Source organism: Pseudomonas sp. R4-15 (genome assembly GCF_055768815.1).
The window spans coordinates 2284439-3188745 of sequence record NZ_CM147293.1; the positions used below are offsets into that span (position 1 = coordinate 2284439).

Here is a 904307-nt window from a genome sequence, read left to right on the forward strand (position 1 = left end):
CTCATGGCGCGGAAGGCCGCCGGCAACTGCTCGATGATTTCGTGCTCGGCGATGCGCAGCTTGTGGTGGCGAGTGGCGTAGTGCTCGGCGATCAGGTCCGAATACTGGAATTCGTCGCCACGCTCGCCGCCGGCATCCTCGAAGCCGATGGAGAAGGTCAGCAGATTCTCGCCGACACCGGCTTCGCGCAGCAGGCCGACCAGCAGGCTGGAGTCGACACCACCGGAGAGCAGCACGCCGACGTCCACTGCCGCGCGCTGACGGATCGCCACGGCCTCGCGCAGGGTGTCCAGGGTGCGGGTCTTCCAGTCCTCGAAGCCGAGTGCGGCCTCTTCGGCGGTCTGCCCGTAGTCCAGCGTCCACCAGGTGCGCTGCTCGACGCGGCCGTCCGCCTCGACGCGCAGCCAGGTCGCCGGCGGCAGTTTCTCGATGCCCGCGACCAGCGTGCGCGGTGCCGGCACCACGGCGTGGAAGCTCATGTAGTGATTCAGCGCCACCGGATCGAGGATACGCTCGATGTCACCTCCGGCGAGCAAGGCCGGCAGGGTGGAGGCGAAGCGCAGGCGCTTGTCGGTGCGCGAGAGGTACAGCGGCTTGACGCCCAGACGGTCGCGGGCAAGGAACAGCCGGCCGCTGTCGCGCTCCCACACGGCGAAGGCGAACATGCCGTTGAGCTTGGGCAGCAGTTTTTCGCCCCAGGCGTGGTAGCCCTTGAGCAGCACCTCGGTGTCGCCATTGGAGAAGAAGGCATAGCCCAGCCCCTCCAGTTCGGCACGCAGCTCGGGGTAGTTATAGATGGCGCCGTTGAACACCATCGAAAGCCCCAGATTGGGGTCGACCATCGGTTGCCCGGAGGCCTCCTCCAGGTCCATGATCTTCAACCGCCGATGGCCGAAGCCCAGCGGGCCCTGGCTGTGGAAACCACAGGCGTCCGGCCCGCGTGGAGCCAGCTCGTGGGTCATACGCTCGACGGCGTTCAGCTCGCTCGGGCGTTGGTCAAATCGTAACTCTCCTGCTATTCCGCACATGTCCTTGCCGATCTCTCGTTGGGGTATGGGTGGATGAAATCTCTTTTTTACCTAAACAAATCGACAGTTTCATGTCAAAGTAGTTCTTCGGCATGAATTCAGAAAAATCTAGAAAAAACAGTTATGGCTGAAACTAAAGAAGCCCTCAGCAAGAGCTATTCACTTTCCATCTTTCAGGCCTTGCGGCGCCTGCAACAGGCGGCCGAAGTCCACGCCAAGCGTCTGTCCCGCTACGGAGGTCTGACACCACTTCAGCTGCTGGTGTTGCAGGTGCTGGCCGTGGAAAAGAGCATTACCGCAAGCCAACTGGCGCGTTTCGTCAGCCTTTCGCCGGCGTCACTGTCAGGGGTGCTGGACCGGCTGGAGAGCCGCGGCATGCTCTCGCGCCGGCGTGATGACCACGATCGCCGCAAGCAATGGCTGGTACTCGACGACGCCGGCCGCGCCGCCCTGGCGGAAGCGCCATCGCTGTTGCCGAGTCACGTGCTGCAACGCTTCGCCGCCCTGCCGGAGTGGGAACGCCACTCGTTGCTCGCCGCACTGCTGCGCGCCGCCGAGCTGTTCGACACGCCGGAGGAAGAGGAATAGCGGCAGTTTTCGAGCGGCGCTGCGTGGGTGGGGGTTCTCGCGCGGACCCCCTCTCTCCCCCCGGCCTTCTCCCGCGAGGGGCCTTTCGCGGGGTGTGGTTACCATGCCGCCGGTTTGGACACAGAGCCCTCCCTCTCCCCTCGTGGGAGAGGCCGGGGAGAGGGGGATCCCCACTTAGCCGCCGCGAATCAAACGACGTAAGGCGAAGCGGTTGGGGTGGCAGGCTTCGGCCACGCTACGCGGCAGCGGCAGCGGTTCGTGGTCCAGCCAGGCGGCCAGCAGTTCCGCGGCCAGGGGTGCGGTGAGCACGCCGCGCGAGCCGTGGGCGAGGTTGACGTAGAGTCCTTCCTGCCAGGGACAGGGCGTGGGCGGCACCTGGCGGGCATCCTTGCCGAGCACCGCGTAGGCTTCGGCGAATGCCTCGGGGGCGCTCAGCGGGCCGACGATGGGCAGGTAGTCCGGGCTGGTACAGCGGTGTGCCGAGCGGCCTTCCAACTGTGCCGGGTCCAGCTCGTTGGCGCGCAGGCGTGCGGCGAGATCGCTGGAAATCTCCTCGAGCAGCCGCAGGTTTTCCCGATGGTCGGCTGTACGCACCGTCGGCTCCAGGTCCTGGAAGTCGAAGGTCGCGCCGAGCGTGTGTTCGCCGCCATTGGCCGGTGCCACGTAGCCTTCGGCGCAAACCACCGTGCGCAGATCGGCAGAGGCGTCGGTGGCCGGCAGGCGGCTGATCTGTCCGCGGATGCGTTTGAACGGCAGCCCGCTGGCCTGGGCAAAGCGCGCCGCGTCGGCGGCGTTGGCCAATACCAGCACCGGCGCCCGGGCGATCTGTCCGGCGCTGCCCTCAGCCAGCCACTGCCCCTCGTCGCGACGCAGTTCCAGCACTTCGTGCGCGCACACCAGGCGAATGTTCGGATGCCGCGTCAGCGCCCGGCACAGTGCCGGCGGTCGCGCCCAGCCGGCCTCGGGGAAGAACAGGCCGCCGGCGGGCAGCGCCACGCCGGCCAGCGCTTCGGCCTGCTGCTGGGACAGCGCTTGCAGCAGGCTCGCGGGAAACGCCTCCGCCAATTGCGCCTGGCGCTTGGTCTCGCGTGCGTCGAAGGCCAGTTGCAGCACGCCGCAAGCGGACCAGTCGCGACCTTCCTCCAGGTGCTGGGGTAGCAGCCGGCGGGTGAAACCGAAGGCGCTGGTGACCAGCCGGGTGAGCGCCGTGGCGTGCGCCGAGAGCTTGAGATAAAGCACGCCCTGGGGATTGCCCGAGCCCTCCCGTGCGGGCTCGGGGTGGCGCTCGATCAGCGTCACCTGCCAGCCGCGCGCGGCCAGGCTGGCGGCACTGGCACAGCCGGCGAGACCCGCGCCGACGACGATGGCTTCGCGCGCAGCGGCGTGCTGAGGCGGCCGCGCGAACCAGGGCTTGGCCGCCGGCGCCGGTTCGCCCTGGTAATCGCCCACCAGCATCTCGCGCTTGTGCCCGTGGCCGGGCACCTTGCGCATGGCGAAGCCGGCGTCGATCAAACCACGGCGCACGAAGCCGGCGCTGGTGAAGGTCGCCAACGTGGCACCGGGTGCGGACAGCCGCGCCAGTTGCTCGAACAGTTCCGGTGACCACATCTGCGGATTCTTCGCCGGCGAGAAGCCGTCGAGAAACCAGGCGTCGATTCGTGCATCCAGCTCGTCGAGCATCGCCACGGCGTCGCCCACCAGCAGGTCGAGCACCACCCGCCCGCCGTCCAGCAGCAGGCGCTGGGGGCCGGGGACGATGGCGTGGTAGGTGTCCAGCAACTTCGCCGAGAGTTCGGTCAGTTCTGGCCAGAGCGCCAGCGCACGGATCAGGTCGTCGCGTTGCAGCGGGTACTTTTCCACGGTGACGAAGTGCAGCCGCGCCTCCGCCGGCGCCAGGCGCGTGAACGCCTGCCAGGCGCAGAGGAAGTTCAGCCCGGTGCCGAAGCCGGTCTCGCCGATCACCAGGCGTCCTCCGGCGGGCAGCGCGGCCAGGCGCCGCTCCAGGTCGTTGCCGGCGAGGAACACGTGGCGGGTTTCCTCCAGGCCGCTGGCACGGGAGAAGTACACGTCGCCGAACTGCGCGGAGAGCGGTTGGCCGTTGGCGTCCCAGTCGAGCTGGGCGTGGAGCGGATCGGACATCGGGGCAGGGGCCTGCGGGGGCGAAGCCGGCGATTCTAGCAGCCTCGGCCGTCGCCCCGGAGGCGCCCGAGCGTCGCGTCAGCCCGGCTGCGCGGTGAGGAACAGGGAGAACAGCTCGGACTGCGACTTCAGCCCCAGCTTGGCGTAGAGGTGCTTGCGATGCACCTTCACCGTTTCGCTGGAAATCGACAGCTTGCGGGCGATCTCCTTGCCCGAGCAGCCGCTGAGCATCAGCCGCGCCACTTCCATTTCGCGGCTGGTCAACTGGGCTTCGTGGAACCGCTCCTGGCCCGCCAGGCGCGCTTGCCAGTGAGGCTCGGCGAGCGTCTCGCCGGCCTGCTCGAAGTGCAGGCGCTGGCGCATCAGCGCGGCGATCCACGGGCGCAGCAGGTCGAGCAGGGCGACTTCCTCGCCACTGAAGCGCCGGTGCGCGCCCAGCGATAGACAGAGCACGCGCTCCGTATCGAGGGCGACATTCAGTTGAATCTCGTCGGCGACCACGTTGAGGCTGAAGTAGCGGCGGTAGTAATCGGTCTGCTCGAAGCATTCCGGGGCCACGTCGCTCAGGCGGAACAGGCCGTTGCGCGGCTGCTCGCGCGCGGCGAGGTAGAAGGGGTCGAGCAAATAGAGCCCGGCGAGGTAGTCGCGGAACAGCGAGTCCTCGCCGCCGTCGTCCGCCGGGCATTCGGCGTAGACCTGAGGACGACCGGGACCGAAGAGCAGCACCACCCAGCTGTCGAACGCCAGGTAGTGGCCGAGCAGGCGCACCAGGCGTTGCCAGAAGGCGCCGTCGTCGAGCGCTTCGATCAGTTGGCCGACCTCGCGATGCCAGGCCAGATCCTGAAGAGTGAGCTTCATCCTACCCCCGAGGGGTTACCCCATGGACGTGATTACCGGCGCGCCCTTGGGCGCCCATACTCGGGCAAAACGGGTTGCTGTCGTTCGCCGCCCGCCATGATGCAAGGAGATTGAATGAAGGTCGAACTCATCCAACTCGCCGGACGCGATGGCGACCGCGCATGGAACCTGCAGCGTACCCTGCGGGCCATCCGCGAGTGCGCCGCCGACAGCGAGCTGCTGGTGTTCCCCGAAACCCAGTTGTGCGGCTTCCCGACCGCGGCGAACGTCGCCACGCTGTCCGAGCCCCTCGACGGTCCGAGCGTGAGCGCCGTGCTGCAGGCGGTGCGCGAGCGCGGCGTGGCGGTGGTGCTCGGCACCGCCGAGGCCGACGCCGGGCGTTACTACAACACCACGCTGCTGATCACTCCCGAGGGCATCGCCCTGAAGTATCGCAAGACCCATCTGTGGGCCTCCGACCGGGGTGTCTTCGAGCCGGGCGATCGCTTCGCCACGGCGCTGTTCAAGGGCGTGCGCGTCGGTCTGCTGATCTGCTACGACATCGAGTTTCCGGAGAGCGCGCGCGCGTTGGCCCAGCTCGGCGCCGAGCTGCTGCTGGTGACCAACGGCAACATGGACCCCTACGGCCCGGTGCATCGCGCCGCGATCATAGCCCGCGCCCAGGAAAACCAGGCCTTCGCGGTGATGGTGAACCGCGTCGGCGAGGGGGACGGTGAGCTGACCTTCGCCGGTGGCAGCGCGGCGGTCGATCCCTTCGGCCGGGTGCTCTGCGAAGCCGGGCGCGACGAGCAGCGCCTGCACGTCGAGCTGGACCTCGCCCAACTGCAGGCCGCCCGCGCGGACTACCGCTATCTGGAGGAACGCCGCCTGCGCCTGGCCGGCGAGCTGCGCGAAGACGCCAGCGGCCTGCGCGAACTGCTGATTCCCTGAGACAACCCGGCGACCGGCCAAGCCGGCGCCCGACCCCGGACCACCGGGGCATACCGATAACGAAACGCTTGCCCATTTGCCGCCGACTTCGGCCCTGCCCAACAACCATAACCCGGGAGCAAACAGTCGCATGGCTACTCTGAAACGATCTCTTTCGCTGGGATCGGTAACCCTCTTCGGCATCGCCTACATGACGCCGATCATCGTCCTCGGCACCTTCGGCATCCTCTCCGAGATCAGCAACGGCCAGGTCCCCACGGCCTACCTGCTGGCCTCGCTGGCGATGCTCTTCACCGCCTTCAGCTACGCGCGCATGGCCGCCGCGTTCCCCCAGGCCGGCTCGGCCTACACCTACGTGCGCAAGAGCATCAGCCCCAAGCTGGGTTTCATCGCCGGCTGGGGCGTCCTGCTGGACTACCTGTTCCTGCCGATGGCCATCTGGCTGATCGGCGCCTCCTACCTCGCCGAAGCCTTCCCGGCGGTGCCGCAGCCGTTCTGGGTACTGGCGTTCATCGTGCTGACCACGGCGATCAACGTGGTCGGCCTACGCCTGGCCAAGGGCATCAACGGCCTGCTGATGCTGGTGCAACTGCTGGTGCTGGCGGCCTTCGTGGTGCTCTGCGTGCATTACGTGGTCGGCTCCGGCGGCCCGCTGTTCACCCTGCAGCCGTTCCATGGCGAAGGCGGCGTGTCGCTGGCGATGGCCGGTGCGGCGGTGGCCTGCTACTCGTTCCTCGGCTTCGATGCGGTCAGTACCCTGGCCGAGGAAACCCATGACCCGCGGCGCACCATTCCCCGCGCCATCGTGCTGATCACCCTGATCGGCGGACTGATCTTCGTCGCGGTGTCCTACTGCGTGCAGCTCGCGCACCCCTCCACCGAATTCGCCAGCGTGGACGCGGCGGCCTACGAGATCGCCCGCAACATCGGCGGTGACCTGTTCGTCTCGATCTTCCTCATCGGCCTGATCGTCGGCCAGTTCACCTCCGGCCTGTCGGCCCAGGCCAGCGCCTCGCGACTGATCTTCGCGATGGGCCGCGACGGCGTGCTGCCGGCGCGCCTGTTCGGCACCCTGGGACGCTTCGGCACGCCGGTCAGTGCGCTGCTGGCGTGCGCCGTGGTGGCGCTGCTGGCGCTGAAGCTGGACGTGACCACCTCGACCTCGTTCATCAACTTCGGCGCCTTCCTGGCCTTCACCCTGGTCAACCTGTCGGTGATCGCGCACTACTGGCTGGGCGCCGAGCGCGCCGCACGCAAGCCCCTACGCGATCTGCTCTGCCCGTTGCTCGGTGCGGCGGCGACCCTGTGGCTGATGGTCAATCTCGATCACCTGGCGATCATCCTTGGCCTGTCCTGGCTGGCAATCGGGGTGATCTACCTGGCCAAGCTCACCGGCGGCTTCCGTCGCCAGCCGCCGGAAATGGACTTCCGCGAAGCCTGAGCACTGTCCGCCGTCACGCCGATGGGGCGTGGCGGTGTTAGGCTCTAAGGCTCGCTGCCAGGAAAGCCTAAGCCCATGTTCGAATCCGCCGAGATCAGTCACAGCATCGACAAGCAGGAATACCAGGCCGCGCTGCCAGCGCTGCGCGAGGCCCTGCTGGATGCGCAGTACGCGCTCAAGGAGCAGGCGCGTTTTCCGGTGATCGTGTTGATCGACGGCATCGAGGGCGCGGGCAAGGGCGAGACGGTCAAGCTGCTCAACGAGTGGATGGACCCGCGGCTGATCGAGGTGCGCACCTTCGACCGCCCCAGCGACGAGGAGCTGGCGCGCCCGCCGGCCTGGCGCTACTGGCGCCACCTGCCGCCGAAAGGACGCACCGGCGTGCTGTTCGGCAACTGGTACAGCCAGATGCTCCAGGACCGCGTGCACAAGCGCATCGACAATGCCGGCCTGGAGCAGGCCATCCACCGCGCCGAGCGCCTGGAGCGCATGCTCTGCGACGAGGGCGCGCTGATCTTCAAGTTCTGGTTCCACCTCTCCCACGCCCAGCTCAAGGAGCGCCTCAAGACGCTCGCCCAGGACCCGCTGCACAGCTGGCGCCTGAGCCCGCTGGACTGGCAGCAGAGCAAGACCTACCGCCGCTTCGTGCGTCATGGCGAGCACGTCCTGCGGCGCACCAGCCGCGACTACGCGCCCTGGTACGTGGTTGCCGGCGCCGATCCCAACTACCGCAGCCTGACGGTCGGCAAGATCCTGCTCGAAGGGCTGCAGGCGGCGCTGGCCAACCCGCAGCGCCCGGTGCTCACGCCGCACGTCGCGCCCCTGGCAGCGAGCCTGGACCGGCGTGGCGTGCTCGACGCGCTGAACCTGTCGCAGCAATTGGAGAAGGACCTCTACACGCGCCTGCTCGCGGAGGAACAGGCGCGGCTGTCACGGCTGATGCGTCACAAGCGCATGCGCCGGCACGCCCTGGTGGCGGTCTTCGAAGGCAACGACGCCGCAGGCAAGGGCAGCGCCATCCGGCGTGCCGCGGGCGCCCTGGACCCGCGCCAGTACCGCATCGTGCCGATCGCCGCGCCCAGCGAGGACGAGCGTGCGCAGCCCTATCTGTGGCGCTTCTGGCGACAGTTGCCGGCGCGTGGGCAATTCACCATCTTCGACCGCTCCTGGTATGGCCGGGTGCTGGTCGAGCGCGTCGAGTCGCTGTGCCGCGAGGCCGACTGGTTGCGGGCCTACGAAGAGATCAACGATTTCGAGGAGCAGTTGAATGACGCCGGCACGGTGCTGGTGAAATTCTGGCTGGCGATCGATCAGGACACCCAGCTGGCGCGCTTCCACGAGCGCGAGCAGACGCCCTTCAAGCGTTTCAAGATCACCGATGAGGATTGGCGCAACCGCGAGAAGTGGCCGCTCTACAAGGACGCGGTGAACGACATGGTCGAGCGTACCAGCACCGAGATCGCGCCCTGGACGCTGGTCGAGGCCAACGACAAGCGCTTCGCTCGGGTCAAGGTGCTGAGGACCCTGGCGGATGCACTGGAGAGCGCTTTCGCCCGGGATTGAGCCTGTCGGCCAGTCGTGACGAGGCGTAGAATCGCGATCCCTCGGTCGCGCTTCTGCGGCCCTGTCGGTTCACGAGAGCGCCATGCACGTTTCCTCCGGCCGTTGGCTGTTCGGCCTCGGCCTCACGCTACTCACCGCATTTCTCTGGGGCATCCTGCCCATCAAGCTCAAGCAGGTCCTGCAGGTGATGGACCCGCTCACCGTCACCTGGTATCGCATGCTGGTCGCCGGCGTTCTGCTCGGCGGCTTCCTCGCCGCCCGAGGCGAGCTACCCCGGCTGGGCCGACTGGAGCGGCGCGAGCGCGGGCTGCTGGCCGTCTGCGTGCTCGCCCTGGGCGGCAACTACGTGCTGTTCCTCAACGGCCTGGACAGGGTCTCGCCAGGCACCGCGCAACTGGTCACGCAGACCGCGCCGATCATGCTGCTGCTGGCCAGCCTGCTGGTCTTCCGCGAGCGCTTCACACGGCTCCAGGGGCTGGGGTTGGCGGTACTGCTGCTGGGCTTCGGATTGTTCTTCAACCAGCGCCTCGGAGAGCTGTTCGGCTCGTTCGGGCGGTACACCCTGGGTGTGCTGTCGGTGTTCGCCGGCGCGGTGGTGTGGACCTTCTATGGCCTGGCGCAGAAGCAGATGCTGGCGACGCTGAGTTCGATGCAGGTGATGGTGGTGATCTACCTCAGCTGCGCGCTGCTGCTGACCCCCTGGGTCCACCCGCTGGAGGTGTTGCAGTTGAGTCCCCTGCAGGGCGGTTTGCTGCTCGCCTGCTGCCTCAACACGCTGGTCGCCTACGGCGCCTTCGCCGAGGCGCTGGCGCACTGGGAGGCCTCCAAGGTCAGCGCCAGTCTGGCGATGACGCCGCTGGTGACGCTTGCTTCGGTGGCGCTGGTTGAGCACCTCTGGCCCGGCAGCGTGGGGGCCGAGTCGCTCAACCTGCTGGCCTACGGCGGCGCCGCGCTGGTGGCCTTCGGTTCGGCCACCGTGGCGGTGGGGCCTGCGTTAATGCGCAACTGGCTGGCCCGCAGGGCGCCCACGCAGGGCTAAGGCGAACAGGCTCAGCCGAGCATGTCCTGCGGACGCACCCACTGGTCGAATTCCTCGCTGGTCAGGTAGCCCAGCGCCAGGGCGGCTTCGCGTAGCGTGGTGTTCTCCGCGTAGGCCTTCTTGGCGATCTGCGCGGCCTTGTCGTAGCCGATGTGCGGGTTGAGCGCGGTCACCAGCATCAGCCCGCGCTCCAGATGCTCGGCCATGCGCGCGGCGTCCGGCTCCAGGCCCTCCACGCAATGCCGGTTGAAGTTGCGGCAACCGTCTCCGAGCAGGCGGATCGACTGCAGCAGCGCATGCACGATCACCGGCTTGAACACGTTGAGCTGCAACTGTCCCTGGGCCGCCGCCATGCCCAGGGTGGCGTCGTTACCGAACACCTGGCAGGCGAGCATCGACAGCGCTTCGCACTGGGTCGGGTTCACCTTGCCGGGCATGATCGAGCTGCCCGGCTCGTTCGCCGGCAGGCGTACCTCGGCGAGTCCGGCGCGCGGGCCGGAGCCGAGCAGACGCAGGTCGTTGGCGAGTTTCATCAGCGTCGCCGCCAGGGTCTTCAGGCCACCGGAGAGCGCCACCAGCGGCTCGTGCCCGGCGAGCGCAGCGAACTTGTTCGGCGCGCTGGCGAAGGGCAGGCCGGAGAGGGCGGCAATCTCCGCGGCGATCGCTTCGGCGAAACCCGCCGGCGCGTTCAGTCCGGTGCCCACGGCGGTGCCGCCCTGGGCCAACTCATACACCGCCGGCAGCGCCGCACGGATACTCCGCTCGGCGATGTCGAGTTGCGCGACGAAGGCCGAAAGCTCCTGGCCGAAGGTGATCGGCGTGGCGTCCATCAGGTGGGTTCGCCCGGTCTTCACCAGGTTCTGATGGCGCGCCGCCTGCTCGGCCAGGCCGCCGGAGAGTTCGGCGATCGCGGGCAGCAACTGTTCGTGAACCGCCCGCGCCACGGCGATGTGCATCGCGGTGGGGAAGCAGTCATTGGAACTCTGCCCGCGGTTGACGTGGTCGTTGGGGTGCACCGGGCTCTTGCCGCCGCGCACGCCGCCGGCCAGCTCGTTGGCGCGCCCGGCGATCACCTCGTTGACGTTCATGTTGCTCTGGGTGCCGCTGCCGGTCTGCCAGACCACCAAAGGGAACTGCTCGTCGTGGTTACCGGCGAGGATTTCGTCGGCGGCCTGTTCGATCAGCCGGGCGATATCCGGCGGCAGCTCGCCGGTGCGCCCGTTGACGCGCGCGGCGGCCTTCTTCACCAAGGCCAGGGCACGCACCACGGCGAGCGGCATGCGCTCCTCGCCGATCGCGAAATTTTCTTTCGAGCGCTGGGTCTGCGCGCCCCAGTAGGCGTCTTCGGGGACCTCGACGGGGCCGAGGCTATCGGTTTCGGTGCGGCTCATAGCGGTTTTCTCCATGCCTGTGACCAGGGCCTGTTGACGTTTCGTTCGCGGCCGCGAACGAAACGTCAACAGGCGCCTCTTTAGGCGCGCTCTGGCGCGGTGGGTTCCGACCGCTGCGCCTTGAGCCCGGTCGACCATCAGCGCAGAATGTCGCACCCGGACCGCCTGGCGGTCGCGCCCAGCGGAGTGCTGCATGATCAAACGCTTTGTCCTCGTCGGCCTGATGCTCGCCTGCGGTAACGTGTTGGCCGATCAGGCCAGTCACGAGCGCCGCGCCGAGGAATTCCTGCGCCTGGCCCAGGCCGACAAGCTCACCGTGCCGATTTATGCCCAGGTGCGCCAGGCCTTCGCGCAGCGTTTTGCCGATGCCGGCAAGGCGGATCGCCAGGCACTGCTGGAAAGCTACCAGGCGCGCGCCAACGCCGAGCTCGACAAGGTCGTGGGCTGGGAGCACTTGCGCCCCGAACTCGTTGGCCTGTACACCCGCACTTTCAGCGAGGACGAGCTGACCCAACTGATCGCGTTCTACCGCTCGGATCTGGGGAAAAAGGTCCTGCGGACCTTGCCGGCGCTCAACGCGCAGTCGGCGCAACTGACCCAGGCGCGCCTGGATGGCGCGGTGCCCAAGGTCAATGGTCTGCTCGATCAGATGACTCAAGAACTGGAGAAACCCTGATGTCGATGCAAGCACAGATCGAACAGGCGCTGGCCGGCCTGCACCCCTGGCACCTCGAGGTGCAGAACGAGAGCCACATGCACAGCCGTGGCGAGGACTCGCACTTCAAGGCGGTGATCGTCAGCGAGAGCTTCGATGGTCTTTCCGCGGTGAAGCGCCACCAGACCGTCTACCGCACCCTGGGTGAATTGATGCAGCGCTTCCACGCGCTGGCACTGCACACCTACACCCCCGACGAATGGGCCGAACGCGGCGCCGCACCGGCCTCGCCGGCGTGCCGTGGCGGCAGCCAGCACGACCACTGATCCATCATCCACCCCGGTCCGCCCTTTGCGAGGGCGACCCCCGAGGACATGCCATGAGCGACAACGCCATCGTCGTCGCCGCGCTGTACAAGTTCGTCTCCCTGCCGGACTACGTGGCGCTGCGCGACCCCCTGCTGCAAACCCTGCTCGAACATGACGTGAAAGGCACCCTGCTGCTCGCCGAAGAGGGCATCAACGGTACCGTTTCCGCACGCCGCGAAGGCATCGACGCGCTGCTCGCCTGGCTGCGCCGCGACCCACGACTGGCGGACCTGGAACACAAGGAATCCTTCTGCGCCGAGCAGCCGTTCCTGCGTACCAAGGTCAAGCTGAAGCAGGAGATCGTCACCCTCGGCGTGACTGGCGTCAGCCCGCACCGCCAGGTTGGCCAGTACGTCGAACCCAAGGACTGGAACGCGCTGATCGACGATCCCGAGGTCCTGCTGATCGACACGCGCAACGACTACGAGGTGGCCATCGGCAGCTTCCGTGGCGCGCGGGACCCGCAGACCGCGAGCTTTCGCGATTTTCCCGCCTACGTGAAGGCGAATTTCGACCCGGCCCGGCACAAGAAGGTGGCGATGTTCTGCACCGGCGGCATTCGCTGCGAGAAGGCCTCCAGCTACATGCTCGGCGAGGGCTTCGAAGAGGTCTATCACCTCAAGGGCGGCATCCTGCGCTACCTCGAAGAAGTCCCCGAGGCCGAGACCCGCTGGCAGGGCGACTGCTTCGTCTTCGACAACCGCGTCACCGTGCGCCACGACCTGAGCCAGGGCGACTTCGTGCTCTGCCATGCCTGTCGCAACCCGGTCTCGGTCGAGCAACGCCAGTCGCCGCACTACGTCGCCGGCATCAGTTGCCCGCACTGCTGGGACTCGCTGCCGGAGAAGACCCGCGAAGGCGCCCGCGAACGACAGAAGCAGATCGAGCTGGCGCGCTCGCGCAACCAGCCCTCACCGCTGGGACGTGACCCGCGCGACGGCTGAGCGCCGTCGTCGCCGTCAGTGCGAATGCCTGGGCAGGCCACCCTCGCGGGCGATGACGTTCATGTACAGGGTGGCCGGCTCCAGGCAACCGCCGGTGGACAGTTGGCCCACCAGTTGCCGGTAGAGCTCCTGCCAGGGCGTTTGCGAGGGTGGGATGCTTGGCTGCCAGGCGGCGCGCCGGCGCTCGATTTCCTCCGCGTCCACCAGCAGATCGACGCGCCGCGCATTGAGGTCGACGCGTAGCCGGTCGCCGGTCTGCAGTAGCGCCAGGCCGCCGCCGACGGCGGCCTCCGGCGACATGTTGAGGATCGACGGGCTGGCCGACGTGCCGCTCTGACGACCGTCGCCCAGGCACGGCAGCGAGTCCACGCCGCGTTTGATCAGGGCCGCCGGAGGCGCCATGTTGACCACCTCGGCGCTGCCCGGATAACCGACGGTGCCCGCGCCGCGGATCACCAGGATGCAGCGTTCGTCGATCTCCAGGGCGGGATCGTCGATCCGCGCGTGATAGTCCTCCGGGCCCTCGAAGACGATGGCGCGGGCTTCGAAGGCATTTTCCTGGCCGGGTTCGCAGAGGTAGGTCTTGCGGAAGGCTTCGCCGACCACCGACATCTTCATGATCGCGCTTTCGAAGAAGTTGCCGCTGAGCACGATGAAGCCGGCACGCTGCTTGAGCGGCGTGGCGTAGGGCAGGATCACATCGGTATCGCTGCTCGCCGCGTCTTCCGCGATCTGCCCGATACGGCGTCCGCTGACGGTGGCGCAGTCGCCATGCAGGCGCCCGGCGCGTTGCAGTTCGTGGAGCACCGCCGGTACCCCGCCGGCGCGGTGGAAGCCTTCGCCGAGGTATTTGCCGGCGGGCATGCAGTTGACCAGCAGCGGCACGTCTTCGCCGATGCGTTGCCAATCCTCTAGCGAAAGCTCGATGCCCATGTGCCGGGCGATGGCGATCAGGTGTGGCGGGCAGTTGCTCGAGGCACCCAATGCGGAGGCGACGGCGATGGCGTTTTCGAAGGCCTCGCGGGTCATGATCGACGACGGACGGACGTCTTCGAGCACCAGCTCGCAGATGCGCCGGCCACTGGCGTAGGCCATCTGGCCGCGCTCGCGGTAGGGCGCAGGGATGCTCGCGCAACCGGGGAGCGACATGCCCAGCGCCTCGGCCAGGGCGTTCATCGACAGGGCGGTACCCATGGTGTTGCAATGGCCGACCGAGGGCGAGGCCGCGGCGGTCAGTTGCATGAAGCCTTCGTAGTCGATCTCGCCCGCCGCCAGCAGCTTGCGCGCATGCCAGATGATGGTGCCGGAACCGACCAGTTCGCCCTTGTGGTGGCCGTCGAGCATCGGCCCGCCGGAGAGCACGATGGCCGGCAGATCGGTGGTCGCCGCCGCCATCAGGCAGGCCGGGGTGGTCTTGTCGCAGCCGGTGGTCAGCACCACGCCATCGAGCGGATAGCCGTGGAGGATCTCCACCAGGCCCAGGTAGGCGAGGTTGCGATCCAGCGCCGCGGTGGGCCGTCGGCTCTGCTCGGCGATCGGGTGCACCGGGAATTCCATGGGAATCCCTCCCGCGTCGCGAATGCCGGCCTTGACCCGCTCGGCGAGCTCCAGGTGGTGACGGTTGCAGGGGGTGAGGTCGCTACCGGTCTGGGCAATGCCGATGATCGGTCGGCCGGACTGCAATTCGCCACGGGTCAGCCCGTAGTTCATGTAGCGCTCCACGTAGAGCGCAGTGAGGTCGGCATGGCTGGGATCGTCGAACCACTGCTGGCTGCGCAGACGGCGTTGCGAGGGCTGGCTCATGATGGGGCTGCTCTTGTCGTTGTTATGCGAGCCCACACGCTAGGCGCCTGGCGCGATGAACGCCAATGGCGTGTTCTCAAGCCTCGATAACCTGAGGTTATCGAGGCGTTGGCCTCAGCGGGGTAGCCATTCGGCGGGCGAACTGCCCAGCGCGGGCGGGGGAGAAAACCACTGGCTCGGCGTTTCCGACATCTTCAAGACCGGAGCCAATGTCTTCAGGTCGCCATAGCGGGTGTTTTCGATGACCCTCGAAAGACGCTCGAACTCCTCGTCTTCGAGACGGTTCGGGGCGTCCATGAAGTCTTCGAGCAGTCCCTGGCGCTGGAGGAACATCGCGGATTGGCACAGCGACACCTGGACACGGTAGCTGCCGCCCTCGCGGGCGCGTCGCGCCAGGGCCAGCATCGTCCCGAAACTGGCGAGAAACCCGGTCAGGAAGTCGCACATGAAGACCGGCGTGAGTTCTGGTCGGCCACGGCCCATCGCCTGACCTTGGGTATGGCAGATCCCGGTGACCGCCTGGGCGACCTGGTCCCAGCCCGCGCGTGATGCCAAGGGACCGCCGGAGCCGAAGCAGTTGACGCTCACGTGTATGAGGCCAGGACGCAACGCCGCCAGCCGCTCCGCGCCAAAGCCGTGTGCCGCCAGCCGTCCGGGGCGGTAGCCATCGATGAAGACGTCTGCCGAGCTGACCAATTGCTCCAGTTGGCGGGCCTGCTCGGGAACGTCCATGTCCAGGTAGCAACTGCGCTTGCCGTGGCTGGTGTCGCGCACGAAGGACTCCACCTGGGGCAGGCGTTCGGCCGTCACCATGAGCACGTCGGCGCCGTGTTCGGCCAAGCCCAGGCCGGCGGTCGGTCCGGCGAGTATGCGCGTGAGGTCCAGGACCCGGACGCCGGACAGGGGTTGGGCGCCGGGACCCAGCGGCTCGGCTGGGCTATCCGCGATCTTGCTGATTTCGACGACGGGGCGACTGGCCAGGTAGGCGCCGTGGGGATGCCGCAGCCAGGCTTCCGGCGTTCTGACCAGGCCCGCGCAGGCGTTGGCGCCGGCGATGGCGTCCTCCAGTTCGGCTGCCTTCCAGCGTGCGATGCCCGCGGCGATCGAGGCGACATCGCTCTGGCAGTCGATGACATCCAGCACGCGACGCTCCAGGTGCGCGAGATTGGTATGCGGCAACAGCCAGTTGCCGTCGCCCGCCTGCCAGGGCTGCGTCAGGGACACCATGTGCCTCATCGCGTCCGAGTAGGGAATGCCCTGGAACACGCCTTCGGCGTTGCGGCGTTGGGTCATGTCCCCGCCATACAGCGAGGTGGCCGCGGCGGCACGCACGTCGACCGCCAGCGTCTGCCGACGACCGTTGCGCAACTCCCACAGATCGTTGGCGGCGATGCCGCGGGCCGCCAGGGCGATGGCCGCGGTTTCGCCGATGCGAAAGGGCGAGGCGAAGAGCGGATCGCGGCCGGTGATGGCGACCTCGTCCACGCCGGGCGTGGGCAGGCCGCGAATCTTCATCAATTCCTCGAAGCCTGGCGTTGTCAGCAGCGGATGGGGCGCGCGAGCGCTCATCGTGCGGCCTCCCCGTTGACGTAGAGGCTTCCCGCCTGAGGCGCTTTGCTCTGGCTGAGCAGGGAGACGCCGATGCAGACGAGGAATGCCAGGGGCACGGTGACCAGCGCAGGTGGGTCGAGGGTGACGACCGGCGTGGCGAAGCCGAAGGTCTTCACCCAGACCGACGGGCCGAGAATGGTCAGCAGCAGTGACCCGAGCAGTCCGCAACTGCCGCCCCAGACGGCGCCGCGAGTGGTCAGGCGATCCCAGTAGATGGCCAGCAGCAGCACGGGAAAGGTGGACGAGCAGGAGACGGAAAACGCGAGGCTGATCAGGTAGGCGATGTTCTGGTTCTTGAAGGCCAGGCCCAGGATGATTGCCACGAGCCCCAGGGCGAGCACGGAGATGCGCATGACCCGCAGCTCTTTGCGCTCGTTCTGCGGCGTTCTTTCTATCAGGGCACCGTAGATGTCGTGGCTGACCGCGGAGGCACCGGAAATCGTCAGCCCCGCCACCACGGCAAGGATGGTGGCGAAGGCCACTGCCGAGAGAAAGCCGAAGAGCGGTTGCCCACCCAGGGCGAAGGCCAGGTGCAGCGCCGCCGTGTTGTTACCTCCGAGCAGCGCGCCGTTGCCGTCTGTGAACGAGGCATCCACCCGCAGCAGGTACAGCGCACCGAAACCCAGGATGAAAATCATCGCGTAGAAGGCGTTCATCACCAGGGTTGCCCAGAGCACCGAGCTGCACGCGGCTCTGGCGTCCGGCACGGTGAAGAAGCGCATCAGGATATGCGGCAGGCCGGCGGTACCCAGCATCAGCGCGATGCCCAGGGACAGGCCCGAGAGCGGGTCGCTCGGCAGGCGCGTGGGGCTCAGGATCGCGGCCCCGGCGGGGTGTACGCCGACTGCGGCATTCAGCAACTCGGTGAAGCTGAAATCGACCTCGTGCAATACCAGCAGGGTCATCGCCAGGCAGGCGGAGATCATCAGTACGGCCTTGATGATTTGCACCCAGGTCGTGGCCATCATGCCGCCGAAGGCGACGTAGAGGACCATCAGCACGCCGACCAGGATGATCGAGTAGACGTAGTCGATGCCGAACAGCAGTTGGATGAGCTGGCCCGCGCCGACCATCTGCGAGACCAGATAGAACAGCACGATGACCAGCGAGGCGAAGGCCGAGAACAGCCGAATGGAGCGACCTTCGAGGCGTGAGCAGACCACGTCGACGAAGGTGAACTTGCCCATGCGCCGCATCTTGCCGGCCATCAGGAAGACCACGATCGGCAATCCGGTCGTGTAGCCAATGGCATAGACCAGGCCATCGAATCCGCTGTTGAACACCAGCGCCGTCAAGCCGAGCAGGGCACCGGCGGACATGGCGTCCCCGGCAATCGCCAGGCCGTTCTGAAAGCCCGAGATATGCCCGCCGGCATTGTAGAAGTCACTGGCGTTACGGGTGCGCTGGGCGGCCCAATAGGTGATGCACAGGGTGATGGCGATGACGCCCAGGAACAGCGCGATGGAGGTGGCCGAGGTGCCCTGGCCGTTCATCGAACTGGCTAGCGCGGGTGCGCCGGGCAGCAGCGAGCAAAGAAACACGGCCAATTTACGCATCGCTCGGCTCCCTGCGGTTCGTCATGCAGACGTAGAGAACGGTCAGCAGCGTGCCGCAGACGATCACCAGCAGGCCGTAGACGAAGGGCGTCGTCGGCCGCTCGAGTGGGACTGCGGCAGGGGTGGAGCCATAGATGCAATACAGGATGAATGAAAAGAATACGGCAATCTGAATGCCGGCCAGGGTTAGCCCCAGTCCGAGGTTCTCGCCCTCTTCGGAGGTGCTGTTGAGTGTCTTCATGAACGTGCTCCGCGTAGGTGGCTACGGTGTTTTTCTCGCCCTGAACGTCTGCACCAGGCAGGCCATCTGGCGGAGCGTTCGCTGGTGCGAATATCAGTTATCTCAAGAGGTGATAGCGGACCCCGAGGGGCGGCAAAAACGGCTGCGAATCGACGTTTGGTCGCCTGCCGTGCGTGGCTGCGGCCTCATATGGGTGCACCAAGTACGCCCGCGCTGCGCTGTCTTGGAGCGCTTCTGTCGTTCGCCGTGGGGTATTCGCCACGCGTGGCGGGCTGCTGTCCTGGCGCGTCGCTTGCACGGATGCGGTAACTTCGATGAGGGCCAGGACGATGGACTCTGCCGATCTTCAGTTTTTCGCCACGGTTGCGCTGGCGGGCAGCATTTCCAAGGCTGCCGCGCATTTGGACACGGTGCAGTCCAACGTCACGCAACGCATTCGCCGCCTGGAAACCGAGCTGGGCGTGCCGCTGTTTCATCGCCATGGGCGAGGCGTGCGCCTGACCGCGGCGGGCACGCAACTGCTGCCCTACGCCAGGCAGATCGACCATATGCTCGATGAAGCCCGTCGCGTCATTCTCGACGAGGCCACGCCCAACGGAGCGCTACGCATCGGTTCGATGGAAACCACGGCTGCGTTGCGCTTGCCCGAGTTGTTGGTGGACTACAGCGGTGACTATCCCGCCGTGGACCTGTGCTTGCAGACGGGCACGACCCAGAGCCTGCTGGAGGACGTCATCGAGCGGCGCCTGGATGCGGCCTTCGTCGCCGGCCCGGTCGACCACGAGAGTCTCGTCAGCGAGAGGGTGTTTACCGAGGAACTGGTGATCGTGACCGCCCCCTGGCAGCGCCAGGTCGACGATCGCCCGGCCTGGTTGCCCAGTCACAAGCAGACGAAGATCGCGATCTTCCGCAACGGCTGTGCCTATCGCGAGCGCCTCGAGCTGCAGCTGATCCGCCACGGGGTGCAGGGAATCAAGCGCATGGAGCTGGGTACTTTGGACGGAATACTCGGTTGCGTGCAGGCTGGGCTCGCCATCACCTTGCTGCCCCGCGGCGTGGTCGAGCCGCTGGCGCTCGCGGGGAAGCTGTCCATGCATGCCCTGAGCGCCCGCGATGCGCTGGTCGAGACGGTCTTCGTGCGGCGTCGGGACGTCTTCGTCAGCAGCGCGCTGGCGTGCTTCCAGCGCAAGGCGCTGGAGCACATGAGCGTGAGCGCCGTCTCCGCGATGCACTGAGTCACAGGCAGGCGTCGAGCCGATGACGGCGATCACTCCCCGCACCCGCGCACGGGAGGGCACTCTCGCAGGTCCGCTGTGTCCCAATGGGCACGCTGGCCTGCTGCTCCGGGTCTGCCGGCAACTTTATGTCTGGAGGCTTGCGATGCCCCTTCGAACACTCTGCGTATCCCTCGCCGGGCTGCTGGCGATCGACGCGTGCGCCGGGCAGACGTTGCAGCCGCCGGGCAGCCGCTTCGATCTGTCGGACTGGAAACTGACCCTGCCGGATCGCCGCGCGAGCGAGGTGGCGGCGCCCGCGCTGGCGCGTTATGCGTCGGATTACTTCCACCTGGCCGAGGATGGTTCGATGGTATTCGTCGCGCCGGTCGGTGGCGGCACCACCGAGAACAGCCGTTTCCCGCGTAGCGAGTTGCGCGAGGTGCTCGACCCGCAGGATGACAAGCGTAACTGGAGCGGGAGCGGCCAGCATCGCTTGACGGCGACCTGCCAGGTCGTTCGCGCGCCGGCCGAGCAGAAAGTGATCGTCGGGCAGATCCACGGCTTCGACGCGCGCCCGCTGGTCAAGCTGCAGTGGGAAAAGGGCCGGGTGAAGGCGCTGATCAAGCGCGCGCCGGAAGGCGACAACGGCGACATCACCCATGTCTTCGCGGCGCGCGTCGACGACCGCCCGTTCAGTTATCGCATCGACGTCGACGATGGTCGTCTCGGCGTGGAGGTGGAGGGCGAGCGCATCGAGCACGACTTCTTCCAGGCATCGCCAGGCTGGCGCGACGTCGACTTCTACTACAAGGCTGGGGCCTACGTGCAGAGCCCGCAGAAGGCCAATGGTGAAAGCGCCGAGGTGCGCTTTACCCGCTTGCAGGTGACGCATGCGTCGGTCGCAGATGACTCCTGAGTAGCGTCACGGGTTTATCATCACCGGGCGTCATCATCTGCACAGGGACGGGAGGATTGGAATGGCCATGAAGCGTTTTCGCCGACTCTGTGGCTGTGTGATTGGCGTGTGGGTGACGTGCGCCGTTCAAGCCGAAACGCTGTTGAGCGGAGGGGCCAACTGGCCACCCTATACCTACGAAAATGCGCTGGGCGAGCCCAGCGGCATCTCCGTGGAAGTTTTCGAGCGGGCGATGGCTGAATTGGAACAGCCGGTAAAGTTGCTGTTCTACCCGGTCAATCGTTTGAACCGGCTGCTCGAACGGGGCGAACTGGACGTCAACTACGCAGACTCCCCGCAGTGGAATGCCCCTGAAGCCAGTCAGCAGTTCGTCTATAGCAATCCCTATCTGCATGTGCGTGAGTATCTCTACTTTCGGCCTGATTCCGCCATGCGCAACCTTCCGGTCGGAGCGCTGCGAGGCCTGCGTGTGGGCGCGGTGCGCGGGTATCGCTATCCGGCGCTGATCGATGCCTACCGGGACGGCACGCTCATCAAGGTGGAAACCTCGGAGGAAGATGCGCTGCTCGATTTGCTGCAATTGGGGCGGGTGGACGCCATCGCGATGTTCGAGGACGTCTATCGCAGCTTGACGGCGGCCCGGGGCTTACCGATTGACGCTTTCGCCCGGGGTGCGCAACTCAGCGATGCGCCGCTGGTGTTCAAGTTGCAACGGCGCTATGCGCAGGCGTTGCCCGAGCTCAACGCGATCCTCACGCAGATGGTGGAGAGCGGCGAAGTCGAACGGATTCGCAGCGACCACCTGCAACGCATGCCCAAGGCAGTGGGCACTCGCTGAGCAGAGCTTCCCGCGCGGGTAGCCTTACGTCCACCCGCGGCATGCGGGTGGGGAACAGCGGTTCAGGCCCTAGCTGCCTTCCGTAGGGTGACGCGATTCACTCCGCACGCCAGACCGGTAAATCAGCACCATTGCGCCAGCCGGGTAGCCGCTGAGGGCGTGTGCGCCGTTCGAGGGGATCAAGTGCCAGGCGTACTCTGCCAGCCGCCGCCGAGGGCGAGGAACAGGGCGATGCGTGCCATCGCCACCTGGGTTTGCGCGCCGGCCAGTTGCGCGCGGGCGTCGGTGTAGGTGCGGGTGGCCTGCAGGTCGGCGAGGAAGGATTCACGGCCGGCCTGGAAATAGCGGTGGGTCTGTTCGGCTGCACGCTGGGCGGAGGCTTCGGCTTCGACCAATGCATCGCGGCGCTCGATGGCCGCCTGGTACTGGGCCAGACGCGTCTGCGTCTCGCGCACCGCGTCGAGCACCACGCCGTCGAAGTGGGCCAGCGCGGCCTGGGCGCCGGCTTCGGCCTGGACGATGCGTTCGCGGGCGCCGTGTGCAGGCACCGTCCAGCTCAGCAGTGGGCCGAAGGCCCAGCGATTGGTGGACGGTTCGCCGAGGTCGTCGAGAATACCCACGCTACCGACGCTGGCGCCGATGGAAATGTCCGGGTAGAGCTCGCCGGTGGCTACGCCGACCCCGGCGGTGGCCGCGGCCAGGCGGCGTTCGGCCTGGCGCACGTCGGGGCGCCGGCGCAGCAGCGCGGCGCCATCGCCCACCGGCATCGGCTGGGCAATGTCCGGCAGCTGTGCGCAGTCGGCGGTGCCGCGGGGCAGGCTGGCCTGCGGCTTGGCCAGCAGCATCGCCAACTGCGCCAGGCCGGCCTCGCGCTCAGCGGTGTAGCGCGGCAGCTCGGCGCGCAGTGACTTGACCTGGGTCTGGCTGCGGGTGACCTGGGTTTCATCGCCGCGGCCGGCATCGCGCAGGCGCTGCACCAGTTCCATGCCCTGCTGTTGCAGGTCCAGCGAGCGCTGCGCGATTTGCCGTTCCTCGTTGGCGGCGCAGACCTGGGTATAGGCGCGGACGACCTCGGCGACCACGCTGATGCGCGCCAGGTCCGCCGCGGCGGCGCTCGCCTGGGCATTGGCCGCGGCGGCTTCGGCACCGCGTTGCAGCACGCCGAACAGATCGAACTGATAGGACGCTTTCAACGCCAGGCTGCCGATGTTGGCGACCGGGACCTTCTCGCTGAGCAGGAAGGCCTGGCCCGACTCCTGGACTCGTTCTGCCGCGATGTCCACGCCGCCGCCCCAGCCGCCGGCCGCTTCAGCCTCCTGCTGGCGCGCCGTCGCGCGGGCGAGGTTGGCGGCGGCCTCGCGCAGGTCGCTGTTGGCGCCCAGGGCGTCCTGCACCAGTTGGTCGAGGCGCGGGTCCTGGTACAGCCGCCACCAATCCGCGGGCAGCGGTTGCAGGGTCACGGGGGCATCGTCCTTGGCCAGTGGCCCCTGCAGGTCGCCGCGCGTGAGCGCTGCGGAGTCGGGCAGCCGGTAGTTCGGGCCGACACTCTGGCAGGCGGCGAGCAGCAGACCGAGGCCGAGGGGCAGCAGCGCCCGGGCGTTCATCGGCCGTCCTCGACGATCGAGACGGTAGCGGTGCGGCCGGCGATCATGTGCAGGTCCTCCGGCAGCCGGTCGAAGGCGATGCGCACCGGAATGCGCTGCGCCAGGCGCACCCAACTGAACGCCGGGTTGACGTTGGGCAGCAGGTTGGCGCTGCTGCTGCGGTCGCGGTCCTCGATGGCGGCGGCGAAGCTCTGCACGTGGCCGCGCAGGTGCTCGCTCTCGCCCATGATGCGGATATCCACCGGCTGGCCGACGCGAATGCCGGAGAGCTTGGTCTCCTCGAAGTAGCCGTCGACGTGGAAGGAGTTGCCGTCCACCACCGAGAGCACCGGCTGGCCGGCGCTGACGAACTCGTGCGCGCGGGGGGCGCGATCGTTGAGGTAGCCGTCGACCGGGCTGCGTACGGTGGCGCGCTGCAGGTCCAGGCGGGCGCGGTCCACGGCTACCTGGGCCTGGTCCAGCGCGGCCTGGGCGGAGGCTTCGCGGGCCTGGCTCTGCTCCAGTTGCTCGCGCGCGACGAGGTTGCCCAGGGTGCGGTTGCGCTGGGTCTCGCGGTGCGCCTGGTCGAAGGTCGCGCGGCGCTCGGCGAGGGTGGCCTGGGCTTGGCGCAGGGCCAGGCTGAAGCGCGCCGGGTCGATGACGAAGAGCACCTGCCCGCGACTGACCGCCTGGTTGTCCTTGACCTGCACCTGGTCGATCAGCCCGGAGACGTCCGGAGCGATCTGCAGCACGTCGGCACGCACGTGGCCGTCGCGGGTCCAGGGCGCGAACAGGTAGTAGAGCGTCATGCGCCAGACCACTACGGCGGCGAAGGCGACGACCAGCAGGGTGAGGACCACACGGCCCAGGGTGAGTATGGGTTTCTTCATGTCATCAGCGTTCGGTAGAGCGCGTCGACGGCCCCCAGCATGAGGGCGTACAGCGCGACGTTGAACAGCGCCCGGTGCCAGACCAGGCGATAGAAATGCACACGGGTGAGCAGGGCGTGTACCCCGAGGAAGAGCACGTAGGTGACCAACATCAATACCAGTAGCAGGGGCAGGAAGACGCCGCCGAGGTCCAGGTCTCCGATCACAGGGGGGCTCCGTCGATGCCGTGGGGAGGCTGCTCTTGTGCTTCACTCGCCTCGTGGGGGATTTCCACCCCCGGCAACAGGGCCAGGCGCAGGCCGGACAGCGCGTGCAGCAGGGCGGCCAGCGCCTGTGGCGCGCGGGCGGTCTCGCTGTGCAGCAGGGCGCGGCGGATGCGGTCCATGTCCATCAGCAGGCCGCGAGGCGGCGCCAGGCGTTCACCGGCTGCGAGGCAGGCGCGGTAGTGTGCGGCGACGTCCTCCACCAGCTTCTGCAGTTGTTGGCGCGGCGCGTCGTCCACCCGGGGTAGGTAGGCGAGCAGGTCCAGCAGGTTCAATGCCACGCGCAGCTCGCGCAGCACCATGCTGGAGTCCTGGCCGGTCTGCGCCAGGCGCGGCAGTTGCTGCATCAGGCGATCGAGCAGGCGCACCGCCATGCGCCGGTGTTCGTTGAGCGTACCCGGTTCGCCGAGCTCGGCGATGTCTTCCCAGCCGAAGCGGGTCAAGCGGCGCAACGCCAGCTCGCTGCCGAAGGGGCGCATCACCAGGGTCCAGAGGAAGGCGAACAGCAGGCCGATGGGGCCGGAGAAGTTGGCATTGAGGAAATTCTGGAAGTTGGCGTCGTAGGCGCTCTGGATGCTGATGAAGGACGCGGTGTTGACCAGCGTGAGCAGCGTGCCGAGGTAGAAACGCGGTTGCACGGTGAGCGTGCCGATGCAGATGAACGGAACGGCGAACGCCAGCACCAGCATTGGAAAGTCGTGCAGGTTGGGCAGCACCAGGAACAGGTAGAGGCTGGCGAACAGCACCGACAGGGTGGTCCAGAAGAAGAAGCGATAGATCTGCGGTGCCGGGTCGTCCATCGCGGCGAAGAAGCAGCAGGCCACCGTGGCGAGGATCACGCCACCACCGCCGTCGTCCCAGCCGAGCAGAATCCACAGCACGCTGGCGGTGGTGCTGGCGAGCATGGTCGAGAGCGCCGCGTAGGCCATCAGCCCGTGGTCATGGAAGGGCGACAGGCGCCCCAGGCGCCAATGACGGTAGACCGCGCGCCAGGAGAGCCGGCCATCTGCGCGCAGCACCTGCTGCAGGACGCGGCAGTCCTGCCAGAGGTCGAGCCATTCGGCGAGGCGATAGAGCGCGTGGGAGAACAGCAGTTGTTGGCGGTCGGCGAGTTGTTCGCCGTCCGGACGCAGGCGTTCGAGGGCGTTGCTGAGTTCGCGCCAGCGGGCTTCCGAGGCGTCCTGCGACGGTTCCTGCAGCCAGGCACAGGCGTCCTCGAGCAGCGGTTGCAGGCGTTCCATCAACGCCGGTGCGCGGCGTTGCAGTGCCCAGAGCGCGTCGTCCAGGGCGTCCACCACGGGGAGCAGATGGATCATGCGGCCACGCAGCTCCTTGGCGCTGCGCACCATCGCCGGGCGGGCGCCTTCGTGGGGGAGCTGGCCGATCATCGGCTCCAGGCCGTTGAACTGGGTGACCATCGCGGCGCGCAGCGAGGCCAGCTCTTCCGGCGTTGCATGGCGTCCGAGGTACAGCGCGCTGTAGCGCGCGGCGGCATCGAACCAACGGCCGCTGGCTTCGAGCATCACCGGCGCCAGGCGTCGGGGCCAGAACACCGCACCCACCACGGCGGCGCAGACGATGCCCAGGAGGATTTCTTCGCTGCGCGAGACCGCCACCTCGAAGACCCGCTCGGGCTGATCGAGGACCGGCAGCGCGATCAGCGGCATCGAATAGCTGGCCAGCATCAGTACGTAGTTATTGCTGGTGCGCAGGTGCATCGAGAGGAACAGCAGGGTGCCCGCCCACAGGCCGATCACTGCCGACAATAGCAGTGGCGCCTGCCCTAGCAGCGGCACGAAGAACACCGCTGCGGCGGCGCCCAGCAAGGTGCCGAGCACGCGGTAAAGGGCCTTGGAGCTGGTCGGTCCGACGAAGGGACTGGAGACGATGTACACCGTGGCCATCGCCCAGTAGGGCCGCGGCAACTGCATGAACAGCGCGAGGTACAGCGCCAGCATCGAGGCAGCGAAGGTGCGCACGCCGAAGAACCAGTCGCGCCAGGGAGGAACGCCCGAGAAGAAGCCTTCGAACATTACTTGCCCAGTCGACCGGGTGCGTCGGCGAATGCCTGCAGGACGCGTAGCGCGGCTTGCAGATCTTCTTGCGGAAGGTCCGCCAGCACCTGCCGGCGGAGCTCGCCGAGCTGTGCTTCGATGGAGGTCACCAGGGCGCGACCGCTCTCGGTGAGCCACAAGGTCTTGGCGCGCCGATCCGCGCTGTCCGCCTCGCGGCGCACGTAACCGAGGCTGCCGAGCTGGTCGAGCAGGCGTACCAGGGACGCGCATTCCACACCGACTTCATGGGCCAGGGTGACCTGCCGCGCACCGTCGCCCAGGCGCGCCAGGGCCAGCAGTGGCGCGGCGCAGGCTTCGCTGATGGCATGTCCGGCGAGGGCATCCTGGCAGGCCCGGCGCCAATGGCGCGAGGCCATGACCATACCGCTGCTCAGGCGTCGATGGAGAAGCTCGGAGTCCATGGGATTAAAGTTAGTAAACTTAAAAATAGGATGCTAACTATTAGGCTTGCGCGAACCCGGGAGGTCAACCCCGGCAACCGAATCGGCGACGAATACCCTGATGGGGGAGGGGGTGCCGGCTGACGCCTGGTCTGCGGCCACGCGCGATACGGTGTTCCAGCAGGAGCGGCATCCTTCGATGACCAAGAAGCCTCCAAAGCCCCATATTTCTTGAGGGGCAGCCATGGTTTTCTGCTTGAGATACTGGGTCGAGGCTCGCGTTGATCCAGTTCTACCCCGTCTCGCCGATGAACTGGCCGCTGCGCAGCAGCCAGCCGAGGATCAGCAGGTTCACCGCCATACTGGCCCAGAACAGCCTCTGAAAGCTGCGCTTCACGGTCTTGTGGCGAAACTGCCGCTGGGCCAGCAATCCACCCGGCCAGCCGCCGAGCAGATCGAAGAGATGCAGGGTGCTCTCCTTGACACGCCAGCCGCCGCGATTCGCCGCCGCCTTGTCCATGCCGTAGGCGAGGAAGGAGACCAGACTCAGGAACAGGTAGCCGCCGGCGACGGGCCGTGGCAACAGGCCGAGCGCGGCCAGCGCGACGATCCCGGCCAGCACCAGCAGAGCGAGGCCGCGCTGCGGCAGACGCGGCGCGGCTTCGCTCGGCCTGGCGGAGTCCCTGGTGTAGCGCACCTTCCGTGCCTGCGGACGCCCCTTGGCGTCCTGGCCTGGCTGGTAGCTGATCAGCGTGCCCCGGGCCGGCCGTTGCGCACCGCACGGGAAGGCGCTGACATGCACGAACAATCGTGGCCCGCCGCCCACCGGCACCACGTAGCCGAAGCCTCGCTCATCGTTCCATTGGCTGATTCGTCCTTCGACGCGCATCGCGCTTTCCTGTGCCGACTCCCTGAGGCGGGCAGCATAGAGAATCCCTGCGTAGGGGAAAACGCTGGCCTTGCAGGTCACGAATGAAAGCCGATGACCGATGCCACGCGCTGCAAGGCGCGCTTCAGCGTCGGCAGGTCGACGGAGCCCAGCGCCAGGCGGATTGCGTGAGGCACATGCGGGGAGGTGGAAAACGGTTCGGCCGTGGAGACGGAGATCTGCTCCTTCATCAACGCCATGGTGACCCGGTCGGCACGTGCGTCCTCGGCCAGCGGCAGCCACAGGAAATAGGACGAGGGGTGGCTCAGGTAGCGAAAGCCTTCGAGCAGCCGGGCGGCCAGTGCCTGCCGCGACTGCGCGTCCCGGCGCTTTTCCACTTCCAGCCTGGCCACCGTGCCGTCCTCCAGCCAGGCCGTGGTGATGGCCGTGAGGACACCCGGGGTATTCCAGGTGGTCGCGCGGATGGCGCGCTCCAGGTTTGCAATCAGCCGCGCCGGCGCTGCGACGAAGCCCACCCGCAAGCCTGTGGCGACGCTTTTCGAGAAACCGGATACGTACAGGGTGCGCTCCGGCGCCAACTGCGCGATCGGCGGCGGAGCCGCCTCGACCAGGTAGGCGTAGGCGGCATCCTCGATGATCGTCAGGTCGTGCTTTCGGGCGATGGATACCAGGCGTTCCCGCTCGCTCGTCGGCATGACCCAGCCGAGCGGGTTGTGCAGGGTCGGCATGCTGTAGATCGCGCGAACGGGGCGGCTCCTGCAGAGGCGTTCCAGGGCGCTGAGGTCGGGGCCATGTGCCGATGAGGGCAGGGCGACGACCTCGAGGTGCAGGGTTTCGGCGAGCACCTTGAAGCCTGGATAGGTCAAGGCATCGGCAGCAATGACGTCGCCGGGCTTCAACAGTCCCATCAGCGTTACCGCGAGGCCGTGCTGGGCGCCATTCACCAGCAACACGCAGGCGGGCTCGATGAATAGCCCGCGCTCCTGCAGGTGGGCCGCCACCGTCGCGCGCTCATGCAGGCGGCCGCCATGGGGTTGATAGCGCAGCAGGGATTCCAGATCGCCGGACAGCGCCAGTTGCCGGAGCGCCGTGCGCAGCAGTTCGGCCTGTCCGGGGAGGGCGGGGTAGTTGAAGTTGAGGTCGATCATGCCGGCGGCGACCTGTGGCTGGTCGATGCCATGACCCTGGGGCAGGAATGTCTCTCGGACGAAGGTCCCTCGCCCGGTTTCCCCGCTGACAAGGCCCATTTGCTCTAGCTCTGCGTAGATGCGGCTGGCGGTCACCAAGGCAACGCCTTCCCTTTTCGCCAGCTCGCGGTGGGTGGGCAGGCGAGTACCGGGGGACAGCGTGCCGGCGCGGATGTCCGCCGCCAGGGCGTCAACGAGGGTTTTGTAGCGCGAGCGAGGCATGGGAAATATATCCAGTACAATTTTTTGATTGTATTGATTCGTGGATCGTACGCTTCTGCCGTCTCCGTAGCGAGGTACGAACCATGAGTGACGCGCTCGACTTATCCGGCCAGGCCCATGACAGGCATCTCGGTGGCTGGATCAATGGGCTCCTCGGCGTGCTGATCTTCAGCGGCTCGCTGCCGGCCACCCGCGTTGCGGTGATGGCGTTCGAGCCGCTCTTCCTGACGGCCGCACGCGCAACCATCGCCGGGCTACTGGGCCTGACGCTGCTCCTGGCATTCAAGGCGAAGCGCCCGATACCCGGGCAGGTCGTCTCGCTGGCCATGGTCGCGCTGGGCGTGGTCATCGGCTTTCCGCTGCTGACGGCGATGGCCTTGCAATACGTAACCTCCGCCCACTCCATCGTCTTCCTGGGGCTGTTGCCTCTGGTCACCGCGAGCTTTGCGGTACTGCGTGGCGGGGAGCGTCCGCGCCCGGCCTTCTGGCTGTTTTCCGCCTTGGGCAGCGTGCTGGTCGTCGGCTTCGCCGTCTCTCAGGGGTTGACGGCCTCGCCCGAGGGGGATGTGCTGATGTTGCTTGCGATCCTGGCGTGTGGGTTGGGTTATGCCGAAGGCGCCCGGCTTTCGAAAGTGCTGGGCGGCTGGCAGGTGATCTCCTGGGCGCTGGTGCTTTCGTTGCCGGCAATGGCCGCGCTGGCGCTGTACGAGAGGCCGACGAGCTTCGCGAACGTCCCGGCAGCGGCCTGGCTCAGCCTGGCATACGTCTCCGTGTTCAGCATGCTGATCGGCTTCGTGTTCTGGTATCGCGGCCTGGCGCAGGGCGGCATTGCCGCGGTGGGGCAACTGCAGTTGCTACAGCCTTTCTTCGGGCTGCTGCTGGCCGCGACCTTGCTGCATGAACGTGTGAGCCTCGGCATGCTGGGGGTGACGGTCGCGGTGATTCTTTGTGTGGCTGGCGCGAAGCGCTTCTCGAACTAGCGCGCGTTGGCCTCGCGAAGATGATCGGGCAGGCGCTCCGCGTGGATAAGCGAAAGCCCCGCTGGCAGGTGTCTGCCAGCGGGGCTTTTTCAGGTGGAATCAGCGAGCGTCGGTTCAGCCGCGAATGTTGTAGATATCCTTCTCGTTGCTTTCCGCGTAGTCGTACAGACGCTGCAGGTAGACCTTCTGCTGGTCCCAGACCTTCTTCGCGGTCGGGTCGGCGTTGGCCGAGTTTTCGACCACTTCGGCAGCCACTTCCTTCAAGCGCACCAGCACGTCGTCGGGCAGACGGCGAACGTCCACGCCCTCGGCCTTGAGTTGCTCCATGGCCTCCATGTTCTTGGCGTTGTAGTCGTCGAGCATGTCGCTGTTGATGGCGCGGGCGGCGCCACGCACGATGGCCTGCAAGTCCGGTGGCAGGGTTTCCCAGGCCTTGAGGTTGATGTCGAGTTCGAACTGCACGTTCGGCTCCTGCCAACCCGGGGTGTAGTAGTACTTGGCGGCCTTGTGCAGGCCCAGTGCCAGGTCGTTGTACGGGCCGATCCACTCGGTGGCGTCGATGGCGCCGGTTTGCAGGGCGGTGAAGATCTCGCCCGCCGGCATGTTCACCACGGTGCCGCCCATCTTGGTCAGCACTTCGCCGCCCAGGCCGGGGGTGCGCATCTTCAGGCCCTTGAAGTCGTCGACCGAAGTGATTTCCTTGTTGAACCAGCCGGCGGTCTGTACGCCGGTGCTGCCGCAGGCCATCGGCAGCACGCCGAACGGCTTGTACACCTCTTCCCAGAGCTTCATGCCGCCACCGTAGTGCAGCCAGGCGTTCATCTCCTGGGCATTCGGGCCGAAGGGCAGGGCGCAGAAGAACTGGGCGGCCGGAACCTTGCCTTTCCAGTAGTAGGGCGCGCCATGGCCCATTTCGGCGGTGCCACGGGAGACCGCGTCGAAGACCTCCAGAGCGGGTACCAGCTCGCCGGCGGCGTAGATCTTGACCTTCAGCCGGCCGTTGCTCATCTCGTCGACCAGCTTGGCGAAGTTCTCCGCGCCGACACCGACGCCGGGGAAGTTCTTCGGCCAGGAGGTGACCATCTTCCAGGTGAAGGTCTGTGCCTGCTCGCTCTCCTTGGCGGAGGCGGCCTTGTCGGTCTCCTGCTTGCAACCGGCCAGTGCGGTGGCTGCAAGGCCGACCCCTGCTGCTGCGATGATGTCGCGACGTTTCATGTGACGCTCCTAATTGTTGTTATTGGGCTGACCGCGGGATCGCCGAGGGCAAACCGGGTGTACGTAACATAGGGGGAAGACGCTCTTGAGCCTAGCGCCTACGACTAAAGTTGCATGTGGATTGTCGCAACGGCAACCGGTTGCCTAGAATCCTCCTGTGCAAGCCATGCATTGCGCGGCTCTGCGACGCAGATCTTGCGATAGCTGCCTCGCGTTCATTTCTCATAACGATAAGAAAAACACCCACTATGTCCGATAAGCCCCCCCTTCCTCTCGTTATCTCATCGTTGATCGATAGCCTCAACGCCGGATTCGGCAAGGCCTGCGCCTGGCTGACCGTATTCCTGGTGTTGGGCACGGCGGTGGTCGTGGTCTTGCGCTATGGCTTCGGCATCGGCGCCACGGCGTTGCAGGAGGCCGTGCTCTACGCTCACGCCCTGGTGTTCATGGGCGCGGCGGCCTGGACGCTGCAGCGCAATGGCCACGTGCGCGTCGATATCTTCTTCCAGAATTTCAGCGGTCGCCGGCAGGCGCTGGTGGAGATACTCGGCAATATCCTCTTCCTGCTACCGGTGTGCCTGTTCCTGGGCTGGGCCAGCTGGGACTATGTCAGCAACTCCTGGGCGACGCTGGAGGCGTCCAGCGAGTCGGGAGGCCTGAAGTTCGTCTACCTGCAGAAGAGCATCATCCTGGTGCTGGTGGTCAGCCTGGTGCTGCAGGGGCTCTCCAACCTGATCAAGGCGCTCTACGTCATCACCGGCCGGCTGCCCGCCCCGGAGGTGAAGCATGGCTGAGTTCATGTCGATCCTGCTGTTCATCGGCGTCTGCGTGGCCTTGATGGCCGGCTATCCGGTGGCCTTCACGCTGGCCGGGGTTTCCCTGTTGTTCGCCGGCTTCGGTGTGCTCACCGACACCTTCGATGCGACCTACCTCAGCGCGCTGCCCAACCGCCTGTTCGGCATCATGAACAACCAGACCATGCTGGCCGTGCCGCTGTTCGTGTTCATGGGGGTGATGCTGGAGCGCTCGCGGGTGGCCGAGGACCTGCTCGAATCCATGGCGCGCCTGTTCGGCACGCTGCGTGGGGGCTTGGCCATCTCCGTGTGCGTGGTCGGTGCCTTGCTCGCTGCCTCTACCGGTATCGTCGGCGCCACCGTTGTGACCATGGGCCTGCTGGCGCTGCCGACCATGCTGCGGCGCGGCTACGACCCTGCCGTCTCGACGGGTACCCTGGCGGCTACCGGTACGCTGGGGCAGATCATCCCGCCATCGATCGTGCTGGTGTTGCTGGGCGACGTGATGTCCAGCGCCTATCAGCAAGCGCAGCTGCGCATGGGTATCTTCTCGCCGAAGACCGTGTCCGTTGGCGACCTGTTCGTCGGAGCCTTGCTGCCCGGTCTGCTGCTGGTAGGTCTGTACATCGGCTATCTGATCCTGGTCGCGATCTTCCAGCCGAAGAAGCTGCCGGCGCTGTCCAAGGAAGAGCTGGGGGATGTGGAGTGGGGCCGCCTGTTCAAAGCGCTGGTGCCTCCGATGATCCTCATCGGCGCGGTGCTTGGCTCGATTCTCGCCGGCTACGCCACGCCCACCGAGGCGGCAGCGCTCGGTGCGGTCGGCGCCATGCTGCTGGCGCTGAGCAAGGGCAAACTGAACCTCACGCAGCTCAGGGAAGTGGCCTACGGCACCACCGAGATCAGCGCCATGGTGTTCCTGATCCTGATCGGCGCCTCGCTGTTCTCCCTGGTCTTCCGCGGTTTCGGCGGCGAGGTACTGATCGAGGACGTCTTCGCCCAGCTCCCGGGCGGCGTGCTCGGCGCCTTCTTCGTGGTCATGCTGGTGATCTTCCTGCTCGGCTTCATCCTCGACTTCATCGAGATCACCTTCGTGGTGGTGCCGATCGTAGGGCCGGTGCTGCTGGCCATGGGGCTGGACCCGATCTGGCTCGGCGTGATGATCGCCCTGAACCTGCAGACTTCCTTCCTCACCCCGCCGTTTGGCTTCGCGCTGTTCTACCTGCGCGGCGTCACCCCGCCGAGCATCGCCACCAGCACCATCTACCGCGGCGTGGTGCCGTTCATCCTGATTCAGCTGATGCTGCTGGTGATCGCCTATGTCTTCCCCGGACTGATCACCTGGCTGCCGGAGCAGGTCTACGGTAACTGAGGCTGAGCGCATTACACCGAACGCCCGTCCCCGTGACGGGCGTTCGTGTTTTCGAAGGGATAACGAGTGGATGGCACTGCACCGATTGCCGGAGCATGCCCCGCACCCGCGTGAAACCTGACCCTCGCCGGTATGGCACAGGTCCGGGTCTGACCAGCGGTGGAACTGTCGCGGCGCCCTGTGACTCGCAGAGGAAAGGTCACAGGGAGCCCTCATGAGCCAGTTGAATCTCGCCCTCGCCATCATGGGCGCCGTTGCGGTCATCGCGGCGCTGCTGTCGGCTGCGCTCAAGCGCAACCCGATATCCGACGCGTCCATCGCCGTACTGATTGGCGTTGCGGTCGGGCCCTTCGGCATGGATTGGCTGGATCTTTCGCGCTGGGGCGAGCCGCTGGCAATCCTCGAGCAGGCGGCACGGTTGACGCTGGCCATCGGCCTGATGGGGGTCGCGCTGCGCTTGAAGCGCGAGGCACTTCGTCCCCTGCTGCGCCCGATCACCCTGTTACTGACACTCGGCATGCTCGGCATGTGGCTGGTGTCGTCATTACTGGCCGGCGGGCTATTGGGTCTGTCGTTGTGGGCGGCCTTGCTCCTAGGCGCCATCGTCACGCCAACCGACCCGGTGGTCTCCAGTTCCATCGTCACCGGGCAGTTCGCCAAACGACACCTGCCGTTGCGCGTGCGAGACACCCTGTCGGCCGAATCCGGCAGCAACGATGGCCTTGCCTACGTCTTTGTCATGCTACCGCTGCTGATGCTCGGTCATGCCAGCGAACCGGTTTTGCAACGCTGGCTGGTCGACGCGGTATTGATCGGCATTCTCGGCGCCACCGCCGTCGGCGCCTGCGTCGGTTTTGCCGCAGCCCGGCTACTCACCTTCGCCGAACGCCACCGGTGGGTCGCCGACGCCTCCCTGCTCGGTTACAGCGTCGCTTTTTCCCTGCTCACGCTAGGGCTGGCGAAGCTGGTGGGAACCGACGGTGTACTCGCAGTCTTCGTCGCAGGGCTGACGTTCAATCTGTGCAGTGAGCGTCGCGAGGAACGTGAGGAGGAAAACGTCCAGGAGGCCGTGGCCAAGCTGTTCACGCTGCCGATGTTCGTCATTTTCGGGATCGCGCTGCCCCTGGACCAATGGGCAGCGCTGGGCTGGCCGCTCGCCGGTTTCGTCCTGCTGACCCTGCTATTGCGCCGCCCTCTGGTGGTAGCGCTGCTAGCGCCCACCTGGCGTTCGAACCTTAACCGACGCGACAGCGCCTTTCTGGGCTGGTTTGGACCGGTGGGGATCGCCGCCATCTATTACGCCGCCTTCGCACATGGCCATCTGCACGATCCGCGCTACTGGCACGCCGCCAGCGCGGTGATCTTCGCCTCGATCATGCTCCACGGCATCACCGCCGCCCCGTTGACGCGGCGCTATGCCCGTCAACCGGGTCGGACGCCGGTCGCCACCGAACATCTGGCCGATGACGGCTGAGGCGATCACTGAAGCCGCTAGCGGAGTGAGTCTCCTGGGCGAGGCAGTGGGGCGCGGAGCGTCCTGGGAGCATGGGCAGCATCGAGGCCAGCGCTTAGAATGGTGCAACGCTGTCCCGTGAATCACGACGTTTATGATGCCTGTCTCCCCCGGTGCGGGCGTGATCGACACGATCCGCCGCACCGCCTCCCAGCGAGGCTATACGCTCGACACTTTCCAACTCACCGCGCTCGATCAATTGGCACGTATGGCCGATGGGCTGCTTGAGCCGCGCCGCCGCGAGATGCCTCGCAGTTTGTACCTCTGGGGGCCGGTGGGGCGCGGTAAGAGTTTCCTTCTCGATGGCTTCTTCGATGCCATCCCGTTGCCGCAGAAGCGTCGGGTGCATTTCCACGCGTTCTTCCGGGAGCTGCATCGGCAGGTGTTCACCCATGGCGATCGCGACAATGCGATGGACGCTGCGTTGAAGCAGATGCTGGGCGATTGCCGGCTGCTTTGCTTCGATGAGTTTCACCTGCATGACATTGGCGATGCCATGCTCATCAGTCGCCTGTTCAAAGCCCTCTTCGCGAGTGGCGTGGTGCTACTCAGCAGCTCGAATTACCCGCCCGCGAAACTGCTGCCCAATCCTCTTTATCACGAGCGTTTCCTGCCCACCATCGCGTTGATCGAAGAACACATGGACGTCCTGTCCCTCGCCGGGACGGTCGATTATCGAACACTGGAGAACACCGAGCCTGACCCGTTCCAGAGGGGCTGCTACCTGTTCCCCGGTAGCGATAGCCAGCGGCAGGCGCTAGGTTTACCATCGCGGCCCGCGGGCAGTCAGGAGCTTCGGGTTGGCCACCGCCTGCTGCGGGTGCTCCGTGAGGATGGGCCGATGCTGCAGGTTTCCTTCCAGCAGATTTGCGAAGGGCCAACCGCGACCATGGACTACCTGGACCTGGCGGCCGACCACGACCGTTGGATTCTTGAGGGGCTACCCCGGCTTTCCAACGCCTCGCCCGCCGCGCAGCAGCGTTTCGTCAACCTCGTCGACGTTCTCTACGATCAGCGTTGCCAACTCTTCGTGCTCAGTAGATTTTCCCTAGAGGATGCGTTGAGCGGGTCGGACATGGGGGATATTTCCCGTACTCGAAGCCGATTGTCACAGCTTCGACGGATTCAGTAGGCCGTCAGACGATGTTCCCCATGGATTTACCTTCGGTCTGAAGTGGGCGAATACACGCGTTGACGCTCGTCAGAAGAGTAGAAGGGTTCATGCTGGACGCGATGAGCGCTGAATGCCGCTCATGGCCTGGAGTTTTCAACAATAAGTCTGTCCCTTTTATACGAGCGCTGAGCATGGGCAGGGGTGATGTGGTTCTTCTCGTCGGTCGTGATAATTGGCAGAAGGATGAAGCTTTGAATCTGGCACTGCTGAGCCGGCTGAGACGCAGTGGTGTCGAGGTCATGTGGGAAGATCCCGCTGCCGAGGTCATTTACTGCTTGAGGCGTATCGAGAAAAGGCTCGGTTTTGTCTCGGGTGACCTGCGAAGGTTCAACCTCCGAGTAGTGCAGTTCTTCTATGGGTTATTGAATCCCTCTTACTTTTTTTATCTCCACAAAAGGAGAGAAAGAAAAGATAGTTCGGTATCGGCTCGATGCGAGTCATTGAAGAAGATCATTCTCAGACGCGGTGTCGCGGCGCGGACGATCATTCTTTCCAGGTCTTCAGGAGGCCGTGTCTCATCCTTGATTGCGGATCAGTTGGGGATCAAGCATGTGGTCTGCCTAGGCTATCCCTTTGAGCATCCGGAACATGGCGATGAACCTGAGCGTTATGCTCACTTGGCGACCCTGAAAACGCCAATGCTGATAATTCAAGGTACTCACGATGAATACGGCGGACTGGGAATAGAGCAAAAGTATGCGTTGGCTGAAAAGGTAGAGGTCTACTTCTTCGAGACTAACCATAATTTCGATATTTCAGAGACTATGGCCGGTGAACTCGTGGCGCTGATCGAGCGTGTGACTGGGTTGGCTAAGAAAGCACGCTAAAAGGGTGTGTGGGACGGCTGCCCAACCGCCCTAGTCGAGCTGCTCTGCGAGACCCGGTATTCCCAGTCCGCGCGTACTGTCGAGGCCCTCTAAGCCAGCGCCGCCTCCAACGCCTTAGCAAACCTCCCCCGGTACTCCGCGACCCCCGCCTGTGGCTCATACCGCTGGTACTGCTGTTGTGCGGGCAGTTCTCGGCCCAGGCTGTGGGCGGCGAGCTGGGCGAGGCCGAGGGAGGTGAGCTCGGGGTCGCTGGAGACTTTCACCGGGCGTTGCAGGACGCTGGCGAGGAATTGGCAGAAGTAGGGGTTGCGGGTCATGCCGCCGTCGATGGACAGCTCGCCGCGTAGCGGTTGCAAGGCGGCGATGGATTCCAGGGCTTCGGCGGCGCGCAGGGCGACGCCTTCGAGGATGGATTGCACCAGGTCGCCGGGGCCGTGTTCCAGTGACAGGCCGTGCCACACGCCGCGGGCGTCGCGGCGCCAATGGGGGCAGGCGAGGCCGGCGAGGGCAGGCACGAAGATCAGCCCGCGGGACAGCGCCGAGGGCGCGCTGAAGCTCTGGATATCGCGAAAGTCCTGGAACAGACCAAGGTTGCGCGCCCATTCCAGGGCGGCGCTGGCGCAGTAGACGCCGGCGTCCAGCGCGTGGCGGGTGGGTTGCCCGGCGAGGCGCCAGGCGACGCTGGGCAACGGGCCATTGGCCTGGGCGGTGGGCGCGGCGCCGGCGCAGAGGGTGAGGGCGAAGGCGCCGGTGCCGAAGGTGATCTTGCTGTCGCCGGCCTCGCGGCAGCCATGTCCGTAGAGCGCGGCCTGTTGGTCGACCAGGCTGGCGCGCAGCGGTACCGGGCCGTCGGCGCAGGTGACGCGGCCAAAGTCGCCGGTGGAGTCGACGATGCTCGGCAGGCACTCCATGGGTACGCCGTGCACGGCGCAGAGTTCGGCGTCCCAGGCACCGCTGGCGAGGTCGAGCAGGCCGGTGCGCGAGGCGGTGGTGATGTCGGTCACGAAGCGCCCACAGAGGCGGTCGAGAAACCAGGCATCGCTGGTACCCAGGCGCAGTTGTCCGCTGCCTTGCAGGGCGCGGGCCTCGGGGACCTGTTCGAGAATCCAGCCAAGCTTGGAGGCGGAGAAATACGGGTCCAGCGGCAGGCCGCAACGGCTCAGCGAGAGGGCTTCGTGGCCGGCGGCACGCAGGGCATCGCAGCGTTCACGGGTACGGTCGTCCTGCCAGACGATCAGCGGCGTCAGCGGGCGGCCGTCGCGAGCATCCCAGGCCAGGCAGCTTTCGCCCTGGTTGGCCAAGGCCACGGCGTCGATGTCCCGGGCGCGAGCCAGGCAGGTATGCAGGTCTTCCAGCAACTCCAGAGGGTCGTGTTCGACCCAGCCGGGCTGCGGGTGATGCTGGCGCTGTTCGTGAGCGTAGAGCAATTGCCGCGCGCCGCGGGCATCGAAGACGAAGCCGCGGGTGCTGGTGGTGCCCTGATCGATGGCGAGCACCCTCATCGGTGCGCGGACTCCTCATGCAGGCGCAGTTCGACGCGGGCCCCGGGGGGCAGCGCGGCGAGGACGTTGGAGGCCACGAGAATGCGCCGCTCGGGGCGTGTCTTCAAGCGTTGGCGGTGCAGCACCTGGCCGTCATGCAGGAGCTCCAGGTGGCCGTTAACCGGCCGCGATACGCGAAGTTGCAGCGCACCGAGGCCAACCTCGAGTTCCTTCGGATGGAGGCGTTGCGGCACCACGTAGCGCAGCGCAGGATCGGCGCACTCCAGTGAGAGTGGCGGCTCGACCAGCGGATCGGGCAGGCGCCCGGCGATTTCCGCGGCCAGCGATTCGGCGACGTGCCGTCCTTCCTGCCAGCTCCATCCTGCGGTCTCCACTGGGCGCAGCAGGTTGCCGGCAGCCAGGTAGTTGGGGTCCGAGCAGCGACCGAACTGGTCCACGCAGGGGCCGCCGCTGCCTGCATCGAGTGACAGGTGGCTGCCTTGCAGGAGGCTGGCTTCCGGCAGGAAGCGGCCGCTGAGAATGACGCCGTCGGTCTTGATGAAGCGCGGCCCATTGGGTGTTTCGAGGTTGACGCCGGTGACCCGCTCACGGCCCTGGATGGCCGCCAGCCGGGTCGATGGCAACCATTCGACGCCGAGCAGCCGGGGTAGCAGGCTGGCCGCGCGCCAGGCGGTGGGGTAAGGGTTTTCCTCGATCATCGCCAGCGGCTGGATGCCGGCGGCGCGGCAAGTGAGCAGGGCGGAGAACGCCACCAGCTCGCTACCGACGATCACCGGGCGCTCGAACGGTCGCTGGCCGCTGAGGTAGACCATGCCCTGGAGCGCGCCGGTGGGCAGCACGCCGCCGGGTTTGCTGCCGCCGATGAGGCGCGTGGCGCGGGAGGTTTCACGCACGCCGGTGGCGAGAATCACCCGCCGCGCGATCAGCGTACGCATGCCGTTGGGGGTGGAGAGTTGCAGTTGCGGTCCGGGTTGCAGCGCCATCACCGAAACCTGGGTGTGTATGTGTACGCCAACCGCCAGGGCGCGCGCCACCAGCCGGCGTGCCAGTTCCGGGCCCTTGAGCAGGCGTTTGAACTCGCGCATGCCGAAGGGATAGTGGCCGCAGTGCCGGGGAATGCCGCCGGCCTCGCTGTCGCGTTCGAGCAGGTGTACATCGGCCACGCCCAGTTCGCGCAGGCGGGTGGCGGCGGCGAGTCCCGCCGGGCCACCGCCGATGATGGCGACGGCGCAGTGTTCGGGCAGCTCACTCATGTCCATGGCCCTCGTCCAGGGGCTGGCCGAGCGGCGTGGCCAGGCGCCCCTGGGTGAGCTTGGCCAATTCCGCGCTGCAGTAGAAACCCTGGCAGCGTCCCATGGTGACGCGGGTACGGCGCTTGAGCCCGGCCAGGCTGTTGGCGGCCATCGGACCGCGCAAGGCTTGCTCTATTTCACGGCGGGTGACCCGCTCGCAATGGCAGACGATGCCGCCGTTGTCCGCCGCCTGCCAATCGCGCGGCGCGCATTCGGCGAGGTTCGGCTGGCGCGGCCAGGCCACATCGTCGAGCGCCTGGTGAGCGGCCTTCGCGTGTTCGCTATACAGGCCCCATACGTGCCGGGCCAGCCCCAGGGCGGCGGAAAGGCCGGTGGAGCGAATGCCGGAGACGGCGATGTAGCGATGCTCGGGCTGGCTGCGGACCTGGTACTCCTTGGCTTGGGTGGCCGGACGCAGGCCGGCGTAGAGCGCGCTGATGGAGTGCCCGGCGAGCGCCGGAAGAATCTGCTCGCCGCGTTGCTGCAGGGTGCGCAGGGTGGCCTCGTCGAGCACCGCTTCGTCGCGCGCGTCCTGTTCCTCGGCGGTGGGGCCGACCAGCAGGTTGCCGAACACCGTGCGGCAGACCACGATGCCCTTGGTGATCTTCGTCGGCACCGGTAGAAGGATGTGCCGCAGCAGTGGCGCGGCGCTCTTGTCGTAGACCACGAACTGCCCCTTGCGCGGACGGATCACGTACTCCGCGTGACCCAGCAGCAGCTCTTCCACCCGGTCGCCATAGAGGCCGGCACAATTGATCACGGTGCGTGCACTCACGCTGCCGCGGCTGGTCTCCAGGCGCCAGTGCTCCCCTTCGAACTGTGCGCCGATCAGTGCGCTGTCGAGCATCAGGCGCGCGCCGTTGAGCAGGGCCTGGGACAAATAGGCATGGGGCGCGGACCAAGGGTCGACGAGGCTCTCGCCGGGCACCCGGAAGCCGCCTTGGACGCCTTCGGCGAGGTGCGGCTCCAGGTCGAGCAGCGCGGGGCGCTCGAGCATCTCCACGTCATCCACGCCATTTTCCAGCGCCTGTTCGACCAGGCTGCCGAGCGCCGCGCGTTGTTCTTCGTCCCAGGCCAGCACCAGTGCGCCGCAGGGGTCCAGCGGCAGGTTCAACGACTCACGGATCTGCCGGTACTCGGCATAGCCCTGGCGGATGCACTCCAGTTCCAGCGAACCGGGCGGGGCATCGAAGCCGGTATGCAGGATGGCGCTGTTGCCCTTGGAGGCGCCGTCGAGCACATCGCGGGCCTTTTCCACCACCACCACGCGGGCACCCTCCAGGGTGAAGCGTCGAGCGATGGCGCAGCCGACGACGCCGGCACCGATCACTGCAATGTCGTACAGAGCCTGGCCCGGCAAGAGGGGGTTGATGCGCAAGGGCATGGCGGAGCGCTCCGCTGGAGGTTAGGCCTCGACAGTAAGTCGAAGTGACCAAATGGTCAACTACTCGGTCGATTTTTGCGGGTCGCTTTTGGCAGCGTCCCGTCGTATTTGCCTACAAAGATTGGACTTTATATTGCATGGATGCGGGTATTGATGGACATTCCGGCCGCTCCCGGCGGATGCGAAGGTGGATTGTCGGCACGTCGGCAGGCCACAGGAAATCGTGGATTCGGTAAAAAAATGCAGATTTTTGTTGAACAGATCGACGGAATGGACTTCGCTTTCGTGACGCACCACGACGATGCATTGGGCCAAGACGGTGCGCTAAGGCAGGTAACAAGGTGAAACCCAGGGAACGCCGCGTACGCATCCTCACGTTCATCGAGCAACGTGGGCAGGCGAGCGTGGATCAGTTGGTGGCGGAGTTCTCGGTGTCGGCCGAAACGGTACGTCGCGATCTCTTCCAGCTCGCCGAAGAAGGGTGCGTGCAGAAGGTTCACGGCGGTGCGCGCAAGTTGCGCAGCGAGCGTGAAGGCAGCTTCGCCCAGCGCATGGGGGAGGGCCGCGAGGTCAAGGTGCGCCTGGCAGAGCGCCTGGCGGAGGTCATTGCGCCGGGAGACACGCTGTTCGTCGACACCGGCTCCACGACCCTGGCGGCGGCCTCGGTATTGGCGCGTATCGGCGGACTGACGATCGTCACCAATTCGCTGCGCATCGCCAGCGAGGTGGGTGAGCGCGCGGATGTCTATCTGCTCGGCGGCCTGTTTCGCCAGGACAACCAGGAAACGGTGGGGCCGATGGCGATCGAGCAGATCGGCGCTTTTCGCGCCGATTACGCGCTGCTCACGGTCGGTGCGCTGGACGCGGCCGGCGCGGCGGATTTCAACATCGAGGAAGCGCAGGTGGCGCGGGCCATGATCAACCAGGCGCGGCAGCTCATCGTGCTGGCCGACGCGTCCAAGTGCGAGCGGCAGGCGCCGTTCAAAGTGTGCGATTTGCAACGGATCAACCTGCTGATTACCGATGCGGTGCCCAATGCCGAGCTGCGCAGCGCGCTGGGACGGGCCGGAGTCACGGTGTTGACCGCCTGAGGATTTCGAGAAAAGGGAGGCAGATGATGGGTAATGCGATGCGCTGGTACGTGCGGCAGATGGACCGGATTTCCACCTGGACGGGGATGCTGGCGATGTGTCTGATCTTCGTCCTGGTCGGCGTGCTGCTGCTCGATGCGGTGACCCGCAACGTGCTCAATATCCCGCTGCACTGGTGCATCGAGTTCGCCCAGTTCACCCTGGTCGCCTATTACTTCGTGGGCGCGCCCTATTCGCTCAAGGAAGACAGCCACGTGCGCATGGACCTGATCTATTCGCACCTGAGCGAGCGCAACAAGGGGCGCCTCGATCTGCTGACCGACTTCTGTCTGCTGTTCTTCCTGGTGGTGCTGCTGATCGGCTCGATCTCCAGCACGCTCTACGCGATCAAGACCAACCAGCACAATTTCTCCATGTGGAACCCGTCCATGGTGCCCATCAAGGTGCTCATGGTGGCGGCCATCGTGCTGATGATCCTGCAAACCTTCTCGACCATCCTCAAGGACCTGGCCCAGGCACGCGGGAGAGCCCTCTGATGAGCTACGAAATGATCGCCCTGCTGATGTTCGCCGGGATGATGCTGATGCTGCTCACCGGCCAGCGCGTGTTCGCCGCCATCGGCTTCGTCGCCGCCGCGGTGTCGCTGCTGCTGTATGGACAGGGTGCGGTGGAGATGCCGTTCAACGCGGCCTTCAAGCTGTTCAACTGGTTCCCGATGCTGACCCTGCCGTTGTTCATCTACATGGGCTACGTGTTGGCCGAGGCGGGGATCGCCGAGGACCTCTACCGGATGTTCCACGTCTGGTTCGGTCGGGTACGCGGTGGCCTGGCCATCGGTACGCTGCTGCTGATGGTGGTGGTTTCGGCGATGAACGGCCTGAGCGTGGCGGGCATGGCCATCGGCGCCACCATCGCGCTGCCGGAGATGCTCCGTCGCGGCTACGACAAGGTATTGATCTCCGGGGTAGTGCAGGGCGGCAGTTCGCTCGGCATCCTGGTGCCGCCGAGCGTGGTGATGGTGCTCTACGGCATGATCGCGCGGCAGCCGGTGAGCCAGTTGTGGCTGGCCGGCGTGCTGCCGGGCTTGTTGATGGCCGCGCTGTTCCTGATCTACGTGATCGTGCGTTGCCGGCTGCAGCCGCAACTGGCGCCAATCGTTTCGGACGATGAGCTGAACATGCCCTTCGCCGAGAAGCTCAAGCTGCTGCGCGCCGGGATCATTCCGTTCCTGATCTTCTTCGCCATGACCGGCCTGTTCATCATGGGCATCACCAGCCTGGTGGAAAGCTCGGCGGTCGGCGCCACTGCGGCGACCCTGGCGGCGGCCTACAAGCGCCGCCTGAGCCGGCGGGTGCTGTTCGACGTGTCGCGCAAGACGCTGCTGATCTCCTGCATGTTCCTCTGGATCATCCTCGCCGCGCTGGCCTTCGGCTCGGTGTTCGATGGCCTGGGCGCCTCGCGGGCGTTGCAGGGGCTGTTCATCAACGACTGGGGCCTGTCGCCCTGGCAGGTGATCATCCTGATGCAGCTGGCCTTCGTGATCCTCGGCATCTTCCTCGACGATACCGCCATGCTGGTGATCGTCGCGCCGCTGTTCATCCCGCTGGTGCGCGAGCTGGGCTTCGACCTGATCTGGTTCGGCGTGCTCTACACCATCACCTGCCAGATCGCCTACATCACGCCGCCCTTTGGCTACAACTTGTTCCTGATGCGTGCGCTCGCGCCCAAGGAAATCACCCTAATCGACATCTATAAGTCGATCACCCCGTTCGTGGCGATCATGTTGCTGACGCTGATCCTGCTGATGGTCTTCCCCGAACTGGTCCTGTGGCTGCCGCACTACGTGTCCGGCCGCTGATTCTGCCTTCGTCACAGCTCCATGGAATTCGAACACCCACTCGATAAAAGGAACGGCAACATGACTGAAGAAACCAACAAGCCCGCCATCGTCACGCCGGAGGCGACCCAGAGCGAGAAGCCTTCCAGCCGTCGCAGTTTCCTGCGTCAGGCGGCGGTCGGTAGCGCGGCGGTCGCGGCCAGCAGCATCGGCGCCCCCTACATCAATGCCCAGAGCGGTCCGATCCGCTGGCGCCTGCAGACCTACTCCGGCGCACCGCTGGGTGCGCACGTGATCAAGCCGCAGATCGAGGCCTTCAACAAGGCGGCCAATGGCGAGATGGTCATCGACCTGTACTACGCCGATCAGTTGGTGCCGACCTCCGAGCTGTTCCGCGCCCTGCAGAACGGCACCATCGATGCGGTGCAGTCGGACGACGCCTCCATGGCCTCGCCCGTGGACATCTCGGTCTTCGGTGGTTACTTCCCGTTCTCCACCCGCTACAGCCTGGACCTGCCGGTGCTGTTCCAGCAGTACGGTCTCAACGACATATGGGCCGAGGCCTATGGCGAAGTCGAAGGCGTGGAGTGGCTCAGCGCCGGCGCCTGGGACCCCCTGCACATCTTCACCAAGGAGCCGATCCGTTCCCTGGCGGACATGAAGGGCAAGCGGGTATTCGGCGTGCCCACCGCCGGCAAGTTCCTCTCGCGCTATGGCCTGATCCCGGTCACCGTGCCGTGGGACAACGTCGAAGTCGCCCTGCAGACCGGCGAGCTCGACGGCGTGGCCTGGTGCGGCTTCACCGAGGCCTACGAAGTGGGCTGGGCGGACATCTGCAAATACGCCCTGTCGAACAACGTCACCGGTGCCTGGTGCGGTTCCTACTTCGCCAACAGCGAAAGCTGGAAGAAAGTCCCGCCGCACCTGCAGGAGCTGTTCAAGATCACCATCGACCAGTCGCACTACTACCGCCAGGTCTGGTACTGGGGCGGTGAGGCCAAGCTGCGCGTGGAAGGCAAGAAGATGGAGCTGACCACCATTCCGCAGACCGAGTGGAACCAGGTGATCAAGGACGCCGAGGGCTTCTGGGACGAGATCGCCAGCACCAGCCCGCGCGCAGCCAGGGTCGTCGAGATCTTCAAGCAGTACAACGCGATCATGGAAAAGGCAGGCGTTCCCTACCGTTACTCCTGATGCAGCGCAGGCGGCCCGGGGAGGTTTCCCCAGGGTCGCCTTGGTTATTTCGTAACCTATTGGAATTTCAGCAAAAAAAATTCAAAAAAGGGCTTGCCAAGGTTTCGACTGCTCTCTAGAATGCGCACCACTTCGAGAGCGAAGGGTGGTTAGCTCAGCTGGGAGAGCATCTGCCTTACAAGCAGAGGGTCGGCGGTTCGATCCCGTCACCACCCACCAACTCGCTCGAGGGGTTACGCGCAGCGGTAGTTCAGTCGGTTAGAATACCGGCCTGTCACGCCGGGGGTCGCGGGTTCGAGTCCCGTCCGCTGCGCCACATTTGCTACCTGGGTCCACTGAACGCCCGGTAGCGCCGGAGACGAGTAATCGTCGCTAGACGGCAACGAAAGCCCCGAGCCAAGCTCGGGGCTTTTTTTATGGCTATGTCTGCGATAAATGTCGCACACCCTGCCGAACATCTGTGGCTCCCCCTCTCCCCGGCCCTCTCCCGCGAGTGGAGAGGGAGGGTTTGCGCGGGATTGATGATTAGCGGCGCGCTTTGAGGCTTTGGTCTGCGTGATAACGCGGTGCTGACGTGTCACTCATGCTGCTGGTTTGCACGAAATAGCCCCTTGCCCCTTTGCGAGGCGAGGGCGCGGCCGTGAATGAAACGGGAACAGGCCCTAGGCGCTGCGATAGCGCTGCCACGCCGCGACCGGCGCGTCCAGCGCCAGGAAGACCAGCAGGCTCACGCCCAGCACCGGCAGGCACCAGCCCAGTACGGCGGCGACGAGGGCCAGCAGCAGGCGGCTCCGCCAGCTCAGGCTGGCCAGGGTGCGCAGCGGCCCGATGTACGCCTGCTGCCGGGGCCGACGCTGCCACCACATGCGGTATCCCCACAGCGACATCACCACCAGGGCGACGGCGGCGGCGATCAGTGCCAGTTGGTTGATCAGGCCGAATAGCACGCCCATGTGCAGATCGATGCCCCAGCGGGTCAGTTTGGCGGCCAGCGGGTAGTCGGCGAAGCGCACCTGGTCGGTGACGTGTAGGTCGGAGGGATCGATGGCTACGGCATCGACCTGGGTCGGCCAGCGGCGGTCGATCTCGGTGACGGTCCAGGCGCGCCCGGCACTGCCCGGACGAATCTCCACCTTGGCCGCGTCGATGCCATGCGCGCGGGCGGCGGCCAGGCTGGCGTCGAACAGGCGGGTGTCGAACGTCGGCATCTCGGCCATCCCGGCATGCCCCATGTGTTCCGCGTGCTCGCCCATCGCCGGCATGGCGTGGCCGTGTAGCATGGGGTTCACGCTGGGCGTGGACCAGCCATAGCGGTGGCGCAACTCGCCGATGCGCCCGCCGGCGTATTGCGACCAGGTCAGTCCAGTTGCGGAAAAGAACAGCAAGCCCAGCAGCGCCCACAGGCCGAGTGTCGAATGCCAGCGGCGCAGGCCCCGCTGACGTACGCCACGGCGCCTGCGCAGGTACCACAACAGCAGTCCGCCGAGTGCCGCCAGCCACAGCCAGGAGGCGGCGAGCTCGGTGTACAGGCGTCCCCAGTCACCCAGGTTCAGGCCTCGGTGCAATTGGTCGAGCCAACCGCGCAACGGCAGCACGCCGCTGGTGCCGTAGACCACCAGGTCGCCGAGCACCCGGCTGCTGGCCGGGTCGATGAACACGGCGCGGCTTTCCGAGGGATTCAGTCCGGGCGCGGAAAACTGCACGCGGGTGCTGCCGCCGGGTTCGGCTGGGCGTACGGCGATGGGTTCGGCGCCATCGCCGAGATAATTGCGGGCCGCAGCGACCTGGCTCGCCAGCGGTTGCGCCGGCCCGCTGTCCTGGGCGAACAGCACGTCGCGATAGAGCAGGGTTTCCAACTGTGGGGTGAGCACATAGAAGATGCCGGTCAGTGCTGAGACCAGCAGGAACGGACCGACCAGTACGCCGATATAAAGGTGAAGGCGCTCGAGCAGCGTCTGCAGGGCCGCACGCTCGTTGCGTGCAACGGAAGACGGAGAGGATTTCATGATGACTCGCTGTCAGACCCGCACGCGCAGCGCGTGCGGGTGAAATTGAAGGCAAAGGTGAAGGGCGAGTCAGGCGTAAGGAGGCGCGCGCGGTTGCGCCGGGCTACGCACGGGGGACGGTGCCGGACGCTCGGGTGCCGCGACGAAAGCCATGAATGCGCAGGGCGTGGCGCAGGGCAGTGTCATGGGCACGCCGTGCAAGCCACCGAGCGCGGCTGCGCTGGCGCCGCACAGGCAGTGCTGGGCGCTGGCCGGCGTGCCGTGCGGATGATGTTCCCCGTGGCCCATCGGCTGCCTCTGCATGCCCGCGTGGCAGTAGCCACCCCAGCCGTGCAGGCGCTTCATCGCCACCGGTTCCGCCGCAGACAGCGGCAGCACCAGCAATTGCAGCAGCAGCGCCAGGCAGCCGAGCCACGCCGCTACCTGCCGGCGAGCGGCGGAGCGGAGTGAGTGGGGCCGGGGGAGGCGCGGCATGGTCGAATTCGCAGCCAGTCGAAAGGGGCGCCATGATAGCGATCTGCGCCGGGTAAACCCAGTCGAGCGGATAGAACGCGCGGCGTTGCGTTCCAACGCCGGAGGACACCGTCATGGAGAAGCGCATGAACACCCCCGATCCGGACTATGTCGCCTGGCTCGTCGAGCAGTCGATGCTGCACCAGGCCCGCCTGCGCGCCCGCCAGTACGGGGGGCAGTCACGCATGTGGCTGCATCCCTATGCGGAGGCGCGGCCGCGCTCGGCCTCGGAACTGGCCTCGGTGTGGTTCACCGCCTACCCCGGTGCAGTGATCACCGCGGAGGAACGCTCCGTGCTCGCCACCCTGGGCGAGGATGCGCTCTGGCAGGCGTTTTCCACGATCGGCATCCAGGCCATCCACATCGGCCCGACCAAGCTCTCCGGCGGCCTGCGTGGCCGTGAGCACACGCCGACCATCGATGGCAACTTCGACCGCATCGGCCTGGAGATCGACCCGCGCTTCGGCAGCCAGGAAGAATTCATCGACCTGGCGCGCATGGCCCTGGCGCACAACGCGGTGGTGATCGACGACATCGTGCCTTCGCACACCGGCAAGGGCGCGGACTTCCGCCTGGCCGAGATGGCCTACGGGGACTATCCCGGGCTTTACCACATGGTCGAGATCCGCAGCGAGGACTGGGGCCTTTTGCCGTTGGTGCCCAGCGGGCGCGATGCGGTGAACCTGGGCCCGGAGTGCGTCGATGCCTTACGCGAGAAGGGCTACATCGTCGGCCAGTTGCAACGGGTGATCTTCTTCGAACCGGGCGTCAAGGAGACCGACTGGAGCGCCACCGCACCGGTGATCGGCGTCGACGGTCGCGAGCGACGCTGGGTCTACCTGCATTACTTCAAGGAGGGCCAGCCGTCGCTGAACTGGCTGGACCCGAGCTTCGCCGCGCAGCAATTGATCATTGGCGATGCGCTGCACTCGCTGGACGTGCTCGGCGCCCGAGGCCTGCGCCTGGACGCCAACGGTTTCCTCGGTGTCGAGCGCCGCGCCCAGGGCCCGGCCTGGTCGGAGAGCCACCCGCTGTCGATCGTCGGCAACCAACTGATGGGCGGGATGATCCGCAAGGCCGGTGGCTTCAGCTTCCAGGAGTTGAACCTGACGGTGGACGACATCGCCTCGATGTCCGGCGGCGGCGCTGATCTCTCCTACGATTTCATCACCCGGCCGGCCTGCCAGCACGCCTTGCTCACCGGCGATACCGAGTTCCTGCGACTGATGCTGCGCACCGTGCACCAGTTCGGCATCGACCCGGCGTCGTTGATCCACGCCCTGCAGAACCATGACGAACTCACCCTGGAGCTGGTGCATTTCTGGACGCTGCACGCCAACACCCAGTTCAGCTTCCAGGGCCAGACCTGGCCCGGCAGTATCCTGCGCGAGCACATCCGCGAGGTAATGTACGAAAAACTCTCCGGCGAACACGCGCCCTACAACCTGCGCTTCGTCACCAACGGCGTGGCCTGCACCACGGCGAGCGTGGCCGCCGCGGCGCTGGGCATTCGCGACCTAGACAACCTGGACGACGAACAGTGCCGCTGCATCCAGCGGCTGCACCTGTTGCTGGCGATGTTCAATGCCCTGCAACCGGGCGTCTTCGCGCTGTCGGGTTGGGACCTGGTGGGTGCCTTGCCGCTGCGTCCGGAGGAATTGGGCGAGCGCATGGACGACGGCGATACCCGTTGGATCGCCCGCGGCGCCTACGACCTGGCGGACGTCGACCCGGCGGCGCAGCACTCGCGTGAGGGCCTGCCGCGGGCGCGCTGTCTGTACGGCAACCTGGAAGAGCAACTGCAGCAGCCGGACTCCTTCGTCAATCAGCTGAAGAAACTGCTCGCGGTGCGCCAGGCCTATGGATTGGCCAGCGCGCGGCAGGTGGCGATCCCCGAGGTCAGCTCGCCGGGGTTGCTGCTGATGGTCCACGAGCTACCGGCTGGACGTGGCATGCAGATCACCGCGCTGAACTTCTCCAATCAGCCGGTGCGTGAGTCGGTGCCGCTGCCGGAGGTCGGTCCGGGCACCGTTGTGGACATGATCAACGAGCGTGTGGAGGGCGACCTGTCCGCCGAGGGCGAGCTGCCGGTCGACCTGGAACCCTACGAAGGCTTGTGCCTGCGCATCGTCGGCGTGCCCGGGGCCACCAGCTACTGATCACCGTAGCCTGGGTCGAGCGCAGCGATACCCAGGATTGCGAGGTCCGACGCAGCAGCGGGGCCTGGGTACCGCTGCGCTCCACCCAGGCTACATCAGCCGACCTTGCGCAGGGCCTGCTGCAGTTCGCCGGAGAGGTCGTGCAGGCGTGCGCTGGCCGCTTCGGTGCGCTCCACATCCTCGCCGTTGCTGGTGGCGATAGCGGTGATGCCGGTGAGGTTGCGCGAGATGTCCTCGGCCACCGAGGTCTGCTCTTCGGCGGCGGTGGCGATCTGCCGGTTCATGTCGCGGATCGCCTCGATGGCGTTAGTGATCTGCCGCAGGCGTTCGCCCGCCTGCTGCACCTGGGTCACGCCGCTTTCCGCCCGCTGATGGCTGCTGCCGATGGCCTGCACTGCCTCGCTGGCGCCGGTTTGCACGGTGTCGATGATCTGGTGGATCTCGGCGGTGGAGCTGGCGGTGCGCTGCGCCAGCGTGCGCACTTCGTCGGCGACCACCGCGAAACCGCGTCCGGCATCGCCGGCGCGAGCCGCTTCGATGGCTGCGTTCAGCGCCAGCAGGTTGGTCTGGTCGGCGATGCCGCGAATCACTTCGAGCACCTTGCCGATGCGCTCGCTGTCGCCCTGTAGGCGTTGCAGGCGCTCCGCGGTGCGCACCACTTCCTCGCGCATCTCGGTGATGGTGACGATGGTCTGCTGCATCACGCTTTCACCCCGCTGCGCGCTGGTATCGGCTTCATCCGCCGCCTGGGCGGCCTGAGCCGCGTGGCGCGCGACCTCCTGGGCGGTGGCGGACATCTCGGCCATGGCCGTGGCGGCCTGGTCGGTACGATCGAACTGATCGCGGGTGCCCTGGGCCATCTGCGCCGCGATGCGCGAGAGTTCGTCGCTCGCCCGGTCCAGTTCTCCGGTGGTGCGTCGCAGTCGCTCGAAGGTCTCCGAGAGGGTATCGCGCAGGCGGTTGGCGGCGGTCGCCAGGTGCCCCAGCTCGTCCCGGCGATCGATCTCGATGCGCTGGCTGAAGTCGCCTTCGCTGAGGCGCGTGATGTGGGCGATCAGCCGCGCGATGGGGGAGACCAGACGACGATCGACCAGCCACAAGGCCAGTACGGTGGTGAGCAGGCCGAAGCCGAGCATACCCAGCGCAGCCAGCCAGAGTACGCGGGTGGAGCTGGCATCGATCTGCGCTGCGGAGGCGTCCGCGGATTGGCGCAGACGATCGACCAGCGCGTTCATGCGCTCGCTGGTGGCGCGGTCGATGCCTTGCACGGCGGTATCGCCTGCACGTGGGTCGGCGCCGGCGGCGAGGAAGGCGTCACGCCCTTCGCGATAGGCTTTGCCCAGGTTGACGTGCTCGCTGCGCAACGCCTGCAATTCGCTGGCGATATCCGCCGGTAGCTCCGGTCGCTCGGCGAGTTCGCCGAGGAGTTTCCGTACCTGCGCTTCCTCGTCTTCGAACTGGCTCCAGTAGCGTTGCAGCTTCTGCTCGTCGGCGCCGCGCAGCAGGACGTTCTTCCATTCCTGCACTTGTACCTTGAAGCGCAGGTTGGCTTCGTCGATGAGCTGGCTGTCGCGCAGCGGCCCGCGCATCAGATCGCGATAGGCATCGACGCCGGTGTGCAGGTATTGCAGGGCGAACTGTGCGATCAGCAGCAGGGCCAGCAAGCTGCCACCGAGCAGTACGAGTACCTGGGAGCGCAGTGATAAGGAACGGGACATGGGCGTTCTCCTGAGAGAGGGCGCGACACGTCCATGTGATGGCATTTTGATATTTGTGGCTATCTTATGTGACGTGAGCGTAGTCGTCCCAGCAGGATGCGTGTGCAATTGTTACCGTTCGTCGTGAACTCCGGCGTCCTTGCCCATGACCAAGTCTGGTATCCCCAGAGATTTTCGCATGCCCCTCCTTCGTTCATCGCTGTTGCTGGTTTCGATGCTGTTGCTCGTGGCTTGCGCGGGGCGCGAGCCCGCGCCAGTGCCGCGTCCGCCCCAGGAGATCCAGGCTGAATTGCTGCGCCTGTTGCCGGCGGACCTGGCCGATCGCCAGGGCTGGGCACGGGACATCCAGGTGGCCTTCACCAGCCAGGCGTTGGACGCCAACCGGCAGAACCTCTGCGCGGTACTCGCCGTCACCGAGCAGGAGTCGACCTTCCGCGCCGACCCTCGGGTGCCCGGGCTGGGTGGCATTGCTCGCCGCGAGATCGAGCGCCGCGCCGACGCCGCCCATGTGCCGGACCTTTTACTGCGTGGGGCGCTGGCGCTGAGCTCGCCAGACGGGCGCAGTTATTCCGAGCGCCTGGCCGCCGTGCGTAGCGAGCGCGAACTGAGCGAACTGTTCGACGACTTCGTCGGCATGGTGCCGTTGGGGCGCGAGCTGTTCGGGGGCTTGAATCCGGTCCGCACCGGCGGGCCGATGCAGGTCAGCGTGGCGTTCGCCGAGGCGCATGCCGAAGGCTATCCCTACAGCCATACGGGCAGCCTGCGCGACGAGGTCTTCAGCCGCCGTGGCGGTCTCTACTTCGGCACGGCGCATCTGCTGGGCTATCCGGCGGACTACCCGGAACCGCTGTATCGCTTCGCCGATTTCAACGCCGGTTGGTATGCCAGCCGCAATGCCGCGTTCCAGGCCGCCGTCGCGCGGCTGACCGGTATCGACCTGGCGCTGGATGGCGACTTGCTGATTCCCGGCAGCAGCCGCGCGGGGCAGACCGAGAAAGCCGTGCGCAGCCTGGGCGAGCGGCTGCGTCTGAGCGACGCGCAGATTCGCCGTGAGCTGGAGACCGGGGAGGGCGCCGAGTTCACCGACAGCCGCGTTTATCGCCGTGTCTTCGAGCTGGCCGATGCCCAGTTCGGGCGTGCGCTGCCGCGCGCGGTGCTGCCCGGCATTCGCCTGCACAGCCCGAAGATTACCCGCAACCTCACCACCGCCTGGTTCGCCAATCGCGTCAACGAGCGCTGGAAACGCTGCATGGCGCGCTGATTCGCGCCGCTTGATTGCAATCAAGGACGTGGAGGCTCGCCCGCGGCGATGCTGCGGGCCCGCAATCGACAGGACGAGGACAGCCTCATGCAGATCATCGATCGCCGTCGCGCGTTGGCCGTGGCGCCGCTCTGGCGGCTGGGTTTTCGTCCGTTCTTTCTCTTCGGCGCGGCCTTCGCGGCGCTCGCCGTGGCGCTCTGGTGGCTGGCGCTCGGCGGCCTGCTGGGTGACTGGCAGCCGACGGGCGGCTGGCTGGCCTGGCATCGCCATGAAATGCCCCTGGGTTTCGGTGTGGCCATCGTGGCGGGTTTTCTACTCACCGCCGTGCAGAACTGGACCGGTCTGCCCGGGCTGTCCGGGCGTGCCTTGCAGTGCCTGGTAGCGTTGTGGGTGGCGGCTCGCCTGGCCTGGCTGGCGGGGCTGGCAGCGCCCGGGTTGGCGCTGCTCGACGGGGTCTTTCTGCCACTGCTGGCGTTGCTGGTGGCGCGCGCGCTGTGGCGCCGGCGGCAGTGGGGTAACGCACCGCTGGTGGGGGTCCTGCTGGTCCTGTCGGCGGTCAACGGTGTGGCGCTGATAGGCCTCTATCAGGGCGACGAAGCCTGGCAACGCAATGGCGCCCTGGCGGCACTGTGGCTGCTGGCGGTGCTCATGGGGACCATTGGCGGACGTGTGCTGCCGTTCTTCACGGCGCGCGGCCTGGGGCGCGTGCAGGCGGTCGCTGGGCAACCCTGGCTGGACATCGGGCTGTTGCTTGGCGGCCTGCTCTGGGCCGTGCTGCAACTGACGCCGTGGCAGCCCTGGGCAGCATTGCCGCTGCTGCTGGCGGCGGGGCATGCCTGGCGCCTGTGGCGTTGGTACGATGCCGGGCTTTGGCGCGTGCCGTTACTCTGGTCGCTGCATGTGGCGATGGCCTGGCTGGCGCTGGCGTATCTTGGCGCCGGCTTGTCGCTGGCAGGACTGGCGCTGCCGCCGAGCAGCGCCGTGCATGCGCTCGGTGTGGGCGCCATGGGCGGGTTGATCCTGGCGATGATCGCGCGGGTTTCGCTGGGGCATACCGGTCGCTCGCTGCAGCCGCCGCGGGCCGTGGTGCTCGGCTTCGTGATGATCAACCTGGCCGCCCTGGCGAGGGTGTTCGTCTATCCCCTTTGGCCCCAGATTGGCCTGGCCCTCGCGGCGCTGGCCTTCATTGCTGCGTTCGCCGCCTTCCTGCTGGGTTATGCGCCGATGCTCTGCCGGGCGCGCGTCGATGGGCATCCGGGCTAGTCGCTCGCCTCCAGGCGCGCGCGGTCAAGCACCCGAATGTGTGCGCCGACCTGCTCGATGATGCCGTCGTCGAGCAGACGGCGGATGGCTCGGGAGAAGGTTTCTGGCTGGATCGACAACTGGGCGGCAATCAACTGGCGTGCCATGGGCAACTCGAAGTCGTCGCTTTCGCGCGTCTGCGCCAGCAGGTAGCGGGCTACGCGCAGGCTGGCGTTCTTCTGCGAGAGCAGGTCGATCTCTTCCAGGCGCTGGTGCAGGCGGATGCTCAGGCGTCCGGCCAGCACCAGGGGCAGGCGCGGGTCCGCGTGCAGCAGTCGCAGGTAGTCCGCGTTGGGAAAACGGTACAGGTCGCAGGCTTCCAGTGCTTGCGCGGAGGCGACGTAGGTCTCGCTGTCCATCAGCATCATCGCCTCGGCGAAGGTCTCGCCCGGGCGAATGACCTCGAAGACCTTCTCCTGGCCGTCGGCGCCCACCCGGTAGATCTTCACCCGGCCGCTGGCGACGAAGTAGAACGCATCGGCGCGGTCCCCCTGCAGGAAGACCTGCTGCCCGCGCGCCAGGTTCGAACGCCGGGCGCGTTGCAGAAGGCCCTGGCACGTCGGCGCATCGAGGCATTCGAAGAGGGGGTGGGCAAGCAGGGCCGGAGGAGCGAGGACAGGCGGCATGCAGTATTCCAGTGAAAGGGGGAGGCAATGCGAGGACACGGAACTCGCCGCCGCTGAATCGGTCATATTGCGCCATAGCCCCGCTTCGTGGCGACCTGTTAAGCTCGCCGCTCCATTGCCGGCCGACTTCCCGGCGTAGAAAAGGAAACAGCATGAGACAACATCGTTTGGCCGCGGCCATGGCCCTGGTGGGCCTGGTGCTCGCCGGTTGCGACAAGCAAGCCGCCGAAGTGAAGCTGGATAGCCCGGCCCAGAAAGCGTCCTACGGCATCGGCCTGAACATGGGACGCAGCCTGTCCCAGGAAGGGGTCGACGACCTGGATCCCAAGGCCGTCGCCCTGGGCATCGAAGACGCGGTCGGCAAGAAAGACTCGCGCCTGAAGGACGAGGAGCTGATGGAAGCCTTCGCTGCATTGCAGAAGCAGGCCGAAGAGCGCATGGCCAAGGTCAGCGAGGACAACCTCGCCGCCGGCAAGAAATTCCTCGAGGAAAATGGCAAGAAGGACAACGTGGTCACCACCGAGTCCGGTTTGCAGTACGAGATTCTCAAGGAGGCCGACGGCGCCCAGCCCAAGGCTGATGACGTGGTCACCGTGCACTACGAGGGCAAGTTGCTCGACGGCAGCGTGTTCGACAGCTCCATCAAGCGCGGTCAGCCCATCGACCTGCCGGTCGGTGGGGTGATCCCCGGTTGGGTCGAGGCGCTGCAACTGATGCACGTCGGCGAGAAGGTTCGTCTGTGGATCCCCAGCGACCTGGCCTATGGTGCGCAGAGCCCGAGCCCGGCGATTCCCGCCAACTCGGTGCTGGTGTTCGAGCTCGAACTGCTCGGCATCAAGGACCCGAACGCGGCTCCGGCGGCACCCGCCGCTTCCGCCGAGGGCGAAGCGCCTGCCGAGGCTCCGAAAGGCGACGCGCCGGCCGCCCAGTAAGCCGTCCTGCGTCATCCGAACACCCCGCCGCGACTTCAGGTCGCGGCGGGGTGTTTTCGTTTCAGCGCTGTGCGAGTGGGATGGTGAGGCAGGGAACATGGCCCGCCGCGCCAGGTCACAAAGGGTAACTTGGCGTTCTCTGGGCGTTACCCCCTTGCCCAAATCCTAGGCTCGAGTCGGTTGCCCACTCATGCCCCTTTGGGGCTTGTAATTTCCTTGGAAATCAAGGCCTTTTAGAGTTGGATAAAAAATGTCCGATCTGTGCGCAGCGGCCTTTGCACGGGCCTTTGCGTGTCATTCCCGGTACGCTTTGCACAGGGTTTTCCACAAGCATCGTGGATAAACGCCAGGACGCCCGGGCCAGGGCCTGTTGCCGTTTCATTCGCGAGCCGCGGATGGCCGCCCCGCGTTCTCGCCGGAAATGGACTGCGACTCGGCGTAGGCTGCAGCCAATGGTTACGCCCTTGGCACAGCCTGTAACGACGGCGCAGTCCATTTCTGGCATCACCTTGGCGGCCCCACCTTGGCGGCCCCATCCTTCGGGCCGGTGCCAGTTTTGGCGCGGCCGTGAATGAAACGGCAACAGGCCCCAATCCTCCCAGCTTCGAATCGGTGGGCACGTAGCATGAAAGCACCACGTCACTTCCCCCGTTACCTTGGCTTGGCCGCGCGTATCATCGCCAAGGGGCGCTTGCCCAGGCTCATTCTCTCGGTGGCGCGCAAGGGCGACCGTCAGCGCGGTCGGCTCGGCGCTGCCTTTGGTCAGGTACAACTGTTGATGGCGCTGTGCCTGGCGTGGTGGCGCGGTGAATACCGTGAGGTGAGTCGTTCCGCGGTGCTCGCCTCGGTAGCGGCGCTGGCCTATTTCCTCGCGCCGCTGGACATGGTTCCCGATTTCGTGTTCGGCTTTGGTCTGTTGGATGATCTCGCCGTGCTGGCCTGGGTCGCTCGCCGTTGGGGCGATGAGCTGGAGGCTTTCCGCCAGTGGCAGGCGCGACGGGCGCAGCCCCTGGCGTTGCCTTCCCCGGAGGAGCTGCGGCGTCCGGCGCCGGCCGAATCAGATGGGCATGGATGAACGAGGAGTGGCGGCATGAGCCTGCGTATTTCGCGACAGCATTGGCAGGGCCTGCTGGACGAGCTGGAGAGTGCGCGTCAGCAGCGCCAGGTGGTCACCTATCGCGCCTTGATCGAGCGCCTGCAACTGCCCAGTCCGGCGATGCAGGTGCTGGCGGCGGCGTTGGAGATGCTCGCCGCCCAGGACGCCCGTGATGGCCTGCCCTTGCGCAGCGCCCTGGTGGTGAGTCAGGGGGCGACGCGCCTACCGCGTGAAGGTTTCTTCATCTGCGCCCAGCGCCTGGGTCGCTTCTGCGCCGAGACCGGCTCGCCGGTCGCCTGGCATTCGGCGGAAGTGGCCCGGGTCTTCGAAAGCGAATACCCACCGCAGGCCGAAGCATGATTCCTTTGTCCTGGCGTGCCCGGCTCGGTTATCTGCTGGCACGACGTCTGTTGGCTTGGCGTTGGGCGGTGCAGCAACCGCGACTCTGGCAGTGGATGCAGGCGCAGTTCGCGCGCCAGGCCGCCGTGGGCGATCCTGCCGCTCAGGGCTTCTACGGACATCTCTTGCTGTTTCGCGGTCAGGGGCTTGGCGCCCGTGAGGAAGGCCTGCGCCTGTTGCGCCAGGCGGCTGCGGCAGGCGATGCCAAGGCCGCCTACCAGTTGGGTGTCAAGGCGCTGGAGGGCGGAATTTCTCAGGCCGGCGATGCGCAGGAAGCCGTGCGCTGGTGGACGCAGGCGGCAGAGGCCGGCCACCCACTGGCCTGCCACCGCCTGGCCGGGCTGTTCGCCGAGGGGGCGCCGGGACTGGCGGCGGACCCGCAGCAGGCGCAACGCTGGCGAGAGCAGGCCGCACAGCTGGGAATCTAGGCGAGACTAGGCCTCGACCTCGATCACTTCCAGGGAATAGCCGGGGATCGCCTTCGCCTGGCGCTTGGCCTGGGAGGCCAGGTCGGCCAGTTGCGTGGCGTCCAGGCGTGGACAGGCGGCCGGATGCAGGTGCACCACGCCGAGCGATAGCGACAGCAGCGGGAATTCCTGGCGCCGCCCCTGACGGTCGTGGGCGACGAAGCAGCCGGCCTCCAGGTGCTCGGCACGGTAGAAGCGTCGGCACTGGCCCTGGAAGTCCTCGAGCAGATGTCTCAGGCGATCGCGCCAGTCGGGCGAACCGAGTACCAGCATGAAGTCGTCGCCACCGATATGTCCGACGAAGTCGCAGTTGGCGTCTACCCGTTGGCTCAGGCACTGCGCCAGACAGAGCAGCACCTCGTCGCCACGGGCATAACCGTAGAGGTCGTTGAAAGGCTTGAAGCTGTCGATGTCGACGTAGCAGATGGCCGTTTCCCGAGGTTGCTGCAGCAGTCGTGTCAGGCACTGCTGGATCGGCACGTTGCCGGGCAGCATGGTCAGCGGGTTGGCGTGGCGGGCCTGCTGGATCTTCTGTTCGGTGATCAGCTTGAGTACGTCGATGACCCGCCCGAGGCCCGAATAGACACCGCCCTCGACGATCACGAAGTCTTCCTCGACGCGTTGCCGGGCGCGGCTGGTGAGCAGCCGGCTGACCTGCTGCAGGGATTGCCCGAGCTCGACGGCGAGGTAGTCGTCATGCATCAGCCGGGTGATCGGCTTGCGGCCCAGCAGGTCGCTGGCGAAGGGCTTTAGCAGGGCATCGGAGAGAGAGTGGCGATGCACGATGCCTATCGGCCGGCCAGCGTCGTCGACCACTGCCAGGCTGTTCTGGTTGGGCTGCAGGCGAAACGTCTCGAGCACTTCGGCGACGGTACGCCAATGCGGCATGGCCGCCTGCTCCAGCAGCAGGGGACGCAGATCGCCACTTTCCTCGCTGGCGCCGGTGCGATTACCCGGCTCCAGGGTCGGGAGTACGCCTTCCATGCTGCGCAGGGGGTATTCCTGCGGGCGGCCGAGCAAATAGCCTTGCAGCAGGTCCACCCCCATCTCGGCAAGCACGGCCAATTCCTCGCCCTGCTCGATGCCTTCGGCGATGACCTGGGCGCGGGAGGCGCGGGCCATCTTCAGGATCGACTCGACGAACTCGCGCTTGACCGCATCCTGGTGGATGCCGTCGATGAAATGGCGGTCGATCTTCACATAGTCCGGGCGTAGTTCCGACCACAGGCGCAGGCTGGAATAGCCGGCCCCCAGGTCGTCCAGGGCGATGGAGAATCCCATGGCGCGGTAGTGGTGCAGCGCGGTGTCGAGCAGCGAGAAGTCTTCGGTGGGCGCCTGTTCGGTCAGCTCGATCACTACTCGGCTCGGCGGAATGCCCAGTGAGTGCAGCAACTGCAGCGTGCGTCCGGCGCGGTGCCCGGATTCGAGCAGCGACTCGGGGGAGACGTTGAGGAACAACAGGCCATCGAGTTCCAGCTCATGGACGCGGCGGCAGGCGTTGCGTCGGCAGAGCAGGTCCAGCTCGCTTAGCCGGCCGCTGCTGCGCGCCACCGAGAACATCGCCTGAGGGGCGTGTAGCGGGCTGTTGGAGGGGCCTCGTGAGAGGGCTTCGTAACCGAGGATACGACGCTCCGAGAGCGAGATGATCGGCTGGAAGAGGGTGTGCAGGTCTTGCCGGGTGAGAATCTGCTCAAGGGCGGTGAGCTGCTCGGTGGCGGTCATGAAAGTCTCGTCGACAGGCGTGAGAACGACAGGCCGGTGTGCATTGCACAACCGGCCTGGCGCTCATTTCACGACGGATTCGTGACCGTTTGATGACAACTGTTACTGCTGGGCAACGCGGGGCATCAGGTTCACGTAGTCGACCAGGATGCGCCCGGTTTCGCTGAGGAAGGCGTCGTCTTCGGGCTTGGAGTCGTCCGGTGCCTCGACCGCGGCACTGGCTTGCTCGTCGTCGCGCTCCAGTTCCTTGAGCGGTTCCTCGCCCTTGGCCTTGCGGCGTTCGTTCTCCAGGGCCAACTGGCGGCTCTCGATGTCCTGCTGCTGCGCACGCCGTTTGTTCTCGTTGAGGCTCACGCTCTGGTCCTTCATCAGCTCCTGCAGCAGCGACAGGCGCTCGCGGGCGAAGATGAAGTCCGGATTGTGCTGGGTGCGCTCGTCGTGCAGGCGGGTGAGCTGCGGCAGAAGCGGCTTGAACGGATCGCTGGCCGGTCGGATGGCCGGGCGGATGCTGTCCCAGGGCATCGCTTCGGGTAGTGCGCTCTCGCCGATTTCCTTGGTGTCCACGGTGGCGGGGTAGGGGATATCCGGCAGTACGCCCTGGTGCTGGGTGCTCTGTCCGGAAACCCGGTAGAACTTCGCCAGCGTCAGTTTCAGCTCGCCATGGTTGAGCGGCTGGATGGTCTGCACCGTGCCTTTGCCGAAGGTCTGCCCACCGACGATCAGCGCGCGGTGGTAGTCCTGCATGGCGCCGGCAAAGATCTCCGAGGCCGAGGCCGACAGGCGATTGACCAGCACCGCCATCGGGCCGGTGTAGTAGGCACCGACGTTATCGTCGGAGAGCACGTCGACGCGACCGTCGGCGTTGCGGACCAGCACCGTCGGCCCGCCGTCGATGAACAGACCGGTCAGCTCGTTGGCTTCCTGCAGCGATCCGCCGCCGTTGTTGCGCAGGTCGATGACCACGCCGTCGACCTTCTCCTGCATCAGTTCGCCGAGCAGTTTCTTCACGTCGCGGGTGGTGCTCTTGTAGTCCGGATCGCCAGCGCGGTAGGCCTTGAAGTCGAGGTAGAAGGCCGGCAGTTCGATCACGCCGATCTTGTAGCTGCGACCGTTCTCATCAAGATTGAGGATGGACTTCTTCGCGGCCTGCTCCTCGAGCTTGACCGCCTCGCGGGTGATGCTGACGATCTTGCTGGTCTGGTCACTCGGGGCGTTGCTCGCCGGGATCACTTCCAGGCGCACCTGCGAGCCTTTCGGACCGCGGATGAGCTTGACCACTTCGTCCAGGCGCCAGCCGATGACGTCGACCATATCGTCGTTGCCCTGGGCGACGCCGATGATCTTGTCGGCCGGTGCCAGTTGCTTGCTCTTCTCGGCGGGGCCGGCCGGTACCAGGCGGACGATCTTCACGTAGTCGTTGTCGTTCTGCAGCACCGCGCCGATGCCTTCGAGCGACAGGCTCATGTTGATGTCGAAGTTCTCCGCGTTTTCCGGGGAGAGATAGTTGGTGTGCGGATCGTAGGTCTGCGCGAAGGCGTTGATGTACGCTTGGAAGATGTCTTCGCTACGGGTCTGCTGCAGGCGGGTGAGCTGATTGCGGTAGCGCTTGATCAGCAGCTTCTGGATCGCGTCGGGCTCCTTGTGCGCCAGCTTCAGGCGCAGCACCTCGTCCTTCACGCGCTTGCGCCAGAGGTCGTCCAGGGCCGCCTCGTCCTTGGGCCAGGGCGCGTTCTCGCGATCGACCTGCAACGATTCGTCGACGCTGAAGTCGATCTTATCGACGCCCTTCTCAAGCATGGCGAGGGCGAATTTCAGTCGGCCTTCGAGGCGCTCCAGGTGCCGCTTGTAGATGGCGAAGCCGGGTTCCAGGTTGCCACCCTTGAGGAAGTCGTCGAACTGGGTGCGCCACTTGTCGAACTCGGCGATGTCGCTGGCGGTGAAGTAGCTGCGCGACGGATCGAGCAACTTGAGGTAGCCCTCGTAGATCTTCACCGAGCGCTCGTCGTTGAGCGGCGGTTTGTTGTAGTGGTGGCGCCGCAGCAGTTCCACCACATTGAGGCTGGCGATGACCTGTTCGCGATCCGGCTCCAGCTTCTTCCAGGAGTCGGTGGCGGGCGTGGCGTCGGCCAGCGACAGCGCGCTGTGTCCGACGAGCAGGGCGAGGGTAAGGCTGGATAGTAGGCGCTTCATGCTCATTCGACGCGAGGAAGGGGGATGACGCATATTAGTTTGCGATTCCACCCGCCGGTTCGATCGAGCGCCGAGCGGGAAAATCAAAAGGTCCGCTGGTCGCGGTCCTCGAAGTCACTATGGAGGCAGCGTGAAGGCATTGCAAGGTATCGAAGGGCGTCTGGAATGGGGCGAGCGCGAACCAGCGCCGCTGAAAGAGGGGTGGGTGCGCCTGCAGGTGGCGGCTGCCGGTCTCAACCGTGCCGACTTGCTGCAGCGTGCCGGGCTGTATCCGCCGCCGCCGGGCGCCAGCGACATACTCGGCCTGGAATGTGCCGGCACCGTGATCGAAGCGGCGCCGGAAAGCGGCTGGCGGGTCGGCGACACGGTGTGCGCGCTGCTTGCGGGCGGCGGCATGGCCGAGCAGGTGGTGGTGGACGCCCGCCACCTGCTGCCGGTGCCCGAAGGGCTGGAGCTGGCCGAGGCGGCGGCGTTGCCGGAGGTGTATGCCACCGCCTGGGATAACCTGTTCCGCCAGGCGCGACTGGCGCCCGGTGAAAAAGTGTTGTTGCACGCCGGCGCCAGCGGCGTCGGGTCGGCGGCGTTGCAGTTGTGCCGGGAGTTCGGTAATCCGGCTTGGGTCAGCGTCGGTTCAGCCGAGCGCCTGGCCTACTGCGAGCAGCTCGGTGCCGCTGGCGGCGTACTGCGCGAGGGCGACGGGCTGGAAGGCTTGCGTGACTTCGCGCCCTTCGACGTGATCCTCGATCCGGTGGGCGCCAACTACGCCGCACTCGATCTCGACCTGCTCGACCGCGATGGGCGCTGGGTGGTCATCGGTCTGATGGGCGGACGCAAGGCCGAGCTGGACCTGGCCAAGGTCCTGGGCAAGCGCATCAGCCTGATCGGCTCGACCTTGCGCAACCGCAGCGACGACTACAAGGCGGCGCTGATCGCGGAGCTGCGCGAAAAGGTCTGGCCGCTGTTCGCCGAGGGGCGACTGTCGCCGCAGCTGGAGCGCCGCTTCGCCGCCAGCGACGCCGACCTGGCTTTCGAGACCCTGGCCGGCAACCGGGTCAACGGCAAGCTGGTGCTGGTGTTCGAGCCCGCTTGAGGTCGCTCATCCTGAATGGTCGGTGAGGCCGGCCAGGGTGTTGGCCTGTTCGCGGGTGCGTTGCGAGGTCTGCTCGGTCAGCTCCGAGGATTCCCGCAGCGAGGCGATCAGCGCTTTCAACGAGCCGACTTCGCCCGACTGCTGCTGGATATGCTCGGCGACGGCGCTGATCGCCTGGGACAGGCGATCCACGTCTGCGCCGATCTCCGCGGCGTTCTTGTGGGTGATCTGGGCGAGGTTGCGGACCTCGTCGGCGACCACCGCGAAACCGCGCCCCAGCTCGCCGGCGCGGGCCGCCTCGATGGCGGCGTTGAGCGCGAGCAGGTTGGTCTGCCCGGCGATCTTCTGGATCACCTGGACGATCGATTGGATGCGCAGGCTGGAGTCGGACAGCTCGTTGGCGCTGCTCACCACGGCCTCGCCCTGGGCACTCAAGGCGCTCACGGTGCTTTCGGCCTGTTCGGTGACATCGCCCTGACGGCGGATGGTGTCGGTCAGCGAGTCCATGCTGTGGTGCAGCTCGAAGGCATGTTGGCGCAACTGTTCGCCGATCTCGCGCTGGCGCGCTTCGGCTTCCTGCAGCACTTGACCCAGGTCGGCCAGGCCGCGGAACACCGGGCGAATGGATTCGTCGAGGCCGGCGTCGTCGATGTTGCTGACGTAGTCGTGACGCTTGAAGGCCTCGATCTGTCCGACCACCACCTGGCTCAGGCGGGCCAGCTTCTTGATCTGGCGGCGTAGGAAGAAGGCCTTGAACTCGCCGTAGTGGATGGCGAAGCGGTCGCTGTAGTCGTCGCTGAAGGTACTGCCTTCAGGGACGTGGAAGAAGAACACGGCGGTCAGCGTCTGGTTGAGGTTGAGGCCGAGTATTTCGCCGAAGGTCGAGAAGCCGACCACCGGCGTCTCACCGAATACGCCGCCCATGCGTGCGAGTTCGGCGCCATTGTTCAGGCGCCGCAGGATGCAATCGTTGAGCAGGCCGAACAAGGGCCGGCCTGACTTGCCCTGGAGAAACCGTGAGAAATCACGCTCGGTGCTCTCGCGCAGTGGCGTACGCCGCACCATGACCAGTTCCTCGCCGGGTGCCACGTCGCAGAACATGTGCACGATTTCGCGTTGCAGGTCGATACGTGCCACGGAGCGGACGAACAGCTCTTCGCCCACGCGAATGGCGAAGGAGTAGTCGGCGAGGCGTTGCTCGAGATCCCCGGGCGTACAGGAGAGGGTTTCGCAGAGGCCCGAGACCAGGCTGGTGACGTTGCCACGGGCGTCCACGACCTGACGGATGCAGCGTTCCTCCAGGGAGGCGGTGAGCACGCTGAAGGAAACGGTGGTTGGCTCGAAGTTCTGGCTCTTGAACACGCCGAAGCGAATCTGCGGTGCGCATTTGAGGAATACCACCAGCGCATGGTTCTCGTAGCGCTGCCGGCCATCGTGCAGATAGGTGTGCTGGAAGTCGCCCTTGCCGCCGGCGGAGCCACCGACGAACAGGCAGGGAAAGCGGCCCGATTCGTAGAGCGCTTCCATGAAGAAGGATTCGGAGGCCGAGAGACCATCGAAGAGCACGTAGGCGAGGGTGTCGCGGGCATCGATGGGGGTATTGACGCGCAGGTCGCGCAGACGGCGGGTGAGCTGCTCGATACGCTCGCGCAGCGAACGGCGGGGGCCGCCCTCACGGATGTCCTGGCTCTCCAGGGGCACGCAGGCGACTTCGGCGCTGGCGATCACGCTGGCGTCGAAGAATGCCAGGACGATGCCGTCCCAACTGCCATCGGCGGCGCAGTAGAGCCGCTGTGCATCCGAACAGAGTTCGCCGGCGCTACTGCTCAGGGCCAGCGGCACGTCGCTGAAACGTTGGCGGATCTGCCGTGCCACCTGGTCGATGTCCAGGTGGGGGGAGACGTAGCCGGTGACGAAGCTGGGCCTGAGGTGCAGCGCGCCGAGCTGAGCCGGCAATTCGTTGAAGCGGCAGTGGATGCGAGCGGTGGCCGTGGCCGGCTTGGCGCGAAGAAATTTCTTCATTGTCTGAACCTGCGTCAGTAACCCTGAGTGCAGGATACATCGCCGTCCGCGACTTGTTCCTTCGTCGAGTGCCAAGACGGCTCAGCAGAGGAAACCACCGTCCACATTGAGCGCCGTTCCGGTGGTGTAGCTCGATGCCTCGCTGGCGAGGTAGAGCACCGCGCCGGCCATCTCCTGGGGATCGGCCACGCGTTTGAGCGGAATGCGTGCCAGGGCCATGTTGAGGATGGCGTCGTTGCCGGTCAGTGCGGCGGCGAAGCGCGTGTCCGTCAGCCCGGGCAGCAAGGCGTTGCAGCGGATGCCGAAGGCGGCGCACTCCTTGGCGAAGACCTTGGTCATGGCGATCACCGCGGCCTTGGTCACCGAGTAGATGCCCTGGAATTCGCCGGGCGATACGCCGTTCACCGAGGCCACGTTGATGATGCTGCCACCGCCGTTGCCGCGCATCAGCCGGCCTGCCTCGATGGACATGAAGTAATAGCCGCGGATGTTCACGTCCACGGTCTTCTGAAAGGCGGCGAGGTCGGTGTCCAGCACGTTGCAGAACTGCGGGTTGGTGGCAGCGTTGTTGACCAGGATGTCCAGCCGGCCGAAGCGTTCGCGGATCTCGCCGAAGAGCTTGCCGATCTGCTCCATTTCGCCGATGTGGCAGGCGATCGCGGTGGCCTTGCCGCCGGCCTCGGTGATGGCGTCGGCAACCGCCTGGCAACCGTCCAGGCGACGGCTGGCGACGATCACTTCGGCGCCCTGGCGGGCCAGCAAATGGGCGATGGCTTCGCCGATGCCGCGGCTGGCGCCGGAGACGAGGGCGATCTTGCCGTCGAGGTCGAAGAGATGGGTCTTGTCCATGGGGCTTCCTCGTGCGGTTACAGCGCTGAGCGTTCGACGACCTGCAGCGCCATGCGTTCGAGCAGGGCATTCATCTGCACGAAGCTGGCGAAGCGGCTGTCACGTGTCTGGCCGTGGTGATAGCGGTAGTAGATCTGCTGGACGATCGCAGCGAGGCGAAACAGGCCGCAGGCGTAGTAGAAATCGAAGTTGTCGATGACGATGCCGGCGCGTTCGGCATAGTCGCGTACCAACTGCGCGCGGCTGGGCATGCCCGGCGCATTGCTCGGCTGGCGGCGCAACTGCTGCACCGGCGCAGGGTCGTCCGCCTCGATCCAGTAGGCGAGGCTGTTGCCCAGGTCCATCAACGGGTCGCCGAGGGTCGCCATTTCCCAGTCGAGCACGCCGATGATGCGCAGCGGCTCCTGCGGGTCGAGGATCAGGTTGTCGAAGCGGTAGTCGTTATGCACGATGCCGGGCTGCGGATGATCCGCCGGGCGCTTGTCGTGCAGCCAGCGGCGAACGTTCTCCCAGCGCGGTGCGTCGTCGGTCAGTGCTTTTTCATAGCGCGCATCCCACCCCTCCACCTGGCGCTGCACGTAGCCCTGCGGCTGGCCCAGCTCGCCCAGGCCGCAAGCCTGGTAGTCGACCTGATGCAGCTCCACCAGGCGCTCGACGAAGCTCAGGCTCAGGCGGCGCGTCGCCACGGCGTCCAGGCCCAGCTCGGGCGGCAGGTCGGCCCGCAGGATAACGCCGGGCATGCGCTGCATGACGTAGAACTCGCTACCGATCAGCGAATTGTCGGTGCAGTGCAGGTAAGCCCTCGGGCAGTAGGGGAAGGCGCTGGAGAGGCGTTGCAGGATATGGAACTCGCGGCCCATGTCATGCGCCGAGCGGGCCTTCTGGCCGAACGGGGGGCGCCGCAGCACCAGTTCGCGATCCGGGTAGTGCAGCAGGTAGGTGAGATTCGAGGCGCCACCGGGAAACTGGCTGATGCGCAGTGGACCTTGCAGCTCGGGTAGCTGCGCCTTGAGGTAGGCGTCGATGGTCTCGACGTCGAGTTCCTCGCCGCTACGCATGGCGATGGAGGGATCATTCATGGGCATGCCCGTTTCCTTGTCGTTATCGGGGCAATCGGATGTCTCGGCAACAGACCCTAACGCCTCGCGGCAGACGCTCACAAGCTGTCCCAGGGCGATATAGATCAGCCTTCTGATACTAGATCAGCGGGCCTGATCGCAGGTCTTGCGGGGCTTTCAGAAACGACGAACCGGAGCACAGGGCTCCGGTTCGGAAGGCTCGCGTGGGGGCGCGACACTTTGACCCGACGAGGGTCAGACGGGGAACAGTTCGCCCAGCTTCATGGCGAGCATCAGATCGCCCTCGGCACGCAGCTTGCCGGCCATGAAGGCCTGCATGCCGTCGGTCTCACCGCTGGTGATGCCGGCGAGGGTTGCGCTGTCCATGATGAGGGTGACGTTGGGGGCTTCGGCGTCGCCCTGAGTCAGGTCGCAGGTGCCGTCCTTGACCGTCAGGTAGTAGTTCTCGGCGTCTTCGATCTGGAACTGATAGACCAGGTCCAGGCCGGCAGCGGCGCTGGGGTTGAACTTGGACTGCATGTTTTTCACGATGTCTGCGACGTTGCTCATGGTGAGGTCCTTTTTATCGTTACGGGTCGTGGCGGCTCAGCGGTAAGTGATGAGCGCCGGATCTCGGGTCTGCTGCAGGTGCGCAAGGCTGTTGAAGCAGGCCAGGGTCGCTTCGCGGTTACGAAAGCGAAGTTGGGTCAGCGAGGTGTTGCCAATCTGCCAGTTGAGTTCGAAGGCCTTGGCCGCGCTCAGCCCGAGCAGGCGCTGCAGCACGGCGGTGATGGTGCCGCCAGATGTGAACACGGCGATGCGCTGGTGGTTCTCGGCAGTGGCCAGGATGCGCTGCAGTGCCGCGTCCACCCGCGCCACGAAGTCGCTCCAACTGATCAGACCGGAGCGCTGTGCCTCGCTGCTGGTCCAGCGCTCGATGACCCAGGCGAAGAGGCGTTGGAATTCGGCTCGGTGCTCATTGGCGTTGCGCAAAATGCTCAACGCCTCGGGCTCGTGCAGCAGCAGATCGGGCAGGTGTACGCGTAGCACTTCGTCGGCGGGGAATTCGTCGAAGTCGGCATCTTCCTCCAGCACGGGAGCGTTCGGCAGGCGTCCCAGCGTGGCCTCGGCGGTATCTCTCTGGCGCCGCAGACTGCCACTCAGCGCGCGGTCGAATTGCAGACCCTGGGCTTGCAGGCATTCGCCAAGCAGACGCGCCTGGCGCAGGCCATTCTCCGCGAGCTGGTCGTAGTCGCGGGCACCGAAGGAGGCCTGGCCGTGTCGTATCAGGTAGATGCTGCCCACGTCGCGTGCCCTGCGGCATTGTGTTGCAGCGCAGAGTAGGGGCAGTGGACGAAAGCTGTCAATCGGTAGTCATACGTTTGTTTGAAATGCCTGTTGGCATCGCTGCCGTTGGCTGCCCGGCAGCCGCGTCGGTATGCTGGGGCGCAGAGAATGCAACGCTCCCTGGAAGTCCGGGGGCATCTTTTCGAGGAGATACGAGTGGAGTTTCTTGCCGATTACGCCGGCTTCCTGGCGCGCGTCGTCACCATCGTCGTGGCCATCCTGGTGGTGCTTTTCTGCATCGCTGCCTTGCGTGGCCGTGGGCGTCAGCGCGGCGGCCAGTTGCAGGTACACAAGTTGAACGACTTCTACCGGCAATTGCGCGAACGGGTCGAGCAGGCCGTGCTGGACAAGGACCAGCTCAAGGCGCGGCGCAAGGCCGAGGCCAAGGCGAACAAGCAGGCGAAGAAGGCCGGCGAAGAGAAGCCGAGGGTCTTCGTGCTGGATTTCGACGGTGACATCAAGGCCTCGGCGGTGGCGCAGATGCGCCACGAGATCAGTGCGGTACTGAGCATGGCCACGCCGCGTGATGAGGTGGTGCTGCGGCTGGAAAGCGGCGGCGGCATGGTGCATGGCTACGGTCTGGCAGCCTCGCAGCTGGCACGCATCCGCCAGGCGGGGGTGCCGCTGACGGTGTGCGTCGACAAGGTGGCGGCCAGCGGCGGCTACATGATGGCCTGCCTGGGTGAGAAGGTCATTGCCGCGCCCTTCGCAGTGCTCGGTTCGATCGGTGTGGTCGCGCAGTTGCCCAACCTGCACCGTCTGCTGAAGAAGCACGAGGTGGACGTGGAGATCCACACCGCCGGTGAGTACAAGCGCACCCTGACGGTATTCGGCGAGAACACCGAAAAGGGGCGGGAGAAGTTCCGCGAGGAGTTGGAGACCACCCACGAGCTATTCAAGAACTTCGTAGCGCGTTACCGTCCCCAACTGGCCATCGACGAGGTCGCCACGGGAGAGGTCTGGCTCGGCCAGGCCGCCCTGGGCAAGCAGCTGGTCGATCAGTTGGCCACCAGCGACGAATATCTGGCCGAGCGGGCGCGCGAGGCGGAGCTGTTCCAGCTCGCCTATCACGAGAAGAAGAGCCTTCCCGAGCGCTTCGGGGTCGCCGCCAGCCTGGCGGCGGACCGTGTGTTGCTCAAGGCCTGGGAACGGTTGAATCAACGAATCTGGCACTAGTCCGGGCCCGCTCGGGCGGTAGGAGGCAAGTATGAGCACATTCAAGGCGCTGTGGGTCGAGCAGGGCGCTAATGGCTTCACCCAGCGTGTGGTCGAGCGCGACACCGAACAGCTGCCGGCCGGCGATGTGCTGGTGCGGGTGAAGTATTCCTCGCTGAACTTCAAGGACGCGTTGTCCGCCAGCGGCAATCGTGGGGTGACCCGTGAGTATCCACATACGCCGGGCATCGATGCCGCCGGGGTGGTGGAGCGTTCGGCGGTGGCCGAGTTCGTCCCCGGCGATGAGGTGATCGTCACCGGCTACGACCTCGGCATGAATACCGCTGGCGGCTTCGGCCAGTACATTCGCGTGCCTGCCGCCTGGTTGCTCAAGCGACCCCAGGGGCTGAGCCTGCGCGAGGCAATGATCCTCGGCACCGCCGGTCTCACCGCCGCGCTGTGCGTGGACAAGCTCGAGCGCGTGGGGCTCGATCCCAAGGCTGGACCGGTGCTGGTCACCGGTGCCAGCGGGGGAGTCGGCAGCGTCGCAGTCGCCTTGCTGTCGCGCCTTGGCCACGAGGTGGTGGCGGTCAGCGGCAAGGCCGAGCAGCATGAGTTCCTGCGCGGGCTGGGTGCTTCCCAGGTGGTCGGTCGCGAGGTGTTGCTAGAGGGCAGTGCCAAGCCCCTGCTCAAGGAGCAGTGGGTAGGCGCGGTGGATAGCGTCGGCGGCGATATGCTCTTCAACGTCGTCAAGTCGCTGCGCCGTGGGGCCAGCGTGGCCTGTTGCGGGCTCACCGCCGGCGTCGAGTTCCAGGCCAGCGTGCTGCCCTTCATCCTGCGTGGGGTGAACCTGCTGGGCGTCGATTCGGTGGAGATTCCGCTGGTCTACAAGGCCTTCATTTGGGACAAGCTGTCGCTGCAGTGGAAGCTCGATAACCTCGACACGCTGGCTCACGAGATTGGCCTGAACGAACTGCCCCAGGCCATTTCGCGGATGCTCGCCGGCGGCATGGCCGGGCGCGTGTTGGTGAGTCTGGACTGACGTTGGCGCGGGTCAATGTTCCGCCGTTCGCTGACAGGCAAAGTGACACCTCTCGTTTCCCTGGAGGTGTCACATGCAAAGATTCAAAATTGTCGTCATCGGCGCCGGTGAAACCGGCACGCCGCTGCTCAAGCAGTTGCTGGGCGCATCCTTCGTCGATCTGCTCGGCGTTGCCGATCTGGACCCGGCCAGCCCCGGCATCGCCCTGGCCGAGTCACGCGGCGTGCGTGTCACCAGCGATTTCAACGAATTGGTCGCGCTCGGTGAGCAGATCGACATCATCATCGATGCTACCGGTCAGCCCAGCGTGCGCGATGCGTTGCGCAACCAATTGCAGGCCAGCGGAAACCGTCACACGCTGATCATGCACGAGATGATCAGCCTGCTGTTGATGTCGCTGTCCGCCGGACGCTTGGTGGAAACCAAGCACGACGCGCTCCATTACTCCTGAGCCGCAGGCGGGGCTTTCCGCACAGGCCGTGGGACGTCGTCGGGTCAATCCATTCCCATGAAGCCGCCGGTCTGATGTCGCCACAGGCGCGCATACAGGCCGTCGCGCTCGATCAGTTCGGCGTGTCGGCCACTCTCGACGATGCGCCCGCCATCCAGTACCACCAGCCGATCCATGCGCGCGATGGTCGATAGACGGTGGGCGATGGCAATCACCGTCTTGCCCTGCATGAGCGTGTCGAGGCTGTCCTGGATCGCCGCTTCGATCTCCGAGTCGAGGGCCGAGGTGGCTTCGTCGAGCATCAGGATCGGTGCGTCCTTGAGCAGCACGCGGGCGATGGCGATGCGCTGGCGCTGGCCGCCGGAGAGCTTGACGCCACGCTCGCCGACCTGCGCGTCGAGTCCCGTGTTGCCGTGGGCGTCGTGCAACTGGCCGACGAAGTCGGCGGCACGCGCCTTGCGCAAGGCGTCCCAGAGTTCCTCGTCGCTGGCGCCGGGGCGTCCGTAGAGCAGGTTCTCGCGGATCGAACGGTGCAGCAGCGAGGTGTCCTGGGTCACCATGCCGATCTGCGCGCGCAGGCTGTCCTGGGTCACCTGGGTGATGTCCTGGCCGTCGATGCTGATGCATCCACCCTGCACGTCGTAGAGGCGCAGCAGCAGGCTGGTGAGGGTCGACTTGCCGGCGCCGGAGGGTCCGACCAGGCCGATTTTCTCGCCGGGCAGCACGTGCAGGTCGAGTGCCTGGAACACCGGCTTGGCGGGGTCGTAGGCAAACGCCACCGCGTCCAGGCGCACGTCGCCCTGGCTCACGCGCAGCGCCTGGGCGTCATCGCTGTCGGTGAGCGTCAGCGGTTGGGTCGTGGTGCGCATGCCGTCCTGCACGGTGCCGACGTTCTCGAAGATGCCGTTGACCGTCCACATGATCCATTCGGACATGTTGTTGATGCGAATCACCAGCCCGGTGGCCAGCGCGATGGCGCCGGTACTGATCTCGTCCTGGCTCCATAGCCAGAGCGCGAGGCCGGTGGTGGAGGCGATCAGCAGACCGTTCATGCAGGCGATGCTGATGTCCATGGCACTGATCAGCCGCGACTGCTCGCGGAAGCGTTCGACCAGCTCGCCCAGTGCGCCACGGGTGTAGTCCTCTTCCTCGCGGGTATGCGCGAACAGCTTGAGGGTAGCGATGTTGGTATAGCCATCGACGATCCGTCCCATGACCTGGGAGCGGCTCTGCGAGGCCGCCGCCGAGCGCTGGCGCACGCGTGGCACGAAGTAGCGCAGGGCGGTGAGGTAGCCGAGGATCCACACCAGCAGCGGCAGCATCAGCCGCGGGTCGGCCTCGGCGAACAGCCAGAGGGCGCTGCCGGCATAGATGAGCACGTGCCACAGCGCATCGACCACCTGCACCGCGGAGTCGCGCAGTGACGGGCCAATCTGCATGACCCGTTGCGCCAGGCGGCCGGAGAAGTCGCCCTGGAAGAACTGCAGGCTCTGGCGCAGCAGGTGGCGATGGTTCTGCCAGCGCACCAGGTTGGTCAGGTGTGGCGACAGCGCCTGGTGCACCAGCATGTCGTGCACGGCGTAGAGCAGCGGCCGAAGAAGCAGCGCAACGGCGGCCATCCACGCCAGTTCGCTGCCATGCTCGGCGAAGAAACGCGAGGGCGTGGTGGCCTGGGCCATGTCGATCAGCCGGCCGAGGAAACTGAACATCGCCGCTTCGACCAGGGCCGCGAAGAAGCCGACCACCAGCACCGCCACCAGCACCGGCCAGACCTGCCTGAGGTAGTACAGGTAGTAACCGAGGATGCGCGCCGGCGGAAGGCCGGCAGGGGCTGCGCGGAAGGGGTCGATGAGCCTTTCGAAGCGGCGGAACAGCATCGGGATTCCTGGTCAGGGTGCCTTACAGACGAGTTGCGGAGATCAGCAGCACCGGTTGACGCGGTACGTCGGACATCATCCCGGTGCGTCCGGTGGGGACGCGGGCAATTTGGTCGACCACGTCCATGCCGCGGACTACCTTGCCGAATACGGCATAGCCGAAGTCACGGGTGCCGTGGTCGAGGAAGGCGTTGTCGGCCTGGTTGATGAAGAACTGGCTGGTGGCCGAATTGATCGCCGAGGTACGCGCCATGGCGAGGGTACCGCGCACGTTGTGCAGGCCGTTGTCGGCCTCGTTCTTGATCGGCGCGTTGGTGTCCTTCTGGCGCATCTGCGGGTCGAAACCGCCACCCTGGATCATGAAGCCCGGGATCACCCGATGGAACAACGTGTTGGCGTAGAAACCGGCATCCAGGTAGCCGAGGAAGTTGGCCACGCTGACGGGGGCCTTGTCCTGCATCAGCTCGACTTCGATGTCACCCAGGCTGGTCTTGAGCAGTACGTGGGGATTGCCGGGCGCGGCCTGCAGCAGACCGCAGAAGAGCAGGGTGCAGAGGCCGAGGGTGAGTTTCTTGAGCATCGGGCAGGTCTCGTTCAGTGGGAGGGCGCGGACAGTGGCGCCGCGAAGGGCGCATCCAGCGGGGCGGTATCGAACGTCTGGATCAGCTCCAGGAGAATCTTCGAGGCCGGCCCCAGGGGCTTGTCCTTGTTGGTATAGAGGTAGAAGCGTGGATGATGCGTGCCGCCACGCTCCATCGGCAAGGGCAGCAACTCGCCATCGGACAACTCCCGTTCGATGAGGTGCCGCGGCAGCCAGGCGAAGCCCAGTCCGCTATGTACGAACTGCACCGCCGTGGCGAGGCTGGCGACGGTCCAGCGCTGCTCGGCGCCGAGCCAACCGACATCGCGGGGCTGGGCGCGGCCAGAGTCGCGGATGACCACCTGCATGTGCGCTTGCAGGTCGGCAAAGCTCAGGGTGCGCTTGAGTGCATGCAGCGGGTGTTGCGGGTGCGCGACGGCGACGAATTCGACGTTGGACAGTTCGCTGCCGAGGTGGCCGGTGATCGGCAGGCCGCTGATGGCGACATCGGCCAGGCCTTCGAGCAGGACCTCTTCGACCCCGGAAAGCACCTCTTCGCGCAGGCGGATGCGGCAGCCGCGGCTACGCGGCATGAACGCCCCGAGCGCACGCAGCAGCCGCGCATTGGGATAGGCCGCGTCCACCACCAAACGGACTTCGGCTTCCCAGCCCTGTTCTATCTGATGCGCCAGATCCTCCAGTTGTCCGGCCTGCTCGACCAATTGCCGTGAGCGGCGCAGCAATACTTCGCCAGCTTCCGTGAGCACGGCGCGGCGACCCTCCAGACGCAGCAAGGGAACGCCCAGTTGCTCCTGCATGCGCGCGACGGTGTAGCTCACCGAAGACTGCGAGCGGTGCAGTACCTCGGCGGCCTGGGCGAAGCCGCCTTCGTCGACCACGGCCTGCAGGGCTCGCCATTGATCCAGGGTGACGCGTGGTGCCTTGTTCATGCCTTCGCTCGGAACCGTTACGAGGGGTTAATTATTCAATTTATCGATTGTTTTCACCAGAATTTTTACCTTTTTTATCGGATTGCCTGGAAATAAGCTTTGCCCATCGTCAAGCCAGCCTCTTCCAGGAGTTACCCAATGTCCCGCGTTCTCGTCATCCAGAGCAGTGCCCGCCAGCAGGATTCCGCCTCCAATCAACTGATCGAGCGTTTCCTGGCGAGCTGGACCCGGCAGCATCCGCAGGATTAGGTACAGATTCGTGATGTCGCCGCCGAACCGCTGCCGCACCTCGACATGGACCTGCTGGCAGGCTGGATGACGCCCGCCGACGGGCAGAGCGACACCCAGCGCGCCGCCGCCCAGCGCTCCGACCTGCTGACCGAGGAATTGCTCGCTGCCGACCTGCTGGTGCTCGGTGCGCCGATGTACAACTTCGGCATTCCCAGTGCGCTCAAGGCCTGGTTCGACCACGTGCTGCGCGCGGGCGTGACCTTCAAGTACACCGAGACCGGCCCGGTTGGCCTGCTGAAGAACAAGCGGGCCGTCGTCATCAGCAGTCGTGGCGGTATCTACGCCGGCGGCGAACTGGATCGCCAGGAGCCCTACCTGCGCCAGGTGCTCGGTTTCATCGGTATCAATGACGTCGAGTTCGTCTTCGCGGAGGGGCTGAATCTAGGTCCAGAGGCCGCCGCCAAAGGCCTGGAGAAGGCCCATGCCCGTCTCGACGCATTGAGTTGATCCCTTCTTCTGCACTTGTCGCTCCTTGAGTGCTTGCCCGGCTGTGCCGGGCTTTTTCTTGCCTGCTGTTACGGTTCTTCGAACGAGCACTGCGCTAAGCTGCGCGCCCGCTTTGGAGAGCTCATGGCGACAGCACGACAAGAATTCATCCAGGGCATGCGCGATACCCTGCCGCTGGTAGTGGGCGCGATCCCCTTCGGCATCATCTTCGGCACGTTGGCTGGCGCCGCGGGTTTCTCCGCCTGGCAGGCGCTGGGAATGTCGCTGCTGGTGTACGCCGGCTCTGCGCAGTTCATCGCGGTCAGCCTGGTGGCCGGTGGGGGGGGTATGGCCGTGCTGTTGCTGACGACCTTCGTCGTCAATCTGCGGCACGCGTTGTATAGCGCCACCTTGCAGCCCTTCGTGCGTCACTTGCCGCTGCGCTGGCGGACCTCCCTGGCGTTCTGGCTCACCGACGAAACCTTCGCCGTCGTGCAGCAGCGTTATGCGCGCGCCGAGTCATCGCCTCATGCGCACTGGTATTTCCTGGGCTCCTGCCTGGCAATGTATGGCAACTGGCAGTTGTGTACCCTGGTGGGCGTGCTGTTCGGCCAGGCGGTGCCGAATCTGGCTTCCTGGGGCCTGGATTTCGCGATGATTGCCACCTTCGTCGGCATCGTCGTGCCGTTGCTGCGCAATCGTCCGCAGGTTGCCGCTGCGCTGGTGGCCTCGGCGGTGGCGCTGCTGGCTCATGGACTGCCCTATAAACTGGGGTTGCTGGCTGCTGCGGGGGCGGGGATTGTGGTCGGCATGCTGCTCGAAACGCGTGCCGCGGCACAGGAGGCGAGGGCATGAACCTCTGGCTCTTGATCGCGGGCATGGCCGTGATCACCTTCGTCATTCGCTATAGCCTGTTCGCCTTTCCGCACCTGCGTTTCCCGCCGCTGATGCGTCGCGGCCTGCATTACGTGCCCACTGCGGTGCTCTCTGCGATCATCGTGCCGGCGATGCTGCTTCCCGATGGCGAGCACCTGTGGTTGGCCTGGAACAACGCCTACCTGCTCGGGGGACTGGCGGCGATCGCCATCGCTATCTCCACCCGGCATCTGCTAGCGACCATTGGCGGCGGCCTGCTGGTCTTCTTTCTGCTGCGCTGGGCATTCGGTCAGTTGCCATCCTGAGCCGGCATGAGCATGACAAAGCGGGTAGCGCTCGTTAAGATGCCGTCCGCGACCGGCAACCGGCCGCCTGCGTCCCCTTAGTTCAACGGATAGAACAAGCCCCTCCTAAGGGCTAGATGCTGGTTCGATTCCAGCAGGGGACGCCATTCTCTTCTGCCTTCCTCTCTGCGCTGCTATGTGAACACGGTCTCGTTTCCGTCATGGAACCGGCGTCAGAAAAAAGCATGGCACAATGCCATTGACCATCTGGTCAGCCGAAGCTATTAATGCGTTGCCACTACCGTCGGTCATGTTGGTGGAACTCACAGCCCGTCTCGGCGGGCGTCTTGAAAAAAGCCGATGGATGGTGGCTTGTCGCTATCGAGCGACCCCTTTATAAAGCGCCGGAACGAGGGTTCCAGCTAAAAAACAACCAAAGGATTTACCTCCGATTCGGAGGGTTGAGGTACCAAGGAGCAGATCGAGAAGTACCCAGCGATAAAGTCTGACAAAGAGCAGATGCGCTGGGGCCAAGGCGGCTTCACACGCCTTGGCGATGCGGCAGGGTCGTCGGAGCGACCCGCGCTATTTTTCCTCTCCTCATGCGTCAATCAGCATGCTTGCGGGCATTTCTCGCCCGACGGTGTGCGCGTATCTGACAGCAATTCTTTTTGGCCGATTTATTTCGGCCCGGGCGCCCTTGCGCCCAACGATTTGCCAAGGATTGTTCGGTTCGCCTTCTGGGTGACCGTGCCCACGTGTGCTTCAACACCAGAGAATCGAAGAATGCCCGCCGTATTTCGACGTCCGCATTGCCTGCCCCGCAAGTCTTCCTCGCCACTTACTGATAGCAAGGTTCCCATGTCCTATTCCCACGTACCGGCGAAGGCGCTGCTGTGCGCCCTCGGTTTTGCCGTGATGACGGCCAACGCAGCAATGGCTGCCGAAAGCACCACCCAGGCGCCCCAGGCCCAGGCCTCCCAGGCACGGGTGATGGTCAAGGCCGTCGCGTTCAGTGGTAACCGCACCTTCAGTGATGAGCAACTGCAGGCCCAGGTCAGTGGGGAGCTCGGGCAGGCGATGACCCTGGCGGAGATGAAGGCGCTGGCCGCCAAGGTCGAGGCCTACTACCACGCCGCCGGCTACAAGCTGGTCAAGGTGGTGGTGCCCGCCCAGGACTTCGCCAACGAGCCGGCGCTCAAGCTGGTGGTGCTCGAAGGCTGGCTGGGGCACGTGCAGGTCACCGGCGCCAAGCGCTTCTCCAGCGAACAGGTGGTCGAGGCGTTGAATGCCGGTGGCGTGGTGGCGGGCAAACCCTTCACCCTCGAGGAAGTCGAGCGCGCGTTGACCCACCTCAACCGTCTTTCCGGCATCGAGGTCAGTTCGACCCTGCAGCCCGGCAGCGAGACCGGCTCCACCGACCTGGTGGTGGACGTCACCGAGGAAAACCGCATCCAGGGCGCCCTCGAAGTCAACAACTACGGCAGCAAGGACACCGGTGAGTACCGCGTGATGCCGACCCTCAAGTTCGCCAACCTGACCGGGCATGGCGACGAGGCCAACGTGCTGGCGCTCACCTCGCTGGGCGAGGGCGACCTCTGGTACGGCTACGTCGACTACAGCCTGCCGCTCAATGCCCGTGGTACCAAGGCGCGTGCCTACTACTCGCAGGGTAACGTCGACGTCGGCAACACCTTCCGCGTACTCGAGATCGAGGGTGACAACAAGGGCTGGGGTCTGGGCGTGTCCCAGGACTTCGTACGCTCGGCGCGCAGCATCATCACCGCCGAAGCCTGGCTGGAATCCCAGGACCTGGAGCAAAGCATCCTCGGCATCCGCACCGCCGAAGACAAGATCCGCAAGCTGCGCTTCGGCCTGAACCTCGACAACTCCGACCTCTACGGTCGCACCCTGGCCTCCGTCGGCCTGCACTACGGGTTGGGCGAAGCGCTCGGCGGCATGGACGACGACTCCACCATGTCCAGCCGCGCCGTGGCCGAGGCGGACAACCGCTTCACCAAGTTCACCTTCGACGTGGCCCGTCTGCAGCAGCTGACGCCGCGCTTCCTGGTCATCCCGCGCATCGCCGGGCAGTACTCCCTCGACTCACTGGTCTCCAGCGAACAGTGGGGCATCGGCGGCATGAACTCGGTGGTCGGTCACGCACCGTCGACCTACTCCGGCGACCACGGCATCACCGTCAGCCTCGAGGGTCGTTACCAGATCCTCAAGGATGACGACCGCTTCCAGTTCACCGCGCGCATCGACCATGGCCAGGTCTGGCTGAAGGAAACCTACGTCGATCAGGACGACCACCAGGACCTGACCGGCGCGGCCATCGGCGTGCTGGCACGTCCGATTCCGAGCGTGGACCTGCGTCTGGACGTAGGCATGCCGCTCAGCGAAACCACCGAAGACAGTTCCTACATCTACGCCCAGGCGCGCTACCGCTTCTGAGCCCGGAAACCACACCCATTTCGCACAGGTAAGCACTCATGTCCCGTAAGAAAAAAGGCACGCAGTCTGTCATCAAGGCGATCTCGGTTTCCGTGATCGGCGCTGGTAGTTCGGTTGCACTGGCCGGCCCCACCGGAGGCACTGTCGTCTCCGGCGGCATCACCATCGGCGCGATGAACAACAACCAGATGGTGATCACCCAGGCGCTGCAGAAGGGCATCATCAACTGGACCGACTTCAGCATCAACGCCGGTGAGCTGGTGCAGTTCGCCCAGAACGCGGGTAATGACTCGGTGACCCTGAACCGTGTCCTGGGCAGCCAGGTCTCGAACATCCAGGGCGCGCTGCAGGCCAACGGCAACATCTTCCTGATCAACCCCAACGGCATCGTCTTCGGCGCCGGCTCTTCAGTCGACGTGGCTGGCCTGTTGGCGACCACCTTCGATGTCGATGACCAGAGCTTCCTCAACGGTGGCGACCTCAACTTCACGCAGGTCGCTGGCAAGGACCTGGCAAGCGTCTCCAACCATGGGCAAATCACCGCGGACGACGGCGGCTTCGTCTACCTGGTCGCACCCAAGGTCGACAACTCCGGCTACGTGATCGCCAACGTCGGCCGCGTGACCATGGCTGCCGGTAACCGTTTCACGGTGAACCTGCAGGGCAGCAACCTGATCAACTTCAGCGTTTCCGCCGATGCACTCGGAGCGGCTACCGGCGGCGACCTCACGGGCGTCAGCAACAGCGGTAGCGTTTCGGCACAGACCGTACTGCTGCAGGGCAACTCCGCCAGCGGCCTGATGTCCTCGGTGGTCAACAACAGCGGCATCGTCGAGGCGACCGACCTGACCATGACCGGCGGCGACATCGTCCAGAACGGTACCATCAAGGGCGTTGGCGTTGGCGTTGCGGCGGCCACCACGGCCACCCTGGCGGCGACCCAGACGATCACCACCGGCAGCAACAGCTCCACCCGCGCGGGTACCCTGAATCTCTCCGTCACCGGTGAGGGTGCCTCCATCGGCACCGAGGAAGAAGCGCTCAAGGTCGACGCCGATGTGCTCAGCGCCACTGCCGAGAATGGCCACGTATTGGTTACCGACGTCAGCGGCGGCGTTGCACTGCTCGACGTTCGCGCAGGCACCGCACAAGCCGGTGGTAGCGTAGTCATCACCGCCAAGGGCGGGAGCATCACCTCCGCTAACCCGTCGCACATCAACGTCAGCGGTTACTCGGCCAACTTCATTGCCGACGGCTCCGTGGGTACCACCAACGATGCCGTTCAAACCCAGGTAGGCGTGCTTTCCGCCTCCACCCAGGACGGTGGCATCAACCTGAACAACGAAGGTTCGGTGATTCTCGGCGATATCGTCGCGCGCGAGCAGATCACCGTGGGCGGGCAGACCGTCAGCTCCACCGCCGTGGACAACGCCGGCAGCATCAAGCTGAGCAACGGCGATGCGGGCACCAAGAGCGTTTCGGTGCGTTCGACGGGCGACGTCATCCTGACCGGTACCGTATCGGCCACCGACGCGCTGAGCGTGCGCTCCAATACCGGAAGTGTCCTCGCTGCCCAGGCCGGCACCCAACTGGTGGGTCGTACCATCAATCTGCAGGCTGGCAAGGAAGTCGGTGACGTTTCGCAGGCGCTGAGCACCCAGAGCAATACCGTCAATGCCATCGCGCAGGATGGTGGCGTCTACCTGAACGAGAGCAACGGCCTGACCGTCGGTACCATCAGCGCCTCCGGTAACGACAATGACGTGGTGCTCAATGCCACCGCCGGCAACATCGCCGTCGGCAGCATCACCGCCGACGGCGGTAGCGTCTCGCTCACCGCGGCTGCCGGTGGTATCACCGACAACAACGGCGATGCCACCAACGTCACCGCCGCTGACCTCAGCCTGTCGAGCAAGAACGCCATCGGTACCTCAGGCAACGCCCTGGAGACCAATGTCGATACCCTGACCGCGACCACCAGCGCCGCACAGGCCGGGGTGTTCCTGTCCAACCTGAAAGCGCTGACCAAGCTCTCGGTGACCACCCCCAACGGGGACACCAACGTCGCCTTCAGCGGCGGTGCGCTGATCTACAACCGCAACCTGAGCACGCTCTCGCTGGCGCGCACCCTGGGCCTGGACGTGGCCTTCTCGAACACCGCCAGCGGCTACAAGCTCGGTGGCATCGACGCAGGCGCCGACCAGAGCGTGTCGCTGTACGCGGCGGGCGATATCACCCAGGGCAGCGGTCGTGTCGTCGCCAAGGATCTCTCCATCGAGGCATCCGGCAACATCGGTAGCGCCGATACCGCGCTGCGGACCGCGACCGACACCCTCAGCCTGAGCACGCGCAACGGCTTTGCCAACCTCGCCAACACCTCCGACGAGCTGGCACTGAGCGCAACGGCCAATGCCGCCAATGGCGCCGTCAAGTTGTCGCAGACTGGCGACCTGGTCGTTGATTCGGTCAATGCCACCACGGGCGTCGAGCTGAGCGCCGGCGGTGCCATCACCGCCGACGAGAACAGCGTTGGCACCAACATCTCCGCCGGCTCGCTCAAGCTCAGCGGCGCTTCGATCGGTACCGCCAACCAGGCGCTCACCAGCCAGGTAAACGGTGGTGCGGTGAACCTGACCGCCAACGCGGGCGACGTCAACTTCTCGAACATCGGCGCGATCAGCCTGCTGGACGTGCTGGCCTCGGGCAAGGTGAGCTTCCAGAACTCCGGCGATGCCGTGGTGGGCCAGGTCCAGGCTGGAGGCACCGTCAACTTCAAGGTGTCCGGCAATGTGACCGATGGCAACGGCGACGGCGCCAACTTCGTCACCAGTGGCCTCACTGCCGCCGTACGTTCCTTCGGCACCAGCGGCGACGCCCTGGAAATCCAGGTGGACAGCCTGGTGATCGACGCCGCCAACGGTGGCATCTACGCTCGCCAGAGCAACGGCAACCTGCTGTCGCTGGTGCAACTCACCAGTGGTGGCAGTGGCAGCGACATCCAGGTCTCGGCCGGTGGCGACATCGCCCTGGGCCATGTGGATGCCGGTGGCAACAACGTGAAGCTCAGCGCCGCCGGCAGCATCGAAGATGCCCGCAGCGACAAGAGCAAGGCCAACATCGTCGCCCGTTCGCTGGACATCAGCGCCCCGGGCGGCATTGGCCAGCAGGGCGGTCTGGACCTGGACGTCAGCTTCCTCTCGGCGGCCGGTGGTACCAACGGCGTGACCGCGACCAACGCTGGCGCGGTGGCTGTGGACAGCAGCTCCCTGGTCGGCAAGGGCGCCAGCGCGATCACCATCGTCGCGACCGCCATCACCGTGCTCGACAACAATGGCGGCACCATCACCATGGATGGCGGCACCTTGGCGTTGACCGCCACGGCCGGCAACATCGTCTTCCTCAACCAGAACGACACCATCTATCTGCCCGGTGGCGGCAGCATCACCCTGACTGCGCTGTCGAAGTCCGACTCCAGCGTGCCTGGCTACGACGGTGTGATCATCGCCGGTAACCTCAAGACCGACGGCGGCAACATCACTCTGCAGGCGCAGTCGAACATCACCATCGGCATGCTCGACGCGCTTGGCAATGCCAGCGTCGCGGGTGACGTCACCGTTGCCTCGGCAGGCGGCATCATCCTCGACGGCAACGGTAGCGCGCAGAACATCCGCGGCAACCACGTCAGCCTCACCGCGAGCACGCCGAGCGAGCACGACGCCGAGCTGACCCGCGACACCGCGATCGCCGAGTACTCGGCGCGCGATGCCGAGGCCGCGGCCAAGCTGCTGCAGCTGAACATCCTCATCCAGCAGCTCAAGGACTACGAAGCGCTGGTCACCTCGGCGACCTTGCAGAACAGCCTGGCCGAGCTCACCCAGCGCCTGGCTGAGATCGCCGCCAACCAGCAGTCGTCGAAAGTCGACACGATGTCGGGTATCGCCGATGGCCTGAACACCGCGCTCAATGCCGCAACCGTGGTGCGTAACGCCGCCGCGGTGATCGCGGGCGCCGCACAGGCCATCCCGTTCTCCGGTGACGCCGGTGCCGATGCGGCCTTCGCCGTCGTGGACCTGGTGATGTCGGCCGCCTCCCTGGCGCTCGATACCTACGAACGCTACAGCCTGGCGCCCGAGCAGGACAAACTGACCGAGCTGAACAACACCCTGGACGTCGCCAACGCGGCGATCTACACCGCCGCCACCAACCTGGCCACCACCACGGCGATCCGTGATACCACGGCGACCTCCAAGGCCGCTGCGGACCTGGCCGTGTTCAAGGCCAACACCGCCCGTGACGCCGCCTTGCAGGTGCGCAAGCAGGCCGTGGCCGCCTACGATCTCAACCAGATGATCGACAGCTCCGTGGACAAGCCGCTGGGCATCACCGCCAACCGACTGGATATCAATGGCGGCAATGCCATCGACTCCAGCCTCTACCTGAACTCCACCGGCAACCTCGGCCTGGGTGACATCACCGTCGCCAGCGGCGAGAAGATCGTGGCGGATGCGCTTAACAACATCGGTGTGGTCGGTAGCGTCAACAGCGATACCTCCATCAGCCTGAAAGCGGGCAACGCGATCCTCGGCCAGGGCGGTACGCTGATCACGCCGGACCTGCTGATGGTCGCCGGCAACGGCATCGGTGTTAACCAGGCCGTCAATACCCAGACCGACCGTGTGGCCGCCGATGCCGGTAACGCGGGTGTCGCGCTGGTCAACGCCAACGGCGGAGCCTTGCTGACCATCGGTACCCAGGGCGCCGTCAAGGGCATCCGCGGTGCCGGGGATATCAGTGTCACCACCGACGGTTCGCTGAAAGTCGACCAACTGGTCAATGACACCACCTCCAGCCACACCGTCAGCCTGACCGCCACCGATGGCTCGATCATCGACGGCAACAACGGCGACCGTAACGTCCAGGCCGGTACCCTGGTGGCCAAGGCCGCCGGCGATATCGAACTGGACACCAAGGTCGATACCCTCGATGTCCAGGTTACCGATGCCGGTGACATCACCCTGCGCGAAGCCAGCGACGTCACCGCCCGCAACCTGACCACCGCCGATGGCGACATCGACCTCAATGCCGCCGGCGCGGTGGTAGTGGGCAGCCTGGATGCCGGTGCCGGCACCGGTCGCATCGACCTCACCTCGGGCGGTGCGGTGGACGACGACCAGGACAACAGCACCCTGATCGTCGCCGATGCGCTGTCGATCAAGGCCGCCGGCAGCGTCGGCGCCACGGGCAGCAATGCCAATCGTCACCTCGACACCCAGGTGAACAGCGTCGACGTCACCGCCAGCGGTGAGGTCAACCTCGCCGAAGTCGATGACCTCACTATCGGCACGCTGGAAACGGATCATGGTGACGTCACCGTGACCACCGGCGGTTCGCTGAACCTGGGCACTCTGACCACCGACACCGTCGACAGCACCGTGACCCTGGTGTCTGGCGGTCAGATCACCAATGCCAAGGATGACGACAGCAGCAACATCGACGCCGCCAACCTGGCGCTGTCCGCGGCCAGCGGCATCGGTGCCGACAAGGCGCTCAATGTGCAGGTCGCCAAGCTCGAAGCGCATGCCGACACCGGTAGCATCAAGGTCGAGGATCTCGACGGCGATCTGGTCATCGGTGGCGTTACGCCGAACCTGGGCAACGCCGCCATCACCGGCGTCAACACCAGCGCTGGCGATATCCAGATCGGCACCGCGGGTGATCTGACGGTCAACGAAGACGTAAATACCGGCGAGGGAGACGTATCGCTGGTCGCTACGGACGGTGCGCTCACGCAGAACGTTCAAGTCTATACGGGGCAGGGCGACGTTAGCCTCACGGCCGGTACCGATTTGACGCAAAATGCCACGGTTCAGAGCGCTAAAGGCGACATTACCGTCAAGGCCGGTGGCGATTTGCTGATGCAGGGCTTCGCGCAGGCCTACATCAATGCCGGCGGCAACATCGACTACAGCGCAGGGGGCAACCTCAGCCTCCTCGATCTGTACACCTCGGCAGGCGATATCGACCTGACCGCCGTTGCCGGCAGCCTGACGCAGAACCACGCCGTACAGACGGGGGCGGGCAACATCACCGCCCGGGCCAAGGGCGACCTGACCACCCTGGCGGATACCACCGTCGCGGGCAGCGGCAACATCGACTATCGCAGCAGCGAAGGTGATGTGAGTCTGCAGCAGGTGACGACTGGCAGCGGCAACATTGCGCTGGAGGCCACCGAGGGCAACCTTACCCAGAATGCTCTGGTGCAGACGGGGACCGGTGACATCTCCTCGACCGCCGGTGATCTGCTCACCGTCTATGGCACGACCCAGGTGTCCGGCACCGGTAACATCGACCTTGCTGCGGGTGGATTCCTCTCGCAGTACGGTCTGGTGCAGACCAATACCGGTGACATCACTGCCAAAGCGGGCGGTAACCTGAACATGGGCGCGGTGCAAACGCGCGTGGTCAATGCCGGCAATATCGACTACACCGCTGGTGGGGCAGCCAGCATCAGCGACGTTTCGACAGGCAAGGGCGACATCACGCTGACTACCCAAGGCGGTAGCCTCTGGCAGAACGGCACAGTCGAAAGCGGTGAGGGCAACATCACCACCAGTGCGCACACCTTCCTGGTGCTCGACGGTGAAACCCGCACCGGTAAAGGCAATGTGGCGCTGAGCGCGGAAACGAGCGGTGTGACCCAGAACGCTCAGGTGTATTCCGGCGAAGGCGACATCTCGACCACCGCAGGAGGCGGCGATCTTCTTCTCAATGCCAGCACCCGGACCGTCAAGGGCAACGTCACGCTGACAGCCGCAAGCAACCTGACCCAGAACGCGCTGGTGTACTCCGGTGAAGGTGATATCACCAGCACCGCGGGTAACGACGTTGTGCTCAACGCCACCACCCAGACCTTCGAGGGCAACGTCACCCTGGATGCAGTACGCAACCTGACCCAGAACGCGCTGGTACTGTCTGGCGCAGGCGACATCAAGGCCAAGGCCGGTGCCGACCTGTTGATGACCAGCGGCCAGCAGACCACGGTCGTTGGCGCAGGCAATATCAGCTACACCGCCGGCAACGACGCGGATCTGGAAAACCTGTCCACGGGCAGCGGTGACATCACCCTGACCGCCGAAGCAGGCGATCTGACCCAGCAGGGGCTGGTGCAAACGGGCGAGGGCGATATCACCACCAGCGCGGGCGACAGCATCGTTCTGAACGGTGAAACCCGCACGGCCAAAGGCAACGTGGTGCTGACCGCCGAAGCGGGTGACCTGACGCAGAACGGCCTGGTCTACTCCGGTGAAGGTGACATCACCAGCACCGCGGGTAACGACGTTGTGCTCAATGCCACTACCCATAGCGTGAAGGGCAACATCGCTCTGAATGCCGCACGTGACCTGACGCAGAACGCCCTGGTGGTGTCCGACGAAGGCACGGTTACCGCCAAGGCCGGTCGTGACCTGCTGATGACCTCCGCGGGGCGCACCACCGCCACGCTGGGCGATGTCGACTACCGCGCGGTAGGCAACGCGACCCTCCAGGACATCAGCGTCGGTACCGGTGACGTGACCCTCGCGGCCGATGGCGATCTGCTGCAGAACGGCACCGTCTCCGTGATCGAAGGTCAGGTTGGCGCCGAAGCAGGTGGCGATCTGAGCATGGCCGTGGGTGCACTGACCGAGGTCACCGGTAAAGGCGACGTAGCTTACAGCGCTGGCAGCGATGTACTGATCGACCAGATCCGTACCGCCGACGGCAATGTGACGCTCACCGCCGAGTCCGGCGACATCCAGGTCCAGGGCACCGCCGCGCACAACGTCAGTGCCAAGCAGCTGACCGCCAACGCGGGCGGCAGTGTCGGCAGCAACGACGCACTGCGCAGCGACATCGATACCCTGGTGGCGAATGCCGGCGAAGGTTCGATCGCGATCGACGAGGCCGATGGCATCACCCTCAAGCAGGTGGCGGCGGCCGATGCCGTCGCGATCAGCGCCGGGGACATGGCGATCGATCAGTTGCAGGGCGACAGCATCTCTCTGGATTCCACCGGCAAGGTCGAAACCCTCGCCAATGGTCTGGTCCAGGGCGGTGTGTTGAACGTCTCCGCTGAAACCGGCGTGAATCTGCACACCGCGGTGGACAGTGCCACGGTCGCAGTCAACGACACGGGTGACCTGACCCTGGCCGAAGACGACGACATCACCCTGACTCGCCTGACCACGGCTGACGGAGACATCCGCGTCACCGCCGGTGGCGATATCGCGGTGAATACGGTCGATGCCGGCAGCCACAACGTCAGCCTGACCTCGAGCAATGGCGCTATCGTCACCGCTCAACAGCCGCTCCCGCTGTTCGCTCGCCTGTTCGCCCGCATCGCGTCGATCACCGGTATCAGTGGTGATCGCGTCGAGCTCAACGCCGCTACTGGCCTGGGCAGCGACGGAGCGGGTTCGCTGCAGCTCACTGCCAATACCATCGACGCCAGCACCACCAGCGGCAACGTCGACCTGTCCCAGTCCCAGTCGGTGAACCTGGAACACGTCAGCACCGGCAACGGCGACGTGCAGGTGGCGGTGAACGACGGCGATGCGGTGATCGGCGAAATCAGTGGTACCGGGGCGGTCAACCTGTCGGCCGACAACGGGCAACTGCTCGATGACGGCGACGACAGCACCGTGATCGAAGGTCAGGACCTGAGTCTGGCTGCCAGCAACGGCATCGGTGCGGGCGGCGCACTGCAGACGCGTGCCAAGACCCTCGACGCCACGGTCACCGACAGCGGCAATATCGCGGTCGACGAAGCGGACGGCCTGGACAGCCTGACGGTCAACAGCGCCGCTGGCGATGTGGCCATCACCAGTGCCAGCGGCGATGTGAGCGTCGGCGTCATCAACGCCCAAGGTCACAACGTCAGCCTGCAGGCAGGCGCCGGTGCCATCCTCGATGCTCAGAACGATGGTGTCGATGACATCAACGCCAATGGTGTCGAGTTGGTTGCAGCCCACGGTGTGGGCTCCAGCGGCAACTCCTTCGATGTCAACGTGCAGACCCTCGGGGCTGACGGCGGCACCGGTGGCATCCGTGTCAACAGCACCTCGACCGGCCCGCTGGTCCTGTCGTCGACGTCGGGCGATGCACTCAAGGCCAGCAAGGGCGACATCGTGCTGACCAGCGCAGGCGATCTGCAGGTGGATGGCAACGTCCAGCACAGCGGCAATGGCAACATCTCGCTGAGCGGTGCGAACGTCGCGCAGAACGCCGACATCACGACCCATGGCAGTGGCAACGTCACCGTCAATGGGCGTGGCACGGTAGACATGGCGGCGGGTACTACCACGTCCACCAGCAGCGGCACCGTTACCTACAAGGGTGGCCAGAGCGTCAGCGTGTCCTCGATCCAGACCTCGAACAAGGTCGGCGGCGGCAAGGTGATCTTCGAAGCGCCGAAGGTGATGGACAACCTGCCGGGCATGGCGAACGTCAAAGCCTGGGAAGTCACGGTCAATGCCAACAACGGCTCTGCCGGGCTGATCAGAGAGCTGGTGGGTAACATCAACGGTTCTGCGCACGTCAACCTGGACAACCGTGTGATCGGTGGCAGCCTGGCTGAAAGCCGACGCTTCATGGAAGCCCTGTTGCAGCCGGCAGTGCAGCAGCAGAGCAGCCCGGAGCAGATGTTCGCGATCGGTGTGATGAACGAGTCGCAGCTCGCCCCGAACCGCGGCTTCGTCGAAGGTGAGGATGGCGTGATGACCTACAACAAGTAAGTCACCACGTTGTGAAAAAGGCCGCCGGGTTCGCCCGGCGGCCTTTTTTATCGACCCGAGAAAAGTACCGGTACGATGTCGCGCTATTGGCCGGCGCGGGGCGCTCCGGCGTTGCCCTCAGTCAGCGTCCTGGTTGGGAAACAGCTTGGCGCCGCAACGTGAGCAGAATGCCGCCTGGGGCTCGTGCAAGGGTTTCTCGCAATTGGGACAGGGGCGGTGCAGCGTTTCTCCGCGCATGGCGTTGGCCAGCTCGGCGGTGAAGATCCCGGTCGGCACGGCGATGATCGAGTAACCGGTAATCATCACCAGCGTCGCCAGGCCCTGGCCGAGTGGGGTCTGCGGGGTGATGTCGCCGAAGCCCACGGTGGTGAGCGTGACCACCGCCCAGTAGATGCTCATGGGAATGCTGGTGAAGCCACGCTGCGGCCCTTCGACCACGTACATCAGGGTGCCGAAGACGACCACCAGGGTACTGACGCTGAGCAGGAAGACGATGATCTTCTGCTTGCTCGAGCGCAGCGCGACGATCAGGAAGTTGGCTTGACTCAGATAGGGCGTGAGCTTGAGTACACGGAAAATGCGCAGCATGCGTACTACGCGCACCACCAGCAGATACTGAGCGGATGGCAGCAGTAGGGCGATGAAGGCCGGTAGCACCGCGAACAGGTCGATCAGGCCGTAGAAGCTGCGTGCGTAGTCCAGCGGCTTGGGGCTGGTATAGAGGCGCAGCAGGTACTCGACCGCGAAGATCGTGGTGAAGCCCCATTCGAGGACCTTCAGCAGCTCGCCATACTGCGCGTGGATGCGGGCGACGCTGTCGAGCATCACCACGACCAGGCTGGCGAGGATAGCCCACAGCAGCGCGGTATCGAAGGCCTTACCCGCCGGCGTGTGGGTGAAGAAGATGATGATGTAGAGGCGCTCGCGCCAGCTCTTGGGAGTATTGCCCGGTTCCATGCAGGTATCGCTTGCCTTGGGTCAGTGGTGCCGCGCCTCAGGCACTCTGCAGGCGCTCGTGATGCAGGGCTTCGCGTTGGTCGATCTCGCAGCCGCCGAGCACCAACTGGCTGATGGTCTGTACCGCGGCTTCGTAATCGCGCTCTTCCAGGCGTTCCTTTCCGGTGACGCTGGATATCTGCCAGTCGAAGTCCGCATAGGTCTGGGTCGCGGCCCAGATGGCGAACAGCAGGTGCTGTGGATCGACCTCGGCCATCAGGCCCTGGGCGATCCAGCCGCTCAATACCTGGACATTGTGTGCGGCCTGGTCGTTCAGTCGCTGCACCTGTTCCGCGTCCAGGTGCGGGGCCCCATGCATGATCTCGCTGGCGAAGACCTTGGAAGCATGTGGCAGCTCACGGGAGATACGAATCTTCGAGCGGATGTACTCGCGCAGAACCTGGGCCGGGCGTCCTTCGGCATTGAATGGCGCGGAAGCCTGCAGCAGCGGCCCCACGATGCTATCGAGGACCTCGCGGTAGAGGTTTTCCTTGGAGCGGAAGTAATAGTAGACGTTAGGCTTGGGCAGCCCGGCGCGAGCGGCAATGTCCTGGGTCTTGGCGGCGGCGAACCCTTTCTCGGCGAATTCCCGGCTGGCGGCCTGGAGAATGAGCGCCCGGTTGCGCTCGCGAATGCTGCTCATGAATGTCCTTCACCGCTGCGTGGCAAATCCTGGGCGGCTGGTCGCGATGCCGAAACTGCGCTGACCCTGTCGCCACCCTTTGGCCAGCCACACTAGCACCGCCTCGGCGAACGCCTCAAGCCGACGCCGGTCCATTGTGCAGGAGCGGCGGGCGCAACACGCGTATACTTGCGGTAAGCTTTTTGAATCCATTCGCCGTTTGCCGGTTTTTCCGATGTTGTTCCAGCGTCGCTCGCATCGATCCCTGCTCATGCCGTACCGGGAGTATTAGATGGCAGACCAACTGGTCGATCCCTTCGGCCGCCGTATCAGCTACCTTCGCCTGTCGGTGACCGATCGCTGCGACTTTCGCTGCACCTACTGCATGGGCGAGGACATGGTGTTCGCCCCGCGGGCGCAGATCCTGTCCCTCGAAGAGCTGTACACCGTCGCGGATGCCTTCATCTCCCTCGGCGTGAAGCGCATTCGGGTGACTGGCGGCGAGCCGCTGGTGCGCAAGGGCCTGCCGGGCTTGCTGGCGCGTCTGGGGTCGCGCAGCGAGCTGGAGGACCTGGCCATCACCACCAATGGCTCGCAGCTGGCACAGCTGGCGCCGACCTTACGCGCCGCAGGGGTCAAGCGCATCAATGTCAGCCTCGATTCGCTGCGCCGCGAGCGTTTTGCCGAATTCACCCGGCGAGACGCGTTACCCCAAGTGCTGGAAGGTATCGCGGCGGCGCGTGCGCAAGGCTTCTCGCGGATCAAGCTCAACAGCGTCATCCAGAAGGGCCGTAACGACGACGAAGTCGCCGATCTGGTGGCCTTCGCCGTGGAGCAGGGTCTGGACATCAGCTTCATCGAGGAGATGCCGCTGGGCGCGGTGGCGGGCCATGACCGCGAGATTACCTTCTGCTCCAGTGAGGAAGTGCGTGACCGAGTCGAGGCGCGGTTCGAGCTGATGCGGTCGAGCGCAAGCACCGGTGGGCCTTCGCGCTACTGGCAAGTCCTGGGGAGCGATACCCGCGTCGGTTTCATCTCACCCCACAGTCACAACTTCTGTGGCGACTGCAACCGCGTGCGAGTGACCGCCGAGGGCAAGTTGGTACTGTGCCTGGGACATGAAGGGGCGCTGGATTTGAAAGCCTTGATTCGTCGCTATCCCGGTGACGCTCAGCGCCTGCGCGGGGCATTGCTCGAAGCGTTGCGACTCAAGCCGGAACGTCACCACTTCCGTACCGACGAGCAGGTACAGGTGGTGCGTTTCATGAGTGTGACGGGGGGCTGACGGCGGCGCTTGTGCGCGCCCGTCAGGCGACGAGGGCGCGGCGGGTGCGTTCGATGATGCCCTGGAGCTTTTCGCTGGCCAGATACTGTTCCGGATAGAGGCGCTCGCTGCGGCGGGCAACGCCGTGCTCGTCGACCAGGGTGAAGCTGAAGCCGCCCTTGGCGTTGATCGCCATGACATGGCAGCGCAGCGGTGCGAAGGCGTGGTTCAGGGTATGGATCGCCTGTTCGGCGTGCTGTTTGATAGACATAGTAGATTTGATTCCTGCGTGTAGGCGGCGTGGCCGCCATCAACTGTCCTGTTGGACGCCACTTGCGGGCGTCGGCGCGATATCCATCGGATTTTGCCGCTGACAGTTAGTTCCTTTGAGCTGTCAGCGGCGGCCTTATCGCCAGGCCTAAAATTAGAAGCCCGCCGAAGCGGGCTGGATGGGGCGCTGGTCCTTCAGCGAGCCTTTACGTTAAGGGCTGAACCGTGAAAATTTCGTGAAGGATTTTCGACAGTTGCGCGATATCGATCGGCAACCTGAGTGCGAAAGGCGCTAAACGACGAAGCCCGCCGTGTGGCGGGCTTCGAAGGGTTGAGAAACAACCCGGGAATATGGTCGGAGCGACTGGATTCGAACCAGCGACCTTCTCGTCCCGAACGAGACGCGCTACCAAGCTGCGCTACGCTCCGTAAGGATGGCGCGCATTCTACCGAAAAGTTTTTGTTGCACAAGGGGTTAGGGGAAGTTTTTTTCAGGGGCATCTGCCTGGGGTCGCCGGTGCTGTACGACGAGTGGTCGCCTGGGGCGGCTGCGAAGCAGCGCTGGCGCTGGGCTTCAGCGAGGTGCGGCGAGGCTATCCGGGTCGTTGAAGTTGTCCAGGCGCGGATCGTCCTCCGGGCAATCCAGAGCCAAAGAGGCGTGGTAGCGCAGGATGCGTTGCAGGCTGCGCTCCCCCTGTGCCCATGCCTGTTCGAGGGCGCCCCGCAGCGACTGTGGAATGACGCAGAACAGCGGTTCCCAGAAACCATTGCGACGCGCCATGACCGGGTGCTCTCCGGACAGGGCGAGCAGCGCCTGGAGCAAAGAGGCATCGACGCGTGGCGCGTCGCACGGCAGCACCAGAAGTTGCGGGTGACGCGCCACCGCCAGTCCGGCGCGAATGCCCGCCAGGGGGCCGGGAAAGTCCGCATCCGCATCCTCGACCCATTGGTCGGCGTAGGCCGCGTAGCGCTCGGCGTTGCGATTGCAGGAGATGATCAGCTGATCGCTGAAGGGCCGCGCGGCCTCGGCGACCCAGGCGATCAAGGGACGTCCGTGCCACTCCAGCAGGCCCTTGTCGTGACCGCCCATGCGTTGGCCACGGCCGCCAGCCAGTAGCAGGATGGAGCAGGGCGCGATGGCGGGCATGGACGGTCTCCAGGGCAGGGGGCTGTGATATAACACCCGGCTCGCAACCTCTCAACCCGGATACTCCCATGAGCCACAAGGCCGTCGCCGAATTCGTTCCGCTCAACATCGCCGTGCTCACCGTCAGCGATACCCGTACCTTCGACAACGACACCTCCGGCCAGCTGTTCGTCGATCGCCTGAGCGAGGCCGGTCATCGCCTGGCCGAGCGCGTCCTGCTCAAGGACGACCTGTACCGCATCCGCGCCCAGGTGGCGAGCTGGATCGCCGAGGACCCGGTGCAGGTGGTGCTGATTACCGGCGGCACGGGCTTCACCGGGCGCGACAGCACGCCTGAAGCCGTCGAGTGCCTGTTGGACAAGAAGGTGGATGGCTTCGGAGAGTTGTTCCGGCAGATCTCCGTGGCGGACATCGGCAGTTCCACGGTGCAGTCGCGGGCGCTCGCCGGGCTCGCCAACGGCACCTTGGTGTGCTGCCTGCCAGGCTCCACCAATGCCTGCCGCACCGCCTGGGACGGCATCCTCGCCGAGCAGCTCGACGCCCGCCATCGCCCCTGCAACTTCGTGGCCCACCTCAAGGCGGCAGAGCCTTGCGAGAGCCGCGGATGAGTCTGCTGTCCCTGGACGAGGCCCTGGCGCAACTGCTCGTCCAGGCAGCGAGCCAGCCGATCGGCGAGGTCGAGACCCTGGCGCTGGCGGATGCCGCCGGTCGCGTGCTGGCCGAGCCGCTGAGTGCGGCACTCGATCTGCCACCCTGGCCGAACAGCGCGATGGACGGTTATGCGTTGCGCCTGGCGGATTGGCAGGGCGATGCGTTGCCGGTCAGCCAGAAGATCTTCGCCGGGCACGCGCCACAGCCTCTGGCAGCCGGCAGTTGCGCGCGCATTTTCACCGGCGCGCCGCTGCCCGAGGGCGCCGATACCGTGGAAATGCAGGAGAACGTGGAGCTGCTCGAAGATGGCCGGGTACGCCTGCTGCAGCCGCTTCGCGTTGGACAGAACGTGCGTCCTCGGGGCCAGGAAGCGAAACGCGGTGACCGTCTGCTGGAGGCCGGTACGCGCCTGGGACCGATCGAGCTGGGCCTGGCGGCGAATCTCGGCGTGGCCCGGTTGAGCGTGCGGCGGCGGCCGCGGGTCGTGGTGTTCTCCACCGGCGACGAGCTGGTCGAGCCCGGCCAGCCCCTGGGCGCCGGTCAGATCTATAACAGCAACCGCACGCTGCTGGTCGCTTGGCTCGAACGCCTCGGCTGCGACGTCGCCGATGGCGGCATCCTCGCCGACGATCCCCAGGCCATTCGCGCCAGCCTGGCTGCCCAGGCCGGCGCCGACCTGCTGCTCAGCAGTGGTGGGGTCTCGGTCGGCGAGGCGGATTTCCTCGGGCAGATCCTCAAGGAGGAGGGTGAGCTGCAGTTGTGGAAGCTGGCGATCAAGCCCGGCAAGCCGCTGACCTGCGCGCGTTACGCCGGCACCCCGGTGATCGGGCTGCCGGGCAATCCGGTGTCGGCCCTGGTCACCCTGGCGCTGCTGGTGCGTCCTTATCTGCTGCGCCGCCTGGGCGTCGAGCGCGTCGAGCCTCTCAGTGTGGAGGTGCCCGCCGGCTTCACCTGGTCGCGCACCGGCACCCGTCGCGAGTTCCCGCGTGCGCGACTGGTCGAAGGGTGTGCGCAGTTGTACCCCAACCAGAGCTCCGGCGTGCTCGCCGGTGCCAGTTGGGCAGATGGTCTGGTGGAGATCCGCGAAGGATGCCAGTACGCCGAGGGGGACAGCGTGCGCTTTATCCCCTGGTCGGCGTTGATGGGCTAGTCCGTTTCGCGCATGCGTCGGTAGACGCTCGCCAGCAGCGGGCCCGAGAGGTTGTGCCAGACGCTGAACAGCGCGCTCGGTACGGCCGCCAGGGGCGAGAAATGCGCACTGGCCAGCGCAGCGCCAAGGCCGGAGTTCTGCATGCCGACCTCGATGGACAGCGTCTTGCGCTGTGCCAGCGGCAGTCCCATCAGGCGACCGGCGAGGTAGCCGAGGGCCAGTCCCAGGCCGTTGTGCAGGACCACCACGGCCATGATCAGGATGCCGGATTCGGCGATCTTCGCCTGGCTGGCGGCCACCACCGCCGCCACGATGGCGACGATGCTCACCACCGAGATCAGCGGCAGCACTTCCACCGCCGCCTGCACCCTGCGTCCGAGCAGGCGCTGGGCGACCAGGCCCAGGGTGATCGGCAGCAGTACCATCTGGACGATCGACCAGAACAGCGCCGCGAACTTCACCGGCAGCCAGGCCGAGGCCAGCAACCAGATCAGTGCCGGGGTCACCAGCGGGGCGAGCAGGGTGGTCACCGAGGTGATCGCCACCGAGAGTGCCACGTCGCCGCGGGCGAACCAGGTCATCACGTTGGAGGCGGTGCCGCCCGGGCAGCAGCCGACCAGGATCACGCCGACGGCGATTTCCGCCGGCAGTCCGAGCAGGCGGCAGAGCAGCCAGGCCAGCGCCGGCATGATGATGAACTGGGCGAGTACGCCAACCATCACCCGCAGCGGTTGACGCAGGACTTCACGGAAATCCTCGGTCTTCAGCGTCAGCCCCATGCCGAACATGATCAGCCCCAGCAGCGGCACGATCCACTTGGCGGCACCGATGAACAGGCTCGGTTCGAAGAACGCCCAGACAGCGAAGAGTAAAACCCAGAGGGCAAAGGTGTTGCCGGCGAAGCGGCTGAGGGCGATGAGTGCGCGTATGGCAGGGGGACTCTTGTTATCAGGGAGAAGGGCGGCTAACAGGCCCGTTGAAGAACTACCTCGGCTTTGGCTTCCTGCGTCGCTCTACCTCCTGCATCCATGCAGTCGTGCGTTGGCAATACGGCGTTAAAAGCGGCCTAAAATGCTGATTTACAACACGTAAACCGCGCTTTTCGGCCGTTTGCCTCGCTTACGTTTTTCAACGGCCTGCTATGCCGCCCCGTTGACTCAGATGCCCTGCGGCACTTCCTCGCCGCCGAGCGCCTCGAACAGCTGCGGCAGGAATTCCACGAAGGTCAGCATCATCAGCGTGAAGCTGGCGTCGAGCTGGCCGAGGGCGTCATCGCCGCCGTCCTGCTCGGCTTGCTCCTGCAGCAGGTCTTCGAAGCGCAGGCGCTTGATGGTCACCTTGTCGTCGATGACGAAGGACAGCTTGTCCTCCCAGGCCAGCGACAACTTGGTCACCAGCTTGCCGGCGGACAGGTGGTTCTGCACCTCGTCGCTGGCCAGGTCCTGGCGTTTGCAGCGCACGATGCCGCCGTCTTCCTGAACGTCGCGCAGTTCGCACTCATCCAGCAGGTGCAGGCCATGGCTGGCTTCGCAGCGCTTGACCCAGTCGGTGAAGGTCGCCGTCGGCGCCTGTTTCACGCCCAACGGGCGCACGGGCAGCGAGCCCAGCGCTTCGCGCAGGGTGGAGAGCAGGTCTTCGGCCTTCTTCGGACTGGACGCGTCGACCAGGATCAGGCCCTGGGCCGGCGCGATGGCCGCGAAAGTCGACGACTTGCGGATGAAGGCGCGCGGCAGGAAGGCCTGCACGATATCGTCCTTGAGCTGCTCGCGCTCCTTCTTGTAGACCTTGCGCATCTGCTCGGCTTCGATCTCGTCGATCTTCTCCTTGAGCGCGTCACGCACCACGCTGCCGGGCAGGATGCGCTCCTCCTTGCGTGCGGCGATCAGCAGGAATTCACCGCTGGCATGCACCAGCGGCGCATCGGCGCCCTTGCCCAATGGGGCGACGAAGCCATAGGTGGCCAGTTCCTGGCTGGCGCAGGCACGCGCCGGCTTGCTCGCCAGCGCCTTGTCCAGCGTGTCGACGTCGAGGGGAATGTCTTGGGTGAGGCGATAGACCAGCAGGTTGCGAAACCACATGTCGGGGTGAATCTCCGAGGCGCAAAGCGCGCATTATTCCTGCCTGCGCCGGGGAAACCAAGGGTGGCACCACGCAATCCGGACTTCTCGGCGATCGCTCGGCTGGGCGACAATACTCATTCCGATGCCCAGGACTGCCCCATGAGCACCCGACTGATCTACGTGATGGACCCGATGTGCTCCTGGTGCTGGGGCTTCGCTCCGGTGGTCGAGGCGCTCGCCGAGCAGGCGGCGGAAGCGGGCGTGCCGACGCATCTGGTGGTGGGCGGCCTACGCCGCGAGGCGCTGCCGCTGGACGCCGCCGGCCACGCGCGCATCGCCGGTTACTGGCGCGCCGTGCACGAGGCCAGCGGCCAGCCACTGCATGCCGACGGACCGCCGGAAGGGCTGGTCTACGACACCGAGCCGGCGTGCCGTGCGGTGGTCACCCTGCGCGAACTGGATGCGTCGCTGAGTCTGCCGATGGCGCTGGCGATCGGCCGTGCCTTCTACGTCGAGCGCCGCGACGTGACCCAGCCCGCGCAGCTCGCCGAGATCGCTGAAACCCTCGGGGTGACGCGTCAGGCCTTCGCTGAGCGCTTCGATGCGCCTCGCTTGCGCGAGGCAACCGAAGCCGATTTCGCCTGGGCCGGCAACCTGGGCATCGCCGGTTTTCCCACGCTGCTGGCCGAGCACGACGGGCGTTTTGCCTTGCTGACCAACGGCTATCAACCCGTGGAACGCTTGTCGCCGCTGCTGGCGCGCTGGCTGGAGCATGGTGCGCATGGCTGACCAGCTCGATTGGGCGCAGATCCGCCAGCTCGCCCTGCGTCATCGGCGCAAGCTGCTCTTCGCCAACTTCATCGCGGTGCTCGCGGTCGCCTGCGCCGTGCCGATTCCTCTCTTGCTGCCGCTGTTGGTCGACGAGGTGCTGCTGGGCAAGGGTGACACCGCATTGCGGGTGATGGACCGCCTGTTGCCCGCCGCGGCCGAACAGCCGTTGGGCTACATCGGCCTGATACTGGCGTTCACGCTATTGCTGCGTCTCGGCGCGCTGGCCTTCAACGTGCTGCAGGCGCGACAGTTCGCGACGCTGTCCAAGGACGTCGTCTACCGCCTGCGCTTGCGCCTGATCGAGCGCCTCAAGCGGATTTCCCTCGGGGAGTACGAGAGCCTCGGCGGCGGCACGGTGACGGCGCACCTGGTCACCGACCTGGATACCCTCGACAAATTCATCGGCGAGACGCTGAGCAAGTTCCTCGTCGCCTTGCTGACCCTCGCCGGCACGGCGGCGATCCTGGTCTGGATGCATTGGCAATTGGCGCTGTTGATCCTGCTGTTCAATCCGCTGGTGATCTTCGCCACCGTGCAGTTGGGCAAGCGCGTCAAGCATCTGAAGAAACAGGAGAACGACAGTACCGCGCGCTTCACCCAGGCGCTCACCGAAACCCTCGACGCGATTCAAGAGGTGCGAGCCGGCAATCGCCAGGGCTTCTTCCTCGGCCGCCTGGGCGCGCGGGCGCGGGAGGTGCGTGACCGCGCGGTGGCCTCGCAATGGAAGACCGATGCTTCCAACCGCGCCAGTGGCCTGCTGTTCCAGTTCGGCATCGACCTGTTCCGCGCGGCGGCGATGCTCACGGTGCTGTTTTCCGACCTGTCCATCGGGCAGATGCTCGCGGTATTCAGCTACCTTTGGTTCATGATCGGACCGGTGGAGCAGTTGCTCAGCCTGCAGTACGCGTACTACGCCGCCGGCGGGGCGCTCAAGCGCATCAACGAACTGCTCGAACGCGCCGACGAGCCGGACTACCCGGCCTTGCACGATCCCTTCGCCGGACAGGAAACCGCCGGTATCGAGATTCGTGACCTGCATTTCGCCTACCGCGAGGAAGCCGTGCTCGACGGGCTGACACTGGACATCGCGGCGGGTGAGAAGGTCGCCATCGTCGGCGCCTCCGGCGGCGGCAAGAGCACCCTGGTGCAACTGCTGCTGGGGCTGTACCAGGCGCAGCGTGGGCAGATCCGTTTCGGCGGCGTGGCATTGGAGGAGATCGGCCTGGAGACGCTGCGCGACAACCTAGCGGTGGTGCTGCAGCATCCCGCGCTGTTCGACGACACGGTGCGCGCCAACCTGTGCATGGGCCGGGAACGAAGCGACGAGGCCTGCTGGCAGGCGCTGGCCATTGCCCAACTGGCGGATACCGTGAAGGGCTTGCCGCAGGGCCTGGACAGCGTGGTCGGGCGCTCCGGCGTGCGTCTGTCCGGTGGCCAGCGGCAACGCCTGGCGATCGCCCGCATGGTCCTCGCGCAACCCAAGGTGGTGATCCTCGACGAAGCCACCTCGGCGCTGGATGCGGCCACCGAATATGCGCTGCACCAGGGGCTGGCGCGCTTCCTTGCCGGGCGTACCACGCTGATCATCGCCCACCGCCTGTCCGCGGTGAAACAGGCCGACCGGGTGCTGGTATTCGATGGCGGGCGCATCGCCGAACAGGGCGAGCATCAGGCGCTGATCGCCGAGGGCGGTCTTTACGCCAAGCTCTACGGCAACCTGCAGCAGGTCTAAACTGCTTCGACGTCCATCCGGAGATCACCATGAGCGATACCTTCGAACCCCTGAGTCCCGCCCAGGCGCGGGCGCTCGGTGCCCTGATCGAAAAACAGGCGACCACCCCGGAGAGCTATCCGCTGACGCTCAATGCGTTGCAGCTGGCGTGCAACCAGAAGACCAGCCGCGAGCCGGTGATGGAGTTGCAGGCGGGGGAGGTCGGCGTTGCCGTACGGGCACTGGAGGCCCAGGGCCTGGCGCGTTTGCAGATGGGCAGCCGCGCCGACCGTTGGGAGCAGCGCGCCGACAAGGCGTTGGAGCTGGCTCCGCCGCAATTGGCGCTACTCGGCCTGTTGCTGTTGCGTGCGGCGCAGACGCCGGCCGAACTGCTGGCGCGCAGTGCGCGTCTGTATGCCTTCGACGACCAGGAGCAGGTGCGCCACCATCTCGAACGCCTCGTCGCCCGGGGCCTGGTCGCCCAACTGCCGCGGCAGAGCGGTCAGCGTGAAGAGCGCTACATGCATCGGCTGCTGGGAGACGACGCGGTGCAGCAGGCCCTTCAGCAGCCGGTCGCTGCAGTACCGTCCGGCGGATTGACGGAGCGGGTCGCCGAGCTGGAAGCGCGGCTGGCCGCGCTGGAAAGCCGTCTGGCGGCGTTGGAGGCGTAATACCCCTTCAACTTTTTCGTCGAAGCGCCGAAGCAGGGATAAGTGAAGCGCGATAGCGTTCAAAGCAGAACAAGAACCAACGCCCCTTTTGCCAGGAATGCACCCATGTCCCGATCTGCCCTCGATGTTTACGCGGACCTGCCGGTTGGCCGCAAGCTGCTGATTGGCTCCGGCTTGGTGCTGATATTGGTGGGTGTGCTGGCGCTGGCCAGCTTCGTTGCGGTGAATACGCTGCTCGAGCGTCATCAGCGCACCAGTGTGATGGTCGATGTCACCGAGGGCGTACTGCTGGCGCGGCGCGCGGAGAAGAATCTCGCCAGTGGCGACCAGGGTGCCGCCGACGAAGTGCGCCGGCTGCTCGGCGAGGTCGATGGCCATCTGGATACGCTGGCGCAGGTGGATGGATATGCCGAGCGGGTGACCCAGCTGCGGGCATACGCCGATAGCTATCTGAAGCAGTTCGAGGCCTATGCAGCCGGTTTGCAGAAGGCCACGGCCGCCCGGCAAACGATGGACGAGGCCGCCGGAGAGGCCCGCGATGAGTTCGAAGGCATCGAACTGAGCATGTTCGACGCGGTGCGCGAGTTGCGCCTGGCCGGTGACCGCCTGCGGGGCAGCGATCCGCTGACCCTCGCCGAGACCGCCTCGGGCCTGAGCAAGCGCATGCTCGACCTGCGTAGCCAGGAGACACTCTTCATCATCGACGGCAAGGCCGACGCCGCGCAGGAGTGGTCGCAGATCTACGCCGATCAGTCCAGCATCGGCAAGAACCTGGGAATCTGGCTGGATGACGAGCAGAAAGCCACCCTGAGCGAGGCCCTGGCGGCGCTGGGTAAGTATCACGATGCCTTCGAGGCCTATCGCCAGGCGCGTGAGGCGGTGGATACGGCGCAGAAGGGTATGGTCGAGCAGGCACGGGCGATGATGGAGGAGGCCTCTCACCAGCAGGCCGACGAAGAACAGGCGATGGCGCTGGAAGGGCGCAATGTGCGCCTGTTGCTCGCCGGAGTGACGCTCCTCGCCGTGGTGCTCGGACTGTTCGCCGCTTGGTTCAACTCGCGGATGATCGTGACGCCGCTGCGCGAGGCAGTGGCATTGGCCAGGCGGGTGGCCGACGGTGATCTGCGCTCCGACGACACGCGGCGTACGCGCCGCGACGAGATTGGCGAGCTGACCGGGGCGCTGGATGGCATGGCGGCGGGATTGCGCGAGTTGATCGGCAATATCGGGGGCGTCGTCTCGCGAATCGCCTCGGCGGCTGCGCAGTTGTCTTCGGTCACCGCGCAGACCAGCGCCAACGTGCAGACCCAGCGAAGCGAGACGGAGCAGACCGCCACGGCGATGAACGAGATGGCGGCGACGGTGCAGGAAGTGGCGCAGAACGCCGAGCAGGCCTCCCACGCCGCCGAGCAGGCCGACCGCGAAGCGCAGCAAGGCAACCAGGTTGCCCAGCAGACCGTGCGGCAGATGGACGAGCTGGCCAGCGATGTCGAGTCCACCGCCCAGGCGATGACCGAGCTGGGTGAGGAAAGCGCGCGCATCGGCGGGGTGCTGGAGGTGATCCGTACCGTCGCCGAGCAGACCAACCTGCTGGCGCTCAACGCGGCCATCGAGGCCGCCCGTGCGGGCGAGCAGGGGCGTGGTTTCGCCGTGGTCGCCGACGAGGTCCGTGCGCTGGCGAAGCGCACCCACGAATCCACCGAGCAGATCGAGTCGCTCATCGCAGGCCTGCAGGCGCGTGCTCAGCAGGCCCAGCAGCGTATGCAAAGCAGCCTGGAACTGACCCGTGCGAGTGTCGGCCTGGCCGGCGATGCGGGAAGTGCACTGGGCGGCATCGCCATGGCGGTGTCCACCATCGAGCAGATGAACCAGCAGATCGCCGCCTCCGCCGAGGAGCAGAGTGTGGTCGCGGAGAGCATCAGCGAGAGTCTCACGCGGATTCGCGACATCGGCGAGCAAAGCGCTGAGGCCAGCCGCCAGATCGCCGAGGCCAGCGCCGAACTGGCACGACTCGGCGAGGAGTTGCAGCAGCGCGTCGGGCGCTTCCGCAGCTAGCCGGCGGCCGGCCTCGCCTGTTGAAGACTGCGCGCCCACTGCTGCAACGGCAGTGGGTAGGTGTCGTCGAGGATGCGCCGGGCGAGTTCCTGTAGTTCGTTGAAGTCTCCGCGGTTCATCGGTTCCCGCTCCACCTGCTCGATCCGTTGCCAGTCACCCTGTGCGTCGCGCCGGGCCATGGCGAAGCGGAATGGATGACGTCCGGTCATGCCCAGGCGCAGATCGGTGACCAGCAGGCGGTCGTCGATCTCGTCGTAGCGCAGCACGCCATCGGTGAACCAGGCCAGGCGACGGTGCTGCGGCGAATCCGCCAGCACGTGCGCCAGGTGGCTGTTGCGTGGTAATTCCAGCAGGGTCGGCGGTTGCTGATCGAACCAGCCGCTCAACGCTTCGTAGTAGCGCTCGCCATCGAGTACCGTGACTCGCCAGAGCAGCGCGTTGAACGGCGTCGGGCCGCTGAAGATCGCCTGGGGAGTGATACCCTGGCGCACCAGTTCGGCTTCCACTCGCCGTTCGGCGAGCTGCTTGCCGACCAGCGTGAAGCCGAGATAGGCGCTCGACAGCGCCAGCACCACGGGCAGCGCCCAGCCGTGCCGATCGCGCAGGCCGCGGAACAGTGCGATCAGCACACCGACGATCAACGGGAGGGTGTAGAGCGGGTCGATGATGAAGATGCTGGAAATCGCCAGCGGAGGTGGCGTCAACGGCCAGAACAGCTGCGTCCCGTAGCTGGTGAGGCTGTCCAGCAACGGGTGCGTCACCAGCACCAGCCAGAGCGTCAGCAACAGACGCCGGGCGGAGTAGCCCGCCTCGGGGAACAGTCGCCGCAGCAGCAGGGTCAGTGCCAGGGCCACGCCGCTGAGGACGAACAACGAATGGCTGAAGCCGCGGTGAAAGGTCATTTCCGCCACGGCGTCGCCATAGTCGATGACGACGTCGAGGTCGGGCAGGGTTGCCAGGGCGGCACCATACAGCAGTGCTTTGCGACCTTGCCAGCGGCCGAGCAGTGCGCCCTGGATACCGGCGCCGAGTACCGCCTGGGTGATCGAGTCCATGGAGTGTCCTGGGTGGTTAGGGCCTATTCCCGTTTCATTCGCGAGCCGCGTTGTCGCCAGAAATGGCCTGCGGCTAGGCGCCGGCGCGACCGTGAATGAAACGGAAATAGGCCAGCGAATCAAAATAGCCGAACGTGATTGGCGAATGCCAATCACCATTGAGACCGGAGGTTTCAAGCAATGCTGCAGGTCAGCAACAACGTCACCTTGCCCGATGAGGAGGTGGAGCTGACGCCCATCCGTGCCCAGGGTGCGGGTGGGCAGAACGTCAACAAGGTCTCCAGCGCCATGCATCTGCGCTTCGACAGCCAGGCCTCGTCGTTGCCTGACGCCTACAAGCAGCGCCTGTTGGCGCTGCGCGATTCGCGCATCACGCGGGAGGGCGTGGTGGTAATCAAGGCACAACGCTTCCGCACCCAGGAGCAGAATCGCCAGGATGCCCTGGAGCGGCTGCTGGAGTTGCTGCAGTTGGCCGGTCAGCAGCCGAAGGTGCGTCGAGCGAGCAAGCCAACCCTGGCCTCACGGCGCCGCCGCCTGGAGGAAAAATCTCGCCGAGGAGCGGTCAAGGCCGGGCGGGGGAAGCCGCCGAGTGACTGAGTGAATCTCGTCGGAAACTATCGATAATGACAGGTTTTGCTCGATTATTTCTATGCATGGCATTTTTGCTGGATATAATCTTGTCACAAGTGACAGCTTTGTGAGGCGTCCGTGTCCATCCCGATTATTTTCGACACCGATCCGGGCGTCGATGACGCGCAGGCGATCACCCTCGCGCTGTGCGACCCCGAGATCGAGCTGATCGGTCTGACCACGACCTTCGGCAACGTCCCGGTCACCACGGCCACGCGTAACGCCCTGCTGCTGGGCGAGTTGGCCGGTGCGGCGGTTCCGGTCGCACAGGGCGTCGCAGGGCCGTTGCTGAAGACCCCGGCTGCGTTTCCCGAGCACATCCACGGCGTCGACGGGCTGGGCAATCAAACCCTGGTCGAGCCACTAGGCCAGGCCGTGTCGCAGCCCGCCGCACAGTTCATCGTCGAGCAGACGCGCCGGCGTCCGGGTGAAATAACCCTGGTCGCGGTAGGCCCGCTGGGTAACCTGGCCCAGGCCCTTGCGCTGGATCCGCAGTTGGTTTCGCGGGTCAAGCGCGTGGTGGTGATGGGCGGCTCGATACAGGAGGGCGGCAACGTCTCGCCGGCGGCAGAGGCAAACATCTTTTCCGATCCCCACGCCGCCCAGCGCGTGCTGACGGCGGGCTGGCCCCTGACCCTGGTCGGCCTGGACGTCACCCATCGCACCGCCATCGATCAGTCGCGCATGGCCCGCCTGGCCGCCGCGCAGCCGGTACTGGGGCCATTGCTGGCTCAGGCCTTCGCGTTCTATTCGGCGTTCTATCGTCGGGAGCGGGGGATCGATGGCTGTTGTCCGCACGACAGCGTGGCGCTGGCCTGGCTGCGGCGTCCCGAGCTGTTCCGTACCGTGCGAGGGCATCTGCAGGTGGTTTGCGACGGACCCGCCGAAGGCATGACGCTGTTCGCCGAGGAGGGGCGTGGCTACATCGACGCTCGTTGGAGCGAAACGCCATTGGTCGATGTTTGCCTGGAGGTGGATGGCGTTGCCGTGGTGGATTGGATGGAAGCGGTGATCACCGCCAATCCGTTGCCGCGGACATAGCGCCCCGTCTGGCAGCGCGCCTTGTCCTGGCCGCCTCCCGTTGCGGGAGGCGGCCTGCTTTTACTGACTCGCGTTAGCTGGCCTTGACCGGCTCGGGCTGGGACGTGCCGGGGAGGAAATGCACGTTGCTGGCATCGCGCTCACCGTCGGGTTTCACGGCGGCGAGGTACTCCTCGCCCCAACGGCGGATGTCGTAGTACTCGACGATGCCGAACAGCTCGCGCAGGCGATTGCGCGCATCTTCCTTGGGCAGGTTCAGGCCCAGATAGCAGCTGTAGGCCAGATCGGCCGGATCGTGCGGGTTGGTCAGCAGGGCGCCTTTGAGCTCGGCGGCGGCACCTGCGAATTCCGAGAGCACCAGTACGCCGCTGCCGTCGATCAGTCCCTGGGTGGCAACGAACTCCTTGGCCACCAGATTCAGCCCGTCTCGCAGGGGCGTGATCCACATCACGTCGGCCATGGCGTACCACGCCACCACGCTGTCGAACGGCAGGGACTGGAAGTAGAACTGCAGTGGCGTCCAGCCAACCCTGGCGAAGCGTCCGTTGATGCGTCCGACGACTTGCTCGATCTGGGTCTGCAGTTCGTCGTAGATGGTCATCTCGCTGGCTGCCGGCACACAGATGCAGGCCAGGGTGACCTTGCCGTGCAGCTCGGGGTTGTCCTCGAGCATACGCTCATAGGCGAGTAGCTTCTCGAAGGTTCCCTTGGTGTAGTCCAGGCGTTCCACCGAAAGGATCAGCCGCACGCCGCGCAGCGCTTCGCGCAGGCCATCCATCAGTTCACGGGTTTTCTCTTGTGCCAGCGCATTGCGCACGCGATCCAGGTCCAGGCCCACCGGATGGGCGCCGAGCTTGACGATGCGCGTGCCGGTGTCGACCGCCGTGGTTACGCGCTCCAGACCCACTGCGCAGCCGTAGGTGATGAAGCGCGGTGCGCAATTCTGCCGGTCGACGGTCTTCAGCGGGGTCACGCCGCGCGCCACGTCGACGAAGTTCTCCACCTGCCGCGGGATGTGGAATCCCACGTAGTCGCACTGCAGCAGGCTACCGACGATCTGCCGGCGCCAGGGCAGCACGTTGAACACGTCCGCCGAGGGGAAGTAGGTGTGGTGGAAGAAGGCGATGATCAGGTCCGGACGCAGTTCGCGCAGGTAGGCAGGGACCATCCACAGATTGTAGTCATGCAGCCAGACGGTGGCACCGATGGCCGCCTCGCGGGCGGTTCGCTCTGCGAAGGCGCGGTTCACCTCGAGGAATACCAGCCAGTCCTCTTCGCGGAAGATCGCGCGCTCCCAGAAGGTGTGCAGCGTCGGCCAGAAGGCTTCCTTGGAGAAGCGCTTGTAGAAGATGTCCACCTGCTCCTTGGAGAGGGCCACGCGGGCTGCGGTCAGGCGCGGGTAGCGCTCGGCGTCCACCGTGGTGTGGGTCTCGAAATCCTCGCCTTCCTGTTCCACGGCCCAGGCGACCCAGGAGCCCTTGCGGCCATCGGCGAAGAAGCTCAGCAGGGTGGGGATGATGCCGTTGGGCGAGGTCGGTCGGCGACGTTGCAGGCGACCGTCCACGCGATGCTCCTCGTAGGGCAGGCGATGGTAGACGATGACCAGCTCGGACTGCCCGGGCTGTGCGGCCTGGCGGCGTTCGGCAGCGATACCGTGCTGGCCGAGGAAGCCGAAGTGGGCGAAGGCCTGGAGGATGCCGCCGCAGCCGGGGCGGCTGGCGTGCAGGATGCGCGTATCGGTGGCGGTGGCGGCCAGTAGCGCTTGTTCCGAGCGACCCACGCAGACGCCCTTGAGGCCGCAGCTGAGCATCGACAGGTCATTCAGCGTATCGCCTGCGACCAGCACTTGCTCTTGATCGATGCCCAGGTGCTCGGCCAGCTTCAACAGGCTGGAGCCCTTGTTCACGCCCTTGGGCAGGAAGTCCAGGTAGAGACCAGCGGAGTAGAGCAGGTCGCAACCCAGTTCCTCGGCGATTTCCTTCAGTCGCGGATCGGCCGCGCGCTCGGGTGTGCAGAAGAACGAGCAGCGGCGCGCCTGTGGCACATCCTGGCGCTCCAGACCGTCCAGTCCGTCCAGCGCCTGGAGCACCTGGTTCTCGCCGGCCCAACGTTGGTCGATGTCGTTCTGCAGCGGCTGGATGGGTTGCAGTGTGTCGCCGTGGTAGAGGCTGCCACCGACGTCGGCGACGATATAGTCCGGTTGCGGCAGGGTCGGGTCGGCGAGCAGTGGCAGGACCACTTCGAGGCTGCGCCCGGTCACGTAGGCCAGGCGGATTTCCGGATGGGCTGCGATGGTCTGGTACAGACTCAGGCGATCCTCCGGATCGCCGGCGAGAAAGGTTCCATCGAGATCGGTTGCAAGTAGCATGCGCTGTCTCCTTGTGCGGTTGACGCGCCGACCTGGGCCGACGTCTTCAAGTGGTGCCGCGACCACCTCGTGCGGTCACGGCGGAAAATGCTCAGGCGGCGCTGTTCTCCTCTCGGGCGTCCACGCTTTCTTCCTCGCTCGGCGGTGCGTCGGGCATCAGCTCCAATACCGTCGGGCTGGTGCGCAGCATGGGTACGAAGTGCCCCGGGTTCTCGTCGAGCAGTTCGCTGACGTGGCGGCGACGGTAGATGCCGTAGGCGCACAGGGCGCCGAGGGTCAGCGCGAAGTAGAGTGGCAACGCCATCGGGCCGAACTGCTGCATCAGCAGACCGGCGAGCAGGGGGGCGAAAGCCGAGCCGATGCCGTTGAGCACCAGCAGTCCGGACGAACCGGAGAGAATCTCCTCCGCGTGCAACTGGTCGATCAGCTGCGCCACGGCGATCGGGTAGATGGCGAAGGTCAGGCCTCCCCACAGGAACATTGCCCCCAGCAGCCAGGGCCCGGCGGGCAGCAGCCCCATCACCAGCGCCACCGCGGCTGCCAGGCCGACCACGCAGATCAGCACCAGGCGCCGGTCGTGGCCGTCGGAAAAACGGCCTATGGGCCATTGCAGCAGCGCGCCGCCGAGGATCGTCAGGCTCATCAGCAGACCGACATCGCCCTCGGCGAAGCCGACCTGATTGGCATACACCGGGGCCATGCCCCAGAAGGCGCCCAAGGCCAAGCCCGAGAGCAGCGAGGCCATCACCGGCAACGGTGCGATGCCGAACAACTGGCGCAGGTTGCTGCGCGGCGTCTCCGGTACCGAAGGCTGTGCCTGTCGAGTCAGCGTCAGTGGCATCAGGGCGCAGCAAATGAACAGCGCGGCGATGATGAACAGGCTGTAGCCCAATGGGCTGTCCAGGTGCAGCAGTTGCTGCGCCAGCGCCAGTGAGCCGAGGTTGACCCCCATGTAGATGGCGAACACCCGGCCGCGCTGTTCTGCGGCGGTCTGCGCGTTGAGCCAGCTCTCGATCACCGTGTACAGAGAGACCAGCGCGATACCGTAGAGCACGCGCAGGGCCAGCCAGACGCGAATATCGATGATCAGCAGGTGCAGCAGCGCACAACTGGCGGCGAGCGCCGCGCAGAAGGCGAAGGTACGGATGTGGCCGACGCGACGGATCAGTGGCGTGGCCACCCAACTGCCGAGGAAGAAGCCGACGAAATAGCCGGACATGGCCAGGCCGAGTGCGCCGGCCGAGTAGCCTTCGGCGCTGCCGCGCAGGGTCAGCAGCGTGTTCAGGAGGCCATTGCCGAGCAGCAGCAGTGCTACCCCGCTCAGCAAGGCGCTGATGGGCATGAGCAGTGTTGGCATAGCTAGGTACCCTAACAGTTTGAACTGTGATGGCAAGTCGAAATGCCCGGCAAAGTGCCGGGTTTTGGCAGTAGGTAATTGTTATATAAGGATTATTTTTATAATGAGATCGCCGGCCGGCGATTCAGGGGTGGAGCAGGTCGGTGGCTGCGGCCATTTGCCGGTCGCGCTCGCTGATGCCGCCGATGTCGTGGCTCCACCAGTCCACCCTGACCCGTCCCCATTCCACCCGCAGGGAGGGGTGATGGTTGTGATGCTCCGCCAGCTCGCCCACGGCATTGGCGAAAGCGAGCGCTTGGCGAAAGTCGGCGAAGCTGAAGCTGCGCCGCAGGCGTTCGACGCCCTCAATGCGGCAGGTGCTCCAGTGTTCCAGTTTCTCGCTCGACATGCGTACGTTCCAACCCTTTGCGTGACGTTTGGCCCTTGAAATGCGACCGCTCATCCCGGCGCGTGTTCCCGCAAACGCTCGATCAGCGCCCTGACGCTGCCGGGCAGCGCCTCCAGGTCACGTACCAGCAGGCTGCGCTCGCGTACGGCCCAGGGTTCGTCGAGCGCCACCGTCACCAGCTTCATCGTGCGGCTGTGCCGGCGCGCGGCGGACTCGGGAATGATGCCGATGCCCACGCCGGCCTCGATCATCCGACAGATCGCCTCGAAGCTGGAGACCTGGATGCGCAGCGACAGGGACAGACCCAGGCGTTCGACGTGTTCGCGCAGGAAGGTCAGCAGGGTGCTGCCGTCGTGCAGCCCAATGTGCCGGTACTCCAGGGTCTGGCGCAGGCTGACCTGGCGCAGCCCGGCCAGCGGGTGCGCCACCGGCAGCGCCAGCACCAGCCGGTCGGTGCTGAAGTGCAGGGCCTGCAAGCCGGGGGTCTCCAGTGGGCCGGCGACGATGCCGAGGTCGGCGGCGCCGTCGTGTACGCCACGCAGGATGTCGCGGGTCAGGCGTTCCTGCAGGTCGACGGTCACGCCGGGGCGCTCGGCAAGAAAGCCGGCGAGGATCTCCGGCAGAAATTCGGTGACCGCCGTGGTGTTGGCAAAGATGCGGATGTGCCCGGCGGCATCGGTGCCGTAGTCGGTGAACTCGCTCTTCAGGTAATCCACCTGGCGCAGGATCAGCCGCGCGTGCTGCAACAGGCGCCCGCCCGCCGGCGTCAGCTCGACGCCGCGGCTGTCGCGGTAGAGCAAACGCGAACCCAGTTGCGACTCCAGCGCCTTGACACGCGCGCTGGCGGCGGCCGGCGAGAGGTGCGCGCGGCGCGCACCCTGGGTCAGGCTGGGCGACTCGGCAATGTGTGCGAAGAGCTTCAGATCGGCGAGATCGAAGTGCATGACGCGTTCCCGTTGTGGTTTGGCGTTCAGCATAGCCGAATGCCGGGCTCGGAAAATGCGGATTCTCGGAATGCCTAGGGCCGGTGCATCCTTTGCGAAACACCACTAGCGGGGCACCTCTTCATGAGTGATTACAGCGCCTGGCTGGGGCGCACCGAGCAGGTCCACGACCAGCTCAGCCGCAACCTGCTGATGCGTATCGCCGCCACCTTCGACGAGGCCACGCCTGCCCATGGCGAGCCCCTGCCGCCACTCTGGCAATGGTGCTTTTTCCAGGAACCGTTGGCCGAGAGCGGCCTGGGCGCCGATGGCCATCCGGCTCGCGGCGGTTTCCTGCCGCCGACGGACGATCGCAACCGCATGTGGGCCGGCGGCCGGGTCGAGTTCCTTGAGCCGCTGCGTGCCGGGGGCGAGGCCCAGCGCCATACGCAGATCCTGCGGATCGAGGAAAAGCACGGCCGCACCGGTGCGCTGCTGTTCGTCACCCTGCGTCACGATTACCAGCAGGACGGCACGCTGTGCGTCCGCGAGGAACAGGACATCGTCTACCGCCAGCCCAGTCCGCCCAAGGCCAGCAGCGGCCAGGTGATGCCCGTGGGGCAGTGGCGCGAGGCGGTCGAGCCGACGCCAACCCTGCTGTTTCGCTATTCGGCGGTGACCTTCAACGGCCATCGCATCCATTACGACTGGCCCTACGTCACCGCTACCGAAGGCTATCCCGGCCTGGTGGTTCACGGTCCGATGATCGCCACGCTGAACCTGCGGGCGTTCTGCCGGGCGAACCCGGGGGCTCGCCTGCGGCGCTTTGCCTACCGTGGCCTACGTCCGCTGATCGCGCCGCAGCCGTTCGAGGTGGGCGGACGGCTGATCGCGCCCGGGCATGCCGAGTTGTGGGCCGGCGATGGCGCCGGCGTGGCGCAGAGCGCCGACGTGGAATTCGACTGAAAAGGCCCAGGCCGAGCGAGAAGAACAAAAATAGGAGTAGCGATGAAGACCTACGATCCCGACGAGATCAATGCCATCCGCGAAGGCGTGCGCGCGCTCTGCGCCGAGTTTCCCGCCGAATACTGGCGCAAGATCGATGAAGAGAAGGGCTTCCCGGAAACCTTCGTCAAGGCGCTCACCGAGGCGGGCTGGCTGTCGGCGATGATTCCCGAGGAATACGGCGGCTCCGGGCTGGGGCTGGCCGAGGCGTCGGTGATTCTCGAAGAGGTCAACCGCTGCGGCGGCAACTCCGGCACCGTACACGGGCAGATGTACAACATGTTCACGCTGCTGCGTAACGGCAGCGAGGAGCAGAAGCGCTATTACCTGCCCAAGCTCGCCAGCGGCGAACTGCGCCTGCAGTCGATGGGCGTCACCGAGCCCACCACCGGCACCGACACCACGAAGATCAAGACCACCGCGGTGAAGAAGGGCGACAAGTACGTGATCAACGGGCAGAAGGTGTGGATCTCGCGCATCCAGCACTCCGACCTGATGATCCTGCTGGCGCGCACCACACCGCTGACCGAAGTGAAGAAGAAGTCCGAGGGCATGTCGATCTTCCTGGTCGATCTGCGCGAGGCCATCGGCAACGGCCTGACCGTGCAGCCGATCGCCAACATGGTCAATCACGAGACCAACGAACTGTTCTTCGACAACCTGGAGATTCCCGCCAGCACCCTGATCGGCGAGGAAGGCCAGGGCTTCAAGTACATCCTTCATGGGCTCAACGCCGAACGCACGCTGATTGCCGCCGAGTGCATCGGCGACGGCCGCTGGTTCGTCGAGAAGGCCAGCGCCTACGCCCGCGACCGCGTGGTGTTCGGTCGCCCCATCGGGCAGAACCAGGGCGTGCAGTTCCCCATCGCCGAGGCGCACATCGAGATCGAGGCCGCCGACCTGATGCGCTGGCGCGCCTGCGCCGAATACGACAGCGGGCTGAACGCCGGCGCCGCGGCGAACATGGCCAAATACCTCGCCGCCAAGGCCAGTTGGGAGGCCGCCAATGCCTGCCTGCAAACCCACGGCGGCTTCGGCTTCGCCAACGAATACGACGTCGAGCGCAAGTTCCGTGAGACGCGCCTGTACCAGGTCGCGCCGATCTCGACCAACCTGATCCTCTCCTACGTGGCCGAGCACCTGCTCGAACTGCCGCGCAGCTTTTGAGGGCGTGGGTGATGGGTATCGCTGCGCTCAACCTACGCGGCCCGACCTACACGGCGATACCCATCAGCCCCCCGTAACCTGGGAAAAACGCGCCATGCACATCAGCCACCTGGACCATCTGGTCCTCACCGTCGCCGACATCGACGTCGCCGTGGACTTCTACACCCGAGTCCTCGGCATGCAGGCGCTGACGTTCGGCGAGGGCCGCCGGGCCCTGGCGTTCGGCGCGCAGAAGATCAACCTGCATCGCGCCGGCCACGAGTTCGAACCCAAGGCCGAACGCCCGGCGCCGGGCTCGGCGGACCTGTGCTTCATCGTCGCCACGCCGCTGGACCAGGTCATCGAGGAACTGGCGGAGCAGGGCGTGGCGATCCTCGAAGGGCCGGTGAAACGCACCGGTGCGCAGGGACCGATCCGCTCGGTGTACCTGCGCGATCCCGACGCCAACCTCATCGAATTGTCCAATCCCTGGGAGGAGCCGGCATGAGCCAGCACACCCGCGCACTCGCCGAGTTCCTCGCCGCGCTGCGCTACGAAGACATTCCCGACACGGTCCTCGCGCGCAGCGAAGAGCTGTTCCTCGACTGGCTGGGCTCGGCGCTGGCCAGCGCCGGCTCGCACCCGATCCCGCTGTTCGAGCGCTATGCGCAGAAGATGGGCCCGGCCGACGGCCCGGCGGCGATCCTGGTCAACGGCCGGCGCAGTTCGGCGTACTTCGCCGCCTTGGTGAATGGCGCCAGCTCGCACCTGGTGGAGCAGGACGACCTGCACAACAGCTCGGTGCTGCACCCGGCCACGGTGGTCTTCCCGCCGGCGCTGGCCGCCGCCCAGGACCTCGGCAAGTCCGGCCGCGAGCTGCTGCTGGCCTCGGTGGCCGGCTACGAGGCGGGCATCCGTATTGGCGAATTCTTGGGCCGCTCGCACTACCGCATCTTCCACACCACCGCGACCGTCGGCACCCTCGCCGCGGCGGTGACCGTGGGCAAGCTGCTGGACTTCGACACCCGGCAGTTCATCGACCTGCTCGGCAACGCCGGCACCCAGGCCGCCGGGCTCTGGGAGTTCCTCCGCGATGCGGCGGACTCCAAGCAGCTGCACACCGCCAAGGCCAGTGCCGACGGCCTGCTCGCCGCCTACCTCACGGCAGAAGGGCTGACCGGCGCGAAGAACATCCTCGAAGGCGAGCAGGGGCTGGCGGCGGGCATGTCCAGCGATGCCGATCCGGCGCGCCTGTCCGACTGCCTCGGCAGCCGTTGGGCGCTGGCGGAAACCTCCTTCAAGTTCCACGCCTCCTGTCGTCACACGCATCCGGCCGCCGACGCGCTGCTGGCGCTGATGCAGCGCGAAGGGCTGCGCCATGACGACATCGAGCAGCTCACCGCACGGGTGCACCAGGGCGCCATCGACGTGCTCGGCCGGGTGACCGTGCCGCAGACGGTGCATCAGGCGAAGTTCTCCATGGGCACCGTGCTGGGCCTGATCGCCGTGCATGGCAAGGCGCAGCTCGGCGAATTCCACACGCTGGCGCTGAGCGATGCGAATGTGGCGGCCTTCCGCGACAAGGTCTCGATGCAGCTCGATGCCGAGGTGGACGGCGCTTATCCGGCGCGCTGGCTGGGCCGCGTCGAGGTGCTGACCCGCGACAGCCGGCGCCTGTCGGCGGCCATCGACGAGCCCAAGGGTGATCCGGGCAATACCCTCAGCCGCGCGGAGCTGGAGGACAAGTTTCGTCGCCTGGTGGCTTTCTCTGGCGTGCGTACGCCGGAGCAGGCCGAGGCGCTGATCGGGCAGGTCTGGCGCTTGCGCGAACTGCCGAGCCTGCTGGAACTGAGCTGAAGGCGCCTATCGAGTGGATCGATGACGCGTACGCAACGTATTGAGAGGGGCGGCACCGGCCGCTGCAGGGTGACGAGATGAACGAGAACAACGCCAAGCTCCGTCCGCTGGACGGCATTACCGTGGTCAGCCTGGAGCACGCCATCGCCGCGCCGTTCTGTACGCGTCAGTTGGCCGATCTGGGCGCACGGGTGATCAAGGTCGAGCGCCCCGGCGCCGGCGACTTCGCCCGTGGCTACGACGAGCGCGTGCACGGTCTGGCCTCGCATTTCGTCTGGACCAATCGCTCCAAGGAAAGCCTGACCCTGGACCTCAAGCAGGACGCCGCCAGCGAAGTGCTCGACGCCTTGCTGGGCAAGGCCGACGTGCTGGTGCAGAACCTCGCCCCGGGCGCGGCGGCGCGCATGGGGTTGTCCTTCGAGGTGCTGCATGAGCGTTTCCCGCGACTGATCGTCTGCGACATCTCTGGCTACGGCGAGGGCGGTCCCTATGAAAAGAAGAAGGCCTACGACCTGCTGATCCAGAGCGAGGGCGGCTTTCTTTCGGTGACCGGCGGGCCGGGCGAGGAAGACATGGCCAAGGCCGGTTGCTCCATCGCCGACATCGCCGCCGGCATGTACGCCTACAGCGGCATCCTCTCGGCGCTGCTGTTGCGCGACAAGACCGGCGAGGGCAGCCGCATCGACGTGTCCATGCTGGAGAGCCTGGTGGAGTGGATGGGCTACCCCATGTACTACGCCTTCGACGGTGCCACGCCGCCGCCGCGCGCTGGCGCGGCGCATTCCACCATCTATCCCTACGGCCCGTTCCCCGCCGGCGATGGCGGCACGGTGATGCTCGGCCTGCAGAACGAGCGCGAGTGGGCGGCGTTCTGCGACAAGGTATTGGAACAGCCCGCGCTGGCTGGCGACGAGCGCTTCTCGGCGAATTTCAAGCGCTCGGCGAACCGTGGCGAGCTGCGCGCGATCATCCTCGACGCCTTCTCCCGGCTGAGCGCCGAGCAGGTCATCGAACGCCTGGAGCGGGCGCAGATCGCCAACGCCCACGTCAATGACATGGGCGGTGTCTGGAACCATCCGCAGCTTGCTGCGCGGCAGCGCTGGAGCCAGGTGGCCAGTCCGGCTGGCGAGCTGCCGGCGCTGCTGCCACCGGCGGCGAACAGCGCCTTCGCTCCGCGCATGGACCCGATCCCGGCGCTGGGCGAGCACAGTGCTGCGCTGCTCGCCGAGCTGGGCTACGCCGCGGGCGATATCGAGCGGCTGCGCCAGCAGGGGGCGGTATGAACGGGGTGCGTTCGGCGCTGTTCGTTCCGGGTAGTCGTGCGGAGCGGATTCCCAAGGCACTGGCGGCGGGAGCGGATGTCGTCATCGTCGACCTCGAGGATGCGGTGGCCGAGCCCCTCAAGGCCAAGGCGCTGGCTGACCTTGACGGCTTTCTCGATGCGCATCCCGGGGCGCGCCTGCATGTACGTGTGAACTCGCCAGGGCATGCCCAGCAGGCGGCGGACCTGGCGCTTTGCGCGCGGCATCCGGGGGTCGTCGGCGTGCTGCTGCCCAAGGCCGAGTCGGCGGCGCAGGTGGCATTGGCCGTCGCCTGCGGCAAGCCGGTCTGGCCCATCGTGGAGAGCGCCGCAGGCCTTGCCGCACTGGCCGAGATGGCTCGCGAAACGGGTGTCGAACGGCTGTCCTTCGGCGGCCTGGATCTGGCTCTGGACCTCGGCCTTGCCAGCGGCAGCGAGGGCTGCGAACGCCTGCTCGACCAGGCGCGCTATGCGCTGGTACTGAATAGCCGGCTGGCGCAACTGGCGCCGCCGGTGGACACCGTGTTTCCCGCCTTCGACGATGACGCCGGCTTGCGCGCTGCCGTCGGCAAGGCCCGCGACATGGGCTTTGGCGGGCTGCTGTGCATCCATCCGCGGCAGGTCGCGGTGGTCCACGAGACCTTCATGCCTGGGGCCGAGGAGCTGGCCTGGGCGCAACGCGTCATGACCGCGGCCGCCTCCGGAGAAGGGGTGTTCGTGGTCGATGGACAGATGGTCGATGCCCCGGTGCTCGGGCGCGCCCGCCGTCTGCTGGAGCGTGCCGGACAAAGCGTCCCCTGAGTCCGGCTCGCTTGCGTGCAACCCAACACAACAACAATAGAGGTAGTCGCAATGTTCAATTCCATTCCCTGCAAGGCGCTGTTCTGCGCGCTGTCACTGACGTTTGCCGGCCTGGCAAGCGCCGCCGATCCCATCGTCATCAAGTTCGCCCACGTGGTGGCGGACAACACGCCCAAGGGCCAGGGCGCGCTGCTGTTCAAGAAACTTGCCGAAGAACGCTTGCCCGGCAGGGTGAAGGTCGAGGTCTATCCCAATTCCTCGCTATTCGGCGACGGCAAGGAAATGGAGGCACTGCTGGTGGGCGACGTGCAGTTGCTGGCGCCGTCACTGGCCAAGTTCGAGCCCTACTCGAAGAAGCTGCAGTTGTTCGACCTGCCGTTCCTGTTCGACGACATGGCCGCGGTGGACCGCTTCCAGAGCAGTCCCCAGGGCAAGGAGTTGCTCAAGGCGATGGAGGGCAAGAACATCACCGGCCTGGCCTATTGGCACAACGGCATGAAGGTGCTCTCGGCGAACAAGCCGTTGCGCGAGCCGAGCGATGCGCGCGGCTTGAAGTTCCGCGTACAGGCTTCCAACGTGCTGGAGGAGCAGTTCAAGGCGGTGCGCGCCAACCCGCGCAAGATGAGCTTCGCCGAGGTCTACCAGGGCCTGCAGACCGGTGTGGTCAATGGTACCGAGAACACCTGGTCGAACTACTACAGCCAGAAGGTGTATGAGGTCCAGCCGTACTTCACCGCTTCCGATCATGGCCTGATCGACTACATGGTGATCACCAACACCCAATTCTGGAATGGCCTGCCGGCCGATGTGCGCAGCGAACTGGAGAAGGTGATGGCCGAAGTCAGCGTCGAGGTGAACCGCGAGGCCGACGAGCTCAACCGCCAGGCTCGCGAGGCAATCGCGGCGTCGGGCATGTCCGAGATCATCGAACTCACTCCGCAGCAGCGCAACGACTGGCGCGAAGCCATGCGCCCGGTGTGGGCCAAGTTCGAAGGCGACATAGGCAAGGACCTGATTCAGGCGGCCGAGGCGAGTAACCGGGCCCAGTGACTCGGTGACAAGGGCTTTTCAGGCAAGGGCGTTCGGCTCAGCGGAACGCCACCTTGCCGAAAAGCGAATTCACTTAATGCCTGCACTTCGGCAACCTGCCTGTCAGCGACTCAGCTTCAAACAAAAACAATAGCCTCGAGGCAAAGCTCATGTTCCAGCGCACCGCTCTACGGGCCGCCGTGCTCGCCGCATTGACTCTCTCGCCCCTGGCCAGCTTCGCTGTGGAGAAACCCTCAGAACTGAAGATTGGCATCACCACCTTCATGTCCGGCTCAGCCTCGGTATTCGGTACGCCGGCCAAGGCGGCGGCCGAGATGTATATCGATGAGCTCAATGCCAAGGGTGGCATCGATGGCGTCAAGGTCCGGCCGATCTTCATCGACGAAGGCGTGGGCGGTGACCGCCTGCTCTCGGAGTACCGCCGCGTGGTTCAGGAGGAAGGGGCGAAGACCATGCTTGCGTCCATCTCCAGTGGCAACTGCAACACCCTGGCGCCGGTGGCCGAGGACCTCAAGGTGGTCAACCTGATGTGGGACTGCGGTACCGAAAAGGCCATCGAAGGGCACGACTACAAATACGTGTTCCGTACCCAGGCCAACGCGGTAACCGAGATGGTCGCGGCGGTGGCCTACCTGCTCAAGGTGCATCCGGACTTCAAGACCATCGCGGTGGTCAACCAGGACTACGCCTGGGGGCGCGATTCCTGGGACATCTTCAAAACCGTGCTGACCCAGCTCAAGCCCGATGTGAAGGTCGTCGCCGAGCTGTTTCCCAAGTTCGGCGCTCCGGACTTTTCCGCGGAAGTGAGCCGCCTGCAGGTATTGCGTCCAGACGTGGTGCTGTCGACCTCCTGGGGCGGCGACCTGGATACCTTCGTGCGCCAGGCCAGTCAGCGTGGGCTGCTGCGTACCTCGCAGTTCTACCTGCCGCTGGCGGAGAGCTCGCTGGAGCGGCTGGGTAACACCCTGCCCGACGGCGTACTGATCGGCGCGCGCGGCGACCATTACTTCCTCGAACCGCGCTATGTCGACGATCCCCGCCACAAGGCTTTCGTCGAAGCCTTCAAGCGAAAGACGGGTAGCTACCCGATCTACTCCGTCTACCACATGATCCAGGCATTGGACGGCATGACCGCCGCCTATGAAAAAGCGATCAGAGACAATGGCGAATGGCCTAGCGAGGAGCAGCTCGCCGATGCCTTCCGTGGCCTGACCTTCCGTGGCCTGACCAGCGAGGTGACGATTCGTCCCGAGGATGGCCAGGGGCTGGAAGAGCAACTATTCGGCATGACGACCAGTAGCCCGGACTACGACTTCAAGATACTCAAGGACGTGATGATTGTCGCCCCAGGTCCAGTGACCACGCCGCCGGGGCAGCATACGCCAGACTGGTTGAAGACGGTGACGCCAGCGATCCTCGATGCCGTTAAGCCGGCGGAGGCGAATTAGCATGAGCCGCGACATCCTCATCCTGGCGCTGCTGGATGGGGTGTCCTACGCGGGACTGCTGTTCCTGGTCGCGCTCGGGCTCACCTTCATCTTTGGCGTGGTGCGCATCCTCAACGTCGCCCACGGTAGCCTCTACGCCTGCGGTGGCTACGCCGCGGCCACCTTCGGCCTGTGGCTGGGGCAGGGCGGCGATTCGCTGGCGGTTTCCATGGCGGCGTTGCTGGCTGGCTCGCTAGCGGTCGGTATCGTGCTGGGCACGGCGTTGATGCTGCTGCTCAAGGGTTTCCAGGACCGCGATCCGATTCTCCAACTGCTGGTGACGTTCGGTGCCTTCATGGTGTTCGAGGACTTGCAGCGGATGATCTGGGGAACCCAGCCGTATTTCGTCGCCGACGTGGTGAACCAGATGGGCACCGCCGAGCTGCTCGGTGTGGTGTACATGAACTACCAGTTGTTCTTCGTACCCGGTGCGGCGCTCGCGGTCTACTTGCTGTTGCAGTGGTTCCTCAAGCACACCCTGACCGGCAAGCAGATCGTCGCCGTTACCCATGATCGGGAAGTGGCCACGGCGCTGGGCATCAACGCCCGCCGCATCGCCTATCTGACCTTCGTCGTCGGTGCCGTGCTCGGCTCTCTGGGCGGCGCGCTGGCGTCGCCGACCACCTCGTTGGTGCCGGGGATCGGGGCGGACATGATCGTGCTGTCGTTCGCGGTGGTCGCCACCGCCGGGCTCGGACAGATCACCGGTGCACTGCTCACCGCTCTGATGATCGGCCTGTCTCGCTCGTTCTGCGTCTACCTGTACCCCGAACTGGAGGTGGTGATGCCCTACGTGATCATGGTGCTGGTGCTGCTGGCACGGCCACAGGGGCTCTTCACCGTGGCCCAATCCAGGAGGATCTGATGCGCAAGTCCTTTCTCTTCGCGATCGTCGCAGCCGCCGTGTTTCTCTCCATCGGTCTGGCTGCACCCTGGTTGAAGCTGCCGCTGACCCTGGCGTTTTGCTATGGCATGGCGGCGATGGGCATCGTGGTACTGCTGCGAGCCGGACAGATTTCCTTCGGACACGCCATGTACGCCTGTATTTCCGGTTATGCGGTGGCCTACTTGAGCGGGCGCTTCCCTGGTATCGATGGCCTGCTACTGGTGATTCTCGGCACCCTGGCCAGCGTGGTGGCCGGAATGCTCGTTGGCATCTTCGTGGTGCGCTACCGGGAAATCTTCTTCGGCATGCTCAACCTGGCGTTGTCGATGGTGCTGTTCACCGTGCTGGGCAAGTTCTACGCCTACACCGGAGGCACCGACGGCATGCGCGTGGAACGTCCGACGCTGATGGGGCTGGAACTGGGCCGCAGTGAATTCGAAACTGCACTGCTGGTGATGGCGCTGGTGGTTTCGCTGGTGGTGATCTTCTGTGTGCAGCGCTACTTCAATTCCAGTGCGGGGCAGGCGCTGAAGGCCATCAAGAGTAACGAGACACGCCTGGAATACCTCGGTGTTTCGGCGAAGAAGCTGCTCTGGCAGGGCTACGTGCTGTCCGCCGGGCTGTGCGGGTTGTCCGGCGCCTTGTTCGGCCTGTCCCAGGGGCTGGTCACGCCGGAAATGGGCTACTGGCTGCGCTCGGGCGAGTACGTGTTCATCGCCATTCTCGGGGGTTCGGGGCATGCCGTCGGCGCCTTCGTCGGAGCGCTGCTCTACGAGTTCCTCAAGATGTACGCCGCCGCACTGGTATCCGGTGCCTGGCAGTTGACCCTCGGGGTGACCCTGATCGCGATCATCTATTTCCTGCCCAAAGGGCTGGTGGGCATGCTCGAACGCCGTCCGGCACGCGGAGGTGAACTATGACCGCTTTGCTCAAGACCGAGAACCTGACCCTGGCCTTCGGAGGACTGGTGGTTGCCGATGGCATCGACTTCGAGCTGGCCCGCGGCGAGCGCCTGGCGGTGATTGGCCAGAACGGCGCCGGCAAGACCACCTTCATCAACATCTGCACCGGCCTGCTCAAGCCCAATGCCGGGCGCGTCAGCTTCGATGGCGACGACATTACCGGACGTTCGCCGCGCAACATCGTTCGGCGTGGCATGGCACGCTCGTTTCAATTGCCGCAACTGTTCCTCGAACACAGCGTGCGTCAGTGCCTCGAGTTGGCCGGTATGGCGCGTGCGCAGCGCCTGCCGTGGTGGCGTTCGCTGTCGGCGTCTGCCGATGCGCACGCCGTGAAACACACGCTGGAGCTGGTCGGGCTCACCCATCGCCAGCACGAACCGGTGGCCAACCTGCCGGAGGGCCAGCGCAAGCTGCTCGACGTGGCGATGTCGCTGATGCTCGAGCCGCGCCTGCTGATCATGGACGAGCCCACCAGCGGCGTTTCCACCGAGGAAAAGCACGGGGTAATGGAGATCGTCATGCGCGCGCTCGACGAGCGCCAGGTGACCGCCATCTTCGTTGAGCACGATGTCGACATCGTGCGTCGTTACGCCACTCGTGTGGCGGCCTGGATCAGCGGCGCCATTGCGGCCGATGGCCTGCCCGAGGTGGTCCTGGGCAACGCCCAGGTGCGCCGTGAAGTCCTCGGCGAGTAGGGGAGAGCCGCCATGCTGAAATTACACAACGTTACCGCCGACATCCTTCGCGCGCCGGTGCTGCGGGGTATCGATGCCGAGTTGCCGAGCGGCTCCATCGCCGCGGTGGTTGGCCGCAACGGCGCCGGCAAGACCACGCTGTTGCGCGCCATCATGGGCCTGGTCAAGTTGCGCGAGGGGCAGATCCTGCTCGACGACCGGGATCTGGCCAGCGTCCCGGCGCATGGCCGCGCGCGGCTGGGTATCGGCTATGCGCCGCAGGAGCGGGTGATGTTTCCGAGCCTGTCGGTGGAGGAGAACCTGCGCCTGCCGTGCCAGGTGGCCGGGCAATCGCGCCGCGAGGTCGATGAGCGCCTGGCGCTGACGCTGGAGGTCGTCCCGCAGCTAAAAGCGATGTTGGCGCGCTCGGGGGCCGCGCTCTCCGGCGGCCAAGGGAAGATGGCCGCACTGGGACGGGCGCTGATGATCGGCACCCGTCTGGTGTTGCTCGATGAGCCTTTTCAGGGGCTCGCCCCAGCCTTGGCCAACCAGTACAGCGATGCCCTGAAGCGCCTGCAGCAGCGGCTGCCGGAGCTGTGCATCGTGGTCACCGAATCCAACGGCGGCCTGCTCAAGGACGTGCCCGATCACCTGTTGCATATCGAGCGCGGTGCGCTGCTGCCAGACCCCGACGGTGCGTCCCCGACGGCACCCCCCGCATCCACTGCTTTCATGGAGGTCTACCCGTGAGCAAATTGTTCATCGACGGCGCCTGGTGTGCGCCGCTCTGCCAGGAAACCCTGCCGGTCTACTGTCCAGCCGATGGCCAGGTCTATGCCGAGATCGGCCGCGGCCAGGCTGAGGACATAGACCTGGCGGTCAAGGCGGCGCGTGCCGCGTTCAATGGCGAGTGGGGACGCTACAGCGCCACCGAGCGTGGGCGCCTGCTGATGCGCATTGGTGTGAAGGTGCTCGAGTCCATCGACGAGCTGGCGCAGATCGAGGCCCGCGATACCGGCAAGCCGCTTGCCCTGGCGCGCAAGGATATCGAGGCGTTGGCGCGTTACTTCGAGTTCTACGGCAGTGCGGCGGATAAGGTCCATGGACAGGTCATTCCCTATCTTGACGGCTATTCGGTGAACGTGGTGCGCGAGGCCTGCGGGGTGGTGGCGCACATCATTCCCTGGAACTACCCCGCACAGATGCTCGGGCGAACCATCGCGCCTGCCCTGGCGATGGGCAATGCCTCGGTGGTCAAGCCGGCGGAGGACGCCTGCATGACCTCACTTCGGGTCGCTGAACTGGCGGTCGAGGCGGGTCTGCCGAGGGGCGCGCTGAATATTGTTACTGGTCTGGGTCGCGAGGCCGGGGCGACGCTCTCCGAGCATCCGGATATCAACCTGATCACGTTCACCGGCTCGCCGCAGGTCGGTGTGCAGGTGCAGCAGGCGGCGGCGAAGAATTACGTCAAGTGCGTACTGGAGCTGGGCGGCAAGTCGCCCCAGGTGGTGTTCGCCGACGCTGACCTGGACAAGGCGGTGCCGGTGATCGTCGGAGCCATCGTGCAGAACGCCGGGCAGACCTGCTCGGCGGGTAGTCGCCTGCTGATCCAGCGCGAGGTGTTCGATCAGGTAATGGAACGGGTGGCCGAGCGCATGCGGCAGATGCGTGTGGGCGCACCGGATACATCGCCTGACTGCGGGCCGATCATCACCCGTGCGCAGTTCGAGCGGGTCAAGGCGTTCATCGCCGAGTGCGATGCCAGCGGCCTGCCGTTGGCCGCGGAGGGCTCGCGCGATGCGGACCTGCCCGCCGGTGGCTGGTACGTTGCGCCGCGGCTCTACGGCCCGGTGCCGCGCGAGCACAAGCTGGCCCGCGAGGAAGTCTTCGGCCCGGTTCTGGCGGCGTTGCCGTTCGACGACGAGGATGATGCGGTGGCGCTGGCCAATGGCACCGACTACGGACTGGTGGCGGCGATCTGGACCGAGAACGGCGCGCGTCAACAGCGCCTGGCACGGCGTCTGGTCGGCGGCCAGGTGTTCATCAACTGCTACGGCGCCGGTGGTGGCGTCGAGCTGCCCTTCGGCGGGGTGCGCAAGAGTGGTCATGGCCGCGAGAAGGGCTTCCTGGCGCTGGAGGAGTTCAGCGTCACCAAGACCGTGGTCAGCCACCACGGCTGAAGACAGCCCCAGGTGCAGGAGCGAAGCATGAAAATCCGTTCTGCCGTATTGCGAGGGCAGGGGGCGAGTCAGCCCTTCGCCCAGAGTCGACCCTTGCAGATCGATGAGCTCGACCTGACGCCACCGGGCCCCGGCGAGGTCCTTGTGAAAATGATAGCCGCCGGGCTGTGTCATTCCGATCTTTCGGTGATTACCGGGGTGCGCCCGCGTCCGCTACCCATGGCGCTGGGGCATGAGGCCAGTGCCCAGGTGGTGGAGCTCGGCAGTGGCGTCGACAACCTGCGCGTCGGCCAGCGGGTGGCGCTGGTCTTCGTGCCCAGCTGCGGGCACTGCATGCCGTGCATGGAGGGCCGTCCGGCGCTGTGCGAGCCCGGCGGACTGGCCAATGCCGTAGGCGAGATGCTGTCCGGCGGGCGCCGCCTGAGTGAAGCTGGCGTTACCGTGAACCACCACTGCGGCGTCTCGGCGTTTTCCGACCATGCGGTAGTCTCGGCGCGTTCGTGCGTCCCCATCGACGACGATATCGATCCCGTGGAGGCAGCCGTGTTCGGCTGTGCCGTACTGACCGGCGTGGGCGCGGTGGTGAACACCGGTCAACTGCGGCCGGGGGCGTCGGCACTGATCGTCGGCCTCGGTGGTGTCGGTTTGAGTGCCTTGCTTGGTGCGCTAGCCGGTGGGGCCAACCCGGTGGTGGCGGTGGATGTGCAACCGAGTAAGTTGGAACTGGCCCTGGAACTGGGTGCGAGTTTCTCGGTGAATGCAGGGGATCCCGATGCGCTGGCGAAGATTCGCGAACATACCGGCGGCGGTGCAGAGTTCGCCTTCGAATTCGCCGGCTCCGTGGCGGCCATGCAACTGGCCTACGCCGCCACCCGGCGGGGCGGCACCACGGTGACCGCGGGCTTGCCGCATCCCGACGACCAATGGCCTTTGCAGCAGCTGTCGCTTACCGCCGAGGAGCGCACCGTCAAGGGCAGTTATATCGGCTCGTGCATCCCGGCGCGGGATATCCCGCGCTATATCGGCCTATTCAAGGCGGGACGGCTGCCCGTCAACCGCCTGATTGGGCAGAAGCTGGCGCTGGACGACATCAATGCCGGTTTCGACCGCCTGGCTACCGGTAGTGGCCTGCGTGATCTGATCCTGTTCTGACCCTAAGGAGAACAACAAGAAATGGCTCGACTACAAGACAAGATCGCTATCGTCACCGGCGCCGCCAGTGGCTTTGGCGCCTGTATCGCTCGTCGCTACATCGAGGAAGGCGCTCGCGTGATACTCGCCGATATCAATGGTGAAGGGGCGCAAAGTCTGGCTGCTGAACTGGGAAGCAATGCGCGGGCCATCGCCTGCGACGTCACCCAGAGCGAGCAGGTGCAGGCCGCGGTACAGTGCTGCGTGGAGACGTTCGGCGTCCCCGACGTGGTGGTCAACAACGCCGGGACCACGCACCGCAACCAGCCGCTGATGGACGTCGATGAGAAGACCTTCGATCGGGTTTTCGCGGTCAACGTGAAATCCATCTTCCATATGACCCGCGCGGTGGTGCCGCTGATGCGTGAGCGCAAGCGGGGCTCGATCATCAACGTAGGCTCGGTCGCCGGCATTCGGCCACGTCCGGGATTGACCTGGTACAACGGTTCCAAGGGGGCGGTGAACCTGTTGTCCAAATCGCTCGCGGTGGAATTGGGGCCCGATGGGATTCGCGTCAACAATATCTGTCCGGTGATGGGCGAGACGGCACTGCTGGAGGATTTCATGGGCGTACCGGATACTCCGGAGAATCGGGCTCGCTTCATTGCGACTATTCCTCTGGGGCGCCTGTCGCAGCCGAGTGATGTGGCGGCGGTTGCCGTTTTTCTTGCCAGCGAAGAGGCTGCCTTCCTCAATGGCGTCGAACTGCCGGTGGACGGTGGTCGAGTGGTCTGACAACACAGAGAGGTCGCCGTGAACGTCGCGCAAGCCCTGCTACAGAGACGCAGCACCCGTGCCTTTCTCGATCGTCCGGTGGATCCGGCGTTGCTGCGCGAGCTGCTGCAGCGTGCGGCGCGTGCGCCATCGAGTGGCAATCTGCAGCCGTGGCGGGTCGAGGTGCTGCTCGGCGATGCGCTGGTGCGGTTTCGCCAGCGCATCGCCGAACGCCTGGAAAACCGCCCGGAGGCGGACGCGCTGGACTACCGAGTCTACCCGGAGCCGATCTTCGAGCCTTACCGCACGCATCGCTACCAGGTTGGCGAGGACATGTACGCGCAACTGGGCGTGGCTCGCGAGGACCGCGATGGGCGACGCGCCTGGTTTGCCCGTAACTACGCTTTCTTCGGGGCTCCGTGCGCGCTGTTCTTCTTCGTCGACCGACGGATGGACCCAGGGCAGTGGGCGGACCTGGGTATGTTCGAGCAGAGCCTGATGCTGCTCCTCGAGTCAGCCGGCTTGGCGAGCTGCCCGCAGGCCTGCTGGACGCGCTACCACAGCGAAGTAGAGGGCTTTCTGGACGTGCCCGCAGAGTGGCTGTTGCATGCTGGCATGGCGGTGGGCTACGCGGACTCGGCGGCGCCGGTCAACCAGTTGGTTTCGCGGCGCATGGGACTCGATGAGTTCTGTCGTATCCATGCCTAGCAGGGCCAAAACGGGGGCGGTAAGACCATGGTCGAATGGTTCCCCTACGGAACTCGGGGCTAAAACAGCGATAGACAACAACAACTAGATTGCTGAGGTGTGTCAATGAGCGTTTCCCTGTACCCCGTGCGGCCCGAGGTCGCGGAACGAACCCTGACCGACGAGGCCACCTACAAGGCCATGTACCAGCAGTCGGTGATCAATCCGGACGGCTTCTGGCGCGAACAGGCCAAGCGCATCGACTGGATCAAGCCGTTCAGCAAGGTCAAGCAGACCTCCTTCGACGATCACCACGTGGACATCAAGTGGTTCGCCGACGGCACCCTCAACGTTTCCTACAACTGCCTGGATCGCCACCTCGAGGAGCGTGGTGACCAGGTGGCGATCATCTGGGAGGGCGACGACCCTTCCGAGCACCGTGAAATCACCTACCGCGAGCTGCACGAGGAAGTCTGCAAGCTGGCCAACGCCCTGCGCGGCCAGGACATCCATCGTGGCGATGTGGTGACCATCTACATGCCGATGATCCCCCAGGCGGTGGTGGCGATGCTCGCCTGCGCGCGCATCGGTGCGATCCACTCGGTGGTCTTCGGTGGCTTTTCTCCCGAAGCGCTGGCCGGACGCATCATCGACTGCAAGTCCAAGGTGGTGATCACCGCCGACGAAGGGCTGCGTGGCGGCAAGCGTGTGCCGCTCAAAGCCAACGTGGACGAGGCGCTGACCAACCCGGGCACCAACAGCGTGCAGAAGATTATCGTGGTCAAGCGCACCGGCGGCGACATCCGCTGGCACCCGCATCGCGACATCTGGTACGAGGACCTGCTGAAAGTTGCCGGCAGCACCTGCGCGCCGAAGGAAATGGGCGCCGAGGAAGCGTTGTTCATCCTCTATACCTCCGGCTCGACCGGCAAGCCCAAGGGCGTGCTGCACACCACCGGCGGCTACCTGGTATACGCCTCGCTGACCCATGAGCGGGTCTTCGACTACCGCCCCGGCGAGGTGTTCTGGTGCACCGCGGACATCGGCTGGGTGACCGGTCATACCTACCTGGTCTACGGCCCGCTGGCCAACGGCGCCACGGTGGTGATGTTCGAGGGCGTGCCGAACTATCCGGACGTCTCGCGCGTTTCGCAGATCGTCGACAAGCATAAGGTCAACATCCTCTACACCGCGCCGACCGCCATTCGCGCCATGATGGCCGAGGGTGATAAAGCGATGGCCGGTGCCGATGGCTCCAGCCTGCGCCTGCTCGGCTCGGTGGGCGAGCCGATCAACCCCGAAGCCTGGCAGTGGTACTACGAAAACGTCGGCAAGAGCCGTTGCCCGATCGTCGACACCTGGTGGCAGACCGAAACCGGTGCCTGCCTGATGACGCCGTTGCCGGGCGCGCATGCGATGAAGCCGGGCTCAGCCGCGCGGCCGTTCTTCGGCGTGCAGCCGGCGCTGGTGGACAACCTGGGCAACATCATGGAGGGGGCCACCGAAGGCAACCTGGTGATCATCGACTCCTGGCCGGGGCAGGCGCGCACGTTGTTCGGCGATCACGATCGCTTCGTCGATACCTACTTCAAGACCTTCAAGGGCATGTACTTCACCGGCGACGGTGCCCGTCGCGATGAGGACGGCTACTGGTGGATTACCGGTCGTGTCGACGACGTGCTCAACGTCTCCGGCCACCGCATGGGGACCGCCGAGGTGGAGAGCGCCATGGTCGCGCATCCCAAGGTCGCAGAAGCCGCGGTGGTCGGTGTACCCCACGACATCAAGGGGCAGGGCATCTACGTCTACGTCACCCTAAACGCCGGAGAGGAAGCCAGCGAGCAACTGCGTCAGGAGCTCAAGGCCTGGGTCCGTCGGGAGATCGGGCCGATCGCCACGCCGGACGTCATCCAGTGGGCTCCCGGCCTGCCGAAGACGCGTTCGGGCAAGATCATGCGACGCATCCTGCGCAAGATCGCCACGGCCGAGTACGGCGCGCTGGGTGACATTTCGACGCTGGCCGACCCGAGTGTTGTGGAGCATCTGATCGAGACCCATCGTTCGATGCAGCAAAGCGTGGCCTGAGGCCGCTCGCTATGCAGGGCGCCCCGCTTCGGCGGGGCGTCGTTGTTTCGGCGAAAAGAGACGACGCTTGTCAAGGCAGGGTCGCCCGAAGCAGGGGCCTTCTGTAAGATCATGTCGCATTGTGGAAATCGACGGCGTGCTGGCGCCGCTAGAATGCCGCACACTTTTGCGCCCGGGGCACCCACAAGGTTGTCTCATCGGCTCAGAGCCCTCTCGACGTAGCCTTATGCAGGCCGAACGAGGCTACACTCGACCACCATGACAGCCCATCGAATCGGTTTCTTGATCTGGCCCGGCACCCGGGCGGCCACCCTTTCGCTGGCCGAGGAGGCCTTGCGTAGCGCCGCCCGTCACGGGGCAGAGTCGCGCTACGAACTACGTTTCCTGCATGCCGAATCGATGCCCGAACAGGGGGCCTGGCGTCTGCCGGGCGAACCTTGGGACGGACAACTGGACGATCTGCAGCGCCTGTTTCTGGTGGCCGACGAGCCTGTCACGCTGGCTCCGGTCCTGGCCGCGGCACTGCGCCAATTGGCGCGCGACGGATGCGTGCTGGGCGCGTTCTCGGCCGGGGTCTATCCGCTGGCTCAATCCGGTCTGCTCGATGGCTATCGCACGGCGGTGCATTGGCGCTGGCAGGACGACTTTTCCGAACGCTTCCCCAAGGTCATCGCCACCAGCCATCTGTTCGACTGGGACCGTGACCGCCTCAGCGCCTGTGGTGGACTGGCGGTGCTCGACCTGATGCTGGCGCTGCTCGCCCGCGACCAGGGCGCGGAGCTGGCCGGTGCGGTGAGCGAGGAGCTGGTGGTCGAGCGCATCCGTGAGGGTGACGAGCGCCAGCGCATCCCGCTACAGAATCGCCTGGGCTCCAGCCATCCGAAGCTGACCCAGGCGGTGCTGCTGATGGAGGCGAATATCGAGGAGCCGCTGACCACCGATGAGATCGCCCAGCATGTCTGTGTCTCCCGCCGGCAGCTGGAGCGCATCTTCAAGCAGTATCTGAACCGCGTGCCCAGCCAGTACTACCTGGAGTTGCGCCTGAACAAGGCGCGCAGCCTGCTGATGCAGACCAGCAAATCGATCATCCAGATCGGCCTGTCCTGTGGCTTCTCCTCGGGGCCGCATTTCTCCAGTGCTTACCGCAACTTCTTCGGCGCCACGCCGCGCGAGGATCGCAACCAGCGGCGTGGTTCCGGTCATTTTGAGCAGGTGCGTAGCGTCTAGGGGCGAAGGCTCGCATTATTGATCCGGGTCGGTTGTGTTCGTCCGTGGTGCTGCGATCATCGGGCATTTGCCAGCCCTCGGAGGGAATCGCCATGCCCGTGACCGAACAACAGATCGACGAACTGGTTCGTACCTTCTACGGTCGTGCGCGCCGTCATCCGGATCTCAGTCGGGTCTTCGCCGATGTGCATGACTGGGAGGCGCACTTCCAGGTGGTCGCCGACTTCTGGTCCCATGCCCTGTTGGGCACCAAGCGCTATGCGCGCTCGCCATTTCCCCTCCATATCAACCTGCCGATCGAGCGCCAGCATTTCGAGCAATGGCTGACGTTGTTCCGTCAGGCCGCCAGCGAGACGCTGCCAGCCGATGCCGCAGCGCAGGCGGTGGCGCGCGCGGAGCACATGAGCCAGAGCTTTCGCGCCGGTCTGTTTCCTTTCGATCGGCCGACGCACCCGGGAGGTTGCGGGGCCGGTCAGTGCGCCGGTCACGCGGCAAAGCCTGCCTGAGCACGAGCGCCGCCTGGCCTATTGGCTATAGCCCGGCTCGTGAGTGGGGCTTTCTGCGTTTCGCGGCGTGAGCCTCCCGCGCAAGTTTCTTTGCCTGCCCCCTGCCGGGCGGGGCCCTGCTGCGTTTACACTGCGCGCATGAAGCAACCGTGGCCGTTGGCTTAACAAGTTGTCGCCTGGCGACAAGGCTGCCGGTCGGTTCCTTTCTAGAATCCCTATCAATTCGCCAGTCATGGCAGGAGAACGCCTGATGTCCGCTCCGCACGCGCCCGTCGAACGCGCAGATTTCGACCAGCTGATGGTTCCCAGCTACGCCCCCGCCGCCTTCATTCCGGTGCGCGGCCAGGGTTCGCGCGTTTGGGATCAGCGAGGGCGAGAACTGGTGGACTTCTCCGGCGGGATCGCGGTCAACGCGTTGGGCCACTGCCACCCGGTGATCGTCGAGGCGCTGACCGCCCAGGCGAATACGCTCTGGCATGTCTCCAACATGTTCACCAACGAGCCGGCTCTGCGCCTGGCGCGGCGGCTGGTCGAGGCGACCTTCGCCGAGCGGGTGTTCTTCTGCAACTCCGGTGCCGAGGCCAACGAGGCCGCCTTCAAGCTCGCACGGCGTGTGGCGCATGACCGTTTTGGCGCCGACAAGTACGAGATCATAGCGGCCGAAAGCAGTTTCCATGGTCGTACCCTGTTCACCGTCAGCGTGGCTGGCCAGCCGAAGTACTCCGACGGTTTCGGGCCGCGTCCGGCGGGCATCCATCACGTACCGTTCAACGACCTGGCCGCCCTCGAGGCGCTGATCAGCGAGAAGACTTGCGCGGTGGTGCTCGAGCCGATGCAGGGCGAGGGCGGCGTGCGTCCGGCGGACAAGGCCTACCTCGAAGGCGTACGCAAGCTGTGCGACAAGTACGATGCACTGTTGGTCTTCGACGAAGTGCAATGTGGCATGGGCCGCAGTGGCGAGCTGTTCTCCTACATGCATTACGGCGTTGTGCCGGACATCCTCTCCAGCGCCAAGAGCCTGGGCGGTGGTTTCCCGATCGGCGCCATGCTGACCACCCACGCGCTGGCCAAGCACTTCTCCGTTGGCGTGCACGGCACGACCTACGGCGGCAATCCGCTGGCCTGTGCGGTCGCGGATGCGGCGGTCGGCTACATCAACACGCCCGAGGTGCTGGAGGGTGTGAAGCAGCGCTCGGCGTATTTCCACGAAGCGCTCAAGCGCCTGGGCCACGAGTACGGTGTGTTCTCCGAGGTGCGCGGGCTGGGTCTGCTGATCGGTGCGGTACTTGCCGAAGGCTGGAAAGGTCGTGCGGGCGAATTGATGGCCGCTGCCGAGCGCGAGGGACTGATGATCCTGCAGGCGGGGCCCGACGTGATGCGCCTGGCGCCGAGCCTGGTCATCGAGCAGGCCGACATCGATGAAGGGCTCGCACGCCTGGAACGGGCGATCGCGGGCATGCAGGTCGCCTGAGCGACTGTTCCAGGAGCCCCCGCCTCTGGCGGGGGACGGAGGAGTGAAACGATGTTGCTGATGCGTCCCGCGCGCGCGGAGGATCTGCCCGAGGTCAGGCGCCTGGCGGCTGCCAGTCCGATCGGGGTGACCTCGCTGGCGGACGATGATGAGCGCCTGCGTGAGAAGATCGCGACGTCCGAGGCCTCATTGGCTGCGGAGGTCGGCTTTGCGGGCGAGGAAAGCTACTTCTTCGTGCTCGAGGATGTCGGCAGTGGCCGTTTGCTCGGGTGTTCGGGGATCACCGCGTCGGCCGGTTATTCCGCGCCGTTCTACAGCTTTCGCAACGAGACCTTCGTACACGCCGCACGTGAGTTGAAGATCCACAACAAGATTCACGTGCTCTCGCTGTGCCATGACCTGACCGGCGAGACGCTGCTGACCAGCTTCCACATCGACGAGGGCGTTTCCGCCGAGGCTGCCGAGCTGATTTCCCGCGGGCGCCTGCTGTTCATCGCCGACCATCCACAGCGTTTTGCCGATGCGGTGGTGGTGGAGATCGTCGGGCTCTGCGATGAGCGGGGTGTGTCGCCCTTCTGGGAGGCCGTGGGGCGCAATTTCTTCGCCATGGACTACGCCGAGGCCGAGCGCATCTGCGGCCTGAAGAGCCGCACTTTCCTTGCCGAGCTGATGCCGCATTATCCGATCTACGTGCCGCTGCTGCCCGACGAGGCGCAGGACGCCATGGGTGAGGTCCACGCTCGCGCGCAGACCAGCTTCGATATCCTGATGCGTGAAGGTTTCGAGACCGATCGCTACATCGATATCTTCGATGGCGGCCCCACGCTGCACGCCAAGACCCACAACATTCGCACCATCTCCGCCAGTCGGCGCCTGACGGTGAGACTGGGCGGCGCGCCGGGGGAAGGGGAGCCGCATCTGGTCGCCAATGGTCGGCTGGACGACTACCGGGCCCTGTTGCTGGCGCTGCCGGTCCCTGATGAGGGCAGCGTGATGCTGGACGCCGATGCCGCTGCGCTGCTCGGTGTCGCCGAGGGTGACGAGCTGCGTGTGATTGCCCTATGAGTCGCGAAGGATTACTCCAATGATCGTACGCCCCGTCAGCGCCGCCGACCTGCCTGCGCTGCTCGACCTGGCGCAGTGCTCCGGTAGCGGGCTGACTACTCTGCCGGCGGACGAGCGGCGCCTGGCCGAGCGGGTGGCGCGCGCCGAGCAGAGCTTTCGCGGCGAGCTGGAACCTGCCGACGCCGACTACCTGTTCGTACTCGTCGACGATGAGGGCGAGCTCCTGGGCATCAGTGCCATCGCCGCGGCGGTCGGGCTGCGCGAGCCCTGGTACAACTACCGCCTCGGGCTGACCGTCAGCGCCTCTCGCGAGCTGGGAATCCATCGCGAAACGCCGACGCTGTTCCTCGTCAACGACCTCACCGGACATACCGAGCTCTGCTCGCTGTTCCTGCGTCCGCAGGTGCGGGGGCGCGGGTTGGGGCGGATGCTCGCCGCGGCACGCCTGCTATTCATTGCGGAGCACCGTGGATTGTTCGGCGACAAGCTGATCACCGAGCTGCGTGGCATTTCCGAGGACGGGCATTCGCCGTTCTGGGAATCGCTCGGCCGGCACTTCTTCAAGATGGAATTCTTTCAGGCGGACTACCTCACGGGGGTCGGTCACAAGGCCTTCGTCGCCGAGCTGATGCCCAAGTTTCCGCTGTATACCTGTTTTCTGTCCGCAGCGGCCCGCGAGGCCCTCGGCCGCGTCCATCCCGACGCTGCGCCAGCGCAGCACATGCTGCTGGGCGAAGGCTTCTCGCACCAGGGCTATGTCGACATCTTCGATGCCGGCCCCGCGCTGGAGTGTCCCACGGACAAGGCGCGCGCCGTGCGTGACAGCCAACTGCTGGTCCTCGCCGTGGGGACTCCGGGAGACGAGGCGTCGTCCTATCTGATTCACAACCGCCGTCGTGAGCAATGCTTGATCAGCGTGGCGCCGGCGCGTGTCGCCGCCGGTACCCTGGTGGTCGACCTGGCAACCGCACGCCGCCTCAAGCTCACCGCCGGTGCCCAGGTGCGTGCGGTGCGCCTGGCGCCCTGACGGCCCATCCTCGCCGCGCTCGGCGCGGCACATCTGCGGAGTATCCCATGGCCTTGCAATTGATTCTGGAAGACACCGACGGCACCCAGCTTGAGACCTCCTGCACCCGTTTCGCGGTGATGTGGCAAGGGCGCGAGGTCTGGGTCCAAGCGGTTGGCGATCAACTGCTGATCGGCGTCGACGTGGAGGAGAGCGACACCGAGTACGCCAACCTGCTGCTGCGTCCGCAGGCGACCAACCTGGTCAGCCTGCAGTTGGAAATGGAACGCATCGAGCAGGACGACCACGACCACGAGCATGGCCCGGACTGCGGCTGCGAGCACTGAACCGGCGTTTTTGCCCGGCGCCAGGGTAAAGGGAGTAGCATCGGATCCCCCTGTTTCGGAAAGGCCCTGAGATGCTCGTCGACCTGCGCAGCGATACCCTTACCCAACCCACGGCCGGCATGCGCCAGGCAATGGCTTCCGCCGTCGTTGGCGATGATGTCTATGGCGAGGACCCGAGTGTCGCGCGTCTCGAGGCGGAACTCGCCGAGCGACTGGGGTTGGAGGCCGGGTTGTTCGTGCCCAGCGGCACCATGAGCAACCTGCTGGGATTGATGGCGCATTGCGAGCGCGGAGACGAATACCTGGTCGGCCAGCAGGCGCACACCTACAAGTACGAGGGTGGCGGGGCCGCGGTGCTCGGCTCCATCCAGCCCCAGCCGGTGGAGATGGAGGCCGACGGCAGCCTGTCCATCGAGCGCTTGGAATCCTACGTCAAACCCGATGATCCGCACTTCGCGCGCACGCGCCTGCTGGCGCTGGAAAATACCATGCAGGGCAAGGTCCTGCCCCTGGAGTACCTGGCTAAGGCGCGAGCCTTCGCCGATCGCCATGGCCTGGGCCTGCATCTGGATGGCGCACGCCTGTTCAACGCCGCGGTAGCGCTGGACATCGACCCGTTGGTGATCAGCCGGCATTTCGACTCCGTTTCGGTGTGTCTGTCCAAGGGGCTCGGGGCTCCAGTGGGGTCGGTGCTGTGCGGCAGTACCCCGCTGATCGCGCGTGCCCGCCGTTGGCGCAAGATGCTCGGTGGCGGCATGCGCCAGGCCGGAGTGCTCGCGGCCGCGGGGCGTTATGCCCTGCGGCACCAGGTCGAGCGCCTGGCCGAGGATCATGCCAACGCGCGCCGGCTCGGGGCGGGGCTTGCCGAGCTGGGCTATCGGGTCGAGCCGGTGCAGACCAACATGGTCTACGTCGATATCGGCGCGGCCGCCGCTGACCTGCGGGATTTCGCCGCAGCCCGCGGCGTTCGCCTTTCCGCGGCCCCGCGACTGCGCATGGTGACGCACCTGGATGTCGATGCCGGTGGCATCGAGCGGGTGATCGAGACCTTTGCTGCCTTCAGTGCTGAACCTGGCCTGGTCGATCACGGATAAAAGCTATACAGCGCCCCCTGCGGGCTCGATATAATGCGGCCCTTTGCCCGGGCTACGCCCCGGGCTCGCCGCAAGCACGTTCTGGACGAATTCAATGAAAAGCGCAGAAATCCGTGAAGCCTTCCTGAGCTTCTTCGAATCGAAGGGGCACACCCGCGTCGCCTCGAGTTCGCTGATCCCGGCGAACGACCCGACGCTGCTGTTCACCAATGCCGGGATGAATCAGTTCAAGGACTGCTTCCTGGGCCTGGAGAAGCGCGCCTACAGCCGCGCCACCACCAGCCAGAAGTGCGTGCGCGCCGGCGGCAAGCACAACGACCTGGAAAACGTCGGCTATACCGCGCGTCACCACACCTTCTTCGAGATGCTCGGCAACTTCAGCTTCGGCGACTATTTCAAGCGCGACGCTATCACCTATGCCTGGGAATTCCTGACCTCCGAACAGTGGTTGAACCTGCCCAAGGAAAAGCTCTGGGTCACCGTCTACGCCAGTGACGACGAGGCCTACGACCTCTGGACCAAGGAAGTCGGCATTCCCACCGAGCGCATGATCCGCATCGGTGACAACAAGGGTGCGCCCTACGCGTCCGACAACTTCTGGGCGATGGGTGATACCGGTCCGTGCGGTCCCTGCACCGAGATCTTCTTCGACCATGGCGAGCACATCTGGGGCGGCCCGCCCGGCTCGCCGGAAGAGGACGGTGACCGCTACATCGAGATCTGGAACAACGTCTTCATGCAGTTCAACCGCACGGCTGACGGCGTCATGCACCCGCTGCCGGCTCCGAGCGTGGACACCGGCATGGGCCTGGAGCGCATCAGTGCGGTACTGCAGCACGTCAACTCGAACTACGAGATCGACCTGTTCCAGAACCTGCTCGACGCTGCCGCACAGACCATCGGTTGCGCCAACGAAGGCCAGGCCTCGCTCAAAGTCGTGGCCGACCACATTCGCTCGTGCAGCTTCCTGATCGCCGATGGCGTGCTGCCGTCGAACGAAGGTCGTGGCTACGTGCTGCGCCGCATCGTTCGCCGCGCCTGCCGCCACGGTAACAAGCTGGGCGCCAAGGGCACCTTCTTCCATCGCATCGTCGCCGCGCTGGTGGCGGAGATGGGCGATGCCTTCCCCGAGCTCAAGCAGCAGCAGGCGCACATCGAGCGCGTACTGCGTACCGAGGAAGAGCAGTTCGCCAAGACCCTGGAGCAGGGGCTGAAGATCCTCGAGCAGGATCTGGCGGAGCTGCAGGGCAGCGTGATTCCCGGTGAAGTGGTGTTCAAGCTTTATGACACCTATGGTTTTCCGGTCGACCTGACCAACGACATCGCCCGCGAGCGCGAGCTGACCCTCGACGAGGAAGGCTTCGAGCGCGAAATGGAAGCCCAGCGCCAGCGCGCGCGCGCCTCCAGCGCCTTCGGCGTGGACTACAACGCGATGCTCAAGGTCGAAGGGCAGACGCACTTCCTCGGCTACGAGGCGACCCAGGCCGCGGCCAAGGTCGTTGCGCTGCTGCGCGACGGCATGGCGGTGGACGCGCTCAAGGCGGGCGAGGAGGGTGTGGTCGTGCTCGACCAGACGCCGTTCTACGCAGAATCGGGCGGCCAGGTCGGCGATGGCGGTTACCTGGAAGCCGAGGGGCTGCGTTTCGATGTGCGCGACACCACCAAGGCCGGTGGCGCCTTCCTGCACCACGGCGTTGTCGCCAGTGGCTCGCTGGCGCTGGGTGCAACCGTCGAGGCGGTGGTGGATGCCTCGGTGCGCCAGGCGACTGCGCTTAACCACTCCGCCACCCACCTACTGCACGCGGCGCTGCGCCGTGTGCTCGGCGACCACGTGACGCAGAAGGGCTCGTTGGTCGATAGCCAGCGCCTGCGCTTCGACTTCAGCCATTTCGAGGCGATCAAGTCCGAAGAGCTGAAGGCGATCGAGGACATGGTCAACCTGGAAATTCGCCGCAACACCGCGGTTGGCACCGAAGAGACCGATATCGAGACCGCCAAGGCGAAAGGCGCGATGGCGCTGTTCGGCGAGAAGTACGGGGAGACCGTGCGTGTGCTGACCATGGGCGGCGACTTCTCCGTGGAGCTGTGTGGCGGTACCCACGTGTCGCGTACCGGCGACATCGGCCTGTTCAAGATCATCAGCGAAGGCGGTGTCGCTTCCGGCGTGCGGCGTATCGAGGCGGTCACCGGCGAGGCCGCTCTGGCTTGGCTCAATGGCGCCGAGGAAAAGCTCAAGGAAGCGGCAGGCCTGGTCAAAGGCAGTCGCGACAACCTGCTGGACAAGCTCTCGGCCCTGCTCGAGCGCAACCGTCAGTTGGAGAAGGAGCTGGAGCAGCTCAAGGCCAAGGCCGCGAGCAGCGCCGGCGACGATCTGGCCGGACAGGCCGTGGAGATCAAGGGCGTCAAGGTGCTGGCCTCGCGTCTCGATGGGCTGGACGGCAAGGCGCTGCTGGCACTGGTCGACCAGTTGAAGAACAAGCTGGGTAGCGCGGTGATCCTGCTGGGGGGGGAGCTCGATGGGAAGGTCGTGCTGGTCGCTGGCGTGACTGCCGATCTGACGGCCACGCTCAAGGCGGGTGAGCTGATGAAGCAGGCCGCAGCCGTGGTCGGCGGCAAGGGAGGCGGTCGCCCGGACATGGCCCAGGGCGGCGGCAGCGAGCCGGCGAAGCTGGAGCAGGCGCTGGCGCTGGCCACGGGCTTCGTCGAAGGCGGGCTCTGATTTCGGGCGGGGCTCCGTGCCCCGCGATAGAGGACTGGAGGGCCCGTGCGGGCCCCGGACGGCAAGACAGATGGCGTTGATCGTACAGAAATTCGGTGGAACCTCGGTAGGAAGTGTCGAGCGCATCGAGCAGGTGGCCGAGAAGGTCAAGAAATTCCGTGAGAACGGCGATCAGATCGTGGTCGTCGTCTCGGCCATGAGTGGTGAGACCAACCGCCTGATCGGTCTGGCCAAGCAGATCAGCGAGCAGCCGGTGGCGCGCGAGCTGGACGTGATGGTCTCGACGGGCGAACAGGTGACCATCGCCCTGCTGTCCATGGCGCTGATCAAGCGCGGCGTGCCGGCGGTTTCCTATACCGGCAGCCAGGTACGCATTCTCACCGACAGCGCGCACACCAAGGCCCGCATCCTGCAGATCGACGACGCCAACATCCGTGGTGACCTCAAGGCTGGCAAGGTCGTGGTCGTCGCTGGCTTCCAGGGCGTCGACGAGAACGGCAACATCACCACGCTCGGTCGTGGCGGCTCGGATACCACGGGCGTGGCCCTGGCCGCGGCGCTCAAGGCTGACGAATGCCAGATCTACACTGATGTCGATGGCGTCTATACCACCGACCCGCGGGTCGTCCCGCAGGCGCGGCGGATGGAGAAGATCACCTTCGAAGAGATGCTGGAAATGGCCAGCCTCGGTTCCAAGGTGCTGCAAATCCGCTCGGTGGAGTTCGCCGGCAAGTACAACGTACCGCTGCGTGTGCTGCACAGCTTCAAGGAGGGTCCGGGGACCCTCATTACCCTAGATGAAGAGGAATCCATGGAACAGCCGATCATCTCCGGCATTGCCTTCAACCGCGACGAGGCCAAGCTGACCATCCGCGGTGTGCCGGACACTCCCGGTGTCGCGTTCAAGATCCTCGGCCCGATCAGTGCGGCGAACATCGAAGTCGACATGATCGTGCAGAACGTCTCGAACGATAACACCACCGATTTCACCTTCACCGTCAATCGTAATGACTACGTGACGGCGACCGACATCCTCAAGAACACCGCGCAGAACATCGGGGCGCGCGAGGTCAGCGGCGACGTGAACATCGCCAAGGTGTCCATCGTCGGCGTCGGCATGCGCTCCCATGCGGGCGTTGCCAGCCGCATGTTCGAAGCGCTGGCCAAGGAGAGCATCAACATCCAGATGATCTCCACCTCGGAAATCAAGGTCTCCGTGGTCATCGAGGAGAAGTACCTGGAACTGGCCGTGCGCGCATTGCATACCGCCTTCGAGTTGGACGCCCCCTCCCGGCAAGACTGAGTCCGTCGGCGCCGGCTCTAACCGGCGCCTTCTGTCGATTGGCTCGGTGTGCCAGGAACTTTACAAGCCTGCTGACTGGTCAATACTGGGGCATGAGTGCTTCTGGACGAAGCCGGGCGAATTCGTGTCATTGCGTTGAAGTATTTTCGAATCTGAAGGAGAAAAAGGAATGCTGATTCTTACTCGCCGGGTAGGAGAGACCTTGATGGTCGGTGACGAAGTCACCGTTACCGTGCTGGGTGTGAAAGGCAATCAGGTACGTATTGGGGTCAATGCCCCCAAGGAAGTCGCTGTGCATCGTGAAGAGATCTACCAGCGCATCCAAAAAGAGAAAGATCAAGAGCCAAGCCACTAATTTTTCTCAAATTTTGGCTTTGCAAACGGGGTGAATGTGAGTATCATGCGCCCCGTTGCGGAGAGGTGGCCGAGTGGCCGAAGGCGCTCCCCTGCTAAGGGAGTACATCTCAAAAGGGTGTCGGGGGTTCGAATCCCCCCCTCTCCGCCATTTGCTACAAAGGGATCCTTGGCTGAGCTAAGTGATTGAATCGAAAAGATTTAATGCTTGCAAAGCAGCGAAAGTTCTCTATAATGCGCGTCCCACGCACTCATAGCTCAGCTGGATAGAGTACCCGGCTACGAACCGGGCGGTCGGAGGTTCGAATCCTCCTGAGTGCGCCATCTTACGAGTGGAGTCGAACGTGTTTCGATGAGGCTCGACCAGCGGTGATCTGGTCTATCAAGCGCCACACGCACTCATAGCTCAGCTGGATAGAGTACCCGGCTACGAACCGGGCGGTCGGAGGTTCGAATCCTCCTGAGTGCGCCATACCGAGAGGCCCGCAGCGATGCGGGCCTTTTTTTTGTGCGCATTTTCACTTGACGCAGCCGTGCTCGTCGAACGTGACCTGGCGCGTGCGTTCCTTGCGATGCTCGTAGTAGTAGCGCAGTTGGCCATTGCTGGCCCGGGTGCGCTGCGGTTGTCCGAAGGCGCTTTCGACATCGCTTCGACTCATCCCTTTGCGCACCTCGCCGCGAATGATTGCCTGGCGTTTTTCTCGGGCATCGAGCAGGTTGCCGCAGCCATCGTCTCGCTCTCCGACCACTACGGCCTCACGACGTTGGCCCTGCTGGGGCTTCGGCGCTTCCTGGGGGGTGGCCATCGGAACGACCTGATCGCCACCGGGCGGCGGGTTGTAAACCTCCACTTGCGTGGCAGTGCTGCCCGCGCAGCCATTGAAGCTGAACCCGACGCGGCCATTGGCGTCGATACAACGGCTGACATTGGCGGCTTCGCTGGTGGCCGTCATCGCGAAGATCAGGATGGCGAAGGGGTAGGGGCTGATGGGCATTGGACACTCCTTGTCTCGCGCAGCGGCCAGTCTAGGTCGATGGGCGATGCGCGTGGCTGCCAGTGCCTCCAGTTGTGCGCAAGATCGCACCCTTCACCTCGACTTTTTTCCAACAGTGCGCCGCAACTCCTTGTTATTCGCGGTTTTGTCTCTGGAAAGCCTGCGCCGGGGTGGTATCATTTCTCGGTCTACCCCATTCAGGCCTGCAGGGCCACACCTATGGACTTACCCAGTAGTCGCTTCGTAGCACGATTGACCGATCGCGTAACGACTGATTGACCCTCCGGCGCGCGCCGTGGGGATGGAGCGCGCCATGACCGAAGCAGAAGCCCGGAAACCGCAAGAAAGCCTGCAGGATCGCCTCGCCCAGGTGGTCGAACTGCTGCATCGTCATCGCCTCGTCGAGGAACTGACCCACCGCCAGGAGGGCCAGCACCATGACCGTGTCGAGCAACTGGTGCATCGACAAAACCTCGTCGAGCTGCAGCGCAAGCTCGACGACCTCCACCCCGCGGACGTAGCCCACATCCTCGAGGCGTTGCCGCTGGAAGACCGCCTGACGGTCTGGCAACTGGTGCGCTCGGAGCGTGACGGCGACATCCTCCTTGAGGTTTCCGACGCCGTTCGAGAATCCCTGATCGCCGACATGGACGATCACGAGATCCTCGCCGCCGCCAAGGACATGGATGCCGATGAGCTCGCGGACCTCGCGCCGGAGCTGCCGCGCGATGTCGTCCACGAGTTGATGGAAAGCCTGGATGCGCAGCAGCGCGAGCGGGTGCGCTCGGCCCTGTCCTATGAAGAGGATCAGGTCGGTGCGCTGATGGACTTCGAGATGGTGACCATCCGCGAGGATGTGACCCTCGAAGTCGTCCTGCGCTATTTGCGGCGGCTGAAGGAGCTGCCCGGGCATACCGACAAGCTCTTCGTCGTCGATTACGACGGCGTGCTCAAGGGCGTGTTACCGGTCAAGCGGCTGCTGGTCAACGATCCGGACAAGCAGGTTGCCGAATTGATGGCGGTCGATCCGGTGGCCTTCCATCCCGATGAGGATGCCTACGAGGCAGCCCAGGCGTTCGAGCGTTACGACCTCATCTCGACCCCGGTGGTCGACAAGCACGGCAAGTTGATCGGCCGCCTGACCATCGACGAGATCGTCGACCTGATTCGTGAGGAGAGCGAAAGCGAAGTCCTCAACATGGCGGGTCTGCGCGAGGAGGAAGACATCTTCGCCTCGGTCTGGAAGTCGGTGGGCAACCGCTGGGCCTGGCTGGCGATCAACCTGATCACGGCGTTCATCGCCTCGCGGGTGATCGGCCTGTTCGAGGGTGCCATCGAGACGCTGGTGGCGTTGGCCGCTTTGATGCCGATCGTTGCGGGAATCGGTGGCAACTCGGGTAACCAGACCATCACCATGATCGTTCGCGCCATGGCGCTCGATCAGGTCAGTACCGGCAATACCTCGCGTCTGCTGCGCAAGGAACTCGGTGTGGCGCTGATCAACGGGGTGCTCTGGGGGGGCGTGATCGGCTGCGTGGCCTGGTATCTCTACGGTAACTGGGCGCTGGGTGTGGTGATGACTGCCGCGATGACGCTTAACCTGCTGCTGGCCGCGCTGATGGGGGTGCTGATTCCCATGACGTTGGTCCGGCTCGGTCGTGATCCGGCTATGGGCGCCAGCGTGATGATCACCGCGATGACCGACAGCGGCGGCTTCTTCATCTTCCTCGGGCTCGCCTCGCTGTTCCTGATGTAAGTCAAGCGGCCGCCCCGTGCGGCCGCTCCCGCCATTGCCAGTCATGGCGATGCGGGCTAGTTTCCATGGGTCTGCCCCGGTTTCATTCGCGAGCCGCAGATGGCCGCGCCGCGTTGTCGCCAGAGATGACCTGTGGATAGGCGCAGGGCGCGGCGGTGAATGAAACGGGAACAGGCCCTAAGATCGGTTCGGCGAGGGTGTGCCGGGCGCTTATTCAGGAGGACGGATGAATTCATCGGAGTACCTGCTCGAAGGCCTCGAACTCATGCTCTATGGCATGGGTAGCGTGTTCGGCTTCCTTATCCTGCTGGTCATGGTCGTTGGAGTGATGTCGCGCGTGCTCGCGCGTTTTCCCGCTCCCGCCCCTGTGCCTGCCGCGCGCGTGCCTGCTGCGCGTGATGACGTCGATCCCATCCTGCTTGCCGCCATCCAGGCGGCCATTCATCAGCATCGCGCGCGGCGCGGTTGACCAGAAGGATCTGTAGATGACCGCCAGACGACCGCTCGGCATCACCGACGTGGTGCTTCGTGACGCCCACCAATCCATTCTCGCCACCCGTCTGCGCCTGGACGACATGCTGCCGATCGCGGCCAAGCTCGATCGCGTCGGATTCTGGTCCCTGGAGTCCTGGGGTGGTGCGACCTTCGATGCCTGTATCCGTTACCTCGGGGAGGACCCGTGGGAGCGTATTCGCGAGCTGAAGAAGGCCATGCCCAATACCCGTCAGCAGATGTTGCTGCGTGGCCAGAACCTGCTGGGTTATCGGCACTATGCGGATGATGTGGTCGATTGCTTCGTCGAACGTGCGGCGGCCAATGGCGTGGACGTGTTCCGTGTGTTCGATGCGATGAACGACCCGCGTAACCTGCAGCGCGCGCTGTCCGCGGTACGTCAGGTGGGGCGTCACGCCCAAGGGACGCTTTCCTATACCACCAGTCCGGTGCATAACCTGCAGACCTGGCTGGACCTTGGTCGGCAGATCGAAGACATGGGTGCGGACTCGCTGGCGATCAAGGACATGGCCGGTATTCTCACGCCCTACATGGCCTACGAGCTGGTCAGTCGGCTCAAGGCGAGCCTGGCGATCCCGATTCACATGCAGTGTCATGCCACTGCTGGCCTGTCGACTGCGTCGATTCTCAAGGCGGTAGAGGCGGGCATCGACAACGTGGACACGGCGATTTCTTCCATGTCGATGACCTACGGGCACTCGCCGACCGAGTCGGTGGTGGCGATTTTTCAGGGTACGGATTACGACACCGGGCTCGACCTGTCGCTGCTCGAGGAGATCGCCGCGTACTTCCGCGAGGTGCGCGCCAAGTACGCCCGCTTCGAAGGCAGTTTGCGTGGGGTGGATTCGCGAATCCTGGTTGCCCAGGTTCCTGGCGGCATGCTCACCAACATGCAGAGTCAGCTCAAGGAGCAGGGCGCGCTGGAGCGTTTCGACGAGGTTCTCGCGGAGATTCCGCGGGTTCGCGAGGATCTCGGGTTCATCCCGCTGGTAACGCCCACGTCGCAGATTGTCGGAACCCAGTCGGTGATCAACGTGCTCACCGGAGAGCGCTACAAGAGCATCACCAAGGAAACCGCCGGTGTGCTCAAGGGCGAATATGGCGCGGCTCCTGCGCCTTTCGATGCCCAACTGCAGGCGCGTGTGCTGGCGGGGGCGCAGGCGCTGACCTGTCGGCCGGCCGATTTGCTGCAGCCAGAAATGGCGCGTCTCACCGACGAGTTGCAGGCGATTGCCTCGGAGAAGGGCATCCGCCTGGCTGACGCGGCGGTGGATGACGTACTGACCTACGCCCTGTTTCCGCAGATCGGTCTGCGCTTTCTCGAGCGCCGTGGCGATCCTTCCGCGTTCGAGGCGCCGCCGGGGCAGGAGGTCGCAGCGCCCGGGCAGCCGGCGATATACACCGTGGAGGTCCAGGGGCAGCGTTTCGTCGTGCAGGTCGATGAGGGCGGTGATATCCAAGGATTGAAGTCGCTAGCCGTTGGGGCGCCCGCTGCGCCCATGGCGCAGGCTGCCAGCGAGCCGGTGGGCGGCGAGGCCCAGGCAGCTCCCCTGGCCGGAAATATCTTCAAGGTGCTGGTGCAACCCGGGGACACGGTCGCCGAGGGGGACGTGGTCATTATTCTCGAGGCGATGAAGATGGAGACCGAGATTCGAGCCTTCCGGGCAGGCCGGGTGACTGCCGTCGACGTCAAGGTCGGGGATGCGGTATCGCTCGGTGCCACCTTGCTGAGCATTGGCTGAGGAGATCGCATGGACAGGCTACTCAAGCTCTGGCAAGGCGCCGGGCTCTATCACCTGGAGTGGGGGCAGGCGGTCATGATTCTGGTCTGCCTGGGGCTGATCTACCTGGCGATACGCAAGGGCTTCGAGCCGTTGCTGCTGGTACCTATCGGCTTCGGCGGGTTGCTCGCCAACCTGCCAATGGCAGGCATGGCCGAAGGCGCAGGTGTGCTGCACCTGTTCTATGAGGTGGGGCTGCCGACCAGCGTGTTCCCGTTGCTGATCTTCATGGGCGTCGGGGCGATGACCGACTTCGGCCCCATGCTCGCCAACCCCAAGACCCTGTTGCTCGGGGCGGCGGCGCAGTTCGGCATCTTCGGCACCTTGCTCGGAGCACTGGCGCTTTCCGCCGCGGGTATTCCGGGATTGGAGTTCACACTGCGCGAGGCCGCCTCGATCGCCATCATCGGCGGTGCGGATGGACCCACTTCGATTTTCGTGACCTCGCGTCTGGCGCCCGATCTGCTGGGGCCCATTGCAGTGGCCGCCTATTCCTACATGGCGCTGGTGCCGCTGATCCAGCCACCCATCATGCGCGCCCTGACTACCCCCGAAGAGCGCGCGATCGTGATGCAGCAGTTGCGGCCGGTATCCCAGGCGGAAAAGATCGTCTTTCCCCTGGTGCTATGCCTGCTGGTTGGCCTGTTGCTGCCGGATGCGGCGCCCCTGGTCGGGATGTTCGCCTTCGGCAACCTGTTGCGTGAAAGCGGTGTGGTCGAGCGCCTGGCGGATACCGCGCGAAACGCGCTGATCAATATCATCACCCTGGCCCTGGGCCTGACGGTGGGCGCCAAGTTGTCCGCGGAGTCCTTCCTGCAGCTCAAAACCCTGGGCATTCTGGTGCTGGGCATGCTGGCGTTCTGCGCCGGCACAGCGGCTGGCGTGTTGATGGCGAGGCTGATGAATCGCTTCAGTCGCGTGAAGATCAATCCCCTGATCGGTTCCGCGGGCGTCTCCGCGGTGCCGATGGCGGCACGCGTCTCCAACAAGGTGGGGCTGGAGGCCAATGCGCAGAACTTCCTGCTGATGCATGCAATGGGCCCGAACGTTGCCGGGGTAATCGGTTCGGCCGTGGCGGCCGGGGTATTGCTCAGCTTCGTGGGGTAGAGCCCTGAATGAAAAGCCACCCTAAGGCGGCTTTTTCATACCCGATACGTCAGGGGCGTGATCAGGCTTCTTCCGCCTCGGCCAGCTCTGCATCATGTGCAATGAGCGAGACCAGTGCGTTTTGCTGGCGACGCGAGAGCTGGCGGAATCGCTGCAGAAGCTCACGCTCGTGCAGGCTCAGCTCGGGGCTGTCCAGGCGCATGTCGAGATCGTCGTCGAGAGAGCCTTCCTGGATCAGGCTTTGCTCCAGGCGCGCGATGATTTCCGAGTTCATGCTGCGATGATGATTGCGCGCAACGTCGGCAATCCTGTCGCGCATGCCGTCGGGCAGACGAACAACAAATTTATCGGCTGTGCGGCTGGAGTAGGAAACCTGTTTCATGGGTTGCATATTGTGACCAATGAGTTCGTGTAGAAGAAAAGCTGGCAACCGGTTGCACCAGCCCGTCAGACCTTCGAAACGTCCAAGAGTTCCATCTTTCAAATGGCATACAATTACTTGACGCCAAATATGCGACGAATTTTTTTTTATGTAAAGGCTTTGTGCCAGCAAAAATTGGCTGCTGCCGTGGCTTGTGACTAAGCTGCAATCGCATCAGCGCGCGCCACTGCTCGTGACCGCTCGGTCATGCATCGCAAACGACTTCGGCTATCGCCGCGCCCTGCTTGCGCGTATGATGCGCGCCCTCGTTGAACCATGACCCACCGGGAGGTGCCCAGATGAGTGAACACAACGAAGACGAAAAAGTACGTGGCGAGAAACTGCAGAAAGTCCTGGCTCGCATGGGGCTTGGCTCGCGACGTGATCTGGAAGTCTGGATCGGCGAAGGCCGCGTCAAAGTCAATGGCGAGGTGGCGAGCCTCGGTCAGCGTGTCGAACCCCGTGACGCCATCGCGCTCGATGGGCGCCTGCTCAAGCGTGACAGTGCCGCCGAAGTCGTGCGCCGCGTGTTGATCTACAACAAGCCCGATGGTGAGGTCTGCACGCGTAGCGATCCGGAGGGCCGGCCGACGGTATTCGATCGCCTGCCGCGCTTGCAGTCGGGGCGCTGGATCAATATCGGTCGCCTGGACATCAATACCACCGGCTTGCTGCTGTTCACCACCGACGGTGAATTGGCTAATCGCTTGATGCATCCCTCTTACGAGATGGACCGCGAGTACGCCGTGCGCGTGCGTGGCGAAGTGACCGAGGAAATGCTGCAGAGCCTCCTCGATGGCGTGATGCTCGAGGACGGCCCGGCGAAGTTCACCGATATTCAGGAAGCACCCGGTGGCGAAGGTTTCAACCACTGGTATCACTGCGTGGTGATGGAAGGGCGCAACCGAGAGGTGCGCCGGCTCTGGGAGTCCCAGGGGCTGGTGGTCAGCCGCCTCAAGCGCGTACGTTTCGGGCCGGTATTCCTCACCTCGGATCTGAGCATGGGTCGCTGGCGCGAGATGGTTCAGGGCGAGGTGGATATCCTGGCGGGCGAGGTCGGCCTTGAGCCGGTTGCGTTGCCGGAGCTCAAGGGCAAGGTGCGCGAGAAGATCGAGCGTCTGCAGAAGAAGTCGGCCAAGCCGTTGGCGCCCAGCGAGCGTCCCGGACGTGCGCGGCGCAACGGCGATAAACCCAGGGCGACTGGCAAATCCCGTGATGAGTCCCGCCCGCGCAAGAGCACCACCGAGGTGGCCGAGCGCCCGCAGGATATCACTCGCGAGAAGCGTGCGCCGCGTGGCGGCAAACCGCAGGCGGGTGAAGAGCGTCCGGCTCGCCAGCCTCAGGGCGCTCCGGCCAAGCGTCGCCCGCGTCCGGCGAGTGAAGGACAGCGCCCGGGGTTCGGTCGGCGCTGAGTGAGGTGGCCTGTCGTTTCGCGCGTAGCCGGGCGAAACGACAGGCGATTGCTAGTTCTTCATGACCAGCCGATTGCGGCCTTCGCGCTTGGCCTGGTAAAGGCCGTCATCGGCGCGACGCAGCAGGCTCGCCGGGGTGTCGTCGGGTTGGAGGCTGGCCCCGCCGATACTGACAGTAAGCGGCAGACGCTGTCCTGCCGACTGCAGATTGAGCTGCTCCACGGCCTGGCGCAGACGTTCGCCCACCACGCCGGCTGCCTCGCTGGCGGTATTCGAGAGCAGGATCAGGAATTCCTCGCCGCCGAAGCGGAAGACCATGTCGACCTTGCGCAGTTGGTTGGTGAGGCTCAGCACCACCGCTACTATGGCGCTGTCGCCCACTGAATGTCCGTAGTCATCGTTGAGGTGCTTGAAGTGGTCCAGGTCGATCATCAACAGCGTCAGCGGTTGGTCATGGCGATGGGCGATAGCGACCTCGCGCGGCAGCACTTGCTCCATGGCTGCCCTGTTCGAGGCCCCCGTCAAACTGTCGCGCAGGCTGTTCTGCACGGCCTGGCGATAAAGCAGGGTGTTGCGCAGGGGGTAGAAGAGGGCGCCCAGCAGGGACTCCAGTTGCGCCAGCTCACCATCCTCCAGGCGCGTGCTGCGGCGGAAGGCGATGTCGCCCAAGGCCTCACCCTCGTGGCTCAATGAATAGCTGACCGAGTGCTGCGCGCGTTCGCCCAGCTCACTGTACAGGCCGCTGGCGGGGTGGCGGTATTCCATGCCATCCAAGGGAATCAAGCGCTGGATTTCGGCGAAGAACAGGCTGAGCAGCCGCTCCGTCTCCAGTGTGGTCTGAAGCTTCAGGTTGAGCTGCTGATGCAGCTCTGGCAGCGTCGCCGGCTGCAGGGGCTGGGTCGAAGAGACATTGGCTCCGTTGCGGCGCAGGCGCGCCGCGTCGAAGTCGATGGTGTTCTTGGGCGAGCTGTGTTGAACCATGGCGACTGACCTTTGATGCCCACGCTGATGTGGGTAATGCAGGGTCGTAAGCCAGTTCCGTGCCAGTTAGCCAACTCATTGATTTAGAAGAATTTAATCTTCTTCTTTGACGGATGGCGGCAAATTGCCGGCGTTTGGCATGGCAATTTGATGCCGGTCGTCGGGGGTGAGACGAAAATCTGACACCTTTACCGACGGCCTTGAGGCTTCACTGGGCGTCGAAAGCCTGTCCATTGACGCCCTGGCTGTCCGGGCCGAGCAGGTACAAGTAGACGGGCATGATTTCTTCGGGCGATGGGTTGTTCATCGGGTTTTCTGCCGGATAGGCGTGGGCGCGCATTTCCGTGCGCGTAGCGCCGGGGTTGACGCTATTGGCGCGTACCTGGGCGACGCCATCGCATTCGTCGGCGAGCACCTGCATGAGGCCTTCGGTGGCGAATTTGGAGACGGCATAGGCGCCCCAGTAGGCACGCCCCTTGCGACCGACGCTGGACGAGGTGAAGACCACGGATGCGTCAGGGGAGAGTTTCAGCAGCGGCAGCAGGGTGCTGGTGAGCATGAACAGGGCGTTCACGTTGACCTGCATGACGCGCATGAAGTTGTCGCCCGAGAGCTGTTCCAGCGGCGTGCGCGGACCGAGGATGGAGGCGTTGTGGAGAATGCCGTCGATATGGCCGAACTCCTTTTCCAGCGTGGCTGCCAGTTCGTCGTACTGGTGGGGCAGGGCGATTTCCAGATTGAGTGGGATCACCGCGGCCTGAGGGTGGCCGGCGGCCTCGATTTCGTCATAGACCCGATTCAGGTTTTCCTCGTTGCGTCCCAGCAGCAGGACGGTAGCGCCATGTGCGGCGAAGCATTTCGCGGCTGCGGCGCCGATGCCCCGGCCGGCGCCGGTGACGAGGATGGTGCGGCCGGCGAGCAGGTCCGGGCGAGCGTTGTAGTCGAACATGGGGCTCCTTGACGCGACCTGCGGGGCAGGTGGGGGCGATGGGTGGGTCGGGGCACGCCGGCGCTTTTTCTTTTGATTTGCGCGGGGCCGTTCAGCAACCGCAGAGTGCGCGCTCGAGTACGGCGCGAAGTTCCAGTGGGTGATCGACCACGACGTCCGCGCCCCAGTGGCGGGGGTTGTCGTCGGGGTGGATGTAGCCATAGGTGACGGCCGCGGTCTTGCTGCCGGCGGCGCGTCCGGATTCGATGTCACGCAGGTCATCACCGACGAACAGCACGCTCGACGGATCCAGGTCGAGTTGCTGGCAGGCCAGCAGCATCGGCTCCGGGTCGGGTTTGCTGCGGCTGACATGATCGGGGCAGATCAGCAGCGCCGAGCGTTGCGCCAGTCCCAGGCCCTGCATGATCGGCTCGGCGAAGCGCAGCGGCTTGTTGGTCACCACGCCCCAGAGAAGACGTGCCCGCTCGATCTCCTCGAGCAATTCGCTGATGCCGTCGTACGCGTGGCTGTAGACCGCGCAGTGGTCCTGGTAGCGATCGAGGAACTCCAGGCGCAAGGCTTCGAACTCCGGCGACAGGGGATCCACCTCGAAGGTCTGCACGATCATCGCCCGGGCGCCGCCGGACACCACGTCGCGCACGGCCTGCTCGGCCACGGGTGGCAAGTGGCGGGCTGCGCGCATGGCCTGTATCACCGCGACGAAATCCGGCGCGGTATCGAGCAGGGTTCCATCCATGTCGAAGAGCACGGCACGCAAGCGCATGGGCATCAGGCCTCGTTCCGGGTCTGCAGCATGTAGTTGACGTCGACGTCCTGGCCGAGCTTGTAGCGCTTGGTCAGCGGGTTATAGGTGAGCCCAGTGACGTCTCCGATCTGCAGCCCGGCATCGCGGCACCAGCCGGCGAGTTCGGCCGGACGGATGAACTTGGCGTAGTCGTGGGTGCCGCGCGGCAGCATGCGTAGCAGGTACTCGGCGCCGATGATGGCCAAGGCCCAGGCTTTCGGATTGCGGTTGATGGTGGAGAGGAACACCTGGCCACCGGGCTTGACCAGCCGCTGGCAGGCGCGGATCACCGAGGCAGGGTCGGGGACGTGTTCGAGCATCTCCAGGCAGGTCACGACGTCGAACTGCCCGGGCAGCTCTTCGGCGAGTGCCTCGACCGTGCTCTGCCGGTAATCGACTTCTACCCCGGATTCGAGTTGGTGAAGGCGCGCGACGGCAAGCGGTGCCTCGCCCATGTCGATGCCGGTGACCAGGGCGCCGCGCTGGGCCATGGCCTCGCTGAGGATGCCGCCACCGCAGCCGACGTCGAGCACGCGCTTGCCGGCCAGGCCGACGCGTTCGTCGATCCAGTTGACGCGTAGCGGGTTGATGTCGTGGAGCGGTTTGAACTCGCTCTCGCGGTCCCACCAGCGGTGGGCCAGGGCCTCGAATTTGGCGATTTCGGCGTGGTCGACGTTGCTCATCTGGGGTCCGGAAGGGCTCGGCTCTGCGGGTGGTCCACCATGATGCCATGAACCGTCTGTGCTGGGGCGCTTGTGCGGGGGCGTGTGAGTGCGTAAAGCGACAACTTGACGCGCCTCAGGCGTCGTTCGCGGCCAGGCGCCGCTGCCAGTGTTCGACGTCATCGCGCAGTCGTGTCTCATCCAGGCGCTTGAGTTGGCGATCCTCGAGCAGGGCCTTGCCGGCTACCCACAGATGCCTGGCGCAGGCGCGATTGCCGCGCAGGATCAGTTGCGCGACGGGATCGCGGACCGGTTGCTGTTCTAGATCGCGCAAATCGAAGGCGACCAGATCGGCGAACTTGCCCAGTTGCAGGGAGCCGCAGCAGTCGTCCAGGCCCAGGGCGCGGGCGCCGTTGAGGGTGGCCATGCGTAGGGCGCGATGTGCGTCCAGCTCGCCCGATGCACCGCCCAGGGCCTTGCTCAGCAGTAGCGCGAGGCGCGCCTCGCCGAGCACGTCGAGGGGGTTGCCGGCGGCCGCGGAGCAACCTAGCGCGACGTTCACGCCGGCCTGCCAGAGATGCTCGGTCGGGCAGGCGCCGCTGGCCTGCTTAAGCTCCTGGGTCGGGCAGTGGATGACGCTGGCGTTGCTTTCGACCAACAGCTCCAGGTCCTCGTCGGTCACGAGCGTCATATGCACGGCCTGTAGGCGAGGGCCCAGCAGCCCCAGTCTGGACAGCCTTGCCAGGGGGCGCTCGGCGTCCGCCGCCGGTGGCTTTCGGGTCTCCGGGGTGACCAGGAGCTGGATATGGGCCTCGAGCTCCTCGGCGAGTACCAGCATCTGCGAAAGCTCGTTGTCATCGAGGTCCTGCGGGGCGAAGGCCATGCGGATGCGGGGGTGATGGCGCAGGTCGTCGAACAAGGCCAACCCGCGGCGCTGCGCCTCTGCGAGGTCCGCTGCGCCCGGCAGTGCCCCTTGGCGCAGTGGAACGCAGACCTGGGCGCGCAATCCGCAGGCGTGTACCACCTGAGTCACCACCTCCGGATGAGGAGAGCTGTCGGAGAAGCAGGTGATGCCGGAGCGGGTCATCTCCGCGGCAGCGAGCTCGCAGCCATGCCGCACGAAATCGTCGTCGACCCAGCGCTGCTCCAGGGGCGCCAGGCATTGGCTGTGCGCGGACGCCTCCTGCATGCCTCGCAGCAGGCTGCTGGCAGCGAGCCCGTGGGCATTCACCAGGCCTGGCGCCAGCAGCATGCCGGGCAGTTCGCGGATTTCCCGGGCGGCATGCTGCAGTCCCTGCTCGCGGGGCGCCAACAGGGCAATACGGCCCTCGCGCACGCCCAGTGCGTGGTTCGTCAATACCACGCCGGCCGGTTCCACGGGGACCAGCCAGGTCGGCAACAGCAACAGGTCCAGGGCGTCGTCGGGCATATGGGCCTCCATTGGCAGGGAAGATCAGTGTAGTGGCGGGTATGGATTCAGACCACGGGGCGTCCCAGGCGTGCTTGGTGGGCAAAGCCAAAGCCTGCGTATAATCCGCGCCCTTGTCCTGGTCGAAATGTCATGTGGGGTTGTCATGCGCGAGCGCTTGCTGGCGGCGGAACGGATCAGGCCGATCGAATGGGAGCAGGGGCGGTTGTGCCTGCTCGATCAGCGTCAGTTGCCGCAGCGTGAAACCTGGCTGCGTTTCGATGAGGTCGATGAACTGGTGGCGGCCCTGAGCGAGGGAGTCGTGCAGGGGGCTGCATTGCAGGCCATCGCGTCGGCCTATGGCGTGGTGCTGGCTGCCGCGGCGCATCTTGCGGACGGTGGCGACTGGCGCCAGGCATTGCTTCCCGATATCGCTCGCCTGGCTGCGCTCGACCCGTCCTCGGCGAGCCTGGGCTGGGCGTTGCAGCGCATGCGCGAGCGCGTTGCGCGCGTGGCGGCGGACGCGTCACTGGACGAATTGCTCGACGAAGCGCGCGCGATCCATCGCAGCGACCGTGAGGCGAATCTGACCATGGCGCAGTCCGGTGCCGAATTGATTCGTCGGCACGGCCAGGGCGCGCAGCGGCTGTTCGCCCAGGGCGAGTTTGGCGCGCTCTCCGGCGGCGGTTTCGGCACGGCTCTGGGCGTGGTGCGCGCGGCCCAGCAGGATGGCTTGCTGGAGCGTGTCTATCTGGGAGAAGGGCGGCCCCGTTCGACCAGCGCGCGTTTGGGTGCCTGGGAGTTGGCCGTCGAGGGTCTGCCCGTGAGCCTGTGTGCGGATGCCGCCGCTGGGCACTTGATGAAGAGTGAAAACCTCAGTTGGATCGTGGTGGGCGCCCAGCGCATCGCCGCCAACGGTGACCTGCTCGCGCCGCTGGGGACCTATGGACTGGCCGTGTTGGCGATGCATCATGGCGTGCGCTTCATGGTCGTGGCGCCCGCCTCGAGCATCGACCTGTCGCTGGAAACCGGCGAAGACGTGGTGGTCGAGCAATGTGCGGCGGAGGCGCGAGCGCTGCGTGCAGCCAGTGGCCTGCCGGAGTCCCCGTCGCTGGAAATGCATGCGCCGGCCTACGATGTCACGCCCGCCGATCTGATCGATGTGATCGTCACCGAGCGTGGCGTGGTCGAGCGTCCGGACGCCGCGCGCCTGAGTACCCTGGTCAGTCGCAAACGACTGCATTGATGCTGCCGTGCCACGGGCTCGCGCGGGTGCCTGTGTGTTATGATTCCGCGCTTCGCAGCACCCCGCTGAACTATAAGGAACCATGTCTCCATGGGTGAACTGGCCAAAGAAATCCTCCCGGTCAACATCGAAGACGAGCTGAGACAGTCCTATCTGGATTACGCCATGAGCGTAATCGTCGGTCGCGCCCTGCCCGATGCGCGCGACGGCCTCAAGCCGGTCCACCGCCGGGTTCTCTATGCCATGAGCGAGTTGGGCAACGACTGGAACAAGCCTTATCTGAAATCGGCCCGTGTGGTCGGTGACGTGATCGGTAAATACCACCCGCATGGCGACTCGGCGGTGTACGACACCATCGTGCGCATGGCGCAGCCGTTCTCGCTGCGCTACATGCTGGTCAACGGCCAGGGCAACTTCGGTTCCGTGGACGGCGACAACGCCGCGGCCATGCGATACACCGAAGTGCGCATGTTCAAGCTCACCCACGAACTGCTCGCCGACCTCGACAAGGAAACCGTCGACTGGGTCGACAACTACGACGGCTCGTTGAAGATCCCCGAGGTCCTGCCGACCAAGGTGCCGAACCTGCTGGTCAACGGTTCCTCCGGTATCGCCGTGGGCATGGCGACCAACATCCCGCCGCACAACCTGTCGGAAGTCATCGACGGTTGCCTGGCGCTGATGACCAATCCGGATCTCACCGTCGATGAGCTGATGGAGTTCATCCCCGGTCCCGACTTCCCCACCGCGGGCATCATCAACGGCCGTGCCGGGATCATCGAGGCCTACCGCACTGGCCGCGGACGCATCTACGTGCGTGCCCGCGCCGATGTCGAGGACATCGACAAGAGCGGTACCCGTCAGCAACTGGTGATCACCGAGCTGCCCTACCAGTTGAACAAGGCGCGGCTGATCGAGAAGATCGCCGAGCTGGTAAAAGAGAAGAAGATCGAAGGCATCACCGAGCTGCGTGACGAGTCCGACAAGGACGGCATGCGCGTGGTGATCGAGTTGCGTCGTGGCGAAGTGCCGGAGGTCGTGCTCAACAACCTCTACGCGCAGACCCAGCTGCAGAGCGTGTTCGGTATCAACGTGGTGGCGCTGGTCGACGGCCAGCCGCGCACCATGAACCTCAAGGACATGCTCGAAGTGTTCGTCCGCCACCGCCGTGAGGTGGTGACCCGGCGTACCGTGTACGAGCTGCGCAAGGCGCGCGAGCGCGGTCACATCCTCGAAGGCCAGGCAGTCGCGCTGTCGAACATCGACCCGGTGATCGAGCTGATCAAGAGCTCGCCCAGCCCCGCCGAGGCCAAGGACCGCCTGATCGCCACCGCCTGGGAATCGTCCGCGGTGGAGGCGATGGTCGAGCGTGCCGGCGCCGAGGCCTGCCGCCCCGAAGGGCTGGACGAGGTCTACGGACTGCGTGACGGCAAGTACTACCTGTCGCCGGAGCAGGCTCAGGCGATCCTCGATCTGCGTCTGCATCGCCTGACCGGCCTGGAGCACGAGAAGCTGCTGTCCGAGTATCAGGAGATTCTCAACCTGATCGGCGAACTGATCCGCATCCTGACCAGTCCCGAGCGCCTGATGGAAGTCATCCGCGAGGAACTGGAGAAGATCAAGGCCGAGTTCGGCGATGCCCGCCGCACCGAGATCCGGGCGAGCCGCGAAGACCTGACCATCGCCGACCTCATTCCCGAGGAAGAGCGCGTGGTGACCATCTCCTACAGCGGCTACGCGAAGAGCCAGCCGCTGGCCGCCTACCAGGCCCAGCGCCGTGGCGGACGCGGCAAGTCCGCCACCGGGATGAAGGACGAGGACTACATCGAGCACCTGCTGGTTGCCAACAGTCATGCCACGCTGCTGTTGTTCTCCAGCAAGGGCAAGGTCTACTGGCTGCGTACCTTCGAGATTCCCGAAGCGTCGCGCGCGGCGCGCGGCCGACCGCTGGTCAACCTGCTGCCGCTGGATGAGGGCGAACGCATCACCGCGATGCTGCAGATCGACCTGGAAGCGCTGCAGCAGCAGGACGGCGCCGAGGATGACATCGATGAAGCCGAGGGCGCGGTGCTTGAGGGCGAGGTGATCGAGGCGGCCGAGGTCGAGGAAGTCGAGGGTGATACCCCCGAACTGGTCGCCGAGCCTAGCGGTGCCTACATCTTCATGGCCACTGCCTTCGGCACCGTGAAGAAGACGCCGCTGGTGCAGTTCAGCCGTCCGCGCAGCAGCGGCCTGATCGCCTTGCGCCTGGAGGAGGGCGACACGCTGATCGCCGCCGCCATCACCGATGGCGCCAAGGAAGTCATGCTGTTCTCCAGCGCCGGCAAGGTGATCCGTTTCGCCGAGAGCGTGGTGCGTACCATGGGGCGTACCGCGCGCGGCGTACGCGGCATGCGCCTGGGCAAGGAACAGCAACTGATCTCTATGCTGATTCCCGAGTCCGGCGCGCAGATTCTCACCGCCTCCGAGCGGGGCTACGGCAAGCGCACGCCGCTGGGCAAATTCCCGCGTCGTGGACGTGGCGGCCAGGGTGTCATCGCGATGATCACCAATGAGCGCAATGGTGCGCTGATCGGTGCGATCCAGGTGCACGAGGGCGAGGAGATCATGTTGATTTCCGACCAGGGCACCCTGGTGCGCACGCGTGTCGATGAAGTGTCGCTGTCTTCGCGCAACACCCAGGGCGTGACCTTGATCAAGCTCGCCAAGGACGAAACCGTGGTGGGCCTGGAGCGTATCCAGGAGCCGTCGGTGGACGAGGATGAGGTGCCGGAAGACCTGGCCGCAGAGAGCGCCGAGCTCGAAGCGCCGGCCTCCGAGGCGAATCCGCCCGCGGAGGGCGACAGCGAGTGACGACAGGGGCCGGCCTCAGTGGCCGGCCTCGACGAATTTTCGTTCAAGGCCGGCCGCGCCGGTCGATTTTCGAGAGTATTCGATGATGAGCAAACGCGCCCACAACTTCTGCGCCGGCCCCGCCGCGCTCCCCACTGCCGTGCTGGAACGGGCCCAGGCGGAGATGCTCGACTGGGGTGGCAAGGGCCTGTCAGTGATGGAAATGAGCCATCGCAGCGACGATTACCAGGCCATCGCGCAGAAGGCCGAGCGCGACCTGCGCGAGCTGCTGAGCGTGCCGGACGACTACAAGGTGCTGTTCCTGCAGGGCGGCGCGAGCCAGCAGTTCGCGGAGATCCCGCTGAACCTGCTGCCTGAGACCGGCGTGGCCGACTATGTGGACACCGGGATCTGGTCGCGCAAGGCGATCGACGAGGCGCGTCGCTATGGCACGGTCAACATCGCCGCCAGCGCCAAGTCCTACGACTACTTCGCGATTCCCGGGCAGAACGAGTGGCAGCTCAGCGAGGGCGCGGCCTACCTGCACTACGCGTCCAACGAAACTATCGGTGGCCTGCAGTTCGACTGGGTGCCGCAGGTCGAGGCGCCGCTGGTGGTGGACATGTCCTCGGACATCCTTTCGCGGCCCATCGACGTTTCCCAGTACGGACTGATCTACGCCGGCGCGCAGAAGAACATTGGCCCGTCCGGGCTGGTCGTGGCGATCATCCACGAAAGCCTGCTCGGCCGTGCGCGCAGCGCCTGCCCGACCATGCTCGACTACAAGGTCTCCGCCGACAACGGCTCGATGTACAACACCCCGGCGACCTATTCCTGGTATCTCGCGGGGTTGGTCTTCGAGTGGCTCAAGGAGCAGGGCGGCGTCGAAGCGATGGCCGTGCGCAATCGTGACAAGAAGGACAGGCTGTACGCGTTCATCGACGATAGTGGGTTCTACAGCAATCCGGTGCAGCCGGCAGCGCGCTCCTGGATGAACGTGCCGTTCCGCCTGGCGGACGAGCGCCTGGACAAGGCTTTCCTGGCCGGCGCCGATGCCCGTGGCCTGCTCAACCTGAAGGGGCACCGTTCGGTCGGTGGCATGCGCGCATCGATCTACAACGCGCTGGGCCTGGACGCCATCGAGGCGCTGGTCGCCTACATGGCCGAGTTCGAGAAGGAGCACGGCTGATGAGCGACGCCGACCAGCTCAAGGCACTGCGCGTACGCATCGATAGTCTCGACGAGAAGATCCTCGAGCTGATCAGCGAGCGCGCCCGTTGTGCCCAGGAAGTCGCACGGGTGAAGACCGCCAGCCTGCCCGAGGGCGAGAAGCCGGTGTTCTATCGCCCCGAGCGCGAGGCGCAGGTGCTCAAGAGCGTCATGCAGCGTAACCGTGGCCCGCTGGACAACGAGGAAATGGCGCGGTTGTTCCGCGAGATCATGTCCTCCTGCCTGGCGCTGGAGGAACCGCTCAAGGTCGCCTACCTCGGCCCGGAGGGAACCTTCACTCAGGCTGCCGCGCTGAAGCATTTCGGACATGCGGTGGTTTCCCGCAACATGGCTGCCATCGACGAGGTGTTCCGCGAGGTCGCCGCCGGCGCGGTGAATTTCGGCGTGGTGCCGGTGGAGAACTCCACCGAGGGTGCGGTCAACCACACCCTCGACAGTTTCCTCGAGCATGACCTGGTGATCTGCGGCGAAGTGGAGCTGCGTATCCATCACCACCTGCTGGTCGGAGAGAGCACCAAGACCGACGCCATCAGCCGCATCTATTCCCATGCCCAGTCGCTGGCACAGTGCCGTAAATGGCTGGATGCGCACTATCCGAATGTCGAGCGCGTCGCGGTGGCGAGCAACGCCGACGCCGCCAAGCGGGTGAAGAGCGAGTGGAACAGCGCGGCGATCGCCGGTGACATGGCCGCCAGCCTCTATGGACTGGCCAAGCTGCACGAGAAGATCGAGGATCGTCCGGACAACTCCACGCGCTTCCTCATCATCGGCAATCAGGAAGTGCCGCCCACCGGCGACGACAAGACCTCGATCATCGTGTCCATGCGCAACAAGCCTGGCGCGTTGCACGAACTGCTGGTGCCGTTCCACACCAATGGCATCGACCTGACGCGCATCGAGACGCGGCCTTCGCGCAGTGGCAAGTGGACCTACGTGTTCTTCATCGACTTCCAGGGCCACCATCAGGATCCGCTGATCAAGGACGTGCTGGAGCGCATCAACGGCGAGGCAGTCGCACTCAAGGTGCTGGGCTCGTACCCGCGAGCGGTGCTCTGACGGCGGTCATGTCGGAGATCGCCGGGCGCGAGCAGCGCCACAGCCTGCTGGAGGATCTTCTGGCGTTGACCTGCGCGACCTTGATGATCGCCCTGGGCGTCAACCTCTATCGCAGTGCCGGACTGCTCACCGGTGGCACCGCCGGTATGGCCTTCCTGGCCCAGTACGGGCTGAAGGTCAGCTTCGGTGTGGCTTTTTTCGTCATCAACCTGCCGTTCTACTGGCTGGCGGTGCGGCGTATGGGCGGGTCGTTCACCCTGCGCACGCTGGTTGCCGTGAGTCTGCTATCGCTGTTCGCGGACCTGACGCCGGCGCTGATCCGCTTCGAGGCGCTGCAGCCGGTCTATGCCAGCGTCATTGGCGGGGTCCTGATGGGCGTGGGCATGCTCATGTTGTTCCGTCACCGGGCCAGTCTGGGGGGCGTGAACATCGCGGTGCTTTACCTGCAGGAACGTTTCGGCTGGCGTGCCGGCCACCTGCAGATGGGCTTGGACAGCCTGGTGGTGCTGGCGGCGCTGTTCGTCGTCGAGCCCCGCGCTATCGGGCTTTCAGTGCTTGGCGCGGTGGTACTCAATCTGGTCCTGGCGTTCAATCATCGCCCGGGCCGCTACAGCGGCATCAGCTGATGGCCGCCGATCCTGCGAGGTTGTTATGAGTTGCGATTTCCTCCGTCAGGCCCAGCCGGGTGTGCAGAGACTTTCGCCCTACGTGCCGGGCAAGCCGGTGGACGAGCTGGCCCGCGAGCTGGGGCTGCAGCCCTCGGCGATCATCAAGCTGGCGAGCAACGAGAATCCGCTGGGCCCTAGTCCCAGGGTGCTGGAGGCGATTCGCAGCGAGTGGGCCGAGTTGGCGCGTTACCCGGACGGCAACGGCTTCGAGCTCAAGCGCAAGCTCGCCGAGCGCTATGCGCTGTCGATGAATCAGGTGACCCTGGGCAACGGTTCCAACGACATTCTCGAATTGGTGGCGCGCGCCTACCTGGCGCCGGGGCTGAATGCCGTGTTCAGCGAGCACGCCTTCGCGGTCTACGCGCTGGCGACCTGCGTGGTGGGTGCCGAGGGGCGAGCGGTGCCGGCGCGCGACTGGGGTCATGATCTGCCCGCCCTGCGCGCGGCGATCGACGAAAACACCCGCGTCGTGTTCATCGCCAATCCGAACAATCCCACCGGGACCTGGTTCGAACAGCAGGCGCTGGCAGACTTCCTCAACAGCGTGTCGGATCACGTGCTGGTGGTGCTCGATGAGGCCTATATCGAGTATGCCGACGGCGATGCGTTGCCGGACGGCCTGACGTTCCTCGCCGCGCATCCGAACCTGCTGGTCTCGCGTACCTTCTCCAAGGCTTATGGGTTGGCGTCCTTGCGGGTGGGGTACGCGCTGTCGTCTTCGGTCATTGCGGACGTGCTCAATCGTGTCCGGCAGCCGTTCAACGTCAACAGCCTGGCGCTCGCGGCCGCCTGCGCTGCGCTGGATGATGGGGATTTCCTGGCCCGCAGCCGTGCCGCAAACCAGGCTGGAATGCGCCAGCTGGAGCACGGGCTGGCAGCGCTGGGCCTGAGCTGGATTCCTTCCAAGGGCAACTTCCTGGCCTTCGACCTGGGGCAGTCGGCCGCACCGATTTACCAGCGGCTGCTTGCCGAGGGCGTGATCGTGCGCCCGGTGGCCAGCTATGGCATGCCGCAGCATCTGCGCGTGACGGTAGGGTTGGAGGCGGAAAACGCACGTTTCCTGGCGGCCTTGGGCAAGGTGCTCGGTCGTGGCTGAGGTGAGTGAAGTGATGCAGGGCGGGCGGCTGGTGGTGGTCGGCCTCGGGCTGATCGGTGGTTCATTTGCCAAGGGGCTACGCGAACAGCGGCTGTTCGCGGAAGTGGTGGGCGTCGATCTGGACGCGGCCTCGCGCGAGCAGGCAGTGACCCTGGGCGTGGTGGATCGCAGTGAGACCTCGCTGGCGCAGGCCTGCGTCGGTGCCGACGTGATCATGCTGGCTGTGCCGATCCTTGCCATGGATCGCTTGCTCGAGCAGCTCGCTGGGTTGCCGCTGGGCGATGCGATCATCACCGATGTGGGCAGCGCCAAGGGCAGCGTGGTGCGGGCGGCCCGGCGCGTCTTCGATGTCTTCCCGGCGCGCTTCGTGCCGGGGCATCCGATTGCGGGCTCCGAGCGTAGTGGCGTCGAGGCGGCCGATGGCGGCCTGTTCCAGCACCATAAGGTGATCCTCACGCCGGTCTCCGAGACGGATGTCCGTGCCGTGCAGCGTATCGAGCGGCTGTGGCAGGCGCTGGGCGCGGATGTGGAGCTGATGGAGGTGGAGCATCACGATGAGGTGCTGGCGGCCACCAGTCACTTGCCGCACATGCTCGCCTTCAACCTGGTGGACTCTTTGGCGCAGCGTAGTGAAAATCTGGAAATTTTCCGCTACGCGGCGGGTGGCTTTCGCGATTTCACGCGCATCGCCGGCAGTGATCCGGTGATGTGGCATGACATCTGTCTGGCCAACCGCGATGCGCTCTTGCGCACCCTGGACACCTTCCGCGACGATCTCGCGGCGTTGCGCGAGGCGATCGATTCGGGCGATAGCCACCAGTTGCTCGGGGTTTTCACCCGGGCGCGGGTGGCCCGCGAACATTTCAATAAAATCCTGGCCCGCCGGGCCTATGTGGACAGCATGCATTCCGAACACGACCTGATCTTCCTGGCCCAGCCGGGTGGCAGCCTGCAAGGCGAGCTGCGCGTACCGGGCGACAAGTCCATTTCCCATCGTTCGATCATGCTCGGCTCGCTGGCCGAGGGCGTGACCGAGGTCGAAGGCTTCCTCGAGGGCGAGGACGCCCTGGCTACGCTGCAGGCCTTTCGCGACATGGGCGTGGTCATCGAGGGGCCGCAGCACGGCCGCGTGACCATCCATGGCGTCGGCCTGCACGGCCTGCAGGCGCCTCCCGGTCCGCTGTACCTGGGCAACTCGGGCACCTCCATGCGCCTGCTGTCCGGCCTGCTGGCGGCGCAGTCCTTCGATAGCGTGCTGAGTGGCGACGCATCGCTCTCCAAACGCCCGATGAACCGCGTGGCCAAGCCGTTGCGGGTCATGGGTGCGGTCATCGAGACCGGTCCGGAAGGGCGCCCCCCACTGACCATCCGTGGTGGCCAGAAACTCACCGGCATGCACTACGAAATGCCCATGGCCAGTGCCCAGGTGAAGTCCTGTCTGCTGCTCGCCGGGCTCTACGCCGCCGGCGAGACGGCGGTGACCGAGCCGGCGCCGACCCGTGACCACACCGAGCGCATGCTGCGCGGCTTCGGCTACCCGGTGAAGAGCGAAGGGGCGACCGCGACGGTTGCCAGCGGCGGACGTCTGGTCGCTACCCATATCGAGGTTCCGGCGGACATCTCCTCGGCGGCCTTCTTCCTCGTCGCGGCGAGCATCGCCGAGGGCTCCGATCTGCTGCTGCGTCACGTCGGTATCAACCCGACGCGCACCGGGGTCATCGACATCCTGCGCCTGATGGGCGCGGACATTACCCTGGAGAACGAGCGTGAGGTCGGCGGTGAGCCGGTTGCGGACCTGCGCGTTCGCAGCGCCGCGCTGAAGGGCATCGATATCCCCGAAGACCTGGTACCCCTGGCCATCGACGAATTCCCGGTGCTGTTCGTCGCCGCGGCCTGCGCCAGCGGGCGGACCGTGCTGCGCGGCGCCGAGGAACTGCGGGTTAAGGAATCCGACCGCATCCAGGTGATGGCCGACGGGCTGCAGGCACTGGGTGTGAGTGCCGAACCGACCGCCGATGGCATCGTCATCGAGGGGGGGGCTATCGGGGGTGGCGAAGTCTACGCCCACGGCGACCATCGCATCGCCATGGCTTTCAGCGTTGCTGCACTGCGCGCCAGTGCGACCATCCGCATCCACGACTGCGCCAACGTGGCGACCTCGTTTCCCAACTTCCTCGCGCTCGCCTGCGGAGCCGGTATGCGCATCGAGCAGGAGTCCGCTTCATGAAACTGGTCCCGGTAATTACGCTCGATGGCCCCGGTGGCTCGGGCAAGGGTACGCTGGCCGCGCTAGTCGCGCGCCAACTGGGCTGGAACCTCCTGGATTCCGGCGCCTTGTACCGCCTGCTGGCATTCGCCGCGATGAACCATGGCGTCGACCTCACCAACGAGGAGGCGCTCAAGCTGTTGGCTGCTCACCTGGACGTGCAGTTCAGTAGCGATGAGAAGCGGGGGCAGCAGATCATCCTCGAAGGCGAGGAGGTCACCCAGGCGATACGCAACGAGCGTATCGGTGCCGGCGCCTCCCAGGTCGCCGCGCTGCCGGCGGTGCGCGAGGCGTTGCTGCAGCGCCAGCGCGCCTTCCGCGAGGCTCCGGGTCTGGTTGCCGATGGCCGGGACATGGGCACCGTGGTGTTCCCCGATGCGCAACTGAAGATATTCCTGACCGCCACTGCCGAGGAGCGTGCCCGGCGCCGCTTCGAGCAGTTGAAGGCCTCGGGCGAGAGTGTTAATCTGGCGAGCCTTCTTGATGAGATCAAGGCTCGTGATGCCCGCGACACAGATCGCGCGATCGCACCGCTGAAGCCGGCTGTCGATGCGTTGGAACTCGATTCGACGCAGTTGTCCATCCAGGAAGTGTTGCAACGCATACTCGACGAAGCCGCCCTGCGCGACTTGGTCGGGTAAACCGGCCTGACCGGCGCCGCTCGAGGGTGCCGGCGAGCCACCAGGAGGCATGCGGGAGACCAGTCCGAGTCCTGCAGGCCTCTTTTTACATGAACGAACCCACGCCAGTCTGGGGTGTGGACTTGGAGTCCGGCCGTCCTTCGGGCAGTTCCGGTCTCTGTTATCTACAGGAATCAACATGAGCGAAAGCTTTGCAGAACTTTTTGAAGAAAGCCTGAAATCCCTCGACATGCAGCCCGGTGCCATCATCACCGGCATCGTCGTCGACATCGACGGTGACTGGGTCACCGTACATGCCGGCCTGAAGTCCGAGGGCGTCATCCCGGTCGAGCAGTTCTACAACGAACAGGGCGAGCTGACCATCAACGTGGGTGACGAAGTCCACGTCGCGCTGGACGCGGTGGAAGACGGCTTCGGTGAAACCAAGCTGTCCCGCGAAAAAGCCAAGCGCGCCGAGTCCTGGCTGGTTCTGGAAGCTGCGTTCAACGCCGATGAAGTCGTCACTGGCATCATCAACGGCAAGGTCAAGGGTGGCTTCACCGTCGACATCAGCGGCATCCGCGCGTTCCTGCCGGGTTCGCTGGTCGATGTGCGTCCGGTGCGCGACACCACTCACCTCGAAGGCAAAGAGCTCGAGTTCAAGGTCATCAAGCTCGACCAGAAGCGCAACAACGTTGTCGTTTCCCGTCGTGCCGTGCTGGAAGCCGAGAACAGCGCCGAGCGCGAAGCCCTGCTGGAATCCCTGCAGGAAGGCCAGGTCGTCAAGGGTATCGTCAAGAACCTCACCGACTACGGTGCGTTCGTCGACCTGGGCGGCGTCGATGGCCTGCTGCACATCACCGACATGGCCTGGAAGCGTATCAAGCATCCGTCGGAAATCGTCAACGTGGGTGACGAGATCGACGTCAAGGTCCTCAAGTTCGACCGCGAGCGCAACCGCGTTTCGCTGGGCCTGAAGCAACTGGGCGAAGACCCGTGGGTCGCCATCAAGAACCGTTACCCGGAAGGCACTCGCGTTCAGGCGCGCGTCACCAACCTCACCGACTACGGCTGCTTCGCCGAGCTGGAAGAGGGCGTGGAAGGCCTGGTGCACGTGTCCGAGATGGATTGGACCAACAAGAACATCCACCCGTCCAAGGTCGTTCAGGTCGGCGACGAAGTGGAAGTCATGGTCCTGGATATCGACGAAGAGCGTCGTCGTATCTCCCTGGGTATCAAGCAGTGCAAATCCAACCCGTGGGAAGACTTCTCCTCCAGCTTCAACAAGGGTGACCGCGTCACCGGTACCATCAAGTCGATCACCGACTTCGGTATCTTCATCGGTCTGGACGGCGGCATCGACGGTCTGGTTCACCTGTCCGATATCTCCTGGAACGAAACCGGCGAAGAAGCCGTGCGTCGCTTCAAGAAAGGCGACGAGCTGGACACCGTCATCCTGTCGGTCGATCCGGAGCGTGAGCGCATCTCCCTGGGTATCAAGCAGCTGGAAGACGATCCGTTCTCCAACTACGTTGCTCTCAACGAGAAAGGCACCATCGTTCGCGGTACCGTCAAGGAAGTCGACGCCAAGGGTGCCATCATCACTCTGGGCGAAGAGATCGAAGGCAGCCTGAAGGCGTCCGAAATCAGCCGTGATCGCGTTGAAGACGCGCGCAACGTGCTGAAGGAAGGCGACGAAGTCGAAGCCAAGATCATCGGTGTCGACCGTAAGAGCCGCGTGATCAGCCTGTCCGTCAAGTCCAAGGATGTCGAGGACGAGAAGGACGCGATCAACCACCTGCGCAAGCAGGAAGTGGAATCCAGTGGCCCGACCACCATCGGCGACCTGATCCGCGCACAGATGGAAAACCAGAACTAAGTTCTGCGTTATCCATTGAAAAGGGGCGACTTCGGTCGCCCCTTTTCGTATGTGCATGAAAAGCCTAATTCCCTCTTTTCATTACGGGCTGTTCAAAGTCTGCTCGACGTGCTAAAACCGAGACGGATCCGAATGATCTAGCCGCTTGAAAAAGAAGGGAAAACCATGACCAAGTCGGAGTTGATCGAGCGCATCGTCAGTCAGCAGGGGCAGTTGTCCTCGAAGGATGTGGAGCTGGCGATAAAGACCATGCTGGAACAGATGGCACAGGCCTTGGCGACCGGTGAGCGTATCGAAATTCGTGGGTTCGGCAGCTTTTCGCTGCACTATCGGGCGCCTCGTGTCGGTCGCAATCCGAAGACTGGCCAGTCGGTCACGCTCGATGGCAAGTTCGTGCCGCATTTCAAGCCCGGTAAGGAACTGCGCGACCGCGTTAATGACGAATGAGCAGGGGGTAGCGTCTCGCTGAGCGAGAGGTCTGTCCTCGCGGCGTGAGCTTGGCGCACGCTTCGGTGATCTTGGGCAGGTATCCCGGCTCGCCATTACCTATTCCTTCTGGCTATCAGGTTCGTCATGCAGACCTTCAAGCGCATTCTCATTCTCGTATTCGTTCTCTTCCTGGCTCTGGCTTCTCTGGTGTTCATCCTGGAAAACCAAGAGAGCGTCACGCTGACCCTCTTCGGATGGCAGTCGTCCCCAGCCCCGCTGGCTCTGCCGGTCATCCTGGCCTTTCTGGTTGGCCTGCTGTTGGGGCCGGTATTCGGTTGGCTTGCCTATGGTCGTCTCGTGCTTCGTGTGCGCTCGCAGCAGCGCGCCTTGGAGAAACAGCGGCGAGCCTCTGAGGGTGTGCGTGCCCCGGCGCCTGCTGAGACTGCAGTTCAGCACTGAGGAATTCCGCTCATTCCTCCGCCGTTAGCGGGGTGTTTCGTGCGCGGGATCATGCTTCTCGATGTCCTTGGTTGGTGGTGACTTTCCCTGTGTTTAAGGTTTTCGACGCAGTCAAGGAATGCCACTTTCTACAGAGGGAATATTGAGATGCAGAAGTTTTTAGTTGCTATGACCTTCGCTGTGCTTTCCAGTCTGGGCGGGTACGCGGCTGCGGCTGAAACCTCCGCGGCGCCAGCGGAGGTGACTGCCCCTGCGGTCACTTCGATCGACCTGAATAGCGCTGATGTCCAAATGCTGCAGGATGGCTTGTTGGGCGTGGGCGAGGTGAAGGCGCGGGCCATCGTCGACTATCGTTCGGAGCATGGTCCGTTCGCATCGGTTGACGAGTTGCTGGAAGTGAAGGGGATCGGTTCGTCGATTCTCGAGCGCAATCGCGAACGGCTGGTGGTTCGCTGAGGGCCTCGGTCAAGATCAGGCGGGCTGAAAAGCAAAAGCCCCGGCATAGCCGGGGCTTTTTTATTTGGCTCCGCGACCTGGACTCGAACCAGGGACCCAATGATTAACAGTCATTTGCTCTACCGACTGAGCTATCGCGGAACAACGTCGCGTATCTTACTGATTCGGAAGGGGAAGTCAAGCTCGATCAAGATCCTTTTCATGCCCCCGGAGCGCTCCACAGGCACTGCGGCAATAACCCAGCGCGAGAGTGGCCATTGCGCATTACGGCGCGAGACGTGATGATCCGCATGGGCATCCTGGGGAGGCGTCTCGTGCACAGTGCGCGACGTATAGCATGGAAATCCTGTTGGTCTCTGGCGCTGTGCGGAGTCGTGGCCCTGTTGCTATCTCCGGGCATCGAGGCTGCAAAACTCGTGCGGGTGGCCGCGGTCCCTTTTCCACCTTATGTGGAGTTCGCATCGAACCGTCCGCAAGGCTTGCTGGTGGAATTGATTGCCGCCCTTAACGCGACGCAGGACGAGTTCCGCTTCGAAGCCGTGCCCACTTCCGTGCGGCGACGGTTCGGTGACTTGAAGAGTGGCCGTGTGGATCTTTGCATCTTCGAGAATCCATCGTGGGAATGGCAGAGCATTCCGCATTCCACGGTCGACATGGGGCTCAAGGATGTGGAGCGCTTCGTCGCTGCGCGTGAGCCGGGGCGGGATCAGAGCTACTTCAGCGAACTGAAAGGCAAGCGGATGATGCTCTACAACGGTTTTCACTACCGTTTTGCCGATTTTCGTACTGATCCCCAGTACCTTGCACGCAATTTCAATGCGGGTCTTACACATTCACTGGAAGCCAACCTGCAAATGGTTCTCCGGGGCAGGGTCGACCTGACGCTCGCCTCGCAGTCTTATCTGAGCGCGACGTTCAAGGCGCGGCCGGAGATGGCCGAGCGATTGTTGATATCGGAACGCATCGATCAGGTCTATCTGCACCATGCGATTCTTCGGCCTGGCTCGCCCATCGACGTCGTGCAGTTGGCATCGCTATTCGTGCGTTTGCGGCAGGACGGAACCCTGCAAAATCTCTTCGAGCCCTTCGGGGTCGAGGTCCGCGAGCCTCAGGCGCTGCTCGGTAACTGATCCTGACCCCGGTCGTTTCATTGACGCTCCCGGGCTTCCTCGGCATCCAGTTCGGCATTGCGACGATGGATGCGCTCGAGTTGTTCCTTGCTCAAGGGGAGCCGCTTGGCCGAGTCGCGCAGCAGCAACAGGCCGCCGACGATCGAGCCAAGCGCCAGGGCGAGAATGAGCCAGGCATACCAGGGCATGGTGCGTCTCCTTTTTGACGGGGCTATACCATACGACGCCGCGAACGGCCTGTCAGTTCGCCGGCCTGTGGCTTGGGCCCTTGCGGCGTGGCAGGTACAATGCGCCACCTTCGATTGTTGAGACCATCATGCGTTGCCAGACTCCGATCATTGTCGCCCTCGATTTCCCCAGCTCCGCGGCCGCGTTGGAGTTGGCTGCACGCCTGGATCCCGCTCTGTGCCGGCTCAAGGTGGGCAAGGAGCTCTTTACCCGCAGCGGGCCCGCGGTCGTCGAGTCGCTGCAACGTCTGGGCTTCGAAGTATTCCTCGATCTCAAATTCCACGACATTCCGAACACCACGGCGATGGCGGTGAAGGCGGCCGCCGAACTGGGCGTCTGGATGGTCAATGTGCATTGCTCCGGGGGGCTGCGCATGATGGCCGCCTGCCGCGAGGTGCTCGAGGCGGCGCCGGTCGCGACGCGCCCACTGCTGATCGGCGTTACCGTGTTGACCAGCATGGAGCGCTCGGACCTGGCCGACCTGGGGCTGGATATCGATCCGGAAGCGCAAGTGCTGCGTCTGGCTGGGCTTGCCCTGCGTGCCGGCCTGGACGGCCTGGTCTGTTCCGCCCGCGAGGCGCGGGCGCTCAAGCAGCAGTACCCAGCGCTGCAATTGGTGACTCCGGGCATTCGCCCCGCCGGCAGTGTGCAGGACGATCAACGTCGCATCCTCACGCCGCAGCAGGCGATGCAGGCCGGGTCGGACTTCCTGGTCATCGGTCGTCCCATCGCCCAGGCCGATGACCCGGCCAAGGCGCTGGCCGAGATCGCCGCGCAGCTCTGAATCAGTCCGCTACGGGCAGCAGCAGGCTTGCCCGCAAGCCGCCTTCCGGGTGGTTTTCCAGGCGCAGGCTGCCGCCGTGGCGCTCCACCGAGCGGCGGGCAATCGCCAGTCCCAGTCCGTAGCCTGGTGCCTGCTGCCCAGGGGCTCGAAAGAAGGGCTCGCCCAGCCGTTGCAGATGCGCAGGATCGACGCCAGGACCATGGTCGCGAAGCTCGATACGCCAGGCATCGCCTTCGCGGTTGACGCTGATTTCGATCGGTTGCTCGCTAGGGTTGAAGCGCAGGGCGTTGCGCAGCAGGTTGTCCAGTGCGCGTTCGAGCATATACGGCCAGCCCTGAAGCTCGATGCCGGCGTCCATGTCGATTTCGATGCGTTGCTGCGGATGTGACAGGCGCGCGTCATCGCACAGTTTTTCCAGTAGTGACTTGAGCGCGACGTGCTGGCGGGCGCCGGGATCCGCATCGATGCGTGCAAGGGCGAGGATCTCGCCGATCAACTGTTCCAGTCGATCGCACTCCTGGGTCAGGCGGGGCCACAGGCGCGCCTGTTCCGTAGGGTCGGAACGTTCGGCCAGTGCCAGGGCGATGCGCAGGCGGGCCAGGGGTGAGCGCAGCTCGTGGGATACGTCGCGCAGCAGTTGCCGCTGGCTGCCGATCAGGTTCTGCAGTCGGGCGCCCATGCGATTGAAGTCGCGAGCCAGTACACCCAGCTCGTCCCGGCGTTTGGCGAGTTGCGCCAGGCTGTTCTGCTGGTAGGTGGTTTGCCCCAGGTCGTGCACCGCGCCGCGCAGGCGGCCCAGTGGTCGGGTGATCGACAGCGTCAGCAGAAGGCTGAAGAGGGTCAGGACCACCAGCGCAATGGCCAATGCGCTGAGGGGCCACATCAGGCTGTCGCGGTGCCAGGCTTCCAGTTCGGGATAGGGAATACGGTAGATGAACAGGAAGGTCTCGCCGCTGGCACTGGTGTAGTCGGTTGTCAGTCGTCGCCAGGGTAGTCTTCCTTCCTGGCGGCGCGCCTCGAAGATTGCGGCGCGCGGGGGAAAGGTACCCGCGACTGCCGGGCGGCCAGCTTCGCCGAGTACTTGTACGTCTACACGGGCGCGATTGTGCAGGCGCTCCAGGAAGCGTTGCGCGGCATCGGCTCCGTCCCGCTCATAGATCGCGGTCCAGCGCTCCGGCAAGTCCTTGAGAATGGGGTGTCGACTGAGAATCCAGGCGTCCTGGTTCAGGGCATGGCCGAGCAACAGGGACAGCACCGCGACCAAGGCGATAGCCAACCAGAATGTGGCGAGGATTCGCCAGAACAACGATCGCATGCAGGGCTCCTGGAAACGACGAAGCCTGCCACCGGTAGGTGGCAGGCTGGGTTTTCTGGCGTGCAGTTTACTGGGCTTTGTCGCGCTCGGCTTTCCAGGCCTTGAACTCGGCGCGCTCGGCGCGGCGCTCCTTCATCTTCTCGTGGATCTCGTCGTACTGTTTTTGTTGCTCGCTGGTCAGCTTCGCGCGGATGGCCTGATCGGCCTTGTCGCGGGAGGCCTGTATTTCGGCTTGCATGGATTTACGCTCGGCTTCGGGAAGCTTGTCGAGGTAGCGGCGGGTGATCTCGCGCTGGTTGCGCATTTCGTCGCCCATGAGCTTACCGATGTCCTGGCGTTGCTCCTTGCTCAGGTCCAGTTGGCGAAACATCATTTCCGGTCCGCCTTTGGGGCCGGGTCCGCGGTCCTGGGGCTGCACGTCATGGGATGGGGCGGCGAACGCCAGAGCGGGCAGGGCGGCGGCGAAGGCGAGGGCGGTGAGGGTCTTGCGCATGGTGTCTATCCTCTTGCGTGGCCGGTCGTTACCGGATGAGGACAGTCTACGGACGCTTACGTAAGGAGCAGTCAGCGCGGGGTAAAGGCTCTGTAAATGGGGGCGACGCGTCCGGGCAGGTGCTGACTGTGTACGATTGTGCCACTCAGGGCGCGTAGTAGTAGCCGCGCCCGCGCAGCGCGAGGATGCGTGCCCGCCCGTCCGGATGGGGGCCGAGCTTCTTGCGCAGGTTGCTGACATGCATGTCCAGACTGCGGTCGTAGAGGGTGAGCTTGCGTCCCAGTGCCAGTTGCGCAAGCTCCTGCTTGTCGAGGGGCTCGCCGGGTTGGCGTAGCAGGGCTTCGAGAATCTTGCCTTCGGAGAGTGTCAGGCCGATTTCGTGTTCGTCGATGCTGACGATACCGCGCGCGGGACTGTAGCTCAGATCGCCAAGTTGGACCTGCGCCGGTGTGCTGGTGGGATGGCTGCGGCGCAGCACGGCGCGTAAGCGCGCCGTCAATTCGCGTGGGTCGCAGGGCTTGGCCAGATAGTCGTCGGCACCCAGTTCCAGCCCGAGAATCCGGTCCAGAGGCTCGCCGCGCGCGGAGAGCATCAGCACCGGGAGATCGGGGTGCTCGCCGCGCAGTTGCTTGAGCAATTCGAGACCGCTGCCGTCCGGGAGCATGACATCAAGCACCACGGCTTCCGGCGTCTGCTCGGCGAGCGCTTTGCGTGCGTTCTGGCCATCGTGGGCTGCGCGAACGTTGAAGCCTTCGGGTGTGAGCCAGCTCTGCAAAAGGTCGCAGAGCTCGATGTCGTCGTCGATCAGCAGCAGTTCGCTCATGGCGTGCTCAGGGCAGGACGCGTTTGAACGGTTTCACCAGTACCTGGGCGTAGACGCCGGCGGCGCAGTAAGGGTCCGCGTCGGCCCAGCTCTGTGCCGCTTCCAGCGAGGCGAATTCGGCAACCACCAGGCTGCCGCTGAAACCGGCACTGCCCGGGTCCGCGCTGTCGATCGCCGGGTGCGGGCCGGCCAGTACCAGGCGGCCTTCGTCGCGCAGGCTCTCGAGGCGTGCCAGATGAGCAGGGCGGGCGCCCATGCGCTTTTCCAGCGAGTCTTCGATGTCGGTGGAGATGATCGCGTAGAGCATGTTCTTCAGTCCTCTTGTTCTTCGGGGTCTTGCAGATAACGCGCGATGAACAGCCCCTGGCCAAGCAGGAACAGCAGGGTCATGCCCAGGCTGCCGAACACCTTGAAGTCCACCCAGAAATCGGGGAAGTGAAAGGCTACGTAGAGTTGTGCGAAACCGCAGAACACGAAAAAGGCGACCCAGGCGAGGTTCAACCGCAGCCAGATCCGCCGCGGCAGCGTCAGGGCGTGGCCCATCATGCGCTGGATCAGCGGTTGTTCGCCGACAACCTGGCTAATGGCGAAACCCAGTGCGAACAGCCAGTTCAAGACCGGGGCCTTCCACTTGAGGAACGTCTCGCTGTGAAAGGCCAGCGTCATTCCGCCGAACACCAGGCAGGCCAGCAGGGTCAACCATTGACCCTTGTCGAGCCGGCGTTGATGCAGGAAGAGGGCGCCATAGACGATCAGCGACGAGACGATCAGAACGGCGGTGGCACTGAAGATGCCGCCGAACACCAGGTGATGCCCGGCCAGTTCGAGGTCGCGAGGGTCGAGCTTGAAGACGATGAAGAACAGCAGCAGCGGGATGAAGTCGATGAACTGTTTCACGGCGGGAGCCAAACGCGGGAAGTCGCCGCATAATAGCAGACCTGTTTACCGGTAGAAGCGCTGGAGTCCGGCTCATATGAATCTCGACCTGCATTGCCACAGTACGGCTTCCGATGGAGCCTTGCGCCCCGCCGAGGTGGTCGCGCGTGCGCATCGGCAGGGCGTACGATCGCTGGCGCTCACCGATCACGACACGCTCGAGGGGTTGCCGGAAGCGCGTCAGGCGGCGGCGGAGCTCTCGCTGAATCTGATCAATGGCATCGAGCTGTCCTGCACCTGGGGCGGGGCGACCGTTCATGTCCTGGGATACGCCTTCGATGCCGACGCAGCCCCCTTGCGTGATGCATTGGAAGCGTTGCACCGGGGACGTTGGCTGCGCGCCGAGGAGATCGGCGTTCGTCTGGCGAGCAAAGGCATGCCGGGCTGCTTCGAAGGGGCTCGCCAGGTGCAGGCTGCGCAAGGGCAGAGTGCCAATGCACCGGCGCGTCCGCACTTTGCCGAGCACATGGTGCGCGCCGGTCACGTTCGTGATCACGCGGAAGCCTTTCGCAAGTGGCTGGGTGCCGGCAAGCTCGGTGACGTCAAGCAACATTGGCCGAGTCTCGAACAGACGCTCGATGTGCTGCGTGAGGCAGGCGCCTGGATCAGTCTCGCGCACCCCTGGCAGTACCCGTTCACGCGCAGCAAGCGTCGTCGCCTGATCACCGCGTTCGTCGCCGGGGGAGGGCATGCCTTGGAGGTGGTCAATGGCTTGCAGCCCGCCGAGCAGGTGGGTGGCTTGGCTATCCTGGCCCGAGAATTCGGCCTGCTGGCGAGCGTCGGCAGTGATTTCCATGCGCCCGGGCAGTGGTCCGAACTGGGCATGTATCGACCGCTACCGGTCGATCTGCCGCCGCTCTGGGAGCGTTTGGGTGAAGCGGCGCCGCGTCACGACAATATCGTGCCCGCGGCGCAAGGCACGCCATAAGGGGCATCAAATGAGTCAGTTCTTTCAGGTTCATCCGCAGAATCCGCAGCCACGGCTGATTCGCCAGGCGGTGGAGATCATCCTCAGTGGTGGGGTGGTGGTGTATCCGACCGACTCCTCCTATGCCATCGGGTGTCGTATCGGCGAGAAAGGTGCGGTCGAGCGGATTCGCCGTCTGCGCCAATTGGATGACAAGCACAACTTCACCCTGGCATGCCGCGACCTTTCGCAGTTGGGGCTTTTCGCCAAGGTCGACACGGGTGCGTTTCGTCTGCTCAAAACGCATACGCCGGGACCTTATACCTTCATCCTTCCGGCGACGCGGGAAGTGCCGCGGATGCTGCTGCACCCCAAGCGCCGAACGATCGGATTGCGCGTGCCGGGGCATCCGATTGCCCAGGCGCTGCTGGAGCAGTTAGGGGAGCCGATGATGAGCGCCAGCCTGATTTTGCCGGGCGAAAGCTTGCCGCTGGCCGATCCTGGGGAAATTCGCAGTCGGCTGGAGAAACAGGTGGACCTGATCATCGACGGCGGACAGGGTGGGGTGGACGCTTCGACCGTCATCGCGTTGATGGATGACAAGGCCGAGGTTCTGCGGGTGGGCTGCGGAGATCCGCAGCCCTTCCAGGACATCTAGGCGGGCAGACTTTGCCTGCCCTGCGGGACTGTGAGGCGAACGGCGACAGGCGCTAGAGTTCGCCTTTCTCGAACCGGCGCGCTTCACGCTGAAGCTGATAAACGAAACGATCCACCGTGCGCTGCTCGGCGCCACTCAGCTGCTGGAAGCGTACGCCCACCAGGGTGTGGTCGAGGCTTTCCTGATAATGCAGGTGACGGATCTCGATGCTGACCCGGAGTCGCGGTGCGTCCGGCAGATCGATGTTCAATTGGTCATAGAGCGTGCTCGTGCGCAGCCTGCTGGCGAAGTTGCCCTTAAAGCGCAGGCGGCAACCGCTTGCCGAAAGATCGACCATCTGCCCGGGGAGGGCCTCGGCAAGCTGATCTCCCTCCAGCAGAACATCGACCTGCATACCCTTGACGGCGGCGCGGAAGGCATTGCGCCGCTGGTGATAGGTGATTTCCGTCGGAAGTGGCAGCCAATAACAGCGAGAGCCCTGAAGCTCATCCAGTGTCACGGGGGCTTGGCAGCGCCAAGTGATGCGCACACCGTCGATGGCGGTATCGACCAGAAACGGCATGCCGACACTCAGCAAGCGCTCACCGTGCTGGGGGAGAAGTTCATCGATCGCCAAGCGGCCCCGTTCTCTGTCGATTTCTACGACGAAGCTGCCGAAGCGTTGGCCGTTCTCACCGAAAATGAGCATCAGTGGGTAGCGGCCGTCTTGTAATTGCTTGAGATGGCCGAGTATTTCCAGTGGTGCAGTGAGGCGGCTAGCCTCCTGCGCCTTGTCGTCCGAAGGGGTCCGGTACACGAGTGAAGCGCTCTCCAGGCTAGGGCTAGGCAAGGATACGGGCAAACCGTTCGTGGCGAAACGGCAATCAGCCTAGGCCTGGCTCAAAGGGCGTTGGTAGCCGCCGCGCACCGAAGAACCGTGGGCGTTGTAGAGACCGGGCGTCTCGCCATCCCCACCGCGCAGGATTTGTAGCATCTTGCCGGTGCTCGCTTGATTTGAGTGGATCAGGCGACCGTTGCGACGGTTCAAGGCTTGGCAGTGTTCCAGTTTCTCGGCCAGGGCGCTGCCAGACTGCAGTAATTGCGTGCCAATGGCGCTGCGCTCGGCGAATCGCGTGAGACCCTCCTGGTCGGCCGTCAGGCCCGCCTGGATGAGTACGCGACTGCGCTCGGTACCGTGCTGGGCGAGGATTGCCAGAATGGGCTGCTTGCTTTGAAGGATATGTTCGAGGTCGGAGAGCGCACGGGTGCGTAGAGCCTCGTGCTCTGTCTCGAGTAGCTCCGCCAGTTGCTCAGCGCTGGAGAGGTCTTCGTTGAACAGTTGCAGCAGTCGTTCGTCGGACATGTCGGGCTCGGAGAAATCAGGGCGTCCAAAAATCCCTAAGCGCCGTCCCTGTGACCGACGTTAGGATTCCAGGTCAAGCAGTTTGCTGGCCACGCGCTGAGCGTCGACCTGATAGCTGCCATCGCTGATGCTCTGCTTGAGTCGAGCAACCTTGCTGCTGTCGACCTGGGGAAGGTCGCTCAGTTTGTTGCTGACGTTTTTCAGCTGCTGCGCTTCGTTGCTCAGATGCACAGCTTCACCGCTGGTCGTCGAGTTGGCCTGGGTGGCCGTCTGCTGGCTTTCGCTCGCCGTGCTGCGCGACTCGCTCTGGGTCGTGCGTGTGCGGGTGGAGCTCTCCGCGGACGTGCTGCCGTTGGGGCGATTGAATTCGATGACCATGATGAAACCTCGAACGGATGTCTGGACGCTTGTCCTGCTTTTCGACCGCTATGCGTAAATCTTTAGGGTCGACGTGGAAAAAAATCCTCGGCATCAAACCTGCGTACAAAAATACCCCGTCCGGGCCTACATCTCTACCTCTACCTCTCCGGGCCCGGTGACGCGGGCCTTGATGACGCGTTGAGAAGACTGATTGCGCACGCGGATCTGTTCGCCGGGAACTCCGCCCGAGAGGGCTTCCCCAGGCATCCTGACGTTGATGGTTCCACTGCGCGCGACTATGACTACCTGATCGCCACGGGCGACGACCTCGGCAATTTCGAGGTGGGCGGGCGTCAACAATTGGTCGGCAATGACCGGGCGTCGCAGTTTCTTGCCGATTGCCTGGGAGAATTCGGTGAGAAAACCCTGGCGCAGGCCGCTTACGTCCTGCTCGCTCATCGCCAGGTCGTCTGCGCTCAGGACGCTGTCGCGTTTGAGAGGGCGATTGACCTTGACGATTTCACGGTAGAGGGCCACTTCGGCAGGCACGAAAACCCGCCAGGGCGCCGCTCCGGCACAACTCACCCGAACGTTTACCCGGCCAATGGGCTGCGCCGGGCTCTCCAGTCGCGCGTCCAGGCTACGCTCACAATCAGGGAGGCGTAGTCGGGGGTCCAGGGTGTTGACGCGAATCTCATAGCGCCCTTCGATGCCGCTACGCTGGATATAATCTTCCACAGCCCACTCAAGGTAACCTTGGGTAGTGCCGATAAGCTGTTCGGGCGCCGTTTGGCCGGCGGCAGCGATGCCGCAGTAGCCTACCCCGAGTAAAGTCGGTAAAACTCGTAGCGGTAGTTGGCCAAATGCCATAACGCGTCGAATAATCGTCGTCATGCTTTTCATAACCAGAACACAAGCAAGCGCCGTGCCTACTCGGATGGCGATGCAGACAGCGAGGGAACCGGTATGGCCGGCGTGTTGGATTCGGTAAATCAGCGTACCCAGTTGGTGGGGCAGAACCGCCTAGAGCTGTTGTTGTTCCGCCTGGATGGCAATCAGATGTACGGCATCAACGTCTTCAAGGTGAAGGAGGTGCTGCAGTGCCCCCGCCTGACCGTGATGCCCAAGTCGAGCCGGGTCGTGCGGGGCGTGGCGAACATCCGCGGCGGCACCATTCCGATTCTTGATCTTTCCCAGGCCATAGGTCGTCGGCCGTTGCAGGAACTCAAGGACAGCTTCGTCATCATCACCGAGTACAACAGCAAGGTTCAGGGTTTCCTGGTGCGCTCGGTCGAACGCATCGTCAACATGCATTGGGAGGGCATCCATCCGCCACCCAAGGGCGCCGGCCGTGAGCATTATCTGACAGCGGTCACCCGGGTCGACAACCAGTTGGTGGAGATCATCGACGTCGAGAAGATTCTCGCCGAGGTGGCTCCGATGCGGACTGAAGTGTCCGAGGGCATCATCAAGGAAGACACCCTGCAGCTCGCTGCTACCAAGCGCGTTCTGATCGTTGACGACTCGTCGGTGGCGCGCAAGCAGGTCCAGCGCTGCCTGGAGTCGGTTGGCGTAGAGGTGGTAACGCTCAACGACGGTCGACAGGCGCTGAATTACCTCAAGGCCATGGCAGAGCGGGGCGAGAAGCCAAGCGCCGAGCTGTTGATGATGATCTCCGATATCGAAATGCCGGAAATGGACGGATATACCCTGACGGCTGAGGTTCGCAACGACCCTCGGATGTCGGACCTGTGCATTCTCCTGCATACTTCGTTATCCGGCGTGTTCAACCAGGCGATGGTGAAGAAGGTCGGTGCAGACGACTTCCTCGCCAAATTCCGACCTGACGAACTCGCCGCCAAGGTCATCGAACGCATCGGTCCCGCTTCCGGGGCCTGATGCGCAAGCTCTCCATAGAGGCAGCGTAACGTCAGTGTCTTCCACCAATTTGGATTTCGAACAGTTCAGGGTCTTTCTGGAAAAGGCCTGCGGCATCTTGCTGGGGACGAACAAGGAGTATCTGGTCTCCAGTCGCCTCAACAAGCTGATGCGCGAGAACAACATCGCTAGCCTCGGTGAGCTGGTGCAGCGTATCCAGAGCCAGCCGCGCGCCGGCCTTCGGGAAAAGGTCATCGACGCGATGACCACCAACGAGACGTTGTGGTTTCGCGATACCTACCCGTTCGAGGTCCTCAAGACCAAGGTGTTGCCAGAAATGGCCAAGGCCTCGGGTGGGCAGCGTTTGCGCATCTGGTCGGCGGCGTGCTCTTCGGGGCAGGAGCCGTACTCGTTGTCGATGAGCGTGGACGAGTTCGAGCGCACGAACCTGGGTCAGCTGCGTGGCGGCGTGCAGATCGTTGCGACGGATCTCTCCGGTGCGATGCTCAATGCGTGCCGCAGTGGTGAGTACGACAGTTTGGCGTTGGGGCGGGGCCTTTCCAAGGATCGACTTCAGCGTTTCTTCGAGCCGCGCGAGGGTGGCCGCTGGGCGGTAAAGGCGGCGATTCGTTCTCGCGTCGAATTCCGTGCGCTCAACCTTCTGGAAAGCTACGCCACGCTGGGCAAGTTCGATGTGGTGTTCTGCCGCAACGTGCTCATCTATTTCTCTGCCGACGTCAAGAAAGACATCCTGCGGCGCATCCACGCCACTCTGAAACCTGGGGGCTACCTGTTCCTGGGCGCTTCGGAGGCGCTCAACGGCTTGCCCGACCTTTACCAAATGGTTCAGTGCAGTCCGGGAATCATCTACCAGGTCAAATAGGCCTGCTCGCGCTTGCCGCTCTGTGACGGTTTCCCGTCACGGGGCGGCAAGGTGGCCGCCGGCAAGGCGGTAAAAACTTGCCGCTCCGTCCATGAATTGGCGGGCGAACTTCCAAGTCGTTGAAATTAAAGAATTTTATATTCTGGCATGGCGTTTGCTAATTCGTTAGCGAGTAAAATCGCGGCGAGGCATCAGCCATGACCATCAGTTTCGACAAAGCCTTAGGCATTCATCAGCAGGCGCTGTCATTTCGAGCGCAGCGCGCGGAGTTGCTGGCGAACAATCTGGCGAATGCCGATACGCCCAACTACAAGGCGCGTGACCTGGACTTCAACAGCATTCTGCAGGCCCAGCAGCAGCGTCTACAGAATGGGGCGCTGTCTGTCGCGACCACCAGCAGCAACCATCTCGCGGGCCAGGGCGATAGTTTTGGGGAGCCGGGGTTGCTCTACAGCACGCCCGAGCAACCTTCGATCGACCAGAACACCGTCGACGAGAACGTTGAGCAGGCCAAGTACGCGCAGAACGCGCTGGACTACCAAGCCAGCTTCACGTTCCTCAACAGCAAGCTCAAGGGCTTGATGAACGCCATTCGCGGGGATTGATCGCCATGTCCTTATCCAACATTTTCGGTATAGCCGGCAGTGGAATGAGTGCGCAGAGCGTGCGTCTCAACACCGTGGCCTCGAACATCGCCAACGCCGAGTCGGTGTCCTCCAGTATCGACCAGACCTACAGGGCGCGACATCCGGTGTTCGCCACCGTATTGCAGCAAGCTCAGGGGGGCGCTGGTAACTCACTGTTCGGCGGTGAGGATGAGGCCGGTCGTGGCGTGCGCGTGGCTGGCGTGATTGAGGACCAGAGTGAATTGATGGCGCGCTACGAGCCCAGCAATCCGGCGGCCAACGCCGACGGCTACGTCTACTACCCGAACGTCAACGTCGTCGAGGAAATGGCCGACATGATATCCGCCAGCCGCGCTTTCCAGAGCAACGCCGAGCTGATGAACACCGCCAAGACGATGATGCAGAAAGCCCTGACTCTGGGGCAGTAGCCCAATAGCTGAGTACTAGACCATGAGTATCGAAGTAAATGCGGCTGGCTCTGTTCTCGATCAGTACCAGATAAAGTCTGATAGCAGTACCTCGAAGAACGACGAGCTGGGGAAGGACGCGTTCCTTCAATTGCTGGTGACCCAGTTGAATAACCAAAGTCCGCTGGAGCCCCAGGGCAATGGCGAGTTCATTGCCCAGTTGGCGCAGTTCAGTCAGGTCGAGGGCGTTCAGGAACTCAACGACAGCATGAGTTCCCTGTTGTCCGGGTTCCAGTCTTCACAGGCGTTGCAGGCGTCTTCCCTGGTGGGGCGTAAGGTCATCGTGCCTGCGGAAACTGCGCTGGTGGATACCAGTAAGCCTTTCGATGCCAGTCTCGTACTTCCTGAAAGCAGCGGGAACGTCTATGTCACCGTCTATGACGGGGCAGGGGCGGTCGTATCGCGTGTCAATCTTGGCCAGCAAAAGGCTGGGAACATCAGCTTCTCTTGGGATGGCAAGGGTGCGGACGGGGAAACGCTACCCCCGGGCACCTATAAGTTCGAGGCTCAGGCAACCTACGGGGATGAGACCAAAGGCTTGTATACGCTGCTGCCGGCTAACGTGGACAGCGTGACCCTTGCGCAGGATGGCGGCCAGATGATGCTCAATCTGGCTGGTGTGGGCAGTGTCCCTCTCTCCCAAGTTCAAATCATCGGCCAATAGCGCCTCGGTAATGATCGCCGGCGCTCCGGCGAAGGAGTAATTCATGTCTTTCAACATCGGACTGAGTGGCCTTCGAGCTGCAAGCCAAGACCTTAATATTACCGGGAACAATATTGCCAACGCGGGCACTGCCGGTTTCAAACAGTCGCGCGCGGAGTTTGCGGACGTTTATGCGGCGTCGATGATGGGTGGGTCGGGCTCGAATCCTCGGGGGAGCGGCGTTCTTCTGGCGAATACCTCGCAGCTCTTCAATCAGGGTAACGTCAACTACACGCAAAACGCCTTGGATTTGGCGATCAATGGCAATGGCTTCTTCGTTACGAGCAACAACGGAGATATTTCCTATACGCGGGCGGGGTATTTTGGCACCGACCGTGATGGCTACATTGTAAATAACCTGGGTTATAACTTGCAGGGCTATACGGTGGATGCCGAGGGGACCTTGCAAAATGGCGTCGTCGGCAACCTGCGCGTTGAGTCTACCAATCAGGAACCTCGTGCCACGACGAGCATGCAGCAAGGCTTCAACCTGAACTCCACCAACAAGGCTCCCACGGTTTCTCCGTTCAATCCGGGGGATCCGAACAGTTATAACTCTTCCACGTCGACCAATATCTACGACAGCCAGGGTAATGCCCACGTACTGACGCAGTATTTTGTGAAGACGGGTGATAACGCCTGGGACATGCAGGTATTGATCGATGGGCGTAACCCCGGGGACCCCGCAGGGGATCCCGCCGCCACTCCGCCTACGACCGGTACCGAGCCTTATACCGTAGGGCTGCGTTTCCGCGCGGACGGCTCGCTCGACCTCGCCAACATGACTGCCGGCGGGCCGCTGAATTTTGATCCCACCACGGGGCTGATGTCTCTGGATGATTGGGTTCCGGCTGCGTCGGACGGTGGAAACCCTCCGGTTTGGGCAGGTAACGGTGCCGAGGCAAGCACCAGTGGTATTTCCATCGACATACGCTCGTCCAGTCAGTATTCCAGCGTGTTCGCGGTCAACCAGGTTAGCCAGGATGGCTACACGACGGGGCAATTGTCCGGGCTTTCCATCGATGACACGGGGCTTGTCTTTGCTCGGTACACGAACGGCCAGTCCAAGGTCCAGGGACAGGTCGTATTGGCCAACTTCGCGAACGTCCAGGGCTTGACTCCCATTGGTGGCACGAGCTGGGTTCAATCGTTCGATTCGGGCGAGCCCGTGATCGGCACGCCGCGAGCGGGGACGCTCGGGTCTCTGCAGTCTGCTGCGCTGGAGGACTCCAACGTGGAGCTGTCCGATCAGTTGGTCAACCTGATCGTTGCCCAGCGTAACTACCAGGCTAACGCCAAGACGATCGAGACCGAGAGCACCATCAACCAGACCATTATCAACCTGCGTTGATGTCCCGCGTCCCCGGCCGCTGCTGCCGGGGGTCGCGTCAAGGCCCGGCCTGCGGAGGATTCCTTTCGTGTGTCGGGCCTTCGCGTTTCTGAGAGCCTGCCGGAAGCGGCGAGCATTTGCCGCGACATTTTTTCGGCGTGCTTGATCTCGTATTTATTCTTTTGATTTCAGTAGGTTATTTGATTTTTCGACGTGGCACGCGGATTGCTTGGGAAGAGGGGCGAATCGTTTCGCCCATATTCCGCCAAGGGAGAAGCCCCGTGGACAAGATGCTCTACGTTGCCATGACCGGCGCCAGCCAGATCAGCATGGCCCAGCGCGCCCACGCCAACAATCTGGCGAACGTCTCCACCACCGGTTTTCGCCGGGATCTGGAGCAGGCCCGCGCGATGCCGGTATTCGGCGACGTGCAGCCCAGCCGTGTATTCGCCATGAGCGAGCGGCCGGCGACGGACTTCACCACCGGCTCCATGCAGGAGACCGGCCGCGAGCTGGACGTCGCCATCCAGGGGGACGGCTGGATCGCCGTGCAGACGCCCGACGGGGGCGAGGCCTACACCCGTGCCGGCAACCTGAATATCGACGCACTGGGGATGCTGCGCACGGCGGATGGCCTGCCGGTGCTGGGTAACGCCGGCCCGATTGCCGTGCCGCCGCAGCAGAAGGTGGAGATTGGCGAGGACGGCACCATCAGCATCCGCGCCCTTGGCGAGGCGCCGAACGTGCAGGCCGAGGTGGACCGCATCCGCCTGGTCAATCCGCCGCCGGCTGAGCTGCAAAAGGGTGTCGACGGGCTCATGCACGTCAGCGGCCAGCCGCCGGCGGCCGATGGCAACGTGCGCGTCGCCTCGGGCTTCCTCGAGTCGAGCAACGTCAATGCGGTGGAGGAAATGACCTCGATCCTCGCGCTTTCCCGGCAGTTCGAGCTGCAGGTGAAGTTGATGAGGACCGCCGAAGACGGTTCCGCGGCGATGGCCCGGGTATTGCAAATCAGCTAAGTGAATACAGTTTTCGCCGGAAAACCGGCGGACTAGGAGGAGAGCATGCTTCCGGCACTTTGGGTCGCCAAGACCGGCCTGGCCGCACAGGACATGAACCTGTCGACCATTTCCAACAACCTGGCGAACGTGGCCACCACCGGCTTCAAGCGCGATCGGGCAGAGTTCCAGGATCTGCTGTACCAGATTCGTCGCCAGCCCGGCGCGCAGTCGACCCAGGACAATCAGTTGCCCTCGGGCCTGCAGCTGGGTACCGGTGTGCGCATCGTTGGCACCCAGAAGGTCTTCACCACCGGTAGCCTGCAGACCACCGAGCAGCCGCTGGACATGGCCATCAACGGCCGTGGCTTCTTCCAGGTGATGATGCCCGACGGGACCATCTCCTACACCCGTGACGGTACCTTCCACCTGAACTCCGATGGTCAGGTGGTGACCGCCAACGGCTTCCCGCTGGAGCCTGCCGTGGTGCTGCCGCAGGAGGTCCAGACCTTCACCGTCGGTGAAGACGGCACCGTCTCCGTGACGGTGCCGGGCAACGCTGCGCCGCAGATCATCGGCAACCTGCAGACCGCCGACTTCATCAACCCGGGCGGCCTGCAGGCCGTCGGCAACAACCTGTTCATGGAAACCGCTTCCAGTGGCGCGCCGCAGATCGGCACGCCCGGGCTGAACGGACTCGGCACCGTGCTGCAGAACACCCTGGAGAACTCCAACGTCAGCGTGGTGGAGGAGATGGTGAATATGATCACCACCCAGCGCGCGTACGAGATGAACTCCAAGGTGATCTCCACCGCGGACCAGATGCTTGGCTTCATTTCCCAGAACCTCTGATCCGCTGACCGTCATCCCCGAGAGGTCTTGCCATGCGCCGCCTTGCCCAACTCCTGCCCCTGGCCGCCGCCATCGCCCTTGCCGGCTGCATGGCGCCTGCCGCGCGGCCCAACGATCCGTACTACGCGCCGGTGCTGCCGCGCACGCCGATGCCCGCCAACGCCACCAATGGCGCGATCTACCAGGCGGGCTTCGAGAGCGACTTCTACAGCGACCGCAAGGCCTTCCGCGTGGGCGACATCATCACCATCACCCTCAACGAGCGCACCCAGGCCAGCAAGAACGCCAGCTCCGACATCAGCAAGGACAGCTCGGCGAACATCGGCCTGAACTCGCTGTTCGGTGGTGCCGTCACGGCCACCAACCCGCTGACGCGCAACACCATGAGCCTGGGCGCCGATTTCAGCGGCACGCGCAGCAACACCGGCGCGGCGACCGCGGGGCAGAGCAACAGCCTTTCCGGTTCCATTACCGTCACCGTCGCCGAAGTGCTGCCCAACGGGCTGCTGGCCGTGCGCGGCGAAAAATGGCTGACGCTCAACACCGGTGAGGAGCTGGTGCGTATCGCCGGATTGGTTCGGGCCGACGACATCGGCACCGACAATATCGTGTCCTCGACCCGCGTGGCCGACGCACGCATCACCTATTCGGGCACCGGCGCCTTTGCCGATGCCAGTCAGCCGGGCTGGCTGAGCCGTTTCTTCGTCAGCCCGCTGTGGCCGTTCTAATGACGAGGGTCGCCGACATGCGTTCCGCCGCTTCCGTTTCCTATAGCTGCCGCCGCCAGTTCGCCGCCGACTGGCGCCAGGGGCGCGCGCGCCGCGGCGTTTCCGACTGGCTGCTGCTGGCGACCCTGCTGCTGCTCGCGGTGCTCAGCCCGAGCCTGCACGCCGAACGGCTCAAGGACATTGCCAGCATCCAGGGCGTACGGACCAACCAGTTGATCGGTTACGGCCTGGTGGTGGGCCTCAACGGCAGTGGCGACCAGACCACGCAGACGCCGTTCACCCTGCAGACCTTCAACAACATGCTGGCGCAGTTCGGCATCAAGGTGCCGGACAACGTCGGCAACGTGCAGTTGAAGAACGTCGCCGCAGTTTCCGTGCATGCGGACATTCCGCCGTTCGCCAAGCCCGGTCAGCCGATCGACGTCACCGTCTCCTCCATCGGCAACGCCAAGAGCCTGCGGGGTGGCAGCCTGCTTATGACCGCGCTCAAGGGGATCGACGGCAACGTCTACGCCATCGCCCAGGGCAATCTGGTGGTCGGCGGTTTCGACGCCAGCGGTGCGGACGGCTCGCGAATCACCGTCAACGTTCCGTCGGCCGGGCGCATCCCGGCCGGTGCCACCGTCGAGCGGCCGGTACCCAGTGGCTTCGATCAGGGCAACAGCCTGACCCTGAACCTCAATCGCCCGGACTTCACGACCGCGAAGAACGTCGTCGACAAGATCAATGACCTGCTCGGTCCGGGCGTTGCCCAGGCCGTGGATGGTGGCTCGATCCGCGTCTCCGCGCCGCTCGATTCGACCCAGCGGGTGGACTACATGTCGATCCTGGAGAACCTCGAGGTCGAACCGGGCCAGGCGGTGGCCAAGGTCATCATCAACTCGCGCACCGGGACCATCGTCATCGGCCAGAACGTGCGCGTGCAGCCGGCGGCCGTTACCCATGGCAGCCTCACCGTGAGCATCAGTGAGGACCCGCAGGTCAGCCAGCCCAATGCGCTGTCGGGTGGGCAGACCGTGGTGGTGCCCAACTCGCGGGTGAATGCCAAGCAGGAAGCCAAGCCGATGTTCAAGTTCGGCCCTGGCACCACCCTCGAAGACATCGTTCGTGCGGTCAATCAGGTGGGCGCCGCTCCCGGCGACCTGATGGCCATTCTCGAAGCCCTCAAGCAGGCCGGCGCCTTGCAAGCCGACCTCATCGTGATCTGACGGGTGATGCCATGACCATGCAACTGGGCAGTGCGAGCCGCAGCATCGACAGCGGTGCCTACACCGACCTCAATCGCCTGAGCCAACTCAAGGGCAAGGATCGCGACAGCGATGCCAACGTCCGCAAGGTGGCCCAGGAGTTCGAGTCGCTGTTCCTCAACCAGTTGCTCAAATCCATGCGCTCGGCCAACGAGGTGCTCTCCGAAGGCAACGACCTGACCGATAGTGAGACTACCCGTCAATATCAGGACATGCACGACCAGCAGTTGGCGGTGAACCTGTCCCGTGAAGGCGGTATCGGCCTGGCCGACATGCTGGTCAAGCAGATGAGCAAGGACAAGACCTCATCCAGCCGGCCGAACCCCTTCGCCCACGCCGAGCAGAGCCCCACGGTGAAAAGCAGCGTGGCGAGTCATGCGCTGCCGCCGGTCGCTGACGGCCGTGACGACCGTGCTCTGCTCAATACTCGGCGGCTCTCCCTGCCGGGTCTGCTGGCGCGTCAACAAGCTGGCATCGCCCCGAGTGGCGATGTCTCGCCGGCGGGGACGCTGACGACTGACGGCGCTCGGAAGCCGCTGGTCGATCTGGGCTACCGCGCCTCCCAACGCGTGCAGCGCGAAGCGCCGGTGGATTCGACCGCGCTGAGCTACAACGGCGTGGCCCAGGCTGCCTCGAAGCAGCGTTTCGAGTCGCCCGAAGAATTTGCCAACGCGATGATGCCGATGGCCGAGCAGGCTGCGAAGCGGCTCGGCGTCGAACCGCGCTATTTGGTCGCCCAAGCGGCGCTGGAAACCGGCTGGGGTAAGTCGATCATCAAGCACGGCGACGGCCGTAGCAGCCACAACCTCTTCGGTATCAAGGCGCACGGCTGGAGCGGCGACAGCATGCACGTCAACACCCGCGAATACGTGGGGGGAACCGCTGTGACCGAGAAGGCCGCGTTTCGCAGCTATGGCTCGTTCCGCGACAGCTTCAACGACTACGTGAACTTCTTGCAGAGCAACGGCCGCTATAGCAGCGCGCTGGGGGCGGCCAGCTCGGAACAGTTCGTCAAGGAACTGCAGAAAGCCGGCTACGCCACCGACCCGAACTACGCCAGCAAGATCAGCCAGATCGCCCGAAAAATGCAGACGTATCAGACTATTGCCGCCACTGGCGCGCCCTCCAACCAGGGATGAGCATGAATCATGGCTGACCTACTCAAAATTGGTCTATCCGGGTTGGCGGCGAACAAGACGTCGCTCTCCGTGACCGGCCATAACATCACCAACGTCAATACGCCGGGCTTCAGTCGCCAGGATACGGTCCAGTCGACGCAGACGCCGCAGCTCAGTGGCGCCGGGTACATCGGTTCGGGCACCACGCTGGTCGATATTCGCCGTAGTTACAGCGAGTTCCTGACCACGCAGCTGCGCAGCACGACGTCGCTGAACAGTGACGTTGCGGCTTACAAGAGCCAGATCGATCAGTTGGACTCGCTGTTGGCGGGCACGACCACGGGCATCACGCCGTCGATGCAGAAGTTCTTTTCGGCACTGCAGACCGCCGCAGAGGACCCTGCCAACCTGCCGGCGCGGCAGTTGGTGCTTTCCGAGGCGGAGGGCCTGAGCAGACGCTTCAATACCATCTACGACCGTCTGGACGAGCAGAACGCGTTCGCGAATAAGCAGATGAGCGCGGTCAGCGATCAGATCAATCGCCTGTCTACCTCCATTGCCAGCCTGAACAATTCGATCGCCATCGCTCAGGCCAACGGCAGCCAGCCCAATGACTTGCTCGATGCCCGGGACGAGTCGATAAGACAGCTGTCGACGTTCATCGGTGTCAACGTGGTTGCGCAGAGCGATGGTTCGCAGAATGTGTTCATCGGCTCCGGTCAGCCGCTGGTGGTCGGCGGCACGGCAGCGAAACTGGAGGTGGTACCTGGCACCAATGATCCCAATCGGGTCGAGGTGCAGTTCGTCGTCGGCGATTCACGGCAAACCATCTCCAGCCAGGTGACCGGAGGGGAGTTGGGCGGCCTCTTGCGTTATCGCGAGGAGGTGCTGGATACCACCTTCAACTCCATCGGTCGCCTTGCGCTGTCCATCAGTGACCAGATCAACAGCCAATTGGGGCAGGGTCTGGACCTCAAGGGACAGGTCGGGGCTGAGCTCTTCGGTGATTTGAACGAAGCCGCCGCGGCCCGTCTGCGGGTGTTGCCGTCCTCGACCAACAGCAGCAACGCTTCACCACTGTTGAACATCACTGACAGCTCACTGCTGACCACCAGTGACTATCGACTGGAATTCGACGGCACCAACTACACGGCGCGGCGCCTGAGCGATAACCAGCTGATGACGGTCAGCGAGAATCCGGCGGGCACCTTGAGCTTCGCCGATAGTGCCGGTCGGGATCAGGGGATTCAGCTCGTTGTCGGTACGCCTGCGCCAGCAGCCGGCGATTCCTTTGTTCTGCAGCCCACGCGCAAGGGAGCGGCGTCGATTTCGACCGTACTGGATCAGGCTGAGCAGTTGGCGTTCGCCTCTCCGGTTCGCGCCGAGGCGAATCTGCAGAACCGCGGTAATGGCACGATCAGCCAGCCGATATTGCAGGCCACCGGCAGCAATATCGATCCTGCTGCATTGCAAGCGGCCTTCGCGCCCCTGACGCTGACCTACGACGCGGCCTCGGGGGGCTTCTCGGGACTGCCGGCGGGGGCGACGCTCACGCGTGTAGACAGCAAGGGGCAACCCCTCACGCCAGCGCCTACGCCGCTGTACACACCGGGCCTGCAGAACGATTTTCAACTGACCCTGGCCGATGGCACCAGCGTGAGCATGAGCATGAGCGGGCGTCCGGAGGATGGTGACCGCTTCGACATCGGCTTCAACCAGAACGGTGTATCGGATAACCGCAACGCGCTGGCGCTGGTTGGTCTGCAAACCAAGCAGGTGATCGGCGTCGATCCTACGGTGAGCGGTATCACCACGGGCGCCAGCTTTACCGACAGCTACGGGGATCTGGTCGAGCGCGTTGGCACGCTGACCGCCCAGGCCCGTCAGGATAGCGATGCGACGACGTCCATTCTGGCGCAGGCACAGGACAATCGGGACTCATTGTCTGCGGTGAACCTGGATGAAGAGGCGGCCAATTTGATCAAGTTTGAGCAGTACTACAACGCGTCGGCGCAGATCATTCAAGTTGCCCGCAGCGTGTTCGATACCCTGCTTGGGGCGTTCAGGTAGCGGACTGTTAGTCGGGCGTGAGCAACAGCGACGCGGGTGGGATCGAGCAAGCGTCTTCCGACGCAGGTGAGCCACCCAGGCAGCGGTAGTCCAGGTAACTATTTACGGGTTGTCGCCCGAAGGTTTTCGGTGCGGTCAGACGAGCGAGGCAGCATATGCGCATTTCCACTCCCCAGGCGTTCAATAGCGGCGTGCAAGGCCTGCAGCGTAATTACGCCGACGCCATCCGCACCCAGGAACAGATCAGTACCGGCAATCGCATCCTCACGCCGGCGGACGATCCGGTGGCCTCTGTGCGCTTGCTGCAGTTGGAGCAGCAGCAGAACGTGCTGACCCAGTACAGCAGCAACATGACCGCTGCGCAGAACAGCCTGAATCAGGAAGAAGTGACGCTGAATTCGGTCAATACCGTGCTGCTTCGGGTGCAGGAACTGGCAGTGCAGGCAGGCAACGGAGCCCTCAGTGCGGATGATCGAAAGTCCATCGCTGCCGAATTGGGCGAGCGTGAAGACGAACTGCTGGGCTTGATGAATACCAAGAACGCCCGAGGCGAGTACCTGTTCTCCGGCTTTCAGGGTAAGTCCGAGCCTTTTCAGCAAAACGCCGACGGCAGTTATAGCTATCAGGGCGATGAAGGGCAGCGCAAACTGGAGATCGCCAGCGCGCTGAACATTCCGATCAGCGATAACGGTAAGAAGGTCTTCCAGAGCGTCACCAATGCCGGACGGCTGGACGCGGCCACGACCTTGCAGGCGGGTTCCACCCTGCGTTCATCCACACCGTTGGTACAGGATGAGGTCGCCTTTTCCGGTAACCCCGCGTTTCCGGATGCCGGCATCGACATCGTCTTCGGCAACCCGGATGCCAGCAGCTACGAGGTCTTTGCGGCGGGAACCACCACCCCGGCGCTCGCTACCGGGACCATGGACGAGCAAGCCGAAACGGCCGACAAGCTGGTTTTCCGGGGGGTGGTGATCAACCTGGACGGAACGCCGGTCAGCGGCGACAGCATCACGGTCACCTCCAATCCGGACAAGCAGAAGCAAGGCGTGCTCGACTCCATCGCCAACCTGCGCAAGGCCCTGGAGTCCGAGCCCGCGACCCCGGAAGGCAACCTGCGGGTACGTGATGCCGTGGCAGAGGCGATAACCAACATGTCCAATGCCAGTATTGTGATCGACAGCACGCGTGGCGAGATCGGTGCGCGCCTGAACACCATCGAAAGCACCCTGACCGACAATGAAGACACGGCGCTGGTCAACAAGTCGGTACAGGCCGACCTGCGTGAACTGGACTACCCGGAAGCCCTTTCCCGCCTGTCATTCCAGAGCCTGGTGCTCCAGGCCGCGCAGCAGAGCTATGTGAAAATCAGCAGCTTGAATCTGTTCAGCCAGCTTTGAAGGGGGCGTAGGCTTTTGCAGGGGTGTGGTTTTGCGCGTGTTGCATAGCGCATCCACAATGGACAAAGTAGGTTCGCTCGCGCCTGTCTGGTGTATCCCCATTGCTCGACGACGTTGCGACGTCCGTTGTGCTCTCAAGAGAATTACGTATGGATCGACCAATACAGGTCACAAGCCCGCTTCTGCCCCCTCTGGAAGAATTCCTGCCCTACCTTGAAAAGATCTGGGAGAGCCGTTTTCTGACTAACGGCGGGGCAATGCATCAAGCGCTCGAAACGGCATTGTGTGAGTATCTGGGCGTCGAATACATCTCGTTGTTTGCGAATGGGACCTTGGCTCTGCTTACGGCATTGCAGAGTTTGCGCGTGACCGGTGAGGTGATTACCACTCCGTATTCGTTCGTCGCCACCAGCCACGCATTGACCTGGAATGGCATGCGTCCCGTGTTCGTCGATATCGACCCGGTGACGCTCAATCTCGACCCGAACAAGATCGAAGCAGCCATCACCCCGCAGACGACGGCGATTCTGCCGGTTCATTGCTACGGCAGTCCGTGTGACGTGGAGCGGATCCAGGAGATCGCTGATCGTTACAATCTGCGCGTCATCTACGACGCGGCGCACGCCTTCGCGGTGCGTGATGCGGGCGGCTCGATCTTGCGTCATGGTGATCTGAGCGTGTTGAGTTTCCACGCCACCAAGGTCTTCAACACCTTCGAGGGCGGCGCGATCATCTGTCACGATGAGGCGACAAAGCAGCGAATCGACCAACTCAAGAACTTCGGTTTTCTCGACGAAGTGACCGTCGTTCTGCCGGGAATCAACGGCAAACTCAACGAAGTGAGTGCGGCGTTCGGCCTGCTGCAACTCAAGCACGTCGATCAGGCCCTGGCCGAGCGCGGGGCGGTCGATCGAAAATACCGCGAATTGCTGTGCGAAGTGGCGGGTATTACCTGTCTTGATTCGGGGGGGCAGCGTTTTGCCAACCATGCCTATTTCCCCATCCTCGTCGAAGATGTTTTTCCGCTTTCGCGCGACGAATTGTATGAATACCTGAGAAGCCACGATGTCATGGTCAGGCGCTATTTTTACCCGCTTATCAGTGACTTCCCGATGTATAGTGGCCTGCCGTCATCAGCGCCGGCGAACCTGCCGGTGGCGCGCTCGGTTGCTGAACGAGTGATCTGCTTACCCATTTACCCCACGTTGACGCGTGGCGACGTAGAGCGTGTCGTGGCGTTGATCCGCACGGTGATCCGTCGCTAGTCGCGCAGCGCTCATTTCAGCCTAACTCCAGTTTCATCACATCCAGTATCAGGAAGCAGTCTTATGAGCCAGGCTCAATTCATCGAGAACTTTCTTTCCGCCACCGATTTTCAGAATCCCGTCGAAGTGACGATGGATACCGTGCTGGCCGATCTGCCCGAGTGGGACTCGCTCGCGGCGCTGGGTGTCATCGTGATGTTCGACATGGAGTACGGCAGGACCATCACGGGCGAGGATCTCGAGGCCATCGTGACCCTGGGTGAACTTTACGCGCTGACCGGACAGTAATCATGCCAACCTCGACGCTGCATAACGTTCGTTTCGCCGGCATGGCCACCTGCGTGCCGAAGCGGGTGGTCTCCAACCTGACCGACTGCCGTCCGCAGATTCGTTCGGAGCGCGAGCGACTGGTGCGCAATATCGGCATCGAGACCCGCCGCATGGCGCCGGAATGGCAATGCTTTTCCGACCTGGCGTTCGACGCGACGCAAGCACTGCTGGAGCGTTTGCAGTGGGCGAGGGAAGAGGTCGATGCGCTGATCGTGGTAACCCAGTCGCCCGACTATCTGATCCCGGCAACCGCGATCATTCTGCAGGATCGCCTGGGGCTGTCCCATGCGACGGTGGCTTTCGATGTGAACCTTGGCTGCTCGGCCTACCCCTTCGGCATCAACCTGCTGGGCTCGATGATCGCGGCCGGGGGCGTCAAGAAGGGTTTGCTGCTGGTCGGCGACCGTAGCGCCAACCTGAATGACCCGATCTTCTCCGATGCAGGCACCGCGACGGCTCTGGAGTTCTGCGAGGGTGCGCCGCCGATGTATTTCGACCTGAACAGCGATGGTAGCGGCTACCGCGCGATCATCCTGCCGGTGGGCGGGCAGCGTGAGCCGGTGGGAGTTCAGCATCTGCTGCCCTATCGGGAAGATGAGAACGATCACTGGCACCACGCCACGGACCTGCAACTGGACGGTCCGGCAGTGCTCAGCTTTTCGACCCAGCGCGTGCCGCCCGCCGTGGAGAAGCTGCTCGGCTACGCACAGGTGAGCAAGGACGAGGTGGACTACTTCGTCTTCCACCAGGCCAACCGGATGATCAACGAAACCATCCGCAAGAAACTCGGCTTGCCCGCGGAGAAGGTCCCGTCGACCTTGCGCGACTTCGGCAATACCAGTGGCGCTTCCCTGCCGGTGACCATGACCGCGCGCATCAACAAGGAACTCGAGTCCGGGCCCAAGCGCGTACTTCTATCCGGCTTCGGCATCGGGCTCTCCTGGGGTACCTGCCTGGTGGATATCGACGGCGCGGTGTTCCCCGATCTGGTCGAGTCGTGATGACTGTCAGTACGTCGGGAACCGCCGCCTTCGGGCTCGAGGGGAAGACCATTCTGGTCACCGGTGCCTCTTCTGGTATTGGCGCGGCTACGGCGGGACTTTGCGCGCGCCTTGGGGCTCGTCTGATCATCAACGGTCGTAATGAAGAGCGCTTGAGCGCCACCCTTTCCAGTCTGAGCGGAAGTGGGCACATGGCGGTGGTCGGCGATCTCACGGAGCCGGAGACACGACAGCGCCTGCTTGAAGCCGCAGAGGGCTATGACGGTCTTGCTTCCTGCGCAGGTATTGCGGCGCTGGTTCCATTTCGTATGGCTGCGGAGAAGCACCTTCAGCAGATGCTGGCGGTCAACTATCTAGCCCCCATAACGCTGACGCAGCAGCTACTGTTCAAGCGCCGGCTGCGCGAGGGTGCATCCTTGGTCTATGTGTCTGCATTGTCCGCCCGGGCTTGCCCGCAGGCTGCTGCCGGTTATGCCGCCTCGAAGGCAGCCTTGGAGGCGGCTGTGCGGACACTGGGCCTTGAGCAGGCGAAGCAGAGAATCCGCGCAAACTGTATCGCTCCAGGCTATGTGGATACCCCGATGCTGAGCGGACTGGGTAGCAGTGCCGACATGGCTGACAAGATTGGCCTGACCCCTCTGGGGCGGATTGATCCGCAGGACGTCGCACAAGGTGCTGTCTATTTGCTATCTCAGGCTAGCCGCTGGATCACCCGTACCACTCTGACCATCGATGGCGGCATTTCCCTGCCGATACGCTTATGAGTACTGAAGCTCCGACCGTTTCCGACAGCCCGACTGGCGATTCCGTACAGGCGCTGTTGAATTCCCTTTATGGGTTGGCAGGCAAGACCGTGCTGGTCACCGGTGCCTCCAAGGGTATTGGTCAGGCCGTGGCTCGGGCGTGTGCCGATGCTGGCGCGACTCTGCTGATCTGCGGGCGCGATGCGGACCGACTGGATGAAACACTGGCTTCGCTGCAGGGTAGTGGCCATCGCATCTTCGCGGGCGATCTCAGCGACGCCGAGACGCTTAAGCAACTCGCTGCCGAATGCGGGCACGTCGATGGCGTCGTTCACAGTGCAGGTATTCGGGGCCTGGCTCCCATGCGTATGGTGAGTGAGGCGTTTCTGCAGCAGGTCATGGCGATCAATTACCACGCGCCCATGATGTTGACCCGTCATTTGCTGGCGAGGCAATCCATCCGACAGGGTGGCTCGATCGTTTTCCTGTCCTCCATCGCCGCGCTGACGGGCACTGTGGGTGTCGGACCCTACGCGGGTTCCAAGGCTGCCCTTATCGGTAGCATGCGACCGCTGGCGCTGGAGCTGGCAAAACGCGGTATCCGTGCCAATGCGCTGTGTCCCGGTCTGGTGGAGACCACCCTGATTACCGAAGACATCCGCTGGTTCGAGGAAAGCTGCAAGCGCTACCCCTTGGGTATCGGCCAGCCGGAAGACGTTGCCAATGCCTGCCTGTATCTCCTTTCCGATGCCAGCGCCAAAGTGACCGGGCAAGCGTTCAGCATGGACGGTGGAGTCGAGTTTGCATGAGTGATGAGCTGGTAAATACGCCCCCCCATCACCTGGTTGTGGTAGGGGCGGGTGGCTTCGGGAAGGATATCGCCTCGCTCGCTTACCATGATGATCCGGCCTGCGGGAAGGACTGGGACATCAAGGGCTTTCTTGATGACAGGGATCATCTTAAGGGCAGCACTTATTGGCCTATCGTGGGTGCGCCACTGGATTACCAGCCGGTCACGGGAGACATCTTTGTCTGCGCGATCGGTGACCCGGCCGCGCGCCGTCATTACACGAAAGCACTGATCGAAAAGGGGGCGGATTTCATCGTGTTTCATCCGCCACCCTTTCGAGAAGCGACGCCACTGAATATCGGTCGAGGTGGTGTTTTCGACTCGCGCGTCTCCATCGGTTCGGATACCCAGTTGGGGGAGTTCGTTACCGTACTGTCCACCACGATCATTGCTCACGATGTCGTCATTGGCGACTACGTACAGATTGGTAGCTTTGTGTTCATCGGTGGGGGTGTCGTCATCGGCAACGATGTCGTGGTGCATCCGCATTCCACACTGACGCCGGGTGTCCATATTGGTGATGGCGCCGTCATCGGGGCGGGGAGCGTGGTGTTCAAGGACGTGCCCGCTGGCGCGAGCGTGGTGGGTAATCCGGCGCGAATCATCTTTCAGAAGTAATTCATCAGTACACGGACCTGAGAGCGCCCCATGTCACGTCATGCGCTGGATGCAAAGCATTACATCAGTTCGGAAACGCTCGATCTCGAGCGAAAGAACCTTTTTGGCCGACTCTGGATCTTTGTCGGCTTCTCGTCGATGGTCAGGGAAAAGCATCAGTTTTTCACCCGTAAGGTTGCCGGGCGTCCGTTGCTGGTTCAACGTACCGAAGCTGGTATACGGGCGTTTCTCAATCAATGCCCGCACCGCCTTTCCTCGCTCAAGACAGAGCCCTGTGGCAAGGGCCCGTTGATCTGTCCCTATCACGCCTGGTCGTTCGGGGCCGAGGGTGAGTTGCGTGGGCTGCCTAATGCGGGGCTCTATAACTTTACTGCCGCCGAGCGAGAGGGGATTTCCCTGCACAAGTTGCACCTGGAGGAGGTGGGGCAACTGCTTTTTGTGAACTTCTCCAAAGAGCCGTTGGCGCTCGAAGAGCAGTTTTCTTCTGAGTTTCTGGCTAAGTTGCGCGAAGTGTCGGATTTTTTTGATACGCAGATTATCTATAGTTGTCATCGCGCTCGATATAACTGGAAGCTCAATATGGAGAATGTGAAGGATTACAATCACGTTCCGTTCGTGCATCCAAAAACGTTCATGCCGTTGATGAACTCATCGCCAAAAGCGGAGCCATCTAACGATGATGCTGGGGCGGAGAAGTCCTCGCTTATAGCGCTGCTGGAAACGAAAGATATACCGTCGCTTTCACTGCTGAGTTATTCGACTGTTGCTCCGATCAAGCCCTACAAAACTTGGTTTACTGATAAGTGTCACGCGTATCGCAAGGGCGAGCATGCCTACTACAACTGGTTCATTTATCCAAATGTGAATTTTGGAAGCGTCAGTGGTGAGCAGTTTCATATACAGCAGTTTGATCCGGTATCGCCAGGCGAAACGGACTACCACTTATGGGTCATGACCGCCAAGCGCGCAGATGTCCGGACGGAACTTACTGCGTTGCTCAGTACGTTGATGCGGGGAGAACGCGCGGTAATCAAAGAGGATACCGTTGTTCTGGAGCGACTGCAGGAAGGGCTAATCGAGGACTCTGTGCCATTCATGCACGGCAATTATGAGGACATGTTGGTTCAGCAGCACCTTTGGTATCGCTGCAATGTGCTGGAGGGTGAGCAATGAAAGCGCTGGTGATTGCAGGGAGTGGTCAGGCGCTGGAACAGGCCTGTGCAACGGCAGTAAACGCCGGGCTTTCATTCGATCGTATCGAACTGCGCACCGCTGATCGGTTCAATTTCGACCTAGAGCCACTATGCGATCATTACCGTCCAGCAGATACGGCAGTTTTCGTTGCTCTGGATGGTCGGGGAGTCAACTTGGCCCGGCATAAGTTGGTGGCTGAAGTGCGCCTGAAAGGCTATTCGCCGCAGAACATCTTAGCGCCTGATGCGTCGCTCGATCCGGATGTTTGCCTAATGGGCAACGTGTATGTTGGGCCGGGCTGTCATCTGCTGTCGGGGAGTTCGCTGGGCACCGGCTGCTGGGTAGATCGCGCCGTAATCGTAGAAAGGGACAGTCGGCTCGGGGCATGTGTAACCCTTGGTGCCCGGGTTCTGGTAGGGCGCGCTTCCAAGATTGGGACAGGCACCTCGTTGGGGGCAGGAAGCTCTACTTCGGCAAACTCCCGAATCGGTCGTCATTGTGAATGGTTGTTACCTAGCGTGTTGCCGGAGGTTTTGCCCGACCGATCCTTCTTCGATTTGCTAATGCCCGAAGGGGCTCGAATCCTGACGCACTGAGGAGCTATCCTTTGGATATTATGCAGAGCGCTTTTCGCGCGGATGATTTTCTTGCAACTGTCGCCCGTGCCGGAAAGCTGTTGTTGCTCGCCCCCAGCTCTTATCTGGGAAGGGTTTGTGGTTCGGTAATATTAGATAGGCTCTCGCAGCGGCTTCCTCAGGTACAGGTAATCGCCGTTGACGATTATTTCATTTCACATCCTGAAAGCGCCCGAGAGGCTGGCTTCACGAAAGTAATTTCTACCGGAGAGATGCGTGGAGGGGGGCTCGAGCGAGAAGTACCGCTCGTGAACTGCGCCTACTCCCTGCCTACATGGTTGGTCTTGCAGCAATTGGGCGAAGCGAGCTGTGATCATTTTTTTGATCTCCCGGAGTTGCTCTATGTGCTCGATATACCGCTGATTTACCAGACGGGGAGAGAGACGCGCGACTTGACTGAGGCCCATCGGTCCGAGTTCAGCATATTGCGTCAACGGCTGGCTGACGAGCTCAGCCAGCACACGCTGGAGGCCATCATGCGTATGCGAGGCGACGGTAACCGCTTGGCCTTGCTGGATGTGCTTTGTCCCATCGAACAGGAATATTTCTCTGCCTTTGGCGGCTCTGGTCACCCGTTCCGCTTGAACGGAGACGAGCACTACGTCGATATCGGCGCCTACGATGGCGATACGGTCAGAAAGTTTCTCCTGGCGGCTCGATATCAATATGAAGCGATTCATGCATTCGAACCGGACCCGGAGAATTATGCTGCCATGTGTCGCTCGCTGGCTGGTGACGAGTTTGCGGGCGTGAAAATGCACAACCAGGCGGTGTCAGACACCCAGGGCTTCTTGAGCTTTGCGGCCAAGGGCACGATGGGGAGTCGCGCCGAGGTAGGCGGGGAAAGTCAGGTGGAATGCGTTCGCCTTGATGATGTTCTGGAAAAGATGACTTTTCTCAAGATGGACGTGGAGGGGCATGAGGCCAGCGTTTTACGAGGCGCTGCTGAGCTTATTCGTCGCTGCCGGCCGCGGATGGCGATTACCTGCTATCACCATGCGCTCGATGTACTCGATATCGTCGCAGTAATAGACGACATCCTCCCGGGAGCTCGTCTGCGGCTGCGGCATTATTCGATGTATTTCTACGACACTATTCTTTACGTGGACTGGCCGGATAAAGGGCATTGACTGTGATAGTGCCTTCTGGAGTTGGCCTGCTCTACTTGCAGGTTGGCGCGTATAAGTGGTGTTTCGGCAAGCAGGAGCGCTTTATTTTTATGCGCCAAGGGGGTTGAGTGACGCCTGAGTACATTTTTATCGCGGGAATGGAGAAATGTGGCACTACGGCCTTAGCGGGATGGCTGACCTCGAGTGGCGTCGCCAGGTATGCGCGTAAGGGCGTAAAGGAGCCCTATGATTATGCTCCTCCCAGAGTAGCAAACTGGCCGCCCTCGACTGATGGTATGCCATTGCTGGATGCATCGGTAGGTTATGCTCTCAACGAGCGCTCTATTGATGCGTTGCCTGAGTACTCCACTAAGATCGTTGTTTGTCTCCGTAATCCATTGGAGCGAGCGTGGAGTGCGTATCAGATGTACAGGATGGGAGCGCAGAATATCCCATCGTCTGCAGAAATGGGGCGTCAGTACAACCAGCTTGCTATAGGACACTCTGAGGGCGCTTTGCGAATGGATGAGGTGCTGGAAAATATTGCCCTTAAGCACTATCCGCGACGTTCTACTGCTTATGTCCGTAAGTATTTTAGGGCCGAAGGGGACCGCCTGAGAGCGGGGGATTTTGCAAGTCGTGTTCGCTATGAGCAGTCATTCCAGTTGACATATCGTAGCTATCCATTCTTGTCCGTTATGATCTCCAGTTTTTACTATTGGTCACTGAAAAAATTGCTAGAAAAGTATCAAGCCGAGGACGTACTGGTTATTTCCGTCGCTCGTTTGTCTTCACCTGAATCGCGTGAGCACTTCATGACGCAACTGATAGGCGAGCCCAAGGCGATGCCGGAGGTTCCCTTCGGATTTTCCACCAAAGGTTTCCCATTTGCCGAAGAGCGTCCCGATTTCCATGACAAACAATGGGCGGCTCTTCGTGACGCCTTTCGTATGGATCATGAATGCTATCGCAGCCTGCTGTCTTCGCGCGGGGTGGATGATTCGCTGCTGGATTGGGATGAACTCGGTCGATATCTCGATGTGTGACGGTCGTTCATCTCACGAGGGCTTCGCATGATGCGTATCCAGCCAAGGTGCTACTGGTTTACCGGACTGTCTGGGGCTGGCAAGAGCACGCTCTGCGCTGGTCTGCAGGCACGCCTCGAGGCAGATGGCTGCTCGGTCGTATGGCTTGACGGTGATGTCCTGCGAGCCGGGTTGTGTGCCGACCTGGGGTTTGGCGACGATGACCGCCGGGAAAACATTCGCCGGGTCAGTGAAGTGGCGAAGGTTTTGCTCGATGCAGGGATCGTCGTGCTGGTGAGTCTGATTTCTCCCTTCGAGTCCGATCGACAGCGTGTGCGTGAGCGCCTGGGGCGGGATCGATTCGTCGAGGTCTATGTCGATGCGCCGCTTGGCGAGTGTGAGCGTCGCGACGTCAAGGGTCTGTATGCCCGTGCGCGGCGAGGTGAAATTCCCTCGTTTACCGGTCTCTCCAGTCCTTACGAGGCCCCTCTGAGGCCCGATATTCACCTGCGAACCATGGGGGCCGAGGTCGATGAGCAAGTCGACCAACTGGTGGCCCACGCTTTCCGTCAATAGCTCCTCGCTGAGCGCCCGCTCAAGCGCCTGATTTCTCAAGAGGTACGCCCGTCATGCCTGCGATGGTGACCATTGCAATTCCTGCCTACAAATCGGCGTTCTTCGAGGAGGCGCTGCAGAGTGCCCTGGCCCAGACGTATTCCGATATCGAAATTCTCATCTGCGATGATCGGCGTGACGATGCCATTTCTGAGGTGGTGGCCCGCCTGACGCCGGGGGCCCGCTTCCCGATTCGCTATTTCAAGAACATCCATCAGCGGGGCGAGCTGCTCAATACCGAGAAGACGATTCGATTTGCCGAAGGCAAGTACATCAAGTTCCTGCATGACGACGATGTGCTGGAGCCTGACGCGGTCACCCAGTTGGTAGCGGCTCTTGAGAACACGCCGGGCGCTGCCATGGCGAGTGCTCGACGGCAGCGGGTGGGTGAGCACGGCGAACCGCTGCCGGACATCCTCGCCACCTGTTGCCCCTTCGATGGCGACGTGCTGGTGCAGGGGGATGATCTGGTGTCGTTCCTGGGCGACTACACCATCAACTTCATTGGCGAGCCGAGCAGCGTGCTATGCCACCGTGAGCATCTGCTCGAATTGGGTATTGAGCTGATGATGCTCAATGGCAAGCCCATCGACTGGGTGGGGGACCTGGCGCTATACGTGAAATTGCTGAAGAAGGGCGGATTGGTGTTTCTGTCCAGGGCGCTTTCTCGCTTCCGGGTCTCGAGGAGCCAATTCAGCCAGGCCGGACGCGATCAACCAGGCATCGGCAGCCAGGGACATGCCAATTTCAGAGCAGCGTTGCGCGAGTTGGGCTGGGTCAGACCGCAGGCGAACCATCGAGTGAGAGTGGCGCCGCTGAACTCGCCGGACCAGTGGCAAGCGTTCGACCTCGTGCAAGGGCTCGTGCAAGTGCACGGGCGTGCTCGTTCCGAGGAGAGCGTGCAGCAGTGGCTTTCTGCCAGGGTGCCTACGCCTGTGCAGCGGCGACTCATCGATGGCTATCTGGCCCATGCCAAGGTGCCGCGCTTGGCGGTTGTGCTGGCAGGCGTAGCTGTTGATCCGGAGGCCGCGCAACTCACCCTGGACAGCCTCACCCTCTGCGCCGCGTTCTATCCCGAGCTCGAGGTCGTCATCGTCGGTGACGGCGGTGGCGATGCGCGCGAGGCTGGGCTGGTTCAGCGGCGGGTTGCGTTGGCGCCGGAAGGGTTGGCCGCGACCTTGAATCAACTGCTTGGCGAACTCGAGGCGCCCTGGGTACTGCTGGCCCAGGCGGGCGAGGAGTTCACCCCATCGGGGCTGATGATGGCGGGGCTCGAATTGTCCCGCAGCCCTGAGTGCCGTGCGCTGTATCCCGATGAGGTCTACCGCCAGGCCGGCGGGAAGCTGGCGCCGGTCCTCAAGCCCGATTTCAATCTCGACATGCTGTTGAGCTTCCCGGCGGCCCTGGCCAGTCACTGCCTGTTCAGTCGCGACGCGCTGCTGGAGATGGGTGGCTTTGATGCCGCGTTCGACGGCGCACTGGAGCTCAATGCCCTGCTGCGGCTGATCGAAGCGAGTGGTCTCACGGGCTTGGGGCACCTGTCGGAGCCGTTGGTCATTAGGGACGGGATTACCGCCGCGGCAGAGGCCGCCGAGGCGCGAGCGATTGCCGCGCATCTGCAGGTGCGTGGATATGCCAACTCGGCCGTGCAGTCGGCGGGTCCCGGATTGTTTGCCATTGACTATGGGCATGAGCCGCTGGGGACCGTAAGCCTTCTGCTGCAGGTCGGTAGCGACCTCGGGCGGCTGCAGCATTGCGTTGAGAGCATCCTGGGCAGCACCCGCCACCCAGGATACGAGCTGCTGCTGGTGGCCTGCGAAGCGCAGCTGACACCCGAGATGAGCGAGTGGTTGGACGGTATCGCCGGCATGGGCGAGGCCCAGCTGCGGGTAGTGCGGGTGGCTGGTGATCACCCCGGGGTAGCGTTGAACCAGGCTGCCGCCGCGGCGCTGGGTGACTACCTGCTGTTGCTCGATGGCGAGTGCGCGGTATTGCAGGAGGATTGGCTGCAGCAGTTGCTGAATCACGCGCAGCGGCCCGAAGTCGGTGCGGTGGGGGCTTTGCTGTTGGCGCCGGACGGTACGGTCAGTCATGCGGGCTTGTTGCTGGGGCTGGACGGTACGGTCGGTCGGCCGTTTTTCGGCAAGTCGCTGGACCATGACGGTTACCTGCAGCGGTTGCGCGTGGATCAGAACTACTCGGCTGTCAGCGGCGAATGCCTGATGCTGGCGCGGGAGGTCTTCCTGGCCGTTGGCGGGCTAGACGAGAGTGAACTGGGGCGCCGTTGGTTCGACGTGGATCTTTGCCTGCGCTTGCGCGAGGCCGGCTACCTCAATGTCTGGACGCCCAGGGCGCGGTTGGCCCTGCACCGCCTCGAGCGCCCGGCGCCAAGTCCGCAGCAGCAGGACGAGCTGTTTGCCCGCTGGTTGCCAGCCTTGGCGCGGGACCCGGCCTACAACCCCAATCTCAGTCTGCAGGCCGGTGGTGACTTCCGGCTGGCCGAAATTCAGCAGGCCTGGCGGCCGCTGATGGCATGGCGACCCGTGCCGGTGGTATTGGCGCATCCGGCGGACAATTTCGGTTGTGGTCACTACCGTGTGATCCAGCCTTTCCATGCGCTGAGGGACGCTGGACTGGTGGATGGTGAGCTGTCACCAGAGCTGATGCAGGCGGTGGACCTTGAGCGCTACGACCCGGACGTGATCGTGTTGCAGCGCCAGGTCAGCGAGGCGCGGCTGGAGACCATGCGGCGCATGAAGGCGTTCTCGCGGGCCTTCAAGGTGTATGAACTGGATGACTACCTGCCGAACCTTCCGCTGAAGAGTCCGCATCGGGAAAGCATGCCCAAGGACATCGTCCGTTCGCTGCGGCGGGGGCTGGGCTATGCAGACCGGTTCGTGGTCTCGACTGAACCATTGGCCGAGGCGCTGTCGGGCTATCACGCGGATATCGTGGTCGCGGAGAACCGCTTGCCGGTGCATTGGTGGGGTAACTTGGCGGCCGAGCGGCGGGTGTCGGCGAAGCCTCGGGTCGGCTGGGCCGGGGGGCGAGGGCATACGGGTGACCTTGAGTTGGTGGTCGATGTGGTCAAGGCGCTGGCGGAGGAGGTGGATTGGGTGTTCATGGGCATGTGCCCTGATGTGCTCAAGCCCTATGTCAAAGAATTTGTGCCCGGGATGCAGATCGAGCTCTATCCGCAGCGACTGGCCGCCATGAACCTCGATCTTGCCATTGCGCCGTTGGAGCAGAACCTGTTCAACGAGTGCAAGAGCAACTTGCGCCTGCTGGAATACGGCGCCTGTGGATTTCCGGTGATTTGCACCGACATCCGGCCTTACCAGGGGGCATTGCCGGTCACGCGGGTTCGCAACCGTTATCGTGAGTGGGTGGACGCGATTCGCATGCATGTGTCGGATCTGGACGCCACCGCGCGGATGGGCGATGAACTGCGCCGGACGGTGCATGAAAACTGGATGCTGGACAGTGCTGCGCTGCAGCGCTGGCAGGCCGCCTGGCGGGTTTGAGGTGGCGCTAAAGTTTCCCGGGCGGCAGTCGATACGTGGGTTGAGCGAGTCGCGCCACCGGACCAAAGCCTCACCTTGAAGATTTCGTAAAAAAGGTGAGGGCAAGCCCTAAAGGTTCTGATGGTCAGGCCGATAAGCCTTACGAACGCGAACTCTAATGGTTGCCTGGAGATACAGGCCTCGAGTCGCACACCAGGCAAACACGTAGTTAGGTCCGATGGAGGACATTCACCATGGCTCTTACCGTCAACACAAACATTGCGTCCCTGAACACCCAGCGGAACCTGAGCTCTTCTTCCCAGTCGCTGAATACCTCCCTGCAGCGCCTGTCGACCGGTTCGCGCATCAACAGTGCCAAGGATGACGCTGCCGGCCTGCAGATCGCCAACCGTCTGACCAGCCAGATCAACGGCCTGAGCGTCGCTACCAAGAACGCCAACGACGGCATCTCCCTGGCGCAGACCGCCGAAGGCGCACTGCAGCAGTCGACCAACATCCTGCAGCGCATGCGTGATCTGTCCCTGCAGTCCGCCAACGGCTCCAACAGCGACTCCGAGCGCACTGCACTGAACTCCGAAGTGAAGCAGCTGCAGAAAGAACTGGATCGTATCAGCAACACCACCACCTTCGGTGGTCGCAAGCTGCTCGACGGTTCGTTCGGCGCCGCCAGCTTCCAGGTCGGCTCGGCCGCCAACGAGAACATCAGCATCGCCATCGACGAAATGAGCGGCGATTCGCTGGAAGGTAACTACTTCAAAACCGCATTCGGTACTGCCTCTGCCGGTGCTGCCACTGCCAGTGGTGAGGTTACCTTGACCGTGAACTACTCGGTCGACGGCGTGGCGACTTCTGGCGAAGTCAAGGTAGAACTGCAGAAAGGCGACAGCGCGGACACCGTGACCGCCAAGATCGCTGCCGGTATCAACGATGCCAACCTGGGCTTCAGCGTGCAGAAGGACGGGGACGACGCTTACCAGGTCATCTCTGGCGCCGATGCCAGCGATGCCACTACGCCGACCTTTACTAGCGTGAGCTTCGCGGATACCGATGGCACCGGCGCGGCCTTTACTACTGTCACCGGTTCGACCACTGCAGAGACGGCCGCTACGATCAACGACATCGACATCAGCGATGCTGCCGGTGCGCAGTCGGCGGTACTGGTCATCGACGACGCGATCAAGATGATCGACTCGCAGCGTGCGACGCTGGGTGCGGTGCAAAACCGTTTCGACAACACCATCGCCAACCTGCAGAATATCAGCGAGAACGTCACGGCTGCCCGCGGCCGGATCCAGGACACCGACTTCGCTGCGGAAACGGCGAACCTGACCAAGAACCAGGTCCTGCAGCAGGCAGGCACCGCGATCCTGGCGCAGGCCAACCAGCTGCCGCAGTCGGTCCTTAGCCTTCTGCAGTAAGCTAAGGTATAACGCTGCCACTGGCTGCGGGGGGAAGCGCTACGCGCTTCTCCCCGTTTGTCCTTTGCGAGGGTAGACGAAAATGGACATTGGGATAGGTAATTCGCAGGTGTCAGGGGCTACTCGAGTAGCATCAGCCACGGTAGCGGAGGCTCCTGTGCCTATGACCAACGAGAGTGCGCTGGCCGTTGCCAGCACGGTGAGCACCGAGAGCACTCCGAGTGATCCGTCGGACAGCGCACCGATGGAAGAAGCTGTCATGTCGATGCGGACGTTCGCGCAGAAGATCAGCCGAGATCTGGACTTCAGCGTAGATGATTCGTCCGGCAGGATCGTGGTCACGGTCACTGACACCAATTCGGGAGAAGTCATTCGCCAGTTGCCTTCCGAAGAAGCTTTGCGCCTGGCGGAAAGCCTGGATGAGTTACGCAGCCTGATGTTCAAGGCTGAAGCCTGAGCGTTGGCACGCAAGTTGACTGTCTATTCAGCTTGAGTGGCTGGGACGCACAAGGCGTCAACTAACTGACGAGGTGAAGAAAATGGCAATTGGTGGCGTAACGACCGGCATCAACTCTGGTTTGCCGATCAGTGATCTGGTCAATGCCATGGTCGACGCGGAGCGTGCTCCGAAAACGGCCCAGTTGGACCGTCTGTCGAAATCCACCGAAACCAAGTTCTCCGCCTTGGGCACGCTGAATGGTGCGTTGAACACCTTTCAGACCGCCATGAAGAATCTCAACGATGCCTCGTTGTTCGAGAAGCGCTCGGCGACTTCGAGCAACAAAGAGGCACTGACCGCGACCGCTGGAAAAACAGCGGCGGCCGGTACCTACAAGATCGAGGTTCAGAATCTGGCCCAGGCCAGTAAAGTCGCTACGGCGGTCGTCGATGGCTCCTTCACCAGCGGTGATGCGTCCTCGACGTTGCGCGTGCAGCTCGGGAGCGACGACGAGGGCGTCGAGGTCAATATCGCCGCCAATTCCGATCTCGCGAGTATTCGCGAGCAGCTCAATACCCAGCTGGCCGACAAGGGCATTACGGCAAGCGTACTCACTGACCCCTCGACAGGAACCTCGCGGCTGGTTTTCAGCAGCAATGAAACCGGTCAGGGCAAGGACATCATCGTCAGCGCGGACGATGGTTCACCGTTGCAGGGTTTGGCTGTGGATGGTCGCGTGGCTCTGGGCGATAGTCCGGCGGCTGGCAGTGCCGGCTATATCACTCAAGCGAGCAACGCGACCTTCAAAATCGACGGTCTTACCCTCAGCAGCCCCACCAACAGCGTAACGAATGCGATCGAAGACGTCAGTTTCGACCTGAACGGCGTAACCGAGGCGGGTAAACCGCTGACGCTGAAGGTCGGTCAGGACAGTGCGGCAGTAAAGGATAGCGTCAAGAAATTCGTCGATGCCTACAACGCGCTGATCAAGACCAGTAACACCCTGACCAATGTCACTCCGGTGGGGGAGGATGGTGCGCCCGTCGTTGGCGGCCTGGTTGGCGATGCGACGGTACGCAACTTGCTCAGTGGCATTCGTAACGAGCTGGTTGCGCCCAGTAGTCAGGGCGGCAGTTTCCGTATCCTGGCTGACCTGGGAATCACCACGCAGCAAGACGGTACCATCGCAATCGACGATACCAAGCTTGACGCTGCGCTCGAGAATAATTACGACGACCTGGCCAAGCTGTTTACCGGTGATAAAGGACTGATGAGCCGGCTCGACGGCAAGATTTCGGCCTACACCCAGACCGGTGGGATCATCCAGCAGCGTCAGCAGGCGCTGGAGGCGACTCGCTCGGATATCACCAAGCAGCGTGAGGATCTGGCGCGTCGTGTCGACTCCATGCAGACCCGCATGCTCGCCCAGTTCAATGCAATGGATGCGCTTATCGGACAGCTGAATGGCACCAGTAGCCAGTTGGAGTCCGCACTGGCCAGCTTGCCAGGCTTCACCAAGCGCGACTAAGCCGTCTCCGGATGGCTACGCGTGCTTGGGAGGAGTTGTGGTCTTTTCCTTGCGCGCGCGTCCGGCAGCATGGGGCGATGTGGCATGGCCCGCTGCGTAACCCAGCGCTCTTGAGCTGACCCACCCTATGGTCGTTCTTCCGGTGATTCAGCCTCTGGGTAGAGTACACTCTGAGGTGCTTCATGGGCTTTGGCAGGCCACGATTGTTACGGCAACGCTGATGCTGTGAAATGCTCGTTTCTGCTTACGCTGCTCTAAAGCTTCGACGACCGATGCCGATACATGAAGTATTCTCGCTTCACACTGGAGTACAGCCTTCATGAATGCCACGGCAGCAATGCGTCAGTATCAGAGCGTCAACACTCAGGCCAAGGTCGTTGATGCCAGCCCTCATCGTCTGATCCAGATGCTCATGGAAGGTGGACTGACGCGCTTGGCACAAGCGCGTGGCGCCATGGAGCGCCAGCAGTACTCCCTGAAAGGCGAGTCGCTCGGTAAGGCCATTGCCATCATTGGCGGACTGCGCAGTGCTCTGGATCTGTCCCAGGGGGAACTGGCTCAGAACATGGATAGCTTGTACGACTACATGATTCGTCGCCTGACCGAGGCCAACCTGCATAATGACATGCAGCGTATCGACGAAGTCTCGGCACTGATGCACGAGATGAAGGCCGGCTGGGACGGCATCGCTTAACGGAGAGCGGCACCATGAGCGCAACCGTAAAACAACTGCAGGGTACGCGTAACGCCTTGCAAGACGCACTGCAGGCTCATGACTGGGATGCGGTGAAGCGTCTGGATCTGGAATGCCGTCAGGTGGTCGAGCAGGCATTGCTCGACGCCGAATCTGATACTGACGCACTGGTGGGCTGCATGCAGGACCTGTTGGTGCTCTACCGCGAGTTGGTCGGGACCTGTACCCAGCAGCAGCGCAAGTTGGGCGAGGAACTTTGTGAGTCGCAGCGCTCGCGCAAAGGTGCTCAGGTTTATCAATTGTTCGGATGAGTCAGCGCTTTTGAGCGTTGACATAGCGCAGGAACCCGGGCTTTGCCCGGGTTTTTTACGCCATTAATTTGACTCTTGTATGAGTTTTCTCTTAACTAAGAGCGTTTTGTTACCGTCAGGTAGCAGCGAATCCAGCTGTCGGGAAGACTCCATGTGGCGTGAGACCAAGATTCTACTGATCGATGACGACGACGCTCGGCGCAGGGAGTTTTCGATCATCCTCAATTTTCTGGGTGAGGATCACTTGGCCTGTCGCAGTGGCGACTGGCGGGCGACCATCCAAGGTCTGAGTTGTAGTGCTGATGTGTTATGCACGATGCTGGGTACCGTCGAGGCGGGCGGCGCCCCCGAGTTGCTGCAGCAGCTATCGGAGTGGGACGAGTTTCTGCCCTTATTGCTGATCGGCGATTCGCAGGCGGCGGACTGTTCTGAGAGCCTGCGCCAGCGCGTGCTCGCATGCCTGGAGATGCCGCCCAGCTACAACAAGCTGCTGGACTCCCTGCACCGAGCCCAGGTGTACCGCGAGATGTACGACCAGGCGCGTGAACGCGGCCGCCAGCGTGAGCCGAACCTGTTCCGCAGTCTGGTGGGTACCAGTCGGGCCATCCAGCAGGTCCGCAAGATGATGCAGCAGGTGGCCGACACCGAGGCCAGCGTGCTGATCCTCGGCGAGTCTGGCACCGGCAAGGAAGTGGTGGCGCGCAACCTGCATTACCATTCTCGCCGACGCGAGGCGCCGTTCGTTCCGGTGAACTGCGGGGCGATTCCCGCTGAACTGCTGGAAAGCGAACTGTTCGGCCATGAGAAGGGGGCTTTCACCGGCGCTATCACCAGCCGAGCAGGGCGCTTCGAGTTGGCCAACGGCGGTACGCTGTTCCTCGACGAGATCGGTGACATGCCGTTGCCGATGCAGGTCAAGCTACTGCGTGTGCTGCAGGAGCGCACCTTCGAGCGCGTGGGCAGCAACAAGACGCAGAGCGCCGACGTGCGCATCATCGCCGCCACCCACAAGAACCTGGAGAAGATGATTGAGGACGGCAGTTTCCGTGAGGACCTGTTCTATCGACTCAACGTCTTCCCCATCGACATGGCTCCGCTGCGTGAGCGTGTCGAGGACATCCCGTTGCTGCTCAGCGAGTTGATTTCGCGGATGGAGAACGAGAAGCGCGGCTCGATTCGCTTCAACTCCGCGGCGATCATGTCGTTGTGTCAGCATGACTGGCCGGGCAACGTCCGCGAGTTGGCCAACCTCGTCGAGCGCATGGCGATCATGCATCCCTATGGCGTGATCGGCGTCGGAGACCTGCCGAAGAAATTCCGCTACGTCGACGACGAGGATGAAGAGCTTGCCGCCAGCTTGCGTGAAACATTGGATGAGCGCGCGGCGCTGACCAGTCAGCAACCGGTGCTGGGCACCGCGCTGGCGATGCTGCCCCCCGAAGGGCTGGACCTCAAGGAATACCTCGGCAACCTCGAGCAGGGGCTGATTCAGCAAGCGCTGGACGAGGCCGGTGGGGTGGTTGCGCGGGCCGCGGAGCGTCTGCGTATCCGGCGCACCACGCTGGTGGAAAAGATGCGCAAGTACGGCATGAGCCGCAAGGACGAGGACGGAGAGGACTAGCGCGCGACGTGCGCCCAAGGCCCGCCTGGTGCAGACCACGCGGGCCTTTTTCATGTCCATGCCTTGCGTCGTGCGCGCTGATTTCTTGACGCTAAGAATTCAGATTATTGATTATTAAGGGAAAAATATAGCGGCACGGCAATTGCTTGATGGCTGGCAAGTGACTGTATGTCGACACGCAAGCCGCGAGGATCACATGACCGCCCGTGCTCTGGACTCGAATTCGCAGCAGCTCTCCAGCGAGCTTTCCGCGCGCCTGGGCGAGCAGTTGAGCGAATCCTATGGCTTGCTGTCCGCGAAGATGGATGAATTGCAGGGCCAGTTGGCCCGCGCCAGCGCCGAGCGCCTGAGTCAATTGGCGGAAACCGAGCGCCTCGCCCAGCGCCTGCAGAGCCTGCTCGACCTGTTGCCCGGCGGGGTGGTGGTGATAGACGGCTCCGGCCAGGTACGCCAGAGCAATCCCGTGGCGCACCAACTGCTCGGCGAGCCATTGCTCGGTGAGCCGTGGTGGCGGGTGATCGGACGGGCCTTCGCGCCGCGCCAGGACGATGGTCATGAGGTCTCCCTGCGCGATGGCCGGCGGCTGTCGATCGCCACCCGCTCGCTGGATGGCGAGCCGGGCCAACTGGTACTGCTCACCGACCTCACCGAAACCCGGCGCCTCCAGGAGCAACTGGCGCGTCATCAGCGGTTGTCGTCGCTGGGGCGCATGGTCGCTTCGCTGGCGCATCAGATCCGCACGCCACTGTCCGCCGCGCTGCTGTACGCCGCGCACCTGGAGGCGGGCGGCTTGCCGGTCGAGCAGCAGCAACGTTTTGCCGGGCGCCTGAAAGAGCGCCTGCAGGCGTTGGAGGCACAGGTACGCGACATGCTGGTGTTTGCCCGCGGAGACTTGCCGCTGCAGGATCGGGTCAGCGTCGGCGAGCTGTTCAGTGCCCTGCAGCGCGCCGCCGAGCCCCGCTTGGCGGGCAGCCGCCAGCGCTGGCAGTGCGATGCCGGCCGGCTGCTGCTGCAATGCAATCGCGACACCCTGGTCGGTGCGCTGATGAATCTGCTGGAGAACGCGCTACAGGCCGATCCCGAGTGCGCCCTGAAGGTCCATTTCTATCGGCGCGGCGAATGCCTGCGTCTGTGCGTCAGCGATGACGGGCCGGGGATCGAGGCGTCCGTGCTGGCGCGGTTGGGCGAGCCCTTTTTCACTACCCGTACCACTGGCACCGGGTTGGGCCTTGCCGTGGTCAAGGCGGTGGCGCGGGCCCATGGCGGTTCGCTCCGCCTAGCGTCGCGTCCTGGGCGCGGCACCTGTGCCTGTATCGAATTGCCGCTGGCGTCTGCCGCCGTAGGGGAGCTCAACCCATGAGTGGTCGCATTCTGTTGGTCGAAGATGACCGCGCCCTGCGCCAGGCGCTGGGCGACACCCTGGAACTGGCCGGGCATGCGTATTTGGCCGTCGCTTCGGCCGAGGCGGCGCTGCGCGCACTGGCCGCCGAGCGCTTTGCCCTGCTGGTGAGTGACGTGAACATGCCGGGGATGGATGGCCACGGCCTGCTCGAGCAGGTCCGCAAGCTTCATCCGCAATTGCCGGTGCTGCTGATGACGGCCTATGCCTCGGTGGAGCGCGCGGTGGACGCGATGCGTCAGGGCGCGGTGGACTACCTGGTCAAGCCGTTCGAGCCGCGGCGACTGCTGGATCTGGTGGCGCAGTATGCGCTCTGCCAGGTGGCGGCGGATGCCGAAGGCCCGGTCGCGGAGGCACCGGCCAGCCGGCAACTGCTGGAGCTGGCGCGACGGGTGGCTGCCAGCGATTCGACGGTGATGATCCTCGGTGAGTCGGGAACCGGCAAGGAAGTGCTGGCGCGCTACATTCATCGGCATTCGCCGCGCGCGCAGGCGCCGTTCGTGGCGATCAACTGCGCGGCGATTCCCGATAGCATGCTCGAAGCCACCCTGTTCGGGCACGAGAAGGGCAGCTTTACCGGCGCGAGCAATTCTCAGCCGGGTAAATTCGAGCAGGCGAACGGCGGCACGTTGCTGCTCGACGAGATCTCCGAGATGCCCCTGGCGTTGCAGGCCAAGCTGCTGCGGGTGCTGCAGGAGCGCGAAGTGGAGCGCGTCGGCGGGCGCCGGGCGATCGCCCTGGACATTCGCATCCTGGCGACCAGCAACCGTGACTTGGCTGCGGAGGTGGCTGCCGGTCGCTTCCGTGAAGACCTCTACTATCGGCTCTCGGTGTTCCCGCTGGCCTGGCAGGCATTGCGCGAGCGCCCGCAAGACATCTTGCCGCTGACCGAGCGTCTGCTGGCGCTGCACGCCGAGCGCATGCGCCAGCCGTTGCCGCGCCTGGATCCCGCCGCGCGGGCGCTGCTGCAGTCCCATCCCTGGCCGGGCAACGTGCGTGAGCTGGACAACGCCGTGCAGCGTGCGCTGATTCTCCAGCGCGGCGGCCTGGTGCGGGCCGAGGACCTGTGTCTGGCGACCCCCGTAACGCCGGCGCCGCTTCGGCCGGCGCCCGTGGCCCTGGTAGCCATGCCCCTGACGCCTTCCGATGCCACCAGCGGGCCGCCAGAGGACGCCGCCGTGGCGCTGGGTGATGACCTGCGCCGCCGTGAGTTCGAGGTGATCATAGATACCCTGCGCGCCGAGCGCGGACGGCGCAAGGAAGCCGCAGATCGCCTCGGTATCAGCCCGCGAACGCTGCGTTACAAGTTGGCGCAAATGCGTGACGCCGGCCTCGATGTCGAGGCGTCGCTGTACGCCAGTTGAAGGACGCGCCGGCTTCCCGGCAGCTATTTCAATCCCCCTCTTGGGCCCGTTCCACACGCTGAAGGGCGCGTGGATACTGGGCTTTCCGGCTGAATCCGAAAGTTGGCATCGCGGTTGCAAGTTCCCTGGCAGAAAGCTGCGGAGCGTCAATATTCCGCACCTGCTGGAGGAATCACGATGACCCAGGGTGTTCAGTTCAACCGCCTCATGCTGGAAATGCGCGCCATGCAGGCGGACGCCATGTCGCGTGCCAAGCCTGTCGAGGCGGAGCCGTCCAAGGTCGGTGCGCCCAGCTTCGCCGACATGCTCGGTCAGGCAGTGAATGGTGTCGCTGAGACGCAGAAGGTGGCATCTGAGCTCTCGACAGCGTTCGAGATGAAGCAGGGCGGGGTCGATCTCACCGATGTGATGATCGCATCGCAGAAGGCGTCCATCTCCTTTCAAGCCGTGACCCAGGTGCGCAACAAACTGGTCCAGGCTTACCAAGACATCATGCAGATGCCGGTGTGAGGACGAACTAGATCATGGCCGACGCAATCGCAACCGTACCCTCGAGAGCGGCTGGTTCCCAAGAGCCGCGCAAGCCGCTGCTGGGTCTGTCGTTCCTGGAGAATCTCGCGCAGATGAGCATGCTGCGCCAGGTTGGGCTGATGGTGGGCCTGGCCGCGAGCGTGGCCATTGGCTTCGCCGTGGTGCTCTGGTCGCAGCAGCCGGACTACCGCCCGCTGTTCGGCAGCCTCTCCGGGGTGGACGCCAATCAGGTGGTCGAAGCGCTCAGCGCCGCCGATATCGACTACCGCATCGAACCGAATTCCGGCGCGCTGCTGGTGCGTGCGGACGATATCGGTCGCGCTCGTTTGAAAGTGGCGGCCGCCGGCGTGGCGCCGAGCGATGGCAACCTGGGCTTCGAGATCCTCGACAAGGAGCAGCCGCTGGGTACCAGCCAGTTCATGGAAGCGGCGAATTTTCGTCGCGGCTTGGAGGGTGAGCTGGCGCGGACCATCTCGGCGCTCAACAACGTAAAGGCCGCGCGCGTGCATCTGGCCATCCCGAAAAGCTCGGTATTCGTCCGCGATGAGCGCAAGCCTAGCGCCTCGGTTTTGCTCGAGCTGTATTCCGGTCGGGCGCTGGATCCGGGGCAGGTGCTGGCGATCGTCAATCTGGTGGCCACCAGCGTGCCGGAGCTCGACAAATCCCACGTCACCGTGGTCGACCAGAAGGGCAACCTGCTGTCCGACCAGCAGGGGATGTCCGAACTGACCATGGCCGGCAAACAGTTCGATTACTCGCGCCGCATGGAAAGCGTCTATACCCAGCGCGTGCATAACATCCTGCAGCCGGTGCTCGGTTCTGGTCGATACAAGGCCGAGGTCTCCGCTGACGTGGATTTCAGCGCGGTGGAGTCCACCGCAGAGACCTTCAACCCCGACCAGCAGGCGCTGCGCAGCGAGCAGTCGGTCAGCGAGCAGCGCAGCAGCTCCAGTGGCGGCCCGCAGGGTGTGCCCGGTGCGCTGAGCAACCAACCGCCAGCCGCAGGCGCAGCGCCGCAGCAGGCCGGTGGCGGTGCCGCCGCCGCCGGTGCGATACAGCCGGGCCAGCCGCTGGTGGATGCCAACGGCCAGCAGATCACCGATCCGGCAACCGGTCAGCCGATGCTGGCGCCGTATCCCAGCGATAAGCGCGAGCAGGCTACGCGCAACTACGAGTTGGATCGCTCGGTCAGCTACACCCGTCAACAGCAGGGGCGCCTGCGTCGCCTGTCGGTGGCGGTGGTGGTGGATGACCAGGTGACGGTCGACCCGCAGACCGGCGAAGCCAAGCACACGCCCTGGAGTGCCGACGAATTGGCGCGTTTCACGCGTCTGGTGCAGGATGCGGTGGGCTACGATGCCAGCCGCGGCGACAGTGTCAGCGTGATCAACTCGCCCTTCGCGCCGCAGCAGGTCGAGGAATTCAGTGAGCCGGCGTTCTACTCGCAGCCTTGGTTCTGGGACATCGTCAAGCAGGTGTTGGGTGTACTCTTCATTCTGGTGCTGGTGTTCGGTGTGCTGCGTCCGGTGCTGCGCAACGTGACCGGCAGCAACAGGGAGCTGGCGGTTGCCGGCGGCGCCGCGGGCATGGGTGGCGGGCTGGCTGGCGGCGACGGCCTGGATGGAGACATCAGCGAGGATCGCGTCAGTCTGAGCGGGCCGCAGAGCATTCTGCTGCCGAGTCCCACCGAGGGTTATGATGCGCAACTCAATGCCATCAAGAGCCTGGTGGCCGAAGACCCGGGCCGTGTTGCCCAAGTCGTGAAAGAGTGGATCAACGCCGATGAGTGATACTCGCGCTCCTCTGAAGATGAACAAGGTCGACAAGGCCGCCATTCTCTTGCTGTCGCTCGGGGAAGCCGATGCCGCGCAGGTGCTGCGCCACCTCGGCCCCAAGGAGGTCCAGCGCGTCGGCGTGGCCATGGCGCAGATGCGCAACGTGCAGAAAGAGCAGGTCGAGAAGGTGATGGGCGAGTTCGTCGAGACCGTCAGCGTGCAGACCAGTCTGGGGGTCGGTGCCGACGGCTACATCCGCAAGATGCTCACCCAGGCACTGGGCGAGGACAAGGCGGGTAATCTCATCGACCGTATCCTGCTCGGTGGCAGCACCAGCGGCCTGGACAGCCTGAAGTGGATGGAGCCGCGCGCGGTGGCGGACGTGATTCGCTACGAGCACCCGCAGATCCAGGCGATCGTGGTGGCCTATCTCGATCCGGACCAGGCGGGTGAAGTGCTCAGTCACTTCGACCAGAAGGCGCGTCTGGACATCATCCTGCGCGTCTCTTCGCTGAATACCGTGCAGCCCTCGGCGCTCAAGGAACTCAACACTATCCTGGAGAAACAGTTCTCCGGCAGCGGCAACGCCACCCAGGCCAACCTCGGCGGCGTCAAACGCGCCGCGGACATCATGAACTTCCTCGATGCCAGTGCCGAAGGGCAGCTCATGGATGCCATCCGTGGTGTCGATCAGGACCTCTCGGCGAAGATCGAGGACCTGATGTTCGTCTTCGACAACCTGGTCGATGTCGACGACCGGGGCATTCAGGCGCTGCTGCGCGAAGTGTCCTCCGATGTGCTGGTGGTCGCCCTCAAGGGCGCCGACGAAGGCATCAAGGAGAAGATCTTCAAGAACATGTCCAAGCGCGCTTCGGAGCTGCTTCGCGACGACCTCGACGCCAAGGGGCCGGTGCGCATCAGCGATGTGCAGAGTGCGCAGAAGGAAGTGCTCAGTGTGGCGCGGCGCATGGCCGAGGCCGGCGAGATCGTGCTAGGCGGAAAAGGCGGCGAGGAGATGGTCTGAGGTGGTATCCAAGCCCAAGCCGGAGGAAGAAAGCGAGCTCATTCGCGCCAGCGAGGTCAATGTCTTCGACCGTTGGTCGCTGCCCAGTTTCGATAGCGATGACGAACGCCAGCCCAGTGCTGGCTTCGTCGTACCTGCCCCCGTGGTTGCGCCGGAGCCGGTGTCAGAGCCGGAAGCTTCGATTGAGGAAGTGCCCGTCGAGGATGTCGAGCCGCTTACCCTCGAGGAGCTCGAGGCGATCCGCCAGGATGCCTACAACGAAGGCTTTTCCGCGGGCGAGAAGGACGGTTTCCACGCCGGACAATTGAAGGCCAAGCAGGAAGCGGACGTGGCGCTCAAGGCCCAGCTGGAACGGATGGAGTCGCTCATGCGGCATCTCTTCGAACCCATCGCCGAGCAGGACCGGGAGCTGGAACAGGGCATGGTCGACCTGCTCGGGCATGTGGTGCACCAGGTGATCCAGCGCGAACTGCAGATCGACTCCAGCCAGTTGCGGCAGATCCTGCGCGAGGCGCTGAAGCTGCTGCCGATGGGCGCGGAGAACGTGCGCATCCACGTCAATCCCCAGGACTTCGAATTGGTCAAGGCACTGCGCGAGCGCAACGAGGAGAGCTGGCGCATCCTCGAGGACGAATCGCTGTTGCCTGGCGGCTGCCGGGTGGAGACCGAGCAGAGCCGGATCGATGCGAGCATCGAGACGCGGCTGGCGCAGGCACTCAAGCAGCTCTTCGAGCAGAAGCGCGAGCAAGGCCTGCATCCGCCGGCCCCCGACATTTCCCTGGAACTGGGCGAGGGCGACGATGCGCCTTGAGCGGACCAGCCTGGCGCGGCGCCTGGCCGGCTACCAGGATGCGGTGAAGCTGCCGGCCCAGCCGATCATCGAGGGGCGCCTGCTGCGTATGGTCGGCCTGACCCTTGAGGCCGAAGGTCTGCGCGCCGCCGTGGGAAGTCGTTGCCAGGTGATCAACGACGGCGCCTATCACCCGGTGCAGGTGGAGGCCGAGGTGATGGGCTTCGCCAATGGCAAGATCTACCTGATGCCGGTCGGCAGCCTGGCCGGTATCGCACCGGGGGCGCGCGTCGTGCCGTTGCCCGAAAGCGGCCGCTTGCCGATGGGCATGAGCATGCTCGGACGGGTGCTCGATGGTGCGGGACGCGCGCTGGACGGCAAGGGTGGGATGAAGGCGGAAGACTGGGTGCCGATGGATGGGCCGACCATCAACCCGCTCAACCGTGATCCGATCCATGAACCGCTGGACGTCGGTATCCGCGCTATCAACGGTTTGCTCACCGTTGGCCGCGGCCAGCGGCTGGGCCTGTTCGCCGGTACCGGCGTGGGTAAGAGCGTGCTGTTGGGGATGATGACGCGCTTCACCAAGGCCGATGTGATCGTCGTCGGCCTGATCGGCGAGCGTGGTCGCGAGGTCAAGGAATTCATCCAGGAAATTCTTGGCGAAGAGGGCATCAAGCGTTCGGTGGTCGTGGCCTCGCCGGCGGACGATGCGCCGCTGATGCGTCTACGTGCGGCGATGTACTGCACGCGGATCGCCGAGTACTTCCGCGACAAGAAGATGAACGTGCTGCTGCTGATGGACTCGCTCACGCGCTTTGCTCAGGCGCAGCGCGAGATCGCCCTGGCGATCGGCGAGCCGCCAGCGACCAAGGGCTATCCGCCGTCGGTGTTCGCCAAGCTGCCGGCGCTGGTCGAGCGTGCCGGTAACGGCGAGCCGGGCGGCGGCTCCATCACGGCGTTCTACACGGTGCTGTCGGAGGGCGACGATCAGCAGGACCCTATCGCCGATGCCGCTCGCGGCGTGCTCGACGGCCACTTCGTGCTGTCCCGTCGCCTGGCGGAGGAGGGGCATTACCCGGCGATCGACATCGAGGCGTCGATCAGTCGTGTGATGCCGCAGGTCGTCAGTGAGGTTCACTTGCGTAATGCCCAGCGTTTCAAGCAGCTCTGGTCGCGCTACCAGCAGAGTCGTGACTTGCTCAGCGTGGGCGCCTATGTCGCCGGTGGTGATCCGGAGGCCGATCTGGCCATCGCCCTGCAGCCGAAGATGGCAGCCTTCCTGCGGCAGGGTCTGCGCGAAAGCGAACCGCTGGAAGACAGTGCCGCCCGCCTGGCGGCCTTGATCGCTGCGAAGCCCTAGCTGCTATCCTTCGGCAATGCCCTTGATCTGGAGTTTCTCGATGTTCTACGCCGGCTGTTTGCTCATCGCGACTGCAGCGGAGCACTGAGCGCGTGGCCGATCCGCGCGCGGCGCGCTTGCGGCCGGTCATCGAGATGGCCGAGAAGACCGAACGCGAGGCGGCTCGGCAGATGGGGGCCGCGCAGCAGCAATTGAGCCAGGCCGAGATGCAGTTGGGGCAATTGCAGCGTTATCGTAACGACTACCAGCAACAGTGGATCGAGCGCGGGCAGCAAGGCGTCTCCGGCGAGTGGCTGATGAACTATCAGCGCTTTCTCAGTCAGTTGGAGACTGCGGTGGGCCAGCAGCAGCGGTCGCTCGACTGGCACCGGCGCAATCTCGACAAGTTGCGCGAGACCTGGACCGAAGCCAATGCGCGAGTGGAAGGGCTGCGCAAGCTGGTGCAACGCTACGAGGACGAAGCGCGCAACCGCGAGTCCAGGCGAGAACAGCGGCAGATGGACGAGCTGGCGCAGCGATTATTGTCCCGGCGCGACGAGTTTTGACGCGCGGCGAATGTATTGCTCCGCCGATGCGGCAGATGTTACACCTGCCGCATCCAGGCAATCCGGCATAGGAGTTGCGGTTCCATGGCAATTACATCTCAGGCGTCCGGTGATGGTCAGCAGTTGACCATCATGATCCAGGGGCGTTTCGACTTTTCTACCCACCAGCAGTTTCGCGATGCCTACGAAGAAGCGGGCGTGACGCCGCAGCGTTACGTGGTGGACCTGCGTGGTACTACCTACCTGGATAGCTCCGCGCTCGGCATGCTCCTGCTGCTTCGTGACCACGCAGGCGGGGAGCAGGCGGATATCAAACTGGTCAACTGCAGTCAGGACGTGCGAAAGATCCTGGCGATCTCCAACTTCGATCAATTGTTCGTCATCGGTTGAGTTAATGGGCGCCTCGCTGGTCATCCTCGTCGCCGAGGACAATCCGGCGGACCGTCTGCTGCTTGCCGCCATCGTGCGCCGTGAGGGGCACCGGGTGGTGACCGCGGCTAACGGAGAAGAGGCGCTTGAGGTCTTTCGACGAGAGCGTCCGCACCTGGTGCTGATGGACGCGCTGATGCCCGTGATGGACGGCTTCGAGGCCGCGCGGCGGATCAAGGATGAGTCCGGCGAAGCGCTGTTGCCGGTGATCTTCCTGACGTCCTTGAGCGACTCCGAGGCGTTGGCGCGTTGCCTGGAGGCGGGCGACGACTTTCTCGCCAAGCCCTACGATCGGGTCGTGCTGGCCGCAAAGATTCGCGCCATGGATCGCTTGCGCCGACTACAGGCAACGGTGATGGCGCAGCGCGACCTGATCGCGCGCCAGGCCGAGCACATGCTCGCCGAGCAGCGGGTAGCCAAGGCGGTGATCGACAAAGTGACCCATTCCGGCTGTCTGGATGCGGAGAACATCCGTTACCTGCAGTCGCCCTACGCGTTGTTCAACGGCGATTTGCTGCTGGCCGCCTACAAACCCTCCGGCGGCATGCACCTGTTGCTTGGCGACTTCACCGGGCATGGTTTGACGGCGGCCATTGGCGCCATGCCCCTGGCCGAAGTGTTCTACGCGATGACGGCCAAGGGATTCACCATGGCGGACATCCTTTGCGAGATGAACGCGCGGCTCAAGCGCATTCTTCCTGTGGGGGTGTTCTGCTGCGCGGCGATGCTCAACCTGTCGTTCCATCGGCGTCTCGTCGAGGTCTGGAATGGCGGTCTTCCCGATGGCTACCTCGTGCGCGCGACGGGGGATTTCTTGCCGCTGGTATCCCGGCACCTCCCCTTGGGCGTACTGGAAGCAGATGCCTTCGACGAGACCTATGAAGTCCATCCGCTGGACCCCGGGGATCGTGTCCTGCTGCTTACCGATGGCTTGATCGAGGTGCGCGACGAACGCCAGCAGCAGTTCGGCGAGGAGCGACTGCTCAAGATTTTGCGCGGCGGGCGCGAGGGGGGGCGGCTGTTCGGTGAAATCCAGCAAGCCCTACAGCGCTTTCGTGGCGAGGCGGAGGATGACGTCAGTCTGCTAGAGGTCTGTTTCGAAGATGATCTTCCGCTCGCCCGGCGCAAGGTCTCATTCTCCGATACGGGTGAGTTGATGCCGCTGGATTGGTCGGCGCGCTTCGCCTTCGGCCCCGAAGCGCTGCGTGCGGCCAATCCGTTGCCCTTCTTGTTGCACCTGTTGCTGGAGGTGCGTGGCCTGCGCAGCCAGACCGCGGCGCTCTACACCGTGCTCACCGAGCTGTATGCCAATGCGCTTGACCATGGCGTACTGGCGCTGGACTCCTCGCTCAAGTGCGATCCGAGTGGTTTCAGTCGCTATTACGAGGAGCGGCGACGACGCCTGGCGGCGCTGCAGGAAGGCGAGGTCAGTTTCGATCTGAGGTTGATTCCCGAAGGTAAAGGCGGGCGCTTATGCCTTTGTGTCGAGGACAGTGGTGAGGGGTTCGACGTGGCTGCCCGACTGGCGTCGCCGATTACCCAGGGCAGCCTCTCCGGCCGCGGGCTGCGGTTGATCACCCAGTTGACGCAGAATTGTCGGTGGTACGACGAGGGCCGAGGGGTAAGCGTGGAGTTCGCCTGGGGCCCTGATGCATAATCCGCCGGAGGGGCGGGCCAGGAAGGGCACGGCCTCTCCAATCTTGCTGGACGCCTGCCTGGAGGTCGACGTGATGGATCGCCCGTTGGACCCTGACACCCTGCTCGCCCTGCGCGAGATCATGCAAAGCGAATTTGACGCGTTGCTCAATGCCTATCTGCTCGATGGCCGCCTGAAGCTTCAGCAGATGCGCAGGGCATTGACCCTCGGTGACCGCGATGCTTTGCGGCAAACGGCCCACAGCCTCAAGGGAAGTAGCCTGAATCTTGGCGCCTTGGCCATGGGTGATTTCTGCCTGAAGCTGGAACTGGCTGCCCCGGATGCCCAGGCCGCCGAACTCGGTAGTTTGCTGGCGCAGGGCGAGGCGTTGTTCCGGGAGGCGGAAATGCAAATACGCGAGGAACTCGGCGGAGGGGCGTGATGGCATGCTGCTTGCTTAATCGTAAGCAGTGATGCCTATTCCATCGGAGACACCTCATGCCTTCCGGTCTGACCCTACCCAGCGTTCTCTTATCCAGCTCCGGCCAGCCCGCCGGTCTTGGCCCCGTTCCTCGTGCCGATCAGGTTTCGACGCGAAGCGACTCGTCCTTCAGCGAGGTCTATTCCCAACAGCAACGTCAAAGAGCCGACGACCGCGCTCCCAGGGCTGACGCTTCCCGCGACAATGAAACGTCACGGGCGCGGCCTCGGGACAGGTCTGCCGAGCGAAGTGACGACAAGCGTGCCGAGCGAGACGATGACAACGTCACGCAGAAATCCGCCAAGGAAGACACCGCGCCCAGCAAGACCGAGGAGGGTAAGCCATCCTCGGATGACAAGGACATTGCCGCTAGGGGCAAGACCTTGCCGGCCGATGACACGCTGGAGGACGAACCGCCGCAAGAGGATGGGGCGCTCGATCCGCTCTTGCTGCTGGGTTTGGAGGAGGCCTCGAGCACGACTGAGAGCGTCTCCTCGAAAGAGGACGAAGACGTCGCCAGTGAGGAGGACGACGCCAGCGATCCGGCACCGGTGCTGACCATGCCATGGCTTCCCGCTCTGCCGGCGACCGCCGTCAATGAGGCAACGGGGGCCGAAGACGCGTCGACCGATGGGACACTCGGCACGACCGTGGCCGGGTTCAAGGAGGCTGCTGTGGCGCAGGGGTCGACCTCCGGCAAGACCGCTGTGCTGAACGCCGATGACCCCTCTGCGCAGACGCTGCCCGATGCGTCGGCGGAGGATGAACCCTCCACCGATGCTCAGGCTGAAGTTGCAGCCTTCGCACGCCTGCTCGATGGCAAGGGTGGGGCGGCGGAGGCCGGCGGACGCAGCGAAACCGCTCGTAGCGATGCTCAGGTCGCCGGGCTTTCTGCGACCTCGGCAACGGCTCAGGCCCGCCCCGCAAATCCGCAGGCGACCCAGGTGCCTGGGGGCGCTCTGAACATGCAACAGGGTGAAGTGAGCGAGGCACTGGCCGACCGGGTGATGTGGATGTCCAGCCGCAACCTGAAGAGTGCCGAGATTCAGTTGCATCCCCAGGAATTGGGGCGCCTGGAAGTGCGTATCGACCTGCAGCAGGACCAGACGCAGGTGACCTTCGTCAGTCAGCACGCAGGCGTTCGCGATGCCCTGGAATCTCAGATGAACCGTCTGCGCGAGATGTTCCAACAGCAGGGAATGAACCTGGTGGACGTCAACGTTTCCGATCAGTCGCGCAACTGGCAAGGCCAGAGCAGCAACGATGGGCGGCAGGGCGGCGGCTCCGGTACGGGTAGCGCCATGGGCGTGTCCGGTAATGACGACGGCGGCAGTGCCCAGGTCATGGAGCTCAATGGTCTGAGCGGAGCCGTGGCCCGTGGGTTGGTCGACTTCTATGCTTGATTAGGCGCCGTGGCCGTTTCCGCCAAGAACGCGGGTGGGCCATTCGCGGCTGGCGAACGACGCGGCAACGTACCCCAGCTCGGGCCGTTACCCTACCCACGGCTCGCCAGCTGACTTACCATGCGCGTCCAAGCCCTTGATGGCTTGTGGTTATCCGATCCTGCGCGAGTATCCATAGATGGCGAAAAAGGCACCCAAGGCACCCACGGAACCCGGCGTCGATGGTGGCAAGGGCAAAGGCAAGCTCAAGCTGATCCTGCTCGCTGTAATCGGTTTGATACTGATCGCCTCGATCACCGCCGGGGTGATGTGGTTCTTGCTGGGCGGCAAGTCGGAGGAGCACGCCGCACCGGAGGAACACGCGGCTGCCGAACCGGCAGCACCCAGCCCGGCCCTCTACGAAACGCTCGCGCCGGCTTTCGTGGTCAACTTCAATTACGAGGGACGCCAGCGCTACATGCAGGTATCGCTGGCGCTCATGGCGCGTGACAAGGCCTCTCTGGATGCGTTGAAGGCCTACATGCCGGATCTGCGCAACCGCCTGGTCATGCTGTTCTCCTCGCAGAACGTGGAGACGCTGATGACCCCGGTGGGCAAGGAAATGCTGCGCCAGCAGGCGACGACGGCCGTTCAGGAGCTGGCCCAGCAAGAGTTGGGCTCTCCGGTCATCGAGCAAGTGCTGTTCACCAACCTCGTGCTGCAATAGGAGCTAGCGATGGCCATCCAGGACTTGCTGTCCCAGGACGAGATCGACGCGCTGCTGCACGGTGTCGACGACGGCGTCGTCGAGACCGAGAGCGAGGTCGAGCCTGGCGCCATCAAGAGCTACGACCTCACCAGCCAGGACCGCATCGTCCGTGGGCGCATGCCCACGCTCGAGATGATCAACGAGCGCTTCGCCCGCTATACCCGGGTCAGCATGTTCAATCTGCTGCGCCGCTCGGCGGATGTTGCGGTGGGCGGCGTGCAGGTGATGAAGTTCGGTGAGTACGTGCACTCGCTCTACGTGCCCACCAGCCTCAACCTGGTGAAGGTGAAACCGTTGCGCGGTACTGCGCTGTTCATCCTCGATTCGCGTCTGGTGTTCAAACTGGTCGACAATTTCTTCGGCGGCGATGGTCGCCATGCGAAGATCGAGGGCCGCGAATTCACGCCGACCGAGTTGCGCGTCGTGCGCATGGTCATCGACCAGGCGTTCGTCGATCTCAAGGAGGCGTGGCAAGCGGTGATGGACGTCAGCTTCGAGTACATCAACTCGGAGGTGAACCCGGCGCTGGCGAACATCGTCAGCCCCAGCGAAGTGGTCGTGGTCTCGACCTTCCACATCGAGCTGGATGGCGGTGGCGGCGACATGCACATCACCGTGCCGTACGCGATGATCGAGCCTATCCGCGAGATACTCGACGCCGGCTTTCAGTCGGACCTCAACGATACCGACGAACGTTGGGTCAAGGCCTTGCGCGAGGACATCCTCGACGTCAAGGTGCCACTGAACTCGACGGTCGCGCGCCGGGCGCTGAAAGTGCGGGACATCCTGCATATGCAGCCCGGAGACGTGATTCCGGTCGAACTCCCCGAACACATGATCCTGCGGGCCAACGGCGTGCCGTCGTTCAAGGTCAAGCTGGGGGCGCACAAGGGCAATCTGGCGCTGCAGGTGCTCGGGCCGATCGACCGCTCGCACTGACGCGAGCCTTTCAAGGCGCCGCGTCGCGGCGCGAGATTCTTTCGAGGAGCCATGATGGCAGACGATGAAAACCAACCCGAAAGCCCCGAAGAGCAGGCGTTGGCCGATGAGTGGGCGGCGGCGCTGGCCGAGGCCGGTGATACGCCACAGGATGACATCGATGCACTGATGGGCCAGCAGGCCGCCAAGCCTTCCGCGCCCCGCGCGCAGATGGAGGAGTTCGGCGGCAGTGCCAAGGGCGGCGGCGGCCCGATCAGCATGGACGGCCCGAATCTGGATGTGATCTTGGATATCCCTGTGTCCATCTCCATGGAGGTCGGTAACACGGAAATCACCATTCGCAACCTGCTGCAGCTCAACCAGGGCTCGGTGGTAGAGCTCGACCGCCTGGCGGGCGAGCCACTGGACGTACTGGTCAATGGCACGCTGATCGCCCATGGCGAGGTCGTGGTGGTGAACGAGAAGTTCGGCATCCGTTTGACCGACGTGATCAGCCCCAGCGAACGCATTCGTAAGTTGCGTTGAGCATGCTCCGTGCCTTCTTCTTCGCCGCCGCCTGGGTGCCGCTAGCCGCGCTCGCGGCAGAGCAGGCGCCGACCGCATCGGCGACCGCGGGGCTGCCGCCGTCCGGCAGCATGGCCGGCCAGGTCGGCCAGTTGCTGGTCGGCCTGTTGCTGGTGATCGGCCTGATCCTCGCGCTGGCCTGGGCGGTGCGGCGTATGCAGGCGCACACGCCGGGCGGTGGACGGGCGATTCGCATCGTTGCCTCTCAGGCGCTGGGCGTGCGTGAACGCCTGATCCTGGTCCAGGTCGGCAACGAACAGGTGCTCATTGGCGTTTCGGCCGGACGCATCACCCCTTTGCATGTGCTCACGGAGCCGGTCCCGGTCGCTGCCGATGGCGATGCAGCCACTCCGGAATTCGCGCGTCGCCTGATGGAGATGCTCGGGCGGGATCAGAAGGACAAGTCCTGATGCGTGCTTTCTTGGCGATTCTGTTGCTGCTCGTCGCCCCGTTGGCGTTGGGGCAGGAAGCTTCTGCGCTGATCGGGCAGGGGGCCGCCAATCCCTTGTCGGTGCCGGCGATCACCCTGAGCACCAACCCGGAGGGTCAGCAGGAGTATTCCGTCAGCCTGCAGATCCTCCTGATCATGACGGCGCTGAGCTTCATTCCGGCGGCGCTGATGCTGATGACCAGCTTCACCCGGATCATCATCGTCTTCTCCATCCTGCGCCAGGCGCTGGGGCTGCAGTCCACGCCCTCCAACCAGATTCTCGTCGGCATCGCGTTGTTCCTGACGGTCTTCATCATGGCGCCGGTGTTCGATCGCATCAACAGCGATGCCCTGCAGCCGTACCTGGCGGAGCAGTTGTCGGCGCAGGACGCCTTGGCGCGGGCGGAGGTGCCGATCAAGGACTTCATGCTGGCGCAGACCCGGCAGAGCGATCTCGATCTGTTCGTGCGCATGTCGCGACGTGACGATATCGCCACGCCCCAGGACACACCGCTGACGATCCTGGTGCCGGCGTTCGTCACGTCCGAGTTGAAGACGGCGTTCCAGATCGGTTTCATGATCTTCCTGCCATTCCTGATCATCGATATGGTGGTCGCCAGCGTGCTGATGGCGATGGGGATGATGATGCTATCGCCGCTGATCATTTCGTTGCCGTTCAAGATCATGCTGTTCGTGCTGATCGACGGCTGGGCATTGATCATCGGCACCCTGGCCAGCAGTTTCGGCACGTTGTAGCGAGGTGCGCGCATGACTCCCGAGGTAGCCGTCGACCTGTTTCGCCAGGCCCTGTGGTTGACCACCGTACTGGTGGGTGTACTGGTGGTGCCGAGCCTGCTGATTGGCTTGCTGGTGGCGATCTTCCAGGCCGCTACGCAGATCAACGAACAGACCCTGAGTTTTCTTCCGCGTCTGCTGGTGATGTTGACCACGCTGATCGTCGTGGGGCCTTGGTTGACCCGCCAGTTGATGGAATTCGCCACCAACCTGATCCAGAGCATCCCTCGGATGATCGGCTGAGGCCCAGTACATGCTCGAACTCTCCACGGAGCAGATTGGTGGCTGGGTCGGGACCTTCATGCTCCCTCTTTTCCGCATCGGCGCGATGTTGATGGTGATGCCGGTGATCGGCACGCAGATGGTGTCTTCGCGGATTCGCTTGTACCTGAGTCTGGCCATCACCCTGGTCGTGGTGCCCAACCTGCCGCCGATGCCGACCTTCGACGCGCTCAGCTTGCGCGCCTTGCTGCTGGTCGCCGAGCAGGTTCTGATCGGTGCGTTGTTGGGCTTCGCGTTACAGCTCTTTTTTCAGGTCTTCACCTTGGTCGGGCAGATCATCGCGGCGCAGATGGGCCTGGGATTCGCGTCCATGGTGGACCCGTCGAACGGCGTTTCGGTCGCTGTGATCGGGCAATTCCTGAGCATGTTGACCACCTTGCTGTTTCTCGCCATGAACGGTCATCTGGTGGCGATCGAGGTCATCACCGAGAGCTTCACTACACTTCCAGTCGGCAGTGGACTGCTGCTCGATCACTACTGGGAGCTGGCCAATCGTCTGAGCTGGGTCATGGCGGCGGCGATCCTGCTCGCGCTGCCGGTGATCACGGCGCTGTTGGTGATCAACCTGGCGTTCGGGGTGATGACGCGCGCGGCTCCGCAGTTGAACATCTTTTCCATCGGTTTTCCCATGACGCTGGTGCTGGGGATGGTGGTGTTCTGGATTGGTATGGCGGACATCATGGCGCACTACCAGGAGCTGGCCCGCGAAGCGCTGATCTGGTTGCGCGAACTGGCCCGCGCCTGAGGGAGCAAAGCGATGGCGGAAAGCGAAAGCGGTGCCGACAAGAGCGAGGAACCCACAGAGAAACGGTTGCGAGAGTCCCGTGAAGAGGGACAGATCGCGCGCTCCCGGGAGCTCGGTACGCTGACCCTCACGCTGGGTGGTTTTGGCGGCCTGCTGGCGTTTGGCGGGGACATGGGTCAAGTGATGCTCGACATCATGCGTGATGGTTTTGCCTTGCCGCGTGAGGTGTTGATGGACGAGCGTGGCATGGGCCTGGCTCTGCTGGCCTCCGGTAAGGAGGCGCTGCTGGCGCTCTTGCCACTGCTACTGGTGTTGCTGATCTCCTCCATCGCCGGTCCTATCGCCCTGGGTGGCTGGTTGTTCTCCAGCAAGACCCTGACCCCGAAGTTCAGCCGCATGAACCCGCTTTCCGGGATCAAGCGAATGTTCTCCAAGCAATCGCTGGTAGAGCTGCTCAAGGCGATTGGCAAATTCCTGGTGATCCTTGCGGTGGCGCTGGTCGTGCTCGCCAACGATCGTCAGGAACTGCTGGCAATCGCCAATCTGCCGGTGGAGCGAGCTATCCTCGCGAGCATCGAACTCGTGGGCTGGAGCGCGCTGTGGATGTCCTGCGGGATGATCCTGATCGCCGGCGTGGACATCCCTTTCCAGCTCTGGGACAACAAGCAGAAGCTGATGATGACCAAGCAGGAGGTCCGCGACGAGTACAAGAACAGCGAAGGCAAGCCCGAGGTCAAGTCGCGCATCCGCCAGCTGCAGCGCGAACTGAGCCAGCGCAAGATGCTTGCCGAGGTGCCCAAGGCCGATGTGGTGATCACCAACCCCACGCACTTCGCGGTGGCCCTCAAGTACGACCCGACTCGCGGCAATGCGCCCATCCTGGTGGCCAAGGGAGGGGATCACATGGCGTTCAAGATTCGCGAGATCGCCCAGGAGCACAAGGTGACCCTGCTGGAATCACCGGCGCTTGCGCGTGCGGTCTTCCATTCCACCGACATCGATCGGGAAATTCCCGCGGGGCTTTATCTCGCGGTGGCGCAGGTCCTGGCGTACGTCTTCCAGCTCAAGCAGTATCGCTCCGGCAAGGGACGCCGCCCGGACCCGCTGCGCGACCCGCCGATTCCGGAGGACCTGCGGCGCGACGAGTGAGGCGCTGCGTTACTGGATCACGCCGCAGGCCATGCGTGCGCCGCCACCGCCCAGCGGTTTGGGCTGGTCCGCATAGTTGTCGCCACCGGCATGAATCATCAGGGCATGGCCCTTCAGCGCTTGCAGGTCGTCGATGCGCGGTGCCAGGACAGGCTGCTTGGCGCTTCCATCCGCGGTCACCAGCAGTGCCGGGAGGTCTCCCAGGTGGCCGTCGCCCCAAGGCGTGTCGTGCTTGCCGGTCTGCTGCGGATCCCAGTGGCCGCCCGCGCCGGCGGCGGCCGTCATCTTGCCGTCGCTTTCGGCGGGCTCGCAGCTGCCTTTGGCGTGTACGTGAAAGCCATGGACGCCCGGCTGCAGCCCTTTGAGGTCCGGTGTGAACACGGCGCCGTATTCGTTTTCGTCGATCGTCACCGTGCCGATTGCGGCGCCGATGCCGTCGGCGCTGACCTCGTGCATCTCTACACTCAGGTTCGCCGCCTGCGCGGCCATGCCGAGACTGGCGGCAAGTGAAGCAACTATCCAGCGAGTCATGCTATTTCCCCTTGGTCCGTGGCGTCCGTCGGGCGCCTCGTGAGTTGTGACTTCATCGGGCTGGGTTCGTGCCCGCTGAAGGCCGTGATGCCGGCCTTTTTCAGGGAGCCGGCAAAGTTGGACGACTTCTTGCACTAGCCACGTCGAGACGGCGCCAGTCGTCAAAAGTTTGAATCGACGGGGTGAGGTAGCGCGGTGGAACGAAGCCAATTGTTGACCAGCATTCGTAGCAATGCCGTGAGCCTCAGCCGAGGCAACCTCGGCGTGCCACTGCTGCTGCTGGTGATGCTCGGCATGATGACGCTGCCGGTCCCGGCGGTGCTGCTCGACCTGTTCTTCACCTTCAACATCGCCCTGTCGATCGTCGTCCTGCTGGTCAGCGTGTACGCCATGCGTCCGCTGGACTTCGCCGTATTCCCCACCATTCTGCTGGTCGCCACGCTGCTGCGCCTGGCACTGAACGTGGCTTCCACGCGGGTGGTGCTGCTCAACGGCCAGGACGGCCACGATGCCGCGGGCAAGGTCATCCAGGCGTTCGGCGACGTGGTGGTCGGCGGCAACTACGTGGTCGGCGTGGTGGTCTTCGCCATCCTCATGATCATCAACTTCGTGGTGGTCACCAAGGGTGCCGGACGTATCTCCGAGGTAAGCGCCCGCTTCACCCTCGACGCCATGCCCGGCAAGCAGATGGCCATCGACGCCGACCTGAACGCGGGCCTGATCGACCAGAACCAGGCCAAGATCCGTCGTTCCGAGGTGTCCCAGGAAGCCGACTTCTACGGCTCGATGGACGGTGCCAGCAAGTTCGTGCGCGGTGACGCCATCGCCGGTCTGCTGATCCTGTTCATCAACCTGCTGGGCGGCATCGCCATCGGCATGCTGCAGCACGGCATGGCCTTCGGCGACGCCGGCCGCGTGTACTCACTGCTGGCCATCGGTGATGGCCTGGTCGCACAGATTCCGTCGCTGCTGCTTTCCACCGCTGCGGCAATCATGGTGACCCGCGTGTCCTCCTCCGAGGACATGGGCCAGCAAGTGCAGCGGCAGATGTTCGCCTCGCCCAAGGCGCTGGCGGTGTGTGCCGCGATTCTCATCGCCATGGGCCTGGTGCCCGGCATGCCGCACATGGCTTTCCTCGGCCTTGGCGGCATGGCTGCCGGGGGCGCCTGGATGATCTGGAACCACCAGAACAAGGCCAAGCAGTTGGAGAAGGCCGCCGCCGAGCGCAAGCAGCAGGACCAGTTGCCTGCCGCACGCGCCGCGCAGGACACCAAGGAGTTGGGCTGGGACGACGTTTCTCCGGTGGACATGGTCGGACTCGAGGTCGGTTACCGGTTGATCCCGATGGTCGATCGCAACCAGGGTGGGCAGTTGCTCGCGCGCATCAAGGGCGTTCGCAAGAAGCTCTCCCAGGACATGGGTTTTCTCATGCCCTCGGTACATATCCGCGACAACCTGGATCTGCAGCCCAATGCCTACCGGCTGACGCTGATGGGCGTGAGCGTGGCCGAGGCGGAGATCCATCCCGAGCGCGAACTGGCGATCAACCCCGGCCAGGTTTTCGGCCCGCTCAACGGCATTGCCGCCAGGGATCCGGCGTTTGGTCTGGAGGCCGTGTGGATCGAGGCGTCCCAGCGCGATCAGGCGCAGTCGCTGGGCTATACCGTGGTGGATGCCAGCACCGTGGTCGCAACGCACCTGAACCAGGTGCTGCACAAGCATGCCCACGAGCTGCTCGGTCACGAGGAAGTCCAGCAGTTGCTGCAACTGCTGGCCAAAAGCTCGCCGAAGCTGGCCGAGGAGCTGGTTCCCGGCCTGATCTCCCTGTCGACCCTGCTCAAGGTATTGCAGGCGCTGCTGCAGGAGCAGGTGCCGGTACGCGACATCCGGACCATCGCCGAAGCCATCGCCAACGTAGCCGGTAAGAGTCAAGATCCCGCCGCGATGGTGGCGGCGGTGCGTGCCTCGTTGGCTCGCGCAATCGTTCAAGGCATCGTCGGGCTTGAGCCGGAGCTGCCTGTGATCACGCTGGATCCAAAGTTGGAACAGATATTGCTGAACAGTGCTCAGAAGGCCGGACAGGGTCAGGAAGATGGCATCCTCCTCGAACCCGGAATGGCCGAGAAGCTGCAACGTTCGCTGGTGGAGGCGGCGCAGCGCCAGGAAATGCTCGGCAAGCCAGCGGTACTGCTGGTAGCCGGTCAGATCCGCGCAATGCTCTCCCGCTTCGCCCGCCTGGCAGTGCCCAGCATGCATGTGCTGGCCTACCAGGAAATACCGGATAACAAGCAGGTCACCATCATTGCCACTGTTGGGCAGAACTGAGGTCACTAGGCCATGCAAGTCAAACGCTTCTTTGCCGCCGATATGCGCCAAGCCATGAAGCTGGTTCGCGAAGAACTCGGCGACGACGCCGCGATCATCGCCAACCGCAAGGTGGCCGGTGGCGTCGAGTTGACCGCTGCACTCGATTACCAGGCTCCGCTGCGTCCTGCGCGCCAGGCCAACCCCGAGCTCGAGGCCGAGTTGCGCAAGACCCAGGTGCGTATCGCCACGGCGCACGCGGACCTCGTCCAGCGCGAGCGCGCCGGTCAGGATCGCCAGTTGTTCGCCAACGAGTCACTGGTGGCCCCGGAATTGCCGGCTTCGACCGTCGAGGCCGCGCGTCCCGCCGAAGCCGTGCAACGTCCGGTCGCGCCCCAGGTCCAGTCGGACTCGCGCGCGCTGGATGCCATGCGGGCCGAGCTCAATGGCCTGCGTGAGCTGCTCGAAGGGCAGCTCGGCTCGATGGCCTGGAGCCAGATGCAGGGTCGTCGGCCGCAGCAGGCCAGCCTGTGGCGCAAGCTGCAGCGCATGGGGCTGCCGGGCGAGCTTTGCCAGAGCCTGCTGGAGCGCGTGGCGCACGTGACGGAGCCGCGCCAGGCCTGGCGCCTGCTGCTCGCGCACCTTGCGCAGAGCGTTCGCGTCTGCGAGCAGGAGCCGCTGGAAGAGGGCGGGTTGATCGCTCTCGTCGGGCCCGCGGGCGTGGGCAAGACCACTACCCTGGCGAAGATGGCTGCCCGCTATGTTCTCAAGTACGGTGCGGCCCAGGTCGCGTTGGTGACGATGGACAGCTACCGTATTGGTGCTCAGGAGCAATTGCGTACCCTGGGGCGCATCCTGGACGTCGCAGTAGTGTCCGTGGAGCCGCAGCAGTCGTTGGCCCAGGCACTGATACCGTTGGCGAAGAAGCGTGTCGTACTCATCGATACCGCCGGCCTGCCCGCCAATGATCCGGCGCTGCGCATGCAACTGGATAGCCTGGGCGGCCGGGGAGTGAAGGCGAAGAACTACCTGGTGCTTTCAGCCACCAGTCAGAGCCAGGTGCTCAAGTCGGCGTATCATGCCTACAAGCGCTGCGGCCTGGCGGGTTGCATCCTGACCAAGCTGGACGAAGCAGGGAGTCTCGGTGAGGTGTTGGGGCTGGCCATAGGCCAGGCACTGCCGGTAGCCTATCTCGCCGACGGACCGCGTATTCCGGATGATCTGCACCTGCCACGGGGTCATCAACTGGTCAGTCGTGCGGTTGCACTGCAGAACCCGGAGGCGCCCAGTGAAGACGCCATGGCGGAAACCTTCGCAGGCCTGTACGTTAATCCTGCACGGCGGGCAGGCTGAGGATCAAATCACCCGGCGTTTCCGGGCCAGGGGGAGCGTGGCTCCCCGGTAGTTGCACAAGGTATTAGACGACATGGCGAATTTGCATCCCGTACAAGTGATCGCGGTGACCGGCGGCAAGGGCGGCGTGGGTAAGACCAACGTGTCCGTGAATCTGTCGTTGGCGCTGGCCGAGTTGGGGCGTCGAGTCATGCTGCTCGACGCCGACCTGGGGCTGGCCAACGTCGACGTATTGCTCGGTCTGCAGCCCAAACGCACCTTGGCGGACGTGATTTCCGGCGAGTGCGACCTGCGCGACGTGGTCCTGCAGGGGCCCGGCGGCGTGCGTATCGTGCCGGCTGCGTCCGGCACCCAGGACATGGTCAATCTGTCGCCCATGCAGCACGCCGGGCTGATCCAGGCATTCAGCGACCTGGGTGAGAATCTTGATGTGTTGGTCATCGACACGGCTGCCGGTATCGGTGATGCCGTCGTCAGCTTCGTGCGCGCAGCGCAGGAGGTCGTCGTCGTCGTGTGCGATGAGCCGACCTCGATCACCGATGCCTACGCGCTCATCAAACTACTCAACCGGGACTACGGCACCAACCGTTTCCGTGTCCTGGCGAACATGGCGCACAGCCCCCAGGAAGGCCGCAATCTGTTCGCTAAACTGACCAAGGTGACCGACCGTTTCCTCGATGTGGCACTGCAGTATGTCGGCGCCATTCCGTACGATGAGTCGGTGCGCAAGGCGGTGCAGAAGCAGCGTGCGGTCTACGAGGCCTTTCCCCGCTCCAAGTGCGCGCAGGCCTTCAAGGCCATCGCGCAGAAAGTGGACAGTTGGCCGTTGCCGGCCAACCCGCGGGGTCATCTGGAATTCTTTGTCGAACGTCTGGTATCGCATAATCCCGCCGAGACACCCGTATGACTGCCTCTAGTGGGGTCCGTATGTACAACTCGCAGGGCCATCAGCGGACGCATCACGAGCTCATCGAGCGCTATGCGCCCCTGGTAAAACGGATTGCCTACCACCTGCTGGCGCGTCTGCCTGCCAGCGTGCAGGTCGAAGACCTGATCCAGTCGGGGATGATCGGCCTGCTGGAGGCCTCCAAGAAATACGAAGCCGGAAAGGGCGCGACATTCGAGACTTATGCGGGTATACGCATTCGCGGCGCGATGATCGATGAGGTCCGCAAGGGCGATTGGGCGCCGCGCTCGGTGCATCGCAACAGCCGTATGATCGCCGATGCCATCCGGGCGGTGGAAACCCGCACCGGGCGTGACGCACGTGATCACGAAGTCGCCGCGGAGCTGGAATTGAGTCTGGACGACTACTACGGCATGCTTGGCGATACCCGCGGCAGCCGCCTGTTCAGCTTCGACGAGTTGCTCGAAGGAGGAGAGCACGGGGTTCAGGGGGAACTCGGTCAAAGTGGCTACGAGCCGGCAGGAGAGATCGAGGGTGAGCGCTTTCGTGCAGCCCTTGCGCAAGCCATCGAGCAATTGCCCGAGCGTGAACGTTTGGTGCTGGCGCTTTACTATGACGAAGAGCTCAACCTCAAGGAGATCGGTGAGGTGCTGGGGGTGAGCGAGTCGCGCGTATGCCAGTTGCACAGTCAGAGTGCCGCCCGTTTGCGGGCGCGTCTCGCGGAATGGCGATCGGCTTGAGCGAGGCGTTCCGAAAACGGAACACACGACGGATAATGCGCGCGTTTACGACTGGATGGAGGTCGAATTGGACAAGAACATGAAGATTCTCATCGTGGATGATTTTTCCACGATGAGGCGGATCATCAAGAACCTCTTGCGTGATCTGGGCTTCACCAACACGGCGGAGGCGGACGATGGCGCCACGGCTCTGCCGATGTTGCACAGCGGTGGCTTCGACTTTCTGGTGACCGATTGGAACATGCCGAACATGTCCGGCATCGACCTCTTGCGCGCGGTGCGCGCCGACGACCGTCTGCGCAGTCTGCCGGTATTGATGGTGACCGCTGAAGCCAAACGTGACCAAATCATCGAGGCCGCCCAGGCCGGGGTGAACGGATACGTGGTCAAGCCCTTCACCGCCCAAGTGCTCAAGGAAAAGATCGAGAAGATCTTCGAGCGGGTCAACGGCTGAGTCGGCCATGAGGTTTGCCATGCAGGACAACGACTCCCAGGGTGCGGATTTCGAATCGACCCTTCGGGCACATGCCCATCGCTTGACCGAGAGTCTGGATCGCGGTGATTTCGGCGAGGCCGGACAGGTCATTCAGCAGATCAACCAGGTTCGCGACCAGGGGCTCTACAACGAAGTCGGCAAATTGACGCGTGCGCTGCACAACTCGATCGCCGACTTCCAGCTCGACGCGCACATGCCTCACGCTCAGGAGCTGTCGCAGATTGGCGATGCCACCGACCGCCTGGCGTACGTGGTGAAAATGACGGAAAAGGCGGCCAACCGGACCATGGATCTGGTTGAGGAATGCGCGCCGCTGGTTTCCGAGTTGAGCGGCGAGGCGCGGTCTCTGAATGTCGATTGGCAGCGTTTCATGCGCCGGGAGATGGACGCCGCCAGCTTTCGCGATCTGGCCAAGCGAATCGAACAGTTCCTCGCACGCAGCGAGCGTAACAGTGAAACGCTTTCAGCTTCCCTGAACGACATTCTGCTGGCGCAGGATTATCAGGATCTCACCGGCCAGGTCATCAAGCGTGTGACTTCCCTGGTCACCGAGGTCGAAAGCAATCTGCTCAAACTCATGCTCATGGCCAGCCAGGTGGATCGCCTGGCGGGTATTCGTCACGAGCAACCCGCCTCGCGCGAAAAAGAAAAGAGCTCGCAGGGTGAAGGTCCGCAGATCAATGCCGATAACAGGACAGATGTGGTCTCCGGGCAGGATGACGTCGACGATCTTTTGTCGAGCCTCGGATTCTAGTCGTGGACGTACGCCGGGGAGGCGTACGTGGCAATGACAGCAGCATGACACAGGCCCGGCGGCCTTAAGTCGCACCGGGTTCCGGGATCGACAGGTCCGGCAGCGGGTAATCTCGGGCGTCCTACCGGCGACTCGCGTCCCATGGTCTTTGATGGAGCAACAGATGAGCTTCGACGCCGATGAAGAAATCCTCCAGGACTTCCTGGTAGAGGCCGGCGAGATCCTCGAACAGCTGTCCGAGCAACTGGTCGAGCTGGAAAGCCGACCGGACGACATGGAGCTGCTCAACGCCATTTTCCGGGGTTTCCATACCGTCAAGGGCGGTGCGGGATTCCTCCAACTGCATGAGTTGGTGGAGTGTTGCCACTGCGCGGAGAACGTCTTCGACATTTTGCGCAAAGGCGAGCGTCGCGTGGACTCCGCGCTCATGGACGTGGTGCTGCAGGCGCTGGACACCGTCAACGCGATGTTCGACAGCGTGCGTGAGCGAACCGAGCCGGACGCTGCACCGCCGGAGCTGTTGGCGGCACTCGCGGCGCTGGCGACCCCGGGCGGCCAGGAGCCTGCCACGGCGGCGGTGGCTGTTCCCGAGCCGGTAGTCGAGCCTGATCCGGTAGTGCTTAGTGATGCCGCGGTCGACGCTGACGCCGAGTTCGAGCGCATGCTCGATGCGGTTCCCGAGGCCGTCGATGAGCCGGCGGCCGGAACCAGTGACGAGATCACCGACGAGGAATTCGAGGCACTGCTCGACCAGTTGCACGGCAGCGCCGAGGCCCCGGCACCGGCTGCTCCTGCGCCGGTAAGTGCGGCTCAGCCGGAGCCGGCTAGCGACAACATCTCCGATGACGAATTCGAAGCGCTGCTCGATCAGCTGCACGGCAAGGGCAAGTTCAGCGCTGCCGAGGGCGCGACGACGCCCGCTGCGGAGCCCGCGGCGGTCGACGAAGTGCCTGCTACAGCGGTCTCTGCATCCACCGACGACATCAGCGAGGACGAGTTCGAAGCGCTGCTCGACCAGTTGCATGGCAAGGGTAAGTTCGCAGGTGAGGTCGCGAGCGCAGCGGCGCGAGACGAGCCGCCGGTCGCTCCGGCGAAACCGGCGCCCAAGCCTGCCGCGCCGACCCCCGTGAAAGCCGCTGCACCTGCATCGGCGCCTGCCGCGGAGCCTGCCAAGGCGGCCGCGAAGGCCGCCCCCCCCGTGCATGCGGCCAGCGAGGCGGAAACCACGGTACGTGTGGACACCGCGCGCCTGGACGAGATCATGAACATGGTCGGCGAGCTGGTGCTGGTGCGTAACCGCCTGGTTCGTCTGGGCAGCAACAGTGGCGACGAGTCGATGGCCAAGGCCGTGTCGAACCTGGACGTGGTCACCGCAGACTTGCAGAGCGCGGTCATGAAGACCCGCATGCAGCCAATCAAGAAGGTCTTCGGGCGCTTCCCTCGGTTGGTGCGCGACCTTGCGCGCAACTTGAAGAAAGAGATCAACCTCGAGTTGGTGGGCGAGGAGACCGACCTGGACAAGAACCTCGTCGAGGCTCTCGCCGATCCCCTCGTGCACTTGGTGCGCAATGCCGTGGATCATGGCATCGAGGCCCCGGCCGAGCGCGAAGCCGCGGGCAAGATGCGCACCGGCAAGGTCGTGTTGTCGGCGGAGCAGGAAGGCGATCACATCCTTCTCAGTATCAGTGATGATGGCAAGGGAATGGATGCCGAGGTGCTGCGTAACAAGGCGGTGGAGAAGGGCCTGCTCGATCGTGACCAGGCGGACCGCCTCACCGAGAACGAGTGCTACAACCTGATCTTCGCCCCGGGTTTCTCCACCAAGACCGAGATTTCCGACGTCTCCGGTCGTGGCGTGGGCATGGATGTGGTGAAGACCAAGATCTCCCAGCTCAACGGCACGGTGAGTGTCTCTTCGGTGAAGGGCAGTGGCTCTCGCATCATCATCAAGGTGCCGCTGACCCTGGCGATCATGCCGACGCTGATGGTCATGCTGGGCAACCAGGCATTCGCCTTCCCATTGGTCAGTGTCAACGAAATCTTCCACCTCGACCTGTCGCGGACCAATGTGGTGGATGGCCAGGAGGTCGTGGTGGTTCGCGATAAGGCGCTACCGCTGTTCTACCTCAAGCGCTGGCTGGTGCCGGGCGCCGCCCATGAGGCGAATCATGAGGGACACGTTGTGATTCTGTCCGTGGGCACCCAGCGCATAGGCTTCGTTGTCGACCAGCTGGTAGGTCAGGAAGAAGTGGTGATCAAGCCGCTGGGGCGCATGCTGCAAGGCACCCCGGGAATGGCGGGTGCGACCATCACCGGCGATGGGCGTATCGCGCTGATTCTCGACGTACCGAGCATGCTCAAGCGTTACGCGCGGCGTATCTGACGTCGCGGCAATACAACAAGACTCGGTTGCGCTGGCCTGGCGTTGCCGTTCGCGGTAGAACGTCAGGTGACCGGGCCGTTTTCTTGGAGCAAGTATGGTTGTCAAAGTGCTGGTGGTGGATGACTCGGGATTCTTCCGCCGTAGGCTCACGGAAATCCTCTCGAGTGATGCCGGCATTCAGGTGGTAGGTACGGCCAGCAACGGCCGCGAAGCCATCGATCAGACGCTGGCGCTCAAGCCCGACGTGATCACCATGGACTACGAGATGCCATTGATGGATGGCATCACGGCCGTGCGCAATATCATGCAGCGCTGTCCGACGCCCGTGCTGATGTTCTCCTCGCTGACCCACGAAGGCGCCCGCGTCACGCTGGATTCGCTCGATGCCGGCGCTGTCGACTATCTGCCGAAGAATTTCGAGGATGTCTCGCGCAATCCCGAGAAGGTCCGCCGTCTACTCTGCGAGAAGGTGCGTGCGGTCGCCCGCTCGAATCGTATCGCTCCCAGCCTTATCCATACGCCGCGACCCGCTGTGCCGGCGTCCACGCCGACCCGGCCCGCCGCGCGCAGCCCGGCTGCCGAGGGCACAGCGCCGGCGTCTTCGCCATCGCCTCGGCGCAAGCACTATCGTCTGGTCGCAATCGGAACCTCCACCGGGGGGCCGGTGGCCCTGCAGCGTGTCCTCACGCAACTGCCGGCGGACTTTCCCGCGCCGTTGGTGCTGGTGCAGCACATGCCGGCCGCCTTCACCAAGGCGTTTGCCGAGCGTCTCGACAAGCTGTGCAACATCCGCGTCAAGGAAGCCGAGGACGGAGACCTGCTGCGTCCCGGCCTGGCGCTGCTGGCACCGGGTGGCAAGCAGATGATGGTCGACGGGCGTGGCAGCGTGCGAATCCTCCCGGGGGACGAGCGCCTGAACTACAAGCCTTGCGTGGACATCACCTTCGGCTCGGCCGCCAAGGCCTATGCTGACAAGGTGCTCGCGGTGGTATTGACCGGCATGGGCGCCGATGGCCGCGAGGGTGCTCGCCTGCTCAAGCAGGGCGGTTCGCAGGTGTGGGCCCAGGATGAGGCCAGCTGCGTGATCTATGGAATGCCCATGGCCATCGTCAAGGCTGATCTTGCCGATGCCGTCTACAGTCTCGATGACATCGGCCGACACCTAGTGGAAGCCTGCAACTAAGGCTATTCGCTCGTGTACGAGGTATTCAGCGTGTCATCCCGGCATCGTCATCGCGTCAAGTCGTCGCTCTTTCCGTCCGCTTCCCGAGGGGGTTGCCGATGGATGTGTTGAGCCTGATCGGCATCATTCTCGCGCTGATCGCAATCATCGGCGGCAACTTCCTCGAAGGCGGCCACATCACTGCGCTGCTCAATGGGCCCGCGGCGCTGATCGTCCTGGGCGGCACGCTGGGGGCCTCGCTGCTGCAAACGCCCCTGCCGCAGTTCATGCGCGCCATGCGACAGCTGGCCTGGGTGCTGTTGCCGCCCCGGGTGGACATGGTCTCGGCGATCGATCAGGTCGTCGACTGGAGTACCAGTGCGCGCAAGGAGGGCTTGCTGGGGCTGGAGTCGGTAGCCGATGCCGAGCCGGACCCGTTCGCCCGCAAAGGCCTGCAACTGTTGGTCGACGGTGTTGAGCCGGAAGCGATTCGCGGCATTCTGGAGGTGGACATGCTCACCCAGGAGGAACGTGATCTCAACGCTGCCAAGGTGTTCGAAGGCATGGGTGGCTATGCGCCGACCATTGGCATCATCGGCGCGGTGATGGGCCTTATCCATGTGATGGGCAACCTGGCCGATCCGAGCCAGTTGGGTAGCGGTATCGCCGTCGCCTTCGTCGCTACGATCTACGGTGTCGGCACCGCCAACCTGTTTCTGCTGCCGATCGCGGCCAAGCTCAAGCACCTGGCAATGCGTCAGTCACGCTATCGGGAAATGCTCATCGAGGGCGTGATGTCCATTGCCGAGGGAGAGAATCCCCGCTCGATAGAACTCAAGCTGCGCGGATATCTGGACTGATGCCACGCCGTCGCAGCCGCGAGGAGCACCCCAACCACGAGCGTTGGCTGGTCTCCTACGCAGACTTCATCACCTTGCTTTTCGCTTTCTTCGTGGTGATGTACTCGATCTCCACGATCAACGAGGGCAAGTACAAGATCCTTTCCGAGACGCTGACCCAGGCGTTCAAGCAACCCGAGCAGGCGGCGGTCCCCATTGCCGTCGGCGATGAGTCGCCACGGACCATCGCACCGCAGGTCGGGAGCGAGCCGCTGCGTGGCGGCGGCGAGCGGGTCGACCCGTTGCAGCGTATCAATCAGCAGATACGCAATGCGTTCGCCGATCTGCTCGGCAACGACCAGATGACGATCCGTGCGACCGAGCAATGGATCGAGATCGAGCTGCCCTCCGGGCTGTTGTTTCCCAGCGGTGATGCCATTCCCAATGACGAGGCGTTCCAGATCGTGGAGCGCGTCGCCAGCATTCTCGCCCCCTACCAGAATCCCATCCAGGTCGAAGGCTTCACCGACAACCAGCCGATCAGCACGCCACGCTATCCCACCAACTGGGAACTCTCGGCGTCCCGTGCGGCCAGCATCGTACGCATGCTGGCGATGGGTGGGGTACAGCCGTCCAGGCTGGCCGCGGTAGGCTATGGTGAATTCAGTCCCGTGGCCGATAACGCCACGCCGACCGGGCGGGCCCGGAATCGCCGCGTAGTGCTGGTGATCTCTCGCAATCTGGACATCCGGCGACCGGCTGTAGGCGTGGAAAATGGCACGCAACCTGCTTCGGATGGTACATCCACAGCGCCGGTCTCTTCCGGCGTCAATGCTTTGTCGCCCGCTGCAGGTGGCGATCCGATTTCCCCGGCGACCGCTGTCGCTCCGGGAGGATGATGACGATATGAGAGTCTGGGCTATATCCAATCAGAAGGGTGGGGTGGGCAAGACCACTTCCTCGCTGGCATTGGCCGGCTTGTTGGCCGATGCCGGCAAGCGGGTACTGGTGGTCGACCTTGATCCCCATGGATCGATGACCAGCTACTTCGGGCATGACCCCGACACGCTGGAGCACAGCGCTTTCGACCTCTTTCAGCACCAGGGTGAGGTCCCGGCCGGACTGCCGCGCAGCCTCCTGCTGCCGACCAGCCACGAGGGCATCTCATTGCTGCCGTCGAGCACGGCGCTTGCCACGCTGGAGCGTCAATCTCCCGGCAAGAGCGGCCTGGGTCTGGTGATCTCCAAGGCACTGGCGCAGCTCTGGCAGGATTACGACCATGCCATCATCGACAGTCCTCCCTTGCTGGGCGTTCTGATGGTCAACGCCCTGGCGGCCAGTGCGCAGTTGGTGGTGCCGGTGCAGACCGAGTTTCTTGCAGTCAAGGGGCTGGAACGGATGATCAATACCCTGGGGATGATCAACCGCTCGCGGCGCCAAGCGCTGCCCTACCTGATCGTGCCGACGCTCTTCGACCGGCGGACCCAAGCGTCCTTGAGCACCTTGCGTCTGCTGCGCGACAGCTATCCTGACAATCTGTGGCACGGCTACATCCCGATCGATACGCGCCTGCGCGACGCCAGTCGGGCCGGGGTGGTGCCGTCACGCCTGGATGCTAACAGCAGGGGCGTGGTGGCCTACCGGGCCTTGTTGCGCCAACTGCTCGCGCAGTCGCCGGAAAGCCGCGTCGCCTGAATCGCACGGTTGGCTCAAGGCCACGCCGGCACGGCCGATACGATTAACAACACTTCTTGCGGATGCGTTCGATGAGTCAACCTGTCGCCCTCTCCAAGCGACCTCAACTGGCCCTGCAGTCTTACCTCGATGGGTTGCTGCAGGAGGCGACCGAGGACGCGATCAGCAGCGTCAGCGCCGAAGAGTTCCAGGCTGCGGTGCAGGAGGAGCGCTTGCGCGATACGTCTACGGTCAGCGTGACACCCGTCGCCGCGCCCGTTGTATTGCTCAAACCCATGATCGTGGAGCCGCCCGCGGCTCCGGTCGAGGTCGCGCCGGTTATCGACGAGCCTGCCGTGGTCGAGGCCAGCGCGGCGCCGCAAACGCCTCCACCGATGAGCTTCGAGGCACGTCCGAGCTGGGCCGACGAGCCCTTCGAATGCCTGCTGTTCGATGTCGCCGGATTGACCCTCGCCGTGCCCCTGGTCAGCCTGGGGACCATTCACAGCCTCGAAGGGCAGGAGCTGACGCCGTTGTTCGGACAGCCGTCCTGGTTCCTCGGTCTGCTGCCCGGGGAGGGTAGCAGCCTGAAGGTGCTGGATACCGCGCGCTGGGTAATGCCCGAGCGTTATCGGGACGATTTGCGTGAAGGATTGCAGTACGTGATTTCCGTCGAGGGCTACGACTGGGGGCTGGCGGTCCATCAGGTCAGCCGCTCGGTGCGTCTGGATCCCGCCGATGTGAAATGGCGCGTGAGTCGTGGCCAGAGACCCTGGCTCGCGGGTACTGTCATCGAGCACATGTGTGCACTGCTGGACGTGGCAGCGCTGGCTCGGTTGGTGGTGGCAGGCGGGCGTAGCTGATTAGAGACAGATGGTTGCTTTGCAAAGGCGGCTCGCGCAGAGTGCGTGCCAGGGGATGACGGACGTGGATAGGCCACGCTGACCGCATCGCAATACGAAAAAGAGGCTTGGCTATGAAAAACACCTCAGGGCAGGGAGCCGACGATCCGATCCTGCAGTGGGTTACCTTCCGTCTCGATAACGAGACCTACGGCATCAACGTGATGCAGGTCCAGGAGGTGTTGCGCTATACCGAGATCGCTCCGGTGCCGGGTGCGCCCAGCTATGTGCTCGGGATCATCAACCTGCGCGGTAACGTGGTCACCGTGATCGACACGCGTCAGCGCTTCGGTCTGGACTCGAGCGAAGTCACCGACAACACGCGCATCGTCATCATCGAGGCGGACAAGCAGGTCGTCGGCATTCTCGTCGATAGCGTCGCAGAGGTCGTCTACCTGCGCCAGTCGGAGATCGAGACCGCGCCGAACGTGGGTAACGACGAATCCGCGAAATTCATCCAGGGCGTCTGCAACAAGAACGGCGAGCTGCTGATCCTCGTCGAGCTGGACAAGATGATGAGCGAGGAAGAATGGTCGGAGCTGGAAAGCCTCTGATTATTTCGCGGAGAAAAGCGCGATGCTGATCGCCATGCTCTGCCTGTTTCTGTTGGTCAGTCTGGCGCTGGGAGGCATCTGTCTTCAGTTGCACCGGCGCCTGCAGGCCCAGGCCCAGGCCCAGGCTCGCCATGATGCCCAGCGCGACGCGCGTTTGCGTGAGCTGAGCAAGCGCCTGGATGCCTACTTGACGGGCAGCATACGCATGGGCGAGGAGCTCGAGGAATTGCGCCGCACCGTGGCGCCGTTACCGGACAAGCTGACGCGCATGGAGCAGCGCGATCCCTCGGCGTTGTCCTTTACCCAGGCTGCCCGCCTGGTAGGCCTGGGCGCCAGCAGCGATGACCTTACCCAGGCGTGCGGCCTGAGCAAGGCAGAGGCGGAACTGGTCGCCAAGCTTCATCAGGGGCGCCGCCCGGCGGGTTGAGTAGGGCCGTTCGTCCTTTCGCGCGAACCCCTCTGATCCGCGGTGTTCGTACCTCTAACGGACCCAGTGGCGCGTCGGCAAGCGATGCACGTCATATGGCTGGTCCGAGGAGGATCACCATGCTGCGCATCCTGCTTATCACCTTTTGCGTCAGTGGTTTCGCCGGCTGGGCTCAGGCTGGCGAGGCGCCCGAGCATATTCCCGGTGCGATGACGATCGACGTGATGCAGGCCAAGCGTCTGCATGAACTGGGTGCGGTCTTCATCGACGTGCGGCCGTCGCGCGAGTGGAGCTGGGGACATGTGCAGGGCGCGGTGCATTTGGACATGCGCGAGCGCTTCGCCGGCCTTGCGCGTCCAGAATGGCCGCGCGACGTACCGCTGGTGATCTACGCCGACAGCGAGTTGGGCCCGCTTGGAGCGCTAGCCAGTGCCATGGCGGTGGAGTGGGGCTATCAGCAGGTGTTCTACTTCCGTTCCGGCTACTTTGCCTGGCAGCTGTTCGACTTCCCGCTGGGACGTGGACTGGAAGGCGAGGCCATCGCCGGTAATCCCTGAAAGTCTACTTCGACGGGCCACTGAGCAGCGGGACGTTGGGGGACGGCGCGTCCTCCCTGCCAGTGCTGGCCGGCGCCTTGCCCTTGAGGTACCAGGCGAACGCGATGATTTCGGCAACGGTGCGATACAGCGGCTCGGGAATGGCATCGCCCAGTTCCAGTCGCGCTAGCAGGCGCACCAGGTCCGCGTTCTCATAGATCGGTACCTCATGCTCGCGGGCGATGGCCAGGATGGCTTCGGCCAGGGCGTCATCGCCTTTGGCGCTCAGGCTAGGCGCGTTGCTGCCGTCGTAATGCAGGGCGATGGCTTGGCGAGTCGTCATGCGGTTTCATCCACCCAGCGTTTTCGAATGTCGGTCGTCGGGCCACGCGGTGGCATGCCTTGTCGCGAGGCAAGCTCACCGACTTCCAGGCCGGCGCTATTGAGGCGTTCGCGCAGGTGCTGCAGTTCCCTGTCGATCAGTTGGGCCGTTTCGGCGCGCTCTGCCCAGAACTGGCTGGAAAGGCTGCCCTGCATCAGTTGCGCCTGGACCTGCAGCGGCCCCAGTGGAGCCAGATCGAAGGCGAGGTCCAGCCTCCAGATTGCCTGCATCGGGTCCCGGCGGTCGCGCTCCGACTCGTTGGCTGAGGGCTCCTCCTTCTGCAGGCGCATTTGAAGGGGCACCAGATCCTGCCGGTCGCGGATGGGGATTTCCAGTTGCCAGGTGGTGACCTGGTTGCCATCCGCCGTTTGCTGCGTCTGCGCCAGGCTCGACAGTTGATGCGTCTGGAGTCGTGCGAGGGCGCCGAGTAGCAGCTTGAGCAAGCCGTCGTCTTCCTCGGGCTCCCCGTCACTTTTGGCTTGCGCCATGGCGCGACTGGCCAGCGGGAAGCGGGCGCTACCCATTTGCAACTGCTCGTCGCGGCCGAGCAGCCCCAGCGCACTGCGTAGCGCACCTGGCAGCATCTGTGCCTGGCTCATTACGTTGGAGAGCGCCAAAGGGTTGCTGCCGGTCGGGGCCAGTTGCGCGAGCAGTTTCAGCAAGCCCGCCTTGATGTCGCCGGAGGCATCGCTCGCCGGCCTCTGCAGCAGCCGTGGCTCGAGGAAATTGCCGCTGTTCTGCAAGGCCTTCGCGACACCCTCGGGATCGCTCATCTGGCTGGAACTCGGCAGGCTGGCGAGCAGTTTGTCGATGCCTGCGCGTAGGGGGGATTGTGCATCCTCCGCGCCGGCGGCGCGCCTGAACAGCGCGCGCAGCAGCCCATCCAGAGAGCCCTGGCGGGACAGTTGGTTAGCCAACTGGCGAGATACCTCGAGTTGATCCAGTTGTGCCGTGAGCGGTTGCATGACCAGCGTATGGTCGTCCTGCACGCGAGCGATGAGTTGGCTGCCCAGGGCCATCGGCCGGCTGCTGTCCAGGGCCAGGCGCGCACCGGTTTGCGGTCCGTCGAGCAGGCTGACGATCAATCGAAAGGTGTTGCCGCCTTCCTGCGCGACGCTGCTCTGCACCTGCGCGCGCACGGTGCTGCCGGCGGGCAGTTGCTGCAGATCGAGACGCGTCTGCACGCGAGGGGTGTCGATGTCGGGGGCGCTGCCGGTCTCGCCAACCTGCAGGCTGGCGAGCAGCGTCTTGGCGCTGGTGGCGACCAGGGTCAGGTTGGTGCCCTGATCCAGCGCCCGGTTACTGCTCGCCTGCACGGTGGTCTGTTGGCCGTTGGCCAAGGTCATCCGCAGCATCAGGAGAAAGTTCTGTGCCTGCTCGCGAACTTCGACGACCTGCGCACGCACGCTATCTCCGGGCAGCAGATCACCCTCCAGTGGCTGGCTCAGTTTGAGCAGGACCTCACTGGCGGCGGCATTTAGCCGCAGACTCTGGCTGGCCAGGTTGGCCGAGGACGGACCGTTGATGGTCGACATGGGTTCAGCGGGTAGCTCCAGGCCGGCTTCGTGGAGTGCCTGCAGCAGCAAACTGGATAGACCGCTGCTGCGCAGGCTCAGGGTATCTGGTTTGAGGGTGGAGAGCACGTCGGCTGCGGTGGCCGCGGCGCTCGCGCCGCTCAGTGAGGAGGCGCTGTTGGGCTTCACCCGGGAGGCCAGGGAGGGACTTGGGGTGCTGTCCGTGGACAGCGGTTCGCTGATCGCGAAAGGGGGCGATGCACGACAACGGTTACCTCCTCGACGGGTCTTGTTCCGGCGTAGCGAGACGGGCATTCACAAGCTGTCGTAAATGCTCCGCTCGATGGGGGAGGGTGGCATGTATAATGCCGCCCCGGTTGGACCGGGCAAGGCCTGTCCTGCCGAGTATAGCGGCCTGCGCTTCGGCTTCTTGAGCCGGGCGTCGGGCTTGTTGGACGCGGGGGCGTTTTTCACCCTCCGCGTTCGTCGACCGGATGCCAGATCCACTCGGCAGTGCTGTGCCGGGTGCAAGCACCCGGAAACCCAACCGCTGACAGGACCTGGCCCAGCCGTGACCGACGCCTTCCTGGAAACCCTGTCGCTGAGTTGCGAACGCGATGGACGCCTGTTGTTCGAGGCGCTCGATCTGCAACTGCGACCCTGCGAAATGCTGCAGATCGCCGGCCCCAACGGCAGCGGCAAGACCAGCTTGCTGCGCCTGCTGGCTGCGTTGATGCAGCCCACTTCCGGCGAGATCCGACTGCAGGGCCGGCGTCTGTCCGAACAGCGCGAGGCGCTCGCGCGTAATCTGCTGTGGATCGGCCATGCCGCGGGTATCAAGGGCTTGCTGAGCGCCGAGGAAAACCTCGCCTGGTTGTGTGCGCTGCATCGTCCGGCCAGCCGCGAGCAGATCTGGGACGCGCTGCAGGCCGTCGGTCTGCGCGGCTTCGAGGATGTGCCCTGTCATACGCTCTCGGCCGGGCAGCAGCGTCGTGTGGGGCTGGCGCGGCTGTACCTGCCGGCTCCGCCGCTGTGGATTCTCGACGAACCCTTCACCGCCCTCGACGTCCAGGCTGTCGCCCAACTGGAGGCGCACCTGGCGCAGCACTGCGAGAGCGGCGGGCTGGTGGTGCTCACCACACACCACCACCTGGGTATCCGTCCCGGCGGTTACCGGGTGCTTGATCTGGGACAGGCTGTCGCATGAGCAACGTGTTTACCCTGCTGGTGCTGCGTGAGGCACGCATTCTTTGCCGTCGCCCGGCGGAGCTGGCCAATCCGCTGGTGTTCTTCGCCATCGTGATTGCGTTGTTCCCGCTGGCGGTTGGACCGGAGACGCAATTGCTGCAGACGCTGTCTCCAGGTTTGGTATGGGTGGCGGCGCTGCTCGCAGTGTTGCTCTCACTGGACGGACTGTTCCGTAGCGATTTCGAGGATGGATCACTGGAACAATGGTTGCTTTCGCCCCATCCGCTATCGTTGCTGGTTTTGGCGAAGGTCTTCGCCCATTGGTTGTTTTCCGGTCTGGCGCTGGTGCTGCTGTCGCCGCTGCTGGCACTGATGCTGGGCTTGCCGCCGCGCTGCCTGCCGGTGCTGCTCGCCTCGCTGGCGCTCGGCACGCCGGTGCTGAGCCTGCTCGGCGCGGTCGGGGCAGCGTTGACGGTGGGCCTCAAGCGCGGTGGCTTGCTGCTGGCGCTGCTGATCCTGCCGTTGTATATCCCGGTGCTGATCCTGGGCAGTGGCGCGCTGCAGGCCTCGTTGCAGGGGCTGGGGGCGAGCGGGCAGCTGTTGTGGATGGCCAGCCTGGCAGTGCTGTCGGTGACCCTGGCGCCTTTCGCCATCGCGGCGGGTCTCACCATCAGCGTGGGCGAGTGAGAGAGTAGTAGTCGATGAACTGGACATGGTTTCACAAGCTGGGCTCGCCCAAGTGGTTCTACACCTTGAGTGGTCGCTGGCTGCCCTGGCTGGCGATGGCCGCAGCGCTGTTGATCGGCGTCGGCCTGGTCTGGGGTTTGGCCTTCGCGCCGCCGGATTACCAGCAGGGCAACAGCTTTCGCATCATCTACATCCATGTGCCGGCGGCATTCCTCGCCCAGAGTTGCTATGTGATGCTCGCGGTCGCAGGCATCGTCGGTCTGGTCTGGAAGATGAAGCTGGCTGACGTCGCCCTGCAGCAGGCTGCTCCCATCGGGGCCTGGATGACCTTCATCGCGCTGTTCACCGGTGCCGTCTGGGGCCGTCCGACCTGGGGCGCCTGGTGGGTCTGGGACGCTCGCCTGACCTCGATGCTGATCCTGCTGTTCCTGTACTTCGGGATCATCGCCCTGGGCCAGGCGATCAGCAATCGCGACAGCGCAGCCAAGGCCTGCGCCGTGCTGGCCATCGTCGGTGTGGTGAACATCCCGATCATCAAATACTCGGTGGAGTGGTGGAACACCCTGCACCAGCCGGCCACCTTCACCCTGACCGAGAAGCCGGCGATGCCCGCCTCGATGTGGCTGCCGATGCTGATCATGGTGCTGGGCTTCTACTGCTTCTTCGCCGCCATGCTGCTGGTGCGCATGCGTCTGGAAATCCTCCGCCGCGAGGCGCGTGCCAGTTGGGTGAAAGAAGAGATCGGTCTGCTGCTGGAGAAGAACCGGTGAGTTTTTCCTCGTTCTCCGAATTCCTCGCCATGGGCAACCATGGCCTCTATGTGTGGACGGCCTATGGCGTGAGCCTGGTCGTGCTGGCGATCAACGTCGCCGGGCCATTGCTGGCCCGCCGGCGCTACCTGCAGGAAGAGGCGCGTCGTCTGCGCCGGGAGCGTTCCAAGTGAATCCTGTCCGTAAGAAACGCCTGTACATCGTGCTCGCCATCCTGGTCGGCGTCGGTGCTGCGACCACCCTGGCGCTGTCGGCACTCAACGAGAACATCAACCTGTTCTACACCCCGACCCAGATCGCCGACGGCGAGGCGCCCCAGGGCGCGCGCATTCGTGCCGGTGGCCTAGTGGAGAAGGGCTCGCTGCAGCGTGCCTCGGATTCGCTGGAAGTACGCTTCCTGATTACCGATGGAGCCCGCGAGGTAGGCGTGCGCTACCAGGGCATCCTGCCTGATCTGTTTCGCGAGGGGCAGGGCATCGTCGCTCTCGGGCGTGTGGAGAACGGTGAGCTGATCGCCGACGAGGTGCTCGCCAAGCACGACGAGAAGTACATGCCGCCGGAAGTGGCCCAGGCCCTGGAGAAGAGCGGCATGATGAAGCATTACGAGTCGGGCAAGGAGGCGGTGCAATGATCCCCGAGCTCGGCCACCTCGCGCTGATTCTGGCGCTGTGCATGGCGGTGGTCCAGGCTACGCTGCCGATGATTGGCGCCTGGCGTGGCGATCGCCAGTGGATGAGCCTGGCGCAGCCGGCGGCCTGGGGGCAGTTCGCCTTTCTCAGCTTCGCCTTCGCCTGCCTCGCCTGGGCGTTCATCAGCGATGACTTCTCGGTGGCCTATGTCGCCAGCAACTCCAACAGCGCGTTGCCCTGGTACTACAAGTTCAGCGCCGTCTGGGGTGCCCACGAAGGCTCGCTGCTGTTGTGGGCCTGGATCCTGGGCGGCTGGACCTTCGCCGTGTCGATCTTCTCCCGGCAACTGCCGGAAGTGATGCTGGTGCGCGTGCTCTCGGTGATGGGCATGATCGCCACCGGTTTCATGCTGTTCCTGATCATCACGTCCAACCCCTTCGAGCGCCTGCTGCCACAGGCGCCCACGGATGGTCGCGACCTGAATCCGCTGCTGCAGGACTTCGGCCTGATCGTCCATCCGCCGATGCTCTACATGGGCTACGTGGGCTTTTCCGTGGTGTTCGCCTTCGCCATCGCCGCGCTGCTCGGCGGCAAGCTGGACGCCGCCTGGGCGCGCTGGTCGCGTCCGTGGACGCTGGTCGCCTGGGCCTTCCTCGGCGTGGGCATCGTGCTCGGCTCCTGGTGGGCCTACTACGAGCTCGGCTGGGGTGGCTGGTGGTTCTGGGACCCGGTAGAGAACGCCTCCTTCATGCCCTGGTTGGTCGGTTCGGCGCTGTTGCACTCGCTGGCGGCGACCGAGAAACGCGGCGTGTTCAAGAGCTGGACGGTGCTGCTGGCGATCGCCGCGTTCTCACTGAGCCTGCTGGGCACCTTCCTGGTCCGTTCGGGCGTCCTCACCTCGGTACACGCGTTCGCATCCGATCCGGAGCGCGGGGTATTCATCCTCGCCTTCCTGCTGGTGGTGGTGGGCAGTTCGTTGACGCTGTTCGCCCTGCGCGCACCGGTGGTACGCAGCCAGGTCGGATTCGGACTGTGGTCACGGGAGACGCTGCTGCTGGTGAACAACCTGATCCTGGTCGTCGCGGCTTCTACCATCCTGCTGGGCACACTCTATCCGCTGCTGCTCGATGCGATCTCCGGAGCCAAGCTGTCGGTCGGCCCTCCTTACTTCAATGCGCTGTTCCTGCCGCTGATGGCACTGTTGATGTTGGCCCTGGCCGTGGGCGTGCTGGTGCGCTGGAAGGACACGCCGCTGAAATGGCTCGGCAACATGCTCGCGCCGGTGCTGATCGCCGCTGTGGTGCTCGGCGCGCTGGGCGCCTGGCTGTTTGGTGACTTCCACTGGGCAGTGCTGGCGGTCTTCTGCCTGGCCGCCTGGGTGGTGTTGGCGGGGGCTCGCGACCTGCTCGACAAGACTCGCCACAAAGGCCTGTGGAAGGGCGCCCGCGGCCTTCCGCGCAGTTACTGGGGCATGCAACTGGCGCACCTGGGGATTGCCGTTTGTGCCTTGGGGATCGTGCTCTCCAGCCAGTACAGCGCCGAGCGTGACCTGCGCATGGCGCCAGGCGACAGCGTGGAAATGGCCGGCTACCGCTTCCGTTTCGAAGGCGTGGATCACCGGGAAGGCCCTAACTTCACCTCCGACCGCGGGCATATCCGTGTTTTGCGGGGCGATCGTGAAGTGGCCCTGCTGCATCCCGAGAAGCGTCTCTACACCGTGCAGCGTTCGATGATGACCGAGGCGGGCATCGACGCCGGGCTCACCCGCGATCTGTACGTGGCCCTTGGCGAGCCGCTGGAGAACGGGGCCTGGGCGGTGCGCCTGCACGTCAAGCCGTTCGTCCGCTGGATCTGGCTCGGCGGCCTGATGATGGGCTTCGGTGGGCTGCTTGCGGCCCTCGACCGGCGCTACCGGGTCAAGGTGCGTAGCCGCGTACGCGAGGCGATTGGCCTCGAAGGGGCCCAGGCATGAGACGCGCGATCCTGCTGTTGCCGCTGGTCATCTTCCTGGTGGTCGCCGGCTTTCTCGCCCGTGGCCTTTGGCTCGATCCCACGGAGCTTCCCTCGGCGCTGATCGGCAAGCCATTGCCGGAGTTCGCGCTGAAGAGCGTCGATGAGCCTGAGCGCGCGCTGACCCGTGCCGACCTGATCGGCCAGCCGGTGATGATCAACGTCTGGGCCACCTGGTGCCCGACCTGCCGCGACGAGCACGCCATGCTCAACAAGCTGGCGGAGCAGGGTGTGCGTATCTACGGCATCAACTACAAAGACGATGTCGAGGCGGCGCGCCGCTGGCTGGCCGAGTACGGCAATCCCTATCAGATCGACATCGCCGACCCCGAGGGCAGCCTCGGCCTGGACCTGGGTGTCTATGGCGCGCCGGAGACCTTCCTGGTCGATCGCCACGGGGTGATTCGCTACAAGCACGTCGGCGAAGTCAACGAGCGTGTCTGGCGTGACACCCTGGCCGCGCAATGGGCGCAGCTGCAGGAGGACCAATGAAACGTCTGCTGGCAGCTGCCTGCCTGGGCCTGGCGCTGGCCAGCGCTGCCCAGGCGGCCATCGATACCTACGAGTTTTCCAGCGATGCCAATCGCGAGCGCTTCTCCGAGCTGACCCGCGAATTGCGTTGCCCGAAGTGCCAGAACCAGGATATCGCCGACTCCAACGCGCCGATTGCCACCGATCTGCGCCGACAGATCCATGAGCAGCTCGAGGCGGGGCGCAGCGACGCACAGATCGTCGACTACATGGTCGATCGCTACGGTGAGTTCGTCCGCTACAAGCCGCCAGTCGAAGCACGCACCGTGCTGCTCTGGTTCGGTCCAGCCGCCGCCTTGCTCGGCGGCATTCTCATCCTGGCCTTGATCGTCCTGCGCCGCCGCCGCGATTCCGGCACCCTCGAAACAGGGCTTTCCGCTGCCGAACGGGCACGCCTGGACGAACTCACCGCTCAACTCTCCCGGGACAAAGACTCCGCACCATGACCGATTTCTGGCTTGCCGCCGGCCTGCTGCTACTCGTCGCACTGGCCTTTCTGCTGTTGCCCCTGGTGCGTGGTCGCCGTGCCCAGACCGAAGAAGATCGTACCGCGCTGAATGTCGCGCTCTACCAGGAACGCCTGGCCGAACTCGATGCCCAGCATGCCGCGGGCAGTCTGTCGGCTGAGGCGCTGAAGGCCGGGCGTGACGAAGCGGCGCGGGAGTTGCTCGCCGATACGGAAGGCGCCGAGCGCGTCAGTGTCTCGCGCCTGGGGCGCGCCGTGCCGATGGCGGTGGCCCTGCTGGTGCCGGTGGTGGGCTATGGTCTCTACCTGCACTGGGGCGCCAGCGACCGTGTCGAGCTGTCCCGCGAATTGGCCGTCGCGCCGCGTTCGCTGGCGGAGATGACGGCCCGCCTGGAGCGTACCGTGCAGGCCCAGCCGGAATCCGCGCAGGGTTGGTACTTCCTCGGCCGCACCTACATGGCCCAGGAACGCGCCAGCGATGCGGCGCGAGCCTTCGCCCAGGCGATTCAGGTCGGTGGGCGTCAGCCGGAGCTGCTTGGACAGCTTGCCCAGGCGCTGTACTTTGCCGGCAACAAGCAGTGGAACGAACAGATCCAGACGCTCACCGACGAGGCGCTGGCCGCCGATCCGGGCGAGGTTACCAGCCTGGGGCTCCTGGGGATCGCTGCTTTCGAGTCCGCCCGTTATCAGGATGCCATCGGTTTCTGGCAGCGCCTGATCGACGTGCTGCCGCCCCAGGATCCCTCCCGTGAGGCGATTGCTGGCGGTATCGCGCGGGCGCGCAAGGAGCTGGGTGACGCGGCCCCGGCGGTTGCCGAGCAGGGTGCCGCACTGCATCTGAAGGTGGAGCTTGGTGCGGCGGCGCGTGCCCACGTGAAACCCGGCGACAGCGTATTCGTCTTCGCGCGGGTGCCGGGCGGCCCGCCGATGCCGCTGGCGGCCAAGCGTCTGAGCGTTGCGGACTTGCCAGCCGAGGTGACCCTGAGCGATGCCGATGCCATGCTGCCGCAAATGAAGCTGTCCGCCTTCGAACAGGTCGAGGTGGTCGCGCGCGTGTCCCGCGAGGGTAATGCCAGCGCGGGCGAGTGGGTCGGGCGTACGCCATTGCTGTCGACCAAGTTGAGCGAACCCCAGGCGTTGAGCATCGACCGAGCGGATCAGGTGCAGCAACCTCAACAGAACTAAGGCTGGCGAGAACGCAGGGCGGTCATTCGCGGTTCGCGAATGAAACCCCAATAGGCCCTGGCATCGACAAAGCGCGTGGTGGCGTTGTCCAATCAGCAGATCCCAGCCTTGGAGTTCCGGATGATCGCCGCCCAGCCCCTGCGTCCACTCACCCTGATGTTCTGCTGTGCATTGCTTGCCGCCTGCGCGGGACGTAGTGCTCCGCCCACCTCGGGGGAGCCCGTTCCTCCTCCTCCTCCGGCAGGCACGCCGGCGCCGTTGCCCGCGCCCGAGCCGTCCCGCCCGGTCATCACGCCTGCGCCTGGCCAACCTGCCGCCAGCGAAGGCAGCTCGCGTTGCAGCCATCCGCGCTATGCGCCGCCGCCGGGTACGCGCTCCTGCTGGGATGGCGCGTTAGGGGTGTACCGCGTAGAGGGCGCAGAACTCTTCTACCGTCAGCGGGTGTTCTACCGTTGGGATGGACAGTGGTACTCCGCCGGTAGCGCCGGTGGCCCTTGGGAAGCGACCGCTGTGTTCAGCGTGCCACCGGGACTGCGCTCGCTGCACGGCGGCCAATAAGGACCGCCAGGTGACTCTCGCGTAACTGGGGGAGGACAGCGGTAGCGCTGTCCTCCCGTGGCTTGCATTCAGCTCCAGATCACGCCTACCAGCAGATAGCACAGACCGGTGACCAACAGGGTGCCGAAGATGTTGATGGCGAAGCCTGCCCTGATCATCCGCGAGATGGGCATGTGCCCGGTGCCGAAGACGATGGCGTTGGGTGGGGTGGCCACCGGCATCATGAAGGCGCAGCTGGCGGCAATGGCCGCGGGAATCGCCAACATCTCCGGGCTCATGCCCTGTGAGACCGCGAGCGCGCCGAGCAGCGGCAGGAAGGCGGCAGCCGTCGCGGTGTTCGAGGTGATCTCGGTGAGCATGATGATCACGAAGGTCACCAGGCCGAGCATCAGGATCAGCGGCAGTGTGCCGAAAACACCGAGGCCCTGGGCGATCCAGTCCGCCAGTCCCGAAGCGCTGATCGCACCGGCCAGCGAAAGGCCGCCACCGAACAGCAACAGCACGCCCCAGGGCGCCTTGTTGGCGGTTGGCCAGTCCATCAGGAACACGCGCTCCTTGATGTCTACCGGAATCAGGAACAGCGCCAGTGCCGCGGCCATGGCGATGCTGGTGTCGTTGACACCGCTGACCAGTCCCGCCAGCAGCGGTTGGAACACCCAGGCCGCGGAGGCCAGCAGGAAGACCACGGCGACCCACTTCTCGCCGCGGCTCATGGGCCCGAGTTCGCTCATTTCCTTTTGCAGCAGTTCGCGGCTGTCGTTGCCCTTGAGCTTGAAGCCGCCCAGGGTCAGCCACCACCAGATGAACACGAGCATGCCCAGAGCGACCGGCAAACCGAGCAGCATCCACTGGCCGAAGCCGATGTGGATGTCGTAGTTGTCACGCAGGAAGGCCGCGAGCAGGGCATTGGGCGGGGTGCCGATGAGGGTGGCGATACCGCCCACGCTGGCGGCGTAGGCGATGCCCAGCAGCAGCGCGCTGGCGAAGCGCTCGCGCTCGGCCGGTTCGCTGTCGTGTACCAGCAGGCCGATTACCGACAGGCCGATGGGCAGCATCATGATGCTCGTCGCGGTGTTGCTCACCCACATGCTGATGAAGGCGGTGGCGAGCATGAACCCGGCGATCTGCCGACTGGGCTTGCCGCCCACCGCCAGCAACGTGGCCAGGGCGATACGCTTGTGCAGGTTCCAGCGCTGCATCGCCAGGCCGAGGATGAAACCGCCGAGGAACAGGAAGATGGTGGCGTTGGCGTAGGGCGACGTGGCCTTGGCCAGGTCGGAAATCCCCAGTACCGGGATCAGCAGGATCGGCAGCAGCGAGGTAGCTGGGATCGGAATGGCCTCCGTGGACCACCAGACGCCCATCAGCAGGGCCAGTCCGAGCGTATTCCAGGCGGCGCGGGAGAGCTCGCCGGGCGGATCGCTGAGCAGGCACAGCAGTAGCAGAATGGGGCCCAGGAAGAGGCCGATCCAGGCGGCCAGGGACGAACCTGGTTGTTCCTCGTGCTTGATTTCAGTGGTCATTGTCATTGTTTCCTTGCATGAACTCGTACGCGGCGGTCGGACGCAGCGCAGCCAGGCATGATCCGCTCCCGATGCGCCATTGGCCACCCGCAATGCCTCTATGTAGAGCCATTTAGGTAACCGGATGTTCGCTTCTGAACGCGCGGAGGGAGTGTCTGGAGTTCCGGGCAGGGAATCGGGCGTGGCAAAGCGTCCGCGCCCGCCCTTGCGGCGGACGCGGACTGAGCGTCAGACGACCTGGGCGATGGCGTCGATCACCGCATCGAGGTTGTTGCGGTTGAGCGCGGCGACGCAGATGCGCCCGCTGCTCACGGCGTAGATGCCAAACTCGCTGCGCAGACGCTCCACCTGCTCGGCCGACAGGCCCGAGTAGGAGAACATGCCGCGCTGGCGGGCGACGAAGGAGAAGTCGCGGCTGATGCCGGCCAGGCCGTCGACCATCGCCACACGCATGGCGCGAATGCGCTCGCGCATCTCACCCAGTTCCGCTTCCCACAGACCGCGCAGTTCGTCGCTGCCGAGCACTGCGGCGACGATGCTGGCGCCGTGGGTCGGCGGGTTGGAGTAGTTGGTGCGGATGACGCGCTTGAGCTGCGACAGCACGCGAGCACTCTCCTCCTTCGAGGTGGTCACCAGCGACAGGGCGCCGACGCGCTCGCCGTACAGCGAGAAGGACTTGGAGAAGGAGCTGGAGACGAAGAACGGCAGCCCCGATTCGGCGAACAGGCGGACTGCGTGAGCATCTTCGGCGATACCGTCACCGAAGCCCTGATAAGCGATATCGAGGAAGGGCACGTGCTCGCGCTCGCGCAGCACCTCGAGCACCTGCGGCCAGTCGCCCTCGGCCAGGTCGACGCCGGTGGGGTTGTGGCAGCAGGCGTGCAGCACGACGATCGAGCGTGCCGGCAGGGCCTTGAGGTCGGCGAGCATGCCGGCCAGGTTCACCCCGTGGTTGGCGGCGTCGTAGTAGCTGTAGTTCTGCACCGGGAAGCCGGCGGATTCGAACAGTGCGCGGTGGTTTTCCCAGGATGGATTGCTGATCGCCACCACGGCGTCGGGCAGCAGGCGTTTGAGGAAGTCGGCCCCGACCTTCAGTGCGCCTGTGCCACCCAGGGCCTGGGCGGTGACCACGCGCCCTTCGGCGAGCAGTGCGGAGTCCGCACCGAACAGCAGCTTCTGCACGCTCTGGTCGTAGGCGGCGATGCCCTCGATCGGCAGGTAGCCGCGCGGGGCCGCGGCAGCGATGCGGGCCTTCTCGGCTTCGGCCACGGCACGCAGCAGCGGAATGCGACCTTCTTCGTTGTAGTACACGCCCACGCCCAGGTTGACCTTGCTGGCACGGGTGTCGGCGTTGAATGCTTCGTTCAGGCCCAGGATCGGGTCGCGGGGGGCCATTTCGACAGCGGAGAACAAACTCATTGTGGGGGCGCTCGAAGAAGGAAGGGCGGCTGGGACACCTCCCGTCCGCCTGGCGCTAGGGAGGTGCGCAAACGGGGCGTTATTATAGCGGCCGACGCGAGCGCCCGCGAGATGATCCGGGGCAGCTGCGTGCGGTTTTTTGGGTGTTTTTCGTCTAGTCAGAGGTAGCCATGTCGTCGCCGTTCCAGATCGAGACCCGCTTCGAGCCCGCCGGGGACCAGCCCGAGGCGATCCGGCAGATGGTCGAGGGTATCGACGCCGGGCTGTCGCACCAGACGCTGCTCGGTGTGACGGGCTCGGGTAAGACCTTTTCCATCGCCAACGTGATCGCCCAGGTGCAGCGTCCGACGATGATTCTGGCGCCCAACAAGACCCTGGCCGCGCAACTCTATGGCGAGTTCAAGGGCTTCTTCCCGCACAACGCCGTGGAGTACTTCGTCTCCTATTACGACTACTACCAGCCCGAGGCCTACGTGCCGTCCTCGGATACCTACATCGAGAAGGATTCCTCGATCAACGACCACATCGAGCAGATGCGCCTGTCGGCGACCAAGGCGTTGATCGAGCGCCGCGATGCGATCATCGTCACCACGGTGTCCTGCATCTACGGTCTGGGTAGTCCCGAGACCTATCTGAAGATGGTCCTTCACGTGGACCGTGGCGACCAGCTGAGCCAGCGCGAGCTGCTGCGCCGGCTGACCGAGCTGCAGTACACCCGCAACGAGATGGACTTCGCCCGCGCCACCTTCCGCGTGCGGGGCGACGTGATCGACATCTTTCCGGCGGAGTCCGACCTCGAAGCGGTACGCATCGAGCTGTTCGACGACGAGGTGGAGAACATCGCCGCCTTCGACCCGCTCACCGGCGAGGTGATTCGCAAGCTGCCGCGCTTCACCTTCTTCCCCAAGACCCACTACGCCACCCCCCGCGAGACGCTGCTCGAAGCGATGGAGAACATCAAGATCGAGCTCAAGGATCGCCTGGAGCATCTGCGCAACACCGGTCGCCTGGTGGAGGCGCAGCGCCTGGAGCAGCGCACCCGCTTCGACCTGGAGATGATGCTGGAGCTGGGCTACTGCAACGGCATCGAAAACTACTCGCGCTACCTCTCCGGGCGGGGCCCGGGCGAGCCGCCGCCGACCCTGTTCGACTACCTGCCGTCCGATGCGCTGCTGGTGATCGACGAATCCCACGTCTCGGTGCCGCAGGTGGGTGCGATGTACAAGGGCGACCGTTCGCGCAAGGAGACCCTGGTGGAGTACGGCTTCCGCCTGCCTTCGGCGCTGGACAACCGCCCGCTGCGCTTCGACGAGTGGGAGGCGATCTGCCCGCAGACCATCTTCGTTTCGGCCACGCCGGGGCCTTACGAGGCCGATCACGCCGGGCGCGTGGTCGAGCAGGTGGTGCGTCCGACCGGACTGGTCGACCCGCAGATCGAGATCCGCAAGGCCTCCACCCAGGTCGACGACCTGCTCTCGGAAATCCGCCGCTGCGTCGCCGTCGACCAGCGCGTGCTGGTCACCACCCTGACCAAGCGCATGGCCGAGGACCTCACCGACTATCTTGCCGACCACGAAGTACGCGTGCGCTACCTGCACTCGGACATCGATACCGTAGAACGTGTGGAGATCATCCGCGACCTGCGCACCGGCACCTTCGATGTGTTGGTGGGCATCAACCTGCTGCGCGAGGGCCTGGATATGCCCGAGGTGGCGCTGGTGGCGGTGCTCGACGCCGATAAGGAAGGCTTCCTGCGTTCCGAGCGCTCGCTGATCCAGACCATCGGCCGCGCGGCGCGCAACCTCGAAGGTCGCGCTATTCTCTACGCCGACAACATCACCGGCTCGATGCAGCGCGCGATCGACGAGACCGAGCGCCGCCGCGCCAAACAGGTGGCCTTCAACGAGGCCCATGGCATCACCCCGCGGGGCGTCAAGCGTGACATCAAGGACATCCTCGAAGGCGCCGTGGTGCCCGGTGCGCGCAGTGGCAAGCGGCGTGCCCAGGCGCAGGCGGCGGAGGAGAGCGGGCGTTACGCTGCGGAGTTGCGCTCGCCGAGCGAGATCAACAAGCGCATACGTCAGTTGGAAGAGAAGATGATGCAGCTGGCTCGCGACCTGGAGTTCGAGGCCGCGGCCACGACCCGCGATGAGATCGCCAAGCTGCGTGAGCTGTTGCTCAAGGTGTGAGCCGAGGCGCGCCCGGCCGTAGCCGGGCGCGGTGTGGCGTTCAGATGCCCATGTTGGCCAGGCTTTGCATGATGTTGCGCAGGGTGCCCGCCAGCGTCGGATGGCTCACCTCGAAGCGTTCGACGGCGAGATTCACGCCGTCGACGAGGTTGTCACTCGGTGGTTGGCCGTGCTCGTAGGCCTGTTGTACCTCCAGTTCGGCGATCAACCGGGTGATTGCTTCGTGTTCCTCCGGGCTCAGTGGCGGGTCGCCGTCGAGTTGAGCGCGCAAGGTTTCTATTTGCTGCTGCAGGGACGTTGCAGGCATGTGGTTCTCCCTTTCTGGTCCGCCTCTCATGGACCCCGCCCGAAGGCGAAAGGTCCTTTTCCGTCAAGCCTAGCCGTAACCGGATGTAGACGCTTGACCGAGAGCAGGGGAGACGCGACGGGGACCTTCAGCCGGCCTTTCGATGCATCCGTCGGTGCAGATCGGCCAGGGCCAGTTCGTGCTGGATCTGCGCTACCAGATTGGCCAGGGCGCGGACGCTGTCATAGCGCTCCACGGTAATCCGCGAAAGCACCAGGTGATTGCCGTGGGAGTGTTGATCGTAAAGACGCACGCTCATGCCGTCGCTCAATTCGCGGCATTCGCAAGCGAACGGGAAAAATGCCGTTTCGAGAATCCTACGCGCTTGTTCGAAGCTGATGTACATGATGTCCCCCTCCTGCCGGTAGTGGCCGATGGCCGTTTGGCGGGGCGTTCCGGGTCCCGGTGAGCGTCGCAGGCAGCAGCGGATTAGGCGTCTTGTTCTTGTGGGGGCATGCAGGACGCGGAACGCGCTGACAAGCCAGTTAACTCTAGCAGCGGCAGCAGTCTCGACATGCTCGTTCGTCGCCTGTGGGCGACCGCTGGCTCCCGGGGAGACCAGCGGTCGTTCCTGCGCCTAGAAGCGTTGGGTGAGGGTGACGATCAGATTGCGTTCTGCGCCGACATAGCAGGAGTTCTCGTTGTAGCAGGAGGCGACGTAGTACTCGTCGGTGAGGTTGTTGGCGTTGACCCGCAGGCTGCTGCCGCGCAGGCCCAGGCGCTGCAGGTCGTAGCTCACGGAGGCATCGAACAGCGTGTAGGAGGGCACCTTGAAGTCGTTCACATCGCTACCGTAGCTTTCGCCGACGTAGCGCGCGCCGGCGCCGATCTGCAAGCCTTCCAGCGGGCCGCCGGTGAAGCGGTAGTCGGCCCACAGGCTGGCCATGCGCTCGGGGGTCTGGTAGGGCGTGTTGCCCTTTGCATCGATCACGTCGGCGCCGTCGAAGACGTAGTAGGTCTTGCTGTATTCGACGTCGTTGTAGGTGAAGCTGCCGAGGACGCGCAGCGCATCGGTCAGATGTACGCGCGCTTCGAGCTCGACACCCTGGGAGCGCATGCCGCCCACGCCACGGTAGAAGTAGTCGTCACTGAGGCTGTTCTCCTTGGCGTAGAGGTTCTCCATGTCCAGGTGGAACAGCGACAGGGTGTAGAGATCGTCGCTACCCGGCGGCTGGAATTTCACCCCGGTTTCCCATTGCTTGCCCGTGGTCGGATCGAGGATCTGCGCGCCGGAGGAGTAGTTCGATGTCGGGTTGAACGAGGTGGAGTAGCTGACGTAGGGCGAAAATCCGTTGTCGAAGGCGTACAGCAGGCCGATGTGGCCGCTGAGCTTGTCACCCCGGTTGGCGTCCTTGCTGTCCAGCGCGTAATCGTCGATGGACACGTCGTACCAGTCCTGACGCAGACCCAGGCTGAGGTTCCAGTGGCCGAGTTCGATCAGGTCCTGCAGGTAGAGACCGGTCTGTTTCTGCCGGCGCAGGGCGTCGCTGCTGACCACCAGACCCGAGAGATCGTTGCCGTCGTAGACCGGATCGTCGATGTCCAGCGGGGTCACCGAGGTGCGGTCGCTGGTGTAGAGGACGCGGTTCTTCGAGTACTGGTAGTCCAGCCCCATGACCAGCGTGTGCAGCGCCTCGCCGGTGGCGAATTCGGCCTGCAGCATGTTGTCGACGATCCAGGCGTGGAGGTTTTCCTGGCCGCCGCTGTAGCCGCGCCAGAGCTCGTCGTCCGTCAGGTAGCCACTCTGCCAGATCTGTCGGTTGTCGACCTTCGCATCCAGGTAGCGGAAGTTCTGCCGTGCGCTCCAGACGTCGTCGAAGCGGTGTTCGAGTTCGTAACCGAGCATCTGCTGGGTACGGTCGAAATGCTCGATGTCCTTATCGCCTTCGAAGAAGCTCGCCGACAGGCGACGTCCGTTGCGTTGGTGCAGGGTGCCGGAGGCCGGCAGGCTGCCGTGCCAGCCACCTTCCGGGTCGTGCTGCAGGTAGGCGTAGAGGTTGAGGTAGGTGTCCTCGTCGAGGTCCAGCGCGAGGCTCGGCATCAGCGCGTAGCGCACTTCCTGGACGTGGTCGACCTGGGCGTCGGCGTCCCTGGCCAGGCCGACGATCCGGTAGGCGATGCGCTCGTTCAGCGGTCCGGTGCTGTCGAAGCCCAGCGACTTGTAGTCATTGCTGCCGTAGGACAGGTCGAACTGCCCCGCGGCGTCGAACTGCGGGCGCTTGGTGGTGATCGCCGCCAGGCCGCCGGGGTTGCTGCGGCCGTAGAGCACCGAGGAGGGGCCCTTGAGCACGTCGATGCGCTCGATGAAATAAGGGTCGATCTGCAGGCTGCTGTAGGAGCCGGGATCACCCATCGACTTGAGGCCGTCGATGATGATGTTGTCCACCGAGCCGTCGTTGATGCCGCGCATTGCCAGGTAATCGTAACGGCGCGTGCTGCCGTAGGGATTGGTCAGTACTCCGGGGGTGTAGCGCATGGCTTCGGATGCGGTCAGCGCGCCCTGGGCATCGATCTGCTCGCGGGTGACCACCGACACGCTCTGCGCCGTGCGCGCGAGCGGCAGGCTGGTCTTGGTGGCGACGCTGCTGTGGGTGGCGTTGTAGCCCTGCATGCTGCCCAGCGCGTTGCCCAGGCTGCCTTGCACGTACATCGGCGTCAGGGCCAGTTCGGCCCCGCGTTGCGGCGCCGGCTCCAGCCGGTAGCCACCTTCGGCGTCGCGTACCGCCTGCAGGCCGGAGCCGGCGAGCAGCGTGGCGAAGCCGTCCTCCAGCGCATAGTTGCCCTGCAGGCCCGGGCTCTGGCGCTCACCCAGCAGCCGGGCGTCCACCGACAGCAGTACGCCGGCTTCCCCGGCGAAGCGGCTGAGGGTGGTGGACAGCGGGCCGGCCGGAATCTGGTAGGCGCGCACGCTCTGCGCCTCGGCCTGTGCAAGGGGCAGCAGGCTGCCGGCGACGGCCAAAGGAACGGCGAGCAGCGCGGCGCGCACGGCCAGGGTGAGGCGCAGAGGAGTGCGAAGACGTGAAGCGATGAACATGGGATTCCCTTGGCGATGATGAATGATCACCGGTTTGCCGGATGACCCCGGGAAAAGGGGAACTACAAATGCGAATTATTTTTATCGGCTGATGATCGGCCCATTACCCAGGGCGGGTTCCGCGCGCTGGATGGGTACGGCGCGTGCGCCGCTTGGCGGAGACGCTCATCGTCGCGCGGATGGACTGACTCAGGCCGGTTCGACGGACACCCACCAGGGCAGGAGCCGGTTGACCCGGATCGGCAGGCTGCGCGCGAGCGCGTCGAGGATGTGCTCGCCCTCGGCGAGGGGAAAGGCCCCCACCACGCGCAGGTCGGCCACCCGAGGGTCGCAGCCCAGGTAGCCGTGGCGATAGCGGGCGAGGTCCTCGAGCAGTTCGCCCAGGCGGCGTCCATCGGCGACCAGCATGCCGCGGCTCCAGGCTTCGCCGTCGGCGGATACCGTGCTGCGCGCCCGCTCGCCGTGGCTGTCGAAGCGCAACTGCTGGCCGGCCGCGATCCGCAGCAGTGGTCCCGCAGGCGTCTGCAGCAGCAGGTCGCCGGAGAACACCATCAGCCGGTCATCCTGCGGGTAGCTGCGCAGCGCGAAGCGCGCCTCGCCTTCGGCGTGCAGCAGGCCCTGGGGCGAGGCAATAGCGAGCGTCTGCGAGGTCGACGCGCGCTGCTCCACCAGCAATTCGCCGCGCAGCAGTTCCAGGCGACGTTTGCCCGCCTCGCTTTCGCGCTTGTCGAGTGCGCTATCGGTGTTCAGCCATAGGCGCAGGCCGTCGGCGAGTTGCAGTTCGCGGACCTCGCCAACCCCGGTGCGCCAGGTCGCCAGGTGGCTGCGCAAGCGTTGCCGGGCGTCGAAGCCCCAACCCAGGGTCGCGGCGGCGCCCAGCACGCACGCTCCTTTAAGCGTGCGGCGCCGTGTGCTGCCACGCTGCTCGATCACCCGGCCCGCGGCACTGCCGGCGGCATCCTCGGCGAGTTGACGCATGTCGCTGCTGATGCGCTCGACCCGGCGCCAGGCCGCGGCATGTTCGGGGTGCGTCAGCCAGTGTTGCCAGGCGCTTCGCTCCTCGGCGGTGCAGCGGCCTGATTCGAGCACGGCGAACCAGTCGGCTGCCTCGCGCAGGGCGTCGAAGTTGGCGCTCATGCATCCTCGTCCAGCAGGGTCAGGCACTGCAGCATGGCGCGACTCATGTATTTCTTCACCATGCGTTCGGAGACGCCCAGGTGTTCGCCGATGGCGGCATAGCTCAACCCCTGGAGTTGCGACAGCAGGAAGGCCCGGCGGACCTTTTCCGGCAGGCTGCGCAGCAGGCGATCGACCTGCAGCAGGGTCTCCATGATCAGCGCCTGCTGTTCCGGCGAGACGCCCGCCTCGGGCCGTTCGGCGAGTGCTTCCAGGTAGGCCTGCTCGATACGCCGGCGGCGCCAGTGATCGATCATCAGCCCGTTGGCGATCGTCCGCAGGTAGGCGCGGGGCTCGCGCAGGCCGCCCACGTCCGGGTCGCGCAACAGAATGCGCAGGAAGGTGTCCTGCGCCACGTCGGCGGCGTGCTGACTACAGCCCAGTTGTCGCCGCAGCCAGCCCAGCAGCCAGCCGTGGTGATCGAGGTAGAGGTGCTGCAGTGGGTTGCCGCTCGCGGGGGTCGTCATGGGCGTCTCCGGAAGAGCGGATAATGATAAGTATTATCAAGACGCTGTCCAGTCCGGACGGAACGCCACAGGTAGCAACCGCCCGCTCCAGTTCAGCCGACGATGGCCGATAACAAGCATGCGTCTCGCCTATCCCCGAGGTCTCGATCATGCGTGTCACTTTAAGAACAAAAATGCTGTTGCTGGCGCTGGTCCCCGTGCTGTTGTTTGCCTTGGTAATCAGCGGTACGGCGGCGAAGGTTCTCAACGGTTTGGCCGAGGATGAGGTCAAGGCAACCCGCGAGCGGATGCTCGAACTCAAGCGTCAGGAGCTCCAACACTACATCCAGGTGGCGGTTGGCGCGGTGCAGGCACTCTACGACGCCTCCTCGGAGGGGGACATGAAGAGCCGCGCCGACGCGATAGCCATTCTGTCGAAGATCAAGTACGGCGCTGACGGCTACTTCTTCGGTTACGACTCGAACATGGTCCGCCTCTTCCGGGGTGACAGTCCGGTGGACGTGGGCGTCAATATGACGGATCGCCGTGATCCGAATGGCGTCTACGTCATCAGGGGACTGGTTGGCGTGGCGAAGGATGGCAGCAATTACGTCAACTACGCCTCGCCCTTGCCCGGCAACGAAGCGGTGCAGGTGCCCAAGCTCGCCTACAGCTTCTATTTGCCCAAATGGGATATGGCCCTAGGGACCGCGCTCAACCTGGACGGTATCGATGCCAAGGTCGCCGAAGTCAGCGCGTCGGTTTCCCAGCGCACCCTGCTGGTTACCCAGATCATCGCCATCACCGCGGTGGTGATGCTGGTGATCCTCGGCCTGGTCGGCGTCTGGCTGAGCAATGCCTTCGTGCGGCCGCTGCAGAACATGCGTGGCAACCTGGACGACATCGCCGCGGGCGAGGGCGACCTGACGCGGCGTCTGCCGGTCGTCAGCCGTGACGAGCTGGGTGAGCTTTCGGCCTCGTTCAACCGCTTCGTCGAGAAGATCCATGGCCTGGTGCGGCAGATCGCGGAAATGACGGGGCAACTGAGCGGGTTGGTCGGGCAGATGGCTGAGCAGGCGCATCGCTCGGAGCACGCCATGGATCGACAGCGTCACGAGACCGACCAGGTCGCCACGGCGATCAACCAGATGTCCGCAGCGGCCCAGGAAGTGGCGACCAGCGCCCAGGGCGCCGCCGAGGCGGCGCAGCAGACCGATCAGGAGGGGCAGAGCGCCAAGCAGGTGGTCGATCTGAGCATCCAGCGCATCCATGAGTTGGTCGGCGATATTCGCCACAGCGGCAGCGCCCTGGACAGTCTGCAGCACGACGTGCAGTCGATCGTCAGCGTGCTCGACGTGATCCGCTCGATCGCCGAGCAAACCAACTTGCTGGCGCTCAACGCCGCCATCGAGGCGGCGCGGGCGGGAGACGCGGGGCGGGGGTTCGCGGTGGTGGCCGACGAGGTGCGCGCCCTGGCCAGTCGCACGCAGCAGAGCACCCAGGAAATCCAGGCCATGATCGACCGGCTGCAACAGGGGGCTCAGGCATCGGTGGTGGCGATGCGGCGCTCCAGCGACGCCGGTGAGGCGACCAGCGAGCAGGCCAACCGCGCCGGCGCGTCGCTGGACGCCATTGCCAGGCTGATCGGCACCATCAATCAGATGAACGCGCAGATCGCCAGTGCCGCCGAGGAGCAGACCGCGGTCGCCGAGGAGATCAACCGCAGCGTCCAGCAGATCGCCCAAGCGGTGGACAGCGTGGCCGACGAGACCCAGGGCGGCGCGCAGACCGCGCGTCAACTGGCTGACCTCGGCGAGCGTCTGGGGGCACTGGTGCGCCAGTTCCGTATCTAGGGTCTGTTGCCGTTTCGTTCGCGAGCCGCGTTGCCGCCAGAAATGGCCTGCGACTAGGCGCAGGCTGAAGCCAATGGTTATTCCCTTGGCAAAGCCTGCAACGACGGCGCAGGCCATTTCTGGCACAACCCTACGGGCCGGTGCCTGTTTTGGCGCGATACGGCGTTGCTTGTCTTGGACTTACCCCGGTAAGCCCTGCGACTCGCGCCTTGTCTCGCGCCAAAACAGGCGCCGGCGCGGCCGTGAACGAAACGGCAACAGACCCTGGTGTCGCGACACGCATCAAATGCCGGTCTGCACTTGCCCTCGACAGGCATCGCCGCGTTGCTCCGCTTGCCAATACTCCAGTATTGGCGGCGCGAAGCGCCTTGCGCTGCCAGCCGACGGCAGCGTTCAGCCTGCGACACCTGATACGTGTCGCGACACTAGCGGGGTTCGCCGTTGAGCAGGCGCAGTCCGTTGGCGACCACCAGCAGGCTGACGCCGACGTCGGCGAACACCGCCATCCACAGTGAGGCGGCGCCCATCACGGCGACCACCAGAAACACGGCCTTGATGCCCAGGGCCAGGACGATGTTCTGCTTGAGGATGCGCGCGGTGCGTCGTGACAGCGCTACGAGGGCGGGAATCCGGCGCAGGTCGTCGTCCATGATCGAAACGTCGGCGGTTTCGATGGCCACGTCGCTGCCGACCACGCCCATGGCGATGCCCAGGTCCGCGCGTGCCAGTGCGGGCGCATCGTTGATGCCGTCTCCGGCCATCGCGGTGGGTTGGTCGGCGCAGAGCGTGGCGACGATCTGCAGTTTGTCGCCAGGCAGCAGTTCGGCATGGCTGTCGTCGATGCCCAACTGATCGGCGATGCGCTTCACGGCGTGGCGATTGTCGCCGCTGAGCAGGCTGACGCGGATGCCTTGGCGATGCAGGTGTTCGATGGCCTCGCGGGCCTCTTCGCGCAGTGTGTCTGCGACGGCGAAAAGCGCCAGCGGGCGGTGCTCGTCGCAGAGGCTGACGACGCTCTTGCCCTGGGATTCGAGCGCTTCGATACGCGCCAGCAGGTCGGGCCTGGCGAAACCGAGTTCCTCGAGCAGGCGACGATTACCGAGGCTGTAGCGGGTGCCGTCTATCTTGGCGCTGAGGCCCTTGCCGGGCAGCGCCTGGAGATGTTCCACCTGGGCGCTCGATGCAGACCCCTGCGCTGCGATCGCCTGGGAGACGGGATGCTCGGAATGGCTCGCGAGCAGGCTGGCCAGTGCCTGGCTATCGCCGCCCTCGATCAGCTCCTGCCGATCGGTCTGGCTAGGACGCCCGCGGGTCAGGGTGCCGGTCTTGTCCAGGGCCAGATGTCGAATGCGCCGCGCGTTCTCCAGGTAGGCGCCGCCCTTGATCAGGATGCCCCGCCGTGCGGCGGCCGCCAGTCCGCTGACCACGCTGACCGGCGTGGAGATCACCAGCGCGCAGGGGCAGGCCACCACCAGCAGCACCAAGGCGCGGTAGGTCCATTGCAACCAGTCGCCGAGCCACAGCGGCGGCAGCAGGGCGAGCAGCAGGGCCAGCAGCACCACCGCCGGTGTGTAGACGCGCGCGAAGCGATCGATGAAGCGCTGGGTCGGGGCGCGGCTGGCCTGGGCGTGTTCAACGGCACGCACGATGCGTGCGACGGTGGAGTCCTTGGCGACGGACTCCACGCGGTATTCGAGAAGACCTTCGCCATTGATGCTGCCCGCATAGAGCTTGTCACCGGGGCCTCGATCCTGCGCGGCGCTTTCTCCGGTGATGGGCGACTGGTCGACGGCGGAGTGTCCAGCGAGTACCTCGCCATCGAGGCCGACACGATCGCCGGGTTTGACCCGCGCCCGTGCGCCCGGCTCGATCTCCTGCAGGGGGCGATAGTGCCAATGGCCATGCTCGTCCAGTACTTCGGCGCGTTCCGGGGCAAGCGCCATCAGCGAATGTATCGCCTGGCGCGCACGTTCCAGGGAAGCGGCCTCGATACGCTCGGCCAAGGCAAAGAGCACCATCACCATGGCCGCTTCAGGCCACTGGCCGATGGCCGCGGCGCCGGTGACTGCCAGGCTCATCAGCGCATTGATGTTGAGTTGTCCGTGACGCACTGCGATCCAGCCTTTGCGATACACGCCGAGGCCGCACAGGGCGATGGCGAGCAGGGCGGCGGTGGCCGCGGCCCAGGCGGGTGCCTCCAGCCAGTGGGCGAGCTCCGCGGCAAAGGCCGCGGCACCGGCGAGCGCCAGGCGACCGTAGCCACCCTTGGCAGTTGGCGCGGGTGGCGGGTTTTCGTCTCCCTGAGCATCCAGTGGCTGCGCCTGCATGCCCAGGCTGGCGATGATCCGCACCACGCGCTCGGCTGGAAGGCCGTCGGCCTGAACGCCCAGCACGCGACCGATCAGGTCGAATTGAAGTTCGCGGACTTCCGGCAGCTTCTCCAGGGCGGGACGGATCAATGCTTCCTCGTTGGGGCAATCCATCTGCTCGATGCGAAAGCGCACAAAAAAAAAAAAAAAAAAAAAAAAAAAAAAAAAAAAAAAAAAAAAAAAAAAAAAAAAAAAAAAAAAAAAAAAAAAAAAAAAAAAAAAAAAAAAAAAAAAAAAAAAAAAAAAAAAAAAAAAAAAAAAAAAAAAAAAAAAAAAAAAAAAAAAAAAAAAAAAAAAAAAAAAAAAAAAAAAAAAAAAAAAAAAAAAAAAAAAAAAAAAAAAAAAAAAAAAAAAAAAAAAAAAAAAAAAAAAAAAAAAAAAAAAAAAAAAAAAAAAAAAAAAAAAAAAAAAAAAAAAAAAAAAAAAAAAAAAAAAAAAAAAAAAAAAAAAAAAAAAAAAAAAAAAAAAAAAAAAAAAAAAAAAAAAAAAAAAAAAAAAAAAAAAAAAAAAAAAAAAAAAAAAAAAAAAAAAAAAAAAAAAAAAAAAAAAAAAAAAAAAAAAAAAAAAAAAAAAAAAAAAAAAAAAAAAAAAAAAAAAAAAAAAAAAAAAAAAAAAAAAAAAAAAAAAAAAAAAAAAAAAAAAAAAAAAAAAAAAAAAAAAAAAAAAAAAAAAAAAAAAAAAAAAAAAAAAAAAAAAAAAAAAAAAAAAAAAAAAAAAAAAAAAAAAAAAAAAAAAAAAAAAAAAAAAAAAAAAAAAAAAAAAAAAAAAAAAAAAAAAAAAAAAAAAAAAAAAAAAAAAAAAAAAAAAAAAAAAAAAAAAAAAAAAAAAAAAAAAAAAAAAAAAAAAAAAAAAAAAAAAAAAAAAAAAAAAAAAAAAAAAAAAAAAAAAAAAAAAAAAAAAAAAAAAAAAAAAAAAAAAAAAAAAAAAAAAAAAAAAAAAAAAAAAAAAAAAAAAAAAAAAAAAAAAAAAAAAAAAAAAAAAAAAAAAAAAAAAAAAAAAAAAAAAAAAAAAAAAAAAAAAAAAAAAAAAAAAAAAAAAAAAAAAAAAAAAAAAAAAAAAAAAAAAAAAAAAAAAAAAAAAAAAAAAAAAAAAAAAAAAAAAAAAAAAAAAAAAAAAAAAAAAAAAAAAAAAAAAAAAAAAAAAAAAAAAAAAAAAAAAAAAAAAAAAAAAAAAAAAAAAAAAAAAAAAAAAAAAAAAAAAAAAAAAAAAAAAAAAAAAAAAAAAAAAAAAAAAAAAAAAAAAAAAAAAAAAAAAAAAAAAAAAAAAAAAAAAAAAAAAAAAAAAAAAAAAAAAAAAAAAAAAAAAAAAAAAAAAAAAAAAAAAAAAAAAAAAAAAAAAAAAAAAAAAAAAAAAAAAAAAAAAAAAAAAAAAAAAAAAAAAAAAAAAAAAAAAAAAAAAAAAAAAAAAAAAAAAAAAAAAAAAAAAAAAAAAAAAAAAAAAAAAAAAAAACCATTCCATTCCATTCCATTCCATTCCATTCCATTCCATTCCATTCCATTCCATTCCATTCCATTCCATTCCATTCCATTCCATTCCATTCCATTCCATTCCATTCCATTCCATTCCATTCCATTCCATTCCATTCCATTCCATTCCATTCCATTCCATTCCATTCCATTCCATTCCATTCCACATCAGCCCGGCGCGTGGCTCGAGCGGCTGCCGCTGCGGAGCGGCAGGCGGGTGTGCGTGGTGGCTGCAGCATTGATTCATCGTCGATTCCTCGTAGACTGCCTTGGAGTGAAAACCCTGAAGTGGCTATAGGGTCAAGCGGCGATCGGTAGGAGGCGCTATGAAGATCGGTGAATTGGCTGCAAAGGCCGGATGCGCTGTGGAAACGGTGCGTTACTACGAACGTGAGGGCCTGTTGGCGGCGCCTGTGCGCAGTGCCGGCAACTACCGGATCTACGATGAGCGGCATCTGGAGCGGCTGCGCTTCGTACGTAACTGCCGCAGTCTGGACATGGCTGGCGAAGAGATTCGCCAGCTACTGGCGCTGCGTGAGCAGCCCCGGCAGCACTGCGATGGCGTCAACGAGCTGGTCGAGGAGCACATTCGCCATGTGCAGGCGCGGATCGCCAGCCTCAGGAGTCTGGAGCAGCACCTGCTGGAACTGCGCGACTCCTGTTCGAGGCAGCAGGCGGTGGAGGAGTGCGCGATCATTCGCCAGTTGAGCGAGGGAGAAGCGGTTCCCGTGGCGGAACAGCCATCCCATCTCGGGCATAGCCACGGGTACTGATGGCATTCCCGTTATGCTCCGCTAAGTAATTGTTCTTAGGGCGAAAAAAATCACTGGGCGAGGAAAAAATCTGTTGACAGGGGGCGGGGGCGCCCCTAATATGCGCCCCGTCCACGAGGCACGGGGCTATAGCTCAGCTGGGAGAGCGCTTGCATGGCATGCAAGAGGTCGACGGTTCGATCCCGTCTAGCTCCACCAAATTTGCCACCGAACGAATCCAGCGCGTTCGAGTGAATGAAGGTTTCGTCCCCTTCGTCTAGTGGCCTAGGACACCGCCCTTTCACGGCGGTAACAGGGGTTCGAGTCCCCTAGGGGACGCCACTTCACGCAGCGATGGCTGCGCGTCGAGAGACGCTAAATCCGGGGCTATAGCTCAGCTGGGAGAGCGCTTGCATGGCATGCAAGAGGTCGACGGTTCGATCCCGTCTAGCTCCACCAATACCACGCAAGGGCCGGCCAGGTGCCGGCCCTTGTCTTTCGAAGGTTTCGTCCCCTTCGTCTAGTGGCCTAGGACACCGCCCTTTCACGGCGGTAACAGGGGTTCGAGTCCCCTAGGGGACGCCATTTTTACCCGCGTTTGCGGGATTCAAGGGTCATCCATGTGGTGGCCCTTTTGTTTTTCTGGCGTACAGTTTCTCCCCCGTGCATGCGCCGTGTCGCTGCGGCGCATGACGGCCCACAGCCACGGAGCCGATTGCATGAGCTGGGAAACACCCGATCCGTTCATTTTGCCGTTACGTGTCGAGTCCGCTGACATCGATGGGCTCGGTCATGCCAATAATGCCGCCTACGTCACCTGGTTGGAGCGTGCCGCCTGGGCGCATTCGCAGAGTCTGGGCTTGGGTCTGGACGAATACCGCGAGCTGGACCGTGCGATGGCAGTGACGCGCCACGAAATCGATTACCTTGCCGCCGCGTACCTGGATGACGAGTTGTTGCTCGCCACCTGGATCCTGCAGTCCGATGGTCGTCTGAGCATGGACCGTGGGTTTCAGCTGCTGCGCCCCGCCGACGGGACCACCCTGCTGCGGGCGAAGACCACGTTCACCTGTATCGAGCTGTCCAGCGGGCGTCCGCGGCGTATGCCGGCAGCCTTCGTCGAAGGTTATGGCAAGGCGCTGGCGGGTGGTGCGGGGGAGAGGAAGTAGCCGGAGGCGCTCTTCTCGACCTGGTAGTGGCGAGCCTCTCCGGGCGCCAGCAGGATCGATTGCGCACTGATGCGCTGCTCCTCGCTGACGCACAGTCCGCTACCCAGGCGGTTCACCGTGAGTGATGCCTCTCCGGGAGGGAGTGTGTACTGGCGCTGCTCGCCGGCGAGCAGGCTGCCGGCGGGTTGGCCGTTGATGAACAGGGCAGCCGTACAGGTGTCGCCATCCAGCGGACGACTGATCTGCAGGCGTGCCGCCAGTTCGGCGGCCATGGCATGAGTCGCGGCAAGCAGTGCCAGCGCGGCGAGCCCTGTTCTTGCAGTGGTGTGGCGGATGGGCATGGCGAACCTCCTTTAATCCTCTCTGACACGCTGGTGGCGGCGAATGCTCTCGTCGTAAGCCCGCCGAGCCCCTAAACTTGCCGCCCTCATTCCCAGGAGAACGCACGGCATGCAGATCGCCTTGGCGCCGATGGAAGGTCTGGTCGACGACATCCTTCGCCATTTGCTCACCCGCGTCGGTGGCATCGACTGGTGTGTCAGCGAGTTCGTGCGCGTCTGCGACCGGCTGTTGCCTGCGTCGCAGTTCCTTAAGTTGGCGCCGGAGCTCGCGCGGGGCGCGCGTACCTCCAGTGGTGTGCCGATGCGCCTGCAGTTGCTGGGCTCCGATCCGGTCTGCCTGGCCGATAATGCGGCGTTCGCGGCGCAGTTGGGTGCGCCGGTGATCGACCTCAACTTCGGTTGCCCGGCAAAGACCGTGAATCGCTCGCGGGGTGGCGCGGTCTTGCTCAAGGAGCCCGAACTGCTGCATGCGATCACGCGTGAGGTGCGTCGTGCTTTGCCTGCGGAAGTACCGCTGACTGCGAAGATGCGCCTGGGCTTCGAGTGTCCGCAGGGGGCGGTGGAGTGCGCGCAAGCCCTGGTCGAGGGCGGTGCGGAGCAGTTGGTAGTGCATGCGCGAACGAAGGTGGAGGGCTATTGCCCGCCCGCCCACTGGGAGTGGGTGGCGCGCATTGCCGAACGGGTGCCGGTTCCGGTATTGGCCAATGGTGAGGTCTGGACGGTCGACGACTGGCGGCGTTGTCGCGAGGTGAGTGGCGTGGCGGATATCATGCTGGGTCGGGGGCTGGTATCCTGCCCGGACTTGGCGCGACAAATTGCCGCGGACCGGGACGGGCTGCCGGTCGTGGCTGCCCGTTGGGATGAGGTGCTTCCCTGGGTCGCCGAATTCTGGTGGCTGGCACGGAAAAAGCTCGCTCCGCGTTACGCGCCGGGAAGGCTGAAGCAGTGGCTGGGTATGTTGTCGCGTAATTACGTTCAGGCGCAAACCCTGTTCGATGTGGTGCGTCGGGAGCAGGATTGTGCGCGTATCGATGCGTTGTTCGCTGATTTTCGCCCGGCGCAAGAGGGCCGAAAGTCGCACGATTTGATGGTTTGATGCAGGTCAGTACGCGGCCTTCCGCGCTGGTGTTGAAGTCCACTCGATTGTTGCGGTTATCAGTGTATTCGCGGCCTTCAGACAGGCGTTGTTCCGCATTCGCAAAAGAATATCCTCCAAAACATCAAAGATTTTCCCTTGAGCCCGGCAGGGGAAATGAATTGTAATAGTGCGGCTTTATGTAACCCGGGCAATCGGTCGCAGCAACTCGAGTGCTGCTTCCGAGACAAAGGAGCTCCAGCGGAGCATCCACAAGAACATGCGTGCAGGGTTCGAGCCGCAACTCCGACCGATGGGCAATCCCCGGTCGCATGCGAGGGTCGCGGGGTTCGCCCTGTGAGCCGACGGGTAACCTTCGGTGCTCTCGAGGGCAAGGAGCCATGTTCCGACAGCGGTCATTCCGCGGTCGTTGCGCTCGACGCCATGCCGTTCGTTCCCGATTCCTTTGTTCGCTTCATCCCTCGCCAGCTTCGGCAGGCGTGCGGACGCAGAGCCTGTGCCCGATATGACCGTTGGGCAGAGTGCGCACTTCAAACCTTCAAGGCTGCGAGATGATCAAACAGACGTTTTTCGGATACCTGAAGAGGCTGTCCTGGCTGGCATTCCTGCCATTGGCCGGTTGTAAATGGGCCTTGCTCGACCCCAAAGGGCAGGTTGGGATGGATGAGCGCTCGCTGATCATCACTGCCACGCTGCTGATGCTCATCGTGGTCATCCCGGTGATCGTGCTGACGCTTTACTTCGCCTGGAAATACCGCGCGGGGAATAACGTTGCCGACTACGCGCCCAAGTGGGCCCACTCCACGCGGATCGAGCTGGTCGTCTGGCTGGTGCCCTGCGCCATCATCCTGGTCCTGGGTACCCTGACCTGGAAGACCACCCACGAGCTGGACCCCTACAAGCCGCTGGAATCCGATGTGAAGCCGGTGACCGTCGAGGTGGTTTCGCTGGACTGGAAATGGCTGTTCATCTATCCGGAGCAAGGCATCGCTTCGGTGAACGAGCTGGTCTTCCCGGTGGACACTCCGGTCAACTTCAAGATCACCTCGCAGTCGGCGATGAACTCCTTCTTCATCCCGCAGTTGGGTAGCCAGATCTACTCGATGGCCGGTATGCAGACCCTGCTGCATCTGATCGCCAACGAGCCCGGCACCTATGCGGGTATTTCCGCCAACTACAGCGGTAGCGGCTTTACCGGCATGCAGTTCCAGGCTATCGCCACGCCGACCGAGGCTGATTTCGATGCGTGGGTCGCCAAGGTACGCGCTTCTTCGGAAACGCTCGACGAAGCCCACTACAAGGAACTGGCCAAGCCCAGCGAGAAGCATCCGGTCGAGTACTTCTCCAGCGTCAGCCCGAATCTGTTCCAAGGCATTCTCATGCAGTACATGCACATGCCCGCCCATGAGCATGGGGAGCAGGCTGCCGAGGAGCATGACGCTCACGCCAACATGTCGATGGAATCGATGGGCCAAATGACGCATACGGCCGATCAGGAGTAAACAAAAGATGTTCGGAAAGCTCAGTCTTGCCGCTATCCCGTACCACGAGCCGATCCTGATCGGCACGTTCCTGGCCGTTGCGCTGGGCGGTATCGCGCTGTTCGCGGCCATCACCTACTTCGGTAAGTGGGGCCACCTGTGGAAAGAGTGGCTGACCTCGGTCGACCACAAGAAGCTTGGGGTGATGTACATCATCCTCGCGCTGATCATGCTGCTGCGCGGCTTCGCCGACGCGATCATGATGCGTACCCAGCTGGCCGTTGCCACCAACGGTTCCGAAGGCTATCTGCCGCCGGAGCACTACGACCAGATCTTCACCGCTCACGGCACCATCATGATCATCTTCATGGCCATGCCGTTCATGATCGGTCTGATGAACCTGGCGCTGCCGCTGCAGATCGGCGCACGCGACGTGGCCTTCCCGTTCCTGAACAACCTGAGCTTCTGGCTCGCGGCGTCGGGTGCGATCCTGGTCAACATCTCGCTGTTCGTCGGTGAGTTCGCACGTACCGGCTGGGTGGCCTATCCGCCGCTCTCGGGGCTGGCCTACAGTCCGGGCACCGGGGTCGACTACTACATCTGGGCGCTACAGATATCGGGTATCGGGACCACGCTGACCGGCGTGAACTTCCTGGTCACCGTGTTCAAGATGCGTGCCCCCGGCATGAAGCTGATGCAGATGCCGATCTTCACCTGGACCTGCACCTTCGCCAACATCCTGATCGTGGCTTCCTTCCCGATCCTGACCGCGGCGCTCGGCCTGCTGACCATGGACCGCTACCTGGACTTCCATTTCTTCACGAATGAAGCCGGTGGCAACCTGATGATGTACATCAACCTCTTCTGGGCCTGGGGCCATCCGGAGGTTTACATCCTGGTCCTGCCGGCCTTCGGTATCTTCTCCGAAGTCATCTCGACCTTCACCGGCAAGCGCCTGTTCGGCTACACCTCGATGGTCTGGGCGAGCGGTGCGATCACCGTGCTGGGCTTCATCGTCTGGCTGCACCACTTCTTCACCATGGGTTCGGGTGCCAGTGTCAACGCCTTCTTCGGCGTGGCGACCATGGTCATCGCGATTCCCACCGGCGTTAAGCTGTTCAACTGGCTGTTCACCATCTACCGTGGCCAACTGCGTTTCACCACGCCGGTGCTGTTCACCCTGGGCTTCATGGTGACCTTCACCGTCGGCGGCATGACCGGTGTACTGCTGGCCGTTCCGGGTGCTGACTTCCTGCTGCACAACAGCCTGTTCCTGATCGCCCACTTCCACAACACCATCATCGGCGGTGCGGTGTTCGGCTATCTGGCGGGTTTCGCCTTCTACTTCCCCAAAGCCATGGGCTTCACGCTCAACGAGCGCCTGGGCAAGTGGTCCTTCTGGTGCTGGATCGTGGGCTTCTTCGTGGCCTTCATGCCGCTCTACGCACTGGGCTTCATGGGCATGACCCGTCGCCTGAACCACACCAACAACCCGGAGTGGACGCCGTGGCTGTGGGTGGCGTGCATCGGCGCCTTCATCATCGCCGTGGGTATCGCCTGCCAACTGCTGCAGCTGTACGTCGCCTTCCGTGACCGCAAGCAGAACCGGGACAAGACCGGCGACCCGTGGAATGGCCACACCCTGGAGTGGTCCACCTCTTCGCCGCCGCCGTTCTACAACTTCGCCGTGCTGCCGGAAGTGCATGACATCGACGCCTTCACCGATCAGAAGGAACAGGGTCTGGCCTACCGTCGTCCGGAGAAGTACGCACCGATCCACATGCCCAAGAACACGGCGGCCGGCATCATCATGGGTGGCTTCGCCACGGTGATGGGCTTCGCACTGATCTGGCACATCTGGTGGCTGGCCATCGTGTCCTTCCTCGGCATGATCGTCACCTTCCTGTTCCGTGCCTTCGACAATGACGTGGACTACTACGTGCAGCCCGACGAGATCGAGCGTATCGAAAGTGCCCACCTCGCCGAAGTACAGGCTGAGATCGCCCGCGCCGAGTCCCTCGAGCGTGCCAGCGCCTCTTCCGAACAGTTCGCCAAATAGGACCGAGCATGTCGACCCACGCAATGCACGCCCATGACGATCATGGGCACGACGAACACCATCACGACAGTGGGGCCAATACCGTCTTCGGTTTCTGGCTCTACCTGATGACCGACTGCCTGATCTTCGCCAGCGTCTTCGCTACCTATGCAGTACTGGTAGGTGGCACCGCGGGCGGGGTCAGCGGCAAGGACATCTTCGAGCTCGATTACGTGCTCGTGGAAACCTTCGCCCTGCTGTTCTCCTCGATCACCTATGGCTTCGCCATGATCGCCGCTCACCGCGGCGCCAAGGGCTGGGTGCTGAACTGGCTGGCGGTGACCTTCATTTTCGGTGCGATCTTCATCGGGATGGAAGTCAACGAGTTCCATCACCTGATCGCCGAAGGCCATGGCCCGTCGCACAGCGCCTTCCTCTCCGCATTCTTCACCCTGGTGGGGATGCACGGCCTGCACGTGACTGCCGGTCTGCTGTGGATGATCGTGATGATGCTGCAGGTCTCCAAGCAGGGCCTGACGCCGCAGGTGAACACCCGTCTGACCTGCCTGAGCATGTTCTGGCACTTCCTCGACGTGATCTGGATCTGCGTCTTCACCGTCGTTTACCTGATGGGAGCCCTGTGATGAGTTCCGCGCACAATCACGACGCCAGCCACGGCAGCGTCTCCTCCTACGCGATCGGCTTCGTGCTGTCGGTGATCCTGACGGTCATTCCGTTCTGGATGGTGATGTCCGGCGACTTCGAGCGCGCGACCACGCTGATCACCATCTCGCTGTTCGCGGTGGTGCAGATCCTGGTTCACCTGAAGTACTTCCTGCACCTGAACTTCACCGAAGAAGGTCGTCTGAACGCGTTGTCCTGCGCCTTCGCGATCGTGGTTATCGTGCTGGTGGTGGGCCTGTCGCTGTGGATCATGTTCAGCGCCAACGACCTGATGATGCCCTGACGATGTCGATCAAGCTCAAGCGCTACTTCGGCATCGCCAAGCCGGGAATCATCTTCGGCAACCTCATCGCGGTGGCTGGCGGGTTCTTCCTCGCCGCCAAGGGCAGCGTCGATCCGACGCTGCTGCTGGCCACGGTGTTCGGCTTGTCGCTGGTGGTCGCCTCGGGCTGCGTGTTCAACAACTGCATCGATCGTGACATCGACTGGCGCATGGAGCGTACCCGCAATCGCGAACTGGTCACCGGCGCCATCACCCTCAAGGCGGCGTTCGCCCACGGGGTGGTGCTCGGCGTTGCCGGTTTCGCGCTGCTGGCGGTCTACACCAATGCGGTGGCGACTGCCTGTGCGGCACTGGGCTTCATCGTCTATGTCGGCTTCTACAGCCTCTGGCTCAAGCGTCGCTCGGTCTACGGCACGCTGGTCGGCAGTCTTTCCGGGGCCATGCCGCCGGTGGTCGGCTACTGCGCCGCGAACGGCGGTTTCGATACCGGCGCGGCGGTGCTGCTGCTGATCTTCTGCCTGTGGCAGATGCCGCACTCCTATGCCATCGCCATCTTCCGCCTGGCGGACTATCGCGCGGCAGGGATCCCGGTGTTGCCGGTGAAGGAGGGCATCGAGAAGGCCAAGCGCCACATCGTTGCCTGGGTCGCGGCGTTCGGCCTGGCCACGCTGTTGCTGACGTTGACCGGCTTCGCCGGCTACGGCTACCTGGTGGTGGCGTTCCTGGTCAGTGCCTACTGGTTGTGGATCGCCGTGGCGGGTTATCGGGCGGAGGATGATCGCCTGTGGGCGCGGCGCCTGTTCGCGTTCTCGATCATCGCCATCTGCAGCCTGAGCCTGATGATGTCGATCGACTTCCAGTCGGTACCGCAGCAGCCCTTGCTGACCGCCGCCTACTGAGTCGACTCGCTCCTCAGAATGAGAAACGCCCCGTTGGGAAACCGGCGGGGCGTTTTTCATTGCGGTCCCTTTGTTTTCAGCGATGGCCGGTCAGCGCCTTGCCCATGTCCTGCCTGACCTGGTGGCGCCATTCACGGTCCCGGTCGCTGTCGATCAAGGCATTGGCGCGCGCCTGCTGACGTCCCGTCTCGAAGTCCAGGCAGTGCGCCTGGCCGTCATCCCAGCCCAGCGCATACTCGGGCTCTGCCAGATATCGTGGTACGTCCTTTCGATAGTGGTCCAGTGCGCCGGCCGCGGCGCGCCCGCTGGCGCAGCCGGCGTCATAGCCCTCGACGAACGCGGCGGGGTAGCCCTCGGCGAGCTGGCGTTGTGCGGTGCTCTCGCAGCCGGACAGCAGGGCAAGGGGGAGCAGGATGAGGAGGGATGCATTACGCATTTCAGATGGACTCTCGGAGGGTGTATGTAGTCTGCTGGTGCGTCTCTGAAAAATGCGTCAAGGCGATGTAAAACCGCTGTCTCGTTCAGCTAACGGCAGGTGTCGATCGGTGTGCGTTGAGCTAGTATGTACGTGCACCGGCTCCGGTGTTTCCTGAGTTATCCTGGATGTCCAATCCGCAAAGCGTTTCTTCCGCTGCACCCGCATCGCGGGTCGATCGTCTGTCGCTGCGTCGCCAGTTTCTGGGGGTTGGCGCGGCGCTGTTGTTCCTGTTTGCATTGTTCGCCTGTCGCCACCTGCTGGCCGAGTTGGACCCCGACGGATTGCGCGAAGCCTTGCTCGACTTGCCGCTCTCAAGGCTTGGCTGGGCGGCGCTGGCGGCGCTCGCCAGCTTCGTCGCGTTGATCGGCTACGAGTGGTCGGCGGTGCGCTTCGCCGGAGCCCGCATCCCGCCGAGCCGGTTGCTGCTAGGGGGCTTTTGCGCCTTCGCGATCGGTAACGCGGTGGGTCTTTCACTGCTTTCCGGCGGTTCGGTGCGCTATCGCCTGTACTCCCGCGAGGGGCTGGGGGCGCAACGCATCGCGCGTATCAGTCTGTTCGCGAGCCTGTCTCTGGGCTGCGCGCTGCCGCTGCTCTGTGCGCTGGCGGCGCTGTTCGACCTGCCGGATGCGGCCGCGGCGCTGAGGCTGGAGCCGGCGCTGATCGGCTTGCTGGCGTTGGCCGTATTGTTCTTCTACGGCGCCTTGGGCCTGGTCATCCTGCGGAATGGCGAGGCGTTGCCGGACGGACTGATTCGCGTGGATCTGGGGCGTTGGCGAGGGCGCTTGCCCGGCATGCGCTTGAGCCTGCTGCAACTGCTGTTGACCGCACTGGATGTGGCCGCCGCCGCCGCCGTGCTCTATCTCCTGCTTCCCGAGGCGCCGCCTTTCGGCAGCTTCCTGCTGGTCTATCTGTTGGCCCTGGCGGCCGGTGTGCTCAGCCATGTGCCTGGCGGTATCGGTGTTTTCGAGGCGGTCCTGCTGGCCGCGTTCGCCGGCCAGTTGGGCGCGGCCCCGCTGGCCGCGGCGCTGTTGCTGTATCGCTTGATCTACGTCGTCGCACCGTTTCTCTTCGCCTGCCTGTTGCTGCTGCTCGACGAGGCCCGTCGGCTGCTGCCGCTGGGGCGCCAGGCGCTGCATCTGGCGACCGGCATGGCCGCTCCGGTGCTGGCGCTGCTGGTGTTCGTCTCGGGCGTGGCGTTGCTGTTTTCCGGCGCGACGCCGGCCGTCGACACTCGCCTGCAGCACCTGAGCTTCCTGATTCCCCATCGCCTGATCGATATCTCGCACCTGGCGGCGAGCCTGGTCGGCGTGTTCTGCTTGTTGCTGGCACAGGGACTGCGCCGGCGCCTTTCGGCCGCCTGGCTGCTGACCCTGGTGCTGCTGCTGGCCGGTGCGCTGCTTTCGCTGCTCAAGGGCTTCGACTGGGAAGAGTCGGTGTTGCTGCTGATCACCGCCGTGCTGCTGGCGATGTTCCGCGAGGCCTTCTATCGGCCCAGCCGCTTGCTCGAATTGCGTGCCGGCGCCCCCGACGTACTGGTGGCTGCCTGCGTGCTGGCGGCAGCACTCTGGCTGACCTTCTTCTGCTACCAGGACGTGCCTTATCGGAACGAGCTCTGGTGGCAGTTCGCGGTCGACGCCGGTGCCCCTCGTGCCTTGCGGGCTGCGCTGGGCAGTGGACTGGTGCTGCTGGTATTGGGGCTGCTGCATCTGCTGCGTGCTTCCCCGGCGCCCATCGACCTGCCCGGCGCCGAACAACTGGAGCGCGCGGCGCAACTGGTGAAGGTGTCGACGCAGCCCGAGGGGGGCTTGGCGCTGTCCGGGGACAAGGCGCTGCTGTTCCATCCCGCTGGCGAGGGTTTCCTCATGTATGCCCGTCAGGGACGCAGCCTGGTGGCATTGTTCGATCCCGTGGGGCCCCCGGCGGTGCGGGCCGAACTGGTCTGGCAGTTCCGCGATCTCTGCGATCTGCATCGGGCGCGGCCGGTGTTCTACCAGGTCCGGGCACAGAACCTGCCGCTGTACATGGACGCCGGCCTTTCGGCGGTGAAGTTGGGCGAGGAGGCCAACATCGACCTGGCGAGCTTCGACCTGGAGAGCAAGGGCAAGAAGGACCTGCGCTACACCTGGAACCGCGGTCAGCGCGATGGCCTGCGGCTGGAGATCCACGAGCCCGGCAGCGTGCCGCTGCAAGCGCTGCGGGAGATCTCCGAGGCCTGGGTGCGCGGCAAGCCTGGGCGCGAGAAGGGTTTCTCCCTCGGGCGTTTCGACCCTGACTATCTGCGCCACTTCCGCATCGCCCTGGTGACCTGGGAGGAGCGCCCCGTGGCCTTCGCTAACCTGCTCGAGACCGAGCGGGCCGAGGTGGCCAGTCTCGACCTCATGCGCATGCATCCGGATGCGCCAAAATCGACCATGGAGTTCCTCATGCTGGGACTGATCCTGCACTTCAAGGCCGCTGGACTGGCGCGCTTTTCCCTCGGCATGGTGCCGCTTGCCGGCCTGCAACCTCGACGGGGCGCCCCGTTGGCCCAACGCCTGGGCGCACTGGTGTTTCGTCGCGGCGGGCGTTTCTACAATTTCCAGGGCTTGCGCCGCTTCAAGGACAAGTTCGAGCCGCAATGGGAGGCGCGCTACATGGCGGTGCCGGCCGGACTGGACCCGCTGCTGGCACTGGCTGACAGCGCTGCACTGATCGCCGGTGGTCTCGGTGGGTTGGTGAAGCGATGAGCCGCGTGATGAAGGGACTCGTGCTGCTGGCGACCTTGCTGGTGCTCGGCGCTGCAGTGTGGTGGTACCTCGCGCCGCATCCGGCACGACTGCAGCATCTGACCCTGGCCGATGGCCAGGCGGCGGCCTTGGCGGAAGCGTGGCGTCCGGGGCCGCTGCGTATTCTGTTGGTGAACCCGCAGGATACGCAGTTGGACGACCAGCAATTGCTTTCATTGGCTGACGGCTACGCCGCACGGGTACTGCAGGTGACGCCGCCGGCGGGCAGCGACTGCGCCGGCCAGGCCGAGTTGATTCAGGCGGCGAGCGCGCGGCTGGGTGGTCAGCCGGATGTCGTGGCGGGTATCGGCAAGGGCGGTAACCTGGCCTGGCGCTGGCTGGCCGGGCAGGGCTCGGACGCCGCCCGCGCGCTTTCGGTGGGTTTCGACGTGACCCAGTCCGATTGCTCCCAGGCGTTGCCCACGGCTGCGGCCCATGGGCAATGGCGTGCTGCCTGGAACGATAATCCCGGCGACGAGACGGGTCGCTTCACCCGCGCGATGAGCGGCGTGCAGACCACCATTGCGGACTATTCGACCGCGCTGCCCAGCCTGCTGTGGAACCAGCTGCATCTGCTGCTGGCCGGGCAGGGCGGACAGATGCCGACGATCGAGGTGCCGGCGTCCGGGAGCAACGACACCCTGGTTTTGTTCTACTCTGGCGACGGCGGTTGGCGCGACTTGGATCGGGACTCCTCGCTGGAAATGGCGCGCCGTGGGCAGCCGGTCATCGGCGTGGATACACTGCGCTACTTCTGGCAGCACAAGAGCGCCGAACAGGCCGCCAGCGATCTCTCTGCGCTACTGGCACAGGAGCGGGAAAAGGGCTTCCGGAACTTCGTGCTGGCGGGGTATTCGTTTGGAGCGGATGTCATGCCTGCGATATACAACCGCTTGCCCGCCGCCGACCAGCAGAGCGTTTCGGCACTGCTGCTGTTGGCGCTGGCGCGCAGTGGCAGTTTCGAGATCGAGGTACAGGGCTGGCTCGGCAAGGATGGCGCCGAAGCCGATACCGCGCCGGAACTGGCGCGTATCCCGGCAGCCAAGCTGTTCTGCGTATACGGCGCGGAAGAGGCCGCCGACAGCGGTTGCACACTTCCGCAGATGACCGGTGAGCGGCTGCAACTGGGCGGCGGGCATCATTTCGACGGCGACTACAAGGCGCTTGCCGGGCGCCTTCTCGACGCCATTGCCGCACGTCGCTAATTTCGCCGGGGGGCCAGGCCGCGTTGCTGCACCGGGCGGCGTAGTTGCTCGGTGAACTGCTCCAGCGCCACCGGGGGACTGAACAGATAGCCCTGGTACAGCTCGCATTCCTGACTACGCAGGAAGGCGAGTTGTTCGGCGTGCTCGACCCCTTCGGCCAATACCTGCAAGCCGAGGGTCTTGGCCATGGCGATGATGGCGCGGACGATTTCCACGTCGTTGGCGTCCTGGGGGATGTCCCGGACGAACGACTGGTCGATCTTCAGCATGTCCAGCGGCAGGCGCTTGAGGTAGGTCAGCGACGAGTAGCCGGTACCGAAGTCGTCCATCGCGAAGCTTAGCCCCAGGCGCTTGAGCCGGAGCATTTTGGCGATGGCGTCGTCGACGTTGTGGATGACCGTGCTCTCGGTGATTTCCAGCTTCAATAGGCGAGCGGGTAGCCCGCTGTCTGCCAGTCCCTGCTCGATGTACTCGATCAGCGCGGGGTCGCGGAACTGGCGCGGGCTGAGGTTCACGCAGAGCGTGAAGCGGTCCATGTCCAATACGCCCTCGTCGAGCAGGCGCCGGCAACTGCGGCAGGCCTCGCCGATCACCCAGCGGCCGACGTCCTGGATCAGGCCGCTTTCTTCGAGCACCTGGATGAAGTGCCCGGGTGCCTGCAGTCCAAGGTTCGGATGCTGCCAACGCAGCAGGGCTTCGGCACCGGTGATGCGCCCGTCGCACACCGCCACCTGCGGTTGGAAGTGCAGCACGAATTCGTTGCGCAGCAGCGCCTGGCGCAGCTCGCTCTCCATGCGCAGGCGTTCGCTGACGGCCTGCTGCATGGTGCTGCGGAACAGCTGGATGGTGTTACGTCCGGAGTCCTTGGCGCGGTAGAGCGCGATGTCCGCACGCTTGAGCAGGTCGGCAGGGGTTTCCCCATGATCCGGGATCAGCGCGATACCGATGCTCGGCGTGACCTGCAGAGGGTGGCCGTCGATCTGCATCGGCTCGGCGAGCAGTTCGCGCAACTGCTCGGCAATCTGCCGCGCCTGGTGGGTGACCTGCGAGCGCCTTCCGGGAAGCTCGCCGAGCAATACCACGAATTCATCGCCGCCCAGGCGGGCGACGGTGTCTTCCTTGCGCACCGAGGCCTCCAGGCGCGCGGTGATCAGCTTGAGTACCCGGTCGCCTACCGGATGCCCGAGCGAGTCGTTGATGTGCTTGAAGTGATCGAGATCGATGAACAGCAGCGCGCCGTGATGTCCCAGGCGCTTGAGCCGGGCGATCTGCTGCGACAAGCGGTCGAGCAGCAGGGTGCGGTTGGGCAGGCTGGTCAGGGCGTCGTGGTAGGCCAGATGCTGGATCTGCGCCTGGGCTTTCTTCAGTTCGCTGATGTCACGTGCGCTGACGATGATGCAGGCTCGGCCGTCGATGTCGAGTTGATCGGCGGAAAGCTCCAGCACGCGGATGTCACCGCTGGGATGACGCCCGGTGACTTCCATGCCGCGTACGCGGCCGTCGCGGCTCAGGCGGGCGAGCAGTTCGTCGCGCTGTTCGATGCGTTCCCAGAGGCCCAATTCGGTGGAGGTCTTGCCGATCACCTGTTCCGGGGGCAGTCCGCTGAGGCGGCAGAAGCCGTCGTTGACTTCTATATAGCAGCCGGTGCCCGCATCGGTGATGCTGATGGCGTCCGGGCTGGCATGGAAGGCCTTGGCGAACTTCTCCTGACTCAAGCGCAGGGCCGCTTCGGCCTGCTTGCGCGCGCTGATGTCGCGGAAGGTGACCAGTACGCAGCGGCGCTGCCCCAGGTTCAGGTGCCGGGTGGAGATCATGCAGACCAGCGAACGGCCACTGCGATCGAAAAAGGACAGTTCGAGGTTGGTCAGGTTCTCGCCGTTGTCGAAGGTGGCAGCGACGCGGGCGCGGGTTTCTTCGGGCAGCCAGAAGCTCAGTTGCGTGGGCGGAATGTCGAGGACCTGTTCGGCCTGCCAGCCGAACACCCGGGCGAAGCCATGGCTGACGTCGAGCAACTGCCCGCCGATGCAGTCGACCAGGCATTGCGGATCCGGGCTGGCCTGGAACAGGGTGAAGAATTTCTCCTCCGATGCCGCCAGTTGCTGCTCGCGCTGCATTCGCTCGCTGATGTCGGCGAGGATTCCGACCATGCGCAGTGGCTGGCCCTCATCGTCGCGATACAACCGCGCGGTATTTTCCAGGTAGCGCAGTTCGCCATTGCCCAGGCGCAGGCTGTAAATGTTCTGGTAGTGGCTGCCGCCGTTATCCAGCAGCATCCGGTAGGTTGCCCGCAGGTGGTCCGGGGCCTGCAGCAGCACCTTGCTGTAGAACTCGGCGAAATTGCCGTGATAGGCGACCTCGGCGAGACCGTGCAGCGCGGCGGCACGCGGTGAGCCATACAGTGAATCACTGGGGATGTGCCAGTCCCAGGTGCCCAGCGCGGCGGATTCCAGCGCCAGATCGAGGCGTTCTCGACTGCGTGCCAGCGCTTCTTCCTGGCGGCGCTGCAGAGTGATGTCGCGCATGGTCAGCACCAGGCAGCGCTCACCGTCGAGATCCACCGGCGTGGCATAGACCAGGGCGAGCATCGCCTGGCCGTCGCCCCGATACACCTGCATCTCGAAGCCTTGCAGCGAGCCGTGCTCGGTGAGCGCTTCGAGCATTCTGCGGCGTTCCTGTGGGCCGCCCCAGAGGCCCAGTTCGCTGGTGGTACGGCCGATCAACTGCGCGCGGCGATAGCCCACCTGATGCTCGAATACGGCGTTGACTTCGAGTACTTCGCCATCCCGGGCGCGGGTGATCGCCAGCGGGTCGGGGGTGTTGTGAAAGGCAGCCGCGAGCAGGTTCAGGTGGTACTGGTCGGAGCTGTCGTCGACACCCGATGAACGCTCCGGCAACGAGCGGCACAGGCCGCTCAGCGTCTGCCCGTCGTCGGCCTGCAGACGCAGCTCGAGCAGCATGCCGCGAGCGCGCAGGTGAGTGCTCGGGGCACCGCTGGCGAGTACCTGGAGGGCTTGTTGCAGCGCTGCATGAAGGGATGCGTCCTGATCGCAGAAAGGCTGCAGATACTTGAAGGCGGCTGGCGATGCGAGCAACTGGTCGGGATCGCGCTGCCAGCGCCAGAGGCCGATGCCACTGGCATCGAGTGCGGCGAGCAGAGCCCTGTCATCGTTCAGCGAAACGCTCGACGCGGCTTTTAGGAAGGCGGCGCGGGAGGAGGGGTACTGCACATCTGCCATGGACGAGACTTCTTCGATCGAGGCGGACGGCCAGGAGGCATTGTCGGTCGCCAGGTCCGCCAACTTAGCCTTGCCGGGTATCGCCTGGCAAGTCCGTTGCCTGTGCATCGAGCAGCCTCATGAACGCGCGCGCAGCGTTCGACAGGGTGCGCTCGCGATGCAGTACGTAACCCAGGGTGCGGCGTAGCTGCGGCTGCTCGATCGGCAGCCGTGCGACCTGAGCGTCCAGCATGCTGCGTGGCAGCACGCTCCAGGCCAGGCCGATGGAAACCATCATCTTGATGGTTTCCAGGTAGTTGGTGCTCATGCTGATGTTCGGCGTCAGGCCGCGGGCGTCGAAGGCTTCCTGGACGATGCGGCGAGTGAAGGTGTTCTGCCCTGGAAAAACCGCCGGTTCGCCGGCCAACTGCTCCAACTGCAAGGTGCGCTGGCGTGCCAGTGGGTGGTCGGCCGCGACCACGAAATCCAGCGGATCGTCCCACACCGGCATGGCCTGCAACGGTGCGGCGGTGTGGGGGGCGAGGGTGATGACCGCCAATTCGGTACGCGCCTGGAGAATTTCATCGTAGGCGGCTTCGGAGTCCATGAAGCGAATGTCCAGGGCCACTTGCGGATAGGCCTGGGTGAAGGCGCGCAATACCGGTGGCAGACGATGCAGGCCGATGTGGTGACTGGTGGCCAGGGTCAGGCGCCCGCCGATCTGACCGCCGAGGTTGGACAGCGCGCGACGCGTATCCTCGAGCTCCTGGCGAATGCGATGGGCGCGCGGCAGCAGAGCGTGTCCCGCATCGGTGAGGCCGACCTCGCGGCCGATGCGGTCGAACAGGCGCAGGTCGAGTTGCTGTTCGAGTGCGGCGATGCGCTTGCTCACCGCGGGCTGGGTCAAATGCAGGCGCTCGCCGGCACGGGAGAAGCTGCCGGTTTCGGCGACGGCAATGAACGCGGTGAGGTTGGCAAGATCCATCGTGCGAGCTCTGTGAGAAGGCCAGCTAGATATATCATTCCTCAGGGGAATCAAAGCAATGAAAAAGATGAATTGGAGTTATCTAGTGGCTTTTTCCTAGAATGAACCCATAAGCCATGCGGCTATAGGCCGTGGCATAGAAACAGCCTGATGAGGATTCTCCAATGGCCGGCAAGACGCTCTACGACAAGCTCTGGGACATGCACGAGGTGAAACGTCGCGACGACGGTTCCTCGCTGATCTACATCGACCGTCACATCCTCCACGAAGTGACCTCGCCCCAGGCCTTCGAGGGCCTGCGCCTGGCCGGCCGGCAGCCCTGGCGCATCGACGCCAACATCGCGACCCCGGACCACAACGTGCCGACCACCCGCGACGAGCGCCTCGGCGGCCTCGACGCCATCGCCGACGAAGTCTCGCGCATCCAGGTCAAGACCCTGGACGAGAACTGCGACGCCTTCGGCATCCTCGAATTCAAGATGAACGATGTGCGCCAGGGCATCGTCCACGTCATCGGCCCGGAGCAGGGCGCGACCCTGCCGGGGATGACCGTCGTCTGCGGTGACTCGCACACCTCCACCCACGGCGCCTTCGGTGCGCTGGCGCACGGCATCGGCACCTCGGAGGTCGAGCACGTGCTCGCGACCCAGTGCCTGGTGGCGAAGAAGATGAAGAACATGCAGGTGCGGGTGGAGGGCAAGCTGCCCTTCGGCGTCACCGCCAAGGACATCGTGCTCGCGGTGATCGGCAAGATCGGCACCGCCGGTGGCAACGGCCATGCGATGGAATTCGCCGGCAGCGCCATCCGCGAACTGTCGATGGAAGGCCGCATGACGCTGTGCAACATGTCCATCGAGGCCGGGGCGCGGGTCGGCATGGTCGCCGTCGACGCCACTACCATCGCCTACGTCGAGGGGCGTCCCTATGCGCCCAAGGGCGCCGACTGGGACGCCGCCGTGGCGGTGTGGAACGACCTGGTTTCCGACGCCGACGCGCATTTCGACACGATCATCGAATTGCGTGCCGAAGACATCAAGCCGCAGGTGAGCTGGGGCACCTCGCCGGAGATGGTCCTGGCCGTCGACCAGCGCGTGCCGGACCCGGCGGTCGAAAACGACCCGGTGAAGAAGGATTCCATCAGCCGCGCGCTGAAATACATGGGCCTGGCCGCCAACCAGGCGATCACCGATATCAAGCTGGACCGCGTGTTCATCGGCTCCTGCACCAACTCGCGCATCGAGGACCTGCGTGCCGCCGCCGAGGTGGCCAAGGGCCGCAAGGTGGCGGCCAACGTCAAGCAGGCGATGGTCGTGCCGGGCTCGGGTCTGGTGAAGCAGCAGGCCGAGGCGGAAGGGCTGGACAAGATCTTCCTCGAGGCGGGCTTCGAATGGCGTGAGCCGGGCTGCTCCATGTGTCTGGCGATGAACCCGGACAAGCTGGGCAGCGGCGAGCATTGCGCCTCGACCTCCAACCGCAACTTCGAAGGGCGCCAGGGCGCCGGTGGTCGCACCCACCTGGTGAGCCCGGCCATGGCCGCTGCCGCCGCGGTGGCCGGCCACTTCGTCGACGTTCGCGAACTGCTCCAGGCCTGAGAGAGGAATATCCGATGAAAGCCTTCACCCAGCACACCGGCCTGGTCTGCCCGCTCGACCGCGCCAACGTCGATACCGACCAGATCATTCCCAAGCAATTCCTCAAGTCGATCAAGCGCACCGGCTTCGGTCCGAACCTGTTCGACGAGTGGCGTTACCTGGACGTCGGCCAGCCGAACCAGGACTGCTCGACGCGTCCGGTCAATCACGAGTTCGTGCTCAACTTCCCGCGTTACCAGGGCGCCAGCGTACTGCTCGCCCGTGAGAACTTCGGCTGCGGTTCGTCCCGCGAGCATGCGCCCTGGGCGCTCGACGAGTATGGCTTCCGTACGGTGATCGCGCCGAGCTTCGCCGATATCTTCTTCAACAACAGCTTCAAGAACGGCTTGCTGCCCATCGTGCTGAAGGACGAGGAAGTCGACGAACTGTTCGAGCAGTGCGAGGCCACCGAGGGCTACAGCCTGACCGTCGACCTGGCGGCGCAGACCGTCACCCGCCCGGACGGCAAAAGCTATTCGTTCGAAGTCGACGCTTTCCGCAAGCACTGCCTGCTCAATGGCCTGGACGACATCGGCCTGACCCTGCAGGACGACGAGGCGATCAAGGCCTTCGAGGCTCGTCATCAGGCCGCGCAACCCTGGTTGTTCGGCGCCATCAAGTAATGCCCAGGCGGGCGGTCGCGTCCGCCCGCTTTTTGGAGTTCCCATGACCCAGCAAGTCCACACCTCGGTCGTCCAGCGCCAGTTCGGCGAGCAGGCCCAGGCCTATCTCTCCAGTGCCGTGCATGCCCAGGGCGCCGAATTCCAGCTGCTGCGCGAGCTGGTGGCCCAGCGCCCCGGCGCTCGCGTGCTGGATCTGGGCTGCGGCGCCGGGCACGTGGCCTTCCAGCTGGCGCCGGGGGCCGGCGAGGTGGTGGCATACGATCTCTCCGAGCAGATGCTCGCAGTGGTCGCGCAGAGCGCCGGGGAGCGCGGGCTGGACAACGTGCGCACGCAGCAGGGGGCGGCGGAACGCCTGCCGTTTGCCGACGGGGATTTCGATTTCGTCATCAGCCGGTATTCTGCGCACCACTGGAACGACCTGGGCGCCGCCTTGCGCGAAGTGCGGCGGGTGCTCAAGGTCGGTGGCGAGGCGGCCTTCGTCGATGTCGCCGCGCCCGGCCTGCCGCTGCTGGATACTCATCTGCAGGCGGTCGAGTTACTGCGTGATACCAGTCACGTGCGTGACTATTCGCCCGCCGAATGGTCGCGCCTGCTGGGGGAGGCCGGGCTGGCAGTGACCGCCAGTCATCGCCAGCGCCTGCGTCTGGAGTTCGCTTCCTGGATCGAGCGGATGCGTACGCCGGCGGTTTTGCGCGATGCCATTCGTGCGCTGCAGCAGGCCCAGGGCGATGAGGTGCGGGAATATTTCGAGATTGCCGCGGACGGCTCCTTCAGCACCGATGTGCTGGTGATCCGCGCACAACGTTGAATTTTTCGCCGCAGCCTGGCGCTGCGGCCTCTTGAACAAGGAACAGCAACGATGAGCAAGCAGATTCTGGTTCTTCCCGGCGACGGTATCGGCCCGGAAATCATGGCCGAAGCGGTCAAGGTGCTGAACCTGGCCAACGAGAAGTACAGCCTGGGCTTCGAACTGGTCGAGGATGTGATCGGTGGCGCCGCCATCGACAAGCACGGGGTGCCGCTGGCCGACGAGACCCTGGCGCGGGCCCGCGCCGCCGATGCGGTGCTGCTGGGCGCCGTGGGTGGGCCGAAGTGGGACAAGATCGAGCGCGACATTCGTCCCGAGCGCGGTCTGCTGAAAATCCGCTCGCAGTTGGGGCTGTTCGCCAACCTGCGTCCGGCGTTGCTTTACCCGCAACTGGCCGACGCCTCCAGCCTCAAGCCGGAAATCGTCGCCGGACTGGACATCCTCATCGTCCGTGAGCTCACCGGTGGCATCTACTTCGGAGCGCCGCGCGGTTCGGAGACCGTCGATGGCCAGCGTCGTGCCTACGACACGCTGCCCTACAGCGAAGGCGAGATCCGCCGTATCGCCAAGGTCGGCTTCGACATGGCGCGCCTGCGTGGTAAGAAGCTCTGCTCGGTGGACAAGGCTAACGTGCTGGCCTCCAGCCAGTTGTGGCGCGAAGTCGTGGAAGAAGTCGCTGCCGACTACCCGGACGTCGAGCTGTCGCACATGTACGTGGATAACGCCGCCATGCAGTTGGTCCGCGCACCCAAGCAGTTCGACGTGATCGTCACCGACAACATGTTCGGCGACATCCTCTCCGACGAAGCCTCGATGCTCACCGGCTCCATCGGCATGCTGCCGTCGGCCTCGCTGGACGCCAACAACAAGGGCATGTACGAACCCTGCCATGGTTCGGCGCCTGACATCGCCGGGCAGGGCGTCGCCAACCCGCTGGCGACCATCCTCTCGGTATCGATGATGCTGCGCTACAGCTTCGGCGAGACCGCCGCGGCCGAGGCCATCGAGCAGGCAGTGAGCCAGGTGCTCGACAGCGGCCTGCGTACCGGCGACATCTTCTCCGCCGGCTGTAACAAAGTCGGTACCCGCGAAATGGGCGATGCGGTAGTCGCGGCCCTGCGTAATCTGTAATCTGATGGGTCCGCCGGGTGGCGGTCCGTCCATTGATAGGTAGTAGCGATGAAGCGTGTAGGTCTGATCGGTTGGCGTGGCATGGTGGGTTCCGTGCTCATGCAGCGGATGCTGGAAGAGCGGGACTTCGACCTGATCGAGCCGGTATTCTTCACCACCTCCAACGTCGGCGGGCAGGGTCCCGAGGTCGGCAAGGACACCGCCCCGCTCAAGGATGCGTACAGCATCGATGAGCTGAAAACCCTGGACGTGATCGTTACCTGCCAGGGCGGCGACTATACCCAGGCGGTCTTCCCCAAGCTGCGTGAAGCCGGCTGGCAGGGCTACTGGATCGACGCCGCCTCCAGCCTGCGCATGGAAGACGACGCGGTGATCGTGCTTGATCCGGTCAACCGCCGGGTCATCGACCAGAAGCTCGATGCCGGGGTGAAGAACTACATCGGCGGTAACTGCACCGTCAGCCTGATGCTGATGGGCCTCGGCGGCCTGTTCGAGGCCGGCCTGGTCGACTGGATGAGCGCGATGACCTATCAGGCCGCATCCGGCGCCGGTGCGCAGAACATGCGCGAGCTGATCCGCCAGATGGGGGCCATCGAAGATTCGGTGGCCGATGACCTCGCCGATCCGGCCAGCGCCATCCTGGACATCGACCGCAAGGTCGCCGAAGCCCAGCGTGGCGAAGGCTTCCCGGTCGACAACTTCGGCGTGCCGCTGGCCGGCAGCCTGATTCCCTGGATCGACAAGGAACTGCCCAACGGGCAGAGCCGTGAGGAGTGGAAGGCCCAGGCCGAGACCAACAAGATCCTCGGTCGCTTCAAGAACCCGATTCCGGTGGATGGCATCTGCGTGCGCGTAGGCGCCATGCGCTGCCACAGCCAGGCGCTGACCATCAAGTTGAACAAGGATGTGCCGCTGTCGGACCTCGAAGGCCTGATCAGCAGCCACAACCCCTGGGTCAAGCTGGTGCCCAATCAGCGCGAGATCAGCATGCGGGAGCTGACCCCGACAGCCGTCACCGGCACGCTCAGCGTTCCGGTCGGTCGCCTGCGCAAGCTGAACATGGGCTCCCAGTACCTGGGCGCCTTCACCGTCGGCGACCAGCTGTTGTGGGGTGCTGCCGAGCCCCTGCGGCGCATGCTGCGTATCCTTCTCGAACGCTGATCTTTGCGGGCAGCCCCGTCGCCCCGCGTGGCGAGGGGGCCTGCCACTAAAAAGCCAGCAGTCGTCGGCCTCAACGTCGATTTGCGGCTCACGTCGGATAATTCGACACCAGACCCCGGCCGGAAAACCGTACCGGTGGCGGCCTTGTTGATAAAACACCCATCGTCAAAGATACTTGCGTGATATTCGCGAAGGCTTTTCTAGTTTCGCTATGACGCGCGAGTGCCTCGGTGGAAGCGGGGGCCGTGAATTCGTATCACGGTGTCCGGAATGCATTATCAAGGAATAACGCTATGGTTCGGGTTCGCAAACTGGCGCTGGCGATCGCTGCGGTATCGGCTCTTTCCAGCGGCATGGCGCAAGCGCTGGGGCTGGGGGAAATCACCCTGCGCTCGGCGCTCAATCAGCCGCTCAGTGCCGATATCGAAGTGTTCGATGCCCGCGGCCTGGAGGCGGGTGATCTCAAGCCATTGCTCGCCTCGCCGGAGGAGTTCGGCAAGGCAGGGCTGGAGCGCCCCGCCTTTCTCGGCGACCTGCGCTTCACCGCGAAGATCGGCGCCGATGGCCGTGGCACCATCCATGTCGCGTCCACGCGACCGGTGCGCGAGCCCTACCTGAACTTCCTCGTCGAGGTGCTCTGGCCCAGCGGGCGACTGCTGCGCGAGTACACCATGCTGCTCGATCCGCCGCTCTACTCGCCGCAGGTGGCGGCCGCCGCCGCGCCACAGTTGCCTATCGGTGCGCCGAATGGTGCAGCGGCACCCGCTAACCGCGCGCCCGTAGCCGCCCCCTCGTCGAGCGCCCCGGCGCCGTCAGCGTCAAACAGCGTGGCCCCGCGCAGCTATCGCACCCATCCTAATGACACGCTCTGGGCGATCGCCGAGGATGCCGGCGGCCAGGCACGCGTGCACCAGACCATGCTGGCGATCCAGGATCTGAACCCTGGCGCATTCATCGATGGCAACATCAATCGCCTCAAGTCAGGCCAGGTCCTGCGTCTGCCCGACGATGCGCAGATCCGCCGTCGCAACCGTGGCGAGGCGATCCGTGAGGTCGCGGCGCAAAACGCAGCCTGGCGCCAGGCGCGCCGTGCTCCGGCGCGCCAGCTGGATGCCTCGCCGCGTGATACGCCTGCGCAGGCCGAAACGCCGAGCGAACGCGGGGACAACCTGCGTCTGGTCGCCCCCGACAGCGATGCCGCCAGCGCCGGGCAGGATGGCGACAAGGGTGCGGCCGCGGAGAACGCGCGGCTCAGCGAAGAACTCGCGGTAACGCGTGAGAGCCTGGACACCACGCGCCGCGAGAACGAGGAGCTCAAGAGCCGCCTCAGCGATCTGCAGAGCCAACTGGACAAGCTGCAGCGCCTGATCGAACTCAAGGATCAGCGCATGGCTGAGCTGGAGGCGGGCGCAGGCGCTGGCGCGGTGAGCGAGGCCGAGCAGCCTGAGGCGGACGCAGCACCGCAACCCGAGGCCGAGCAGTCGCCGGCTGAGCCCGCGCCGGTCGCCGAGCCGGCTGAGCCCGATGCGGGGGGCTTGCTGTCGTTGCTGTCCAGCCCAATGATGCTGGCACTGATGGGTGGCAGCATCGTCCTGTTGCTGCTGCTGGCGCTCCTGGTGGTTTCACGGCGGGGCAAGAACCAGGACGCGGTGCGCGATGACTCGCGGAAGGGCGATCTGGATGACGACTTTGCCGATGAGTCCTTGAGCGCCGGTCTGGATGGCGAGGACGACGCTCTGGTCGGAGTCGATCCGCAGCCGGAGGACCCGCTGACCGAGGCCGATCTGCTCGTCGCCTATGGCCGCTTCAGTCAGGCTGCGGAACTGCTCGAGCGCGCCATCGATGCCGAGCCGCAGCGCCGGGATCTGCGCCTGAAGCTTCTGGAGGTCGAGGGCGAGCAGGGCAACCGTCAGGGGTTCGAGCGCCAGGAGCGCGAATTGCGAGACCTGGGTGGTGCGGAAGCGCAGATTGCCGAGGTTCGCGCGCGCTATGCCGGATTGCTCGGTGTGGCGGCAGGGGCTGCGGCCTATGCCGCGACGCAGCACAGCGCTCAGGACGAGGATGACCTGGGGCTGGATGATCTGAACTTCTCCGACCTCGACAGCGCCGCTCCAGAGAGCTCGCCTGCCGCGCAGCCCGAACCGTCGCCCGCAGTGGGCGAACCGGCGTTTCCCAACTTCGATTTCGAGGCTTTGCAGCGTGAATTCGGCGGGCCCGAGGAGACCGAGCCGGAGGCGCCCGCCAGTACGCCGGTGGAGAACGATGACTTCGGCCTGGATTTCGATCTGGGGAATACCGAGAAGCCCCTGCAGGATCACGAGCCGGCCTTCGACGAGACGTTGTTCGATGCGCCCGAAGAACCCGCCACGCCCGCTTCGCGCGATGAGCTGGAAGATGCGTTCGCGGCGCTCGATGATGCTCCGCCGGAAGAGCGCAAGCCCTCGGCGGCAGACGAGCATGAGCTACCGATGGACTTCGACCTGGGGGCGGACGACGACGAGCCGCCCGTCGAGGAGCCTGCGCCAGCAGCGCCGGCCAAACCGGAGCCTACGCCGGCTACCTTCGCGGGCCTCGATGATGACGAGGACGACGATTTCGATTTTCTCGGGGGTACCGACGAAGTCGCCACCAAGCTGGACCTTGCCCAGGCTTACCTGGACATGGGCGACAACGAGGGTGCGCGTGACATCCTCGGCGAGGTACTCGCCGAGGGCAACGAAGAGCAGCAGCAGGCTGCACGTGAACTGATGGAACGCCTGGGCTGAAATGAGTGACGCAATACCGCCGGCGGTGACCGAAGTCGCAGCCGCCGGCTTCTACAGAATCGCCCTGGGTATCGAGTACAAGGGCAGTGCTTTTCGTGGTTTTCAGCGCCAGTTGCCTGGCGTGCCGTCGGTGCAGGCGGCGCTGGAGAAAGCCTTGGGGCGAGTCGCCGGTGGCGAAGCGCTGACCATGATCTGTGCCGGGCGCACCGACGCCTCCGTGCATGCCAGTGGCCAGGTGGTGCATTTCGACACCCGCGTGCAGCGCAGCGAACACGCCTGGATCATGGGGGCCAATGCCAACCTGCCGCCCGGTGTCAGCGTGACCTGGGCTCGCTCGATGCCAGCGGATTTCAATGCGCGCTTCTCCGCCATGGCGCGGCGTTATCGCTATGTGATCTACAACGATCCGATCCGTCCGGCGCATATGGCCGAGGAAGTCACCTGGAACCATCGTCCGCTGGATGCGGGGCGCATGCGTGAAGCCGCGCGGGCGCTGGTCGGTACCCATGACTTCAGCGCCTACCGCGCTACGGCCTGCCAGGCGAAGTCGCCGATCAAGACGGTGCATCACCTTGAAGTGATCGAGCATGGCCGCTTCATCGTGCTGGATATCCGTGCCAATGCCTTCCTGCATCACATGGTGCGCAACATTGCCGGTGTGCTGATGACCATCGGCACGGGTGAGCGCCCGGTGGAGTGGGCGGCGAGCATTCTTGCCGGGCGCCTGCGTCGAGACGGTGGCATCACGGCGCATCCCTACGGGCTTTACCTGGTGAGCGTCGAATATCCGGAGCGTTTCGTTCTGCCGCAGCGCTATCTGGGGCCGCACTTCCTTTCCGGGCTGGACGACTGCGCCGCGCGCTGAGCCGTGCTTGCGATGGACGCGGCTTTTGCTAACATCCCTGTCTCAATTTCAATCGGGACCGCCCCTTGTCCGTCGTGCGTTGCAAAATCTGCGGTATCACCCGCCCGCAAGACGCCCTGGCCGCCGCCGCCGCAGGGGCGGACGCCATCGGCCTGGTCTTCTACGCTCCCAGCCCGCGTGCAGTGAGTCTGGCGCAGGCGCGCGAGATCCTCGCGGTGTTGCCTCCATTCGTGACCACCGTCGGCCTGTTCGTCGATGCGCCGCGCTGCGAAATCGACGAACTGCTCGATGCCCTGCCGCTGGATCTGCTGCAATTCCATGGTGATGAAACGCCGGAAGAGTGCGAACGCTATGCGCGTCCGTACATCAAGGCCCTGCGCATGCGCCCCGGTGAGGACATCGCCGCCCGCGCGGCGACCTACCGGCGTGCCCGCGGAATCCTCCTTGATGCTTACGTGCCGGGCATTCCCGGCGGCACCGGAGAGGCGTTCGACTGGGGCGCTGTGCCGCTGCTGGATAAGCCGCTGATTCTCGCCGGTGGCCTGGAGCCGAGTAACGTCGGAGAGGCGATTGCCCGAGTACAGCCCTTCGCGGTGGACGTGAGTGGTGGTGTTGAGGCAGCCAAGGGGATCAAGGACGAGGCGCGAGTACGCGCCTTCGTGAATGAGGTAAGACGCGCCGGTTAGATGATGTGACGGCGATCCAGTGGACGCCGTCCATAGCTGGTCGAATGCATGGCGCCCGAGCGCGCCGTGCCTTGCGCGAGAGCCCGCTGATGCCGATTGGCACGGGTGTCTCGCTACGAATTCTGGGGCAGTGGCGACTCTCGCTCGACGCTGCCAGGACAAGCTGTGGAGAGCAAAGCGCATGAGCAACTGGCTGGTAGACAAGCTGATCCCTTCGATCATGCGATCGGAAGTGAAGAAGAGTTCCGTGCCCGAAGGGCTCTGGCACAAGTGCCCCTCCTGCGAGGCGGTGCTCTACAAGCCTGAGCTGGAGAAGACCCTCGACGTCTGCCCCAAGTGCGGACATCACATGCGCATCAACGCCCGCCGTCGCCTGGATATCTTCCTCGACGCCGAAGGCCGCGAAGAGATCGGCGCCGATCTGGAGCCGGTGGATCGCCTGAAATTCCGCGATAGCAAGAAATACAAGGACCGCCTGGTCGCCGCGCAGAAGGACACGGGCGAGAAGGATTCGCTGATTGCCATGTCCGGTGCCCTGCTGGGTATGCCGGTGGTCGCCTGCGCCTTCGAGTTCAGCTTCATGGGCGGTTCCATGGGCGCGATCTGTGGCGAACGCTTCGTGCGTGCCGCCAACGTCGCGCTCGAGCAGCGCTGCCCGCTGGTGTGCTTCTCCGCTTCCGGCGGCGCGCGCATGCAGGAAGCGCTGATCTCGTTGATGCAGATGGCCAAGACCTCCGCAGTGCTGGCGCGCATGCGCGAGGAGGGCGTGCCCTTCATCTCCGTGCTGACCGACCCGGTCTACGGCGGCGTTTCCGCCAGTCTGGCGATGCTTGGCGATGTCATCGTTGCCGAGCCCAAGGCGCTGATCGGCTTCGCCGGTCCCCGCGTGATCGAGCAGACCGTGCGCGAGAAGCTGCCTGAAGGCTTCCAGCGCAGCGAGTTCCTGCTCGAACACGGGGCGATCGACATCATCGTGCCGCGCCAGGAACTGCGTAGCCGCCTGGCGCGCCTGCTGGCGCAGTTCAGCGGACTGCCGGCCCCGGTTGCGCCCGCGCAGGTCGCCGCCGAAGCGTCATGAATCCGCGTTCGCTCGAAGCCTGGCTGAGCTATCTCGAACAGCTGCACCCGAATGCCATCGACATGGGGCTCGAGCGCCTGGAAAAAGTCGCCGAGCGCCTTGGTCTGGGACGTCCGGCGCAGCGTGTGGTCACCGTCACAGGCACCAATGGGAAGGGCTCGACCTGCGCTTTCCTCGCCGAACTGCTGGCTGCCCAAGGCCTGCGGGTCGGGGTCTACGCCTCGCCCCACCTGCGTCGCTACAACGAGCGGGTGCGCATCGACGGCCGGGAGGTCGAGGATGCTCAGTTGTGCGAGGCCTTCGCGCGTATCGAAGCGGCGCGTGGCGATATCAGCCTGACCTATTTCGAGTTCGGCACCCTGGCCACCTTCCTGCTGTTCGAGGCGGCGGCGCTGGATTTCGCCGTGCTCGAAGTCGGCCTGGGCGGGCGCCTGGATGCGGTCAATCTGATGGACGCGGACCTGGCGCTGGTGACCAGCATCGGTCTCGATCACGCAGAGTGGCTGGGTGACAGTCGTGAATCCGTGGCGCGGGAAAAGGCGGGCATCTTCCGCGCTGGGCGTCCCGCGCTCTGTGGCGATCCGCAACCGCCAGCGAGCCTGCTGGCGCGCGCCGAGGAGCTGGCCGCGCCGCTGCTGCTTCGCGGTCGTGACTTCGATCTGGAAGAGGGCGATGGGGCGTGGAGCTGGTACGGCCGCGACGCGCGCGGCGCAGCGCTGCGCCTGGAGGGCCTGGCGTTGCTGGACCTGCCGCAGGAAAACGCCGCCCTGGCCTTGCAGGCCTATGCCCTGCTGGATCTGCCCTGGCAGCCGGCCGTGCTCGGCGCTGCGTTGCAGCGTACGCAACTGACCGGGCGCCTGCAGCGGGTGCCGCTGCAGTGGCAGGGCAAGGCGCTGACAGTGCTGCTGGATGTTGGGCATAATCCCCATGCCGCCGAGTACCTCGCCGCGCGCCTGCGTCGCCGACCTCCCGTCGGGCGACGCCTGGCGGTGTTCGGGCTGCTCGCGGACAAGGATCTGGCCGGTGTCGTCGGGCCGTTGTTGCCGTTGATCGAGCGCTGGGCCACGGCCCCGCTGCCGACCTCGCGCACCCGCGCCGGTGAGGCCCTGGCCCTGGCGCTGGAAACACAGGGCGCCCAGACCCAGGCCTACGAAAGCATCGCCGCGGCGCTGGATGCGCAGTGCGAACTGGCCGCCGAGGGCGACGAGATTCTTGTGTTCGGATCCTTCTACTGCGTCGCCGAGGCGCTGGACTGGCTGGCCTGAGAGGAACGCGATGGCAATGCTCGAAACGGGGCTCAAGCAACGCATGGTGGGAGCGCTGGTGCTGGTCGCACTGGCGGTGATCTTCCTGCCGATGCTGCTCAATCGCAGCGATGAGCTGCGGCATGTGAGCGTCGAGGCGCCGAGCATTCCGGCGCAACCGACCGCGCCGACCATCGAGCTGTCGCCGGTGGAGGTGCCCGAGCCCGAAACGGCCCCTGTCGCCGAGCCCGAGCCGTCGGCGGTGGTAGAGACCCCCTCGGAACCCTCCAGCCCCAGCGAACCGCCGCCGATCGCCGCCTTGCCGCTGCCCGAGGCTCCGGCCGCCAATGCGCCCGCCGCGCCTGCCGCGGAGCCTGCGCCCGCAGTCACCGAATCGCAGCCTGACGAGCCGCACTTGGATGCGGCCAGTCTTCCGGTGAGCTGGTCGGTGCAGCTCGCGGCGCTGAGCAATCGTGCCAACGCGGAAGCCTTGCAGAAGACCCTGCGCAGCCAGGGGTACAATGCCTACATCCGCAGCGCCGGCAACATCAACAGGGTGTTCGTCGGGCCGCTGGTCGAGCGCGCCGAGGCCAATCGCTTGCGCGACCAGTTGCAGCGTCAGCACAAGCTCGACGGGCTGGTGGTGCGCTTCGAGCCGGAGCGCGGCTGAGCCATTCCAGCGTGGTTAACCGTCGGCGGCGCTTCTGCTAGAATGCGCCGCCTTTCCCCTTCGCAGGCCGCATCGTGGCATTCACCTGGGTCGACTGGGCGATCATCGCCGTCATTGCCGTTTCCAGCCTGATCAGCTTGAGACGTGGCTTCGTCAAGGAGGCCCTCTCGCTGCTCACCTGGATCATTGCCGGTGCCGTGGCCTGGCTGTTCGGCGGTGCGCTGTCGCAGCACCTGGCCGCGTACATCGAGACGCCCTCGGCACGCGTGATCGCTGCGTGCGCCATTCTTTTCGTCGCGACGCTGCTGGTCGGGGCGCTGATCAACTATCTCATCGGCGAACTGGTGCGCGTGACCGGTCTGTCGGGTACCGATCGTTTTCTCGGCATGGTCTTCGGCGCCGCGCGTGGCGCCTTGCTGGTGGTCGTGCTGGTCGGCCTGGCGAGCCTGGCGCCGTTGCAGCAGGACGCCTGGTGGCAACGTTCCAGCCTGCTGCCACATTTCCTGCTGGTGGCCGACTGGTCGAAGAATCTGATCCTGAACATCGCCGGTCAATGGATGATCGACAGCGCCGCGCCGGCGCAACTGGGCGTCGGTGGTCTGGCGCGTTGAACCGCGGCCCACGAGGCCGTTCTGCTGAATCTTGAGTGAGGTTGCGTCACATGTGTGGCATCGTCGGTATCGTCGGTAAGTCGAACGTCAATCAGTCCCTGTACGACGCGCTTACCGTGCTTCAGCACCGTGGTCAGGACGCCGCGGGAATCGTCACCAGCCATAACGGCCGGCTGTTCCTGCGCAAGGACAATGGCCTGGTGCGCGACGTGTTCCAGCAGCGTCACATGCAGCACCTGGTCGGCAATGTCGGCCTGGGGCACGTGCGCTATCCCACCGCGGGTTCCTCCAGCCCGGCCGAGGCGCAGCCGTTCTACGTCAACTCGCCGTATGGCATCACCCTGGCGCACAACGGCAACCTGACCAACGTCGAGCAGCTCTCCCGCGAAATCTACGAGTCCGACCTGCGCCACGTGAACACCAACTCGGACTCCGAGGTGTTGCTCAACGTGCTGGCCCATGAGTTGGCGGTGCGCGGCAAGCTGCACCCGACCGAGGAAGACGTGTTCGCCGCGGTTTCCCGCGTGCATGAACGCTGCAGTGGCGGTTACGCGGTGGTGGCGATGATCACCGGCTACGGCATCGTCGGCTTCCGCGATCCCCATGGTATTCGTCCGATCGTCTTCGGCCAGCGCCACACCGAGCACGGCGTGGAGTACATGATCGCCTCCGAGAGCGTGGCTCTGGACGTGCTCGGCTTCACCCTGATTCGCGACCTGGCGCCGGGCGAGGCGGTCTACATCAGCGACGACGGTCGCCTGCACACCCGCCAGTGCGCAAAAGACCCGCAGCTCAACCCGTGCATCTTCGAGCACGTCTACCTGGCGCGTCCGGACTCGATCATGGACGGCGTCTCGGTGTACCAGGCGCGCCTGCGCATGGGCGAGAAGCTCGCCGACAAGATCCTCCGGGAGAAGCCCGATCACGACATCGACGTGATCATCCCGATCCCCGACACCAGCCGCACCGCTGCGCTGGAGTTGGCCAATCGCCTGGGCGTGAAATTCCGCGAGGGTTTCGTCAAGAACCGCTATATCGGTCGGACCTTCATCATGCCCGGCCAGGCGGCGCGCAAGAAGTCCGTGCGGCAGAAGCTCAACGCCATCGAGCAGGAATTCCGTGGCAAGAACGTGATGCTGGTGGACGACTCCATCGTGCGCGGCACCACCTGCAAGCAGATCATCCAGATGGCCCGCGAGGCCGGCGCGAAGAACGTCTACTTCTGCTCCGCCGCACCCGCGGTGCGCTACCCCAACGTCTACGGCATCGACATGCCGAGCCCCCACGAGCTGATCGCCCATAACCGGACCACCGATGATGTGGCACAGCTGATCGGCGCCGACTGGCTGCTCTACCAGGACCTGGAAGATCTGGAAGCCGCGGTGCGCGAGGGCAACGCCGCGATCGGTCGTTTCGACGCTGCGGTGTTCGATGGTGACTACATCACCGGCGATGTCAGCCAGGTCTACCTGACGCGCATCGACCAGGCGCGTAACGATGCCAGCAAGGCCAAGGGCGAGATGATGGCCAGCGAGATCATCGACCTGCGCAACAACTGAGGGGCCGCAGGCCCAGCTCCCGGCCGTCGGGCCGGGAAAATCTATACCTGCCGGCGCCAGCCGCGCCGGCCATCACGAGGTAACAGCGATGACCGAGGAATGGCAGGCCGGGCGCCTGGACAGCGATCTACAGGACGCGGGCTTCGATACCCTGGCGGTACGTGCCGGCCAGCAACGCACGCCGGAGGGTGAGCACGGCGAGCCGTTGTTCTTCACCTCCAGCTACGTGTTCCGCACAGCGGCTGATGCCGCCGCGCGCTTCGGTGGGCAGGTGCCGGGCAACGTCTACTCGCGCTACACCAACCCCACCGTCCGCGTGTTCGAAGAGCGCATGGCGGCGCTCGAGGGCGCCGAGCAGGCCGTGGCCACCGCCTCGGGGATGTCGGCGATCCTCGCGCTGGTGATGAGCCTGTGCAGCGCGGGCGATCACGTGCTGGTCTCGCAGAGCGTGTTCGGCTCGACCATCAGCCTGTTCGAGAAATACCTCAAGCGCTTCGGCGTGCAGGTGGACTATCCGCCGTTGGCCGATCTGGATGGCTGGCGTGCGGCGCTCAAGCCCAACACCAAGTTGCTGTTCGTCGAGTCGCCGTCCAATCCGCTGGCCGAACTGGTGGACATCGCCGCGCTGGCCGACATCGCCCATGAGGCCGGTGCGTTGCTGGCGGTGGACAACTGCTTCTGCACGCCGGCATTGCAACAGCCGCTCAAGCTCGGTGCCGATGTGGTGGTGCACTCGGCGACCAAGTACATCGATGGGCAGGGCCGCTGCCTGGGCGGCGTGGTCGCCGGTCGCGCGGAGCTGATGAAGGAGCTGGTCGGTTTCCTGCGTACCGCAGGGCCCACGCTGAGCCCGTTCAACGCCTGGGTGTTCCTCAAGGGCCTGGAGACGCTACGTATCCGCATGCAGGCGCACAGCGCCTCCGCGCTGGAGTTGGCGCGCTGGCTGGAAGGGCAGTCGGGGATTCGTCGGGTGCATTACGCCGGCCTGGAAAGCCATCCGCAGCATGCGCTCGCCAAGCGCCAGCAATCGGCATTCGGCGCGGTACTGAGCTTCGAGGTCGAAGGCGGCAAGGAAGGCGCCTGGCGTTTCATCGATGCCACCCGGATGATTTCCATCACTACCAATCTGGGCGATACCAAAAGCACCATCGCGCACCCGGCAACCACTTCCCACGGCCGCCTGAGCCCCGAGGAGCGTGCGCGCGCGGGCATCGGTGACGACCTGGTGCGCGTTGCTGTCGGCCTCGAGGATGTCGAAGACCTCAAGGCCGACCTCGCTCGCGGTTTGAGCGCCTTGGCGTCGGTATGAGTGAGGGGCTGCAACTCGAACTCGGTGCGCGTCCGACGGGGCGCGTAGCGCTGGTCACCGGCGCGGCGCGCGGCATCGGTCTGGGTATCTCGGCCTGGCTGCTGGCCGAAGGCTGGCAGGTGGTGCTCGCCGACCGTGACCGTGCGCGCGGCTCGCGAGTGGCCAAGGCGCTGGGCGAGGGCGCCTGGTTCGTCGCCCTCGATGTGGCCGACGAGGCACAGGTGTCCACGGCGCTGGCGGAAGTCGTCGGGCAGTTCGGCCGGCTCGATGCATTGGTCAACAATGCCGGGCACGCCGATCCCTACAACGCGCCGCTGGAGCGCTTGAGCCTGACCCAGTGGAATCGTGTGCTGGCGACCAATCTCACCGGTGCGATGCTGATGAGCAAGCACGCGGCGCGCTACTTGCGCGCCCATGGCGGCAGCATCGTCAACATCGCCTCGACCCGCGCGCAGCAGAGTGAGGCGGACAGCGAAGCCTATTCGGCGAGCAAGGCCGGCTTGCTCGGCCTGACGCGGGCGCTGGCGGTCAGTCTCGGTCCGGAGGTGCGCGTCAATGCGCTGAGCCCCGGCTGGATCGATGCCCGCGATCCTTCGCAGCGACGTGCCGATCCACTTTCGCCCAGCGACCATGCCCAGCATCCGGTAGGGCGGGTTGGCGAGGTGGAGGACGTCGCGGCGCTGGTCGCTTGGCTACTGTCTTCCCAGGCGGGATTCGTCACCGGCGAGGAGTTCGTCGTCGATGGCGGCATGACCCGCAAGATGATCTACGCGGAGTGATCCGTGGGCGCCTCGAAAAAAAACGCTCGACGCTGCGAAATCGATGTTTTTGAAGAATTTTTTTCGAAACGCTGTTGACGCTTTCGGGCAACCTGCGTAAAGTTCGCGGCCTCGCAAGGCGATGGCTGATTAGCTCAGCTGGGAGAGCACCTGCATCACACGCAGGGGGTCGGCGGTTCGATCCCGTCATCAGCCACCATTACCTTGAGAGCCGACGCAGCGGTAGTTCAGTCGGTTAGAATACCGGCCTGTCACGCCGGGGGTCGCGGGTTCGAGTCCCGTCCGCTGCGCCATATCACTCTCGTCAGAGAGACAAGAAAGCTGCCCTAGGCAGCTTTTTTTGTGCCCGTAGAATTTCCTTATTCGACCTCGATCTCACGCAGTCGCGCCCGTTCGTGCTCTTGCGTCAGCGCCTGCTCGGCGCGCGACAGTGCCAGGCGCGCCTGGTGGCGGGCGGCGTTGCGAAATCCGCCCTCGCCCAGGCGTGCCAGCGCCTGCAGTGCCTTGCGCAGGCGCAGTTGGACTTCGACGTGTCCCGCGCCGTCGCGGGCCAGCAGCCAGAAGGCGTCCTCGAACAGATCTTCGTCCTGCAGGCTGCGCACCCAGATGCGGGGGTAGCTGGCGGTTGGCGTGGGCTTCTCGCTGCCCTGGGCCCACTGGGCGAGCAGGCGCGTGGAGCGGCCAATGACATCGATCGCCGTGCCCGCGTCGTTCACCGCTGGGGAGAGTGCTCGCGAGGCGATCTCCGAGAGCACCGCCAGGCCGAAGCGAGGGTCCTGATCGAAGCTGCGTTCCCGCTCGATGGTGAAAGCAGCGCACAGGGTCTGCAGGACCGCTTCGCTGTCGGCGAGTCCGTGGGGAAGCGTCAGCCAGGCCAGTGGCGTGTCCGGGTAGACGAAGGCGCCGGGCAGGCACTCCACGAAGACTTCCAGTTCGTTGGCCTCGGCACATTGCTGCAGGGCGGCGGTGTCCAGGTGTTGGATGTAGCCGATGCGTGAGCCTCGCAGCGCTATCGCGCCGGGGGGTGGGTCCAGGGTGTCGCGCGGCACCCCGCCGAGCCAAGGGTGTTCCAGGCGCTGCTGCATGGCCCGGGCCGTGGCCTGCTCGACCTTCAGCGTTGTCTCGCCAACCCGTCCCAGTCGCGTGAGATGGTCGATCCAGCGCAGCAGCGAGATCACCACCAGCGCCAGTACGCCCAGGGTGATGAGAAACAGCACGGCACGTCCGCGCTCGCCGTAGGCTTCGGTTTTCAGCGCCACGATGCCGACGATGGCGAACAGGAACGAGCCGACGAAGGTGGAGAGCACGTTCTGCGAGGTGCGGTCCTCCACCAGTAGGCGGGTCGCCCGAGGGGTGACGTTGCTGGTGGCCGAGCCGTAGGCCGAGGTCATCACGCTCAGGCTGAAGGTGGTCACCGCGAGCATGCTGGAGGCGAGGATGTTGAGGATGCCGTCGACCGCTTCGGAGCCGATGAGGGCCGGCAGCTTCCACGGAACCAGGTACTCGGCGCCGGTGGCGAGAACCGCGGCGACAATGCCCAGGAAGCCGATGAGACTGGCCCGTAGCCAGAGGCGGCGAGTCATTTGAGCGAGAATCCAGCGCCAGCGTGGCATCGTTGCTCCTGCGGTCGAGTGATCGAGACTCTGGTAGAGCGGAGCTTGCCGCCCATGCCGCATCGGTCCGCCCGGCTTTGACCGGCGCAGACCGGGATTGGTGCTGTGCTATTTCTTCAATCGGCGTTCGACGCCTTTTTCCACGAGAATCTTGGCGGAGATTTCCTCCACCGAGAAGTGCGTGGTGTTGAGGTAGGGGATGTTATCGCGGCGAAACAACTGCTCCACCTCGCGCACCTCGAACTCGCACTGGGCAAAGCTCGAGTAACGGCTGTTGGGACGTCGCTCGTGGCGAATCGCGGCGAGTCGGTCGACGTCGATGGTCAGGCCGAACAGCTTGTGCCGATAAGGCTTCAGCGCCGCGGGCATTTGCAGGCGCTCCATGTCTTCTTCGGTGAGCGGGTAGTTTGCCGCGCGGATGCCATACTGCATGGCCATGTACAGGCAGGTTGGCGTCTTGCCGCAGCGCGATACGCCGACCAGGATCAGATCCGCCTTGTCGTAGTACTGGGTGCGCGCGCCGTCATCGTTGTCCAGGGCGAAGTTCACCGCTTCGATGCGCTCCATGTACTGGGCGCTGTGAGCGATGGAGTGGGATTTGCCGACGGTGTAGGAGGATTGCGCGGTGAGCTCGTGTTCCAGTGGGGCAAGGAAGGTCGAGAAGATGTCGATCATGAAACCATTGGATTTCGCCAGGACGTCACGAATTTCCTGGTTGACGATGGTGTCGAAGATGATCGGGCGGGCGCCGTCGCTTTCTTCCGCGGCGTTGATCTGCCCGACGATGGCGCGCGCCTTGTCGACATTGTCGACATAAGGTCGCACCAATTTGCGGAATTCGATGTTCTCGAACTGCGCCAGAAGGCTCTGTCCGAGCGTCTCCGCGGTGATACCGGTACCGTCGGAGACGAAGAAGGCCGTTCGTTTCATGCGGGCAGCCCTTAAGGTAGGAACGATTCTTGGCTATGATGTGGGCCGCTTGGCCGACCCTCGTGGCGGCATTGTCACCGATTTCTCCAGCCCCGCCCAGTCGCGCGGGGCGATCGCGACAGGCGCCCTGGCATAACAATCATTGGAGGCAGCACCTTGGTTGAGTACGTAGTTTCCCTCGAAAAGCTCGGCAATCACGACGTCGAGCGGGTAGGGGGCAAGAACGCCTCCCTGGGCGAGATGATCAGCAATCTCGCCGGTGCCGGCGTCTCCGTGCCCGGTGGCTTCGCGACCACCGCCCAGGCCTACCGTGACTTCCTCGAGCAGAGCGGATTGAACCAGCGCATCCACGATGCCCTGGATGCACTGGACGTGGACGACGTCGCGGCATTGGCCAAGACCGGTGCGCAGATTCGCCAGTGGGTGATGGATGCCGAGCTGCCCAGCCAGCTCGACAGCGACATCCGCAAGGCCTTTGCCGAGATGTCCGCTGGCAACGACAACATGGCCGTGGCCGTGCGCTCCTCGGCGACCGCCGAAGACCTGCCGGACGCCTCCTTTGCCGGTCAGCAGGAGACCTTCCTGAACATTCGCGGCGTGGACAACGTGATCCGCGCCGCCAAGGAAGTTTTCGCCTCGCTGTTCAACGATCGCGCCATCGCCTACCGCGTTCACCAGGGTTTCGACCACAAGCTGGTCGCGCTCTCGGCCGGTGTGCAGCGCATGGTGCGCTCGGAAACCGGGACCGCCGGGGTGATGTTCACCCTCGATACCGAGTCCGGTTTCCGTGACGTCGTGTTCGTCACCGGTGCCTATGGTCTGGGCGAAACGGTGGTGCAGGGTGCGGTGAACCCGGATGAGTTCTACGTGCACAAGCCCACGTTGGAAGCGGGGCGCCCGGCGATCCTGCGCCGCAACCTGGGCAGCAAGGCGATCAAGATGGTCTATGGCGAAGAAGCCAAGGCCGGCAAGTCGGTCAAGACGGTCGACGTCGACCGCGCCGACCGCGCGCGCTTCGCGCTCTCCGACGAAGAGGTCAGCAACCTGGCACGCCAGGCGGTGATCATCGAGAAGCACTATGGTCGCCCGATGGACATCGAATGGGCGAAGGATGGCGACGACGGTCAGCTGTACATCGTGCAGGCACGCCCGGAGACCGTGAAGAGCCGTTCCAGCGCCACGGTGATGGAGCGCTACCTGCTCAAGGAAAAAGGCAAGGTGCTGGTGGAGGGCCGCGCCATCGGCCAGCGCATCGGCGCCGGTCCGGTCAAGGTCATCCACGATGTTTCCGAGATGGACAAGGTCCAGCCTGGCGACGTGTTGGTCTCGGACATGACCGACCCTGACTGGGAGCCGGTGATGAAGCGCGCCAGCGCCATCGTCACCAACCGCGGTGGGCGCACCTGCCATGCGGCGATCATCGCCCGCGAACTGGGTATCCCGGCGGTGGTGGGTTGCGGAAACGCGACCACCGCGCTGGAAGACGGCCAGCGGGTCACCGTGTCCTGCGCCGAGGGCGATACCGGCTTCATCTTCGAGGGCGAACTGGGCTTCGACATCAAGACCAACTCGGTCGATGCCATGCCCGACCTGCCGTTCAAGATCATGATGAACGTCGGCAACCCCGATCGTGCCTTCGACTTCTGCCAACTGCCCAACGCCGGTGTCGGCCTGGCGCGGCTGGAGTTCATCATCAACCGCATGATCGGCGTGCATCCCAAGGCGCTGCTGAACTACGCGAGCCTGCCGACCGAGATCAAGGAAAGCGTCGACAAGCGCATCGCCGGCTACGGCGATCCGGTGGACTTCTACGTCGAGAAGCTGGTCGAGGGCGTCAGCACCCTGGCCGCCGCGTTCTGGCCGAAGAAAGTCATCGTGCGCCTGTCGGACTTCAAGTCCAACGAGTACGCCAACCTCATCGGCGGCAAGCTCTACGAGCCCGAGGAAGAGAACCCGATGCTCGGCTTCCGCGGTGCCTCGCGCTACATCAGCGAGTCGTTCCGCGATTGCTTCGAGCTCGAGTGCCGGGCGATGAAGAAGGTCCGCGATGTCATGGGCCTGACCAACGTCGAGCTGATGGTGCCGTTCGTGCGTACCGTCGGCGAGGCGCAGCAGGTGGTTGAGCTGTTGTCCCAGTACGGACTCAAGCGGGGCGAGAATGGCCTGCGCGTGATCATGATGTGCGAGCTGCCGTCCAATGCGCTGCTGGCCGATGAGTTCCTGGAGCACTTCGACGGCTTCTCCATCGGCTCCAACGACATGACCCAGCTGGCGCTGGGCCTGGACCGGGACTCCGGGATCATCGCCCATCTGTTCGACGAGCGTAACGCCGCGGTGAAGAAGCTGCTCGCCAGCGCCATCGCCGCCTGCAACGCCGCGGGCAAGTACATCGGCATCTGTGGTCAGGGCCCGTCGGACCATCCGGATCTGGCCAAGTGGCTGATGGAGCAGGGTATCGAGAGTGTTTCGCTCAACCCTGACTCGGTGCTCGATACCTGGTTCTTCCTTGCCGAGAGCCATCCCTCCTAAGCGTCATCGCAAGCAGGAATAGAAGGGCGGGAAGGCATTCCCGCCCTTTTTCGTGAAGGAACGTCATGCGCAGCAGTAGCGAGATTTTTCCCGTCGCCTTGCTCTCCGCGGAGATTCGCGGAGAGCTCACCGAGGACGTCTATCTCCTCAACCCACGCCATCCCCGTGACCCCAGCGTACGGCTGGCGCTGACCCGTCTGGGGCGACGCGAACAGGGCGTCGGCGGGCAGCCAGTGGTGTTATTGCATGGCGAGCATGGCAACCGGCGCAGTTGGTACAGTGCCAGTGGCAGCGGTCTGGCCGCATTGCTGGCGCAGGCGGGGTATGACGCCTGGTTGGTGGAGCGCCGTGGCCACGGTTTGTCGCCGCGCAACCAGGATTATGCGCGTCACGATGCCAGTGACTGCGCGGCCCATGATCTGCCTGCCGTCGAGGCGTTCATCAACGAACAGAACCCGCGTCCTGCCCATTGGCTTGGCCACGGGCTGGGCGGGCTGTTACTCGCCATGGCGTTGGGCGGAGGCTGTCTGGACCCACGCCGGTTGGCCTCGTTGACGCTGCTCGATAGCGGCCTGGCCAGGCCGGGGTTGCTGGCGCGCAGCCTGCCGGCGCGCTGGCAGGGGTGGGAGCGCCAGGTGGTCTCTGCGCGCGGGCGAGCCCCCGAGGAGGAAGCGCCGGGGATCTTGCAGGAGCTGCGTGGTTGGACCGGGCTGTTTCCGCGTTTTGGTGAACTCGACTGGTGGCGCGGCCTCGAACGCCTGCAGTTGCCGGTTCTGGCCTTGGCCGGGTCGGAGCGCGAGGCGGCCGTCAAGCGCCTGCTGGCGCGTTTCTCTGCGTGCTCCGTGCGTTTCCAGCGTCTTGCCGAGGCCCAGCGGGTGCCGCCGTTCACCGCCGACCTGGCGCAATTACTGGAGGCCTGGTTCCAGGCGCCGGCAGAGGCCAAGTCCTGCGAGACGGCGGGCGAGACGATTCCGTTGGAGGCCGCTTGCGGCTAGTATATGACGCCCGAATCTATTCGAGTCATTTTTAGCGCCGCATGCGATGACGCGTTATCGTGTCGGTGCCGTCGTGGTCACGCCCTTCAACCCGAGGAGACCTGCCATGCAATACGTCACGCCCGATTTGTGCGATGCCTATCCCGATGTTCAGGTAGTCGAGCCGTTGTTCAGCAACTTCGGCGGCCGCGATTCCTTCGGTGGCCGCATGGTCACGCTCAAATGCTTCGAAGACAACTCGCTGGTCAAGGAGCAGGTCGAACTCCCCGGCCAGGGCAAGGTGCTGGTGGTCGACGGCGGTGGCTCGCTGCGCTGTGCGCTGCTGGGCGACATGCTGGCGGAAAAGGCCGCGAAGAACGGCTGGGAAGGCATCGTGGTTTACGGTTGCATTCGTGACGTGGACATCGTCGCGCAGACCGACCTCGGTGTGCAGGCGCTTGCCAGTCACCCGCGCAAGAGCAACAAGCGCGGCGTCGGCGAGCTCGACCTGGTACTGAATTTCGCCGGCGTGACGTTCCGCCCAGGCGAGTATCTGTATGCGGACAACAACGGCATCGTGGTTTCTGCCAGCGAACTGGAGATGCCCGAGTAGATGCCGGCAAGCAGCGATAGCCCCACCACGGGCGGGTTGGTCCATGCGTTCGTCCTGGATGGCCAGGGCGGCGCCCGACGTATCGAGCGCGAGGCGCTCGACGGTCTGCAACTGGCCCCCGCCGAAAGCCTCTGGGCCCACTGGGACCGGGGCTATCCCGAGGCGCAGCGCTGGTTGCGCGAATCCAGCGGACTGAACGGCTTCGCCTGTGACCTGCTGCTGGAGGAGAACACCCGACCGCGATTGTTGCCGCAGCCAGGGCACGAGTTGCTGGTGTTCATGCGCGGTATCAACCTCAACCCCGGCGCCGAGCCGGAGGACATGGTCTCGCTGCGCGTGCATGCCGATGCCAAGCGGCTGATTTCCCTACGTCTGCGCCCGCTGCGCTCGATCAACGAAGTCATCGCCCTGCTGGAGCAGGGACGCGGACCGCGGACGAGCTCCGAGCTGCTGCTGCAATTGGCGGAGAGCCTTTCCGATCGCCTCGACGATGTACTGGTGGAGCTGGGGGAGCAGGTCGATGCGCAGGAGGAGGCAGCGGAAAGCGAGTCGCCCCATGAGCTCGATCACGGCCTGTTGCTGGAGTTGCGCCAGCGTTCGGCGGCGCTGCGCCGCTTCCTCGCGCCCCAGCGCGATCTGTTCGCGCAACTGGCGCGTCAGGCGATGCCATGGTTCGTTGCGGACGACGGCGACTACTGGAACGAATTGAACAACCGCCTGGTGCGTTATCTCGAGGAGCTCGAACTGGTCCGCGAGCGGGTCGCCCTGCTGCTCGATGCGGAGCAGCAGCGCCTGGCCGAGCGGACCAACCGGACCATCTACCTGCTGACGTTGATTACGGCGTTCTTCCTGCCGCTGAGCTTCCTGACCGGGCTGCTGGGTATCAACGTGGGGGGGATTCCGGGCGCGGACAACAGCTCCAGCTTCACCATCGTCTGCCTGTCCATGTTAGCGATCGCGGTGTTGCAGTTGATTGTCTTCCGCCGGCTGCGCTGGTTGTAATGTGACGGCGGTGCAGGGGGCGGCGTCTACCACAGGTCAGGCGCTCTGCTCAGGGTGCCGCGCAGAGAAACGGAGGGGGCATGCAGGATCCATTCGAACAGTCGTTGCGTGACCTCTTGCGTGAGGCACCCGAGGGGCGTGACGACCACGCCTTTCTAGACCGTGTATTGAAGAAGGCGAATCGCCAGGTGGGCGCCGGCGATCTGTTCGGTCTCATGGGGCGCTGGGCCGAGGCGTTGCTGATCGCCGTCGAGCAGGGCTCGCCGAACGTGGCGCCGCGCCGCCGTGGACCTTCCTCCACCCACCCGAACGCCAAAGAGGCCGACTGAGCATGCAATTCGATCCCTGGACCCAGAGCCTGGTCAACGCCATGAGCACCATGTGGGCAGCCGTGGCCGGCTTCATCCCGCGTCTGTTCGGGGCACTGGTGGTGGTGTTGCTCGGCTTCATCGTCGCCAAGTTGCTCGATACGCTGCTCTCCAAGTTGCTCGCCAAGCTGGGCCTGGATCGCCTGATGGCCGGCACCGGCATCAACAAGCTGCTTGGCCGGGCGGGCATTCAGGTGCCGGTGTCCACGCTGATCGGCAAGATCGTCTACTGGTTCGTGCTGCTGGTGTTCCTGGTATCCGCAGCCGAGTCGCTGGGGCTGGAGCGCGTCTCGGCGACGCTCGACGTATTCGCCCTGTACTTGCCCAAGGTCTTCGGCGCAGCGCTGGTTCTGCTCGCGGGCGTGTTGCTGGCGCAGTTGGCCGGCAGCCTGGTGCGCGGTGCCGCCGAAGGGGTCGGGCTGAACTATGCCAATAGCCTCGGACGCCTGGCGCAGGGGCTGGTCATCGTCATCAGTCTGTCGGTTGCCATCGGCCAGTTGGAGGTGAAGACCGACCTGCTCAATACAGTGATTGCCATCGCGTTGACCTCGGTCGGGCTGGCGATGGCCTTGGCGCTGGGGCTCGGAAGCCGCGAAGTGGTCGGACAGATCATCGCCGGCATCTACGTGCGCGAACTCTATGAGGTGGGCCAGAGCCTGCGCGTTGGTGAACTGGAAGGGCAGATCGAGGAGATCGGCACGGTCAAGACGACGCTGCAGACGGTCGACGGGGAATGGGTTTCGATCTCCAATCGACGTCTGCTGGAGGAGCGGGTAGGCAGCCGTTGAGGCGTTAATCTGCTAATGTATGCGGCCGCCGTCGGAGCCCTCCGGCGGCTGCTCCGACCAGACTGCCGGCACCCGACGTTTTGAACCAGCCCAGATCGCCCAGCCCGCGCTACGATCCTCGCGAACTCAGCGATGAGCAACTCGTGCTGCGCGCGCATGACGAACTCTTCCACGTGACTCGTGCCTACGAAGAGTTGATGCGGCGGTATCAGCGGACGCTGTTCAACGTTTGCGCACGTTATCTCGGTAATGACCGGGATGCCGACGATGTGTGTCAAGAAGTTATGCTGAAAGTTCTATACGGCCTGAAGAACTTCGAAGGTAAGTCCAAGTTCAAGACCTGGTTGTACAGCATTACTTACAATGAGTGCATTACCCAATACCGCAAGGAACGGCGCAAGCGTCGGCTGCTCGATGCACTGAGCCTCGAGCCCCAGGAAGAGGCCTCGGAAGAGCCCGCGCCCAAGGTCGAGGAGCGCGGTGGGCTTGACCGTTGGCTGACTCACGTGAATCCCATCGACCGCGAGATTCTGGTCCTGCGCTTCGTCGCGGAACTCGAGTTTCAGGAAATCGCAGACATCATGCATATGGGGCTAAGTGCCACCAAGATGCGCTACAAGCGTGCACTTGACCGTTTGCGAGAAAATTTTTCAGGTCAGCCGGAAACTTAGTTCAGCCTACGTACTCTTATACGCTAGTCGGCTCTGGTAAAATGCGTCGCCAAGTTGGCGAGCAACATGTTTACCGCCGACTTGCATTCACAAATTAGTGATGGGGTATTACGGATGAAACTTAAGAACACCTTGGGCATTGTCATTGGTTCCCTGGTAGCTTCTGCTTCGATGGGCGCATTCGCTCAGGGCCAAGGCGCCGTCGAGGTGGAAGGTTTTGCCAAGCGGTATTTCACCGACAGCTCGCGTGACATGGAAGACGGCAAACTGTTCGGCGCATCCATCGGCTACTTCCTGACCGATGATGTCGAGCTGGCGCTTTCCCATGGCGGATACCACGACATGCGTGCCGATGACGGCACCAATGACAAGATTCACGGCCACCTGACCTCCTTTGACGCCTACTACCACTTCGGCAAGCCCGGTGTTGGTCTGCGTCCCTACGTGTCTGCCGGTGTCGCTCACCAGAGCATCAGCAACACCGCGCCGCGCAGCGGTCGCAACAACACCACCTTCGCCAACGTCGGCGCCGGTGCCAAGTACTACTTCACCGAAAATCTCTACGCTCGCGCAGGGCTTGACGGTCAGTACAGCATCGACGACAACCAGGCTGAATGGATGGCTGGCGTTGGTGTCGGTCTGAACTTCGGTGGCGGCACCCGTCACGTTGCTCAGGTCGAGCCCGCTCCGGCACCTGCACCGGCACCGGTCGCTGCTCCCGAGCCGGAGCCCGCTCCGGAGATGGTCCGTGTCGAACTGGACGTGAAGTTCGATTTCGACAAAGCTGCTGTGAAGCAGGAAAGCTACGCTGACATCCAGAATCTGGCCGATTTCATGAAGCAGTACCCGCAGACCAGCACCACGGTCGAAGGTCACACTGACTCGGTCGGTACCGATGCCTACAACCAGAAGCTCTCCGAGCGCCGCGCCAACGCGGTACGTGACGTACTGGTCAACCAGTACGGCGTGCAGAGCAGCCGTGTAGGTTCGGTGGGTTATGGCGAAAGCCGTCCGGTGGCGGACAACGCTACCGAAGCCGGTCGCGCCATCAACCGTCGCGTGGAAGCCGAAGTGGAAGCCCAGGTTCAGCCCTGATCGCTACCGCTTTAGCTAAAAAGAACCCGGCCTAGGCCGGGTTCTTTCGTTTCAGCCCGCGTTTGGAAAGCGTTCGCGGAACCACGAAGGCATCGGCGCAACGCGCGATGCCTGGTAGTCGAAGAACACGAACCCGGACTTGGCCAGGGCGATTTGCTTGCCATCGCTGGGGCGGCTGACGCGGTAGATGACATCGCCGCCATAGCGATTGAAGTCCATCACCCCGACCTCGAAGCGCAAGGCGTCGCGGGCATGGGCCTCGGCCTGGTAGACCGTGGCGAGGTCAGTGACGATGATCGCCGTACCATCCTTGCCGCTCTCCGCCTGGCCATGCTCGTGGAAGAAGCGCGCACGGGCTTCGGAAATCATCGAGATCATCGAGTCGTTGCCCAAGTGGTTCGCGCCATTGATGTCGCTGACGCGTACTGTCATGCAGGTTTCGTAGCAGAACAGGTGTTCGGCGAATTCCAGATGCAGGCGGGGCATGGATCGTCTCTGGCTGGTATGTGGGGGGAAGGGGGAGCGGCGTGGCGCTCCCCTGGCAGGTCAGGCTTGTGGCTCGGCCTGGGCGTGAGGCTTGTTCGGCTTGAGCAAGCCGTCGGCGCGAAACATGTGCTTGATGCCGCGTACGGCCTGACGAATGCGGTCCTGGTTCTCGATCAGTGCGAAGCGCACGTGGTCGTCACCGTATTCGCCGAAACCGATGCCCGGCGAGACCGATACCTTGGCGTCGGACAGCAGCTTCTTGGCGAACTCCAGCGAGCCCAGATGCGCATAGGCGGGTGGAATCTTCGCCCAGACGTACATCGAGGCCTTCGGGTTCTCGACCATCCAGCCGGCCTCATGCAGGCCCTTGACCAATACGTTGCGGCGTTGCCGATATTGCTCGGCAATATCCAGCACGCATTGCTGGTCCCCTTCGAGGGCGGCGATGGCGGCCACTTGCAGCGGGGTGAAGGTGCCGTAGTCGTGGTAGCTCTTGATCCGTGCCAAGGCGCCGACCAGTTCCTGGTTGCCGACCATGAAGCCGATACGCCAGCCGGCCATGTTGTAGCTCTTGGACAGCGTGAAGAACTCCACGGCCACGTCCTTGGCGCCGGGCACCTGCATGATCGACGGGGCTTTCCAGCCGTCGTAGACGATGTCTGCATAGGCCAGGTCATGTACCACCAGCACGCTGTACTGGCGCGCCAGGGCGACCACGCGCTCGAAGAAGTCCAATTCCACGCACTGCGCTGTGGGGTTGGAAGGGAAGCCAAGAATCATCATCTTCGGCTTCGGAATGGTTTCGCGGATGGCGCGCTCGAGCTCGGCGAAGAAGTCCATGCCCGGAACCAGGGGCACCGAACGGACCTGAGCACCGGCGATCACCGCGCCATAGATATGGATCGGGTAGCTGGGGTTGGGTACCAGCACCGTGTCGCCCTGGTCGAGGGTGGCAAGCATCAGGTGCGCCAGGCCTTCCTTGGAGCCGATGGTGACGATGGCCTCGCTCTCGGGATCGATCTCCACGTCGTAGCGGTCGGCGTACCAGCGGGAAATAGCACGGCGCAAGCGTGGGATGCCGCGGGAGGTGGAGTAGCCGTGGGTGTCTTCGCGCTGGGCGACTGTGCACAGCTTCTCGACGATGTGTGCGGGCGTGGGACCGTCGGGGTTGCCCATGCTGAAGTCGATGATGTCTTCGCCGCGACGGCGTGCGGCCATCTTCAGTTCAGCGGTGATATTGAAAACGTAGGGGGGGAGACGATCGATACGGCTGAAATGCCGCGGACGACGGGAGTCGTTCATGCTTTCCTCGGTAGACGTGAGCGCCCGGAACCGTCCGAGCGACGTTCGTCACTGCGGTGACGAGGTGCCGAAGATACGCCTGCGACAGGTCGCCTACAAGAGGCGCATCGAGCGGCATGCGCCGCTCGATGCGGGTGTGCTTAGCGCTCCATGATCTGTTTGACTTCGCTCGAGGGGATCTGCTGCTTGCGTCCTTCCTCGTCCTCGAACTGAATCAGACCGGTGTCTTCGTCCAGCTCGGGCTTGTTGCTGCTGTTGAGCAACTGGCCATCGGTGGTGGTGATGATGTAGTCGCTGGCGCAACCCGCCAGGCCGATGACGCAGAGGGCGGCAATGATCCAGTGTTTCATTGAGTGTCTCCTTGATTGACGAAATTGCCCGGGGGGCATTCCTTATCTCTGACAAGCGCAGTCACCGAAAGCTCCCGAAATTTCCGGCCCTGGCCTGCAAACAGTAGATCGGGGCTGCCATCTACGCTGAAAAAGTCTTCCGGACGACCTTTGCCGCACAAAAAAGCCGGCCCTTGCGGGGCCGGCTTCAGGTAGCGCTAGGCGTGGATCAGGCCTGTGCCACCGGGATGCGTGCGTTGGCCGCAGCGTCCTTGTACTCGGCGATCTGGTCGAAGCTCAGGTAGCGATAGATATCGCCCGCCATGCTGTCGATGTTCGCGGCGTACTGCATGTACTCCTCGACGGTCGGCAGTTTGCCGAGAATCGAGGCGACCGCGGCAAGTTCAGCCGAAGCCAGGTACACGTTGGCGCCATCACCGAGACGGTTGGGGAAGTTGCGGGTCGAGGTGGACACCACGGTGGCGTTGTTGGCAACGCGGGCCTGGTTACCCATGCACAGCGAGCAACCGGGCATCTCCATGCGCGCACCCGCGCGGCCGTAGATGCCGTAGTAGCCTTCCTCGGTCAGCTGGTGCTGGTCCATCTTGGTCGGCGGCGACAGCCACAGGCGCGTCGGAATGGTGCCCTTGACCTTGTCCAGCAGCTTGCCGGCGGCACGGAAGTGACCGATGTTGGTCATGCACGAACCGATGAATACCTCGTCGATCTTGTCGCCGGCCACTTGCGAGAGCAGGCGCGCGTCGTCCGGGTCGTTCGGTGCGCAGAGGACCGGCTGGTCGACTTCGGCCAGGTCGATCTCGATGATCTCGCTGTACTCGGCGTCGGCGTCGGCGGCCAGCAGCTCGGGCTTGGCCAGCCAGGCTTCCATCGCCTGGGCACGGCGCTCCAGGGTGCGCGGGTCACCGTAGCCTTCGCCGATCATCCAGCGCAGCAGGGTGATGTTCGACTGCAGGTATTCGGCGATCGAGTCCTGCGACAGCTTGATGGTGCAGCCGGCGGCCGAACGTTCGGCGGAGGCGTCGGAGAGCTCGAAGGCCTGCTCGACGGTGAGGCTCTCGAGACCTTCGATCTCCAGAATGCGGCCGGAGAAGATGTTCTTCTTGCCTTTCTTCTCGACGGTCAGCAGACCCTTCTGGATCGCGTAGTAGGGAATCGCGTGGACCAGATCGCGCAGGGTGATGCCGGGCTTCATCTTGCCCTTGAAGCGCACCAGCACGGATTCGGGCATGTCCAGCGGCATGACGCCGGTGGCGGCGGCGAAGGCCACCAGGCCGGAGCCGGCCGGGAAGGAAATGCCGATTGGGAAGCGGGTGTGCGAGTCACCGCCGGTGCCGACGGTGTCGGGCAGCAGCATGCGGTTCAGCCAGCTGTGGATGATGCCGTCGCCCGGACGCAGGGAGACGCCGCCACGGGTGCGGATGAAGTCCGGCAGGGTGTGGTGGGTCTTGACGTCGATGGGCTTGGGATAGGCCGCGGTGTGGCAGAAGGACTGCATCACCAGGTCGGCGGAGAAGCCGAGGCAGGCGAGGTCTTTCAGTTCGTCGCGGGTCATCGGGCCGGTGGTGTCCTGGGAGCCGACGGTGGTCATCTTCGGCTCGCAGTAGGTGCCCGGGCGTACGCCCTGACCTTCGGCCAGGCCGCAGGCGCGACCGACCATCTTCTGCGCCAGGGTGAAGCCCTTGCCGGAATCGACCGGTGCTTCGGGCTTCTTGAACAGCTCGGAGGGTGCCAAGCCCAGCTCGGCGCGGGCCTTCTCGGTCAGACCGCGGCCGATGATCAGCGGGATACGGCCGCCGGCGCGGACTTCGTCGAGCAGCACATCGGTTTTCAGTTCGAAGGTCGAAACCAGTTCGTCGCTGTCGTGCTTGCAGACCTTGCCGGCGTACGGGTAGACGTCGATCACATCGCCCATTTCCAGGCTGGATACGTCGAACTCGATCGGCAGGGCGCCAGCGTCTTCCATGGTGTTGTAGAAGATCGGGGCGATCTTCGAGCCGAAGCAGAAGCCGCCGGCACGCTTGTTCGGGACATGGGGGATGTCGTCACCGAAGAACCACAGCACCGAGTTGGTGGCGGATTTACGCGAGGAGCCGGTGCCGACCACGTCGCCGACGTAGGCGACCGGGAAGCCTTTGGCCTTGACCTCTTCGATCTGCTTGAGCGGACCGACCGAGCCGGGTTGCTCGGGCTCGATGCCGTCGCGCTTCATCTTCAGCATCGCCAGCGCGTGCAGCGGGATGTCCGGACGCGACCAGGCGTCGGGCGCCGGAGACAGGTCGTCGGTGTTGGTTTCGCCGGGGACCTTGAACACGGTCAGCGAGATCTTCTCGGCCAGCGCCGGGCGCTTGACGAACCACTCGCCGTCGGCCCACGACTGCATCACGGCCTTGGCGTGCGCATTGCCGGCCTTGGCGCGCTCGGCGACGTCATGGAAGGCGTCGAACATCAGCAGGGTGTGCTTGAGTTGCTCGGCGGCGACTTCGGCAAGCTCGGCGTTGTCGAGCATCTCGACCAGGGTGGCGATGTTGTAGCCGCCCTGCATGGTTCCCAGCAGCTCGATGGCGCGCTGCTTGCTCAGCAGCGAGGAGCTGGCTTCGCCCTTGGCAATCGCGGAGAGGAAGCCGGCCTTGACGTAGGCGGCTTCGTCGACGCCCGGCGGTACGCGGTTGGTGATCAGGTCGAGGAGGAATTCTTCTTCGCCGGCCGGCGGGTTCTTCAACAGCTCGACCAGAGCGGCGGTCTGCTCGGCGTTCAGGGGCTGGGGCACGATCCCCTGGGCTGCACGCTCTTCTACGTGTTTGCGGTAGGCTTCAAGCACAGTATTTCCCTCATCAGTGGTCCCTTCGGATTTGTCCGGGACGCTCATCCTGGATGTCCGTGAGGGCGGCACGGCGACGTCGGGTAAACGGCGCAGTCCGCCACTCCACGGACGCCCATCACAGAAGCTGTTTTCAAAGTTTTACGCCGGCGCGGGACTTGGGTCTGATGAGGGTTGGCGACGCGACCGGGATAGGTCTCGCCGCCAACGTGGTCCTGCCGGATTGACTGTGCTCGTGACGCTTTGAAAACAGCTTCGTTGCGGACATCGACGCCTTGGAAGGCGCTTGGATTCTACGCGATTGGCGACACAAAGTTAACCCGCTCGACGGCGCTCTGGCAGGGTGACCGGGGTTAGACAAAGGGCTAAGATGCCCGGCCCCGATAGTCGTGGCAGTTTTTCCCGATGGCCAACCAGCGCATCAAGACGCCCTGCGTGGGGCTCTGTTCCACCGTCTACGGTGACCTGGTGTGCCGCGGCTGCAAGCGTTTCCACCATGAGGTGGTGGACTGGAACCTCTACGACGACGAATCCAAGCGCGCCGTCTGGCGACGCCTGGAAGTCCTGCTCGACCAGGTCATGCGCAGCAAGCTGGAGGTGTTCGATGCCGGACGCCTGCGCGAGCAACTGGAAAACCGCCAGATCCGTTTCGTCATGGATCAGTCCGAGTATTGCTGGGCCTACCAGTTGATCGCCCGGGGCGCTCGCCTGATCAATCGCATAGAAGCCTACGGCGTGGTGCTGCTGCCGGAGTTCCGCGAGTGGCCGTTGCCGCAATTGCGCGACGCCATCGACCGGGAGTTCTTCCTGCTCTCCGAGGCTCACTACGAGCGCTACGTGGCGCCGCGCGATGGCGGTTGACTCAGTGCTCCGCCAGTAGCCGCTCGAGTTGCTGCATGGCGTCCGCGGGTTTGATCACCAGTACGTCGCCGTCCAGCCGCTCCAGTACCGACTCGGCGGTATTGCCGATCAGCGTTGCTGCCAGGCCGGTACGTGCAACCGTTCCGAGTACCGTCACCACTGCATCGAGTTGCTCTGCCAGTAGCGGGATGTTGACGTCCGCCGGACCTTGCAGGATGTGCATCTGCGCATCCGCCAGGCCTTGCTCGCGCTGCAGTCGTGCGCAACCTTCTCTGTAGCGCTGGGCGATGCTTGCCTCCAGTTGGAAGCCGGGATCGGCAGCGCAAAGCATGGGCGAGGGATAGCTGCTGATCAGATGCAGTTCGCCTTCGGCAAGACGGGCGATCTCGGCCGCGTGCGCGAGGATGCTGCCGTGCAACTGACGGTGCTCGCCATCGGCATTGCCCGCATCCACCGCCGCCAGCACCTTGCCGCCACTCCAGGGGCGCGCGTGCTTGGTCAGCAGTACGGGAACCGGCGCATGGCGCAGCAGTTTCCAATCGTCCGGAGTCAGCAGGAGGCGGCGTAGCAGGCTGTCGGGGTTGTGGTGCTTGACGATCAGTTGGCTGCCCTGGGCTTGCAGGACATCCAGAATGCGCTGCGTCAGCGGCTCGCCCGCGACGAACTCGCTGGTGACCTCCAGGCCGTCCTGGCACAAGGCTTCGGTGATGCCGCGCAGCGCGGGCTCGGCGGGCGGCTCGGCGAATTGCAGCAGGTGCAAACGGGCGCCGCAGCGACGGGCGATCAGCCTGGCTCGCTCCAGGGCAGGGTCCTGCTCGGCGTTGGAATGGATGACCACGAGAATCCGGCGAAGCGCTTGCATGGCGTTGCCTCCTGTATCGCTGGTACTTCGACGATAGCGCCTGGCACCGCGCGCTGGCTGACCTGCATCAATGTCGCGAGGCTGGCCTGCAAGGGCGTGATTCGTATAATGCGCGCCCTCTACAAGACTGTGCATCCCGGCCTTCGCCGGGTTCCGGCAGGTCCGTTCGGAGTCGTTGATGGACGCGTTGCTCGAATTCCCTCTCTGCGCCATGCCTCTGGCGTGCTGCGAAGTCACCCTGTCGTCATGGGCCGACAGCGTGTCCTGCCTGCGGCTGGCAGGCCGCGCGGCAACCGCGGAGGTTGGCCCGTGAACCTGCTGGAGATCCACGACTTTCTCGGTTGCCGCACCCCGCAGGCCTGGGTCGACGCGGCCCTGCGCGACCAGGAAACCCTGCTGATCGATCACAAGAACAACGAGTTCAAGGCCGCTTCGACGGCCATGGCATTGATCGCCAAGTACAACAGCCACCTGGATCTGGTCAATTTCATGTCCCGACTGGCTCGGGAAGAACTCGTCCACCATGAGCAGGTGCTGCGGATCATGAAGAAGCGGCGCATCGCCCTGCGCCCGGTTTCCGCCGCTCGCTACGCTTCGGGCTTGCGCAAGGTCGTGCGCAACCACGAACCGGCCAAGCTGGTGGATACGCTGGTGGTGGGGGCTTTCATCGAAGCGCGCTCCTGCGAGCGTTTCGAGTCGTTGGTGCCGCACTTGGACGAGGAGTTGGGCACGTTCTACTTCGGTTTGCTGAAAAGCGAATCCCGTCATTATCAGGGCTATCTCAAGCTCGCCTATGGCTACGGCGATGCCGACGACGTCGACGCCACCATCGAGCGGGTCCGCGCCGTGGAGCGCGAGCTGATCGAGTCGGTGGATGAGGAGTTTCGCTTCCACAGCGGCATTCCGGGTTAATCCCGCGCCAGCACTTCCAGCACCGCCGTGTGGAAGCGCTCCGGCGCCTGTACCTGAGGGCGGGCCATCTGCAGGACAGGGCCTGGGAGCGAACGTCATGGCTTTGCACGGGCAGGGTATTCGAAGCCTTCCAGGCGCACGCTGTATTCAGCCGCCTGGGCGCCCATGCCGAGGGAGAGCAGGGGCGGGCAGTCAGTTCCTGACGTTCCTGGAAAGGATTCCTGACCGGTGGTAGAGGCTCCCGAGTGAACCGCGGGCCAGTGGTTTGCCTCCAAAGCTCATCAATTTGTGACGAGTCGTAGACGAGTATTTGGACACGAGCAAAACGGGCAGGCTCTAGCCTGTGCTCGGCGCCTGAGCTAAGGTTCCGCGTTCGTCAGTTGCTGCGCGGCCCTCGCCCGTGGCCAGGAGGTTTTGGTGAGTCGCGATATTTCCCCGGCATTGGCTGGAGCCATCGACAACTGCGCGCGTGAGCCCATTCGCACGCCGGGCAGTGTGCAGCCGCATGGTTTCCTGTTGGTGCTCGACGCGGAGGGGGTGGTGAGCCTGGCGAGCGAGAACGCCTGCCAGTGGCTCGGTTGCGATGCGCCGCCGTTGGGCGCGACGCTTGACAGCTTGCTATCGGGGCGTGCCCTGAGTGCGGCCCTGGCTACCCTGGTCGATGGCGAAGACCCGACCTATTTCGGCGAGACCTGCCTGCTGGGCAGCGGCGAGCAGACGTTCGACGTGCTCGCCCATCGCCGAGGTGGCCGTCTGTTCGTCGAATTCGAACCCGCGCAACTCGATTCCGGTGGCAGTTACGCGGTGTACCCGCTGGTCCGGACCTTCGTTGCGCAACTGCAGCAGGCGGGTTCGACGACGCGGCTATGCCAGTTGGCGGTCGATGAGCTCAAGCGCATCAGCGGCTTCGGTCGGGTGATGGCGTACTGTTTCGATAGCCAGGGTAATGGCACCGTGCTCGCGGAAAGTCGCGATGAAGGCTATCCCAGCTACCTCGGACAGTGCTTCCCGGGCTCGGACATTCCGCCTCAGGCGCGCGAGCTCTACAGCAGCAACCGGATTCGCCTGATCGCCGACGCGAATTACCAGCCTTCGCCGATCCTCGGCATGCAGGGGGCCGTCGCCGATCTGGACCTGTCGTTCTGCTCGCTGCGCAGCGTTTCGCCCGTCCACCTGCAATACATGCGCAACATGGGCACCCTGGCGTCCTTGTCCTTGTCGATCATGGTCGATGGACGGCTCTGGGGCCTGGTTTCCTGTCATCACGCTTCGCCGCGGCGGCTGTCGATCTCCCAGCGACTGTCCTGCGACATGCTGGGCCGCATGCTGTCGCTGCAGATCGAGTCGCGCGAGGCGCATGGCGAGACCGAGCGGCTGCTGGGCCTGCGCCGGCAGATCGTCCAGATGCTCTCGGCAATGGCCGATCGCGACAGCGTCAGCGACGGCCTCATGGCCATGCCCGAGGTCTTCCTCTCCTTCGCTCGCGCCGGCGGTGCGGCGATCGTGACGGCTCAGCGCTGCGAGCTGCTGGGTGATACGCCCTCGCGTTCCCAGGTGATGGCGCTGGTCGCCTGGCTGGAAATGCAGCGCGGGCGCGAGTTGTTCCACACCGACAACATGGGGCGCGATGCACCTGAGGTGCGCCTCGGCCAGCGGCACGCCGGCGTGTTGGCGGTGGCTATCTCGGAGCTGCATTCGCATTACCTGATCTGGTTCCGTCCCGAGCGTGTGCACACCATCGAGTGGGCCGGCGAGCCGAACAAGCGGGTCGATGAGCAGGGCGTGCTTTCGCCACGCAACAGCTTCGCCGTGTGGCGCGAGACGGTCAGCGGCTTCTCGTTGCCCTGGGATCGTCTGGAGCTTGAGAGCGCCCTGGAGCTGCGGGGGGCCGTGCTCGGCATCGTGCTGCGCAAGGCCGAGGAGATGGCCCAACTGACCGACCAACTGACGAAGTCCAACAAGGAACTCGAAGCTTTCTCCTACAGCGTCTCCCACGACCTGCGTGCGCCCTTGCGGCACATCGCCGGATACGCAGAGCTGCTGGGCGAATACGAGAACGAGCGCCTTTCCGAGCGCGGCCAGCGCTTCCTCGAACATATTGGCGAGTCCGCGCGCTTCGCCGGCGTGCTGGTGGACAACCTACTGAGTTTTTCCCAGATGGGGCGCGCTGCGCTGCGCCTTTCGGAGGTCAATCTGCATGCTTTGGTTGAATCCATCCAGCGCGAGATGGCCCCCGATCTCGTCGGACGCGACCTGCAATGGCACATCGGTGAGCTGCCGATGGTCTATGCCGATGCCGCTTTCCTGCACCTGGCGCTGCGTAACCTGCTATCGAATGCGGTGAAATACAGCCGCGGCAGCGCACCAGCGCTCATCGAAGTCTTCGCCGAGGTGACAGAGCATGAGACGATCGTGCACATTCGTGACAACGGCGTAGGTTTCGACATGCAGTACGTGCCCAAACTCTTCGGTGTCTTCCAGCGCCTGCATCGGATGGAGGAATTCGAGGGCACCGGCATTGGCCTGGCCAGCGTCCGGCGTATCATAGAACGTCACGATGGACGTGTCTGGGCCGAGGGGAAACCCGGCCAGGGTGCTACCTTCTCATTTGCTCTGCCGCGCAAAAGCGCGCCGACCCACGAATCCTGACGGACCCACGAATGCTCAAACCTATCCTGCTGGTCGAGGACAACCCCCGCGACCTGGAACTGACCCTGGTGGCGCTAGAGCGCAGCCGGCTGGCCAACGACGTGGTGGTGCTCAGGGACGGTGCCGAGGCGCTCGATTATCTGCGTCGCGAAGGAGCCTATGGTGACCGTGGCGAGGGTAATCCGGCAGTGCTGCTGCTCGACCTGAAGTTGCCGAAGGTCGATGGCCTCGAGGTACTGGCGGCGGTTCGCAGCTCGCCGGAGCTACGTGCCGTACCGGTGGTCATGTTGACTTCCTCGAAGGAAGAGCCGGACCTGATGCGTGCCTACGAGTTGGGAGTGAACGCATACGTGGTCAAGCCGGTCGAATTTCGCGACTTCGTTTCGGCTATCTCGGAATTGGGGATCTTCTGGGCCGTGCTCAATGAGCCGCCGCCAGGTTCGACGCGTCTGCAGCGCAAGCTGGGTTCGCGCGCGCCTGGCGATGGCTGAGTCGGTCCGGTATTCCGCCGGGAGCGCCGGGCGTTGCTTCGATTCCCGATCCGCGAAATGAAATGGAAGCCTTTGCCCTGAAACTGCTGCTCATCGAGGACAGCCCACTCGACGTCGAGTTGGCGTTGCTGCATCTGGAGCGCGCCGGCTTCGCCGTAGAAGCCAGCGTGGTGGGGGACCATCGGGGTGCGGAGAGACTGCTGCGCGAGCAATCCTTCGATCTGATCCTGTCGGACTTCGTACTGCCCGGCTCTTCCGGCTCCGAGGCGCTACAGGTCGCCCGCATCCTCGCGCCCGACGTGCCATTCATCTTCTTCTCCGGTGTCTTCGGCGAGGAGCACGCGGTGGAGATGATGCGCCTGGGCGCCGTCGACTACGTGCTCAAGCGCAACATCGAATTCCTTCCCAAGGCCGTGCGCCGCGCGATGGATGAGGTCCACGAACGCCGCGAGAGACAGCGTGCGGAGCGTGCGTTGCAGGAAGTCGAGGTACGCGCGCGCCTGGCGATCGACGCGGCGCGCATGGGCATGTGGGACTATCGTCCGGACACCGGGCAACTGATCTGCGACGCGCGCTGCCGGCAACTGTTCGATTTCGATGAAGACGAGGTGGCCCTCCCGGGCGTGGAGCGTATCGCTCAACGGCTGCCGATGGAGGATCGCGAGCGGCTCAAGGCCCAGATTGCCTCCGTGCTGACGCATGATCAGGGCGAGGAGTTCGTCGCCGAGTTTCGCGTGAACCTGGCCTCTGGCAGTGAGCGCTGGATTTCCACCCGCGGACGGGCCTTCTTCAGTGATGGGCGTTGCGTGCGCTGCACGGGCGTCTTGCTCGACATCACCGAGCAGAAACTCGCCAACCAGGCGCTGCAGCAGCTCAACGAAATGCTTGGCGAGCGCGTCGAGAAGCGTACCCGTGAGCGTGACCGTACCTGGGACCTGTCCCGCGAGATGCTCGCGGTGATGCGTTTCGACAGCACCCCCATCGCCGTCAACCCCGCCTGGGAAGAGACCCTTGGCTGGAGCCGCGAGACGCTGCTGGCACAACCGCTATGGGGGCTGGTCCATCCCGATGACCGCGAGGCGACCCATCGCGAGGGGCGCAGCATTTCCCGCGGCAACGTTTCGAAGCGCTTCGTCAATCGCATGCGGCATGCCGACGGGGATTACCACTGGTTGTCCTGGACCGTGGTGCCGGAGAACGGCCTGATGTACGCGGCCGTGCGTGACATCACCGGCGAGCGCGAGGCCCTCGACGAACTGGCCACCACCAACCGCCAGTTGCGCGAGCAGATCGCCGAGCGCGAGCGTATGGAGCAGACCCTGCAGCAGATGCAGCGCCTGGAAGCGGTCGGGCAGTTGACGGCCGGGGTGGCCCATGATTTCAACAATCTGCTTACGGTGATCATCACCAGCGCCGGTTTTCTGCAGCGCGAATTGGCCGGGGTGAGTTTGCCGGCGAAGAGCCTGTCGCGTTTGCAGAGCATTCGCGAGTCCGGTGAGCGTGGCGCCAAGCTCACCGCTCAGTTGCTGTCCTTCTCCCGTCGCCAGCGTTTGGCGCCCGAAGCGCTGGACCTCAACGTAACGCTGGCTGGCATGCTCGAACTGCTGCGGAGCACCCTGGGCGGCAGCATGCGCATCGAGACGCGGACCCGTGACGACCTCTGGCGCGCGATGGTCGATCCCACACAGATCGAGCTGATCATTCTCAACCTGGCGATCAACGCCCGCGATGCCATGGGCGTCGGCGGCACCCTGTGCCTGAGTACCGCCAACGAGGTGATCGACCGCCCGGCGCAGCGGCCCGGCGACCCGGAGCCGGGCGAGTACGTGGTGCTGTCGGTGAGCGACAACGGCTCCGGCATGAGCGACGAGGTGCTGGCGAAAGCCTTCGAGCCCTTCTTCACCACCAAGGAAATCGGCAAGGGCTCGGGGCTGGGGCTGGCCCAGGTCTTCGGCTTCGCCAAACAGTCCGGGGGCGGTGCGCACATCCTGACTGATCTGGGGCAGGGGACCACGGTCAAGGTATACCTGCCGCGGGTCGTCCAGGCGCCCCTCTCACAAGCCGCTGGCGAGTTGCCCAGTATGGTCTATGCCGGGAAGTCGGGTCCGGCGCCGCTGATTCTGCTGGTGGATGACGACGCGGGCGTGCGTGAAGTGACGGCGGGCATGCTCGAAGAACTCGGCTACCGGGTGCGTGAGGCCAGCAGTGGCCAGCAGGCGCTGGAAAGTCTCGATGAAAGCATCGATCTTCTACTGGCCGATTTCGCCATGCCCGGAATGAATGGGGCCGAGTTGGCGCGCCGCGCCTGCCAGCGTTTCCCGCAACTGCCCGTGTTGTTCATCACCGGTTACGCCGAACTCGGCGGCCTGCAGGTGGGGGAATCGCACATCGTGCAGAAGCCTTTCAGCGACGAGGAGCTGGCGCACAAGGTCGCCCTGGCGTTGCAGGGGGCGGCGGGCCCTCAGGGTCTTTGCGAAAGCGCGGCGAGGTGAGCCATCAGGTCCGCCGCGCCACCGGCCTGTAGTTCCTGCGCGAGCGTCCGTGCCGTCGTGCTTTGCTGCGCGAGCAGCAACAGCGTCCAGTCCTGCCCCTCCAGCGTGAGGCTCGCATAGTCGTTGCCCAGCGCGAGCAGTCGCCGTGCCAGCGCGGGTTGTCGCATTGCCTCACGGGGGAGCGCCAGCGCGCGGAAGGCGTGTGCCAGTTCGGCCAGGGCGAGAGGAACCAGTCGATAGCGCTGCAGGCGCGCCTGCAGTGGAATGCTGAGGCCGCGACGGCGTGCGTAGACCACCAGCGATGCGGCAGCCTGGACGTCATGGGCGGCCCAATAACGCTGGCCGGGACGCCAATCGGCCTGGCGCAGGTCGGTGCGAGTGTCCTCGGAGCGAGGCGGTAGCGCACGCCCCAGCGCGCAGAGAAAGTCGCGGTAGCCGATCAGTCGCTGCGCTCGGCAGGCTGGACTGTCGGCGTACTGCTGCAGGTTGTCGTGGCTCTCCGAGTCGCCGGGCTTGCCGCACAGTCCATCGACACGGCGCAGGTCCAGTCGCTCGTCGCTACGGGTGCATTCCACCAGGGCGCGCAGCAGGCTCAGTGCCTGGGACTTGGTGCGGGGGCAGGGGCCCGCGAGGGTATTCACGGGTAGCGACACCAAGGCTTCCAGGGGGAGTCCGTCTTCCCACCACAGGCTCGCGCGGTGTGACAGCAGCTCGCCCGGGGCCGCTACGAACGGGGCTGGATGGTCATCGGAGCCCTGGCGAGGGAATTTGCGCCGGATTGCCATGTTGCGGACCGCACGTTGAGTAAGGGAAAGTCGCGAATGGTCGCACCGAATGCTTTTTAGTATCGTGCGTTGACGCGCAGCATGGCATTGACCTGCCTCAGAACTCGGCGCGTGAACCTGCCGGTGGAGAAAGCATGCCCCTGATCATCGATATCGCCCTGCCGGCGTCGCGCCTGGAAGCGGTCTATCGTGGACAGGCCAACCGCGTGATGCTGCGCGCTCGCGATGGCCGCCGGGTCAGTTTGCCGGCTTATCACTTGCGGCCGTTCATCGATCATCGTGGGGTGTATGGCTGTTTCGAACTGGAATGCTCGCCCGCTGGCGAGTTGCTGGCGTTGCGTCGCCTCGCCTGAGGCGCACGGGTATAATCGCCGGTTCATTCCTCGCCGAAGCGCTCGCCCAATGTACGAACAGGCCCGCCAACTGCTTTTCAGACTTTCTCCGGAAACCGCCCACGAGCTGACCCTGGACCTGCTCGGTGCCGCCGGGCGGCTGGGGCTGACGCGCCTGTGCAAGGCGCCGGCGCGGTTGCCGGTGAAGGTCATGGGCCTGGCGTTCGACAACCCGGTCGGGCTGGCAGCGGGCCTGGACAAGAATGGTGATGCCATCGACGGTCTGGCCGCCCTGGGTTTCGGTTTTCTCGAAATCGGCACCGTCACCCCACGGCCTCAACCGGGCAATCCCAAGCCGCGTCTGTTCCGCTTGCCCGATGGCGAGGCGATCATCAACCGCATGGGCTTCAACAACCAGGGCGTCGAGCACTTGGTCGAGCGCGTGCGCGCTGCGCGTTACCGGGGCGTGCTGGGGATCAATATCGGCAAGAACTTCGACACCCCGGTGGAGCGCGCGGTGGATGACTACCTGATCGGCCTGGAGCGCGTCTATGCGTTAGCCAGTTACGTGACGGTCAACCTCAGCTCGCCGAATACGCCCGGGCTGCGTAGTCTGCAGTTCGGCGACGCGCTGCGCGAATTGCTCGCAGCCCTGGCACGGCGTCGCGAGCAACTGGCTATCGAGCACGGCCGGCAGGTACCGATCGCGGTGAAGATCGCCCCGGACATGACCGACGAAGAGATTGCCCAGGTCGCCGGTGTTCTGCGCGATTCAGGCATGGATGCGGTAATCGCGACCAACACCACGCTGTCGCGCGAGGCGGTCGAAGGGCTGCAGTATGCCGACGAGGCGGGCGGGCTGTCCGGCGCGCCTCTGCGCGAACGGGCCACCGAAGTGGTGCGGGTACTGGCGGGGGAGCTGTCCGGTAGTCTGCCGATCATCGCGGTGGGGGGCATCACCCGTGGCGCCCACGCGGCCGAGAAGATCGCCGCAGGTGCGAGCCTGGTTCAGGTCTACAGTGGATTCATCTATCGTGGCCCGAGGCTGATCCGCGAGTCGGTGGATGCGATCGCGGCGCTGGGGGTGGCTGCCAAGCCGCAGGCCTGAGGTGTAGGGGCTCCCTCGGGAGCCCCTGGGCCGTTGGCCCGCCGCCCGGATGAGGCGGCTTGGAATAAGGAGTCGTGATCCGGGCGTTGTCAGCCGGCCGCGCGCAACTCGTTCAGGCGATGGATACCGGCGGTACCGGTATAGCCATCCCAATGGTCACCGCGACCTTCGCGCCAACCATTGATCCAGGCCTGCCGGGTGGACGCCTGGGTAAAAGGACAGAGGTCACGGGATTTGCCATGAATGCCGTGCTGGTAACCGCGCATGAATGCTCGTTCCACCGGATCACGCTTGAGTCTCTTCATAGGGTGTTGCCCTCAGTTATTGACTGTAATTCCCGATGGCCCTTGGGCCTGGCAGAAGGTCTGCCTTCGAAACACCGCTGCCGGCGTGGCGATGTCTCTGCCGATGGACATTGCGTCCCCGGTGAAGTTTTTCTAACCAATGTAAGAGGCGAGTGGAACGATCTTTTTGTCATAAGCAGGTAACGAAGACTCGTTCTCAACGGATAAGTAGCGATGCAGGGCGCTCTAAGGGCGCGGATGGCCCCGGGCCAGTTGGCGATGGCCGACGGACGGTGAGTCTGGCGCTGGGCAAAGCAGCGGCGCTGTGTCACATCATGCAATTCATTTTTCGCGGCGCTGCCGCCGCCAGGTAACCCGATGTCCGAATTACACGAGCTGGTCCTCACCTGTCCCAAGAGCCTCGAGTCGCTATTGCTCGACGAAGCGAGCGTGCTCGGCCTGCAGGAGGGGCGTGCGCAGGTCGCGGTGGTACGCGGCCAGGCCGACCTGGAAAGCGCTTATCGCCTGTGCCTCTGGTCGCGTCTGGCGAACCGCGTCCTGCTGGTCCTTGCGCGCTTTCCGGTGAGTGGAGCGCAGAGCCTCTACGACGGCGTGCATAGCGTCGACTGGAGCGAACATCTGGACGCCGGCGGCAGCCTCGCGGTGGAGTTCAGCGGCCAGGGTAGCGGCATCGACAACACCCACTTCGGCGCCCTGAAGGTCAAGGACGCGGTGGTCGACCAGTTGCGCGAGCGCTTCGGCAAGCGGCCCTCGGTGGACCGGGAGAACCCTGACGTGCGCATCCATCTGCGCCTGGAGCGCGGTGAGGCCACCGTGTCTCTGGATCTCTCCGGCCACAGCCTGCACCAGCGGGGCTATCGTCTGCAGCAGGGCGCGGCGCCGCTCAAGGAGAACCTCGCCGCGGCGATCCTGATTCGCGCCGGCTGGCCGCAGTTGGCCAAGCAGGGCCATGCGCTGGCCGACCCGATGTGCGGCGTCGGCACCTTCCTGGTCGAGGCCGGGATGATTGCCGCCGACATCGCTCCCAACCTAAAGCGCCAGCGCTGGGGCTTTTCCGCCTGGCTGGGGCACGTTCCGGCACTCTGGCAGCGCCTGCACCAGGAGGCCGAGCAGCGGGCCCGCGAAGGACTGGCGCAGACGCCGCTGTGGATTCGCGGTTACGAGGCCGACCCGCGACTGATCCAGCCGGCACGCAACAACATCGAGCGCGCCGGCCTGGACGGCTGGATACGTGTCTACCAGGGCGAACTGGCGACCTTCGAGCCGCATCCGGACCAGGAGCAGCCGGGACTGTTGGTGTGCAACCCGCCCTACGGCGAGCGCCTGGGCGACGAGGCGAGCCTGCTCTACCTCTACCAGCACCTGGGCGAGCGCCTGCGCCAGGCCTGTGTCGGCTGGCAGGCGGCGGTGTTCACCGGCGCGCCGGAGCTGGGCAAGCGCATGGGCCTGCGCAGCCATAAGCAATACGCGCTGTTCAACGGCGCGCTGCCATGCAAGCTGCTGCTGTTCCGCGTCGAACCGGAGCAGTTCGTCACCGCCCGTGCCGAGACGCCGAGCAATGCGCGGATGATCGGCGGCAAGCTGGTGGAGCGTCCGCCGGCGATACGCAGCGAACCGCCGCGCCTGTCCGAAGGCGGGCAGATGTTCGCCAACCGGTTGCAGAAGAACCTCAAGGCGCTGGGCAAGTGGGCGCGCAAGGAGAACGTGCAGTGTTATCGACTGTACGATGCCGACATGCCCGAATACGCACTGGCGGTGGACCTCTACGGCGATTGGGTGCACGTGCAGGAATACGCCGCCCCGCGCTCCATCGATCCGGAGAAGGCCCAGGCGCGCCTGCTCGACGCCCTCGCGGCGATTCCCCAGGCGCTGGAGATTCCCGCCGAGCGGGTGGTGGTCAAGCGCCGCGAACGTCAGGCCGGCAAGCGCCAGTACGAGCGTCAGGGCGACGCCGGGCGCTTCATGGAAGTGCGCGAAGGCGATGTGCGCCTGCTGGTCAACCTCACCGACTACCTGGACACCGGGCTGTTCCTCGACCACCGGCCGATGCGCCTGCGCATTGCCCGCGAAGCCGCCGGCAAGCGCTTTCTCAACCTGTTCTGCTACACCGCCACGGTCACCGTGCATGCGGCCAAGGGCGGTGCCCGCAGCACCACCAGCGTCGACCTGTCGAAGACCTATCTGGATTGGGGGCGGCGCAACCTGGCGCTCAACGGCTTCTCCGACAAGCACCGCCTGGAGCAGGGCGACGTGATGGCCTGGCTGGAAGCCGACCGAGGCGAGTACGAGCTGATCTTCATCGACCCGCCGACCTTCTCCAACTCCAAGCGCATGGAGGGCGTGTTCGACGTGCAGCGCGACCAGGTCCGCCTGATCGACCTGGCCATGGCGCGCCTGGCCAAGGGCGGAGTGCTGTACTTCTCCAACAACTTCCGGCGCTTCGAGCTGGATGCGGACCTGAGCGCGCGCTACGCCATCGAGGACATCAGCGCGCAGACGCTGGACCCGGACTTCGCACGTAATCCGAAGATCCACCGCTGCTGGCGCATCACGGCGCGCTGATGTTCGAGGTGTGCCGCGGGGTGTTGCTGGGCGACCCGCCGGTGGTGGCGCGCCTGCGTGCGGCGGGTTTCGCCTGCGAGGCCGGCAACTGGGCCTTTCGCTTGCCCGCGCTGCATGCCTGGCTGGCGCCTCCGGAGAACTACCGTGACTGGCGCCGCGCGCTCTACGCCGGGGACCTCAACGCCCGGCTGCGGGAGCTGGGCGGTGAGGTGGTCATCGCCGAAGCGGCTGCGCGAGTCGACGAGACCCTTTACATGTTGAGGCGGATCGCCTAGGGCCTGTTCCCGTTTCATTCGCGAACCGCGTTGTCGCCAGAAATGGCCTGCGGTTAGGCGCAGGACGCAGCCAATGGCCACTCCCTTGGCAAGTCCTGCAACGACAGCGCAGGTCATTTCTGGCACAACCCTACCGGCCGGCACCTGTTTTGGCGCGATACGGCGTTACTCGTCTTGGACTTACCCCGGTAAGCCCTGCGACTTGCGCCTTGTCTCGCGCCAAAACAGGTGCCGGCGCGGCCGTGAATGAAACGGGAACAGGCCCTAGCCGCGCAGCGAGGCGGACTCGCGACGGAAGAACCCGGCGCACAGCCAGCCCAGGGCGGCCCAGAACAGCGCGTTGGTGACCAGCGAGGCGTAGATGAACTCCTGCGCCAGGGCTTCCGGCGCCAGGCTTTCGTGGACCTCGGGGTGCGGCGCGCCGATCAGGTGGGGCAGCGGCAACAGCAGCAGGCCCAGCAGCTTCAGCGCCCAGTGACGGGCGAACACCAGCAGCGCGAGGCCGACGGCGGTCGCGCTGGCCGCGCCGATCCACCAGTACTGACGCAATTCCAGCGCCGCGGCGGCGGTGCCGGGGACCTCCGGCGGCAGTCCGAGGGAGGGCGCCAGGCTGAACACCGCGAAGCCCGCCAGTCCCCACAGCAGTCCCTGCCAGGTGTGCGCCGGATGGCGCAGGGTGAACAGGCCGGCAAGCATCAGCGCGAAGCCAACCGCCACCACCAGGTTGGCCAGTGCGGTGAAGGCCGTACGCGAAACGCCATCCTCCGGCGCCCAGGCTTCGTGGTCATGCGAGTGAGTGGGTGTGCCTGCTTCGTGCTCATGTGCCTGCTCGGCAGGGGCGCCGGCGCTCTCGTAGGTCTCAGCCTGGAGAATCAGCGGGGTCACCCAAAAGCTCTGCAGCAGCGTCAGCAGCAGGGCCGCCAGCAAGCCCGAAAAGCCCGCGGCGCGCGCGATACGTGTGATCATCGTCGACACCCCGTCAGTGGCACGGGAACGCCGCGCTGTGGCGCGCGTCGTGGGTGGCGTTGTGCACGATCTCCAGGTGGGAGAAGCCGGCGAACCAGATCAACGCGCAGCCGAGCAGCAGGCTGCCCGCGGCAACGGCGATGCGTTGGGATAGGGGAAGGGCGGCGCTGGCGCCGTGGCTCAGGGTTGCGTTGTTCATATCGGGCCCTCTTGGGATACCAAAGGAGGGGTGCGCACGTACGGCGATGCCCAAGGCCCGCGCCGACGCATCCGCCCACCGCGGTCGTCTTGGTTGATGTATTCCAGGCCGGTCTCCGGGCTTGCAGGGCACGATGGATGCAGCCTTCCCATGCCGTGGCACAGTGGCGCAATTGCGGACCATCACCTGCTTACCGTTGCGGGGGCAGCGCCGGAATCGTGCATTCGCACTCACCGGACTTCCCGTTTCACCCCGCTCTCGCGGGACACCTGAAGCGGCGGGAAAGGTGCCAGCATGGCGGCTCGGCGTCAACGTGTCGGGGTGAAGATTGCCGGGCAGGGCGCAACCGGCTACCCTGCGCGGCGACGAACAGGTGCCCCGCGAGAGCGGGGTGAAACGGGAAGTCCGGTGACCCCGCAAGACGGGTAGTCCGGCGCAGCCCCCGCTGCTGTAAGCCTGACGTTGTCGCACGAGCCACTGAAGATGCTTCGGGAAGGCGCGGCAACGGTTGAAGGCGAGCCAGAAGACCGGCCCGTTCGCCCGCACATCAAGGTGCGCCCCGGGGTGTGGGCGAGCGCCGAAGCGCCGGTCGCATCGCGAGTGGCGCATTCGTTTTCTGTGGCCTTCGGCCGCAGCGCTCCCGTTCCGGCCGCATCGACAGACTGTCCAGGCTGCCGGAGCCCCTCCATGATCGACGAACAGAAGAAGCAGAACCACGCCGAGCGCATGAAGCGCAAGAAGGCCGTGGTGGATGCGGGCATCGAGCGCGCGCAGATCGAGCGCGGCGTCTTCGTGCTGATCACCGGCAACGGCAAGGGCAAGAGCACGTCCGGCTTCGGCACCCTCTACCGCGCCCTGGGCCACGGCCACCGCTGCGGCGTGGTGCAGTTCATCAAGGGTACCCAGGCCTCCGGCGAAGTCATCTTCCTGCAGCAGAACCTGCCCCAGGTGACCTACCACGCCATGGCCACCGGCTTCACCTGGAACACCCAGAACTGGGATGCCGACAAGGCCGCCGCCGACCAGGCGTGGGCCTGTGCCGAGGCCATGCTCGCCGACCCGGCGCTGAATCTGGTGCTGCTCGACGAGTTGACCTACATGCTCAAGTACAACTACCTGGACAGCGAGCGGGTGCTGGCGGCGATTCGCAATCGTCCGGCGCACCAGCACGTGATCGTCACCGGCCGCGCCGCACGGCCGGAGCTGGTTGAGCTGGCGGATACCGTGAGTGAAATCCGCGACGTCAAGCACGCCTTCGGCGCCGGTGTGAAAGGTCAGGCCGGCCTGGATTTCTGATGCGTCTGCTTGCGCTGCTCCTCGTGCTTTGCGCCTGCCAGGTGCAGGCCGCATTGCCGAGCCTGGTTTCCACCAATCTCTGCGCCGACCAACTGGCGCTGAGCCTGGCGGCGCCCGGACAATTGCTCTCGGTGTCCCGGCAGAGCCAGGACCCGGCCCGTTCCCGTTGGGCGCGGCAGGCACGCCAGTTGCCCGGCAACAGCGCCAGCCTGGAGGAGGTGCTGGCACTGCATCCGGACATCGTCATCGCCTCGCGGCGTTGGCTGGCGCATAACGGGGGTGAGCTGCTGCGGCGCAACGGCATTCGTGTGGTCACGCCCAGTTATCCGGTCAGTTGGCCGCAGATTCTCGCCAGCACTCGCGAGTTCGCCACGCAGATCGATCGCTCGGAGGCGGGCGAAGCGCTCGCCGAGGACGTCGAGCGGCGTTTGCAACGCCTGGGGCAGCGCGGTCACGCACCGCGGCTGTTGTACCTGCGCACCAACGGCGGCAGTGCCGGGCGCGAGACCTACGTCGACACGCTGTTCGCCGCCCTTGGCGCGCGTAACGCGCAGCGGGTGCGGGGTTGGGGAACGGTCTCCCTGGAGGCGTTGCTCGAGGACCCGCCGGACGCCTTCGTCCTTGCCGACATGCCTGGCGACCAGGGCCTGGCGCGCTCGGCCTATTCGCGCCACCCGCTGTTCCAGGCGTTGCTCGAGCAGCGGCCCGCGGTGCGCCTGCCAGGCAACCACTGGGGATGCAGTGATTGGCAACTCATCGACAGCGCCGAACAGCTCTCGGCGGCGCTGCAGGCGGTGAACCTGTGAGCCGCTGGCTGAATCCGGCCCTGCTCGTGCTGCTGGCGCTGTTGGCGCTGTTGGCGCTGGCTTCGCTGCGCGTCGGTCCGGTGCCGCTTGCCACCGGCGAGGTGGCGAGCGCGCTGCTGGCCGCGCCGGTGGAAACGGGCGACCTGTCGCGTCCCGCAGTGCGCCAGCAGTTGATCGTGCAGCAGGTGCGCCTGCCGAGGGTGCTGCTGGCGATCCTCGTCGGTCTCTCGCTGGGTTGCGCCGGCGCGGCGCTGCAGGGTCTGTTGCGCAATCCGCTGGCCGAGCCGGGGCTGCTGGGCGTCAGTTCCAGCGCCAGTCTCGGCGCGGTGCTCTGTCTCTACTACGGGCTGGCCGGGGTCAGCGCCTGGATGCTGCCGCTGACGGCGATGGGCGCGGCGGCCCTGGCCACGCTGGCGCTGTACCTGCTGGCGCGCCGACGCGGTGGCAACCTGACGCTGATCCTCGCCGGCATCGCGCTGTCCTCGCTGGCCGGCGCGGCGACCTCGCTGGCCATCAGTCTGGCACCGACGCCGAGCGACATGCAGGACATCGTGCTCTGGCTGATGGGCTCGCTGGCCGACCGCAGCTTCGCCGACCTGCGCCTGAGCACACCGTTCATTCTGCTGGGCGTCGGGCTGCTGCTGGCCTGTGGACGCGGGCTGGACGCCCTCGGCCTGGGCGAGGACGAGGCCGCCAGCCTGGGCATCAACCTGGCGCGCCTGCGCTTGCAGGTGGTGCTCGGCTGCGCGCTGTGCGTGGGCGCCAGCGTGGCGGTCAGCGGGGTGATCGGCTTCGTCGGCCTGGTGGTGCCGCACCTGTTGCGCCGCGCCGTGGGCTATCACCCGTCGCGGCTGCTGCTGGCCAGTGCGTTGGGCGGCGCCGTGCTGCTGCTCGGCGCGGACCTGTTGCTACGCCTGCTGCCCGGCGAGCGCGAGTTGATGCTCGGCGTCGTCACGGCGCTGCTGGGCGCGCCGTTCTTCCTCTTGCTGGTGCTGCGCCAGCGTGGGCTGCGCGCATGAGTCTGCTGCGACTGAGCGCCCTGGGCGTCGAGGTGGAGGGGCGGACGCTGCTCGACGGTATCGATCTGCAGGTCGCGCCAGGGGAGCTGGTCGGCCTGATCGGCCCCAACGGCGCCGGCAAGAGCACCCTGCTGCGCGCCGTGGCGCAGTTGCAGCGCTACCGCGGCGAGGTGACGCTGGGGGGCGAAAACCTCGCGGCCCTGGCGGCGACGGAGCGCGCCCGCCGGCTGGCCTACCTGGCCCAGGACGGGCAGGGCGGCTGGCCGCTGACGGTGCGTGACTACGTGGCCCTGGGGCGCATTCCCCACCGCCGGCCCTTCGGCCTGCCGGGTGCGGAAGACGCCCATGCCATCGAGCAGGCGTTGCAACGTACCGCGCTGGTCACCCTGGCCGGGCGGCGCATCGACCAGCTCTCCGGTGGCGAGCGCGCGCGGGCACGACTGGCGCGGGCACTGGCGGTGGGCGCCCACCTGCTGCTGGCCGACGAACCGGTGGCGGCCCTCGATCCTTTTCATCAGCTCAGCGTCATGGAACTGCTGCGCGCGCAATGCCGCGCCGGCCAGGCCGCGCTGGTGGTGCTGCACGACCTGACCCTGGCGAGTCGCTTCTGCGAGCGCATCCTGCTGCTCGACGGCGGTCTCCCGGTGGCCTGCGGCAGCGCACGCCAGGTGCTCACCCCGGCCAATCTGCAACGTGTCTACAAGGTCCGCGCCATGCTCGGCGAGCACGAGGAGCAGCGCTTCGTGCTGCCCTGGGCGCTGCACCCGGAGTCTTCCCGATGAGCGTCACCCTGATCGTCTGTGAAACCTGCGGCGGCACCGCCGAGGGCGATACCCCACGGCGCGGGGAGCGCTTTGCCAACGAGCTGGAACGCCAGCTCGGCGATGCGCCGCTGCAGCTGCAACGCACCCGTTGCCTGATGGCCTGCGAGCGGCATTGCAGCGCCGCGCTGCGGGCCCCCGGCAAGATCACCTATGTGTTCGGCGGCTTCGAGCCGGAGGCCGAGGCGGCCGCCGCATTGCTCGACTACGCCACCCACTATGCCGACAGCGAGACCGGCCAGGTGCCGTTCCGCCAGTGGCCCGCCGGTATCCGCGGCAAGTTCGTCGCGCGCATTCCGGCGCTCGAATCCTGATTTTTCCTTTAGCGACCAAGGTACCGATCATGACCCCCGCCAAGATTCCCGTCACCATCGTCACCGGCTTCCTCGGCAGCGGCAAAACCACGCTGCTGCGCCACCTGCTGGAGAACGCCGGCGCCCGGCGCATCGCGGTGATCGTCAACGAGTTCGGCGAGCTGGGCATCGACGGCGAGATCCTGCGCGGCTGCGGCATCGGCTGCGAGGAAGACGGCGGCGAAGCGGCCGGCCAGCTCTACGAGCTGTCCAACGGCTGCCTGTGCTGCACCGTGCAGGAGGAATTCCAGCCGGTGATGCGCGAGCTGATCGCCCGTCGCGAGCAGATCGACCACATCCTCATCGAAACCAGCGGCCTGGCACTGCCCAAACCGCTGGTACAGGCCTTCGGCTGGCCGGAGATCAAGAACGCCTGCACCGTGGACGCGGTGGTCACCCTGGTCGACGTGCCGGCCGCTGCCGCCGGCCAGTTCGCCGCCAACCCGCAGGCGGTGGACGCCCAGCGCAAGGCCGACCCGAACCTGGACCACGAATCGCCGCTGCACGAACTGTTCGAGGACCAGCTGATGGCCGCTGACCTCGTGGTGCTGAGCAAGACCGACCAAGCCGACGCCGCCGCCATCGAGCAGGTGCAGGCGCTGGTGCGCGAGGAAATCCCGGCCGGGGTCAAGGTCATCGCCAGCCAGCAGGGCCGCCTCGATCCCGAGCTGGTGCTGGGCCTGGGCAGCGCCTCGGAGGAGACCATCCACCTGCGCCAGGGCCACCATGAGCACGCGCCTGGCGAAGAGCACGACCACGAGGACTTCGACTCCTTCTCGGTGGACCTGCCGGAAGTGGCGCGCGAGGCGCTGGTCGAGGCCCTGCAGGCGCTGGTCGAACGCCACGAGATCTACCGCATCAAGGGCTTCGTCGCGGTGCCCGGCAAGCCCATGCGCCTGGTGGTACACGGCGTCGGCCGGCGCTTCGACAGCTACTTCGACCGGCGCTGGAACGAAGCCGAAGCCCGCGCCACGCGGCTGGTGGTGATCGGCCACGCGCTGGACCAGGCGGCCATCGCCGGCGAACTGCGGGCCGCCCTGCGGAGCGCCTGAGATGCACATGCTTTCCGCCCTGCCGGGTGGCTACGTCGATGAGAGCGGGGCGAACATCATTCGCCTCGACCAGCAGCCGGCCGAGATCGTCGTGCTCAGCGCCGCGGACACCACCCTGGCGCTGCTCGCCGCGGCGCACCCGCGCCAGGCGGATGCCGCGGCGGACTACCCCGAGGTGTGTCTGGCCAACCTGCAGCACCTGCGTCAGCCGGCTTCCATCGACCTGTACCTGGACGAGGTATTGCAGCACGCGAAGGTGATCGTCATCGACCACCTGGGCGGGGAGAGCTACTGGCCGTACGGCACCGAGCAGGTGGAGACGCTGTGCCGGCGGCGCGGCATCGTCCTGGCGATGTTCTCCGGCGACATGGCCGAAGACCCCAACCTGACGCGTCTGAGCACCGCCAGCGCGCAGGACTGCCACAGCCTCTGGCGCTATCTGCGCGAAGGCGGGCGGGACAACGCCGAGCAGTTCTACCGCTACCTGGGCGAACGCTTCTTCGGTCACACCCAGCGCGCCCGGCCGCCGCGTCCGCTGCCACCGTTCGCGGTGTTCCACCCGCGCCTGGGCAGCGCCACCGAAGAAGACTGGGCCGCCGACTGGCAGCCCGGTGCGCCGGTGGTGGCGCTGCTGTTCTATCGCGCGCATCTGCAGGCCGGTAACACGCGGGTGTTCGCCCAGCTCTGCGCGGCGTTGCAGGCGCAGGGGCTGAACCCGCTGCCGGTGGCGCTGCTGTCGCTCAAGGACAGCCTTTGCCTCGCCGCCCTGCGCGCGCTGTGCGAGCGTCACGCGGTGGCGCTGCTGCTCAACACCACGGCGTTTGCCCACAGCGCCTTCGACGATCCCGGCGACCATGCGCTGGTCGGCGATCGCCCGGTGCTGCAGGTGATTCTCTCCGGTGGCAACCGCGAAGCCTGGGCTGCCGATCCGCACGGCCTGGCACCGCGCGATATGGCCATGCAGGTGGCGCTGCCGGAAGTCGACGGCCGCATCATCTCCCGCGCGGTGAGCTTCAAGGGGCTGGCGCAGCGTTGTCCGCTGACCCAGTGCGACGTGGTCGAGTACCAGGCCGAAGCGGGGCGCATCGACTTCGTTGCCGAGCTGGCCCGGCGCTGGGCCACGCTGCGCGGCAAGGCCAATGGCGACAAGCGCCTGGCGCTGATCCTCGCCAACTACCCGACCCGCGAAGGGCGCCTTGGCAATGGCGTCGGCCTGGACACCCCGGCCTCGGTGATCGGCATCCTTGAGCATCTCGCCGGCCAGGGCTACGCGGTGAGCGATGTGCCGGCCGACGGCGATGCGCTGATGGCCGAGCTCAAGCGCGGCATCACCAACGATGCCGACCACTGGGCCGTGCGTCCGGCGCGGCAGAGCCTGGCGCTGGCCGACTACCTGACGTTCTTCGCCGGCCTGCCGGCGGCCAACCGCGAGGCCATCGTCGCGCGCTGGGGTGCCCCCGAAGCCGACCCGATGCTGCGCAGAGGCCGCTTCATGATCGCCGGCCTGCGGCTGGGCTCGGTGTTCGTCGGCATCCAGCCGGCGCGCGGCTACCAGCTCGACGAGATGGCCAACTACCACGACCCGGACCTGGTGCCGCCGCACCACTACCTGGCGTATTACTGCTGGTTGCGCCGCTATTGGGCCTGCGATGCGGTGGTCCACGTGGGCAAGCACGGCAACCTGGAATGGCTGCCGGGCAAGAGCGTGGCACTCTCGGAAACCTGCTGGCCGGACCTGATCTTCGGTGCGCTGCCGCACCTGTACCCGTTCATCGTCAATGACCCGGGCGAGGGCACCCAGGCCAAGCGCCGCGCTCAGGCGGTGATCATCGACCACCTGATGCCGCCGCTGACCCGCGCCGAAAGCTACGGCGTGACCCGCGATCTGGAACGCTTGATCGACGAATTCTACGAGGCCCTGACCCTCGACCCGCGGCGTGCCGGGCTGCTGCGCAAGCAGATCCTCGCGCTGATCCTCGACAACCAGCTGCACGCCGACCTGGGCCTGCCACCGCCGTCCGACGAGGAGGGCGAGCAGGCGCTGCTCAACCGCACCGACACCTACCTCTGCGAGCTGAAGGAAAGCCAGATCCGCGACGGCCTGCATGTCTTCGGCGTGTCGCCCAGTGAGCGCCTGGAGCGCGACACCCTGCTGGCGCTGGCGCGCCTGGGCGTGGCAGACGGCCAGGGGCGTAACAGCGGGCTGCTGCGCGCGCTGGCCCGTGACCTGCTGCCGGAGGATGCCTTCGACCCGCTCGCTGCCGACTGGGGCGAGCCCTGGCAGGGCAGCCGTCCGGCGCTGCTGGCGGCGCAGGACGCACAGCCCTGGCGCACCCTGGGCGACACCCGCGAGCGCCTCGAATTGCTGGCGCTGGCGCTGCTCGACGGCAGCCAGCCGGCCGATCCCGCCTGGCAACACGCCGCCGCCGTGCTGCAGCGCGTTCAGGACGAACTGCGTCCGGCGCTGGCCGCCTGTGGCGAGCAGGAACTGCGTCTGCTCGCCCAGGGCCTGGGCGGACGCTTCGTGCCGCCGGGGCCCAGCGGTGCGCCGAGCCGGGGTCGCCCCGACGTGCTGCCCACCGGGCGCAACTTCTACTCGGTGGACACCCGCACCATTCCCACGCCGACCGCCTGGGCGCTGGGCGAGAAATCCGCCGAGCTGCTGGTCGAGCGCTACATGCAGGACCACGGCGACTACCCCGACAGCCTGGGGCTGTCGGTGTGGGGCACCGCGACCATGCGCACCGGCGGCGACGACATCGCCCAGGCCTTCGCGCTAATCGGCGTGCGTCCGCTGTGGGCCGAGGGCAGCCATCGGGTGACCGACTTCGAAGTATTGCCGGTGCGTCGCCTGGGCCGCCCGCGGGTGGACGTGACGCTGCGGGTTTCCGGGTTCTTCCGCGACGCCTTCGCCGGGGTCATGCAGATGTTCGACGTGGCCGTGCAGAAGGTCGCCGAGCAGCAGGACGAGCCAGCCGATCTCAACCCGATCCGTGCGCGCATCCTGCGCGAGGCCGCCGAGCTGCAGGGCAGCGGGCTGACCGCCGAGGAAGCCCGACGGCGCGCCGGATTGCGTGTGTTCGGCGCCAAGCCGGGCGCCTATGGCGCCGGCCTGCAGGGGCTGATGGAGGCGCGCAACTGGGAGGACGACGCCGACCTGGCGCGCGCCTATCTGAACTGGGGCGGTTTCGCCTACGGTCAGGGCGTGTACGGCGAGGCGCGGCCGGACGTGTTTGCCCAGCGCCTGGCCGGCGTGCAGGCGGTGGTGCAGAACCAGGACAATCGCGAGCATGACCTGCTCGATTCCGACGACTACTACCAGTTCCAGGGCGGCATGACCGCCGCCGTGCGCCATCTCTCCGGGCAGCAGCCAGCAACGCTGTTCGGCGATCACAGCAATCCCGAAGTCCCGCGCGTACGCAGCCTGGGCGAGGAAATCAGCCGCGTGATGCGCTCGCGGGTGAGTAATCCGAAATGGCTCGCCGGGGTGATGCGCCACGGCTACAAGGGCGCCTTCGAGATGAGCGCCACGGTGGACTACCTGTTCGCCTTCGACGCCACCGCTCGGGTGGTGCGCGACGACCAGTATGCCGCCGTCACCGATGCCTTCCTGGAGAATCCCGAGGCCCGCGAATTCCTCGAACGGCACAACCCCGATGCGCTGCGCGATATCGCCGAGCGTTTGCTGGAAGCCACCCAGCGTGGTCTCTGGCGCGAGCCGGGCGAGTATCGCAAACGCCTGGAAGACCACCTGCTGGCCGCCGAGCGGCACTTGGAGGAATGACAGTGAGTCCCGTGCAATTCCCGTTTTCCGCCCTGCACGGCCAGCCGCGCCTGCGCCTGGCGCTGTTGCTGGCGGCCATCGACCCGCAGATAGGCGGCGTACTCATCGAAGGCCCGCGCGGCAGCGCCAAGTCCACCAGTGCTCGCGCTTTGGCCGAATTGCTGCCGGGCCAGCGTTTCGTCGACCTGCCGCTGGGCACCAGCGAGGAGCAGTTGGTCGGCTCGCTGGACGTGGAAGCCGCGCTGCAGCGCGGCGAGGTGGCGTTCCGCCCAGGGCTATTGGCGCGCGCCGACGGTGGCGTGCTCTACGTCGACGAGGTGAACCTGCTCGCCGATCCGTTGGTGGACCTCTTGCTGGACGTCTGCGCCAGTGGCGTCAACCGTATCGAGCGTGACGGCATTTCCCACCAGCATGCCGCGCGCATCGCCCTGGTCGGCACGATGAACCCGGAGGAGGGCGAGCTGCGCCCGCAGTTGCTCGATCGCTTCGGCCTGTTCGTGCGTCTGGAGTCGTCCATCGACCCGGTCACCCGCGAGGCCATCGTGCGCACCCGGCTGGCCTTCGATCGCGATCCCCAGGGCTTTGTCGCTCGCCAGGCCGCGGTGCAGACGGCATTGAAGGCGCGTCTGGAGGCGGCGCGCCAGGCGGTCGCCACGCTGGACTTCGGTGACGCCCTGCATACCGAGGTCGCGCGCCTGTGCCATGCCGCGCAGGTGGAGGGCGTGCGTGGCGACCTGACCCTGCTACGCGCCGCTGCCGCCCATGCGGCCTGGCGCGGTGCGCCCGAGATTGGCACGGAAGATCTCGCGGCGGTCGCCGAACTGGTGCTGGCGCATCGACGCAAGGCGCCGCCCGAGCCGCCAGCACAGCAGACCCCGCCGGATAGCGGCGCCACCCCTGCGCCGGCGCAGGGCGAGGATTGGGGCGAACTGCCGCCACAGGCAGCGCCTACCGAAGCCCTGCGCGAGGTGGGGGCGCTGTCGGCAAAAAAGTAAGCGGGCCGCTGGCCGGTCAGCTTGCCCCCGCGGCGCACACGGCCGGAAGAGGGCTGCGACGCGGCGAGCGGCCCGGCCCGCGCATCCATTGGCCGCGTACCCTGTTGGCCAAGGGGCCGGCCACGTTGCTTGGCAAACACCTACGTTGGCAGCGAGAGACGCCGGGTGGCGCCGCGCTGCACTGTCTGCTGCTCGATTGCTCGGCCTCGATGCTGCGCAGACGTCAGTTGTCCCTGGCCAAGGCCTTGCTGCAACACTGGAGCGCCCAACTCTATCGGCGGCGCAGCGAATTGCTGGTGATCGGCTTTTCCGGGCGTGGCGCACGGGTGTTGTTCGGTCCGGCCCCGGCAAAGCCGTTCAACGAGGCCTGGATCGCGCCCATCGGCGGCGGCGGAGCGACTCCACTGGGCGACGCGGTGGCGCTCTGCGGCCGTTTGATTGCGCAGGCGCGCCGCCGTCGACCGGGGCTTGCGGTCGGCCTGTGGCTGCTCAGCGACGGTCGTTTCGAGGAGTTGCCGGCTGCCCCTCCGGCCGATGCACTGACCCTGGTGGACTTCGGCGATCCCCGCTTGCCGGTCGGTCGCCTGGCGCGCCTGGCGACGCTGTGGCAGGCGCCGCGAATCGCTGCGGAAGCTTTCGCAAAATCCCGTTGAACAACGCTCGCCGCTTCGTTGTCGGAAACTCTGGAAGGCATCTATTGCGATATTTGCAAGAGTTTATTGCGTCAAATTGTCGCAGCATGTTGCGGTAGCATGCTCAAGCAAGTTTCAGGCGGCAGGCGTCTGGTTCCAGCCGGATAATCATTAAAACCTTCCACCGGCTCAGGCGTTAGTGCCCGTCAGGATGTCCGTGCATCCGCGTCCACCTTCGGGGGACTTTTATCCGTGACCTGAACGTGAGCCGCGCGTCCCGCGCAGGCTCGTGAGGAGTCGACATGTCCGAAGAAAAATCACAGGGACTGAGCCGGCGCAACCTGCTCGCGGCGTCCGCGGCCACCCTGGCTGCTGGCGTGGCGGTTGGCGCGCGTGCCGCGACAGTGAGTGGCGTACCACGCTGGCTGCCCTTCGACCACAACGGCCCGCTGCACTACGCGTCCGAGGGCTGGCAGTTCTTCACCGACGAGGAGGCGCGCGAGGTCGAGGCCATCGTCGAGCGCCTGATCCCCGCCGATGACCTTTCGCCGAGCGGCAAGGATGCGGGCTGCGCGGTGTTCATCGACCGCCAGATGATGACCCAGTACGGCACCTTCGCGCGGCTCTACCAGCAGGGGCCCTTCGTCCCGGGCGTCGAGCCCGCGTCGCCGCTGGTGCCCCGTGACCGCTACCGCACCGGCCTCGCCGAACTGGGCAAGTACTGCCAGGCGACCTTCAAGAAGCGCTTCAGCGAGCTGGACGACGCCCAGCGAGACCAGGTGCTCAAGGGCCTGGAGAGCGGTGAGATCGCGTTCGAGGGCATCGAATCCAAGGCGTTCTTCGAGCAGGTGTTGAAGAACACCATGGAAGGCTTCTTCGCCGACCCGATCTACGGCGGCAACCGCGACATGGTGAGCTGGAAGATGCTCGGCTTCCCCGGCGCGCGTTACGACTACCGCCCCTACATCGCCCGGCACAACGAGAAGCTGGACCTGATCCCGCTGTCGATCGTCGGCAGCTCGGCATGGAATCGCAAAGGATGAGTGGCATGGCCAAGAAACTCCCCGCTACCGACGTAGCCGTGGTCGGGCTCGGCTGGGCCGGCTCGATCATCGCCAAGGAACTCGCCGACGAAGGCCTGCGCGTGGTCGGCTTCGAACGTGGCCCCTGGCGCGACACCGCATCGGACTTCAACGTCGCTTCGGCCGCCGATGAACTGCGCTACCCGCAGCGTCAGGAGCTGATGCTGCAGACTCGGCAGAACACCTGCACGATGCGCAACAACCCGAGCCAGACGGCTCTGCCGATGCGCACCTGGGGTTCCTTCCACCCCGGCAACGGTACCGGCGGCGCCGGTAACCACTGGGCCGGTATCACCTTCCGCTTCCAGCCCGAGGAATTTCGCCTGCGCAGCCACCTGGTCGAGCGCTATGGCGAACAGGCCATCGAGGGCCTGAGCCTGCAGGACTGGGGCACCACCTGGGAGGAAATGGAGCCGCACTACGACGCCTTCGAGCGCGTGGCGGGCGTTTCCGGTCAGGCGGGCAACATAGGCGGCAAGATCGTCGAGGGGGGCAACCCGTTCGAAGGCGCGCGGGCGCGCGATTATCCGAATCCGCCGACCCAGCAGACCTTCGCCCCTACGCTGTTCGCCGAGGCGGCGCGCAACATGGGCTACAACCCGTTCCCGGTACCGTCGGCGCTGGCCTCCCAGGGCTACACGAACCAGTACGGGGTGACCATGGGACCCTGCACCTTCTGCGGCTTCTGCACCAACTACGGTTGCGCCAACTATTCCAAGGCCAGCGCCATCGTCAACGTGCTGCCGGCGCTGGTGCGCATGCCCAACTTCACCGCGCGCACCCATTGCGAAGTGCTCGAGGTAACCAAGGACAGCACCGGCAAGCGTGCCACTGGGATCATCTACGTGGACGAGAACGGCGAGAAGTGGGAGCAGCCGGCGGACATCGTGGTGGTCGCCGCCTTCACCTTCGAGAACGTGCGTCTGATGCTGCTTTCGGGCATTGGCGAGCCCTACGACCCGCTCACCAACCGCGGCACCACCGGGCGTAACTACGCCTACCAGACCGCGAATAACGTGAAGCTGTTCTTCGACGACAAGAACTTCAACCCGTTCATCGGCGGCGGTGCCATCGGCATGGGCATCGACGAGTTCAACAACGACAACTTCGACCACTCCGGCCTTGGTTTCGTCGGCGGCGGAAGCACCCGCGTGACGCCCATCGGCGCCGCGCCGATCAGCTCGCGCCCGGTACCGCCGGGGACCCCCAAGTGGGGCTCGGAATGGAAGAAGGCAACGGTGCAGTACTACGCCAACAGCATGTCCATCGGTTGCGAGGCGAGCAACTACAGCGCGCCCACCAACTACCTGTCGCTGGACCCGAACTACACCGACCCCCATGGCCGGCCGCTGCTACGCATCACCTTCGACTTCACCGACAACGACCTGCGCATGGCGCAGTACGTGACCGAGCGCACCGCAGAGATCGCCCGCGCGCTGAACCCGAAGCTGATGTTCGCCAACCCGCGCAAGGGCCCGTGGGACAACACCTCCTACCAGTCCTCCCACGTGGTCGGCGGCTTCGTCATGGGTGCCGACCCTGCCACCAGCTCGGTGAACAAGCACCTGCAGGTGTGGGGCGTGCCCAACCTGTTCGTGGTGGGCGCCTCGGCGTTTCCGCAGAACCCCGGTTACAACCCCACCGGTACCGTCGGCGCGCTGGCCTTCAAGGCCGCCCATGCGATTCGCACCCTCTACCTCAAACGTCCCGGGGAGATGATCAGCGTATGAAAGCTCTAGTCTCCCTCGGTTGCGGCCTGCTCGCCGCGGCCAGCCTGGCTGCGCATGCGCAGACCGGCGCGGACTCCTACCAGATGGTGCAAAAGGGCAAGTACATCGCCACCCTTGGCGATTGCACGGCGTGCCATACGCTGCCCGGCAAGCCGTTGTTCTCCGGTGGCGTGGCGATCGAGACGCCGTTCGGCAAGCTGCTCGGCGCGAACATCACGCCCGACCCGCAGACCGGCATCGGTCGCTGGACCTTCGAGGACTTCGACAATGCCATGCGCCGCGGTCACGGGCGTGACGGCGAGCGCCTCTACCCGGCGATGCCCTACAACGACTACACCAAGGTCAGTCGCGAGGACATCCAGGCGCTTTGGGCCTACCTGCAGGCGCAGCAGCCGGTGAACCATCCGGTGCAGACCAACCAGCTGCCGTTTCCCTTCAACGTGCGCCTGTCGATGCTCGCCTGGAATTGGCTCAACTTCGAGGAAGGCGAGTACGAGCCCGATCCGGACAAGGACGCCCAGTGGAATCGCGGCGCCTACCTGGTGCAGGGGCTCGGTCACTGCGGCAGTTGCCATACGCCGCGCAACCTCACCGGCGGCGCCAAGAGCGGCGAATACCTGGCCGGCGGCGACCTGCAGGGCTGGTTCGCGCCCAAGCTCACCGGTGACGCCCACAGCGGCATTGGTGCCTGGAGCACCGACGACCTGGTGCAGTACCTGAAGACCGGTGCCAACCGCTACGACATCGCCTCCGGACCGATGGGCGAAGCCGTCGAGCATTCCACCCAGCACTGGAAGGACGAGGACCTGATGGCCGTGGCCGTCTACCTCAAGAGCCTGGGTGGCGACGAGTCGAAACCCGAACCGGTGGCGGCGGACGAGCCGGCGATGGTCAGCGGGCGCGCCATCTACGAGGACCGTTGTTCGGCCTGCCACACGCCTAACGGCGAGGGCGTGCCGACGCTGTTCCCGAAACTGGCGCAGGCACCGTTGGCCAATGCGGCCGACGCGGTATCGATGATCCGCGTAGTACTCGCCGGCAACCGCGCCGGCAGCACCGATGCGGCGCCGACCGCCCCGGCGATGCCGGCGTTCGCCTGGAACCTCTCGGACCAGAACGTCGCCGACGTGCTCACCTACGTGCGTAACAGCTGGGGCAATGCCGCCAGCGCGGTGACCGCCGACCAGGTGAAGGCGCAGCGCGAGGCGATGCAGGGCGAATGAGCCCCGCCGTTTCGCTTGACGGCCGCGTAAGTCATGGCGTAGCTTGCTTCGCCATGACTTACGCATTCCTCGACCTCGGCCTGATTATTACCGCCATTACCTAGATGGCGGGTTTGCCGATGTCCACGAGAACCCGCCCTGGAGGCGGGTTCTTTCTTCTGGTCTCCAGGGCACGTGAAAAAGCCACAAGGAGACCGCTATGCCCTCATCCCGCCTCGTCGAGGTCGTCGAGCGAGCCGACCGCCTGATCAATGCCCGGCGTTTCGACGAACTCATGGATTTCTACTGTGAAGACGCCACGCTGGTCGTGCGTCCCGGCCAGAATGCCTGCGGCCGTGACGCCATTCGCCGCGCCTTCGACGCCATCGACGAGTACTTCCTCGGTCGTCTCAAGGTCCGCCAGAGCGCCCTGCAGGTGGTCGAGGCCGGCGACACCGCGCTGGTGCTGGCGCGCGCCGCCATCGCCGGCGAGAGCCGCCAGGGGCCTCGCGTCGAGCTGCGCAAGGCGACCTACGTGTTCCGCCGCGAGGCGGATGCGCAGTGGCGCTGCCTGGTCGACAACTCCTATGGCGTCGAACTGCTCGACACCCTGCCGATGAGCGCCATGGCGGTGACCCGATGAGCACTGATCTGCTGGGCCGCTACGCCCGCGCCATCCTCACCTCCAAGGTCTACGAGATCGCCGAACAGACCCCGCTGCAGCCCGCCCGCCAGCTCTCCGAGCGCCTGGACAACCGCGTGCTGCTCAAGCGCGAGGACCTGCAGCCGGTGTTCTCCTTCAAGATCCGCGGCGCCTACAACCGCCTGGCGCAGCTCTCCGCCGAGGAACGCGCGCGCGGCGTGGTCACCGCCTCGGCCGGCAACCACGCCCAGGGCGTGGCACTGGCGGCCAAGCAGATGGGCGTGGCGGCGACCATCGTCATGCCGCGCACCACCCCGGAGCTGAAGGTGCAGGGCGTGCGCGCCCGCGGCGGCAAGGTGGTGTTGCATGGCGATGCCTTTCCCGAGGCGCTGGCGCATTCGCTGAAGCTGGTGGAGGAGAGGGGCTACGTCTACGTCCATCCCTACGACGACCCCCACGTGATCGCCGGGCAGGGCACCGTGGCGATGGAAATCCTGCGCCAGCAGCAGGGGCCGCTGGACGCCATCTTCGTGCCGGTCGGCGGCGGCGGACTGATCGCCGGCATCGCCGCCTACGTGAAGTACCTGCGCCCGGAGGTGAAGGTCATCGGCGTCGAGCCGGACGATTCCAACTGCCTGCAGCAGGCGCTGGCCGCCGGCGAGCGGGTGGTGCTGCCGCAGGTCGGGCTGTTCGCCGATGGCGTGGCGGTGGCGCAGATCGGCGCGCACACCTTCGAGATCTGCCGTGAGCACGTCGACGAGGTGGTCACCGTCAGCAGCGACGAGATCTGCGCGGCGATCAAGGACATCTACGACGACACCCGCTCGATCACCGAGCCGGCCGGTGCCCTTGCGGTGGCCGGGATCAAGAAGTACGTGGCCCGCGAAGGCGTCAGCGGCCAGACCCTGGTGGCCATCGATTCGGGCGCCAACATCAACTTCGACCGCCTGCGCCACGTCGCCGAGCGCGCCGAGCTGGGCGAGCAGCGCGAGGCGATCATCGCGGTGACCATCCCCGAGCGACCGGGCAGCTTCAAGGCCTTCTGCGAGGCGCTGGGCAAGCGGCAGATCACCGAGTTCAACTACCGCTACCATGGCGAGGGCGAGGCGCACATCTTCGTCGGCGTGCAGACCCACCCGCAGAACGACCCGCGCCAGGCGCTGGTGCAGAACCTGCGCGAGCAGGGCTTCCCGGTGCTCGACCTGACCGACAACGAACTGGCCAAGCTGCACATCCGACACACCGTGGGCGGGCATGCCGAGGCGGTGAGCCACGAGCGGGTGCTGCGCTTCGAATTCCCCGAGCGCCCCGGCGCGCTGTTCAACTTCCTCAACAAGCTCGGCGGGCGCTGGAACATCAGCCTCTTCCACTACCGCAACCACGGCGCCGCCGATGGTCGCGTGCTGGCCGCGCTGCAGGTGCCGGAAGAGGAACTGGCGCAGTTGCCCAAGGCGCTGGAAGCCATCGGCTATCCCTGGTGGGACGAGACCGAGAACCCGGCCTACCAGTTGTTCATGGGCTGAGGCCGACGGGGTTGCACTGAACGCTGGCTGAATGGATGCGTCGTGCTCAGCGTTGCGAGCAGCACCTGTCACACCTGCCGGGTAACCCTGCAGCCTTCGCAGGGTCGGCCCTGCGGTCGTCCGGCGCGCTTCGGCGTACGGAAAACTTTTGCAATCATTGTCATGAAAGAGTCACTTTCGGGGCATTGAATCGTCACGGGGCGCGGCCAACGCCGTGCCGGACACTTTCTCCCCAATGAGGTGATCTCGTGACGCTGCCGACCCGAAACCGTCTTTCCCTGCTGTTCGCCGCGCTCTGCCTGAGCGGCGCCGCCCAGGCCACCGATGTCACCGGTGCGGGCTCCAGCTTCGTCTACCCGGTGCTCTCGCGCTGGTCCCAGGATTACAGCAAGGCGAGCGACAACCACATCAACTACCAGTCGATCGGCTCCGGCGGCGGCATCGCGCAGATCAAGGCCGCGACCGTGGACTTCGGCGCCTCCGATGCACCGCTGTCGGCAGACGACCTGAAGGCGGGCGGGCTCGGCCAGTTCCCCAGCGTCATCGGCGGGATCGTCCCGGTGATGAACATCGAGGGCGTCGCCCCCGGCGCGCTGCGCCTGGACGGTGAGACCCTGGCGAAGATCTTCATGGGCCAGATCACCACCTGGAACGATCCGGCGATCGCAGCGCTCAACCCCGATCTCAAGCTGCCCTCGGCGAACATCACCGTGGTGCATCGCTCCGACGGTTCGGGGACCTCCTACAACTTCACCAACTACCTGTCGAAGGTCTCTTCCGCCTGGAAGGACAAGATCGGCTTCGGCACCACCGTGCCTTGGCCGGTAGGCGTCGGCGGCAAGGGCAACGAGGGCGTGGCGACCTACGTCAAGCAGATCGGCAACTCGATCGGTTACGTCGAATACGCCTATGCGCTGCAGAACAAGATGGCCCACGCGCAGCTGGAAAACGCCGCTGGCAAGTTCGTCCAGCCTGGCGCCGAGAGCTTCCAGGCCGCCGCGGACACCGCCGACTGGAGCCACGCCCAGGACTTCAACCTGATCATGACCAACGCCCCGGGTGCCGGTGCCTGGCCGATCACCGCGACCACCTGGATCATCATGTACAAGCAGCCGAAGAACGCCGAGCAGAGCCGCGCGGCCTTCGACTTCTTCAAATGGTCCCTGGAGCACGGCCAGCAGCAGGCCGCCGCACTGGACTACGTGGCGCTGCCGAGCTCGCTGGTGAGCCGCATCGAAGGCTACTGGAAGTCCGACTTCGCCCGTTGATCAGAGTCGGGCGAGCCGTCTGCCGGCGGCCCGCCCGGTATCGGAGTCCTGCATGACCGATTCCTCCGCGATTCTCCGCGCGACTTCCCTGGAAGCCGACGCGGAGCCATTCGGCGACCAGCGTGCCGCCCGCGATGCACGCCATGACGTGTGGTTCCGCCGCACCTTGCTCGGTGCGGCGCTGCTGGTGCTGGCACTGCTGCTCGGCGTCACCGGCTCGACCCTGTGGGGTGGCAGCCTGGCATTCCGCACCTTTGGCCTGGACTTTCTCACCAGCAGCGAATGGGACGCGGTGAATAATCACTTCGGCGCCCTGGTGCCGGTCTACGGCACCCTGGTGAGTTCGCTGATCGCTTTGCTGATTGCGGTGCCGACGAGCTTCGGCATCGCCATTTTCCTGACCGAGGTGGCACCCGGCTGGCTGCGTATGCCGGTGGCGTCGGCCATCGAGCTGCTCGCCGGGATTCCCTCGATCATCTACGGCATGTGGGGCCTGTTCGTCTTCGGTCCGTTCATGGCCCACTATTTGTCGCCCTGGATCAACGACTACCTGGGTGCGTTGCCGTGGATCGGCGCGCTGTTCCAGGGGCCGCCGCTGGGCATCGGTCTGCTCAGCGCGGGGATCGTTCTGGCGATCATGATCACCCCGTTCATCACCTCGGTGATGCACGAGGTCTTCCGCAGCGTGCCGACGGCGCTCAAGGAGTCCGCCTATGCGCTGGGGGGAACCACCTGGGAAGTGGTCTGGGACGTAGTGTTGCCCTACACGCGCTCGGCGGTGGTCGGTGGCATCTTCCTCGGTCTGGGGCGCGCCCTGGGCGAGACCATGGCGGTGACCTTCGTGCTCGGCAACGCCCAGCAGTTGTCGGCGTCGTTGCTCATGCCCAGCAGCTCGATCGCCTCGGTGATCGCCAACGAATTCAGCGAGGCCTACAGCGACCTGCATCGCTCCGCGCTGATCGCCCTGGGCTTCCTGCTCTTCGTGGTGACCTTCGTGGTGCTCGCCTGCGCACGTCTGCTGCTGGCGCGCCTGGCGCGCAAGGAGGGTGCATGAGCGACGCTAGCGAACGCCTCTATCGGCGCCGCGCGCTGAAGAACCGCATCGCCTTGCTGGCGAGCTGCGCGGCCACCGTCTTCGGCCTGCTGTGGTTGGCGTGGATTCTCCTCACGACCCTGGTCAACGGCCTGCAGGCGCTGACCCCGGCGCTGTTCACCCAGATGACGCCGCCGCCGGGGACTTCCGGAGGTCTGGCAAATGCCTTCTACGGCAGCGCCCTGATGAGCCTGCTGGGCTTGGCGATCGGCACGCCGATCGGCCTGGGCGCCGGCATCTGGCTGGCCGAGTTCGCCCGCCACAGCCGCCTCGGTACCACGGTGCGCTTCATCAACGACATCCTGCTCTCGGCGCCGTCGATCGTCCTCGGCCTGTTCGTCTACACCTGCGTGGTGCTGCCGCTCAACCACTGGACGGGGCACCGCGTCGGCTTCTCCGCACTGGCCGGCGCGCTGGCGCTGGCGTTGCTGGTGATCCCGGTGGTGCTGCGTACCACCGACGAGATGCTGCAACTGCAGCCGGCGACCTTGCGCGAGGCGGCCCTGGCGCTGGGTGTGCCGCAGTGGAAGCTGACCCTGCAGATCGTCCTGCGCGCGGCGCGTGCCGGGGTCGTCACCGGTGTGCTGCTGGCGCTTGCGCGCATCACCGGGGAGACCGCGCCGCTGCTGTTCACCGCCTTCGGCAACCAGTTCTGGAGCAGCGACCTGCTCAAACCCATGGCCAACGTACCGGTGGTGATCTTCCAGTACGCCATGAGCCCCTTCGATGACTGGCATGCGCTGGCCTGGGCCGGCGCCCTGGTGCTGACGCTCTTCGTGCTGCTGCTCAGCCTGGCCTCCCGCTTCATTCTCTTGCGCAACAGGAACCCCCAATGAATTCTCTCGCCCAGGAGCGCATCAAGATTCGCGTACGCGGACTGGAGTTCTTCTACGACCGCCATCGCTCGCTGAACACCATCGACATGGACATCCCGGAGAAGCGCATCACCGCGATCATCGGTCCGTCCGGCTGTGGCAAGTCGACCTTGCTGCGGGTGTTCAACCGTATCTACGCGCTGTACCCCAAGCAGCAGGCGCAAGGCCAGGTGCTGCTCGATGACGAGGACATCCTCGCCAGCGACTATTCCATGCACCGCCTGCGCAGTCGCGTGGGCATGGTGTTCCAGAAGCCGGTGCCGTTCCCGATGTCGATCTACGACAACGTGGCTTACGCCATCGGCCACCACGAGCGCCTGGATCGCCGCGATATGGCCCAGCGGGTGGAGCAGGCGCTGCGCGGCGCGGCGCTCTGGGACGAGGTAAAGGACAAGCTCGGGCAGAGTGCGCAAAGCCTCTCGGGCGGCCAGCAGCAGCGTCTGTGCATCGCCCGTACCATCGCCCTGCGGCCGCAGGTGCTGTTGCTCGACGAGCCGACCTCGGCGTTGGACCCGATCTCCACCGGACGCATCGAGCAACTGATCGCGGACCTCAAGGAGCAGTTCACGGTGATCATCGTCACCCACAACATGCAGCAGGCGGCGCGTTGCTCGGACTACACCGCCTTCATGTACCTGGGCGAACTGATCGAGTTCGACAATACCGAGACGATGTTCACCAGGCCCGCACAGAAGCAGACCGAGGATTACATCACCGGTCGTTTCGGTTAGCCGAGCGGGAACTGGCGGAACGGCTCGCTGGCTTCCAGGCGGGCCGCGTGCGCGGCGAGACGCGGGTAGCGGGCGGCGTCGACTCGGTCGGGAATCATCAACTGGGTGAAGGACCAGGTGACCGCGAGATCGATGCTGGCCTGGTCGAGCGGCTCGCTGGCCGCCATGCGCGGATCGGCCAGGGCCGAGTCGAGTGCCGCCAGTGCGCCGTGCAACTGGTCGCTGACCCGCTCGACCCAGGGCGCATGGCGTTTCTCCTCGGGGCGCAGGCGCTGCTCGTAGACCAGTTGCACCGATTTCTCGCAGGCGGCCAGGGCCAGGCCCATGGCCTGTAGACGCAGCCCGTCGCGCGGCAGCAGCGGGGCGTCGGCGAGGGCGTCGAAGTGGGCGAGTATCAGGCTGGAGTCGGAGAGCACGCAGCCGTTATCCAGGACCAGCGTAGGCACCTTGACGGCGGGGTTGATGCGCGCCAGTTCGGCGTAGTCGGCAAACACCGACAGCGGCAGGTGTTCGAAGGTATGGCCACGCAGGTGCAGGCCGATGGCCAGGCGGCGGACATAGGGCGAATCGAGCATGCCGTAGAGTTTCATCGGGTTCTCCATCAGGGAAAATCTGCAATGGTTCTTACGATAAGGCGGACCGCCGGGCTAGCATATCGGTGATTTTTACCGATATCCGTTAGGTTTACTTACATGGCCGATCTTCCACCGCTGTCGAGCCTGCGCTGCTTCGAGGCCGTTGCGCGCTTGGGCAGCGTGACCCGCGCCGCCCGCGAGCTGCACGTGACCCACTCGGCGGTGAGCCAGCAGATCCGCCAGCTCGAGGAGTTGCTCGGCGTGGCGCTGTTCGTCCGCGAGGGCCGCCGTCTGTGGGTCAGCGAGGACGGCCGGCTCTACGCGCTGCAGATTCGCGAGGTGCTCGGCGAGCTCGCCGAGGCCACGCGGATGGTGCGCCAGCAGCCGCGTTCCAGCGAACTGCAATTGGCGGTACTACCGTCCTTCGGCATGGCCTGGCTGCTGCCGCGCCTGCCGGGCTTTCTCGAGCGCAATCCGAACATCGCCGTACGCCTGCATGCCGGACTGGCGCTGCGCGATCTGGCGCGAACGCCGCTGGATGCCGCCTTGCGCATGGGCCACGGCAACTGGGAGGGCGCGGAGGCGCAACTGTTGTTCCATGACGAACTGGTGGTGGTGGCCGCGGCGAATTTCGCCGGCGGCCGGCTGCCACGCAGCGCCGAGGCGATCCTGGCCGCGCGGCGGATCTCCTCGGGCGAGTCCTGGCAGTCATGGTGCCAGCTCGCCGGGCTGGAGGAGACCCTGGCGCCCGCCGCGCTGACCTGCAACGACTCCAACCTGGTGCTCGAAGCGGTGCGCCTGGGGCAGGGCATCGCCCTGGAGCGCCGCAGCCTGGTTCACGACGCCCTGCGGCGTGGCGAGCTGGTGCAGCTCTCCGAACATACCCCGGCCTATCCCTTTCCCTACTGGCTGGTGTTGCCGCACCGGGAGGCGTCGGTCGGCCGCCAGCGGGCCCTCGGCGAATGGCTGATGGGCGAGGTCGAGCGCTATTGCGCCGAACTGCAGGCTGGCTGACTGCAGGGCTGCATTTGCGTCCCTGAGGACCGGCGGGTAGCGTGCGTTGTCCCGGTGCCGGACTGCCCGTCTTCGCCTTGAAGGTGTTTCTTGGAAACCTCGGTCTTTCTCGTCGTCATCGCCGCCGCTGCCCTGCATGCCGGCTGGAATGCTCTGCTCAAGATCGGTCTCGACCGCTTCCTCACCGCCACTCTGATCCAGATCGGCGCCGGACTGGTGGCGCTGTGCGCACTGCCATTGGTGTCGTTGCCCCAGGCCAGCGCCTGGCCCTGGATCGCGCTCTCGGCGCTGCTGCATATCGGCTACAACGGCTTTCTCGCCCGCGCCTACCAGTACGGTGATCTCGGCCAGGTCTACCCGATCGCCCGAGGCAGCTCGCCGCTGTTGGTTGCGCTGCTCTCGCTACTGCTGCTGCACGACGGGCTGAGCGCGCTGCGTTTGCTGGGCCTTCTGATACTGGTGCTGGGCATCTGGCTGATGGCGATCCGCGGCGGCCAGCAGGGCGCACCGCGAACGGCGATGCTGGTGTGCGCGCTGATGACGGCGCTGTTCATCGCCGGCTATACCCTGAGCGATGCGATGGGCGCGCGCAGCAATGGCGATGCGCTGAGCTATGCGCTGTGGCTGTTCAGCGTCAACGGCGTGGTCATGGCGCTGGTGCTCGCAAGCGTGCGCGGGCCGCGAGCCTTCCCGCAACTGGGGCCGCACTGGCGCGCGGGGTTGGCCGGCGGAGCGATGTCCATGGCTGCCTATACACTGGTCATCTGGGCGATGACCCGCGCTCCCGTCGCGCTGGTGTCGGCGTTGCGCGAGACCAGCGTGGTCTTCGCCGTCTTCCTGGGCGTGCTTCTGCTCAAGGAGCGGCTGCGGCCGATCCGCCTGCTGGCCTGCCTGGTGATCGCGGTGGGCGTGGTGGTGATGAAGCTCGCGTAGCGAATCCCGTTAGAATGGCGCCTTCTTCGCCGGTATGACCTGTCCCGTGTCCGCGCTCAACGCCTTCATCCTCACCCGCCACTGGCGCGATACGCCGGAGGGCACGCAATTGCGTTTCTGGCTGGCCAGCGACGCCGGGGCGCGTTGCGTGAGCATTGAGGTCCCGCATTCGGTGGCCTTCCTGCCGACGGCGCAGGTGTCGCAGGCGGCCGGGGTGTTGGCCGGGGAGGCGGGTGTCGAGTTGCGCGAACTGGCCCTGCGGGATTTCCAGCAACGCCCGGTGAGCGGCCTGTATTGCCGGCAATATCGCCAGTTGCTGGCCCTGGAGAAGCGCCTGCGCGAGGCGGGCGTGGCTGTCTACGAGGCGGACGTGCGGCCGCCTGATCGCTACCTGATGGAGCGTTTCATCACCGCGCCGGTGAGCGTGGTGGAAAACGCCGTGGGTGAGGTGCAGCTGCGCCCGCTGGAGGACTATCGCCCACGCCTGCGGCTGGTTTCCCTCGATATCGAGACCAGCGCCCGTGGCGAGCTGTATTCGATCGCCCTGCAGGGGTGCGGGCAGCGCCAGGTCTACATGCTCGGTCCGGCCAACGGCACCCCGCTGTCGCAGGACTTCGAGCTGGAGTACTGCGCGGACCGGCGAGCCCTGCTGCAGCGCCTGAACGACTGGCTGGAGCGCCACGACCCGGACGCGATCATCGGCTGGAACCTGGTGCAGTTCGACATCCGCATCCTGCAGCAGCATGCCGTGGAGTTGAAGGTGCCGCTGCGTCTGGGCCGTGACGGCGAGGTGCTGGACTGGCGCGAACACGGCGCGCGCAACGGGCATTTCTTCGCCGAGGCGCCCGGCCGGCTGATCATCGATGGCATCGAGGCGTTGCGCTCGGCCACCTGGAACTTCGCTTCGTTCAGCCTGGAGGCGGTGTCCCGCGAATTGCTCGGCGAAGGCAAGGCGATCGACAACCCGTACCAGCGCATGGACGAGATCCAGCGCATGTTCGACGAGGACAAGCCGGCGCTGGCGCATTACAACCTCAAGGACTGCGAGCTGGTCACGCGGATCTTCGAGAAGACCCAGTTGATGGACTTCCTCCTCGAACGCGCCAGTGTCACGGGTCTGGCTGCCGATCGCAGCGGTGGCTCGGTGGCGGCCTTCACCCATCTCTACTTGCCGCCGATGCATCGGCTGGGGTTCGTCGCGCCGAACTTGGGTGACATCCAGGGCGAGAACAGCCCTGGCGGTTTCGTCATGGAATCGCGCCCGGGGCTCTACGACTCGGTGCTGGTGCTCGACTACAAGAGCCTGTACCCGTCGATCATCCGCACCTTCCTGATCGATCCGGTGGGTCTGGTCGAAGGCCTGCGCCAGCCGGACGAGGCGCACTCCGTGGAGGGCTTTCGCGCCGCGCGTTTCTCGCGCACCGCGCACGCCCTGCCGGCCATCGTCGAGCGCGTCTGGGCGGGCCGCGAGGCGGCCAAGCGCGCGGGCAACGCGCCGTTGTCCCAGGCGCTGAAAATCATCATGAACGCCTTCTACGGCGTGCTCGGTTCCAGCGGCTGCCGCTTCTTCGATCCGCGCCTGGCCTCGTCGATCACCCTGCGCGGGCACTGGATCATGCACCGCACCCGCGAGCTGATCGAAGCCGAGGGCTACGCGGTGATCTATGGCGATACCGACTCGACCTTCGTCTGGCTCGGGAGCGCCCACGACGAAGCCTCGGCGGCCGACATCGGCCGCGCGCTGGTCGGTCGGATCAACGCCTTCTGGCGCGAGCACCTGGCCTCGGCCTTCGGCCTGCAGAGCGCCCTGGAACTGCAATTCGAGCGGCATTTCGCACGCTTTTTGATGCCCACCATCCGCGGCGCGGAGGAGGGCAGCAAGAAGCGCTACGCCGGACTGGTCAACGAGGCCGACGGGCAGCGGATGATCTTCAAGGGACTGGAAACGGTGCGCACCGACTGGTCGCCGCTGGCGCAGCGCTTCCAGCAGGCGCTGTACCTGCGCATCTTCACCGGCGAGCCGTTCGAGGAATACGTGCGCGAGCAGGTGCGTGCGACCCTGGCGGGCGAACTGGACGAGCTGCTGGTGTTTCGCAAGCGGCTGCGCCGCAAGCTCTCCGACTACACCCGCAACGTGCCGCCGCACGTGCGTGCCGCACGCCTGGCCGATGCGCAGAACGCGCAGTTGGGACGGCCTGCGCAATATGGACGCGGCGGCTGGATCGCCTACCTGATCACCACTGCCGGCCCGCAGCCGCTGGAGGCGCTGAGCGCGCCGGTCGACTATGGCTTCTACGTCGAGCGGCAACTCAAGCCGGTGGCCGAGGCCATCCTGCCGTTCGTCGGTGCCGATTTCGAGCGCCTGGTCGACGGGCAGATGGCGCTCTTCTGAGGGCAGACTATGCCCAGCGGCGTTGCTCCAGACGTCTTCCGCGGCCGAAGAGGATCCGCTTGATCAGCAGCAACAGACTCTCCACCAGCCAGGCCAGCAGGACCGCGCTGGCCACGGCCCAGGCGATGGCCTCGGGGGCCAGCACGACCTGGTAACGATAGCCGGCGAGGGTCTCTTCGAGCAGTTCGCGATTGGCGGCGAAGGCCACGTGCCAGGCGCGGCGGTACCAGGGCCCTTGCATCGCCCGGGACTCCGCGGCGAGCAACTGGGCACGGGCGGCGAGGGCGGCGATGTTCTCGGCATCGTTGCGCATCACCGGATCGGTACTGTCGCGGTAATGCGCGATCAGGGCGTCCATGTCGTTGCCGAAGAAGCGCCGTGCGGTGTCCTGGAAGCCGCGCAGGTTGCGTTCGGCCTCCAGGCGATGGGATTCCACGCGCAGGCTGTATTCGTCGAGAAAAGCCGGCACCTGGACACCGATCAGCAGCCCCAGGGCGAACAACGCTAGACGCAGGTAGCTTCGCAACATCCTTTTCTCCTCAGGCGCGTCCGCGCGCCACGCACTCGCCGCGTCGCCACAGCGTCCATTCGCCGGGCTGATGCAGCGTCCAGCGTTCATTGTCGGTCAGCGCGTCGGTGGCCAGCACGGTGACCACATCGCCCGCGCTGGTTTCGGCCTGAAAGTCCACGGTGAGTTCCGCATCCTTGAGCGTCGCCGCACCGAACGGTGCTCGCCGGGTGATCTCGGCGAGCTTGGTCGAGCAGAAACTGAACAGCCAGTCGCCATCGCTGAGCAGGCAGTTGAACACACCCTGGCGGGCGAATTCGCTACTCGCGGCGACCAGCACCGGGAGCAGGGCGACCACCGGCACCGGTTCGGGAAAGGCGCGGCGTACGCGATCGAGCAGGGTGCAGAAAGCCGCCTCGCTGTCGGTATCGCCGACCGGCCGGTAGAAGCCGCTGGGCTTGGCGAAGTCCTTGAGCTGGCCGTTGTGCGCGAAGCACCAGTAGCGACCCCACAGCTCGCGCACGAAGGGATGGGTATTGGCCAGGCCGACAGCGCCGACGTTGGCCTGGCGGATATGGCCGATCACCACTTCGCTCTTGATCGGGTAGCGCTGTACCAGGCGCGCGACCTCGGATTCGGCGCTCGCCGAAGGGTCGTGGAACAGGCGCAGGCCGCGGCCCTCGTAGAAGGCGATGCCCCAGCCATCACGGTGCGGACCGGTGTGTCCGCCGCGCTGCATCAGCCCGGTGAAGCTGAAAACGATGTCGGTCGGGACATTGGCGCTCATGCCGAGCAGTTCACACATGCTGGAGCTCCCCGCTCACCAGGGGCGAGCGGTCAGGGGAGATGAAGAAAAGGCGCGGCGATGAGGGCTCGACCACGCCGGACTCAGGAGCGTTCGGCGCGCAGGACGTCGCGCGCGGGCGGTTCGTCCTCGTCATCCTCGGCGAGGCGCTCGCGCAGGGTGCGCGAGTCTTCGCGGGCCGCCTCGCGGCGCGCGCGCAGGCGGCGCTCCAGAGGCCAGCGGATCAGCGCGAAGATCAGGTAAAGGGCGAAGGCGATCATGCCGAACAGGGCCAGATCGGCAGCCGCCGACCACACTAGATTGCCGACCTTGAAGACGATGTCCAGCGCGGCCACGGCGATCGCCGGGGCATACAGATCGCGCGAAGGCTCGACCATCGTCGGAGTCAGCAGCAGGACCGCCACCAGCACCCGCAGGGGCTCGCGCAGCAGGCGCCACATCCAGCCGGTCATGCGGATCCAGACCAGCAGCAGGCCGAGTGCGGCGATGCCATAGGCGGCCCAGGCGAGCAGGTAGTCGTTCTCGTTCATTGGCGTTTCGGACAGCGACAGGGACGCCTATCATAGCGGCTTTTCGCCCGTATCGCCCCCCGGAGAAACGCATGCCGCAAGCCCCCGTCGCCCGTCAGGAAACCACAGCCGATCCCTACCGTTGGCTGGAGAATCGCGACAGCGAGGAGGTGCTCGCCTACCTGCGTGCGGAGAACGACTACCTGGAGCAGATGCTGGCCCCGCAGCAGGCGCTGCGCGAGACGTTGTTCGAGGAAATCCGCGGGCGCATCCGCGAAACCGACCTGTCGCTGCCCACGCCCTGGCAGGGCTATCTGTACTACCAGCGCACCACGGCGGGCGACGAATACCCGCGTCACTATCGCTGCCCGTGCCCGGCGGACGGTTCGTCGGAGATCGACGTCGAGACCGAGCAACTGCTGCTCGACCCGAATGTCCTGGCCGGCGACGGCTACCTGTCGCTGGGCGCGATGAAGGTCTCGCCAGACTCGCGCCTGCTGGCCTACAGCCTGGATACCAGTGGTGACGAGATCTACCAGCTGTACGTGAAGGACCTCGACAGTGGCGAGCTCAGCGAGCTGCCGTTCGATGACTGCGACGGCAGCCTGACCTGGGCCAACGACAGCGCCACGCTGTTCTTCGGCGAGCTGGACGAGACCCACCGGCCGTTCCGCGTCCATCGTCACCGCCTGGGCAGCGCGGGCGCCGATTGCGTGTTCGAGGAGCCGGACGGGCGTTTCTTCGTGCAGTGCTACCGCAGCAGCTCGGAACGCCAGTTGATCCTGCTCAGCCACAGCAAGACCACCAGCGAGGCCTGGGTGCTGGATGCGAACGACGCCCAGGGCGCCTTCACCTGCGTGGCGCCGCGCGAGGAAGCGCACGAATACGAGGTCGACCACGGCCTCTGGGAGGGCCAGTGGTGCTGGTTGATCCGTAGCAACCAGGAGGGCATCAACTTCGCCCTCTACCGCGCGCCCGAGGACAATCCGCAGCGCGCCGCCTGGCAGTGCCTGGTGCCCCACGATGCCGAGCGGACCCTGGAGGACGTCAGTATCAACCGCGATGCCCTGGTGCTCAGCCTGCGCGATGCCGGACTGCCGGTGCTGCGCGTGCTGCCTGCCGCCGGCGAGGCCTACCAGGTCGAACTGCCTGACGCGGCCTACAGCCTCTACGTGCAGGACAACCTGGCCTTCGACAGCCCGGTGGTGCGCCTGCGCTACGAGGCGCTGAACCGCCCGGCACAGGTGCGCCAGCTGGACCTCGCCAGTGGCGAGCAGCGCATTCTCAAGCAGGTGCCGGTCGAGGGTCTCTTCGATGCCGAAGCCTACGAGAGCCGCCGCCTGTGGGCACGTGCGGCGGATGGCACGCCGGTGCCGATCAGCCTCGTAGCGCGTCGCGAGGTGCTCGCCAGTGGCTTGCCGGCGCCGCTCTACCTGTACGGCTACGGCGCCTACGGGGAGAGCCTCGACCCCTGGTTCTCCCATGCGCGTCTGAGCCTGCTCGAACGCGGTTACGTGTTCGCCATCGCCCACGTGCGCGGTGGTGGCGAGCTCGGCGAGGCCTGGTACCGCGCCGGCAAACTGGAGCACAAGCAGAACAGCTTCGATGACTTCATCGCCTGCGCCGAACACCTGCTCGCCGAGGGCTACACCCGACGCGAGCGGCTGGCGATCAGCGGTGGCAGCGCCGGCGGCCTGCTGATCGGCGCGGTGCTCAACCAGCGTCCGGAGCTGTTCGCCGCCGCCATCGCCGAGGTGCCGTTCGTCGATGTGCTCAACAGCATGCTCAATCCGGACCTGCCGCTGACCGTCACCGAGTACGACGAATGGGGCGATCCGAACCAGCCCGAGGTGCGCGAGCGCCTGGCCGACTACGCGCCCTACGAGAACGTGCGTGCCCAGGACTACCCGGCGATCCTCGCCGTCGCCGGTTACCACGACAGCCGCGTGCAGTACTGGGAGGCCGCCAAGTGGGTGGCGAAGCTGCGAGCGACCAAGACCGACGACAATCTGCTGCTGCTCAAGACCGACTTCGGCGCGGGACACGGCGGGATGAGTGGCCGCTATCAGGCGCTGCGTGACGTGGCGCTGGAATATGCGCTTGTCTTGAGGGTGCTCGGCTAGGGCCATAAAAAACCGCCATGCCCGGACAGGCATGGCGGTTTTTCAGTGTTTGCTGGCGTGCGGGCGTCAGAGGTCGAAGTCGTAGTCCGCCAGCTGTTTCTGCAGGCGTCGCTCTTCGAGATAGTTGTCGATGATGCGGCGTTTGGTCAGGTTGGTCTTGGCGACTTCGACGGTTTTCTCGGAGGTTTCCTCCTCGTCGGTCTCGAAGTCGTCGTCCAGTTCGATCTCTTTATCGCTCATACCCTCACTCCCGATAGCAGGGGGCTTTTGGCGCACCTTATAGCGGCAAAGATCGAGCGGGTAAAAAAGATTTTTTCAATCGGGAGGATGAAAAAATCCGGGGGTAATCAATCGTCAGACGTCTTGTGCTTGTATTCGCACAGGTCTTCGATGCGGCAGGCGCCACAGGCGGGCTTGCGCGCCTTGCACACGTAGCGCCCGTGGAGGATCAGCCAGTGGTGCGCATCGAGCAGATAGTCCTTGGGTACGAACTTCACCAGCTTGCGCTCGACCTCCAGAACGTTCTTGCCCGGCGCGATGCCGGTACGATTGGCAACGCGGAAAATATGCGTGTCCACTGCCATGGTCGGCTGACGAAAGGCGGTGTTCAGCACTACGTTGGCGGTCTTGCGGCCGACCCCGGGGAGGGCTTCCAGGTCTTCACGGTTGTCCGGCACCTCGCCGCCATGTTTCTCCACCAGGATGCGGCAGGTCTCGATGACGTTCTTCGCCTTGCTGTTGTACAGGCCGATGGTCTTGATGTACTCGGACAGGCCCTCGACGCCGAGGTCGTAGATCGCCTGGGGCGTGTTCGCCACCGGGTAGAGGCGGGCCGTGGCCTTGTTCACCCCGACGTCGGTGGCCTGCGCGGAGAGGATCACCGCGATCAGCAGCTCGAAGGGCGTGGTGTAGGCCAGTTCGGTCTTCGGATCGGGGTTGTCCTCGTGGAGGCGGCGGAAGATTTCCAGGCGTTTGGCGGCGTTCATCGGTCGTCTTGTGTCGGGCGGAAGTGTCGGCGCGCTGCCAGGGCCAGGCCCAGCAGCAACAGTGACAGGGCGGGCAGAGCCAACAGTGGCCAATGCCAGGGCAAGGTCCAACCGTGCTGCAGCAGGCTGCCGTGGCCGAGGCCCTCGCGCAGCGCGCCGAGCAGGATAGCCAGGCCGGCGATCCTGGCCAAGGCCCTGGCGTTGCCGTCTGCCTGCAGCCCTGCAGGGATCAGCGCGACGAGCGCCAGGGCGCCGGCATTGGCGTGATAGTCCTCCAGGGACACGGCCTGCAGTGCCAGCGCACAGGCCGTCGCGGCGACGCCGCCCAGCAACAGTGCGGCGGCCAGGCGTTGGCCAGGGCTGGAAGCGCGCAATACACACAGCAGTGGCGTGGCGAATGCGCCGACCAGCAATAGACTGGCTGCGGTCAACAGACCCTGGAGCAGGGACTCGCTGCCGGCGAGCACGGCAGGCAACGCCAGCACGCTCAGACGTTTCATGGGGGCGTCTCCTGGGTGAGCGCTGCACGCAGCGCATCGACGACCGCGCGTGAGGTACGGGTGGCGCCGGCGATCGCATCCACCTCGCCACCGTCTGCGCGGAGCTGCAACTGCGCTGCCGTGCGTCCGCGCAGGCTGGCGAGCCAGGTCTGCCCCGGCGCTTCGTCGAGGGCGGCAAGGCCGGGCGTCTCGCTCTGCTGCAGCACCGAGAGGTCGTGCAGGCGGCCGCGGGCATCGGTGGCCAGCAGGAGTTCGATGGGACCTTCGTAGCCCGACGTCCGCAGGCGCAGCAGGCGAGCCACCGGCGCGTCGCGAAGGCGGACCTGCCAGGCGCCGGTGAGCGGCGCGGTGACGGCCAGCGGCTCCTGCAGTGGCTGGTTGTCGTAGGCCAGGCCGGCGAGTGGCGCGAGCAGCTTGCGTTCGTTCCAGGCGCGGCGTTCGGCCTGGATGGCCGGGCTCAACCCCTGAGCGAGCAGGGCCAGCAATGCCAGCGCGGCCAGGCACGGCGCGAGCAGTCGCATCATGCCGGGCGCCGCGCGGCGAAGCGGTCGAGCCAGGGCGCCGCCAGGTTCATCGTCAGCACGCCGATGGCCAGGCCATCGGCGTAGCCTCCCCAGGTGCGTATCGCATACACCAGCGCGCCGACACCGATGCCGAAGTACAGTCGCCCGCGTGGCGTGCGAGCGCCGCTAACGGGCTCGCTGGCGATGAAGAAGGCGCCGAGCATGCTGGCGCCGGAGAACAGGTGCAGCAGCGGCGAGCCATTGGAGTCCGAGCCATTGCCGTTCCAGCAGGCCAGCGCCAGCAGCGTCAGGGTGCCGAGCAGACCCGCGGGTACGCGCCAGTCGATCACGCGACGGCGAATCAGCCAGAGGCCGCCGAGGAGAAAGGCCAGGTTGACCCATTCCATGCCGGCCGCGGCGAAATGGCCGAATGCTGGATCGTTGGCGAAGCGCTCGTCGATGGTCAACGCGCGTTCGTGGCGCAGGCTGTCGAGTAGGGTCGCGCCGCTGAACGCATCGCTGGTCGGGTTACCGCCCAGGGCGGTCAGTGCCGGGGTGAAGCCCAGCGGCTGTTGCGGCCACTGGCTCAACGCCGCGGGAAATGCCAGCAGCGCGAACAGATAGCCGAGCATCGCCGGATTGAGCGGGTTACGGCCGCTGCCGCCAAGCAGGCTGCGTCCGACGAGGAGGCCGAAGGCTGTGGCACTGGCCGCCACCCAGGCCGGTGCGCCGCCGGGCAATGCCAGGCCGAGCAGCGTGGCGCTGACCAGCGCATCCTCATGGCCAGTGGCGTGCTCAGGCCGCAGATGGTGCTCCAGGGCGCTGCAAAGGAGTGCGCTAGGTAGCGTGATCAGCAATTGCAGCGGGGTGCCCCAGCCGAACTGCCAGACGAGCGCGAGCAGGCCGGGCAGGCATGCCCAGAGCACTTGGCGCTGGGTGCTCATGGGCGTCCGCTCACGCCGGCCGCTCCAGCGCGTCGACCTCGCGCTGCGCCTGTTCAAGGCGTTGCTCGGCGGCGGACAAGGCTTCGGCGGCGGCACCGTCGCGGCGCAACCGGGCCAGCTCCGCGCGGGCATAGGCGAGTGTGGTCTTGGCCTGCCGACGCTCGGGGGAAACCGGACGCTTGTCCTGGCGCTGCAACTGCGGCGCCGGTTTGCCGCAGTGCTCTTCGGCGAGGTGCAGGGCCTGCTCGGTGCGGGCCAGCGCATCGCGTAGAGCGGGAAGGTCTTCGCGTGCTTCGCGCTCGCCGTTGCGCAACGCGTCACGGGCGGCCTTGTAGGCCTGCTTGGCCTGGCGCAGGCGGGCTTCACCGTCCGTGGGCGCTGCCAGTGCCTGCTCGGCGCGGGCCACGGCGGCTTCGAGTTCCTGGAGCTGGTTGCGTTGATGGTCATCGGGCGTCGCGCCGAAGGCACGCTGTGCCTTGGCCAACTGGCTGCGTGCCAGGGCGGCGGCGATGGTCGCGCGCTTGCGGTCGGCGCCCGCATCGCTCGCCTGCGCTGCAGACGGAGCCTGCGCCTCGATATGGCGCAGCGCTTCATCGGCCTCCTGGTGGGCCGTGCGCAGACGTTCCACCTGCTGCTGCAACGCCTCGGTGCCATGCAGTGCCAACTGGCGTTCGGCCTTGCCAAGGGCGACGCGTGCCATGCTGGCGGCGATGCGGGCTTTTTTCAGGGCGTCTGTCTGCGGGGCCGGCTCGTTGTTCTGCGCGACCGCCGCGCGCGGCTGCGCCTGGCGTTCCTCACGGCGCCGCGCGGCGTTCCGCGCCAGGCGTCGCTGGCGGGCCCGGTGGCGCTGGCGGAACTGTGCGGCACGGGCGCGTTGCGCTTCGGCTTCGGCGCCCTCGAGAACGAGGAGGTCGATGCAATCGACCGGGCAGGGTGCCACGCACAGTTCGCAGCCGCTGCATTCGTCGGCGATCACGGTGTGCATCAGCTTGGCGGCACCGACGATGGCGTCCAGTGGGCAGGCCTGAATGCACTTGGTGCAACCGATGCACTCGGCTTCGCGAATCACCGCCACCTGCGCGGGGACCGGTGCTTCGGCCAGCGGTAGCTCGGGGCGCGCGAGTAGGGTGGCGAGTGCCGTCACCGTGGCCTGGCCGCCGGGCGGACATTTGTTGATCGCCTCGCCATCGGCAATGCCCTGGGCATAGGGCAGGCAGCCATCGTGGCCGCACTTGCCGCATTGAGTCTGCGGCAGCAGGGCGTCGATGGTGTCGATCAGGGCAGTGTTCATGGGCATCGCAATTCAGTGTTCAGGGTGAGGGCATTCATCGCCAGAGACCTTCCAGACCGAGTAACACCAGCCCGAGCAATCCGCTGGCGCACAACAGCAACGGCGTTCCGCGCAAGGCGCGTGGGGGTGTTGGCAAACGGGCGAGCAGATCGTCGAGCAGCGTTGCCAGCAGGACCAGGGCAATGGCCGCGCCCAGCGCCTGGAGCAGCCATGCGCTGAAGCTCAGCGCCGCGAGCCACAGGCCGATACCGGGGAGTGCAGCGCTGGCGATCAGCGCAAGTTTGTCAGGGGCTTCGTACGCTGCGCCGGGCAGACGACGCCAGAGCGTTTGCGCCAGTGCGGTCAGCGGAACCTGCGCGGACAGGTAGAGCGGCAGCCAGAGTGCCGGCACCGCCACGGCGTCGAGGCCCTGTCGCAGCAGCCAGCCGAACGGCGCCGAGAGCAGCAAGGCCAGCGCCGCTGGCCGGGCGGCGGCTGCGCTCGGCTGGCCCGCTGCGAGCAGACGGGGTAGCAGGACGGCGAGCAACAGCAGAAACGCGAGGTGCATGGGGCGATCCTGGGACGTCACGCGCCCGACTCGACCTGCGAGCGGGCGCGTAGCGGGCTTACTTGACCCGCTGGCCGGGCTTGGCGCCGCTGTCCGGGCTGAGCAGGTAGATTTCCTCGCCGCCGGGGCCGGCCGCCAGGACCATGCCTTCGGAGACGCCGAACTTCATCTTGCGCGCGGCCAGGTTGGCCACGTACAGGGTCAGTTTGCCTTCCAATTTGCTCGGCTCGGGATAGGCGCTCTTGATCCCGGAGAACACGTTGCGCTTGGCATCGCCGATGTCCAGGGTCAGGCGCAGCAGCTTGTCGGCGCCTTCGACGAACTCGGCCTTCTCGATCAGCGCGATGCGCAGGTCGACGGCGGCAAAAGCGTTGAAGTCGATGGTTTCGGCGATCGGCTCCTTGGCCAGCTCGCCGTTGCCTTGGGGCGCGGCGTCCTTCGGTGCTTCGGCAGCGGCCAGGTCTTGCTTGGACGCGTCGACCATCGCCTGCACCTTATCGGCCTCAATGCGGGTGAGCAGCGGGGTGAAGGCGTTCAACTGATGGTCGGCGAGCGGGCCGCGGTGGTCGTCCCAGTGCAGTGCCGGCACGTTGAGGAACTGTTCGGCGGCTTCGGCCAGCTTTGGCAGCACCGGTTTGAGGAAGATGACCAACTGGCGGAACAGGTTCACGCCCAGGGCGCAGATCTGCTGCACTTCGCCCTGTTTCCCCTCGACCTTGTTCAGCGCCCAGGGCGCCTTTTCGGCGATCCAGGCGTTGGCCTGGTCGGCGAGGGTCATGATCTCGCGCATGGCGCGGGCGAAGTCGCGCTGCTCGTAGGCCTCGGCGATCTGCGGTGCGGCCTCCAGGGTGGCGTTCCACAGCGCCGGCTCCGGATCGGCGTGTACCAGCACGCCGCCGTTGCCACGGTGGATGAAGCCGGCGCAGCGGCTGGCGATGTTCACCACCTTGCCGACCAGGTCCGAGTTGACCTTCTGCACGAAGTCGTCGAGCGACAGGTCGAGGTCATCCACGCCACGGCCGAGCTTGCTGGCGAAGTAGTAACGCAGGTACTCGGGATTCAGGTGGTCCAGGTAGGTGCGCGCCTTGATGAAGGTGCCGCGCGACTTGGACATCTTCTGCCCGTCGACGGTGAGGAAACCGTGCACGTTCAGCGCGGTGGGCTTGCGGAAGCCCGCACCCTCGAGCATCGCCGGCCAGAACAGCGCGTGGAAGTTGACGATGTCCTTGCCGATGAAGTGGTACACCTCGGCGGTGGAGTCCGGCTTCCAGTAGCTGTCGTAGTCCAGCTCCGGGCGGCGCGCGCAGAGGTTCTTGAAACTGGCCATGTAGCCGATCGGCGCGTCCAGCCAGACGTAGAAATACTTGCCCGGTTCGTCGGGGATCTCGAAGCCGAAGTAGGGCGCATCGCGGGAGATGTCCCACTCCTGCAGACCGGCGTCCAGCCATTCGGCGATCTTGTTCGCCACCGACTCCTGCAGCGCGCCGCTGCGGGTCCACTGCTTCAGGCTCGCTTCGAAGTCCGGCAGCTTGAAGAAGAAGTGCTTGGAGTCACGCAGCTCCGGCACCGCGCCGGAAATCGCCGAGCGCGGGTCTTTCAGCTCGGTGGGCTCGTAGGTGGCGCCGCACTTCTCGCAGTTGTCGCCATACTGGTCGGGCGTGCCGCACTTGGGGCAGGTGCCCTTGATGAATCGGTCGGCGAGGAACATGCCCTTTTCGGGATCGAAGTACTGGGTTACCGAGCGGGTGGCGATGTGGCCGTTGTCACGTAGCGCCTTGTAGATCGCCGAGGACAGTTCGCGGTTCTCTTCCGAGTGGGTCGAGTGGAAGTTGTCGAAGTCCACCAGGAAGTCGGCGAAGTCGGTGGCGTGCTCCTGGCGCACGTTCTCGATCAGTTGCTCGGGGGTGATGCCTTCCTTCTCCGCGCGCAGCATGATCGCCGAACCGTGGGCATCGGAGGCGCAGACGTAGGTGCACTGGTGGCCGCGCAGCTTCTGGAAACGCACCCAGATGTCGGTCTGGATGTACTCGACCATGTGGCCGAGGTGGATCGAGCCGTTGGCGTAGGGCAGGGCGCTGGTGACGAGGATCTGGCGGGCGTCGGTCATGATGATGGCTTGTGCGCAGGTAACGAAGGAAAGTCCCGAACTATACGGGATGCGGCGATGTAGCGGCCAGCCGCGGCCCGCTTCGGGGCCGCGGCGAGCGGGTGGTCAGACGATGCCCTGGCTGCGCAGGTAGTCGTCGTAGCTGCCGGAGAAGTCGGCGATGCCGGTTTCCGACAGTTCGATGATGCGGGTGGCCAGGGAACTGACGAATTCCCGGTCGTGGCTGACGAAGATCAGCGTGCCCGGGTAGTTCTCCAGCGCCAGGTTCAGCGCCTCGATGGATTCCATGTCCAGGTGGTTGGTCGGTTCGTCCATCACCAGTACGTTGGGCTTGGCCAGGATCAGCTTGCCGAACAGCATGCGGCCCTGTTCGCCACCGGAAATCACCTTCACCGATTTGCCGATGTCGTCGTTGGAGAACAGCATGCGGCCGAGGGTGCCGCGCACCAGCTGCTCGCCGCCGCCGGTCCACTGGCCCATCCAGTCGAACAGGGTCATGTCCTTCTCGAAGTCTTCGGCGTGGTCCTGGGCGAAGTAGCCGATATCGGCGCTTTCCGCCCACTTTACCTCGCCCTTCATCGCCGGCATGTCGTCGACCAGGGTACGCAGCAGGGTGGTCTTGCCGATGCCGTTGGGGCCGATGATGGCGATGCGCTCGCCGGCTTCGACCTGCAGCGACAGGCCGGAGAACAGCGTCTGGCCGTCGTAGCCCTGGGCCACGTTCTCCAGGGTCAGCGCCTGGCGGTGCAGCTTCTTCTGCTGCTCGAAGCGAATGAACGGGCTGACACGGCTGGACGGCTTGACCTCTTCGAGCTGGATCTTGTCGATCTGCTTGGCGCGGCTGGTGGCCTGCTTGGCTTTCGAGGCGTTGGCCGAGAAGCGGCTGACGAAGGTCTGCAGTTCGGCGATCTGCGCCTTCTTCTTGGCGTTGTCGGACAGCAGGCGCTCGCGCGCCTGGGTCGCCGCGGTCATGTACTCGTCGTAGTTGCCCGGGAACAGGCGCAGCTCGCCGTAGTCCAGGTCGGCCATGTGGGTGCAGACCGAGTTCAGGAAGTGACGGTCGTGGGAAATGATGATCATGGTGGAGTTGCGCGCGGTGAGCACGCTCTCCAGCCAGCGGATGGTGTTGATGTCCAGGTGGTTGGTCGGCTCGTCGAGCAGCAGCACTTCCGGATCGGAGAACAGCGCCTGGGCCAGCAGTACGCGAAGCTTCCAGCCCGGCGCCACGGCACTCATCGGACCGAAGTGCTGATCCAGCGGAATGCCCAGGCCGAGCAGCAGTTCACCCGCGCGGGATTCGGCGGTATAGCCGTCGTACTCGGCGAACTGCACCTCCAGCTCGGCCACCGCCATGCCGTCCTCCTCGCTCATCTCCGGCAGCGAGTAGATGCGGTCACGCTCGGCCTTCACGTCCCACAGTTCGGTGTGGCCCATGATCACCGTGTCGATGACGCTGTTGTCCTCGTAGGCGAACTGGTCCTGGCGCAGCTTGCCGAGGCGCACGTTGGGTTCGAGCATCACCTGCCCGGCCGAGGGCTCCAGCTCGCCACCGAGGATTTTCATGAAGGTGGACTTGCCGCAGCCGTTGGCGCCGATCAGGCCGTAGCGGTTGCCGTTGCCGAACTTGACGGAAACGTTCTCGAACAGCGGCTTGGCGCCGAACTGCATGGTGATGTTGGCGGTGGAGATCAAGGGGCTTTACCAATAAAAAGAGTGGATTGCTTTCGGGTTCGCCGTGATGCCTTAGGGCCAGGTTCGAACGCCGCCGCCAGGAACGGGGGCGGGTTTGTCGCAGATGGAGGCCGGTTGCGGGCCGGACGGGGCACATATTGTTGCATAGGTGCGCGGGGTGATGCATGGCGTCGCTGCGTGACAGGTTCCCCCGCGGGTATCGCCTGGATAGCGTGGCGCGGCAGTCTGCCGAATGGGCTCGTAAGGCGTGTTTTGGTGGATTTCCGACCAATGGCAGCGCGATCACGCAACATCCGCCGAAATTGCCGGTCTCTCTTGCGATGTTGCATTTTATTGGGGCGAATATCGTGAGCAATCCCCGCGAGCTACTCAGTGCAGAAGAGCAGTCCGCCCTGGCCGAGGTGAGCCAGTTGGAGGATGCCGCCTCGTCTTCGGTGTTGCTGGTAGAGGACGACGAGGATTTTCGTGAGTTGCTGGCCGAGATGCTGAGGCTCTCGGGCATCCGTTGCTATACCGCCGATGGTGCAGGCAGTGCCATGACGTTGCTACGCCGCCGGCGCTCGATTGGCATGTTGATTACCGACCTGCGCCTGGACCATGAGGATGGCCTGGAGCTGGTGCGCAGCATCCGCGAATCCGACCGTGCGGCCTTGCCGGTGGTGGTGATGTCTGGGCGCGCGGACGTGACCGATGCCATCGATGCGATGCACCTGAACGTCGTCGATTTCCTGCTCAAACCCTTCGAATTTTCCCGCCTGGAGGCCCTGGTGCGTCGCGAGCTGATGCTCGAGCAGGCGCCGCTGGCCTCGTGAGGCCAGCGCTCCAGGTTGTCATTCCACGTCATCCCGAGGAGGCGTTCCATGCTTGCCGCTACGCATCAAACCGCATCCTTCCTACCCTGGCTGCTGCAGGGCGACCAGTCGCCGCTCAACGATCTGGACGAGGCCGAAGCTGAGGAGGAGGGCCCGGAGCTCACCGAGGAGGCCCTGGAAAACCTGGAGAAGGCGCCCCCGCCACCGGACCCGATTCCCGATCCCGGTCCGCTGTGATCCGTACCTTTTGTTTACGTACGAAAAGTTTACGGATCGACAGTCTGGCGCCTGCTCTCTAGCGTGTCTCGCGAAGCCTTAGCGGAGACACGCACCATGCTCTTTCCCCAATTGCTGCTGGAAAACTTCTACGCCTGCCTGGCCATCGCCGGTGTGCTGGTCTGCCTTGCGCGGCTGGCCTACGGACCGGCTTAGCCTCGTGACGCTAGGGCCTGTTCCCGTTTCATTCACGAGCCGCGTTGTCGCCAGAAATGGCCTGCGATTAGGCGCAGGACGCAGCCAATGGTTATTCCCTTGGCAAGTCCTGCAACGACAGCGCAGGCCATTTCTGGCACAACCCTACGGGCCGGTGCCTGTTTTGGCGCGATACGGCGTTACTCGTCTTGAACTTACCCCGGTAAGCCCTGCGACTCGCGCCTTGTCTCGCGCCAAAACAGGCATCGGCGCGGCCGCGAATGAAACGGGAACAGGCCCTAGTGGTAGAGCCAGGCTGTCAGCTCATCCAGATTCGCGACCACGATCTGCTGCGCGGTGGGCCGGGCTTGCAGGCTGCCGGCGTCGATGCCGTAGCGTTGCAGTACGTATTGCACCAGCGCGCCGCGGGTGGCCACGCGCAGCAGGCCGTCCTGCATACCGTAATCGGTCTCGATGATCGCCCGTTGTGGCGGTTCCAGGCGTGGATCAGCCTGCAGGTGAACCTCGACCTGGGCACTCCAGCCGGGGTCGTCTTCACGATGTTGTTCGGCTGCCGCGAGCAGTTCCGGGATGCCGCGGAAACGGCTGAGGACGAAGTCGCGGTGGTCACGGTTCTTCTCGCAATAGGCGCGTACGTGCCAGCGCATGCCGGTGTAGACCAGGGTGTGCGGAGCGATGACCCGGCGCTCCACTTCGGGGCTGCTCAGCGAAACGTAGTCGGTCTCCAGGCGCCAGCCGTCCCGGCAGGCCGCGAGGATCGGGCGCAGGACCTCGGGACGCACGCTACGGTCCGGGACCTCAAGCACCTCGGTGTGCGCGTAGGCCAGTGCCAGGCCTTCCAGGTGCGGCGATTTCTCGCGGTTCTGGTTCAGCAGGTGCAGGTAGGCGCTGGCACTGCCGTCGATGAAGCGGGGTGCGAAATCGTCCGCCGGTCGGTAGCCTTTGAGGCGTTTGTCGTAGACCAGGTTGTCCGGCGCGTGTTCGGCCAGGTAGGCGTTAATGTCCTTCGAAGCCTGCTGGCGGCTGATGCCGAAGCTCTGCATCAGGTGCGTGGTGGTGAGGCGTCCTTCCCACCAGGCGACGGTCTCGATGAGTCGGTAGCGTTGCGCCAGGTCCCAACGGACCTGCTCGATAGATCGTTTCATGGGGACCTGTGCGGAGTTGGGCCGAAGTCCTGTCGCGATGATGGACATGTCGTCTGAAGTTACATAGGGTGCCGCCGCCGGGCAAGTGCGCGGTCTGCTGTGCCGATCAAGGAAACACGAGATGCAATCGATTGAACTGCTGTGGGCGCTGGGTGGCGCCAGTACGTTGCTGGCGCTGCTGCTTGGCGGGCTTGCGCTGCACCAGCGCGGGCGCTTGCGGCTGCGCGACGAGGAACTGGCGCAGGCGCGCGAGGCGCGCGACGAACTCCTCGAACGGCTACAGCAGCAAGCCCTGGAAGCCAGTGGCCTGCAGGCGTCGGTGCGCGCCGAGCAAGTGCGCGCCGAGCAGCTCGAGCATCAGTTGGATGGCCTGCGTGATGAGCTGGAGCGGCGTCGCCAGGGCGAGCAGGAACAGTACCGCAAGCTCGCCGAGCTTGGGGCTCAGAGCGAGGCGCTGCGCGCCCAGGGCCGCGAGCAGGGCCTGCACCATGAGGAACTGCGCGAGAACTATCGCCAGTTGCAGCAGGAGCACCAGGGCCTGCTGCAGCGCCATGCCGAACTGGATCGCGAGCACGCCACCCTGCGTTCCACCCTGGAGCAGAAGCAGCAGCATTTCACCGAGCAGCAGAAGCTGCTGGTGGAGGCCCGCGAGCAGTTGAAGATGGAGTTCGAGCAGCTCGCCGGGAAGATCTTCGAGGCCAAGGGCCAGGCCTTCGTGCAGACCAGCGCGCAGTCGCTGGACGCGCTGCTCAAGCCGTTCCGCGAGCAGATCGAGGGTTTCCGTGCCAAGGTCGAGGACATCCACCACAAGGACGTGCAGCAGCAGGCCACCCTGGCCCAGCAACTGGTGCAGCTCAACGAGCTGAACCGGCAGATCACCCAGGAGGCCCACGACCTGGCCACCGCCCTCAAGGGCCAGAAGAAGATGCAGGGCAACTGGGGCGAGTTGATCCTGGAGAACGTGCTGGAGCGTTCCGGCCTGCTGCCGGGCCGCGACTTCGTGCGCGAGGCCAGCTTCAATACCGAGGACGGCCGCAAGCGTCCGGATGCGCTGGTCTACCTGCCGCAGAAGAAGCACCTGATCATCGATGCCAAGGTCTCGCTCAACGCCTACACGCGCTTCGTCAACGCCGAGGACGAGGCGGAGCGTGCCATCGCCCTGAACGAGCACGTCGGCGCCATCGCCGCGCGCATCAAGGAGCTGGCGGACCGGCACTACTTCGATCTGCCGGGGCTCAATGCGCCGGAGATGGTGTTCATGTTCATCCCCATCGAATCGGCCTTCGTCGAGGCGCTCAAGGCCGACGAGACGCTGTTCCAGAAGGCCATCGAGCGCAACGTGCTGGTGGCCACGCCGACCACGCTGCTGACCAGCCTGAACATCGTCCGCCAGCTATGGCGCTTCGAGGAGCAGAACAAGCACACCGCCGAGCTGGCCGACCGCGCCGGCAAGGTCTACGACAAGCTGCGCACCTTCCTCGCCAGCATGGACGGCATCGAGACCAACCTGGATCGCGCCAAGGACGCCTTCAACAAGGCGCGCGATCAATTGGTCAACGGTCGCGGCAACCTGGTCAAGCAGGTCAAGGAATTCCGCGACCTGGGCGTCTCCGTGCGCAGCGAGCTGCCGGAGGCCTGGAGCGAGCGCGCCGAACTGGAACTGGAACTGGAGCGTATCGAGGACGCACCTCAGGTGCTGGAGGCGCCGCCGCAGTCCTGAGAACTTGCCCTGCGGCGCAGGGCCTGCGGTAGCATAGCCGCCTCATGTGAAATCCCTGCCTGGAGTGCCCGATGCCCGTTACCCGTGAAGCGGTGGAAGCCGCCCTACGCCAGCTCACCGATCCGCATCTGGAGCAAGATCCGGTTTCTGCCGGTTGCGTGCGCGAGATCCGCATCCAGGACGACTCGGTGCAGGTGCGCGTCCAGCTCGGCTACGCCGCTGGGCTGTTCAAGGGGGGCTGGGCGCAGACCCTGGAAATGGCCATCGGCAACCTCGATGGCGTGGTGCGCGCCGAGGTGCAGGTGGATTGCGTGATCGAGGCACACGCCGCGCAACCGCAGATGGAAGCGCTGGCCAACGTGAAGAACGTGATCGCCGTGGCGTCTGGCAAGGGTGGCGTCGGCAAGTCCACCACCGCCGCCAACCTGGCGCTGGCACTGGCCCGCGAAGGTGCCCGGGTGGGTATGCTCGATGCGGACATCTACGGACCCAGCCAGGGCATCATGTTTGGCCTGCCGGAGGGCACGCGACCGCAGATCAAGGACCAGAAATGGTTCATCCCGCTGCAGGCGCATGGCGTGCAGATCATGTCCATGGCGTTTCTCACCGATGAGCGGACGCCGGTGGTCTGGCGCGGGCCGATGGTCTCCGGTGCCCTGCAGCAGTTGCTGACGCAGACGGCCTGGGACAACCTCGACTATCTGGTGATCGACATGCCGCCGGGTACCGGCGACATCCAGCTGACCCTGGCGCAGAAGGTGCCGGTGGCCGGCAGCGTGATCGTCACCACGCCCCAGGACCTGGCCCTGCTCGACGCCAAGAAGGGCGTGGAGATGTTCCGCAAGGTGAACATCCCGGTGCTGGGCGTGGTGGAGAACATGGCGGTGCACATCTGCTCCAACTGTGGTCATGTCGAGCACCTGTTCGGCGAGGGCGGTGGCGAGAAGCTCGCCGAGCAGTACGGCGTCGAGCTGCTGGCTTCGATGCCTCTGTCGCTGGCCATCCGTGAGCAGGCCGACAGCGGCCGGCCGACGGTGGTGGCCGACCCCGACAGCCAGTTGGCGATGATCTACCAGAGCCTGGCGCGCAAGGTCGGCGCGCGGATTGCCGCGGACGCCGGCAGCGCCACACCGATGCCGAACATCTCCATCAGCGACGACTAACGATGTCTGCTGCGGGAAAGACTGTTGCAGGATTGGCTATTTAAGGCGGTTGGTGCGGGCGTGATAATTCGCCCACCTCGATACGCTCCTTTTTGAGGCTTTGACTGGCGCACCTTATGGGTGCGCCTTTTTTGTGGGTGCCTGTTGCGCGCCACGCGATTGTCTAAGGGGCGGCCTGCGCCAGCAGGTGCGCGACCATGTGCTCTACCGGGCGCGAGGGCGTTTCGCCGGCGCGCAGGCAGAGCAGCAGGTTGCGTGTGGCCCAGGGATCGTCCAGCTCCAGGCGGTGAATCGCGTTGCGTCGGGCGCAGCGGATCGCGGCACTGCGCGGCAGTACGGCGATGCCGACGCCTTCGCCGACCATTCGGCAGATGGCCTCGAAGCCGTGCAGGCGCACTCGATATTCCAGATGCCGGCCCAGGCGACGGGCATGCTGATCGACGTATTCCGAGAGCGCGCTACCCTCCACCAGGCCGATGAAGCCTTCGTCGGCGACCTCCGCCAGGCTGACGCTACGGTGTCCGGCCAGCCGGTGATCGTGGGGCACGACCAGTGACAGGCGGTCCCGGCGGAACGCATGGGCCTGCAGCCCGGTCAGCTCCACGGCATCGGAAAGCACACCGATGTCGCAAAGTCCGGCGCGCAGGCCATCGGCGATCTCGTAGCTGAGTTTCTCTTCGATGGCCACGCTGATCAGCGGGTTCTCGCGCAGGAAGCGTCCGAGCAGCGCCGGCAGGTGTTCGCTGAGCGCGGCGGTGTTGCAATGCAGGCGTACCTGAGCACGCAGGCCGCTACCGTACTGGCCCAGCTCGCCACGCAAGCGTTGCATGTGTCGTAGCACGTTGTGCGCGTTGCGCAGTAGCGCCTGGCCGGCATCGGTGGCGCTCACACCGCGACGATGGCGTAGCAGCAGAGGCACGCCGAGCAACTGTTCCATGCCACGGATACGCTCGCTGGCCGAGGCCAGGGTCATGTGCGCGCGTTCGGCGCCGCCGCTGATGCTGCCCGCATCGTGGATGTGCACGAAGAGTTGCAAGTCTGTCAGATCGAAGCGCATCTGGTTATGGTCACGCCTGAGGCTGGCTGCAGGATTTCCCGATTCTGCGGCGTAGCCGGAGAGACCACAATCCCCGTACGAGCAGCAGGGGGCGTGGGATGGACGGGCAGGTGTTGACGGCGATGGTCGGGGTCTTCGTTCTCGGTGGCTTGGTCAAGGGCGTGGTTGGCTTTGGCCAGCCGGTGGTGGTGATGGCGTTGCTGTCTTTGCTGATGTCCCCGGCCCAGGCCGCGGCTGCCTTGATAGCGCCGTCGCTGGCCAGCAACCTTTGGCAGACGCGTCCCTGGCCGGAGCTGCCGCGCCTGTCCCGTCGACTTGCGCCCTTGCTGCTGGGCTTGTGCCTGGGCGCGCTGGTCGGTGCGCTGGCATGGGGCGCACCCACCGGGCACTGGGCCAGTGCGAGCCTGGGCGCGGCGTTGCTGGCGTACGCAGGCTGGGGGCTGTTCGGTCACGTTCGGCCATTGAGCGCGCGTAACGAGCGTCGCCTGGGGCCGCTCGCCGGGGTGCTTTCCGGCTTGGCCACTGCGGCCACGGGAGTCTTCGTGATGCCCGGCGTGCCGTTCCTGCAGGCGCTTGGCCTGTCCCGCGACGAGCTCATCCAGGCGATGGGCTTGTCATTCATGGTGGCGACTCTGGCGCTCGCCGCCTGCCTCTGGCTCAACCAGAGCTTGGGCCTGTCAGTCGCCGGGCTTTCGCTGGGGATGATCCTGCCCTCGTTGCTGGGCATGTCGCTGGGCCGTTGGCTGCGTGGGCGGCTGTCGCAGGTGATGTTCCGTCGTTGCTTTTTTATGGCACTGGCACTGCTCGGCGGGCGCTTGCTGGCCAGCGGCCTGGGAGGCTGACCGGAGAGAGTGATTGGATGGGCCGGCATTCGCGGTGATAATCGCGGCTTTATCGCCCCTTGCGGAAGTGCACCATGGAATCGAGTGACCTCATCTATTTGGACGACCAGCTGCACAAGTACGGCAACGACGATGCCGTGCTCAGCGTCAGTGAGCTGGATGGTTTCCTGACTGCACTCGTTTCCTGCGAACGGGAGATTCCCGTGGAGCAGTGGCTGCAGGCGATCTGGGCTGGCCAGGTGCCGACCTGGTCGGCGGTGCAGGGCGAGCGGTTCAGTCGCAAGGTGCTGTCCCTGCTCGAAGACATCGAGTGGAACCTGTCCCAGGAGGGCGGTGAGTTCGAGGCGCTGTTCGCCGAGGATGAGGTGGATGGCCAGCTCTATACCGTGGTCGAGGACTGGTGCCATGGCTACATGCGTGGCGCTGAGCTGTGCGGCTGGTTGGATCTGGAGTTGCCTGAGGAAGTGATGGAAGCGCTGTCGCTGATCGCCGTGCATACCAGTGAGGAAGGCGTCGCCGAACTGGAGAAGCTCGGCGACGAGGAATTCGAACAGTACGTGGACGCCATCGAGCCCGCCGCCCAGGGCCTGTATATGCATTTCCGCAGTCAGCGTCCGGCCGCGCAGCCGCTACGTAAGGGGCCGCAGGTGGGGCGCAATGATCCCTGCCCGTGTGGCAGCGGCAAGAAATTCAAGCAGTGCTGTCTGCACTGAGCCCGCGTTGCTGAGCGTTCGCCGCCATCGCTGCTAGGCTCAAGGGTCTCTATTGAAAGGGAGCGAAAGCATGAAGCGGATGGCGATTGGCTGTGCATTGTTGCTGGTGGGCGCGACGGCTGCCGAGGCTGGAATGCGCAGCGAGGCGGTGAGCTATGTCATCGATGGCCAGCCCTTCGAGGGCCGCATGGTCTACGACGATGCGGTGACCACACTGCGTCCGGGTCTGTTGATGGTGCCCAACTGGCTGGGGGTGACCGAGCAGGCGGTTGAAAAAGCCAGCGAGGTTGCCGGCCAGCGTTACGTGGTGTTCGTCGCCGACATGTACGGACGCGACATTCGCCCGAGCAACGCCCAGGAGGCCGGTGCCGCGGCCGGCGCGGTGCGTGGCGACCGCCCCTTGATGCGCAAACGCGCCCAGGCGGCGGTGCAGGTCCTGCGTCAGCGCGGCGAGACCCTGGGCCTGGACCAGGCGCGGATCGCGGCCATCGGGTTCTGTTTCGGCGGCGGCTCGGTGCTCGAGTTGGCTCGCTCCGGCGCACCATTGGCGGCGTTCGTCTCCTTCCACGGCAACCTCGACACGCCCAACCCGGCGGACGCCCGCAACATCAAGGCGCCGGTGTTGGTGCTGCACGGCGCCGACGACCCTTCGGTGCCGCCGGCCCAGGTCGATGCGTTCGTCGAGGAAATGAAAGGCGCTGGCGGGCTGGACTGGCAACTGGTCAGCTATGGCGGGGCGGTGCATTCCTTCACCGATCCCTATGCCAAGGTGCCCGGGCGCAACGAGTACAATCCGGTGGTCTCGCGGCGCGCTTTTCAGGCGATGGACGACCTCCTGGCAGAGGTTTTCTAGCCCCCTGTGCCGCCCTAGGAGGGCGCCGCCCAACCGTCCGTCCAGAGGGGCGGCGAACGGTCGCTCAGGGCCGTTGTAGAGGCCTGCGCGGCGGCGTAGAATCCGCCGCGTTCAGGCCGTACCTCCCTGTCCGTTACGCACCCGCAGGCCCCCGTCGCTGCCGTGCTTTACGTCCGTGAAGCCACCTCGACGACCGCGTTGGTCGCACCGGTTGGGGTTCTCCCCCGAACACACCCAAGCCCCGTATTTTTCCGCAGCGAGCCTCGGCTTTCGCTGGCGGTATTGCGTTCGTTCACCACTGTTACAGATTCAGGCACACATGACTTCTCCATCGGACGCCCAGGCCAGCGGTTCCTGGCTCGGCGTGATCGCGCTGGCGCTTGCCGCGTTCATCTTCAATACCACCGAGTTCGTGCCGGTGGCGCTGCTTTCCGATATCGGCGCCGGCTTTTCCCTGGCTCCCCCCCAGGTGGGGCTGATGCTTACCGTCTATGCCTGGGTCGTGGCGCTGATGTCGCTGCCAATGATGCTGCTGACCCGGCACATGGAGCGCCGCCGTCTACTGGCGCTGACCTTCGCCGGCTTCATTGGCAGTCACGTGCTCTGCGGCATGGCCTGGAGCTTCCCGGCGCTGCTCGCCGGGCGTATCGGGATTGCGCTGTCGCACGCGATATTCTGGTCGATCACCGCTTCGCTGGCGGTACGCATCGCGCCGGCGGGGCGCCAGGCGCAAGCGCTCGGGTTGCTGGCCACGGGTACCTCGCTGGCGATGGTGCTGGGTATCCCGCTGGGGCGTGTATTGGGCGAGTTCCTTGGTTGGCGCATCACCTTCCTCAGCATCGGCGGCGTCGCGCTGTTGACGCTGGTGGTGCTGGTGCGCGTGCTGCCGGCGCTGCCGAGTCTGAATGCCGGTTCGCTGGCCAGCCTGCCGGTGTTGCTGCGGCGGCCGGCGTTGATGTCGCTGTACCTGTTGACCGTGCTGGTGATCACCGCGCAGTTCACTGCCTACAGCTATGTCGAGCCCTTCGCGCGTGAAGTGGCGCACCTGTCCTCGCAGATGACCACGGTGCTGCTGTTGCTCTTCGGCGGCGCCGGCCTGCTCGGCTCGCTGCTGTTCTCGCGTTATGGCCAGCGCTATCCGCGTGCCTTCCTGCTGGTGGCGATCGCTACCCTGGCCGCCTGCCTGGTGCTGCTGCTGCCGCTGGCGCAGCACGCGCCGTTACTGGGCTCGTTGAGCGTGGTCTGGGGCATGGCCATCATGTGCTTCGGGCTGGCGGCCCAGGCACGGGTGCTCAATCTGGCGCCGGACGCTACGGATGTCGCCATGTCGATGTTTTCCGGCCTCTATAACGTCGGTATCGGCGCCGGCGCGCTGCTCGGTGGGCTGACCAGTACGCACCTGGGGCTGAGCGCGATCAGCCCTATGGCAGGCCTGCTGGCCCTGGGCGGGTTCATGTTCTGTGGTTTCGCTACCTACCGCTATGCCCGGCCGTTGCACTCCGGTGTGATCTAGGAGCGGATGCTGCTGCGTTAGAGCCGACCCTGGTGGGTCTGCCAGTGCGCCAAGGTCTGGCGTAGCGCCGGCAGGACCTGCTCGCGTAGCAGCGGTGCGAGATCCTCGGGCAGCGGGTCCTGCGCTGCCAGCCACTGCAGGGCCTCCAGTTCGGCGGCTGGTGCTACGGGTTGGCGCAACTGGCCGAGGAATATCCGGGCTTCGACTTCGCAGCCTTCTTCATTGGCGGCCATGGCGCGGAAGGTCCCCAGGTATTCCAGCGACGCGTCGGGGAGTTCCAGCGAAAGCTCCTCCCGCAGCTCCCGGCGCAGCGCGCAGGGCGCCGTCTCGCCTGGCTCGGGTTTGCCGCCGGGCAACATCAGCGCTGTGGTGCCGCGCTTGCGTACCAGCAGCAGGCGTTGCTGCTCATCGAGCAGGCAGGCGGCGCAAACGGCGATCAGCATTTTCGGGCTCCAGGATATTCGGGCGCGCAGTATGCCTACGAAGAGCGGGCCGGCATAATCCCGGCCAAGCAATCACTCAGGGAATACCCGCCCCATGTCCAAAGCCAGCAAGATTCTCATCATGTCCAGCCGTACCTTCGGCCTCCTGGCGCTCCTCAGCGGTGGCGCCTTCATCGCCGGCATGGGGGTGCCGTTGCACGCCCATATGGGGCTGGGTGCCTTGCTGGTGCTATCGGTGTGGGGGCTCGCGGCTCTGGCCGCGAAGCGGCAGCCGCCACTGGCCATCCTCTCAGCGCTGGTGGCTCTGCTGATACCGGTGCTGGGCATGCTGCAACTGATGGGGCCACTTTTCGGTAGCTTGCTGTTGACCCAGGTGTTGCACGTGCTCGTCGCAGTGGTCGCGATGGGCGTTGCCGAGGCGATGGCCAAGCGCCTGGCCTAGGGTCTGTTCCCGTTTCATTCACGGCCGCGCCGGTACCTGTTTTGCCGCAATACGGTGTTGCTCCTCTTACCTTTACCCCGGTAAAGGTTGCGACTCGCGCCTTGTCTTGCGGCAAAACAGGTACCGGCCCTGCGGGTGGGGCCGCCGAGGCTGTGCCAGAAATGGCCTGCGCCGTCGTTGCAGGCTTTGCCAAGGGAATAACCATTGGCTTCAGCCTGCGCCTAGTCGCAGGCCATTTCTGGCGGCAACGCGGTTGGCGAATGAAACGGGAACAGACCTAGGTCTGTGCCGTCTCGTCCGTGAGCGGCGGATGGCCGCCGCGCTTTCTCCTCAGCAATGGCCTGCGATCAGGTGCGGCCTCCGGCACTCCAATGCGCTAACAGCGGCAAGCCCCGGGCCTAACGGGTAACGATGCGTACCCGTCCCGGTTGGCTGCCGTAAAGGTTGCCTGCCCGGGCATTGGCCGTGCGCCCGGGGATCGCGCCCTCACCAAGGGCGAGGTCTTCTCCGCGCAGATCCCCGGCATCGGCTAGGCCGGCGCTGCTGGACGTCGCCTGGGGGTAACCGGTGGTCAGCGCTTCGGTGCTGGCGGTCAGTGGCTGGCTCCCCCAACGCGCTGCGCGTTCGTCGATGTCCACCGCGCCGTTGCGCTCCAGGCAGTCGACCACTGTGCCGATTGCGGATTCCTCGTCGAGGCTGACGCTGACCACGGTGGAGCCGCGGTGAATCGCCTCCGGGTAAGGTCCGCTGTCGCGGGCGTGGTCGTCACCCAGCAGGCCGTGGAAGAAGTCACTGATGCGCTCTCCCAGGGGCTTGTCGGCGCGGCTCTGGACCTCGACTTCGCCACTGGCTTCGACCAGTTGTGGATTGCTTGCCATGGACAGCTGGATGCGCTCGGCTGAAAGCCCGAGGGACTGCAACTCCTTGCGCACCTGTAGTGCCTGGTCGTAGTCGTCGAAGGCAGCGATGAGAATCTGTGGCATGGTGTGTTCTCCCTTTGGTCGTGACACGGCATCTATGGATATTGGGTGTCGTACACGGGGCGAAGGTTCAGCCTTGGCGATGGCCGTGCTCTTCACGGCCCCCCGCATTCCTGGAGGTCTCCTGCATGCGTTTTGTAACGCCTCTTGTCCTGGCGCTGCTGGGCGGATCGGCCCACGCCGCTACCGATGAGGCGCAGTTGATCGCGCAGATCAACGCCTATCGGGCCCAGGCGCCCGTTTGCGAAGGGAAAGTGCTGGATGCGCCGGGCCCGCTGGCGAACGACTTGCGCCTTGCGGAACCCACGACCACCGACATCGGGCAGTTGCAGCAGGCGCTGGGGGAGAGCGGCTACACGGCGGCGCGTCTGCAGTTGCTGCGTTTGTCCGGCCCGCAAAGCGTCGAGCAAGCGATGGCGGCGCTCAGCCAGCGCTTCTGCAAGCAACTGCTGGCGCCGCAGTTCGTCGATATCGGGGTCGCGCGTAGCGCAGGCAACTGGCGGGTGGTTCTGGCCAGACCCTTGTTGTCGTCCGGGCTGGGCGACTGGCAGGAAGAGGGGCAGCGTCTATTGGCGGCGGTCAACCGGGCCCGCGGACAGGCGCGTCGTTGCGGTGAGCGGGAGCTGCCGGAGGCGGCTCCCTTGACCTGGAATGCGGAGTTGGCGGAGGCCGCTCTGGCGCATAGCCGGGACATGGCCAATGGAAACTTCTTCTCGCATCGTGGCAGCGACGGCGGGCAGGTGGACGAGCGGGCGTTGCGCGCCGGTTACGGTTGGAGTCGTTTGGGTGAGAACATCGCGGCGGGGCAAGACACGGCACAGGCAGTGGTGGACGGCTGGCTGGCCAGTCCGGAGCATTGCCGGAACCTGATGAGTGCGGGGTTCAGCGAAAGCGCGGCGGCCTATGCGGTCGACCCCGGCAGTGATGCCGGCATCTACTGGACCCAGGTGTACGCGGCGCCCTGATGCGCCACGTGGATCAATTCATCGACAGGACGGAGAGGCCGTAGCTGTTGCGGCCGTCATCGAGGGTGCCGACGCGCACCACTTCGGCTTCGACGTCGAGGCCCGGTAGCGAGGCGTGTTCCGAGGGAATCTGCACGCGGACCTTCTCGCCGGCTTGCAGCAAATGGTTCGTCTCGATTTGTAGGCCCGTGCTGGATAGATCGCGGCACATCACGTCGATCTGCTGGCCGTGATGCAGGAGCATGGCGGGCGTCTCCATGCGCATGCGGATGAAGTCGCGTTTTTCGCTGTAATCGTAGTCGTTGATGCTCATGATCAGCCGTTTTCCCTTGGCGCGCGTTCGCCTCTTATAACCGTCGCCCGGTGGGCTGTAAAGCCGAGTCACCGCCGAGGGGGGAGTGGCTTGAATCGGCTTGCGGATGGGAGTACCGTCTGCGCCGTGAATCGAACCCGTAGATGCTCGGCCGCCGTGGGCCGTGTGAGTGACTCCATCGAGCCTGGCGCCGTTTGCCTGGATACCCCATGCACAATCCCAGTGCCAAGCTGCTGATCATCGACGATGACGAGACGGTACGCGCCAGTCTTGCGGCGTACCTCGAAGACAGCGGCTTCGACATCCTGCAGGCTGCCGGTGGCAGCGAAGGCCTGACGCTGTTCGAACACGAACGGCCGGACCTAGTGATCTGCGACCTGCGTATGCCGCAAATCGACGGACTGGAATTGATCCGGCGTCTGCATGCGATCGTCTCCGACGTGCCCGTCATCGTGGTTTCCGGCGCTGGCGTTATGACCGATGTCGTGGAGGCCCTGCGCCTGGGCGCTGCGGACTACCTGATCAAGCCCCTCGAAGACCTGGCCGTGCTCGAGCACTCGGTGCGTCGTGCCTTGGAGCGTGCTCGCCTGCAACTGGAAAACCAGCGCTATCGTGAGCGCCTGGAGTCCACCAACCGCGAGTTGCAGGCCAGCCTTCATCTGCTGCAGGAAGACCAGAACGCCGGGCGCCAAGTCCAGCTGAACATGCTGCCGGTGTCGCCGTGGAGCACCGAGCGCCTGGATTTCGGCCATTGCATCATCCCCTCGTTGTACCTGTCCGGGGATTTCGTCGACTACTTTCGGGTCGACGAGCATCGCGTGGCCTTCTATCTGGCTGACGTGTCGGGCCACGGCGCTTCCTCGGCGTTCATCACCGTGCTGCTCAAGTTCATGACCACGCGGTTGCTCTACGAGTCGAAGCGGCATGGCGCGTTGCCGGCCTTCCGGCCGTCGGACGTACTGCTGTACATCAACCGCGGGCTGCTCAACTGCAAGCTGGGCAAGCACGTGACCATGCTCGGCGGAGTGATCGACGAGCGTGACAACAGCCTGACCTACGCCATCGGCGGGCATCTGCCGTTGCCGGTGCTGTTCAGCGAAGGCCAGGCCCGCTATCTCGAAGGGCGCGGCCTGCCCGTGGGCCTGTTCGAAGAGGCGACTTACGAAGATCGGCAGATGGTGCTGCCCGAGTCGTTCAGCCTGACGTTGCTATCCGATGGCATCCTGGACCTTTTGCCAGGCGATACGCTCAAAGAGAAAGAGGCCGCGCTACCGGGACTGGTGGTCGAGGCCGGCGGCAGTCTCGAGAGACTGCGCCAAGCGTTTGGATTGGATGAGCTGGGCGATATGCCGGACGACATCGCCCTGCTGGTGTTGAGCAGGAACCTTGCATGAGTACAGGTAGTATCCAGTTCGCGGAACAGGATGGCACCTTCGTTCTGAAGTTCATCGGCGAGGTGCGTCTCACGCTCTGCTCGGCGCTAGATGCGACCATCGAGCAGATTTTCACCGCGCTGAATTTCTCTTCGATCGTCATCGACCTGACCGAGACGCGCAGCATCGACAGCACCACCTTGGGGCTGCTCGCCAAGCTGTCCATTCTCTCGCGGCAGAAAGTCGGCCTGCTGCCGACCCTGGTGACCGTGCACCCGGACATCACGCGCCTGCTCAGTTCGATGGGCTTCGATCAGGTGTTCAACATCATCGGCGAGCCGGTGCCGACCTGTGCGGTGCTCAACGACCTGCCGTCCCAGGATCAGTCAGAAGAAGTGGTCAAGTCCAAGGTGCTGGAGGCCCATCGCATCCTGATGAGTCTCAACGAGAGCAACCGCGCGGCCTTCCACGATCTGGTCAGCGCGCTGGAGTGCTCCTGAAACGGGCCGCCATCGGCGGCCCGTACGTACGAGCTTACCCGAGCAGTGCTTCGAGCTTGAGCTGATCCCGGGCGAACAGGCGAATGCCCTCGGCCAGTTTCTCGGTGGCCATCGCATCCTCGTTGTGCAACCAGCGGAAGCGCGCCTCGTCGATCTCCAGGCGGGCCTCGTCACCCCCGGCTTCGGGGCTCAGTCGGCGCGGCAGTTCGCCGTTTTCCGCAGCCAGTTTCTCCAGCAGTTCGGGGCTGATGGTCAGGCGATCGCAGCCGGCCAAGGCCTCGATCTGCTCGAGGTTACGGAAGCTTGCGCCCATCACCACCGTGTCGTAGCCATTGGCCTTGTAGTAACGGTAGATGCGCGCGACCGATTGCACGCCCGGATCTTCGACGCCGTTGTAGTCGCGGCCTTCGGCCTTCTTGTACCAGTCGTAGATGCGACCGACGAAGGGCGAGATGAGGAACACCCCGGCATCGGCGCAAGCCGCCGCCTGGGCGAACGAGAAGAGCAGCGTCAGGTTGGTCTGGATGCCGGCTTTTTCCAGTTGCTCGGCGGCGCGGATGCCTTCCCAGGTGGCGGCAATCTTGATCAGCACACGCTCACGGCTCACGCCGGCGGCTTCGTAGAGGCCGATCAGGCGATGGGCACGCTCCAGGGTTGCCTGGGTATCGAACGACAGGCGGGCATCCACCTCGGTGGAGATGCGTCCGGGGATCGCCTTGAGGATCTGCTGGCCCACGCCCACCGCGAAGTGATCGCAGGCCAGGCCGATGTCGCCGTCACCCGCGCGCAGCGAGGCTTGCAGCAATTCGGCATAACCGGGCAGGGCAGCGGCCTTGAGCAGCAGCGACGGATTGGTGGTGGCGTCCACCGGCTTGAGGCGGACGATGGCGTCCAGGTCGCCGGTATCGGCCACGACGGTGGTGTACGCCTTGAGTTGTTCCAGCTTGGAGGTCATGGAGAGCGCCTTGTTGGGAGCGATGGGTGGACCTTACCCGAGCACCGGGTGAGGCTCAAATCTGGGGTTTGATCGATGCTGGGGGGCTATGTTCCCGGGAGCATCGACGGACTCAGTGACCGTCGAGCAGTTGCGCCGCCTGCTCCAGCAGGCCCAGCGGATCTTCGCTGCGGTGGATGTCCACCGAGAGCAACTGGCGAAAACGACGTGCGCCCGGAAAGCCCTGGCCCAGGCCGAGCATGTGCCGGGTCACGTGGTGCATGGCGCCGCCCTCGGCCAGGTGCGCCTCGATGTGACCGCGCATGGCGCGCAAGGCATCGGCGCGACTGGGGCGCGGACTCTCGTCGTCGAACAGCGCGCGGTCCACCTCTGCCATCAGGAAGGGGTTCTGGTAGGCCTCGCGGCCGAGCATCACGCCATGGAAGACCTGCAAGTGCTCACGACACTCCGCCAGACTGCGGATGCCACCGTTGAGAATGAACTCCAGGCCCGGGAAATCGTGGACCAGTTGCGCCGCCACGTCGTAGCGCAGCGGCGGCACTTCGCGATTCTGCTTGGGCGAAAGCCCGGAAAGAATGGCGATGCGCGCATGCACGGTGAAACTCTGGCAGCCAGCCGCTGACACCGTGCCGACGAAATCGCGCAGGGCCTCGTAGCTGTCCCGGTCGTCGATGCCGATACGGTGCTTGACCGTCACCGGAATGGATACCGCATCACGCATCGCTTTCACGCAGTCGGCGACCAACGCCGGGTGCGCCATCAGGCAGGCGCCGATCATGTTGTTCTGCACCCGGTCGCTGGGGCAGCCGACGTTCAGATTGACCTCGTCATAACCCCACTGCTCGGCCAGTCGCGCGCACGCTGCCAGCGCCTGAGGATCGCTGCCGCCCAATTGCAGCGCAAGTGGATGCTCTACCTCCTCGTAGCGCAGGAAGCGCGCCGTATCGCCATGCAACAGCGCGCCGGTGGTCACCATCTCGGTATACAGCAGAGCATGCCGCGAGAGCACACGGTGAAACGCGCGGCAGTGACGATCCGTCCAATCCATCATCGGCGCAACGGAGAAGCGGCGGGACAGGGCAGGCCGCGTGGTAGAGGGGTTTGAGGCTTGTAGCATGGGGCTCTCGGTGCTGCGTATTCTCAACGTGTTTTCGCGGGTTTCCGGGCATTTTTAAAAGCTCGGTGGTACGCTGTACCACTCGAAACCGGGCTTGTACCACCGCGAAAAGGACGTACCACTTTGGCCACGATCAGAGGGCGCACGCGTGCCGACGGCACCATCAGCTACACCGCTCAGATCCGCATCAAAAAAGATGGGGTGCAAGTCTACACGGAGAGCCAGACCTTCGCCCGGAAGAAGACGGCAGAGGCCTGGGCCCGGCGCCGTGAAACCGAGCTGAGCGAGCCCGGTGCGATCGAGCGCGCAAGCCGCAAGGGCGAGCTGCTCAAAGACATCATTGATCGCTACCTGGAGGAGTACGAGCGCGTGCGTCCCCTCGGCAAAACCAAGCGCGCGACGTTGCGAGCGATCGCAGCGACCTGGTTGGGCGAGGTGGTCGACCGGGATATCACCAGCCAGCAGTTGGTGGAGTACGCCACGTGGCGGATGAGCGAGGCGGGCGGCAAGGTCCAGGCGCAGACCGTGGGCAACGACTTGGCGCACCTGGGCGCGGTGCTGTCGGTGGCCAGGCCGGCGTGGGGCTTCGAGATCGATCCGCACGCGATCGCCGATGCGCGCAAGGTGCTACGCAAGCTCGGCATGGTGTCGCGTAGCAAGGAGCGCAGTAGGAGGCCGACGCTCGATGAGCTGGATCGGCTGCTGCAGCACTTCACTGACATGCAGGCGCGCCGGCCGGACTCGATCAACATGCCCAAGGTGGTCGGCTTTGCGCTGTTCTCGACGCGCCGGCAGGAAGAGATTACGCGCATTCGCTGGGACGACCTCGACGAGCGTCGGCAGTCGGTGCTGGTCCGCGACATGAAGAACCCCGGCCAGAAGATCGGCAACGACGTCTGGTGCGACCTGCCGGACGAAGCGTGGGCCATCCTGCAGAGCATGCCGCGCGGTACCGAGCAGATATTCCCCTACAACTCCGACTCGATCTCGGCGTCCTGGACAAGGGCCTGCAAGCTACTCGAGATCCGCGACCTGCACTTTCATGACCTGCGCCACGACGGCGTCAGTCGGCTGTTCGAGATGGACTGGGACATTCCTCGGGTGGCTGGGGTGTCCGGCCACCGGGACTGGAACTCGCTGCGGCGCTATACGCACCTGCGCGGCCGGGGTGACCGCTACACGGGCTGGGCTTGGCTGGAGAGGATCATCAACGCGCCGGTCGATCTCGGCGCGCGGGTCAAGGGGGCAGGCGCCCCCGGTTAACTGGCCTTGCGCATATGGCGCCCGTGCAGCTTGTCGTTCTCGATGCGCGCCTGTTGGTGTTGGCGGTCCAGGTACGCCGCGAGGTCGGTCAGGTGGACGCCCTTGGCTGCCTTCTGGCTGGGCTCGATCCGTACCATCGGCAGATCGATGTCACCGGCCACGAGCTTGCGCAGGAACATCTCCGGCGTGAGGTGGGTGAAATAGTCATGGCACACGCGACTGAGCGGAATGATCGCCTGGCCGTTGTATTGGGCCATGAGTAGGAACAGGGTATTCATGCCGCCACCTCGCCCGTCAATCCGAAGTCGAACGCCTGCTGTTCGTGCCCGTTCAAGGCTCCCCGCGGCATTGTGGGCACTCGTTCTTCCGGCGTTTCTCGCGGTGGCGCTCCATTTACCGCGATGTACGCCGCGCTGGCGTCCAGGTTGAAGGCGTGCATCGAGTCGGCGACCCAGCGCCCCCGGCGATAGACTTGGATCAGATAGCCCTCGTCATCAGGCCGACAGAACGTTCCGCCGTCCCTGGTGATATGCGTGGCGCCTGCTGGGGCTGGGCCCGTATATACAGGGGTGGGTTGCCGGCGCTCTCGTTCTTCGGTGGCGCAGGCAATGGCGTCATTCGTGCGGGAGTGCTTGTGTGTGCAGTGCCAGAGGATCTTGAAGCTCGGATCGCGCAGGCAGCCCTGCCAGACGCTAGGAGCTAGCTGCTCGGTCGATACGATCAGGGTCTTGGTCATGCTGCCACCTGCTGGGCCTGGGGCAGCCGATAGCCGAACTGGAACCCCTTGTAGTCTTTGTCCCCGGGCTTGCTGCTCCCGTAGTAGAGGTGGGTATCCTCGATGAGGCCTTCTTCGACCAATCGGAACTCGAGGCGGGCGAGATCCTGGGGATACATGCGGCAGGCGCGGCTGATGGCGCGCGACTCCACCCACTCGTCCCCGGCCTGCTCGCACAGCTCGAGGATGATGCGCTTTGCCTCGGCACCGTCGAACGGGCGATAGATCGTGTCCCGGGGGTAGATGCGCATCGGCACGAATCCGCCCACCGGGTCCCAGCCATCGCTGAACATATCGATCTGGCTGCTCATGCTGACACCTCCGACCCTGGGCCCAGGGCGAGCAGCGCAGCCTCGGCGGCGATCTGGACGGCTTGGGTGCGGGTTGGTGCGCCCGGCAGGGGCTGGAGCGGCTGCTGGACACGCTCGGCGACTTCGGCCAGGAACAGGGCGAGGGCGCGATCGCGCGGGGCCAGGCTGGTGGTGAGGGCGCGCAGGCGCGCGCGGGCTTCCCAATCGGCATTCATGGTGATGGTCCTGGGGGTCTTATACCCCTTGGCAAGCTGCGCGTGCGGGCGAATTGCATAGCGCAGCGGGGGCGCAACTGGGGGTGCGGGGCGCACGCCTGTGGGTGGGGTATACGCACCTGCGGGGGCGGGCAGAGCGGAGCGAAATAGGCCTGCTGCTGCGCAGCAGAGGCTCTCTATATCGCCACCGTTCAGCGTGGTGAGGCGCCCGCCGCGCAGCGATGTACGGCGGCGCAGTGGTGCCCGGCCGCCGGCGCGCAGCAGCGCGCCCGGTGCCCTGGTGGTCAGGGTGGCGAGGCTCATGGCGTGGCCTCGGTGACGGGATAGCCGTCGTGCTGCACACCGTCGAGCAGGCGCCCGGCGGAGCGCTTGCCGATGCGATAAAGATCCGGTTCATCGTCGACATGCCCGCCAGTGTGGGCCAGGTTCTCGTCGGCGAAACGCCACGCCCCGTCGAGCGCTAGGGACGCTGTGCAAACCGTGCCGGCGCTGCGTTGCACGTTGACGCCTGGCGTCCACTCCCCCCACTGCTTGAACAGGAACGGCACGCCAGCCGCTTGGCACTGATCGCGTACCGATCGCGCCCAGTCCGGATGCATGGGGCGGGCCGCTGGCCCGGACTCACCGCCTACGACGACCCAGTCAATCCGGCGCATTGGCGTGGATGGGGTGCCAAACTCGGGGTCGGTACTTAATGCCGGAATGCTTCCCCGGCGGCAACGGGTGCAATTACCCTTCGGCCAGCGGGCTAGAATTCCGGTCCCTCCGCAAACATCGCAGTGGAAGTCAACGCGGGGGAGCACGACCGGCCCCAGCAGCGGCTCCATCGACAGCCAACGAACGGCAGCGGGCGCCTCGAGCAGCAGCGGGATGCGATCGTCAGCGGTTTGCTGATCCTCGACGCTGACGCCCAGCCAGACGTTTTGTAGCGGCCAGCGCGGGCCGCAGTTGTCGTAGCCGCCGCGTCCGCCACGGCAGGGCGTCCACTCCAGTTCATTAGGCCAGTGCTCCTGAATGCGGTCGCCCGGAAAGCAGCTCTCCCACTCGTCCACCCAGCGGAGGAACTCCAGCATCCGGGCTGGCCGTTTGGTGAGGATCTGGTAGGTGTGGCGCGTGGTCACCGACATGACGGCGAACACGGCCGCGATGAACTCGAACGGCACGTCGGGATGGAATAGGTCCGACATGCTGTTGACGAAGATCCGCCGCGGCTTGGTCCAGCGGTAGGGTTGCCCCAGCAGGCTGGGGACGAGGCGGACGCGCCCGCTCCATTGCCCGCCCTTCGCGAGCAGCCCGTCATAGGCGCCGTGACCCTCTGGCACGTCGCGACCACGGTCCATGGCGATAATCCGCGCCGCCTGCGTTTCCGCGTAGCAGTGCCGGCACCCGTCCGAGACACGCGAGCAACCCCGGATCGGGTTCCAGGTGGCGTCCGTCCATTCGATTCCGGTGCGATCGCTCATGCCGCAACCCTCCGCCGGTGACTGGTCGCCAGTTCCTCGAGCAGCGCTTGGTGGTAGTGCTGCGCCGCTTCTTCGCGGGTCCAGGGCACGCAACGCTCGGCGATGGGTGCGACGTCCGCGAGGCAGGGCCAGGGCTCGGGCGAGTCCGTCATCACGTCGCGGCGCTCGGTGGCGAGGGCGATCATGTCGGCCTGATGGACGCTGTCCGGCATTTCCGGCTCCAGGTCGAAGCGCTGGCAGATCACGCCCCAGACGTAGGCCTCGAGTTGGCGATAGGGCGCGGTGGTCGTGCCCAGCTCGATGCCGTGGGGTTTCTGTCGGCGCCACCGGCGGTTTTCGAGGGCCTGGCGGAACAGCTCCGGTGACACGCGCAGCGACTCGGCAACGATAAGGACGGCGTCGAGCATGGCGCGGTGGTAGTCATCCAGCAGCAGCTTCACCGGCTGCACCAGGTCGCCTAGCAGGTACTCCGGGGCGTCGTGCAGCAGGGCGTGCAGGCGGTCCTCCGGCGGCACGAGCTGGGCGACGAGCAGGGAGTGCTGGGCGACCGAGTAATGGCGCTTGCTGTGCCCGTTGAAACGGCAGATCCCGGCCAGGCCGTAGGCCAGATCCTGGGTGGTGATGTCGCTGGGCTGCAGCGCGGTGAGGTCGACCGTGCGGCCGGTGGCGGTGAGTTCGAGGCTCATGCGGTTGCTCCCGTGCGGCCGGTGGCCATTTGCAGTTCGGCGTCGATGTCGTACACCTGCTGCATGAGGTTGGAGAGGGTGGTTTCCACGCGCAGGCGCGCGTCGACGTCCATGTTCGGGATGGCGGCGCGGAGCTTTTCGCAGTTGCTGATGTGCTGCCGGCGCTTGGCGTGGAGTTCGTGGGTGGTGAGGAAGCCGCTCATGCCGCAACACTCCCGCGCTCGGCCTGGTGGTTGCGCACGATGTCGCGGAGGGCGTCACGCAGGTGGTTGAATTCGGCGGTGGGCCAGTTGCCCTGGAATTCGATGGCAGCGCACATGGCGCCGGTTTGTTCGCACGTGGCTTCCTGGTTCAGCCACTCGATCAGGTCGGTGTCGCTGAGCGTGTCGCCGGCACCCTTCAAATGCTGCTCGACACGCTCAGTGATCACGCGCAGTTGGGTGGCCGCCGTCTGGTAGGGATCGCTCTTGCTGCTGCCGCGCTTGGCGAACTCGGCGCTGGCCCGGCCGAGGGTTTTGGCGATCGCGAGCAGGGCAATGAGGTCACGTTGGTTGAGGGCGCAGGCCTGCAGCTTGCCGAGCGCCTCTTCGTCGGCTGCCAGCTCGCGGCGGGTCATGAGTAGCAGTGACTCAGCGGTGCGGCGGGCGATTCCCGATTGGGTCAGCGCCTCGCGGACGTGGCCGAGCGTTTCCGCTGTGTGGCGCGCGCTGGATTCGAGGATGCTGACTTTCGCGTGCAGGCCGTTGATCTGGTGTCGAGCGTGCAGCGTGGCGGCGAGGTAGCCGAGGCCTGCCAGCGCGAGGGCGGCGAGGATGAGGTAGAGCGGCATGAGGGGTTGCATGGTGGTGTGCTCCTGGGGTGGTGGTCCGCTGGTGGTGGCAGCGGGTGTTGAGTTACTCGTCGTCCGGGTCTGGCGGGTCGGCCAGTCCTGCCATCAGCTTCGCCTGATAGGCGCCGTAGCCTTCTTCTCGCAGGTCGTCGTAATAGGCCCAGTCCGCCGCACCGCCGAAGGCGGAGTGGGTCGCACATAGGCCGCGCTCCAGGTTGTCTTCGGCGCTCAGGGCTTTGCCGCATTCGCGACAGCGGGTGTAGGTCATGCCTGGCCTCCCAGGCGCGCGATCACCTCGCGTCCGCCGTTGGAATTCATGGGGGTGACGACGCCCTCGGCCTCCAGCGCCTCGATCAGGCGTGCGGCGCGGTTGTAGCCGATCTTCAACAGCCGCTGGATGGCGCTGATGCTGGCTCGGCGGGTTTCGATGACGAACACCCGGGCGGCGTCTAGCAGGCCGTCGGGCTCGTCGCCGTTGGGCTCGGGGACGTTGCTGGCGAGCTGCTGCACACGGGAGGCAATGAGGTCCTCCAGGGCCTGGTCGAATTTGTCCCGGCGCAGGACGGGGCGGGCGCTGTCCTGCTGCTCGAGCAGGCCTAGCTGGGTGGTGGCCAGCTCGATCTCGATGTCCTGGGTGAGGAAGTCGGCGAGGATCGGTAGGGCATTGGCCGGCGGGTGGTGGATGCTGCAGCTGAACGTCAGCGCCGCCAGGCGCCCGCTCATAGGCGAGAAGCGAAACCCGCCCAGGGCGCAGTGCGGCAGGTGCAGGCCGAGCGTCGTCAGCTCGACCTCGGGCACCTTGGTTTCGATCTTCGTGCCGGTGAGTTTCGGGAAGCGCGGCGCGCCGTCCTCGTTGGCCAGCCAGAACGCCTCGATGCACTGGCCCTCGTTGTCGATGCACAGCAGGGTGTCGACGATATCGGCGGAGACGACGGCAGCAAACTTCAGGTCCAGCGCCAGGGCCTTGGCTTCCTTGGGGCCTTCCTGGCGCACGTTGACGTGTTCCAGGGTGGCTACTGTGGAGAGGGTGAGTTCCATCACGCGGCCTCCCTGCGAGACTCGCGCCGATCTTGCTTCCAGTTGGCGTAACACGCCTTGCACCAAGAGTGCAGCCCGGTCGCGCTGGCGGGATGGGGGAAAAAGAACTCGCTGTCGGCAGGCCAGTGATCCCCGCACTTGGCGCACTGGCGCTCAAGACCGATAGCCGTTATCAGATAACGCCCATTTCCTAGGCCCTGGCGCAGGGCCAGTGGGCTCGGTATCGGGCAGTAGAGACACACGTTTTCCTTCGCTACGCCAGCCATCAGCTCGCCTCCTGCGCAGCGGCCAGCGTCTCGTCGGCGCGGAAGGCGCGGGCGTCGATGAGGGCGGCCAGGTGGTGGATGTGTACGAACTTCAACGCCTTGCGGCTCTCGTGCAGGGTGGTGATCGGGAGGGCAACGCTGCCGTCGCGCAGGCGCTCGTCGAAGGTCTCCGGGTTGAGGTTTCGGAAGTAGCGGGCGCGCACCTCCTCGAGCGGCACCAGCACGTTGTCGTGGGTGCGGTGCAGCAGCTCGACGGTCTCGCGCATGGGAGCGGGCTGCAGGCGCAGTTGGGGCTGGCTGCTCATGCGGGCTGCGCCTCCCGGCGCCATTGCTGTTCCTGCTCGGGCTCGCCGCGCAGGGGCATGAGGTTGCGAGGGTTGGTCAGCAGCCGGTGGTCGCCACGGCAACAGAGTGCGCCCGGTTCGGCGATCACGATCGAGCGGCCGTTGACGTTCATGCGTGACCCGGAGGGGTAGAGGCTGTCGATCTCGACCACGGCGCCGGCAAAGAACCAGTCATCGAGATGCGGAATGACCATCGCCAGGTCGCCCGGCTTGAGGGAGGCGTTCATGCGGCCTCCGGCGTGCTGATCTGCGCCGCAATGTAGTGCTTCACGACCTCGCGACTGTGGGGAGGTTCGTCGTGGTTCAGCTCTATGACGCGGTAGTAGCGTGCCTCTATGTTCACGCGGCTCAGCCGCTCGAATTCGTCGCCCGTGAGAGCGTCGAGGATAAGAGCTCCGTGTAGCATCCCCGCTGCCTCGTAGCTGTTGCTATCCGCACTGAGGTGGCAAGTTGCGTAGCGCGCATGCTTGATCAGTTGCAACACCCGTTCGACGAGATGCGCCCGGTTCTGTGTCTGCTGGGCATCCTGTTCTGCTTTGGTGCTCATGCCGGCTTCCCTCCCTTGGGGTGGTTCCAGGCGATCTGGACGTGGGTGGCCACCAGCTCGCGCCAGTCGGCCGGGACGTTTTGCAGGGCCGCGCCGCGTTCCTCGCGGGTTTTCAGCGCGAGGATCTGGCGGGCGTACTGGCGGGGCCAGGTGCGCGGTTCGAGTGCCGTCTGGTCAGGCTGCATAGCGGCGCTCCGGGTCGGTGGGTGGCAGGGGGCGCTCGATGCCGAGCTTGTCCGCCAGCCAGTTCAGGCCAGCCGGGCGCACGCGGGTGCTGTGGCTGTACTGCTGGCCCAGCTCCGGGTGGAACCATTGGCTTTCCTTGATGCGCAGGTAGAGCTGGTCGCGCAGCGGGTGGGTGGGCAGGTTCTGCTCGGTGAGCAGGCCTGCCGCGCGCATGCGTTCGATCAGCGCCGGGCGGGTGACGCCGAGGCGTTTGGCCGCCTGCTGGAGGGTGAGGTCGCGCATGGCATGGCCCTCACGCAGCCGCCGTCGAGGGGCTGGCCAGGTCGTGCAGCTGGCTGACCATCTCGGCGAGCGAGTTGAGGGCGGTATCGCCCACCTCGGCATTGCGATAGTTGAGCTGCAAGGTGCGCGGTCGGCGCTGGCCGATGCAGAGGATCACCGTCAGCCAGGGCGTACTGTTGCGCCGATGTCGGTTACCCATCAGTTGGATGGGCAGCTCAAGGCCGGTATCCAGCGCCAGGTAGCCGCCGAACTCCACCAGGTGGCGCAGTTGGGCTAGCTGCGCATCGCTGAGCAGCGCGTCGGGCTCCGGCAGGGTGTGCGCGCGGATCGGCTCGGGGGCGGCGGTGTCCGCCGTGCCGTTGGCGATGCCCTCAATCCAGCCGATCAGCCGGCCGGTGTTGTTCCGCTCTCCGGTGAGCAGGGTGAGGCTGTGGCGCTCGCCGTAGATCTCCAGCGCGATACGGGTCTCGGCCTCGCCGCGCTCGACCTCGAGGCGGAACAGCAGGACCTGCCCACCCGCCAGGCGCACCTGGTGGTTAAAGGTGCCGGTGAGGTTGAGCTGAGCGGAGAGGCGCAGCGTGGTGCTGCTGTCGAGAGCGATCATGCGGCGTCACCCCCGAACGGGCCGCGGTCGGCCGGGGCCGGTGCGGGCTGGGTGACGCGGACGAGGGTGTAACGGATCAGCTGGGCCCCGGTGCGGGCCGCGTTACGGCGCAGTTCGAAGATGCGCTCGGGCGGGCACGACGGGAGGACGTGCAGGGAGGCGGTGGACATGGTGGTGAACCTCGGCTCTGTGGTGGAGAGACGAGGCAAAAGTTAGCAACAGCTAATCATTATGGCAATAGCATTTGCTAAATAAATTGGGTATTCGGAAAAGGTTGTTGATTAGGCCCTTCGCATAGGGTTCTACATTTCAATTTCTCCAACGGAAAACATTGTTGACACACCGCCTTTGACGGGATACCTTCCACTCGTCGCAGTGAACCCTGCGACCTGGAATTGGCGTTCCGGTATTCACAGGCGGACACAACCGCCCTAGAGCGGTTTTTTTGTGTCCGCAGCATGGCTTCACCCGTTATGGGCGGGCCGTGTGTGGGAGCCTTCGGGCTCGCCTGCCCTGTGACAGGTACGCCAACCCGCACGGTTCCGCTCACCCAAATTGGCGTTTGGGCGAGTGGATTGACAGCTTCACAGGAGATCCACCATGAAAGCCATCGCACCTGTTACCACCCCGGTACTTGTCGAGCTGACTGACGGCCAGCCCACTACCACCAGCCTCGATGTCGCCGCCCACTTCGGGAAGCGTCATGACACCGTATTGCGCGCTGTCCGCCAGCTTGAATGCACGCCTGAGTTTCATGCCCGCAATTTTGCGGAGATGATCGTCGAGGTTGATATCGGCAACGGAGCTACCCGCAGCTCCCCGGCATTTCGCCTGACCCGCGATGGCTTCACCTTCCTGTGCATGGGTTTCACCGGCAAGGAGGCGGCCAAGTGGAAGGAGGCGTACATCAATGCCTTCAACCAGATGGAGCACACCCTGAAACACGGCGCACCAGCCAAGGCCAAGCGCCAACCCAAACAGATCACCGATGGCCTGACTGCCGATCAGCAGGAAGCCATCAAGGCCCTGGTGAAAGCCCGCGTTGATGAGCTGCCCGAGGGCAAGCGCGCCAAGGCCGCTATCACCTGCTGGTCATCGTTGAAGTCCAAATTCGGCTGCACCTACAAGGGGATCGCGCCTGAGCAGTTCACCGAGGCTGTCAGCCTGATTGCCCGCGTGGTGCTGGAGGGTGAGCTGCTCGACCCTGAAGAACCTAAAGTTGTTGGCCGACTGGACATCAACTACCCCATTGAGGACTGGCAGGCCAAGAACCCCCAGCAGTTCCGCCGTGACGACCCGAACAGCCCCGACTTGCTGGTGGGGTATGGCGACCTGTTGCTGAGCAAGTATTCGCCTTGCCTGGAACTGCTGGACAAGCTGCATAACGCCGGGTACTGCATCGACGGTGCCTATTACGAGTTCCGCTCCTACCAAAACCTGATGGCTCAAATGGATATGACTGTCCGCATGATGGCCGGAAGCATCAAGAACGCTTTCGACAACTTCGAGCATGATCGCCGCCGCCTTCAGAAGTACCCCGACGTGAAAGGACGCAAGGCATGAATGCCCCAGCCACCATGCTGCACCCCCTGAAGGCTCAAGTCCTGAGCTTTCAGGAGGACGAACACGACTACCACTTTCAGGTGGAGTACCCCGACCCGCCTGCCTGCCACAGCTGCGGCACCATCGGCCAGATCGTCCGCTTCGGCAAGAAGCAGGTGAAGTACCGGGACGTGCCCATGCACGGCAAGCGCGTGACCCTGTGGGCCGTGCAGCGCCGCTTCCAGTGCAAGAGCTGCGAATCGACCTTCACGCCAAGGTTCGACGAGATGGCCGAGGATCACCGCATGACGAAGCGGTGCTACGACTACATCATCCGCAAGGCGCTCATGAGCACCAACGCCAAGGTGGCCGAGGAGATCGGCTTCGACGAAGGCACCGTGCGCGGCGTTATCAAGGCGTACTGCAAGGTCAAGGAGTACAGCTACCGGCCAACCCTGCCGCGCATCCTCGGTATCGACGAGCTGTACCTGAACCGGCAGTTCCGGTGCGTGCTGACCGACATCGAGCGCGGCACCATCATCGACATCCTGGAGTCGCGGCAATTCGACGTGCTCTACAACTACCTGGCCAACATGCGCGGTCGGGATAACGTCCAGATCGTCTGCCAGGACATGTGGAAGCCGTACCGCGACGTGGCGTCCAAGCTGTTCCCCAGGGCGGCTATCGTCGTTGACCGCTTCCACATCCAGCGGATGGCCAACGAATCGCTGGAGGTGCTGCGCAAGGGCATCAAGAAGGATCTGACGCAACACCAGCGCAGGCAGCTCAAGGGCGACCGCAAGCTATTGCTGATGCGCCGCCGTGACCTGAACCCGATGAACGAGCTGGTCATCCACACCTGGCTGGATCAATTCCCCGAACTGGGGGTGGCCTACAAGCTCAAGGAGGCGTTCTTCGACATCTGGGAGTCCACCACCGAGCAGGAAGCGCGACAGCGTTACAGCGGGTGGCTGGCCATGATGCCGGACAGCCAGAAGACCCACTGGAAACCCCTGGTCACTGCCATGACCAACTGGGAGAAAGAGATCTTCTCGTACTTCGGGCCGGCCCAGCGCAACACCAACGCCTTCACCGAGTCGATCAACCGCTCCATGCGTGACCTGAACCGCGACTCCAGGGGCTTGTCCTTCGAGATGTTCCGGGCCAAGACCCTGTTCAGTCTGGATCACAAGGTGACCAGGCCCAAGCCGAAACGGGAATCGCCATTCGCGGGCTACACGGTGATGAGGGACATCTTCACCCTGGACGAGTCCGAGTTACCTATCGATCACGGCGTGCCCATCGAGGCAGTTATCCGGGCCATCCAAGGCCTGCGCTAACCACGCCCTATCAACACACCCTTCAATTTGAGATTCGGGTTTCGGGAAGTCCTGTATCAACAGGATTTTCCGAATACCCAATAAATTTTGCGGCGCTGTACCTTGCGATTCCGCGGCGCTCCGATGGCATCAGTATTTGATGCGGCTTGGAGGCACAATCCCGCCGACGTAGTGGATCTGTTCGACCTCTTCTCGTGGAATGGTCAGGCGACCGTAGCCGTCATTGACGGCCATCAAACTGACTTCTTCATGATTTTCGTAGAGCAACTCTTTCACCATGCACTCGCCATTTGTTCGGCGAACCATCACGTACTCGCCCGGAATCAGAGTGTGGTTGGGTTCACACCAGACTGCCCACCCATTGCGGATTGCGGGCGCCATAGAGTCGCCTTTCACCCTCAGTGAGTATGCGTCCGGATCGTTGGTCGGGACATCAATCCAGCCGTCTGCGCTATCGAGCGCGTCCCAATATCCATCTGGGCCCAATTGAGCGGTTCCTACGATTTTCGTCCTGCGGAATTGCATTGCTAGATCGGGGCCGGGCACTAGGTATTCGACCCTGCTTTCTGCCGTTCCGGGGCTTGAGGTGGCAGGTGGGGCGGTCAGTGCTCCGGCAGGGAGCCCGATCTTCACCTCCAGATTGCGCGCAGCCTTTTCGCCCATGGCCCGGTGACCGTTGAGCAATTGAGATAGGTACGAAGCATCGAGATCGTGAGCGTCGGCGAATACCTTCGTCTTCCTGCTGCCGATCAGGGCTTTGAGTGTTTCTATGCGGCGCTTGTTTATGTCCATCGGTGAATGGTGACCGGCAGTTAGCAAACAGTAAATTACGGTTTGCTATTGTTAATGCGGTTAGCAGTTGCTAATCTCTGCGCTGCTGGAGGTACACATGAATCTACTTGAGTACATAAAAGGGTTGGGGAAAGGCGAACTGGATGCCCTGGCGCTCCGGTGCCAGACCTCCGTTGGGCAGTTGAAGCAGATTGCCTATGGTCACCGCCGCGCTGGAGTTGGCTTGGCGGTGTGTCTTGATCGTGAGACACGAGGGGCCGTTACCTGCGAATCGCTGCGGCCTGATATCGACTGGGCCTATCTGCGGACCAAACCGGAAGCCGCCTAACCCTCAATTGGCGGCTTAGCCGCCCTGGAGAAAGCTGATGTGCAATGTCGAAAACTGCAGCGCAATGGTCCTTTTCCGGCGCGCTTATTCGCCGGTTCTCGAAGAGGTTCGTTGCAGCGAACTCGATCCGGAAGACCGAGCCCGCTACGGGTGCGAAGCCCAGCGCCGCTATCAGGCTTCGTTGGCTGAAAGAGAGCGGGCTTCGGCACATAACGCTTCGAAGACGCTGATGAGCAAGGCGCTGTCCGTGCCGTTCTCGCCAAAGGCGTCGCTGACGATTTCTTTCGCGGTAACCAGGCGCTCGTAGGTGTTGATGGCCGCGTTGCGTTCCGCCTCTGACCAGTTGCCGTCGGAATCGAGCTTTTTAAGGCGAGACTCAAAGGGGAAAGCGAAGGTCTTCTCGGTCATTGATATCCTCCTTGCATGAATGAGAGAGATAAAACCAAGCGGCCTTACGGCCGCCTGGAGTCCCGGCCCACACCACCACAGTGCGGCCGGGGATGCGCTGGGGCAGGGGAGCACACCACGTACAGCCCCGCACCAGCGCATGGCCAGGGCCCGGAAGCCCTGGGTTGCCCGCCGTCTCCACCACAGATTGGGCGGGCTGTTGCGGCGGGGTTCCTGCGGAGCAGGGGCCTCGCCACTGGATCGGTAGTCGGCATTTCCACCACAGAGCCGCCGGCTACCTCGTGACCACGCGAGTGACCACGGCGCAACTCTATCACCGGGAGTTGGCTGCGGGCACTGGCTGAACTGGGGAGTTATTGCCATGCCGCGACCCGATTACGCGGAACAGATCGAGCGCCTGGGGCGCGAGGTGCTGCCGCTGACTGACGCGCTCAACGCCGTCGCCCGCAACCATGATATGTGCCCGGGGGGCATCACGGGGTTTGCCCACTCAACCGGACGCAACGTCAACACCACCGCTCACAAATTCGACCCCGGCCACTCCAGCCACATCCTCAACCTCTACGACCTGCTCGATTTCCTGCGCTACGTGACGCCATCAGGGCGCGCGGCGCTGCTCGACGCGCTGCACGCGGAGCTGGGGGACTCACTGTGGTTCTTCGTTTCGCCCCTGCAGTACGAGGAGATTCCGGCAAACCTGGTGGCCGGTGCTGGGGAGGTGCTGCACACCGCCGCGGACGCCGTGACGAGTGTGGCGCGGCACATCGAGGACAACCGCGTCGACGAGCACGAGCTGGCCGAAACCCAGGCGCTGGCCAGCCGCATCATCCGCGCGGCCGTGGGCCTGTTCGAGCGCGCGCGCTACGTGCATTTGACCAGCCGGGGAGGGCGCAGCGATGGCTGATCTCGTGGATATCGCGAACGACGCCGCGCAGTCGCGGCTCGACTATCTGCTCACCGGCCGACGCGCAGCGCCCGTGCTGCCCTCGGCGTATGAGTGCGAGCACTGCGGGGTGACGATCCCCGAGGCGCGCCGCCAGGCGGTACCGGGCTGCTGCCTGTGCATCGACTGCCAGACGCTGGACGAGGGGAGGGCACGGCGATGATCAACACGCACACGCTGGACCAGGCCATCGTCGAGGCCGCCCGCTTTCTCCAGGCCGCAAAGCACCTACGTCTTGTGCGCAAGGCCGGCGGCCGGTTCGAGGATGACGTCTATTCGGAGGTCGCCGCCCATTCGGCCGCGCTGCGCTCGAGCATGGACCTGACCCGCAAACTCGCCGATCTGCGGCAGGGGAGGTAGGGCGATGAGTGAGCAACTAAAACGCCGCGCCGAGCAGTATTCGCAAAGCGCCGCCGGAAACCTGGCGGCAGACGTGCCGGGCCACAACGCAACCATCGCGATCAAGGAACTGCTCTACTACTACGAACCCGGCGATGCCAACGAGCACTGGGCGGCGATCAAGGCCTACGCCGATATTCGCGCCGCGCGAGCGCTTCTCGATGCCGATGCTGCCCAGGCCGATGCCGAGGAATCGCACCCCGACGACCGGGCAATCGACCGATTCGCGGTTGCCATGAAGACCAAGATGGCGAAGTCGCGCGCCAAGGGCCGCCATGGTTGGGAGAACCGCCTGCGGGTCAACGGCAGCGACCTGGCGCGCATGCTGATCGCGCATCTGGCTAAGGGCAATGAGGGCACGTTCGAGGATGTGGCGAACTTCGCCATGATGATGCACCAGCGCGGGGACGACCCAGAGCTGCTGGCCGACGCAGTCGAGGCGCAGATCAGGACGGAGCGAGGCAAGGCGCTGGAACTTGGGGTCCGCGCGCTGGAGTCCAGCGGCGAGCGTAATGCAGCCCCGGACGCCACGGTGCTGGCCAAGGCATTGGAGCAGGCTCGCCAGGTCATCGTCACCGCCTTGCAGACCACTGCGCCCGACTGGTTTGACACCGACGAAAAAGTCTCCGGGCACCACACCATCCAGCAGATCGACGCAGCCCTGGCTGGCTACCGCGTCAAGGGAGGTGCTCAATGAGGGGGGCCATCAGACTCGCCACGGCGCAGATGCTGGCCCGGGTGCTCTACGGATTGCCCGCGGTACAGCCGCACACTACAGGCTGCGATCGCGGCGGCCAAAAGGGCCTGTTGACCCGCCTGCAGACGGCTGGGTTGATCGATGGTGACCAGATCACCGCTACGGGAAAAACGCGGTTGCGGCGCATCGTTGACGAGCTTCGTGCAGAGCGAGCTGCAGCGGGGCGGGTGGGTTTTATGGGGGAGGTGAGTCATGGCTGACCACTCCCTAGACGACGTCCTGGAACAGCTCCAGGCCTATGGCCTCCAGCCCTTCGGTAAGCGCAACCCGACGTGGGTCTTCGGCAAGCTCACCCGCTGCCGCACTGAACAGGATCGCAAAGGCGAGGCGACGGGCTGGTACGTGCTGCACGAGTACCGCACTGAGAAGGGTGACACGCTGTATTTCGGCGCCTACGGCGACTGGCGCTCGGGCGAGACGCACAAGCTCAAGCTAGCCGGCGTGAAGATGACCGCCGAGGAACGCGAGGTGATGCGCGCCCGGCAGGAAGAGGCCAAGCGCAAGGCCGCCGAGCGCGCGGAACACGCTGCGCGGACGGCGGCCAATCGTGCGCGGCGGACCTGGGAGCGCATGGCGGAGCGGGGGCGCAGCGCGTACCTGGACCGCAAGCAGATCGTCGGGGCTTCGGTGCGCTACGCGACGCGCAGCGGGGCGATCGCGGTGCCGATGCGCACGCCGAAGGGCATCGTCGGTCTGCAGATCATCTACCCCGAGAAACAGGCGGACACCGGGCGCGATAAGGCCTACTGGCCGTACGGGATGAGCAAAGAGGGCGCCTATTGCCTGATCGGCCCGCACCCCGAGCCCGGCGAGCCGGTGCTGGTGGTCGAGGGGTACGCGACCGGCGTCAGCGTGCATATGGCGACGAGCCTGACGGTGGTCGTGGCGTTCGACGCCGGCAACCTGCTGCCGGTGGCCAAGACGATGCGCGAGCTGTTCCCGGCGCGCCCGTTGATCTTCTGCGCGGACGATGACTGGAAGACGACGCGGCCTGACGGCACGCCGTGGAACCCAGGCGTCGAGAAGGCCAGCAACGCGGCGACGATCACCGGCGGCCAGGTCGTGCAGCCGGTGTTCTCCGGTGAGCGCGAGGACGGCTGGACCGACTTCAACGACCTGCATTGCGCCGAGGGCCTGGACGCGGTGCGCCGCCAGGTGCTGGCGGTGGTCGCGCCGCCAGCGGACGGCACGTGGCGCGAGCGGCTCTATCGCACCAGCAGCGGCTCGCTCGTCGCGCACATGATCAACGTGTCGCTGATCCTCGGCTGCGATGAGCGCTGGGCCGGGGTGCTGGCGTTCGACCAGTTCAGCGGGAAGACGCTCAAGCTGCGCACCCCGCCGTATGGCGGCGAGGCGGGGGAGTGGACCGATATCGACGACCTGCTGACCACGGAATGGCTCGCGCAGCAGTTCGGGCTGCTGGCCAAGAGCAGCGTGGTACTGGAGGGCGTGAGCGTCACGGCGAAGAAGAACGCGTTCCACCCGGTGCGGCGCTACCTGGAGTCGCTGCAATGGGATGGGCAGCATCGGCTCGCCGACTGGCTACCGCTGTGCCTGGGCGTGCCGCCCTCGGCCTACGCGCGTACGGTGTCCAAGCGCTGGCTGATCGGCGCGGTGGCGCGGGTGATGCAGCCGGGGGCGAAGGTCGACAACGTGCTGATCCTCGAAGGCCTGCAGGGCGCGGGTAAGTCCACGGCGCTGAGCGTGCTCGGTGGCGAGTGGTTTATGGATACGCCCTTCACGCTGGGGGACAAAGAGGCGTACCAGATGATCCGGGGTAAATGGATCATCGAGCTGGGCGAGCTGGATGCGTTCAACAAGGCCGAGAGCACGAAGGCTAAGCAGTTCTTCTCTGCTGCGGTGGACACGTTTCGCGAGTCCTACGGGCGCAGGACGGCGGACGTGCCACGCCAGTGTGTTTTCGCGGGTACGACCAACCAGGAAGAGTACCTCAAGGACACCACCGGCAACCGGCGCTATTGGCCGGTGCGCTGCGGGAAGATCAACATGGACGCCCTGCGCGAGATGCGCGACCAACTGTGGGCCGAGGCGCTGTTCTGCTACCGCGCTGGGGAGCCGTGGTGGGTGCAGCCACATGAGCAGGATTGGTTCGAGGTCGAGCAGGACGCGCGCTATGCGGTGGACGCCTGGGAATTGCAGATCCTGCCGTTCCTCGAAGACTACGTGGGCGAGACGGTGACCACCGACATCATCCTCTCCCAGGCGCTCAAGCTGGACTTCGGCCACTGGGGCAAGCCCGAGCAGGGCCGTGTCGGCCACATCATGAACCGCTTGGGGTGGCGTCGGCGTCGTCTGCCGGCGGCGAAGAAGAGCGGACTGCGTCCGTGGGGGTACGCACGGCCGGACAGTTGGCGATCGCCCGTGGAGTCCGTGCAGCAGAAGGAGCCGGCGTTTTGATCCGGGCCATCGACGAGCTGTTCCATCGCTGGGCCGCTGAGCTGCACCCGCCGCATGGCGTCGAGGCCGCGAGGGGGCGCAGCGCGGTCGCGGTGCTGATGGACAGTAAGGGCGTGCTGATTCCGGGCACGGGAAACGATACGGGGCTGTGGTCGATGTCGGCTGAGATCGAGCTGATCGTCAACAAGCGCCTGCCGGAGGATCTCGCGTACCTGGCCCAGGTGCATTACACCGACTACGACAGCCCCGACTCGATGAAGTGGCAGCGCTGTGGCTGTGGTAGCCGGCGGACCTACTATCGGCGGCTGAACCTGCTGCATGCGGCGGTGTTCGAGCTGTTGAAGCAACGGCCACGGCGCAGGGCGGCGTGATGCGCGCGCAGCGGTCCCAGCGTCCCAGTCTGGCCCGCCTCGGGAAACCGAGCGCGGGCCGCGTCGTTGTTGGGGTTGTCCCACTGTCCCACCTGTTAGACGCCCGCCCACGTGTACGCGCGTGCGCGCACGCGCGCTTCCGCGCGTTATTCTATTATTCCTCTTACATGCGTAGAAAAAGGGTAGGACAGGTGGGACAGTGGGACGGAGGCAGTAACGACGCGGGGTGTTTTGTCCCGCCTACGATGTTCGTCGTGGGTCAGGCTGGACAGGCGCCGGAGGCGCCGATATGCCGGGTAAGGGGTATTGCCCGGACGTTCGCCGGACGAAAGGGGGGATATTGAGGGATGGCAGTAAAAAGCGTTCGCTGCCGTGGCACTCGGGTGGTACAAAGTCACTAATTTGAAATTGCTGCGCCAGGCAGGGCAGCAGACGAAACCGGCCACCGCGCCGGTTTTTTTATGGCCGCCGGGGCTCCCCAGCCGACGTGGCCCAGGCCATGGACCGGCCTACCCATTGCGAGCCCGCCACCCGGCGGGCTCTTTCGTTTGCGGCGCTGGCAGGGCGCTGCTGCCCCTGCACGCTGGGGCGTTTATTGCGGAGGTCACATGAGCGAGCCGAGCGGCGTAGTGGTTGCCGGGGCGGTAGGCGCTGGGGCCGCCGGCTTCTTCGCGGGCGTGGATGGGGACGCAATGACGGGCGCGATCTGCGGTGCGGTGGTGTTCGCCATCGGGGCGCGCGACTACCCCGTCTGGCAGCGTGTGGCGCTGTTCCTGGTCAGCTTGGTCATGGGCTACAAGGCCGCCCCGGCGCTGGGTGATCTGGAGGTGTTCGGCATTCGCCCGTTCACGTATTCGGCGATGGCTGCGTTCGCTGCCGCCGCCCTGGTGGTGGTGGTGACGATGGCGGCGATCAAGCAGAGGCAGCGGACGCCCAGCCCGGAGGGCCCCAGCGATGGCTAGCCTCGTTCTGACCCAACTGCTGTTTGTTCTGTGCCTGGCCGTGTTCGGGCGGGTGTTCACCTTCAGGCGGGGCGACAAGCGCCACCGGCCAGGCATCAGCCTGCTCGCGGTCGTGGTCATGGCCGCCGCCGGAGTGGGCGCGGTCAAGATCCTGCGCGGCGCACTGCTGCTGCCGGTCGAGGCCTGGCCGCTGGTGGTCATGCTCGGCGTGTTCACGCTGTCGGTGTTCCGCGCCGAGGGCAACCTGGCGGGAGTCATGCGCCAGGAGCCGCCCCCGGGATGGGATGGGGTCGATAGGCGGGAGCGCTAGTGATGCGGGCACGTATCGATGCGAGCAATCTTGAAGACGCGGTCGCCAGCCTTGAGCGCTTCGGCAAGGGCGTGGCCAACCGGGTGCTGGCTGATGCCCTGAACCACACGGCAAACCAAGCGCGCCAGGCACTACGGGGCGAAATGCCCAGCGTGTTCGACCGGCCCACGCCGTTCACCCTGAATGCAATCCGCATCCTCAACGCCAAGCCGAACCGCTTGGAGGCAGCGGTGTGGGTTAAGGATGAGAAGGACGGGGCGAGCGCAGGCCAAGCCCCCGAGCAGTGGGTGGCACCGCAGGTGTTCAGCGGCGAACGGCCGTTGAAGCGTTCCGAGGTGTTGTTCCGGGCCAGGGGCATTCTGCCCGCCGGTCGTTTCATCGTGCCGGCGAGGGATGCTCAGTTGGACCGCTACGGGAACATCCGTCGCCGGTTGATCGTGCAGATCCTTTCGGGCCTGGGCGCGTTCAATACGTCCGGGTATTCGATGAATGCGTCGAGCAGCAAGCGCTCGGAAAAGAAGGGCCATGCGAAGGCGTTCTTCGTCGTGCGTCGAGGCAAGACGCCTATCGGCATCGCTGAGCGCCGTGGCAAGCAGGTGCGCATGGTGTTGGCGTTCGTTCGCCAGCCGCAGTACCGACAGCGCCTGCCGTTCTACGACATCGTCCGTCGCATCGCGGAGAACGACGAGCAGCTCGAAACGAACATCGACAAGGCCGCCGCCGAAGCGTTGGCCGGCCGCACCCCGACCAGCTTCCGCCGCCGCACCCGCTAGGGGCTAGTGACGTGCCACACCAGGCCATCGGGGGCCCCTGTGGCAAGGGAGCGGCACGGGTAATTCGAACCGCGCTTTCGTGTTAGTGGCTGGGGCTGGAGGTTAGTTAACAGGGTGAACCGGGTTAACCCGGGCGAGAAGAGTGGTTAACAGGGTGAAGTCATGACCGACATGAGCAAATCCGAGTATGCGGATAGCCGTGGCTGGTCCCGCCCGTACGTCTCGAAGCTGGTCAAGCTGGGCCGGGTGGTGCTCACCGCAGCAGGCCGCATCGACGTTGAGGCCACCGACCGGCTGCTCGCGGAGACCGCAGACCCGAGCAAGGCCGGCGTCGCCGATCGCCACCAGCGCGAGCGAGCAGAGAAGGGCGTGCACGCGCTGACGCTGCCGACGGCTCCAACTGCTGTAGCGCCGCCAGACACCTCCGGTGGGGCGCGCTACCAGAACGCACGTGCGCATCGCGAACACTACCTGGCGCTGCTGACCGAGGACGAATTCCGCAAGGGGCGCGGCGAGCTGGTGGAACGCGAAGCGGTCGATGCCGCCGCATTCACCACCGCGCGAACCCTGCGCGACATTCTGCTGGGCCTGCCTGCCCAGGTGTCCGGCGAGCTGGTGGCGATCAGTGACCCCTGGCAGATGGAAAACCGACTGACCGAACTGCTACGCCGTGCGCTGGCGGATGCCGCTGGGTTGATCCAGCTCGACGCCGCGCTGAGCCCCGACGACCAGGAACCGAACTAGCCATGCACGAGTATGCCGACGGTGCCGCCGCGTACCGCGCGGCATACCTGCGGGGCCTGGAGCCCGACCCCGAGCTGTGGATCGACCAGTGGGCCGACCAGTACCAGCGCATCCCGCGTGACAGCGGCGCCGCCGAGCCCGGCAAGTACCACACTGATCGCACGCCGTACGCCCGCGAGCCGCAGCGCTGTCTGTCGCCGCTGCACCCCTGCAAGCGCGTGGTCACCATGGTCGCCTCGCAGTTGATGAAGACGCAGATCGCGCTGAACTGGATCGGCGGCTGCATCCACATGGCGCCGGCCAACGTGCTGGCGCTGCTGCCGAGCCTGGGCCTGGCCAAGCGCGTCTCCAGCCGCATCGGCAAAAACATCGAAGCGGTGCCCGAACTACGCCAGCGGGTGGCCAAGCCCCGCTCGCGCGACGCCCGCAACACGATGGACACCAAGGAATTCGAGGGCGGTACGCTCTACTGCACCACCGCCGGCTCGGCCGCCAACTTGGCCGAACTGGCGGCGCGTTACATCTACGGTGACGAGGTTGACCGCTGGGATGTGGACGTCAACAGCGAGGGCGATCCCATAGAACTGGCAGAGGCCCGTGGCAGCACCTTCGGCCGTAAGGCGAAGTTTTACTTCTCCAGCTCGCCGACGCTCAAGGGTGCCTCGCGCATCGCCGACCTCTACGAGGCCAGCGACCAGCGCCGCTTCTATGTGCCTTGTCCGCACTGCGGCGAGTTCCAGGTGCTGGAGTGGGAAAACCTCGAATGGCTGCCCGACTACAGCATGGTGGACTACCGCTGCAGCAACCCGCAGTGCAACGCGCAGATCGAGGAGCACCACAAGGCCGAGATGCTCCAGGCCGGCGAGTGGCGCGCCACCGCGCCCGGTGACGGCGAGACGGTGGGCTTCCACCTCAACGCGCTCTACTCGCCGCTGGGCTGGCTGAGCTGGGCCAGCTTGGCCAAGCAGTACGACAAGGCCAAGCGCGCCCTGGACCGCGGCGACAGCGAGCCCATGCAGGTGTTCTACAACACCCGCCTGGCGCTGGTCTGGGACGTGGCCCAGGAGATGACCAAGGCCAGCGAGCTCAAGGCCCGCGCCGAGGACTACCGCCTGGGCGACGTGCCTGCTGGCGCGTTGATCCTAACCGCGGCCGTGGACGTCCAGGGCAACCGCCTGGAGCTGCTGGTGATTGGCTGGGGCGACGGCCTGGAGCGCTGGGTCGTCGATTACCAGATCCTGGTCGGCGACCCGGCGGACGAACGCACCTGGCTGCTACTCGATGAGCACCTCAAGCACCGCTACCGGCATGCCTCGGGTGTCGAGCTGGCCATCTGCGCGGCAGCGATCGACTCCGGCGGCCACCACACCGACGAGGTCTACCAGTTCACCCGCCTGCGCCGCTGGCGCGGGGTGTTCGCGGTCAAGGGCGCGAGCAAGCCGGGCCGTCCGGTGCTCGCCCAGCGCCCGTCGAAGGTCGACGTGACGCGCAAGGGACAGACCGAGAAGCACGGCGCCGAGCTGTGGATCGTCGGCACCGACACGGCAAAGGACTGGATCTACAACCGCTACCCGTTCCCCGAAGGGCCGGGGGCGCTGCATTTCTCCAGCGACCTGCCGGACGAGTTCTACGACCAGGCCGTCGTCGAGCGCAAGGTCACGCGCTACGTCAAAGGCCACCGCCGCGTCGAGTGGGTCAAGGGCAAGGCCGAGCGAAACGAGGTCACCGACTTGCTGGTGTACAACCTCGCGGCCGCCCAGTTCCTGCAGTTGCACCGCTACCACGACGCGGAGTGGAGCAAGCTGCGGGCGAGCGTCAGCCAGGGCAGTTTGTTTGCCGAACAGCCCGCCCCCAGAACGGCCCCGGCCAAGTCGGAGGAAGCGGCCGACGCCTCGCCCGGTGCAGCCCCCACACCCGCCGCCACTGGCGCCGCGGCCCCTCGCCGGGTCTCGCGCAGTGGCTACCTGAAACGCCGATAGAGGCCACCCCATGGCAACTGCACAGCAACGCCTGGACGAGGTCCGGGCGGCGATCAAGGTCATCCTCGAAAAGGGCCAGCGCATCCGCAAGGGCGACCGGCAACTGGACCGCGCCGAGCTGGCGAGCCTGCGCATGCTGGAGGATCAATACGCCGCCCAGGCAGCGGTGGAGGCCAAGGCCACGCGTACCAACCTGGTCCGCTACTACAGCAAAGGGAAGGGCGCGCGATGAGCCGAACGACAGGGGGCATTCCCGCGCGGCTGCGCAACAGCTACGACGGCGCCGGCCAGGGCCGCCGGCTCAAGGGCTGGGATGCGCCGGAAGCGGCACTCAATGCCGTGGCCATCCCGGCGTTGCCGACCTTGCGCAAGCGTTCCCGCGCCGCCGTGCGTAACGACCCCTACGCGGCCAGCGCCATCTCGCGGCGGGTCAGCAGCATCATTGGGACCGGCATTACGCCACGCCCACGCGTTGCAGACCCGGCGATTCGGGCGGCATTGACGCAGCTCTGGGAAGACTGGACCGACGAGTCCGACGCCGAAAACCTCACCGATTTCTACGGCCAGCAGGCGCTGATCGCGCGCATGGTGGAGGAGAGCGGCGAGTGCTTCGTGCGGCTGCGTTATCGGCGCACCGAGGACGGCTTGGCGGTGCCTTTGCAACTCCAGGTGCTGGCCGCCGAGTTCGTCCCGCTCGACCGCAACTTCGTCACCCGGCGCGGCAACACCGTGAGGGCAGGCATCGAGTTCAACGCGGTCGGGCAGCGGGTGGCGTACTGGATGTACCGCACCCACCCCGGCGACCCGCGCGCCGCCGGCGCCACCTACAACGAACTCCACCGCATCCCCGCAGAGCAGGTGCTGCACATTTTCGAGCCGCTGGAGGGCGGCCAACTGCGCGGCGTTCCGCGCCTGGCACCGGTGCTGCTGCGCTTGCGCTCGCTGGACAGCTACGACGACGCCGTGCTGTTCCGTCAGGAGGTGGCCAACCTGTTCGCCGGCTTCATCAAGAAGCCAGCGGTGGAGGGGATTGGCGCGGTCGACCCCGCCACGGGCAAGCCCTTCGAGACGGACAGCGACGGCGCGCCGATGGTGGGCCTCGAGCCCGGCACCATGCAGGAGCTGCTCGAGGGCGAGGAGGTGATCTTCTCGGACCCGCCGGACGCCGGTAACACCTATGTCGACTTCATGCGGCAGCAACTGCGCGCCGCTGCTGCGGGTGTCGAGCTGCCCTACGAACTGCTCACCGGCGACATGAGTGACATCAGCGACCGCGTGTTGCGTGTGCTGCTCAACGAGTTCCGCCGCCGCATCGAGCAGCTGCAATTCAGCGTCTACGTCCACCAGCTCTGTCGCCCGGTGCGCAATGCCTGGGTGGAGGTGGCCTGGCTCAGCGGCGCGATCGCACTGCCCGGCTACGAGCAGAACCGCCGCGAATACCAGCGCACCCGTTGGGTACCGCAGGGCTGGGCCTACATCCACCCCGTGCAGGACGTGCAAGGCAAATTGCTGGAAATCGGCGGCGGGCTCGCCAGCCGCAGCGAGCACGTGCTGCGCACCGGCTACGACGCCGAGCAGATCGACCAGGAAAACGCCGACGACAACGCCCGGGCTGCGCGCCTGGGGCTCGATTACACCACCGACACGGCCATCGCCACCGATGCGCCGGAGAACCGAGAGGAAACCCGATGATCAAGCACAAGCACCTGGCGCTGGCGCTCTCCATCGCCTTTGCCACGCCAGGCAGCGGCTGGGGTGACCAGCCGCGGATTCTCAACAAGGCCGCCGGTCTGCCGGAGGTGCAGGCCGAGCACTGGTACAGCATCCGCGCCCTGGGCGAGGAAGATGCCCGCAGCATCGAGGTCTTCATCTACGGCGAGATTGGTTTCTGGGGGCTCACCTCCGGCGACTTCATCCGTGACCTGCAGGCCCAGGACGATGGCGTCTCTCCGGTGTTGGTGCACTTCGACACCATCGGCGGCGACCTCTTCGATGGCATCGCCATCCACAACACCCTGCGCGCCCTCGGCGAGCGCTGCACGGCTCGCATCGACGGCGCCTGTTTCAGCGCTGGAAGCGTTGCCGCCTGCGGCGCGCACCGCGTCGAGATGGCCGACAACGCGCTGATGATGATCCACAACCCCTGGACCTGGATGGCCGGCGGTAGCGAAGAGCTGCGCAAGATGGCCGACATGATGGACAAGGCCCGCGAGGGAATCATCGCCAGCTACCAGCACCGGGCGCTGACCATCGACGACGCCGAGCTGGGCCGCCTGATCGACGAGGAAACCTGGCTCACGCCCGCCGAGGCGTTGGCACATGGCTTCGTCGATGCCGTGTTGGGCGCCGGCGAGCCGCTGGCCCACAACGCCGCCGTCGGCAAGATCCTCAACCGTTACCGCAACGCGCCGCCCGAGGCACAGCGCTTCATCGCTCAGGCGGACGAACCTCCCGCGCCGGAGCCGGAAGACGATCCCGCGCCGGAACCGGCCCCTGATCCCGATCCTGATCCTGAACCCGTCGACGCCGCCCAGCTCGCCGAGCAATTGGCGCGCGACTGCGCAGCGGCAGGCCTGGCCAACAGCGTCTCCGCGCTGATCCGCGCGAGCGGGCTCAAGAGCGCCGCCGCCGTGCAGGCCGCCCTGGAGCGTGCCAAGGCGGTGAAGGCCGTGTGTGTCGCCGCGCGCCTGCCGAAGGAGGCCGACGCACTGATCGAGAAGGGCCTGGACGCCGCCGGCGCGCGCGCCGCGCTGTTCGACAAGCTGGTAGCCAACAGCGACCAGGTGCACATCGACAACCGCAACCCGGTGGACGATGGCCCGCAGAACACCGCTTACACCCCCCCGACGCCTGGCAATGTCTACGCTGCGCGCCGCAAACAAGCCTCGAAAGGAGGAAGCAACGCATGACCATCAAGACTGAAGGCGTCCACGCCGGGGAGTTCCTGCACTCCGAGGCGAACGGCACCCGCTCCCGGGCGGACGTAGTGATCAGCGCGGGCGCTGGGCGCCTGGCCGCCGGTACGCTGCTCGCCCTGATCACCGCCGCCAACGCAGCCACTGCCACCGCTGCGGCTGGCAACACCGGCGACGGTACCGTCACCGGCCTGACGGCCACCAGCGCTGCCAGTAGCGGCGACTACGTGGTGACCATCGACGAGGTTGAGGAGGGCGCCGCCGCATTCACCGTGCTGTCGGCGGACGAGCGCCAGATCGGTACCGGCGTCGTCGGCGAGCCGTTCGAGTCCGGAGGCCTGAGCTTCACCCTGGCGGCCGGCAGTACGGCCTTCGCCGAGGGCGACAGCTTCGTGCTCTCGGTACTGGCCAACCTGGGCGAGTACGTGGCCTACGACAACAGCGGCACCGACGACGGCCGTCGCACCGCCGGCGCAATTCTCTGGGCCCCGGTGGATGCCACCGACGTGGACGTGCGCGCCGCTGCGGTGGTGCGTGACGCCGAGGTGATCGCCCGCCTGCTCACCGGCCTCGACGCCGAAGGCGAAGCAGATCTCGGCGCCCTGGGCATTGTCGTTCGCGACTGACCCGCAACCCCTCACGCTAACCCCAAGACCCCGCCGCTGCGGGGTTTCGCATTTCTAGGAGTCCAACATGGCCGAAATCACCATCTTCGAGGACGAGGCGTTCAGCGTTTCGTCCCTGCTCGGCGTGGTCAACGAAGACCACGTGGTACCCGGGCAGATCGCCGCCGCCAACCTGTTCGAGGAGCAGGGCATCTCGACCCTCGTCGTGCAGATCGAGAAGGACGGCACCACCCTGCAACTGGTCGAAGCCAAGCCGCGCGGCAGCACCGGCAATATTGTGATCGCCGACAAACGCGGCCTGGTGCCGTTCAACACCGTGCACCTGCCGCAGACCTTCAGCATCCTCGCCGACGAGATTCAGGGCATCCGCGCAGTCGGCTCGCAGACCGAACTGCAAAGCGCCCAAGCCGTGGTCGCACGGCGTGTCGAGAAGTGCGTGCGCCAACTGGACGCCACCCACGAGCACCAGCGCATCGGCGCCATCAAGGGCCAGGTGATCGACGCCGACGGCAAGACGGTGCTGGTGGACATCTACCAGCGCTTCGGCCTCGCCAAGCCCAAGCCGCTGTCCCTGGCGTTGGGCAACGGCGCGTCGGACATCGATGCGCTGCTGCTGGAGGTGCTCGACCAGCAGGAAGACGCACTGGGCAGCGTGACCAGCACCGGCGCGCGCGCCTATGTCGGCAAGGACTTCTGGGCCAAGTTCATCGGCCATGATCGAGTGCGCGAGACCTATCTCAATACCCAGCAGGCGGCGTCGCTGCGGGGTGATCGTCGGCAGTCCTTCGAGTTCGGCGGCATCACCTGGGAGCGCTATCGCGGCCAGCTCGCCGGTAAACCCTTCGTTGCGCCGAACAGCGCCTTCGTAGTGCCCGAGGGCGTGCCGGGGCTGTTCATCACCGCGTTCGCCCCGGCGGACTACATGGAAACGGTGAACACCGAGGGCCTGCCGTACTACAGCAAGCTCGAACGGATGCCGTTCGACAAGGGCATCGCCGGCGAAGCGCAGTCCAACCCGCTGCACCTGTGCACCCGCCCGCTGGCAGTGCGCGAGCTGACGATCTGACGATGGCCAGCTTCGCCGACCAGGTCGCCGAGATGGACGACCTCCTGTTCGACGGTTTGGCCGACGGCATGGCGCAGCACCTCTCCCGCAGCGGCGAGGTGCTGGTCGAGGCGTTGCCCACCTTCGTGGATGTCGAGGCCGAGCGCCTCGATGCCGTGTCGGGAGGCATCGACCGGGTGCGCACGCACCAGGTGCAGAAGTCCCTGCTGCAGCCCTTCGACCGGCAAGGTTCGTTCTTCTTCGAGGGTCGTGTCTGGCACATCGACGGCATCGCCGCCGATGACGGCGACCTGATCACCCTCTACGTGGTGCCCTGACCATGCCCATCGACATGCAATCCGCCATCGTCGCCGAGGTGCTCGCGCGCCTGGCTGCCGTGGAATCGTTCGGCGAGCTGGTGCAGGAAGACAGCGTCCTGCGCCTGCTCGACGACGAGGACGAAGGACTGCCCGACGATTTCATCATCGTGCAGCCCGGCCCCACCGAGGAGCTCGAGCGCGTTGGCCCCGGCCAGGTGCGCGAGCGGCTGACGTTGTCCCTGGTGGCCATCACCAAGCGGCGCGCGTTCGCCCCCGCGCTGCGTACCGCCCGGCTGGGCATCAAGTGCGCGCTGTCCGGGGTCAAGGGCGGGCTCACCGTCGCCGGTGTCACCCAGGTCGGGTTCCAGAACGAAACGCCCATGCCACCCGGCGACGGGCGCCGCTGGGCCTGCCACGTCATGCCGTTCCAGGTCACCTACGCCCAACCCCTCAAATAGCGGAGGCTCCCATGCCCGAGATCACCATCAACACCCCGTTCAACTACCAGGCCGGCGGCACGGTCGTGCCCTATCCCAAGGGTAAGCAGCAGGTCCCCCAGGCGGTGGCCGAGCATGCCTGGGCCCGTGGCTTTGCCGAAAAGCCCAAGGCCACGGCCGCCGCCAAGGCTTCTGCCGAGAAGGACAGCGCCGCCAAGGCCTGATCCCTCACCTACAACCCCTGAACCTCTAGGAGCCCGACATGGCCCAGGTTGACCGCAGCTTCATCGGCGAGGGCATCATCTACGCTCGCCTCTACCAGTCGCAGGACGCGCTGATCGATATCGGCAACTGCGACGTTTTCAGCATCGCCTTCGAGAGCGATCGCCAGACCCTCCCGAACTACCGCGGCGGCGGCGGTAACCGCAACGTGCATGAGCGCGTCACTGACGTGACCTCGACCATCGGCATGTACGACCTCACCGCCACCAACATCGCGCGCGTGACGCGCTCGACCATCAGCGCCATCGCCGAAGGCACGGTGACCGCCGAAGCCTGCATCGCCGGCGGCGTCGAGGGCGAACTGATCCCGTTCCGTCACCTGCCGGACCTGAGCCAGCCGGTGGTCGTTCGTGCCGCAGGGGGTGAAGACCCGCTGCAGCCCGGCACCGACTACCTGCTGACCCCGCACGGCATCATCCGCACCGGCTCCAGTGCGATCACCGCGGCGGGAGTTGAGGTCGATTACACCCGGCTGAAACAGTCGGCGATCCAGATGCTCAACGGCACCGCCCAGGAGCTGGAACTGTACATCGCCGGCCTCAACGACGCCCAGAGCGGCGAGCCCTTCGCCCTGCGCCCGCGCCGCGTGAAGTTCGGCATGCTCAGCGAGCTGGCCGTGCTCGGCCAGGAATACGCCCGCCTGGAAGGCCCCGCCGAGCTGCTCGCCGACCCGCTGGTGACGGCCAACGACATCTCCCAGTTCTGCGAGATGGAAGTGCTCGATAAGGCGGCTTGAGCAGCATGGTGATGATAGGCTCCCTCCTTGGTGAACGGGGAGGGAGTCCCAATGCGTACGATCATGTTCGGATTGCTCGTCTGCAGCACACCGCTCTATAGCGCTCCGATATACAAATGCACTGATGAGCAGGGTCGAATTGGCTTCTATGATCGCCCTTGCGAAGGAACCCTTGCTCAGGGAGATGAGGGGCGTGTAGACAGCGCTGGGTTGCCTCTAATCGAGCCGCGTTTTCGCGCAGATGTCTCCGCAATGCTTGATCGTCTCTCACGAGAACACTCCAGGTGCAGGCAGAAGCTGGACCCCATGACTGCCGGTCGATCATCGGGCAGCGGTACCTCTGATAACCCGGTGTTTTTCGTTCAGTGTGGGGGTGGCCCCACTCCCGAGGTCGTACGGTTTACGCTCAAGGAAGCACAAGCGGGCGTAGTGCCGGCGGCAGCGCAGGCGATAGAGCAGTCGGAAGCAATGAAGAAGTGCAGGACTGCTGCCAGGGATCGCGCCGCTAATCCTGGTTCCTTGGATTTCTCGGTCATCCTGCATTCCAATTTCATCGCGCGCCCTAACGGCAATGCGACCTATAGCACGCGATTCACGGTCGAGAATGCGTTTGCCCAGGAGAGAGAGTATTTCATCCAGTGCCGGTTCGAGGGGACGCAACTCGTAGATGTAACGGTCAAGCCGGCGAGCTAACGCCACTTCTGGCAAGTCTCACAGCTCACTATTGTTGGCCCCGCCTCGGCGGGGTTTTTTATTGCGTGGAGAAAACCCCATGGCCATCAAGGACCGCCTGATTCAGTTCGTCCTGCGCGGCAAGGACGAGCTGTCGCAACCTGCGGGCAAAAGCTCGAAAGCGCTGCAGGAGCTGACCGCCAAGACCGAAGAACTGAACAAGGCGTTCGACCAGGCTAAGGACGCGCGCGGCTTGGCCGCGCAACTGGGGCAGACCGAGCGTGACCTGCAGCGCGCCGAGCGCACCGTGGAGCGCACGCAAGCGTCGGTGCAGTCCCTGCGTGATGCTCTGGATAAGAACCCAGGCAGTGCCGGCCTACAGGCCTCGTTGAAGGATGCCCAACGGGAATCGAACCGAGCAGCTCGCGAGCTGGATCGCTTGCGCGCGACCCATGCCGAGCAGGAGGCTGCGGCAAAGGCCGCTGGTATCGATACGGCCAACCTCGCCCGCGAAGAGAAGCGTCTGGCGACCGAAGTCGATCGCGCCCAGGCCGAGGTGCGTGAGCACAATGGCCGCCTGCGCGAGCTGCAGCGCGAGGAGGCCCGCGCCGCTCGTGGCGCGGCTGAGCATCAGTCCCGCGTCGAGACGCTGCGTGGCTCGATGTCCCGTGGCGCCCGCCAGGTGCTGGCCTTTGCCGCTGCGTATGTGTCGCTCAACGCCGCCGCCAACCTCATCGGTCGTGGGCTGCGTACGGTGCGCGATGGCATCTACGCGATGCTCTCCACCGGCGATGAGTTCGAGGGCCTGCAAACCCGCTTCACCTCGCTGATGGGTTCGGTCGAGGCTGGCCAGCAGGCGACCGCCTGGATCAAGCAGTTCGCCAAGGACACGCCCCTGCAATTGCAGGAGGTGTCGGAGGCCTTCGCGCTGATGCGTTCCTACGGGCTCGACCCGATGGATGGCAGCATGCAGGCCATCACCGACAAGGCCGAGCAGCTCGGTGGCGGCATGGAGCGCCTCACCGGCATCAGCACCGCCCTGGGCCAGGCCTGGGCGAAGCAGAAGCTGCAGACCGAGGAGATCCTGCAACTGGTCGAGCGCGGCGTGCCCGTCTGGGAGCTGCTGGCCAACGTCACCGGCAAGAATGCCGCCCAGTTGCAGGACCTGGCGACCAAGGGTCGCCTGGGCCGCGATGTCATCCGTGCGCTGATCGACGAAATGGGCAAGAGCGCCAAGGGTGCCGCTGCGGCGAACATGAGTCGCCTGTCGGGCCTGGTCAGCAACCTGCAGGACACCTGGACGAATTTCCTCGATCGCATCGCCAAGAGCGGCGCGCTGGAATTCGCCAAGGGCAAGTTGCAGGAATTGGCGGATACCATCGACGAGATGGACCGTGATGGCCGCCTGGACGCTCTGGCGCAGAGTCTCTCCGATGCGTTCATCCAAGGTTCAAAGCGTGTTGAGGAGTTCGGCGCTCGCTTGCTGGAGGTCGATTTCAGCCAGCTTGTCGATCAAAGCACCAATTGGTTAAGGAACTTTGGTTCTTCAATCGACAAGACGGCGCGTGCTGTAAGCCTGGCAATCGCTCCGATCCGCACGGCTATCAACCTGCTCACAGCGGGAATCTCCACGCTGGGCGTGATGAGCTCTGCTGTGTTCGGTACGACGCTTACGTTAGCTAGCAAGCTCGCCAAGCTGATCCCGAATATTTTCGGCGGGGAGAAAGTCGTCTCTGGCCTGGAGAAGGCGCGTGACGCTGCTTTCTCTCTCACCCGCATGTTGGCCCGGCAGATAGGGCAGGACGCTGCCGATATCGCCAATAGCTGGAGTGCCGTTGCCGGCAGCGTAGAGGACAGTGCAGAGCGACAGGTGTCTGCGTTTACTGACTCCGCCCGGAGAAGCACCCAGGTTCTAAAACAAAGTGCCGATGAGATCGGCGAGCATTTTCGGCAGCGGATCGCCAGTATAGAAAACGCTATGGCTGCTATCTCGTTTGCAGAGACTCAGCAGCAACTGGCGCAGGTAGAAAAAGGGCTGATCGACGCCCGCCGTGAAGAGCGCCTCTCGGCCGAGGAGTTCACGCGTGCAATGGAGGCGCTATCTCTGCGTAAGGCCTTCGTGCAGCCTGCAACTGCGGCTGCCGCGGCCGCTGATCAAATGAAAGCGTCGATAGCGGCTCTGCGAGCGGAACAGGCATTAGCGGAAGCCCAATATCGCAAGGAGGAAATCTCGCTGGAACAGTGGCAGCAGCGCCACAACGCAGCGGCTGCTGAGATTCTTCGTTTAGGCACTGCCACAAGGGACACGACCGGAAGGCTCGCTGAGCTGCGGGCCGAGCAACAACAGGCCGAGGCCGAATATCGCAAAGGCAGCATCACCCTGGAGCAGTGGCAGCAGCGGCACAATGCTGCAGCGGTAGGCATCCAGCGCTTGGGGGCCGCTACGTCAGAAGCGGAAGGGCGTGTAGCCGGGCTTCGTGCAGAACAGGAGCGGGCCGAGGCCGAATATCGCAAGGGCAGCATTACCTTGGAACAGTGGCAACAGCGCCACAATGCGGCAGCGGTCGAAATTCGAGAGTTAGGGAAGGCGACGAATGAGGCGGCTACCAGCGCGGTAGACCTTGACGACGCTCTAAGCGACCTCGCCTCTGTGCAGTCCGCCATCTCCAGCGCCCAGACCGATGTCGACATCAACAAGATCCGCACGGCCCTGCGCAAACTCTACGGCGACGGCACCATCACAGCCCGCCAGTACAACGAGGAGCTGACCAAGCTCACGGCGCAGCAGCAGAAGCTCAAGGCCAGCCAGGACAACGCGACCAAGGGCCAGCAGGATCAGAACAAGGCGATGGAAGACGCCATCGTGACCTCAGAGGATCTGCGACGCGCCTCGGGCCAACGCATGGAAGAGGAACGCCGCGCCGGCGACGCGGCCATGCAGCAGCGCCGCAAGGAGTCCTCGGATGCCCAGCAGGATATGGGCGCCGCCGAGGAGTTCTTCTCCGGTGTGATGAGCCGCGCCCGCGAGCCCCTGGCCGCGATGAGCCAGGAGGCGCTCGCCGCGTTCGATGCGCTGAACAAGATCAGCACCGCGAATGTGCAGCTGGACACCAGCAGCCTCGGCGCCACCCGCACCTCGCTGCAACAAGCCACCGCCGCGCTGCGGGAAATGCAGGCGGCTGCGGCACAGTCCGTCAACATGACCAGCCTCGGCAAGTGGATGGTGCAGACACAGCTGCAAAGCCAAAAGCTCCAGGTCGAGTTCCTCGGCCAGAAGGCGCAGTTGCAGTCGCTGATGCAAGGCTACGAGAACGGCACCACCAACCTGCGCGATTTCGTGCGTGCCGCCAGCGGCGCCCGAAACAACCTGGGCCTGCTCAACGACTCCGACCTGCGGCAGCTGGAGTCGGCCATCCAGGCCGCGAAAGACCGGATGCAGCAGTTGCAGGAAAGCAGCGCCTCTACGTTGCAGAGCCTGCGAGAGGAACTGATGGGCCTGCGCGGTGAAACCGATGCACTGGAGCGCAGCCAGTTCCGCTCGCGGATGAACGATCTGCAAGCCCAGCTCGCCGAGGCCAACAAGAACGGCGACGCGCAGTCCATGGCCAACATCACGCGGGCCATGTCCACCCTGCGCGAGATCCAGGCCGAGACCGAGCAGCAACGCCAGGCCGAAGAGCAGAAGCAACGCGTGGAGGGCCAGCAGGCGGAGGCGGGCGCTGCGCCGGCGGATGCCACGCCGGCGGCGCGACAGCAGTCCACACCGGCACCGGCCAAGGTCATCCGCCTGGAAACCAAGGGCGGCCAGGCGCTGGATGTAGGCCTGAGCAATGACAGCGACGAAACCAAGCTGCTGAGCATCCTCGAGGAAGCCGGCATGAGGGCGATTTGATGGCGGCGATCCTGCTGGACGAAATCGAGCTGGACGACCAGTTCGAGTGGACCGACGAATTCACGTGGTCCCCCGTGGAGCAGAGCCAGGAACGCAGCTGTTCCGGCGCGCTGCATGTGCAAGAGGGCGTCAAGTTGTACGGCCGCCCGATCACCCTGGCCGCCAATGGCGGCGTGTGGACGCCGCTGTCCGTGCTGCGGCAACTGGAGGCAATGCGCGACGAGCGTGGGCGCGTCATGCAGCTCACCCTGGCCGACGGCCGCCAGCACAGCGTCATCTGGAACCATGCGGAAACACCCCTGGAGGCACGCCAGGTCTGGCGCAAAGTGGCACCCACGGCGGGGCACCCGTATGAGCTGACGTTGCGTCTGCTCACGGTAGCGCCACCGGATACCGAAACCACTGACTGACACGACCCCGCCACCTGGCGGGGTTTTCATTTTCTGAGCTGGAGTTAGCCCGCGATGACCATCGCCCGCACCGACGTCAAGCTGCTCAAGTCGCAGCGCCTCACCGACGAGAACGACGGCGGCGGCCGCGCCACCGGTAACGCCATCGTCGATGGTGAAGTGAACAACCTGTTCCCCGACATCAGCCGCCTCGATCGCACCACCGGCCGCATCAATCTGCGCAAGGTGTTCGCCGGCGTGGTGACCAACAACGACGACACCTACCTCGGCGCCCACGCCATCGTCACCGAAGCGCCGGCCGATCCACGCGTGTCCGTGCTGCTGTTCAACACCGGCTCGCAGACCGACGAGCGCGCCGATGCGCGGGACGCCATTGAAAGCTACATGGCGGCCGCCAGCGCCGCGCCCTTCGAGCTACTGGGCAACCAGTTGGCCGGGCAGCGCGCGATCATGTGCGTGCAGCGCGAGGAGCAGCGCGTGCCGGAGATCGGCGAGGTCTACCAGCTCTCGGGCGTCAACGGCACCCAGTACGTGCGTATCGCGGGCGTAGAGCAGCGCATCGAACAGTTCACCTACGAATACAGCGGCACCTCCAGCGGCAGCTTCATCAACTTCACCCGGCGCACGCTTGAACTGGCGTTGTCCGGGCCGCTGCTCTACCTGTTCCCCGGCGGCCAGCCGACCCCGGCCGGCACCAGCACGCTCGCATTGAGCGGGGAGGTGAAAAGCCAGGTGCTGACGACTCAGGTGGCGGATGCCGCGCGTTACTACGGCATCAGCCCACTCGCCGCCGCCGTGGCCGAAGGCGCGTTGTCGCTGCGTGTGCAGAGCGTCTACAGCCAACTGGTACCCAGCACCACCAAAGAGTCGGCGCTGGTCGATCTGCTCGCCGGCTACCAGCGCCAGGTCTACCTGCCGGCCGGCCCCGCACGCACTGTCTCGCTCAGCGTAGCGGCTGCGGCCGCGGGCGGCACGTCGCGCACCTTCCTGGGCACCGGCTGCGCACCGGGTACCCTGCAACTGAGCATCAATGGCGGCGTCTACGTCGACGACAGCAAGGGCGGCCTGCGCTACAGCTCCGGCAGCAACTGGCTGAGCAGCGGCACCGTCGACTACCAGACCGGCGAGATCAACCTCGCCCGCCCCGGCACGTCCTGGACCGGCACCGCCTCGGCCAGCTATCGCCCCGGCGCGGCGGCCACCGGTGAAACGATCACCGGGGAGCAGGAGGTCACCCTCGGTAACCGCGGCTACGTGTACACCCTCAACCTGTCCCAGGCGGTACCGCGCGCCGGCACGCTATCGGTCAGCTACATGGCCCTGGGTAAATGGTACGAGCTGCGCGACTACGGCGACGCCACGCTGACCGGGGAGGGCGCCGGTACCCTGAACCTGGCCACCGGCAGCGTCTCGATCACCCTCAATGCATTGCCGGACGTCGGCAGCTCGTTGATCTACAGCTACATCAGCAGCGCCGACAATGCCGTCACCCAGCGCACCGGCGGGAGCGTCACGCCGACGCTGGAGGTGCGCCATACCCTGCCGGGCGACGAGCAAGCGCTGTTGCCGGGGTCGATCACCGTCACCTACCTGGCCGGCAGCCAGACGTTGACCCTGACCGACAACGGCTATGGCGTGCTCTCCGGCAGCGGGGGCAGCGGCACCGTGGCCTACGGCACCCGCGAGGTGGTGATGGTGCTCACCGCCACGCCTTCGGCGGGTATCCAGTACGGCTACCGCTCGGGCGTGATGATCAGCGGCAGCGCGAATACCACCAGCGACAGCACCGGTATGGCCGCGTTTACGCTGCCGGGTGCGCCCCTGGAGCCGGGGAGCGTCAACCTCAGTTGGATGTGTACCCAGCGCCAGGCCGCGCCGGCGCTGAACTGGGACGTGATCGAGGCGGGCAATGTGTTGCCCGTCTACGACACCACCCGCGACGTGGCGCAGACCGCCCAGGACGATGGCCAGGGCGGCTGGCTGGACGGGCGCGTCGGCAGCATCGACTACACCACCGGCACCGTCACCTTGCAGGTCGCGCAGCTCTACGACTACAAGGAGTACGTCTACACCAACCGCGCCAAGAACAACGATTTCAGCGGGCGCGGTACCGAGCCGGTATTGGTCACCACCACCGTGCAGCAGCGTGAAGGATTCGCCGGGTTGCTCACTATTCGCGCCCTGCAGGCCGGCGCGGATGTCGCCGAGCAAACGGCCAGCCAGGCCGCACCGGCGATCACCCTCAACCTGCTGCCCGGCGTCGGCGAGGCCATCATTCCCGGTAGCCTGCTGTTCAGTTGGGCCGGCTCGCTGTTCTGCGACCGCTCGGGTGTGCTGTATCGGGATATCGCCAGCAACACCAACGGCGGTACGGCGGTCGGCAGCATCGACTACGTCAGCGGGCGCGCCACGCTCACCAGCTACACCGGCAATGCCAGTGGTGCGGCTACGTTGCTGGCGTGCCTGACCACCGCCGTAGGCTTCAGCGTCACCGCCGCCACCTGGCGTACGCCCGGCGCGCCGCTGCGCCCTGGGAGCCTGCAGGTGACGGCGGTGCGGGCGGACACCGCCGAGGTCATCACCGCCACGGCGAATGCCAACGGTGAGTTCGAACACGCGGTCATCCACGGCAGCGTGGACGTGGCCACCGGCATCGTCCGTGCGGAGTTCACCACGGACCCGGACGACGAGTCGGGCGAGTCCGACGTGCCGGTGATCCCGGTGCTCACCCGCTACAACGGGGTGGTGCAGACGCAACTGCCGCTGGATGCCGGCCTGCTGGGCCTGGACCCGGTACGCCTGCCGGCGGATGGGCGCGTGCCGATCTACCGCGCCGGCGAGGTGCTGGTGGTGCATCACACCGCGACCACCCCGGTGGCGGCGCCCAGCGCGGGTGACACCTTGGTGCTGACGCGGCAACGCCAGGCCGAGATCTGGGTGGAGGACGGCGACGGCCTGGAGTTGCGCGAGGCCAGCTACAGCGTCGACCTGGAGGCCGGCACGCTCACCTGGGCCAACCCCCTGGTGCTGCAAGACGAGGAGGGCACGCCGCTGTCGCTGCCGTTGCGGGTGCATGACCGTGTCGAGCACATGGCGCTGTGCACCGAGGTGCAGATTACCGGCGAGGTTGCCATCAGCTCGCCGCTGCCGTGGGACCTACCGGCCGACGAGACGCACGTCTCCAGCGCGGTGGCCTGGAGCGACCTGCAGTCGCGCATCCACACCTGGTTCACCCAGCAGACCTGGAGCCAGGGCGCGCCGAACTGGACGGATACCCCCAGCGGCAACACCACCACCGCGCAGTACAACAGCCTGAGCTATCCGCCGGTGATCACCAATGCCGGCGGCATCGACGGGCGCTGGGCGCTGGTGTTTACCAGCAGCACGGCGTTCCAGGTCGTCGAAGAGGCGCTGGGGGTCATTGCCACCGGCAACATCAACACCGACTGCATGCCCGTCAACGCGCTGACCAACGAGCCGTATTTCACCATCCTGGCCGCGGGCTGGGGGACCGGGTGGGCGACCGGTAACGCCGTGCGCTTCAACACCGACTCGGCTTTGGGGCCGATGTGGGTGATTCGCACGGTGGTCAGTGGGCAGGGCACCGTCGATGACGACCAGTTCAAATTGCAAATCAGGGGAGACGCAGACTGATGGCCATGCTGGGCAGCGGTACCGCCGAAGACCCGTATCTCATCACCACCGCGCAGGATTTGCGCGACATCGACAACGCCCCGAGCGCCTATTACTCGCTGCTCAACGACATCGAACTGACCGGCGAGTGGATTCCGCTCGGGGCCTTTTCCGGCTCGCTCGAAGGGAATGGCCATGAGATCCACGGCCTCGAATTTTCCAATGTGGCCGGGTTGTGCGGGTTGTTCACCCAGTTCGACAGCGCGCGGGTGAAAGAGCTGGTGGTCGCGACATCGGAGCTAGGGTTGTCGTCGACCGGTAGCAACTACATGGGCATCCTGGTTGGCAACATGAACGGCGGATGCAAGCTGTACCGCGTGCTGGTGCGCGGGCGCATTCGCTCCACCTATCGCGCCGGTGGTCTCGCAGGCCGTGCGGCTAGTGTCAGCACGGCCTTGGGCGCGGAGATCACTGAATGCGGTGCCTTCGTCGAGATGAGCAGTGGCTCGAACGTCGGCGCCCTGGTGGGCTATCCCTATAGCGGCTGGCGCTACACGGCCAACGTCTACAGCAACCAGGTCGTGAGTGACGGCGGTGGTCTGAGGATCAGCGCTCCGGATGCGATTTCGGAGTACCCAATCCAATGGGATTTCAAACGCATCTATGAAATCGTCGACGGCTATCCCGCGTTTCGCACCCTGGACCAGGGCAGCGACACCACCCATGGCTTCGACCTGCCGGATGCCGGCGGCGCAACGGTCGCGGCCACGGTGAGGGTGGACTCGCTACCGGCGCGCCGGCGTGTGGTTGCCATCAGCCAGGCGAATCAGGTTGTGGAGACGCCACTGGGGCAAGTGGTGCAGCCGGTCGTTGTGGGGGCGGGGCTGACCGATGACAGCGGCGCGGTGGAAATCCCGCTGACGGGTTACGTCGACGAGGTATTCCTGCTCGCGCTCGATGATTGGCCCGCCGAGTGGGCGCCGGAGGAGACCTACGCGGTGGGCGACCTGCGCCGCCCGAGCGTATTCGCCGGCGTCACCTATGAATGCATTGCCGATGGTGTGGGGGCAGCGACCGAGCCCGAATGGTGGCCGTATTCCCAGTCGGCGAACAACGGCTATGTGGGCACCGCGCTGTTTCGTGCCCGTCGCTACTACCGTCCTTTGGCACATGGCCCCATCCGGCCCGAGGTAAGCACGGAATGACGTACATCCCGCCGGTCTCGCCCGTCTTCGACCTCGCGGGCGAGGCATACGTACCACCGGCGGCGGCGGCATTCGCGTTCATCGACACCAGTAGCGACTATGTGCCGATGCTCACCCGCAGCGTGCGCTCGGGCTGGGCGCGCGCCCGACCCGTCGATGCGAGGGCTGCGGGGGCTGGCTGGCTGCGCACGGCCTCGGCGGATCGCGAGAGTCGCAATGCGTGGAGTTCAGGCCTGCGCGCCGATCTGGCGCGCAGTCTGCCCTGGGACCGGCTCTATCGGCACGATGCGCTGGCCCAGGCTGACTGGGGCGCGGCCAACGCTGCCGACTCGGCACAGCCGGCGCTGCCCTGGAGTGCGGTACCGGTGTGCGATAGCGGCTACGGGGCCGCATGGGACCGTAGCATCAGGGCTCGAAACCTTCGCCTGCGGTTGCTCTACAACCCGGCGCCACCGGCGCGCGATGTCCTTTCGCGCCTGCGCGCTCGCCGCTCGAATGAACACGGCCCTCGGTACGACGCAGCCCTGGCTCTGGCGCGCAGCCTGTATGTGCCGGGTAGCCCGCTGGACTTTGCGTTCAGTGGTGCGCTGTACCGGCCGAGCACGACACCGGAGGTGTTCTTCGACTTCCGCTACAGCGCCGAGGCGCCCCCGATTCAGCCGACGGACATGCGCCCCGGGCGCGTGGCCTGGCAGTCGGCCCGGCGTTTGGGCCAACTGCTGCGTCTGTGCTGGGGCCGCGCCCGTGTGCTCGATGGCGCGCTGACCGGCATCAGCTACCCCGACTATCCGGGGCCTGTGGTCGTGCTACCCGATCCGCCCCCCGATCCCGAACTGCTGGACACCTACATGATCGCCAACACCGTGACCGTCGTCGTGCTGCCTGCGCGCACGCCGCTGGAGGTGCGCAACCTGCGCATCAGCCTCGACGCTGACTCGTTCTCCTGGTCGTTCTCGGCCGACATCTTCACCCGCGCCGCGCTGGACCTGGTGCGCCCGACAGCAGATGGCGCCACCGACCTTGAGGTGACGATCAACGGCTGGACCTGGGTTCTCATGGTCGAGCGCTACAACCGGCAACGGCAATTCGCCCGCGAGGCCTACAGCATCAGCGGCGCCACCCGCACCCAACTGCTCGCCGAGCCCTACGCACCCCAGCGAACGGGCCTCAATGCCGCGGCGATCAATGCCCGGCAGGTCGCCGATCAGCAGCTGCTGAACACCGGGTTCGCGATCGAGACCTGGACCGCCGCGGACTGGACGTTCCCGGCCGGCGCCGCCAGCTACCAGAGCCAGACGGCGATGCAGGTCATCGCCCGCCTGGCCGAGACCGTCGGCGCCGTGCTGCGGCCGGCGCGCACCGAGGATCGGCTGGAGGTGGTGCCACGCTATCCGCTCCCGCCCTGGCAGTGGGAAACCGAGGAAGCGCCGATCGCCCACATCATCCCGCCGGAGATCTACACCCAGCTTGGCGGCGAGTGGACCCCGCAGCCCGACTGGAACGCCTGCTACGTCAGCGGCACCAGCCACGGCGTGAGCATGTTGGTGCGCCGTGCCGGTACCGCCGGCGACGAAGCGGCGCCGGACGTGTTCGACGACTGGATCACCGGCCAGGAGGCCAACCAGGCGCGCGGCACCCACGAGCTGAGCAAGGGCGGGAACATCGAGATCGTCACGCTCACGCTGCCGCTGTTCCACGCCAGCGACGACAAGGGTGTGGGCCTGCTCTCCACCGCCACGCTGCTACGGGTGCCGGAGGAGGGTGGCGAAAGCTGGGTCGGGCTGTGCCTCTCGGTCGAGATCACCGCGGACGGCACCGGCGCGAGCCGCGTGCAGCAGCAGGTCAAACTGGAGCGACACCACCAATGGCAACAGTGAACCCCTGGAAACGCTTTATCGGCCTGCTGCCCGGCGGCGTGCGTACCGTCGCCACCGTCCGCAGCATCGACCCACTGACGGGCCTCAGCCAGGTGGAGCTACGCACCGGCACCCGCGTGACCGTGCGCGGCACCGACGTCGAAGTGGGTAGTCGGGCGTACATCGCCGACGGCACGATCACCGGCGTGGCGCCGGAGTTGGTGCATTACGACGTGGATGTGTGAGCGTCGCTCCGGGGCTAGCCGCCCTCGGCCTCGTACTCCATGGCCAGCAGGTCGAGTTGGTTCGCCAGACGTTCCAACTCGCGGACAACAGCGGCGTGATTGTTGGGATAGAAGAGCTCACCAGAAAGCACGTCGCTATCTGAAGGGATCGCATCTCTGATTGCCTGAGCCGCCCAACTGGCGGCGAAGGCGCGCACTCGCAGATTGACCATTTTCGCCTCACGCCCGGCCAATGCCGGGCTTTTTCGTTATGGGAGCTGACATGTCTATCACACAGCAGCAACTGCTGCGCATCCTTCCCAACGCCCGCAATGTCGCGGGCGTTTTTGTTCCTGCACTCAACGCGGCGATGGCTCGGTACCGCATCGACACCCGGCCCCGACAGGCCGCGTTCCTGGCGCAGATCGGCCACGAGTCCGCCCAGCTCACGAGGCTGGCCGAGAACCTCAACTACAGCGCCGAGGGCCTGGCGCGTACTTGGCCACACCGTTATCGCGGCTCGGACGGCGCGCCCAATGCCCTGGCGTGGCGCCTCGCTCGGCGGCCCGAGGCGATCGCAAACAATGCCTACGCGAGCCGGAACGGCAACGGCCCTGAGTCGAGCGGCGACGGCTGGCGTTTCCGTGGTCGCGGCGCGATCCAGACCACGGGTCGCGCCAACTACGCCGCCACGGCCGACGCCCTCGGCCTGCCGCTGCTCGACCGCCCCGAGCTGCTCGAGCAGCCGGAGCACGCCGCCATGGCCGCGGCTTGGTACTGGCAGGCGCACGGTCTCAACGAGCTCGCGGACCGGGATGACTTCAAGGGCATCACCCTTCGCATCAACGGCGGGACGAATGGGCTGGATGACCGTCTCGCACTGCGCGCCAGGGCTGTGGAGGTGCTGGCATGAGCCTCGCGACGCTCATCCCCGCGCAGTACCGCCTCGCCGCCCTGGCCTGCGCCGGCGTCCTGCTGCTCGTCGTTGGCGCGGGCCTCACCTGGTGGGGCCTCGCTCCGCGTATCGACCTGCAGGCACAGCGAGCAGACACGGCAGAGCAGGGCAGGGCAGACGCCCAGGCCATGGTCGAGCTACAGGCCGGCGTGCTCGCCGAGCAGCAACGCACGCTGGGCCGCCTGGCCGACGTCGACCGCGCGATCCAGCAGCTCGGCCAGCAGATCACCAGCAACAAATCTGCCCAGGACCGGGCATTTCAGGAGCTGAAACGCAATGACCAAACTGTCGCTGAGTACCTGCGCGGCGCTGTGCCTGCTGCTCTTGGCCGGCTGTACGCCCGCCCCGAAACCACCGACCCCGGCGCCTACCGCGCCACGGATGCAGTGCAGCCTGGTGCCGTGCCTGCTGCCGGCGCGGCCGGCGCTGATAACGAATGACGACTGGCGTCAGGCCCTCGACGACACCGAGGGCGCGCTCCAGCAGTGCGCCCTGCAGACGCTCCGCTGCATCAACGTGCAGCGCGAGCAGCAATAGAAGGGGCGACGGGCCCAGGTGCGCCAACACCTGAGCCCGACGCCAGACCCGCAGACCATACCTGCAAGCCCAGCCCAGGCCCCTGCCTCGTGCACGAAGCGCGGGGAGCCTAACACCTGTTTATTCATACAGTAAAGGCTTGCAAATGACCCAGCCCGTTATCCCCTGGCAGGGCGGCAAACGCCGCCTGGCCGACCGCCTCATCCCGCTTTTCCCCTCCCACGAGTGCTACGTCGAGGCCTTCGCCGGCGGCGCCGCACTGTTCTTCCTGCGCCCGCAGCCCGCCCGCGTCGAGGTGTTGAACGACATCAACGGCGACCTGGTGGCGCTCTACCGCGTCATCCAAAACCACCCCGAAGAGTTCGTGCGCCAGTTCAAGTGGGTGCTCTCCAGCCGGCAGCATTTCGACTGGCAGAAGGTCACCCGCCCGGAAACCCTGACCGATATCCAGCGCGCCGCCCGGTTCTTCTACCTGCAGCACCACGCCTTCGGCGGCAAGGTCTCCGGCCAGACCTTCGGCACGGCGACCACCGGCCCGGCGCCGAACATCATGCGCATCGAAGAGAATCTCTCTGCCGCCTGGCAGCGGCTTTCCGGCGTCTACGTCGAGCACCTGCCCTGGCTGGAATGCGCGCAGCGCTACGACCGCCCCCACACCTTCCACTACATGGACCCGCCGTACTGGGAGGTCGAGGGCTACGGCGTGGATTTCCCCTTCGACCAGTACCTGGCCATGGCCGGGTTCATGCGCTCATGCCAGGGCCGCGTGATGGTCAGCATCAACGACCACCCCGAGATCCGCCGCGCCTTCGAGGGCTTTCACATCGAGCGGATGGACATCCGCTACAGCTGCACCAATCAGCGCCAGGCCAAAGCCGAAACCACCGGCGAGCTGATCATCACGAACTGGGAACCCGCCTCGCTCGGCGGGCTGTTCGATGGTCTCTGATTCGCTTGCTGTGGGCCGGCACCAGAGCGTCAATGGTCCTACCGAAAAGGAGATCACCATGAACGCGAAAGAGCACCTGCAACCCCTCCCGACTGAAATTCTGCTGGCCATTGCGCGCGGGGAGGTCGACGCCCAAGCGCTGGCCGCCCAGCTCATCGCCGGGCGCGGGCTGGACCGGGAAGGTCGGTGGGTAGGGTTTGATCAGGCTGCGAGGCTTTGGAAGGAGCGGCGGGCAGGGTAAACCGCACTGGTTATCAAAGCCCGCATGTTTACCTCAAATCCGCTGAGTGCCGGGCGAGCTGTCGGGTATTGTGGAGTGCCGCCAGTGGCTGTTGCCGGTCAGAAGCAGACTTCACAGAGCGCGTGCCTACACCTTTAAATGTCACCATGTTTTCCCCTACATTGCCTTTCTTGGGGAAGCGTCGCTGACGCGGGCTTCAGGAGCTGATAAGAAAACCAAGGATGGACGCATTGATATGTTTCTGGCTGAACTGAATATTCGGAACTTTCGAAAGCTGCGTGACGTCCAGCTGCGTTTTCGACCTGGCCTGAATGTTCTGGTTGGTGCGAATAACGTCGGCAAGAGTGCTGTAGTCGATGCGCTACGAGCCCTGCTGGCTGGTTATGAAGAGCCATACCCCCGGTTCGGAGCTGAAGATCGGCACCGCTCACCGCAGAGAGAGCAGGCTGGAGACATTGAGTTCCACTATGTCTTCCGAGGGTTGGGCCCCGATGACGAGGCTGATTTTCTGGCCGCGCTCAAGCCCATCGCCGGTGGCCAAGCAGAAGCGCATTTCCATGTGTGTTACTCAGATGCCGACCAAGGGGGACGCTTACGAGTACGTCGCTGGTGTGGCGATCACCAAGAGGTGTCGCTGACTGCGGACATGATCGAGAACCTGCGAGGGGTCTATCTGCAGCCCCTTCGTGATGCAGCGCAAGGGCTGCGTCCAGGGCGGAACAGTCAGCTTTCGCGCCTGCTGCACCTACTGACAGATGATGCGGGGCGTGAAGGTATCAATGAAGCATTGCAGCGACTGGACAACGAGCTTCGGGATCACGCGCCTATTCGAGGCACGCAGACCGCAATTGCTGATCGCCACAATGCGATGCTCGGAGAGCAGCTGCGCCAAGCCCTCAACGTTGGACTGAGTGCTTCCGACTTTCAACGCCTGTCTACCAGATTGACGCTCTCCGTGGATGACTTCGAGCTCGAGCAGAACGGCCTGGGCTTCAACAACCTGATCTTCATGGCTGTGGTGCTCAGTGAGTTAGCCCGAAACTCTGATGCTGCGTACCGCGGCCTGATCGTGGAGGAGCCGGAGGCTCACCTGCATCCTCAACTGCAGGCGGTTCTGTTGAGATATCTGGCGAGCTTGCAAGAGGTGGAGGGGGAGCAGCCTGTTCAGCTCTTCGTGACGAGCCATTCACCCAACTTCGCCAGCAACGCAAATCTTGATTGCCTGGTTTGCTTGGTGGAGTCGGAAGGGCGCGTTGAGACGTTCTTCCCGCGCGAAGTAAGGTTTGGGAACGGTAAGCGGGAGAAGTTGGAACGCTATCTCGATGTCACCCGCGCGGAGCTGTTCTTTGCCCGGCGGGTTATTTTTGTTGAGGGGGCCGCAGAGATGATGCTCGTCGATGCCCTGGCCACCGCAGCAGGTTTCGACTTGCGTGGGCATGGAGTGAGCCTGATCAGCGTCGAGGGGCTCAATTTTGATTCCTTCCTTCCTCTGTTTGGCGAGAACGCGCTGAAGATTCCTGTCGCGTTGATCACAGACGCCGACCCATCAGGAGTCGTGGTTGCTGGTCAACCGGCCCAGCCCTTGTATCCAGCCTTGGGGACTGCCGTTCAGGTTTCCGACAATACCGCGAACATGCTTGAGCTAGAGGACAGGTACGTCCGCGTTTTCCATGGTGTTAAGACCTTGGAATACGATTTGGCTCTGCACCCAAACAATCGCACAGCTATGTTGAGTGCGTTGGCTGAGTTTCACCCTCAGATTGCTGAGGGTCTTAGGGGCGACGTCAATGCAGCCGCTGACGACGCAGCCAAAGCGCGGGCATTGTTCTGTGGAATGTTTGAACGTCCATCCACCCAGAAAAATGTGCAGAAAGGTCGCTTTGGTCAGAGCCTGGCCTATGTCATTGGGGAGGGGGCTGCGTGTGAGGTTCCGCCCTACATCCTCGATGCCATTGCTCATGTGTGCCAGATACAGGGGCAGAGGCTGGATGATTAAGCCATCCCCTGAACAGCAGCTCGTCATTGATGCTCCTTTGGTACCGCTAGCGGTTACGGCATGTGCGGGAAGTGGCAAGACGGCTACTGCGATTCAGCGTCTAGTTGAAATGCGCCGGCGCCTTGCTGGGGCGAAGGGGCGCATAGCACTGCTGTCATTCTCCAATGTGGCCGTAGAGACTTTTCGTCAGGGTTACCAAGAGCTTTCTCAGACCCTCCCGAGTGGCTCCGGTCGAAACAGGGTTGATATCGATACTCTGGATGGCTTTATCACGAACCAAGTCATGAGGGCTCATGCTCATCGAACTATGGGGGCTAACCAGACAGCCTTTCTAGTTACCGGCGGGGAGCCTTTTCTGGTGGGGTTTAATTGCCCAACGCGAAATCACCCGATACCTGCAAGCGATATCAAGGTTCGACTCAATGCAGGCCAGCCGCTTTTCTACTACACGGTCCATGGCAACGAGATGCCGCTCAATCAGGGGGATGCCTGCCGAGTGGTTGATCGATTGGGGCGCGTGGGTGCCTATACGCACGATCTGGGGCGCTATTGGTGCTACCGCGTCCTAAGCGAACAGCCTGTGGTATTAAGAGCTTTGGCTCGACGTTACCCTCATATCATCGTCGATGAGGCTCAGGACATTGGAGTCCTGCACCAGGAGCTTCTGGAGCTTCTGATCGGGGCTGGCGTGCAGGTGTCGCTGATTGGCGATCCAAATCAGGCGATCTACGAGTTCGCTGATGCCGACGGTCTCTTCTTGCGGAGCTACCATGAGCGAGATGGCGTTGCTCCGTACAGCTTGACTCGCAATTATCGTTCCTTACCTTCGATTCTCAGCGTTGCAAATCACCTTTCGGGAAGGGCAGATGCCCCCGATCGTGATGACGAACTCCCACCCCTAGGCGCCTACTTCATTGGCTATAGTGAGCAGGCGCTTCCACCACTGCTGGACGCTTTCCATGCAGAACTTGGTCGGCAAGCAATCAACCCAGATAGAGCTGCTGTCGTATGTCGTGCGGCTGCAATGGCCTCCAGGCTGTCAGGGGAGAGAGATCCCGAGGGACGGGGAGCAGTAAAGCTGTTTGCTGAGGCTGCAGTACTTCGAGATCGGTGCTCCGAGTTCCTGGGGGCATTCAGGATGGTCGCGCGTGGCATTGTCAGCCAGTTGGATGGCCCACCCCCTGGGCTGCTCAATAGGTTGAGTGGCGTCGCTCATGACCGTGAGTTGCGCCAGCTGCGACGTAGACTTTGGTTGTTTACCAGCGATCCTGCTCAAGGATTACCGGCTTCAAGTCTGCCAGCCTCAGGTCAATGGCTCCCTCTGCTGCAAGAACGAGTTGCTCAGCTACTTCGTGAAATCCATCGTGATTTTGGGCTGGCCACATTGGATGGGCTGACACGCCGGTTAACACGCGCCTTGCTGCCTGCCGGGCCGCTTAGTGCGGAGCTCGAGGGGGAGGTTGAGCAGGAGCCTAAGGCCAGGGTGAGAACCGTTCACCAGGTTAAAGGCGAAAGTATTGATGCTGTCTTGTATGTGGCCAATCGGGCCAACATCGAAGCTATGCTCAACGGCATGGATACTGAGGTAGGACGTATTGGCTATGTTGCTGTGACTCGCGCTCGCAACCTGCTTTGGTTGGCAGTACCGACGGCCGCCTTGCCTGCCCTGAGACCCCAACTGGAGCAGGCCGGATTTCTCGAGGCAGGCTTGGCACCAGGGGGATAACACGCATTACCGCTTGTGCTTATGACTGAGGCAACCTAATGCTGCAGGCACCTCGATTGAACGCTAAGCGCATCGCGGCACGTGAACACGGCTTCCAAGCGACGACGATATGCCATAATCCGCACTTGCGTGAACCACTTATAGGGATTCAAAGTGACCGATCTGCAGCAAGTTAAAGAGTCAATTAAAACCGTATCCAGCGACTACTGGACGACCCATGAGAAGCCGCTCCTGCTGAGCAACCTTCCAGCCGTACTTGAGGCGAAGGCACCGAACTACAAATCAATCTTGGGCTCACAGAGCCTCAAGTCGTTCATCAAAGAACATGCAAGTGAAATGGATGTCAGGCTCATCGAGCACCCGACTCACAAGGCGAAGGTGGCAGTAGCGCCGTCAACAGTAACCTTCGAATTTCTGGACGACAGCGCGCTAGAAGGCAAAGGCCTCAAGTCGCCTCGCTCAGCCCTGGGGGGAGAGAAGGCGGTGCTCGCGCTTCTCCGCTCGCTCTCTTCCCTGCCTGATAAGGAGCTGGATCAGGTAAACATTCCGGTGTCTGTACTCGTAAAAATGATTAAATGACATGCGCTGTGCAATCATTTTGGTCTCGGATGACCCGAGTGCCTGCGGAGTGTTTGATCGGGAAAAGGAAGCCTTGATCCCCCGATCGCTTCGTGACCTCAAGAGGATCAAGGCCATCGGTTTCGACTTCGTAACTAGCGTCTATAAACCTTCCTCTGCAAAATTTCCACTTATTCAGCACGTGCTTCATACCGCGAGGAATGCTCACGGCGTAGCAATCCTATGCGATAGCCGTAATCAACGGTTGACGGCCGAGGTTACAAACGCCTGCTTCGTCGCTACAGCGGAGTTCAACTCTGAGACAAGCAGCCACAGGAATGTCCTGCAAGCCACACTCACTCGCTTGATCAAGAACCTAGCCCACGTGTCTACTCACATGCGGAATGCAGGTAGCCGCAACGCGCTGCAACTCCCCTTCAGAAACTTCCGTGCGAATGAACTGAAAGCACTTGAGGATATATTTGCCTGCCACACACTTGCCCCGGAATTTGTTCAAACGCTTGATCTGGCCATCAGCAGCCTAAACCAACGCAGGAGGCCCAAGCGGAGGGAAAACTATCCCGACAAATACTACGTGGATGATAATGAAAGTTTCTTTTCCTACGGCAAAGAGCATCATTCTGAGCTGGAAACCGGTGCCTCCCATCTGCCGCTGTGTAAGCTAAATGGGAACTTCAGATTCGGCCACAAGATCTCTACTAACGAGCACTACAACGTGTCGAAGGACAGGGGAAAGAACGGGACAATATCCGGGTTTTTCAAGGACTGCCATGACCAGATAATGGAGATCAGAGAGAAGTCACACGTCAACGTGTTTTCGAACGACTATTGGACGTCGCCGAGCTGAAACGAAAAAGCGAGCCCTGCATAAAAGCATGGGCCCGCTTTTCTCGTGATACCTAGCTATAAAATTCCCTTCGCTGAACGCGGTAGCAGGTCATAGCCACACTAAACTTGGTTTTGGTGACGTTCCCAGCTACTGACATCCACACTGCCTGACCAGCCTCCAGTTTTTCATGGATCCCAGTCTGGACGAAGAGATTAGTAGATACCCGTACGAGTAGATTACACCTTTTGGGCACTGGATGCACCTTGCCAGAGGATTTCATGTCTGCTCATGGCTAGCTTGCATAGCTGCATCGCAGCCTATCCTACCTCCTCAGTCCATCACAGGGGATCAGCCCTCTAGCGTTCGGGCGATGACTGTCCCCCCTTATGGCCGATTGCAGCCGATGATGATGGGTAACCACCGGCCCCAAGCAGCTGTTCGTGAAAATTCATGGTGGTGCCTGCGAAATCAGTGGCAATTCGTCCATTGATCGAAATGCATGTCGAAAAAGACGTGTGACAAAAGTGCGACGAATTTTTGCTGAATAAGTTTAAGTCTTTGATTTTTAAATAATATTATATCTTGTATGTCCAATCCATCATCGGCGCAACGGAGAAGCGGCGGGACAGGGCAGGGCGCGTGGTAGAAGGGTTTGAGGCTTGGTGCATGGGGCTCTCGGTGCTGCGTGTTCTCAACGTGTTTTCGCGGGTTTCCGGGCCTTTTGAAAAGCTGGGGGCGCTGTGCCGCTCGAAATCGGGGCTGTACCACCGCGATAAGGACGTACCACTTCGGCCACGACCAGAGGGCCCACGTGCCGACGGCACCATCAGCTACACCGCTTCAGATCCGCGTCAAAAAGATGGGCTGCAAGTCTACACGGAGAGCCAAACGTTCGCCCGGAAGAAGACGGTCTGGGTCCGGCGGCACGAAGCCGAGCTGAGCGATTTCGTGCGTGCCGTCAGCGGTGCATGACACAACCTGGGCCTGCTCAACGATTCCGACCTACGGCAACTGGGAGTCGAGGCCCGACGAGCGCGGGCGTGTCATGCAACTCTGGAACCACGCGGAACGCCCCTGGAGGCGCGACAGGTCTGCGCAAAGTGGCGGCAGCGGCGGGGGCCTCTCATGAGCTGACGCTGCGCCTGCCCAGGGTAGTGCCCCAGTGATGCTGGCGGGCTGATGGCTCCTGAGCTATACGGGAAGGGCGTATCCAGGAGGGGTGCTCTATGAAGTGGATTCTATGGTGGCTGATGTGCGCGCAGTTGCTGGGGTGCGCAAAGATTCTTTCCAAGGGAGTGATCGCTCCTCCAACCCAAGCGGACCAGATAGTCGATGTGAAGGAGATCAAGCCAGAGAATTTCGATGGCCTGCTGCTGGAAATGCAGAAAGACAAAAATGGACGCAATGCGGGCTTGATGAGGCTGATGGGGTTATCCGACCTATCGTGCGGGAACTTCGTGTCACACCTCTACGGCCGGCGGGCGGTGACAAACGTGTGGTACAGCAACCTGACGACTGCCACGGCCGCCGCGGCTGCAATCGTTGGAGGGCGTGCGGCACAGAATCTCTCGGGGGTCTCCGCCGTATCCAACCAGGCCCGAAGTTCGATCAATAGTGAGATCTATGGTGGGGAGCTGATTCCCAACATCTCTGGTGAGATCTCGACCTTACGCAAAGCGAAGAGGGACGAAATCGTAGCCAACAGTGCGAAGACGCTCGCTGAATATCCCGCCGAGCAAGCGCTGAGTGATGTGATCCAACTTCACGAAATCTGCTCGATTCCCGTCGCGATGAACAGCTTGTTGCATAAAGCCAACACGCGGTCGGCGCCGTCGTTGAATGTCGATAAGGTCGTCGCGTCGCTGGATGATGCGATTGCGAAGGAACAAGCGCTATTGAACGAGTTGAAGCCGACCGCGACAGCCGCTGAGCTAGGCACGATACGAAGTCGAATGGCTGATCTGGTGGAGCAACGCAGCCTCGTGGTTCGCCTTTACGCAGTGCCGTTGCCAACCGACGCAAGCGTAGAAGCCACCGAGTAGCTCGCTGAGCTGCCCAGAGCCCCGGTCACGGGGCTTTTTCGCTCCAGTTGCTCAAGTCGCAGCGCCCGCCGACGAAAACGGCGGAGGCTGCCGCGCCCCGGGTAACGCCAACGTCGATGGCGAAGTGAACAACCTGCTCTCCGGCCGCCGTCGTCTCGATCGCTCCACCAGCCGCATTAACCTGCGCAAGGTGTTCGATTCATGAGTGCGCCTTCAGCTCGACGTCAACTGATTCGAGCGTGTCCGTGCTGACGGGACCCCGAGCTGTCGGAAGAGGCCGTGTATTTTCTCTTCGTGAATGTCAGTCATTACCGTAGTTCATTACCGAGAGCAGGCGGATCGGCACCTGCACTAATTTCTCGGGGCCATGCGGCACGTCGCCGTCGAAGGTCAGGCTGTCGCCGGCCTGCAGGTGATAGAGCTGGTTGCCGTGTCGATAGACCAGCTCGCCTTCGAGCAGATGGAGGAACTCGGTGCCAGGATGGGCAAAGGTGGGGAATTCCTCGCTGGCGTCATCCATGCTGACCATATAGGCCTCGAAGTTCTTCTTCGGCCCGCGTGTGTGGTTGAGCAGGTGGTAAGTGTGGCCTTTCTCTGTTCCGCGGCGGACCACCTCTACAGCCAGTTCACAGTGGCTGTTCCTTTCTGAGGTGAAGGCGCCCGGGCAGACACCCCGCCGCTCCTGTGCCGGGGAGGGGCAGGGCGCCTATGAGACGGTTGTGACTGATTGATTGCGGGCCGGTCGTTGGCTGCGGGCGGTTCGGCGTTCGCGACTGGAGAGACGCAATTCCTGTCCGTCTGCCAGAAACTCCCCACGGCCATCCGCCAGTCCTTCGCCCATGTCATGCAGCAGCAGGTCCGGGTAGGGATGGATTCGCTGCTCGGAAAGCTCCGGCTGGGCGACCTTGACGCTGGTGTAGGTGGGCCTGTGGCAGGCGGCGCAGCCGGTGTCGTGGAACACCTGCTTGCTGCGGCAGGTACCGATGCCGTGAGCCTTTACTGGGCCATCCAGGTGATGACGGCCTGGTAGTCCTCGGCCGTGCAGTCCATGCACAGACCGCGTGGCGGCATGGCGCTGAAACCCTCGGTGACATGCTTCACCAGGGTGTCCATGCCCTGTTGCATGCGGGGTTGCCACGCGGATGCGTCGCCTTTCTTCGGTGCGGTCGGTAGCTGGCCGTTGTGGCACATGCCACAGGCGCGGGTGAAGACGGACTGGGGCTCCTGGGCAGCCTGCGTCAGGCCCGCGGAAAGTAGGCCTGCCAGCAGTACGAGTGCTTTCATGATGACTCCTCATCGGGTGTGGCTCGTTTGTGTTGTGCACGGCAAAGCGAGGGTTTCCGCTCGGATGGCGGTTGTCCCGGTCCAGGGTTCTAAGCTGAGATTGCGGCGGGAGGTGGATCTGCCTCGGGGACCCGACCCCCTCCGGCGCAGTGCCCGCTGCGTCGAAGCAAGTCACTGAACGCGGGTCCCCAAGAGAGAGCCTGTATCGTGTGACAGCGCTGCGAAGCGCATCAGGACGTCCGTGGAAACGTCTATCCGCGTGCAGCCCTGACAGGCTAAGCAGGCCCCTCATTGCACTCAAACGCGACATTCCGCCACAGGCTTGTGGCGGGTGCTGTCGTGGCGGCCCTTGCTGGGTGGCCGTGGCGGAATGTCGCATTGGCTATTCCGGAATCCGCAGCCAGCGACGGAAGCCAGAGACGCCACCTCGACTCAGTGGCGACCAGGCGAAGTCGTAGCGCACCGGCGGTAATGCCTGCATGTCGGTGTGCTCCGTGAGCGCGCCTTTCCAGTCGATGACCGTGGCGGGTCTCAGACAGCAGGCTATAAGAATGCCCTGGGCAGCGCTGGCGTCGCTATTGACCCAGCGTGCCGCAGCGGCCGAGAGCAGACTTTCCACCTGCTCAAGAGTGACCTGCGGCGCGTAGTTGGAGAGCAGCAGCCAGCGACAAACGCTGATGTGAAACGTCCAGTCCTGAGCGGGCTGGCGGCGGTACGCCCAGATCATGAAGTTGCGGAATAGCTCGATACCTTCCGGTGGGTCGAGCTTGAGTAACTGCGGACAGAGATCGAAAAGCAGGTGCCAGTACGGTAATAGTCTGGAGTCGAGGGTGATGAACGAGCGCGCGTTGCTTGGATAGTCTGGGAAAAGCGGCTCGCCAACAAGGCGCTGCACCGGCGCTGAAAGCTTGATGAACGAATTCATGGGTCGTTTCCTGATCGGTTCGTCCCTGCGTACTGGGACTGGAACGGAGGCGCGTAGGGGCGCGCCCGGTAATGCGTTCAGGTGGACGACGTGGGGGGGCTCTTGAGCGCCGCTCGACCCGCCACGCGTGAGGCAGGTCGTGGTGCAGGATCGAGTCAGGCGCGATGTGTGCGACAGCGAGGCTCGGCGGCTCATCGTCGAAAGTGCCAAGCAGCGGGTTTTGCCACAGCAGCGAGCAATAGCCACAGGCGTCGAGCGGGCCTTGTTTGGGCTGGGTCTGCTTGGCGGCTGGCGCTTTCCCGGCGTGGTCGTGGCAGGCCAGTTCGTTAAGCCATGACCAGTCACTGTGCTTGGCGTGCAACTGCGCTGCCAGGGGTGTCAGCAGCATGAGCAGCATGGCCAGCAGGGCAAGTCGGCAGGCGAGCCCTTGCCAGACGCAGGTCACGGACGAGGCTCCCCGAGCATCTTCGCAGGCTCGGGCAGGGGCTTGCTCCTGCTACGGCGCAGGCGCCGCCAGCCGATCAGCGTGCCGCTGAGGCAGATGAGGAGCCCACCCAGGCTGAACAGGACGATCAGCCCTTCGCGGAGCCAAGGCAGGCTTAGCCGCGGTTGCAGAGCCCAGCTGTGGAGCAGGTTGAAGAGCCCGCGACCGATGCGTTGGCGGCGGTCATATTGGGCAACGCGCTCGCCGCTGGCCGGGTCCAGGTAGACCCAGGTGCGCTGGGCGTCGGCGAAGCGTAGGCGCAGCACTTGCCCATCCAGCAGTACTCGACTGTGACCGCGGGCATCCCTGGCCGGCAGGTAAGTCGAGCGAGCCAGACGCAGCCACGCCAAATCCACCACCGTCATTTCCTTGCGCAGACGCTGCAAGGCTTCGCGCGCCGGTAAGGGCGCGTCGTCCGCCCGCGGTACCCCAGCGCGCGGGTCAGGGCGTCATCTTGCGCCCAGGCGAGAGGAGCACCGCTGATGAGCAGCAGCACGGCATTCATACGGAGCATGTAACGGCTTCCAAGTATCGTGTCCACAGACCCCACAGGCAGGCGCCGGCGAGCGGGCCGGGCTTACGGGGTGGGCAAAGGCGTGCGAGCTAGGCTTGGAAGGGTGAGGCGCGTGGATTGGCTGGAGGCCAGCAATAGCGCACCGCGCGGGTCAGAGGATCTCGTGGGGCGAGCGGGCGCGAGCCTTGGGCAAGGCGCGCGAAAAGACCGAAGAACACTGCCAGTAGCAGCGCCCCGAAGGTCGAAGCCATGACGCAGCCTGATGCCAGGCTGGCCTGTAGCGGCGTTCGGCGTTCATCGTTTGTCGAGTGGCCTGACGGGGAATGGCCGCCGAGCGAGCAGAACTGCCCGTCAAGACTGCCCAACTGCAATTCAAGCCCCGTCATCTGCCCGTGACCCAGCGCGCAAGCGAACGAGCTGGAGAGGATGCAAAAGAGCACCAGCCAGGTGAGCAGCGAGCGATGGGCGGACGAGATGCGCATGGCGGGCGACTGTATCAGTTGCCGGTCGGTTGCGGCAGGTGTGACTGTTTGCCGCAGGTTGGCGGCACGCTCAGGCCGGGGGGGCTCCATCCGCAATGGCCCGTTGTTCGAGCCACTGTTCGATGCATTGCGCAGGCATCGGTCGGGCGAAGTAGTAGCCTTGTCCCTGGTCACAGCCCCATTTGTGCATCAGCTCGGCCAGTTCCGCAGTCTCCACGCCTTCGGCCACGACCCGGTAGCCCAGGCGGCGCGCGACCTCGATGATGGTCTGGGTCAGGCGCCGCTGGCGGTTTTCATGCAGGTTGCGCATGAAGGACTGGTCGATCTTGACCAGGGAAGCGGGTAGCTCGCGCAGGTAGGTCCAGTTGCTGTAGCCGGTCCCGAAGTCGTCGATGGCCACGTCGATGCCCAGGGCGCGGATGCGCTCGAGCTGTTGGCGAACTACTTGGGGACTGCGGATCAGCGCGCTTTCGGTGAACTCGATCTCGATGCGTTCGGACGATACGCCGTGCTCGCGCAGCAACTCCAGCATGCGATCGATGAAGGCGGGGCCCTCCAGGTCCGCAGCGGACACGTTGATTGAGATGCTCAGTGGCAACGCCTGTGCCTGCCAGCGGGCCGCCTGTTCGACGGCCATCTGCAGCACCAGCAGGCTGAGGGGGCGCATCAGGGCGGTCTTTTCCGCCAGCGGAATGAACTCACCGGGCCCGACCTGGCCCCACGTCGGATGCCGCCAGCGTAGCAACGCCTCGACGCTGTGGCAGGCGCCGCTGGCCAGTTCCACTCGTGGCTGATATTCGAGCCAGAGCTGCGCCTCGTGAGGGTGGTTCACGTGATGCAGGGCTTCGGACAGCGCGCTGAGCAGGCCGAACGCGCGCTGCTGGGCCTGGTCGAGTTGCGGCTCGTAATAGGCCCAGCCGGTGCCGCGAGCCCGGGCGTCGTCGGCCGAGCAGACCACCAGGCGCATCCAGTCGAGAGCCTTGTCGCGTTCGGGGGAGAGTTCCAGAACGCCGATGCCGACCTGAGCCTGCAACGGAATGCCCTGACAATCGACGGGCGCCTGGAACGCCTCGACGATCTCCTGCAGCAGCGTGTCGCGCAGCGCCAAGTGCTCCGGCTTGAGCAGCATGCCGAAGCGATGCGGACTGATCTTGTAGAGGTCGCAGCCCTCGGGCAGCAGGCATTGCAGACGCGCCTTGATGCTCAGCATCAGCTCGTTGGAGAACGGATAGCCCAGTGCCTTGACGATGTCGTTGAGGAAAGTCGGTGACAGCAGGTCTGCTGCGAGCACAGCGATTTCGTGGCCTAGCGCCATTTCCTGCTCGACGTCGTTCTCCAGGCGGATGCGATTAAAGAGCCCCGTCGGCTCGTCGATGTAGTTGAGCGCGCGCAGTCCATCGATGCGCAGCATCACCAGCTCCGCGAAGTGTTCGAACATGCGGCGATCATGGGCGCTCAGGGGAGGGCGCACCTGGGTGTCGATCAGGCACAGGCTGCCCAGGTGCAGGCCGTCGCTGGTGACCAGGGGGCGGCCGGCGTAGAAACGGATGCCGGGTTCGCCGATGACCAGAGGGTTGTCACGGAAGCGCTCGTCGCGGGTCGCGTCGGGCACTTCGAACATCTCGCTGGAGATGATCGCGTGGGCGCAGAAGGAGTCGCCCCGGGCGGTTCCCTGCAGTTCGATACCGTGCTTGGCGGTGAACCACTGGTGTTGTTCGTCGACGATCGAGATCAGCACGATGGGTACGTCGAAATGCTCGGCCGCGAAGGATACGAGGCGATCGAATACCGGGTCGCTGAGACTTTCGAGTATGCGCAGCTCTTTCACGCGCTCGATGCGGCAAGCTTCGTTGCTGGGGACGGGAAAAGCGTCCGACATCGTGTGACCTCCTGGGCGCGATCAGCCGAGTATCCCGGATCGAAGCCGCTCAGGCCAGGCAGTTTGCCAGTATCTGGATGAACTGCTGCTCGGCATTCAGGCGGTGCGCTGCGAGGCGTCCGCCGGTGATGGCGTCGACGATACCGAGGCCAACTCCTGGCGAATTTCCATGACCAGCCGGGACAGCGCACGGGCACTGGCGATCTGCTCCAGCGGAATGGCGGTCACGTAGAGGCTGAGTTCATCGTCGTCATGGGGATAGAGGCTCAGGCCTATGCCGCCATCCTCGAGTCGGCAGTGACAGCGGTACGGCGAAAATGCCGCCTCCAGCGTCGCTTTCGCCGTTTCATAAGGAATGCTCATGGGCTGTGCGCTCCTGGGCGGCGTACGAGGCGGATGGAAACAGTGGCTAGTGTAGCCGCTCGTCGGCGGAGCGTCTGTAGCCGGCGATACGGATGCTGCGAAATGACGAACCTGCGATCGCCACGGGGTTTCCTGCACGCTCCGAATGGCATCCCATTCCGCCGCCTGATGATGTCGTTCGGCTGCCAGTAGGGTGGCTAGACTGCCCGGAATCCGACGGAGGAAAGGCGATTTCCAATGGTTAGACGAATGATGATTACCGGTGCAGGTTCGGGCCTGGGGCGGGAAATCGCCCTGCGCTGGGCGCGCGACGGCTGGCAGATGGCACTCTGCGACCTCAATCAGGAAGGCCTGGAGCAGACCTTGGCGGCGGTGCGCAGCGCCGGCGGCGATGGTTTCGTGACGCGTTGCGATGTGCGTGATTACAGCCAGCTGCGCGCCCTTGCGGAAACCTGCCAGGCGCGCCTGGGTGGCATCGATCTGCTGGTCAATAACGCTGGGGTGGCCTCCGGCGGCTTCTTCGAGGAGTTGAGCCTGGAGGATTGGGACTGGCAGCTATCGATCAACCTGATGGGCGTGGTCAAGGGCTGCAAGGCCTTTCTGCCCCTGTTGCGCGAGAGCCATGGCCGGATCGTCAACGTGGCCTCCATGGCGGCGCTGATGCAGGCGCCGGCAATGAGCAATTACAACGTCGCCAAGGCGGGGGTGGTCGCGCTTTCGGAGAGCCTGCGAGCCGAACTGGAAGAGGACGGCGTTGCGGTACACGTGGTCTGCCCGTCGTTCTTCCAGACCAATCTGCTGGACAGCTTCCGTGGGCCAAACCCGCAGATGAAGGCGCAGGTCGCGCGTTTGCTGGAGGGGTCGCCGATCAGCGCCGCGCAGGTGGCGGACTACATTCACCAGCGGATCGCGGCGGGGGAGTTCATGATCCTGCCCCATGAGGCCGGACGCCTGGCGTGGGACACCAAGCAGCGTGCGCCCGAGGCCATCCACGCGGAGATGGTGGCCATGGCGCGGCGCATGCGCGCCAAGGCCCGCGGCGAGTAGCAACGCCTGTATTCTCCACGGCAATGGGGCCTGTTGCCGGAAGATTCGATGCTCAACTATGTGTGGTTCCTGCTCGCGGCGGTCTTCGAGATCGCCGGTTGCTATGCCTTCTGGATGTGGCTGCGTGCGGGGCGCAGCGTCGGTTGGATCGCCGCTGGGCTGATTTGCCTGGTGCTTTTCGCACTATTGCTGACCCGCGTGGAGGCGCAATACGCGGGGCGCGCCTATGCCGCCTATGGCGGCATCTACGTGGCGACCTCGTTGCTCTGGCTGGGGTTGGTGGAGGGCGCGCGCCCGCAACCGCTAGACTTGCTGGGCGCGCTATTGTGCGTGGCCGGCGCCAGCCTGATCCTGTTCGGGCCGAAGCTCGCTCATTGATCGTCGCTGCTTTCGAGCCACTCGCGGGGTACTTCCTCGCGCAGGGCCAATTGGCACTGGCCGCTGTCCGGATCGAAGACGATCACCGCGGCGCCACGTAGGAGTGCTGCGCGGGCGCGTTCGACGCGTTGCACCAGGGGCGTCTCGTCGCCGTTGTCGGTGCCGTCACGGGTAACGAAGTCTTCCAGCAGGTTCTGCAGCGTATCGGCCTGCAACAGCTCGTGAGGGATCAGCATCGTGGCTCTCCATGCAGGGAGCGGCATGGTAAACCCTTGCCGGCGTGCCTGCATCCGCGGGCACGAACGTCAGCCGCCGCCGGCGCGTTCGCGCAGGTAGCGCGCCAGCGTGGCGTAGAGCGCATCGCTATCCAGCGGCTTGCCGAGAAAGGCGTCCATTCCACTGCGGGTTCCGTGTTCACGATGTTCCGCGAGAATGTGCGCGGTCAGGGCGATGATCGGCACCGCGGGCAGTGCGTGCAGGGCCTCGTAAGCGCGGATGCGACGGGTCGCCTCGAAGCCATCCATTCTCGGCATCTCGCAGTCCATCAGGATCAGGCCGATGCTCGCTGGGTCGTTCTGGTACTGCTGGACCGCGCTTTCGCCGTTGTCGGCGACTCGCACGGAGTAGCCGCGCTGGGCCAGCAGACGCTGGACGATCAACTGGTTCACCGGGTTGTCCTCGACGATGAGGATCAGGGCGCCTTCAACCGGCTCAGGCTGCGGTGTCGGGGTAGCCTGGAGATGACTCGCCAGCCGCGGGCAAAAGAACGGCTCCAGCGCCTCACGCAGCGGCAGGACGCCGAACGGCAGCACGAGATGGGTGATGCGCCAGCGATCATTGGACGGTACCAGGCGCTGTTCTTCCGGCGGGCAGACCAGCAACAGGCGCTGACCGTCGACCAGTCTTCCATCCAGCGTTTCCAGCCAATGCTGCAATCCGCCGGGCCAGGGCCACAGCAGCACCAGCAGCGAGGGTTCGGGACGTTCGTGCAGGGCCAGGTGCAACTGCTCGGGCGTGGTGGCGTGCTCGCAGTGCATGCCCCAGCGGTCGAGCAGTGTCGCGAGGGCCTGCATGCCGCCGACGTCCGCCGAGCCGAGCAGGGCGTGGCGACCCTGCAGTGCCTGCGCCAGAGGGTCGGCGCAGGCCTCGTCGCTGGCGCGTTGCAGCGGCAGGTCGAAGGCGAAGCGTGTGCCTTGGCGCGGCGTGCTCTGGACCTCGATCTGCCCGCCCATCATTTCCACCAACTGTTTGCTGATCACCAGGCCCAGGCCGCTGCCGCCGTAGCGCCGGGTGGTGCTCGAGTCGCCCTGGGCGAAGGAGGTGAACAACCGTCGCAAGGTCCGCGTGTCGATGCCTATCCCGGTGTCGGCCACCGCGAAGAGCAGGCGAGGGTGGCCCAGGGCGTCTTCGTGGCATTCCACGCGCAACTGCACCCGGCCTTCTTCCGTGAACTTCATCGCGTTGCCCAGCAGGTTCATCAGCACCTGCTTGAGGCGCGTCGGATCGCCCTGGACGCAGCGTGGCGTACCCGCGCCCAGCGCCAGGTCCAAGCGCAAATGCTTTTCCAGGGCCTGGGCTGTGAACAGTGCGACGATGTCGGAAAGCAGGCGCTCCAGGTCGAAGGCGATGTTCTCCAGCTCCAGCTTGCCGGATTCGATGCGCGCGTAATCGAGGATGTCGTTGATCACCGCCATCAGCGTGTCGCCGGAGCTGGCGCAGGCCTCGACATAGAAGCGCTGGGTGTGATCCAGCTCGGTGCCGCGTAACAGCTGCAACATGCCTAGCACCCCATTGAGCGGGGTGCGGATCTCATGGCTCATCTTCGCCAGGAAGCGGCTCTTGGCGCGGTTCTCGGCGTTCGCCCGAGCGGCGGCGCGGCGGGAGCGGTAGCCCTCCTGCTTGAGCAGGTTGATGCGGTCGGCAAGGCCGATGGAGAGCGTGAGCAGCTCGACCAGTACACCGATCTTCACGGCCACGGCGCCATACATCCCGAGTGTCTGCAGGCCGAGAGAACCGCTGGTGGCCTGGATGAAAGCGATCAGCAAGGCAGCCCAGGCGAGGATGTAGTAGGAGCCCAGGCGCTGCCCGCGATGCCACATGTAAGCGCCGCTGAGCAGCAATACCAGGGACACGCCGAGCACCAGCAGACTGGCGAGGATGCCCCAACTGCGCAGGTCCAGGAAGGCACTGCTGGCTACGCCAGCGAGGGCCACCAGCATCAGCCACTGCAGACCCCGGTCCAATCCGGGCGCCTGGCGCCGAGTCCGCAGGAAGTAGCGGCCGAACTGGATCGAGGTGAAGCAGTGCAGGTACATCAGCGCGTAGATACCTTCCTGCTGCAAGGCCTGGGCGTCGGGGAAAACCAGGAACATCAGGCCATCGAAGCTGGCGGCGAACAGGGCCACGTTGAGGTTGTAGACGAGGTACCAGAAATACGCCGCTTCGCGCAGCGAAATGAAGAGGAACAGGTTGTAGAAGAACATCGCCAGCAGGGCGCCGTAGAACATGCCGTTGAGGCTGGTCTGGCGCTCCTGCGCGGAGATCGCGGCATGCTCGGTGGCGAAGTACATCGGCACGAACAAGGTGCTGCTGCTGCGCACGCGTACCAGCAAGCGGCTGTCACCGGGGGGTAATTGCAGCGGAAACCAGAAGTTTCGGACCTCGACCGGCCGTTGTGGGAAGGGCAACAGGTCGCCTGCGGCATAGCGCTGCAGTTCGCTCTGCGGGCCGTCGAGGTAGACGCGGATATCGTCGAGCAGGGGATAGTCGATCTGCAGATAGCCGCGCAGCACCTGCGTCGACGGATTGCGCAGATCCACGCGCAACCACCACGCCGAGGCGCTCTTGCCCATGTTGGGATGGAGCCCGTCAATGAATTGGAAGTCTCTTTGCTCCATGCGCCGGACGTGATTGACGTCGAGTCCGCCGTCCGGATCCTCCAGTACCTGTACGTAGGTGCCCAGTGCCACGCGGTGGTTGCCGCTGATGGTCAGCAGGGGTTGCGCCTGGGCTAGCGTCACCAGGCACAACAAGAGCACCAGCAAGGTTGCGCGGGCCATCCAACCATTCCTGTCGGGGGAGGGGCGATGCAGACTTTGCGCCCAGCGCCAACTGGCTACAAGAGGAAATGGCTCAGTAGTTGGGTGGCGTCAGCGGGATGCCCTGCGCGTCGGGAATGAACGGCATCTGCCAGTCCTCCAGCTCCAGGCCGCGCTGGCGCAGCTCGTAGCGCACTTCGTTGAGCAGATCGCGCAGTCGTGAGGCGTCCATGTACTGCTGCGGTGTGACCTGTTGCAACTCGATCTGGGTATGCCCTTGGGCATCCACGACGCTGAAGCCGAACGTCTCGCCATCGGGGTTGGCGCCGGTGACGCAGCCCAATGGCAGGAAGGCTTGGGCGACCACCTGCATGGCGTGGTCGAGATCCAGGGGGGTGGTAGTCATGTCGGGGTTTCCACATCGTCGTCGGGGGATGCAGGGTAGAACCGTCCTGTGTACGAGGGTTCCCTGGCGACGAGCGCGCTTGTCGGAGCCTCGGTGCGACCACATATTGTCGGTATGACGACCTCTACCGATCGCGATAGCGCCCTCGCGGGTTTTCACCCGCAGGTGGCGCAATGGTTCGCGGCACGCTTTGCCGCCCCCACCGCCGCGCAGCGTGCGGCCTGGCCGTTGTTGCGCGCTGGGCGTGACGTGCTGGTTGCGGCGCCGACCGGATCGGGCAAGACGCTGACCGCCTTTCTCGCCGCACTCGATGCCCTGGTGCGCGAGTCGCTCGAGGTGGACGGAGCGCTCCCCGACGAACTGCGGGTGCTCTACGTCTCGCCACTCAAGGCACTCTCCAACGATGTGCGGGTCAATCTCGAACAGCCACTGCTGGAGATCGGCGATGCCTTGCAGGGCGCCGGACTGCCGCGTCCGGCGATTCGCAGCGCGGTGCGCAGCGGCGACACACCGGCGAGCGAGCGCCAGTCGATGGCACGGCGTCCGCCGCAGATCCTGGTGACCACCCCGGAATCGCTCTACCTGCTGCTGGGCTCGGAGTCCGGCCGCGCGCTGCTGGCGACCACCCGCAGCGTGATCGTCGATGAGATCCACGCGCTGATCGGCGACAAGCGCGGTGCCCATCTGGCGCTGTCGCTGCAGCGCCTGGACGCGCTGTGCGGGCGACGGGTACAGCGCATCGGCCTGTCCGCGACCCAGGACCCGGTGCAGGCGGTTGCGCGGTTCCTCGTCGGTTGCCAGGCCGATGGCCAGCCGCGTCCCTGCGAGGTGATCGACGTCGGGCATCGGCGTGCCCGTGAGCTCGCTCTGGAGCTGCCGCCGCTGCCGCTGGAAGGGGTGATGAGCAATGCCGCCTGGGATGCGGTGCATGATCGCCTGGCGGAACTGGCGCGGCAGCGGCGGACTACCCTGGTGTTCGTCAACACGCGACGCCTGGCCGAGCGCCTGGCGCGTCATCTGGGCGAGCGGCTCGGGCGTGACGCCGTGGCCGCGCATCATGGCAGCCTGGCGCGCAAGGCGCGGCTGGAGGCCGAGCAGCGCCTCAAGCGCGGTGAACTGCGCCTGCTGGTGGCCACCGCCTCGCTGGAGCTGGGCATCGATATCGGCGAGGTGGAGCTGGTCTGCCAGATCGGCTCGCCGGGCTCGATCAATGCTTTCCTGCAGCGTGTCGGGCGCGCCGGTCATCAGGTGGATGGCGTCTCCCAGGGGCGACTGTTTCCCACGTCCCGCGATGACTTGGTGGAGTGTGCGGCGTTGCTCGATTGCGTGCGGCGTGGGGAGCTGGATCGTCTGCGTCTGCCGCGCGCACCGCTCGACGTTCTGGCGCAGCAGATCATCGCGGAAGTGGCCGCGCAGGAATGCTCGGAAGCCGCGCTGTACGATTGCCTGCGCGGCGCCGCGCCCTATGCGGAACTGGACCGCGATCGCTACACGGCGCTGCTGGCAATGCTCGCCGAGGGGTATAGCAGTCGCCACGGCGTGCGCCGCGCCTACCTGCATCGCGATGCCGTGCAGGGCCGGCTGCGGGGGCGGCGGGGCAGCCGGCTCACCGCGTTGAGCAGCGGCGGCACTATCCCGGACAACGCCGACTACAAGGTGCTTCTCGAGCCCGCCGGGCTGGACGTGGGCACGGTCCATGAGGATTTCGCGGTGGAGAGCCTGGCCGGCGATATCTTCCAGCTTGGCAATGTGTCCTACCGCATCCTCGGCATCGAGGCCGGTCGCGTGCGCGTCGAGGACGCCGCGGGTCAGCCTCCGAACATCCCCTTCTGGATTGGCGAAGCCCCCGGCCGCAGCGATCGACTCTCGGCGGGCGTGGCGCGCCTGCGCGGGCAGTTGGATACGCTGTTGGCGGATGAGGCGGGCGAGACGAAAGCGCTGGGCTGGCTGGTCGGCGAATTGGCGTTGGGCGAGGAGGCGGCACGCCAGATCGTCGATTACCTGGGCCGCGCGCGGGCCGTGCTGGGCGCCTTGCCGACCCAGGATTGCCTGGTCATGGAGCGCTTCTTCGATGCCTCCGGCGGTACCCAGTTGATCATCCACTCGCCGTTCGGTAGTCGGGTCAACCGGGCGTGGGGCCTGGCGCTGCGCAAACGCTTCTGCCGCACCTTCAATTTCGAGCTGCAGGCCGCCGCCACCGAGGACGCCATCGTGCTGTCGCTGTCCACCAGCCACAGCTTCCCCCTGGACGAGGTCTGGCGCTACCTGCGCGCCGAGACGGCGGAGCCGGTGCTGGTCCAGGCGCTACTCGATGCACCCCTGTTCGCCGTGCGCTGGCGCTGGAACGCCGTTACCGCCCTGGCGTTGCCGCGCATGGCCGGAGGCCGCAAGGTGGCGCCACAGGTGCAGCGCATGCGCAGCGAGGACTTGCTGGCGCAAATTTTCCCCGACCAGGTGGCGTGCCTGGAGAATATCGTCGGCGAGCGACAGATTCCCGAGCACCCGATGGTGGCGCAGACCCTCGACGACTGCCTGCACGATGCGATGGACGCCGACGCCTGGCTGATGCTGTTGCGCCGCATCGACGCTGGCGACATACGCCTGATCGCCCGCGACCTGCCGGCACCCTCGCCGCTGGCCGCCGAGGTGCTCGGCTCGCGTCCCTACACCTTTCTCGACGACGCGCCCCTCGAGGAGCGGCGCACCCAGGCGGTGCTGGCCCGGCGCTGGAACGATCCGCAATCCGCCGACGATCTGGGGGCGCTGGATGCCGACGCCATCGCGGCGGTGGCCGCCGAAGCCTGGCCCCAGGCGCGTGACGCCGACGAACTGCACGAAGCGCTGATGAGCCTCGGCTGTCTGCACGAACGGGAGTTGGCCGGACACCCGAACTGGCCGGGGTTGCTGGAGCGATTGGCGAGCGAGGGACGGGCGTTGCGCCTGGAGGAGGCTCAGGACGAGTGGATCTGGCTGCCCCGCGAGCGCCTGGCAAGCCTGATCCGGCTCTATCCCCAGGCGCGCCTGGAACCGCCGTTGGCGCCGCTGGAGGGTTTTCCGGGGGCCAGCGACGAGGATGCGGCGTTGCTCGAGCTGTTGCGTGCGCGGATCGGCGGCTTCGGCCCGCAAAGTTTGCCGCAACTGGCCCGGCCGCTGGCACAGCCGGCCTCGGCGGTGGCCGTGGCGCTCGCCGCGCTGGAGCGCGAAGGGGTGGTGATGCGCGGGCATTTCACGCCGGGGGCGCGGGAGGAGCAGTGGTGCGAGCGGCATCTGCTGGCGCGTATCCACCGCTACACACTGGGGCGCCTGCGCCGCGAGATCGAACCGGTGGAAGCGGCGGACTTCATGCGCTTCCTGTTCGACTGGCAACGCCTGGCGTCGACCCATCGCGGCAGGGGCGAAGAGGCGTTGGCGGCGGTGATCGGGCAGCTCGAGGGCTTTGCCGCGGCGGCGGCCAGCTGGGAAGAGGAGCTGCTGCCGGCCCGTGTCGCTGACTACTCACCGTTGCAGCTCGATGCGTTGTGCCGTGCCGGGCGCCTGGCCTGGCTACGTCTGGGCGCGCCGGAAAAGTCCGCGGGCGGGCCGCTGCGCGGCACACCCATCGCCTTCCTGGCACGGCGCAACTTGGGAACCTGGCAGATGTTGCTCGGTGCGCACGACCAGGCGCAGCCCTCGGCCCGGGCTGAGCGGCTGCTTGATGTACTGCAAGCACACGGCGCCTCTTTCTTCGACGAGTTGCAGGACGCTGCCAGGTTATTGCCCAGCGAGCTGGAAAACGCCTTGGGTGAATTGGTCGCGCTGGGAAGGGTCAACGCCGACGCCTTTGCCGGCCTGCGTGCCCTGCTGCAACCGCCAGCCCGACGTCGGTCACGTTCTGGCCGCCAGGCACGTCCGCTGTATGGTGGCATGCAGGAAGCCGGACGCTGGGCGGCGTTGCGCGCGCCGCCAACCGAGGCGCAGAACGAAGAGGCCCTGGAAACGCTCGCCTGGGTGTTGCTGCGGCGCTACGGGGTGGTTTGCTGGCGCCTGCTGGCGCGCGAGCTCGCCGGCCTGCCGCCCTGGCGCGAGTTGTTGCGGGTCTATCGGCGCCTGGAGGCGCGTGGCGAGATCCGTGGTGGGCGCTTCATCGCCGGACAGCCGGGGGAGCAGTTCGTTCTGCCGGAGGTGCTGCCACTGCTGCGCGAAGTGCGGCGCAGGCCCCGTGACGGACATCTGCAGGTGGTTTCTGCCTGCGATCCTTTGAACCTGGTCGGCACGCTGTTACCCGGCGCGCGGGTGCCGGCGCAGCCGGGCAACCGCGTTTTGTTCCGTGATGGGGTGGCGGCCGCCGCCTGGATCGCCGGCAAGCCGGTGTTCTGGTTGCCAGAGGAGCCGGGTATGCTGGAGCATCTGCGTAGCCGCTGGGCGCCCCATTAGCGCCCGCGGCTCGTCCGTTGCCTGGAGCCTCCGATGTCCCCCTCCCGTTCCTTCGTCGCCGGTCCTGCCCTGGCGGCGTTGCGCGAAGCGACCGCTATGCGCCATGCGCGCATCGACAGTGCATTGCCGCTGATTCGCGAAGACTTCACCCGCGAGCAATACCTCGCTTATCTGGCGCGCCTGCTCGGCTGGCTGCGCCCGCTGGAACGCTGCCTGTGGCAGGTGCAATGGTTGGATGACGGCGCACTGCGCCAGGACAAGGCGCGCTGGGCGCAGGCGGACCTGAGCGCCGGCGGTTGGACGCAGTCGCGCATCGATGCCCTCGAGGATGGCGAGGCCTTTTCGGCCACCGATGACGCCGAGCGCTTTGGCCTGGCCTACGTGCTGGAAGGCTCGACCCTAGGCGGACAGGTGCTGCATGGGCATCTGTCGGCGCGTCTGGCGCCGCAGCCACTGCGCTGGTTGCAAGGCTACGGCGTGGCCAATGGCGAGCGCTGGAAGGCCTTCGTGCGTCAGCTGGAAGCCTCGCTGCAGAGCACTACCCAGCGCGAAGCAGCGTGCCGCGCGGCGCAGCGGGGTTTCGACCGGTTCAGCCAGTGGATGGGCGTAACCGGCTGAATCAGGCCTGGCAGCGAATGCCGCGCAATTGCTCCTGCAGACGCTGCAAGCGTTCCTGCAAATGCTCGCGCTGGGCCGGACGCAGGTCCGCCAGCAAGTCCGCCAGCAAGTCGAGTAACGCGGCCTCCGTGCGCGGATAGGCTTCGCGGTAGGCGTCGCTCCAGAGCCGCTCGCGGTGCTCCAGGAGCGTCTCCAGGCGTTGCGGAAAGTCTTCCGCTTGCCGTTCGCGCAAGGCGGCGACGAAATGCGCCTGCCACTGCGCGCGATTGTCCAGCCATAGCCGGTACTGCTCGCCCAGAGAAGCCGACCACTGCATGACTCGCTGGCGCTGGCCCGCATCGAGGCGCCCCAGCCAGTCCTCCAGGCGCTCCTGCATGCGCTCGGCGCGCGACTGGATCTGCTCTGCCAGCGGCGGCTGCACGTATTGCTTGCGGGCTTCGGAAAGCTTCTCGGCCAGGTTTTGCTCGATGCTCTGGACCTGCTCGTCGTCCAGTTCGCGCAGGAGCTCGACGCTGGGCGCGACCAGGCTTGCGGACAGGTCGGAGAGCGCCATTTCGGCCTCGTCCAAGCGTTGCCGCAGTCGCTCCCGTGAGGGCGAGCCCTGGGCCAGGTCGGCACGCAGCCCCTGCAACCATTCCACGTAGCGGGGTAACTGGGTGCGGCAATGCCAGCGCAGCTGCTGCTGCAGGGCGTCGTCCAGCGCGCGGCGCTGATCCCGCTCCAGCTTGAGGTAGTCGCCCAGGGTCCAGGGCACGATGACGTCGAGATTGCGGTAGGCGAGGTCGACCCGATTGCAGCCGAGCAGCAGCAAGGCGGCCAGGAGTACAGTGAGCAGGCGCGGCGCAGCGGACATCGGGGCGCTTCCAGGCGGGGACTTGCCGTTATAGAGGCGCAGAGGGGCGGCAGGGTTCGCCGCTGTCCGAAATCAGGGCGTCTGGGGAGCCGGTGCGGCGATCTCCGGCGGTGGCGTCAGCAGGCGCTTGACCAGCGCGCAGGCGCGCTCGAAGGAGGGATAGCCACTCTTCGCCACGTCCAGCTCCGAATAGCGTTCGCGATAGTACTCGGCGCGCACCGGGTCGGCTTCGCTGACCAGGTAGGGATCGGCGTAGATCATGTAGAGCAGGGCGATGGCATGGGGATGGTTGCGCTCGGCGGCGCGTTCGAGCAGCTCGACCACCTCGTCGGGCTGCGGGCCTTCGCGGATCAGCAGTACGGCCTTGTAGAAGTCCGCCTCGCCGCTGGTGTCCTGGGTGGCTGCCCGGTCGAGCAGTGCTTCCGCCAGCTCGAGGCTGTCGAGGTCGCCGGAGGTCAGCAGCAGCTTGGCCTGCAGCATGTCGTTCTGCAGCAGCAGCTTCTGCCGGTGCGCGACACTGTCGTCGTCCGCTGCCTGCGGGGGCTGCGCATGCCAGGCGCAACCGGCAAGGCCGGTGAGGGCGAAGGCGGCGATCCAGATTTTCATTACGTGGGCATCCTGTCGTGCTAGGACCTGTGATCCCGTCGTTCGTCGGTGGGCAACGACGGGGTCACCGGCCTCGGGCCATCCAACCGCTTGGAGCGGCGGGTCTCTGGCTGGGTTCGCTTCGCTTGCTATGTTGCGATTGCGACAATCTAACCCAGCCGGCCTGCCGGTAGAAGCCACGGCTGTTGCCGGTTCAATAAAGCGGGTGGGAGGCCTGCAGCATCACGTAGCTGTCGCAGTAGCTGTTATTGCCGGAATAGACGCTGCAATCGGCGCCTTTGAGGCTGGTGTCGCTGTAGCGCAGGAGCATGTCGAAGCCGCCGATTTCCCGCCGCAGGTTCACCGACCAGTCGCCGAAGGCGTCCAGCTCGCTGCCGTCGTTCAGACTCACCGGCACCTGCAGACGATGCATGCCGTAGCGCAGACGCAGGTCCACGCCGAGCTGTTCGCGCAGGGGAAAGTCGGCGAAGAGCGTCTGATCGCTACGTCCGGGGTCGACGCTGAAGGAGGCCCCCAGGCGGCTTCCGAAAATGGACAGGCCCGCGTAGTACTGCTCCAGATTGAGTTGCGCAATGGTCGGGCTGCTGTTCACCAGGGTACCCAGCTCGTAGCCCACGCCATCGCGCAGGGGACGCTTGAAGCCGGCGTAGGTGTCCGTCTCCAACGGCGTATCGCTCAGGGGGGCGATATTGCTCGCCCACTGGCCGACGTACCATCCACTCTCGTGGCTGACGTCGATGCCTGCTTGGAAGGTGCCGCTTTCATGGGGATTCACCAGCCCTTGCGCCATGCTGCGCAGGGGCGTGCGTCCCAGGGACAGGTCGAAGTCCCCCAGCTCGCGTTGTACCGGCTGTTGCGGCAGGCCCGAGCAGGCACACAGCAACAACGGCAGCAAGGCCGATAGTCGACGCATAGATTAGGTGGCTCCACGCTTGCGCTACCGCGTTGCGCCGCGGCATCGATCCCCTGTGAAAATCTGGCGGAGCCTCCCCCGGAAGGCGCAGGCCAGACATGTTCCTGCAACTTTTAGCAGGTTGTGCCAATGAGCAGAACCGCCATTGGTCGATCCAGCCTGGCGCCTTGTCCGGCAACTGGTCGAACCGTTCCGCGGGCAACCCGGTCCATAGCGCAGCGCTGCGGGCGATTGTCCGCTTCGGGCGCCTCTGGCAGGCTATGCCGCCGCCAAGCCACCGGGCCCTTTCGGTGGTGGTTTCCGTTTCGAGGTATCGATGTCCGTTTCCCCCCTTGTCCCCGTAGCCTGGGTTCCGCTATGCGCCCGGTGGTCGTGCCGGTGAAGCGCGGCCTGTGGTTGCTCGGCCTGGCGCTGCTGGCGGCGGCGCTGGTGCCCCTGGTGCTGGGCGGCAAGGGCCTGTTCGTGCGCCTGTTGGGGTTCCCCTTGGAGCTATTGCTGAGCATGTTCGGCATGGTGCTGGTCGGCTGGAACTGCAACGCGCTGCGCCTGCGGCTGTTGCTCGGGCGCCTGCGACCGATGCGCCAGGGCGAAGCGCTCGGCATCGTGGTGGCGGCCGAGTTCGCCTGGTGCGCGACACCCGGTGGCGCGGGAGCGCCGCTGACGCTCATCAGCCTGCTGGCACGGCGTGGCGTACCGGTCGCGCGGGGATCGGCGATCTTCGCGGTGGATCAGCTCTGTGATCTGCTGGTGTTCATCTGTGCGCTGATCGGTGTGGTGGTCTACGCGCTTTCGCATGCGGTGAGCAGCCACATCGCCTGGCTCCTGGGGAGTAGCGCAGGGCTGCTTGCGGCGGTCCTCTGCGGGGTGGTGGCGCTGGGGCGTTACCATCGCCGGCTGTTGCGACACAACGGGCGCTTGTTGCGGCGCCTGGGCGTCGGCGAGGCGGCGAGGTTGCGCTGGGCGCGACGCCTGCTGCGTTTTCGCAATGCCCTGCGGCAGAGCCTGAGCTTGCCACGACGGGTCTTGCTGGGTGTCTTCCTGCTCAGTGGTTGTCATTGGATGCTGCGCTTCACCGTGCTCTACCTGGCGTTGCTGGGCCTGGGGCGTGAGGTGCCCTGGGCCTGGACCTTCCTGGTGCAAATGCTCTCCCTGAGCCTCGGCGCGGCGAGCCTGCTGCCCGGCGGAGCGGGCAGCTCCGAGCTGGCAGCGGCGGCAGCCCTGGCACCGCTGGTGGGGCCGTCGACCGCCGCCGCGGCGATCGTCATCTGGCGAGCGGTGACCTACCACTTCTACCTGATCGCCGGAGCCCCGGTATTCCTGCACCTGGCGGGACGTCCGCTGATAGAGCGTCTGCTTCGAGGACGTCGTTAACACCGGTCATCGGCTTGCAGAAACTCCCTGGCGGCGCGCCCAGTCGCAATAGGTGTATGCCAAAGCAAAGACTGGAGGACACCATGGGTAGCACTCAAGACAAGCTCAAAGGCCATGCCAACGAAGCGGTCGGCAAGATCAAACGCGGTGTGGGCGAGGCCACCGACGATCCGTCCCTGAAAGACGAAGGTCGTGCCCAGGAAGTCAAGGGCGAGTGGCAGAAGGGCGTTGGCGAAGCGAAGGACGCCCTGAAGAGCCGCATCGACAAGGCGTGAGGTCGATCATGAGCGATAAGTCCCAAAAGCCCGCCGACTCCCGCCCGGACGAGGATAAGCGCAAGCCGGCGGAGCAGGAGGAGGATCTGGACCAGGCGCTCGAGGAGACCTTTCCTGCGAGCGACCCCATCTCTCCCTGATATTCTCGTAAAACCCCACACGCCAGGGCTTCTGCCTTGGCGTGTTCGCGTTCGCTTCCAGCAATCGTTCATGAGGAGCACAGCATCATGGAACTGCCCAACCCCAGCATGGAAACCCTGTTCGAGCAATTGGGCCTGCCGGCCGACGCCGAAAGCATCGACGCCTTCATTGCCAGCCACTCGCCCTTGCCCGAGGACATGAAGGTTTCGGAGGCGCCGTTCTGGAGTGACGCCCAGGCTGCCTTGCTCAAGGACGAACTGCTCGACGATGCGGACTGGGCGCCCGTCGTCGACGAATTGAACGTACGCTTGCACCAGCAGGCGAGCGCCTGAGACCCGCCTGCCGTCGTTGAGGAGTACTGCGATGCCGCAGGGATTGCGTGAGGCCTGGGTCAACCAGGCTCGTCATTACCCCATGGCGTCGGTGGGGCTGGTGCTGGGCCTGGGGGCCGTCCTCTGGCTGGTCTTCCATGGCGCGATAGGCGCGGTGGAGGACGCCTCGAACGGTCGTCTGCACTATGCGCTGCTCGGCGGCCTGGCGGGATTTGCCGCGACGTCGGTGGGCGCGGTGCTGGGGTTCGTGCTGCGCAGTGTCAACGAGCGCACGGAAGGCGTGATGCTGGGCTTCGCCGCCGGAATGATGCTCGCGGCCAGCGCCTTTTCCCTGATCCTGCCTGGACTCGATGCGGCGGAGCGAGTGACCGGCTCGCCGATACTGGCATCGCTCGTGGTGGTGCTCGGTCTGGGACTGGGCACGCTGTTGATGATCGGCCTGGACCTGTTCACGCCGCACAGTCATCCCAGCGGCGACTACGGACCGGACGTCGGGCGCAGCCATGGCGTCTGGCTGTTCGTGCTCGCCATCGTGCTACACAACCTCCCCGAGGGCATGGCGATCGGCGTCAGCTTCGCCCAGGGCGACATGCGTGTCGGCCTTCCGCTGACCAGCGCGATCGCCATTCAGGACATTCCCGAGGGCTTGGCGGTGTGCCTGGCGCTGCGGGTGATCGGCTTGCCCCTGGGCCGTGCGGTGTTGGTGGCGGCGGCTTCGGGCTTGATGGAGCCGCTCGGTGCGGTGGTCGGCTTCGGCATGTCCAGCGGCGCCGCGCTGGCCTATCCGGTGAGTCTGGGGCTGGCGGCCGGGGCGATGATCTTCGTGGTCTCCCACGAGGTGATTCCGGAAACCCACCGCAACGGTCGGCAGACGTCGGCGACGGTCGGCGTGATGGCCGGCTTCGCGGTAATGATGTTTCTCGATACGGCGCTGGGCTAGACCCGCGTCACCTGTTCATCCAACCCGAGGGGAGGCACGCGTGAACGCCCAGGAAATGCCAACGCCCGCACCTGAGGAACCGGGGCTGCCGTCACCCGAGCAGCCCGACATTCCCGAGCCGGATTTGCCCCGCGCGCCACCGCGCGAGGAGCCCGGCAGCACGCCGCCGCCGCTCAAGGAGCCAGGCCGCGGAGTACCGGAGCGCGCCTAGCGGCTATTTCTGCACGCGTTGGGCGACGATTTCCGGAAGGTCGCCACGGCGCAAATAGATTTGCAGCGCCTCGCCCAGGTTGAGGCGGTCGTTGACGTTCTGTTCGAGCAGCAGTTGCAAGGCCTCGCGACTCAGGCGCATCAGGCCGTCGTCGCCTTCGACCGGGCGCCAGACGAACTCGTTGGTGGGAATGATCTGGTCGTCAGCCACGTCCAGGCCGAACGAGTCCTCGGAGAAGCGCACGATGTGGCGACCACTGCGCCGATTGAATCCGACGAAACCGCAGAGTGCGTCGGCGGCGTTGCAGATATCGCTCGAGGTGGTGGCCATGTCGGTGCTCCCTGATGAGTAGGTGGCCAACCCTAGAGAGCCCTCCGCCGGCCGGTATTGATCGTCGTCAGGATTCACTGTAACCCCGAAATAAACGGTAACTGTATGTCCGTGAGGCCGGGCCGCGCCGTTCTAATGGCGCTTCTCGAAATGGCGGAGTTTGCGTGATGGCGGTGAAGGATCTGTTGCTGGCCCTGGTGGTGATCGTCGCCTGGGGGCTTAACTTCGTGGTCATTCGCCTGGGGCTGGACGATCTACCGCCGATGCTGCTGGGCTGCCTGCGCTTCACGCTCTCGGCCTTGCCTGTGTTCTTCATTCCGCGGCCGAAGATGCCGCTGCGCTGGCTGCTGGCCTACGGCGCGACCATCTCGCTGGGGCAGTTCGCTTTCCTCTTCAAGGGCATGTCCGTCGGTATGCCGGCGGGGCTGGCCTCGCTGGTACTGCAGTCGCAGGCCTTCTTCACGCTGTTCTTCGCCGCCTTCTGGCTCAACGAACGGATTCGCGCGATCAACCTGCTGGGCCTGCTGGTGGCCGCCGGCGGGTTGGTGTTCATCGCCGCCGAAGGCGATTCCTCGATGACCCTGGCGGGACTGTTGCTGACGCTCTGCGCCGGCGCCAGTTGGGCCCTGGGCAACGTGGTGACGCGGCGTGTCGGCAAGGTCGACCTGATGGGCCTGGTAGTCTGGGGCAGCCTGGTGCCGCCGCTGCCGTTCCTCGGCCTGGCCCTCTGGCAGGATGGCCCGCAGCGCGTGGGCCAGGCACTGAGCCACATCGGCCTGAATACCTGGCTGGTGCTGGCCTACCTGGCGTTCGTCGCCACGCTGCTTGGCTACGGGCTGTGGAGCCGCCTGCTTTCGCGCTATCCGGCCGGGCAGGTGGCGCCGTTCTCGCTGCTGGTGCCGGTGATCGGCCTGAGCTCATCCGCGCTGCTGCTCGGTGAGCACCTGGGCGGCCTGCAACTGGTCGGCTGCCTGCTGGTGATGCTGGGGCTCTTGGTCAGTGTCTTCGGCCCGCGCCTCAAGGGCTGGCTGACCTCGCGCACGGCGGGCTGAGGCCGGGAGTGGCGACCCGTGGCGCGGGCGGTTAGGCTGGCGCATCGACACGGGAGATTGCGCCATGCCTTCATCGACGATGCACCGCCGGTTGTCGCGCCAGCGTCCGCGCGGCGGCCCTGGGGAGCGCCTGCAGGCCGATGGCTGCAGCCTGGCCGAACTGCTCCACGAACTGGAGAGCGACCGCGGGCGGATCATCAACAGTGCCGCGGTACGCCGCCTGCAACAGAAGACCCAGGTCTTCCCGCTGGAGCGCAACGCCGCGGTGCGCAGCCGCCTGACGCACTCCCTGGAAGTCCAGCAGACCGGTCGTTTCATCGTCCGCACCCTCTATCAGGAACTCGGCGAAGGCGCCGAGGCGCTGGGCCTGGCCGGGCTGCAACCGGCGCTGGAAAGCCTGGTGGAAATGGCCTGCCTGATGCACGACATCGGCAACCCGCCGTTCGGGCATTTCGGCGAATACGCCATCGCCGACTGGTGCGCCAGTCATTTGCCGCAACTGTTCGCCCAGGCGTTCCCCGAGGAAGCCGGCGATGCCGAATTGCGCGGGCGCATGCTCCGCGACCTGATGGCCTTCGAAGGCAATGCCCAGAGCATCCGCCTGGTGGCCCGGCTGATGCGCCTGAACCTCACCTACAGCCAGAGCGCGACGCTGCTCAAGTACCTGCGTCCGGCCTATGCCGAACGACCGGTGGCCGGCAGCCCGGGGGCCTACCTGGCGAAGAAACCGGGCTTCTACCTATCCGAGGAAGACTTCGTTGCCCGCCTGCGCGATGCGCTGGAGATGCCCGAGGGATGCCGCCATCCCCTGACCTACGTGATGGAAGCGGCCGACGACATCGCCTACTGCCTGGCCGACATCGAGGACTCGGTGGTCAAGGGCCTGCTGGACATCGACACGCTGAGCGCTCTGCTGCGCGAGGAATACGCCCGCCGGGCGCCGCTGGAGGCGCCGTTGCCCGGCGGCAGCGGCAGCTTCGCGGCACTGCTCGACGCCGCCGCCGAGCGGGCCCACGGCGAGCCCATCGATCCGGTCGGCGAGTTCTTCGTGCGCCTGCGCGTGTCCATGGTGCATCCGTTGGTGCGGCATGCGGCAGGGCAGTTCATCGAGCACTATCCGGCGTTGGTCGAAGGTCGTCTGGATCGCGCGCTGATGGAAGATGGCAGCCTGGCCAACGCTGTGATCGCTACCTTCAAGGCGGTGGCGGCGCGCCATGTGTTCGTCCACCGTGAGGTGGAGACCCTGCAGTTGCAGGGACTGCGCATCCTGCAGGGGCTGCTGGACTGCTATGCGCCGTTGTTGCAAGTGGATGCCCAGGGATTCGCCAAGCTGGTCGATGGCCAGTCGCGCCATCCGCACCTGGGCATGCTGGTACGCCGCCTACCGCGGCAGCTGCTCAATGCCTACCATGAGGCCTTGGACGAACACCCTGGCAGCGACGCGCCGTTGTGGGAGTTCTACCACCGATGCCGGCTGCTGCTGGACCTGGTCAGCGGCATGACCGATCAGCTTGCCGAGGACGAGTACCGTACCCTGATGGCCCTATAGGGCCTTCCTGGTGCCGGGCAGCATCCGGGTCAGCACGTCGTCGCGGCGCAGGTAGTGGTGGAACAGCGCGGCGGCGGCATGCACGCCGATCAGCCAGTAGCCGAGTACCGCCACGGTTTCGTGGATTTCCCGCAGTTCGCCGGAGAGGGCCTTGTCCGGCGCGATCAGCGAGGGCAGGTTGAGGCCGAAGAAGGGCACCTGCTTGCCGGCGGCGGAGAAGCTCAGCCAGCCCAGCAACGGCAGGCCGATCATGAGTGCGTAGAGTGCCAGATGCGCCAGGTGCGCGAGGGCCTGCTGCCAACCGGGCAGGGCCTGGCCGATGCGCTTGGGGCCCACGAGGCGCGCCAGCAGGCGCAGCCAGACCAGGAAGAAAATGCTCATGCCGAGCATGAAGTGCCATTGCTTGATCAGTTCGCGAGCGTCACTACCGCGCGGAAACAGACCACGAAACTCGATGGTCGCGTAGGTGGCGGCGATCAGCAGCAGCATCAGCCAGTGCAGGGCGATACTGACGGGGCTGTAGCGTGGGGCAGGGTGCATTGCAGGTCTCCATCGAGTTGATGGAGACATGTTCGCTGCGGCAACTTAAGGAAAGCTTAACCCTTCACTCCGTGCGGTCTTGTGTCGCGCGCGGCAGCAGGATGCGCACCCGTAGACCGCCCAGCGGCGAGTCTTCCAGGCTCAGGCGCGCCTGGTGCAGTTCGACGACCCGCGCGACGATCGCCAGGCCCAGACCGGCACCCTGGCCCTGTCCGAGGCGGAAGAAGCGCTGCATGACGCGCTCGCGTTGCTCGGCGGCAATACCGGGACCGTCGTCGTCCACGCAGAGCAACAGCGCGTGGTCTTGCGCGCTCAGCGAAAGATGTACGCGGCCGCCCTCATGACCGTATTGCAGGGCATTGCCGACCAGGTTCTGCAGCAGGATGTCGAGGCTGCCGGGGTCGCCCAGCAGGTGGCAGTCGAGCTCTTCGTCGACGCTGAAGTCCAGTTCCTGCTCGCGTGCCAGGGCCAGCGGGGCCAGCTCGGCAAGGCTCTCGCGGATCTGCTGCGCGAGGTCGATGCGTTGCCTGATCGGTTCGCGGCTGGCGTCCGGCTCCAGGCGCGCCAGGGCGAGCATCTGTGCCACCAGGCGGGTGCTGCGATCGACCCCGCGTACCAATTGCGTCAACGCCGCAGCGCGCTCGGCGTCATCCTGGGTGGAGAGGGCGTTCTGCGCGTGTACGCGTAGAACGGCCAGGGGCGTGCGCAGTTCGTGGGCGGCGTCGGCGATGAAGCGCTTCTCCCGCTGCAGCAGCAGGTTGACCTGGCCCAGCAGGCGGTTGAGCGAGGCCTCCATGGGCTCCAGTTCGCGCGGCAGCGGCGCCAACACCAGTGGCGCCAGATTGTCAGGCTCGCGGGCCTTGAGGGCGCGCGCCATGCGCGACAGCGGCGCCAGGCCCCAACCCACCGCGAACCAGAGCAGCAGTGCGAGCAGCGGTAGGCCGATCAGGTCCGGCAGCAGGCTACGCAGGGCGATCTTGCCCACCAGCTCGCCGCGCACGTCGCTGCGTTCGGCGGCCATCACCCAGAGCTTATCCGCGTCGTCATGCAGTACGAACAGGCGCCAGAGGTGATCGTCGAGCTGGACGTTGTGATAGCCGGGGAGGTCCTGTGCCTGGTTCGGGGTGATCGCGTCCAGCTGCTTGAGCAGCAACAGGCGGACTTCGTCCGGGACGCTGGCCGAGCGCAGCAGCATCCGCCCGTTGCCGTCGAAGACCTCGAAGCCCAGCTTGTGTTCGTAGTGGTGTCCGGGCGTGCGGTGGTCGTAGCGCCCGCCAGCATTCACTGCGCCATCCAGCGATTGCTGCATCTGCTGGCGTTGTTCGGGTTGCATCTCCGGTCCGACCAGCCCCTGCAGCAGGCGGGCACTCTGGGCCAACTGGGCGTCGAAGAGCTCTTCGATCTCATGGTGGGCATCGCGATAGCCTTTCCACGAAATCGAAGTCATTGCCAGCGCCAGCAGCGCGAGGACCAGGGCCAGGGTGCGGTTGCGAATCGAGCCGCTCATGCCTTGTCCACCAGATAGCCGACGCCGCGCACGGTGCGGATCAGCTCCGGGTAGAACTTGCGCCGCAGGTGATGCACGTGGACTTCCAGGGCGTTGCTTTCGACGTCTTCGTCCCAGCCGTAGAGTGACTGCTGCAGACGATCGCGGGTCAGCACCCTGCCAGGGTGGGTGAGCAGCTCATGCAGCAGCATGAATTCCTTGCGTGCCAGGACCACGGCCTTGCCGCGGAAGCTGACCTGCTGGGTCGTCGGGTCGAGGCGGATCTCACGGTACTCCAGCAGCGGTTCTGCACGGTTGGCGCTGCGCCGCAACAAGGCACGCAGGCGCGCCTTCAGCTCGGAGACGTCGAAGGGCTTGACCAGGTAATCATCGGCGCCCGCATCTAGGCCGTCGACCCGATCGCTGGTGGCATCGCGTGCGGTGAGTACCAGCACCGGGAGCGGATTGGCTGCGCCGCGCAGGCGCCGCAGAACCTCCAGGCCGTCCATGCGTGGCAGGCCGAGGTCGAGGATGGCCAGGTCGAACTGCTCATGGGTCAGTGCGTGCAGGGCGCTGGCGCCGTCCTCGATCCAGTCGACGGTGTAGCCCTCGGGTTTGAGCGCGGTGCGGATTCCGTCGCCCAGCGACGGGTCGTCTTCGACCAGCAGGATTCTCACGGTACTTGGCTTCCTTGGCGATACGGGCGCTGCTCAGAGCTTACCTGCGAGCTCGTCCAGGCGCGCGTGGATTTCTTCACGACGGCCGGCATCGGCGCGCGGGCGATCGGGCCGCCCCGGCGCCGCCAGGGCTTTTTCCAAAGCCACCTTGGCCTCGGCGTAGCGCTTCTGCCGGAAGAGGAAGTCACCGTAGAAGTAGTTGGCGTCGATGCCGTTGGGATTCACCGCCAGCGCCTTTTTCAGCAGCGCTTCGGCTTTGTCGTCATCGCCGAAGGAGATCGGCCAGGGCGGCACCTGGTAGTAGAGGCTGGCGAGCGTGACATAGGCCGAGCCGCCGAGCGCGTCGGGGTCGATGGCCTGTGCCTGCTCCAGGCTGGCGCGCGCCTGCTTGACCATATCCAGTGCGCCCAGGCCGCCCTTGGCGCCGGCCCAACTGGCGAGCACGATGCCGCGCCAGATGAGCAGATCCGCCGAGCGCGGCTCGGCAGCGACGTCCGCCTGTGCCTGCTCGGCCAGTTTCGCCAGCGCGGCTTCCTGCTCCTTGGCCGGCAGGTCGTAGTGAATGGTTTCCCAGCGCTGCTGCAACTGCTGCAGGCGCCCCTCGTCAGGTGTCGATTGAGCATGCGCCGGAAGCGTCAGGCAGGCGCTGAGCAGCAGCGGCAGCAGAGAGCGGAGTGCATTCATCGTTGAGGCTCAGTGATGGCGCGCGAAGCGCAGGATGGTCGGCAACTGCTTACGCAGCGAATGATCCACCAGGCGCGGAAGGAGGCTGTTGAGACCGACGAAGAAGCGTTCCGGCCAGCCCATATAGAGCTCTTCACGCTCCTGTTCGATGGCCCGCAGAATGCTCTCGGCGACCTGTCGCGGGTCGTCCATGCCGACCCGCAGCGCCTGGTTCATCGCCACCACCTGATCTGAATTCATCGCCGTGCGGGTCGCCCTGGGAGCCACGTAGAGGACCTTGACTCGCGTATCGGCGAGCTCGCGGCGCAAGGCTTCGGAGAAGCCGCGCAGGGCGAACTTGCTGGCGCAGTAGGCGCTGAAACCCGGATAGCCGATGGAGCCGAAGGTCGAGCCCAGATTGATCAGCAACGCCCGCGGCGCGACTTGCAGCAACGGCAGCAGGGCGTGGGTGAGCTGCAGGGTGGCGGTGACGTTCACGCCCACCAACTCGGCGATCTGTTCTTCGTCCTGGTGCTCCAGGAGGACGAACTGGTTGACCCCGGCGGCGTTGATCACGCTGTTGAGTCCGCCCATCTCCCTCGCGGCGCGCAGCACGCGGGCGCGCTCCGCGGCATCGGTGAGATCGGCGGAAAGCGGTAGCAGGCGTCCGTTGAAGCGCTGCTTCAGAGCCGCGAGTGGACCGGTATTGCGCCCCACGGCCAGCACCGTCGCGCCGGCTTCGCAGAGCTGTTCGCAAAGCGCCTGGCCGATGCCTCCGGTGGCCCCGGTGAGCAGGATGCGGCATTCGCTGAGTTTCATCGGGTGGTCCTCGTCAGGCCAGGGGCAGGCTGCGGAAAATGTCGCCGTAGAGCCGGTAGACGACTTTGGCGGTGTGCACCACGGCGGCACGGTCGGATTCGTCGTCCAGGCGCTCCATCAGCTTGCGGAAGAATTCGATGTGCTCGATATCCAGGCTGCCATGGGAAGTCAGGTAGCTGAACGCCTGCGCCGGCAGCTCCAGGCGCTGGCGGACGATGCCGGCGACCTGGGTGGCGAGGGCGATGCTGGTGCCTTCCAGGACGTTGACCATGCCGAAGAAGCTCGCCGGGTTGTGCCGGGCGATGCGGTCGTAGACGTAGGCAACCATCAGTTCGGTGGCCAGGTGCGGCTCGCCGTTGCGCACCACTTCGGCGTCACCGCCGCAGGCGCGGATGTCGTTGAGGATCCACTCCTGATGGCCGAGCTCTTCTTCGATGTATTCGGCAATCGCTTCGCGCAACCACTCCAGGCGTTCGGGCAGGCGCGCCCCGCAGGCCATCAGCAGCGGCACGGTATGCTTGACGTGGTGGTAGGCCTGGGTGAGGAAGGCGATGTAGCTGTTCAGGCTGACGTCGCCGCTCAGTGCCTGGGCGATGATCGGGGCGCCAAGCAGGTACTGGCGTTGTTCTTCGGTGGCCTGTTGCAGGTCGTCGTAGAAGCTCATCAGAGTGTCTCCGGTAAGGTCTGTTGCGCCTCGCTTTCCAGCGCTGCGCGATAGTGTTCGATGAGGGCCGCGCGGCGTAGCCGGCCGTTGGCGGTGGCCAGGCCGTTGGCGGCGCTGAAGGGGGCCTCCGCAAGGTGCCACTGATGCACGCGTGCGTAGTCCGGCAGGTTGCGATTGACCGCATCCACCGTGGCTTGCAGTTCGGCGACGGTGCAGTCCGCCCGGCGCGGCACCAGCCAGGCGAGGTTGTGCGGCAAGGCCTCGCCATAGACCCAGGCCTGGGCGATCTCCGGCCGTTGGGTCAGCTCGGCCTCGACCCATTCGGGGTTCACGTTGCGCCCATAGGCGGTGACGAACTGGTGCTTCTTGCGGCCGTGCAGGACCAGGAACCCGTCTTCGAAATGACCGAGGTCCCCGGTGGCCAGCCATTCATCCTGAGGGGCCGGCTCGCCCAGGTAGCCGAGCATGCGCGGACCGGCGACCAGTACTTCACCGTCCTCGGCGAGACGTACCCGGCAATGCCCCAGGGGCTGGCCAACGCTGCCGATGTGGCGGGCTTCGGGCGTGTTCAGGCAGACCACCGAGGCGCACTCGGAGAGGCCATAGCCTTCGAACACCGGCAACCCCAAAGCGTCGGCGCGGCGTAGCAGCTGCGGTGCGACGCGCCCGCCGCCGACGGCGATGAAGCACAGCGAGTCCACGGGGGAGAGACCACGCTCGCTCGCGCTGACCAGCGCCAGCAGCAGTTGCGGCAGCAGGATCAGGCTCTGTGGGCGTACCTCGTCGAGGCAACCGAGCAGGCGCATGACATCGAAGCCGCTGGCACCCTGCAGGCCGACGGCGGACAGCGAGCGCACCTGCACCTCGGCGCCAGCGAGCAGCGGCGCATAGACACCGGCCAGGTTCTCCAGCAGGGTCGCCAGGGGCAAAATGCACAGATGTCGATGGATATCCAGCGTCTGGCTGGCCTGGCGTAGCGATTCGGCGACCGCCAGTTGCGTGGCAGCGTCCAGGCAGACACCCTTGGGATTTCCCGTGGTGCCGGAGGTGTAGGTGATCTTCAGCGTGTTGTGCGGGAGCGCCGGTGGGGTGGGCCGCGAGCGCTGCCAGACACCCGTCTCGACTTCGCTCAACGCGGGATCGAGCAACAGCGGCAAGGCGGAATCGCTGCAGATCAGCGTGTCCACGCCGGCATCATCGAGCACGTGGCGTTGCTGGGACGGGGAGAAGAAGCCCGGCAAGGGCACGCAGACCCGCGCACTGGCCAGCAGGGCGAGATCCCAAAGCACCCAGTCGATGCCATTGTCCAGTGCCAGCGCGACACGCTGAGCGCCTAGCTGGGCAAGCCTGGCCACGCGCAGCTCGATCTGTTCCAGCAGCGCTCGGTAATCCATGCGTTGGCGGCCGTCGGCCAGCGCCGGCCGTGCGCCGTGCTCGGCCAACTGTGCGAGAAAGCGATCAATGGCAGGCTGCATCGAGCATCGCCTCCTGGTTGTAGAGCGACTGGTAGGCCAGGCGTGAATAGAGCCCTTGCTGCAACAGGCGCTGGTGACCGGCGAAGATGTCGCCGGCCATGACCTGCGGGCGGGTCTGGTAATAGCTGCCCCAGTCGGCGAGCTCGTCGCCCATGCGCGCCGGGTCGGCCTGTCCGAGGTTCAGCGGCATCAGCCCCAGGCGCGCGAAGCTGTTGAGCAGGGTCGCGGTTCCGGTGAACACCACCCAGCGCTGGCCCAGGGCGACCAGCAGGTCGGTGAGCATGACGATCAGCACTCGCGCGGTAGCGCCTTCGCGAGCGGCGAGGTTACCGATCTCGAGGATTTTCTCGCGGCTCACCGTCTGGCCGCAGCGCTGATTGAGCTGTAGGTCGACCGGCTGATCCAGATAGCGCTCTAGAAACAGCGCCTGGGCGTGTGCCGCACGCATGCCAACGGCTGCCTGGATGACGCCCTCGGCATCCTCCAGGGTCAGCAGACAGGGGAGGAAATGCTCGATGCGTGCGCCGTAGCTGTCGGCGAAGCGTTCGCGGATGAAATCCTGCGCGGCGATGCGGCGCTCGATGGAGTCGGCGCGATGCAGCGTCAGGGTAGTGTCACGGCCGATGCGTGCCAGCATCGAATCGGCTTGCGCCCAGGGCATTTCCATTCATGCAGCCTCGTTGGTGGACCCGAGGCTGCATTCTTGGCGGGCTGGCTTAAGGCATTCTTAAGTCGCCGAAAGGTTCATCGACAGCGTGATCAGGCGCTGGCGGCGGCCAGGGCATCCGCCAGCGGACGGTAGCCGCCGTCGACGCTGTAGACACGGGAAAAGCGCAGGTCGCCGAACAGCTGGGCGAACTTGCGGCTGGTGTTGCCATGGAAACAGTAGAAAAGCAGGGGTTGGTCGTGCGGCAGGCGTTCCAGCCACAGCGGCGCACGCGCTTCGTCCAGATGCAGGGCTCCGGGCAGATGCGCCTGCCGAAAACTGTGCAGATCGCGTACGTCGAACAGACGCAGCTCGGCGTCTTCGAGAATCAGGCGAGCCGCCTGGTCTGCCGTGAGGCAGGTGTAGGGGAGGGGGCTGGTTTCGCTCATCCGGGGTTTCTCCGCGCAGTGGCCAGCCTGCACGTTGCAATGCCGGTGCCATGGGCTCCCGCGGCGCAGGGTAAGGGCTGCGACGACAGGCGAGGCTGTCGACAAGGCTACAATCCGTGCCTTTGGAGGGTTTCTCGCATCCTGGCGGAGGGACATCGAGGGCGCGTACGGTGCCCCAGGATGTGGCAGGGTTGCCGTTCATTGCGGGAGGGTGCGCTGCTCTAGTCGCGCCGGGCGATTTCCTGCAGGTGCGCTTGGATCTGCTCGCGGCGTTCCTGCTCGGTACGCTCACGACCGGCTAGCGGCGCTGCGTTAAACGCCTTGCGCAGGTGCTCGCGGGCCTGGTCGTAGCGGCGCTTGTCGAGCAGGAAGTCGCCGTAGAAGTAGTTGCTGTCCATGCCTTCGGGATCGACTTGCACGGCTTTCTCCAGCAGCGCTTCGGCCTTGTCGTCATCGCCGAAGGAGATCGGCCAGGGCGGCGCGCGGTGGTAGAGGCTGCCGAGGGTCACGTAGGCGGCGCCCCGCAGGGCCGTGGGGTCGACCGCCAGGGCGCTCTCCAGGCTGCTGCGCGCCTGCTCGAGCAACTTCAGTGCGCCCATGCCGCCCTGGGCCGCGGCCAGGGTCGCCAGGGTGATGCCCTGCCAGGTGAGTAGCGCCGCCGAATCCGGTTCGGCGGCGACGGCCAGGCGGGCCTGTTCGGCCAGTGCGGCCAACGCCTGCGCCTGCTCGTCCTTGGGTAACCCGTAGTGAATTTCTTCCCAGCGCTGCTGCAGCGCAACGCGACGTTGGTCCTCCGATTCGCCGGCGGACCAGGCGAGCGAGGAAGGGGCGAGCAGGACGAGACATAGCAGGCTGGATGGCAGGCGTGGAGGCATTAAGATTCCTAGGGCCTGCTCCCGCTTCGTTCGCGAGCCGCGTTGTCGTCAGAAATGACCTGCGGTTAGGCGCAGAACACAGCCAATGGTCATTCCCTTGGCAAGTTCTGCAACGACAGCGCAGGTCATTTCTGGCACAACCCGGAGGGCCGGTGTCTGTTTTGGCGCAATACGGCGTTGCTCATCTTACCTTTACCCCGGTAAAGGTTGCGACTCGCGCCTTGTCTTGCGCCAAAACAGACACCGGCGCGGCCGTGAACGAAGCGGGAGCAGGCCCTAGTGCAACGGCCAACTGGCCAGTTCCCGGTAGTTCACTCGGCCATTCGGGCGTTCCGAGGTGAACAGCGCAAAGCGCCGCACCGGCCAGGCGAAGGCCGGTGGCTGCGGCAGGGGGTGCTGGGTTTCCCGAGCCAGTGTCACATGGGGCCGGAAGCGTCGCCGTTCCTGCGGTACGCCCAGTGCGCAAAGACGCTCGCGCAGTGCTTCGAACAGCCGCTTCAGGGCTTCGGGCATGGTGTCCGGGCGCAGGCACCAGAGGCCATCGCGCCACTGCTCGCTGTGCTGCAGGGAGAGTTCGAAGGCTTCCCCGTGCAACGCGTTGGCGGCCTCGATCAGCTCATCGAGGCGTGCCTCGTCGAGGTCTCCGAGAAACGCCAGGGTCAGGTGCAGGTTGTGGGCATCGACGAGATGGCCGTCGATGCCTCGGGCCTCCCGCCAGGCGGCGATGCGTTGGGCGAGGGGCTCGGGACAGGGCAGTGCGAAAAACAGGCGCATGGTTCAGTCACATCCGTCATCTCAGCTTCGGATACTTATCAAGGCTAAAAGTGCCCTGGCGAGTTGTCGAGGAGGACGACGAATGGTCGAGGCATCCCTGGCCGGTCGAGGTCACAACCAGTGAACCTTCACGCCATGAGGTCAGCAGATGAACAATCCTCACTGTGAATATCGCGACCACATCATTCTCGCCGAGCCCATCGAGCATGCCGATGGCCCGCTACCCTGGGCGGGTGGCTGCCGCATCGTCGATCCATCCGGACAGCGCTCGCGGCATCTCTCGCTACCGATCAAGCGGGCCTTCCTGGCCGACCTTGAACACGCCCAGCAGGCCTCCCTGGCGCACGGACGCTGGCTGGTCGATCAGCACCTGGATCACGGCGAGAAGCTCTTCGAGCGGGTAGCCTGAGCGTCGCCGAGGAATGGCGTATCCTGTGGGCCGATTTCGTCGACCACAGGATGCTCCCATGTCCAACGCCGTACCCGACCTAGACGCGCGCTACACCGCCGTCCGAGAAATCGCCTGGGCCGCCGCCGAGCGCGGCCAGTCGTATTACCGGGACCGTGAACGCCTGCAGGTGGAGCACAAAGGCAGCGATCCGCTGGATGTGGTGAGCATCGCCGATCGCGCGCTGGAGGACTTCATCCGTGCAGAGTTGGCGGCGCGCTTTCCCGAGGACGGGCTGCTCGGTGAGGAAGGCGGCGGCGACGGGTTGGATGCCCGCTTGCTCTGGGTGATCGATCCCATCGACGGCACCGCCTGCTTCCTCAATGGGCTGCACAACTGGTGCGTGTCCATCGGCCTGATGCTCGACGGCGTGCCGGTGCTGGGCGCCATCGCCGATCCCAACCATGGCGAGCTGTTCCACGCCCGCCGTGGACAGGGCGCCTACGTCGGCGACAAGCGCTTGCAGGCGCACGCCGCACGCAATGTCAGCGATGGCCTGCTCGGCCTGGGCACCACCCACCGCCGGGGAATCGAGAACTTCCTGCCGTTCGTGACGCGCCTGCTGGAGGCCGGCGGCCTGTTCTTCCGTAACGGCTCGGGCGCCTTGATGTGCGCCTACGTGGCCGCCGGACGCTTGATCGGTTATTACGAAACCCACCTCAAGAGCTGGGACTGCATGGCCGGCCTGGTGCTGCTGGAAGAATCCGGCGCGCGGGTGAACGACTTCCTGCGCAATGACGGGCTCTTGCAGGGCAACCCTTTTCTCGCCGCCGCGCCGGGTGTCTACACGCAACTGGCGCAGATGGTCGGCCCTTCGCTGGATCAAGACTGAGGTATTGGCATGTTCTTTCAAGAGACGTTGGGGTTGCGCTATCCCTTGATCCAGGCGCCGATGGTCGGCGTTTCCACACCCGAGCTGGCGGCCGCGGTGAGCGCTGCCGGGGCGCTGGGCTCGCTCGGACTGGGCGCCAGCGATGCGCGGCAGGCGGCGCAACTCATCGAGGCCCTGCGTGACCAGGGCTGTGCGCGCTTCAATCTCAACCTGTTCTGCCATCCGCCCGCGCAGCCGGATGCGGTTCGCGAAGCTGCGTGGTTGCAGCGCCTGACTCCCACCTTCGCCGCGTGCGCAGCGGAGGCCCCCGCATCGCTGGGCTGCGCCTATCGCAGCTTCGTCGAGCAACCGGAGTTGCTGGATGTGTTGCTCGAGGCCCGTCCGGCGGTACTCAGCTTCCATTTCGGCCTGCCACCGCAGGACTGGATAGAGCGCCTGCGGGCGGCGGGCATCCGTCTGCTCGGCTGTGCGACCCAGCTCAATGAAGCGCGCGCCATCGAAGCCGCCGGGCTGGACGCGATCATCGCCCAGGGTTGGGAAGCCGGTGGTCACCGCGGGGTGTTCGAGCCGTCCGCGGATGTCTGCCTGGGGACCCAGGCGCTGGTGCGTCTGCTGGTACGCGAATGCAGCCTGCCGGTGATCGCCGCGGGGGGGCTGATGGACGGCGCGGCCTGCCGCGCCATGCTGGCGTTGGGTGCCCAGGGCGTGCAATTGGGCACCGCCTTCATCGGTTGCCCGGAGTCGGCCGCGAGTCCGGCCTACCGAGCGGCTCTGCGTGGCGAACGGGGATTGCGTACGCAGGTCAGCGCGAGCATTTCGGGGCGTCCGGCACGGGGCCTGCCGAATCGGCTGTTCGCGGCGTTGGAAGCGGCGGGCGAGGGCTGTCCCGACTATCCCATCGCCTATTCCGCCGCCAAGGCGCTAAGCGCCGCGGGTGGCGAGGACTACGCCGTACAGTGGGCGGGGCAGGGTGCGCCCCTGGCTCGAGAGTTGCCCGCCCAGGAACTGGTCGAGACACTGGCCCGCGAAGCCGGCTGGTTGGCTTGACCACCTCGGTGTTGCCGGCGCTATGCTGGCGCCCCTCCTGACAAAGCTAAGGAATACCCATGTCCCGCGTGGTGATCATTGCCGAATTCGTGGTCAAGCCGGGCGAGCTGCCGGCATTTCTCGATGCCGTGGCGGACGACGCCCGTGACTCACTGGCATTGGAGAACGGGGGCTGCCTGCAGTTCGACGTGTTACGCCCCGAGGGCGGCGGCGACATGGTGCTGTTGCACGAGGTTTACCGCGACACCGAGGCCCTCGAAGCCCACCGGCAGATGCCGCACTACCAGACCTTCAAGCAGATCAGCGCGCCCCTGGTCGAGGCCCTCAAGGTCCGGGTTCTGGAGGACGTCTGAGAAGGCTGGTTTCAAGCGCGGCTTCGAGATTCGCTATCGAGGCCCGGCGCTCACTCGCCGCTGGCGAGTGAGCGCCGGGTCGGTTTCCTGGGTCAGTCCGCTTCAGCGATAGCCGCGCCAGTGACCGGGCGGCGGACCCTCGTAGTGACGATAACCAGGCCGTGGCGCCGGATAGTAGGCGACCGGGCGGGGCACTGGCACGTAGCGTACCGGGGTCGCGTAGACCGGAGCAGGCGCTGCGTAGTAGATCGGCGTGCGCCGCGGTGTGGCATACAGCACCGGCGCTGCACGACGGTGGCGCGGCGGATCGGAGAGTGCCGTGGCCAGAACCGCACCGACTGCCACCCCCGCCACGATCGGCCAGACATCCCGCTCATCGGCGGCTGCATTGCCGGCAGCGGCGACACCGAGCGACAGGATCAGTATCGAAGCCGTTTTCTTCATCATTGACGTTTCCTCGCAAGGACGGGGAAATCCCCACGACGCCTATGACCGGGGAAAATGGCAAATCTTCGACGGGTGAAGGTAAAAGAACGGTAAAGACCACGGGGCGGCGACACGCCTCATGCGTCACCGAACTCGCGATCACGTCGTACGTCCGTGACGAACGCGCGTGCGGCGTAGTCGGCCGCGTCGGTGAAGGGGTTGAGTACGCGCTCCACGCCGGCTTCGCTCATCGCCTCGCCGTGCAGTTCGTCGCGCACCACCCCGGCGATGCGCCCGTGGAAGCCCGCCTCGCGTACCGCCTGCAGCAGGTTGCGATTGGCCTCCCATTCCGGCAGCGAGGTGACCAGCCAGGCGGCGTGCTCCAGGGGCAGCGACTCCAGGAAGTTCGGGTCCTCGGCATCGCCGAAGCGCACCGGCAACGCGCGCCGGCGCAGATTGCGCACCGCTTCCGGGTCGAAATCCACGCCCAGGGTGGCGATGCCTGCCTGGTGCAGTTGGCCGAGCAGGCGGGCGCCATAGCGCCCCAGGCCGACCACCAGCACATCCGGTTGGCCCTGGGGGCGGTCCTGCTGTTCGACTTCCAGTTCGCGGAACGGCCGTTTGCGTTCGAAACGCCCCATCCAGGGCGCCAGGCGCTCGTACAGCGGCTGCGAGAACAGGATCATGTAGGTCGACAGGACGATGGTCACCAGCCCCACCAGGGTCGTCAGCCCCAGCGCCTCGACACCGACGTGGCCCAGGCTGATGCCCATGGCGACGAAGACGATGGAGAACTCGCTGATCTGCGCCACGGTGAGTCCGGCGAGAAAGCCGGTGCGCTTGCGGTAGCCCATGTAGCCCATGATCGCCATCACGATCAGCGGGTTGCCGATCAGCACGAACAGCGAGAGCAGCAAGGCGGGCAGCAGTTCGCCGCCGAGGGTGGAGAAGTCCAGCTTGGCACCCAGGTCGAGGAAGAAGAACAGCAGCATGAAATCGCGAATGCCGGTCAGGCGCGCGTTCATCGACTCGCGGTAACTGGTCGAGGCCAGCGAGAAGCCCGCGACGAAGGCGCCGGCCTCCTTGCTGAAGCCGGCCCATTCGCCGAGGGCGGCGAGCGCCGCGCCCCAGGCCACGGCGAAGATCAGCAGCAACTCCTGGGAACGCGCCATCTGTGCCACCAGCGGCGGCAGTACGAAGCGCATCAGCACGAAAAGCACCAGCGCAGCGCCGGCCAGGCGTGCGAGCAGATCCCCGGCGACCACCAGGGCGCTGGCCTCGCCGGCACCGCGCAAGGAGCTCATGGTCATCATAGCCAGCACCACGGCGAGGTCCTGGACGATCAGAAAGCCCACCGCGATGCGCCCGTGCAGCGAATCCAGCTCGCGCTTGTCCGAGAGCAGCTTGACGATGATGATGGTGCTGGAAAAGGTCAGCGCCACGGCGATGTAGATCGCCTCCATGGCGCTCTTGCCCAGCGCCAGGGTGATCAGGAAGCCGACGACGATGGTGAACGCCAACTGGCCCAGGCCCGTGGCCAGCGCCACCGGGCCGATGTGACGGATGTGCCCGATGTCCAGCTTCAGGCCGACCACGAACAGCAACACGGTAACGCCGATTTCTGCCAACAGACCAATCGCCGGTTGGCTGCCGCTGACGTCCAGCAACGCCGGCCCGAACAGGATGCCGACCACGATGTAGCCGATCAGCACCGGTTGGCGCAGGCGTACCGCTATCGCACCGACCAGCGCCGAGACGAGCAGCAGCAGGGCGAAGACCGCGTAGGGTCCATGTTCCAACAGCACATCCATCGACAGCTCCTTAGTCACGGTAGAACACTTGCACCAGGTGGTAGCCGAAGGACGACTTGATCGGCCCCTGCACGCTGCGCAGCGGGCCCTTGAAGATTGCCTGGTCGATGCTGCGTACCAGCTGTCCGGGGCGTACTTCGCCGAGGTCGCCGCCACGCTTGGCGGACGGGCACTGCGAGTGTTTGCGCGCCAGGACGTCGAAGGCCTCGCCCGCGCCCAGGCGTTTCTTCAACGCGGTGGCTTCGGCTTCGGTCTTCACCAGGATGTGGCGGGCCATGGCTTTCATCGGCATCTCCTTGCGCAAGGCGCGGATTCTGACGGCTCGTCGGAGCTCGCTCAAGCCTCTCGAACTCCTGCACGCCGCCCGTGCTCCGAACTACAGGGTTCCCTTCCCGGAGCATGACATGGCCAAGCCTCTCGCAGAGTACCAGCGCAAGCGTGATTTCTCCGCCACCCCGGAGCCGGGTGCGAAGCGCCGGCGAAACGGCAAGGGGCAGGCGCTGAGCTTCTGCATCCAGAAGCACGACGCCTCGCACCTGCACTACGATTTTCGCCTGGAGCTGGACGGCACCCTGAAGAGCTGGGCAGTGCCCAAGGGGCCGAGTCTGGACCCGTCGGTGAAGCGGTTGGCGGTGCAGGTCGAGGACCATCCCCTGGACTACGCCAGCTTCGAGGGGCATATCCCCGAGGGACACTACGGCGCGGGCGATGTCATCGTCTGGGACCGGGGACTGTGGCAGCCCGAGGGCGATCCCGTGGAGGGCTATGCCAAGGGGCGGCTGAAGTTTCGTCTGGACGGGGAGAAGCTGCAGGGGCTCTGGAACCTGGTGCGCACCCGGCCCCAGGGCAAGCGCGAACAGTGGATGCTGATCAAGTCCCGTGACGAGGCAGCGCGCGGACAGGACGAATACGACGTGCTCGAAGCGTGTCCGCACAGCGTGCTCAGCGATCGCACCCTGGTGCCACGCGAGCGTGCTGGCAAGCAGGCCAGGGCAGCGGCCTCCCGATCGGTCAAGGCGCCAGCGCGGCGGCGCAGCGCGCGCGGGGTGGGCTCCCTGGACGGGGCGAAGGCAGCGGCATTGCCGGCGACCCTGAAGCCCCAGTTGGCGACCCTGGTGGAAACCGCGCCGGACGGCGATTGGCGCTACGAGGTGAAATTCGACGGTTACCGCATCCTCGCGCGCATCGAGGACGGCGAGGTGCGCCTGCTGACCCGCAATGGGCATGACTGGACGGCGAAGATGCCCCAGCAAGCCGAGGCCTTGGCCGGCCTGGGCTTGGCGTCGGCCTGGCTGGATGGCGAGATGGTGGTGGCGGATGCCGAGGGCGTACCGGACTTCCAGGCCTTGCAGAACGCCTTCGACGCCGGGCGCAGCGAGGCGATCCTCTATTACCTGTTCGATGTGCCCTATCTCAACGGCATGGACCTGCGCGGCGTGCCGTTGGAGCAGCGACGTGCCGCGTTGGCCAGGGTGCTGAAGGACAGCGACAGTCGCCTGCTGCGTTTCTCGGAAGACTTCGCCGAAGCGGTCGGCCCGATGCTCGAGAGCGCCTGTTCGATGAAGCTCGAAGGCCTGATCGGCAAGCGCGTCGGCAGCGCCTACCGGGGCGCCCGCTCGCGCGACTGGATCAAGCTCAAGTGCAAGCAGCGCCAGGAGTTCGTGATTCTTGGCTACACCCCGCCGAAGGGTTCGCGCAACGGCTTCGGTGCGCTGCTACTGGGTCTGCACGAGGCGGACGGCGGGGCGTTGCGCTACGCCGGCAAGGTCGGCACCGGGTTTACCGCGGCGAGCCTGGACAGCCTACTGCAACGCTTCGAGCCGTTGCGCGACAAACGCCCGGCACTGGTCGATCCGCCGCGCGGCGCAGAGTTGCGCGGGGTGCAGTGGCTGCGCCCGGAGCTGATGTGCGAGGTGGCGTACGCGCAGATGACCCGCGACGGCATCATCCGTCATTCGGTATTCCACGGCCTGCGCGAGGACAAGCCCGCCAAGGCGATCGTCCAGGAGAACGCCCAGCCTGTCGGCAAGCACCCTGGCAAGACGCGTCGAGCGCCGTCCACCGAGGACGCGCCCTTGGGTGTGCGCATCAGCCATCCGCAGCGGGTGATCGATCGCAGCAGTGGCATTACCAAGCTGGAACTGGCGCAGTATTACGCCCGCGTGGCGCCCTGGCTGCTGCGCGACGCCAGCAAGCGACCGCTGTCCTTGGTGCGAGCGCCCGAAGGTATCGACGGCGAGCAATTCTTCCAGAAGCATGCCGGTGGCCGAAGCCTGCCGGCCGTGCGCCAGGTGGAGGATCCCGAGGATACTCAGCCGCTGTTGCAGGTGGATACGCCCGAGGCGCTGGTGTCGGCGGCGCAGATGGGCGTGATCGAACTGCATGCCTGGAACGCCAGCGTGGGGCGTCTGGCGCGCCCGGATCGCTTCATCCTCGATCTCGACCCGGACCCCGCGCTGCCCTGGGCGCGGATGATCGAGGCCACCGGGCTGGTCCTCACCTTGCTCGACGAACTCGGCCTGCGCGCTTTCCTCAAGACTAGCGGCGGCAAGGGCATGCATGTCCTCGTACCACTGGAAAGACGCCACGAGTGGGACGCTGTGAAGACCTTCGCCCAGGCCATCGCGCGGCACTTGGCCCAGGTATTTCCAGCACGCATCAGCGCGATCAGCGGACCGAAGAACCGCGTTGGCAAGATATTCGTCGACTACCTGCGCAATGCCCGCGGCGCCACGTCGGTCTGTGCCTACTCGGCGCGTGCCCGAGAAGGACTGCCGGTTTCGGTGCCGATCTTCCGCGAGGAACTGGGAGACCTCGCCGGCGCCAATCGCTGGACCATTCGGAATGTCTTCGAGCGCCTCGACGAACTGGGCAAGGACGATCCCTGGGCGCAGATGCCGGCCTGCCGCCAGCGCATCACCGCGAAGATGCGCCGGCAACTGGGCCTGGATGAATGAGCCGCGCGCTCAGGCCCGCGCTTCATCCTTGAGGCGCGCGATGCGTTCGTCCTTTTCCTGCCAGAGCGCGGTGACCCAGTCCTGTACGTACTGGCGGAAGGCGGGGTCGTCGGCGTAGTTGCCCTGCCAAAGCGCAGGGTCCAGCTGGCGCGTATGAATGTCCACGCGGACCCAGGGCAACTGGCCGCTGAGCAAGGCCCAGAAGCCGGGCGGACGGTCGCCGGGGTAGACGATGGTGACGTCGAGCAGGGCGTCGAGGTTCTCCCCCAGGCTCGCCAGCACGAAGGCGACGCCGCCGGCCTTGGGTTTCAGCAGGTGACGATAGGGCGAGCCTTGAGCCGCTTGCTTGGCCGGCGTGCAGCGGGTGCCTTCGAGGTAGTTGACCACGGTGACCGGCATGTCGCGGAATTTCTCGCAGGCGGCGCGGGTGATCGCCAGGTCCTGTCCGCGCAGATGCGGGTTCTTCTCCAGGTAGGCTTTGCTGTAGCGCTTCATGAAGGGGTAATCCAGCGCCCAGAAGGCCAGCCCGAGGAAGGGCACCCATATCAGTTCCTTCTTGAGAAAGAACTTGAAGTAGGGCGTGCGCCGGTTGAATGCCTGGACCAGCGCCGGAATGTCGACCCAAGATTGGTGATTGCTCACCACCAGGTAGGACGTGTCCCGGCGCAGGGCTTCGCCACCGCGGATATCCCATTGGGTGGGGGTGAAGGTGGCGAAGATCCACTTATCGACTTCCGCCCAGGTTTCGGCGATCACCATCACACCACGCGCCAGTCGGGCGCGCAGCGCGGCGTTGGGCGCCAGCAGCTTGCCGAGTGCCAGGAGCATCATGGGCCCGATGAGAAGCAGCGTGTTGAGCAGCAGCAGGGTGCAGGTGGTGATGCCGGTCAGTAGCGGCCGCATCGTCTGACGTCTCCTCGACAGGGTTCGCCGGCATCATAGCTGGGAGTTGCAACAGGGCCCAAATGTCGCTTTTCCCTATAGGCCGTTATTCATTCCGGGTCTTTTCTGCAAGCGGCTGAAGCCGATGGTGGGGCGTCTCTGGGTCAGCGAGGCATGCTCTGGAAAACGAAAGAGCGCTCGTCCCCCCATCCGCTCAAATTCGCTCGAATCGGATAGTACCTGCCGTAAGTGGCTAACGCCGTCGGAGTGGCCTAGGTAGGCTGGATCTGCGGGTTCTAGTGTGGGCTCGGTCAGGGCTGCCGGCCTTCGCCGCTACGTCGCTGGCAAGCCGGTCGGCCTGGGGCGGCCAAAGCGTTCGTCTGCCATACGGGCTGACGCTCTGAGCCAGCACGCGCGCCTCCGCTCGCTGGACTGCTGGCGCGAGGCCCGGCTCGAGGTTGAACACCTGCACTCATCCATTACAACAACAAGAGCACCTCAATGAACTACCTACGCTCCCTTGCTGCTCTGGGCTTGCTCACGCTCGCCGCCAGCCACGCCCTGGCGGCTACCGCCACGAAGCAACCCAACATTCTGCTGCTGGTCGCCGATGACCTCGGATTCTCCGATCTGTCGGCTCTGGGCAGCGAAATCCAGACGCCCAACCTGGACAAACTGCTGGCCGACGGCCGTCTGATGCTCGATTTCCATTCGGCGCCGAGCTGCTCACCCACTCGCGCCATGCTGATGTCCGGCAACGATCCGCACCTGGCCGGGCTGGGCATGATGGTGGAGCGCCGCCAGCGCCTGCCAGCCGGCTCCGAAGTACGTCCTGGCTACGAAGGCGTACTCGGCGCGAACGTGGCGACCCTCGCCGAACTGCTGCACGACGCAGGTTACCGCACCTATATCGCCGGTAAATGGCATCTGGGCATGGAGCCGGCGCAACAGCCTCAGAACCGCGGATTCGACCAGGCCTACGTACTGCTCGAAGGCGGCGCCGCGCACTTCAAACAAGCCAACATGCTCCAGCTGCCGAACTACACCGCCACCTACCAACACAACGACGAACCCGTCGAACTGCCCGACGACTTCTACTCCACCACCTGGTACACCGACCGCCTGATCGACGCCATCGACCAGGGCAAGAGCGGCAACAAGCCGTTCTTCGCCTTCGCGGCCTACACCGCACCGCACTGGCCGCTCCAGGCACCGGACAAGTACTTGGCGCAATATCGTGGCCGTTATGACAAGGGCTACGAGGTCATCGCCCACGAGCGCCTGGTCCGCCAGCGCGAGGCCGGCCTTGTTCCTGAGGACTTCCCCCTGGAGGCGCAACTGGAAGGCGTGCCGAGCTGGGCGTCCCTGAGCGATGAGCAAAAGCGTCAGTCGGCACGCACCATGGAGGTCTATGCCGCCATGGTCAGCGCTCTGGACAACGAAGTCGGGCGCCTGGTGGAGCATCTGCGCAAGACCGGCGAACTGGACAACACGATGATCCTGTTCATGTCCGACAACGGCCCTGAAAACGCGTCGCGCGTCGACGCCGACTGGATCAAGGCGAACTTCGACAACCGTCTGGAAAACTACGGCCGCCGCAATTCCTTCCTGATGATCGGCTCGGCCTGGGCACAGGTCAGCGCTCTGCCCAGCCGTCGCTACAAGATGACGCCCTACCAAGGCGGCATCCGGGTACCGGCCTTCGTCTACTACCCGGCCTCCATCAAGGCGGGCCGCAGCAATGAGCTGGCCAGTGTCCGTGACATCATGCCGACCCTGCTGCAACTGGCCGGGGCGCCGCTGCCTGGCATCAAGTACCGCGACCGCGACATCGTGCCGCCGCAAGGCACTTCGGTATTGAATTACCTGCAAGGCAAGGACACCGAGATCCATGCTCATGACGAAGCCCTGGGCTGGGAAATCAATGGTAGCGCCTCGCTGCGCAAGGGCCCGATGAAGCTGCTATGGGATGCCACCGACAGCCAGCCGAGCTGGCACCTGTATGACCTGAGCCAGGATCCTGGCGAACACCACGACATCGCGGCCCAACACCCCGAGCAAGTGACGCAGATGCTGCGTGACTGGAGGGCCTACGCGCAGCGCAGCAATATCGCGATCGATGCCGATGCCCGACCGGTCAGCCCGGCGTTGGCGCAATCGATCCAGGCCAAACAGCCATGATCGCGCGAGTGGCCGGCTGCGCAGCACTCGCTGCCGGCCTGCTCGCTGCCGCCTACGCGGGGTGGCCGCAAGCCCCCGCGCCGGTGCTGCTGTGCGCAGACTATGACGGCCTGCCGGCACCGCGGCAGGGGCCCTGGCGGGACGGCATGGTGCACCTCTCGGGCGGCGAGTTCAGTTTTGGCTCCGACCGTTTCTACGACGAAGAAGGCCCGCCTCATCCGGCGAAGGTGTCCGGTTTCTGGATCGACGTGCATCCGGTCACTAATGCCCAGTTCGCGCGCTTCGTGGACGCCACGGATTACGTCACCCATGCCGAGCGCGGCATCAGTGTCGAGGACGATCCCTCCCTGCCTGCCAACCTGCGGGTACCGGGCTCGATGGTGTTCCAGCAAGGTCCGGATGTGCTCAGCCCCGGCTGGCGATTCGTGCCCGGTGCGAATTGGCAACACCCACAGGGGCCGGCCAGCGACCTGCGAGGGCTGGATAATCATCCGGTGGTGCAGATCACCCTGGAAGACGCTCGAGCCTATGCCCGCTGGGCAGGCCGCGAACTGCCCAGCGAGGCGCAACTGGAGTACGCCATGCGGGGCGGCCTGAGCGATGCTGACTTTAGCTGGGGCACCACCGAGTCGCCCCAGGGCAAGCTCATGGCCAATACCTGGCAAGGCCAGTTCCCCTACCGCAACCTGGCGAAGGATGGCTTTACCGGTACATCGCCGGTGGGCTGCTTTCCGGCCAACGGCTTCGGTTTGTTCGATGCGGGCGGGAATGTCTGGGAATTGACCCGCAGCGGTTACCGGCCAGGGCACGACGCCCAGCGCGATGCGCAGCTCGATCCGCCGGGTCCCTCGCTGGCTGACAGCTTCGACCCGGCGGAACCGAACGTGCCCGTGGCAGTGATCAAGGGGGGGCTCGCACCTGTGTTCTGCGGACCGCTGCATGCGCTACCGGCCCTCGGCACGCCAGCCACAGCCCATCTTCATGGCCACCTCACACGTGGGCTTCAGAACGATTCGTCAATGATCGGCCCGAGGCGGCAGGGGGGGCTAGCCAGGTCATTTGCCTTCAAGCCGCCTCTTTGGCGGCATTGCTGGCCGGTCGGCTCAAGGCCGTCTCAGGTCGCTGCAAGGCTCACTGACGGGATGTCGGGCCCTGGCGGCTGCCAGTGCGGATCGTCGGCAGATGCGCCTGACGAAACCGTGTGGATCGCATCGGTCGCGGTCGACTCGTCCTACATCGCTTCGAGACGGTTGGTCGGGGCTTGCAACAGGCTTCAATGCAGGCTTTCCCTGCGTGGTATCGATAGGCCATTATCCCTCTTGCCCTGCGTGGCCACGCATTCTCCGCAAAGTGGGTGAAGCCGATTGTTGAAGCGTATCCCGGTTACCGAGCTCCGGCTCGGCATGTATATCCAGGAGTTCATCGGCTCCTGGATCGACCACCCGTTCTGGCGCAGCCAGTTTCTGCTCGACAGTCCCAAGGACCTGCAACGTATCCGCGAAAGCGGTCTCGAGGAAGTGCTCATCGATCTGTCCCGCTGCCGGGTGAAGCCGGTCGCGGCGCCGGCTGACGCCGAGTTGTCGGTGCAGCCCACGCTGCCTGAGCCATCCGCGCCCGTGCCGCAAGCCTGTGGGACCAGCCCCGTCGCCTCGGCCGAGTGGGTGCCCATGGAGGAGGAGATACTGCGCGCCCGCAAACTCTGTGAGACCGCGAAAAGCGCAGTGGCCGACATGTTCCGTGATGCCCGCATGGGCCGCGCCGTCGAGATGGGACAGGTCGGTGGGTTGGTCGAGGAAATCTCTCAGTCGGTGCTGCGTCATCCCAACGTGATGATCAGCCTGGCGCGCTTGAAGAGCGCCGACGAATACACCTACATGCACTCGGTGGCCGTCTGCGCCCTGATGATTGCCCTGGCACGCCAACTTGAGTTGCCCGAGAGCCTGGTGCGCGAGTTGGGCCATGCCGGTTTGCTGCACGACGTGGGCAAGATGGCGATCGCCCCCGCGGTATTGAACAAACCGGGCGCCCTCGACGATGACGAAATGGCGAGCATGCGCGGTCATCCCGAGGCCGGCAGCCGGATACTGCTGGCGAGCAAGCAGGCCAGTGCGCTGGTGATGGACGTGTGCCTGCACCACCACGAGAAGCTCGACGGCAGCGGTTACCCGCACCATCTGGCTGGCGAGCAGATCAGTCTGCCCGCGCGCATGGGCGCGGTTTGCGACGTCTACGACGCGATCACTTCCAATCGTCCCTACAAGAAGGGGTGGGACCCCGCCGAATCGATCCGCCGCATGGCCAGTTGGCAGGGCCAGTTCGACCCCCATGTGTTCCAGGCCTTCGTCAAATGCGTGGGCATCTATCCGGTGGGGGCACTGGTGCGATTGGAGAGCGGGCGCCTGGGCGTAGTGGTCGAGCAGCATCCCCAGTCCCTGCTCACACCGAAGGTGCGGGTGTTCTTCTCTGCACGCTCGAAGATGCCGCTGAGCAAGGAACTGATCGATCTGGCGCGGCAGCAGAGCGATCGAATCGTCGGTCGCGAGGACCCCGCCGAATGGGGCTTTCGCAACCTGGACGACCTCTGGACCGGTGGCGTCTGAGGCCTGCTGCGCTCTTTCTCGGCGGTATATCGACCAAAGTCTTAGCGGCATGCCGCCGCAGTCCTGCTAGTTTCAAGGGGCCATAACAACAACAACATCTTTTGGAGGACCTATGTCCCTTTCCAAGCAAGAGGCCGCCGCGGCCTACTGGAAAGAAAACCTGCGGCTGATGCTCTGGCTGCTGGTGATCTGGTTCGTGGTGTCATTCGGCTGCGGCGTGCTCTTCGCCGATGCGCTGAACAACATCCACGCGTTCGGCTTTCCCCTCGGCTTCTGGTTCGCCCAGCAAGGCTCAATCTACGTGTTCGTGATCGAGATCTTCTTCTACGTGTGGAAGATGAACCACCTCGATCGCAAGTACGACGTACACGAAGAGTGAGGCCGCAAGCATGAGCACCCAACTCCTGATTTACCTCTTCGTCGGTGCGAGCTTCGCGCTCTACATCGGTATCGCCATCTGGACCCGTGCCGGCTCCACCAGCGAGTACTACGTCGCCAGCAAGGGCGTGCATCCGGTACTCAATGGGATGGCCACCGGCGCTGACTGGATGTCCGCGGCGTCCTTCATCTCCATGGCCGGGATCATCGCCTTCGCCGGCTACGACGGCTCGGTCTACCTGATGGGCTGGACCGGCGGCTACGTGCTGCTGGCGATGTGCCTGGCACCCTACCTGCGCAAGTTCGGCAAGTTCACCGTGCCCGAGTTCGTCGGCGCCCGCTACTACTCCCAGGCCGCGCGCCTGGTGGCCGTGGTCTGCGTGATCTTCATTTCTTTCACCTACGTGGCAGGGCAGATGCGCGGCGTCGGCATCGTGTTCTCCCGCTACCTGGAAGTGAACATCGAGACCGGCGTGATCATCGGCATGGCCATCGTGTTCTTCTACTCCGTGCTAGGCGGCATGAAGGGCATCACCTACACCCAGGTGGCGCAGTACTGCGTGATGATCTTCGCCTACATGGTCCCCGCGATCTTCATCTCGATGATGATCACCGGCGTACCGATCCCGCAGCTGGGCTTCGGTAGCGAAGTGATCGGCACCGGACAGAGCGTCGTCGAGCGCCTCAACGGCCTGGGCGCCGAGCTGGGCTTCACGGCCTACACCGATGGCACCAAGTCGACCACCGACGTGTTCTTCATCACCATGGCGCTGATGGTCGGCACCGCCGGTCTGCCCCACGTGATCGTGCGCTTCTTCACCACGCCCACCGTGAAGGACGCGCGCAAGTCGGCCGGTTTCGCCCTGCTGTTCATCGCCATCCTCTACACCACCGCGCCTGCCGTGGCGGCCTTCGCCCGTACCAACCTGCTGACCAGCGTACCGGGTACCGCGTACCAGGAGCTGCCGGCCTGGTTCAAGACCTGGGAGAACGCCGGGCTGATCGGCTGGCTGGACAAGAACGGTGATGGCGTCATCCAGTACGGCCCGGGTGCGGCCTTCGCCGGCAAACCCAGCTATACCGCCGAGCGCGGCGAGGTCGGTCAGCGCGAGCTGTCCAACCAGCCCACCGCGGCGACCAACGAGCTGTACGTGGACAACGACATCATGGTTCTGGCCAACCCGGAAATCGCCGGTCTGCCGGGCTGGGTGATCGCGCTGATCGCCGCCGGTGGTCTGGCTGCCGCGCTGTCGACTGCCGCCGGTCTGCTTCTGGTGATTTCCACGTCGATCTCCCATGACCTGCTCAAGAGCAACCTGATGCCCAACATCAGCGAGAAGAAAGAGCTGCTTGCCGCACGTATCGCCGCTGGTCTGGCGGTGGTGGTCGCGGGGCTGTTCGGCATCTACCCGCCGGGCTTCGTGGCGCAGGTGGTGGCGTTCGCCTTCGGCCTGGCTGCCGCATCCTTCTTCCCGGCCATCGTCATGGGGATCTTCTCCAAGCGCATGAACAAGGAAGGGGCGATCGCCGGCATGGTCGTGGGCCTGGCCTTCACCTTCAGCTACATCGTCTACTTCAAGTTCATCAATCCCACGGCGACCTCCGCCGACTGGTGGTTCGGCATCTCGCCCGAAGGCATCGGTACCCTGGGGATGATCTTCAACTTCGTGGTAGCCGTGGTGGTTTCGCGCATGACCGCGCCGCCGCCGGAGCATATCCAGCATCTGGTCGAAGACATCCGCGTGCCGCGTGGCGCCGGAGCCGCCCTCGACCACTGAGGATGGGGTAGAACGAAAAACGCCGGAGCTTGCTCCGGCGTTTTTCATTGCGCTTCCGCTTGCAGCGCTATCCGTCAGAAGTCGACGGTGGCGCTCAGGGAGAGGGTGCGCGGCTCGCCGAGGACGAGGTAGTTGGAGCCCGGATAGCCGCCGGTCGAGGCCCAGTAGTCGCGGCCGGTGACGTTGTTCAGGCGCGCACGCAGGGTGACATCGCGCTCATCCACTTTCAGCGTGTAGCGGGCACCGAGGTCCAGGCGAGTCCAGGAAGGAATCTCGAGGGTATTGGCGGTATTGGTGTACTGGCTGCTGGTGTAGACGACCTGGCCGGTCAGGGTCAGGTTGCTCAGGTTCGGAACGTCCCACTCGCCGCCGATATTGGCCTGGGTACGGGGTACGCCGATGGGGTGGTTGCCTTCGTCCGCGCCGTACTCGGTCTTGGTCAGCTCACTGTCGAGAAGGGTCACGCCGCCGAGTACGCGCACGCCAAGCACCGGCTCGCCGAACACTGATAGCTCCAAGCCGCGGTTACGCTGCTCGCCGCCGTCACGAAATACCTGATCTTCGACGATGCCGAAGGCGCGTTCGGTGCTGAACAGCGCCAGACTGCCGCCGATATAGCCACCGTCGTATTTGATGCCTACCTCGGTTTGCTTGGAAACGTAGGGTTCTAGCGACGTATTGGCGTTGAGCACCGGCAGATCAGCACCTCCGCCCGGCGGCGTCGTCGTCGCAGGAGCAGAGTCGCCAGCGGTGAGCCCTTCAATGTAGTTGGCGTACAGGGACAGCTCGTCGTTCAATTTGTAGACGATGCCGGCCACCGGAGTGGTTTCATACTTGTTGTAGGAACCCGTGTTGCTACCGGTGTCGTAGTCGTAGGAGTCGCTACGAATTCCCTGGCGGCGAGCACCGAGAGTGAGCAGCAGGCGATCATCCATGAAACCGAGGGTGTCGGCGATGGCCAGGCTCTGGGTATGGGTGCGCGCGGTGATGGTCGGGTCGGACATGTCTCCTGATGAGAAGCCGATACCAGGAATTGGCGCATCGCTGGGATCGTAGAGGTCACCGGGTACGCCACCTGAGGACATCGCCCAGGCGTTGTGGTCCTTGGCGTGGTACATGGCGCCGGACATCACCCACTGGTGCGAGACCGGACCGGTCTGCAGCTTCCAGCGCACGCCGAGCTCACCAGTGGCGATGTCCTCCTGGCGGGCGTTGTCGAAGCGAGATGCGCTGGTGACACCGCCGCCGGTGTAGGTGGGGTTGGCGAGGCGGTTCTTTTCCTCGCCATGGCGGGCGCCTGCGGCGACCCAGCCGGTGACGCTGTCGCTGAAGTCATACTCGGCTCGTGCGGTTCCGAAGGTCTGCTTTTCCTTCGAATAGGTCCAGGGCTGCGCGAAGTTATCCTCGCCGTCCGGCGCGCTCGGCACGCGGGTAAGCGAAGCACCGGGCGTAACGCTGGGGCGCGGGTTATCGATGAAGTGGTACTGATGGCCAATGTCCATGGACAGGCGCAGACGGTCGCCCTGGTAGTCGAGGCCGAGGGCGAACATGTCGAGGGTGCGGTCCTCGTCGTCGACGCCGGTTTCGCCCTGGTGCTTGGCCGCGTTCAGGCGCACGCCGAAGCGGTTGTCCTCACCGAAGCGACGCCCTAGATCGACGGCCGCCATGCCTTGGCCACCGCTCTCCGCGCCGACCGTGAGGCGGGTCAACGGCTCGTTGCCGGCGCGCTTGGGTAGCAGGTTGATCATGCCGCCGACACCCGTACTGCCGGGCGCCGCACCATTGAGGAAGGCGCTGGCGCCACGGAATACCTCGGCGCGCTCAATGAATTCACTGGCAACGTACTGACGCGGTAGCAGGCCGTACAGGCCGTTGTAGGAGATGTCGTCGGAATACAGGTGGAAGCCGCGCACCATGTACAGCTCCTGCATGTTGCCGAAGCCGCGGGCGACGCGCACGGAAGGGTCGTTCTGCACGATGTCCGAGACGCTGCGGGCCTGCTGATCCATGATCAGCTTGTTGGTGTAGGCCGTGGAGGTGAACGGCGTGTCCATGTAGTCCTGGTTGCCGAGGATGCCTACGCGACCGCCGCGAGCGACCTGTTCGCCAGCATATTCGGAGGTCAGTCCGCCGGCTGACGCGTCGGCGCTGGCCACCACGCTGACGTCATCCAGCACCACGGCGTTGGCCTCGGCCGCGCTGATCAGCGCGAAGCCGCCCCCGGTGCTGGGGCGCAGCACCAGACCGCTGCCTTGCAGCGCCTGTTGCAGGGCGCCCTGGGCGTCATAACGACCCTGGATTGCCGGCGCCTGCTTGCCGGCGGTGAGCGCCGCATCGAAGCTCAGCGTCACACCGGCTTCACCCGCGATGCGGTTGAGCGTGGTGGCCAGGGGCGCCGCGGGAAGCTGGTAATCACGCACGCTCTGCAGCGCTTCGCTCTGCTGTGCGAGCGCGAGGGAAGGCAGTGGCAGGCTCAGGCAGCACAGTGCTGCGGCGAGCAATCCGGGACGGAACGACGGCATGGACATGCGAATGACTCCTGGATAAGAGTGAGTATCGATATCCCTAGGCCGAAGCGTTTCGGAAAAGTGACAGGGCGGAAATGTTTTTTTTTGCTAACGAAGCAAAAGCACTTCGGCCTTATGTAGTGACAAGGCCATCGGCCATCATGATATTTTTGTAGTCGCCGGTGGATGGATGGTCACTATCTGCTGGATGCGTGCCGGGAGGCCGTAATTGCTGGTGTGTTTCAGATGAAACTCTCGCGTTACTTACGGAAAAGGAGCGCTGTGTGCAGGGATCGCGATTTTTTGCTCACTCAACGACGGATTCTGACTGCAATGATTGGCAGCCTCTAGTTGAGCATCTGCAATCCGTGGGGCAACTGGCCGCGAAGCGAGCCGAGCCTTTTGGCGGGCAACAGCTGGCCCAGATAGCCGGGTTGCTGCATGACATTGGTAAGTACACGGATGAATTTCAGCGCCTTATAAATGGCGATCTGATCCGTGTCGATCACTCCACTCGCGGTGCGATGTTGGCGATCGAACGCTACGGCCAGGCAGGGTACTTGCTGGCCTATGGCATTGCCGGCCACCATGCTGGTTTGGCGAATGGTCGGGGTATCGGCGCGCGCAGCTCCCTGCAGGACCGACTCAAGGGAGAAGGGCTACCTCGGTTGCTGGATCAGTGGCAGCGGGAAATCCAGCTACCGACTATAGCGGACCTGCAACGCCCACCGATCACTCTGGTCAGGGAGCGCCAGGTATTCCAACTGGCGTTTCTGGCTCGCATGCTGTTCTCCTGCCTGGTCGATGCCGACTTTCTCGATACCGAGGCGTTCTACCAACGTGTTGAGCACCGCAAATCTCTGCGCCACGAAAGGAAGTGGAGCTTAAGCGAGCTGCGTGTGGCATTGGATGCCTATCTGGAAGGTTTCAATGCCAATTCTCCGGTCAATATCGTTCGTGCTGAGATCCTTGCGCATGTACGTCAGCAGGCTGAGTTTTTACCGGGGTTGTTCTCGCTAACGGTGCCCACCGGCGGTGGCAAAACATTAGCTTCATTGGCCTTCGCACTGGATCACGCGATTCGCCATGGCCTACGCCGCATCATCTACGTCATCCCCTTTACCAGCATTGTTGAGCAGAACGCTGCTGTGTTTCGTAAAGCGCTGGGCGAGTTTGGCGAAGAGGCTGTATTGGAGCACCATAGCGCTTTCAACGATGACCGCAACCAGAGCCGGCAAGCCCGCGACAAGCTGCGACTGGCAATGGAGAACTGGGATGCGCCAATCATCGTCACCACTGCTGTGCAGTTCTTCGAGAGCCTGTTTGCGGACCGGCCGTCACGTTGCCGCAAGCTGCACAATATTGCCGGCAGCGTGATCATTCTCGACGAAGCGCAGACCTTACCGCTGAAGCTGCTGCGTCCCTGTGTGACCGTAATCGACGAGCTGGCTCTTAACTACCGTTGCAGTCCAGTGCTATGCACCGCAACCCAGCCGGCGTTACAGGCCCCGCAATTCAAGGGCGGGTTGCAGAATGTGCGCGAGTTGGCACCGAATCCGTCGCAGCTGTTCGGGCAACTGGCGCGGGTGATGGTGCGGCACCTGGGCATGCTCAGTGATGCCGCGCTGCAGCAGCAGATGACCGAGCGTGAGCAGGTGCTGTGCATCGTTAACAACCGCCGACATGCGCGGGCGCTGTATGAATCCATCGCAGAATGCGAGGGGGCACGCCACCTGACCACCCTGATGTGTGCCCGTCATCGCAGTCAGATGCTGGCTGAGGTGCGTCAGCGCCTGCACGATGGCCTGCCATGTCGGCTGGTCGCCACCTCGCTGATCGAGGCTGGGGTGGATGTCGACTTCCCAACAGTGCTACGTGCCGAAGCCGGATTGGATTCGATCGCCCAGGCTGCCGGGCGCTGCAACCGCGAAGGACGACGGAAGCGGGGAAGCAGCGAAGTGCTGGTATTTAGGACGGAAAACCCTGACTGGAGGGCTCCGCAAGAGCTGCAACAGTTTGCCCAGGCAGCCCGCGAGGTATTGCGTAACACCGAGGGTGATCCACTGGCGCCGGAGGCCATCACGCGCTACTTCCAGCATCTGTATTGGCACAAGGGTGAGCGCGAACTAGACAAGGCTGACCTGCTGGTGCAGATCGAAAGCAAGCGGCTGGAGGGCGTCCCATTCGAGATGCTAGCCCGTGAATTCCGCATGATCGACAGCATTCAATACCCCGTGATCATTGCGTTCGATGAGATTGCGCAGGCTGCGCTGAAGGCGCTGGAGTTTTCTGAGGGCTGTGGAGAGCCGGCGCGCCAGTTGCAGCCCTACATCGTGCAGTTGCCCAAGCAAGGCTATGACGGCCTGCTGCAGACCGGAGCGATCCAGCCAGTAGCCCCAGATCGTTACGGCGAGCAGTTCATGCAGTTGGTCAACCCTGATTTGTATCACTCGCAATTTGGGCTGCATTGGGAAAATCCAGCCTTCATCCGCAGTGAAAGTCTGTGTTGGTGAGAGCAGGGCGCTAACCAGAAAAAGGAGGGCTCATGGCCTATGGAATTCGCTTGTTGGTCTGGGGAGAGCGAGCCTGTTTTACCCGACCTGAAATGAAGGTGGAGCGCGTCTCCTACGACGTCATCACGCCCTCGGCGGCGCGTGGCATTCTGGAAGCGATCCACTGGAAGCCGACGATCCGCTGGGTAGTGGATCGCATTCATGTGTTGAAACCGATCCGCTTCGAGTCGATCCGCCGCAACGAGGTGGGCGGAAAGCTTTCAGCGGCCAGCATCGGCAAGGCGATGAAGGCCGGACGCACCGACAGTCTGGTGACGTTGGTCGAGGAAGATCGGCAACAGCGTGCGGCGACCGTACTGCGTGACGTGGCCTATGTGATTGAAGCGCGCTTCGAGCTCACCTCCCGCGCCGATGCCAGTGACTCGGAAGGCAAGCACCTGGATATTTTCAATCGTCGTGCGCGCAAAGGGCAGTATTTCCACGCTCCCTGTCTGGGCGTACGCGAGTTTCCCGCCAGTTTCGAGCTGATCGAGTCGGATGCCCCATTGCCAGAGGTGGATATCGCTCTGCTGGGCGAGCGTGAGCTGGGCTGGATGCTGCACGACATCGACTTCGCCCACGAGATGACGCCGCGCTTCTTTCGTGCCGCGATGCGCGACGGTGTGATCGAGGTGCCGGCGCTGCACAGTGAGGAGGTCCGGGCATGATCCTCTCGGCACTCAATGACTATTACCAGAGGCTGCTGACGCAGGATGTCGGCATCGCGTTGCCGGGTTACAGCCAGGAAAAGATCAGCTATGTGCTGGTGCTGTCGCCGGAAGGCGAGATGGTCGATGTGCAGGATATCCGGGTGCAGGCGGGCAAGAAGATGCAGCCACGACTGCTCAGCACGCCGCAGCCGGAGAAGCGCACTTCCGGGGTGAAGTCCAACTTCCTGTGGGACAAGACCAGCTATGTGCTGGGCGTGAGCGGCAAGGAAAGTGAGCGCTTGGCGCAGGAGCATCAGGCGTTCAAAGCGCGGCAGCAAACACTGTTGGCAGACAGCAGTGATCCCGGGCTGCAGGCCCTGCTGAAGTTTCTCGATCGGTGGACGCCCGAGCAGTTCCAGCCACCGCTGTTCAACTCGGACATGCTCGACAGCAATCTGGTATTCCGTCTGGATGGCCAACTGCAGTACCTGCACGACATGCCAGCAGCCCAGGCAATCTGGAGTCGTTTGCAGGCGGGAGCCGACAGCAAGGAGGGCATGTGTCTGGTCACCGGGCAGCGTCAGCCGCTGGCACGGCTGCACCCGGCGATCAAAGGCGTCAACGGCGCGCAAAGCTCGGGTGCATCCATCGTTTCCTTCAACCTGGAGTCCTTCAGCTCCTACGGCAAGAGTCAGGGTGACAACGCTCCGGTGTCCGAGCAGGCCGCTTTTGCCTACGCCACCGTACTTAACCACCTGCTACGTCGCGACGATAGCAACCACCAACGCCTGCAGATCGGCGACGCGAGCGTAGTGTTCTGGGCCGAGGCGGCTAACACCGCGCAAGCAGATGCGGCAGAAACCCTGTTGTGGGAAATGCTTGCCCCCCCCGTGGATGATGCGTCCGAAACCGAGCGTTTGCGCCAGGCACTGGATGCCGTGGCCAGCGGTCGCGCACTACGCGAGCTGAACCCAGAGCTGGAGGATGACACCCGGCTATATGTGCTGGGATTGGCCCCCAATGCCTCGCGCCTGTCGATCCGTTTCTGGGAAACCGGCAGCCTGCACAGTTTCGCCCGCCGGCTGGCCGAGCACTTTCAGGATCTGGCGCTGCAGCCGCAGCCCTGGAAAACCGCACCGGCGCTGTGGCGTCTGCTGCTGGCCTCTGCGCCAAGCCGCGATGGCAAGAGCAAGACGGACGACGTCCCCCCACAACTGGCCGGCGAGCTGACTCGCGCCATCCTGACGGGCGGCCGCTATCCACGCAGCCTGCTCAACCAGATCATCATGCGTCTGCGTGCCGACGGCGATATCTCCGGCGTGCGGGTCGCACTGTGCAAGGCCGTTCTGGCGCGTGATCTGCGCCTCGGCGTCAAGGGCATCAACGAGGAGATACCCATGAGTCTCGACAAGGAAGCCAGCAACCCCGGCTATAGGCTGGGCCGGCTGTTCGCCGTACTGGAGAGTGCCCAACGTGGTGCGTTGGGCAAGCAGGTCAACGCCACCATCCGTGACCGTTACTACGGTGCAGCCTCGGCCACGCCGGCTACGGTGTTCCCGATGCTGTTGCGCAATACCCAGAATCATCTGGCCAAGTTGCGCAAGGAGAAGGGCGGACTGGCAGTCACGCTGGAGAAGGAAATCAGTGACATCATCAATGGCCTGCCGCCGCAGTTCCCGCGCAGCCTGCGGCTGGAAGATCAGGGCCGCTTTGCCATTGGCTATTACCACCAGTCTCAGGCCCGCTTCGCCCACAGCAAGGACGAAGATGCCGATGCCACCGAATCTGCCGAGCAAGGAGCACAGGAATGAGCGTCATCGCCAACCGTTACGAATTCGTCTACCTGTTCGACGTCACCAATGGCAACCCGAATGGTGACCCGGACGCCGGTAACCTACCGCGCCTCGACCCGGAGACCAACCAGGGGCTGGTCACGGATGTCTGTCTCAAGCGAAAGATTCGCAACTACGTAGCGCTGGAAAAATCCGATGCGGACGGCCAGCCCGAGCCGGGTTATGTCATTTACATGCAGGAAAAGTCGGTGCTGAACAACCAGCATAAGCAGGCCTATGCCGCGCTAGGCATTGAACCGGAGACGAAGAAATTACCTAAGGACGAAGCAAAGGCCCACGAGCTGACACGCTGGATGTGTGCCAATTTCTTTGACGTACGCGCCTTCGGTGCGGTGATGACTACAGAGGTCAATGCTGGGCAGGTACGTGGGCCGATTCAGTTGGCGTTTGCGTCTTCGATTGATCCCGTGATCCCCTTGGAGGTGTCGATCACCCGCATGGCCGTGACCAACGAGAAGGATCTCGAAAAGGAGCGCACCATGGGGCGCAAGCACGTCATTCCCTACGGTCTATATCGTGCTCACGGATTCATCTCCGCCAAGCTGGCCGAGCGCACCGGTTTTTCCGAGGCGGATCTGGAGCTGCTATGGCGCGCGCTGAGCAACATGTTCGAACACGACCGCTCTGCTTCCCGTGGCGAGATGGCGGCGCGCAAGTTGATCGTGTTCAAGCACGATCACCCGATGGGCAATGCACCGGCGCATAAGCTATTCGAGTTGGTCAAGGTGACGCGCGCAGCGGGTGAAGCTGACACCCCGGCACGCAGTTTTGCGGACTATAAGGTCAGCGTAGATCCGGGTGCGCTGCCAGCGGGAGTCAGTCTGCAGGAAATCCTCTAACTCGGAGGCGGGCATGGAAGACGATGACCTGATCCCTCTGTCCGCCCTCCAGCACTACCTGTATTGCCCGCGGCAATGCGCACTGATCCACGTCGAGCAGCAATGGATGGAGAACCGGCAGACCGCCGAAGGCCGTTTGCTGCACCAGCGTGCTGATCGGCCGCAGACCGAGCAGCGCCATGGAGTGCGTACCGTCACCGCAATGCCGTTGGCTAGTTCCGAGCTTGGCATCAGCGGAATTGCCGATGTGGTCGAATTCCACGACGAGCAGCCCTTTCCTGTCGAGTACAAGCGTGGTCGGCCGAAAGCGCATCGTGCTGATGAAGTTCAGCTGTGTGCTCAGGCTCTGTGTCTGGAGGCCATGTTGAATCGGCAAGTGACCGAAGGAGCGTTGTTCTACGGTGCGGCACGCCGACGCAAGAAAATTATCTTCGATACAGCCTTACGCAGCCTGACGTTGGATGTCATCACAGCAACCCGCCGTATGCTGCAGGCACAGCAAACTCCAGGAGCTCAGTACGAGGCCAAGCGCTGTGATGCCTGCTCATTAATCGACCTGTGCCAGCCACGGCTGTTGGAGCGCCGGCAAAGTGTTCGCGATTGGTTACGACAGCAGATCAAGGATTGAACGATGCGCCGTCAGCTCAACACTCTTTACGTCACTTCGGAAGGCGCCTGGCTGCGTAAGGATGGCGCTAACATCGTTATGGAAATTGACGGGGAGCTTCGAGCTCGCATACCGGTACATATGCTGGAAAGCCTGGTTTGCATTGGCCGAGTACTGGTATCTCCACCTTTGCTGGGCTATTGCGCTGAACACAGCATCTGCATCAGCTATCTGACACCCAATGGGAAATTTCTTGCCCGCGTTGAAGGGCCGGTGTCCGGAAATGTACTTTTACGTCGAGAGCAGTACCGTCGTAGTGAAAGTCCGGCAGGTTGTGCTGCCATCGTTGCCAATCTGCTGACCGGCAAGGTGTACAACCAGCGCGCAGTGATAGGCCGCGCCCTACGTGATCATGGCGAAAAACTGGCTGAAGATGCGCGTAAGGCGTTAGCTATTGCCTACAAGCGGCTGGCGCGTATTGCCGACCGGCTATTAAGGGAGCAGAACGTGGACGTGCTACGTGGACTAGAAGGAGAAGCTGCTCAGACATATTTCGGCGTGTTCGACCATCTGATTCGTGTACCTGCCACTGCCCTACGTTTTTCCGGGCGCAGTCGTCGTCCGCCGTTAGACGCAGTGAATGCTTTGCTGTCTTTTCTCTACACTCTACTGACACACGATTGCCGCTCTGCTTTGGAAACCGTGGGCCTCGATCCCGCAGTCGGTTTTCTGCACCGTGATAGGCCAGGTCGTCCGAGTCTGGCACTGGATCTAGTGGAAGAGTTTCGCCCCGTACTGGCCGATCGCCTAGCCTTGTCGCTGATTAACCGCCGACAGTTGTCTTCGTCCGATTTCCAAATCATGGACAATGGTGCGGTACTAATGAGAGATGAAGCGCGTAAGAGGGTGCTGGTGGCCTATCAGGAGCGCAAGCGTGAGGAGTTGCGGCATGGCTTCCTCGATCAAACCGCACCATTGGGCCTATTCATGTTTATCCAGGCACAGCTACTAGCCCGTCATCTTCGAGGTGATTTGGACGCCTATCCGCCATTCATATGGAAGTGAGTTGCGAAAAATGATGGTTCTAGTGAGCTATGACGTGAGTACGGAAGGTGACGGAGCACGGCGCTTGCGACGTGTTTCCAGGGCATGTCTCGATTACGGACAGCGAGCCCAGTTTTCAGTGTTTGAAATCGAAGTAGACGCGGCCCAATGGGTGGTGCTTAAGAATCGTCTATGTAATTTGATCGATCCCGAGGTTGATAGCCTGCGTTTCTATTACTTAGGGCGCAACTGGCAGAATCGCGTTGAGCACATTGGCGCCAAGCCGGTTCTTGATCTTAATGGTCCATTGATCCTCTGATTGCGAACCTCTAGCAGCCGCTAGATCCCAGGTAGGTTCGCACGGGTCTCCAGCCCACGATATCTCCAGATCTCTCACACAAATGAAGCTTTTAGGAGCTGCAACGGAGTCTCTTCTCTGGCGGTTCGCGGGGCAGCGTCAATTTTTATTCTCCAATCAATAGGTTATAAGTACACAGTCACGCCCCACGCGGGCGTGCGGATTGAAACGCCAGTCCGGCGCCGAGCCGCTGCAGACCAGCGAGTCACGCCCCACGCGGGCGTGCGGATTGAAACCGCTCAGTCGCGTGTGCCAGGACTATTTCACCCACGTCACGCCCCACGCGGGCGTGCGGATTGAAACCACCCACCAGCATCTTGGCGCCGGGGTAGCGCTTGTCACGCCCCACGCGGGCGTGCGGATTGAAACACGAAGATCAGGATCGGGCGAGTACCCGAGCCGAGTCACGCCCCACGCGGGCGTGCGGATTGAAACATCAGCGAGGAAATGGCCAAAGGTCTAAAGCCGCTGGTCACGCCCCACGCGGGCGTGCGGATTGAAACTACACTGCCTGAATCTCCTGCGGGGCGAAAGCCCGTCACGCCCCACGCGGGCGTGCGGATTGAAACCCGCATAGACGGGATCTGCGCCTCCAGCAAGGGCGTCACGCCCCACGCGGGCGTGCGGATTGAAACACCACCGCCGGCCCCGTCGGCGCCTACCGCTACCAGTCACGCCCCACGCGGGCGTGCGGATTGAAACTCAAACGGTTTTTCAGGGATCGCCACGACCATCCTCGTCACGCCCCACGCGGGCGTGCGGATTGAAACCGCAGAACGCCCTGTTCCATAAGTGGTGCGAAGGTCACGCCCCACGCGGGCGTGCGGATTGAAACGTCCGTGACATTCGCGGTGGCGGCTCCCAGGCAAGTCACGCCCCACGCGGGCGTGCGGATTGAAACGTCATGTGGCACGCCCGCCAGCGGGAACTCGGCTGTCACGCCCCACGCGGGCGTGCGGATTGAAACTCGCCGATCCACTCGCCGGCGCTGCTGCCCGCCGTCACGCCCCACGCGGGCGTGCGGATTGAAACTCTGTGTTGGCCGTGAATACGACTTTGCAGTCCTCGTCACGCCCCACGCGGGCGTGCGGATTGAAACACCTACATAGACCGCCTTATCGGCGAGCGCATCACGTCACGCCCCACGCGGGCGTGCGGATTGAAACACGATCACCCGCGGCGGCAGCAGTTGGGGTATTGGTCACGCCCCACGCGGGCGTGCGGATTGAAACGTGCGGCCTGATGGATCGGTTGGCGGTTCGCCTGGTCACGCCCCACGCGGGCGTGCGGATTGAAACACGCCGTGCAGGCTGTAGGTCATTTCCGGTACCAGGTCACGCCCCACGCGGGCGTGCGGATTGAAACGTCATGGGTCAGGCTGGACAGGCGCCGGAGGCGGTCACGCCCCACGCGGGCGTGCGGATTGAAACATGTTCTTGAGCTTCTTGGGCAGTGCCATATCGGGCGTCACGCCCCACGCGGGCGTGCGGATTGAAACGCCGATGAGAGTCGCACCGCGCCGCTGTGGGACAGTCACGCCCCACGCGGGCGTGCGGATTGAAACGCAGGCCAGGCGGTAATGCCGTAGGCCCGTGCCGTCACGCCCCACGCGGGCGTGCGGATTGAAACGCTCGCAACGGCTGGCATCTGAAATCCAACTAAGTCACGCCCCACGCGGGCGTGCGGATTGAAACGTCGGCGCCGCCAGGCTGCGCGATACCGGCGAGCGTCACGCCCCACGCGGGCGTGCGGATTGAAACAATGTTGATTCGGCTGTGTTCCACGGTGGTAATTGTCACGCCCCACGCGGGCGTGCGGATTGAAACTGGCGGACGCAATACAACGCGCTTTTCGGCGCCGTCACGCCCCACGCGGGCGTGCGGATTGAAACGTGATGCAGGACCGCAGCGACGAGGGGTTGGAGGTCACGCCCCACGCGGGCGTGCGGATTGAAACCGACCTATCCCGCCGAGATTCACCGAGCTGTCACGTCACGCCCCACGCGGGCGTGCGGATTGAAACACGTGCGACCGATTGCGGACGTAGGTGTAAACCGGTCACGCCCCACGCGGGCGTGCGGATTGAAACAGCTTCACCGGTGCCGCCACCGGCTCCGGCAGTTGTCACGCCCCACGCGGGCGTGCGGATTGAAACGACCAGCGCTTGCGCATCTGCCCTGCCCTGCTCGGTCACGCCCCACGCGGGCGTGCGGATTGAAACCAGGCGACGAACTCGGGCCAGATGAGCATCAGCTCGTCACGCCCCACGCGGGCGTGCGGATTGAAACTCGGTCGCCATGTCGGCGACATCGCGATACGCGAACGTCACGCCCCACGCGGGCGTGCGGATTGAAACTTCACCGGCGTTGATGGTAATGCGGTGACGGGTGGTCACGCCCCACGCGGGCGTGCGGATTGAAACTCCAGGTCACGAAAGCAGGTCTCATGCATGAACTGTCACGCCCCACGCGGGCGTGCGGATTGAAACACCACCGCAAGCTGGGAACTGACCAGCTACACGAAGTCACGCCCCACGCGGGCGTGCGGATTGAAACCCCCTGACGGCTGGAGCGCATCGGATTCGCCCACGTCACGCCCCACGCGGGCGTGCGGATTGAAACATCGGCAGGGTGAGTTCGCCGCCGTTGCGCCGCGTCACGCCCCACGCGGGCGTGCGGATTGAAACCGCGCACTCGATGCTGTTGCTCAGTACGATAGGCGGGTCACGCCCCACGCGAGCGTGCGGATTGAAACATGATGTGGCCGACACGGCCCTGCTCGGGCTTGCGTCACGCCCCACGTGGGCGTGCGGATTGAAACTACAGCGGCCTGGTCAGCGCGATGAACCCGTATCGTCACGCCCCACGCGGGCGTGCGGATTGAAACAACCGCCGCGGCATGGCTGCCGTGCATGACGCGAGTCACGCCCCACGCGGGCGTGCGGATTGAAACATGCAGCCCGGCCAGGAATACGCGACCCAGGCCGGTCACGCCCCACGCGGGCGTACGGATTGAAACGAACTCGCGGTCGGCGACCGACCTGGCCACCCCGGTCACGCCCCACGCGGGCGTGCGGATTGAAACCGGTATATCGTCGAGTCGGCGGCCCCGGTCGACGTAGGTCACGCCCCACGCGGGCGTGCGGATTGAAACACCGGCATCCAGGGATTTTGCGCCTGGCGTGACGGTCACGCCCCACGCGGGCGTGCGGATTGAAACGCTATATCCACGTTTGCATCGGCAGTTCCTCCGAGTCACGCCCCACGCGGGCGTGCGGATTGAAACTGCCGTTTCGCAGGTCCCGCTGGATGCGTGATACAGGTGCAGCGCCGTTGATGAGCTCTGCGGCGCTGTGCTGGGGGCTAATGCAGCGGGGCTGCTCAGTGTGCGCCGGGTGCCATCAGGCCATGTGCCTGCATCCAGGCGAGTAGCTGCCCGAACCAGAGATCGCTGTTGGTGCCCTTGGGTTCAAGGCCGAAACCGTGTCCGCCGTGCTCGTAGACATGCAGTTCTGCGGCGGCGCCTGCCTTGCGCCATGCGGAGTAGAGCAGCAGGCTGTCATTGGCTAGGTATTCGTCATCAGCTGCTGCAGCGATGAACGCGACGAACGCGGGGGACGCGTCGGCGGGCACGGGGGTGCGCAGGCCGCCGTAGATCAATCCGACGAAGTTCGGCCGAGTGTGTCTGTCTCCGATGGCGAGGTCTGCCGCCAGAAAAGCCCCGGAAGAGAAGCCCAGGATGCCTACCCGTTGGGCATCGATACCCCATTCCTAGGCGTGGGCGCGCGCACGATGGCCATCGCCTGTTTGGCGTCTTCCACGGCGTGGGGCTCGCCAGCGAAGCTGGGCACCTCCAGGGGCTCTCCCGTCTTCGCGCGGGTCATGATCGTCTGCATCTCATGGATATGCACGGCGGGGCATGTGCATGGCGTCGTCGGGGCTTCGTACGGTGCGATATTTCAGAACCAGCGCAGTGACACCTCGTTGAGCCAGGCGGCGCGCTACATCGATGCCCCCGCTATAGTAGTCCAGCCCCACGAAGCCGCCGCCCGGTGCGACGATCACCGCTGTGCCATTCGCCGTGCCGGGTTGAGGGCGAAACAGCTCCAGAGTGGGATCGCTAACGTTGAATATGAGCGTTTGGGACATGCCTTCCACCGTGTCCTGGCTCTCGGGAACGGGCAGGGGTGCATGGCTTCCCGCGGGATAGAGGGCGATGACGGTGCCATCGTCCGCTTTCGGCGCGGCAAACGCAGGTAGCGCCGCGATCGTGCAAAGCAACGCCAAGGCAAGCGTTGCGGTAGGGCACCTCATGCAAATCTCCTTGGCTGGACCTGGCGGCTTGCTGTGGTACGTCCGCCTGGACGGCAAAGTTTACGTCGGCAAGCCGACTCGCGGGTCCGCCTCATCTGTCTGCACGTTGAACCCGCTACTGGACAGAGACGCTTGGCACCAGGGTCACCCACCAATCGGTGAGTCGCTCCTGGCGCAAGGACAGGCTGTCCGCCAGGGAGGCGAGGGCCTTGTCGCTGTCGTGCAGCGGGAAGCTGCCGGTGACGCGCCGCCCGGCGATGCTCGGATCTACGCTCAGGTGGCCCGGCCGATACTCCGCCAGTCGCGCGATCAGTTGGCCCAGCGGCATGTCTTCGACCACCAGCATGCCGTTGTGCCAGGCGTCGGCGAGCAGTGGTGCCGGTCCATCGCTGTCGAGGTGGGTGGGATGCAGCAGCACCTGCTTGCCGGCGTCGATGACCCGTTCTTCGCTGCCTTGTTGGGGGCGAGCGGCCACTGCCGACTGCAGGACGGTGAGTCGCGTGCCGTCCGCTTCCTTCCGCACGAGGAAGCGCGTGCCCAGAGCGCGTAGTTCTCCGTCGGCGGTATCGACGATGAACGGGCGCGGATCGGCATGGCCGGTTTCCACCAGGATTTCGCCTTCGCGCAGGTGCAGGCGGCGCTCGGGGCCGTCGAAGTCCACATCCAGGGCGCTCTGGCTGTTAAGCCAGACCTGGGTACGGTCGGCCAGTTGCAGGTGGCGCTGTTCGCCGCCGGCGGTGCGTTCGTCGGCCGTCCAGGCGGTCAACGGGCGCTGCTGCACCAGGCCGAGCGCCAGGCCCGCACACAGCAACAGCACACCGAGTCCGCCGCCCAGACGCCGGCGCCTGCGGCGGGTTTCCTCGCCAGCCTGCATGAGTGCGCGCCGCGCCGGAGCGCTGGCGGCGAGCTCGAAACGTTCGTCCAGCCCCGTCAGTTGGGCCCAGGCACGGGCATGCTCGGGACTGGCCGCATGCCAGCGGTGGAAGGCCTGCTGGCGCGCTTCCCCGGCATCCTCGTCGCAGAGATCGAGGCGCCAGGCGATGGCTTCGTCGAGAATCCGTGCGCTGACCGGATGCTGTTTCACGTGGGCTCGCCGTAGAGCGCCACGTAGCACTGGCGCAGTCCCTGGGCGAGATACTGGCGCACCCGCGAGACGGAAACGCCGAGACGCTCGGCGATTTCTCCCTGGGAGAGGCCGTCGAGGCGTTGCAAGAGGAAGGCACTGCGCGCTTTCGGCGAGAGGCCGTCGAGCAGGCGGTCGATCGCTTCCAGCGCTTCGAGGATCTCCAGGCGCGTCTCGGCACCGGGTTGCTCGGCCTCGGACAGGCTCGCCAGGGCTTCGAGGTAGGCCCGTTCCAGCGCATTGCGGCGGTATTGGTCGACCAGTAGACCGCGGGCGATGGTCGCCAGAAAGGCCCGTGGACGCTCCGGGGCGTCGAGTCGTTCACGGCCGAGCAGGCGTACGAAGGTGTCCTGGCTGAGGTCGGCGGCGCGCTGCGGGCAACCCAGGTTGCGCTGTAGCCAGGCAATGAGCCATTCGGCGTGCTCATGGTAGAGCCGGCCAATCAGGATCTGACGGGAGGAAGCACTCGCCGACACAGGGACACCGTGCAGTAAAAATAACGAGAATGATTCGCAATTTTTGCAGATGTCGAGGGTGTCGGCAATATACCGACTCGCGTATTGGATGGTCGGCTAGGGACCGTTGACGTTCCCTAGGGCCTGTTGACGTTTCGTTCGCGAACCGCGGATGGACGCCCCGCGTTCTCGCCGGAAATGGCCTGCGGCTAGGCGCAGGCCATTTCTGGAAAAACAGGCAGCGGCGCGGCCGTGAACGAAACGTCAACAGGCCCTAGTGTTGATGCGCCTGGCGGTGACGCCGCCAACTCCCCAGGCGCGCCTGTAGCGCGGCGAGGTCGGTGAGGCCTTGGCGCCGGGCGTGGGCGAACAGCACCAGGGCCAGCTCGGCGGTCACCAACGCGTCGGCGCTGGCGTTGTGGCGCTGCGCGATGTTGAGGCCGAAATGGCGCACCCAGTGATCCAGTCCGGCGCGGCGCGCATTGCCTTCGGGACATAGCAGGGGAGCCACTTCGGCGAGATCGATGAACGGATGGCGCAGTCGCAGGCCGAGCGACTGGCGCAACGCGCGGGCCAGCACGCGCTGGTCGAAGGGGGCATGGAACGCCAGGACCGGGCTGTTGTCGAGGAACTCCATGAAGTCCAGCAGGGCTTCCTGGGGATCGCAACCGGCTGCCAGGGCGCTGGGCGCGATGCCGTGGATGAGTACGCTGTCGCCCAGTCGCGCGTCCCGCTGCAGGGTTCGCTCGAAACCGCCGCCCAGGTGGATCGCACCGCGCTCGATGACTACCGCGCCAATCGACAGCAACTGGTCACGCTGGGGATTCAGGCCGGTGGTCTCCAGGTCGAGGACGACGAGGCGATCCTGAAGCAGATCGTAGCTCTTGCTGACGGCGGGGCCGGGCAGGGCGGCGACGCGCTGGCGTTGTTCTGCGTCCAGGTGAGGGGTCGAGAACCAGGGCAGGTTCACAACTGATACCTCAATGCCAAGCTGGATTGCAGGCGTTGTGCCTGGCGCAGCGACTCGCGCAGGATGCGCCGGTCGAGGTGGTTGAGGGTTTCCGGGTCGATTCGATTGGACAGCGGCTGGCCGCTGCGCGCCTGCTGCTGGTGCAGTTGCATGCGCGTGGCCTGGATGAACTGATAGGCCTCTTCGAAGGCCGCGCCGTCCTGGGCCTCGATGACGCCGAGCTCGACCAGCCGATGCAGGCGCTCCAGGGTGTTGGTGGTGCCCACCCGATGGGCCAGGGCCAGCAGTCGTGCGCCGTCGACGAAGGGGGTGAGGCCTTGCACCTTGAGGTCGAGGGTGTCCTTATCCGCGCCCTTGCGGGCGACCACGAAATCGCGGAAGCGCCCCACCGGCGGCCGCTGGCGCAATGCGTTCTCGGCGAGCATGCGCTGGAACAGGCTGTTGTCCTCGATCAGTCCGAGCAGTTCGCCACGCAACTGTTCGCAGCCGCGTGGGTCGCCCCAGACCGCGCGCAGGTCGAAATAGATGCTCGAGGCCAGCAGGTTCTCCGGCGTGGCTTCGCCTACGAAGCCTTGGAAGCGCCGCGACCATTCCTGTCGCGACAGGCACAGCTCCGGGTTGCTGGCCATGATGCGCCCGCTGCACAGGGTGAAGCCGCAGATCGCCAGGCGTTCGTTGATGCCTTCCGCCAGCGGCAACAGCCGTGCGCGGGCGTGGGCGGCGCTGGCTGCGTCGTCCGCCTCGAAGAGCATGCCGTTGTCCTGGTCGGTGTGCAGGGTCTGCTCACGGCGGCCCTCACTGCCGAAGCACAGCCAGGTGAAGGGAATGCCCGGATCGCCCAGTTCCTCCAGACTCAGTTCGATCACGCGGACCACCGTGTGGTCGTTGAGCAGGGTGACGATGTGGGTGATCTGGGTGGCGCTGGCGCCGTGGGCGAGCATTCGCTCGACTAATTGATGGATGTCGCCGCGCAGGGCGACCAGCGTCTCCAGGCGCGGCGCATGGCGAATGGTGCGTGCCAGGTGGACCAGATCCATGCGTTGCAGGGAGAACAGGTCGCGTTCGGAGACCACGCCCGAGAGCACCCCATCGTCGAGCAGGCAGACGTGGGCGATGTGGCGCTCGGTCATCGCCATGGCGGCATCGAAGGCCTTGGCGCTGCTGGGCAGGCAGAAGGGATCGGCAACCATCAGCCGTTCTATCGGGCTCTGCAGGTCCTCGTCGGCGGCTACCACCCGGCGCAGGTCGCGCAGGGTGAAAATGCCACGTGGCGCCTGCTGGTCGTCCACCACAACGATGCTGCCGACGTTCTGCTCGTTCATGCGCTGCACCGCCTCGCGCAGCGGCGTGCCGGCGTGGCAGTGCACGGGCTGGCGCAAGGACAGCTCGCTCAGCGGCGCGTCCAGCGAATACTGGGCGCCGAGAGTTTCCGTGGCGCGTACCTGCATCTGCTGGTTGACCTGGTCGAGCAGGCTGCTGACGCCGCGCAGGGAGAAGTCGCGGAAGGGCGCGGACTGGGCGAACAGACGCACGAAGGACGATTTGTCGAGCAGCAGGCAGAAGGTGTCTTCGGCGGCCAGGTGTTCGGTGCGTGTGGCGCGCTCGCCGAGCAGGGCGGCGAGGGGGAAGCACTCGCCCTCGGCGATCTCGAAGGTCGTTTCCGTACCGCGCCGGGAGCTGTGCGGGCGCTCGCCGTGAACGCGCCCCTGCTTGACCACGAAGAAGTGCTGCACCGGGCCGTCGGCTGGCTTGATGATCGAGTCCCCCGCGGCATAGAAACGCAGTTCGCAGTGCTCGACGAGAAAGGCCAGGTGCAGGCCTTCCATTTGGTTGAACGGCGGGAAGCGACGCAGGTATTCCATGGTGCCCTGGACGTTCTGCAGCACCGCGTCGCGGCCGGCCTGGCTGGGGCTGTCCGCCTTGCTCATGGCGTGGCTCTCGTTGTTGTTCTGAGGCGCATGGTGGTCGGCCGGGCAACGGCGCGACATTGGACGTAAGTCTAGCGAGTGCTTTCACGAATGCTCGAGGTTCGGCGGCCTGTGATTTCTCGTGAAACTTGTTTTTTCTGCTAATTAATAAAAATTACCGTATTTCAGTATCTTCTGTAGGTTCGTGTCTTTCCTTATTGTTTGATGTGAAACGATTTATTCGTTAGCATTGCGTAATGCCATGTTCACATCACCTGATTCATCCCGCTTTTTGGGGCGCTCCCGCATTTGCGTCCCGCTCTTGGTGCGCCCCAGCGCGCACTGCCTCCAACCGCTCTGGCGGTTCTGCGGTCGCTCATGCGCCCGTCCAATCAGAGATCCCTAACAGGAGACGATAATGAAGCTGTCAACCACTCTGGCCAGCGTTCTGGCCCTGGGGGCGTCCAGCCTGTCGATAGGCGCGATGGCGGCCGACTGCGAAGTCGATCGCACCATCAATTTCGGCGGTATGACCTGGGAGTCCAACCTCATCCTCACCGATATCGAGCGCTTCATCATGGAGAAGGGCTACGGTTGCAAGACCCAGGTGCAGCCGGGCGAGGTGCAGCCCATCTACTCGGCGACCGAGCGCGGTGACGTCGACGTGATCGCGGAGGTCTGGTCGAACAGCTCCAAGGCGGCCTGGGAAAAGGCCGTGGCCAGCGGCAAGGTGAAGGCGATCGGCGAAGCCTACGTCGGTGGCGAGGGGTGGTTCATTCCACGCTATACCGCTGAGCGTTTCCCCGAGCTGAAGTCGCCCACCGACCTGCCCAAGTACAAGGACGAGTTCGCCGATCCGGAGGAGCCCGGCAAGGGCCGCTTCTACGGCTGTCCGGCGGGCTGGGGATGCGAGGTCACCAGTCGCAACCTGTTCAACGCGTTCAAGCTGGGTGACAGCTTCAGTCTTTACTCGCCGGGCACCGGTGCCGCGCAAAAAGCCGCACTGACCTCCGCCTACCGGCGCAAGCAAAACATCGTCTTCTATTACTGGTATCCGACCCCGGTGGTGGGTGGCATGGATCTAGTGAAGCTGGACATGCCGCCCTACGACGAGGCCGCGCATACCTGCAACACCAACGCCGACTGCGCGGACCCCAAACCCAGCGGCTATCCGGACACCCCGGTGCTCACCGGTGTGAACACCGACTTCGCCAAGGCCGCGCCCAAGCTGGCGGACTTCCTGTCCAAGGTGAAGGTGCCGCGCGAGCAGCTCGGTGAGCTGCTGGGCTGGTTCGACGAAGAGGGCGCCGAAACCGACGAGGCTGCGCGCCACTTCCTCGAAACCTATCCCGACGTCTGGACCGCCTGGGTCCCGGCGGACGTCGCCGAGCGCGTCAAGCAGGCACTCTGATCCTCGAGTGATAACCGCGGCCGCCTTCTACAGGCGGCCGTTTTAGGTTCTGTCGAGGTGTCACCGTGGGGCGACACCTCGACAGGTCCTCGCAGTCTGGAGAACCCATGTTTCCCGAATTCTTCTCGGCGCGAGACCTGCGCCACGCCATCGACGGCTTCGTCGAGCAGTTGGTGGTCAATTACGCGGATACGCTGGAGAGCCTTTCGCGGCCGTTCCTGCACGTCCTGGTGTGGATCGAACAACTGCTGCGGGGCGCGCCCTGGTGGTCCGTGGTACTCGCCGTGTTCCTCCTGGCACTGGCGGTTGGCCGACGCGTCGGCCTGGCCTTCGGCATGGCCGCGCTGCTGTGCGTGATCGGCCTGCTGGGTCTGTGGGACAAGGGTATGCAGACCCTCGCGCTGATGATCATGGCCACCGGCCTGTCGGTGGTGATCGGCATTCCCGTGGGTATCGTCATGGCCCGCGTGAACTGGTTCCGCAAGGTGATGCTGCCGGTGCTCGACGTCATGCAGACGATGCCCAGCTTCGTCTACCTGATCCCGGTGGTGATGCTCTTCGGCCTCGGCAAGATTCCGGCGATCATCGCCACGGTGATCTACGCCGTGCCGCCGTTGATCCGTCTGACCGACCTGGGTATCCGCCTGGTCAACGAGGAAGTGCTGGAAGCCGCGCAGGCGTTTGGCGCATCGCCGTTGCAACAACTGTTCGGCGTGCAGTTGCCGCTGGCCATGCCGAACATCATGGCCGGCATCAACCAGACCACCATGATGGCGCTGTCGATGGTGGTCATCGCCTCGATGATCGGTGCTCGCGGCCTGGGCTACGAAGTGCTCCTGGGCATCAACCGTCTGGAAGTCGGCCGCGGCCTGTTGGCGGGCCTGGCCATCGTCGTGCTGGCGATCCTCTTCGACCGTATCACCCAGGCCTACGGCAAGCGCCAGAAGGTGTCCCAATGAGCAAGATCGAAGTCCGCAACATCTACAAAGTATTCGGTCCCCATCCCAAGGCCTGGCTGGAAAAGGCCCGCGAGGGGATGAGCAAGCAGCAGATGCTGGAGAAGAGTGGCCACACCCTGGGCCTGCGCGACATCAGCCTGTCCATCGAGGCTGGCAGCATCTACGTGATCATGGGCCTGTCCGGCTCCGGCAAGTCGACGCTGATTCGCCACTTCAACCGGCTCATCGAGCCCACCGGTGGGCAGATCCTGGTCGACGGACAGGACGTCACCGCGCTCAAACCCAAGGAACTGGAGCGCTTCCGCCAGAAGACCATGAGCATGGTGTTCCAGCGTTTCGGTCTGATGCCCCATCGCAGCGTTCAGGAGAACGCCGCCTATGGCCTCAAGGTACAGGGCGTGGGGCGCGCCGAGCGCGAGGAAAAGGCGCGCTACTGGCTCGAACAGGTCGGCCTGGCCGGCTTCGAGAAGCAGTATCCCAGTCAGCTTTCCGGCGGTATGCAGCAGCGCGTGGGCCTGGCCCGGGCGTTGGCCACCGACGCCGAGATCCTGCTGATGGACGAGGCATTCTCCGCGCTCGATCCGTTGATTCGCCGGGAGATGCAGGACCAGTTGCTCGACCTGCAGGCGCGGCTTAACAAGACCATCGTGTTCATCACCCACGACCTCGACGAAGCCCTGCGCCTGGGCAATCGCATCGCCATTCTCAAGGACGGCGAATTGGTCCAGGAAGGCACCCCCGAGGACATCCTGCTCAATCCGGCCAATGACTACGTGCAGGCTTTCCTGCAGGACGTCAACCGCGGCAAGGTGCTCACTGCCTCCCACGCCCTGAGCGCTCGCCGACAGTTGACCCTGACCCTGCGTAGTCAGCCGGCGCATGCCCTGGCGCGCCTGCGCGAGCAAGGCCAGGACTACGCCCCGGTGCTCGATGGCAAGAGCCTGCGTGGCGTACTCACCCAGGGTGCCGCGCAGCGTGCGGTGGAGGCGGGGGCGCGGGACCTCTCCGGTTATCTCGACGACGTCGCCTCGGTACCGGCGGATACCGGTCTGGATGCCGTGCTCGGCCATCTGTTGCGTGAACGTCAACCGCTGGCGGTGACCGGTGACGACGGCGAGTTCGTCGGCTGGCTGTCGCGCAGCAAGGTGGTCGAACTGGTCAGCCCGCCCGACAGCGAAACACCGGCCTCCTGAGGCGCTATCTGCGAATGCCATGACCCCGATCAAGCGTTTGCTCCGGTCGGGTAATTGGCTCGTGGATAGTGCGGGAATAGACTGTGGCGCACTGACGCAGAAGGTGTGGCAAGCTCGCAGGTCCTGCGGCTCGTCGTCTGTTTCCGCCCCTGGCGCCCGCTGCGCCCGGCGCATCGATCCAGCCCCCATTCCGCTCGCATCGGCCACCCTCTGACACGGGCTGCCGTTCGTGCTTCCTCTCTCCTCGTCCGTCCCCGTGGCTCGCCATGGGGGACAGTCGGCGCGCGCCCGTTCGGTTCGCGTCGCTCACGCATCGCTCGGCGGCCCGCCGGGCTCAGACGAGGACCCGAACGCGTGGATATCGCCCGAAGACAGTGCTTCAAGTTGTGCGGCGCCGGTCTGGCCGGTACCAGCGTGGCCGCGCTCGGCCTGATGCCGAGCGTCGCGCAGGCGGCCCAGGTGCGCCCCTACAAGCTGCAGTGCGCGCGGCAGACACGCAACAACTGCACCTACTGCTCGGTGGGTTGCGGCGTGTTGCTGTACAGCCTCGGCGACGGGGCGAAGAACGCCAAGGCCAAGGTCTTCCACGTCGAGGGCGACCCGGATCATCCGGTCAGCCGCGGTTCGCTGTGCCCGAAGGGGGCCGGGGTGATGGACTTCATCAACGCCGATACCCGCCTGCAGTTCCCCGAATACCGCGCTCCGGGCTCGGACAAATGGCAGCGCATCGGCTGGGACGAGGCGCTGACGCGCATCGCCCGGCTGATGAAGGACGATCGCGATGCGCACTTCGAGGAAAGCAACGCCCAAGGCACCACCGTCAACCGCTGGCTCACCACCGGCATGCTCAGCTCTTCGGCGGCGAGCAACGAGACCGGCAGCCTGGACTTCCGCTTCCTGCGCGCACTGGGCATCCTCGGTACCGACTGCCAGGCGCGCCTGTGCCACGGCCCGACCGTCGCGGCGTTGGGGGGCTCCTTCGGTCGTGGCGCGATGACCAACAACTGGGTCGACATGAAGAACGCCGACGTCGTGCTGATCATGGGCGGCAACCCGGCCGAAGCGCACCCGGTGGGCTTCAAGTGGGTGATCGAGGCGAAGATCCGCCGCGGCGCCAAGGTCATCGTGGTCGATCCGCGTTTCAACCGCAGCGCCGCGGTGGCCGACTTCTACGCGCCGATCCGCGCCGGTTCCGACGTGACCTTCCTGATGGGTATGGTCAATTACCTGATCAGTCAGGACCAGATCCAGCACGACTACGTGCGCGCCTACACCAACGCCAGCCTGATCGTGCGCGAGGAGTTCGCCTTCGACGAGGGTCTGTTCTCCGGCTACGACGAGGCGACTCGACGCTATGAGCGCAGCAGTTGGGCCTACGTGCTCGACGAGCAGGGCCATGCGCTGCGCGACGACAGCCTGAGTCACCCGCGTTGCGTCTGGCAACTGCTCAAGGCGCATGTCGCGCGCTACACGCCGGAGCTGGTGGAGCGGGTCTGCGGCACCTCACGGGCGGACTTCCTCGAAGTCTGCCGGCTCTACGGGCAGGGCGCGGCGCCTGACAAGGCCGGCACCGTTCTCTATGCGCTGGGTTGGACGCACCATACCAACGGCGCACAGATGATCCGCGGCGCGGCCATGCTGCAATTGCTTACCGGCAACATCGGCATGCCCGGCGGTGGCGTCAACGCGTTGCGCGGGCATTCCAACATCCAGGGCTTCACCGACCTCGGCCTGCTCGCCAACCGTCTGCCGGGCTACCTCAACCTGCCCAGCGAAGAGCAGGCCGATCTCGCCACCTACCTGGCGCAAAGCACGCCCAAGGCGCAATTGCCGGGCCAGGTGAACTACTGGCAGCACACGCCGAAGTTCTTCGTCAGCCTGATGAAGAGCCTGTGGGGCGAACATGCCACGGCGCAGAACGGCTGGGGTTTCGACTGGCTGCCCAAGTGGGATCAGAGCTACGACGTGCTGGCTTACCTTGAGCGCATGGATCAGGGGCTGGTGAATGGCTACATCGTCCAGGGCTTCAACCCGATCGCCGCGTTCCCGGACAAGAACAAGGCTTCCCGCGCCCTGTCGCGGCTCAAGTACCTGGTGGTGATCGACCCGTTGCCGACCGAGACCGCGTCCTTCTGGCAGAACCATGGCGAGCAGAACGACGTCGATCCGGCGAGCATCCAGACCGAAGTCTTCCGCCTGCCTTCCGCCTGCTTCGCCGAAGAGAACGGAGCCATCGTCAACTCCGCACGCTGGTTGCAGTGGCACTGGGCCGCCGCCGAGCCGCCGGGCGAGGCCTGGCACGATGGCAAGATCCTCGGCCACCTGCTGGATCGCCTGCGCGCGTTGTACCGCGCCGAAGGCGGCAGGGGCATGGCGCCGCTGATGAACATGCGCTGGGATTACCAGGACCCGCTCGACCCGAGCCCCGAAGAAGTGGCGAAGGAGAACAACGGCTACGCCCTGGCCGATGTGCATGACGCCGAGGGCCGCCTGCTGCTGCGCAAGGGTCAGTTGCTCGATGACTTCTCCCAGTTACGCGACGATGGCAGCACCGAGTCCTTCTGCTGGTTGTTCGCCGGCTCCTGGACCGAGCGCGGCAATCAGATGGCGCGCAACGATAACGCCGACAGCGGCCTGGGCAACACGCCCGGCTGGGCCTGGTCCTGGCCGCAGAATCGCCGGGTGCTTTACAACCGCGCGGGGCTCGACCCCCAGGGCCGGCCCTGGGACCCGCAGCGTCAGCTGATCGCCTGGGATGGCGAGCGCTGGGGCGGGGCGGACGTCGCCGACTTCGGCGCCAAGCTGGCGCCAGGCAGTGAGGCCAACCCGTTCATCATGCTGCCGGAGGGGCTGGGCCGGCTGTTCGCCGTCGGTGCGATGGCCGACGGTCCGTTCCCTGCGCACTACGAGCCCACCGAATCGCCGCTGGCGGAGAACCCGGTGTACCCGACGGTGAAGCACTCGCCAGCGGCCCGCCTTTACGATGGCGACCGCGCCCGCATGGGCAGCGCCGAGGAATTCCCCTACGTCGCCACCAGCTACTCGATCACCGAGTTGTTCCGCCACTGGACCAAGCACGCTCGACTCAACGCCATCGTCCAGCCCGAGCAGTTCGTCGAGATCGGCCAGGCGCTGGCGGAGCAGAAGGGCATCGTCGCCGGTGACTGGGTGCGGGTGAGCTCCAAGCGTGGCTTCATCCGCGCCCGGGCGGTGGTCACCCAGCGCCTGCAACGCCTGCAGGTGGACGGGCGCACGGTCGACCAGATCGGCATTCCCTGCCATTGGGGCTACGAGGGCGCCGCGCGCAAGGGCTTCCTGGCCAACACGCTGTCGCCGGCGGTCGGTGATGCCAACGCGCAGACGCCCGAATACAAGGCGTTCCTGGTCAATCTGGAGAAGGTCTGAGCCATGCAAACCCAGGACATCATCAAGCGCTCGGCGACCAGCTCGCTGACGCCACCGCCACAGGCGCGCCGGCACGAGCTGGAAGTGGCCAAGCTGATCGACGTGACCACCTGCATCGGCTGCAAGGCCTGCCAGGTGGCCTGCTCGGAATGGAACGACCTGCGAGACGAGGTCGGCGAGAACCACGGCGTCTACGACAATCCCATGGACCTCTCGGCGCAGAGCTGGACGGTGATGCGTTTCGCCGAGGTGCAGAACGAGGCCGGCCGCCTGCAGTGGCTGATCCGCAAGGACGGCTGCATGCATTGCGCCGATCCCGGCTGCCTCAAGGCCTGTCCGTCGCCGGGCGCCATCGTGCAGTACGCCAACGGCATCGTCGATTTCCAGTCCGAACACTGCATCGGCTGCGGCTACTGCGTCGCCGGCTGCCCGTTCAACGTGCCGCGCATCAATGAGGCGGATAACCGCGCCTATAAATGCACCCTGTGCTCCGATCGTGTCGCTGTCGGCCAGGAGCCGGCCTGCGTGAAAACCTGCCCGACCGGGGCCATTCATTTCGGCAGCAAGGCCGACATGCGCGACCTCGCCGCCGAGCGCGTGCAGGAGCTCAACGGCCGCGGCTTCGCCGAAGCCGGGCTGTACGACCACGAGGGCGTCGGCGGCACCCACGTGATGTATGTGCTGCACCACGCCGACCGCCCGCAGCTGTATCACGGCCTGCCGCAGGACCCGCGCATCAGCCGCGCCATCGAGGGCTGGAAGGGCTGGATGAAACCTGTCGCCGCGGCGGCCTTCTTCGCCACCCTGGCCGGAGCGATCTTCCACTACGTGGGGCATGGCGCGAACGAAGTCGAAGACAACGAGGAGGAGGGCGCATGAAGACCGACAAGACGATCCTGCGCACCCGCTACGCGGACCGCCTGTGTCACTGGCTGATGGTGCTCTGCTTCATCCCGGTTGCGCTCTCTGGGCTGTCCTGGTTCTTCCCCTCGCTGCACTGGCTTTCGGGGCTGTATGGCACGCCGCAGACGGCGCGCATCCTTCATCCGTTCTTCGGCGTGGCGGTGTTCTGCGCGCTGCTGTTTCTCGGCCTGCGCCTGCTGCGCTACAACCTGCCGGAGAAGGGCGATGGCCGCTGGTTCGCGAATATTGGCCAGGTGCTTTCCGGCAAGCACGAGCAGGACCTGGAGATCGGCAAGTACAACCCGGGGCAGAAGCTGCTGTTCTGGGGAATCATGAGCCTGATCACCTGCCTGCTGCTCACTGGCGTGCTGATCTGGCGGCCGTATTTCGCGCCGCTCTTTCCGATTCCGGCGATCCGCATCGGCCTGCTGCTGCACGCGCTGGCCGGCGTTGCGCTGATGCTGCTGATCCTCGGTCACGTGTACCTGGCGATCTGGGTCAAGGGCTCGATCCCGGGGATGATCAGCGGCCGCGTTTCGCGCGCGTGGGCCCGCCAGCATCACTCGCGCTGGTACCGCCAGGTCACCGGCAAGGCCAAGTCTGCCGACTGACGGGAGCGTTCCCGGCTGCCTATACTCGGTTGAAGATGACCCATCGGTGAACGAGGAGTGGCACGTGGAACAACTGGTACTGAGCATCATCGCCACCGACCAGCCTGGACTGGTCGAGCGCCTGGCCAAGTGCGTGGCGGCACACGACGGCAGTTGGATGGACAGCCGCATGGCGCGTCTGGCCGGGCAGTTTGCCGGCATCCTGCGCATCGAAGTGCCCGCCGCGCAGCAGGCGGCGCTGCTCACCGAACTCGACGCGCTGAAGAGCGCCGGCATCCGCGTTCTCGTGGCGCCTGCCGGAGCCGCCCCGCTGGGGCCGCTGCGTGCGGTTCGCCTGGACCTGCTGGGCAACGATCGACCGGGTATCGTCCGCGATATCACCCGACTGCTCACCGCCCAGCGCGTCAATCTGGAAAGCCTGTCCACCGAAGTGATCCCGGCACCGATGAGCGGCGAACCCTTGTTCCATGCCGACGCCGCGCTGGCGGTGCCCGAAGGCCTGACGCTGGAGACGCTGCAGGAGGCGCTGGAAACCCTCGCCGACGAGTTGATGGTGGAACTCAACCTGCGCAGCGAGCAGGAGCACTGAGCGGCGAAGCTATTTCAGCAACTGTTGCCGGCGCCATTGCCTGGCCGCCTCCCGGGCCAGCTCGACGAAACGTTCCAGTGCCGGCGAGGCGCTTTCCCGGTGGGCCAGGGTGAGCGGCGCGGCCAGGCGCGGGTGGGCATCGAGAATCGGGCAATAGACCAGGCTGTCGCGGTGCAGCTCCGACATCGAGGCCGGCACCACCGACAGGCCGGCGCCCGAGGCGACCAGGCTGAGGTTGGTCAGCATGCGCTCCACCTCGAAGGCGACGCGGGGCTCGAAGCCAGCGTTGCGGCAGGCGCGCAGCAGGTTGGCGTACATGCCCGGCGCGCCGGGGCGCCGCACCAGGATCAGCGGTTCACCTTCCAGCACGCCTAGCGACAGCGCACGACCATCATCGTTGACGCGCCCCTCCAGCCGTGGGTGGTCGACCGGCAGCACCAGGCGCATGTCTTCGTTGAGCAGACGGTGGAAGCGCACGCCTGCGGGTGCGCCAACCGGGGCGCGGAGGATCGCCAGGTCCAGTTCGCCGCCGGCGACTTCGTCGGTCAGGCCCTGGGCATTGCTTTCGCGCAGGCTGATGAGCACCCCGGGATGATCCTCGCGGAAACGCCGGATCAGTCGCGGGATCAGCCCGTGGGCCGCAGCGGAACTGGTGAAGCCGATCGACAGCTCGCCTTCCACGCCCTGGGCAACGCGAGTTGCCCGGCGTGTGCCGCGTTCGACGCGAGCGAGGATCGCCCGGGCCTCTTCGAGCAGCGCCTCGCCGCCGGCGGTGAGGTCCACGCCACGCGGATGGCGACAGAACAGCTCGAAGCCCAGCTCCTGCTCCAGTGCGCGGATCTGCTGGCTGAGCGGTGGCTGCTGGATATTCAGGCGCGCGGCGGCGCGGGTGAAGTGACGCTCCTCGGCGACGGCGACGAAATAGCGCAGATGGCGTAGTTCCATGGACGGTTCCGCTGGCTGAATGGGATAGCATGGCGTACGACGAGGCGCCGGACGGCGCCCGGACAATAACAAGATTCCAAGGAGAGCCGGACATGCGTGTCCGATGCCTAGGCAACCGCACGCTGCAAATCGTGCTGGCGGTCTTCGCCGGCATCGCCCTCGGCGTTTGGCGCCCCGAGTGGGCGGTGGCGGCGCGTCCGCTGAGCGGTGTGTTCCTCAAGCTGATCGCACTGCTGGTACCACTGGTGATGTTCGTGCTGGTCGCGCGGGTCATGGCCGGGCTATGGCGCCGTGGCCTGGGCGGCGGCACGGCGCTGCGTGCGCTGGCGTATTTCCTGCTGGTTTCCTTCGTTTCGCTACTGATCGGAGTACTCGTCGGCTGGTTGCTGCAGCCAGGCAGCGGGCTTTCCCTGCCGTTGAGCGAAGTGCCGGCGCAGGGCCTCGACGACTGGGACGCGCTGGACGACGGCGCCGCGTTCTGGAATACGCTGCCCGGCAGCCTGTCCGGCGCGCTGCGGCAGAGCGTGGTGTTGCAGGTGCTGCTGCTGGGCATGGTATTCGGCGCCTCGTTATGCGGCCTGGGGCGGCTCGGAGCCTGGCTCGAAGCGCAACTGGAGCGGTGTCTGCGCGGGGTGCTGCGGTTGCTCGAGGGGCTACTGCGCCTGGCGCCCCTGGCAGCCTTCGGCGCGATGGCCTTTACCGTGGGCAGCTATGGTCCGGCGGCGGCATTGCCGCTGCTCAAGTTCGTGTTCTGTGTCTACCTGGCCTGCAGCGTCTTCGTCCTGGTGGTGCTCGGCAGCTTGCTGCAACTGTGCGGCGTGGGGCTCTGGCGCCTGATCAACTACCTGCGCGAGGAGCTTCTGCTGGTCGCTTCGACCAGTTCCTCGGTAGCGGCCTTGCCAGGCTTCATCGCGCGGCTGGAGCGCCTTGGTTGCCCACCGGAGATCGTGCGTCTGGTGCTTTCCGCCGGCTACACCTTCAACCTCAGTGGTTCCAACATCTACCTGGTGGTGGCGGCGCTGTTTCTCGCCCAGTTGGCCCATGTGGAACTGCAAATGGCCGACCTGCTCATGCTGCTGGCGGTGAGCCTGCTGACCTCGCTGGGCTCGACCAGTGTCGCCGGTTCGGCGTTCATGACCCTGACGGCCACCCTGGGCGTCTTGCACTGGGTGCCGCTGGAGGCGACCGGCCTGTTGCTCGGGGTCGAGCGCCTGATGAAAGCGCGCTCGTTGAGCAACGTGCTCGGCAACTGCGTGGCCTGCCTGGTGATCGCCCGCTGGCGCGGGGTGCTCGACAGGCAGGCCGTGCGCCGCGAGCTGGGCTAGCCGTCGATCAGCTTGTCGAAGGCCTTGTCCAGGTTCTTCTCGGCGTCACTCAGGTGCTGACGGCGTTCGCCGAGCCAGTCGCGATCGCGTTGCAGCGCCTCGCGCGCCTCGCCGAGCATGCGCTCGACTTCCTTGGGCTGCGGGCCGCCGATGCCGACGCGGCTGCGCACCATCGCCTCGGGTGACAGCGTGGCGCGGAAGCGCGCCTCGTCCAGCGGCAGCTGGGTGTCCTTCCAGTGGTACTTCTCCGCCGCCTGGGTGAACAGCGCCTGGGCGCGTTCATAGGGGAAGGTCTTGGGCACGTAGCCTTCCTTGCGCGCTTCGCCGACGATCAGCGAGGCGAAGCTGTGGCCGATACGGAAGGGCACGTGGTGCTCGCGCTCCAGGGTGTCGGCCAGTTCCATCGAGGTGGTCCACTCGTTCTCCAGTTCCTCCAGGGCACGCTGCGGGTTGACCACCAGCACGTCGAGCACCTTGTCCAGGTTGTGCAGCATGCGCAGCGCGGAGCCGTAGACGTCGAGGTCCTCGAAGGCGAACTTGTAGTCGGTCATCCCGGTGCTGACGTTGTGCGCGCGCAGGGTCACGCCATGGGCCAGGCCGATGGTGTCGGAGGCGGCCTCGCGGGTACGCATCAGCAGGCCGGGATTACGCTTCTGCGGCATGGCGCTGCTGGTGTAGGTGGCGCTTTCCTCGAGCAGCAGCCAGGGGCGGATCTGGTGGTACTGGGTGTGGATGTCACCGATCATCGCGCCGACACGTACCGCCGAGTTGGCGGCGATGTCCACCGCTTCGATGGGGATGTCGTAGGTGGATACCTGGCCGGCGTCCAGGGAGTTCTCGCGCACGCCGTCGAAGCCCAGCAGGTCGGCCAGGCGCTGGCGATTCAGCGGCCAGGCGGAGTTGGCCAGCACCGCGGTGCCCATGGGGCTCAGGTTCAGGCGCGGGTAGAGATCGGCAATGCGCTGGGCATCGCGCTCGAAGGCCGCGAGGTAGGCGAGCAGGTAGTGCGCATAGCTGATCGGCATCGCCTGCACGCCGTTGGTATAGGCCGGCACCAGGGTCTGCTGGTTGGCCTCGGCGAGCTTGATCAGGCGCTGCCGGGTGCCATCCAGGGCCTGCGCGTAATCCAGCAGATGGGTGCGCAGGGTAGCCAGACGGTAGGTGGCGTACATGTCCTGGCGACTGCGACCGGAATGGATCAGCGAGGCTTCCGGGCCGATCTCGTCGATCATGATCTTTTCGATCTGCAGCACGTCGCTGGGGCGCTTGCCGTCCGGTTGCCCGGCCTGGGTGAGCACGTGGCGCACGCCCTTGGCGATCTGCCGGCCCTGGGCGGGGGTGACGATGCCTTCTTCGGTGAGCATCACGATGGACGCCTTGTTGATCCGGTTGACCCAGGTGAACTGGTCGTCGATACCGCTCTTGGCCTTGCTCGGGGCGACGGTGGCGCCGATCTTTTCCGCCTGCGCCTTGCATTCGGCGGTGGTGCGGCAGGGCAATTCCGCGGTGTTGGCCGCCGCGGCGTTCTGCAGCCCGGCGGCGAACAGCGCGAGGCACAGCAGACTGGGTTTGAAGAGGTTGTGCATGGTCGGGTTCTCCGGTGGGCTCAAAGCAGCGGCAGGCTGTAGCTGAGGATCAGGCGGTGCTGGTCGATGTCGTTGCTACCGCGGCTGCGGTAGCTGCCGTTGCGCCATTTCACCGAGAGGTTCTTCAGCGCACCGCTCTGGAAGGCATAGGCGATGTCGGTATCGCGTTCCCACTCGTGGCCGTCCACGCCGCCCGGGCCGCTGTAGTCGTAGCCACGCAGATAGCGGGTCATGAACGACAGGCCGGGAATGCCCAGGGCCGTGAAGTCGTAGTCGTAGCGCAACTGCCAGGACTTCTCGCCGGGGTTGGCGAAGTCCGGCGAGAGCATCACGTAGTTCACCAGATAGGAGTTGGTGCCGTTGATGTGCGGGAAGCCGGTGTCCCCCTCCATCTGCTGGTAGGCGGCGCCGAACGCGTGGTTGCCCACGGCGAGGGTGAAGCGTGCGCCGTAGGCGCGGTTGTCGACGTTGCTGCTGCCGTCGCTGGTGGAACGGGCGTAGCGCAGGTCGCTCTTCAGCGCGAGGTTCTCGCCCAGCGGCAGGGTGTGCGCCAGGTTGAGGATGTGCTGGCGGTAGTTGTGCTCCAGATAGCCGTAGTTGTAAGCGGTGGTGAGCTGCTTGCTCCAGCGGTAGCTGGCGCTGGCGAAGTCGAATCGATCACTGGCCTGGCCGCCGCTGATGCCCTTGCCGGCGACGCTCATGTCGGCGTGGCCGCTGCTGTTGCGCAGGCTGTTGTCGGTGAGACGACCGGCGCTGAAGGTGAGCTTGTCGATGTCCCGGGAGACCAACTGGGCGCCGCGGAAGGTCTGCGGCAGCAAACGCGAATCCGAGGGCAGCACGGTCGGCAGTTTCGGGATCAGCGTACCGACCCGCAGCTGGCTTTCGGCGACCCGTAGCTTGGCCGTCAGGCCGAGCTGGCTGTAGTCGTCCGGCGCCTTGTCGTCGCCGACCGGCAGCAGTCCGGTATTTTGCCGTCCCGGACCGGAATCGAGCTTCAGGCCCAGCAGGCCGAGGGCGTCGACGCCGAAGCCGACCGGACCTTCGGTGTAGCCGGACTGGATATCGAGGATGAAGCCTTGGGCCCATTCGTCGCGCTTGGACTGGTTGGCACCGCTCTGCCGATAGTCGCTGTTCAGGTAGAAATTGCGCAGTTCCAGGTTGGCCTTGGTATCGGCGAAGAATTCGGCGGAGGCCGAGAGGGGCAGGAGTGAGGCGACGGCGCCGCCAGCCACGCCCAGGGCGAGGGAAGTACGTTGCATGGGTGGTCCCTGTCATTGTTGTTGTGATGGGGCGTGTTGGCACGCCCGACAGGGACTATAGGAAGCCAGGTATCAAATAGAAAATATATATGAAGTCTCTATTCGATATGTTTTGAATATGGTGTTGCCTGGCCGGTCAGCTCTGCTTGCTGGCCCCCACGTTACCGAAATGCTGCTGCGCGAAGCGCACGCGCTCTTCCGCGGTCTGCGTCTCGCCGCGCTCGGCAAGTTGCGCCAGGTGTGCTTCGACCACCTCGGTGCGCAGCGCCAGGCCGCAATCGTTGGCGATCTGGATGTTCAGGCCTGGGCGCGCATTGAGTTCGAGGATCAGCGGACCCTGTTCCTCGTCCAGCACCATGTCCACGCCGATGTAGCCGAGCCCGCAGAGCTCGTAGCAGCCGGCGGCCAGGCGCATGAAGCCGTCCCAGTCGGGCAACTGCACGCCATCCACGGCATTGGTGGTGTCCGGGTGCTTGCTGATCTTGTTGTTCAGCCAGGTGCCGCGCAGGGTCACGCCCGTGGTGAGGTCCACACCCACGCCGATGGCACCCTGGTGCAGGTTGGCCTTGCCGTTGGACTGGCGGGTCGGCAGGCGCAGCATGGCCATCACCGGATAGCCCATCAGCACGATGATGCGGATGTCCGGCACGCCTTCGTAGCTGATGCTCTTGAAGATCGGGTCGGGGGTGACGCGATACTCGATCAGCGCGCGATCGCGGTGCCCACCGAGGGAATACAGCCCGGAGAGGATGCTGGAGATCTGCTGCTCGATCTCGCTGTGGCTGATGATGCGTCCGGAGACCGTCTTGTAGCGGTCCTCGAAGCGATCGGCGATCACCAGGATGCCGTCGCCGCCGGCGCCCTGGGCCGGCTTGACGACGAAGTCGCGGTGCTCGCCGATGATCTGGTCGAGCTTGTCGATGCCTTTCTCGGTCTCGATGATCCCGTACAACTGCGGCACGTGGATGCCGGCCTCGATGGCGCGCTGCTTGGTGATGATCTTGTCGTCGACGATCGGGTACAGGCTGCGCTTGTTGTACTTGAGCACGTAGTCGGCATTACGCCGGTTGATGCCCATGATGCCCTTGGCTTCGAGTGCCTTCCAGGTCTTGATCAGGCCGAACATGGCGCTAGTCCTTGAGGAAGGCTTTGAAGCGGACCAGCTCGGTCAGCCGGTAACCGCGGTAGCGACCCATCGCCAGCATGAAGCCGACCAACACCAGCAGCACGGCAGGGAAGGTGAACACGAAGTACACGAGTTCGCGCACGTTCATGATCAGATGCGCGAGCGTCGCTGCCAGCAGCGTGCCGACGGCGACCTTGAAGGCGTGGCTGGCGCCGCGCTCTTCCCAGGTGATCGACAGGCGTTCGATGGTCATGGTCAGGATCACCATGGGGAACAGTGCCACCGACAGCCCGCGCTCCAGGCCCAGCTTGTGGCTGAACAGGCTGATCGCGGCGATCAGTACCACGACGAAGGTCAGCACCACCGATAGCCTCGGAAGCATCTGCAGCTTCAGGTGCTCCAGGTACGAGCGCAGCGACAGCCCCAGCGCGGTGATCACGGTGAACAGCACGATGCCGAAGCCCAACTGCGTCTCGCGGAAGGCAAGGGCGATCAGCACCGGGGTGAAGGTCCCGAGGGTCTGCAGGCCGATGAGGTTGCGCAGCACCAGGATCACCAGCACGCCGATAGGGATCATGATCATGATCTGGTAGGTCTGCTGGGTTTGCAGCGGCAGGCCGTAGAGCGAGTACTCGAGGAAGCCGACATCGGTATTGGCGTTGGTCAGCTTGGCCAGGCGGATGGCGTTCATCTCGCTGTTATCGAGGGTGAAGGTCACCTGCGCGGTGCGACCGCCCTCGATCGCCACCAGCGGCTCGTCGCCGGTCCACCAGACCAGGCGGTCGGCCGGCAGGCCCTGCTGGCCGTTATCGGGGTTGAAATACAGCCACTTCTGCCCGTTGTAACTGCGCAGCCAGAGTTCGGGGCTCTGTGCCACGTCGCTTTCCAGGCGGATGGTGTGCACGCGCTCCATCGGCACGTGGGCGATGGACAGCAGCAGCTCGATCACCGCGGCCTTGCGCGAGGGTGACGGGTCACCGCCGAGCAGCAGGCGCACGTTGTCGTCGTTGGCGTTGTTGACCCGGCGGATGGTCTCGCTGACGAAGGTCTCGACGTCCGCCGAGTGCTGGCGGATCGGCGCCAGCAGGGCTTCGGCGGCGATCTTCTCCGGGCCTTCGACCGGCAGGCTCTCGCGGTAGATCGGGCCCTTGGTCTGGGTCTGCTCGCCGCTGTAGCGCTGGGTGAGCACCAGACGGTAGTAGAGCGTTTGCGGGCCGCTGGCGCGACGCGCGGACCAGGTCACCCGACGGTTGCCGTCGGCCCGGTTGACGCTCACTCCATAGTTGTTGGAGATGAAACTCTCATTCAGGCTCAGGTAGCCGCCGTTCAGCGGCGGCACGAACATCTGGACCTTCACCGGCTCGCGGGAGTTGGCCTGGAATTCGACCTTGGCGTCGATGTTCCACAGGTTGTCGGTCTCGTCTTCGCTCACCGGAATGCCGATGACGAAGATCTGGTAGGCGGTGATGGCGATGCCGAGGGTCACCAACAGGGTGATGAGAACTTTCAGGTGCAGGGTCAGCGAACGCATGGACAGTCTTCCTAGGCGTCTTCGTCGGCGCAGTCAGGCTGGCCGCTGGCGAATTCGAGACTTGGATCGACCAGGGCGCCGAAGTCTTCGAGCGCGGCGGAGCCGATCAGCAACGGGTAGGAGAAGGCGCTACGGTCGGTGAGGTTCACCTCGATGACGCGCAGGCGCTTGCCCATGCAGACGCGCAGGTCGATCACCGGACGCGTCGAATAGCGTTTTTCTTCCTCGGGGTCGAAGTCGCTGGCGCGGCGCTTGATGCGGCTGACGCGCTGCAACGGACGTTCGATCGGATGTTCGTGGGCATCATCGATGGCCAGGTAGAAGCGTACCCAGCGCTCGCCATCGCGCTCGAAGCGTTCGATGTCGCGCGCGCTCAGCGAGGCGGTTTGGGCCCCGGTGTCGAGCTTGGCCTTGACCTGCAGGTCGAGGCCGGGCAGGGAGACGTTTTCATAGAGTCCGTAGATGGTCTTGTCGGCTCCGGCGAAGGCAGGCAGGGAGCAGAGTAGGGCGGACAGTGCCAGTAGCTGGAGTCTCATAAATCCTTTTTCTTTTCGCTAAGCGGCGGATACGACAGCCGCGCATTCTAGCACGCCGCGTTAGGTGACAAAGCGGCCAGGTTCGATGGCGTAATCGTCAGGGGTGGCGAAAGTTTCCCGAAGGATTGTCGACAATAGTCGTAACGGAGATTGACAGATGCGCCGCCCTTGCTAGGATTGCCTGCACCGAACAGCTTGAAGTGTCGACAATGAACTCGATCACCGAAACCGCAGTGACGGCGCCCAGCGAGTCCGGCACGCTCTCCGAGCATGTCTTCCAGCGCATCCAGGCGGCCATCGTACGCGGTGACATCGCTCCCGGCAGCAAGATTTCCGAACCGGAGCTGGCACGTACTTACGGTATCAGCCGTGGGCCACTGCGCGAGGCCATCCATCGTCTGGAAGGTCAGCGCCTGCTGGTGAGGGTGCCTCACATTGGCGCGCGGGTGGTGTCGCTGTCGCCGGAAGAGCTGATCGAACTCTACGAGATTCGCGAGTCCCTCGAGGGCATGGCCTGTCGTCTGGCCGCCGAGCGCATGGGCATGGACGAGATCGATGAACTGCGCCGTCTGCTGGACATGCACGAGCGTGACGAGGCGTTCCAGGCGGGGCGCGGCTACTACCAGCAGGAAGGCGACTTCGATTTTCACTACCGGATCATCCAGGCCAGCGGCAACAAGACGCTGACGCAGATGCTCTGCGGCGAGCTCTACCAACTGGTGCGCATGTACCGCATCCAGTTCTCCGGCGCGCCAAACCGGCCGCGCCAGGCCTTCAGCGAGCACCACCGGATTCTCGACGCCATCGCCGAGCGCGATGGCGAACTGGCCGAACTGCTGATGCGCCGGCACATCGCCGCCAGCAAGCGCAACGTGCGACGCAATCTCGAAGAGTCGCCGCCCCGGCCCCTGTGAGGCGCCGTCGACGACTTACCAGCGACCCTAAGTACAAGAGGTGAAGCATGACCCAGGCATCCGCCGGACAGCGATTCCGTGACGCCGTGGCCGCCGAACGGCCACTGCAGGTGGTCGGTACCATCAATGCCAACCACGCACTGTTGGCCAAGCGTGCCGGTTTCAAGGCCATCTACCTTTCCGGTGGCGGTGTCGCCGCCGGTTCATTGGGTCTGCCGGACCTGGGCATCAGCGGCCTGGACGATGTGCTCACCGACGTGCGCCGCATCACCGATGTCTGCGACCTGCCGCTGCTGGTCGATGTGGACACCGGATTCGGTTCCTCGGCCTTCAACGTCGCGCGCACCGTCAAGTCGATGATAAAGTTCGGCGCCGGCGCGCTGCACATCGAAGACCAGGTGGGCGCCAAACGCTGCGGGCATCGGCCCAACAAGGAGATCGTCAGCCAGCAGGAAATAGTCGACCGCATCAAGGCCGCCGTTGATGCGCGCACCGACGACACCTTCGTGATCATGGCGCGCACCGATGCACTGGCGGTGGAAGGGCTGCAGGCCGCCATCGACCGTGCCTGCGCCTGCGTCGAGGCCGGCGCGGACATGATCTTCCCCGAGGCGATGACCGAGCTGCCGATGTACAAGGAATTTGCCGCCGCGGTGGGCGTGCCGGTGCTGGCCAACATCACCGAATTCGGCGCCACGCCGCTGTACACCACCGAGGAGCTCGCCAGCGCCGACGTCTCCCTGGTGCTCTATCCGCTGTCCGCCTTCCGCGCCATGAACAAGGCGGCGGAGAACGTCTACACCGCGATCCGCCGCGATGGCACGCAGAAGAACGTGATCGACAGCATGCAGACCCGCGCCGAACTCTACGAGCGCATCGACTACCACGCCTTCGAGCAGCACCTGGATTCCCTGTTCGCGCAGAAAAAGAGCTAAGCAATCCTTTACCGCTTGCCTGAACCCAACAATTTCAAGAAACGGGAGATAGCAATGAGCGACGCCAAAGTACTTACCGGAGCCGGCCTGCGTGGCCAGGTCGCCGGACAGACCGCCCTGTGCACCGTCGGCAAGACCGGCGCCGGGCTCACCTACCGGGGCTACGACGTGCGTGAGCTGGCCGCCGGGGCGATCTTCGAGGAAGTCGCCTACCTGCTGCTGTACGGCGAGCTGCCCAACGCCGAACAACTGGCCGCCTACCAGGACAAGCTGCAGGGCCTGCGCGAGCTGCCCCAGACGCTCAAGGAAGTGCTCGAACGCATCCCGAAGGATGCGCATCCGATGGACGTGATGCGCACCGGCACCTCGATGCTCGGCAACCTGGAGCCGGAGGCCGACTTCAGCCAGCAGCAGGACAAGGCAGACCGCCTGCTCGGCGCGCTGCCGGCGATCATGAGCTACTGGTATCGCTACAGCCATGAGGGCGTGCGCATCGCCTGCAGCAGCACCGAGCCGACCCTTGGCGGCCACTTTCTCGCGCTGCTGCACGGGCGCAAGCCGTCCGAGCTGCACGTGAAGGTGATGAACGTCTCGCTGATCCTCTACGCCGAGCACGAATTCAACGCGTCGACCTTCACCGCGCGGGTCTGCGCCTCGACGCTGTCCGACCTGTTCTCCTGTGTCACCGGCGCCATCGGCTCGCTGCGCGGGCCGCTGCACGGTGGCGCCAACGAGGCGGCGATGGCGTTGATCGAGCGGTTTTCCTCGCCCGAGGAGGCGGTCACCGAGCTGCTCGCCATGCTCGAACGCAAGGACAAGATCATGGGCTTCGGCCATGCGATCTACAAGGAATCCGATCCGCGCAACGAGGTCATCAAGGACTGGTCGCGGCAGCTCGCCGAGGAAGTCGGCGACCGCGTGTTGTTCCCGGTCTCCGAGGCCATCGATCGGACCATGTGGGAGCAGAAGAAGCTGTTCCCCAATGCCGACTTCTATCACGCCTCGGCGTACCACTTCATGGGCATCCCGACGCCGCTGTTCACGCCGATCTTCGTCTGCTCGCGGGTCGCCGGCTGGTGCGCGCACGTGTTCGAACAACGCGCGAACAATCGCATCATCCGCCCCAGCGCCGACTACACCGGCGTCGAACAGCGTCCTTTCGTGCCGCTGGCCCAGCGTTGAACACCGAGGCGGCCGCACGGATGGCCGCCCGCTCACTCCATTGACCGTGATCGAGTCCTTTCCATGAACAAGGCTTACAGCAAGAAACTGCCCGGCAGCGCGCTGCTGTACTTCGACGCCCGTGAAGCCGTCGAGGCCCTGGCGCCCGGCGCCTGGGCGGGGTTGCCCTATACCTCGCGGGTGCTCGCGGAAAACCTGGTGCGGCGCTGCGACCCGCAGGCGCTGGACGCCTCGCTGCGCCAACTGATCGAGCGCCGCCGCGACCTGGACTTTCCCTGGTTCCCGGCGCGGGTGGTCTGCCACGACATCCTCGGGCAGACCGCGCTGGTCGATCTGGCCGGCCTGCGTGATGCCATCGCCGCGCGTGGCGGTGATCCCGCGGCGGTGAACCCGGTGGTGCCGACGCAATTGATCGTCGATCACTCGCTAGCGGTGGAGTGTGGCGGCTTCGAGCCCGATGCCTTCGCCCGCAACCGCGCCATCGAGGACCGCCGTAACGAGGACCGCTTCCACTTCATCGACTGGACGCGCCAGGCGTTTCACAACGTCGAGGTCATTCCGCCGGGCAACGGCATCATGCACCAGATCAACCTGGAGAAGATGTCCCCGGTGATCCAGGTGCGCGACGGCGTGGCCTTCCCGGATACCTGCGTCGGCACCGACAGCCACACCCCGCACGTCGACGCGCTGGGCGTGATCGCCATTGGCGTCGGCGGCCTGGAGGCGGAAAGCGTGATGCTCGGCCGAGCGTCCTGGATGCGCCTGCCGGACATCGTCGGCGTCGAGCTGTCCGGGCGCCCGCGCCCGGGCATCACCGCCACCGACGTGGTCCTCGCGCTCACCGAGTTCCTGCGCAAGGAACGGGTGGTCGGTGCCTGGCTGGAGTTCTTCGGCGAGGGTGCCGCGGCGCTGACCATCGGCGACCGCGCGACCATCTCCAACATGTGTCCCGAATACGGCGCCACCGCCGCGCTGTTCCATATCGACCGGCAGACCCTCGACTACCTGCGCCTCACCGGCCGCGAGGATGCCCAGGTGGCACTGGTGGAAAACTACGCGAAGACCCTGGGCCTGTGGGACGACGAGCTGCGCGGCGCCGAGTACGAACGCGTGCTGCGCTTCGACCTGTCCCAGGTGGAGCGCAACATGGCCGGGCCGTCCAACCCGCATCGCCGCCTGCCCACCGCCGCGCTGGCCGAGCGCGGCATCGCCGGCGCCTGGAACGAAACACCGGGGCAGATGCCCGACGGCGCGGTGATCATCGCTGCCATCACCAGTTGCACCAACACGTCCAACCCGCGCAATGTCATCGCCGCCGGCTTGCTGGCGCGCAACGCCAACGCCCGCGGCCTGCTGCGCAAGCCCTGGGTGAAGACCTCGCTGGCGCCCGGGTCGAAGGCGGTGGAGCTGTACCTGAAGGAAGCCGGCCTGCTGCCGGAGCTGGAAAAGCTCGGCTTCGGTATCGTCGCCTTCGCCTGCACCACCTGCAACGGCATGTCCGGCGCGCTGGCCCCGGCGATCCAGCAGGAAATCATCGAACGCGACCTCTACGCCACCGCGGTGCTCTCCGGTAACCGCAACTTCGACGGACGCATCCATCCCTACGCCAAGCAGGCCTTCCTCGCCTCGCCGCCGCTGGTGGTGGCCTACGCCATCGCCGGGACCATCCGCTTCGACATCGAGAAGGACGTACTCGGGCACGATAGCGAGGGCAGGGCGGTGACCCTGGCCGACCTCTGGCCCAGCGACGAAGAGATCGATGCCCTGGTCGCCCGCGCGGTGAAGCCCGAGCAGTTCCGCCAGGTCTACGAGCCGATGTTCCGCTTCGCCGCTGCCGAGGACAGTGGCGTCAGCCCGCTTTACGCGTGGCGCCCGCAGAGCACCTACATCCGCCGTCCGCCCTACTGGGAGGGCGCGCTGGCCGGCGAGCGCGGCTTGCGTGGCCTGCGTGCGCTGGCGGTGCTGGGCGACAACATCACCACCGATCACTTGTCGCCGTCCAATGCCATCCTCGCCGACTCCGCCGCCGGTGAGTACCTGGCGCAGATGGGCCTGCCCGAAGAGGACTTCAACTCCTACGCCACCCACCGCGGCGACCACCTCACCGCGCAGCGCGCGACCTTCGCCAACCCCAAGCTGATCAACGAAATGGCGGTGGTCGATGGCCAGGTGAAGCAGGGCTCGCTGACCCGTCTGGAGCCGGATGGTCAGGTGCTGCGCATGTGGGAGGCCATCGAGACCTACATGCAGCGCAAGCAGCCGCTGATCATCATCGCCGGCGCCGACTACGGCCAGGGCAGCTCCCGCGACTGGGCCGCCAAGGGCGTGCGCCTGGCCGGGGTCGAAGCGATCGTCGCCGAGGGTTTCGAGCGCATCCACCGCACCAACCTGATCGGCATGGGCGTGTTGCCGCTGGAGTTCCTGCCCGGTACCACGCGTACCACCCTGGGCATCGACGGCAGCGAGACCTTCGACGTGCTCGGCGAGCGTACTCCGGGGGCCGAGCTGACCCTGGTGATCCGCCGCCGCGATGGCCAGGCGCTGGAGGTGCCGGTGCGCTGCCGCCTGGACTCCAACGAGGAAGTCTCGATCTATGAAGCGGGTGGCGTGTTGCAGCGCTTTGCCGAGGATTTTCTGCAGGAGACGTTGGGGTAACCCCCTCTCCCCCGACCCCTCTCCCGCGAGGGGAGAGGGGAGCAAAAGCGCGGCCCGGCGCCGTGCCCACCAGTAAGGCCACACCGAACAAGCCCCTCGCTCCTGGCGGGAGAGGGGTTGGGGAGAGGGAGCGGGCCAGCATAGCCATGCCACTTGCCGTGTCCCAGGGGCGGCAGGCCCCGCACCGAACAAGCCCCTCGCCCCTGGCGGGAGAGGGGTTGGGGAGAGGGGGCGGGCCAGCACAGCCATGCCCCTTGCCGTGTCCCAGGGCGGCAGGCCCCGCACCGAACAAGCCCCTCGCCCCTGGCGGGAGAGGGGTTGGGGAGAGGGGGCGGGCCAGCATAGCCATGCCACTTGCCGCGTCCCAGGGGCGGCAGGCACCGCACCGAACGAGCCCCTCGCCCCTGGCGGGAGAGGGGTTGGGGAGAGGGGGCGGGCCCGCGCCGTAGCATGCCTGGGCTCGGTTCTTGACCTGAACACACAATCAGACGCCCGATGGGGGCGTCGCAGGAGTCAACGATGTCCCACGCCGCACAGATCCGCATTCCCGCCACCTACCTGCGTGGTGGCACCAGCAAGGGTGTGTTCTTTCGCCGGGAGGATCTGCCCGAGGCCTGTCGTGCTCCCGGTGAGGCGCGTGATCGCCTGTTGCTGAGGGTGATCGGCAGCCCCGATCCCTATGCCAAGCAGATCGACGGTATGGGTGGCGCCACCTCCAGCACCAGCAAGACGGTGATCGTCTCACCCAGCCAGCGACCCGGTCACGATGTGGACTACCTGTTCGGCCAGGTGTCCATCGACAGTGCCTTCGTCGACTGGAGCGGCAACTGCGGCAACCTGTCGGCGGCGGTCGGTCCCTTCGCTATCGCCGGAGGTCTGCTCGATCCGGCGCGGGTACCGCGTGACGGGCTCTGCGAGGTGCGTATCTGGCAGGCCAACATCGGCAAGACCATCGTCGCCAAGGTGCCGATGCGCAACGGTGAAGTGCAGGAAACCGGTGACTTCGAACTGGATGGGGTGACCTTTCCCGCGGCGGAGATTGCCCTGGCCTTCCTCGATCCCGCCGACGAGGGGGAGGAGGGCGGCGCGCTGTTCCCCACCGGCAATCGGGTGGATGAACTGCAGGTGCCGGGCATCGGCAGCTTTCCGGTCACGCTGATCAACGCGGGGATTCCCACGATCTTCGTCAACGCTGCGGACCTGGGCTATAGCAGTAGCGAATTGCAGGACGACATCAATGGCGACGCGGCGGCCCTGGCGCGGTTGGAGACGATCCGGGCCCATGGTGCGCTGCGCATGGGGCTGATCGAGCGTCTGGAGGACGCCGCGCGGCGCCAGCACACGCCCAAGTTGGCCTGGGTCGCACCTCCAGCGGACTACCGTTCCTCCAGCGGCAAGCTGGTCAGCGCGACGGACATCGACCTGCGTGTGCGGGCCATGTCCATGGGCAAGCTGCACCACGCGATGATGGGGACGGCGGCGGTCGCCATCGGCACGGCGGCGGCCATCGACGGCACCCTGGTCAATCTTGCCGCCGGTGGTGGCGAGCGCCGTGCGGTCCGCTTCGGGCATCCCTCCGGCACCCTGAGGGTCGGCGCCCAGGCCCGCTGCGTAGACGGCCAGTGGCAGGTCACCGAAGCCTCCATGAGCCGCAGTGCGCGGGTCCTGATGGAAGGCTGGGTGCGGGTGCCGGGCGACTGCTTCTGAGCCGGACTCAGGCCTGCAGTATCGCCTGGGGGATCTGCTGAAGTGGCAGTTCGCGCTCCACGGCCCCCAGCTTCATGGCTTCGCGCGGCATGCCGTAGACCACGCAGCTGGCTTCGCTTTCGCCCAGTGTGTTGGCACCCGCCTCGCGCATCTCCTTGAGACCACGGGCGCCATCGTCGCCCATCCCGGTCATGATCACGCCCAGGGCGTTGCCGCCGGCGGCGCGGGCGGTGGAGCGGAACAACACGTCCACCGAGGGGCGATGCCGACTGACCGGCGGGCCATCGACGATCTCCACGTGATACTGCGCTCCGCTGCGCTTGAGCAGCATGTGGCGGCCACCGGGGGCGATCAGCGCACGTCCGGGGATCACCCGGTCGCCACTGCGTGCCTCGCGGACATCCAATTGGCTCATGCGATCCAGGCGCTCGGCGAAAGCGGCGGTGAAGCGTTCCGGCATGTGCTGGACGATCACCAGCCCCGGGCAGACCCGTGGCAAGGAGGTGAGCAGGTATTCCAGCGCCTGGGTGCCACCGGTGGAGGTGCCGATGGCCACTACCTTCTCGGTGGTGCGGGCCATTGCCGCCTGGCTGGCCGCCGGCAGGATGGCATCAGCGGAAAGCTTCGGCGGCGTGCTCGGTGGCGGCATGGCCAGGCGCTTGAGGTTGGCCTGGGCGGCGGCCTTGATTGCCTGGACGAGTTCTTCGGTCGCGCCGATGAGGAATTGCCGCAGGTTGCCTTGGGGCTTGGTAACGATGCTCACCGCACCGGCGGCCATTGCCTGCAGGGTCGTGGCCGCGCCCTTCTCGGTGAGGGTGGAGCAGATCACCACGGGTGTCGGGCGCTCAGCCATCAATTTCTTGAGGAAGGTAATGCCGTCCATGCGCGGCATTTCCACGTCCAGCACCAGCACGTCGGGCCAGTTGCGATTCATCTTGTCGAGCGCGAATACAGGATCGGCGGCGGTGCCGATCACCTCGATCGCCGGGTGTTCCGCAAGGCTGCCCGCGAGAACCTGGCGGACCACTGCGGAGTCGTCGACGATCATCACTTTGATGCGATTCATCTCATCACCTCCTGGGACTGCGGCCCGGTGGATGGCGGCGATGCCGAGTGACGAAGTGTGAGCTCCCCACTGCCGACATCGAAAATCAGGGTGCGTGGGGTGCGGCCCCCCAGGTCCGTAGACTGGCATTTCAGGCCGTGGTACTGGAGCAGCTCCATGGCCAGGGCCGCGTTGCGCTTGCCGATATGGTCGCCGGGATTGCCGCCGAACATGTTGGCGCCGCCGTAAAGGCCCAGGCGGTATTCCAGCGGCAGGCTGTCGCGCCGGTGCATTTCAGCGAGCATCAGTTCGAAGGCTTCATCACCGTAACGACCGTCCAGGTGCTTGCCCCTTGGATCGCGGCTGGGCAGCAGGAAGTGACTCATGCCTCCCAGGCGTCTTTGCGGGTGCCAGGCCACCAGGGACACGCACGAGCCGAGGAGCGTGCGGATGCGCACCGGTTGCTCGCTGAAGTGGAATTCCCCAGGAGCCAGGAACACCTCGCCGGGGCTACGCATGGGCTTTCCGGTAGATCGACGGGCGCACCGCGCTCAGGTCGTTGGTCACCCCATTGAGGCTTTCCGAGTGGCTGACGAACAGATAGCCGCCCGGGCGCAGACGCTCGCAGAGGCGCCGGACCACCTGGCGCTTGGTTTCCAGGTCGAAGTAGATCATCACGTTGCGCAGGAAGATCACCTCGAAGTGGCCCACGTCGGGTAGCTGCTGGTTGAGGTTGATCTGGCGAAATTGCACGCGGCGCGCGAGGGCCGGTTCGATCATGAAGCTGCCGGCATGCTCGCCGGTGCCCTTGAGGCAGTGGCGGCGCAGCATCTCGCTATCCACGCCACGACTGTCCATCGGATAGATACCGTTGCGGGCGGTCTGCAGTACCCGCTGGCTGAGGTCCGACGCGACGATCTCCCACGGCCGATGGGTCAGGGTATCGGCCAGCAGCAGCGCCAGGGTGTAAGGCTCCTCGCCGGTGGAGCAGGCGGCGCTCCAGATGCGCAGCGGCGTCGAGCCCCTGGCGAGCTCATCGCGCAGGCGCTCGCGGAGGAAATCGAAGTGCTTGGGCTCGCGGAAGAAGTAGGTCTCGTTGGTGGTCAGCAGATCGACGGCCGTCTGGCACTCCTGACGATCCTTCATCACCAGGGCGAAATAGTCGGCGAAGCAGCCCATGCCGTAATGGCGCAGGCGCTTGCCCAGGCGTCCGGCGACCAACTGTTTCTTCGCGCTGGTCAGGGCGATCCCGGCGATCTCGTGGATGAAGACGCGAAACTGCTCGAATTCGCGATCGCTCAGCTGGAGCTGTTGCATGCGGCCTCCTCGCGATCCGAGGCCTGACCAAGCTGCTGCATCTCCGCCTGGGACAGCACGCGGCCCACGTCCAGCAGCAGCACCAGCCCGCTATCCAACTTGCCCATGCCGAGCAGGAACTCGGCATTGACCGACTGGCCGAAGTGCGGCGCCGGTTCGATGTCGCTCTGGGGAATCTCGAGCACGGCGCTGACGGTATCCACCACCACGCCAATCACCTGTTCGTGATTTCCCTGGCGGGCCTCGAGGATGACGATGCAACTGCGTCGCCCGGCCTCGGTGGCGCCCTTGCCGAAGCGGCGCAGCAGATCGATGACCGGCACCACCGAGCCACGCAGGTTGATCACGCCGAGGATGCTCGGCGGCATCATCGGTACGTGCCGCGGGGCGCCGTACTCGATGATTTCACGCACGTTGCGGGTGCCCACGGCGTACAGCTCGCCACCCAGGGCGAAGGTCAGGTACTGCTCGCTCGTCGCGCTGGGTTCGGTTTCGTGCTTTGACCAGTCCATGATGTGCTCACCCCGCGAAACGTACGAAACCGCTGGGCAGGCCGCCTGCGGCACTGCCATCGTCATCCACGTCCGGCATCGTGCGGACGCGGCTCTTGGGCTTGAGCGCGCTGCTCGGCGGCAGACCGCCGTCGACCTTGAAGAACGCCATCAGTTGCTGCAGCTGCTCGGCTTGTCCGCTCATTTCCTCGGCGGTGGCGGCCAGTTCCTCGGAGGCGGAGGCGTTCTGCTGGGTGATTTCGCTGAGCTGGTTCATCGCGCTACTGATCTGGCCCACGCCGCTGGTCTGCTCCTCGGAGGCCGCGGCGATCTCCTGCACCAGGTCGGAGGTGCGGGTGATCGACGGTACCATCTGGTCGAGCAGGCTGCCGGCGCGTTCGGCCAACTGCACACTGCCCTTGGCGACTTCGCCGATCTCCTGGGCGGCCACTTGGCTGCGTTCGGCCAGCTTGCGTACTTCGGCGGCGACCACCGCGAAGCCCTTGCCGTGCTCGCCGGCGCGGGCCGCTTCGATGGCGGCGTTGAGCGCCAGCAGGTTGGTCTGGTAGGCGATGTCATCGACGATGCCGATCTTCTCGGCGATGGTTTTCATCGCTTCCACCGTCTCGCGTACCGCGCGACCGCCTTCGTCAGCCTCGCGGGAGGCCTTGCCGGCCATGCCGTCGGTGACCTTGGCGTTCTCGGTGTTCTGTGCGATGGAGGCGGACATCTGCTCCATCGAGGCGCTGGTTTCTTCTACCGATGCGGCCTGCTCGGAAGCTCCTTGGCTCATGCTCTGGGCCGTCGCAGAGATCTGCTCGGAGGCGCTCGTCAGGGCATCGGCATTGCTGCGTACCTCGCCGATGGTTTGCGCCAGCTTCTCCGCCATGCGGCGAATGGCGGCGAGCATGCTGTTGTTGTCGCCCTCGCGGGTAGCGACCTGCACGGTGAGGTCGCCGGCGGCGATGCGGCCGACCATGTCTGCCGCATAGGCGGGCTCGCCGCCCAGTTGGCGCAGCAGGTTGCGAGTGATCAGCGCACCGAACAAACCCACCACCAGCAGCGTAAGCGCGGCAACCACAATGGAGACCAGCGTTGCGCTCGACAGCGCCGCCTCGGCCTGGTCGCCGCCCAGGGCGGCATTCTTGACGTTGTAGTCGCGGTGTTTTTCCAGGGCCGCGTTGAGCGAGTCGATCTGGTTGGCCTGCAGGGCGATCATGCCGTCGCGGGCGACCTCGTTCTCATTGCGCCGGGAGTGCTGGAGCACCACGCTGGCGGCCGCGAGGAATTCAGTGATGGCCTTGCGATCGGCGTCCAGCAGCGACGTGTCGGTGTCGTCCGAGAGCAGCTTGGCGTAGGCCTCCTGCGCGTTGGTGATCTCCGCTTCGTTGTCCTTGATCGCCTTGTCCAACCCGGCCATGGCCTGATCGTCGACGCTGAGAATGTGTTGGTAGACCAACTGGACCTGCTCGTTCACCGCGTTCCGTAGCTGGTTGATGGCGACGATGCTCGGCACCGAGTTCACGTTGGCGTAGTTCGCGGCCTTGTAGACCTGGTTCATCTGCTGGTAGCCGATGCCCGCTAGCAGCAGGATGCCGATCAGCGCGCAGAGCACCAGGAGGATCATCTTCTTGGTAATGGTCATGGATTGGCTCCGGGCGCTCAGGCGGCGCCGTGGACAAGCAAATGGGGTTGCCGAAAGGCGACTTGGGTATTTTTCTCGTCCAGGTTGAGTGCCTGCCGCTCGCGCAGCAGGCCGGTATTGCGGAAGCGGGTGTACATGCCCGGGGCTCGCTCCATGTTCAGCCTCCGAAGCGCACGAAGCCGGCCACGCGGGGCGCGTCCTCGTGCCCAGGCACGGCAAGTACGGCAGGCGCGCCAGGCGCCGGACGCTCCACCGCGGCACTCATGCGCAAGCGGAAGAACTGCACCAGCTGCTGCAACTGGGTGGACTGGCTGTTCATTTCGTCCGCGGTGACCGCCAGTTCCTCGGAGGCGGCGGCATTGCGCTGGGTGATATCGCTGAGCTGGCCCATTGCGGCGTTGATCTGCTCAACGCCGGTGGTCTGCTCTTCGGACGCGGCGGCGATTTCCTGCACCAGGTCGGAGGTGCGGTTGATCGATGGCAGCATCTGCTCCAGCAGGAAGCCAGCGCGCTCGGCCAGTTGCACGCTGTTCTTGGCCACTTCGCCGATCTCCTGGGCGGCTACCTGGCTACGTTCGGCGAGCTTGCGCACTTCGGCGGCGACCACCGCGAAGCCCTTGCCGTGCTCGCCGGCGCGGGCGGCTTCGATCGCGGCGTTGAGCGCCAGCAGGTTGGTCTGGTAGGCAATGTCGTCGACGATGCCGATCTTCTCGGCGATGGTCTTCATCGCCGCCACGGTGTCGCTGACCGCACGGCCGCCTTCGCTGGCTTCGCTGGAAGCCTTGCCGGCCATACCGTCGGTGACCTTGGCGTTCTCGGTGTTCTGCGCGATGGAGGAGGACATCTGCTCCATCGAGGCGCTGGTTTCCTCCACCGAGGCGGCCTGTTCGGACGCCGCCTGGCTGAGGCTCTGGGCGGTGGCGGAGATTTCCTCGGCGGCGACATTGAGGGTGCTGGTGGACTGGTGGATGCGCCCGATGATGTCGGCAAGCTTGTCCACGGTGGCATTCAGCGAGCCCTTGAGTTCACCGAGCTGGCCGCGATAGTCGCCTTCCATGCGCTGCTGCAGGTCGCCCTCGGCGAGCGCCTTGATCACTTGCAGCGCCTCGCGCAGCGGCACGATGATGGCTTCCAGGGTGCCGTTGAAGCCGTTGACGATGTTGCGGTAGTAGCCTTTGTGGCGGTTGGCGTCGGCGCGCACGTCGAGCTTGCCGTGCATCGCCGATTCGCTGAGCAGGGTGGTGTCGTCGATCAGCGCGACCATGTTGGCGCGCAGTTGCTCGATGGTCTCGTTGATGAACACCTTCTTGCCGGGGAAGGTCTCCAGGTGCGCTTCGAGGTTGCCGGCACCCAGCTCCTGGACGCAGGCGATGGCTTTCTTCTTGACCGCGATGTGGCCGGCGACCATGGCGTTGATGCCGCGGGCAATCTCCGCGTAGGCGCCCTGGAAACGCTCGGCGTCGATCATCACATCGATATCGCCCTTGTCGTGCTCGGCGGCCATGTGGCGCATTTCACCCATCAGCCCGGTGAGGTTGCCGCGCAGGGTCTCGACGGTTTCGTTGATGAACGCTTTCTTGCCGGGGAACGGCTCCAGCGGGGCGTCGAGGTCGCCCACGGCGAAAGCTTCGACGCAGGCCATGGCTTTTTTCTTCACCGTGATGTGCTCGGTGACCATGGCATTGATGCCGCGGCCGATATCGCGATAGGCACCCTGGAAACGCTCGGCGTCGATGACCACGTCGATATCGCCCTTGTCGTGCTCCTCGGCCATGTGGCGCATCTCGTCGATCAGGCCGGTGAGGTTGCCGCGCAGGGTCTCGATGGTCTCGTTGATGAAGGCCTTCTTGCCGGGGAGGCGTTCCAGCGGCGCTTTCAGGTCGCCCTCGGCGATGCCACGCACGCAGTGCATGGCCTTCATCTTCACCTCGATGTGGCTGCTCACCAGCGCGTTGATGCGCTCGGCCAGGCTGGCGAACACGCCCGGCAGGCGCGTCGCTTCGAGGGTAACGTCGATGTCGCCCTGCGCGTGTGCCAGGCTGACCCGCTGCAGTTCGTCGTGCAGGGCTTCGAGGTTCGCCGCCTGCTGCTGCTGAGCGGCGGCCAGCGAGCCGGCACGGGCTTCGCCGTGCGGCGTGCCGTCGAGCTCGCCGAGTGCCAGCCTGCGGCTCTGTTCGAGGATGCGCTCACTGGCGCCGCCGAGTTGTTCGCGCAGCGCGCCGGCGAGCAGCCAGCCTTGCAGGGCGACCAATACCACGGCCGCCAGGCCAACGCCGACGGTGAGCTGGCCCAGCGGGGCAAGGGCCAGTAGCAGCAGGGCCAGCGAGGCGCTGAGGGTCAACGAGGTGATACGTGCGTGAATGCTCATGATGCGGTGCTCCTGCGCGCAGCTGAGGTGAAAAGGGCGTGATTGCCGGCGGCCTGTCCAGGCGCCGTTGACAGCGGTATGAGGATTGACCGACGGGCATGATCCAGTCGTCGCGAAGGCGAGACGGCGGGCGGCGAGTGACGGGTCATGGGCATCGTCCTGTTGTTCAGTCGAGCGTGCTGGTGGCCGGGTGGCGACCGGCGAGATCGGCGATCTCGTCCAGGTTCAGCACCTGTTCCATGCGCAGCAGGGTGATGAAGCCGTCGCCGATCCGCGCCATGCCATCGACGAAGTCGCTGCGGATGCGGCTACCGAAGGCCGGCGCATTGCGGCGTGCGTCGTCCTCGATCTCGGCGACGGCGCTGACCGCGTCTACCAGGGCGCCGACGAGCTGTGCCTGGTCTTCGTCGAACACTTCCATGATCACGATGCAGGTCCGCGGGCCGAGCCTCACCGGGCTGTTCTCGAAGCGCTCGCCCAGGTCGATGATCGGGACGACCGCGCCCCGCAGGTTGATTACGCCGCAGACCAGCGCCGGCATCATCGGCACGCGGGTGATCTGGCCGTACTCGAGGATCTCGCGCACGTAGCGCGTCGGTACGGCGTAGGTTTCCTGGCTGACACGGAAGCTCAGGTATTGCCGCTCCGTATCACCGCCGAGTGCGATGTGGCCATAGGTCTGAACGTCCATGCCTAGCTCCCGAAGCGGACGAAGCCGCTGACCTGTTGCGGCGCGGCCGTCTGGGCCACGGCGATCTGCGCGACGCTCGGCTGAACGGCGGCGATGCGGGTCTGTTGCGCGTCATCGAACCGGAAGAAGTTCATCAACTGCTGCAACTGCGAGGATTGCCCGTTCATCTCGGCAGCGGTGGCGGCCAGCTCTTCCGAGGCGGCCGCGTTCTGCTGGGTGATGTCGCTGAGCTGGTTCATCGCCGAGGAAATCTGCTGTACGCCGGTGCTCTGCTCGTCGGACGCGGCAGCGATTTCCTGCACGAGGTCCGAGGTGCGGTTGATCGACGGCAACATCTGGTCGAGCAGGCTGCCGGCGCGTTCGGCGAGTTGCACACTGCCCTTGGCTACTTCGCCTATCTCCTGGGCGGCCACCTGGCTGCGCTCGGCGAGCTTGCGCACTTCGGCGGCGACCACCGCGAAGCCTTTGCCGTGCTCGCCGGCACGGGCAGCCTCGATAGCGGCGTTGAGCGCCAGCAGGTTGGTCTGGTAGGCGATGTCGTCGACGATGCCGATCTTCTCGGCGATGGTCTTCATCGCATCCACGGTGTTCTTCACCGCCTGGCCGCCTTCGCTGGCCTCGCAGGAGGCCTTGCCGGCCATGTTGTCGGTGACCTTGGCGTTGTCGGTGTTCTGCGCGATGGAGGCGGACATCTGCTCCATCGCCGCGGTGGTTTCCTCCACCGAGGCGGCCTGGTTGGAGGCGGCCTGGCTGAGCGTATGCGCCGTCGAGGAAATCTCCTGGGAGGCGTTGTTGATCAGGGTCGTGGTCTCATGCACCTGGCCGATGATGTCGGCGAGCTTTTCCACGGTGCTGTTGAGCGACTGCTTGAGCTCCAGCATGTGGCCCTGGTAATCGCCGGTCATGTGCTGCGACAGGTTGCCTTCAGCCAGCGAGGCGACCACCGTCATGGCTTCGCTGACCGGTTCGACGATGGATTCGAGGGTGGCGTTGATGCCCTCGACGATGCGGCGGAAATCACCGCGATGGCGGTTGGCCTGGGCGCGTACCTGCAGGCGGCCTTCGCGGGCGGCATCGCTGAGCATCTGGGTGTCGTCGATCAGCGCCTGTACGTTGCCGCGCAGGGTCTCGATGTTGTCGTTGATGAAGGCCTTCTTGCCGGGGAACTGCTCCAGCGGCGCCGACAGGTCGCCTTCGGCGAAGGCGCGGATGCAGGCCATGGCTTTCTTCTTCACGCTGATGTGGCCGGAGACCATGGCGTTGATGCCGTTGGCGATCTCGGCATAGGCACCCTTGAAGCGCACGGCGTCGATCATCACGTCGATATCGCCCTTGTCGTGCTCTTCGGCCATGTGGCGCATTTGTGCCATCAGCCCGGTGAGGTTGCCGCGCAGGGTCTCGATGTTCTCGTTGATGAAGGCCTTCTTGCCCGGCAACTGCTCCAGCGGGGCCGTCAGGTCGCCCTCGGCGAAGGCGCGCACGCAGTTCATGGCCTGTTTCTTCACGGCGATGTGGCTGGCGACCAGGTCGTTGATGCCCTGGGCCATTTCACCGAAAGCGCCCGGGTATTCGACATGGACCACCACGTCGATGTCGCCACGGGCATGCTCGTCGATCGTGTATTGCAGGTCCTGGCGCAGTTCGCGCAGGGTCGCGTTGGCTTGCTGCAGGTGCGCGACCAGTGAATCGGCCGGCGCGGCGCGCTGGCTCTGGCTGTCGAAGTCGCCGTGTGCCAAGCGCCGGGCCTGGTCCAGCGCTTGCTCGAGATCGCAGCCCAGTCCCTGGCCGAAGGTGCGAACCAGGAGTACGACCTGAAGCACGATGAGTGCCGCGGCGATCGCCACGACGATCCGCAGGAGGTTGCCATCGGCGGCCAGCAGGACGGCCAGCAGCAGGGCGAGGAGGGCGGTTGCGCCAAGAACGATGATGCGATTGACGAGGTTCATTGCGGGATACTCCGAGCCGTATGGGTCGTACCGCGAGGGGCATTGGCGGCTTGTCCGAGTTGAGCCAGCAAGCCGGGGATGTCCAGGATCAGGGCGACGGCGCCACTGCCGAGAATGGTGAAGCCACTGAGGCCGCCGACCTGGCCAAAGAGCCGGCCGAGGGGCTTGATCACGGTCTGGAACTCGCCGAGCAACTGGTCCACGACCAGCCCGGCGCGGACGTTGGCGTAGCTGACCACCACTACGCTTTCCCGGCGCGGCGGCGTGCTGGGATCGTCGAACAACTGGCGCAGGCGGATGAAGGGCAGCACATCACCGCGCAGGTCGAGGAACTCCTGGCCGGCGAGTTGCCCGGCGGGCAGCTCGATGCACTCTTCGACCATGTCCAGCGGCACCACGTAGCTGGCGGCGCCGATACCGATCATGAAGCCGTCGATGATCGCCAGGGTGAGGGGCAGGCGGATGCGGACGCAGGTGCCTTCGCCCAGGCGGCTGTCCAGTTCGACGGTGCCGCGCAGCGCGGCGATGTTGCGCTTGACCACGTCCATGCCGACGCCGCGGCCGGAGAGGTTGCTGACCTGCTCGGCGGTGGAGAAGCCGGGTTCGAAGATCAGGTTGAAGATATCCTTGTCGCTCAATTGCTGGCCTTCGGCGACCAGGCCGCGCTGGATCGCCTTGGCGAGGATCTTCTGCGGGTCCAGGCCGCCGCCGTCATCGGAAACCTCGATGACGATGCCGCCGGCCTCGTGGTAGGCGTTCAGACGCACGGTGCCCTGCAGCGGCTTGCCGCGCGACTGGCGCAGTTCAGCCGCTTCGATGCCGTGGTCCATCGAGTTGCGTACCAGGTGGGTCAGCGGATCGCCGATCTTCTCCACCACGGTCTTGTCCAGTTCGGTATCGCCGCCGCTGATACGCAGCGCGATGTCCTTGCCCAGTTCGCTGGAGACGTCGCGCACCACGCGCTGGAAGCGGTTGAAGGTGGCGCCGATCTGCACCATGCGCAGGGTCAGCGCGCTGTCGCGAACTTCCTCGACCAGCCGCGACAGGGTTTCCGCCGCTTCGCCCATGTCGGCCAGGCCGCTGCGCTGGGCGAGGTCGCGGACCCCGGCGCCGGCGATGATCAACTCGCCGACGAGGTTGATCAAGGCATCCAGTTTGCCGGCATCGACGCGAATCAGGGTGGCTTCGCTGGCGGCTTTTTCTCGCGCCGCGGACGCGGCGACGGGCGCGTCGGCACTGCGTTGCGCGTTCGGAGTTTCGACCGTGGCAACCGGGGACGCTTCGTCCGCCTCGACCGCAGCGGCGCACGCCAGGCTGCCGAGTGTCTCGAAGATCGGCCGCAGGCGCTCCTCGCCTTCCGGCAGGGCTTGCAGTTGCGCGAGCACGACCTCTTGGCCAGCGCCGGGCGGCGCCAGGTGCAGCAGGCCGTCTTCGCGAACGAAGTCGAAGGCGCCGTCGATGCTCGCCGCCGGCTCCTCGCTATGCAAGGCGATCTCGAAGCCCAGATAGCTGCTTTCCGCGTCGAAATCCTCGGCGCGCGGCAGCGCATCCTCGAGGGTTTCCACGCGCATCTCGCCGAAGCCACGCAGGTAGCGCAGCAGGGCCAGCGGGTCCATGCCGTTGCGCAGGCTGTCGAGGCCCGGGCGCCAGGAAATGTGCCAGTGGCCGCTGGCGGCCACGGGAGCTTCTTCCTGCGCGGGCGCAACGCTGACCGCTGCGCTCTTTTGCGGCGCGAGGTACTTGCTCAGACGCTGCTCCAGGGCTTTGCCCGTATCGATCAGGTCCGCCGGCAGGTGATCGAGTGCGCTGTCACTGGCCAGTTGCCCAATCAGTCCGGAGAGGTGGTCGCCGACTTCGAGCAGCAGCGCCACCAGCGTGCCGTCGATGGCCAGTTCGCTGGCACGCACGCGGTCCAGTACGCTCTCCGCGACGTGGGTGATGGCGACGATCGGGTCCAGCCCGAACAGGCCAGCCGAGCCCTTGATGGTGTGCGCCGCGCGGAAGATCGCGTTGATCCGCTCGGCATCGTCCGGCGCCTGCTCGATCTCCAGCAGGGTATTTTCCATTTGCTCGAGCAGTTCGTTGCTTTCGGCAATGAAGGTGCCGATCACTTCGTCGAGGTTCATGCGGGCGTTTCTCCGAGCAGTCGTCCCAGGCCGCTGAGCTCCAGGACCTCCAGCACTGCGGGCGTGGGATGGCTGAACTGCAGTGCGCAACCATGCTCACCGGCCTCGCGTTGCATCTGCAGCAGCAGTTGCAAGCCGGCGCAATCGAGTTCGTCGACCCGCGCCAGGTCCACTTCCAGTGGTCCCGGCTGCTGTACCGCGGCGAGCAGCAAAGGCTTGTTCTCGGCGGCGTTGTAAATGGTCAGCGCACCTTCAATGGCGAGCGGTTGGGCAGTGCTGTCCGGACTACGCATGGCAGGTTCCTCACGGCAGGATCAGCTTGGAGACGGCGGTAAGCATCTGGGCGGGTTGGAACGGCTTGACCACCCAGGCGCGGGCGCCGGCGGCTTGACCTTCGGCTTTCTTGTTCTCGCCCGCTTCGGTGGTGAGCATGATCACCGGCGTGAACTTGTAAGCGGGCAATTGCTTGAGCGCCTTGACGAAGGCGATGCCGTCCATGTTCGGCATGTTCACGTCGCTGATGATCAGGTGGATCTTGCGACCGTCGAGGCGCGACAGCCCGTCCTTGCCGTCAACGGCTTCGATGACCTCGTAGCCGGCCCCCTTGAGGGTGATACCGACGACCTGGCGGATCGATGCGGAGTCGTCGACGATGAGAATGGTCTTGGCCATGGGCGCCTCAGAAGAAAGTGATGTCGGAATCGTTGCTGTTCGAACGCTGCTGGCCGGTGTGCGCCAGATGCTGTTCGGGCGTGGTGTAGGTCGCTTGCAACTCGGCCAGCCAGCGGCTGGCATCGATGGGCGCCTGGGGCGTTTCGTTGACGTGTCGGGCGAGCTTCTCCAGGTCGTCGCGTACATGCCCGAGCATTTGCCCGGTGCGGTCCTGGAACTGCAGGTCCACCAGCACCCGGCTGATTTCCTCGGCCATGACCTGGCTTTCCTCGCGCAGGCGCTCGCTGCCGTGCAGCAAGTCTTCGGCGCTGCCCTTGAAGTCCTCGATGACGCGGTCGATGAGGTGCCCGGCGTCCTCCAGCGTGCGGGCATCGAGCTCGGTGTGCTCGCGCGACATCACCAGCGTCTGGCCAATGGCATGGTTGACGTTCTCGACGGTCTCGACGATGCGCTGGCCGGTCTGCCCGGAGAGGGTGGAGAGCTTGCGTACCTCGTCGGCCACCACGGCGAAACCGCGCCCGGCTTCACCGGCGCGGGCCGCCTCGATGGCGGCGTTGAGCGCCAGCAGGTTGGTCTGCTTGGCAATGTTGGCCACTTCCGAGGCCATCCCGGCGAGCTGGCCGGTGAGACCTTCGAGTTGCTGGATCTCCGCGAGCAGTGCCTGGCGACCCTGCATCGCGTTGCGCAGGTCGACAACGGTGTTGCCGAGCGCCCGCTCGCTGCCGCCGAGCAGGGCAGGGAGGTCCTGCCCGGCCTGTCCACTGGCCGCTGCCAGGGCGTGGTCGATGCGTGCCGAGAGCTGTGCGAAACGCTCGGTGAGCGCCTCGACCGATTCCTGGCTGTGGCTGCGCGCCAGTTCGACGTGCCGCGCCCAGAGCGGCACGACCTCGCTGCACAGGGTCTGCAGACCTTCGACGTGGCGGCTTGCTTCTTCTTCCTGGCTTTGGGAGCGCGCGGTCTGGTGCGCCTGAGCCACGATCTGAGCCTGAGTCGCTTCGGCACGGCGCACCAGCCACAGCGCCAGCAGCGCCCCCGGCACCACCAGCAACAGGGCATAGAAACTACCGCCATAGGCCGCCAGAGTCGTCGCCAGCAACCCGCTCGCTGCACAGAGGGCAACTGCCAGGTAGAGGGTCGGAATGCGTGGTTTGCTCACGGATGCGCTCCAGCGTGGAGGCTGGAAGGTCACTTCCAGCTGACGCTACGAAGAATGACGATGCGCACAACCGCGCGATATCGGCGCATCCCGATCCGGGCGTAGGACAGAGGACGATAGGGGTAGGGATTTTCTGACTGCGGCTGAGGGCTGACTGGGCGGCGGAGCGACGTCATTTGCTGCTCCCCCTCTCCCCAACCCCTCTCCCACGAGGGGCGAGGGGCTATTCGTGTGGGGCCTGGATGCTGTGCTCGCCCTTCACGGGAGAGCAACCGTGTTCCCGGTCAAGCCTGACGACTGTCCCAGGCCGGATTCCAGGGCGTTCCTGTTCGCAGGATCGCGTTGAGGATCACGAGCAGTTTGCGCATGCAGGCTACGATGACGACCTTTGGCGGCTTGCCGGCCGCCACTAGTCGGTCGCTCATGGCTTTGATCTGTGGGTTGTACCGGCGAGCGCTGTGGGTCGCCATGTACAGGGCATGGCGAACGGCTGCACGTCCACCCCAGATCTTGCGCTTGCCGCGCATCTGGCCGCTGTCGTGGGCGAAGGGCGCTACACCAACCAACGCGGCGATCTGTTTGCGCGTGAGCTGGCCCAGCTCCGGCAGATCGGCGATCAGGGTCGACGCGTTGATATCTCCGATACCTTTGACGCTTTGCAGCAAGTCATCCTTGGCCTTCCAGGCTGGGCTGTCCTTGATCCGCTGGCGCATCTCGTCATCGAAATCACTGACAGCCTTCTCCAGCCAGCGGATGTGTTGCTTGAGGTGCTTGGAGACCCGAGCATCGCGCGCTTGAGCCAAGCGCTGGCGCTCCATGACCAGCATCTCGACGGTCTGCCGCCGTCGTGTCAGTACCTCATCGAGTGCACGCAGCGATTCGTCCTTGAGGGCTCTGGGCTCAACACCCGTCATCGCGCCGAAACGCGCCAAGACACCGGCATCGACCTGATCGGTCTTGGCCAAGATACCCAGCGCCTGGGCGAAACGATGCGTCTGCCGCGGATTGACCACAGCCACCGGGACACCCGCACGCGCCAACTCTGCGGCAAGCTCGGCCTCCAGGCCACCCGTGGCCTCGAGCACAACCAGCTTGAAGCGCTGTTCGAGGGCTTTGGCCACCAGCGCGTCAATGCCTTCCACCGTATTCTCATGCGCCCACGCGGTAGACGCCGGCCAGGTCGCACAGTCCAACCGAGCCTTAGAAACGTCTACACCCAATACCACTTCTGCGTCTTGCTGTTTCATGACGTTGACTCCCTGCCTTGCAATGCGAGCTTCGAGCTCAGGCAACCGTTCGGGTTCTCTAATCAAAACCGCCGTAGCGACCCTCGCTCTCCCACGGTCTTGTCACCAGAGGGCCTGCGGTCTGCTGCGGCGGGAACAGCAAAATCAACATACAAGGGACGGGGAGAGGGTGATCCGGAGGGCGGTTCAACCGCGTCATTCAGACCAGGCCGTGGTTCACCGCGTACTTGACGATGTCGGCGTTGCTGGCGAATGCCATCTTTTCCATCAGGCGGGTCTTGTGGGTGCTGACCGTCTTGTTACTGATGACCAGTTGTTCGGCGATCTGGTTGACGGTCAGCCCCTGACCGAGCAGCCGCAGGATCTGGAATTCGCGGTCGGACAGGCAATCAGCCCCTTCCTTGCTCGTTTGGTTGGCGCCGAAGGCAATGCTTTCGGCGATGCGCGGGTCGATGTAGCGACCACCGCCGGCGACACGGTGGATCGCGGCGAGCAGGGTTTCCGGGTCGTGGTCCTTGGTCAGGTAGCCGGCGGCACCGGCGCGCAGCGCGCGCTGGGCGATCTGTGCCTCGTTGTGCATGCTCAGTACCAGAATGGGAAGCCCCGGGTAGCGGGCCCGCAGGCGAGTGATCAGGTCCTCGCCGCTCAGGCCGGGCATACTCATGTCGAGTAGCAGCAGATCGACCATGGCCTCGCGCAGGCGCTCCAGGACCTGGTTGCCGTTCTCGGCCACCGCGGCGACTTCCAGATTGCGATCGAAGGCGATCAACTGGCGCAAACCCTCGCGCATGATGGCATGGTCGTCGGCGATCAGCAGACGGATCATGGGTTCTTCTCCTGGGGGTGACGCATCGGGAAACGTGCCTGTACCGTGGTGCCCTGGCCGGGATGACTGAAGATGACCACCCGGCCACCCTGGCTCAGGCCCCGCTCACGCATACCGGCCAGGCCAAGGGTACTGTGTTTCACCTGCAGTGGGTCGAAGCCACGGCCGTTGTCGCTGATGTCCACCAGGCAATGTTCGTCCTCGTTCTCAAGGGTGATGACCACGCGCTCGGCGCCGGCGTGGCGCGCGACGTTGGTCAATGCCTCCTGGACGATGCGGAACAGCGTGATGGTGGCCGGTTCATCCAGGCCGCTGTCGTCCAGGTGGCTGTAGAGGCGGCAGTCGATGCCGCTGCTGCGGGTGAACTCCGCCACCAGCCATTCAAGTGCAGCCTTCAGCCCCATGTTCAGCGCCGAGGGGCGCAGGCTGGTGGTGATCGAGCGCACCACGCCGATGGTGCGGTCGCACAGGCCCATCAGGTGCTCGACGCGCTCCGCGAGGCCCGGATTCTCTGCGCCGAATTGCAGGCGTAGCAGGGAAATGCCCATGCGCAGGGCGGTCAGATGCTGCCCGAGCTCGTCGTGGATTTCCTGGGCGATCAGCTTGCGCTCTTCTTCTCGGGCGCTTTCCCGCCGGCTGGCCAGCTCGCGCAGTTGCAGGTTGGTCGTCTCCAGTTCACGCTCGGCGGCGCGCAGGCCGGTGACGTCGCGGGCGACCGAGATGACGCTGCGCACGCGCCCCAACTGATCCCGTTCGGGGACCAGTTTGACCATGTGGTGGCTCTGCTGGTCCGGTGGCTGGTCGACGCCGTAGATCAGTTCTTCCTCCAGGGCCTTGCCAGTATCTGCGACCTGGCGAACCAGTTCCGCCATGATCTCCACCTGGGAGCTGTAGCCAAACGCTTCCTGTGCGGGGCGTCCGCGGGCCTCGACCAAGGGTAGTTGGCAGAGTCGTTCCAGGGCCGGGTTGGCGTAGAGCAGGTGGAAATCCGGACTCAGGCGTCCGATGGCGTCGGGGGTGTTCTCGATCAGCGCGCGGAACTGCCGCTCGTTTTCCAGTAGCGCACGTTCCATGCGCTGTTGTTCGCTGAGGTCGCGCATCAGCATCAGGCTGTAGCCGCGCTGGTCGTAGTGGAAGGCATCGACATGGATCGACACCGGCAGTCGCGTGCCGTCGATGCCTTCGCCAAGCTCCAGATAGAGGTCCTGTCCGGAGCGCAGGCGCGCGGCGAGTCGCGTGTGGGAGTCTCGACTCCAAGCGGGTACCAGACTGCCGATGGGCATGCCGAGCAGGCCGCCGTGGTCATCGCTGAGCATGGCGCGCGCGGAATCGTTGGCGTAGCGCACGCGCAGGCCGTCATCGAGCAGCACGATGCCGTCGAGGGCGTAATCCAGTGCGAACGCCAGCAAGTGGACCTGCTCGGCTTGCTCGTGGCGCTCGAGGATGGATTCCAGACGTGCCAGGTAGTAGAGCGGGGCGCCCTGGGCATCGCCGATCATGCGCAGCTGATAGCGCGCCCACTGGTAGCCTTCGTCATCGTGCCGATAGCGCAGGGCGCCGGAGGGAAGGTCATTGCGCGCGCGCAGGGCGCGTTCCAGGGCATAGGTGCAGGCAAGCTGGTCCTGGGGATGGAAGTAGCTGACGAGCGCCTCGCCGCGCAGTTTCTCGGCGCTGCAGCAGAGCATGCGCTGCAGTGTTTGGTTGCTGTAGACCACGTTCCCCTCCAGCGACAGCAGCGCCATGCCGGAGGCGGCGCTGTCGAAGGCGAGCCTGAAGAGCTCGTCGGGTATCGCCTGTGTTGCCTGATCCATTCGAGGTCCCTGTCAACGCCTGCGTCTCGAGTATGTAGACCCGTGGTTCGCGCGGCGACTCCCCCTGGCCGAAAGTCGAATGCCGTGGTCGTCGCTGTCCTTGAATCAGGCTAGCCCATTTGTGCCAGCGCCTTGCGAAAACGCGCCAATGAGTAGCCGAAAAGCACGGCGCCAATCGCGATCAGGGCGAGGAATTGCGGCCACACCACGGAAAAACCGGCGCCGCGGTAGAGGATCGCCTGGGCGAAGGATACGAAATGCGTAGTGGGCGCCAGCGTCATCAGGTACTGGATGAATTCCGGCATGCTTTCCGTCGGCGTGGTGGTGCCGGAGAGAATCTGCAGCGGCATCAGCACGAGGATGGTCAGCAGGCCCAGCTGCGGCATGGAGCGCGCCACGGTGCCGAAGAAGATCCCCAGCGCAGTGGTGGCGAACAGGTACAGCCCGGTACCGGCGAGGAACAACGTCAAGGAGCCACCGATCGGCACGCCAAGCCAGGCGCGCACCACCAGCAGCATCGACAGTGCGGTGGCCACCAGCACCACCAGCGCCATCGACCAGACCTTGGCAAACATGATCTCGAAGGGCGTTACCGGCATCACCAGCAGGTGCTCGATGGTGCCGTGCTCGCGCTCGCGGATCAGCGCCGCGCCGGTGAGGATGATCGACAGCATGGTGATCTGGGTGATCACCGCCATCACCGCACCGAACCAGGATTCGGTGAGGTTCGGGTTGAACAGCACGCGTACGGCCTGTTCCACCGCCTGCGGCGTCACCCCGCGGGTGCCCTGGAGAAACTCGGCGATCTCGCTGCTGACGATCTCCTGCACGTAGCCGGCGCCGCTGAAGGCCTGGCCGATCTGCGTGGCGTCCACGTTGAGCTGGATCTGCGGTTGGCGCCCGGCGAGCAGGTCGCGCTGGAAATGCGGCGGGATATCCAGGGCGAAGGTGTAGCGCCCGGCGTCCATGCCGGCGTCCATCGCGGTCGCGTCGATCAGCGCGGGCGGGTTGAAGTAGGGCGGCTGCAGCGCACCGAGGATGCGTGTGGAGAGCTGCGAGCGATCCTCGTCGACGACTGCGATGGGCGCGTGGTGCAGGGTTTCCGGCAGGCCGCGGGCGTTGGAGTAGACGTTGAGGGTGAAGGAATAGAGGATCAGCACCAGCAGCGCGTAGTCGCGGCCGAGGCTGCGCAGTTCCTTGATGCCCAGTTGCAGGACGTTGGCCCAGGTATTCATCGTCGCTAGCGCTCCTGTTTGCGCAACAGCAGCATGCACAGCCCCAGCAGCAGCGGAATGCTCACGGCCAGGGCGAGGAAGTCGGCGTACAACGCGCCCAGCCCCAGGGCCTTGGAGAAGACTCCGCGGCTGATGGTGAGAAAGTGGCTGGTGGGGTAGATCTGGCCGATGAAGGCGCTGGCGCCTTCCAGGGAGGAGACCGGGTGGGTCAGTCCGGAAAACTGGATCGCCGGCACCAGGGTGGCGATGGCGGTGCCGAATACCGCGGCGATCTGGCTGCCAGTGAAGGTGGAAATCAGCAAGCCCAGCCCGGTGGCACAGAACACGTAGAGCAGCGCCGCCAGGCTCAGTGCGGCCAGGCTGCCCTTGAGCGGCACGCCGAAGACCCAGACCGCCATCAGCGCCATCAGCACGAAGTTGAACATCCCCAGAACCACGTAGGGCAGTTGCTTGCCGAGGAGAAATTCCAGGCGCGTCACCGGGGTGACGTAGAAGTTGGTGATCGAGCCGAGTTCCTTCTCGCGCACCACGCCTAGCGCGGTCAGCATCGCCGGGATCAGCATCAGCAGCAGCGGGATCACCGCCGGGACCATGGCGACGATGCTCTGCACGTCCGGGTTGTAGCGGTAGCGCACCTGGATGTCGAAGGCGCTGCTGGCGTCGGCCAGGTTCGGCGCCTGACGCGCCAGGGCTTGCAGATAGCCGGCATGCAGTCCCTGGGCGTAGCCGCGGATGGTCTGCCCGCGTTGCGGCATCGCGCCGTCGATCCAGATGCCGACTTCGGGCACCTCGCCACGCTTGAGGTCGCGACCGAAGCCGGGCGGAATCTCCACCGCCAGGGAAATTCGCCCGGCGCGCATGCGCTGCTCCAGGTCCGCATAGTCGCGCAGTGGCGCACGCTCGATGAAATAGCGCGAGCCGGCGAGGTTCTCGGTGTAGGCCTGGCTGGTACTGGTCTGGTCGCGGTCGAGCACCGCGTAGGAGAGGTTCTCCACGTCCATGTTGATGCCGTAGCCCATGATCACCATCAACAGCAGCGTGCCGAACAGCGCGAGTGACGAGCGCACCCGGTCACGGCGCACCTCCAGGCTTTCGCGCAGGGCGTAGCTGAACAGCCGGCGCAGGCTGAAACGCGGCGGCGGTGCGTTGGCGGCGGTCGTCTGCTCGCTCGGCGCGGCGGGCTCGGCGGAGGTCCGGGTCTCGTCGCCCCGGGCTTCCTGCAGGTAGGCGATGAAGGTGGCCTCCAGGCTGTCCAGGCCGCGTCGGGCCATGAGTCCGGCGGGGGTGTCGCTGGCCAGTACCTTGCCGGCGTGCATCAGCGAGATGCGGTCGCAGCGCTGCGCCTCGTTCATGAAGTGGGTGGAGATGAAGATGGTCACCCCGTCGCGGCGCGACAGTTCCACCAGCAGTTGCCAGAAGCCGTCGCGGGCCACCGGGTCGACCCCGGAGGTGGGTTCGTCGAGGATCAGCATTTCCGGGCGATGGATCACTGCCACGGCCAGCGAGAGGCGCTGGCGGATACCCAGCGGCAACTGCTCGGGCAACTGCTCCGCCACGCCGTGCAGGTCAAAGCGCGCGAGCATCTCCTCGACCCTCGGTGCGATCTGCGCCTTGGGCACCTGGAACAGGCGAGCGTGCAGCACCAGGTTCTGGCGCACCGTCAGTTCGCCGTAGAGCGAGAAGGCCTGGGACATGTAACCGACGCGCCGGCGGGTCGCCAGATCGCGAGGATCGACGCGCTGGCCGAACAGGAATGCCTCACCCTCGCTGGCCGGCAGCAGGCCGGTGAGCATCTTCATGGTGGTCGACTTGCCGCAGCCGTTGGAGCCGAGGAAGCCGAAGATCTCGCCGCGGGCGATGCGCAGGTCGACGCTGTCCACCGCGACGAAGTCGCCGAAGCGGCAGGTCAAGCCGTGGGCCTCGATGGCGATGTCCTGGTCGGCGCCGGCCGGGCGGGGCGGGATCACGATCTGCTGGTGACCACGGCGGCGTTCCTCCGGCAGCAGCGCGATGAAGGCCGACTCCAGGTCCGGGCGCCCGCTGCGGGCGAGCAGTTCGCTGGGGCTGCCGGTGGCCAGGACCTGTCCGGCGTCCATCGCCACCAGCCAGTCGAAACGCTGCGCCTCGTCCATGTAGGCGGTGGCCACCAGCACGCTCATGCCCGGGCGATCCTGGCGAATCCGTGCGATCAGCTCCCAGAACTGGTTGCGCGACAGCGGATCGACGCCGGTGGTGGGTTCGTCGAGGATCAACAGGTCAGGGTCGTGGATCAGCGCACAGCACAGCCCCAGCTTCTGCTTCATGCCGCCGGAGAGCTTGCCCGCCGGGCGTTCCTCGAAGCCGTTCAGGCCGGTGGAGACGAGCAGTTCGGCGATGCGCCGGCCGCGTTCCTCGGTGCCCTGGCCGAACAGCCGGGCGAAGAACTCCAGGTTCTCGCGCACCGACAGCGTCGGGTACAGGTTGCGGCCCAGGCCCTGGGGCATGTAGGCGATGCGCGGGCAACTGCGGCGGCGGTGCTCGGCGTCGCGCATGTCGCCGCCGAGCACCTGCAACTCGCCCCGTTGCAAGCGACGGGCACCGGCGATCAGCGCCAGCAGGCTGGACTTGCCGACCCCATCGGGACCGATCAGGCCCACCATGCAGGCGGCCGGCAGCGCCAGGTCGATGCCCTCCAGCGCCACCTGCGCGCCATAGGCGAGGTGGATGTCGCGCACCTGCGCGACGGGTTGGGCGGTCATTGCGGAACCTTGATCCGCAGGTTCTCGGGCCATTCCAGGTCAGGGTCGAGCTTGAGATAGGCGACACCGGGAACCCCGGTCTTCACCTGCTGCAGGTGACGCCGCAGCAGGTCGCGGTCGATACGGGCACGCACGCGGAACATCAGTTTCTCGCGTTCGCTGGCGGTTTCCACGGTCTTCGGCGTGAACTGCGCGACGCTGGCCACGTAGCTGACCTTGGCCGGAATCACGTACTGCGGTGCGGCATCCAGCACCAGGTGTGCCTCGCTGCCCAGCGCCACCCGGCCGGCTTCCCCGGCCGGCAGGAACACGGTCATGTAGACGTCGTCGAGGTCCACCAGGTTGAGCACCTTGCCGCCGGCGCCGAGTACCTCGCCCGGCTGGCTGATGCGGTATTGCACGCGCCCGGCGCGCGGTGCCTTGAGCTCGCAGTCGTCGATGTCCGCCTGCAGGCGGGCGACGGCGGCTTGCGACGCTTCGACCGCGGACTGGGCCTCGATCACCTGGGAGCGTGCGGCCTGGATCGCTGCCTCCGCCGAGAGCACCTGCGCGCGTGACGCCGCCAGCGCGGCCTCGGCACCCTGCAGCGCGGCGACGTCGTCGTCGAGCTGCTGTTGCGGCAGCGCATTGCGCTGGACCAGGGTGGAGGTGCGCGCATGGCGCTTGCGCGCCGCACTGAGCTCCGCCTGGCGCTGGCCGACCACGGCTTCGGCGGTGGTCTTCTCGCTTTCGCGCAACGCGACCTGGGCCTGTGCGGTGCCCACCGCATTGGCGGCCTGGCGGGTCTGCGCGCGGGCCTGGGCAAGCTGCGCCTGGAGGACCTGGCTGTCCATGCGCGCGAGGACCTGTCCCGCTTCGACGAAGTCGCCTTCGTCGACCAGCAACTCGTCGAGGCGTCCGGCGAGCTTGGTGGCGACGTCCACCTCGGTGGCTTCGATGCGTCCGTTGGCGCTGGTCAGTCCCTCGGGAAGGCCCTGCGGGCGCCACAGCCACCAGGCCAGGAGGGCTGCCGCCAGCAGCAAGGCGAGCAGTCCCAGGCGAATAACGAGCGTGCGATTGACCTTCATGACGCGACATGTCCTTCGTCAGCGCAGGCAGTCAGGGTTGAGCCGACTGTCCTGCTGGTGCATCGATTCTAGCCACTGAGGCGCGAATCGTTTGCACTGACTGGCGAGTCATTGACCTGCGTCGGGTAGTCGCGTGTTGGTCAGCGGCGGCTGTTAACCTAGCGCCTCGTCAGGGAATTGGAAAATGGCATGTCGAGGCTGAAATCCATAGCGCTGCCGGTCGCGCGGGCGTTGCTGTCATTGGGGCTGCTGCTGTGCATGGGCTGGGGTCTGTTGGCGCTGGATTACCGGATCGAAAGCCCTTGGCTGCGCTGGCCGTTGCTGCTGGCCTGGGGCGCGGCCGGTCTCTGGCTGGCGTGGTTGCCCTGGCGTCGGCGCAGCGCCCTGGCGTTACTCGGCGGCGCGCTCGGCATGCTTGCGCTGCTGGGCTGGTGGAGCACCCTGCAGCCGTCCAACGAGCGGGTCTGGTCCGACGATGTGGCGCGCATGCTGCATGGCCACGTCGAGAATGGCGTGCTGCACCTGGATAACGTGCGCAACTTCCACTGGCGCAGCGACGACGACTACGACATCGCCTGGGAGTCACGCGACTACCCGCTGGACGGGCTGCGCTCGGTGGACATGTACACCTCCTACTGGGGCATGCCGGCGATCGCCCACGTGATCGTCTCCTTCGGTTTCGCCGATGGGCGTTTCCTCGCGTTTTCGGTGGAGATCCGCAAGGAGCGCGGCGAGCAGTATTCGGAGCTGGGGGGCTTCTTCAAGCAGTTCGAGCTATCGATCATCGCCGCCGACGAGCGCGATGTGGTGCAGGTGCGCAGCAACGTGCGTGACGAGGACGTCTATCTCTACCGCGTGGCGCTGCCCGTGGAGGACGCCCGCGCGCTGCTGCTCGCCTACGTCGAGCGGGCCAACGCACTGGTCGAGCGACCGCGCTTCTACAACACCCTCACCGCCAACTGCACCACGCTGGTGTTCCGCATGATGCGCGGCATCGTGCCGGGCCTGCCGATGGACTACCGCTTGGTGCTCACCGGCTACCTGCCGAGCTACGTACAGGCCCACGGCGGCCTGCAGCCGGGTTATACGCTGGAGCAATTGCGCGAGCGCGGACGCATCGCGGAGCGTGCGCGGAGCAGCGACGACGATAGCGATTTCTCCCGGCGCATCCGCCAGGGCGTGCCTGGCTGGGACTACTAGGGCGTAGGCCCTAGGCCAACCGCAACAGCGCGTCGCTGATGGCCTCGGCCAGGTACTCCACGGAAAAGGCCCCGCCATAGGTCCAGGTGGAGCGCATGGCGCCGAAGTGTCCGGCGCGCACGAAAGGCATCGCCTGCCACAGGCGGGTGGAGAACAGTTGCTGCTGCTGGGCGAAAGGCTCGATGTGCAGCACCACGCCATCGTCGAGTTGCCCGAGCGCGGTGACCGGCCATTGCACGATGCCCCAGGGGCTGGCCGGCAGCGCCTGCGCCGGCTGCAGGCCTAGCAGGTCCAGCACCCGCTGGACCATCGAGTTGGCGGTGTTGACGAACACCACACTGGGCGAAGAAAAACGCACGATGGTGACCTTCGGCGGACGTCCGGCGAAATGCCGCTGGATGCGCTCGCGCAGCGCCGCGATGCGTAGATCCAGTTGCGCCAGGCGCGCTTCGCCGAGCGCCTCGCGTTGCAGGCGCCGCGCCAGTTGCAGGTAGTCCTCGCGTTGGGTGAGGTAGTTGTCGCCCCGTTCGGCGAAGGCGCGATGCTGCAGCAACGGCGCGATGCGTTCCAGGCGCGGGCGCAGGTCGGCGAGCAGCGGCGGCAGGGTGACCAGTTCGGGCCGCAATTGCGCCAGCAACTCCAGGTTCGGCTCGGTGCGCGAGCCGACGCTGGGCACCGTCGGCGGCAGCGTCGGGCTAACCACCCAGTTGCGATAGTCACCGGCGTCGGCCACGCCGAGGGGTTCCACGTCGAGCATCAGCAGGTGCTCCGCGGACTCCCAGCTCAGCGCCACCACGCGGGGCGTCGACGCCGAGGCCAGGCGTGGCAGCCAGGGCAGGGCGGCGAGGGCGAGCAGGCAGTCGCGTCGGCGCATCGTTGTTCCTCAGAGCAGGCGCCGGCGAACCAGCAGGTAGACGAAGTAGCTGCCGCACACCACCGAGGCGACGATGCCCACCGGCATCTGCAGCGGGAAGATCAGCATGCGTCCGAGCCAGTCGGCGAGCAGCATCAGCGAGCCGCCGAGGACCGCCGCCAGCAGCAACTGCGGCACCGCGCGGCGGGCGCCGAGCATCGCCGCCATGTGCGGTGCGAGCAGGCCGAGAAACGCCACCGGCCCCATCAGGGCGGTCACCAGCGCGCAAAGCAGCGCGGCGAGCACCAGCAGCGCCAGACGCACCCGTGCCACGTTCAGTCCGCGACTGGCGGCTACCCCGTCGCCGATGGCGACCAGCGTCAGGGCGCGCTGGAACAGCAGCGCCAAGGCGCCGAGCAGCAGCACGCCGGCACTCAGCCAGAGTGCCTGCCCGGCGCTGGCGCGGTAGGTGGAACCGGCCAGCCAGCCGAGCAGGGCGAAGGCGTCCGCCGTGCCCTTGGCCAGGCCGAACTGCAACGCGGCGTTGAGCAGTGCGCTGAGGGAGATCCCCACCAGCGCCATCAGCCCCGGTGAATAGGCATGCCGGCGGCCGAGCAGCAGCAGGATGGCGAGCACCGCCAGGCTACCGAGAAAGGCCGCCGTGGGCGCGGCGGCACCGAGCAGCGCGCCCCCGAACAGGGTGACCGTCAGCATCACCGCCAGGCTCGCACCGGCGGTCAGGCCGAGGATGTCGGGGCTTGCCAGGGGGTTGCGCAACAGTCGCTGCAGCATTACCCCGGCCAGTGCCAGTCCGCCACCCGCCGCCAGGGCGGTGAGCAGGCGCGGCCAGCGCAATGACCAGATCAGCGCATCCGGCCAGCCCAGCGCCCAGCCGTCCAGGGTCCGGTAGACCGTGACGCTGAGCACAAGCGCGCTGCCGGCGAGCAAGGCCAGCAGCGTCAGGCTACGCCCGCTCAAGCGGTCCCGGCCCACCGGGAGGACCAGTCCGCGCGGGTCCTCGGTGGCCAGGTTACGCCGCGATAGCCAGAGCAGTGCCGGTGCGCCGACCAGCGCCGCCGCCGCACCGCTGGGGACCAGTTCGTTGCTGAAGTGACTGGCAAACAGCGCCAGGGCATCGGTGCCCAGCAGCAGCACGGCGCCGAGCAGGGTGCTGTAGCACAGCTCGTCGCGGGCACTGCGGGCGCCCAGCAGGCGTGCCAGATTGGGCGTGAGCAGACCGATGAAGCCGATCAGCCCCACGGCGGTGATCGAGACCGCGGTGAGCCAGATGGCGGCGAGAAACAGCACCAGCATCACCGGCCAGAGCGCCAGGCCGCGTGCACGCGCGCCATCGCCGCCCAGTTGCAGCAGGGTCAGCGCGCGCGGGGCGAAGGCGATCAGCGCCAGGCCCGGCAGCAGCTTGGGCCATAGCCAGGTGACCCAGTGCCAGTCGATCTGCGCCAGGTCGCCGGCACCCCAGACGAACAGCCCGCGGGTGTACTGGTTGTTGACCAGCACCAGCCCCGAGGCCAGCGCGCCGAGCAGCAGGTTCAGCGCCATGCCGCCAAGCACCACCGGCAGGCCGGCGATGCCGTTGGCGCCGGCGATCAGCAACACCAGGCCGAGGCTGCCCAGGGCCCCGGCAAGCGCCGCCCAGTGCCCGTAGCTGGCGGCCAGCGCCGGCGCCAGGAGGGTCGCGGCGACCAGTCCGAGCCAGGCACCGGAGGCGGCGCCCAGGGTCATCGGTGAGACCAGGCGATTCTGCGTCATCTGCTGCATGACGCTGCCCGATAGCCCCATCGCTGCGCCCACCAGCAGCGCCATGCACAGCCGCGGCAGGGCGGAGAGCTGCAGTTGCAGCGCGGCGAAGCCATCGTTAGCCGGGCCGAGGGCGGCGAGTAGCTGAGTCAGCGGCAGGTCGCTGGACAGGCGCAGATGCAGCCCGACCAGCAACAGGGCTGGAATCAGTGTCAGCGCGTGGAGTCGCAGCGGGGATGAGACGGGTGCGTGCAAGGTCAGGCCACCACGGCGATCCTGCCGCGACCGGGCTGTTCGAGCAGTTCGATGTCGATGTCGTAGAGCTCGCCCAGGCGTGGGCTGTCGAGCAACGCGTCGGGGCTGCCATCGAAGAACAGCTCACCGCGCTTGAGGGCGATGATGCGGTCGGCGTAGCGGGTGGTCAGGTTGATGTCATGGAGAATCGCCACCACCCCGCGCCCGGTGTCACGGTTGAGCTGGCGCAGCAGCTCCATCAGCTCGTACTGGTGGCCCAGGTCGAGCGCCGAGGTGGGTTCGTCGAGCAGCAGCAGGGGCGACTGCTGGGCCAGCAACATGGCGATCCAGGCGCGTTGACGCTCGCCGCCGGAAAGACTGTCGGCGAGATGCCCGGCGTAACCGGCGATGTCGGTCTGCGCCATCGCCTGCTCGATCTGCTGCTGGTCCTCGGCGCGCCAGCGGCCGAGCAGGCCACGCCAGGGAAAGCGTCCCAGGCGTACCAGTTCGGCAACGGTCAGCCCGGCGACTTCCGGCAAGCGTTGCGGCAGGAAGGCCACGCGGCGGGCAAAGTCACGCTGGCCGTAGCCGGCCAACGGGCGGCCATCGAGTTCGATACGGCCCTGGTCCGGCTCCAGTTGGCGCGCCAGCAGGTTCATCAAGGTGGACTTGCCCGAGCCGTTGTGGCCGAGGATCACGGTAAAGGCATCGCCGGCGATGCGCAGCTCGTCCAGCGCCAGGGTCTGGCGGCCGTCGCGCAGCACGCGGATGTCATTCAGGCGGAACACGGCAGGGCCAGCTCCTGGCGCAGGCGCGCGATGCGTTCGTCGGCGGAAAGCTTCGGACAGGTGCTGCACAGGCTGCCGTCGGCGCGACGGAAATGCTGGCAGCAGACCTTGCGCTCCAGTGCCAGGGGCGTGCGGCCGTCGTCCAGGCGTACCTCGATCAGGCCGCTGGCGCCCTCTAGATCGAGGGCGCGCAGCCAGCGCTCACGCAGTTGCTGCACACGGGCGTTGTCCAGTTGGCGACGTCGCTGCACCAGCAGCAGGCCGTCGAGCAGGTAGTCGGCGGCCAGGCGCATGGCCATCTTGCGGTGCAGCGGCTGGATGGGTGCGAGCGCCTGCCACTGGGTTTCCAGGCGCTCGCGCAGTTGCCCGGCGGCGAACGCCAGGCGGGCGTCTTCGTCACCCGTGCAGGGCGTGTGTGAAGGCAGGCGGAAGCCCATCACGTAGCCATCGCGTTGCGACTGCGCCATGCCGTCCAGGCGCGGCACGCAGCGGCCGAGATGCACGCCGATCAGCGACAGGTACACTGGTTGCCAGACCAGCAGCGTCCAGACCCGCGCCGACCAGTAGTGCGCGCCGGCTTCCGGATGCGCTCGCCGCCAGTGCCACGCCAGACGCTCCAGCCGTTCAGACTCGCCAGGGGCGCCGGGCAACAGCAGCTCCGGCGTGATGGCGTCGAGCTTGCCGTCCAGCCCGGGGAGGGCGCAGGCAGCCAGTTCGAGCAGGTTGGACAGGTCGCGGTCGGCGGTGCAGGTCATCGACGGGGTTATCGCGGTATGGCGAACGACCCGGAAATTAGACCACCGATATGCTAACGCATCAAATTATCATTTCGCTGTGGAAGCGCCGCGCGGCACCAGCAATGGGAACAGCGCAGCAGTGAGCGCGAGGCCCGCGGCGCCGACCCAGAACGGCAGCTGCTGGGAGTGCACCACCAGCAGGCCGGCGCCATAGGCGGCGCCCATGTTGCCCAGGCACTGGAAGATGTTCACCTTGCTGAAGTCCACGGCGTAGCTGTCCGGCGTGCTCAACTCGAACAGCAGGGCGTCCAGGCGCACGGTCACCTGGTACAGCGCCCAGCCGAACAGCACACGGCCGAGCAAAATCAGCGCTTCGTTCTGTACGCCCTGCAGCGCGGTGGCGGCGGCGCCGAGCAGGAGCCCCGCGAGGATGCCGTCGCGGGTACTGCCCTGGGCCTTGGCACGGCGGCTCCACCACAGTGCGAGCACGGCGATGGCCCCCGGCAGCGCATAGACGAAGCCGGCGATCAGCTCGCTGTTCCAGGTGGCGCTCTGCTGCCAGTACAGCGCGAAGAAGGGCCGGGTGATGTAGCCCAGGCAGTAGAACAGCGCCATTACCACGCACAGGCGATAGATCGCTGCCAGGTTGCGCGAGCGCGGGGTGCCGCTCTCCGCCGGGCTTTGCTCGCTACCCGTTGCGCCGGGCACTGGCGGTGCGTCGCGCAGCAAACGCAGACAGATCGCCATCTGGATGAAGTCGCCGAGCGCCATCAGCAGGAAACTCTCGCCAATGGCCATGACCTGCAGCACCAGTCCTCCGACTGCCGCGCCGAGGATCGCGCCGAAGTGCACCACCACCGACAGCGTGCCGATGGTGCGGGTGTGATCCTGTTGCGCCTGCAGGCTCATCACGTACGGGTACATCAGCAGGTAGCTGGCCTTGAACAGGATCATCACCAGCGAGACCACCCAGAACGCCGTCAGCGAATCGATGAAGTACAACGCGGCGGTGAGCGCCCCGGCCATGAACTGCGCCAGCACCAGCAGGCGCAGCGGGTGCAGGCGTTTGGCGGCACGCGCCCACAGCGGAAAGACGGCCATGACCGTGAAACTCACCGCCGCGAGGTAGGCGCCGACCACGTACTCCGGCGGGTTGCCGAAGCGCTCGGCGAAGTACTGCGGGTAGAAGGGGATGATCATGTTGTCGGTGACCACGGCGAGGGCGGTCATCACGATCAGGCACAGGCGAAGATTCATCGTTGCAGGCGGAACGGCAGCGGCTAAGGGTCGCACATGATGCATGCTCGCCGGGCACTTGGCGATGCTCGGCTGGACAGCCTCGCCTGCGGCGTCGATCATGCGCGCCGATCTGGGAGGACCGCTCATGGCCGCGCGTTGGGACATCTTCTGCAGCGTCGTCGACAACTACGGCGATATCGGCGTCACCTGGCGCCTGGCGCGCCAGCTGCAGGGCGAGCATGGCCTGGCCGTACGCTTGTGGTGCGACGACCTGCGTGCCTTCGCCCGGCTCTGTCCGGCGCTGGACGTGACGCAGGCGCGGCAATGGCTGGAGGGCGTCGAGGTGTGCCGCTGGGGGAACGACTGGCAGGCGTGCCGGCCGGCGGAGGTGGTGATCGAGGCCTTCGCCTGCACGCTGCCAGAGGACTATGTCGCCGCCATGGCCGCCTGCGCCACGCCGCCGTTGTGGCTGAACCTTGAGTACCTCAGCGCCGAGGACTGGATCGACGGTTGCCACGGCCTGCCGTCGCCGCAGCCCCATGGCCTGCGCAAGTTCTTCTTCTTCCCCGGCTTCAGCGCCGCCAGCGGCGGACTGGTGCGCGAGCGTGAGCTGTTGGACGCGCGTGACCGTCTGTCCCCGGCGGCGTTTTTCCACGGCCTCGTCGGCCCTCTGCGTCCCGACGCACTCAGGCTCTCGCTGTTCTGCTACGCCAATCCGGCACTGGCCGGCTGGCTGGATGCCTTGGCGGAGGGCGAGCCTGCCGTCGAGCTGCTGGTGCCCGAAGGCCGCGCGCTGAACGCTGTCGCGGCCTGGGCTGGCGAACCGCTGGCGGTCGGGTCGCAGTATGCGCGGGGGGCACTGCGGGTCATCGGCCTGCCGTTCCTCTCGCAGCCTGACTACGACCGCCTGCTGTGGAGCTGCGACCTCAACCTGGTGCGCGGTGAAGATTCCTTCGTCCGTGCGCAATGGGCCGCGCGGCCTCTGCTCTGGCACATCTACGTGCAGGAGCAGGGCGTCCACCTGGACAAACTCGACGCGTTCCTCGCGCGTTACCTGGCAGACCTGCCGGACTCCGTCGCGCAGGCCGTGGCCGGTCTGCAGCGAGCCTGGAACGGCGACGGCGAGATTCGCCAGGCGTGGCGTGCGGCGCTGCCCGAGCTGCCGGCCTGGCGGACGCATGCCGTGCGCTGGAGCGAGGCCCTGGCGCAGCAGGCGGACCTGGCTCGGCAACTGGTGACATTCGCCGCTGGACAGGCCGACCGCGCGTAGCTGTGAATTTGCCGGTAAAGCGGCTATGATGCCGGGCCAGTTTTTTCGTCCCTCTTTTTTCGGATACGCGTATGAAAACCGCACAAGAATTCCGTGCCGGCCAGGTGGCCCTGATCAACGGCGAACCCTGGGTCATCCAGAAGGCCGAGTTCAACAAGTCCGGCCGTAACGCCGCCGTCGTCAAGATGAAGCTCAAGAACCTGCTCAACAACCAGGCTACCGAGACCGTCTACAAGGCCGACGACAAATTCGAGCCCGTCATCCTCGAGCGCAAGGAAGTGACCTACTCCTACTTCGCCGACCCGATGTACGTGTTCATGGACACCGAGTTCAACCAGTACGAAGTCGAGAAAGAAGACCTGGGCGACGCGTTGAACTTCATCGAAGACGGCATGCAGGACGTCTGCGAAGCGGTGTTCTACAACGACCGCGTGATCTCCATCGAACTGCCGACCACCATCGTCCGCCAGGTGTCCTACACCGAGCCGGCCGTACGTGGCGACACCAGCGGCAAGGTCATGAAGACCGCCAAGCTGAACAACGGCTACGAGCTGAAGGTGGCCGAGTTCATCAACATCGGCGAGTACATCGAGATCGACACCCGCACCGGCGAGTACAAGTCGCGCGCCAAGGTCTGATCCAGACCGCCGCGATCTCGAAGAAACCGGAGCCCCAGGGCTCCGGTTTTTTTATGCCCAGGCATTGCTGATCCGCTTTTCTCGAGCCTTTCTGCCTCTGGTCTCGCGCAGCCTTCGGCGGGCATAGTAGGCGGCCCTCCGTGGCCGCAGCAGCCTTTGCAGGCCACGCTAACAAGAAAGGTGCCCCATGATGCTTCGCGGTGTGTTCTGGCTGGTGCTGTTGCAACTCTGCGGCATGGCCCTCAATCAATGGCTGCTGCCGCAATTGCCGGCGGCCATCATCGGCTTGCTGCTGCTCTCGGCCTGGCTGATGTGGCGCGGCTCCGTGCCCGAATCCTTGCAGCAGGCTGCCAATGGTCTGCTGCCTTACCTGCCCTTGCTGCTCATAGTGCCGGTCTCTGGGATCATGACCAGCGGTAGCTTGCTGCTCGATCAGTTGCCGGTGATCGGCGTGGCGCTGGTGGTTTCGTTGCTGGTTACGCTGCCGTTCTGCGGCTGGTTGCTGCAGACCCTCGTGCGGCGCCAGGAGCGCAAGCGATGAGCGCGCTGGCGCAGCAGCCGCTGTTTTCCTTGGCCCTCACCTTGGCAGCGTTTCTGATCGCCGCCTGGCTCTTTCGCCGCACGGGATGGTTGGTCCTGCAGCCCGTGTTGGTATCGATGCTGCTGATCGTCCCCATCTTGCTGCTGTGTGGCGTGGATTACGACACCTACCGCGCCAACGCCCAGCCTATCGCCTGGTTGCTCGGCCCCGCCACGGTAGCGCTGGCCGTGCCGTTGCAGCACAACATCAAGCGCATCCGCCAGCTGTTCTGGCCGGTCTTCGTCACCTTGCTGTGCGGTGGCGTGCTTTCGGTGGTGCTGACCCTGGCGATCGCCTGGGCAATGGGCGCTGACCAGGCGGTCCTGATGAGCATGGCACCGAAGTCCGCGACCATGCCGATCGCCATGCCGGTGGCCGAGCAGATCGGTGGCACGGCCTCGCTGGCGGCGGTGATGGTGATGATCACCGGTGTCATCGGCGCCGCCCTCGGTCCCGGGTTGCTGGGCTGGGCGAAGGTCGAGCATCCGGCGGCGCGTGGCTTGAGCTATGGCCTCAATGCACATGCCATCGGTACTGCCCATGCGATGAGCGAAGGCGAGGAGTGTGGCGCGTTCGCGGCGCTGGGCATGAGCCTGTGGGGCATCATCGCTGCGCTGTCGCTGCCCCTGGTGCTCGGCGGCTAGCGCGTTGGGGGGAGGCGGCCGGGCCAGGGCCGACCGCCCACGCCCATCAGTCCTGCTTGCCGTTCTTCAGCAGGTCGGCAAGGCCCGCCAGACCCTTGAAGGTGGTCTTCGGGCCATTGTCGCCAGGCTTGGCCTCGGCGAAGTACTGGTTGTCGGTGTAGCGCGAGTGCTCGTTGTCGTGGCAGTACAGGCAGAGCAGCTCCCAGTTGGAGCCGTCCTCCGGGTTGTTGTCGTGGTTGTGGTCCTTGTGATGGACCGTCAACTCGCTCAGGCGCTTGCCGGAGAACTCCCGGGCGCAGCGACCGCAGACCCAGGGGTACATCTTCAGCGCTTTTTCCCGATAGCCCTGCTCGCGCTGGGCATAGGGCACGTACGGCTTGTTGCTGCTCATGCGTGTACTCCGACTCAGCCGGCCAGGCCGACGTAGACGTTCTGCACGTCGTCGTGGCCGTCGATGGCGTCGAGGAAGGCCTCGACTTCCGCCAGTTGCTCCTCGCTCAGGCCGCTCACCGGGTTCTTCGGCCGATAGCCCAACTGCGCCGCCTGCACGGTGAAGCCGAATTCCGGCAGCGCGCGGGACACGCTGTCCATGTCGCTGGCATCGCTGATGAACAGGGTGGCGCCGTCTTCGGCAGGTTCGAAGTCCTGCGCGCCGGCCTCGATGGCGGCCAGCTCCGGATCGGCATCAGCGGAGGTGGGTGCCGCCTCGATCATCCCGCAGTAGTCGAAGTCCCAGGCCACCGAACCGGAGGCGCCCAACTGGCCCTTGCGGAACAGCACACGAATCTCCGCCACGGTGCGGTTCACGTTGTCGGTCAGGCACTCGACGATCACCGGCACCTGGTGCGGAGCGAAGCCTTCATAGGTGGTGCGCTCGTAGCTGACGCTCTCGCCGAGCAGGCCGGCGCCTTTCTTGATCGCCCGCTCCAGGGTCTCGCGCGGCATCGAGGCTTTCTTCGCCTGTTCCACCACCAGGCGCAGGCGCGGATTCATGTCCGGGTCCGCGCCGCTGCGCGCGGCGATCATGATTTCCTTCGACAACTTGCCGAACACGCGCCCCTTGGCGTTGGCGGCCGCTTCCTTATGCTTGGCTTTCCACTGTGCGCCCATGGCGTCTCTTCTCTTGATCGTCTGCGAATTGAGGCCGGTCGGCACACAGCGCGCGCCACCGGACGGGGTGACGATCTTAGGGCCTGCCGGCGATGGCGTCGATTTTTCTACGCACCCCACCCGTAGGATGGCGTCGAGGGCGCAGCCCGATACCCATCGCGCCGTGCGCCGCCGGATACCCCATGACGTGCCTGGCCTGAAAGCGGACGCAGTGCGCCCAGGGCTACGTTCCCGTGGGAACGATCAAAGTACCCCACCCGTAGGATGGCGTTGAGGGCGTAGCCCGATACCCATCGCGCCGTGCGCCGCCGGATACCCCATGACGTGCCTGGCCCGAAAGCGGACGCAGTGCGCCATGGGCTACGTTCCCGTGGGAACGATCAGTCCTGCTGATAGATATCCGGGCGGTGTATCTGCCACAGCAGGTTGGGCTGATTGACCGGCGTGAAGCCGATCTTCTCGTACAGCCAGGCCGCCGTCGTGGTGGCCAGCAGGATGCGCCGCAACGACTGCACCTCTGGCACCTCCATCAGCACCTCCGAGAGCTTCCGACCCAGGCCAAGGCCCCGATAGTCTGGGTCCACGAATACATCGCAGAGATAGCCGAAGGTGACGAAGTCGGTCACCAGGCGGGCGAAGCCGACCTGTCGCGTGCCGTCGTAGGCGCCCGCGCACAGGCTGTTCTGGATGCTCATCGCCACCCGCTCGCGGGAAATACCGGCTGCCCAGGTGGAGGTAGTCAGGAAGGCATGGACGGTGTCGATATCCAGGCGCGTCTTGTCCAGGGAAAGCGCTATGCCGACATCTGCAGGCTGGTTCATCTCACCGGTGCCTCCCTGTACGCAGCCAGACCACTGCCTGCGTCAGCAGCACGCCGGCCAAGGCACCGCGCCAGATCCCGTCAAACAGGCGCAGGCCTGCGAAGTAAGACACCAGCGAGCCGGCTACACCGCCAACAGGAATCAGCCATAACCCCAGCCGGCGCATCCTGGCGACACGCTCGGTGCGCGCCTGCGCCGCTCGCTTGCGGCGGCCTACTGCCTGACGCTGAAGATGGGGCTCCAGAACCGCCTGGGCAACCGCCTCAGCTTGCTGCTTGTCCATGTCGTTTTCCCTGACGTGAAGCGAGAAAGTGTCGCCGCTCTTCAACCACCAGCCCGGCGTTGCCGAGAATAACGGCGGTGATCGCTAATGAAAACGACCCATGTGTCATGCTTTCCTGGGGCGGTTTCCCATGCTTCTTCACGGGGATCAGCAAACTTACGTCACCGTAGGATGGCGTTGAGGGCTAGGCCCCGATACCCATCGCCAATACTCGCGGTGCAGCGCTGAGGGCAGAGGTGTACTCGCATCGGTTCCAACACCCATGCCGGCTCAAGTCGAAACCACCACCCCTTTTCAAAATCGCCAGCCGATCACATTCCCGGTGCTTTCTGCGTGCTCCGGCAGCCGTTCGCGTAAGGACAACCTGCTTTGCCCGCGCTATGACTCGATACGGGAGGCCAGTTCGTAGCATCTAGAAGCGAGGGCATATGAAAGGCAGATATCGGTCAATAGCTGCCGGTTAGGGCGGGCAGTTACCGGCCGATGGGGGCGTCGGGCTAGACTATTCGAAGCTCCCAGTACGCTCGCGCTCCTCTTCGTCCTCTCGAAGCTCTTCCGCTGCGATTCTTCGTTCGAGGCTCGCTCTAGCTGTCGCCAATACTGGCTTCAGCTGTTCCTCGTTACCGAGACTCAGAGCATCGAGCAGCGGAATCCGTTTCTTCAGGATTTCGGCCAAAGACCCGGACCAGCCAGAAGGCGTAAATCGCTTCAAATAGGCTTCGATTACAGCCTTCTTATCAGGAGCATTAGTGAGCACAGCGAGCGCAGCATCCGAAATAACCAGCTCAGAATCGTCCGCAGAGTCGATATTGGTATTGTCTTCACTTGCTCGACTTCGGGTGTCGAATAGCTTGCAGCTCCGCGCCGCGAACACGTAACGATCAGGCGGCGAGGCATTACACCAATCGACCAATACGTCTACAGGGACAACGCTCAGAGCTGTCTCCTTCCGATCACTGTAAGGGCGCCCAATCACCGGCGACATCTGACGGGAGTAGGCTTCCTCGCCGGGAACATAGATCGCGTCGAGCGTTTGTCGCGGCATGTGCCTGAGGAACAGCGAGATGGCGCCTTTGATGGCATCTCTAGCGGAATAACTAATTTCCATCGTGCGCGCAAAGGTAACTAGACCGTTCAACACCTCCAGCGCTGCTTCGGAAGAAGCGAATCGCTTCAGCGAAAACTCCAATATGCTCTCAATGTGGTAACCGCTATTGGCGGGATCCCCAAGAACCTTTTCCAAGTCGGCTGAGCGCAGAAGATTCAGGCAGGTTATCGCGAGAGACTCCTTATACGCGTCATCGTGATCTGACGCGCAGTGGACGACCATAGAGAGGACGTCGAGAAACACAGCACCTCCATTGGGTAGCAGTGCTATCGCGTAAAGTAACTCGCCAATCTCTTCAACAGAGAACGAGTCGGTTTGTCTGCCCATCCCGAGATAGGAGTATTGCCAGGCGGGAGTATTTCCAGCCTTGATTGATCGGTGGATTCGATTGTAAGCCGCTTGGTTCAGCGGTCCGCAATGAAGGTCCATGATCCACTTGACCCAAACTGCATCAGTCACCGCGCTGTCGAGGAACTCCTCGGTACAAGCGGGAGATGCGTGATGCCAGCCGTTGATCAAGCCGCGTAGGAACAAGACACCGACGGCCCCGGGCGTAGCGTTGGCGATATGTTCCTTAGCCGCATCCAAAATCCATCTAGGGTCCGCAATCTGTTTTCCAACGCCAACCCCGAAAGGAAATGCATTGGCTCCTGACTTGGTTGAGATCAATTGCGGGAGTAATTCCAAGACAAGGCCGTCGATGGTGGCAGCAGTCTCCCCAAGCTCCTCCAGGGCCTGGTTTGATCTGCGGATTCGCTCACTAGTAGTTTTATTGAGCTGATCTGCATCATCGCCATCAAGATCCAGGTCGAAATGGTTCGAGTCTAGAAGTCGAGCTCGAATCATGTCTGGTATAGTCTTCGGTTTGAGAAGCTCCACCAACTCGCGCAGCTCGTTCTGAACTGCCTCATCGCATTTGCCCGAGTCATGGCGAAGGATGCTTTTGACTCCCAACCAACCTTGCGGCCAGCTCATGACTGAAGCCAGTTCTTTTACGGCTGCACAAACTTCTGGCCTCAGACTCGTGCCAAGCCAAAGTCCTCTTAAGCGTCGACCAAAAATAGATCTGCAACTTTCAGCAAGGTCGGACTTCTGCTTACCAATGTCGAGTGCCATGCGGAGGAACGGCATAAACCACGCCTCAACATCTAATCGGGATTCCGGAGCCCATCCCTCGCTCCGCTTTCGAGCTCCGAAATCGAATCTGCTCACGGAGGTAAAATACCTTGCCTCAAGCGCCGCATCGAGCAGCAACAGCCCCAACTGCTCTCGCTCGGCATCGCCAGACTTAAGCAGTTTTATGACGAACTCTGCCCTTTGATTAGGGGGGGCATTCGTGCCTGATAGCACACAGAAAAACAGAGACTTCAAAATTTCAACAATAGATTCGTGCCCCCCATTTTCCTTAGGGTCCAGCAAGGCAAACCGGACGAGAATATCGGCGGCCATATCGAAGTCTTCTTCTTCGAACGCGATGGCTTTCAACGTATTCGCATACTCAGCACGCTTGCTGTTTTCGCCCGAAAGGAAGCTAGGGACATTAGCAGCCCGTACAATCGCCGCTAGGGCGATCTTTGGGGATACAGGCGCAATGTTGTGAAAGATCTCATGGCCAATGTCATTGAGAGTCGTTAGGTCGCCAAAACGCCCAGATGGCGAGAGCCAGTCCCGTATGAGTTCGGCGGCTTTTGCGCTTTCATGTAGGTAACCAAGTCGCCGCGAGAACGACCGGGCAACACGTTCGGTCGCGGTATCGACAAAGATACTCACGATCTGCGATTTGGGTATCGCTTCTAGTGCCTGGGCTGCAAGTCGATTGGCAATCGCGTGTGGCAAAACAGCACGCCATTTTCCACGCGCCTGTACGAGACCTCTTTGCTGTAGATCCACCACTTTTCGCTGTAGGGTGATCAATGAAACGTCAGCAACAGCGGCAATTTTGTTGAGCTCTGAACCAGGCCCATAGTCCTCGCCGTCGAACGAGTACAAGATACTGGCCGCTTCCGCGCAGCTGAGGAGATCTTCACTCTCGGCGTTCTTCTGATGAAACAGGCGCTTGAACAAGTCAGAGTCTCGCAACCGCGCCAACTCACCAGTCGTCGTGACCGTCGCTGCCAACGCAAACGCGACGCGAGCATTACCGTCTGAGAATGCGGTGATCGTATCGACATCACTGAGCGATAGGACTGGATAACGTCGCTGAAGAAGCTGCTTGATTACGTCATCGGAGGAGCCTTCGAGACGGTAGCACTTCGTGGCGTCTGGTAAGTCGTCTCGAACGTCGTACTCAACAGTAACCAAGCCTATCTTGCTGCCAGACTTTTTCAGGAGCTCGGTGAGCCTCTGATGAGTGTCAGCTCCGCAGTTGTCCACGACGAGAACACACTGACTTCCGTCTACAATCAGCGCGTCGAGCATCGCTGAAGGTTGAGGTGAAGGTCCATCTGAAAGGTCCGTGTACAGCACGTCGTCAGCACTCAGCGCAGCCTGATGTGCCCTCACGCGCGGATCGAAGAGCGCCTGTACCAGTCTCGTTTTGCCGACGCCAGATAAGCCGACAATGCGTACGCTTGCCCCCTTCGACAAGTCGATACGCAGGCGATCAATGGCGGCCGAAACATTAATGCCCTTCTCTGAGTCAGGCGTGAACACTTTGACTCGATCATCGATCAGATATTCGGAGTCGACGGTCGTCTCTTGATATGCCCATCCCGAGTATGGGCGCCAACCCACAAGTGGCCTGCCTAGCTGGTGTTTTACCCAGGCAACGATCGCTGGGTGTTGCTCGACCCAGTCTGCAATCTTTCTCGCGTCATAGAAGGCAATGTGCGGCAAGGAGCCGAGGCCGTTGGCCGACAAGCAATCTCTCATTGCATTGAGTCGAAGATTGAGAGCGGACTCGGAGGTGTCGTCTCGCGTCGCGGCGATGACGTAACTTCCTTTAGTCATAGCGAGGTCGCGTATTGCTTGCCTTAGCACTCCCTTGGGCGCCATTTCCCCAGGTATCTTGCTGGGGGGGTACACCTCGGCCTTTACCTGAAAGGCTGTGTTGTCATTGGGTAGATAGCCAGATATCCCCAGTGGCGGATTTATCGCTACCCTGACGTCCACCCCTCCATCTTTTGCTCTTTGATCGCCACCCCAGGTGACGGCCGACTCGGAACCACCGTGTTTGCGAATCTCAGCCCGACACAATCTTGCGATCAGTGCGCGCGCTTGCTCGTCGCTCAGAGCTTTTATGTCCGCTGTATCTACGTGAAATAGTGTGTGCATTTTAGCGGGGGCGTCAGGCTGACTGAGACCTTAGCTTATAGCCTGAAGGCCTTTTGACACAGCAAGGACTGGCAAGACGAAATAGTTGAGGGTTGGTTCCATCCGGCTAGCATGGCTGCAAACCAAGCTGGGAAATCCAGAGTCCTCCGGGTATTCATCTCTGGCCGGTAGAACCCTCCACGTGGTGAGGCTGGTTGTCTTCGGCGCCACTGCTTGGAAACCTGGATGACTGCTTCTGGCCGAAAGCTCCCCGTCCCCAAGCGCTGCTAACGACCCGCTGATCGAATTCACCCTTTGAATTGCCTGTCCGAACGTCTTTGCTCTCAAAACAATTGGAGCTGCTTTTATGCCTCCCTCTACAGGCTTGGAGCGCTCTAGCGTTACTTTCTCATTTGCCGCTTCAGTACTCCCAAGCAGCAAATCCGACACGAAAAATGGCTAACCAGCCTTGCTGGCACCATGAATCTGCTTGAGAACGAGCGTTCCGCCACGCCTTTCTATCACCTGTCGCCCCCGCAGGCGCTTGTCCGGGGCGCGGGGTGGGGCGGTAGACTGTCGCTCTTTTTTCCTGCGCGGAGGTTATCGCATGCAATTCATCGAACAGGGCGTCGCTTATTCCGAGGGTGGTCAGGCGTTCGAGGGCTGGCTGGTGTATGCCGAGGGGGGCGAGGCGCGGCCTGGACTGCTGATGGCGCCGAACTGGATGGGCGTGAGTGATGCGGCCAAGGCCATGGCGCGCAAGGTCGCGGCCGAGGGCTACGTGGTGATGGTTGCCGACGTCTACGGCCAGGGCGTGCGTCCACAAAACGCCGACGAGGCACTGGCGGCGATGATGCCGTTGAAGAATGACCGCGCGCTGCTGCGCCGCCGCATGAGCGTTGCGCTGGAGGCGCTGCATGGGCATGCCGGTTCCGCGCCCATCGACCTGGCGCGTATGGCGGCGTTCGGCTTCTGCTTCGGTGGTTGCTGTGCGCTGGATCTGGCGCGCATCGGCGCCGAGCTGAAGGCGTTCGTGTCTTTCCACGGCACCTTGGATGCGACCGATCCGGCGGAAGCGGCGAACATTCGCGGCAAGGTACTGGTGCTCGACGGCGCCATCGACCCGCTGGTGGATCGCGCGCAGCTGCCGGCCTTCGTCGCCGAGATGCAGGGCGCCAATGTCGATTGGCAGTTGGTGAGCTACGCCGGCGCGGCGCACTCGTTCACCGATCCGCACGCCCAGGTGCCGGGCAAGATGCAGTACGACGAACGCGTTTCCGGCCTGGCCTTCACGGCCATGTACCGGCTGTTCGACGAGGTGTTTGCCTGAGTTTCAGGTGACGGCTCAAGAGAGCCCCTGTTCCGAATGGAACAGGGGTTTTTTATGGGCGGTGTATCAGCTCTCCAGCTCATTCAACGGCCATGTACCCTTTGTTCGAAGAAGTCTTCGTTTAACTGGCAACAGTGCCTCCTGCGAGGGAGCCGCTGCTTGGGCTCAGCGGAAAATCAGCGATTGATGAGCGGCGCTTCCCGCGCGTGCTCCTTCACCTACGCTGATCGCGACATTGCCCGCGGGCATGGCCGCGTCGCCGCAGGCAAAGACGCCAGCCACGCTGGTCTCTCGGGTCATCGAATCAACCTGGATGAATTCACCGGTCGGCCCTTGCTCGAGCACGCAACCCAGCTGCGTGGCCACCGGACTGCGCAGGTGCGTGCGTGGCTGGGTAAACAGGCCGGCAAGCTGCACCGAACGGCCGTCCGCCAAGCGGACCTGCAGCGGCTCCCCGTCCAGTGACAGGACCCGTTCGTGCTCCAGTGTGACCCGACGGCTTCGCAGTTTCTGCAATTGCTCTGAGTCGGGCTCGAATGCACCGTTCAGAAACAGTGTCGTGGGTCCCCAATCGGGCAGCATGAGCGCCTGATGTATCGCCAAGGGTGTGCTGGCCAGCACGCCAATCGCACCGCCATCGAGTTCGTAGGCGTGACAATAGGGGCAATGAAAAACCTGGCGCCCCCAGCGCTCGACGAGCCCGGGAAGTGCGGGGAGTTCGTCGCTGACTCCGCCCGCCAGGATCAACCGGCGTGCGCGGAAGGTTTCACCCTCCTGAGTGCTGACGGCGAACAGCCCTTGCTCTTTGAGCGCCGCGTTAGCGGTTCCTGAGTGCCAACGTACGCTCGGGTAGGCGAGCAATTGCTGCTTGGCTTGCGCGGCGATCACACCGGGGTCGATGCCGTCTTGCCCGAGGAATCCATGGGAGGCTTCGGCAAACCGATTACGTCGCAGACCGGCATCGATTACCAGTAGGTTGCGACGCGCTCTGGCGAGCTGAAGGCCGGCCGAAAGACCGGCATAGCTGCCGCCAACGATGATCACATCATGAATCACACTCTCACCTCGCATGCGTTCGGGTTTTCTCGAAACAAGCTAAGTTGCGTGAGTGGGTGTGTCAATAGTCTCGTAACTTTCGTAGTTTCAAGCGATACTCGGCGCCTCCGACGTTGAGTTTTAGCGATGAGAAACGACACGCGTTTGTCGCGCATGCTGCACGTGCTGATCCACATGGCGCGGCACGATCTGCCGACCACCTCCGAGACCTTGGCGCACATGTTGGGAACCAATCCAGTGGTCGTGCGCAGGACCATGGCGCTGCTAAAAGAGCAAGGCTACGTGCGTTCGGACAAGGGCCACCGCGGAGGCTGGTCATTAGCCAAGCCATTGGCCGAGATCACCTTGCTGGATGTGCATCTGGCGCTGGGTTCGTCATCGATCTTCGCCATCGGCCTGTCTACCGATCACCCTGAATGCTTGGTCGAGCAAGCGGTGAACACGGTGTTGCAGGACGCCTTCGATGCCGCCCAGGCGCTACTGCTCGAGCGCCTGGGGAAGGTGAGCTTGCAGCAGCTCGCCGATGATTTCGAGCAGCGCTACGAACTCGCAGGCCATTGCGCCCTCGGGAAAGAGCCTGGGTAGGTTCAGCCTGCCAATGCGTTGAGCAACTGCTCGCTCAGGGACTCCAGCTCTTGTAGCGGCCCCTGGTGTTCGGTTTGAAGTTGCAGAACCTTGCTGCCCGCGGCTTCGATGGTCGAGCGGACGTCGGGGCTCGGCGGCTGCGCGACGAGCACCAGGGCCACGTCGTTGTCTTCAAGTTCGCTGCGCAACTGCGCCAGATCGTCCTCGCTCCAGCCCTCGGCGCTGGGTCCGCTGAGCGGGATGCGTTCGAGTTGCAGGCCGTCGATCAGATAGTCGAAGCCACCGGAGAGGTCGCTGACGGTCAGCACGTCGGCTTGGGCCAGGCGCATCTGCGCATCGGCGGTCAGCTTGAGCACACGCTGCTTGAACTGCGCCAGGTTGGCCTCGATGCGCTCGGCGTCCGGCGGCGACAGGCGTACGAGGTCAGCGGCGAGGATGTCGGCCATGCGTCCGAGGTTGCTCGGTGCCAGCCACGGCTGGCGAGCGAGGGTATCGCCTTCCTCGGCTTGCAGGGCGATGCCGGGCAGGGCGCCATCCACCGGGCGCGCGGCATCGATCTCGACGATGCGCAGGTTGCTGCGGCGGGCCAGCGGGTAGAGCGGGTCCTGCGGCCAGATCGAGCGCAGCACCAGCACGGCATCGGCATCCGCGGCGGCTTCCTGCAGCGAGGCGGCCCCGCGACCGAAGAAGTAGGACGGCTGGCGGCTGGCGGGCAGCCGTTCGGGCGCGGCGCGTTCGAGTTGTACGTGGGTCTGTGCCAGCAAGGCTTCGCCCAGGCCGTAGGTCACCGGCAATGCGGCGAGCACCTTGCCCGCGGCATGCAGGGGGGCGCTGCAGGCGGCGCAGACGAGCAGGGCGGCGGACAGGCGACGGATCATCCGATGTTTCCTCTGAGGCTGGGCAGAACGTTGCGCGCGACCGCGGCCAGGGCGAAGGCGATGCCGGCGACGATGATGATGGCCGCGCCCGAGGGCACCGGCAGTTCGAAGAGGATCGGCAGCAGGATGCCGGCTATCGCCGAGACGCTGGCGATCAGCACCGAGAGCCAGAAGAAGCCGCGCAGCGAGCGGCTGGCCAGGCGCGCGGCAGCGGCGGGAATCACCAGCAGCGCACCGACCAGGATGGCGCCGATGACTTTCACGGCGGCCACGGTGACGGCGGCGATGAGCATCACGAACAGGTAGTCCAGCAGCTTCACCCGAACCCCGCGCACGGTGGCGAGCTGGGCGTTGAAGCTGGCCAGCATCAGCCGGTTGTACAGCGGTAGGGCGAGCACCACGGCGAGCGCGGCGATGCTCGCCAGCACGGCGAGGTCGCGGCCATCGACGGTGAGCACCGAGCCGAACAGCACGTTCTCCAGGATGTGGATGTTGATGCGCCCGGCGAGCAGCAACAGCAGGCTCGCGCCGATCGCCAAGGACACCGAGAGGAACACGCCGATCAGCGTGTCCGGGGTCAGCCCGGTACGGTTGCGCAGGTAGTTGAGCAGCACGCCGAACAGCAGGCAGTAGCCGAACAGCGCGCCATAGGGCGCCGAATAGGGCTCGCCGAGCAGAATGCCGATGGCCACGCCGGTCAGCGCGGCGTGACCGACGGCCTCGGAGAAGAAGGCGAAGCGCTTGACCACCACCAGGGTGCCGAGGCCGCCGAGCACCGGGCCGATCAGCAGGCCGGCGAGCAGCGCGTTGACCACGAAGCCGTAGGCCAGCGCGCCGGGCAGTACCTCGAGGGCGAGGCCATGCAACCACTCAAGCATGGGCGACCTCCAGGTGCGCGGCACTGCGCGAGAACAGCCCCAGCAGGCGCTCGGGGGCCAGCGCTGTGCGCGGTTCCTCGTCGAACAGCAGGTGGCGATCCAGGCCGCTGACACGGTCCGCCAGGCGCGCCACCGCGCCCAGGTCGTGCTCGACCCAGAGCAGCGTCGCGCCTTCCTGGCGCCATTCACCGAGCAGGCGCTCGAACACGCGCATGCCGGGCTCGTCCAGCGCCGCCATGGGTTCGTCGAGGATCACCAGGTCCGGCTGCGGGATCAGCGCCTGGGCCAGCATCACCCGCTGGCGTTCGCCGCCGGAAAGCGCGCCCATGCGTCGCTCGCGCTTGTCCTGCATGCCCACACGCAGCAGTGCCGCGTCGATGACCGCGCGTTGTTGGCGGGAGACGCCGAAGAAGGCCGGGCGTCGCTGGCAGAGCGCGGCCATGAAATCCAGCACGGTCAACGGCAGGCCGCGGTCGAATTCCAGCGCCTGGGGCACGTAGGCGATGGCGCCGGGCGCCTGCGGCCAGTCTAGCGCCACCTCGCCGCGATGCGGCATTTGCCCGAGCAGGGTGCGCAACAGCGAGCTCTTGCCGCCGCCGTTGGGGCCGACCAGCGCGTGCAGGCTGCCGGCGCGCACCTGCAGGCTGATGTCACGCAGGATCTCGGTTCCACCGAGGGTCAGGCCGACGTGCTCGAAGCGGATCGCCGGGCCGCGCGGCGTCGGGCTCATGTGCGGTTTTCCTTGAACGCGCGAACCACCGTGTCGAGGTTGTGGCGCATCTCCTCTTCGAATTTCTCCGGGCGATAGTCGCCGTAGGAAATGTGCGTCAACGCGTAGAGGCGGACGCCGGACTCGCGCTGGATGGTGTCCACGTAGGCCGAGGGGAAGTCCATCTCGGAGAAGATCACCTGCACGTCCAGCTCACGCAACTGGTCGATGGTCTTCTTCAACTGGCTGGGGCTGGGTTCGATGCCGTGGGCCGGTTCGACCACCGCGGTGACTTCCAGGCCGAACTCGCGCAGCAGGTAGTCGTAGGCGCCGTGGATGGTTGCCACGCGCAGGTCGGCGCCGGGGGCGTCGGCCAGTTGGGCGAGGGCATCGGCACGCATCTGCCGTAGCCGCTTGGCGTAGGCGCGAGCGTTGTCGCGGTAGAAGGCGGCGTTGTCCGGGTCGAGCTTGCCGAGCTCGCGGGCGATCTGGTTGATCTGGGTGATGGACGCGCTGATCGACAGGAAGGTGTGCGGATTGACTACCTTGCCGGCGCTGCGCGCAGCCTGCCCGGTGGCGGCGAGCAGCGGCACCTGGGCGTTGGCCTCGATCAGGGGCAGGTCCGGCTTCTCGCTGGCGGCGATCATGCGCTCGGCGAAGTCATCGTGGCCGACGCCGTTGAGCACCACCACGTCCAGCGTGCCGATGCGTTTGATGTCCTCGGCGCGTGGTTCGTAGGCGTGCGGGTTGAAACCGGCGGGAATCATCGGAATCACCTCGGCGCGCTCGCCGACGATGTTCGTCACGTAGCTGTAGTAGGGGTGCAGGGTGATGCCGATGCGCAGCTTGTCCTGGGCCTGGGACAGCGGCGCGAGCAGGGCCAGCAGCAGGGCCGGCAACAGTCGGTGCAACATCATCGGGGGGTTCCTGGGTCGGTTCAGTGGTCGCGGGTGACGCCGGCGTCGTACTGGGTGATGACTCTTCGCCAGCCGGCCTCGATCAGCGCATGAGGGTCGGGGGAAGAGGGCGCTTGCGGCGCGCCGGCGAACAGCCAGACCTGCAGCTCGTCGGTCGCCTTGAGCAGGAAGCTGCCGGCTACGGCCGGATCGCTGGTGGCACCGTAGTAGGCGTCGCCTCCGGGTAACTGCGTCCAGTGGTGGGCGCCGCGGCGTGCCGCACCGGCGTCGGCGATGAACGGCGGGAAACCGTCCTCGGCCAGTTGCTGGGCACTGGGCAGCGGCTCGCCGTTCTCGCGCAGGAAGGCGAACTCCTCGGCCAGTGCCAGCAGGTCGGCATGGATGCCTTGTTCGGCGGCGTTCAGATCCCGGCGCGCATCGATGCCGTCGGCGGCCAGCTGTGGTTCTGCGTACGGCGTGCGGTGCCAGAGCACCGCGAGGCCGGCGAGCAGTGCGATGAGCAGCGCCAGCAACGCCACCTGCAGGGTCTCGTGGCCAGCCCCGGCGGGACGCACGACCTGGGTGGTCAAGGCTCGATCTCCGTGTGGTCGATCTCGACCACGTGGCCGGGGCCGGCGTCGAACAGCACGTAGAACTCGTCGGCCGGGCGCTCGAAGGTCAGCGTGGAGTCGTCGCCGAGCTTGCCGGGGACGATGATTTCCTCGTCGTAACCGATCACGTCGAGTGTCACACCGGCAGCCGGGCTGCCGTCGGAGAAACCTCCGGTGCAGCGTACGTGGGTGTCGTCGACGTTCTCGCATTGGCACACCGGGTTGTGCGCGAAGGCCGCGGGCGCCAGGGCGCAGAGCAGCCAGAGGGCGGAGCGCAGTTGCATGGGACGGTTCCTCACTTGCGTTGTTCCAGCCAGTCGGCGGTGACGGGCGACAGCGTGGCCAGGGGCAGCGAGGCCTGGTGGAGTCTGCCGTCCCAGGTCTCGATGGTGACCCAAAGGTCACTGGCGCCACGCGGGTGCTCGGGCACCGCGAGGCTGGCCACCATGCGATAGGGGCTGCCGAAGAAAATGGAGCCGGCGGTGCGCAGGTTGCGCGGTTTGCCGACGCGTACGTAGGTGGCGCGCACCTGCTCGCCACAGCCGTCGCAGAGCGCCGCGCTGACCAGCTTGCGGTAGCCGGCCTCGCCCTCGCGCAGCGGTGGGAAAAGGCGGGTCTCGGCGATGCGTACGGAGTAGGGGCCGACCTGCAACTGGCGCTCCGTGCCCTGGCCGAGGCCGGAGTCACCGCGGAACAGCGCCACGTCCTGGAAATAGCGCGGCATGAAGCCCAGCGGGATCAGCACCAGCAGTACGTTGAGATGGAAGCGCCAGCGCTGCCACCAGCGCGCGAGTGGGCTCGAAGGCGTGACGGCGGCGGCGCGGCTCATGGCTGGCCCTCCAGCAGTTCAGCGCGCACCGGCGCTTGTTTTGCCTGCTTGCGCAGCACGGCGGCGGTGGCCTGGGCGGTGCGCTTGCTCCAGATCAGCAGGCCGCTGAGCACCATCATCGACAGCAGCAGGCCGAACACGAACCAGATCATCTTCACCCACAGCCCACCGAAGTCTCCGGTGTGCAGCGGACGCATGGACTCGGTGACGAACTCCACCGGCGTACGGTCGGCGAGCAGCCAGGACTCGTCCACCTTGCCGCTGTAGGGATTCACCAGCGCTTCCTGGAACATCAACGGGTACCAGCCACGGCCGCCGATCTCGAAATGCCCGTAGGCGATCTGCGGCAGGCTGACGAAGCTCGCGGTCAGGCCGCTGATCTCACCGGTGGCGATGTCCACGGCGAGATCCAGCGGGATGCGCGGCGCCGGTACGCCGTCGGTCAGCGGAACGTCCTCGCGGCTGATGATCGGCGGCGCGCCACGGGTCGAGAGGGTCACCTGGGTGTCGCCGAGGATCGCCTGGATGAGGAACCAGGTGCCGGTGATGGAAATCACCGCAATGAACCAGATCGACCAGATGCCGGACAGGCGATGGAAGTCGCCCCAGAAGATCCGGGCGCCCTGGCTGATGCGCAGGCGCGGTTTGAAGAAGCCTTTCCAGAAGCGCTTGTAGACCACCAGGCCGGTGATCAGCGAGGCGAGCATCGGCAGGCCCATCAGGCTGACCAGGTACCAGCCCCAGCTGAAGCCATGGGTGAAGGGCACCAGCCACCAGCCGTGCAGGGCGCGGGTGAACTGGCGGAAGTCGAAGTTCGGACTGACGCCCTGGATATCGCCACTGTACGGGTTGACGTAGAGCGTCTTGCTGCTGCCATCGGGATAGGTGGCGCGGGCGCTGACGGCGAAGTGCGTCTCGCCGGGCTTGCTCAGCGACTGCACGACCAGTTCCGGGCGCTGCTCGCGCACCCGCGCCAGCAGTTGCCCGAAGCTCAACTCGCGAGCGCCATCCTCGGGTTTGCTGGCACGGATTTCCGGATTGGCCAGCCAGACGATCTCCTGGCTGACCACCGCCAGTGTGCCGGTTACGCAGATGATCAGCAGGAAGAACCAGACCGGCAGTGCCAGCCAACTGTGCACCAGGAACCAGAGTCTGGATTTGGACTTCTTCGACATGGGTAGAAATGGCTTCCAGGGGTAGTGTGCAATGCCGTTGCGGGCTGCGCGCGCGAATGCCGGACGCCGCCCCGATCAACGTCTCTCAGCTACAGAGACGGATGAGCAATGGAAAACCCGCAACCGCTGGTGAAAAAAATAGTGATTTGCGTTCAGCAGCGCGCCGCAGGGTGCACCGTTGTGGCGCGCTGGGCCTACCGGGAAGAAGTAACTGGATATTTCTCAAACGCTGGCGAGCTCTGCGCAGCCCGCTGTTACGGGGGCTGCGCAGCTCCATAGGCGGATCGCTGGTCCTGCTTCGTGACGCTCCGGCGCCCGTCGGAGTGCTGCGCGATGTCGCGGCAGGGGAGCGGGAGCGGCTTGATGTCGATCAAGACCCCTTCGCCGGCGCCGTCCTAGAGTCCTGCCGCCGCCCCGGTCGGGGCCTCGGATAGGAGTCACCCATGCAGTTGGTTTGTCCCGCGGGAAGTCTGCCCGCGTTGAAGGCCGCCTTGCGCCAGGGCGCGGACGCGGTCTACGTGGGCTTTCGCGACGACACCAATGCGCGTCACTTTTCCGGTCTCAACCTCGACGGGGGGCAACTGGAAAGCGCGCTGGAGCTGGTTCGGCAGAAGGGGCGCAAGCTCTATGTGGCGGTCAATACCTACGCCCGGCCCGGCGCCTGGAAGCGCTGGCAGGCGGCGGTGGATCGTGCGGCCGAACTGGGCGTGGATGCGCTGATCGGCGCGGACATCGGCGTGCTGGGTTACGCCGCGCGGCGCCATCCGAAGCTGCCGCTGCACCTGTCGGTGCAGGGCTCGGCGACCAATCCCGCGGCACTGTCTTTCTATCACGAACAGTACGGAATACGCCGCGCCGTACTTCCGCGGGTCCTTTCGCTGGCACAGGTCCGGCAACTGGCCGAGCGTACGCCGGTTCCGCTCGAAGTCTTCGCCTTCGGCAGCCTGTGCATCATGGCCGAGGGCCGCTGCCATCTTTCCTCCTATCTCACCGGCGAGTCGCCGAACCTCTGCGGCGTCTGCTCGCCGGCCCGCGCGGTGCGCTGGGTACAGGAGCCCAGCGGCTTGGCCGCGCGGCTCAATGGGGTGCTCATCGATCGCTATGCCGAGGGCGAGGCCGCCGGCTACCCGACCCTGTGCAAGGGACGCTTCATGGTCGAAGGCCAGCGCTTTCACGCGCTGGAGGAGCCGACCAGCCTGAACACCCTGGAACTGGTCCCGGAACTGGCGCAGATCGGCATCGCGGCGGTGAAGATCGAAGGCCGCCAGCGCAGTCCTGCCTACGTCGAGCAGGTCACCCGCGTCTGGCGTGCCGCCCTCGACGCCCAGGCTCGCGAGCCGCAGGGCTATGTGGTGCAGCCGGGCTGGCGACAGGCCCTGGCGACGCTGTCCGAAGGCAGCCAGACGACCCTGGGCGCTTACCACCGCGCCTGGCAATAGATAAGGACGTGCACGTGAAATTGAGTCTTGGGCCACTGTTGTTCTATTGGGAAAAGACCTGCCAACTGGCGTTCTATGAAGAAATGTCGAGCCTGCCGTTGGACGTCGTGTACCTGGGCGAGACGGTCTGCGCCAAGCGCCGCGAACTGCGTCTGGACGACTGGATCGGCATGGGCCGCGAACTGCGCCAGGCCGGGATCGGCGAGGTGGTGCTGTCGAGCCTGGCGCTGGTCGAGGCGGGTTCAGAACTGGCCAGCCTGCGCCGGCTCTGCGAGAACGGCGAATTCCAGGTGGAGGCGAACGACATGGGCGCCGTACAGCTGCTTGCTGAGCGGCGGCTGCCCTTTGTCGCCGGCCCCGCGCTGAACCTCTACAACGCCCAGGCGCTGGTGGAACTGCAGCGCTATGGCCTGCGCCGTTGGGTGCCGCCGGTGGAATGCTCCGGTGAGCTGCTCGCACAGGTGCTCGAAGAACTCGACGCGCAGCAGTTGGCCAAGCCCGAGCTGGAGGTATTCGCGTACGGCCATCTGCCGCTAGCCTATTCCGCGCGCTGCTTCAGCGCCCGCGCGGAGAACCGGCCCAAGGACGATTGCCGCTTCTGCTGCCGCGACTACCCCGAGGGCATCGAGGTTAAAAGCCAGGAGGGCGAGTTGCTCTTCACCCTCAACGGCATCCAGACGCTCTCCGGGCGTATCACCAACCTGCTGGCCGACTACCCGCGGTTGCAGGCTGCTGGCGTCGATCTGCTACGCCTTAGCCCGCGTGCCCAGGGCATGGCCGAAACGGTGCGCGCCTTCGACGCGGTACGTTGCGGCGCCCAGCCACCGATCCATATCGACGGCTGCAACGGTTACTGGCATGGCCGTCCCGGGATGCTGTCGATGGAGCTGGCGACATGTTGAGCCTTGATCGACTGCTACTCGATGCCGCTGAACGCTTGCTGCCATTGGCCAGCTACGTGCCCTTCGCGGCGCAACGCCTGGCGCTGGAACAGTCACTCAACCGCCTGCTCGCGGTGCCCCTGGCCGAGGGTGCCTTCGAGGTGCTGGAAGGGCGCTGGTTGCGCTTGCAGGTCGCAGACCTGGGGCTGGGCTGGAACCTGACCTGTCGCGGGGGGCGCCTGGCGATCCAGGCACAGGCGCCGGTGGAGGCGAGCATCAGCGGCAACTGGCGCGACTTCCTGTTGCTCGCCAGTCGCCAGGAGGACCCGGACACACTGTTCTTTCGCCGTCGGTTGGTGATCGAGGGCGATACCGAGCTGGGGCTGGCGGTAAAGAACCTCATCGATGCATTGGACCCGGACAGCCTGCCGGCGTGGTTCTGGCAACACCTGCAGCACAGCGGAGAGCTGCTCGCAGCGCGTTCGTAACGCGTTGCAGACGGACTCAGGCGCTGCGGCGCTGGGCGCGACGGAACGCACCCGGCGGCTCGCCGCACCAGCGGCGGAAGGCCCGTTGAAAGGCCTCGGCGGAGGCGAAGCCGAGCAGGTAGGCGATTTCCCCGAAGCTCAGGTCGGTGTCGCGGATGTACGCGGTAGCCAGGTCGCGGCGCGTGTCGTTGAGCAACTGGCGAAAGCCGTTGCCTTCCTCGGCGAGCTTGCGGCGCAGCGTCCAGGGCGGCAGCCGCAGCTGCGTGGCGATGTGTTCCAGGTCCGGTTCCCCACCGATCAGCAAGGGACCCAGACAGGCGATCACCCGTTCGCTCAGGCTGCGAGTGTGGGTCAGGCGCTGCAATTGCGCTTCGCACAAGGCCTGCATATGCGCCCAGGTGCTCGGGCAGTGACGGGGATTCGCCAGCGCCAGTTGCGCCCGGCTCAAGCGCAGGCGATTGGCGGGGGCGGCGAACTCCACCGTGCAACCGAACGCCTCGGCATAACGCGCCGCTTGTGCGGGGGCGGGAAACTCGAATTGCACCCGTTCCGGCGTCAAGTCGTGCTGGGCGAGATCGCTCAGTTGATTCAGCCAACCGGCCAGCAGCGAATCCACTACGAAGCGGTTGTAGTCGTTGTAGGGTGCGATCGAATAGAACTGCAGCCAAGCGCCGTCGGCGTCTTCGAGCAGACTGCTGTTGCCACGGTAGTTGCTCGCGTAGAGGGGCTCGAAACGCACCAGGACCTGCGCCGCGCTACCCAGGTCCGGTGCCTGCGCGGCGCAGACGCCCGCCAGGCCAAGCTGTTCCAGGCGCGCCAGACGACCGATCTGCAGGCCCAGTGCCGGATCGCCGACACGCTTGATGGCCGCGTGGCCAAGGCGCATGTAGCGCGGGATCGACAACCGCCCCTGGGGTTCGGCAAGACGCTCGGCACTGAGTCCATAATCGGCGAGCAAGGCTTCGGGATCATGGCCTCGCTGGCGCAGCGCCTCGGCCAGGCTCTGCACGAAACCGACCGAGAGATCGCCCAGGCGCAGTCGGGGGCCGCTCATGGTGTCCCCAGCGGATACACCAGGAGGTGGGACCCGGGGGCGGAGCCGGCCTGCGGCGCCTTGTGCGGCGTCAGCTCGACATGCCGGGGGGCGCCACCGATCGGCCACGCCAGCTTGCCCCGCAGGAACAGCGACGGACTGAGGCTGCCATCCGGCAGGCGTACCCGGCTGCGTGGAAAGCCCGCGTCCCAGTCGCGTTCGACCACCAGCCGGCGACCGGCGAACTCCAGTTCCTGCTGTGGCGCGCCGGATCGCCAGGGCCAGGGTTCGCTGAACAGTTGCAGCACCTGGCCGTCCGGCGCGAACACCAGGCTGAGATTGCGCAGCTCGCCGTCCCCGGCCTGCAACTGGCCTTTCGGCAGCGTAGGCGCTGGCAGCAGAATTGATCCGGCCAGCAGGGTCACCTGGTAGCGCCGTGCCAGGTCGGAGAACAGCTGCTGGTAATCCCGCGCCATGCGTGGCGCCTTCATGCGCAGCAGGGCCTCGTCCAGGCGGCGGGCATCGAGGTTGTGCAGCAGCACCCGGGCGGCGAGCAGCGGATTGCCCAACAGCAGCCAGTCACGCACTTCCTGGCGGTCGTCGGCGCGATAGAACTCGGCTTTCTCGCCCACCGCGATGAGCCAGGTGCCGACGTGCTCGGGCAGCACCACCAGGGTCTGCCCACGCAGCAGGCCGGCATCCCGCGCCCGGTCCAGCGCGGCCACCAGCTTGAGCTGCAGATGCCGGGGGGTCTGGTAGTCGAGGGGGAACAGTTGCGGACGCAGCAGCAACAAATGCGCCTGCTCTGCGGAGCTGGCCTGGGCGGGATAAATTTCGTTGCGCAGGTCGGACAGGTAGCGCGCGGGCGGTCGCTGGCCAGCCCAGTGCAGGAAGAGGGCACTGCCGGTGACGAGCGCCAGCACCACGAGCGCGAGAAGGACTCTGATTTTCATGGCGCACAGGTTAGGGCGGTGCCGCGATGATTGCCAGCGGTGTTGTGCGGTTGGGGCATTAAGTTGTCCATTGGGATCATTGAGGCCTCAGCGAGCCCCCCTTATCGTCAGTCACACAAAGCCTCGCGGCACTGATCGGCGAGGCGCCACCGTGAAGGTTCTGAAGAGGTCACAGCATGTCCAGCGCCCGCTACCCCCATCTGCTTGCCCCGCTCGATCTGGGGTTCACCACCCTGAAGAACCGTGTGCTGATGGGCTCCATGCACACCGGCCTGGAGGAGCGGCCCGGCGGCTTCGAGCGGATGGCGGCGTATTTCGCCGAGCGGGCTCGAGGCGGTGTGGGGTTGATGGTCACCGGGGGCATCGGGCCGAACGAAGAGGGCTGCGTGGCAGCGGGAGCTGCCAAGCTGACCAATGAAGAGGAGGCTGCACGCCATCGGGTCGTTACCGAGGCGGTGCGCGAGGCTGGCGGCAAGATCTGCCTGCAGATCCTCCACGCCGGTCGCTATGCGTACAGCCCCAAGCTGGTCGCGCCTTCGGCGATCCAGGCGCCGATCAACCCGTTCACGCCGCAAGAATTGGACGAGGCGGGCATCCAGAAGCAGATCGACGACTTCGCCCGCTGCGCCGCATTGGCCCGCAGCGCCGGCTACCACGGCGTCGAGGTGATGGGCTCGGAAGGCTACTTCATCAACCAGTTCATTGCTGCGCGCACCAACCGGCGTACGGACCAGTGGGGCGGCAGCTACGAGAATCGCATCCGCCTGCCGCTGGAAATCCTGCGTCGGGTACGCGAGGCGGTCGGGTCGGACTTCATCGTCATCTATCGCCTGTCGATGCTCGATCTGGTGGACGGCGGCAGTAACTGGGAGGAAATCGTGCAGTTGGCCAAGGCGGTGGAGGCCGCGGGCGCAACGCTGATCAACACCGGCATCGGCTGGCACGAGGCGCGCATCCCGACCATCGCCACCTCGGTGCCGCGCGCCGCCTTCGCCAAGGTCACCGCCCGTTTGCGTGGCGAGGTCGGCATTCCGCTGATCACCACCAACCGCATCAACACCCCGGAGGTCGCCGAGCAGGTACTCGCCGAGGGCGATGCGGACATGGTCTCGATGGCGCGTCCGTTCCTCGCCGATCCGCACTTCGTCGCCAAGGCCGCCGAAGGCCGCAGCGACGAGATCAATACCTGCATCGGTTGTAACCAGGCCTGCCTGGACCACACCTTTGCCGGCAAGCTGACCAGTTGCCTGGTGAACCCGCGTGCCTGCCACGAGACCGAGTTGGTCTACGCACCGGCGGCCCAGTCCAAGCGCATCGCGGTGGTCGGCGCCGGCCCGGCGGGCCTCGCCGCAGCGACGGTGGCGGCCGAGCGCGGTCACCAGGTCACCCTGTTCGACGCCAGCGATGCCATCGGCGGGCAGTTCAACGTGGCCAAGCGGATTCCCGGCAAGGAAGAGTTCCACGAGACCCTGCGCTATTTCCGCCGGCGCCTGGAGGTCACCGGCGTCGAGCTGCGCCTGAACACCCGCGCCGATGCGGCGCTACTGCGCGATGAGGGCTTCGACGAAGTGCTGCTGGCCACCGGTGTCACCCCGCGTGTGCCGGCGATTCCCGGGATCGAGCATCCCAAGGTCATCGGTTACCTGGACGCACTGCTCGAACGCAAGCCGGTCGGTCAACGCGTCGCGGTGATCGGCGCCGGCGGCATCGGCTTCGACGTCAGCGAATTCATTACCCAGAGCGGCCCGTCGGTCAGCCTCGACCGTGAAGCGTTCTGGCGCACCTGGGGCATCGACAGCAGTCTCAACGCCCGTGGTGGCGTGGAAGGCCAGCATGCCGAACACCCCGACGCGGCCCGCGAGGTCTGGTTGCTGCAGCGCAAGACCGGCAAGGTCGGCGACGGCCTGGGCAAGACCACCGGCTGGATTCATCGCACCGAACTGAAGAACCGTGGCGTGCACATGGTCAATGCCGTGGAATACCTGCAGATCGACGACGCCGGCCTGCACCTGCGTATCAACGGCGGGGAACCCCAGGTACTGCCGGTGGACACCGTCATCGTCTGCGCCGGCCAGGAACCGCGCCGCGAGCTGTACGACGCGCTGCAAGACGCCGGCCTGCCGGTGCAACTGATCGGCGGCGCCGACGTCGCCGCGGAACTGGACGCCAAGCGCGCCATCGACCAGGGCTCGCGGGTGGCGGCGGCGCTGTGATCCTGATCGCGATGCGCCCCATCGCAGGTTGATTCGGCTCCTCGCGCCACTGCTGCCACGTCCTGGCGGGGGCGCGGCCTGCTAGAATCGCCGCTTCCGGCCTGTGAGGGATGGGCGCATGCGACAACAGCCAGGGGTGGTGGAGGCGGTGGTGTTCTTCGCCGGGGGGCGCATCGTGCGGCAGATGCACCTGACCGAGTTCGAGGCGCTGCTCGATGGCGTGGTGCACCTGCACGCCCACGCGGCGGAGCGTGTGCGCGCGGTGTTCCTGATCATCGATCCCCGGCTGCGTATCCTCGCGGCGGTGTTCTTCCATATCGAATTCGATGGCACCGGCGCGGCCGATCCGCGCTGGAACCTGCCGCTGCGCCGCCTGGCCGAGGGCGGGGCGCCGGGGCCGGACCTGGGCGCTGGGCCGATTCGCCTGGTTTGCGCGGGTGTCGCCGATCAGGGCTTTACGCCGCACCTGTGGCGTCCGGGAGACTGGAGTGCGAGCGGGGAGCTGGCGCAACTGCGCGATGCGGTGACCGGTAACGCCCTGGGCATTCTGCTCGACGAGGCCGTCTTCGACGCTCCGGTCGACAGGTCACGGGTGGCCGAACCCACTGCGACCGCCCAATTGGAGCAGTTGCAGTTGGCGCTGCAGATGCGTAACCGAGAAGTCCAGCAACTGCAGGTGGAATTGCGCGCCCGCGACGAGGCCTTTCGCCTGCGGCGCGAAGAGCTAAGCGCACAGTTGCGCGCGATCGAACAGCAGGTCGGCGCGGAAACCCAGGCGCAGCGCGCCGCGCTGGAAGCCGAGATGGCCGAGCGCCTGGAGCGCGAATATGCCGAGCTGCGAGAAAACCTGGCGGCGCGGGAAATGGAACTGGTCTATCGCGATGAACTGGACACGCAGATGCAGGCCGAGCTGCAACAGCTCGAGCGGCGTTGCGAGGGCGCCGCACAGGAGGCCGTAGCGCTCTTTCTGCAGCGCCTGGAGCGTGCCGGCGTGCATTTGTCGGTGAACCAGGCAGACGGCGGCGAGCGCGTGCTGGCAGGTAGCGAAGTGCTGGATTACCTGGCCGCGCGTGAAGCGTCCGACGCGTGAGGGAACTGCTCGACTGGCAACCACGCCCCGCACTGCAGCCTCTGCGCCTGCCCTGGCTGCGGAGCGCGGGAGTCGAGGCTGCGGTGTTGCGCCTGGACCTGATCGATCCGCTGGTCAGCGGTAACAAGTGGTACAAGCTTCGGCCGTATCTTCGGCAGGCTCAGGCAACGGGCGCGCAGGGGCTCATGAGCCTGGGTGGCAGCCATTCCAACCACCTGCATGCGTTGGCCGCGGCCGCCCAGCGGGGCGGCTTCGCCAGCGTGGGCCTGCTGCGCGGTGAGCCCTGCGAGACGCCAACGGTGAGCGATCTGCTGCACATGGGCATGACCCTGCATTGGCTCGGCTACGGAGGTTACCGTGCCCGGCACCGGGCGGATTTCTGGGAGTCCTGGCAGGCGCGCTATCCGCAATTGTTGCCCGTGCCGGAAGGTGGTGGCGGCTTGGCCGGCGCGCAGGGCTGCGTTTCGCTGGTCACCGAAGTTCAGGCGCGTCTGGGCGAACTGGGTTGGGACGACTTCGATGCCTGGTGGCTGGCCTGCGGTACCGGCACGACCCTGGCCGGCCTGGTGCTTGGCGAAGCCGGACGCCGTGAAGTCCACGGCGCATTGGCGGTGCCTGCCGACCACGGCGTTGCGCGGCGCATCGACGCCATCCTGGGCGAGGCCGGCGTCGCGGGTCGCTATCGCCTGCATGAGGCCGCCCGTGGCGGCTTCGCGCGATTGGACGCGCCGCTGGCGCGCTTCATGGTCGAATCGGAGGCCCTTACCTCCGTGCCCCTGGAGCCGTTGTACACCGCCAAGGCGTTGCTCGCGCTGCGCGAGGCGTTGGCGGACGGGCGCATTGTCCGGGGCACGCGTATCGTCTTCGTACATACCGGCGGGCTGCAGGGCGCGCGTGGCTTGCGGGCGAAGGTGGAAGGGTTGTTGGGGTAGGAGCCGCTGGCCACGGATGCGGAGGGATCACCCTCTCCCCAGACCTATACCGTCAAGGGAGAGGGGTGTAGTGGTCAACAATTCCCGGACACAGAATTGAGTTGTTCCTCTGCAACCGCAGGCGGCACAAAGCCGTTGTGTTGATGCGGTCTGATCCAGTTGTAGCGCGTGAGGTAACGGCCAATATCCTGCTCAGCCATGGCCTGGTTCAGGTACCCCGTCGCAGGTACCCACTCGGTTTTCAAGCTGCGAAACAGTCGCTCCATCGGTGCGTTGTCGTGGCAGTTTCCGCGGCGACTCATGCTCTGTGTCATGCGATAGCGCCATAGGCGCTGGCGGAAGCTGCGGCTAGCGTATTGGCTACCTTGGTCGCTATGAAACAGCACGCCACTTGGCCGTCCACGCACGGCATAGGCCTTGTCGAGTGCCTTGATCACCAGTTCGGCGTCTGGCTTCTCCGAAAGTGCCCAACCCACGGCTCGGCGGCTGTACAAATCCATCACGACCGCTAGGTAATGCCATCGTCCCTGTGTCCAGATGTAGGTGATATCGCCGCACCAGACGCGGTTGGGCGCTGCAACCGTGAATTGGCGTGCAAGACGATTGGGAATGTCGGGGCGCTCAACGTTGGCGTGCTTATAGACGTGAACACCGGGCTGCTTGCTGACCAATCCCAGCGCTTTCATCACGCCTCGAACCTTGAAACGGCCCACTTCCGTGCCTTCGTCCTTCAACATGGCCACGATGCTGCGGCTACCCGCCGAACGACGGCTTTGGCTGAACAGTTCATGGATGCGACTACGCAAACCTACCTGCCGGACATCGATGTGACGGCGACGGGCCTGGTGGGCGTAATAGCAGGATCGAGGGAGCTCAAACACCGAGCACAGCAGATGTACCGGATAGCGTGCGGTCAGCCGCCGAATCGAACTCAACGTCTGCGCCCGTGTTCCTCGGCCATCAAGAGCGCAGTAGCCTCCTTTAAGATTTTCTTCTCAAGCTCCAGCCGGTTAATCCGCGCCTGGAGCTGCTGAATGGTTTGCTGCTCAGCCGTGAGAGCCTTGGCTGTCGGGGTAATACCGCCACGCTCCTGTTGCAACTGACTCACCCAGCGCCTGAGTGCCGTTTCGCCCACATCAAGCGATCGGGCTGCCTCGGCACAGCTGTAGCCCTGATCGAGTACTAGGCAGGCTGCCTCATGTTTGAACTCGGGGGTGAAGGTACGTCTTGGTCTGCTCATCAAACACCTCTGTCTGGCGATCATCTTCGCCTAAAAAGGTGTCCGGGGTTAGTAGACCACTACAGGGGCAGTTCGGAGTGGACTCAACGTCCGCCACCATCCGCGCAACGCCGAGCACAGCATCCCAGCCTCGCACGAATAGCCCCTCGCCCCTCGTGGGGGCATTCGGAGTGGACTCAACGGCCGCCACCAGCCGTGCAACGCCGAGCACAGCATCCCAGCCTCGCACGAATAGCCCCTCGCCCCTCGTGGGAGAGGGGTTGGGGAGAGGGGGGCGCCGCAGGTCCGGCCCTCGCCGGGCCCGCAATAGCCCCTCCTGAACAGGGCGCTCGCTGTACCTCAGGACGCCGGCCAAGCGTCCGGAACAAGGAACAGTCGTTCGGCCTCTTCCCATGCGTCCACACCGGGTACGCAGCGCGCCAACAAGCGTGGCGCGGGCATGGCCTCAAGCTGTGCGCGTAGGGCACTCGGGGTGAGCAGGCTGGTGGTGTCCAGACGCGCCGGTGAGAGCCAGCGCAGGCGTGGCAGGATCGCCCAGTGCGGGGCTTCTTCGGCTTGCCAGTGAGACAGGCGTAGCCAACGTCCGCGGGGTTGTTCCGAGTGGGCGCCATGGGCGCGCGTGGCGAGGGTTTCCGCGAACAGGCTGCCGATCAGCCAGGCCCGCGAGCTTGGCTCGGCCTGATCCGGCAGCAGCAGGCGTGCCTGGGGGCGGGCGGCGAGTGGCAACTGGTGCTCGGCCAGGTGAGTGAGTTTGAGGTCCAGGCGATCATCGCCGCCCGGGCCGATCCAGTCGCGCCAGGCGCAGCCGCCGATACCCAGGTAGAACTTCACGGCCAGCTCCAGGTGCCACAGGCCTTCGCCGTCACGCAGCAGCAGGTCGAGCTCGCCGAGGGTGCGTCCGGCCTCGCGCACCGGCAGATTGGCGGCGAGCAGTTCGACACCAGGCGCGTGGCGCAGCGCGTATTGCCAGAGGCGCTCGTGATACAGCCCCAGGCGCTGGCCGGGAATCTGCGCCAGGGCTTGGCGCAGCGCCTGGTCGTCGAGGTCCTGTGCGTGCAACCAATCGAGCAGCCCTTCGGGCTGCTGGGCCCAGGTGCTGCCCGCCAGGGGGTGTCGCTGCGCGCAGCCGGCGTCGTCGAGCAGCGGGGCTGCGCAGAGGGTGAAGGCGAGGTCGCGCAGCGCGGGGCTGCGCAGCGAGGCAAGAGCAGGGAGCAAGGCGGTGAAGGGATGCATGGGACAAGCGTAATCTTCTCTGGCCGGTCGTGCAGCTTGCCGTTGCGTTCAGGCGTCCGGCTTGGTCAGCGGCGGGCTTTTCGCCCATAATCGCGGCTTCCCGTTTCCCGTACCGCAAGGCCCTCCATGGAGCACTTCCGCAACGTCGGCATCATCGGCCGCCTCGGCAGCACCCAGGTGCTGGAAACCATTCGCCGGCTCAAGCGCTTCCTGCAGAGCCGCAACCTCCATGTGATTCTCGAGGACACCATCGCCGAGGTCCTGCCCGGGCACGGCCTGCAGACCTCGTCGCGCAAGGCGCTGGGCGAGAGCTGCGACTTGGTCATCGTGGTCGGTGGCGACGGCAGTCTGCTCGGCGCGGCACGCGCGCTGGCGCGCTTCAAGATTCCGGTGCTGGGGATCAACCGCGGCAGCCTCGGCTTCCTCACCGACATCCGCCCGGACGAGCTGGAGGAGAAGGTCGGCGAGGTGCTCGACGGCCAGTACAGTGTGGAGAACCGCTTCCTGCTCGAAGCCGAGGTGCGCCGCCATGGCGAGGCCATCGGCCAGGGCGATGCGCTCAACGACGTGGTACTGCACCCCGGCAAGTCGACGCGCATGATCGAGTTCGAGCTGCACATCGACGGGCAGTTCGTCTACAGCCTCAAGGCCGACGGCCTGATCATCGCCACGCCCACCGGCTCCACCGCTTATTCGCTGTCCGCCGGTGGGCCGATCATGCATCCCAAGCTGGATGCCCTCGTCATCGTACCGATGTACCCGCACACGCTGTCCGGGCGTCCGATCGTGGTGGATGGCAACAGCGAGCTGAAGATTCTCGTCTCGCCGAACATGCAGATCTATCCGCAGGTCTCATGCGATGGACAGAACCATTTCACCTGTGCGCCGGGCGATACCGTGACTATTCGCAAGAAGCCGCAGAAACTGCGGCTGATCCATCCGCTGGATCACAACTACTACGAAATCTGCCGGACCAAACTGGGCTGGGGCAGTCGCCTGGGTAATCCCGACTGATGCGTATCGAGGCGGACCGGGGTTTCGACCTGATCGGTGACATTCATGGTTGCGGGCAAACGCTCGAACGCCTGCTCGAACGCCTGGGCTACCGTCGCCAGGCCGGCGCTTGGCGGCATCCGTCGCGGATGGCGCTGTTCCTGGGCGACATCATCGATCGCGGGCCGCGTATTCGCGAGGCGCTGCACATCGTCCGCGAGATGGTCGAGGCCGGTCAGGCGCTGTGCGTGATGGGCAACCACGAATACTACGCGCTGGGCTGGGAACGGCCGGCACCTGCCGGCAGTGGCCACACCTTCGTGCGCGAGCACACGCCGCGCCACGAGCGGATGATCCGCGAAACCCTGGAGCAGTTCGCCGGCCACCCGCAGGAGTGGCGCGAGTTCGTCGACTGGTTCGCGCAGCTGCCGTTGTTGCTCGATGCCGGGCGTTTTCGCGTGGTGCACGCCTGCTGGGACGCGCCGCTGATCGAACGGTTGCGCGAAAGCCACCCGGATGCACGCATCGACGAGCAATTGCTGCACGAGTCGGCGCGCGAGGGCAGCTTCGCCCACCGGCTATTCAATCGTTTGCTGCGCGGTGTCGACGTACCGCTGCCGGATGGCCTGACGCAGAGCACCGACGAGGGCTTTCTGCGCCGGACCTTCCGTGGCAAGTTCTGGGAGTCCGATCCGCAGACCTACGGCGACCTGGTGTTCCAGCCCGACGCGCTGCCCGAGCACATCGCCCGCCGCCCGTTGCCGCCGGAGCACCGGCGCATGCTGCCGTTCTACGGTGAGGACCAGCCCCTGCTGTTCGTCGGTCACTACTGGTGCGGCGGCGAGCCGGCACCGATCCGCGACAACCTGGCCTGCCTGGACTACAGCGCGGTGCGCTACGGCAAGCTGGTGGCCTATCGGCTGGATGATGAATTGCAACTCGATCCTGGCAAGTTCGTCTGGATCGATGTTCCGCGACCCGAGGAGAGCGCATGAGCGCCGCGTTGGCTTTCAAGGTTCCGCTGGAGCGCGACCTGTCCGCATTCGTTGCGCTGCTGCGTCGGCTTGGCGTGCGTTGCCGGGTCAGCGAGTCGGCGGGCGAGCAATTGCTGTGGGTGGCCGAGGAGCCGCTGGCGCAGCAGGTGCGTGAGCTCTACGCGCGCTATCCCGATGGCGACCCCCAGGGCGAGGTGCAGCCGCTGCCGCGCGCGCCGGTACGCCGAGGGCCGCGTCTGGCGGACAGTCCGATCACTCTCGTGGTGCTCGCATTGACCGGCTTGGTCGCCGCCCTGACGCTGCTTGGCAGCAACCATCAGGTGATGCACTGGCTGAGCTTCCAGGACTACCAGGTGCAGGGCGACTACGCCTACTTCACGCCGCTTTCCGAGAGCCTCGCCGCGGGGCAGTGGTGGCGGCTGTTCACACCGATGCTGCTGCACTTCGGTGCGCTGCATTTGGCGATGAATGCGCTCTGGTACTGGGAGCTGGGGCGCCGGGTGGAGGCGCGCCAGGGCGCGGTGATGCTGGTCGGCCTGACCCTGGCCTTCGCGCTGGTCTCCAACGTGGCGCAGTACGTGTTCGGCGGTAGCGGCCTGTTCGGCGGCTTGTCCGGAGTGCTCTTCGGCCTGCTCGGGCACTGCTGGATCTTCCAGCTGCTTGCGCCCTGCGTGGCCTATCGGCTGCCCAAGGGCGTGGTGGTGATGATGCTCGCCTGGCTGGCGATCTGCCTGACCGGGGTAGTCGGCGCGCTGGGTTTCGGCGAGATCGCCAATGCGGCCCATGTCGGTGGGCTGCTCGCGGGGATGCTCTCCGGCTGCCTCGGCGGGCTGCTGGCGAGGGGCTTCGCTGGTCGCGCATAGGGGGCCCGCAGGCTGCTAGAATGCGGCCTTCCTTCGAGACGGCCGCCGGAGTCGCCCCATGTCCTCCTTCGACGAGATGATCCAGAACATCACCCCGCAGATCTATGAGAGCCTCAAACTGGCCATCGAAATCGGCAAGTGGCCTGACGGCCGCAAGCTCACCCGCGAACAGAAGGAGCTGACCCTGCAGGCGATGATCGCCTGGGAAGGGCTCAATCTGCCGGAAGACCAGCGCACCGGCTACATGGGCGATCAGCAGTGCTCGTCCAAGGGCGAGAAGGTCCCCAACCTGCTGTTCAGCACCGCTTCGGAAACCCGCCACTGATGTCCGAGCCCGTTGAGCTGGCACGCGGTGCGCTGGACAAGATGGCCGTCGAACTGGACGGTGACGCGGCGCGCTATTACCTGCGCCTGGGCGAGCAGCGGGTCGCGCTGAATCCCCTGATTGGCCGCCATCTGCGCCTGGAGAGTCTCGGCGCCATCCACTGCGTGCATTGCGGTCGCAAGACCCGCAAGAGCTTTTCCCAGGGTTACTGCTACCCGTGTTTCACCAAGCTGCCGCAGTGCGACCTGTGCATCGTCAGCCCGGAGAAATGCCACCACGAGTGGGGCACTTGTCGTGACCCGGAGTGGGGCAACCGCTTCTGCATGACCGATCACGTGGTCTACCTGGCCAACTCCTCCGGGCTCAAGGTGGGCATCACCCGCTTCAGCCAGATGCCGACCCGCTGGCTCGATCAGGGCGCGGCACAGGCGTTGCCGATCCTGCGCGTGGCGACCCGCCAGCAGTCCGGCTTCGTCGAGGACCTGCTGCGCGCCCACGTCGCCGACAAGACCAACTGGCGCACGATGCTCAAGGGCGACGCCGCGCCGCTCGACCTCGTCGCCGAGCGCGAGCGCCTGCTCGATTTGTGCGCCGAAGGCCTGCTGCAACTGCAGCAGCGCTTCGGCCTGCAGGCGATCCAGCCGGTGACGGACGTCGCGCCGCTGGATATCCGCTACCCGGTGACGGTCTACCCCAGCAAGATCGCCAGTCTCGATCTGGACAAGACGCCGGTGGTGGAGGGTACCCTGATGGGCATCAAGGGCCAGTACCTGATGTTCGATACCGGCGTCATCAACGTCCGCAAGTTCACTGCCTACCAGGTCGCCGCCAGCGCGGCGGCCTGATCCAGAATTCATCTCGGCCGGCGGGCCGTGCCCGCCGCCTTCCGCGAAGAGGCCAGCATGCGCACCGAGCAAGCCAAGACCATCCATCTCAAGGACTACCAGGCGCCCGACTACCTGATCGAGGAGACCACGCTGACCTTCGAGCTGCACGAGGACCACACCCTGGTGCATGCCCAGTTGGTGCTGCAGCGCAACCCGCAGAAGGGCAGCGACCTGCCGCCGCTGGTGCTCGACGGCCAGCAACTGGAACTGCAACGCGTGTTGCTCGACGACCGCGAGCTGGGCGCGGGCGACTACCAGCTCGACGCCGACCACCTGACCCTGCAGCCGAGCCAGGCGCAGTTCGTGGTCGACACCACGGTGCTGATCCATCCCGAGAGCAACACGGCGCTGGAAGGCCTGTACAAGTCCGGCAAGATGTTCTGCACCCAGTGCGAGGCCGAGGGCTTCCGCAAGATCACCTACTACCTCGACCGCCCGGACGTGATGAGCCGCTTCACCACCACCGTGGTGGCCGACAAACAGCGTTATCCGGTGCTGCTCTCCAACGGCAACCCGGTGGCCTCGGGCGACGGCGAGGAAGGCCGCCACTGGGCGACCTGGGAGGACCCGTTCAAGAAACCCGCCTACCTGTTCGCCCTGGTTGCCGGTGACCTCTGGTGCATCGAGGACAGCTTCACCCGCGCCTCCGGCCGTGACGTGACCCTGCGCATCTACGTCGAGCCGGAAAACATCGACAAGTGCCAGCACGCCATGGATAGCCTGAAGAAATCCATGCGCTGGGACGAGGAGGTCTACGGCCGCGAATACGATCTGGACATCTTCATGATCGTCGCGGTGAACGACTTCAACATGGGCGCGATGGAGAACAAGGGCCTCAACATCTTCAACTCCAGCGCCGTACTGGCGCGCGCCGAAACCGCCACCGACGCCGCGCACCAGCGTGTCGAGGCGATCGTTGCCCACGAGTACTTCCACAACTGGTCGGGCAACCGCGTGACCTGCCGCGACTGGTTCCAGCTGTCGCTCAAGGAAGGCTTCACGGTGTTCCGCGATGCCTCGTTCAGCGCCGACATGCACTCGGCCACGGTCAAGCGCATCGAAGACGTGGCCTACCTGCGCACCCACCAGTTCGCCGAAGACGCCGGCCCGATGGCGCATCCGGTGCGCCCGGACTCGTTCATCGAAATCTCCAACTTCTACACCCTGACCGTCTACGAAAAGGGTGCCGAAGTGGTCGGCATGATCCACACGCTGGTGGGCGCCGAAGGCTTCCGCAAGGGCAGCGACCTTTACTTCGAACGGCATGACGGCCAGGCGGTGACCTGCGACGACTTCGTCAAGGCGATGGAGGACGCCAACGGCATCGACCTGACCCAGTTCAAGCGCTGGTACAGCCAGGCCGGCACGCCGCGTCTGGCGGTGTCCGACGCGTTCGACGCCGCCAGCGGTCGCTACACCCTGACCTTCCGCCAGAGCTGCCCGGCCACCCCCGGCCAGGCACACAAGGAACCCTTCGTCATCCCGGTGCACCTGGGCCTGCTGGACGCCGCCGGCAACGACCTGCCGCTGCGCCTGGAAGGCGAAGCCCTAGCCCAGGGCAGCAGCCGCGTGCTCTCGGTCACCGAGGCCGAGCAGTCGTTCACCTTCGTCAATGTGAAGGAAAAGCCGCTGCCGTCGCTGTTGCGCGGCTTCTCCGCGCCGGTGAAGCTGAGCTTCCCCTACGACCGCGACCAACTGATGTTCCTCATGCAGCACGATTCCGACGGTTTCAACCGTTGGGAAGCCGGGCAGCAGCTTGCCGTGCAGGCACTCCAGGAACTGATCGACCAGCATGCCAAGGGCGAGGCTCTGCAACTGGAGCCGCGGTTGATCCAGGCCTACGGGCACCTGCTGGCCGATGAGTCGCTGGACCCCGCGATGGTCGCCGAGATGCTTGCGCTGCCGTCCGAGGCCTACCTCACCGAGATCGCCGAAGTCGCCGATCCCGAGGCGATCCACGTCGCCCGCGACTTCGCCAAGGGCGAGATCGCCAAGGCCCTGGCCGAACCGCTGTGGGCACGCTACCAGGCCAACCGTGAGGTTTCGCGGAGCACGCCGTACATCGCCGAGGCGTCGCACTTCGCCCGTCGCGCACTGCAGAACGCGGCGCTGAGCTACCTGATGCTGACCGAGCGCGAGGAGGTGCTGGCGGCCTGCGTCGAGCAGTTCGACAGCGCCGACAACATGACCGAACGCATGGCCGCGCTGGTCAACCTGGTGCATTCGCCGTTCGAGAAGGAGCGTGCCCAGGCGCTGGAGAGCTTCGCCGAGCACTTCAACGACAATCCGTTGGTGATGGACCAGTGGTTCAGCGTGCAGGCCGGCAATCCGCAGCCCGGCGGCCTGGCTCGCGTGCAGGCGCTGATGGAGCACCCGGCGTTCACCCTGAAGAACCCGAACAAGGTGCGCGCGCTGATCGGTGCCTTCGCCAACGGCAACCTGGTGAACTTCCATGCCGCCGACGGCAGCGGTTACCGCTTCCTCGCCGACCAGGTGATCACCCTCAACGCGCTGAACCCGCAGATCGCCTCGCGTCTGCTGTCGCCGCTGACCCGCTGGCGCAAGTACGACGCCGCGCGCCAAGCGCTGATGAAGGCCGAACTGGAGCGCATCATGGCCTCCGGCGAACTGTCCAGCGACGTCTACGAGGTGGTCAGCAAGAGCCTGGCGTAGGCCAGGCAGGGTGGGTCGCCTTCGACCCACCCGCGCCTCGTTCTAGAACGGGCAGCTCACTCCGCCGTCCTGGGCAGCACCACGCACCGCTGCGAGGACGTCGTCCGGCAGCGGGATGCCTTCGTCCAGGTAGCGTGCGCGGCGTGCCAGGCCGGCGTGGCCGGGCAGGCGTACCGCTTGTCCGGGGACGCGCTCACGGCTGCTGCGGCAGCGTTCCACGAAGTGATCCATCTCGCCCTCGAAGGCCTCCAGGCCGCCGAAGTGGCGTGGGTCGATGACCATCACGCAGACCGCCGCGCCCCAACCACTGGGCGCGTCGCGACGGCCGAAACCGCCGAGGCCGGCGGTCAGCGCCTCGACCATGGTGCCCAGGGCGAAACCCTTGTGACCGAACTCCAGTCCACCCAGCGGCAGGATGCTGCCCGGCGGGTCGCTGAAGAAGGCTTGCGGATCCCGACTGAGCTGTCCTTGGTTGTCCAGCAGGGTGGCGTGCTGCAGCTGTTCGCCCGCCGCACGGGTCTTGTTCACCAGGCCGTTGGTGATGTTCGACATGCTCACGTCGATGAGAATCGGCTGCTCGCCGGTGGGAATGCCGATGGCCAGCGGGTTGGGCGTATAGACCGGGTCTAGCCCGCCGTAGGGCGCCACCGAGGCCACCGCCGGGTCGGAGGTGTAGATGATCGGCATCAGACCCCGCTCGGCGTACGGTTGCAGGTAGGCGGCCAGGCAGGCGATGTGGTGCGAGCGGCGGATGTTGGCGATGCCGATGCCGAAGTCCTGCGCCGCGTTGGCGGCGAAGGACAGGGCGCGCTCGACGCAGTAGGGGCCGAGCAGGTAATCGGCATCGTACTGCACGGCGACCGGCGTCTGCCGCACTACCTGCAGGGCGGCCGGATCGACCCGCGCGTGGCCCGCGCGGATGTCCTTGAGGTAACCCTGAGCGAGCTTCACACCATGGGTGTGGTGGCCCAGCAGATCACCTTCCACCAGTACTCGCGCTACCTCGGAGGCGACCTCCAGGGGCGCGTTCAGGTCGCTGAACAGGCATTCGATCAGTTGCTGCAGTTGCTTGGCGTCGACGCGTCTCATCAGCGGCCTCCTTGGGTTGCCGCCGGCAGGGCGGGGCGCTTGCGGTACTTCAGCCAGCAGCGCGAGAACAACGGGAACATCAGGACCAGGATCACCAGCGCGCCGAGGCCGGCGCTGATCGGACGTTCGAAGAACGCCAGCAGGTTACCGTTGGACTTGATCATCGAGGTCATGAAGTTGGTTTCCAGGATGTTGCCCAGCACCAGACCTAGGATCGCCGGAGCGATCGGGAAGTCCGAGCTGGCCAGCAGGTACGCAGCCACGCCGCAGGCGAGCATGATCCACACGTCGGTCAGCGAGTTGTTGATGGCGAACGCACCGACGACGCAGAACGCCAGAATGATCGGCATCAGCAGGCGCGCCGGGGTCACCGCGAAGATGTGCGCGCTACGGATCGCCAGGTAGCCGATAGGAATCAGGATCAGGTTGGCGACGAAGAACGCCGTGAACAGGCCGTAGGCCATCTCGGCGTTATCCAGGAAGATCGTCGGGCCGGGGTTCATGCCCTTCATGTAGAGCACGCCGATGACGATCGCGGTGATCGAGTCACCGGGAATGCCGAACACCAGCGCGGGCACCCAGGCGCCGCAGATACCGGCGTTGTTCGCCGAGCTGGCATCGACGATGCCTTCCATGTGCCCGGTGCCATAGGCTTCGGGGGTCTTCGAGCGCTTCTTGCTGACGGCGTAGGAAATCCACGCCGCGATGTCCGCGCCAGCGCCGGGCAGGGCGCCGATCAGCACGCCCAGGGTGCTGCCGCGGGTGACGTTGCGCCAGTGCTTGCGCAGGTTGTGTGGCACCTGGCCGAACACCGTGCCGTGCTGCGGATGGTTCTCGCTGGTGTCACCGTGGGCTTGCGTTTTTTCGCGGCAGGCGTAGAGCTTCATCACTTCGTTGAGCGCGAAGCAGCCGATCATCACCGGGATGAAGTTGATCCCGGCCATCAGGTCCGGCACGTCGAAGGTGAAGCGCGGCGTGCCGGTGACCATGTCCAGGCCCACGGTAGCCAGCAGCAGCCCAAGCATCAGCGAGAGGAAGCCCTTGGTCGCCGAGCCGGGTGCGATGAACACCGCGCTGCTCAGGCCCAGCAGGGCCAGCCAGAAGTATTCGAAGGAACTGAAGTTCAACGCGAATTCGGCCAGCGAGGGCGCTACCAGGATCAGCACCACGGTGCCGGCCAGGCCGCCGATCACCGAGCAGATCAGGTTGGTGCCCAGGCACTCGCGGACTCGTCCCTGGCGTCCCAGGGCGCTGGCGTCGGCGACGTAGGCCGCCGAGGCGGGCGTGCCGGGAATGTTCAGGTAGGCGCCGGGAATGTCGCCGGCGAAGATCGCCATGGCGGCGGTGGTGATGATCGCGGCGATCGCCGAGGTGGGGTCCATGTAGAACGTGATCGGCACCAGCAGGGCGACCGCCATGGTCGCCGAGAGGCCCGGAATGGCACCGACGAAGACGCCGAACAGGGCGGCGACGATGATCACCAGCATGGTCTGCAGGTTGAAGACCAGCAGCATGCCGTCAATGATTTCGGTCATGGCGAGATCCTCAGAAGCCCAGCGGGCCGAGCGGCAGCGGCACGGCGAGCAGGCGGGTGAAAGCAAGGGTGATGACCAGCGCGGCGACTACCGAGAGCACGGCTCCGGGCAGCAGGCGCACGCCGCGGCTGCAGAACAGCACGAACATGCCGAGCGCCAGGCAGGCGGTGGTGCCGAGGGTGTCCGCGAGCAGGATGTAGCCGATCACGATGAGAACCGGCAGCGCGACCGCCGGCGAGGGCCAGCTCAGCGTGGCGCCGGGCGTGCCCGCCGCACGGGCGCTGGCCAGTTGGCGCAGGGCACTGACGCACAGCACCAGGCCGCCGCCGAGCATGCCGATGCCGATGAGCGAAGGGAACAGGTCCGCGCCGTATTGCAGGCCACCGATGGTGCCGAACGAGCGCGCCATGACGATCACGGCAATGCCCAAGGCCGAGAACAGCAGGCCGAGGATCAGGTCTTTCATAGCGAAAGCCTCATATGGAGCTTATGACGACGCGCCAATGCCCGGACAGGGCCCGGGCATTGGTGCAGAGCGGGTGACTTACTTCTTCAGCCCGATCTTCTCGATGATGCCGCCCATGTAGGCGTCGTTTTCCTCGAGGAAGGTCTTGAAGTCGGTGGGGTTGCGCCATTCGACGCCAAAGCCCTGCTTCTTCATGTAGTCCTGGTACTGATCGCTGTTGTAAGCAGCTTCCAGCGCTTTGCCGAGTTTTTCGACGATGGCCGGATCCAGGCCCTTGGGTCCGGCGACACCGCGCCATTCGCCCAGGGAGTAGTCGCTACCGGTGGCTTCCTTGAGAGTGGGGATGTTCGGGAAGGCCGGGTTGCGTTCGGGGGAGAGTACCGCTAGGCCCTTGGCCTTGCCGGCGTCGATCATCGAACGTGCCTCGGGGACCGAGGAGGGCACGATTTCCAGGTTGCCGGCGGCCAGCTCGACCATCGCCGGGGCAGCGCCCTGGCTCGGGATCCAGCGGACCTGGTCGGGCGCGATGCCCGCGTCTAGCAGCAGACCGGCGAAAGCCACGTGCCAGATGCCACCCAGGCCGGTGCCAGAGGCGCTGTAAGTGCCCTTGGGTTTTTCCTTGATGCCGGCCAGCAGACCCTTCATGTCCGTGTACGGCGAGTCGGCGGCGATCTGCACGCCAGCGTAGTCGTAGTTGGTCAGGGCCAGCGGGGTGAAGTCCTCGCGGGTGATCTTGGTCAGCCCCTGCCAGTGCATCATGTTGAGCTCACCCGTGATGAAGCCCAGGGTGTAGCCATCGGGACGCGCGGTGGCCATCGCGGTATGGCCGACCACACCGCCGCCGCCGGGACGGTTGACGACGTTCACGGTGGTGCCCAGTTCTTTCTCCAGGGCGGCGGCGATGCCACGCGCGGCGGAGTCGCTGCCGCCACCAGCGGCCCACGGGACGATCAGCTGGATCGGACGTTCGGGGTATTCGGCAAGTGCCAGCGGGGAAATGAACAGGGCGGAAAGCAGGAGGTTGCGGAGCGGGCGCAGGAGGAAAGGCCGGCCATTGCGGTCTTGGTTATGCATCGACTGTCACCTGTTGAAATTATTGTCAGTGATTCCGCTCTCGCTCGTATCGTGGATGCGACTCGGGCGGAACGAAGCGTGCCTGTCTCGTTCCTCTGTGGGGCAAGGACTGCGACACGGGTTCGAACTTAGGGGCTGGCGACTGGCCTGTCTAATGAGCCTTTCTCATCAAGCTATAACAAGGGGTTATTGTCCCCCGCGGCTCTGTCGTGCCACCTCCCGCAGAATACGAGTGAAAGCCTGGCCGTTCAGCGAGAGCGTCTCACCTTGGCGTTGCAGCAGGCCATAGCCGAGCGTGGGAGTCTGCAGGGTGGTATTCAGCACGCACAGGCGGCTTTCATCCAGATGCGCCCTGAGGATACTTGCCGGCAACAGGGCAACGGCCTGGCTGCGCTCGAGGATGTGCAGGGTCGTCTGCACCGAGGTGGTTTCCAGGCTGTTTCCCGGCAAGCCCAGGCCCAGGTCGGCGAGTGCCTGTTCCAGCATGCGGCGTAGCGGCGTGTTCGGAGGGTAGAGCACCCAGGGCCATTCCAGCAGTTGCTCGGCGCTGATCGTCGACTGCCGGGAGAGCGGGTGGCCGGTGGCAGCGGTGAGTACGAACGGCTCCTGGTAGAGCGCCTCGTAGCTGAACAACTGCTGCTGCTCGGGCGCGGTATAGCGGCCGACCACCAGGTCGAGTTCCTTGCGCTCGAGCATCACCAGCAACTGGTCGCTGGTCTGCTCCACCAGCTCCACCGCCAGCAGCGGGCGCTCCTGCTTGATGCGCAGGATGGCCTCGGGCAGGGCGCTGGCGGTCGCTGCGAAGATGGCGCCGACGCGCAACTGGCCGTAGCCGCCGCGCCGCAGGTTCTCCAGTTCACGGTCGAAGCGCTGGCAATCGTTGAGTGTGCGCCGCGCGTAGTCGATCACCACCCGGCCCAAGTCGGTGGGCACCAGTTCGCGGGGGCGTCGCTCGAACAGGGTGACGGCGAGAAACTCCTCGATGTCGCGCAGCATCTTGCTCACCGCCGGTTGGCTCAGCCCCATGCTCTGCGCCGCGGCATGCATGTTGGCGGTGCGGTCGAGGGTGTCGATCAGCAGCAGATGGCGCAGGCGCAGCCAGTTGTGCAACGCCGGGCGGCGAGTGGGCGTGGTGTCCGTTTCGCGCGCGGGGTCCGATAACGGATCCATATCACCCCTTGAGGAATAGTCATTGGAAGCGCCCTGGGCGGCTGGCTATGTTCGCACAGCCTTGCCTCCCACTCCATTGCGAGAGGCCCTATCTCGCGGCGTGCCGCAGCGCCGCCCGCCATAAGGACAAGAAAACATGCCACACCCCCTCGTGCTCACCTGCGAAAACAGCCTGCCCGAAGACGGACTCAGCGGCCTGCTGGTCGGCCGTGCCTGGCTGCCCGGTACGCCGGGCGGGCCGGCCCCTGTGCTGCTCCACGTCGAAGGCGTCTTCGATCTCTCCACCGTGGCGCCGACGCTTTCCGCACTGTTCGAGCTGCCGCAACTGGCCGAGCGCCTGAAGGCCCGTCCCGGCGAGCGCGTCTGCTCCGTCGAGCAATTGCTCGGCAACACGGGCGAGGCCGCCGATGCATCGCTGCCGCGTCTGTTGGCGCCGGCGGACCTGCAGGTGATAAAGGCGGCCGGCGTGACCTTCGCGTCGAGCATGGTCGAGCGCGTCATCGAGGAGCGCGCCGGTGGCGATCCGCAGCGGGCCGAAGAGGTCCGCGCGCAGGTACGCGCAGTGATCGGCGATAACCTGCGCGAGATTCGTCCCGGCTCGGAGAGCGCCGAGCGCCTCAAGCAGGTGCTGCAGGCCCAGGGGCTCTGGTCGCAGTACCTGGAGGTGGGTATCGGTCCCGATGCCGAGATCTTCACCAAGGCACCGGTGCTGGCGGCGGTAGGCAGCGGTGCGGAAATCGGCATCCACCCCAAGTCCGAGTGGAACAACCCCGAGCCGGAGGTGGTGTTGGCGGTCAACGGTCGTGGCGAGGTGCTAGGCGCCACCCTCGGCAACGACGTCAACCTGCGCGACTTCGAGGGCCGCAGCGCACTGCTGCTGAGCAAGGCCAAGGACAACAACGGTTCCTGCGCCATCGGCCCGTTCATCCGCCTTTTCGACGAGAGCTTCGGCCTGGATGACGTGCGCAATGCAGAGGTCGATTTGCGGGTGGAGGGCGAGGATGGCTTTGTACTCTCCGGGCGCAGTTCGATGAACCAGATCAGCCGTGACCCCCTCGACCTGGTAGGGCAGACGCTCAACGCCAACCACCAGTATCCGGACGGCTTCCTGCTGTTCATGGGCACCCTGTTCGCCCCGACGGAAGATCGCGACAACCCTGGCGCGGGCTTCACCCACAAGCTGGGCGACCGGGTGATCATCTCCAACCCACGGTTGGGTGCCTTGCACAACCGGGTCAATCACAGCAGCGCGGTGACGCCCTGGTCGTTCGGTGTCGGCGCACTGATGGACAACCTGGCGCAGCGGGGGTTGCTGGGGAGTCGCTGATGGGCCCGGGCGCAAGCCCCGTAGGATGGGAGGAGGCGCGTAGCGACGATGCCCATCGTGGCGGGCGTGATGGGTATCGCTGTGCTCAACCCATCCTAGCGCCGATTCAACGAGAGTCGCGCTTTAAAACGGCCTGCTCAATCCGCGAGCGTTTCGCCAACGCGCAACAGTTCGTCGAGCAGCAGTTGTGCAGGCGGCGACAACGGAACGCCATGGCGCACGATCACCCCATAGGGCTCGTTGCGGCTGGCCAGTCGCAACGGCAGGCGTGCGACCAGGCCGAAGCGCTGGCCGAAGCTCGCGACCTCGGCGGGCATCAGCGCGACCAGGCTCGGGTCTTCCTGCAGCAGGCTGAAGAGGGCGAAGGTCGAGGCGGTCTCCACTGGGTAGCGGGGGAATTCCAGCCCGGCGGCGGCGAATTCGCGCTCCAGCAGCAGGCGCATGGGCATGTTGGTGGGATAGATCACCCAGCGGTGCTCGGCGAGCTCGGCCAGGTTCGCCTCGCCGCGTTTGGCCAGCGGATGCTCGGGATGGGTGACCACCTCGACCGATTCCCCATGCAACGCCAGGCAGTCGTAGGCATCGGGCCGGCGGCTGACGCTGCTGCGGCAGATCGCCAGATCCAGGCGGCCCTCGTCGAGCAGCGTCAGCAGTCGTGCGCTGGTGTCCTCGACGATCTCCACCGATAGCTCCGGCTGCAATTGGCGCAGGCCGGTGAGCACGCGCATCAACAGCGGCACCGCGCCCATGATCACGCCCACCGACAGGCGTCCGCCCTGGCCTTCGAGAATGCCGACCATCTCCTCGCGCAGGTGCGCAAGGTCGCTGTGGATCAGCCGTGCGTAGCGCACGACGCAACGACCCAGGTCGTTGGCCTGCAGGCCCTGGCTGCTGCGGGTGAAGAGACTGGCGCCGAACGCCGTCTCGATGTCGTGCAGGGCCTTGGTGGCGCCGGGCTGACTGATCGAAACCTGCTGTGCGGCACGGTGCAACGAGCCTTGCTCGTCGAGGGCGATGAGCAGGCGCAGGTGTTTCAGTCGCAGCCGCGAGACGATGGCGTTGAGGGAGGAGAGCATAGGGATAAGTAGCGGTTATCGCTCAATCAGAAGGTTTCATTAGGCAGCAACCGGGTCGATTTTTAAAGTGGTGCGTCAAGTCCGTCCCATAACAACAAGGAGCAGCTCATGCGGCTGATTCAATTCGAGAACGTTCAAGGCCAGCGCCAGGTCGGCGTGGTCGCCGGCGAGCACATCCAGGTGGTCAAGGGCGTCTCCAGCACCCGTGAACTCGCCTTGGCCGCCATCCGTGCCGGCCATGGCCTGGCGGCAGAGGTCGACGTGCGGGGCCTGGAGGATGGCCCGGTGTACCGTGAACTGCTCGATGCCGGTCGCGTACTGGCTCCGCTTGACCATGAGGACGCCGCGCATTGCCTGGTCAGCGGCACCGGCCTGACCCATCTGGGCAGCGCCTCGACGCGCGACAAGATGCACCAGAAGGTCGCCGAGGACGAAAAGGTCACCGACACCCTGCAGATGTTTCGTTGGGGCCTGGACGGCGGTCGTCCGCAGGCCGGAACGCCCGGCGCGCAGCCGGAATGGTTCTACAAGGGTGACGGCAGCATCGTGGTGCGCCCGGGCGAGGATTTTCCGGTACCGGATTTCGCCGAGGACTTCGGCGAGGAGCCGGAGCTGACCGGTCTCTATGTGGTCGGTGACGACGGTCAGCCGTATCGCATCGGCTTCGCGCTGGGTAACGAATTCTCCGACCACGTCACCGAGCGCAAGAACTACCTGTACCTGGCGCATTCCAAGCTGCGCTTCTGTTCTTTCGGGCCCGAACTGCTGGTGGGCGACCTGCCGCGCCACCTGGCCGGTACCAGTCGCATCCTTCGTGGCGGCGAAGTGCTCTGGGAGAAGGAGTTTCTCTCCGGCGAGGACAACATGTGCCACAGCCTGGAGAACCTCGAGTACCACCACTTCAAGTACGCACAGTTCCTGCGTCCCGGGGATGTGCATGTGCACTTCTTCGGCACCGCCACGTTGTCCTTTGCCGACGGCGTCAAGGCGCAGCCAGGGGATACCTTCGAGGTCTCCCTCGACGCCCTCGGCGAGCCGCTGCGCAATGGCATCGCGGTGCATCCGGTGGCAGTCGCCGCCGGCGGCGTGAAGACGCTCTAAGACACGCGCCCTGCCGGACGGGCAGGGCGGACCGGTCCACGGTCCGGCCGCGCGGCGCCAGGCGTCGCGCATCGTTCGCCAGGTCAGGTCCTGGCGCCATCCTTATGCAAGGAGATACACATGCCCGACATTCTCGGCCACAACTACATCGGCGGCGCACGCAGCGCGGCCGGCTCCGTTACCGTCAAAAGCTTCGACGCCAGCAGCGGCGAAGCCCTGCCTTTCGCGTTTGCCCAGGCCACCATCGAAGAGGTCGATGCCGCCGCCCAGGCCGCCGCGTCCGCCTATTCCACCTACCGCGCCCTACCGGCGGCCAAGCGCGCCGAGTTCCTCGACGCCATCGCCGACGAGCTGGACGCCCTGGGTGACGACTTCGTCGCCCTGGTCTGCCAGGAAACCGCGCTGCCGGCCGCCCGTATCCAGGGTGAGCGTGGCCGTACCAGCGGGCAGATGCGCCTGTTCGCCAAGGTCCTGCGCCGTGGCGACTTCTACGGCGCGCGCATCGACCGCGCGATGCCCGAGCGCAAGCCGCTGCCGCGCGTCGACCTGCGTCAGTGCCAGTTGGGCGTCGGCCCGGTGGGCGTGTTCGGTGCCTCCAACTTCCCGCTGGCCTTCTCCACCGCCGGTGGCGACACCGCCGCGGCGCTGGCCGCCGGCTGCCCGGTGGTGTTCAAGGCCCACAGCGGCCACATGGCCACCGCCGAGTGCGTGGCGGATGCCATCGTCCGCGCCGCCGAGAAGACCGGCATGCCCAAGGGCGTGTTCAACATGATCTACGGCTCCGGCGTCGGCGAGGCGCTGGTCAAGCACCCGGCGATCCAGGCGGTGGGCTTCACCGGCTCGCTCAAGGGCGGTCGCGCCCTGTGCGACATGGCCGCGGCGCGCCCGCAGCCGATCCCGGTGTTCGCCGAGATGAGCTCGATCAACCCGGTCGTTCTGCTGCCCGAAGCCCTCAAAGCCCGCGGCGAGACCATCGCCAGCGAACTGGCCGCCTCGGTGACCATGGGCTGCGGTCAGTTCTGCACCAACCCGGGCCTGGTGGTCGGCGTGAAATCGCCGGAATTCACCGCCTTCCTCGAGCGCTTCACGGCGGTGATGGCCGAGCAGCAGCCGCAGACCATGCTCAACGCCGGCACCCTGAAGAGCTACGAGAAGGGCCTGGCCGCGCTCAACGGCCACCCGGGCGTCAAGCACCTGGCCGGTGCCGCCCAGGAAGGCCGGCAGGCCAAGCCGCAGCTGTTCCAGGCGGACGTTTCGCTGCTGCTCGAGGGTGACGAACTGCTGCAGGAAGAGGTCTTCGGCCCGACCACCATCGTTATCGAAGTGGCCGACGCCGCGCAGCTTCGCGCCGCGCTGAACGGCCTGCACGGCCAGCTCACCGCGACCCTGATCGCCGACGGCGACGACGCCGCGCAAGCCGGCGAGCTGCTCGCGCTGCTGGAGCAGAAGGCCGGCCGCGTGCTGTTCAACGGCTACCCCACCGGGGTGGAAGTGTGCGACGCGATGGTCCACGGCGGTCCCTACCCGGCGACCTCGGACGCCCGCGGCACCTCCGTCGGCACCCTGGCCATCGAGCGCTTCCTGCGTCCGGTGTGCTACCAGAACTGCCCGGATGCACTGCTGCCCGAGCCGCTGAAAAACGCCAACCCGCTGGGCATCGCCCGTCTGGTGGATGGCGAAAGCAGCCGCGACGCGCTCTGATCATCGAGCCGTCTTCGCCCGCCACAGGTCCTGACCTGTAGGCGGGCGTTCCTGTTTTTCCTTAGCGAAAAGGCCAGAAAACAATGAAAAAGAAAGTGGTCGTGTTCAGCCGCATTTCCTCGCAGGCGGTATTGCAGGACTTGCGTGAGCGTTTCGATCTACACGAATTCAGCGATCCGCTGGGTAGTCAGCGCGAGGCATTTCTCGCGGCCCTGAAGGAGGCGGACGGCCTGTTCGGTGCGAGCCTCTCGCTGGGCGAAGCATTGCTCGCCGACGCCTCGCGGTTGCAGGTGATCGCCAGCGTGTCCGCCGGCTACGACAACTACGACCTGAACTACCTGCGCAGCCGTGGCATACGCCTGACCAACACCCCGGATGCAGTGACCGAGACCACCGCCGATACCGGCTTCATGTTGCTGATGATGACCGCGCGGCGCGCTCCGGAGCTGCTCGCCCACGTTCGCGAGGATCGCTGGACTTCCAGCGTCGGCGACGAACTCTATGGCCTCGACGTCCACGGCAAACGCCTGGGCATCGTCGGCCTGGGGCGCATCGGCGCCGCCGTGGCACGCCGCGCGCACTTCGGTTTCGGTATGTCGATCCTCTACGCCGGGCGCCGTCCGCAACCGGAGTACGAGGCGGAGTTCGGCGCCCGTCACCTGCCGCTGGAGGCGCTGCTCGAAGAGGCGGATTTCGTCTGCCTGTGCGTACCGCTGACCCCGGAGACGCGGCATCTGATCGGCGCCGAGCAACTGGCACGGATGAAGCCCGAGGCGATCCTGGTGAACATCTCCCGTGGCGCCGTGCTGGACGAGGCGGCGCTGCTCGATGCGCTGCGCGCCGGAAAACTGCGTGCGGCCGGGTTGGACGTGTTCGAACGTGAGCCGCTGCGCGGCGACTCCCCGCTGCTGGCCCTGCCCAACGTAGTGGCGCTGCCGCACATCGGCTCGGCGACCCGCGAGGCGCGCGCGTTGATGGCGCGTACCGCCGCGTCGGACCTGATCAGTGTGCTGGCGGGTGATGAGCCCCGGTATCCGGTGATCTAGGGCTCTTCGGCCGGGGTTGAGTTCAGCACGGACCCCGGCTCAGGACGAGGACGCGGCACGACCCAAGGTGTCGCGCACCTTGTCCAGCAACTCGCCAATCTGGAAGGGCTTGACCAGTATGTCCATGCCGTCGTCGAGAAACGCCTGGCGATCCAGTGCGGTTTCCGCATAGCCGGTCATGAACAGCACCGGCAGGCCGACCTGAATCGTGCGCGCAGCGTCGGCCAGTGCGCGGCCATTCATCCGTGGCAGGCCGACATCGGTGAGCAGCAAGTCCACCGCGGGGCCTTCGCGCAGACGCTGCAAGGCTTCTTCGCTGCTACCCAGGGTAATGCAGCGGTAGCCGGCGTCTTCCAGCACCTCGCAAACGAACAGCCTGACGGCGGCCATGTCATCTACCACCAGCACCTGCTCGCCCGCACCCCGAGCATCGCGGGTTTCGACCGCCGTGTGGACCGGCGCCGGCTCCGCGCTAGCCGGCAGCATCAGGGTTACCTCGGTGCCTTGGTGGCGGATGCTGCGAATGCTGGCGTTACCGCCGGACTGACGGACGAAACCGTAGACGCTGGACAGCCCGAGACCGGTGCCCTGGCCAACCGGCTTGGTGGTGAAGAAGGGGTCGAAGACCTTGTCCAGCAGGTGGTGCTCGATGCCGGTACCGTCGTCGCGCACCGTCAGCGTGATGTAGTGGCCGTCGGCCAGGGACGGATCGCCGGCGGAATACGCCGTGTAGGTGCTGATCCAGATATGTCCGCCTTCGGGCAGGGCATCGCGAGCATTGATCACCAGGTTGAGTACGGCATTTTCCAGCTGGTTGGCGTCGACCAGTGCGACGGTGTCTTCGCGGCTCAGCTCCAGATGCAGGGTGATGCGTTCGCCGATGGTTCGAACGAACAGCTCCTCCAGTGAGCGTATGCGCTCGTTGACGTCCACCGGACGCGTGTCCAGCGGTTGCTGACGGGCGAAAGCCAGTAGTCGGTGGGTCAGGGTGGCAGCGCTGCGGGCGGAGTTGAGGGCGGCTTCGGCGTATTGCACGACCTTTTCCGGCCGCGCTTCCCGGGTCCGCTTCTGGATCAGCTCCAGGCTGGTGATGATGCCGGTAAGCAGGTTGTTGAAGTCATGGGCGATGCCGCCGGTGAGCTTGCCCAGGGCTTCGCTCTTCTGCGCCTGCAGCAGTTGCGCCTCGGTGCGCGCATGCTGGGCCATTTCTTGCGCCAGGCGATGGGTGGCGTCTTCCAGGCGCGCCAGATGCGTGCGTTCGCGGTGCCGGTGCTCGGTCATGTCTTCCACGAACACCAGGCTGAGCCCTTCGGCGCGGTAGGGCGACAGTTGCCACTGGGTTTCACGCAGCAGTCCCTGCACGCGCAGGTTCAGTGACGCTTTCCAGCGTTCGCCGGTGCCCAGGCGTCGGCGCAGCTCCGTGAGCAGCGCATCCTGGTCCTCGGCGAAGCACTCGCGCAACACGCTGGCGTCCAGGTTATCGCGGGTCAGGAGAGCGAAGGCTTGGTTGCACTCATGGACACGCAGTTGGGCGTCGAGCACCGCGATCGGCGCTGAAACGTTGCTGAAGATCTCGCGCAGGCGCGACTCGCTGATGCGCAAGGCCTCTTCGGCGGCGCGCACCCGCAGCAGCGTGCGCAACGTGGCCTGGAGCACCTCCGGATCGACGGGGTGGGTCAGGTAGGCGTCGGCACCGGCGTCCAGACCGGTGATGATGTCGCCGGTCTGGATGGAGGCAGCGGACACGTGGATCACCGGCAGCAGCGCGGTGTCCGGCTCGGAGCGCAGCTTGCGCACGATGTCGAAGCCGCTCATGTCCGGCAGGTTGACGTCGAGGATCAGCGCATCCAGCGCTTCGCTCTCGATTAGCGCCAAACCCTCACCACCGGTGCCGGCTTCCAGCACGCGATAGCCCTGGCGCTCCAGACGGCGACGCAGCGCGTAGCGGGTCGCGGCGTTGTCATCCACGATCAGCAGCAATGCATCAGGCTTCATTGCCAGCCTCCTGTGCGAGGGCCAGCGGAATGATCACGAAGAAGGTCGAGCCTTCGCCCGGCGTGCTTTCCACTCCGACTTCGCCGCCAAGCAGTTCGGCGAAGCGCTTGCACAACGACAAACCCAGGCCGGTGCCGCGCAGCCGCTTCTGCAGCGGCGAATCGACCTGGGTAAAGTCTTCGAAGAGGGTCTCGTGCAACTCGCCGGGAATGCCGATACCGGTGTCCTTCACGGCGAAGCGCACGCGCTCCGGGTCGTGCAATTGCGCGGAGATGCGAACCTCGCCTCGCAGGGTGAATTTCAAGGCATTGGAGATGAAGTTGCGCAGGATCTGCGCGAGCTTCTTGTCGTCGGTGAACAGGCGCGGCAGACCGGCGGGTTCTTCGAAGATCAGATCCACGGCGCGGGCATCGACGATGGGGCGGAACATCCCACGTAGCGCCGCGAACAGGTCGAACATGTCGAACCAGGCCGGCGAGATGGTGATGCGTCCGGCCTCGATCTTGGCCAGGTCGAGCAGGTCGTCGACCATGTCGCTGAGTTCGCGCGCGGCGTTGCTGACGAAGGCGACCTGGGTGTGCTGCTCTGGGCTGAGTGGCCCGTCCAGCTCATCCGCGAGCAGGCTGGTAATGCTCAGGATCGAGCCCAGCGGCGTACGGAATTCATGACTCATGTAGGACAGGAAACGGCTCTTCAGGTCGGAGGCCTGGCGCAGCTGCTCCGCCTGGTTGTCCAGCTCGGCGTAGAGCGCGAGCACACCCTGATTGGTTTCGTCGAGCTCACCCCGCAAGGCGTCCGCTTCGGCCTGCAGGCGTGCGATCAGCTGTGCCTGGGCGACTTCGGTGGACAGCTTCTGGTCAGTCATGGGCACCCTCGAGCTCAACCACCAGCACGGTGACGTCGTCGCGTCCGCGGCAATAGTCGCGATGCAACACCGCGGCGATCAATGCCGGGTGACGGTGCACCAGGCCAGGGTAATCGGCGAGGTTCCAGCGTGATTGCAGGCCATCGCTGTGCATGATCAACAATTGTCCATCCAGGTGAGCGTAGTCGAAGGCGCGGGCCGTGCGGTACTGCCCGCCGACGATTCCAGGGTGAGATGCCAAACCGCGGCTGTTTTCTCCCGCGAGCAGACGTGCGCCGATATTGCCGACGCCGATGAAGCGCAGCCGGCCCTCCCGCGCCTGCAGTTGCGCGATGGCCACTGCGCCGCCGCGGGTGCCGTTCATTGCCTGATGCATATCCTGTAGAAGCTGCGTCGGTTCGCCGAAGGGCTCGCTGGCGAAGGCACGCTCGCCGGCCAGCGCGGCGTGCCCGGCTTCGGGGCCGTGGCCCAGACCGTCGATCACCAGCAGCGAGAGGTCCGCATCCCGGCGTGCCAGGTGCCAGGTATCGCCGCACACGTCTTCACCTTCCAGCGCGTGGTGGCTGATGCCGGCGCGCAGATCGCGAACCTCGGATTTCTGAGGGTAGAAGCGGGCGAGCAGGGCGGTGCCACGGGCGTCGCTGTAGGCATCGAATACCTGTGCCTGGCGCAGCACCGCGCCCAGGCCGATGCCTTGGGTGCCGCGGGTGGAGAAGCCGTCGGCCAGGCAGACGTCCAGGTCGCAGCCCTGGGCACGGTCAATCGCCAGCAGCTCGATGCCGGGGCCGGGCAGGGCGCGCAGGTGCAGAACGCCGTGGCCGGCATGCTTGAGCAGGTTGCTGGCCAGCTCGGTGGCAACCAGCGCTACCCGACCGGCGTCCTGTTCGGCAAAGCCCTGGCATTCGGCGAGTTTCTGCGCGGTGCGGCGGGCATGACCGACCTGGCTGCTGTCTTCGATGGCCAGAACCTGAGTCAGGCTGCCGCAGAGATTCACGTCCATTGGGTGATGGTCACTCGCGTGCCTTCGCCGGGAGCGCTGTCCAGCTCGAACTCGTCCACCAGGCGCTTCGAGCCGGTCAGGCCCAGGCCCAGGCCGCTGCCGGAGGTCCAACCGTCGGTCATCGCCAGCTTGAGGTCGGGGATACCCGGGCCTTCGTCGCGAAAGATGAGGCGCAGGCCGGTGCGCGCACCGGCCTCGAGTATCTGCCAGTCCATATCGCCGCCGCCGCCGTAGATGACGGTGTTACGTGCCAGCTCGCTCACCGCGGTGACCAGCTTGGTCTGATGGATCAGGCGCATGCCGCACTCGCCAGCGAGCTTGCGTGCGAGTTGACGCGCCAGCACCACGTCCTGCTCGATGCGTATCGCCTGGCTGCCGTTGCTACGCACGATCATTGTTGCGCGACCCGCTGTTGCAGCAAGCGCATGCCGCGCTCGACATTCAGCGCGGTGCTCACACCGGGCAGGGTCAGGCCCAGCTCCACCAGGGTGATCGCCACCGCTGGCTGCATGCCGACCACAACGGTCTCGGCGTCCATGATCTTCGATAGCCCGGAAATCGTGCTGATCATCCGGCCGATGAAGGAGTCGACCATGTCCAGCGCGGAGATGTCGATCAGTACGCCACGCGCCGAGGTGCGGCTGATGCGTTCGGACAGGTCGTCCTGCAAGGTCAATGCGAGCTGGTCGTGCATGTCGACCTGGATGGTGACCAACAGGAAGCCACCCATCTGCAGAATAGGAATGCGTTCCATGGCGTCAGGCCGTTTTGATGACGCTGTTGCCCAGGCGCGTCAGCGCCAGTTTCAGCGCGTCGGCGAGGTTGGCCTTGGTCACCACGCCCTGCAGGTCGAGGCCGAGGTGGACGATGGTCTGCGCGATCTGCGGGCGCACGCCGCTGATGATGCAATCCGCGCCCATCAGGCGGATCGCGGTAACGGTCTTGAGCAAGTGCTGCGCCACCAGGGTGTCCACAGTGGGAACGCCGGTGATGTCGATGATGGCGATTTCCGAGCCGGTGTCGACGATGCGCTGCAACAGCGACTCCATGACCACCTGCGTGCGCTGGGAGTCCAGGGTGCCGATCATCGGCAGCGCCAGCACGCCATCCCATAACTTGACCACCGGGGTGGAAAGCTCGAGCAGCTCTTCCTGCTGGCGACGGATCACCGCCTCGCGGGAGTTCTGGTAGGTGCGGATGGTGTGCATGCCCAGGGCATCGAGCAGTTCGGAGATTTCCCACAGTTGCTCGGCGAGTTGTGCCGGTTCGTTCTGGAAACGACGCTGCAGCAGGGCAAACAGCGGGCCCTTGAGGGCGAAGATGAAGTAGGCGGTCTGGTGCGAGTCGTGCCCCAGTTGCGCGCGGCTGGCGGAGAGTTTCTCAAGGAACTGGCGGATGTTCTGCCATTCGGGCACGGCGATGTTGTTGCCATAGGCGCCTTGTAGGCCGCCGACGAGCAGGTCAAGGAAATCGACGGTCTGTTTGCGCAGATCCTGATCCTTGATGTTGCGCGTGCCGCCGTTGGCCTCGAGGCTCTCGAGCCATTCTTTGAGCAACTGTGCTTGTCCGCTGGTGATCGCCTCGATGGTGCCGTCTTGCAGTGCCGCCATAGTGTCGCTCCTGACTGATAGATAGCCGGCTTCCCGGATATGAATGGCGCAAGATCAGACACTTGTCGCCGAAACTAGTTGTGGATTGGCAAGAGCGAAACGGCGTCGGAACCGTCGCCGATGGCAAAGGGACTGCATATTAGCCAGCTTCGAGTTGGCGCGGGAAGAGGACTTTTGACCACTCGCGCGCCGGCTGTCGACGCACGCTCGGGACGTGGGCAGGAGAGGGCGCGGCGGACGGTCTGCACCCGGCTCGGAAAGCCCGAAGTACTTGACCTTGCCTCCCTCGATCAATCGCTTGACCGCTCCGGCCACGTCCTCGATAGGCCCGTTGGGATCTGCTCGATGTGGGTAGAACGGCTCGATCTGCTCGGTGCCCAGGCGCTCGCATGCCCATGGCGGCGGCCTTGCTGAGTTGACTGGCGTAGCGGAAGTCCGTGGCCCATGCCACCGTAACCGAGTGCGGAAACCTTCAGGCCGGAACGACCGAGCGTTCATGCATGATCTTCTGCCTTCTCGAGGGCGTCAGCGGATTGCGTGGTGGCCAGAACAGGAGGAAAGGATCTATTTTATTGACGGTGTAATTCTTCACGAATCCATGCAGGTCATTCATCAATAAACCGGAACGAATGGGGTGACCTGGCGTGTTTCGTGGTGGTGGCGGAGGAGCGCAGCTTCACCCGCGCAGCGGCGCGAGTGGGTGTCAGCCAATCGGCGTTGAGTCATACCCTGCGGCGTCTGGAAGAGCGGCTTGGACTGCGTCTGCTGGCGCGTACGACGCGCAATATCGGCCTGACAGAGGCCGGTGCGCAGCTCTATGCGTCGGTGAAACCCGCGCTGGAAGGCATTCGCGAGAGTGTGGCGTCCCTCGATGCCCTGCGCACGGAACCGGCAGGCCACATTCGCCTGACTTGCAGCCGCAACGCGGCCCAGCGTTTCGTGATGCCGGTGGTGAACAAGCTGCTGGCCGAGCACCCCAAGCTGCACATCGAGATGTCCGTCGACCATCGCCTGACCGATATCGTCGGCGAAGGCTTCGACGCCGGTGTGCGTCTGGGCGAGCAGGTGGCCAAGGACATGATCGCGGTGCGCATCTCGCCCGAGATCCGCATGGCGGTGGTCGCTTCTCCAGACTACCTGCGTCGCCAGGGGCGCCCGCAAACCCCGGACGATCTCACCGCGCACGGCTGCATCAACCTGCGCCTCCCGACCTTGGGCGGCTTGTACGCGTGGGAGCTGGAGAAAGACGGTCGCGCGGTCAACGTGAAGGTCGAGGGGCGTTTCACCTGCAACGACGCGCAGATGATCATCGATGCCGCCAGTGAGGGTCTCGGCTTGGCCTGCATGCCCGAGGACGTGGTGCTCGAGGACCTCGCGGCGGGCCGGCTGGTCCGCGTACTGGAGGACTGGTGCCCGGCGTTCCCCGGCTACCATCTGTATTACCCGGGGCGTCGCCAACACTCGCCGGCCTTCGCCTTGCTGGTCGACGCGCTGCGTTGGCGGGGTGCTTGAGCGAACCCGGCAGCGGGTTGGGCGATCCCATGGGTAAGTCTTGCGCAAGGTGCCCGCATGGAGTTGGTCGTCGCTCGCCCGGAAGGGCTCTATTGTCCACCCGGTGATTTCTACATCGACCCCTGGCGCCCGGTGCAGCGCGCCGTCATCACCCACGGTCACGGCGATCATGCCCGCAGCGGCAGTACCCATTACCTCGCTGCCGCGCCTGGCGAGGGCATCCTGCGCGCCCGACTGGGCGCGCAGATCGACCTGCAGAGCCTGGCCTACGGCGAGCGCATCAAGCATCACGGGGTGACCCTGAGCCTGCATCCGGCCGGCCATGTGCTCGGTTCGGCGCAGGTGCGCCTGGAGTACCGCGGCGAGGTCTGGGTCGCCTCCGGCGACTACAAAGTCGAAGCCGATGCCACCTGCGCCGCCTTCGAGCCGGTGCGTTGCCATACCTTCATCAGCGAGTCGACCTTCGGCCTGCCGATCTACCGCTGGCCGGCGCAGGCCGAGGTGTTCGCCGGGATCGACGCCTGGTGGCGCGAGAACGCCGCCGCCGGGCGCGCCAGCGTGCTGTTCGCCTATGCCTTCGGCAAGGCGCAACGCATCCTGCGCGGGATCGATGCCAGCATCGGCCCGATCCTCGTGCATGGCGCGATGCAGCCGCTCGATGCGGTGTACCGCGAGGCTGGGGTGGCATTGCCGCAGACCCACTACGCCAGCGACTTCAAGAAGACCGACCCCTTATTGCGCCAGGCGCTGATCCTGGCGCCACCGTCGGCGGCCGGCAGCACCTGGCTGCGGCGTTTCGGCGACTACAGCGATGCCTTCGCCAGCGGCTGGATGTTGCTGCGTGGCACCCGTCGCCGGCGCGGCGTGGACCGCGGCTTCGTGCTCTCCGACCATGCCGACTGGCCGGGCCTGCTGTGGGCCATCGAGCAGACCGGCGCCGAGCGGGTGATGGTCACCCATGGCCAGGTCGAGGTACTGGTGCGCTACCTGCGCGAACGCGGCCTGGATGCGCGCGGCTTCCAGACCGAGTACGGCGACGAGGACGACGCGCCGGAGGCCCAGGCATGAAGGCCTTCGCCGATCTCTACGCGCGGCTCGACGCCACCACTTCGAGCAATGCCAAGTTGCAGGCCCTGCAGGACTACTTCGCCAGCGCCGCGCCGGCCGATGCCGCCTGGGCGGTCTACTACCTGGCCGGCGGGCGCCCTCGACAACGGGTGCCGACGCGCACCCTGCGCGAGCTGGCGACGCGTACGGCGGAGCTGCCGGAATGGCTGTTCGAGGAGTGCTACCAGGCCGTCGGCGACCTGGCCGAGACCCTCTCGCTGCTGTTGCCGACGTCCTCCGCTCCCGCCAGCGGCGGCCTGGCCTGGTGGCTGGAGGAACGCCTGCTGCCGCTGCGTGGCCTGTCGCCTGAGGAACTCGCCGAGCGCCTACCGCCGCTGTGGGCCGAGCTCGATCGGCAGAGCCTGCTGGTCAGCCTCAAGCTGCTCACCGGGGGCTTTCGTGTCGGCGTCTCCAAGCTGCTGGTGACCCGCGCCCTGGCGAGCATGGCGCAACTGGACGCCAAGCGCGTGGCGCAGCGCATGGTCGGCTACACCGACCTGTCACGCCGGCCAACGGCGCAGGGTTACCAGGCGCTGATTGCCCCCGAATCCAGCGACGAGCACGCCCAGCGCGGCGGCCAGCCCTATCCGTTCTTCCTCGCCCATCCGCTGCAGGCGCCGCTGGAGCAGTTCGATGCGCAACTGGGTGCGGTGGAGGACTGGCAGGTGGAGTGGAAGTGGGATGGCATTCGCGCCCAACTGGTCAAGCGCGAGGGCCGCCTTTGGCTGTGGTCACGCGGCGAGGAACTGATCAGCGAGCGCTTCCCGGAATTGCAGGCCTTGGCCGACGTGCTACCCGATGGCTGCGTGATCGACGGCGAGCTGGTGATCAGCACGCCGCAGGGTGCGCAGGACAGTGCCTTTGGCGTGCAGCCGTTCGCCCTGTTGCAGCAGCGTATCGGACGCAAGACGCTGACGCGCAAGCTGCTCGATGAATTGCCGGCGGCGCTGCTCGCCTACGACCTGTTGGAATGGCGCGGCGAGGACTGGCGCAACCGGCGCCAGGACCAGCGGCGGGCGCGACTGGAGACGCTGGTGGAGGAGGTGGGCGATGCGCGCCTGCGCCTGTCGCCACTAGTGGAGGGACGCGACTGGGCGGACCTGGCGCGCCAGCGCGAGGCGTCGCGCAGCCTGGGCGTGGAGGGCCTGATGCTCAAGCGCCGCGACTCGCTCTACGGCGTCGGCCGCACCCGCGATCTGGGGCTGTGGTGGAAGTGGAAGGTCGATCCGTTCAGCGTCGATGCGGTGCTGATCTACGCCCAGCGCGGGCATGGCCGTCGCGCCAGTCTTTACAGCGACTACACCTTCGCTGTGTGGGACGACTCGTCCCCGGGCGAGCGGGTGCTGATGCCCTTCGCCAAGGCCTATTCCGGGCTCACCGACGAGGAAATGCGCAAGGTGGATGCGATCATCCGCAAGACCACCGTGGAGAAGTTCGGCCCGGTGCGCAGCGTCACCCCGACGCTGGTATTCGAGCTCGGCTTCGAGGGTATTTCCCTGTCCAAGCGGCACAAGAGCGGCATCGCCGTGCGCTTCCCGCGGATGCTGCGCTGGCGTACCGACAAGCCGGTGGATGAGGCCGACACCCTCGCCACCTTGCGGGGCCTGCTCTGATGCGCCGGGAGTTACCCTCGCAACGCTGGTTCGCGCTACGCGGTTGGCGTCCCTTCGCCTTCCAGCGCGAGATCTGGCAGGCGGTGGGCGCGGGCGAGTCGGGGCTGCTGCATGCCTCCACCGGCTCCGGCAAGACCTACGCGGTGTGGTTCGCCGCGCTGGATCGCTTCGCCCGCGAAGCGCCGCCGACGCGTGCGGCCCAGGCGCCGTTCACCATATTGTGGATCACCCCGATGCGCGCGCTCGCCGCCGATACCGTGCGCGCCCTGCAGACGCCGCTGGAAGCGCTGGAGATTCCCTGGAGCGTGGGCCTGCGCAGCGGCGATACCGGCAGCGCCGAGCGCGCGCGGCAGAGCCGGCGGCTGCCCAGCGCGCTGGTCACCACGCCGGAGAGCCTGACCTTGCTGCTGACCCGCGCCGACGCCCAGCAGGCGTTCGCCAGCGTGCGTCTGGTGGTGGTGGACGAATGGCACGAGCTGCTCGGCAACAAGCGCGGCGTGCAGTTGCAGTTGGCCCTGGCGCGACTGCGCCAGTGGCGACCCGAACTGATGGTCTGGGCGTTGTCCGCCACCCTCGGCAATCTCGAGCATGCCCGGGAGGTGTTGATGCCCGCCGGGCGCCTGGTACAGGGCCAGGAGCCCAAGACGTTGCAGGTCGACAGCCTGTTGCCGACGAGCCTGGAACGCTTTCCCTGGGCCGGCCACCTGGGCCTGCGCATGCTTCCGCAGGTGGTCGAGGAACTGCAGGCCAGCGGCACCAGCCTGGTCTTCACCAACACCCGCTCCCAGGCGGAGCTGTGGTACCAGGCGCTGCTCGAGGCACGGCCGGACTGGGCCGGGTTGATCGCATTGCACCATGGCTCGCTGGATCGCACGGTGCGCGACTGGGTCGAGCAGGCGCTCAAGCAGGGGCAGCTCAAGGCGGTGGTCTGTACCTCCAGTCTGGACCTGGGGGTGGATTTCCTGCCGGTGGAGCGGGTGCTGCAGATCGGCTCGCCCAAGGGCGTGGCTCGGCTGCTGCAACGCGCGGGGCGCTCCGGGCACGCACCGGGACGCGCCTCGCGCATCACCCTGGTGCCGACTCACGCGCTGGAACTGCTGGAATCCGCGGCGGCCCAGGTGGCGGTGGCCGAGCGTCGGGTAGAAGCGCGACAGTCGCCGGACAAGCCGCTGGACGTGCTGGTGCAGCACCTGGTGAGCATGGCGCTGGTCGGTTTCAAGGCAGAACCTATGCTCGCCGAGGTGCGCAGCGCCTGGGCCTACCGCGCGCTGAGCGACGAGGAGTGGCACTGGGCACTGGCGTTCATCCGCCACGGCGGCGACTCGCTCACGGCCTATCCCGACTACCGACGTGCCGAGCCCGACGCCGAGGGCCTATGGACGGTGCCGGATACGCGCCTCGCGCGCCGTCAGCGCATGAGCATCGGCACCATCGTCAGCGATGCGGCGCTGGCCGTGCGCTTCTGGAGCAAGGGCGGTGCCGGCGGCTCGCTGGGCAGCGTGGAGGAAGGCTTCATCGCCCGCTTGCGCCCCGGTGACGTGTTCCTTTTCGCCGGGCGGCCGCTGGAACTGGTGCGGGTGGAAAACATGACCGTCTTCGTCCGCCGCGCTGCGTCGAAGAAGGCCGCTGTGCCGCGCTGGAACGGCGGGCGCATGCCGCTCTCCAGCGAGCTGGCCGATGCCGTGGTGGAGCGCCTGGATGTCGCCGCGAAGGGCGAGTTCGTCGGTCCGGAAATGAGCCTGCTGCGGCCACTGCTGGACGTGCAGCGGCAATGGTCGGCGCTGCCCAGGGTCGGCACGCTGCTGGCCGAGACCCACAAGTCCCGCGAGGGCTGGCACCTGTTCCTCTATCCCTTCGCCGGCCGCGCCGTGCACCTGGGATTGGCCAGCCTGCTGGCCTGGCGATTGGCGCGGCAGCAACCGCTGAGTTTCTCCCTGGCGGTGAACGACTACGGGCTCGAACTGCTCTGCGCGAGTGCGGTGGACTATGCCGGCGCGCTCACGCCGGATCTGTTCGACACCGACGAGCTGCTGCACGACGTGCTCGCCAGCCTGAATGCCGGCGAACTGGCGCGCCGGCGCTTCCGCGAGATCGCGCGGATCGCCGGGTTGGTGTTCGTCGGTTATCCCGGCGCCGGTAAGAGTGCCCGCCAGTTGCAGGCTTCCAGCTCGCTGTTCTTCGACGTGTTCCAGCAATACGACCCGGACAATCGCCTGCTCGACCAGGCGCAGCAGGAGGTGCTGGGACAGGAGCTGGAAGTGAAACGCCTGGCGCAGACATTGCGGCGTTTGCAGGCGTGCCGGCTGGACTTGCATGCGCTGAAGCGGCCGACGCCGCTGGCCTTTCCGCTGATGGTCGAGCGCTTCCGCGAGAGCCTGAGCTCGGAAAAGCTCGCCGAGCGCATCCGCCGCATGCTGGGTGAGCTGGAGCGTGCGGCCGGGGGCACGCCGCTCGACGCGCAGGTGCCACTGGCCATCGACGACGAACGTCCGCGGCCACGCGCGCCACGGTAACTGAAGGATGGTCGCCCGCGCCGTAGGAAACCCAATGTCTGAGACGCCGAGCGAGCACATCGCGGTGCAACTGGCCGGTTGCGAGCTGTGGCTGCTGGCGGACAAGGCCATCTGGTGGCCGGCACAACAGGCGCTATTGGTCGCCGACCTGCACCTGGGCAAGGCCGCCAGCTTTCGCCGCCTCGGCCAACCGGTGCCGAGCGGCACCACTGCCGCCGACCTTGCCCGGCTGGACGTGCTGCTGGCGCGTTTCGGTTGTCGCCGGCTGATCTTCCTCGGCGACTTCCTGCATGCCCCCGAGTCGCGTACGCCAGCGCTGCTGCGGATGCTGGGTGAATGGCGCGAGCGCCACGCGCAGGTGGCGATGACCCTGATCCGCGGCAACCACGACCGCCGCGCTGGCGACCCACCGACGCAATGGGCCATCGAGACGGTCGCCGAACCGTTGCTGCTGGGCGGTCTCGCCTTGCAACACGAACCCCAGGCGCACGCCGAGCGACCGGTGCTCGCCGGGCACCTGCACCCGGCCTACCTGTTGCGTGGCGCGGGCCGGCAACGGCTGCGCCTGCCGTGCTTCGTGCTCGACGAGCGGGTCAGCCTCCTGCCGTCATTCGGCGGCTTCACCGGAGCGATGAACTGGCAGCGGCGAGCCGGACAACGGATCTTCGTGGTCGGTGGCGGCGGCATCTGGCCCATGCCCTGAGACGCGAGACCGGACGCATGCGCGCCACCGTCGGTCGGCGCGATGCGTAGGTGGGGTTGCGATGTAAAGTGATCGTTTTACATTGGGTCCATGGACAAGCACACGCACATGCTCGAACGAGCGACCCGCACCTTCGAGGCGGAAGGCTTCCGTGGCATCGGTGTCGACCGCCTGGTCGCCGCTGCCGGGGTTTCCAGTCGCACCCTCTACAAGCACTTCGGTTCCCGCGACGGGCTGGTGATTGCCGTGCTGGAGGCACGCCAGCGTGCCTTCATGCAGCGGCTGGATGGGCTCGAGCAGCACGCCGATCCGATCGGCGCGCTGTTCGACGCACTGGATACGTGGATGCGCACCCAGGGCGCCGGTGGTTGCATGCTGTTGCGTGCGCGCAGCGAGTACGCCGCCGCCAGCGAAGCCATCGTGACGCTGGTGCAGATGCAGAAGGCCGAGTTCCGGGCCTGGCTGGAGGCGCGCCTGGAGCAACTGCTGGGCCGTCCCGAGCCCGGGCTGGCCACGCAACTGTGGCTGCTCTTCGAGGGCGCCACGGCGAGCGTCGCGGTGGGCGGCCTGTCGCTGATCGAGGAGGCGAAGACGGCGGCGTGCACGCTGCTGGCCGCCGCCGAGGCTCGCCCATGAGACGCCATGGGCTCAACGTGGTGGCCGCTGCCTTCGCCCTGACGGCATTGTCCTATGGCCTCGCGCGCTTCGCCTACGGCCTGCTGCTGCCACAAATCCGCGAGGAGTTGACGTTGGGCGTGGCGGCCGCGGGCTGGATTGGCGGCAGTGCCTTCGCCGCCTATTGCCTGGGCATCGTGCTGGCGTTCGCCGGCAACGGGCGTTTCGGCCCGCGACCGGTCGTGCTGGCCGCGGCCGGGGCGGCGACCTTCGGCATGGGGCTGGTGAGCCTGGCCCAGGCACCGTTGACGCTGGGGCTGGGCATCGCCCTGGCCGGCTTGAGTACCGGTCTGACGTCACCACCGCTGGCACAGGTGGTGGCGCTGAGCTTCGACGAGCGTCAGCGGCCTCGGGCGAATGCGACCATCAATGCCGGTACGGCGGCCGGGATCGTGCTTTCCGGCGCGGCGGCGTTGCTCGCCGCTGGCGCCTGGCGCGAACTCTATGCATTGTTTGCGCTGCTCGGGGCGGGTGTCGGGCTATGGCTGTATTTCGCGGTACCGGCGAGCCGTGGGGAGGCGATGGCACGGGTGAGCGCGGCCCTGCTGGCGCGTCCGGGCGTTCGTACGCTGTGCCTGAGTGCCTTCCTGATGGGGGTCTCCAGCGCCGCGTTGTGGACCTTCGGTGCCGACCTGCTGCGCAGCGCGTACGGCTTCTCCGGTGAACGAATCGCCTGGCTATGGGTTCTGCTCGGCCTGTCCCGGCTTAGTGGCGCGCTGACCGGGCGACTGACCCAGCGCTATGGCAATCGTCGGGTACACAGCGCTGCGCTGGTCCTGCTCGCGGGAGCGACGCTCGGCCTGGCGGCGAGTGCGTCTGCGCCGTTCGCGGGATTCGTTGCCATGGCCGTGTTCGGCGCGGCCTACATCGTTTCCACGGGCTGCTACCTGATTCAGGGGGTGGAACTGCTGGAGGATCGTCCCGACCTGGGGCTGGGCATCCCGTTCCTGCTCCTGGCCTTGGGGCAAACGGTGGGGAATCCGCTGTTTGGCGCGCTGCTGGCGGCGACCGGCGTGCTGCCGGCACTGGGTCTGTCCGCGGCGATCGCCTGTCTGGCGGCCATGCTAAGGCCCTGAGTCGGGCCTGGAGGGCACCGCGTGACGCCGCCGGAGGGGCGCCACGCGGCGGAACCGTCAGTTCGCGGCGCGCGCCTGATCGCGCAACGCCTTGATCTGGTCGTGGTTGCGCTGTACGCCCTGAGCCTGGCGTTCGACGACCGTGCGAACCGCTGGCGGCAGGTCTTTTTCCAGTGCCTGCTTGTAGCTCTTCAGCGCCACGTCTTCGCCACGCTCGCACTCGTTGAGAATGGCTTCGTCGCTCTTGCCGGTGATCGCCGACTTGATGTCGACCCACTTGCGGTGCAACGCACCGGCGGTGCTGGCCTTGCGCTCCGGATCGCCGCCGAGTTGCACAACCAGTTGCTGCAACTCGGAGGCTGCCTGACTGCAGTCCTGAGCGCGCGAAGTCATGGTGGCCTTGAGGGTGGGATTCTTCAGATCGTCGGCGCATTCCTGGAAACCCTTGTAACCGTCCAGACAGGTTTCGATCAGGTCGTTGAGTTCGGAAATGGTTGCTTTGTTGTCCATGAAACACCTCTAGGCAGGATTCAAGTCCCGTCGCCAGGGTTTCCTGGCGGGGGTAATGATGCTGACCGGGTGAGGTCTCCGACGTTCGAACGAGCCGGCGAGCGGTATCTACAACGGCGTCAGTTTGTCCATCACCGTGCTCAACGCCAGGCGGGTGTCGTCGAGCTGAACCATCGAGGCCTGTTGTGCGGCGAGGGCGTCGCGGTTCTTGATGGCGGTGAGAATGGCCTTGTGGCGGGGCAGGGTGAGGGCCTGCAGGTTGGGGCGGTTGCTGGAGAAGGCGATGGATTCGCGCAGGGCGATGGAGAGCATGTTGCTCATGTACACCAGCAGGTCGTTGTGGGTCGCTTCGGCGACGCAGCGGTGGAAGTCGAGATCCGGCTGCAGCATCTCGGCGCGGCTGGTGGCGGCTTCCATGCGCCCGTAGGCTTCCTCGATGGCGGCGATGTCCGCCTCACTGGCGGTGCTCGCGGCCAGCGCGCAGATCGCGGGTTCGAGGATGCAGCGCACGCCTACCAGGGAGCTGAAGAACTCGCTGGCCGGGGTGCTCTGCACCAGCCAGTAGAGGACGTCCGGGTCGAGCATGTGCCAGTCGCGACGGGGCCGCACCAGGGTGCCGACGCGCGGCTTGGAGAGTACCAGGCCCTTGGCGGTGAGCACCCGCACGGCTTCGCGAACCACCGGTCGGCTGACGCTGTAGTCCTCGCACAAGGACGCTTCCAGCGGCAGCTTCTCACCGGGCTCGAAGGCCCCGGAGACGATGCGCATGCCCAGCTCCTGGACGATATTGGCGTGGCGGCTCTTGCGGGTCTTGGGGTGCTTGTAATCCATGGAATACGGCGAGTCGGCCTGACGAGCGCGGCATCATAGCATCGCCGTCTTTCGCCAGGCGGGATCGCCACGGAAACACGTGGCGATCCGCACCCGGTCAGTGCGAATGGCGCGGGACTTCGGAGCCGCGGCAACCGACCAGGAAGTCGAAGTCGCAGCCTTCATCGGCCTGCAGCACGTGGTCGATGTACAGACGGCGATAACCGCCGTCCCACGCCAGCGGGGCCGCCGGTTGCAGCTCGGCCAGGCGGGCTTGCAGTTCCGCGTCGCTGATGTCCAGATGCAGGCGTCCGGCATAGGCGTCCAGTTCGATCATGTCGCCGTTGCGTACCGCCGCCAGCGGGCCGCCGGCCGCCGCCTCGGGCGCGACGTGGAGCACCACGGTGCCGTAGGCGGTGCCGCTCATGCGTGCGTCGGAGATGCGCACCATGTCGGTGATGCCCTTGGCCAGCACCTTGGGCGGCAGGCCCATGTTGCCGACTTCGGCCATGCCCGGGTAACCCTTGGGTCCGGCATTCTTCATCACCAGCACGCAGGTTTCGTCGACGTCCAGCTCCGGGTCGGCGATGCGCGCCTTGTAGTCATCGAAGTTCTCGAAGACCACCGCACGGCCGCGGTGCTTCATCAGCTCGGGCGTCGCCGCCGAGGGCTTGAGCACCGCGCCCTTGGGCGCCAGGTTGCCGCGCAACACGCAGATGCCGCCATCGGCGCGGATCGGGTTGTCGAGGGTGCGGATGACCTCATCCTCGCCGTAGATCGGGGCGGCGGCGCAGTTCTCCCAGAGGCTCTTGCCGTTGACGGTGAGCGCCTCGGGATGCGGCAGCAGCTTGCCTTCGCCCATGCGCCGGATCACCGCCGGCAGGCCACCGTCGTAGTAGAACTCTTCCATCAGGAAGCGCCCGGACGGTTGCAGGTCGACGATGGTCGGCGTGCCGCGGCCGACGCGCGTCCAGTCGTCCAGCTCCAGGTCCACGCCGATGCGTCCGGCGATGGCCTTGAGGTGGATCACCGCGTTGGTCGAACCGCCGATGGCGGCGTTGACCTTGATGGCGTTCTCGAAGGCTTCGCGGGTCAGCACCTTGGACAGGCGCAGGTCCTCCCAGACCATGTCGACGATGCGCATGCCGGACAGGTGTGCGAGCACGTAGCGGCGCGAGTCCACCGCCGGGATGGCGGCGTTGTGCGGCAGCGAGGTGCCCAATGCCTCGGCCATGCAGGCCATGGTGGAGGCGGTGCCCATGGTGTTGCAGGTGCCCGCCGAGCGCGACATGCCGGCTTCGGCGGAAAGGAATTCGTTGAGGTCGATCTGGCCTGCCTTGTACTGCTCATGCATCTGCCAGACGATCGTCCCCGCGCCGATGTCGCGGCCCTTGTGCTTGCCGTTGAGCATCGGCCCGCCGGTGACCACGATGGCCGGCACGTCGCAGCTGGCCGCACCCATCAGCAATGCCGGGGTGGTCTTGTCGCAGCCGGTGAGCAGTACCACGGCATCGACCGGGTTGCCGCGGATGGCTTCCTCCACGTCCATGCTCGCCAGGTTGCGGGTGAGCATCGCGGTCGGCCGCAGGTTGGACTCGCCGTTGGAGAACACCGGGAACTCCACGGGGAAGCCGCCAGCCTCCAGTACGCCTTTCTTCACATGCTCGGCGATCTTGCGAAAGTGCGCGTTGCAGGGCGTCAGCTCCGACCAGGTATTGCAGATGCCGATGATCGGCTTGCCCTGGAACTCGTGGTCCGGAATGCCCTGGTTCTTCATCCAGCTGCGGTACATGAAGCCGTTCTTGTCGGTGGTACCGAACCAGGCGGCAGAGCGGAGGGGGCGACGGGTGGATGTCATGGCGGCTTCTCTTTTTGTATTACTAATTTGTTTTAGTGACGCAAAAGTAACCTGATGGGAGCCGTTTTGGAAGGCTTGTTCGTTAAAAAGTAATACTTTATAGTCGCCGCAAATGCGAGGGCACCGCTACTCGCAACCTGGTCCGTTACAAGAACAATTGGAGACCGCGACACATGAACGCCGAACAACGGCTGGTGCGCCTGATCACCCTCAAACTCATCCCGTTCCTCGTCCTGCTCTACCTGGTGGCCTACGTCGATCGCTCGGCGGTGGGCTTCGCCAAGCTGCACATGGGCGCCGACGTCGGCATTGGCGACGCGGCCTATGGCCTGGGCGCCGGGCTCTTCTTCATCGGCTACTTCCTCTTCGAGGTCCCCAGCAACCTGTTGCTCGATCGTTTCGGGGCGCGGCGCTGGTTCGCCCGCATCCTGCTCACCTGGGGCGCGATCACCGTAGGCATGGCCTTCATCCAGGGGCCGAACAGCTTCTACGTGATGCGCTTTTTGCTCGGCGCCGCCGAGGCGGGCTTCTTCCCCGGGGTCCTCTACTACATCACCCAGTGGTATCCGGTGCGCCATCGCGGCAAGATCATGGGCCTGTTCGTGCTCTCCCAGCCCATCGCGCTGATGATCACCGGGCCGGTGGCCGGCGCCCTGCTGGGCATGGAAGGCATTGCCGGGTTGCATGGCTGGCAGTGGCTGTTCGTGATGATCGGCCTGCCGGCGATGCTGTTGACCTGGCCGACCCTGGCCTACCTGCCGGACAGCCCGGCGCAGGTGAAGTGGCTGACCGACGAGCAGAAGCGCTGGCTCGCCAACGAGCTGAAGAAGGATGAGCACGAGTACGCCCAGACCCGCCATGGCAACCCGCTGCATGCCTTGAAGGACAAGCGCGTGCTGTTGCTGGCCGCCTTCTACTTGCCGGTGACCCTGAGCATCTATGGCCTGGGGCTGTGGTTGCCGACCATCCTCCAGCAGTTCGGCGGCAGCGACCTGACCACCGGCTTCCTGTCCTCGGTGCCCTACGTGTTCGGCATCATCGGCTTGCTGCTGGTGCCGCGCAGCTCGGATCGCCTCAACGACCGCTACGGGCACCTGGCGGTGCTCTATGCCGTGGGCGCCTGCGGCATGTTCTTCAGCGCCTGGCTGGCTTCGCCGGTGCTGCAACTGGCAGCGCTGTCGCTGGTCGCCTTCTGCCTGTTCTCCACCACCGCGTTGTTCTGGACGCTGCCGGGACGCTTCTTCGTCGGCGCCAGCGCCGCGGCGGGCATCGCATTGATCAACTCGGTGGGTAACCTGGGTGGCTACATGGGGCCGTTCGGTATCGGCCTGCTCAAGGAGTACACCGGCAACATCGCGTCGGGGCTGTACTTCCTGACGCTTGTGATGGTCGTCGGGTTGCTGCTCACCGGCGTCGTCTACAGCCGCCTGGAGCGCCGTCAGGCCCGCGAGCAGGGCGCCCTGGCGAACGGCTGATCACTGCACGCCGCGTGACTCGGCGAGCCCCGGTCTGTCAGGCCGGGGCTTTTTCGTGGGCGTCCCGCTCTTCCTGGGTCAACTCCTCGATCAGCAACTGCGCCACCGGCGACAGCGCCGCGCCATGGCGGGTAATCAGTTCGTACGGCTCGCTGGCGTTGCGTAGCTGCACCGGCAGGATGCAGGTCATGCCGAAGCCGGTGCAGAAGCGCGCCACGTCGATGGACAGCAGGGCGACGAAGCTGGGGTTCTTCTGCAGCAACGCGAGGGTAGTGAAGGCCGAGGTGGTTTCCAGCAGGTGCAGCGGGAAATGCAGGCCGGCGTCATGGAACTCACGCTCCAGGGTCACCCGCATCGGCATGTTCGCCGAATAGACGACCCAGCGGCAGTCGGCCAACTCCTTCAGCTCCAGACGGCTGCGATCCGCCAGGGGGTGCGCGCGGTTGGCCACCACCGCCAGGGTTTCCTCGCGGATAGGGCGACTGTCGTACAACTCGGGCTGGCGACTGATGCTGGTGCGGCAGACGGCGAGGTCCAGGCGGCCGTGATCGAGCAGCTTCAAGAGCCGCGCACTGGTGTCCTCGACGATCTCCACGGAGAGGGTGGGGCAGCGCTCCAGCAGACGGCTCAGGGCATCGCCCAGGTAGGGCACCGCGCCCATGATGGTGCCCACGGCCAGACGGCCGCCATGGCCCTGGAGGATGCCGATCATCTCGTCGCGCAGATGCCCGAGGTCCGTCTGGATCAGGCGCGCATAGCGAATCGCGCAATGCCCCAGGTCGTTGGGCTCCAAACCCCGGTTGGTGCGCACGAAGAGGGTGGTGCCGAAGGTCGCCTCGATTTCCTGCAGGGCCTTGGTCGCGCCCGGTTGGCTGATGGCGACCTGTTCAGCCGCCTTGATCAGCGATCCCTGGTCACCCAGGGCGATCAGCAGGCGCAGTTGCTTGAGACGCAGGCGGGCGAGGATGGAGTTGATGGAGGGGAGCATCGCTATAGCCTCTGGTTATATTTCTATCAGGTGCTCTCATTAGGCAGGGACGCCCACGGTCGGTAGTGTCCGGGCGGAACACGCGGCTCCGCGCGTCCGGTCCTGCCGGGCATCCTACCCAAGCGTGGACGCTCCAGCTATTACAAGAACGATCCAGGAGTCCCCATGGCCCTCATCAATTACCTCACCCAGGTGCAATTCGATTTCGGTGCTATCAGCCTGCTTCAGGCCGAGTGCGAACGCCTCGGTATCCGCCGGCCGATGCTGGTCACCGACGCCGGCGTGCGCGCCGTGGGTATCGTCGACCGCGTCCTGGCGCAGCTCGCCGACCCGACCGCGGTGCAGGTGTTCGACCAGACGCCGCCCAACCCCAACGAGGGCGCGGTACGTGCCGCGGCGGCGATGTACCGCGAGGGGGGCTTCGACGGCATCATTGCCGTCGGTGGTGGTTCCTCCATCGACCTGGCCAAGGGCGTGGCGGTGTGCGGAACGCATGAGGGGCCGCTCAAGCAGTTCGCGGTGATCGAGGGCGGCATGGCGCGCATCACCTCGGCTGTCGCGCCGGTGATCGCAATTCCCACCACCGCCGGCACGGGCAGCGAGGTGGGTCGCGGGGCGATCCTGATTCTCGATGACGGGCGCAAGGTGGGCGTGCTCTCGCCCTATCTGATCCCGCGCCTGGCGATCTGCGATCCGGAATTGACCCTCGGTCTCCCGGCGCTGCTCACCGCGGCCACCGGCATGGACGCCATCGCTCACTGCATGGAAACCTTCATGGCGCCGGCGTTCAACCCGCCGGCCGACGGTATCGCCCTCGACGGCCTGCGGCGCGCCTGGGCACACATCGAGCGCGCCACCCGTGAGCCGGGCGATCGCGAAGCGCGGCTGAACATGATGAGCGCCTCGATGCAGGGCGCCATGGCCTTCCAGAAAGGCCTGGGTTGCGTGCACAGCCTCAGCCACGCGCTGGGCGGCATCAACCCGCGCTTGCACCACGGCACCCTCAACGCGATTTTCCTGCCGGCGGTCATCGCCTTCAACGCCGAAGCGCCGAGCATGCGCAGCGAGCACAAGCTGGCACGCATGGCGCAGGCCATGGGGTTGGCCGATGCCGAGGCGATCATCCCGGCGATTCGCCAGATGAACGAGCGCCTGGGCCTGCCGTCGGGACTGGCCCAGTTGGAGGTCGACCCGGGCCTGTTCCCGCGCATCGTCAGCGGTGCGCTGGCCGATCACAGCCACAAGACCAATCCGCGCGACGCCAGTGCCGAGGACTACATGCGGATGCTCGAAGCCTCCCTGTAAAGTAAGCGGATCGCGGGCGCCACGCGGGCGCCCGGCATTCATTCGAGGAGGACGACATGGATCTGGGAATCGCCGGACGCTGGGCGCTGGTTTGCGCCGCCAGCAAGGGGCTGGGGCGGGGCTGCGCCGAGGCGCTGGCCCACGAGGGCGTCAACCTGGTGCTCAACGCCCGCGGCGTGCAGGCGCTGGAAGACACCGCCGCCGCGCTGCGCCAGGCGCATCCGGACATCGAAGTGCGCTGCGTAGCCGGCGACATCACCGACGCGGAGGTCCGCCAGCGGGCCCTGGCCGCGGCGCCGCACATCGACATCCTGGTGAACAACGCCGGCGGTCCGCCGCCCGGCGACTTCCGCGACTGGGGTCGTGAGGCCTGGCTGGCGGCGCTGGATGCCAACATGCTCACGCCGATCGAGCTGATCAAGGCCTGCGTCGACGACATGGCCGCACGGGGCTTCGGCCGGGTGGTGAACATCACCTCCGGTGCGGTGAAGGCGCCGATCGACATCCTGGGTCTGTCCAACGGCGCGCGCAGCGGGCTCACCGGCTTCGTCGCGGGGCTGGCTCGGCAACCGCGCCTGGCCGGACGCAACGTCACGATCAACAACCTGCTGCCGGGCGCCTTCGATACCGAGCGACTGCAGAAGACCCTGAGTGCGGCGGCGGATAAGAGCGGCCGCGCGCCCAGTGAGATCGCCGCCGAACGCAGTGCGTCGATTCCCGCCGCTCGCTTCGGCTCGGCCGAGGAGTTCGGCGCCTTCTGCGCCTTCATCTGCAGCGCCCACGCCGGTTACCTGACCGGGCAGAACCTGCTGCTCGATGGCGGCGCCTATCCGGGCGTGCATTAAGGCCGCGCAACGCGTAGGTTCGGACCTTCCAGTCCTAGACGCAGGGAGGTTCGTGCCATGTCACCGAATCCAGCCGTAGTCATCGTCACCGGAGGCAGTCGGGGCATCGGCCGGAGTATCGTCGAGCGCCTGTGGCGCGATGGCTATGCCGTGCTGTTCACCCATTCGGCCTCCGATGACGAGGCTGCTCAAGTCGAAGCCAATGCCCGCGAAGACGGCGCTCCTGCCGTTCGCGGGTTGCGTCTCGACGTCACCGAGGTTGACGCGCCGACACGCTTGTTCGATGCCGCCGAAGCGATGGGCGATGTCGTCGGGTTGGTGAATAACGCCGGTGTCACCGGGCGTCTCGGGCGTCTGGAGGACCTGCGTGACGAGACCCTGCAGCGACTCCTGGCGGTGAATCTGGAGGCACCCGCGAGGCTCTGCCGCGAGGCTGCACGACGCTGGAAAGGGGGTGGCCGCAATCGCAATATCGTCAATCTGTCGTCCGTAGCCGCCCGCACGGGGTCGCCGGGAGAATACGTGGTCTACGCGGCGACCAAGGCCGCTATCGAGACCTTGAGCCAGGGTTTGGCGCGTGAGCTGGCGGACAGCAACGTGCGGGTCAACGCCGTTTCACCCGGCACCGTGGATACCGGCATCCATGCCCGCGCCGGCGAGCCGGGCCGCGCTTGGCGAGTCGCCCAGCGCATACCGCTGGGCCGTCCGGGGCGCGCGGAGGAAGTCGCCAATGCCGTGGCCTGGCTGCTCAGCGACGAGTCCGCGTATGTCACAGGCAGCGTGTTGAGCGTGACCGGTGGCCTTTAACGACCGAGAAACACCTGCCCCAGGTGCTCGCGATAACGGACGATGTCTCGCTCGATGTCGGGCTGCTTGATCACGTCGGTGCAGAGGAAGCTCGGCAGGCGGCTCATGCCGAGGAATTCGTTGGCCTTGTGGAACGGGAAGTACACCGCGTCCACGCCCTTGCCTTCGAAGAAGTCGCTCGGGTCGTCGAATGCCTGCTGCGGCGCGTTCCAGGTCAGCGACAGCAGGTAGCGCTTGCCTTGCAGCAAGCCGCCGCTACCGTACTTCTGCGAGGCATCCGAACGGGTGCGGCCATCGTTGGCGTAGAGGCTGCCGTGCCCGGCGGTGAAGACCTCGTCCAGGTAGCGTTTGACGGTCCACGGCGCGCCCATCCACCAGCCGGGCATCTGGTAGATCACGGCGTCGGCCCAGAGAAACTTCTGCACCTCTTCGTTCGTATCGTAGCCACTGTCGATATGCGTGGCCTGGATGTCGAAACCGGCATGGTCGAGGAAGGAGAGGGCCGTTTCATGCAGGGTGGTGTTGTAGCGGCCATTGGAGTGGCCGAACTGCTTGCCGCCATCGAGCAACAGGATCTTTTTCATCGCGCAACCTTCGCGTCAATTGCAAAGCGCGCAGGGTAGAGGCTCCGCTGGCCTGGAAAAAGCCGGCGTCAGGCAAAGGATCTTTGCTGAAAAGTCACTAATGTAGACCGGTATCAGAATGAGACCCGGCCCAGGAGCATGTCCCGATACATGACGAAGTCACCGGCCAGCGAATACAGCGGATGACGAAAGGTCGCCGGGCGATTGTGTTCGTAGAAGAAGTGGCCGACCCAGGCGAACCCGTAGCCGGCCACCGGCAACAGCCAGAGCAGTGACCAGGCACCGCTGGCCAGGGCGCCGACGAACAGGGCGATGACCAGGCTGGTGCCGGCGAAGTGCAGGCGCCGGCAGGTCGGGTCGCGGTGCTCGTTCAGGTAGTAGGGATAGAAATCGCGGAACCGGGTGAATTCTTGTGTGGCCGTCATTGGGCTGCCCTCGGTCGTCGGTGGGCAGAGTATAGGAGAGCCGGTGCAGGGCGATCCGGCCAACCCGCGCGCGAGTCCAGCCACCCGGTGACTCAGGCGGGCAACGGCAGCTCGCCGTCGACCTCGAACCGTTGCACGGGAAAGCGATGCACCTGCGCGACCCCGGCCTGTTTGAAGGCCACCTCATCGGCCGTGGTTTCGCAAAACCACTGGCTCATCTCCCGCGGGTGGTTCTCGCTGAACGCTTCTGGGGCGAACAGTCCCACGCACAGGCCGTCCTGCGGATCGCGCGCGGAGCGGTACTGGAAAGCGACCACCCCGGCTTCGCGCATGGCGCTGCCGAGCGTCTGGCAGGCTCGGTAATCGCGCGGATCGGTGAGCGCCGCACGGTAGGTGTCGAACGGCGCACGCTGCAGTCGTACGCCCTTGTCCGTGGCGTAGGCCGCCCTGAACAGGGTGTGCTGCGTGTGCATGGCGCGTTTGCCGGGGGCGGCGTCCATCGAATACCAGAACAGCGCCCGGTAATAGGCAGACTCGGCGAGCGTGGTCGTCACGCTGGCGCCGCCGTAGAAGAGGCTGGGTTCATGGGTGCCGCCGAAGCGCGAGCCCCATTTCAGCGGCGGATAGCGAAACGGCGTGCGCAGCAGGTAATGCAGCTCCGAGCCGTCGGCCGGGTAGGGGGGCTTGGCCTGTTCGAGCATGGACTCGAGCAGGGCCTGTTCTTCCAGCGTATCCACGAAACCCAGGGTGGCGACCTGCTCCTGGCTCTCCACCAGCCGCCAGAGCTGGCCACGCAGGACGCCAATCTGTCGCAAACCTTCGCACGCCTGCCAGATCATCAGAGCTTGCCACGGATCGCGTCGGTGAATTGCAGCACGTTGACCAGGCCCTGGATGCTGCCGATCTGCTCGACCGGCACCCCGCCGGTGACCCGGTTGGGGGTGCGCATGAAATGCTCCATCCAATCCCGGTCCCCACCGGTGAGGGAGAACACCGCGCGGGCCAGACGAATCAGCAGCAACGCCAGCTCGCCCTGCTTGGAGTCCGGCGCCAGGCTGGGATTGCTCTTCAAGCGACTGATCGCCGTACGGTGCAGGCCCAGCACCCGAGCCAGCTCGGCCTGTTTGAGACCGAGCTGGTCCGCCGCGTTGAGCAGCGCCTTGGCGAGCACCGCATCGGCGCGGGGTTGTTCCTTGGCAAGCGCAGACATAGCCACCTCCCGTGTTCGATTTGCACCAATTATAGCCATTTAGTGCAATATGAACAGGGCGGTGACTGGCCTCACTGTACGAAGGTCGCTCCGCGCGTATTCACGAACAACGAGTAGATGGCGTGACTGCTGGCCATGAACAGCCGGTTGCCCTGGTCTCCCCCGAAGCACAGGTTGGCGCAGCGTTCGGGCAGGTGGATGTGGCCGATCGCCTTGCCCTGGGTATTGAACACGCGCACGCCGTCGAGCACCTCCGGATTCGCCTCGGGAGACCCACTGCTGCCCCAGCCGCACCACAGGTTGCCGGCTTCGTCGCACTTGATGCCGTCCAGCGCACCGTATTCGGTGGCCTCGATGTGCTTGCGTCGTGCGCCCAGGCTGCCGTCGTCGTTGACCGTGTAGGCCCACACCAAGCGGTTGGGCTTGGCGCGCCCCTCGACGATGTAGAAGGTCTTCTCGTCCGGCGAGAAGCACAGCCCATTGGGTCCGTTGAGGTCGTCGATCACACGGGTGACCTGCAGCGAATCGCCGTCGATGCGGTACACCGCGTGCGGTAGCTCGGGGGTGATCTTGTGCCCCTCGTAGAAGTTGCCGGTCTGGAACGGCGGATCGGTGAACCAGATTGAGCCGTCACGCTTGACCACCACGTCGTTGGGCGAGTTGAAGCGCTTGCCCTGGTAGTTGTCGGCCAGCACGGTGATGCTGCCATCGTGCTCGGTACGGGTGACCCGACGCCCGACGTCCTGGGTGGTCGAACCTTCGCAGGCGATCAGGCGTCCCTGGCCATCGCGCGCCAGACCGTTGGAGTGGTTGGCGTGTTCGCGGTAGACGCCCAGTGACTGGCTGATCTCGTCCCAGCGCACGATGCGGTTGTTGGGAATGTCGCTGAGCAGCAGGTAGCGGCCATCGCCGACCCACACCGGACCTTCCGCCCAGCGCAGGCCATCGGCGAGTTTCTCCACGCTGGCGTTGAACAGGCGCAGATCGAGAAAGGCATCGTCCAGCACCCGCACGGCCGGATCGGGGTAGCGCGCATTGAGCGTTTCCACCGCCGCCGAAACGCGCGGCAGCAGGGCGCCGCCAGCGAGCGCAGCGGAACAGGCGAGGGATTTCTTGAGGAAACGGCGACGAGAATCGTCGGGACGGCGTGCATCGTTCATGGCGTATCCTTCGTTGTTATTGTTGGGGCCGGTCACCGCAAGGCGACCTGCAACACGCTACAAGATGTACGACGACATTGGAATATCCTCTCGACCCTGAACGCGAATGAACCCTGAATCGCCCGTAATAGAGGTGATTGGCCACTCGACGTTTCGGCAAGTTGTATGATGAAACCTGCTTTTTTAACCCCGTCCCGGAGACAGCATGCGCAAGAAGAAACCCCTCGACCCCCAACGCCAGGCCGAAAAGAACCGCGCCCACCGCATCGGCTGGCTGATCGCGCTGACCGGTATCGTCGTGGGGTTTGCCTGGTTGAGCGTGGGCCGTTGAGCGGGACCCGAGGTCATCAGGCCGTGTGACTGGTGGCTGCGCGAGGCGGAGCTGCAACCGTCGAGCGGTCGCTCGATAGGCGCCTGAGCAGCAACTGCTGGAGATCTTCCAGGCAATCCTGCAGCGGCGTGTCGTTGGTCGGGGAGGCCTCCAGCAGGCGCAATGCCTGTTCCGCCACCTGGCGCAGGCGGAGGGACGAGCAAGGGCGTGCGAGTTGGCGGGCGAGGGCGGCTTCGAGCAGTTGCCGATAGCGTTGGGCATATTCGTTCAGCGTGCTGCGGGCCGGCTCGGGCAGGTGACGGGCCTCGACCTGAGCGAGGATGCACCAGTGCCGATTACGCGCCTGGAACTGCAGGTGATGCTCGAGAAGGGCCTGCAAGCGTTCGCCTGCCGGCGTGTGCCTAAGGCGCCGTCCGGCGCCGTCCAGCAGGCGTTCGAAACCCTCTTCGACGAGCTCCTGCAGCAGCGCCTCCTTGCTGGGAAAATGGGCGTACAGGGAGCCGGCCTGCAGTCCGACGGCTTGCCCCAGCTGGCGCAGGCTCACGGCATGGTAGCCGCGCTCGGCGAACAACTGCGCGGCGCATTCGATCAACTGGGTGCGCGCAGGCTGCAGGGCCGGTTGCATCAGCCGTTTTCCAGGATGCGGCGGGCGCGCAGGATCACCGGCAGGTCGATCAGCTTGCCGTTGAGGCTAAGCGCGCCCACGCCGTCGTGGGCGTCGACGGCATCGATCACCGCACCTGCCCAGTCCAGCTCGGCGGTACTCGGGCGAAAGCCGGCATTGATCGCCTCGACCTGCTTCGGGTGCACGCACAGCTTGCCGCCAAACCCCAGCAGACGCGCGCGCTGCACGTCCGCCGCCAACCGCTGGGCATCCGCCAGGTCTACGGTGACGCCATCCACCGGTGGCGCGATACGTGCCAGCGCCGAAGCCAGCACCAGCCGTGAGCGGGCGTAGAGCAACTCGTCGCCATCGCCGATGATGCCGGTGTCCACCTGGAAATCCACCGAGCCGAAGGCCAGGCAGGCCACTTTCGGCGCGCTGGCCAGTGCTTCGGCATGGGCTATGCCCTGGGCGCTCTCGACGATCGGCAGGATGCGCAGATCCCCGGGGAGGCGCTCGGCCAGGCGAGCGATCTGCTCCGCGCTTTCCGCCTTCGGCAGCGACACGCCAAGCAGGCCGGGTTCGTCGAGCAGGCTGCAGTCCTCGGCGTGCCAGGTGGTATCGCTGCCATTGAGGCGTACCCAGGCGCGTCCACCGCCGCGCAGCCAGGTACGGATCGCCTCGCGGGCGGAGGATTTGTTGGCGGGGGCGACGGCGTCCTCGAGATCGAGGATCACTACATCGGCACCGGCCGCGCAGGCTTTGTCGAAGCGTTCAGGGCGTTCGCCAGGGACGAACAGGTACGAGCGGGCAGCCATTGCTGGGCCTCCAGGTTTTTCGTCAGGGTGGGTTCTACGAGCGACTGCGCAACTCAGCCGGAGTCGGGCGCTATGCCGGGGCGTCGGGCGAGATGACCAAGGACCAATGCCACCAGCGTCAGCAGCCCGCCGAACAGCGCATAGCCGGCGGCCAGGGACCCGCTGGCACGGGCCAGCAAGGCGAACGCCGGCGGCCCGGCGACCACGCCGAAGTAGGTGAAGAACAAGGTTCCGCCGGTGACCTGCCCGGCGCTTCCGGGTGGCGCCAGCCGAGCCACCTCGGCAAGGTAGACGCCGTTCCAGCCGATCGCCGTGGCGCCAAAGGCCGCGCTGACCAGCGCCACCAGTAACAGCGGCCAGTCGGGCTGGAAGGCGGCCGTGAGCAGCGACGCAACCGCCATCGCCAACGCCAGCAGCGGCAGCAACCGGCGCGGTGCCAGCCAGCGGTCGGCGATCCAGCCCCAGAGCAGGCGCCCGGCCATGCCGGCGCCGAGGGTCAGGGAGAGCAGCAGGCCTGCTCCGACCAGATCGAGACCGTAGTCCTGGGTCAGGTAGGTCACCAGGTAGGTGGTCAGGCACAGCTGCATGGCGCCGAAGAAGAACGAGCACAGCGCCAGATCGCGCAGGCGGCGTTGCGCGAAGATCAATGCCAGGGGGCGCAGGGGCGCGCGACCGAGCGGCCGGCTCGGATCGCGATCGTCATCGAAGGCCGCGCGCAGCGGCTGGGCCAGCGCAGCCATCGCCAGGCACGCCACGGCGACCATCGCGCATGCGCTCTGCCAGTCGAATGCACCGACCAATCCGGGCACCGCGGCACCAGCCAATGCACCGCCCAGCGGTACGCCGGTCTGTTTGAGGGAGAACATGAAGCCCATCAGATGCGCCGGCGTGGTGCGCGCAAGAACGTGCGAGCTGGCTGGCGTCACCGGGCCGTAGCCCAGGCCCAGCAACAGACCGCTGGCGACCATCGCCGGCAGACTGCCGAGCGCGGCCAGCAAGAGCCCCGCGGCGCCCATGGCCAGGCACAGCTGGCTGACACGAATCGCCCCCAGGCGCAGGATCCAGGCGCCGCTGAGCAGGCTGGAAAGCATCGCCGCCAGATAGATCAGCGCCACGTACAAACCGATCCAGGCGGGGTCGGCGCCCAGTCCGGCGGCCGCCTCGGGCGCCAGCACCGGGACCGTGAGCGCGGCCATGGAGATCAGCGCCTGCATGGCCAGGGTGATCGCCAGGGGCAGCAGTCCGTTCATGCATCCTGTCCTTGCCAGGCCAGGCGCTGGGTCACGGCGTAGACGAAGCGCTCGCCGGGGTGGATGTTCACCGCCACCTCTAGCAGTTCGCCGTTGGCGTAGTACTTGCGCAGGATGCGCAGCCCCGGCGCACCCTCGGCGACTTCCAGTTGACGCGCGTCGGCGGCGTCGATGGTCACCGCGCTGATCTCCTGGCGCACTTCGTCCACGGTCATGCGGTAACGCCGTTGCAGCAGGTCGTAGAGGGGCGTGCGGCCATCGTCCAGGTCCTCGACCACGCCTCGGTAGGCGCGCGGGATGAACACCGTCGTGCAGGCCAGCGGCAGGTTGTCGTCCGCGCGCCGCCGCATGCCGTCGATCTGCAGCCAGAGTTGCCCGGGCTTGCACTCCAGGATTTCGGCCAGACCTTCATCGGCGGCCAGTTCCCGGTGTTCGCCGATCTCCAGACGGACCTCGCGTACGTATTGGTGCAGGTCGGAAATGCCCTCGCTGGTCTGCACGTAGCGCTGGCTCGCCTGGGTCGCCTTGACCCGGCTGCCCACGCCCTGCTGCTTGACGATCAAGCCCAGCTCGCTGAGCCGACGAATCGCCTCGCGCACCGTATGGCGACTCACGTTGAACTGCTCGCACAGCTCGAACTCGGTGGGCAGCAGGCTGCCCACCGCGTAACGCCCGGCCCGGATGTCGTCGATCAGTGCCTGCGCCAGCAGCAGATAGCGGGGCTGGCTGGCGGACAACAGGGGGGGCATACCTGCACTCATGTTTACATCGCTCCTGCGCGTTTGCCGGCGGGCACCTGGCGCAGCGGATCGAGCAGCGATCCATTGTGCGCGCCCAGGCGTGGGGCCGGCTGGTTGGGTAGACGCTCGCCCGGACAGCGGATAGGGCAAGCCAGCGTCTCGATGGTACCGCGGACCGGATGCTCGACCTCGAAGATCAGTCCTTGCTCGCGGGCGAACGGGTTATCCAGCGCCTGCGCGACGTCGTTGACCGGCGCCGCTGGCACCTGGCCGGCGAAACGCTCCAGCCAGTAGGCCGTGGATTGTTGCATGAGCACCGCATCGAGCTCGTCGGTGAGTTCGTCGCGGTGCGCCAGGCGTGCCTTGAAGTTACAGAAGCGCGGGTCCTGCGCCCACTCCGGCTTGCCGATGCGCTCGGCCAGCACGCCCCAGAACTTCTCCTTGTTGCACATGATGAACATCCAGCCATCGGCGGTGCGATAGAGCTGGCTGGGGGTCAGCGAGGGGTGTGCCGAGCGCGGCGTGCGGCTGGTCTTCACCCCCTCGTTGAGGTACCAGGTGCCCAGGTAGTTGAGGTTGTGCATGGCCACGTCGTAGAGGCTCACGTCGATGTCCCGGCCACGCCCGCTGGCGCGCGCGCCGAGCACCGCGGAGACCAGCGCCAGGGCGGCGGTGGTGCCGGTCATCATGTCGATGATCGACAGCCCGAAGCGCGCCGGCGGCCCGCCGGGTTCGCCGGTCAGCGAGCAATAGCCGGCCTCGGCCTGCATCAGGTAGTCGTAGCCCGGCCAGGCCTTGCGCGCACCTTCGCGGCCATAGGCGGAGAGATGGCAACAGACCAGCGCCGGATTGTGTTCGGCGAGCTGCGCGTAGGTCAGCCCGAGTTTTTCCGGCAGGTCGCCGCGCAGGTTGTCGTAGAGCGCGTCGGCGTCCTTGAGCAGCTCGATCAGCAAGGTCTTGTCGGCCGGGTCCTTGAGGTCGAGGGTGACGCTCTTCTTGTTGCGGTTGAAGGACTGGTAGAAGTGGCTGTCGCCCTCTTCGAAATAATAGGGACCGACATGCCGGCCGACTTCGCCCCCATCGCGGGGGTTCTCCACCTTGATGACCTCGGCACCGAGGTCGGCCAGATGCTGGGTGCCGAACGGGCCGGCACCGTACTGTTCGACGGCGACGATGCGCACGCCTTCGAGGGGCAGGCTCATACGGGGTTCCTCTGTACCAGTTGCTTGGCGATGATGATGCGTTGCATCTCGTTGGTGCCCTCACCGATGGTCAGCAGCGGGGCGTCGCGGAACAGGCGCTCGACGTTGTATTCCTTCGAGTAGCCGTAGCCGCCGTGAATGCGCATGCAATCGGTGGCGTTCTCCAGCGCCGCCTCGGTGGCGAAGTACTTGGCCATGCCGGCCTCCATGTCACAGCGCTCGCCCTTGTCGTAGGCGTCTGCGGCGGACTCGGTGAGCAGGCGTGCGGCCTCCACGCGGGTGGCCATCTCGCCCAGCTTGAGCTGGATCGCCTGGTGCTCGCAGATCGGCTTGCCGAAGGTCTTGCGCACCTGGGCATAGGCGGTCGCCTCCTGCAACGCGGCGCGCGCCACGCCGACACCCCGCGCGGCGACGTTGATGCGGCCCAGCTCCAGGCCCGATAGCACCTGCTTCAGGCCCACCCCTTCGACGCCACCGATCAGGCAATCGACCGGCACCTTGAAGTCCTCGAACACCAGTTCGCAGGTATCGATGCCGCGGTAGCCGAGCTTCTCCAGCTTGCGCGCCACCTTGAAGCCCGGCCCCTTTTCGGCGATCAACCAGCTCATGCCCTTGTGGCGCGGCTCGGCGGTCGGGTCCGTCTTCACCAGCAGCGCCACCACGCCGCCGTGCAGGCTGTTGGTGATCCAGGTCTTGGCGCCGTTGACCCGGTAGTGGTCGCCTTCGCGGCGCGCGGTGGTGCGGATCGCCTGCAGATCGGTACCGGCATCCGGCTCGGTGAAGCCCACCGCGCCGCGCAGTTCGCCACAGGCCATGCGTGGCAGGAAGCGATCCTTCTGCGCTTCGGTACCGTGGCGCTGAATGGCCGAGGCCATGATCAGGTGCGAGTTGATGATCCCCGACAGCGACATCCACACGCAGGAAATACGCTCGACGATCTTCGCGTAGGTGGCCGTGGATAGGCCCAGGCCGCCGTACTCCGGGGCGATGATGCAGCCGAACAGGCCCATCGCCTTCATTTTCTCGACCATCTCCTCGGGGTAGATGTCGTTCTTCTCCAACTCATGCACGAACGGCCTGACCTCGCTTTCGAGGAAGCGGTCCAGGGCGTCGAGGATCATGCTTTCCTGTTCGTCGTATTCGCTCATGGCGATCTCTCCGGAAATGTTCGAGGGTTTCAGCCGGCGGCGGCCAGGCTGCGGGAAAGGTGGCGGGCGCTGCCCGCGTCCAGGTTCAGTACGGCGTCGAGGATCGCCTCGGCGCGCTGGCGGGCCACGGCGGTGGCGGCGTTCTCATGGAATTTCGCGACGATCTCCGCGTTGCTCAGCGGTCGGTCGGCAGCGCCACGGTTGATCGCTTCGCGATGGTGCAGCACGCGGCCGTCCGCCAGGGTCACGACGACCTCGCCGGAGTAGTGCCGCGGGAAGCCCGAGTCGGGATCGACCTCGTAGTGGATCTTCTCCATCAGATCGAGGGCGGCGGGATCGGTGAACGCCACGGCATCCAGGTCCGGCAGGCCGAAGCGACCGCGCAGCAGACCGCTGGCGACGGCGTAGGGCACGCTGAACTGCGCCTCGTAGCTGTTCGCCGGTCGGCGCTTGGCGGCCAGCGGCTCGCAGACGATGGCGACGGTCTCAGCGGGCACGCGTGCCACGACCCGCAGGATGTCCGTGGCACGTACGCCCTGGTCGTGGAGGACCGCCGCCGAGTCGGCGACCGCGTGGGTGAAGTGGCAGGCCGGCACCGGCTTCACGGAAACCGCAGCCACTTCCCAGGTGCCCCCCAGACCCTCGGTAGCCAAGGCGTAGTCGCACTCTGCCTCGCGCTCGCCCAGGTGGCTCTTGAACAGTCCGAAACGCCCCTCGTAGACGGCTGCCGGGCCACTGAAACCGTGGCGCGCGAGCGTGGCGGCGGTGAGCCCGGCAACGCCGGCCCAGCCGGGATGCATGCGCTTGGTCCAGGCACCGTCTTCGAGAAACTCCAGGCTGCCGGACGCGGTGCTCAGGGCGATGCCCTGGGTCATCGCCAGTTGCGCGGCGGTCTGGTTCTGCAGCTTGCCGGCGATCAGCGCACAGCCGAACGCGCCGATCAGCCCGGTGGGATGGAAACCCACCTGGTGAAAACCGCCCTTGGCGACGGCGCCCAGGCGGGTCGCCACTTCCAGGCCGAGCACGTAGGCGGTGAGCAAGTCGCGGCCGCTGGCCTGGTAGCGCGCAGCGATGCCCAGGGCTGCCGGCAGGCAACTGGCCGTGGCATGGATCACGCCGCGCCCATGGGTATCGTCATAGTCCAGACCGTGCACCAGCACGCCATTGAGCAGGATCGCATCACGTAACGAGAGTTTGGCCGAGAGGCCGATCACGTCGCTGTCGCCTTCGCCGAGTTCGCGGGCCGCGCTCAGGCTGCGCTGGGCGAACTCGTAGCCGGTGGAGGCCAGCGCGATGCCTACGGCGTCGAGGATCAGGTGCTTGGCCCGTTCACGGATGTCCTGGGGGATGTCGTCGTAGCGCAACTGCTCGGCGAAGTCGGCTAGGGTCACTGCAATCGGGGGAGTCGAGGCATTCATTGTTGTTGTCCTCTGGAGTTCTAGTTGACCAGCGCCAGGGAGATGGCCGGCACGAAGGTGATCAGCCCAAGGCCCAGCAGGCGCAGGCCGTAGAAGGGCGCAACGCCCCGCGCCACCTCGTGTACCGGCTGCTTGGAGATGCCGGCCATGACGAACAGGTTGAGGCCGATGGGCGGGGTGAGGGTGGCGATCTCGACGTTGGCGACCATGATCACCGCGAAGTGCAGCGGGTTGATGCCCAGGTGGGTGGCGATGGGGAACAACAGCGGCGCGGTCAGCACGATCATCGCGATGCCATCGAGGAACATGCCCAGTACCAGCAGGATGAGGTTGGCCATGATCAGGAACTGCCAGGGACTCAGTTCCATGGCGCTGACCGCCGCCACCAGGTTCGCCGACACGCCCATACGTGCCAGCGCGAAGCCGATCAGGCTGCCCCCCATGACCACCGCGAAGATCATGGTGGTCTGCAGCAGGGAGTCGCGGGCCACGTCCCAGATGCCGCCGAGGCTCACGCTGCGGTAGACCACCAGGCAGAGGAAGGCCGCATAGAGCGCGGCGAACGCCGAGACTTCGGTGGGCGTGAGCAAGCCGGTGTAGATGCTGCCGAGGATCAGCACTGGCATCAGCAGCGCGGCACCGGCTCCCGGCAGGCGGCGACCGAAACCGCTCCAGTCCGGGCGCTGCGCCTTGGCGCCGTAGCCGGCGCGACGTGAGAAGAACACCACGGCGATCATCAGCAGGCAGGCTTCCATCAATCCCGGCAGCACGCCGGCGATGAACAGCTGATCGACCGGCAGGCCGACGATCGAGCCGATCAGGATGAAGCCCAGCGAGGGCGGAATCATCAGGCCGAGGGTGCCCCCCACCGCGACCACCGCTGCGGAGAAGCGCGGCGGGTAGTTTTCCTTGGTCAGGCCGCCGACGGTGGAGGCGCCGATCGCCGCGGCGGAGCCCACGCTGGAGCCGGATACGGCGGCGAAGAACACGCTGGCGATCATTGCCGTCAGCGCCAGGCCACCCCTTACCGCGCGCACCAGGCTGCCAACCAGCTGGATGAGCAATTCGGCGATGTTGCCGCGCATCATCAGATTGCCGGCGAGCACGAACATCGGAATCGCCATCAGTGGGTAGCTGTTCACCGACTTGAACGCGGTCTGGGCGATCACCGTGGTCGGCACGCCGGCCACGAAGAGGATCAGACCGGTGGTGACCAGGCCGAGCGCGACGGCCACATGGGTGCCGATGGCCAGGAACAGCAGCATCGTCAGCAGGGCGAGTAACAACAGCATGGCGATGCTCCTAGAGTTGCGAGCCGGTGATCTCGCCATTGCCGAACGGGTCGCGGCCACGCAGGGCAAGCAGCAGACAGCGCAGGTAGTAGGCGAAGAACAGCAGGGCGCCGATGGGCATGACCATGAACAACGCCCACAGCGGCAGGTCGAGGTTCGATTCGGTCATCATGCCCATCGTCCAGTAGCGGTGGACCTGCGGCAGCGAGGCGTAGAACAGCAGGCCGCAGAAGCTCAGGCCGACCAGCGAGGCCAGCACGTGGCAGGCCCGCTTGAGCGCCGGAGGCAGGCGCTCGACCAGCAGTTCGGTGCGGATGTGATGCCCACTACGGCCGGTGATGCCCAGGGTGAGGAAGAACGCCCAGACCATCAGGTAGCGCACACCTTCCTCCGCCCAGAAGGCGCTGCTGCCGACCAGCGTGCGCGAAAGTCCTTCGAAGGCCATCACGCCGATGGAGGCGAGGAACATCACGGTGGCGACGTTGAGCAACACCTTGCGCTCGAACAGCCACCAGAGGCTGCGACGCGCCTCGACGGCCGGCTGCGCCGGACGTTGCGTCGTCGACGTCGACGGGGCCGGCTGCGCGTGGGCATTCATTGCACGCACCTCGACTGGATGGCCTGCATCGCCGGCAGCACGTCAGGATGTTCCGTGGCGAAGCTCTGCTTGTTCGCTTCGGAAAGGCTCTTCCAGCGGGCGATCTCCGCCGCGTCCGCCGTATGGAACTGCGCGCCCTGGGCGGTCATCTTGTCGATCAGCTTCTGGTCTTCGACCACCACCTCCTTCCACTGGCGGGCGACGATCTCGTCCATGCTGGTGGTGATGGCGTCCTGTTCGGACTGGGGCAGGGCATCGAACCAGACCTTGTCGACCACCACGGCGTAGGTGGTCAGCGAGAAGTTGGGAACGTACCAGCCGTACTGGCCGGTCTTGCCGATCATTTCCGCCCAACCGGCGGCCGAGGTGAAGACCCCGTCGATGGCGCCCTGGCCGAGCGCGCTGCTCATTTCCGAGGCCGGCATCGATACCGGGCTGGCGCCGAGGGCGCGGATGGTGTCGAGGAACACGCGGCCGCCGATCACGCGGATCTTGGTGCCCTTGACGTCCTCCAGCTTGCGCACGTCGTGCTTGGAGAAGATGAAGAACAGGTCCGCCGCGCGCAGCAGACCGAGGATCTTCAGGTTGCGCGGCTCGACATAGGAGGACATCAGCTCGGTGAGCCCCTTGGCGTAGCAGCGGTTGTTCATCAAGTCGTCGGTGAGCGTGAAGGGCAGGTTGATCGCGCCCAGCCGGGGATCGATGGTCTCGATGCGTACCGACACCGGCCAGACCATCTGTACCGCGCCGGTGCCCAGTGCGGCCAGGGCGTCCTGGTCGTTGTAGAGTTGTGCGGCGGGGAAGACCTTGACCTCCAGCTCGCCGTTGGTGCGCTTGGCCACCTGTTCGGCGAACTGGTTCATGTAGCCGGTCTTCCAGTGGTTGGCGGCCACCTCGTTGGGTAGAACCAGTTCCTCCGCGTGCACGGCAGGTAGTGCGGCCAGGGCGAAGGATGCGGCGGATGCCGCGATGAAACGCGTGAGCATGGACATGGTGTTTCCTCGTATTTGTTGTTGTTGAGGAATTGCAGTGCAGCGTCAGCGGTATAAGGGGCGGGCGCCCCAATGGCGAATCAGTAGCCGGCTGCCTCGTCGAGGGTATTGCCCTCGCGCATCTGGATCAGCACGTTGCGTTCGAAGGTCATGAACACCGTGCCGTCGGCCTTCTTGCCCACGGTCTTGACGGTGACGATGCCCTGGTTGGGCCGCGAGCGAGAGGCACGCTTGTCGAGCACTTCAGACTCGGCGTAAATGGTGTCGCCAGGGAATACCGGCGCAGTGAGGGAAATGTCCTTCCAGCCCAGGTTGGCGATGGCCTTGCCGGAAACGTCGGGCACGGTCATCCCCAGCACGATGGCGACGGTCAGCCCGCTGTTCACCAGCGGCCGGCCGAATTCGCTCTTGGCGGCGTAGGCGGCGTCGCAGTGCATCGGGTGGAGGTTCATGGTGAGCAGCGAGAACTGGATGTTGTCCGTCTCGGTGATGGTCCGCCCCGGGCGGTGCTCGTAGACGTCGCCAATCTCGAAGTCTTCGAAATAGCGGCCGATCTGCCCGCGATAGCGCTGCTCGCCGATCTGCTTGAGGCTCATGTCGATCTCCGTTTTTATGTTTGTTGTTCGGATGTCATGTTGTCCGTACAACTGAATTTAGGAGACCGATCGGTCAGGGTCAATCGATTTTTCTGCGTGACTGTGGCCAGGGAACTCGTGATGCATGATGCAGCCGCTCTGGCTTGCGCCTTGGCCGCGATGGAACAGCGACGAAATATTTTCAGCAAGGGCAGCTTGCGCCACCAACGGTCGCACGCGCCCGCGCCGTCGCACGGCGTACAATGCGCCACCACCGACCCACTGGAACGCTCCATGCCCACCTACGACTACCGCTGCGAAGCCAACGGCGAGGTTTACGAAGTCCGCCATTCGATGAGCCTGAACCCCAGGACCTGGGGTGAGCTACGCGCTGCCGGCGCCGTACCGGCAGATCCGGCGATCGCCGATGACGCACCGGTGAGCCGCCTGCTCAGTGCCGCGGGTGTGGTCAACAGCCGCGCGCTGAAGAACCCCGAGGCGCCGGCCTGCGCGCGGGGCGGGTGCGCCGGCAACTGCGTCTGAGCGTCAGCTTTGGCGCGGACGGATGCTCAGGCCGATCAGGCGCGTGACTACCAGTGCGATGTACATCACCCCGGCGAACTGTTCGAGCATCACCAGTGCGCGAGCGAAGGGTCTGATCGGCGTAATGTCGCTCAGACCCACGCCGGACAGGATCGAGACGCTGAGGAACAGCAATTCCACCCAGGAGCGCGGGGCAGCGGCATCGACCGCGGCGGTGAAGCTGCCCGGGCTCAGTTGCTGGCAGACGGAAAAGGCGTGGGCAAAGCCCCAGGCCAGCAAGGTGAAGGTGGTACCCACCGCGAACAACTCGTCGGTGGTCGCGCGCTGGTCTTCCATCATGTAGGCGATTAGGCTGCCTGCCGCGTAGAAATAGAACAGCGATTCCAGTGTGGCGAGGGTGATGGCCATGGCCGCGCTGTCATTGAGCTCCACCGCCACCGTGAGCAACAGGATGCACGCCGCCAGGCTGAAGGCTACCCACTGGATGGTCGGACTGCTGCGCACCATGCGCAGCGACATCACCAGCACCACGATGCCGAACGCCCCGACGATGGCGCGTCCCTCCGGCAACTGCTCCATCATCGGATAGAGCACGATGCCCAGTAGCTGAACGAACAACAGGCTGGCGGAGGGATAGCGGATCAGATAGCGGTGAGCGCTGAGCATGCGGGCCGAGTCCGGGTGGAATGGCCGGCCATTCTGCCGCAACTGCCCTTCAGGCGAACACGAAATACTTGCGCACCGTCTCCACCACTTCCCAGGTGCCCTTCATGCCGGGCTCGACCACGAAGATGTCGCCGGCTTTCAGGTGGATGGGCTCCATGCCGTCCGGGGTGATGATGCAGTAGCCTTCCTGGAAGTGGCAGTACTCCCACTTCACGTACTCCACGCGCCATTTGCCGGGCGTGCAGATCCAGGTACCCATAATCTTGCTGCCGTCCTCGGAGGTGTAGGCGTTGAGGTTGACGGTGTGCGGATCGCCCTCGATGCGCTCCCACTTACAGGCGTCGACGACGGGCATCGGCTGGGTATCACGTAGGACGGTGACGGGTTTGTTAGCCATGACGGGCTCCGGGGTGGCGGGAAAGGACGCTCACCATAGAGGCCGCCGCAGAGGCTCGATTGTCTGCCATCGACCTCGGGGTAGTCGTTTGCGCTATGGCTTCAACTGTCGGGTGTCTTCAACCTCAGGCGATCACGCCCGCTCCGCTGGGAGGCATGGTGCGCCTCGTCGATCTCGGCCCGCAGCGCTCGGCGGCTGGGCGCAGAGCGCCGCGCCGATGCCCAGGTTCACGGGCCGTGGGAGAGGCCCGAGCGCGCGCTTGGAGGCCTTCGCCTCAAGGTCCGTCTGCGGAGGAACGCCAGTCGCCGTAAAAAATGCATCCATCACCTAAGCCTTCGTCTATGATGCGCCGCCGCCGAAAGGTCCCAGCCCAGCACCCGCTCAACATGTCCTCCAACGCCCTCTACACCGACCTGTCCGGTTATTACGACCTGATGTGCGCGGACATCGACTATCGCGCGCAAAGCCATTGCGTCGAGCGACTGCAGCGCCTGTTCGGTAATGGCGGCCGCCGCCACCTGGACCTCGCCTGTGGCACCGGCCCGCACGTGCGGCACTTCCTCGACATGGACTACCTCAGCGGCGGCCTGGACATCAACGCCCCGATGCTCGAACGCGCCGCCCAGCGCTGCCCCCAGGCGCGCTTCCTGCTGCAGGACATGTGCGCGTTCAGCCTGCCCGAGCCGGTGGACCTGGTGACCTGCTTCCTCTACTCGCTGCACTACAGCGGCAGTCTGGAGCGGTTGCGAGCCTGCATCGCCGCAGTCCACGGCGCGTTGTCCGAGGGCGGCGTATTCTGCTTCAACGCCGTCGACAAGCGGCGCATCGACAACGCGTCCTGCGTTTCCCACCGCGCGAGTCATGCCGACGGGCAGTTTCGCTTCAGTTCCGGCTGGTTCTATGCCGGTGAGGGCGAGCGGCAGTCGCTACGCCTGCGCATCGAGCGCACCCAGGCGCAGCGGACCCAGGTCTGGCATGACGAGCATCCGATGGTGGCGGTGAGCTTCGACGAACTGCAGGCCCTCCTGGCGCCGGCTTTCGAGGTGCATGTGCTGGCTCACGACTACGAGCGGTTGCTGCCCTGGGACGGTGAGGCGGGCAATGCGTTATTCGTCTGCGTGCGGAAGTAGCGCTCAGTGCAATGCGCGCGAAGGCAGTCGCTCGTCCAGCACCAGCAGCGCCTGTTCGGCCAGCGCATCGAGATGGCGATCGCGCAGCGTCTCGGCCTGCTGCATGGCGCGCTGACCGTGCTGCTTGAGCAGGTAGGCGTGGATCTGCCGGACCTCGGTCGAGGCGAAGACCGGCGCCAGGTCCTGTACGGCGACCATGCCGTTGGAGCGATAACCGAGGCTGTTCATCAGCACCTGGGAGCCCCGTGCTTGCAGCACCTGCAGGCCGAGCGCCTCGAACAACGGCACCTGGCTTGCCACGCAGGCCAGCTCCAGGTGCGGGCGTTGTTCGGTCACTCGCTGCAGCAGTGCCCTGCCAATGCCCTGGCGGCGCCGCTCGGCGCGTACCGCCAGGTAGGCGAGGGTGCAGGCCTCGGAATCGTCCGGACTCGGCAGGTAAAGGGCGAAACCCAGCACCTGCGCCGGGTCCTCGTCGTCCAGCGCCAGGAGCAACTGGGCCGGTCCGTCGTTGGCGCCATTCATCGCCTGCAGATACAGATGCACCTCGTAGCCGATCACGTACTGGTACAGCTGATACAGCGGATTGCTCGCCACCAGCGGCACCGGGCTGAGATCGCCGAAGTAGTCCACCACCATCTGCAGCACCTGGCTCTTCAAGGACTCGGGTGGCGGACTGTTGAGGTGGGAGAGGGTGAACATCGCTGTCTGAACTCCAAAACGTTGGAGCGAGGAGTGTAACGCCCTGAACCCGTGCATGCTCCTGCTCAGGCGATCGACACCACGCGCCGCCGCCCATGATGGGAAGCGCCTGCGCCGTCGACGGCACTGAAGTCAGTCGCGTGTTGGACACGTTCTGATGCGGTGATCGGTATGCACGAATCCCGGAAGGGCCGCGCGCTGTATTTGGAGCGTCACGCCAATCGCTCTTCGAGAGTTCCTGTCCGACGCTACAGTAACGTTACTGATAGGTCTTCTCGCCCCCGCTATAGACTGCGGCCCAGCCTCAGTGCGCTCGCCCACATAAAGTGCTGTGTGGCGCAGTCACGCTATTCAGCGATAAGGCAAGTTCAGTCACACGGCATGCGCACCGTTTTTCCATGTAAGGATGCAGAGGAAATACATGCCATGACTGATGCACACGTGCAGTGCGTTGGACCGGATCGCGTTGACGCAGAAGACGTCAAGGATGCCCGGGACGCATTACTGAACAGCGAAGCGTTTCGGAAGTCGCCGCGTATGGCGCGACTACTCGACTACCTGGTCGAGCAAGCGCTCCGAGAAAGCGCGCGAGACACCAGCGAATACGCTATTGGCATGGCGGTGTTCGATCGAGATCCGCTGAGCTACAGCCCAGGTGATGACCCAATTGTGCGGGTGCAAATAGGCCGCTTACGCGCCAAGTTGAAAAGCTATTACGCCTCCATCGGGCAGGACGCCAGCCTGGAAGTCGTGGTGCCGATGGGTAGCTACATGCCACTGTTTCGCCGCAGGAGTTCTCTGGGTTGCACCACTGCCACTATCCCTGCCGCGTTCGCCATCTGCCCATTCCGGTGCGTGTCCCCCCATGCGCAATGGCAACGCTTTGCCGTCGGCTTGCACGAAGAACTTACCCACTTGCTGTACAAGAACCTGGACCGCCGCATCATCATCGAGTCGACGGACAGCAATCAGGCGAACGAGCGCTTGGGCCACCGACTGGAGGGTAGCGTGCTCGTCGACGCCGAGCGAATTCGTGCGTCCGTGCGCCTGATCGAGATACAGAGCGGCTGCGTCGCGTGGTCGGAACAGTTCGACGGCGCCGCCTATTTAGCGATTAGCCATCAAGCCGCCATGGCCTCGTCCATCTGCAGCGCCCTTCAGCGCTTCCTCAATGGCCCTCATCACGGAAGGCCGTGTCTGCACCTCTGAGGGGGTTACGGTAACGCTACTTATGGCGCCGCATGAGCGCTTGATAGGGTCACTTCCGAGTCGTCGGCAGAGGCCTGCACCGCAAAGCCCCGCCCGAGGCTTAGTCGCCAGCCGAGCGCGATGGACGGCTGGCAACCCCTAATGTGTTAAGGATCGACAGGTGACGTTATGACTACGTTCTCGATGGATTTCGACTTCACTTCGGCCTCTTCCATGGCCGTGCTCAGCCAGTTGCAACAGCAAGGCTACAACTTGCTGGCATACAAAGGCGCCGTAGGCCCCAACCAGCTCACCACCGGCGTGCCGACCTGGTTCTCGGTGCCTTTCGGTACCGTCTTCGGCGAGGTCAGCATCAATTACACGCCGATGTACAAGTTGTACATCAGTACGCAGGGCAACATTGCCGCCAATACCACGATCCAGATGCAGCGCATATCCAACCCGCTGCAACTGGGGAGTGCGCAGACATTCAATGCGGACGGTAGTTTTGGTTCGGGAGGCGTGACCGGCGTACCCGCCGACAGCATGGGCCTGTTCAATAACCGCCCTGCGGGTACTCCGCCGCTGACGGTCGGGCTGGCCGGTCTGGTGAACACGCCGCAGGGCAACGAATACCTGCCGTTCTGCGCGTTCACCCTGAATCCTCAGGGTTCCATCATCATGAAGCCCCTGGACACCATCCTGCTGGTCGCCGCGCAGCAGAACCTGCAGTCGGGTAATGTCCAGGCTAACGTCTCGGCACCTGGTTGCACCTTCTCGTTCTCTGCCAGCAACATCGAATACGACCTGCAGGTGTTGCCGAGCACCTTCGCTATCACCAACCAACCGGGCGCGGCCCCTGTCGATCCGGTCAGCTCCGGTTCGACCATTGGCACCATCATCAACTCGGCGGGTTGATCGTCTGCCTCGCCGAAATTGGCGCGCACCCGCGCGGTAGCGTGGGTGCGCGCTTTCCGTTTTGCCGCCGAGGTACGCGATGTCCCACTATCGATTAGGCGTATCTCTATTCGCATGGCTGGTGCTTATTTCGCTCGCTCCGGTGGCCTGGCCTGCACCCCTGCAATTGACTCTGTATCTGAACGAGGAGGCCCGCCAGTTTCTTTCAAAAGGAAACCAGCGGATTCTCATCGTGCTGCCGACGCCGGCTTCGCAAGATGCCACGGTGGTAGTGGCGCAAGCCTTGGAGCCGCCGCTGGCCGACAGCACAACGCTGCGGCTGGAGCTGGATGCAGCGTTGTATGTATCCATGCATCCCGTGGAGCCCCTACAGGTAATCACTCCGAGCGTTTCGCAACGGGTAACGGAAGGCCAGACATACAGTTTCAACGGGTACCGCATCGATGGAGAAGGCCCCGGGTTAGCTGGGTACTTCAGCCTCTACTTCAATGCCCCACCCAATGCGCAGCCCGTGGCCACAGGACTCAGCGGCTTTATCTACGACAGTGCCTCCGGCAAGCCCGCTCAGCCTTCACCCACTCGTTACAGCACCCTGCAAATGTTCCAGACACAGGTCATGTCCCTGACCACTCCGCAAGTATGGATTCTCGTGGGTAGCGGCGTAGACACGGGCACTCGATTGCCGTTGGCGCTCCTCAAGCCTGTGGCACATGAGGTCTTCCAGGTGGCGGGGGCGTACGGTGCCCCATCCGGTCCGACGCTAAGCCGCTACCATGAGGTAACACTAAGCGCGGCGAATAACAGCAGTGTTCATTTCGATCCCGCGCTCAACGCCTTCGTCGAGGGACCCTATAGCCAGGGCTCCATGAGTGCTGCGGGAGATACCGTAACGCTACTTAAAAGGGCTCAGGCGAGCAGGTAGCGTGAGGTCGTAGGCTCGGACGGCCAGTGCGCAGAGCAACGGCCAGCAGGAGCCAGCCTGCACACTCTCAAACACGAAGGAAGGACACACTCATGGCTACTGCCGTATACGATCCCGCTACTAACAAAGTCGTTGCCAATGGAGATGAAGCCCAGAAAGTTAATCTGCATTGGGAAGTCCCGAACTGCCTGCCGTTGAACGGCCCGGTGGCCGGAGAGCACTACACCCTGCGTACCGATCAACATGGCCATATCTCGGTCAAGTGCATCGCTCCGGGCGTGCCTGGCATCCAGACTGCGAGCTTCATGGAGGTGTAATCCCGTGAGGACTGGCGTGTCCCTCAAGCTGTCTTGACCGCCACGCCAGTCCGTTAGGAGGCTCGAATATCCCGCCCTGATCGGCCATGCCGCAGGGATGGGGGAGAACCCCCACCACCCTCTGCAGCACCTGGCTCCTCAAGGACCCGGGCGGCGCGCTGTTGAGGTGGGAGAGGGCGAAGATCGCTGATGTAGGCCGGACGGGTGCTCAGGTGCCGGATGAGCATCGCGATCACGGTGGTTGTGCCGACCGCAGTGATCCGCGCTGACCTTGCCAGGCGAACCGTGCAGGCGGCGAGCATGGCGCGGTGGTAGCGACGCCTTGGCCGTTTCGAAGCAATCAAGCATTCACGTCTACGACGAGCCGGCCTCGAATCTTGCCGTCGAGTAACTGCCGCGAGGCCTCGAGTGCGCCCTGCAGGCTTACTTCGCGAGTAATGCTCGCCAGGTGTTCGCGGCGCATGTCCTGGGCAAGGCGTTGCCAGGCTTCAACGCGGCGAGCGTAGGGCTGAGTTACGCTGTTCACTCCAAGCAGACTCACACCGCGGAGAATGAACGGGGCAACGGTGCTCGGCAGGTCCATGCCTTGGGCCAGGCCACAGGCCGCCACCGCCCCTTCGGCCTTGGTACCGGCACAGACGTTGGCTAGCGTATGGCTCCCTACGGAATCGATGGCCGCGGCCCAGCGTTCTTTCGCCAACGGACGTCCCGGCGCTGCCAGTTCGGTGCGATCGATGACGGTTTCCGCCCCCAGTTCCCTGAGATAGTCGGCTTCCTCGGCCTTGCCGGTCGCGGCGATGACCGAGTAGCCATTGACCGCCAGCAGACTGATCGCAAAGCTGCCCACGCCGCCGCTGGCACCGGTCACGAGTACCGGCCCGTCGCTCGGCGTGACGCCAAAGCGCTCGAGCGCCATCAGGCAAAGCATCGCGGTATATCCAGCGGTGCCTATTGCCATGCACTGTCTCTCGTCCAGTGTTGCAGGGAGGGGAATCAGCCACTCTGCGTTCAGGCGCGCCTTTTGAGCCAGCCCGCCCCAGTGGCTCTCGCCCACGCCCCATCCATTCAAGAGCACCTTGTCGCCGGCCTTGTAGGCCGGATGAGCACTGCTCGCGACCGTCCCCGCAAGATCGATACCCGGCACCATGGGAAACCGTCGCACCACCGGGCTCTGCCCGGTGATCGCCAGTGCATCCTTGAAATTGAGGGTGCTGTAAGCGACCTCCACGGTCACGTCCCCCTCCGGGAGTTGCGAGTCCTCCATTTCCGTCAGCCGTGCTTGATAGTTGGAATCTTCGGACTCGACCAGGATTGCTTTGAACATGGGTTGCCTCATATTAGACCGATCGTCTTTAAATAATCCTGCGAAATCACCGCGTGATTCCGGCAAGAAAGCCTTCGATGAAAATATCCAGGGGACGGGCGTTCTGAGCCAGTCGGGCGCGAAGTACCGCGCCTTCCCAGCCAATCCAAAAATAAGCAGCCAGGGCCGCGCAGTCATCCAGGGTGGATAGCTGACCTGCCTGTTGTGCGGCCCTCAGGCAAATGAGCAGACGCTTTTCCCAATCCTGCAGCACGGCCTCCAATTGCTGGCGGAAGCTGCTGGGAAGGACCAGCACTTCTTGCCCCAGATTGCCGACGAGGCAGCCTCGCCGAAACTCATAGCGCGCCATGCCGGCTTTGGCGTCCTCGACGAAGTTGTTGAGACGCTGCAGTGGCGCTACTTCTTCATCCAGGAACCAGCGATCCAGTTTCCGGGCAAAATACTCCCCGTAACGCTGAAGCACGGCCTGGCCGAACGCTTCCTTGCTATCGAAGTAGTGATAGAACGAACCCTTGGGAACCTGTACTCGCTTGAGCACGGCATCGATCCCCGTCGCAGTGAATCCCTGCTCCGTGAAAACCTCCATCCCGCAGCGCAGGAGGAGTTCGCGAGTCTCGGTGTGCTCACGAGCGACTTTGGGCGGTCGGCCTCGGCGGACGGGAGGGGTAGGCGTTTTCATGCGAATTAATTTAGACCGACCGTCTCAAAATATCAATCCTCTCCTCGGCAGAGGCTCCTGTCGTCAATGGCGCCACCCTGCTGCGGAGGTGCGCGGCTAGCACATCAGCGCCCGTTGTAGTTGGCCGAGAAGCGCCCGTTGGTAACCTGCAGGAAAGGTCCATTCTCGCCGCCACCATTGAGGCGCAGCACGCCTGAAAAACTGCCTTCGACATGCTGTTCGTCCATCGCACTGACCGTCAGCACGAAACGACTGCCGTAGCTGCCGTCGGCCAGATAGCTGGTAGTGCTGCCATTGCCGTTCTGTACGTAGTAGTTGGCGTGCAACTTGGCGTCATCCGTGCTGTAGGCGCCCGGCTGGACGTCGGCGTGCACCAACTGAAAGCCAAAACCCGGCGAGCGTGCATCCTCGTCCAGATGGCCAGCCACCGTAACGAAGTGGACCACCGCCTCGGCCGGTGGATCGTTGGCGCTCAGGTGCGCATCGAAGTCCAGTGCCTTGCCATCCAGCTTCAGACTCAGGACTTGCGTGGGGGCATCGCTACCGCCGCAGCCGGCGAGGCCCAGCATGAGGAGGGCGGAGCATAGCGTGGCACGCAGGGTATTCGAGGTCATGGAGCCATCCTTTGCAGTCTGGGGATTCCCAGCGGCTGGTGTTACCGCTCGGGGGTAGGGTATCTCGAGCTATCGACGCCGTCCTGGCTTGGGTGCCCGAAGGCCGCCGAAATGCGCCAATCAGAGGCAACGCCAAGAATAGCAGCGTGCTGCCCATACCACCTGCGCCGCACCGCGCTGCTCCAGATATTCCAAGCTCCATCGCGCCGTGTAGGACTGACGCTTGAATCGCTGGCGGTATAGCCCCCTAGTGAGGCGCGGTATCTCGCAACCCTCCCAGCGTCGAGCCGCTGAACGCGGGGGCAGGACGCGGAACGTCGAGGGCTGCGCCCTCACGTGGGAGGGCGGGTTCGATCAAACCGCGTTGTCGATCTCCGCGCGTGGCGGCGCTTCGCTCGGCAACGGACCCTCGAAAGATCGCTCCAGGCTGGCCCGATGCAGATCGCGGCGAATGTAGGCGCGCCGATGACGCGGAGAGTGCAGCCCGTCGTAGAACAGCCAGAAGAGATAGATCAGCGCAATACAAATGGGTATGGCGGCCCAAAGTCCACCTCGGGCAAAGGTCTCGCTGACGGAAATGACTTGGACGGAGAGCCCGGTCAATACCCCGAGCAGGCCCAGGAAGACCGCGTTCTGCGATAGCAGGTAAGGCTTGGCGGGCGCCTCTAACGACTCGGCGTACGCCGCTACCCGGGCGGCCCGCTGCGCATTCCAGCCGGCTGAACGAAGGCGCTCGAGAAACAGGACGTAGCACAGCAGATCGTCACGTTGCCAGATTGATTGGCGGTACAAGCCATAGGTCTGGAAATGCACGGGATAGAGCTGCCGGATCGTCCACTGGCGGCTGTAGAACATACCGAGTGCCCAGGGTATCAGCAGCAGATAGCAAAGCCCCATTGCCCAGCCAGGATGGAACGCGGCATACAGGCCAAATCCCATCAGCAGGAGGGTCAAGCCCAGCATCGAGTAGATCGGTTTGTTGACGGACCACGCCTTGCGCGCGAACAGGCGCTGGCGAATCTCCTTGCGGACCTGGAAATACAAGTCCTGGGCATCGGCCCAATCGTTCAGCATCGTGCGTTTCCAGTCGTTGGCCGGGGCAGGCCGGGCGCGGGCGTAGGCCAGGACTCTGCTGGACAGACGACGCGTTGTCCACCAGGCAGGCCGTCAGCGCCGCGACGGCATGGGCGCACATGATAAAGACCCTGCCGCCGACGATCGGGAAGCGCTCCACGAACGCGAGAGATGAAGGGCGGGAAATGAACCTGTCCGCCTGTGGGCTCATGCGCAGGCATGGGAACGATCAAAAGGGCCCGTCGCGCACGTTCCGGTTTGATCGTTTCCACGCTCCGCTGCCTGAGCCATCCAGGCGGCCTCGCTTAATGACGCATCATCTCCGCGGCCTGCTCGGTGGCCTCGGTGGTGCGGGTCGCCAGCTTGCGAACCTCATCGGCCACTACCGCAAAACCTCTCCCGGCTTCACCTGCCCGCGCGGCCTCGATCGCCGCGTTGAGTGCGAGCAGGTTGGTCTGGCTGGCGATGCTCTGAATCGTGCTGACGATCTGCGTGAGCTTGGTGATGTTGGCTTCCAGGGTGCGCTGGTGCGCGGCTTCCGTCTCCCGCATTGAGCTCTGCTGATGCTCCAGATCCACGTCGACCAATGCACCCACCACGCGTAGCGGCGCACCCGAAGCGTCGCGCTTGGTCTGGCCGCGTGCTCTGAACCAGCGGTACTCACCGCTCTTCATCTTCAAGCGGTACTCGATGTCGAAGGGCGTCTTGCCGGTACGGTCGTTCAGGTGTGCCTGGAACGCTTCGAGGCTGTAGGCCTTGTCTTCCGGATGCAGTCGCGAGGCCCAGCTGTCCAGCTCATCGGGAAACTCCTCGACGGTCTCGAAGCCCAGCAGACGACGGAACTGCAGGGACCACCAGAACGGGTTCTTCGGATTGACCGGGTCACCCGCAATCACCTCCATGTCCCACAGTCCGTCCGAGAGCATCTCCCGGGCCAGCTCGAAGCGGGTGATGATCACCTCATGCTCCTGCTCGCGCTGCAGCTCGTCGTCGATGTCACGCAGCGCACCCGCCACACGCAGCGGCACGCCGCGGCTGTCGCGCAGGGTCTCGCCCTGGGCGAAGAACCACCGGTACGTACCGTCCTTCATGGCCAGGCGATTCCTGACGCGGTACGGGGTCATGCCGGTCTTGTCGTTCAAATGGCGGGCAAAGGCCTCCAGCGTCGCGGCCTTGTCCTCGGGGTGCAGGCGATCCGACCAACTGGCCAGGACATTGGGGAAATCCTTCTCGTCACGGAAACCGAGCATCTGCCGGAACTGCGGCGACCACCAGAACTGGTTGCGCGGGTTCACCGGATCGCCCGCCACCACGACCATGTCCCAGAGACCCTCGCTGGAAGCCCGGTTGACCAGGTCGAAGCGTGTTTCCGATGTCTTGGCACTGGCTTGGGCTTCGGCGAGCATCTGCCGCGCCGATTCGAGTTCTTCTTCCAGTTCGGCGATGCGGCTGTCGCTCTGGGCGGATTTCTGTTCGCGCAAGGTCCATTCGCGCTGGACCTCAGCCCAGTTGGCCAAGCCTTGGCCGGGAGTACCTTGGGCAGAGGAGGGAAGTGAAGCGGTCAGTTGCTTCAGCGCCCGCAGTTCACTGCGCGGGCGAAAGAGGTTCAGCATGGTTCGGGACTCGGAGGAATGTGAAGAACGCCGAATCCCTGGCTGAGGTGACTGCTTTTCAGCAGGCTGACAACGTGGCTCCCTGGAGAACGAGAGGCCACCGCGGGCGCAACGCTAGCGCAATCCAGACAGGATTGCGATGTCTTAATGCCATCAAAATATTAGCCTGAGAGGCCGTCTGGAGCCATCAGCCGGGCGGAAACAGTCTGGCGCGCTTGAACTGTTCGCACCTGACCGTTGAGCGTTCCAAGGCTCCCACGTGGGAATGCCGCCGCGAACACGCTCTGCGTCGGCGCTTTCGGTGCCGGGAGCGGGTTGATGCGTAGGATGGGTCGGGCCGCGTAGGTCGGGCCGAATAGGTTGAGTCGCGTAGCGACGATACCCATCGTGGGCCGGGGCGATGAGTATCGCTGCGCTCAACCCATCCTACGCGCTGTAAAACGTGGCGTGTCCCCGATTACCCTTCGCCATAACTACCGTCTATTTCTCCCGGCTCTAAACACCAGTCAGTCGGATAGATGCCCATCGCCACCGCACGATGGAAGCTCGAATACGGCCACTCCAACAGACGCTGCACATGCCCATGTTTCAGCGGGTTGACGTGGATGTAATCGAAGTGCCGTTGGTAATCGCGTGGGTCACGAATCAGATGCTCCCAATAACGCCGTTGCCAGATGCCGCGCTCGCCACGGCGTTGTTGAGCGCGCGTGCGTGCCTCGTCTGAGGGCAGCCGCTTGGCGAAAGCGAATTTGATCACCTTCCAGCGCAGGGCGAAGTCGCTGTCCCCGGGCGGCAGGGTCCACAGGCAATGCATGTGCTCGGGCAACACCACCCACGCATCGATCTGGAAGGGATGCCGGGCCCGGGTGGCTCGTACCGTTTCGCGCAGCAAATCGATTTCACGAATCAGCAGATCGCTGCTCCGGTCCCGCAGGTTGACGGTAAAGAAGTAAGTGGCGCCGGGAACATCAGCGCGGCGGTAGTTCGGCATGGCAGCTCTTCCTTGAGCAGGGTGTCGCCTGAACCCTGGTGGACAAGCTTCGCGTTGTCCACCCTACGTCATCGCGGCCACCCCGTAGGGTGGAAAACTCGCGCAGCGATTTTCCACCGTGATATCCGGGCTACTTGCTGGATCACTTGCTTTAAATCGTATCAAGTGTTGCAACAAACTCTGGGGGCTTTTTGTGCTCTGCTGTGTTGTTGCTCCATCGCAGGCTTGCATATCCGGCTCGAAGTCTATGCCCTATCCATCTGGCGTCTACAATAGGGGGGGCGTCTGGGAGGTTAATTAGTAGCAGTCTGCCCAGGTAGTCGTTCCACTCCCTGCTGCTTAGTAGTGCCAAGCTGTATCCGTGAAGAGAGTTTCCGGAATTATATATAAGTAGTTCATCGGATATCTTTTTGGGCAGAATGCTTTGTACAAGTTTTTTTTGTGAGGAAAGTGTTTCTCGGGAGCAGCAGAAGTCAATCATGGGGAGGTGGAAGAGTTTTTTTCCTGCACTTAGCCTTGAGTGGAGGGCTAGCTCTTCTTGTGGTCCAAGCTCAGACTTTTTCTTTAGTAGAAAGTCAGGGCTAACCAGATACGCCTCAACCTCAAAAATGCTCCTTTTATCTATTATACTTTGCGGGGAATGCTCGTAAATGCTCATTTCAAGGCATGAAAATGGAGCCCTAGATAATATAAAAGGCATCAATGCATCTAAAGGGTGCGATCCGGGGTGTATCATAGAGTTTTTATCCCTGATAGCTTCTGGTATATGTCGAGAGCGAAGTCATCGGTCATCCCGGATATGTAATCAACCACAAGGTGTGCCCTATAGATCCACTCGAGTTCTGGGTTTGATTGGCTTTCGGTTTTGTAGCATTTTTTGCATTGGTTGGGGATTAGGTTGAGTAGACGTTTCTCTGTATGCAAACCTAGAGATTTTGTTTTTTTTGTGTCTTCTTTCAGAAGCGCTTTGAAATGCCCTTCAGGGATATCTAGTATTGGCTTTAGCCTTTCTAGTATCCCGCTTATTGCGCTGTTTCCTGCAAGTTCTAGAATTTCTGCTTCGTGTGCAGAGTAGACGTTCGTTGAAACAAAGTCCCTTATAACTTGGAGTATTGAATAATGCGCGCTTTCCTTGTCCATTAGGGAGTCTGTGAACTCTCCTTTTAGTATGTCGCTCTCTTTTTGAATATAATAGTCTGCTGTGTTTTTAGCTGAAATATTTATAAGCTTTGTACGCATTGCGACGAATTTGCTTGTGGGTAAGTTCTCTCTCTTTACATGCTCTTTTATTTCATCCCACAGCTGCTCGTGCTTGCTGTTTTTTGCTGAGGATTCTATTGCGCCGGAAAGCATTTCAAATGTTATTATTTTTTTCTCAATCCCATCCTCTATGTCGCTTAGGCAGTATGCGATATCATCGGCGGCTTCCATGACGAAAGTTAACGGGTGCCTGCTGTGAGGAGTAAGATCTAAGTTTTTCCAAACGGAGCGTATTTGTTCTTCTTCGCTTAGGAAGAATCCATTTTTCTTGGCGAACGGGTTATCTTTTTCTAGTTCAGCGTGTCGGCCATGTTCTGGGTATGTGTATTTTAAATATGCTGATATAGTAGAGCACGTGAGGTTTAATCCGTACTCATCTTCGCTTTGCAGTTTTGTTATTATTCGTAAACCTTGGGCATTGCCTTCGAAATTCTCTAGGTCCTTATAGTGCTCAGGTTGTTTTTCTTTTTGCGACTTGAAGTCTCCATTGCCTTTAGATTTAAACCAATTTGATATCGCTGCTTCCCCAAAGTGACCGAAAGGAGGGTTCCCTATGTCGTGTAATAGGCAAGCAGATTCCACGATATTTATGAAGGCTTCTTTTTGTTCTGTGCTGAGTTTTTTATGTGTGAGGGCAATTCGTTGGGCGATTTGGCGTGCGATCGTTGCAACTTCTAAGGAGTGGGTCAGTCGGCTGCGTACAGCGGCGTTTTGTTCAAGTGGAAATACTTGTGCCTTCTTTTGAAGTCGGCGAAAAGGGGCAGAGAAAATTATACGTGCCTTATCGCTTTCTGTTTCTATAGCTATATTTTTTTCTCTTCCTGAGGTGCTTTTGCGAAGACGTGTGTCTGAAAGGATTTTATCGTATTCCATGAGTATCTCCTTAATGAAAGAAGCCCCGCATTTTGCGGGGCTTCTTTTACATGGTTATCAATCCCAGCTCAAAGCCCCACCCGTCTGATACTCAATAACCCGCGTCTCGAAGAAGTTCTTCTCCTTCTTCAGGTCCATGATCTCGCTCATCCAGGGGAACGGGTTGGTGGTGCCCGGGTATTCCTCTTTCAGGCCGATCTGGGTCAGGCGGCGGTTGGCGATGAATTTGAGGTAGTCCTCCATCATGGCCGCGTTCATGCCCAGTACGCCGCGCGGCATGGTGTCACGCGCGTATTCGATTTCCAGTTGGGTGCCCTGGAGGATCATCTGGGTGGCTTCGTCCTTCATTTCGGTGTCCCACAGGTGCGGGTTTTCGATCTTGATCTGGTTGATCATGTCGATGCCGAAGTTCAGGTGCATGGATTCGTCGCGCAGGATGTACTGGAACTGCTCGGCGGTGCCGGTCATCTTGTTGCGGCGGCCCATGGAGAGGATCTGGGTGAAGCCGCAGTAGAAGAAGATGCCTTCCAGAACGCAGTAGTAGGCGATCAGGTTGCGCAGGAACTGCTTGTCGGTCTCGACGGTGCCGGTCTGGAAGGTCGGGTCGGAGATCGAGCGGGTGTACTTGAGACCCCAGGAGGCTTTCTTCGCGACGCTGGGAATCTCGTGGTACATGTTGAAGATCTCGCCTTCATCCATGCCCAGGGATTCGATGCAGTACTGGTAGGCGTGGGTGTGGATCGCCTCTTCGAAGGCCTGGCGCAGGATGTACTGGCGGCATTCGGGGTTGGTGATCAGGCGGTAGGTGGCCAGCACCAGGTTGTTCGCCACCAGCGAGTCGGCGGTGGAGAAGAAGCCGAGGTTGCGCTTGACGATGCGGCGCTCGTCTTCGGAGAGGCCATCGGCGGACTTCCACAGGGCGATGTCCGCGTTCATGTTCACTTCCTGCGGCATCCAGTGGTTGGCGCAGCCGTCCAGGTACTTCTGCCAGGCCCAGTCGTACTTGAAGGGTACGAGCTGGTTGAGGTCGGCACGGGCGTTGATCATCTGCTTGTCGCCGACCTGCACGCGGGCGCTTTCGCCTTCGAGTTCGTCCAGGCCTTCCTGGATGTCGAGGTCGTTGAGTGCGGCCTTGGCGCGGGCGACGGCTTCGGAGTCTTCGGCGGCAACGGCGCGGGCGTCGCTGGCGGCGGCGTCACCGACGCTATCCAGGCGCTCCAGCGGCATGTCGGTGGCAGCGGCCTGCGGTGCGGCGGGCTTGGCGGTGCCTTCTTCGGGTTTGTCGAATTCGTCCCAGTTCAGCATGTGGTTGCTCCTGATCGGGGCCGGCTCAAGGGCCGGTCGTGAATGGGTTTGCAGTGCGTTGCACGCAGAAAGCTGAAAAGCCTGGCGGGCACGCGAACGGCGCGCTCCGCTCGACCGGCACACGGCCGGCCGTTTCGAATACGGGCGAGAAGGGCGGCGCCCCCTCGCGGGTCTTGCAGTTGACGCTGTGGTGGAAAATCGCTGTGCGACTTTCCGCCCTACGAAAGGGCTCTTTCGAGCCCATTTACAGCGGGCGGTTTCCAGAGTGGGTCAGCGCTAGGCGCGTGGTGGTTCGAAGCCCCTGAGCATACTGAAGTACGTGATGGGGGCCGGACCACCGCGCAACGACGCGATGGCCCGCTCTGGGAGCCGCGGACGACTTACTGGCAAGCTTCGCAGTCGGGATCGTCGATGGAACAGGCCTTCGGCACGGCGGCCGGGGCCGGTGCTGCCGCCGGCGCCGCCTGCAGCGTTTCGCTACCGCCGGCCGACACGGCATTGAGCTTGCCGGTGTTGATGGTCGACTTCTCGGTGCTGGTCGCGGCCAGGGCACGGAGGTAGTAGGTGGTCTTCAGACCGCGGAACCAGGCCATGCGGTAGGTGACGTCGAGCTTCTTGCCCGAGGCGCCGGCGATGTACAGGTTCAGCGACTGCGCCTGGTCGAGCCATTTCTGGCGGCGGCTGGCGGCATCGACGATCCACTTGGTCTCCACTTCGAAGGCGGTGGCGTACAGGTCTTTGAGATCCTGCGGGATGCGCTCGATCTGCTGTACGGAGCCGTCGTAGTACTTCAGGTCGTTGACCATGACCGGGTCCCACAGGCCGCGGCTCTTGAGGTCGCGCACCAGGTAGGGGTTGATCACGGTGAACTCGCCGGAGAGGTTCGACTTCACGTAGAGGTTCTGGTAGGTCGGCTCGATGGACTGCGATACGCCAACGATGTTGGAGATGGTCGCGGTCGGCGCGATGGCCATGATGTTCGAGTTGCGAATGCCTTTCTGCACGCGCTCACGCACCGGGGCCCAGTCCAGGGACTCGCTACGGTCGACGTCGATGTACTTCTCGCCACGCTGCTCGGTGAGGATGTTTAGCGAGTCCAGCGGCAGCACACCCTGGCTCCACAGCGAACCGTCGAAGCTGGAGTAGGTGCCGCGCTCGTCGGCCAGGTCACAGGAGGCCTGGATGGCGAAGTAGCTGATCGCTTCCATCGACCGGTCGGCGAAGGTCACGGCGGCGTCCGAACCGTAGGCGATGTGCTGCTTGTACAGCGCGTCCTGGAAGCCCATCAGGCCGAGGCCGACCGGACGGTGCTTGAGGTTCGAGTTACGGGCCTGATCGACGCTGTAGTAGTTGATGTCGATGACGTTGTCGAGCATGCGCACGGCGGTGCGTACGGTTTTCTCGAGCTTGGCGAGGTCGAGCTGGCCATCGGTGATGTGATTGACCAGGTTGACCGAACCCAGGTTGCAGACCGCGATCTCGTCCTTGTTGGTGTTCAAGGTGATCTCGGTGCAGAGGTTGGAGCTGTGCACCACGCCGACGTGCTGCTGCGGGCTGCGCAGGTTGCACGGGTCCTTGAAGGTCAGCCACGGGTGGCCGGTCTCGAACAGCATCGAGAGCATCTTGCGCCACAGGTCCTTGGCCTGGATGGTCTTGTACAGCTTGATCTTGCCGTACTCGATCAGGGCTTCGTAGTACTCGTAGCGCTCTTCGAAGGCCTTGCCGGTCAGGTCGTGCAGGTCCGGGGTATCGGCGGGCGAGAACAGGGTCCACTTGCCGTCCTCGAAGACGCGCTTCATGAACAGGTCGGGAATCCAGTTGGCGGTGTTCATGTCGTGGGTACGACGACGATCGTCACCGGTGTTCTTGCGCAGCTCGAGGAATTCCTCGATATCCAGGTGCCAGGTTTCCAGGTAGGCGCAGACCGCGCCCTTGCGCTTGCCGCCCTGGTTGACCGCGACGGCGGTGTCGTTGACCACTTTGAGGAAGGGTACGACGCCCTGGGATTTGCCGTTGGTGCCCTTGATGTAGGAGCCCAGCGCGCGCACCGGGGTCCAGTCGTTGCCCAGGCCACCGGCGAATTTCGACAGCATGGCGTTGTCGTGGATCGCGTTGTAGATGCCCGACAGGTCGTCCGGCACGGTGGTCAGGTAGCAGGAGGACAGCTGCGGACGCAGGGTGCCGGCGTTGAACAGGGTCGGGGTGGACGCCATGTAGTCGAACGACGACAGCAGGTTGTAGAACTCGATGGCGCGTTCGTCTTTCTGCGGCTCTTCGATGGCCAGGCCCATGGCCACGCGCATGAAGAACACCTGGGGCAGCTCGAAGCGCACGCCGTCCTTGTGGATGAAGTAACGGTCGTAGAGAGTCTGCAGGCCCAGGTAGGTGAACTGCTGGTCACGCTCGTGGTTCAACGCGCGGCCTAGTTTCTCCAGGTCATATCCCTTCAGGCGGGCATCGACCAGCTCGAACTCGGCGCCTTTCTCGATGTAGGCGGGCAGGGCCTTGGCGTACAGCTCGGCCATCTCGTGGTGAGTGGCGGCTTCGGCCACGCCGAGGAAGCCCAGCGCTTCGGCGCGCAGGGTGTCCATCAGCAGGCGGGCGGTGACGTAGGAGTAGTTCGGCTCGCGCTCGACCAGGGTGCGCGCGGTCATCACCAGAGCGGTGTTGACGTCCTTCTCGGCCACGCCGTCGTAGAGGTTCTTCAGGGTCTCGCGCTCGATCAGCGAGCCGTCCACTTCGGCCAGGCCTTCGCAGGCCTCGCGGATGATGGTCTGCAGGCGGCCCATGTCCAGCGGGCGCATTTCGCCGTTGGCCTGGGTGACGCGAATGCTCGGGTGCGGCTGGGCGATCTCGTCGCCGCTGACGGTGGCGCTCTTGCGCTTCACGGCCTGGGCTTCGCGGTAGATCACGTAGTCGCGGGCGACCTTGTGCTCGCCGGCGCGCATCAGCGCCAGTTCGACCTGGTCCTGGATCTCTTCGATGTGGATGGTGCCGCCCGAGGGCATACGGCGCTTGAAGGTGGTGGTGACCTGTTCGGTCAAGCGGCGCACGGTGTCGTGAATGCGCGACGAAGCGGCGGCGGTGCCGCCTTCCACTGCGAGGAACGCCTTGGTGATGGCCACGGTGATCTTGTCGTCGGTGTAGGCGACGACGGTGCCGTTGCGCTTGATCACACGGATCTGGCCCGGTGCGGTGGCGCTCAGCTCCTGGCTACCTTCCGCGGCCTGGGGCGCCGCGGACGGCGAGGTCTCGCGAGTGGTGTCGATCTGCATCTGGGGGTTCTCCACATTTCTGGTTCTTTTGGGTCTGACCGGACCGCTGTACATCCCGGCCGACGGAACAACGCCGCGACCCCCGGATAGGGAGCCGTCCTACATGAATCGCATGAGCTTAAGAGGCAGACTCAAGTGCCTCCTGGCTCGAAAGTCCGGTCCAAGGCAAGAGCCCATGGACCACAATCCCTAGTGTCTGGTTCACGTTCCCCACGCAGCCCGCGCAGGGGGACGGACCAGGTGCCCGTCTTTGCGGGCTGAAGCGCCTCGGGGGCCGCTCTCCTAACGTGTTTTCACCGCCATTGCAAGCACGCGAAGGGCTGTGGATGCGAAAAACAGCTAGTGTCTCCGATCACTAACAGACCCAACATATAGGGGCTACCGCTGATGGCGATACAAGATAGTGCGTCCTCGCGCGAAGGGCAACTCCTTCGACCTGTGGATAAGCTGTGCGTGAAGTGTGGTTTGGACGTGGGTAAACGACGCTACACGGCGTGCGCCGTGGTGTTGGCCGCTCGTCGCGCACCTGGGCTATTTTTTTGCGCCTACAGGAGGCATTCTGCCGCGCGACAAAGACACAATATGTAGTGGCGCGAATTGAGCGATCTGGCATGCCCCGTGCTTCTCTGGCAGATTGCCATTTTGCGCCGCGCCGGGAGGTGGCGATGACGACCATTGAAGGACGCATCCTGATCGTGGAGGACGACACCCGGCTCGCCGGGCTGACCGCCGATTTCCTCCGCGGACAGGGGCTGCAGGTGGCCATCGAAGAGGACGGCGGCCGCGCCGTGGCGCGCATCCTCGAGGAGCGTCCCGACCTGGTCGTGCTCGACCTGATGCTGCCCGGCGAGGACGGCCTTTCCATTTGCGCTCGCCTGCGTCCCGCTTTCGACGGCGCAGTGCTCATGCTCACTGCCCGTACCGATGACGTCGACGAAGTCCGCGGGCTGGAGCAGGGCGCCGACGACTACGTGTGCAAACCGGTACGCCCGCAGGTGCTGCTCGCCCGTATCCGCGCCTTGTTGCGCCGGCGCGAGGGCCTCGTCGAACCACCCCGGCAATTGCGTTTCGGCGAATTGCGGGTGGATCGCGTGCTGCGCGAGGCCTGGTTGGGCGCGCAGGCCATCGAGCTGACCGCTGCCGAGTTCGACCTGCTCTGGCTGCTCGCCAGCAACAGCGGCCGGGTCCTCAGTCGCGAGGAAATCTCCCAGGCCCTGCGTGGCATCGACTACGACGGCCAGGATCGCTCCATCGACGTACGCATTTCGCGCATCCGCCCGCGCATCGGCGACGACCCCGAGCACCCGCGCCTGATCAAGACGTTGCGCGGCAAGGGCTACCTGTTCGTCGGCGAAGCCGCCGCGGCGGAGTCATGAACGCCATCTTCCTGCGCATCTATGGTGGCGTGCTGGCAGCCATCGTGCTCGTCGTGCTGCTCGCCGTCGGTGGCCTGTACCTGCTCGACGACTGGCGCGCCGACCGTTATAGGGAGGACCTGGCCCGCGGCACCTTTCGCCTGATGGCCGATGGCCTGGCGCCGATGACGCCCATTGAGCGGCGGCGTGCCCTGGCGACCTGGGCACGCTTGATGGGCGTTCCGCTGAGCCTGGTGAGCGCCGCTTCGGCGGGGCTCGACGACAGCACCCGGGAGAGCCTGGCAGCGGCACGGGTACAGGTCGAGCCGCAGGAAAACGGCGTTCGCGTGCTGGCCAGCCTGCCGAGCGACGAGGGCTTGCTGCTGCAAGGCGAGGTGGTGCAGGTGAGCGAGCAACTGGCGCGCGCCACCCTCTATCTGTTGATCGACGAACTTCAGCGGCAGCCGGACGCGCTCCAACCGGAACTGCTCGAACGGTTGCGCCTGGACAAGCAGTTCGGCTATCCGCTACGCCTGCTGCGCCCTGCCGCAGCGCAACTGGACGCCGATCAGCGCCGCCGGTTGGAGGAGGGCGACACGGTCATGGCGCTGGACGCCGGCGGCGACGCCGTACGCGTCTACGCGAGCATCAGCGACTCGCCCTGGGTGCTGGAACTGGGCCCGGTGCGGCAGTTCGACCGTTACCCGCCACAGTTGCTGCTGGCCATCGCGCTGCTCGCGTTGAGTCTGGTGGGGCTGGCCGTGTATCTGCTGGTGCACCGCCTGGAACGTCGCCTGGGGCGGCTGGAGGATGCCGCCCTGCGCATCGCCCGGGGCAGCCTGGAGGCGCGCGTGCCGGACTCCGGAGCGGACTCGATAGGGCGCCTGTCGCTGACCTTCAACGACATGGCCGAGCGCCTGCAGCGCCTGCTGGATACCCAGCGCGAGATGGTGCGCGCGGTATCCCATGAACTGCGCACGCCGGTGGCGCGCCTGCGCTTCGGCCTGGAGATGCTCGCCAGCGCCGGAGACGACGACGCGCGTGCGCGCTACCGCGAGGGGATGGACAACGACATCCAGGACCTCGACCACCTGGTGGAAGAGATGCTGGTCTATGCGCGCCTGGAAAAAGGCTCGCCGCCGCTGGAGTTCGAGACCGTGGCGCTCGGCGAACTGGTCGCGCATGTCATCGATGAACTCGCGCCCCTGCGGCCGCAGATCCACGTCAGCTCACTGTCCGAGCCGGCGGACATACAGGTGCGCGCCGCGCCGCGCTACCTGCAAAGGGCGCTGCTGAACCTGCTGAGCAACGCCCTGCGCCACGCCCAGGGTGAGGTTCGCATCACCCAGGAGCAGGAAGGCGGCCAGTGCCGGTTGATCGTCGAGGACGATGGTCCGGGAATTCCCGAAGAGGCCTGGGATCGGGTGTTCATGCCCTTCCTGCGCCTGGACGATAGCCGCACGCGCGCCTCCGGCGGCCATGGCCTGGGGCTGTCCATCGTCCGGCGCATTGCCCATTGGCATTCGGGGCGGGCGCTGGTGGGGCGTAGCCAGGCGTTGGGCGGCGCACGTTTCGAGCTGAACTGGCCGGCATACGGCTGAGCACGGAATCGTCGGCGTCGAGGCCTGTCCAAGCTCTTCTGCAAGCGAACAGGAGGCCTTTTCATGAAAGCGATGATCTACGAGCGTTACGGCGAGCCGGATGTCCTGCAGCTCGCCGAGCGGCCCATGCCCAAGGTCGGTCCTGGCGAGGTGCTGGTACGCATCCGCCGCACCTCCGTCAATCCGGTGGACTGGAAACTGATGGCCGGCAAGCTGGATGCCGTGATGCCGACCTTCTTTCCGGTAGTCCCCGGCTGGGACGTTGCCGGCGTCGTCGAGGCCGTGGGCTTCGATACGCCCGAGTTCGCCGCGGGCGACGAGGTGCTGGCCTACGCGCGCAAGGACTACGTGCAGGACGGCAGCTACGCGGAATACGTCAGCCTGCCGGCGCGCTCGCTGGCGCACAAACCGACCGATTTGGAGTGGGACCAGGCCGGCGGGTTGCCGCTGGCCGGGCTCACGGCCTATCAGGTACTGCAGCGCCTGGGCACCACCCGTGGCGACAGCGTGCTGATCCATAACGCCGCGGGTGGCGTCGGTGTGCTGGGTGCGCAGATTGCGCGGGAACTGGGCGCACGGGTGATCGGCACCGCCTCGGAGAAGAACCACGCGTTCCTGCGCGAGCTGGGCATCGAGCCGGTGGCCTATGGCGAAGGCCTCGCCGAACGGGTTCGCGAGCGGGTGCCGGAAGGTGTCAGCGTCGTCGCGGATTTCGTCGGTGGCGTGCTCGACGTCACCCGTGCTGTGTTGCGCGAGGGCGGCCGCCACGCCTCGATCGCCGACGATGCGGTGCAGCAGGCGGGCGGTCACTACATCTGGGTCCGGCCGAATGGCGCGGACCTGCAGGTGCTCGCCGATATGGCGGCGCAGGGGCGCCTGCACGTTCCCATCGCCGACTGTCTGCCCTTGGAGCAGGCCGCCGAAGCCATGCGCCGCAGCCAGGCAGGCCACCTGCGCGGCAAGCTGGTGTTGCGGGTCGGGGACTGACTGAAGATATCGCTCTACCTGGCCTCCTTCCCCTGCGGGCTCGCACCCCTGCTTTGCTCCCCTCGCCCCTCGCGGGAGAGGGGCGAGGGAGAGGGGGCAGCCCCCCTCCGCGCCAGGAGCGTACTACCGGCAGTCGAATGTCATCGCATGACTAGTTGCGTTATGATGCCCACTGATTTCGATCAAGAAGAATCCCATGGCCCTGCAGAATCCCCGCCGCAAACGTAGCCTGGCCCAGGAGCTGGTCGCCGAGCTGTCGCGGCAGATCACCGACGGTCTACTCAAGCGCGGCGACAAATTGCCCACCGAGTCGGCCATCATGGAGCAGCACGGCGTCAGCCGCACCGTGGTTCGCGAGGCTATCTCGCGGCTGCAGGCGGCTGGGCTGGTGGAGACGCGCCACGGCATCGGGACCTTCGTGCTGGACATGCCCAGCCCCAGCGGCCTGCGCATCGACCCGGCGACCATCGTCACCCTGCGCGACGTGCTGGCGGTGCTGGAACTGCGCATCAGCCTGGAAGTGGAGGCGGCCGGCATGGCTGCGCAACGTCGCAGCGATGCCCAGCTACAGAGCATGCGCGAGGCGCTGGACGCACTGAACCGCAACGTCGCCCACGCCAGCGATGCGGTGTCCTCGGACTTCCAGTTCCATCTGCAGATCGCCCTAGCCACCGGCAATCCCTACTTCACCGACATCATGAATCACCTGGGTACCAGCATCATCCCGCGTACCCGGCTGAATTCCGCGCGGCTGGCCCACGATGACCAGCAGCATTACTTGCAGCGCCTGAGCCGCGAGCATGAGGAAATATTCCTTGCCATCGCCCGCCAGGACGCCGAAGCGGCGCGCGCGGCGATGCGCCTGCACCTCACCAACAGCCGCGAGCGCCTGCGCCAGGCCCACGAAAGCGCCGAAGCCGGCAAGGGCGAAGGCGCCCTGGAAGCCTGAGGCTTACTCGAACGGCCCTTGGGCGGTGAACGCGCCGCCCTGGTAGACCGCCTGGGGATCATCCCCCGCGACCGGCGGCTGCGCCTCCAGCTTTTCCCGATACGCCTCCGCACTGTCCTGCGGCGCGAAGCCCAGGTGCGCCGCCAGGTGGTTGTCCCACCACAGGTGGCGGTTGGCCGAGACGCCGTAGATCACCGTATGCCCGACGCCAGGGGCGAGCAGGGCGCGCTCCACCAGATGCTGTAGATCGGCGTAGCTGAGCCAGGTGTGCAGCATGCGGCGGTCGCGCGGTTCGGGAAACGCCGAGCCGATGCGCAGGCTAACCGTCTCGATGCCGTAGCGATCCCAATACAGGCTCGCCAGGTCTTCACCGAAGCTCTTGGAAATGCCGTAGTAACCGTCCGGCCGGCGCGGCGAGCGGGCATCGAGCGTCACGCCCTGGGGATGAAAGCCGGTGACGTGGTTGGAGCTGGCGTACACCACCCGGCGCACGCCATGGCGGCGGGCCGCTTCGTAGAGGTTGTAGGTGCCGACGATGTTCGCCCCGAGCACTTCGTCGAAGGGACGCTCCACCGAGACGGCGCCGAAATGCAGGATCGCCTCGACGCCCTCGGCCAGACCATCGACGCCTTGTCCATCGGCCAGATTGCAGCGCATCCATTCCTCGCCGTCCTGTGGCCCCGGGGAAAGCTCACGGACATCCGAGAGACGCAGGATGCGCGCTTGTCGGCGCAGTGGCTCGCGCAAGACCTGGCCGAGCGCACCGGCGGCACCGGTCAGCAGCAGTCGTTCGAAGGCGGGAAGGGTTGGGGTCGTCTGGCTCATGGCGGCTCCTGTACAGCGCGTATTTGTCTGACCACATCGGCACACGGGCGTTTCCCGCCTACGGAGATTCACGCCTCAATAGGCGCTTTAGAGCGGTCAGGTGTCGAGGTATGATGTCCGATAAATAACCAAGAAGAGCCCTCCCATGGATAGGCCCTCACCCCGTGCGTTCGCGCGCCATGCCGCCCTGCTGCCCCACGAGCGCTCTGCGCGTATCCAGAACGGCCTGCTCGAGCCCGCCGGTTTTGCTCCGGACCGCCTGCGCGGCGCCGGGGCGTCCTGAACATGGCGCACAAACCGCGCCACCCGAGCGGCGGCAGTCCCACGCTGATCGATGTTGCGCAACTGGCAGGGGTTTCGCCGATCACCGTGTCCCGTGCGCTGGGCCGCCCTGAAGTGGTCAGCGCCACCACCCGCAAACGCGTGCTCGACGCGGTGCGTGCCACCGGCTACGTCCCCAATCTGGCGGCGGGGGCCTTGGCCTCGCGGCGCAGCCGGCTGGTGGCGATCTTCCTGCCGACCATTGCCAACTCGATCTTCTCGGAGACGGTACAGGCGCTCACCGATCGCCTCGCCGAAGCCGGCTACCAGACCATCCTCGGCCTCACCGGCTACGACCCCGCTCGCGAAGAAGCCCTGCTCGAAGCCATGCTCGGCCGGCGCCCGGACGGCATCGTGCTCACCGGCACCGAGCACAGCCAGGGCAGCCGCGAGTGCCTGGCGCGCGTCGGCATTCCCCTGGTCGAGGCCTGGGACCTGTGCCCCAGGCCGCTGGACATGCTGGTGGGTTTTTCCCACGAGGCGGTCGGCCAGGCCATCGCGGATTACCTCCTGGCACGCGGTTACCGGCGCATCTCGGTGGTCGGTATCGACGATCCCCGTGGGCTGCGCCGGCGCGATGCGCTGCTCGCGCGCCTGGCCGAGGCCGGCGTGACGCAGGTCGCCTGCGAGATACTGCCGGCACCCGCGACCCTCGCGGTAGGTCGCGAGGGCCTGGCGCGTCTGCTGGCCAGGGGCGCGGCGGGGCAGGTGGTGGCCTGCAGCTCCGACGCCGTGGCCCAGGGCGTGCTCGCCGAGGCGGCGGCCCGCGGGCTGTCGGTGCCCAGCGAGCTGGCGGTGATGGGCTTCGGCGACCTGTCCAGCGCCGCCCACGTGCATCCGCCGCTGTCCACGGTCCGCGTGGATGGCCCGCGGATTGGGCGTTGCATCGCCGAGGCGTTGCTCGCGCGCATCGACGACCCGGCCCTCGCGCCGCTGCGCCTGGATACCGGATTCGAATTGATAGCGCGCGATAGCGCTTGAATGATTGCGCAATCATCCAAGAATGGGTCAGGCCCTCGGTGAGACCGGTAGAGCCTGTCGACGGGGGAATCGATGACAATTCCAAGGAGACCCGCATGTCCGAGCCATCCAACCTCTGTGCCGACGACGACCGTATCGCCTGGGTGCGCCTGACCTCGGTGGCCTTGCCGCTGGCCACCCCCATCAGCGATGCCAAGGTGCTCACCGGGCGGCAGAAGCCGATGACCGAGATCGCCATCCTCATCGCCGAGATCCAGACCCACGACGGACATGAAGGGGTGGGCTTCAGCTATTCCAAGCGCGCCGGCGGCCCCGGCCAGTTCGCCCACGCCCTGGAAGTGGCGCCGACACTGCTGGATGAGAACCCCAGCGACATCGCCAAGCTCTGGGACAAGCTCTGCTGGGCCGGCGCCTCGGTCGGCCGCAGCGGCCTGGCGACCCAGGCCATCGGCGCCTTTGACGTCGCCCTGTGGGACCTCAAGGCCAAGCGTGCCGGGCTGTCCTTGGCGCGTTTGCTCGGCGCCCAGCGCGATTCGGTGCGCTGCTACAACACCTCGGGTGGCTTCCTGCACACGCCCCTGGAGCAACTACTGGTGAATACCGACGCCTCCCGCGAGAAGGGCATCGGCGGCATCAAGCTCAAGGTCGGCCAGCCCGACTGGGCGCTCGACCTGCACCGTGTCGCCAGCGTGCGCAAGCACCTGGGCGCCGATTTTCCGCTGATGGTCGATGCCAACCAGCAATGGGACCGTCCCAGCGCCCAGCGCATGTGCCGCCGCCTGGAAGAATTCGACCTGATCTGGATCGAGGAGCCGCTGGATTGCTACGACGCCGAGGGCCACGCGGCACTGGCGCAGCAATTCGATACGCCGATCGCCACCGGCGAGATGCTCACCAGCCCGGCGGAGCACTGGGAATTCATCAGCCGTCGCGCCGCCGACTTCCTGATGCCCGATGCACCGCGCGTCGGCGGCATCACCCCGTACCTCAAGGTGCAGACCCTGGCCGAGCATGCCGGGCTGTCCCTGGCACCGCACTTCGCCATGGAACTGCACGTGCACCTGGCGGCCACCGCCCAGCGCGAGCCCTGGGTCGAGCATTTCGAGTGGCTGGAGCCGCTGTTCAACGAGCGCCTGGAAACCCGCGACGGACGCATGTTGGTGCCGACGCGTCCGGGCCTGGGCCTGAGCCTGAGCGAACAGGTCACCGCCTGGACCACACAGCGCGCCGAGGTCGGTCGCCGCGATTGAGTCGCCTCCCGTGTGCGGTTTGCGCTGTGCACGGGATATCCCGGGAAGAAAGGGTGGCGGACCCCGCGCTCATGAGAATAGAATTATTCTCATTTGTATCTTTCCGGGAACAATTGCACATGGCCGTAGCTGTAGCCGCGGGTGACGCCGCGTTCGGCGACTTCTACAAGGTTCACCAGGGCTGGCTGGAACAGTGGCTGCGACGCAAGCTGGGCAACGCCTGGGATGCGGCGGATCTCAGCCAGGACGCCTTCATTCGGGTGATGGCCAGCTCGCAGCGGCTCGACGAGCTGCATGAGCCACGCGCCTACCTGCGCACCATCGGCAATCGCCTGTTGGCTAACCTCTATCGTCGACGCAGCCTGGAACAGGCCTATCTCGATGCCCTCGCGCAGCTTCCCGAAGCACTGGCGCCGTCGCCGGAACAACGCTGGCTGATGCTCGAAGCCCTGCAGGCCCTCGACGAGTTGCTCGACGGTTTACCGCGCGCGGTGCGCCGTGCGTTCCTGATGAGCCAGATGGAAGGGGCGAGCTATCGGGAGATCGGCGAGCGCCTCGGCGTCAGCGAGCGCAGCGTCAAGCGCTACATGGCGCAGGCCTATGAACACTGCCTGTTGGCGGAACTGTGCTGAATCGCGAAGCACCCGAAGACGCCCGCCAACTGGTGCGCGCCGCCGCGCACTGGCTGGCGTTGCTCGAATCCGGCAGTGCCAACCAGGCGCAGCACGCCGAATTGCAGCACTGGCGCTCGCTCAGCGCAGCCCACGAGCAGGCCTGGCAACGCGCCCAGGCGCTCAAGCAACGCTTCGTCGGTTTGCCGGCGGAACTGGCGATGGCCACCCTCGACCGTCCCGACGGCGAACGGCGGCGCCTGCTCAAGGGCGTGCTGGGGTTCGCCGCGCTGGCGCCGGCGGCCTGGTTCGGCGCCCGCGAGCTGCCGCTCGACGTCTGGGGCGCCGACCTTTCCACCGCCACCGGAGAGCGCCGCCGGCTGACCCTGGCGGACGGCAGCGTGCTGGACCTGAACACCGCCACGGCGGTCGACCTGGACCCGGATCGCCGCGGACTGCGTCTTCTGCGGGGGGAGATCGCCCTGCGTCGCAGCCTACTTTCGCCCTTCGTCATTCGTACGGCCTTCGCCGAGGCGACGCTGGTCGCTGGCGGCGACCTGTGCGTGCGCCAGTACGAAACGCGCTGCGAATTCTCCGTAACCAGCGGCAACCTGGACGTCCGTGCACAGGATGGCGCGCGCTGGCAGGTGCCGCCGGGCAAACGTTTACGCCTCCCGGCGCAGGCGGGCGTGCCGCTGCAGCCGTTCGACGTGGCGCAACCGGGGTGGCGCGAGGGCGTACTGGTGGCGAACGACGAGCGCCTGGGCGACTTTCTCCGCGAGCTGGACCGCTATCGCCCCGGCATCCTGCGCTGGGATGCCTCGCTCGAAACCCTGCGGGTCACCGGCAGCTTCCGCCTTGACGATACCGACCGCATTCTCCAGTTGCTCGCCGCCAGCCTGCCGCTGGAGGTGCGCAGCCGCAGCCGCTACTGGGTCTCGCTGGTGCCGAGAAAACCTCTCGGCGCCTGAGTTGCACACGGCTGTCCCCTTTTCTCGACTCGCGTGTCATGCAAGGTGACATAACCCAAAGAGATCGCCTTCCATGCCCGCTTCGACCTTCCACCGGCTTCGCAAGAAACCGTCCCTTCGCCGCTCTGGCCTGTGCCTGTCCTTGCTCCTGGGCTGCGCGCCACTGGCCTTCGCCGACGCCGCCGTGCGCGCCTACAGCGTGCCGGCGGGCGACCTCGGTTCCGCGCTGACCCGCTTCGCCGGGCAGGCGGGGGTGAGTCTGTCGGTGGACCCCGCGCTGGTCAGCGGGCGGCACAGCGATGGCCTCTCCGGTGACTTCGACATCGAGGGCGGTTTCGCCCGACTGCTGCAAGGCAGCGGGTTGCAATTGCGCGCGGTAGGCGAGGGCGCCTACACGCTGGAGCCGGCTCCCCCGTCGAGCGCGGCGTTGCAGATGCAGCCAAGCGTGGTAACCGGCGTCAGCGACCCGGGCAAGACTTACGAGGGCGAGCGCTACGCCGGCGGGCAGATCGCCCGGCGCAGTTCCCAGGGTCTGCTCGGCTCCAAGGACTTCATGGAGTCGCCGCTGAGCATGATCACCTACACCAGCGAGGCGGTGAAGAACCAGCAGGCGCGAACGCTCACCGACCTGACCGCCAGCGATCCCGCATTCCGCTCCACCAACCCGGCGGGCGGGCGCTTCGAGCAATTCACCATCCGCGGTTTCAGCCTGTTCAACAGCGACGTCGCCTACGGCGGGCTATACGGCCTGTTGCCTACCTATTCCATCGACATGGAGATGGCCGACCGGGTGGACATCCTGCGTGGCCCGACGCAACTGGTGAACGGCATTTCGCCGCGCGGCAGCATCGGCGGCAGCGTCAACATCGTGCCCAAGCGCGCCACCGACACGCCGATCACCGAGTTCACCGGCAGCTATGTCTCGGACAGCCAGGTGGGTGGCGCGGTGGACATCGGTCGTCGCTTCGGCGAGGACAACCGCTTCGGACTGCGCTTCAACGGCGTCAAGCAGTCGGGCGATACCGAGTGGGACCACCAGAGCGTCGACCGCGAGATGGCGGTGCTCGGCTTGGACTTCCGGGGCGAACGCGTGCGCCTGTCGGCGGACGTCGGCCACACCGAGCGCAACACCGACGCGCCCCAGGAGCGCGTTCTGATTGGCTCGGGCGTACCGATTCCGGATGCCGATGACGTCACCCACAACTACGCCCAGGCCTGGAGCTGGGCGAAGACCGACGACACCTTCGCCGCGCTGCGTGGCGAATACGACCTCGACGAGACGACCACGCTGTATGCGGCCGCCGGCGCGCGCAAGAGCAACCATGATTTCCTTCGGCACAACGTCTCGGTGACCAACGCGGCGGGGGATTTCAGCGTCCAGCCCAGGGACTTCACCCGCGACGAGGAGGTCGGCACCTTCAACATGGGCATGCGCAAGTGGTTCTTCACCGGTCCGGTGAGCCACGAGGTCAACCTCGCCGCCGACTATTTCCACTTCGACTTCGACAACGGCGGCGGACGCTACGCCTCCGCGCCGAGCAACCTCTACGACCCGGTACCGACACCCGACCCGACCACCCAGACCCGCGCGGACGCCAAGGTACACACCGAGAACCGTTTCAGCGGCGTAGCGCTCTCCGACACCCTCGGTTTCTTCGAAGACCGCGTATTGCTGACCCTGGGCGCTCGCTGGCAGCGGGTGAAGGTGGATGACTGGTCCAACGGCGTGAAGCAGCGGACCGCCTACGACGAGGAAAAGCTCTCGCCCTCGGCGGGCGTGCTGTTCAAGGCCACTGACCAGTTGTCGCTGTACGCCAACTACATGGAAGGGCTCAGCCAGGGACGCATCGCGCCGTCGACCTCGCTCAACGAGGACGAAATCTTCCCACCATTCATCAGCCGTCAGATCGAGGCGGGTGCCAAGTACGACTTCGGCCGCCTGGCCGTCACCGCCAGCGTGTTCCGCATCAAGCAGCCGGCTTACGAGACGGCAGATCCCATCGCCGGAGAGACGCTGGGTCGCTTCGGTCCCAGCGGCAAGCGCGAGAACAGCGGGGTGGAGTTGAACCTGTTCGGCGAGCCCGTGCCCGGCGTACGCCTGCTCGGCGGGGTGATGTACATCCACAGCGAGCTGACCGGCACCAACGAGGAGGGCGCCAACGATGGCAACCGCGCACCGGCCACGCCGCGGATCAACGCCAACTTCGGTGCCGAATACGATGTCGTCAGCGTACCGGGGCTTACGCTCACGGGGCGCGCCATGTACACCAGCTCCCAGTACCTGGACCAGGCCAACAGCGCCCAGATCGACAGCTGGGAACGCTACGACGTCGGCGCGCGCTATGCCTTCAAGCTGGATGACAAGACCATCACCCTGCGCGGCAACGTGGAGAACCTGCTGGACTCCCGCGACTGGATCTCTGCCGGCGCCTCCGACGACAGCGCCGCCGGCCTGACTCTCTCCGCGCCGCGGACGGTGCTGCTCTCGGCGACCGTCGCGTTCTAGCCGTCGAGGCTCGATGGGTATCGGGCTGCGCCCTCAACGCCATCCTACGGAGCATCCGATCGTTCCCGCGCTCCCGCGTGGGAACGCCTCCCGAGACGCGTCGCGTCTCTCGCTGCGACCTAAGCGGGAGCAGAACGGCTCGGCGAGGGGCGATGGGTATCGGACTGCGCCCTCAACACCATCCTACGGGCATGTGAGGCAGCGATTTTGCCAGGCAGGACACGCGTTCATTCTCCCACCGGGGCCGGGGGAGAGCACATAACCAACGGACTGGGGACTAGCTTTGGACTTAGTTGTACGATATCGTATTTCATGCCTGGCCACGTTGGCCGATTCGCCCACAGGACACCGTGATGACCCCACAAGAACTCAAGACCATCCTCTCCGACGGCCTGCTGTCGTTCCCGCTGACCGATTTCGACGCGGCCGGTGATTTCAACGCGGCCGGTTACGCGAATCGTCTCGAATGGCTGGCACCGTTCGGTGCCTCCGCGCTGTTCGCCGCCGGTGGCACCGGTGAATTCTTCTCCCTGGCGCCGGACGAATATTCCGCGGTCATCAAGACCGCCGTGGACACCTGCGCCGGCAGCGTACCGATCCTCGCCGGCGTCGGCGGCCCGACCCGCGTCGCCATCCAGATGGCGCAGGAAGCCGAGCGCCTGGGCGCCAAGGGCCTGCTGCTGCTGCCGCACTACCTGACCGAAGCGAGCCAGGAAGGCGTGGCTGCCCACGTCGAGCAGGTCTGCAAATCGGTGAAGATTGGCGTAGTGGTGTACAACCGCAACGTCTGCCGCCTGACGCCGGACCTGCTGGAGCCGTTGGCCGAGCGCTGCCCGAACCTGATCGGCTACAAGGACGGCCTGGGCGACATCGAGCTGATGGTGTCGGTCCGCCGACGCCTGGGCGAGCGCTTCACCTACCTCGGCGGCCTGCCGACCGCGGAAGTCTATGCCGCGGCCTACAAGGCCCTGGGCGTGCCGGTGTACAGCTCGGCGGTGTTCAACTTCATCCCGCAGACGGCGATGGACTTCTACCGCGCGATCCGCGCGGAGGATCACGCCACCGTTGGCAAGCTGATCGACGACTTCTTCCTGCCGTACCTGGACATCCGCAACCGCTGCAAGGGTTACGCGGTATCCATCGTCAAGGCGGGTGCGAAGATCGCCGGCTACGACGCAGGCCCGGTTCGCGCCCCGCTGACCGACCTGAAGGAAGACGAGTACGCGATGCTCGCTCAGTTGATGGAGCGCAGCGGCGTTCGTTGATTCCGCCGTTTCAGGTCCTGCCCAACGGGGAACGGCGCAAGCCGCTCCCCGTTTTTCTTTCAACGTACGGCCTCAACTGGAGAAGAGCGGCGCGAGGGTATTTTCACACCATTGTCGGAAGGTCGTCGGTGTCGAATGCTCGGGCGTACGGCGAACGCTCAGGTCCAAGCCCTGGCTCTTGGCGCGCATCATGGCGACCATGCCCTCGGCCATGCCCTGGCTGAAGCCAAGGGTGAGGAAGTGTTCCCTGTAGGCGTCGAGGGTGATCTGCCGGTAGACGATCTCGCAACCCAGCACCTCGCTCATGATTTTCGCCATCTGCGCCGCAGAGATATTCTCCGGCCCCAGTACCGGCACCTCCTGGTTACCCGTCCATGTCGAGTCCAGTAACCAGCGTGCCGCGACCCTGGCGATATCGTCGGTGGAGCAGCTGGGCAATGCCAGATCGGCGGGCAACGGCAGATAGAACGCCCGCCGTTCGCGCAAAGCCGGCAGTTGCCTCAACAGGTTGTCCATGAACGAGGGCATCGTCAGGCTTCGCTGCGAGACGCCAGTGGCCGCGATCAAGTCGTCCATCGCCAGCGAGCCGGTCACATGACCGGCATCGCCAGCTTGCGGTGTTCCCCGACCCAGGGCACTGACGGTCACGACTCGCTGCACACCCTGGCAGGGTAGCCTTTGCAGCAAAGGGCGGGTGAAATCCACGTAAGCCTCGAATACGTCCCTGGCCCTGGGGTCGGGCGGAACCAGCCAGAACAGGCTTCGTGCACCGTCGAGGGCGCGTTCCAGAACGCCAGCATCGGCGTGGCTACCCACCACCACCTCGCTGCGCGAGCGCACCTCGAGGGGCAGTTTCTGCGCATCGCGGACCATCACTCTCACGGAAGCGCCAGCCGCCAACAGATGGCGCAGTAGCTGACGGCCAATACGGCTGGTCGGGGCGGTAACGACGATCATGTGCCTATCCTCTCAACGAAGGGTGTTGAGCGATGGTAGGGACATACTCCGGATGACCAATGCGTTAGAGTGCATTTTTCTTTCGCGATCGTTCAATTCGTATGGACCCGCTCTCTGATCTACTGGATCACCTCAAGCCCCTCGCCAGCGTCTCTTCGGGATTCGAGGCACGTGGGGACTGGTCGCTACGGTTTACCCAGCAACAGGGCTGGGTGAAGTGCTACGTCATCCTGGATGGGGCTGGTTGGCTGGCCGTGGATGGTGTCGAAACACCCGTTCGGCTGGAACGGGGCGATGCCTTCGTGTTGCCGAGCGGACGCAGCTTCCTGATGGCCAGCGATCTGTCGCTATCGCCGATCGATGCCAAGACGGTCTTTCCCCCGGCTCACGGAGGCGGCGTGGTCGGATTGGGGGAGGGTGAGCTGAGCTTCGCCCTGGCCGGTGCCCGCTTTGCGGTCCAGGAACGCTCCGCAGCGCGCCTGCTGGAGTGGCTGCCGCCGATCCTGCATCTGGCGGGCGGCCTGGAGTCGGAGGCGTTGGGGTGGTCGGTGCAGCGCATGCGACAGGAAATGCGCGAAGGTCTGCCAGGCAGCGACCTGATGACACGAAATCTTGCCCATATGATGTTGCTGCAAGCCTTGCGCGCTTACCTTTCCAGCGCCAGCCGATCCCGTAGCGGCCTGCTCGCCGCGTTGGCTGATCCGCGTCTGCGCCGGGCTCTCGAAGCGATGCATGAGGACCCGGCCAGCCCGTGGACCGTGCAGACGCTGGGGGCTGTCGCGGCGATGTCGCGCACGGCCTTTGCGGTGCGCTTCCGGGAGGTCATGGGGAGGACGCCGCTGCAATACCTCACCGACTGGCGTATGGCACTGGCGTGTCGACGCCTGGAAAGCACCGACGAACCTCTCATCGATGTTGCGCAAGCCGTGGGATACACCTCGATGAGTGCGTTTTCCGTGGCGTTCAAGCGGGTGCTCGGCTGTGCGCCGCAACGCTACAGAAACGCGGCCAGCACGCTCCCGAGGTGACCCAGCGGCGCACGGTGATTCAGCGCGCCGGTGGAATACCGTACTTTCGCAGGCGGTGGGCGATGGCGGTGTGCGAGGTCTTCAGGCGTGCGGCCAGTTGCCGGCTGGACGGGTAGGTGGGGTAGAGCCGTTCCAGCAGGGCTTTCTCGAAGCCTTCGACGGCGTTCTCCAGGCTTTCCACTTCGCCGTCCTCGCGGCGGGCGACTTCGTTGCCGGCGATGTCCAGGTCGCCGATCTCGACCAGCGTGCCGTCGCTGATGGCGGTGGCGCGGAAGATCACGTTCTGCAACTGGCGCACGTTGCCGGGCCAGCGGTTGTCCAGCAGTGCCGGGTAGGTACTCGGCGCCAGCCGGCAGGCGGGTCGCTGGATCTGCGCGCAGGCCTGGGCCATGAAGTGGCGCGCCAGCAGCAGGATGTCCTGGCCGCGCTCGCGCAGCGGCGGTACCTGCAGGTCGAGCACGTTGAGGCGGTAGAACAGGTCTTCGCGGAAGTTGCCTTCGCCAACCATCTTCGCCAGGTCGCGGTGGGTCGCGGAGAGGATGCGGACGTCCACGCGGATCTCGCGGTCGCCGCCGACCCGGCGAAAGGTGCCTTCGGAGAGGAAGCGCAGCAGCTTGGCCTGCAGGTAGGGCGACATCTCGCCGATCTCGTCGAGGAACACGCTGCCACGGTCGGCCAGTTCCAGCAGGCCGGGCTTGCCGCCCCGTCGTGCGCCGGTGAAGGCGCCCGGGGCATAGCCGAACAGCTCGCTCTCGGCGAGGTTTTCCGGCAGTGCCGCACAATTCAGCGCGAGGAAAGGCGCGTTGCGACGGATGCCGCTGGCGTGACAGGCGCGCGCCACCAGTTCCTTGCCGGTGCCGGTCTCGCCATGGATCAGCAGCGGCGCATCCAGGGCGGCAACGCGCTGGGCGCGACTCTTGAGGGTACGCAGCGCTGGGGACTCGCCGATCAACGCATCGAAGCCCTCGGCGACGTGGTCGTGGTGCAGCGATGCCAGGCGACCGCCGATGCGGCTGGGTGCGTAGAGGGTGAGCAGGGCGCCGGCGAGGCGGTTCGCCGCGCGCGGCTCGCTGATCGGCGTCGCATCGAGCAGCAGTGCCTGGCCATCGAGGGTCACCTCGCGCAGCGGCAGGCGAAAGCCCTCCGCCAGCAGCGCACGCGGCAGGTCCTCGTCGCCGAACAGCTCGGCCAGCGGGCGGCCCAGCGGGTCGTGGCCACAGAGGGCGATCAGCGCCGGGTTGGCCAGCAGCACGTGGCCGCCGTTGTCCACCGCCAGCACCGGATCGGCCATCGCCGCCAGCAGCGCATCGAGCTGCAGGTGGCGGCGCTGTCCGGGCAGGATGTCGACCACATCCACCGCCTGCACGCCGTCGATGCGATGCAGAGCGCCGCGCAATTCCTCCAGCACCTCGGGAAGCAGGGTCGGCGCATCGATGTAGACGTTCGGCGGCACCATTTCCACCGCATCCAGGTTCAGGTTGCGGCCACCGAGCAGGGCCAGGACTTCCTGGGTGATGCCGACGCGGTCGATGAAGGTAACGTGGATGCGCATGAAAGACGAAGGGGCAGACGAGCGAGGGCGCCAATTATGCCTGTTCGCGGTGCTTCCGGTAAAAGCCGGACGCGTCGTGCGGTGACTTCTGGCACCATGCCCGTCTCGTTTTCCAGGAGCCCGCCATGTCCAGCCCGCGTGCGGATTTTCATCGCGAACACCAGGCCCGCGCCGACGCCGAGGCCCAGCGCCTGTGGGCCGCACGCGGCGAATTGCGGGGGCGCTGGCATGCCTGGGTGGCGCAGGAGCTGTACAGCCTTTCACCGTCCACCTACGCCAACATGGTGCGTCGCGCGTTGCAGGCCCTGCAGGACGCCGGCCAGGAATAGCGCCATAAGCCTGCCGAAAGCTGCGCAAGACCCGGTCAGCGGTTAAACTCGCCGCTTTGCGTAGCGTCCGCCCCAATGGATGGCGGCGCCCCACTCGACGAGGAAGCCTTCTGATGCTCGCCATGGCAGCGGATCGCCACAGCCCAGCCCGCAGGAGGTCGCCCGGATGCGCCTGAAGAGCATCAAGCTGGCGGGCTTCAAATCGTTCGTCGATCCCACCAGCGTGCACTTTCCCAGCAACATGTCGGCGGTGGTCGGGCCCAACGGCTGCGGCAAGTCGAACATCATCGACGCCGTGCGCTGGGTGATGGGTGAAAGCTCGGCGAAGAACCTGCGCGGCGAGTCGATGACCGACGTCATCTTCAACGGCTCCAACACCCGCAAGCCGGTGACCCAGGCGAGCATCGAGCTGATCTTCGACAACAGCGACAACACCCTGACCGGCGAATACGCGGCCTTTGCCGAAATCTCCATTCGCCGCCGGGTGACCCGCGAGGGGCAGAACCAGTATTTCCTCAACGGCACCAAGTGCCGCCGCCGCGACATTACCGACATCTTCCTCGGTACCGGACTGGGACCGCGCAGCTACTCGATCATCGAGCAGGGCATGATCAGCAAGCTGATCGAGGCCAAGCCGGAGGAACTGCGCAATTTCATCGAGGAAGCCGCCGGCATCTCCAAGTACAAGGAGCGCCGCCGCGAGACCGAGAACCGCATTCGCCGCACCCAGGAAAACCTGGCGCGCCTGTCCGACCTGCGCGAGGAGCTCGATCGCCAGCTCGAACGCCTGCAGCGCCAGGCCCAGGCGGCGGAGAAGTACCAGGAATACAAGGCCGAGGAACGCCAGCAGAAGGCACAGCTCTCGGCCCTGCGCTGGCGTGAACTGAACGAGAAGGTCGGCGAGCGCGAACGGGTGATCGGCGAGCAGGAGATCGCCCTGGAGGCAATGGTCGCCGAGCAACGCAACGCCGACGCAGGGATCGAGCGCCTGCGCGATGGGCATCACGAACTCTCCGAGCGTTTCAACCAGATCCAGGGGCGTTTCTATTCGGTGGGTGGCGACATCGCCCGCGTCGAGCAGAGCATCCAGCACGGCCAGCAGCGCCTGCGCCAATTGCAGGACGACCTGCGCGAGGCCGAACGCGCGCGCCAGGAGACCGAGTCGCACCTGGGCCACGATCGCACCCTGCTGGCGACCCTCGGCGAGGAACTGGAGATGCTCGCCCCCGAGCGCGAGGCCGCGCTGCTCGCCGCCGAGGAGTCCGCCGCCGGGCTGGAGGAAGCCGAGGTGCGCCTGCAGGACTGGCAGGAGCGCTGGGACCGTTTCAGCCAGGCCAGTGCCGAACCGCGACGAGTCGCCGAAGTGCAGCAGGCCAGCCTGCGCCAGCTGGAGCAGAGCCTGCAGCGCCTTGCCGAGCGTGCCCGCCGGCTGGACGAGGAGCGCGCTCAGCTGGCCGGCGATCCTGAAGACAGTGAAGGCCTGGAGCTGGACGAGTCGCTGGCCATCGCGCAGATGCGCCTGGAGACGCTACAACTCGACGAGGAGGCCCAGGGCGAGACCCAGCAGACCAGCGCCGAGCAGGCCCGCGAAAGCGCCGCCACACTGCAGCAGGCGCAAGGCGAACTGCAGCGTCTGGAGGGTCGCCTGGCCTCCCTCGAAGCGCTGCAGCAGGCCGCGCTGGACCCCGGCAAGGGCACCGCCGACTGGCTGCGCGCCCAGGGCCTCGCGGAGCGCCCGCGGCTGGCCGAGGGCCTGCGTGTCGAGGCCGGCTGGGAGCTGGCGGTGGAGACGGTGCTAGGCGCCGACCTGCAGGCGCTGCTGCTGGATGATGTCTGCGCGCCGGACTTCTCCGCGCTGTCGCGCGGTGAGCTGCGCCTGGCCATTCCCGGACCGGCGCAGCGGCTGCCGGGCTGCTTGCTGGACAAGCTGGAGTCAAGCCAGGACCTGTCACCCTGGCTGGGCCGGGTACGTCCCGTGGAAACCCTGGAACAGGCCCTCGCGGGGCGTGCGCAACTCGGCGAGGGCGAGAGCCTGGTCAGCCGTGACGGCTTCTGGGTCGGACGGCATTTCCTGCGCGTGCGCCGTGGTGGTGAGGCCGATGGCGGCGTACTCGCCCGTGGCCAGGAGCTCGAGCGTCTGCAACGGGAACGCGAGGAGTTGCAGGAACGCCTTCAGGCGCTGCAGGCACAGGTCGAAACCGCCCGCGACGCCCAGCAGCAGGCGGAACAGGCGCGCGATGCGCTGCGGCGCGAGCAGCAGCAGGTCTCCCGCGAGTTGGCCGAACTCAATGCGCAACGCTCCGCGCGTCAGGCGCGCCTGGAACAGTTGGCCCTGCGCCGGGCGCGCCTCGACGAGGAACAGGCCGCGCTCGGCGAACAGCGGGCCCAGGAAGAGGAGCAACTGGGTGAAGCGCGCCTGCTGCTGCAGGACGCCCTCGATGCCATGGCCAACGACAGCGAGCAGCGCGAGCAACTGCTCGGCGGCCGCGATGGCCTGCGCGAGCAGGTCGAGGCCTGCCGCCGCGAGGCGCGTCTGCACAAGGACGCCCTGCACCAGTTGGAGCTGCGCAGCGGCTCGTTGCGCGCCCAGCACGACTCCCTGCAACAGTCGTTGCAGCGTCTGGAACTGCAGTTCGAGCGTGCCGTGGAGCGCCGCGAGCAGTTGACCCTGAACCTGGAGGAGGGCGCTGCACCGCTGGAGGAGCTGCGCATCAAGCTCGAGGAACTGCTCGAACGGCGCATGGCCGTGGAAGAGGAATTGAAGACCGCGCGCCTGGCGATGGAAGACGCCGACCGCGAACTGCGGGCGGTGGAGCAGCGGCGGGGCGGCGCCGAGCAGCGCGCCGGGCTGTTGCGCACCCAACTGGAGCAGCAGCGCCTGGAGCGGCAGAACCTGGCGACCCAGCGCGGCACGCTGCAGGAACAGTTGCAGGCCGACGGCTATGACCTGCACGGCGTGCTCGCCACCTTGCCGCCGGATGCCGACGAGGCGCAATGGCTGGGCCTGCTCGAGCAACTCTCCGGACGCATCCAGCGCCTGGGCGCGATCAACCTCGCCGCCATCGACGAGTACCGCCAGCAGTCCGAGCGCAAGCGCTACCTGGATGCTCAGGATGCGGACCTGGTCGAGGCGCTGGAGACGTTGGAAAACGTCATCCGCAAGATCGACAAGGAAACCCGCAACCGTTTCAAGGAAACCTTCGACCAGATCGACGCCGGTCTGCGCCAACTGTTCCCCAAAGTATTCGGTGGCGGCAGCGCTTATCTGGAACTTACCGGCGAAGATTTGCTCGATACCGGGGTGGCGATCATGGCGCGTCCACCGGGCAAGAAGAACAGCACCATCCATCTGCTCTCGGGCGGCGAGAAGGCGCTCACCGCCCTGGCACTGGTGTTCTCCATCTTTCAACTCAATCCTGCGCCGTTCTGCATGCTCGACGAGGTCGACGCTCCGCTGGACGACGCCAACGTCGGCCGCTATGCGCGCCTGGTCAAGGAGATGTCGCAGACCGTGCAATTCATCTACATCACGCATAACAAGATCGCCATGGAAATGGCTGATCAACTGATGGGCGTCACCATGCACGAACCGGGCTGTTCGCGGCTGGTTGCGGTCGACGTGGAGGAGGCGGTGGCACTCGCTGAAGCCTGATGCGGCGGGGTGGACGGTGTTTTATTGCCGTTCGTCGTGCTAGCTTAGGCGCTCTTTAGCGAATGGTCTGGAAAAAGACTGTAGAAACATACAGTTGCCCTCGAATTTCATCTCTTCATCTATTACTTCAGGGGTCAAGGCTTAATGGAAATCGGTCTGCGCGAATGGCTGATCGTTATCGGCATCATCGTCATTGCCGGGATTCTTTTCGATGGCTGGCGGCGCATGCGCGGCAGCAAGGGAAAACTCAGGTTCCGCCTGGACAAGAACTACACGGGCGCTGACGACGATGCCCCCGATCCGGATGTGCTCGGCCCGTCGCGCGTGGTTAATCATGGCGAGCCCGCGGTCGCCGACCTGGATGACGGCCTGCCGACCTTCGGCGCCGCCGAACCGTCCGTAGGCGAGCACGAGCGCGCCAAGTCGCGCCGTGGCGATCCCCGGCAGGGCGACCTGGCGCTGGACCTGGACGAACCCGAACCGCTGCTGATGGGCGAGGAAGACGACTTCGCCGACGCACCGGCGCGCGAGCAACTGCCGGTGGAGGAAGTCCTGGTGATCAACGTGATCGCCCGCGACGGCGACGGCTTCAAGGGTCCGGCGCTGCTGCAGAACATCCTCGAGAGCGGCCTGCGCTTTGGCGAAATGGACATCTTCCATCGCCACGAGAGCATGGCCGGCAATGGCGAGGTGCTTTTCTCCATGGCCAACGGCGTGAAGCCGGGCACCTTCGATCTGGACGACATCGAGCTGTTCTCCACCCGTGCGGTGAGCTTCTTCCTCAGCCTGCCGGGGCCGCGTTATCCGAAGCAGGCGTTCGACGTGATGGTCGCCGCCGCACGCAAGCTGTCCCAGGAACTGGAAGGCGAGCTCAAGGACGACCAGCACAGTGTGCTCACTGCCCAGACCATCGAGCATTACCGCCAGCGCATCGCCGAATTCGAGCGCCGCGGCCTGACCCACAAGCGCTGACGGCCACGGGACGCCCGTCCCACGCCGTTGTCAGAGAGAGCAGCCCCGGCTGCTCTCTTGCTTTGCGAGACCCGAACATGACCCGCGAGACCACCCCCGCCGAACGCATCGCCGCGCTGCGCAGCGAACTGGACGACCACAACTACCGCTACTACGTGCTCGACGAGCCGTCGGTACCGGATGCCGAGTACGACCGGCTGTTCCATGAGCTCAAGGGGCTGGAAGCCGAACATCCCCAGCTGGTCACGCCCGATTCACCGACCCAGCGCGTCGGCGGTGCGGCGCTGGAGGCCTTCGGCCAGGTGCGTCACGAAATCCCCATGCTCAGCCTGGGCAACGCCTTCGAGGAACAGGACCTGCTGGAGTTCGATCGCCGCGTGCGCGAGGGCCTGGACCTGCCGCAGGGCGACCTGTTCGGCGACGGCGCCCAGGTCGAGTACTGCTGCGAACCCAAGCTCGACGGCCTGGCGGTGAGCCTGCTCTACGAAGACGGCCGCCTGGTGCGCGCCGCCACCCGAGGCGACGGCAGCACCGGCGAGGACATCACCGCCAACGTCCGCACCATTCGCAACGTGCCGCTCAAGCTCAAGGGCGATTTCCCGCCGGTCCTGGAGGCGCGTGGCGAGATCTACATGCCCAAGGCCGGTTTCGAGGCGCTCAACGAACGCATGCGCGAGGCCGGTGGCAAGACCTTCGCCAACCCGCGCAACGCCGCCGCCGGCTCGCTGCGCCAGTTGGACTCGAAGATCACCGCGACCCGCCCGCTGGAGTTCTGTGCCTACGGCATCGGCCGCGTCGAAGGCGTGCAGTTGCACAGCCACTACGACTGGCTGCAGGCCCTGCGCCGCTGGGGCCTGCCGATCAGTCGCGAATTGAAGAAGGTCGATGGCGTGCAGGGTTGCCTGGACTACTACCGCGACATCGGCGCGCGGCGCGATGCGCTGGCCTACGAGATCGACGGCGTGGTGTTCAAGGTGAACGCCATCGCCCAGCAGCGCGAGCTGGGCTTCCGTGCCCGCGAACCGCGCTGGGCCATCGCCCACAAGTTCCCCGCCAGCGAGGAAGTCACCGAGCTGCTCGACGTGGAATTCCAGGTCGGCCGCACCGGCGCCATCACCCCGGTGGCGCGGCTCAAGCCGGTGCCGGTGGCAGGCGTCATCGTGTCCAACGCGACCCTGCACAACATGGACGAGGTCGCGCGCCTGGGCGTGATGATCGGTGACAGCGTGATCGTGCGCCGCGCCGGTGACGTGATTCCGCAGATTCTCGGCGTGGTCGCCGAACGGCGTCCGGCGGACGCCCGCGCGATACAGGTGCCCGAGCACTGCCCGGTCTGCGGCTCGGCGGTCGAGCGCACCCAGTTGGTCAAGCGCAGCAAGGGCAAGGAGTCCTACAGCGAGGGCTCGATCTACCGTTGCGTCGGTCGCCTGGCCTGCCAGGCCCAGCTCAAGCAGGCGCTGATCCACTTCGCCTCGCGGCGCGCCATGGACATCGACGGCCTCGGCGACAAGATCGTCGAGCAACTGGTGGACCGTGGGCTGGTGAAGTCGCCGGCGGACCTCTATTCATTGAGCTTCGAGCAAGTCGTCGAGCTGGATGGCTTCGCCGAGGTCTCCAGCCGCAATCTGCTGGCTGCCCTCGACGCCAGTCGCACGCCGACGCTCGCGCGTTTCGTCTTCGCCCTGGGGATTCCCGATGTCGGCGAGGAAACCGCCAAGCTGCTGGCTCGCGCGCTCGGCTCGCTGGAGCGCATCGGCAAGGCGCTACCCGAGGTGCTGCGCTACCTGCCGGACGTCGGCGGCGAGGTGGCCCACGAAATCCATTCGTTCTTCCAGGACGCGCACAACCGCGAGGTGATCGCGGCGCTGCTGGAACGTGGCGTGACGCCGCAAGGCGAGGGTGAGCTGAGCCCCGAGTTCGCCGCCTGTGCCAGCCTCGACGGTCTGCTCGATCGTCTCGACATTCCCTTCGTCGCGGCCACCGGTGCGAAGAAACTCGCCGAGAAAGCCGCCAGCCGCGCCGACGGCCGGCCCGGCGTTGCCGAGGTGATCGCTCTGGCCGGAGACTGGCTCGACCTGTCGACCACCAAAGGCCTCAACGAGCGTGCGCGGCAGTCGCTGCGCGAGTGGTTCGCGGTGACGGAAAATGCCGAGCGCGCCCTGGCCATCGAGGCGCAACTGCGCGAGTTCGGCATGCACTGGGCCAGCGAACGGCAGCAGACCGGCGGCCTGCCGCTGGTAGGGCAGACCTGGGTCCTCACCGGCACGCTGGAAAGCATGACCCGCGATGCCGCCAAGGAGCGCCTGGAAGCCTTGGGCGCCAAGGTCGCCGGCTCGGTGTCGGCGAAGACCCACTGCGTGGTCGCCGGCCCCGGCGCCGGTTCGAAACTCACCAAGGCGCAGGAACTGGGCGTAGCGGTGCTCGACGAGGAAGGTCTGCTCGCGCGACTGCAAGCACTGGAAAGCTAGCCGTTGGACGGCCCCGAGCGAGCGGTGCGCTGCGGGGCCATCCCTACTACGCCGGGTGACTACAGCTTGAGTTGACGAATGGCCCGGCTGAGGTCACTGGCCAGTTCCGCCAGCTCGCTGCTGGTGCTGGCCGAAGCGACCGTTTGCTGCACGGTCCTTTCGGTAACGTCGCGGATGCCGATCACCGAGCGGCTCATTTCCTCGGCGACCTGACTCTGCTGTTCGGCGGCTACGGCGATCTGCGTGTTGCTTTGGCGCATCAACGCCACGGCGCCGGTGATGGACTCCAGTGATTCGCCCGCCTCGGTGGCGAGCTTCACGCAATCGTCCGCCTTGTAGGAGGCGTCCTGCATGAATTCCACCGCATCACGGGTGCCGGCCTGCAGGTTGCCGATCATGCTGGTGATCTCGTCGGTGGAGTCCTGCACGCGCTTGGCGAGGTTGCGTACCTCGTCGGCGACGACGGCGAAACCTCGCCCCATCTCGCCAGCGCGCGCGGCCTCGATGGCCGCGTTGAGCGCCAGCAGGTTGGTCTGCTCGGCGATGCCATGAATGACGCTGACCACGCCACTGATCTTCTGGCTGTCCTCGGCGAGCTTGCCGATCATTTCGGCGGTCTGCTGGACGCCCTGGGAGAGTTCGGAGATGGAATCCTTCACGCGCACCACCACCTGCTGGCCATCACCGGCGAGTTGGTCGGCGTTGGCCGATTGGTCGCGGGTGTCGGCGGTGTGCTGGGCGATATGGTGGACGGTGGCGGACATCTCGTTGATCGCCGTGGCCGCCTGGTCGGTCTCGCTCTGCTGGCCGAGCATCCCCTGGCGCACTTCGCCCATGCTCGCAGCCAGGGTCTTGGCGCCCTCGTCGAGTCGTGCGGCGGCTTGCGAGACGGTGCCGACCACTCGCAGGTAGCCGGCCTGCATGGCGTTGAAGGCGCTGGCCATCTGGCCGACTTCGTCGCGCGAGTCCAACGGCACACGGGCGGAGAGGTCACCGCTGCGCTCGACGTGGAGCATGATGTCCTTGAGGGTGTTGAGATGACTCAGCAGGAAGCGAATCAGCAACTGCGAGGCGCATAGCAACAACACCATCAGCACCATGACGGCGACGGCGTAAGCCGGCGCACGTTCGATGAAGACGTTCCAAAGGCTCGGCGAGCGCACCAGCAGGGCGAGGCGCTGATCGCCACGACGGGCAAGTTGCGCGCCCACCAAAGGTTCATCGCCGAACGCCGAATCATGGGGGATGTCGACCCAGCCGTCGCGTTCGATGCCGGTCGCGCCACGCAACTCGGTGGGCGGGTTGCCGGCAGCGAACACCTGCAAGCCGGGCAGTTTGGGCAATGCCTGGTCGGCGGGCCACTGGGCGAGCAAGGCAAGCTGTCGCTCGGCGAAGGCGCGCTGGGTCTCGTAGCGATGTGTCTGCTCGAGCGTCATGAAGAACATCACGAGCATGAGCGTAGTGATGAACGCTACCGCGTTCACACCCCAGAACTTGTATTTCAGCGACAGATCGCGGAGCCATACACGCATAAAGGCTTCTTCTTCGTCTAGTGGCGTTTAGGAAACGGTGCGGCACATTGCCCCTATGTCAGGAGGGGGTCAAGCCGCCTACACCCCCTGTAACGGTAAACCGACGTCAATCTTGAGGCGAATCAATGGGCGGCGTGGGAAGTTCGAAAAACGCCCTGGCGGTAGCCGTGCTGCTGTCGGCCAGCTGCGCCGGCTCCTCACCACGATGCCGGGCGACTTCACGCAGCACCTCCGGCAGCAGCGATGGCTCGTTGCGATGGCTCTTGGGACGGGGTCGCAGGGTGCGCGGCAGCAGGAAGGGCGAATCGCTCTCCAGCATCAGCCGCTGCGCGGGAATGCTCGAGAGCAATGGATGCAGGTGGCTGCCGCGGCGCTCGTCGCAGACCCAGCCGGTGATGCCGATGTGCAGGTCGAGGTCGAGGTAGCCGAACAGCGCCTTGCGATCACCCGTGAAGCAGTGCAGCACGGCTGCCGAGAGCCGGTCCTGATAGTCGCGCAGCATGTCCAGCATGCGCTCGCTGGCATCTCGTTCGTGCAGGAACACCGGTAACCGTCGCTCGCAGGCCAGCTCCAACTGCGCCTCGAAGGCACGCTGCTGGTCAGCGCGCGGGGAGAAGTCACGGGCGAAATCCAGACCGCATTCACCCACGGCACGCACCCGTGGCTGATCGAGCAGGGCCGCTAGCGCGGCGGATGAGGCCGGCTGCCACTCACTGGCGTCGTGAGGATGCACGCCTGCGGTACAGAAGAGTCGTTCGGCAGCCGCATCGCGGGTTTCGCAGAGTTCGATGGCCGCTTCGCTTTCGGCCAGGCTGGTCCCGGTGAGCAGCATCTGCCCGACGCCCGCGTCGTAGGCCCGCTCCAGCACTTCGGTGAGGTCGCTGGCAAAGCTGGGGTGGGTGAGATTCACGCCGATGTCGACTAGTTGCATGGACTCCTCGTTATTGGCGCTCATCGCCGCTGGCTGGTGGTGCGCCGGCCGCCTGTGAGACGCTAGGCGACCACTGGCCATCCGACGGCGATCTGCCCCCCATGCGGCAAGCGCTCATCCTGTTTCTCGTCGTGTTCCTCGCGCTTCCGGCGTTGCCGGCCTGGGCGCGCCTGGCCGGACCGCCGGAACCGTGGCAACAGCCCGTTAGCGTACGCGATCTGGCGGAGATTCGCCGCAGCGGCGAACTGCGCGTGCTGGTCAACCAGAGCCGTAATGCCTCCGGCGAACTGGGCGAGCAGACCATCGGCGTAGAGCTGCACCGCCTGCACGCGTTCGAGCAATTCCTCAACCGCGACGCCCGCGGCGGACAACACGTGCGACTGAAGATCGTGCCCCTGGCCAAGGACCAGTTGCTGTTGGCCCTGCAGCGCGGCCAGGGCGATCTGGTGGCGCCCGGCGAACGGGTGGAGGTGGCCCAGGCGCGAGGCATCGCAGCCAGCGAACCAACGTTGCACAACGTGCCCCTGCGCTTGATCAGCCGCCAGGGCGGCGCCCGTTATTCCAGGCTCGAGCAGCTCTCCGGGCGAGCCGTGGCCTTGCCCGCGGGCAGCGCGGCCGGAGCACCGCTGCAGGCGCTGAATCGCCAATTGATCGCCGCCGGCAAGGCGCCAGTGGCGATCGAGTGGGTCGATCCGAGCCTGGCGGTGGAAGACGTATTGGAGATGGTCCAGGCCGGCATCTATCCGTTGACGGTAGCCGAAGCCCCCATCGCCGAGCGTTGGTCCAAGGTGATGCCGCGCCTGCGCATCGATCGGCAGCCCAGCCTAGCCGCCGACGGCGACATGAGCTGGTTTACCCGCAGCGATGCGCCAATGCTGCGCGCTAGCGTAGATGCCTTCTTGCGCAGCTACCGTGCGCCCGACGACCAGGACGCCGCCTTTGCGAGGGCCTACCGACGCCTCTATCGCGTTCAGGACCCGCTGACCAGGGACGAGCGCAAGCGCCTGGAGAAGGTGCGCAGCGTCCTGCAGCGCTATGGCGAGGCACAGCAGTTCGACTGGCTCAGCCTCGCGGCCCTGGCGTTCAAGGAATCCACCCTGAACCCTGCCGCGCGCGGCTCAGGCGGCGCCATGGGGCTGCTGCAGATCACCCCGGACGCAGCGCGTAGCGTCGGCGTGTCGGATATCCGCTCCATCGACAACAACGTACAGGCCGCTACCCGCTACCTGGCGCGTCTGCGTGACCGCTTCTTCGCCAGCCCCAGGCTCAACGAGCGCGAACGGCTGGCGTTCGTCCTCGCCGCCTACAACCTCGGGCCGCAACGGGTGCAAAGCCTGCGTGCGGAAGCCAAGCGCCGCGGGCTCAATCCCAACCAGTGGTTCTTCCAGGTCGAGCGGGTCGCCGCCGAGCAGGTCGGGCTGGGCGTGGTGGGGCACGTCAACGCGGTGAACAAGTACTACCTGGCCTATGCGCGCCAGCGCTACCTGCTCGAGCCACAGGCGAACCTCAACGTGCGCCGTTGAGGCGGCTCACCGTAGCGCGTCGAGGTTCGGCAGGTAGCCACGCTCCTGTTCGTCGAAGCGCTCTTCGAGCAGGCGCTGCTGAGCGACGCGTTTCTGCGCAGGGTCCAAGCGCGCACTGAGTTCGATGCGTGCGGCGTGTTGGCGCCAGTCACGCACACGTTGTTGCCACTCTTCGTTGGCCACTTGCCGGGGCATGCTACGAGCATCGCTCTCCGGCAGCGGTGCATAAAGCGCAGCCGCCAGGCAGAGCATTCCCAGCGTCGGGCCGAAGACGCTAGCTGGTTTCATCGTCTGGCTCGCAAAGGGATATGCCGTCAGCGGTGCAGGAAGCGCGCCAATAGTCTGCGAGACAGCTGTAATCGCTCTGCGCCGCACCTCGCACTGACAGGGCGGGCCGTCACCAGGCCGGCTCGACTGTTACCTCAGGCCACGCCCCGCGGTTGACAGCCCCGCTACCGGTTCTCTAGCATTCGACCCTCAGCGCCGATTTAGTCAGCTACTTGCGGGGCGCCGGGCCTCGCCCGAAATACCGCTAAAGCGCTGGTTCCGGTGCCGCCTCCCACCGCAGTCCAGCGGATCTGCGAGGCGGAGATAGAAGTAGATGACTGTCGCGACCCCACCCCTTCGACTGGCGCCGATCACAGCCGGCCTCGGCCAGTGCAGTGCCCGCATTCTCCTTGCCGGAGCGCATCAGCCACGCCTGCTGCGTTACCTTGCCGGCTGGCCCGACACCCGTCGCAACGGCCGCAACCTGATGATCCAGTTCGCCGAGCAGGGCAGTGCCCTGAGCAGCTACGCGGCCGACAGTTTCGACATGGCCGTGCTCGAGGCCCCGCCGCGCGCCGGCCTCGACGAGTTGATCGGGCAACTGACGCGGGTGTCCCGGCGCGGCCTGATTACCTACCGATAGGCGCGGCAGGCCTGCCGTTCAATACTCGATTTCGACGATGTAGTAGAGCCGCTCGCCGGCCGGGCTGTGCACGCTGACTTCCGCATCCAGCGCCTTGCCCACCAGCGCGCGGGCCAGCGGTGAGTCGATGCTGATCAGGTTCTGCTTGAGGTCGAGCTCGTCGGGTCCGACGATCCGATAACGGCGCTGCTCGCCGTCTTCGTCCTCCAGGGTGACCCAGGCGCCGAAGTAGACCTTGCCTGGATCGCCAGGGCGCTCACTCACCACCTTGAGTTTTTCCAGGCGCTTGCTGAGAAAGCGCACGCGGCTGTCGATCTCGCGCAGCATCTTCTTGCCATAGGTGTACTCGGCGTTCTCCGAACGATCGCCCTGGGCCGCGGCTTCGCTCACCGCCTGAGTCACCTGCGGCCGCCGCACGTGCCAGAGTTCGTGAAGCTCGGCGCGCAGGCGTGCCTCGCCCTCGGGAGTGATCAGTGGCGTGCCCGCGCTGCGCGGAGGACGGTATCGGCTCATCGTTGCTCGGCCCTGAAAAAGTCGCAGAGCTTAGCCTGCCTGGCCACCTGACGTCAGCCTTCGCGCAGCACGCGCAACGGGCTGACCGCCAGCGCCCGGCGAGTACCCAGCAAGCCGGCGAGGGCGACCAGTGCCGCACCCACCACCGGCAACAGCAACAGCCAGGGATGCGGGCTCCACTGCAGGTCGAAGACCAGCCGATAGAGCAGGGCACTGGCGATTTCGCAGCCCAGCGCGGCAAGCAATCCCGCGCAGGCGCCGAGCAGCCCGAATTCGCGCAGGCGAGCCTGTTGCAGCAGTCTGCGGCGCGCGCCGAGGGCGCGCAGCAGGGCGCCCTGGCGTACGCGTTCATCGAGGGTCGCCTGCAGCGCGGCGAGCAATACCGCAAGGCCGGCGGCGAGTACGAACAGCAGCACGTACTCCACCGCCAGGGTCACCTGGGCGACGATGTCGCGCAACTGCTTGAGCAAGGCGTCCACCGGTAGCAGGGTGATCGAAGGGAACGCCCTGGCTAGCTGCGCCAGCTCGCGATCGTGGCCCGGCTCCAAGTAGAAGCTGGTGAGGTAGGTTACCGGGACGTCGCTCAGGGTGTGCGGCGAGAAGATCATGTAGAAGTTGGGTTGGAAGCTGTTCCAGTCGACCTCGCGCAGACTGCTCACCCGCGCCTGCACGGTACGCCCGGCGATGACGAAGTCCAGGCGATCGCCAGGCACCACGCCGAGGCTCTGCGCCAATTCGCTCTCCACCGAGACGCCACTGTCGGCCGTCGCATCCCACCATTGGCCGGCGACCAGGCGGTTGTCCGAGGGTAACTGTTCGGCCCAGGTGAGGCTGAGATCACGCTGGATGGCGCGCTCGCCGCGACTGTCCTTGCTGACCCGTTCGCGCACGGGCTGCCCGTTGATGGCGACCAGCCGCCCCGGCGCCACGGGGTAGAGCGGAGGCGTGCTGACGCCCAGGCGCTGCAGATGACTGACGAAGTCGTCGCGCTGGTCGGGCAGCAGATTCAGTACGAAGTGGTTGGGCGCGTCCTCGGGTAACTGGGCTTGCCAGTCATCCAGCAGCTCGGCACGCAGCAGGGCTACCAGGCCCATCGCCAGCAGGATCAGGCCGAAGGCCAGCGCCTGGCCGGCGGCCGCCAGCGGATGCAGCAGCAACTGTCCGAGCCCCAGACGCCAGGCCAGTGGCGCCTCGTCCAGCAGGCGCCGCAGGATGCGCAGCAAGCCCAGCAGCAGCGCCCCCAACAGCAGGGCGGAAAGCACGCCACCGCCCAGCAGAGCCAGGGTCAGCCGCAGGTCCAGGCTCATTCGCCACATGATCAGAGCCAGCGCGAGCAATGCCGCGCCATAGGTCGCCCAGCTCGATGGCGGCACCGGCAGTAGTTCGCGCCGCAGCACGCGCAATGGAGGCACGCGGCCAAGCGCCGCCAACGGCGGCAGGGCGAAGCCGGCAAGGGCGACCAGCCCGGTACCGATCCCGATCAGCGCCGGCATCACGCCCGCCGATGGCAACCCGGACGGCAGCAGATCGGCCAGCAGCTGGAACAGTACGAACTGCCCCAGCCAGCCGAGCAGGGCGCCACACAGGCAGCCGAGCAGGCCTACCAGCCCCAGCTCGAACAGGTACAGGCGCAGTGCGTCTGCACGCGCCAGGCCCAGGCAGCGCAGCAACGCGCTGGCATCGAAGCGGCGACGGGCGAAGCGTGCCGCGGACATCGCCACGGCCACCCCGGCGAGCAATACCGCCGCCAGGCTGGCGAGGTTCAGATAGCGCTCGGCGCGCCCCAGCGCTCCCCCGATCTGGCGATTCTCGTCGCGGATATCCTCGACCCGCTGGTTCGCCTGCAACGTCGGCTGCAGGGCTTCGCGGTAGGCACTCAAGCGCTCCGGCTCTCCGCGCCAGAGGTCGCGATAGCTCACCCGACTACCGGGCTGAACCACGCCGGTGGCCGCCAGGTCGCCGAGATTGATCAGTACGTGCGGGTTGAGGCTGTAGAAGCCGTTGCCACGGTCCGGCTCGTAGGTCAGTACCCGGGCGATGCGCAGGGTGCGGGCGCCGACGTCGATGTTCTGCCCCACTTGCAGCTCGAGGGCGGTGAGCAAACGCGCCTCCACCCAAGCCTCGCCGATGGCCGGGCCGCCACCGCTTTCCTCACGCGCATAGGGGCGCTGCGCGCTGCGTACTTCACCCCGTAGCGGATAGCTGCCGTCGGCGGCCTTGATGGCGGCCAGTTGCAGAGCATCGTCGGTGGCGATCACGCTGCTGAACTCCACCACTCGGGCATGCACCAGCCCCAGCGAGCGCCCCGCTTCGATCTGCGCCGGGTCCGCCTCGGCGCTACCGCGCAGGACCAGGTCGGCGGCGAGGAACTCGCTGGCACGCAGCAGCATGGCGGCGTTCAACCGTGCACCGAAGTAGCCGATGGCGCTGCTCGCAGCCACCGCCACCAGCAGCGCGAAGAACAGCGTGCGCAACTCCCCGGCACGGGCATCACGCAAGCATTGCCGCGCAGCCAGGCCCAGCAGGCGCGACCAAGGCGCGCGCATCAGAGGGCCTCCCGGCGCTCGACGATGCGTCCACCCTCGAGACGAACCGCGGAGGCGCAACGGGCCGCCAGTCGCTCGTCATGGGTGACCAGCACCAGGGTCGTGCCGCGCTCGCGGTTGAGTTCGAACAGCAGGTCGCTGATGTGGGCGCCGGTGCGACTGTCCAGGTTACCGGTGGGCTCGTCGGCGAACAGCACCTCGGGCTCACTGGCGAAGGCACGGGCGATGGCGACACGCTGCTGCTCGCCGCCGGACAGTTGTCGGGGATAGTGACGAACGCGCTCGCCCAGACCGACCCGCTGCAGCAACTGGTTGGCGCGTTCGCGGGCATCGCGGCGGCCTTCCAGCTCCAGCGGCAGCATCACGTTCTCCAGCGCCGTTAGGCTGTCGAGCAACTGGAACGATTGGAAGACGAAGCCGACGTGCTCTGCGCGCAGTTGCGCGCGGGCATCTTCGTCGAGGGACTCCAGGGCCTGCCCGGCGAGGGTGATGGTGCCGCCACTGGCGAGGTCCAGGCCTGCCAGCAGGCCAAGCAGGGTGGATTTGCCGGAACCGGAACTGCCGATGATCGCCAGGCTGGTACCACTGGCGAGTTCGAGGTCGATGTCCTGGAGAATGTTCAGGTCGCCTTCCGCAACCTGGACGACCTTGCTAAGGTGCCGCGCTGAAAGAATGCTCGCGCCCATGGAGAATCCGCATGCTGAAATGGTTGTCCGGTGCCTTGCTGACGCTGACCCTCTGGACCCAGTCCGCCGCGGCGGGCACCGTGCTGATCGTCGGCGATAGTATCAGCGCCGCGCTGGGCCTGGAACCAAGCCACGGCTGGGCCGCGCTGCTGCAGAAACGCCTCTCCGACGAGGGTTTCGATGACCGCGTGATAAACGCCTCGGTGTCCGGCGACACCAGTGATGGCGGGCTCGCCAGGCTCCCCGCGCTGCTGCGCGAAAGCCCTCCGCAGGTGCTGATCATCGAGCTGGGCGGCAACGATGGGCTACGCGGACAAGACCCCTCGCAATTGAAACGAAATCTTGCGGCGATGATCGAGCAGGGCAGGGCCGTGGGTGCCCAGGTGCTGCTGCTCGGCATGAAACTGCCGCCCAACTATGGGCCGCGTTACAACGCTCGTTTCGAAGCGGTGTACACGCAGTTGGCAGAGGAGCGGCAGGTCGCCCTGGTGCCGTTCTTCCTGGAGGGCGTGGGCGGTGTGCCGGGGATGATGCAGGATGACGGCATCCACCCCAACCAGGCGGCGCAACCGCGCCTGCTGGAGAACGTCTGGACGGCGTTGCAACCGCTGCTGGAAAAGCCCTGAAACGCAGTCGCCAAAGCCCTTTCGCGGCATCGGGCTTTCGGCTAAGGTTGCGCCCCCGCCGAGGAGCCCCCGATGTCGCGTCCTGCCCGGACACTCCATGCCTATCAGTTGATCGAGCCTGACGAGCAGCTCGATTTGTTCGCCTGCCGCGAAATCCGCATGCACCTGGTCGCCCGCCAGTTGGAGCTTGCCGCGGGCGCCGATCGCACCCTGTGCGGCAGCCTGCTGCCGGCGCATCCACGCTACCATCCGGTGCTCTCCGACAACCTCCGCGATCCGCGCATCTGCCCGCTCTGCCTGGCGGCTCTGGCGCGCTTGCGCAAGGGCTTGCTGCCGGTCGCCTGGAGCACATTCTGAGACTCCCGGCCGCTCGCGGCTGAGTGTACAATCCGCGCATCGCAAGCCCCTCTCCTCAAGGACTCCCCGGATGTCTTCGCGCGCCTCTGCCGCTGCCTGTTGTCTCGCTCTCGCTGCGTCCCTTACCGCCGTCAAGGCGACTGCCCTGGAATTCCCGATGCCCGCGCCCGGCGAGGATGTGGTCGGCGAGGTGCAGGTGCATACCGCCGTCTACGAAGACACCTTCGCGGAACTGGCCAAGGCCAATGATCTGGGTTACCTGGAGATGGTCGCGGCAAACCCGGGTGTCGACGCGTGGCTACCGGGAGCGGGCACCCAGATCATCCTGCCGACGCGTTTCATCCTGCCGCCGGGACCGCGCGAAGGCGTGGTGATCAACCTGGCCGAATACCGGCTCTACTACTACTCGCCCCAGGGCGACAAGGTTTACACCTATCCGCTGGGGATCGGCCGTGAGGGCTGGTCGTCGCCGGTCTCGCAGACGCGCATCACCGCCAAGACGCCGAACCCCGCCTGGTATCCGCCGGAGTCGATCCGTGCCGAGCACGCCGCCAACGGCGATCCGCTGCCGAAGGTGGTTGCCCCCGGACCGGACAACCCGCTGGGCCCGTTCAAGTTCACCCTGGGCCTACCTGGCTATCTGATCCACGGCTCGAACAGGAAATTCGGCATCGGCATGCGTGTCAGTCACGGCTGTTTCCGCATGCTCAACAACAACGTGCTGGAGCTCGCCAAGATGGTCCCGGTAGGCACGCCCGTACGCATCATCAACCAGCCCTACAAGTTCGGCGTGAGTGGCGGCCAGCTCTATCTCGAAGCGCACGAACCGCTCGACGATCATGGCGAGCCGTCCAAGGAAGACCGCCATGCGGCAGTGGTCAATGCCTTGCTGCAGGACGACGAACTGGTTGGCCGCTCGCAGCAACTGGACTGGGAGGCCGTGCGGGCGATCGTCGACGCCGAGGATGGCCTACCGGTCCGCATCGGCGATTCGACGGCGCTGGTATCCAGCACCCACACCGGCGAAAGCAACTAAGTGGGCACGGGCGCTCTTGCCGAACGGTGAGGGCGCCGGCAAGTAGCCAAGGTCTCAAGGTCACCGGGAACAGCCCGGTGACTTTTTTTTCGCCAATAAAAAAGCCGACTCTTTCGAGTCGGCTTCCAATAGTCCGCGAAGACTATTACTTGCGGCTGGCCTGCTCGAGCATGCGCAGAGCGCGCTCGTTGGCCTCGTCAGCGGTCTGCTGAGCGTTCTTGGCAGCCTGCAGAGCCTGGTCGGCAACGCTGTAAGCTTCGTCAGCACGAGCCTGGGCGCGGGCAGCGGCGTCTTCGGTAGCGGTCAGGCGGGCTTCGGTTTCTTTGCTAACGCTGCTGCAACCGGTAGCCAGAGCGGCAGCCAGAGCCAGTGCCGAAAACTTCAGAACGTTGTTCATCTTTTTCCCCTTGAGGTAGACGTTCTTCAAATGCAACTTTCCGAACGGATAAGTTGACCGGGCTATATGTTACCCGTAACCGTAACCAAGTAAACGGGGCGAAGCCTTTCGTCGGAAGTATTTTTTGTGAAAGAGCCCGCCTGAGGCGTTGCAGCCCTGGACGTCAAAATTTCTGCTGGAATATCTTTGACGTATTACCGGTCAGATGGATGTCTGACACACATGCCTTGCGCCTGGACTGGGCCAGCCCCTAAGCTGCGTCGGCCACCTAGCCCCGGGTGGCGGATCGATAACAAGAAAGTCACGGAGTGCAGTCCCCTCCGTGGAGGACACCAGATGAGCGACGCCTTTACCGTTCACCACGACCCAGAGGGTCATTGCTTCGAGGTCATTCTGCAGGGGCAGCGGGCCTATCTTGCCTATATGGATCTGGGCAAGCAGACGCTGGACATCTACCGCACCTTCGTTCCCGACCTCTTGCGCGGGCAGGGCATTGCCGCGGCCCTGGCCGAGGCGGCGCTGGAATACGCCGAGCGCGAGGGCTACGAGGTACTGGCATCCTGCTCCTATGTGGAGCGCTACATGGAGCGCCATGACCGCGGCCTGGCCGAACCCTGAAACCCAAAACGCCGGGCAATGCCCGGCGTTTTTGCATGGCTGACGCGGCGTATCAACGCTGGCGTACCGGCAGGACCTCACGCAACTTGGCGTGCATGCTGCGCACCGCCTTCTCGGTGGTAGCCCAATCGATACAGGCGTCGGTCACCGACACGCCGTACTGCAGCTGCGACAGGTCGCTGGGAATGGGCTGCGCGCCCCAGCCGATGTGGCTTTCCACCATCAGGCCGACGATCGAGCGATTGCCTTCGACGATCTGGTTGGCGACGTTATCCATCACCAGCGGTTGCAGCGCCGGGTCCTTGTTGGAGTTGGCATGGCTGCAGTCGACCATGACGTTGCCGGGGATCTTCGCCTTCTCCAGTTCGCGTTCGCACAGCGCCACGCTCACCGAATCGTAGTTCGGCTTGCCGTTGCCACCGCGCAGCACCACGTGACCGTAGGCATTGCCCTTGGTGGTGACGATGGACACGCCGCCTTGCTGGTTGATGCCCAGGAAACGGTGCGGACGGGAGACCGATTGCAGGGCGTTGATCGCCACGGTCAGGCTGCCGTCGGTACCGTTCTTGAAGCCCACTGCGGAGGACAGACCCGAGGCCATCTCGCGATGGGTCTGCGATTCGGTGGTACGGGCGCCGATGGCCGACCAGCTGATCAGGTCCTGCAGGTACTGCGGGGAGATCGGGTCGAGTGCCTCGGTGGCCGTGGGCAGGCCCATTTCGGCGAGGTCCAGCAGCAACTGCCGACCGATGCGCAGGCCGTCCGCGATCTTGAAGGAGTCGTCCATGTACGGGTCGTTGATCAGGCCTTTCCAACCGACCGTGGTACGCGGCTTCTCGAAATACACGCGCATGACCAGATAAAGGCTGTCCTGCACTTCCTCGGCCAGAGCCTGCAGACGCTGGGCGTAGTCCTTGGCCGCCTCGATATCGTGGATCGAGCAGGGGCCGATCACTACGAACAACCGGTGGTCCTTGCCATCCAGGATGTCACGGATGACCTGGCGGCCATGGGCAACGGTCTGTTGCGCGGCTTCGGAAAGGGGCAGCTCCTGCTTGAGCTGATCGGGCGTGATCAGCGTTTCATTGGAGGCGACGTTAAGGTCATTGATTGGTAAATCGGCCATCGTGCTACTCATCGGGTCACGTATGCGATGCCACGGCGCGGGCGCGCCGGGCAGGGGGTGTGGAACCTTAGCGCGTTCGGCAAGGCGGCACAATGCGACGCCCGGCAACTGCGCAACTCGCTGCTAAGCTGATTTCCATGCCTGTCGCGCGATGAAAGGAATACCCGGCCTTCGAGGCCTCGCCACGTGATCAGGCCCGCTCGCCGCGAGCAGTGTTGTCGAACCCGCGGCGCACCGAGATTCGCCAGGGACCAGGTGTCGGCGCGTTTGTGGAAGTACCGGGAAGAGCCCTGATGATTCGTTCGATCCTTTATGCCACCGACCTCGGCATCTGCGCGCCTTACGTGTTGCAGCACGCGCTGGCCCTGGCGCGCACCTTCGTCGCGCAACTGCATGTACTGCATGTGGTAGAGCCCGTGGGTGTTCTCGGCGATGCGTTGCTACGCAGCTACCTCGACCAGGAAACACTGGAGAATCTGCAGCGCGATGGCTTGCGGCAGGTCATGCAGGGTATCGAGCAACGGGTGCTGGAAGGCTTCAACGAAGAGTTCGACGAGCCGCTCGATGCCGCCGCCGTGTATGCCATGCGCGTACTCCAGGGCGATCCGCCGCAGATCATCCTCAAGCACGCGCACGACCTGGAAGTGGACCTGCTGGTGATCGGCAGCCAGGGGCAGGGCACCGGCCACGCCTCGCCGGGGCGCACCGCCAGCCGTCTGATCCAGTGCTGCGACATCCCGGTGTACATGGTTCCGATGGTGAAGTCATAGGAGTAGGCATGTAATATCCAGATGACGTTCTATGCTCTTCTTATTCGTCATTCGGGTTATAAGAAGAATCCATCTTCCAGGTGAGGGCCGTCCATGAAGCTCCAGCAGTTACGCTACATATGGGAAGTGGCCCACCACGACCTCAACGTCTCGGCGACCGCGCAGAGCCTCTTTACCTCCCAGCCCGGCATCAGCAAGCAGATCCGCCTGCTGGAGGACGAACTCGGCGTGGAGGTCTTCGCCCGCAGCGGCAAGCACCTGACCCGTATCACCCCGGCGGGCGAACGCATCATCAGTACCGCCGGCAACATCCTGCGTCAGTGCGAGAGCATCAAGCAGATCGCCCAGGAATTCTCCAACGAGAAACGCGGCACGCTGACCATCGCCACCACCCATACCCAGGCGCGCTATGCACTGCCTCCGGTGATCAGTCGTTTCATCCAGCGCTACCCCGACGTCGCCCTGCACATGCACCAGGGCACTCCGACGCAGATCGCCGAGATGGCCGCCGACGGCACCGCGGACTTCGCCATCGCCACCGAAGGTCTGGAGATGTTCTCGGACCTGGTGATGATGCCCTGCTATCGCTGGAACCGTTGCGTGATCGTGCCCCGCGAACATCCTCTGGCGAGCCAGCCCAAGCTGACCCTCAAGGCCCTCGCGGAGCATCCGATCGTCACCTACGTGTTCGGCTTCACCGGCCGCTCCAAGCTCGACGAGGCCTTCGCCAATCAAGGCCTGGAGCCCAAGGTGGTGTTCACCGCGGCGGACGCCGACGTGATCAAGACGTATGTGCGCCTGGGTTTGGGGGTGGGCATCGTCGCGCACATGGCGGTGGACCCACAGACGGACACGGACCTGGTGGTGCTCGATGCCAGCGAACTGTTCGAGCCCAGCGTGACCAAGATCGGCTTTCGTCGCGGCACTTTCCTGCGCGGCTTCATGCTCGACTTCGTCGAAGGCTTCGCGCCGCACCTGACCCGTGAGCGTATCGAAGCAGCCGTGGCGCGGCACAACCGCGCCGAACAGGACGAGTTGTTCCGCGACCTGGAATTGCCAACGCTGTAAGACCCGAAGCGGTTTGCGGGATCGCGCGATGCGATCCCGCAAACCGCGGCAGCCCCGGGGAACTCCTTCAGTGACTCAGGTGCAGGCCGCACTCGCGGTCCGGCTCGCCCTTGGTCGGGTCGTAGTAGTCGAACTCGTTGGGTAGATCGTAGCGGGTGAGATAGCCGTACAGGTCCTTCGAGCTCCAGTGCAGCAGCGGCGCCACCTTGATCAAACCGTCGGGATTGATGCTGATCGGCTGCATGGCCGCGCGCACGGCGGTATCGCTGGCGCGCAGGGCGGTCAGCCAGACCTCCGGAGCGGTTTCGCGCAGGGCGCGGGCGAACGGCTCGAGTTTGACCTCCTCGGTGAAGGCCTCGTGACGCGGATCGTCGAGCCCCGGCAGGGGGCCTTCCACCGCCTCGCGATGGGCCCGCGAGCGACGCGGCAGGTAGATGCTCAGGTTCAGCTTGAGCTGGCTGCAGATAGCGTCCGCGCAACGGTAGGTCGCCTCGGTGTTGTAGCCACTGTCCATCCAGACCACCGGGATGTTGGGGTCCACACGGCTGACCATGTGCAGGATCACCGCCTCGAAGGGGCGGAAGTTGGTGGTGCAGATCGCTTTCTTGCCAAGTCCCAGTGCCCATTCGACGATCTTCTCGGCGTCGTTGCCGATTTCGGCGTTGAGGCGGTCCAGGTCGAGGTTCATGGCGGCTCCGTATCGTGTGTCCAGGCAGAGGAGGGGGATGGTACCAGCGCCCCGGATGCCCAGCCAGGGGAGATGGCCGCCGTTGGGGCGTACTGGTAAAGTGCCGGCCCTCAGCCACAACTAGACTAGAGGGAATCGCCCATGGAAATCGCCTGCCTCGACCTGGAAGGTGTCCTGGTACCGGAAATCTGGATCGCCTTCGCCGAAAAGACCGGCATCGAGTCGTTGCGCGCGACCACCCGTGACATTCCCGACTACGACGTGCTGATGCGCCAACGCCTGCGCATCCTCGACGAGCACGGCCTCAAGCTCGACGACATCCAGCAGGTGATCGCCACCCTGGAACCGCTGGAAGGTGCAGTGGAATTCGTCGACTGGTTGCGCGAGCGCTTCCAGGTGATGATCCTTTCCGACACCTTCTATCAATTCTCCCAGCCGCTGATGCGCCAGCTCGGCTTCCCCACGCTGCTCTGCCACCAACTGGTGTGCGACGAGCAGGGCCGGGTGACCGGTTATGAACTGCGCCAGCGCGACCCCAAGCGTCAATCGGTGATCGCGCTCAAGAGCCTCTATTACCGCGTGATCGCCGCCGGCGATTCGTACAACGACACCGCCATGCTCGACGAAGCCCACGCTGGCATCCTGTTCCATGCGCCGGAGAACGTCATCCGCGAATTCCCGCAGTTCCCCGCCGTACACAGTTATGAGGATCTCAAGCGCGAGTTCATCAAGGCGTCGAACCGCCCGCTGAGCCTCTAGAGGCTTTCCAGCGTCTGCAGCAGCACGCGGACCTTGTCCAGCGACTCGCGGTACTCGTCCTGCCACTGGGAGTCGGCGACGATGCCGCCGCCGCCCCAGCACTGCACCTGCCCCTGGCGTATCCGCAGGCTGCGGATGGCGATGGAGCTATCCATCTCCCCGCGTACGTCCAGGTAGAGCAGCGAACCACAGTAGAAGCCGCGCCGGCAGGGCTCCAGTTCGTCGATGATCTGCATCGCGCGGATCTTCGGCGCACCGGTGATCGAACCGCCAGGAAACGCCCCGGCGAGCAGGTCCAGCGTATCGAGCCCGGGCGCCAGGCGGCCGGTGACCGCGCTCACCAGGTGATGCACGTTGGGATAGCTCTCCAGGGCGAAGAGCTCCGGCACCCGGACCGAGCCCGGCGCGCAACTGCGTCCCAGATCGTTGCGCAGCAGGTCGACGATCATCAGGTTCTCGGCCCGATCCTTGGGACTGGCCAACAGCTCGTCCGCCAGCGCCCGGTCGCGCACGGCGTCCGCGTCACGCGGCCGTGTGCCCTTGATCGGCCGCGTTTCCACCGTTCCGCCGCGCACCTGGACGAAACGCTCGGGGGACAGGCTGAGCAGCGCATCCCCCCCATCCAGCGCGAGAAACCCGGAGAACGGCGTGGGGCAGGCGCGCCTCAGCGCACGGTAGGCGACCCAGCCATCGCCCTGGCAATCGGCGATGAAGCGCTGGGTGAAATTCACCTGGTAGCAATCGCCGGCCTGGATGTAGGCCTGGATGCGTTCGATCGCCCGCCGATATTCGTCCTCGCTCAGTTCCCTGCGAAAACCGCCTTGCAGTGAAAAGCTCGCCTCAGGACAGGCAGTTGGCTGCGACTCGAACAACGCCACGCGCTCGGCACGCACCTGGGCTGGCACGCTGGGGTGGAACACCAACTGGCTGCACTGCGTCTGGTGGTCGGTGATCAGCGCCCAGTCGTAGAGCCCCAGTTGGGCATCGGGCAGATCGTCAGGGGCGTGCCGAGACGCCACCTGCGTTTCCAATTGCGCCCCGAAATCGTAGGCCAGGTAACCCAACAGACCGCCACAGAACGGCAGTTCGACACCCGCCGGGGGCTCGGCAGGACCAAGGCTGCGCAGTGCCGCACGCAGCCGGGCGAGGTAGGCGCCCGCATCGCCATCATCGGCGAGCAGGCGCTCACGAGGCCAGGCACTGAGGATGTCGTAGCGGCCACGCTCCGCGGTCGGCCGGCCGGCATCCAGTAAAACGGCACCGGAGGCATCACGAAGACGGTCGAAATACACAGCAGGATCCGCCTGGTAACTCAGCGGATGGATGGAACATGTCGGCATGATCGAGGTCAGACAGGCGCGGAACGCCCATTGTAGTGCCCGAGCCGGCTGCGGCCTAGCAGACCGTGACTCGGTTCTCTTATTCGTGCACAGGAGTTGGAGCATGAATGCCGTCATGGACGCCGCAGTCAGGCACCCGCGCAAGTCGGCGGCGGCCGAACTGCTCGAAGACATCGAACACGTACGTCTGATCCTGCTCTGCGCACCCGCAGGATTCGGCAAGACCAGCGCTTTGCAAGCCCTGGCGCAACGTCGCCGGCTGCTGGGCGATGCGGTCGCCTGGCTGTCGCTGGGCGAAGCGGATAGTGATCTGCCGCGCTTCGTCGAGCGCTTGCTGGCGGCGCTGCATGGTGTGGGCGTGGAGTCCGGAGCGACGGCTCGGCGCCGCTTGCTGGGTTGCCAGAACCTGCCACTCGCCTCCCTCGTCGACCTGCTCCTGGCCGAACTCGACAATGCGCGCCGCGATGTCCTGCTGGTCTTCGACGATCTCCAGCAACTGCGCTCGGGAGAGGTGCCCCTGTTGCTCGAACGCATCCTGCGCCTGGCGCCCAGTGGTTTGCGCATCGCCATTGGCAGTAGCCAGGCGCCGCCGCTGCCCCTGGGGCGCTTGCGCGTTGAGGGGCGTTTGCTGGAAATCGGGGTCGAGCAATTGCGCCTGGACGCCGAAGACAGCCGAGAGCTGCTTGGCCGGCTGGGCGTGGAGCTGGACGATGCGTCGTTCAAGACCCTGTTCACGCGTACCGAGGGCTGGCCAATGGGCCTGCAGTTGGCGGCGCGCTGGCTGAAGCAGGGCGAGCAGGCCGCGAGCCTGACCGAGACGGGCGGCATCGAACATGTCGGCCACTATCTGATGCAACGCGTCTTCGAAGCCCTGCCCGACGAACTGCAGGAGCAGTTGCTCGCGCTGTCCATCGTCGCCCAGTTCAACGCGGGGTTGGCTTCGACGCTGTCCGGCGTGCGAGACGGCCAGGCACTGCTCGAACGCCTGGAAACCCAGCAGTTGTTCCTGCAAGCCTGCGACCCGACGCGAGAGTGGTACCGCTTCCATCCGCTGTTCGGCGAGTTCTTGCGCAATCGCCTGGAGATTCGCGAGCCGGTGCGTTTTCGCCAACTGCATTTCAACGCCAGCCTGTGGTACGCCAACCACCACCTGCAGCTTCCGGCGATCGAACATGCAGCGTTGGCCGATGATCCTCAGATGCTCGCTGCACTGGTCGATGGCTGCGCCCTGGAACTGGTCAACCAGGGTCAGTTGTTGCGTATCCACGCCTGGCGCAGGTTGATTCCCGACGCGGTCGCCGAACAGTATCCGATGCTGGTGCTGGCGGATGCCTGGGTACAGGCCGCCGGCCGCTCACGCGACCAGGCCTATGACATCCTCGACGAACTCGATGCGCGCTACGCACGCCCGGGGCCGGGCGAAAGTACCCAGGCCAGTCGCCTGGCGATCCATGCGGTGAAATCAATGATCGCCCTGCAGAAAGACGATCTGCAGACCTGCGTCGCCCTCGCCACCGCGCCGCAAGCCCGGCCGGGGCACTATCCGGCATTTCTCGAAGTCGCCTTGTTGCTCGGCGCCGCCCTGGCCCAGGCCATGCTCGCGCAACCGCGCCAGGCCCAGGCCCTCATCGCCCAGGCACGACAGCGCACGCACCTGCTGCGTGGCGACTACCTGAGCATGCAACTGGCGAACCTGGAACTGCTGATGGACCTCGAGCAGGGGCGGCCCGCCCAGGCGCGGACGCGCCTGGAGGCGATGCGCGACGTGCTCATGGGGCGCTTCGAAGCCACCTCCAGCGCCCTGGCGCTACCCGGCATCAGCGCAGCGCTGGTGGATTACCAGCAAGGTCGGCTGGACGGATTGCAAGAGCGCCTGCGGCTGAGTCTTCGGCGACTGGACCTGGTGAGCCCCATCGACCTTCAGGCGCGCACGCTGCTGGCATTGGCGCGCCTGCAACGTTTCACTGAACAGGGTCGCGAAGCGCGTTCCAGCCTGGCGCTGCTCAAGGGGCTGGCGCAACGCAATGGCTGTGGCCGGCTGCTGGCGCTGGTCCAGGCGGAAGAGGTGGCGATGCTGCTGCAGGACACCGACGCCGAAGCCTGCCGCCGCGCCGAGCAGGCGCTGCGTGGCGTCGACTGGGAATCCCTGGCCACGCCCTACGCGGGCCTGGCCTTCAATCCGGTGATTTTCTGCCAGGGCCTAAGTCGCGTACGACTGCTAATGGCCCGTGGCGCCAATGGCGATGCCATGCGCGAGATCGCCGCCCTCGAACGCGCGCTGATGAGCGACTGGCATGGCCTGCAGCGTCTTCGCCTGCGCTTGCTCGGTGCCCGTGCCCAGCACGCGCTGGGCTACCGCGAGCGCGCGCTCAAGCAATTGCAGAGCTGCCTGCTGGACGCCGAGCACGAGGACCTGCGCTGCGTGTTCCTGGAAGAGGGCGAGGGCATTCGCCAACTCCTGCTCGAACTGGAAAACAGCGAACGGGAACCGGGTCTGCAGAGCTTCGTCCGCCAGTTGCTCGCGCTCTGGCCCCAGCAAGCGCCGCCCTTGTGTCAGTCCCTGACCGAACGCGAGCGCAGCATCCTGGAACTGGCGGCTGGCGGCATGACCAACGAGCAGATAGGCAAGCGCCTCGAATTGGCGCTCGGAACGGTGAAATGGCACATGCACAACATTTACGACAAGTTGCAGGTGCGTAACCGCACCCAGGCCATCCGCCGCCTGCGCGAAAACGAGGGAAGTGCATGAGCCTGCTGCTGGAGAACAGTGATGCTCAGCCTCTGTTGCGTGGCAAGCTGCAGCCGGCCAGCCCCGAGGCACCGGGGCTACAAGTGCGCCCCCGTTTGCTGGCACGCCTGACGGAGGCCATCGAACAGCCATTGGTGTTGCTCAGCGCACCGGCTGGCTATGGCAAGAGCGTGCTGCTCGCGCAGCACTTCCAGCAACTGCGCCAGACCGACGACCTGGCGGTCTGGCTGACCTGCGACGAGGCAGACAGCGCGCCACTGCGGCTGGCCAGGCACATGCTGGCCGCCTTGAGCGACCTGCTTCCCGCGCTCAAACGGCCCGCGAGCCTGTCTGGCGGCGCCGACAAGGCCCTGGCGGAACGCCTGCTGGAACTGGCCCTGGATGAGCTACAACGGCACGCGCGGCCCCTGTATCTGTTCGTCGATGAGTTGCAGGCGCTGGGCAACAGCGACGGAGCACGACTGGCGATGGCCTTCCTCGACAGCCTGCCGGACAACGTCCGCTTGCGCCTGGCTAGCCGTGATTGCCCGACGCTTCTGAGCCAACACCCGCTCTGCCGCAGTGGCTTGCAGTTGCATGCCGCGGATCTGGCCTTCGATACCGACGAGTTCGATGTCTTTCTTGCACAGCACGACCTGCTGCTGACGCCGGCCAAAACTCGCCGACTGCAGGAAGAAACCGGCGGATGGCCCGCAGCGATGCGCCTTTTCGCCCAGCAGTGCGAGCGCGGACGCCACCCCGACGAAGCGCTGGACGCTCTGCTCGACGGCTGCCGCGAGGTCTCCGATTATCTCGACGAGGAAGTCCTGCAGGGTCGATCGCCGGCCTTCTGCGAGTTTCTCGAACGCACCTGCGTGCTCGAATCCTTCTGCGCGGAGCTGTGCGACAGCCTGAGCGGCAACGGCGACGGTGAACTACGCCTGCGCCGCTTAGCGTCACGTCAGTTGTTCCTGCAGCCGCAACCGGGCCGGGCGGGCTGGTATCGCTACCATCCGTTGCTGGCGCGACACCTGCAACGACGCCTGGCGCGCCGTGGCGACCCCCGCGGGCTGGCCCTGGCCGCCGCGCGCTGGTACGACCAGCACGAGGATGGCGAGTTGGCGGTGCGCCAGGCGCTGCTCGGCGAGGATTACGCGCTGGTCGAACAACTGCTGGAGCGTCACGGCCATCGCCTGGTGCGGGACAACCGGGTCTACGGCGTGCTCGCACTGCTCGATCGCATTCCCACCGCGGAAATCGCCGAGCGTCCGGTGCTGCGGCTGTTCCATGCCTGGCGCCTGGCGATGGATGATCGCCACGCCGAGGCCGAGGCCTTGATCGAGGCGCTGATCCAGGACCTGGCGGCGGGCGGCATGCCCACCGGGCGGATCGAGTTGTTCGGCGTGGCCATGGTCCTCAAGGCGCTGGTGCTGCTTTATCAGGACAAACTCGAGCGTTGCCTTAGCGTATGCAGCCAATGGTTGCAGCTGGTACCCGAAGGACAGGCGCTGTTTCGCGCCAGCCTGGCCTGCGTGCAGGCCGCCGCCTACGGCCTGCTGGGCGAGAACCGCCAGGCCCTGCTGTCGGTGGAGGTCTCCCGCGCGGCCCTGGAGCTCAGCCACAGTGCCTACCTCGAGGCGATCTGCGGCCTGATCGAGGCGCTGGTGCGCAAGGAGTTCGGCGAAATCGAGCATGCCAGCGAACGCCTCGAGAGGGTTCGTGCACGGGCCGTCGAGGCGTTCGGCGGCGATGCCCGGGTCTCGGGCCCCTTGCTGCTCGCCCAGATCGATCTTGCCTATGAGCGCGACCGCCACGCGGTGCTCTTGCCGCAACTGCTCAGCGCCTCCCTGCGACCGGACGTGGCCACGCCGCTGGAGCTGCTTGGTCGGGGCGAGTTGTTGCAGGTACGTGCCGCGTTCTTCGCCGGCGTCGAAGGCGACGAACCGCTGCGGCGGCTGGACGCCTGGCTGCGCCAACTGCGCGTCAGCGGCGCCGAACGGCTGTATGCCCTGGGCATGGGCTGCAAGATCCAACTGCTGCTGTGGCGCGGGCGGAGCGGCGAAGCCGAGCGCACGCTTCAGCAACTCAATGCGCAGCTTGGCGGGCTTGATCCTGCCCGCTACGCCGACGCGTTCGCCGCCCTGACGCTTGCCGAAGCACGCCAGGCCCTGCACGAGCGTCGTCCGGAGCGTGCCCAGGCGCTGCTCGAAGAAGCGCTCGATGGCATGCACGACGAGCAGCAACGCGATCGCCGCCTGCGCCTGCAATGCCTGTTCTGCGTTGCGCTGTGGCGACGCGGACAACCGGGCAAGGCCTTCGACCTGTGGCAGCAGGTGCTGGCCGAAACCTGGCCGCTGGGGTACCGCCGGTTGTTCCTCGATGACGCGCTCTGGCTGTTGCCGTTCGCACGAAGCTGGCAACTCGAACGCGGAAAAGCCGCCGCGGGCTGGCAGCACCTGCTGGAGCGCCTGCAGGCGCAATGCAACCTGCTGGGCCTGGACATCGAGCAACTCGACCAGGATCAGGCGATCAGTTACCGCGAGCAGGAGATCCTGCGCTTCGTCGCCGCCGGCCTGGCCAATCGCGATATCGCGATGGATCTGCACCTGTCCGAGGCCACGGTGAAGTGGCACCTGCATCGGCTGTTCGCCAAGCTCGGCGTGCGCAGCCGCACCCAGGCGGTGGTGGAGGGCAAGCGCCGCGGCTTGCTGGGGGGATAGGCGATAGCCGATCATCCCAAACTCCGTTGCAGCAAGAGCCTCGCGGCATGTTCCGTATTCCCGTGCGACACCCCAGCGTAGAAGCAATCCGCCCGGCGCGGGCGGTCGTGCTCGCCAGACGCTCCCTCGCCCCCCTGCATGGGCTACTGCGCCGCATGCGGCTGCCGCTCGGTGGCCTCGCCCTGTGCCTGGCGCTGCCTGGCTGCGCGCAGGAACGCGGCTCCGACGAGCGCAGCGAGCTTCGCATCGGCGAGCAACGCCTGCAGGTCGAACTGGCCGTCGATGCAGCCACACGCCAACGGGGCTTGATGGAGCGCGAGGCCCTGGCTGAAAACGCCGGCATGCTGTTCGTCTTCGAGGACGCGGGCAACCACTGCTTCTGGATGCGCAACACACCGTTGCCGCTGTCCGTGGCGTTCATCGACGAGCAGGGGCGGATTCTCAACCTCGCCGACATGCAGCCGCACAGCGACAGCCTGCACTGTGCCTCGGGTGCCGCGCGCTTCGGCCTGGAGGTCAATCAGGGCTGGTTCGCCAAGCACGCGGTGCGCGCCGGCCAGCGGGTGGAAGGACTGCCTGGCGCCGTGAATGAAACGGGGAACAGACCCTAGAGTGCGTTAGCGATATCGATGAACTGCTCGCGCATCCAGCGGTTGGCGGGGTCCTGATCGGTACTTTCGTGCCAGTAGAGGTGACTCTCCAGCAGGGGTACCTCGACGGGCAGGGCGCAGTAGTACAACCCCTCGCGCCGGGCGAAGCGCTCCGGCACGGTCATCGCCAGATCGCTGTTCTGCAGCACTTCGCTGGCCATCAGGTAGTGCTGCGAGCGCAGCACCACGCGCCGTTGCAGACCCTGGCGACCCAGCGCGAGGTCGATGTAGCCCAGGCCACTGCGGCGACTGGAAATGTGTACGTGCTGCAACGCCAGATAACGCTCAAGGGTCAGCGGCGCGCCCGCCAAGGGATGCTCGGGGCGCAGGGCGCAGACCAGCCGATCTTCCAGCAGCTTGACATGGCGCACCTGAGGGTCGGTGTTGAGCGGGGCATCCACAGCGAAATCCAGACGCCCAGCCGCCAGCTCCTTGGTGGTTTCCCGGCGGCGTGCCAGCAGGCTCTCGACGCTCAGTCCCGGCGCTCCCCGCTGCAGGCGCTGGAACAACGGAGGCAACAGCACCGCCTCGCTGAGGTCGGTCATGCTCACCCGATAGGTCTTGCTCGCCTGGCGCGGCTCGAAGCTGCGACTCTCGTGCACCGAGGTGCGTAGCAGCTGCAGCGCGTTACGCACCGGCCCGATGATGTTCTGCGCCATCGGCGTGGGCACCATGCCCTGGGCGGTACGTACGAACAGCGGATCGTTGAAGGTGTCACGCAGGCGGGCGAGGGCGTTGGACACCGCCGGTTGGGTGATGCCGATGATCTGCCCGGCACGCGTCAGGTTGCCCTCGGCGTAGATGGCGTCGAAGACCACGAAGAGATTGAGATCGACCTTGTTGAGCGTCATCGCAGGCAATCCGCGTTGTTGTTATGAAGGACATCTTATATGAGTTATGAATCTTCATACACGCCGGAAATGCATGACATGGATAGCGCCCCACTGGCCTAAGCTGCTCGCACATTCAGCAGCGAGGCCCAAGCCATGGATTTCTCCTACTCCCCCAAGGTCCAGCAGTTACGCGAGCGGGTCAGTGGCTTCATGGAGGCACACGTCTATCCGGCGGAGGCGGAGTTCGCAAAGGAGGTCGCGCAGGGTGATCGCTGGCAGCCCACCGAGGTGATGGAGCGACTCAAGGCCGCCGCCCGTGCGGAAGGTTTGTGGAACCTGTTCCTGCCCGACTCCGAATACGGCGCGGGCTTGAGCAATCTGGAGTACGCGCCCCTGGCGGAGATCATGGGACGTTCGCTGATCGGCCCGGAGCCGTTCAATTGCTCGGCACCGGACACCGGCAACATGGAAGTCCTGGTGCGCTACGGCTCCGAGCAACAGAAGAAGACCTGGCTGGAGCCGCTGCTGGCCGGCGAGATCCGCTCGGCGTTCGGCATGACCGAACCGGCGGTGGCCTCGTCCGACGCCACCAACATGCAGTCCCGCGCCGAGCGCGATGGCGACGAATGGGTCATCAACGGCCGTAAATGGTGGACGTCCGGCGCCAGCGATCCGCGCTGCAAGGTGATGATCTTCATGGGCCTGAGCAACCCGGATGCACCGCGCCACAGCCAGCACTCGATGATCCTGGTGCCGCTGGACACTCCCGGTGTCACGGTGCTGCGCGCCTTGCCGGTGTTCGGCTACGACGATGCGCCCCACGGCCATGCCGAGGTGCTGCTGGAAAACGTCCGCGTTCCCTATGAGAACGTCATTCTCGGCGAGGGACGCGGCTTCGAGATCGCCCAGGGACGCCTGGGCCCAGGACGCATCCACCATTGCATGCGTTCGGTCGGCATGGCCGAGCGCGCGCTGGAACTGATGTGCCGGCGCGCCGCCACGCGAACCGCCTTCGGCCAGCCACTGGCGCGCCTGGGCGGCAACCTGGAGCGTATCGCGGACTCGCGCACGGAGATCAACATGGCGCGCCTGCTCACCCTCAATGCGGCGCACATGATGGATACCGTCGGCAACAAGGTGGCGGCCAGCGAGATCGCGCAGATCAAGGTCGTCGCGCCCAACGTGGCGCTCAAGGTGATCGACCGCGCCATCCAACTGCACGGTGGGGCAGGGGTCAGCGGCGACTTCCCCCTGGCGCACTGGTACGCCATGCAGCGCACCTTGCGCCTGGCGGACGGTCCGGACGAAGTACATCGCATGGCCATCGGCAAGTACGAGCTGGCACGCCAGGTGCCGCGCTGACCCGTTCGTCGAAAGGTTCGCACTGGCGGAACGACTGGAAGCCGAAAGAGGTAGATCCGCCTTCAGGAGATACCGCCATGCGCACCCTCTCTGCCTGCCTGTTGCTGTTGGCCACGTTGCAGGTCGCCGCCGTCCAGGCCCAAGTGACTACGGACGGTTCCTCCTCCACCGGCAGACCCGGCGACGGCAGTCTGCGTCCATTGCCCGACCCCGCACGCGATACGTTGCCCGGCACGCCCCGTCTGCCGGACGATCCGCCGCAACTGCCCGCCACGCCCGCGCTGGACGGTGAACGCGCTGTCGAACCGGGGCCGTCACCGCGACCAGACACCACCCTCAGCCCGCAAACGCCTGAGTTTCGTCTGCCCGGCGAGGGTGATCTTCCCCGTGACAGCGCCGAGCCCACCCGGTGAGACCTGTGCAGTTTGCAAGGTGGTTTACCCTGCATCGTGCAACCTGCATGATGCAGGGCCTCCAAAAAATCACCTAAATCACTGATATTAATAGGGTTTATTTTTTGCACGAGTCTGGCACGATGCCTGCTCTCTCCTTGGGCGAACAATATATTCCGCAAGGGGAGCCACCATGCAAACTGCCATCGAACGCATCACCGCCGCCTTTCCCGACATGACCGTTACCGCCCATCCCCGCCCGGATGGCGGTTTCCTCATGACCTTCGTCAGCGAAGACGGCATAGAAATCCGTCGCGCCGTCGCCGCCAGTCAGGCCGCCGACAGCCTGCGCACCGATTGGCTGATCAGCGCCATCCGCCGTGACATGGCGCTGCATTTCGGCAAGGTCCCCCCGGTAGAATCGCTGCGCAAGCTGCGCCAGGGCGGTCTGCCCAGCTACACGCACCTTTGAGTTGCGCGATACGCCGAGCCAGTTGTGGCCAGGCATAGGCCTGATAGACTGGTTCGGCATCATTCATCGTCCAAAGGACTACCATGATCAAGAAATGCCTGTTCCCGGCCGCCGGCTATGGAACCCGTTTTCTGCCCGCCACCAAGGCGATGCCCAAGGAAATGCTGCCGGTGGTGAACAAGCCACTGATCCAGTACGGCGTAGAGGAAGCGCTGGACGCGGGTCTCAGTGGCATTGCCGTGGTGACTGGCCGCGGTAAACGCGCCATCGAAGACCACTTCGATATCAGCTATGAACTCGAAGAACAGATTCGCAACACCGACAAGGAAAAGTACCTGGTCGGTATCCGTCGCCTGATCGACCAGTGCAATTTCTCCTACACCCGCCAGGTACAGATGAAAGGCCTGGGGCACGCCATCCTCACCGGCCGCCCGCTGATCGGTGACGAGCCGTTCGCCGTGGTACTGGCCGACGACCTTTGCTTCAACCTGGAGGGCGATGGCGTCCTCAAGCAGATGGTGAAGCTGTACAACCAGTTCCGCTGCTCGATCATCGCAATCCAGGAAGTACCGCCGGAAGAGACCTACAAGTACGGCGTGATCTCCGGCGAACTGATCCGCGACGACATCTTCCGTGTCAACGACATGGTCGAGAAGCCGAAGCCCGAGGACGCCCCGTCGAACCTGGCGATCATCGGCCGCTACATTCTGACCCCGGATATCTTCGAGAAGATCGAGCAGACCGAGCCGGGCAAGGGTGGCGAGATCCAGATCACCGACGCCCTGCTCAAGCAGGCGAAAGACGGTTGCGTGCTGGCCTACAAATTCAAAGGCCAACGCTTCGACTGCGGTAGCGCCGAAGGTTACATCGACGCGACCAACTTCTGCTTCGAGAACCTGTACAAGACCGGTCGCGCGTTCTGATCGCCGCGTAGGTTGCGTACAGCAAAGGCCACCTTCCGAGGTGGCCTTTTTCGTTAGCCCAAGGTTTTTGCTCCAGGCCCCAGCGGCTGCCCGTAGCTGAATTCCACGGCATTGCCGGCGGGGTCCTTCAGCCCGCAGTAATACCCAACCGGAAAGGCGTCCTCGCGCGGCGCCCAGAGCAGACAACCGGCGCGTTCCCCCGCCTCGGCGACGGCGTCCACCGCTTCCCGACTCTGCAGTGCGAAGCCCAGGTGACCGTAGTCGTCCACCGCCGCTTCACGCCGGTAGCCACCGGGCATGATGACGAGCACGAACTCATCCTCCCGACCGTTCTCGGCCATCCATACGATGCGCTGGCCCTTGGCTTCACGTTCGTGAACCACGCGCAGCCCGCAGAATGCCGAATAAAAGGCGATGCAGGCATCCAGATCCGGCACGTGCAGGGCGATGTGGGTGAGGGTAGGGGACATCTGTGCACCTCGCTTCCGGTATGCTGTGGCCATCGTAAAGGAGACAACAAGATGGCCCATGATTTCGACCTTTTCGTGATCGGCGCAGGTTCCGGCGGTGTTCGTGCGGCACGTTTTGCCGCAGGCTACGGTGCCCGCGTGGCGATCGCGGAGAGTCGCTACCTCGGCGGCACCTGCGTCAACGTGGGTTGCGTGCCGAAGAAACTGTTCGCCTACAGCGCGCATTTCCACGACGAGTTCGCCCAGGCCCGCGGCTATGGCTGGGAAAGCGGCCCGGCCAGTTTTGACTGGGACGTGCTGCGCGAACGCAAGAACGCCGAGATCACGCGCCTCAATGGGATCTACGGCAAGCTTCTGGCGGGAGCCGGCGTGCAGCTCATCGAAGGTCACGCGCGACTGCTGGACGCCCATCGCGTCGAAGTCGCCGGCCAGGTCTTCAGCGCCGAAAACATCCTCATCGCCACCGGCGGCTGGCCCCATGTACCCAACGTGCCGGGTCACGAGCACGCCATCACGTCCAATGACGTGTTCTTCCTGGAAAAGCTACCCAAGCGCGCCATCGTCGTCGGCGGCGGCTACATCGCGGTGGAGTTCGCCTCCATCCTGCACGGACTCGGCGTAGCGACTACGCTTTCCTACCGTCGCGACCTGTTCCTGCGTGGCTTCGACGACTCGGTCCGCGAGCACCTGCGCGACCAGATGCTCGGCAAGGGCCTGGACCTGCAGTTCGAAACCGACATCGCACGTATCGACAAGCAGGCGGACGGCAGCCTACAGGTGACCTACAAGGACGGCAGCTCGGTAGAGACCGACTGCGTCTTCTACGCCACCGGCCGGCGCCCGATGCTCGACAACCTGGGGCTGGAAAACACGGCCGTGCAGCTCGACGAGAAAGGCTTCGTCAAGGTCGACGACCAGTACCGCACCCGCGAACCCTCGATCTTCGCCCTCGGCGACATCATTGGCCGCGTGCAACTGACGCCCGTGGCGTTGGCCGAAGGCATGGCCGTGGCGCGCCTGCTGTTCCGCCCGGAAGAGTACAAACCGGTCGACTACTCGTTGATTCCCACCGCCGTGTTCAGCCTGCCGAACATCGGCACCGTGGGCATGAGCGAAGCCGAAGCGCGCAAGGACCACGAGGTGAAGATCTTCGAAAGCCGCTTCCGCCCGATGAAGCTCATTCTCACCGACGACCAGGAGCGTACCCTGATCAAGCTGGTGGTGGACGCCAAGACCGACAAGGTCCTGGGCTGCCACATGGTCGGCCCCGAGGCCGGCGAGATCATCCAGGGCCTGGCGGTGGCGATGAAGGCCGGCGCGACCAAGACCGTGTTCGACGAAACGCTCGGCATTCACCCGACCGCAGCGGAAGAGTTCGTCACCCTGCGCGAGCCGGTCTCGCGCTAGTGGGCAGCCTGCTGCACCTGGCCGACCTGTTCGGTGTTGCGGTATTCGCGATCTCCGGTGCGCTGGCGGCCGGGCGCAAGTCGATGGACCTGTTCGGCGTGCTGGTGATCGCGGTGATTACCGCACTCGGCGGCGGCACGCTGCGCGACCTGATCCTCGCTCGTCATCCGCTGGCCTGGATCGGCGACCAGAGCTACCTGCTGGTCGCCACCCTGGCGAGCCTCGGCACGGTCCTCTGGGTGCGCCTGACGCGACCGATCCCGGTGACCGGCCTGCTGGTGTGCGATGCCATCGGCCTTGCGGTGTTTACCGTGATCGGCACCGAGATCGCCGTGCGCGAAGGCGCTCCGGCGAGCACCGCGGTGATCATGGGCGTGATGAGCGCCGTGGCCGGCGGCGTGATACGCGACGTGATCTGCAACGAGATTCCGCTGATCTTCCAGAAGGAAATCTACGCCACCGCCTGCCTGGCCGGCTCGCTCACGCTCCTGCTGCTGGACGAGCTCGGCCTCTGGCCCGGCTACGCCGCCGGTATCGGCATGGCGGTGGTGCTGCTCATCCGACTGGCGGCGATTCGCTGGCGGCTCTCGCTGCCGCGCTTCCACCTGCTCGACGAGCCGCCACGCGACTGAATCAGTCGTCCAGGCACCGGCGGCTCTCCAGCCACATCACGTTGACGATGGCGAAACTGCAGGCGAGCAGTACGCCGAGAATCCAGGCGAAGTACCACATGGCGTTTTCCTCCTAGTAAAAGCTGTGTTCGTTGCGCTCGATCTGCGCGCGGTCCAGGCGTCCCCACATCTTCGCGTAGCTCCATAGCGTGTAGGCGAGGATCAGTGGCACGAACAGGCAGGCCACGACGAACATGATGCCCAGGGTTTTCTGGCTGGACACCGCGTCCCATACGGTGAGGCTGGAGCCGGGGTCGATGCTCGACGGCATGACGAAGGGGAACAGCGCGAATCCCGCTGTACAGAGCGTGCCGACGATCACCAGCGCCGAACCGAAGAAGGCCAGTCCGCTGCGCCCGACGGACACGCAGGAGAATGCCAGCAGCGCGCCTGCCACCCCCAACGCAGGTGCGAGCATGCTCAAGGGTTGCGCGCGATAACCGGCCAGCCAGCCCGGGTTGTCCAGCACGACCTGCTTGCCCAGGGGATTGAGGGCAGCGCCCGTGTCGATGGCCGAGGCCAGGCGCATGCCCTGGATATCCCCGAACAGCAGCCAGACCCCGGCGGCGATGAATGCGACCAGGTAGAGCAGGGCGCACAGCTTCGCCGCGCTTCGGCTGCGCGCCGCCACCGGGCCAGCGGTACGCATTCCGAGCCAGGTGGCGCCATGCAGCATGAGCATGCTCAGGCTGACCACCCCGGCGAGCAGCCCGAAGGGATTCAGCAACTGCCAGAAGCTGCCGTGGTAGCTGACCCGCAAGGTATCGTCGAAGACGAACGGCACGCCCAGCAGCAGGTTGCCGAAGGCCACCCCGAAGACCAGCGCCGGCACCAGTCCGCCGATGAACAACCCCCAGTCCCAGCCCTGGCGCCAGCGCGGGTTCTGCAGCTTGCTACGGTAGTCGAAGCCCACCGGGCGCAGGAACAGTGCGAACAGCACCAGCAACATCGCCCAGTAGAAGCCGGAGAAGGAGGCCGCATAGACCAGCGGCCAGGCGGCGAACAGCGCGCCACCGGCGGTGATCAACCAGACCTGGTTGCCATCCCAATGAGGCGCCAGGGTGTTGATCACCACCCGGCGCTCGCTGTCGTCGCGGCCGACGAAGGGCAACAGTGTCGCGGCACCGAGATCGAAGCCGTCGGTAACCGCGAAGCCGATCAGCAGTACGCCGATCAACACCCACCAGATGAGTTTCAGCGTTTCGTAGTCGAACATGGCGTTTTCCTCAGGCGTGTACCGGCTGCCGTGTTTCGAAGTGATAGCGCCCCAGATGCAAGCTGGAAGGCCCCAGGCGGGCGAAGCGGATCATCAGGTACAGCTCGACGACCAGCAGCAGGCTATAGAAGGACACCAGCGCGGCAAGGGAGCCCCAGACATCAGTGCTGGAGAGGCTGGAGGCGGAAAGATAGGTCGGCAGCACCTCGCCGATCGACCAGGGCTGGCGGCCATGCTCGGCGACGTACCATCCCGTCTGCGCGGCTATCCACGGCAACGGCAGGCTCCACAGCGCCCAACGCAGTAGCCAGCGCCTGTGCTGCACGGCGCCTTTCGTCGATGCCCAGAATGCACAGGCGAACAGCGCCAGCATGGCGAACCCCGCCGCGACCATCACGCGGAAGCTCCAGAACAGACTGGCGACGTGGGGCAGGGTGTCCAGGGTAGCGAGTCTGATCTGCGCTTCGCTGGCGTCGACCACATTGGGGCTGTACTTCTTCAGCAGCAGGCCGTACCCGAGATCGCCCTTCACCTGATCGAATTGCTGGCGCGTCTGCTCCGACGCATCGCCTCCGCGCAGTTGCTGCAGCAGGGCATAGGCCGTCATGCCGTTGCGGATACGCGCCTCGTGCTCGATCAGCAGGTCCTTGATACCCACGACCGGCTCATCCACGGATCGAGTCGCGATGAGACCCAGCACATAGGGAATCTTCACCGCGTAGTCCGTGCGCTGGTGGGCCTGGTCGGGCAGGCCGAAGAGGGTGAATCCCGCCGGTGCCGGATGGGTCTCCCACTCGGCCTCGATGGCGGCCAGTTTGGTTTTCTGCACGTCGCCGATCTCGTAACCGGACTCGTCACCGAGCACGATCACCGAAAGCACGGAGGCCAGGCCGAACGCGGCGGCGATGGCGAACGAGCGCTGGGCGAAGCCCGTATCCCGACCCTTCAAGAGGTAGCTGCTGGAAATCGCCAGGACGAACACGGCGGCGGTGACGTAGCCCGCCGCCACGGTATGCACGAACTTGACCTGCGCGACCGGGTTGAACAGCAACGCGCCGAAATCGCTGAGCTCCATGCGCAGGGTGTCGTAATTGAACTCGGCCCCGATGGGGTTCTGCATCCAGCCGTTGGCGATGAGGATCCACAACGCCGACAGGTTCGAGCCCAGCGCCACCAGCCAGGTGACCAGGAGATGCTGTCGCCGGCTCAGACGCTCCCAGCCGAAGAAGAACAGACCGAGAAAAGTCGACTCCAGGAAGAACGCCATCAACCCCTCGATGGCCAAAGGCGCGCCGAAGATATCCCCCACATAGTGGCTGTAATACGCCCAGTTGGTGCCGAACTGGAATTCCATGGTCAGCCCGGTGGTGACACCCAGAGCGAAGTTGATGCCGAACAACTTGCCCCAGAACTTCACCATGTCCTGGTAGACCTGCCTGCCGGTCATCACATAGACCGATTCCATGATCGCCAACAGGAAAGACAATCCCAGGGTCAGCGGCACGAAGAGAAAGTGATACATCGCCGTGAGGGCGAATTGCAGGCGTGAAAGATCGACGACGTCTTCCGAGATCATCTGGAGCTACTCCTTTGCAGCCAAGGATTTCGATTCCAGGGTGGCGATACCGAGCAAGTGTGCGGAGGTTCGCTCGCGCGCCTCGGAGGAAATGCTCGGCCCCGCGAACCATGCCGCCTTGATCAGCAGCAGGAGCGCGGTCTTCACCAGCAGTACGGCGACCAGATCACGGGCCAGACGTGGCGCTGTCGGACGAACAGGCACTTGAGGTCTCCTCACCGCACTGCTTTAATACCCCCAAGGGTATATAGACCGGCGACGACTGAAGAAGCGACGCAAGGTCGCAGACGTCTTGGGAGGGGTGGAATGAGCGTTGACTGGAGTGCTTTCACGCCACTCTCCGCGATTGCGGGTGGCGTGCTGCTGGGGCTGGGCGCGGGGCTCTTCGTGATGGCCAATGGGCGCATCGCGGGCATCAGCGGGCTGCTGGCAGGAACGATGAAGGCGGGCAGGGGGCGTGACGAAAACCTCATGTTCCTGCTCGGCATGCTATGCGCTTCCGTGTGCGGGGGGCTGCTGGGCTACTGGCCAGAGGTATCGTCGCTTGGTTCGCCGGGCCTATTGATAGTCGCGGGACTGCTGGTCGGCCTCGGTAGCCGCGCCGCGTCCGGCTGTACTAGCGGCCACGGGGTTTGCGGTCTGGCGCGGCTGTCACCGCGCTCGCTGGTAGCGGTTGCCGGGTTCATGGCCAGCGGCATCCTGACGGTCTACCTGAGTCGCCATCTGCTGGGGGGTATATCCCATGCGACGCCTTAGCGCCTTCCTCGCAGGCGCGCTATTTGGCGCCGGCCTGCTGCTTGCGGGCATGGCCAACCCGGCGAAGGTTCTGGCATTCCTCGATCTGTTCGGCGCCTGGGACCCGTCACTGGCGTTGGTGATGCTGGCTGCGGTTGCGAGTGCGGCCCTGCCCATGCGCTGGGCGGGCCATCACCCGCGCTCACTGCTGGGCGTTGAGATCCAGTTGCCGGGCACACGCCGGCTGGATCGCCGCCTGATCCTGGGCAGCATTGCCTTCGGCGTAGGCTGGGGACTGTTCGGACTGTGCCCGGGACCGGCGTTTCTGTTGCTGCCCAGCCTGCAATGGCCGGTGTGGGCATTCGGCGCCTCGATGCTGGCAGGCATGGGTATTTTCAGCGTACTGGAAGGCCGGTACGCATTAGCAAGGAGAGACGCGAAATGAAAGCGAACGTGGGGAAAATCGACCGCATGCTGCGGGTCATCATCGGCGTACTGCTGATCGGACTGACCCTTTCGGGCAGCATCGGCGCCTGGGGCTGGATCGGCGTACTGCCACTGGCGACGGGACTCGCCGGGCGCTGCCTGGGCTACCGCCTGATCGGCATCGATACGTGCAAACTGTCCTGAGACACGCTGTGGTGCGCGGCCGAAGGGCTGGTCGCGCATCGCGTTCGAGGCTAACCTCGCCGAAATATCGCGTAGTTTCAGATAAGCCCGAATGAGTAGAAAGAAAGATCTCACGCCCCAGGAAGCCATGCTCAATCGCCTGGCCCGCGTCGAAGGACAGGTTCGCGGACTGCAGGCGATGATTCGCCGAGGCGAAGAATGCGAAACCATCGCCGTGCAGTTCAGCGCCGCCCGCAAGGCACTCGACAAGGCGTACCAGGAAATGCTCGCGTGCCTGCTCGAAGAAGCTTTTCACGAAGAACAGGATGCTGACGCAACGCTCAGGCGCGTACGGGGCATCTTTACCAAGTACACCTGAAGAGAGGAACGCATGCCGGGGCAGGTCCGGTCTTTGGGGTAAATCCTTTATTTAACATAATATACATTATGGGAAATAAAGGATGCGCCAGTGCCAACGCTTCCCCAGCTTCAGCCAACCTCAACGCCTCAGGAGATTTCCAGCCCACCCGAGTCTGGCAAACGCGTCACCAAGTCCGCTCCCAACAACCGAGCTGGCGTGTACGCATCTCCTGGCACTTCATTGGCCAACAGATATTCGACGACGCTCAGCGCGCCGGTGATCGTCAGGCTGTAGCCGTTGGCGGTACGGATGCGTGCGGTCCGGGTATCGCCCTGGGCGTTTCTCGCTTCGCCCCAGACGAAGGTCGGCATGGACGCGCGTTTCTCTTCACTGGGGCCTTTGACGGTTTTTTCGATTCGGGCCTTCAACAGCCGTTGTACGAAGCCCAGCCCCAACAGCGGCCGGATGTAGTTCGCGCGCTTGGCGTTGGCGATCATTCCCGGTGAGCCCGGAATGAAGACTTCGACATTGGGAATCCCCGTGGTGTGGTACGCCGTGGAGACATCGCCCCAGGGAATCGTCATGGCGCTCTTTTCGCCGTCGCCAAAGTCGATGCGCCGCACCTTGTACGCCAGCGGCACGCTGACGATGCGGCCGTCGCGGCGGACCTTGCCGCCCTGGGCCAGCCCCTCGACGGAGGTCTTGGCGGTGCCTGGCGAAAACCCCGAGCGGGAATCGAAGCCCAGCGCCAGGTGGGTCGCATCCGGCAAGGCCTGTTTCAGTGCCAGGGCCACGCAGTCGGTGGGGATCACGTCGAAGCCCACGCCAGGACAGAGCACCACACCGGCCTGGCGGGCGCGCTCGGCCAGCGACTGGGCGTGTTCGAAAACGCTGATTTCGCCGGTGATGTCCAGGTAATGCGCCTGGGCCCTCAGGCAGGCCTCCATCATCGGTACGGCGGTGGCCGAGAATGGCCCGGCGCAATTGAGTACCAGCGTTTGCCCTGCCAACTGACGATCCACGCTTGGGGAGTCGTCGAGGTCGAACACCCTGGCCTGCAGGCCCAATTCCTTCGCCAAGGCCTCGATGCGCGTGCGGTTACGGCCGGCGAGGATCGGTTGCAAGCCGCGACGAACCGCTTCGCGGGCGATCAGTTCACCCGTATAACCGTTCGCACCATAGAGCATCCAGTTCATCGCAGACTCCTGATCCACTGTCGGTAGTGCCAGTTTTTGACCCACATCGAGGGCTGCCGTTGCAGTAACGTCCAGTTGGAGACTGGAATCCGAGCCGATCGTGCAGCTTCACTCCCCTCGCCCGCTTCCAACTGGCAGGCACGCTCGGCGCGATGGCCGACGTTCATGCCCTGCCTACCTGACAAAGGGATGTCCCTGCGTGGCCCTGCCTCAGGCTTCGAGCAAGCGGTAGCCGACGCCGGCCTCGGTGACGATGAAGCGCGGTGCCATCGGATCGTCGCCGAGCTTCTGCCGCAGATGGCCGATCACCACACGCAGATAGTGCGTGCTTTCCAGGTGGCTCGGCCCCCAGACCTCGCGCAGCAGCATCTGCTGGGTCACGACCCGCCCTGGATGTTGCGCCAACAGGCCGAGCACCGCGTATTCCTTGCGCGTCAGCGCGACGGTCTCGCCCGCGAGCGTCACCCGACGGTAGTTGAAGTCGATGCGCAATTCACCGATCTGCAAGGCACTCAACTCGCTCGCACCGCGGTTGTCGCGCAGCAGCACACGCACCCGCGCGAGAAATTCCTGCAGGGCGAACGGCTTGGTCACGTAGTCATTGGCGCCGCCATCGAGCAGCAGCACCTTCTCGGCTTCGCTGGCGCGTACCGACAGCACCAGAACCGGGACCTGGCTGCTTGCCCGCAGCTCCTGCAGTACTTGCCTGCCGTCCCGGTCCGGCAGGCCAAGGTCGAGAACCACCAGGTCAGGCCGCGCCAATGCCGCCTGGGCCAGACCCTCCAGTCCGGTACTGGCCTCCAGCACGCGGTATCCCTGGGCCTCGAGGCTGATGCGGAGGAACTTGCGGATCTGCGGTTCGTCGTCGATCACCAGGATGGCAGCGGGGTTCATGTGTCGTCGTCCCCTTCGGGCTGGGCTTGCAAGGGCAGGTGCAGAGTCAGGCAGGTGCCGGTTCCCCCAGGCCCGTCGGCAACGCTCACATGGCCGCCGTGGGCGCCGATCATACCCTGGCAGATCGCCAAGCCAAGCCCGGTCCCCTGCCCTCCGCGGTCGCCACGCGCCGCGGTGTAGAACATGTCGAAGATGCGCGCTCGCTCATCGGCGGGAATCCCCGGCCCCTGATCGGCCACACTGATGCGCAACTCCTCGGCATCGCTTTCCAGACTGACCTCCAGTCGGCCGCCCTCCGGCGAGAAGCGCGCGGCGTTTTCCAGCACGTTGACCAGCGCCTGCTCGATGAGCGCGGCATGCACGTGCAGCAACGGCAATCCCGGCTGCACCTTGAGCTCCAGCGACAGCGGTGCGAGGACATGCTGCAAGCGCTGCAGGGCGCTGGAGAGAATGTCCGTCGGCGCCACCCAGTCACGGGTCAGGGCCAGCCCGCCATGGCCCAGGCGAGTCATGTCCAACAGGTTCTGGATGTAGCGATCCAGGCGTTCGGCCTCGTTGCGAGTACCTTCGAGCAACTCGCGACGATCTTCCGCGCTGATCGCATCCCCCAACGTCAGCAGGCTGTCGATCGAGCCGCGCATACCGGTCAACGGGGTGCGCAGGTCATGGGACACCGATGCCAGCAACGCACTGCGCAGCTCCTCGGTCTGCCCGTGCAGACGCGCCGCCTCCAGGTCCTCGGCCAGTTGCGCGCGCGCCAGCGCCTGGGCCAGTTGTTGGCCGAGCGAGCCGATCAAGCGGCGTTGCTGCGGTGTCAGCGCCTGCCCCTCGCGAGCGGTCACGCCGAGTAACGCCAAAGGCGCCGACTCGCTGCACAAGGGCAACCACCACCAGCGGCCGCTGGGCAAGGTCCCGGTGCCGTTACCCGCCGGCTGGAGGTGTTGCCAGGCCCACTGCGCCGCCGCCCTCTCCTGCTCGGACAGCGTGTGTAGCCCACCGATCAACGCCTCTCCGCCCGGCTGCGCCAACGCGATGATTTCCAGCTCCGGCCAGGTCGCGAACTGCTGTTCGGCGGCTGCCATCACCGCACGCCGGTCGGTGGCCGCCGCCAGCTTGCGGGACAGCTCCAGCAGCGCGGTGGTTTCCACCTGGCTCTGTCTTAGCGCCTGGAACTGACGCCGCTGGCGGGCGGCCAGGTTGCCGGTGAGGCCGGCCATGAGCAGGAAGAACAGCAGCGTCAGCACGTCTTGCTTGCGCTCGATCTTCAGCGACAGCAGCGGTTCGATGAACAGCAGGTTATAGGCTACGAAGGACAACCCCGCGCAAGCCAGCGCCGGCGCCAGGGCGCTGCGCACGGCGACCAGCAGGACGGCGGCGAGGAACACCAGCGAGATGTTCGGCAGCTCCACGAAGCGCGCCAGCAAGGACGCCACGGCCGTGGCTCCCAGGCTCGCGCCGAAGGCCAGCAGGTAGTCGCGCCAGGGCGTCGGCGCGGGCCTGCCGGCACTGCTCGGCAACCGCCGAGGCCCGGCATCCAGCACGCTGATTTCCAGCCCGGCACCGCGGTCGATCAATTGCTGCGCCACGCCGCGCCGCAACCCCAGCCGCCGCGACAGGCGCGGACCACTGCGCCCCACCAGAATCACGCTGGCACGACGCTCGCGGGCGTGTTCCAACAGGCTGGCGGCGACCCTGTCGCCGTGCAGTACCACGACCTCGCCACCCAGCCGCTCGCCCAGCATCTGCGCCGCCTGCAGGCGCGCCAGGTGGTCCTCGCCACGCCGCGCACCGGAGGCCACGTGCACCAGCGACCAGGGTAAGTGGCGTCGTTCCGCCACCTGGCAGGCCTGGCGTACCAGACGCTCGGCCTGCTCGTCACCGTCGATGCCGACCAGCAGCCGGCCGCGCACGGTCGGCGCCTGCTGGCCCTGCTGGCGGTAGCGACGGGCCAGATCCGCGTCCACCCGGGCCGCTGCGGTGTGCATCGCCAGTTCGCGCAAGGCGGTGAGGTTGGTCTGGCTGAAGAACGCATCGATCGCCGCCCTCGCCTGCTCCGGCACGTAGACCTTGCCTTCGCGCAGGCGCTCGAGCAGATCCCGGGGCGGCAGATCGATCAGCAGAATCTCGTCGGCCTCCTGCACCACCCAGTCCGGCAGCGTCTCGCGGACCTGCACGCCGGTGATGTCGCGCACCTGGTCGTTGAGACTTTCCAGGTGCTGCACGTTGACCGTGGTGTAGACGTCGATGCCGGCGGCGAGCAGTTCCTGGACGTCCTGCCAACGCTTTTCATGACGCCCGCCAGGGACGTTGCTGTGTGCCAGTTCGTCGACCAACACCAGTCGCGGCGGATCGGCCAGCAGGCCATCGAGATCCAGTTCCGCCAGCGGCAGGCCACGGTAGTCGCGGCGCAGCGGCGCTTGCTGCGGCAAGCCGGCGAGCAGCGCCGCGGTTTCCGCGCGGCCGTGGGTTTCCACCACTCCCACGCGCAGCGCCACGCCCTGCCGTCGCTGCGCGTGGGCCGCCTGCAGCATGGCGTAGGTCTTGCCCACGCCGGGCGCCGCGCCGAGAAATACCTTCAGGCGGCCTCGCCCGCTCGGGGGCAACTCCGCCAGCAGGGCATCGGCGCGTACGGCATCGCTCATGGCGTTCTCGGGATCGGTGCGAGGCCGCGATTGTCCGTCAGGGCCAGGTTCAGCGCCAGTACGTTGACCACCGTGGGGCCGAACAGCGAGCGCTCGCTGTGTGCGGCGATCAAGCGCTCCAGCTCGGCTGCGGGGATGCCCCGCGCACGGGCGATACGCGGGATCTGCCAGCGCGCCGCGGCAGGCGACAGATGCGGATCGAGTCCGCTGCCGGAAGTGGTGACCAACTCCAGCGGCACCGGGGTGGCGCCCTCCCCCGTCAGCCGTTGGACACTCGCCGCGACACGCTCGCGCAAGGCTGGGTTGCTCGGCGACAGGTTGCTCGCCGCGCTGGCGACGGTGGCGTAGCCGCCCGCGGACGGACGCGGCTGGAACCACTCGGCGCTGTCGAACGGTTGCGCCAGCAAGGCGCTGCCACGCACCTCGCCCTGGGCGTCACGCAGCAGGCTGCCGTTGGCCTGCGCGGGGAATGCCGCCTGGGCGACGGCAGTGACCAGCAGCGGATAGGCAATGCCCGTGAGCAGGGTCATCAGCATGAGAAAGCCGACAGCGATACGGATCTGCTTGAACATGGGGTTCTCCTTGTCGGCGAGGGTCAGACCAGACCCAGGCCGTTGAGCAGCAGGTCGATCAGTTTGATCCCGACGAAGGGCGCCAGCAGCCCGCCCACGCCGTAGATCAACAGGTTGCGGCGGAGCAGCGTGGCGGCGTTGGCGGCCTGCACGCGCACACCGCGCAAGGCCAGCGGGATCAGCGCGACGATGATCAGCGCGTTGAACACGATCGCCGAGAGAATCGCGCTTTGCGGGCTGCCCAGGCGCATCACATCCAGCGCAGCGAGCTGCGGATAGAGACTGGCGAACAGCGCCGGGAGGATGGCGAAGTACTTGGCCACGTCGTTGGCGACCGAAAAGGTAGTCAGTGCGCCGCGGGTCACCAGCAGTTCCTTGCCCACCTGCACGACGTCGAGCAGCTTGGTCGGGTCGGAATCCAGGTCGACCAGATTGGCCGCCTCGCGGGCGGCCTGGGTGCCGTCGTTCATCGCCAGGCCGACGTCGGCCTGGGCCAGCGCCGGCGCGTCGTTGGCGCCATCGCCGCACATCGCCACCAGCTTGCCATCGTTCTGCTCGGCGCGGATGCGCTGCAGCTTCTTCTCCGGCGTGGCTTCGGCGATCACGTCATCGACGCCCGCCTCCGCCGCGATGGCCGCCGCGGTCAGCGGGTTATCCCCGGTGACCATCACCGTGCGGATGCCCATCCGCCGCAGCTCGGCGAAGCGCTCGCGGATGCCCGGCTTGACCACGTCCTTGAGATGGATCGCCCCCAGCAGGCGGCCCTCGCCGGCGACCAGCAGCGGCGTGCCGCCGCTCTGGGCGATGGCGTCCACCTCGCGCGCCAGCGGCTCGGGGAGTTCGTTGCGGCGCAAGCCCAGGTAGGCGAGCAGCGCATCCACGGCCCCTTTGCGATAAGACACGCCCTTCCAGTCCGCACCGGAAAGGCGGGTTTCCGCGGAAAACGTGATGGCCTCGATCTCGTCCCGGCCGGGCGCCTTCATCGGGTGCAGGTTGTGCAGGTACTCGACGATGGACTTGCCCTCGGGCGTATCGTCCGCCAGCGAGGCCAGCAGCGCTGCCTCGGCGAGCACCGTGGTGGAGACGCCCGGCGCCTTGAACAGTGCGCTGCAGCGCCGGTTGCCGAAGGTGATGGTGCCGGTCTTGTCGAGCAGCAGTGTATGCACGTCGCCGGCCGCCTCCACCGCGCGCCCGGATTTGGCGATGACGTTGAGGCGCACCAGGCGGTCCATGCCGGCGATGCCGATGGCCGACAGCAGCCCGCCGATGGTGGTCGGCACCAGCGTCACCAGCAGCGCCGCCAGATAGACCAGCGGCAACTGCCCACCGGCGTAGCGTGCGAAGGGTTCGAGGGTAACCACCACGATCAGGAAGATCGCCGTCAGCCCCAGCAACAGCGTATCCAGGGCGACCTCGTTGGGTGTCTTCTGCCGCCGCGCGCCTTCCACCAGGGCGATCATCCGATCCAGGGTGGATTCCCCCGGATCGACACTGATGCGCACCAGCAGCCAGTCCGAGACGATCCGCGTGTTGCCGGTGACCGCCGAGCGATCGCCGCCGGACTCGCGGATCACCGGGGCTGACTCGCCGGTGATCGCCGCCTCGTTGACCGCCGCGACACCGGCGATCACCTCGCCGTCGCCGGGGATCAACTCACCGGCCTCGACACGCACCACGTCGCCCTTGCGCAACTCGCCGGCAGGCACCTGCTCGAAGCCTTCGCCCACCTGACGGCGCGCGCTCAGGCCCTCGCTGCCCGCCTTGAGGCTGTCGGCGCGCGCCTTGCCACGGCCTTCGGCGAGGGCCTCGGCAAAGTTCGCGAAGAGCACGGTAAACCACAGCCACAGGGTGATCTGCACGGCCAGCGCGGTACTCACCGCCGCGCTCGGCAGCAGGCACAGCAGCGTCGTCAGTACGGCGGTCAGCGCCACCAGCATCATCACCGGGGAGCGCTTCAGGTGCGTCGGCGCCAGTTTCACGAAGGCTTGTCTGAGGGCCGGGCGCCATAGGCTGGCGAAGTCGGTGGCCGCCGTCATCGCGGTGTTCTCGGTGGAAACATTCATCGCAGGTTCCTCAAGGCGCCAGATATTCGGCCAGCGGGCCCAGGGCCAGCGCCGGCAGGAAGGTCAGGCCACCGATCAACAGAATGGTCAGGCTCAGCAGCACCACGAACAGCGGGCCATGGGTCGGGAAGCCTTCGCTTTCCAGTGGCGCCCGTCGCTTGTTCACCAGGCCGCCGGCGATCGCCAGCACCGGCAGGATGTAACCGAAGCGTCCGAGCAGCATGGCCAGCCCGAGCATCAGGTTGTGGTAAGGCGTAGCCGCGCCGAAGCCGGCGAAGGCCGAGCCGTTGTTGCCGGTCGCCGAGCTGTAGGCGTAGAGCAACTGGCTGAAGCCGTGCGGCCCCGGGTTGCTGATGGCGCTCGCCGGGCCATCCAGGCTCAGCGCCAGGGCGCAGAACGCCAGCACGCCCACCGGCATCACCAGCAGCGTCGCGACCAGCAAACGCACCTCGCGGGCCTCGAGCTTCTTGCCCAGGTACGCGGGCGTGCGGCCGATCATCAGGCCGGCGAGGAAGACCGCGATCAGCACGAACAGCAGCATGCCGGTCAGGCCCACGCCAACCCCGCCGAAAATGATCTCGCCCAGCTGGATGTTGAACAGTGGCACCAGGCCGCCCAGGGCGCTGAAACTGTCGTGCATCGCGTTCACCGAGCCATTCGAGGCGGCGCTGGTGGCTACCGCCCAGAGCGCCGAGGCGGCGACGCCAAAGCGTGTCTCCTTGCCCTCCAGCGAACCGGCCTGCTCGATGGGCAAGCCCGCCAGTGCCGGGTTGGGCTGGGCTTCGGCCCATAGCGTCACGCCCAGGCCGATGCAGAACAACAGCAGCATGCAGGCGAGGATCGCCCGGCTCTGGCGCAGGTCGCGCACGTAGTATCCGAAGGTGAAGACCAATGCGGCGGGAATCAGCAAAATGGCCGCCACCTCGAACAGATTGCTCAGCGCCGTGGGGTTCTCGAACGGATGCGCGGAGTTGACCCCGAAGAACCCGCCACCATTGGTGCCCAGCTGCTTGATGGCGATCTGGCTGGCCGCAGGCCCCAGCGGAATGCTCTGTTCGGCGCCGGCCAGAGTATGCACCTGCAGATAATCGGCGAAGCTCTGCGGAACGCCCTGCCAGACGAGGAACAGCGCGAACACCAGGCTCAGCGGCAGCAGGCCATAGAGCGTCACGCGGGTCAGGTCGACCCAGAAGTTGCCCAGGCGCCCGTCCGCGGTGCCGGCGATACCGCGAGCAAAGGCCGCAAGAATCGCCACTCCGACCGCAGGGCTGAGGAAGTTCTGCACCGTCAGCCCGGCCATCTGGCTTAGGTAGCTCATCTGCGCCTCACCGCTGTAGGCCTGCCAGTTGGTATTGGTCAGGAAGCTCACCGCGGTGTTCAGCGCCAGGCTGGGTTCCAGGCCGGCGAATCCTTCAGGGTTCAGAGGCAGCAGGCCCTGCAGCGAGAGCAAAACGAAGAGCAGCAGGAAACTCGCCAGGCTGAACGCCAGCAGCGCGAGGCTGTAAGCCTTCCAGTCCTGCCCGAGGTTGGCATCGACGCCGATCAGTCGGTAGCACACGCGCTCCAGCGGGCGCAGCAGCGGCGTCAGCCAGGTGCGTTCACCCTCCATCACGCGGTACAGGTAGCGACCGAGCAACGGCGCAGGCAGCAATACGAGTATGGCGAAGGCCAGTAGCAAGCCCAGCGTCTGGCTGCTCATCGGGCCTCCCGCGATCGCACGGGCAGGCCCTGGAAGGCCTGGTCGGATGAATTCATGTCACGGCTCCTGAATGCGGCGAAGGCCGCGTTGCCGTGAAATTCTCCGACTCAGGCGCGTAAAGGCGCGATGGGGCTAGCGTGGCCGGGGCGTAAAGAAAGCGTATCGATTTCCGCCACGCCGGCGCTTCAAGGACGGGCCACGAAGGCCTCGGGCAGCGGCGCCGGAGCGCGCCGGAACAGCATCAGCCGGTACAACAGCAGGCAGATCGTCCAGTCGAATAGCGCGGTCCAGACGTTGTGCGAGAGAAAGTGCGCCCCCTGCATCATGCGTCCCAACGACAGCACACTGCCCAGTGCCAGGGCGGCGCCGAGGGCGACGATGGCCAGACGCGGCTTGCGATCGCGTAAGGCGAAGAACAAGGCGATCAGCGAGAACCCCGCGGAGGCATGGCCGCCAGGCCAGCAGAGCCCCGGCTTGTCGGTGGGCGCCCGGCTGGACAGCAGCGGCGTGTAGATTTCGTTGCCACCGAAGGCTTCCAGGCTCCAGGGACAATGCACGCCGGTCAGCACTTTCAGCGGCATCACGATGCTCGTGCAGAGCGCAAAGGCCAGTACCAGATAGCCCAGCGCCCGGCGCAGCGGCCGTATCCGAGGCAACACAAACGTGAGCAGCCAGCCTGCGAGCGAGAGGAACGCGAAAGCGATCACCGCCTGCTTGACCCGATCGTGCAGCAGGGTCTCGAACAGGTAGCCGTACTGCTTGCCGATGAAGCCCTGGCCCGGCTGATAGAAAAGCCGCTCGATGCGAAAGTCCAGGTGCGTCGGATCACCCAGCAGCAGGGCCAGAGCCAGCAGAATCGGGATACCCAACCACCAGGCGAAAGGCATGGGGCGCGAGGCTTGCGTGGACATGTTCAACTCCTTTTGGCGATGACGTTGACGGGGCGCCGGCAGGCGGCGAAGAGATCCAGGTCGCGGTGGTATTCCTGGGTGTCCACCTGCAGCAGCCCGAGCATGGAATGGAACAGGTTGTCCTGGCTGTAGCTCTGCCCCAGGTTGCTGCGCAGGCAGCTCTCGTCGAGTGAAAAGTCGCGCTGGTAGCCTGGTGAGAACCACATGAGCATCGGTACGTGAGTCTGTTGCGGCGGCGCCAGCGCATAGGGCGTGCCGTGCAGGTAGAGGTTGTACTCACCCAGCGACTCGCCGTGGTCGGACAGGTAGATGAACGCCGTATCGAGATCGTCCTGCCGGGAGCGCAGCACATCGATCACGCCCGCGAGGACATGGTCGGTGTAACCGATGATGTTGTCGTAGGTATTGACGATGCTTTGCCGCGAGCAGTCGTTCAATGCATTGCTCACGCAGATCGGCTGGAAACGTTGGAATTGCGAGGGATAGCGCTTGAAATAGTCCGGACCGTGGCTGCCCATCTGGTGCAACACCAGTACGGCGTCACCCTGCAGGTTTTGCAGGTAGCGCTGCAGGTTGGCCACCAGGATGCCGTCGCGGCACTCGCCATCGCCACAGAACTCCGGATCATTGGCGTCGCGCACGCTGACGTGCTCGACCCGGTCGCAGGTACCCTTGCACCCGGACTGGTTGTCGATCCAGCTGACCTTGAGCCCGGCACGCTGGAGGATGTCGAGCAGACCATCCTGGTGTTCGGCGCGGCCGGCGTCGTAGTCCTTGCGGGTCATCCGGGAGAACATGCAGGGCACGGAGACCGCCGTCTCGGTGCCACAGGAGGTGACCTGGGCAAAGCCCAGCAGACCGTCCTGGCGAGCGAGTTCGGGCGTCGTGTCACGCTCGTAGCCGAGCACGCCGAAGTGGTCCGCCCGGGCGCTCTCCCCCACCACCAGCACCGTCAGCGAGCGGCGCTGGTGCTGTTTCCAGGCCGCATCCAGGTGTGCGTCCTCGCCCACCGTTTGCCAGGGCTGGCTGCCGCTGGCGAGACTCTCGCGGACATAGCCATAGAGTGCGGAAAGGTAGTTGCTCGGTACCGCCAGCAGGCGCAGTTCATGGTGGTTACGCAGCAGTGAGGCCATGCCCTGGTACTGCACCAGCGCCACGCCCAGCAGCACCCCCAGCGCCACGGCCGCGACCGCCACACGCCCCAGCAGGTCGCGCCAGAGGCTGCGGCTCGGCGCCAACGGCAACCGATAGAGCAACCAGCTCGGCAACGCGCCGAACAGCAGCAGGTAGCCGGCCAGTTTCCAGGAGAGCAGGTCGAGCACTTCGTGCAGGTCGGTCTGGGCGACGTTGCGCAGCATCTCGCGATCGAACATCACCCCGTACTGCCCCATGAAATACAGCGTCAGCGCACTGCCGAAGAACAGCACCATCAGCACCGGTTTGAGCAGCGGTCTGGCGGAGAACAGCAACAGGACCAGGCAGAATGCCGCCCAGAGCATGGCCCCGAAACCGAGCCGCAAGAAGGACTCGCCCGTGTCCGGCAGGATCTGCTGCAGGCGTTGCCAGAGCGGCTGGTTGTAGAACAGCACAAGGACTGCGGCAGCGAGCGGCGCGAGCCAGTGCGGAGCGATTCGATAGCGGCTGATGGACATGTATCCCCCTGTCCGGACCTCGTGGATATCGGCGCGCAGACTAGGGGGGGAATGGTGAGTTTCCGGTGAGCCAATTGTTAAGAAAATGTCAATGAAACCAGCCACTTGAGCCATTGACGATTCCTTCACAAACGCATCACGAAAGCTTCAGGAAAGGCGCTCTAGCCTGCCGGCCGTCAATCCTTCCGGAGCCCTTCCGAATGCGCCGTCCGCTTCGCTTCTTCACCGGCCTGACACTGGCCATCGTAGTCCTCGGCGCCGGCATACCGGCCTGGCGCCACTTCGCGCCGGTATTCGCTCAAAGCGGTTGGCACTACAGCGAAGTGGCGGGAAACCTGAAAATGGTCAGCGCGCTGGCCGACGGCCCTGACGGCCGCCTCTGGCTCACCGAGGAAATGCCTGACGGACGTGGCCGACTGTTGCGGCGCGAGGCCGATGGCACGCTGGACAGCCTCGCTGAGGGCCTGTCGAAACCCGATGGCATGGTTGACTTCCTCGACGGCGTGGCCTACAGCCAGGAAGAAGGCGAGCAACCGGTGATCTGGTGGCACGGCGATCGACGCGAGGTGCTTTTCGAGGGTTTCGCCGTGGAAGGACTCGCCTCACAGGGGCAGTACCTGTATGCGATCGAAGACCGCAAGGGCAACGGCAGACTGCTGCGCTACGACGCACAAAGTCACGAGACCCGCGTGTTGCTCGAGGGGCTGGATCAGGCCGAGAGCGTCGCGGTCTGCCCCGATGGCTCACTGGTGTACCTGCAGAAGCAACTGGGCGAGGTCCGCAAGCTCGACACCGAGCACGGCAACCCGCGACTCATTTCCGGGCTCAATCAGCCCGGCTTCCTGCTCTGCAACGGCGACGGTCTGTGGGTCACCGAGGACGCCACGCACATGGCCCGGGTACTGCGCCTGGATGGCAACGGCGTGCTGCACACGGTACTGAACCACCTGCGCGCGCCACAGACGCTGCTGCAGGTGGGAGCGGGACGCTACCTGCTCGCCGAACAGGGGCGTGATCGTATCCTGAGCCTGGAGCAGTCGGTATCGAATTGAGCCTGTGACGTGCTCGGCGATGCATCCGAGTATCGCGCTAGGTCTTTCTCTGCCGCCGCCAGCCGGCTAGTCTTTAGCGAGCGGGCGGCACTGGGCCGTCCGGCCGATTGCATCATTAAGGAATCCCCATGAGCGCGCTCTACGACATCCCCGTCAACCGCATCGATGGACAGTCCGCCAGCCTCGGCGATTACGCAGGCAAGGTCCTGCTGGTGGTCAATGTGGCCTCCAAATGCGGACTAACCCCCCAGTACACCGGTCTGGAAGCGCTCTACCAGGCCAAGCACGCCCAGGGGCTGGAAGTGCTCGGCTTCCCCGCCAACGATTTCAAGGGCCAGGAGCCGGGCAGCGATGCCGAGATCAGCGAATTCTGCTCGCTGAACTACGACGTGCACTTCCCGCTGTTCTCCAAGATCAGCGTACTTGGCGAGACCCGTCACCCGCTGTACGACGCGCTGACCGCCGCGCAGCCGGACGCGATCAACGAAGGTCCGATGCGCGAGCGCCTGAAGGGCTTCGGCATCGAGCCGTCGAATCCGCCGGAAGTGCTGTGGAATTTCGAGAAGTTCCTGATCGGCCGTGACGGTCAGGTGCTGGCGCGCTTCGCACCGGACGTCACCGCCGACGACCCGCGCCTGGTCGAGGCGATCGACAAGGCGCTGGCGGCCTAAGCGCTACCCCGTGCGGCGGCCTCAGGCTGCCGCACGACGCAGCAGGTTGCGCTGGCGCCACTCCATGAAGGTCTTCAGCAGTAGCGTCAGCAACGCCATGCAGGCCAGCAGTGCAGCGGCGGTGAAGGCCGCCGCGGTCTTGTAGTCGTTGTTCAGCTGATCCACCAGCAAAGGTAGCGTCAGCGTCTGGTTCATGATGGTGCCGGAGACCACCGAGACCGCGCCGAACTCACCCACCGCCCGCGCGTTGCTCACCACCACACCGTAGAGCAGCGCCCACTTCATCTTCGGCAGGCTGATGCGGCGGAAGATCTGCCAGCCATTGGCGCCCAGGCACAGGGCGGCGGTTTCCTCGTCGGCACCCTGCGCCTGCATCACGGGAATCAGGATGCGCGCCACGTAGGGCGCGGTGACGAAGATGGTGACCATGACGATCCCCGGCCAGGCGAACATCAGCTGGATGTCGCGCGCATAGAACCAACCGCCGATCAGGCTCTCCACCCCGTACATCACCAGGTAGCAGAGGCCGGCGACCACCGGCGACACCGCGTAGGGAATGTCCACCAGTGTGGTCAGCAGCTTGCGCCCGCGGAAGTCGTAGCGCGTCACGCACCAAGCCAGGCAGATGCCGAAGGCCAGGTTGATCGGCACCGTGAGCACCGCGACGAACAGGGTCAGGAAGATCGCATGCTGCATGTAGTCCTGGGACAGGTTCTCCACCAGCAGGCCCCAGCCGCCGGACAGCGCCTGGCTGAAGATCAGCGCCAGCGGCACGATCAGGATCAGCCCCACCGCCGCCAGGCCGAGAACGATCAGCAGCCACTGCTGCCAGGAATCGGGGCGTTTCATCTGACTCTTCATTTGCGCTTCCAGGCCAGCAGACGACCCTGCAGCAGTTGCAGCAGGAACAGCAGCGTCAGGGAACAGAGCAGGATCACCGAAGCGATGGCCGCGGCGGCCGGATAGTCGAATTCCTGCAAACGCACGAAGATCATCAGCGAGGTGACCTCGGTCTTGAACGGCATGTTGCCGGCGATCATGATCACCGCGCCGAACTCGCCGAGGCTGCGGATGAACGACTGCGAAGCGCCGGTGACCAGCGCCGGCACCAGGGTAGGCAGGATCACGTGCCAGAAGGTCTGCCAGCGACTGGCGCCCAGGGTGCGCGCCGCCTCCTCGTACTCGTGGCCGAGGTCCTGCAGCACCGGCTGCACGGTGCGAACCACGAACGGCAGGCTGGTGAAGGTCATGGCGATGACGATCCCCGGATAGGCATAGGCGACCTTGAGGCCGGCCGCCGCCAGCCATTGACCAATCCAGCCGCCGGGAGACAGCAGCGCGGCGAGGGTCAGGCCGGCCACCGAGGTAGGCAAGGCGAACGGCAGGTCGACCAGCGCGTCCACCAGGCGTCGTCCGGGAAACTCGTAGCGGCTGATGATCCAGGCCAGCAACAGGCCGATCAGGGTCGCCGCAAGGGTCGCGTAGAAGGCACCGCTGACCGTCACCCAGTAGCTGGCGATCACCCGCTTGTCGCTGATGGCGCGCCAGTACTGGGCCCAGGACATGTCGCTGACGTACAGCAGCAAGGCGGAAATCGGGAAGAGGATCACCAGCGCCAGGTACAGGCTGCTGACCCCGAAACTGAGGCCGAAGCCCGGCAAGGTGGCGGACTGGCGGAAGAACCAGGAGGCGTTTCTACTACTCACGGGCGGGCGCTTGTCACAAAACAAAGTCGGCCATTCTGCACGGCTGAAAGCCGCCTGCAAAGGCGGCTTTCATATCCCGGACGTTTACTGCGCGAGCAGTTCGTCGAGCACGCCGCCACTGGCGAAGTGGGTCTGCTGGATATCGTCCCAACTGCCGAGCACGTCGGTGGGGTTGATCAGCTCGATCTGCGGGAAGCGGTCTGCACTGGCCTTCACCGCCTCGGCGTCGTGCACGCGGTAGTTGAAGGTGGTCAGCAGCTTCTGGATTTCCGGGCTGTATTCGAAGCGCAGGAATTCCTCGGCGACGTCGCGGGTGCCCTTGGCATCCACTACCTTGTCGACCACCGCGACCGGGAACTCGGCGAGCACGCTCACCGGCGGCACCACGATCTCGTAGCCACCGGCCTTGAACTCGTCGCTGTTGGCGATGTTCACCACCTCGGACTCGAAGGTCAGCAGCGCATCGCCCTGCCCGTTCTGGTCGAAGGCCAGGGTCGCGCCACGGCCACCGGTGGGGAAGCTCTCGACATTGTGCAGCAGCTTGGAGACGAACTCGCGGGTCTTGGCTTCGTCGCCATTGAACTTCTGGTTGGCGTAGAGCCAGGCGCCCAGGTAGCTGTAGCGCGCGTTACCGGAGGTTTTCGGGTTGGGGAAGACGACCTTCACGTCATCGCGCACCAGGTCGTCCCAGGTGTGGATGTTCTTCGGGTTGCCCTTGCGCACCAGGAAGGCGATGGTGCTGTAGTACGGCGAGCTGTTGTTGGGGAACTGGCTCGCCCAGTCCTTGCGCACCAGACCGCGCTTGGCGAGGATCTCGATGTCGGTGACCTGGTTGAAGGTCACGGTATCCACCTTCTTGCCCTGGATGATGTCCTGGGCCTGGCGCGAGGTGCCGGCGAAGGATTGGTCGATCTGCAGGTTCTGGCCGGTCTTTTCCTTCCAGTGCTCGACGAACAGCGGGTTGATCTTGCCGAACAGTTCGCGGGCGATGTCATAGGACGCGTTGAGGATCGTCGGCGATTCCTGGGCGCTGGCAAGCCCGGCGCCACCGAGGGCGGAGGCAAATGCGCTGGCCAGCAGCAGTTTCTTCAGCATGGATCACTCCCTGTCTGTGCGTTTGGGGCGGCCATTGTGCATCACCGGTATATTCGGCTGAAGTAACTTTTGATTAGGTTTTTATAACCAGAATGCAGTTCAACGTGCCCCGCCCTGCCCTGCGTCACGGCGAAAACGACTCGGCGGCACGCCATGCAACTGACGGAAGCGTCGGGAGAAGTAGGCTTCATCGGCATAGCCGCACTGGCGCGCCACTTCCGCCATCGGCAACGGCGTCTCCAGCAGCAGGCTGCGCGCCCGCTGCATGCGCCGCTGCAGCACCAGCTCGCTGAAGCTCTGCCCGGTTTCCTTGCGCAGCCAGTGGGTGAGGTAGCTCGGCGACAGGCAGGTGGCTGCGGCCACCGCCTTGAGGTCCAAACGCGGATCGGCCAGATGCTCGCGCACGTAGCGGCTCATGCGCGACAGCGCATCGCGCCGGCTGCGCCGGGTGACGTTGGACGCCGCCATCGCCTGCAGCGGCTCCGCGTAGGCCTGGCAGACGCAGGCTATCAATTGCAGCAGGCATCCCCGGAGATACTCGCGGCTGCCGAAGCGGTCATCCTCGGCCACCCGCCGCATGTCGCCGATCAGCCGCTGCAGGGCCGCCCAGTCGGCGTTGCCGAGGGCGAAATCCAGGTGCTGCTGGAAGCGGAACGGCGCCAGTTCCGGCGCCTGCGCCAGCGATACCTCTTCCAGCTCCATCGGCGAACAGTCCAGATGCGGCAGCAGGAAACTCTGCTCGAAATTGATCAGTAGTGCCCGTTCTCCCGGCGCCGGGGCGATGTGATGGACACGGTGCGGCAGGACGAAGGCCAGCCCCTGGCGTGGCAGCACCCGCTCCGCCTCGCCGATACGCTGGGTGGTCGCGGCCCCGAGATTGACCTGAATCTGGAAATAGCTGTGCCGATGCGGCGCCGGCTCGGCCTGACCGGCGAATTTCTCGCGTAGGTGGAAGTCGCTGCGCTCGCCGCGCAGCCGCAGCGCGAGGGTCGGGATCTTGGCGACGGCAGGCATGGCGGTCTCCGGCAGGTGGAGTCGTACGATAACCTGCAGCGACGCCTATCGCGAATCTGCCTCGTCCACCACTCCGGGAAACCCGTTTTTCTCCAAGCGACTGTCCGGATTCTACAAACTGGCCGCCCTGCGCATCGTCTAGGATGGACCTCGCCACTCAGCCATAAAAGGAATAACAAGATGGATGCGTGCGATACCCCTTTGCGCGAAGCGCTGCCCCTGCCGGCACCGCCGCTACCGGTCAGCCTGCCGATCCAGGGCAGTAACCAGCGCTTCTTCGTCAACCGGGTGTTCTGCCTGGGACGCAACTACCGCTGGGACGCCGCCGCGGTCACCCCTGACGAGCTTTTCTACTTCATGAAGCCCAACACCGCGGTGATCGAGGCCGAAGGCGATATCCCTTTTCCGCCCGCCACCGAGGACTACTGCCACGAGATCGAACTGGTGGTCGCTATCGGTCGTGGGGGTAGCTGCATTCCGGCAGATCGGGCCCTGGACCACGTCTGGGGCTACGCCGCCGGCCTGGACATGACGCGCCGCGACCTGCAGCACAGAGCCAAGCGCGCCGGTGGTTCCTGGGAGGCGGCCAAGGCCTTCGACGGTTCTGCGCCCATCGCTGCCTTGCAGCGTGTGCGGCCCGATACCGACGCCCCCCAGGGGCGGATATGGCTGAAGGTGAATGGCGAACTGCGCCAGCAGGCCGATCTGGACGCGCTGATCCGGCCGATCGCCCAGGCCATCAGCGAATTGTCCACATTCATCGCCCTGCAGCCGGGCGACTTGCTGATGACCGGCACGCCGGCAGGCGTCGCCGCCGTGCAACCGGGTGACCTGATCGAGGCCGGCGTGGAAGGCATTGGCGAACTGCGTGTGCGCATCGCCCCGGGCATGGCGAAACAGGCAAGCCGGGCAACGTAATAGCCTGCGCACACAAGCGCGAGTCGACTGCTTGTGCGATAAAGGCCCTGCGCCTGAACGCAGGCGACCCATCGCGACGCTACGAATCGCGAAATCAAACAGCAACAGACCCTAGGAAGAGAACAATAAAATGACCCAAGCTAACGCTCGTATCGCCCTGGTCACCGGCGCCGGCAGCGGCATCGGCCGTGCAGTCGCCCTGGCGCTCGCCGAGGATGGCTTCACCCTGGTCCTCGCCGGCCGACGCGCCGAACCGCTGGATGCCGTTGCCGGAGAGATCCGCGCACTGGGCGGCGAGGCACTGGGCGTGCCGACCGACGTGCGCGACGAAGCCAGCGTGGACGATCTGTTCGCCCGCATCGAGGCCGAATATGGCCGCCTGGACCTGATCTTCAACAACGCCGGCGTGGGCGCTCCGGCGGTTCCGGTCGACGAACTCGACGTGGCACAGTGGCGCAACGTGATCGACACCAACCTCACCGGGGTTTTCCTCTGCGCCCGCGCCGCCTTCGGCCTGATGCGCCGCCAGCAGCCGCAGGGTGGCCGCATCATCAACAACGGCTCGATCTCCGCGCATGCGCCACGGCCCTTCAGCGTCGCCTACACGGCCAGCAAGCACGCGGTGCTCGGCCTGACCAAGACCCTGTCGCTGGATGGCCGCGCATTCTCCATCGCCTGCGGGCAGATCGACATCGGCAACGCCCTGACCGAACTGTCCGAGCGCATGACCCGCGGCGTACTGCAGGCCAACGGCGAGACCGCCGTGGAGCCGATGTGCGACGTGCGCGAAGTCGCCCAGGCGGTTTCCTACATGGCCTCGCTGCCGCTCACCAGCAACGTGCTGAACCTCACCGTCATGGCCAACTCGATGCCCTTCGTCGGTCGCGGCTAAGGTGTCCGGGCCCGTCCGCCGGACGGGCCTCAAAGCCCCATCAGCAGCCGAATGCTCCACGCCAACAGCGACACGGCCAGCACACCCGCAGCCCACAGCAGGACGAACCACCCCAGTTGACGTAGACGACGGCGCATCAGTGATAGCCCTCACCCAGGGCGATCTTGCCGCGGAACACCCAGTAGGCGTAGGCCGTGTAGCCAAGGATCACCGGCAACAGAATCAGCACGCCGACCAAGGTGAAGCGCTGGCTCGACGCGGGCGCGGCCGCCTGCCAGAGGCTGATGTCCGGCGGTACGATGTTCGGCCACAGGCTGATCCCCAATCCGGTGTAGGACAGGAACATCAACCCCAGGGTCAGCAGGAACGGCTGCACTTCGCGCTGCCGCGCCAGCGCGCGCAGCAGCAGCACTACGCAAAACGCGACGAGCAGCGGCACCGGCAGGAAGTACAGCAGGTTGGGCAAACTGAACCAGCGCTCGGCGATGGCGCCATGCGCCAGTGGTGTCCACAGGCTGACCACGGCGATGACGGCCAATAGCACCAGGGTCAGCGGCTTCATCAGGCTGAACATGCGCGCCTGCAGCTCCCCGTGTGTCTTCATGATCAGCCAGCCGCAACCGAGCATCGCATAGCCCACCACCAGCGCGGCACCGGTGAACAGGGGGAACGGAGCCAGCCAGTCGAGCGGCCCGCCGGCGTACTGTCGGCCGACCACCGCAATGCCGTCGACGAAGGCGCCGAGCACCACGCCCTGGGAAAAGGTCGCCAGTACCGATCCGCCGATGAAGGCGACATCCCACGCAGGCCGAGTGCGCTTGGCCTTGAAACGAAACTCGAAAGCCACCCCACGAAAGATCAACGCCACCAGCATCAGGATCAACGGCAAGTACAAGGCCGTGAGGACCACCGAATAGGCCAGCGGAAAGGCGGCGAACAAACCGGCGCCACCCAAGACCAGCCAGGTCTCGTTGCCGTCCCAGATCGGCGCCACGCTGTTCATCATCACGTCGCGCTCCTCCTTGCCCCGGACGAACGGGAAGAGAATGCCGATGCCCAGGTCGAAGCCGTCCATCACTACATACATGAAGATGCCGAAGGCGATGATCGCCGCCCAGACCAAGGTCAGATCAATCTCCATCGCGCGCGCTCTCCGCTTGATCGTTTTCCAGGTCCGCTTCGGCGCCCGACAGGGGACGCATCGGTTGTCGGGCATGACCCGGCCCGGCGCCCTGGGAAGCGTCCTCGTCCTGCTTCGGTCCCTTGCGCATCAGGCGCAGCAGGTAGGTGATTCCCACGCCGAAGACCAACAGATAGACCACCACGAACAGCGTCAGGGTGACGCCCATTTCCGCCGCGGCATGCCCGGAGACGGCGTCTCCGGTGCGCAGCAGGCCGTACACCACCCAGGGCTGACGCCCCACTTCCGTGGTGATCCAGCCCGCGAGGATGGCGAGGATGCCTGCCGGACCCAGCAGCAGTACGAAGTACTGGAACGGGCGGCTATCGAACAGCCGGCCGCGCAAGCGCAGCCAGGCGCTCCAGACTCCGGCGAGGATCATCAGCAGACCCAGCCCGACCATGACCCGGAAGCTCCAGAAGACAATCGTCGAATTCGGTCGGTCCTGCGGGGCCCACTCCTTGAGCCCGCGTATCTCGCCGTCCCATTCATGGGTCAGGATCAAACTGCCCAGGCGCGGTACAGAGAGCGCATAGCGGGTGGTTTCCGCCTGCATGTCCGGCCACCCGAACAGCAGCAGGGGCACACCTCGCTCGGTTTCCCAGTGCCCCTCGATGGCGGCGATCTTCGCTGGCTGGTGTTCTAGGGCCTGTTCCCGTTTCATTCACGGCCGCGCCGGCGCCTGTTTTGGCGCGAGACAAGGCACGAGTCGCAGGGCTTACTGGGGTAAGCCCAAGACGAGTAACGCCGTATCGCGCCAAAACAGGCACCGGCCCGTAGGGTTGTGCCAGAAATGGCCTGCGCTGTCGTTGCAGGACTTGCCAAGGGAATGACCATTGCCTGCGTCCTGCGCCTAACCGCAGGCCATTTCTGGCGACAACGCGGCTCGCGAATGAAACGGGAACAGGCCCTAGGGTATTGAGGCCGTGGAAATCGCCGATCACCGCCTGGATCGGCGCGACCAACAGCGCCATCCACATCGCCATGGAAAACATGATGCGCACGGCGGCCCTGTCGCCCCGCCCCTTGAGCAGATGCCAGGCGCCCGTCGCCCCGACCACCAGCGCAGTCGCGAGGAAGGCCGCGACCGCCATGTGCGCCAGACGGTAGGGAAACGATGGGTTGAAGACGATTTGCCACCAGTCGGCAGGATGGAAAACGCCGTCGACCAGCTCGAAGCCTTGAGGCGTATGCATCCAACTGTTCGAGGACAGGATCCAGAAGGTCGAGATCAACGTGCCGATGGCCACCATCAGCGTGGCGAAGAAGTGCAGCCCGCGTCCTACTTTGTTCATGCCAAACAGCATGATCCCGAGAAATCCGGCTTCAAGAAAGAATGCGGTGAGCACCTCGTAGGTCAGCAGTGGCCCCATGATGCTGCCGGCGGCCTGCGAAAGCCCGGCCCAGTTGGTGCCGAACTGATAGCTCATCACCACGCCCATGGCGAAGGCCACGGCGAAGATCTGCAGCCAGAAGCGGTAGAGCTGCAGGTACACGGGGCGCTCGGTCTTCAGCCAAAGCGCTTCGAGCACCGCAAGGTAACTCGCCAGACCAATGCCCAGTGCTGGAAAGATGATATGGAAAGAGATTGTGAAGGCGAACTGGATAAGGGCGAGATCCAGTGCTTCCAGACCGAACATGGCATTCCTCGAGGCGCGCTGGTTTTCGTGACCGTAGTGCTGGCGGACCCGTGCGTCGCTGGCAAAGTTCTTCTCAGCGGAACTCGGCGGCACGCAGGGATTCATTAGAGTCTCGGCACTCCCCGCGCTGCTACCCAACAGGCTGCAGTGCTTGCCGCGACTCCGCTCCTACTGCGAGGAACCCCATGCCCCTGGAATGGCGCGAATACCTCTCAATGCCCGCGGTCAATACCCTGATCGCGGCGGTTCTGGTCACCCTGGTACTGACCCTGGCCGGCCGTCTGATCACGGCGCTGATGCGCCGCCTCGGGCGCGGCTTCCTGTTCACCCGCGAGCTCACCCGCCACGTCGACCGCCCCCTGCGCTGGCTACTGCCGCTGTTCGGCCTGCAGGCGGTGTGGACGGCGGCGCCCGATGACCTGGCGTTGATCGGTGGCGCCCGTCACGTGACCTCGCTGCTGATCGTCGCCGGCTTCACCTGGCTCGGCTTGCAGGCGGTGCGCGCGATGGAGCAGGTGATCCTCAAGAGCAATCCGGTGGACATCGCCGACAACCTGCGCGCCCGGCGTATCCAGACGCAGACCCGGGTGCTGATCCGCACCCTTTCGTTCTTCGTGCTGCTGATCGGCGCTTCGGCGATCCTCATGACCTTCCCGGCCGCGCGCCAGTTCGGCACCAGCCTGCTGGCCTCCGCTGGACTGGCCGGGCTGGCCGCAGGCTTCGCCGCGCGGCCGGTGCTGGGCAACCTGATCGCCGGGCTGCAGATCGCCATCACCCAGCCCATCAGTCTCGACGACGTGGTGATCGTCGAAGGCGAATGGGGTCGCATCGAGGAGATCACCGGGGCCTACGTGGTGGTGCGCATCTGGGACGAACGACGCTTGGTGGTGCCGCTGCAATGGGTCATCGAGAACCCTTTCCAGAATTGGACGCGCTCCTCCTCCAGCCTGATCGGCTCGGTCTTCGTCTGGTGCGACTACGGCTTGCCGCTGGAGCCGCTGCGCCAGGAGGTCAAGCGCCTCTGTGCGGAGGTGCCGGAGCTGTGGGATGGCCGCGTCTGCGTGCTGCAGGTAACCGACGCCAACGAGCGCGCGATGCAACTTCGGGTGCTGGCCAGTTCCCTCGACTCCTCGCGCAACTGGGACCTGCGCTGCTATCTGCGCGAGCACATCATCGCCTTCATCGGCCGCGAGCATCCCCAGGCGCTGCCGCGCATGAGGGCCGAATTGATCGAGCAGAATTCACCTGAAAAAACATCGACCCAATTCCATGATCCACAGCAAGAATCCGAGCGCCAACCTCCGGTATAGCCGTGATTCATGGACTTTCCGTCGGCCCCACCGAACTTCCGTTAGGCCCCCTAGTCATCTACCGGTGCGTAACAGAAGCGCAACGAATGAATGGCAAGAAATATGTGGCTTGCACCGGCAACCTGTAACGCTTTTTGCATAAGTCATATGCACGCGAAGCCAGGGAAATTGGGCTAGTCGGTTCGGTCTGTAATGAGCGGGTCACACGAGGAGAGCGGGATCATGGGTGATGCGGCGTTGAAGGGGATTTTCGGCAATGCTTTGCGGGTCATCGACCCGTCGGTCCTGGGCATTCGCCCCACATTGGAAGTGCGCAGCAGCCACGACGAGAAAAAGAAGATTCTCTTCGTCACCTCCGAGATCGCCGATCTGGTCAAGACCGGTGGCCTGGGGGATGTTTCCGCCGCTCTACCACGCGCCCTTGGCGCGTTGCATGACGTTCGCGTTCTGGTTCCCGGTTACCGCCAGGTACTGGAATCCGGCCACAACATCCGGGTCATCGGCGAGGTCGCCGGGCACGCCGCCCTGCCCGCCTGCAAGATCGGCCGCATCGACCTGCCCGACGGCCTGATCGTCTATGTAGTGCTCTGCGCCGAACTCTACGACCGCCCCGGCAGCCCCTATGGCGATGAGCACGGGCATGACTGGGCGGACAACCACATCCGCTTCGCGCGCCTGTCGCTGGCCGCCGCGGATATCGCCGCCGGCACCGCTTTGATTCGCTGGCGCCCCGAGCTGGTGCATGCCAACGACTGGCAGGCCGGTTTGGTGCCCGCCTACATGCATTGGCGTCGGCAGAGCACGCCGTGCGTGTTCACCATCCACAACCTCGCCTACCAGGGTTTGCTGCCGGCGGAGTGCCGTCCGGAACTGGGCATCCCGCTGGAGGCCTGCAGCCACGAGCGCATGGAATTCTACGGGCGCCTGTCGCCGCTGAAAGCGGGCATCGCCTACTCCGCGCATGTGACCACGGTCAGCGCCACCTACGCCCGGGAGATCACCAGTCGCGAGTTTGGCTGCGGACTCGAGGGTTTCCTCGCCTGGAAGGCCGGCCAGGGACTGCTCTCCGGTATCCTCAACGGTATCGACGAAAGCTGGGATGCGCGTACCGACGAGCATCTGCCGCACAACTTCGCCGCCCATGACTGGGATGGCAAAGCGCGTAACGCCGACTACGTGAGGCGCCTGTTCGGCCTCGAACCGAGCAATGGCCCGCTGTTCGCCGTGGTTTCGCGTCTGGTCGAACAGAAAGGCCTGGACCTGACCCTGCAGGTGGTCGACGACATCGTCGCCGCTGGCGGCCAACTGGTGGTCATCGGCTGCGGCGAGCCGCACATCGAACAGGCGGTACGCGAGATCGGCGAACGTCACCCCGGCCGTGTGGGCGTCCGCGTCGGCTTCTGCGAGCGTCAGGCGCGCGCCATGTTCGCCGGCAGCGACTTCCTGCTGATGCCCTCGCGCTACGAGCCCTGCGGCCTTTCGCAGATGTACGCCCAGCGTTTCGGCTCGCTGCCGATCGCCCGGCGTACCGGCGGGCTGGCCGACAGCATCGAGGACGGGGTCAACGGTTTCCTTTTCGACGACGCCTGTGTCCACGCCTACCGAGGCGCCATCGCCCGTGCATTGCGGGTGCATGCGCAGGCCGATCTGCTCAACGCCATGCGCTGCCGGGCGATGTCCGCCCCGGTGTTCTGGCATCAGTCGATCACGCCCTACGCTGAGCTGTACCAAGGCTTGCTGGAGAGCCGCAGCGAAGTACGCAGATAACACCTCAACGTTTTTCCAGCGACAAGGTGATCCATGGCAGTCAGGCTCCAGCATGACGGCCGGCACGGTGCCGTGCCGGTCACACCCGATCTCGTGCGTTTTGCCCTCTGGGCCCCCGATGCGCGCAGCGTTGCGCTGCAACGTCCAGACGGCAGTACCCAACCCTTGCAGGGCGCCGAAGACGGCTGGTACCTGCTCGAAGCGCCAGCGCGGGCCGGCGATCTCTATCGCTATCTGATCGACGACGAATTGGCCGTGCCCGACCCGGCCTCGCGCGCCCAGGCCGAAGATGTGCATGGCTACAGCCGCGTGGTCGACCCGGAGGACTACCTGTGGCGTAACCCCGACTGGCAGGGCCGCCCCTGGCACGAAACGGTGCTCTACGAATTGCACGCCGGGTTGCTCGGTGGCTTCGCCGGCGTCGAGCGCGAGCTGCCGCGCCTACTCGAACTCGGCGTGACCGCCGTGGAACTGATGCCCATCGCCGAATTCCCCGGAGACCGCAACTGGGGCTACGACGGCGTGCTGCCCTATGCCCCCGAGGCGTCCTACGGCACGCCGGAAGACCTCAAGCGGCTGGTCGATGCAGCCCATGGACAGGGCCTGATGATCTTCCTCGACGTGGTCTACAACCACTTCGGTCCCGATGGTAATTACCTGGGTCGCTACGCCAGTCGCTTCTTCGACCACAGTCGCCGCACGCCCTGGGGCGACGGCATCGACTTCAGCCGCAGAGAAGTCCGCGACTTCTTCATCGACAACGCCCTCATGTGGGTCAACGACTACCGTTTCGACGGCTTGCGCCTGGATGCCGTGCATACCATTCCCGACCGGGGCTTCCTCGTCGAGCTGGCCAGCCGCGTGCGCCGCAGTTTGGCGCCCGGGCGCCAGGTACACCTGGTGCTGGAAAACGAGGACAACGCTGCCAGCCTGCTCGAAGCCGGCTTCGACGCGCAGTGGAACGACGACGGCCACAACGTGCTGCACGTCCTGCTCACCGGCGAGTCCCAGGGCTACTACGCCGATTACCAGGGCGCCACCGAGCGCCTGGCGCGGGTGCTCGGCGAGGGCTTCACCTACCAGGGCGAACTCAATCGTCGTGGCGAACCCCGGGGAGAACCCAGCGCGCATCTGCCGGCCACCGCCTTCGTGCTGTTCCTGCAGAACCACGACCAGACCGGCAACCGCGCCTTCGGTGAACGCCTGGTGAGTCTGGCCGATCCCGAGGCGCTGCGCGCCGCCACCGCCTTGCTGTTGCTCGGACCCATGGTGCCGATGCTGTTCATGGGCGAGGAATGGGGCGCGCGCCAGCCGTTCCTGTTCTTCACCAGTCACCATGGCGAACTGGCCGACGCGGTGCGCGAAGGCCGCCGCGGTGAGTTCGCCGAATTCGCCGAGTTCAACGATCCCAATCAGCGCGAGCGCATTCCCGACCCGAACGCGCCGCAGACCTTCTCCGCCTCACGGCCCGATAGCAGCGCCGTCGGCGAACCCGAACACGCCCGCTGGCTGGCCTATCACCGCGAGCTGCTCGCACTGCGCAAGCGCGAAATCGTGCCGTACCTGGGCCAGGCCCGCACCCTAGGCGCACGGGTCATCGGCGAACGCGCGGTGCTGGCGCGCTGGCAACTGGAGGGCTTCATCCTGCGTATCGAGATCAACCTGGGCACCCAAGGCGTCGCCTTGCCGCCGACCGGCGATGCGGCGATCTTCGCCGAAGAGGCAGCCTTGCAGGCCCGCTGCGATGGGCAGCTCGCAGCGCTCACCACGCTGGTCTTCAAGGAGGCGCAGGCATGAGCGATGCACGCTTGGAACGCCTGGCCGCTGCCGTCGGACTGGCCATCGACTGGATCGACGCCGACGGCCGCCCACAGCGGGTAACCCCGGAAACGCTGCGGCCGATCCTCGCCGGCCTCGGCTATCCCGCAGGTAACGACGGCGAACTGGACGACTCGCTGGCCCGCGCCGAACAGGCACGCGGCGGTGAGCTGCCGCTGCTGCTCACCCTCGACGAGGGCGACAGTCCCTCGCTCGCGCCCTGGGCCACGACCGGCCAGAGCTGGCATATCCAGCGGGAGGACGGCAGCACCCTGGATGGCCGCTTCGACAACGACGCCAGACTGCATGCCGCGCTGCCCCTGGGCTATCACCAACTGAGTTTTGCCGACCAGCAACTGACGCTGGCAGTGGCGCCCTCGCAGGCCTGGCGCGTGCAGGACGCCGCCGCTCGCGAGCAGGCGCGCCTGTGGGGCATCGGCGTGCAACTCTATTCCCTTCGGCGGACGGACGACGGTGGCCTGGGCGACGTGCTGGCACTGGAGCAATTCGTGCGCAACGCTGCCGCCCACGGCGCCAGCGCCGTGGCGATCAGCCCGCTGCACGCGATGTTCGCCAGCGATGGCGGGCGCTACAGCCCCTATTCCCCCTCCAGCCGACTGTTCCATAACGTCCTGCACGCCGCCCCCGCCGCCCTCTTCGGCGAGCTCACCGTGCACCAGGCGCTGGACGCCTGCGGCCTGCGCGAGCAGTGGCAACAGCAGCAAGGCATGGAGCTGATCGACTGGCCGGCGCAGGCCCAGTTGCGCTGGCAACTGTTCCGCCGCCTGTTCCAGGACTTCGAGCAGAGCGAGCATGCACAACGTGCGGACTTCGAAAGCTACCGGCGCTGTGCCGGCGAGGCCCTGCAACGGCATTGCCTGTTCGAAGCGTTGCAGGCACGCCAACTGGCCGCTGGGGAGTCCGGTGACTGGCGGCGCTGGAGCGCCGAATTGCGCGAGCCGCAACCCGACACCCTGCAGCGTTTGGGCGACGAGCTCGCGGGCGAAGTGCGCTTCCATGCGTTCTGCCAGTGGATGATGGACCGTGGCCTGCAACGCGCTCAGCAGGCCGCTCGCGGTGCGGGCATGCCGATCGGCCTGATCGCCGACCTCGCGGTAGGCGCCGACTGCGCCGGCAGCCAGGCCTGGAGCCGCCAGGCCGAGGTGCTCGCCGGGCTCACCGTTGGCGCGCCACCGGACATCCTCAACCGCAACGGGCAGAGCTGGGGCATCTCCGCGTTCTCCCCGACCGGTCTGCGTCAGCATGGCTTCCGCGCCTATCTGGAGATGCTGCGCGCCAATCTGGCCCATGCTGGCGGCATTCGCATCGACCACGTCATGGGCCTGCGTCGGCTGTGGGTGATTCCCGAAGGCCAGGCCAGCGACCAGGGCGCCTACCTGCATTACCCGCAGCAGGACATGCTGCGGCTGCTCGCCCTGGAGTCCCACCGCCATCAGGCGATCGTCCTCGGCGAGGATCTGGGCACCGTACCCGAGGGTTTTCGCGAGGATATCGCCCCGCGCGGCATTCTCGGCATGCGCGTGATGCTCTTCGAGCAGGATCACGGCAGTCACTACTTCTGGCCGCCGCAGCAGTGGCCGGAAACCGCGCTGGCGACCAGCACCACCCATGATCTGCCGACGCTCTCCGGCTGGTGCGATGGGCGCGACATCGAATGGCGCGCACGCATCGAGGACTACCCGGAAGATAAACGCCAGCAGCAACGCGAAGACCGCCGTCGCGAGGCCGACGGGCTGACACGGGCGATCAACCTCGCCGCGGGTATCGACGACCAGGCGCCGCTGGAACGCAGCCTGTTCATCGACCGCGCCGCCGGCTTCCTCGGCAAGACGCCCGCGCCACTGGTGCTGCTGCCCGTGGAAGACGCGCTGGGACTGGATGAGCAGCCGAACCTGCCCGGCACCATCGACGAACACCCGAACTGGCGCCGCCGGCTACCGGGCGAGGCCGCCCACCTGCTCGATGGACACACCCCAAGCCAACGCCTGCGCACCCTCGCCCAAGGACGTGCGCAAAGCGAGCGGGAGTCTTCGCGATGAAGCCGCTCAGCGCCACGTTGCGCCTGCAGTTCCACGCCGGCTTCACCCTCGACGATGCCTGCGCACTGGTTCCCTACTTCGCCCGTCTGGGCATCAGTCATCTGTACGCCTCGCCGCTGCTGACCGCCCGCCAAGGCTCGATGCACGGCTACGACGTGGTCGATCCCACGCGCATCAACCCCGAACTCGGCGGCGAGCCGGCGTTGCTGCGCCTGGTGGCGGCGCTGCGCGCCCATGACATGGGGCTGATCCTCGACATCGTGTCCAACCACATGGCCGTCGGCGGAGCGAGCAATCCCTGGTGGCAGGACGTCCTCGAATGGGGGCCGGCGAGTCCCTATGCGAAGTTCTTCGACATCCACTGGCATTCGCCCGACCCGCTGCTGCGGGGGCAGTTGCTGCTGCCGTTCCTCGCCAGCGACTACGGCGAGGTGCTACGCGCCGGGCAGGTGCCGCTGCGCTTCGATCCTACCGAAGGTCGCTTGTACTGCGAGCACTACGAGCATCACTTCCCGATCAATCCTGCCAGCTATGGCGCCCTGCTCGGCATCAGCGGCAACCCGGCACTGGTCGAGTTGGGCGAGCGCTTCGCTGCGCTCACCCAGGATGCCGAGGGCTATCGCAACGCCACGGCGCTACGCGCCCAGCTCGCCGAGCTGAGTAGCGAGCCGGGCCATCTGCAGGACATCGAACGCGTGCTGGCGCGCTTCGACGCTCGGGAGGAGGAAGGCTTCGAACGCCTGCATCGGCTGCTGGAAGAGCAGCACTACCGTATCGCTAGCTGGCGGACGGCGGCGGATGACATCAACTGGCGGCGTTTCTTCGACATCAATGAGCTGGGCGGCCTGCGGGTGGAGCGTCTGGCGGTGTTCGAGGCCACCCATGCCAAGGTCTTCGAGCTGGTCAGCCGCGGGCTGGTGGATGGCCTGCGCATCGATCACGTCGATGGTCTGGCCAACCCTCGCGGCTACTGCCGGCGACTGCGCCGACGCATCGAGCGGCTGCTGGCGGAGCGTCCCGCTGAGACCCGGCTGGAGCACTTCCCGATCTACGTGGAAAAGATTCTCGGCGAGGGCGAGTCACTGGCCACCGACTGGGGCGTGGATGGCACCACCGGTTACGAGTTCATGAACCAGGTCTCCTTGTTGCAGCACGACCCAGCCGGCTTCGCGCCACTGGCCGAGCTCTGGCAAACGGTCAGCGCGCGCAGCAGCGATTTCATGGAAGAAGCGCGGGCGGCCCGCGAGCTGGTGCTCTCCGGCTCGCTGGCCGGTGATTTCGAAGCGGTCGCGCAACTCCTGCTGGAGGTCGCCCGCAGCGACCTGATGACCCGTGACATCACCCTCGGCGCGATCCGCCGCGCCCTGCGTGAGCTGATCGTGCATTTTCCGGTTTACCGCACCTATGTCGGCGGCGCCGGACGGCGTGCGGCGGACGAGCCCTTCTTCCGCCAAGCATTGGAGGGCGCCCGCAGCAACCTGAGCGAGGCCGAATGGCCATTGCTGGAACGCCTGGAACGCTGGCTGGGTGGCGAACCGCTACGCGAACTGCCGGTGGCCCAGCGCAACCTGCGTCGACTGGCCTGCACCAAGTTCCAGCAGTTGACCTCGCCAGCCGCGGCCAAGGCCGTCGAGGACACCGCCTGCTATCGCAGCGGCGTGCTGCTGTCGCGCAACGATGTCGGCTTCGACCCGCAGCATTTCGCAGCGCCCGTGGAAGACTTCCATCAGGCCTGCGCACAACGCCTGGCCAGCTTTCCGGACAACCTGCTGGCGACCGCGACCCACGACCACAAGCGTGGCGAGGACACCCGGGCGCGCCTTGCCGTGCTCAGCGAGCATCCGCAATGGTTCGCCGACCTCGCCCAGGGCTGGCTCGCTGACAGCGAGAACGACGTGCGCCTGCTCGAGGAAGGTCCCGCGCCCTCCCCTGGTGATCGTCTGATGCTGCTGCAGACGCTGCTGGCCGCCTGGCCGCTGGGCGGCACAGTCGACGCAGAGTTCTTCCAGCGTGTGGGCCGCTGGTGGGAGAAGGCCATCCGCGAAGCCAAACTGCGCAGCACCTGGGCCGCGCCGAACGAGGCCTATGAAGGCGCCTGCCGCGAGTTTATCGAGCGCCAGGCACAACGCCAGGCCAGTACGCTGGCACAGGCCAGCGCCCGGATTGCCGCAGCGGGCGCGCTCAACGGACTGGTGCAGTGCACGTTGCGCATGACGACCCCAGGCGCGCCCGATCTCTACCAAGGCAACGAATACTGGGACTTCAGCCTGGTCGATCCGGACAACCGCCGCCCGGTCGACTTCGCAGCGCGCCAGGCCAGCCTGGACGCGCCCGCGAATCTCGCGAACTGGCAGGACGGCCGGCTCAAGCAATGGTTGCTTGGCCGCCTGCTGCATGCACGCCTTGAAGATCCCGTGTTGTTCGCCCGCGGACGCTACCTGGCATTGCCGGTGAGCGGCGGACAGGCCTCGCGGGCACTGGCTTTCGCCCGTGAGCACGACGGCCGCTGGCTGCTGGTCGTCGTGCCGCGCCTGGCCAGTACGCTGCTCGAGCAAGATTCGCTGGCGTATGTCGACAACGCCTGGAGCGACACCTATATCGAATTACCGGAGCCTCTCGCCGATCAGCACTGGCGGGGACTTTTCGACGATCGCGAGGTCTCAGCCAGCAGGCGGTTGGCGCTGGACGAGCTCATGCAAGGCTTTCCCCTGAGTGTGTTGCGTGCAAACCCCTGACAGATGGATCGAGGAGATTTCCCCATGAGCAAGATCGAAGAACGCGTGCGCGAACTCGCCTACCAGATCTGGGAGTCCGAAGGACGCCCCCACGGCGAAGACGCTCGCCATTGGGAGATGGCCCAGAAACTCGCCTCCAGCGAAGTGGCCAACGCCAAGCCCGCAGCCAAGCCCCGTACCAGCCGGGCGAAGGCCAAGCCCGAGCTCACCGAGGTCGCCAGCAAGCCGGCGGCCAAGCCCAAAGCCAGCAAACCCAAGGCCGCCGCCAAACCCGCCGAGGGCGAGGAGGCACCGGTCGTAGCCAAGAAACCTCGCGCACCGCGTAAGCCCGCCGCGCCCAAAGCCTGAGCAGCAGCGGCCCCCTGGACGTATAGGAGTCGCCATGTCCGATCAAACGAGGGCGCCCTCAGGGGCGCCCAAGGTCGTTACGCCCTCGCGCATCAGCGAGGGCCTACCTTTTCCCTTGGGTGCCACTTGGGACGGCGTCGGCGTCAACTTCGCGATCTTCTCGGCGCATGCCACCAAGGTCGAGCTGTGTCTGTTCGATGCGAGCGGTGAGACCGAACTGGAGCGCATCGAGCTTCCCGAGTACACCGATGAGATCTGGCACGGCTACCTGCCTGACGCACATCCGGGGCAGGTCTACGGCTACCGGGTGTACGGCCCGTACGACCCCGCCAATGGCCACCGTTTCAACCCCAATAAACTGCTCATCGACCCCTACGCCAAGCAACTGGTCGGCGAGTTGAAGTGGTCCGAATCCTTGTTCGGCTACACCATCGGTCATCCCGATGGCGACCTGTCCTTCGACGAGCGCGACAGCGCGCCCTTCGTGCCCAAGTGCAAGGTCGTGGACCCGGCCTTCACCTGGGGCGACGACCGCCTGCCCCGCGTACCGTGGGACCACACCATCGTCTACGAGACGCACCTGCGCGGCTTCACCATGCGCCACCCCGAGGTGCCCGAGGAGCTGCGCGGCACCTGCGCCGGAATGATGCGACCCCAGGTGCTCGATTACCTGCGCGACCTGGGCGTGAGTTCGGTGGAGCTGCTGCCCATTCATGCCTTCGTGCAGGACCAGCACCTGTTGGAAAAAGGCATGGCCAACTACTGGGGCTACAACACCATCGGCTTCTTCGCGCCCCACCCGCGCTACCTCGCCAGCGGCCACATCGGCGAGTTCAAGCAGATGGTCTCGCGCATGCATGAGGCCGGCCTGGAGGTGATCCTCGACGTGGTCTACAACCACACCGCCGAGGGCAACGAGCGCGGCCCGACGCTGTCCATGCGTGGTATCGACAACGCCAGCTACTACCGTCTGCTGCCTGACGACAAGCGCTTCTACATCAACGATTCCGGTACCGGCAATACGCTGGACCTGTCGCACCCCTGCGTGCTGCAAATGGTCACCGACTCGCTACGCTACTGGGCCGGCGAGATGCACGTGGATGGTTTCCGCTTCGACCTCGCCACCATCCTCGGTCGTGAGCCGACCGGCTTCGACGAGCGCCACAGCTTCCTCGTCGCCTGCCGCCAGGACCCGTTGCTGAGCAGCGTGAAACTGATCGCCGAACCCTGGGATTGCGGCCCCGGCGGCTACCAGGTGGGGGGCTTCCCGCCGGGCTGGATGGAGTGGAACGATCGCTTCCGCGACACCACCCGCGCCTTCTGGAAGGGTGACGAGGACAAGCTCGCCGATTTCGCCCGCCGTCTCGCCGCCTCCGGCGACATGTACAACCAGCGTGGCCGGCGACCGTTCGCCTCGGTGAACTTCGTCACTGCCCACGACGGTTTCACCCTCAACGATCTGGTCTCCTACAACAGCAAGCACAACGAAGCCAACGACGAGAACAACCAGGACGGCAACAGCAACAACATCTCCTGGAACTGCGGCGCCGAGGGCCCCACGGACGACCCCGATATTCAGGCGCTGCGCCTGCGCCAGATGCGCAATTTCATCGGCACGCTGATGTTCGCCCAGGGCACGCCGATGCTGGTCGCCGGGGACGAGTTCGCCCGCACCCAGCACGGCAACAACAACGCCTATTGCCAGGACAACGAGGTCGGCTGGGTCGACTGGGACTGGAGCGAGCACGGCACCCTGCTGCAGACCTTCGCGAAGAAGGTCATCGCCCTGCGCCACAAATACCCGATGCTGCGACGCGGGCGCTTCCTGGTTGGCGCCTACAACGAGGAGTTGGGCATCAAGGACGTCAGCTGGCTATCGCCCAGTGGCGAGGAGATGAGCGTCGAACAGTGGCAGGATCCGCACGCCAAGTGCCTGGGCATGCTCATGGACGGCCGCGCGCAACCCACCGGCGTTCGCAAGCAAGGTGCCGACGCCACGCTCCTGCTGATCGTCAACTCGCATTACGACGGGGTGAACTTCACTCTGCCGCTGGTGCCCGAGGGCGAGCACTGGGAGTGCCTGATCGATACCAACCATGACGCCGATCCGCCTGACGTTCACTTCGAGCCCGGCAGCCACTACACCGTCACTGGCCGCTCGCTGCTGCTCTTCGAGCTGGAGAAGAACTGAGCCTGAGCGCGGCGTGCCAATGACGCCTCGCCCCTTGTGGTAGGCACAAGGCAGCTTCATAGCTGGAATCCGGCGAGGCTCACCCTCTCCCCCGCCCTCTCCCATCAAGGGAGAGGGAGTGGTCCTCAGCGCCAGTCCGACACCTGCAGCCAATGGGACGCCTGACGCTCTCCGCCGCCAACGCGAAGGGGCGCGTCATGTCAGGCCCCAGGAACCCCGGCTTTTCTCCCGCTGTCTGCCGAAGGGACTGCCCGTTTCGAGCCGACAGAGGATCCTGTCTTGACCAACCTGCAATCTGCCGAACTGGACGCGCACCTGGCCAGCGCGATACCGGCCGTCAAGGTGCTCACCATCAACACCCACAAGGGCTTCACCAGCTTCAACCGGCGTTTCATCCTGCCGGAGCTGCGCGAGGCCGTACGCAGCGCCGGCGCCGACATCGTGTTTCTCCAGGAGGTGCTCGGCACCCATCAGAAGCACGCCCTGCGCTACCCGGACTGGCCCACGACGCCACAGTACGAATTTCTCGCCGACAGCATCTGGAGCGACTTCGCCTACGGCCGCAACGCGGTCTATCCCGATGGCGACCATGGCAATGCGCTGCTGTCGAAATTCCCCATTCTCAGCTACGAGAACCTCGATGTATCCATCAGCGGTCCTGAGCGCCGTGGGCTGCTGCACAGCCGCCTACAGGTGCCCGGCCAGGACGAGTTCCACGCCATCTGCGTGCATCTGGGACTGCGCGAGGAGCATCGCCGGCAGCAGATGGGCCTGCTCGCGGAGCTGGTCGCCAGTCTGCCCGACGACGCGCCGGTCGTGGTGGCGGGCGACTTCAACGATTGGCGCCTGCGCGGCAATCAGATCCTCGCCGACGGCTGCGGTTTGAAGGAGGCCTTCTGCGAAACCCAGGGTCAGTTGGCGAAGAGCTTTCCCGCCCGCTGGCCGCTGCTGCGCCTGGACCGCATCTACTACCGCAACCTCACCCCCAAACGGCCGCAGGTGCTGGCGAACCGCCCCTGGTCACATCTGTCTGATCACGTACCCCTGGCTGTGGAGATGCACCTATGAATTTCAGCTGGCGCGACGGGAATCGCCTGCAGTTGCTGGAAAACGGAGAGGAGTTCTTTCCGCGGGTCTTCCAGGCGATTCGCGAGGCCAAACGCGAGATCATCTGCGAGACCTTCATCATCTATGACGACAAGGTCGGACGTGAACTGCGCGAAGTGCTCACCGAAGCCGCGGAACGCGGCGTTCGCGTGGACATCACCGCGGACGGCTACGGTAGCGCCTTTCTCACCGACGAATTCGTCGCGCCGATGACCGCCGCTGGCGTGCGTCTGCACCTGTTCGATCCGCAACCCCAGCGCTTCGGCTTCCGCACCAATCTGTTCCGTCGTCTGCACCGCAAGATCGTCGTGGTGGATGGCGAGCGCGCCTTCGTCGGCGGCATCAACTTCTCCGCCGATCACCTGGGCGACTACGGCCCGGAAGCCAAGCAGGATTACGCGGTGGAGATCGAAGGTCCGGTGGTGGATGACATCCATGCCTTCGCCCTGCGTACCATCGCGCCCCACGACCAGCAGCGCCGCTGGTGGCAACGCCGTGTGCAGCAGGCGCTGGGGCCGATCAACAATCACGCCCGCGGCAGCGCCCGTACGCTGTTCGTCACCCGCGACAACGATGCCCACCGTAACGACATCGAGCAGCACTATCTGGAGGCCATCCGCTCGGCGCGTTCGCGTCTGGTGATCGCCAACGCCTACTTCTTCCCCGGCTACCGGTTATTGCGCGAATTGCGCAACGCGGCGCGTCGTGGGGTGAAGGTGAAACTGATCCTGCAGGGCCAGCCGGACATGCCGGTGGCCAAGTTCGGCGCACGCATGCTCTACAACTACCTGCTGCGCGACGGCGTGGAAATCCACGAGTACTGCCGGCGCCCGCTGCATGGCAAGGTCGCGCTGGCCGATCAGGACTGGTCCACGGTCGGCTCGAGCAATCTCGATCCGCTGAGCCTGGCGCTCAACCTGGAAGCCAACCTGATCATTCGCGACCCGGTGTTCAATCGCCAGCTCAACGAACGTCTGGAGCACCTGATGCAGCACGACTGCAAGAGCATTCCCCTGGAGCGCGTGGTGCGTGGTTACTTCTGGCGTGCGCCGCTGGTGTTCGTGATCTTCCACTTCCTGCGCCACTTTCCCGCGATGGTCGGCTGGCTCCCGGCGCATACCAAGAAACTCGAACTCGTCGAACCGCACCTGCAGCAATTGCAGGCGACCGACGACAGCGATCAGATGTCCCGGGAGCATCCATGAGCAGCCTGTCCAGCAAGAGCGATTCCAGCACGCGGCATGCCTGGTGGCCGCTGGCCAAGAAGCTGGCGAGCTACGCGTTCTTCGTACTGGTACTGGTCTTGCTGGTCATGCTCGCCCGGCGCGTGGACTGGCAGGAAGTCATTGGCACCCTGCGCGACTACCGCTCCAGCACTCTGCTGCTGGCCGGCGCCGCCGCCTTGGGCAGCTATGTGGTCTATGCCAGCTTCGATGTGCTGTCCAAGTGGTACACCCGCCATGCACTGCCGATCACTCAGGTGATGACGGTGACCTTCGTCTGCTACGCCTTCAACCTCAATCTCAGTTCCTGGGTCGGTGGCATTGCCATGCGCTACCGCCTGTATGGGCGCTTGGGCCTGGGTAACTCGACCATCACCCGGGTCTTCACCCTTAGCCTGATGACCAACTGGCTGGGTTACCTGTGTCTGGGCGGCGCGGTATTTGCCGCGGGGCTGGTCGTTCCCCCGAAGGACTGGGGCATTGGCACCGGCGCTTTGCGCTGGGTGGGTGTGGCACTGCTGGCGGTATCGGCCATCTATCTCGGCCTGTGCGCGCTGTCCAAGCGGCGCAGCTGGACCGTGCGCGGGCACGAAATCGGCTTGCCTTCATTGCGTCTGGCGCTGGCCCAGCTACTGCTCGGGGCACTGAATTGGGGCCTGATGGCAGCGACCATCTACGTGCTGTTACCGGAGAAAGTCGACTATCCCACGGTGCTTGGCGTATTGCTGGTCAGCAGCATCGCCGGTGTCATCACCCACATTCCAGCCGGGCTAGGCGTGTTGGAGACCGTCTTCGTCACCCTGCTCTCGCATCAGTTGTCGAAGGGCAGTCTGCTCGCCGCGTTGATCGGTTATCGGGTTATCTACTACCTGGTGCCATTGCTTATTGCCACTATCGTCTATCTTGGTCTAGAGGCCCGTGCGCGTAAACTGCGACGTACCGGTCAGCATGGCTGAGGCCATGTCAACGGCTCCTTCGCCCACCTTGCCGGTGAACGTGCGATGAGCTAGACAAGAGCACAGGCGCCGGGCGGCCTCGGCGCGGGATGCAGGGGTGCGGGCGTGGGTCGCAAGCAACGCTGGATGCACATGAACCGCTGGGCATTACTGGTGCTGGTGCTCGGAAGCCTGTCTTCCGGGCTGGTCGCCTGGGCGCTCACGAGCATCAATGAGTACGAGGCACGGACTGCCCTGCAGCAACAGGTAGAAGTAGCCACGCAGGATCTACTCGACCAGCTCGAGGACTATCAATACGGTCTGGTGGGCATTCGCGGCCTGATGCTCGCCGCGCAAGAGCGCGACATCGAGCCCCGGGCGCTACGGCGTTATTTTTCGGCGATTCGCTACGAAGGCCTGAATGCGGGGCTGCTCGATAACATTGGCTATGCCCACCTGCAGCGCAGCGAGGCGAGCGACGGACAGGCGCTCAGCGATCGCCTGGTCAGCGACTATCGCTACTCCATCCGCCTGAGCAAATCGATCGGACAGGACGGCGACCTGCAGCGCACCGATCTCCTGGCCGCCGCCCAGCGTGCCGCACGCAGCGGCCGCAACACACTCGCCTGGCTACAAACTCCACTGCCTGGAGATGCTGCGGACAAATTGCTGGCGATGCTGCTGCCGGTCTACAGCAGTGGCAGCACGCCCACCTCGGTCGACCTTCGCGAGGAGACGGCACAGGGGATCGCCTTCACCACCTTCTCACCGCAGCAACTGGGAAATGACCTCAACCGCGAGCTGATGCACCAGGGTGTCTGGCTGCGCTCACTGACAGGCTTCGGCGAGCAACCGTTGATCTTCCAGGGCGATGCGCCCGTCGCCATGACCAGCGAGCTCAAGCTCGCCCTGTTGGGCCAGCAGTGGACTCTGGAGTTCGCCGCCTCGCCCTCTTTCGTCGACGCGCAGCAAGGCGTTTCGCCAAGACAGATCCTGCTCGCAGGTTTGACGCTGAGTGGCCTGCTTGCCTGGATGCTTGGCGTACTCGCACTCAACGCCCACCGCCGCCGACAGATCAACGCGGAGCGCGCACGCCTGGCGGAAGTCGTCGATAGCTCCACCGACGGGATCATCAGCAAGGACCTGAACGGTATCGTCACCAGTTGGAACCGTGGCGCGCAGGAGATCTTCGGCTATACGTCCGAACAAGCCATCGGGCGCAGCGTTGCTGAATTGGTGGTCCCCAGGGAGCTCAGTCATGAGGAGGTCGAGATACTCGGCTTGGTAGGCCGGGGCGAAGGCGTTTCAGGTCTACGCACACGGCGCCAACACCGTGACGGCCACCTGCTTGACGTGGCGGTCACCGTCTCGCCGATCCGTGATGGCAGTGGCCGCGTCATCGGTGCCTCGAAGATCGTACGGGACATTTCCCCCCATGTTGAAAGCGAGCGACGCATCCAGGACCTCAACGCGCGCCTGGAGCGGCAGGTTACCGAACGCACCGAGCAGCTCAGCCAGCTCAACGCGCTGTTCGGCAGCGTGCTCGATGCCGCCTCCGAACTGTCGATCATCGCCAGTGACCTGAACGGTGTGATCACCATCTTCAACCCCGGCGCCGAGCGCCAGCTGGGCTACAGCGCCGAGGAAATGGTCGGCAAGGCGAGTCCTGAGTTGATCCACGACGCCGAGGAGTTGCGCCAGCGTGGCGAGGCACTGCGCGACGACGAGAACCTGACCGGGCCACTCGAGGGTTACCAGATCCTCGCCGAGACCGCCGCGCGCGGGCTGGTCGAGAACCGCGAGTGGACCTACGTCCGCAAGGACGGCTCACGCCTGCCAGTGACGCTCATGGTCACCGCCATGCGCGACGCCCAGGGCAAGGTCAGCGGTTACCTGAGCATCGCCGTGGACATCAGCGAACGACGCGCCGCGGAACGCGAACTGGCGGTCAGCCTGGAAACCACCCGCGCGATCCTCGATACCGCGGTCAACCCGATCATCACCATCGATTCCCGCGGCACCATCCGTTCCTGCAACCCGGCCGGCGAACGTGCGTTGGGTTACCAGGCGGAAGAACTGATCGGCTGCAACGTGAAGATGCTGATGCCCGATCCGTTCAGCAGCGAACACGACGGCTACATGGCGCGTTTTCGCTCCACCGGCGCGGGCCGCGCCATCGGTATCGGTCGCGAAGTGGAGGCACGGCGCAAGGACGGCAGCCTGTTCCCGGTGCAGATCAGCCTCGGCGCGATGCGCGTGGCGGGTGAGCCCATGGTGGTCGGCATCATGTCCGACATCAGCGAGCAGCGACGCCAGCGTGACGAGGTGATCTCAGCGCGCGACCAACTGGCGCTGGCGGCGGACGTCGCCAAGATCGGCATCTGGACCTGGGAAATCGGCAAGGACCGCCTGCAGTGGAACGAGCGCATGTACTACATCTACGGCTATGCGCCGGCTAATCACGAGCTGGGCCTGTCTTCGTCGGCCTGGGCGGCGCGCCTGCATCCGGATGACCGTGAAAGAGCCCTGGCCGAGGTCCGTGCCCTGCTCCAGGACGGCAACATGTACGCCACCTTGTTCCGCATCGTTCTGCCGGGTGACCAGGTACGTCACATCAAGGCGGCCGGTCAGGTCGAACGCGGCGCCGATGGCCACGCGCTGAAGATCACTGGCATCAACCTCGACGTCACCGACGAGCAGGAACTGCAGGCCAGCCTGCGCTACGCCAAGGAACAAGCCGACGCGGCGAGCGCGGCCAAATCGACCTTCCTCGCCAACATGAGCCACGAGATCCGCACGCCGATGAACGCCGTGCTCGGCATGCTCTATCTGGCCCAGCAGACCAGCCTCAATCCGCGCCAGCGCGACTACGTGGACAAAGCACACACCGCCGCCACCTCCCTGCTCGGCCTGCTCAACGACATCCTCGACTACTCCAAGATCGAGGCCGGCAAACTCACCCTCGACCCCCACACCTTCGAGCTCGAACCACTGTTCGAAAAGTTAGGCATCGTGCTCAGTGGTAACCAGGGGCGAAAGCGCGTCGAACTGCTGTTCGACATCGATTCGGGGCTGCCGGCCGAGCTGCAAGGCGACCGCCTGCGTCTGCAGCAGATTCTCATCAACCTTGCCGGCAACGCGCTCAAGTTCACCGAGCACGGCCAGGTGGTCATCAGCGTGCGCCAGCTTGCACGTAGCGACCAACAGGTGAAGATCCGCGTCTCGGTCAGCGACACCGGCATCGGCATCAGCGAAGAACAGATGAGCCGCATCTTCAGCGGCTTCACCCAGGCCGAGGCGTCCACCTCCCGGCGCTTTGGCGGCAGCGGCCTGGGCCTGGTGATCAGCAAGCGCCTGATCGAGCTCATGGGCGGTCAGTTGAAAGTGCAGAGCACCCTCGGCATCGGCAGTCGATTCTGGTTCGACATCACCCTGCCCTTTGCCCAGTCCGACGACCTGCGCGCCGGGTATCCCCACAGCCAGCGCTCGCTGCACGTGCTGATCGTCGACGACAACGAGGTCGCCGGAGGCATGCTGGTGGCCACCACTCGCGCCCTGGGCTGGCGACCGGACTACGTTCAGGACGGAGACAGCGCCCTGCGCCGAGTGTCCGAAAGCCTCGCAGCAGACGATCCCTACGACGTGGTCTTGCTGGATTGGCGTATGCCCGGCCTGGATGGACCCGAGACTGCCCGACGCATCGCGCAGCAGACCGCTGAGCGTGGTACACCGGCGATGCTGATGATCAGCGCCTATGGCCGCGAGCAACTCGAATCCGAGGGCGAAGACTTCGCGGTAGACCGCTTCCTGTCCAAACCGGTGACGCCGCGCCAGGTGGCCGAAGCGGTACACGAACTGTTGGGAGGCGGGAGCAGCGCGCTGCAGAAGGCTGCCGAGGCACCGGCAATCGAGCAACCGCTGGCCGGCTTGCGGCTGCTGGTGGTGGAGGACAACGCGATGAACCGCCAGGTCGCGTTTGAACTGCTCACTGCGGAGGGCGCCAGCGTACAACTGGCAGAGGATGGCGAAGCCGGGGTGAATAGGGTGATCGCGGCCAAACAGACGTTCGACGCCGTGCTCATGGACATGCAGATGCCGGTGGTGGACGGCCTGGAGGCGACCCGGCGCATTCGCAAGGACGAGCGCTTCGCGCGCCTGCCGATCATCGCCATGACCGCCAACGCCTCCCAGGCCGACCGTGAGGCGTGCCTGCAGGCCGGCATGAACGAACACGTCGCAAAGCCCATCGAGCGCAAGCAACTCATCACCCGTCTGCTCGAATGCATCCATGGCCTGCAGAATACCCAGGCTTCGAGCCGCGAGACGGCGGTCCCGGTCAGTGACATCGCCGACTACGCGACCCTGCTGGAGCGCTTCGCCGGCAATCACAGGCTGCTCGAACAGATGCTCGACACCTTCGCCAACGACGTGCGGCCGCGCTTCGCACAGATTGCCCAGTTACTGGAAAACAATCAGCGCGGCGATGCCGCTGCCGCGCTGCACAGTATCAAAGGCAGTGCCGGCACCATCGGTGCGTTGGCGCTGTTTCGTTTCAGCGCCGCGCTGGAACGGCAACTGCTCGATGGCCCCGCGGAGGCAGCCCCGGCACTCTCGCCCGAAGAACTCGCCCAGGCTCAGGGATTGTTCGAAGACAATCTGGAGCGACTGCGCGCGCTGCTGCAGGCGAATCGTCCGATGACGCAGACGCCAACGCCCAGCAGCACCAAAGCCACGGGCTCGGCCGACCTGGACGGTGACCTGCAGCGGCTGATCGAACTGCTGCACGCCAACAACCTCGATGCCCTGGACCTGCTGGAGACACTCCAGCCCCAGCTTCAAGCGCACGACGCCAAACTCGCCGAGCAACTCGCCGGTTGCGCACAGGCATTGGATTTCGCCCAGGCCGCCGCCCTCGCCGAGCGGCTCGCTACGGAGATAGGAGGCTAGCGCATGGATGGACGCGTTCCCTACGGCCACGGCCGCCCCAAGCTATTGGTGGTAGACGATCAGGCCAGCAACGTACGCCTGCTGCACGAACTGTTTCGTGACCAGTGCGAAGTGTTCATGGCGACCAGCGGCGCCCAGGCGATCACCGTCTGCCAGGCCCAGCAGCCCGACCTCGTTCTGCTCGACGTGATCATGCAGGGCATGGACGGCCATGAGGTCTGCCGCCGTCTGAAGGCCGACCCACAGACCCGCGACATACCGGTGATCTTCATCACCGCGCAACGCGAGGAAGCCGACGAGTTGATCGGCTTTGGTCTGGGTGCGGTGGACTTCATCACCAAACCGATCAACCCGACCATCGTGCGGGCACGGGTGAAGACCCACCTGACCCTGAAAATGCAGAGCGACCTGCTGCGCGCCCAGGCGATGCTCGACGGACTGACCGGCGTCGCCAATCGCTTGAAGTTCGACGAGGAACTGCAGCAGCACTGGCGCCAGGCACGCCGTGACGGGCAGCCGCTGTCGCTGGTGATGTTCGACGTGGACTTCTTCAAGCGTTACAACGACCGCTACGGTCATCAGGCCGGCGACCAATGCCTGCGCTCGGTGGCAGCCGCCGCCGCCAGTTGCGCGCGCCGCCCCCAAGACCTGTTGGCCCGTTACGGTGGCGAAGAGTTCGCTTGCATCCTGCCGGATACGCCGCTCGAGGGGGCTGCGGAGATCGCCGAACGCATGCGCCAGGCGATTGCCGATCTAGCCATAGAGCACCTGGACTCCACGACCGTGCCGCAGGTCAGCGCCTCTTTCGGCGTGGCTTCGATGAAAGTCCAGGACGAGAGCCAGCCCAGCGCGCTGGTCGAACTGGCCGACCAGCGCCTCTACGAGGCCAAGCGCAGCGGGCGCAACCGGGTCTACGCCGGCTGACGCCCCATTCGGTCGTCGCTCACTGCGGGCAGAACACCAGCAGCGCCAGGGGCGGCAAGGTCAGCGACAGCGAGTGCGACTCGCCATGGGCTTCCACGGCGTCGCTCTGCAGACCACCGTCGTTACCCACATTGGAGCCGGAATAGCGCTGCGCATCGCTGTTGAAACACTCGCGCCAGAAGCCCCCGCGCGGTACTCCCACGCGATAGCCATGACGCACCATCGGCGTGAAGTTCGCCACCACCAGCAGCGGCTCACCGTCGAAGCCGTGACGCAGCCAGGCGAACACGCTGTTGCCACGGTCATCGCCGATCAGCCATTGGAAGCCTTCGCCGTCGGCATCGCGCTGATGCAGTGCAGGCTGCTCCCGGTACAACCGGTTGAGATCCCCCACCAGATGCTGGATCCCCTGGTGATCGGCGTAGTTGGTCAGGTACCAGTCCAGCGAACGGTCGTGGCTCCACTCCCGCCATTGGCCGAACTCGCAGCCCATGAACAGCAGTTTTTTGCCTGGATGGGTCCACATGAACGACAGGTAGGCGCGCAGGTTGGCGAATTTCTGCCAGCGATCGCCGGGCATCTTGTCGATCAGCGAGCGCTTGCCGTGCACCACCTCGTCGTGGGAAATCGGCAGCACGAAGCGCTCGGAAAACGCATAGATCAGCCCGAACGTCAGCTTGTCGTGATGATAAGAGCGATGCACCGGGTCCTCGGCGGCGTATTCGAGGGTGTCGTGCATCCAGCCCATGTTCCATTTGTAGTCGAAACCCAGTCCCCCCTCGGAGACCGGCTTGCTGACGCCCGGCCAGGCCGTCGATTCCTCGGCGATCACCAGCGCCCCCGGTGCCTCGGCCTTCACCACGTCGTTGAGGTGGCGCAGGAAGTCGATCGCTTCCAGGTTCTCGCGTCCGCCGTGGCGGTTGGGAATCCACTCGCCCTGTTTACGCGAGTAGTCTCGGTAGAGCATCGACGCCACCGCATCGACGCGCAGACCATCGACATGGAACTCGCGTAGCCAATGCAACGCGGAGGCGATCATGAAGCCGTGCACCTCGTTGCGTCCGAGGTTGTAGATGTAGGTATCCCAGTCCTGGTGGAAGCCTTCGAAGGGGTGCGCGTATTCATACAGCGCGGTGCCGTCGAAGCGACCCAGCCCATGGGCGTCCGTGGGGAAATGCGCGGGGACCCAGTCCAGGATCACACCGATGCCGGCCTGGTGGCAGCGGTCGACGAAGGCGGCGAAATCCGCCGGGCTGCCGTAGCGCGCCGACGGTGCGAACTGCGACAGCGGCTGGTAACCCCAAGAGCCGCCGAAGGGATGCTCCATCACCGGCAACAGTTCGATATGGGTGAAGCCGAGTTCCTGGATATACGGAATCAGCCGATCGGCCAGTTCATGCCAGGTCAGCAGTCGCCCTTCCTCACCGCCTTCGCGTTGCCAGGAGCCAGCGTGCAGTTCGTAAATCGACATCGGTGCGGTCACCCCATGGCGGCTTTCGCGCGATGCCATCCAGTCTTCATCGCCCCAGGCGTGCCGCAGCGGTTCGGCTACCACCGAACCGGTCGCTGGCGGCAGCTCGGTGGCCAGGGCGATGGGGTCGGCCTTGAGCGGTAAAACGCCATCCGGGCCGAGAATCTCGTACTTGTACACCTCTCCCGGCCCCAGACGCGGGATGAACAGCTCCCAAACGCCCGCCGGAAAACGCAGGCGCATCGGATGACGACGCCCATCCCAGCCGTTGAAGTTACCCACCACGGAGACCCTTCGCGCATTCGGCGCCCAAACCGCGAAGCGGACCCCGGCAACGCCGTCGACCTCGGTCGGTTGCGCGCCGAGCACGCGACCGAGCTCACGGTGATTGCCTTCGGCAAACAGGTAGATGTCCATCTCGCCCAGTTGCGGACCGAAGCTGTAAGGGTCTTCGGTAATTTGTTCGCCGTCACCCCAGCGCACCCGCAAGAGGTACGGGCGCGCCTTCTCCAGGCGGCAGAAATACAGCCCGGGCACTTGCGCCTGGTCCATGCTGCAGAGCGACTCACCGCTCTCGCGGTCGAGCACATCCACCCCCAGCGACAGCGGCAGGTAGGCACGCACGATCACTCCCTCGCCATCCGGGTGAGGCCCCACCAGGCTGAAGGGATCACCGTGTTCGCCACGGATGAGTTTTTCCACGGCGCCGTCATCGGGCAGCAGATGCTCCCCGTGAGCGGTGAACACCGGACGATCGGTCATGCGGATTCTCCATCGAGGATCTGGCTGGCCAGCTCGGCGAGCCCTTGCAAAGGAACGTCGAGCCAGGTGGGACGGTTTTCTGCCTCGTAGGCCACCTCGTAGGCGGCTTTCTCAAGGGTCAACAATAACAGTGCCGCGCGCGCGCCGCTCGACTCGCGCCAGGCATGGGGCAGACCTTCGGTGGCCGAGGCGTAGCCTTCCAGAAAATGCGCCGCGGCACGCTGACGGTAAGCCTCGGCAAGCGCGATGCGGGCGCTGTCGGCCTCCGCCGAGGCATCGGCGGACTGCACGCCGCGCAAGGCCATCGCCGCCGCGTAGTCGAACGAGCGCAACACACCTCCGACGTCTTTGTAGGGACTGTGCTTGGCACGTCGCTCGTCCAGCCCACGGGCGGGTTCGCCTTCGAAGTCGATGAGATAGGCGTCGCCATGCACCACCAGGACCTGGCCCAGGTGCAAGTCGCCGTGTACGCGAATACGTAGCCCACCGACGCAGCGCTCGGCCAGAGGAACGAGGGCCTGCAGCAGTGCCTCGCCGCGCTCCAGCAGTTGCAGAGCCGCATCGCCCAGCGTGGTACGGTGTTTCTCGAGCAGTTGCAGGGCATGCTGCAACTCCTCGCGGACCTGCTGGCCGAGCTGCCGGGCGGCGGCGTCATCGTAGGTCTCCGGGGCGAAATCGGGATTGTCGCTGGGAGCGGCAAGAATCTGGTGCATCTCCCCCAGGCGGACGCCAAGCAGGCGCGCGAAGGCATCCGACTCGTCCATCGCCCGATAGCGATTGTCGACCCCGGACGAGCCGCCGCTGAGTTCGTCGCGGATCGCCCGGTCGAGCACGTTGAGCGTCCAGCTCCAGGCATCACCCTGGTTCTCCAGATAACGCTGCAGAATCATCAGCGCGCTGGTCTGCCCATCCGGATCACGCTGCAACACCTGGCCAAGCAGGGTGGCCGTGTGTTCGAAGCCACCTGCCGCCAGGTAGAGGCCCATCTCCAGCTCCGGGTGAACGCCCTTCTCCAACTTGCGCAAGAGCTTGAGCACCATGCTTTCGCCAATCACCACCGAGCTGTTGGACTGCTCGGCGGACAGGTAACGTACCTCGGCATCGTCATCCACGGCCATGCGCGCCAGCGCTGGCGTGGCGAGGAACTGCAGACGCCCCTCCTCACCCGCAGGCAGTTCGCGCCCTTCCTGCAGAGCCTGCAGCACGCCCCGGACGAAAGGTTCGAGGGTGAAGGCGTCGGTCAGCAGGCCGACCTGTCGTCCCCTGCGCACCCGAGCCAACGCCAGTTGCTGTGGCAACGCATTGCCGAACTCCTCTTCGGGCAGGAAACCCAGCGGCAACTGATAGCGCGCAGGCTGCCCTTCCGACGTCACTTCGAGCTCGCACAGCAACACCGGCCGACGATCGTCGGCCAAGGGCGTCGCGTAGACGATACGCACCGTATCGATGGTCGCACCCTTGCCAGCGAACCAGCGGCGCATCGGCAGGTAGGTCGGCAGCACGCTGCGCTCGAGCAGTTGCCGCGGTTGGCCATCGAGCAATTCCTCGGCACGGCGCTTCAGCACCAGGGTCAGATATTCGGGCATGGGGTCCGCCGCCTTGAGGTGCCAGGCCGGCATCTTTTCTTCCGATGCCAGCGCGAACCAGTAGAAGCCATAGGGCGCCAACGTCAACAGATAGGGCAACTGGCCGATCGGTGGGAAGGCACTGCCACCGATCATCTCCACCGGCACCATGCCGTCGTACTGGGACAGTTCCAGTTCGGCGGCCTGCGCGGCGCGCGACATGTTGGCCACGCACAGCAGGGTTTCCGGCTCGCCGTTGTGACCGAGGCTTTCGCGGATGTAGGCGAAGATGCGCCGGTTGCTCGGCGCCAGCAGCTTGAGGCTGCCGCGGCCGAAAGCCCGATGCTGCTTGCGAATGGCCAGCAACCGGCGCATCCAGTTGAGCAACGAATGCGGATCGCGCTGCTGGGCTTCGACGTTGATCGTCTGGTAACCGTACAGCGGGTCCATCACCGGCGGTGCCACCAAGCTGGCGGGATCGGCGCGGGAGAATCCCCCGTTGCGATCGACGTTCCACTGCATCGGCGTGCGCACGCCATCGCGATCGCCAAGGAAAATGTTGTCGCCCATGCCGATCTCGTCACCGTAGTAGATCACCGGCGTGCCGGGCATCGACAACAACAGGCTGTTGAGCAGCTCGATGCGCCGCCGGTCGCGCTCCACCAGCGGCGCCAGACGCCGGCGAATGCCCAGGTTGATGCGGGCGCGCTTGTCGGCGGCGTAGTAGTTCCACAGGTAGTCCCGTTCACGGTCGGTGACCATCTCCAGGGTCAATTCATCGTGGTTGCGCAGAAAGATCGCCCACTGGCAACTGTCCGGGATTTCCGGCGTTTGACGCAGGATGTCTGTCATCGGAAAGCGGTCTTCCTGGGCGATCGACATGTACATGCGCGGCATCAGCGGAAAATGGAACGCCATGTGGCATTCGTCGCCGTCGCCGAAGTACGGCTGGGTATCTTCCGGCCACTGGTTGGCCTCGGCGAGCAACATCCGATCCGGGTAATGGGCGTCGATCTCGGCGCGAATCCGTTTGAGCACCGCATGGGTCTCGGGCAGGTTCTCGTTGCTGGTGCCGTCGCGCTCGACCAGATAGGGAATCGCGTCGAGGCGCAGCCCGTCGACGCCCAGGTCGAGCCAGTAGCGCATGATCGACAGCACCGCCTTCATCACCTGCGGATTATCGAAGTTGAGGTCCGGCTGGTGGGAGTAGAAGCGGTGCCAGAAGTACTGTTCGGCGACCGGGTCCCAGGTCCAGTTGGAGGTCTCGCTGTCGATGAAGATGATCCGCGTGTCGGCATACTTCTGGTTGGTGTCGGACCAGACGTAGAAATCCCGCGCCCGTGAGCCCTTCTTCGCCTTGCGCGCGCGCTGGAACCAGGGATGCTGGTCCGAGGTGTGATTGATCACCAGTTCGGTGATGACCCGCAGTCCGCGCTTGTGCGCCTCGAGGATGAAACGACGGGCATCGGCGCGGTCACCGTAGTCCGGATGCACGTTGCGGTACTCGGCGATGTCATAGCCGTCATCGCGGCGCGGCGAGGGGTAGAACGGCAACAGCCATATGGTGTTCACGCCCAGCTCGGCGATGTAGTCGAGCTTTTCGATCAACCCGGTAAAGTCACCGATACCATCGTCATTGGCGTCGAAGTAGGACTTCACGTGGACCTGGTAGATGATCGCGTCCTTGTACCACAGCGGGTCTTCGGTGAAGACCGCTGGACGCCGCGACCGGCGGGCTCTTGCCATCGTCGTGCTCCTTGCCGGTCAGGCCGGGGTGATGCGCCAGATGCCGAACGGCAGGTGCCAGGGCTCGATGCGCATCCACTGGGTCTTGCCATGCCAGGTCCAGCGATGGCCGGTCATCAGGTCCTCGCCGTGGCTGTCGGCGTCGTCGGGCAGCCCGAACTCCCACAGCGGTAACTCGAAGTGCGCCTCCTGGGCGTTGTGAGGATCCAGACAGATGGCCACCAGCACGAAGTTGGAACGGTCGGCGGTGCGCTTGCCGAAGTAGAGGATGTTGTCGTTCCAGCAGTGATAGGCCTGAAAGCCCAAGTGCGTCTGCAGCGCCGGGTTCTGCCGGCGGATGCGATTCAACTGGGCGATTTCGCCAACGATGTTGCCGGGCGCCTGGTAATCGCGCGGGCGCAATTGGTACTTCTCCGAGTCCAGGTATTCCTCCTTGCCCGGTACCGGCGCCGACTCGCACAGCTCGAAGCCCGAATACATGCCCCACAGGCCCGAGCCCATGGTCGCCAGCGCGGCACGGATGAGAAAGCCGGGACGGCCGCTCTCGTGCAGGAAGCGCGGGTTGATGTCCGGCGTGTTGACGAAGAAATTCGGCCGGTAGCAGTCACGCCACGGCGGCTGGTTGAGCTCGCCGAAGTAACTGGCCAGCTCGTCCTTGGTGGTGCGCCAGGTGAAGTAGGTGTAGCTTTGGTTGAAGCCGACCTTCCCCAGTCGCGCCATCATCGCCGGCCGGGTGAAGGCCTCGGAGAGGAACATCACCTCGGGATACTGGCGGCGGATGTCGTCGATCAGCCACTCCCAGAAAGGCAATGGTTTGGTGTGCGGGTTGTCCACGCGGAAGATCTTCACGCCCTCCTCGACCCAACCCGCGACCACGTCCCGCAGCGCCTGCCACAGTTCGGGCAGGGCGTCCTCGGCGTAGAAGTCGACATTGACGATGTCCTGATACTTCTTCGGCGGATTCTCCGCGTAGCGGATCGAGCCGTCCGGGCGCCAGGCGAACCAACCGGGGTGCTGCTTGAGCCAGGGATGGTCGGGCGAGCACTGGATGGCGAAGTCCAGGGCGATCTCCAGACCGTGCTCGGCGGCGGCGGCGACCAGCGCGCGGAAATCCTCGCGGGTGCCCAGTTGCGGATGGATGGCGTCGTGGCCGCCCTCCTCACTGCCGATGGCGTAGGGGCTTCCCGGATCGTCCGGGCCGGCGATCAGGCTGTTGTTGCGCCCCTTGCGGAAGGTCTTGCCGATGGGATGAATGGGCGGGAAGTAAAGGACGTCGAAGCCCATGTCGCGAATCGTCGGCAGACGCCGCGTCACGTCGCGGAAAGTGCCGTGACGTGCAGGGTCATCGGTCTCCGAGCGGGGGAAGAGTTCGTACCAGCTGGCGAATTGGGCCAGCGGCCGCTCCACTTCCAGCGGATAACTGCGGCTGCGCACCAGATGCTTCTGTGGATCGCAGGCGGCCATCGCCTGGCGCGTCTCGTCGGCCAGCAGCAGCGCGACCTGCTCGTCTTCGGAAGGCTGTTCGCCCAGGCGCCAAATGGTCTTATCGAGCCATTCGCGATGCTCATCGAGGGCTCGCTCACGGGCCCCCTCCAGATGCAGCTTGCCTTCGCGCAACTCCAGCGCAATGGGCACGGCGGCCTCGTGTTTCTTGCGCAGTTCCTCGCAATAGGTGCCGAAACCGTCCCACCAGGATTCCACGGCGAAGTAATGGCGCGCCACCCGCAGCGGGGTGAAGCTCGCCTCCCAGTAGTCATTGCCCTTGGCGACGAAGGGTACCCGGTGCCAGAGTTCCTCGCCCTCCACCTGCCAAAGCAGGACCGCGGCGATCTGCTCGTGACCATCGGCGAAGATGCGCGCCCTCACCACCTGGGATTGGTCGCGAATGGCCTTGGCGGCAAAGCGACCATCCTCCAGACAGGGACTGACCTCCTCGATGGCGATGCGCGGCATGTTCAGTGCCTGCTGCAACGACAAGGGAGGGCGATTGGCGCCGGTTTCGGGATTCTGGTCGGGCATCGGGCTGCTCCTTGGAAGCGGTTGGGGGCGCCGCCGAAACCAGCGTGGCGCCACCACGGTACAAAGCGTTCGGAACCGGACTGCCGGGGAAAGTTCCTGGTTTCAGCCAGCCTTGCGGCCACCACGACCGGCTTTCGAAGCGCCACTGCGAGAGCCGCTGGACGAACGCTTGGAAGGTTTGCGCGACGCGGCTTTGCTGTCCCCGCGCAGACTGCGCTTGAGCAGGTCGGAAAGATCGATGACCTCGGCACTCTCGCCCTCCTCCGCCGGCGCCTCGGAAACCGCCTCGAGCTTGCCGTGTTTGGCCTTCTGCTCGACCAGCTTCAGGATGCGTTGCTGGAAGTCGTCGTGGTATTGCTCGGGGTCCCAGGGCTCGCTCATGTCCTCGATCAACCGCTTGGCCATGTCCAACTCGCGTTTGCTCAGCTTGGCATCAACGGCCTCCGCCTTGAGCTCAAGGCTATCCACTCCACGCACGTCCTCGGCCCAGCGCAGGGTTTCCAGCAGCAGCGCATCGCCCCAGGGCATCAGCATGGCCAGATGCTGCTTGCTGTGCATCACGACCCTCGCCAGCCCCACCTTGCCACTGGCACGCAACGCCTCGCGCAGCAGTGCATAGACCTTTTCGCCACGCCGCTCGGGGGCCAGGAAATAAGGTCGATCCAGATAGAGCGGCGGGATATCCGCGGCTTCGACGAAGGCCACGATATTCACCGTCTGCGTGGCCTCCGGGTGCGCGTCGCGGATTTCGTCCTCACTGAGCACCACGTATTCGCCTTTGCGATACTCCACACCCTTGACGATGTCGTCGGCCTTAATCTCCTCGCCGCTGACTTTGTTCACCCGCTTGTAACCGACCGGCTCCATGCTGCGCTTGTCGAGCCAGTCGAAATCGATCCCGCTACGACCGCTGGCGGGCACCAGCGATACGGGAACGTGCACCAGACCGAAGCTGACCGCTCCCTTCCAGATGACCCGAGGCATGGTCGCTTCTCCCTCAACCGTTGATGACGCTACCGCCGTTGACGTGAATGACCTGCCCCGTGACGTAGGACGCATCCTGACTGGCCAGGTAGACGTAGGCCGGTGCGACTTCCTCGGGTTGTCCGGGACGTCCCAGCGCGGTATTGGCGCCGAATTCGGCAACCTCATCGGCGCTGAAGGTGGAGGGGATCAACGGCGTCCAGATGGGCCCGGGCGCCACGGCATTCACACGGATGCCGCGCCCGGCGAGGTTCTGGGAGAGCGAACGGGTGAACGCGAGGATGGCCCCCTTGGTGGCCGAGTAGTCGATCAGGTGCCCGCTGCCGCGGTAGGCGGTTACCGATGTGGTGTTGACGATCGAGGCGCCTTCGCCCATGTGTTCGAGCGCCGCGCGAGTCAGCAGGTACATCGCCTGAACGTTGCTTTCGAAGGTGCGCCGCCACTGCGCCAGCTCGATATCCTCCAGGCGCTCGCGAGGATGCTGCTCGGCCGCATTGTTGACCAGGATGTCGAGCCTGCCGAAGCGCTCCAGCGTCAACGCCACCACTTGCTCGCAGAACGCCTCCACCGCCAGATCGCCCTGCAGGCACAGGCATGTCCGACCGAGTTCGGTCACCTCTGCGGCAACCTGGCTGGCGTCGTCCCCTTCCTCCAGATACACGATAGCGACATCGGCACCCTCGCGGGCGAAGTGCAAGGCAACGGCGCGGCCGATACCGCTGTCACCGCCGCTGATGAGCGCGACCTTGCCCTCCAGCTTGCCCGCCGGACGGTAGTGCTCACCGCGATAGGCCGGCCGTGGATGCATGTCGGCCTCACGGCCGGGCTGTTGGGTCTGGTGCTGGGGTGGCAGGGTCTGCGACATGCGAGCCTCCGAATGCATGAGTCATCATTCGGGGGACCGGGGTAGCGCCTGGAAAGTTTCTGCGCCTCGACCAGCCGCTCAGGGCTGGATCACCACACGCCCACGGCATTTGCCGCTTTCCAGCAGACGATGGGCCTGCACCACCTCTTCGAGAGAGAAGACCCGTTCGATCGGCGACTCGAGCAGGCCGTCGCGCGTCAGCTGGTTGATGTGCGCCAGCGCACGCTGCACGGCGGCGTGGTCCTGAGGAATGCCCAGTTCCGGACACCCGGTGTAATCGACCACGCAATGCAGATGGAACTTGAAGTTCTTCTCGAACGCCGCGCAGGCCGGAAAAGACGTCTGATTGCCACCCGCCAGCCCGTAGAGCACGAGGCGTCCACGGGGCGCCATGACGTCGCCCAGCAGGCCCATCTGCGGGCCACCGCAGCCGTCGAAGGCGATATGGATGCCCTTGCCCTCGGTGAGTTTGCGCAAGCGCCCGACGACATCCTCTTCCTCGGTGACGATCACCTCATCCGCACCCAACTCGCGCAGGTGCTCCCGGTCTTCGGCGCGCGGCGTACAGGCGAACACCCGCGCACCCAACGCGCGCCCCAGTTGCAGCGTGACGGGCCCCATGCACTGGGCGGCCTCGGTCACCAGGAGATTCTGTCCCGGCTGCAGACGACCGACCTCCATCAGTCCCAGGTAGGCGGTCAACAACGGCATGTAATGCACGCAGGCGTGGGTCGCGTCGAGCACGTCCGGGTAACGTACCAGCGAGGTCGCCGGCATCGGCATGCATTCGCCATAGGCCGGATAGTCATTGATGCTGTGCGCGAGGAAGCTGGCGACCCGGTCGCCGACGGCAAGGTTTTCGACCTGCTCGCCGACCTCGATCACCTCGCCGGCCAACTCGCAGCCCAGCCCCGCCGGGAGTCGCGCATGTTGCGGGCCGAGGTCCTGGCGCCAGAGCACATCGGACCAACTGACGCCGAACGCCTGCACCCGAACCCGAACCTCGCCGGCCGCCAGCGGGCGTTCGGCTTGCTGCTCCAGGACCAGCACCTCGGCAGGGCCGAATTGCTGGAAACGGATCACGCGGTTCATGGCTCACCTCTTCATCTATTGGTTAACAGGCACTCAATCTAACGTGTGCGGCAACGCAACTCTAGCGATAGTCGTCAATAGTCTTTATCGCCCGCGCTGATTCACCCCGGCCTATGCGAATGGGTAAGATGCGCCCAGATTCGCGAGGCAAGCCATGAACCGAACCGACCTGCGGCGTCTCGATCTCAACCTGCTGGTGGTGTTCGAGACGCTGATGCACGAGCGCAGCGTCACCCGCGCGGCGGAGCGTCTTTTCCTCGGCCAGCCGGCCATCAGCGCGGCCCTGGGGCGACTGCGAACCCTGTTCGACGATGCCCTGTTCGTGCGCTCCGGACGTAGCATGGAGCCCACGCCCCGGGCGCAGGAAATCTTCGAACTGCTCTCCCCGGCGCTGGACTCCATCTCCAATGCGGTGAGCCGCGCCAACGCCTTCGACCCGGCCACCAGCGAGGCGGTGTTCCGTATCGGGCTGTCCGACGACGTCGAATTCGCCCTGCTGCCGTCGATGCTCAAGCGCATTCGCGTCGAGGCACCGAATGTGACGCTGGTGATCCGTCGTACCAACTACCTGCTGCTGCCGGAAATGCTCGCCTCCGGGGAAATCTCCGTGGGCGTCAGCTATACCGAAGAACTCCCGGCCACCGCCAAGCGCAAGGTGCTGCGGCGCAGCCACGGTCGTCTGTTGCGCGCCGACTCGATTCCCGGGCCGCTGAGCATGGACGACTACTGTGCGCGGCCCCATGTGATCGTGTCGTTCGCCGGGGACCTCCAAGGTAGCGTCGAGGAGAAACTGGGCGCCCTTGGACGCACGCGCCGGGTGGTTCTGGCGGTTCCCCAGTTCGGCGGTCTCACCGCCCTGCTCGCCGGCACCGACCTGCTGGCCACGGTGCCGGACTACGCCGCGGAGGTCATGACGGCGTCCGGTGGTCTGCGCAGCGAACGCCCCCTGGTGGGCGCGGAAGACACCTACGAGTTGGCCATGGCCTGGCGAGCCGCCCACGACAACGATCCAGCCGAGCGCTGGCTGCGTTCACGCATCCAGATGTTCTGTGGCGATCCCGATACGCTTTGATATCGATATTGGAGTAGGCGGAAACGCGTTCCAATCATTTCCATCGATAATAGCTTTCAAAAAGTTCGATTCGCCGAGGGCACGCGCGTGGGGGAGACTCCACCGCCTCGAAAGAGAGATTTACATCTCGACACAACCTCTCGCGGAGCGTGCCCTCATGCAATCCATCATCAGTCAATCCTGGCGTCTGCCGGCAGGCCTCGCCGCCTTGCTGGCGCTGGCAGCCTGTGGCGAAAACGAGAAAACCGCACAAGCCGCCCCACCGGCACCGCAAGTCAGCGTGGCCGAAGTGCTGCAACAACCGGTCACCGAGTGGGACGATTTCACCGGCCGCCTCGAGGCGCCCGAGTCGGTGCAGATCCGCCCGCGGGTTTCCGGTTACGTGGACAAGGTGGCCTTCGAGGAAGGCAGCCTGGTGAAGAAAGGCCAGTTGCTCTTCCAGATCGACCCGCGTCCGTTCCAGGCGGAGGTCGATCGTCTTCAGGCACAGGTCGAGCAGGCCCGCGCCGGCCTCGAGCGTGCGCAGAGCGAAGCCCGTCGTGGGGCGCGCCTGCGGCAGAGCAACGCCATCTCCACGGAACTGGCCGACGCCCGTGAAACCGCCGCCAGCGAAGCGCGGGCGCAACTCGCCGCGGTCCAGGCAGAACTTGCCAATGCACGCCTGGACCTGGGCTTCACCCGAGTCACCGCGCCCATCGACGGCCGTGTCGGGCGCGCGGAGATCACCGCGGGCAACCTGGTGAACGCCGGCGATTCGCTGCTCACCACGCTGGTCTCCACCGATCGCGTGTACGCCTACTTCGAGGCCGACGAAGGCGCCTTCCTGAAATACGCGCAACTGGCTCGGGAACGCGGTGCCGCCACCCGCGCCGACAACCCGGTCTATCTCGGTCTGAGCAGCGAGCAGGGCGAACCGCACCTGGGTCGCCTGGACTTCCTCGATAACCAGGTCGACCCGCATACCGGCACCATCCGCGGTCGCGCGGTCTTCGACAACAAGGACGGGCTGTTCACCCCCGGGCTCTACGTTCGCCTGCGTCTGCCGGGCAGCAACCTCTACCAGGCAACGCTGATTCGCGACGAAGCCGTGGGTACCGACCTGGGCAAGAAGTACGTCCTGGTGGTCGGTGACGACGCCAAGGCGAGCTACCGCGCCATCGAGCTCGGCCCGCGCCTGGATGGCCTGCGCATCGTTCGCAGCGGTCTTGCTAAAGGCGAACGCATCGTCGTCAATGGCCTGCAACGCGTCATGCCCGGTGCCCAGGTCACCCCGCAGGACGTGCCGATGGCCAGCGACGACACCCTCGCCGAGCTGGCTCGCGAACGCAGTGCCCTGGCCAACGCACGCGCCTCGGTGGCGGACGACGCCCTCAGCCTGAACTGATCCACTCCCTTTTCCGGAACCTCCATGACGCGTTCCCCGGTTGACCGGGGGATGCGCGGGAGTGCGCCCATCCGTTTTGCAAAGGACTACCCGATGAACTTCTCCAGGTTCTTCATCCAGCGGCCGATCTTCGCCGCCGTGCTGTCGTTGCTGATCCTCATCGGCGGCGCCATCTCGCTGTTCCAATTGCCTATCAGCGAATACCCCGAGGTCGTGCCGCCGACCGTCGTGGTGCGTGCCAACTACCCCGGCGCCAACCCCAAGGTGATCGGCGAAACCGTCGCCGCGCCGCTGGAGCAGGCCATCACCGGCGTCGAAGGCATGCTCTACATGTCGTCCCAGGCCACCGCCGATGGCAAGCTCACGCTGACCATCACTTTCGCCCTGGGCACCGACCTGGACAACGCCCAGGTGCAGGTGCAGAACCGCGTCACGCGCACCGAGCCGAAGCTGCCCGAAGAGGTGACCCGCATCGGCATTACCGTGGACAAGGCGTCACCCGACCTGACCATGGTGGTGCACCTGACCTCGCCGGACGATCGCTACGACATGCTCTACCTGTCGAACTACGCGACGCTCAACGTCAAGGACGAGCTGGCGCGCCTGGACGGCGTGGGTGACGTGCAGTTGTTCGGCATGGGCGAGTATTCGCTGCGCGTCTGGCTCGATCCGGCCAAGACCGCCCAGCGTGGGCTCACCGCCACCGACGTGGCGAATGCGATTCGCGAGCAGAACCGCCAGGTCGCCGCGGGCCAGTTGGGTGCGCCACCGGCGCCGGGTGACAACAGCTTCCAGCTGTCGATCAACACCAAGGGCCGCCTGGTCAGCGAAGAGGAATTCGCCAACCTGATCGTGCGTGCCGGCGCCGACGGCGAGATCACCCGCCTCAAGGACATCGCGCGCATCGAACTGGGCTCCTCGCAGTACGCCCTGCGCTCGCTGCTGGACAACCAGCCGGCGGTCGCCCTGCCGATCTTCCAGCGCCCAGGCTCCAACGCCATCGCCGTCTCCAACGCCGTGCGCGAGAAGATGGCCGAGCTGAAGAAGCAGTTCCCCCAGGGCGTGGACTACCAGATCGTCTATGACCCCACCGTGTTCGTCCGCGGCTCCATCGAGGCGGTGGTGCACACGCTGTTCGAAGCGCTGGTGCTGGTGGTGCTGGTGGTGATCCTGTTCCTGCAGACCTGGCGTGCTTCGATCATCCCGCTGGCCGCCGTGCCCGTTTCGCTGATCGGCACCTTCGCCGTGATGCACCTGTTCGGCTTCTCGCTCAACGCGCTGTCGCTGTTCGGCCTGGTGCTGGCCATCGGCATCGTGGTCGACGACGCGATCGTGGTGGTGGAGAACGTCGAGCGCAACATCGGCCTGGGCCTGAAACCCATCGAGGCGACGCGCAAGGCCATGAGCGAGGTGACCGGCCCGATCATCGCCACCGCGCTGGTGCTCTGCGCGGTATTCGTGCCGACCGCGTTCATCTCCGGCCTCACCGGGCAGTTCTATCGCCAGTTCGCACTGACCATCGCCATCTCCACGGTGATCTCGGCGTTCAACTCGCTGACCCTCTCCCCCGCCCTGGCGGCGATCCTGCTCAAGGACCACCACGCGCCCAAGGACCGCTTCTCGCGACTGCTCGAGCGGCTGTTCGGCGGCTGGTTGTTCGCTCCGTTCAACCGCTTCTTCGAGCGCGCCAGTCACGGCTACGTCGGCACCGTGCGCCGGGTGCTGCGCGGCAGCGGCATCGCCCTGTTCGTCTACCTGGGCCTCCTGGCCCTGGGCTGGGCCGGTTTCGCCAGCACGCCGACCGGCTTCGTCCCGCAGCAGGACAAGCAGTATCTGGTGGCCTTCGCGCAACTCCCTGACGCCGCCAGCCTGGATCGCACCGACGCGGTGATCCGGCGGATGTCGGAAATCGCCGCGAAGAACCCCGGCATCGACCACAGCGTGGCGTTCCCGGGCCTCAACATCAACGGCTTCACCAACAGCCCGAACAGCGGCGTGGTGTTCTACACCCTCAAGGACTTCGAGGAACGCAAGGACCCGTCGCTCTCCGCCGCCGCGATCGCCGCCGACCTGAACCGCCAGTTCGGCGCCATCCAGGACGCCTACATCGCCATCTTCCCGCCACCGCCAGTCATGGGCCTGGGCACCATCGGCGGCTTCCGTCTGCAACTGGAGGACCGCGCCAGCCTGGGTTACGAGGAACTGTTCAAGCAGACCCAGAACATCCTCGCCAAGGCTCGTCAGTTGCCTGAGCTGGAACCGACCTCGGTGTTCTCCAGCTATCAGGTGAACGTGCCACAGGTGGATGCCGACATCGACCGTGCCAAGGCCAAGACCCATGGCGTGGCCATCAGCGACATCTTCGACACCCTGCAGACCTACCTGGGCTCGCTGTACGTCAACGACTTCAACCGCTTCGGCCGCACCTACCAGGTCAACCTGCAGGCGGATCAGCAGTACCGACTCGAACCCGAGCAGATCGGCCAGTTGAAGGTGCGTAACGACCGCGGCGAGATGGTACCCCTGGCGAGCTTCGTCACGGTCAGCGACAGCGCCGGTCCCGATCGGGTGATGCACTACAACGGCTTCGTCACCGCCGAGATCAACGGCGCGCCCGCCGCCGGCTACAGCTCCGGCCAGGCCGAAGCGGCGATCACCCGCCTGCTCGCCCAGGAACTGCCCAACGGCATGACCTACGAGTGGACGGACCTCACCTACCAGCAACTGCTGGCGGGCAATACCGCGCTGTTCGTGTTCCCGCTCTGCGTGCTGCTGGCCTTCCTGGTGCTGGCGGCCCAGTACGAGAGCTGGAGCCTGCCGCTGGCGGTGATCCTGATCGTACCGACGGTGCTGGTCTCGGCCATCGCCGGGGTGATCCTCTCCGGCAGCGACAACAACATCTTCACCCAGATCGGCCTGATCGTACTGGTCGGCCTGGCCTGCAAGAACGCCATTCTCATCGTCGAGTTCGCCAAGGACCAGCAGGCCGAGGGCCTGGACCGCATGGCCGCGGTGCTGGAAGCGTGCCGCCTGCGCCTGCGGCCGATCCTGATGACGTCCATCGCCTTCATCATGGGTGTGGTGCCGCTGGTGCTCTCCAGTGGTGCCGGCGCCGAGATGCGCCATGCGATGGGTGTCGCGGTGTTCTCCGGGATGCTCGGAGTGACCTTCTTCGGCCTGCTGCTGACTCCGTTGTTCTACGTATTGATCCGTGCCTTCGTCGAGCGTCGCCAGCAACGAAAGGCACGCGCCCAGGAGCTGCCCGCATGAAAACCCTGTTCACCCCTACCCTGCTCGCCCTGGCGCTCTCCGCCTGCGCCGTCGGCCCGCACTACCAGGCGCCCGCCCAAGCGCCCGCGGAGCTTTCCGCGGCGCAGGATGCGCACTACGACAGCAGCCGTTTCGAGCGCGCCTGGTGGCGTCAGTTCGATGATCCGACCCTCGACGCATTGGTGGAGTCGGGCCTGGCCGGAAACCAGGACCTGCGCGCCGCCTTCGCACGGCTGCAAGCGGCACGGGCGATCCGCGACGACGTCGCCAACGACCGACTGCCGACCGTCACCAGCCGCGTCGACGCCGAACTGGGCAAGGCGCAGCGCCCCGGTTCGACCGACCAGCGGGTCAACGCCGACGCCTATGATCTGGGCCTGGATATGGCCTGGGAGCTCGATCTGTTCGGCCATATCCAGCACCAGATCGAGGCCAGCGAGGCACGCATCGAAGTGTCCCGCGCCGAGCTGGAGCAGCTACAGGTCAGTCTGATCGCGGAGCTGGTGGATGCCTACGGACAACTGCGCGGCGCCCAACTGCGGGAACGCATCGCTACGCAGAACCTCGACAACGCCCGCGAAGCCCGTGAGCTGACCGAGGAACTGCGCGATGCCGGCGTGGGCAGCCAACTCGACGTGCTACGCGCGGATGTGCGTCTGGCCGCCATCGAAGCCAGCGTACCCAGTCTGCAGGCCCAGCAGGAGCGCTCACGCAACCGCATCGCCACGCTGCTCGGCGAACGCCCCGACAGTCTGGAGGTGGACCTGGCGCCCCGCGATTTGCCGGTAATCGCCAAGCCACTGCCGATCGGCGACCCCGGCGAACTGCTGCGCCGGCGACCGGATATCCGCGCTGCCGAACGACAGTTGGCCGCCGCCACCGCAGACGTTGGCGTCGCTACCGCAGAGCTGTTCCCGCGGGTCAGCCTCTCGGGCTTTCTCGGTTTCACCGCCGGGCGTGGTTCGCAGTTGGGTTCCAGTGCCGCCCAGGCCTGGGCGCTCGGCCCCAGCCTGAGTTGGGCCGCCTTCGACCTCGGCTCGGTGCGCGCCCGTCTGCGTGCCAGCCGCGCCGATGCCGACGCCACCCTGGCCAACTACCAGCAGCAGGTGCTGCTGGCGCTGGAGGAAACCCAGAATGCGTTCAGCGACTACGCCAAGAACCAGCAGCGCCTGCTCGCGCTGATCCGCCAGTCCGAGGCCAGCCGAGCCGCCGCCGAGCAGGCGCGGATTCGCTATCGCGAAGGCAGCGACGACTTCCTCGTGTTGCTCGATGCACAGCGTGAGCGACTCGCCGCGGAAGACGCCCAGGCCCAGGCCGAGGTGGATGCCTATCGCGGCATCGTCGCTATCTACAAGGCGTTGGGTGGAGGCTGGCAGCCGGCGTCTTGATGGGCGGGATCGGGCTGCCACCAGTCGGGCAGGATGGGTTGAGTCGCAGCGCGACGAGCCCCATCGCATCCGTGCCGCTCAAGCACGCTGCCCGGTCACCGCCGCCGGCAGCCCGAACAGCCGATCGAAGGCCCACTGGAAGACCAGCGCATAGACGAAGAACAGCACCAGCAGACCCGCCTCGGCGAACAGCGCAGAGAGCAGACCGATGTCCAGCCAGAAGGCCATCACCGGCACCAGTAGCAGCGTCAACCCACCCTCGAAGCCGGTAGCGTGCAGCAGGCGCCGTCGCAACGTCCGCTGACGTTGCGGCTGGCGTCGCTCCCAGACTTCGAAAAGCCCGTTGAACAGCACGTTCCACAGCAATGCGATCAGCGAAAGCGTCACTGCCAATGCAGTAGAGCTCATCAACTGAGCATCGAACAGCCAGGCAATCGTCGGTGAAACGATCGCCACCGCCCCTAATTCGTAGAGCAGCGCCTGCACTACCTTGCGCTTTCCACCCTGCATTTTCGCCTCCAATATCCCGGCCCCAGGCCATTCGCATGGATGAGACTCTATTCAGCGGTAGGCTCCCGAACAAATGAAGGCTATTCTCCCTAGACGAATAAAATTCATCTGGAAAAGAGCATGTTCTCTCGCCTGCCTCTCGCGGCGCTACGCACCTTCGAAGCCGCTGCGCGGCTGGCCAGCTTTCGCGAAGCCGCCGCGGAACTGAACGTCACCGCGACCGCCGTTTCCCACCAGGTGCGCCTTCTCGAAGAGCACCTGGGCACGCTGCTGTTCGAGCGCCAGGGCCGTCGCGTGCGGCTCAATGCAGCCGGCGATGAGTTGCAGCGCACCCTGCACGGCGCCTTCCTGGAAATGCGCCGGGGCGTCGAAGCGCTACGTCCTCGCCGGGACGTCGACAGCCTCACCTTGCAGGTGACGCCCGCCTTCGCCGCACTCTGGCTGGTCCCCAGGCTGGGCCGGCTGTATCGCGCGCATCCGCACATACGCCTGCGCATCGAAACCAGCCTGCTGGGCGAGCCGCTGCGCGATACCAGTCTTGACCTGGCGATCTGTTGCAGCGAGGACGTGAACCCCGGCTTGCTGAGCTTCCCGCTGATGGAAGAACGCTTCATGGCCTACGGCTCGCTGCACCTGCTCGAGGACCTGCAGCACGACTCGCTGGAATTGATCGGCGTCGACTGGAACGTCAATGAGGCCCCGGCGCTACCCAGCTGGGAGCAATGGTGCAAGGCACTCGACGAACCCTGGGCCTGGCAGGCGGTGCGCCGCGACTACCCTGACGAGCATTATGCGGTGCAGGCGGCCCTTTCCGGACAGGGGCTGGTGTTGGCCAGCTCGGTGCTGGCCTCGGACTGGGTCGCAGGCGGGCTGCTGCGCCCCTACCGGGAAGACATCGCCCTGCCCGCTTCACGCTACGTAGCGGTCTGCGTACCAGGGCGCGAGCGACATCCGGCAGTGCGCGCCTGTCTCGACTGGCTGCACGAGGAAGCGGGCAGAACGCCCTAGCCTAGGACTGCCCCTGGAACCAGGCCAGGCGCGGCTGCAGCGAAACCACGCCACCGACGATCACCAGCGTCGGTGCATGCACCTGGTGCTCCGCCACCAGCTGCGGCAGATCGGCGAGGGTGCCAGCGAATACCCGCTGGTTCACCGTCGTGCCTTGCTGCACCAGCGCTGCGGGCGTATCCGCCGGGCAACCGTGGGCGATCAGTTGCTCGCAGATGATCGGCAGGCCCACCAGTCCCATGTAGAACACCAGCGTCTGACCGGGAGCGACTAGGTCGTTCCACGGCAGGTCGCTGCTACCGTCCTTGAGGTGACCGGTGACGAAGCGCACCGACTGGGCGTGATCGCGGTGGGTCAGTGGAATGCCGGCGTAGGCCGCGCAACCACTGGCCGCGGTAATCCCCGGCACGACCTGGAAGGCGATGCCTTCTGCCGCCAGGCCATCGATCTCCTCGCCGCCGCGACCGAAGATGAAGGGATCACCGCCCTTCAGGCGCAGTACGCGCTTGCCCTGGCGGGCCAGATCGAGCAGCAGTCGGTTGATGTCGTCCTGGGCCATGGCGTGCTCGTTGCGCCGTTTGCCCACGTAGATGCGCTCCGCATCGCGGCGGCACAGCTCGACGATGGCCGGCGCGACCAGGCGATCGTAGAGCACCACGTCGGCCTGCTGCATCAGACGCAGGGCGCGGAAGGTCAGCAGGTCAGGATCGCCGGGGCCGGCGCCCACCAGATAGACCTCACCCCGCGGCGCACCGCCCTGCCCGGCCAGGCGCTCGCGCAGCAGCGCCTCGGCCTGTTCCTCGCGTCCGGCGAACACGTGCTCGGCAATATCCCCGGAAAACGTCTCTTCCCAGAAGATGCGCCGACTGCGTACGTCCGGCAGCGCGCTGCGCACCGTCTGCCGCAGGCGCTGGCCGAGCAGTGCCAGGCGCCCGTAGGCGGCCGGCAGCCAGGTCTCGATCTTCGCCCGCACCAGGCGCGCCAGCACCGGTGCATCGCCGCCACTGGAGATCGCCACCATCAGCGGTGAACGATCGACGATGGCGGGAAAGATCACGCTGCACAGCGCTGGCGCATCGACCACGTTGACCGGCACGCCACGCGCCTGCGCGTCAGCCGATACCCTGGCGTTGACCGCTTCATCGTCGCTCGCGGCAATCGCCAGCACGCAGCCATCCAGGTCCACCTCGGCGTACCCGCGCGGTAGCCACTGGTCGTCCGCACCGAGCATCGCCTGCAAGGCCTCGACCGCCTGTGGCGCGACGACGCGCAAGTGGGCTCCGGCATCGAGTAGCAAGCGCGCCTTGCGCAGTGCCACCTCGCCAGCGCCGACCAGCAGCACCCGACGCCCCTTGAGCGAATGGAACAGCGGAAGGTAGTCCATCGATAAACCTCGGGAACTGCGACGACGGGGTGACGCCGTCGCGAACGGACTCAGCCGATGGACTCGACACCGCCCATGTAGGGCTTGAGCACCTCGGGCACGCGGATCGAACCGTCGGCCTGCTGGTAGTTTTCCAGCACCGCGACCAGCGTACGGCCCACCGCCAGCCCGGAGCCGTTGAGGGTATGCACCAGTTCCGGCTTGCCGGTTTCCGGATTGCGATAGCGGGCCTGCATGCGGCGCGCCTGGAAGTCACCGCAGTTGGAGCAGGAACTGATCTCGCGATACTTGTCCTGGCTCGGTACCCAGACTTCCAGATCGTAGGTCTTGGTCGCACCGAAGCCCATGTCGCCGGTGCACAGCGCCAGTACGCGGTACGGCAGTTCCAGCAACTGCAGCACGCGCTCGGCGTTGGCGGTCAGGCTCTCGAGGGCCTCGAAGGATTTGTCGGCTTCGACTACCTGGACCATCTCGACCTTGTCGAACTGGTGCTGACGGATCATCCCGCGGGTATCCCGCCCGGAGGCACCTGCCTCGCTACGGAAGCACGGGGTATGCGCGACGAACTTCAGCGGCAGCTCACGCGCCTCGAGGATCTGCCCAGCGACCAGGTTGGTCAGGGTGACTTCCGCCGTGGGAATCAGGTAGAAGTCCGCCTCGCCTTCGCGGGTGATCTTGAACAGGTCTTCCTCGAACTTGGGCAGTTGGCCGGTACCCTGCAGCGCCGGCGCCTGTACCAGGTAAGGCGTGTAGGTCTCCTGGTAACCGTGCTCGCCGGTGTGCAGGTTGAGCATGAACTGCGCCAGGGCGCGGTGCAGGCGGGCGATCGGCCCACGCATCACCGCGAAGCGGGCACCGGAGAGGCGCGCCGCGGCCTCGAAATCGAGGTAGCCGTTGCGCTCGCCGAGGGCGACGTGATCCTGGATTTCGAAATCGAAGCTGCGCGGCGTACCCCAGCGGCGCACTTCGACGTTCTCTTCCTCGTCCTTGCCCACCGGCACCGACTCGTGCGGCAGGTTCGGCAAGCTCATCAGCAGGCCGTCCAGTTCAGCCTGGATGGCATCCAGTTCGAGCTTGGCCTCGCTCAGATCGCTGCCCATGCGGTCGACCTCGGCGAGCAACGGCGCGATGTTCTCGCCACGCTGCTTGGCCTGGCCGATGCTCTTGGAACGCGCATTGCGCTCGGCCTGCAACTGCTCGGTACGGGTCTGGACCTCCTTGCGGCGAGACTCCAGCGACTCGAAGCGCGCCACATCCAGTTGATAGCCGCGGGTGGCCAGGCGCTGGGCCACGTCCTGCAGCTGGGTCCGTACCAGTTTCGAATCGAGCATTTGCTGTTATTCCCAAAATGAAGAGAGGCCGCGAAAAAACGGCCTCTTGTCAGAGTCTTGCGAAGGATAACCCTGCCCAGGCCGCGAATAAACCGCCGAGCACGCTGAGCGCGAGGTAAGCGAGCGCCGTGCCCGGCTGACCATTCTCGAAGAGGCGCACGACCTCCAGGCTGAACGAAGAGAACGTGGTGAGGCCGCCGAGCAGGCCGGCGGTGAGGCCAACGCGCAGCGCCAGTGGCAGATCGGCGCGACTGAGAAACAGGCCTGACAGATAGCCGATGAGCAGGCAACCCAGCAGGTTCACCGCCAGGGTCGCGAGATAATAATGCCGCGGCCACTGCTGCACCACGAACGTCGACGTCAGAAAGCGCAGGGACGAACCCACGGCGCCCCCTGCTGCAACCGCTAGCAAGACCTTGATCACGGGCGTCTCCGTCTACGTGGACTGGCGGCGTCAAGTTGTGCGAGGTGGCGCAGCTTTTCGCCGATCTTGAGCTCCAGGCCGCGCGGCACCGGCTGGTAGTAGTCGCGCGGCTCCAGATCCTCGGGGAAGTAGTCCTCGCCGGCGGCATAGGCGTCCGGCTCGTCGTGGGCGTAGCGGTATTCGTCGCCGTAGCCGAGCTCCTTCATCAACTTGGTCGGTGCGTTGCGCAGATGCAGCGGAACGTCCCGGGAACCGCTGGAGGCGACGTCCGCGCGAGCGGCGTTGAAGGCCTTGTACACCGCGTTGCTCTTCGGCGCACTGGCCAGGTAGACGATCGCCTGGGCCACCGCCAGTTCACCCTCGGGGCTGCCCAGGCGCTCCTGCACGTCCCAGGCGTCCAGGCACAGGCCGAGCGCCCGCGGGTCGGCGTTGCCGATGTCCTCGCTGGCCATGCGCACCACGCGGCGGGCGATGTACAACGGGTCGCAGCCACCGTCGAGCATGCGTGCGAACCAGTACAACGCACCATTCGGATTGGAGCCGCGCACCGACTTGTGCAGCGCGCTGATCTGGTCGTAGAAGGCCTCGCCGCCCTTGTCGAAGCGCCGGCGACTGTCGCCGAGCAGACTTTCGAGCAATTCCGGCGCGATGGCCTCGCCGTCCTCGGCAAGGTCCGCGGCGTTCTCCAGCAGGTTCAACAGGCGTCGCCCGTCGCCATCGGCCGCCGCGCTGAGAATCGAAAAGCTCTCCTCGGGCAGGCTCAGGCGACGCGGGCCGAGGCCCTTTTCCTCGCCCAGGGCGCGCGCCACCAGCTTGCGCATGGCGGCGTCATCGAGGCTTTTCAGCACGTAGACGCGGGCGCGGGAGAGCAGCGCGTTGTTCAGTTCGAAGGACGGATTCTCGGTGGTGGCGCCGACGAAGATCAGCGTGCCGTCCTCGACATAGGGCAGGAAGGCATCCTGCTGGCTCTTGTTGAAACGGTGTACTTCGTCGACGAACAACAACGTGCGCCGACCGTATTGGGCGGCCTGCTGACGCGCCATGTCGACCGCCTGGCGAATCTCCTTGACCCCGGAAAGCACCGCGGAAATGGTCTCGAAATGAGCATCGCTGACTTGCGCCAGCAACCGCGCCAGCGTGGTCTTGCCCACCCCCGGCGGTCCCCAGAAGATCATCGAATGCAGCGCACCCTGCTCCAGCGCCTCGCGCAGCGGCTTGCCACGCGCCAGCAGATGCTCCTGGCCGACGTATTCGTCCAGGTTGGTCGCCCGCAAGCGCGCGGCCAGGGGCTGCGCGAGCGGCTCGCTGCGAAACAGGTCCATCGCTTATTCCTGGATGACGTCCACGCCCTTGGGCGCCTCGAAGCGGAACTGGGCGTCGTCCACCGGCTCGTTCTGCTTGACGCTCATGAACAGGATGTTGGTGCGCTGGCCGGCACTGTCGATCAGCTGCATGTCGTTGATCACGCCACGCCGGAAGGACAGCCGCAGGTTGTCGAAGAGGCTGTCGCGGCTCTTCGGCTTGAGGGTGAAGTCGGACACATCGCCAGACTCCTTCACGCTCACCTCGAAGTTCTCGCTGATCTGCGAGACGTCACCGGACAACAGCAATGCCGGCGTATGGGTCTGGCGTTGATCCAGCTTCTGCACCGTCACCTGCATGAGGTCCGGGTCGTACAGCCAGACGGTCTCGCCATTGGAGACCAGCAACTGCTCCAACGGCGCGTCGGTGTGCCAGCGGAACAGCCCCGGGCGCTTGAGCACCATCTCGCCCTTGGTTTCCTGCAGGCTGGTGCCCGAGGCGTCCAGGGTCAACTGGGAGAAGCGGCCCGTGAGCGTCTCGGCCTTGCCGAGCAACTCGGCGAGCCGTGCCGTGGCCTGTGCGTCAGCGTGGGCGCTGGGCATCAGCAGGACGGAGGACAGGAACAGCAGCATCCAGCGAATCGTGCGCATGGTTTTCCTCGTATGGAAATGGCGGCGGCAGCGCCGCCATCAAGGGGCTAATCGCGGACCGGCGCGGGAGCGACGACCTCGCGCGAACCGTTGGTATTCATCGGACTGACTACGCCGGCCATCTCCATCGCCTCGATCATTCGCGCGGCGCGGTTGTAGCCGATTTTCAGTTTGCGCTGAACAGCGGAAATGGAGGCGCGGCGACTCTCGGTGACGAAGCGCACCGCCTCGTCGTACAGCGGGTCTTCCTCGCTGCCTTCGCTGCCCTCCCCCGAGCCGCCGTCGAAGCTGCCGCCGGCGCTCTCGTCGGCACCGCTGAGAATGTCTTCGATGTAGTCCGGCGCGCCCCGCAGCTTCCACGCCTCGACCACGCGATGCACCTCGTCATCGGAGACGAAGGCGCCATGCACGCGAATCGGCAGGCCGGTGCCCGGCGGTAGGTAGAGCATGTCGCCGTGGCCAAGCAACTGCTCGGCGCCCCCCTGGTCGAGGATGGTCCGCGAGTCGATCTTGCTGGAGACCTGGAAGGCGATGCGGGTGGGGATGTTGGCCTTGATCAGGCCGGTGATCACGTCGACCGACGGACGCTGGGTCGCCAGAATCAGGTGGATACCGGCGGCACGCGCCTTCTGCGCGATGCGCGCGATAAGCTCTTCGACCTTCTTGCCGACGATCATCATCATGTCGGCGAATTCGTCCACCACCACGACGATGGTCGGCAGCTTCTTCAGCAGCGGCGCCTCGTCTTCCATGCTCTCGCGGCGGTACAGCGGATCGCTGAGTGGCGTACCGGCCTCCTCGGCTTCCTTCACCTTGCGGTTGAAGCCCGCCAGATTGCGCACGCCCATCGCCGCCATCAGCTTGTAGCGACGCTCCATCTCGGCGACCGACCAGCGCAATGCATTGGCCGCTTCCTTCATGTCGGTGACCACCGGGCAGAGCAGGTGCGGAATGCCCTCATAGATCGACAGCTCGAGCATCTTCGGGTCGATCATGATCAGCCGCGCGTCTTCCGGGGTGGACTTGAAAAGGATCGACAGCAGCATCGCGTTGACCCCCACCGACTTACCCGAGCCGGTGGTACCCGCGACCAGCAGGTGGGGCATCTTGGCAAGGTCGGTGATGATCGGCTGGCCACCGATGTCATGCCCCAACGCCAGGGTCACCGGCGATTTGGCTTCATCGTAGGGGGCGGACTCGAGCACTTCGGAGAAGCGCACCATCTGCCGATCCTCATTGGGGATCTCGATGCCGACGGTGGTCTTGCCGGGGATCACCTCGACCACACGCACGCTGATCACCGCCAGCGAGCGCGCCAGGTCCTTGGCGAGGTTGGAGATGCGCGAAACCTTCACGCCTGCCGCCGGTTGGATTTCGAAACGGGTGATCACCGGGCCCGGATGGACCTCGGTCACCTGGATCTCGACACCGAACTCCTTGAGCTTGATCTCCAGCAGGCGCGACATGGCTTCCAGAGATTCCGGGGAATAGCTCTGGCGCTTCTTCTCGGCAGGATCGAGCAGGGAAAGCGGCGGCAGGGTGCCCTCCACGGCGCTGTCGACGAACAGCGGTGCCTGCTTTTCCTTGAGTACGCGTTTGCTCGGCTCCACGGCCTTGGCTGCCGGTGGCGGCGCGGCGATGACCGGCGCCTGGCGGGTTTCGCGTGCGCTCATGTGCTTGGCCAGGGATTCGTCGCGCTCTATCACGCGCTCCTTGGCCTTGGCGCGCTCGCGCTTGTCCGGCGCCACGCGCACCACCTGCTCGTCGACCTCGCGCAGTTGCGCCGCCAACTGCTTGCGGTTGACCCGCGCATCCCACCAACGGGTGATGGCGCTGTGGATCAGCTCCACCAGGTCCAGGGTGATCTTGCCGGTGAGGTCCATCACCCGGAACCAGGAGAGGTCGGTGAAAACCGTCAGGCCGAAGAGGAACAACGCCAGCAGCACCAGCGTACTGCCCTGGACATTGAGCGCCTCCACGGCGAGTTGGCCAAGGCTCTCGCCGAGCACTCCGCCACTGGAGGCCGGCAATCCAGCCGCCGTGTGGAAATGGATATAAGCCAGCGCCGCGCCCGAAAGCACCAGGAACACCAGGCCGATCGAGCGCCAGGAGAACAGCCAGCCGTTCCAGCGCCAGGCGCTGTGCCGTGCGCGAAACACCTGGATGGTCTTGATGGCGAGTAGCAGGGGAAACAGATAGGCGAAATAGCCCAGGGCCAGGAACAGCACGTCGGCGAACCAGGCGCCAGCGCGCCCGGCGGCATTCTGCACCTGGTCGACGCTACCGGTACGCGACCAGCCGGGATCGCGACTGTCGTAGGTGAGCAGCGCCATCCAGAGGTAAAGACAAAGTGCGCCCAGAGCGATCAGGGCGCCTTCCTTGAGCCGGAGATTGAGCTGCTCGCGCCAGACGGGAAGCTTGGCGGTGGTGCTGGAGTTCTTCAAAACGGTGTCCTGCTTAGACGGCGCCAGCGTGCTCTATCGGCGCCATTGTAGAGCGCTATTGTACGGCTTTGCCCCGACTGTGCCAGGCTGGCGCGCTCACCTGGCCTGACTGTGCGAGGCGTCGCTGCCGCCGCTCGCTGCTTTCGGTGTAGCATAATCGGCAGTTTCCGCCGCACACCGGCATTGGATCATGCATTTTCTTTCAAGACAAAGGGTTATGGGGTGTTGTTATGAGTGAAACCAAGCATTCGCGTCTGATCGTGCTGGGCTCCGGCCCGGCCGGCTATACCGCAGCGGTATACGCGGCGCGCGCCAACCTCAAGCCCCTGCTGATCACCGGCATCCAGCCTGGCGGCCAGCTGACCACCACGACCGAAGTCGACAACTGGCCCGGTGACGTAGAAGGCCTGACCGGCCCCGGCCTGATGGATCGCATGCAGAAGCATGCCGAGCGCTTCGATACCGAGATCGTGTTCGACCATATCAATGCGGTGGAGTTGCGCGAGCGCCCCTTCACCCTCAAGGGCGACAGCGGCACCTATACCTGCGATGCACTGATCATCGCCACGGGAGCCTCGGCCCAGTACCTCGGCCTGCCGTCCGAGGATGCCTTCGCCGGCAAGGGCGTCTCCGCCTGCGCCACCTGCGACGGCTTCTTCTATCGCAATCAGGTGGTCTGCGTGGTGGGGGGCGGCAACACCGCCGTCGAGGAAGCGCTCTACCTGTCCAACATTGCCAAGGAAGTCCACCTGATCCACCGTCGCGACAAGCTGCGCGCCGAGAAGATTCTCCAAGACAAGGTGTTCGACAAGGCCGCCAACGGCAACATGCGCCTGCACTGGAACCACACGCTCGAAGAGGTTCTGGGCGATGCCAGCGGCGTGACCGGCGTACGCCTTAAAGACAGCCTCAGCGGCGAGGAGAAGACCCTGGACCTGGCCGGCGTGTTCATCGCCATCGGCCACAAGCCCAACACCGAACTATTCGCCGGCCAACTGGAGATGAAGGACGGCTACCTGGTGATCCAGGGTGGCCGCGAGGGCAACGCCACCGCGACCAACATCCCCGGTGTGTTCGCCGCTGGCGACGTGGCCGACCATGTCTATCGCCAGGCCATCACCTCGGCCGGCGCAGGCTGCATGGCGGCACTGGACGCCGAGCGCTTCCTCGACCAGTGAGGAGCCGGGTGCCGTGCTGAGCTGGCTATCCCGCGACAGCCTGGAGTTTCCCCGGCCCCAGGCTGCACTACGCGAACCCAACGGCTTGCTCGCCGCCGGTGGAGACCTGTCTCCGGAACGGCTGATCGCCGCCTACCGGCACGGCTGCTTTCCCTGGTTCGAAGAAGGCCAACCGATCCTCTGGTGGCATCCCGATCCCCGCACGGTACTCATGCCCGAGGACCTGCACGTCTCGCGCAGCCTGGCCAAGACACTACGCAAGGGGCCGTATCGGGTCAGTTTCGATCGCGACTTTGCGGCAGTGATCGAAGCCTGCTCGGCACCACGCGCCTACACTGACGGAACCTGGATCACCGGACGCATGCGCGAGGCCTATGGCCAGCTGCACACCCAAGGCGTGGCGCACTCGGTCGAGGTCTGGCGCGACGAGGAACTGGTAGGCGGGCTCTATGGATTGGCGATTGGCAGGGTGTTTTTCGGCGAGTCGATGTTCGCTCGCGCCGATGATGCCTCGAAGGTGGGCTTCGTCACCCTGGTGCGCCACCTGCGCGACTGGGGCTTTGCGCTGATCGACTGCCAGATGCCGACCCAGCACCTGCATAGCTTCGGCGCCGGGCCGATTTCCAGGGAGCGCTTTCTGGACCTGCTGGAGCGGAACCTCGACTCCCCCAGCGCTGCCAACTGGATAGCGACACTGCCACAGGCCGACGAGGGCTCCCGATGACCGAACTCGCACGCCTGAAGTTCTACGCGACCCAGCCGCATCCCTGCAGCTACCTGCCGGCCGAGCAAGCCACCACGCTGTTCCTCGACCCCAGCCAGCCAATGGATGCGCAGGTCTACGCGCAGCTCTCGGACATGGGCTTCCGGCGCAGCGGAGACCACCTCTATCGCCCCCACTGCCAGCAGTGCCGCGCCTGCGTGCCCGCCCGCATCCCGGTCGCCGACTTCATCCCGGACCGCCAGCAGAAGCGCATTCTCAAGCGCAATGCGCACCTGGACGTGCGTAGCCTGCCGGCCGATTTCGAGGAAGAGCATTACGCGCTCTACGCCCGCTACATCGAAGGACGCCACGCCGACGGGGACATGTATCCGCCCAGCCGCGAGCAGTATCTGAGTTTCCTGGTACGTGACCTGCCGTTCACGCGCTTCTACGAATTTCGCGAGGACGGCCGGCTGCTGGCGGTAGCGGTGACCGACGTGCTGTCCAACGGGCTTTCAGCGGTCTACACCTTCTACGATCCCGACGAGGAGAAACGCAGCCTGGGGCGCTACGCCATCCTCTGGCAGATCGGTGAAACCGCACGCCTGGGCCTGGATGCGGTCTACCTGGGTTACTGGATCAAGGACTGTCGAAAGATGAGCTACAAGACGCAATACCGCCCACTGGAACTGTTGGTCAACAGTCGCTGGGTGAAGCTGTCGTAGTCCACTGGCGATCCTTGGGCATTTCCGGCACAATAGCTGCCGCTTTTTTCCGTGCTTGACGTGAATCAAGCCACTTTTCAGAACACCGAGGGCTCAACTCAACATGTCGAAAGAAGACAGCTTCGAAATGGAAGGCACTGTCGTCGACACCCTGCCCAACACCATGTTCCGCGTGGAGTTGGAAAACGGGCACGTCGTCACCGCGCACATCTCCGGCAAGATGCGCAAGAACTACATCCGTATCCTTACCGGTGACAAGGTTCGCGTCGAACTGACGCCCTACGATCTGAGCAAAGGTCGTATCACCTACCGCGCGCGCTGACCCCAGCCCCGCGGTATGGCGCCCGCCACCAAGCGGGCCCGCCAGAAACGAAACGCCCGGCTGATGCCGGGCGTTTGCGTTTATCCGAGATTCACCCGCCTCAGGCGAGGGCCTCGCTGGTCTCGTAGTCGAAGGACAACTCGCCATCTTCCACATCCACGTGGACGATGCCGCCGTGCTCGGCCAGCTCGCCGAACAGGATCTCCTCGGCCAACGGCCGCTTGATCTTGTCCTGAATGAGCCGCCCCATCGGTCGCGCACCCATCTGCTGGTCGTAGCCACGTTCCGCCAGCCAACCCCGCGCCTCGTCGCTGACCTCCAGTTGCACACGCTTGTCCTCGAGCTGAGCCTGCAGCTCGGTAAGGAACTTGTCGACGATGCTCTTGATGGTCTCGGTACTCAGGCGGCCGAACTGGATGATGGTGTCCAAACGGTTGCGGAATTCCGGCGTGAAGCTCTTCTTGATGACCTCCATCGCGTCGGTCGAGTGGTCCTGCTGGGTGAAACCGATCGACGCGCGCGCCGCCGTCTCCGCGCCGGCATTGGTGGTCATCACCAGAATCACGTTGCGGAAGTCCGCCTTGCGCCCGTTATTGTCGGTCAGCGTGCCATGGTCCATCACCTGCAACAGCAGGTTGAACACTTCCGGATGCGCCTTCTCGATTTCATCGAGCAACAGCACGCAGTGTGGCTGCTTGGTGATCGCCTCGGTGAGCAGACCACCCTGATCGAAACCAACGTAGCCCGGAGGCGCACCAATCAGGCGGGACACGGTATGGCGCTCCATGTACTCGGACATGTCGAAGCGCACCAGCTCGATACCCATGGCCTTCGCCAGTTGGCGCGCCACCTCGGTCTTGCCGACCCCGGTGGGGCCCGCGAAGAGGAAGGAACCCACCGGCTTGTCGGGTGCCTTCAATCCAGCCCGGGAGAGCTTGATTGCCGTGGACAACGAATCGATCGCCGCATCCTGACCGAACACCGTGAGCTTGAGGTCACGCTCCAGGTTACGCAGCAGTTCCTTGTCGTCGCTGGAAACATGCTTGGGCGGAATCCGCGCGATCTTCGCGACGATGTCCTCGACCTGGGGTACGTCGATGCGCGGCGCGCGACGCTCCTCCGCCTGCAGGCGCTGGTAGGCACCGGCCTCGTCGATTACGTCGATGGCCTTGTCCGGCATGTGACGGTCGTTGATGTAGCGTGAAGCCAGTTCGGCTGCGGCGCGCAGCGCCTCGTCGGTGTACTCGATCTGGTGGTGTTGCTCGAAGCGGCTTTTCAGCCCACGCAGGATACCGATCGTGTCGTCGACGGAGGGCTCCATCACATCGACCTTCTGGAAGCGACGCGCCAATGCGCGATCCTTTTCGAAGATGCCGCGGAACTCCTGGAAGGTCGTCGAACCGATGCAGCGGATCTCACCCGAAGACAGCAGCGGCTTGAGCAGGTTGGAGGCATCCATCACACCACCGGATGCGGCGCCTGCGCCGATGATCGTGTGAATCTCATCGATGAATAGAATCGCATGGGGACGCTTGCGCAGCTCATTGAGCAGCGCCTTGAAGCGCTTCTCGAAATCGCCGCGGTACTTGGTACCCGCCAGCAATGCCCCCATGTCCAGCGAGTAGACGACGCTGTCGGCGAGCAAGTCGGGCACCATGCCGTCGACGATGCGTTTGGCCAGCCCCTCGGCGATGGCCGTTTTGCCAACGCCTGCCTCGCCGACCAGCAACGGATTGTTCTTGCGCCGGCGCGCGAGAATCTGCGCGACACGCTCGACCTCGTTCTCGCGACCGACCAGCGGGTCGATACGCCCCTGACGGGCCTGTTCGTTGAGATTGCTCGCATAGGCCTCCAGCGGACGGCTGGCGGCTGCGGCCTCACCGCCCTCCTCGTCCTGGGGCTCGCCTTCGCTGTCGCCACCCTGCTCACCCGGGCCCGGCACCTTGGAGATGCCGTGGGCGATGAAATTGACGACGTCGATGCGGGCAACGTTCTGCTGCTTGAGCAGGAATACGGCCTGGCTTTCCTGCTCGCTGAAGATGGCGACCAGCACGTTCGCGCCGGTGACCTCGCGCTTGCCGGAGCTCTGCACGTGGAATACGGCACGTTGCAGGACGCGCTGGAAGCCCAGCGTCGGCTGGGTCTCGCGCTCCTCGTCATGCTGAGGAATCAGAGGGGTCGTGGAGTCGATGAACTCCAGCAATTCGTGACGCAGACGCTCCAGGTTGGCACCGCAGGCACGCAGCACGGCGGCAGCGGCCTCGTTGTCCAGCAGGGCAAGGAGCAAATGCTCGACGGTCATGAATTCATGCCGTTTGGCACGTGCATCCTTGAAGGCCAGATTGAGGGTGACTTCGAGTTCGCGGTTCAACATGGCTTCACCTCATACCCAAATGGCCGGCGATTAACCGTCCTTCTCGATTTCACAGAGTAGCGGATGATGGCTGTCCCTGGCGTACTGGTTGACTTGCTCGGCCTTGGTTTCGGCAACGTCACGGGTGTAGGTCCCGCAGACCGCCCGACCTTCCGTGTGCACTGTCAGCATAATCCTGGTCGCCTGTTCGCGGGCGAGACTGAAGAAGGTCTCCAGCACCTCGACGACGAAATCCATCGGCGTGTAGTCATCGTTATACATGACCACTTTGTACAGCGGAGGTGCCTGAAGTTTCGGCTTGGCCTCCTGAATCGCCAGTCCCGCGTCGTCGTCACCATGCTGCTCGGGGCTGTCATGGTCTGATGTTAGACGAATCTGGCGATGTGAAAGCTGGGACGAATATGACATGGCCGCTAACCGGGTCGTATTGAAAGAAATGGAGTTTGACGCGCATCGCAGCACGTCGTCGCATCGCCTTGACTATCGGCGAATCGGTGATTCAATCACAGGGGTACCCGCCTGGCGGGTCGTGGTGATGGGCTCTCGGCCCGGCTTCGGCCGGTCATTGCCGAGGCTTGTCGGATGATACTCCTGCCATTGGATTCTTGCAGAGGGAATGAGCATGCTAAGTGGTAAGGTCAAGTGGTTCAACAACGCCAAGGGCTACGGCTTCATCGTCGCAGAAGGGCGGAGTGAAGACCTTTTCGCACATTATTCGGCCGTACAGATGGAAGGATACAAGACCCTGAAGGCCGGCCAACCCGTCAATTTCGACATCGTGCAGGGTCCAAAGGGCCTGCATGCGGTGAATATCTGCCCCGCGAATGCCGGGATAGCCACTGATAGCACGGTGCATCAGGACCTGACCGCCGGCGCCTGATTGCCCCCCCCACAAAGAGGCCGATACCACGATCGGCCTCTTTTCGTTGTACCTCCTACATGTGCGACACGACGGCCTCGCCGAAGCCCGAGCAGGACACCAAGGTCGCGCCGTCCATTAACCGCTCGAAATCATAGGTCACGGTTTTCGCCGCAATGGCGCCGTTGACGCCCTTGATGATCAGGTCTGCCGCCTCGCTCCAGCCCATGTGCCGCAACATCATTTCCGCGGAAAGGAGCACCGACCCGGGATTGACCTTGTCCTGCCCCGCATACTTGGGCGCAGTGCCATGGGTGGCCTCGAACATAGCCACGCTGTCGGAAAGATTCGCACCGGGCGCAATACCGATCCCCCCCACCTCTGCAGCCAAAGCATCGGAAAGGTAGTCGCCATTGAGGTTGAGCGTGGCGATGACGTCATACTCGGCGGGCCGCAACAGGATCTGCTGCAACATGGCGTCGGCGATGACGTCCTTGACTACGATCTCCTGCCCCGTGCGCGGGTTCTTCAGGCTCATCCAAGGGCCGCCATCGAGCAACTGCGCGCCGAATTCGTCACGGGCGACCTCGTAGCCCCACTCCTTGAACGCGCCTTCCGTGAACTTCATGATGTTGCCCTTGTGCACCAGGGTGAGCGAAGCACGGTCGTTATCGATGGTGTATTGCAGCGCTTTGCGTACCAGCCGCTTGGTGCCCTCCTCCGAAACCGGTTTGATGCCGATGCCGCACATGTCGGTGAAGCGAATCTTCTTCACGCCCATTTCCTGAGTGAGGAAGCGAATGACCTTGTCGGCCTCCGGCGAGCCGGCCTTCCATTCCACGCCGGCGTAAATGTCTTCGGAGTTCTCGCGGAAGATCACCATGTCCACATCGCCAGGCTTCTTCACCGGACTGGGCACACCTTCGAACCAACGCACCGGCCGCAGGCAGACGTAAAGGTCCAACTCCTGGCGCAACGCCACATTGAGCGAGCGAATACCTCCTCCCACCGGGGTGGTCAGCGGCCCCTTGATCGACACGACGTATTCGCGCACTGCGTCCAGGGTCTCAGCCGGCAGCCAGGTGTCTTGGTCATAGACCTGGGTCGCCTTCTCGCCCGCATAGACCTCCATCCAGGCGATCTTGCGTCGACCCCCATAGGCCTTGGCGACTGCCGCATCGACCACCGCGATCATCACCGGGCTGATGTCCACGCCAATTCCATCGCCTTCGATATAAGGCACGATCGGTGTGTCCGGAACCACCAGCGACCCGTCAGGGTTGACGCTGATCTTCTGTCCATCGGCAGGCAGTTGGATTTTCTGATATCCCATGCTGGAGCCCTCGACGCTTGTTGTTGGTTGCGGATTCAGCGTAGCGGAAGCCCTGCTTAGCGCAAGACTGCCCAGCTTGCGAGCCGCTGGCAGAAAATGGCCTTCCCAAGGCGATTGTCGACACTTCACATCCGAGCCACCGCCGCCATACCGCGGCGCAGAGCCTTTCCAGAAGCTGAAGTCCCTGCGACAAACGCAGCACGGGCAGGCTCGCCAGGCCGAGTGACTTTGATATACTGCGCGACGACCGGACGGTCATGGGCGTCAACGCCCAGGCCAGACCCACCCCACAGGCTCGCCAGCCCGACCCGGGCACGCCTGGGGGCTGTCATGGAGCCGCATCCCGGCCCCTTTCGATGCGCCACGGCTTACACGGTCCGGCAGGCGCCCTGTTCACGCAACGAGAGAGCAAAGCCGCAAGATGTCAACACAACCGACGATCATCTATACCATCACCGACGAAGCGCCGGCGCTGGCCACCTATTCGCTGCTGCCGATCATCCGCGCCTTCACCGCCTCATCCGGTGTCGCCGTCGAGACTCGCGACATCTCCCTGGCCGGTCGTATTCTCGCCAGCTTCCCCGAACGCCTGAAGGACGACCAGCGCATCGCCGATGACCTGGCCGAACTCGGCCGCCTGGCGCAGACGCCCGAAGCCAACATCATCAAGCTGCCGAACATCAGCGCCTCGGTGCCGCAGCTCAAGGCTGCCATCAAGGAACTGCAGGCCCACGGTTTCGCCCTGCCCGACTATCCGGACGTTGCCGACAGCGACGAAGAGAAGGACGTCAAGGCTCGCTACGACCGCATCAAGGGTAGCGCCGTTAACCCGGTCCTGCGCGAAGGCAACTCCGACCGCCGTGCGCCGCTGTCGGTGAAGAACTACGCCCGCAAGCACCCCCACCGCATGGGTGCCTGGAGCTCGGAATCCAAGTCCCACGTGGCACACATGAACGGTGGCGATTTCTACGGCAGTGAAAAGGCCGTGGTGATCGATGCCGACACCAGCCTGAAAATCGAGCTGGTGGAGAACGACGGCAAGACCACCGTACTCAAGGCCAAGACCCCGGTCCTCGCCGGTGAACTGGTCGACTGCGCCGTGATGAACCGTACCGCCCTGCGCGCCTTCGTCGCTACCGAGATCGACAAGGCCCGCGCCGAAGGCGTGCTGTTCTCCGTGCACCTGAAGGCAACCATGATGAAGGTCTCCGACCCGATCATGTTCGGCCAGGTGGTCTGCGAGTTCTACGCCCCGGTGCTGGAGAAACACGCCGAGACACTGAAGATCGTCGGCTTCAACCCCAACAACGGGATCGGCGACCTCTACGCCCGCATCAAGGCCCTGCCGGCCGAGAAGCAGGCCGAAATCGAGGCTGACATCCAGGCGCTGTACGCCGAGCGCCCTGCGCTGGCGATGGTCAACTCCGACAAGGGCATCACCAACCTGCATGTCCCCAGCGACGTGATCGTCGACGCCTCGATGCCGGCGATGATCCGTGATTCGGGCTGCATGTGGAATGCCGCAGGCAAACTGCAGGACACCAAGGCCGTGATCCCGGATCGCTGCTACGCCGGCGTCTACCAGGCGGTCATCGAAGACTGCAAAGCCAACGGTGCCTTCGACCCGACCACCATGGGCAGCGTGCCGAACGTCGGCCTGATGGCGCAGAAGGCCGAAGAGTACGGCTCCCACGACAAGACCTTCCAGGTCGCTGCTGACGGTGTGGTTCGCGTCAGCGACGAGCAGGGCCGCGTACTGATGGAGCAGGCTGTCGAAGCCGGCGACATCTTCCGCATGTGCCAGACCAAGGACGCGCCGATCCAGGATTGGGTCAAGCTCGCCGTGAACCGCGCCCGCGCAAGCGCCACTCCGGCCGTGTTCTGGCTGGACCCGGCGCGCGCGCACGACGCCCTGATGATCGAGAAGGTGCAGCGCTACCTGAAGGATCACGACACCAGTGGCCTGGACATTCGCATTCTGTCGCCGGTCGAGGCTACCAAGCTGTCCGTCGAGCGCATCCGCGCTGGCCTGGACACCATCTCGGTGACCGGCAACGTACTGCGCGACTACCTCACCGACCTGTTCCCGATCATGGAACTGGGCACCAGTGCGAAGATGCTCTCCATCGTTCCGCTGATGAGCGGTGGCGGCCTGTTCGAAACCGGCGCCGGCGGTTCCGCACCCAAGCACGTGCAGCAGTTCGTCGAAGAAGGCCACCTGCGCTGGGATTCCCTGGGCGAGTTCCTGGCCCTGGCAGCCTCCCTGGAGCACCTGGCCGACGCCTACGGCAACGACCGCGCCCGCGTGCTGGCCAAGACCCTGGACCAGGCCACCGGCCGCTTCCTCGACAGCAACAAGTCGCCGTCGCGCAAGGTCGGCGAGATCGATAACCGCGGCAGCCACTTCTATCTGGCGCAGTACTGGGCCCAGGCACTGGCCGAGCAGAGCGACGATGCCGAACTGCAGGCTCAGTTCGCACCGCTGGCCGACGCCCTGACCAGCCACGAGAGCGCTATCGTCAGCGAGCTCAACGGCGCCCAGGGCAAGCCGGTCGACATCGGCGGCTACTACCATGCCGATGAACAGGCGGCGAGCCGCGCCATGCGCCCGAGCGACACCTTCAACGCAGCATTGGCCAGCCTGGCCTGATCCACACCTGCGAAGACACGAACCCCGGCCCTGTGCCGGGGTTCGTGCTTTAGCGACAGAAAAGGAGGCGACACATGACCCGTACCTGGCATGCCCACGTCACCGTGGCGACGGTGATCGAGGACGACGGACGCTTTCTCCTCGTGGAAGAACTCAAGCAGGCGCGCAAGGTGCTCAATCAGCCTGCCGGCCACCTGGAAGCCGGTGAAAGCCTGCAGCAGGCGGCGCTACGCGAAACGCTGGAAGAAACCGGCTGGGAGGTCGAGTTGACGGCCTTCATCGGTGTCTACCTGTATACCGCCCCGAGCAACGGCGTCACCTACCAGCGCGTTTGCTTCGCTGCACGACCCCTGCGCCACCGCCCGGAACTCCCGCTCGACGAGGGCATTCTCGGCCCATGCTGGCTGACCCGCGCCGAGCTGGAGGCCGAGCGCCAACGCTGGCGCAGCGAACTGATCGGACAATGCATCGACGACTATCTCGTCGGCGAGCGTTATCCCCTTCGAGTGATCCATGAGCCGTCGTCGAGCTGATAGAATCGCCACTTTGCTTCGAACAACCGAGCACCAATGCACGTTCCAACTCAAACCCGTGTGATCGTCGGCATGTCCGGCGGTGTCGACTCCTCCGTTTCCGCCCTGCTGCTGATGGAGCAGGGCTATCAGGTCGAAGGCCTGTTCATGAAGAACTGGGAGGAAGACGACGGCACCGAGTATTGCACCGCGATGACCGACCTGGCGGATGCGCAAGCCGTCTGCGACAAGCTGGGAATTCGCCTGCACACCGCCAACTTCGCCGCCGAATACTGGGACAACGTCTTCGAGCACTTCCTCGCCGAATACCAGGCAGGACGCACGCCGAATCCGGACATCCTGTGCAACCGCGAGATCAAGTTCAAGGCATTCCTCGACTACGCCCTGGGCTTGGGTGCGGACCTCATCGCCACCGGGCACTACGTCCGTCGACGCGATATCGACGGCCGCAGCGAGCTGCTCAAGGGCCTGGACGGTAACAAGGACCAGAGCTACTTCCTGCATGCCGTGGGCGGTGAGCAGATCGCCCGCAGCCTGTTCCCCGTCGGCGAGCTGGAAAAGCCCGCGGTACGCGCCATCGCCGAGATGCACGGCCTGGCCACCGCGAAGAAAAAGGATTCCACGGGCATCTGCTTCATCGGCGAACGGCGCTTCTCCGATTTCCTCAAGCAGTACCTGCCCGCCCAGCCCGGCGACATCGAAACCCCCGAAGGGGAAGTCATCGGCCGCCACCAGGGCCTCATGTACCACACCCTCGGCCAGCGCCAGGGACTCGGCATCGGTGGACTCAAGGACGCCGGCGAAGCGCCCTGGTACGTGCTGCGCAAGGATCTGGAGCGCAACGTGCTGATCGTCGGCCAGGGCAACGAGCACCCCTGGCTGTTCAGCGGCGCACTGCGCGCCTCGCACATTTACTGGGTCAACCCGGTCGACCTGTCGCAGCCGCGTGCGCTCACTGCCAAGGTACGCTACCGCCAGCCGGACCAGGCCTGCCGCCTGGAGCGCAGCGGGGACGGCTATCGCGTGACCTTCGAACAGCCCCAGCGCGCGGTCACTCCAGGGCAGTCGATCGTCTTCTACGACGGTGAAGTCTGCCTCGGTGGCGGCGTGATAGAAACCACGGAGCCCGCATGAGTCCACGCCAGGAACAACTCATCGCCCTCGGCGCTGTTTTCAATGCTGCGGCCTTGGTCGACCGCATCGCACGCACCGGCCAAGTCAGCGAGCCCGCCCTCGGGTGCATGCTCGGCAGCCTTCTGATACGCAACCCGGATACCACCCTCGACGTCTACGGCGGCTCCGACCTGCACCTGCGCGAAGGCTACCGCGCCCTGGCCAGCGCCCTGGAGCGTGATCCGGCAAGCCTGCAGCGCGAACCGCTGCGCTACGCCCTGGCGCTGATCGGCCTGGAGCGACAGTTGGACAAACGTGGCGACATGCTCGAAACCATCGCCACGCGACTCGACCAGGTGCAGAACCAGGTGGAGCACTTCGGTCCGGTTCACGAGAACGTCATCGCCTCCTGCGCGGCGCTCTACGAGGACACCCTGAGCACGTTCCGCCAACGCATCCAGGTGCATGGCGACATGCGCTACCTGCAGCAGAGCAGCAATGCTTCGCGCATCCGCGCACTGCTGCTTGCCGGCATTCGTTCAGCGCGGCTTTGGCGCCAACTGGGCGGCCATCGCTGGCAGATGGTCGTCAGCCGCCGCAAGCTACTCGCCGAGCTGTACCCGCTGCTGCGTCACTAGCAACGCCGGCGCGACAATAAGCAAACGCAGAAACGAAAACGCCCCGCCCGGCCTATGCCGAGCGGGGCGTTTCATTGGGAGCCGCGATCAGTCTTCGCGATAGCGACGCAGGCGCAGTGCCTTGCCGGCCACGCGGGTCTCCTTCAACTTGCCCAGCAGGTGGTCGAGACCGTCCTCGGGCAGCTCGACCAGGCTGAAGGTGTCGCGGATCTGGATGCGACCGATGGCGTCACGGCTCAGGCCACCTTCGTTGAGGATGGCGCCGAGCAGGTTCTTTGCCGCCACGCCATCACGAGCGCCCAGCGCAGTGCGGCAGCGCACGCGACCTTCGGCCAGCGGCATCGGCGCGCGACGCTCACGGTAGCCGCCTTCGCTACGCTCGGGACGATCACTGCGCTCGCGACGCTCGCGCGGCGCGCCGCCAGCAGCCGGGACCAGGGGCTGATCGCGACGAATCTGCTGCAGGTCCAGCGGCTGATCGCGGGACACCATCTTCAGCAGTGCAGCGGCCAGTGCCGGCAGCTCGCAGCCGAGTTCGCCCTGCAGGCGCTCGAGCAGCGCCGCGTGGCTTTCCACCGCGCCTTCGAGTTGCGGCTGAAGGCCGCTGGCCAGGCGGGCGATACGCGCTTCGAGCACCTGCTCCGGCTCGGGCAGCTTGACCTCGGCCACTTTCTGACCGGTCACGCGCTCGATCACCTGCAGCATGCGACGCTCGCGCGGCGTCACCAGCAACAGCGCGCGCCCCTCACGGCCGGCACGCCCGGTACGGCCGATGCGGTGCACGTACGACTCGGGATCGTAGGGCATGTCCACGTTGAGTACGTGGGTGATACGCGGTACGTCGATACCACGCGCCGCCACGTCCGTGGCGACGACGATGTCCAGGCGTCCGTCCTTGAGCGACTCGATGACCCGCTCACGCTGCGCCTGAGCAATGTCGCCGTTGAGCGCGGCCACCTTGTAGCCCTTGGCTTCCAGGGCGGTAGCGAGGTCCAGCGTCGCCTGCTTGGTACGCACGAAGGCGATCAGCGCATCGAAGTTCTCCACTTCCAGCAGACGGCTGACGGCGGGAATCTTCTGGTCGGCGTGCACCTGCAGGTAACCCTGCTCGATGCGCGCAACGGTCTGGGTCTTGGCTGCGATACGCACGTGCTTGGGGTCGCGCAGATGCTTCTCGGCGATATCGCGAATCGAGTGCGGCAAGGTCGCCGAGAACAATACGCTCTGACGGCTTTCCGGCATGGCCTGGAAGATCACTTCCAGATCGTCCATGAAGCCGAGCTTGAGCATCTCATCAGCTTCGTCCAGCACCAGGTGGCGGATGGTCGAGAGCAACTGGTCATTACGGCCCAGATGGTCGACCAGACGGCCCGGCGTGGCCACCAAGACCTGTGCGCCCTGACGAATCGCCTTGAGCTGCGGGCCCATCGGCGCGCCGCCGTAGACCGCCACCACGGAAACGCCAGCCATCTGCTTGGAGTAGGTTTCGAAGGCGGTAGCCACCTGCAGCGCGAGCTCGCGGGTCGGCGCGAGGATCAGCGCCTGCGGTTCACGACGGGCGGGATCGATTTTCGACAGGATGGGCAGCGCGAAGGCAGCGGTCTTGCCGGTGCCGGTCTGCGCCTGGCCGATCATGTCGTGGCCACCAAGGATCACGGGGATCGATTGGGACTGAATGGGGGACGGCTCTTCGTAACCGACCGCGCTGATCGCAGCAAGTACGGAGGGATGAAGGCCGAGCGCGGCGAAGCCGCCGGTTTCCTGGGTCATGGGTCTGCCTCTGGAGCATCCGCAAGGACCCATTTCCAAAAGCTGCGCGTGCCATGTAGGACCTTATGGGTCACCCTGGCAGCCTGGTCGCGGGTTTGCGAATCGAATTGGATGAAACGTCTAGGATAGCCCGCCTTGGCGGACAGCAGACGAGGCACGCGGCGCCTCGATAGCGGTGTTGCCTGAACGCGGCCGGAGCACCCGGCCGGCGCGCATCATACAGAGGTGTTGAAAAAAATGCAGCCCCTGCTCGTCATCTGGCAGCATCCAAACGGCGGGTCGAGCCTACGCGGAACCAGGCCGCCGATCAGCTAGCGACACGCAGTACCTCGATCAATTCGTGCAACGGATAACCCAGCGCAGGCGCCAGCGCGGCCGCACGTTCGCACAGTTCAGCACGCGGTAATGGTTGGTCGAGGTCTGCCGGCACCAGCAAAACGACATTTCCCTCCTTTACCGGCAGCTCCCAGTAGTGGCGATGGAACAGCCCCCGCAGCAGCGCGGCGCCGAGGGGTTTGCCATCTTCGGTGCCCCATTGGTTGATCACCAGCCAGCCGCCCGGGTTGAGCTTGGCCTGGCAAGCTTCGAGGAAACTCCACGCCAGGTGGCCCGGACCTGGCCCGCAGTCGGTGTAGAGGTCGAGGAAGATCAGGTCGCTGCGCTCGGCACTGGGCAGCAGCTCCAGTGCATCGCCGATGCGTACCGTCAGGCGCGGATCATCGGTCAGACCCAGCAGTTCCATGGCCAGCCGCGGTACGTCCGGACGCAACTCGATGACCTCTACATCGTCGAGCGTCGGCAAAAAGCGCAGGCAGGCCTGGGTCAGGTTGCCCGCGCCCAGGCCAAGGAACAGCGCACTCTGCGGGGCTTCATGGCACAGCGCGGCAAGCAGCATGGCGCGGGTATAGTCGTACTCCAGCCAACTGGGATCGGCGGTGAACACGCAGCTCTGCTCCACCTCGTCACCGAACTCGAGAAAACGGTAGTCGTCCACTTCCACCACGCGGATCACGCCATAGGCGTCACGGACTTCCGCAAGCAACTGCGCTTCGGGCATGGGTATCTCCTGGCCGGAAAGCTAGCGGCGGCCCCTGGAGCAGTCGCCGGCAAAGAGACAAACGCTAACCGGATCGGCGGCTGCATGCCAGCACGGTCATCTCGGCGCGCTGCGATAGCGACAGCCTATGAGTACGCAGGCACCCCATCGGTTAACATGCGCGCCATCTGAAACCCGTGGACAGTCTCGATGAACGCCCCCTGGAGCCCCGATAGCTGGCGCAGCCACCCCATCCTGCAACAACCCCACTACCCTGACGCCGAGCACCTGGCGCGCGTAGAGCGCACCCTGGCCGCCCTGCCCCCTCTGGTTTTCGCCGGTGAAGCCCGTGAGCTGCGTCGCCAGTTCGCCGAAGTAACGGCCGGGCGCGCGTTCCTGTTGCAGGGGGGTGACTGCGCCGAGAGCTTCGCCGAATTCTCGGCGGCGAAGATCCGCGACACCTTCAAGGTGCTGCTGCAGATGGCGGTGGTGATGACCTTCGCCGGCGGCTGTCCGGTCGTGAAGGTCGGGCGCATGGCCGGGCAGTTCGCCAAACCACGCTCCGCGGATGCGGAAGTCCAGGGCGAGCTGAGCCTGCCAGCCTATCGCGGCGACATCGTCAACGGCATCGGCTTCGATGCGGCCAGCCGAGCGCCGGACCCCGAGCGCCTGCTGCAGGCTTACCACCAGTCCACGGCCAGCCTGAACCTGTTGCGCGCTTTCGCCCAGGGCGGCTTTGCCGACCTGCACCAGGTGCACCAGTGGAACCTCGACTTCATCGCCGGCTCGGCGCTGGCCGAGCAATACCATCGCCTGGCCGATCGCATCGACGAAAGCCTGCGCTTCATGCGTGCCTGCGGCCTGGAGAACGCCCCGCAGTTACGCGAGGCGAGCTTCTTTACCGCCCACGAGGCCTTGCTGCTCAACTATGAAGAAGCCTTCGTGCGCCGCGACAGCCTTACCGGCGACTGGTACGACTGCTCGGCACACATGCTCTGGATCGGCGATAGAACCCGGCAACTGGATGGCGCCCATGTGGAGTTCTTGCGCGGCGTCGGCAACCCCATCGGCGTCAAGGTAGGCCCGAGCCTCGCCAGTGACGATCTGCTGCGACTGATCGATCGACTGAACCCGGATAACGACGCTGGTCGTCTCAACCTGATCGTACGCATGGGTGCGGACAAGGTCGAAGCGCAGCTCCCCCGGCTGATTCGCGCGGTACAGGCCGAGGGGCGCCAGGTGCTGTGGAGCTCGGACCCGATGCACGGCAATACCATCAAGGCCTCGAGCGGCTACAAGACCCGTGACTTGGCGCGCATTCTCGACGAGGTCCGGCAGTTCTTCCAGGTGCACCGCGCCGAAGGCACCCATGCGGGCGGCATCCACATCGAAATGACCGGACAGAATGTCACCGAATGCATCGGCGGAGCCTGTCCCATCACCGAGGACGGTCTATCCGACCGCTACCACACCCATTGCGACCCGCGCCTGAACGCCGACCAGTCGCTGGAACTGGCGTTCATGATCACCGAGCAACTGCGTTTGGCGCGCTAGGGCCCTAGGATGCCAATCCCAGACGCCGACGCCACCAGCCCTGGGCGCTGACCAGGGTGATCCCCAGCAGCACCATCAGCGCCCCCGCGACGAAGGGGGCGCTGAGGCGTTCGTCGAGCAGCAAGACGCCAAAACTGACGCCGAACAACGGCGTCATGAAGGAAAATACCGAGAGCTCCGCGGCCCGATAGCGTCGCAGCAGCCAGAACCAGGCGAAGTAGCTGAAGAACGATACCACCACGCCCTGGTAAATCACGCTCCCCAGTGCAAGTGGCGTCCAGTTCGCCTGATGGAGCAAGCCTTGGCTGGCGGCCAGCAGGCTGAGCAATACGGCGGTCACGCCAATCTGGAAGAACAGCGTCTGCGAGGCCGGCGCCATGGACAGTCTTGAGCAGCGCACCACCACCGTCGTTGCGCCCCAGGCCACACCGCCCAGCAAGGCCAGTAGATCGCCCAGCAGCACGCGGTGATCCACCTCTCCATTCAATAGCCCCTCGCCGAACGCCATCGCGATACCGGCGAAACACAAGGCGATGCCCGCCCACTGCAACGGCTGCAGCCGCTCCTGAGGCATCCACAGATGCAGGCCGATCGCAGAAAATATCGGGGCGCTGTAGAGCAGCACCACCATGTGCGACGCGCTGGTGAACATCAGGCCGCTGGAGATGCAGAGAAACTCGAGGCAGAACAGCGATCCCGCCAGTAATCCGGAGCGCCAGACCCGGCCGATGCCCTTCCACTCCCCCCTCAGGCTGATGAACGTCGCCATCAGTAGGCTGGAGATTATCGAGCGGATACCCGCCTGGGCGACCGGAGCCAGGTCGCCCGCCGCAAGCTTGAAGGCGATCTGTTGCGAGCCCCAGATGGCGCACAACAAGATCATGGACTGAAAAGCAAAGAGATCGACGCTACGGCGTGCTTGCATGACAGGACTCGACTCGGAAATCGGAAACCACTCAGCGCTCGGGCAGATCCCAGAACGAGCGTTCGCTCTCGCGCAGCGCATCGGCGCGCGACAGCCCCAGATCGTGCAACGCTGCATCACCCAATCGCGCCAGTTGGCGGCGGCCACGATACACCTGGAGGATGTAGCGCAGCAGGCCTAACGTTCGACGCAGGGCCGGCACGATCCGAACCTCGGGACGGCTGCCGAGCAAACCCGCCACCCAGACGGAACCTTTTTGGCGATAGCGCATGACGGTGTCCTCCACGCCGATGACAGTTGCGTAGAGTGTGGCCTCGGCCATAACATCAATCCAACGAATGTTTCTTATGGATTGCATCTCGAGGCTTGATGAATGTATCCCGGCATCGATACCGAACTGCTGCGCACTTTCGTCGCCATCTGCGACTCGGGCGGCTTCACGAAGGCGGCGCAGGTGGTCAATCGCACGCAATCAGCGGTCAGCATGCAGATGAAGCGCCTGGAAGAGGACGTCTTGAAGCGCACGCTGTTTCTCCGCGAGGGCCGTCAAGTCAACCTGACGACGGAAGGCCAGGTGCTGCTCGGCTACGCAAGGCGCATCCTCAAGCTGCACGGGGAGGTCTTCAACAGCTTGCGCGAGCCGCACATGATTGGATCGGTGAAGATCGGCACACCGGACGATTACGTGATGCGCTTTCTGCCCGGCATCCTCTCGCGTTTTGCACAGAGCTTTCCGCTGGTGCAGGTCGAGGTCCACTGCGACTCCTCCTACAACCTGATGCAGCGCCATGATTTGGACCTGACCATCATCACCCGCCAACCCGGCACAGAGATCGGCCAGTTGCTGAGACGCGAGTCCATGGTGTGGGCAGAAGCCGAGGGCTTTTCGCCACACGAACAGTCGCCGCTGCCACTCGCCACTTTCAACAGCGACTGCTTCGCGCGGGCCTGGACCTGCAATGCGCTGGACGCCATCGGCAAGCCTTACCGCATCGCCTACAGCAGCCCGAGCCTTTCGGCACTGATGGCCGTGGTCAACGCAGGCCTTGCGGTCACCGTTCAGTTGCGCAGCCTGATCGGCCCCGAATTGCACATCCTGGGCGAGGCCGAGGGTTTTCCCGAGCTACCCCAGGCGAGCATCATGCTGCTGCGCAACGACCGCGGTTCCAGCCCCGCCTGCGACACCCTGGCGGAACACATCCTTGAAGGCTTCGCCAACTAGCCGCCCTATAATTGCTAATTCCGCAAAAATATCTCGCTCACCTCGTCATATTTCGCCACACCCCAGGCCTCTAAAATTACGCCTGCCCCCTGGAGGACACCTAGAAGCCCGCCCCCTAAATAGCAGGCCAACCTTCCAGTCGACGGGTGTGATAACGAGGAATTCGAGATGAAAAACACTGCCCTAATGCTCACCCTGCTGGCTTTCGCCGGCATCACACAGGCTGCAACTGCCGAGGCCGAAACCTACACCTACGGCAGCCACCCGGACATCGCCAAGGTCCTGCGGCTCGACGAACCGGCCACCTTCGAATGCAAGGTCATCCAGGCCACCCTGACCTACCTGGACAGCCAGGGTCAGAAACACGCGATGCACTACCAGAAGCTTTCCAGCGCCTGCAGTAATCAGAGTTGATGTAATTGCAAATATCGCAATAATGGGGCTTTCTCGACGTGGAGATGCCCCATGGAACTGCTGCACATGATGCGTGCCTTCCAGGCCGTGGCGGAGTCCAGCAGTTTCACTGCGGCAGCCCGCCAACTCGATACCAGCACTACCCGTGTTTCACGGGCGGTTTCGGCGCTCGAAAGCCACCTGCAAACGCGTCTTCTGCAGCGCACCACCCGCCGCGTCGCCCTGACCGAAGCCGGTGAGCGCTACCTCGCTCGCTGCATCAGCATCCTCAATGATCTCGCCCAGGCCGAATCCGAGGCGCGTGATGCCCGCGCTCATCCCACCGGGCGCTTGCGAGTACACGCGATGACGGGCATCGGGCAGTACTACCTGGTATCGGCCATTGCCGGCTACCGCCGGCTCTATCCCTCGGTGCAGTTCGATCTGACGCTATCCAATCGCGTCCCGGACCTGCTCGAGGAAGGCTATGACGTCGCCATCGTCGTTGCCCGGGAGCTACCCGATTCAGGCCTGGTCGCACAACGCATCGGCGAGACCTTCAGCATTCTCTGCGCCTCCCCAGGCTATGCGCAGCAGCGTCAACTGCCGCTACGGCCGGAGCAATTGCGCGAGCACGAGTGGATCGGTCTGGTGAGCTCCGTACTGCCTTTGGGCGAGTGGACCTTTCGTGGAAGCGAAGGCGAGACGCGCGTCACCCTTCCTGCCAGTGGCCTGCAGGTGAACGTCGGCGATGCGGTGGTCGAGGCCATTCGCGCCGGCATGGGCATCGGCGCCGTCCCCCACTACTCTGCGGCCAGCGGCTTGCAGGATGGCAGCCTGGTACACGTGCTGCCCGCGTTCCAATTGCAGCCCCTGCACGTTTATGCGCTCTATCCCTCACGTCGCTATCTCGACGCCAAGGTGCGAACCTGGGTGGACTACCTGCAAAGCACGCTGCCCAGTGCGCTAAGCGCGGACGCGCGCCCCTGCAACTCGCCCGGCGCGGCACGTCCGGTGGTACCCGCCGAACAGGAACCCGGCTTGGTCGACTCGCCTATTTGAACGCCAAAGCCAGCGCGCAGGCGAATAGGAACAGGCTGTAGAGCCCACGCATGATGCGATCGGGCAACGCATGCGCGATCCTCACCCCCCAGCTGATGCTGGCCAGCCCGCCAATGGCCAGCCCAGCGCCGATTGACCAGTTGACCTGATCGTGCAACGCATAGCTGACCAATGTCACCATCGTCGAGGGCGCAGCCAAACCAATGGCCAAGCCCTGGGCAACCACCTGACTGAGCCCTAGCCATAGCGTCAACAACGGCACCGCGATCACAGCACCACCGACACCGAAGAGTCCTCCACCTATCCCGGCTACGGCACCCAGCCCCAGCAACCGATTACGGGGCTTGCCAAGTGTCGCGGAGCCGGAACGTGGACCGATAAAAACCCGCACGCCGGTATAGACCGCCAGCGCCAGCAGGAAGATCACGAACGCCTGGCGCATCTGTTGTGCATCGAGCGATACGGCGATCTGCGATCCCAGTATGGCGAATAGGAAACTCGGGACGCAGAGCAGCAGCAGGTTGGTCTTGTCGATGCGGTTGTGCTGGTTGTAGCGCCAGATCGACAGCAGCACATTGGGTACGACCATGACCAGCGCCGTCCCCTGTGCCAGTTGCTGATCCTGACCATAGAAAATACCCAGCACCGGAATGGCGATCAGGCCGCCGCCGATCCCAAAGATGCCACCCACCGTGCCAATCATCAGGCCCAGCACGATGTTGAGCAGGAATTCCATCACTGATATGCCCCCTTTCTGCGAGGCGTGCATGCTAGCTAGCGGAGACTGGCGGGGAAATCCTGGGACGCGCAGAATGGCTTTGCACATTTTGCATAAGTGGACAGGCCATGAACCCGGACAACCTCAGTGATCAGCTGCGCTTGTTCCTCGATGTCATCGAGCAAGGTAGCTTTTCCGCCGTTTCTCGACACCATCCGTTGAGCCCTTCAGCCATAGCACGTCGACTGGACAGCCTGGAGAAGAGCCTCGGGTGCGCACTGCTGATACGCAACACCCACCTGGTGCGCCCTACGCCAGCCGGACTTGCTTTTGCCGAACGCGCAAAGCGGATAGTGCATGAACTCGGCCTGGCCCGTAGCGAGGCGGCCTCCCTCAACGAAGCGCCGGAGGGGTTGATCCGTATCGACGCGCCCGCGCCTTTCGCTCGTCGACGCCTGGCGCCGGTGATCGCCGACTTCCTCGTCGCTTATCCGAGCCTGGACGTGCAACTGCGCCTGATCGACAGCTTCATCGATCTGCAGGGCGAGCACCTCGGCGAAGTGGATCTGGTGCTACGCATAGGCCCACCGACGGACAGTCGGCTGGTCGCAACCCCCTTGGCGCCCCTGATCCGTGTCGTCTGCGCGAGCCCCGACTATCTGGAGCGACGCGGGTTTCCCGAGTCTCCTCAGCAACTGCCAGACCACGACGGCCTGGATTGGGACGCCCTGGCGCCCCCTTACGCCTGGCGCTTCGAGCAGGACGGTCGATTACAGCAGTTCCGCCCTCGCCGCCTGCGCATGACCACCAACAATGCAGAGACCCTGCTCTACGGCGCGCTGGCGGGGCTGGGTATCGCTCACCTGCCGACCTGGATGATCGCCGAGCACCTGCTACGCGGTGAATTGCTACCCCTCTTCTGCGAGCAGGGCCTGCCGCCTCCCGAACCGAGCAATATTCACGCGCTACGCCTGCAACGGGAGGCCAATCCCCGGGTGCGCCTGCTGCTGGACTTTCTCAAGAGCCGCTTCGGCGACCCACCGCCCTGGGACCAATCGCTGCAACAGCGCCTGCGGGTGGGGCGCAGCGCTCACGGCGTCACGATTTGACGCCGCCAGCCTCCACCGCCAAGCTAACGGGCCGCTCTCGACCCGGTCATCATCGTGCCCATCCGAAACACCTCGCACACGCTTTTCGGCCTCACACTGGCGCTACTGCTGGCAGCCTGCGGCGATTCCTCCGCGCCGCCGCCCCCTCAGTCGCAACAGCCTACAGAGGAGCCCGCACCGGCTCCCGCCAAGACCTATGTCGAAGTCCAGTGGGATGCGTTGCCCGAAGGCAGCGAGCGTGACTGGACGGCAGGTTTCAGCACCTGGCGCGAAGGCTGTATCAAGCTGGCGGCCGACGCGACCTGGGCCGCCCCCTGCGACGCGGCGAAAACCGTCGATGCCAAAGACCCACGGCAGGTACAGCAGTTTATCCATGAGCAACTGCGTCCATTTCGTCTACAGGCCGGCGCCGGGAATGCAGAAGGCTTGATTACCGGCTACTACGAGCCGGTCTACGATGGCAGCCTGCAGCGCGACAAGGACCACCCGATACCGGTCTATGGCGTGCCCGACGACCTGCTGGTGGTTGCGCTGGATACCCTCTATCCCGAACTCAAGGGCCAACAGTTGCGTGGACGCCTGGCGGGCCAGCGCGTGGTGCCCTATGCAGATGCTGCACAGATTCGCCGCGAGGGCGTACCGGCGCCCGTTCTGGCCTGGTTGCGCCATTCGATGGACCTGCAGTTTCTGCAAATTCAGGGCTCAGGACGCGTGCGCCTGGCCGACGGGTCGCGGATACGACTGGGCTATGCCCAACAGAATGGACACCCCTACCGAGCCATCGGGCGCTGGCTGGTCGAGCAGGGTGAATTGACCAAGGATCAGGTGAGCATGCCGGCCATCCGCCACTGGGCGGAACAACACCCCCAGCGCGTCGATGAACTGCTCGACAGTAATCCGCGCTACATCTTCTTCGCCCGCAGTGCCGATACCGCTGAAGGCCCGCGAGGCTCGCTCAACGTACCCTTGACCGCTGGCTACAGCGTGGCCATCGACCGCCAGGTAATTCCATTGGGCAGCCTGCTCTGGTTATCCACCACCCGCCCGGATGACGGCAGCGCCATCAGCCGGCCTGTGGCGGCGCAGGACACAGGGGGCGCGATACGCGGCGAGGTGCGCGCGGACCTATTCTGGGGCACCGGGGATAAGGCCGGTGAACTGGCTGGGCACATGAAGCAGGCGGGCCGCTTGTGGCTTCTGTGGCCACGTAACGCAGCGCCACCCACGGCAAATTAACCACGCGCCTAGGTTCCCGTGCCGAGAGAGCCCAGGTAGCGCCCACTCAAGCCTGTCCAGGTCTGAAGTCAGACTAATCCAGGGGCGCGGACAGGCGTGCGCTGCGGGACCTGTTTTAACGTCGCACATAGACCCGCGGCTCCAAACGCCGAATGCCGCTGAAAATCCGTGCGCTCCCCACGGTCATGAGCGCCGACTTGAGCCACCCGCGCCCGTGCCTGACAATGCGTCTTCCCACACTTGCGAAGCTTCCATGCCCGATTGCGTAGCCGCCCTCGAAGAGACCTGGCCATGGCCACAGACGCTGGATCACATTCGGCTCGCGAGCGCTCGCTTCTTTCCCGAGCAACTCGACCCTGAGGCCTTCATTCGTCACTCGGTCCCCGAGCCTGCCAAGCTCTCCGATGCAGCCGCCAAGCGCCGGTGCGAATACTTGGCCGGGCGCCTTTGCGCACGCACAGCCCTGCTCGCCCTGAACGGCCCGAACTGCTGCCCGGAGAGCGGCACCGACCGAGCACCTTGCTGGCCCGAAGGTTTCGTCGGCGCCATTACCCACAGCGACGGCTGGGCCGCGGCCCTGGTAGCCCGTTCCGATCATTGGTCCGGGGTGGGCCTCGATGCGGAAACCTTAATGAGCGATTCGCGCGCCAGGCGCCTCGCCCGCGGCATACTCGTCGAAGAGGAAATGGCGCGAATTGACGACGAGGCCCCCGCGCTCGACATCACCCTCGCCTTTTCTCTCAAGGAAAGCCTCTTCAAAGCCCTCTACCCCCAGGTGGGCAAGCGCTTTTACTTCGCCGATGCGGAACTGCTGGAATGGAGCCCCGACGGCAAGGCGCGCTTGCGTCTACGCCGCGACCTGAGCGAGCGATGGCGCGCTGGCGCGGAGTTCGACGGGCTATACGTGTTGCAGGAGCAGCGCCTGCTCACCCTGATAGGCACGCCGGCAGAGACCGAGTTGTCAGACCAAATGCAGCCATAAGGAAAACAGCCCCAGCACCAGCCAAAAAGAACCAAAAAGCAGGGGCGTGCGAATACCGAAAAGCAGTGACTTACGATAGTTCGCAGGATCCGACTCGCGATCGCAGAATAGCGGCGAATCGTCGTAGGCATGCCCGATCTCGAAGTCCCCATTCAACAGTTGCGCCTGCTTGTAATGCCAGTGCTGAATGATCCGATAGGCGGCGCGGATACCGGGCCAGGCATTCACCGAACTGACAAACCCCAGCAGAGCGAGAAAGGCCGGCACCACCAGGGTGAACATTTCACCCCAGGCGGGATTGGCATTACCCATGGCCGACACATAGGCAATCACCAGGAACGACTGGGCCGCGAGGTAGGCGTTCGTACGGTCGGATAGGATGCTGGTCTCGTAATGGATTTCACGGCGATAGAATTCCAGTCGCTCGCGAGGTGTGCCGAACAGATGTTCGTCTCGAATGGCGATCTTTTCGCCTTGGCTCAAGTCCGACGACGTGATTACGCGGGGCACACAAACACTCCCAAGGGAAGCATGCTGGCCCACCTGTGCGGGTGAGCCAGCAGCCTATGGAAAGAGCCCGGCATCACCGGGCTCCGCTCAACCTCCCGAAGCCTGCGACTCACGCTCCGTTACAGCCACGTGCTGCATTTCCTTCCAGGTGCGAAACACACTTTCCGACTGTACATAGTCATCGAGTTCACGCTCCGGAATCGCCGCGATCGCTTCCTCGGAACTCCCATCGAATCCCCCGCTCTCGAGGAAGGCTTCGAGGCTATCGAAACGCGTATAGGTCTTCATGAAAGTGGAGGTGAATAGCTCGTTCCAACTAAGACTCGCGTCACTCTCGTGGTTCCGCTCTACCATTTTCGGCTCTCCTGCTCGTGCTGATCCGATAACCATCAGACGCAGTCAGCCTCAGGACGTTCCAGCGCCGAGGGGTTCTACCCCATGGCGAGTCCTCCATGACCCGAGGGATATCCCTCAATGGCTGAATATCCCGGAGTGAGGCGCTGCATCGAATGCCTCCATGCATCCTCGAGCACCGCAGTGCGTCCGGACGGGCGCTCGGCCCTCTAAATCTATTGAGTACCCGCATAGTGCTTTCAGGCTTTCGCAGAGGTTCTCGTGAGCGCCGACACCCCAGACCTAGTGGACGTTTCTATGGGCATGCTCGGCCGGATAATTTCTTAAGGCCAAGGGTGACTGCCAAGGCTCGACAGTCACGCCCATCCGGCAATGTCACGGTTATGCGCGGCATCGCGTTTGGGCGGGATGCCAAACATCCGGGAATATTCCCGACTGAACTGCGAAGCGCTCTCATATCCGGTTGCGTGGGCGGCCGCCTCGATCTTCGCGTTCTCGCTCAGAATCAACCGTCTTGCTTCGAGAAGGCGAAGCTGCTTCTGATATTGCATCGGCGTCATGGCCGTGACCGCCTTGAACCGACGACCAGATCGCCGAATTGCTCGATGCCCTGGACCAACGCGAATCGTCGCCGCATCCGCCGATGGTGGCGCGTCTGTGTCTCGCCACGGGGGCACGTTGGGGGAAGCTGAGGCGATCACGCCGGAACGCCTGCGAGGTAATGCTGTGGTGTTTGCCAATACCAAGTCGAAGCGCGTACGGGTCCTGCCCATATCACCCGATCTGTGCCGGCAACTGGTCGCCCATTGGAAGCGTCACGGGCCATTCACACACCGTATGGAAACCTTCCGCCGCATCGTAGACAAGACCGCGATTCGACTGCCTGAAGGTCAGGCAACCCATGTGCTGCGCCACACTTTCGCAAGCCACTTCGTCATGCATGGTGGCAACATCCTGGTGCTACAGAAGATCCTCGGTCACGCCTCTCTGACGATGACAATGCGCCATGCGCATTTGGCCACGGATCACCTCAAGAGCGGTTTTGCGCCACCCTTTCGACGGTCCTTCGACAGGGTGCAGAAGCCGAAAAGCAAAAAGCCCCGAAACTTTTCAGTTTTCGAGGCTTTTTGTTCGGAAAGTGGCGGTGAGGGAGGGATTCGAACCCTCGATACGGTTTCCCGTATACACACTTTCCAGGCGTGCTCCTTCAACCGCTCGGACACCTCACCAGGCTCTTCGGGCTCACCCCGTCGAGGCGCGCTAATTTAGTCGAAGAGCGTTGGGATGGCAAACATTTTTTTAACCTATTCATGCATTTAACGGAGCGCATCCGCTCGCCTAGCGACACTCGAGCGTGACTCGTCGGTCGTTTCCGGTGCTTTACCGTCACGCGGGGGCTGGGTAACGTGCGGGCAAACCCACACGGAATTCCATCATGTCGGACACCCTGAGCTACGAACTACAGGATGGCGTGGCCATCCTGACCCTCGCCAACGGCAAGGTGAACGCCATTTCGCCCGAGGTCATCGAGTCTCTCAATACGGCGCTGGACCGTGCCGAAGAGGAACGAGCCATCGTGGTGCTGACTGGCCAGCCTGGCATTCTCTCCGGTGGCTACGATCTGAAGGTAATGACCGCAGGACCTCAGCAGGCGGTGGACCTGGTTTTCGCCGGCTCCAGCCTGGCGCGGCGCATGCTCGCCCATCCGTTCCCCATCATCGCCGCCTGCCCCGGCCACGCGGTCGCCAAGGGGGCTTTCCTGTTATTGGCTACGGATTATCGAATCGGCGTTGAAGGCCCCTTCACCATCGCACTGAACGAAGTGCAGATCGGCATGACCATGCACCACGCCGGCATCGAACTGGCGCGCGACCGTCTCACGCCGGCCGCCTTCCAGCGCGCGGTGATCAATGCGGAGCCCTTCGATCCTGCCAGGGCACTTCAGGCGGGTTTCCTAGACCGCGTGGTCTCGGCCGACGAGTTGCTCCCCAGCGCCATGGCGGCGGCGGCGCAGATGAAGAAACTCAACATGAAGGCCCACGCGGCAACCAAGTTGAAGCTGCGTCGGGCGTTTCTCGAGCGCCTGGATGCGGCGATCCAGGCGGATCGCCAGCATCCGCTTTAACCCCCACTAAGCCTTGCGCTGCGCCACGAAGCGCAGCATCCACTCGCCGACGGTGCGCCCCTGGTGCGCCGCGACCAGGCTTTGGATACCGCGCTGGTAGAGCGTTTCGCCATAGGCTTCGCGGCGTATGTCGAGCAGCGCGCGCGAGTATTCGGGAACGAACTCGGGATGCCCCTGGAAACACAGCACCTGATCGCCGATTCGATAGGCGGCGATCGGACAAAAATCGCTGGAAGCGATGACGGTCGCGCCAGTGGGAGCGCGAGTCACCTGGTCCTGATGGCTGATCAATAGGGGCAGTTGCTCGAGCGGTGGCTGCATCCAGGCATCCTGCTCCAGCACCTTGTAGTCGTGTACGCCCAGACCCCAGCCTTGGGAGGCGCGCTCGGCCTTGCCACCTAGCAGCAGGGCCAGCAATTGATGACCGAAGCACACGCCCAGCAGGACATCACCCGCCTCATAGCGCTGCAGCAGGAACGCCTTGAGGGTGAGAATCCAGGGATCTTCGGCGAAGGAGTCAGCCTTGCTGCCGGTGACCAGGTAGGCGTCGTAGCGGCGCTCGGGCGAGGGATAATCACCGCGCACCACGTTGTACAGCTCCGTCTGCACCGGGATGGGCTGGTCCGCGAACAATTGGCGGAACATCTCTCCGTAGCCGGTGTATTGCTCGACGAGCTCGGGGCGAAGCACATCGGTTTCGAGGATGCATATCTGCAGCGGCATGGCGGTTCCTTACGGCCTGCGAAGGTCCTTCATTCTTCCACAGCCCCCGACATCAGGGCCAGTGACCGCCTACACTTGAAGCCTGTCCGCCACGTGACTCGCCCTACGCGTCGTCGGATGGCCGCAACGGTTGGGCGCCGTTGCCGTCAATCACTCGAAGTGCACCCATAACAAGAAAGGCAACAACATGTTCAGACACCGAAAGTTTCGCCAGCTGTCCATCATCCTGGTGGTCGTCACGCTCTTGCTGATTCTGCCCAACCTCGAAGCGCTGCCGAACTAGAGCAACCAGAGCAACAGCAGTGGCAAATAGGCGAAGGAGAAGAGCGTGGAGCACAGCACCAGGCTGGCAACCTCCTCCGGCGCCCTCCCCGCCCGCACGGCGAACAGGTAGTTGAAGACCGCTACCGGCATCGAACACTGCAGGATCAGCACGTTGCGGCTCAAGGGCTCCAGCCCAAGCAGCATCGCCACGCAGAAGCCGACCGCCGAGCCGATGACCACGCGCAGGCCGCCCATCAACATGCCGCGTCCCAGGTGGTGGGCCTTGATCGAGGCCAGCGATACCCCGAGCGTGAGCAACATCAGCGGAATAGCGAGTCCCGCCAGGAGTGACAAGGAGTTGCCCAGCCAGCGTGGCAGGTCGACGTCCCAGACAAGGATCGGCGCGGCGCACAGAAGACTGATGAGAATCGGGTTGCGCAGGCAGTCTCGCAGCGTGGGGCGCCCCCCACACAACGCCTGGCCAAACGTGAAGTGTCCCATCGAGAGGACCACGAAAAACGCCACGGCAAAGGCCAGGCCGTGCTCGCCAAACGCATAGAGCGCCATTGGCAGGCCCATGTTGCCGGTGTTGGGGAACAGGAAGCCTGGCACCAGAACCCGCCAATCGATGCCAGCCATACGACTGATCAGCCACCCCAGCGCGCCCGTGATCGCAGTGGCCAGCACGCAAGCCAAGGCGATCTCGCCAAACGCCTGAGCACTGATATCCGCCTTGGCGAGGGTGGAAAGAATCAGACAGGGAGTTCCGACGTTGAGCACCAGCCGGGCAACGAAGTCGGTGGGGAACTGCCCCCCGCCACGCACCCATCCGTAGCCCAGTGCCGCGCAGATGAACACGGGTGCGAGTACCGCGAATAGCTCGGCCAGCATGGAGCCTCCACTCGACGAAAGGAGCCCGATGCTAGGGGCTGCGTGGATCGACCGCAAGCGGGCGATAGTCCAATGACGCGCGCTGCAATCCAGATTCACACGTTGCGCTGTTACCCTATGTAGCGAGTTCGTATCGGCGCGGCTGGGCGCGATGCCTTGCGATGCACGTCGCCCCACCTCGACATCCACCGGCGGACTCGCTCGACGCTGTACTGCGCTCACCTTGACGCACAGGGAACTATCCCAGCGACACACTTACAGAAAGAGGGTGATACGGGCTTAGCTCGTCGACCCCAACCGTTACAAGGAGTACCACCCTATGGATCAGTGGGAATTCTGGCTTGACCGCTCCCTCTGGCTGAACGTCGGCATCGTCGCCGCCGCGACGATTATCATCTACATCGTTATCCGCAGTCTGCTCACGGCCCTCGCCAAGCGCCTCGCAGCCCTCTCGGAGAAACGCCAATCGCGTTGGCTGCGCATGTTCTCGGAGATCCTGGGACATACCAGCCGCTTCCTGCTGATGGCGTTCTCGCTGCTGCTCGGCCTCAAGCTGATCAGCCTTCCACTGACCTGGGAATCCGCCCTCTCGCATAGCTGGTTCGTCATCCTCGCGCTGCAGGTAGCGCTATGGGCCGACGCCTTCGTGCGCGTCTGGACGCAGGAGGTCATCCTCGGCAAGGGCAGCACTTACAACCCGGTGACCACCACCATTCTCTCGATCATGGCGCTGATCGTCGTCTGGTCGATCATGCTGTTGTCGATTCTCGCCAACCTCGGCGTGGACATCACCGCCCTGGTGGCCAGCCTGGGTGTCGGCGGTATCGCCGTCGCACTGGCCGTGCAGACGATGCTCAGTGACATTTTCGCCTCGCTGTCCATCGGCATCGACAAGCCCTTCGAGATCGGCGACTTCATCGTCTTCGGCGACGTGGCCGGCAGCATCGAGCACATCGGCCTGAAGACCACGCGTATCCGCGCGCTGAGCGGCGAGCAGGTGATCATCTCCAACGCCGACCTGTTGCACCAGACCGTGCACAACTACAAGCGCATGGCTACCCGGCGCATCGTGTTCCGCTTCGGCATCACCTACAACACGCCGGTAGACAAGGTTCGTCGCACCGGGGAGGTGGTGAAGGAAATCATCTCAGCCATGCCCCAGGCCAAGTTCGATCGCGCGCACTTCTGCGCTTTCGATGACAGCCAGTTGACCTTCGAAGTCGTCTACATCATGCAGGTCTCTGACTACACGGCGTACATGGATACCCAGCAGGAAATCAACCTGAGTCTGATGCAGCAGCTTCAGGACATGGGCGTTTCCTTCGCTTTCCCGACGCGCAGCATCGAATTCGTCGGTGGGGAATTCCCGCCGGTGAAAGTGGACAGCGAAGTGCTCGGGGAGCGCCAGGAGAAACCAGCCCAGCCCAATGCCTGACCCCCGCAGGCAATGAAAAGGCCGCCCACCCGGGCGGCCTTTTCTGTGGGCCAATCGACTGCAGATGAGCGTACCTTTGCCGCCCCTGGCGCATATCGCCGTACGATCAGCCCAGGGCACTCTCGCCCGCCATGGCGCTCGGCGAAGGCAACACAACCGAAGTCATCGCGTGCTACCAGCAACCTCAAGACCGGCCGCGGATGCGCTGACGCCTGATTGGCTGCGCTGCGAGCCGCAGGATTAGCGACTCGTGCGCACCTGATCTAAGCGGCCTCGGGGCTCACCGAACGTCTCATACGGCCTCGAGATACGCGGTTTGAATGGCGCCCGCCAACTCTCGGACCTCCTCGATCATCTCGTTGAGCCAGGCGTGCAGCCCCGCATCAAGCACCTCGTCGATACTCGTATAGCGCAGTCGCGCCGCCAGCTCCGCCGCAAGGCGCTGTGCCAGGCGGCCATTATCCCCAGGTAGTATGCGCAGGATGCCGTCGAGCTCTTCGACGCAGGCGCGCAACGAGCGTGGAACATCCGGGCGCAGGAGCAACAGCTCAGCGACCTTGGCAATGCGCGGCGAGCCACGGTAGATCTCCGCGAACGCCTCGAACGACGACAATGCGCGCAGCAATGCGCTCCATTGGTAGTACGAGCGCGCCGAACGGTCGTCGAGGTCCTCGTCATCACCCAGCAGCTCATAGCGCGCATCGAGCAGGCGCAGGGTGTTGTCCGCGCGCTCGATGAAGGTCCCCAGGCGAATGAAGCGATAGGCATCGTTGCGCATGATGGTGCCGAAGGTCGCGCCGCGGAATAGATGCGAGCGCTCCTTGACCCATTCGCAGAAGCGACTGATGCCATAGCGCGGCAGGCCCTGGGCGGAAATACCACGCATCTCCAGCCACGTGGCGTTGAGGTTTTCCCACATGTCCGCGGTAATGCGTCCGCGCACCGCATGGGCATTGGCGCGCGCCGGTGCCAGGCAGTTGTAGATGCTCGCCGGGTTCTCCTCGTCGAGGGCGAAGAAATGCAGCATGCGCTCGGCGTGCAGCGCGCCATGACGCTCGAGATAAGCGTCCATGGTGCCGGTACTGAGCAGCGGCATCGCCAGCTCGTCGAGGCCATCACCTCGGCCGTTCTGCGGCATCAGTGACAGCGAGTAACTGACGTCGAGCATGCGCGCGAGATTTTCCGCGCGTTCCAGGTAGCGTGACATCCAATAAAGGTCGGAGGCGGTTCTCGATAGCATTTGTCAGTCCTCCACCACCCAGGTGTCCTTGGTCCCGCCGCCCTGCGACGAGTTGACCACCAGCGAGCCCTCGCGTAGCGCGACACGGGTCAAACCACCTGGCACGACACGGGTGTCCTTGCCGGAGAGCACGAAGGGGCGCAGGTCGATGTGCCGCGGCGCTATGCCGTTTTCGACGAAGGTCGGGCAGGTGGAGAGACTCAGCGTCGGTTGGGCGATGTAGGCCTCAGGACGAGCCTGCAGGCGCGCCCTGAAGTTTTCGATCTCCTCCTTGGTCGCCGCCGGTCCCACCAACATGCCGTAGCCACCGGAGCCCTGCGCTTCCTTGACCACCAACTCCGGCAGATGCGCCAGCACATGGGACAGTTCTGCCGGCTTACGGCACTGGTAGGTCGGCACGTTCTGCAGGATGGGTTCCTCGGAGAGGTAGAAGCGGATCATGTCCGCGACATAGGGGTAGATCGACTTGTCATCCGCCACACCGGTACCGATGGCGTTGGCCAGCACGACCTGGCCGCTGCGATAGGCCGAGAGCAAACCGGGCACGCCCAGCATGGAATCCGGATTGAAGGCCAGCGGATCGAGGAAGGCATCGTCGATACGCCGGTAGATCACATCGACACGCTGTGGCCCGGAGGTGGTGCGCATGAAGACACGCTCGTCACGCACGAACAGGTCGGCGCCCTCCACCAACTCAACACCCATCTCACGGGCGAGGAAGGCGTGCTCGAAATAGGCACTGTTGAAACGCCCCGGCGTCAGCACCACGACACTCGGATTATCCAGCGGGCTGGAGCTCTTGAGCGCTTCGAGCAACAGGTTCGGGTAGTGACCGATCGGCGCCACCCGCTGCATGGAGAACAGCTCGGGGAACAGCCGCATCATCATCTTGCGGTCCTCGAGCATGTAGCTCACGCCACTGGGCGTGCGCAGGTTGTCTTCGAGGACGTAGTAGGTGCCGTCGCCGTCGCGGACGATGTCCACCCCGGAGATATGCGCGTAGATGTCGCGGTGCAGCTTCAGGCCGCCCATCGCCAACTGGTAGCCATCGTTGGCCAGCACCTGCTCGGCGGGCACGATGCCCTCCTTGATGATGCGCTGGTCGTGGTAGATGTCGGCAAGAAACATATTCAGCGCTTGCACACGCTGGATGCAGCCACGCTCGATGATCTGCCATTCGCTGGCGGGAATCGCGCGCGGGATGATATCGAAGGGAATCAGACGTTCAGTGCCCTGCTCGTCGCCGTAAAGCGTGAAGGTGATACCCGCTCGATGGAACAACAGATCGGCCTCGCGTCTGCGCTGCGCCAGTTGCTCCTCGGGCATCTCCTTGAGCCATCGCTCGAACGCCTGGTAATGCGTGCGGGTATTTCCGCTCGCGTCATGCATCTCATCATAGAAAAGGCGGGACATTCTGAGCTCCTTGTCCGAGTCTCTGAACCATGGCAAGCCGCGTGCCAGGCATTAAATCCTTTTAAAACATATGCTTAGGCATCAAGCACAACTGCAATGCACCATTAAGGTTCAGAGGCATGCAACCGCGAAACGATAAGCGCACCAATTTGGGATGGTGATACCTCCACAGTAGACCGTTACCAGAGCTCGAGGTTGTCACGGCGCAGGCACAAATCACAAGAAGAGCAACGTCCGTAGCAGCAGCGACATCCAACAGCGCTCTACGGTAGGCAGCGCTGGCCAGTAGCGCGCTCGTGGCGCCGCTACGCCAAACTGAATCGGAAGACAATGCGCCCGTGACGGGCGACTAGAGCGCGACGGGTTTGCGCCCGGCCATGGCATGCGCCAGGGTACCGCCGTCGACCAACTCCAGTTCACCGCCCAAGGGAACACCGTGGGCGATACGCGAAACGACCAGGCCACGCGGCATCAGCAGTTGCGCGATGTAGTGGGCGGTGGCTTCACCTTCCACGGTCGGATTGGTGGCAAGAATTGCCTCGCTCACGGCCGAACCCTCGATGCGCGACAGCAACTCGGGGATGCCGATCGCCTCGGGCCCGAGCCCGTCCAGCGGGGACAGGTTGCCACGCAGGACGAAATAGCGCCCGCGGAAGCCAGTCTGCTCCACGGCGAACACGTCCATGGGACTTTGCACCACGCACAGCAGGCTGTCGTCACGGGACGGATCGGCGCATTGCGGACAGAGCTCGTCTTCGCACAGGGTGCGGCAACTGCGGCAGTAGCCCACGCCTTCCATCGCCCGGGTCAGCGCCTGGGCCAGACGCACCCCGCCACTGCGATCACGCTCGAGCAGTTGCAGCGCCATGCGCTGGGCACTCTTCTGGCCAACGCCCGGCAAGGTGCGCAAGGCATCGATCAACTGGCGGATCAGGGGGCTGAAACTCATCGGGCGGCAACTTCGTAATGGATGGGCAAGCATGATCGAATCGGCGCCGCGACAGATCGCGGCGCGCGCAGGGATGCCACCTTAGAACGGCATCTTGAAGCCCGGCGGCAACTGCATGCCGGCAGTCATGCCGGACATCTTTTCCTGGCTGTTCTGCTCGATCTTGCGCACCGCATCGTTGACTGCAGCGGCGATCAGGTCTTCGAGAATGTCCTTCTCTTCCTGCATCAGGCTGTCATCGAGGCTCACACGCTTGACGTCATGGCGACCGGTCATCACCACGCTGACCAGACCGGCACCGGATTGCCCGGTCACCTCGGCGTTGGCCAGTTCTTCCTGCATCTTCTGCATGCGTTCCTGCATCTGCTGGGCCTGCTTCATCAGGCCGGCCATGCCACCTTTCATCATGACGGGGTCACCTCGGTTTTCTGGGTATCTATGGGTTCGATGGTACCGTCGCGGATCACCGCGGCGAATTGCTGCATCATTTGTCGGACCAGCGGATCAGCGTGAATCGCCTCCTCTGCCTCCTTCTGGCGCAGCAGCCGCTTGCGTGCGGCCGCCTGTGCCGGCGTTTCCTGGGTCGGCTTCTGTACTTCGACGCGCAGTTGCACCGAGCGCCCCAGATGCGTGTCCAGCGCGTCGTTCAAGCGGCGCAGCTGGGTGGCGTTGAACAGGGCACTATGCGCCGGGTCCAGGTGCAGCAACCAGCAGTCGGCCTCGACCGAGATCAAGCTGCAGTTGGCTGCGATGCTCCCGGTCAGACCCGCCAGGCCCAGACGCGGGAACAATTCGAGCCACTCGGCCGCAAGACCGCTGGCCGGTTGGACATCGGCCAGCTCCTCCGCCTCGACCGGTGCCTCCTGCTCCTCTTCGCCGCTCTGCTCCAGGTACGCGTAGGCGTCGGCGTCCACTTCATAGTAGTCGTCATGTTCCGGGGGCTCCTCATCGGCGCCCAACGCGGTAATCACATCCGCGTCGGCTTCGTCGATGGGCGGCGCAGCCTGCTGATGCACCTCGGCGACCGGCTCCGCCTCCAACGGCTGGTCGCTCGCCACCGGGCTATCGGGGGATGCGACCGGTGCGAGCGGACCGGGCTCGGGCTCGGGCTCGGGTTCCGCCTCCGGCTCCGGCTCCGGCTCCGGCTCCGGCTCCGGCTCCGGCTCCGGACTATCGTTCCAGGGCAGATCCACGGGAGCCACCTCGACCACTGCCGCCACCGGCTCATCCTCCACCTGGCTGGATTCGGCAACGGGCTCCGGCGGGGCGGCAACGGCAGGCCGCTCGACGACGGGCGTCGCAGCGGCCACCGGTGCTGGAGCGGGATCAACCGTGGCCTTGGTGATCCCCAGGGGCTTTAGCGGTGAACGTGGCGGCGCTTCGCTACCGGCCGGACGAAACGCCAGCATGCGCAGCAGCGCCATCTCGAAGCCGCCCCGGGGCTGCGGCGCCAACGGCAGGTCGCGGCGCCCGATCAGGCCCATCTGGTAATAGAACTGCACGTCCTCGGCCGGCAGTGCCTCGGCCAGCGCCAGCACCTTATCGCGGTCACCCTGACCATTGTCGATGGCTTCGGGCAGCGCCTGAGCGATGGCCACGCGGTGCAGCACGTTGAGCAGTTCGGCGAGCACGCCGCCCCAATCGGGGCCCTGCTCGGCCAGGTGCCGGACGGCTTCGAGCAGCGCGCGGGCATCCCCTTCGAGCAGCGCATGCAATACGCCGTAGACCTGACCGTGATCGAGGCTGCCGAGCATGGCGCGGACATCGGCGGCAAGCACCTTGCCCTCGCCGAAGGCGATCGCCTGGTCGGTGAGGCTCATGGCGTCGCGCATCGAACCATCCGCTGCGCGACCCAGTTGCCACAACGCATCCTCTTCGAAAGGCACGCCCTCGGCACCGAGCACATGGGTCAGGTGCTCGACCACGCGCTCCGGCGGCATGTTCTTCAGGGAGAACTGCAGGCAGCGCGACAGGATGGTGACCGGCAGCTTCTGCGGGTCGGTGGTTGCGAGCAGGAACTTGACGTGGGGTGGCGGCTCTTCGAGGGTCTTGAGCAACGCATTGAACGAGTGCGTGGAGAGCATGTGCACTTCGTCGATCAGGTAGACCTTGTAGCGGCCGCGACTGGGCGCGTACTGCACATTGTCGAGCAGTTCGCGGGTGTCCTCGACCTTGGTACGGCTCGCGGCGTCCACCTCGATCAGGTCGACGAAGCGCCCCTCGTCGATCTCCCGGCACACCGAGCACTGACCGCACGGCGTGGAGCTGACACCGGTTTCGCAGTTCAGGCACTTGGCGAGAATGCGCGCGATGGTGGTCTTGCCGACGCCACGGGTACCGGTGAACAGGTAGGCGTGGTGCAGTCGGCCATTGTCCAGCGCGTTGATGAGTGCCTTGAGCACATGCGTCTGGCCCACCATCTCGCGGAAGTTGCGGGGGCGCCATTTGCGCGCAAGGACTTGATAGCTCATCGAAAAACCGTCGCCACGAAGGATGCTGCAGAGCCCGTCATGCTAGCGAAGCCGGCGGTAAAATGCACCCGTGCATAGCGCTAGCGCACAGGCAGGACGCACACGCCCAGGCAGCCATCGCGTAAGCATGAAGGAATCGAAAGCGGAAACTAAAGGAGGGAGAAACTGGAGGTGGACCCTACCAGCCACACCCCGGCACTCAATGTTCCCGCTGTGGCTGCTCCCTTCCGGGCCTGACCAGGTTAACGGGTAATCAATGCGAGGGGACCGGCAGGGCCACCATAAAGACATCCGCCTGGCGGCGAACGGCGGCCATTGTACCGGCTTACCGGCAAACTACAACCATCAAAGTTTCGTCAGAACAAACACTTGCCACACAGGTCAAACCTGGCCCGGCTGCGGTAGCCCACCACAGGCACGTGCGGTTCCAAGCACCTCGTCCGCGGGGTAGACTGCCCGCCACCCTTCGTCCAATGGAGCGAGACAAGACATGGCCCTGAGCAAAGACCAACTGATCACCGACATCGCCGAGGCGACCGACGCGCCCAAGGCCACCGTACGCGCGGTGCTCGAGCAACTCAGCGAGATCGTCAGCGATACTTTGGAACACGGCAACGAGCTGACCCTGCCAGGCATCGGCAAACTCAAGGTCGGCGAACGCCCGGCACGCACCGGCCGCAACCCGCAGACCGGCGCGAGCATCCAGATCGCGGCCAAGAAGGTCGTCAAGTTCGTGCCGGCGAAGGCACTGGGCGACGCCCTGAACTAAGCAGCGCACGCTGCTGCGAAGAAGCCGGCCATGCGCCGGCTTTTTCGTTCCTGGCTCAGGCGAAGACCGTCACCGTCTGCCGACTGATGGCCAGCAGCACGCCTTCGCGGCTCCACAAGCCGGCAGCCACATGCCCGTAGCCGTCATGGGCGCATTCGATCTCGGCGCGGTAGAGATAGCTGTCATCGGCGCGCAGCCCGTCGGGGCGAGGCTGCACGAATTCGATGGTCCAGGTCAGCGTGCTGCCCGGCGCGGGAGCGCGAAGGTGCATCAACGGCGCCGGCGGCCAGGCATCCACCAGGGCCAGCAGATGACTCTCATCCAGTGCAGCGTCGCTGCTTTCACGCAGCCGTACCCAGCCCCCCATCCCGCGCGCCGGTGTATTGCTGAAGGGCAAGCCACCCTCGCCCCAGCTCATCGCCAGGTGACGGGTGAACTCGGGCGTTATCCCCTTGATATAGGGCAGCTCGCGGCACTCCTCCACGGGAGGCATCGACGGCGCTGGAGCCGGCGTTACTTCCACGCTCGACGCCCGCGCCAAGCCGAAGCTGCCTTGCACCAGGGTGGTCACCTGCCCCTCCTGCACGGCGCGCCCGAGTACCTGGGTCACCGCCCTGCCCTGTCGCAGCACTTCGGCTTCGAAGCGCGCTGGCGCGCCGGTCTGCAATGGAGCGACGAAGGTCACGGCCAGCGAGCGCAAGGGCCGCGGCTCGTCCAGCAGCAGGCGCATGCGCTCATGCACCAGCGCCGCCACGACACCGCCAAAACCCGCACGCCCCTGGCCCCAGGACGGCGCCAGTTGCAGTTCATCCTGCTCGCGCGCGCAGCGCATCAGTTCGGAAAACTCCACCGATATAACTCCTTTAGAGGCTGCCTCAATGGTAGGCGATGCGGCAGTCGGTCGCGCGGGCAGATCGGCCAATCTGCCGGGCGAAGCCTCAACGTCGGCGCAAGGCACTGCGCAACTCGGCCAATGCCTGGTCCAGCGCAGCCAGGTCCAGCGCCAGTCCCGCATAACGCTGGGCCTGATATATCGCGGAGAACCGACGAATAGCGCCCGCCTGAGCCGGCAGGCTCAGTGCAGCGCGCTCGGCAAAGGCGCGCGGTCCCTCGCCCGCAGTACGCTGCAACGCGCGGCGCGCGAGCATGGCCTCGAAGCGGGCATGACGGCGTAGCAGCGGATCCTGCTCGCGGCGCCAGGGTTTGAACAGCCACAACCCCAGCATGCCCAGCGTCAGCGCTGCGACCACCAGTACCGCGATCAACAGCCGTGCGCCGCCCAAGCCGCCGAGCCAGCGCTGCAGCAGTTGCCCCTGTTGCTCGCTCTGGTAGTTCAGTACCCAGCGTTGCCAGCCGTAGTTGAGGTTCTCCCAACCCAGGCGCAGCCGATTCAGCCAGCTGACGTCCCGGAAGCGCAACATGGAAAAAGGCGCTCCCTCGAGGAAGCTCTGCTCTTCGGCCACCGCCTGTTCCAGCCCCTGCTCGATGCGTAGCGGCGAGACCTGGAAGGTAGGATCCACGCTCTGCCAACCGACGCCCTGCTGCCAATACTCGACCCAGGCATGGGCGTCGAACTGGCGCACCGTGAGGTAACCGCCCGACGCGTTGAACTCACCGCCCTGGTAGCCCGTCACCACCCGTGCCGGGATTCCCGCGGCGCGCAGCACGAAGGTCATGGCCCCGGCATAGTGAGCACAGAAACCGCGTCGGCTATCGAACAGGAAAGCGTCCACCGGGTTCTCCTGCAATACCGGCGGACGCAGCGTGTAGACGTAGGGCTCACGGGCAAAATGCGCCAGCAGCGCGCGCACCAGCGACGCGGTGTCTGGATGCGCGGCCTTCAGCTGCGCGGCCCAGGCACGGCTGCGAGGCTCTCCGCCGGCGGGCAACTGCAGTGCCTGGCGCAACATACCCGGACTGCCGTCCGGCTCGCGCAGGGCTTCGGGCCAGCTACGCACGCGATACAACAATGGGGCCTCGACGGGCCGCTCGCGCTGCAGGTGGAAATCGCTCATCAAACGAGCACCACCGCTGGCGGACTGCGGTGTGTCCAAGGTGAACAGCCAGGGGTCTCCGCTGGGCTGCATGATCACGCTGTAGTCCAGTGGCTCGCCGCGCAGTTGCCGCTGCGGCGCTCGGGGCATTCGCGCGAAGGGCGATTGCGACCACCGTCGACCGTCATAGCGATCCAGGGTCAGCGCGCGCCAGTAGAGCTGCGGACGCGGCGGTGGCGGGCCGTCGAAACTGGCACGGAACACCAGTTCAGCGGAGCGCCCCAGCTCGGCGATGTCTCCCGGCGCCATACTGTCGGAAAGTCCCGTACGCGCCTGACGATCCGGCTGCGGCAGCGACCACAGCGGCTGCAACCGCGGAAAGAACAGGAACAGCAGCAACATCAACGGCAACGCATGCAGCATCAGCGTCGCCGCCAGGCGCAAGGTCGCTGCCGGCGCCTGACCAGGCCCGCCCTGCTGCAGGCCGATCAGACTGGCCAGCAATGCGCAGACCGAGAACATGCTCAGCAGTGCGGCGAGAATGCCGTCGTCGAACAGGTAGCCGGTGGTCACCACGAAGAAGCCGAGGAACACCACCACCAGCGCATCGCGGCGAGTGCGCATTTCCACCAACTTGAGCACGAACGCCGCCACCAGCAGCACATTGCCGGCGTCCAGCCCGACCAGGCTGCCACGGGAGAAATACACCCCCGCCGCCACGGCGGCGAGCAAGGCAGCCTTGATCAACGTGTTCGGATAGCGCGCCCGCATGCGCATGATCTGCAGGCGCCAGCCCGCACAGAACAGCCAAAGCACCCACACCCAGGGGGGCAGATGCGCCAGGTGCGGCAGTAACACCAGCGCTTGCGCGACCAGCAGCCAGCTCAGCGCGATGCGCGGAATCGCCGCCTGCCCGAGGGCCGCACTCATTGCGGCGGCTCCGCCGGCAGACCATATAGCGCCAACTCCCGCAGGCAGGCCTGACGATGCCTGGCACCACTGTCCGGACCGAGCTGTCGTCCGCCTACACGCAAAGCGAAGGCTTCCCCGCGTTCATCGAGCGCCAGCACCCAGTGGCACAGCAAGGAGAGACGTTCCTCCAGATCGCCATCCAGCGCATCCGGGTCGAGCAGCAACTCACGCCCGCCCAAGGCCGCGAACTCGCGCACCTGAAGCCCCAAGCCGCGGGAATACGCCTTCCAGTCCAGACGCTGGCGCGAGTCACCCACCTGGTAAGGGCGCAGGCCTTGGAAATCCTCGCTGCCACGACCGATCACCTGCTGCCCTTGCTCGTCGCCCTCCGCTGCGCCCATCGCCAATGGCAGGTCGCCGGCCAAGGGTCGGGGATAGACCAACACGGTCCAGCGCAGATCGACCTGGCTCCAGGCCACCAGCAAACCGAGCGGAAAGCGGCTCTCCACGCGCAGGCGCGGCACCTTCAGCCAGCCACGTCGCAGGGTCGCCACCGACGGCTCGCAGAGCGCTTCGCTATCGGCGTCAAGCTCAGCCCACAACAGGGCTTCGGGTGGCCAGCCCAGCGCCACCGCCTGATGCGCGTGAGCGCCACTGAGCAGCTTCAACGGCAGGCGTGCGCGTTCGCCAGCGAATACCGGCAAAGGCGCGGCGGCCTGCAACTCGAGCCCCGCGAGGTTGCGATAGGTATGCAAGATGGCAACCACGAAGATGGCGCCCAACAGGAAGGTCAGCGCATAGGCCAAGCTGTTCTGATAGTTGATAGCCGCGAGCAGAATGATCAACAGGGCGACACCGAACATTACGCCGCTACGCGTAGGAAGGATGAAGATGCGCCGCTGGTCGAGGCGCACCCGATCGCTCGCGGGAATCCGTCGGGCCAGCCAGCGCTGCCCGAAGCCGTGCCAAGGACGCCGCTTCAGAGCGCCGGAACTTCGTCGAGCAACCACTGCACCAGCGCCCCGGTACCGCGGCCGCCGGCATCGGCGCGCTCGCGCAGACGATGCCCCGCCACGGCCGGCAGCACCACCTGTACGTCCTCGGGAATCACGTAGTCACGCCCCGCGAGATAGGCCCAGGCGCGTGCCGCGGCGAGCAGCGCGAGGCTGCCGCGCGGCGACAGACCCCAGGCGAACTGCGGCTGGCTGCGCGTCGCCTCGACGAGGCGCAACACGTAGTCGACCAGCGCATCGCTGACCCTCAGCGCCGCCACCTCCGCCTGCGCGGCACGCAGTTCCTCGAGGCTCAGCAGCGGCTCGAGACGCGGCAGGATTTCCCGCCGCGACGCCCCCAGCAACAGCGCGCGTTCCGCCGCGCGCGCCGGATAGCCCAGGGACAGGCGCATCAGGAAACGGTCCAGCTGCGACTCGGGCAAGGCATAGGTTCCACCCTGATTCACCGGATTCTGCGTGGCAATGACGAAGAATGGGCTGGGCAGCGCGCGCGTCTCGCCCTCGATGGTCACCTGTCCCTCCTCCATCGCTTCGAGCAAGGCGCTCTGGCTCTTGGGCGTGGCGCGATTGATCTCGTCGGCGAGCACCAGCTCGGCGAAGATCGGCCCGGGGTGAAAGACGAACTGTCCGCTCTGACGATCGAACACCGAGGTGCCAAGGATGTCGCCCGGCAACAGGTCGGAGGTGAACTGAATACGCTGGAACCCCAGGCCAAGCACCCGCGCCAAGGCATGACTCAGGGTGGTCTTGCCCATGCCCGGCAGGTCTTCGATCAACAGGTGGCCATCGGCGAGCAGACAGGCGAGCGCCAGGCGCACCTGCTCCCCCTTGCCGAGTACCACCTGATTGATCCGTTCCAGGCAGGCTTCCAATCGGGAACGCATGGGCTACTCCTTTACCAGATTCCCTACCCTAGCCGATGAACGATCGCCGGTCAGTTAGCGCAACCTTTTCTTACAACGCGGCCTATGGCCTGCGCATCTCGAAACGATCGCGAGTACTGCTGTAGGACGAGCCGCTGAGTCGCCCGATCAGGTCCAGCGCCGCGGGATCGATACGTCCTTCGCGCAGCACGCGCTCGTCGATATGCGCCAGCAGGACCTGGGCGAAGACCAGGTGGCAATTGGGACGCTCGCGAGGATAAGGCATGGCCTCGACCAAGCGGCACTCGAAGGCGACGGGGGCGTCGGCCACGCGGGTGGCGGCCACTCGCTGCGCGGGGATACCAGGAATTTCGCAGCGTTCGAATTCATTGACGCCGTAATCGAGAATCGCCGCGCTCGCATTCATCCGCTGCGCACTGGCGTGGTCGACCAGCTGCACCACCAGCTCGCCACTGGCGAGGATGTTGCGGATGCTGTCCTTGAGGCTGCCGTCGTCACGCTGACCGATGTTCACCAGCAAGGTGGGGGGATCGTCGTTGACGATCTGGAAGAAACTGAAGGGCGCGAGGTTGTCCTGCCCCTCCGGGGAGCGCGTCGAGACCCAGGCGATCGGTCGCGGGGTAACGGTGGCCGACAACCAGCGATAGGCCTCGGCGGCACTCAGGGTTGAGAAATCCAGCAGCATCGAAACTCCCGATAAAGCAATCGTTCAGCGCCCAGCGCGCGACTCACGCAGATAGAAGCGTGCCCGCTCGGCCTTGGCTACGCAGCCGTCGAACACTTCGAACTGCTGCTGGGTCTTTGCCGCGGTCAGTAGGGTCATCGCCTTCGAGTAGCTGACCGTGCCGGCGAAGCCTTCCGCCTCGGCCAGGCTTTGTTCCTTCCAGGCGGAAGACAACAGGTCCGCGCACTGCTGGCGGTGGGCGGTCTTGCCCGCACAGCCCGCCAGCACCAGCAATGACAGCGACACTAACAGACAGGTTTTCATGGGAGCGCTCCTTGATATCGAGCCCGAGGGTAGCGTGTAGCAGCCGTTTAGAGAGAAGAATTCTGTGAAAAGTGCCTTTCCTGGAGGTAGCCCAACACCGCCTCCCGGTCCCCGGCGAAGACGATGCGCGCGGCCTTCTGCTCACGCTGATAGGCATACATCGGGTCGTAGTACTCCGCCAGTAGCGCGGCGATCCAGCCTTCGTGCCCCTGCACGCCACGCCCGGCGGCCTGTTCGATCAGGGCGTCATCCATGATCTGCGCCAAGCGACTGTAGCGCTCACCTCCCAGTCGCTTGACGATGCCCGCCAAGGCGCGTCTCAGGCGCTCGGCATACAACGTCATGCCACGCTCGGCGCCATGCAGGGCGACGAATTCGGCCGCCAGGTCCACCACGTAATCCTTGAGGATGCGCTGCACGCGTCCCTCGAACGAATCCTCCAGCCACACCAGCGGGAGCTGCTGCATCGCCTGGTGCAGCTCCAGCGGCAGCGAGCAGGCGCCGACCAGGCGGCTCTCGTCCTCGATGACGAAGTGGCGATGGCCGCGCGCGCGCTTCTTCAGCAGGTCGACGGCCAGGCGATTCTCGAAGTCGATCTGCCCCGGCTGCACGATGGCCCGTTTACCGAACGCGGAGCCGCGGTGATTGGCATGGCCTTCGAGGTCGATGGCATTGTCCAGGTGCGCAAGCACTTCGGTCTTGCCCGTGCCGGTGAGACCGCCGACGACGGTAAAGCCACATTCGCCCAGAGCGTCCACCGTGCTTTGCATGAGAAAGCCGCGCAGCGCCTTGTAGCCGCCGATCACCCGCGGGTAGGCGATACCGGCCTCGTCACGCAGCCACTGCTGCACGATCTGCGAACGCAAACCGCCGCGAAAGCAGTACAGGTAGCCGTGCGGATTGGCGCGGGCGAACGCGGCCCAGGCCTCGATGCGCGCAGTCTTGGTCTGCCCGCTGACCAGTTGGTGACCCAGCGCGATGGCGGCGTCCTGGCCACGGTTCTTGTAGCAGGTGCCGACCTTTTGCCGCTCCAGATCGTTCATCAGCGGCAGGTTGATCGCCAAGGGAAACGCCCCCTTGGCGTACTCGACCGGTGCGCGGGCATCCATCAGGGGGCGGTCTTCGAGAAACAGCTGGCGAAAATCGGTGCAGTCGGGACGCATCAAAGGACCTCGACCGCGAAACGCTGTCGTTCGACCATCTCGCCGATCGGCTCGAGCGACAGCCCTTGCGCAACCGCGCACTGGAGGAAGGCGGCCTCGCCTTCGGGTGTCACCGCGACCAACAGTCCGCCGCTGGTCTGCGGGTCGCACAGCAACAGCCGCGCGAGCTGGGGCAACGGCGCGACCTTGCTGCCGTAACTGTCGTAGTTGCGCCCGCTGCCACCGGGCACGCAGCCTTGCTCGAGGTAATACTCGATGCCCTGCAGGCGCGGCACCCGAGCGAACTCGACGCGCGCCGTCAGCCCCGCGCCTTCGGCCATTTCCAGCAGATGGCCGAGCAGGCCGAAGCCGGTGACGTCGGTCATCGCGGCAACCCCGTCGAGCTTGCCGAAGGCGCTGCCGACGCGGTTGAGCGTACACATCCAGTCGCGCGCCAGGCCGACATCGGCGGCGCGCAGCTTGGCCTTCTTCTCCGCCGTGGTGAGGATGCCGATACCCAGCGGCTTGGTCAGGTACAGCCGGCAGCCCTGCTGTGCGGTGTCGTTGCGCTTCATGTGCCGCTTGTCGAGCAGACCGGTGACCGCCAGGCCGAAGATCGGCTCGGGCGCGTCGATCGAATGTCCGCCAGCCAAGGGGATGCCCGCCTCGTCGCACACCGCACGACCGCCGCGCACCACCTCACGGGCGATTTCCGGCGCCAGCACGTTGATCGGCCAACCCAGGATGGCGATGGCCATCAGCGGGTCGCCGCCCATGGCGTAGATGTCACTGATCGCATTGGTGGCGGCGATGCGGCCGAAATCGAAGGGATCGTCGACGATCGGCATGAAGAAATCGGTCGTCGAAATCACCCCCCGCTCTTCATCGATGGCGTAGACCGCGGCATCGTCGCGCGAGGCGTTGCCGACCCACAGCTTCGGGTCCAGGTGCTGCGCACCGCTACCCGCGAGGATCACGTCCAGCACCTGGGGAGAAATCTTGCAGCCGCAGCCGGCACCGTGGCTGTATTGGGTGAGGCGGATCGGCTCGCTCATGGCGTTCTCCAGGATTCTGTCGATTGGGATAACCGGCAACGATTCTAACAGCTCGCCTGCTCGCCTGATCTTTCGCACGCGCATGCGGAGCGCTATGGTGCGGCCGTTACAGAGTTTTTCAGGAGCACCACATGGGCAAGCGAGTCGCGTTGGTACTGGGCTCGGGAGGTGCGCGGGGCTACGCGCACATCGGTGTCATCGAGGAGTTGCTGGCGCGCGGCTACGAGATCGGCTGCATCGCCGGCTGCTCGATGGGCGCGGTCATCGGTGGCGTCTACGCCGCCGGACGCCTGAAGGACTACCGCGAGTGGGTGGAAAGCCTGGATTACCTCGATGTGCTGCGCCTGGTCGACCTCAGCTTCTCGCTGGGCGCGATGCGCGGCGACAAGGTGTTCGGCAAGGTGCGCGAGATGATCGGCGACTGCGATATCCAGGATTTGCCGATCCCCTACACCGCCGTCGCCACCGACCTCACCAACCAGCAGGAGATCTGGTTCCAGGAGGGCTGTCTGCACCAGGCGATGCGTGCGTCGGCGGCAATTCCCAGCCTGTTCACCCCGGTGATGCAGGGCCAGCGCATGCTGGTGGATGGCGGCCTGCTCAACCCCCTGCCGATCGTGCCGGTGGTTTCCAGCCACTGCGACTTGATCGTCGCGGTCAACCTCAACGCCACCGGCCCCAGTGCCTATCACCTGCCCGAGCCCGAACGTACGCCGCAATTCCGCCGGCGCCTGGATGGCCTGTTGGAAAGCCTCGGCGAGCGCCTGCCGTTCCTGCGCCGGGAAGATCACGAACAACTGGCCCACGAACTGCAACGCGGCGCACTGCCCGACCCCTGGATAGATCCCACACCGGGCAACAGCGCCGCGCCGGAGCGTGCCAGCAATACGCGCTCCGCCAGCGGTAGCCAGGTGCTGGACACCGTTGGCCCCGCCTCGCTGCTGGACCTGATCAACCAGAGCTTCGAAGTGATGCAGACCTCGCTGGCGCAGTACAAGATCGCCGGTTATCCGCCGGACGTACTGATCGACGTACCCAAGCGCATCTGCCGCTTCTTCGAGTTCTACCGCGGCGCCGACCTGATCAAGGTCGGCAGGCAGATCGCCCACGACACGCTGGATCGCTACGAAAACCGCCAATAAGGCAACGCCGGGACTTCACCGCCAGGGACAGTTGCCTACTGCGCTTCGGCGTGCAAGCCAGGGGCCTGCACTTTAGCGCAGCAGACGCAGACGCAGCCCTTCGCCGTCAGCGGATTCCATCTCCAGACGCGTGGCGCGGACGCCTTGCGCCACCAGCGCATCGCGCCAGGCTTCGCCCTCGGGGCCGGAGAGCGCCAGACGCAGCGTCGCATCCATCTTCAGCGTAGCGGCCAATACCTCTGCCCAGTGCCCCGTCGGGTCGCCAATCTGCTCGGGCAGGTTGAGCTCACCCGTTTCCCGCAATTGACGCAACAGGGTCGCCGGCGTCGGCAGGCGCTCACCCAGCGGCGCGTCCGCGGCGAACTCCTCGACGTGCAGGTAACCCCGTCGATTGCCACGGGTGATCGCGTACAACGCCACCAGACTGTCCACCTGCGGCTCACCCAGGCGCAGCAGGGCGTAGGCCTGGTCGTCATCCGGACCATAGAGCCGGGATTGCTCGAACACGGCGTTGGCCCACAGGCTGCTGGAGCCGCAATCACGTCCTTCGCACCAGTACAGCAAGTGCGCGCCCTCAGTCAGAAGCGAGCGTCGGGCCGCCTCGAAGCTTTGCTGGGTCGGCACATCGCGTGGCAGCTCGTAGGTGCGCGCATGCAACTGGCCGTGGGCCTCGATCATCCCCTCGTAGCGCAGACGGTTGCTGATCCGCCGGATTGCGCCTTGCGGGTAGATCCGCTCGAGGCTCGCCTGATCCTCGCTTACCAGACGTGCGCCGTCCGGCACCGGTACCTTGACCTCGGCGTGAAGCAACTGAATGGGCATGGCCAGCAGCGCTGACAGGACGAGAAAATGGGCTCCCTGCATCCTCACCTCAGCGAATCAGCATGGACTGTGCGCTGGTCACCTGCGCACCGCTGTCCGATTCACGCGCCGGGCGCTGCAGGCCGCGCTGTACGGCGGGGCGCGCCTCGATCGCCGCCAGCCAACGCTGCAGATGCGCCAAGCCTTCCACTGAAACGCCGGCCCATTCATGCCCGCGCACCCAGGGAAAACAGGCGATATCGGCGATGCCATAGTCGCCAGCCAGGTACTCGACCTCGCCCAGCCGGCCGTCCATGACCTCGTACAACCGCCGCGTCTCATTCTGGTAACGCGCGATGGCAGACGGCAACTTCTCGGGAAAATAGCGATAAAACACGTTGGCCTGCCCCTGCATCGGCCCTACCCCACCCATCTGGAACATCAGCCATTGCAGGGCGATGCTGCGACCGCGGGGGTCGCTCGGCAGCAGGCGTCCGGTCTTTTCGGCGAGGTAAACGAGGATGGCACCGGACTCGAAGACGGCGAAGTCGTCCGCGTCACGGTCGACGATCGCCGGAATCCGGCCATTGGGGTTGATCTTGAGGAAGGCGGGGGCCTTCTGCTCGCGGCGGTCGAAACTGAGCACGTGGAGTTGGTAATCCAGGCCCAGCTCTTCGAGCATTATCGAGGCCTTGTGGCCATTGGGTGTGGCAGCGCTGTACAGGTCGATCATGGGAGCTCCTTGATACACGCAGGGTCGGCAACGACCGCGGAGAGGTCAAGGTTAACCCAAGTGATCTTTGAAACAGGCTGCTACCGCATCGGCACCGGCATCATCGTCCAGGTGCAGGTGATGACCACCAGGCAGCCGGGTGATCTGCACCGGCAAGGTATCCAGCAGCGCCTCCAGGCGTTCCCGGCCGACCAGCAGTCCACTCTCGGCCAACACCAGATGCGCAGGGCAACGCAATGCACGGGCGAACGCCAGCGCCTGCTCGAAGCTGAAACGCAATGGACTGGGCAAGGTCAATCGCGGATCGCTGCTCCACCGCCACCCATCGGCCCCCGCGGCCAGGCCGCGCGCTACCAGCAGGCGCGCGGCGGACTCGCTCAGTCGTCCCGCGCCCAGCCGCGCACGCACCGCCTGCTCGGGGTGCTCGAACAAACGCCGGGATTTCCCCTCCAGCGCACGCCTTGCCTGCAGTGCCCGCCCCAGTTGGGCCGCCGCATCGAGCTCCTCGCCGTGCAACGGCAGCAATCCGTCGATCAATGCCAGGGCACTGACCCGCTCCGGTACGCTGGCGGCCAGCAGCACCGAGACGATCGCGCCCATCGAATGCCCGAGCAGCCCGAAGCGCTCCCAACCCAGTTGCTCGGCGATCGCCAGCACGTCTGCGACGTGATCCCAGAGGTAATAGTCGCTACCCGGCGGGCGGTGCCCGGACAAGCCATGTCCGGCGAAGTCCACCGCGACGATGCGCAACCCTGGCAGGCGCGGCGCCAACCGCTCGAAGCTGGCCGCATTGTCCAGCCAGCCATGCAGGGCCAGCACCGGTGGCGCCTCTTGCGGCCCGTAGGCCAGGGCCGCGATATCCAGATGGGGCAGAGGGATGCGCAGGATCTCGGGCTCAGCGCTCATGGGTTCCCTCCTTGGCTATGGCGCGCCAGCGCGCGAACAGCTCGCGCAGGCGCTCAGCGGTCAACCTGGGATGCTCCAGCGGAAACATGTGCCCGCCCGGCATGCGCAGCGTTTCGCCACGCGGCAGACGTCGGGCAGAACGCAGATGGTGAGCGAGCACCACGCGGCTTTGCGCGCCATGCAACAACGCCAGCGGCAGGCGCAACGGCGTTGCGCTCCTCGGCGAAGAATGTGGCAGGCTGCGATAGATGTCGATTTCGGTGGCCGGATCGAAGAACAGCCGCAACCCCTGCTCCGCCGGCGCCAGTCCGTGCTCGACGTAGGCCGCCAGGCAGTCGGGGTCGAAATCGCGGAACAGCGAACGCATGGCGAAGTATTCGCGCGCCTGCTGCTGGTCGGCGAAATGCGCGCGCCGCCCCAGGGTACGCCCGGCGGGAGTGATCCGATCGATGAAGCCCAAGCGCTTGGCGGCGCGGATCAACCAGCGATCGGCGAAGGTCAGCACCGGCGAGTCGAGCATCACCACGCCCAGGTAGAACTCCGGATGGCGCAGGGCCAGGTGGTAATGCAACACACCGCCCAGGGAATGCCCGACACCCCAGACAGGCGTACCGATGCGCGAGATGTGGTAGTGCAATTCCTCCAGCAGGCCTTGCCAGTTGTCATTCACCGGGAAGCGCGGATCGTGGCCGTGGCGGTCCAGGCGATGGATCTGCTGCTCTGCCTCCAGATACTGGAAGAGCTTGGCATAGGTAGCCGACGGAAAGCCGTTGGCGTGTGCAAAGAAGATGGGCTCGGACATGCGACGTTCGACCACAGGCAGAGCCGGCATCTTGACCAGCGGCGGCTCGCCGAACAAGGCACAGCGCGGCCAGCCAGGAGGGCATTCACGCCATGTTGCGGCGCATCAGACGCATCACTGACCGATCTGAGGGTGATACAGCGAGACCAGGCGCATCCCCCCCACCAGCGGCAGATCGCCCTCCAGGCGCGCCAGGCTGGCCGTGCGCATCGCCAGCGCCGCCTGCCGATGCCCTTCGCAGAGCCAGCCGGCCAGCGCGCCCAGCAACGGCTGGTGGGCCACCAGCAACAGACTGTCTTCCTGCCGTGAACAGAGCCTGTCGGCAACCTCGCGCGGATCTTCGTCGGGGGTCAGCCAGGTCACCGTCTCCACGGCGCCGCTGTAACCGAGCCGCTGCAGCGCCAGCGCCGCGCTCTGTTGAGCGCGCAGATAGGGGCTGGCAAGGATCGCGTCCGGCACCGACGAGAGCTGCACAAGGCTGTCCAGCACCTCACGCTGGCCGTGCTCGGTGAGCGCCCGGCGCTCGTCACTGGGCGCCTGGGGCTGCGCCTCGCCGTGGCGCAACAGCCAGAGCCTCATGGCTGAGGATCCGCCTCGACCTGAGCCGGCCGCTCCCGCGGCCAATCGGCGAACGGCCAAGGCTTCTCGTCGCTGTGGAAACTGCCATAGCGCCCGATCTGTGCCAGGTAACGCGACAGGGCGTCGCCAAAGGCCATCAAGCCGGGGTGCGCCCGTCCACGCAGCAAGCGGTGCAGCAACTGCGCGACGATCAGCAGGAACAGGAGGATTTCCGCCACCTGCCAGGCGAGGAAGAACAGCAGCATCCAGCACAGGCGCATGAGCAGGGCTTCACGACGCAGTTTTTCGAGGGGACCTTGCATGGCATTCATCCGCTGAAATCGGTGGTGGAGATGAAGTCGACATCGGTCTTCGGCTCGCCGCTCATCAGCGCCTCGATGACCTGCGCCAGGGTGCGGCCCTCGAAGAGGATCGCATGCAATCCCGCGACCAGTGGCATGTAGACCTGCAACTCCTCCGACTTGGCACGCAGCACGCGGAGGGTATTCACCCCCTCGGCGGTTTCACCGAGCGCCGCCACCGCGTCTTCCAGCGTGCGCCCCTCGCCGATGGCGAAGCCCACCCGATAGTTGCGGCTCTTGGGCGACGAACAGGTGACGATCAGGTCGCCCACACCGGCCAGACCCAGGAAGGTCATCGGATTGGCGCCCAGATGCACGGCGAAACGGGTCATTTCCGCCAACGCGCGGGTAATCAGCATGCTGCGGGTGTTCTCGCCCATGTCCAGCGCGGCGGCCATGCCGGCGATGATCGCGTAGACGTTCTTCAGCGCGCCGCCGAGCTCCACGCCAAAGCGGTCGGGGCTGGCATAGACGCGGAAGGTACGCCCGTGCAATACGGCCTGCACCGCCTCGCAGAGCTCCTCGTGCTCGCTGGCGATGACCGTCGCGGTCAGCGCGTGCTCGGCGATCTCGCGCGCCAGGTTGGGTCCGGAGATCACGCCGATATGCGCCTGCGGGGCGATTTCTTCGAGGATCTGACTCATCAGCATGAAGGTGCGCGGCTCGATGCCCTTGGTCAGGCTCACCAGCATGCGCCCGGCGAGCTTTTCCGCCACGGGTGCGAGTACCTGTCGCAGGGCGCTCGAGGGCAAGGCGACGAAAATCAGTTCGGCATCGGCCAACACCTGCTCGAGATCGGTGCTCGGCTCCACCGCGGCATGCACGGGGATGCCCTTGAGGTAACGCGGATTGCGGCGCTCGAGGCGAATCGTCTCGGCCTGCTGCGGGTCGCGCATCCAAAGGCGCACGGGATGGCCATTCTCGGCGAGCAGGTTGGCAACGGCGGTGCCGAAACTGCCACCGCCAAGCACCGCGAGGGTTTGCTGTCGGGTCATCGGTCTTCCTGATCCATCCTCTGATAATGCGGTCATTATACGGACACGGGGGACGGCGGCCAGGCACCGCCTGTAACACAAGGTCGTGCTGGAGAAGGCAATTGACCCCCGAGCAGTGGTAGAGTGCCGCACACGCTGAGGGCGACGGCTACCCAGGGGTGGCTGCGGCCCTCCCAGTGAACACCCGTACTCGCAAGCTGTGACTTATCGCGCAGGCGCACAGTCCAATCACCAAACTGCCCCCAGGGGCACAAGATTCCGGCTCGCGCCGGGCATTACCGAAGGAGCTCGCATGACCAAACCACACGCCTATTCCCGGGAGGACCTCCTGCGCTGCGCCCGTGGCGAGCTGTTCGGTCCGGGTAATGCGCAACTGCCCGCCCCGAACATGCTGATGATCGACCGGATCAGCCACATCAGCGAACAGGGCGGCAAGTATGGCAAGGGCGAAATCGTCGCTGAGCTCGATATCAGCCCCGACCTGTGGTTCTTCGGCTGCCACTTCGAAGGCGATCCGGTCATGCCCGGCTGCCTGGGCCTGGATGCCATGTGGCAACTGGTCGGCTTCTACCTGGGCTGGCAGGGCAACCCCGGCCGCGGCCGTGCGCTAGGCTCGGGCGAAGTGAAGTTCTTTGGTCAGGTGCTGCCCACCGCGAAGAAGGTCACCTATAACATTCACATCAAGCGCACCATCAGCCGCTCGCTGATCCTGGCCATCGCCGATGGCAGCGTGAGCGTCGATGGCCGCGAAATCTACAGCGCCGAAGGCCTGCGGGTCGGCCTGTTCACTTCCACCGACAGTTTCTGAAGGACTTGCTCATGCGTCGCGTCGTCATTACCGGCCTCGGCATCGTTTCCTGCCTCGGCAGTGACAAGGCCACCGTCTCCGCCAGCCTGCGCGCCAGCCGCCCAGGTATTCGCCACAATCCGGAATATGCCGAGATGGGCCTGCGCAGCCACGTCTCCGGTTCCGTAGACCTGGACCTGGAGTCGCTGATCGATCGCAAACTGTTCCGCTTCATGGGCGATGCGGCGGCCTACGCCTATCTCTCCATGCAGCAGGCCATCGCTGATGCGGGGCTGAGCGAAGAGCAGATTTCCAACCCGCGCGTCGGCCTGATCGCCGGCTCCGGCGGCGCCTCCACCTTCAACCAGATGGAGGCCATCGACATCCTGCGCGAGAAGGGCGTGAAACGCGTCGGCCCGTACCGGGTAACCCGCACCATGGGCAGCACCGTATCCGCCTGCCTGGCTACGCCGTTCAAGATCAAGGGCGTGAATTTCTCAATTTCTTCCGCCTGCGCCACCAGCGCCCACTGCATCGGCGCCGCCATGGAGCAGATCCAGTTGGGTAAGCAGGACATGGTCTTCGCCGGCGGCGGTGAGGAAGAGCACTGGAGCCAGAGCTGCCTGTTCGACGCCATGGGTGCGCTGTCCACGCAGTACAACGACTCGCCGGAAAAGGCCTCCCGCGCCTACGACGCCAAGCGTGACGGCTTCGTCATCGCCGGCGGTGGCGGCATGGTGGTGGTCGAAGAGCTCGAGCACGCCAAGAAGCGCGGCGCCAAGATCTACGCTGAAATCGTCGGCTACGGCGCCACCTCCGACGGCTACGACATGGTCGCCCCCAGCGGCGAAGGCGCCCTGCGCTGCATGCAGCAGGCGCTGAGCACCGTCGCGGCGCCCATCGACTACCTGAACACCCACGGCACCTCGACTCCCGTCGGCGACGTCGCGGAAATCAAGGCCGTGCGCAACATGTTCGGTGACCAGGCCCCGGCGATCAGCTCGACCAAGAGCCTCTCCGGCCACTCGCTGGGCGCTGCCGGCGTGCAGGAAGCGATCTACTGCCTGCTGATGCTGGAAGGCAATTTCATGGCCGGTTCGGCGAACATCGACGAACTCGACCCGGAAGTCGGCGACCTTCCGATCCTGCGCGAAACCCGCGAGAACGCGAAGATCGACACCGTGATGAGCAACAGCTTCGGCTTCGGCGGCACCAACGCCACGCTGGTGCTGCAGCGTTACAAGGACTGATCCGGTCCGCTCGGAAAAACGGCGCCCTCGGGCGCCGTTTTTCGTTGTGCGGGAGCATCCTGTTCAACGCACTTCAAAACGCTCATCGGCAAGCTTGCGGTCGCCCTGGAAGACCATGAAGTGCCATTCACCCGGCACCAGTTCGTGGCGCTCGCTGAACTCGAAGGCCATCACGTCCTGCTCGGCTTCCGGCGCCAGCTTCTGCACCACCTCGAACTTGTCATGCCGCTGGCCATCCGGCGTTACGACCCCAGGCGTCAGGTACAGAAGGGTCAGCGGCGTATCCTCGGCGCGCTTGCCAAGCAGGTGGTAGCGCAGACCGAAGCGCACGCCCAGGCGCGCAGGAATCTCGTGGGTCTGCTGCATCTCGCGACCGCCCTGCCCCAGCAGCCGCTCGCCCGGCGCTAGCTCGCGCGTGGGGTTTTCGAACAGGCCGAACTCGACCGGCCCCTGCACACGCACCTCGGCCTGCGCCAGGCCGGCACAGGCCGAAAGCGCGACAGCCAGGGCGTAGCGGTATTTCTTCATGACGACTCTTCCTTGCGGGGGATGATGCGGCGCAAGGCTATGACAGCCACATGACGATGCGATGACGCTCAGCGCGCCCGCCGCGGCAGCACAGCGAGGAAGTTGTCCCTCGCTACTTGGCGCGCCACGGATGCAGGCAGCGCGTCGAGGAACGGATCGAACGCGGACAGGTACTCGCCGAGTCGATCGAAGCGTCCCACCGCATCCGAGCCGATCATGAAGCGCGTCGGATGCCGCTCGACCAAGGCCAGCCAGTCCGCATCCGGATGGCCGTCGGTATCCAGCAGGTAGGGCTCGAGCACCGTCCAGGACAGATCGACATAGAGGTTGGGGTAGTCGTCCAGCAGCCGCGCGAGCAGCGGCAGGAGGAAGTCCAGCTTTTCCTGGTGACGATGGATCTCCGCGCTGGTGCCGGCATGCGCCCAGATGATGCGGGTGTGCGGATGATTGCGCAGCGCCTCCTCCAGTTCCGCCAGATACAGCGGATTGCGCTCGCGTTTGGAGGTGACGTTGGCGTGCAGCAGCACCGGCAGATCGTACTCGGCGGCCAGGTGGTAGATGGCCTTCATCGCCTCGTTGTTGGCCCGCGGCGTGTCGCCCTGGGTCAGCGCGGTGAGGTCGTCATGCCGGGTGAACACCTCGCCGATACCCTGCCACAGCCGAGGGTCCAGTTCGAGGGCCTTGCGCACCAGGTCGGCGGCATTGCGGTCGACGGGATTGAAGCCGGAGAGGAACGGATGCACGCGCTGGCGTTGAGCCGGCGTCATCTGCCGCACGGCGGCGGCCAGCAGGCTGTCGGTGGCGCTGTACCAGTAGGCTGGCGCATCGTCACCGGCGTAATAGCGCGGTCGCTTGGGCTCATCCTCGTGCCACTTCTTCACCACCGGAATGCCCGCCAGCATGGCGTGCTCGATGCCGGCAGCATCCAGCGCAGCGAACAACGCATCGTTGCCGTCGCTGTCCTGGAAGAAGTCGACATAGTGCAGGTGAGCGTCACTGTAGCGGTAATCACGGGCGTGGGCGGGCAAGACGCAGGCCGCGAGCAGCAAGGCGGCGGCAAGAGCGAAACGAGGCAAGGCTGTCCTCCATGGCAGGTCATGCATCCGACCCGCAGCGACCGACGGCGTTCCCATCCGCGCCAGGCACCCCGAAGCCCCCGGCTTTCATGTATGATATGCGCCCTTATTTTCGCACCCGACAGCCGAGAACGCCCCATGCAGCTTTCCTCGCTCACCGCCGTGTCCCCCGTCGACGGACGCTACGCCGGAAAAACCGCAGCCTTGCGGCCGATCTTCAGCGAATACGGCCTGATCCGTTGCCGCGTCCTGGTCGAGGTCCGCTGGCTGCAGCGTCTCGCCGCGCACCCAGGCATCGGCGAGGTCCAGCCCTTCTCGGCATCGGCCCAGGCACTGCTCGACGCGCTCGCCAGCGACTTCCAGCTCGAGCACGCCGAACGCGTGAAGGCCTTCGAGCGCACCACCAACCATGACGTCAAGGCCGTGGAATACCTGCTCAAGGAGCAGGCCCAGGCGCTGCCGGAGCTGGCCAAGGTCAGCGAATTCATCCACTTCGCCTGCACCAGCGAGGACATCAACAACCTGTCCCACGCGCTGATGCTGCGCGAAGGTCGCGACGACGTGCTGCTGCCGCTGATGCGCCAGATCGCCGACGCCATCCGCGCGCTGGCGGTGGACTTCGCCGACGTGCCGATGCTCTCGCGCACCCACGGCCAACCCGCCTCGCCCACCACCCTGGGCAAGGAACTGGCGAACGTCGTCTACCGCCTGGAGCGGCAGATCGCACAGGTCGCCGCGGTGCCGCTGCTGGGCAAGATCAATGGCGCGGTGGGCAACTACAACGCGCACCTGTCGGCCTACCCGGAAGTGGACTGGGAAGCCAACGCCCGCGAGTTCATCGAGAACGACCTGGGCCTGAGCTGGAACCCCTACACCACGCAGATCGAACCGCACGACTACATCGCCGAGCTGTTCGACGCCATCGCCCGCTTCAACACCATCCTCATCGACTTCGACCGCGATGTCTGGGGCTACATCTCGCTCGGCTACTTCAAGCAGAAGACCGTCGCCGGCGAAATCGGCTCTTCGACCATGCCGCACAAGGTCAACCCGATCGACTTCGAAAACTCGGAAGGCAATCTGGGCATCGCCAACGCGCTGTTCCAGCACCTGGCCAGCAAGCTGCCGATCTCCCGCTGGCAGCGCGACCTGACCGACTCCACGGTGCTGCGCAACCTGGGTGTCGGCTTCGCCCACAGCGTCATCGCCTACGAAGCCAGCCTCAAGGGCATCGGCAAACTGGAGCTCAATGCCGCGCGCATCGCCGAAGACCTGGACGCCTGCTGGGAAGTGCTGGCCGAGCCGGTGCAGACGGTCATGCGTCGCTATGGCATCGAGAATCCCTATGAAAAGCTCAAGGAACTGACCCGTGGCAAGGGTATTTCCGCCAGCGCCCTGCAGACTTTCATCGACACACTGGAGCTGCCGGACACTGCCAAAGCCGAACTACGCGCCCTGACCCCAGCGAACTACATCGGCAATGCCGTCGCCCAGGCCAAGCGCATCTAAGTTCAAAGCGCCGACTTTCACGCCCGGCCACGCCGGGCGTTTTTCATTCCCCCACGGCTCCGAGGAGCCCAGGTTAGACCGATGAATCCGGACCTCCCCCTGCAACTGCTTGGCGGCATCAGCGCTCGCGAATTTTTGCGCGACTATTGGCAGAAGAAACCCCTGCTGATTCGCCAGGCCATCACCGACTTCGAGAGCCCGATCAGCCCCGACGAACTGGCCGGCCTCTCACTGGAAGAAGAGGTCGAGTCACGCCTGGTGCTCGAACACGGCAAGCAGCCCTGGGAGCTGCGCCGCGGCCCCTTCGAGGAAGACACCTTCAGCAGCCTGCCCGAGCGCGACTGGACCCTGCTGGTGCAGGCCGTCGACCAGTTCGTCCCGGAGGTCGCCGAACTCTTCGAGCAATTCCGCTTCCTGCCCAGCTGGCGCCTGGATGACCTGATGATCAGCTACGCCGCGCCCGGCGGCGGCGTCGGTCCGCATTTCGACAACTACGACGTGTTCCTTCTGCAGGCACAAGGTCAGCGTCGCTGGCGCATCGGCCAGATGTGCGATACCGCAAGCCCGATGCTCGACCACGCCGACCTGCGCATTCTTTCGGAATTCTCCCAGAGCGGCGACTGGGTGCTCGAGCCTGGCGACATGCTCTACCTCCCGCCGCGCCTGAGCCATTTCGGCACCGCGGTGGACGAGTGCATGACCTACTCGATCGGCTTCCGCGCCCCTTCGGCGGCCGAGGTGCTGACCAATTTCACCGACTTCCTCGCCCAGTTCACCAGCGACGAAGACCGCTACGCGGACCCCGACATCGAAGTGCCCAGCGATCCGCACCAGATCCAGCAGGATGCCCTGGAGCGCCTCAAGGCCCTGATCGCGGAGCACATGGGCGACGAGCGTCTGCTACTGACCTGGTTCGGCCAGTTCATGACCGAGCCGCGCTATCCGGAACTGGTCACCGGCAGCGAGATCGACGAGGCCGAGTTGCTCGGCGCCCTGGAGGATGGCGCGGTGCTGTTGCGCAACCCCAGCGCACGCCTGGCCTGGTCGGAGGTGGACCTCGGCGTACTGCTCTTCGCCAGCGGCCAGAGTCGCCTGCTGCCGGAGCGCCTGCGCGAACTGCTGCGCCTGATCTGCTCCGCCGACGCGCTGCATGCCCAGAACCTGGCCGATTGGCTGGGCGACGAGGATGCCCGTCTGCTGTGCCTCGAACTGGTCCGCCAGGGCAGCCTGGAATTCGCCGATGAATGACATCCAGGTCCGTCTCGCCGACTGGCATCGGGATCAGGACGAACTGCACCGTATCCGCGAAGCCGTGTTCATCATCGAGCAGGGTGTACCGCCAGAGCAGGAATGGGACGCCGACGACGAAAGCGCAATACACTTTCTGGTGTACGATGGCAACTATCCGGTAGGTACCGCTCGTCTTCTTTCCGATGGTCATATCGGCCGCGTTTGCATACTGCGCGAATGGCGTGGTCTGGGCGTCGGCGATGCCCTGCTGCAAGCGGTCATCGAGGAAGCCGAGAAGCGAGGCCTGAGCAGGCAGACGCTCAGCGCACAGTCGCAAGCCGTTCCGTTCTACCAACGCCTGGGTTTCCAAGAGACAGGCGAGGAGTTCCTCGAAGCTGGTATTCCCCATGTAGACATGTCTAGGAGCAGTTAAGGAGTCGCTCTTGAAAGCACGTTTCTTCAGTCGTGATCCGGGCAGTAGAGATAAGGACGCACAAGGTCGGGACCAGGCGATAGATTTCCAGCCCTCTGGATCATCGCCGATTCGCAGCCCCGCTGCTTCGCCACAGCGCCGGCAATCGTCGGCCCAAGAGCCGCCCGCTTACCGCCTGGGCGGTTCCGGTGCCTCGCTGAACCTGGCCAGCATGGACGAGCTGCGCGACCATGCCAGCTCGCTGATGTCTCAGGCACGGCGCCATATCTGTATCTACACCGACGACCTGGAAGCCTGGCTCTACGACCAGCCCTCCATCGAGAAGGCGTGCAGCAATTTCCTCATCTCGCGACCGCAGAACACCCTGCAGTTGCTGGTACGCGATTCCTCCCGCGCCAGCCGCGAAGGCCATCGCCTGATCCGCCTGGCGCGCAAGCTGACCAGCAACTTCCAGGTTCGCAAGATCAATCCGAACTATGATCAGTTCGCTGGCGCCTTTCTCGTCGTGGATGATTGCGGCGTGCTGTTGCGCAACCGCACCAGCAGCATCCACGGCGAAGTCCATTACGATTCCACGGCCATCGCTCGTCGGCACCTGACAGTCTTCGAGCGAACCTGGGAACGCGCCCTCGCCGACCCGAACCTGCGGAGCTTCGTCCTGTGAGAACTCTCCTCGCCGCACTGCTGATGACCACGAGCCTGGCAGCGCAGGCGGCGACCGAGGTCCTTCCGCTGAACTACCGCAGCGCCGAAGAGCTGGCGCCGATCGTGCGCTCCGTGCTCGGCGATGCCGGGCGTGTCGAAAGCTACGGCAACCAATTGATCGTCAATGCGCCCGCCGGACGCATCGAAGAGGTCCGCCAACTGCTCGGCGAGCTCGATACCGCACCACGCCGGTTACTGATCAGCGTCGAGACCCGTCGTGGCGCCGGCGCCAGCGAGCAGGGGCTGGGGTTGAACAGCAACGGCGTGCGGATCATCCGCAACAGCACCGAGCAGGCTGGCGAGGGTGTCCAGCGGGTTCAGGCCAGCGAGGGCTACCCGGCGCTCATCCAGCTCGGCCAGAGCGTGCCACTGGAGATCACCCGCCAGGACGTCTACGGGCGCCCCTACCAGGACACCGAGTACCGCGATCTCTCCCGCGGTTTCTACGCCACGGCGCAGGTGCGCGGCAATAACGTCGACGTCACCATCAGCACCCAGCAGGATCGCCAAGGCCGCCAGCCTGGCGTCATCGAAACCCAGGGCGCGCAGACCCGTGTCAGCGGGCCTCTCGGACAGTGGCTGGAACTCGGGGGCGCCAGCCAGGGCCAGGCCGCCGACTCCAGCGGTCTGGTGCATCACTACAGCACCAGTTCCGACGAAGATCTTTCACTTCGCCTCAAGGTCGAACTCCTCGAGTGACCGGCCAGTCGTCTCGCAACTATGTAGTGCAGTAAAAAAAACACTACAAAACCGTTGACGACGGCTCTTTCCCCATCGCATGATGAACTCGCTCCCGCTAGCCAGGGACCTTTTGCAGGGTCCCCGCAGCACGCCGAAAAGCCTTCGGCGCACTGTGTGTCAGACGCCCCACAAGGCGCGTTCGACTTGGACGGCGACTGGCGAGAAGTTGTCCTGAGGGACGGGGAAGCAAGATTCATCAAGGCTCACGGCGTAATACGGGCAACACGGCAACCCTGCCGGATTGGCACCGATGCGGTAGGCGAACGCCCTGCCCGAACGCCTGGCAACCCCACTCTCTCGACAACCTTCCACCAGCCTCCGTCCCAACCGAATGCGTCTAGCCTGCGGCGTCACGCATGACTACGTGTAGTGGGAAATCCGGTGCCACAACATATAGGAAGGTTCAGCATGTCGTACAAAGACGAGATCAACGCCATCGCAGCTCTGAAGGATCGGGCCGGCAGCGCATGGAGCGCCATCAACCCGGAATACGCGGCGCGCATGCGCGTACAGAACCGCTTCCACAGCGGCCTGGACATCGCCCGCTACACCGCGGCGATCATGCGTCGCGACATGGCCGCGTACGACGCCGACACCAGCCTCTACACCCAGTCGCTGGGCTGCTGGCATGGCTTCATCGGTCAACAGAAGATGATTTCCATCAAGAAGCATCTGAAGACCACCAACAAGCGCTACCTCTACCTCTCCGGCTGGATGATCGCCGCACTGCGTTCCGAGTTCGGCCCGCTGCCGGACCAGTCGATGCACGAGAAGACTGCGGTGCCCGGACTGATCGAGGAGCTCTATACCTTCCTGCGCCAGGCCGATGCCCGCGAGCTGGGCGGACTGTTCCGCGAACTCGATGCCGCCCTGGCCGCTGACGACAATGCGCGCGCCAGTGCCGTGCAGCAGCAGATCGACGGCTTCGAGACCCACGTGGTGCCGATCATCGCCGACATCGATGCCGGCTTCGGTAACGCCGAGGCGACCTACCTGCTGGCGAAGAAGATGATCGAAGCCGGGGCCTGCTGCATCCAGCTCGAGAACCAGGTCTCCGACGAGAAGCAGTGCGGTCACCAGGATGGCAAGGTCACCGTGCCCCACGCGGACTTCATCGCCAAGATCAATGCCGTGCGCTACGCCTTCCTCGAGCTGGGGGTCGACGACGGAGTGATCGTCGCCCGTACCGACTCTCTGGGCGCGGGTCTGACCAAGCAGATCGCCGTCACTGAAAAACCCGGCGACCTGGGCGACCTCTACAATTCCTTCCTCGACTGCGAGGAAGTGTCCACCGAGCAACTGGGCAACGGTGATGTGCTGATCAAGCGCGACGGCAAGCTGCTGCGTCCCAAGCGCCTGGCCAGCGGTCTGTTCCAGTTCCGCAAGGGCAGTGGTGAGGATCGCTGCGTGCTGGATTGCGTCACCTCGCTGCAGAGCGGCGCCGATCTGCTGTGGATCGAGACCGAAAAACCGCACATCGGTCAGATCAAGGCGATGGTCGACCGTATCCGCGAAGTCGTGCCCAACGCCAAGCTGGTCTACAACAACAGCCCTTCGTTCAACTGGACGCTGAACTTCCGTCAACAGGTGTTCGATGCCTGGGAAGCCGAAGGCCGGGACGTTTCCGCCTACGATCGCGCCAAGCTGATGAGCGCCGAATACGACGCCAGCGAGTTGGCGCAACTCGCCGACGAGCGCATTCGCACCTTCCAGCGCGATGCCTCGGCGCAGGCTGGCATCTTCCATCACCTGATCACCCTGCCGACCTACCACACGGCGGCGCTGTCCACGGACAATCTGGCCAAGGGCTACTTCGCCGAGGAAGGCATGCTCGCCTACGTCAAGGGCGTGCAGCGTCAGGAGATCCGCCAGGGTATCGCCTGCGTCAAGCACCAGAACATGGCGGGCTCGGACATGGGCGACGACCACAAGGAGTACTTCGCCGGTGAGGCCGCGCTCAAAGCCGGTGGCAAGGACAACACCATGAATCAGTTCCACTGATTGGGTCCCGGGGCCGGTCACGGCCCCGTTCAACGCCCCCGGAGCGGTTGCCCGGGGGCGTCGTTTTATCCAGTGCACGAAACGCTTTCGCGCAGACCCGGCAAAAGGGAACTAAGGTCGTTGTTGGGAAAACTCACCAAGAGGCCGAGGCTCTGCAATGCAACTTGAAGCCGCACATCAAGTTAAAAAAGTCACTGCGACAAATTTACTTACACGAAAAGTAGGGCGTAGAATGATGCCCCATAAATGGGCGGTTGAGCCGACCCTCAGAATTTCAAAGCCGTTCCTTACAAGGAGTCCGGCATGCCTGATGTAGTCCCCGCCAACGCCCAGTATTGGGGCCTGGCCATTTTCGTACTCGGCGTATTCGGTCTGTGCGCCTTCATGCTTGGCGTCTCTAGCCTGCTCGGTGGCAAGGCTTGGGGGCGCAGCAAGAACGAACCCTTCGAATCGGGCATCGTCCCTACCGGCAGCGCGCGACTGCGCCTGTCCGCCAAGTTCTATCTGGTCGCCATGCTCTTCGTCATCTTCGACGTGGAAGCCCTGTATCTCTTCGCCTGGTCCGTGTCCGTTCGTGAGAGCGGTTGGGCCGGTCTCATCGAAGCTACCGTTTTCATAGCAATTCTGTTGGCGGGTCTTGTTTATCTCTGGCGCGTGGGGGCCCTTGACTGGTCGCCCGCCGCACGCCGCGTGCGACAGGCGAAGCTGAAACAATGAGGCTTTGGCGATGCAATACAAACTCACCCGGATCGACCCGGAGGCGGCCAACGACCGCTACCCGGTCGGCGAGCGGGAAACCGTGCCCGATCCCCTGGAGGGGCAGGTTCACCGCAACATCTTCATGGGTAAGCTCGAAGACGTCCTGAACGGTGCCGTCAACTGGGGTCGCAAGAACTCCCTGTGGCCGTACAACTTCGGACTCTCCTGCTGCTACGTGGAGATGACCACCGCCTTCACGGCGCCCCACGACGTTGCGCGCTTCGGCGCCGAAGTCATCCGTGCATCACCGCGTCAGGCCGACTTCATGGTCATCGCGGGCACCTGTTTCATGAAGATGGCGCCGGTCATCCAGCGCCTCTATGAGCAGATGCTCGAACCCAAATGGGTGATTTCCATGGGCTCGTGCGCCAATTCCGGCGGCATGTACGACATCTACTCGGTCGTCCAGGGCGTGGACAAGTTCCTCCCCGTCGACGTCTACATCCCCGGCTGCCCTCCCCGGCCCGAAGCCTTCCTGCAGGGGCTGATGCTGTTGCAGGAATCCATCGGACAGGAACGCCGCCCGCTCTCCTGGGTCGTTGGCGATCAAGGCGTGTATCGCGCCGAGATGCCGTCCCAGCGTGAACAGCGCCGCGAACAGCGTATCCAGGTCACCAACCTGCGCAGCCCCGACGAAGTGTGACGCCGCCGGGAGGCCTGCGGCCGCCCGCGATTTCCCACTTCACCCGATGTAGACCGATGGCGACGAGACCATGACGGCAGACAACGCGCTGTACATTCCGCCCTACAAGAGCGACGACCAGGACGTGGTCGTCGAGCTGCAACAACGTTTCGGTAACGAGACCTTCCAGGTCCAATCCAGCCGCACCGGCATGCCGGTGCTCTGGCTGCCCCGCGAGCGCCTGATCGAGGTGCTCGCCTTCCTCCGCCACTTGCCGCGCCCCTACGTGATGCTCTACGACCTGCACGGCGTGGACGAGCGTCTGCGTACCCAACGGCGCGGCCTGCCGGAGGCCGATTTCACGGTGTTCTACCACCTGCTGTCGATCGAGCGTAACAGCGACCTGATGCTCAAGATCGCGCTGCGCGAAGGCGACCTCAGCGTACCCAGCGCGACCTCGGTGTACCCCAACGCCAACTGGTACGAGCGCGAAGTCTGGGACATGTACGGCGTCGACTTCCCCGGCCACCCGCACCTGACGCGCATGCTGATGCCACCGACCTGGCAGGGCCACCCGCTGCGCAAGGACTACCCGGCACGCGCCACCGAGTTCGATCCGTACGCGCTGTCTGCCGCCAAGCAGGACCTGGAGCAGGAAGCCTTGCGTTTCAACCCCGAGGACTGGGGCATGCGCCGTGGCGGCGAGCACGAGGACTTCATGTTCCTCAACCTCGGCCCCAACCACCCCTCGGCGCACGGGGCCTTCCGCATCATCCTGCAGCTCGACGGCGAGGAGATCGTCGATTGCGTGCCGGAGATCGGCTACCACCACCGCGGCGCCGAGAAGATGGCCGAGCGGCAGAGCTGGCACAGCTTCATTCCCTACACCGACCGCATCGACTACCTCGGCGGGGTGATGAACAACCTGCCCTACGTGCTCTCGGTGGAGAAGCTCGCCGGCATCACCGTGCCGTCGCGGGTCGAGTTCATCCGCGTGATGATGGCGGAGTTCTTCCGCATCCTGAACCACCTGCTGTACCTGGGCACCTACATCCAGGACGTCGGCGCCATGACCCCGGTGTTCTTCACCTTCACCGACCGCCAGCGCGCCTACAAGGTGGTTGAGGCGATCACCGGCTTCCGCCTGCATCCGGCCTGGTACCGCATCGGCGGTGTCGCCCACGACCTGCCGCGCGGCTGGGATCGCCTGGTGCGCGAGTTCCTCGACTGGATGCCCAAGCGTCTCGACGAATACGAAAAGGCCGCGCTGAAGAACAGCATCCTCAAGGGCCGCACCCAGGGCGTGGCGGCCTACAACACCGCCCAGGCGCTGGAATGGGGCGTCACCGGCGCCGGTCTGCGCGCCACGGGGCTGGACTTCGACCTGCGCAAGGCGCGCCCGTACTCCGGCTACCAGCACTTCGAGTTCGAGGTGCCTCTGGCCGCCAACGGCGACGCCTACGACCGCTGCATGGTGAAGATGGGCGAGATGCGCGAAAGCCTGAAGATCATCGAGCAGTGCTGGAAGCACATGCCCGAAGGGCCCTACAAGGCCGATCACCCGCTGACCACGCCGCCGCCCAAGGAACGCACGCTGCAGCACATCGAGACCCTCATCACGCACTTCCTGCAGGTGAGCTGGGGCCCGGTGATGCCGGCCAACGAGGCGTTCCAGATGATCGAGGCGACCAAGGGCATCAACAGCTACTACCTGACCAGCGACGGCAGCACCATGAGCTACCGCACGCGTATCCGTACGCCCAGCTTCGCCCACCTGCAGCAGATCCCCTCGGTGATCCGCGGCAGCATGGTGCCCGACCTGATCGCCTACCTGGGCAGCATCGATTTCGTGATGGCCGACGTGGACCGCTGATGATGACCGACACGACCCTGATCCAGACCGACCGTTTTGCCCTCAGCGACACCGAGCGCACGGCCATCGAACACGAAATGCACCACTACGAGGACCCGCGCGCCGCGAGCATCGAAGCGCTGAAGATCGTCCAGAAGCAGCGCGGCTGGGTACCCGATGGCGCCATTCCGGCCATCGCCGAAGTGCTCGGCATTCCCGCCAGCGACGTCGAGGGCGTAGCCACCTTCTATAGCCAGATCTTCCGTGTACCGGTCGGTCGCCACGTGATCCGCGTGTGCGACAGCATGACCTGCTACATCGGCGGCCACGAAAGCATCCTCGAACGGGTCAAGCAGACGCTCGGCATCGTCCCCGGCCAAACCACCGGCGATGGCCGCTTCACCCTGCTGCCGGTGTGCTGCCTGGGGAACTGCGACAAGGCCCCGGCGATGATGATCGACGACGACACCTTCGGCGACGTACGCGCCGATGCCCTGGCGCAACTGCTGGAGGCTTACCCATGACGCTCGCATCCTTCGGTCCGGTCAACGCCACCACGCGCACACCGGAAACCCACCCGCTGACCTGGCGCCTGCGCGACGACGGCCAGCCGGTATGGCTGGACGAGTACCAGGCGAAGAATGGCTACGCCGCGGCGCGCCAGGCGCTGACGTCCATGGAGCCGGCCGGCATCGTCCAGGCCGTGAAGGACTCCGGCCTCAAGGGCCGCGGCGGCGCTGGCTTCCCCACCGGTGTGAAGTGGGGACTGATGCCGGCGGACGAATCGCTGAACATCCGCTACCTGCTGTGCAACGCCGACGAGATGGAGCCCAACACTTGGAAGGATCGCCTGCTCATGGAGCAGCTACCGCACCTGCTGGTGGAAGGCATGCTGATCTCCGCACGGGCGTTGAAGGCCTACCGCGGCTACATCTTCCTGCGCGGCGAGTACGTCGACGCAGCGCGCCACCTGAACCGCGCCATCGAGGAAGCCAAGGCCGCCGGCCTGCTCGGCCAGAACATCCTCGGCAGCGGATTCGACTTCGAGCTGTTCGTGCATACCGGCGCCGGACGTTACATCTGCGGCGAGGAAACCGCGCTGATCAACTCGCTGGAAGGCCGCCGCGCCAATCCGCGCGCCAAGCCGCCGTTCCCCGCCGCCGTTGGCGTCTGGGGCAAGCCGACCTGCGTGAACAACGTCGAGACGCTGTGCAACGTACCGGCGATCGTCAGTAATGGCACCGACTGGTACAAGTCGCTCGCCCGTCCCGGCAGCGACGACCACGGCACCAAGCTGATGGGCTTCTCCGGCAAGGTGAAGCGTCCCGGCATCTGGGAGCTGCCGTTCGGCATCAGCGCCCGCGAGCTGTTCGAGGACTACGCCGGCGGCATGCGCGACGGCTACCGTCTGAAATGCTGGCAGCCCGGCGGCGCCGGCACCGGCTTCCTGCTTCCCGAGCACCTCGAGGCACAGATGTACGCCGGCGGCATCGGCAAGGTGGGCACGCGCATGGGCACGGGCCTTGCGCTGGCCGTGGACGACTCGATCAACATGGTCTCGCTGTTGCGCAACATGGAAGAGTTCTTTGCCCGCGAGTCCTGCGGCTGGTGCACGCCCTGTCGCGACGGCTTGCCGTGGAGCGTGAAGCTGTTGCGCGCGCTGGAGAAAGGCGAAGGCCAGCCTGGCGACGTGGAGACGCTCGAAGAGCTGTGCCGCTTCCTCGGCCCCGGCAAGACCTTCTGCGCCCACGCCCCCGGCGCGGTGGAGCCGCTGGGCAGCGCGATCAAGTACTTCCGCGAGGAGTTCGACGCCGGCATCCACCAGGCCGTCGGCGAACCGCATCCGTCGCGCGTCGAGACGCTGCAATGAATCGCGCTCGCCGCGTCGCTCCGGGAAGTTGGCCACGGCCATTGCCCCGGCCGCGCGGCGAGCGCCCAGGATTTCCCATTAGCAGACCCGCGCCAGCGGGTAAGAAGAACTAGCCATGGCCACTATTCATGTAGACGGCAAAGCCTACGAGGTCGACGGCGCGGACAACCTGTTGCAGGCCTGTCTGTCCCTCGGGCTCGACATTCCCTACTTCTGCTGGCACCCGGCGCTGGGTAGCGTCGGTGCCTGCCGCCAGTGCGCGGTTAAGCAGTACGCCGACGAAAACGACACCCGCGGCCGTCTGGTCATGTCCTGCATGACCCCCGCGACCGACAACAGCTGGATCGCCATCGAAGACGAGGAAGCCAAGCAGTTTCGCGAAAGCGTCGTCGAATGGCTGATGACCAACCACCCGCACGACTGCCCGGTGTGCGAGGAAGGCGGTCACTGCCACCTGCAGGACATGACGGTGATGACCGGCCACAGCCGCCGGCGCTACCGCTTCACCAAGCGCACCCACCAGAACCAGGAGCTCGGTCCGTTCATCGCCCACGAGATGAACCGCTGCATCGCCTGCTATCGCTGCGTGCGCTACTACAAGGACTACGCCGGCGGCACCGACCTGGGCGTCTACGGTGCCCACGACAACGTCTACTTCGGGCGTATCGAGGACGGCACCCTGGAGAGCGAGTTCTCCGGCAACCTCACCGAGGTCTGCCCCACCGGGGTATTCACCGACAAGACCCACTCCGAGCGTTACAACCGCAAGTGGGACATGCAGTTCGCCCCGAGCATCTGCCACGGCTGCTCCAGCGGCTGCAACACCAGCCCCGGCGAGCGCTACGGCGAAGTCCGGCGCATCGAGAACCGCTTCAACGGCGCGGTGAACCACTATTTCCTCTGCGACCGCGGTCGCTTCGGCTACGGCCATACCAACCGCGAGGACCGTCCGCGCCAACCGCGCCTGGCCGATGGCCGTACCCTGGAGCTGGATGCCGCGCTGGACCAGGCCGCCGAGCTGCTCGCCGGCAAGCGCGTGCTCGCCATTGGCTCGCCCCGCGCCAGCCTGGAGAGCAACCACGCGCTGATGGAACTGGTCGGCCGCGAGAATTTCTACAGCGGCATCGGCGAACATGAACTGAGCTGCCTGCGCCAGGTGCTGCAGGTGCTCGAGGCGAGTCCGCTGCCGAGCCCGTCGATCCGCGACATGGAAGCCCACGATGCCGTCTTCGTCCTCGGCGAGGACCTGACCCAGACCGCCGCGCGCATCGCCCTCGCCCTGCGCCAGGCCGCCCGCGGCCGTGCCACGGAGATCGCCGCGTCGGCGAAGATCCAGGACTGGCACCAGGCGGCGATCCAGAATGTCGCCCAGCACGCGCTGAACCCCGTGTTCATCGCCAGCCTCGATGAGACGCGCCTCGACGACATCGCCACGCAGACCGCCCACGCCGCGCCCGAAGACCTGGCACGCCTGGGCTTCGCCGTGGCCCATTACATCGACGTCAATGCGCCCCACGTGGTCGGCCTGGATGACGAGGCGCTGGGCTTCGCCCGCGCAGTAGCCGATGCGCTGCTCGCCGCCAAACGGCCGCTGGTGGTCTCCGGCGCCTCACTGGGCCATCCGGCGCTGGTGGAGGCCGCCGCGAACATCGCCAAGGCCCTGCACGCCCGGGAGAAAGCCGGCTCGCTGTCGCTGGTGGTCGCCGAGGCCAACAGCCTGGGCGTTGCCCTGCTCGGAGGCGACTCCGTGGAAGCGGCTCTGGCGCGCCTGTCCTACGGCAATGCCGACGCTCTCGTAGTGCTGGAGAACGACCTCTACCGCCGCGTCGACCCGACGTTGGTGGACAAGGCCCTGGAGAAAACCCAGGCACTGGTCGTCGTCGATCACCAGGCCACCGCCACCGTCGCGCGTGCAGCCCTCGTACTGCCAGCCGCCAGCTTCGCCGAAGGCGACGGTACCCTGGTCAGCCAGGAGGGCCGCGCCCAGCGCTTCTTCCAGGTCTTCGACCCGGCCTACTACGATCCAGCCAACCGCGTCCGCGAAAGCTGGCGCTGGCTGCACGCGCTGCACAGCACGCTGCAGAATCGACCGGTGGACTGGACCCTGCTCGATCACGCCACCGCCGCCGCCGCGCAGGCCAATCCGAAGCTCGCCGGCATCGTCGATGCGGCGCCCTCGGCCGCCTTCCGCATCAAGGGCCTCAAGCTGGCACGCGAACCGCACCGCTACAGCGGGCGCACGGCGATGCGCGCCAACCTCAGCGTGCATGAGCCGCGCCAACCGCAGGACCCGGACAGCGCCTTCGCCTTCTCCATGGAAGGCTATGCCGGCAGCGCCGAACCCCGTCAGCAGATTCCCTTCGCCTGGTCGCCGGGCTGGAACTCGCCGCAGGCCTGGAACAAGTTCCAGGATGAGGTCGGCGGGCATCTGCGCGCCGGCGATCCGGGCGTACGCCTGATCGAGCCGGCGGGCGACCGCCTGGCCTGGTTCCCGGTAGTGGCGCCGTTCGCCGCCGTTGCCGGTGAATGGCGCGCCGTACCGCTGCACCAGCTGTTCGGCAGCGAGGAGCTCAGCGGCCGCGCCGCACCGATCCAGGCCCGCGGTCCGCAGCCCTTCGTCGCCCTCGGCGAGGAAGATGCCGCGCGACTCGGCCTGAACGACGGCGCCCAGGTCGAACTGCAGATCGCCGGCACGCGCCTGAATCTGCCCCTGCAGATTCACGCCGCATTGGCCAGCGGCGTGCTCGGGCTGCCGCCGGGGCTCGGCGAGATTCCCGCCAACCTCGCGGGCCTGAGCGTCGCGCATCTGCAGGAGGCTGCCCGATGAGCTGGTTCACACCCGAAGTCATCGCGGCCATCGTCGCCGTGCTCAAGGCCATCGTCATCCTCCTTGCCGTGGTGGTCTCAGGCGCCCTGCTGAGCTGGGTCGAGCGGCGCCTGCTAGGGCTCTGGCAGGACCGCTACGGTCCCAACCGGGTCGGTCCGTTCGGCGCGTTCCAGCTGGGCGCGGACATGCTCAAGATGTTCTTCAAGGAGGACTGGACGCCACCGTTCGCCGACAAGCTGATCTTCACCCTGGCGCCGGTGGTGGCGATGAGCGCGCTGCTGCTGGCCTTCGCGGTGGTGCCGATCACCCCGACCTGGGGCGTCGCGGACCTGAACATCGGCGTGCTGTTCTTCTTCGGCATGGCCGGGCTCGCGGTCTACGCGGTGCTCTTCGCCGGCTGGTCGAGCGCCAACAAGTTCGCCCTGCTCGGCAGCCTGCGCGCCTCGGCGCAGACCATCTCCTACGAGGTGTTCATGGCCCTGGCGCTGATGGGCGTGGTAGCCCAGGCGGGCACCTTCAACCTGCGCGGGATCGTCGATTACCAGGCCCAGCACCTGTGGTTCATCATTCCGCAGTTCATCGGCTTCATGACCTTCTTCGTCGCCGGCGTGGCGGTCACCCACCGCCATCCGTTCGACCAGCCGGAGGCCGAGCAGGAGCTCGCCGATGGCTACCACATCGAATATGCCGGGATGAAATGGGGCATGTTCTTCGTTGGCGAATACATCGGCATCGTGCTGGTTTCGGCGCTGCTGGTGACGCTGTTCTTCGGCGGCTGGCACGGCCCCTTCGGGCTGCTGCCGCAGATCCCCTTCATCTGGTTCGCGCTGAAGACCGCGTTCTTCATCATGATCTTCATCCTGCTGCGCGCGTCCCTGCCGCGGCCGCGCTACGACCAACTGATGGCCTTCTGCTGGAAGTTCTGCCTGCCGCTGACCCTGTTGAACCTGCTGGTGACCGGTGCGCTGGTCCTGGCCGCGGCCCCGTGAGGAGCGTTCGATGAAATACATCCTGCACGTGCTGCACGGCACCTTCACCCAACTGCGCAGCCTGGCGATGGTCTTCAGCCACGCCTGGCGCAAGCGCGACACCCTGCAGTACCCGGAAGAACCGGTGTACCTGCCGCCGCGCTACCGCGGACGCATCGTGCTGACCCGCGACCCCGACGGCGAGGAGCGCTGCGTGGCCTGCAACCTCTGTGCGGTGGCCTGCCCGGTGGGCTGCATCTCCCTGCAGAAGGCGGAGAAGGACGACGGCCGCTGGTACCCGGAGTTCTTCCGCATCAACTTCTCCCGCTGCATCTTCTGCGGACTCTGCGAAGAGGCCTGTCCAACCACCGCGATCCAGCTCACCCCGGACTTCGAGATGGGCGAGTTCAATCGCCAGGAACTGGTCTACGAAAAGGAAGACCTGCTGATCTCGGGCCCCGGCAAGTACCCCGACTACAACTTCTACCGCGTCGCCGGCATGGCCGTGGCCGGCAAGCCCAAGGGCGCCGCGCAGAACGAAGCCGAGCCGATCAACGTCAAGGGACTGCTGCCATGAGCATCGCTTTCTACCTGGCGGCGGCGGTGGCCGTCGTCGCGACCTTCCGGGTCATCACCCACAGCAATCCGGTGCATGCCCTGCTCTACCTGATCGTCTCGCTGCTGGCGGTCTCCATGTGCTTCTTCGCCCTCGGCGCGCCCTTCGCCGGCGCCCTGGAGATCATCGTCTACGCCGGCGCCATCATGGTGCTGTTCGTCTTCGTGGTGATGATGCTCAACCTCGGGCAGACCTCCATCGACCAGGAAAGACGCTGGCTCACGCCCGGCGCCTGGGCCGGTCCCGGACTGCTTTGCGCACTGCTGCTGGTGCAACTGCTGTACGTGCTGATCGGCCACGGCAACGGTGCCGCCGCCGGCCAGGTCACGGTGGACGCCAAGGCGGTCGGCATCGCCCTGTTCGGCCCTTACCTGCTGGCCGTCGAGCTGGCTTCGATGCTGCTGCTGGCGGCGCTGGTCGCCGCCTTCCACCTGGGACGTCAGGAGGCCAAGGAATGATCGACGCAATCCCCATGGAACACGGCCTGGCGTTGGCCGCCGTGCTCTTCTGCCTGGGACTGACCGGGCTGATGGTGCGCCGCGACATCCTCTTCGTGCTGATGAGCCTGGAGGTGATGATGAACGCTGCCGCACTGGCCTTCGTGGTCGCCGGGGCGCGCTGGGCGCAGGCCGACGGGCAGATCATGTTCATCCTGATCATCACCCTGGCCGCCGCCGAAGCGTCCATCGGCCTGGCGATCCTGCTGCAGTTGTATCGCCGCTTCAACACCCTGGATATCGACGCCGCCAGCGAGATGCACGGATGAACGCACTCCTCCTCACCCTGATCTTTCCCCTGGCGGGCTACCTGATCCTCGCCTTCTCCCGCGGGCGCCTGAGCGAAAACGCCGCGGCCACCGTCGGCGTCGGCTCGGTCGGCCTGTCGGCCCTGGTGACCGCCTGGATCATCGTCCAGTTCAACGTCAACCCGCCGGCCGATGGCGTGTTCAGCCAGGTGCTCTGGCAGTGGATCGGCGTCGAAGGCTTTTCCGCGAACTTCGCCCTGCACCTGGACGGCCTGTCGCTGACCATGCTCGGCGTAGTCACCGGCGTCGGCTTTCTGATTCACCTGTTCGCCAGCTGGTACATGCGCGGCGAAGAAGGCTATTCACGCTTCTTCGCCTACACCAACCTGTTCGTATTCAGCATGTTGCTGCTGGTGCTGGGCGACAACCTGCTGCTGCTGTACTTCGGCTGGGAAGGCGTGGGCCTGTGCTCCTACCTGCTGATCGGCTTCTATTACAGCGAGCGGCAGAATGGCAACGCGGCGCTCAAGGCCTTCATCGTCACCCGCGTCGGCGACGTGTTCATGGCCTTCGGCCTGTTCATTCTGTTCGTCCAGCTGGGCACGCTGAACATCGCGCAACTGCTGGAACTGGCGCCGCAACGCTTCGCCGCGGGCGATCTGTGGATGAACCTCGCGGCCCTGGCGCTGCTCGGCGGCGCGGTCGGCAAGTCGGCGCAGTTGCCGTTGCAGACCTGGCTGGCCGACGCCATGGCCGGCCCGACGCCGGTCTCGGCACTGATCCACGCGGCGACCATGGTCACCGCCGGCGTCTACCTGATCGCACGCACCCACGGCCTGTTCCTGCTGGCACCGGAGGTGCTGGAGCTGGTCGGCATCGTCGGTGGCGTGACCCTGGTACTGGCCGGCTTCGCCGCGCTGGTGCAGACCGACATCAAGCGCATCCTCGCCTACTCGACCATGAGCCAGATCGGCTACATGTTCCTCGCCCTGGGCGTCGGCGCCTGGGATGCGGCGATCTTCCACCTGATGACCCACGCCTTCTTCAAGGCGCTGCTGTTCCTCGCGTCCGGCGCGGTGATCCTCGCCTGCCACCACGAGCAGAACATCTTCCGCATGGGCGGGCTGTGGAAGCGCCTGCCGCTGGCCTACGCCAGCTTCGTGGTCGGGGGCTCGGCACTGGCGGCACTGCCGTTGCTCACCGCCGGCTTCTACTCCAAGGACGAGATCCTCTGGGAGGCCTTCGCCAGTGGCCACTCGGCACTGCTCTACGCGGGCCTGGCCGGCGCCTTCCTGACCTCGATCTACACCTTCCGCCTGATCTTCATCGTCTTCCATGGCAAGCCCCAGGGCGAGGCCCATGCGGGACACGGCATCAGTCATTGGCTGCCGCTGGCGGTGCTGATCGTGCTGTCGACCTTCGTTGGCGCGCTGATCACGCCACCGCTGGCCGGTGTGCTGCCGGAAAGTGCCGGACACGCCGGCGGCGCCGCGCAGCACGCGCTGGAGATCGCTTCCGGCGCCATCGCCCTGGCCGGCATCGTCCTCGCCGCGCTGCTGTTCCTCGGTGAGCGGCGCCTGGTGACGCGCATCGCGCAAAGTGCGCCCGGCCGTTTCCTGGGCGCCTGGTGGTACGCCGCCTGGGGCTTCGACTGGCTCTACGACAAACTCTTCGTGCAGCCCTACTTGCTGCTCTGCCGACTGCTGGCGCGCGACCCGATCGACCGCGGCATCGGCCTGGTGCCGCGCCTGGCGCGTAGTGGCAACGCCGCCACGGTACGCAGCGAAAGCGGGCGCGTGCGCTGGTACGCCGCTTCGCTGGTCGCCGGCGCGGTGGTCGTCCTGGCCCTGGCACTGATCTAAGGAAGACATTCATGATTCTGCCCTGGCTCATTCTCATCCCGATCATCGGCGGCCTGCTGTGCTGGGCCGCCGAGCGCCACAGCACGACGCTGCCGCGCTGGATCGCCCTCGCCTCGATGTCCCTGGTGCTGCTGCTCGGCCTCTGGCTGTGGGCCACCGGCGACTACTCGCTGGCCCCCTCTCCGGACGCCGCCAGCGTCTGGACGATGGAGTTCAAGCACGTCTGGATCGCCCGCCTGGGGATCAACTTCCACCTCGCACTGGACGGCCTGTCGCTGCTGATGGTGCTGCTCACAGGCCTGCTCGGGGTGCTCTCGGTGCTCTGCTCCTGGCACGAGATCCAGCGCCACGTCGGCTTCTTCCACCTCAACCTGATGTGGATTCTCGGCGGCGTGATCGGCGTATTCCTGGCGCTGGACCTGTTCCTGTTCTTCTTCTTCTGGGAAGTGATGCTGGTCCCGATGTACTTCCTCATCGCGCTCTGGGGCCACAGTGCCACCGACGGCAAGATGAGCCGCATCAACGCCGCCACCAAGTTCTTCATCTTCACCCAGGCCAGCGGCCTGATCATGCTGGTGTCGATCCTGGCCCTGGTACTGCTCAACTACCAGGCCACCGGGGTGTTCACCTTCGACTACGAGTTGCTGCTCAAGGCGCGCTTCCCGGCCGAGGTGGAATACCTGCTGATGCTCGGCTTCTTCGTCGCCTTCGCAGTGAAGTTGCCCGTGGTGCCGGTACACTCCTGGCTGCCGGATGCCCACGCCCAGGCGCCCACCGCTGGCTCCGTGGACCTCGCAGGCATCCTGCTGAAGACCGCCGCCTACGGCCTGCTGCGCTTCGCCCTGCCGCTGTTCCCCAACGCCTCGGCGGAGTTCGCGCCGATCGCCATGACGCTGGGCCTGATCGGCATTTTCTACGGCGCCATCCTGTCCTTCGCGCAGACCGACATCAAACGCCTGGTGGCCTACTCCAGCGTCTCGCACATGGGCTTCGTGCTGATCGGCATCTACTCCGGCAGCCCGCAGGCGCTGCAAGGTGTGGTGGTGCAGATGGTCGCCCACGGGCTCTCCGCCGCCGGGCTGTTCATCCTCTGCGGCCAGCTCTACGAGCGCCTGCACACCCGTGACTTCCGCGAAATGGGCGGCCTTTGGGCGCGCATGCCCTGGCTGCCGGCACTGTCGCTGTTCTTCGCCGCCGCCTCGCTGGGCCTGCCCGGCACCGGCAACTTCGTCGGCGAGTTCCTGATCCTCATGGGCGCCTTCGCCAGCGTGCCGTGGATGGTGGTGATCGCCACCTTTGGTCTGGTGTTCGCCTCGGTCTACTCGCTGATCATGATCCATCGCGCGCACTTCGGCCGCCCCAACGGGGACGGCGCCAGCATCCGCGGGCTGGATACCCGCGAGCTGACGATGGTCCTCGGCCTGGCACTGTTGCTGGTGTTGCTCGGCGTTTACCCGCAGCCGGTGCTGGATGCCTCGGCGGCGAGCATGGATGGTGTCCGCCAGTGGCTGGGCACGGCTTTCTCCCAACTGGTTTCGGCACGGTAGGCGCGACATGGATCTCTCGACTCAACACTTCATCGCCCTATTGCCACTACTGGTCACGGGTTTCGGTGCGGTCGCGGTGATGCTGGCAATCGCCGTGCGCCGCCACCACGGCACCAGTTACCTGCTCAGCGTGGCGTTCCTGCTGGGCGCCCTGCTCGCTCTGCTGCCCGCGTTGCAGCACACACCGCTGCAGGTCACACCGCTGCTGGTGGTCGATCGCTTCGCTGCCTTCTACAGCGCACTGATCCTGATCGCTACCCTGGCCTGCGTGACCCTGGCGCACGCCTATCTCGGCGAGCACGACGAGAAAGTGGGGTTCCTCGGTAACCGCGAGGAGCTCTACCTGCTGTTGCTGCTCTCGGCCTGCGGTGGCCTGGTGCTGGTGATGGCCAACCACCTGGCGTCTCTGTTCATCGGCCTGGAGCTGCTCTCGGTGCCGGTCTACGGGTTGGTGGCCTACGCCTTCTTCAACAAACGCTCGCTGGAGGCCGGCATCAAGTACATGGTGCTGTCCGCCGCCGGCAGCGCCTTCCTGCTGTTCGGCATGGCGCTGCTCTACGCCGAATCCGGCGCGCTGGACTTCGCCGGTATCGGCCACAGCCTGGAGACCCTGGGCGCCAGCCCACTGGTACAGGCCGGTGTGGCGCTGATGCTGGTGGGCCTGGGCTTCAAGCTGTCGCTGGTGCCTTTCCACCTGTGGACCCCGGACGTCTACGAAGGCGCCCCCGCGCCGGTCGCGGCGTTCCTCGCCACTGCCAGCAAGATCGCCGTGTTCGCCGCCCTGCTGCGTTTCTACGAACTGTCCCCGGCCACCGCCGGTGGCTGGCTGGACGGATTGCTCGGGCTGATCGCGGTCGCCTCAATCCTCATCGGCAACCTGTCCGCGCTGCTGCAGAACAACCTCAAGCGCCTGCTCGGCTATTCCTCCATCGCGCACCTGGGCTACCTGCTGATCGCCCTGGTGGCGAGCCGCGGCCTGGCCGAGGAAGCCATCGGCGTGTACCTGACCGGCTACCTGGTCACCAGCCTGGCGGCGTTCGGCGTGGTCACGCTGATGTCCACGCCGTTCAAGGGCCGCGACATGGACTCGCTGTACGAATATCGCGGACTGTTCTGGCGCCGCCCCGGCCTCACCGCGGCACTCTCGCTGTGCATGCTGTCCCTGGCGGGCATCCCGCTGACCACCGGCTTCATCGGCAAGTTCTACGTGCTCGCCGCCGGCGTCGAGAGCCATCTCTGGTGGCTGGTCGCTGCACTGGTGATCGGTAGCGCCATCGGCCTGTTCTACTACCTGCGGGTGATGATCACGCTGTTCCTGGTCGAGCCGCAGTTGCACCGCCATGACGCGCCGCTGGACTGGGGACAGAAGGCCGGTGGCCTGGTCCTGATCGTGATGGCCATCGCCACCCTGCTGTTGGGTGTCTATCCGCAACCGCTGCTGGAAATGGTGCGCCTGGCCGGACTCTGATCCGCCGCCGCAATGAAAAGGGCCGCAATCGCGGCCCTTCTCGTCACAGCCCGACTCAGCCCTTGTGATGCACCTCGGCACGCTTGTAGACCTGCGTATCCAGGCCTTCGTAGCGCGCCTTGAGTTGCAGCGCGAGGTACAGCGAGTAGTGTCGCGACTGGTGCAGATTGCCGCCGTGGAACCATAGGTTGTCCTGCTGGGTTGGCTTCCACATGTTGCGCAGCTCACCTTCGTACGGCCCCGGGTCCTTGGTGGTACCCGAGCCCAGGCCCCAGCAACGGCCCACCTTGTCGGCGACCTCCTGGGAAATCAACTGCGCCGCCCAGCCATTCATCGAACCGTAGCCGGTGGCGTAGACGATCAGGTCGGCCGGCAGCCGCGAGCCATCGCTGAGCAACACGGCGTCCTTCTCGATGCGCTCGACCGCAAGACCCGGGGCGCTCTTGAGCTTGATCCGGCCATTGGCGATCAGCTCGCAGGCGCCGACATCGATGTAGTAGCCCGAGCCTCGGCGCACGTACTTCATGAACAGGCCCGAATCGTCGTCGCCGAAGTCGAGCATGAAGCCCGCCGCGGCCAACCGGTCGTAGAAGTCCTTGTCACGCTCGCGGACCTGTTCGAAGGCCTGGCGGTGGAACTGCGGCATCACCTTGTAGGGGATCGAGGCGAAGAGCATGTCCGCCTTGTCGGTGCTCAGCCCCTGCTCCAGGGCGTCCTCCGAGTAGAGTGGGCCGAACACCAGGTCCATCAGCGATTCGGAGCGCACCACATGGGTCGAGGAGCGCTGCACCATGGTGACGTCGGCGCCATGCTCCACCAGGTCGGCGCAGATGTCGTGGGCCGAGTTGTTGGCGCCGATCACCACCGCCCGCTTGCCGCGCCAGGCATCGCCGCCCGGATGACGACTGGAATGGTGCTGCTGCCCGGCGAACTGCTCGGCGCCCGGGTAGCGCGGCACGTTGGGCACCCCGGACATGCCGGTGGCGAGGATCAGTTGCGTGGGTTGCAACGTCAGCGCCTTGCCATCGCGGCGCACCTGCACCGTCCAGCGTCCCGTCTGCTCGTCGTAGTGCGCGCCCAGGCACTCGGTACGGTTCCAGTAGTTGAGCTCCATGACCTTGGCGTACATCTCCAGCCAGTCGCCGATCTGGTCCTTGGGCGTGAACACCGGCCAGTGCTCGGGAAACGGCAGGTAGGGCATGTGGTCGTACCAGACCGGATCGTGCAGGCACAGCGACTTGTAGCGGCCGCGCCACTGGTCGCCGGGGCGCTCGGCCTTGTCCACGATCAGGGTCGGCACGCCCAGGCGCTTGAGCCGCGCCCCCAGGCCTAGCCCGCCCTGGCCGCCACCGACGATCAGGCAATAGGGCTGCTCGGTGATGCCCAGGCTGGCCTCTTCGTCGCGCCGACGTTCCGCCCAGTTGCGCGGATCGGCGTGCCCCTGGCCATGCTGGGCCCCCAGCGGACGTCGCCGTCCAGTGGGCTCCTCGTGCCCCTTCAACTCCCGCATCGCGGTGAGCAGCGTCCAGCAGCGCCCCTCCTTCAGGCGTACGTAGCCCTTGCCCCGGGCGACCTCGGTTTCCAGGGAGAGCCAACCTTCCAGGACGCCATCGGCGGCGCTGGCTTCGCCCTCGATTTTCCAGTTTTCCGGCGCCGTGAGATCCAGCCGTGCCTCCAGCATGTCGCGGATCGAGGCCTTGCCCTCGAGGGTCACCAGGTTCCAGGAAAACAACACCAGGTCGCGCCAATGGCAATCTTCGGCGAACAGCTCCAGGGCGCCGTCGATATCACGCGCGGCGAGTCGGCCGGCGAAGGCCTCCAGCCAGGCGGCGAGTTCGGTGGTAGGGGCATGCAGGTTCTGCGGATCGACATGTACGTTCATGCGAAACCTCTTTTCCGGGTCGTTCTTGTACCGCGCGACCCCGTCCCGGTACGCGGGGTCGCGTCATGGCTGAGCGATCGTAAAGAGCTAGAAGAAGCCCATCGGCTCGGTGCTGTAGCTGATCAGCAGGTTCTTGGTCTGCTGGTAGTGGTCGAGCATCATCTTGTGCGTCTCACGGCCCACGCCCGACTTCTTGTAGCCGCCGAATGCCGCGTGCGCCGGATACATGTGGTAGCAGTTGGTCCACACCCGACCCGCCTTGATCCCACGACCCATGCGGTACGCGCGGTTGATGTCGCGCGTCCACAGGCCCGCACCCAGACCGAACTCGGTGTCGTTGGCGATCGCCAGCGCTTCGGCCTCGTCCTTGAAGGTCGTCACGCCCACCACCGGGCCGAAGATCTCTTCCTGGAACACGCGCATCTTGTTGTGCCCCTTGAGCAGCGTCGGCTGGATGTAATAACCGTTGGCTAGGTCGCCCTGCAGCGATCCGGCGGCGCCGCCGGTGAGCACTTCGCAACCCTCCTGCTGGGCGATGTCCAGGTACGAGAGGATCTTCTCGTACTGCTGCTGCGAGGCCTGCGCGCCGACCATGGTGTCAGTGTCCAGCGGGTTGCCGCGCTTGATCGCCTTCACCTTCTTCATCACCGCCGCCATGAACGGCTCGTAGATCGATTCCTGCACCAGCGCGCGCGACGGGCAGGTACACACCTCGCCCTGGTTGAAGAACGCCAGCACCAGGCCTTCGGCGGCCTTCTCGATGAACGAGGGCTCGGCCTGCATGATGTCTTCGAAGTAGATGTTCGGGCTCTTGCCGCCCAGCTCCACGGTGCTCGGGATGATGTTCTTCGCCGCGCAGGAGAGGATGTGCGAACCCACCGGGGTGGAGCCGGTGAAGGCGATCTTGGCGATGCGCGTGCTGGTCGCCAGCGCCTCGCCCGCTTCCTTGCCAAAACCCTGGACGATGTTGAGCACACCCGGCGGCAGCAGGTCGCCGATGATCTCCGCCAGCAGGGTGATCGACAGCGGCGTCTGCTCGGCCGGCTTCATGATCACGCAGTTGCCGGCCGCCAGCGCCGGGGCCAGTTTCCAGGCCGCCATCAGCAGCGGGAAGTTCCACGGGATGATCTGCCCCACCACGCCCAGCGGCTCGTGGAAGTGGTAGGCGGCGGTGTGTTCGTCGATTTCCGCCGCGGCCCCTTCCTGGGCGCGGATGCAGCCGGCGAAGTAGCGGAAGTGGTCGGCGGCCAGCGGGACGTCGGCGTTGAGCGTCTCGCGAATGCCCTTGCCGTTGTCCCAGGTCTCCGCGACGGCGAGTTTCTCCAGGTTCGCCTCGATGCGGTCGGCGATCTTCAGCAGCACCAGCGAGCGCGCCTGCACCGAGGTCTTGCCCCAGGCATCGGCGGCGGCGTGCGCGGCATCCAGCGCCTTGTCGATGTCGGCCGCGTCGGAACGGGGAAACTCGGCGATCACCGAGCCGTTCACCGGCGAGGTGTTGACGAAGTAGTTGCCGTGCACCGGAGCGACGAATTCACCACCGATGTAGTTGCCATAGCGCGGTGCGAAACTGACCACCGAGCCCTGGGTACCGGGTTGTGCGTAGATCATGCGGATTCTCCGAAATCTTGTTGTTGTCGTGGGCAAATCCCGGGAGACACGGAGCAAGAGCGGGGCCACAAGCGTGCAGGCCAGTCCCCACGCGGCCTGCAGGCCTGCACCACAGATCAACGGGAAGGCCGCTGCGACAACCGTGGAACACTGCGGCGTGACAGTTCGTACCGTTTCTGCAACAGGTGCCCCGTGTGACGTTTTGCCCTATGCTGGGCCTACGCCCGCTGCGAACACCGCTTCGGAGAACAACAAGAATGAGTACCCTGCATCATCATGCGCAGCAGGTGCTGCGCTTCGGCGAAGGCCTACCCGGCGCCCGCGGACCGGCCGACAATCCGGCCATCGCGCGCTCCTGGCGTCGCTGCCTGGAGCAACATCATCTGGACCCCACCGGCCCCAACGCACCTTGCGTGATGGAACACGCACGCCTGCGCGAGCGGCGCGAGCAACTGCAACAGGTCATTGCCGTGGCCCGCTGGCAGATGAGCAGCCTGCATCAGCAATTGGGCGGCCGCGGCCACGCGATCCTGCTGACCGACACCCAGGGCGTGGTGATCGACAGCCTGGCGCTGGACACCGAGCGCAACGAATTCCAGCGCGCCGGCCTGTGGCTGGGCGCGGTCTGGGACGAAGCCACCGAGGGCACCAACGGCGTCGGCACCTGCCTGGTCGAGCGCCAGGCGCTGACCATTCGTCGCGACGCGCACTTTCGCGGCCGGCATACCGATCTCACCTGCTCCGCCAGCCCCATCCTCGATCCCCACGGCGAGCCCCTGGCGGTGCTCAACGTCTCCACCTGCCACGATGACGCCAGCGGCAGCGGCGCCTATCAGACCATGGCGCTGACCAGCCTGAGCGCCAAGCTCATCGAGGGCGCCTATTTCGTGCAGTCCTGCGCCGGCCGCCGCCTGCTGCGCCTGCACGCCCGACCCGAGTACCTGGGCATGCTCAGCGAGGGCCTGCTGGCGTTCGACGAGCAAGGGCGTGTCGCCGCGCTCAACGAAGCGGCGCTGGCCCTGCTCGGCGCACATCGCGAGGCGTTGCTGGGGCGTTCCCTGGAAGAACTCTTCGACACCTCCGGGCAGCGCCTGCTCGAACCCCTGTCCGGCGACTTCGGCCAACCCCTGGCGCTACGCACCGGCGACGGTCGACGGCTGCATGGGCAATTGGCCGGTCCGGCCACACGTCCACGCGCGCCGAGCCGCTCGCTGCCCGCGAGCGTGCCCTCGCCCTGCCTGGCCGACCCCCGCCTGCGCGACGGCTTCAACCGTGCCTGCCGGGTACTCGAGCGCGATGTACCGGTGCTGCTGCAGGGTGAAACCGGCACTGGCAAGGAGGCCTTCGCTGCCGCTGTACACCGCGCCAGCAGCCGCGCCGACAAACCCTTCGTGGCGATCAACTGCGCCGCGATCCCGGAAAGCCTGATCGAGAGCGAGCTGTTCGGCTATCGCGGCGGCAGCTTCACCGGAGCGCGTAAGGAAGGCATGCCCGGCAAGCTGCTGCAGGCCGACGGCGGCATTCTCTTCCTCGATGAAATCGGCGACATGCCGCTGGCCATGCAGACACGCCTGCTGCGGGTGCTCGAATCGCGCCAGTTGCAGCCGCTGGGCGCAACCCAGGCATTGCCGCTGGACGTGCGCCTGCTCAGCGCCAGTCACCGCGACTTGCCTGCGATGGTCGCCGAAGGGCGCTTTCGTGAGGATCTCTACTATCGCCTGGCGGGCCTGCGGATCGATCTGCCGCCCCTGCGCGAACGCAGCGACAAACCGCAACTGCTCGACCAGTTGCTGCAGGAGGAAGCTGCGGGGGAGGTGCTAAGCATCGACGAACGGGTCCGCCAGGCCCTGCTCGAACAACCCTGGCCGGGCAACGTTCGCCAGTTGCGTAGCCTGCTGCGCACCCTGGTGGCGCTGGCCGAGGACGGCTACATCGGTATGCCGCAGTGGCAAGCCGTGAAACCCGGCGACCCGCCCGCCGCGGGCGCCGCGCCGCTGGCGGATGCCGAGCGCGAGACCCTGCTCGCCACCCTCGATCGCCAACGCTGGCACATGACGCGCACCGCGCAGGCACTGGGCGTCAGCCGCAACACGCTGTACCGCAAGCTGCAGCGTCACGGCATCGCGCGTCGCTAGGGCTCGTTGCCGTCACGTTCAGCGGACTCTTCGTCGCTGAGCTGCACGGCAAGGCCGTCGTCGGGGTCGACGAACAGCCCCCAGCTGGAGAAGAACAACGCGGCGATCAGCGGTCCGATGACGAAGCCGTTGAGGCCGAACAGCGACAGGCCGCCGAGGGTGGAGACCAGCACCACGTAGTCCGGAAGCTTGGTGTCCTTGCCCACCAGGATCGGGCGCAGCACGTTGTCCACCAGACCGATCACCAGCACGCCGTAGAGAATCAGCACGACGCCCTGCACGACCGCGTCGTTGAACAGGAAATACACCGCCACCGGCGTCCAGATCAGGCCGGCGCCGACCGCCGGAAGCAGTGACAGGAAGGCCATCACCACCGCCCAGAGCACCGCGCTGGGGATATCCAGTATCCAGAAGATCAAGCCGCCCAGCGCGCCCTGGGTCGCCGCCACCACCACGTTGCCCTTCACCGTGGCACGGACCACCCGGGTGAACTTGTCGAACAGACGGCCCTTCTGCCGCTCGCTCAGCGGTACCGCCCGGCGCATGCTGTCGACCAGTTGGCGGCCGTCGCGGATGAAGAAGAACAGCAGGTAGAGCATCACGAAAAAGGCGATGACGAACTCGAAGGTTCCCTGGCCGAAGCTGAAGGCCTTGGTCGCCATGTACTGACTGGCCTGCTTTGCATAGCCCAGCAGGGTGTCGCGCAGGCTGGACAGGTCGCCCATGCCGAAACGGTCAAGCTGCGTCTGCAGGAACGGCGGCAGCGCGTTGCGCAGATGCTCCAGCTGCGCGCCGAAATCCAGCTCCCCGCTGTCGATACGCCGGTACAGCGATGCGCCTTCCTGTACCAGCAAGCCGGTGACGAAGATCATCGGCAGCACCGCGATCAGCAGGCACAGCGCCACGGTGCACAGCGAAGCCAGGTTGCGCCGCTCGCCGAAACGCCGCAGCAAGCGGCGCTGGATCGGCGTGAACAGAATCGCCAGGATCACCGCCCAGAACACCGCGCCCTGAAACGGCACGAGAATCCAGCCGAAAGCCAGCGAGACGACCAGTAGCAGGGCCAGGAATACCTTGGATTCGAGATGGAGGTAGGACATGAAGATCCTTCGCAAGGGGGGATGCAGCTTAGTCAACGCGCCGCGCCAGGAGTGCGAACACCCCGCGCCAGCGTGTTTTACCGGGTAAACCGGGGGAACGCTAGGCTGGCGAAAGCGCTCGATGCGCTGCCCGGATGGGCAGCACCTATCGTTCGTCGCTCAACGCCAAGCTTCCATGGCCCGCAGTGCCACCTCGTTGGCCGGCTGTACCAGGAGCCCCACCGGCGTCAGCACGATCGTGTATTTAGCCCCGTCGCGCAGCGGCAACCAGGGCCCGCGCAGCAGTTGGGTCCGCGCCCAGTCGCTGCTCGGTGCGTTTTCCAGGCGACGCCCGGGGTCCAGCCCGAACCAGCCGCTCTGCAACTCTTCGCGAGTGCCCTGCCCCTGTGCCTCGAACGCCAGGTAGCGCGCCGCGAGCACCTCCGGCCGAAAACCTGGTTGCAGACCCAGATAACTGGCCAGCGGACCCCAGCGCCAGACCCGCGCGCGCAGTTGCCAAAGTTCGCCCTGCAGTTGCAGCGTACGTTGCATCGCGCCTTCGAGGGTTACCGAGAACCCTTCATCCGCAGCGTTTACCGTGATCTCCAGCCAGGCACCACTTTGCGGCGCGCGCGCATAGCTCGCCAATGTCAGTGCCAACAGCCCGCTCCATAACCCCAGCGTCAGCAACAGCACGCCGGCACAGCCACGTAGCCATCCGATCAACCAGGCTCCGGGCCACAACAGGCGCAGCGCCAGCGCCAGTCCACCGATGGCGAACAACAGCAAGAAGGCTATCGGCAAGAAAGATTGCATCCGGTCATGTTCCAAAGCACGCAAAGCCGGCATTATGCGCAGCGCCTCCCTTCCCAGCCAGCCGGCCCAGCCGGATAAGCCGCTTTCCCATGTCCTTCGCCCTGGAACTCGCCGTCTCCCTGCCGACCCTGAGCCTGTTGTGTCTGGTGGCCTTCGTCGCCGGCTTCATCGACGCCGTCGCCGGTGGCGGTGGCCTGCTGACCATCCCCGCATTGCTTACTGCCGGCATCCCGCCGCACCTGGCATTGGGTACCAATAAACTGTGCGGCACCTTCGGCTCCGCCGCCGCCAGCCTGACCTTCTATCGCCGCCGGCTGTTTTTCCCCCATCGCTGGCGCCACGCACTGCTGGCCACCGCGCTGGGCGCGGCGTTCGGCGCACTGATGGCGCACTGGATTCCGGCCCACTGGTTGAACCAGATGCTTCCCGTGGTGGTGTTCTGCTGCGCGCTGTACGTGCTGTTTGGCCGCCTGCCCGAGCGCGTCGAGCATGACGTGCTGCGTCCGTCCGTGCGCCGCCAGTGGCCGCAAGGGTTCGGCCTGGGCTTCTACGACGGCGTCGCCGGCCCGGGCACCGGGGCCTTCTGGACCGTCAGCAGCCTACTGCTTTACCCGCTGGATCTGCTGCGCGCCAGTGGCGTGGCGCGCAGCATGAACTTCGTCAGCAACGCGGTGGCGCTCGCCGTGTTCATCGCCGCCGGGCAGGTGGCCTGGGTGCTGGGTATCGGCATGGGACTGGCGCTGATGTGCGGCGCCTTTCTCGGCGCGCGCACCGCGATCGGAGGGGGCGCGCGGCTGATCCGTCCGGTGTTCGTCTGCGTGGTCCTGTCGCTGACCGCTCGGCTAGCCTGGCAGCACTGGTTCGGCGCCGCCTGAGCGCTGCGCCAGGTACAGCTCGATGAGATAACGGGCGATCGAGCGCTGTGCCGGCAACGGCGGCAGCGCATCCTTGTGGAACCAACGTGCATCCTCGATCTCGCCCGGCTGCGGGACGATCTCGCCCCCGGCGTACTCGGCGTGGAAGCCGAGCATCAGCGAATGCGGGAAAGGCCAGCTCTGGCTGGCGATGTAGCGCAGGTTGCGGATGTTCACACCCACCTCCTCCATCACCTCGCGGGCGACGCACTGCTCCACCGTCTCGCCCGGCTCGACGAACCCCGCCAGGGTGCTGTAGATGCCGCTGACGAACCGCGGTGAACGAGCCAGCAACAGTTCGTCGCCACGGGTGACCAGCACGATCATGCTCGGCGACAAGCGAGGGTACTGCTGGAAGCCGCAGGACGGACAGCACATGGCGCGCTCGCTGGGCTGCGCCTGCATGGAGGTTCCGCAACGCCCGCAGAAGCGATTGTTGCGCGACCAGGTCGCGATCTGGCTGGCATAGCCCAGCAGACCGAACAGCGTCGCGTCACTGTGCTGCATCAGTTGACGCAAGGTCTGCCATTGCGCCCCGGGCAGTTGCAGCGGAGCCTGCAGTTCGATCAAGTAGACCGGTTCGCCCTGCCAGTAGCCCAGCCCGTGCTCGCGGTACGTCGGCAATGCCTGGCCCTTGATCCACTCCCGCGGCAGCAGCGGCCCCTCGGCATCCACCAGGAAACCTTCCTCGCCCTGCAGCAACGCCAGCCCGCCGCCTGCGGATAGCGCCACAAGCCCCGGCTGCCAGACCTCGCCCATCAAACCTCCAACGACTGCCCCAAACTGCGCATCGCCGCGCTCGCCAGGTCGAGGACCCGGGTGCGCTGCTCGTCCGACGAATCGTCGGTTTCCAGATGATACTCGAGGCTACTCAGGGCATCGGCGAGAATTTCCATGTTCTCGGCGGGCGGCATCGTTGCGCTATCCAGCATGTGCGACTGGATGAACCCGCCACAGGCGGCGACCAGTTGCGCCGTGCGCGTGAGGCCGAGGAACCAGAGCCCTCCGCGCACGCTATGCAGCACCTCGGGGATGCCTTCGAGGTGGTTGCGATCGCCAGCCGACTCCAGATAGGCGGTAATCGCGCGACGGGTGAGACTCAGCCCGGCACGGGCCTCCTCGCGCACCACGATCTGCGCCTCCGCCAGTTGGTGCGAGGAAAAGGCTTGCAGCGGATCGATGGGCGGCCGTCGGATGCTTACCCTTTGCTCCTGGGGCAGGCTGGCGAGCATGCCGTCGACGTACAGCAGGGCTTCGGCCAGGGCCTGTAGCGCCTGGGCGTCAGGACGCTGCCCAGCGTTCCATCCGGCCACCTGCTGCACGCAGGACTGTACCGCACGTGCCGCCGAGGTCAGTCCGACCATCACCAGGGTCTTGCAAAGCTTGCCCAGCAGCGCGTGCAGACGCGCCAGATCGGACTCGTCGGCCCCCGCACCACCGAATGTCTCGAGCAGTTGCTTGGCCGCCTCCAGTTCTTCTCCAATCGCCATGGACAACGAGCGCATGACGTTCTCACCCGGAGCACGCAGGCGTTGGTATTCCTCGTCCAGCAGATGGTCGGTGAACGGCAGTCGGCCGAGGCGAAACGTGTGACGCACGCGGCTGGCGAGTGGACCTTCACTGTCGGCCAAGGCCACCAGATAGAGCAATTCCTTGAGCAGGCTGCGCGGTGCCGGCCGCTGGGGTTGGGCAACCCACACGGGCAATTCGCGGTCCAGGCGCGCAAACAGGCGCTTGCGGCTCGGGCGGATCAGCAGTTGACCGTCGACCAGGGCCTCGGCGGCGGCGGCGGCAATCCAGCACGCACGCGCGGACGGCGTGTCACCGAGCAGACGCATCAGGCGCGACAAGGCACGACTCATGAAGGTCAACGCCGCGGCGGTATTCTCTTCGCGTAGATAGCCGAGCAGCCCGTGCTGGTACATGGCGCGCAGCCGCGGCGCCTCGAGCGCCAGGCGCGCGCTATCGGGATCTTCGCCGGAGCCGCCGGTCGCGGCGTCCAACCTCACGCTGAAGAAGTAGCTTTCCGGCAGGCCCGTCTGGCCACTCGCGCGGCGCAGCTCGTCGATCGCCGGGATCAACAGTTCCGGCAGTTCCATGCGACTGGCATCGACGCCCTCCAGATAGCGGCGCAGCACGTGCAGCGCAGCGGGCAGCGCGGCCAATTGCACATCGCGCTCGCTCGCCACCTCGGAGGGAATGTCGGTCAGTTGTTGCTGGATTTCCTGGGCGAGCAGCTCGGCACCGGTCAGCTCGATCAGACTCAAGGTGCCGCGCACCTGGCGCAGTTGCTCCAGCGCCTGCTGCAACAACGCGCCGTCGTCACGCTGGGCGACGAAGCGCTCGAGCGCGTCCTCGGCTTCGACCAGAGTGACGAACAGTTCCTTGCGCACCATACCCAGTGCAGCGGGTCCCGTGGCCATACGCGCTACGCCTCCTGCGTCTACGAGAAATCCCGCTCAGTCCGCGAAGCGTACCTTCTGCCGGGTCAACTGTGCGCTAACCGCCTGCTGCAGATCGGGGGCCTGGAGCATTGCCGCATTCCAGGTCGCCACGTAATCCAGGCCATCGTCGACTCGGTGGTCGCGCATATAGCGGATCATCCGCTTGGTGCCACGAATCGCCAAGGGTGATTTCTCGGCGATTTGCGCGGCCAGCGCCATCACGCCGGCGTCCAGCTCCGCCATATCCGCATAGGTACGGTTGACCAGCCCGATCTGCCGGGCCTCTTCGCCATCCAGCGTGGCGCCGGTGTAGGCCAGCTCACGCAGCATGCCATCGCCGATGATCCGCGGCAGACGCTGCAGGGTGCCGACGTCCGCGGCCATGCCCATGTCGATCTCGCGAATGGAGAACTGCGCGTCACGGGTCGCATAGCGCATGTCGCAGGCAGAGATCAGATCGATGGCGCCGCCCAGGCAATATCCCTGGATAGCGGCCAGTACGGGCTTGCGACATTCGTCGACGGCAGTCAGCGAGCCCTGCAGTTCGACGATCTTGCGCCGCAGCAACTCGGCGTTACGCCCCACGTCACGGCCCAGTTGGGCGCCGAGCTGGGCCAGCATGTTGAGATCGATCCCGGAGCTGAAGTGGGGCCCGGCGCCGCTGAGAACCACCACGCGGATCGCATCGGTCTCGTCGATCATCGCGAAAATCTCGCGGATCTCCCGCCAGAATGCCTCGTTCATGGCGTTGATCTTCTGCGGACGGTCGATGATCACGCGGGCGATGTCGCCCTCGCGCTCGACACGGAAGGCTTGGTATTCGGACACGGCGACCTCACTGTCTGACCAACATCGGAAACGTGCCCGGATATTAGCAATACCCTGAAAAATGTCGAAGCTTCGACATTTTCAGCCGGACGCCAGGCACATTCCGCAGCATCGTCCACCCGCGCACCGGATTCCTCTTAACCCGCCACGAACGCCTCTGGAGCGCGGCATACGGCCGCAGCCCCAACCCTTAACGAGAGCCGATTAACGCTTGCCCTGCCCCCGCCGGGATGGCAATTTTGCGACAATTTATTAATAAAAGTCGTCGAGCAGTCCTGATGCACCTCTCCCCTACGGTCTTTCTACACAGTTTCCTGGGCCATAGCCCACGCTGGTACAAGGCGCTCATCCTGGCTTTCCTGGTCGTCAACCCGTTGGCGTTGCTGGTGCTTGGCCCCGCAGCCTGCGCCTGGCTGCTGGTCGCCGAGTTCATTCTCACCCTGGCGATGGCGCTCAAATGCTATCCGCTGCAACCCGGCGGGTTGCTGGTCATTGAAGCACTGGTGCTCGGGCTGGCCACGCCCGAAGCGCTCTATGAGGAGTTGCAACACAATTTCCCGGTGATCCTGCTGCTGATGTTCATGGTCGCCGGCATCTACTTCATGAAAGACCTGCTGCTCTTCGTGTTTTCTCGGCTGTTGCTGGGCGTGCGCTCCAAAATGCTGCTCGGCCTGCTGTTCTGCCTGATGGCCGGCCTGCTCTCGGCCTTTCTCGATGCACTGACGGTGACCGCCGTAGTGATCAGCGTCGGCGTGGGCTTCCATTCCGTCTACCACCGGGTGGCCTCGGGCAATCGCGAAGTCGGCCTGGCCGATGACAGCTCCATCACCGAACTGCACCGGGAGGACCTGGACCAGTTTCGCGCCTTCCTGCGCAGCCTGCTGATGCATGCGTCGGTGGGAACCGCGTTGGGCGGCGTCTGCACCCTGGTCGGAGAGCCACAGAACCTGCTGATCGGCCACGAAGTGGGCTGGGACTTCCTGCGTTTCTTCATCGAAATGGCGCCGGTCTCGCTGCCGGTGCTCGGCGCCGGGTTGGTGACCTGCGTCCTGCTGGAGAAGACCTCATGGTTCGGCTATGGCACGCCGTTGCCGGGCGCGGTGCGCCAGGTGCTGGCCGAGCATGCCGCGGCCAGTGACGCGCGGCGCACGGCGAGCCAGCGCGCTGCCCTGTGGATCCAGGGCAGCGCTGCACTGATCCTGATCCTCGGCTTGGCGCTACATGTGGCCGAGGTGGGCCTGATCGGGCTGCTGGTGATCGTGCTGATCACCGCCTTCACCGGCATTACCGACGAACATCAGATCGGCCGCGCCTTCCAGGAGGCCCTGCCGTTCACCGCGCTGCTGGTGGTGTTCTTCGCGGTGGTGGCGATGATCCACGAGCAGCACCTGTTCGCCGCGGTGATCGCCCATGTGCTGGCGCTGCCGTTGCAGCAGCAGCCGGGCATGCTGTTCCTCGCCAACGGCGTGCTTTCGGCGATCAGTGACAACGTCTTCGTCGCCACCATCTACATCACCGAGGTCAAGCAGGCCTGGCTCGCCGGACACATGAGCCGCGAGCATTTCGAGACCCTGGCGGTGGCCATCAATACCGGAACCAACCTGCCCAGCGTGGCCACCCCCAACGGCCAGGCGGCGTTCCTGTTCCTGCTGACGTCCACCCTGGCGCCGCTGGTGCGACTGTCCTACGGACGCATGGTCTGGATGGCCCTGCCCTACACGCTGGTGATGACCAGCGTCGGTTGGTGGGCGGTCAGTCACTGGCTTTGAGGCAATCCACGGTATAAACGCCGTCCTCGCGCTGCAGGCCGTGGACGTCGGCGTCGAAACCGGGAAAACCCTGGTCGAAGCGGCGCGCGTAGATCAGGTAGTCGAGGATCGCCCGATTGCCCGCCGTGAAGCGCTCACCGGGCATGATCAACGGGATTCCCGGCGGATACGGCACCAGCATCACCGCGGCGATGCGACCCTCGAGTGCCTCGATGGGCACCGCCTCGATCTCACCGCGCACCAGCTTGTCGTAGGCATCGGCCGGTTTCACCGCCATCTCCGGAAGCTGCGTGTACATGCGCTTGAGCGCCTTGGCGGTGGCGTTTTCCCGATAGCACTCGTGCAACTGATCGCACAGATCGCGCAACCCCAGCCCCTGGTAGCGCGCCGGCTCCTCGCGGGCGAGTGATGGCAGGCTTTCGGCCAGCGACGCATTCGCGTCGTACATCCGCTTGAACTCCAGCAGCTCGGTGAGCAACGTGCTCCACTTGCCCTTGGTGATGCCCATGGAGAACAGCACCAGGAACGAGTAGAGGCCGGTCTTCTCCACCACCAGGCCACGCTCCCAGAGAAAGCGACTGACCAGCGTGGCCGGGATTCCGCGGGCGTCCAGGCGACCGTCACCCCGCAGCCCCGGCATCACCAGGGTCACCTTGATCGGGTCGAGCAGCACGTAGTCTTCACTCAGCCCTTCGAAGCCATGCCAACTGGCGCCCGGCTGCAACAGCCAATCCTCGGTGGCAATGGTTTCATGGTCGTGGGCGTCTTCCGGCTCCCAGATATCGAACCACCAGTCGTCGTCCGCCAGGCTGGCGCCGACGTTGGCCAAGGCGCGGCGAAACGCCAGCGCCTCGTCGAAGGTTTCCTGGATCAACGAGCGCCCTGCGGGACCTTCCATCATCGCCGAGGCAACGTCCAGCGAGGCGAGAATGCCGTACTGCGGCGAGGTGGAGATGTGCATCATGAAGGCTTCGTTGAAGCGGTCCCGATCCAGGGCACGCTGGCCACCATCCTGCACGTGGATCATCGAGGCCTGGCTGAAGGCCGCCAGCAGCTTGTGCGTGGAATGCGTGGTGAACACCAGCGGCGCCTGCGCATGGCGACCGGTGCCCATGCCGAAACGCCCGGCATAGAACTCGTGGAACGCCGCGTAAGCGAACCACGCCTCGTCGAAATGCAGCACCTCGACGCTCCCGGCCAGCGCCTGCTTGATCTGTTCGGCGCTGTAGCAGAGGCCGTCGTAGGTCGAGTTGGTCACCACCGCCAGGCGTACCCGTGGCGCGCGGCCACGGGCCAGCGGGTTGGCGTCGATCTTCGCCTGGATCGAGGCTGGCGAGAACTCTTCGAGAGGGATCGGCCCGATGATCCCCAACTCGTTGCGCTCGGGGTTCAGGTACAGCGGAATGGCGCCGGTCATGATGATCGCGTGGAGGATCGATTTGTGGCAGTTGCGATCCACCAGCACCAGGTCATCGCGACAGACCATCGAATGCCAGACGATCTTGTTCGCGGTGGAGGTGCCGTTGATTACGAAGAAGGTGTGATCGGCGCCGAAATTGCGCGCCGCACGCGCCTCGGCCTCGGCCAGCGGGCCGGTGTGATCGAGCAGCGAGCCGAGTTCCGGCACCGACACCGACAGATCGGAGCGCAGGGTGTTCTCGCCGAAGAACTGGTGGAAGGCTTGCCCCACCGGGCTCTTGCGATAGGCCACGCCGCCGCCATGGCCGGGCGTGTGCCAGGAATAGTTGGACTGCCAGGTATGCTCCACCAGCGCACTGAAGAACGGCGGCAAGAGCCCCGCCAGGTAGTTGCGCGCGGCACGCCCGACCTGCCGGGCGAGGAACTGCACGGTGTCCTCGAAGAGGTAGAGGATGCCGCGCAGTTGGTTGAGGTCGGCCATCGCCTCGGCCGGGGCATGCTCGATGGTGACGCGCTCGCCAAGGGCGAAGATCGGCAATTGCGGCGCCCGGGCGCGCGCCGCGCGGATCAATTCGACCATGTCCTTGAGCAGTCGCTGGTTCTCCCCGGCGCCCTCGGCGGCCACCAGGATGCAGGCCAGGCCGTGGTGGGTGGAGGCGACGATCTGCCCTTCGCTGGAGCTGGCGGTGGAGAGGATCTGGAAGCCGTCGTCGGCAAGCTCGGCGGCGATACCGCGGACGCGCTCGCCCGCTACGGTGTCCGCCTTGATGTCCCGATGAACGATGAGAATCGGGAATTGCAGGTCCTTGTACATGAAAAGCCCCACGACTGTTGGTGGACCCAGGGTAGGAGCTTTCGCCAAGCGGGAACAGGCCCTGCGCCAGGTAGAGCCTGCTGCATGTCGCACCGATATCCATTTTTCGCGTGGATTGCAGTCGGCAACGGATCGACGACGGCGTCTGCCGACGATGCGATGCCCTAACGACGTCCGCAAGCGTGTTAGCGAATCCTACATAAAAAACTATTTGCCTTACTTGGTAATAAAACCTACAACTTGCGCGGTAGCTTCCGGACCACGCCAATGAGCCATCTGAAACAGCGACTCGCCCAGCCAGACATCGACATCACGCCCGCCGAACGCAAGGTCTTGCGGGCTCTGCTGGACAACTATCCGCGCCTCGGCCTGGGGCCGATGGCACGCCTGGCGCGGCAGGCCGGCGTGAGCGACCCCACCATCCTGCGCCTGGTAAAGAAGCTCGGCTTCGCGGGATATGGCGACTTCCAGGGGGCCCTGCTGGCAGAAGTGGACGAACGCATCGCCTCCCCGCGCAGCCAATTGGCGGAGAAGCGCGAGCAACTGGATGCGGGCGATCCGTGGAATGGCTATCTGCTCAACGCTATCGACAATCTGCACGACTCGCTGGCCCTGAATCGGGCGGACGACATACGCCTGCTCGGCGACTGGCTCCTGGAGCCCAAGGCGCGCGTGTTCTGCTACGGCGGTCGCTTCAGTCGCTTTCTCGCGGGTTACCTTGCGACTCACTTGCGCTTGCTGCGCAACCACTGCCAGCAACTGGACGACGGCCCTGCGCTGCCCGACCTGCTGGTGGATCTGGACCGCCACGCGGTCGTCGTGCTGTTCGACTACCGCCGCTACCAGACCCACGCGCAAACGGTCGCGAGCATCGCCAAACGGCGGGGTGCGCGGGTCGTGCTGTTCACCGACACCTACGCCTCGCCCCTTCGCGAGCAGGCGGACCTGATCATCAGCTCGCCGGTCGAGTCGACGTCACCGTTCGACTCCCTGCTGCCAGCCATGGCGCAGGTGGAGGCGCTGATCACCACCCTCGTGGTTCGCAGCGGCGAGCGCCTGGAAACCCGCCTCGATGAGATCGATGGCTTGCGCGCCGCCTTCAACACCCATCTTCTGGAGGAGTGACCATGGTCGCCCTACCCCACGACTCGCCCCGTGACCTGCCGTACCCGGCGGGCCAGACCGCCATCCTGTTCGTCGACATGCAGCGCATCTGGCTCGAACCAGGGCTCGATCCGCATCTGCAAGGCCCCCACGCGGCCTACTTCCTGGAGCGCGTCGGGCAATCGGTGATCCCCAACCAGCGCCGTTTGCTGGCGGCCATGCGTGACGCCGGACAGAACGTGCTGCATACCATCATCGAGAGCCTGACGGCCGATGGCCGTGACCGCTCGCTGGACCACAAGCTCTCGGACATGCACCTGCCCAAGGGCCACCCCCATGCCCAAGTGATCGACGCGCTGCGCCCCACGGAGAACGAAATCGTCCTGCCAAAGACCTCCTCGGGCGTGTTCAACTCCACCGCCATCGATTACGTGCTACGCAACCTGGGCACACGCCATCTGATCGTCTGTGGGGTCGTGACCGACCAGTGCGTGGACATGGCGGTGCGCGATGCCGCCGACCGCGGCTACCTGGTGACGCTGGTGGCCGACGCCTGCGCGACCTACACCGCCGAGCGCCACGCAGCCTGCCTCGACGCGATCAAGGGTTACTGCTGGATCGCCGACACCGACACGGTGCTTTCCCGCATCGCGGATATGAAGGAGCGCGCGGCATGAACCCGATGCCTCTCGCGATGTTCCTCACTACCGACCTTGCCGGGATCACGCGCGGTCGAGCCATGCCAGCCACGGCGGTGGCCGAACAACTGGCCAGCGGCTGCGGCTGGGTGCCGGCCAACAGCGCGCTGACGCCCTTCGACATCATCGCCGATGACAACCCCTGGGGCAGCCACGGCGACCTGCGACTGCTGCCCGATCCGGCCAGCCGGGTGTTCCTCGAAGCCGGGCCGGACCCCTTGGCCCCGCCCCTGGAGTTCTACCACAGCGACATCGTGGAAACCGACGGCACCCCCTGGGCGGCTTGCCCACGCACCCTGCTCAGTGAAGAAATCGCCCGTTACGCCGAACGCGGCCTGCAGGTGACGGCGGCGTTCGAGCACGAATTCAACCTGCTGGGCCTGCCCGGCCCGACTCAGGCGGCGTTCTCGCTGCAGGCCCAGCGCGCCGCGGGTGCCTTCCCTGGCCTGCTCATGCAGGCTTTGCAGGAGATCGGCGCCGAGCCGGAGATGTTCCTCCCCGAATACGGCCAGTTGCAGTATGAAGTGACCTGTCGGCCCACCCAGGGCGTGGCTGCGGCCGATCGCGCGGTGAACCTGCGCGAGATCACCCGCGAGGTCGCCCGGCAGATGGGCCTGAATACCTGCTTCTCGCCGTTGCGCGCGCCAGGACAGGTCACCAATGGCGTGCACCTGCACCTCAGCCTGCAGGACCGTAACGGCAAACCGCTGTTTTTCGACGAGGGAGACCCGCACAACCTGTCGGGAACCGCCCGCCACTGGGCGGCCGGCGTGCTGCGTCACCTGCCCGCGCTGGTGGCGCTGACGGCACCAACGGCGATTTCCTATCTGCGCCTCAAGCCCCATCACTGGAGCGCGGCTTATACCTGCCTGGGTTCACGCAACCGTGAAGCGGCATTGCGTATCTGCCCACTGGTAAGCCTGGGCGGCAAATCGCTGGCGCCGCAGTTCAACCTGGAATACCGCCCGATGGACGCCACCGCATCGCCCCATCTGGCGATGGCCGCCGTGCTGATCGCCGGCCGCCTGGGCCTGGAAGAACAGTTGCCACTGGCTGCGATCGCCGACGTGGACCCCCACGAACTGAGCGAAAGCGAGCGCCGGCGGCTGGGCATCCAGCCACTGCCGGCGACCCTTGAGGAGGCCCTGGGCGTGCTCGCCAACGACCCACGCCTGATCGAGCAATTGCCCGAGCCCCTGCTGCGTACCTACTTCGCCATGAAGCGCCAGGAACTGGCCCTCACCCGTGGCCTCGACGATGAACGACTCTGCCAGCGCTATGCCGACCTCTACTGACATGACGGAACGGGGACTCTACAGCCGCCTGCCACCCTTCCGCCTGCTCAATGCCGCGGGCCGAAGCCCGGTGTTGCTGGTCTGCGAGCACGCCAGCCGCTTCATCCCAGCGGCGCTGAATCGACTGGGCCTGGACGCGACCGCGGCGCAGGAGCACATCGCCTGGGACATCGGCGCCCTGGCACTCGCCGAGGCTCTCGCCGAACGACTCGATGCCCCCTTGTTGGCGGCGGGCTATTCACGCCTGCTGATCGATCTGAATCGCCCGCTGACGGCACCCGACAGTATCCCTTCGCACAGCGAGATCTACCCGATCCCCGGCAATATCGCGCTGAGCGACAGGGCCCTCAGGACGCGCCGCAACGAGATCTTCCACCCCTTTCACGCCACGCTGAGCGAACTCATAGACACACGCATCGCCGCCGGCGTACCGCTGCGGATCGTCAGCGTACACAGCTTCACCCCGGTCTTTCACGGCGTCGCACGCCCCTGGACGGCGGGCGTGCTGTTCGGCCAGGCAGCGAGCTACGCCACACGCATCGTCGAAGGCTTGCGCAGCCTGGGCGAAACCGTCGGGGTCAACCAGCCCTATCGCATCCATGTCGACGAAGACACCACCGTGCCGATCCACGGCGACGCACGAGGCATCGAGGCGGTGTTGCTGGAAGTGCGTAACGACGGGTTGCGAACACCGCAGCAGGTCAACGCCTGGGCCGAGAAGATCGCCCCCTGGCTCTGAGCGAAAGCGACGCTTTCCATAACAACAGGCGGCACAGCCGCCAATGCCCAACACCAAAACTGCCGCCATTGCAAAGGAAACCCCATGGCCGTCGAACAGTTTGGCTATTCACAGCAACTCCGCCGCAGCCTGTCGCTCAGCGATCTGGTGATCTACGGCATGATCTTCATGATCCCCATCGCGCCCTTTGGCGTGTATGGCTGGGTCTACGCGGACTCCCAGGGCATGGTTCCCATGGCCTATCTGGTGGGCATGCTCGCGATGCTGTTCACGGCCCTGAGCTACGGGGCGATGGCGCGCGCCTTCCCGATCGCTGGCTCGGTGTACTCCTACGCACAACGCGGCATTCATCCCCACGTGGGTTTCGTCGCCGGCTGGGTGCTGCTGCTCGATTACCTGCTGATTCCACCGCTGCTCTACGTGTTCAGCGCGCTGGCGCTCAACCACCTGTTCCCGGCGATACCCAAGCTGGTGTTCATGCTGGTGTTCCTCATCGGGGCGACCCTGGTGAACCTGCGCGGCATCACCTTTGCCGCACGCTTCAACCTGCTGTTCCTGCTGGCTGAGCTGGTGGTGCTGGCGATCTTCCTGGTGGTCGGTTTCGGGGCGCTGGGCAACGGTATGGGCAACGGTGCGCTGACCCTGGCGCCGCTATTCCAGCCCGAGCATTTCGACCTCGGACTGGTGATGAAGGCGGTGTCCATCGCGGTGCTGTCCTTCCTGGGCTTCGACGCCATCTCCACCCTGGCCGAGGAAGTGAAAGGCGATCCGGCGCGGCAGATCGGCCGCGCCTCGCTGATCGCGCTGTTCGTGATGGGCGCGATCTTCATCGTGCAGACCTGGCTCGCCACCGATCTCGCCGCCGGCATGACCTTCGACTCCGCCGATACCGCCTTCTACGAGATCGCCGAAGCGGCGGGGGGACACTGGCTGTCCACGCTGACGGCGGTGGCCACCGCGCTGGCGTGGGGCGTCACCGTCTCCATCACCTCGCAGGCGGCCGTCTCTCGTCTGCTCTTCTCGATGGCACGGGACCGCAAGCTGCCCCGCGTATTGGCGAAGATCCATCCGAAATACCAGACGCCCCATGTCAGCCTGTACCTGGTGGGCGTGCTGTCACTGGGCATCGGCATCGCCTTCCTCGACGCCCCGGACACACTCACCTCGCTGGTGAATTTTGGCGCCCTGACCGGTTTCTGCCTGCTGCACCTGGCGGTCATCAACCACTACCTGGTTCGCCAGAAGAGCGGCCAGCTCATCCGCCATCTGCTCTGTCCGCTGATAGGCCTGGTCATCATCGGCTACGTATTGATCAGCATGAGTGCCGATGCTCAGTACCTCGGCCTCGGCTGGATCGCGCTCGGACTGGTCTACCTGGCCGTGCTCAATGCACGGGGCAAAGGCACGAAGATTCCGGTCGAGTCCTGAGAGGACGCCGCTGAGGCACGAAAAACCGCAGCGGCAGGCGCGTGGGTCGTTGAGAAGGCAGTCGCCGCTAGCGCCAGCGGTCGGCTGCCGTTAGGCGTCGCTCCATAGGGCAGGCGCACCACTGGCCTTCTCGATCGCGGCCAGCCGTGAACTGTGGGCGGCGAGCTCCAGTTCGCCGGCGCGAATCACCCGCGTGCGCGCGCGATCGGCAGGCAGCCGGCGAATCGGCGTGGCATGCACCACCCCGCCCTCGTCACCATCGCCGGCCAGGGACAGGTTGGTCTGCCCACCGGTCATCGCCAGATAGACGTCGGCGAGAATCTCGGCGTCGAGCAGTGCGCCGTGCAGTTCGCGGTTGGAGTTGTCTACGCCGTAGCGTTTGCACAAGGCATCCAGGCTGTTGCGCTGCCCCGGATGGCGCTCACGCGCCATCTGCAGGCTGTCGAGGATGCTGCAGTAATCGCTGACGTCCGAGCGCGCCTGCTGCCCAGCCAGAGCGAACTCGTTGTTGATGAAGCCGACGTCGAACGCCGCGTTGTGGATGATCAGCTGCGAGCCCTTGATGAACTCGTAGAACTCGTCGGCGACGTCGGCGAAGCGTGGCTTGTCCGCCAGGAAGTCGAGGGTGATCCCGTGCACCGCGATGGCGCCTTCGTCGATCTCCCGGTCCGGCTGCAGATAGACGTGAAAATGCCGGCCAGTGAGTCGCCGACCGATCAGCTCGACACCACCGATCTCGATCACCCGGTGGCCATCGTTGACCGGCATACCGGTGGTTTCGGTATCCAGCACCACCATCCGCTGGGCGGCTGCTTGCGTACTCATGAAATGCGGTTCTCTCTATTCCGGGCGGTGCGCACTCCTGCGGCGCATGGCGCGCCACGGGAACAAAACACCGCGCTCGAGGGGTCTATCGGCTACGGCGCGGTAACATGCCATAGCCGCCAAGCTTAGGCAAAGCGCGAAGCCCATGGCGCGACGACGCGTCCATTTCGTTCAACCGCTGCGCAAAGGCCTGACATGTCGGTATTCGCGATGATTCTAGCGATTCTCCTGGGAGCTTCGCTGCTATCGATCTACGCGCAACGCATTCATGTGCCCTACCCGGTTCTCCTGGCCTTGCTCGGCGTCGTGATCGCGCTGATTCCGGGGCTGCCGACCCTGCCCATCCCCGCGGACCTGATTCTTGCGCTGCTGGTCGCGCCCATCCTGCTCGATGCGGCCCACGACATGTCACTGCGCGATCTCAAGCGCAACCGCTATCCGGTGATCTGGCTGGCGGTGGCGGCCATCGCCCTGACCACCAGCGCCGTCGCACTCGCCGTACGCTGGTTGCTGCCCGAAATGCCCTGGGCCGCGGCCATCGCCCTGGGTGCCCTGCTCGCACCACCGGACGCGGTAGCGGCGATCGCGGTAATGCGCCAGGTGCAGCCGCCACATCGCATCCGCATGGTGATCGAGGGCGAAAGTCTGTTCAATGACGCCGCCTCCCTGCTCATTTACCGGCTCGCGGTAGGCGCCGTGGCGAGCGGCGGCTTCAGCCTGTTCAACGCCCTGCCCGCCCTATTGCTGGTCGCCTGCGGGAGCACGCTGGTCGGCTGGCTGCTGGCGCGCCTGGTAATGCGCCTGACCCGAAGACTGACCGATGCCGCCAATGCCACCATCATCCAGTTCGTCACGACCTTCGGGCTCTGGCTACTGGCCGAGCAATTGCAACTGTCACCCGTCATCACGGTGGTCGCCTACGGGCTCACGGCGGGCCGCGCCCGCACGCCGGCGATTCCCACGCTGGTCCGGGTGCACTCCTTCGCCACCTGGGAGACGCTCACCTTCGTGCTCAACGTCCTGGCCTTCGTACTGGTCGGCCTGCAATTGCGGGAGATCCTGCCGACCCTGAAAAGCGGCGAGCGCCTGGACTGGCTCATCGTCGCGCTGTGCTGCCTGGTCGTGGTGATCCTGGTGCGCTTCGCCTGGGTGTTTCTCTACAGCGGACTGCTCGCCCCCAGTGAACGGCGGCGCCCCGACGCGATGACGCCAGCGGAGAGCCTCAAGGCCAGCTTGGTGGTGAGTTGGTCCGGCATGCGTGGCATCGTGACGCTCGCTGCGGCGCTGGCGTTGCCAGGAGACTTTCCCTACCGCGACTTCATCCTGATCTGCGCCTTCGTCGTGGTCCTGGGCACGCTGTTGATCCAGGGGCTGACCCTGCGTCCGCTACTGCGCTGGCTGCGCTTGCCGCGCGACAACCTGGTCGACGAGGAGATCCAGCAGGCCCGAGGCGCGGCCTTGCGCGCCACCCTCAGCGCGCTGGAAAAGCGCCCGGAGCCTGCCGCCAAACGCCTGCGTAAGGAATACGAGGAAGCATTGGCCCAGCTCTGCGCTGCGGAGGGCGGCGCCACGAGTCAGGACAACGACCTGCGCCGCGAGGCCATTGGCGAGGCGCGCCAGGCCCTGGAAGCGCTAAGGCGCAGCGGCGAAATCGGCGACGATGCCTATCGGCGGGTCGAACAGGAACTGGACTGGCTGGAGATGAGCACGCTGCGCTAGCCCCCGCCAGCCACCCGCGATCTCAACTGGCTACGCCGCTCCGACGCGCCTCGGCCACACCACGATTGGCCAGTTGGTCGGCGCGTTCGTTGCCCGGATGACCGGTATGCCCGCGCACCCATTGCCATTCCACCTGATGCCGGGCCACCTGTTCGTCCAGCGCCTGCCAAAGTTCTGCATTCTTCACTGGCTGCTTGGCGGCGGTCTTCCAACCGCGCTTCTTCCAGTTCGGCAACCACTGGGTGATACCGCGCATGACGTACTCGGAGTCGGTGGTCAGGCGCACCTTGCAGCTACGCTTGAGCTCCGCGAGGGCACGGATCGCCGCCATCAGCTCCATGCGGTTGTTGGTGGTCAGTGGATCGCCGCCGAACAGTTCCTTCTCTTGCCCCTTGCACACCAGCAGGGCGCCCCAGCCACCAGGACCCGGGTTGCCCTTGCAGGCGCCATCGGTATAGATCTCTACTTCGTCGCTCATCTATCTCACTGCTCGGAGTCACGTCGGCTGACCTTGGCCACCGGCATCGGCAACAGCTTGCCCATGCGTGCGCGCTCGGTCTTGGGCAGCGGCCGCAAGCCCACCACCAGCTTGCGCGCCACCAGCAGGTAGCAGCCGGCGCCGGGCAGTTGCCAGCGCTCGCCCCAGGGCTCCATGCGCGCCAGTCGGCGCTGCCAGGTCAGCGAAGAAAGCGGCGGACGATAGCACCCGAGGCGGCGTTTCTCCAGCGCGAAGCCCAGCAGGTTCATCCAGTCCGTGGCCCGTGCCGGGCCGATGCCGCGCACCTGGCCGAGTCCGTCGCTGGCCAACAAACTGCGCGCACCCCAGGTACTCCAGGGGTTGAAGCCGACGATCAGCAGATGTCCACCGGGCCGCACACTGCGCGCGGCCTCGCGCAGCAGTGCGTGGGGTGAGCGCGAGAAGTCCAGTGCATGCTGCAGCAACACCACGTCGGCGGCATGCTCGCCAAGCGGCCAGCAATGTTCCTCGCAAACGATTTCCACTCCCGGCAGCGCCGGCCCCAGGCTGACGCAGCGCTGGATCTGCGGTCGCTGCGCCGGCAGCTCGCCAGGCGGACCGTAATGCACCAGGAAGCCGCCGAAGAAGCGCGCCAGTTCGTCGGCCAGCAAGCGCCGCTCCTCGCCGAGCAACTGTTGCCCGAGCGGCCCGTCGAACCAGGCCCGCGCCTCTTGTGAGCGGCTATCGTCCGGCTCCTTCGCCGGTTGGCTTGCGATGGGTTGCATGGGACCTCCTCATGGAGCTGAACCGGATGCTTGGCCTACCATAGGGCCGTGCAACGACAATAGACGAATAAGGATACCGTGATGCTGCGAATCGAAGCCTTGCCTGCCTTCAGTGACAACTATATCTGGTTGTTGCAGGACACGGACCAGCACCGCTGCGCGGTGGTAGACCCCGGTGACGCGGCGCCCGTGCAGCGCTGGCTTGCCGAACATCCGCAGTGGTCCCTGACCGACATCCTGGTCACCCATCACCACGCCGACCACGTCGGCGGCGTTGCCGAGCTCAAGGGGGCCCACCAGGCGCGGGTTTGGGGCCCGGCCCGGGAAAGCATCCCGGCGCTCGACGAAGCGCTGGAGGACCAACGCTGGATCGAGCTGCTCGGCGAACGCCTGCAGGTGCTCGAAGTACCCGGCCATACCCTGGGCCACATCGCCTACTACCTGCCCGGGCAACCCGGTGCGCTGTTCTGCGGTGACACCCTGTTCGCCGCTGGCTGCGGTCGCCTGTTCGAGGGAACCCCGGCGCAGATGCAGCATTCCCTGGAGCGCCTGGCGCAGTTGCCGGACACGACCCGGGTCTACTGCGCGCACGAATACACCCTGTCCAACTTGCGCTTCGCGCACGCCGTGGAGCCGGACAACCCTGGCATCGCCGCCCGCCTGGCGGAGGTCGAGCAGTGGCGCAGCGAAGGACGCATCAGCCTGCCCTCGACCCTCGCCCAGGAACGCGCCAGCAACCCCTTCCTGCGCTGCCAGGAACCCGCCGTGCAATGTGCCGCCATGCGCCAGGCCAATCTCGCCGAGGCTACCCCGCTGGAGGTGTTCGCCGCCTTGCGTGAATGGAAAAATCATTTCTGAGAACCGTCCTGAGCCTTCACCCCCCGCCGCGCCAAGCGAAGCGGGGTGTGACGGCCTGCCCCTGAGACATCACTGACCGGCCGTTAGGCTTGACCTGTCGGGAAGCGGCTCCCTAGAATCCCCCGACTTTTCGCCAGACTACTCCCGGTCGCCCATGCCGCCAGCCTCGCCCGATGCCGACGACGCTCGAGCATCCAGACTGTTCCGTGCCTCCGCGCTGAGCCTTGCCCTGGCGCTCGCCGGCTGTGCGGGCCTCGATCACGCGCCCAGCAAAACGGCGCCCGCCTACGTCCCCTCCTCCAGCTCCCTCGAGCGTCCGGTGGAGTGGTTCGGCCAGAGCAACCCGTCGCCGCTCGTGGCGCAGGATGTCTGGGAACGCATGCGTGAAGGCTTCGCGCTGCAGGACGCTCTGGAAGACAACCCGCGTATTCGCCAGCAACGACTGTGGTTCGCCGGCAATCCCGACTTCCTGCAGAACGCCGCCGTGCGCGGCACACCGTACATCCACTACATCGTCGAGTGCCTGGAAGAACGCGGCATGCCGCTGGAGCTGGCGCTGCTGCCGATGATCGAGAGCGCCTACAACCCGCTCGCCTACTCGCCCGCACAGGCCGTGGGCCTCTGGCAGTTCATCCCCTCCACCGGCCGTCACTTCAATCTCGCGCAGAACAGCTGGTACGACGGCCGCAGCGACGTCGCCGCCTCGACCAACGCGGCGCTGAACTACCTGACGCGCCTACACGACATGTTCAATGGCGACTGGCTGCTCGCCCTGGCGGCCTACAACGCCGGCGAAGGCACCGTCAGCCGTGCCATCGAGCGCAACGAGAAGCTCGGTCTGCCCACCGACTACTGGAACCTCGGCCTGCCCCAGGAGACCCAGGACTACGTGCCCAAGCTGTTGGCGCTGTCGGAAGTGGTGATGTCCCCGGACGCGTATGGCGTGAACCTCGCGCCGATCGCCAACGAGCCCTACTTCCAGACCGTCGAGGTCGACCGGCGCATGCGCCTGTCGCGCCTGGCCAAGCTGGCCGACCTCGACGAAAACGAGCTGCTGCAGCTCAACCCCGCGTTCAAGCGTGGCATCACCCTGGATGGCCCGCAGCAATTGCTGGTGCCGGCGGACAAAGCCGAGCAACTGGCGCAAAGTCTCGCCGCGCTCAGCCCGGATGACTTCCTCAAATGGCAGGAATACCAGGTTCGCTCCGGCGACAGCCTGTATACCATCGCCCGCCGTTACCGCCTGACCGTCGACGAGATCAAGAGCAGCAACAAACTACGTAGCAATCGCCTGTCGGTGGGCCAATTGCTGACCCTGCCGCTGCCGGGCGAACTGGCGGTGAGCGGCGATGAAAAATCTCAACTGGGCAAGCTGGCCAACAGCAGTCAGCGCTATCGCGTACGTAACGGCGACAACCTGTGGGACATCGCGCGCCGCTACCGGGTCAGCGTCAAGGACCTCAAGCGGTGGAACGGACTGGCGGATAACGCCCTCAAGGTCGGTCAGAACCTGACGCTCTACGTGGAACGCTAGCTGATCGTCGGAAGCCTTCTGTGGTGCCGTCCCGGTGGGGCGGTGCTTTTTCCAGGCAGTCCAAGCTGTTACTGTACCGGCCCATCGCCCTCGCACCGACTCTGGACCGGATCCATCGCCTGATGCGCCTGCCTTCCCTCTTGCTGTTGAGCCTCGCGCTGGGGGAACCGGCCACCGCTGCGATCATCGAGAGCCACGGCTACGCGCAGTTCGGCCTGCTCAAGTATCCAGCCAGCTTCAGCCATTTCGACTGGGTCAATCCTGACGCGCCCAAGGGCGGGGTGCTGCATGCCATGGGCAGTGGCACCTTCGACACCCTCAATCCCTACGTCCTCAAAGGCACTGCGCCCAGCGCCACGGCGGGCTTTCTCGACTACGGTCCCGGCGAGCTGAACGCACCGCTGATGGTCGGTACCGGCATCTTCGACCCCTCGGGAGACGAGCCCGCCTCGGCCTACGGCCTGGTCGCGCGCAGCATCGAATATGCCGAAGACCGCAGCTGGGTGGTGTTCAACCTGCGCGAGGAAGCGCGCTTCCACGACGGCGTACCGATCACCGCCTACGATGTCGCCTTCAGCTACCGCACACTGCTGCGCAAGGGCCATCCGCAGTATCGCCCCGCCCTGCAGCAGGTCGAGCGCGTCGACATACTCGGGCCGCGGCGCGTGCGCTTCATACTGCGCGACAACGCCAGCAGCCTGGACATCCTGCACCTGGGCGAGCTGCCGGTGCTGCCGCAGCATTACTGGCAATCACGTGACTTTGCCGCCACGACCTTCGAAGCGCCCCTGGGCAGCGGTCCCTACCGCATCACGGAGATCGAGCCGGGCCGGCGCCTGGTGTTCGAGCGCGTGCGTGACTGGTGGGGCAAGGATTTGCCGGTCAACCGGGGAAAATACAATTTCGACCGCCTGGAATTCGACTTCTACCGGGATTCACGCGTGGCCTTCGAAGCGTTCAAGGCCGGTGAATTCGACCTCTACGACGAGCATCAGGCAAAGAACTGGGCCACCGGATACCGTTTCGCCGCGGTGGAGCGAGGCGACATCATCCGGGCTGAAATTCCCCACCGCATGCCGGTACCGACACAGGCGCTGTTCATGAACAGTCGTCACGGGCCCTTCGGCGATCCTCGCGTACGCGAGGCGCTCGGCATGCTGTTCGATTTCGAGTGGACCAACCGTGCGCTGTTCAACAGTGCCTACAAGCGCACCGACAGCTACTACCCCAACAGCGATTTCGCCGCCCAGGGCATTCCTGCCGGTGCCGAGTGGCTGCTGCTCTCGCCCTACCGCGATCAACTGCCTGCCGAACTGTTCAGCCAACCGTTCCAGCTGCCCACCACCGACGGTCGCGGCATACCGCGGGAAACCCTGCGCAAGGCGCTCAAACTGCTCGGTGAGGCCGGCTACAGCTATCGCAACGGCCAGTTGCAGGATGCCAATGGGCGCCCGCTGGGCTTCGAGATCCTGCTGGTGAACCCTAGCCTGGAGCGGATTCTGCAACCCTACCGGGAGAATCTCTCGCGTATCGGTATCCAAGCGCAGATGCGTACCGTCGATCGCGCCCAATACAAGCAGCGCCTGGACCGCTTCGACTACGACATGCTGCTGCTGACCCTCCCGCAGAGCCTGAGCCCGGGCTTCGAGCAATGGCTGTATTTCCACTCCAGCCAGGCCGCAGTTCCCGGCGGGAAGAACTACGCCGGCGTCTCGAGCCCCGTGGTAGACGGCTTGCTGGAGAAACTGCTGGCGGCGCAGACTCGTGACGAACAGATTGCCGCCGCACGCGCGCTGGATCGCGTGCTGCTCTGGAGCCACTACGTGATACCCAACTGGTACATCGACCACCACCGCCTGGCGTACCGCAACAGCCTGGCCTTCCATAGCGTGCCGCCCTACACCCTGGGCCTGCGCAGTTGGTGGCGAAAACCGATGGAGAATGCCCGATGACCTCTTCGCGCCGCGCCCTGTCGGCTCTTTGCGGCCTGCTGCTCGCCACCCAGGCCGCTTTCGCCGCCCCCCAGCCCGCGCTCACGCTGTACGGCGAGCCGCCCCGCTACCCGGCGAACTTCCAGCACTTCGACTTCGTCAACCCGGACGCGCCCAAGGGCGGCACGCTGCGCCTGTCCGGGCTGGGTGGTTTCGACAGCTTCAACGCCTTCATCTCCAAGGGCAACGCCGCCGACCGCCTTGGGCTGATTTACGACACCCTCACCTACCATTCCCCGGACGAACCCTTCACCGAATACGGTCTGCTCGCGCAGAGTATCGAGCGCCCCAAGGACAATAGCTACGTCCGCTTCGTCCTGCGTCCCGAGGCTCGCTTCAACGACGGCACGCCGGTGACCGCCGAGGACGTGAAGTTCAGCTTCGAAATCCTCATGGAAAAAGGCGATCCGATGTATCGCCACTACTATGGCGACGTCGCTGCCGCGGTGGTCGAGGGTCCTCGCAGCATCCGCTTCGACTTCAAGCACCCTGGCAACCGCGAGCTACCGCTGATTCTCGGCCAGCTCACGGTACTGCCCAAGCACTGGTGGGCCGAGCGCGACTTCTCCCACACCAGCCTGGAGCCACCGCTGGGCAGCGGCCCCTACCGCATCGCCCGCTTCAACGCCGGACGCAGCATTCGCTACGAGCGGGTCAAGGACTGGTGGGGCAAGGACCTGCCGGTAAACCGTGGCCAATACAACTTCGACGCGGTCGTGGTGGACTACTACCGTGACATGTCGGTTGCGCTGCAGGCCTTCAAGGCCGGGCAGTTCGACTTCAACCTCGAGTACTCCGCCAAGGACTGGGCGACCGGCTACCAGAGCCCGGCCCTCGACGCCGGCGACATCGTCAAGGAAGAGATCCCCAACGCCAACTCGGTGGGCATGCAAGGCTACGTCTTCAACATCCGCCGCCCCATCTTCCAGGATCGCCGGGTGCGCGAGGCGATCGCCCAGCTGTTCGACTTCGAATGGACCAACAAGCAACTCTTCTATGGCGCCTACAAGCGCAATCGCAGCTATTTCGAGAACTCCGAGATGGCCGCTCGGGGCATGCCCAGCGAGGCCGAACTGAAGATCCTCGAACCGCTGCGTGACCAACTGCCGGCGGAGGTCTTCGAGCACCCCTTCGCCCCGCCGGTGAGCGACGCCAGCGGCATCATTCGCGAGCAGAAGCGCAAGGCCTACCAGTTGCTCATGGAGGCCGGATTCCACATCGAGAACGACCGCATGGTCGGGCCCGACGGCCAGCCGCTGAGCTTCGAGTTCCTGTTGGCCCAGGCCAATCTGGAGCGCGTGCTGCTGCCCTTCAAGCGCAACCTGGCCGAGCTGGGCATCGACATGCAGATTCGCCGGGTCGACGTTTCCCAATACATCAACCGGATGCGTTCGCGGGACTTCGACATGACCTCGGCGGTCTGGCCGCAATCCTCCTCGCCGGGCAACGAGCAGATCGAGTACTGGCATTCGGCGAGCGCCGACAATCCCGGCAGCCGCAACTTCATCGGTCTCAAGGACCCGGCCGTCGATGCGCTGGTCGAGGGCCTGGTGGCGGCTGACTCCCGCGAGTCCCTGGTGAACCACGCCAGGGCGCTGGATCGCGCGCTACTATGGGGCCATTACGTGGTGCCGAACTACTACATCGACACCTTCCGCGTCGCCTACTGGAATCGCTTCGGCCATCCCCAAGTGGCACCCAAATACGACATCGGCCTGATGACCTGGTGGGTGCGCCCGGATGCGCCCGCCGAGCCTCCGGCGACCGACCCCGACGAACAGGACGCCCCCTAGATGCTCGCCTACATCCTGCGGCGCCTGCTGCTGATCGTCCCGACCCTGCTCGGCATCCTGCTGATCAACTTCATCATCATCCAGGCCGCTCCCGGTGGACCGGTGGAGCAGACCATCGCCCGTCTGGAGGGCTTCGACGCCGCCGCGGGGGGCGCCACGGGACGCATTTCCGGCGGTGGCAGCGAGGTCGCCCGCGGCGGCAACTATCGAGGCGCGCAGGGCCTGGACCCGGATCTGATCGAAGAGATCAAGAAGATGTACGGCTTCGACAAGTCGGCGCCGGAGCGCTTCTGGATCATGTTGAAGAACTACGCACACTTCGATTTCGGCGAGAGTTTCTTCCGCGACGCCAAGGTCACCGACCTGATCCTGGAGAAGATGCCGGTCTCCGTGTCACTGGGTTTGTGGAGCACGCTGATCATGTACCTGGTATCGATTCCCCTGGGCATCGCCAAGGCCCGGCGGCACGGCAGCGCCTTCGACGTCTGGACCAGTTCGGCGATCATCGTCGGCTATGCCATTCCGGCGTTCCTCTTCGCCATCCTGCTGATCGTGCTGTTCGCTGGCGGCAGCTATTTCAGTTGGTTCCCGCTACGTGGGCTGACCTCCAACGACTTCGAGCAACTGAGCCTGGGCGGCAAGATCCTCGACTATTTCTGGCACTTGGCGCTGCCGGTCACGGCGCTGGTGATCGGCAACTTCGCCACGCTGACGCTACTGACCAAGAACAGCTTCCTCGACGAAATCGGCAAGCA

832 protein-coding genes, 15 tRNA genes, 1 other RNA gene, 18 pseudogenes, 1 CRISPR repeat array and 2 riboswitches (2 of these 869 running past the window's edge) are annotated in these 904307 nt (G+C 65.0%); of the genes and pseudogenes, 504 read left to right on the top strand and 362 right to left on the bottom strand.

Going from position 1 to position 904307, the window contains the following annotated elements:
- Positions 1-1028, bottom strand: the 5' portion of a protein-coding gene (locus tag ACYRGX_RS10880; protein ID WP_473056574.1) for an N-acetylglutaminylglutamine amidotransferase. The gene continues 745 nt to the left of window position 1, outside the view; only the first 1028 of its 1773 coding nucleotides appear in the window; the start codon lies at positions 1026-1028; the stop codon falls past the left edge of the window.
- A 123-nt stretch (positions 1029-1151) separates the two neighbouring features.
- Between ACYRGX_RS10880 and ACYRGX_RS10885 the strand changes: the two genes are divergently transcribed.
- Positions 1152-1616, top strand: a complete 465-nt coding sequence (locus tag ACYRGX_RS10885; protein WP_473056575.1) for a MarR family winged helix-turn-helix transcriptional regulator — start codon at positions 1152-1154, stop codon at positions 1614-1616.
- A gap of 174 nt (positions 1617-1790) precedes the next feature.
- Here the strand turns inward: ACYRGX_RS10885 and mnmC are convergent, their stop codons facing one another.
- Positions 1791-3755 (bottom strand): bifunctional tRNA (5-methylaminomethyl-2-thiouridine)(34)-methyltransferase MnmC2/FAD-dependent 5-carboxymethylaminomethyl-2-thiouridine(34) oxidoreductase MnmC1, encoded by a 1965-nt coding sequence (mnmC, locus tag ACYRGX_RS10890; protein WP_473056576.1) that lies wholly within the window; start codon positions 3753-3755, stop codon positions 1791-1793.
- A 78-nt stretch (positions 3756-3833) separates the two neighbouring features.
- On the bottom strand, positions 3834-4613 hold the full coding sequence (locus ACYRGX_RS10895) for a LuxR C-terminal-related transcriptional regulator (protein ID WP_473056577.1): 780 nt from the start codon (positions 4611-4613) through the stop codon (positions 3834-3836).
- 114 nt (positions 4614-4727) lie between these two features.
- On the opposite strand from ACYRGX_RS10895, the gene ACYRGX_RS10900 reads away from it, so the two are divergent.
- The 4 genes from ACYRGX_RS10900 to ACYRGX_RS10915 all read left to right on the top strand — a co-directional run bounded on the left by ACYRGX_RS10900 (position 4728) and on the right by ACYRGX_RS10915 (position 9586).
- Positions 4728-5543 carry a carbon-nitrogen hydrolase family protein gene (locus ACYRGX_RS10900; RefSeq protein WP_473056578.1) on the top strand — a complete coding sequence of 272 codons (816 nt, stop codon included), beginning with the start codon at positions 4728-4730 and terminating at the stop codon, positions 5541-5543.
- A gap of 130 nt (positions 5544-5673) precedes the next feature.
- Positions 5674-6984, top strand: coding sequence for an APC family permease (locus ACYRGX_RS10905; protein ID WP_473056579.1), 1311 nt, complete (start codon positions 5674-5676; stop codon positions 6982-6984).
- A gap of 75 nt (positions 6985-7059) precedes the next feature.
- Complete coding sequence (pap, locus tag ACYRGX_RS10910; protein ID WP_473056580.1) at positions 7060-8547, top strand: polyphosphate:AMP phosphotransferase; 1488 nt, start codon at positions 7060-7062, stop codon at positions 8545-8547.
- Between the two features lie 82 nt (positions 8548-8629).
- Positions 8630-9586, top strand: a complete 957-nt coding sequence (locus tag ACYRGX_RS10915) for a DMT family transporter (RefSeq protein WP_473056581.1) — start codon at positions 8630-8632, stop codon at positions 9584-9586.
- Between the two features lie 11 nt (positions 9587-9597).
- On the opposite strand, the gene ACYRGX_RS10920 is transcribed toward ACYRGX_RS10915, so the two are convergent.
- On the bottom strand, positions 9598-10977 hold the full coding sequence (locus tag ACYRGX_RS10920; protein ID WP_473056582.1) for a class II fumarate hydratase: 1380 nt from the start codon (positions 10975-10977) through the stop codon (positions 9598-9600).
- Between the two features lie 193 nt (positions 10978-11170).
- Between ACYRGX_RS10920 and ACYRGX_RS10925 the strand changes: the two genes are divergently transcribed.
- The 3 genes from ACYRGX_RS10925 to trhO are packed head-to-tail and all read left to right on the top strand — an operon-like array spanning position 11171 to position 12944.
- The gene (locus tag ACYRGX_RS10925) at positions 11171-11653 is read left to right on the top strand and encodes a DUF2059 domain-containing protein (protein ID WP_473056583.1); all 483 of its coding nucleotides are present in this window, start codon (positions 11171-11173) and stop codon (positions 11651-11653) included.
- Positions 11653-11958 carry a BolA family protein gene (locus ACYRGX_RS10930; protein ID WP_473056584.1) on the top strand — a complete coding sequence of 102 codons (306 nt, stop codon included), beginning with the start codon at positions 11653-11655 and terminating at the stop codon, positions 11956-11958. The genes ACYRGX_RS10925 and ACYRGX_RS10930 overlap by 1 nt, the downstream gene beginning before the upstream one ends.
- A 53-nt stretch (positions 11959-12011) precedes the next feature.
- Positions 12012-12944 (top strand): oxygen-dependent tRNA uridine(34) hydroxylase TrhO, encoded by a 933-nt coding sequence (trhO, locus tag ACYRGX_RS10935; protein WP_473056585.1) that lies wholly within the window; start codon positions 12012-12014, stop codon positions 12942-12944.
- 15 nt (positions 12945-12959) lie between these two features.
- Here trhO and ACYRGX_RS10940 read toward each other — a convergent pair whose 3' ends face one another.
- The 4 genes from ACYRGX_RS10940 to ACYRGX_RS10955 form a co-directional block, all read right to left on the bottom strand.
- The gene (locus ACYRGX_RS10940) at positions 12960-14747 is read right to left on the bottom strand and encodes an IlvD/Edd family dehydratase (protein WP_473056586.1); all 1788 of its coding nucleotides are present in this window, start codon (positions 14745-14747) and stop codon (positions 12960-12962) included.
- A gap of 114 nt (positions 14748-14861) precedes the next feature.
- Positions 14862-16316 carry a CoA transferase gene (locus ACYRGX_RS10945; RefSeq protein WP_473056587.1) on the bottom strand — a complete coding sequence of 485 codons (1455 nt, stop codon included), beginning with the start codon at positions 16314-16316 and terminating at the stop codon, positions 14862-14864.
- Positions 16313-17914 (bottom strand): sodium:solute symporter family transporter, encoded by a 1602-nt coding sequence (locus ACYRGX_RS10950; protein ID WP_473056588.1) that lies wholly within the window; start codon positions 17912-17914, stop codon positions 16313-16315. The genes ACYRGX_RS10945 and ACYRGX_RS10950 overlap by 4 nt, the downstream gene beginning before the upstream one ends.
- On the bottom strand, positions 17907-18155 hold the full coding sequence (locus ACYRGX_RS10955; RefSeq protein WP_473056589.1) for a hypothetical protein: 249 nt from the start codon (positions 18153-18155) through the stop codon (positions 17907-17909). The genes ACYRGX_RS10950 and ACYRGX_RS10955 overlap by 8 nt, the downstream gene beginning before the upstream one ends.
- A 329-nt stretch (positions 18156-18484) precedes the next feature.
- Between ACYRGX_RS10955 and ACYRGX_RS10960 the strand changes: the two genes are divergently transcribed.
- The 3 genes from ACYRGX_RS10960 (at position 18485) to ACYRGX_RS10970 (ending at position 21126) form a co-directional block, all read left to right on the top strand.
- Positions 18485-19390 (top strand): LysR family transcriptional regulator, encoded by a 906-nt coding sequence (locus ACYRGX_RS10960; RefSeq protein ID WP_473056590.1) that lies wholly within the window; start codon positions 18485-18487, stop codon positions 19388-19390.
- A gap of 145 nt (positions 19391-19535) precedes the next feature.
- Positions 19536-20288, top strand: a complete 753-nt coding sequence (locus ACYRGX_RS10965) for a polysaccharide lyase family 7 protein (RefSeq protein WP_473056591.1) — start codon at positions 19536-19538, stop codon at positions 20286-20288.
- 61 nt (positions 20289-20349) lie between these two features.
- Positions 20350-21126 (top strand): substrate-binding periplasmic protein, encoded by a 777-nt coding sequence (locus ACYRGX_RS10970; protein ID WP_473056592.1) that lies wholly within the window; start codon positions 20350-20352, stop codon positions 21124-21126.
- A gap of 179 nt (positions 21127-21305) precedes the next feature.
- Here the strand turns inward: ACYRGX_RS10970 and ACYRGX_RS10975 are convergent, their stop codons facing one another.
- From ACYRGX_RS10975 to ACYRGX_RS11005, 7 genes are all read right to left on the bottom strand, one after another.
- Complete coding sequence (locus ACYRGX_RS10975) at positions 21306-22730, bottom strand: efflux transporter outer membrane subunit (protein ID WP_473056593.1); 1425 nt, start codon at positions 22728-22730, stop codon at positions 21306-21308.
- Entirely contained in the window at positions 22727-23599 is an 873-nt protein-coding gene (locus ACYRGX_RS10980; protein ID WP_473056594.1) for an efflux RND transporter periplasmic adaptor subunit, read from the bottom strand. Before ACYRGX_RS10980 ends, ACYRGX_RS10975 begins: the two co-directional genes overlap by 4 nt.
- On the bottom strand, positions 23596-23805 hold the full coding sequence (locus ACYRGX_RS10985; RefSeq protein ID WP_473056595.1) for a DUF1656 domain-containing protein: 210 nt from the start codon (positions 23803-23805) through the stop codon (positions 23596-23598). Before ACYRGX_RS10985 ends, ACYRGX_RS10980 begins: the two co-directional genes overlap by 4 nt.
- Entirely contained in the window at positions 23802-25895 is a 2094-nt protein-coding gene (locus ACYRGX_RS10990) for an FUSC family protein (protein WP_473056596.1), read from the bottom strand. The genes ACYRGX_RS10985 and ACYRGX_RS10990 overlap by 4 nt, the downstream gene beginning before the upstream one ends.
- Positions 25895-26338: a MarR family winged helix-turn-helix transcriptional regulator gene (locus ACYRGX_RS10995; protein WP_473056597.1), complete on the bottom strand. Its 444-nt coding sequence runs from the start codon at positions 26336-26338 to the stop codon at positions 25895-25897. Before ACYRGX_RS10995 ends, ACYRGX_RS10990 begins: the two co-directional genes overlap by 1 nt.
- Before the next feature lie 271 nt (positions 26339-26609).
- On the bottom strand, positions 26610-27206 hold the full coding sequence (locus ACYRGX_RS11000) for a DUF1294 domain-containing protein (protein WP_473052528.1): 597 nt from the start codon (positions 27204-27206) through the stop codon (positions 26610-26612).
- Positions 27207-27283: 77 nt separating this feature from the next.
- On the bottom strand, positions 27284-28615 hold the full coding sequence (locus tag ACYRGX_RS11005) for an aminotransferase-like domain-containing protein (protein WP_473052529.1): 1332 nt from the start codon (positions 28613-28615) through the stop codon (positions 27284-27286).
- A gap of 83 nt (positions 28616-28698) precedes the next feature.
- Between ACYRGX_RS11005 and ACYRGX_RS11010 the strand changes: the two genes are divergently transcribed.
- On the top strand, positions 28699-29595 hold the full coding sequence (locus ACYRGX_RS11010) for a DMT family transporter (protein ID WP_473052530.1): 897 nt from the start codon (positions 28699-28701) through the stop codon (positions 29593-29595).
- A gap of 114 nt (positions 29596-29709) precedes the next feature.
- On the opposite strand, the gene ACYRGX_RS11015 is transcribed toward ACYRGX_RS11010, so the two are convergent.
- Positions 29710-30810 (bottom strand): TRAP transporter substrate-binding protein, encoded by a 1101-nt coding sequence (locus tag ACYRGX_RS11015; RefSeq protein WP_473052531.1) that lies wholly within the window; start codon positions 30808-30810, stop codon positions 29710-29712.
- Positions 30811-31058: 248 nt separating this feature from the next.
- Here ACYRGX_RS11015 and ACYRGX_RS11020 point away from each other — a divergent pair, with 248 nt between their 5' ends.
- From ACYRGX_RS11020 to ACYRGX_RS11040, 5 genes are all read left to right on the top strand, one after another.
- The gene (locus tag ACYRGX_RS11020; protein ID WP_473052532.1) at positions 31059-31604 is read left to right on the top strand and encodes a TRAP transporter small permease subunit; all 546 of its coding nucleotides are present in this window, start codon (positions 31059-31061) and stop codon (positions 31602-31604) included.
- Positions 31597-32973, top strand: coding sequence for a TRAP transporter large permease (locus tag ACYRGX_RS11025; protein WP_473052533.1), 1377 nt, complete (start codon positions 31597-31599; stop codon positions 32971-32973). Before ACYRGX_RS11020 ends, ACYRGX_RS11025 begins: the two co-directional genes overlap by 8 nt.
- Before the next feature lie 214 nt (positions 32974-33187).
- Positions 33188-34447 (top strand): cation:proton antiporter domain-containing protein, encoded by a 1260-nt coding sequence (locus ACYRGX_RS11030; RefSeq protein WP_473052534.1) that lies wholly within the window; start codon positions 33188-33190, stop codon positions 34445-34447.
- A 160-nt stretch (positions 34448-34607) separates the two neighbouring features.
- The gene (zapE, locus tag ACYRGX_RS11035) at positions 34608-35618 is read left to right on the top strand and encodes a cell division protein ZapE (RefSeq protein ID WP_473052535.1); all 1011 of its coding nucleotides are present in this window, start codon (positions 34608-34610) and stop codon (positions 35616-35618) included.
- An 89-nt stretch (positions 35619-35707) separates the two neighbouring features.
- The gene (locus ACYRGX_RS11040; protein WP_473052536.1) at positions 35708-36487 is read left to right on the top strand and encodes an alpha/beta family hydrolase; all 780 of its coding nucleotides are present in this window, start codon (positions 35708-35710) and stop codon (positions 36485-36487) included.
- 89 nt (positions 36488-36576) lie between these two features.
- On the opposite strand, the gene ACYRGX_RS11045 is transcribed toward ACYRGX_RS11040, so the two are convergent.
- From ACYRGX_RS11045 to ACYRGX_RS11055, 3 genes are read right to left on the bottom strand one after another with little or no spacing between them, the layout of a single operon-like run.
- On the bottom strand, positions 36577-37989 hold the full coding sequence (locus ACYRGX_RS11045) for an FGGY family carbohydrate kinase (RefSeq protein WP_473052537.1): 1413 nt from the start codon (positions 37987-37989) through the stop codon (positions 36577-36579).
- Positions 37986-39242 carry an FAD-dependent oxidoreductase gene (locus ACYRGX_RS11050; protein WP_473052538.1) on the bottom strand — a complete coding sequence of 419 codons (1257 nt, stop codon included), beginning with the start codon at positions 39240-39242 and terminating at the stop codon, positions 37986-37988. The genes ACYRGX_RS11045 and ACYRGX_RS11050 overlap by 4 nt, the downstream gene beginning before the upstream one ends.
- Entirely contained in the window at positions 39235-40665 is a 1431-nt protein-coding gene (locus tag ACYRGX_RS11055) for an FAD-dependent oxidoreductase (protein WP_473052539.1), read from the bottom strand. Before ACYRGX_RS11055 ends, ACYRGX_RS11050 begins: the two co-directional genes overlap by 8 nt.
- 153 nt (positions 40666-40818) lie before the next feature.
- Between ACYRGX_RS11055 and ACYRGX_RS11060 the strand changes: the two genes are divergently transcribed.
- From ACYRGX_RS11060 to ACYRGX_RS11090, 7 genes are all read left to right on the top strand, one after another.
- The gene (locus ACYRGX_RS11060) at positions 40819-41010 is read left to right on the top strand and encodes a hypothetical protein (protein ID WP_473052540.1); all 192 of its coding nucleotides are present in this window, start codon (positions 40819-40821) and stop codon (positions 41008-41010) included.
- Positions 41007-41756: a DeoR/GlpR family DNA-binding transcription regulator gene (locus tag ACYRGX_RS11065; protein WP_473052541.1), complete on the top strand. Its 750-nt coding sequence runs from the start codon at positions 41007-41009 to the stop codon at positions 41754-41756. Before ACYRGX_RS11060 ends, ACYRGX_RS11065 begins: the two co-directional genes overlap by 4 nt.
- A 26-nt stretch (positions 41757-41782) precedes the next feature.
- Positions 41783-42292 (top strand): TRAP transporter small permease subunit, encoded by a 510-nt coding sequence (locus ACYRGX_RS11070; protein WP_473052542.1) that lies wholly within the window; start codon positions 41783-41785, stop codon positions 42290-42292.
- The gene (locus ACYRGX_RS11075) at positions 42292-43614 is read left to right on the top strand and encodes a TRAP transporter large permease (RefSeq protein ID WP_473052543.1); all 1323 of its coding nucleotides are present in this window, start codon (positions 42292-42294) and stop codon (positions 43612-43614) included. The genes ACYRGX_RS11070 and ACYRGX_RS11075 overlap by 1 nt, the downstream gene beginning before the upstream one ends.
- Positions 43615-43674: 60 nt before the next feature.
- Complete coding sequence (locus ACYRGX_RS11080) at positions 43675-44787, top strand: TRAP transporter substrate-binding protein (RefSeq protein WP_473052544.1); 1113 nt, start codon at positions 43675-43677, stop codon at positions 44785-44787.
- Positions 44788-44930: 143 nt separating this feature from the next.
- A tRNA-Val gene (locus ACYRGX_RS11085) sits at positions 44931-45006 on the top strand.
- Positions 45007-45026: 20 nt separating this feature from the next.
- Positions 45027-45103: transfer RNA gene (locus ACYRGX_RS11090), tRNA-Asp, on the top strand.
- A 346-nt stretch (positions 45104-45449) separates the two neighbouring features.
- On the opposite strand, the gene ACYRGX_RS11095 is transcribed toward ACYRGX_RS11090, so the two are convergent.
- Positions 45450-46793, bottom strand: a complete 1344-nt coding sequence (locus ACYRGX_RS11095; protein ID WP_473052545.1) for a PepSY-associated TM helix domain-containing protein — start codon at positions 46791-46793, stop codon at positions 45450-45452.
- A gap of 69 nt (positions 46794-46862) precedes the next feature.
- Positions 46863-47267, bottom strand: coding sequence for a DUF2946 family protein (locus tag ACYRGX_RS11100; RefSeq protein WP_473052546.1), 405 nt, complete (start codon positions 47265-47267; stop codon positions 46863-46865).
- A gap of 125 nt (positions 47268-47392) precedes the next feature.
- Here ACYRGX_RS11100 and treS (ACYRGX_RS11105) point away from each other — a divergent pair, with 125 nt between their 5' ends.
- Entirely contained in the window at positions 47393-49465 is a 2073-nt protein-coding gene (gene treS, locus ACYRGX_RS11105; protein ID WP_473052547.1) for a maltose alpha-D-glucosyltransferase, read from the top strand.
- A 95-nt stretch (positions 49466-49560) separates the two neighbouring features.
- Here treS (ACYRGX_RS11105) and ACYRGX_RS11110 read toward each other — a convergent pair whose 3' ends face one another.
- Together ACYRGX_RS11110 and ACYRGX_RS11115 are read right to left on the bottom strand one after the other, a co-directional pair.
- Positions 49561-50325: a methyl-accepting chemotaxis protein gene (locus tag ACYRGX_RS11110; RefSeq protein ID WP_473056672.1), complete on the bottom strand. Its 765-nt coding sequence runs from the start codon at positions 50323-50325 to the stop codon at positions 49561-49563.
- 138 nt (positions 50326-50463) lie between these two features.
- Positions 50464-51228, bottom strand: a pseudogene (locus ACYRGX_RS11115) (HAMP domain-containing protein); the annotation flags it as partial.
- Between the two features lie 133 nt (positions 51229-51361).
- Between ACYRGX_RS11115 and ACYRGX_RS11120 the strand changes: the two are divergent.
- Positions 51362-52444, top strand: coding sequence for a DUF1615 domain-containing protein (locus tag ACYRGX_RS11120; protein WP_473052548.1), 1083 nt, complete (start codon positions 51362-51364; stop codon positions 52442-52444).
- An 87-nt stretch (positions 52445-52531) separates the two neighbouring features.
- Positions 52532-53707 carry an NnrS family protein gene (locus ACYRGX_RS11125; RefSeq protein ID WP_473052549.1) on the top strand — a complete coding sequence of 392 codons (1176 nt, stop codon included), beginning with the start codon at positions 52532-52534 and terminating at the stop codon, positions 53705-53707.
- On the opposite strand, the gene ACYRGX_RS11130 is transcribed toward ACYRGX_RS11125, so the two are convergent.
- Positions 53704-54372, bottom strand: coding sequence for a Crp/Fnr family transcriptional regulator (locus ACYRGX_RS11130; protein WP_473052550.1), 669 nt, complete (start codon positions 54370-54372; stop codon positions 53704-53706). The genes ACYRGX_RS11125 and ACYRGX_RS11130 overlap by 4 nt on opposite strands.
- A 152-nt stretch (positions 54373-54524) precedes the next feature.
- Between ACYRGX_RS11130 and ACYRGX_RS11135 the strand changes: the two genes are divergently transcribed.
- The 4 genes from ACYRGX_RS11135 to ACYRGX_RS11150 all read left to right on the top strand — a co-directional run bounded on the left by ACYRGX_RS11135 (position 54525) and on the right by ACYRGX_RS11150 (position 57227).
- On the top strand, positions 54525-55304 hold the full coding sequence (locus tag ACYRGX_RS11135; RefSeq protein ID WP_473052551.1) for an FKBP-type peptidyl-prolyl cis-trans isomerase: 780 nt from the start codon (positions 54525-54527) through the stop codon (positions 55302-55304).
- A 625-nt stretch (positions 55305-55929) separates the two neighbouring features.
- Positions 55930-56379 (top strand): YkvA family protein, encoded by a 450-nt coding sequence (locus ACYRGX_RS11140; RefSeq protein ID WP_473052552.1) that lies wholly within the window; start codon positions 55930-55932, stop codon positions 56377-56379.
- A gap of 15 nt (positions 56380-56394) precedes the next feature.
- Positions 56395-56760 carry a hypothetical protein gene (locus tag ACYRGX_RS11145; RefSeq protein WP_473052553.1) on the top strand — a complete coding sequence of 122 codons (366 nt, stop codon included), beginning with the start codon at positions 56395-56397 and terminating at the stop codon, positions 56758-56760.
- The gene (locus ACYRGX_RS11150; RefSeq protein WP_473052554.1) at positions 56757-57227 is read left to right on the top strand and encodes an SEL1-like repeat protein; all 471 of its coding nucleotides are present in this window, start codon (positions 56757-56759) and stop codon (positions 57225-57227) included. The genes ACYRGX_RS11145 and ACYRGX_RS11150 overlap by 4 nt, the downstream gene beginning before the upstream one ends.
- A 6-nt stretch (positions 57228-57233) precedes the next feature.
- Here the strand turns inward: ACYRGX_RS11150 and ACYRGX_RS11155 are convergent, their stop codons facing one another.
- Together ACYRGX_RS11155 and ACYRGX_RS11160 are read right to left on the bottom strand one after the other, a co-directional pair.
- Positions 57234-58988: a bifunctional diguanylate cyclase/phosphodiesterase gene (locus tag ACYRGX_RS11155; protein ID WP_473052555.1), complete on the bottom strand. Its 1755-nt coding sequence runs from the start codon at positions 58986-58988 to the stop codon at positions 57234-57236.
- Between the two features lie 102 nt (positions 58989-59090).
- Positions 59091-61178: a carboxy terminal-processing peptidase gene (locus ACYRGX_RS11160; protein ID WP_473052556.1), complete on the bottom strand. Its 2088-nt coding sequence runs from the start codon at positions 61176-61178 to the stop codon at positions 59091-59093.
- Positions 61179-61308: 130 nt separating this feature from the next.
- Here ACYRGX_RS11160 and ACYRGX_RS11165 point away from each other — a divergent pair, with 130 nt between their 5' ends.
- Positions 61309-62268, top strand: coding sequence for an NAD(P)H-quinone oxidoreductase (locus ACYRGX_RS11165; RefSeq protein WP_473052557.1), 960 nt, complete (start codon positions 61309-61311; stop codon positions 62266-62268).
- Positions 62269-62274: 6 nt separating this feature from the next.
- Here the strand turns inward: ACYRGX_RS11165 and ACYRGX_RS11170 are convergent, their stop codons facing one another.
- The 5 genes from ACYRGX_RS11170 to ACYRGX_RS11190 form a co-directional block, all read right to left on the bottom strand.
- The gene (locus ACYRGX_RS11170) at positions 62275-64290 is read right to left on the bottom strand and encodes an FIST N-terminal domain-containing protein (protein WP_473052558.1); all 2016 of its coding nucleotides are present in this window, start codon (positions 64288-64290) and stop codon (positions 62275-62277) included.
- Between the two features lie 81 nt (positions 64291-64371).
- A complete protein-coding gene (locus tag ACYRGX_RS11175; RefSeq protein WP_473052559.1) occupies positions 64372-65139 on the bottom strand; it encodes an SDR family oxidoreductase in 768 nt (255 codons plus the stop codon).
- A 17-nt stretch (positions 65140-65156) separates the two neighbouring features.
- Positions 65157-66224 (bottom strand): phosphotransferase family protein, encoded by a 1068-nt coding sequence (locus ACYRGX_RS11180; protein ID WP_473052560.1) that lies wholly within the window; start codon positions 66222-66224, stop codon positions 65157-65159.
- A 228-nt stretch (positions 66225-66452) separates the two neighbouring features.
- Complete coding sequence (locus tag ACYRGX_RS11185; RefSeq protein WP_473052561.1) at positions 66453-66767, bottom strand: SCP2 sterol-binding domain-containing protein; 315 nt, start codon at positions 66765-66767, stop codon at positions 66453-66455.
- Positions 66768-66803: 36 nt separating this feature from the next.
- The gene (locus tag ACYRGX_RS11190) at positions 66804-67502 is read right to left on the bottom strand and encodes a histidine phosphatase family protein (protein ID WP_473052562.1); all 699 of its coding nucleotides are present in this window, start codon (positions 67500-67502) and stop codon (positions 66804-66806) included.
- A 198-nt stretch (positions 67503-67700) separates the two neighbouring features.
- On the opposite strand from ACYRGX_RS11190, the gene sohB reads away from it, so the two are divergent.
- From sohB to ACYRGX_RS11205, 3 genes are all read left to right on the top strand, one after another.
- Positions 67701-68720: a protease SohB gene (gene sohB, locus ACYRGX_RS11195; protein WP_473052563.1), complete on the top strand. Its 1020-nt coding sequence runs from the start codon at positions 67701-67703 to the stop codon at positions 68718-68720.
- A gap of 31 nt (positions 68721-68751) precedes the next feature.
- Complete coding sequence (locus tag ACYRGX_RS11200; RefSeq protein ID WP_473052564.1) at positions 68752-69741, top strand: YhdH/YhfP family quinone oxidoreductase; 990 nt, start codon at positions 68752-68754, stop codon at positions 69739-69741.
- Positions 69742-69814: 73 nt separating this feature from the next.
- Positions 69815-70192 (top strand): hypothetical protein, encoded by a 378-nt coding sequence (locus ACYRGX_RS11205; protein ID WP_473052565.1) that lies wholly within the window; start codon positions 69815-69817, stop codon positions 70190-70192.
- A gap of 44 nt (positions 70193-70236) precedes the next feature.
- On the opposite strand, the gene ACYRGX_RS11210 is transcribed toward ACYRGX_RS11205, so the two are convergent.
- Genes ACYRGX_RS11210 through ACYRGX_RS11220 form a run of 3 tightly spaced genes read right to left on the bottom strand, consistent with a single transcriptional unit; the run spans position 70237 to position 73599 of the window.
- The gene (locus ACYRGX_RS11210; RefSeq protein ID WP_473052566.1) at positions 70237-72069 is read right to left on the bottom strand and encodes an ABC transporter ATP-binding protein; all 1833 of its coding nucleotides are present in this window, start codon (positions 72067-72069) and stop codon (positions 70237-70239) included.
- Positions 72070-72091: 22 nt separating this feature from the next.
- On the bottom strand, positions 72092-72649 hold the full coding sequence (locus tag ACYRGX_RS11215; RefSeq protein ID WP_473052567.1) for a peptidylprolyl isomerase: 558 nt from the start codon (positions 72647-72649) through the stop codon (positions 72092-72094).
- A 14-nt stretch (positions 72650-72663) separates the two neighbouring features.
- Positions 72664-73599 carry a LysR family transcriptional regulator gene (locus tag ACYRGX_RS11220; RefSeq protein WP_473052568.1) on the bottom strand — a complete coding sequence of 312 codons (936 nt, stop codon included), beginning with the start codon at positions 73597-73599 and terminating at the stop codon, positions 72664-72666.
- Positions 73600-73737: 138 nt separating this feature from the next.
- Between ACYRGX_RS11220 and ACYRGX_RS11225 the strand changes: the two are divergent.
- From ACYRGX_RS11225 to ACYRGX_RS11250, 6 genes and pseudogenes are all read left to right on the top strand, one after another.
- A pseudogene (locus ACYRGX_RS11225) lies at positions 73738-74337 on the top strand (FMN-dependent NADH-azoreductase).
- 123 nt (positions 74338-74460) lie between these two features.
- Positions 74461-75171 (top strand): AzlC family ABC transporter permease, encoded by a 711-nt coding sequence (locus ACYRGX_RS11230; protein ID WP_473052569.1) that lies wholly within the window; start codon positions 74461-74463, stop codon positions 75169-75171.
- Positions 75168-75497 carry an AzlD domain-containing protein gene (locus ACYRGX_RS11235; protein WP_473052570.1) on the top strand — a complete coding sequence of 110 codons (330 nt, stop codon included), beginning with the start codon at positions 75168-75170 and terminating at the stop codon, positions 75495-75497. Before ACYRGX_RS11230 ends, ACYRGX_RS11235 begins: the two co-directional genes overlap by 4 nt.
- A 71-nt stretch (positions 75498-75568) precedes the next feature.
- Positions 75569-75643 (top strand) — tRNA-Arg (locus tag ACYRGX_RS11240).
- Between the two features lie 694 nt (positions 75644-76337).
- Positions 76338-77933, top strand: coding sequence for a ShlB/FhaC/HecB family hemolysin secretion/activation protein (locus ACYRGX_RS11245; RefSeq protein WP_473052571.1), 1596 nt, complete (start codon positions 76338-76340; stop codon positions 77931-77933).
- 38 nt (positions 77934-77971) lie between these two features.
- Positions 77972-87703, top strand: coding sequence for a two-partner secretion domain-containing protein (locus ACYRGX_RS11250; RefSeq protein ID WP_473052572.1), 9732 nt, complete (start codon positions 77972-77974; stop codon positions 87701-87703).
- Between the two features lie 117 nt (positions 87704-87820).
- On the opposite strand, the gene ACYRGX_RS11255 is transcribed toward ACYRGX_RS11250, so the two are convergent.
- Both ACYRGX_RS11255 and ACYRGX_RS11260 read right to left on the bottom strand, forming a co-directional pair.
- Entirely contained in the window at positions 87821-88660 is an 840-nt protein-coding gene (locus tag ACYRGX_RS11255; RefSeq protein ID WP_473052573.1) for an ion transporter, read from the bottom strand.
- A gap of 37 nt (positions 88661-88697) precedes the next feature.
- Positions 88698-89342 carry a TetR/AcrR family transcriptional regulator gene (locus ACYRGX_RS11260; protein WP_473052574.1) on the bottom strand — a complete coding sequence of 215 codons (645 nt, stop codon included), beginning with the start codon at positions 89340-89342 and terminating at the stop codon, positions 88698-88700.
- Between the two features lie 271 nt (positions 89343-89613).
- Here ACYRGX_RS11260 and moaA point away from each other — a divergent pair, with 271 nt between their 5' ends.
- Complete coding sequence (gene moaA / locus ACYRGX_RS11265; protein ID WP_473052575.1) at positions 89614-90606, top strand: GTP 3',8-cyclase MoaA; 993 nt, start codon at positions 89614-89616, stop codon at positions 90604-90606.
- A gap of 22 nt (positions 90607-90628) precedes the next feature.
- Here the strand turns inward: moaA and ACYRGX_RS11270 are convergent, their stop codons facing one another.
- From ACYRGX_RS11270 to mobA, 3 genes are all read right to left on the bottom strand, one after another.
- Positions 90629-90856, bottom strand: coding sequence for a hypothetical protein (locus ACYRGX_RS11270; protein WP_473052576.1), 228 nt, complete (start codon positions 90854-90856; stop codon positions 90629-90631).
- A 351-nt stretch (positions 90857-91207) separates the two neighbouring features.
- Positions 91208-91284, bottom strand: a tRNA-Pro gene (locus tag ACYRGX_RS11275).
- 145 nt (positions 91285-91429) lie between these two features.
- Positions 91430-92002: a molybdenum cofactor guanylyltransferase MobA gene (gene mobA, locus ACYRGX_RS11280; protein ID WP_473052577.1), complete on the bottom strand. Its 573-nt coding sequence runs from the start codon at positions 92000-92002 to the stop codon at positions 91430-91432.
- Positions 92003-92070: 68 nt separating this feature from the next.
- On the opposite strand from mobA, the gene moaB reads away from it, so the two are divergent.
- Entirely contained in the window at positions 92071-92610 is a 540-nt protein-coding gene (moaB, locus tag ACYRGX_RS11285; RefSeq protein ID WP_473052578.1) for a molybdenum cofactor biosynthesis protein B, read from the top strand.
- A complete protein-coding gene (locus ACYRGX_RS11290) occupies positions 92607-93803 on the top strand; it encodes a molybdopterin molybdotransferase MoeA (RefSeq protein WP_473052579.1) in 1197 nt (398 codons plus the stop codon). Before moaB ends, ACYRGX_RS11290 begins: the two co-directional genes overlap by 4 nt.
- Here ACYRGX_RS11290 and ACYRGX_RS11295 read toward each other — a convergent pair.
- Positions 93800-94732, bottom strand: a complete 933-nt coding sequence (locus ACYRGX_RS11295) for a bile acid:sodium symporter family protein (RefSeq protein WP_473056673.1) — start codon at positions 94730-94732, stop codon at positions 93800-93802. The two genes, ACYRGX_RS11290 and ACYRGX_RS11295, sit on opposite strands and share 4 nt — an antisense overlap.
- Positions 94733-94960: 228 nt before the next feature.
- Positions 94961-95881, bottom strand: coding sequence for a recombination-associated protein RdgC (gene rdgC / locus ACYRGX_RS11300; protein WP_473052580.1), 921 nt, complete (start codon positions 95879-95881; stop codon positions 94961-94963).
- Between the two features lie 141 nt (positions 95882-96022).
- Between rdgC and ACYRGX_RS11305 the strand changes: the two genes are divergently transcribed.
- The 5 genes and pseudogenes from ACYRGX_RS11305 (at position 96023) to ACYRGX_RS11325 (ending at position 101131) form a co-directional block, all read left to right on the top strand.
- Positions 96023-96652, top strand: a complete 630-nt coding sequence (locus ACYRGX_RS11305; protein ID WP_473052581.1) for a DsbA family protein — start codon at positions 96023-96025, stop codon at positions 96650-96652.
- Positions 96645-98426, top strand: a complete 1782-nt coding sequence (locus ACYRGX_RS11310; RefSeq protein ID WP_473052582.1) for an ABC transporter ATP-binding protein — start codon at positions 96645-96647, stop codon at positions 98424-98426. Before ACYRGX_RS11305 ends, ACYRGX_RS11310 begins: the two co-directional genes overlap by 8 nt.
- Before the next feature lie 29 nt (positions 98427-98455).
- A complete protein-coding gene (locus ACYRGX_RS11315; protein WP_473052583.1) occupies positions 98456-99076 on the top strand; it encodes a YceH family protein in 621 nt (206 codons plus the stop codon).
- Between the two features lie 105 nt (positions 99077-99181).
- Positions 99182-100276 (top strand): annotated as a pseudogene (locus ACYRGX_RS11320) (methyl-accepting chemotaxis protein); the annotation flags it as partial.
- Positions 100268-101131: a methyl-accepting chemotaxis protein gene (locus ACYRGX_RS11325; protein ID WP_473056674.1), complete on the top strand. Its 864-nt coding sequence runs from the start codon at positions 100268-100270 to the stop codon at positions 101129-101131. The pseudogene ACYRGX_RS11320 and the gene ACYRGX_RS11325, both read left to right, overlap by 9 nt.
- On the opposite strand, the gene ACYRGX_RS11330 is transcribed toward ACYRGX_RS11325, so the two are convergent.
- Positions 101128-102186, bottom strand: coding sequence for a metal-dependent hydrolase (locus ACYRGX_RS11330; RefSeq protein ID WP_473052584.1), 1059 nt, complete (start codon positions 102184-102186; stop codon positions 101128-101130). The genes ACYRGX_RS11325 and ACYRGX_RS11330 overlap by 4 nt on opposite strands.
- Before the next feature lie 180 nt (positions 102187-102366).
- On the opposite strand from ACYRGX_RS11330, the gene arfB reads away from it, so the two are divergent.
- Both arfB and ACYRGX_RS11340 read left to right on the top strand, forming a co-directional pair.
- A complete protein-coding gene (arfB, locus tag ACYRGX_RS11335; protein WP_473052585.1) occupies positions 102367-102783 on the top strand; it encodes an alternative ribosome rescue aminoacyl-tRNA hydrolase ArfB in 417 nt (138 codons plus the stop codon).
- A 111-nt stretch (positions 102784-102894) separates the two neighbouring features.
- Positions 102895-103857 (top strand): nucleoside hydrolase, encoded by a 963-nt coding sequence (locus ACYRGX_RS11340; protein ID WP_473052586.1) that lies wholly within the window; start codon positions 102895-102897, stop codon positions 103855-103857.
- 73 nt (positions 103858-103930) lie between these two features.
- Here ACYRGX_RS11340 and ggpS read toward each other — a convergent pair whose 3' ends face one another.
- The 4 genes from ggpS to ACYRGX_RS11360 form a co-directional block, all read right to left on the bottom strand.
- Entirely contained in the window at positions 103931-106225 is a 2295-nt protein-coding gene (gene ggpS, locus ACYRGX_RS11345) for a glucosylglycerol-phosphate synthase (RefSeq protein WP_473052587.1), read from the bottom strand.
- Between the two features lie 91 nt (positions 106226-106316).
- Positions 106317-107582: an MFS transporter gene (locus ACYRGX_RS11350; protein WP_473052588.1), complete on the bottom strand. Its 1266-nt coding sequence runs from the start codon at positions 107580-107582 to the stop codon at positions 106317-106319.
- Positions 107583-107706: 124 nt separating this feature from the next.
- The gene (locus ACYRGX_RS11355) at positions 107707-107970 is read right to left on the bottom strand and encodes a 4a-hydroxytetrahydrobiopterin dehydratase (RefSeq protein ID WP_473052589.1); all 264 of its coding nucleotides are present in this window, start codon (positions 107968-107970) and stop codon (positions 107707-107709) included.
- Positions 107971-108020: 50 nt separating this feature from the next.
- A complete protein-coding gene (locus ACYRGX_RS11360; protein WP_473052590.1) occupies positions 108021-108914 on the bottom strand; it encodes a LysR family transcriptional regulator in 894 nt (297 codons plus the stop codon).
- Positions 108915-109037: 123 nt separating this feature from the next.
- Here ACYRGX_RS11360 and ACYRGX_RS11365 point away from each other — a divergent pair, with 123 nt between their 5' ends.
- The 30 genes from ACYRGX_RS11365 to ACYRGX_RS11510 all read left to right on the top strand — a co-directional run bounded on the left by ACYRGX_RS11365 (position 109038) and on the right by ACYRGX_RS11510 (position 138482).
- Complete coding sequence (locus ACYRGX_RS11365; protein ID WP_473052591.1) at positions 109038-109859, top strand: HTD2 family dehydratase; 822 nt, start codon at positions 109038-109040, stop codon at positions 109857-109859.
- Positions 109860-109901: 42 nt separating this feature from the next.
- The gene (locus ACYRGX_RS11370; protein WP_473052592.1) at positions 109902-111065 is read left to right on the top strand and encodes an acyl-CoA dehydrogenase family protein; all 1164 of its coding nucleotides are present in this window, start codon (positions 109902-109904) and stop codon (positions 111063-111065) included.
- Between the two features lie 94 nt (positions 111066-111159).
- On the top strand, positions 111160-111552 hold the full coding sequence (locus tag ACYRGX_RS11375; protein ID WP_473052593.1) for a VOC family protein: 393 nt from the start codon (positions 111160-111162) through the stop codon (positions 111550-111552).
- Positions 111549-112901: an MmgE/PrpD family protein gene (locus tag ACYRGX_RS11380; protein ID WP_473052594.1), complete on the top strand. Its 1353-nt coding sequence runs from the start codon at positions 111549-111551 to the stop codon at positions 112899-112901. The genes ACYRGX_RS11375 and ACYRGX_RS11380 overlap by 4 nt, the downstream gene beginning before the upstream one ends.
- 77 nt (positions 112902-112978) lie before the next feature.
- On the top strand, positions 112979-114184 hold the full coding sequence (locus ACYRGX_RS11385) for a CaiB/BaiF CoA transferase family protein (RefSeq protein ID WP_473052595.1): 1206 nt from the start codon (positions 112979-112981) through the stop codon (positions 114182-114184).
- Positions 114181-115002 (top strand): HpcH/HpaI aldolase/citrate lyase family protein, encoded by an 822-nt coding sequence (locus ACYRGX_RS11390; protein ID WP_473052596.1) that lies wholly within the window; start codon positions 114181-114183, stop codon positions 115000-115002. Before ACYRGX_RS11385 ends, ACYRGX_RS11390 begins: the two co-directional genes overlap by 4 nt.
- 51 nt (positions 115003-115053) lie before the next feature.
- The gene (locus tag ACYRGX_RS11395; RefSeq protein WP_473052597.1) at positions 115054-116052 is read left to right on the top strand and encodes a TRAP transporter substrate-binding protein; all 999 of its coding nucleotides are present in this window, start codon (positions 115054-115056) and stop codon (positions 116050-116052) included.
- A gap of 149 nt (positions 116053-116201) precedes the next feature.
- A complete protein-coding gene (locus tag ACYRGX_RS11400) occupies positions 116202-117500 on the top strand; it encodes an ABC transporter substrate-binding protein (RefSeq protein WP_473052598.1) in 1299 nt (432 codons plus the stop codon).
- A gap of 1 nt (position 117501) precedes the next feature.
- Entirely contained in the window at positions 117502-118404 is a 903-nt protein-coding gene (locus ACYRGX_RS11405; RefSeq protein ID WP_473052599.1) for a branched-chain amino acid ABC transporter permease, read from the top strand.
- Positions 118404-119345 (top strand): branched-chain amino acid ABC transporter permease, encoded by a 942-nt coding sequence (locus ACYRGX_RS11410; RefSeq protein ID WP_473052600.1) that lies wholly within the window; start codon positions 118404-118406, stop codon positions 119343-119345. Before ACYRGX_RS11405 ends, ACYRGX_RS11410 begins: the two co-directional genes overlap by 1 nt.
- Entirely contained in the window at positions 119342-120082 is a 741-nt protein-coding gene (locus ACYRGX_RS11415) for an ABC transporter ATP-binding protein (RefSeq protein WP_473052601.1), read from the top strand. Before ACYRGX_RS11410 ends, ACYRGX_RS11415 begins: the two co-directional genes overlap by 4 nt.
- A 12-nt stretch (positions 120083-120094) precedes the next feature.
- Positions 120095-120811, top strand: coding sequence for an ABC transporter ATP-binding protein (locus ACYRGX_RS11420; protein WP_473052602.1), 717 nt, complete (start codon positions 120095-120097; stop codon positions 120809-120811).
- A complete protein-coding gene (locus ACYRGX_RS11425) occupies positions 120808-122241 on the top strand; it encodes an aldehyde dehydrogenase family protein (RefSeq protein ID WP_473052603.1) in 1434 nt (477 codons plus the stop codon). The genes ACYRGX_RS11420 and ACYRGX_RS11425 overlap by 4 nt, the downstream gene beginning before the upstream one ends.
- Positions 122242-122268: 27 nt before the next feature.
- The gene (locus ACYRGX_RS11430; protein ID WP_473052604.1) at positions 122269-123393 is read left to right on the top strand and encodes a zinc-dependent alcohol dehydrogenase family protein; all 1125 of its coding nucleotides are present in this window, start codon (positions 122269-122271) and stop codon (positions 123391-123393) included.
- A gap of 21 nt (positions 123394-123414) precedes the next feature.
- The gene (locus tag ACYRGX_RS11435) at positions 123415-124167 is read left to right on the top strand and encodes an SDR family oxidoreductase (RefSeq protein ID WP_473052605.1); all 753 of its coding nucleotides are present in this window, start codon (positions 123415-123417) and stop codon (positions 124165-124167) included.
- Between the two features lie 18 nt (positions 124168-124185).
- Positions 124186-124854 (top strand): nitroreductase, encoded by a 669-nt coding sequence (locus tag ACYRGX_RS11440; RefSeq protein ID WP_473052606.1) that lies wholly within the window; start codon positions 124186-124188, stop codon positions 124852-124854.
- Positions 124855-124959: 105 nt separating this feature from the next.
- The gene (acs, locus tag ACYRGX_RS11445) at positions 124960-126918 is read left to right on the top strand and encodes an acetate--CoA ligase (RefSeq protein ID WP_473052607.1); all 1959 of its coding nucleotides are present in this window, start codon (positions 124960-124962) and stop codon (positions 126916-126918) included.
- A 258-nt stretch (positions 126919-127176) separates the two neighbouring features.
- Complete coding sequence (locus ACYRGX_RS11450; RefSeq protein WP_473052608.1) at positions 127177-128145, top strand: GlxA family transcriptional regulator; 969 nt, start codon at positions 127177-127179, stop codon at positions 128143-128145.
- Positions 128146-128237: 92 nt separating this feature from the next.
- Complete coding sequence (locus ACYRGX_RS11455) at positions 128238-128651, top strand: group III truncated hemoglobin (RefSeq protein ID WP_473052609.1); 414 nt, start codon at positions 128238-128240, stop codon at positions 128649-128651.
- Between the two features lie 250 nt (positions 128652-128901).
- A complete protein-coding gene (locus ACYRGX_RS11460) occupies positions 128902-130122 on the top strand; it encodes an aspartate aminotransferase family protein (RefSeq protein WP_473052610.1) in 1221 nt (406 codons plus the stop codon).
- A 51-nt stretch (positions 130123-130173) separates the two neighbouring features.
- A complete protein-coding gene (aruF, locus tag ACYRGX_RS11465; protein WP_473052611.1) occupies positions 130174-131187 on the top strand; it encodes an arginine/ornithine succinyltransferase subunit alpha in 1014 nt (337 codons plus the stop codon).
- Positions 131188-131206: 19 nt separating this feature from the next.
- Positions 131207-132214, top strand: a complete 1008-nt coding sequence (gene astA / locus ACYRGX_RS11470; RefSeq protein ID WP_473052612.1) for an arginine N-succinyltransferase — start codon at positions 131207-131209, stop codon at positions 132212-132214.
- 47 nt (positions 132215-132261) lie between these two features.
- On the top strand, positions 132262-132540 hold the full coding sequence (locus tag ACYRGX_RS11475; RefSeq protein ID WP_473052613.1) for a topoisomerase II: 279 nt from the start codon (positions 132262-132264) through the stop codon (positions 132538-132540).
- Between the two features lie 71 nt (positions 132541-132611).
- Positions 132612-133634: a low-specificity L-threonine aldolase gene (gene ltaE / locus ACYRGX_RS11480; protein WP_473052614.1), complete on the top strand. Its 1023-nt coding sequence runs from the start codon at positions 132612-132614 to the stop codon at positions 133632-133634.
- Positions 133635-133728: 94 nt separating this feature from the next.
- Complete coding sequence (gene alaS, locus ACYRGX_RS11485) at positions 133729-136353, top strand: alanine--tRNA ligase (protein ID WP_473052615.1); 2625 nt, start codon at positions 133729-133731, stop codon at positions 136351-136353.
- Between the two features lie 70 nt (positions 136354-136423).
- Complete coding sequence (locus tag ACYRGX_RS11490) at positions 136424-137656, top strand: aspartate kinase (RefSeq protein WP_473052616.1); 1233 nt, start codon at positions 136424-136426, stop codon at positions 137654-137656.
- Between the two features lie 169 nt (positions 137657-137825).
- The gene (csrA, locus tag ACYRGX_RS11495) at positions 137826-138011 is read left to right on the top strand and encodes a carbon storage regulator CsrA (protein WP_084339110.1); all 186 of its coding nucleotides are present in this window, start codon (positions 137826-137828) and stop codon (positions 138009-138011) included.
- A gap of 59 nt (positions 138012-138070) precedes the next feature.
- Positions 138071-138161 (top strand) — tRNA-Ser (locus ACYRGX_RS11500).
- A gap of 96 nt (positions 138162-138257) precedes the next feature.
- Positions 138258-138334: transfer RNA gene (locus ACYRGX_RS11505), tRNA-Arg, on the top strand.
- Between the two features lie 71 nt (positions 138335-138405).
- Positions 138406-138482: transfer RNA gene (locus ACYRGX_RS11510), tRNA-Arg, on the top strand.
- Between the two features lie 46 nt (positions 138483-138528).
- Here ACYRGX_RS11510 and ACYRGX_RS11515 read toward each other — a convergent pair.
- On the bottom strand, positions 138529-139005 hold the full coding sequence (locus tag ACYRGX_RS11515; RefSeq protein ID WP_473052617.1) for a hypothetical protein: 477 nt from the start codon (positions 139003-139005) through the stop codon (positions 138529-138531).
- A gap of 313 nt (positions 139006-139318) precedes the next feature.
- Here ACYRGX_RS11515 and mgtE point away from each other — a divergent pair, with 313 nt between their 5' ends.
- The 4 genes from mgtE to ACYRGX_RS11535 all read left to right on the top strand — a co-directional run bounded on the left by mgtE (position 139319) and on the right by ACYRGX_RS11535 (position 144162).
- Entirely contained in the window at positions 139319-140761 is a 1443-nt protein-coding gene (gene mgtE, locus ACYRGX_RS11520) for a magnesium transporter (RefSeq protein WP_473052618.1), read from the top strand.
- Between the two features lie 226 nt (positions 140762-140987).
- Complete coding sequence (locus tag ACYRGX_RS11525; protein WP_473052619.1) at positions 140988-141230, top strand: OadG family protein; 243 nt, start codon at positions 140988-140990, stop codon at positions 141228-141230.
- Between the two features lie 16 nt (positions 141231-141246).
- Positions 141247-143016: a sodium-extruding oxaloacetate decarboxylase subunit alpha gene (gene oadA / locus ACYRGX_RS11530; RefSeq protein WP_473052620.1), complete on the top strand. Its 1770-nt coding sequence runs from the start codon at positions 141247-141249 to the stop codon at positions 143014-143016.
- A gap of 9 nt (positions 143017-143025) precedes the next feature.
- Positions 143026-144162, top strand: coding sequence for a sodium ion-translocating decarboxylase subunit beta (locus ACYRGX_RS11535; RefSeq protein ID WP_473052621.1), 1137 nt, complete (start codon positions 143026-143028; stop codon positions 144160-144162).
- A gap of 61 nt (positions 144163-144223) precedes the next feature.
- Here the strand turns inward: ACYRGX_RS11535 and ACYRGX_RS11540 are convergent, their stop codons facing one another.
- Positions 144224-144553, bottom strand: coding sequence for an Arc family DNA-binding protein (locus ACYRGX_RS11540; protein WP_473056675.1), 330 nt, complete (start codon positions 144551-144553; stop codon positions 144224-144226).
- A gap of 329 nt (positions 144554-144882) precedes the next feature.
- Between ACYRGX_RS11540 and rluB the strand changes: the two genes are divergently transcribed.
- Positions 144883-145995: a 23S rRNA pseudouridine(2605) synthase RluB gene (gene rluB, locus ACYRGX_RS11545; RefSeq protein WP_473052622.1), complete on the top strand. Its 1113-nt coding sequence runs from the start codon at positions 144883-144885 to the stop codon at positions 145993-145995.
- A 51-nt stretch (positions 145996-146046) separates the two neighbouring features.
- Here the strand turns inward: rluB and ACYRGX_RS11550 are convergent, their stop codons facing one another.
- The 5 genes from ACYRGX_RS11550 to ACYRGX_RS11570 form a co-directional block, all read right to left on the bottom strand.
- On the bottom strand, positions 146047-146976 hold the full coding sequence (locus ACYRGX_RS11550; RefSeq protein WP_473052623.1) for a GGDEF domain-containing protein: 930 nt from the start codon (positions 146974-146976) through the stop codon (positions 146047-146049).
- A gap of 208 nt (positions 146977-147184) precedes the next feature.
- Positions 147185-147925, bottom strand: coding sequence for a YciK family oxidoreductase (locus ACYRGX_RS11555; protein WP_473052624.1), 741 nt, complete (start codon positions 147923-147925; stop codon positions 147185-147187).
- A 91-nt stretch (positions 147926-148016) separates the two neighbouring features.
- Positions 148017-148688, bottom strand: a complete 672-nt coding sequence (gene mupP, locus ACYRGX_RS11560; protein ID WP_473056676.1) for an N-acetylmuramic acid 6-phosphate phosphatase MupP — start codon at positions 148686-148688, stop codon at positions 148017-148019.
- Between the two features lie 5 nt (positions 148689-148693).
- A complete protein-coding gene (ubiG, locus tag ACYRGX_RS11565; protein ID WP_473052625.1) occupies positions 148694-149392 on the bottom strand; it encodes a bifunctional 2-polyprenyl-6-hydroxyphenol methylase/3-demethylubiquinol 3-O-methyltransferase UbiG in 699 nt (232 codons plus the stop codon).
- A 115-nt stretch (positions 149393-149507) separates the two neighbouring features.
- A complete protein-coding gene (locus tag ACYRGX_RS11570) occupies positions 149508-150800 on the bottom strand; it encodes an amidohydrolase family protein (RefSeq protein WP_473052626.1) in 1293 nt (430 codons plus the stop codon).
- Positions 150801-150945: 145 nt separating this feature from the next.
- Here ACYRGX_RS11570 and mtnA point away from each other — a divergent pair, with 145 nt between their 5' ends.
- The 12 genes from mtnA to ACYRGX_RS11630 all read left to right on the top strand — a co-directional run bounded on the left by mtnA (position 150946) and on the right by ACYRGX_RS11630 (position 165016).
- Entirely contained in the window at positions 150946-152025 is a 1080-nt protein-coding gene (mtnA, locus tag ACYRGX_RS11575; protein WP_473052627.1) for an S-methyl-5-thioribose-1-phosphate isomerase, read from the top strand.
- Positions 152026-152115: 90 nt separating this feature from the next.
- A complete protein-coding gene (gene gyrA / locus ACYRGX_RS11580; protein ID WP_473052628.1) occupies positions 152116-154878 on the top strand; it encodes a DNA gyrase subunit A in 2763 nt (920 codons plus the stop codon).
- Positions 154879-154963: 85 nt separating this feature from the next.
- Positions 154964-156046, top strand: coding sequence for a 3-phosphoserine/phosphohydroxythreonine transaminase (gene serC, locus ACYRGX_RS11585; RefSeq protein ID WP_473056677.1), 1083 nt, complete (start codon positions 154964-154966; stop codon positions 156044-156046).
- A complete protein-coding gene (pheA, locus tag ACYRGX_RS11590) occupies positions 156046-157143 on the top strand; it encodes a prephenate dehydratase (RefSeq protein WP_473052629.1) in 1098 nt (365 codons plus the stop codon). Before serC ends, pheA begins: the two co-directional genes overlap by 1 nt.
- A gap of 8 nt (positions 157144-157151) precedes the next feature.
- The gene (locus tag ACYRGX_RS11595) at positions 157152-157769 is read left to right on the top strand and encodes a YitT family protein (protein WP_473052630.1); all 618 of its coding nucleotides are present in this window, start codon (positions 157152-157154) and stop codon (positions 157767-157769) included.
- A 25-nt stretch (positions 157770-157794) separates the two neighbouring features.
- On the top strand, positions 157795-158907 hold the full coding sequence (gene hisC / locus ACYRGX_RS11600; RefSeq protein WP_473052631.1) for a histidinol-phosphate transaminase: 1113 nt from the start codon (positions 157795-157797) through the stop codon (positions 158905-158907).
- 13 nt (positions 158908-158920) lie between these two features.
- On the top strand, positions 158921-161134 hold the full coding sequence (locus ACYRGX_RS11605; protein ID WP_473056678.1) for a bifunctional prephenate dehydrogenase/3-phosphoshikimate 1-carboxyvinyltransferase: 2214 nt from the start codon (positions 158921-158923) through the stop codon (positions 161132-161134).
- Positions 161131-161814, top strand: a complete 684-nt coding sequence (cmk, locus tag ACYRGX_RS11610) for a (d)CMP kinase (RefSeq protein ID WP_473052632.1) — start codon at positions 161131-161133, stop codon at positions 161812-161814. The genes ACYRGX_RS11605 and cmk overlap by 4 nt, the downstream gene beginning before the upstream one ends.
- A 178-nt stretch (positions 161815-161992) precedes the next feature.
- The gene (gene rpsA / locus ACYRGX_RS11615; RefSeq protein ID WP_473052633.1) at positions 161993-163672 is read left to right on the top strand and encodes a 30S ribosomal protein S1; all 1680 of its coding nucleotides are present in this window, start codon (positions 161993-161995) and stop codon (positions 163670-163672) included.
- 165 nt (positions 163673-163837) lie between these two features.
- On the top strand, positions 163838-164119 hold the full coding sequence (ihfB, locus tag ACYRGX_RS11620; RefSeq protein WP_473052634.1) for an integration host factor subunit beta: 282 nt from the start codon (positions 163838-163840) through the stop codon (positions 164117-164119).
- Positions 164120-164245: 126 nt separating this feature from the next.
- Positions 164246-164560 (top strand): lipopolysaccharide assembly protein LapA domain-containing protein, encoded by a 315-nt coding sequence (locus ACYRGX_RS11625; RefSeq protein ID WP_473052635.1) that lies wholly within the window; start codon positions 164246-164248, stop codon positions 164558-164560.
- Between the two features lie 147 nt (positions 164561-164707).
- Complete coding sequence (locus tag ACYRGX_RS11630) at positions 164708-165016, top strand: ComEA family DNA-binding protein (RefSeq protein WP_473052636.1); 309 nt, start codon at positions 164708-164710, stop codon at positions 165014-165016.
- A gap of 65 nt (positions 165017-165081) precedes the next feature.
- Here ACYRGX_RS11630 and ACYRGX_RS11635 read toward each other — a convergent pair.
- A tRNA-Asn gene (locus tag ACYRGX_RS11635) sits at positions 165082-165157 on the bottom strand.
- A gap of 233 nt (positions 165158-165390) precedes the next feature.
- Between ACYRGX_RS11635 and ACYRGX_RS11640 the strand changes: the two genes are divergently transcribed.
- Positions 165391-166146 (top strand): substrate-binding periplasmic protein, encoded by a 756-nt coding sequence (locus tag ACYRGX_RS11640; protein ID WP_473052637.1) that lies wholly within the window; start codon positions 165391-165393, stop codon positions 166144-166146.
- 17 nt (positions 166147-166163) lie between these two features.
- Here ACYRGX_RS11640 and ACYRGX_RS11645 read toward each other — a convergent pair whose 3' ends face one another.
- Entirely contained in the window at positions 166164-166334 is a 171-nt protein-coding gene (locus ACYRGX_RS11645; protein ID WP_473052638.1) for a DUF2897 family protein, read from the bottom strand.
- A 125-nt stretch (positions 166335-166459) separates the two neighbouring features.
- Here ACYRGX_RS11645 and pyrF point away from each other — a divergent pair, with 125 nt between their 5' ends.
- Positions 166460-167158: an orotidine-5'-phosphate decarboxylase gene (gene pyrF / locus ACYRGX_RS11650; protein WP_473056679.1), complete on the top strand. Its 699-nt coding sequence runs from the start codon at positions 166460-166462 to the stop codon at positions 167156-167158.
- A 1-nt stretch (position 167159) separates the two neighbouring features.
- Here pyrF and ACYRGX_RS11655 read toward each other — a convergent pair whose 3' ends face one another.
- The 5 genes from ACYRGX_RS11655 to ACYRGX_RS11675 all read right to left on the bottom strand — a co-directional run bounded on the left by ACYRGX_RS11655 (position 167160) and on the right by ACYRGX_RS11675 (position 170686).
- Positions 167160-168473 carry a sensor histidine kinase gene (locus tag ACYRGX_RS11655; protein ID WP_473052639.1) on the bottom strand — a complete coding sequence of 438 codons (1314 nt, stop codon included), beginning with the start codon at positions 168471-168473 and terminating at the stop codon, positions 167160-167162.
- Positions 168474-168540: 67 nt separating this feature from the next.
- A complete protein-coding gene (locus ACYRGX_RS11660; RefSeq protein ID WP_473052640.1) occupies positions 168541-168966 on the bottom strand; it encodes a hypothetical protein in 426 nt (141 codons plus the stop codon).
- A gap of 145 nt (positions 168967-169111) precedes the next feature.
- Positions 169112-169789, bottom strand: coding sequence for a response regulator transcription factor (locus ACYRGX_RS11665; RefSeq protein WP_473052641.1), 678 nt, complete (start codon positions 169787-169789; stop codon positions 169112-169114).
- A 7-nt stretch (positions 169790-169796) separates the two neighbouring features.
- Positions 169797-170096: a YciI family protein gene (locus tag ACYRGX_RS11670; RefSeq protein WP_473052642.1), complete on the bottom strand. Its 300-nt coding sequence runs from the start codon at positions 170094-170096 to the stop codon at positions 169797-169799.
- A 5-nt stretch (positions 170097-170101) separates the two neighbouring features.
- A complete protein-coding gene (locus ACYRGX_RS11675; RefSeq protein WP_473052643.1) occupies positions 170102-170686 on the bottom strand; it encodes a septation protein A in 585 nt (194 codons plus the stop codon).
- Positions 170687-170762: 76 nt separating this feature from the next.
- On the opposite strand from ACYRGX_RS11675, the gene ACYRGX_RS11680 reads away from it, so the two are divergent.
- On the top strand, positions 170763-171653 hold the full coding sequence (locus ACYRGX_RS11680) for a PHP domain-containing protein (protein WP_473052644.1): 891 nt from the start codon (positions 170763-170765) through the stop codon (positions 171651-171653).
- A 10-nt stretch (positions 171654-171663) separates the two neighbouring features.
- Positions 171664-172290, top strand: a complete 627-nt coding sequence (locus ACYRGX_RS11685) for an L-threonylcarbamoyladenylate synthase (RefSeq protein WP_473052645.1) — start codon at positions 171664-171666, stop codon at positions 172288-172290.
- A 52-nt stretch (positions 172291-172342) separates the two neighbouring features.
- On the opposite strand, the gene ACYRGX_RS11690 is transcribed toward ACYRGX_RS11685, so the two are convergent.
- From ACYRGX_RS11690 to flgA, 4 genes are all read right to left on the bottom strand, one after another.
- Positions 172343-173086: a flagellar brake protein gene (locus tag ACYRGX_RS11690; protein WP_473052646.1), complete on the bottom strand. Its 744-nt coding sequence runs from the start codon at positions 173084-173086 to the stop codon at positions 172343-172345.
- 72 nt (positions 173087-173158) lie between these two features.
- A complete protein-coding gene (locus ACYRGX_RS11695) occupies positions 173159-173632 on the bottom strand; it encodes a flagella synthesis protein FlgN (protein WP_473052647.1) in 474 nt (157 codons plus the stop codon).
- A 60-nt stretch (positions 173633-173692) separates the two neighbouring features.
- Positions 173693-174010, bottom strand: coding sequence for a flagellar biosynthesis anti-sigma factor FlgM (gene flgM, locus ACYRGX_RS11700; RefSeq protein ID WP_473052648.1), 318 nt, complete (start codon positions 174008-174010; stop codon positions 173693-173695).
- Positions 174011-174136: 126 nt separating this feature from the next.
- Positions 174137-174895: a flagellar basal body P-ring formation chaperone FlgA gene (gene flgA / locus ACYRGX_RS11705; protein WP_473052649.1), complete on the bottom strand. Its 759-nt coding sequence runs from the start codon at positions 174893-174895 to the stop codon at positions 174137-174139.
- A gap of 63 nt (positions 174896-174958) precedes the next feature.
- On the opposite strand from flgA, the gene ACYRGX_RS11710 reads away from it, so the two are divergent.
- The 51 genes from ACYRGX_RS11710 (at position 174959) to flhB (ending at position 225604) form a co-directional block, all read left to right on the top strand.
- Positions 174959-175891 (top strand): chemotaxis protein CheV, encoded by a 933-nt coding sequence (locus tag ACYRGX_RS11710; RefSeq protein ID WP_473052650.1) that lies wholly within the window; start codon positions 174959-174961, stop codon positions 175889-175891.
- Between the two features lie 34 nt (positions 175892-175925).
- Complete coding sequence (gene cheR / locus ACYRGX_RS11715) at positions 175926-176753, top strand: protein-glutamate O-methyltransferase CheR (protein ID WP_473052651.1); 828 nt, start codon at positions 175926-175928, stop codon at positions 176751-176753.
- Positions 176754-176950: 197 nt separating this feature from the next.
- Entirely contained in the window at positions 176951-177358 is a 408-nt protein-coding gene (flgB, locus tag ACYRGX_RS11720) for a flagellar basal body rod protein FlgB (RefSeq protein WP_473052652.1), read from the top strand.
- Between the two features lie 5 nt (positions 177359-177363).
- A complete protein-coding gene (gene flgC, locus ACYRGX_RS11725; RefSeq protein WP_473052653.1) occupies positions 177364-177807 on the top strand; it encodes a flagellar basal body rod protein FlgC in 444 nt (147 codons plus the stop codon).
- 22 nt (positions 177808-177829) lie between these two features.
- Positions 177830-178510, top strand: a complete 681-nt coding sequence (gene flgD, locus ACYRGX_RS11730) for a flagellar hook assembly protein FlgD (protein WP_473052654.1) — start codon at positions 177830-177832, stop codon at positions 178508-178510.
- Positions 178511-178553: 43 nt separating this feature from the next.
- Entirely contained in the window at positions 178554-179900 is a 1347-nt protein-coding gene (gene flgE / locus ACYRGX_RS11735) for a flagellar hook protein FlgE (protein ID WP_473052655.1), read from the top strand.
- Between the two features lie 260 nt (positions 179901-180160).
- Positions 180161-180898, top strand: a complete 738-nt coding sequence (flgF, locus tag ACYRGX_RS11740) for a flagellar basal-body rod protein FlgF (protein WP_473052656.1) — start codon at positions 180161-180163, stop codon at positions 180896-180898.
- A gap of 45 nt (positions 180899-180943) precedes the next feature.
- Positions 180944-181729 carry a flagellar basal-body rod protein FlgG gene (gene flgG / locus ACYRGX_RS11745; RefSeq protein WP_473052657.1) on the top strand — a complete coding sequence of 262 codons (786 nt, stop codon included), beginning with the start codon at positions 180944-180946 and terminating at the stop codon, positions 181727-181729.
- A 32-nt stretch (positions 181730-181761) separates the two neighbouring features.
- A complete protein-coding gene (gene flgH / locus ACYRGX_RS11750; protein ID WP_473052658.1) occupies positions 181762-182457 on the top strand; it encodes a flagellar basal body L-ring protein FlgH in 696 nt (231 codons plus the stop codon).
- A gap of 17 nt (positions 182458-182474) precedes the next feature.
- Positions 182475-183665 (top strand): flagellar basal body P-ring protein FlgI, encoded by a 1191-nt coding sequence (locus ACYRGX_RS11755; protein ID WP_473052659.1) that lies wholly within the window; start codon positions 182475-182477, stop codon positions 183663-183665.
- 11 nt (positions 183666-183676) lie between these two features.
- Positions 183677-184843, top strand: a complete 1167-nt coding sequence (gene flgJ / locus ACYRGX_RS11760) for a flagellar assembly peptidoglycan hydrolase FlgJ (protein WP_473052660.1) — start codon at positions 183677-183679, stop codon at positions 184841-184843.
- Between the two features lie 9 nt (positions 184844-184852).
- Positions 184853-186892 carry a flagellar hook-associated protein FlgK gene (gene flgK, locus ACYRGX_RS11765; RefSeq protein ID WP_473052661.1) on the top strand — a complete coding sequence of 680 codons (2040 nt, stop codon included), beginning with the start codon at positions 184853-184855 and terminating at the stop codon, positions 186890-186892.
- A 155-nt stretch (positions 186893-187047) separates the two neighbouring features.
- Positions 187048-188292, top strand: coding sequence for a flagellar hook-associated protein FlgL (gene flgL / locus ACYRGX_RS11770; RefSeq protein ID WP_473052662.1), 1245 nt, complete (start codon positions 187048-187050; stop codon positions 188290-188292).
- Between the two features lie 149 nt (positions 188293-188441).
- Positions 188442-189557: a DegT/DnrJ/EryC1/StrS family aminotransferase gene (locus ACYRGX_RS11775; protein WP_473052663.1), complete on the top strand. Its 1116-nt coding sequence runs from the start codon at positions 188442-188444 to the stop codon at positions 189555-189557.
- A gap of 63 nt (positions 189558-189620) precedes the next feature.
- Positions 189621-189845 carry an acyl carrier protein gene (locus ACYRGX_RS11780; protein ID WP_473052664.1) on the top strand — a complete coding sequence of 75 codons (225 nt, stop codon included), beginning with the start codon at positions 189621-189623 and terminating at the stop codon, positions 189843-189845.
- A 2-nt stretch (positions 189846-189847) separates the two neighbouring features.
- Entirely contained in the window at positions 189848-190888 is a 1041-nt protein-coding gene (locus ACYRGX_RS11785; protein WP_473052665.1) for a ketoacyl-ACP synthase III, read from the top strand.
- Positions 190888-191652, top strand: a complete 765-nt coding sequence (locus ACYRGX_RS11790) for an SDR family NAD(P)-dependent oxidoreductase (protein WP_473052666.1) — start codon at positions 190888-190890, stop codon at positions 191650-191652. Before ACYRGX_RS11785 ends, ACYRGX_RS11790 begins: the two co-directional genes overlap by 1 nt.
- Positions 191649-192440, top strand: coding sequence for an SDR family NAD(P)-dependent oxidoreductase (locus ACYRGX_RS11795; RefSeq protein WP_473052667.1), 792 nt, complete (start codon positions 191649-191651; stop codon positions 192438-192440). The genes ACYRGX_RS11790 and ACYRGX_RS11795 overlap by 4 nt, the downstream gene beginning before the upstream one ends.
- Positions 192437-193099 (top strand): NeuD/PglB/VioB family sugar acetyltransferase, encoded by a 663-nt coding sequence (locus tag ACYRGX_RS11800; RefSeq protein ID WP_473052668.1) that lies wholly within the window; start codon positions 192437-192439, stop codon positions 193097-193099. Before ACYRGX_RS11795 ends, ACYRGX_RS11800 begins: the two co-directional genes overlap by 4 nt.
- Before the next feature lie 30 nt (positions 193100-193129).
- The gene (locus ACYRGX_RS11805) at positions 193130-194272 is read left to right on the top strand and encodes an aromatic ring-hydroxylating oxygenase subunit alpha (RefSeq protein WP_473052669.1); all 1143 of its coding nucleotides are present in this window, start codon (positions 193130-193132) and stop codon (positions 194270-194272) included.
- Positions 194269-194889 carry an LbetaH domain-containing protein gene (locus ACYRGX_RS11810; protein ID WP_473052670.1) on the top strand — a complete coding sequence of 207 codons (621 nt, stop codon included), beginning with the start codon at positions 194269-194271 and terminating at the stop codon, positions 194887-194889. Before ACYRGX_RS11805 ends, ACYRGX_RS11810 begins: the two co-directional genes overlap by 4 nt.
- A gap of 20 nt (positions 194890-194909) precedes the next feature.
- Positions 194910-196058, top strand: a complete 1149-nt coding sequence (locus ACYRGX_RS11815) for an FkbM family methyltransferase (RefSeq protein WP_473056680.1) — start codon at positions 194910-194912, stop codon at positions 196056-196058.
- 275 nt (positions 196059-196333) lie between these two features.
- Positions 196334-197083 carry a hypothetical protein gene (locus ACYRGX_RS11820; RefSeq protein ID WP_473052671.1) on the top strand — a complete coding sequence of 250 codons (750 nt, stop codon included), beginning with the start codon at positions 196334-196336 and terminating at the stop codon, positions 197081-197083.
- 27 nt (positions 197084-197110) lie between these two features.
- Positions 197111-197638 (top strand): adenylyl-sulfate kinase, encoded by a 528-nt coding sequence (gene cysC / locus ACYRGX_RS11825; RefSeq protein ID WP_473052672.1) that lies wholly within the window; start codon positions 197111-197113, stop codon positions 197636-197638.
- Positions 197639-197691: 53 nt separating this feature from the next.
- The gene (locus ACYRGX_RS11830) at positions 197692-201201 is read left to right on the top strand and encodes a glycosyltransferase (protein ID WP_473052673.1); all 3510 of its coding nucleotides are present in this window, start codon (positions 197692-197694) and stop codon (positions 201199-201201) included.
- Positions 201202-201434: 233 nt separating this feature from the next.
- Positions 201435-202619: a flagellin gene (locus ACYRGX_RS11835; RefSeq protein WP_473052674.1), complete on the top strand. Its 1185-nt coding sequence runs from the start codon at positions 201435-201437 to the stop codon at positions 202617-202619.
- A gap of 82 nt (positions 202620-202701) precedes the next feature.
- Entirely contained in the window at positions 202702-203076 is a 375-nt protein-coding gene (locus ACYRGX_RS11840) for a flagellar protein FlaG (protein WP_473052675.1), read from the top strand.
- 82 nt (positions 203077-203158) lie between these two features.
- The gene (gene fliD, locus ACYRGX_RS11845; RefSeq protein WP_473052676.1) at positions 203159-204586 is read left to right on the top strand and encodes a flagellar filament capping protein FliD; all 1428 of its coding nucleotides are present in this window, start codon (positions 203159-203161) and stop codon (positions 204584-204586) included.
- Positions 204587-204905: 319 nt separating this feature from the next.
- Positions 204906-205280 (top strand): flagellar export chaperone FliS, encoded by a 375-nt coding sequence (fliS, locus tag ACYRGX_RS11850; protein WP_473052677.1) that lies wholly within the window; start codon positions 204906-204908, stop codon positions 205278-205280.
- Between the two features lie 14 nt (positions 205281-205294).
- Entirely contained in the window at positions 205295-205591 is a 297-nt protein-coding gene (locus ACYRGX_RS11855) for a flagellar protein FliT (protein WP_473052678.1), read from the top strand.
- Positions 205592-205742: 151 nt separating this feature from the next.
- A complete protein-coding gene (locus tag ACYRGX_RS11860; protein WP_473052679.1) occupies positions 205743-207212 on the top strand; it encodes a sigma-54 dependent transcriptional regulator in 1470 nt (489 codons plus the stop codon).
- A 196-nt stretch (positions 207213-207408) separates the two neighbouring features.
- Positions 207409-208572, top strand: a complete 1164-nt coding sequence (locus ACYRGX_RS11865) for a sensor histidine kinase (protein ID WP_473052680.1) — start codon at positions 207409-207411, stop codon at positions 208570-208572.
- Entirely contained in the window at positions 208569-209975 is a 1407-nt protein-coding gene (locus ACYRGX_RS11870) for a sigma-54-dependent transcriptional regulator (RefSeq protein WP_473052681.1), read from the top strand. The genes ACYRGX_RS11865 and ACYRGX_RS11870 overlap by 4 nt, the downstream gene beginning before the upstream one ends.
- Positions 209976-210152: 177 nt before the next feature.
- Entirely contained in the window at positions 210153-210485 is a 333-nt protein-coding gene (gene fliE / locus ACYRGX_RS11875; RefSeq protein ID WP_473052682.1) for a flagellar hook-basal body complex protein FliE, read from the top strand.
- Between the two features lie 14 nt (positions 210486-210499).
- The gene (gene fliF / locus ACYRGX_RS11880; RefSeq protein WP_473052683.1) at positions 210500-212296 is read left to right on the top strand and encodes a flagellar basal-body MS-ring/collar protein FliF; all 1797 of its coding nucleotides are present in this window, start codon (positions 210500-210502) and stop codon (positions 212294-212296) included.
- Positions 212289-213305, top strand: a complete 1017-nt coding sequence (fliG, locus tag ACYRGX_RS11885; RefSeq protein WP_473052684.1) for a flagellar motor switch protein FliG — start codon at positions 212289-212291, stop codon at positions 213303-213305. The genes fliF and fliG overlap by 8 nt, the downstream gene beginning before the upstream one ends.
- 1 nt (position 213306) lies before the next feature.
- A complete protein-coding gene (gene fliH, locus ACYRGX_RS11890) occupies positions 213307-214116 on the top strand; it encodes a flagellar assembly protein FliH (RefSeq protein ID WP_473052685.1) in 810 nt (269 codons plus the stop codon).
- On the top strand, positions 214106-215458 hold the full coding sequence (gene fliI, locus ACYRGX_RS11895) for a flagellar protein export ATPase FliI (RefSeq protein WP_473052686.1): 1353 nt from the start codon (positions 214106-214108) through the stop codon (positions 215456-215458). Before fliH ends, fliI begins: the two co-directional genes overlap by 11 nt.
- A 92-nt stretch (positions 215459-215550) precedes the next feature.
- On the top strand, positions 215551-216003 hold the full coding sequence (gene fliJ / locus ACYRGX_RS11900) for a flagellar export protein FliJ (RefSeq protein WP_473052687.1): 453 nt from the start codon (positions 215551-215553) through the stop codon (positions 216001-216003).
- 84 nt (positions 216004-216087) lie between these two features.
- On the top strand, positions 216088-216393 hold the full coding sequence (locus tag ACYRGX_RS11905; RefSeq protein ID WP_473052688.1) for an STAS domain-containing protein: 306 nt from the start codon (positions 216088-216090) through the stop codon (positions 216391-216393).
- A gap of 4 nt (positions 216394-216397) precedes the next feature.
- Entirely contained in the window at positions 216398-218089 is a 1692-nt protein-coding gene (locus tag ACYRGX_RS11910) for an ATP-binding SpoIIE family protein phosphatase (protein ID WP_473052689.1), read from the top strand.
- A gap of 73 nt (positions 218090-218162) precedes the next feature.
- Complete coding sequence (locus ACYRGX_RS11915) at positions 218163-218510, top strand: Hpt domain-containing protein (RefSeq protein ID WP_473052690.1); 348 nt, start codon at positions 218163-218165, stop codon at positions 218508-218510.
- A gap of 56 nt (positions 218511-218566) precedes the next feature.
- Positions 218567-219952: a flagellar hook-length control protein FliK gene (locus ACYRGX_RS11920; RefSeq protein WP_473052691.1), complete on the top strand. Its 1386-nt coding sequence runs from the start codon at positions 218567-218569 to the stop codon at positions 219950-219952.
- A 178-nt stretch (positions 219953-220130) separates the two neighbouring features.
- Positions 220131-220658 carry a flagellar basal body-associated protein FliL gene (gene fliL, locus ACYRGX_RS11925; protein WP_473052692.1) on the top strand — a complete coding sequence of 176 codons (528 nt, stop codon included), beginning with the start codon at positions 220131-220133 and terminating at the stop codon, positions 220656-220658.
- 9 nt (positions 220659-220667) lie between these two features.
- Positions 220668-221639 (top strand): flagellar motor switch protein FliM, encoded by a 972-nt coding sequence (gene fliM / locus ACYRGX_RS11930; protein WP_473052693.1) that lies wholly within the window; start codon positions 220668-220670, stop codon positions 221637-221639.
- A gap of 54 nt (positions 221640-221693) precedes the next feature.
- Entirely contained in the window at positions 221694-222164 is a 471-nt protein-coding gene (fliN, locus tag ACYRGX_RS11935) for a flagellar motor switch protein FliN (RefSeq protein ID WP_473052694.1), read from the top strand.
- Positions 222165-222166: 2 nt separating this feature from the next.
- Entirely contained in the window at positions 222167-222613 is a 447-nt protein-coding gene (gene fliO / locus ACYRGX_RS11940; protein ID WP_473052695.1) for a flagellar biosynthetic protein FliO, read from the top strand.
- Positions 222613-223389: a flagellar type III secretion system pore protein FliP gene (gene fliP, locus ACYRGX_RS11945; RefSeq protein ID WP_473052696.1), complete on the top strand. Its 777-nt coding sequence runs from the start codon at positions 222613-222615 to the stop codon at positions 223387-223389. Before fliO ends, fliP begins: the two co-directional genes overlap by 1 nt.
- A 12-nt stretch (positions 223390-223401) precedes the next feature.
- Complete coding sequence (gene fliQ / locus ACYRGX_RS11950) at positions 223402-223671, top strand: flagellar biosynthesis protein FliQ (RefSeq protein ID WP_473052697.1); 270 nt, start codon at positions 223402-223404, stop codon at positions 223669-223671.
- Between the two features lie 10 nt (positions 223672-223681).
- Positions 223682-224455: a flagellar biosynthetic protein FliR gene (gene fliR / locus ACYRGX_RS11955; protein WP_473052698.1), complete on the top strand. Its 774-nt coding sequence runs from the start codon at positions 223682-223684 to the stop codon at positions 224453-224455.
- A 12-nt stretch (positions 224456-224467) separates the two neighbouring features.
- Positions 224468-225604 (top strand): flagellar biosynthesis protein FlhB, encoded by a 1137-nt coding sequence (flhB, locus tag ACYRGX_RS11960; RefSeq protein WP_473052699.1) that lies wholly within the window; start codon positions 224468-224470, stop codon positions 225602-225604.
- Positions 225605-225613: 9 nt separating this feature from the next.
- Here the strand turns inward: flhB and sodC are convergent, their stop codons facing one another.
- On the bottom strand, positions 225614-226135 hold the full coding sequence (gene sodC / locus ACYRGX_RS11965) for a superoxide dismutase [Cu-Zn] SodC (RefSeq protein ID WP_473052700.1): 522 nt from the start codon (positions 226133-226135) through the stop codon (positions 225614-225616).
- A gap of 195 nt (positions 226136-226330) precedes the next feature.
- Between sodC and flhA the strand changes: the two genes are divergently transcribed.
- From flhA to ACYRGX_RS12040, 15 genes are all read left to right on the top strand, one after another.
- Positions 226331-228460 carry a flagellar biosynthesis protein FlhA gene (gene flhA, locus ACYRGX_RS11970; RefSeq protein ID WP_473052701.1) on the top strand — a complete coding sequence of 710 codons (2130 nt, stop codon included), beginning with the start codon at positions 226331-226333 and terminating at the stop codon, positions 228458-228460.
- A 12-nt stretch (positions 228461-228472) separates the two neighbouring features.
- Positions 228473-229792, top strand: coding sequence for a flagellar biosynthesis protein FlhF (flhF, locus tag ACYRGX_RS11975; protein ID WP_473052702.1), 1320 nt, complete (start codon positions 228473-228475; stop codon positions 229790-229792).
- A gap of 73 nt (positions 229793-229865) precedes the next feature.
- Positions 229866-230699: a flagellar synthesis regulator FleN gene (fleN, locus tag ACYRGX_RS11980; protein ID WP_473052703.1), complete on the top strand. Its 834-nt coding sequence runs from the start codon at positions 229866-229868 to the stop codon at positions 230697-230699.
- Complete coding sequence (locus ACYRGX_RS11985) at positions 230696-231439, top strand: RNA polymerase sigma factor FliA (protein ID WP_473052704.1); 744 nt, start codon at positions 230696-230698, stop codon at positions 231437-231439. Before fleN ends, ACYRGX_RS11985 begins: the two co-directional genes overlap by 4 nt.
- A gap of 79 nt (positions 231440-231518) precedes the next feature.
- Positions 231519-231893 carry a chemotaxis response regulator CheY gene (locus ACYRGX_RS11990; protein ID WP_473052705.1) on the top strand — a complete coding sequence of 125 codons (375 nt, stop codon included), beginning with the start codon at positions 231519-231521 and terminating at the stop codon, positions 231891-231893.
- Between the two features lie 19 nt (positions 231894-231912).
- Positions 231913-232689: a protein phosphatase CheZ gene (locus tag ACYRGX_RS11995; protein WP_473052706.1), complete on the top strand. Its 777-nt coding sequence runs from the start codon at positions 231913-231915 to the stop codon at positions 232687-232689.
- A gap of 163 nt (positions 232690-232852) precedes the next feature.
- Complete coding sequence (locus ACYRGX_RS12000) at positions 232853-235072, top strand: chemotaxis protein CheA (protein WP_473052707.1); 2220 nt, start codon at positions 232853-232855, stop codon at positions 235070-235072.
- 94 nt (positions 235073-235166) lie between these two features.
- Positions 235167-236255 (top strand): protein-glutamate methylesterase/protein-glutamine glutaminase, encoded by a 1089-nt coding sequence (locus tag ACYRGX_RS12005; protein ID WP_473052708.1) that lies wholly within the window; start codon positions 235167-235169, stop codon positions 236253-236255.
- A gap of 98 nt (positions 236256-236353) precedes the next feature.
- A complete protein-coding gene (locus tag ACYRGX_RS12010; RefSeq protein ID WP_473052709.1) occupies positions 236354-237094 on the top strand; it encodes a flagellar motor protein in 741 nt (246 codons plus the stop codon).
- Complete coding sequence (gene motD, locus ACYRGX_RS12015) at positions 237094-237972, top strand: flagellar motor protein MotD (protein ID WP_473052710.1); 879 nt, start codon at positions 237094-237096, stop codon at positions 237970-237972. The genes ACYRGX_RS12010 and motD overlap by 1 nt, the downstream gene beginning before the upstream one ends.
- A 7-nt stretch (positions 237973-237979) precedes the next feature.
- A complete protein-coding gene (locus ACYRGX_RS12020; RefSeq protein ID WP_473052711.1) occupies positions 237980-238768 on the top strand; it encodes a ParA family protein in 789 nt (262 codons plus the stop codon).
- A 71-nt stretch (positions 238769-238839) separates the two neighbouring features.
- Entirely contained in the window at positions 238840-239610 is a 771-nt protein-coding gene (locus ACYRGX_RS12025) for a CheW domain-containing protein (RefSeq protein ID WP_473052712.1), read from the top strand.
- A gap of 113 nt (positions 239611-239723) precedes the next feature.
- Complete coding sequence (locus ACYRGX_RS12030; protein WP_473052713.1) at positions 239724-240203, top strand: chemotaxis protein CheW; 480 nt, start codon at positions 239724-239726, stop codon at positions 240201-240203.
- Positions 240204-240225: 22 nt separating this feature from the next.
- Complete coding sequence (locus tag ACYRGX_RS12035; protein WP_473052714.1) at positions 240226-240630, top strand: DUF2802 domain-containing protein; 405 nt, start codon at positions 240226-240228, stop codon at positions 240628-240630.
- A 119-nt stretch (positions 240631-240749) separates the two neighbouring features.
- Positions 240750-241187, top strand: coding sequence for a rhodanese-like domain-containing protein (locus ACYRGX_RS12040; RefSeq protein WP_473052715.1), 438 nt, complete (start codon positions 240750-240752; stop codon positions 241185-241187).
- A 4-nt stretch (positions 241188-241191) separates the two neighbouring features.
- On the opposite strand, the gene ACYRGX_RS12045 is transcribed toward ACYRGX_RS12040, so the two are convergent.
- Positions 241192-241509: an EscU/YscU/HrcU family type III secretion system export apparatus switch protein gene (locus ACYRGX_RS12045; protein WP_473052716.1), complete on the bottom strand. Its 318-nt coding sequence runs from the start codon at positions 241507-241509 to the stop codon at positions 241192-241194.
- Entirely contained in the window at positions 241506-243251 is a 1746-nt protein-coding gene (fliK, locus tag ACYRGX_RS12050) for a flagellar hook-length control protein FliK (protein WP_473052717.1), read from the bottom strand. The genes ACYRGX_RS12045 and fliK overlap by 4 nt, the downstream gene beginning before the upstream one ends.
- Before the next feature lie 382 nt (positions 243252-243633).
- Between fliK and ccmA the strand changes: the two genes are divergently transcribed.
- The 10 genes from ccmA to ACYRGX_RS12100 all read left to right on the top strand — a co-directional run bounded on the left by ccmA (position 243634) and on the right by ACYRGX_RS12100 (position 251086).
- A complete protein-coding gene (gene ccmA / locus ACYRGX_RS12055) occupies positions 243634-244269 on the top strand; it encodes a cytochrome c biogenesis heme-transporting ATPase CcmA (protein WP_473052718.1) in 636 nt (211 codons plus the stop codon).
- On the top strand, positions 244266-244937 hold the full coding sequence (ccmB, locus tag ACYRGX_RS12060; RefSeq protein WP_473052719.1) for a heme exporter protein CcmB: 672 nt from the start codon (positions 244266-244268) through the stop codon (positions 244935-244937). Before ccmA ends, ccmB begins: the two co-directional genes overlap by 4 nt.
- 14 nt (positions 244938-244951) lie before the next feature.
- On the top strand, positions 244952-245707 hold the full coding sequence (locus tag ACYRGX_RS12065) for a heme ABC transporter permease (RefSeq protein ID WP_473052720.1): 756 nt from the start codon (positions 244952-244954) through the stop codon (positions 245705-245707).
- Complete coding sequence (ccmD, locus tag ACYRGX_RS12070; protein ID WP_473052721.1) at positions 245704-245880, top strand: heme exporter protein CcmD; 177 nt, start codon at positions 245704-245706, stop codon at positions 245878-245880. The genes ACYRGX_RS12065 and ccmD overlap by 4 nt, the downstream gene beginning before the upstream one ends.
- A complete protein-coding gene (gene ccmE, locus ACYRGX_RS12075) occupies positions 245877-246338 on the top strand; it encodes a cytochrome c maturation protein CcmE (protein WP_473052722.1) in 462 nt (153 codons plus the stop codon). The genes ccmD and ccmE overlap by 4 nt, the downstream gene beginning before the upstream one ends.
- Positions 246335-248308, top strand: coding sequence for a heme lyase CcmF/NrfE family subunit (locus ACYRGX_RS12080; protein WP_473052723.1), 1974 nt, complete (start codon positions 246335-246337; stop codon positions 248306-248308). The genes ccmE and ACYRGX_RS12080 overlap by 4 nt, the downstream gene beginning before the upstream one ends.
- The gene (locus ACYRGX_RS12085; protein WP_473052724.1) at positions 248305-248838 is read left to right on the top strand and encodes a DsbE family thiol:disulfide interchange protein; all 534 of its coding nucleotides are present in this window, start codon (positions 248305-248307) and stop codon (positions 248836-248838) included. Before ACYRGX_RS12080 ends, ACYRGX_RS12085 begins: the two co-directional genes overlap by 4 nt.
- Positions 248835-249323: a cytochrome c-type biogenesis protein gene (locus tag ACYRGX_RS12090; protein WP_473052725.1), complete on the top strand. Its 489-nt coding sequence runs from the start codon at positions 248835-248837 to the stop codon at positions 249321-249323. Before ACYRGX_RS12085 ends, ACYRGX_RS12090 begins: the two co-directional genes overlap by 4 nt.
- The gene (gene ccmI, locus ACYRGX_RS12095) at positions 249320-250528 is read left to right on the top strand and encodes a c-type cytochrome biogenesis protein CcmI (RefSeq protein WP_473052726.1); all 1209 of its coding nucleotides are present in this window, start codon (positions 249320-249322) and stop codon (positions 250526-250528) included. The genes ACYRGX_RS12090 and ccmI overlap by 4 nt, the downstream gene beginning before the upstream one ends.
- A gap of 258 nt (positions 250529-250786) precedes the next feature.
- Positions 250787-251086, top strand: coding sequence for a hypothetical protein (locus ACYRGX_RS12100; protein WP_473052727.1), 300 nt, complete (start codon positions 250787-250789; stop codon positions 251084-251086).
- A 68-nt stretch (positions 251087-251154) separates the two neighbouring features.
- Here ACYRGX_RS12100 and ACYRGX_RS12105 read toward each other — a convergent pair whose 3' ends face one another.
- Positions 251155-252609 carry an SLC13 family permease gene (locus ACYRGX_RS12105; RefSeq protein ID WP_473052728.1) on the bottom strand — a complete coding sequence of 485 codons (1455 nt, stop codon included), beginning with the start codon at positions 252607-252609 and terminating at the stop codon, positions 251155-251157.
- Between the two features lie 228 nt (positions 252610-252837).
- Positions 252838-254028, bottom strand: a complete 1191-nt coding sequence (locus ACYRGX_RS12110) for an amino acid aminotransferase (RefSeq protein WP_473052729.1) — start codon at positions 254026-254028, stop codon at positions 252838-252840.
- Positions 254029-254198: 170 nt separating this feature from the next.
- Between ACYRGX_RS12110 and uvrB the strand changes: the two genes are divergently transcribed.
- The gene (uvrB, locus tag ACYRGX_RS12115) at positions 254199-256217 is read left to right on the top strand and encodes an excinuclease ABC subunit UvrB (protein WP_473052730.1); all 2019 of its coding nucleotides are present in this window, start codon (positions 254199-254201) and stop codon (positions 256215-256217) included.
- Between the two features lie 40 nt (positions 256218-256257).
- Here the strand turns inward: uvrB and ACYRGX_RS12120 are convergent, their stop codons facing one another.
- The 5 genes from ACYRGX_RS12120 to ACYRGX_RS12140 form a co-directional block, all read right to left on the bottom strand.
- A complete protein-coding gene (locus ACYRGX_RS12120) occupies positions 256258-256524 on the bottom strand; it encodes a DUF4404 family protein (protein ID WP_473052731.1) in 267 nt (88 codons plus the stop codon).
- A 127-nt stretch (positions 256525-256651) separates the two neighbouring features.
- Positions 256652-256909, bottom strand: coding sequence for a DUF1652 domain-containing protein (locus ACYRGX_RS12125; protein WP_473052732.1), 258 nt, complete (start codon positions 256907-256909; stop codon positions 256652-256654).
- A 231-nt stretch (positions 256910-257140) separates the two neighbouring features.
- Positions 257141-259597: a TonB-dependent siderophore receptor gene (locus ACYRGX_RS12130; RefSeq protein WP_473052733.1), complete on the bottom strand. Its 2457-nt coding sequence runs from the start codon at positions 259595-259597 to the stop codon at positions 257141-257143.
- A gap of 189 nt (positions 259598-259786) precedes the next feature.
- On the bottom strand, positions 259787-260734 hold the full coding sequence (locus ACYRGX_RS12135; protein WP_473052734.1) for a FecR domain-containing protein: 948 nt from the start codon (positions 260732-260734) through the stop codon (positions 259787-259789).
- Entirely contained in the window at positions 260731-261240 is a 510-nt protein-coding gene (locus ACYRGX_RS12140) for a sigma-70 family RNA polymerase sigma factor (protein WP_473052735.1), read from the bottom strand. The genes ACYRGX_RS12135 and ACYRGX_RS12140 overlap by 4 nt, the downstream gene beginning before the upstream one ends.
- A gap of 287 nt (positions 261241-261527) precedes the next feature.
- Between ACYRGX_RS12140 and ACYRGX_RS12145 the strand changes: the two are divergent.
- Both ACYRGX_RS12145 and ACYRGX_RS12150 read left to right on the top strand, forming a co-directional pair.
- Positions 261528-261911 (top strand): annotated as a pseudogene (locus tag ACYRGX_RS12145) (cache domain-containing protein); the annotation flags it as partial.
- A 129-nt stretch (positions 261912-262040) separates the two neighbouring features.
- Positions 262041-263072: a methyl-accepting chemotaxis protein gene (locus ACYRGX_RS12150; protein WP_473056681.1), complete on the top strand. Its 1032-nt coding sequence runs from the start codon at positions 262041-262043 to the stop codon at positions 263070-263072.
- Positions 263073-263497: 425 nt separating this feature from the next.
- Here the strand turns inward: ACYRGX_RS12150 and ACYRGX_RS12155 are convergent, their stop codons facing one another.
- Positions 263498-265531: a heavy metal translocating P-type ATPase gene (locus ACYRGX_RS12155; protein ID WP_473052736.1), complete on the bottom strand. Its 2034-nt coding sequence runs from the start codon at positions 265529-265531 to the stop codon at positions 263498-263500.
- Between ACYRGX_RS12155 and ACYRGX_RS12160 the strand changes: the two genes are divergently transcribed.
- From ACYRGX_RS12160 to ACYRGX_RS12190, 7 genes are all read left to right on the top strand, one after another.
- On the top strand, positions 265484-267205 hold the full coding sequence (locus ACYRGX_RS12160; RefSeq protein ID WP_473052737.1) for a hypothetical protein: 1722 nt from the start codon (positions 265484-265486) through the stop codon (positions 267203-267205). The two genes, ACYRGX_RS12155 and ACYRGX_RS12160, sit on opposite strands and share 48 nt — an antisense overlap.
- 28 nt (positions 267206-267233) lie before the next feature.
- Entirely contained in the window at positions 267234-267680 is a 447-nt protein-coding gene (cadR, locus tag ACYRGX_RS12165; RefSeq protein ID WP_473052738.1) for a Cd(II)/Pb(II)-responsive transcriptional regulator, read from the top strand.
- Between the two features lie 122 nt (positions 267681-267802).
- Positions 267803-267878, top strand: a tRNA-Ala gene (locus ACYRGX_RS12170).
- A 47-nt stretch (positions 267879-267925) separates the two neighbouring features.
- Positions 267926-268001 (top strand) — tRNA-Glu (locus tag ACYRGX_RS12175).
- A 41-nt stretch (positions 268002-268042) separates the two neighbouring features.
- A tRNA-Ala gene (locus tag ACYRGX_RS12180) sits at positions 268043-268118 on the top strand.
- Between the two features lie 50 nt (positions 268119-268168).
- Positions 268169-268244, top strand: a tRNA-Glu gene (locus ACYRGX_RS12185).
- Positions 268245-268378: 134 nt separating this feature from the next.
- Positions 268379-268828 (top strand): acyl-CoA thioesterase, encoded by a 450-nt coding sequence (locus ACYRGX_RS12190; protein ID WP_473052739.1) that lies wholly within the window; start codon positions 268379-268381, stop codon positions 268826-268828.
- Here ACYRGX_RS12190 and ACYRGX_RS12195 read toward each other — a convergent pair.
- Positions 268786-269169, bottom strand: coding sequence for a hypothetical protein (locus ACYRGX_RS12195; protein ID WP_473052740.1), 384 nt, complete (start codon positions 269167-269169; stop codon positions 268786-268788). The two genes, ACYRGX_RS12190 and ACYRGX_RS12195, sit on opposite strands and share 43 nt — an antisense overlap.
- A 109-nt stretch (positions 269170-269278) precedes the next feature.
- Here ACYRGX_RS12195 and ACYRGX_RS12200 point away from each other — a divergent pair, with 109 nt between their 5' ends.
- The 6 genes from ACYRGX_RS12200 to cyoE all read left to right on the top strand — a co-directional run bounded on the left by ACYRGX_RS12200 (position 269279) and on the right by cyoE (position 275650).
- Entirely contained in the window at positions 269279-270265 is a 987-nt protein-coding gene (locus ACYRGX_RS12200; protein ID WP_473052741.1) for a tRNA dihydrouridine synthase, read from the top strand.
- Positions 270266-270816: 551 nt separating this feature from the next.
- A complete protein-coding gene (gene cyoA / locus ACYRGX_RS12205) occupies positions 270817-271767 on the top strand; it encodes a ubiquinol oxidase subunit II (protein ID WP_473052742.1) in 951 nt (316 codons plus the stop codon).
- Between the two features lie 7 nt (positions 271768-271774).
- Entirely contained in the window at positions 271775-273805 is a 2031-nt protein-coding gene (cyoB, locus tag ACYRGX_RS12210; RefSeq protein ID WP_473052743.1) for a cytochrome o ubiquinol oxidase subunit I, read from the top strand.
- A gap of 8 nt (positions 273806-273813) precedes the next feature.
- Complete coding sequence (cyoC, locus tag ACYRGX_RS12215) at positions 273814-274428, top strand: cytochrome o ubiquinol oxidase subunit III (RefSeq protein ID WP_473052744.1); 615 nt, start codon at positions 273814-273816, stop codon at positions 274426-274428.
- Positions 274428-274751: a cytochrome o ubiquinol oxidase subunit IV gene (cyoD, locus tag ACYRGX_RS12220; protein WP_473052745.1), complete on the top strand. Its 324-nt coding sequence runs from the start codon at positions 274428-274430 to the stop codon at positions 274749-274751. The genes cyoC and cyoD overlap by 1 nt, the downstream gene beginning before the upstream one ends.
- An 8-nt stretch (positions 274752-274759) precedes the next feature.
- Positions 274760-275650, top strand: a complete 891-nt coding sequence (gene cyoE, locus ACYRGX_RS12225; RefSeq protein WP_473056682.1) for a heme o synthase — start codon at positions 274760-274762, stop codon at positions 275648-275650.
- 76 nt (positions 275651-275726) lie between these two features.
- On the opposite strand, the gene ACYRGX_RS12230 is transcribed toward cyoE, so the two are convergent.
- Positions 275727-276086 (bottom strand): hypothetical protein, encoded by a 360-nt coding sequence (locus ACYRGX_RS12230; protein WP_473052746.1) that lies wholly within the window; start codon positions 276084-276086, stop codon positions 275727-275729.
- 167 nt (positions 276087-276253) lie between these two features.
- On the opposite strand from ACYRGX_RS12230, the gene mprF reads away from it, so the two are divergent.
- Positions 276254-278854: a bifunctional lysylphosphatidylglycerol flippase/synthetase MprF gene (mprF, locus tag ACYRGX_RS12235; protein WP_473052747.1), complete on the top strand. Its 2601-nt coding sequence runs from the start codon at positions 276254-276256 to the stop codon at positions 278852-278854.
- Positions 278855-278862: 8 nt separating this feature from the next.
- The gene (locus tag ACYRGX_RS12240; RefSeq protein ID WP_473052748.1) at positions 278863-280098 is read left to right on the top strand and encodes an AcvB/VirJ family lysyl-phosphatidylglycerol hydrolase; all 1236 of its coding nucleotides are present in this window, start codon (positions 278863-278865) and stop codon (positions 280096-280098) included.
- On the opposite strand, the gene ACYRGX_RS12245 is transcribed toward ACYRGX_RS12240, so the two are convergent.
- Together ACYRGX_RS12245 and ACYRGX_RS12250 are read right to left on the bottom strand one after the other, a co-directional pair.
- Complete coding sequence (locus ACYRGX_RS12245) at positions 280095-283334, bottom strand: sensor domain-containing protein (RefSeq protein ID WP_473052749.1); 3240 nt, start codon at positions 283332-283334, stop codon at positions 280095-280097. The genes ACYRGX_RS12240 and ACYRGX_RS12245 overlap by 4 nt on opposite strands.
- 64 nt (positions 283335-283398) lie before the next feature.
- Positions 283399-284298 carry a LysR family transcriptional regulator gene (locus tag ACYRGX_RS12250; protein ID WP_473052750.1) on the bottom strand — a complete coding sequence of 300 codons (900 nt, stop codon included), beginning with the start codon at positions 284296-284298 and terminating at the stop codon, positions 283399-283401.
- Positions 284299-284462: 164 nt separating this feature from the next.
- Here ACYRGX_RS12250 and leuC point away from each other — a divergent pair, with 164 nt between their 5' ends.
- The 17 genes from leuC (at position 284463) to ACYRGX_RS12335 (ending at position 301511) form a co-directional block, all read left to right on the top strand.
- A complete protein-coding gene (leuC, locus tag ACYRGX_RS12255; RefSeq protein WP_473052751.1) occupies positions 284463-285890 on the top strand; it encodes a 3-isopropylmalate dehydratase large subunit in 1428 nt (475 codons plus the stop codon).
- A gap of 14 nt (positions 285891-285904) precedes the next feature.
- Positions 285905-286552, top strand: a complete 648-nt coding sequence (leuD, locus tag ACYRGX_RS12260) for a 3-isopropylmalate dehydratase small subunit (protein WP_473052752.1) — start codon at positions 285905-285907, stop codon at positions 286550-286552.
- 43 nt (positions 286553-286595) lie between these two features.
- Positions 286596-287360, top strand: a complete 765-nt coding sequence (locus tag ACYRGX_RS12265) for a class I SAM-dependent methyltransferase (RefSeq protein WP_473052753.1) — start codon at positions 286596-286598, stop codon at positions 287358-287360.
- Between the two features lie 51 nt (positions 287361-287411).
- Entirely contained in the window at positions 287412-288491 is a 1080-nt protein-coding gene (gene leuB, locus ACYRGX_RS12270; protein ID WP_473052754.1) for a 3-isopropylmalate dehydrogenase, read from the top strand.
- Positions 288492-288539: 48 nt separating this feature from the next.
- Positions 288540-289652, top strand: coding sequence for an aspartate-semialdehyde dehydrogenase (asd, locus tag ACYRGX_RS12275; RefSeq protein WP_473052755.1), 1113 nt, complete (start codon positions 288540-288542; stop codon positions 289650-289652).
- A gap of 293 nt (positions 289653-289945) precedes the next feature.
- Complete coding sequence (locus ACYRGX_RS12280) at positions 289946-292417, top strand: motility hub landmark protein FimV (protein WP_473052756.1); 2472 nt, start codon at positions 289946-289948, stop codon at positions 292415-292417.
- A gap of 1 nt (position 292418) precedes the next feature.
- Positions 292419-293282: a tRNA pseudouridine(38-40) synthase TruA gene (truA, locus tag ACYRGX_RS12285; RefSeq protein ID WP_473052757.1), complete on the top strand. Its 864-nt coding sequence runs from the start codon at positions 292419-292421 to the stop codon at positions 293280-293282.
- Between the two features lie 65 nt (positions 293283-293347).
- On the top strand, positions 293348-293968 hold the full coding sequence (locus ACYRGX_RS12290) for a phosphoribosylanthranilate isomerase (protein ID WP_473052758.1): 621 nt from the start codon (positions 293348-293350) through the stop codon (positions 293966-293968).
- Positions 293969-294149: 181 nt separating this feature from the next.
- On the top strand, positions 294150-295046 hold the full coding sequence (gene accD, locus ACYRGX_RS12295; protein ID WP_473052759.1) for an acetyl-CoA carboxylase, carboxyltransferase subunit beta: 897 nt from the start codon (positions 294150-294152) through the stop codon (positions 295044-295046).
- Positions 295043-296311 carry a bifunctional tetrahydrofolate synthase/dihydrofolate synthase gene (gene folC, locus ACYRGX_RS12300; protein WP_473052760.1) on the top strand — a complete coding sequence of 423 codons (1269 nt, stop codon included), beginning with the start codon at positions 295043-295045 and terminating at the stop codon, positions 296309-296311. The genes accD and folC overlap by 4 nt, the downstream gene beginning before the upstream one ends.
- 10 nt (positions 296312-296321) lie before the next feature.
- Entirely contained in the window at positions 296322-296960 is a 639-nt protein-coding gene (locus ACYRGX_RS12305) for an SPOR domain-containing protein (RefSeq protein ID WP_473052761.1), read from the top strand.
- A 74-nt stretch (positions 296961-297034) separates the two neighbouring features.
- Positions 297035-297571, top strand: a complete 537-nt coding sequence (locus ACYRGX_RS12310) for a CvpA family protein (RefSeq protein ID WP_473052762.1) — start codon at positions 297035-297037, stop codon at positions 297569-297571.
- Positions 297572-297621: 50 nt separating this feature from the next.
- Positions 297622-299130, top strand: a complete 1509-nt coding sequence (purF, locus tag ACYRGX_RS12315) for an amidophosphoribosyltransferase (protein ID WP_473052763.1) — start codon at positions 297622-297624, stop codon at positions 299128-299130.
- An 88-nt stretch (positions 299131-299218) separates the two neighbouring features.
- Complete coding sequence (locus ACYRGX_RS12320) at positions 299219-300439, top strand: O-succinylhomoserine sulfhydrylase (RefSeq protein ID WP_473052764.1); 1221 nt, start codon at positions 299219-299221, stop codon at positions 300437-300439.
- A complete protein-coding gene (locus ACYRGX_RS12325) occupies positions 300436-301218 on the top strand; it encodes an SDR family oxidoreductase (RefSeq protein WP_473052765.1) in 783 nt (260 codons plus the stop codon). The genes ACYRGX_RS12320 and ACYRGX_RS12325 overlap by 4 nt, the downstream gene beginning before the upstream one ends.
- 123 nt (positions 301219-301341) lie before the next feature.
- Positions 301342-301417, top strand: a tRNA-Val gene (locus ACYRGX_RS12330).
- Positions 301418-301434: 17 nt separating this feature from the next.
- Positions 301435-301511 (top strand) — tRNA-Asp (locus tag ACYRGX_RS12335).
- A 66-nt stretch (positions 301512-301577) separates the two neighbouring features.
- Here the strand turns inward: ACYRGX_RS12335 and ACYRGX_RS12340 are convergent.
- Both ACYRGX_RS12340 and ppsR read right to left on the bottom strand, forming a co-directional pair.
- Positions 301578-302831 (bottom strand): DUF2254 domain-containing protein, encoded by a 1254-nt coding sequence (locus tag ACYRGX_RS12340; protein ID WP_473052766.1) that lies wholly within the window; start codon positions 302829-302831, stop codon positions 301578-301580.
- Between the two features lie 108 nt (positions 302832-302939).
- Positions 302940-303761: a posphoenolpyruvate synthetase regulatory kinase/phosphorylase PpsR gene (gene ppsR, locus ACYRGX_RS12345; RefSeq protein ID WP_473052767.1), complete on the bottom strand. Its 822-nt coding sequence runs from the start codon at positions 303759-303761 to the stop codon at positions 302940-302942.
- 156 nt (positions 303762-303917) lie between these two features.
- On the opposite strand from ppsR, the gene ppsA reads away from it, so the two are divergent.
- From ppsA to ACYRGX_RS12385, 8 genes are all read left to right on the top strand, one after another.
- Entirely contained in the window at positions 303918-306290 is a 2373-nt protein-coding gene (gene ppsA / locus ACYRGX_RS12350; RefSeq protein ID WP_473052768.1) for a phosphoenolpyruvate synthase, read from the top strand.
- 65 nt (positions 306291-306355) lie between these two features.
- Positions 306356-307285 (top strand): alpha/beta fold hydrolase, encoded by a 930-nt coding sequence (locus ACYRGX_RS12355; RefSeq protein ID WP_473052769.1) that lies wholly within the window; start codon positions 306356-306358, stop codon positions 307283-307285.
- Between the two features lie 106 nt (positions 307286-307391).
- A complete protein-coding gene (gene rraA, locus ACYRGX_RS12360; protein WP_473052770.1) occupies positions 307392-307877 on the top strand; it encodes a ribonuclease E activity regulator RraA in 486 nt (161 codons plus the stop codon).
- On the top strand, positions 307878-308879 hold the full coding sequence (locus ACYRGX_RS12365; protein ID WP_473052771.1) for a zinc transporter ZntB: 1002 nt from the start codon (positions 307878-307880) through the stop codon (positions 308877-308879).
- Between the two features lie 80 nt (positions 308880-308959).
- A complete protein-coding gene (locus ACYRGX_RS12370; RefSeq protein ID WP_473052772.1) occupies positions 308960-309208 on the top strand; it encodes a CrfX protein in 249 nt (82 codons plus the stop codon).
- Between the two features lie 2 nt (positions 309209-309210).
- Positions 309211-310035, top strand: coding sequence for a mechanosensitive ion channel family protein (locus tag ACYRGX_RS12375; protein WP_473052773.1), 825 nt, complete (start codon positions 309211-309213; stop codon positions 310033-310035).
- 80 nt (positions 310036-310115) lie between these two features.
- A complete protein-coding gene (gene sigX / locus ACYRGX_RS12380; protein WP_473052774.1) occupies positions 310116-310706 on the top strand; it encodes an RNA polymerase sigma factor SigX in 591 nt (196 codons plus the stop codon).
- Positions 310707-310820: 114 nt separating this feature from the next.
- Positions 310821-311801 (top strand): OmpA family protein, encoded by a 981-nt coding sequence (locus tag ACYRGX_RS12385; RefSeq protein WP_473052775.1) that lies wholly within the window; start codon positions 310821-310823, stop codon positions 311799-311801.
- Between the two features lie 51 nt (positions 311802-311852).
- On the opposite strand, the gene ACYRGX_RS12390 is transcribed toward ACYRGX_RS12385, so the two are convergent.
- The 4 genes from ACYRGX_RS12390 to acnB form a co-directional block, all read right to left on the bottom strand.
- The gene (locus tag ACYRGX_RS12390; protein WP_473052776.1) at positions 311853-312287 is read right to left on the bottom strand and encodes a thioesterase family protein; all 435 of its coding nucleotides are present in this window, start codon (positions 312285-312287) and stop codon (positions 311853-311855) included.
- Between the two features lie 60 nt (positions 312288-312347).
- Entirely contained in the window at positions 312348-313589 is a 1242-nt protein-coding gene (gene alaC / locus ACYRGX_RS12395; RefSeq protein ID WP_473052777.1) for an alanine transaminase, read from the bottom strand.
- A gap of 140 nt (positions 313590-313729) precedes the next feature.
- Positions 313730-313939 carry a YgdI/YgdR family lipoprotein gene (locus tag ACYRGX_RS12400; RefSeq protein ID WP_473052778.1) on the bottom strand — a complete coding sequence of 70 codons (210 nt, stop codon included), beginning with the start codon at positions 313937-313939 and terminating at the stop codon, positions 313730-313732.
- Between the two features lie 208 nt (positions 313940-314147).
- Complete coding sequence (gene acnB / locus ACYRGX_RS12405) at positions 314148-316757, bottom strand: bifunctional aconitate hydratase 2/2-methylisocitrate dehydratase (RefSeq protein WP_473052779.1); 2610 nt, start codon at positions 316755-316757, stop codon at positions 314148-314150.
- 405 nt (positions 316758-317162) lie between these two features.
- On the opposite strand from acnB, the gene ACYRGX_RS12410 reads away from it, so the two are divergent.
- On the top strand, positions 317163-317618 hold the full coding sequence (locus tag ACYRGX_RS12410; RefSeq protein WP_473052780.1) for a DUF1289 domain-containing protein: 456 nt from the start codon (positions 317163-317165) through the stop codon (positions 317616-317618).
- Between the two features lies 1 nt (position 317619).
- On the opposite strand, the gene ACYRGX_RS12415 is transcribed toward ACYRGX_RS12410, so the two are convergent.
- Entirely contained in the window at positions 317620-318480 is an 861-nt protein-coding gene (locus tag ACYRGX_RS12415; RefSeq protein WP_473052781.1) for a universal stress protein, read from the bottom strand.
- Between the two features lie 309 nt (positions 318481-318789).
- Between ACYRGX_RS12415 and ACYRGX_RS12420 the strand changes: the two genes are divergently transcribed.
- The 4 genes from ACYRGX_RS12420 (at position 318790) to ACYRGX_RS12435 (ending at position 325024) form a co-directional block, all read left to right on the top strand.
- Positions 318790-319392 (top strand): MiaE family protein, encoded by a 603-nt coding sequence (locus tag ACYRGX_RS12420; RefSeq protein ID WP_473052782.1) that lies wholly within the window; start codon positions 318790-318792, stop codon positions 319390-319392.
- Positions 319393-319809: 417 nt separating this feature from the next.
- Positions 319810-322041 (top strand): ATP-binding protein, encoded by a 2232-nt coding sequence (locus ACYRGX_RS12425; protein WP_473052783.1) that lies wholly within the window; start codon positions 319810-319812, stop codon positions 322039-322041.
- An 11-nt stretch (positions 322042-322052) separates the two neighbouring features.
- Complete coding sequence (locus tag ACYRGX_RS12430; protein WP_473052784.1) at positions 322053-322532, top strand: response regulator; 480 nt, start codon at positions 322053-322055, stop codon at positions 322530-322532.
- Between the two features lie 62 nt (positions 322533-322594).
- Positions 322595-325024: a response regulator gene (locus ACYRGX_RS12435; protein WP_473052785.1), complete on the top strand. Its 2430-nt coding sequence runs from the start codon at positions 322595-322597 to the stop codon at positions 325022-325024.
- On the opposite strand, the gene ACYRGX_RS12440 is transcribed toward ACYRGX_RS12435, so the two are convergent.
- Entirely contained in the window at positions 324994-325677 is a 684-nt protein-coding gene (locus ACYRGX_RS12440; protein WP_473052786.1) for a DUF6685 family protein, read from the bottom strand. The genes ACYRGX_RS12435 and ACYRGX_RS12440 overlap by 31 nt on opposite strands.
- 266 nt (positions 325678-325943) lie before the next feature.
- On the opposite strand from ACYRGX_RS12440, the gene ACYRGX_RS12445 reads away from it, so the two are divergent.
- Positions 325944-326162: a DUF2835 domain-containing protein gene (locus tag ACYRGX_RS12445; protein WP_473052787.1), complete on the top strand. Its 219-nt coding sequence runs from the start codon at positions 325944-325946 to the stop codon at positions 326160-326162.
- Positions 326163-326211: 49 nt separating this feature from the next.
- Positions 326212-327249 (top strand): quinone-dependent dihydroorotate dehydrogenase, encoded by a 1038-nt coding sequence (locus ACYRGX_RS12450; protein ID WP_473052788.1) that lies wholly within the window; start codon positions 326212-326214, stop codon positions 327247-327249.
- Positions 327250-327338: 89 nt separating this feature from the next.
- Here the strand turns inward: ACYRGX_RS12450 and rmf are convergent, their stop codons facing one another.
- Positions 327339-327554: a ribosome modulation factor gene (gene rmf, locus ACYRGX_RS12455; protein ID WP_473052789.1), complete on the bottom strand. Its 216-nt coding sequence runs from the start codon at positions 327552-327554 to the stop codon at positions 327339-327341.
- A gap of 357 nt (positions 327555-327911) precedes the next feature.
- Between rmf and rlmKL the strand changes: the two genes are divergently transcribed.
- Both rlmKL and ACYRGX_RS12465 read left to right on the top strand, forming a co-directional pair.
- Entirely contained in the window at positions 327912-330116 is a 2205-nt protein-coding gene (rlmKL, locus tag ACYRGX_RS12460) for a bifunctional 23S rRNA (guanine(2069)-N(7))-methyltransferase RlmK/23S rRNA (guanine(2445)-N(2))-methyltransferase RlmL (RefSeq protein ID WP_473052790.1), read from the top strand.
- Entirely contained in the window at positions 330116-330391 is a 276-nt protein-coding gene (locus ACYRGX_RS12465) for a hypothetical protein (RefSeq protein ID WP_473052791.1), read from the top strand. The genes rlmKL and ACYRGX_RS12465 overlap by 1 nt, the downstream gene beginning before the upstream one ends.
- Positions 330392-330655: 264 nt before the next feature.
- Here the strand turns inward: ACYRGX_RS12465 and ACYRGX_RS12470 are convergent, their stop codons facing one another.
- Positions 330656-331357, bottom strand: a complete 702-nt coding sequence (locus tag ACYRGX_RS12470) for a CbtA family protein (protein ID WP_473052792.1) — start codon at positions 331355-331357, stop codon at positions 330656-330658.
- Positions 331358-331370: 13 nt separating this feature from the next.
- Entirely contained in the window at positions 331371-331556 is a 186-nt protein-coding gene (locus ACYRGX_RS12475) for a CbtB domain-containing protein (protein ID WP_473052793.1), read from the bottom strand.
- An 89-nt stretch (positions 331557-331645) separates the two neighbouring features.
- Positions 331646-331844, bottom strand: a riboswitch (cobalamin riboswitch).
- A gap of 66 nt (positions 331845-331910) precedes the next feature.
- Positions 331911-332106, top strand: a riboswitch (cobalamin riboswitch).
- A gap of 137 nt (positions 332107-332243) precedes the next feature.
- Between ACYRGX_RS12475 and cobO the strand changes: the two genes are divergently transcribed.
- The 18 genes from cobO (at position 332244) to pstB (ending at position 352461) form a co-directional block, all read left to right on the top strand.
- Positions 332244-332852 (top strand): cob(I)yrinic acid a,c-diamide adenosyltransferase, encoded by a 609-nt coding sequence (gene cobO, locus ACYRGX_RS12480; RefSeq protein ID WP_473052794.1) that lies wholly within the window; start codon positions 332244-332246, stop codon positions 332850-332852.
- Positions 332852-333658, top strand: coding sequence for an ABC transporter substrate-binding protein (locus ACYRGX_RS12485; protein WP_473052795.1), 807 nt, complete (start codon positions 332852-332854; stop codon positions 333656-333658). Before cobO ends, ACYRGX_RS12485 begins: the two co-directional genes overlap by 1 nt.
- A complete protein-coding gene (locus tag ACYRGX_RS12490; RefSeq protein WP_473052796.1) occupies positions 333655-334677 on the top strand; it encodes a FecCD family ABC transporter permease in 1023 nt (340 codons plus the stop codon). The genes ACYRGX_RS12485 and ACYRGX_RS12490 overlap by 4 nt, the downstream gene beginning before the upstream one ends.
- On the top strand, positions 334674-335459 hold the full coding sequence (locus tag ACYRGX_RS12495) for an ABC transporter ATP-binding protein (RefSeq protein WP_473052797.1): 786 nt from the start codon (positions 334674-334676) through the stop codon (positions 335457-335459). The genes ACYRGX_RS12490 and ACYRGX_RS12495 overlap by 4 nt, the downstream gene beginning before the upstream one ends.
- A complete protein-coding gene (locus ACYRGX_RS12500) occupies positions 335456-335812 on the top strand; it encodes a DUF1636 family protein (RefSeq protein WP_473052798.1) in 357 nt (118 codons plus the stop codon). Before ACYRGX_RS12495 ends, ACYRGX_RS12500 begins: the two co-directional genes overlap by 4 nt.
- 26 nt (positions 335813-335838) lie before the next feature.
- Entirely contained in the window at positions 335839-336903 is a 1065-nt protein-coding gene (cobW, locus tag ACYRGX_RS12505) for a cobalamin biosynthesis protein CobW (RefSeq protein ID WP_473056683.1), read from the top strand.
- Position 336904: 1 nt separating this feature from the next.
- Positions 336905-340687: a cobaltochelatase subunit CobN gene (cobN, locus tag ACYRGX_RS12510; protein WP_473052799.1), complete on the top strand. Its 3783-nt coding sequence runs from the start codon at positions 336905-336907 to the stop codon at positions 340685-340687.
- Complete coding sequence (locus tag ACYRGX_RS12515; protein ID WP_473052800.1) at positions 340684-341682, top strand: magnesium chelatase ATPase subunit I; 999 nt, start codon at positions 340684-340686, stop codon at positions 341680-341682. Before cobN ends, ACYRGX_RS12515 begins: the two co-directional genes overlap by 4 nt.
- Before the next feature lie 125 nt (positions 341683-341807).
- Positions 341808-342335 (top strand): vWA domain-containing protein, encoded by a 528-nt coding sequence (locus tag ACYRGX_RS12520; RefSeq protein ID WP_473052801.1) that lies wholly within the window; start codon positions 341808-341810, stop codon positions 342333-342335.
- A gap of 281 nt (positions 342336-342616) precedes the next feature.
- Complete coding sequence (locus tag ACYRGX_RS12525) at positions 342617-343357, top strand: gluconate 2-dehydrogenase subunit 3 family protein (protein WP_473052802.1); 741 nt, start codon at positions 342617-342619, stop codon at positions 343355-343357.
- A gap of 5 nt (positions 343358-343362) precedes the next feature.
- On the top strand, positions 343363-345126 hold the full coding sequence (locus tag ACYRGX_RS12530) for a GMC family oxidoreductase (RefSeq protein ID WP_473052803.1): 1764 nt from the start codon (positions 343363-343365) through the stop codon (positions 345124-345126).
- Positions 345123-346349: a c-type cytochrome gene (locus ACYRGX_RS12535; RefSeq protein WP_473052804.1), complete on the top strand. Its 1227-nt coding sequence runs from the start codon at positions 345123-345125 to the stop codon at positions 346347-346349. Before ACYRGX_RS12530 ends, ACYRGX_RS12535 begins: the two co-directional genes overlap by 4 nt.
- Before the next feature lie 199 nt (positions 346350-346548).
- On the top strand, positions 346549-346971 hold the full coding sequence (locus ACYRGX_RS12540) for a YybH family protein (RefSeq protein ID WP_473052805.1): 423 nt from the start codon (positions 346549-346551) through the stop codon (positions 346969-346971).
- Complete coding sequence (gene ilvA / locus ACYRGX_RS12545; RefSeq protein WP_473052806.1) at positions 346968-348494, top strand: threonine ammonia-lyase, biosynthetic; 1527 nt, start codon at positions 346968-346970, stop codon at positions 348492-348494. Before ACYRGX_RS12540 ends, ilvA begins: the two co-directional genes overlap by 4 nt.
- A gap of 248 nt (positions 348495-348742) precedes the next feature.
- Positions 348743-349762, top strand: coding sequence for a phosphate ABC transporter substrate-binding protein PstS (gene pstS, locus ACYRGX_RS12550; RefSeq protein ID WP_473052807.1), 1020 nt, complete (start codon positions 348743-348745; stop codon positions 349760-349762).
- Positions 349763-349814: 52 nt separating this feature from the next.
- On the top strand, positions 349815-350816 hold the full coding sequence (gene pstC / locus ACYRGX_RS12555) for a phosphate ABC transporter permease subunit PstC (protein ID WP_473052808.1): 1002 nt from the start codon (positions 349815-349817) through the stop codon (positions 350814-350816).
- Entirely contained in the window at positions 350813-351691 is an 879-nt protein-coding gene (gene pstA, locus ACYRGX_RS12560; RefSeq protein ID WP_473052809.1) for a phosphate ABC transporter permease PstA, read from the top strand. Before pstC ends, pstA begins: the two co-directional genes overlap by 4 nt.
- Positions 351688-352461 carry a phosphate ABC transporter ATP-binding protein PstB gene (gene pstB, locus ACYRGX_RS12565; protein WP_473052810.1) on the top strand — a complete coding sequence of 258 codons (774 nt, stop codon included), beginning with the start codon at positions 351688-351690 and terminating at the stop codon, positions 352459-352461. Before pstA ends, pstB begins: the two co-directional genes overlap by 4 nt.
- Here pstB and ACYRGX_RS12570 read toward each other — a convergent pair.
- On the bottom strand, positions 352458-353051 hold the full coding sequence (locus ACYRGX_RS12570; protein WP_473052811.1) for a glutathione S-transferase: 594 nt from the start codon (positions 353049-353051) through the stop codon (positions 352458-352460). The genes pstB and ACYRGX_RS12570 overlap by 4 nt on opposite strands.
- A 102-nt stretch (positions 353052-353153) precedes the next feature.
- Between ACYRGX_RS12570 and ACYRGX_RS12575 the strand changes: the two genes are divergently transcribed.
- The 3 genes from ACYRGX_RS12575 (at position 353154) to ACYRGX_RS12585 (ending at position 357375) form a co-directional block, all read left to right on the top strand.
- The gene (locus ACYRGX_RS12575; RefSeq protein ID WP_473052812.1) at positions 353154-354050 is read left to right on the top strand and encodes a LysR substrate-binding domain-containing protein; all 897 of its coding nucleotides are present in this window, start codon (positions 353154-353156) and stop codon (positions 354048-354050) included.
- A gap of 90 nt (positions 354051-354140) precedes the next feature.
- Entirely contained in the window at positions 354141-354983 is an 843-nt protein-coding gene (locus ACYRGX_RS12580; RefSeq protein WP_473052813.1) for an EamA family transporter, read from the top strand.
- A 34-nt stretch (positions 354984-355017) separates the two neighbouring features.
- Entirely contained in the window at positions 355018-357375 is a 2358-nt protein-coding gene (locus ACYRGX_RS12585; protein WP_473052814.1) for a DNA polymerase II, read from the top strand.
- A gap of 7 nt (positions 357376-357382) precedes the next feature.
- Here the strand turns inward: ACYRGX_RS12585 and ACYRGX_RS12590 are convergent, their stop codons facing one another.
- The 3 genes from ACYRGX_RS12590 to ACYRGX_RS12600 form a co-directional block, all read right to left on the bottom strand.
- Complete coding sequence (locus tag ACYRGX_RS12590) at positions 357383-357904, bottom strand: DUF2937 family protein (RefSeq protein ID WP_473052815.1); 522 nt, start codon at positions 357902-357904, stop codon at positions 357383-357385.
- Positions 357905-357914: 10 nt separating this feature from the next.
- Positions 357915-358688 (bottom strand): class II glutamine amidotransferase, encoded by a 774-nt coding sequence (locus ACYRGX_RS12595; protein WP_473052816.1) that lies wholly within the window; start codon positions 358686-358688, stop codon positions 357915-357917.
- Between the two features lie 83 nt (positions 358689-358771).
- Positions 358772-359218 carry an MFS transporter gene (locus ACYRGX_RS12600; RefSeq protein WP_473052817.1) on the bottom strand — a complete coding sequence of 149 codons (447 nt, stop codon included), beginning with the start codon at positions 359216-359218 and terminating at the stop codon, positions 358772-358774.
- Positions 359219-359250: 32 nt separating this feature from the next.
- On the opposite strand from ACYRGX_RS12600, the gene ACYRGX_RS12605 reads away from it, so the two are divergent.
- Positions 359251-361320, top strand: coding sequence for a S9 family peptidase (locus tag ACYRGX_RS12605; RefSeq protein WP_473056684.1), 2070 nt, complete (start codon positions 359251-359253; stop codon positions 361318-361320).
- 66 nt (positions 361321-361386) lie between these two features.
- Here the strand turns inward: ACYRGX_RS12605 and ACYRGX_RS12610 are convergent, their stop codons facing one another.
- The 9 genes from ACYRGX_RS12610 to ACYRGX_RS12650 all read right to left on the bottom strand — a co-directional run bounded on the left by ACYRGX_RS12610 (position 361387) and on the right by ACYRGX_RS12650 (position 369890).
- A complete protein-coding gene (locus ACYRGX_RS12610) occupies positions 361387-361560 on the bottom strand; it encodes a PA3496 family putative envelope integrity protein (protein WP_473052818.1) in 174 nt (57 codons plus the stop codon).
- A 107-nt stretch (positions 361561-361667) separates the two neighbouring features.
- Positions 361668-362306 (bottom strand): endonuclease III, encoded by a 639-nt coding sequence (nth, locus tag ACYRGX_RS12615; RefSeq protein WP_473052819.1) that lies wholly within the window; start codon positions 362304-362306, stop codon positions 361668-361670.
- On the bottom strand, positions 362303-362806 hold the full coding sequence (locus ACYRGX_RS12620) for a hypothetical protein (protein WP_473052820.1): 504 nt from the start codon (positions 362804-362806) through the stop codon (positions 362303-362305). Before ACYRGX_RS12620 ends, nth begins: the two co-directional genes overlap by 4 nt.
- Positions 362803-363330, bottom strand: coding sequence for an RnfABCDGE type electron transport complex subunit G (locus tag ACYRGX_RS12625; protein ID WP_473052821.1), 528 nt, complete (start codon positions 363328-363330; stop codon positions 362803-362805). Before ACYRGX_RS12625 ends, ACYRGX_RS12620 begins: the two co-directional genes overlap by 4 nt.
- Positions 363327-364253 carry an RnfABCDGE type electron transport complex subunit D gene (locus ACYRGX_RS12630; protein WP_473052822.1) on the bottom strand — a complete coding sequence of 309 codons (927 nt, stop codon included), beginning with the start codon at positions 364251-364253 and terminating at the stop codon, positions 363327-363329. Before ACYRGX_RS12630 ends, ACYRGX_RS12625 begins: the two co-directional genes overlap by 4 nt.
- 10 nt (positions 364254-364263) lie before the next feature.
- Positions 364264-365544, bottom strand: coding sequence for an RnfABCDGE type electron transport complex subunit B (locus ACYRGX_RS12635; protein ID WP_473052823.1), 1281 nt, complete (start codon positions 365542-365544; stop codon positions 364264-364266).
- A 34-nt stretch (positions 365545-365578) separates the two neighbouring features.
- A complete protein-coding gene (locus tag ACYRGX_RS12640) occupies positions 365579-366091 on the bottom strand; it encodes a hypothetical protein (protein ID WP_473052824.1) in 513 nt (170 codons plus the stop codon).
- Between the two features lie 58 nt (positions 366092-366149).
- Entirely contained in the window at positions 366150-368198 is a 2049-nt protein-coding gene (gene metG, locus ACYRGX_RS12645; RefSeq protein WP_473052825.1) for a methionine--tRNA ligase, read from the bottom strand.
- A 105-nt stretch (positions 368199-368303) separates the two neighbouring features.
- Positions 368304-369890 (bottom strand): ABC-F family ATPase, encoded by a 1587-nt coding sequence (locus ACYRGX_RS12650; RefSeq protein ID WP_473052826.1) that lies wholly within the window; start codon positions 369888-369890, stop codon positions 368304-368306.
- Between the two features lie 347 nt (positions 369891-370237).
- Between ACYRGX_RS12650 and ACYRGX_RS12655 the strand changes: the two genes are divergently transcribed.
- Together ACYRGX_RS12655 and ACYRGX_RS12660 are read left to right on the top strand one after the other, a co-directional pair.
- The gene (locus ACYRGX_RS12655; protein ID WP_473052827.1) at positions 370238-370702 is read left to right on the top strand and encodes a response regulator; all 465 of its coding nucleotides are present in this window, start codon (positions 370238-370240) and stop codon (positions 370700-370702) included.
- A 48-nt stretch (positions 370703-370750) separates the two neighbouring features.
- The gene (locus ACYRGX_RS12660; RefSeq protein WP_473052828.1) at positions 370751-370939 is read left to right on the top strand and encodes a hypothetical protein; all 189 of its coding nucleotides are present in this window, start codon (positions 370751-370753) and stop codon (positions 370937-370939) included.
- Positions 370940-371412: 473 nt separating this feature from the next.
- On the opposite strand, the gene ACYRGX_RS12665 is transcribed toward ACYRGX_RS12660, so the two are convergent.
- Complete coding sequence (locus ACYRGX_RS12665) at positions 371413-372279, bottom strand: helix-turn-helix transcriptional regulator (protein WP_473052829.1); 867 nt, start codon at positions 372277-372279, stop codon at positions 371413-371415.
- 121 nt (positions 372280-372400) lie between these two features.
- Here ACYRGX_RS12665 and ACYRGX_RS12670 point away from each other — a divergent pair, with 121 nt between their 5' ends.
- Positions 372401-373999 carry a DNA recombination protein RmuC gene (locus ACYRGX_RS12670; RefSeq protein WP_473052830.1) on the top strand — a complete coding sequence of 533 codons (1599 nt, stop codon included), beginning with the start codon at positions 372401-372403 and terminating at the stop codon, positions 373997-373999.
- Positions 374000-374070: 71 nt separating this feature from the next.
- On the top strand, positions 374071-375162 hold the full coding sequence (gene apbC, locus ACYRGX_RS12675) for an iron-sulfur cluster carrier protein ApbC (RefSeq protein ID WP_473052831.1): 1092 nt from the start codon (positions 374071-374073) through the stop codon (positions 375160-375162).
- 163 nt (positions 375163-375325) lie between these two features.
- On the opposite strand, the gene ACYRGX_RS12680 is transcribed toward apbC, so the two are convergent.
- Positions 375326-376219, bottom strand: coding sequence for a LysR substrate-binding domain-containing protein (locus ACYRGX_RS12680; protein WP_473052832.1), 894 nt, complete (start codon positions 376217-376219; stop codon positions 375326-375328).
- A gap of 98 nt (positions 376220-376317) precedes the next feature.
- Here ACYRGX_RS12680 and ACYRGX_RS12685 point away from each other — a divergent pair, with 98 nt between their 5' ends.
- The 4 genes from ACYRGX_RS12685 (at position 376318) to ACYRGX_RS12700 (ending at position 380140) form a co-directional block, all read left to right on the top strand.
- Positions 376318-377061, top strand: a complete 744-nt coding sequence (locus ACYRGX_RS12685) for a sulfite exporter TauE/SafE family protein (protein WP_473052833.1) — start codon at positions 376318-376320, stop codon at positions 377059-377061.
- Positions 377062-377135: 74 nt separating this feature from the next.
- Complete coding sequence (locus ACYRGX_RS12690) at positions 377136-377774, top strand: UPF0149 family protein (protein WP_473052834.1); 639 nt, start codon at positions 377136-377138, stop codon at positions 377772-377774.
- A 133-nt stretch (positions 377775-377907) separates the two neighbouring features.
- Positions 377908-378627 carry a dienelactone hydrolase family protein gene (locus ACYRGX_RS12695; RefSeq protein ID WP_473056685.1) on the top strand — a complete coding sequence of 240 codons (720 nt, stop codon included), beginning with the start codon at positions 377908-377910 and terminating at the stop codon, positions 378625-378627.
- A 319-nt stretch (positions 378628-378946) separates the two neighbouring features.
- Positions 378947-380140, top strand: coding sequence for a sugar transporter (locus ACYRGX_RS12700; protein WP_473052835.1), 1194 nt, complete (start codon positions 378947-378949; stop codon positions 380138-380140).
- Positions 380141-380157: 17 nt separating this feature from the next.
- Here ACYRGX_RS12700 and ACYRGX_RS12705 read toward each other — a convergent pair whose 3' ends face one another.
- Positions 380158-380583, bottom strand: a complete 426-nt coding sequence (locus ACYRGX_RS12705) for an NUDIX hydrolase (RefSeq protein WP_473052836.1) — start codon at positions 380581-380583, stop codon at positions 380158-380160.
- Positions 380584-380677: 94 nt separating this feature from the next.
- Here ACYRGX_RS12705 and ACYRGX_RS12710 point away from each other — a divergent pair, with 94 nt between their 5' ends.
- On the top strand, positions 380678-381025 hold the full coding sequence (locus ACYRGX_RS12710) for a hypothetical protein (RefSeq protein ID WP_473052837.1): 348 nt from the start codon (positions 380678-380680) through the stop codon (positions 381023-381025).
- A 398-nt stretch (positions 381026-381423) separates the two neighbouring features.
- Here the strand turns inward: ACYRGX_RS12710 and ACYRGX_RS12715 are convergent, their stop codons facing one another.
- Entirely contained in the window at positions 381424-382008 is a 585-nt protein-coding gene (locus tag ACYRGX_RS12715; protein ID WP_473052838.1) for a hypothetical protein, read from the bottom strand.
- A 125-nt stretch (positions 382009-382133) separates the two neighbouring features.
- Here ACYRGX_RS12715 and ACYRGX_RS12720 point away from each other — a divergent pair, with 125 nt between their 5' ends.
- Positions 382134-382970 carry a CAP domain-containing protein gene (locus tag ACYRGX_RS12720; RefSeq protein WP_473052839.1) on the top strand — a complete coding sequence of 279 codons (837 nt, stop codon included), beginning with the start codon at positions 382134-382136 and terminating at the stop codon, positions 382968-382970.
- Positions 382971-382983: 13 nt separating this feature from the next.
- Here the strand turns inward: ACYRGX_RS12720 and ACYRGX_RS12725 are convergent, their stop codons facing one another.
- A complete protein-coding gene (locus ACYRGX_RS12725) occupies positions 382984-383283 on the bottom strand; it encodes a PilZ domain-containing protein (protein WP_473052840.1) in 300 nt (99 codons plus the stop codon).
- Positions 383284-383492: 209 nt separating this feature from the next.
- Here ACYRGX_RS12725 and rssB point away from each other — a divergent pair, with 209 nt between their 5' ends.
- Together rssB and rssC are read left to right on the top strand one after the other, a co-directional pair.
- Entirely contained in the window at positions 383493-384677 is a 1185-nt protein-coding gene (gene rssB / locus ACYRGX_RS12730; protein ID WP_473052841.1) for a two-component system response regulator RssB, read from the top strand.
- Complete coding sequence (rssC, locus tag ACYRGX_RS12735; protein ID WP_473052842.1) at positions 384674-385156, top strand: anti-sigma factor antagonist RssC; 483 nt, start codon at positions 384674-384676, stop codon at positions 385154-385156. Before rssB ends, rssC begins: the two co-directional genes overlap by 4 nt.
- 34 nt (positions 385157-385190) lie before the next feature.
- Here the strand turns inward: rssC and tal are convergent, their stop codons facing one another.
- Both tal and dusA read right to left on the bottom strand, forming a co-directional pair.
- Entirely contained in the window at positions 385191-386111 is a 921-nt protein-coding gene (gene tal, locus ACYRGX_RS12740; protein ID WP_473052843.1) for a transaldolase, read from the bottom strand.
- Between the two features lie 112 nt (positions 386112-386223).
- Positions 386224-387228: a tRNA dihydrouridine(20/20a) synthase DusA gene (gene dusA / locus ACYRGX_RS12745; RefSeq protein WP_473052844.1), complete on the bottom strand. Its 1005-nt coding sequence runs from the start codon at positions 387226-387228 to the stop codon at positions 386224-386226.
- 123 nt (positions 387229-387351) lie between these two features.
- Here dusA and ACYRGX_RS12750 point away from each other — a divergent pair, with 123 nt between their 5' ends.
- Positions 387352-388491 (top strand): tyrosine-type recombinase/integrase, encoded by a 1140-nt coding sequence (locus ACYRGX_RS12750; RefSeq protein WP_473052845.1) that lies wholly within the window; start codon positions 387352-387354, stop codon positions 388489-388491.
- On the opposite strand, the gene ACYRGX_RS12755 is transcribed toward ACYRGX_RS12750, so the two are convergent.
- From ACYRGX_RS12755 to ACYRGX_RS12835, 17 genes and pseudogenes are all read right to left on the bottom strand, one after another.
- Positions 388488-388769 (bottom strand): pyocin activator PrtN family protein, encoded by a 282-nt coding sequence (locus tag ACYRGX_RS12755; RefSeq protein ID WP_473052846.1) that lies wholly within the window; start codon positions 388767-388769, stop codon positions 388488-388490. The two genes, ACYRGX_RS12750 and ACYRGX_RS12755, sit on opposite strands and share 4 nt — an antisense overlap.
- On the bottom strand, positions 388766-389227 hold the full coding sequence (locus ACYRGX_RS12760; RefSeq protein WP_473052847.1) for a hypothetical protein: 462 nt from the start codon (positions 389225-389227) through the stop codon (positions 388766-388768). The genes ACYRGX_RS12755 and ACYRGX_RS12760 overlap by 4 nt, the downstream gene beginning before the upstream one ends.
- The gene (locus tag ACYRGX_RS12765; RefSeq protein ID WP_473052848.1) at positions 389224-389577 is read right to left on the bottom strand and encodes a hypothetical protein; all 354 of its coding nucleotides are present in this window, start codon (positions 389575-389577) and stop codon (positions 389224-389226) included. Before ACYRGX_RS12765 ends, ACYRGX_RS12760 begins: the two co-directional genes overlap by 4 nt.
- Positions 389574-389792: a hypothetical protein gene (locus ACYRGX_RS12770; RefSeq protein WP_473052849.1), complete on the bottom strand. Its 219-nt coding sequence runs from the start codon at positions 389790-389792 to the stop codon at positions 389574-389576. Before ACYRGX_RS12770 ends, ACYRGX_RS12765 begins: the two co-directional genes overlap by 4 nt.
- A gap of 299 nt (positions 389793-390091) precedes the next feature.
- Entirely contained in the window at positions 390092-391255 is a 1164-nt protein-coding gene (locus ACYRGX_RS12775) for a DUF5131 family protein (protein WP_473052850.1), read from the bottom strand.
- Positions 391252-391941: an HD domain-containing protein gene (locus ACYRGX_RS12780; RefSeq protein WP_473052851.1), complete on the bottom strand. Its 690-nt coding sequence runs from the start codon at positions 391939-391941 to the stop codon at positions 391252-391254. Before ACYRGX_RS12780 ends, ACYRGX_RS12775 begins: the two co-directional genes overlap by 4 nt.
- Complete coding sequence (locus tag ACYRGX_RS12785) at positions 391938-392144, bottom strand: hypothetical protein (protein ID WP_473052852.1); 207 nt, start codon at positions 392142-392144, stop codon at positions 391938-391940. The genes ACYRGX_RS12780 and ACYRGX_RS12785 overlap by 4 nt, the downstream gene beginning before the upstream one ends.
- Entirely contained in the window at positions 392141-392782 is a 642-nt protein-coding gene (locus tag ACYRGX_RS12790; RefSeq protein ID WP_473052853.1) for a hypothetical protein, read from the bottom strand. The genes ACYRGX_RS12785 and ACYRGX_RS12790 overlap by 4 nt, the downstream gene beginning before the upstream one ends.
- A gap of 52 nt (positions 392783-392834) precedes the next feature.
- Complete coding sequence (locus ACYRGX_RS12795) at positions 392835-393038, bottom strand: hypothetical protein (protein ID WP_473052854.1); 204 nt, start codon at positions 393036-393038, stop codon at positions 392835-392837.
- Positions 393035-393244, bottom strand: a pseudogene (locus ACYRGX_RS12800) (DNA translocase FtsK); the annotation flags it as partial. The gene ACYRGX_RS12795 and the pseudogene ACYRGX_RS12800, both read right to left, overlap by 4 nt.
- An 829-nt stretch (positions 393245-394073) precedes the next feature.
- Positions 394074-394379 carry a pyocin activator PrtN family protein gene (locus tag ACYRGX_RS12805; protein WP_473052855.1) on the bottom strand — a complete coding sequence of 102 codons (306 nt, stop codon included), beginning with the start codon at positions 394377-394379 and terminating at the stop codon, positions 394074-394076.
- A complete protein-coding gene (locus ACYRGX_RS12810; protein ID WP_473052856.1) occupies positions 394376-394645 on the bottom strand; it encodes a hypothetical protein in 270 nt (89 codons plus the stop codon). The genes ACYRGX_RS12805 and ACYRGX_RS12810 overlap by 4 nt, the downstream gene beginning before the upstream one ends.
- Positions 394642-394965, bottom strand: coding sequence for a hypothetical protein (locus ACYRGX_RS12815; RefSeq protein ID WP_473052857.1), 324 nt, complete (start codon positions 394963-394965; stop codon positions 394642-394644). The genes ACYRGX_RS12810 and ACYRGX_RS12815 overlap by 4 nt, the downstream gene beginning before the upstream one ends.
- A complete protein-coding gene (locus tag ACYRGX_RS12820; RefSeq protein WP_473052858.1) occupies positions 394962-395150 on the bottom strand; it encodes a hypothetical protein in 189 nt (62 codons plus the stop codon). Before ACYRGX_RS12820 ends, ACYRGX_RS12815 begins: the two co-directional genes overlap by 4 nt.
- Positions 395140-395433 (bottom strand): phage antirepressor KilAC domain-containing protein, encoded by a 294-nt coding sequence (locus ACYRGX_RS12825; RefSeq protein WP_473052859.1) that lies wholly within the window; start codon positions 395431-395433, stop codon positions 395140-395142. The genes ACYRGX_RS12820 and ACYRGX_RS12825 overlap by 11 nt, the downstream gene beginning before the upstream one ends.
- Before the next feature lie 10 nt (positions 395434-395443).
- Positions 395444-396037: a hypothetical protein gene (locus ACYRGX_RS12830; RefSeq protein ID WP_473052860.1), complete on the bottom strand. Its 594-nt coding sequence runs from the start codon at positions 396035-396037 to the stop codon at positions 395444-395446.
- On the bottom strand, positions 396034-396207 hold the full coding sequence (locus tag ACYRGX_RS12835) for a hypothetical protein (protein ID WP_473052861.1): 174 nt from the start codon (positions 396205-396207) through the stop codon (positions 396034-396036). The genes ACYRGX_RS12830 and ACYRGX_RS12835 overlap by 4 nt, the downstream gene beginning before the upstream one ends.
- Positions 396208-396637: 430 nt before the next feature.
- On the opposite strand from ACYRGX_RS12835, the gene ACYRGX_RS12840 reads away from it, so the two are divergent.
- Positions 396638-397600 (top strand): Rha family transcriptional regulator, encoded by a 963-nt coding sequence (locus tag ACYRGX_RS12840; RefSeq protein ID WP_473052862.1) that lies wholly within the window; start codon positions 396638-396640, stop codon positions 397598-397600.
- Positions 397597-398919 (top strand): ISL3 family transposase, encoded by a 1323-nt coding sequence (locus ACYRGX_RS12845; RefSeq protein WP_473052863.1) that lies wholly within the window; start codon positions 397597-397599, stop codon positions 398917-398919. The genes ACYRGX_RS12840 and ACYRGX_RS12845 overlap by 4 nt, the downstream gene beginning before the upstream one ends.
- 129 nt (positions 398920-399048) lie before the next feature.
- Here ACYRGX_RS12845 and ACYRGX_RS12850 read toward each other — a convergent pair whose 3' ends face one another.
- On the bottom strand, positions 399049-399711 hold the full coding sequence (locus ACYRGX_RS12850) for a S24 family peptidase (protein WP_473052864.1): 663 nt from the start codon (positions 399709-399711) through the stop codon (positions 399049-399051).
- 97 nt (positions 399712-399808) lie between these two features.
- Between ACYRGX_RS12850 and ACYRGX_RS12855 the strand changes: the two genes are divergently transcribed.
- Positions 399809-400039 carry a hypothetical protein gene (locus ACYRGX_RS12855; protein ID WP_473052865.1) on the top strand — a complete coding sequence of 77 codons (231 nt, stop codon included), beginning with the start codon at positions 399809-399811 and terminating at the stop codon, positions 400037-400039.
- Positions 400040-400210: 171 nt separating this feature from the next.
- On the opposite strand, the gene ACYRGX_RS12860 is transcribed toward ACYRGX_RS12855, so the two are convergent.
- Positions 400211-400447: a hypothetical protein gene (locus ACYRGX_RS12860; protein WP_473052866.1), complete on the bottom strand. Its 237-nt coding sequence runs from the start codon at positions 400445-400447 to the stop codon at positions 400211-400213.
- A gap of 361 nt (positions 400448-400808) precedes the next feature.
- On the opposite strand from ACYRGX_RS12860, the gene ACYRGX_RS12865 reads away from it, so the two are divergent.
- The 28 genes and pseudogenes from ACYRGX_RS12865 to ACYRGX_RS13000 all read left to right on the top strand — a co-directional run bounded on the left by ACYRGX_RS12865 (position 400809) and on the right by ACYRGX_RS13000 (position 428377).
- On the top strand, positions 400809-401351 hold the full coding sequence (locus ACYRGX_RS12865) for a phage regulatory CII family protein (RefSeq protein ID WP_473052867.1): 543 nt from the start codon (positions 400809-400811) through the stop codon (positions 401349-401351).
- Complete coding sequence (locus ACYRGX_RS12870) at positions 401344-401553, top strand: TraR/DksA family transcriptional regulator (RefSeq protein ID WP_473052868.1); 210 nt, start codon at positions 401344-401346, stop codon at positions 401551-401553. Before ACYRGX_RS12865 ends, ACYRGX_RS12870 begins: the two co-directional genes overlap by 8 nt.
- Positions 401550-401750 (top strand): hypothetical protein, encoded by a 201-nt coding sequence (locus ACYRGX_RS12875; protein WP_473052869.1) that lies wholly within the window; start codon positions 401550-401552, stop codon positions 401748-401750. Before ACYRGX_RS12870 ends, ACYRGX_RS12875 begins: the two co-directional genes overlap by 4 nt.
- 4 nt (positions 401751-401754) lie before the next feature.
- Complete coding sequence (locus ACYRGX_RS12880; RefSeq protein WP_473052870.1) at positions 401755-402486, top strand: hypothetical protein; 732 nt, start codon at positions 401755-401757, stop codon at positions 402484-402486.
- A 252-nt stretch (positions 402487-402738) separates the two neighbouring features.
- Positions 402739-404964 (top strand): virulence-associated E family protein, encoded by a 2226-nt coding sequence (locus ACYRGX_RS12885; RefSeq protein ID WP_473052871.1) that lies wholly within the window; start codon positions 402739-402741, stop codon positions 404962-404964.
- On the top strand, positions 404961-405335 hold the full coding sequence (locus ACYRGX_RS12890) for a PA0613 family protein (protein ID WP_473052872.1): 375 nt from the start codon (positions 404961-404963) through the stop codon (positions 405333-405335). The genes ACYRGX_RS12885 and ACYRGX_RS12890 overlap by 4 nt, the downstream gene beginning before the upstream one ends.
- Before the next feature lie 608 nt (positions 405336-405943).
- Complete coding sequence (locus tag ACYRGX_RS12895; RefSeq protein WP_473052873.1) at positions 405944-406297, top strand: putative holin; 354 nt, start codon at positions 405944-405946, stop codon at positions 406295-406297.
- Positions 406290-406607, top strand: coding sequence for a phage holin family protein (locus ACYRGX_RS12900; RefSeq protein ID WP_473052874.1), 318 nt, complete (start codon positions 406290-406292; stop codon positions 406605-406607). Before ACYRGX_RS12895 ends, ACYRGX_RS12900 begins: the two co-directional genes overlap by 8 nt.
- A 2-nt stretch (positions 406608-406609) precedes the next feature.
- Entirely contained in the window at positions 406610-407380 is a 771-nt protein-coding gene (locus ACYRGX_RS12905) for a hypothetical protein (protein WP_473052875.1), read from the top strand.
- 162 nt (positions 407381-407542) lie between these two features.
- Positions 407543-408124 carry a terminase small subunit gene (locus tag ACYRGX_RS12910; RefSeq protein ID WP_473052876.1) on the top strand — a complete coding sequence of 194 codons (582 nt, stop codon included), beginning with the start codon at positions 407543-407545 and terminating at the stop codon, positions 408122-408124.
- 2 nt (positions 408125-408126) lie between these two features.
- On the top strand, positions 408127-410103 hold the full coding sequence (locus ACYRGX_RS12915) for a phage terminase large subunit family protein (protein ID WP_473052877.1): 1977 nt from the start codon (positions 408127-408129) through the stop codon (positions 410101-410103).
- Positions 410104-410113: 10 nt separating this feature from the next.
- On the top strand, positions 410114-410335 hold the full coding sequence (locus ACYRGX_RS12920) for a hypothetical protein (RefSeq protein ID WP_473052878.1): 222 nt from the start codon (positions 410114-410116) through the stop codon (positions 410333-410335).
- Complete coding sequence (locus ACYRGX_RS12925; RefSeq protein ID WP_473052879.1) at positions 410332-411795, top strand: phage portal protein; 1464 nt, start codon at positions 410332-410334, stop codon at positions 411793-411795. Before ACYRGX_RS12920 ends, ACYRGX_RS12925 begins: the two co-directional genes overlap by 4 nt.
- Positions 411792-413012, top strand: coding sequence for a head maturation protease, ClpP-related (locus ACYRGX_RS12930; protein WP_473052880.1), 1221 nt, complete (start codon positions 411792-411794; stop codon positions 413010-413012). Before ACYRGX_RS12925 ends, ACYRGX_RS12930 begins: the two co-directional genes overlap by 4 nt.
- Positions 413009-413644: a head decoration protein gene (locus ACYRGX_RS12935; protein ID WP_473052881.1), complete on the top strand. Its 636-nt coding sequence runs from the start codon at positions 413009-413011 to the stop codon at positions 413642-413644. The genes ACYRGX_RS12930 and ACYRGX_RS12935 overlap by 4 nt, the downstream gene beginning before the upstream one ends.
- 67 nt (positions 413645-413711) lie before the next feature.
- Entirely contained in the window at positions 413712-414710 is a 999-nt protein-coding gene (locus ACYRGX_RS12940; protein WP_473052882.1) for a major capsid protein, read from the top strand.
- A 2-nt stretch (positions 414711-414712) separates the two neighbouring features.
- The gene (locus ACYRGX_RS12945; protein ID WP_473052883.1) at positions 414713-415027 is read left to right on the top strand and encodes a hypothetical protein; all 315 of its coding nucleotides are present in this window, start codon (positions 414713-414715) and stop codon (positions 415025-415027) included.
- Between the two features lie 2 nt (positions 415028-415029).
- Entirely contained in the window at positions 415030-415467 is a 438-nt protein-coding gene (locus tag ACYRGX_RS12950) for a hypothetical protein (protein WP_473052884.1), read from the top strand.
- 11 nt (positions 415468-415478) lie between these two features.
- A complete protein-coding gene (locus tag ACYRGX_RS12955) occupies positions 415479-415670 on the top strand; it encodes a hypothetical protein (protein WP_473052885.1) in 192 nt (63 codons plus the stop codon).
- A gap of 38 nt (positions 415671-415708) precedes the next feature.
- Positions 415709-416464 carry a phage tail tube protein gene (locus ACYRGX_RS12960; protein ID WP_473052886.1) on the top strand — a complete coding sequence of 252 codons (756 nt, stop codon included), beginning with the start codon at positions 415709-415711 and terminating at the stop codon, positions 416462-416464.
- A 63-nt stretch (positions 416465-416527) separates the two neighbouring features.
- Positions 416528-416623, top strand: a pseudogene (locus tag ACYRGX_RS12965) (DUF4124 domain-containing protein); the annotation flags it as partial.
- 147 nt (positions 416624-416770) lie between these two features.
- A complete protein-coding gene (locus tag ACYRGX_RS12970) occupies positions 416771-417157 on the top strand; it encodes a hypothetical protein (RefSeq protein ID WP_473056759.1) in 387 nt (128 codons plus the stop codon).
- Positions 417158-417236: 79 nt separating this feature from the next.
- Positions 417237-421028 (top strand): tape measure protein, encoded by a 3792-nt coding sequence (locus ACYRGX_RS12975; RefSeq protein WP_473052887.1) that lies wholly within the window; start codon positions 417237-417239, stop codon positions 421026-421028.
- Positions 421028-421438 (top strand): hypothetical protein, encoded by a 411-nt coding sequence (locus ACYRGX_RS12980; RefSeq protein ID WP_473056686.1) that lies wholly within the window; start codon positions 421028-421030, stop codon positions 421436-421438. The genes ACYRGX_RS12975 and ACYRGX_RS12980 overlap by 1 nt, the downstream gene beginning before the upstream one ends.
- A gap of 54 nt (positions 421439-421492) precedes the next feature.
- Complete coding sequence (locus tag ACYRGX_RS12985) at positions 421493-425092, top strand: hypothetical protein (protein WP_473052888.1); 3600 nt, start codon at positions 421493-421495, stop codon at positions 425090-425092.
- Positions 425092-426276, top strand: coding sequence for a hypothetical protein (locus ACYRGX_RS12990; RefSeq protein WP_473052889.1), 1185 nt, complete (start codon positions 425092-425094; stop codon positions 426274-426276). The genes ACYRGX_RS12985 and ACYRGX_RS12990 overlap by 1 nt, the downstream gene beginning before the upstream one ends.
- Positions 426273-428153 carry a hypothetical protein gene (locus ACYRGX_RS12995; RefSeq protein WP_473052890.1) on the top strand — a complete coding sequence of 627 codons (1881 nt, stop codon included), beginning with the start codon at positions 426273-426275 and terminating at the stop codon, positions 428151-428153. The genes ACYRGX_RS12990 and ACYRGX_RS12995 overlap by 4 nt, the downstream gene beginning before the upstream one ends.
- Positions 428141-428377, top strand: coding sequence for a hypothetical protein (locus tag ACYRGX_RS13000; RefSeq protein WP_473052891.1), 237 nt, complete (start codon positions 428141-428143; stop codon positions 428375-428377). Before ACYRGX_RS12995 ends, ACYRGX_RS13000 begins: the two co-directional genes overlap by 13 nt.
- Positions 428378-428391: 14 nt before the next feature.
- Here the strand turns inward: ACYRGX_RS13000 and ACYRGX_RS13005 are convergent, their stop codons facing one another.
- The gene (locus tag ACYRGX_RS13005) at positions 428392-428589 is read right to left on the bottom strand and encodes a hypothetical protein (RefSeq protein ID WP_473052892.1); all 198 of its coding nucleotides are present in this window, start codon (positions 428587-428589) and stop codon (positions 428392-428394) included.
- Between the two features lie 50 nt (positions 428590-428639).
- Between ACYRGX_RS13005 and ACYRGX_RS13010 the strand changes: the two genes are divergently transcribed.
- From ACYRGX_RS13010 to ACYRGX_RS13060, 11 genes and pseudogenes are all read left to right on the top strand, one after another.
- Positions 428640-429269, top strand: a complete 630-nt coding sequence (locus ACYRGX_RS13010) for a glycoside hydrolase family 19 protein (protein WP_473052893.1) — start codon at positions 428640-428642, stop codon at positions 429267-429269.
- Entirely contained in the window at positions 429266-429751 is a 486-nt protein-coding gene (locus ACYRGX_RS13015) for a hypothetical protein (protein ID WP_473052894.1), read from the top strand. The genes ACYRGX_RS13010 and ACYRGX_RS13015 overlap by 4 nt, the downstream gene beginning before the upstream one ends.
- Positions 429675-429848 (top strand): annotated as a pseudogene (locus ACYRGX_RS13020) (hypothetical protein); the annotation flags it as partial. The gene ACYRGX_RS13015 and the pseudogene ACYRGX_RS13020, both read left to right, overlap by 77 nt.
- A 145-nt stretch (positions 429849-429993) precedes the next feature.
- The gene (locus ACYRGX_RS13025) at positions 429994-430797 is read left to right on the top strand and encodes a DNA adenine methylase (RefSeq protein WP_473052895.1); all 804 of its coding nucleotides are present in this window, start codon (positions 429994-429996) and stop codon (positions 430795-430797) included.
- A gap of 58 nt (positions 430798-430855) precedes the next feature.
- On the top strand, positions 430856-431038 hold the full coding sequence (locus ACYRGX_RS13030; protein ID WP_473052896.1) for a hypothetical protein: 183 nt from the start codon (positions 430856-430858) through the stop codon (positions 431036-431038).
- A gap of 46 nt (positions 431039-431084) precedes the next feature.
- The gene (locus tag ACYRGX_RS13035) at positions 431085-433034 is read left to right on the top strand and encodes an ATP-dependent nuclease (RefSeq protein WP_473052897.1); all 1950 of its coding nucleotides are present in this window, start codon (positions 431085-431087) and stop codon (positions 433032-433034) included.
- On the top strand, positions 433027-434760 hold the full coding sequence (locus ACYRGX_RS13040) for a UvrD-helicase domain-containing protein (protein ID WP_473052898.1): 1734 nt from the start codon (positions 433027-433029) through the stop codon (positions 434758-434760). Before ACYRGX_RS13035 ends, ACYRGX_RS13040 begins: the two co-directional genes overlap by 8 nt.
- 153 nt (positions 434761-434913) lie before the next feature.
- Positions 434914-435339 carry a hypothetical protein gene (locus tag ACYRGX_RS13045; protein ID WP_473052899.1) on the top strand — a complete coding sequence of 142 codons (426 nt, stop codon included), beginning with the start codon at positions 434914-434916 and terminating at the stop codon, positions 435337-435339.
- Between the two features lies 1 nt (position 435340).
- Entirely contained in the window at positions 435341-436186 is an 846-nt protein-coding gene (locus ACYRGX_RS13050) for a hypothetical protein (RefSeq protein ID WP_473052900.1), read from the top strand.
- A 648-nt stretch (positions 436187-436834) separates the two neighbouring features.
- Positions 436835-437140: a hypothetical protein gene (locus ACYRGX_RS13055; protein WP_473052901.1), complete on the top strand. Its 306-nt coding sequence runs from the start codon at positions 436835-436837 to the stop codon at positions 437138-437140.
- 254 nt (positions 437141-437394) lie between these two features.
- Positions 437395-438210 (top strand): hypothetical protein, encoded by an 816-nt coding sequence (locus ACYRGX_RS13060; RefSeq protein ID WP_473052902.1) that lies wholly within the window; start codon positions 437395-437397, stop codon positions 438208-438210.
- 301 nt (positions 438211-438511) lie between these two features.
- On the opposite strand, the pseudogene ACYRGX_RS13065 reads toward ACYRGX_RS13060, so the two are convergent.
- From ACYRGX_RS13065 to ACYRGX_RS13105, 9 genes and pseudogenes are all read right to left on the bottom strand, one after another.
- Positions 438512-438829 (bottom strand): annotated as a pseudogene (locus ACYRGX_RS13065) (cupin domain-containing protein); the annotation flags it as partial.
- An 87-nt stretch (positions 438830-438916) separates the two neighbouring features.
- On the bottom strand, positions 438917-439171 hold the full coding sequence (locus tag ACYRGX_RS13070; protein WP_473052903.1) for a di-heme oxidoredictase family protein: 255 nt from the start codon (positions 439169-439171) through the stop codon (positions 438917-438919).
- 35 nt (positions 439172-439206) lie between these two features.
- Complete coding sequence (locus ACYRGX_RS13075) at positions 439207-439494, bottom strand: c-type cytochrome (RefSeq protein WP_473052904.1); 288 nt, start codon at positions 439492-439494, stop codon at positions 439207-439209.
- 382 nt (positions 439495-439876) lie between these two features.
- Positions 439877-440419: a putative natural product biosynthesis protein gene (locus tag ACYRGX_RS13080; RefSeq protein WP_473052905.1), complete on the bottom strand. Its 543-nt coding sequence runs from the start codon at positions 440417-440419 to the stop codon at positions 439877-439879.
- Positions 440420-440522: 103 nt separating this feature from the next.
- Positions 440523-440864: pseudogene (locus ACYRGX_RS13085) on the bottom strand (DUF2946 family protein); the annotation flags it as partial.
- Positions 440861-441289, bottom strand: coding sequence for a hypothetical protein (locus ACYRGX_RS13090; protein WP_473052906.1), 429 nt, complete (start codon positions 441287-441289; stop codon positions 440861-440863). The gene ACYRGX_RS13090 and the pseudogene ACYRGX_RS13085, both read right to left, overlap by 4 nt.
- A 217-nt stretch (positions 441290-441506) precedes the next feature.
- A complete protein-coding gene (locus ACYRGX_RS13095; protein ID WP_473052907.1) occupies positions 441507-441899 on the bottom strand; it encodes a DUF2946 domain-containing protein in 393 nt (130 codons plus the stop codon).
- 70 nt (positions 441900-441969) lie between these two features.
- Positions 441970-443778 (bottom strand): putative bifunctional diguanylate cyclase/phosphodiesterase, encoded by a 1809-nt coding sequence (locus ACYRGX_RS13100; RefSeq protein ID WP_473052908.1) that lies wholly within the window; start codon positions 443776-443778, stop codon positions 441970-441972.
- A 96-nt stretch (positions 443779-443874) separates the two neighbouring features.
- Entirely contained in the window at positions 443875-444141 is a 267-nt protein-coding gene (locus ACYRGX_RS13105) for a DUF1652 domain-containing protein (RefSeq protein ID WP_473052909.1), read from the bottom strand.
- A 237-nt stretch (positions 444142-444378) separates the two neighbouring features.
- On the opposite strand from ACYRGX_RS13105, the gene ACYRGX_RS13110 reads away from it, so the two are divergent.
- Complete coding sequence (locus tag ACYRGX_RS13110; protein ID WP_473052910.1) at positions 444379-445188, top strand: SDR family oxidoreductase; 810 nt, start codon at positions 444379-444381, stop codon at positions 445186-445188.
- A gap of 48 nt (positions 445189-445236) precedes the next feature.
- A complete protein-coding gene (locus tag ACYRGX_RS13115; protein WP_473052911.1) occupies positions 445237-445566 on the top strand; it encodes a YnfA family protein in 330 nt (109 codons plus the stop codon).
- Here the strand turns inward: ACYRGX_RS13115 and ACYRGX_RS13120 are convergent.
- The 3 genes from ACYRGX_RS13120 to ACYRGX_RS13130 form a co-directional block, all read right to left on the bottom strand.
- Positions 445560-445802 carry a YheU family protein gene (locus ACYRGX_RS13120; protein ID WP_473052912.1) on the bottom strand — a complete coding sequence of 81 codons (243 nt, stop codon included), beginning with the start codon at positions 445800-445802 and terminating at the stop codon, positions 445560-445562. The two genes, ACYRGX_RS13115 and ACYRGX_RS13120, sit on opposite strands and share 7 nt — an antisense overlap.
- A gap of 69 nt (positions 445803-445871) precedes the next feature.
- On the bottom strand, positions 445872-448625 hold the full coding sequence (locus tag ACYRGX_RS13125) for a hybrid sensor histidine kinase/response regulator (RefSeq protein WP_473052913.1): 2754 nt from the start codon (positions 448623-448625) through the stop codon (positions 445872-445874).
- A 73-nt stretch (positions 448626-448698) separates the two neighbouring features.
- Positions 448699-449010, bottom strand: coding sequence for a hypothetical protein (locus tag ACYRGX_RS13130; protein ID WP_473052914.1), 312 nt, complete (start codon positions 449008-449010; stop codon positions 448699-448701).
- Positions 449011-449124: 114 nt separating this feature from the next.
- Between ACYRGX_RS13130 and ACYRGX_RS13135 the strand changes: the two genes are divergently transcribed.
- Complete coding sequence (locus ACYRGX_RS13135) at positions 449125-453423, top strand: DEAD/DEAH box helicase (protein WP_473052915.1); 4299 nt, start codon at positions 449125-449127, stop codon at positions 453421-453423.
- A 33-nt stretch (positions 453424-453456) separates the two neighbouring features.
- Positions 453457-454041 carry a biliverdin-producing heme oxygenase gene (locus ACYRGX_RS13140; protein WP_473052916.1) on the top strand — a complete coding sequence of 195 codons (585 nt, stop codon included), beginning with the start codon at positions 453457-453459 and terminating at the stop codon, positions 454039-454041.
- Position 454042: 1 nt separating this feature from the next.
- On the opposite strand, the gene ACYRGX_RS13145 is transcribed toward ACYRGX_RS13140, so the two are convergent.
- From ACYRGX_RS13145 to ACYRGX_RS13155, 3 genes are all read right to left on the bottom strand, one after another.
- Entirely contained in the window at positions 454043-454894 is an 852-nt protein-coding gene (locus ACYRGX_RS13145) for a DUF6279 family lipoprotein (protein ID WP_473052917.1), read from the bottom strand.
- Positions 454895-454966: 72 nt separating this feature from the next.
- Positions 454967-455500 carry a hypothetical protein gene (locus ACYRGX_RS13150; protein WP_473052918.1) on the bottom strand — a complete coding sequence of 178 codons (534 nt, stop codon included), beginning with the start codon at positions 455498-455500 and terminating at the stop codon, positions 454967-454969.
- A 193-nt stretch (positions 455501-455693) separates the two neighbouring features.
- Positions 455694-456413: a TorF family putative porin gene (locus tag ACYRGX_RS13155; RefSeq protein ID WP_473052919.1), complete on the bottom strand. Its 720-nt coding sequence runs from the start codon at positions 456411-456413 to the stop codon at positions 455694-455696.
- A gap of 378 nt (positions 456414-456791) precedes the next feature.
- On the opposite strand from ACYRGX_RS13155, the gene ACYRGX_RS13160 reads away from it, so the two are divergent.
- The 5 genes from ACYRGX_RS13160 to ACYRGX_RS13180 all read left to right on the top strand — a co-directional run bounded on the left by ACYRGX_RS13160 (position 456792) and on the right by ACYRGX_RS13180 (position 459472).
- Complete coding sequence (locus ACYRGX_RS13160) at positions 456792-457784, top strand: lysylphosphatidylglycerol synthase transmembrane domain-containing protein (RefSeq protein ID WP_473056687.1); 993 nt, start codon at positions 456792-456794, stop codon at positions 457782-457784.
- An 83-nt stretch (positions 457785-457867) separates the two neighbouring features.
- Complete coding sequence (locus ACYRGX_RS13165; RefSeq protein WP_473052920.1) at positions 457868-458059, top strand: CsbD family protein; 192 nt, start codon at positions 457868-457870, stop codon at positions 458057-458059.
- Between the two features lie 8 nt (positions 458060-458067).
- Positions 458068-458199 (top strand): hypothetical protein, encoded by a 132-nt coding sequence (locus tag ACYRGX_RS13170; protein WP_473052921.1) that lies wholly within the window; start codon positions 458068-458070, stop codon positions 458197-458199.
- 87 nt (positions 458200-458286) lie between these two features.
- The gene (locus tag ACYRGX_RS13175; RefSeq protein WP_473052922.1) at positions 458287-458532 is read left to right on the top strand and encodes a DUF2789 domain-containing protein; all 246 of its coding nucleotides are present in this window, start codon (positions 458287-458289) and stop codon (positions 458530-458532) included.
- Between the two features lie 31 nt (positions 458533-458563).
- Positions 458564-459472, top strand: coding sequence for a ZIP family metal transporter (locus ACYRGX_RS13180; RefSeq protein ID WP_473052923.1), 909 nt, complete (start codon positions 458564-458566; stop codon positions 459470-459472).
- Between the two features lie 214 nt (positions 459473-459686).
- On the opposite strand, the gene ACYRGX_RS13185 is transcribed toward ACYRGX_RS13180, so the two are convergent.
- Positions 459687-460013: a DUF2025 family protein gene (locus ACYRGX_RS13185; RefSeq protein WP_473052924.1), complete on the bottom strand. Its 327-nt coding sequence runs from the start codon at positions 460011-460013 to the stop codon at positions 459687-459689.
- Positions 460014-460180: 167 nt separating this feature from the next.
- Between ACYRGX_RS13185 and ACYRGX_RS13190 the strand changes: the two genes are divergently transcribed.
- A complete protein-coding gene (locus ACYRGX_RS13190; protein WP_473052925.1) occupies positions 460181-461065 on the top strand; it encodes an EamA family transporter in 885 nt (294 codons plus the stop codon).
- Between the two features lie 64 nt (positions 461066-461129).
- Positions 461130-462614, top strand: a complete 1485-nt coding sequence (gene dgt, locus ACYRGX_RS13195; protein WP_473052926.1) for a dGTPase — start codon at positions 461130-461132, stop codon at positions 462612-462614.
- On the opposite strand, the gene ACYRGX_RS13200 is transcribed toward dgt (ACYRGX_RS13195), so the two are convergent.
- From ACYRGX_RS13200 to thpR, 11 genes are all read right to left on the bottom strand, one after another.
- The gene (locus ACYRGX_RS13200; RefSeq protein WP_473052927.1) at positions 462609-463154 is read right to left on the bottom strand and encodes a cytochrome b; all 546 of its coding nucleotides are present in this window, start codon (positions 463152-463154) and stop codon (positions 462609-462611) included. The two genes, dgt (ACYRGX_RS13195) and ACYRGX_RS13200, sit on opposite strands and share 6 nt — an antisense overlap.
- 64 nt (positions 463155-463218) lie before the next feature.
- Entirely contained in the window at positions 463219-464661 is a 1443-nt protein-coding gene (locus tag ACYRGX_RS13205) for an ATP-binding protein (RefSeq protein WP_473052928.1), read from the bottom strand.
- Positions 464658-465317 carry a response regulator gene (locus tag ACYRGX_RS13210; protein ID WP_473052929.1) on the bottom strand — a complete coding sequence of 220 codons (660 nt, stop codon included), beginning with the start codon at positions 465315-465317 and terminating at the stop codon, positions 464658-464660. Before ACYRGX_RS13210 ends, ACYRGX_RS13205 begins: the two co-directional genes overlap by 4 nt.
- Before the next feature lie 33 nt (positions 465318-465350).
- The gene (locus ACYRGX_RS13215; protein ID WP_473052930.1) at positions 465351-466001 is read right to left on the bottom strand and encodes a tetratricopeptide repeat protein; all 651 of its coding nucleotides are present in this window, start codon (positions 465999-466001) and stop codon (positions 465351-465353) included.
- A 9-nt stretch (positions 466002-466010) separates the two neighbouring features.
- Entirely contained in the window at positions 466011-466799 is a 789-nt protein-coding gene (locus ACYRGX_RS13220; RefSeq protein WP_473052931.1) for an SDR family oxidoreductase, read from the bottom strand.
- A 13-nt stretch (positions 466800-466812) separates the two neighbouring features.
- Positions 466813-467463: a TenA family transcriptional regulator gene (locus ACYRGX_RS13225; protein WP_473052932.1), complete on the bottom strand. Its 651-nt coding sequence runs from the start codon at positions 467461-467463 to the stop codon at positions 466813-466815.
- Positions 467463-468938 (bottom strand): AMP-binding protein, encoded by a 1476-nt coding sequence (locus ACYRGX_RS13230; RefSeq protein ID WP_473052933.1) that lies wholly within the window; start codon positions 468936-468938, stop codon positions 467463-467465. The genes ACYRGX_RS13225 and ACYRGX_RS13230 overlap by 1 nt, the downstream gene beginning before the upstream one ends.
- Positions 468922-469605 carry a thermostable hemolysin gene (locus tag ACYRGX_RS13235; protein WP_473052934.1) on the bottom strand — a complete coding sequence of 228 codons (684 nt, stop codon included), beginning with the start codon at positions 469603-469605 and terminating at the stop codon, positions 468922-468924. The genes ACYRGX_RS13230 and ACYRGX_RS13235 overlap by 17 nt, the downstream gene beginning before the upstream one ends.
- Positions 469606-469697: 92 nt before the next feature.
- A complete protein-coding gene (locus ACYRGX_RS13240) occupies positions 469698-470033 on the bottom strand; it encodes a thiosulfate sulfurtransferase GlpE (protein WP_473052935.1) in 336 nt (111 codons plus the stop codon).
- 221 nt (positions 470034-470254) lie between these two features.
- Positions 470255-470908, bottom strand: a complete 654-nt coding sequence (locus ACYRGX_RS13245; RefSeq protein WP_473052936.1) for a tetratricopeptide repeat protein — start codon at positions 470906-470908, stop codon at positions 470255-470257.
- Between the two features lie 276 nt (positions 470909-471184).
- Entirely contained in the window at positions 471185-471682 is a 498-nt protein-coding gene (gene thpR, locus ACYRGX_RS13250; RefSeq protein WP_473052937.1) for an RNA 2',3'-cyclic phosphodiesterase, read from the bottom strand.
- A 148-nt stretch (positions 471683-471830) separates the two neighbouring features.
- On the opposite strand from thpR, the gene ACYRGX_RS13255 reads away from it, so the two are divergent.
- From ACYRGX_RS13255 to ACYRGX_RS13270, 4 genes are read left to right on the top strand one after another with little or no spacing between them, the layout of a single operon-like run.
- Complete coding sequence (locus ACYRGX_RS13255) at positions 471831-472091, top strand: hypothetical protein (RefSeq protein ID WP_473052938.1); 261 nt, start codon at positions 471831-471833, stop codon at positions 472089-472091.
- Between the two features lie 58 nt (positions 472092-472149).
- Positions 472150-472962, top strand: coding sequence for an inositol monophosphatase family protein (locus tag ACYRGX_RS13260; protein WP_473052939.1), 813 nt, complete (start codon positions 472150-472152; stop codon positions 472960-472962).
- A gap of 9 nt (positions 472963-472971) precedes the next feature.
- Positions 472972-474009 carry an NAD(P)H-dependent flavin oxidoreductase gene (locus ACYRGX_RS13265; protein WP_473052940.1) on the top strand — a complete coding sequence of 346 codons (1038 nt, stop codon included), beginning with the start codon at positions 472972-472974 and terminating at the stop codon, positions 474007-474009.
- 59 nt (positions 474010-474068) lie between these two features.
- A complete protein-coding gene (locus tag ACYRGX_RS13270) occupies positions 474069-474362 on the top strand; it encodes a putative quinol monooxygenase (RefSeq protein ID WP_473052941.1) in 294 nt (97 codons plus the stop codon).
- A gap of 102 nt (positions 474363-474464) precedes the next feature.
- On the opposite strand, the gene ACYRGX_RS13275 is transcribed toward ACYRGX_RS13270, so the two are convergent.
- From ACYRGX_RS13275 to ACYRGX_RS13285, 3 genes are all read right to left on the bottom strand, one after another.
- A complete protein-coding gene (locus ACYRGX_RS13275) occupies positions 474465-474809 on the bottom strand; it encodes a hypothetical protein (protein ID WP_473052942.1) in 345 nt (114 codons plus the stop codon).
- Between the two features lie 116 nt (positions 474810-474925).
- Complete coding sequence (locus tag ACYRGX_RS13280) at positions 474926-476599, bottom strand: cation:proton antiporter (RefSeq protein WP_473052943.1); 1674 nt, start codon at positions 476597-476599, stop codon at positions 474926-474928.
- Between the two features lie 10 nt (positions 476600-476609).
- On the bottom strand, positions 476610-476885 hold the full coding sequence (locus ACYRGX_RS13285; RefSeq protein WP_473052944.1) for a peptidylprolyl isomerase: 276 nt from the start codon (positions 476883-476885) through the stop codon (positions 476610-476612).
- Positions 476886-477003: 118 nt separating this feature from the next.
- Between ACYRGX_RS13285 and ligD the strand changes: the two genes are divergently transcribed.
- Positions 477004-479556, top strand: coding sequence for a DNA ligase D (ligD, locus tag ACYRGX_RS13290; protein ID WP_473052945.1), 2553 nt, complete (start codon positions 477004-477006; stop codon positions 479554-479556).
- A gap of 9 nt (positions 479557-479565) precedes the next feature.
- On the opposite strand, the gene ACYRGX_RS13295 is transcribed toward ligD, so the two are convergent.
- Positions 479566-480459 carry an acyltransferase gene (locus ACYRGX_RS13295; RefSeq protein WP_473052946.1) on the bottom strand — a complete coding sequence of 298 codons (894 nt, stop codon included), beginning with the start codon at positions 480457-480459 and terminating at the stop codon, positions 479566-479568.
- A gap of 480 nt (positions 480460-480939) precedes the next feature.
- On the opposite strand from ACYRGX_RS13295, the gene ACYRGX_RS13300 reads away from it, so the two are divergent.
- The 5 genes from ACYRGX_RS13300 to ACYRGX_RS13320 all read left to right on the top strand — a co-directional run bounded on the left by ACYRGX_RS13300 (position 480940) and on the right by ACYRGX_RS13320 (position 487375).
- The gene (locus ACYRGX_RS13300) at positions 480940-482619 is read left to right on the top strand and encodes an arylsulfatase (RefSeq protein ID WP_473052947.1); all 1680 of its coding nucleotides are present in this window, start codon (positions 480940-480942) and stop codon (positions 482617-482619) included.
- Complete coding sequence (locus ACYRGX_RS13305; RefSeq protein ID WP_473052948.1) at positions 482616-483977, top strand: formylglycine-generating enzyme family protein; 1362 nt, start codon at positions 482616-482618, stop codon at positions 483975-483977. Before ACYRGX_RS13300 ends, ACYRGX_RS13305 begins: the two co-directional genes overlap by 4 nt.
- A gap of 6 nt (positions 483978-483983) precedes the next feature.
- Positions 483984-485219 (top strand): HD-GYP domain-containing protein, encoded by a 1236-nt coding sequence (locus ACYRGX_RS13310; RefSeq protein ID WP_473052949.1) that lies wholly within the window; start codon positions 483984-483986, stop codon positions 485217-485219.
- A gap of 112 nt (positions 485220-485331) precedes the next feature.
- The gene (locus ACYRGX_RS13315; protein ID WP_473052950.1) at positions 485332-485598 is read left to right on the top strand and encodes a DUF4212 domain-containing protein; all 267 of its coding nucleotides are present in this window, start codon (positions 485332-485334) and stop codon (positions 485596-485598) included.
- A gap of 10 nt (positions 485599-485608) precedes the next feature.
- Complete coding sequence (locus tag ACYRGX_RS13320; RefSeq protein ID WP_473052951.1) at positions 485609-487375, top strand: sodium:solute symporter family protein; 1767 nt, start codon at positions 485609-485611, stop codon at positions 487373-487375.
- Positions 487376-487449: 74 nt separating this feature from the next.
- Here the strand turns inward: ACYRGX_RS13320 and ACYRGX_RS13325 are convergent, their stop codons facing one another.
- Positions 487450-489903 carry a TonB-dependent siderophore receptor gene (locus ACYRGX_RS13325; protein WP_473052952.1) on the bottom strand — a complete coding sequence of 818 codons (2454 nt, stop codon included), beginning with the start codon at positions 489901-489903 and terminating at the stop codon, positions 487450-487452.
- A 263-nt stretch (positions 489904-490166) separates the two neighbouring features.
- Here ACYRGX_RS13325 and ACYRGX_RS13330 point away from each other — a divergent pair, with 263 nt between their 5' ends.
- From ACYRGX_RS13330 to cas2, 7 genes are read left to right on the top strand one after another with little or no spacing between them, the layout of a single operon-like run.
- Positions 490167-492395: a CRISPR-associated endonuclease Cas3'' gene (locus ACYRGX_RS13330; RefSeq protein ID WP_473052953.1), complete on the top strand. Its 2229-nt coding sequence runs from the start codon at positions 490167-490169 to the stop codon at positions 492393-492395.
- Positions 492396-492427: 32 nt separating this feature from the next.
- Positions 492428-493102: a type I-C CRISPR-associated protein Cas5c gene (gene cas5c, locus ACYRGX_RS13335; RefSeq protein WP_473052954.1), complete on the top strand. Its 675-nt coding sequence runs from the start codon at positions 492428-492430 to the stop codon at positions 493100-493102.
- Positions 493099-494895: a type I-C CRISPR-associated protein Cas8c/Csd1 gene (gene cas8c, locus ACYRGX_RS13340; RefSeq protein ID WP_473052955.1), complete on the top strand. Its 1797-nt coding sequence runs from the start codon at positions 493099-493101 to the stop codon at positions 494893-494895. The genes cas5c and cas8c overlap by 4 nt, the downstream gene beginning before the upstream one ends.
- A complete protein-coding gene (gene cas7c, locus ACYRGX_RS13345) occupies positions 494892-495776 on the top strand; it encodes a type I-C CRISPR-associated protein Cas7/Csd2 (RefSeq protein ID WP_473052956.1) in 885 nt (294 codons plus the stop codon). The genes cas8c and cas7c overlap by 4 nt, the downstream gene beginning before the upstream one ends.
- Before the next feature lie 13 nt (positions 495777-495789).
- On the top strand, positions 495790-496404 hold the full coding sequence (gene cas4, locus ACYRGX_RS13350; RefSeq protein WP_473052957.1) for a CRISPR-associated protein Cas4: 615 nt from the start codon (positions 495790-495792) through the stop codon (positions 496402-496404).
- Between the two features lie 3 nt (positions 496405-496407).
- Positions 496408-497448, top strand: coding sequence for a type I-C CRISPR-associated endonuclease Cas1c (cas1c, locus tag ACYRGX_RS13355; RefSeq protein WP_473052958.1), 1041 nt, complete (start codon positions 496408-496410; stop codon positions 497446-497448).
- Between the two features lie 10 nt (positions 497449-497458).
- Positions 497459-497746, top strand: coding sequence for a CRISPR-associated endonuclease Cas2 (gene cas2 / locus ACYRGX_RS13360; protein WP_473052959.1), 288 nt, complete (start codon positions 497459-497461; stop codon positions 497744-497746).
- A gap of 177 nt (positions 497747-497923) precedes the next feature.
- A CRISPR array of direct repeats spans positions 497924-501069; the repeat unit is 32 nt; unit sequence GTCACGCCCCACGCGGGCGTGCGGATTGAAAC.
- A 95-nt stretch (positions 501070-501164) separates the two neighbouring features.
- Here the strand turns inward: cas2 and ACYRGX_RS13365 are convergent.
- The 7 genes from ACYRGX_RS13365 to ACYRGX_RS13395 form a co-directional block, all read right to left on the bottom strand.
- Positions 501165-501545 (bottom strand): alpha/beta hydrolase, encoded by a 381-nt coding sequence (locus tag ACYRGX_RS13365; RefSeq protein WP_473056688.1) that lies wholly within the window; start codon positions 501543-501545, stop codon positions 501165-501167.
- Positions 501527-501667, bottom strand: coding sequence for a hypothetical protein (locus ACYRGX_RS13370; protein ID WP_473052960.1), 141 nt, complete (start codon positions 501665-501667; stop codon positions 501527-501529). Before ACYRGX_RS13370 ends, ACYRGX_RS13365 begins: the two co-directional genes overlap by 19 nt.
- Positions 501668-501680: 13 nt before the next feature.
- On the bottom strand, positions 501681-502097 hold the full coding sequence (locus ACYRGX_RS13375) for a hypothetical protein (RefSeq protein ID WP_473052961.1): 417 nt from the start codon (positions 502095-502097) through the stop codon (positions 501681-501683).
- A 115-nt stretch (positions 502098-502212) separates the two neighbouring features.
- Positions 502213-503181: a FecR family protein gene (locus ACYRGX_RS13380; protein ID WP_473052962.1), complete on the bottom strand. Its 969-nt coding sequence runs from the start codon at positions 503179-503181 to the stop codon at positions 502213-502215.
- A complete protein-coding gene (locus tag ACYRGX_RS13385; protein WP_473052963.1) occupies positions 503178-503696 on the bottom strand; it encodes an RNA polymerase sigma factor in 519 nt (172 codons plus the stop codon). Before ACYRGX_RS13385 ends, ACYRGX_RS13380 begins: the two co-directional genes overlap by 4 nt.
- A gap of 253 nt (positions 503697-503949) precedes the next feature.
- Entirely contained in the window at positions 503950-504639 is a 690-nt protein-coding gene (locus ACYRGX_RS13390) for a 3'-5' exonuclease (RefSeq protein WP_473056689.1), read from the bottom strand.
- 2 nt (positions 504640-504641) lie between these two features.
- The gene (locus ACYRGX_RS13395; RefSeq protein WP_473052964.1) at positions 504642-506573 is read right to left on the bottom strand and encodes a putative nucleotidyltransferase substrate binding domain-containing protein; all 1932 of its coding nucleotides are present in this window, start codon (positions 506571-506573) and stop codon (positions 504642-504644) included.
- A 397-nt stretch (positions 506574-506970) separates the two neighbouring features.
- Here ACYRGX_RS13395 and ACYRGX_RS13400 point away from each other — a divergent pair, with 397 nt between their 5' ends.
- The 7 genes from ACYRGX_RS13400 (at position 506971) to ACYRGX_RS13430 (ending at position 515623) form a co-directional block, all read left to right on the top strand.
- Entirely contained in the window at positions 506971-507963 is a 993-nt protein-coding gene (locus ACYRGX_RS13400) for an ABC transporter substrate-binding protein (RefSeq protein WP_473052965.1), read from the top strand.
- 107 nt (positions 507964-508070) lie between these two features.
- A complete protein-coding gene (locus ACYRGX_RS13405; protein ID WP_473052966.1) occupies positions 508071-508922 on the top strand; it encodes an ABC transporter permease in 852 nt (283 codons plus the stop codon).
- Positions 508919-510115, top strand: coding sequence for a quaternary amine ABC transporter ATP-binding protein (locus ACYRGX_RS13410; protein WP_473052967.1), 1197 nt, complete (start codon positions 508919-508921; stop codon positions 510113-510115). Before ACYRGX_RS13405 ends, ACYRGX_RS13410 begins: the two co-directional genes overlap by 4 nt.
- 354 nt (positions 510116-510469) lie before the next feature.
- Positions 510470-513520: a formate dehydrogenase-N subunit alpha gene (fdnG, locus tag ACYRGX_RS13415; RefSeq protein WP_473052968.1), complete on the top strand. Its 3051-nt coding sequence runs from the start codon at positions 510470-510472 to the stop codon at positions 513518-513520.
- 3 nt (positions 513521-513523) lie between these two features.
- The gene (gene fdxH, locus ACYRGX_RS13420) at positions 513524-514399 is read left to right on the top strand and encodes a formate dehydrogenase subunit beta (RefSeq protein WP_473052969.1); all 876 of its coding nucleotides are present in this window, start codon (positions 513524-513526) and stop codon (positions 514397-514399) included.
- Positions 514396-515034 carry a formate dehydrogenase subunit gamma gene (locus tag ACYRGX_RS13425; RefSeq protein ID WP_473052970.1) on the top strand — a complete coding sequence of 213 codons (639 nt, stop codon included), beginning with the start codon at positions 514396-514398 and terminating at the stop codon, positions 515032-515034. Before fdxH ends, ACYRGX_RS13425 begins: the two co-directional genes overlap by 4 nt.
- 64 nt (positions 515035-515098) lie before the next feature.
- Entirely contained in the window at positions 515099-515623 is a 525-nt protein-coding gene (locus tag ACYRGX_RS13430) for a glycine cleavage system transcriptional repressor (protein ID WP_473052971.1), read from the top strand.
- 9 nt (positions 515624-515632) lie between these two features.
- On the opposite strand, the gene ACYRGX_RS13435 is transcribed toward ACYRGX_RS13430, so the two are convergent.
- Positions 515633-516568: a LysR substrate-binding domain-containing protein gene (locus ACYRGX_RS13435; protein WP_473052972.1), complete on the bottom strand. Its 936-nt coding sequence runs from the start codon at positions 516566-516568 to the stop codon at positions 515633-515635.
- Between the two features lie 92 nt (positions 516569-516660).
- On the opposite strand from ACYRGX_RS13435, the gene ACYRGX_RS13440 reads away from it, so the two are divergent.
- On the top strand, positions 516661-517893 hold the full coding sequence (locus ACYRGX_RS13440) for a cation:dicarboxylate symporter family transporter (protein ID WP_473052973.1): 1233 nt from the start codon (positions 516661-516663) through the stop codon (positions 517891-517893).
- Here ACYRGX_RS13440 and ACYRGX_RS13445 read toward each other — a convergent pair.
- From ACYRGX_RS13445 to rloA, 5 genes are all read right to left on the bottom strand, one after another.
- Positions 517890-519479 carry an argininosuccinate lyase gene (locus ACYRGX_RS13445; protein WP_473052974.1) on the bottom strand — a complete coding sequence of 530 codons (1590 nt, stop codon included), beginning with the start codon at positions 519477-519479 and terminating at the stop codon, positions 517890-517892. The two genes, ACYRGX_RS13440 and ACYRGX_RS13445, sit on opposite strands and share 4 nt — an antisense overlap.
- 20 nt (positions 519480-519499) lie before the next feature.
- On the bottom strand, positions 519500-520738 hold the full coding sequence (locus ACYRGX_RS13450) for an OprD family porin (protein WP_473052975.1): 1239 nt from the start codon (positions 520736-520738) through the stop codon (positions 519500-519502).
- Between the two features lie 136 nt (positions 520739-520874).
- The gene (locus ACYRGX_RS13455; RefSeq protein ID WP_473052976.1) at positions 520875-521864 is read right to left on the bottom strand and encodes an alpha-L-glutamate ligase-like protein; all 990 of its coding nucleotides are present in this window, start codon (positions 521862-521864) and stop codon (positions 520875-520877) included.
- A 4-nt stretch (positions 521865-521868) separates the two neighbouring features.
- Positions 521869-523395 (bottom strand): osmotic stress tolerance membrane protein RloB, encoded by a 1527-nt coding sequence (rloB, locus tag ACYRGX_RS13460; protein WP_473052977.1) that lies wholly within the window; start codon positions 523393-523395, stop codon positions 521869-521871.
- An 11-nt stretch (positions 523396-523406) separates the two neighbouring features.
- On the bottom strand, positions 523407-523931 hold the full coding sequence (gene rloA, locus ACYRGX_RS13465) for a retropepsin-like aspartic peptidase RloA (RefSeq protein WP_473052978.1): 525 nt from the start codon (positions 523929-523931) through the stop codon (positions 523407-523409).
- 209 nt (positions 523932-524140) lie between these two features.
- Here rloA and ACYRGX_RS13470 point away from each other — a divergent pair, with 209 nt between their 5' ends.
- The 5 genes from ACYRGX_RS13470 (at position 524141) to prpF (ending at position 531324) form a co-directional block, all read left to right on the top strand.
- A complete protein-coding gene (locus tag ACYRGX_RS13470) occupies positions 524141-524845 on the top strand; it encodes a GntR family transcriptional regulator (protein ID WP_473052979.1) in 705 nt (234 codons plus the stop codon).
- A 47-nt stretch (positions 524846-524892) separates the two neighbouring features.
- Positions 524893-525780: a methylisocitrate lyase gene (prpB, locus tag ACYRGX_RS13475; RefSeq protein ID WP_473052980.1), complete on the top strand. Its 888-nt coding sequence runs from the start codon at positions 524893-524895 to the stop codon at positions 525778-525780.
- A gap of 54 nt (positions 525781-525834) precedes the next feature.
- Positions 525835-526962, top strand: coding sequence for a bifunctional 2-methylcitrate synthase/citrate synthase (prpC, locus tag ACYRGX_RS13480; protein ID WP_473052981.1), 1128 nt, complete (start codon positions 525835-525837; stop codon positions 526960-526962).
- Positions 526963-527025: 63 nt separating this feature from the next.
- Entirely contained in the window at positions 527026-529617 is a 2592-nt protein-coding gene (gene acnD / locus ACYRGX_RS13485; RefSeq protein WP_473052982.1) for a Fe/S-dependent 2-methylisocitrate dehydratase AcnD, read from the top strand.
- A 519-nt stretch (positions 529618-530136) separates the two neighbouring features.
- Positions 530137-531324 carry a 2-methylaconitate cis-trans isomerase PrpF gene (gene prpF, locus ACYRGX_RS13490; protein WP_473052983.1) on the top strand — a complete coding sequence of 396 codons (1188 nt, stop codon included), beginning with the start codon at positions 530137-530139 and terminating at the stop codon, positions 531322-531324.
- Between the two features lie 7 nt (positions 531325-531331).
- On the opposite strand, the gene ACYRGX_RS13495 is transcribed toward prpF, so the two are convergent.
- From ACYRGX_RS13495 to ACYRGX_RS13595, 21 genes and pseudogenes are all read right to left on the bottom strand, one after another.
- Positions 531332-532390 (bottom strand): protein-glutamate methylesterase/protein-glutamine glutaminase, encoded by a 1059-nt coding sequence (locus ACYRGX_RS13495; RefSeq protein WP_473052984.1) that lies wholly within the window; start codon positions 532388-532390, stop codon positions 531332-531334.
- Positions 532387-532887, bottom strand: a complete 501-nt coding sequence (locus ACYRGX_RS13500; protein WP_473052985.1) for a chemotaxis protein CheD — start codon at positions 532885-532887, stop codon at positions 532387-532389. The genes ACYRGX_RS13495 and ACYRGX_RS13500 overlap by 4 nt, the downstream gene beginning before the upstream one ends.
- Entirely contained in the window at positions 532880-533686 is an 807-nt protein-coding gene (locus tag ACYRGX_RS13505) for a CheR family methyltransferase (protein WP_473052986.1), read from the bottom strand. The genes ACYRGX_RS13500 and ACYRGX_RS13505 overlap by 8 nt, the downstream gene beginning before the upstream one ends.
- Positions 533668-534198, bottom strand: a complete 531-nt coding sequence (locus ACYRGX_RS13510) for a chemotaxis protein CheW (RefSeq protein ID WP_473052987.1) — start codon at positions 534196-534198, stop codon at positions 533668-533670. The genes ACYRGX_RS13505 and ACYRGX_RS13510 overlap by 19 nt, the downstream gene beginning before the upstream one ends.
- A gap of 7 nt (positions 534199-534205) precedes the next feature.
- Positions 534206-535822, bottom strand: coding sequence for a methyl-accepting chemotaxis protein (locus ACYRGX_RS13515; protein WP_473052988.1), 1617 nt, complete (start codon positions 535820-535822; stop codon positions 534206-534208).
- A 17-nt stretch (positions 535823-535839) separates the two neighbouring features.
- Positions 535840-535977, bottom strand: a complete 138-nt coding sequence (locus ACYRGX_RS13520; protein WP_473052989.1) for a hypothetical protein — start codon at positions 535975-535977, stop codon at positions 535840-535842.
- A 2-nt stretch (positions 535978-535979) separates the two neighbouring features.
- Complete coding sequence (locus ACYRGX_RS13525; protein ID WP_473056690.1) at positions 535980-537605, bottom strand: methyl-accepting chemotaxis protein; 1626 nt, start codon at positions 537603-537605, stop codon at positions 535980-535982.
- Between the two features lie 27 nt (positions 537606-537632).
- A pseudogene (locus ACYRGX_RS13530) lies at positions 537633-538190 on the bottom strand (hypothetical protein); the annotation flags it as partial.
- 166 nt (positions 538191-538356) lie between these two features.
- On the bottom strand, positions 538357-538881 hold the full coding sequence (locus ACYRGX_RS13535; protein WP_473052990.1) for a chemotaxis protein CheW: 525 nt from the start codon (positions 538879-538881) through the stop codon (positions 538357-538359).
- A 2-nt stretch (positions 538882-538883) separates the two neighbouring features.
- The gene (locus ACYRGX_RS13540) at positions 538884-539966 is read right to left on the bottom strand and encodes a methyl-accepting chemotaxis protein (protein ID WP_473056691.1); all 1083 of its coding nucleotides are present in this window, start codon (positions 539964-539966) and stop codon (positions 538884-538886) included.
- Positions 539967-540005: 39 nt separating this feature from the next.
- Positions 540006-540827, bottom strand: a pseudogene (locus tag ACYRGX_RS13545) (methyl-accepting chemotaxis protein); the annotation flags it as partial.
- Positions 540824-542953, bottom strand: coding sequence for a chemotaxis protein CheA (locus tag ACYRGX_RS13550; RefSeq protein ID WP_473052991.1), 2130 nt, complete (start codon positions 542951-542953; stop codon positions 540824-540826). The pseudogene ACYRGX_RS13545 and the gene ACYRGX_RS13550, both read right to left, overlap by 4 nt.
- Complete coding sequence (locus tag ACYRGX_RS13555; RefSeq protein WP_473052992.1) at positions 542950-543246, bottom strand: STAS domain-containing protein; 297 nt, start codon at positions 543244-543246, stop codon at positions 542950-542952. Before ACYRGX_RS13555 ends, ACYRGX_RS13550 begins: the two co-directional genes overlap by 4 nt.
- A gap of 10 nt (positions 543247-543256) precedes the next feature.
- The gene (locus tag ACYRGX_RS13560; protein ID WP_473052993.1) at positions 543257-543625 is read right to left on the bottom strand and encodes a response regulator; all 369 of its coding nucleotides are present in this window, start codon (positions 543623-543625) and stop codon (positions 543257-543259) included.
- A gap of 7 nt (positions 543626-543632) precedes the next feature.
- Entirely contained in the window at positions 543633-544301 is a 669-nt protein-coding gene (locus ACYRGX_RS13565; RefSeq protein WP_473056692.1) for a methyl-accepting chemotaxis protein, read from the bottom strand.
- A gap of 764 nt (positions 544302-545065) precedes the next feature.
- The gene (locus ACYRGX_RS13570; RefSeq protein ID WP_473052994.1) at positions 545066-546028 is read right to left on the bottom strand and encodes an IS110 family RNA-guided transposase; all 963 of its coding nucleotides are present in this window, start codon (positions 546026-546028) and stop codon (positions 545066-545068) included.
- Between the two features lie 199 nt (positions 546029-546227).
- Complete coding sequence (locus ACYRGX_RS13575; protein WP_473052995.1) at positions 546228-546854, bottom strand: response regulator; 627 nt, start codon at positions 546852-546854, stop codon at positions 546228-546230.
- A complete protein-coding gene (locus tag ACYRGX_RS13580) occupies positions 546851-548665 on the bottom strand; it encodes a PAS domain-containing sensor histidine kinase (RefSeq protein ID WP_473052996.1) in 1815 nt (604 codons plus the stop codon). Before ACYRGX_RS13580 ends, ACYRGX_RS13575 begins: the two co-directional genes overlap by 4 nt.
- A gap of 110 nt (positions 548666-548775) precedes the next feature.
- On the bottom strand, positions 548776-549900 hold the full coding sequence (locus tag ACYRGX_RS13585) for an ABC transporter permease (RefSeq protein ID WP_473052997.1): 1125 nt from the start codon (positions 549898-549900) through the stop codon (positions 548776-548778).
- Between the two features lie 5 nt (positions 549901-549905).
- The gene (gene rbbA / locus ACYRGX_RS13590; RefSeq protein ID WP_473052998.1) at positions 549906-552638 is read right to left on the bottom strand and encodes a ribosome-associated ATPase/putative transporter RbbA; all 2733 of its coding nucleotides are present in this window, start codon (positions 552636-552638) and stop codon (positions 549906-549908) included.
- On the bottom strand, positions 552635-553705 hold the full coding sequence (locus ACYRGX_RS13595) for an HlyD family secretion protein (protein ID WP_473052999.1): 1071 nt from the start codon (positions 553703-553705) through the stop codon (positions 552635-552637). The genes rbbA and ACYRGX_RS13595 overlap by 4 nt, the downstream gene beginning before the upstream one ends.
- A 189-nt stretch (positions 553706-553894) precedes the next feature.
- Here ACYRGX_RS13595 and ACYRGX_RS13600 point away from each other — a divergent pair, with 189 nt between their 5' ends.
- Entirely contained in the window at positions 553895-554905 is a 1011-nt protein-coding gene (locus tag ACYRGX_RS13600; RefSeq protein ID WP_473053000.1) for an Lnb N-terminal periplasmic domain-containing protein, read from the top strand.
- Positions 554906-554915: 10 nt separating this feature from the next.
- On the opposite strand, the gene ACYRGX_RS13605 is transcribed toward ACYRGX_RS13600, so the two are convergent.
- The 5 genes from ACYRGX_RS13605 to ACYRGX_RS13625 form a co-directional block, all read right to left on the bottom strand.
- The gene (locus tag ACYRGX_RS13605) at positions 554916-555779 is read right to left on the bottom strand and encodes an ABC transporter substrate-binding protein (RefSeq protein WP_473053001.1); all 864 of its coding nucleotides are present in this window, start codon (positions 555777-555779) and stop codon (positions 554916-554918) included.
- Between the two features lie 9 nt (positions 555780-555788).
- Entirely contained in the window at positions 555789-557771 is a 1983-nt protein-coding gene (gene fhuB / locus ACYRGX_RS13610) for a Fe(3+)-hydroxamate ABC transporter permease FhuB (RefSeq protein WP_473053002.1), read from the bottom strand.
- 2 nt (positions 557772-557773) lie between these two features.
- Positions 557774-558538, bottom strand: a complete 765-nt coding sequence (locus ACYRGX_RS13615; protein ID WP_473053003.1) for an ABC transporter ATP-binding protein — start codon at positions 558536-558538, stop codon at positions 557774-557776.
- Entirely contained in the window at positions 558526-559293 is a 768-nt protein-coding gene (locus ACYRGX_RS13620; RefSeq protein ID WP_473053004.1) for a siderophore ferric iron reductase, read from the bottom strand. The genes ACYRGX_RS13615 and ACYRGX_RS13620 overlap by 13 nt, the downstream gene beginning before the upstream one ends.
- Positions 559294-559362: 69 nt before the next feature.
- Positions 559363-560532 (bottom strand): MFS transporter, encoded by a 1170-nt coding sequence (locus ACYRGX_RS13625; RefSeq protein WP_473056693.1) that lies wholly within the window; start codon positions 560530-560532, stop codon positions 559363-559365.
- A gap of 127 nt (positions 560533-560659) precedes the next feature.
- Here ACYRGX_RS13625 and earP point away from each other — a divergent pair, with 127 nt between their 5' ends.
- From earP to ACYRGX_RS13645, 4 genes are all read left to right on the top strand, one after another.
- Positions 560660-561784 (top strand): elongation factor P maturation arginine rhamnosyltransferase EarP, encoded by a 1125-nt coding sequence (gene earP, locus ACYRGX_RS13630; protein ID WP_473053005.1) that lies wholly within the window; start codon positions 560660-560662, stop codon positions 561782-561784.
- A 71-nt stretch (positions 561785-561855) separates the two neighbouring features.
- The gene (efp, locus tag ACYRGX_RS13635) at positions 561856-562422 is read left to right on the top strand and encodes an elongation factor P (protein WP_473053006.1); all 567 of its coding nucleotides are present in this window, start codon (positions 561856-561858) and stop codon (positions 562420-562422) included.
- Between the two features lie 187 nt (positions 562423-562609).
- Positions 562610-562963, top strand: coding sequence for a CidA/LrgA family protein (locus ACYRGX_RS13640; RefSeq protein WP_473053007.1), 354 nt, complete (start codon positions 562610-562612; stop codon positions 562961-562963).
- Positions 562960-563646 carry an LrgB family protein gene (locus tag ACYRGX_RS13645; protein ID WP_473053008.1) on the top strand — a complete coding sequence of 229 codons (687 nt, stop codon included), beginning with the start codon at positions 562960-562962 and terminating at the stop codon, positions 563644-563646. Before ACYRGX_RS13640 ends, ACYRGX_RS13645 begins: the two co-directional genes overlap by 4 nt.
- Positions 563647-563692: 46 nt before the next feature.
- Here ACYRGX_RS13645 and ACYRGX_RS13650 read toward each other — a convergent pair whose 3' ends face one another.
- The 5 genes from ACYRGX_RS13650 to ACYRGX_RS13670 all read right to left on the bottom strand — a co-directional run bounded on the left by ACYRGX_RS13650 (position 563693) and on the right by ACYRGX_RS13670 (position 569827).
- Positions 563693-564037 carry a YajD family HNH nuclease gene (locus ACYRGX_RS13650; protein WP_473053009.1) on the bottom strand — a complete coding sequence of 115 codons (345 nt, stop codon included), beginning with the start codon at positions 564035-564037 and terminating at the stop codon, positions 563693-563695.
- 14 nt (positions 564038-564051) lie between these two features.
- Positions 564052-564756: a YebC/PmpR family DNA-binding transcriptional regulator gene (locus ACYRGX_RS13655; protein ID WP_473053010.1), complete on the bottom strand. Its 705-nt coding sequence runs from the start codon at positions 564754-564756 to the stop codon at positions 564052-564054.
- Between the two features lie 380 nt (positions 564757-565136).
- A complete protein-coding gene (locus tag ACYRGX_RS13660) occupies positions 565137-565577 on the bottom strand; it encodes a GNAT family N-acetyltransferase (RefSeq protein WP_473053011.1) in 441 nt (146 codons plus the stop codon).
- A gap of 1 nt (position 565578) precedes the next feature.
- Complete coding sequence (locus ACYRGX_RS13665; RefSeq protein ID WP_473053012.1) at positions 565579-565860, bottom strand: hypothetical protein; 282 nt, start codon at positions 565858-565860, stop codon at positions 565579-565581.
- A gap of 502 nt (positions 565861-566362) precedes the next feature.
- Positions 566363-569827 carry a hypothetical protein gene (locus tag ACYRGX_RS13670; RefSeq protein ID WP_473053013.1) on the bottom strand — a complete coding sequence of 1155 codons (3465 nt, stop codon included), beginning with the start codon at positions 569825-569827 and terminating at the stop codon, positions 566363-566365.
- A gap of 1000 nt (positions 569828-570827) precedes the next feature.
- Between ACYRGX_RS13670 and ACYRGX_RS13675 the strand changes: the two genes are divergently transcribed.
- A complete protein-coding gene (locus tag ACYRGX_RS13675; protein WP_473053014.1) occupies positions 570828-571550 on the top strand; it encodes a dienelactone hydrolase family protein in 723 nt (240 codons plus the stop codon).
- A 165-nt stretch (positions 571551-571715) separates the two neighbouring features.
- Here the strand turns inward: ACYRGX_RS13675 and ACYRGX_RS13680 are convergent, their stop codons facing one another.
- Positions 571716-572606, bottom strand: a complete 891-nt coding sequence (locus tag ACYRGX_RS13680) for an NAD(P)/FAD-dependent oxidoreductase (RefSeq protein ID WP_473053015.1) — start codon at positions 572604-572606, stop codon at positions 571716-571718.
- Between the two features lie 126 nt (positions 572607-572732).
- Between ACYRGX_RS13680 and ACYRGX_RS13685 the strand changes: the two genes are divergently transcribed.
- The gene (locus ACYRGX_RS13685) at positions 572733-573191 is read left to right on the top strand and encodes an Rrf2 family transcriptional regulator (protein ID WP_473053016.1); all 459 of its coding nucleotides are present in this window, start codon (positions 572733-572735) and stop codon (positions 573189-573191) included.
- A 2-nt stretch (positions 573192-573193) separates the two neighbouring features.
- On the opposite strand, the gene ACYRGX_RS13690 is transcribed toward ACYRGX_RS13685, so the two are convergent.
- The 8 genes from ACYRGX_RS13690 to ACYRGX_RS13725 are packed head-to-tail and all read right to left on the bottom strand — an operon-like array spanning position 573194 to position 579167.
- Positions 573194-574069 (bottom strand): metal ABC transporter solute-binding protein, Zn/Mn family, encoded by an 876-nt coding sequence (locus ACYRGX_RS13690; RefSeq protein WP_473053017.1) that lies wholly within the window; start codon positions 574067-574069, stop codon positions 573194-573196.
- Positions 574066-574947: a metal ABC transporter permease gene (locus tag ACYRGX_RS13695; protein WP_473053018.1), complete on the bottom strand. Its 882-nt coding sequence runs from the start codon at positions 574945-574947 to the stop codon at positions 574066-574068. The genes ACYRGX_RS13690 and ACYRGX_RS13695 overlap by 4 nt, the downstream gene beginning before the upstream one ends.
- Positions 574940-575677, bottom strand: a complete 738-nt coding sequence (locus ACYRGX_RS13700) for a metal ABC transporter ATP-binding protein (protein WP_473053019.1) — start codon at positions 575675-575677, stop codon at positions 574940-574942. Before ACYRGX_RS13700 ends, ACYRGX_RS13695 begins: the two co-directional genes overlap by 8 nt.
- A complete protein-coding gene (locus ACYRGX_RS13705) occupies positions 575674-576573 on the bottom strand; it encodes a metal ABC transporter solute-binding protein, Zn/Mn family (protein WP_473053020.1) in 900 nt (299 codons plus the stop codon). The genes ACYRGX_RS13700 and ACYRGX_RS13705 overlap by 4 nt, the downstream gene beginning before the upstream one ends.
- A gap of 20 nt (positions 576574-576593) precedes the next feature.
- Positions 576594-577142, bottom strand: a complete 549-nt coding sequence (locus ACYRGX_RS13710; RefSeq protein ID WP_473053021.1) for a DUF6162 family protein — start codon at positions 577140-577142, stop codon at positions 576594-576596.
- On the bottom strand, positions 577139-577447 hold the full coding sequence (locus ACYRGX_RS13715; protein WP_473053022.1) for a hypothetical protein: 309 nt from the start codon (positions 577445-577447) through the stop codon (positions 577139-577141). Before ACYRGX_RS13715 ends, ACYRGX_RS13710 begins: the two co-directional genes overlap by 4 nt.
- A gap of 11 nt (positions 577448-577458) precedes the next feature.
- Positions 577459-577992 (bottom strand): thiamine pyrophosphate-binding protein, encoded by a 534-nt coding sequence (locus tag ACYRGX_RS13720; protein ID WP_473053023.1) that lies wholly within the window; start codon positions 577990-577992, stop codon positions 577459-577461.
- On the bottom strand, positions 577989-579167 hold the full coding sequence (locus ACYRGX_RS13725) for a PepSY-associated TM helix domain-containing protein (RefSeq protein ID WP_473053024.1): 1179 nt from the start codon (positions 579165-579167) through the stop codon (positions 577989-577991). The genes ACYRGX_RS13720 and ACYRGX_RS13725 overlap by 4 nt, the downstream gene beginning before the upstream one ends.
- 443 nt (positions 579168-579610) lie before the next feature.
- Between ACYRGX_RS13725 and ubiU the strand changes: the two genes are divergently transcribed.
- Genes ubiU through ubiT form a run of 3 tightly spaced genes read left to right on the top strand, consistent with a single transcriptional unit; the run spans position 579611 to position 581975 of the window.
- A complete protein-coding gene (gene ubiU, locus ACYRGX_RS13730; protein ID WP_473053025.1) occupies positions 579611-580606 on the top strand; it encodes a ubiquinone anaerobic biosynthesis protein UbiU in 996 nt (331 codons plus the stop codon).
- Positions 580607-580620: 14 nt separating this feature from the next.
- Positions 580621-581508: a U32 family peptidase gene (locus ACYRGX_RS13735; RefSeq protein ID WP_473053026.1), complete on the top strand. Its 888-nt coding sequence runs from the start codon at positions 580621-580623 to the stop codon at positions 581506-581508.
- Entirely contained in the window at positions 581502-581975 is a 474-nt protein-coding gene (gene ubiT, locus ACYRGX_RS13740) for a ubiquinone anaerobic biosynthesis accessory factor UbiT (RefSeq protein ID WP_473053027.1), read from the top strand. Before ACYRGX_RS13735 ends, ubiT begins: the two co-directional genes overlap by 7 nt.
- Positions 581976-581991: 16 nt before the next feature.
- Here the strand turns inward: ubiT and ACYRGX_RS13745 are convergent, their stop codons facing one another.
- Positions 581992-583029, bottom strand: coding sequence for an AraC family transcriptional regulator (locus ACYRGX_RS13745; protein WP_473053028.1), 1038 nt, complete (start codon positions 583027-583029; stop codon positions 581992-581994).
- Positions 583026-583961, bottom strand: coding sequence for a hydrolase (locus ACYRGX_RS13750; protein ID WP_473053029.1), 936 nt, complete (start codon positions 583959-583961; stop codon positions 583026-583028). Before ACYRGX_RS13750 ends, ACYRGX_RS13745 begins: the two co-directional genes overlap by 4 nt.
- A 176-nt stretch (positions 583962-584137) precedes the next feature.
- Here ACYRGX_RS13750 and ACYRGX_RS13755 point away from each other — a divergent pair, with 176 nt between their 5' ends.
- The 3 genes from ACYRGX_RS13755 to ACYRGX_RS13765 all read left to right on the top strand — a co-directional run bounded on the left by ACYRGX_RS13755 (position 584138) and on the right by ACYRGX_RS13765 (position 588196).
- A complete protein-coding gene (locus tag ACYRGX_RS13755) occupies positions 584138-586174 on the top strand; it encodes an oxidoreductase (RefSeq protein WP_473053030.1) in 2037 nt (678 codons plus the stop codon).
- Positions 586175-586292: 118 nt separating this feature from the next.
- A complete protein-coding gene (locus tag ACYRGX_RS13760; RefSeq protein ID WP_473053031.1) occupies positions 586293-587264 on the top strand; it encodes a hypothetical protein in 972 nt (323 codons plus the stop codon).
- Positions 587261-588196: a 1-aminocyclopropane-1-carboxylate deaminase/D-cysteine desulfhydrase gene (locus ACYRGX_RS13765; protein ID WP_473053032.1), complete on the top strand. Its 936-nt coding sequence runs from the start codon at positions 587261-587263 to the stop codon at positions 588194-588196. The genes ACYRGX_RS13760 and ACYRGX_RS13765 overlap by 4 nt, the downstream gene beginning before the upstream one ends.
- A gap of 74 nt (positions 588197-588270) precedes the next feature.
- Here the strand turns inward: ACYRGX_RS13765 and ACYRGX_RS13770 are convergent.
- Positions 588271-589436 (bottom strand): IS3 family transposase gene (locus ACYRGX_RS13770; protein ID WP_473053033.1). Its coding sequence is split into 2 segments (ribosomal slippage): positions 588271-589175 and positions 589175-589436, totalling 1167 coding nucleotides; the frame shifts between segments, so codons are not numbered across the junction.
- A 339-nt stretch (positions 589437-589775) separates the two neighbouring features.
- Positions 589776-590669, bottom strand: coding sequence for a DUF1853 family protein (locus ACYRGX_RS13775; RefSeq protein WP_473053034.1), 894 nt, complete (start codon positions 590667-590669; stop codon positions 589776-589778).
- Between the two features lie 126 nt (positions 590670-590795).
- Here ACYRGX_RS13775 and ACYRGX_RS13780 point away from each other — a divergent pair, with 126 nt between their 5' ends.
- From ACYRGX_RS13780 to pepN, 6 genes are read left to right on the top strand one after another with little or no spacing between them, the layout of a single operon-like run.
- Positions 590796-591683, top strand: coding sequence for an NAD(+) kinase (locus ACYRGX_RS13780; protein ID WP_473053035.1), 888 nt, complete (start codon positions 590796-590798; stop codon positions 591681-591683).
- The gene (locus ACYRGX_RS13785; protein WP_473053036.1) at positions 591683-592657 is read left to right on the top strand and encodes a metallophosphoesterase; all 975 of its coding nucleotides are present in this window, start codon (positions 591683-591685) and stop codon (positions 592655-592657) included. Before ACYRGX_RS13780 ends, ACYRGX_RS13785 begins: the two co-directional genes overlap by 1 nt.
- Positions 592654-593520: a rhomboid family intramembrane serine protease gene (locus tag ACYRGX_RS13790; protein WP_473053037.1), complete on the top strand. Its 867-nt coding sequence runs from the start codon at positions 592654-592656 to the stop codon at positions 593518-593520. Before ACYRGX_RS13785 ends, ACYRGX_RS13790 begins: the two co-directional genes overlap by 4 nt.
- Positions 593521-593578: 58 nt before the next feature.
- Positions 593579-593845 (top strand): YeaC family protein, encoded by a 267-nt coding sequence (locus ACYRGX_RS13795; RefSeq protein WP_473053038.1) that lies wholly within the window; start codon positions 593579-593581, stop codon positions 593843-593845.
- A complete protein-coding gene (locus ACYRGX_RS13800; protein WP_473053039.1) occupies positions 593845-594690 on the top strand; it encodes a DUF2797 domain-containing protein in 846 nt (281 codons plus the stop codon). The genes ACYRGX_RS13795 and ACYRGX_RS13800 overlap by 1 nt, the downstream gene beginning before the upstream one ends.
- Positions 594691-594747: 57 nt before the next feature.
- Positions 594748-597405, top strand: coding sequence for an aminopeptidase N (gene pepN / locus ACYRGX_RS13805; RefSeq protein ID WP_473053040.1), 2658 nt, complete (start codon positions 594748-594750; stop codon positions 597403-597405).
- 42 nt (positions 597406-597447) lie between these two features.
- Here the strand turns inward: pepN and ACYRGX_RS13810 are convergent, their stop codons facing one another.
- From ACYRGX_RS13810 to ACYRGX_RS13830, 5 genes are all read right to left on the bottom strand, one after another.
- Positions 597448-598494, bottom strand: a complete 1047-nt coding sequence (locus tag ACYRGX_RS13810) for an Ldh family oxidoreductase (RefSeq protein ID WP_473053041.1) — start codon at positions 598492-598494, stop codon at positions 597448-597450.
- Positions 598494-600029: a tripartite tricarboxylate transporter permease gene (locus tag ACYRGX_RS13815; RefSeq protein ID WP_473053042.1), complete on the bottom strand. Its 1536-nt coding sequence runs from the start codon at positions 600027-600029 to the stop codon at positions 598494-598496. The genes ACYRGX_RS13810 and ACYRGX_RS13815 overlap by 1 nt, the downstream gene beginning before the upstream one ends.
- A 10-nt stretch (positions 600030-600039) precedes the next feature.
- Positions 600040-600495: a tripartite tricarboxylate transporter TctB family protein gene (locus ACYRGX_RS13820; protein ID WP_473053043.1), complete on the bottom strand. Its 456-nt coding sequence runs from the start codon at positions 600493-600495 to the stop codon at positions 600040-600042.
- Between the two features lie 78 nt (positions 600496-600573).
- Positions 600574-601569, bottom strand: a complete 996-nt coding sequence (locus ACYRGX_RS13825) for a tripartite tricarboxylate transporter substrate binding protein (RefSeq protein WP_473053044.1) — start codon at positions 601567-601569, stop codon at positions 600574-600576.
- 186 nt (positions 601570-601755) lie between these two features.
- Positions 601756-602739: a LysR substrate-binding domain-containing protein gene (locus ACYRGX_RS13830; protein ID WP_473053045.1), complete on the bottom strand. Its 984-nt coding sequence runs from the start codon at positions 602737-602739 to the stop codon at positions 601756-601758.
- A 136-nt stretch (positions 602740-602875) separates the two neighbouring features.
- On the opposite strand from ACYRGX_RS13830, the gene ACYRGX_RS13835 reads away from it, so the two are divergent.
- A complete protein-coding gene (locus tag ACYRGX_RS13835) occupies positions 602876-604066 on the top strand; it encodes a fumarylacetoacetate hydrolase family protein (RefSeq protein ID WP_473053046.1) in 1191 nt (396 codons plus the stop codon).
- Between the two features lie 137 nt (positions 604067-604203).
- Here ACYRGX_RS13835 and ACYRGX_RS13840 read toward each other — a convergent pair whose 3' ends face one another.
- The gene (locus ACYRGX_RS13840) at positions 604204-605142 is read right to left on the bottom strand and encodes a LysR family transcriptional regulator (RefSeq protein ID WP_473053047.1); all 939 of its coding nucleotides are present in this window, start codon (positions 605140-605142) and stop codon (positions 604204-604206) included.
- Positions 605143-605250: 108 nt separating this feature from the next.
- Here ACYRGX_RS13840 and araD1 point away from each other — a divergent pair, with 108 nt between their 5' ends.
- The 3 genes from araD1 to ACYRGX_RS13855 all read left to right on the top strand — a co-directional run bounded on the left by araD1 (position 605251) and on the right by ACYRGX_RS13855 (position 608990).
- Entirely contained in the window at positions 605251-606243 is a 993-nt protein-coding gene (gene araD1 / locus ACYRGX_RS13845) for an AraD1 family protein (RefSeq protein WP_473053048.1), read from the top strand.
- Positions 606244-606363: 120 nt separating this feature from the next.
- Complete coding sequence (locus ACYRGX_RS13850) at positions 606364-607944, top strand: aldehyde dehydrogenase (NADP(+)) (RefSeq protein ID WP_473053049.1); 1581 nt, start codon at positions 606364-606366, stop codon at positions 607942-607944.
- Between the two features lie 83 nt (positions 607945-608027).
- Positions 608028-608990: a 2-hydroxyacid dehydrogenase gene (locus ACYRGX_RS13855; protein WP_473053050.1), complete on the top strand. Its 963-nt coding sequence runs from the start codon at positions 608028-608030 to the stop codon at positions 608988-608990.
- 39 nt (positions 608991-609029) lie between these two features.
- Here the strand turns inward: ACYRGX_RS13855 and ACYRGX_RS13860 are convergent, their stop codons facing one another.
- Genes ACYRGX_RS13860 through ACYRGX_RS13890 form a run of 7 tightly spaced genes read right to left on the bottom strand, consistent with a single transcriptional unit; the run spans position 609030 to position 614958 of the window.
- Positions 609030-610985, bottom strand: coding sequence for a response regulator (locus ACYRGX_RS13860; protein ID WP_473053051.1), 1956 nt, complete (start codon positions 610983-610985; stop codon positions 609030-609032).
- Positions 610975-611850 carry a sensor histidine kinase gene (locus ACYRGX_RS13865; protein WP_473053052.1) on the bottom strand — a complete coding sequence of 292 codons (876 nt, stop codon included), beginning with the start codon at positions 611848-611850 and terminating at the stop codon, positions 610975-610977. The genes ACYRGX_RS13860 and ACYRGX_RS13865 overlap by 11 nt, the downstream gene beginning before the upstream one ends.
- On the bottom strand, positions 611843-612844 hold the full coding sequence (locus ACYRGX_RS13870; RefSeq protein ID WP_473056694.1) for an ATP-binding protein: 1002 nt from the start codon (positions 612842-612844) through the stop codon (positions 611843-611845). The genes ACYRGX_RS13865 and ACYRGX_RS13870 overlap by 8 nt, the downstream gene beginning before the upstream one ends.
- The gene (locus tag ACYRGX_RS13875; protein WP_473053053.1) at positions 612841-613245 is read right to left on the bottom strand and encodes an anti-sigma regulatory factor; all 405 of its coding nucleotides are present in this window, start codon (positions 613243-613245) and stop codon (positions 612841-612843) included. The genes ACYRGX_RS13870 and ACYRGX_RS13875 overlap by 4 nt, the downstream gene beginning before the upstream one ends.
- Positions 613242-613604: an STAS domain-containing protein gene (locus ACYRGX_RS13880; RefSeq protein ID WP_473053054.1), complete on the bottom strand. Its 363-nt coding sequence runs from the start codon at positions 613602-613604 to the stop codon at positions 613242-613244. The genes ACYRGX_RS13875 and ACYRGX_RS13880 overlap by 4 nt, the downstream gene beginning before the upstream one ends.
- A 4-nt stretch (positions 613605-613608) precedes the next feature.
- A complete protein-coding gene (locus tag ACYRGX_RS13885; RefSeq protein ID WP_473053055.1) occupies positions 613609-614460 on the bottom strand; it encodes an STAS domain-containing protein in 852 nt (283 codons plus the stop codon).
- Between the two features lie 54 nt (positions 614461-614514).
- Positions 614515-614958: an aldo/keto reductase gene (locus tag ACYRGX_RS13890; RefSeq protein ID WP_473053056.1), complete on the bottom strand. Its 444-nt coding sequence runs from the start codon at positions 614956-614958 to the stop codon at positions 614515-614517.
- A gap of 117 nt (positions 614959-615075) precedes the next feature.
- On the opposite strand from ACYRGX_RS13890, the gene ACYRGX_RS13895 reads away from it, so the two are divergent.
- From ACYRGX_RS13895 to ACYRGX_RS13925, 7 genes are all read left to right on the top strand, one after another.
- Positions 615076-615972, top strand: coding sequence for a LysR family transcriptional regulator (locus tag ACYRGX_RS13895; RefSeq protein WP_473056695.1), 897 nt, complete (start codon positions 615076-615078; stop codon positions 615970-615972).
- Between the two features lie 57 nt (positions 615973-616029).
- Positions 616030-617040 carry a ligase-associated DNA damage response exonuclease gene (locus ACYRGX_RS13900; protein ID WP_473053057.1) on the top strand — a complete coding sequence of 337 codons (1011 nt, stop codon included), beginning with the start codon at positions 616030-616032 and terminating at the stop codon, positions 617038-617040.
- Positions 617037-618692 carry an ATP-dependent DNA ligase gene (locus tag ACYRGX_RS13905; RefSeq protein WP_473053058.1) on the top strand — a complete coding sequence of 552 codons (1656 nt, stop codon included), beginning with the start codon at positions 617037-617039 and terminating at the stop codon, positions 618690-618692. The genes ACYRGX_RS13900 and ACYRGX_RS13905 overlap by 4 nt, the downstream gene beginning before the upstream one ends.
- On the top strand, positions 618692-621205 hold the full coding sequence (locus tag ACYRGX_RS13910) for a ligase-associated DNA damage response DEXH box helicase (protein ID WP_473053059.1): 2514 nt from the start codon (positions 618692-618694) through the stop codon (positions 621203-621205). The genes ACYRGX_RS13905 and ACYRGX_RS13910 overlap by 1 nt, the downstream gene beginning before the upstream one ends.
- A gap of 34 nt (positions 621206-621239) precedes the next feature.
- Complete coding sequence (gene pdeM, locus ACYRGX_RS13915) at positions 621240-621908, top strand: ligase-associated DNA damage response endonuclease PdeM (RefSeq protein WP_473053060.1); 669 nt, start codon at positions 621240-621242, stop codon at positions 621906-621908.
- Positions 621909-621998: 90 nt separating this feature from the next.
- Positions 621999-622544 carry a TetR/AcrR family transcriptional regulator gene (locus ACYRGX_RS13920; protein WP_473053061.1) on the top strand — a complete coding sequence of 182 codons (546 nt, stop codon included), beginning with the start codon at positions 621999-622001 and terminating at the stop codon, positions 622542-622544.
- On the top strand, positions 622541-623659 hold the full coding sequence (locus ACYRGX_RS13925) for an MFS transporter (protein ID WP_473053062.1): 1119 nt from the start codon (positions 622541-622543) through the stop codon (positions 623657-623659). Before ACYRGX_RS13920 ends, ACYRGX_RS13925 begins: the two co-directional genes overlap by 4 nt.
- 57 nt (positions 623660-623716) lie before the next feature.
- Here the strand turns inward: ACYRGX_RS13925 and ACYRGX_RS13930 are convergent, their stop codons facing one another.
- The 3 genes from ACYRGX_RS13930 to ACYRGX_RS13940 all read right to left on the bottom strand — a co-directional run bounded on the left by ACYRGX_RS13930 (position 623717) and on the right by ACYRGX_RS13940 (position 626837).
- On the bottom strand, positions 623717-624169 hold the full coding sequence (locus ACYRGX_RS13930) for a PA2169 family four-helix-bundle protein (RefSeq protein WP_473053063.1): 453 nt from the start codon (positions 624167-624169) through the stop codon (positions 623717-623719).
- Between the two features lie 108 nt (positions 624170-624277).
- A complete protein-coding gene (locus ACYRGX_RS13935; protein ID WP_473053064.1) occupies positions 624278-625000 on the bottom strand; it encodes a FadR/GntR family transcriptional regulator in 723 nt (240 codons plus the stop codon).
- A gap of 97 nt (positions 625001-625097) precedes the next feature.
- Entirely contained in the window at positions 625098-626837 is a 1740-nt protein-coding gene (locus ACYRGX_RS13940) for an IlvD/Edd family dehydratase (protein WP_473053065.1), read from the bottom strand.
- A 173-nt stretch (positions 626838-627010) separates the two neighbouring features.
- On the opposite strand from ACYRGX_RS13940, the gene ACYRGX_RS13945 reads away from it, so the two are divergent.
- Positions 627011-628312, top strand: a complete 1302-nt coding sequence (locus ACYRGX_RS13945; RefSeq protein WP_473053066.1) for an MFS transporter — start codon at positions 627011-627013, stop codon at positions 628310-628312.
- A gap of 37 nt (positions 628313-628349) precedes the next feature.
- Here ACYRGX_RS13945 and ACYRGX_RS13950 read toward each other — a convergent pair whose 3' ends face one another.
- A complete protein-coding gene (locus ACYRGX_RS13950) occupies positions 628350-629300 on the bottom strand; it encodes a LysR family transcriptional regulator (protein ID WP_473053067.1) in 951 nt (316 codons plus the stop codon).
- 165 nt (positions 629301-629465) lie between these two features.
- On the opposite strand from ACYRGX_RS13950, the gene ACYRGX_RS13955 reads away from it, so the two are divergent.
- From ACYRGX_RS13955 to ACYRGX_RS13965, 3 genes are read left to right on the top strand one after another with little or no spacing between them, the layout of a single operon-like run.
- Positions 629466-630605, top strand: coding sequence for an iron-containing alcohol dehydrogenase (locus tag ACYRGX_RS13955; RefSeq protein WP_473053068.1), 1140 nt, complete (start codon positions 629466-629468; stop codon positions 630603-630605).
- 56 nt (positions 630606-630661) lie between these two features.
- Complete coding sequence (locus tag ACYRGX_RS13960; RefSeq protein WP_473053069.1) at positions 630662-631450, top strand: SDR family oxidoreductase; 789 nt, start codon at positions 630662-630664, stop codon at positions 631448-631450.
- A gap of 57 nt (positions 631451-631507) precedes the next feature.
- Positions 631508-632257 (top strand): SDR family NAD(P)-dependent oxidoreductase, encoded by a 750-nt coding sequence (locus ACYRGX_RS13965; protein ID WP_473053070.1) that lies wholly within the window; start codon positions 631508-631510, stop codon positions 632255-632257.
- On the opposite strand, the gene mdaB is transcribed toward ACYRGX_RS13965, so the two are convergent.
- From mdaB to ACYRGX_RS13990, 5 genes are all read right to left on the bottom strand, one after another.
- Entirely contained in the window at positions 632254-632841 is a 588-nt protein-coding gene (gene mdaB, locus ACYRGX_RS13970) for an NADPH:quinone oxidoreductase MdaB (protein WP_473053071.1), read from the bottom strand. The two genes, ACYRGX_RS13965 and mdaB, sit on opposite strands and share 4 nt — an antisense overlap.
- Positions 632842-632954: 113 nt before the next feature.
- Complete coding sequence (locus tag ACYRGX_RS13975) at positions 632955-633266, bottom strand: Mpo1-like protein (RefSeq protein WP_473053072.1); 312 nt, start codon at positions 633264-633266, stop codon at positions 632955-632957.
- Positions 633267-633358: 92 nt separating this feature from the next.
- Positions 633359-634105, bottom strand: coding sequence for an RES family NAD+ phosphorylase (locus ACYRGX_RS13980; protein WP_473053073.1), 747 nt, complete (start codon positions 634103-634105; stop codon positions 633359-633361).
- Complete coding sequence (locus ACYRGX_RS13985; RefSeq protein WP_473053074.1) at positions 634105-634476, bottom strand: MbcA/ParS/Xre antitoxin family protein; 372 nt, start codon at positions 634474-634476, stop codon at positions 634105-634107. Before ACYRGX_RS13985 ends, ACYRGX_RS13980 begins: the two co-directional genes overlap by 1 nt.
- 71 nt (positions 634477-634547) lie before the next feature.
- The gene (locus ACYRGX_RS13990) at positions 634548-635636 is read right to left on the bottom strand and encodes an SMP-30/gluconolactonase/LRE family protein (RefSeq protein WP_473053075.1); all 1089 of its coding nucleotides are present in this window, start codon (positions 635634-635636) and stop codon (positions 634548-634550) included.
- Between the two features lie 205 nt (positions 635637-635841).
- On the opposite strand from ACYRGX_RS13990, the gene ACYRGX_RS13995 reads away from it, so the two are divergent.
- Complete coding sequence (locus tag ACYRGX_RS13995; RefSeq protein ID WP_473053076.1) at positions 635842-635967, top strand: hypothetical protein; 126 nt, start codon at positions 635842-635844, stop codon at positions 635965-635967.
- 16 nt (positions 635968-635983) lie between these two features.
- Here ACYRGX_RS13995 and ACYRGX_RS14000 read toward each other — a convergent pair whose 3' ends face one another.
- The 11 genes from ACYRGX_RS14000 to ACYRGX_RS14050 all read right to left on the bottom strand — a co-directional run bounded on the left by ACYRGX_RS14000 (position 635984) and on the right by ACYRGX_RS14050 (position 646625).
- On the bottom strand, positions 635984-636592 hold the full coding sequence (locus tag ACYRGX_RS14000; protein ID WP_473053077.1) for a TetR/AcrR family transcriptional regulator: 609 nt from the start codon (positions 636590-636592) through the stop codon (positions 635984-635986).
- Complete coding sequence (locus ACYRGX_RS14005; protein ID WP_473053078.1) at positions 636592-637389, bottom strand: HpcH/HpaI aldolase/citrate lyase family protein; 798 nt, start codon at positions 637387-637389, stop codon at positions 636592-636594. Before ACYRGX_RS14005 ends, ACYRGX_RS14000 begins: the two co-directional genes overlap by 1 nt.
- A 53-nt stretch (positions 637390-637442) precedes the next feature.
- The gene (locus ACYRGX_RS14010; protein WP_473053079.1) at positions 637443-638639 is read right to left on the bottom strand and encodes an MFS transporter; all 1197 of its coding nucleotides are present in this window, start codon (positions 638637-638639) and stop codon (positions 637443-637445) included.
- Positions 638636-639388: a GntR family transcriptional regulator gene (locus ACYRGX_RS14015; RefSeq protein WP_473053080.1), complete on the bottom strand. Its 753-nt coding sequence runs from the start codon at positions 639386-639388 to the stop codon at positions 638636-638638. The genes ACYRGX_RS14010 and ACYRGX_RS14015 overlap by 4 nt, the downstream gene beginning before the upstream one ends.
- A gap of 14 nt (positions 639389-639402) precedes the next feature.
- Complete coding sequence (locus tag ACYRGX_RS14020; RefSeq protein ID WP_473053081.1) at positions 639403-640581, bottom strand: CaiB/BaiF CoA transferase family protein; 1179 nt, start codon at positions 640579-640581, stop codon at positions 639403-639405.
- On the bottom strand, positions 640578-641729 hold the full coding sequence (locus ACYRGX_RS14025) for an acyl-CoA dehydrogenase family protein (protein WP_473053082.1): 1152 nt from the start codon (positions 641727-641729) through the stop codon (positions 640578-640580). The genes ACYRGX_RS14020 and ACYRGX_RS14025 overlap by 4 nt, the downstream gene beginning before the upstream one ends.
- Before the next feature lie 29 nt (positions 641730-641758).
- On the bottom strand, positions 641759-643147 hold the full coding sequence (locus tag ACYRGX_RS14030) for an MmgE/PrpD family protein (RefSeq protein WP_473053083.1): 1389 nt from the start codon (positions 643145-643147) through the stop codon (positions 641759-641761).
- A gap of 20 nt (positions 643148-643167) precedes the next feature.
- Complete coding sequence (locus ACYRGX_RS14035; RefSeq protein WP_473053084.1) at positions 643168-644439, bottom strand: TRAP transporter large permease; 1272 nt, start codon at positions 644437-644439, stop codon at positions 643168-643170.
- Positions 644440-644449: 10 nt separating this feature from the next.
- Positions 644450-645037, bottom strand: a complete 588-nt coding sequence (locus ACYRGX_RS14040) for a TRAP transporter small permease (RefSeq protein ID WP_473053085.1) — start codon at positions 645035-645037, stop codon at positions 644450-644452.
- The gene (gene dctP / locus ACYRGX_RS14045) at positions 645034-646029 is read right to left on the bottom strand and encodes a TRAP transporter substrate-binding protein DctP (RefSeq protein ID WP_473053086.1); all 996 of its coding nucleotides are present in this window, start codon (positions 646027-646029) and stop codon (positions 645034-645036) included. Before dctP ends, ACYRGX_RS14040 begins: the two co-directional genes overlap by 4 nt.
- A gap of 80 nt (positions 646030-646109) precedes the next feature.
- Positions 646110-646625: a MaoC family dehydratase gene (locus ACYRGX_RS14050; protein WP_473053087.1), complete on the bottom strand. Its 516-nt coding sequence runs from the start codon at positions 646623-646625 to the stop codon at positions 646110-646112.
- A gap of 273 nt (positions 646626-646898) precedes the next feature.
- On the opposite strand from ACYRGX_RS14050, the gene ACYRGX_RS14055 reads away from it, so the two are divergent.
- Positions 646899-647147, top strand: coding sequence for an FmdB family zinc ribbon protein (locus tag ACYRGX_RS14055; RefSeq protein ID WP_473053088.1), 249 nt, complete (start codon positions 646899-646901; stop codon positions 647145-647147).
- Positions 647148-647150: 3 nt separating this feature from the next.
- On the opposite strand, the gene ACYRGX_RS14060 is transcribed toward ACYRGX_RS14055, so the two are convergent.
- Positions 647151-647813, bottom strand: coding sequence for an ion channel (locus tag ACYRGX_RS14060; RefSeq protein WP_473053089.1), 663 nt, complete (start codon positions 647811-647813; stop codon positions 647151-647153).
- A 49-nt stretch (positions 647814-647862) separates the two neighbouring features.
- The gene (locus ACYRGX_RS14065; protein WP_473053090.1) at positions 647863-648210 is read right to left on the bottom strand and encodes a cupin domain-containing protein; all 348 of its coding nucleotides are present in this window, start codon (positions 648208-648210) and stop codon (positions 647863-647865) included.
- 386 nt (positions 648211-648596) lie between these two features.
- Between ACYRGX_RS14065 and ACYRGX_RS14070 the strand changes: the two genes are divergently transcribed.
- Positions 648597-649340: a class I SAM-dependent DNA methyltransferase gene (locus ACYRGX_RS14070; RefSeq protein WP_473053091.1), complete on the top strand. Its 744-nt coding sequence runs from the start codon at positions 648597-648599 to the stop codon at positions 649338-649340.
- A 3-nt stretch (positions 649341-649343) separates the two neighbouring features.
- On the opposite strand, the gene ACYRGX_RS14075 is transcribed toward ACYRGX_RS14070, so the two are convergent.
- Entirely contained in the window at positions 649344-650039 is a 696-nt protein-coding gene (locus ACYRGX_RS14075) for a GNAT family N-acetyltransferase (protein WP_473053092.1), read from the bottom strand.
- Positions 650040-650465: 426 nt separating this feature from the next.
- Here ACYRGX_RS14075 and ACYRGX_RS14080 point away from each other — a divergent pair, with 426 nt between their 5' ends.
- The 4 genes from ACYRGX_RS14080 (at position 650466) to ACYRGX_RS14095 (ending at position 653384) form a co-directional block, all read left to right on the top strand.
- Positions 650466-651248, top strand: coding sequence for a hypothetical protein (locus ACYRGX_RS14080; RefSeq protein ID WP_473053093.1), 783 nt, complete (start codon positions 650466-650468; stop codon positions 651246-651248).
- Between the two features lie 168 nt (positions 651249-651416).
- Complete coding sequence (locus ACYRGX_RS14085; protein ID WP_473053094.1) at positions 651417-652145, top strand: hypothetical protein; 729 nt, start codon at positions 651417-651419, stop codon at positions 652143-652145.
- A gap of 79 nt (positions 652146-652224) precedes the next feature.
- Positions 652225-653067, top strand: coding sequence for a hypothetical protein (locus ACYRGX_RS14090; protein ID WP_473053095.1), 843 nt, complete (start codon positions 652225-652227; stop codon positions 653065-653067).
- A 92-nt stretch (positions 653068-653159) separates the two neighbouring features.
- Positions 653160-653384: a hypothetical protein gene (locus ACYRGX_RS14095; protein WP_473053096.1), complete on the top strand. Its 225-nt coding sequence runs from the start codon at positions 653160-653162 to the stop codon at positions 653382-653384.
- 340 nt (positions 653385-653724) lie between these two features.
- Here ACYRGX_RS14095 and acuI read toward each other — a convergent pair whose 3' ends face one another.
- The 11 genes and pseudogenes from acuI to ACYRGX_RS14150 all read right to left on the bottom strand — a co-directional run bounded on the left by acuI (position 653725) and on the right by ACYRGX_RS14150 (position 666392).
- The gene (acuI, locus tag ACYRGX_RS14100; protein ID WP_473053097.1) at positions 653725-654708 is read right to left on the bottom strand and encodes an acrylyl-CoA reductase (NADPH); all 984 of its coding nucleotides are present in this window, start codon (positions 654706-654708) and stop codon (positions 653725-653727) included.
- Positions 654709-654754: 46 nt separating this feature from the next.
- Entirely contained in the window at positions 654755-655387 is a 633-nt protein-coding gene (gene acuR / locus ACYRGX_RS14105) for an acrylate utilization transcriptional regulator AcuR (protein ID WP_473053098.1), read from the bottom strand.
- A 104-nt stretch (positions 655388-655491) separates the two neighbouring features.
- On the bottom strand, positions 655492-656001 hold the full coding sequence (locus tag ACYRGX_RS14110; protein ID WP_473053099.1) for a hypothetical protein: 510 nt from the start codon (positions 655999-656001) through the stop codon (positions 655492-655494).
- 354 nt (positions 656002-656355) lie between these two features.
- On the bottom strand, positions 656356-657075 hold the full coding sequence (locus tag ACYRGX_RS14115; RefSeq protein WP_473053100.1) for a hypothetical protein: 720 nt from the start codon (positions 657073-657075) through the stop codon (positions 656356-656358).
- Between the two features lie 305 nt (positions 657076-657380).
- Positions 657381-657593 (bottom strand): annotated as a pseudogene (locus tag ACYRGX_RS14120) (methyl-accepting chemotaxis protein); the annotation flags it as partial.
- A 129-nt stretch (positions 657594-657722) separates the two neighbouring features.
- Positions 657723-658688: pseudogene (locus ACYRGX_RS14125) on the bottom strand (PAS domain-containing protein); the annotation flags it as partial.
- A gap of 457 nt (positions 658689-659145) precedes the next feature.
- Positions 659146-659679: an REP-associated tyrosine transposase gene (locus tag ACYRGX_RS14130; RefSeq protein WP_473053101.1), complete on the bottom strand. Its 534-nt coding sequence runs from the start codon at positions 659677-659679 to the stop codon at positions 659146-659148.
- Between the two features lie 151 nt (positions 659680-659830).
- Entirely contained in the window at positions 659831-660337 is a 507-nt protein-coding gene (locus ACYRGX_RS14135) for a primase 1D-like protein (protein WP_473053102.1), read from the bottom strand.
- A gap of 74 nt (positions 660338-660411) precedes the next feature.
- Positions 660412-661812 carry a dGTPase gene (dgt, locus tag ACYRGX_RS14140; protein WP_473053103.1) on the bottom strand — a complete coding sequence of 467 codons (1401 nt, stop codon included), beginning with the start codon at positions 661810-661812 and terminating at the stop codon, positions 660412-660414.
- 57 nt (positions 661813-661869) lie between these two features.
- On the bottom strand, positions 661870-663117 hold the full coding sequence (locus tag ACYRGX_RS14145) for a ribonucleotide-diphosphate reductase subunit beta (protein WP_473053104.1): 1248 nt from the start codon (positions 663115-663117) through the stop codon (positions 661870-661872).
- Positions 663118-663497: 380 nt separating this feature from the next.
- The gene (locus tag ACYRGX_RS14150; RefSeq protein WP_473053105.1) at positions 663498-666392 is read right to left on the bottom strand and encodes a ribonucleoside-diphosphate reductase subunit alpha; all 2895 of its coding nucleotides are present in this window, start codon (positions 666390-666392) and stop codon (positions 663498-663500) included.
- A 665-nt stretch (positions 666393-667057) separates the two neighbouring features.
- On the opposite strand from ACYRGX_RS14150, the gene ACYRGX_RS14155 reads away from it, so the two are divergent.
- The 4 genes from ACYRGX_RS14155 to ACYRGX_RS14170 all read left to right on the top strand — a co-directional run bounded on the left by ACYRGX_RS14155 (position 667058) and on the right by ACYRGX_RS14170 (position 671284).
- Positions 667058-667768 (top strand): winged helix-turn-helix domain-containing protein, encoded by a 711-nt coding sequence (locus ACYRGX_RS14155; RefSeq protein ID WP_473053106.1) that lies wholly within the window; start codon positions 667058-667060, stop codon positions 667766-667768.
- On the top strand, positions 667765-669348 hold the full coding sequence (locus tag ACYRGX_RS14160) for an ATP-binding protein (protein ID WP_473053107.1): 1584 nt from the start codon (positions 667765-667767) through the stop codon (positions 669346-669348). The genes ACYRGX_RS14155 and ACYRGX_RS14160 overlap by 4 nt, the downstream gene beginning before the upstream one ends.
- A 63-nt stretch (positions 669349-669411) precedes the next feature.
- Positions 669412-670335 carry an NADP-dependent oxidoreductase gene (locus ACYRGX_RS14165; protein WP_473053108.1) on the top strand — a complete coding sequence of 308 codons (924 nt, stop codon included), beginning with the start codon at positions 669412-669414 and terminating at the stop codon, positions 670333-670335.
- Between the two features lie 196 nt (positions 670336-670531).
- A complete protein-coding gene (locus ACYRGX_RS14170; RefSeq protein ID WP_473053109.1) occupies positions 670532-671284 on the top strand; it encodes a FadR/GntR family transcriptional regulator in 753 nt (250 codons plus the stop codon).
- A 3-nt stretch (positions 671285-671287) separates the two neighbouring features.
- Here ACYRGX_RS14170 and ACYRGX_RS14175 read toward each other — a convergent pair whose 3' ends face one another.
- The gene (locus tag ACYRGX_RS14175; protein ID WP_473053110.1) at positions 671288-672109 is read right to left on the bottom strand and encodes an NAD-dependent epimerase/dehydratase family protein; all 822 of its coding nucleotides are present in this window, start codon (positions 672107-672109) and stop codon (positions 671288-671290) included.
- Between the two features lie 145 nt (positions 672110-672254).
- Here ACYRGX_RS14175 and ACYRGX_RS14180 point away from each other — a divergent pair, with 145 nt between their 5' ends.
- From ACYRGX_RS14180 to kdgD, 7 genes are all read left to right on the top strand, one after another.
- The gene (locus tag ACYRGX_RS14180; protein WP_473053111.1) at positions 672255-672392 is read left to right on the top strand and encodes a hypothetical protein; all 138 of its coding nucleotides are present in this window, start codon (positions 672255-672257) and stop codon (positions 672390-672392) included.
- Positions 672393-672394: 2 nt separating this feature from the next.
- Positions 672395-673411: a LacI family DNA-binding transcriptional regulator gene (locus tag ACYRGX_RS14185; RefSeq protein WP_473053112.1), complete on the top strand. Its 1017-nt coding sequence runs from the start codon at positions 672395-672397 to the stop codon at positions 673409-673411.
- A 95-nt stretch (positions 673412-673506) separates the two neighbouring features.
- Entirely contained in the window at positions 673507-674661 is a 1155-nt protein-coding gene (locus ACYRGX_RS14190) for an L-talarate/galactarate dehydratase (RefSeq protein WP_473053113.1), read from the top strand.
- A 119-nt stretch (positions 674662-674780) separates the two neighbouring features.
- Positions 674781-675293: a sigma-70 family RNA polymerase sigma factor gene (locus tag ACYRGX_RS14195; protein WP_473053114.1), complete on the top strand. Its 513-nt coding sequence runs from the start codon at positions 674781-674783 to the stop codon at positions 675291-675293.
- Positions 675290-676243 carry a FecR domain-containing protein gene (locus ACYRGX_RS14200; RefSeq protein WP_473056696.1) on the top strand — a complete coding sequence of 318 codons (954 nt, stop codon included), beginning with the start codon at positions 675290-675292 and terminating at the stop codon, positions 676241-676243. The genes ACYRGX_RS14195 and ACYRGX_RS14200 overlap by 4 nt, the downstream gene beginning before the upstream one ends.
- Positions 676244-676316: 73 nt before the next feature.
- Positions 676317-678749, top strand: coding sequence for a TonB-dependent siderophore receptor (locus ACYRGX_RS14205; protein ID WP_473053115.1), 2433 nt, complete (start codon positions 676317-676319; stop codon positions 678747-678749).
- Between the two features lie 353 nt (positions 678750-679102).
- The gene (gene kdgD / locus ACYRGX_RS14210) at positions 679103-680014 is read left to right on the top strand and encodes a 5-dehydro-4-deoxyglucarate dehydratase (RefSeq protein WP_473053116.1); all 912 of its coding nucleotides are present in this window, start codon (positions 679103-679105) and stop codon (positions 680012-680014) included.
- A 72-nt stretch (positions 680015-680086) separates the two neighbouring features.
- On the opposite strand, the gene ACYRGX_RS14215 is transcribed toward kdgD, so the two are convergent.
- Positions 680087-680971: an NmrA family NAD(P)-binding protein gene (locus tag ACYRGX_RS14215; protein ID WP_473053117.1), complete on the bottom strand. Its 885-nt coding sequence runs from the start codon at positions 680969-680971 to the stop codon at positions 680087-680089.
- Between the two features lie 101 nt (positions 680972-681072).
- Between ACYRGX_RS14215 and ACYRGX_RS14220 the strand changes: the two genes are divergently transcribed.
- Positions 681073-681999, top strand: coding sequence for an AraC family transcriptional regulator (locus ACYRGX_RS14220; RefSeq protein ID WP_473053118.1), 927 nt, complete (start codon positions 681073-681075; stop codon positions 681997-681999).
- 19 nt (positions 682000-682018) lie between these two features.
- On the opposite strand, the gene ACYRGX_RS14225 is transcribed toward ACYRGX_RS14220, so the two are convergent.
- Entirely contained in the window at positions 682019-683551 is a 1533-nt protein-coding gene (locus ACYRGX_RS14225; protein ID WP_473053119.1) for a sigma-54-dependent transcriptional regulator, read from the bottom strand.
- 125 nt (positions 683552-683676) lie between these two features.
- Between ACYRGX_RS14225 and ACYRGX_RS14230 the strand changes: the two genes are divergently transcribed.
- The 4 genes from ACYRGX_RS14230 to ligA all read left to right on the top strand — a co-directional run bounded on the left by ACYRGX_RS14230 (position 683677) and on the right by ligA (position 690972).
- Complete coding sequence (locus tag ACYRGX_RS14230) at positions 683677-683880, top strand: hypothetical protein (protein ID WP_473053120.1); 204 nt, start codon at positions 683677-683679, stop codon at positions 683878-683880.
- Positions 683881-684046: 166 nt separating this feature from the next.
- A complete protein-coding gene (gene smc / locus ACYRGX_RS14235; protein WP_473053121.1) occupies positions 684047-687532 on the top strand; it encodes a chromosome segregation protein SMC in 3486 nt (1161 codons plus the stop codon).
- Positions 687533-687676: 144 nt separating this feature from the next.
- Positions 687677-688504: a cell division protein ZipA gene (gene zipA, locus ACYRGX_RS14240; RefSeq protein ID WP_473053122.1), complete on the top strand. Its 828-nt coding sequence runs from the start codon at positions 687677-687679 to the stop codon at positions 688502-688504.
- A 77-nt stretch (positions 688505-688581) separates the two neighbouring features.
- Complete coding sequence (gene ligA / locus ACYRGX_RS14245; protein WP_473053123.1) at positions 688582-690972, top strand: NAD-dependent DNA ligase LigA; 2391 nt, start codon at positions 688582-688584, stop codon at positions 690970-690972.
- Between the two features lie 59 nt (positions 690973-691031).
- Here the strand turns inward: ligA and ACYRGX_RS14250 are convergent, their stop codons facing one another.
- Entirely contained in the window at positions 691032-692504 is a 1473-nt protein-coding gene (locus tag ACYRGX_RS14250) for a methyl-accepting chemotaxis protein (protein ID WP_473053124.1), read from the bottom strand.
- Positions 692505-692610: 106 nt separating this feature from the next.
- Positions 692611-693435, bottom strand: coding sequence for a TatD family hydrolase (locus ACYRGX_RS14255; RefSeq protein WP_473053125.1), 825 nt, complete (start codon positions 693433-693435; stop codon positions 692611-692613).
- Positions 693436-693536: 101 nt separating this feature from the next.
- Here ACYRGX_RS14255 and ACYRGX_RS14260 point away from each other — a divergent pair, with 101 nt between their 5' ends.
- Complete coding sequence (locus ACYRGX_RS14260; RefSeq protein ID WP_473053126.1) at positions 693537-694958, top strand: MltF family protein; 1422 nt, start codon at positions 693537-693539, stop codon at positions 694956-694958.
- 6 nt (positions 694959-694964) lie between these two features.
- On the opposite strand, the gene ACYRGX_RS14265 is transcribed toward ACYRGX_RS14260, so the two are convergent.
- The gene (locus ACYRGX_RS14265) at positions 694965-695246 is read right to left on the bottom strand and encodes a lipase secretion chaperone (RefSeq protein WP_473053127.1); all 282 of its coding nucleotides are present in this window, start codon (positions 695244-695246) and stop codon (positions 694965-694967) included.
- Positions 695247-695559: 313 nt separating this feature from the next.
- Here ACYRGX_RS14265 and ACYRGX_RS14270 point away from each other — a divergent pair, with 313 nt between their 5' ends.
- The gene (locus ACYRGX_RS14270) at positions 695560-695868 is read left to right on the top strand and encodes a class I SAM-dependent methyltransferase (protein WP_473053128.1); all 309 of its coding nucleotides are present in this window, start codon (positions 695560-695562) and stop codon (positions 695866-695868) included.
- A gap of 18 nt (positions 695869-695886) precedes the next feature.
- On the opposite strand, the gene greB is transcribed toward ACYRGX_RS14270, so the two are convergent.
- From greB to ACYRGX_RS14285, 3 genes are read right to left on the bottom strand one after another with little or no spacing between them, the layout of a single operon-like run.
- Positions 695887-696381: a transcription elongation factor GreB gene (greB, locus tag ACYRGX_RS14275; protein WP_473053129.1), complete on the bottom strand. Its 495-nt coding sequence runs from the start codon at positions 696379-696381 to the stop codon at positions 695887-695889.
- Positions 696382-696434: 53 nt separating this feature from the next.
- Positions 696435-698927, bottom strand: coding sequence for an ABC transporter permease (locus ACYRGX_RS14280; protein ID WP_473053130.1), 2493 nt, complete (start codon positions 698925-698927; stop codon positions 696435-696437).
- Complete coding sequence (locus ACYRGX_RS14285) at positions 698927-699613, bottom strand: ABC transporter ATP-binding protein (RefSeq protein WP_473053131.1); 687 nt, start codon at positions 699611-699613, stop codon at positions 698927-698929. Before ACYRGX_RS14285 ends, ACYRGX_RS14280 begins: the two co-directional genes overlap by 1 nt.
- Positions 699614-699624: 11 nt before the next feature.
- Here ACYRGX_RS14285 and ACYRGX_RS14290 point away from each other — a divergent pair, with 11 nt between their 5' ends.
- The 3 genes from ACYRGX_RS14290 to ACYRGX_RS14300 all read left to right on the top strand — a co-directional run bounded on the left by ACYRGX_RS14290 (position 699625) and on the right by ACYRGX_RS14300 (position 701632).
- On the top strand, positions 699625-700239 hold the full coding sequence (locus ACYRGX_RS14290; RefSeq protein ID WP_473053132.1) for an arylesterase: 615 nt from the start codon (positions 699625-699627) through the stop codon (positions 700237-700239).
- Between the two features lie 72 nt (positions 700240-700311).
- The gene (locus ACYRGX_RS14295) at positions 700312-700596 is read left to right on the top strand and encodes a hypothetical protein (protein ID WP_473053133.1); all 285 of its coding nucleotides are present in this window, start codon (positions 700312-700314) and stop codon (positions 700594-700596) included.
- Between the two features lie 70 nt (positions 700597-700666).
- Entirely contained in the window at positions 700667-701632 is a 966-nt protein-coding gene (locus tag ACYRGX_RS14300; RefSeq protein ID WP_473053134.1) for a L,D-transpeptidase family protein, read from the top strand.
- A 145-nt stretch (positions 701633-701777) separates the two neighbouring features.
- Here the strand turns inward: ACYRGX_RS14300 and ACYRGX_RS14305 are convergent, their stop codons facing one another.
- On the bottom strand, positions 701778-702029 hold the full coding sequence (locus ACYRGX_RS14305) for an Lpp/OprI family alanine-zipper lipoprotein (protein WP_473053135.1): 252 nt from the start codon (positions 702027-702029) through the stop codon (positions 701778-701780).
- A 336-nt stretch (positions 702030-702365) separates the two neighbouring features.
- Between ACYRGX_RS14305 and ACYRGX_RS14310 the strand changes: the two genes are divergently transcribed.
- Positions 702366-702647, top strand: coding sequence for a GNAT family N-acetyltransferase (locus ACYRGX_RS14310; RefSeq protein WP_473053136.1), 282 nt, complete (start codon positions 702366-702368; stop codon positions 702645-702647).
- A 52-nt stretch (positions 702648-702699) separates the two neighbouring features.
- Here ACYRGX_RS14310 and ACYRGX_RS14315 read toward each other — a convergent pair whose 3' ends face one another.
- The gene (locus ACYRGX_RS14315; protein ID WP_473053137.1) at positions 702700-703773 is read right to left on the bottom strand and encodes a 3-deoxy-7-phosphoheptulonate synthase; all 1074 of its coding nucleotides are present in this window, start codon (positions 703771-703773) and stop codon (positions 702700-702702) included.
- A 293-nt stretch (positions 703774-704066) separates the two neighbouring features.
- Here ACYRGX_RS14315 and ACYRGX_RS14320 point away from each other — a divergent pair.
- A pseudogene (locus ACYRGX_RS14320) lies at positions 704067-704568 on the top strand (universal stress protein).
- Between the two features lie 68 nt (positions 704569-704636).
- On the top strand, positions 704637-705611 hold the full coding sequence (cysB, locus tag ACYRGX_RS14325) for an HTH-type transcriptional regulator CysB (RefSeq protein WP_473053138.1): 975 nt from the start codon (positions 704637-704639) through the stop codon (positions 705609-705611).
- Positions 705612-705678: 67 nt separating this feature from the next.
- On the opposite strand, the gene ACYRGX_RS14330 is transcribed toward cysB, so the two are convergent.
- Positions 705679-706299, bottom strand: coding sequence for a phosphoadenosine phosphosulfate reductase domain-containing protein (locus tag ACYRGX_RS14330; RefSeq protein ID WP_473053139.1), 621 nt, complete (start codon positions 706297-706299; stop codon positions 705679-705681).
- Positions 706300-706440: 141 nt separating this feature from the next.
- Here ACYRGX_RS14330 and thrH point away from each other — a divergent pair, with 141 nt between their 5' ends.
- A complete protein-coding gene (thrH, locus tag ACYRGX_RS14335) occupies positions 706441-707058 on the top strand; it encodes a bifunctional phosphoserine phosphatase/homoserine phosphotransferase ThrH (RefSeq protein WP_473053140.1) in 618 nt (205 codons plus the stop codon).
- On the opposite strand, the gene pabB is transcribed toward thrH, so the two are convergent.
- On the bottom strand, positions 707055-708398 hold the full coding sequence (gene pabB / locus ACYRGX_RS14340) for an aminodeoxychorismate synthase component I (RefSeq protein WP_473053141.1): 1344 nt from the start codon (positions 708396-708398) through the stop codon (positions 707055-707057). The two genes, thrH and pabB, sit on opposite strands and share 4 nt — an antisense overlap.
- A 103-nt stretch (positions 708399-708501) precedes the next feature.
- Between pabB and ACYRGX_RS14345 the strand changes: the two genes are divergently transcribed.
- Genes ACYRGX_RS14345 through ACYRGX_RS14355 form a run of 3 tightly spaced genes read left to right on the top strand, consistent with a single transcriptional unit; the run spans position 708502 to position 714457 of the window.
- Entirely contained in the window at positions 708502-711147 is a 2646-nt protein-coding gene (locus tag ACYRGX_RS14345; RefSeq protein WP_473053142.1) for a winged helix-turn-helix domain-containing protein, read from the top strand.
- Positions 711144-713846, top strand: a complete 2703-nt coding sequence (locus ACYRGX_RS14350; protein WP_473053143.1) for a winged helix-turn-helix domain-containing protein — start codon at positions 711144-711146, stop codon at positions 713844-713846. Before ACYRGX_RS14345 ends, ACYRGX_RS14350 begins: the two co-directional genes overlap by 4 nt.
- A 47-nt stretch (positions 713847-713893) precedes the next feature.
- Positions 713894-714457 (top strand): DUF192 domain-containing protein, encoded by a 564-nt coding sequence (locus tag ACYRGX_RS14355; RefSeq protein ID WP_473053144.1) that lies wholly within the window; start codon positions 713894-713896, stop codon positions 714455-714457.
- Here the strand turns inward: ACYRGX_RS14355 and ACYRGX_RS14360 are convergent.
- Positions 714454-715347: a LysR family transcriptional regulator gene (locus ACYRGX_RS14360; protein ID WP_473053145.1), complete on the bottom strand. Its 894-nt coding sequence runs from the start codon at positions 715345-715347 to the stop codon at positions 714454-714456. The genes ACYRGX_RS14355 and ACYRGX_RS14360 overlap by 4 nt on opposite strands.
- Before the next feature lie 135 nt (positions 715348-715482).
- On the opposite strand from ACYRGX_RS14360, the gene ACYRGX_RS14365 reads away from it, so the two are divergent.
- The 4 genes from ACYRGX_RS14365 (at position 715483) to galU (ending at position 718478) form a co-directional block, all read left to right on the top strand.
- Entirely contained in the window at positions 715483-716691 is a 1209-nt protein-coding gene (locus ACYRGX_RS14365; RefSeq protein WP_473053146.1) for an acyl-CoA dehydrogenase, read from the top strand.
- 77 nt (positions 716692-716768) lie between these two features.
- Positions 716769-717104, top strand: a complete 336-nt coding sequence (locus tag ACYRGX_RS14370; protein ID WP_473053147.1) for a hypothetical protein — start codon at positions 716769-716771, stop codon at positions 717102-717104.
- Positions 717105-717276: 172 nt separating this feature from the next.
- Complete coding sequence (locus ACYRGX_RS14375) at positions 717277-717555, top strand: DUF3509 domain-containing protein (RefSeq protein WP_473053148.1); 279 nt, start codon at positions 717277-717279, stop codon at positions 717553-717555.
- A gap of 83 nt (positions 717556-717638) precedes the next feature.
- Positions 717639-718478, top strand: coding sequence for a UTP--glucose-1-phosphate uridylyltransferase GalU (gene galU, locus ACYRGX_RS14380; protein WP_473053149.1), 840 nt, complete (start codon positions 717639-717641; stop codon positions 718476-718478).
- A gap of 53 nt (positions 718479-718531) precedes the next feature.
- Here galU and ACYRGX_RS14385 read toward each other — a convergent pair whose 3' ends face one another.
- Complete coding sequence (locus ACYRGX_RS14385) at positions 718532-718948, bottom strand: VOC family protein (protein WP_473053150.1); 417 nt, start codon at positions 718946-718948, stop codon at positions 718532-718534.
- Positions 718949-718999: 51 nt separating this feature from the next.
- Here ACYRGX_RS14385 and gorA point away from each other — a divergent pair, with 51 nt between their 5' ends.
- On the top strand, positions 719000-720355 hold the full coding sequence (gene gorA / locus ACYRGX_RS14390; RefSeq protein WP_473053151.1) for a glutathione-disulfide reductase: 1356 nt from the start codon (positions 719000-719002) through the stop codon (positions 720353-720355).
- A complete protein-coding gene (locus tag ACYRGX_RS14395) occupies positions 720355-720987 on the top strand; it encodes a trimeric intracellular cation channel family protein (RefSeq protein WP_473053152.1) in 633 nt (210 codons plus the stop codon). The genes gorA and ACYRGX_RS14395 overlap by 1 nt, the downstream gene beginning before the upstream one ends.
- Position 720988: 1 nt before the next feature.
- Here ACYRGX_RS14395 and cydX read toward each other — a convergent pair whose 3' ends face one another.
- The 4 genes from cydX to cydP are packed head-to-tail and all read right to left on the bottom strand — an operon-like array spanning position 720989 to position 724022.
- Positions 720989-721087: a cytochrome bd-I oxidase subunit CydX gene (cydX, locus tag ACYRGX_RS14400; RefSeq protein ID WP_473053153.1), complete on the bottom strand. Its 99-nt coding sequence runs from the start codon at positions 721085-721087 to the stop codon at positions 720989-720991.
- Between the two features lie 12 nt (positions 721088-721099).
- Positions 721100-722242, bottom strand: coding sequence for a cytochrome d ubiquinol oxidase subunit II (gene cydB / locus ACYRGX_RS14405; RefSeq protein ID WP_473053154.1), 1143 nt, complete (start codon positions 722240-722242; stop codon positions 721100-721102).
- A 10-nt stretch (positions 722243-722252) separates the two neighbouring features.
- Entirely contained in the window at positions 722253-723818 is a 1566-nt protein-coding gene (locus tag ACYRGX_RS14410; RefSeq protein WP_473053155.1) for a cytochrome ubiquinol oxidase subunit I, read from the bottom strand.
- Positions 723819-723824: 6 nt separating this feature from the next.
- The gene (gene cydP / locus ACYRGX_RS14415; RefSeq protein WP_473053156.1) at positions 723825-724022 is read right to left on the bottom strand and encodes a cytochrome oxidase putative small subunit CydP; all 198 of its coding nucleotides are present in this window, start codon (positions 724020-724022) and stop codon (positions 723825-723827) included.
- Between the two features lie 102 nt (positions 724023-724124).
- On the opposite strand from cydP, the gene ACYRGX_RS14420 reads away from it, so the two are divergent.
- From ACYRGX_RS14420 to ACYRGX_RS14435, 4 genes are all read left to right on the top strand, one after another.
- A complete protein-coding gene (locus ACYRGX_RS14420; RefSeq protein ID WP_473053157.1) occupies positions 724125-724574 on the top strand; it encodes a YeeE/YedE family protein in 450 nt (149 codons plus the stop codon).
- Positions 724561-724998 carry a DUF6691 family protein gene (locus tag ACYRGX_RS14425; protein ID WP_473053158.1) on the top strand — a complete coding sequence of 146 codons (438 nt, stop codon included), beginning with the start codon at positions 724561-724563 and terminating at the stop codon, positions 724996-724998. The genes ACYRGX_RS14420 and ACYRGX_RS14425 overlap by 14 nt, the downstream gene beginning before the upstream one ends.
- Entirely contained in the window at positions 724995-725183 is a 189-nt protein-coding gene (locus ACYRGX_RS14430) for a YgaP family membrane protein (protein ID WP_473053159.1), read from the top strand. The genes ACYRGX_RS14425 and ACYRGX_RS14430 overlap by 4 nt, the downstream gene beginning before the upstream one ends.
- Positions 725184-725274: 91 nt before the next feature.
- Positions 725275-725541: a metal-sensing transcriptional repressor gene (locus tag ACYRGX_RS14435; protein ID WP_473053160.1), complete on the top strand. Its 267-nt coding sequence runs from the start codon at positions 725275-725277 to the stop codon at positions 725539-725541.
- 128 nt (positions 725542-725669) lie between these two features.
- On the opposite strand, the gene ACYRGX_RS14440 is transcribed toward ACYRGX_RS14435, so the two are convergent.
- The 8 genes from ACYRGX_RS14440 to ACYRGX_RS14475 all read right to left on the bottom strand — a co-directional run bounded on the left by ACYRGX_RS14440 (position 725670) and on the right by ACYRGX_RS14475 (position 737152).
- Positions 725670-726719, bottom strand: a complete 1050-nt coding sequence (locus ACYRGX_RS14440; protein WP_473053161.1) for a saccharopine dehydrogenase family protein — start codon at positions 726717-726719, stop codon at positions 725670-725672.
- Between the two features lie 210 nt (positions 726720-726929).
- On the bottom strand, positions 726930-727613 hold the full coding sequence (locus ACYRGX_RS14445; protein WP_473053162.1) for a response regulator: 684 nt from the start codon (positions 727611-727613) through the stop codon (positions 726930-726932).
- On the bottom strand, positions 727610-730255 hold the full coding sequence (locus tag ACYRGX_RS14450) for an ATP-binding protein (protein ID WP_473053163.1): 2646 nt from the start codon (positions 730253-730255) through the stop codon (positions 727610-727612). Before ACYRGX_RS14450 ends, ACYRGX_RS14445 begins: the two co-directional genes overlap by 4 nt.
- Positions 730252-730827: a potassium-transporting ATPase subunit KdpC gene (gene kdpC, locus ACYRGX_RS14455; protein WP_473053164.1), complete on the bottom strand. Its 576-nt coding sequence runs from the start codon at positions 730825-730827 to the stop codon at positions 730252-730254. The genes ACYRGX_RS14450 and kdpC overlap by 4 nt, the downstream gene beginning before the upstream one ends.
- Positions 730828-730850: 23 nt before the next feature.
- On the bottom strand, positions 730851-732890 hold the full coding sequence (kdpB, locus tag ACYRGX_RS14460; protein WP_473053165.1) for a potassium-transporting ATPase subunit KdpB: 2040 nt from the start codon (positions 732888-732890) through the stop codon (positions 730851-730853).
- Between the two features lie 10 nt (positions 732891-732900).
- Positions 732901-734589 (bottom strand): potassium-transporting ATPase subunit KdpA, encoded by a 1689-nt coding sequence (gene kdpA, locus ACYRGX_RS14465; protein WP_473053166.1) that lies wholly within the window; start codon positions 734587-734589, stop codon positions 732901-732903.
- A 185-nt stretch (positions 734590-734774) separates the two neighbouring features.
- Complete coding sequence (locus tag ACYRGX_RS14470) at positions 734775-735500, bottom strand: phosphatase PAP2 family protein (RefSeq protein ID WP_473053167.1); 726 nt, start codon at positions 735498-735500, stop codon at positions 734775-734777.
- A 2-nt stretch (positions 735501-735502) separates the two neighbouring features.
- On the bottom strand, positions 735503-737152 hold the full coding sequence (locus tag ACYRGX_RS14475) for a phosphoethanolamine transferase (protein WP_473053168.1): 1650 nt from the start codon (positions 737150-737152) through the stop codon (positions 735503-735505).
- A 200-nt stretch (positions 737153-737352) separates the two neighbouring features.
- On the opposite strand from ACYRGX_RS14475, the gene ACYRGX_RS14480 reads away from it, so the two are divergent.
- Complete coding sequence (locus ACYRGX_RS14480) at positions 737353-738204, top strand: NHL repeat-containing protein (RefSeq protein WP_473053169.1); 852 nt, start codon at positions 737353-737355, stop codon at positions 738202-738204.
- Positions 738205-738332: 128 nt separating this feature from the next.
- The gene (locus ACYRGX_RS14485) at positions 738333-738875 is read left to right on the top strand and encodes a glutathione peroxidase (RefSeq protein ID WP_473053170.1); all 543 of its coding nucleotides are present in this window, start codon (positions 738333-738335) and stop codon (positions 738873-738875) included.
- Positions 738876-738896: 21 nt separating this feature from the next.
- On the opposite strand, the gene cysW is transcribed toward ACYRGX_RS14485, so the two are convergent.
- The 4 genes from cysW to ACYRGX_RS14505 form a co-directional block, all read right to left on the bottom strand.
- Complete coding sequence (cysW, locus tag ACYRGX_RS14490; protein ID WP_473053171.1) at positions 738897-739724, bottom strand: sulfate ABC transporter permease subunit CysW; 828 nt, start codon at positions 739722-739724, stop codon at positions 738897-738899.
- Positions 739725-739732: 8 nt separating this feature from the next.
- Positions 739733-740581, bottom strand: a complete 849-nt coding sequence (gene cysT / locus ACYRGX_RS14495) for a sulfate ABC transporter permease subunit CysT (RefSeq protein WP_473053172.1) — start codon at positions 740579-740581, stop codon at positions 739733-739735.
- 84 nt (positions 740582-740665) lie between these two features.
- Entirely contained in the window at positions 740666-741676 is a 1011-nt protein-coding gene (cysP, locus tag ACYRGX_RS14500) for a thiosulfate ABC transporter substrate-binding protein CysP (protein ID WP_473053173.1), read from the bottom strand.
- A 99-nt stretch (positions 741677-741775) separates the two neighbouring features.
- Positions 741776-742690 (bottom strand): helix-turn-helix transcriptional regulator, encoded by a 915-nt coding sequence (locus ACYRGX_RS14505; protein ID WP_473053174.1) that lies wholly within the window; start codon positions 742688-742690, stop codon positions 741776-741778.
- A gap of 180 nt (positions 742691-742870) precedes the next feature.
- On the opposite strand from ACYRGX_RS14505, the gene ACYRGX_RS14510 reads away from it, so the two are divergent.
- Both ACYRGX_RS14510 and ACYRGX_RS14515 read left to right on the top strand, forming a co-directional pair.
- A complete protein-coding gene (locus ACYRGX_RS14510; RefSeq protein ID WP_473053175.1) occupies positions 742871-743608 on the top strand; it encodes a fumarylacetoacetate hydrolase family protein in 738 nt (245 codons plus the stop codon).
- A 130-nt stretch (positions 743609-743738) separates the two neighbouring features.
- Entirely contained in the window at positions 743739-744500 is a 762-nt protein-coding gene (locus tag ACYRGX_RS14515; RefSeq protein WP_473053176.1) for an SDR family oxidoreductase, read from the top strand.
- A gap of 29 nt (positions 744501-744529) precedes the next feature.
- Here ACYRGX_RS14515 and ACYRGX_RS14520 read toward each other — a convergent pair whose 3' ends face one another.
- From ACYRGX_RS14520 to ACYRGX_RS14535, 4 genes and pseudogenes are all read right to left on the bottom strand, one after another.
- Positions 744530-744637 (bottom strand): DUF2474 family protein, encoded by a 108-nt coding sequence (locus ACYRGX_RS14520; protein WP_473053177.1) that lies wholly within the window; start codon positions 744635-744637, stop codon positions 744530-744532.
- Positions 744637-745641, bottom strand: coding sequence for a cytochrome d ubiquinol oxidase subunit II (gene cydB, locus ACYRGX_RS14525; protein WP_473053178.1), 1005 nt, complete (start codon positions 745639-745641; stop codon positions 744637-744639). The genes ACYRGX_RS14520 and cydB (ACYRGX_RS14525) overlap by 1 nt, the downstream gene beginning before the upstream one ends.
- Positions 745631-746326, bottom strand: a pseudogene (locus ACYRGX_RS14530) (cytochrome ubiquinol oxidase subunit I); the annotation flags it as partial. The pseudogene ACYRGX_RS14530 and the gene cydB (ACYRGX_RS14525), both read right to left, overlap by 11 nt.
- 258 nt (positions 746327-746584) lie before the next feature.
- Positions 746585-747320, bottom strand: a pseudogene (locus tag ACYRGX_RS14535) (cytochrome ubiquinol oxidase subunit I); the annotation flags it as partial.
- A gap of 191 nt (positions 747321-747511) precedes the next feature.
- Here ACYRGX_RS14535 and ACYRGX_RS14540 point away from each other — a divergent pair.
- The 12 genes from ACYRGX_RS14540 (at position 747512) to ACYRGX_RS14595 (ending at position 768685) form a co-directional block, all read left to right on the top strand.
- The gene (locus ACYRGX_RS14540) at positions 747512-748630 is read left to right on the top strand and encodes a mechanosensitive ion channel family protein (protein WP_473056697.1); all 1119 of its coding nucleotides are present in this window, start codon (positions 747512-747514) and stop codon (positions 748628-748630) included.
- 222 nt (positions 748631-748852) lie between these two features.
- Positions 748853-750397 carry a glycogen synthase GlgA gene (glgA, locus tag ACYRGX_RS14545; protein WP_473053179.1) on the top strand — a complete coding sequence of 515 codons (1545 nt, stop codon included), beginning with the start codon at positions 748853-748855 and terminating at the stop codon, positions 750395-750397.
- Positions 750398-750430: 33 nt separating this feature from the next.
- Complete coding sequence (gene treZ / locus ACYRGX_RS14550; protein ID WP_473053180.1) at positions 750431-752194, top strand: malto-oligosyltrehalose trehalohydrolase; 1764 nt, start codon at positions 750431-750433, stop codon at positions 752192-752194.
- Positions 752191-754275: a 4-alpha-glucanotransferase gene (malQ, locus tag ACYRGX_RS14555; protein ID WP_473053181.1), complete on the top strand. Its 2085-nt coding sequence runs from the start codon at positions 752191-752193 to the stop codon at positions 754273-754275. Before treZ ends, malQ begins: the two co-directional genes overlap by 4 nt.
- Positions 754272-757010 carry a malto-oligosyltrehalose synthase gene (locus tag ACYRGX_RS14560; protein ID WP_473053182.1) on the top strand — a complete coding sequence of 913 codons (2739 nt, stop codon included), beginning with the start codon at positions 754272-754274 and terminating at the stop codon, positions 757008-757010. The genes malQ and ACYRGX_RS14560 overlap by 4 nt, the downstream gene beginning before the upstream one ends.
- A 24-nt stretch (positions 757011-757034) precedes the next feature.
- Positions 757035-757358 (top strand): DUF2934 domain-containing protein, encoded by a 324-nt coding sequence (locus ACYRGX_RS14565; RefSeq protein ID WP_473053183.1) that lies wholly within the window; start codon positions 757035-757037, stop codon positions 757356-757358.
- 34 nt (positions 757359-757392) lie between these two features.
- Positions 757393-759549: a glycogen debranching protein GlgX gene (gene glgX / locus ACYRGX_RS14570; protein ID WP_473053184.1), complete on the top strand. Its 2157-nt coding sequence runs from the start codon at positions 757393-757395 to the stop codon at positions 759547-759549.
- Positions 759550-759828: 279 nt separating this feature from the next.
- Complete coding sequence (locus tag ACYRGX_RS14575) at positions 759829-760617, top strand: endonuclease/exonuclease/phosphatase family protein (protein WP_473053185.1); 789 nt, start codon at positions 759829-759831, stop codon at positions 760615-760617.
- Positions 760614-761861 carry a cardiolipin synthase ClsB gene (clsB, locus tag ACYRGX_RS14580; RefSeq protein ID WP_473053186.1) on the top strand — a complete coding sequence of 416 codons (1248 nt, stop codon included), beginning with the start codon at positions 760614-760616 and terminating at the stop codon, positions 761859-761861. The genes ACYRGX_RS14575 and clsB overlap by 4 nt, the downstream gene beginning before the upstream one ends.
- The gene (locus tag ACYRGX_RS14585; RefSeq protein ID WP_473053187.1) at positions 761858-762835 is read left to right on the top strand and encodes a lysylphosphatidylglycerol synthase domain-containing protein; all 978 of its coding nucleotides are present in this window, start codon (positions 761858-761860) and stop codon (positions 762833-762835) included. The genes clsB and ACYRGX_RS14585 overlap by 4 nt, the downstream gene beginning before the upstream one ends.
- A 105-nt stretch (positions 762836-762940) precedes the next feature.
- The gene (locus ACYRGX_RS14590; RefSeq protein ID WP_473053188.1) at positions 762941-767761 is read left to right on the top strand and encodes a PAS domain S-box protein; all 4821 of its coding nucleotides are present in this window, start codon (positions 762941-762943) and stop codon (positions 767759-767761) included.
- A gap of 3 nt (positions 767762-767764) precedes the next feature.
- Positions 767765-768685: a diguanylate cyclase domain-containing protein gene (locus tag ACYRGX_RS14595; protein ID WP_473053189.1), complete on the top strand. Its 921-nt coding sequence runs from the start codon at positions 767765-767767 to the stop codon at positions 768683-768685.
- A 19-nt stretch (positions 768686-768704) separates the two neighbouring features.
- On the opposite strand, the gene glgB is transcribed toward ACYRGX_RS14595, so the two are convergent.
- From glgB to ACYRGX_RS14625, 6 genes are all read right to left on the bottom strand, one after another.
- Positions 768705-770918, bottom strand: a complete 2214-nt coding sequence (gene glgB / locus ACYRGX_RS14600; protein WP_473053190.1) for a 1,4-alpha-glucan branching protein GlgB — start codon at positions 770916-770918, stop codon at positions 768705-768707.
- Positions 770915-774229 (bottom strand): maltose alpha-D-glucosyltransferase, encoded by a 3315-nt coding sequence (treS, locus tag ACYRGX_RS14605; protein WP_473053191.1) that lies wholly within the window; start codon positions 774227-774229, stop codon positions 770915-770917. The genes glgB and treS (ACYRGX_RS14605) overlap by 4 nt, the downstream gene beginning before the upstream one ends.
- Positions 774230-774247: 18 nt before the next feature.
- Positions 774248-776248 (bottom strand): alpha-1,4-glucan--maltose-1-phosphate maltosyltransferase, encoded by a 2001-nt coding sequence (locus tag ACYRGX_RS14610; RefSeq protein WP_473053192.1) that lies wholly within the window; start codon positions 776246-776248, stop codon positions 774248-774250.
- 102 nt (positions 776249-776350) lie between these two features.
- Positions 776351-777232 (bottom strand): non-homologous end joining protein Ku, encoded by an 882-nt coding sequence (gene ku / locus ACYRGX_RS14615; protein ID WP_473053193.1) that lies wholly within the window; start codon positions 777230-777232, stop codon positions 776351-776353.
- A 13-nt stretch (positions 777233-777245) separates the two neighbouring features.
- Positions 777246-778097: an SDR family oxidoreductase gene (locus ACYRGX_RS14620; protein WP_473053194.1), complete on the bottom strand. Its 852-nt coding sequence runs from the start codon at positions 778095-778097 to the stop codon at positions 777246-777248.
- 78 nt (positions 778098-778175) lie between these two features.
- Positions 778176-779189: a zinc-dependent alcohol dehydrogenase family protein gene (locus tag ACYRGX_RS14625; protein WP_473053195.1), complete on the bottom strand. Its 1014-nt coding sequence runs from the start codon at positions 779187-779189 to the stop codon at positions 778176-778178.
- A gap of 154 nt (positions 779190-779343) precedes the next feature.
- Here ACYRGX_RS14625 and ACYRGX_RS14630 point away from each other — a divergent pair, with 154 nt between their 5' ends.
- The 4 genes from ACYRGX_RS14630 (at position 779344) to ACYRGX_RS14645 (ending at position 786303) form a co-directional block, all read left to right on the top strand.
- The gene (locus ACYRGX_RS14630) at positions 779344-780261 is read left to right on the top strand and encodes a LysR family transcriptional regulator (protein ID WP_473053196.1); all 918 of its coding nucleotides are present in this window, start codon (positions 779344-779346) and stop codon (positions 780259-780261) included.
- A 157-nt stretch (positions 780262-780418) separates the two neighbouring features.
- A complete protein-coding gene (locus ACYRGX_RS14635; RefSeq protein WP_473053197.1) occupies positions 780419-781645 on the top strand; it encodes an efflux RND transporter periplasmic adaptor subunit in 1227 nt (408 codons plus the stop codon).
- A 93-nt stretch (positions 781646-781738) separates the two neighbouring features.
- Positions 781739-784915: an efflux RND transporter permease subunit gene (locus tag ACYRGX_RS14640; RefSeq protein ID WP_473053198.1), complete on the top strand. Its 3177-nt coding sequence runs from the start codon at positions 781739-781741 to the stop codon at positions 784913-784915.
- A complete protein-coding gene (locus ACYRGX_RS14645) occupies positions 784912-786303 on the top strand; it encodes an efflux transporter outer membrane subunit (protein ID WP_473053199.1) in 1392 nt (463 codons plus the stop codon). Before ACYRGX_RS14640 ends, ACYRGX_RS14645 begins: the two co-directional genes overlap by 4 nt.
- A gap of 78 nt (positions 786304-786381) precedes the next feature.
- Here the strand turns inward: ACYRGX_RS14645 and ACYRGX_RS14650 are convergent, their stop codons facing one another.
- The gene (locus ACYRGX_RS14650) at positions 786382-786813 is read right to left on the bottom strand and encodes a PACE efflux transporter (protein WP_473053200.1); all 432 of its coding nucleotides are present in this window, start codon (positions 786811-786813) and stop codon (positions 786382-786384) included.
- A 120-nt stretch (positions 786814-786933) separates the two neighbouring features.
- On the opposite strand from ACYRGX_RS14650, the gene ACYRGX_RS14655 reads away from it, so the two are divergent.
- Positions 786934-787821 carry a LysR substrate-binding domain-containing protein gene (locus tag ACYRGX_RS14655; protein ID WP_473053201.1) on the top strand — a complete coding sequence of 296 codons (888 nt, stop codon included), beginning with the start codon at positions 786934-786936 and terminating at the stop codon, positions 787819-787821.
- 1 nt (position 787822) lies between these two features.
- On the opposite strand, the gene cysG is transcribed toward ACYRGX_RS14655, so the two are convergent.
- From cysG to ftsK, 6 genes are read right to left on the bottom strand one after another with little or no spacing between them, the layout of a single operon-like run.
- Positions 787823-789205, bottom strand: a complete 1383-nt coding sequence (cysG, locus tag ACYRGX_RS14660; protein WP_473053202.1) for a siroheme synthase CysG — start codon at positions 789203-789205, stop codon at positions 787823-787825.
- 50 nt (positions 789206-789255) lie between these two features.
- Entirely contained in the window at positions 789256-790536 is a 1281-nt protein-coding gene (serS, locus tag ACYRGX_RS14665; protein WP_473053203.1) for a serine--tRNA ligase, read from the bottom strand.
- A gap of 49 nt (positions 790537-790585) precedes the next feature.
- Positions 790586-790960, bottom strand: coding sequence for a fluoride efflux transporter CrcB (crcB, locus tag ACYRGX_RS14670; RefSeq protein WP_473053204.1), 375 nt, complete (start codon positions 790958-790960; stop codon positions 790586-790588).
- Positions 790957-792282, bottom strand: a complete 1326-nt coding sequence (locus ACYRGX_RS14675) for a replication-associated recombination protein A (RefSeq protein ID WP_473053205.1) — start codon at positions 792280-792282, stop codon at positions 790957-790959. Before ACYRGX_RS14675 ends, crcB begins: the two co-directional genes overlap by 4 nt.
- 3 nt (positions 792283-792285) lie before the next feature.
- Complete coding sequence (gene lolA, locus ACYRGX_RS14680; RefSeq protein ID WP_473053206.1) at positions 792286-792912, bottom strand: outer membrane lipoprotein periplasmic chaperone LolA; 627 nt, start codon at positions 792910-792912, stop codon at positions 792286-792288.
- Positions 792913-792959: 47 nt separating this feature from the next.
- Complete coding sequence (gene ftsK / locus ACYRGX_RS14685; protein ID WP_473053207.1) at positions 792960-795356, bottom strand: DNA translocase FtsK; 2397 nt, start codon at positions 795354-795356, stop codon at positions 792960-792962.
- Positions 795357-795586: 230 nt separating this feature from the next.
- Between ftsK and trxB the strand changes: the two genes are divergently transcribed.
- The 4 genes from trxB (at position 795587) to infA (ending at position 798284) form a co-directional block, all read left to right on the top strand.
- Entirely contained in the window at positions 795587-796534 is a 948-nt protein-coding gene (gene trxB / locus ACYRGX_RS14690) for a thioredoxin-disulfide reductase (RefSeq protein WP_473053208.1), read from the top strand.
- A gap of 13 nt (positions 796535-796547) precedes the next feature.
- Positions 796548-797258 (top strand): leucyl/phenylalanyl-tRNA--protein transferase, encoded by a 711-nt coding sequence (gene aat, locus ACYRGX_RS14695; RefSeq protein ID WP_473053209.1) that lies wholly within the window; start codon positions 796548-796550, stop codon positions 797256-797258.
- Complete coding sequence (locus ACYRGX_RS14700) at positions 797255-797962, top strand: arginyltransferase (RefSeq protein WP_473053210.1); 708 nt, start codon at positions 797255-797257, stop codon at positions 797960-797962. Before aat ends, ACYRGX_RS14700 begins: the two co-directional genes overlap by 4 nt.
- A gap of 103 nt (positions 797963-798065) precedes the next feature.
- Positions 798066-798284: a translation initiation factor IF-1 gene (gene infA / locus ACYRGX_RS14705; protein WP_002553999.1), complete on the top strand. Its 219-nt coding sequence runs from the start codon at positions 798066-798068 to the stop codon at positions 798282-798284.
- A 100-nt stretch (positions 798285-798384) separates the two neighbouring features.
- On the opposite strand, the gene clpA is transcribed toward infA, so the two are convergent.
- Both clpA and clpS read right to left on the bottom strand, forming a co-directional pair.
- Positions 798385-800658 (bottom strand): ATP-dependent Clp protease ATP-binding subunit ClpA, encoded by a 2274-nt coding sequence (gene clpA / locus ACYRGX_RS14710; RefSeq protein ID WP_473053211.1) that lies wholly within the window; start codon positions 800656-800658, stop codon positions 798385-798387.
- 30 nt (positions 800659-800688) lie between these two features.
- Complete coding sequence (clpS, locus tag ACYRGX_RS14715; protein ID WP_473053212.1) at positions 800689-801066, bottom strand: ATP-dependent Clp protease adapter ClpS; 378 nt, start codon at positions 801064-801066, stop codon at positions 800689-800691.
- A 214-nt stretch (positions 801067-801280) separates the two neighbouring features.
- Between clpS and cspD the strand changes: the two genes are divergently transcribed.
- Positions 801281-801538 carry a cold shock domain-containing protein CspD gene (gene cspD / locus ACYRGX_RS14720; RefSeq protein ID WP_473053213.1) on the top strand — a complete coding sequence of 86 codons (258 nt, stop codon included), beginning with the start codon at positions 801281-801283 and terminating at the stop codon, positions 801536-801538.
- Positions 801539-801593: 55 nt separating this feature from the next.
- On the opposite strand, the gene icd is transcribed toward cspD, so the two are convergent.
- Positions 801594-802850: an NADP-dependent isocitrate dehydrogenase gene (gene icd, locus ACYRGX_RS14725; RefSeq protein WP_473056698.1), complete on the bottom strand. Its 1257-nt coding sequence runs from the start codon at positions 802848-802850 to the stop codon at positions 801594-801596.
- A 421-nt stretch (positions 802851-803271) separates the two neighbouring features.
- Between icd and ACYRGX_RS14730 the strand changes: the two genes are divergently transcribed.
- The 4 genes from ACYRGX_RS14730 to hflD all read left to right on the top strand — a co-directional run bounded on the left by ACYRGX_RS14730 (position 803272) and on the right by hflD (position 807784).
- Positions 803272-805500: an NADP-dependent isocitrate dehydrogenase gene (locus ACYRGX_RS14730; RefSeq protein ID WP_473053214.1), complete on the top strand. Its 2229-nt coding sequence runs from the start codon at positions 803272-803274 to the stop codon at positions 805498-805500.
- 74 nt (positions 805501-805574) lie between these two features.
- Positions 805575-806033, top strand: a complete 459-nt coding sequence (locus ACYRGX_RS14735) for an NUDIX hydrolase (RefSeq protein ID WP_473053215.1) — start codon at positions 805575-805577, stop codon at positions 806031-806033.
- A gap of 36 nt (positions 806034-806069) precedes the next feature.
- Positions 806070-807167: a tRNA 2-thiouridine(34) synthase MnmA gene (gene mnmA / locus ACYRGX_RS14740; protein WP_473053216.1), complete on the top strand. Its 1098-nt coding sequence runs from the start codon at positions 806070-806072 to the stop codon at positions 807165-807167.
- Positions 807164-807784: a high frequency lysogenization protein HflD gene (gene hflD, locus ACYRGX_RS14745; protein WP_473053217.1), complete on the top strand. Its 621-nt coding sequence runs from the start codon at positions 807164-807166 to the stop codon at positions 807782-807784. The genes mnmA and hflD overlap by 4 nt, the downstream gene beginning before the upstream one ends.
- 87 nt (positions 807785-807871) lie before the next feature.
- On the opposite strand, the gene ACYRGX_RS14750 is transcribed toward hflD, so the two are convergent.
- Complete coding sequence (locus tag ACYRGX_RS14750; RefSeq protein ID WP_473053218.1) at positions 807872-809554, bottom strand: DEAD/DEAH box helicase; 1683 nt, start codon at positions 809552-809554, stop codon at positions 807872-807874.
- Between the two features lie 307 nt (positions 809555-809861).
- Complete coding sequence (locus tag ACYRGX_RS14755) at positions 809862-810611, bottom strand: spermidine synthase (RefSeq protein WP_473053219.1); 750 nt, start codon at positions 810609-810611, stop codon at positions 809862-809864.
- Positions 810612-810800: 189 nt separating this feature from the next.
- Between ACYRGX_RS14755 and ACYRGX_RS14760 the strand changes: the two genes are divergently transcribed.
- The gene (locus tag ACYRGX_RS14760; protein ID WP_473053220.1) at positions 810801-812144 is read left to right on the top strand and encodes a class II 3-deoxy-7-phosphoheptulonate synthase; all 1344 of its coding nucleotides are present in this window, start codon (positions 810801-810803) and stop codon (positions 812142-812144) included.
- A gap of 4 nt (positions 812145-812148) precedes the next feature.
- On the opposite strand, the gene ACYRGX_RS14765 is transcribed toward ACYRGX_RS14760, so the two are convergent.
- Both ACYRGX_RS14765 and ACYRGX_RS14770 read right to left on the bottom strand, forming a co-directional pair.
- Positions 812149-813069, bottom strand: coding sequence for a DMT family transporter (locus tag ACYRGX_RS14765; RefSeq protein WP_473053221.1), 921 nt, complete (start codon positions 813067-813069; stop codon positions 812149-812151).
- Positions 813070-813100: 31 nt separating this feature from the next.
- On the bottom strand, positions 813101-813391 hold the full coding sequence (locus tag ACYRGX_RS14770; protein WP_473053222.1) for a DUF1127 domain-containing protein: 291 nt from the start codon (positions 813389-813391) through the stop codon (positions 813101-813103).
- A gap of 51 nt (positions 813392-813442) precedes the next feature.
- Here ACYRGX_RS14770 and ACYRGX_RS14775 point away from each other — a divergent pair, with 51 nt between their 5' ends.
- From ACYRGX_RS14775 to ACYRGX_RS14785, 3 genes are all read left to right on the top strand, one after another.
- A complete protein-coding gene (locus tag ACYRGX_RS14775; RefSeq protein WP_473053223.1) occupies positions 813443-814291 on the top strand; it encodes a LysR substrate-binding domain-containing protein in 849 nt (282 codons plus the stop codon).
- Between the two features lie 168 nt (positions 814292-814459).
- Positions 814460-814705, top strand: a complete 246-nt coding sequence (locus ACYRGX_RS14780; RefSeq protein ID WP_473053224.1) for a DUF2790 domain-containing protein — start codon at positions 814460-814462, stop codon at positions 814703-814705.
- A 51-nt stretch (positions 814706-814756) separates the two neighbouring features.
- Positions 814757-815746 (top strand): LysR family transcriptional regulator, encoded by a 990-nt coding sequence (locus ACYRGX_RS14785; RefSeq protein ID WP_473053225.1) that lies wholly within the window; start codon positions 814757-814759, stop codon positions 815744-815746.
- Here the strand turns inward: ACYRGX_RS14785 and ACYRGX_RS14790 are convergent.
- Positions 815739-816482, bottom strand: coding sequence for a sulfite exporter TauE/SafE family protein (locus ACYRGX_RS14790; protein WP_473053226.1), 744 nt, complete (start codon positions 816480-816482; stop codon positions 815739-815741). The two genes, ACYRGX_RS14785 and ACYRGX_RS14790, sit on opposite strands and share 8 nt — an antisense overlap.
- Positions 816483-816592: 110 nt before the next feature.
- On the opposite strand from ACYRGX_RS14790, the gene ACYRGX_RS14795 reads away from it, so the two are divergent.
- From ACYRGX_RS14795 to ACYRGX_RS14805, 3 genes are all read left to right on the top strand, one after another.
- Positions 816593-817573: a LysR family transcriptional regulator gene (locus ACYRGX_RS14795; protein WP_473053227.1), complete on the top strand. Its 981-nt coding sequence runs from the start codon at positions 816593-816595 to the stop codon at positions 817571-817573.
- A gap of 48 nt (positions 817574-817621) precedes the next feature.
- Positions 817622-818809 (top strand): murein transglycosylase A, encoded by a 1188-nt coding sequence (mltA, locus tag ACYRGX_RS14800; RefSeq protein ID WP_473056699.1) that lies wholly within the window; start codon positions 817622-817624, stop codon positions 818807-818809.
- 253 nt (positions 818810-819062) lie between these two features.
- Positions 819063-819791 (top strand): 4'-phosphopantetheinyl transferase family protein, encoded by a 729-nt coding sequence (locus ACYRGX_RS14805; RefSeq protein ID WP_473056700.1) that lies wholly within the window; start codon positions 819063-819065, stop codon positions 819789-819791.
- Here ACYRGX_RS14805 and ACYRGX_RS14810 read toward each other — a convergent pair.
- The 3 genes and pseudogenes from ACYRGX_RS14810 to ACYRGX_RS14820 all read right to left on the bottom strand — a co-directional run.
- A complete protein-coding gene (locus ACYRGX_RS14810) occupies positions 819771-820301 on the bottom strand; it encodes a hypothetical protein (protein WP_473053228.1) in 531 nt (176 codons plus the stop codon). The genes ACYRGX_RS14805 and ACYRGX_RS14810 overlap by 21 nt on opposite strands.
- A gap of 87 nt (positions 820302-820388) precedes the next feature.
- Positions 820389-820589 carry a hypothetical protein gene (locus ACYRGX_RS14815; RefSeq protein WP_473053229.1) on the bottom strand — a complete coding sequence of 67 codons (201 nt, stop codon included), beginning with the start codon at positions 820587-820589 and terminating at the stop codon, positions 820389-820391.
- Positions 820590-821011: 422 nt separating this feature from the next.
- A pseudogene (locus tag ACYRGX_RS14820) lies at positions 821012-821236 on the bottom strand (helix-turn-helix transcriptional regulator); the annotation flags it as partial.
- Here ACYRGX_RS14820 and ACYRGX_RS14825 point away from each other — a divergent pair.
- Positions 821233-821687 (top strand): annotated as a pseudogene (locus tag ACYRGX_RS14825) (tyrosine-type recombinase/integrase); the annotation flags it as partial. The pseudogenes ACYRGX_RS14820 and ACYRGX_RS14825 overlap by 4 nt on opposite strands.
- 107 nt (positions 821688-821794) lie before the next feature.
- Here the strand turns inward: ACYRGX_RS14825 and ACYRGX_RS14830 are convergent.
- Positions 821795-821884, bottom strand: a tRNA-Ser gene (locus ACYRGX_RS14830).
- Between the two features lie 206 nt (positions 821885-822090).
- Between ACYRGX_RS14830 and ACYRGX_RS14835 the strand changes: the two genes are divergently transcribed.
- Positions 822091-822780, top strand: a complete 690-nt coding sequence (locus tag ACYRGX_RS14835) for a crotonase/enoyl-CoA hydratase family protein (RefSeq protein WP_473053230.1) — start codon at positions 822091-822093, stop codon at positions 822778-822780.
- Positions 822781-822786: 6 nt separating this feature from the next.
- On the opposite strand, the gene ACYRGX_RS14840 is transcribed toward ACYRGX_RS14835, so the two are convergent.
- Complete coding sequence (locus tag ACYRGX_RS14840) at positions 822787-823503, bottom strand: amidotransferase (protein WP_473053231.1); 717 nt, start codon at positions 823501-823503, stop codon at positions 822787-822789.
- A 279-nt stretch (positions 823504-823782) separates the two neighbouring features.
- Positions 823783-824658 (bottom strand): AEC family transporter, encoded by an 876-nt coding sequence (locus ACYRGX_RS14845; RefSeq protein ID WP_473053232.1) that lies wholly within the window; start codon positions 824656-824658, stop codon positions 823783-823785.
- A gap of 319 nt (positions 824659-824977) precedes the next feature.
- Here ACYRGX_RS14845 and ACYRGX_RS14850 point away from each other — a divergent pair, with 319 nt between their 5' ends.
- Positions 824978-826093 (top strand): mechanosensitive ion channel family protein, encoded by a 1116-nt coding sequence (locus tag ACYRGX_RS14850; protein ID WP_473053233.1) that lies wholly within the window; start codon positions 824978-824980, stop codon positions 826091-826093.
- 292 nt (positions 826094-826385) lie between these two features.
- Here the strand turns inward: ACYRGX_RS14850 and ACYRGX_RS14855 are convergent, their stop codons facing one another.
- The 6 genes from ACYRGX_RS14855 to ffs all read right to left on the bottom strand — a co-directional run bounded on the left by ACYRGX_RS14855 (position 826386) and on the right by ffs (position 832439).
- The gene (locus tag ACYRGX_RS14855; RefSeq protein WP_473053234.1) at positions 826386-827333 is read right to left on the bottom strand and encodes an alpha-E domain-containing protein; all 948 of its coding nucleotides are present in this window, start codon (positions 827331-827333) and stop codon (positions 826386-826388) included.
- Between the two features lie 3 nt (positions 827334-827336).
- Positions 827337-828746, bottom strand: a complete 1410-nt coding sequence (locus ACYRGX_RS14860) for a circularly permuted type 2 ATP-grasp protein (protein WP_473053235.1) — start codon at positions 828744-828746, stop codon at positions 827337-827339.
- A gap of 349 nt (positions 828747-829095) precedes the next feature.
- A complete protein-coding gene (recR, locus tag ACYRGX_RS14865) occupies positions 829096-829695 on the bottom strand; it encodes a recombination mediator RecR (RefSeq protein ID WP_473053236.1) in 600 nt (199 codons plus the stop codon).
- Between the two features lie 81 nt (positions 829696-829776).
- Positions 829777-830103, bottom strand: coding sequence for a YbaB/EbfC family nucleoid-associated protein (locus tag ACYRGX_RS14870; protein ID WP_473053237.1), 327 nt, complete (start codon positions 830101-830103; stop codon positions 829777-829779).
- Complete coding sequence (gene dnaX / locus ACYRGX_RS14875) at positions 830100-832166, bottom strand: DNA polymerase III subunit gamma/tau (RefSeq protein WP_473053238.1); 2067 nt, start codon at positions 832164-832166, stop codon at positions 830100-830102. Before dnaX ends, ACYRGX_RS14870 begins: the two co-directional genes overlap by 4 nt.
- Positions 832167-832342: 176 nt before the next feature.
- Positions 832343-832439: signal recognition particle sRNA small type (gene ffs, locus ACYRGX_RS14880), an RNA gene on the bottom strand.
- A gap of 217 nt (positions 832440-832656) precedes the next feature.
- On the opposite strand from ffs, the gene ACYRGX_RS14885 reads away from it, so the two are divergent.
- Complete coding sequence (locus ACYRGX_RS14885) at positions 832657-832935, top strand: HU family DNA-binding protein (RefSeq protein WP_473053239.1); 279 nt, start codon at positions 832657-832659, stop codon at positions 832933-832935.
- A gap of 55 nt (positions 832936-832990) precedes the next feature.
- On the opposite strand, the gene ACYRGX_RS14890 is transcribed toward ACYRGX_RS14885, so the two are convergent.
- The 8 genes from ACYRGX_RS14890 to selD all read right to left on the bottom strand — a co-directional run bounded on the left by ACYRGX_RS14890 (position 832991) and on the right by selD (position 840923).
- A complete protein-coding gene (locus ACYRGX_RS14890; RefSeq protein WP_473053240.1) occupies positions 832991-833785 on the bottom strand; it encodes an acyl-CoA thioesterase in 795 nt (264 codons plus the stop codon).
- An 88-nt stretch (positions 833786-833873) separates the two neighbouring features.
- Positions 833874-835859 carry a transglutaminase TgpA family protein gene (locus ACYRGX_RS14895; protein ID WP_473053241.1) on the bottom strand — a complete coding sequence of 662 codons (1986 nt, stop codon included), beginning with the start codon at positions 835857-835859 and terminating at the stop codon, positions 833874-833876.
- Positions 835856-836851 (bottom strand): DUF58 domain-containing protein, encoded by a 996-nt coding sequence (locus ACYRGX_RS14900; RefSeq protein WP_473053242.1) that lies wholly within the window; start codon positions 836849-836851, stop codon positions 835856-835858. Before ACYRGX_RS14900 ends, ACYRGX_RS14895 begins: the two co-directional genes overlap by 4 nt.
- Positions 836821-837738, bottom strand: coding sequence for an AAA family ATPase (locus ACYRGX_RS14905; protein ID WP_473053243.1), 918 nt, complete (start codon positions 837736-837738; stop codon positions 836821-836823). Before ACYRGX_RS14905 ends, ACYRGX_RS14900 begins: the two co-directional genes overlap by 31 nt.
- 82 nt (positions 837739-837820) lie before the next feature.
- Positions 837821-838423 (bottom strand): flavin reductase family protein, encoded by a 603-nt coding sequence (locus ACYRGX_RS14910; RefSeq protein ID WP_473053244.1) that lies wholly within the window; start codon positions 838421-838423, stop codon positions 837821-837823.
- A 24-nt stretch (positions 838424-838447) separates the two neighbouring features.
- Positions 838448-838726, bottom strand: a complete 279-nt coding sequence (locus ACYRGX_RS14915; protein WP_473053245.1) for a hypothetical protein — start codon at positions 838724-838726, stop codon at positions 838448-838450.
- 47 nt (positions 838727-838773) lie between these two features.
- Positions 838774-839889: a tRNA 2-selenouridine(34) synthase MnmH gene (mnmH, locus tag ACYRGX_RS14920; RefSeq protein WP_473053246.1), complete on the bottom strand. Its 1116-nt coding sequence runs from the start codon at positions 839887-839889 to the stop codon at positions 838774-838776.
- Positions 839889-840923, bottom strand: a complete 1035-nt coding sequence (selD, locus tag ACYRGX_RS14925) for a selenide, water dikinase SelD (RefSeq protein WP_473053247.1) — start codon at positions 840921-840923, stop codon at positions 839889-839891. The genes mnmH and selD overlap by 1 nt, the downstream gene beginning before the upstream one ends.
- Before the next feature lie 131 nt (positions 840924-841054).
- Between selD and ACYRGX_RS14930 the strand changes: the two genes are divergently transcribed.
- Positions 841055-842065: a patatin-like phospholipase family protein gene (locus ACYRGX_RS14930; RefSeq protein ID WP_473053248.1), complete on the top strand. Its 1011-nt coding sequence runs from the start codon at positions 841055-841057 to the stop codon at positions 842063-842065.
- A gap of 72 nt (positions 842066-842137) precedes the next feature.
- Here ACYRGX_RS14930 and ACYRGX_RS14935 read toward each other — a convergent pair whose 3' ends face one another.
- The 7 genes from ACYRGX_RS14935 to ACYRGX_RS14965 all read right to left on the bottom strand — a co-directional run bounded on the left by ACYRGX_RS14935 (position 842138) and on the right by ACYRGX_RS14965 (position 847222).
- Positions 842138-842929 (bottom strand): DUF4892 domain-containing protein, encoded by a 792-nt coding sequence (locus ACYRGX_RS14935; RefSeq protein ID WP_473053249.1) that lies wholly within the window; start codon positions 842927-842929, stop codon positions 842138-842140.
- 7 nt (positions 842930-842936) lie between these two features.
- Complete coding sequence (locus ACYRGX_RS14940) at positions 842937-843599, bottom strand: glutathione S-transferase family protein (protein ID WP_473053250.1); 663 nt, start codon at positions 843597-843599, stop codon at positions 842937-842939.
- Positions 843600-843650: 51 nt separating this feature from the next.
- Entirely contained in the window at positions 843651-844505 is an 855-nt protein-coding gene (locus tag ACYRGX_RS14945) for an alpha/beta fold hydrolase (protein ID WP_473053251.1), read from the bottom strand.
- Complete coding sequence (locus ACYRGX_RS14950; protein WP_473053252.1) at positions 844495-845307, bottom strand: alpha/beta fold hydrolase; 813 nt, start codon at positions 845305-845307, stop codon at positions 844495-844497. Before ACYRGX_RS14950 ends, ACYRGX_RS14945 begins: the two co-directional genes overlap by 11 nt.
- A gap of 114 nt (positions 845308-845421) precedes the next feature.
- The gene (gene sixA / locus ACYRGX_RS14955) at positions 845422-845886 is read right to left on the bottom strand and encodes a phosphohistidine phosphatase SixA (RefSeq protein ID WP_473053253.1); all 465 of its coding nucleotides are present in this window, start codon (positions 845884-845886) and stop codon (positions 845422-845424) included.
- Positions 845883-846188, bottom strand: a complete 306-nt coding sequence (locus ACYRGX_RS14960) for a DUF4389 domain-containing protein (RefSeq protein ID WP_473053254.1) — start codon at positions 846186-846188, stop codon at positions 845883-845885. Before ACYRGX_RS14960 ends, sixA begins: the two co-directional genes overlap by 4 nt.
- A 5-nt stretch (positions 846189-846193) precedes the next feature.
- On the bottom strand, positions 846194-847222 hold the full coding sequence (locus ACYRGX_RS14965) for an NAD(P)H-dependent glycerol-3-phosphate dehydrogenase (RefSeq protein WP_473053255.1): 1029 nt from the start codon (positions 847220-847222) through the stop codon (positions 846194-846196).
- Positions 847223-847514: 292 nt separating this feature from the next.
- Between ACYRGX_RS14965 and fabA the strand changes: the two genes are divergently transcribed.
- Complete coding sequence (gene fabA / locus ACYRGX_RS14970) at positions 847515-848030, top strand: 3-hydroxyacyl-[acyl-carrier-protein] dehydratase FabA (protein ID WP_473053256.1); 516 nt, start codon at positions 847515-847517, stop codon at positions 848028-848030.
- Between the two features lie 11 nt (positions 848031-848041).
- Positions 848042-849259 (top strand): beta-ketoacyl-ACP synthase I, encoded by a 1218-nt coding sequence (fabB, locus tag ACYRGX_RS14975; RefSeq protein WP_473053257.1) that lies wholly within the window; start codon positions 848042-848044, stop codon positions 849257-849259.
- Between the two features lie 63 nt (positions 849260-849322).
- Here fabB and ACYRGX_RS14980 read toward each other — a convergent pair whose 3' ends face one another.
- Together ACYRGX_RS14980 and ACYRGX_RS14985 are read right to left on the bottom strand one after the other, a co-directional pair.
- Complete coding sequence (locus tag ACYRGX_RS14980) at positions 849323-849787, bottom strand: DUF3859 domain-containing protein (RefSeq protein WP_473053258.1); 465 nt, start codon at positions 849785-849787, stop codon at positions 849323-849325.
- A gap of 68 nt (positions 849788-849855) precedes the next feature.
- Positions 849856-850863, bottom strand: coding sequence for an amidohydrolase family protein (locus ACYRGX_RS14985; RefSeq protein WP_473053259.1), 1008 nt, complete (start codon positions 850861-850863; stop codon positions 849856-849858).
- Between the two features lie 138 nt (positions 850864-851001).
- Between ACYRGX_RS14985 and purB the strand changes: the two genes are divergently transcribed.
- The 19 genes from purB (at position 851002) to nuoN (ending at position 872618) form a co-directional block, all read left to right on the top strand.
- Positions 851002-852372 (top strand): adenylosuccinate lyase, encoded by a 1371-nt coding sequence (gene purB, locus ACYRGX_RS14990; RefSeq protein ID WP_473053260.1) that lies wholly within the window; start codon positions 851002-851004, stop codon positions 852370-852372.
- A gap of 81 nt (positions 852373-852453) precedes the next feature.
- Complete coding sequence (locus ACYRGX_RS14995; RefSeq protein WP_473053261.1) at positions 852454-853620, top strand: ribosomal protein uL16 3-hydroxylase; 1167 nt, start codon at positions 852454-852456, stop codon at positions 853618-853620.
- Positions 853613-854035, top strand: a complete 423-nt coding sequence (locus ACYRGX_RS15000) for a GNAT family N-acetyltransferase (protein WP_473053262.1) — start codon at positions 853613-853615, stop codon at positions 854033-854035. The genes ACYRGX_RS14995 and ACYRGX_RS15000 overlap by 8 nt, the downstream gene beginning before the upstream one ends.
- A 10-nt stretch (positions 854036-854045) precedes the next feature.
- Positions 854046-854699: a DUF7931 domain-containing protein gene (locus tag ACYRGX_RS15005; protein WP_473053263.1), complete on the top strand. Its 654-nt coding sequence runs from the start codon at positions 854046-854048 to the stop codon at positions 854697-854699.
- A 23-nt stretch (positions 854700-854722) separates the two neighbouring features.
- A complete protein-coding gene (locus tag ACYRGX_RS15010; protein WP_473056701.1) occupies positions 854723-855439 on the top strand; it encodes a secretin N-terminal domain-containing protein in 717 nt (238 codons plus the stop codon).
- 450 nt (positions 855440-855889) lie between these two features.
- Positions 855890-857482, top strand: coding sequence for an isocitrate lyase (locus ACYRGX_RS15015; protein WP_473053264.1), 1593 nt, complete (start codon positions 855890-855892; stop codon positions 857480-857482).
- 303 nt (positions 857483-857785) lie between these two features.
- Positions 857786-858199: an NADH-quinone oxidoreductase subunit A gene (locus ACYRGX_RS15020; protein ID WP_473053265.1), complete on the top strand. Its 414-nt coding sequence runs from the start codon at positions 857786-857788 to the stop codon at positions 858197-858199.
- A gap of 10 nt (positions 858200-858209) precedes the next feature.
- The gene (locus tag ACYRGX_RS15025; RefSeq protein WP_473053266.1) at positions 858210-858884 is read left to right on the top strand and encodes a NuoB/complex I 20 kDa subunit family protein; all 675 of its coding nucleotides are present in this window, start codon (positions 858210-858212) and stop codon (positions 858882-858884) included.
- Between the two features lie 70 nt (positions 858885-858954).
- Positions 858955-860736, top strand: a complete 1782-nt coding sequence (gene nuoC / locus ACYRGX_RS15030; protein WP_473053267.1) for an NADH-quinone oxidoreductase subunit C/D — start codon at positions 858955-858957, stop codon at positions 860734-860736.
- 2 nt (positions 860737-860738) lie between these two features.
- On the top strand, positions 860739-861239 hold the full coding sequence (gene nuoE, locus ACYRGX_RS15035; RefSeq protein WP_473056702.1) for an NADH-quinone oxidoreductase subunit NuoE: 501 nt from the start codon (positions 860739-860741) through the stop codon (positions 861237-861239).
- Positions 861236-862585, top strand: coding sequence for an NADH-quinone oxidoreductase subunit NuoF (nuoF, locus tag ACYRGX_RS15040; protein ID WP_473053268.1), 1350 nt, complete (start codon positions 861236-861238; stop codon positions 862583-862585). Before nuoE ends, nuoF begins: the two co-directional genes overlap by 4 nt.
- A 115-nt stretch (positions 862586-862700) precedes the next feature.
- Complete coding sequence (gene nuoG / locus ACYRGX_RS15045; RefSeq protein ID WP_473053269.1) at positions 862701-865412, top strand: NADH-quinone oxidoreductase subunit NuoG; 2712 nt, start codon at positions 862701-862703, stop codon at positions 865410-865412.
- Entirely contained in the window at positions 865409-866401 is a 993-nt protein-coding gene (nuoH, locus tag ACYRGX_RS15050; RefSeq protein WP_473053270.1) for an NADH-quinone oxidoreductase subunit NuoH, read from the top strand. The genes nuoG and nuoH overlap by 4 nt, the downstream gene beginning before the upstream one ends.
- 10 nt (positions 866402-866411) lie before the next feature.
- On the top strand, positions 866412-866957 hold the full coding sequence (nuoI, locus tag ACYRGX_RS15055; RefSeq protein ID WP_473053271.1) for an NADH-quinone oxidoreductase subunit NuoI: 546 nt from the start codon (positions 866412-866414) through the stop codon (positions 866955-866957).
- On the top strand, positions 866954-867454 hold the full coding sequence (nuoJ, locus tag ACYRGX_RS15060; protein ID WP_473053272.1) for an NADH-quinone oxidoreductase subunit J: 501 nt from the start codon (positions 866954-866956) through the stop codon (positions 867452-867454). Before nuoI ends, nuoJ begins: the two co-directional genes overlap by 4 nt.
- Positions 867454-867762 carry an NADH-quinone oxidoreductase subunit NuoK gene (gene nuoK, locus ACYRGX_RS15065; protein WP_473056703.1) on the top strand — a complete coding sequence of 103 codons (309 nt, stop codon included), beginning with the start codon at positions 867454-867456 and terminating at the stop codon, positions 867760-867762. The genes nuoJ and nuoK overlap by 1 nt, the downstream gene beginning before the upstream one ends.
- Positions 867759-869603, top strand: a complete 1845-nt coding sequence (nuoL, locus tag ACYRGX_RS15070; protein ID WP_473053273.1) for an NADH-quinone oxidoreductase subunit L — start codon at positions 867759-867761, stop codon at positions 869601-869603. The genes nuoK and nuoL overlap by 4 nt, the downstream gene beginning before the upstream one ends.
- Before the next feature lie 11 nt (positions 869604-869614).
- The gene (gene nuoM / locus ACYRGX_RS15075; protein WP_473053274.1) at positions 869615-871150 is read left to right on the top strand and encodes an NADH-quinone oxidoreductase subunit M; all 1536 of its coding nucleotides are present in this window, start codon (positions 869615-869617) and stop codon (positions 871148-871150) included.
- A 7-nt stretch (positions 871151-871157) separates the two neighbouring features.
- A complete protein-coding gene (gene nuoN, locus ACYRGX_RS15080; protein WP_473053275.1) occupies positions 871158-872618 on the top strand; it encodes an NADH-quinone oxidoreductase subunit NuoN in 1461 nt (486 codons plus the stop codon).
- Between the two features lie 55 nt (positions 872619-872673).
- Here the strand turns inward: nuoN and ACYRGX_RS15085 are convergent, their stop codons facing one another.
- Together ACYRGX_RS15085 and exaC are read right to left on the bottom strand one after the other, a co-directional pair.
- Complete coding sequence (locus ACYRGX_RS15085; protein ID WP_473053276.1) at positions 872674-874500, bottom strand: NAD(P)/FAD-dependent oxidoreductase; 1827 nt, start codon at positions 874498-874500, stop codon at positions 872674-872676.
- Between the two features lie 87 nt (positions 874501-874587).
- Complete coding sequence (exaC, locus tag ACYRGX_RS15090; protein ID WP_473053277.1) at positions 874588-876108, bottom strand: acetaldehyde dehydrogenase ExaC; 1521 nt, start codon at positions 876106-876108, stop codon at positions 874588-874590.
- Positions 876109-876365: 257 nt separating this feature from the next.
- Here exaC and ACYRGX_RS15095 point away from each other — a divergent pair, with 257 nt between their 5' ends.
- Positions 876366-878243, top strand: coding sequence for a sigma-54-dependent Fis family transcriptional regulator (locus ACYRGX_RS15095; protein WP_473053278.1), 1878 nt, complete (start codon positions 876366-876368; stop codon positions 878241-878243).
- Here the strand turns inward: ACYRGX_RS15095 and ACYRGX_RS15100 are convergent.
- Positions 878240-879343, bottom strand: a complete 1104-nt coding sequence (locus ACYRGX_RS15100; RefSeq protein WP_473053279.1) for an AI-2E family transporter — start codon at positions 879341-879343, stop codon at positions 878240-878242. The genes ACYRGX_RS15095 and ACYRGX_RS15100 overlap by 4 nt on opposite strands.
- A 159-nt stretch (positions 879344-879502) precedes the next feature.
- Positions 879503-880126, bottom strand: a complete 624-nt coding sequence (locus tag ACYRGX_RS15105) for a hypothetical protein (RefSeq protein WP_473053280.1) — start codon at positions 880124-880126, stop codon at positions 879503-879505.
- A gap of 101 nt (positions 880127-880227) precedes the next feature.
- On the opposite strand from ACYRGX_RS15105, the gene ACYRGX_RS15110 reads away from it, so the two are divergent.
- On the top strand, positions 880228-881013 hold the full coding sequence (locus ACYRGX_RS15110; RefSeq protein WP_473053281.1) for a TSUP family transporter: 786 nt from the start codon (positions 880228-880230) through the stop codon (positions 881011-881013).
- On the opposite strand, the gene nudC is transcribed toward ACYRGX_RS15110, so the two are convergent.
- The 3 genes from nudC to ACYRGX_RS15125 are packed head-to-tail and all read right to left on the bottom strand — an operon-like array spanning position 880981 to position 884324.
- Positions 880981-881811 (bottom strand): NAD(+) diphosphatase, encoded by an 831-nt coding sequence (gene nudC / locus ACYRGX_RS15115; protein WP_473053282.1) that lies wholly within the window; start codon positions 881809-881811, stop codon positions 880981-880983. The two genes, ACYRGX_RS15110 and nudC, sit on opposite strands and share 33 nt — an antisense overlap.
- On the bottom strand, positions 881811-883475 hold the full coding sequence (locus ACYRGX_RS15120) for a FimL-related protein (RefSeq protein WP_473053283.1): 1665 nt from the start codon (positions 883473-883475) through the stop codon (positions 881811-881813). Before ACYRGX_RS15120 ends, nudC begins: the two co-directional genes overlap by 1 nt.
- A 36-nt stretch (positions 883476-883511) precedes the next feature.
- Positions 883512-884324, bottom strand: coding sequence for a crotonase/enoyl-CoA hydratase family protein (locus ACYRGX_RS15125; protein WP_473053284.1), 813 nt, complete (start codon positions 884322-884324; stop codon positions 883512-883514).
- A gap of 278 nt (positions 884325-884602) precedes the next feature.
- Between ACYRGX_RS15125 and nhaB the strand changes: the two genes are divergently transcribed.
- On the top strand, positions 884603-886093 hold the full coding sequence (gene nhaB / locus ACYRGX_RS15130) for a sodium/proton antiporter NhaB (RefSeq protein ID WP_473053285.1): 1491 nt from the start codon (positions 884603-884605) through the stop codon (positions 886091-886093).
- On the opposite strand, the gene ACYRGX_RS15135 is transcribed toward nhaB, so the two are convergent.
- Complete coding sequence (locus tag ACYRGX_RS15135; RefSeq protein ID WP_473053286.1) at positions 886077-888326, bottom strand: Orn/Lys/Arg family decarboxylase; 2250 nt, start codon at positions 888324-888326, stop codon at positions 886077-886079. The two genes, nhaB and ACYRGX_RS15135, sit on opposite strands and share 17 nt — an antisense overlap.
- Before the next feature lie 267 nt (positions 888327-888593).
- Here ACYRGX_RS15135 and ACYRGX_RS15140 point away from each other — a divergent pair, with 267 nt between their 5' ends.
- The 5 genes from ACYRGX_RS15140 (at position 888594) to ACYRGX_RS15160 (ending at position 893590) form a co-directional block, all read left to right on the top strand.
- A complete protein-coding gene (locus ACYRGX_RS15140; protein ID WP_473053287.1) occupies positions 888594-889451 on the top strand; it encodes a MurR/RpiR family transcriptional regulator in 858 nt (285 codons plus the stop codon).
- A 2-nt stretch (positions 889452-889453) separates the two neighbouring features.
- The gene (locus ACYRGX_RS15145; protein WP_473053288.1) at positions 889454-890107 is read left to right on the top strand and encodes a cysteine hydrolase family protein; all 654 of its coding nucleotides are present in this window, start codon (positions 889454-889456) and stop codon (positions 890105-890107) included.
- Positions 890104-891423 carry a glutamine synthetase family protein gene (locus ACYRGX_RS15150; protein WP_473053289.1) on the top strand — a complete coding sequence of 440 codons (1320 nt, stop codon included), beginning with the start codon at positions 890104-890106 and terminating at the stop codon, positions 891421-891423. The genes ACYRGX_RS15145 and ACYRGX_RS15150 overlap by 4 nt, the downstream gene beginning before the upstream one ends.
- Positions 891407-892162 carry an N-formylglutamate amidohydrolase gene (locus ACYRGX_RS15155; RefSeq protein WP_473053290.1) on the top strand — a complete coding sequence of 252 codons (756 nt, stop codon included), beginning with the start codon at positions 891407-891409 and terminating at the stop codon, positions 892160-892162. The genes ACYRGX_RS15150 and ACYRGX_RS15155 overlap by 17 nt, the downstream gene beginning before the upstream one ends.
- A gap of 84 nt (positions 892163-892246) precedes the next feature.
- Positions 892247-893590 (top strand): APC family permease, encoded by a 1344-nt coding sequence (locus ACYRGX_RS15160; RefSeq protein WP_473053291.1) that lies wholly within the window; start codon positions 892247-892249, stop codon positions 893588-893590.
- A gap of 90 nt (positions 893591-893680) precedes the next feature.
- Here ACYRGX_RS15160 and dnaQ read toward each other — a convergent pair whose 3' ends face one another.
- Complete coding sequence (gene dnaQ, locus ACYRGX_RS15165) at positions 893681-894415, bottom strand: DNA polymerase III subunit epsilon (RefSeq protein ID WP_473053292.1); 735 nt, start codon at positions 894413-894415, stop codon at positions 893681-893683.
- A gap of 195 nt (positions 894416-894610) precedes the next feature.
- Between dnaQ and ACYRGX_RS15170 the strand changes: the two genes are divergently transcribed.
- Complete coding sequence (locus tag ACYRGX_RS15170; RefSeq protein ID WP_473053293.1) at positions 894611-896134, top strand: cation:proton antiporter; 1524 nt, start codon at positions 894611-894613, stop codon at positions 896132-896134.
- A 22-nt stretch (positions 896135-896156) separates the two neighbouring features.
- Here the strand turns inward: ACYRGX_RS15170 and rnhA are convergent, their stop codons facing one another.
- The gene (gene rnhA, locus ACYRGX_RS15175; RefSeq protein ID WP_473053294.1) at positions 896157-896612 is read right to left on the bottom strand and encodes a ribonuclease HI; all 456 of its coding nucleotides are present in this window, start codon (positions 896610-896612) and stop codon (positions 896157-896159) included.
- A gap of 5 nt (positions 896613-896617) precedes the next feature.
- The gene (locus tag ACYRGX_RS15180) at positions 896618-897376 is read right to left on the bottom strand and encodes a class I SAM-dependent methyltransferase (RefSeq protein ID WP_473053295.1); all 759 of its coding nucleotides are present in this window, start codon (positions 897374-897376) and stop codon (positions 896618-896620) included.
- A gap of 81 nt (positions 897377-897457) precedes the next feature.
- Between ACYRGX_RS15180 and gloB the strand changes: the two genes are divergently transcribed.
- The 5 genes from gloB to ACYRGX_RS15205 form a co-directional block, all read left to right on the top strand.
- Positions 897458-898234: a hydroxyacylglutathione hydrolase gene (gloB, locus tag ACYRGX_RS15185; RefSeq protein WP_473053296.1), complete on the top strand. Its 777-nt coding sequence runs from the start codon at positions 897458-897460 to the stop codon at positions 898232-898234.
- Positions 898235-898388: 154 nt separating this feature from the next.
- A complete protein-coding gene (locus tag ACYRGX_RS15190; RefSeq protein WP_473053297.1) occupies positions 898389-899768 on the top strand; it encodes a LysM peptidoglycan-binding domain-containing protein in 1380 nt (459 codons plus the stop codon).
- A 122-nt stretch (positions 899769-899890) separates the two neighbouring features.
- The gene (locus tag ACYRGX_RS15195; protein WP_473053298.1) at positions 899891-901720 is read left to right on the top strand and encodes an extracellular solute-binding protein; all 1830 of its coding nucleotides are present in this window, start codon (positions 899891-899893) and stop codon (positions 901718-901720) included.
- Positions 901717-903552 (top strand): extracellular solute-binding protein, encoded by a 1836-nt coding sequence (locus ACYRGX_RS15200; protein WP_473053299.1) that lies wholly within the window; start codon positions 901717-901719, stop codon positions 903550-903552. The genes ACYRGX_RS15195 and ACYRGX_RS15200 overlap by 4 nt, the downstream gene beginning before the upstream one ends.
- Positions 903553-904307: the 5' portion of a microcin C ABC transporter permease YejB gene (locus ACYRGX_RS15205; protein WP_473053300.1), read on the top strand. 328 nt of this gene lie beyond the right edge of the window; only the first 755 of its 1083 coding nucleotides appear in the window; the start codon lies at positions 903553-903555; its stop codon lies off the right edge, out of view.

Bases quoted from the DNA above. Each gene is read 5' to 3' on its own strand.
- ACYRGX_RS10885 (WP_473056575.1), top strand. From the start codon at position 1,152: ATGGCTGAAACTAAAGAAGCCCTCAGCAAGAGCTATTCACTTTCCATC.
- mnmC (WP_473056576.1), bottom strand. From the start codon at position 3,755: ATGTCCGATCCGCTCCACGCCCAGCTCGACTGGGACGCCAACGGCCAA.
- ACYRGX_RS10895 (WP_473056577.1), bottom strand. From the start codon at position 4,613: ATGAAGCTCACTCTTCAGGATCTGGCCTGGCATCGCGAGGTCGGCCAA.
- ACYRGX_RS10900 (WP_473056578.1), top strand. From the start codon at position 4,728: ATGAAGGTCGAACTCATCCAACTCGCCGGACGCGATGGCGACCGCGCA.
- ACYRGX_RS10905 (WP_473056579.1), top strand. From the start codon at position 5,674: ATGGCTACTCTGAAACGATCTCTTTCGCTGGGATCGGTAACCCTCTTC.
- pap (WP_473056580.1), top strand. From the start codon at position 7,060: ATGTTCGAATCCGCCGAGATCAGTCACAGCATCGACAAGCAGGAATAC.
- ACYRGX_RS10915 (WP_473056581.1), top strand. From the start codon at position 8,630: ATGCACGTTTCCTCCGGCCGTTGGCTGTTCGGCCTCGGCCTCACGCTA.
- ACYRGX_RS10920 (WP_473056582.1), bottom strand. From the start codon at position 10,977: ATGAGCCGCACCGAAACCGATAGCCTCGGCCCCGTCGAGGTCCCCGAA.
- ACYRGX_RS10925 (WP_473056583.1), top strand. From the start codon at position 11,171: ATGATCAAACGCTTTGTCCTCGTCGGCCTGATGCTCGCCTGCGGTAAC.
- ACYRGX_RS10930 (WP_473056584.1), top strand. From the start codon at position 11,653: ATGTCGATGCAAGCACAGATCGAACAGGCGCTGGCCGGCCTGCACCCC.
- trhO (WP_473056585.1), top strand. From the start codon at position 12,012: ATGAGCGACAACGCCATCGTCGTCGCCGCGCTGTACAAGTTCGTCTCC.
- ACYRGX_RS10940 (WP_473056586.1), bottom strand. From the start codon at position 14,747: ATGAGCCAGCCCTCGCAACGCCGTCTGCGCAGCCAGCAGTGGTTCGAC.
- ACYRGX_RS10945 (WP_473056587.1), bottom strand. From the start codon at position 16,316: ATGAGCGCTCGCGCGCCCCATCCGCTGCTGACAACGCCAGGCTTCGAG.
- ACYRGX_RS10950 (WP_473056588.1), bottom strand. From the start codon at position 17,914: ATGCGTAAATTGGCCGTGTTTCTTTGCTCGCTGCTGCCCGGCGCACCC.
- ACYRGX_RS10955 (WP_473056589.1), bottom strand. From the start codon at position 18,155: ATGAAGACACTCAACAGCACCTCCGAAGAGGGCGAGAACCTCGGACTG.
- ACYRGX_RS10960 (WP_473056590.1), top strand. From the start codon at position 18,485: ATGGACTCTGCCGATCTTCAGTTTTTCGCCACGGTTGCGCTGGCGGGC.
- ACYRGX_RS10965 (WP_473056591.1), top strand. From the start codon at position 19,536: ATGCCCCTTCGAACACTCTGCGTATCCCTCGCCGGGCTGCTGGCGATC.
- ACYRGX_RS10970 (WP_473056592.1), top strand. From the start codon at position 20,350: ATGGCCATGAAGCGTTTTCGCCGACTCTGTGGCTGTGTGATTGGCGTG.
- ACYRGX_RS10975 (WP_473056593.1), bottom strand. From the start codon at position 22,730: ATGAACGCCCGGGCGCTGCTGCCCCTCGGCCTCGGTCTGCTGCTCGCC.
- ACYRGX_RS10980 (WP_473056594.1), bottom strand. From the start codon at position 23,599: ATGAAGAAACCCATACTCACCCTGGGCCGTGTGGTCCTCACCCTGCTG.
- ACYRGX_RS10990 (WP_473056596.1), bottom strand. From the start codon at position 25,895: ATGTTCGAAGGCTTCTTCTCGGGCGTTCCTCCCTGGCGCGACTGGTTC.
- ACYRGX_RS10995 (WP_473056597.1), bottom strand. From the start codon at position 26,338: ATGGACTCCGAGCTTCTCCATCGACGCCTGAGCAGCGGTATGGTCATG.
- ACYRGX_RS11000 (WP_473052528.1), bottom strand. From the start codon at position 27,206: ATGCGCGTCGAAGGACGAATCAGCCAATGGAACGATGAGCGAGGCTTC.
- ACYRGX_RS11005 (WP_473052529.1), bottom strand. From the start codon at position 28,615: ATGCCTCGCTCGCGCTACAAAACCCTCGTTGACGCCCTGGCGGCGGAC.
- ACYRGX_RS11010 (WP_473052530.1), top strand. From the start codon at position 28,699: ATGAGTGACGCGCTCGACTTATCCGGCCAGGCCCATGACAGGCATCTC.
- ACYRGX_RS11015 (WP_473052531.1), bottom strand. From the start codon at position 30,810: ATGAAACGTCGCGACATCATCGCAGCAGCAGGGGTCGGCCTTGCAGCC.
- ACYRGX_RS11020 (WP_473052532.1), top strand. From the start codon at position 31,059: ATGTCCGATAAGCCCCCCCTTCCTCTCGTTATCTCATCGTTGATCGAT.
- ACYRGX_RS11025 (WP_473052533.1), top strand. From the start codon at position 31,597: ATGGCTGAGTTCATGTCGATCCTGCTGTTCATCGGCGTCTGCGTGGCC.
- ACYRGX_RS11030 (WP_473052534.1), top strand. From the start codon at position 33,188: ATGAGCCAGTTGAATCTCGCCCTCGCCATCATGGGCGCCGTTGCGGTC.
- ACYRGX_RS11040 (WP_473052536.1), top strand. From the start codon at position 35,708: ATGCTGGACGCGATGAGCGCTGAATGCCGCTCATGGCCTGGAGTTTTC.
- ACYRGX_RS11045 (WP_473052537.1), bottom strand. From the start codon at position 37,989: ATGAGGGTGCTCGCCATCGATCAGGGCACCACCAGCACCCGCGGCTTC.
- ACYRGX_RS11050 (WP_473052538.1), bottom strand. From the start codon at position 39,242: ATGAGTGAGCTGCCCGAACACTGCGCCGTCGCCATCATCGGCGGTGGC.
- ACYRGX_RS11055 (WP_473052539.1), bottom strand. From the start codon at position 40,665: ATGCCCTTGCGCATCAACCCCCTCTTGCCGGGCCAGGCTCTGTACGAC.
- ACYRGX_RS11060 (WP_473052540.1), top strand. From the start codon at position 40,819: ATGGACATTCCGGCCGCTCCCGGCGGATGCGAAGGTGGATTGTCGGCA.
- ACYRGX_RS11070 (WP_473052542.1), top strand. From the start codon at position 41,783: ATGGGTAATGCGATGCGCTGGTACGTGCGGCAGATGGACCGGATTTCC.
- ACYRGX_RS11075 (WP_473052543.1), top strand. From the start codon at position 42,292: ATGAGCTACGAAATGATCGCCCTGCTGATGTTCGCCGGGATGATGCTG.
- ACYRGX_RS11080 (WP_473052544.1), top strand. From the start codon at position 43,675: ATGACTGAAGAAACCAACAAGCCCGCCATCGTCACGCCGGAGGCGACC.
- ACYRGX_RS11095 (WP_473052545.1), bottom strand. From the start codon at position 46,793: ATGAAATCCTCTCCGTCTTCCGTTGCACGCAACGAGCGTGCGGCCCTG.
- ACYRGX_RS11100 (WP_473052546.1), bottom strand. From the start codon at position 47,267: ATGCCGCGCCTCCCCCGGCCCCACTCACTCCGCTCCGCCGCTCGCCGG.
- treS (WP_473052547.1), top strand. From the start codon at position 47,393: ATGAACACCCCCGATCCGGACTATGTCGCCTGGCTCGTCGAGCAGTCG.
- ACYRGX_RS11110 (WP_473056672.1), bottom strand. From the start codon at position 50,325: ATGGCCCAGGGCACCCGCGATCAGTTCGATCGTACCGACCAGGCCGCC.
- ACYRGX_RS11120 (WP_473052548.1), top strand. From the start codon at position 51,362: ATGCCCCTCCTTCGTTCATCGCTGTTGCTGGTTTCGATGCTGTTGCTC.
- ACYRGX_RS11125 (WP_473052549.1), top strand. From the start codon at position 52,532: ATGCAGATCATCGATCGCCGTCGCGCGTTGGCCGTGGCGCCGCTCTGG.
- ACYRGX_RS11130 (WP_473052550.1), bottom strand. From the start codon at position 54,372: ATGCCGCCTGTCCTCGCTCCTCCGGCCCTGCTTGCCCACCCCCTCTTC.
- ACYRGX_RS11135 (WP_473052551.1), top strand. From the start codon at position 54,525: ATGAGACAACATCGTTTGGCCGCGGCCATGGCCCTGGTGGGCCTGGTG.
- ACYRGX_RS11140 (WP_473052552.1), top strand. From the start codon at position 55,930: ATGAAAGCACCACGTCACTTCCCCCGTTACCTTGGCTTGGCCGCGCGT.
- ACYRGX_RS11145 (WP_473052553.1), top strand. From the start codon at position 56,395: ATGAGCCTGCGTATTTCGCGACAGCATTGGCAGGGCCTGCTGGACGAG.
- ACYRGX_RS11150 (WP_473052554.1), top strand. From the start codon at position 56,757: ATGATTCCTTTGTCCTGGCGTGCCCGGCTCGGTTATCTGCTGGCACGA.
- ACYRGX_RS11155 (WP_473052555.1), bottom strand. From the start codon at position 58,988: ATGACCGCCACCGAGCAGCTCACCGCCCTTGAGCAGATTCTCACCCGG.
- ACYRGX_RS11160 (WP_473052556.1), bottom strand. From the start codon at position 61,178: ATGAAGCGCCTACTATCCAGCCTTACCCTCGCCCTGCTCGTCGGACAC.
- ACYRGX_RS11170 (WP_473052558.1), bottom strand. From the start codon at position 64,290: ATGAAGAAATTTCTTCGCGCCAAGCCGGCCACGGCCACCGCTCGCATC.
- ACYRGX_RS11175 (WP_473052559.1), bottom strand. From the start codon at position 65,139: ATGGACAAGACCCATCTCTTCGACCTCGACGGCAAGATCGCCCTCGTC.
- ACYRGX_RS11180 (WP_473052560.1), bottom strand. From the start codon at position 66,224: ATGCCCATGAATGATCCCTCCATCGCCATGCGTAGCGGCGAGGAACTC.
- ACYRGX_RS11185 (WP_473052561.1), bottom strand. From the start codon at position 66,767: ATGAGCAACGTCGCAGACATCGTGAAAAACATGCAGTCCAAGTTCAAC.
- ACYRGX_RS11200 (WP_473052564.1), top strand. From the start codon at position 68,752: ATGAGCACATTCAAGGCGCTGTGGGTCGAGCAGGGCGCTAATGGCTTC.
- ACYRGX_RS11205 (WP_473052565.1), top strand. From the start codon at position 69,815: ATGCAAAGATTCAAAATTGTCGTCATCGGCGCCGGTGAAACCGGCACG.
- ACYRGX_RS11210 (WP_473052566.1), bottom strand. From the start codon at position 72,069: ATGCTGTTCCGCCGCTTCGAAAGGCTCATCGACCCCTTCCGCGCAGCC.
- ACYRGX_RS11215 (WP_473052567.1), bottom strand. From the start codon at position 72,649: ATGCTCAAGAAACTCACCCTCGGCCTCTGCACCCTGCTCTTCTGCGGT.
- ACYRGX_RS11220 (WP_473052568.1), bottom strand. From the start codon at position 73,599: ATGAACAAGGCACCACGCGTCACCCTGGATCAATGGCGAGCCCTGCAG.
- ACYRGX_RS11230 (WP_473052569.1), top strand. From the start codon at position 74,461: ATGGCGACAGCACGACAAGAATTCATCCAGGGCATGCGCGATACCCTG.
- ACYRGX_RS11235 (WP_473052570.1), top strand. From the start codon at position 75,168: ATGAACCTCTGGCTCTTGATCGCGGGCATGGCCGTGATCACCTTCGTC.
- ACYRGX_RS11245 (WP_473052571.1), top strand. From the start codon at position 76,338: ATGTCCTATTCCCACGTACCGGCGAAGGCGCTGCTGTGCGCCCTCGGT.
- ACYRGX_RS11250 (WP_473052572.1), top strand. From the start codon at position 77,972: ATGTCCCGTAAGAAAAAAGGCACGCAGTCTGTCATCAAGGCGATCTCG.
- ACYRGX_RS11255 (WP_473052573.1), bottom strand. From the start codon at position 88,660: ATGGAACCGGGCAATACTCCCAAGAGCTGGCGCGAGCGCCTCTACATC.
- ACYRGX_RS11260 (WP_473052574.1), bottom strand. From the start codon at position 89,342: ATGAGCAGCATTCGCGAGCGCAACCGGGCGCTCATTCTCCAGGCCGCC.
- moaA (WP_473052575.1), top strand. From the start codon at position 89,614: ATGGCAGACCAACTGGTCGATCCCTTCGGCCGCCGTATCAGCTACCTT.
- ACYRGX_RS11270 (WP_473052576.1), bottom strand. From the start codon at position 90,856: ATGTCTATCAAACAGCACGCCGAACAGGCGATCCATACCCTGAACCAC.
- mobA (WP_473052577.1), bottom strand. From the start codon at position 92,002: ATGCCCGCCATCGCGCCCTGCTCCATCCTGCTACTGGCTGGCGGCCGT.
- moaB (WP_473052578.1), top strand. From the start codon at position 92,071: ATGAGCCACAAGGCCGTCGCCGAATTCGTTCCGCTCAACATCGCCGTG.
- ACYRGX_RS11290 (WP_473052579.1), top strand. From the start codon at position 92,607: ATGAGTCTGCTGTCCCTGGACGAGGCCCTGGCGCAACTGCTCGTCCAG.
- rdgC (WP_473052580.1), bottom strand. From the start codon at position 95,881: ATGTGGTTTCGCAACCTGCTGGTCTATCGCCTCACCCAAGACATTCCC.
- ACYRGX_RS11305 (WP_473052581.1), top strand. From the start codon at position 96,023: ATGAGCACCCGACTGATCTACGTGATGGACCCGATGTGCTCCTGGTGC.
- ACYRGX_RS11310 (WP_473052582.1), top strand. From the start codon at position 96,645: ATGGCTGACCAGCTCGATTGGGCGCAGATCCGCCAGCTCGCCCTGCGT.
- ACYRGX_RS11315 (WP_473052583.1), top strand. From the start codon at position 98,456: ATGAGCGATACCTTCGAACCCCTGAGTCCCGCCCAGGCGCGGGCGCTC.
- ACYRGX_RS11325 (WP_473056674.1), top strand. From the start codon at position 100,268: ATGGCGGCGGGATTGCGCGAGTTGATCGGCAATATCGGGGGCGTCGTC.
- ACYRGX_RS11330 (WP_473052584.1), bottom strand. From the start codon at position 102,186: ATGGACTCGATCACCCAGGCGGTACTCGGCGCCGGTATCCAGGGCGCA.
- arfB (WP_473052585.1), top strand. From the start codon at position 102,367: ATGCTGCAGGTCAGCAACAACGTCACCTTGCCCGATGAGGAGGTGGAG.
- ggpS (WP_473052587.1), bottom strand. From the start codon at position 106,225: ATGCTACTTGCAACCGATCTCGATGGAACCTTTCTCGCCGGCGATCCG.
- ACYRGX_RS11350 (WP_473052588.1), bottom strand. From the start codon at position 107,582: ATGCCAACACTGCTCATGCCCATCAGCGCCTTGCTGAGCGGGGTAGCA.
- ACYRGX_RS11355 (WP_473052589.1), bottom strand. From the start codon at position 107,970: ATGTCGAGCGAGAAACTGGAACACTGGAGCACCTGCCGCATTGAGGGC.
- ACYRGX_RS11360 (WP_473052590.1), bottom strand. From the start codon at position 108,914: ATGCACTTCGATCTCGCCGATCTGAAGCTCTTCGCACACATTGCCGAG.
- ACYRGX_RS11365 (WP_473052591.1), top strand. From the start codon at position 109,038: ATGAGTGATTACAGCGCCTGGCTGGGGCGCACCGAGCAGGTCCACGAC.
- ACYRGX_RS11370 (WP_473052592.1), top strand. From the start codon at position 109,902: ATGAAGACCTACGATCCCGACGAGATCAATGCCATCCGCGAAGGCGTG.
- ACYRGX_RS11375 (WP_473052593.1), top strand. From the start codon at position 111,160: ATGCACATCAGCCACCTGGACCATCTGGTCCTCACCGTCGCCGACATC.
- ACYRGX_RS11380 (WP_473052594.1), top strand. From the start codon at position 111,549: ATGAGCCAGCACACCCGCGCACTCGCCGAGTTCCTCGCCGCGCTGCGC.
- ACYRGX_RS11385 (WP_473052595.1), top strand. From the start codon at position 112,979: ATGAACGAGAACAACGCCAAGCTCCGTCCGCTGGACGGCATTACCGTG.
- ACYRGX_RS11390 (WP_473052596.1), top strand. From the start codon at position 114,181: ATGAACGGGGTGCGTTCGGCGCTGTTCGTTCCGGGTAGTCGTGCGGAG.
- ACYRGX_RS11395 (WP_473052597.1), top strand. From the start codon at position 115,054: ATGTTCAATTCCATTCCCTGCAAGGCGCTGTTCTGCGCGCTGTCACTG.
- ACYRGX_RS11400 (WP_473052598.1), top strand. From the start codon at position 116,202: ATGTTCCAGCGCACCGCTCTACGGGCCGCCGTGCTCGCCGCATTGACT.
- ACYRGX_RS11405 (WP_473052599.1), top strand. From the start codon at position 117,502: ATGAGCCGCGACATCCTCATCCTGGCGCTGCTGGATGGGGTGTCCTAC.
- ACYRGX_RS11410 (WP_473052600.1), top strand. From the start codon at position 118,404: ATGCGCAAGTCCTTTCTCTTCGCGATCGTCGCAGCCGCCGTGTTTCTC.
- ACYRGX_RS11415 (WP_473052601.1), top strand. From the start codon at position 119,342: ATGACCGCTTTGCTCAAGACCGAGAACCTGACCCTGGCCTTCGGAGGA.
- ACYRGX_RS11420 (WP_473052602.1), top strand. From the start codon at position 120,095: ATGCTGAAATTACACAACGTTACCGCCGACATCCTTCGCGCGCCGGTG.
- ACYRGX_RS11430 (WP_473052604.1), top strand. From the start codon at position 122,269: ATGAAAATCCGTTCTGCCGTATTGCGAGGGCAGGGGGCGAGTCAGCCC.
- ACYRGX_RS11435 (WP_473052605.1), top strand. From the start codon at position 123,415: ATGGCTCGACTACAAGACAAGATCGCTATCGTCACCGGCGCCGCCAGT.
- acs (WP_473052607.1), top strand. From the start codon at position 124,960: ATGAGCGTTTCCCTGTACCCCGTGCGGCCCGAGGTCGCGGAACGAACC.
- ACYRGX_RS11450 (WP_473052608.1), top strand. From the start codon at position 127,177: ATGACAGCCCATCGAATCGGTTTCTTGATCTGGCCCGGCACCCGGGCG.
- ACYRGX_RS11455 (WP_473052609.1), top strand. From the start codon at position 128,238: ATGCCCGTGACCGAACAACAGATCGACGAACTGGTTCGTACCTTCTAC.
- ACYRGX_RS11460 (WP_473052610.1), top strand. From the start codon at position 128,902: ATGTCCGCTCCGCACGCGCCCGTCGAACGCGCAGATTTCGACCAGCTG.
- aruF (WP_473052611.1), top strand. From the start codon at position 130,174: ATGTTGCTGATGCGTCCCGCGCGCGCGGAGGATCTGCCCGAGGTCAGG.
- astA (WP_473052612.1), top strand. From the start codon at position 131,207: ATGATCGTACGCCCCGTCAGCGCCGCCGACCTGCCTGCGCTGCTCGAC.
- ACYRGX_RS11475 (WP_473052613.1), top strand. From the start codon at position 132,262: ATGGCCTTGCAATTGATTCTGGAAGACACCGACGGCACCCAGCTTGAG.
- ltaE (WP_473052614.1), top strand. From the start codon at position 132,612: ATGCTCGTCGACCTGCGCAGCGATACCCTTACCCAACCCACGGCCGGC.
- alaS (WP_473052615.1), top strand. From the start codon at position 133,729: ATGAAAAGCGCAGAAATCCGTGAAGCCTTCCTGAGCTTCTTCGAATCG.
- ACYRGX_RS11490 (WP_473052616.1), top strand. From the start codon at position 136,424: ATGGCGTTGATCGTACAGAAATTCGGTGGAACCTCGGTAGGAAGTGTC.
- csrA (WP_084339110.1), top strand. From the start codon at position 137,826: ATGCTGATTCTTACTCGCCGGGTAGGAGAGACCTTGATGGTCGGTGAC.
- ACYRGX_RS11515 (WP_473052617.1), bottom strand. From the start codon at position 139,005: ATGCCCATCAGCCCCTACCCCTTCGCCATCCTGATCTTCGCGATGACG.
- mgtE (WP_473052618.1), top strand. From the start codon at position 139,319: ATGACCGAAGCAGAAGCCCGGAAACCGCAAGAAAGCCTGCAGGATCGC.
- ACYRGX_RS11525 (WP_473052619.1), top strand. From the start codon at position 140,988: ATGAATTCATCGGAGTACCTGCTCGAAGGCCTCGAACTCATGCTCTAT.
- oadA (WP_473052620.1), top strand. From the start codon at position 141,247: ATGACCGCCAGACGACCGCTCGGCATCACCGACGTGGTGCTTCGTGAC.
- ACYRGX_RS11535 (WP_473052621.1), top strand. From the start codon at position 143,026: ATGGACAGGCTACTCAAGCTCTGGCAAGGCGCCGGGCTCTATCACCTG.
- ACYRGX_RS11540 (WP_473056675.1), bottom strand. From the start codon at position 144,553: ATGCAACCCATGAAACAGGTTTCCTACTCCAGCCGCACAGCCGATAAA.
- rluB (WP_473052622.1), top strand. From the start codon at position 144,883: ATGAGTGAACACAACGAAGACGAAAAAGTACGTGGCGAGAAACTGCAG.
- ACYRGX_RS11550 (WP_473052623.1), bottom strand. From the start codon at position 146,976: ATGGTTCAACACAGCTCGCCCAAGAACACCATCGACTTCGACGCGGCG.
- ACYRGX_RS11555 (WP_473052624.1), bottom strand. From the start codon at position 147,925: ATGTTCGACTACAACGCTCGCCCGGACCTGCTCGCCGGCCGCACCATC.
- mupP (WP_473056676.1), bottom strand. From the start codon at position 148,688: ATGCGCTTGCGTGCCGTGCTCTTCGACATGGATGGAACCCTGCTCGAT.
- ubiG (WP_473052625.1), bottom strand. From the start codon at position 149,392: ATGAGCAACGTCGACCACGCCGAAATCGCCAAATTCGAGGCCCTGGCC.
- ACYRGX_RS11570 (WP_473052626.1), bottom strand. From the start codon at position 150,800: ATGCCCGACGACGCCCTGGACCTGTTGCTGTTGCCGACCTGGCTGGTC.
- mtnA (WP_473052627.1), top strand. From the start codon at position 150,946: ATGCGCGAGCGCTTGCTGGCGGCGGAACGGATCAGGCCGATCGAATGG.
- gyrA (WP_473052628.1), top strand. From the start codon at position 152,116: ATGGGTGAACTGGCCAAAGAAATCCTCCCGGTCAACATCGAAGACGAG.
- serC (WP_473056677.1), top strand. From the start codon at position 154,964: ATGAGCAAACGCGCCCACAACTTCTGCGCCGGCCCCGCCGCGCTCCCC.
- pheA (WP_473052629.1), top strand. From the start codon at position 156,046: ATGAGCGACGCCGACCAGCTCAAGGCACTGCGCGTACGCATCGATAGT.
- ACYRGX_RS11595 (WP_473052630.1), top strand. From the start codon at position 157,152: ATGTCGGAGATCGCCGGGCGCGAGCAGCGCCACAGCCTGCTGGAGGAT.
- hisC (WP_473052631.1), top strand. From the start codon at position 157,795: ATGAGTTGCGATTTCCTCCGTCAGGCCCAGCCGGGTGTGCAGAGACTT.
- ACYRGX_RS11605 (WP_473056678.1), top strand. From the start codon at position 158,921: ATGCAGGGCGGGCGGCTGGTGGTGGTCGGCCTCGGGCTGATCGGTGGT.
- cmk (WP_473052632.1), top strand. From the start codon at position 161,131: ATGAAACTGGTCCCGGTAATTACGCTCGATGGCCCCGGTGGCTCGGGC.
- rpsA (WP_473052633.1), top strand. From the start codon at position 161,993: ATGAGCGAAAGCTTTGCAGAACTTTTTGAAGAAAGCCTGAAATCCCTC.
- ihfB (WP_473052634.1), top strand. From the start codon at position 163,838: ATGACCAAGTCGGAGTTGATCGAGCGCATCGTCAGTCAGCAGGGGCAG.
- ACYRGX_RS11625 (WP_473052635.1), top strand. From the start codon at position 164,246: ATGCAGACCTTCAAGCGCATTCTCATTCTCGTATTCGTTCTCTTCCTG.
- ACYRGX_RS11630 (WP_473052636.1), top strand. From the start codon at position 164,708: ATGCAGAAGTTTTTAGTTGCTATGACCTTCGCTGTGCTTTCCAGTCTG.
- ACYRGX_RS11645 (WP_473052638.1), bottom strand. From the start codon at position 166,334: ATGCCCTGGTATGCCTGGCTCATTCTCGCCCTGGCGCTTGGCTCGATC.
- ACYRGX_RS11655 (WP_473052639.1), bottom strand. From the start codon at position 168,473: ATGCGATCGTTGTTCTGGCGAATCCTCGCCACATTCTGGTTGGCTATC.
- ACYRGX_RS11660 (WP_473052640.1), bottom strand. From the start codon at position 168,966: ATGCGCAAGACCCTCACCGCCCTCGCCTTCGCCGCCGCCCTGCCCGCT.
- ACYRGX_RS11665 (WP_473052641.1), bottom strand. From the start codon at position 169,789: ATGAGCGAACTGCTGCTGATCGACGACGACATCGAGCTCTGCGACCTT.
- ACYRGX_RS11670 (WP_473052642.1), bottom strand. From the start codon at position 170,096: ATGCTCTACGCGATCATCTCCACCGACATCGAAGACTCGCTGGAAAAG.
- ACYRGX_RS11680 (WP_473052644.1), top strand. From the start codon at position 170,763: ATGAATCTCGACCTGCATTGCCACAGTACGGCTTCCGATGGAGCCTTG.
- ACYRGX_RS11685 (WP_473052645.1), top strand. From the start codon at position 171,664: ATGAGTCAGTTCTTTCAGGTTCATCCGCAGAATCCGCAGCCACGGCTG.
- ACYRGX_RS11695 (WP_473052647.1), bottom strand. From the start codon at position 173,632: ATGTCCGACGAACGACTGCTGCAACTGTTCAACGAAGACCTCTCCAGC.
- flgM (WP_473052648.1), bottom strand. From the start codon at position 174,010: ATGGTCATCGAATTCAATCGCCCCAACGGCAGCACGTCCGCGGAGAGC.
- flgA (WP_473052649.1), bottom strand. From the start codon at position 174,895: ATGAAAAGCATGACGACGATTATTCGACGCGTTATGGCATTTGGCCAA.
- ACYRGX_RS11710 (WP_473052650.1), top strand. From the start codon at position 174,959: ATGGCCGGCGTGTTGGATTCGGTAAATCAGCGTACCCAGTTGGTGGGG.
- flgB (WP_473052652.1), top strand. From the start codon at position 176,951: ATGACCATCAGTTTCGACAAAGCCTTAGGCATTCATCAGCAGGCGCTG.
- flgC (WP_473052653.1), top strand. From the start codon at position 177,364: ATGTCCTTATCCAACATTTTCGGTATAGCCGGCAGTGGAATGAGTGCG.
- flgD (WP_473052654.1), top strand. From the start codon at position 177,830: ATGAGTATCGAAGTAAATGCGGCTGGCTCTGTTCTCGATCAGTACCAG.
- flgE (WP_473052655.1), top strand. From the start codon at position 178,554: ATGTCTTTCAACATCGGACTGAGTGGCCTTCGAGCTGCAAGCCAAGAC.
- flgG (WP_473052657.1), top strand. From the start codon at position 180,944: ATGCTTCCGGCACTTTGGGTCGCCAAGACCGGCCTGGCCGCACAGGAC.
- flgH (WP_473052658.1), top strand. From the start codon at position 181,762: ATGCGCCGCCTTGCCCAACTCCTGCCCCTGGCCGCCGCCATCGCCCTT.
- ACYRGX_RS11755 (WP_473052659.1), top strand. From the start codon at position 182,475: ATGCGTTCCGCCGCTTCCGTTTCCTATAGCTGCCGCCGCCAGTTCGCC.
- flgJ (WP_473052660.1), top strand. From the start codon at position 183,677: ATGACCATGCAACTGGGCAGTGCGAGCCGCAGCATCGACAGCGGTGCC.
- flgK (WP_473052661.1), top strand. From the start codon at position 184,853: ATGGCTGACCTACTCAAAATTGGTCTATCCGGGTTGGCGGCGAACAAG.
- flgL (WP_473052662.1), top strand. From the start codon at position 187,048: ATGCGCATTTCCACTCCCCAGGCGTTCAATAGCGGCGTGCAAGGCCTG.
- ACYRGX_RS11775 (WP_473052663.1), top strand. From the start codon at position 188,442: ATGGATCGACCAATACAGGTCACAAGCCCGCTTCTGCCCCCTCTGGAA.
- ACYRGX_RS11780 (WP_473052664.1), top strand. From the start codon at position 189,621: ATGAGCCAGGCTCAATTCATCGAGAACTTTCTTTCCGCCACCGATTTT.
- ACYRGX_RS11785 (WP_473052665.1), top strand. From the start codon at position 189,848: ATGCCAACCTCGACGCTGCATAACGTTCGTTTCGCCGGCATGGCCACC.
- ACYRGX_RS11790 (WP_473052666.1), top strand. From the start codon at position 190,888: ATGACTGTCAGTACGTCGGGAACCGCCGCCTTCGGGCTCGAGGGGAAG.
- ACYRGX_RS11795 (WP_473052667.1), top strand. From the start codon at position 191,649: ATGAGTACTGAAGCTCCGACCGTTTCCGACAGCCCGACTGGCGATTCC.
- ACYRGX_RS11800 (WP_473052668.1), top strand. From the start codon at position 192,437: ATGAGTGATGAGCTGGTAAATACGCCCCCCCATCACCTGGTTGTGGTA.
- ACYRGX_RS11805 (WP_473052669.1), top strand. From the start codon at position 193,130: ATGTCACGTCATGCGCTGGATGCAAAGCATTACATCAGTTCGGAAACG.
- ACYRGX_RS11810 (WP_473052670.1), top strand. From the start codon at position 194,269: ATGAAAGCGCTGGTGATTGCAGGGAGTGGTCAGGCGCTGGAACAGGCC.
- ACYRGX_RS11815 (WP_473056680.1), top strand. From the start codon at position 194,910: ATGCAGAGCGCTTTTCGCGCGGATGATTTTCTTGCAACTGTCGCCCGT.
- ACYRGX_RS11820 (WP_473052671.1), top strand. From the start codon at position 196,334: ATGCCATTGCTGGATGCATCGGTAGGTTATGCTCTCAACGAGCGCTCT.
- cysC (WP_473052672.1), top strand. From the start codon at position 197,111: ATGATGCGTATCCAGCCAAGGTGCTACTGGTTTACCGGACTGTCTGGG.
- ACYRGX_RS11830 (WP_473052673.1), top strand. From the start codon at position 197,692: ATGCCTGCGATGGTGACCATTGCAATTCCTGCCTACAAATCGGCGTTC.
- ACYRGX_RS11835 (WP_473052674.1), top strand. From the start codon at position 201,435: ATGGCTCTTACCGTCAACACAAACATTGCGTCCCTGAACACCCAGCGG.
- ACYRGX_RS11840 (WP_473052675.1), top strand. From the start codon at position 202,702: ATGGACATTGGGATAGGTAATTCGCAGGTGTCAGGGGCTACTCGAGTA.
- fliD (WP_473052676.1), top strand. From the start codon at position 203,159: ATGGCAATTGGTGGCGTAACGACCGGCATCAACTCTGGTTTGCCGATC.
- fliS (WP_473052677.1), top strand. From the start codon at position 204,906: ATGAATGCCACGGCAGCAATGCGTCAGTATCAGAGCGTCAACACTCAG.
- ACYRGX_RS11855 (WP_473052678.1), top strand. From the start codon at position 205,295: ATGAGCGCAACCGTAAAACAACTGCAGGGTACGCGTAACGCCTTGCAA.
- ACYRGX_RS11860 (WP_473052679.1), top strand. From the start codon at position 205,743: ATGTGGCGTGAGACCAAGATTCTACTGATCGATGACGACGACGCTCGG.
- ACYRGX_RS11865 (WP_473052680.1), top strand. From the start codon at position 207,409: ATGACCGCCCGTGCTCTGGACTCGAATTCGCAGCAGCTCTCCAGCGAG.
- ACYRGX_RS11870 (WP_473052681.1), top strand. From the start codon at position 208,569: ATGAGTGGTCGCATTCTGTTGGTCGAAGATGACCGCGCCCTGCGCCAG.
- fliE (WP_473052682.1), top strand. From the start codon at position 210,153: ATGACCCAGGGTGTTCAGTTCAACCGCCTCATGCTGGAAATGCGCGCC.
- fliF (WP_473052683.1), top strand. From the start codon at position 210,500: ATGGCCGACGCAATCGCAACCGTACCCTCGAGAGCGGCTGGTTCCCAA.
- fliG (WP_473052684.1), top strand. From the start codon at position 212,289: ATGAGTGATACTCGCGCTCCTCTGAAGATGAACAAGGTCGACAAGGCC.
- fliI (WP_473052686.1), top strand. From the start codon at position 214,106: ATGCGCCTTGAGCGGACCAGCCTGGCGCGGCGCCTGGCCGGCTACCAG.
- ACYRGX_RS11905 (WP_473052688.1), top strand. From the start codon at position 216,088: ATGGCAATTACATCTCAGGCGTCCGGTGATGGTCAGCAGTTGACCATC.
- ACYRGX_RS11910 (WP_473052689.1), top strand. From the start codon at position 216,398: ATGGGCGCCTCGCTGGTCATCCTCGTCGCCGAGGACAATCCGGCGGAC.
- ACYRGX_RS11915 (WP_473052690.1), top strand. From the start codon at position 218,163: ATGGATCGCCCGTTGGACCCTGACACCCTGCTCGCCCTGCGCGAGATC.
- ACYRGX_RS11920 (WP_473052691.1), top strand. From the start codon at position 218,567: ATGCCTTCCGGTCTGACCCTACCCAGCGTTCTCTTATCCAGCTCCGGC.
- fliL (WP_473052692.1), top strand. From the start codon at position 220,131: ATGGCGAAAAAGGCACCCAAGGCACCCACGGAACCCGGCGTCGATGGT.
- fliM (WP_473052693.1), top strand. From the start codon at position 220,668: ATGGCCATCCAGGACTTGCTGTCCCAGGACGAGATCGACGCGCTGCTG.
- fliN (WP_473052694.1), top strand. From the start codon at position 221,694: ATGGCAGACGATGAAAACCAACCCGAAAGCCCCGAAGAGCAGGCGTTG.
- fliO (WP_473052695.1), top strand. From the start codon at position 222,167: ATGCTCCGTGCCTTCTTCTTCGCCGCCGCCTGGGTGCCGCTAGCCGCG.
- fliP (WP_473052696.1), top strand. From the start codon at position 222,613: ATGCGTGCTTTCTTGGCGATTCTGTTGCTGCTCGTCGCCCCGTTGGCG.
- fliQ (WP_473052697.1), top strand. From the start codon at position 223,402: ATGACTCCCGAGGTAGCCGTCGACCTGTTTCGCCAGGCCCTGTGGTTG.
- fliR (WP_473052698.1), top strand. From the start codon at position 223,682: ATGCTCGAACTCTCCACGGAGCAGATTGGTGGCTGGGTCGGGACCTTC.
- flhB (WP_473052699.1), top strand. From the start codon at position 224,468: ATGGCGGAAAGCGAAAGCGGTGCCGACAAGAGCGAGGAACCCACAGAG.
- sodC (WP_473052700.1), bottom strand. From the start codon at position 226,135: ATGACTCGCTGGATAGTTGCTTCACTTGCCGCCAGTCTCGGCATGGCC.
- flhF (WP_473052702.1), top strand. From the start codon at position 228,473: ATGCAAGTCAAACGCTTCTTTGCCGCCGATATGCGCCAAGCCATGAAG.
- fleN (WP_473052703.1), top strand. From the start codon at position 229,866: ATGGCGAATTTGCATCCCGTACAAGTGATCGCGGTGACCGGCGGCAAG.
- ACYRGX_RS11985 (WP_473052704.1), top strand. From the start codon at position 230,696: ATGACTGCCTCTAGTGGGGTCCGTATGTACAACTCGCAGGGCCATCAG.
- ACYRGX_RS11990 (WP_473052705.1), top strand. From the start codon at position 231,519: ATGAAGATTCTCATCGTGGATGATTTTTCCACGATGAGGCGGATCATC.
- ACYRGX_RS11995 (WP_473052706.1), top strand. From the start codon at position 231,913: ATGCAGGACAACGACTCCCAGGGTGCGGATTTCGAATCGACCCTTCGG.
- ACYRGX_RS12000 (WP_473052707.1), top strand. From the start codon at position 232,853: ATGAGCTTCGACGCCGATGAAGAAATCCTCCAGGACTTCCTGGTAGAG.
- ACYRGX_RS12005 (WP_473052708.1), top strand. From the start codon at position 235,167: ATGGTTGTCAAAGTGCTGGTGGTGGATGACTCGGGATTCTTCCGCCGT.
- ACYRGX_RS12010 (WP_473052709.1), top strand. From the start codon at position 236,354: ATGGATGTGTTGAGCCTGATCGGCATCATTCTCGCGCTGATCGCAATC.
- motD (WP_473052710.1), top strand. From the start codon at position 237,094: ATGCCACGCCGTCGCAGCCGCGAGGAGCACCCCAACCACGAGCGTTGG.
- ACYRGX_RS12020 (WP_473052711.1), top strand. From the start codon at position 237,980: ATGAGAGTCTGGGCTATATCCAATCAGAAGGGTGGGGTGGGCAAGACC.
- ACYRGX_RS12025 (WP_473052712.1), top strand. From the start codon at position 238,840: ATGAGTCAACCTGTCGCCCTCTCCAAGCGACCTCAACTGGCCCTGCAG.
- ACYRGX_RS12030 (WP_473052713.1), top strand. From the start codon at position 239,724: ATGAAAAACACCTCAGGGCAGGGAGCCGACGATCCGATCCTGCAGTGG.
- ACYRGX_RS12035 (WP_473052714.1), top strand. From the start codon at position 240,226: ATGCTGATCGCCATGCTCTGCCTGTTTCTGTTGGTCAGTCTGGCGCTG.
- ACYRGX_RS12040 (WP_473052715.1), top strand. From the start codon at position 240,750: ATGCTGCGCATCCTGCTTATCACCTTTTGCGTCAGTGGTTTCGCCGGC.
- ACYRGX_RS12045 (WP_473052716.1), bottom strand. From the start codon at position 241,509: ATGACGACTCGCCAAGCCATCGCCCTGCATTACGACGGCAGCAACGCG.
- ccmB (WP_473052719.1), top strand. From the start codon at position 244,266: ATGAGCAACGTGTTTACCCTGCTGGTGCTGCGTGAGGCACGCATTCTT.
- ACYRGX_RS12065 (WP_473052720.1), top strand. From the start codon at position 244,952: ATGAACTGGACATGGTTTCACAAGCTGGGCTCGCCCAAGTGGTTCTAC.
- ACYRGX_RS12080 (WP_473052723.1), top strand. From the start codon at position 246,335: ATGATCCCCGAGCTCGGCCACCTCGCGCTGATTCTGGCGCTGTGCATG.
- ACYRGX_RS12085 (WP_473052724.1), top strand. From the start codon at position 248,305: ATGAGACGCGCGATCCTGCTGTTGCCGCTGGTCATCTTCCTGGTGGTC.
- ACYRGX_RS12090 (WP_473052725.1), top strand. From the start codon at position 248,835: ATGAAACGTCTGCTGGCAGCTGCCTGCCTGGGCCTGGCGCTGGCCAGC.
- ccmI (WP_473052726.1), top strand. From the start codon at position 249,320: ATGACCGATTTCTGGCTTGCCGCCGGCCTGCTGCTACTCGTCGCACTG.
- ACYRGX_RS12105 (WP_473052728.1), bottom strand. From the start codon at position 252,609: ATGACCACTGAAATCAAGCACGAGGAACAACCAGGTTCGTCCCTGGCC.
- ACYRGX_RS12110 (WP_473052729.1), bottom strand. From the start codon at position 254,028: ATGAGTTTGTTCTCCGCTGTCGAAATGGCCCCCCGCGACCCGATCCTG.
- uvrB (WP_473052730.1), top strand. From the start codon at position 254,199: ATGTCGTCGCCGTTCCAGATCGAGACCCGCTTCGAGCCCGCCGGGGAC.
- ACYRGX_RS12120 (WP_473052731.1), bottom strand. From the start codon at position 256,524: ATGCCTGCAACGTCCCTGCAGCAGCAAATAGAAACCTTGCGCGCTCAA.
- ACYRGX_RS12125 (WP_473052732.1), bottom strand. From the start codon at position 256,909: ATGTACATCAGCTTCGAACAAGCGCGTAGGATTCTCGAAACGGCATTT.
- ACYRGX_RS12130 (WP_473052733.1), bottom strand. From the start codon at position 259,597: ATGTTCATCGCTTCACGTCTTCGCACTCCTCTGCGCCTCACCCTGGCC.
- ACYRGX_RS12135 (WP_473052734.1), bottom strand. From the start codon at position 260,734: ATGAGCGCCAACTTCGACGCCCTGCGCGAGGCAGCCGACTGGTTCGCC.
- ACYRGX_RS12140 (WP_473052735.1), bottom strand. From the start codon at position 261,240: ATGACGACCCCCGCGAGCGGCAACCCACTGCAGCACCTCTACCTCGAT.
- cadR (WP_473052738.1), top strand. From the start codon at position 267,234: ATGAAGATCGGTGAATTGGCTGCAAAGGCCGGATGCGCTGTGGAAACG.
- ACYRGX_RS12190 (WP_473052739.1), top strand. From the start codon at position 268,379: ATGAGCTGGGAAACACCCGATCCGTTCATTTTGCCGTTACGTGTCGAG.
- ACYRGX_RS12195 (WP_473052740.1), bottom strand. From the start codon at position 269,169: ATGCCCATCCGCCACACCACTGCAAGAACAGGGCTCGCCGCGCTGGCA.
- ACYRGX_RS12200 (WP_473052741.1), top strand. From the start codon at position 269,279: ATGCAGATCGCCTTGGCGCCGATGGAAGGTCTGGTCGACGACATCCTT.
- cyoA (WP_473052742.1), top strand. From the start codon at position 270,817: ATGATCAAACAGACGTTTTTCGGATACCTGAAGAGGCTGTCCTGGCTG.
- cyoB (WP_473052743.1), top strand. From the start codon at position 271,775: ATGTTCGGAAAGCTCAGTCTTGCCGCTATCCCGTACCACGAGCCGATC.
- cyoC (WP_473052744.1), top strand. From the start codon at position 273,814: ATGTCGACCCACGCAATGCACGCCCATGACGATCATGGGCACGACGAA.
- cyoD (WP_473052745.1), top strand. From the start codon at position 274,428: ATGAGTTCCGCGCACAATCACGACGCCAGCCACGGCAGCGTCTCCTCC.
- ACYRGX_RS12230 (WP_473052746.1), bottom strand. From the start codon at position 276,086: ATGCGTAATGCATCCCTCCTCATCCTGCTCCCCCTTGCCCTGCTGTCC.
- mprF (WP_473052747.1), top strand. From the start codon at position 276,254: ATGTCCAATCCGCAAAGCGTTTCTTCCGCTGCACCCGCATCGCGGGTC.
- ACYRGX_RS12240 (WP_473052748.1), top strand. From the start codon at position 278,863: ATGAAGGGACTCGTGCTGCTGGCGACCTTGCTGGTGCTCGGCGCTGCA.
- ACYRGX_RS12245 (WP_473052749.1), bottom strand. From the start codon at position 283,334: ATGGCAGATGTGCAGTACCCCTCCTCCCGCGCCGCCTTCCTAAAAGCC.
- ACYRGX_RS12250 (WP_473052750.1), bottom strand. From the start codon at position 284,298: ATGGATCTTGCCAACCTCACCGCGTTCATTGCCGTCGCCGAAACCGGC.
- leuC (WP_473052751.1), top strand. From the start codon at position 284,463: ATGGCCGGCAAGACGCTCTACGACAAGCTCTGGGACATGCACGAGGTG.
- leuD (WP_473052752.1), top strand. From the start codon at position 285,905: ATGAAAGCCTTCACCCAGCACACCGGCCTGGTCTGCCCGCTCGACCGC.
- ACYRGX_RS12265 (WP_473052753.1), top strand. From the start codon at position 286,596: ATGACCCAGCAAGTCCACACCTCGGTCGTCCAGCGCCAGTTCGGCGAG.
- leuB (WP_473052754.1), top strand. From the start codon at position 287,412: ATGAGCAAGCAGATTCTGGTTCTTCCCGGCGACGGTATCGGCCCGGAA.
- asd (WP_473052755.1), top strand. From the start codon at position 288,540: ATGAAGCGTGTAGGTCTGATCGGTTGGCGTGGCATGGTGGGTTCCGTG.
- ACYRGX_RS12280 (WP_473052756.1), top strand. From the start codon at position 289,946: ATGGTTCGGGTTCGCAAACTGGCGCTGGCGATCGCTGCGGTATCGGCT.
- truA (WP_473052757.1), top strand. From the start codon at position 292,419: ATGAGTGACGCAATACCGCCGGCGGTGACCGAAGTCGCAGCCGCCGGC.
- accD (WP_473052759.1), top strand. From the start codon at position 294,150: ATGAGCAACTGGCTGGTAGACAAGCTGATCCCTTCGATCATGCGATCG.
- folC (WP_473052760.1), top strand. From the start codon at position 295,043: ATGAATCCGCGTTCGCTCGAAGCCTGGCTGAGCTATCTCGAACAGCTG.
- ACYRGX_RS12305 (WP_473052761.1), top strand. From the start codon at position 296,322: ATGGCAATGCTCGAAACGGGGCTCAAGCAACGCATGGTGGGAGCGCTG.
- purF (WP_473052763.1), top strand. From the start codon at position 297,622: ATGTGTGGCATCGTCGGTATCGTCGGTAAGTCGAACGTCAATCAGTCC.
- ACYRGX_RS12320 (WP_473052764.1), top strand. From the start codon at position 299,219: ATGACCGAGGAATGGCAGGCCGGGCGCCTGGACAGCGATCTACAGGAC.
- ACYRGX_RS12325 (WP_473052765.1), top strand. From the start codon at position 300,436: ATGAGTGAGGGGCTGCAACTCGAACTCGGTGCGCGTCCGACGGGGCGC.
- ACYRGX_RS12340 (WP_473052766.1), bottom strand. From the start codon at position 302,831: ATGCCACGCTGGCGCTGGATTCTCGCTCAAATGACTCGCCGCCTCTGG.
- ppsR (WP_473052767.1), bottom strand. From the start codon at position 303,761: ATGAAACGAACGGCCTTCTTCGTCTCCGACGGTACCGGTATCACCGCG.
- ACYRGX_RS12355 (WP_473052769.1), top strand. From the start codon at position 306,356: ATGCGCAGCAGTAGCGAGATTTTTCCCGTCGCCTTGCTCTCCGCGGAG.
- rraA (WP_473052770.1), top strand. From the start codon at position 307,392: ATGCAATACGTCACGCCCGATTTGTGCGATGCCTATCCCGATGTTCAG.
- ACYRGX_RS12365 (WP_473052771.1), top strand. From the start codon at position 307,878: ATGCCGGCAAGCAGCGATAGCCCCACCACGGGCGGGTTGGTCCATGCG.
- ACYRGX_RS12370 (WP_473052772.1), top strand. From the start codon at position 308,960: ATGCAGGATCCATTCGAACAGTCGTTGCGTGACCTCTTGCGTGAGGCA.
- ACYRGX_RS12375 (WP_473052773.1), top strand. From the start codon at position 309,211: ATGCAATTCGATCCCTGGACCCAGAGCCTGGTCAACGCCATGAGCACC.
- ACYRGX_RS12385 (WP_473052775.1), top strand. From the start codon at position 310,821: ATGAAACTTAAGAACACCTTGGGCATTGTCATTGGTTCCCTGGTAGCT.
- ACYRGX_RS12390 (WP_473052776.1), bottom strand. From the start codon at position 312,287: ATGCCCCGCCTGCATCTGGAATTCGCCGAACACCTGTTCTGCTACGAA.
- alaC (WP_473052777.1), bottom strand. From the start codon at position 313,589: ATGAACGACTCCCGTCGTCCGCGGCATTTCAGCCGTATCGATCGTCTC.
- ACYRGX_RS12400 (WP_473052778.1), bottom strand. From the start codon at position 313,939: ATGAAACACTGGATCATTGCCGCCCTCTGCGTCATCGGCCTGGCGGGT.
- ACYRGX_RS12410 (WP_473052780.1), top strand. From the start codon at position 317,163: ATGGCCAACCAGCGCATCAAGACGCCCTGCGTGGGGCTCTGTTCCACC.
- ACYRGX_RS12415 (WP_473052781.1), bottom strand. From the start codon at position 318,480: ATGCAAGCGCTTCGCCGGATTCTCGTGGTCATCCATTCCAACGCCGAG.
- ACYRGX_RS12430 (WP_473052784.1), top strand. From the start codon at position 322,053: ATGCTCAAACCTATCCTGCTGGTCGAGGACAACCCCCGCGACCTGGAA.
- ACYRGX_RS12435 (WP_473052785.1), top strand. From the start codon at position 322,595: ATGGAAGCCTTTGCCCTGAAACTGCTGCTCATCGAGGACAGCCCACTC.
- ACYRGX_RS12445 (WP_473052787.1), top strand. From the start codon at position 325,944: ATGCCCCTGATCATCGATATCGCCCTGCCGGCGTCGCGCCTGGAAGCG.
- ACYRGX_RS12450 (WP_473052788.1), top strand. From the start codon at position 326,212: ATGTACGAACAGGCCCGCCAACTGCTTTTCAGACTTTCTCCGGAAACC.
- rmf (WP_473052789.1), bottom strand. From the start codon at position 327,554: ATGAAGAGACTCAAGCGTGATCCGGTGGAACGAGCATTCATGCGCGGT.
- rlmKL (WP_473052790.1), top strand. From the start codon at position 327,912: ATGTCCGAATTACACGAGCTGGTCCTCACCTGTCCCAAGAGCCTCGAG.
- ACYRGX_RS12465 (WP_473052791.1), top strand. From the start codon at position 330,116: ATGTTCGAGGTGTGCCGCGGGGTGTTGCTGGGCGACCCGCCGGTGGTG.
- ACYRGX_RS12470 (WP_473052792.1), bottom strand. From the start codon at position 331,357: ATGATCACACGTATCGCGCGCGCCGCGGGCTTTTCGGGCTTGCTGGCG.
- ACYRGX_RS12475 (WP_473052793.1), bottom strand. From the start codon at position 331,556: ATGAACAACGCAACCCTGAGCCACGGCGCCAGCGCCGCCCTTCCCCTA.
- cobO (WP_473052794.1), top strand. From the start codon at position 332,244: ATGATCGACGAACAGAAGAAGCAGAACCACGCCGAGCGCATGAAGCGC.
- ACYRGX_RS12485 (WP_473052795.1), top strand. From the start codon at position 332,852: ATGCGTCTGCTTGCGCTGCTCCTCGTGCTTTGCGCCTGCCAGGTGCAG.
- ACYRGX_RS12495 (WP_473052797.1), top strand. From the start codon at position 334,674: ATGAGTCTGCTGCGACTGAGCGCCCTGGGCGTCGAGGTGGAGGGGCGG.
- ACYRGX_RS12500 (WP_473052798.1), top strand. From the start codon at position 335,456: ATGAGCGTCACCCTGATCGTCTGTGAAACCTGCGGCGGCACCGCCGAG.
- cobN (WP_473052799.1), top strand. From the start codon at position 336,905: ATGCACATGCTTTCCGCCCTGCCGGGTGGCTACGTCGATGAGAGCGGG.
- ACYRGX_RS12515 (WP_473052800.1), top strand. From the start codon at position 340,684: ATGACAGTGAGTCCCGTGCAATTCCCGTTTTCCGCCCTGCACGGCCAG.
- ACYRGX_RS12525 (WP_473052802.1), top strand. From the start codon at position 342,617: ATGTCCGAAGAAAAATCACAGGGACTGAGCCGGCGCAACCTGCTCGCG.
- ACYRGX_RS12530 (WP_473052803.1), top strand. From the start codon at position 343,363: ATGGCCAAGAAACTCCCCGCTACCGACGTAGCCGTGGTCGGGCTCGGC.
- ACYRGX_RS12535 (WP_473052804.1), top strand. From the start codon at position 345,123: ATGAAAGCTCTAGTCTCCCTCGGTTGCGGCCTGCTCGCCGCGGCCAGC.
- ACYRGX_RS12540 (WP_473052805.1), top strand. From the start codon at position 346,549: ATGCCCTCATCCCGCCTCGTCGAGGTCGTCGAGCGAGCCGACCGCCTG.
- ilvA (WP_473052806.1), top strand. From the start codon at position 346,968: ATGAGCACTGATCTGCTGGGCCGCTACGCCCGCGCCATCCTCACCTCC.
- pstC (WP_473052808.1), top strand. From the start codon at position 349,815: ATGACCGATTCCTCCGCGATTCTCCGCGCGACTTCCCTGGAAGCCGAC.
- pstA (WP_473052809.1), top strand. From the start codon at position 350,813: ATGAGCGACGCTAGCGAACGCCTCTATCGGCGCCGCGCGCTGAAGAAC.
- pstB (WP_473052810.1), top strand. From the start codon at position 351,688: ATGAATTCTCTCGCCCAGGAGCGCATCAAGATTCGCGTACGCGGACTG.
- ACYRGX_RS12570 (WP_473052811.1), bottom strand. From the start codon at position 353,051: ATGAAACTCTACGGCATGCTCGATTCGCCCTATGTCCGCCGCCTGGCC.
- ACYRGX_RS12575 (WP_473052812.1), top strand. From the start codon at position 353,154: ATGGCCGATCTTCCACCGCTGTCGAGCCTGCGCTGCTTCGAGGCCGTT.
- ACYRGX_RS12585 (WP_473052814.1), top strand. From the start codon at position 355,018: ATGACCTGTCCCGTGTCCGCGCTCAACGCCTTCATCCTCACCCGCCAC.
- ACYRGX_RS12590 (WP_473052815.1), bottom strand. From the start codon at position 357,904: ATGTTGCGAAGCTACCTGCGTCTAGCGTTGTTCGCCCTGGGGCTGCTG.
- ACYRGX_RS12595 (WP_473052816.1), bottom strand. From the start codon at position 358,688: ATGTGTGAACTGCTCGGCATGAGCGCCAATGTCCCGACCGACATCGTT.
- ACYRGX_RS12600 (WP_473052817.1), bottom strand. From the start codon at position 359,218: ATGAACGAGAACGACTACCTGCTCGCCTGGGCCGCCTATGGCATCGCC.
- ACYRGX_RS12610 (WP_473052818.1), bottom strand. From the start codon at position 361,560: ATGAGCGATAAAGAGATCGAACTGGACGACGACTTCGAGACCGACGAG.
- nth (WP_473052819.1), bottom strand. From the start codon at position 362,306: ATGAACGCCGCCAAACGCCTGGAAATCTTCCGCCGCCTCCACGAGGAC.
- ACYRGX_RS12620 (WP_473052820.1), bottom strand. From the start codon at position 362,806: ATGAAACGTCTGAGCGTGCTGGCGTTGCCTGCCGTGCTCGCCGGCAGC.
- ACYRGX_RS12625 (WP_473052821.1), bottom strand. From the start codon at position 363,330: ATGATGCGACTGCTCGCGCCGTGCCTGGCCGCGCTGGCATTGCTGGCC.
- ACYRGX_RS12630 (WP_473052822.1), bottom strand. From the start codon at position 364,253: ATGAGCACCCAGCGCCAAGTGCTCTGGGCATGCCTGCCCGGCCTGCTC.
- ACYRGX_RS12635 (WP_473052823.1), bottom strand. From the start codon at position 365,544: ATGAACACTGCCCTGATCGACACCATCGACGCCCTGCTGCCGCAGACT.
- ACYRGX_RS12640 (WP_473052824.1), bottom strand. From the start codon at position 366,091: ATGCACCTCGCGTTTCTGCTGTTGCTCGCCGTCCTGCTACCCCGTCTG.
- metG (WP_473052825.1), bottom strand. From the start codon at position 368,198: ATGACCGACGCCCGCCAGATCCTCGTCACCAGCGCCCTGCCCTACGCC.
- ACYRGX_RS12660 (WP_473052828.1), top strand. From the start codon at position 370,751: ATGCTTGCCGCTACGCATCAAACCGCATCCTTCCTACCCTGGCTGCTG.
- ACYRGX_RS12665 (WP_473052829.1), bottom strand. From the start codon at position 372,279: ATGAAACGATCTATCGAGCAGGTCCGTTGGGACCTGGCGCAACGCTAC.
- ACYRGX_RS12670 (WP_473052830.1), top strand. From the start codon at position 372,401: ATGCAATCGATTGAACTGCTGTGGGCGCTGGGTGGCGCCAGTACGTTG.
- apbC (WP_473052831.1), top strand. From the start codon at position 374,071: ATGCCCGTTACCCGTGAAGCGGTGGAAGCCGCCCTACGCCAGCTCACC.
- ACYRGX_RS12680 (WP_473052832.1), bottom strand. From the start codon at position 376,219: ATGCGCTTCGATCTGACAGACTTGCAACTCTTCGTGCACATCCACGAT.
- ACYRGX_RS12685 (WP_473052833.1), top strand. From the start codon at position 376,318: ATGGACGGGCAGGTGTTGACGGCGATGGTCGGGGTCTTCGTTCTCGGT.
- ACYRGX_RS12690 (WP_473052834.1), top strand. From the start codon at position 377,136: ATGGAATCGAGTGACCTCATCTATTTGGACGACCAGCTGCACAAGTAC.
- ACYRGX_RS12695 (WP_473056685.1), top strand. From the start codon at position 377,908: ATGCGCAGCGAGGCGGTGAGCTATGTCATCGATGGCCAGCCCTTCGAG.
- ACYRGX_RS12700 (WP_473052835.1), top strand. From the start codon at position 378,947: ATGACTTCTCCATCGGACGCCCAGGCCAGCGGTTCCTGGCTCGGCGTG.
- ACYRGX_RS12705 (WP_473052836.1), bottom strand. From the start codon at position 380,583: ATGCTGATCGCCGTTTGCGCCGCCTGCCTGCTCGATGAGCAGCAACGC.
- ACYRGX_RS12710 (WP_473052837.1), top strand. From the start codon at position 380,678: ATGTCCAAAGCCAGCAAGATTCTCATCATGTCCAGCCGTACCTTCGGC.
- ACYRGX_RS12715 (WP_473052838.1), bottom strand. From the start codon at position 382,008: ATGCCACAGATTCTCATCGCTGCCTTCGACGACTACGACCAGGCACTA.
- ACYRGX_RS12720 (WP_473052839.1), top strand. From the start codon at position 382,134: ATGCGTTTTGTAACGCCTCTTGTCCTGGCGCTGCTGGGCGGATCGGCC.
- ACYRGX_RS12725 (WP_473052840.1), bottom strand. From the start codon at position 383,283: ATGAGCATCAACGACTACGATTACAGCGAAAAACGCGACTTCATCCGC.
- rssB (WP_473052841.1), top strand. From the start codon at position 383,493: ATGCACAATCCCAGTGCCAAGCTGCTGATCATCGACGATGACGAGACG.
- rssC (WP_473052842.1), top strand. From the start codon at position 384,674: ATGAGTACAGGTAGTATCCAGTTCGCGGAACAGGATGGCACCTTCGTT.
- tal (WP_473052843.1), bottom strand. From the start codon at position 386,111: ATGACCTCCAAGCTGGAACAACTCAAGGCGTACACCACCGTCGTGGCC.
- dusA (WP_473052844.1), bottom strand. From the start codon at position 387,228: ATGCTACAAGCCTCAAACCCCTCTACCACGCGGCCTGCCCTGTCCCGC.
- ACYRGX_RS12755 (WP_473052846.1), bottom strand. From the start codon at position 388,769: ATGAATACCCTGTTCCTACTCATGGCCCAATACAACGGCCAGGCGATC.
- ACYRGX_RS12760 (WP_473052847.1), bottom strand. From the start codon at position 389,227: ATGACCAAGACCCTGATCGTATCGACCGAGCAGCTAGCTCCTAGCGTC.
- ACYRGX_RS12765 (WP_473052848.1), bottom strand. From the start codon at position 389,577: ATGAGCAGCCAGATCGATATGTTCAGCGATGGCTGGGACCCGGTGGGC.
- ACYRGX_RS12770 (WP_473052849.1), bottom strand. From the start codon at position 389,792: ATGAATGCCGATTGGGAAGCCCGCGCGCGCCTGCGCGCCCTCACCACC.
- ACYRGX_RS12775 (WP_473052850.1), bottom strand. From the start codon at position 391,255: ATGAGCGATCGCACCGGAATCGAATGGACGGACGCCACCTGGAACCCG.
- ACYRGX_RS12780 (WP_473052851.1), bottom strand. From the start codon at position 391,941: ATGAGCCTCGAACTCACCGCCACCGGCCGCACGGTCGACCTCACCGCG.
- ACYRGX_RS12785 (WP_473052852.1), bottom strand. From the start codon at position 392,144: ATGAGCGGCTTCCTCACCACCCACGAACTCCACGCCAAGCGCCGGCAG.
- ACYRGX_RS12790 (WP_473052853.1), bottom strand. From the start codon at position 392,782: ATGCAACCCCTCATGCCGCTCTACCTCATCCTCGCCGCCCTCGCGCTG.
- ACYRGX_RS12795 (WP_473052854.1), bottom strand. From the start codon at position 393,038: ATGACCTACACCCGCTGTCGCGAATGCGGCAAAGCCCTGAGCGCCGAA.
- ACYRGX_RS12805 (WP_473052855.1), bottom strand. From the start codon at position 394,379: ATGAGCAGCCAGCCCCAACTGCGCCTGCAGCCCGCTCCCATGCGCGAG.
- ACYRGX_RS12810 (WP_473052856.1), bottom strand. From the start codon at position 394,645: ATGAACGCCTCCCTCAAGCCGGGCGACCTGGCGATGGTCATTCCGCAT.
- ACYRGX_RS12815 (WP_473052857.1), bottom strand. From the start codon at position 394,965: ATGAGCACCAAAGCAGAACAGGATGCCCAGCAGACACAGAACCGGGCG.
- ACYRGX_RS12820 (WP_473052858.1), bottom strand. From the start codon at position 395,150: ATGCAGCCTGACCAGACGGCACTCGAACCGCGCACCTGGCCCCGCCAG.
- ACYRGX_RS12825 (WP_473052859.1), bottom strand. From the start codon at position 395,433: ATGCGCGACCTCACCCTCCAGCAGGCGGCCAAACGCCTCGGCGTCACC.
- ACYRGX_RS12830 (WP_473052860.1), bottom strand. From the start codon at position 396,037: ATGATCGCTCTCGACAGCAGCACCACGCTGCGCCTCTCCGCTCAGCTC.
- ACYRGX_RS12835 (WP_473052861.1), bottom strand. From the start codon at position 396,207: ATGTCCACCGCCTCCCTGCACGTCCTCCCGTCGTGCCCGCCCGAGCGC.
- ACYRGX_RS12840 (WP_473052862.1), top strand. From the start codon at position 396,638: ATGAAAGCCATCGCACCTGTTACCACCCCGGTACTTGTCGAGCTGACT.
- ACYRGX_RS12845 (WP_473052863.1), top strand. From the start codon at position 397,597: ATGAATGCCCCAGCCACCATGCTGCACCCCCTGAAGGCTCAAGTCCTG.
- ACYRGX_RS12850 (WP_473052864.1), bottom strand. From the start codon at position 399,711: ATGGACATAAACAAGCGCCGCATAGAAACACTCAAAGCCCTGATCGGC.
- ACYRGX_RS12855 (WP_473052865.1), top strand. From the start codon at position 399,809: ATGAATCTACTTGAGTACATAAAAGGGTTGGGGAAAGGCGAACTGGAT.
- ACYRGX_RS12860 (WP_473052866.1), bottom strand. From the start codon at position 400,447: ATGACCGAGAAGACCTTCGCTTTCCCCTTTGAGTCTCGCCTTAAAAAG.
- ACYRGX_RS12865 (WP_473052867.1), top strand. From the start codon at position 400,809: ATGCCGCGACCCGATTACGCGGAACAGATCGAGCGCCTGGGGCGCGAG.
- ACYRGX_RS12870 (WP_473052868.1), top strand. From the start codon at position 401,344: ATGGCTGATCTCGTGGATATCGCGAACGACGCCGCGCAGTCGCGGCTC.
- ACYRGX_RS12875 (WP_473052869.1), top strand. From the start codon at position 401,550: ATGATCAACACGCACACGCTGGACCAGGCCATCGTCGAGGCCGCCCGC.
- ACYRGX_RS12880 (WP_473052870.1), top strand. From the start codon at position 401,755: ATGAGTGAGCAACTAAAACGCCGCGCCGAGCAGTATTCGCAAAGCGCC.
- ACYRGX_RS12885 (WP_473052871.1), top strand. From the start codon at position 402,739: ATGGCTGACCACTCCCTAGACGACGTCCTGGAACAGCTCCAGGCCTAT.
- ACYRGX_RS12895 (WP_473052873.1), top strand. From the start codon at position 405,944: ATGAGCGAGCCGAGCGGCGTAGTGGTTGCCGGGGCGGTAGGCGCTGGG.
- ACYRGX_RS12900 (WP_473052874.1), top strand. From the start codon at position 406,290: ATGGCTAGCCTCGTTCTGACCCAACTGCTGTTTGTTCTGTGCCTGGCC.
- ACYRGX_RS12905 (WP_473052875.1), top strand. From the start codon at position 406,610: ATGCGGGCACGTATCGATGCGAGCAATCTTGAAGACGCGGTCGCCAGC.
- ACYRGX_RS12910 (WP_473052876.1), top strand. From the start codon at position 407,543: ATGACCGACATGAGCAAATCCGAGTATGCGGATAGCCGTGGCTGGTCC.
- ACYRGX_RS12915 (WP_473052877.1), top strand. From the start codon at position 408,127: ATGCACGAGTATGCCGACGGTGCCGCCGCGTACCGCGCGGCATACCTG.
- ACYRGX_RS12920 (WP_473052878.1), top strand. From the start codon at position 410,114: ATGGCAACTGCACAGCAACGCCTGGACGAGGTCCGGGCGGCGATCAAG.
- ACYRGX_RS12925 (WP_473052879.1), top strand. From the start codon at position 410,332: ATGAGCCGAACGACAGGGGGCATTCCCGCGCGGCTGCGCAACAGCTAC.
- ACYRGX_RS12930 (WP_473052880.1), top strand. From the start codon at position 411,792: ATGATCAAGCACAAGCACCTGGCGCTGGCGCTCTCCATCGCCTTTGCC.
- ACYRGX_RS12935 (WP_473052881.1), top strand. From the start codon at position 413,009: ATGACCATCAAGACTGAAGGCGTCCACGCCGGGGAGTTCCTGCACTCC.
- ACYRGX_RS12940 (WP_473052882.1), top strand. From the start codon at position 413,712: ATGGCCGAAATCACCATCTTCGAGGACGAGGCGTTCAGCGTTTCGTCC.
- ACYRGX_RS12945 (WP_473052883.1), top strand. From the start codon at position 414,713: ATGGCCAGCTTCGCCGACCAGGTCGCCGAGATGGACGACCTCCTGTTC.
- ACYRGX_RS12950 (WP_473052884.1), top strand. From the start codon at position 415,030: ATGCCCATCGACATGCAATCCGCCATCGTCGCCGAGGTGCTCGCGCGC.
- ACYRGX_RS12955 (WP_473052885.1), top strand. From the start codon at position 415,479: ATGCCCGAGATCACCATCAACACCCCGTTCAACTACCAGGCCGGCGGC.
- ACYRGX_RS12960 (WP_473052886.1), top strand. From the start codon at position 415,709: ATGGCCCAGGTTGACCGCAGCTTCATCGGCGAGGGCATCATCTACGCT.
- ACYRGX_RS12970 (WP_473056759.1), top strand. From the start codon at position 416,771: ATGACTGCCGGTCGATCATCGGGCAGCGGTACCTCTGATAACCCGGTG.
- ACYRGX_RS12975 (WP_473052887.1), top strand. From the start codon at position 417,237: ATGGCCATCAAGGACCGCCTGATTCAGTTCGTCCTGCGCGGCAAGGAC.
- ACYRGX_RS12980 (WP_473056686.1), top strand. From the start codon at position 421,028: ATGGCGGCGATCCTGCTGGACGAAATCGAGCTGGACGACCAGTTCGAG.
- ACYRGX_RS12985 (WP_473052888.1), top strand. From the start codon at position 421,493: ATGACCATCGCCCGCACCGACGTCAAGCTGCTCAAGTCGCAGCGCCTC.
- ACYRGX_RS12990 (WP_473052889.1), top strand. From the start codon at position 425,092: ATGGCCATGCTGGGCAGCGGTACCGCCGAAGACCCGTATCTCATCACC.
- ACYRGX_RS12995 (WP_473052890.1), top strand. From the start codon at position 426,273: ATGACGTACATCCCGCCGGTCTCGCCCGTCTTCGACCTCGCGGGCGAG.
- ACYRGX_RS13000 (WP_473052891.1), top strand. From the start codon at position 428,141: ATGGCAACAGTGAACCCCTGGAAACGCTTTATCGGCCTGCTGCCCGGC.
- ACYRGX_RS13005 (WP_473052892.1), bottom strand. From the start codon at position 428,589: ATGGTCAATCTGCGAGTGCGCGCCTTCGCCGCCAGTTGGGCGGCTCAG.
- ACYRGX_RS13010 (WP_473052893.1), top strand. From the start codon at position 428,640: ATGTCTATCACACAGCAGCAACTGCTGCGCATCCTTCCCAACGCCCGC.
- ACYRGX_RS13015 (WP_473052894.1), top strand. From the start codon at position 429,266: ATGAGCCTCGCGACGCTCATCCCCGCGCAGTACCGCCTCGCCGCCCTG.
- ACYRGX_RS13025 (WP_473052895.1), top strand. From the start codon at position 429,994: ATGACCCAGCCCGTTATCCCCTGGCAGGGCGGCAAACGCCGCCTGGCC.
- ACYRGX_RS13030 (WP_473052896.1), top strand. From the start codon at position 430,856: ATGAACGCGAAAGAGCACCTGCAACCCCTCCCGACTGAAATTCTGCTG.
- ACYRGX_RS13040 (WP_473052898.1), top strand. From the start codon at position 433,027: ATGATTAAGCCATCCCCTGAACAGCAGCTCGTCATTGATGCTCCTTTG.
- ACYRGX_RS13050 (WP_473052900.1), top strand. From the start codon at position 435,341: ATGCGCTGTGCAATCATTTTGGTCTCGGATGACCCGAGTGCCTGCGGA.
- ACYRGX_RS13055 (WP_473052901.1), top strand. From the start codon at position 436,835: ATGGGGCTCTCGGTGCTGCGTGTTCTCAACGTGTTTTCGCGGGTTTCC.
- ACYRGX_RS13060 (WP_473052902.1), top strand. From the start codon at position 437,395: ATGAAGTGGATTCTATGGTGGCTGATGTGCGCGCAGTTGCTGGGGTGC.
- ACYRGX_RS13075 (WP_473052904.1), bottom strand. From the start codon at position 439,494: ATGAAAGCACTCGTACTGCTGGCAGGCCTACTTTCCGCGGGCCTGACG.
- ACYRGX_RS13080 (WP_473052905.1), bottom strand. From the start codon at position 440,419: ATGAATTCGTTCATCAAGCTTTCAGCGCCGGTGCAGCGCCTTGTTGGC.
- ACYRGX_RS13095 (WP_473052907.1), bottom strand. From the start codon at position 441,899: ATGCGCATCTCGTCCGCCCATCGCTCGCTGCTCACCTGGCTGGTGCTC.
- ACYRGX_RS13100 (WP_473052908.1), bottom strand. From the start codon at position 443,778: ATGTCGGACGCTTTTCCCGTCCCCAGCAACGAAGCTTGCCGCATCGAG.
- ACYRGX_RS13105 (WP_473052909.1), bottom strand. From the start codon at position 444,141: ATGAGCATTCCTTATGAAACGGCGAAAGCGACGCTGGAGGCGGCATTT.
- ACYRGX_RS13110 (WP_473052910.1), top strand. From the start codon at position 444,379: ATGGTTAGACGAATGATGATTACCGGTGCAGGTTCGGGCCTGGGGCGG.
- ACYRGX_RS13115 (WP_473052911.1), top strand. From the start codon at position 445,237: ATGCTCAACTATGTGTGGTTCCTGCTCGCGGCGGTCTTCGAGATCGCC.
- ACYRGX_RS13120 (WP_473052912.1), bottom strand. From the start codon at position 445,802: ATGCTGATCCCTCACGAGCTGTTGCAGGCCGATACGCTGCAGAACCTG.
- ACYRGX_RS13125 (WP_473052913.1), bottom strand. From the start codon at position 448,625: ATGGCCCGCGCAACCTTGCTGGTGCTCTTGTTGTGCCTGGTGACGCTA.
- ACYRGX_RS13130 (WP_473052914.1), bottom strand. From the start codon at position 449,010: ATGACTACCACCCCCCTGGATCTCGACCACGCCATGCAGGTGGTCGCC.
- ACYRGX_RS13135 (WP_473052915.1), top strand. From the start codon at position 449,125: ATGACGACCTCTACCGATCGCGATAGCGCCCTCGCGGGTTTTCACCCG.
- ACYRGX_RS13140 (WP_473052916.1), top strand. From the start codon at position 453,457: ATGTCCCCCTCCCGTTCCTTCGTCGCCGGTCCTGCCCTGGCGGCGTTG.
- ACYRGX_RS13145 (WP_473052917.1), bottom strand. From the start codon at position 454,894: ATGTCCGCTGCGCCGCGCCTGCTCACTGTACTCCTGGCCGCCTTGCTG.
- ACYRGX_RS13150 (WP_473052918.1), bottom strand. From the start codon at position 455,500: ATGAAAATCTGGATCGCCGCCTTCGCCCTCACCGGCCTTGCCGGTTGC.
- ACYRGX_RS13155 (WP_473052919.1), bottom strand. From the start codon at position 456,413: ATGCGTCGACTATCGGCCTTGCTGCCGTTGTTGCTGTGTGCCTGCTCG.
- ACYRGX_RS13165 (WP_473052920.1), top strand. From the start codon at position 457,868: ATGGGTAGCACTCAAGACAAGCTCAAAGGCCATGCCAACGAAGCGGTC.
- ACYRGX_RS13170 (WP_473052921.1), top strand. From the start codon at position 458,068: ATGAGCGATAAGTCCCAAAAGCCCGCCGACTCCCGCCCGGACGAGGAT.
- ACYRGX_RS13175 (WP_473052922.1), top strand. From the start codon at position 458,287: ATGGAACTGCCCAACCCCAGCATGGAAACCCTGTTCGAGCAATTGGGC.
- ACYRGX_RS13180 (WP_473052923.1), top strand. From the start codon at position 458,564: ATGCCGCAGGGATTGCGTGAGGCCTGGGTCAACCAGGCTCGTCATTAC.
- ACYRGX_RS13185 (WP_473052924.1), bottom strand. From the start codon at position 460,013: ATGGCCACCACCTCGAGCGATATCTGCAACGCCGCCGACGCACTCTGC.
- ACYRGX_RS13190 (WP_473052925.1), top strand. From the start codon at position 460,181: ATGGCGGTGAAGGATCTGTTGCTGGCCCTGGTGGTGATCGTCGCCTGG.
- dgt (WP_473052926.1), top strand. From the start codon at position 461,130: ATGCCTTCATCGACGATGCACCGCCGGTTGTCGCGCCAGCGTCCGCGC.
- ACYRGX_RS13200 (WP_473052927.1), bottom strand. From the start codon at position 463,154: ATGCACCCTGCCCCACGCTACAGCCCCGTCAGTATCGCCCTGCACTGG.
- ACYRGX_RS13205 (WP_473052928.1), bottom strand. From the start codon at position 464,661: ATGAGCGGCTCGATTCGCAACCGCACCCTGGCCCTGGTCCTCGCGCTG.
- ACYRGX_RS13215 (WP_473052930.1), bottom strand. From the start codon at position 466,001: ATGAATGCACTCCGCTCTCTGCTGCCGCTGCTGCTCAGCGCCTGCCTG.
- ACYRGX_RS13220 (WP_473052931.1), bottom strand. From the start codon at position 466,799: ATGAAACTCAGCGAATGCCGCATCCTGCTCACCGGGGCCACCGGAGGC.
- ACYRGX_RS13225 (WP_473052932.1), bottom strand. From the start codon at position 467,463: ATGAGCTTCTACGACGACCTGCAACAGGCCACCGAAGAACAACGCCAG.
- ACYRGX_RS13230 (WP_473052933.1), bottom strand. From the start codon at position 468,938: ATGCAGCCTGCCATTGATCGCTTTCTCGCACAGTTGGCCGAGCACGGC.
- ACYRGX_RS13235 (WP_473052934.1), bottom strand. From the start codon at position 469,605: ATGGAAATGCCCTGGGCGCAAGCCGATTCGATGCTGGCACGCATCGGC.
- ACYRGX_RS13240 (WP_473052935.1), bottom strand. From the start codon at position 470,033: ATGAGCGAAACCAGCCCCCTCCCCTACACCTGCCTCACGGCAGACCAG.
- ACYRGX_RS13245 (WP_473052936.1), bottom strand. From the start codon at position 470,908: ATGCCTCCACGCCTGCCATCCAGCCTGCTATGTCTCGTCCTGCTCGCC.
- thpR (WP_473052937.1), bottom strand. From the start codon at position 471,682: ATGCGCCTGTTTTTCGCACTGCCCTGTCCCGAGCCCCTCGCCCAACGC.
- ACYRGX_RS13255 (WP_473052938.1), top strand. From the start codon at position 471,831: ATGAACAATCCTCACTGTGAATATCGCGACCACATCATTCTCGCCGAG.
- ACYRGX_RS13260 (WP_473052939.1), top strand. From the start codon at position 472,150: ATGTCCAACGCCGTACCCGACCTAGACGCGCGCTACACCGCCGTCCGA.
- ACYRGX_RS13265 (WP_473052940.1), top strand. From the start codon at position 472,972: ATGTTCTTTCAAGAGACGTTGGGGTTGCGCTATCCCTTGATCCAGGCG.
- ACYRGX_RS13270 (WP_473052941.1), top strand. From the start codon at position 474,069: ATGTCCCGCGTGGTGATCATTGCCGAATTCGTGGTCAAGCCGGGCGAG.
- ACYRGX_RS13275 (WP_473052942.1), bottom strand. From the start codon at position 474,809: ATGATGAAGAAAACGGCTTCGATACTGATCCTGTCGCTCGGTGTCGCC.
- ACYRGX_RS13280 (WP_473052943.1), bottom strand. From the start codon at position 476,599: ATGGATGTGCTGTTGGAACATGGACCCTACGCGGTCTTCGCCCTGCTG.
- ACYRGX_RS13285 (WP_473052944.1), bottom strand. From the start codon at position 476,885: ATGAAAGCCATGGCCCGCCACATCCTGGTGAAGACCGAAGCCGAAGCC.
- ligD (WP_473052945.1), top strand. From the start codon at position 477,004: ATGGCCAAGCCTCTCGCAGAGTACCAGCGCAAGCGTGATTTCTCCGCC.
- ACYRGX_RS13295 (WP_473052946.1), bottom strand. From the start codon at position 480,459: ATGCGGCCGCTACTGACCGGCATCACCACCTGCACCCTGCTGCTGCTC.
- ACYRGX_RS13300 (WP_473052947.1), top strand. From the start codon at position 480,940: ATGAACTACCTACGCTCCCTTGCTGCTCTGGGCTTGCTCACGCTCGCC.
- ACYRGX_RS13305 (WP_473052948.1), top strand. From the start codon at position 482,616: ATGATCGCGCGAGTGGCCGGCTGCGCAGCACTCGCTGCCGGCCTGCTC.
- ACYRGX_RS13315 (WP_473052950.1), top strand. From the start codon at position 485,332: ATGTCCCTTTCCAAGCAAGAGGCCGCCGCGGCCTACTGGAAAGAAAAC.
- ACYRGX_RS13320 (WP_473052951.1), top strand. From the start codon at position 485,609: ATGAGCACCCAACTCCTGATTTACCTCTTCGTCGGTGCGAGCTTCGCG.
- ACYRGX_RS13325 (WP_473052952.1), bottom strand. From the start codon at position 489,903: ATGTCCATGCCGTCGTTCCGTCCCGGATTGCTCGCCGCAGCACTGTGC.
- cas5c (WP_473052954.1), top strand. From the start codon at position 492,428: ATGGCCTATGGAATTCGCTTGTTGGTCTGGGGAGAGCGAGCCTGTTTT.
- cas8c (WP_473052955.1), top strand. From the start codon at position 493,099: ATGATCCTCTCGGCACTCAATGACTATTACCAGAGGCTGCTGACGCAG.
- cas7c (WP_473052956.1), top strand. From the start codon at position 494,892: ATGAGCGTCATCGCCAACCGTTACGAATTCGTCTACCTGTTCGACGTC.
- cas4 (WP_473052957.1), top strand. From the start codon at position 495,790: ATGGAAGACGATGACCTGATCCCTCTGTCCGCCCTCCAGCACTACCTG.
- cas1c (WP_473052958.1), top strand. From the start codon at position 496,408: ATGCGCCGTCAGCTCAACACTCTTTACGTCACTTCGGAAGGCGCCTGG.
- cas2 (WP_473052959.1), top strand. From the start codon at position 497,459: ATGATGGTTCTAGTGAGCTATGACGTGAGTACGGAAGGTGACGGAGCA.
- ACYRGX_RS13370 (WP_473052960.1), bottom strand. From the start codon at position 501,667: ATGACCCGCGCGAAGACGGGAGAGCCCCTGGAGGTGCCCAGCTTCGCT.
- ACYRGX_RS13375 (WP_473052961.1), bottom strand. From the start codon at position 502,097: ATGAGGTGCCCTACCGCAACGCTTGCCTTGGCGTTGCTTTGCACGATC.
- ACYRGX_RS13395 (WP_473052964.1), bottom strand. From the start codon at position 506,573: ATGAGCAAGGCGGACAGCCCCAGCCAGGCCGGCCGCGACGCGGTGCTG.
- ACYRGX_RS13400 (WP_473052965.1), top strand. From the start codon at position 506,971: ATGAAGCTGTCAACCACTCTGGCCAGCGTTCTGGCCCTGGGGGCGTCC.
- ACYRGX_RS13405 (WP_473052966.1), top strand. From the start codon at position 508,071: ATGTTTCCCGAATTCTTCTCGGCGCGAGACCTGCGCCACGCCATCGAC.
- ACYRGX_RS13410 (WP_473052967.1), top strand. From the start codon at position 508,919: ATGAGCAAGATCGAAGTCCGCAACATCTACAAAGTATTCGGTCCCCAT.
- fdxH (WP_473052969.1), top strand. From the start codon at position 513,524: ATGCAAACCCAGGACATCATCAAGCGCTCGGCGACCAGCTCGCTGACG.
- ACYRGX_RS13425 (WP_473052970.1), top strand. From the start codon at position 514,396: ATGAAGACCGACAAGACGATCCTGCGCACCCGCTACGCGGACCGCCTG.
- ACYRGX_RS13435 (WP_473052972.1), bottom strand. From the start codon at position 516,568: ATGGAACTACGCCATCTGCGCTATTTCGTCGCCGTCGCCGAGGAGCGT.
- ACYRGX_RS13440 (WP_473052973.1), top strand. From the start codon at position 516,661: ATGCGTGTCCGATGCCTAGGCAACCGCACGCTGCAAATCGTGCTGGCG.
- ACYRGX_RS13445 (WP_473052974.1), bottom strand. From the start codon at position 519,479: ATGCACAACCTCTTCAAACCCAGTCTGCTGTGCCTCGCGCTGTTCGCC.
- ACYRGX_RS13450 (WP_473052975.1), bottom strand. From the start codon at position 520,738: ATGCAACGTACTTCCCTCGCCCTGGGCGTGGCTGGCGGCGCCGTCGCC.
- ACYRGX_RS13455 (WP_473052976.1), bottom strand. From the start codon at position 521,864: ATGTTCGGCCTGATCAAGACCTGGAAGGCACTCGAAGCCAAGGGCATC.
- rloB (WP_473052977.1), bottom strand. From the start codon at position 523,395: ATGCGTTCGCTGACCCTGCACCTGAAAGTTCTCATCACCCTGTTGGTG.
- rloA (WP_473052978.1), bottom strand. From the start codon at position 523,931: ATGAGACTCCAGCTACTGGCACTGTCCGCCCTACTCTGCTCCCTGCCT.
- ACYRGX_RS13470 (WP_473052979.1), top strand. From the start codon at position 524,141: ATGAACTCGATCACCGAAACCGCAGTGACGGCGCCCAGCGAGTCCGGC.
- prpB (WP_473052980.1), top strand. From the start codon at position 524,893: ATGACCCAGGCATCCGCCGGACAGCGATTCCGTGACGCCGTGGCCGCC.
- prpC (WP_473052981.1), top strand. From the start codon at position 525,835: ATGAGCGACGCCAAAGTACTTACCGGAGCCGGCCTGCGTGGCCAGGTC.
- acnD (WP_473052982.1), top strand. From the start codon at position 527,026: ATGAACAAGGCTTACAGCAAGAAACTGCCCGGCAGCGCGCTGCTGTAC.
- prpF (WP_473052983.1), top strand. From the start codon at position 530,137: ATGTCCCACGCCGCACAGATCCGCATTCCCGCCACCTACCTGCGTGGT.
- ACYRGX_RS13495 (WP_473052984.1), bottom strand. From the start codon at position 532,390: ATGAATCGCATCAAAGTGATGATCGTCGACGACTCCGCAGTGGTCCGC.
- ACYRGX_RS13500 (WP_473052985.1), bottom strand. From the start codon at position 532,887: ATGCGTAGCCCCGGCGAGGTGTTCCTGGCTCCTGGGGAATTCCACTTC.
- ACYRGX_RS13505 (WP_473052986.1), bottom strand. From the start codon at position 533,686: ATGCAACAGCTCCAGCTGAGCGATCGCGAATTCGAGCAGTTTCGCGTC.
- ACYRGX_RS13510 (WP_473052987.1), bottom strand. From the start codon at position 534,198: ATGGACTGGTCAAAGCACGAAACCGAACCCAGCGCGACGAGCGAGCAG.
- ACYRGX_RS13515 (WP_473052988.1), bottom strand. From the start codon at position 535,822: ATGACCATTACCAAGAAGATGATCCTCCTGGTGCTCTGCGCGCTGATC.
- ACYRGX_RS13520 (WP_473052989.1), bottom strand. From the start codon at position 535,977: ATGGAGCGAGCCCCGGGCATGTACACCCGCTTCCGCAATACCGGCCTG.
- ACYRGX_RS13525 (WP_473056690.1), bottom strand. From the start codon at position 537,605: ATGCGCCACATGGCCGAGGAGCACGACAAGGGCGATATCGACGTGGTC.
- ACYRGX_RS13535 (WP_473052990.1), bottom strand. From the start codon at position 538,881: ATGGACGTTCAGACCTATGGCCACATCGCACTCGGCGGTGATACGGAG.
- ACYRGX_RS13540 (WP_473056691.1), bottom strand. From the start codon at position 539,966: ATGCTCAGCGATGCCGCCCGCGAAGGCCGCCTGCAGGTACGCGCCCAG.
- ACYRGX_RS13550 (WP_473052991.1), bottom strand. From the start codon at position 542,953: ATGAACCTCGACGAAGTGATCGGCACCTTCATTGCCGAAAGCAACGAA.
- ACYRGX_RS13555 (WP_473052992.1), bottom strand. From the start codon at position 543,246: ATGCGTAGTCCGGACAGCACTGCCCAACCGCTCGCCATTGAAGGTGCG.
- ACYRGX_RS13560 (WP_473052993.1), bottom strand. From the start codon at position 543,625: ATGGCCAAGACCATTCTCATCGTCGACGACTCCGCATCGATCCGCCAG.
- ACYRGX_RS13565 (WP_473056692.1), bottom strand. From the start codon at position 544,301: ATGCAGGGTCGCCAGGCACTGCTCGCGGAGATCCAGCAACTCGAAGGT.
- ACYRGX_RS13570 (WP_473052994.1), bottom strand. From the start codon at position 546,028: ATGAAACAGCAAGACGCAGAAGTGGTATTGGGTGTAGACGTTTCTAAG.
- ACYRGX_RS13575 (WP_473052995.1), bottom strand. From the start codon at position 546,854: ATGATCCGTCTGCTGATCGCCGACGACCATGCCATCATGCGCGAGGGT.
- ACYRGX_RS13580 (WP_473052996.1), bottom strand. From the start codon at position 548,665: ATGGATCAGGCAACACAGGCGATACCCGACGAGCTCTTCAGGCTCGCC.
- ACYRGX_RS13585 (WP_473052997.1), bottom strand. From the start codon at position 549,900: ATGAATACCTGGGCCAACGTCCTGCAACTGGGCATCAAGGAACTGCGC.
- rbbA (WP_473052998.1), bottom strand. From the start codon at position 552,638: ATGACCGCCCAACCCGTCGCGCAGGTGCGCGACATCCACCTCGCCTAT.
- ACYRGX_RS13595 (WP_473052999.1), bottom strand. From the start codon at position 553,705: ATGAAGGTCAATCGCACGCTCGTTATTCGCCTGGGACTGCTCGCCTTG.
- ACYRGX_RS13600 (WP_473053000.1), top strand. From the start codon at position 553,895: ATGTCGAGGCTGAAATCCATAGCGCTGCCGGTCGCGCGGGCGTTGCTG.
- ACYRGX_RS13605 (WP_473053001.1), bottom strand. From the start codon at position 555,779: ATGCGCCGACGCGACTGCCTGCTCGCCCTCGCCGCCCTGCCCTGGCTG.
- ACYRGX_RS13620 (WP_473053004.1), bottom strand. From the start codon at position 559,293: ATGACCTGCACCGCCGACCGCGACCTGTCCAACCTGCTCGAACTGGCT.
- ACYRGX_RS13625 (WP_473056693.1), bottom strand. From the start codon at position 560,532: ATGAATCTTCGCCTGTGCCTGATCGTGATGACCGCCCTCGCCGTGGTC.
- earP (WP_473053005.1), top strand. From the start codon at position 560,660: ATGGCCGCGCGTTGGGACATCTTCTGCAGCGTCGTCGACAACTACGGC.
- efp (WP_473053006.1), top strand. From the start codon at position 561,856: ATGAAAACCGCACAAGAATTCCGTGCCGGCCAGGTGGCCCTGATCAAC.
- ACYRGX_RS13640 (WP_473053007.1), top strand. From the start codon at position 562,610: ATGATGCTTCGCGGTGTGTTCTGGCTGGTGCTGTTGCAACTCTGCGGC.
- ACYRGX_RS13645 (WP_473053008.1), top strand. From the start codon at position 562,960: ATGAGCGCGCTGGCGCAGCAGCCGCTGTTTTCCTTGGCCCTCACCTTG.
- ACYRGX_RS13650 (WP_473053009.1), bottom strand. From the start codon at position 564,037: ATGAGCAGCAACAAGCCGTACGTGCCCTATGCCCAGCGCGAGCAGGGC.
- ACYRGX_RS13655 (WP_473053010.1), bottom strand. From the start codon at position 564,756: ATGGGCGCACAGTGGAAAGCCAAGCATAAGGAAGCGGCCGCCAACGCC.
- ACYRGX_RS13660 (WP_473053011.1), bottom strand. From the start codon at position 565,577: ATGAACCAGCCTGCAGATGTCGGCATAGCGCTTTCCCTGGACAAGACG.
- ACYRGX_RS13665 (WP_473053012.1), bottom strand. From the start codon at position 565,860: ATGGACAAGCAGCAAGCTGAGGCGGTTGCCCAGGCGGTTCTGGAGCCC.
- ACYRGX_RS13675 (WP_473053014.1), top strand. From the start codon at position 570,828: ATGCAATTCATCGAACAGGGCGTCGCTTATTCCGAGGGTGGTCAGGCG.
- ACYRGX_RS13685 (WP_473053016.1), top strand. From the start codon at position 572,733: ATGAGAAACGACACGCGTTTGTCGCGCATGCTGCACGTGCTGATCCAC.
- ACYRGX_RS13690 (WP_473053017.1), bottom strand. From the start codon at position 574,069: ATGATCCGTCGCCTGTCCGCCGCCCTGCTCGTCTGCGCCGCCTGCAGC.
- ACYRGX_RS13695 (WP_473053018.1), bottom strand. From the start codon at position 574,947: ATGCTTGAGTGGTTGCATGGCCTCGCCCTCGAGGTACTGCCCGGCGCG.
- ACYRGX_RS13700 (WP_473053019.1), bottom strand. From the start codon at position 575,677: ATGAGCCCGACGCCGCGCGGCCCGGCGATCCGCTTCGAGCACGTCGGC.
- ACYRGX_RS13705 (WP_473053020.1), bottom strand. From the start codon at position 576,573: ATGATGTTGCACCGACTGTTGCCGGCCCTGCTGCTGGCCCTGCTCGCG.
- ACYRGX_RS13715 (WP_473053022.1), bottom strand. From the start codon at position 577,447: ATGCAACTGCGCTCCGCCCTCTGGCTGCTCTGCGCCCTGGCGCCCGCG.
- ACYRGX_RS13720 (WP_473053023.1), bottom strand. From the start codon at position 577,992: ATGAGCCGCGCCGCCGCCGTCACGCCTTCGAGCCCACTCGCGCGCTGG.
- ACYRGX_RS13725 (WP_473053024.1), bottom strand. From the start codon at position 579,167: ATGTCGAAGAAGTCCAAATCCAGACTCTGGTTCCTGGTGCACAGTTGG.
- ubiU (WP_473053025.1), top strand. From the start codon at position 579,611: ATGCAGTTGGTTTGTCCCGCGGGAAGTCTGCCCGCGTTGAAGGCCGCC.
- ubiT (WP_473053027.1), top strand. From the start codon at position 581,502: ATGTTGAGCCTTGATCGACTGCTACTCGATGCCGCTGAACGCTTGCTG.
- ACYRGX_RS13745 (WP_473053028.1), bottom strand. From the start codon at position 583,029: ATGAGCGGCCCCCGACTGCGCCTGGGCGATCTCTCGGTCGGTTTCGTG.
- ACYRGX_RS13750 (WP_473053029.1), bottom strand. From the start codon at position 583,961: ATGAAAATCAGAGTCCTTCTCGCGCTCGTGGTGCTGGCGCTCGTCACC.
- ACYRGX_RS13755 (WP_473053030.1), top strand. From the start codon at position 584,138: ATGTCCAGCGCCCGCTACCCCCATCTGCTTGCCCCGCTCGATCTGGGG.
- ACYRGX_RS13760 (WP_473053031.1), top strand. From the start codon at position 586,293: ATGCGACAACAGCCAGGGGTGGTGGAGGCGGTGGTGTTCTTCGCCGGG.
- ACYRGX_RS13775 (WP_473053034.1), bottom strand. From the start codon at position 590,669: ATGCATCCCTTCACCGCCTTGCTCCCTGCTCTTGCCTCGCTGCGCAGC.
- ACYRGX_RS13780 (WP_473053035.1), top strand. From the start codon at position 590,796: ATGGAGCACTTCCGCAACGTCGGCATCATCGGCCGCCTCGGCAGCACC.
- ACYRGX_RS13785 (WP_473053036.1), top strand. From the start codon at position 591,683: ATGCGTATCGAGGCGGACCGGGGTTTCGACCTGATCGGTGACATTCAT.
- ACYRGX_RS13790 (WP_473053037.1), top strand. From the start codon at position 592,654: ATGAGCGCCGCGTTGGCTTTCAAGGTTCCGCTGGAGCGCGACCTGTCC.
- ACYRGX_RS13795 (WP_473053038.1), top strand. From the start codon at position 593,579: ATGTCCTCCTTCGACGAGATGATCCAGAACATCACCCCGCAGATCTAT.
- ACYRGX_RS13800 (WP_473053039.1), top strand. From the start codon at position 593,845: ATGTCCGAGCCCGTTGAGCTGGCACGCGGTGCGCTGGACAAGATGGCC.
- pepN (WP_473053040.1), top strand. From the start codon at position 594,748: ATGCGCACCGAGCAAGCCAAGACCATCCATCTCAAGGACTACCAGGCG.
- ACYRGX_RS13810 (WP_473053041.1), bottom strand. From the start codon at position 598,494: ATGAGACGCGTCGACGCCAAGCAACTGCAGCAACTGATCGAATGCCTG.
- ACYRGX_RS13815 (WP_473053042.1), bottom strand. From the start codon at position 600,029: ATGACCGAAATCATTGACGGCATGCTGCTGGTCTTCAACCTGCAGACC.
- ACYRGX_RS13820 (WP_473053043.1), bottom strand. From the start codon at position 600,495: ATGAAAGACCTGATCCTCGGCCTGCTGTTCTCGGCCTTGGGCATTGCC.
- ACYRGX_RS13825 (WP_473053044.1), bottom strand. From the start codon at position 601,569: ATGCATAACCAAGACCGCAATGGCCGGCCTTTCCTCCTGCGCCCGCTC.
- ACYRGX_RS13830 (WP_473053045.1), bottom strand. From the start codon at position 602,739: ATGGATCCGTTATCGGACCCCGCGCGCGAAACGGACACCACGCCCACT.
- ACYRGX_RS13835 (WP_473053046.1), top strand. From the start codon at position 602,876: ATGCCACACCCCCTCGTGCTCACCTGCGAAAACAGCCTGCCCGAAGAC.
- ACYRGX_RS13840 (WP_473053047.1), bottom strand. From the start codon at position 605,142: ATGCTCTCCTCCCTCAACGCCATCGTCTCGCGGCTGCGACTGAAACAC.
- araD1 (WP_473053048.1), top strand. From the start codon at position 605,251: ATGCGGCTGATTCAATTCGAGAACGTTCAAGGCCAGCGCCAGGTCGGC.
- ACYRGX_RS13850 (WP_473053049.1), top strand. From the start codon at position 606,364: ATGCCCGACATTCTCGGCCACAACTACATCGGCGGCGCACGCAGCGCG.
- ACYRGX_RS13855 (WP_473053050.1), top strand. From the start codon at position 608,028: ATGAAAAAGAAAGTGGTCGTGTTCAGCCGCATTTCCTCGCAGGCGGTA.
- ACYRGX_RS13860 (WP_473053051.1), bottom strand. From the start codon at position 610,985: ATGAAGCCTGATGCATTGCTGCTGATCGTGGATGACAACGCCGCGACC.
- ACYRGX_RS13865 (WP_473053052.1), bottom strand. From the start codon at position 611,850: ATGACTGACCAGAAGCTGTCCACCGAAGTCGCCCAGGCACAGCTGATC.
- ACYRGX_RS13875 (WP_473053053.1), bottom strand. From the start codon at position 613,245: ATGATCGTGCGTAGCAACGGCAGCCAGGCGATACGCATCGAGCAGGAC.
- ACYRGX_RS13880 (WP_473053054.1), bottom strand. From the start codon at position 613,604: ATGGAACGCATTCCTATTCTGCAGATGGGTGGCTTCCTGTTGGTCACC.
- ACYRGX_RS13885 (WP_473053055.1), bottom strand. From the start codon at position 614,460: ATGGCGGCACTGCAAGACGGCACCATCGAGGCGATCACCAGCGGACAA.
- ACYRGX_RS13890 (WP_473053056.1), bottom strand. From the start codon at position 614,958: ATGAACGCTCGGTCGTTCCGGCCTGAAGGTTTCCGCACTCGGTTACGG.
- ACYRGX_RS13900 (WP_473053057.1), top strand. From the start codon at position 616,030: ATGGAGTTGGTCGTCGCTCGCCCGGAAGGGCTCTATTGTCCACCCGGT.
- ACYRGX_RS13905 (WP_473053058.1), top strand. From the start codon at position 617,037: ATGAAGGCCTTCGCCGATCTCTACGCGCGGCTCGACGCCACCACTTCG.
- ACYRGX_RS13910 (WP_473053059.1), top strand. From the start codon at position 618,692: ATGCGCCGGGAGTTACCCTCGCAACGCTGGTTCGCGCTACGCGGTTGG.
- pdeM (WP_473053060.1), top strand. From the start codon at position 621,240: ATGTCTGAGACGCCGAGCGAGCACATCGCGGTGCAACTGGCCGGTTGC.
- ACYRGX_RS13920 (WP_473053061.1), top strand. From the start codon at position 621,999: ATGGACAAGCACACGCACATGCTCGAACGAGCGACCCGCACCTTCGAG.
- ACYRGX_RS13925 (WP_473053062.1), top strand. From the start codon at position 622,541: ATGAGACGCCATGGGCTCAACGTGGTGGCCGCTGCCTTCGCCCTGACG.
- ACYRGX_RS13930 (WP_473053063.1), bottom strand. From the start codon at position 624,169: ATGGACAACAAAGCAACCATTTCCGAACTCAACGACCTGATCGAAACC.
- ACYRGX_RS13935 (WP_473053064.1), bottom strand. From the start codon at position 625,000: ATGGATTACAAGCACCCCAAGACCCGCAAGAGCCGCCACGCCAATATC.
- ACYRGX_RS13940 (WP_473053065.1), bottom strand. From the start codon at position 626,837: ATGACATCCACCCGTCGCCCCCTCCGCTCTGCCGCCTGGTTCGGTACC.
- ACYRGX_RS13945 (WP_473053066.1), top strand. From the start codon at position 627,011: ATGAACGCCGAACAACGGCTGGTGCGCCTGATCACCCTCAAACTCATC.
- ACYRGX_RS13950 (WP_473053067.1), bottom strand. From the start codon at position 629,300: ATGCTCCCCTCCATCAACTCCATCCTCGCCCGCCTGCGTCTCAAGCAA.
- ACYRGX_RS13955 (WP_473053068.1), top strand. From the start codon at position 629,466: ATGGCCCTCATCAATTACCTCACCCAGGTGCAATTCGATTTCGGTGCT.
- ACYRGX_RS13960 (WP_473053069.1), top strand. From the start codon at position 630,662: ATGGATCTGGGAATCGCCGGACGCTGGGCGCTGGTTTGCGCCGCCAGC.
- ACYRGX_RS13965 (WP_473053070.1), top strand. From the start codon at position 631,508: ATGTCACCGAATCCAGCCGTAGTCATCGTCACCGGAGGCAGTCGGGGC.
- mdaB (WP_473053071.1), bottom strand. From the start codon at position 632,841: ATGAAAAAGATCCTGTTGCTCGATGGCGGCAAGCAGTTCGGCCACTCC.
- ACYRGX_RS13975 (WP_473053072.1), bottom strand. From the start codon at position 633,266: ATGACGGCCACACAAGAATTCACCCGGTTCCGCGATTTCTATCCCTAC.
- ACYRGX_RS13980 (WP_473053073.1), bottom strand. From the start codon at position 634,105: ATGATCTGGCAGGCGTGCGAAGGTTTGCGACAGATTGGCGTCCTGCGT.
- ACYRGX_RS13985 (WP_473053074.1), bottom strand. From the start codon at position 634,476: ATGTCTGCGCTTGCCAAGGAACAACCCCGCGCCGATGCGGTGCTCGCC.
- ACYRGX_RS13990 (WP_473053075.1), bottom strand. From the start codon at position 635,636: ATGAACGATGCACGCCGTCCCGACGATTCTCGTCGCCGTTTCCTCAAG.
- ACYRGX_RS13995 (WP_473053076.1), top strand. From the start codon at position 635,842: ATGCGCAAGAAGAAACCCCTCGACCCCCAACGCCAGGCCGAAAAGAAC.
- ACYRGX_RS14000 (WP_473053077.1), bottom strand. From the start codon at position 636,592: ATGCAACCGGCCCTGCAGCCTGCGCGCACCCAGTTGATCGAATGCGCC.
- ACYRGX_RS14005 (WP_473053078.1), bottom strand. From the start codon at position 637,389: ATGGCTGCCCGCTCGTACCTGTTCGTCCCTGGCGAACGCCCTGAACGC.
- ACYRGX_RS14010 (WP_473053079.1), bottom strand. From the start codon at position 638,639: ATGAACGGACTGCTGCCCCTGGCGATCACCCTGGCCATGCAGGCGCTG.
- ACYRGX_RS14015 (WP_473053080.1), bottom strand. From the start codon at position 639,388: ATGCCCCCCCTGTTGTCCGCCAGCCAGCCCCGCTATCTGCTGCTGGCG.
- ACYRGX_RS14020 (WP_473053081.1), bottom strand. From the start codon at position 640,581: ATGAGCCTGCCCCTCGAAGGCGTGCGCATCGTCGCCGTCGAACAGTAC.
- ACYRGX_RS14025 (WP_473053082.1), bottom strand. From the start codon at position 641,729: ATGAGCGAATACGACGAACAGGAAAGCATGATCCTCGACGCCCTGGAC.
- ACYRGX_RS14030 (WP_473053083.1), bottom strand. From the start codon at position 643,147: ATGAATGCCTCGACTCCCCCGATTGCAGTGACCCTAGCCGACTTCGCC.
- ACYRGX_RS14035 (WP_473053084.1), bottom strand. From the start codon at position 644,439: ATGCTGTTGTTACTCGCCCTGCTGACGATGCTGCTGTTCCTGGCCATC.
- ACYRGX_RS14040 (WP_473053085.1), bottom strand. From the start codon at position 645,037: ATGAATGCCCACGCGCAGCCGGCCCCGTCGACGTCGACGACGCAACGT.
- dctP (WP_473053086.1), bottom strand. From the start codon at position 646,029: ATGTCCATGCTCACGCGTTTCATCGCGGCATCCGCCGCATCCTTCGCC.
- ACYRGX_RS14050 (WP_473053087.1), bottom strand. From the start codon at position 646,625: ATGAGCCTCAAGCAGATCGGCGAGCAGCGCTATCGCGGGCAGATCGGC.
- ACYRGX_RS14055 (WP_473053088.1), top strand. From the start codon at position 646,899: ATGCCCACCTACGACTACCGCTGCGAAGCCAACGGCGAGGTTTACGAA.
- ACYRGX_RS14060 (WP_473053089.1), bottom strand. From the start codon at position 647,813: ATGCTCAGCGCTCACCGCTATCTGATCCGCTATCCCTCCGCCAGCCTG.
- ACYRGX_RS14065 (WP_473053090.1), bottom strand. From the start codon at position 648,210: ATGGCTAACAAACCCGTCACCGTCCTACGTGATACCCAGCCGATGCCC.
- ACYRGX_RS14070 (WP_473053091.1), top strand. From the start codon at position 648,597: ATGTCCTCCAACGCCCTCTACACCGACCTGTCCGGTTATTACGACCTG.
- ACYRGX_RS14075 (WP_473053092.1), bottom strand. From the start codon at position 650,039: ATGTTCACCCTCTCCCACCTCAACAGTCCGCCACCCGAGTCCTTGAAG.
- ACYRGX_RS14080 (WP_473053093.1), top strand. From the start codon at position 650,466: ATGACTGATGCACACGTGCAGTGCGTTGGACCGGATCGCGTTGACGCA.
- ACYRGX_RS14085 (WP_473053094.1), top strand. From the start codon at position 651,417: ATGACTACGTTCTCGATGGATTTCGACTTCACTTCGGCCTCTTCCATG.
- ACYRGX_RS14090 (WP_473053095.1), top strand. From the start codon at position 652,225: ATGTCCCACTATCGATTAGGCGTATCTCTATTCGCATGGCTGGTGCTT.
- ACYRGX_RS14095 (WP_473053096.1), top strand. From the start codon at position 653,160: ATGGCTACTGCCGTATACGATCCCGCTACTAACAAAGTCGTTGCCAAT.
- acuI (WP_473053097.1), bottom strand. From the start codon at position 654,708: ATGTTCAAAGCAATCCTGGTCGAGTCCGAAGATTCCAACTATCAAGCA.
- acuR (WP_473053098.1), bottom strand. From the start codon at position 655,387: ATGAAAACGCCTACCCCTCCCGTCCGCCGAGGCCGACCGCCCAAAGTC.
- ACYRGX_RS14110 (WP_473053099.1), bottom strand. From the start codon at position 656,001: ATGACCTCGAATACCCTGCGTGCCACGCTATGCTCCGCCCTCCTCATG.
- ACYRGX_RS14115 (WP_473053100.1), bottom strand. From the start codon at position 657,075: ATGCTGAACGATTGGGCCGATGCCCAGGACTTGTATTTCCAGGTCCGC.
- ACYRGX_RS14130 (WP_473053101.1), bottom strand. From the start codon at position 659,679: ATGCCGAACTACCGCCGCGCTGATGTTCCCGGCGCCACTTACTTCTTT.
- ACYRGX_RS14135 (WP_473053102.1), bottom strand. From the start codon at position 660,337: ATGAGCATTTACGAGCATTCCCCGCAAAGTATAATAGATAAAAGGAGC.
- dgt (WP_473053103.1), bottom strand. From the start codon at position 661,812: ATGGAATACGATAAAATCCTTTCAGACACACGTCTTCGCAAAAGCACC.
- ACYRGX_RS14145 (WP_473053104.1), bottom strand. From the start codon at position 663,117: ATGCTGAACTGGGACGAATTCGACAAACCCGAAGAAGGCACCGCCAAG.
- ACYRGX_RS14150 (WP_473053105.1), bottom strand. From the start codon at position 666,392: ATGCAGATCGACACCACTCGCGAGACCTCGCCGTCCGCGGCGCCCCAG.
- ACYRGX_RS14155 (WP_473053106.1), top strand. From the start codon at position 667,058: ATGACGACCATTGAAGGACGCATCCTGATCGTGGAGGACGACACCCGG.
- ACYRGX_RS14160 (WP_473053107.1), top strand. From the start codon at position 667,765: ATGAACGCCATCTTCCTGCGCATCTATGGTGGCGTGCTGGCAGCCATC.
- ACYRGX_RS14165 (WP_473053108.1), top strand. From the start codon at position 669,412: ATGAAAGCGATGATCTACGAGCGTTACGGCGAGCCGGATGTCCTGCAG.
- ACYRGX_RS14170 (WP_473053109.1), top strand. From the start codon at position 670,532: ATGGCCCTGCAGAATCCCCGCCGCAAACGTAGCCTGGCCCAGGAGCTG.
- ACYRGX_RS14175 (WP_473053110.1), bottom strand. From the start codon at position 672,109: ATGAGCCAGACGACCCCAACCCTTCCCGCCTTCGAACGACTGCTGCTG.
- ACYRGX_RS14180 (WP_473053111.1), top strand. From the start codon at position 672,255: ATGGATAGGCCCTCACCCCGTGCGTTCGCGCGCCATGCCGCCCTGCTG.
- ACYRGX_RS14185 (WP_473053112.1), top strand. From the start codon at position 672,395: ATGGCGCACAAACCGCGCCACCCGAGCGGCGGCAGTCCCACGCTGATC.
- ACYRGX_RS14190 (WP_473053113.1), top strand. From the start codon at position 673,507: ATGTCCGAGCCATCCAACCTCTGTGCCGACGACGACCGTATCGCCTGG.
- ACYRGX_RS14195 (WP_473053114.1), top strand. From the start codon at position 674,781: ATGGCCGTAGCTGTAGCCGCGGGTGACGCCGCGTTCGGCGACTTCTAC.
- ACYRGX_RS14205 (WP_473053115.1), top strand. From the start codon at position 676,317: ATGCCCGCTTCGACCTTCCACCGGCTTCGCAAGAAACCGTCCCTTCGC.
- kdgD (WP_473053116.1), top strand. From the start codon at position 679,103: ATGACCCCACAAGAACTCAAGACCATCCTCTCCGACGGCCTGCTGTCG.
- ACYRGX_RS14215 (WP_473053117.1), bottom strand. From the start codon at position 680,971: ATGATCGTCGTTACCGCCCCGACCAGCCGTATTGGCCGTCAGCTACTG.
- ACYRGX_RS14220 (WP_473053118.1), top strand. From the start codon at position 681,073: ATGGACCCGCTCTCTGATCTACTGGATCACCTCAAGCCCCTCGCCAGC.
- ACYRGX_RS14225 (WP_473053119.1), bottom strand. From the start codon at position 683,551: ATGCGCATCCACGTTACCTTCATCGACCGCGTCGGCATCACCCAGGAA.
- ACYRGX_RS14230 (WP_473053120.1), top strand. From the start codon at position 683,677: ATGTCCAGCCCGCGTGCGGATTTTCATCGCGAACACCAGGCCCGCGCC.
- smc (WP_473053121.1), top strand. From the start codon at position 684,047: ATGCGCCTGAAGAGCATCAAGCTGGCGGGCTTCAAATCGTTCGTCGAT.
- zipA (WP_473053122.1), top strand. From the start codon at position 687,677: ATGGAAATCGGTCTGCGCGAATGGCTGATCGTTATCGGCATCATCGTC.
- ligA (WP_473053123.1), top strand. From the start codon at position 688,582: ATGACCCGCGAGACCACCCCCGCCGAACGCATCGCCGCGCTGCGCAGC.
- ACYRGX_RS14250 (WP_473053124.1), bottom strand. From the start codon at position 692,504: ATGCGTGTATGGCTCCGCGATCTGTCGCTGAAATACAAGTTCTGGGGT.
- ACYRGX_RS14255 (WP_473053125.1), bottom strand. From the start codon at position 693,435: ATGCAACTAGTCGACATCGGCGTGAATCTCACCCACCCCAGCTTTGCC.
- ACYRGX_RS14260 (WP_473053126.1), top strand. From the start codon at position 693,537: ATGCGGCAAGCGCTCATCCTGTTTCTCGTCGTGTTCCTCGCGCTTCCG.
- ACYRGX_RS14265 (WP_473053127.1), bottom strand. From the start codon at position 695,246: ATGAAACCAGCTAGCGTCTTCGGCCCGACGCTGGGAATGCTCTGCCTG.
- ACYRGX_RS14270 (WP_473053128.1), top strand. From the start codon at position 695,560: ATGACTGTCGCGACCCCACCCCTTCGACTGGCGCCGATCACAGCCGGC.
- greB (WP_473053129.1), bottom strand. From the start codon at position 696,381: ATGAGCCGATACCGTCCTCCGCGCAGCGCGGGCACGCCACTGATCACT.
- ACYRGX_RS14280 (WP_473053130.1), bottom strand. From the start codon at position 698,927: ATGCGCGCGCCTTGGTCGCGCCTGCTGGGCCTGGCTGCGCGGCAATGC.
- ACYRGX_RS14285 (WP_473053131.1), bottom strand. From the start codon at position 699,613: ATGGGCGCGAGCATTCTTTCAGCGCGGCACCTTAGCAAGGTCGTCCAG.
- ACYRGX_RS14290 (WP_473053132.1), top strand. From the start codon at position 699,625: ATGCTGAAATGGTTGTCCGGTGCCTTGCTGACGCTGACCCTCTGGACC.
- ACYRGX_RS14295 (WP_473053133.1), top strand. From the start codon at position 700,312: ATGTCGCGTCCTGCCCGGACACTCCATGCCTATCAGTTGATCGAGCCT.
- ACYRGX_RS14300 (WP_473053134.1), top strand. From the start codon at position 700,667: ATGTCTTCGCGCGCCTCTGCCGCTGCCTGTTGTCTCGCTCTCGCTGCG.
- ACYRGX_RS14305 (WP_473053135.1), bottom strand. From the start codon at position 702,029: ATGAACAACGTTCTGAAGTTTTCGGCACTGGCTCTGGCTGCCGCTCTG.
- ACYRGX_RS14310 (WP_473053136.1), top strand. From the start codon at position 702,366: ATGAGCGACGCCTTTACCGTTCACCACGACCCAGAGGGTCATTGCTTC.
- ACYRGX_RS14315 (WP_473053137.1), bottom strand. From the start codon at position 703,773: ATGGCCGATTTACCAATCAATGACCTTAACGTCGCCTCCAATGAAACG.
- cysB (WP_473053138.1), top strand. From the start codon at position 704,637: ATGAAGCTCCAGCAGTTACGCTACATATGGGAAGTGGCCCACCACGAC.
- ACYRGX_RS14330 (WP_473053139.1), bottom strand. From the start codon at position 706,299: ATGAACCTCGACCTGGACCGCCTCAACGCCGAAATCGGCAACGACGCC.
- thrH (WP_473053140.1), top strand. From the start codon at position 706,441: ATGGAAATCGCCTGCCTCGACCTGGAAGGTGTCCTGGTACCGGAAATC.
- pabB (WP_473053141.1), bottom strand. From the start codon at position 708,398: ATGCCGACATGTTCCATCCATCCGCTGAGTTACCAGGCGGATCCTGCT.
- ACYRGX_RS14345 (WP_473053142.1), top strand. From the start codon at position 708,502: ATGAATGCCGTCATGGACGCCGCAGTCAGGCACCCGCGCAAGTCGGCG.
- ACYRGX_RS14350 (WP_473053143.1), top strand. From the start codon at position 711,144: ATGAGCCTGCTGCTGGAGAACAGTGATGCTCAGCCTCTGTTGCGTGGC.
- ACYRGX_RS14355 (WP_473053144.1), top strand. From the start codon at position 713,894: ATGTTCCGTATTCCCGTGCGACACCCCAGCGTAGAAGCAATCCGCCCG.
- ACYRGX_RS14360 (WP_473053145.1), bottom strand. From the start codon at position 715,347: ATGACGCTCAACAAGGTCGATCTCAATCTCTTCGTGGTCTTCGACGCC.
- ACYRGX_RS14365 (WP_473053146.1), top strand. From the start codon at position 715,483: ATGGATTTCTCCTACTCCCCCAAGGTCCAGCAGTTACGCGAGCGGGTC.
- ACYRGX_RS14370 (WP_473053147.1), top strand. From the start codon at position 716,769: ATGCGCACCCTCTCTGCCTGCCTGTTGCTGTTGGCCACGTTGCAGGTC.
- ACYRGX_RS14375 (WP_473053148.1), top strand. From the start codon at position 717,277: ATGCAAACTGCCATCGAACGCATCACCGCCGCCTTTCCCGACATGACC.
- galU (WP_473053149.1), top strand. From the start codon at position 717,639: ATGATCAAGAAATGCCTGTTCCCGGCCGCCGGCTATGGAACCCGTTTT.
- ACYRGX_RS14385 (WP_473053150.1), bottom strand. From the start codon at position 718,948: ATGTCCCCTACCCTCACCCACATCGCCCTGCACGTGCCGGATCTGGAT.
- gorA (WP_473053151.1), top strand. From the start codon at position 719,000: ATGGCCCATGATTTCGACCTTTTCGTGATCGGCGCAGGTTCCGGCGGT.
- cydX (WP_473053153.1), bottom strand. From the start codon at position 721,087: ATGTGGTACTTCGCCTGGATTCTCGGCGTACTGCTCGCCTGCAGTTTC.
- cydB (WP_473053154.1), bottom strand. From the start codon at position 722,242: ATGTTCGACTACGAAACGCTGAAACTCATCTGGTGGGTGTTGATCGGC.
- ACYRGX_RS14410 (WP_473053155.1), bottom strand. From the start codon at position 723,818: ATGATCTCGGAAGACGTCGTCGATCTTTCACGCCTGCAATTCGCCCTC.
- ACYRGX_RS14420 (WP_473053157.1), top strand. From the start codon at position 724,125: ATGAGCGTTGACTGGAGTGCTTTCACGCCACTCTCCGCGATTGCGGGT.
- ACYRGX_RS14425 (WP_473053158.1), top strand. From the start codon at position 724,561: ATGCGACGCCTTAGCGCCTTCCTCGCAGGCGCGCTATTTGGCGCCGGC.
- ACYRGX_RS14430 (WP_473053159.1), top strand. From the start codon at position 724,995: ATGAAAGCGAACGTGGGGAAAATCGACCGCATGCTGCGGGTCATCATC.
- ACYRGX_RS14435 (WP_473053160.1), top strand. From the start codon at position 725,275: ATGAGTAGAAAGAAAGATCTCACGCCCCAGGAAGCCATGCTCAATCGC.
- ACYRGX_RS14440 (WP_473053161.1), bottom strand. From the start codon at position 726,719: ATGAACTGGATGCTCTATGGTGCGAACGGTTATACGGGTGAACTGATC.
- ACYRGX_RS14445 (WP_473053162.1), bottom strand. From the start codon at position 727,613: ATGAACCCCGCTGCCATCCTGGTGATCGACGACGAACCGCAGATCCGC.
- ACYRGX_RS14450 (WP_473053163.1), bottom strand. From the start codon at position 730,255: ATGAGCGATGCCGTACGCGCCGATGCCCTGCTGGCGGAGTTGCCCCCG.
- kdpC (WP_473053164.1), bottom strand. From the start codon at position 730,827: ATGTTCAAGCAGATCCGTATCGCTGTCGGCTTTCTCATGCTGATGACC.
- kdpB (WP_473053165.1), bottom strand. From the start codon at position 732,890: ATGAATGTTTCCACCGAGAACACCGCGATGACGGCGGCCACCGACTTC.
- kdpA (WP_473053166.1), bottom strand. From the start codon at position 734,589: ATGAGCAGCCAGACGCTGGGCTTGCTACTGGCCTTCGCCATACTCGTA.
- ACYRGX_RS14470 (WP_473053167.1), bottom strand. From the start codon at position 735,500: ATGTCCACGCAAGCCTCGCGCCCCATGCCTTTCGCCTGGTGGTTGGGT.
- ACYRGX_RS14475 (WP_473053168.1), bottom strand. From the start codon at position 737,152: ATGTCCATCAGCCGCTATCGAATCGCTCCGCACTGGCTCGCGCCGCTC.
- ACYRGX_RS14480 (WP_473053169.1), top strand. From the start codon at position 737,353: ATGCGCCGTCCGCTTCGCTTCTTCACCGGCCTGACACTGGCCATCGTA.
- ACYRGX_RS14485 (WP_473053170.1), top strand. From the start codon at position 738,333: ATGAGCGCGCTCTACGACATCCCCGTCAACCGCATCGATGGACAGTCC.
- cysW (WP_473053171.1), bottom strand. From the start codon at position 739,724: ATGAAACGCCCCGATTCCTGGCAGCAGTGGCTGCTGATCGTTCTCGGC.
- cysP (WP_473053173.1), bottom strand. From the start codon at position 741,676: ATGCTGAAGAAACTGCTGCTGGCCAGCGCATTTGCCTCCGCCCTCGGT.
- ACYRGX_RS14505 (WP_473053174.1), bottom strand. From the start codon at position 742,690: ATGCCTGCCGTCGCCAAGATCCCGACCCTCGCGCTGCGGCTGCGCGGC.
- ACYRGX_RS14510 (WP_473053175.1), top strand. From the start codon at position 742,871: ATGGATGCGTGCGATACCCCTTTGCGCGAAGCGCTGCCCCTGCCGGCA.
- ACYRGX_RS14515 (WP_473053176.1), top strand. From the start codon at position 743,739: ATGACCCAAGCTAACGCTCGTATCGCCCTGGTCACCGGCGCCGGCAGC.
- ACYRGX_RS14520 (WP_473053177.1), bottom strand. From the start codon at position 744,637: ATGCGCCGTCGTCTACGTCAACTGGGGTGGTTCGTCCTGCTGTGGGCT.
- cydB (WP_473053178.1), bottom strand. From the start codon at position 745,641: ATGGAGATTGATCTGACCTTGGTCTGGGCGGCGATCATCGCCTTCGGC.
- glgA (WP_473053179.1), top strand. From the start codon at position 748,853: ATGGGTGATGCGGCGTTGAAGGGGATTTTCGGCAATGCTTTGCGGGTC.
- treZ (WP_473053180.1), top strand. From the start codon at position 750,431: ATGGCAGTCAGGCTCCAGCATGACGGCCGGCACGGTGCCGTGCCGGTC.
- malQ (WP_473053181.1), top strand. From the start codon at position 752,191: ATGAGCGATGCACGCTTGGAACGCCTGGCCGCTGCCGTCGGACTGGCC.
- ACYRGX_RS14560 (WP_473053182.1), top strand. From the start codon at position 754,272: ATGAAGCCGCTCAGCGCCACGTTGCGCCTGCAGTTCCACGCCGGCTTC.
- ACYRGX_RS14565 (WP_473053183.1), top strand. From the start codon at position 757,035: ATGAGCAAGATCGAAGAACGCGTGCGCGAACTCGCCTACCAGATCTGG.
- glgX (WP_473053184.1), top strand. From the start codon at position 757,393: ATGTCCGATCAAACGAGGGCGCCCTCAGGGGCGCCCAAGGTCGTTACG.
- clsB (WP_473053186.1), top strand. From the start codon at position 760,614: ATGAATTTCAGCTGGCGCGACGGGAATCGCCTGCAGTTGCTGGAAAAC.
- ACYRGX_RS14585 (WP_473053187.1), top strand. From the start codon at position 761,858: ATGAGCAGCCTGTCCAGCAAGAGCGATTCCAGCACGCGGCATGCCTGG.
- ACYRGX_RS14595 (WP_473053189.1), top strand. From the start codon at position 767,765: ATGGATGGACGCGTTCCCTACGGCCACGGCCGCCCCAAGCTATTGGTG.
- glgB (WP_473053190.1), bottom strand. From the start codon at position 770,918: ATGACCGATCGTCCGGTGTTCACCGCTCACGGGGAGCATCTGCTGCCC.
- treS (WP_473053191.1), bottom strand. From the start codon at position 774,229: ATGGCAAGAGCCCGCCGGTCGCGGCGTCCAGCGGTCTTCACCGAAGAC.
- ACYRGX_RS14610 (WP_473053192.1), bottom strand. From the start codon at position 776,248: ATGCCCGACCAGAATCCCGAAACCGGCGCCAATCGCCCTCCCTTGTCG.
- ku (WP_473053193.1), bottom strand. From the start codon at position 777,232: ATGCCTCGGGTCATCTGGAAGGGAGCGGTCAGCTTCGGTCTGGTGCAC.
- ACYRGX_RS14620 (WP_473053194.1), bottom strand. From the start codon at position 778,097: ATGTCGCAGACCCTGCCACCCCAGCACCAGACCCAACAGCCCGGCCGT.
- ACYRGX_RS14625 (WP_473053195.1), bottom strand. From the start codon at position 779,189: ATGAACCGCGTGATCCGTTTCCAGCAATTCGGCCCTGCCGAGGTGCTG.
- ACYRGX_RS14630 (WP_473053196.1), top strand. From the start codon at position 779,344: ATGAACCGAACCGACCTGCGGCGTCTCGATCTCAACCTGCTGGTGGTG.
- ACYRGX_RS14635 (WP_473053197.1), top strand. From the start codon at position 780,419: ATGCAATCCATCATCAGTCAATCCTGGCGTCTGCCGGCAGGCCTCGCC.
- ACYRGX_RS14640 (WP_473053198.1), top strand. From the start codon at position 781,739: ATGAACTTCTCCAGGTTCTTCATCCAGCGGCCGATCTTCGCCGCCGTG.
- ACYRGX_RS14645 (WP_473053199.1), top strand. From the start codon at position 784,912: ATGAAAACCCTGTTCACCCCTACCCTGCTCGCCCTGGCGCTCTCCGCC.
- ACYRGX_RS14650 (WP_473053200.1), bottom strand. From the start codon at position 786,813: ATGCAGGGTGGAAAGCGCAAGGTAGTGCAGGCGCTGCTCTACGAATTA.
- ACYRGX_RS14655 (WP_473053201.1), top strand. From the start codon at position 786,934: ATGTTCTCTCGCCTGCCTCTCGCGGCGCTACGCACCTTCGAAGCCGCT.
- cysG (WP_473053202.1), bottom strand. From the start codon at position 789,205: ATGGACTACCTTCCGCTGTTCCATTCGCTCAAGGGGCGTCGGGTGCTG.
- serS (WP_473053203.1), bottom strand. From the start codon at position 790,536: ATGCTCGATTCGAAACTGGTACGGACCCAGCTGCAGGACGTGGCCCAG.
- ACYRGX_RS14675 (WP_473053205.1), bottom strand. From the start codon at position 792,282: ATGGACCTGTTTCGCAGCGAGCCGCTCGCGCAGCCCCTGGCCGCGCGC.
- lolA (WP_473053206.1), bottom strand. From the start codon at position 792,912: ATGCGCACGATTCGCTGGATGCTGCTGTTCCTGTCCTCCGTCCTGCTG.
- trxB (WP_473053208.1), top strand. From the start codon at position 795,587: ATGAGTGAAACCAAGCATTCGCGTCTGATCGTGCTGGGCTCCGGCCCG.
- ACYRGX_RS14700 (WP_473053210.1), top strand. From the start codon at position 797,255: ATGACCGAACTCGCACGCCTGAAGTTCTACGCGACCCAGCCGCATCCC.
- infA (WP_002553999.1), top strand. From the start codon at position 798,066: ATGTCGAAAGAAGACAGCTTCGAAATGGAAGGCACTGTCGTCGACACC.
- clpA (WP_473053211.1), bottom strand. From the start codon at position 800,658: ATGTTGAACCGCGAACTCGAAGTCACCCTCAATCTGGCCTTCAAGGAT.
- clpS (WP_473053212.1), bottom strand. From the start codon at position 801,066: ATGTCATATTCGTCCCAGCTTTCACATCGCCAGATTCGTCTAACATCA.
- cspD (WP_473053213.1), top strand. From the start codon at position 801,281: ATGCTAAGTGGTAAGGTCAAGTGGTTCAACAACGCCAAGGGCTACGGC.
- icd (WP_473056698.1), bottom strand. From the start codon at position 802,850: ATGGGATATCAGAAAATCCAACTGCCTGCCGATGGACAGAAGATCAGC.
- ACYRGX_RS14730 (WP_473053214.1), top strand. From the start codon at position 803,272: ATGTCAACACAACCGACGATCATCTATACCATCACCGACGAAGCGCCG.
- ACYRGX_RS14735 (WP_473053215.1), top strand. From the start codon at position 805,575: ATGACCCGTACCTGGCATGCCCACGTCACCGTGGCGACGGTGATCGAG.
- mnmA (WP_473053216.1), top strand. From the start codon at position 806,070: ATGCACGTTCCAACTCAAACCCGTGTGATCGTCGGCATGTCCGGCGGT.
- hflD (WP_473053217.1), top strand. From the start codon at position 807,164: ATGAGTCCACGCCAGGAACAACTCATCGCCCTCGGCGCTGTTTTCAAT.
- ACYRGX_RS14750 (WP_473053218.1), bottom strand. From the start codon at position 809,554: ATGACCCAGGAAACCGGCGGCTTCGCCGCGCTCGGCCTTCATCCCTCC.
- ACYRGX_RS14755 (WP_473053219.1), bottom strand. From the start codon at position 810,611: ATGCCCGAAGCGCAGTTGCTTGCGGAAGTCCGTGACGCCTATGGCGTG.
- ACYRGX_RS14760 (WP_473053220.1), top strand. From the start codon at position 810,801: ATGAACGCCCCCTGGAGCCCCGATAGCTGGCGCAGCCACCCCATCCTG.
- ACYRGX_RS14765 (WP_473053221.1), bottom strand. From the start codon at position 813,069: ATGCAAGCACGCCGTAGCGTCGATCTCTTTGCTTTTCAGTCCATGATC.
- ACYRGX_RS14770 (WP_473053222.1), bottom strand. From the start codon at position 813,391: ATGGCCGAGGCCACACTCTACGCAACTGTCATCGGCGTGGAGGACACC.
- ACYRGX_RS14775 (WP_473053223.1), top strand. From the start codon at position 813,443: ATGTATCCCGGCATCGATACCGAACTGCTGCGCACTTTCGTCGCCATC.
- ACYRGX_RS14780 (WP_473053224.1), top strand. From the start codon at position 814,460: ATGAAAAACACTGCCCTAATGCTCACCCTGCTGGCTTTCGCCGGCATC.
- ACYRGX_RS14785 (WP_473053225.1), top strand. From the start codon at position 814,757: ATGGAACTGCTGCACATGATGCGTGCCTTCCAGGCCGTGGCGGAGTCC.
- ACYRGX_RS14790 (WP_473053226.1), bottom strand. From the start codon at position 816,482: ATGGAATTCCTGCTCAACATCGTGCTGGGCCTGATGATTGGCACGGTG.
- ACYRGX_RS14795 (WP_473053227.1), top strand. From the start codon at position 816,593: ATGAACCCGGACAACCTCAGTGATCAGCTGCGCTTGTTCCTCGATGTC.
- ACYRGX_RS14805 (WP_473056700.1), top strand. From the start codon at position 819,063: ATGCCCGATTGCGTAGCCGCCCTCGAAGAGACCTGGCCATGGCCACAG.
- ACYRGX_RS14815 (WP_473053229.1), bottom strand. From the start codon at position 820,589: ATGAAGACCTATACGCGTTTCGATAGCCTCGAAGCCTTCCTCGAGAGC.
- ACYRGX_RS14835 (WP_473053230.1), top strand. From the start codon at position 822,091: ATGTCGGACACCCTGAGCTACGAACTACAGGATGGCGTGGCCATCCTG.
- ACYRGX_RS14840 (WP_473053231.1), bottom strand. From the start codon at position 823,503: ATGCCGCTGCAGATATGCATCCTCGAAACCGATGTGCTTCGCCCCGAG.
- ACYRGX_RS14845 (WP_473053232.1), bottom strand. From the start codon at position 824,658: ATGCTGGCCGAGCTATTCGCGGTACTCGCACCCGTGTTCATCTGCGCG.
- ACYRGX_RS14850 (WP_473053233.1), top strand. From the start codon at position 824,978: ATGGATCAGTGGGAATTCTGGCTTGACCGCTCCCTCTGGCTGAACGTC.
- ACYRGX_RS14855 (WP_473053234.1), bottom strand. From the start codon at position 827,333: ATGCTATCGAGAACCGCCTCCGACCTTTATTGGATGTCACGCTACCTG.
- ACYRGX_RS14860 (WP_473053235.1), bottom strand. From the start codon at position 828,746: ATGTCCCGCCTTTTCTATGATGAGATGCATGACGCGAGCGGAAATACC.
- recR (WP_473053236.1), bottom strand. From the start codon at position 829,695: ATGAGTTTCAGCCCCCTGATCCGCCAGTTGATCGATGCCTTGCGCACC.
- ACYRGX_RS14870 (WP_473053237.1), bottom strand. From the start codon at position 830,103: ATGATGAAAGGTGGCATGGCCGGCCTGATGAAGCAGGCCCAGCAGATG.
- dnaX (WP_473053238.1), bottom strand. From the start codon at position 832,166: ATGAGCTATCAAGTCCTTGCGCGCAAATGGCGCCCCCGCAACTTCCGC.
- ACYRGX_RS14885 (WP_473053239.1), top strand. From the start codon at position 832,657: ATGGCCCTGAGCAAAGACCAACTGATCACCGACATCGCCGAGGCGACC.
- ACYRGX_RS14895 (WP_473053241.1), bottom strand. From the start codon at position 835,859: ATGAGTGCGGCCCTCGGGCAGGCGGCGATTCCGCGCATCGCGCTGAGC.
- ACYRGX_RS14905 (WP_473053243.1), bottom strand. From the start codon at position 837,738: ATGCGTTCCCGATTGGAAGCCTGCCTGGAACGGATCAATCAGGTGGTA.
- ACYRGX_RS14910 (WP_473053244.1), bottom strand. From the start codon at position 838,423: ATGCTGCTGGATTTCTCAACCCTGAGTGCCGCCGAGGCCTATCGCTGG.
- ACYRGX_RS14915 (WP_473053245.1), bottom strand. From the start codon at position 838,726: ATGAAAACCTGTCTGTTAGTGTCGCTGTCATTGCTGGTGCTGGCGGGC.
- mnmH (WP_473053246.1), bottom strand. From the start codon at position 839,889: ATGCGTCCCGACTGCACCGATTTTCGCCAGCTGTTTCTCGAAGACCGC.
- selD (WP_473053247.1), bottom strand. From the start codon at position 840,923: ATGAGCGAGCCGATCCGCCTCACCCAATACAGCCACGGTGCCGGCTGC.
- ACYRGX_RS14930 (WP_473053248.1), top strand. From the start codon at position 841,055: ATGGGCAAGCGAGTCGCGTTGGTACTGGGCTCGGGAGGTGCGCGGGGC.
- ACYRGX_RS14935 (WP_473053249.1), bottom strand. From the start codon at position 842,929: ATGCAGGGAGCCCATTTTCTCGTCCTGTCAGCGCTGCTGGCCATGCCC.
- ACYRGX_RS14940 (WP_473053250.1), bottom strand. From the start codon at position 843,599: ATGATCGACCTGTACAGCGCTGCCACACCCAATGGCCACAAGGCCTCG.
- ACYRGX_RS14945 (WP_473053251.1), bottom strand. From the start codon at position 844,505: ATGAGCGCTGAGCCCGAGATCCTGCGCATCCCTCTGCCCCATCTGGAT.
- ACYRGX_RS14950 (WP_473053252.1), bottom strand. From the start codon at position 845,307: ATGTCCGAGCCCATCTTCTTTGCACACGCCAACGGCTTTCCGTCGGCT.
- sixA (WP_473053253.1), bottom strand. From the start codon at position 845,886: ATGAGGCTCTGGCTGTTGCGCCACGGCGAGGCGCAGCCCCAGGCGCCC.
- ACYRGX_RS14960 (WP_473053254.1), bottom strand. From the start codon at position 846,188: ATGCAAGGTCCCCTCGAAAAACTGCGTCGTGAAGCCCTGCTCATGCGC.
- ACYRGX_RS14965 (WP_473053255.1), bottom strand. From the start codon at position 847,222: ATGACCCGACAGCAAACCCTCGCGGTGCTTGGCGGTGGCAGTTTCGGC.
- fabA (WP_473053256.1), top strand. From the start codon at position 847,515: ATGACCAAACCACACGCCTATTCCCGGGAGGACCTCCTGCGCTGCGCC.
- fabB (WP_473053257.1), top strand. From the start codon at position 848,042: ATGCGTCGCGTCGTCATTACCGGCCTCGGCATCGTTTCCTGCCTCGGC.
- ACYRGX_RS14980 (WP_473053258.1), bottom strand. From the start codon at position 849,787: ATGAAGAAATACCGCTACGCCCTGGCTGTCGCGCTTTCGGCCTGTGCC.
- purB (WP_473053260.1), top strand. From the start codon at position 851,002: ATGCAGCTTTCCTCGCTCACCGCCGTGTCCCCCGTCGACGGACGCTAC.
- ACYRGX_RS14995 (WP_473053261.1), top strand. From the start codon at position 852,454: ATGAATCCGGACCTCCCCCTGCAACTGCTTGGCGGCATCAGCGCTCGC.
- ACYRGX_RS15000 (WP_473053262.1), top strand. From the start codon at position 853,613: ATGAATGACATCCAGGTCCGTCTCGCCGACTGGCATCGGGATCAGGAC.
- ACYRGX_RS15010 (WP_473056701.1), top strand. From the start codon at position 854,723: ATGACCACGAGCCTGGCAGCGCAGGCGGCGACCGAGGTCCTTCCGCTG.
- ACYRGX_RS15015 (WP_473053264.1), top strand. From the start codon at position 855,890: ATGTCGTACAAAGACGAGATCAACGCCATCGCAGCTCTGAAGGATCGG.
- ACYRGX_RS15020 (WP_473053265.1), top strand. From the start codon at position 857,786: ATGCCTGATGTAGTCCCCGCCAACGCCCAGTATTGGGGCCTGGCCATT.
- ACYRGX_RS15025 (WP_473053266.1), top strand. From the start codon at position 858,210: ATGCAATACAAACTCACCCGGATCGACCCGGAGGCGGCCAACGACCGC.
- nuoC (WP_473053267.1), top strand. From the start codon at position 858,955: ATGACGGCAGACAACGCGCTGTACATTCCGCCCTACAAGAGCGACGAC.
- nuoE (WP_473056702.1), top strand. From the start codon at position 860,739: ATGACCGACACGACCCTGATCCAGACCGACCGTTTTGCCCTCAGCGAC.
- nuoF (WP_473053268.1), top strand. From the start codon at position 861,236: ATGACGCTCGCATCCTTCGGTCCGGTCAACGCCACCACGCGCACACCG.
- nuoG (WP_473053269.1), top strand. From the start codon at position 862,701: ATGGCCACTATTCATGTAGACGGCAAAGCCTACGAGGTCGACGGCGCG.
- nuoH (WP_473053270.1), top strand. From the start codon at position 865,409: ATGAGCTGGTTCACACCCGAAGTCATCGCGGCCATCGTCGCCGTGCTC.
- nuoI (WP_473053271.1), top strand. From the start codon at position 866,412: ATGAAATACATCCTGCACGTGCTGCACGGCACCTTCACCCAACTGCGC.
- nuoJ (WP_473053272.1), top strand. From the start codon at position 866,954: ATGAGCATCGCTTTCTACCTGGCGGCGGCGGTGGCCGTCGTCGCGACC.
- nuoL (WP_473053273.1), top strand. From the start codon at position 867,759: ATGAACGCACTCCTCCTCACCCTGATCTTTCCCCTGGCGGGCTACCTG.
- nuoM (WP_473053274.1), top strand. From the start codon at position 869,615: ATGATTCTGCCCTGGCTCATTCTCATCCCGATCATCGGCGGCCTGCTG.
- nuoN (WP_473053275.1), top strand. From the start codon at position 871,158: ATGGATCTCTCGACTCAACACTTCATCGCCCTATTGCCACTACTGGTC.
- ACYRGX_RS15085 (WP_473053276.1), bottom strand. From the start codon at position 874,500: ATGAACGTACATGTCGATCCGCAGAACCTGCATGCCCCTACCACCGAA.
- exaC (WP_473053277.1), bottom strand. From the start codon at position 876,108: ATGATCTACGCACAACCCGGTACCCAGGGCTCGGTGGTCAGTTTCGCA.
- ACYRGX_RS15095 (WP_473053278.1), top strand. From the start codon at position 876,366: ATGAGTACCCTGCATCATCATGCGCAGCAGGTGCTGCGCTTCGGCGAA.
- ACYRGX_RS15100 (WP_473053279.1), bottom strand. From the start codon at position 879,343: ATGTCCTACCTCCATCTCGAATCCAAGGTATTCCTGGCCCTGCTACTG.
- ACYRGX_RS15110 (WP_473053281.1), top strand. From the start codon at position 880,228: ATGTCCTTCGCCCTGGAACTCGCCGTCTCCCTGCCGACCCTGAGCCTG.
- nudC (WP_473053282.1), bottom strand. From the start codon at position 881,811: ATGGGCGAGGTCTGGCAGCCGGGGCTTGTGGCGCTATCCGCAGGCGGC.
- ACYRGX_RS15120 (WP_473053283.1), bottom strand. From the start codon at position 883,475: ATGGCCACGGGACCCGCTGCACTGGGTATGGTGCGCAAGGAACTGTTC.
- nhaB (WP_473053285.1), top strand. From the start codon at position 884,603: ATGCACCTCTCCCCTACGGTCTTTCTACACAGTTTCCTGGGCCATAGC.
- ACYRGX_RS15135 (WP_473053286.1), bottom strand. From the start codon at position 888,326: ATGTACAAGGACCTGCAATTCCCGATTCTCATCGTTCATCGGGACATC.
- ACYRGX_RS15140 (WP_473053287.1), top strand. From the start codon at position 888,594: ATGAGCCATCTGAAACAGCGACTCGCCCAGCCAGACATCGACATCACG.
- ACYRGX_RS15145 (WP_473053288.1), top strand. From the start codon at position 889,454: ATGGTCGCCCTACCCCACGACTCGCCCCGTGACCTGCCGTACCCGGCG.
- ACYRGX_RS15150 (WP_473053289.1), top strand. From the start codon at position 890,104: ATGAACCCGATGCCTCTCGCGATGTTCCTCACTACCGACCTTGCCGGG.
- ACYRGX_RS15155 (WP_473053290.1), top strand. From the start codon at position 891,407: ATGCCGACCTCTACTGACATGACGGAACGGGGACTCTACAGCCGCCTG.
- ACYRGX_RS15160 (WP_473053291.1), top strand. From the start codon at position 892,247: ATGGCCGTCGAACAGTTTGGCTATTCACAGCAACTCCGCCGCAGCCTG.
- dnaQ (WP_473053292.1), bottom strand. From the start codon at position 894,415: ATGAGTACGCAAGCAGCCGCCCAGCGGATGGTGGTGCTGGATACCGAA.
- ACYRGX_RS15170 (WP_473053293.1), top strand. From the start codon at position 894,611: ATGTCGGTATTCGCGATGATTCTAGCGATTCTCCTGGGAGCTTCGCTG.
- rnhA (WP_473053294.1), bottom strand. From the start codon at position 896,612: ATGAGCGACGAAGTAGAGATCTATACCGATGGCGCCTGCAAGGGCAAC.
- ACYRGX_RS15180 (WP_473053295.1), bottom strand. From the start codon at position 897,376: ATGCAACCCATCGCAAGCCAACCGGCGAAGGAGCCGGACGATAGCCGC.
- gloB (WP_473053296.1), top strand. From the start codon at position 897,458: ATGCTGCGAATCGAAGCCTTGCCTGCCTTCAGTGACAACTATATCTGG.
- ACYRGX_RS15190 (WP_473053297.1), top strand. From the start codon at position 898,389: ATGCCGCCAGCCTCGCCCGATGCCGACGACGCTCGAGCATCCAGACTG.
- ACYRGX_RS15195 (WP_473053298.1), top strand. From the start codon at position 899,891: ATGCGCCTGCCTTCCCTCTTGCTGTTGAGCCTCGCGCTGGGGGAACCG.
- ACYRGX_RS15200 (WP_473053299.1), top strand. From the start codon at position 901,717: ATGACCTCTTCGCGCCGCGCCCTGTCGGCTCTTTGCGGCCTGCTGCTC.